Here is a 685,000-nt window from a genome sequence, read left to right on the forward strand (position 1 = left end):
CTCCTCATTCTTGTTCGCCCGACAAACCGTTGCAACCGAATCATCATCGCGAATATTAATCAATCTTACCCCTTGCGTATTCCGACCCATCGTGGAGATTTCCCCCATGCTAGTCCGGATCAAGGTGCCACTAGCTGTAATAATCATCAAATCCTCTTCGGCTTTTACTACCTTGAGGCCGACCACTGGACCATTTTTATCGGTAACGTTAATCGTCTTGATCCCCTTGCCTCCACGGCTCTGGATACGATAATCCACAGCAGGGGTACGTTTGCCATAACCCTTGGCCGTTACGATCAGAATATCCAGGTCGGTATTGACGATATCCATGCCGATTACAGCATCGCTTTCGTCAAGACTAATCCCTTTAACTCCTGTAGCGCTACGCCCCATAGATCGTACGTCACTTTCAGGGAAGCGGATAGACATACCTTGTGCTGTACCGATAATCATTTCCTGCTGTCCATCAGTCAGCTTCACTTCGATCAGGGCGTCATCTTCACGCAAATTAATGGCAATCAGACCGCCTTTGCGGATATTCGCATAGTCATCAAGAGGTGTTTTCTTAATAATCCCATGCTGGGTCGCAAAGAATAGATAACTATCCTCCACAAATTCCTCAATTGGAATTACTGCATTGATCGACTCACCCTGCTCAATCTGAATCAGGTTAATAATCGGTGTCCCCCGAGCTGTCCGGCTTAAATCCGGAATCTCATAGGCCTTAATCCGGTATACCTTGCCCTTGTCCGTAAAGAATAACAAATGATGATGTGAATTCGTAATGAACAGATGCTCTACGAAGTCCTCATCTTTGGTATCCATACCTACTACACCACGACCACCGCGTTTTTGACTACGATACGTAGTAACAGGGAGGCGTTTGATATATCCAGTATGGGTTACAGTAATAATAACGTCTTCACGCGGAATGAGATCCTCATCCAGAATACTTTCTTCACCCACTGTAATTTCAGTGCGACGTTCATCGGCGAAGCGTCCTTTCAACTCATTCAGCTCTTCGCTAATGATGTTGAGTACCAGATGCTCATTCGCCAAAATTTCGCGGTATTCCATTATCTTTTGAATTAGCTCGTTATATTCGTTCTCGATCTTCTCACGTTCCAAACCAGTTAAGCGTTGCAGACGCATATCGAGAATAGCCTGAGCCTGCTCAAGAGTCAGTGAGAAACGCTCAATCAGTCCTTCACGGGCTGCTTCTGCAGTTTGGGAAGAACGAATCAAGGAAATAACTTCGTCCAGATGGTCAAGAGCAATACGCAAGCCTTCCAGAATGTGTGCTCTAGCTTCGGCTTTTTTCAGATCAAATTCTGTCCGACGACGAATAACCTCAACCTGATGCTTGAGATAATAATACAAGACATCTTTCAGGTTCAAAATCTTCGGCTCATTGTTTACAATCGCAAGCATATTGATACCGAAATTGGACTGCATGGCCGTATGTTTAAACAAATTATTCAGAACGACGTTCGGGTTCACATCTCTACGCAACTCGATCACAATACGCATACCCGTACGGTCGGATTCATCGCGAAGATCCGTAATGCCCTCAATACGCTTGTCACGTACTAGTTCAGCAATTTTCTCGACCAGACGAGCCTTATTCACTTGGTAAGGCAGCTCATGCACGATAATCCGTGCTTTATTGCCAATCTCCTCTATGGTGGTCTTTGCACGCATAGTCACAGACCCGCGGCCAGTCTGGTACGCCTGACGAATGCCTGAGCGACCTAAGATATAACCTGCTGTCGGGAAATCGGGCCCTTGAATGTAATCCATAAGTTCCATCGGCGTAATGTCAGGGTTTTCGATCAGTGCTTGTACACCATCGATAACCTCTCCCAAGTTATGCGGAGGAATGTTGGTTGCCATACCAACTGCAATCCCGCCGACACCGTTAACCAGCAAGTTAGGATAACGTGCAGGCAATACGACAGGCTCGTTCTCTTCACCATCGTAGTTAGGCATAAAATCAACGGTCTCTTTGTTCAAATCACGGAGCATTTCCATGGCAATCTTGGACAGCCGTGCTTCAGTGTAACGCATTGCTGCTGCCATATCTCCATCCACGGAGCCAAAGTTACCGTGTCCATCCACCAACATATAACGCAAGGAAAAATCCTGCGCCATCCGCACCATCGTATCATATACAGCCGTATCACCATGAGGGTGATACTTACCGATAACTTCACCGACGATTCTTGCCGATTTTTTATAAGGCTTATCTGGCGACATGCCTAGCTCGGACATCGCGTACAGAATACGACGGTGTACCGGCTTCAGTCCGTCCCGCACATCAGGCAAGGCACGGCTAACAATAATACTCATGGCATAATCCATAAAGGATTCGCGCATTTCCACTCCGATATCCCTATTGATGATTTGCGAGTTATTTTGATCCGCCATGCTGGTCCTCCTTCTCATCCTTCAATACAGCGCTCTCTATGTGAAAAGCCTAACAAGACACTGCCTATATACTCCGCTCCTTGCGCAGGATTTTGGCTGAAATCCTCATCTGTATAATTATATTACTTTCACAAAAAGAGCACAATTAAACGCATTTGTCCTCTTTACAGCGTAAAACCCTCGTCATTCCCCTTCTGCCTGTAGCAGATTGCTATTTTCTTGTACAACTTACAAGCCCTGATTATAACAAATTCCCCTGAACTGGGGATTAGCCCCCACCCTAAGGGCCTTTTCCACATACAATACGTATACGGTCAGGGTTCTACTTAGCAAAATTCCGAAAAACGCCGTATTTCTCTATTATATCATTGTTTTACGCGCTTGTCCTTTAGTTTCCCTTGTTTTGTTAAAGGGTGTGAATTCCAGGTACATGACTCATAATTCGAAAAGAAAGGGATGAGAATACTTGTCTATTCAGCGAGTATCCAGTAAGTGGGCCAAAACAAATGCCATTCTTCCCCATCCGACATTGGCCGCTTATATACCGGAAACACGTTTGTACACGTTTGAGCATCTGAATGAAATGTTGGCGGTGTATGGAACTGTCTATATTAAGCCGGATAATGGTACCTACGGCAAAGGGGTTATGCGTGCAGAAAGGCAGACAGAGCAGCTTCCGCCGACAGAAGAAGGAATCATCGAGGAGAGAACTTGGTATGTACTTCGCTATGAAGTAGATATCCTCACCTTTGAAAGCCTGGATGAGCTGCATAGGGTGGTTTCTTCACGTATAAAGAAACGTCCATATCTGATACAGCGCGGAATTCCTCTTCTTCAGCATGAAGCCCGTCCCTTCGATCTGAGGGTATTGACCCAGATGAACTTGAGACATCACTGGGAAACAACGCTTATTGTAGGACGTGTAGCTGCTCCTGACAAAGTCGTCACCAATCATCACAGCGGTGGGACAACGCGTTTTTTCAATGAACTGGTGGCTCCATATATGGATGTAAAGGAAGCCGTACGACTGGAGCAAAAATTATCGAAAATGGGCGAGCGAGTAGCCTGGCAGCTACAAAAAAGATACCCTCGTTTAAGGGAAATCGGGTTAGATGTGGGATTGGACCAGCAAAACTATCCATGGATTTTAGAGGTCAATACAAGACCAGCCATCAAAGTGTTCGCTTCCCTCCCAAATAAAAGCCTCTATCATAAAATATTCAGATATGCAGTAGGCTACGGCCGGTATACGGCATCCACAGGTAAACCTGTACGCTCTAAGAAAAAGGCCTAAAACATTGAAATTAAATATTCAAATCCATCCGGGCTGGTTAATGACAAGAAAAGGGACGCCCATTTGGGCGCCCCTTGTACACTCTTGCTTATACAACCCTAATGAACAGATAACATAGCCATCAGGATGGAATAACACACATTAGAAATCTAGGTTTTTCACGTACTTCGCATGTTCTTGGATAAAGTCACGGCGAGGCTCTACATTGTCACCCATTAAGGTATTGAACAGCGTATCAGCCAGCATCGCGTCACTGACAGTTACCTGCAGCATTGTACGGCTCTCTGGGTCCATCGTGGTTTCCCAAAGTTGGGTCGCATTCATCTCACCCAAACCTTTATAGCGCTGTACATTGTACTTCGCATTTTCTCCAAATTCCTTAATGATCTCGTCACGTTCCGCTTCAGAGTTCGCATAACGCACAACTTTGTTACGCTCAACTTTGAATAGTGGTGGCTGAGCAATGTATATATAGCCTGCATCAATGATTTTGCGCATGTAGCGATAGAAGAATGTCAGCAACAATGTGCGAATATGAGCACCATCGACATCGGCATCTGTCATGATAATAACCTTGTGGTAACGGGCTTTGCTGATGTCAAAATCATCTCCAATCCCTGTACCCATTGCTGTTACCATTGACCGTATTTCATCACTGGACAAAATACGGTCCAAGCGTGCCTTTTCCACATTCAGGATCTTACCGCGAATTGGCAAAATCGCTTGAAAGTGACGATCACGCCCTTGCTTGGCCGATCCCCCTGCTGAGTCACCTTCGACGATGTACAGTTCACTGATCGAAGCATCCTTAGAGGAGCAATCCGCCAGCTTACCTGGGAGCGAACTGATTTCCAGCGCACTTTTGCGACGTGTAAGTTCACGCGCTTTGCGTGCTGCTTCCCGGGCACGAGCTGCTTGTAACGATTTATCAACTACACGGCGGGAGACGGACGGGTTCTCCTCCAGAAATTCCTGAAGTTTCTCTGCGAACAGGGACTCGACAATTCCTCGAACTTCACTGTTGCCAAGCTTTGTTTTAGTCTGACCCTCAAACTGTGGTTCAGGAATTTTGACGGAGATAATCGCTGTCAAACCTTCGCGTACATCGTCACCGGTCAAATTGGCATTGTTGTCCTTAATCAAGCCATTTTTGCGTGCATAATCGTTAATAATCCGGGTTAATGCACTCTTGAAACCTGATTCATGAGTTCCGCCCTCATGAGTATTGATATTGTTGGCGAAAGAATAAATATTCTCGGTATAGCTGTCGTTATATTGCAATGCAACTTCGACTTGAATCATGTCACGAGAGCCTTCGACATAAATCGGCTGTTCATGCAGGGCTTCTCTTTTTTGATTCAGAAACTGCACATACTCACTGATTCCACCCTCATAGTGGAATGTATCGCTGGCGCCTGTCCGTTCATCGGTCAAGCTAATTGCAATGCCTTTGTTCAAGAAAGCCAGCTCACGAATCCGCGTCTGCAGCGTATCATAGTCATATACGGTCGTTTCGGTAAAGATTTGTTCGTCTGGATAGAAGGTCGTTTGGGTACCTGTCTCTTCAGTGTCACCGATGACTCTGACATCATACTGTGGAGCACCACGATGGTATTCCTGCTCATATACATGTCCATCCCGTTTAACATGAACAATCATTTTGCTGGAGAGCGCGTTCACCACGGATACACCAACCCCGTGCAGACCACCAGACACCTTGTACCCTCCGCCTCCGAATTTACCACCTGCGTGAAGTACGGTCATTACGACTTCCAGCGCTGATTTTTTCATTTTGGCGTGTTCACTTACCGGTATACCGCGGCCGTTATCTGTAACGGTAATGCTATTATCTTTGTGAACGACAACTTGAATGCTGTTACAATAACCCGCCAGCGCTTCGTCAATACTGTTGTCCACAACTTCCCAGACCAGATGATGGAGCCCCTTGGCGCTCGTGGAGCCAATATACATCCCGGGACGTTTCCGAACCGCTTCCAGGCCTTCGAGGACCTGAATCTCGCCCGCATCATAAGACGGTTGATTCATAGACATGCCTTTCACCTACTTCTATAGATTTCTATGGTTAAGCATTGGCAACAAACTGGTTTGCCCGCTTTTTGAGTGTTGTTGAGGAGATGGGGGAATAATACACCGTATTCTGAGTCACTACGATGGACTTGGCTTCCTCTTCGCCAATCATCTCGACATGCTTTTGCTGTTGGGCGTGGTTCACGTATTGTTTGGAGATTTTAGAGGATTTTTCAATCGAGATATCGAAAATAGCCACAAGCTCGGACGAGCGGATGATCTTTTCTCCACCCAGATGAATATACATAGCAGTCACTCACTCCTTAGTGTTCCACATGCCCGTCGTGGACGTGATAAATATGGGCACCCTTAAGTCGTTCTGCGTTCAACGTCTCAATCCCGGTTGCCGTGATAAAGGTCTGTACCTTGCTTTGGAAAGTCTCGATCAGCTGAGTCTGACGATAGGGGTCCAGCTCAGACAATACATCATCCAGTAGCAGGATAGGATACTCCCCAATTTCCTCATGAATTAATTCTATTTCGGCCAGCTTCAAAGACAGGGCCGTCGTCCGCTGCTGCCCCTGAGAGCCATACGTATGCACTTCTCTGCCGTTAATGGCAAAGGCCAAATCATCACGATGGGGTCCCGCCAAAGTCATGCCACGGCGGATTTCCTGTTCCCTCATTTGGGATAACTTTATCATAAATCGCTCCAATAAGACAGCTTCATCTTCTTCCTCTGGCTCACCGAAGGAGGGAACATAGGTTAATTTTAACTCTTCTGTCCCCCTGCAATCCCTTCATGAATGGCTTGGGCCCACTTTTGTAGCTTTGTTATAAATTGTTTCCGCTTTTTTACAATTTTAACACCATGCTCAACAAGTTGCTCATTCCATACCTCCAGCATCAGCTGCACGGACGCCATATCTTTACCCCAAGCTTGCTTGAGCAGATTATTTCGCTGAACCAGCACTTTCTGATATTGCTGCAAATGATACAAATATCCTGGCGCAACCTGTCCGATTTCCATGTCAAGAAACCGGCGGCGAACCCCCGGTGTTCCTTTGACAATTTCCAGATCCTCGGGCGCAAACATGACCACGTTTAACGAACCGATAAAATCGCTCAGCTTTCGCTGCTCTAGCCCGTTGATCTTTGCTTTTTTGCCTTGTTTGGATAACGAGAGATCCAATCTGATTTTCCCGTATTTTTTATCCACATCGGCAGCTAGATGGGTGGAAGTAGCCCCGAAAGAAATTAATTCCTTATCGCGGGACGTTCGGTGACTTTTAGTCAAAGCCAATACAAAAATCGCCTCAACCAGATTCGTTTTGCCTTGCGCATTTTGTCCGATCAGCAAATTAACGGGCCCGAATTCATTCAGCTCCAGCTGTTGATAGTTCCGGTACTGCTGCAAAACAATGTTGTTCACAAACACATAGGGTCCCCCTTGTTATTCCGCACCTAAAAGGAGTCCTTGCCGTTCAGGCGATCATGCTCCTGCCGTAACCTCGAAACGTCCAATGTCCTCTACTTCTACGGTATCGCCTGGGTACAATTTTCTCCCCCGACGTTCTTCTGGCTCACCATTAACGCGGACTTGTCCCTCCTGCAGCAGGGCTTTAGCCATGCCTCCTGTGGATACACAATCGGCTAATTTCAAAAATTGATCGAGCTTGATGTATTCGGTCTGTATAGATATTGTTTTCAAGGCCTGTTCATCCTTTCGCTTGTTCGGGTGGGTGACGCTAGTTGGTTGTGCGATATGGCAGGATGATGTACAGCGCATTGCTGGAATCTGCCGGTTTTAAAATAATGGGGCTCATAATGCCAGTAAAAGCAATCGTCAGCTGCTCGCTGTCAATCACCTTCAGCACGTCGAGCATATATTTGGAGTTGAACGAGATTTTGAGTGGCTCTCCCTCAAATTTAGACACATTTACTTCCTCACGCACTTTACCAAGTTCAGATGAGCTGGAGGAAATCTCTAGATCACCGTTTTCCAACGATTGCATTTTTACAATATTCGTTTTTTCCTCACGGGACAACAAATAAGCACGGTCAATAGACTCGCTCAAACTTTTTGTGTCCACAACCAGTTCTGTTTTGTAGGAAGTCGGAATAATTCTAGAAGTATCAGGATAGGTGCCATCCAAGATGCGGGAATAAAATAACACGCGATCCACCTTAAATAATACCTGATTGTCCGCTACGACGATATCCACAAGCATATTTTGATCCGGAATAATTCTGCTCAGCTCATTGAGCGTTTTACCTGCAATGACAACATTGCTAAAACGCAAGCCTTCAGAGGTCTCCAAATGAGCGCTGCGGGTGGCAAGGCGGTGGCGGTCCGTGGCGACAAATTTCAATTCACCCTCAGCCAGATTCCACAATACACCCGTCAAAATAGGTGTCGTTTCATGGGTAGAGATGGAGAATACCGTCTGTTTAATCATATTTTTAAGCAAATCACCTGGCACAGAGATGACTTGATTTTCTTCAATGTTGGGCAGCACCGGGAATTCCTCAGGGTCCAAACCAACGATTTGAATTTCAGTAGCACCGGATGAGATAAAGGTTTGGAATTGGTCTTTTACCTCCATGCGGATCTCCTGAGACGGCAACTTTTTAATAATTTCGACAAAGAATTTAGCGGGCAGCACTACACTGCCAGGTTGTTCGATCTGAACGACAGTTTGGTCACCATCCTCCATCGGAATAAAGGATTGAATAGAGATGTCTGTATCGCTGGCGGTCAGTGTGACTCCCTGGTGATTCACATCCAGCTTAATACCACTCAGAATTGGAATCGTGGTCCGACTTGATATTGCTTTGGATACATGTTGTATAGCCTCGTTCAAAACGTTTTTCAGAATGCTAATCTTCATAAGTTCCTCCTACGGGTTTTAATCCTGCAAGCACGCGTTGACGCGGGCCTTATATAGGTGATGTATATCTTTAAAATATATTAGTAATAGTAATAGGCGCACTGAATATGTGGATAACTATCTGTAACCCTAATAAAATCAAGCCTATCCACATGTGTATAAATTGTGTATAGGCTCTGAACTTGTTCAGGTTGGATTTTTGATTTTTTCTATTAGGTTGTTGATAACTTTAAATAGATCCTGATCCACTTGAATGGATTTGGAGATTTTTTCGTGCGCATGAATGACAGTCGTATGATCACGACCACCAAAAGCTTCGCCGATTTTCGGCAAAGAATAGTCGGTTAGCTCACGGGAAAGATACATGGCAATCTGCCGTGGAAAAGCTACAGCCTTCGTCCGCTTACGTGCTTTGAAATCTTCCAGTCGTAGATTATAAAATTCCCCGACTTGATGCTGTATATCCTGAATCGTGATCATTTTTGGACGGCTGGATGGGATAATATCCTTTAACGCCTCAGCCGCGAGATGGCTTGATACATCCTGATTGGTTAAGGAAGAATAAGCGACAACGCGAATGAGCGCCCCCTCCAGCTCACGGATGTTTGTATCAATTTGATTCGCGATATACATCATGGCCTCATTAGGAATATCCAGGTTTTCTGCCCGCGCCTTTTTCCGAAGAATAGCAATTCTCGTCTCCAAATCCGGCGGTTGAATATCCGTAATAAGTCCCCACTCGAAGCGAGAGCGCAGCCGTTCTTCCAGCGTTGGAATTTCTTTAGGCGGTCGATCGCTTGAGATTATAATCTGCTTGCGTTCCTCATGAAGCGCGTTGAACGTATGGAAAAATTCCTCTTGCGTCGATTCCTTGCCCGCAATGAATTGAATATCATCAATGAGCAAAATATCAATGTTGCGATATTTATTCCGGAAACTCTCTCCGCGGTTGTCCCTGATGGCATTAATGAACTCGTTCGTAAACTTCTCCGACGATAAATAAACGACCTTGCTGGTCGGATTATGCTCCAAAATATAGTGACCGATAGCATGCATCAGATGCGTTTTCCCCAGACCTACACCACCGTATAGAAACAGCGGATTGTAAGCTTTGGCCGGCGCCTCGGCGACGGCCAGCGATGCCGCGTGGGCAAAACGGTTCCCCGATCCAATGACAAATGTATCGAATGTATATTTGGGATTCAGCATATGGGATACAGCTTCTTCTTGAACGATCGGCTGCTGCTGAGGTTGTTGCTGAAGGTCGACCTCGGCGGGCTTGTTCTCTTCAATAACGAACTTGACCTCTAAATGTTTGCCCAAAATCTCATAAACCGTTGCTCCGACTAACTTGGTATAGCGGCTTTCAAGCCATTCCACGGCAAAAGTTGTCGGTGCAGAAATCACAATGGAGTGGTCATTTAGTTTCGCTGCCTTGGTAGCCTTAAACCAAGTGTCGTAACTCGGCTTACTCAGCTTGGTTTGTATGATGGATAGAATTTGCTGCCATAGTTCAGAGGTATGGCTGTCCACAGACGTCACTCCTTTTAAATCCTGACATTTTGCCGAATTAAGCTGCAGAGAGCTGCTCTCGGCGCTTCGGCAAAACGCCTAAAATCACAAAAATATTGTTGAAGGCCATAAAAAGACATACCGCCGCCTAAATCATGCGGCAGTGTAGTGAGAGAACGCAGCACAAAATGCCCTGAAAAATAGTAATGGAAAATTCCACTGCTGATCAGCAGAAGAAAGGCGATATTTCTCAGGAGGGAATGTGCGGCACGATCCGTTCTCTTGATCCCGCAGGCCAAAACGGGACTGCAATATGTCGAAATCAAATGAAAAATGTAGAATATATCCCCAGAATCCCGAATCCGCACAAAAATAAAAAGATGGATAAATTGAACTTGTTCACAACTTTATCCACAGGGTGTTGATAATATGGAGGGTAAAACAACATATTCACATTCAAAAGTAATATCATCATAGCAAAAGAAGCCTTGTATTTCAATGACTCGTGGTTATTTATCCACAAATTCAATCTGTTGTGTACAATTTTTATTCACAACACAAGATATTGTTTATAATTTGTTCAGTTTTCGACAATAACTCTTTTTTGCTCTAAAATGTTATGCACAGGTTATGACCATTTAAATCACAATTCCATTCTTTTTGTGGATCTGTGTATAACATCCGTTGCCTTTTGGTTACACCGGGTTGTTTTTGTGTTGAAAATTTCCGGTAACGTTTCCGACAATATTTTTGACGTAACTAATAGTGGGGATTTGAAACGGCGTGGATTGAAGTCGTAAATGAATAGATGAAAAAAAGGGCAGTTTTTAGATAGAAACGTAAGCTACAGTAAAATGCTGATGAATGTTGATCATGGAGAAGAAACGAAAAAATCAGGTATACAGGGATAGAAAAGAGTAGAGTGGGTGATGCAAAAAGAGGGAGAGGGCTTGTGATTGTGAAAAAGAGGGAGAGAATTCAGAAGTACATTGACTTTGACCGCTATTTGTGGTTAAATGTACAAAGGTGTTTTTTGTGGAGATTGCTATGTTAGGTATATTCCATATAAAACGTATTCCTTGTAAGGAGGTGCAGCACAATGAGACCGACTTTCAGACCGAATGTCAGCAAACGTAAAAAAGTTCACGGCTTCCGTAAAAGAATGAGCACGAAGAATGGCCGTAAAGTTTTGGCAGCTCGTCGCCAAAAAGGTAGAAAAGTATTGAGTGCGTAATGCGTGCATAAAGACCACTACGGTGGTCTTTTTTTTCATAATTGAAGTATTTATGGATCGGATGCTTCTTCTATTGTAGAAAAGTAGTGTAAAAAGAGGGAGAAGTCCTACATCCTGCTCTATATTAGATGAAGTTTTTGAAAACGGATATAAAATAAGCGAGATTACCATGTTGGAATATTGTCCATACTTCTTACTATATAAGAGGTAAGGATTGCTTACCGATATGTGTAAAAGAAATGAGCAAGGAGAAGCGCCGTGCAAAAAAAATTGCGTCTACGAAACCGGGCGGACTTTGGGCGCGTATACCGCCATGGCAAATCTTTTGCCAACCATCAGTTTGTGGTGTACTGGTTCCGCCGCAGAGAGGTAGAGCAGTTCCGCGTCGGAATTTCGGCTAGCAAGAAGATCGGCAATGCAGTTGTACGCAACCGGATGCGCAGGATCGTTAAGGAAATCGTGCGCCATCATGAGCAGGAATTGGTGGAGCAGATTGACCTGATTTTTATCGTTCGTAAGGGTGCGGTTACTAAGTCGTATCAAGAGCTGGAGAAAAGCGTGCTGCACGTTTTGCGCAAAGCCTCGCTGCTCAAGTCTACGCGCCGATAGTCAGTATCTTTGTCCTACAGGATATGGTATGATTTACGTTGGAATGGATTGGTTAAGAAAGGGGTTATGAAGTGTCGCGTTTGAAGACTCAACGAGGAAAATGGTTCCTCCTGATTGCCTTATTGGCACTTGTTGCTGTGCTGTCCGGATGTACCCAGGCGGCTCACAATTCTTACACGACGGCAGACTTGGCCAATGGATCTTGGTGGCAAAGATATGTCGTTTACTGGTTTTCGTATGCGCTGGATACATTTGCCCAATGGTTCTCTGGAGAATATGGCCTGGCCGTACTGATTCTGGTGATCATCGTGCGTACTATTATTTTGCCGCTTACACTCAAGCAAGTACGCAGTTCCAGAGCAATGCAGGCTATTCAGCCGCAATTAAAAGAAATTCAAGCGAAATACAAGGATACACCTGAGCGAGTCCAGCAAGAAACGATGAAATTGTTTCAAGAAAACAAGGTTAACCCAATGGCGGGCTGTCTGCCTTTGTTAGTACAGATGCCCATTTTCATCGCGCTTTATAATGCCATTTATTATAACTCGGCATTGCGGGATCATGACTTTTTGTGGCTCCAGTTAGGTAAACCGGATCACTTCTTTATCCTGCCGATTCTAGCAGCGATTACGACTTTTGTCCAAACTTGGATGATGATGAAAATGAATCCGACACCGCAGCAAGGACCCATGCAATTTTTGCTGTATGTCTATCCGGTGCTGATTCTATTCATGTCGTATAACTTCCCGTCTGCTTTGCCGTTGTACTGGTTTTTCAGTAATATTTACACGATTGTTCAAAACTATTTCCTTTATCGGAATAATGATAAGGACGCAGCATTGGCTAATGTAAAAACAGCGAGTCTCGCGAAAACAGGTTCCTCTAATAATAGTAAGAAAAAAGGCGGCAAAAACACGAAGGGGGCTAAAAAGTCGAGATGACCAAAGTCGTGACATCAGGAAAAACCGTTGAAGATGCTGTAAGACAAGGACTCTCCCAGCTGGGAGTAAGCCGTGAACGGGTAACCGTAAACGTGTTGGAACAGCCGTCAAAAGGATTCCTGGGGTGGCTAGGGGTCAAAAAGGCGAAGGTGGAGCTTACGCTGCTTTCTGAGCCGTCTCCTGAAACCACACACACGGCTGAACCTCATGTATCGGCTCAAGCACCTTCTGAGGTGGGACAGGCTGTATCACAAGCTGGGTCTGTTGCGCAGGAAGCACAGATGAACATGGAAGCATCCAGGGGACATATAGATCCTTATGAAGAGGCGGTGCGTTTCATCCGTGAAACAGCTGCAGGAATGGGACTCGACGTCGAAGTCGATGTCCGTCATCGCAAGGATGAAAGTACACTGGATATCTCCGGTCCATCGCTCGGTATGCTGATTGGCCGCAGAGGACAGACATTAGATGCATTGCAGTACCTGACGAATATTGTTGCTAACCGTCATTCTGATAAATTTATCCGAATTGTGCTGGATGCCGAGCAATTTCGTGCACGTCGGCGGAAAACGCTGGAGGATTTGGCGGAACGATTAGCGAACCAGGCTGTTCGTTACGGCAAGGAAGTGGTACTGGAGCCAATGCCGTCCCAGGAGCGAAAGCTGATTCATGCCAAGCTCCAGCAGCATGCGCTGGTTAGAACATACAGCAAGGGGGACGAGCCTAATCGGCGCGTTGTCATTGCCAAGAAATAATCCGACGCAATGGCTCTCTGCAAGCTGCAGAAGCCATTGCTTTTTTTCTTATATTTCACACTGAAACGGGTGCCGTCCTTGATGAAGGGCGGCAATGCCGTTTTTACTTGATAGGAGGTAGAAACGATATGCTGAGCGATACCATAGCTGCCATTGCAACGGCTGTCGGCGAGGGCGGCATTGCAGTTGTGCGGGTCAGCGGTCCAGAAGCGGTCACGGAAGTGGAGGCTTTGTTCCGTAGTAAAACGCCCTTAAGTAAGGCTCCAACGCACACGGTACACTATGGACATATTATAGATCCTCAAAGCCAAGAGAAGGTGGAGGAAGTTTTAGTTACAGTGATGCGGGCACCACGCTCTTTTACAACAGAAGATGTGGTAGAGATCAGCACTCATGGCGGGGTGGTAGCCGTTAAACGGGTGATGGATTTGTTACTACTGCAAAATATACGTCTGGCTGAGCCAGGTGAATTTACGAAACGCGCTTTTTTGAATGGTCGTATTGACCTGAGTCAAGCGGAGGGCGTTATTGACTTAATTCGTTCCAAATCGGATAAAGCCTTTTCGATGGCTCTGAAGCAGGTGGATGGGCAGCTGTCCCAGAATATTCGTCGTTTGCGTCATGTTTTGGTCGAGACACTTGCTCATATTGAAGTAAACATTGATTACCCTGAGCATGATGTAGAATCCTTTACGTCTGAGTTAATCAAGGATAAAAGCAGCCAGGTTATAGCGGAAATTGATCGGCTGCTGCATACAGCGGAGCAGGGGAAAATTTTGCGTGAAGGGCTGACTACAGCGATTGTCGGAAGGCCGAATGTAGGCAAATCGTCGCTGCTTAACACGTTGGCTCAGGGCGAACGGGCGATTGTGACCGATATTCCGGGTACCACCCGTGACGTTATCGAGGAGTATGTGACGATTAATAATATTCCGCTCAAGCTGTTGGATACGGCTGGAATTCGCGAAACGATGGACGTCGTGGAACGGATTGGGGTAGAGCGTTCGAGAACGGCAGTTAGTGAAGCGGATCTGTTGCTCATCGTTATGAATGCCAACGAACCACTGCACGAGGATGAAATGGCATTAATGGAACAAATCCGCGGTAGACAAGCGATTGTTATTATGAATAAAATGGACTTACCGGCCCAAATAGACCGGGATTTGTTGCTGCGCTATGTTCCTGAAGAGCTTATTGTGCCGATGTCTGTGAAGGAAAATGAGGGAGCAGATCGGCTGGAGCAGGCTATATCGAATTTATTCTTTAGCGGCAAGCTAGAATCAGCGGATATGACGTATGTCAGCAATGTACGGCATATTGCTTTGCTGAAGAAAGCGCGCCAATCGCTGGTAGATGCCTATGAGGCCGCTGATCAATTTGTTCCAATTGACATGATCCAGATTGATGTAAGGCTGGCATGGGAGCATTTGGGTGAGATTGTAGGCGATACTGCGCATGATGCGTTAATAGATCAAATATTTTCACAATTCTGTCTGGGCAAGTAGAACATTCAAGCATGGCTGGTTTAAGCCTGCTATCGTTATAGATACACAAGAGCATATTCGGGGTGAAGGCTCGAATGTATAAGGAGGTAAGAGAGGTATGGGATATCAAGGAGGCGACTATGATGTGATCATCGTCGGTGCGGGCCATGCGGGCGTAGAATCGGCTTTGGCAGCGGCACGGATGGGCTGTCGTACATTGATGATCACAATTAACTTGGATATGGTCGCATTTATGCCCTGCAACCCGTCTATTGGTGGTCCCGCAAAGGGTCATGTAGTACGGGAAATTGATGCATTGGGTGGCGAAATGGGTCGGAATATCGACAAGACATTTATCCAAATGAGAATGTTAAATACTGGTAAGGGTCCTGCCGTGCATGCCTTGCGCGCACAAGCAGACAAGTTCTCTTATCAGCATGCGATGAAGGAAACGATGGAGAAAGAACCGAATCTGACCTTACGTCAAGGCATGGTTGAAGAGCTGATTATAGAAGACGGCCAATGCGTAGGTGTGATTACGAAGACGGGCACAGAGTATCGTAGTAAAGCAGTTGTCCTGACGACGGGCACCTATCTGCGCGGAAAAATCATTATGGGTGAGCTGATGTATGAGAGTGGTCCGAACAATCAGCAGCCTTCGCTGAGACTTTCTGAACATTTGAGAGAGCTTGGGTTTGATCTCGTTCGCTTTAAAACAGGGACGCCACCACGTGTGCATAAGGATACGATTGATTTTAGCAAAACAGAAATACAGCCAGGCGATGATCAGCCGAAGTTCTTCTCCTATGAAACGAAGTCCTCGGATAATGAGCAGTTGCCTTGCTGGCTGACGTATACTTCAGTGGAAACACATCAGATTATTAATGATAATTTGCATCGTGCACCGATGTTCTCTGGTCTGATCGAAGGAACGGGACCACGTTATTGCCCCTCTATTGAAGATAAAGTGGTGCGTTTCAGTGATAAGCCGAAGCACCAAATCTTTTTGGAGCCTGAGGGTAAAAACACATCTGAATACTATGTTCAAGGCTTGTCAACAAGCTTGCCAGAGGATGTGCAATTAGCAGTACTGCGTACCATTCCAGGGATGGAAAAGGTAGAAATGATGCGTAACGGTTACGCTATTGAATATGATGCGATGGTACCTACTCAGTTGTGGCCTACTTTGGAAACGAAAAAAGTACCTGGCTTGTTCACAGCAGGTCAGATTAACGGGACATCTGGTTATGAAGAAGCTGCGGGTCAAGGAATTATGGCTGGGATTAATGCAGCTCGCAAGGTGCAGGGCAAAGAACCCGTCGTACTGGATCGTTCTCAAGGCTACATTGGGGTTCTGATTGACGACCTGGTGACAAAGGGTACAAATGAGCCATATCGTTTGCTGACATCCCGTGCAGAATACCGTCTGTTGTTGCGGCATGATAACGCGGATCTTCGGTTGACTCCGATCGGGCATGATATTGGTCTGATTACAGACGAACGATACGAGCGCTTTTTGGATAAAAAACAAAAGGTAGAGCAAGAAGTTGAGCGTTTACGCTTAGCTAAAGTTCGCCCGGTTGATGTAAATGAGATGCTGGAGCAAGGCGGATCTGCACCGATACAGGACGGCAGTAATTTGTTAACAGTACTGCGTCGACCTGAGATCAGCTATGCACAAGTGGCACAAATTTCGCCTTCACCTGTAGCTCTTACTGAGGAAGAGCAAGAACAGGTAGAAATCCAAATTAAGTATGCGGGCTACATTGAAAAGCAATTAATGCATGTAGAACGCCTGCAAAAGATGGAGAAGAAGAAGCTTCCAGAGGATATCGCATACAATGAAGTTCAAGGCTTGGCCATTGAAGCCAAGCAGAAACTTGAGAAGATCCGTCCGATGTCCATTGGTCAGGCATCCCGTATCTCCGGTGTAACTCCTGCGGATATTTCCATTTTGCTGGTTTATCTGGAGCACTATAACCGTGTAACGGCAGCGAGGGGATCTTAATGGACGCGATACAACAGCAGTTTAAGCAGCGGCTGGCAGAGCATAGCATTGTGATTAATGACAGTCAGTTAGAGCAGTTTGAAACGTATTACCGTGTGCTGGTCGAATGGAATGAAAAAATGAACCTGACGGGCATTACTGAGCGAGATGCAGTGTACACCAAGCATTTTTACGATTCTGTTTCACTTGCCTTTTATGTTCCGTTAAATGATGTGGGGAGCCTGGCTGACATTGGGTCAGGCGCTGGTTTTCCAGGTATCCCCTTGAAAATATGCTTTCCACATATTCAATTGACCATTGTAGACTCCTTGAACAAACGCATACAATTCTTAGCGCATGTTGTAGAGCAGTTGAGACTGGAAAATGTTGAGCTGATTCACAGCAGGGCAGAGGAATTGGGGCGCAAATCAGGATATCGTGATAGCTATGATCTGGTCACTGCCCGAGCCGTTGCCCGTCTCGCGGTATTGAATGAGTTTTGTCTACCTTTTGTCCGTGAGGGGGGCCACTTTGCAGCGATGAAAGGTAGCGATCCAACGGAAGAAATTAAGGAAGCATCATACAGCTTGAAAGAGCTGAAGGGGAAAGTCAAGCATGTTCAAGCCTTCCAGCTACCTGTTGAGGATGCAGCCAGACATATGATTATTATTGAAAAAAGAGCAGCTACACCAAGGAAATACCCGCGTAAGCCAGGTACTCCTTTGAAGGCACCGCTAGTGTAAATGTGTGAAAAAGAGTGAATGTTTCACGTGAAACATTCACTCTTTTATGGTTATAGACTCTTTGCTTAAGAAGATACTTGCCGAATACCCTCCACATAATTTATTCTTTTATCGTTCCGAAAAGCTGGTAGAGAAGATAGGATTATGACTGGAAAAGTGATAGAATAGAGATAATCGTTTTAGTGTAAGTTGGCTGCTTCCCGTACCCATGATTTCAGATTTACATATAGGGAAGTGGGACAACAAATGTCAGGGGAGTACGTGGAGTGTACCCGCTTACGGCGCTGTTTCATATAGAAGGGTCTACAATCCCCGTAAGGAACTGTTTTTCACGAAGCGCTGTTTGTATGGTGCTATTATGAAATTAGGTGGTATTATACGGAATGAAAGAACAATTTTCCAAGCTATTTGGTTTGACGGAGCGCTCCAATGGGGACGAAATAAAACAAATTCCAGTTCGGGATATTGTCAGCAGTCCTTATCAGCCCCGCACCATATTTGACGACGAAAAGATTGATGAGCTATGCCAGACTATTAAGACGCATGGTGTAATTCAACCGATTGTCGTTCGTTTCCGTAATGGACAATATGAAATTATAGCAGGGGAACGTCGTTGGAGAGCTGTCACCAAGCTGGGTATGGAGACGATTCCAGCCATTGTTCGTGAGTTTAATGATTCACAAGCTGCATCCATCGCGTTGATTGAGAATCTTCAGCGGGAGGGCCTAACTGCGATTGAAGAGGCTGTAGCTTATCAAAAGCTGATTGACCTGCATCAACTCACCCAGGAAAGCCTCGCTCAGCGACTTGGCAAAAGCCAATCCACTATTGCTAATAAGATACGGCTGCTTCATTTGCCGGAGAGAGTGAAAGAGGCTCTAATGGAGCGGAAGGTGTCCGAGCGTCACGCTCGTGCATTATTGTCGTTAGAGACCGAAGAGCTACAGTACAAGGTTTTAGATGAAGTGATTGCTAAGGAACTCAATGTGAAGCAAACAGAGGCACGAGTTGCCTTCTATAAACAAGTATCCACGATTAAGAAATCTAAGCGGATTTCCTTTACCAAGGATGTCCGGCTTGCGCTGAATACGATTCGTCAATCCATTGATATGGTGTCTGGCTCAGGGTTGGATATCAAAACAAAGGAATCTGATCATGAGGATCACTATGAGATTGTCATTCAAATTCCCAAACGTAAGTAAGGGATGAAGCGTACAGCGGCAGCAATTGCCGCTTTTTCTGTCTAACGCCAACATAAAACCGCAGCATACTCGTATTCTATTTTGAAATTGCCGTTATCCGTAAGTTAAGGACTAAGTAACGTCTTCATAGAGCTTTTGCAATCATGGACCGTAGCAGGATTCCGATTAAATTATGAGGTGAATGAAGTGTCAAAAATAATAGCCGTAGCCAATCAAAAAGGCGGAGTAGGCAAAACGACTACTTCCGTGAATTTGGGCGCCGGACTTGCTTCCCTCGGCAAAAGGGTATTGCTCGTGGATATCGACCCGCAAGGTAATACAACTAGCGGTGTGGGTATCAATAAGGCGGATGTGGCAAATTGTATTTATGACGTACTCATTAACGAAGTTGACCCTAGCGAGGCGATTATCAGTACACAGGTTGAGGGATTGGATATTATCCCGGCAACCATCCAATTAGCAGGTGCTGAAATCGAGCTGGTACCAACTATTTCTCGCGAATTGAGATTAAAAAGATCACTTCAACTCGTCAAGCATAATTACGATTATATATTAATAGATTGCCCTCCATCACTGGGGATTTTGACGCTCAATTCCTTGACGGCTTCCGATTCAGTCATTATTCCAATCCAATGTGAATATTACGCGCTGGAAGGATTAAGCCAATTGTTGAATACCGTGCGATTAGTGCAAAAACATCTAAACACCTCATTGCAAATTGAGGGCGTGTTGCTAACCATGTTTGACGCCCGCACGAACTTGGGTATTCAGGTGATTGAAGAAGTGAAAAAATATTTTCAAAGCAAAGTTTATCAGACGATTATTCCACGCAACGTGAGACTCAGCGAAGCACCATCACATGGCCAGTCCATTATTACGTATGATCCCCGGTCTCGTGGGGCAGAGGTATATATTGAGTTGGCAAAGGAAGTGGTATCTTATGAGTAAACGGTTGGGAAAGGGACTGGACGCACTTATTCCCTCCCTTACAGTCAGTGACGAGGATAAGGTTGTTGACATTCCGCTCAGTCAGTTGCGGGCGAACCCATACCAGCCTCGGAAAACGTTTGATGAGGAGTCCATTAAGGAATTAGCGGAATCCATTCGTCAGCACGGTGTTATCCAACCCATTATTGCGCGTAGTGTCTTGAGAGGTTATGAGATTATAGCCGGGGAAAGACGGTTTCGGGCCTCTCAATTTTGCGGGAATCCAACCATACCTGTGGTTGTTCGCAATTTTACAGATCAGCAGGTAATGGAGATTGCCCTGATTGAGAATTTGCAGCGTGAAAACTTAAATGCAATGGAAGTGGCGGTGGCTTATCAGGGGTTAATGGATCAGTTTTCTTTAACTCAGGAAGAGTTGTCCATGAAAGTGGGAAAATCACGTTCACACATTGCCAATTTTCTCCGTTTGCTCGCATTGCCTGAGGAGGTTAAAGATCATGTTTCACGTGGAACATTGTCTATGGGGCATGCTAGAGCAATAGTCGGGCTTAAAGATCCAGACATGGTAAAACAGCTGGCCATGCAATGCATTGAGCAACAGTGGAGTGTTCGTGAACTTGAGGAAGCCGTACAACAGTTGGATCATAAGCCTGGAGAAACAAAAGCTAAAGCAAAGGTGCGAAAAAAGGACCCCTATATTGACCATATGGAAGAGTCCCTGCGCGAGCGTTTTAAAACAACTGTGAAGATCAAGCACAATAAAGATAAAGGAAAAATCGAATTGAATTATTACAGCCAGCAGGATTTGGAAAGATTACTGGAGCTATTACAGTAGTCTGTAAAAATATGGACATGTCTCCTTGAGTGAAATGGAAAGTGAGATATGTCTTTGCTTTGTCTGGAATTGCAGGAATTAGAATGGTTTTGATGGATAAACTAATAGCCTTGTGTTATTTGTCTCGCTGTTCTCAAACGTTTAAAATAAAAGGTAAGCAAAGCAGTAACATGATTTTTGAGGTAGAGGGGTAGAAACAAACATATGGCTGAATTGAATGGACTAATCATGGAGCAGCTTGCTGGTATTGTTGCAGGGATCGTGCTTATTTTGCTTATCCTGTTGATTGTTGTTATTGTACAGGGATCAAAGCTAAAGAAGATGCGGCGAAAGTATGAAACCATGATGGCAGGCAGCGGGGTAGAGAATTTGGAGACGCTGCTGATTGATTTAAAGGTACAGATGGACACGATTGAAGATGAGCAGGAAGCCCACCGTGCAAGTATGAAATCACTACGCAGCAAACTGACTGGCTTGAAGGGACATATAGGCATCAAACGCTATAATGCCTTTGGTGAGAGAGGGAGCGATCTAAGCTTCTCTCTGGCTATTGTAGACGATAATCAGGACGGAATAGTATTGACCGGTATTTATAACCGGGATGGCTCATATGTGTATGCCAAGCCTCTGGAAGCGGGACAATCTTCTTATTCCTTATCACCTGAAGAGAAAGAAGCTATTACTCTTGCGCAGCAAGTAGGACAGACCGGTAATGCCACTCCTTAATTGCGGAGTATAAGCTACTAGCTATGATATCTGATAATTTCATGACCAAATTTAGTCTCGTATTTTGCAACACAAAGTATTCCATGAAGCCGCCGACGTTAACGATACCAGTCAAATGGATATCGCCGACCGGCGGTAATTCTTTATTTACACCTGCTCCAGGTTTAAGAGGACCCTCTGCAACCTGAATGCATCCAACACTGGAGGTTTGTCCAAGACATGCGTCTATACCAATGATATAAGGCTGTTCGTATCGGTCATGTATGCCGTTCAGGGTCGTTTGAAGGTTCATAGCATGTACAGGCTCATCTAATGTTCCATACAAGTTAAACAGGGGGCTTTTATAGCGTGACAAATGGGTACCAACGAGCGGACCAAGGCAATCTCCAGTAGAACGATCGGTGCCGATGCAAATGATGACGATATTTTGCAGACTCCGTGCCTGATGCAGATGGAACAGCAAGCGATGGATGATGGCTGATTGGATCCCGGGATCGGTGTGTGATATTTTTAAGCTTAGGGGTTCTTGCCCCGGAATGAAGTCAGAATGAGTCATGGAATCTTCCTTTCGTCCTGTAATGGAGCGTGCAGGTTGTGCTCGCCTACCTTTAAGATTTCACTTGGCCTGCGGGTAACAATTATTCTCAAGATAGTAGCTAGTATATGGATAAACTTGCGTTTTTATACTCGGGAAAAGTAGATTATTCATAGTCGTATGTTTGAAGTCGGGAGATATGCTTATATAGATAGGAAATAGAATGTGGGAAATAGAAAGAGTGGTTCCCTGGTTTGAGGAGGAGTACAGCATGACCTTTATACATTGGTTGGCCGGTAATTTAGACACGGATGACGTAGTGCAAGGTGCGATTCATTGGAAGGATGCTGTATGGAAATGGCTTACAGATAGTGCGATGTGGTCGACCTTTTTGTTTGTGGTTTTGAAAATCGTAATTATTTTCATCATTACACGTATCTTTATTCGAGTTATTAATAAAATTATAGATAAGTCGATGGAGCAAAAGGGAGATAACGGCAGATTCCGATTGAATACCAGACGGTTAACGACTGTGGGCGAACTGCTGAAAAATGTAACAAATATTGTGTTCAATTTCATCTTGATTATGCTGGTGCTATCGCAAATGGGTATAAATCTAGGCCCTCTGATTGCTGGAGCTGGAGTGCTTGGGTTGGCTGTAGGTTTTGGGGCACAGAGCTTGGTTAAGGATGTAATTACCGGATTCTTTATTATATTTGAGGATCAATTTGCCGTAGGAGACGTCATTCAGACGGGAACTTTCAAGGGGACGGTAGAAATGATTGGGCTGCGTACAACCAGGCTGGTGAGCTGGAAAGGTGAGGTGTATATTTTACCGAACGGCTCCATTACGACGGTAACGAACTTCTCCATGTCCAACGCGTTGGCGGTGGTAGATGTGCCGATGAAGGCGGAGCGTAGTCTGGAGGAAGCCGTCAGCTTGGTAAAACAGGCGATCCAAGGCATCGAAGAGTCCAATGCGCAGATACTTAATATGCCGGATGTGTTAGGCGTTCAGTCCATGACTACATCAGAGTATATCGTACGGGTTGTGGCGGAATGTATGCCGAACACAGGGGCCTTGGTAGAGCGTGATATTCAGAATAATATCAAGAGGGCTCTAGAGGACGAGGAACATCGTCAGGCCGCACTGGAGACGGCGATCACCCTTGAAAAAGAAGATGAGTCAGGAAGAAAAGGGGGAGAGAAGGGTGGAGCGTAAGTCGTTTGAACTAGGGGATATTGTGCAGATGAAGAAGCCTCATCCATGTGGAACGAACGAGATGGAAATTATCCGGATGGGGATGGATATTCGAATCAAATGTGTCGGATGCCAGCATAGTGTGCTGATTCCGCGTGCCAAGTTCGAAAAGAATATGAAGAAAGTGTTGCGCTCAAAGTCCAGCGCTGGCGAGCAAAATTCGGAAACCATTTGAGCAGAGAAAGTGGATCATGGTGAACAAGAAATCAGCTTGCGTCATGGTAGCAATGATGATATAATTATCCTTGCTGCGGAAAGGTACCCAAGAGGTCCAAGGGGGCTGACTCGAAATCAGTTAGGCGTCGCAAGGCGTGCGTGGGTTCGAATCCCACTCTTTCCGCCACTAACTTCATGAACTTGATCAATCTCTTACGTCAGCTGACGTAAGAGATTTTTTGGTTTATGGAAATAAACCATTATTAGGTTATAAAAATGAATGTAGCGTTATCGAAGAAATGATTAAGAACCTCTTGGTGAATGAATAAGGTGTTAAAGTAAAAGAAAGCTCCTAACAGCGTTTGAAATAATTGCCGTCAGGAGCATTCTTTTGTTATAGCTGGTTAGGCGGGTAATGATAGCGTTTTGTTCTCTTTGAGCCAGAGATCATCAGCAGGATGGCAGCGATCAAATGGAGTGCCCAGCCAACAAAAGGAATCCAGGCTAGCAAGGAAGTGAGTACTCCCCAGACAGAACCGTAGATCGCTTCCTGATTGCGTAACGACAGGATAAGTGTTACTGCATGCAGGACAAGCATAAACCCCAGTGCTGAGTAGCCAGTCCCCATGACAATAGCTCCTCCCACAATCGGTACAGCCAGCACCAATTCGAATATACCTGATATCCACTTTAATATACGAGAATAGCTCATCTTTAAACCTCCGTAGATAGTAGGTCTTTGTACTTGGATATATTCTAGCAGAAGGAGCTGAATTAATCTGCATTTTACCAGCATATGCAAAAAGTCCGATAATGCAACAAAGGAGGACCACAAAGGTCCTCCATCGTAGGCGATACATTTTTAACAGGATACGATCTGTCCAATCACATCATGAAACTCGGTGTACTGACTAGCAATACCGTGTTGAAAAGACAGTGTCCTTTTACACAAACCTAACGCTTCTAATGCCCGGAATGGATCTCCTAACAGTTTGTAAGGCTACGTTGTCCAACGGAACCACACCTCTCTGTTGTATCGCCTAATCATAATATGGCCAGGATTCCGAAGAAATATACATTAGTGGACACGAGCTTTCGTTTTTTTCTTCCACTTGCGATTATGGTTGGTGGTCTTCGGAAAAGAATCGCCTCTTTCCAACGTTATTTGCTGCGGGTTTTGGATTTCAGTATGAAAGCTTTTTTCTCCAACCTCCATATATACGCCGTCATTTGGGACCTTATCCCCGGGTACGAACTCAGTCTTTTCACCCATACGGTTGTGCCTCCTTAGATAATGAATTTGGACTGCAACGGTTATTGTGCGCTGTCTTAAACAGAAACATGCGAAATCAGGGCACACAGATAGTAGTTAATCAAAAATGATTTCCTTTATATATGCAAAATTTGTGAAGTGATATAAAAATGTATAAAGCTAATAATAGGTTGTGTGTGAACAGCTTTTAGCCTTGTGCTCGAAATTGCAGGTTGCATTCAGGTGCTCGATTTGGTAAACTGTTTTAGTGCGAGTTTAGGCTCGTTCCTTGCTCTCAACTGAGATTGAGGGCCTTATGTCCATAAGGAGGTGTAAAGAATGCGCAAATATGAAGTGATGTACATTATTCGTCCTGACATTGAACAAGAAGCTGTTCAAGCGACAGTCGACAAATTCCAAGGTATCATCTCTAACGGCGGTGGCGAAATTACGAATCACGATGTAACTAAACGCCGTCTTGCGTATGAGATCAAGAAATTCCGTGATGGTTCTTTCGTTCTGGTAAACTTCACAGCAGAACCTGCTGTTGTTACTGAGCTTGAGCGTATCATGAAAATTTCTGACGAAGTAATTCGTTATCTCATTACGAACGACGTAGCTTAATTATTGTACGTGATTATGTAATGAACAACGCTCAAAGGAGGGGATTGGATTGTTGAACCGTGTCATTCTGATCGGTCGTTTGACCAAAGATCCAGAGCTGCGCTATACACCGTCTGGTGTAGCAGTAACCCAGTTCACCCTGGCTGTAGACCGTCCGTTTACAAGTCAAGGCGGCGAACGGGAAGCGGATTTCTTGCCGATCGTAACCTGGCGTCAGCTTGCTGAAACATGCGCTAACTATCTTCGTAAAGGTCGTTTGACGGCTGTTGAAGGCCGTGTACAGGTGCGTAATTATGAGAACAATGAAGGCAAACGTGTATACGTGACTGAAATTGTTGCTGATAATGTACGTTTCTTGGAATCTAGCCGCGATAGCGGCAACGGTGGCGGCAATAGCGGTGGAGGTATGCGTGAGGAGTCTCCTTTCGGAGGCGGTAACAGCAATAGTGGGCGCGGGAGTAATAACTCGCGAAACAATCAGGATCCTTTTTCCGATGACGGAAAACCGATCGATATTTCGGATGATGATCTACCATTTTAATTGGGAAAGGACTGACAAAGAATGGGCTTCAGACAAAGAGAAGGCGGAGACGATAACAAAAGACCAGCTCGTCGTGGTGGTCGCAACAAACGTCGTAAAGTATGTTTCTTCACTGTGAACAAAATTACTCACATTGACTATAAAGATACAGACCTGCTTAAAAAATTCATCAGCGAACGTGGAAAAATTCTTCCTCGTCGCGTGACTGGAACAAGCGCGAAATATCAACGTATGTTGACAATCGCTGTTAAACGTTCCCGTCAAATCGCATTGCTTCCTTACACTACTGAATAGTAGTGGGTGGAAAGAAAAGATGTTCCCATTGTGGGGACATCTTTTTTTATGATTTTTTTTATTGACAACAAGTGCCATCTATTGTAACTTACTAATAATACAATCCATGTTTACCCATTAAGTATGATTTGCCTTTTAGTGGCTTAGGAAATTTCAAGCTCCCCAACTCGCCAGAGTACACATTTCGATCATTCGAAATGTTATTTTATATTACATAACACTCGAATTTTTTGTCATTTTCCTTAAGTAAATTTCATAAACTTTACAAAAATAGATGTTTTGCAATTGTATATTACATAAAAAAAGATATTGACGTGATATTATTTTACACTTAAGATAAACCTTAATAAAAATGTAATGGTTGTCGGTGCACAAAATTGACCAAGTGTCTAAAACATGTGTTCTACGCTATCATTAGGAACAGTAAGGAGGATGTGCAAACTTCATTTTCAAACCTCAAGCTTTAACGAATCACCGCAGGAATGAGACAGGCTGTTAAATAAAGACCGACTAAGGGGGATTAACAGGATGGTGCAAACGAAGAAATGGGTTTCTTTGCTTATGGTGCTTACGATCGTTGGTGTTCTGTTTGCAGGATGTAGTGGAGGTGCTAATGAGGCACAGCCGCAGCAAGGTAATGCGGATAAGAAAACAGAGGGAAATGAAGGCAGCGCACCAGTTACAGAGGGTGTAATTAAAGCGACGGATTTGTCACAAAATCCTCCGGGAGCAACAAATCGGAAAGATAACATTGTAGTAGGTATGACATCACCTAAAGGGGTATTTAACCCGTTATTCTGGCAAACAACTTACGATTTATATGTAGTCAGAACGGTATTTGATTCCTTCTTACAGGTGAAGGCAGATGGTACATATGAAAATAGTTTGGCTGAGAAGGTTGATGTATCGCCGGATGGTCTAAAATACACCTTCCATCTGAAACCAGGTGTGAAGTATAGTGACGGCACTCCAGTAACCGTAAAGGATTATGCTTTTGTTCTCAAAGTGCTGCATGATCCGAATTATGATGGAGAAAGCGATATATTATCTTTTAAGATTAAAGGCGGTAAGGAATACCACGATGGCAAGGCGAATGATATCTCGGGTATCAAGGTCATCGATGATAATACAGTAGAGGTAACCGTTACAGAAGCAACAGCTTATACGAAGGATTATCTGGGTGAGCAATACTTCATGCCAGAAGCTTATTACGGAAAAGGGTTCAAGAAGGGTAACCTGGACAGCATCAAGGCGCTTAATAATAAACCAATCGGCTCCGGGCAGTATGTGCTGAAGAGCTTTTCCCCCGGTCAGCAAGTCGTACTTGAAGCGAATCCAAACTACTTCAAGGGCGCACCAAAGGTAAAATCAGTTATTTTCAAAACGACAACAGAAGAAACAAACCTGTCTATGCTGCAAACAGGCGAAACGGACATGGACAACATCACAGTTACGGAAGACAATGTAGAGGAATTAAAGGCTCTAGGCTTCTTGGACGTGAATATAATGCCGACCAATGGCTATGGATATATTGCATTTAATCACAAGGAAAAGAAATTCCAGGACCCTAAAGTGCGTCAGGCTTTAACTATTGGTTTAAACCGTAAAGAGATTGTACAGGGCGTGTATGGCCCATATGCGAATGTCATTAACATTCCACAATCTACAGAATCTTGGTCTTATACGGATGAAGGCATCAACAAATATGAATTTGATACAGCGAAGGCGAAGGCTTTGCTGGATGAGGCAGGCTGGAAGGTTGGTGCTGACGGGATTCGTGAAAAGGACGGCGAAAAGCTGACCATTAACTTCTCCGCAACTGCTGATAATCCAGTAGTAGAGGCCTTGCTACCAATCATGTCCAATAACTATAAGGAGCTAGGCATCAAGCTGACTTCCGAAACTTTAGATTTTAACGCCATTATGGATAAAAAGGATACAGGCAAGTTTGATATGTTCTTTGCGGCCTGGGGCTTAACTCCAGACCCGGACACAACGACTTTTATTACGAATGGTGCACAAAACGATATCGGCTACTCTAATAAAAAGGTCGATGAATTAACGCTTGCTGGTAAGCATGAACTGGATCAAGAGAAACGCAAACAGATTTACAAACAGCTCTATCAAGAGTTGAACAAAGATCTGCCAACTATCTTTATGTACCAACGCAGAGATATGTGGCCAGTGAATGGACGTGTATCCGGCCTAGAAATTACGCCATACAAAGATTTTGAGTTCACTCTGCATAACGCTCAAATCGCTCAATAAGGGATGCCAACCGTATGCTCAGCTCTCACGAGCTGGGCATATCACTTTATTCGTCTGGAGGAATGAATATGAAGCAGTACATTATTCGAAGACTGCTGCAACTCATCCCCACACTTATTGGCATATCCATTATCGTTTTTGCGATTTCAGCCATGGTGCCGGGTGATTACATTACAGCCAAGCAGAACCCGAATATGACCGCCGAGAAGGCGCAGCAGCTACGACATATCTACGGGCTGGATAAGCCGGAATACCAACGTTATTTTATATGGGCCGGTAATATGTTAAAGGGAAATATGGGGGATTCATTACAGCATAAGCAGCCGGTAACGAAGGTCATTGGCAATTATGTATGGAACTCTTTTATTATCGCTTTTTTTAGTCTTATTTTTAGCTGGCTCATTGCAGTTGTTGCAGGGGTATTTTCAGCTAAGTTTCAATATTCCTTATTCGATAAGTTCGTGACGTTATTCATTTTCTTATGTATGTCGCTGCCTTCATTTTTTATTGGTCTATTGGTCATCAAAATATTTGCCCTTGAATGGGGAATTCTCCCGGTTGGGGGTATGACTACAGCAGGGATGGAAGCAGGTTCGTGGGCGTATATGGTGGATGTCCTCAAGCATATGTTCCTGCCGACACTCGTACTTACGATGCTGAGTACAGGAAGCCTGACTCGTTATTTCCGTACAGGCATGTTGGAGGTCATCCGTCAGGATTATATCCGTACCGCACGCGCCAAGGGCTTGAAGGAACGGACGGTTATTTTCAAACATGCACTGCGCAATGCCCTGATTCCAGCAATCACACTGCTCGGGTTCGAGCTTCCAGCCTTATTTGGTGGGGCAATGATCCTGGAAAAGGTATTTGTATGGCCGGGTGTGGGGCAGGTCTACCTGGAGTCCATTAGTATGCGGGACTATCCGTTTATGTTGGGCTTCACCATTTTCCTAGCTGTTCTCACGCTCATCGGCAATCTACTTTCTGATGTATTGTATGGCATGGCAGATCCAAGAATTCGCTTGAAGTAGGAGGGATACTATTGTCCGCAGAAACAGTCACGATTGAAACCAATCAAAAGGCGGCGATCCGTCCTGAAGCGTCTCCATGGAGAATCGCCGTTCGCCGTTTTAACCAAAACCGCTTGGCTTTGGCAGGTCTCGTTATATTAATTCTGATGGTTATCATTTGTGTATTTGGTCCCATGATTTCACCTTATCACTTAGATGATTACAAGCTCTCTGACAAAAACTTATCCCCTAATGCGAAGTACTGGCTCGGTACGGATAAGTTTGGTAGAGATATTTTACTGCGTACGATGCTGGCTGGCCGTATTTCTTTGACAGTGGGGCTGGTCGCCACGTTTATTTCGGTCATGATCGGGGCAACGTTGGGTGCGCTGGCAGGGTTTTATCGTAAAGGCGTGGATACGGTTATTATGCGGATTGCCGATATTTTTATGGCGCTGCCTACATTGCCGCTGCTTATTATTTTAGGTGCTGTTCTATCGGATTTGAAGGTTGATCCGTCGAACCGTATTTATTTTCTGATGCTTATTATTGGGGTCCTGAGCTGGACGAGCTTGTCCCGTCTGGTCAGAGGGCAGATTCTTACGCTGCGTGAACAGGAGTTCATGCAGGCGACGGAAGCGCTGGGGTTGAGAGACCGCCGCAAAATATTCCGACATCTGCTACCGAACACGATTCCTACTATTATTGTTACGGCTACGCTTGGAGTGGCTGGTGCGATTATTACAGAATCTGCGCTCAGTTACTTGGGGATTGGCGTCGTGCCGCCCACACCTTCGTGGGGGAACATGATATCGGCTGCGAATAATCTGATTGACTTCCGCAAACGGCCCTGGATATGGGTACCACCGGGAATGTGTATTCTAATTACCGTTGTAGCGATTAATCTGATTGGTGACGGCTTGCGTGACGCGCTGGACCCTAAAATGAAGAAGTAGGAGACGAACGTTTATGGAAAATGCTTTGATTGAATTTCGTAACCTGAAAACCCACTTTCATACCTCTAACGGAACTGTCAAAGCGGTCAATGACGTCAGTTTTAAAATTCGTGAGGGTGAAACGCTCTGTGTGGTAGGAGAATCTGGCTGTGGTAAGAGTGTAACTGCGATGACAATGATGCGGTTGATTGATTCTCCCCACACCTCAGACGGACAAATTTGGTTTGAGGGCAAGGATCTCCTAAAACTCAATAAAGGGCAAATGCAGCAAATTCGCGGCAATGACATTTCGATTATTTTTCAGGAACCGATGTCTTCTCTGAATCCGGTGCTTACGATCGGGGAACAGATTACGGAGCCGTTGCTGATGCATACATTAATGAGTAAAAGGGAGGCACGCGCCCGGGCAATTGAACTAATTAATTTGGTGGGCATTTCGCGATCGGAGGAAATATTCAATTCCTATCCTCATGAGTTGAGTGGCGGTATGCGCCAGCGGATTATGATTGCTATTGCTTTAAGCTGTAATCCGAAGCTGTTGATTGCGGATGAACCGACAACGGCACTGGATGTAACGATCCAGGCACAGATTCTCGATTTAATGCGGGATTTGAAGGATAAGCTTAAAACGTCCATTATGCTGATAACACATGACTTGGGTGTCGTGGCAGAAATGGCCGATTATGTGGTCGTTATGTATGCCGGGAACGTTATTGAAGAGGCTCCTGTCATTGAGCTGTTCAAAAATCCGCAGCATCCGTATACTCAAGGACTATTAAAGGCAAAGCCTGTCATTAATCAGAAAATGGATCGGCTATATTCCATCCCAGGGCAGGTGCCAAACCCCATTGAGCTGGGCGAAAATTGCCATTTTCATGATCGATGCGCACATTGTATGCAAATATGCAAGGATCAGGCCCCTCCCTTGAATGAAAAGGAGAATGGCCATAAGGTTGCCTGCTGGCTATATGAGAAAGAAGGAGGGCAACGAATATGAGCGAGCCTTTAATTCAAGTGGAAGGGCTGAAAAAGTATTTCCCAATCACAGGCGGGGTTTTTCAGCGTACGGTCGGACATGTCAAGGCGGTCGATGATGTATCCTTTCATATTCATAAGGGTGAATCGTTTGGTCTGGTAGGAGAATCGGGCTGCGGTAAAAGTACGATTGGACGCACGATTCTCAGATTGATGGATAAGACAGAGGGATCAGTACGGTACAAGGGCGAAGATTTGCACGCATTAAACAAGGAGCAGATTCGTGCGCTTCGTCCAAAGCTGCAAATCGTCTTCCAGGACCCTTTTAGTTCACTGAACCCGAGAATTAAGGTGGGTGAGGCGATCGGAGAGGCTTTGCTGGATCACGGGTTGATTGATCGTAATGAGCTACGGCAGAAGGTCAACGAAACGCTGAACATTTGTGGGCTGTCCTCATATCACTATGATCGTTATCCGCATGAGTTCTCTGGCGGTCAGCGGCAGCGGATCGGGATTGCAAGGGCCTTGATTTTGAATCCTGATTTTATTGTGGCTGACGAGCCGGTATCTGCTCTGGATGTGTCGATTCAGGCCCAGATCATTAACTTGTTAAGCGATTTGCAGCAGGAACGCCAACTGACGTACCTGTTCATCTCGCATGATCTGAGTGTAGTCGAGCATCTGTGTAGCCGGATTGGTGTGATGTATCTGGGCTCGATGGTAGAGTTGGCTTCCAAGGAGGAGCTGTTCAGCAATCCGCTACACCCATACACCAAGGCTCTGCTATCAGCAGTACCGATTCCAGATCCGACGATCAAAAGGCAGCGGATTGTGTTAAAAGGGGACATCCCGTCTCCGGCTAATCCGCCGTCAGGATGCAAGTTTCATACACGCTGTCCTATGGCGGAAGCGCGCTGTAGAACAGAGGCTCCAGTATACCGAGATGCGGGCGACCAGCATTTTGTAGCCTGTCACTTTGCCTGATACGACATACTGAAGAAGCAAAATATCCGTCATCCTGTAACAAGGATTGGCGGATATTTTGTCGTGGAATAAAAAAAGGTAAAAAAATTGTATCTTTTTTTCGAAAAATTGCAGACAAAATGGATTTTTCATCGTCTAATAAGATATGGAGGTTATTACGATGATGAAAAAACATTGGTTACGTTGGGCTATTGTCGTCCCGGTACTTATTATATTGATTTTTATTACTCTTGGACCCCGCTTGTTGATCGGAAAGCCGAATGTGGATGCAGACGCTGCAGTGCTGATGGACATGCACACCGGGGAATTACTGATGGATGTGAATGGCGATAAGCCTATGCCTTCTGCAAATATGTCCAAGCTCATGACCGAGCTGTTGGTACTGGAGGATATTCGGACCGGACGGTTAGGCTGGAATGATGAGGTGCGAATTAGTCGTTATGCCAGTACGGTGGGTGGTGTGAATCTGTCTCTTCGGTATGGGGAAAGAATGACCGTATCTGAACTGTTCCAAAGTATGGTTGTGTATTCAGCGAATGACGCCGCTGTAGCGCTGGCAGAGCGTTCATCAGGGAATGAGTCCGCTTTTGTGAAGCGCATGAATGAAAAGGCTGCTCAAATTGGGCTGTCACCCGATAGTCGCTTTAGTAATGCCTCTGGGGCTGGTCAGAGTGAATTGGGGCCGAACCATCCTAAGGATATTCGCGGAGAAACGAAAATGACGGCAAGCGATACTGCAAAGTTGGCCTCTTACTTGATTACGTCACATCCTGAGATTCTCAGAACGTCCAGCCGCACACAGATGGAATTGAAGGATAAGGGCATTTACATCAGTAATACGAACTGGATGCTGCCTTCCTTGGCTGGACCGTACTCTTATGCGGGGACGGACGGATTGAAAGCAGGGTACACAAGCGATGCTGGATACTGCTTCACTGGTACAGCTGAGCAGCATGGCAAACGATTAGTTGCTGTAGTGCTGGGTGCACCGAGCAAGGAAGAGCGTTTCGCACAGACACGGAAGCTGTTTGATTATGGTTTTTCTCTGTCCACCTCTTTTCCGGTACGATTGCAAAATTTGGTGAAACTGTCTCTGCATTAAGATAAAAGATAACTTTGAAAGCTACATAGAATACTTATATAAACGTAAATGAGGGCTTTGACCGTAAGGGCAAAGCCTTTTTTGTCATGAGTTTGAGGAACTAACCACGCCATGGCACTTTTGACAACAAGGTAGCAGACCTTTTATGCTTTGAGGGGAAGTTTCCGCTTCATGAGGGATCAATCCGGTTTAATGAAGAGATGGGATTTGTGGACGAAAGAAGGAAGGAAGCCATGATGGAGAGAAGACATAAGAGAAGGACCCGTGGAAAGCCCAAAAAGAAAAAGAGGTTTACCGCTCTATATATTTCATGTATTGTCTTGCTTTTAGTTGCAGTAGGGGGCTATCTATTCCGCAAACAGCTGACGCTCGTGGCTTTTGACTGGTTTGTGTCACCGACGCTGGAAAGCAAGCTGGAGAAATCCTACCAGCCTCGTCAATCCAAGGAACAACAGCCCCAAGAGACCATTGCTTACCAGAAGGAGCCTTTTTCGGTGTTATTACTGGGGACAGATCAACGGCCCAATGAAAAGGCACGTGGTCGCTCAGATACGGTGATATATGCTGCTGTACGGCCCGCAGAATCGCGTGTGCTCTTGATTTCTATCCCAAGGGATACGTATGTACAGATTGCCGGACATGATTCCAATCGAGATGGCGAGGATGATTTTGATAAGTTAGGGCATGCTTATGCGTTCGGAGGCGAGGATATGTCCATGGCCACTGTAGAGAAGCTGATGGAGCATAAGGTCGATTATTATGCTACGATTAATTTCCAGGGTATTCAGGATGCCGTGAATGCAGTGGGCGGAGTAGTGTTACCTATCGACCAGCCCATCGAGAATAAAAACCCGCTGCATATCAAGTTCCGTATTGAGGCGGGCAAGCCGCTTTATAATGGTGAAGAAGCCATGTATTATGTTAGGTATCGGGAAGATAGCGACTTCAACCGTACAAAACGTCAGCAAATTTTTTTGAATGCTATGGCCGATAGGCTACTGAATATCGACGGAATCACCAAGATCCCGGAGTTGCTCGATATCATGGGGGCCAATTTCACAACGGATATGGAACCTGCCTTTATTACTGGGCTTGGCAAGCAAGCTATTTCACAAGGGAATCCACAAATCTCAAGTTTTACGATTACGGGGGAAGGGTTCAAGAAGAAGGGCCTGTACTATGACCGGGCTAATGAACAGGAACTTGAATATGCCAGACTTATGATTGCGAACTGGCTAGACTCTGATACAACCCCGCAGACGCTGAGGCTTCCCGACAAACAGGACATTCAGTGAGTAATCAATGGATTTATATTTGATTTTGAGGGGGATTCGTTTCTCATGAATATTGCTTTTTTCTTGCTTCCCAAACAAGAGGTCGCTTGTGTAACGGCGGATGCTACTCTACGGCAAACATTGGAACGAATGGAATATCACCGGTTCACAGCGGTTCCTATTTTGGATAAGGAAGGTAGATATACGGGTACGGTTACAGAGGGTGACCTATTGTGGCATATGAAAGAGTCCGAGGGGAAAATCACCTTTGAAAACGCTTCTAAGTTTATGCTCAAGGACGTTCCGCTGCGGGTTTCGATGAAACCTGTATCCATTGATGCCAATATGGAGGATCTGATTAATTTGGCGAAGGTACAAAACTTTGTGCCCGTTGTGGATGATATGGAACGGTTTATCGGTATCGTGCGCCGCAGCCAAATTATTGAGTATTGTGAGAAATTTGTGTCTAAGGAATCGCTTAATACTTCAAGCTAAAATAAGCAACAAAGCCGCACTGAAGATTACTATTACCCTAGGGGCTAACAGTGTTGACATGGGCTTATAATAAGCAGCAAAGCTGCTCTGAAAATAACGATTTACCCTATGGGGTAACAGTTATTTTCAAAATAGGATATGCTATAATGGAGAATAAAGCTTTTTCAGAGGGGTGTGACTCTTCATCATATGCCTAAAGAAATGGATGTAGTTAAACGAGCCAAGGTTATTGAATGGCTTAAAACAGAGGTGCTTGACCAAGTCTCCCGTCTGTTTAAGGCGATGTGGGAAGGCAGTACAGTCCGTATTGGTGACTGTTTGGCCAGCCTGGTGATGAGCAGTTATATTCTGGGGAGGCGTCTTGGGGTGTCTTACCGTGAATTGGATGATCTACTCATCGACAAGCTAAGAAAGCACAGAAAAGAAGGACACCAGCTGGAGGATTGGTATCAGGACATTTCCGCACTGGAAGAACATATGCGTAAGAGGTGAAAACGTTGAAATTCCGCTTGGCCACTGTAGCATGGAGCGTTATTTATTTGCTTCTGCTGCTGACTCTATTGACACCATTTAGAATTATTACCGTATTTTTTCTGATTGTGCCTGGCGCTGTATTGTTTTCATCGCTGCCTTTCAAAGGATTTCTGGTTCACGTCATACCGGTGCTTTTAATTATAGCGCTACTCGATGTGTATTCGCTGCTTCCTGCGATTTACTTTCTGATTCCTTCTATATTGATGGGACGGATATATAAAAAGGGAGGATCTGCTTTTCAGGCGTTGATGACCGGAACAGGCATTATTTTAGCCGAGTTGTTGTTTGTACTGTTTATCGCTACGTATTCCTTCGGGTTTGATCTTTCGCAGTCCCTTCGGGATCAGGCTGAGATATCGGCCAGTATTGTACAGCAGATTTTAAGTGCGAATCCGATGTTTGCGAATATGAGCTGGACAGCTGAAGATACGCAGAAACTCGGTACAATGCTGATTGGTAAAGTTCCATATGTGATGATCGTCAGCTCGTTTATACTGGCAGTGATCACACATGCTTTGGCACGTCCAGCATTGAGCAGTCTCGATGTGCCGGTACGTAAAATGAAGCCTGCCCGCGAGTGGATGCTACCACGCACGCTGATCTGGTACTATCTGCTGGCAATTGTAATTGGATGGATAGCGGATTCCTCCGATAGCAGCTGGATTCAAACGGTTTCCATTAGTATGCTACCGCTGATCCATGCATGTTTTATTATCCAGACAATTGGTTTTGTATACTTCTGGACGCATAGCCGTAAAATGAGCCCAGTGATTGCGTTGCTGCTGTCGCTCGTCGTTCTGGTGTTCCAGCCGCTCCGCATTATAGGTATTATTGATTTGGCCTTTCCGCTGCGTGAAGCTATTACAAGATCAAAGAAATAGGGTGAACAGTCATGCCTAAATTTCTACAAAAACGCTGGCACGGCTATCAGACGGTCTGGGCGTTTTTACTGCTGCTGGTGCTTGTCATATGTATTTCCATGTACAACTGGGAACTGGGTGTGATAGGACTGCTGCTATCATTCTTGCTCGGCGGATTGATGCTGAAGACGGAGCTGGATTTCCGTCGGGAACTGAATCAATATATCAGTGGCCTTTCCTTCCGGATCAAGCGGGTGGAGGGAGAAGCGATCAGTACACTGCCGTTCGGTATCATTTTATACAGTGAAAATCGGACGGTAGAATGGCACAATCGCTTTGCCAGTGAGATGTTCGAGGAGCAATCGTTGATTGGAGAGCCCCTTCAAGATTTGTTTCCTCAACTCGCAAACGCTCTAAGCACTAAAAAGGAAACGAAAGAGTCTGCTCGTGAACTAAAGGTGGAATTACAGCATGATGAGCGTCATTATCAGTTTCTAATCGTGCCTGATGAGCGTCTGATATATTTGTATGAAGTGACGGAGCTCGCGGTACTGCGCAAGCAGTATGAGAACGAGCGGTTAGCGCTTGGTATTGTCATGCTTGATAATATGGACGAGGCTGCTCAGGGAATGGACGATCAGCAGCGTACCGCGCTTATTGCGAAGGTTTCCAGCGAGATTACGTCTTGGGCCAATCAATACAATATTTATTTGCGCCGGTTGTCATCTGAGCGTTATCTTATTATGCTGAATCATAAAGCACTCCAGGAGCTGGAGCAAAGCCGATTCGTCATTTTGGATACCGTGCGGGAAATGACAGCAGATTTGAAAGTACCGATGACATTGAGCATTGGTTTGTCTTTCGGGGCAGAGAGTATCAAGGAGCTGGGCGAGCTAGCTCAATCCAGTCTAGATATGGCGCTTGGACGTGGGGGAGATCAAGCAGCAGTGAAAGCGGGACAGCGCCTGTCCTTTTACGGAGGCAAGTCCAATGCTGTCGAGAAGCGTACCAGGGTGCGTGCCCGAGTCATTGCGCATGCGTTGCGTGATCTGATGCAGGAGAGCGACCGTGTGCTGATTATGGGACACAAAATACCGGACATGGATGCAATAGGAGCAGCTATCGGTGTGTGGAAGGCTGCGGCACTTTACAATGTAGAGGCCCATATTGTACTGGACAAATCCAATCCGTCTATTGACCGAATGATGGAGCAGGTAAACAAGGATGAGAAGCTGTCGCAAGCGCTCATGACACCGGAGCAGTCGCTTCAGGTGATGACCGAGCACAGCCTGCTGGTTGTGGTGGATACGCACAAGGCGTCAATGACGATTGAGCCGCGTCTGGTGCAGACGGCCAGCCGGGTGGTGGTTGTGGATCATCACCGTCGGGGCGAGGAATTTATTAATGATTCTGTTCTGATCTATTTGGAGCCATACGCGTCATCGGCCTGTGAACTGGTGACTGAGCTGCTGCAATATATCCATGAAAAGGTCCAGCTGACACCGCTGGAGGCAACATCACTGCTGGCGGGGATTACGGTGGATACCAAGCATTTCTCCCTGCATACAGGCTCACGCACGTTTGAGGCAGCTGGCTTCTTAAGACGTAGTGGAGCAGATACAGTGATGATCCAGCGCATGTTAAAAGAGGACCTGGATGAATATATTGCTAAGGCGGAAATTATTAAGCATGCTAAAATGATATATGGGCATATCGCAATTGCGGTGACCGAGCCCGGACAAAAAATACCGCAGCTCCTGATTGCTCAGGTGGCGGATTCATTACTCAATATGACGGATGTACTGGCCTCCTTTGTGGTCAGTGAACGTCCTGACGGCCTGGTGGGGATCAGCGCCCGATCACTCGGACGCATGAACGTACAGGTTGTCATGGAACGGCTAGGCGGCGGAGGACATCTGACGAACGCAGCGGTTCAGCTGGATTGCTCGCTGGAGGAAGCTAAGCGCAGAGTGGTCGACGTACTGGCCGAAATTGATGGGGAAGAGGGGTTATTTGAATGAAAGTAATATTCATTAAAGATATGAAGGGCCAAGGTAAGAAGGGGCAGGTTAAGGAAGTATCCGACGGTTATGCAGCGAATTTTCTGTTGCCGCGTGGGATTGCCCGTCCAGCAACGGAAGGAAATATGAAGACGCTGGAAAACCAAAATGCTGCTGAGGAGAAACGCAAGCAAGAGGAAAAGGAAGAGGCACAAGTACTCGGCAAAAAGCTGGAAGAGACTACAATTCAGCTCAAAGCAAAGGCTGGAGAAGGTGGACGTCTGTTCGGCGCGATTACAAGCAAGCAAATCGCAGAGGCTGTTGCTAAAACAGGCATCAAGCTGGACAAACGCAAAATCGAGCTGGAAGAACCGATTCGTACGTTGGGCGTGACTCAAATGACCGTCAAGCTTCATCCTGAGGTCAAAGCTACGCTGAAAGTACAGGTGACTGAATAATAATTATGGGCGGCGAATTTTTTGATCGGATTCCTCCGCAAAATCTGGAGGCTGAACAGGCGGTTATTGGGTCTATTTTGCTTCAGTCTGAAGCACTGATTACCGCAATGGAGCGGGTGCAGACCGAGGACTTTTACGATAAAGCTCATCAAATGATTTACGAAGCAATGATTGAGCTGGGTGAATCCGGACAGCCGATTGACTTGGTTACGCTGACCTCGAAAATTCAGGACAAAGGTCAGCTGGAGGATATCGGCGGTGTCAGTTATCTGGCGAAGCTGGCTCACGGGGTACCAACAGCGGCTAACGTGGATTACTATGCCCAGATCATTGAAGAAAAAGCGATGCTTCGTCGCTTGATTCGTGCAGCTACACAGATTGTGAGCGAAGGCTATAGCAGTGGCGAGGATGTCGCCGGTATGCTGAGTGATGCTGAGCGCAAGATTATGGAAATCTCCAACGGGCGCTCAGGCAGTGGTTTTATCGCCATCCGCGATGTCGTGATGGAAGTGTTCGACCGCGTTGAATTGCTGCATCAGAACAAGGGAAACACGACCGGAATTCCGTCCGGATTCGTTGACCTGGACAAGATGACGGCGGGTTTCCAGCGCAATGACCTGATCATTGTGGCTGCCCGTCCATCTGTAGGTAAAACGGCATTCGCCCTGAATATTGCACAAAACGTTGCAGTACGGGCAAAAGAGACGGTTGCCATCTTCAGTCTGGAGATGTCGGCGGCTCAGCTCGTGCAGCGGATGATCTGTGCCGAGGCTAACTTGGACGCGAACGTCATGCGGACAGGTGAATTTAAAGGCGACGACGATTGGGCGAAGCTGACGATGGGCATTGCAGCCTTGTCAGAGGCGGAAATCTATATCGATGATACGCCCGGCATCACTGTGGCTGATATCCGTGCCAAATGTCGCCGTCTCAAGGCGGAAAAGGGACTGGGTATGATCGTTATTGACTACTTGCAGCTCATTCACGGACGTGGCAAAGCGGGCGAGAACCGGCAGCAGGAGGTATCCGAAATTTCACGGACATTGAAACAAATTGCCCGTGAGCTTGAAGTGCCTGTAATTGCCCTTTCCCAGCTGAGCCGGGGTGTGGAGCAGCGTCAAGATAAGCGGCCCATGATGAGTGACTTGCGGGAATCGGGTTCCATTGAGCAGGATGCTGACATCGTTGCGTTTCTGTACCGGGATGATTATTATAATCAGGAAACAGAAAAGAAAAATATTATTGAAATTATCATTGCCAAGCAGCGTAACGGCCCGGTCGGTACGGTAGAGCTGGTATTTCTCAAAAATTATAATAAATTCGCTAATTACGAGCGTGCCCATTCGGATGCGTTCGCCGGTTAATATATTTGTATGATTAGAAAAGGCTCTTTCGACGCGGGTATCGCGATTACGAGAGAGCCTTTTTTATAGAATTCATATATTTTCATAGAACGATTGAAACTCTCAATTACGAACAATACTATTTTCATGTAATATAATGTTCGCTTTTTATTTGACTTTGAAAAATGGTACTGGTACACTTATAGTGCTGCTTCAACGCAGTGGGGAGATCATTACGCCCGGGGCTTTCCGAACTTACGGAATGTCTGCGACGGACGTTTTTTCCTGCTGTCCGAGAACGCTCCATACCTGCCCGCTGAGGCGGTTGAAGCCAGATATGTGTTAGCGCGTCAGCTCAAAATCAGAGTGTCTGTGGGCACTCCACGGAGGAATGAAACATGTCAACTGTAGTCGTTGTGGGGACACAATGGGGAGACGAAGGCAAAGGTAAAATCACGGACTATCTGGCGGAAAGCGCTGAAGTAGTGGCCCGTTACCAAGGCGGAAACAATGCTGGTCATACGATTCTCATTGACGGTAAAAAGTATAAGCTGAGCCTGATTCCATCCGGCGTTTTTTATGAAGATAAAAAGTGTGTTATTGGCAACGGCATGGTAGTGAATCCAGCCGCTCTTATTGAAGAAATTACTTATATTCATGATAATGGATTTTCCACAAAAAATTTGGTCATTAGTGACCGCGCACATGTCATTATGCCTTACCATATGACGTTGGACGTGCTGGAAGAAGACCGCAAAGGTCCTAACAAAATTGGTACTACCCGTAAAGGGATTGGCCCTGCTTATATGGATAAAGCTGCTCGTAACGGTATTCGTATTGCTGATTTGCTGGAAGCAGAAGAATTCGAAAAGAAACTGCGCCATCTAACGAAGGAAAAGAATCAAGTGATTGAGCAAGTATACGGCGGCGAGCCGCTGGATGTTGAAGAAATATTGAAACAGTATCTGGAATATGCTGAGTTTATTCGTCCTTATGTAGCGGATACGTCTGTTGTGCTGAACGATGCAATTGACGCCAATCGTAAGGTGTTGTTTGAAGGTGCACAAGGCGTTATGCTCGATATCGACCAAGGTACGTATCCATACGTTACGTCCTCTAACCCGTCGGCTGGCGGCGTATGTATCGGTTCTGGTGTAGGCCCATCCAAAATTCAACAAGTGATCGGTGTAGCTAAATCGTACACAACTCGTGTAGGGGATGGACCTTTCCCAACGGAACTACACGATGAAGTCGGCGATTACATTCGTGAAACAGGCCATGAGTACGGTACGGTTACAGGTCGTCCTCGCCGCGTAGGCTGGTTTGACAGCGTCGTTGTGCGCCATGCCCGTCGTGTTAGTGGATTAACTGGCCTTTCCCTGAACTCGCTGGACGTATTGACAGGCCTGAAAACAGTTAAGATCTGTACAGGCTACAAATACCGCGGCGAGATCATCACGCATTATCCAGCTAGCTTGAAAATGCTGGCAGAGTGCGAGGCGGTATATGAAGAAATGCCAGGCTGGAACGAAGACATTACTGGCGTGAAGACGCTGGAGGAACTGCCGGAGACTACCCGCCATTACGTACAACGCGTATCCGAGTTGACAGGTATTCCAATCGCTATTTTCTCGGTTGGTCGTAACCGCGATCAAACGAACCAAGTGCTTCCGATTTATTTGTAAAATATCCGTAGGATTCTATGAGGGCGTCATGCCTGTTTAATCATATAACTATTCCTGCTAAATCAAGGGGAGAGGGGCAATTCATGCCTCCCTCTTCTTTTTTATATGGATGTGTTGGTGCTAGTTTTACATATTCCAAGGGTTAAAAATCGTCATATCTCGTCAATACTGGTCTATATGCACTTCATGATGTACACATGGCAAGATGCGTATAAGGAGGTAACGGGATATGAGGTGGCTTGGATGGCTGCTTAAAAAAGGAATGACGGTGGTGCTGGTCAGCGCGCTGACACTGGTAGTGACCGGTGTGGTCGTGAATGCTTATGTTCAATCGCTGTTACGGCAATTTAACATTCAGCTCGATCATCAGCCGATATGGGGATGGGGCTGGCTAAAAGGCAGCGCTGGTACTGAGCAAAGTACAGGTACAGGGAAGAGCAAGACGACAGGGAGCGACTCTGGAAGTGTAACACCGCCTGATAATGCTTTGCCTGTCATGGGACAGGGCTTAGAAGAAAGCGGAAATAAGACAGGTGGTGCATCCAACGACAAGGGATCTCAGGAAGGGGCCACGTCGGCGGGAACATCAGACAGCGAGCCGCGTCAGCAGGCAGAAGGTACAGCTACACCTGAAACGAGTATCGAAGGCCATGATTTGGTCATTACGCCCGACCATCTGACGGAGAAAAAGAACAATTTACCGGCGGCTCAGAAGCAGGAGATTTTTACGATTCTTATGAATAAACTTCCGCCAGAAGAAATGCAGAAAATATCAGCTGCAATGGAAGGCGGTCTCACCGAGCAGGAGCTGCAAGATATTCAGCAGGTGCTTGCGAAGTATTTGACCAAAGAGGAATATAACAAATTGATGGGTATGCTTAAATAATGCATAAATAAAACGCATAAATGTATGGACAATGTTAATGCTCAAAACAGGACTGTAGAATCCGCGCCGGGCGCGGATTTTTTTGCGTGCTAGGAAGTAATTGGAGTGCAGTTGAATTCTTTGTAAAAGCTATGTTAAAGTAAACTGTGTTGTGAAAAGGTTAAATTTTTGAAACCTTTTACATAACTATGCAATGCTAGATAGCGACTATTATCATAGATAAGCTTGTAAAACGGCTACTTTTATCATGTAAAAGGACAATAATGAACGCATTTAATAGAGATAGGATATGCTGAAAAGGAGAGAACCATGGAGGTTTCTAAGGGGAAGTTATCACCAGACCACAGGAATGGGAATTCAAGTGTTGAAAGCAATTCTGCCGATAAAGCAGGGAAAATAGCAACATGGTGGAACGGACGGAAAAGATGGTTAAGTTGGACGGCAGGCGGCATTGTGATTGTTGGCGGTCTTATTTTTGCTAGCAATCAGTATGTTGGTGCCAATACAGTTCCTTATTATAAAGTGTATGTTAAAGGCGTTGAGGTCGGCAGTATCCTGAATGAGCAGCAGCTTAAGCAGCTGTATACAACGAAGAGCAAGCAGTATAAAGACAAGTATCCTGACGTGGAAATGGTGCTCAATACGAGCGCGGTCACGACGAGCACAGAAAAGGCATATAAGGCGGATATCGATAGCGCAGCCACGCTGAAGAAGCTGGACGGCATGCTGACTGCCTATGCCAAAGGAGTAGAAGTGAAGGTCAACGGACAGATGGTTGGCATTGTAAAGGATAAAGCGACGGCACAAGCAGCTTTAAAGCAAGTGCAGAAGAAGTACACACCTGCGGGTGAAGGTACAGCGACAGGCATCAAGGGGCTAGTTCGCAAAACATCCGTGGGGAGTAGTCATGCTAGCGCAAGCACGAAGGCGCCTAAAGCATGGCTGGAGTCTGCCAGTATCAGTGAAAAGATTGCGTATGAGCCGGTGAAAGCAGATCCGAACAAGGTGCTGACGGAGGCAGAAGCGGTTAAGGTACTGACCGAGGGACGTGAAGCTCCTACAACCTATACGGTGCAAGAAGGCGATTCTTTGTCGTCGATTGCTACGAAGTTCGATACGACGGCTTGGGAGATTAAGCAGAACAATCCCGGTCTGCGTGAGTTGTACTTGCAAATTGGGGACGAGTTAAAGGTCACGGCTCCCAAGGTACCTGTTACGGTACGAACGGTAGAAAAGGTCGTCGAGCAGATTGCTATCGAGCCTGAAGTAGAGATTCGCCAGAGCGATGAATTGAAAGCAGGAGTTACGAAAGTGGTCAGACCGGGACAAGCAGGTCTTAAAGAAATGGACTACCGTTTGACCAAGGAGAACGGTGAGGTCGTGCAAGAGGAATGGCTCGGTCAAAAGGTGTTACAGCCGTCTGTTACCGAGGTGGTTCTGAGAGGAACGAAAGTCGAGGGGGAAGGCTCGGGCCAATTTGCCTGGCCGACTGCGGGTGCAATCATGACGAGCAGCTTCGGAGGACGTTGGGGACGTATGCATGAAGGTGTTGACTTGGTCGGCGATCATACGATTCAAGCATCTGATGAAGGTGTCGTCACATTTGCCGGTCAGCAGAATGGCTATGGTAATGTCATTATGATTGATCATCGCAACGGCTATCAAACAGTATACGGGCATTTGAATAGTATTGGTGTTCATGTGGGACAGGTTGTTCAGCAAGGTGAAGCGATTGGTATTATGGGAAGCACCGGACGTTCCACAGGCACACATGTTCACTTTGAGATTCGCAAAAATAATACGCCACAAAATCCAATGACGTATTTAAGATAGATTGGATGTTTAAATCGAGAGTTATGTGATTCGATGAGGATCAAAGAGAAAGACCATGTTTTCTGCATGCTTAACAGCCAGGTGCAGGCATGGTTTTTTCTGCGTAAAGAAAAGGGCCTGGAAAAGTAATGGAATAGCGTACGGGTATGATAGAATAGAATAAGCATCTTATGGGTACTGACAAACGAAAGTTAATAATAGATGATGATCCGTGAGAAGAGGTGAACGCTGTATGCAAGGGACGATTCTAGTAGTGGATGATGAACAACCTATCGCTGATATTTTGAAATTTAATTTGGAAAAAGAAGGATACGAGGTCATTTGCGCCTTTGATGGAATCAGTGCGGTGGATATCGCGATTAAGCAACAGCCAGACCTGATTTTGCTGGACCTGATGCTGCCGGGCATGGACGGTATGGACGTATGCCGCGAGGTGCGCGGACATCAGCTTCAGACGCCAATTATTATGCTGACTGCGAAGGATGGGGAAATCGACAAAGTGCTAGGGCTGGAGCTGGGTGCGGACGATTATGTGACGAAGCCGTTCAGCACACGCGAATTGCTGGCACGCGTGAAGGCACAGATGCGTAGACAGCAACGCGGCGTAGCAGGCACGCCGGAAAGCCGCCCACAGGAGGATAAGCAGGGGCTACGCGTAGGCGATCTCTTTTTTGATGCGGATATGTATACAGCCTATAAAAACGGAACTCCACTTGACCTGACGCACCGCGAGTATGAACTTCTGTACTATATGGCGAAAAATGCAGGCAAGGTCATGACTCGCGAGCATTTGCTTCAAGCGGTATGGGGATTTGAGTACTACGGGGATGTGCGGACGGTAGACGTGACGATCCGGCGACTGCGCGAGAAGATTGAGGAAAACCCGAGCAAGCCGGAGACGATCCTGACACGGCGTGGCCTTGGATATATCGTTAGCGGGGGCAAAGGTGGCCTGCGGGCATGAGATGGCTGTCCTTCTTTCGCACCATTCATGCCAAGCTGATTATTATCTATGTGCTGCTAATCTTGGTGGCCATGCAGTTGATTGGAGTCTATTTTGTCAGCTCGATGAAGAACTCGTTGACGAGTAATTTTACGCAGGATTTGCAAGCACGGGCGGAGATGCTGTCCGTGCTGGCGGAGCAGGATCTGAGTGGCAGTGATGGCAAAATGGAGGAAGATAGCGTCGAAAGTCTGCGTGCACGCGTGAATAACTTGTTTGACTTCAGCGGCGCGGAAATTCAGGTGCTGGATGCCAGTGGCAAAGTACTGATTACTTCTCAAGGCTCTCATGCTGACTATGTCGGACGTAAAAATACGCAGACAGTGGTTAGCCGCTCACTCCAAGGAATCCGTGATAACGAGGAATATATGGTGGACGAAGATAACGTCCGCAAGAAGGTCGTCGCCAAGCCTGTCATCAGCCAAGGCAAAATTGTCGGTGCAGTGTACATCGCTGCTTCGATGGCTGAGCTGTACGATACGATGAAACGCATTAACAATGTGTTTCTCTCAGGTATGCTGATTGCGCTCGCGTTGACGGCTGTGCTGGGCGTGGTGTTGGCCCACACGATTACGCATCCAATCAAAGTGATGACACGGCATGCGACGGAGGTCGCTGAGGGCAAGTTTGACCAGCAGATGCCAGTGTTTGGTGAAGATGAAATCGGTAGGCTGAGCGTGGCCTTTAACTATATGACAGGACGTCTACGTGAGGCTCTGTCGCAGAATGAGGAGGAGAAGGAAAAGCTCTCCTCCATCTTGACCAATATGAGCGACGGTGTGGTCGCTACCGACGATCATGGCCGGGTCATTCTGGTCAACCGCCGGGCCAGCGCCATGCTGGGCGTGAACGAGAATGAAATGACCGGTAGACATATCGCGGTACTTCTGGGGATCGACCCGGAGGAAACCGAGGCCCTGTACAGCGGATCGTCCGCTTCTACGCTCTTGCAGCTGGAGCCGGCCGGTCAGGATGAACCCATCGTCATCCGCGTGACCTTTACACCCATTCATCGGCGGGAATTTGGCATTACGGGCACGATTGCTGTGCTTCAGGACGTGACGGAGCAGGAGGAGATGGAGACGACGCGGCGGGAATTCGTCGCTAATGTATCTCATGAGCTGCGCACACCGCTGACGACGATCCGTAGCTACGCTGAAGCGCTGGATGACGGCGCGATGGCTGAGCCGCAGCTCGCAGAGCGTTTTGTAGGTGTCATCCGTAACGAGACGGAGCGTATGATCCGGCTGGTTACGGATTTGCTGCATCTGTCGCGGCTCGATTCCAATGAGGCGCCTCTGCGGATGCAGCCTGCCGATGTGATGGAGATGCTGGACGAGGTCGCGGATCGGTTTTCTTTTCAAATGAAGCAAAAACACATTCGCTCAGGCATGTTCGTAGAGCAGGGGATTGGCAAGGTCGTGATCGACCGCGATCAGATTGATCAAGTGCTGGACAATTTGATGTCCAATGCATTGAAATATACGCCGGAAGGTGGAAGTATCCGGATCGAGGCTCGTCGCAACCATGAGGGAATGCTGGCTATTTCGGTACAGGATACCGGAATTGGTATTCCCAAAAAAGATTTGGACCGGATTTTTGAACGGTTTTATCGTGTGGACAAAGCGAGATCGCGCAATATGGGCGGCACAGGACTGGGGCTGTCGATTGCCCGGGAAATTGTAAAGGCCCATGGAGGTCAGATTTTCCTGGAGTCTGAATATGGTCAGGGAACTTGTACGACCTTTACGCTACCTATGTCGGGTGAAGGGAGGGAAGCACAGTGAAGGAACGTTTGAAGTCATGGACGCTTGTTTTGCTGGTAGCTTCCAGCCTGGTTCAGACTTATTTTTTGATCTACCGTCTTCCGGGCAGTGATTCTGTACTCACTTCAGAAACGAACTATGTCAAAACTGAAAGCATGGGGCAGGAGAAAAAGATTGAAAATCTTGTATTCCCTGATAGGATGCTAATTCATCAAGGTGAGAAGAAACATACCGTTTTTTATCCGGGGGTTACTTTTTACGATTTGATTTATACACGGCTGGAAAGCCGAAGTTTTAACAATTTCCAACGTCGGAGTATCCAGTCAGCGGACTGGGCACGGATTCGCAGTGAGAATGAGGGGATCGAATTATCATTTTCCGGCGGGGTTCCGGTTTCATTGCTGGAGCGGGTCATGCGTCTGACGCCGGATTCAGTATTTCAGGGGGAGACGATTAACCGCATCTGGATCTATATCGACGAAAAGAATGCCAAGCCGCACGCACTCTTTTTCAGTGCCAGAGGTGATGTGGTGTATGAGGCGAACCAGTTCGATATGACGGTAGAAGACATTCGGCAGCATGTGAATTTTGGAAAAAATGCCCCGTTGTACAAGCTGGTGAATAATCAGTATTACATTCCCGTGGATGACCTGGAGACTGTACAGCCTGTGGTATATGCCGGGTTGTTTACGACAGAACAGATGCAGCGGAATTTATTTTTCGATCCGGGCATTACGCGCAATATTCAGGAAAAAGATGGTTCACAGATTTATACAGATAGCAAGCGTAGCTTACAGATCAAGCAGGATCAACGTTGGATGAGCTATACCGATCCTAGTGCACCGGGAGCGGATGGAAGCAGCCCAATTAGGGACGTGTTGGCCGCAGTTGATTTTGTAAATCAGCATGGCGGTTGGGATGCTGCGTATCAGATGAAATTGAGAAGCAGCGATGAAAATCGCACAAGTGTGATGTTCCAGCAGTATTATGGCGCTTATCCGGTGCTGGACACGCCATCGTTCCGCTTTGGTACGATCTCCTTGCAAATCCAGCAGGAAACGGCATCTGTCTATGATCGTTCATTGCTGTATCTCAAGGGCGGGGAGCAATCATCGAAGAAAGTGATGCTGCCAGGTGGTGAGACCTTGGAGAAGCAACTGCAAACGGTAGGCGACGGCAAGTCGATTAGAGATCTGACTCCTGTATATCAGCCAGAGCTGATCAATGACGGATTGAAGCTCATCCCAGAGTGGCGTGTTACGTTCAGCGACGGTTCTGTTGCAGAGATTCATGCTGTTCCTGTAACGACAGCATCCAATACAACATTAAAAAAGTCAGACCAAGAGACAAAGTGATAATAGGAAGGGGGAACGGGAATGGATTGGAGCCGCGCTAAAAACGTACTGATCTGTACATTTTTGCTGCTCAATGTGGTATTGGGTTATCAACTGTGGCATGATGCGCAGGAAACGGCCGGGCCGAATCTGGATTTTACTTCACTGGATGAAAACACGCAGCGTTTAATGGAAGAGAAAAGCATTCAGGTGCTGGCTCCGATTCCCGGAGATACCCCGCAGTTGCCCAAGCTGTCTTATACTTATGTCCATAGTGGAGAGAAAGATGAACTTGTGCAGCTGCTGAGACCAGTGGACAGCAAGCTGGTATTCACTCATGATGCGCTAGTGGAGGCTTTGGAGCCGCAAATCAAGGATATCGATAGCTATCAGTATGATCCGCTGGATGTCCAGGAGGAGTTCGTATCCGGACAGGCAGATGCTTTTGCGCTGCATCCGTTGGTACAGGGCAAGTGGCCGCTCTTTAATGTGAAGCTGGCTCTGTTTTACAGCAATCAGAAGATTACAGGGTATCGCAAAATTCAGGTAGAGCTCCAGCCCTCGGATGAGGCAAAGAAAATGCTGCCTGCGTCCAAAGCCTTGGCGAGGCTGATCGATGGCTATTTGCCGCGTGACTCCGTAGTGAAGGATATCCGGCTCGGATATTACGGACAGACCTTTAACTCCGATAGCCAGGTGGCTGCTCCGGTGTGGCGGTTTATGCTGGACAACGGAAAAGGCGTGTATTATGTACAGATGAACGGAGATGTCATTAGTCCAAAGACAGAACATACAGAAGGGTCTTGAACAGATATGGGGATTTCTTTTACCGTGCTGTCGAGCGGTTCGACCGGCAACGCTACCGTTGTACGGAACGAAGACACGACATTGCTCATCGATGCAGGTCTCAGCGCAAAGCGTATTGACGAATTGCTGAAAGAACGCGATCTGAGCGGAGAAGAGTTGGATGGTATTTTGGTCACGCATGAGCATTCCGATCATGTTAAAGGACTAGGCGCCATGGCGCGTAAATATAATTTACCTATATATGCTAACGAGAAGACATGGTTTGCCATCAGCAACGCTGTTGGGCAAATCGCGGATGATAACCGCAGAATATTGGAGACAGGCGCGACACGGGAATTTGAGTCATTGCGTGTAGAGTCTTTTGGCATCTCCCATGATGCGGCTGAGCCCGTAGGATACAGCTTTTATGATGGGGCAGAGAAGCTTAGCGTAGCGACCGATCTCGGCTATGTCAGCGATAAGGTAAAACAAGCGATATCAGATGCAGATGTATTGGTGCTAGAGGCTAACCATGATGTAGAAATGCTGCGTATGGGCCGCTATCCTTGGAACATCAAGCGCCGTATACTCAGTGATATCGGCCACTTATCCAATGAGATGGCAGGTGCGATTCTTAGCGAGCTGTTGACCGGACGGACAAAGCGGACGTATCTGGCACATTTGAGCCGCGACCACAATATGATGGAGCTTGCGAAGCTGACCGTACGCGGGGCAATGGAAGACCGCGGCTGTTTTTACAAGGATAGTGAGTTTCGATTGTGTGATACGTATTATGATCGTCCTACACCTTGGGATAAGGTAAGTGAGCCATAAAGCTGTCCAACTCGGCGGCTTTGCGCTCGACCTCTTCACGGGTCACTATGCCTTTGTCCACCAGTAGCTCAATCAATGTACTTAGCGCCAGTGTATTACGGTAGTGCTCGTCTTTCAAATCCGCAAGCTTGGCTGCCATGCGAACTTCATCCATAGCGGAACGATGGGAATTCATCCTATATTCCTCCTGTAAAAATATTTTTAAAATGGCGTGCAATAAGCTTGGTTCTGCCTGTGGTTTTGCCAAGTGCTGTGATACAATAAAGCTAACAACAGAAAGCTTTCTGAAGGAAGGCTCTCATCGAAAGTATAGGCTGCTTTAAGCGGACGGGAACAAGCCAGAACGTCTCTATGAGACGATCATTTTGTAATAGAATAGAAGACTTGTTACTATTGTAGTCCATTGGTTTGGAAATCATTCCTCTTTTTTCCTCTATTCGGGGTCAGATTCGGCGTGTATGCTAATTTATGAGATTTGGTTGCTTAGGAAGGTTCCATTTGTGGTGATTAATAAGTAGACCGGAACGATTAGTTGCTGAATTCCGATGGTAGGGGATATTCAATCCATTTGAGATGTTCAACGGAGCAGGTTCTCTGTAGCATAGGTTGGCGCAAGCCCGAATAGCCCTAATTTTTTAGTGAGTGTCGGTGCATGACAACGAAGGGGAGAGGATTAGCATGGGCTTGTTTGATGATGATTTTTATTCAACGAAGGTGTCCACACGTGCGGCTAAAAAAACGGCATTTAAGGCGCGTCGCGGAGGACGAGGACGTTGGCCGCACAGGAATCGTCGGGTAAGTCCGGTGCAGGCTGCTGTCATTAGCGGTGCGGTGAGTGCAGTGGTTTCCGTGCTGCTGTTCAGCTTTGTTACAGGTCTGCCCTCCACTACAGCGGTAACCGGAGCAAGTCATTATCCCTTGCGGCAAGCAGCGGGCGATCCGTATGATCGGATTGTGCAGGCGGCAGCCAAGGTACGCCCAGCCGTCGTCAGCATCGTAAACCTGAAGGGGGAAGACGGTAAAAGTACGGAACAATCCGCGCTTGGATCGGGCGTCATTTTCCGTGTGAGCTCAGGCAAAGCCTTTATTATGACAAACAACCATGTCATTGAAGGATCGGATGATCTGGATATTGTAACCGTAGACGGTGTCAGAAAAGAGGCGAGGCTGGTCGGAAAGGATCGCATTAGTGATATCGCTGTACTGGCCGTTGATGATAAAGGCATTAGCACAGTGGCGGATATCGGGGACTCCAGCAAACTTCGTCTGGGCGAGACGGTCATTGCGATTGGCAACCCGCTCGGATTGGGAGACACCCTGACCTCCGGCATTGTGAGCTATACGAATCGCATCATTCCGATCTCCATTAATCAGGATGGTGTATATGACTGGGAACAGCATGTGATTCAGACTGATGCGGCGATTAATGAAGGAAACAGCGGCGGAGCGCTGGTCGATCTGGACGGACGGGTGATTGGCATCAATACGATGAAAATCGCCGATACAGGTGTTGAAGGACTGGGCTTCGCCATTCCTGCTAATGAGGTAATGAAGACGGTGAATGAACTGGTTGAGGATGGCAAGATTACCCGCCCTTATCTGGGGGTGTACACGGTGGACCTCAATAATGAATATGCACCTTTGGATGAAACTCAGCGCAAGGAACTCAAGCTGCCTGACAGCGTCAAGGATGGAGCCGTTGTTCTGGAGGCCCATGGTCCTGCCAAGGAGGGCGGCTTGAAGCTGAACGATGTCATTACAGCGTTTGATAGCGAACCGATTAACTCTACGCTTGATTTGCGTCGCTACCTGTATGATAACAAGAAGATTGGCGATGAGCTTAAAGTTACCTTTTACCGGGCAGGCAAGGAAGAGTCAGTGACGTTAAAATTAACAGATAAGCCGGAAGGCTAAGGTTGAATGATAGACTTAACTATAAAGAAGGCGCTCTCCGGCTTATTTCCGGGAACGCCTTTTTTTGATTTCTGCAGTGCCTTGGATTAAGATGTCGTACCCGTCACGCGGGTTCCGCTCTTGGTGATTTTGTATGTCACTACATCGCCGCTCCAGAAGTGGAACTTCAACGTGACTTCACCATCCTTCACACTGTTGAAAAATTCAGGCAACAGCTTGATGCCATTCGTATCATAGGCAGGGGCAAAAGTATTGCCAAACTCTTTATAAGGTGTCCAATCCTGTGGACCGGCATTGCCACCATTCGTATACACGGCTTCCATCGTCGCAAGCTGGCTACCACGGAAGTCTGTTGGAATGGTAAAGGCTTGTGTAGTCCCTTCGACAGCACTTAATTTCGGTGTATCATACACGACGATTTTAAAATTCCAATCTGCCCCCTTATTAAACTTGGTGTTAATAACGGCATTCTCACCATATTTACCGGAAGTAATTAGGCTGGTGAGCAAGCTGGCTTTGAAGGTTAATGTATCTCCACTCAGCGTATAGTCGGTGCCCTGTTTCAACTGCTTGCTGTTGGCATTGAGCGATTTCAACTGGTTGCCGTTCAGGTTTAGAGTGATCTTGGTATCCTGAACAGAAGAGCCTTTCTTCAAGTGAATGAGATCACTAGCTGCATTGGAGGAACGTCCTTTCAGGCTGGCCTTAATGACATTAAAGAGTTCAGGATCAGACCACTTGTAAGTGCTCCGATTCAAATGCTGGCCGTTATCCCAGAGCATGCCTGTTACTTTCTTCTCTTTCATGTAATAAGTCAAAAATTCAAAAAACTTCAGCTTTTCACCCTGTTCAATAACACCTGTATGTTTATCAAAACCGAGCAGGCCATATTCACCGACAATAACCGGGATTCCCTTGGCTACAAAGGTGTTATAGACATTATCAAAGGTTTGAACAATATCGTTTTGGGCCGCTTTATCAAATGTTGTATTCCCGGCAATGTTCACACTGAAAGGCCAGAAGCCATAATAGTGAACGGTTGCAATCAGGTTGGGATCGTTCAGCTTGGTTATCGTGTTATACAGTTCGTTGATTTTTGCCTGAGCAGGTGAAGTATCTAATCCAGGCAGAACAAGGGGACGAGTGGCATTCTTACCACCGGAGGCGCGAACGATTTTGTGGAAGGATACATTTAGCTCATGAAGCATCTGATTCATTTTCGCTTCATCCGTGGTTCCCCCTTCAGAAAAGCGGGGCTCGTTAATACTTTCAAACATCAACTTGTTGGGCTGATTTTTAAAGCGGTCGGCAATTTGTGTCCATAATGCGTTATAGCGTGCTAACACTTCATCATGCTTGGGCTCCATACTGCTTACCCACGTCCATGAATCATGATGGACATTAATCATGACATACAAATTGGCATCCAGTGCCCAGCGAACAACCTCTTCCACACGGTTCATGTAGGCAGATTCAACGGTATAATGGGGTGCGGCTCCAATATGCTTATCCCAGGTGACGGGAATCCGAATACTTTTGTGCCCTTGGGCAGCAATTTGCTGGATCAAAGCTTGGGTAATGCGCGGATTGCCCCAGGCGGTCTCATCCGCCCCGACAGCATCCAGCGAATTTCCTAAATTCCATCCAGGCTGCATGGCTTCCACGTATGACTGCATATTGCTTGTTGCAGCAGCTGGTTGTGCTTGTTCGTTCGTTTCAGCAGCAGCGGCAACGGATGCGAACGTGGATAACAATAGGGTGATGGCAAGCGTCAACGACAGCAATGAAATGGGTCTTCGTTTTAACATAACAGGCCCCTTTACAAAGTTATTTTTGAAAGCGCTTTCTAATAAAACACTATCATACTAATGCAATATGGAATACCTGCATAATTCAAGTAAAAATCATGTGTGAATTAGTTATTTTACAATTGTAAGCGTTATTATTGAAAAAATACAGAAATGAGTGTAGAATCTATGACCCTACGCGAAAGATGGATTCGCAAAGGGCTAATGAGTACGGAAGGGAGATGGAGCTAAATATGGGGACATGGAACACCGAAGAGGCCATTCGACGCTGGAATATGCATGCGGAAAATTTTACTGCTAAGTACACTGAAGAAGGGGATCGGTCTCGTGAAGTGCTGCTAAATCCTGCTTTGCAAGAGTGTATGGGACTGATCGCAGGCAAAAAGGTGCTGGATGCCGGCTGTGGCGAAGGTTATCTGAGCCGGAAAATGGCCAGGGCGGGTGCTTTGGTGGAGGCTGTCGATTACTCGACAGAGATGCTGAGGCTAGCCAAAGAGCGAACACCATCAGCGTTGGGAATTACATATCACCATGGCAATCTGGAGAAGCTGGAGATGTTCGGGGACCAGAGCTTTGATCTGATCGTGTCCAATATGGTCATACAGGACTTGGCTCATTATGAGCAGGCGATTGCCGAAATGCAGCGATTATTAGTTCCAGGAGGCCGCTTTATTTTTTCTATTCTGCATCCGTGCTTTCTGACGCCGCAGAGTGGATGGGTGAAGGATGAGACAGGGAAAAAGCTGTATTGGAAAGTGGATCAATATTTCAATGAAGGCCCATTGGAGCAAGCCATTCCTTATGATCAGGAGGAAAAGCTTTTGTATTTTCATCGTACGCTGGGCAGCTATGTACAGACCATTGTTGAGGCTGGCTTGTTGTTGGATGGGATGATCGAACCGAAGCCGTCTGTTGACATGCTGGAGAAATATCCCCATTTCCGTGAAGACCTGAACATCAGTAATTTCCTCATTTTTAAGACCAAACGTCAGGGATAGTGGGCAAGCCCTTTTCTTTCCGCGTCAAGTGTGGTAGAACAAAAGAAGGCGGTTTTGACACACCTACAACAGGAAGAGCTTCAAACGGAAAGGGATGCAACTGGAATGTACGTGGTATGTAAAGAGCATGTGGAACTGGCAATTGATATGTTCGTCGATGAATACGAGGATGCACCGGATGTCGTCGATCTCAAAGAAACGAAATTTTCGGATTGGGACCCTCCAGTGAAGTGCAAGGAATGTGAGAAGAAAGCAGAGTTTTTGGTCGTCTAAAAAACAAGCACGGGCGTTTCGGGCAGAAACGTCCTTTTTGTATATATCCCCACCACGTACTGAGACAGGAGTGAACGTTGGATGGACCCTTTGCTGCATTCACTGTTTCGTCCGCTTCAGGTCAATGGAAGTGATCCCTATACATATTATATTGAGCAAAAGCCGACTGCTGCGCTGAGGGCTTACGTAGCCTGCTATTGGGAGTCGCGTCCGGCTACCAGAGAAGTTTCTGAACGGAATATGACAGTATCGGATAGGGGCGAAGCTTCATTAGGCTGGCTGGAGGAAGAAGAGGCAGTGGACCGGGTATTACCTGATGGTTGTACGGATATTCTATTAGAATACGACCCGGTGAGTAAGCGTCAGGAACTCTCATACTGTGGGACATTTACGAATCCGTTCGTGTCTACCAGACAAGCAGGGTCCGAAACACGTATTTTTGCAGTGCGATTTTTTCCCGGTGGAGCACACTATTTTCACGGCATGCCGACTCATTTGTTTACAGGCAGTAATTATCGCTTGGAAGACATATGGCCCGAGAATGTCGAGATCATAGGTGAGCGCATTTTGGAGGCACGAGACTTTAATGAACGGGTGCGTATAATGGATCAGTATCTCAACCAGCTTCTACTGCGTCGTAGGACAAGCGATTGTGACCTGATGAAAAACCTGCTGCATCGCATCTTTGTGAGCGGCGGAAGTGTGGGGGTTAAGGAGCTCGCGGAGCGTGAGGCAATCAGTGAAAGACAGCTCAACCGCAAATTTGGGCAATGGATCGGGATCAGCCCCAAAAAGTTCAGTGAAGTCGTCCGCTTCCAGAGCGTTCTGCACAGTATTCAGAATGGTGATTCTGTTGATTCGATGGAGTTGGCATTGAAGCATAACTTTTTTGACCAAGCGCATCTAATCCGTGATTTTCGCAGATTTTATGGAGCTTCCCCGCTTACTGCGGCTAAGGACTTTCGGAAGTTGTCCGATTTTTACAATACACGTTCGGAACCCTCGGCTATACTCAAAATAGGAAGAAGAATGGCAAAGGAGAGATGAGAATATGAGTGGAACACTGCAAGTTCGCGATCATCTGCTGAATGAGTTGGAGACTGGAGTACGGACAGGGGAAGCTTTGATTCGTAAAATACGTCCAGAGGATTGGAGCTTTCGCCCACAGGACAATTTCCGTTCATTGCTGGAGTTAGTGCACCACTTTGTGCTTATTCCAGCTTCGGATCTTGCGATTATGCAGGAGAAGTCCGAGGGTGAAGTGGGAGAGATTGAAACCAGCCTGTCCGGGGTGGAAGATCCCGAGCGCTTGGCTACGACTTTTAGGGAGAATTTTGAGGCATATAAGGCTTACATTCTTTCGCTTAGCGAAGACGATTATCTGAATCGTTCGACGAAGGCCTTTTATATGGAGCATGGGCATCTACAGGTTCAATGGCAGATTGAGACTGTGACCCATGTGTTCCATCACCGTTCCCAGATCTATAATTATTTGAAGCAACTGGGACATGAAGTGAGCTTTTTTATGTTATATGCTTAAGTTTTTTATATAAAAAGGTTTGAGGGCACCTGTGGGGTGCTCTTTTTGGTTTTATTTAAGACTTTTCAGGGTGGAATGGCTTAGTCGAACGCGCGTGAAATTTCTTTACTAACACGTCTAAGAATCCCGATTTGTTCTTTATTTAATCTGCTGGTGAGCGCAACAAACTCATCTATCGCTTCTTGCCGAATCATTTCGTCTGTAGTCATATGTTCTTCGGAAAACATTAATTCACTGATAGACACGTTTAAGGCGGTTAACACCTTCTCCAAGGTATCAATCGAAAAGTTTCTTTCACCACGCTCTAGTGATCCGATATATGCATCATCTAATCCTGAAAGCTCCGCAAGTTGTTGCTGTGTTAATCCCTTAGCCTTCCGAATTGCTCTAATTCTTTCCCCAACCGAATTTCGTAATTTTGTTATATTAACCACCTCATAACAAGCTTATGGAAGATGAAGTGTAAAAGTCAGGTAGAAGGGAATAGTTCAAATCTTTTTATGCTGTAACTCAACTAAACCAACAATGTTTTTAGTAATAGTAGTAAGAATTTCGAGTTCTGTTGTTTCTCTTGAATTTATGAGTAACATAAGTTCATTTATGATTTGTTTTCGATCCGTAGGTTCATCGAATTGAAAAAGTTCAAAGGCTGGAACTTTTAGCGCTAAAATAATTTTTTCCAACGTCTCCAATGAAATATTTCGATCTCCACGTTCAACTCCGCCAATATAACTGTAATGAAGTCCTGCGGCTTCTGCCAGTTGTTCCTGTGTCCATCCTTTAGCCTTTCTTAGCTCCCGTATCCGGTTTCCGACACTTTCTGGTAAACTCATGTGATCACCTCCACTTAAGGTTAGAAGAGGAGAGAATATCGTTACAGACCATCTTATGCAAAATAAAAACACATAAAATTGTACTCTTAAGTACTTTTTATATTGACCTCCTATTCCAATTTCTATACAATTGGCTGTACATGGGAATATGAGGAGAGGCTACTCTTGGAAACTTCTATCCTGAAATCACTCAAACCGGATATCATTGTTGAAATGTTGGAGATGGCTGTGGCTTTTGAAAATTGGAAAAAGGTGATGGAGACGGCGGATATTTTGTACCAATGTGTCCAGCGTATCTACGAAGAAAGGCAGTATTATAAAGCAATGAAATTACCCATCTCGCATGTCAATTTAGAACGTCCGTTGGTATATTATTTTGGGCTCAGTCACCTGATGTGCGGAATGGCTCACCAGAATCAGGGTGCATATGAGCAGGCAAGGGAGTGCATCTATAAGTATGCTGAGCTAGGGTGGATGGAGGATTTAGAGGAAGAAGACAATCAGGTTGTCGAGGAATTCAGGTTTTTAGCCAAAACTAATTTATATGCAGTAGATATTTTATCTGGAAATATAGAGCTGATCGAGGAATATGTAGCCTTTTTGCAGGATAATCTAGAGGAAATATTACCGGGGCTAAATACCATATTACAGGCAGCGCTTATGTATCATTTGGATGTGGCAGATATCTTACATACGTTTGCAGAGCAGATTGATGAATTTGAGAGTTATGAAGACGCAGAGAACATATCTTACTATTATAGCTACTGCTATCATTTGGCTTTGTACTATCGGAAGTACGGCAGATTACAGGATGCAGGTGGGACTTACTGTGCAGGCGATGCAACTAGCAGATCAGTCAGGTAACGATCGTAATTTCAAGAAATGTACGGCATTGTTCGAATCATTACGGGAATCAGCAACAGCGGAGCAAATCAGCGAATATCAACAGATGCTAATACGGTGTCTTGATGAATACGGAACTGAAAGCATTCCATTGTGATGAGGCCTAAATGAATGATCCGGTATAACCTGAACAGGGGATAGGCTCGTAATGGAGAGGAAATAGATAGGTAAGAGACGTTTCAGATGCTAAAATAACTATGTTACAGGTATGTTTTTAAGTTAAGGATCGTAAATACGATTTTACATTATTATTCGACATAGATAGGGGTATGGAATTTGTTTATTCAGCTTATAGGTGTGGGCAAGTTAAAAGAGAAATATTTGGTCATGGGCATTCAGGAATACGCTAAACGGCTGGGGCCATACATCAAGTTTCAAATGATCGAGGTAGCGGATGAAAAGGCCCCAGACACACTAAGCGAGGCGGAAGTCCGACAGGTTAAGGAGCGAGAAGGCGAGCGTATTTTAGCCCATGTGAAAAGTGAAGCACACGTGATTGTACTTGCCATCGACGGCAAACTCTGGAGCTCGGAAGAACTCGCAGAGGAATTGGACAAGCTCGGCACCTACGGTACAAGCCATGTTGTCTTCGTCATTGGCGGCAGTCATGGTCTCTCTGACGAAGTCCTCCGCCGCGCCCAGCAAAAGCTGAGTTTCGGAAGAATGACTTTGCCACATCAGCTGATGCGATTGGTGCTGGTGGAACAAATTTATCGGGCGGTGAAGATTAATCGAGGGGAACCGTATCATAAGTAGGGCGAAATTTGCTCGCTGCAATACGTTGGATTGTCCCAAAAAAATTAATAGCAAGCGAAAAGTGAGGTAAACAGTAAAGGGAGCCGTCCCCAAATCATCGACTTAGGGACGGCTCCCTTTGATTTTCGCAACCTACCTTCTCCGGAAATTCAGACGTGCTGCTGGTACCCCCCCTTCGGCATCTATAAATGACGCCCCTATTGCTTGTTTCGAAATTTCGCGACTTCGGGTTCAATTTCGGATACAAGTTTTTCGAGTATTCGATTAAATTGTTGTTTTTCATCCATCGTTAGAACATTTAAAAATACAGGCTGAAAATCTCCGGGTTGATTTGAAACTACTTTGCCGGCTTTAGTTAGCGTAATCATCATCGCGCGTTGATCCTCTTCAGATTTATACCGCTCAATGAATCCCTTTTTTTCTAGCTTTTTAATCATTTCAGAAGCAGATTGCGGGCGCATATCCAATTGATTGACTAATTCCTTTTGGGAAATACTTGGCGTCTGATGAAGGATACTCAATATTTTCCCTTGCCCTCGATTTGGAGAGGTAAACACGCTGCTGCCTTTAAGTTTGCTTTCTTTTAAGAACGCCGTAAGTAAATCATTATATTTCATGAAGTTAGTGGTTATATCGACGTTTAATTGTTTTTCATCCACAATAATTTCCCCTTATTTGTTCTCCGTCCCCCTCTATTTTATCAGGTCACCGAAGTAATTCAAATTATATTGTTGACAATTTAGTAAGGGTACCTTATATTATTAGCAAGGTACCCTTACTAAATGCGCAAAGGAGAAAACAGAATGACAGAGCTAGCCATTTCAACTAAAGAGATCGTTAAAGAGTTTCCTAACAAGCGAGCAGTCGATGGTATTTCTTTGGATATTAAGAAAGGAGAGATCTTCGGTATTCTGGGTCCGAATGGTGCAGGAAAGACAACTTTCTTACGAATGCTTGCAACGATTACTAAAGTGTCAAAAGGCAAAGCAATGATTTTTGGCAAAGACGTCACCAAAGACGCTCAAAAGGTTCGAAGTTTGATTGGCTTGACGGGCCAATATGCAACCGTTGATGAGGAATTGACCGCGATGGAAAACCTGAAGCTCTTTGGGCAATTGAATGGTTTATCAGCGAGTCAATCCAAAGCGAGGGCTCTTGAACTTCTCAACCAGTTTTCATTAACCGAGGCAAAGGATCGACCGATTCGTGAATTTTCGGGCGGGATGCGTAGACGGTTGGATTTATCGGTGAGTTTAATCGTGAAGCCCCCACTCATTTTTCTTGATGAACCGACAACGGGCTTAGACCCACGCACACGAGGAGAGATGTGGGAAGTGATCCGCAACTTGGCAAGCGACGGGGCAACGATCTTGCTGACAACTCAGTATTTGGAGGAAGCGGATCAACTAGCAGATCGACTAGCAATAATTAATCATGGAAGAATCATTTCTCAGGGAACGCCGAATGAATTGAAGTCTTTGTTAAGCGATACCCATTTTGAAATTACTCTGGAGTATATGAGGGACGCCGAAAGAGCCAAAGGACTAATCAAGGCGGAGATCGCTCAGGAGGCCATGATCTCACCCGAAGGAACCAAATTGACCGTTAAGCTGGCAGACACGAAAGTGATGACGAGATTACTATTAGATTTGACTCAGCAAGATATAGAAATCAAAGAGTTTTCGGTTAGAAAACCGACGCTTGATGAGGTGTTTTTGGAACTAACTAAATAATTAGGGGGATAAACATGGAATCCATGATAAGCAAACAAAACAACTTAAAGAGCGCTCTGTATGATATTGTTGTAATGGCAAAAAGAATTATCCTGAAAATCAAACATAATCCCGATAAATTGATAGATGTAACCGTAATACCTATTTTCTTCATGATCGTCTTTTCTTATCTGTTCGGAGGTGCGATTGCTGGAGGTGTACAAGGATACTTGCCAATCATCGTGCCGGGAATTCTAATTCAAACACTGGTCATGTCGTCATCGGCAACGGGCACGCAATTACGAGAAGATTTGGATACTGGCGTTTTTGATCGGTTTAAATCATTACCCATTGTCCGGATTGCTCCACTGGCTGGTTTAGTGGCATCAGATATTTTACGATATGTCGCGGCGGCTTTTTTCTCGATCGGTACGGGCTTTATTCTTGGATGGCGTCCGGAAGCCGGGTTTGGGTGGTTGATCGTCGCTTCGCTTTTGGCCATATTCGGCGCATGCGCAATCAGTTGGGTATTTGCATTGATTGGTCTGCTATCCAAATCCGCATCAACGATTTCTAGTATTTCGACAATGGTTACCATGATGATGTCGTTCCTATCCAACGCCTTCGTGCCTATTGATACGTTGCCCCATTTTTTGCAGAGCGTAGCTGAACATAATCCTATTACTTATTTGGTCACGGCTTTTAAAGATTTAGCCAATCATGGACAGTTCACTTCAAGCGCATCAATGACCATCTTTATCGGCATACTCCTTGTTATGATTGTCGCTCCAATTACAGTTAAAATATATAATAGAAAAATTTAGTTAAAGTAAAGAAGGACAGGGGCGACCGCCCTGTCCTTTCTTCATAGATGAGGGAGGCTAAGGATGGCCCTGAAACTTTCATTACCTATAGCTCGGAGAACCGAAATACAACGGCTTTTTTTTTCGCCGTTAGAGTGATAAGGTGAACCGTATCACAAGTAGGGCTAAATCTATAGTTACAACAAGGGACCTCTTCGAAAAAAAATTCGGAGAGGCTCTTTGCTAAAATAGAAAGCCGGTTGGTTATCGGATATATATTCTGCTAAGTGATGTAGATGTCCGTTCCAGTCCAATTGCAACGGCTTATTGCATAGGGTTGCCTTGCGCTGCATTCGAGACAGTCTCCCAGGCTTCCCAGGTGGCTAGACGGTCAGCATAGATGCCGCGTGCTATAGGCAGGACTTCCGAGCCGAGCACAAATCGTAGTGGGGGTTCCGCTGCGTCCACGATCTTGAGAACGGCTTCTGCAGTCGATTGAGGGTTGCCGCGTTTCTCGGTTGATAGATGCGTGAACACCTGCTTCCGTACATCGGCATAGACGTCCATTTCCGGTACACGCCTACCTGAAGCGCCAAACTCAGTCGCATAGGCACCGGGTTCAAGCAGTGTCACCTTAATCCCAAAGTCCTTGACCTCTTGCACCAGGCTTTCGTGGAGTCCTTCGACCGCCCATTTGGAGGAGCAATAGAAGCCGATGAGCGGTCTTGCCTCGATCCCAAGGGAGCTTGAAACGCTGAGCAAATGGCCGTTGCCCTGCTTCCTCAGTAGTGGCAAGGCAGCTTGGATGACTCGAAGATAACCAAAATAGTTCGCATCAAACAGAGCGCGGACATCGGCTTCGCTTGCCTCCTCGATCATTCCGACCAAAGTATAACCGGCATTGTTGAGGACAACGTCCAGCTTGCCGAAATGGGCATGAGCCCGCTGAACGACCTGGCGGACCTGCTCAGCATCCGTTACGTCGAGTGTCATGGGAAGAGCGAGATCTCCGAAACGTTCCTTCAAATCGGCAACGTCCTCCAATTTGCGGGCGGTAGCTGCAACTTTATCGCCACGCGTGAGCGCGGCTTCTGCCCATATGCGTCCTAAACCGCGAGAGGCCCCCGTGATAAACCAGACCTTTTTATCCATGGTATACTCCTCCTTTAAATTCCCTGTTCTGTGTGGGATACTTAAATTAAAGCATCACAATACGATACCGTCAAGTTCCGAAACTAATTAGTGCCGAAAAGGAAGGTTAAATGTAATGAATAAAATGAAAAGTAGAGAGTCAATCGGGTCTAAATTAGCTGACGAAGTAGCGGAAAAGCCAGAGAAAACATTAGGCCGGAAACGAGATCACACGCGGGATGCTAAAATCCTGGAAGCGACAATCGACATCCTCGCCGAAGCCGGTTTCGATGGAATGACAATGGACATGGTCGCAGCTAGAGCGAAGGCCGGAAAGGCGACGGTGTATCGCCGCTGGTCCTCCAAGACAGAGTTAGTCCGAGATGCCTTAACCTGGATGAATCGAAATCATCTTGAGCTTCACCTCTTGCCCGATACGGGAACGTTGCGCGATGATCTGCTTGCGCTATTGAAGCCGCAATCGCTCGAAGAAGGTGAACGCAAACTTCGAGTACTCGCAGGCCTGGGCTCCTTTTTTTCGCAGAATCGGGAATCAATTAACGGAGAAATTTTCGAACCGTGGGCTGTAGTGAATCGTGAGCTCATGCAGCGGGCCGTCGGCCGCGGTGAAATCTCCACCCGTGCGGACATTGAAATGGCCTGCCAGGTTATTACTTCAATGGCTTCTTATCGCGGACTCGTACAGCGCAAAACATTCGACAAGCTTTTCTACACTTCGCTAATCGACGGCGTTCTACTCCCTGCCCTCAAAAATCCGTTAACATCTCCAAATGAAACGGAATAAGGAAGGCGGCCTTTTGCCTGCAGAAAGAAGAGCCCCCACGAATGGGACATGATAAAAGGGCCATCCAGCAAAGGATGACCTTAAAACTTGCCGTTACAGACAGCGCAGAGAACCGCACCCATAAGCATCCAGATTATCGGAAAGCGAAGCAGCCTCTCTATGTTTTTGGACCTTACTTTCCTCATGTCCTTCATCAGCTCCTATAACGTTTGGTAGCTATGAGTTTATGCTGGAAAAGTCATAAAGAGATAGTGTTCTTTGGTCATGACATGGTTTATGGTTACTTGTGATCCAATATGCCCGAATCCCGGGCTATGCGGGCAGCTTCTCGCCTTCCCTTGACCTGAAGCTTCGAGTAAGTCGATGAGATGTAATTCTTAACAGTCCCTTCACTAAGAAAAAGCGCCTCAGCAATGTCTTGATTGCGCAGGCCGGAAGCCAGCTTATGCAGCACCTCAAGTTCACGGGCGCTGAGCCCGTACTCATTACTTTTTACGGTGGAGGTATTGTTCATGCTCATGCTTTTAATCATTTTGCCCGCCATCTCTTGCGTTATTAAGGTGCCTCCGGCATGAACTACGCGTATGCCTGCAGCCAGATCCTTGGGATGGATGGCCTTGAGCCATAGCCAACCATATTTTTAAAAGCATATTTTGATTCTAGACACAATCGGGTTTCCCTTTTAAAGCGAACCTAAATCCCTTCTAGAATCTCTTCCGTTGTGCGAATCCGGCCAATCCTCGGAAAAATAACATCCCGTACATGCTCATGTTCGGCCTTGGTGAACCCGGTCATGGCGTCAATTGCAAAAATAAGTTGATAGCCGTGCTGAAATGCCTCTCTTGCGGTTGTATCGACTCCGATACCTGAGGATATACCGCATAAAACGATCGTATCAATATTTCGGCGGCGCAGCTGCAGGTCAAGGTCTGTTCCATGGAAAGCCCCCCATTGTTTTTTGGAGATGATATGGTCTGTCTCGGTCACTCCGAGCTCGGGAACAAATTCATCCCAGCCCTCTATCAGGTTCAATCTAGGTACCGTGATATCGAGCTTGGGAGAAGGTATATCCTTGAAGTCTTTACTGGATACGTGTACAAGATTCACAAAAGCCCCCTTGGTACGAAAAAGATTGGCCAGCTTAGCTGAATTTGCAATGACCATCTCGGCAGAATAAGGAGCATACTGACTGCCAATCCATTTTTGGAGGTCAATTACGACCAGAGAAGTCTTGTTCCAATCCAATAACGGTGCTCGTTCCCCACCCTTCAAATGATTGCCATTTAGTTGGTTCATATAGAATCTCCTCCTAACCTTATCTTGTAATAAAATATGACTACATCAGTATATAATCGATGATATAGAATAACGAGAGAAGGAATTAACCTAGGAGTGTTACTCCCAGAATACAAAGAAATACTGGAGGGATGAGATGAAATGCAGGAGGAACGCGAAAAGACCGGAGAATTAGCTGAATTTCTCCGTACCCGACGGGCCCGTCTGACTCCGGAGCAGGTAGGTTTGCCTTCCGGTGAAAGACGGCGGACACCTGGTCTTAGAAGGGCAGAGGTTGCCATACTCGCTGGTATCAGTGTGGATTGGTATACATGGCTGGAGCAGGGGAGAGACATTCAGGTATCCATCCAGGTGCTTGATAGCTTGTCCCGTGCGCTGCGAATGAACGACATTGAGCGAAAACATCTCTTCTTGCTCGCTGCAGGACACTTACCCCCGAGTAATCAAGCGCCACAGAACAAGGTAAGCCGGCTACTACAGGATTTTTTGGACAGACAGGGGGAAAGCCCTGCCTTTGTGGTAAATTCAAGGTGGGATGTCGTAGCCTGGAACCAGGCCGCGATTCTCGTTTTTGGAGATTACGAAGCAATGTCGGCAAGAGATAGAAATTCGATATGGCGCCTATTCACTACGAATAATGCGAAGCGGATGCTGGGTGACAGTTGGGAAGCGAACGCCAAACATCGGTTAGCCCAGTTTCGGGCCAACTATGCAAATACAGTCGGGGATCCTTGGTGGGGAGAGTTTATTGAGGACCTGCACCAGCAAAGTAAGGAGTTCCGGGAATGGTGGCCGTTGCATCAAGTTATAAATGTGCCGGAAGGCGAAAAGCTGCTTAATCATCCTGTTGTCGGTTCCCTTCGTTTTGGTCATCTTTCCTTTCAGGCTATGGACTCCGTTGACCTCCAGGTTACAGTAAATATTCCTTTGGATAACCCAACAATTGAAAGAATGAGAAAACTTCTTTCTGCGGTTACTCGATAATTCAGCATTTGCCACGTCCGCTGAAGTTATTCCATTTTGTTATGACCAGGTTAACTTCAATCTCCTCGTTCTCCACAGCCATAAATGAAATTCTCCTTAGGCTAGTGATGAACAGGGGGCAAGTTTGTAAGATCGCTATCCATATATTTTGTAATAGATACACGATGCAGATCGTCAACTGTCGCTAGAAAGACTTCATTGATTTGAATTTGCTGTGCCGCTAATTGGGCATTAACCCAAAGTTCGTTTATTCCAAGTTCGTGGAGGATTCGTTTCTCGATTTTCCCTTCCCGAACAATGGGATAAGATATGGTGGAGGAGCTTGAACGATTGGCCTTTTCGAGAATGCTCAATTTTCCATTTGCCTCAATGACTGCAATTTCTACGCGAGTGACATCAAAAATCTTTTCCTCTCTTAACATTTGCAGGATGTTATCTATGGAATATTTCGTTTTTCTAATGTTTTTAGCTATGAACTTACCTTTAGATATAACGATGATAGGCTCGAACGTTATCAATTTACCGAACCAACGAAATTTAAGTACCCCAACTGAGAAAATCTTTTGAACGATCCCGATACTAACGATAGCGAAGGCTGTTGGGATGTGGCGAATATCAGGGTCGGCTATATCTGCTCCAACAAGAGCTCCCAAAATTAAAATAACTAAAAAATCAAAAACAGGAAGTTCCCAATGGCTTTTCTCCCCATAAATAGAGTGACAAACAACATGAGCGGGATCATGGTAATGATTCTCCCTGCGACCAGCCCCAAACCTCTAATTATTTCCATTTTGGCAGGTGGCCTTTCTTTAGCGGGATGGAATAATGAACGAACATCGTCATGTTAGTATGATTCCAATTTGTAAAAAAAATGCAAGTGGGTGAGTTGGGGATATGGCTAAAATCGTCAGCGCATGGACCTATCCGAATGTAACGGTCGTCTCATCGTTCGGATTAATGACTCCAGGATTACTCTAAAGTGGTTGTTTAAGTGAGACACTGTAAACAGACCCTTTTTATTTGCCGTTAGATCCGATACGGTGAACCGTAACAGCACACCATTTTTTAACCGTTGACCCTTCTGCAATCCATGCAGAAGGGTCCTTTGCTGTCAAAATGAAGCGAAGGATGAAGGGGCAGAGTATTTCGATTGTGATTTAAAAATTAAGCATTCCCTCTCTAGGAAAAATGGGGTTTGGAAACGTAATCCCATGTGTGACTCTTGGTTTCTAACAATTTCACGATTTCGTCATAACTCTGCTGTATAGAAAGGTGTTTAGCAAACCATGTCGAATATTATTTGTCGAATATTATTTTATATTACCTCGAGAGGGACTAGATGGGAGTGAGGCATAATGAGAGGTAGGAAGTTCACGATGACGATCAGGAACAAGGTAATTCTAACGATCGTCGTTACTGTAATCACTAGCCTTGTGATCGGAGGCGTTGGGATTTACAATCTGAAGCGGGTACAATCCTCGCTTGAGGAGAGCCTTAGTGTTAGGGCGGAAGTCATTGATCTCATTCGTACAGCAGATATCGACCTATATCAGATGCTGTTGGCAGAACGATCGCTGTTCAGTTATGAACCAGGATCGGAGCAATTTTCGAAACAACTGGAGGATTACGAAAAACAAAAGGAGTCAGCAAAGAAGAAACTTAATAAGTATAAGTCATTTGGAACAATTTTTGATAATGAGGAAAAGTTGATTCAAGACTACGAAGCAACGGTTGAAGCGTATGAATTGGTCTCCAAGAAAGTGATTGACGGATTATCGTCAAAGGATTCAACTGTGCGTGAAAGGGCGAATCTTCTTTCTTATCAGGAGGGCAGCGAAAAGTTTGACCAGATGGAAGACGCTTTGGATCACATAGGCGATCTGTACTACGATGATAACCAAATCATGTTGGACAGCACACAAAAACAATATAGCTTCCTGCGATTGATCAGTATCCTTTTAACATTGGCAGGCTTGATCGCTTCATCGTTGCTTGGTTATTTGATTATCCGATCCATCCATCATCCAATCCGTTATTTGCGTGGACGTGTGCGAGAGATTGCGGAGGGCAATCTGGCCGTCGATATACGTACCTTCTCCCAGGATGAGCTCGGGCAATTAACCGCTGATTTTAATATAATGGTATCTCGTATGAAAGAACTCATTTCGACAGTAAGCCAATCGATTGGCCGTGTAAATACTTCCGCTCATGAACTTACCTTTATCGCGGAACAAACAACGGCAACCGGCGAGGAAATGACGTCAGGCATTAATGAAATTGCAGTTGGTGCTTCCGAGCAAGCGTCCTTGACAGAGGCAACGAGCCGTGAAACGATGGCGCTTTCAGACACGATTGAAAAGGTAAATGTAAGGAATAAAAAAATGACCAGCTTGTCTTCGGAGGCTGAAATCGTCTTAAGAGGTGGCATGGATAAAGTAAAGAGGTTACAGGATCACAATCTCCAAACGACAGAAGCAAACCAATTAGTCGTACAACATATTGAAGGCCTGGCAGAACAGATGCTTACGATTTCCACAATCGTACAAACGATTAATGAAGTATCTGAGCAAACGAAGCTCCTCGCATTAAATGCGAGCATAGAAGCGGCGCGTGCCGGCGATTCCGGAAAAGGATTTGCAGTCGTCGCTACAGAGATTCGCAAGCTGTCGACCATGACTTATGAATCAACAGAGAGAATTAACACAACTATTGCACGCCTCAAGGCAGAAGTTTCTCAAACGTTGCAGGTCATGAATCAAACAGAGGTGATTATCTCTGAACAATCTCTTATTGTTCAGGAGTCGGGAACGGTATTTGAATCGATTATGGATATGCTAAAGGAAATCATCAGTTCGATTCAAGAGATGGATGGGGATATAGGGCAGATGAATGTTAGCAGGGAACAGGTCATCTCATCCATTATCAAGATATCCGATGTAGCTCGAGACGCAGCTTCTGCCACAGAAGAGATAAGTTCGGCTTCTAACGATCAGAGTCAAGCGTATTCCCATCTGTATAGTGCAGCTGAACAATTGAAACAATCAAGCCAACAAGTGAGCGAAATGATTAGCAGATTTCGAATTGTACAAGAATAATTCGTACTGAGAATAAGAAAAGGAGCTATCCCACTAGGGATGGCTCCTTTTCTGCCCTCGTTGCTGAAAAGCGTGCGTATCGTCTCACCTCTAGGTGTAACCCCTCAGACGCAAAGCGAATCGGCAACTTAGATAAATGACCATGTCTTAGTTCATATGGTTTGAACTATTTTACGATTCACACTGGGTGTGTGCCGTTACTAGGCCAGGTGTCTCTACATAGAAATAAGCTGAAGAGAAAGGCTTATGTCATGAACGGGGATGGTGTAAAGTAGATGGCACAAAAGTTGCAAAAGAAAAGTACGCGATTAACCGGAAGGATCGTAATTCCGGGGAATCCGTCATACAATATGGCCAGAATGGAGTTCAATAGGCGTTTTTCCAAATTTCCAAGGGTCATTGTTTTTTGCCAACGAACTCAGGATGTGATCAACGCAGTCAAATGGGCTCGTGAGCGGGGCATACGGCTGCGAGTGCGCAGCGGACGGCATAGCTACGAAGGCTTCTCAACTGTAAATGGCGGTATTATTATCGATGTGAGCGAGATGAATAAGGTTACAGTTGATCGAAAAAATGGAGTGGCCATTGTCCAAACAGGAAATCCACTTGCCCGTGTGTACAAGAAGCTGTGGAATAAGCGTGTGGCCATTCCGGCGGGGACTGCACCCGATGTAGGCGTAGCTGGGCTCACCCTGGGAGGAGGCATTGGACTTCTTTCCCGCAAATATGGACTTACGTGCGATAACTTGAAACAAGTGAAGATGGTCGTAGCTTCGGGGCGGTATGGGGCAAAGACGATTGTGGCAAACAGCAAGAAACATTCCGATCTGTTGTGGGCATCGCGAGGCGGAGGGGGAGGGAACTTTGGTGTTGCTACCGAGTTTACATTTCGAATTAGACCGATTTCGAAGGTTTCTATATACAGTATTACGTGGAAATGGAGCGATCTTGAGAAGGTATTACCGGCTTGGCAACGCTGGGCCCCATCGGTCACAAACCGCTTAACCTCAACCATTGAGGTGGCTGCCAAGCAGGTGGGATCCATTGTATCTACCGGGCAATTGCTTGGCGGTGCAGAGGAGCTGCGTCGATTGATTAGACCGCTCTTGCGAGCAGGCACCCCGGTGAAGGTGATGGTGAAGACAGTACCTTTTATTGAAGCAACCCATTTTTTTGCCGAATCGGACCTGAATTTGGAACCAAAGTTTAAAATAACTGGGGCCTACGGGTTCCAACCTTTACCGCCTGAAGGAGTACGAATTATACGCGACTTTTTAGCTCAAGCACCCAACAGGCATTCTAGCGTGTGGAGTCAGAGCTTAGGCGGTGCAAGAAGCGCGGTGAGTCGAGTATCGCCTACTGCAACGGCCTATCCTCATCGGAAGGCTGAGACAATCTACGAACTGTCAGCCCGTTGGAGAAATAGTGGGGAGCAGGAGCGGAATATTCAGTGGGTGGAAAGGTTCCGTAAAGCGTTACGTCCCTTTGTTAAAGGGAATTATGTGAATTTTCCCGATCTGCAGATTAAGAACTGGCCCAAGGCGTATTATGGCGTGAACTTTGGCAGATTGAAGCAAGTGAAACGAAAGTACGACCCTCATAATGTATTTCATTTTGCTCAGAGCATTCCAGTGGGTAAACAGGACAGAAAATGACAATACGTACACCAGACGAGTTAAAACAAGGAGCTGACGGCGGCAGCTCCTTTAGTAATTTCGCTGATAGCGACGTTAAGCTGAACCGTATCATTGGCTTCAACAGCGGTATGTCTCTCCTCAAAAGATCGTTGAAAGTGGAGGATACGTAAACCTGTAAATTTTCCCTCACGGGGCCACCCAAATTAAAGAATTAGTATAAAAAGAATCCACCACACTCTCTCTTTATTTATCAGAATTAATTGGGGTTTTCATTATATATCGCCACCATTTTATTTAAATAATTTCGAAATTCTTCAACATATGCTTTGGGCTCTACGACTTCTAGATTTGTACCGAGGCTTGCTAAAAATTGAAATCCATTAGTGTTTTGAGGAACACGGATGGTGGCTAAGAGATAATCAGGACTATAGTTTTCAATACTCTTTCGGCCGTACCTTTCTATAAATTGATCTTTTATGCTAGGCGAAATTAATGCCTTAATAGAGACTGATTCCGATTGATAACTTGCTTCATGTTCTTGTCCCAATGAATCAACTCTAGGGTTAAATGTGATTTCCTCCATAAGAAGATGATCGATCCTGGATAATTTAAATGTTCTATATCCCTGACGATGTAAACAGAATCCCTTCAAATACCAACTCATTTCGCTAAAATGGAGCTGATATGGCTCGACAATTCTATTCGTCGCGGTGCCATTTTTATCTATATAATCAAATGAGACCAACTTTCTCTTTGATATCGATTCTTGGCATATCTTCAAGGTTTGAAGAATCTCAGACCGACCCTCCCAATCATAAAATGACAGTTGGATTGAACCTTTTGGAGACAATGGGCTAACCATGGCTTCTATTTTTTTAATAGTCACTTCAACTTCTTCACTAATTAGAATTTGTCCTAATCCGCCGAGCGCAGTCAATATATTCTCCAAGTCGGAGTTGCTTAAAAGACGTTTATCAACCTTGTATTCATCCATAATGCCATAGCCGCCATGAATTCCATGAATAGAATAGATCGGGATGTTCGATAAACTCAGAGTTTCCATATCCCGAAGGATCGTTCTTTTGGAAACGTTAAATAATTGTGCGAATTCTTTTGTTGTAACGATGTCTTTTTTCAGCAATATCATGATGATGGATATTAACCTCTCGACCTTTTCCATAGTTCTCCTTCTTTTTTTGTACTATATCTATAAATGGTGACATACATCTGTCACCTCTTATTCATTATACTGCATGTATAACACGAAGGAGGTTTTACTTTATGTCAGCTATTGTATATTTAAACTTTGATGGAGTTGCAGAACAAGCGATTGATTTTTATTCGAAGGCTTTAAACGCGAAAGAAGTTAAAAAAGTTAAATTTAAGGATTTTCCGCAAGATCCAAACTATCCATTATCGGAGAATGAATTAAATATGATCATGGAGTCCTCAGTCGAGTTTGCAGGCGGAAAAATCATGATGTCGGATGTTTTGCCTTCCATGATGGCGGTAACAGGGGAACTAGTGAAAGGAAATAACGTATTTATTAGTCTAGTTAATGATGATAAACAAACATTGGAAGAATACTTTAAACATTTGTCTGATGGCGGCCATGTTGTGATGCCGTTATCAAATACGCCTTGGTCTTCGTGTTTTGGAATGCTGGTTGATAAGTTTGGGATCTCCTGGAAATTTAATAGTGACGCAGTTCAGTTTCTCGATAATGTTATTTCAAACAAACAGTAACTCAGACCCATTTCTGACAATACTCGCTTTCGGCATTAATTGAAGAGTTATTTTACTTTCCGATATCTTATGTTTGCTATCCCTAATGTGGTGATGCCACTACCAAGTTTGAAGTTATGTTGGCTTACCAGCAAGTTGTGAGCGCAAACCAACTTCTACCCACTCTTCTGATTTCTATGCTTTAATAAAATGAGCAGTATCAATAAGAAGCGTTGAAAGTAGGATTCTATGAAGCGACTAACAATTGGCCTGTTCGCCCATGTGGATGCAGGTAAGACAACTTTTGCGGAACAGCTGCTGTACCATACGAACAGTATCCGGTCGCGGGGACGGGTGGATCATCAGGATGCGTTTCTGGACAGCCACGACATCGAGCGGGCAAGGGGCATTACGGTGTTCGCAGATCAGGCGGTAATGGAATATAAAGGAGACAGTTATTATTTAATAGACACGCCCGGACACGTCGATTTCTCTCCAGAGATGGAGCGGGCGATTCAGGTCATTGATTATGCCATCCTGATTGTAAGCGCAGTTGAAGGTGTTCAGGGCCATACGGAGACGGTCTGGCAGCTGCTACGCAAACATCGGATTCCGACGTTCTTCTTTATCAACAAAACGGATCGGATTGGCGCGGATGTAGGCAGAACCGAGGCAGACATCCGACAGCAGTTGACGGGGGAAGTATGCTGCATTACACAGAGCTTGGCTGACGGCATAGTCGGCGAGCCGCTGCGGGAGGCCATGGCGGAGAGAGACGAAGCCTTGCTGGAAGCATTCCTGGAGGGGAGAGAGGATTCCGGCTTCTGGCTGAAGGCCTTGCAGAGGATGATAGTGGCGGGTCTTCTCTTCCCCTGTGCTTACGGCTCTGCGCTTCAGGATACAGGCGTCGTTGAATTTCTGGATCAGCTGCATCTGCTGACGACAACCACTTATGACGAGAATGCTTCGTTCCAGGGGCGGGTTTATAAAATTCGGCACGATGCAGGCGGAGTGAGACTCACGTTCATTAAGGCGCTGGGTGGTCGGCTGAAGGTGAGAGAACAGCTTAGTTACGAGAGCGGCGGGGTTCAATATGACGAAAAAATTACGCGGCTCTTCTTGTTTAACGGACTTAAATCGCAGCCAGTGGAACAAGTGGAGGCCGGCGATTTGTTTGCGGTTGCCGGATTGTCCGCCGCCGAGGCCGGACAAGGTCTGGGGTCGATATCGGACAAGTTAGCTTACGATTCGGAGCCGACATTACAATCTAAGGTATTATTCGACAATTCGATACATGTACAGAAGGTGCTCGGTACTTTTCGCACACTGGAGGCGGAGGAGCCGTCTCTAAACGTCGTTTGGGATGAAAAATTGCAGGAGATTTCTATCCGCGTCATGGGATTGATTCAACTGGAAGTGCTGGTGCAGCTTGTTAGAGAGCGGTTTGGCTTTGCTATCTCTTTTGGACAACCGGAAATCTTGTATAAGGAAACGATTCAATCGGCTGTGAAAGGGTACGGCCACTTCGAACCGCTCAGGCATTATGCGGAAGTGCATCTGCTGATTGAACCGGGAGAAAGGGGCAGCGGCATTATGTTCGATAGCAGATGTCATGCCGATGATCTGAATGTCAGCTATCAGAATCTGATTCGGAATCATCTCTATGAACGGGAGCATCACGGACTGCTGACCGGCATGCCGGTTACCGACGTGAACATTACGCTGCTGAGGGGGCGCGCGCATAAAGAACATACCCATGGTGGCGATTTTCGTGAGGCTGCTTTTCGAGCACTACGGCAGGGGCTGGAGAAGGCGGACAATGTGCTGCTGGAGCCCTATTACGATTTCAAAATCAAGGTTGCTATCGATGAAATGGGCAGGGTGCTGTCCGATATTCAGCGTGCTTCGGGTATTTTTAATCCACCGCAGACAACCGGAACGCAAGCGGTGGTCACGGGCAGGGTGCCCGTGTCGACTTTCATGAACTACAGTACCGAATTTGCATCCTTTACGCATGGACGAGGCAGTATCCGTTGCGTGTTCAGCGGCTACGATCGCTGTCATAATACGGAGGAAGTCATAGAACGGATGGGCTACCGCAAAGGGGCAGACCCACTGTATACATCCTCCTCTATCTTTTGCGCCAAAGGGGCGGGTTACTCGGTGCCATGGGATGAGGCGGAAGCCAAGATGCACCTTCAATTAGAACCTTAATCGCACACATTTCCAGGATTCAGGCGAAAAGTAGGTAGATTTAGGACGAACAATTTTTATAATGGAAATAAGATATATATTTTATAGGGCTAAGGGGCGATTGTCATGGAACCGACGCATGAAATACAGGCGCTGGCGGCAGAAATTGCTGATGTGGCTAGGACGTCCTTTCGCACTCTTTTTGAAAATGGTGAACGTTACTATTACTGCACGCTATTTACTACTGGAGAGGGACATGCGCCAAGCAGCTCCGCCTGGTCATGGGAGGCCTTGGAGAGGGAAGCGACCAGGCAAGGAGAAGAAAGTGACACGCCGGGGTCAACGATTGCGGAACTCATCAAATGGTCTTATGCCGATTCACCCTATTGTTGTTACGAGGATGAGGACTTCGATGATGTTAAACAATTATTTATGGAGCGTCCTTCCATTGCGGAGCTTGAAGCTGATGAATGGAATCGTGAATTTGATTCGAGGCTGAAGGCCATGGAGCCGGCGATGAAAATGCTCGATGATGAAGGCGTGTTTGCCTTGAATCAACCGCGAGAGTCTGTATGTGTCCTTGTCGAGATCATGCCGCCAGCTATGCAAGCATGGCTGGTGGAAGCAGCGGAGTAAGGGGTTTCGCATTTCTTGAGGGAGAGTTGTAAAATGCCTAATGAATATCAAATGAATATTTTAGCTGAGAGAACGGAATGTATTCTTTATTATGCGGGGTCGATCCTATCGAACAAGCATAGTGCGGGCTGGATCGGCGGGAATGCGCCCGAATTTTTTGATAATCAATCGGACCTCATCCACGAAGATAACCAAAAATATGTTTTTTACTTGAGCCTCGTCCATCCCTTTAAACCGGAGAGCATGATTTCGATCTTCGTCCCTGAAGACTATGAGGAGTATTTAGAAAACAACATTTATCCTAATTGCTCGGTCAAGGTGATTGAGCATCCCACTTCAACTGAAAGTGTCAAAGATATGTTTACTAACCCAGGGCTTGTAAAGCATGCAATTTCAGATGGGGAATTAAGCCATGACAAAAAATCGATGGATCAGCCTTTTTTGATCAAACTGGGCGGAAACCCGAGACTTATTCAAAATGAAGACTATTATTTTACGAAGCTGAAAGAGGAGTCCTTTTCCTTTTTATTGCAGGTAGATGAAGATGGTTACCCCGAAACGTTACTTCAAAAGGATTACAATTATCCTTTTGGTTTTGGATCACTATATATTTTTGCCAAAATGGGGGCGACTGAGATACACCATCCAGTAGCAGGATTTTGGCAATTCTCTTGATTTAGCGTGGGGCTAACGAGCACGTTAGGCGATTTTTGGCGTGCGTATGCCCCATTCGCACAAGCAGGAAGCCCGCCCCTGGCGTAAACTGAATTATAATCAGTGAGCGAGGTGAACTTCCATGGCACAATCGAAAGAGATGCGTGCACGGGCTAAGAAGTTTCAAGGCCGTCCGGTCTGTGTCACCCTGCACAGCGGAGAGACTTATGTCGGCTACATCACCGACGTTAATCGCGGCGGGTTGGTACTTTCCAGTGCTGGGGCTCCCCCGCGTGCTCCTTCCAGGAAACAAGACTCCCGACCTCTCAAACGCAGAGCCAGTTCGCATGCCCCGGGCGTCCGTCTCGGCAACCGGAAAAGCGGTGCACGTAAACCGTCTAGCCGTTCGCGCTCTCGCAAGCCGGACGCCAAGGTGTCGGCATTCCTGCCGATGATGGGCTCGCTGTTAGGCGGCCTTGGCGGCTCCACTGCAGGCGCAGGAGGGCTTGGCGGTATGCTCGGCGGCGGCTTGCGACTGTTCGGCATGATCCAGAAATTTGTCCCGGTTGTGAAGATGGGCTACGGCATGATCAAGTCTATTCGCCCGTTTCTCGGCGCTGTTAAAGGCTTGATGCCCTCGGCTAATTCGACTACGCCGAATAACGAATAATCGTACCCCTGTGGACTTTAAGCCCCCTTTGAGTGGTCAGGTCAAAGGGGGCTAGACCACAAGCCATTAGGACTACCACTGTCTAATCCAAATTGGATTTAGCTCGGAATAGCCCATCTCCTTTAATAAATCCCAGGCATTATCCAGAACCTGAGGTTTCCCCTGGGTCCAAAGCTCTTGTCGTTTTGCCATCAAGTAAGAGATAATTTCAGCGATATGCTTGGGTTTACCCAGATGGAGGACAGTTTCCATGTTATTATTTTGTGCTGAAATATCATAAAAGGCCCAATAAGTACGAGGCTCTTCATCGGGAGGATCTGCCTGGAAGATGAGCGTGACTTTGATGTTTTTATTCTCTTTGGGAGATAGGTTTAAGACGAAGCGGGACCCGCCTGAATACCAATAAACGAAGGCATAACCGTCGACCGTAATATTTCTTAATTGGCTTTTCATTATTTTCTCCCTCACTCTATGTTGTTTAAAATGAACTGCGTTTAATGAGTTTAATTAAATAATTATGCGTTAATTTCCGAGAAATGTGGAGTGGCTTACATGAATAACAAGGTGATTATAGTTTAATCCACATATAGATTCCATTCATATGGATTTTTCCTGTGGTACTCTAGATACATATCATTTTAAAGAGGTACGACCCATAGAAAAAACAATAAAATTGCTGGATAAGCAAACAAGGAAACCTGGCTATGGTCAACAGGAGGGTTCAAATATGTGGTTTAGGAAGAAAGGAACGCAATTGGATCGAATAAAAAACAAACTGAGTCAAGCCATGCGCAAAGACGCGGACTTCTCGGTGTTTGGAGCATCCTCACATCAATATAGGGTTAAAGAGAAGCTTACAGCAAAAGAGCTAGAGGACTGGCAAACCCTCAATCAGGTCACACTTCCTGAGCCTTACGCGCTGTTTTTAATGAAAATCGGCAACGGAGGCGCCGGACCCTACTATGGAATTTATTCACTTGGAAAGGCAACTTCCTACACCGAGCGCCAGGTGCTCCTTGCAAAATCCGTTCTGCATCCCGGGATGACCAAAGAGGAATGGAACCATCTGATTGAGCCCCTGACCAGGGACGAGGACATTCCCGATGAGGAATATGACGACACCTGTAATAAGGTGTTGGGCGGCATGTTGTGCATAGGTACCCAAGGCTGCGAATACGACATGTATCTCGTACTTGAAGGGAAATATAGGGGGAGAATTGTGTACACCTCCGATTTTCATCCCGATCGTCCTTTTTTCTTTGTCTATGAAGGCAGCTTTCTGGATTGGTATGAGCGCTGGCTGGATGAAATTATTCTGGATTATGATATCGGGTGGTTTGGCAGTCGAATGCCGGGTGATGAGAATGCACTGATCCAGATTTATCAGAGCGCTCCAAACGAAGAAATCCAAGCCAAAGCGCTTGATGGATTGTTCAAGTTTAAGAAGGTCTCTCAGCTAACCCTTGCTTTTTTGAAAAATATTGCGGAACAAAGCCCCAAAAATCGGACCACAGCCATTAGGCTCATCTGCAAAACTTCCTTTGACACGGGTAGAAAATATCTTCTGGAGCTGTTGCAATCGGATGAACATGAGGATTTTCTTCAAGCTTTACAGATTCTGCACGCTTCCAGTAAAACTGAGGATTTAACGAAGTTTATTTCAGTGATCTTGCAAAGGCTTGACATGATTGACGACCCAGAAGCGTTGCGTTATGCAGGGTATATTTTGGAGAATTACGGTGCGATTACGCTTCAGAACTTTGCGCCTTTCTTGTGTCATGCCGACCTGAAAATGCAAACCACTGCCATCTATGCCGCACGCAGTTGCGAAAACAAGCTGGAAAGCTGGCAGATCATTGAGCAGATGTTGATGGGGGCGGCCCGCAGGTTCTGAATAACTTGATTTTATACTGGGGCATTATCCCACATGAGAAGTTGCTACCTTACTATAAGGCGGTATGGCCGGAATATAAAAGCAATCCGAATTTCAAAGGAAAATTTATCAGCTGTTTGCGAGAACTGCATTTGCCAAATGATTATTTCGACAAAGACGAATCGTGAGGAAGGCGTGTATAAATTATCCATAAAATGTTGACGGATAAGTTTAGAGTATCAGCCTTCAATTGATTGGCACCTGCAAGCTCACCTTCGTGATGTTTCATTAATATCTCGTACACAACTTTATTGGCCGTTTAAATAACAACTGGAGGTATATCCATGCAAATACTTGAAACCAACCGATTGATCCTGCGGAATTTTGCCGCAACCGACGCTGCCGGATTGTTGGAGTATACAGCTAATCCAAGAGTTAACTGCTTTATGGATCACCAGATTTCGACGTTGGAGGAAGCTACAGAGGAGGTCGAAAAAAGAAGCAGTGACGACTCCCATATCGCGGTATGCCTGAAAGACAGCAACGAACTGATCGGGGAACTATTTGGTATGAAGGAAGAACGAGATTCGGATACGTATGGTATTGGATGGAATTTTAATGCCAGATTTGAAGGGAAAGGGTACGCAAGTGAGAGCGCCAACGCCTTCATAGAATATCTCTTTACGCAACAGGAAGTAAGGAGACTGTACGCCTATGTCGAGGACGATAACTTCCGTTCCCAGAAGCTGTGTGATAAACTGGGCTTTCGCCAGGAAGGCTGCTTCATGGAATTCGTTTCATTTGTTAAATACGAAGACGGCACGCCGAAATACGAGAATACGTATCAATATGCATTACTGAAAAAAGAATGGCTCTCTCAACGTGCTAATCAGAAATAAAGAACAAGAGATTAAACTCATTTTTAAAACTAAGAAACGTTACATAACAAATACGGTGATTTCTCTTTAGTGGATTCCAGAGAAAAGTCCGTTTGCTTTTAAGTTTTGATATAGGGTCTGGTTTAGCTACCCCAAAACGGCTTTGCAGTCTGCTGACCTTGATCGATCTTCGTCCTTATTCAGCTTCACAGGTTGTTTCCACAAGCTTCCAGTCACTCACAAGTTACTATAAAGTTAGAACACAACTTTATTGTCTGTAGACAACGAGGAAGCCAAAAAAATGCTAAAACGCTACTGACATCCCGTTGTCAGTAGCGTTTTTGTATATTAGGAGTATGCGAATATCGCAGTGCCTTGAGAGGGAGCGACCCTTCTCAAAATCTTATTATAGAGGTGGAACTTATTCATGGAAAATATCAAGTGGGAAGTTGATCCGGACCACAGCTCCGTTGAGTTTTCAGTAACGCATTTAATGATTAATAGAATCAAAGGAGTATTCGAGCATTTCCAAGCGATCTTGAGTTTTGACCCCAACAACCTAATAACCATGGGTATTCAGGCTTCCATAGATGCAAATAGTATCACAACTCGCCAATCGCAACGAGATGAGCACCTGAAGAGCGACGACTTCCTTCATGCAGACAAGTATCCAACCATTACGTTTGAAAGCACCAGCTGCGTCCTTGCTGGCGAAAGGCAATATGAACTTACGGGCAATCTAACTCTGCATGGAGTAACAAAACCCATCACTTTTCATACCGTTTTTGAAGGACTTAACAAAGACCCTCGCGGCCGGGAACGTGTAGGATTTCATTCTACAGCCAGTATTGAACGCAATGAATTTGGCTTGATATTTAACTCGTATCTTGAAAAAGGCGGGATTGTTGTCGCGAATGAAGTGAGAATTGAACTTTATATCGAGGCAATTAAAATAGAGTAGCGATCCTATACATGATTTAATCTGTGCCTAGTAATGAATTAATTATGTTCAGGTAGCTTTTTTATAAACCAACCCAGCACTATAATAAGTATTGCAAGAATAAATTCAATCCAAAAAACTGTTTGTAGACCGGAAACCATGCTTTGTGTCTTCTCATGCATTGCAGTGGGATTGAGCGAATGATGAAGATAACGATTGGCTCCAGACGACATGATGCCGACGAACAATGCGATGCCAATTCCACCTGTAATCTGTTGGAGCGTATTGTATATGGCTGTGCCATGAGGAACCAGGTGACGTGGAAGTTGGTTCAATCCTGTTGTCTGAGCCGGCATGACGACGAATGACATGCCTAAGAATAAGAGGATATGATTGAACAGAACGGAACCTTGTGTTGTATCACTGTCGATGCCGGTAAACAGCCACAACGATATGGCGATCAGGAATAGTCCGGGCACAATGACGGGTCTCGGCCCAAATTTATCGAGTAACTTACCCGATACCGGCATCAGCATCCCGTTCAAAATGCTACCTGGCATTAGAAGTAAGCCTGTCGCAAATGCTGTCAACTTCATCACATCCTGCATATAGAACGGCAGCAATGTTGTTGTGGCGAATAGAACCATCATCAGAATTACAATCAATACCGCAACCAGAGAAAAAGTGTAATGCCGGATTACGGAAAGATCGATCAACGGCTCTTTGATCTTAAGCTGGCGCCATACAAGCAAGAGCAAGAAAAGGCTGCCTATTGCAATCGATCCGTAACCTTCAGGCTCAAGTGAGACACTTGTTTGGCTGAAGCCATAGGTGACGCAGCCGAAACCGACGGTTGACATCACAATGGATACAAGATCGACCCTTGGCTTGGTCAGTTCTGTCACATTCTTTAAGTACACGAATGCATAAATCATCGAAAACAGTGCGATAGGAATCACCATGTAGAACAGCCATCGCCATTGAAAGGTATCGATAATCAAGCCAGACAAAGCTGGCCCGATGACAGGGGCGACCATGATGACCAGCCCCATGAGACCCATGGCGGCACCCCGGCGTTCTGGAGGATAGAGGGCGAGAATCGTATTCATCATCAACGGAATCAATAATCCTGTTCCGCAAGCCTGAACAACCCTGCCCATCAGCAAGATTCCGAATCCCGGGGATACTGCACACAAGTAGGTACCGGCCAAAAATAACGCCATCGCAGACATAAACATCTGGCGAGTCGTGAACCATTGCTGTAGTAATGCGGTCACCGGCACCAGTACGCCGATCACGAGCATATAACCGGTCGATAACCATTGTATGGTCGAAGCAGCAACGTTAAATTCTCTCATCAATGCAGGAAACGCATTGGTAAGTAAATTTTCGTTAAGAAATGCGACAAATGTACCGATGAGTAGAGCGGTTAATATTGCCCCTCTCTTCATTTCTCTTGCATCTTGAGCCTGATTGTCCATCTTCTACCTCCCGATTGTTCATGACGTTCCGTCTATTGTTTGTATATCGCTTATCCCGCAACGCCTGAAGATCATTTTACGTGGAGTGGGATGAATTGGAAAAAGCGAAATTACTCATCATACTCGGAAATTCATTCATATTTCGAAAGCAAAAGGGGGGTCCGCCACGGTGTCGCTCATTCGCGCATTATTTCTTGACAAGATGAGGTTAGGGGATTATGATAACGTGCCGGTCAACTCTATAAGGCAAATAAAATCAAAAAGGCTGATTTTTCGTAGTGCCTTGGCACCGGAATCGTCAGCCTATCGTGCAGATTATCCTACACCATCACTTTCTAACAAAGAATAAAAATTATCACGGTCTTGGTCATCAAATTTGCCAAGTGTCCTTACCCTAACAAATTCATGTCCGCCATACATGTCTATTTCCTCACCGTACCTATTGTAGAGCGCGATTATATTGCCATCCTGATTCAACTCCAAGTACCCGTAATATTTTGCTTCAGGCACTTCACCGTAAAAAAGCGTAAATCTGATCTTGATCACTCTGTGCATGCAGATCCTCCTCTTCTGCCTTTCGTATTGGCTTTGAATATATACAGTATTCCCCACAAAATGTCAACAGATAAGGCTTCTACGTGACAACGGCGGAGGAGTGCACCAGCAAGTTGTGGACGTAGAACCGTAACAAAAGGGCATATAAAATCCCCTTTGCGGGGGAAGCCTGAGACCAATCGCGGTTGGCAGACTTTCGGTACGCCTCCTTAGGTGCCTGCTAGTACCGTGCCCTTATCGGTTGGCTTTTGCTTGCCCATAACGTCCTCAAATGGGCGAGATGAACCAAAAAGCGCGAGTCATGGGGAAATCCCCCCTGCACTCGCGCTTTTTTTCGTTAATCCTGAAGTAAGCACTGTCCCTTACGGTAGAAAATCTACTTAATCCTTTTGAATTAGTGACTGATTGGCAACGTATAGTAATTAAATGCTTGATCCAACAAGGCACTGGCTTCTTGACGCTTCAAAAGCTGTTTGGAGCGGAAGTCTATGGAGCCGTCTACATTGATCTTGGTATTCGGGTCCATGATACCTTGGGAAACCAAAGCTGTGACTGCTTTAACTGCCCAAGCATCCGTTTCGCCACTTAATTTAACCTTAATTCCAGGCTCAACCTGTTTCAGATTCTGGATCATTACCGCCGCCATTTGTCTAGTGATAGGAGAATTAGGCTGATAATTACGTAGTCCGGTCATCATCTGCTTCTTATTCGGTTCAATCATGAAAGGTTGTTTATACCACCCGTGGGCGCGCAGCAGCACTTCTGAGAATTCTCCCTGAGTCATCGTTCCTTTCGGATCGAAGAGGTTGGCTGACTTTCCGCTCATGACTTCCAAAGCATTAAGGTTGTTTATATATGAAATATATTTACTATCCGCAGGTACATCAGAAAATGATGAATCAATGTTTGTTTTTTGCGCATAAGCAACGAGATCTGGGAGCTGCATGTAATACAAATATGCAATATGGCCTGCTTCATTTTTATTAAACGTCAATTTATTACCTGATTCATCTTCAAATAATAAAGGGTGGATCATTTTTAGTGTATGTTTGCCTGATGTTCCTGTCTCCATTATTAATTTCCCGTCCGAATACGAAACCTTCGTTCTTAAGGCAGCGATACGCGTGTTTTGGTATAATCCCACGTAGTCTTGGGCCTGCTGCTCACTTAATGTTGCGTAGGTTGACTTTGGAACCTCTGATTTTCTCGGATAATAATGATTCATAAATTCTTCATACACGTCAAGACTCATCATGGAGTCGTTATTGTAGGACATGTACATCGCTGTATTCTTCTCAGGCAGAATAACAATCAAGGAAGAATGCCCTGTAACATTCCCTCCTTTTAGAATCACATGCTGATTATTCATCTTCTCTTTGAAGTAGCCTTCAAATCCGATTGTTGTAACCGGGAACTCCTTGTCAGGGAATAATTGGTATGTGTGCATTTGCTCTATGCTCTTTGGACTCACCACTTCTTTACCTTTGTACTTGCCCTTATTCAGGTGCATAATGAGGTACTTTGCCATGTCATCTGCTGTTGAAACGATACCGCCTTCAGGTTTTTCCGTTGGTTTAAACCCGTCCAAGGGAATCAGTTCACCTGTTGGTCCATAGTGAGCAGCCATTCTGCTTAACAATTGGGGGGTAAACCGCACACTCGTCGAATTCATGCCTAACGGTTTGAAAATATTCTTTTCCATATATTTGGAATATGACATACCGGTTACGTTTGCTACTGCATATCCCGCTAGCATGAAACCAAAATTGTCATAAGTGTACGCTTCTCCTGGAGACCTGACCACAGTTGGCATATTTGATGCAATGTATTTCTTCATTGGAAAATATTTGTCCGCGTATTCTGGATGCATTTCCATGAGAATATCTGGTTCATCAAATCCACTTGAATATGTAAGTAGATCAAACATCGTCAGTTTTTTTCCTGTTTTATTCGGAACCTTTATTCCTCCTAAATACTCTTGGATATCGTGTTTTAAATCCATTTTCCCTTTATCAACCAACTGCATAGCTGCCAATGCAGTGAATGACTTTGTAACAGAGCCGATTTGAAAAACGGTATTTTTATCAACAGGGATTTTTTTGCCCTTGTCGGCATACCCGTAGCCTTTGCTTAGTATCACTTTCCCACCTGCGACGACCACAAAATTAGAACCAACGGTATTAAACTTTTTCATTTTGTCCGCAAAGACACCATCTGCAAAAGCCTCTAGTTCCTTGGCATCTCGCGGCCCCTCCAAGCTAGCCTTTTCAGATGCAACTGGTATGTTAACGGGTGCGGCAACTGACGCGCCGTTGGGTGCCATACATGCGGTAGTTATCGTAGTAGATAATAGTAGAACCGCGAGAATGGTGTAAATCATTTTTTCCATGAATGGTTTCTCCTTGAAATGTATTTTTACCTTATCGTCCGGCAAAACCAAGTATGGCAAAGGATTTGTCATACTAACAAGTTACATTTCGTCACCCACCATACCAAATCACTCCAAAGTGTCATATGACAATTAGGCACTAGGTTTAAAGGGGCTATGAACCCCTTCACTTCAATTTCTTCTTTACCGTCTCTCCTTCAATTAACACGGGCTGATAATAGGTTTGGTTGCTTAGATCCTTCTTCCCTTGTAGTTTCTTAATAACCCAGTCGGCGGCATCACGGCCCATTTGTTCCTGTGGGTGTGTCAATGTTGTTAGTTTGATGTTTGCATTTTTGGAAATATAGGAATTGTCTTGGCCAATAATGGACAAATCTTCGGGAACGGATATACCAAGTTGTCTGCATACATGTACAACTTCTAGTCCGACCTCGTCGTTATAGCAGACAATTGCGGTTAAATCGTCTCTTTGTTCGGTCAAGAATTTCTTCAAATTGGTGGACAGATCCTGCTTCGTTTCTGTATAGAATGAGAGCACTTGCTCGGGGTGAAAGCGTAATTTGGCTTCTCCAAGCGCTTTGATATAACCCTTCATTCGATACTTCCCTTGTAAATCGTCCATTTTGGCAATGATGCCAATCTGTGTGTGTCCGTTAGCGATCAATTCTTTGGTTGCCAGATAGCTGGATTGTACGTCATCGAGACAGAAGTAAGGAACCTCCAACTCTTCATAATAGGCATTAATCATGATGAATGGAACATCCTGTTCCTTGAACGTCAGATAGTAAGCGATATTGGGATTATATAGATTGCTCTTCGTAGGCTCAATGATCAAACCATCGACACCAAAGGACAGCATCATCTCCAAAGCTTTCTTTTCCTGTGCGACATCATTATTGGTACTGGCTAATAGTAATGAATAATTATCCTCGTTCAATCTGGCTTCAATCCCGCGAATAATAGAGGGAAAGATGTAATCAGAGATGTAGGTTGTGATGACTCCGATGGTTTTATTGCTGGAATTGCCACCGGTTTTTGACCGAAATTGGTTGCTGACATAGGTGCCAGATCCTTTTTCACTTCTTAAAAAACCTTCGTTAGATAGTTCCAAAATAGCCTTTCGAACCGTCTGGCGACTAACTTTATACTTATCCTGCAAAGCGAATTCCGTTGGAATTTGTTCTCCTACGCTGTATGCCCCTGAAAGAATGTTGCTTTTTATATCCTCAAGGATGACCTGATACTTTGGTTTCACTTTATTCCTTCTTTCCAAGTTGTTCTAATACTAATTAATGTATCTATAATATTTGTATGTACATATTTTAGCATAATTATGAGTTTATTATAATCTATTGTCCTATCTGTATAAATACTAAAGTTAAAATAGAAAAACACTCGATTCGTCAAAGTATTTGTAAGTATAACTATGGTTTTGTGTTGACAAATGTACGCACAAAAAATATACTAAGGCTGTAAACAAAAGAAAGCGCCTTCTTTCAATTATTGCGATTATAACAGTTGTTCAGAGAGAGGAGTAACGTGAGCATGGATCAAGACATTAAACAAGCGATTACTAAGGGAGAAACCTCACTTGGTATCGAATTTGGATCCACACGTATCAAGGCAGTGCTGATTGATCATCGTTTTGAAACAATCGCATCTGGAAGCTATGAGTGGGAAAACCTCTTGGTAGATGGATATTGGACGTACAACTTAGAGAGCATTATTACAGGTCTACAAGAGGCTTATCGTGAAATGAAACAAGAGGTTGAACAAAAATACGGAATCACCCTTCATACGGTTGGTTCTATAGGATTCTCTGCAATGATGCACGGCTATATGGCTTTTGACAGCAAAGGTGAATTACTTGTTCCGTTCCGGACTTGGCGGAATGCGACGACCGGTGCTGCAGCAAAAGCTTTAACTGATAAATTCCAATTCAACATTCCTGAGCGATGGAGTATTGCTCACTTGTATCAAGCGATATTGAACGAAGAACAACATGTTCCTCATATTGATTTTATTACGACGTTGGCTGGATATATTCACTGGCTGCTGACTGGCAACAAAGCCATTGGCATCGGAGACGCTTCGGGGATCTTCCCAATTGATGAGACTACACATGATTATAACGAGTCGATGGTTAAGCAATTTGATGAACTCATTGCAGCCAAAGGCTACGATTGGAAATTACAAGACATTATTCCTAAAGTTCATATCTCAGGCGAGCAGGCAGGTGTACTAACCGCAGCGGGAGCCAAAATCTTAGATAAATCCGGAGATTTGCAATCAGGTATTCCGCTTTGTCCTCCAGAAGGTGATGCGGGAACAGGAATGGTCGCTACGAATAGTGTGAGAAAACGTACTGGCAACGTGTCTGTGGGAACCTCAGTTTTTGCCATGATCGTATTAGAGAAGGATCTTTCGGCGGTATATCCGGAAATTGATCTGGTGACCACACCGAATGGTAATCCGGTCGGAATGGTTCATGCCAACAACTGCTCAAGTGATCTCAATGCTTGGCTGGGCTTGTTCCGTGAATTCTATGAGGCCATGGGGCAAAAGGCGGACCCGAATCAATTATTCAGCGTGTTGCTGAATAAGGCCCTGGAAGCAGATCCAGATGGCGGCGGCTTACTTAGCTACGGCTATTTGTCAGGAGAGAATATCACCGGAATAGAGAAAGGTCGGCCATTGTTTGTCCGCTCCCCTGAGAGCCGTTTCAATTTGGCCAATTTCATGCGCACTCATCTGTTCACTGCATTTGCTGCTTTGAAAATCGGGATGGATATTTTGACGAAGAGAGAAAATGTCGCAATTGACAGCATTCTGGCTCACGGTGGTTTATTCAAAACCCCTATCGTTGGACAAAAAATTGTCGCGGCAGCTATGGATGTTCCGGTGTCCGTGATGGCAACAGCTGGAGAAGGCGGAGCGTGGGGTATGGCTATTCTGGCTTCTTACATGATGAACAAGGATCAGCAAGAAAGTCTGGAAGACTTCCTCGACCAAAAAGTATTCAGAGATGTTGAGGGACAAGAAATTCATCCCGACGGTTCCGATGTTAAGGGATTCGAAACATTCTTGGAACGCTACACACAAGGCCTGGCGATTGAGCAGGCTGCTGTAGATAATCTAGTGGAAAACTGGAGGAATTGACGTGTTAGAGCAGCTGAAAGAAGAAGTATTTCAAGCCAATCTGGATTTGCCTAAACATGGACTCGTGAAATACACCTGGGGTAACGTAAGTGCTGTTGATCGTGAGCGCAGCTTATTCGTTATCAAACCGAGTGGTGTTAGCTATGACACGATGAAACCTAGCGATATGGTAGTTGTTGATTTTGACGGCAATGTGGTTGAAGGAGAGATGAGACCTTCATCGGATACACCGACTCATGCCGTACTTTACAAGCACTACGCAGAAATCGGCGGTATTGTGCACACGCATTCGACCTGGGCGACCGTTTGGGCTCAAGCCGGCCTGGACGTACCTGTAATGGGGACTACTCATGCAGACACCTTCTATGGTTCTGTTCCTTGTGCTCGTTTCTTGACACAAGAGGAGATTGATCGTGGTTACGAAGCCGAAACAGGCCGTGTCATCATCGAAACTTTTGAGCAGCGTGGGCTGGATATTTTAGCAGTGCCAGGTGTCCTACTTAAAGGTCATGCTCCCTTCACTTGGGGAAAAGATGCGAAATCCGCAGTTATGAATAGCGTCGTGTTGGAAGAAGTTTCGAAAATGAACCTATTCGCACGGGAATTGAATCATTTTGCTGAAGAATTGCCGCAGCGTATTCTAGATAAACACTATTTGCGCAAACATGGGAAAGACGCTTACTACGGGCAAAAATAAGACCAACTATACTAACAAACGAAGAAAAGAGGATGAATGTTATGTCAACAGTAGGTACAAAACAGTTCTGGTTTGTCGTAGGTTCACAACATCTGTATGGGGAAGAAGCATTAGCAGAAGTGAAAGCACACGCACAAGAAATGACCGATGCCTTAAATAAAAGCGGTGTGTTGCCTTATCCGCTCGTATTGCAGGATCTGGCAGTTAGTGCAGACAAAATCACCAGCCTCATGAAAGAAGTCAACTATCGTGATGAGGTTGCTGGTGTCATCACTTGGATGCATACTTTCTCACCTGCAAAAATGTGGATTCGCGGTACTAAATTGTTGCAAAAACCGCTGCTTCATTTGGCTACTCAGTATAATGAAAGCATTCCTTGGGCTACAATTGACATGGACTTCATGAACCTCAACCAGGCAGCTCATGGTGACCGTGAATATGGATTTATCAATGCCCGTCTGAAAAAACAGAATAAAGTGGTCGTAGGGTATTGGGAACGCGCGGAAGTGCAAAAGCAAATCGCAGAGTGGATGGATGTAGCGGTTGCTTATAACGAAAGCTTCAATATCAAAGTTGCCCGTTTTGGCGACAACATGCGTAACGTTGGTGTTACGGAAGGGGATAAAGTCGAAGCCCAAATCCAATTTGGATGGACCGTTGACTACTTCGGAATTGGCGACCTTGTTCAGTACGTCAATGCTGTGAAGGAAGAAGAAATTGATGCTTTGTTCGCGGAATATTCCGAACTGTATGAATTTGATTATGGTACTTACAGCAAGGAAGCTTGGGAATCCAGCGTAAGAGTGCAAGCAAGCTATGAAATTGCTATTAAACGATTCCTGGATGATGGCGGTTATACTGCCTTTACTACAAACTTTGAAGATCTCTACGGTATGAAACAGCTTCCTGGTCTTGCCGTTCAACGTTTGATGGCACAAGGATATGGCTTCGCTGGTGAAGGAGACTGGAAGACTGCAGCGCTGGATCGTCTGCTTAAAGTCATGAGCCATAACCAATCCACTGGCTTTATGGAAGACTACACCTATGAATTAGCGGCTGGTCAGGAATCGATCCTTCAATCTCATATGCTTGAAGTTGACCCAACGTTGGCAAGCAACAAGCCTAAAATTATCGTTTCTCCGTTAGGTATCGGCGATCGTGAAGATCCAGCCCGTCTGGTATTTGACGGTAAGGCAGGAGACGGTGTGGTTGTTTCCATGGCTGACTTTGGCACACATTATAAACTGCTGATCAATGAGGTTACTGCATTTGAACCAACAGTTCCTGCTCCCAAACTTCCAGTGGCCCGTGTACTGTGGAACGTGAAGCCAAACTTCCAAGATGGAGTTAAAGCATGGATTGAGAACGGCGGCGGTCACCATACTGTAGTTTCCTTGAATCTAACTACAGACCAAATTGTTGCTTATGCAAAACTGGTTAACCTGGAATACGTAATTATTAAATAATTATAGATCATCTATAAAAGCATTGGGTCAGTCCTCAAGACCCAATGCTTTTTATCGTTTCTCAGAGGATTTTTAATTCATGAGGATGTGATACTATGGCGAATTTACCATCTGCGGCAACAAAATTGGTTATGGTTGAAGGGATACCTGGCTCTGGAAAATCTACATTATCCCAATATATACAGGACACCTTAAACACGCATCGAATAGAATCGGAGCTATTTTTAGAAGGGAACTTACGACATCCCGCTGATTATGAATCGGTTGCATGTGTGCCGAATGAGGAACTTGATAGGCTCCGGTCTAGCTATGCCGATGTATTTCATGATATTGATCCATTTGTATCGCTAAGCGGTAACGACTCATTAATCGCATACGCGCTTGCGCAGCAATCAGCTCAAAATGAAATTCCTTCTAGTTTGTATGAGGAAATCCGGCGCTATGAAATCTACGATGGAATACCTGTAGAAAAATATTGCAAGTTGATGGTTCAACGTTGGAGTTCTTTTGCTAAGAATCAGCGAGAAAAGGATAAGCTGGTCATACTCGAATGCTGTTTTTTACAGAATCCAGGGTGTGCATTACTCGCTCGACATGATGCTGGAAATGATCGATTTGTTCAGCACGTATTACAGATTGCGGAGCAAATTCAGGACCTTAATCCAATTTTGTTTTATCTGAAGCAACCTAGTGTCCGTGAGACGATTGAGCGAGTGAAAACGATGAGGCCTCAAGAGTGGCTAGATTTTGTGATTTGGTACCATACGGAGCAGGATTATGGAAAGAATAAGGGGTTGCACGGGTACGATGGATATATACAGTTCCTTGAACATCGACGAGAGCTAGAATTGCACATTATTGAGCAGCTTCCTTTTCAAACTTTTATAATGGATAACTCCGATTATGATTGGGAGAATCAACAGCGGACTGTTTCGCACATCATGGTGAAGTATTTATAATCTCGGGAAACGATAGTTTAATTAGACAAAGTAACCATTTGCAGCTATACCGGCACTTATATATAGAATTTACATACAGAGGAGGTGCAAGAGGTGCAGCGTTGGATTGAGGAAGCCCGGCTAGGCGATCAAATCGCATGGGAGCAAATTGTACAGCACTTCAGTGGGATGGCTTTTTCAGTAGCATATACGAGGTTGGGGGATTGGGGTCTGGTTGAGGATACAGTTCAGGAGGCGTTCGCTGAGGCTTTTGCCAACCTCCATAAATTACAGGAAGCAGAGGCGTTCCCTGGATGGTTCAAGGTCATTGTCGAACGGCAATGTCATCGTCTTCTGCGCCGCAAGAAGCCGACGATGATGCCGTTGGACGAAACTATAGTCATGGATGTAGAGAAATATGATGTGGAGCTTATCGCAGAGAGAAGGGAATGGCATCAGAAGCTTCATCAATCCGTCGAGGGTTTATCTGACAAGTTAAAACTGGCAGTTCAGCTGTACTATTTTCAAGGGTATTCAATCGGTGAAATATCAAGCTATCTATGTGTATCTCCATCCGTGTTGAAGAAACGGTTGTTCGATGCCCGCAATAAGCTGAGAGCTTCACTGCTTGTCAGCGACTTTGTATCCATGTTTAACGATATTTACGAAGGAGGAGAATCGGTGCTACATATAGTCAACGGTGACCACGTTGGTGACAAGCTGAGGAAAGGGAACATTCGCGGAGATATCCTGGTCTGGAGAGAAGTGTATCCGGTAGGTCCGGTGTTCCTTGAAATGGGCGAGCCCTCATCTGGAGCAGCTAGAGTGGAATATTTGGAGAGAACTCTCGGGATTCCGGCAGAAGACTATGTATCCAATTGCAAGGCTCAGGAGCAGACTCTGCATAACTTTCATAAGTACGACGAAGTCGTGCTATGGTTTGAGCACGATTTGTTCGACCAGCTGATGCTAAGTTACTTGTTGTACTGGTTTTCAATGCAAACCCTAGGCCAAACCAAACTGAGCTTGCTGTGTATCGGCAACTACCCAGGTATTGAACCGTTTAGGGGCTTGGGACAGCTTACAACGAAGCAGTTAGAAAAATTGTCAGGCACGTGGCAGCAGATTGGCCAGCAGGAGCTTGAGATGGGCAAAAGAATCTGGGAAGCATATACCTCCCCGGATATAACGCGGCATATTGATATTTTGCACGAAGACACATCTGCCCTGCCTTTTGCTCATGCGGCACTTGAACTGCACCTATCTCGTCTACCTTCTACCGCCAATGGGCTGGGCATCGTAGAGCAGACAACTTTGGAACTCATCCAGCAAGGAGTAAATACTCCACAAGAATTGTTTAAGCAGATTGGGAACCGAATAAGTGGTTTGGGCCTGGGTGATTTGGAATTTTGGTATCGTTTGAGGAATATGTCGGAGCAACCACATGCACTATTGGAGATTCAAGGTCGCCACTCATTTTCTGATCATCAAAAGAAAACAACCCCATTCTTTGACCAATGCGTTGTTGCATTATCGGAAGTAGGGAGGAATACAGTGGCAGGAGTACATGACTGGGTGAAGATAAAGGGAATAGACGAGTGCTATGGTGGTCTATGGCTGCAAGGTGATTTGGCATGGCGTTGGGATTCAGAGGGAAAGCAGTTGGTGTATACGTAACTTATCCTAAATAACAGCAAGTTCTCTATAAAGTGACTAAGAGTGAGGCATGAAAAATGAGGTGTCTTTCCATAACAAATAGGCCATTCCTTCGGGGAAGGCCCTTTGCTTGATTTAGAATGTGGAACAGGCTTAGTTCATATCAAAAGTCCAGTCACATCCTGATACCCCATACTAACCAACAATTCATTACCATTTAGCTCATGCACTTTCTTCACTGTCACATCTAACTCCATATCAAGTATATACTGCAACACTTCAGCAACATACTTAGGTTGGTTCAGATTAATAGAATATTGTTTACCCTCTTTCATCACCCGTAATCCCTCATTCAAAGGGCTACCAGTGACAATTGTATCTTTAGTAGTAAACTGAATTATAAATTTTATATCTTTATTTTCAGAAATAATAGTCAACTTGGATCTACAGTAAATATCTCTGACTGTTTTATAACTCCACAAGTACGTATTCCCACTAACTACTATTTTCCTCATAGCACTCTAGTCCCCATTCCTACAAGGTTTACAGAATCATTACAGATTCTGCTTCTTCAGCATTTCAGTCCGAAAACCGTTCTTCCCTGACAAAAGAAAATATTCCAACAATAGCCCAGGTCATGGGGGATCTTCGCCTTATGTCCCTTATTTTACTTGATTTCTATGCATTGTACAGTTTGCGTACAGTCCAGATGGATCGCGCATTAATTCTTGAAATCCTACATAACAATTCCTGGTTATTCATATACATAAACTGTTGATTTAATTATTGGGAAGCTGTATTCCACGAGAGTAACAAAATCAGCTATGTTTCTTATAAAAAGCTGAGTTCAATTTTTATTTTCGCAAGAAAATTCTCACTTTTTAGCAGAAATGATTTATAATTATCAGATAAAAGTAGATATAATTTTTAAATGATTATATTTAAGTTATAATGGAGATAGAAAAGGTATGTTCCTGAGTGGAGCCTTGCTTCTTGAGTCAGTTAAGCAGGAGGGCCTGCTCTTTTTTGCAAATATAAGAGATAAGGAAGGTTTTTATGAATAGTATTCAGAAAAATACAGACGTTATCTTAATTGGTGCCGGAGTCATGAGCGCGACTCTGGGATCATTGCTGAAAGAGTTAGCACCGGAATGGGAAATTAAAGTGTTTGAGAAACTGGCAAGTGCAGGAGAAGAAAGCTCTAACGAATGGAATAATGCAGGCACGGGTCATGCTGCACTGTGCGAGCTGAACTACACATCCGAAAAAGCGGACGGATCTGTAGATATTCGTAAAGCGGTTAATATCAACGAACAGTTTCAGCTCTCAAGACAGTTTTGGTCTTTTCTTGTCAACAGTAATTTGATTCGTAATCCACAGGACTTTATCAGGCCCATACCCCATATGAGTTTGGTAATGGGTGAAAAAAACGTATCTTTTTTAAAAAAGCGCTTTAAAGCGCTTTCAAGTGTTTCGCTATTTCAAGGCATGGAATTTTCCGATGACCCTGAAAAGCTGAAGGAATGGATTCCGCTAATTATGGAAGGTCGTACATTGAATGAACCGATTGCGGCAACCAAAATCGACTCTGGAACAGATGTCAACTTTGGTGCTTTAACACGCATGTTGTTTGACCATTTAAAAAGCAAAAACGTCGAGATTAAATACAAGCATAGTGTAAAGGATATTAAACGTGCGAGCGACGGCTCGTGGAGAGTCAAAGTGCATAATCTGGATAACGGAAAAATCGAATATCATACTGCCAAATTCGTTTTTATCGGTGGTGGTGGCGGAAGTCTACCTTTACTCCAAAGAACTGGCATTCCTGAGTCCAAATATATCGGGGGATTCCCGGTAAGTGGACTATTTATGGTATGTAACAATTCTAAAGTGGTCGCCCAGCATCATGCAAAAGTATACGGTAAAGCGAAGGTCGGTGCTCCTCCTATGTCTGTCCCGCATCTGGATACTAGATACATCGGTAACCAAAAAGCGCTGCTGTTTGGACCGTTTGCCGGCTTCTCACCAAAGTTCCTGAAAACGGGTTCAAATCTGGACCTGATTGGTTCCGTAAAACCCAATAACCTCATCACGATGTTGGCGGCAGGGGCAAAAGAGATGGCATTGACCAAATACCTGATCCAGCAAGTGATGTTATCGAATGAAAAGCGCCTGGAGGAATTACGCGAGTTTATTCCCAACGCCAAAATCGAGGACTGGGATATCGTGGTAGCAGGTCAGCGTGTGCAGGTGATCAAAGATACAGAGGGCGGTAAAGGAACCCTTCAATTTGGTACGGAAGTGGTTAGTTCCGCTGACGGATCGGTGGCTGCATTGCTCGGTGCTTCTCCGGGGGCTTCTACTGCTGTTCACGTTATGCTGGAGGTATTAGAGAAATGCTTCCCACAACATATGGAAAAATGGGAACCAAAAATAAAAGAGATGATTCCTTCTTATGGATTGTCGTTAGCGGAAAACTCAGAGCTTTACCAACAGATCCACAATACCACTACAGAGGTGCTGGGTCTGGGCGAAAAAGAACCGCTGCATCGTTAATTTTACATGGCTAGTAACTCGATCATCCAAATATTTTAATAAAATACAAAGTAATCTTACAATACGTATTCAGTCGCATAAGCAACAACGTGAAGCGGTGGGTAGCTCCCACCGCTAAAATGCTTGCTTACGAGTGCGAAACTTTGTAATCCTTCTGTGTTTATTGGTGTTTGCTAAAGCGATTACAGTAATCATGGAGCGGGCTATAAAGGAGGAAAAGTAATTCTTTACCGATCGTTCCCGATATGTTAGGATAAAGCCAGACAGAGAAGAAAGACATATCAGCGACCAATGTAGAACGATCGTTTCCAAAAGGTCATGCAAAATTAATCCAAACCTATTCTAAGTGGTCAGGGGGTAGCTACGATGGCCAGGAGCAAAGAATTTGAGGAAAACGTTGTTCTGGAAAAAGCTATGAAGCTGTTCTGGGAGCAGGGGTATGAGAAAACCTCGATGAATGATCTTGTCGAGCACATGGGGATCCATCGAAGAAGTATCTATGATACTTTTACCGACAAGCACACCCTGTTTCTTAAAGTGATGGACCGATTCGGAGAGCGAGTTAGCGGTAGATGGGCGGCAGGGATCAAGCAATCCCAGACGGCTAAGCAGGCACTTCAGTTCATTTTCGACTTTATCATTAATGGTGAAGAGGACGTACCGCCCGGTTGCATGTTCGTGAATTCGGCTGTCGAATTAGCAGCTCGGGATGAGGAGATTGATGCGATAGCGACGAAGGCCTTTGCAAAATCGGAGGAGCTGCTTGCAGAAATCGTAACGTGGGGACAGCAAAACGGCGAATTCACACAGCAGTACGAAGCGAAGGAATTGGCTGAGTATCTGCAAAATGCCTTAGCGGGTCTGAGGGTGATGGTGCGGACTTCCGTTCCGAAAGAAAAGATGCAACGGATAGCCGAGTTAAATCTACGTATTTTAGAGACATAGACGATATACGAAAACAAATTTTTTTCATGTTATTAGAACGATCATTCTCAATTTTATAAAAATGAGGAGGAAATAAATCATGACAAACAAAATCGCGTTAATTACCGGAGCAAGCAAAGGAATCGGACTGGAGGTTGCCAGACAATTGGGGCGGCAAGGGATAACGGTATTGGTTGCTGCGCGTACGAAAACAGCAGCAGATGAAGCAGCGGCCGGGCTATTGCAAGATGGCATTCAGGCAGTCGGCGTGAAGCTGGAGGTGACGAATTCTGCACATATCGCGGAATTGGCGCAATTCATTGAGAAGACTTACGGTCGGCTGGACATTTTGGTCAACAATGCAGGCATTTTGGCAGAAAAAGCGGGTTATGAAGGGGATGCTTTCAGAGATACTTTTGAGGTGAACACATTCGCACCCTATTTGATTACAGAAGCACTGTTGCCGTTACTGCTAAAGAGCAAAGCAGGCAGAATCGTCAACCAAAGCAGCGCTATAGGCTCGATTCAGTTCCAGTTGACCAATGAACGGGTGCAGCGGCTTGCTACCCCGGCTTACGCGGCATCTAAAGCAGCTTTGAATATGCTGACGGCCTACTGGGCGCAAAAAAATGGCGGGACGCATCTGAAGGTCAATTCCGTACACCCCGGCTTAGTCAAAACGCAAATGGGTGGGGAAAAGGCGGAGCTGTCGGTGGAGGATGGGGCAAAAACGGCGGTCCGACTGGCGACCCTGCCAGAGGATGGTCCAACAGGCGGATTCTATTACATGGATGATCAGCTTCCGTGGTAAAGCGTTATGCATGAAAGAAAAAGATAATTTATGACATTGTAACAGCAATTATCAATTCGTGTATGGTGAGTGCAGACTGGATTGGTCATACCGAAGGATTTGCTCTAAAATTATAACCAATGGGCGGTTTCAGGAATCACGAGAGCAAAACGATATCCTTTAAGGAGGCTATTTTGGAAACTTTCATTTACATGGTGAGACATGGCGAATCACCGAAGACGGAAGGAAATGAAAGAACTAGAGGGTTGACGGATAAAGGGAAGTCAGATGCCTATCGAATAACGGAATTACTGAAAGGAGAGGGGATCGAGGTTTTCGTTTCAAGTCCATATCAACGAGCAATTCTGACCATTCAAGAGCTGGCTCGGCGTTCAGGACAAGAAGTTTTGGTATTCGAAGATCTTAAAGAAAGGATCTTTTTGAATGAAGACCACCGAATGCCCGATGAGGAATTATTCCCTTTATTAGATAAGTCATTTTCTGATCCAAACTTTGCCTTACAGGGAGGAGAGTCTAATACGATTTGTCAGAACCGAAGTATAGCAGTTCTAAAAGAATTGTTAAAAACCTATCGAGGACAGAAAGTTGCATTAGGCACTCATGGGGCTGTTATGACTTTAATGATGGGGTATTATGACAAGCAGTACGACATGGATTTTCTACTACACACATCCAAACCAGATGTATACAGAATGAAGTTCAACGATCAGGAGTTAGTCGAGGTAAAAAGGTTATGGTGTATGCGGTAGTGGTTTGTGAGGAAATGGTATAGGGACTATTCTTTAAAAAGAGACTACCCTTGGCGAAGGGCAGTCTCTTTTTAAATCTTACCATTGCAGCTATTGTGGTGAACCATTAAGCAAATCTTCGGCTATTTTAACCAAATCTTCTTTGGTCAGCGGGCTGTCTTGGTTATCGGATATGTTGTAGTGTAAATGTCTTTTTTCATCGAGCCATCCCAGTCGGTTTTTTCCTGCTTCCAAGGGCTTGCTTGCTTCACTTGCCCTGATGTAATAGACCTTGGTTCCTTTGATTGTCACTTGCTCAGCGGAATCCTGTTCATTTTGCATGATGGTCGTCTTCGTGACTTCAGGAGTGTATTTGGTGACGGTAATGGTTACATAGTCGTTTCCTCTCGCATACCGGGCAAAGGAGGAGTCTGACTTGTCCCAGCTTAGCTTTTGAATAAACAGATTTTCACCCTCCGGTGCAGCTTTGGCCTGTTGCATCAGTTGATCGGTTAAAGCGCGATATTCCTTTTTATCCATCATTCCAGGATATGCAGCGACTGGATAGACGTATCCAAATTCAAACTTGTAGCCATCCGGTAGGTGAGTAGGGTTGTTGAATAAAGGAGCCTCAGTCCGCTTGATTTCATCTTGTAAGCTGTTGAAACTTGGAAGTTCAGCCGGTTTGTACGCAAACAGGGCCGGATTAGATAGGTTGTTTTGATTCATGGAATCGTCTTTGACGTAATAAGCAGCATATTCTCCTGGTTGCAAACGGCGTTTCACCTCTTCGTTCCACCGTTCGTAGGTGGAGGTATACGTTTTGGAGGCGTCCGTTTCGGTAGGTGTTTTGGCGGTATTTAATACAACGGCGCCCTTACTGTTGCGGAACTCAAGATATTGTGAAGCTGCGTATCCGGTCACAGAGGCCCCTACTACAAAAAGCAAAATCATGATGGGGACAGTCAAGCGAGGCTGAAAATGGATTTTTCCGATATTTCCTTTTTTGGGCATCTCCTTTTGGTAGACCTGTTCCATCACTTTGTCAGAGACGTCAAAAGCCTGAATTTTCAAAGCGTTCTCTGGCTCGGTTAGCTTGTCCATGTTTTTTAATCCCCTGTCTTGCGGATCGGTGTATTTCAGGCTTTGTTTTTGAATTCTGTCTTGTAACTCACGCATTTTTGGTCCTCCTTTAGGGGCTCCATTATTTTTTTGAGCTTTGTTTTTGTCCTGCCGTATTTTTTCTTGATAGCGTCCTCGCTTTTGTTCATGATTTCCCCGATTTCTCCAAATGTTTTTTCTTCAAAAATGCGCAGCACCAGCAGGTTACGCTCCTCCGCGTTCAGTTGGTCCAACGCTCGGCTCAGCGGTTCACTGAAAAGCTGACGTTCCATAACCTGCGCTGCACTGTCTGAAGTCATGTCAGCTGAGGTGAACAGGGTAAGTTTAAATTTGCGTTGTAGATTCTTCCTGCGAATTAGGTTCAGGCAGTGATGATAGGCCATTTTATACAGCCAGGAGGAGAAGCCCACTGTCGGCTTGTACCTGCTGATTTTCTCAAAAGCATTGACGAAAATATCCTGCACAGCCTCTTCTGCCTCCTGCTCACTTCCTAATAGCCTCCAGCAGTACACAAAAATCTGACGCTGATACTCCTTTACAATGTAGGCGTAATTCTGGATTTCGCCGGCTTGAACTCGTTTGATTCTGTATTCGATGTCCTCATTCAAAGATTTAGGCACCCCCTCTGATCAAAAAGCAAACTATATCTGTATAACAATTGAAGATGACCAAAAGGGACACCTTGTCTAAAATTTTTTTAAGTGTGCTATCAACTCTTTAAGAGAATACGATAAAGCAGAACAATTATCACCCACGTAGTTAGTTTTATAGAGTTAAAGGTATATTGTGGAAGTGAGGGGATGGTAAAATGAAATTAAGATATTCCAAATAATTTTTATAGGAACGGATTACTTGCATCTAAAGAAAATCGCTGATTTTATGAAAAGACAAGACATTAAACTGGATATCAAAGACACCTGTATACTCTATAGAGAATGTACTGCTGACTTAAACATAAATTTGAAAGGCAATCATTCCAGAATAACAAGTTTGAATGACCTCTTTGCAGGAGTCGAAATTCATATTGATCGTTTAAAGGCTGGAATGGGATATCGATATGAAAATACACAAGTGAATGAAGATATTATTCATTATTGCTGTCATAAAGATGATGAGGAAGGTAAGGAGCTTGGATACCAATTATTCGTAAAATCGTTAGATTACTTTTCCAAGAAATTATTAGCTGAAGGATTTGTATTAGGGTATCCTGCTGTAGATTCTAAAATTAAAATAATGAAGGCCTCTTGTTCAATGTGTTTTTATCGAGATTATTATTACATTAGTGGAGCACATATATCACTCAAAACCGCCATGCAGCAAGCAGATTGGCAAATATGCGAACCATTGATGCAGGTCCATATGACCTGTAACAAGCTATATTTTGAAGAAAACTCCTTTTTTAGAGGGGGAGAAAATCTATGTATACTCGGGGACGAAGATGATTATAAGTTATCGTTTAAATCTAGACTTTCCACAATCATTGATATTCTAGAAGAGATGTATAACCATAAAAAAGATATTTCGGACTTCCATATAGAATTGGACAGCTATGTGCCAGTTGAAGGTGTTACTCAGTTAAAAGAGAAATTCAAAGTCATTTATAATATCGCTAAATGGAAAGATGAATTAGAGGAACAAGAGATGAACTCGGCCATCCCGCCTGTATAGCTTACGAAAACCTTTGGCTGTTCTGGACGGGATGGCCTCACTCTTTTTATGCAGCGTACCTTCTACTTATGCCCTTTGCGTACCTTTAACAGCTTGCCCTTTACGGTCGTATTCTTCATAATTTCAAGCACCAGTGGGCCCTTGCCATTCAGAATCTCAACATCTGTCACATTATCCAGAATCGTAATGATGCCGATATCATCTGCCGTTACCCCGTCAAGCTTAGCGATGGTACCCACAAAGTCGACAGCTCTAAGTTTTTTCTTCTTACCGCCGTTAAAATTGAGCTTCATAATCTGTTGGTTTAATTGCTCGCGCTTGTCGTTTTTGAGCACAGTTTTTACATGTAGGTTCCGCTCGAAATCTTCTCTGCGGAGATCTACAGCCTCTTCTGAGGGGGCTTTTACTTGCGGAATTGCAAATCCAATATATGCTTCAATATCAGCTAATCGGTTGCTGTCTTTAGGAGTGATTAGAGTAATGGCTTTCCCCGTTTTGCCAGCACGTCCTGTACGGCCTGTACGATGAACATAGCTTTCTTTTTCAAGGGGAATATCGTAGTTGATGACATGGGTGATATTCGTGATATCAATCCCTCTGGCGGCTACATCAGTTGCGATTAAGTAACGGAATTGACCCCTTCTGAATGCGTTCATTACCTCAAATCGCTCATCTTGCTCCATGCCGCCATGGATGCGATCACATGGATATTCGAGGTCAGCCAATGCTCTGAATAGTGTATCTACATGCTCCTGCGTACGACAGAAAATGATGCAGCTGTCAGGGTTCTCAACAATGAGCAGATCCTGTAGCAGAGCCAGCTTGTCCGCCTCCCGCACCTGAATAAGAGAATGATCAATCGTGGCTGTGGTTACACCTGTCGCCTTAATCTCAATTTCCACAGGATCGTTCATATATTTACGTGATAGTTTGGCTACATCTTCGGGATAAGTAGCGGAAAACAACATCGTAACCCGGTCACTAGGCAACGCCTGAATAATCGACTGAACCTGCTCGATAAAGCCCATATTCAGCATCTCGTCAGCTTCATCAATCACGAGATAGGCAATTCGATTTAAGGATAGCGTGCCTCGTTCAATGTGATCCAGTACACGTCCAGGCGTACCAACAGCCACATGTGTTCTTTGTTTTAGCTCGGCCTTTTGTATATGAAAAGGATGTTTCCCATAAAGGGGCGTTGCTTTGATCCGCTTAAAGCGTCCAATATTCGTGATGTCTTCAGTAACCTGTAATGCGAGTTCACGGGTTGGTGTCAGGATTAAAGCTTGGGGTTTATTCTCATTCCAATCTACTAGCTCACACAGTGGAATACCATATGCTGCTGTTTTGCCGCTGCCTGTTTGCGATTTGGCCACAAGATCCTTCTTCTCAAGGGCAACGGGAATAACCTCCGTTTGAATTTCTGTTGGCGTCTCATAGCCCAGGCTATTCAGAGCCCTCACAATTTCTTCACTTAATGGGTAATCTGCAAAATGCTTTTGACTCATTCTCAACCTCTTCTGCGCTGTATTTAAGTACCATTACATATATCATGTCATCGTGTATCGAACTTATACTCAACCAGTATACTCTATTCCAGCTACACTCTAATACATATATCAGCGATTAACTTGCTGTTTTCCAGTAAGGCAACTATACTTTTTCTGAGACGAAAAAACACAGTCTGGTTGGTAGTCCAGGCGCATGGACGACTCTATATTGCAAGAGTGCCATGTCAGTAACCTTCCCCCCTCGGGATGTCCATCGTTTCGATTTAAAATGAGGGGGATTCAAATGAAGCTTACGATTTATCATGATGGACAGTATTGGGTTGGAGTCGTGGAGGAGCAGGACCAAGGGAAATTGAAGGCAGCCAGGTACATTTTTGGGACAGAGCCTAAAGACGAAGAAATTCTCCATTTTATCCGTGAGGAAATGTGGGAACTTGTTAGTCGGCTTTCACAAGAGGTGGCTATAAAGTGGTCTGAAACGAAGAAGGTCAATCCGAAGCGGCTAGCAAGGCAGGCAGCGTATGAATTAAGGCGGAAGGGTGTCTCTTCCAACGCACAAGAGGCCTTAAAGTTAGAGTATGAGAAGCGCAAGTTGGAGAAACGTACCTACTCTAAACAGCAAAGGGAATCTATGAAGGCACGGATAAGGGAATTAAAGGAGAAAAAGGCGAAGGAAAAACATCGCGGACATTAATAAAACCTCCATACTTATCCGCAATTGTAACGCATGTTTTATCTCAGCATATGTGAAAACATGTGTTACACACAAAGGGCACCCGACTGGGTGCCCTTTAAACTGTCGTATAGAGATTGCTATCCGCTAAGATGAATCCATTCCAAATTACTTAAGCAGTGTCAGTGTCACTTCTATTGTATTATCAATAAATGATCGCTCTGGACGAGACTTTATCATGACGGTCAGACCAATTAACGATACAACTAATGCCTGTGATACAGCCTTCGCATCTAGTCCGATCTCAAGCTCACCTGATTGTATCCCTCGTTCAATGGTTTCTTGAAAAATGACTGCTAGGTACATTTGATGCTCCCTTGTAAGAATTTCAAACTTCTCATCATGGGGCGCAAGTTCAACCATTGTATTAATGCAAAAGCATCCTTTTCTAGGATTTTCCGCATACTCCTCTTCAACCACACCCTCAAAAAAGGTACGAAATGCTTCTTTTACAGATGGAATGCTTTGAAGTTTGGTTCGGATCAGAGAAGCACGGGACATCGTGTATTTGCGTAGCGCGGCTTCGAACAATTCTTTTTTGCCCCCAAAAGTGGAATATATACTGGGGCGTTGAATTTCCATTCTGGAAGTTAAATCACTTAATGAGGTGGCTTCATATCCCTTTTCCCAAAATATTTGCATAGCTGCATCTAAAACTTTCTCTTCGTCAAATTCGCGGATTCGTCCCATAACAATACCTCTCGTTACTCATGATTTTATTCTTAATGACTCCATGTATCTGATTATAATGTTCAGTGACATTCATTTGATTACCAATTGGTACGTTATTATCTTATAATTAGTCCTTAAAATTGTCAAATGAGGGTTGGTCTTTCCCGAAAAGAGGAGGTGAATATGAAAGAATAATCAAAGTGAATTTACTATGATTGTTGACAGTATTCTTTTTTGTGAGTTATATTTACTGGGAAAAATAACATACCGGTTGGTATGATATTTTATTGTTATTCAATTGGCACACAAAGAAAGCTATTAGAACGGGAGAGATAGACCATGGAGATAGGTATTACCTCGTTTGTAGAGACAAAGCCTGATGCTCAGACAGGCGAAGTGATAAGTCACGCACAGCGGTTGCGTGAAGTTGTCGAGGAAATTATCCTTGCTGATCAAGTGGGACTTGATGTGTTTGGTGTAGGTGAGCATCATCGAAAGGATTATTCGGCATCTTCACCAGCAATGGTGCTGTCCGCGGCTGCAGCGCAGACACAACGGATTCGGCTAACCAGTGCAGTGACGGTGCTTTCTTCAGCTGATCCGGTGCGCGTTTTTCAAGACTTTGCTACGCTGGATGGTATTTCAAATGGACGTGCCGAGATTATGGCGGGTCGGGGTTCTTTTATTGAGTCTTTTCCTCTGTTCGGCTATGACTTGGATGACTATGATGAGCTGTTTGAACAACATTTGGAACTTCTCCTTAAAATACGGGAGTCCGAAAAGGTAATCTGGAAGGGCGGTCATCGGCCAGCCATTAACAATTTGGGCGTGTATCCACGGCCAGTTCAGAACCCTTTACCAATATGGGTAGGCAGCGGGGGAAGGCAGGATTCTGCTATTCGTGCAGGTCTGTTAGGACTGCCCTTGATGCTGGCGATCATTGGAGGAAACCCGATAAATTTTGCACCGCTTGTCCAGCTTTATAAGAAAGCAGCAGCGCACGCTGGTCATGATGAATCGCAGCTTAGGGTTGGGTCGCACTCGATAGGATTTGTCGGAGAGAATAATGAGCAAGCGGCAGATACATATTTCCCTTCTACGATGGCAGGTATGAATAGATTGGGCAGGGAGCGAGGCTGGGCGCATTATGATCGTTCCAGCTATGATGCCGCGCGCAGCTTTGAAGGTGCGCTGTATGTTGGCGATCCCGAGACGGTTGCTCAGAAGATCATTCATCTTCGCAAGCATGTTGGTGTTACACGCTTTATGCTGTATGTTCCGTTAAGCACGATGCCGCATGCCGAGGTGATGAGAGCCATTGAGCTACTTGGAACAGAGGTAGCACCCCGAGTGCGGAAGGAAATAGCCAAGTGGGAAGCGGAGACGGAAAAAAGACTATAACTATAAAATAACCTAACATAGGAGTGATTCGCATGGATTTTGAAAATCGTTTATTACCAGAATTAAGGTCAGTAATTGCACAATTCCCCGGTTTTCAACTGGAGGAGAATTTAGAACTGAGCAGAAGTTGTTTGTCGAGTCCGCCTATTGAGCAGTCGGAACACGTACGCACGACAAGCCGGATGATTCCGAGCGTTGCAGGCGAGATATTAGTCAAAATCTACGAACCTGCCCAGCGAACTGACGTTAAGCTTCCGGCCATGCTGTGGATTCACGGGGGAGGCTATGTAATGGGGCATCCTGATATGGACGATGCTTTGTGCGAACGCTTCGTGCAGGCGGCTAATTGCGTCGTCGTATCGGTCGATTATCGACTTGCTCCCGAGCACCCCTACCCAGCTGCCATCGATGACTGTTATGCCGCTTTGACGTGGATGACCGATGAAGCTGAGCTGCTGGGCATCGACTTGGACCGGGTCGCAATTGCTGGTGCAAGCGGGGGTGGCGGTCTAACCGCAGCACTTGCTTTAATGGCTCGTGACAAAGGCGGACCAGCCCTTATCTTCCAAATGCCGCTATATCCGATGATCGACGACCGCAATGTTACGGCATCAAGTCATGAAATTACGGCCGATAATGCACCATGGAGCCGGAAGAACAACTTGACGGCCTGGAACATGTACTTGGGTAATCGTACCGAAGATAGCGAGGTTTCCCCATATGCGGTGCCGTCGAGAGCAGAAAGCTTGGCTGGTCTGCCGCCGACCTACACGTGCGTAGGGCAGCTCGATCTATTCCGAGATGAGACGATCGAATATGTGGCACGCCTTGCCCAAGCGGGCGTTGACGTCGAATTTCATCTGTATCCCGGCACATTCCACAATTTTGAAGGGATGGTTCCTCAAGCAGAAGTAAGTCAACGCGCCAGCCAAAGTTATGTAGACGCGATTGCAAGAGCGCTTAATCCTTAAATAATTAAGGAGCGGTCTTCAGGTGATATGCTCCCAAGAAGATAGACAGGTTGAATAATAAAACCTACTACTGTGAAGGGAGTATATCACTTTTCGCAGCAGCCTTTTGTTATCGTTTCAGAGTTGTTTGGGATTCGTGTTGTGGCTGTTCTGCAATGATGTAAGATTTTTCGGGTAAAATCTATACTTTCACATGTAGCAGAAAACAACTATTCATTCTTATAATTGGAAATGTAAGCGCTTAAATTATTGAGGAAGAGTATTATCAAATTATACGTGTGAGGAGGAGATTTTATGTTAAGAACTAAAGTGGGCAAGTTGGTGAGCAGCTTGGCGTTGGCGGGTGTGTTGTTATCTTCTGTTCTGGTCAACCAGGCTGATGCTGGCCTGGCAAATGGAAGCAAATTTCTGGGGAATATCATTGCGGGCAGTGTCCCTCCTAGTTACGGGACATACTGGAATCAAGTGACGCCGGAGAACTCGACTAAGTGGGAATCGGTTGAAGGCAGTCGTAACAACATGAACTGGTCGCAGGCGGATACCGCCTACAATTATGCCCGTAGCAATGGTTTCCCGTTCAAGTTCCATACGTTGGTATGGGGTGCCCAGGAGCCAGGATGGGTTAAAGGACTGTCGGCTGCTGATCAGAAAGCGGAAGTGACTCAGTGGATTAAAGCAGCAGGTCAACGCTATCCGAATGCGGCGTTTGTAGATGTGGTGAATGAGCCGTTGCATCAGAAGCCGTCCTACCGCAATGCCATTGGTGGTGACGGGTCGACCGGATGGGATTGGGTCATATGGTCGTTTCAACAGGCTAGACAAGCTTTCCCGAATGCCAAACTGCATATAAATGATTATGGTATTATCAACGACCCTTCTTTAGCCGACCAATATGTCAATATTATTAATCAGCTCAAGAGTAGAGGCCTGATTGACGGTATTGGCATTCAATGCCACCATTTCAGTATGGACAACGTCTCAGTCAACACGATGAATACTGTACTAAATAAGCTGTCGGCGACCGGGTTACCGATCTATGTGTCGGAACTGGATATAACTGGGGATGATAATACTCAACTTGCCAGATACAAAGAGAAGTTTCCAGTCCTTTGGCAAAACCCCTCAGTGAAGGGAGTTACGCTTTGGGGGTATATCCAAGGACAAACTTGGAAAGATGGTACACATCTGCTGAACTCTAACGGCACGGAACGCCCCGCGCTCCAATGGTTGAGACAGTATCTGAAGAGATAAGCTATAGGTGGCACTTAAAACCCAACAGATGCGGACTTTTGCTAAATATCCGGGCTGGGTAGTTGTTTATTTGAAGAAGTCTTGGCTGAAATGTTACACGCCCAAGGCTTCTTTTTATTTAGCTTAAACGTATTTTTTACTTGAAATAAAACCGTTCGGACGGTATAGTTAAATGGGCGGTGATCAGAATGAACACAACTAAAAAAACATTAAAAAGAGAATTAATACTTAAAGCGGCTTCTATGATTGTGCAAGAAGAAGGAGTAGAAAAATTAACGTTAGAAGCGGTTGCTAAGAAAGCGGGAGTAAGTAAGGGAGGATTGCTTTACCATTTTCCGAATAAAGATGAATTGATTCTGGGAATGGTTGAACAGCTATCGACCAGCTTTATCACTGAATTTAATGAAAGGGCAGAAAACGATACACATTCCCAAGGTAGATGGACTCGCGCTTATATGAATACGTCATTTTCCGGGTATCAGGATGCAAGTGACCTGTATACCGCTCTCTCGGCAGCACAATTTACGAACCCTCACATGCTCAAGCTGCTTCAGGATGAGTATGCGAATATCCAAAATAAAATCGAAAACGACGAATTGGACCCGGTCCGTTCTACGATCGTCCGATTAGCTATAGACGGTTTGTGGTTTGCCGAAATGTTTGGACTTGCTCTTCCCAATGAAGAATTGAAGCAAAAAATTATAGAAGAATTAAAGACATATATAAAGGAGAATGAATGATGGCTTATTTTTTCTTGGCAATCTCTATTGCTAGTGAGCTTATTGGTACTTCAATGCTTAAAGCTTCAGAAGGTTTTACGAGACTGTATCCCACTCTATTCACGATTGTCGCGTTTGTAATCTCTTTCTTCTTTATTTCACTAACCCTCAAGACACTTCCTCTTAATATGACCTATGCCATCTGGTCAGGGGTGGGGGCTGTTGCTACAACGGTGATTTCAGTATTGATTTGGAAGGAGAAAATCAATACAGGGAGTATCGTAGGGATTGCTTTAATTGTTATTGGCGTGGTGGTATTGAACCTATTTGGTGCAGGACATGGTGAGGCCAAAGGAACAACAGAAGTAACCAGTTCAATTGTCCAAAAATGAAAAAGTATAATATCACTCCAGTTTGTAAAGAGGCGGTAGATCCTCACTTATCGACTTAGAGATTCTAAGAAAGATAAGTGGGGGATCTACCGCCCGGAAATCATGGCTTATACGAATAAACTTAGTACTAAGATGAATCCTAATCCGGCTACAGAAATAATGGTCTCAAGCAATGTCCAGGTGGCAAAGGTTTCTTTCATGCTTAAACCAAAATACTCTTTAAACATCCAGAACCCGGCATCGTTAACATGTGAAGCTATTAAGCTACCCGCTCCCGTGGCAAGCACGACTAAAGCAAGATTAACGTCAGATTGTCCTAACATCGGAATTACTAAACCAGCGGTTGTTAAGGCTGCAACAGTCGCAGAACCTAGGGAAATACGTAAGATTGCAGCGATGATCCAGGCCAGCAGGATGGGTGATAATGTAGTTCCATTGAATAAATCGGCTACATAGTCACCTACGCCGCCATTAATGAGTACTTGTTTGAAGGCTCCGCCTCCCCCAATGATCAAGAGCATCATCCCAATATGAGTAATAGCAGTTGTACAAGATGCCATTACATCTTTGATTGGAATTTTTCTTGCGATTCCCATGGTATAGACGGCAACCAGTAAGGAAATCAACATGGATGTTGATGCATCACCAATAAAACGGATAGCTGCCAGTAAACTATTATCCTCAAATCCCATTGTTTTTTGAAACAAGGTAATAATCGTAGCAATCGACATTAAAATGACAGGAAGCATTGCCGTAAATACACTGATTCCGAATCCAGGAGTTTCCTCAGACTTAAATACTTTCTGTTCACCTAAAGAGGCAATATTACCGGTTTTCGTAAATGATGCAGGTACGAGTTTTTTGGCAAGCTTCGTAAATACAGGGCCAGCCAAAATAACGGTTGGGATAGCAATAATGAAGCCATAAAGTAAAACCTCACCAAGGTTGGCGCCATATTCACCAGCAATCACGGTTGGTCCTGGATGTGGAGGTAAGAAACCATGTGTGACGGATAAAGCAGCGACCATCGGAATACCGAGATATAAGATAGAAACCTTTAATTCTTTTGAAATGGCAAATACAATTGGGATTAATAATACTAACCCTACTTCAAAAAATAACGCAATCCCGATAATGAATGTAGCAGCTACGACCGCCCATTGAATATTTTTTTCACCAAATTTGTCAACGAGGGTCATGGCAATTCTTTGGGCACCACCAGAATCCGCGATCAACTTCCCTAACATCGCTCCGAGTCCAAAGATTAACGCTAAGTGACCCAATGTTCCGCCCAATCCAGCTTCAATGGTTTTAACAATTTCCTCTAATGGCATTCCAAGGGCTAAGGCTACACCGAACGATACAATGATTAAGGAAATGAAGGTGTTTAATTTGAAGCCCATGATTAAAACGAGTAATGCTAAAATTCCAATCCCTACAACGACTAATGGCATTGTAATTACCCCCTGTATTTATCCTTTTAGTGTTTAATTAAGCCTCTTTGGTAATGAGCAATCCGTGTATAATCTTCTTCCAATACTCTGGATAGGTTAATGAAAATCGGTAGCAACTTCCTATATTCCTTGGTTGCTTCTTCTTTGGGTGCATGTTTGTTGGTACTGCCAATCATTTCAGAAACCACTTCAAATGATTGGATTTTTCCAGTGGCATACAAGCCTAAAATACAAGCTCCTAGACAAGAACTTTCGTAGCTTTCTGGAACGACGACTTCAGATGCGAATATATCAGACATCATTTGCCGCCAAACATCTGACCTTGCAAAGCCTCCTGTAGCTTGGATTCGGGTCACGGGACCATCCATGCATTCGGTTAAGGCCAAAAATACGGTGTATAAATTGTAAATGACTCCTTCTAAGGCTGCGCGAATCATATGTTCTTTCTTATGCGACATCGTTAAACCGAAGAATGAGCCACGTACGTCTGGATTCCATAAGGGAGCACGTTCACCAGCTAGGTAGGGATGGAATAACAATCCATCAGACCCGGGCCTTACGCGTTCAGCAATTTTGGTTAACACATCATATGGATCAATTCCTAGTCGTTTCGCTGTTTCTACTTCTGATGAGGCAAGCTCGTCACGAATCCAGCGAAGAACCATCCCGCCATTGTTTACCGGTCCGCCAATGACCCAGTGCTTTTCCGTTAAGGCATAACAAAATATTCTTCCCTTTTCATCTGTTTGCGGCTTGTCTATGATGGTTCGAATGGCACCGCTTGTCCCAATAGTGACGGCAACTTCGCCTTTTCGTATCGCATTGACACCTAGATTAGAGAGAACTCCATCGCTGGCCCCAATGACAAATGGTGTTTGTGGATCGATCCCCATCTTTTTTGCTAAATCTGAATTACAGTCGGTAAATATTTTGGTTGTGGGCACGAGCTCAGATAGTTGAGAAGGGGTTATACCCGCAATTTTTAATGCTTCTTCATCCCAATCCAGCTTTTCGAGATTCATCATGCCCATGGCTGAAGCTAGGGAATAATCAACAACATATAAATCAAAGATTTTTTTGAAAATGTATTCTTTAATTCCGATATATTTTTTAACTTTGATAGCGATTTCAGGAAGGTCATTCACAATCCAAGCTATTTTAGTTAAGGGTGACATGGGGTGGATGGGTGTTCCTGTTCGTCTGTAGACCTCTTGGCCGTTCAACTCCTCTTTTATTTGATGTGCCCACGCTTCACTGCGATTATCTGCCCAAGTGATACAAGGCGTAAGTGGTTGATCATGTTCATCCATGGCAATGACACTATGCATGGCACTGCTAAATGAAACAAACGATAGTTTTTTTTGTGAGTGATGTTTCATGATATTCGAAGTCGCTTGTAGGACTACTTGAAAAATCTCCTCAGGATTTTGTTCAGCTGTCGCTATATCTGGTGTATAAAGCGGGTACCCGATATTTTCTTGTTGGATAACTTCGCCTTTGTCACTGAATAAAACGGCCTTCGTACTGGTGGTTCCGATATCTATACCTAACATGTAGTTAGTCATTTTGTGGCACGACTCCTTTGGACAGCAGTTGTTGGGACATCCATAAGTCTTCTACTTTACCTTGAACATCATCAAAGTTTTCATGTAAAGACTTAATCATAAGGTCTCTATCTTTTGCCTGGATTGCTTCAATATAAAGCTCATGATTCTTTACAATCCGTGTAAAGTCTTCATACTTTTCTTTGAAGCGCATACGCATCGACAACAGAATGAGACTTTCCATCACGGGCTTTAGGTTATTCCAGATCATCAGGATGTATGAATGATTAACTGCACGAATAATCGTTTCATGGAACAAGACATCTTGATATGAAAACTCATCGGCATCACTATATTTGACTGCGACTTTCATCATTTCGAGTATTTTACTAAGTTCCTTTGCTAAGTCATGAGTGTCCATCTTTATAAGACGTTCAAATACGAAGGATTCTATAAGTAGACGAACATCATAAATTTCTTCTATTTCTTTCTCTGATAGACCAATAACGACCGCACCCATTCTTTCGAGTCGGATGATATTTTCGGAGGCCAGTATTTTTAACGCTTCACGAATAGGTGAGCGACTTACAGCAAAATCAGCAGCTAATTTATTTTCAGATAGTATGGTACCGCTTTCAATTGCGCCAGAAATGATGCGCATTCTAAGCTCGGATGTTACACGATCCCCAGCAGAGGCTTTGAGAAGCCATTTGGAGGGATATAGGAATTCACTGGACAGAACCATAAATTCACCTTCTCATTAATCAAGTATACTTGTATACAAGTATTATAATCTAAAATTTTAAATTTGCAAGCGTATTCATTAAATTGATTTTGTGAGCCTGTTCGGTCCTTTTTGTGCAAATGCACAATCAATTTCGTCTGTTCTTCAATATAATTCACACGCTGCAATCGATATAATGAAAGCGTAATCAAAAATTGCCCGGGGGGTTAGACAGATGGAAGGGTTAACGATCAGTTGGATAGGAGCTCTAGCAGGGCTGGCTATTGCAATTATTTTGATATTAAGAAAGCTGAATCCGGTTTACGCTTTATTTTTGGGAGCTATTGTAGGCGCTTTATTGGGCGGAGCCAATCTGGAGCAAACGATCAGCGTATTAATTAGTGGTACGCAAAGTGTGATGGGGACGGTCATTCGTGTGCTCGCGGCCGGTGTATTAGCAGGCGTGATGATGGAGTCTGGGGCAGCGGAGACAATTGCACAGGCTATTGTAAAGAAGTTTGGCGGCAGTAAAGCGATCCTTGCCCTAGCGTTAGCGACGATGATTATTACAGCAGTAGGCGTATTTATTCCCGTCGCAGTGCTAATCGTGGCACCTATTGCTTTGTCGGTTGGGAACAAAATGGGGATTTCCAAGCTGGCTCTCCTGCTGGCCTTGTCTGGAGGCGGAAAGGCGGGAAACATTATCTCTCCAAATCCCAATACGATTGCGGCAGCACGCGGGTTTAATCTGGATTTAAGCCACGTGATGTTGGCGGGTGTGGTGCCCGCGATATGCGGATTAATCATGACTGTTCTGGTGGCGTCTATGTTAAAAAACAAGGGCGTGAAGGTATCCGAACAGGATATTATGGATAGTGATGTCGATACGTCGAAGTACCCGGCATTGGGACGGGCGATTGTAGCTCCGGTGGTAGCCGTTATTTTGCTGATGATTAACCCGATTGGTTCCATCTCTGGCATTGAAGCACTGTCGAATTTCAAGGTCGACGCGATGTACATTCTGCCGATTGCCGGGATTGTGGGTATGCTGGCCATGGGACAAGGTCGCAATATTCTGAAGTATTCGGCTTCCGGTTTGAATAAAATGACGGCAACCGTGCTCATCTTGATCGGTGCAGGCGGAATTGCGGGTCTGATATCTGCGTCTAATTTATCTGCTCAGGTAGTTGGCTTGATTGAGGCTTCGGGAGTTTCTGGCACATTTTTGGCACCGCTTGCAGGGATTCTGATGGCGGCCGCCACAGCATCGACTTCAACTGGCGTTATTTTGGCGACTGGCTCGTTTGGGGAAGCCATTCTGAACATGGGGACAGCCCCGTTAGCTGCTGCTGTTATGGTGCATACAGGAGCTACCGTCATTGATTCCTTGCCACAGGGCAACTATTTCCACGTTACGGCAGACAGCATGAAAATGAGCATTAAGCAACGGATGGGATTAATCCCTTATGAAGCTATTGTGGGCGGAACTATGGCGATTGTAGCAACCATATTGTATGGATTCATACTTTAATATTCACGATGGGGTGACAAAATGAGAGAGAAAACATTTGTACTGGCACCGGATTCTTTTAAAGAAAGCATGACGGCAAAGGAAGTGTGCATCGCAATGGAGAAAGGATTGCGCAAGGTCTATCCGACAGCCCATTATGTCCACGTTCCGATGGCAGACGGTGGTGAAGGAACAGTGCAGTCACTGGTGGATGCGACAGGCGGGCAGCTTCGTTACATGGAGGTGACAGGACCGCTTGGAGAACCTGTAAAAGCGGCATATGGCTTGCTGGGAGACGGCACCACTGCGGCAATCGAAATGGCATCTGCCAGTGGAATCCATCTGGTTAATAAGGACAATAAAAACCCGTTAAAGACAACAACCTATGGTACGGGTGAGTTAATACGTGAGTGTCTGAACCAGGGAATTCGAAAAATTATCATCGGCATTGGCGGAAGTGCGACGAATGATGGCGGTACAGGTATGGCGGAAGCGCTGGGGGCTAGATTTCTGGATGCGGCAGGCAATACTCTTCCACGCGGCGGCGGCAGTTTGGGCGAGCTGGACAGCATTGATATTTCATCACTGGATGACCGCTTGCAGCAGGTGCAATTGATTGTAGCCTGTGATGTGACAAACCCGTTATGTGGGGAGCATGGGGCATCTCGTGTATTCGGCCCACAAAAAGGGGCAACCCCGGAAATGGTGCAGCAACTGGATGCTAATCTTGCCCATTATGCGGATGTGGTGAAGCAGCAGCTGGGCAAGGATGTGCGCGATCTTCCAGGCGCGGGTGCAGCAGGCGGATTGGGCGCCGGTTTATTGATTTTTACTCAGGCGGCGCTACAAAAGGGCATTGAAATCGTGATTGAATACACTGGCTTAAAGCAGAAGCTAGCCACGGCCGATATCGTATTGACGGGAGAAGGCGGCATTGATTTTCAGACCAAATTCGGTAAAACTCCGTATGGAGTAGCTCAGGCAGCCAAACAATCGGGCAAAAAGGTCATTGCGGTTGCAGGTTATATCGGGGAAGGGATCGACACGCTATACAAGGAAGGAATAGATGCGGTGTTTGGCATCGTGCCGGGAGCCTCGGAGCTGGGTAAGCTTCTGGCCGAAGGGCCGCAAAACGTAGAGCGCACATGCGAGAATATCGCAAGAGTGCTTCAAATCAGTGAGAAATGATCGGATTGATAGGCGAGGAACATAAAACGGCATAATATAATTACAATGGAATACGAGCGCTCGCCTGTAATCCCGGTTTTCATTAGCCAATGGAGATTGGCAGAAAAATTCGGGAGTGACGGCGAGCGAAAATAGGATATAATCGCAGCATGATCTGGCGTGATACAGCAGTTCATTGATGCAGCGCCAATAAGCCGTGCGTAAGTTCAATAAGCTGAAGGAGATTCCGGGGATCTTTGCCAGTTAAGGTATGGATGCGCTTCAAGCGGTATTGCAGTGTATTTCGGTGAATGTTTAATTCATCTGCGGTAAAGGAGACACTGCCGTTATGATTAATAAAGCTTCGCAGCGTATCCAGCAAATCCACGGTATCTTCCAGCTTGCTGACCAGGTGGATTGTGTTAGTCAGGTTGGTTTGGCTTAATTTGACCAAGAATTCGACTTCTGCAAAAGAGACAATCTGCACAGGTGGACGCAGAGCTAGTACAACATTCATAGCGGACTTGGCTTGCATATAAACATCGGCAATGCTGTGCTCTTGTCTGCTGATGGCAATCAGCACATCAGGATGGCTGCGTACAAGTGGTTCCAGTAGCTTGGTCGTTGGTTCCTGATTTTGCATCAGGATGAGATAACTGTCTTCCTCCATCCGAAAGGATGGATGCTGCATGAATATATTGGATAATTCGGCGAAATGAGCAGGATCGGAAGGAAGATGCTTTACATATACGGCCGAAGTTTTGAGAAGCAAATCAATGTGATATTGAGCAGCTTCTTTTTTTATTTTTTGGGTATAGGCTCCCTGATGATTTAACAGCATTTCCAGTACAGATTTTTTGCGGTTGGCCTCATGGGCCAAGTGCTCCAAGGAAATACGCTGTTCAATCAGGAGAGACACCGTAGTTTTAACAATGTTGCAAAAAGGACGAACTTCGTCAGGATTGCCTGAAATACCAATGACACCAACTAGCTCATGATGAATGACAATCGGTTCATTGGTTCCTTTTTTCTCGTAATGTCCGTCCTGCCACACTTCAATCATTTTCCCGGTTTCGAGCGCCTGAACAGCCCCTTGGTGAATGGTTCCGATTCGTTCACTCTCGCCGCTGCCAATGATGATGCCTCGTTCATTCATAATATTGATATTGTATGGGATATCCTTCATCATTTTGTCTACGATGTCTTGGGCTTGTCTTTCGGAGAGCGGAAACAGATCAGGATTCCTCCTTTATCTAGTGATGTAAGGTGTTTTACTGTATCACATTAATTGAAAGGGCTTTCAATTTGTTGTGCATCTGAACAATATAATAAAACAGGGCGCCGAACATGTCAGCCTATTTTATCATAGATATCAAGAATAGTTGTATGCGAAAAAACAGGGCTCCAAGGAGCACCTGTCTTTTGCGTCTTATTCTTTCATTATTCGTCCTGGTCCGTCACGATGTCTAAGGTCGAACCTCACGAAAGCTATAGGTAATATCATGAATTTCTTTCTTTAAACGGCTATATTTTGATGCAGGCGTATACCCGATGATCTGGTAGAAATTATTTTCAGTCTCAATAATGGCTACATGGGTGACATAATGGTTTATATCTTTCTGTCCTTTAATCGTGAACTGAGTGGCTGGATATCCTTGAATCGTGGTGTTGGATGAAGGTCCTACTGTAGAGAGATTAAACTCTTTGGTCATGTTGTTTTGAATTTTCTTTGTGTAGTACTGGCGCGTTACATTACCCAATTTCTCTTTCGAATTGGATCGTACGATAACAGACTTTTCAATGTAGGGATTGAATATTGCAATATCTGCTTTTCCTTCCCGGTCCGGGTCTGTCGACCAGTCTAGTGGGGCAGAAATCTGAAAATGTCCATCTCTACTTACAAAGCTCTGCTCCTGCTTGCTTACCGGAGCTTCATTGGACTTGTAACTGTTTGCCAGTACAAAAATAGCATTTACAAACGAGGCTCCCAAGATCACCATTGCGGTAAAAAATATGAAGAGCGACCGTCTCATTGTCTTTTTGCTAATCGGCTCCAAGTCCCGCACCTTTACCACATATGTACCTGCAGCTAAATCACCAATTCGTTGTCTAGAGGCAGTTACTAACACGCTGATACCAGCAGGTAGTGAACCCATTAGCAATGGATTGGTGTCTATTAACCTGAGCAGCGTACGAATGAGTGATTTAAGAAAACCAGGAGGTCTTCCTTCTCCGGTAACCACCTTAATACGAAAAACGAATTTGCCAAGCGTATAGCCTGTGTAACCCTCCAAGAGCAAATAATAGCAGAAGAAAGCTATAATCAGAATGCAACGGGAAGCAATCGCTAAGGGCAACAACCATCTGTCTGTTATCTGAATGACTGAGATAAAGAAACAAATATACCCGATTATAAAAAATATAAAATCAAAAAGGGTTGCTCCCCAACGTCTAAACAAAATAGACGAACCGTAGGTTTTTGATATTTCGGCCATTCTGTTTGTTTCCCCATAGTTTTGCCCATGCCGAATGTACTTCTCTCTTGCTGCTACTTGTGAATTCTGTGGGATGTGCTGGTCTTCCAAATCGTACACCTCATTTTAATAATCCATAATTTAAAAACACACTCCTTATATAACGGTCTTTTTATCATCCATGATTAGGAAAACATTCTATAAACAAAGAACTAATTATAAATATCCCTTTAGAGGTATTCTTTCATTTACATTATAATTGGAAGAAGCAAGTAATGATCATCGAATATTGAACTTAGCGGCGTAGGTATGCAAGGAAAAGCTTGCGAAAGTGAACAACGGAGAAGGCGGTGAGAATATGAAATGTGAGTTTCCGGTTATAACAACCGAACGTCTTGTATTACGAAAAATGGTAGCGACGGACAGCAAGGACATGTTGGAATACTTTTCAGATGAGCAGGTGATGAAGTTTTACGGGCTGAGCCCATTTGAGTCTGAACAGGAGGCACTGGATGAGATCCGTTGGTATGATCGGATTTTTGGGACAGATCAGGGAATCCGCTGGGCTCTTCAAACGAAGGAAGGTAAAATCATCGGTTCTTGCGGATTTCATAACTGGGATCAACGTCATCACCGGGCAGAAATGGGCTATGAATTGTCCAGAGCCTATTGGGGTCAAGGGTTAATGTCCGAGGCACTTGCGGCTGTGATCAACTATGGGTTTCATACCCTACCGTTGAACCGCATTCAGGCGCTAGTAGAGCCGGAGAATACACAATCCTTGCGTTTGCTTGAAAAAGCAGGCTTTCGGCAGGAAGGAATCCTGTCCCAGTATGAATTTACATCCGGGAAATATGATGATCTTTGCATGTGCGCACCCGTTAAATCAGAATATATCAATCGTTCTCAGAAATGAGAGAAGTAGTTGGATCAAGGGGTATACACATTTCATATTGCTCAATAGGGTCCTTCGAGAAGCCTGTTTTTTGGATAAAGCCTTCAAGAGAGTTATTGTCGGACAGGCAGATATATACCTTCTCGACCTTTTGGGTTTCTGCCGCTTTATGAAGTAGGGTACGTCCAAGGCCTTGGTTTCGATGTTTGGGATCGACCCAAAGAAAGTTGATTTTACCTTGAGCACTCATAGCAATCATACCGACTCGGGTTTGATTCACCGCATAGATGCCGAGAAAAACTTCCTGTGTGCTGTTAGCGTAATAAGGTGTGTCACTTTGCCAATGGATGTGACAGTCGGTAAGAGTTGTACGAAAATCTGCGACATCATCAAATGTTAGTTTCTTAAACATGTACGGTGATGAGGGAGCGGGAGAGATTGATGGGACAGTACCGTTGTAGTATTTTAGCGTATAGCGTACCTCATAGCCGTGCTTTTTATAGAACTGGACAGCCCGATCATTATCCGTAATGACTTCGAGCCATAGCTGCTGACAGTTCTCGGATATGGCCGTTTGTTTATGCAATTCGAGCAACCTGTTGCTAATACCCTGGCCACGGTAAGCTGGACCGATGCATAGCGTGCCGCAACGCATGGTCTTATACCCGTCAAACTGCCGGATACCGCCTAGAATCAAGCCAATTGGCTGATCTTCATCCATGGCAAGGAAAGAGTGGCTCCGTGAATTACCCTCCGGACCGAAAAAACGTGCCGCGAAATCGTCTTGTTCCATGGTCAGGCGAATGGAATAGTCTGAGAATCCGAGCGAAAATGCCTGGAAAATGTGCTCCATGCTGACTTCATTGCATCTCAAATAGGTGATCACTGTTCTTCCTCCTGAAAATCCAGTATATTGGGATTGTCTTATTATACACTCCGTATGTTGCTGTAGGGTTACAATGAGTATATCGATAAGCTAATATAAGGCTAACAAAATATAACCCGGTATGCCTGGACATTCTTTATTGTTGGAAGATAGGAGATTGGAATGAACAAAAGGCAAGTAGAAATTTTCCGCAAGTTGTTAACTGAATCGAACCGACTGTGGTTAGTGCAGGATCTGGCCGATCAAACGGATTGCTCAGAAAAGACGATTCGAAACGATCTAAAAGTAATTGAAGAATATCTAGTCAAGCACTCCAATGCCAATCTGGTGAGAAGACCGGGACGTGGCATTTATTTGGAGATCAGTGAAGCGGAGCAGGCTGATTTATTTCACCGGCTGTATGCAGGCGATAGTACAGCCCAGCATGAATCGGATGAGGAGAGGGTGCTGCATCTCGCCTATCGGCTCTTGATGGATGCCAAGCCTGTAACGATACAAGATCTGGCCTCTCAGTATTATGTGAACAAGACGGTGATCCGTAGAGATATGGAAAAGATTGATGACTGGCTGCACAGCTTTGATCTTGCCTTGATTACCAAGCAGCGCGTAGGCTTGACCATTCAAGGCACTGAGAAAAACAAGCGGATCGCTTTGGCGCGGATGAATCAGCTGATTGATAGTCCTGAGTTGACGGGACAGATGATGCGCAAGCAGTTTGAGCCACACGAGATTGCCACCATCCATCATGAATTAAAAGTATTTCAAAAGCATCATGAACTCAGCTTTACGGATGAAGCCTTTGAGGGTCTCATGCTCCATATTCTCTTAATGGTCAAACGAACCAAGCTGGGACAGCCCATTTCTCTCTCCGAACAAGACATTGCCTTTTTGCAGGAGAAGGTTGAGTTTACATGGGCTACTGCGTTTTTACGGCAGCTGCAAAAGCTGTTCTCCGTACCTTTTTCCAAGGAAGAAACGGCCTATCTAACCCTGCATTTGCTGGGCGGAAAGTTCCGTTACCAGCAAGAGGATAGAAAGGGGAAACAAAGCGATCTGGCAGACAGCCATCCGCTTTTGCCTAAACTGATTGAGCAGTTAGTCCGGCGGATGTCGGAGCTGAATATGATTGACTTTTCCAAAGATAAGATGTTGCTGAAAGGGTTGAAAGTCCATTTATATACGACCCTGAATCGGCTTCAATATGGGTTGACGGTGTCTAATCCTATGCTGACTGAGATCAAGAAGATGTACCCTTACATGTTCGACCGGGTTATTATTACGCTGGAAGAGGTAGGGAATTTGGTTCGGTTATCGTTCCCCGAGGAGGAAGCGGCGTATTTAACGCTACATTTTCAGGCTTCTGTGGAGCGACTTCACCAGAAAGAAAGTCATCCTCAGAGGGCCATTATCGTGTGTCACATGGGCATTGGTATGTCCCAGCTATTGCGCACAAAGGTGGAACGTAAGTTTCCGGCTGTACATGTGGAGACAACTCTTTCGAAGGCAGAAGTCCAGGACTATCTGGCAACCCGGGAGGTGGATCTGATCATTACAACCGTGGATCTTCCAGAGCTTAGTGTTCCGCATATTCTCGTCTCTCCATTGCTAGATGCCAAGGATGAGCGTCAACTGGAGCAAGTGATCAGACGAATGGATGAGCCGGACCCTAGAGTCGCAGATGAATCTGTATTTTTTAAGTACACAACACCTTTTTTAGTCTTTCCCCAGCAAGAAGTGCAGCGTCCCGAACAATTGATTTCCAAGCTGGCGCAAATACTGGAGGACAAAGGATATGTGGAAACAGGTTATGTGGACAGCGTATTGGCGCGAGAGAAAATGTCGGCTACGACGATCGGGGGAGGCATAGCCATCCCGCATGGCGGCTCAGAGTGGATAAGGCAGTCAGCCATTGTAGTCGCTACTTTAAAGAAGCCACTTACTTGGGGAACCGAGAAAGTGGAGCTTGTGTTCTTGCTTGCGGTAAAACAGGATGGGCGGGAAGAAATGCGGCAGTTATTTAAGGAGTTGTCCCTAATCAGTGAGCAGCCAGCTCTAGTTCATGCTTTATCCAAGGAGACCGATGCGATGAGACTATTAGGGAAGCTAAAGGGATAAACTAAATTAAAAGCCATGCTTTGGAACAGGACTTATAGATAAGTCCTGTTTTTTTGTCCGTATTATTCTATTTTTCCGAAAGTTCCGGTAAAAAGTTCGCCCGATAACAGCAAAAAAGGCGGTTATACTATCAATGTAAGCGGAAACACCAGAGAGAAGGGGAATGACTATGAAGATATTAGCGATTACCTCATGTCCTAACGGAATTGCACATACGTATATGGCAGCTGAGAATCTGCAAAAGGCAGCAGCCAAGCTGGGTATCGAGATGAAGGTCGAGACACAAGGCTCCATTGGAGTAGAAAATCAACTAACGGAGCAGGAGATCCGTGAAGCGGATGGCATTATTATTGCAGCGGATAAGACGGTGGTCAAAGACCGCTTCGTCGGCAAGAAATTGCTGGTCGTTGGAGTACAAGATGGGATTCGCCGTCCGGAAGAATTGATCCAGCGGGTGATGAAGGGGAATGTGCCTGTGTACCAGGCAGAGTCACGTGCCTCCGAAGCTAGCTCACAGGAGAATAAACCGAAGCAAAATCCTATCTACCGCCACTTGATGAATGGTGTATCCTATATGGTGCCCTTTATCGTCATTGGGGGATTGCTCATTGCCATTGCATTGACGATTGGTGGTGAGAAGACACCAGGCGGTCTGGTTATACCGGACGGTTCATTTTGGAAGACGGTTCAGGATATCGGTTCGGCTTCGTTTACCTTTATGATACCCATCCTCGCTGGATTCATCGCGATGAGTATTGCGGATAGACCGGGGCTTGCACCGGGTATGGTTGGCGGATTCATTGCTGCGAACGGCAGTTTTTATGGAAGTGAGGCGGGAGCCGGATTTATCGGCGGAATTATCGCTGGTTTCCTGGCGGGTTATGTTGCACTGGGTATTCGGAAAATGAAGGTTGGGCGAGCGTTACAGCCGATCATGCCTATTATTATTATCCCTGTGTTGTCATCTTTAATTGTAGGATTAATCTTTGTCTTTATCATCGGTTCTCCAGTCGCACAATTGTTTGAAGCTTTAACGGGTTGGCTTGCAGGTATGCAAGGTACAAGTTCAATTTTATTGGCACTGATTTTAGGTGCTATGATCTCCTTCGATATGGGTGGTCCAGTCAATAAAGTAGCATTTTTATTCGGCTCGGCCATGATTGGTGAAGGAAATTACGAAATTATGGGACCGATCGCCGTTGCGATTTGTATTCCACCGATTGGAATGGGACTTGCAGCAATGATCAACAAACGTAAATTTGCACCAGCAGAACGCGAAGCTGGGAAAGCGACATTCACGATGGGATTATTCGGTATTACTGAAGGAGCGATTCCCTTCGCTGCACAAGATCCATTGCGTGTTATTCCTAGTATCATGGCAGGATCTATGGTCGGTTCAGTCATTGCGATGTTGGGAAATGTAGGAGATAAGGTAGCTCATGGTGGACCGATTGTAGCCATTCTTGGTGCAGTGGACAATGTGTTCATGTTCTTCATTGCTGTTATTGTCGGAGCAGCCGTCTCAGTTATCCTGGTGAGTCTGCTGAAAAGGGATATTGCAACTGCAAATCCGGCTGTTGCTGGAGAAGAGACATCTGGAAATTCTGCCGCAGTAACGGAACAATCTACGATGACTACGACTGCCGCCGAGTCATCAGCTTCAGCGATTGCATATAACGAGCCCGAGGTATCTTCGCAAGCCATTCACATTGAGAAGTTGACAGATATTGTAACGATGGATCTGATTGATCTGGATCTGGAAGGAACGACACAGGATGCCGTGATTGATGAAATGATCGGAACACTTGAGAGAAATGGAGCCGTAAGTTCTGCCAGTGGTTTTAAACAGGCCATATTGGACCGAGAGAAGGAAAGCTCCACAGGCATTGGAATGAATATTGCCATCCCTCACGGTAAATCGGAAGCTGTACTGAAGCCAAGCGTGGTCTTTGGATTGAAGCGGAGCGGAGTGGACTGGAAAAGCTTGGACGGCAGTGAAGCGAAACTAATCTTCATGATTGCTGTTCCGCGTAATAGCAAGGACAATGCACATCTGAAGGTGCTGCAAATGCTGTCTCGTAAGCTGATGGACGATCATTTCAGAGAAGCACTTCTGGCGGTTACTACCAAGGAAGATGCATATGAATTGTTGTCCCAGGTACATTAATTCCATACGCTAAGCAGAACATATTGTAATCCCTAACGGAACGCGCTGCAACGATAGTAAACGCAAAAGCAGTCTATCCTCATTTAAGGATAGACTGCTCTTTTATAGTAAAATATTATTCTTCATCAATTAAATATTTCTACGAGGATTGAGCCACGCGTACGAGCATATGAGCAAGCGCGTGCTGCTGCTCTTTGTCCCCTACCTTCCACAATTCCTGAAGAAGCTTCTCCTCGCTATTGCGCGGTTCTTCCTTGGCTGCCAGATAGCCTGCGATCTTCTCAGCTGCTTTTGCCATCACTTCTTCATTCAAGCCGATTTTTTGAGCCATTTCAATTTTGTCGCTCAAATAACTTTTGAATGAATCAAAGCTGCCCAAAATGTCATCCTTTTTGCTGTCGTCTATCCGATTTAATGTGTCATCTATCTTGTTCAGGGCCACTTCGCCTTCCTTATTTACAACATGATTATGCTCTGCCATTTCTAACGCCTCCTCAAGATTGTTTTCTAGGATAAGGACTGCTTGCGGTACAGTAGTACTTACCCCGGCTCACTAAAATGAAAACGGTGAGAAGCGGAGTGCAGGGAGACAATTGCTACATAAAGTCGAAAAAATAACGAATTACGTGAAAAAAGACGGGCGAGGTGTAGGTCAAGCTATCCACCCGGCTTAAGTAGCTTTTTTTCAAAGCATCGAACTTATCATCATCACCGATTAATAAATCTCGCTTCAGCACGGAAACCGTTAAGCTCCCGAAGAAACCGCTCAAGCTAATCAACATGCCCATAATAATCCCAAATTTCAGATCAAACGGCGTCAGGTACGGATAGATTAGATAGGAAGCCGCTATGGTTACGGGAAAAGCGAATGCAAAGCCTTCCCAAGTTATATTGGGATTGGATGTCGGGACGATTTTCCGCTTGCCGAAATAGAGCGATGCCAGATAATGTGCGACATCATTGAGTTGTGTCAGTACCACTAGAAAAAGTACAAGTTTCGCTCCATATTGCGGCGTAGCAAACTGAAAATATGCCAGGTGACTCAGTCCAAAAACCATCAGCATGAGTCCCCATTGAGTCGAGCTGACACTGCGCAAGAAACCAACGGTTCCTTTATTGATCAATCGAGGGAGCGGCAGCAGCAAGAATACATAGATAGGGATAAAGACAATAAACATTCCATACCACCCGATATAAATCCAATAAAACTGTACAGGAATCGCCAAGTATGCCCATAAAAATAACCTGCGGTCAGCTTTTCTAGATCTAATCATGGAGAAGTATTCTTTTAACGCAAAGAAAGTAAGCACCATCAAGGAAAGCAGTGAAACGATCGGATTGAAAAGTGTTGCCAGGCAAACGATAAAGAACATGCCCCACCAGGTCTTAATGCGAAGCCCAATAGCTGCATAGTCTTTGTTTGGCTGTGTTTTGGCTACCACTATATAAATCAGATGGATGATTAATAAGGCTATACAAATGAGGGTTAACGTGAATAACGAACTGTCCATTGCGACTCACCAACTTATAGCAAAATAGGATTCCATGAAGGGGGTCCTATGTTATTATGAAGGAATAATTCAAACTTGATAAGGGGAAATTTCGTAAATGGTAGCTGATCAGTCCGTTTTTATCTTGCTTACGAATACGGGAACGTTTCTTACGAGAGTCATTAAAAGCTATACAAGAGCGCCATACAATCACGCCTCCATTTCCTTCGACCGAGAACTTTCGGAGTTATACAGCTTCGGGAGAAAGACCCCCAGTAACCCTCTGGATGGTGGTTTCGTGAAAGAGGATATTAAAACAGGTACATACAGCAGATTTCCGAATACAACATGTGTTATCTACGAGCTTCAAGTAACCAATCGCGAAGTCGAAAAAATGAAGAGAGTTCTACACGTTTTTATCCGAAGCCGACAAAAATATATGTATAACTTACTGGGCTTGATTGGCGTTGCACTCAAAGAACCAGTCGAGTTCAGTAATTCTTATTTTTGTTCGCAATTCGTCGCGGAAATTTTACAGCGATCCGGCATAAAAATATGGAACAAGTTGCCTGCCCTTATCACACCAGACGATTTTCGGCAAAGTGACCGATTCCATTTGATCTACGAAGGAAAATTGAGCGAGTATGAGCCTCAAGCCTGAGGATAAGCACCGTATTACTCAGACTCCTCAGGCACAATCACCTCGATATGACGCGGTAGAATACGAACCTCAATAGGCAAAGACGGTCCTTCCTCACCATCTACATTCGTACTGACCGATTCTGCGGAGCTGACACTTACATGCTTTGCGGTAAAGTAAACGACGTCTTTATGATCCTTCAAGTTGCCTAAAAATAAGGATATACTGGCTGTCACCGTATTCAATATATTGAGGTTTTTGAAAATAAAGCAGTGAAGCAGGCCATCATCAACTGCTGCCCCGGGCACCAGTTTCTCAAATCCGCCAACTGAGTTGGTTAAAGCAGCAAGAAAGAGTGGGGATTCGCCTTCCCAAGTCTTGTCATCATAGCGAACGATAAGCGGATGGGCAGGATGGTTGATCAGTTCTTTCATACCTTCTTTAATGTAGGCAAATGTGCCAAACATGGATTTATCGTCTGACGACACAGCGGATAGCGACTCGGCAAGCGAGCCAGTGGCAACAACATTAGCAAACATTCGACCGTTTAAGAGACCCATATCTACGGCTTTCACGCGAGCAGAAGTGAGTGTACGGATCGCCAGTTCGGGACTTAGCGGAATTTGTAAGGCACGGGCAAAATCATTGACCGTCCCAAGAGGGATGACCCCCAGTTTTGGACGATGGTCTTGATCCATGAAACCATTAATGGTTTCGTGGAGCGTGCCATCTCCACCGAGGGAAACGACTAGATCATAAGTTTCCTGACAAGCAGTGACGCAAAAACGGGTGGCATCAAGTTCTTGTGCCGTCTCTTCGACTGTAACAGCGTATCCTTGCTCACGTAGAATTTCTTCTACGTTTCTGACATGTTGGAGGGACTCCTCTTTGCCGGAAGAGGGATTTACAATGACCATAGCTTTCTTCATACACATATTCCTCTCTTTGTGGAAGGTCTGGGTTACCAGGGTTACCAACCCTTACCCGTAAAGCATACCTTTAGACTCTAAATTAGACATGTATCATATTTTTAGTTACTATATAAAAGTAAATAAAAATATGAATGGAGGATTTCGTATGAAAATCGCATTAACAGGAGCAACGGGGCAGCTGGGGGCCATTGTGGTAGATACATTGCTTGCATCCGTTCCGGCAAAAGACCTTATTGTTAGCGTAAGAAATCCGGAAAAAGCAGAGGGGTTACGTAATCGTGGCGTTGACGTTCGTCATGGCGATTTTGATAAGCCGGAAACGCTGGATCAGGCATTTGCTGGTGTAGACCGACTGTTGATTATATCCGCAGACGGAGATAATGATACTAGAATTCGTCAGCATAAAGCGGCTGTTGATGCTGCTGTGCGTGCGGGAGTGGGCTTCATCGCGTATACCAGTGCTGCCAATGCCGCTGACAGCACTCTATTCCTTGCACCTGTACATCGTATTACGGAGGAGTTCATACGTGAGTCGGGTATTCCTTATTCCTTCTTGCGTAATAATTGGTATCTTGAGAATGAAGCAGGCACGATCCAATCCGTACTCGCGGGAGCTCCATGGCTAACCTCGGCAGGGTCCGGTAAAGTAGGTTGGGCAACCCGTGCTGATTACGCGGAAGCGGCTGCAGCCGTGTTGTCTGGCGAAGGGCATGAGAATACCATGTACGAGCTCTCCGGTAAGCCGATAACCCAAGAAGAGTTTGCGACTATACTTGCTGAGGTCCTGGGTAAGGACGTTCCTGTACAGCAGGTGGACGATGCTGCGTATGCCGAGATTATGCTCGGTGCGGGAGTACCGGAAGGTGCCATCCCTATTGTGGTAGGCATTCAACAGGCGATTCGCGAAGGAGCCTTGGATGTCGCAAGCAACGATTTAGAGAAGCTGTTGAAGCGTCCCCTTACACCGCTTAACCAAGGGATTAGTGAACTAGTCAAGCAAATTCAAGCATAATAACCGTACTGTCAAAAACGGATGCTACCTAGGAAGGTTAGCATCTGTTTAGTTACATTCATAAGTGGAACCGCGACTGATTATCCAATATACTTGTAGGGAACTCCAAGGTAGGCTTGGAATAGAAATAATATATGAATGGAGTACATAATACCATGTCTAATTTGCCAAACTGTCCTGAGTGTAATTCAGAGTACACCTATGAGGACCGCAGTCTGTTCATTTGCCCGGAATGCGCTCATGAGTGGTCTGCCGAGTCAGAATCCGTAAGCAGTGAAGATGTAAAAGTCGTCAAAGATGCGAATGGTAACATTCTGAAGGATGGTGACTCTGTAACGGTCATTAAAGACCTTAAAGTGAAGGGAAGCTCTTCCGTCTTGAAAATCGGCACCAAAGTAAAAAACATCCGTTTGGTGGAAGGCGATCACGATATTGATTGCAAAATCGATGGTTTTGGAGCAATGAAGCTAAAATCGGAGTTTGTCAAAAAGAATTAAAGTGTACAGCAGAGGAACTATTCAGTTCCATGAGGATTAAAAAAAGGAGAAGCCGAGGCTTCTCCTTTTTTACTAGCATTTGGCATCATTGGGCTTCCAATGCTCATGCCCACATAGATGTCATAGTGGTGCTAGCCATACAGTTCCGGTTCCCCTGTATACATTAACCAGCCCTTCGCCGGAAGCGGCCGAGCCCATTTTGGTTTTTCCCGATTTTTCGACGGTGAACTGTAGGGTGTTGGACCACATAAGGGCAAAGTTGCCATCCACCTTGAGCACATCATTTTGCAATTCTATAACGACTGCTTCATCAGAAGGGATCGGCGCTTGAAGTGCCAGCACTCCTTTTCCACGGGCGCTTAAATTAAATAACCCTTCTCCGCCCAGTGCAGCAGAAGAAAGATTACTGCGTGCAACGACGGATATGTCCAGCGTGGTGTCGCAAGCTAAAAACAATCCGTCTTCGATGGCAATGTCATCATTATCCACATCAATGAGCCAAATATATTGGTAGGTAGGCTCCAGCATAATGGTCCCCGTGCCTTTATAATGCGGTTTAATAGCACCTGTCCCCGTTACAGCACCGGATACCAAGTTTCGCATTAAGCCTCCGACGCCTTTTACACCGGTAGTCATTTCCATGCTGCCTACAGTATACTGCATGGCACCTGCCCTCATCATAATCTCACTATTATTGATTTCGATCATGAGCTGCTTGCGGCGCATGTTACTTTTGCTCATATAGTAATTGTCTTTTGCAGCTGCAACCGAGGTGCAACTCAAATCTGTTATGTATTCCAGTACCGTAAATCCACCTAATTGGTCAGTGATGGCAACATTGCTGTTATCCTTTAAATTATTAATGACAAAAGCCATAATGTATGTGCCTCCTTGTTGTTTTCATGGTGTGGGGATGGAAATCTTATTTATTCCATACCATAAATTCGACAAAGAGACTGCTTTTCCTGCGTGGATCTCGGCACTTCTCTCGCCTGATTTTCAGACTTAGAAAAGGAGAGCTTGAAAAAGATGCGAAAAAGGTTCAATATAAAGATATCGGTTTTTAAAATGATTTACTTTGGAAGCAGCCGAATAAAAATGAAACATATAATAGGGGGTAGCATAAGTGGAGATAGGTATAAGCACATTTGTAGAAACAACACCGGATCCCCAAACCGGTGAGGTCATCAGTCACGCACAACGGATACGTGAAGTGGTCGAGGAAATTGTACTTGCTGATCAGGTAGGACTGGATGTGTACGGCGTGGGAGAGCACCATCGTAAAGATTATGCGGCATCTGCTCCAGCTGTTATACTGGCTGCTGCTGCGGCACAAACCCAACGAATTCGCCTAACCAGTGCGGTTACGGTGCTTTCATCGGATGATCCGGTGCGTGTGTTTCAGGACTTTGCTACGCTGGACGGTATTTCGAATGGACGAGCTGAGATTATGGCAGGCCGAGGTTCTTTTATCGAATCGTTCCCATTGTTTGGATATGACCTGGATAACTACGATGAGTTGTTTGATGAAAAGCTGGAGCTGTTATTGAAAATACGTGAATCCGAAAAAGTGACCTGGAAAGGTGGACATCGGCCCGCAATCAACAATTTGGGTGTGTACCCGCGTCCGGTGCAAAATCCTTTGCCTGTATGGATTGGGAGTGGAGGCAATCAGGAATCAGTGGTTCGTGCGGGCTTGCTTGGATTGCCGTTGGTGCTTGCCATTATTGGAGGCAGCCCTATGCAGTTTGCACCATTGGTGGAGTTGTACAAAAAGGCAGCTAAACATGCAGGTCATGATGCATCGCTGCTTCCAGTTGCATCCCACTCGCATGGTTTTATCGCGGAGACTACCGAGCTTGCAGCGGATAAGTTTTTCCCTTCCACTCAGCAGAGCATGAATGTGCTTGGGCGTGAACGTGGTTGGGGTCCTTATACTCGTTCCAGCTTCGATGCCGCGCGCAGCTTTGAAGGAGCATTATATGTGGGCGATCCTGATACGGTAGCCAAGAAAATCATTCACCTCCGTAAACAGGTAGGCATTACACGGTTTCTATTGCATGTGCCCGTCGGCACGATGCCGCATGATGATGTCATGAGAGCTATTGAATTATTGGGAACAGAGGTAGCGCCACGGGTGCGTGAAGAGATATCCAAGTGGGAATTCGAGAACAAATAGGCGGATTGACCTCAGTATCGAGAAAGATAAAGGAGCAGACCATGTGAGGAGGTCGCTCCTTTTTTGGTTCTAAATAATCTGTACAGGTGGGGCCGATCAGATCATTGTTATTTGGTCCGTTTTTTATGCGTGATGCGTCTTTGCAGGAGAGGCTTTCCTTGTTTTAGTCTCTTAGGTTTTGCAGGAACTCTGCGCAAGATAGGTTTCTCTTGAGTTGCTTTGGAAGGCAGCGTCATGCGGAGTGTGGTTGATGCAGGTTTTCTTTGACTGCTGCTTGTTATAAAGTCGATAGTATAGTTCAAGACGAACGGGCTAACCGCAATTCTCCGCAGTCCCACGTTTCTACAAGTGGTACAGCCTGTATCCCAGCACCAATCGAAGGCATTTTCAGGAACTTGAGTGAAGTATGAACCTCGCCATGTACGTCCAAAGTCATCCTCGGCATAATAGAAAAACGTATTACCTCCGGCGAAACCGCTCCATACTTGAATCGTTTGACCGGGGTTCACACGAAACCAGCCTGCTTTAGAGTAGTTTGAAAGAAGGAAACGGACAAGAGTCTTTTAATTGCTAAAGTTGAACCATTTGCTGATGTCTATTTTGTGATGTTCATTCATAGATCGCCATTCGTTTGATTCCGGTTGATAGGTATAATCTTTTTGCCAGGTTATGATGTTTTCCACGATAGCCCGTATGGAAGAGACAATATAGGAGACTTCCTGATTGGTCATCATGGGATGAAGCGACAGACGCACCCAGCCCGGCTTTCGAGATAAGTCTCCCTCATGAATCAGGTCTGTCATTTGCTTAGATGCTTGCTGGTCGATGCCCAGCAAATAATGTCCATAGGGGCCTGCACATGAACAGCCGCCTCGGACCTGAATGCCAAATCGATCATTTAGTAGTTTTACAATCAGGTTATAGTGAATATGACCGACAACGAAAGAAACGATTCCCAGCCGATCTTGGCTGTTTCCTCCCAAAATATGCAGACCTGGTATGGTGCCCAAGCCTTTTAGCAATAATGAGGTCAGCTCCTTTTTACGCTCCAACATGCGGCTGTATCCCATTTGTTCCTTCAGCTGAATACAGAGCGCGGTTCGAACAGCCTGTAGAAAAGGAGGGGTCCCTCCATCCTCGCGTGCTTCAATACTATCTTTATACTCGTATCCACCCCAAGGATTGGTCCAACTCACCGTACCGCCCCCGGGTTGATCGGGAGCACAATGGAGGCACAGCCGCGAATCCATAATGAGAACGCCGCTTGTACCGGGGCCACCAAGGAATTTGTGAGGGGAAAATACAATTCCGTCCAGTTTCTCAAGGGGATCTGTAGGGTGCATGTCGATCTCCGCATAAGGTGCGCTTGCCGAAAAATCAACGAAACATACGCCGCCATGTTCATGCATTTTGCGGGATAACTGGTGAATCGGCACTTCAAACCCTGTAACATTGGAGCAGGCGGTAAAAGCGCCAATCTTGATCGGGCGATGCCGAAATTGAAGCAGCAGTCGTTCGAGATGAGCTGGATCGACCATTCCTCCAGGACCTGGAGGAAGACACACAACGTCTCCAATGGTTTCTGCCCAGGAAATATGATTGGAATGATGCTCCATGTGTGTAACAAAAATAACGGGACGGTCTTTTTCAGCGATGGGGTAGAGGGGCTTTAATTTTTCATGTATTTTCAATCCTAATAGTCGCTGAAGCTTATTCACCGCACCTGTCATCCCGGACCCGGCGAATAGAATGATATCATGTTCATTGGCATGAACGTGGTTCTTAATGATTTGTTTTGCTTTTTCATAGGCTTGGGTCATTAGAGTACCTGTCAAATTAGACTCCGTATGCGTGTTCGCCACAAATGGACCTAATTCATGAACTATTTTCGACTCGATGGGGCCATACAGACGACCGCTGGCTGCCCAATCCGCATAAATCAGCTTTTTAAGCCCATATGGAGATTCAAAGGTCTGGTGATAACCGATTGTATTTTCGCGATACTTTTGGAAATAAGCCTCGTTAGAAGGCTGATACCTACAGTTACTACTTCCGATTCGAGCCATGAGCATACGGCGCCTCCCAAGTCGTTCTATCTTCTTAGGGTACGTAGGGAGGCTGGAATAGGTTAAAAAAAATAGGCGAATGTCATCATTTAGTCAAAATAAAAAGCCTCATCCAATAGCAGGATAAGGCATGAGGATATATTAGATAAAAAGCTGCATATCCGACTCAAGCGCATCTTTTAGATACGTTTTTGCCTCGATAATTTCCAGTTCAGGGATGAATTCTTCCGGTTTAAAACCCATAATATCCACCGATAGCTTGCAGGCATAAAATTTGACGTTTTTCTTCCGGGCTCCTTTCAGGAAATGGATCAGCTTCGGTGCCTCATTGTCTTCCAGCATTTCCGTCAGCATCAGCTTGCCCAGACCGCTAAAATTCATATGGGATAGCGGTAAAGCTTCAGGCCCCTTGGGAGTCACCAGATCCATAAGTTTCTCGTAAATGGTCTTGTCCTCAAGCGTCATTTTATCGGGATCACGAACCAATGATAATCCCCAGAATGCAAAAAACATCGTAACCTCGACATCCAGCTCCCGAGCTGTATTGGCCAAAATCAGTCCGGCCATTGCTTTATCATAATCGCCGCTGAACATAAGCAGATTCATCCTTTTGTCCACGATCTTCCGCCTCCATTACCAACAGATATATTCAGTATGGATTTGGAAAGGAGAACTATGCCCAGTTCACATATTGATCACAATTGTGGGGGATGTATTGAATTGAAAGCAGGCTATACGCTTCAAGCGAGCGTTTACGATTTTGATCATGATGGAACCAACGAATTAGTCATTGCAGCGGGTGACTTAGCTACGAATGCTGAGATATGGGTTTTTTCATTTACAAATGTAGAAAACATTAAAAAGATAGATCCCTTTCATCAGGAGTTAGCTGTAACAGGGCAATCCTATATTACTTTAGATGGACATGAATTAGATGTGCCTTATGGCTCTCAAGGTTTATTTGAGACTTATAAGTATATAGATAAAGAATTTCTTACTCCGGTAAAGTAAGCTCGCCGTTACCAATGTCATATCTACAAACCACTCCCATTCTGTATAATCTCAAGGGAATTCAAGACACAAGCCTGAGATCGGGAGGACAATAAGAAAGTGAGTATAGAGAACAAATATAAAGCACTTGAGCTGGAGAAGCCGGGCATTTATGAGCTAGAGGGACTGGAAGTCGGGGTCACCTCTAATTGCAACTTCAAGTGTGATTACTGCTGCGCATATCAGCGGAACGACGGACAATGCATTAGCAGTAAAGAGGTCAAAAGTATCATTGATGATATTCCAACGTTAAAACGTGTGCGACTGTCCGGGGGAGAAGTGACCTTGAAGTATGAGGACTGTCTGGATATTGTGGCTCACTGTTCGAGCAAAGGAATCGCTACCCAGCTCAATACCAATGCCAGCTTGCTCAGCCCTGAACGAATTGAGAAGCTGCGTGACGCGGGGCTTTCCAACATTCATATCTCCTTCAACTTTACGGATGCCGATAAATATGCACAGTATTATCATGTTCACCCTCGCATGTATGAGAAAATCGTTCAAAATATTCGGTTATGTACCGAAGCCAAGCTGGAAACGGTGCTGGAAACTTTGCTATTTGCAGAGACACAGAACAATATGCCAGCAATCAGTGAAAAAGTATACGAACTCGGTGTGCGCATCCACGAAATCCAAAACAGCATTGTGATGGATCATACGAATTGGAACGCGATCTCCACCAAGGAAGCACTTGTCCGTTCCGTTCATGACCTGATTGCACACAAGAAAGACGATACCGTGCTGTATTTCACCTGTATGGACCGTTTTGCTGAGGCGCTGGGCTTTAAGGAAGAGCCAGGTGTATATTTTTCCAACTGTGTTGACGGTAAGAAACAGCTTCATCTTCACGGGAACGGGGATATTCTGATCTGTGAACTTTGTCATCCTGTGGTCATCGGTAATATTTATAACGGAACGTCCTTAAAGGATATTTACAAAAATAAGCCGAAGCAACTTCAGGAGTTTCTCGACAAACTGCCTTGTCCTGCATATGATGCGCTTTTTCCTGTAGGAAGCAAGTAGACATGATTTGAGATTATGAGACTACAGCATCTATCACCCTAGTAGTCAGGGTGGTAGATGTCCTTCATGTAACTCCATGAGTCCTTTATTATTTGTTTTAATGAAAGGGTTTACATGCTAAAATATATAAAAATGCGAACTTCTTAGGAAAGAAGGAGTAGATATGAGATATAGAAATGTAGGCAATAGCGGTCTTAAAATTAGCGAAATTGGACTGGGAAGCTGGTTAACGTACGGAACAGCCGCCGAACAGGAAGCAGCTCATACCTGTATTGCCAAAGCCTTTGAACTTGGAATCAATTTCTTTGATACCGCGAACGCGTATAATCGTGGAGAAGGCGAGAAGGCTATGGGAGCCGCTTTGAAGCCTTATCGAAGAGAGAGCTATGTGCTTTCTACCAAGGTTTTCTTTCCTATGGATTCTGGTCCCAATGACAGAGGACTGTCACGCAAGCACATTATGGAGCAATGTGAGGCGAGTTTGAAGCGCCTCGGCACAGATTATATCGACATGTACTTCTGCCATCGTTATGATCCAGACACTCCGTTGGAAGAGACACTGCGGGCGCTAGATGATCTTCAGGCTCAAGGCAAGATCCTGTATGCTGCGGTTAGTGAATGGAGTGCTGCCCAGCTCACGGATGCCTATGGTATCGGAAAACGGCTGAATCTGCGCCCGCTGATTGCCAATCAGCCGATCTATAATATGTTCGAGCGTTATATCGAGCATGAGGTACTTCCCGTATCCGGTCAGGTAGGCCTCGGCCAAATTGTATTTTCACCTCTGGCCCAAGGCATACTCACAGGTAAATACAAGCCGGGACAGCCTATACCGACGGGTAGCCGCGGGGCTGATGCCTCTGTCAATAATGTCATCAGCAGTTATATGAACGATACCGTTCTCAACTGCGTTCAGGAGCTGGATCAGCTGGCGAAGGACTTGGGTATCACCCTGTCACAACTCGCGCTTGCCTGGATTCTGAGAGAACCGGGGATCAGCGCTGCACTGATTGGGGCTACTAAACCGGCACAGATCGAGGAAAATGTGAAGGCAGTCGAGGTGACTTTGCAACCGGAGACCTGCGCGGAAATTGAGCAGATTCTGAAGCAAGCAGAGGGTTTTGAGCCTTTGCGCTAAGCATTCACACGAGCCTCTATTGAGGGAAGCCATCAATAACAAAGTCTCGCTCTTCCTGTCCGTAACAGAGAAGGGCGAGACTTTTTAACTGGCATCAAGCATGGCATAGATGCCTGAAACCACACTAAATGCGATTCCGCTCACTAAAACAAGGATTTGCTTCTTGCTGAGATCCAGGGGATCAAAAAAGATGGGCAACAGCCATTTTAGGGTGATAACAGCCCATAAGCCCTCCAGTAACCCTAGTATCAATACCTTTTGCCCCCAGTGAAGCTTCATTTGCGGTGTTAGCGGACCTTCAAGAAACAGGTCACCTGAAGTATGAATATTCCAAGAAACAATAACTACGAATATAAGAAGAGTTAACAGTGTTGACATAATATAGGCGATATCTTTTTTGGCCTTTTTCGTAAGTTTTGGCGATTTTTTAAACTCAGGCAAGCCAATCAGGAGAAAAACGATTCCCATAAAAATAGCCACGCCTATAAAGGAACCCAGTATAATATTCGCTATGATGCCGATGCCATTGATGATTAATAATAAAATAAGCTCCCCCCTTGGGGTTACGATGATAGTTATTTTATTGTACACGCAGGAACAAAAATGCTCAAATATTTGGAAAAGCCCCCGGCACTTGTGCTGAGGGCATTTTTTGAATTTTTGCCAGTTATAATGCTGATTTAATGACCTTTTTATAATACAGAATGGATAGCACTCCAAAGATGGAATATAAGGCGGTGTATAGTACCATCACGATGATCATAGGCATCCAAACTTCGGTCCCAAACAAGAACCAGCCGGATTGGACGGCGAAATAGCTGTGTGATAGGCCGATCACTAACGGAATGCCGAAGTTAAAGAGTTGTTTTATTTTAATGCCTCGCAGCAGGTCACTTTGGGTGAAGCCTAACTTTCTCAATACAGTATAATTGGCCTTTTCGTCTTCGCTCTCATCCATTTGCTTAAAATAAAGGATGCAGCCTGATGTAATGAGAAAGGTGAGTCCCAAAAAGCCAACGACAAACATGATCACTCCCATATTTCTCTTCTGATTACTGCTCATTTCAAACTGTGATGTTTGTTGATCATTAAAATTGGCAGCTGCAAAGAGGCGATCGGCTTCTTCAATCTGCGCTGCATTTAGCATATCAATTCCAATATATAAGGAGGACTTCTTTTGGATCTCTGGATTTACATCTTTCTTTAACCGCTCAAAAATGGTTTCGTCTACAATGACAGTGGGTACTCCCCCGGCTGCAAAATAGTATGGAATCACATAATCCTTTTTTAGACCCACATATTGTTGAGGTATGACTTCTGTTTTCCCCTTCAAATCCAAGGGTCCAAAGTCTTTCAAGGACATGAATTTCTGTAACATATCATTATAGCCCGTTAAAACCGATTGGCCTGGAGATACATCCGTATCCTCCACAGATCGGTCGCTTACAACAGGCAGTGTCGTGAAATCCGCACCCTTATTTAATTGTTCCATAGGAGTCTCCATAATTTGTGCTGTCTTCACACTGACTTGAATCACTTCAATTTTCTTTTCTCGATACTGTATATCATGCTCATGAAGTAACGCTTTGAATTTCTCCGCATCCGGCACATTCGTCATGGCAAAATGGGAAGGTACATTATCCTCAGCTGCTTGATCCGCAGAATAATAGGCGATATAGCTTAAGGATAGTAAACCGATAGCAAGTGCCGATACTGTCGTAATAATGGTTAACAACAAAGCATTGGATTTCATGCGGAACATAATGGATGAGAGGGACAGCACCTCATGAATGTTTAAGTAGCCGCCTTTACTTTTTCTGATGATATTGGAAATAAAGCGGATGGACCCTTTATAAAAGAGAAATGTTCCGATGATGACAGAGCCCAAAATAAACACCATTGCCATAAATAGCTCATTTAGGGATGTAAAGTCTCCACCAAATAATCTGGAGGAAACATAGTAACCTAACGCGATGAGTGAGACGCCAATGATCCCGATAATCATCTCAAAGATCGTTATTTTCTTGATTTTCCCTTCGGTGGTTGAGGTCACTCGGAACAAAGACAAAATACTTTGTCTTTTGATAAAAGAGTAATTCATGACCATAATCAGCAAGTAGATGACAACAAAAACGATGAGTGTTTGAGTCAGTGCTTGGTTCGAGAAATATAGAGTGGCAATAGCCTCGATGCCCGTCGTCTTAAATAAGATCATGATCACTAATTTGGAAAAAGAAAATCCAACCCCAATTCCAACGAAAAGAGAACCGAAGTATAAAATTAAGTTTTCAGCACTTAGAATGCGAAAAATTTTACTTTTTGTCATTCCGATCAGTTGAAATAGGCCAATTTCTTTACTGCGTCTTTTTATAAAAATATTATTAGCATACAAAAGGAAAATACATACAATAGCGACCAGTAAGACGGATGCTGCCCGTATAGAAGCTGCGCCTTTAACAGAGCCCTTCACTTCGTCCATGGAGGGATCGTATTGTAATGTGACAAAGGCGAAATAGAGCGCAACACTGAAAATGAGAGCAAAAACATAAAGGTAATAATTTTTCAGGTTTTTTTTCAAATTCTTTAGAATGAGCAGATTAATGTTCATATTGGACCCCGCCTAAGACCGCTTGGGTTTTCATGATATCCTGGAAGAAGCTCTGCCTTTCCTGCACGCCTTTATGAAGCTGCGTATACATTTGCCCATCCTTCATAAAAATGACTCGGCTGCAATGGCTGGCTGCAACAGGATCATGCGTGACCATAATAATAGTTGCTTTGCGCTTTTGGTTCAGCTGACCCAGCTTGTTTAATAGATCAGAAGCCGACTTCGAATCAAGCGCCCCCGTAGGTTCATCGGCAAAAATAATCGTAGGCTCATGAATAAACGCTCTAGCCGCAGATGTACGCTGTTTCTGTCCACCCGAAATTTCATTGGGATACTTGTCCTTGAGCTCATAAATCCCCAGCTCTGTAGCCACCGCCTGAAATCTTCGGTTGGCCTCTTTTTTAGGCGTTTTGGTGATAGATAGGGGCAAAAGGATATTCTCCTTCACGGTGAGCGTATCCAGCAGATTATACTCTTGAAAAATAAAGCCTAAATGCTGTTTGCGGAATTCAGCCAGTTGCTTTTCTTTCATTTTCGTCATTTCGATATCATTGATCTTAATGGAACCGTGGCTTACTTTATCAATGGAGGAAAGGACATTTAGCAGAGTGGTTTTACCTGAACCGGAGGCTCCCATAATACTGACAAATTCACCTTCCTCAATAACGATATCTATTCCCTTCAAAACCTCCTGCATATTTAGCTTATTACCATAGCTTTTGTGAATCTTATGGGCTTCTAAAATATTCACTTCGATGCACTCCTTATTGTTCTTGTAGCCTTATTATAAAAATCGTGCCGATGCTTTTCCCTTGATTGGGCGAACAATACATAAAAGCATGTGACATCTCTGTCACATGCTCATCATACTTACGAAATCATTTCGTTTGGGGAAAATTAAAGTGAAGGTAGTACCCGTGTTCGGTTTGGAGTGCACATCTATATGTATGAGCAAGGACTGCGCTGCCTTTTTCGTTAAATATAACCCCATGCCTGTTGAAGTATGATCGGAATGTTGGGTCGTGGATGTAAAACCTTTCTCGAAAATACGAGGTATATCCTTCGGATCAATCCCACGCCCAAAGTCTTGAACCTCAAGCTGTATTCGATCCTTATGTTCATAGCTGTGAATGATAATATCACTGGCATCGCTATATTTGATGGCATTGGTTAAGAACTGTCTGATGATAAAAGCTAGCCATTTGGCATCACTTAGCACTTCCATTTGCTCAAGTCGGATGTCAAAACCGATCCCTTTTTGGATGCACCATGACTGTAATGCTTTGATCTCTTTAAAAACCAGAGATTTTAAATCTACTTGCTCGACGTACAAATCGTTTTCAATAAAAGATATGCGCTTCTGGTGCAACTGTTGGTCCAGCAGTAAATGAATTCGCAGCCATTCATAAGTTAGCTGAGCCTTAAGAGATTTGTCATCCAGTCGCTCAATCATCAAATGCATAGCGGTTAAAGGTGTTTTCACCTCATGAATCCATGATAACAGTTCATCCTTTTCGTGTTCCAGAGTCAATTGATTTTGCGAGATCATCTGTTGTAGTCGTTCGGTCTGATGGACAATTTTGTGTTCAATGATTCGCTCAAATGGACTTTCAGGTTCGCCCATTCCGGTTAATTGGAGAGGCCCCTCCCATTCTTCCAAGGCCCTATAGAACTTGGTTTCCTTGGGATAGCGAACGATTAAAAAAACCAGGAAAACCAACATAGATAAGAAAACGACATACAGGATCGGCATTAACGGGATGGCCGTATCCACATAAGCAATGAGAAGGATCAGCATTTGTTGGCATACAAAAAGTAGAATCCAGCTCCGCCTCTCTGTAAGGTATTTTTTAATCATAGGCAGGTGCCTCTTCTGTAGCCATGTAGCCTTGCCCCACTTTTGTTTCAATGAAACAGCCCAAATCCAACTCGTCCAATTTTTTACGCAGGCGGTTCAAGTTGACGGTCAGGGTATTGTCGCTGACAAAACGTTCATCATCCCAGAGGCTTTTAATTAATTCCTCTCGTGTGACAATTTTATTTTTTTGTTCAATCAGCAGCTTCAAAATAAAAATCTCGTTCTTGGTTAATTCGATGGAGCCAGCCTCATTGGCTACTACATTTTTTTCATAATCGACCGTCGCTCCACGCCATGTTTTCAGGGAAACAGGTTCGGTATTGTAATTATATACACGGCGAAGAGTCGCTTGTAATTTTGCAATCAGTACATCAAAATGGAAGGGTTTTTGGATAAAATCATCCGCTCCAAGCTGCATTGACATTACTATATCCGTAGGGTGATCCCGCGATGATAAGAAGATAATCGGGACGTTAGAGTGGGATCGAATCATTCGACACCAATGAAAACCATCAAATTTCGGCAATTGAATATCAATCACGACCAGATCGGGCTTTATCGTTGTGAATTCTTGAATGACTTTACTAAAATCCCGGATGCCGTACACATCATAGGCCCATTGAGTTAACCTGTCCTTTATTTCATGGAACAAAGTTTCATCATCTTCAATCAGCAAGATTTTAAACAACGATTTCACCACTTTTACTTTTTTATATAAAGTGTATAGCAAAATTTGTTTATGTGCTATATGTGAAAGAATCAACTTGATATTGCGATAATCTGCTGTTAATAGTTGAGGTTTATAGTTGGTTTATATCTACTATTTCATACCGTTAAAGGATGGATGTATTGATGGGAATTCACACCTATTTTCGATCGCTAAATGAGTTGGAAAGAATTATTCGTTGTCCAGGCAAGTTTAAATTCGAGGAACATAGTGTATCGGCTCATTCCTGGAAAGTCGTGCAATATGCCAAAACCCTGGCTGATATCGAAGAGAGAAACGGCCTCAATATTGATTGGAAAAAGCTATACGAGATTACCAGCAGTCACGATTACGGCGAGATTTTTATTGGAGACATTAAAACGCCTGTTAAGCATTCCTCCAAGGAACTACGGTTATTAATCCAGCAAGTTGAAGAGGGTATGATAGAGTATTTTATAGAAGAGAATATTCCCGAGGATTTTAAAGCAATTTTCCGCAAGCAGCTAAGAGAAGGTAAAGATGATTCTGTTGAAGGCTTAATTTTAGAAGTAGCGGATAAAATGGATCAGGTGTATGAAGCGTTTGCCGAGCTTCAGCGGGGGAATACCGAAAAGGAATTTATCGTGATGTATCGCAATGCGCTTGTAAAAATCAAAAATATTAATTTGAAATGCGTTGAATATTTTTGGAAAATATCCTGCCGGATATGGTTAAGGAAGAAACGCCTTCATCCATTGATATAAAAAAGATCACGGAAGAGGCCTTAGCTCTGTAAATGAATTTTCTCGCCGTCTTTCAGAAGCCGCGAAGCGCTTCTGTTCATACATAACAATAGTTTTTATAATAAAGCAGGTCGTTTTTTACATAATTTAAAAAATATAGTAAATTATTATAAGAGTATTTTAACTTTCTTCATTTGTATTCGTCAAAGAACGAGAAAGGATGTGTACATTTAACATGAATAAACCTGCTCGAATTATTTCTATTCTTATCCTTGCTGCAAGTGTAGTTGTGTTTGCTGGTTGTGGAAAACAGGAAGCAACAAGTCCCACCACCAATGAAACGGTACTGCCAGCAACCTCAGAATCGGCAGTAAAAGAAGAACCTGGTCAATCAGCTGTCCAGCATAGCTTGGACGAGATCAAATGGAATGAAGTTAAAGATCCTCTGATTGAGGATGGCATGATAACCAAACTCAAAGCGGCTATAGCCGCCTTTGTATCAAACGATTTGAATCAATTTCATGCTGCGCTTGCTCCAGACATTGGAACAGGTCACGATTATCTCTTAGAGCATCCAGTGAAGTTTACAGGGATTGCCGAAGCTATAAAAGAAAAGGATCGGGTATTGGTACCCGTAGTAGGCAAACGGCTTACTAAAGAAGAAGGTTCTTCACCTGATGTACAGTACACCTTTTATTTTGAAAAAGATAAGGGTGGATCATGGCAAATTGTTTCGATAGACTGATTCATATCTTATTCCAACCCAAGAGAAGACGTTAGAAGACGTTCTGATAAAATCAGAACGTCTTCTTTTCTTTCTCTACATATTATTTGAGCAATACTGACCAGTTAGGATCTTTGTATCGTTTATCCACCACTTCCCTTACCAGGATAAGCTCCTCTGGAATCTGATCTAGCTTTGTAATCCGGAATCATAAGTCTGCTTTGCCCTACGATCGCTCTATAGCAAGTACGTTATACTGCTTACCTACTGCATCATATGCTATGCTCTCCACTCCTCATGCATTATTTCATTATCCATCTTCCCGTAGAATGAGATGACAGTTTCATATGCCCCTTTGTCGGCTTGCGATTCCTTAAGTGAAGCCCTAACCAACTCCAGGCTATCATCCATCATTTTAAAAGATTTGGGCTCAGTCAGCTCAGATGGTCTAAAAGGAAATCTTGCTTCCGTCCATTTCTGTATACTTTCATCTTTAGCGAGTATATTAACCCTTAGCAGCCCCTGCCACGAACTATTTGATCCGATTTGAACAGTCTGTTCAATTTGCCAAAGAAATACCTGAAAATGTTAATCCTACGGAAAAACCTATCCAATCGGTCTATATATCTATTTCAATCTCTTTCAGCTCCTTGAGCCATACTTCTTCCTTATTCTTCAGTGACAGACTACCGCCGCTAATAATGGATTTGTACTTAATTGCCGTTCCCATTTGTTTTTTGAGATCCGTTACACTTAAAGTACGGGTAATGGCAATTTACAGCTGCCCCTTACAACCTAATCATCAAATTTTATTGAAAAAAATGAAATACTGCGTACGAAACAATGCTTGACTTCAAGTTAACTTTAAGTAGTAACATACGGAATGTAACGTATGGATTAGAACAGGCGATGGCTATTCTGACAATTTGGGAGTGATAGAATTGAAAAAGAAACAACTGGGTAACAGCGAGCTTCAAGTATCTGCACTGGGTCTGGGCTGCATGGGAATGTCCGAGTATTATGGTGAGTTGGATGATCAGGAATCGATCAAAACGCTTCATCGTGCGTTGGAGTTTGGGATCAACTTCTGGGATACAGCCGATGTGTACGGTGTGGGGAAAAATGAAAAACTGATCAGTCAAGTCCTGCGCAGCCACCGGGATGAGGTAGTGTTGGCTACCAAATTCTCCATTATGCGCGGAGAGGATGGGGGATTCCTGGGTGTCAGCGGCCGTCCTGAATATGTAAAACAGGCATGTGATCGTAGCCTGCAAAGATTGGGTGTAGATGTGATTGATTTGTACTATCAGCACCGTGTTGACCCGAATGTGCCTATTGAAGAAACAGTAGGGGCGATGAGTGATCTGGTTCAAGCGGGAAAAGTCCGCTATCTGGGGCTATCCGAAGCGTCTCCTGCACTGATCAGACGTGCTCACAAGGTACACCCGATTACAGCGTTGCAAACAGAATACTCCTTATGGAGCCGGGAAGCGGAAGATGAGGTTATACCCACATGTAAGGAGCTGGGCATCGAATTTGTGGCCTACAGTCCACTGGGCCGCGGCTTTTTGAGTGGGCAAATTCAGAAGTTTGATGATTTTGCAGAAGATGATTTCCGTCGCACGGTGCCGCGTTTTCAGCCTGAGAATTTCCAGAAGAATCTGGATCTCGTGCAGCATGTTAAGGATCTTGCGGCTCGAAAAGGAGTCAAGCCTTCTCAGCTTGCTTTGGCCTGGCTGCTTGCGCAAGAGGGAATAGTACCGATTCCCGGTACTAAACGGGTCACGTATTTAGAGGAAAATGCAGGAGCAGTTGATGTGGGCTTGTCCGCAGAAGAAATGGAGACGATTAACGCCATCATCCCTAAAGGAATGGCAGCCGGCCTTCGTTACCCGGCAGAGCGGATGCCAAATTGGCAAGCCGAATAATAAGGACCACGAGATAACCCCTTAAGCCGTCTTTAACACGAATCGGCGTGAAAGACGGCTTTGGGGGCTTTATATATACGCAAGAACGTGCTTCGTATAATGCCGAAGGCATCCTTTTACAAAACAGGAGCTTGCAATGCAGTATTGATATTTTGCAGATCCATCGACAGCTGCTCGTTTACGTTTCATGGGTGTACCAGCCACGCTCAATCAGGTTTATTCCGAGAGCATCATGCTATTCAGCTTCAACCTTGCCAAGCGCTTTTTTAGCGGGTCCTTCAATGACTTCGCCTTGATATGAAAAGCGTGAGCCATGACATGGGCAATCCCATGTTCTTTCGGCCTCGTTCCAGTCAACTTCACAGCCCATATGGGTGCACGTAGTGTCTACCAGGTGCAATGCTCCTTGTGGGTCTCGATATGCGCCCGCCCTTTTGCCGTTTACCCGGACGACTGCCCCTTCGTCTTGCTGGAGTTCTTCGGCTTTTTTATAGCTGATTTCCAGCTTCCCGGCAATCAAGTGTTTAGCCACATTCGCATTTTGTGTCACAAATGTTTTAATGTCGGGGTCCGCATGAAATCTTGAAGGGGAGAAAAGATCCTGATACGGGCTTTCCTTTCTGGTAATCAGATTCGTATTTAATAAAGCCGCTGCGACACTTGTGGTCATCCCCCATTTTCTATAACCCGTAGCCAAGAGGATGTTAGGAACATCGGCTAATTCCTGCCCGATATAAGGGAGCTTGTCTAACGAATACAGGTCCTGGGCCGACCAGCGATAGACGATTTCCTTTAATCCAAATGTTTGCTCTGCGAACTTTTCTAAAGCTTCATAGTATTGAAATGTGCAGATTCCTTGACCCGTTTTGTGGCCTTCGCCACCGACGATGACCATCGGTTCACCGTTTATTAGTACAGAGCGAAGCGAACGTTTGGGGGTTTCCGCACTTAGGTACATACCACCCGGATAGGTTTTATCCGTCTTGACCGCTAGTACATAAGACCGCTCGGCATGCAATCGCGCAAAATAAAGACTGTTTGGATCATTAAACGGGAAATGAGAGGAGGATACGACATAGTTGCAGGTAATCTTGTGCCCGTCGCTTGTATTAATAATAGAAGGGGTTCCTTTATCGACACCCACAACGGTGGTCTGTTCATAAATCTTCCCGCCTTGCCGGATGACTTGATTGGCTAGATACCTTAAGAAAGGAATCGGATTAAACTGAGCCTGGTTTTCCATCATAATAGCTGCTTTAGTTGAAAAGGGCAGAGGCGTTTGTTCGACATAACTTCCCGGGATGCCAAGTTCCTTGTAAGCTTTATATTCGTCGTTGATTTTTTCCACATGCGTATCCGCACTTGTATAAACATAGGCATCTTCTTCTGTAAATTGACAATCGATATGATACTCTTCTACCGTTTGTCTGATGAATTCAAGAGCATCGCGGTTAGCTTCATAATAGAGCCGGGTTTTCTCTTTACCAAAATGCGAGAGGAACTCGCTATAGATCAAATCATGTTGTGCGGTAATTTTGGCGGTGGTATGGCCCGTTGTTCCATGAAGTATCCGCCCTGCGTCAACGACTGCGACGTTTAGTCCTTTTTTAGAAAGTAAATAAGCAGTGGTAATACCGGTGATCCCCGCACCTACAATAGCAACATCCACCTGAATATCTTCATTAAGCTTGGGGAAATTGGGGACGTCAGTTGAAGCTAACCAATACGATTCTGGAAATTGCGGGAAGGTCGTACGATGCTCGGCTCGTGTCATTTTTACAAATACCCCTTTGATTACAATTTATGTATATTGTTATCATTATGAGTTTTTATATTCACTAATCCCAGCATGATAAACGAACAAAGCCGTCCTTAACGCGGATCGGCGCGAAAGGCGGCTTTGGAGATATACATATGAAACTAAGGACGTGGTTTGAAAATACCGAAAGGCTGCCCTACGGGCAGGAATGTACGGCCAAAATGTGCATTCAGAACGGCAGCTCCTGTGCCGTACAGCGAGAGTAGACCAATGCCCATTTCAGCATAAGCAGCGATGGTATGGAACACCTCTGGGGCGATGCCGAATGCATCGAAGCTAAGGCCGAGGAACAGAAAATCAATCAACACAAAAATAAAAAATAGAACCTTGTGCGTCTCCATTGCTCCAATGGTCATGAAAAGCGTAAAGATGAGATAGCCGGCAAAGGCAACGCCGAGCTGTCTGCCATCCACCGCCGATGCCAGCTCTGAGCCGAATACGCCCATTTTAATCATCCAGCTACTAGCTACAGCTAACCAGAAGAAGGCGTAAGCGCCAAATGCCGTCATGCCAAAGGTGTTGTTATGCTTTGCATCCTGAATGCAGGCAAACAACTGTGCAAAGGCACCAAGGAAAATAGCCCAAGGAATAATAAAGCTTAAGCCTTCAGTGAGACCAAGTTTTTGGGATGAAGCTACAAGCGTTACAATAGCCAAGCCAAACAGGCCGATCGCGCTCGGATCGGCCGTTATGATTTTTACGTTAGAATGAGATTCATTTTGCATGAAAAAATAGAAGCCTCCAATAATGTTCAAGTACGCGTCAATCTGCCGATGCCAGAATCACACTGACATATTGTAACGGAAACCAACCCACTCGCATAGTAGATAATGTGTTTTTATATTCATGAAAAGGAATACTTTCAGCTAGCGTTAATTTTGTTTTCAGCTTGACCGGGTACAATCAAGGCAATTTTCCCGGGGAGGATGCATAATTAATGAAAACAAAGACGAAAAAGACAGTTTGGATTCCGGCAATCATTGCAGTTACGGTAGCAGCTCTACTCCTAATCTACTATTACTACATGTCCTCGGTTTCCGGCGGCAAGCCTGGCATGCGACCTCCGGGAGGCAATGTACCAGGGCATATGGGCGGACGTCCCAGCGGAAAAGGTGGTGGGGGTAACGGGGAAATATTTAATACCTTGGGTACGATCTCCGTTTTTCTTGGAGCGGCCACTTTCTGTTGGTTCTGGTTTAAGAAGAAATTGAGATCACCGTCCATGTTGGTTCGAAAGGCCGGAAAGTTGTTTCACTCCTTGCATAAACTGCTGGGTTGGGCGACCTTGATTCTTATTGCCATTCACGGTGTCTATTTCCTGATTACCAAATTTCAAGATCACAAAACCTTTTCCGGACTGGCAGCCTTTGCTATTATACTGGCGATCTCCGGGTACGGCTTCTATATTAATAAAGTACGTAACAAGTGGATGCGAACCATCCATCGTATACTTGGACTGCTGTGGGTTCCCGTGCTGCTGCTGCATGCCGGCGGATCAGCAATTATGGCGGTCATCGCCACCCTTGCCATAGGGGGACTTGTCTGGACACTCGAAAGAACGGCGGGGAGATTGACGAAGCCTGTCCCGGGAGACACTCCATAATTTTATGGAATGGTGTTACCTTCATATTTGTGATAGTATTTACACCTATATAGAATGAGGAAGTGACATAGTGATTAATATAACGATTCCAACTCCGGATATCACGATTACCAAACAGGTTAACCCTGAGCTCAGCCATATTTACGGATTTACAGATTTCCACCTGATTCCTAGAGATAAGGCTGGTATCTTTATGTTTTACAACGCACAGGAGGAATTGCTGTTCGTTGGTAAGGCAAGAAAGCTAAGACCCAGAATCAAAAAGCATTTTGAAGATAACGTATCGCCGATCAAGGCCAATCGGAACGAAGTGGCGATTATTGAGGTCTGTATTGTAGAAGATGCGGTAGATCGTGAAATTTATGAAACCTACATCATCAATTCGCAAAAGGCTAAATATAACGTTGAAAAAGTGTTTTTTAAATAAAGAAGCAACTGCTTTATGACAAAAGAGCAATAAGCCGCAGTCGTGCACTGCCCTTATTGCTCTTTTAAATTCGTGCATTTAGATCCTCTCAAGGACGGGGCGATATAGTATGAACAAAACCGACCGCTTGCTGGCTATCTTGCTAGAGTTACAACGTAAGGATATTATACGGGCCGAGGATTTAGCGGCGATTTTCGAAACGAGTGTGAGAACGATCTATCGGGATATTCAGGCTCTCAGCGAATCGGGCGTACCGATTGTAGGAGCACCGGGTATTGGATATTCTTTGATGGAGGGATACTTCCTGCCTCCTGTAAGCTTTACTGTAGAAGAGGCTGTAGCGCTGCTAATCGGAACAGATTTTGTCGAACAAAAATTTGATACAGACTATGGCATGAAGGCGCAAACTTCACGCAGAAAAATCGAAGCTATTTTACCAGAGAGCGTTCGCAGGGAAGTTGCCCAGGTGCGAACGACCATCAGACTGCTGGCGGTGAGTAAAGGGACAAACCATAGAGAGAAAACGTATTTGGAAACGCTGCGCATCGCTGTATTGAACAAACGGAAGGTTCGGTTTAGCTACTCCAAAAAATTGCCAGAGGCTGACGGGAATCGCCAAAGTGTGCGTGTGGTCGCCCCGTATGGTCTTGTACTGCTGCATGGTTCGTGGGTTTTGATAGGACAATGCGAATTGCGGCAGCAGATGCGCCATTTCCGTTTGTCGCGTATGGACGAGCTGATCATGCTGGAGGATAGCTATCAGTTGCCTAGTGATTTTAATTTGCAGGATTATAAACAACCCGATGACCGCCATGTAAATGTCCGCATACAAGCCAATTCGAATATTGTAGATAAAGTGAAGGAAGCGAACCATTTTTACATGGAGTCCATGGAGGAGCATGCAGATGGACTGCATGTACTCTATCGCGTCAGACAGCCAGAGGAGTTACTATCATGGATACTTGGATGGGGTGCAGACGTGGTGGTGCTGGAGCCTGAATCGCTTCGCGAGCGTGTCCGTACGGAAGTGGAAAAAATGTTGAAATGCTACTGACATAATGCTGTCAGTAGCATTCTTGTATAGTAAAGCTACTTTGATAGAGAGGGGCATTTACTATATGAATACAAGCGAAACATTACAGCGTTTTGAAGAAACGGTACAACACTATCTTCTTGAATTGGACAGCTTCAGCTTGGAGCAATTGCAGTACACACCGCAGGAGGGACAATGGTCGCTTGGACAAATGTATCTTCATTTGGTGAACTCTGCTCTTTATATGCATCTTAGGAACATAGATCTTTGTCTACAGTCTAATGGGGAGAAGGGGGATAAAACGGAGGCGGGCACAGCCGCATTTAACTTGGGAAGCTTTCCACCCATACGTATCCAAGTTCCACCATCTCCGCAGTATACTCCCCCCCAACCGACGAGCAGAGAAGAGATTGTAGAAGGATTAAACGTGGTGATCCGTAAAATGAGAGAGATTGAGCCGACCGTTGAGAAATCAACAGGGTCGTCTACCGTCTCTCATCCCGGATTTGGCGCGTTGAATGCGGGAGAGTGGTTTAGACTCATCGAGATGCATTATCGTCATCATCTTTTGCAGATGGAGCGCTTGAAGCACGCAATAGCCGGTTAATCGTCTCCCGGCGCAGCCCGATGAACTGCCCAATTTCCTCCTGTGTCAGCACGTCTGTTAACGTAGCGGGTGCGATGTAGGAGTGGAACCAGCGTTGAAGCTTCCGAAGCTTCTCGGCAGGCGATACCTCCGTGAGCTGGTCAATTCGTTGCTGCATCATGCGCAGCTTATCCTGTAGCTGCAAAGCAATGGCTCGACATTGAGCCGGGTCTTGCTCTAGCTTCAGGTACCATTCTTTTTGCGACAGAACCTCAACCTCAGAGGTGACCAGCGCCATCGCGGTACCATAATAAGGATTGGGACTGATGAGAGAGTGATGCGGGATAATTTCATCGGGCACAATTACATTAACTAAAATTTGCGAGCCGTCTTCATGAACTCGGACAATTTTTAACAAGCCGCTCTTTAAGTGATATAAAGGGCCTGATTCCCCTTGTCGAAATAAGGTCTCGCCTTTGTGTAATATCATGAACGTGTATAGCCTCCATTTCATGTATTCCAGCTTTTAGATGAATCCGCCATTGACGCGGATGGTCTGTCCGGTAACCCACTGCGACTTAGCGCCGACCAGAAACTCAATCACATCAGCGATATCTTCCGGTTCACCGAGACGACCCATAGCATTCATTTTCTTTATGCCTTCGATCTGTTGCTCTGTTTTTCCTGCCTGAAAAAGCTCTGTGTTGACAGGGCCGGGAGCCACGGCATTGATCGTAATTTGCCTGCTTCCGAACTCCTTGGCCAGCTGACGGGTAAATTGCTCCACTGCGCCTTTCGTACCCGCGTATACGCTATAAGCCGGAAACATTTGTCCGATCACGGACGTGGACAGATTCACAATTCTTCCGTAGTTCTCCATGTATTTCATCGCTTGCTGACAGGCAAAGAAAGTACCTTTTACATTCAGTGCGAATTGTTGGTCAAAATCAGCTTCGGTCACCTCAGCCAGAGGTTTGGTAATCATCAGCCCGGCGTTGTTAACCAGAATATCCACTTTGCCGAATTCAGCAATCGTATTTGTAAATAAGGCTTCAATATCGCCCATCTTGCTCAGATCAGCGTGGAGAGCTATGGCCTTTCCGCCTTTTTGAATAATGCCTGCTACCACTTCTTTAGCTCTGTCCGGACTACTGGCATAATTGACGACTACACTAGCACCTAGATTAGCCAGCTGCTCGGCAATGGCACGTCCAATTCCCCTGGAGGAGCCAGTGATAATCGCTATTTTCCCTTCCAAATGCTTCATATGTGTTTGGCCTTCTTTCTATATATTTTAAGATATCCCTTTTTCTAAAAGCATCCACACTTCTGCAAACTCCTGATCAATCGTCGGATTCTTCCATTCGTAAGCATGTGCGGGATGATGAAAACGGGCTGTGGCATAGAAAAGCGTACGCGCCAGTTGGGGCGGCTGATCCGCTGTGATACCCCCGCGCACAATAATATCAGCGAGCTGATCCACAATGTGGGCGATATGTTGGTCGATTAAATCCGCGGCTTGCTCGGTGACCCGGGTATACATCTCGAACATTTCCTCGTCATCGCGGGCATAATACTGCTTAAGTTCGACCAAGGTCTGTATATATCGTTTTAAGTGCGATATTCCTAGCACAGATGAATCCTGGCATATCTCCGTTAACGGATCGATAATCTTTTCATTTAGCCATTTTTCGGTCACGCCTTCAAGAAGCTCGGCTTTACTTTTAAAGTGTCGGTAAATAGTGCCGTGACTTACTCCTAACACTTTGGCAACATCCGTCACGGAGCTTTTGGTTACACCAAAACGTCTAAGGGTGTCTTCTGTCGCGATAAGAATCTGTTCCTTGGTCAGTATATCTGAGGATTTTTCCATAGAGACACGGTTGACTTACCGTGTGAGTCACCTCCTTGAAGTCAGGATAACACAAAGAGTATCAAATGACAAATATACGTTTTTGTCATTTGATACTCTCTTTTTAAAGAATCTAAAGAAGTGACCAGGAAACCTACAAGAGCGATTCGATGACAGGGTCAATAGCACAGGTTGCCGTTGTTACTTCAAATCTGGCTTTTACATAGCCGCCGCGATCAATCAGGAATTTGGAAAAATTCCACTTGATACCGTCGCCAACGTATATTTCTGGATATTTATCCTGCAAGAAATCGTCCATCCATTGACCGTCTTTGGCCTGGGTATCGAAGCCTTGAAACGGTGCCTGTTGGGTCAGATATTGAAATAAAGGATGAAGGGAAGAGCCTCTTACCTCCGTCTTCTCAAATAATGGGAAGGTTACTCCATGCTTAATTTGACAAATTCCCTGAACCTCCGAATTGCTACCCGGCTCTTTTCCATTGAATTGGTTACAAGGAAAAGCAAGGATTTCAAAACCTTGTTCTCTCCGTCTTTCATAGAGCTTTTGCAGATCAGCGAATTGGCTGGAGAAGCTACACATGCTGGCAGTGTTTACAATAAGGAGAACCTTACCTCTATAGTCTGACAATTCAATCGGTTTCCCGTTAATTGAGGTTGCTTGAAAATCATAAACAGACATGTTATCGTTCCTCCTCGCGTTATTTTTTAATACATCATATATCTAGAGTTGTTATTGGTCCAATATATTATCGGGATTAACTTTATAGGTATTTACAATAATTGCGTCATGTAAAGAGCCATAGTACCCCTCTCTCTCTCTTGAAATCAAAGAAGACTTGGCTTAGAGAAAGTAGGAGATTTGCCTCTTACATAGCAAACTGTGGCATTCGCCGTTACCAAGATAGAATATAGATGCATATTCATGTAGTGTGTGCAAAAACCCAACAGAATCGAGGGATATTCGTGCCCATTGGAAAGATGATTCAATACAAGGAAATGCAACAACATCCCATTTTACGCTCGCACTTGCCCGAAACCCGCTGGATTACGAATGCAAGGACTTTACGGATGCTGGATACCTACCGCACTGTTTTTATCAAGCCTAATTATGGCAGTGGAGGAACCGGCATCATACGCGCGAAAAAGGTAGGGAGGAGATATGAGGTTCGTTGCGGCTCCAGTCGCAGAGTCGTTAGATCCCACGCTGTAAGAAGAGCAATTAGAAGCTATCGGAGACCTCATCGTCGTTATTTGGTACAGCAAGGACTTAAGTTAGCCAAGTACAAAGGTTCGATTTTTGATGCCAGAGTGTATATGCAGAAGCCGGAATCGGAATGGGTCATTTCAGGGATAACCGGCCGTGTCGCTGCACCTCGAAAGGTCGTTACCAACTATCGGAAGGGAGGACATGCGGCGCCGTTGTCCAAAGTGCTTTTAAGGGTTTTTAAAAATGACAGAGCGAAAATGAAAGAGATTTTGGACCAGGTCATTGAGCTTTCTAGAATCATTGCCGACACGATTGACCAAAATCATCCGGTTCGCGAGCTGGGCATCGATCTTGCTATTGAAAAGAGCGGTCAAATCTGGATTATTGAGGCCAATCCGCATCCAGGACATATGTTATTCAGGCAGCTCCCTAATCATAAGATGATTCGCAACATTTTGAGAAATAAACGTCGTATTCATCATCATTAGGATAAAGTGTTTTAAATCATTTATGAATAAGATAAGGAGGAGAACGCCCCGGCAAACTTGCGGGAGCATTCTCCTTTTTAGGTTCTAGCTCAACAGCCACCTTCTGTCTAAGAAGACGGCTTGTTTTTTACCTAGAAGCCCAGTAACTTTATAGCGTTTGTCCGCTGTCTATCGTAATGATCTGGCCTGTCATGGCTTCCTGTTCCAAAGCAGAGCAGACCATGCTGGCAATATCCTCAGGTGTGGAAATGCGCTGTAGCAGCAAGTGGGGAGCCAATTGTTTCATTTGTTCTTCCCTACCTGCCCACCATCTTGTGGCCACCGCGCCTGGTACGATGCAATTGACTCGAATATCAGGTGCCAGCGATCGTGCTAACGACTTGGTCAGCCCGTGAACGGCTGCTTTGGATACTGCATAGGGTAGCGAGGAACCTAGCCCTGTTTGTCCAGCTATACTTCCCAGATTGACGATAGCTCCTTGTTGACGATGCTTCATATAAGGAGCCACGGCTCTGGCACAGTGAAACATGCCTTTCACATTGACATCCAAGAGATCATTCCACACCGCTTCCGTAACGGCCTCTAGATCATCCATCGGAATATGATGTGTAATGCTGGCGTTATTCACCAGTACATCAACCGTGCCGTATTGCTGAACAATCTGCTCGACCATCGCTCGAACTTCCCGATCTTGGGAAACATCTGCCTGTAATGCAATTGCACTTCCTCCCTGTTCAAGTATCCTACGTACGGTTTCCTCTGCATCGTCTTTAGAACGGGAATAGTTTACGACTACCGTAGCCTTACGATCCGCCAGCTCCATACATATGGCTCTCCCAATTCCTGTACCGCCTCCTGTAACCAGTGCTACTTTTTGATGTAAATCCATGTATGTCCGCCCCTTATCCAACTCGTTAGTTTTGTGTGAAAAATAATATGATCTAATATGGATCATTGTAGAGGATGTATTATATTATGTATAATTGAATTAACTGAACTTTAAATTCAATAAAATTGAATTAAACGAGCGACTTAGGAGTAGGAGAATGGATATTAAAGCACTTAAAACATTTCAGATGATTGTGAATTGCGGAAGTTTTATGCGTGCAGCGGAAGCGTTGAATTATGCACAATCCACCGTGACGATGCAAATACAGAGACTGGAATCCGATCTAGGAGTTCAGTTGATTGAACGGGGCAAGAAGATAAAGTTAACTGAAGCGGGCAGGATGTTTTACGAGCAAAGTCTGCATATTGTAAAAGATATGGAGCAATTGCAGGAAAATATGGAGAACCTGCAAAAGGGAACCGCAGGCGACATTCGCATAGGGGTGACTGAACCGACCGCCAGTTACCGACTACCTGAAATTTTAAAGCGATTCTTAAACCATTATCCTTACATTCGGATTTCTGTTGAGTTTGGGAATACCCCTACATTAAGCGAGCGTATTCTCAAAGGGGATGTGGACATCGCATTATGCTCTGCTCCGGATTTGGGTACAGAACTATATTTTGAACCTTTATTTAAGGAGAATTTTGTAGTTTTGATGCCTGAACATCACCCTCTTGCACAAAAGGAGTGCATTGGACCCGCAGATTTGCAAGGGCATCGCCTACTTATTACGTCGTCCATCTGTCCCTATCGGCGTAAACTTGAAATGGTCATGAAGGAATATGGAATAACCACGTTAGACACGATGGAAATTGGCAGCATGACGGCTCTAAAATCCTATGTGGAATGTGAATTAGGAATTGCTCTTGTGCCACAAATTCTAGTCGATCCTGTCCCGGGAGGAACAGCAGTGAGGCAATTAAGCGGCAGCTTGATCGATATGACCTTTGGTCTTCTGTGTAAAGCAACCGAGGCACCGCTGAAGCTGGCAAGCTCAAGGCTATATTCCGTATTAAAGCAGAACTTGGGCAATTGTCCTGAGCACACAATATCAAACCGACTGCAATAGGCAGCCGGTTCGTTTGGTTATTTTTTCGTAATGGGAATCCATACTTCACTTCGGTATTCCTCAGCATGAGTATTCCCCATGGTATATACTTCTAGCTCAGGCCCGCCTGAGTGCTCATAGTTGCTGGCAGGGAACCATTCCTGGTAAATTCTTTGCCATACCTTCTGGATCGAGTGAGGCATAGGGCCGATGGATGTAAACACGGCCCAGGTTGCAGCCGGGATGGTTCTGGCTTCTAATCCGTTCGAGGCTGCTACGTCTTCACTGCCCTCTGCGGCGATAAGGTAGCTAAACGTTTCCTCACCGTACTTCATGTCCAGACATATACCGAGGATATCATCGCCTGTCCCCAAGGCATGAATGCGATCTGATGTGCCATCTCCGTTAAGCCGATCCCAGAATTTTGGGATTTCCCGAAGATTTTCGCCGTTCTTAGTAGTAACTTGAATGGACTTCCCAATGACCGTAAACGCCGCCTTCTCTACAATTTTATAATCCATTTCCTGATCTCCCTTCAGCGATAGGTGGAAGGTGATGCGCGGAAAGGCTTTCAGGTTCACTCCCGGGTTTCTGGCCTCAGAGGGAGAAATACCGTGTACCTTTCGGAACGCTTTAGAAAAAGATTCGGGGGAATCATATCCGTATTTGAACGCAACATCCAGTACTTTGGTGGTAGAAAGACTCAACTCCTGAGCAGCCAGGGTCAATCGACGTTTGCGCACATATTCTGCTACCGTAACGCCAGTCAGCATATAAAACATCCGTTGAAAATGAAAGGGAGACGAGTAGGCCGCCTTTGCAATTTCATCGATATTGAGGGGCTGCTGCATTCTATCTTCCATTAGATCGAGTGCGTTCTTGATCCGAACCAACCATTCCAACCACATCACCTTCCTTGGTTGTAATCATATCATTCACGGTGTCCGTCATCCTGTCTTTGCGTGCTGTTGTTGAACAGGGTTTCATCAGCCTGCCCCCTTGTGTTCATAATTAAAATTTGGGACAATAAAAGAAGTGTTTGAATAGCGCAGAGCGCTCAAACATGCTATGATGCAATGATAGTTGAGACGAGTCGTGATGGCTAGGGTTTATATATAGAAATACGAATTTTAACGTTTGTGAAAAGAGGATCGAACATGAAAAAGGAATCCATTTATGGATTAACGTTAGACCAATTGACAGCATGGCTCATGGAGCATGGACATAAAAAATCTCGGGCATTACAGGTATGGGACGCATTGTACCGGAAACGAATTACTGATTTTGCGGCGATGACAGAGGTTCACGAGAGTTGTACTCGCTTGTTGGCAGAGCACTTCTCTATTGAAATCCTGGAAGAACACGTGAAGCAACAATCAGCAGACGGGACGGTCAAGTTTTTGTTCCGCTTGCAGGATGGGAATTTGATTGAGACGGTATTAATGCGGCATAAGTTTGGACTATCCGTATGTGTGACGACCCAGGTGGGATGTAACATTGGATGCAGCTTCTGCGCGAGCGGATTGTTGAAGAAGAGCCGTGACCTTTCCAGTGGTGAAATTGTAGGACAAATCATGAAGGTGCAGCTGTATCTGGACCAGGAACGTCCGGGCGACCGGGTCAGTCACGTTGTGGTAATGGGGATTGGCGAACCGTTTGATAACTTTGTGAACCTGTCCGATTTCATTCGGGTCATTAAGGATCACAAAGGGCTGGCGATTGGGCCGCGGCATATTACTGTGTCCACAAGTGGCCTTGCCGATAAAATTATTGAATTTGCAGATTCCGATCTACACGTCAACCTTGCGATCTCCCTCCATGCTCCAAATAATGAGATTCGTACCCGCATTATGAAGATCAACCGGGCGATCCCGATTGAGAAGCTCATGCAGGCGATTGACTATTATTTGGACAAAACCAATCGTCGGATTACGCTAGAGTACATCCTCCTGAAGGATGTTAATGACGGTAAGGAGCATGCGCTCGAACTGGCTGAGCTGGTGGGCCATCGTCGCAATCTGGCGAATGTGAACCTGATTCCGTACAATCCGGTGGATGAGCATAGTCAATACCAGCGGAGTGAGTCGGAGTCGATTACTGGCTTCTATGATGTGTTGAAAAAGCAAGGCATTAGCTGTAGTGTTCGGCTGGAGCACGGAGTCGACATTGATGCGGCCTGTGGACAGCTACGCAGCAAGCAAATTCGCAAGGATGCGAGCGGCAGCCGCAATGCGGAGCGCGAAGCGATTAGTTAAAATGCACGAGCGTACTCTCTAACAGGAGTACGCTTTTTTTATACATGAGCCATGGAACAAAACGCCAACTGTAAATGTGAAAATAGTCACGTAATAGTTGCTGCTTTTACGTTATAGTGAGTGGTTAGTGGAGGGGTTATATGGCTAACGTAATTTCAAATGTGGCGCTCGTTCCGGGCATTTATGTAATGAAGATAGAGGGCAAATTTAAAGGGAAAATGGGTCAGTTCTACATGCTGCGCAGCGGGAATGGTTACCCACTGCTGCCCAGACCCATCAGCATTTATGATATCGGGGAAGAGAGTATTTCCTTTTTATACCGGGTTGTTGGAGAGGGGACCAATTTATTTTCCCAGTTACAGCCTGGTCAGGAGATTCAGTTGGAAGGACCTTTCGGAAACGGGTTTCCGCAGGTCGAGGGCAGCCTAGCTTTAATCGGCGGTGGCATGGGTACAGCACCTTTGTTGTTGGCTGCAAAATATTACCCACATGCAGACGTTTATCTGGGTTTTGCACAGCAAGCCTTTGGGGTTGAAGCGTTCGAGGCAGCGGCAGCATCTGTACAGGTCAAAGTAGGGGGAAGCATCGTCGAACAGGTCGATCCGGCTCGCTATGCGAATATGTTTTCCTGCGGGCCCACTCCGATGTTGCAAGCACTTGCGTTGAAAACGGCGGGTACAGCGTCCCGTTTATATATTTCAACAGAAAGACACATGGCTTGCGGTATTGGCGCATGTTTGGGCTGTACTATGCGTACCCGTGAAGGCAATCGGAGGGTATGTAAGGAAGGGCCTGTATTCCCGGTGGAGGAGGTGGAGTTCGATGATCTCCATGGCATGTAATATAGCAGGTGTACCGTTCAAAAATCCAATTATCATGGCATCCGGTACGTTTGGGTTCGGGCGTGAGTATGCAGAATTCTATTCTCCTGAGCTACTCGGCGGCATCGTCGGCAAGGGACTAACCCTTCATCCGAAGGCGGGGAATACGGGGCAACGAATACATGAGACAGCATCCGGTATGCTGAATAGTGTAGGATTGGAAAATCCAGGCGTGGCGGCTTTTTTGAAGGATGAACTGGATGACATGACTCGCTGGAATACAGCTGTTATTGCCAATGTGGGCGGCTCCAATCTGGAGGAATACGTTCAGGCCGTAGCCATGATTACGGAAAACGCGCAAAAACGCCGTACAATGAACCGCAGAGGCGTTGACATGCTGGAATTGAACATTTCATGTCCCAATGTGAAGCAGGGTGGAATGCAATTTGGTATCCAGACGGAGGTAGCACGGGAGGTTGTGCGTCAGGTGCGCAATGTGACGGCACTTCCGCTGATCGTCAAGCTATCTCCGAATGCAGAGAACATCACGCAGATGGCAGTGATGTGCGAGGAAGAAGGCGCGGACGGGGTTTCGCTGATCAATACATTTTCTGCAATGAAAATAGATATACGTCGGCGTCGCAGTGTCTTTGCCAACACGTATGCAGGCCTTTCCGGCCCGGCAATCAAGCCGATTGCCTTGCGCATGGTTCACCAGGTGGCGCAGGCGGTATCGATTCCTGTGATCGGGATGGGCGGGATCAGCTCGGTGGAGGACATTATTGAATTCACCATGGCAGGGGCCGCCGCCATTCAGGTGGGAACGTATAATTTTGTCCATTTACATGCAGGGGCTGAGCTGGTATATGGACTAGAACAATGGATGCAGCAGGAAAAGGTGCAGTCGTTGGATGAGATACGAGGAATTTTGTGAATTTTGGACTCGTTTGTGCATAAACTTAAGCATACAAAACCGGCTTGTCTTTTTAGGCAAGCCGGTTTTGTATTTTACCGAACCAGCCAGACTCGACTAATGGTTAATATCGCATTTGTTCAAGATGAACGAAATTTGATTTTCCAGCCGATGAATGGCTTCCTTGGATGCCTGGTCGTTGGCATCTTGTGCCTGAAGCGTAGCGAGCTCCTGCTTGAGCTGGTGAAGGTCTTGTCCTGCATGGGAGCAGTCGTAATTGCTTTCGAGATTGTCAATCATCCGTTATCCTCCCTTTCGTTAGGTATACGTCCTTATTATGGAGGATTGATCTTTCCTTATTCAGCATATTGTTCTATTTCAGATACAGACTACGTTAATTCCCGATGAGGCGCGTAAAGCTTGCAGAATAAGAAGGGAATTTGTCAAACAATGTCGAATAAAAAGGGATTATAGGGGCAAGATAGGCTCTTCTTCTCATGGAGAGCTTGATAAAGAAGCTGGGTGATAGGGTTGCGGTTAAAAGGCAAGTTGAAACCGAGAAGACAATTCAAAGTTTCGCTACAATTCATGATTATTATTTTGGTTGTTTTAGTTATTATTATTTCCTTGATTATATCCTTGCTTCTCATTCGTAATTTCGTGATTAACAAGCATTTTGATAATACGAAGGAAAAACTTTCAGGTATTGCCAAGGTGGTTGCCAGTGACAACGATGTGATTCGTAATGTTGAGCGGGGAGTTCCTGTGAGACAGATCCAGGATTACTCGCTTGGAGTCATGCATAACGTTAATGTAGATTTTGTAGTCATACTGAACCACGATTTAATTCGGCTATCACATCCGAATGAAACCATGATTGGCAAGCCTTTCTCTGATCTGAATGATGCCAGAAAGGCGCTATCCGGTCAGGGACATTTTTCTGAGAATATCGGTGTTTTGGGTCAAGGCTACCGTTATTTTACGCCGATATTCAATCAACAGAATGAGGTCATTGGCATTGTATGTGTAGGACTGACCATGAGAACGCTAAATCATGATTTGATGCAGGCGCAGTATACCATTTTTGGAGGACTGATGCTGGGGCTCTTTAGTGGAGTTCTGGGGGCGATCATTCTGGCGCAAAAAATCAAAACGATTTTATTTGGGCTGGAGCCACAAGAGATAGCAACACGATTACGTGAAAAAGTAATTATTGAAAATGAAGTCTCTGAAGGCATTATAGCCATTTCCGCTGATAAGAAAATTATGCTTATGAACAAGGAAGCTCAGGCCAAGTACCAACTGGCGAATCAAGACAAGAAAGCACCGATTGGCGAGCAAATCGATACCAACTTTTATAACGCGCTCTTCAAGAAAGTGTTTGATGATAAGAAGAAGATCAAGGACCGCTCATTTTATGTGAACGGTATAGAAGTCATTGCGACAGTAACCCCTATACATGTAGAAAATGAGTTTTTTGGGGCAGTGGCTACGCTGCGCGACCAATCCGAGATGATTCATCTTAGCAATCAGTTAAGTGGCACCAAATATTATATTAACTCTCTTCGCGGGCAGACGCATGAGTTTATGAACAAAATGCACGTGATCTCCGGATTGATTGAGATGAGGAAGTATGAAGAGGTCAGTCAGTATATTCAGCAGCTAAATCACCGGTATCAAAATGAAGTAGGCTTTCTAACAGAGAGAATTAAAGTTCCGGCGTTAGCAGGTTTTATTATGGGAAAAATCAACGAAGCACGCGAGCAAAATATTTCGGTGTTACTGGAAGAGAGCTCGAATGTCTCTAATGTGGAGATGCAGGACATTGTTCATGATGTTATACACATATTGGGCAATTTTTTTGACAACGCTATAGACTCCATTTTACAAAAAAAACAACCCGGCAAAATTGAATTGAAATTGAATTATGAGTGCGAGGGAAATGTGTTCATTTTGAAAGTGAAGGATAATGGTATGGGGATTGATTCCGAAATGCAACAAAGAATATTCGAGCATGGCTTTTCAACCAAAGGAGAGGACAGGGGTTACGGCTTGAATCTGGTTAAAACCATGGTGGATAATCACCAGGGCATCATTGAAATGGACAGCCAACCTGGCCTGGGAACAAGTATCTATGTAGAGTTGCCCTGTACATTGGAGGTGACGAGTGAATGAAGGTACTCATTGTGGAGGATGATCCCATGGTTGCTGAGCTCAACCAACAGTTTATTGAGCGTATGGACAACTTGGATGTGGTAGGTAAAGCAGATACCGTCCAGAAAGCGCAGGATTATCTTCAGAAACACACACCGGATTTGGTATTACTGGACGTGTATTTACCCGGAAAAAGCGGATTAACCTTGCTATCCCATATGCAGGAGCATCAGTACCATGCTTCGGTTATTTTAATTACGGCTGCAAAGGATATCCAAACGGTGAAGGAAGCTGTTTTTTATGGAGTGGCGGACTATCTAATCAAGCCTTTTACATTCGAACGTTTTAAGCTGGCTGTGGAGAAAATCCAGCGTCTGGCCACGGTAATGGAGGAAGGGAACGGAATTAATCAGGCTGTCATTGATCAATATTTTAATAAAGAAGAGCCTATGGGTATGGAAAAGAAAAAAACTACTGAACATCTATCCCCAAATCTATCAAAAAATCTGTCTAAAAACTTGTCCAAACTGACCATGACTACCATACTGAAGAGTATCCAAGAGCTGGACGGCCCCTTTTCGGTTGAAACCTTAGCCAGAGAAGTAGACTTGTCCCGTATTACAGTCAAAAAATATATTCAGTTCCTAGTAGACGATGGCTTCCTAATTGAATCGATAGAATACCACAAGGTAGGAAGACCACTAATGCTCTATCAGATCAATCCTGATATAAAAGAACCGCCATTTCCAGTATGATCTGGAGATAGCGGTTCTTTACTTTCCAATGAGTGTGCCAGACTTCCTACTTTATTTCATAGCGAGAACAGGAAGTGGAACCAGATTGTCCGAAGAATGAGTTGTAATGATATCATGGAAGTTTTCGTAGCTGGTTTCAATCATGTTGGATAACGCAGTAACCGTATTCGAGCCCGCATGAGGGGTTACCAAAACTCTTGGATACAGCTCTACAAGCTTCTGGATTGTTGGGTCCGGGAGCATTTGCCATGGGTCAAATGCTTTGAAAAATAGTTCTTCCTCTTTAGGGAAGACATCTGTTCCGAACCCTTCCAAATGATTGCTGAGCAAAGCATCCAGAATGGCTTGGTTATCTTGTAATTCCCCGCGTGAGGTGTTGATGAGAATAGCTCCCTTTTTCATTTTTGCTAAAAAGCTGGCATTAATCATTTGGTCGTTCTGTCCCGGCAGGTAAGGAACATGCACACTGACGATGTCACTCTCTGCCAGTAACTCATCCAAGGTTGTGAATGGAACGACGGCCTTGGCCGCGTCCGATTGGTACACATCATAGCCGATAACAGAAGCACCTAATCCTTTAAACAATCTGGCTTCCGTCAGGCCGATGCGACCGACCCCGATAATCCCGACTTTACAATTGTGAATCTCTTTGCTGAACGTATGCTCGTCCACAATAAAATTTTTGAAAGAGCTTTTGGTAGTCATATAAGCGGTGTGACGGAGCAGCATCATAGCCAGCGTTAGGGATAACTCTGCAATAGCATTCGGAGAGTAGGATGGGACGCGTGCGACCTTCATTCCAAATTCGCTGCAAGCATCCAAATCAATGTGGTTGATTCCGACCGTTCTGGTGAAAACATATTGAATGCCGTACTTATTGAATTTTGTAAGATTTTCTCGATTGGCAGCACAGTTTCCTCTTAACAAAACAGCATCGTGATGCTGCGCCAGTTCTGCATTGCTGGAGGTCAGTAGCTCTTCTACCAGCGTCAGTTGAAAGTTATATTTATTAAGCTCATGGAAATAGGGCTTCTCATATGAACGGGCACCATAGCAGATGATTTTTAACATGTTGTTTTCCCCCTGGTTTAGAAAATTCCAATTTTATCGATGACATTGAGCGTAATGATCCACACTGGAATCATGACGACGGAAGTAATAGTTGATAGAAGCGAAGCGTTGGAAGTCAGTACAGCTTCCTTATCAAAACTGATAGCATAGGCTGCGGCTACGGTAGCTGTAGGAGTAGCCATCATAATGACAATAGTAGATAAAGCGACAGTATCGACCGACAGAATATGAGATACAGTCAACAAAGCCAGCAAAACGATGTTCACAATAGGTACTAGCCAAACTTTAACAAGGCTGTAATACCATGATGTCTTGTCTGTAGCTGCCGATTTGAAGCTGATCTCACCCAAAGTCGAGCCAATCGATAGCCAGGCCAGTGGAGAAGCTAGTCCGGCAAGGTAGGTCATGGGCTTGAACAGCCAGACAGCGGTTTGGTCAATTCTTAGAAAAGCAAACTGCTGAATGGTTCCATCCTCTGTAGCCACACTCATTTGTGGCAAATAACCCTGGAACAACCAAACAAACAAGCCTATAAAAGTCGCGATAACGATCGGATTCAAAAACATAGTTTTGAGATTTTTAAGCTCCATTTTTAAGCCGCTCATTTTGATATAGCCATAAGAATATAAGAAAATGCGGTAGCCTATATTAAAAATGGAACTGTACATGACTCCGGTAGGACCGTAAATGGCACCGACAATGGGAATTCCAAAAAAAGTAGTAGAACCGAAAATAGTGAGTACCCGCAGCACATCCTGCTTATCCTTGTTGTAGCTCAGGAAGAACGGCTTGGAAATAAAGATGAGAATGATATAAATGAGAATCCCCCATATTAAGACATTCATGCCTTGTTTTAATATGGTAGGATTGATATCCTGCATGAAAGAATTAAAGGCTAGTGCTGGTAGAGCCACGGTGAGAACAACCTTAGATAGCATCTTTCCTACGGCTGCGGTAAAAATCCCCTTCTTGCGGCAAAAGAAGCCGAGCAGGATAATAAAAACGGTAGAAGCGATAGAACTAACAATGCTGTTATCTGTTAAGGTCGCTGTAATCATTTCTAGTAAAGACATAGATAAAACCCTCTCTTGTACCTTTTTTCACATAAATGATGATGCAAAATGTGACAATGCAATTCCCTGATCTTTTGGCCAAAGTGTTTGGTTTGCACTTTTATAGTAAAAAAACTTTGTGAAAAAAAGAACAATATCTAATTAATTTAACTTATGAAACTAATTTAAAAAATTTATACGTTACATCAGGATGTAAATGTGAGGTGCTCATCGGCATACATGCTATAATATAAAAAAATAATTCCAACCTGGTTAGTGGGTTAAATGGATAAGACAAGCAGGAGGGTCCGCATGAATCCGATACAACGTATACTGAACAAATTTCAGCTGATCGTGCTGGACGGCGCAATGGCGACTGAACTAGAACGTCACGGGCATGATCTAAACGATAGCTTATGGTCAGCCAAAATCCTCTATGAACATCCAGATTCGATCAAGCGTGTACATCGAGATTATTTTGAGGCTGGGGCAGACTGTGCGATTACGGCGAGCTATCAGGCCACTGTGGAGGGCTATGTTCAACGCGGGCTGAGCGAAGATGAGGCATTGAAGCTTATTCAGTCATCGGTGCAGATTGCTGTACAGGCACGAGATGAGTTTTGGGCCGATGTGACGGCTACTGCGAGTCAGCAGACTCGTCCCAAGCCGCTGGTTGCGGCCTCTGTCGGACCCTATGGGGCGTTTCTCGCTGATGGATCAGAGTATCGCGGTGATTACAAGCTGAGCGAGGAGCAGCTTATGGAGTTTCACAGGCCGCGCATGAAAGCTTTGATTGAGGCGGGAGCAGACATTTTAGCTTGTGAAACGATACCTTGTCTGGTTGAGGCCAAGGCTATCACACGATTGCTAAAGGAATTCCCCGGCACGTATGCCTGGATCAGCTTTAGTGCAAAGGATGAGCAGCATATCAGTAACGGTGAGTCTATCGCCGCATGTGCAAAGTGGCTGAATGAGCACGAGCAGGTGGCTGCAGTAGGGATCAATTGCACGTTGCCCAAATTCATTCCATCTCTTATTCACGAAATACACAGCCATACGGACAAGCCGGTGGTGGTATATCCCAATCTGGGGGAGGAATATGACCCGGTCACCAAGACATGGCAGGGCCATACTTGTACAGAAACGTTCGGACAGAGTGCCCGGCAGTGGTATGAAGCAGGAGCGCGTATGATTGGTGGCTGTTGTCGGACTCAGCCACAGGATATTAGAGAAATCGTGGCATGGTCGAGAGAGGTATAACGAGGATAAACTTTTAGGGAAGGTTATCATGAAGTTTTCCTCCATTGCCGCAAAAGAACAAGCAGGCTGAACCGAGTTATACTCCAGTAATGGAGCAACCTGGTTCAGCCTGCTTTTTGTAAAGAATGAATTTCTAAAGCCTCACTTCGTTCGCTATTTCTCTACCTCTCTACCTCTCTATCTCTTTGCCAATCCGGATCAGCTTTCCACCAAACGTTCCAGCAACGCATCTCCATTGCGGCTGACCCGAATATAGGCGTAACGAGCGTTCTGTTCAACAGTACGCCCGGTTCCTTCAGGGATGAAATAATTCTCAATACCGTACAGAATACGAGAACCATTCCATTGTCCGTTAAGAATGATTTCATGATTGGCAAGCACTTCACCATCTTGATATAGACGATCAGCGATGTATACTCCTTGGCTATCTGGTGTGAGAACGACTTTAACTTTGCCTCGGTTCCAATCCTTCTCCTGAAGAGGGTTCTTGGAAGGAGGGGTAGAAATATCGTAATTCAGTGCCACATAATCGCCCTGCAACAGGGAGCGCGGGTCTATAGGAGCCAGCTTGAGCTTAACGGAGGCACCTGTGGCGAGTAGGGTTTCACTTCTCGCCGTCTGATAGCCGATAATTCCTAGCTGTAGCACAATGACAATGGCAATGAGTAACGGGCTTAAGCGCATAAAGCTAAAGCTGCGGTGGTCGGCATCGAACGCTGTTTTGCCGCTATGGGCCATTCGTCGATCGAACCACCAGGTAATTCCCAGTACAATGATTCCCAGTAGCGCCAGTGTAAAAGATTTATAGAGCAGCGTCCACAATAAATCATAGTATTTGAAGCCGATAAAAATAAACCAGAATACGACGCTTGTAATAGCCTCCGATTTTTGTTTGTGACGGATAAAGGCGAAGACCATCCATGTAACGATAACAAAATAAAAAATATTAATGAACATATAAGAGTGTGGAATGACATCCTCAAAAAACGTCGCCCAAAACAGGAACAATAAGCTGAAGAATAATGAACTATCCCGAAGATGTTCTTTTAACTCTGTCTTGAGCACAAAGTAGCTTACCCCATATAACACGGCATTGAGCACGAATAGGGCGAAGATGATGAATTCATAGGTCCAGTTCCAACCATACCATTCTTGATACTGCTTTAATAAAACAGTCGCCATATTCAGGTTTACAAAAGTATAGGCAAAAAATTGCTGCCTTTTCCCCTTGGAGCGAAACCATCCGGCGATGGAAACGATCAGAAATAATACTGAAAGTAACGTCTGGTCTGACCATAGAATGGCCGCCAGACCGGTAATATAGCTGATGGTCAGCAGTGTATAACGGACTACAGAATCCAGCTTGGACTCCGGTATGACAATCATCGTAATCATCAGCAGCAAAGACACACTCAGCAGTACATATTCGGTGTGATTTACGTTCGTGCTAATCATAATCAGTCCAATGAGGGATATACTGCCAATCAATACTCCAACCACTTTGATTACACGGGATACGGTTTTGCTGATCCATTCACTACTGCGGTCTTCGGAAACAGTTGTCTGCGCATCGGATTTTGCGATATCTTCTTTGTTCTCATTGGGTATTTCTCCAGCCTCCGGAGACGGTTTTCCCAAATGATTTAAATAACGGAAAAACCATACGTTACCCGTCAGTAGCAGTGCCACAAAAATCAAACCGAAAACAAAGAATAAAGATGAAGAGTACGCCTCTGCCAGCTCTATAAATTTAAAGACAGCAAAAGCCGAGAGCGCCAATGCATTCAAGGTCAATAACGTTTTATTCAGCCGAACCTTGATAAATATATAAAATCCTAAAGCAATCACAGCGATATGCGGTATATTCATGATCAGGCCATACCCATCGAATGCAAAGGAGTTGGTCATCGCCAACATAGCTATGTGGAGAACAGTAAAGCTGATATATTGTAGTGGAGCAGAATGTATACGATGAAGGAACGTCAATAGAAATAGCACCAGATTGAATATTGCGAACACTCCAGCAATGGACAACGATTCCAGTTGGCTATAAGCCGCGCTTTGCATCGTTGGATAAAAATAAAGCCATACCCCCAAATGAATCAATACATAAGACAGCATATAAAAAGGATTATAGCGGGTGATCCAGCTAAGCAGTAAAGCCGGCACTGACCAAATGAGAAACAATCCATAGCTGTCCGCATGGGAGTTGTAAATTTGACCGAGCAACGCCACGGAAACGCCGAAGGCTACACAGCCAGCCAGCAGAAATATATTGGACAGAAATGCTTGTTGCCCGGGAACAGCACGAACACGTGCAAATACAAAAGACAAGCCATAGAACAAAACAATAAGCGCAACAGCTAGCACAATTTTGGCTGTCCGATCCAGTCCGCCCCAATTGGAGGCGAAAAAATAAATAATCGCAGCCAGTATCAGTGAGATGCCCAGCAGATAACCTGTACGTATAGCATTAAATCGCAGCATGGAATTCACGTACCTTTCCTGTTGGTTTGATGCCTATTATAGCGTTGATAGCGCTCAGAACCAAGTACAAATTAGGATCAGGTCATAAAAAAGGGAGAGCCGCCGTATGATGGTGGTTCTCCTGTATCGTTGCTGGATTCCGACTAAGCGTTGGCAGTGCGGATCTCTTGCCGGGACTGATGCCGGAAGCGATATTCTCGGGGTGGGATTCCTGCTGTTTTCTTAAATGCCTTGGAAAAGGTGGACATGTCGGTATAACCGATAGATTGGGCGATGATCGACAGATTGTAAGTGGTCTGTTCCAGCAATCTTTTCGCTTCGTTAATCTTGAGGGTTTGCAAATATTTGGCGGGGGAGATAAGGAAGGTTGAATGGAATTTACGTGAAAAATGCGCACGATCCACACCTACATGCTCAGCAATTTGCTCAATTGTAACACGGTCACAATAATGCATTTCGATGTAATCCTTCCCCTGCTGGAGCCAATAATCAGAGCATACAGAGTTGCGCAGAGCATTAGATGTGTTGCGGGACAACTCCTCGAAGATCTGATGTAGTGTAATTAAACGGGCCAGATCGCTGCCCTGTCTGTTGTGGTCGTTGGCGATGGAAAATAGGTTGGAGATCAGTTCGAGGATTTCCTCGCTCACTGCATTAGCTATAAATGGCTTAGAGGGGTTAATCCCGATCCGCTCCAGTAGCGCCAGAGATTTCGGTCCCTCAAAGGCAATCCATACCTTTTGTAACGGGTGCTCTTGGTCGGTGTAAAATTCATGGGCAAGATGCGGAAAAAAACAGAATACATCAGACTTTTGCACACGATACTTCTTTTCCTTATAAATGAACTCAGCTTGACCTTCAAGTACAAAAATAAAATAAAAATAAGGGACAGCCTTGGGGCCGACATGACAGCTTGTCTTCGAAATATCCATACCCAGTCTGACTGGCCAAATGGCACTGGATTTTTCCAGTTCGGTTGTTGTGAAATAATGGTCTTCCACGATGTCGAAGTGATCTTCATTCTTTGTTCTTCTCATCATTGTCACCTCTCCTTTGGTGGAGATAAGGGAATTTTGATTTTATTGTATATAAAGGAAAGTACAATTACAAGTTAATTCATTGGAATTTAGGGTTATAAAATTAAAACGGTAAAGGCTCCATGGCTGGTTTGAGACGAGCCGTGGAGCCTTATAGAGTTCTGCGCTATACGATTAGCCTGTGTTTATACGTTCAGGATTCCTTCTTTTGGAGTAACATTAAAGGCTTTAGCCAGATCCGACAGCTCCTGATCTGTAATCCGTTGCTGGATATCATGCTTAGCAATCAGCATATAAATTTGCGCTGCTTTTTCAATCGTTTCAATCAGGCCAAACGCTTCATCAATGGAGCTACCTGTTCCGAAAATGCCGTGATGAGGCCATAATACAGCGTGATGATCCTTCATTTTTTTCGCTGTTTCACGGCCGATTTCGCTGGAGCCTGGCACCATCCAAGGGATTACACCGATACCGTCTGGAAAGACTACGATACATTCGGTACACATTTCCCACAGCGTTTTGGTGAATTGGTTTTCGTCCAGACTATGAATGAAGGTCATGGCAATGACATGGGTGGCATGATTATGGATTACAACCCGATGGTTGGGATCGACCTTCAAGCGCTCAATATGGCTCATAAAATGAGACGGCAATTCGCTGGTAGGAACCGCGTCATGCTTGAGGCCCCACAAAATTTCTAGCTGCTCACCATCTTGGGATACACGCAGGACTCCTAAATTGGCTTCCGGATCGGCAATAACGTTTTTGAAGTACTTGCCTGATCCAGTGACGATAAAATATTTGCCTGCCAGTTCATTCACGGGGAAAGCAGGTTTAATCGTTCGAATAACTTTATGAATATCAATATATTTGGCAACCTCGGCTTCATCCAGAATATAACTTACATTTCCTCCGTTGCGTTCATCCCAGCCGAATTTCCACATATTTTGCGTAATTTCCGCCATCTCGCGAACAAATGGGATATCCAGTCCTGATTTTCGTTCTTTTTGATTCTCCAGCACAGTAGTCATGGATGATCTCTCCCTTTGGATGATATGAATATAAAATGATCAGTGCAGTAGTTACCGTTTCAGCAGGACTCGTTGTTCATAGTTTTTAGCCTCGGTTAGCCATTCCTCACGAACAGGAACGCCGTTTTGAGCGCAATAGTAATCCCATACAGCCCCAAACGGATAGGATTTAAACTCTTCGACCAGGGCAAGTCGCGTAGTGAAGTCTCTTTCCTCTTCGGCTTTTTTCAGTTCCTCAATCGGCTCCAGCATGGCGCGAAGCAACGCTTTGATGGTGTTGCGTGTTCCAATGACCCATGCAGCCACGTGGTTGATACTGCCATCAAAGAAATCAAGGCCGATATGAGTGCGGGAAAGCAGCTCACCGCGAACGAGCTCACGGGCAATGTCCAGCAATTCGTCGTCCATCGTCACGACATGATCGCTATCCCAACGAACAGGTCTGCTGACGTGTAGCAATAATTGATCGGTGAACATCAGCACAGAGGACAGTTTGTTCGAAATGACTTCTGTCGGGTGGAAGTGACCAGAATCGAGACAGATAGATTTCCCCCGTGTCAGGGCGTAACCCATATAGAACTCATGAGAGCCGACGACATAGCTTTCCGAACTGATGCCGAACAGTTTACTTTCGACTGCATCGATGTTGTAATCTTCACTAATTTCCTCGCTGAAAATCTCGTCCAGAGCATCCCGCAGACGTTCTCTTGGAGCCAAGCGATCCACCGGGGTATCCTTGTAACCATCCGGCATCCAGTGATTTGTGACACAAGGCTGACCGAGTTCCTTTCCAAAATATTCTGCAATTCTGCGTGATTTCTTACAGTGTGTGATCCAGAAATCGCGAATTCCCGGGTCCTTGTGGCTTAGGGTGAAGCCGTCTTCCGCTTTAGGGTGGGAGAATAGGGTCGGATTAAAATCAAGTCCAAGCCCTTGCTGTTTGGCCCACTCTACCCAGTTCTGAAAATGGCGTGGCTCCAGTTGATCCAAATCTACTTGTTCTGTAGTATCTGCATAGATCGCATGCAGATTAACCTTGTGTTTACCGGGGATGAGCGATAGGGCTTTTTCCAAGTCCTGACGTAGTTCATCTGGCGTACCTGCTCTGCCCGGGTAGCTACCTGTTACGGCAATTCCCCCGCTAAGCTGTTTATCTTTGAACAGGAATCCTTGCACATCGTCTCCCTGCCAGCAGTGCAGTGATATTTTGATTTGTGAGAGCTTCCGTAAAACGTCATCCACCTGAATACCGTGGCGGGCATACAGCTTTTTCGCTTCGTTATAACTCGCTTCAATGGCTTCGTTCATGGCTTTACTCCTTTATTGAGATATGTGAATAGGGGTGTTGCTTGTATCTTGAGGCGTTCCCAGCGATCCAGAAGCTCTCCAATGCCTTCCACCGGTTGCGGCTCATATAGCCGAGTCGGGAAGGAATTGGCTATGGTTCGGCCAGCAGCTTTCAGATCTCCAAGAGCACCAGAGCTGATTAATTGCACGATAATATTGCCGATGGCCGTCGATTCGGAAGGTCCTGCCTGAACCTCAATTTCTAAAAGGTCGGCTGTTAGCTGACATAGTAATTCGTTGTTAGCGCCTCCGCCGACAATGTGCAATCTGGTAATCGTTTCGTCTGTTAAATGTTGTAGCTCATGTAAAGCATCCCGGTAGCTTAAGGCAAGACTGTCAAAAATACAGCGGGCGAGCGAGCCAGGTGTGCGTGGGACAGGCTGCCCGGTTTTTTCACAGAACCTCTGAATCTCAAGGGTCATACTATCCGGATTTAAGAAAGAGGACTGGTTACAGAGGACGAGACTGACAAACGGTGTCTCTGCTGAAGCCAATTGGGCCAATTCGGCAAAGCTATGTGCAGAACCACCTTCTCTTCTAACCTCCTGAATCATCCATAAGCCCATGATATTTTTCAAAAAACGGTACGTGCCGTAAGCGCCCCATTCATTGGTGTAGTTCGCCTGCATAGCTGTCTTGGTATTCAAGGGTTGGGATCGTTCCATACCCAATAGCGACCATGTTCCGCTGCTGATATAAGCCCAAGACTCCTCTCGCGATGATGGAACACCTGCAACCGCTGAGGCGGTATCGTGTGTAGGCACAAGGATGAGCTGGCAGTCTGGAAGATCGTATTTCTGAACAAGCTCCGGTAGGATGGAGCCCAGAACGCGTCCAGGCTCAGCCAGCTCCGAAAATTGATTGCGCCGAAGTTGGAGCAGGGAGAGCAGGTCCTCATCAAACTCACGAGTGTTCACGTTGAGAAGCTGCATCGTGGATGCATTGGTCATTTCATTGACCATAATGCCTGTCAGGCGATAGTACAGATAATCGGGTACCATCAATATTTTATCTGCTTGGGCGAGTTGTTCCCGATCATGGACGAACAGTTGATATAGGGTATTAAAGTTTAGTTCCTGGATGCCCGTTTTCTCATATACCTCTTCTCGGCTGGTGAGCTGATGCAGCTTATCGGGGGCATGTAGAGTGCGTGCGTCGCGGTATGCGTACACCTCATGGATGCGATGACCTTCCTTATTAAGTAACACGTAATCTACAGCCCATGTATCAATGCCGAGCGTACAGGAATCGATTCCATTTTGTTTGGCTTTTTGCAGTCCCTGGATGATCTCATCAAATAAATTGTCTATATTCCAGTAATCGTGCCCGTTCCTCTCAGTAAAGGAGTTGTTGAAACGATGAAGTTCTTGCAAGTGAATTTGTTCACCTTGTAGAGTTGCACTCACGAGTCTTCCGCTTGAAGCTCCAATATCAACAGCAAGATAGTTGTTCATATCTAATCTCCTTGCATGGATGAAATCCCGGCAGCCTGAAAGACTGCCTTTTGTTTCTTAACTAACTCCATACTACTTCCGTTTGTCTGTGCAGTCAACATAAACGGAAGTATAATATTTGGTTTTTCTTTTGAATTTAAAAATGAAATTAATTTTAAATGTTGTTTTGTATTGTTTTTCGTTTTTTAATATCTGCTTTCTACTATATATATACCTCAAACAGGGATCGGTGTGTTGTTGCGATATTCAAATTGTGGAAGGTTCTCCAAATGCCGCTGTTTGTATGAAAAATAGTCTTGAAACCGCCCGCCAGAGGGTGTAGTATACAAGATATCAATTTCATATGACTCGTATAATATTGGGGATATGGCCCAAAAGTTTCTACCGGATGACCACTGTAATCGTCCGACTATGAGTGATAGCGCATCAGCTTCGGATGAATGCGGGCATTTTATTTGTGCGCCAATCCGTCAGGGATTACGACCCCAAGGACAGGCTTCACTTGAGAAACGACTCAAGGGAGCTTGTCCTTTTTTGGTTTTTGCAGGTTTTATTCTATTTTAAGTACAGAGGAGCGATATTCGCATAATGAAAGCTTTGGAAGAACGTATTCGTCAAGAGGGACAAATTTTATCCGATACGGTGTTAAAGGTAGATTCATTTTTGAACCATCAGGTGGATACAGCATTAGCATTGGAGATTGGTAAGGAGTTCGCACGTCTGTTCGGCAGTGCTCCAATTACCAAGGTGCTTACTATTGAAGCTAGTGGTATTCAATTTGCTATGGCCACTGCTATTGCTTTGGGAGTACCGTTCATTTATGCGAAGAAAAAGAAGGCGATCACGCTGAATGAACAGGTATACTTTGCAGAGGTTCATTCGTTCACTCGGCAGGAAACCTATCAGGTGAGCATTTCCCAAAAATATCTCGATGCCAGCGACCATGTGCTGATCGTGGATGATTTTTTGGCTACTGGCGCAGCTTTGGTCGGACTTACCGATATTGTGAAGGAAGCAGGAGCAGAGCTGGCCGGAGTTGGCTGCGTAATTGAAAAGAGCTTTCAGGAAGGCCGTGGACTGTTGGAGCAAAGAGGCATTGCCGTACGTTCTCTGGCGCGTATCGCTTCCATGGCACCGGGCGAAGTTCATTTTATAGAGGAAGCTGGCACGGTAATTCCTCCCGTTAAGGAGAATGTGGGATGTTAAGTAAACAAAAATTATTTGCGCTGGGTTTCCAGCATGTCATGGCGATGTACGCCGGAGCTATTGCTGTTCCTCTGATTGTAGGGGGAGCGCTGCACCTGACGCCAGCCCAGATGGCCTATCTAGTGGCTGCTGATTTATTCACTTGCGGGATTGCTACGTTATTACAAATTATGGGCACACGCTTTTTCGGTAGTAGACTTCCCGTCATTTTGGGCTGTACGTTTACAGCAGTAGGACCTATTATCGCGATTGCTTCGACATCAAATCTGGCGACAGCGTACGGTGCCATCATTTTGTCCGGTATATTTGTGGTGCTTGCGGCACCGTTGTATGGCAAACTGTTACGCTTTTTCCCAACAGTGGTTACCGGCTCGGTCGTTACGATTATCGGTCTATCCCTTATTCCGGTGGCGATGAACAATGTAGCGGGTGGTCAGGGCAGCGCGGATTTTGGACAGCCGCGTAATTTGCTGCTGGCGCTGGTTACACTACTGGTTATTCTGCTTGTCAATCGAGTAGCCAAGGGCTTTTTACGCTCGATTTCCGTTCTTATTGGTCTGTTCGCAGGTACTGTAGTCGCCTATGCGATGGGAATGGTGCATTTTGCTCCCGTAGCGGATGCTTCGTGGGTGAGTATTGCGCAGCCGTTTTATTTTGGCAAGCCGGAGTTTAGCATTATGGCAGTATGTACGATGATTATCGTCAATATTGTGAGCATGGTCGAGTCTACAGGGGTTTATCTGGCAGTAGGTAAAGCGATTGATCAGAAAGTGGAGCAAAAGCAAATCGTCAATGGACTTCGTTCGGAAGGACTTGCGATTATGTTGGGCGGTATTTTTAATGCGTTCCCTTACACGGCCTTCTCCCAAAATGTGGGTCTGATCTCGCTGACTCGCGTCAAATCACGTAACGTTATTTTTGCTGCGGGCGGCATCATGGTCGTCCTCGGTTTGCTGCCTAAGCTGGCTGCCTTGACGACAGTGATTCCTAACGCTGTGCTGGGCGGGGCGATGATCGTCATGTTTGGCTCGGTTGCTGCATCAGGCATGTCTATTTTGTCAGAAGTGGATCTGCGGAAAGAAAGCAATCTGCTGATTGCAGCATGCAGTATTGCCGTGGGCCTAGGCTCAGCTGTTCTGCCGCAAATGTTCGACCAACTGCCGAGCTTTGCCAAAATGCTGCTGCAAAACGGCATCGTATCTGGCTCGATTACGGCAATTGTCTTGAACATTGTTTTGGCAAGAAAACAGGGTGAATCGGTCAAAGGCGTTAATGTCTCAGAAGTTCCACAGAAGGTTTGATGAATAGGAAATAAACAAAAACAGCCGGAGAGAGGGCGTAGCCTCTTTTCCGGCTGTTTGGCATGGGGTTATCCAGAACTAGTTATTTATTAAGCAGCATGAAATTATTGATAAAACCCTCTTTCTGTATGAAGATCGGGGTTTGGATTATCGAAGTGTAGTCATAATAGTACACGCTGCGTCCTTCCTCCTGATTTTTCGGGAGGCGCTGCCTAAATAATAGACCACTTTGCTGTCTGGGGACATATAGATAAAGCTGCGGGACGAAATGGGGAGCTTAGTTTGGTGCGTTTTCCAGTTGCACTCTTAGGTTGGTTTATCTACTAGAGGAATTTGCTAGAGTGGTAGGAAGAGGCATGGTATAATCTACCTTAAGGACTTTGGATAGTGGTGGATGTTTTCGGATCACGGCGCAGCTTCCCGAAAGGGGGTGAAGCCGATGGTCAACCTTGTGTCGTGCTATGATGTGCTGCGTTGGATGGTTACGTTACTAAGCCTGGTGTTTAGTATTCGTAAGCTTTATCGCTGGCTGCGTCGGAAATTTCGGAACAAGCGAAAACCCACCGCGTAATTAGGTTGGCCCCTAACGGTGGGTTTCGTTCGCATTAACATTCAGTTATGCAGCGCGCCGTGGTGGTGATCCACAGCCTTTCAAGTCCTAAGAGTCTTTGCCGTTGGAGCGGCGAAGGCTCTTTTTAGTATACGGATACGGTGGTTATCTCTATACCTAATTTTAACACGTGAATTGTGTGCACGCAACGTTAAGACATACCTTCAATTGCGCGCAAGCAATGAATAGCCTTGGTCTTGATTCACACTATATCATTCAAATTTAAATTATTACGCAACATTTGTTGACAAGCCAGTAGCAACAAAATAAGATAATCCTAAATCGTAATAAAAAGGAATAAAGGAAGAAAACAGGTGTGAGCCGGACAACTCTATATACGAAGTTTCGTAGAGACGATGTAGATAGTTGTTGAGCGTGTTCACTTAAAAGGGAAGTTCGGTAGATTCCGACACGGACCCGCCACTGTATACAGGCATCAGCAGGGTACTGCTGGAGCTTTCAGAACAAGCCACTGGAACTGTGAGGAACCGGGAAGGCCTGAAAGATACGCTTGGAGTCAGGAGACCTGCCTGTTTTGACATCACTGTCAGACCCACGGGATGCTGGGGAGGTGGTTAGGCGTGCTGCATACGGAATGTCTGAAACCGATCTGATCCCTTCTATGTTTTTGGAGCTGGCTTTGAGGTGAGTTTTGACATTTTATAATGAAAGCATTTCTGACTGCTGATCAAGTGGTTGGGAATGCTTTTTCGCGTTTTGCGTTAGGTTTATACGATTTTACAAGATAGAGGGGGAAATGTGGGATGATAGGCAATCGTAATAGGCGTTCATGGTTCATATGTACAGGATTGCTGCTGCTGATGGCAGTTATGACTCTTTCGGGATGTGGCGCAGCCACGAAGACGGAGGATAGCTCGGGCAAGGGTGAGAACACGTCTGCACAACAGACTCAAGCAGATAAAAAGCTGGTGATGGCGTATACGTGGAAACCGTCAGGCGTCGATCCGCATGGAGATAATAGCTGGGATGTGATGCGTTCCGGTGCCGGTGAGACACTCATTCGTTTGAATGAAAAACTGGAACCTGTAGCTTGGCTAGCCAAGGAATGGAAGCATGATAGTCCTAATGTGTGGTCGTTCAGCGTGCAGGATAAGGTCACGTTTCATAATGGAAAGAGCATGGATGCAGTAAGTGTAAAAGCATCTTTGCTGCGCTCAATCGAAAAAAGCCATCTGGCGAAGGATTTACTGGATGTGAAGTCCATTGATGTAACTGGTCCGCTGACGCTGAAAATTACGACAAACCAGCCGAATGCAGCGCTGGTATCCAATTTGGCTGATCCGTCAACGATTGTACTGGATGTGGCATCCATGAAAGATGAGCAGAGCTACCCTGCAATGACAGGTGCTTTTAAAATCAAAGCCTTCAACAAGGATCAATCCTTGGTCGTCGAGCGTTATGACGGATACTGGGGCGAAAAGGCGCGCTTGGCCGAAGCGACGATGAAATTCATTACGGACGGTAATTCGCGCCTGATGGCGTTGCAATCTGGTGAGGTGGATGTAGCGACGGATATTCCGGTAGATAACGCAGAGGTATTAAAAAAGAACGACAAGCTACAAGTGCTGTCGGCTCCATCCTTGCGCACCCATATGATTGTGTACAACATGGAATCACCTGTGTTCAAGGATGCAACCAACCGTAAGGTGGTGGACAGTCTGATTCCGCGCGCGTCCATTGTGAGCGCCGTCATGAGAGGCTTCGGTACGGAAGCAAGCAGCCCGTTTCCGAGCATTCTTCCCTTCGGTAAGATTGAGCGTAAAGCATTGGACGGAACGACGGAGCAGTTGTTGACGAAGGATGGCTGGCAGAAGGATGCCCAAGGTACGTGGACCAAGCAGGGTAAGCCATTCGAGGTTACGCTGCTGACCTTCCCTCAGCGTCCAGAGCTATCCGTCATGGCTGAGGTGATTCAGAGCCAATTGCTGAATGAGGGAATCCAGGTCAAGATTCGCAAGGTGGAAAATATCGACGAGGCATTGACCAAAAATGATTGGGATTTTGCTATGTACAGCATGCTCACGGCCCATACAGGGGAGCCGCAGTATTTTATGGACATGTTCTACTCTTCTACAAGTGAAGCGAATGTAAGCCGTTATGCTTCCAAACCGCTGGAGAATATTCTTCACAGCCTGAAGTTGGCAAAGGATACCGCACAGCGTAATGCGGTAACACTGCAAGCGCTGGATATCATCAATACAGATTTGCCGCAGTCGTTCATTGTGCACCCTGACAATGTGTTTGGTGTGAAAAAAGGAGTAAAGGGCTTTACACCGCATCCGATCGAGTATTACTACATTACAGCGCAATCCGATATTGCGGAATAACGAGCAACGTATCCTATGATTCGTTTTATATTGGAACGTGTGGCGCAGCTGCCCATCATTGTATTCGTTGTATCTACGCTGACTTTTATACTGATGAGGCTGGCCCCTGGTGACCCTGCTCTCATTTTGCTCACCGCGCATAATGTTCCTGCTTCTGGGGAGGCGCTAACCGCGCTGCGAAACGAACTGGGCTTGAATGAGCCGCTTCATATTCAATATGTGAACTGGCTGAGGGATGTGTTCACAGGACATTGGGGAACCTCGTATGTGTCCAAGGAGTCAGTGCTAAACGAACTATGGAGCAGACTGCCCGCCACGGTGGAGCTAGCTTTGGCGGGCTTTGCCGTCATGGCGGTGCTTACGCTTGGGATGGGACTGGCTGCCTCGCTAAAAGTCAGCGGTCCACTAGATCGTCTGGGCAGGCTGTTCGCTTTGCTGGGATCGTCAATTCCTTCTTTTTGGCTTGGGTTTCTGCTGATCTATCTATTTTCCGTTCGCTTGGGCTGGCTCCCATCCATGGGAAGGGAGGACTGGTCACATTTAGTACTCCCAGCGCTGACGCTTGGTGCAGGATTGGGAACGGTGCAAGCCCGTGTATTGCGTGCTCAGATGCTGGAGCTGAGTGACCGGAATTTTGTGAAGGCAGCGAGGGCTCGCGGTTTTTCACGTATGCATATTCTCTTTTTTGAGATATTTAAACATGCCGTTCTGCCTATGATCACGCTGTTAGGTACGAATCTATCATTTATGCTGGCAGGTAACGTCATCGTAGAAACCATTTTTTCATGGCCAGGGTTAGGAAAGTATTTTATAGATGCAATTACGCAGCGGGATTACCCGGTGATTCAGGGATATGTTATGTTTGCCGCGTTTTTAATTGTAGGTGTTCAGTGTTTGGTGGATGTGGTCCAGACGGTGATAGATCCAAGGCTGCGTTTGCGTTAAGGGGGAAGCTGAAAATGAAAAAGATACGGCTTTCCTTTAGAGGAAGCTTGCTGGCAGGGGGCGCACTGTTTGGCCTGATCGTGCTGCTTGGGTTGCTGGCTCCCTGGGCCGCTCCGCATGATCCTCTGCATGTGGACCTTCTGAACCGTTTGGTACCACCCAGCCGTAAATATCCTTTCGGTACGGATCATCTGGGTCGGGATGTGCTGTCACGACTCATTTATGGAATTCGGACAAGCGTATTAATCGCTTGTGCGATTACGGTAGCTACGCTGTGTATTAGTCTGCCCACAGGCATGCTCATTGGTTATGTGCGAGGACGTGTGGATCAGCTGATTATGCGGGGAATCGACGGCGTACTGGCTTTTCCCGATATTATTTTAACGGTGGCGATTGTGGGTATTTTGGGCCCGGGTTTCGTCAACATGACCTTAGCGATTATTGCAGTACGGTGGGCGGGCTATGTCCGCTATATCCGTAGTTTGGTTCAAAAAGCCTGCCAGGAGGACTATGTACGGTATGCCCGTTTGTCCGGCAATTCACACGTGCGCATACTAAGACGTTATGTATTGCCACAAGTATGGCCGCAATTATTGGTATATGCGGTATGGGATATTGGACACGTGGTGTTAATGATCGCTGGACTCTCCTTTCTTGGACTGGGTGTACAGCCGCCCAAGCCAGAGTGGGGCGTGATGCTGCATGATGCAACCTCGTATTTTCAGGTGGCTCCGCATGTTATGATCTTTCCGGGTTTGGCGATTATGCTGTTTGTGCTTGCCTGCCAGCTTCTGGGTGATCATTTTTCAGAAAAGGGGGCGGCGAAATAGTGGGAAAACGACCAGTCATAGGGTGGAAGGATACGATAGAGCGAGCTTACGTACAAAAACCGTTGTTACACGTGGAACATTTGGAGATTAGTCGTACAGGTGCAGGAGCAAGCGGAAGCGAGAGCAATCCGCTACTGCGAGATGTGAACTTTTCCGTCTACCCAGGGGAAATTGTGGCTCTGACTGGACCAAGTGGATGTGGCAAGAGCCTGACCGCACACGCAATCGCGGGTATGCTGGACCCAAGTGTTGGTGTTACACAAGGTTGCATCTACTATAACGGGGAAGACATTATCCCGTTCCATGAACAGCGCTGGCAAAGACTGCGCCGTGAGGATATTGCCCTGCTCATTCAACAATCGCTGAGCGGGCTGAACCCGATCCGTACCGTCCGCGCCCAGCTGACGGATACGCTTAGACTGCACAGGCGGCGCCAAATGCACTCCCAGAAGGAGCAGGGCCAGGCTGATCTTGCCCCGTCCCACACTGCATCACAGCAGACCCATCGACGACAGGGCGTAATGTCACGGATGCGACAGATGCTGAACCGTGCCACGGAGCTGGCTGGAGGCCGCACTACTCCAGGGCAGGAAGCTTATTTGTGTTCTCTGCTCCGCAAGGTCGGTTTTGCCGATCCTGAGTATATTCTGTCATCATATCCTTTTGAACTAAGCGGAGGTATGTGCCAAAGGGTGCTGCTGGCTGCAATGTTAAGCTCCGGCCCGCGCCTCTTTATTGCCGACGAGCCCACTACAGCGCTGGATGTGATCAACCGCGACAAGGTTCTGTCATTGCTTTTACAGTTGAGAGAGGATTTCGAGCTCACTATTTTGTTAATTTCACATGATCGCCAGGGTATGAGTCGCGTAGCAGATCGAGTACTGGAGATGACCCCGGAAGGAAGGATGCAACCGTGATATTGGAATTGAAGAACGTCACCAAAGCTTATCCTGTCCGCAGACGAAGAAATGGCTGGTTCAACACGAGACGGGGTGAGCAACAGGCAATAAAGAAAGTGAGCCTGGAATTACGACAGGGAGAATGCCTTGGACTGGTTGGAGAAAGCGGAAGTGGCAAAAGCACGCTGGCACAGTGTATCCTGGGGCTAGAGTCGTTGACCTCGGGGGAAATCTGGCTGAATCAGCAGCCCATACATACCGGAAGGATGAAAGATATTCATCTGTACAAACGAATTCAGTTAGTCACGCAGGACTCGGCCTCCTCACTGCATCCCCGTATGACCATTCGAGATATTCTGATGGAGCCGATCTGCAACTATTTTCCTGAGCGAAAAGTGAGGGCACTGGATATCTGCCTTTCCTTACTGGAATCGGTAGGGTTAGAGGCTGACAGTCTGAAAAAATACCCTGCGCAGCTAAGCGGTGGACAAAAACAGCGGGTGTGCATTGCTCGGGCGTTGGCCGTTGAACCAGAAATCATCCTGTTCGATGAATCCGTTGCCAATCTGGATACGACAACCCAGTCCTCCGTGCTGAACATGCTCAAAAGAATGCAGCTCGAACGTCAGTTGTCCTATCTTTTCATCACCCATGATCTTCAATCCACCCGTACGTTCTGTGATCGTGTTGCCGTCATGGTTCAGGGAGAGATCGTGGAAATATTTGAGGATTGGGATGAAGAGCTAGTGAAGCATGAATACACGCGTACTCTATTTCAAACGTTGGCGGATTAATCCATAAATTTAATATTATACTAATTCAAAATAAATAAGAGCTTTGCTTGTCGAATATTGTTGACAAAATATAATGTGGTACCTATTCTAAATATGATTATGATAATCATTATCACATATATAGAAAAGGGGAAATACATTGATGTCCGTTCGACACCGCAAGACTGCCACCTTTATGTTGGTGACGCTCCTCTTATTATCCGTTATTCTGGGCTGCGCGAAGCAGGAGAACACACCTGCATCCACCTCTACTAACGGAGCTGCCAATGAAAAGTCGATCACGCTATCGTGGCCACGGGACATTGGTACAATGAATCCTCACGTATACAACCCTTCCCAGCTATTTGCACAATCCATGATTTATGAGCCGTTAGTCAGCTACAAGCAAGGAGGCAAGCTAGAGCCTGCTTTGGCTGAATCTTGGACCATATCCAAGGACGGCAAGACATATACGTTTAAGCTGCGTAAAGGTGTGAAATTTTCCGATGGAACGCTATTTAATGCGGCGATTGTGAAAAAGAACTTTGACGCCATTATGAAAAATGAGAAAACGCATAGCTGGCTTGGTATAGTAGGCGTTCTCGACAAAACTGAAGCTGTAGATGACAGTACGTTCCGAATGACGCTCAAAGAGCCATACTACCCAGTTATTCAGGATCTGTCTGTCGTTCGCCCGTTCCGTTTTTTGGGTGAAGCCGGGTTCCCGGATGATGGAGATACGTCCAAAGGAATTAAGAAACCTGTAGGTACAGGACCTTGGATGCTGGATGAATACAAGCAGGATGAGTATGCAACCTTTAAGCGTAACCCGAATTATTGGGGTACTGCACCGAAGATGGACAAAATTACGGTCAAAATTATTCCCGATGGTGAAACACGTGTAATGGCCTTTGAAAAAGGCGACCTGGATCTGATTTATGGAGAAGGTGTTATTAGCCTGGATGCTTTCAAACAGCTTCGCGACACGAATCAGTATGTTACCACGCTGTCCGAGCCTGTCGGCACAAGAAGCCTGTTGCTCAACTCCTCCAATCCCAAGCTGGCAGACCTTCGGGTACGTCTGGCACTCCAGCATGGATTTAACAAACAGGCGATGGTGGAAGGCGTAACCTCGGGGCTGGAGGAAACAGCGGATACGGTTTTATCCAAAAACTACCCGTATACGAATGTCGACTTACAGCCAATAGGCTATGATGTGGAAAAATCCAAAGCATTGTTGGATGAGGCTGGCTGGAAGCTGCCCGCAGGCGGCACAGTACGAGAGAAAGATGGACAACAGCTGGATTTTGAGCTGATTTTCGATAAGACCGATCCGATCCAGAAGGCGATGGCTGAAACCATTCAGGCTGAATGGGGAGAGCTGGGTGTCAAAGTGAATCTGACCGGACTGGAGCTGACGGTTCAAATCAAGCGGCTTAGATCCAACCAGTTTGATCTGTATTTCTGGTACAACTACGGTGCGCCTTATGATCCGCATTCCTTTATTAATGTTATTGCCAAGAAGAGCTTCGGAATTTCTGAGGTGCTGAGCGCCCTTCCGATGAAGAAGGATCTGGATCAGCAAGTACACGAAGCACTTTCATCGACAGACGAAACCAAGCGTCAGGAGCTGTACGCCTCAATCTTGAAGACACTTCAGAAGCAATCTGCAATTGTACCTATTTCGTATATTAAGAAGACGGCAGTGTATCAGAAAAAGATTACTAATTTTGTATTCCCAGCTAATCGGGATGAAAATCCATTTGAGGGAATTGAAATTGGAAAGTAACTGAAACGGGAAGGTAACGTTAATTTACAGGATAGGAGGACAACTATGATTAGCTATATCGGGAAGCGAATGGTAGCGGTCATTCCTATTGTTCTCTTTGCCACCCTCGTTACCTTTGCACTCATTCATATTTCACCGGTTGATCCGGCTGAAGCTTATTTGACGGCTGCTCATATTTATCCTACCCCGGAAATTCTGGAGCAGAAGAGGCATGAGTTCGGGCTGGATCAGCCATTGCTGACACAGTATATGCATACACTTCAAAGAATCAGTCGGTTGGACTTTGGTGCTTCGTATCTGACCAACAAGCCAGTGTGGGATGAGGTGAAGGCTCGATTGCCTGCCACTGTTGAGCTGGCCTTAAGCAGCATGTCATTATCCATCGTGGTGAGCATCCCGCTGGGTGTGTTGGCGGCGATGCGTAAAAATGGCTGGATCGACATACTGAGTCGAGGGATTTCGTATTTCGGGGCATCTATTCCCCAGTTCTGGCTGGGATATTTGTTAATCTTCTTTTTCTCTGTACGATTGGACTGGCTACCTGTAGAGGGTCGGGGAACGTGGCAGCATCTGGTGTTGCCGACGTTGACTCTGTCGCTGGTTCTGATTGCTTTATATACGCGCCTGTTGCGCTCCAGTGTGCTGGAACAGCTTCAGGAAACGTATGTCCAGTATGCCAGAACCAGAGGAATACGCGAGCGTATGATTATGCTCAGGCACATACTCAAAATGGCCATTACTCCGCTAATAACAAGTATGGGCATGAACCTGGGCAAGTTGCTGACTGGAACGATTATTGTGGAGCAGGTGTTTTCATGGCCTGGGTTTGGCCGTTATTTCGTGGAAGCCATTTTTAACCGGGATATTCCCGTCATACAATGCTATGTGTTTTTGGCGGCATGCCTGTTCATCGTATGCAATTTGCTCGTTGATCTGGTGCATTTGTATATGGACCCCCGAATTTCTTCGAAGGGACGAGCAGAGCAGTGATGATAAGGTTGCGTAAAATGTTCAAAGGTCAAAAGGTAATCGTGGTTTGCTCTGTCGTGCTGGTAGCCCTTTTTATCATAATGGCGCTGGCTCCGTGGCTAGCTCCCCATGATCCGGTTAAAGTCAATTTACTGCATAAGCTGGAAGGCCCCTCAAAAGAGTATTGGCTGGGAACGGACCATCTGGGTCGGTGTAATCTGTCCCGGCTACTGTATGGAGCGCGAATTTCGCTCGGCTTTGCGACATTAATTTTCTTGTCCTCGCTTAGTATCGGTGTTGTGATCGGATCAGTTGCAGGTTATTTGGGCGGTTGGGTCGATAGTGTACTGATGCGATTTTGCGAAGGCATTATGGCGTTTCCCAACTTGGTGCTTGTGCTCGGCATTGTTGGTATTTTTGGGCCAGGTCTCATGCAGGTGCTGTTTGCCTTGATGCTGGTGCAGTGGGTGTACTATGCCCGAATGTGCCGCAATATGGTCGTCAGTCTGAAAGAGCAGAATTTTATAGCGGCCGCAAGGATTAGCGGCTCCTCCTCAGGGGCCATTATCCGGCGGCACATCATTCCGAATGTGCTGCGGCCGCTTGTGGTCATTGGTACGCTGGAGATGGGCTGGGCGATCATGGATATCTCCGCGTTGTCATTCCTGGGTCTAGGCATCCAGCCGCCGACTCCTGAATGGGGAGCCATGATCCATGAGGGAACGGGATACATCCGCAGTCATCCGGAATTAATGATTTATCCGGGTTTCATGATTCTGGTGGTGGTAATGGCCTTCAATATATTGGGAGAGGCGTTGTCCGACCGATATGGAATTGCCAAACGTCAGTAAAACAGGAGTGAGGACAACGATGGATGACACAGCCAAGACGCAGGTGCTGGAGGTCAGTGGCTTACAGGTAAAGCTCAAAACTGATGCAGGGGCGGTATCTCTGCTGGAACCTATCCATTTTGAACTGAAAAAGGGGCGGGTTCTGGGTCTTGTCGGCGAGAGTGGTAGCGGTAAAACAGTAACCTGTAACGCACTGCTCCAGCTACTGGATCGCCAGACGATGGATGTGGAAGGCAGTGTTCGTCTGAACGGACGTGAGTTGAATGGAATGCCAGCCGAGGAGATGCGCCGCATTCGGGGCAAGGAAATTGCTTTTATTATGCAAAATCCGATGAGGGCTTTTACGCCAGTATATACGATTGGGGATCAGTTTATGGAAACGATCCGCACGCATACCGGATTAAGTAAACGACAGGCCCGTGATCTTGCCATAACAGCTCTGGAAAATATGAATTTGCCCGATCCAGCCAAGCTGATGAAGCGTTATTCGTTTCAGTTGAGTGGCGGGATGCTGCAACGAGTCATGATCGCTATTTCCATGTGCCTGCGGCCAGCAGTAGTTATTGCCGATGAACCAACGACGGCGCTTGATGTGGTCAATCAGCTACAGGTGCTAAGAGAGCTGGACCGCTTGCGTACGGAATACAATACGTCCATTTTGCTGATCTCGCATGATCTGGGCGTCATTTCCCAATTGGCGGATGAAGTGGCTGTCATGCAGCAGGGGCGTATTGTTGAGCAGGCTGAGGTCCACCAGCTGTTCGATCATCCGCAGGATGAATATACAAAAATGCTGTTGCAGGCCAGACCTAAGTTGTCCCTTCAGGGCATAAATCAGTAGGGCGATGAGTTGCCTGTTGGATACTTTCAAAAGGGGAGCGAATGCATGTGCTGCAAGTGAAGGAAGTAACTCATAGCTATAGAAAGCGCAAATGGCTGGGCCGCTCCGAATCACGTCTTCCTGTGCTCACTGATGTGTCGCTTACCATAGAGAGCGGATTTTGCCTAGGACTGCTTGGAACCAGTGGAGCGGGTAAAAGCACGCTCGGCAAGGTTATTCTAGGGCTGGAGAAGCCGCAGGAGGGTCAGGTGCTGTTTCAGGGGCAGGACATCTATAATGGAAGTCCTCAAGTACGCAGGGGATTGCGACGGGATATGCAGGTTGTATTCCAGGACTGCTATTCTGCTGTAAACCCTCGCATGACCGCCGGACAGATTATCGGAGAGCCTTTGGACAATTACGAGCGGTTATCAGTGCAGGAACAAAAAAGAACGGTAGAAAATCTGCTGGAGCGGGTGGGTCTTAAGCCGGAGGATCGGAATAAATATCCGCATCAATTCAGCGGCGGACAATTACAGCGGATTAACATTGCACGGGCGATTGCGCTCAGACCCAAGCTGATCGTGCTGGATGAGTCCGTCAGCAGTCTGGATATGGTTCATCAGATGCGTATTTTATCCCTGTTGGAAGAGCTGAAAACTTCATTTGGATTGTCATATCTGTTTATCACACATGATATTCGAGCGGCTTACGCCGTCTGTGATGGCATTGCTGTGATGGAACAAGGGAAATTAGTCGAGCACTGTGCTGAGAAAGATCAGATTTTTGAATCTGCTCACCCGGCTGTGCAACGTTTAATTTCGTCCATTTTGCCGGAGCATCCAGCAGACCGTCTTCCACTTCATAGATAACAACTGACCCGCAAGGGTCTTTTTTTGTGCAGCATCTGGTTAGATAATCAAAATGAAATTTGCTAGTTGTATTATTTGAATAACTCGTTATAATATAAAATCATAGTAAATTACTTGGATTTTAAAAGGGGATGTCATTTATGAAGAAATCTGCTTGGGTAGCAGCGATTGGGCTATCTCTTGTGTTAATAACGGGTGCCTTGAGTGGTTGTTCCTCGAAGGAAGCGGCATCAGGGGATAAGGTACTCTATGTGGGGACACAAAATGACTACCCGCCGTTTGCCTTTACGAATGATAAAAATGAGCTGACCGGATACGATGTGGAAGTAGTCAAGGAGATCGATAAGAAGCTGGACGGCTATAAGATTGAATTTGTACCTTCGGGCTGGGATGCGATATTCCTTGCGCTGGATGCGAATAAAGTGCAGATCATCGCAGATGAAGTTGCCAAAAACCCTGAGCGTGAGAAGAAGTATTTGTTCTCGGATGAGTCCTATTTCTCGGCTCAGTCGGTTATTATTGTGAAAAAGGGTAGAACGGATATCCATTCTCTCAAGGATTTGGAGGGCAAGAAGGTAGCCGCCTCGGTAGGCGATTCCTATACGCAGTTGCTGGAGCAGTATAATGCGAAGAACGGGAACAAAATTATTTTAAAATATAATGATACAGGCACTTCGTCCGACAACCTTCAAGATGTGCAAAATGGCCGAGTGGACGCTTATGTGAATGATCCAGTGATGGCGGCAGCAACGATCAAGAAGGAAGGCTTACAGGTGGAAGCTGTGGGCGAGCCTGTGCAAAGCGATAACATCAATCTAGTGTTCAAGAAGGATAAGCAGGGTGAAGAACTGAAAGCTAAAATCGACCCGATTATTAAAGAGCTTAAAGCGGACGGAACACTGAAAAAATTGTCTGAACAGTGGACAGGTGGAGAATTTATTCCTCAGTAATCACAATGTAAAGAATAGAGTGGGGTTCCTATGGAAAAGCTGTTTGATTTAGATTATATGCTGAAAAGCCTTCCCCAGATCGTGGAGTATCTCCCCGTTACATTATGGATTGCGTTTGTCTCCATGCTGCTGGGTGCGATCATCGGGTTAGCTACGGCCTTAATCCGGATATACAAGGTGCCTGTCTTGGCACCCTTGTCTACATTGTATGTCTCGTACATCCGGGGAACACCGCTCATTGTGCAGCTGTTTCTCGTATATTACGGAATACCCAAGTTTTTGTATTATTTTCAGAGCGAATATGGCTTCTTGCAGCAATTCAATGTCTACGTCATTCCACCCGAGCTGTTTGCGTTGCTCTCATTTTCATTGAACCTGGGGGGATATTTGTCGGAGACGTTCCGGGCAGCGATTCATTCGGTCGATCGGGGACAGTTTGAGGCGGCCAATTCCATCGGAATGAGCCAAACACAGATTATGCTTAAAATTGTATTGCCGCAGGCGCTAACGGTGGCTTTGCCCAACCTGGGAAATACGCTGATCAGTACAGTGAAGGATACGTCTTTTATCTTTATGATAGGTGTCGTCGATATGATGGGGCAGGCCAAAATTATGGGCGCGCGGGCGTTGGCTTTTTTTGAGGTCTATGTTGCGGTGTCTTTGATCTACTGGCTGGTGTGCATCATAATTGAGCGCGGGCTTGTTGTGCTGGAGAAACGTATTCGAATTTACGAAAGAAGTGAGTAAGGGCATGATTCAACTTCATCAAATTCATAAGCATTTTGGGCAGCATCATGTGTTAAAGGGCATAGACCTGACAGTAGGTAAGGGAGAAGTGGTGGTCATTCTGGGCCCAAGCGGATCGGGGAAGTCCACACTGCTGCGCAGCATTAATTTTTTGGAACAGCCGACCAGCGGTAGCATTGAAATTGATGGTCTGAAGGTAGATGCGGCCAAGGCCGGAAAAAAGGACATTCTCGGACTGCGGATGGCAACGGCAATGGTATTTCAGCAATATCAGCTGTTTAAAAATTTGAATGCACTCCACAACGTGATGATTGGTCTGACCAGTGTGAAAAAGATGGATCGCAAGCAGGCAAGGGAGATCAGTGAAGGCATTTTGGAAAAGGTCGGGTTAAAGGATCGTATGACCTATTATCCTGCCCAGCTTTCGGGTGGACAGCAGCAGCGTGTTGCGATTGCCCGAGCTTTGGCGCTGAATCCGCAGGTGCTGTTGTTCGATGAGCCGACATCCTCGCTTGATCCTGAACTGGTGGATGAAGTGCTGTCCGTGATTCAAAAGGTGGCGAGTGAAGGCAATACGATGATTATTGTCACGCATGAGCTTGGTTTTGCGAGGGATGTAGCGGATCGGGTCGTGCTGATGGAGCATGGTGCGATCGTAGAACAGGGACCAGTGGAGCAGTTTTTCAATCATCCGAAGGAAGAACGGACACGGCAATTTTTGGGCAAAGCTTTGGGGCAAAGAACGTTACAGGAGCAGCCAGCATCGCCATAAAAGTACGTGAATGGGTTAAAGGTATGTGCAGTGCTGTAGATTCATTGCAACTATCGTAAAAAGCACGCTAAACAAGTCGCGGGAGGCAGGAAAGTCGGCGCTTGTTTTGCCGTGCTTTTTTAGCTTTACATTCGAAATTATTTTCCGTTGCAAAGTAGCTAATCACCCTTATTCATGATAAATTCTAAGAACAATAAAGTGAAGTTGTAATCGGGAAGGAACATTGGCAAATGAAAAAGGTTCTGTTCATTAATACCGGAGGGACAATTTCCTCCTCCTATCAGGAAAACGGTCTGACTCCAACCCAATCGGCTGAAAATATTTTGGCTGAAATTCCGGAGCTCCAGGAAATATGTGAGATTGATGCCTACAATCTGATGAGCATTGATAGCACCAATACACAGCCAGAGGATTGGGCTTCCATCGCCCGGATGGTACATCGTTCGCTCGATCAATACGACGGTATTGTTATTGCGCATGGCACGGATACGATGGCTTATACAGCTTCAGCCCTGAGCTTCATGTTGGGCACCGTAGACAAACCCGTCGTTGTGACAGGTTCGCAGGTATCGATATTGGCGGAGCACAGCGATTCCAAAAAGAATGTAATTGACTCATTCCTGACCGCATGTGGCGAGGTGGCAGGGGTCTTTGTCGTGTTTAATGGAAAAATTATCAACGGCAGCCGCAGCTCGAAAATCAGAACACGCAGCTATAACGCCTTTGAGAGTATTAACTATCCGTACATCGGTCTCGTGGAAAACGGTAAGGTGGTCTATACAGAGGGCGTATTTGCAAATCGTGATACCGTTCGTCACCCGTACAATGACGGCTATGCCTCTGAAGTATTTCTGCTTAGGCTGATTCCGGGTACAAATCCGGCGATTTTCGATGCTATTCAGAGCTTGGGCTATAAAGGTATCGTCATTGAGGGCTTTGGTATGGGGGGCGTACCTTTTAAAGAGAGAAGTCTCATCAACAAAATTGAGGAGCTGATGAAGGACGGTATGAGTATTGTCGTCACCACGCAATGTCCTTATGAGGGCGGGGACCTGACGATTTATGAGGTAGGGCAGAAGGTGCTGGAAAAGGGTGTTATTCCGGGGTATGACATGACAACAGAAGCGCTGGTAACGAAAATGATGTGGGCGTTGGGCCAGACGACTGACCCGGCTGAGGTAGCCAAGATTATGGCAACGAACTACGCGGACGAAGTGTCCCTACCTGCGGATACAGCTTCCTGATAGGAAGCTGATTTCCGAAGGTACGGGCTAACTACTGGCTAACGCCGAGCTTGCTCCAGTCTGTTTTTAATCTCAATGGCCATTTCCAGTGCTTGTACGGCCGACTCCAATGGAATCAGACATTCCGCATGTCCGCCAAAGCAATCAAGTGCATGATCCCAACTTTTTTCGTATGGATTGGCGGATTCGAGGTTGATTTTTTGCTGTCCTGATGCGGTATACTCAAATAATGCGGTGGGTATGGGATCGTTTTCGTCACTCTCATGAAATACCAGCTTGGCTTTTTCAAAATAAGCTTCATAGGCCACCGTGAAAGGATAGCTTTTTGGCATATGGGAAGAAGCGATGACTTCTGTGAATGTATCCCGATGCTGAAAATAAGCCCGAACTTGTGCCTGTTCGGGATGGACTACCTCTGTACCCCACACTGTATATGGATCACATGGACCCCATAGCCAGGTGAATAAATCCAGTTCATGAATCATGAACTGCGTAGGGATGGAACTTAGTCCAAGGTCTCCCCACAGGGGAGGGGTTTCTCTTTTTAAGGACAAGGAAATGAGTTTTCCGTATTTTTGTTGGTGATAAGCCTCGTACAGATAGGTATAGGCAGGATCAAACTTAATGAACTGGTTGACCAGAATCTTTTTGTTATATTGCTTCTCAGCTTGTTGCATAAGAAGAGCATCTTCGAGATGAAAGCAAACCGGTGTTTCACAAAATACATGCTTCCCGTGCTTTAGCGCATCAATGGCATGTGACCTATGCAGGTGGGAGGGCAGGCATAGATCGACGATATCCACGTCCGGATCCAGCAGAATATCCTCTATATTTTGTGTGACTTCTACGTTTAGCTCCTCTTTCAATTTTTGCAGCTTGGTTTCGTTCCTTCCAAATACAATGAGTCTGTTTACCTTGGGATGGTTGTTTAACAGCGAGGCATGATACGCGCCGAATCCCGTCCCCAAAATTCCAATATTCATCATCCATTACACCCCTTTACTTCTATGATACACACCTATTGCTGCCAACAGGGTGTCAACAATCTTTGCATCATCTTTTCATTTCGGGTTAACCATCTATTGTGGAGGTATGATTGTGAGACTGCATCGTTTAATCGCGATTTTATTATGTATCGAATCTAGAGGGAGAATGAAGGCCAGGGAATTGGCGTTGGCACTGGAAACCTCTGTACGCTCCATTTACAGGGATATCGACCTTCTGGCTGAAGCAGGAGTTCCGATTGTTACCGCATCCGGTCCGAAGGGCGGAATTTATTTAATGGAGGGTTATACGGCAAACCTGAAGCAGTTGAATGGCGGGGATGTCATTCAGTTGTATTTAACGGGGATGGGCATTTATACGGGCGGGTCCACGGAATCGGGTTTGAAGTTAAAGAATACTTTGCTCAAACTGGAACAGACGATGCCGGCCCCCTATCAGTCCGATATTCAAAAAGCCAAAGCTCGGTTTTATTTTGATGATACACCGTGGTGGACGGAACGTATAGCGATTCCTTGCCTGGAAGCCGTGAGAGCGGCAGTATGGGGGTCCTATAAAATAACTATACAATATGAGAAAGCTGACGGCTCTTGCACTTCTCGCCATGTACATCCCTATGGACTTGTGGTGAAAAAAGGAGATTGGTATCTTATTGCCTTTTGTGAAGTCGGGCAGGAGATTCGGACTTTTAAGTGTGAGCGAATTATGGAGGTTCAGCCGTCTGTTGAAGTCTTTAAGGTTCCTGAGGATTTTTCACTGGAATATTATTGGACAAGTAAAGAAAGCGCTTTTAAGCAGCTTTGTAGAGAGAAAGAATACTATCCTGTTCTGGTCCGAGCGACTAAGAAGCACGCTGGAATACTAGCGAAAAGGATGGAAATCATCCAGTCTGTACAGGAAGGCAATCACTTCATTCTAACCGTCAACATGTATAGCTATGAAGCGGCCTGCCGCGATGCGATGGATTGGATCGGCCGGGTTGAAATCGTGGAGCCTGCAATACTCCGACAGTTTGTGAAGGAGGAAATTAGCCGACTCCAGAGGATATACGGTTAAATCATCAAAAAAACATCTGCCTATAGCAGATGCTTTTGCTTGTTAAGTCCAGGCCCAGAGGAATGCATCACGATCCCAGGCGATTCGGCCACCATGTAGCTTGCGAAATGCCTTTTTGATTTCTTTTTCCAAAGATACATGACCATGCTCGCTTATAAACACATACTGCTCTCCGTATTCAGAGCGTACATATGCAATGGCATCTTCTTGTTTCAGAGTGCCCACTTCACGGATTTGCGCGACCATCCATTGTGCAATTTGTTGTTCTATAGTTGGGGTGTTGTCCATTTGTCGTATCCTTTCCTGCGACCGATTGGTTGTAGCTGTTCAGCTCGCCTCCTGTAGTATACGGCAATTCGGAGAATTATTGAATTTTTTGATATAAATGTACTTATGCAGTTGGCTAAGTGGGCTTTCTTTTGTATAATTAAGGGAATATTCACGGGAATTTTCTTTTTTTGTATTGAAATCATGCAAGTTATCCCTGGGGGTGCCTGATTTGAAGGAAACAACCACTATTCGCGCAGAGCTGGAGCAGTACATCAGACGAGAAGGAATTACGATTAGTAAGTTTGGGGAGAACACAGGTATTAATGCAGGAACAATCAGTGCCATTATCAACGGTAACCGGCCAATTGCGATGCTGCTGCTGGATCGGATTGCTGCAGGCATGGGGCTTGAAGAAGGAAGCCTCTATGAGCTATACATTGATGAATTTATACGGAATACGGCACCGAATTGGCGACGGGTTCGGCCCTTTTTGCATCGCTGTGCAGAGCTGAACAAACTCGATTGTATTAAGCAAGTCGTGGAGTTTATCATGGACTATCTCATATACGCCCCGGCTTTGTTTGAGACAGCGGAAGAATTATTCAGCGAAGGTAGGTTGGAGGCTGCGGCCATTATTTATAAAAATGTCGCGGAAAGTGAGAAGTATCAACATTCGGAGCGGCTGGCGCTCTGCCAATACCGTTTATTTACGATTACCGTTGGCGATGACCAGGATGAAAATTTATGGGCAGCCACACATTTTGAAAGCTTTGTAGAGCGATTGGGTGAGGCAGACCAACTGGATGCCTTAAGAGATTTGGCTAATACGTATGCCTCCTTGCGGCGTTGGGATAAAGTAGAATGGTTTGCTGAAAAAATGGCTCAAAAAGCCAAACTACAATACGAGCAAAAATACGGAAATACCAGAAAATCAGAGCGTGGCAAGGAACCTAAGGGCCCTTTGTTTATGTATATTGTATACTCTTACGTACTCCGTGCCGGGGTGTGGGATGAGCGCGGGGATTATCAGAAGGCACTGGAATATGTATCCCTATACTCTGATTTGAGCTGGGTGCAAGAGGACACGGAGGAAGCTCGGCATTTGAAGGCCCTTTGTAGCAACTGGGCTGAGGCCAACAGATATTTGTATCAGTTGATGTCCGGTAGCCTGGATGTGATTCCACAGTATGTAAATTATTTGGAAAAAAATGAGGGCGAAATTCTGGTGGGGTTACATAAGATAATGGTAGCGGCCAACCGTTATGATTTTAATGTAGATCATGTACTGCAGCACTTTGAAAAACAAATTGAGGCATTTGCAGATCAGCATGCCAAGGTAGGCACCTATACCGAGCAAATGTCAGCAGATCTCTATGCACGATTTTTGGCAGAGATGGCTTGTTACGATCTCAACAAACATCGTTATTCCAAAGGTATGAAATTCCTGCTTGAGAGCCTTTCCTATTCTGTCGTGCTGAATGGTAATCCTGTCACCATCAAGTGTGTAGGACTATTTGAAAAGTATCGGCATACTGCCACTTCTGAGGACAAAGAGGAATATAAAAACTTACTTGGAGAGGTAGAGTACATCTATGATAAAAAAGATCGTTTTTTCTCTGCTCGCATTTAATGTTTTTATCCTATTGAATTTTCCACCCGTCACCCCTCCTATAGAAGACCCTAGCGATGTCCACAGTCATGGGCTGGGGGGATGGGCATTGTCATCTCCTGAACCATCGGCTTAGAGGGTCTAGATAACATTAAAAAAGGTATTCTCTTATGAAGAGGATACCTTTTTTATTTGCAAGTGCATTTGAAGGTTGAAGGAGCGTCCTTGCCGTCAAGTGTGAGGAGTTGGAGGTTGGGCAGGCGGAAACCAGACATGACGAAGATCCACCCAACCTTGGCTGTTAAAGGATACGCCGCGAACAGTAGGAAGATAGGCCGTCTGAACGGGCTTTTCATATAAAATATGCAGCTGGTGCTCATCCATGAGCCGAGTTTCGATATGTTCAAATTGCTGTGCTCTAACGGTATGATCGGCTTCCCGTGCAATTTCGCGCAGCAGTCTTTCGATATCCACACGGCTATGCGGCTCCACATGCCCGGATACATTGAGATACAGATCAAACAGACGCAATTGCTCATCACGGTCACGAAACAGAGAAAAGATGATTAAGTCTGACTCCATACGAATAGATGAACTTTTGAATTCATTCATGGATGCGGCCACAATGTTACACGTATATCCACAGGATTCGAGCTGAGCTGCGACCCGTTCTGCATCCGCTCTATACTCGGGAATGGTGGCAATTTGTAACGCCGCCAGTGGTTCGCATGAATCATTAGCGTTAGGCGAATCCACTGCTGAAGGAAGGGGGCGATGATCCAGACATGCTACAATCCGAGCACGTATTTCCGGGTTGCGCAGCGGTCCATCCTTGTGTGTGTTACATGTGATAAATTTGCGTACCGAAGCCGCCGAGTGAATCTGGCTCCATGCGGTATCCGTGTCTCTTGCCAGTATAGGATTATGGATAATGTGAAAAGAAGAAGCGGTATCTTCCATATCCGGCGATTCCAGCTTAGTCGCCCACGGGAGTTGAACGATTTCCACCCGATCTAGATGAGCGCGACCCTGAAAATAAGGCGCAAAAGCCTCAAGTAAGCACAAGCTTTCGTTCATTTCCGTGACCTTGAAAGCCCCCGTACCGATAGGACGAATGCCAAAGGCGGCTTCACCCACCTGATTAAGCTCACGCGGTACAATGGCAGCCCGGCTGGTACACAGGAAGGATAAAAATAGCTCGTTCGGCTCCTTTAGTACAAAGCGTACCATCGTCGGACTCAACGCTTGAACGTGCTGAATTTGCCGGACGATAAAATGGTAAAGTCTCCTTCCCGGCGCCCGACTCAGTCGTTCAAAGGTATAGACGACGTCTTCCGCGGTCAGTATTTTGCCGTTATGAAACAGCACTTCTTTACGCAGGAAAAAGGTCCACTTCGTACGAGTAGTGTCCACATCCCAAGCGTGCGCCAGTCCCGGCAAAATCTCACCGCTCTCGTTCGCCCGGCGGGCCAGCCCGTCAAAGACATGACTGGATACGAAGGACTCGGCGAGCCAGTTCAAGTACAACGGGTCCAGCGTATAGAGCTGCTGGCGAATGGGCAGACGCAGCGTGTCGATCTGCTGCTGATCACTGCGCACCTCCGCGTGATGCCCGAAATAATTCAGCAGCCAGCCCTGTAAATGCTCCTGCATGGTGGAGGAGCGTGAATGAACTCGGATTTCATCCAGTGCGCGTTTGATATCATGGCGGTCTATGGCTTGCATCATGGATTGCACAGCAATGTCTTCCGGCTGAATAAGAAAGCGCAGGCTGGAGCGGCGGCCTCTGCCTCGGCGAGGAGTCCATTGTATCCAGTCGTGCTGCTCCATTTTCTGAATGATCATCAAGGCATTGCGGTGGGTGCAGTCAAAAATAGCCGCCAGCTCATCCAGCGTAGTCTCTATGGTATGGTTCTCGTCCCTGTCGTCAGCTGCGTGGGAGTGAAGCCGTAAAAATTGGGCGTGAAGTTTCATTCAGGAATGCTCCGTTTCCCCTATGCTTGAGTAAAAGCGCAACTGCTTTTATAAAATAGGAAATTTTATTTTGATTAATTTCTCTTTATCTTCTTATTTTATCATCTACAATAAGGGTTATAAAGCATAGTTGTGGAGGTATTTACCATGCATGACAAGGTGAATGGATCGTCTTTGCCGAAAGCGTCGTTGTTGTCCGCCTTTGCCGGCGCCATTGTATTGGCGCTGGTCCATCAATATCTGTTCTTCGGACATGGGCTGGGCGTGTCTATGCCTATTTTCGTTATTGTATTTTACGTGTATATGTATTCCTTTAATCGAGATCGTTGCCAGCCCATTACATGGATAGGACGTCTGCTGTTTGTGGTCATTATGATGCTGGCACTGACATATGTGCTGTCCGATAACCCGATCTTCTATGTGTTAAATGCCCTGGCTATATCTGCTCTGATTAGCGTACATATGGTGTTGCTGTTCGGGGAAAAAAGGCATAGCTGGTCAGAAATCGGTATTATCGGTCAGGCGCTAAGCCATTGGTTTTATCAAAATTTTCGCCATATCGTGACTCCGTTTCGAATGTTTAAGACGGCAGCCTTTCGGAATGTAAAGGATGAGCGTAAGCGTGTATTGGGTAAAGTGATAATCGGTCTACTTATTGCCTTGCCGTTGCTACTCATTATTATATCTCTGCTGGCTTCCGCAGATGGGGTGTTCGAAGAGTTGTTATCTGGCATACCCGCATGGATTGGCACATTGACCTTTGGGAGTGGTTTGCCGCGGCTGATCTGGGCCTGCTTTTTTACCTTCTGTTTTTTCTGTTACTTGTGGGGATTCGTACAGCCTGCTCCGCGGAATACGGAAAGAGAGGCTCAGTCAGCAGCAGCAGTACCTTACCACGAGCCGGTCGCAATCAAGTTTGATCCTGTCATTACCGCTACAGTGCTGATTGTCATGAACCTGGTGTATGTTGTGTTCGTCGTGCTGCAGTTCGGATATCTGTTTGGTGCATGGGAAGGTGCTTTGCCAGAAGGAACCTCGTATGCTGAATATGCGAGAAGAGGATTCGGGGAGCTGGTTATGGTAACAGGTATCAATTTTGTGCTGATGATCAGTGTATTGAAATGGACTGAATTCAGCTCAGGTATAGTGCAAACATTGAACAGCGGCCTGCTGTACATACTCGTCGGTTGTTCGGGTGTGATGCTGTACTCGGGATATACCCGGCTGGTTATGTACGAAGAAGCATACGGATATACGTATATCCGTTATCTGGTACACGCATTTATGATTTTTCTAGGCTTGCTGCTGCTCGTTGCGGCCGTGCGTATTCATGTCCGCCAGCTTCCGCTGGCGAAATATTATATTGTACTCGCTCTAATCGCCTATGTCGTCGTGAATTATGTGGGTATTGATGTACGGATAGCTGAAAATAATCTCGAACGGTATCGTACAACATCGGTGATAGACAAGGAATATTTGAGTGAGCTATCAGCGGACGCGATTCCACTACTGATTGATTTTAGCCGTAAGGAACACGGAGCGCTGGATGAGTTTTTACAAGCCCGCTTGATGAGCATGACGAGAGAAGAATCGAGTTGGCCCGAATTCAATTGGGCTAAGTATCGAGCGCAACAGGAATTGCACGCCTATATTTTGGAATGAGAGGTGTTTGGGAATGATCGGAACAGATACGTTACAAGGTATGGTACTAGAGCTACGGGATGAAATGTCACACTACCAGCATCAGTTTGGTGTAAGACGGAACGATTTCCTCGTGGAGGCTATGTCCTATGGAATGAGTAAGGAGGAAGCCCGTGCTTATGCTATCCAGCGTATTGGCCCGGTCGTTCCCGTCACCTGTATGCCTACGTTGGCTCTAGGGAAAGTGAGACCGCTCAGTCCAATGTTGGCAATGCGGTACCAATATGCAGGGGATTGGAAGGACATCCATGAGCATCTGCTCCTTCCTGATGAAGTGCTCCGGATCGCAGGTACACAGCATTTTCGCAGCTGGATCAGCGATATGCGAAATTACTGGGTGGAATCGGCCCCTTACCGATTCGGGGATGATCGTCTTTCGCTGCTGTCGGTCGCAAGCGAGAAAGAAGGTCACTTTTCCATGCTCGTCTGGAAGGAACCTGGTGAAGAGCCGGAGGTATGGACGTATGCTTCCCAGCATGAATACCGATTCAGTCATTTGCTCCACTGGTTCAAGTGGTTGAATGGGCGCAGTGAAGAATGAGAGGTATAGATGATGCAAAAGAATCGTAATTGGATCGTGCTATTTATTGGCATTGCTATAATGGTGGGGGTTGCAGACTATTTTACACCAGCTAAGCCTGCGACTACTCCTGAGCTTATCGTTCCAACTGTAATCAGTGAAGAAAGCCTTCAGCTAAGTGATGACTAAACAATAAGGGTCACATTATGGCTGCTGTTAAGTTGATTTTGAGCAAAGTCTCTGGTTTCGATTGAAATTAAAAAAATATAGTTCATTTTCTGTGGTATTGCGTTGTTAAAGTAAGCCGGAAATCACCCTAATAGTTGAGAGGGAATTGAAGCTAATATCAATCGAATGTGGAGCCATTCAGATGTTCAAGCGACTCCGTCATTTCCTCTACAACTTATATTCAGGGGGAATTTTCAATGGCTAGAAGTGCAAGCACATACGCATCTGTAATCGACGGTTTTAAGGTAGAAACGAACAAAAAGTATTCGCCAGTAGGTGGAACAAAATGTAATATTTTTGCACAAGACGTGATGGCTGCGATGTCGGCTTCCTTGCCAAGTGGCTTAGCCAATCAAATGGCTGATGCTTTACTGGGTAACAACACGCCGGGCTGGTACTCCGTAACTTTTCAGGATGCTCAGAAAAGAGCAAACCTCGGGTACCCAACCATCGGGATCAAAAAAGCGGACGGACATGGTCATGTCGTTGTCGTCAGACCAAAGGGTTCATCGATCACGATCTTGAAGGAAGTACAGATCGCTCAGGCGGGAACCAAAAATTACAACAGTAATACTATTAATTACTCTTGGGTGGCAGCTGATCTGCCTGGCGTAAAATTCTATACACACGACTAAGTGGTTTTGAGATATTAGCAGTCAAAATAACCCTGGAAGCAGATCCATTCGATCTGCCTCCAGGGTTATTTTTTTATTTTGAAGCAGAATGTTTAGATACAATGAAGGCTTTGCCTGGCTTGACAAAAGCAACTGCATAACCATTAGAGAAGGAAGAAGATTCCGATCTGTATTCAAGCTTGGTCAGCAGTTGACCTTGGCGATTGATGTAACCGAATTTTCCGTCCGAGACAGATGAGTTTGCTTGTTTACCAACTAAAGCAATGCCTTCCTTGAATGGAGATGTAACGTCATATTTTTGTTGATATTTAATGACCAATGTTCCGGTTTTATCAATAAACCCAACCTCATTTTTCGCATTTTTCACACTGGCCAAGCCCTCGCTAAAATCCTGTGCATCCGTAAATTTAAAGGGAATCACGACTTTTCCCTGTTTATTGATGAATCCCCATTTACCCTTGGCATTTTGTACTGGAGCCAATCCTTCCGAGAAGTCTCCGCCAGATTTGTATTGAGGTGGAATGACTTCTTTTCCTGCCGTATTGATATAACCGTATAGTCCCTTGCTATTTTGAACAATAGCCAAGCCATCCGAGAAACTACGGCTGTATTTGTGTTGATAAGGAATCGCTAGCTTACCGGAAGCATTCACAAAACCAATCTTCCCAGTGTTAGGGGCATAGGCAAGGGCCAGCCCTTCTGTAAATACATATTCTGAATCCACATGTTCTTTAAAATGAGAAAGGATTTTTCCCGTTCGATCTATAATTGCATTTTCTTTGGTGTCTGCTATGGTGACCTTGGCCTTGCCTTCGGAAAAGACATTGGCTTCGGTGTATTGGCAAGGAATGACCAGTGTCCCTTTCGTATTAATGTACCCAAAGAGATTGGTTTTTGTATTTTTGACTACAGCCCGCTGCTCTTGAAAATCACCAACAGGTTTAAGCTCGGCGGGAAGAGAGAAAGCCTTTTGTCCCTTGGTATTGTAATACACAAGGTTTCCGGCAGATGTTTCAGCAGCCAATAAGCCATCATGAAAAGCACCATCGCTTGAAGGACGAGCAATGTTGTAATCTACAGCAGTTTTAGAGACTTCAATGGTTGTTATGCTGGGTGCGGCCCAGCCTGTTCCAATAACAGAGATGCCAGTAATCAAAATTAATGCAGCTAATCCTAACTTTTTCAACATGCATAAGCTCCTTTGTGAGTTGATTTTTAACTTCGGGCTTCAAAGAATCCTGCCCTCATACGTAGGGCCTTCCATAATATAGACGATAAAAATGTAGGAATGTTTCTTGATATTCAAAATTTTTCTAATTTTCAGTGCGTGAAAGCTCTACTTTCATGTAGGATGCTTGTTCATCTCGTCTCTACTCATCTCTTCTGACCTCAGCTATTCTTTGGCTACGGAGGGGCTATCAAGCCTATTCCGTAGCTCATGTTAACAATTTACAGAATCGAATAACATATCATTGGCAGAATCTCTTATAGTGAAAATCGATTATTATTGAGAGATTAAAGATGAGGGATCAGTTCACTTTCAAAAAAAAAGAAGAAAATGTGTCATTTTAAAAAAAGTCTATACATATATGTTAAATGTATAGACAAATTCAAAAAGCGGATTTATAATTACGCTGTAAACGTTTTCTAGTAGTTATCATCCAATCAGACCTTGAAGGGAAGGAACAATCATGAAGAAAATTTTACTGGCGTGCAGCTCAGGTATGTCTACAAGTTTGCTGGTTACTAAGATGCAGGATTATGCTAAGTCCATTGGAGACGAGGCTGAAATTTGGGCAGTAGGTCAAGATCAAGCCGCAGAGGACATGGCTAAGGCTGACGCTGTATTGATCGGCCCGCAAATGAGTTTTCTTAAAGGACAGCTGGAAAAGGAAGCAGCCCAATATGGTATTCATGTAGAAGTGATTGACATGATGGCCTACGGAATGGTTGACGGTAAGAAAGCCTACGAACAGGCTGTGAAACTGGTGGAACGTAAAAATGGATAAAGTTAATATAGCTGATCTGACGGAAGAACAAATTAGTTTCCAACTTATTTTGCATAGTGGAAGCGCTCGCAGCAAAGTGATTCAGGCGCTGACTGAATACAGAAATGAAAATGTAGAAGGTGCGGACGATTTGCTCAAACAAGCCAAGCAGGATTTACGTGCCGCGCATGATATCCATTTTCAAATGGTTAAGAAGGAAGCGGGAGGAACCCAAACTCCCTTCTCGCTCCTTCTAATGCATGCCGAGGATCATTTGATGTCCACGGCTACCATGAAGGATTTGGTTCAAGAGCTGCTGGAGCTGTTCAAATCCAGAAGTTTATAGCTGGACCTGTAAATTTGTGAATTTTGGGACATGAAATGCTTGCAACCCTATTGATGCAAGTCACTTCGCGGGGAGGAATAGGCTTTGTTTGAAAAATTAAGCCGGATACTGATACCTATTGCCGGTAAACTGAACAACAACCGCTATCTTACTGTACTGCGTGATGCATTCATGCTGTCATTTCCATTAACAGTTTTTGGCTCCATTATTGTAGTTATTATTAATCTGCCGTTTCTAAAAGGGTGGATGGGCGACGGCAATTATGCGACTTTTAGCAGTCTGCTGAACATTGCGCCTAATGCCACACTGAATATTATGACCTTATTTGTCATCGTCGGGATTGGTTATTATCTATCTCGAAGTTATAAGGTCGAGCCCATATTCGGCGGTATGATCGCGTTGGCCAGTTTCTTAATGCTCACCCCTTTTGTACTGACACAAGAAAGCGGTGCCACGATTGCTGGTGTCATTCCGGTGGACCGGATTGGTGCCAAAGGCATGTTCCTTGGTATGATCGTCGCCTTTATCGCGGCTGAGATATACCGGAGGGTGACACAGCGAAATTTTGTCATTAAAATGCCTCCAGGTGTTCCGCCAGCCGTTGCCAAATCGTTTGCCGCTTTGCTTCCGGCATGTATCACATTGGGCATATTTTTGATCATTAATGTTGTAGTTACACTGACCCTTCACAATAACCTGCATGATCTGATTTATCATGCCGTACAGGCACCGCTGGTGCATTTGGGCAGTGGTATTATACCTACATTAATTGCTATTTTCTTTGTTCAGCTTTTATGGTTCTTTGGGCTTCATGGTCAGATTATTATCAACTCAGTTATGGACCCAATCTGGAATACACTGGCACTTGAAAACTATGAAGCGTACTCCAAAGGAGCGGAACTGCCGCATATTATCACCAAGCAGTTTGTGGATATTTATACAGTAGGTATCGGTGGTACAGGTATGACATTGGCTGTCGTGCTTTCGATTCTGATCTTCCTGAAGAGTAAGCAATTGAAGCAGGTCAGTAAGCTGGCCCTTGGACCAGGTCTGTTTAATGTCAACGAACCCGTCATATTCGGTCTGCCGATTGTGATGAATCCGCTTATTTTTGTTCCGTGGGTCATTTCTCCAATGATCGTTACGCTGATTACTTACTTTGCCATGACTACGGGGATTGTACCGCCGCCCAACGGGATACAGGTTCCTTGGACGATGCCGTTGTTCTTTAGTGGAATGATGGCTACGGGTTCTCTAATGGGAGGCATACTGCAGTTGTTTAATATGGCTGTCGTCTTTGTCATCTGGTTCCCGTTCCTGAAAATTATTGATCGGATGAACGTTCGTAAGGAGCAGGAAGAGGAGCTTAAACAAGCAGCCGTTGCAGGTAAGGATCAAACTGTTGGAATGTAACATGAATGAGCTGCTAGTGTAGTGGACTTGTTCTTTGCAAAAGAGAGAGGAGTAGAGCTGTGAATCATACCGAAATGAAAGATATAGAGCAGCAAGCCATTCAATACCGTTTTCCGACTGACTTCTGGTGGGGTTCCTCAGCTTCGGCTACCCAGACAGAAGGAACTGTGGAGGGAGACGGCAAAGGACCGAACATTTGGGATTATTGGTTTGAGCAGGAGCCGAACCGTTTCTATGACGGGGTCGGTCCTGCTGATACATCCCGTTTCTATACCCGTTATAAAGAAGATATTGCACTCATGAAAGAGCTTGGCCACAACTCTTTCCGGTTCTCTATCTCCTGGTCACGCCTGTTTCCGGCAGGGAAAGGTGAAATAAACCAGCAGGCGGTTCAATTTTATAATTCCGTCATTGAAGAGTTGCACCAGGTGGGCATTGAGCCGTTTGTGAATCTGTATCATTTTGATTTGCCGATGGCTTTACAGGAAAAAGGAGGCTGGGTAAACCGCGAGACGGTCGAAGCTTACGTGGATTACGCGAACACTTGCTTTGAGTTGTTCGGGGATCGTGTAGCCAAATGGTTTACGCATAACGAGCCAATTGTCCCGGTGGAAGGCGGCTATCTATACGATTTCCACTATCCCAATGAAGTGGATTTCGGTAAAGCTGTACAGGTGGGATATCATACCCTGTTATCGAGCGCCAGTGCCATTAAGGCTTACAGAGAAGGCGGCTATAAGGGCAAAATCGGTATTATTTTGAACCTGACGCCGAGCTATCCGCGTAGTCAGCATCCGGCAGACGTGCAGGCTGCTGAAATATGCGACGCGTTCTTTAACCGTTCCTTTTTAGACCCATCTGTGACGGGAGAATTTAACCCTTTGCTTGTGGAGCTGTTACGCCAAGAGGGATTTGTACCGAGCATGGAAGATGGAGATCGGGAAATTATACGCCAGGGTACTGTAGACCTGCTGGGGATTAACTATTATCAGCCGCGCAGAGTCAAGGCTCGCGAAAGTCTCCCAAATCCAGACGCACCTTTTGTGCCGGAACGATTCTTCGATTATTATGCCATGCCTGGTCGTAAGATGAATGAGATGCGAGGCTGGGAGATTTATGAGAAGGGCATTTACGACATTCTGACCAATGTCAGAGAAAATTACGGCAACATTGAATGCTTCATTTCAGAAAACGGAATGGGCGTACAAGGTGAAGAAAAATTCAGAGATGAGCAGGGTATGATCTGCGATGATTATCGTATTGATTTTATCCGTGAGCATCTCAAATGGGTCCAACGAGCTATCTCAGAAGGGTCCAATGTGAAAGGCTATCACTTATGGACGTTTATGGACAACTGGTCCTGGACGAACGCATATAAGAATCGTTACGGCTTTGTATCCGTGGATCTTCAGAACGAGGGTAAAAGATCCGTTAAGCAGAGTGGGTACTGGTTCAAACAAGTGATCGAAAATAACGGATTCTAAGGTAAGGTGGGGGGTGGTCCTTTGGACCGCCTTTTTTTCTTCATTGCTGAAAGGAAGCTGTGCTGTATACCGCTGGTGAGAAAGTATAATGTTCGGTATACTTACTATACCGTCATACCTTAACGTCCCGCCTGCAGAACAGAAAAACCAGCGCTACCGATATTTTGGTAAAATGCTGACATAAAACAATTTTTAGTACAGGTGGTAGACAGATGAACAAATACGAGCGGATTGCACAAGAGGTCAAAGAGCGTATTATGAATAAGACCTACTGCAGTGATGATCCCATCCCTGATGAGATCTCATTGGCAAAAGAGTTTCGTGTAAGTCGAATGACGATTAAGAGGGCATTGGACACATTGGTGATGGACGGACTGCTGAATCGTAAAAGAGGACACGGAACCTTTATCGTTAAATCGGTCTACAATGGCCCGGTTAATGTCGTTGTAAATGAAATGCTGGGGCTGACCAACGTACTGCGCGGGAAAGAAATCAAAAGTAAAATCATAGCCTTTGACGTTCAATTTCCATCCGAGGAAGTAGCGACTCATCTGTTTATTGACGTCAATTCTCCTGTATATCATGTGATCCGTCTGCGTGTTGTGGAGGGCGAACCCTATGTTATCGAGCGCACGTACATGCCAACGAAGCTGATTAGCGGTATTACCGAGGAAGTGTTGTATGGCTCGGTGTACAAACATATTAAGGAGGAGCTGGGCCTTAATATTGTCGGTTCACATCGTACCATCCGGGCATCCAAGTCGACGGAACTGGATCGGGAGCATCTGGATTGTGCAGCAGATGACCCAATCTTGGAAATTGAGCAAGTGGGTTATCTGGATACGGGGATACCATTTGAATACTCATTCTCGCGCCATCGGTATGATAAATTTGTGTTCACCACAGTGAATCGGATGCGTTGAGCCAGTGAGTAAGAAACGGATGGTAAAGCACAAGCATGGCAGAAGAAGGCCTAACTGATGTGGGCACTCTCCTGCCATGTTCTTTTTAATGAAGCAAATTAATTGCCAAGCAATCTCACTTCATGCACCGTCGGAGTATACCAGTTGTTCGGATTATTAAATAGCACTGCATTTACAAGATTAATTCTTACGTAACGGGCTTGAAAATTAACTTTGTCACTGGTAAAGCCGTATGCAGTATTGCTCGTACGGTCAATGGTGGAATAATGAACGCCATCCGTACTATATTCGATCTTATACTTGTAATATGCCTCAGATCCTTTGTACATAAACCATGAAATATCCACTTCGTTAATCGTCTTGGTACTGCCCAAATCCACCTGCCACCAAGCAGGCCAGGATGCAGATGTAGCCTTCCATGAGGTTTGGGGATTGCCATCGTTCGCCAGTGAAGCCGGGGAAGCAGATGCGGCTGAACTGGCAGTAGCTGTTTTGCCTTGCGCGTGATTCACAAGGGATGGCAGGATGACTGTGCCTGTAGCAGCATCCATATCCCAGCTACTGTACCAGTTTAGAGTAGCCGTTTTATTGGAGTCATTCAGGGTCAATGGCAACCAGATGAATTTGTGATCGCTCAGATTGAGCGGGTTCCAGCGGTCGCCCATATAGATGTAGCTGGTTCCTGCGCTGCCTGTAATTGTGGCGATGGAATGGATTTGCGAGCCGTAAGCCGCCGGATCACCGAAAGGCGACAAAGCAGACCAGCTTCCAGTCATGGAGCTGGCGGTTGCATAAGCACCCTGATTCGGATACCAGCCGGATGCCTGCGAGGTGAACAGGTAGTAGGTGTTGTTCTTTTTCACAACAGCAGGCGCTTCACGATAACCATTTTCAAAAATCCAGCCAACGAATGACTGCACGCCTGTATAATCGGCTGTCAGCTTGAAGATCGCCATCGTATCGTTGGCGCCGCCATTTTTACGTGAAGCTGTAATGAGGTAACCGCTACCGTCGGTATCCGTAAACACCGTCATATCACGGGACTCATAATTCAGCGGGCGGAAGCTGCCTTGATAGGTGAAATTCCCGTCAGGCGTATCGCTGGTAGCAACAGCTACGCGACCGAGTGAGTAGTCTGTGCCATTTTCATAGTGTGCCCATAGTACATATTTTCCGGTAGATTTGTTGTAAATGACTTTAGGCCGCTCAATTTTGCTTGAATTCAACTCAGGGGCGGAATCTTTGGTGAGAATACTACTGCGGAAAGACCAATTTTTCAGATCGGTTGAGGTATATACGTTCACTTTTTCAAATTTCCAGTTCTCAGCGTGCTCGCCGTACCAATAATAAGTGGAACCTACTTTTAGGATATTGCCGCTGTTCGCCTGAATCGGGTTTCCTGCGGTGTCCTTCCAATCCGTTCCATTCGTAATGGCTGTGCTTGCTGTTGCACTCAAGGACAGTTCTGCATTAGCGGCGTCCAAACCATTCAGCGATGGGTTCATCTCGCTCCCATAGGTTGCTTGCGTAACGCCTGTTGTATTGGCATGTACTGCATCAGGTTGAAGGCCTGCACCGACCACTGCGATTATAATACAAATCCATGGGGCTAACCATTTGCTGTTGTTGATCCACTTCACGATATCATCTGCCTCCTTTAACACGGATAGGATGGGCCAGAAGGGCTTGTCCGGCACCTCACCTTTGATTTTATCTTAATTGGAAGCGTTTACAAGTGGAATAAATTGAAGTCTTTAGAATCATAAATTGGAATCGGTACTGAATGAAAATGGGAATGTTGGTCGGCTGAGTTAAAAGAAGCGTCTCTTTGCCTACTTGTGGATGTCCTATTATCTACACCAGGAATGTATATAATTGTGCGTTTTGTCATTGACACGTTCACATTATTTCAAATTTAAAGTGACTGGAATCACATAAACGGTTACTTTATGTGGGTATACTTGCTTTAATTGAAGGTTAACAAAAGGGAGCTATGTTGTAACGCCTTTTGTTCATCATTATTTTGGAGAAAAGAGGGATACAACAATGCTAAGTGAGCAAACCATTGCAACGATCAAATCGACTGTACCTGTTTTGGAGGTACACGGAACTACAATCACCAAGCGTTTTTATCAGATGATGTTTGAGGCCCATCCCGAGCTTCTCAATATATTTAATCATGCGAATCAGAAGCAAGGACGTCAACAGGGGGCGCTGGCCAATGCTGTATATGCGGCCGCACAGCACATTGACCGTCTGGAGGAAATTCTTCCGGTGGTACGCCAGATTGCACATAAGCATCGTAGTTTGGGGATTAAGCCAGAGCATTATCCGATCGTCGGAAAATATCTGCTAGCTGCGATCAAAGACGTGCTGGGGGATGCAGCAACGGATGAGATCATTAATGCATGGGCCGAAGCCTATGGTGTGATTGCGAATGTATTTATAGATGTGGAAGCTGAAATGTACAAGGAGGCTGAACAGCAGCAGGGAGGTTGGTCAGACTTTAAGAACTTTGTTGTACAGAAAAAGGTTAAGGAAAGCGAGCGAATTACGTCCTTTTACCTGGTGCCGCAGGATGGACAGGTGCTGCCTGCATTCGAGCCTGGGCAATATATCAGCTTGAAGATGGAGATTCCGGGTGAACATAATACTCATATCCGTCAATATAGCCTTTCTAGTGCACCAGGAAAACCTTACTACCGGATATCCGTAAAACGAGAGGATGCTGTAGGGTCTCGTCCAGCGGGCAAGGTATCTGTGTATCTGCATGAGCACGTGCAGGAGGGCGATGTACTATTGGTATCTGCACCGGCGGGTGACTTTACCCTGGATCGGACAGATCGCAGACCTGTTGTATTAATCAGTGGTGGAGTCGGGCTCACCCCGATGGTCAGCATGCTGGCTTCCCTGGTGGAAACTGCTCCGAATCGGCCCGTCACTTTTGTCCACGCAGCAGTCAGCGGAGATAACCATGCTCTGCGTAATGAGGTGGAAGAACTAGTCGCCACACATGCACAGGCGGCTGTTCGGTGGTGCTACAGCAGACCAACCGAGCAGGATCGTCTAGCTCAGGCCTTTCATAAGGAAGGACATCTGGATCTGGCCTGGCTGCAATCCGTGATACCGGAACGTAACGCTCAGTATTATTTTTGTGGCCCTGTGGGATTCATGCAATCGGTATACGGCCAGTTGAAAGAGTGGAATATCCCTGCATCGGATATCCACTATGAATTTTTTGGCCCTGCTAGTGCATGGGAAGCAGAAGCGCAGTGAGACATTAAAAAAAGGCGAAGGATGGTTGTCCTTCGTCTTTTTTGTGTTTATGACTATGAGGAAATCCTACTCATTGGCTCTACGCTTCTTCAAAGTGTGCCCATATTTTCATGACATGGGAGGACGCAAAAATTCTATATGCTGCGGCATATACTGGCGTAAAGCTTCTGGAATGCGGATCGAACCGTCCTCCTGTTGGTGATGCTCTAGCAACGGGATCAAGATCCGAGGCGAAGCGACCGCTGTATTGTTAAGTGTGTAACAATATTGTAGCTTGCCGTCCGCATTACGGTACCGGATGTTGGAACGACGCGCCTGAAAATCAAGCAACTGGGACGACGAGTGTGTTTCGCCGTAAGCCTGTCTGCTAGGCATCCATGTCTCAATGTCCACCTGCTTGTAGGTTTTTTGCGACATGTCGCCTGTACAGACAGCCATCTTACGGTAGGGGAGCTCCAGCAGTTGAAGCAGATCTTCCGCATTGCGCGTAATCTCCTGAAACATCTGCTCTGAAGCTTCCAGACTCGCTTCGCAGATGATGACCTGCTCCACCTTGGCAAACTGGTGCACACGATACAGTCCGTGCACGTCCCTTCCGGCCGAGCCAACCTCGTTGCGGAAGCATACGGATACCGCCGCCAGCCGAATCGGGTCTGTAACGTCCATAATCTCACCGCTGTAATACGAGACCAGCGGAACTTCCGAGGTGCCTACAAGCCATTGATCTTCTCCAGCGATACGGTACGTCTGATCCAGTCCAAGCGGGAAAAAGCCAGTGCTGCGCATTGCCTCAGAGCGTACCATTAATGGTACGTCCAGCAGCTGAAATCCTCGTTCGCTCAGCAGATCAACAGCAAGCTGCTGTACAGCCCGGTGCAACGCGACCCCAGCTCCCGTCAGATAATAGTTACGGGTACCGGCTGTTTTGACACCGCGAGGCACATCGATCAGGTTGTGAAGCTGGCCGAGCATCATATGATCCTTGGGTTCAAATCCAAAGTCAGGTATCGTTCCGACCCGTTCCAGTTCTATATTATCTTGATCCGACTGGCCTCGCGGCGTATCCGGGGATACGATATTAGGCATTAGAAGCAAGAGCTGTTGAAACTGTTGCTCTAGTTCCTGTTGCGGGGCTTCCAGAAGATCTAGCCGTCCGTTAATTTCTTTGACCTGCCGCTTAGCCTCATCCGCCTGTTCATTTTTCCCGGCCTGAATTAGCGCCCCAATATCCTGACTACACTGATTACGCATCTGGCGAAGCTGCTCCACTTCCCGAAGCAGCTGCTTTCTCCGATCATCCAGGGTTAACAGCTCTGCGACCGATACTTGTATTCTTTTGTCGTCTGCCGCTCTCTGAACCTGCTCTTGATGCTCTCTAATCCACTTGATATCTAACATGACACCGCACTCCTTTTCGGATAAAAATACAAAAAGCGCCCTCATCCACATGGGACGAGGAGCGCTTTGATCTCGCGGTGCCACCCAAATTGACCGGACAGCATGACAGAAGTCATACTCTCCAATCCACTTTGCTCCGCTTTAACGGGCGGGTCCGGTCTACTTAGGAACATATCGCCATATCGTACACTAACGTATAATCCTTGGCGTAAACGCCTCCGAGTTGGATGCTCTTCACAGGCACAATGTCGTTTGCTTTTTTGTAAGTATACGAATTTTTGGCAGGTTAATCAAGGGCATGAGTCAGTACACTGGATTACTTCCTTTTTTCAACATGATCTTTCCAATAAAAATAAATACACAATGCGATTAAGATAAGTGGAAACAAGTGAAAAGCATCATTGTAACCTACAGAATGGCTGACTCTTAGAACGTATAAAATCCAAAACATGGACATGCTTGCGATCAAAGCTATAGTACCACTTACTGAATACATGTATATTTCTCCTTTCAATTTCGATTTCATGTTTGCGAAGGGGAAAGGTAGGCTTTATTTCTTATGTATTTCCATTCTACTTCATCTGTGATAATGAAACTGGAAGAATATTTAAGTAATAGCCTTAATTCAGCGTTCAAAATGGGCTATAGTCTCTATAATGCTATTTTAATTTCATGTAAAATGTAATGATTACCAAAACGACAGCGATGGAGGGGAACATGGAGGATTTTAAAGATCGTTTACATACGATCCGCCAAGAACAGAACAAGCTGCTCAAGGAGTATCAAACATTAATCGCAGATTACGAAGCTTCAGATATCATTTTGGAAAACGAGGTTCTGCGAAAAAAGTTCGAGGATTATCAGGCTCGCTGCATTCACTTGGAAGAGCGGGTACGACATATTGAGCAGGAAAATGGAAAGCTGCGTACTGCACTGACGGAGCAGATGTTGAGCGAAAAGGCGAATATGATTCGCATTTCGCGGGAAAAGCTGGAGACCTATTTTGCTTCCAGAACCGCAGAAGGGGAAAACCGGCTGACATCCATTGAATATGGGGCTAAAAACCGGGTGGACCAGCTTATTCAGCAAACCACTCATGAGCTTAAAGAGGATCAGGACGAGATCGTCGCTAGACTGAGACTGTTCTCGGAGGAGATTCGTGACCGGATCATGGAGCAACGCAGGCGGTTTCAGGAGGCAGAGCGCAAATTGCTTCATCAGACGGGAAATGAGCTTCATCAGCTCGGGGAAGAAGAGATCAGCGAAGAAACGATGCAGAAGCGCATGAAGCAGAATCAGTTTGAAATGATGCTGGGATTGAACTGGATTAACAAGCTGGGGATTTTGCTCATTATCTTGGGTGTGGGAGCCGCTTTTAAATACTCATACTCAAACTGGTTTACAGGGAATATGAAGGGCGTTGCGTTCTTTTTGCTAGGAGCGCTGATGCTGGGCGGCGGCGAGTGGTTGTATCGCAAGCAGAAGCAGACCTTTGCGCTCGGTATCTTGGGCGGCGGTATTTCTGTACTGTACGGGTCCATTTTTTATAGCTACTTTTTGCTAGAAATCATAGGAATGTATACAGGTATAGGCTTGTCCGTTCTAGTTACGGTGACCGCTGTGCTGTTGTCCTTAAGATATGAATCTCGAACGATATGTTCCTTCGGTTTAGTAGGGGGATATCTTCCGTTGTTCTCCTATATGGCAGCAAACGGGCTGGAAGGAAACGCCGTGTATATCGCGATGGGCTATCTATTCTTGCTGAACCTGCTGATCCTGCTTGTATCCTTCCGCAAACGGTGGGTCATCGTGCAATATATCAGCTTTCTGCTCAATACCCCATTAATGGTTGTACTCGCGTGGTTATCAGAAAGCAATATAGCCAGCATGCTATATGCAATCATTACATTTGCGATGTATCTCGGGATGACACTGTGGGTGCCGTTCCGACTCAAAACAAAACTATCATGGCTGGATTTCTCCTTGTTGGCTCTGAATACAGTTGTGAGCTGTTCCGTTCTGTATTCTCTGTTCGGCGATGCAGGTCTGGATGATTACAAAGGATTACTGGCACTCGTCTTTTGCTTGGTGTATGGGGGCTTGGGCCAATGGGTTCGGCGATATATTCCAGAGGAGAAACAAACCAAAATACTGTTTTATACGACATCATTGACCTTTGCCATTCTCATGATTCCGTTCCAGTTTGGAGTCAGATGGTTGTCCATGGGCTGGTTAATCGAGGCTGTGCTTCTTACATTGTATGGACATCGCTATCGCTTGAAAGAATTGGAGCGTGCAGGATGGGGCATTCTAGGATTGTGTCTGGGCGCATTCTTTTTCATTGATTTCCCTATATATCTGTTGTCAGGCTTTGAGACAGATTATTTTGGGCTCAAATATACGCTCATTACACTGGGAATGTTGATCGTTACTGTCTTCTATGCGATTGAATATAGTCGTCCGAATGCTTTCAAAAACAATCGTTTGTACGAAATGCATATCATGCAAGGATTTAAGTATGTAGCTTTGGTGAACGTGTACCTCTATCTTTTGTACGAAGCTGGGCATTGGTATAACATCGTCGTATCCGATGAGTTTGCACATTACACCTTGTACAAGGTATTGTTGTTCACCTGCGTATCCCTGGTGTTAGCTTATTTCCTGCCTAAAGTGAAGCTGTTGTACGATCGGGTGATTAAATATTATAGCTTGGCATTGTACGTCATAGGCTACGCGCTGGCATTGGTGGTAACCGTAGCGATTCCAACCTTGCATGAGGATTATGCGCAGAATACGGCTGCTGATTATGTGGCGTTAATTGTACTGGCAGCCTTTAATGTACTGGTATTCTTCAGCAGCAAGGACTTCCTAAACGCACTGATGACGCGACATTATAGAAGTAATGAGCTATATCCGGTCATTATGGGTGTATATTTGTTGGGCATCATTACCGCCTTTCTCGGAGTTCAGTTCCACCTGGGAGACGCAGGTCTTGTGTTCAGTCTGGTGTATCTCCTGTTGGCTATTTTGTATATTGTATACGGCTTCCTCAAGCGAGTGGTCTACATCCGCCGATTTGGGTTGGGCTTGACTCTGCTAGCTACAGGTAAGCTGCTATTGTACGATCTACACCTATTAACGTCGGGAAGTACGATTGTAGCCTATTTCTCCTTTGGGGTTGTATTGCTGGCCATTTCGTATATTTATCAAAAAGTATCCAATCGTATGGGAGAGACCTTTATAAAGAAGGATACTGAAGAAAAAATGTAGTTTTTTGTTGTATTGTGTAGATCCCGAACATTATGAAAATAAATCCGGAAATAGTGAAAAATTATGCATGACCTCGCATCCTACTTACGCTATAATGAGAAAAAATTATTTATGTACGCATGCTCAAGTTTATGCGTAAGTAGAGAGAATGAGGGGGATACCATGAATTTGGGCAAGGGGCAGAATAACCTGTCTGATAAGAATGAACGCTTCTCGTCGGCTGGATTCATTTTGGCAGCGATCGGGAGTGCGGCAGGACTAGGCAACATCTGGAAATTTCCGTATATTACCGGACAATATGGCGGAGCTGCATTTTTCTTGTTGTTTATTGTCTGCTTGTTGCTTGTTGGTTTGCCTGTGCTTTTAGCAGAGCTTGCGCTTGGTCGTGCAGGTCGAGGAAGTGCTGCCTCTGCAATGGTGAAAGTAGGCGGACATCCAATTTGGGGCAAGATGAGCATTATGTTTGTTATCGTGCCGTTTGTTATTTTGTCGTTCTATGCCATTGTAGGAGGATGGACACTGCATTATGCCGTAGAGGCATTTAGCGGAAGTCTGTTTTCGAATAATGATTTTGCTGGTCAGTTTGCTTCATTTTCCTCCGGCTATGCACCGTTGGTATGGTTGTTAATTGTTTTTGCATTTACAGCAGTCGTGGTTACCCTTGGGGTATCGAACGGAATTGAAAAGTTCAATAAAATTTTGATTCCTGCTAAGGTCATCCTGTTGCTCGTGCTGATGATTAACGCTCTCATGCTGCCAGGTTCTGGTGCGGGTGTATCCTTCTTTTTGAATCCTGACTTTTCTAAGTTAAGTATAGAATCTGCATTGGTTGCTTTGGGACATGCCTTCTTCTCCCTCTCACTGGGGATGGGGATCATGGTCACATATGGTGCTTATGTAGATCGTCGACAATCGCTGGGGGGAGCTATGCTGGCAGTGGGTGGCGGGGATTTAATCTATGCGTTTATCGCAGGTATGATCATTTTCCCTACAACCTTCTCCTTTGGTATTAACCCTGCCCAAGGACCGTCTTTGGTCTTTATTGCTTTACCGGCTGCATTCTCTGCCATGCCTTTCGGAGCTTTCTTCGGCGGTTTGTTCTTCGTATTGCTGGCGGTTGCAGCATTAGGCTCTATGGTATCCCTGCTGGAGGTACCCGTAGCTTATGTTATGGAGCGGTTCCGTTGGGGCCGGGTACGCTCGGTTGTCATCGTATCGATCCTGTGTCTGTTGCTGGGTGTCCCTTCTGCATTGTCGATGGGGTTGGTTCCAGAGTTAAAGGTGGGCGACAAATCTTTCTTTGACTTTGTTGACTTCACAGCGTCCAACATCTTCTTGCCATTGGGCGGCTTACTGATAGTTATATTCACAGGGTACTACTGGAAAACTGCTGGCGAGCATGCCAATCTCAAGCCTTTCTGGTTCCGTGTATGGTTGTTCGGCCTTCGGTATGTTGCACCGATCCTGATGTTGTTGGTCTTCCTTCATACTTCAGGGATCATCAAATTTTAATAGACACGAATTAAAAAAAAGGTATTTTCTTCCTAAGGTAAGAGATACCTTTTTTTGTATATCTATCAGTGGTTACCTAACTGTGGAAAGGAATGATATAATAAAAACATTGTCATTAATTTTAACTTCAATGAAATCATTACGATTATGAAGTTTTATATAATGAATGAAAAGGCTACAGGGCATCGCACAGACGATGTGCAGGAGAGGGAAAGGGCAGAAGAGCATTGAAACAGACAGAGAGTTCGAATTTGCAAGAAGGACGGCGGCTGAAATGAAGTCTAATCGGTTGTCGCCACAACGTCGTTATATGCCAGGTTTGGATGGATTAAGAGCACTGGCGGTCATCGCAGTCATTGTGTATCATTTGAATCCGGATTGGTTACCGGGTGGTTTGTTGGGTGTAGGCGTTTTTTTTACTTTGTCGGGGTATTTGATTACAGATATTCTAGTCAGTCAGTGGGATACATATCATAGTTTTAAAATGAAAGATTTCTGGGTGCGTCGTGCCAGAAGATTGCTGCCTGCCATGCTGACGGTGGTGGCTGTCATTGTCCTGTGCTCGTTGCTCTTCGATCCGTCACGGCTTACGGCCTTGCGCGGAGATGTACCTGCCGCATTGGTGTATATGAGCAATTGGTGGTTTATTTTCCATCAGGTTTCGTATTTTGAAAGTTTCGGTCCTCCTTCTCCGCTTGGGCATCTGTGGTCGCTGGCGGTGGAGGAACAGTTTTATATCCTGTGGCCTTTACTACTGGCGCTTGGGCTGAAGTACATGCCCAAGCGTATTGTACTGGCCGGATGGGTGATTTGTCTGGCGTTAATATCCGCGCTCCTGATGGCCGTGATTTACGTACCGGGAAGCGATCCGAGCCGGGTATATTATGGCACGGACACACGCGGCTTCGCTCTACTGATTGGTGCGGCGCTGGCCTTGGTATGGCCAAGCGGCAAGCTGAAAGAGCATGCTTCGGCGAAGGCGCGCTTGCTTCTAGATGGCGTCGGTGCAATCAGCTTGCTGCTGCTATGCCACTGGGCGTGGGCCTCGAATGAATATGACCCAGCTCTGTACCGCGGCGGCTTGCTGGGGATTGCGGTGGTCACTGCTATTGTGGTTGCAGCATTGGCACACCCGGTGAGCCATCTCGGTCGCCTGCTTGGACGCAAGCCGCTGCGCTGGATCGGCGCCCGTTCCTACGGACTGTATCTATGGCATTTTCCAGTTATCACGCTAACGACACCTCAGGTGGATACCGATGGTGTGCATGTGATGCGTATCGTTATACAATTGCTGGCTACCATACTGCTGGCGTCTCTCTCGTTTAAATATATCGAGGAACCGATTCGGCATGATGGATTCCGGCACTGGATTGCAGGAATTCGTTCAGCGGTTCGTCGGCAGATGCGGTGGAGATGGATCTCTACAACCGCAACAGCAATGCTTTGTATAGGTATTGGTGTGGGTACCGTTCACCTGTACGTGGTATCTCCTGACGCAACGTTGCAGGCAGCATCTAGTGATGAGCAGCCAATTGCCAAGGCAAAGGCGATGCCGCCGCTTCATGGAACGGTGTCCGTAGCTTCCAAGGAGCCTACAGCCACCAAGCCGCAAGGAGTCAAGGACAGCAAGGCTTCGTCCCAAGCCCAGACGCCTAAAAATACGGCAGTCAAGGCTGGTACTACGGATGGCGTTACGACACAGATGGAACCTTCGACCACATCCCAACAAGCTAAGCCTATGACAGGCGATGGCTCTAGTGTGACTGCCATTGGAGACTCTGTCATGCTCGATGTACAGTCGTACATTCAGGAATCCTTCCCAGGGGCTGTTGTGGATGGACGGATCGGCCGCCAAATGGCGGAAGCGCCTGCCGTACTGGAGCAACTGAGACAGAACGGACAGCTGGGCAAGACGGTTATTATTGAGCTGGGTACGAACGGCGCTTTTACCAAGGACCAGCTATCCAATCTGCTCGCCAGTCTGAAGGATACAAAGCATATTATACTTGTGAATACCCGTGTACCTCGGCCTTGGGAGAGCATTGTGAACAAGCATCTTGCTGAAGCTGCATCCCAAGACCCACGAATTACAATGATTGACTGGTATGCAGCAAGCTCCGGTAAAAACTCATATTTTGAGCATGATGGAGTACATTTAAAACCTAAAGGCGCTAAAGCCTATGCGTCTTTACTGGCTCAGGCCCTAACGAAGCAATCTTAATGAACAGAACCGCAATGATATTCATAAATTATGCAAATGCAAGATAAGAAACCACCGGGAGTAGGTTGTCCGTCCCCTGGTTGAAGTGCAACCTTAAACTTTCATCGGCCAAACCTCCCGGTTTTCCAATGTTCGTTGTAAGGTGCGCTTTCACCCTGCTCCGGTGGTTTTTCTTATTTTAGGGTGGAGGTACATAATCTAATGGAAAAGGGTTATTCACATAGTAGAACAAGAGAGCACCGCTTGAAGAGGAACAAAAGAAGGCTGATGCTGATTGCTATTGTATTATTTGTGGCAGGCTGCATTACTTTTATTGCGATAAAGGTCTCAGATAGCAAACCACATGCGCCGACTCAGGAGCTTGCTAAAAAAACAGATTCTGTATCCAAGGACTCATCCAAAGTTAAAGCCAGCGCAGGGGCAAACGATAAAGCAGCCTCTCCAAAAAATGATCCCGGTGTAGAAGACGGTGCCTTTGTTGAAAAATATTTAAATCAGCAAATGCTAGGAAAGATGCCCGATGGAGCCGATGGTAAGAAAGTGGCCTACTTATCCTTTGATGACGGTCCATCCGTGACGGTCACCCCCCAAATATTAGACATTCTGAAAAAGCAGAAGGTCAAGGCCACCTTTTTTATTGTAGGTAAAGAAGCCAATGAGAATGAGCATACCCGGAACCTTATCAAAAGAATTGTCAAAGAGGGTCACGCGATAGGAAACCATACGTACTCACATAACTATAAGTATTTATATCCGAACAGACGAGTAAATACGGATCATGTTATGCAGGAGATCGAGAAGAACAATCAGGTTTTAAAAAGCATTCTGGGACCAGAATTCTCCACCAGAATGATCCGATTCCCCGGGGGCACATGACATGGAACAGAAGAGATCCACAAGGAATGGCTGCTCTGGATAAGGTTTTACTTCAAAAGGATTACCATCAGGTGGACTGGAATGTATTAACGAAGGATGCAGAGGGAAGATCCAAGAAAGCACCCGCACTAATTAATCAGTTTATGAGGTCAGTCAAAGGCCGAGAAAAAGCGATCATACTCATGCATGACACTTATGGTAAAGAAGAAACAGCCAAAGCATTGCCGCAAATTATAGAATATCTGAAGAAACAGGGATATGAATTTAAGGTTATGAAGTAAGATATATATGAGAAAAGGACGGGGCTCATCGCCACCGTCCTTTGTGCTATTTAAAAGTACATAGTCCGCATCATTTAGATGCGCTCTGCTTCACCCATCGCCTGAATGAAAGCTCCGATACCTTTGGGATCGTTAGTTATAATCGGCTCGCTGATATAGTAAGCGAAGGTACCATCCCGGCGATCTTTACCACCTAGACCGCTTACTTGTACTGTTTTGTTCAGATTCACAAGTCCTTCTTCAGTAATCGTAATAAATTCATCAATAATACCTTTACGGATGATTTCTGCTTCTTGGCGATAATGCTCTGGCAGATAACCTTTGCGAACACCTTTGGCCATAGCGTATAGAATCATGCAGGAAGCAGATGCTTCCAGATAGTTGCCTTTCACATGGCCCAGGTTGAGCACCTGATAAAAGACGCCGCTTTCTTTATCACGCACTTTCAGCAAGGCTTCCAGTGTTTCTCTCAGCATATCAATCAAGACGGGACGATCTGCATGATCTTCTGGAATGTAGTCCAGCACGTCGACGAGTGCCATGACAAACCAGCCCATTGAGCGGCCCCAGAAATTTTTGGAACAGCCGGTTTCCGGGTTGCACCAATGCTGTTCCCGCTTCTCATCCCAAGCGTGATAGAGCAGACCCGTTTCAGGATCACGCGTATGCTTGTAGCATAGCTTGAATTGCAGGGTCACATCGTCAAACTCTGACGGATCTCCGAATTCGCGAATAAACTCAGCATAGAACGGGGCACCCATGTACAAGCCGTCAAGCCAAATTTGATACGGATAAATTTGCTTATGCCAGAATGCGCCCTCGCTTGTGCGTGGATGTTTTTCCAGCTGACTGCGTAATTGGAAGGCTGCCTTTTTATAGCGTTCATCGCCTGTGGCACGATACAGAGTGAAGAGCAGCTTGCCGTTATTCACATGGTCAATGTTATACTCATCTACTTTATAGCGCTGAATCACACCATTTTCATCAACAAAGTGATCCATATGTTTTTTTATATATTCCATATACTTGGGATCGCCTGTCAATTCGCCAACCCATTCCAAACCTCTGTAAATCACGCCATGGTCATATTCCCATTTTTCATAAAATTCCGGACTCCGTTTAATCACGGAATCGCTCATACGTACAGCCCAGGAATCTGTTTTTGTAGGATTTGTTGTTGGTTGCGATGTTGAATTTGCCATGATACAGTCACCTCTTCAGTAAAGTTTAATCTGTAATGTTATTGTTGTTACATAGACGGAGTGTGTGTCTTAGGATCAACGGGTTTGTTCTTAAAGCCCACATTATTGTTGCCCCAGCACCGATCGTAGCTGAAGCCTGTTAGTTGTTCGAACACTTTTCGAGCTTCTGGCTTGGCTGATTTCATGGAGCCACCGTTTTTGAGGCGGTCAATCTCGGCGATTAGCTTCTTGTGGCTGTCAATATCCAGCTTCATTACGACAGAAGCAATCATCCCGATGATTGCGAGAACAATAGTACCCACCACGAGTACATAGAAGATAGCGTGCTGAGCAGAGACTGGCTGACTCTCAGCTCCGGATACAAAGCCAAAGTGCTGTAACACCCAGCCGAGAATGAAAACGACAACAGCCCGCACCATTTTTCCGGCAAAAGTCATCATACCCGCATAAATACCTTCCCGGCGACGACCAGTCAACGCTTCATCCACATCGGCAAGGAACGTGTATTGATTCCAAGGAATGTAGTAGACGCCACCCGTACCAAGCCCCATGAACAGTGTGATGACATATAGCCACATCATCGTATTAGAGGCTCCTGTGAGATAGAGCAGACCATAACCTGCTACGCTAAAGCAAACGACGACGAGTGCGGCGATGAAAGGCATACGAAACCCTTTACGCACACAGAATTGGATGAAGAAATAGGTAGAAATCAGTTGAATGACAGAGTTGAAGCTGTTGAGATTGGATACCATTTCAGAGCTTTGGAACAAGGAGAAAACAATAAAGTACGTAAAAGCTGAAGTAAACAGCCACTCAGCTGAAAAGCCACCCAGGTACATCCCGAGATGGTGACGGAACGTCTTAACCCGAAATGTTGAGGAAATGTCGACAAACAACTTTCTCATGGAATCTATAAAAGAAAGCGGAGCTTCACCTTCCAGTTCCTTTTGTAGTTCCTCACTTGGACGCTCCCAGGAGTTTTTGTACAAGAATGCCATGGCAATCAGCAGAATTGCTGCAAAAACGAGACCGGTATACAAGAAAGGCAGCGGAGAGTCTTTGCCATAAGCAGCAATAAAGCGACCAGGGATAAAAGCGGCGGCAAAATTGGCGATTTTACCAAACATGGCCTTCCATCCGGTCAATCTGGAGCGTGCGCCAAAGTCCCGGGTCATCTCGGACGCTAGTGCTTCATACGGTACCATGACAGAGGTGTACACCAGTTCAAACAGCACGTACGTACTCAAGTAATACCAGAAGCCCAACCCATCTATCCAAAGCATCGGATACACGAGCATCAGCGGAATACCCATCATGATGAAAAAACGGCGTCTGCCGAATTTACGACCTAAGCGGGTTCGGTGAAAGTTGTCGCTGATAAAGCCCATGATCGGATTGCTGACCGCATCTATGATGCTGGCAACAGAGAAAATGGCTGCGGCCTGAACAGGAGACAGTCCGCAAAAGGTTGTATAAAAGTACATTAACCATGCACCACTAATAGCAAGTGCACCACTTCCCAGCATTTACCGCTTCCATAGGCAAGTGTATGTTTCAGTGTGATTTTTCGTTCCATGATCTGTTCACCTCATATTTTGTCTGGTTATGAGGACAATCACCGGTCGCTATATTATGCAGATTTGTCTAGGTTGGTAGATGGGCCAGGCGTCCTGATTAGGTGGGGCTTTTACCGTGCCCCTATATTTCCGCTCGGAGTACCCGAGCCAATCAGATCGCTTCCTTTGGCCAGCTTAAGGAAATCACCCAGCTGGATGGAACCGTCTGTACTTCGAGTGATGGAAGGCACGAGACTAACAAAGTCGTCTGCACTGGCTGCGAGACCTTTAGCATTCGTCGTTTTTTTGTTTTTCCACCAGACGTTAGAGTTATCTTGATCCGTACCACTTGTTTTATCACTTGCTGTTCCCTCGAAAGAAAGATTGTTAATGAACACGTGTTCACCCTTATCAAAGGCGAAATTGCTTTGTCCATTGTCCCATGAAGTATTGTTGGTCAAAGTAATGGTGCCAGGGTTGCTATTGTAGGTGAAACCGTGTTTTTTGTTTTGGAAAGCGATACTGTTTTTTACAATATGGTTGACCTTGATTTTGTCTCCACCCAGCTTAAAGCCGTTGCCGTCACTGTTCGCAGTAGACGTTCCATCAGAGGTTTGCCCGTTGTGATGGGCCACACTGTTCAAAATGGTTACGGCACCGATAGGGCCTGTTTCCGTTTTGCTGTACAGATCCCAGCCATCGTCTACGTTGTACGCTGCCAAGCAGTTATCGAACACATTGCCTGATCCTACAGTCAGTTTGGCTGCGAAGCCATCGGCATCCTCACCATTATCGGGATCGGCATTATCGTGAGAGTAGGAATTCAAGATCAAATTGTTCGCAGGCCACTCACTGGTGGAAGCGTTAGGGGAGTAACGCCCGAGCTGAAGTCCGGTGTCCCGATTGTGGTGGGTTTCCACATTTTCAATTCGGTTATTACTGCCGCCGATATAGATACCGTTATCTCCGGCACCTTTGACTTCAAGACCTTTGACCAGCCAGAAGTCTCCGTTAAGCTGAAGTCCCCGATTAGCTGAACCAAAGGCCTGAGCAGAGAAATCAAGTACAGGTTTTTCACTACCGTAAGCGACTAATCCTTTGAGTGAGCCGTTATTGCCGTTATTTCCACGCTGAATTGTAATCGTTGAGGAGTAGGCGTATTTACCACCGCGCAGGTAGATGGTTTTGCCAGGAGCAATTTGTGTCAGTGCTGCTTCGAGGGTGGTAGGACTAGATATGGTACCCGGATTGGACACGTTACCATTTGGAGCCACATATAAATCGCCTGCCGCTAACGTGGTGGAAACAGTTGTTGAATCGGTTGCACTAACTGCCTCCTCTGTGAGTGTGGTAGAGGGGAGGTTGTTGGATGGAATATCCGCGTAAGCGGTTCCAATAAGACAAGAAGAAGCAAAAACAAAAGAAACACCGAGTCTTAGAGCGTTAAAGCCGTTTTTTGAACGATCATTCCGTTTAAACATGTAAATTCCTCCTTATCTGAGCTCATATTTTAAAAGAAGATAGCACATATAAAAGTCGCTCATGCTGTCTTTCCATTAAAAAAACAGGACACCTCCTGGGGGACAGATTGATCTATCATAAGTCCAAAACGCTCTAAGAAGTATATGCACAGTGTAATATATGTTAACGTTTGCATCAACAGTTTTTTATTGTTTTTTTAATATTGTGAAAAAAAGTTCACACTTTTGTTTCAACTAAAAATACAGTTTTGCTAGACTGGGAAAATTTGATTATACTTAAACATTATACATATAATAGAAATGAAAACTGTGAGAAAAGGTGGGTTTAGCGCATGGAGAGCGGGAAGCATTTGACAAGTTCAACTTCCGAACCATTGCAGGAAAAGCGACCGCGAATGAACAATGAGATGATCGATTGGCTTAAGGCAATTATTGTTGCCATTGTGCTCGTGTTCATTATACGTTGGCTGTTATTTGCGCCATTTATTGTTGAGGGAGCATCCATGGAACCGAATTTCAAAACAGATGAACGAGTGGTCGTGAATAAGGTGATTTACGATTTTCGTGACCCCAAGGCAAGTGAGGTTGTTGTATTTCATGTAAAAAAGGAACAAAAGGACTTTATTAAGCGTGTGATTGGAGTGGCTGGAGATACGATTCAGTATCAAGGTGATCATCTTTATGTGAATGGTAAGAAAGTAGAGGAGCCATACATTCAAGAGGCTATCCAAGATGCTCACGCCAAGGGAGAATTATATAACAATGTGGACTTTCCAAACGGTACCATAACCGATTCCAAGGTTCCTGATGGGTATTTTTTTGTAATGGGTGACCACCGCAATAATAGTAGGGATAGTCGTGCAATTGGTTTTGTTTCCATCAAGGATATTGTCGGACGTGCGGATGTGATCTTTTGGCCGATTGATAACGCGCAATGGGTTAAGCATAAATAAGGCCAGAGCGCCTAAGATGGGAGGTAGTTGCTCACTTTAGGCGCTTTTTCAAACTCATTATATGTTTTTCGTAAACGGGTCAGGCAACTTGCGCCAGTCCTGTTCCATTTCTTCAGGGGTTAGCAGTGTCTTATCCAAGCTACGCTCGATTTCTTCCCGGTTCATATCGATACCAATAAATACGAGTTTGGTAACCCGGTCGCCATATTTCTCATCCCAATCGGGTGTTTTTTCAAAGTTTTCACCGAGATAGTATTGTCGTTCTTCTTCAGTCAAAGCAGACACCCATAGTCCTGCGCGTGCGAATTGTTTGGAGCTACCCGCCTGACTGAATGTAAAGGCAGTACGGTTTTGCGTGGCGAGCCACACTAATCCCTTGGAACGTACAACCTCAGTAGGCCATTGAGCCAGCCATTTCAATAAACGTTCGGGATGAAATGGGATTTTGCGCTTGTACACAAACGAAGCAATGCCATATTCCTCTGTCTCCGGTACATGTTCATCCTTGTTCATTTCCTGTATCCAACCCGCCGCCTGACTAGCAGTTTCAAAATCAAAGCGATGCGTGTTTAAAATCTCTTTTGGGTCCACTCTGCCGTATTCAGAACGGATAATTTTGGCGTTCGATTGAATGCTGCGCAGCACCTTTTCCAATCGTTCGAGTTCCTCTAAGGATACCAGATCGCACTTATTAATGATTAGCACGTCACAAAATTCCACCTGCTCTATGAGCAGATCAACGATGCCGCGTACATCCTCTGCCGCCATTTCCTGTCCACGATCCTTAAGAGAGTCCCTAGAATAGAAGTCTTCCCAAAACTCTGGTGCGTTCACGACGGTGACCATCGTGTCCAATCGGGTCAGTTTGGTCAAATCAATTCCATTTTGCTCATCTACATAACTAAAGGTTTGGGCCACTGGAATGGGCTCGCCTATACCTGTGGATTCAATAAGAATATAGTCAAACTTTTTTTCGAGCGCCAGTCGCTCTACCTCTTTTAATAAATCTTCGCGCAAGGTACAACAGATACAACCGTTGGACATTTCCACCAGCTTCTCATCCACACGGGATAATCCTCCACCGTCGCGAACGAGATCCGCATCCACATTAACCTCACTCATATCATTGACGATGACAGCTACCCGTAAGCCTTCCCGGTTATTCAGTACATGGTTCAGCAGTGTAGTTTTGCCGGAACCGAGGTACCCACTTAGTACCGTGACCGGTATTTTCTCATCTCTTTCCATAGCGTTTGCCAACGTAATCACTCATCCCTTCGAAAGTTTCATAAAATGTTGACTGTGCAGTAGTAACTGTAATGCGAGATAGGAAAGCAGCAGCACTTTCTGTTTGATAACTTAATCGTAATAATTACGAATAATGAAATTAGTAAATCATTTATGTGGAGAAATGTCAAGGAAGGTGGAGCCAATCAGTCAAAAGGACTTGCGTAAACTTTACGCAAGTCCTCTGGGGGTCATCTGTAATGATGTAATTGCCTCAGCCTTTGACGGCCCCGGCCACTACGCCTTTAACAATGTATTTTTGCAGAAAGATAAATACGATAATGGAGGGCAGTACAGCCATTACCATTGCGGTCATAGCATATTGCCAGTCTGATGTATATTGCCCAACGAAGGTATAGGCAGCCAGCGTAAGCGTTTTGGTGCTGGGTGAGCCGTTAACCATGAGCAGCGGAAGCAGAAAATCGTTCCATATCCACATCACGTCGATAATAACAATAGTAGCGGTGACCGATTTCAGCAAGGGAAAGATGACGGAAAAGAAAAGCCGAAAGCCTGAGGCTCCGTCGATCTTGGCGCTTTCGTCAATCTCGACCGGAATGCCTTTCACAAAGCCGTGATAGATAAACACTGCCAACGGGGCTCCAAACCCCCAGTACAGCAGGCCAAGCCCCCAAGTGCTGTCTGCCAAATTCAAGCCTTTCGCCAGGCGCAAGACGGTCAGCATAATAGACTGAAATGGAATCAGCATCGGCATAATGCACAGCATGTAAATGGCGGAGCTCCACTTGCTTTTCGTCCGTGCCAGCTTATAGGCAGCGATGGAGGATATTAGCACAATGCCTGCCAGCCCGAGCACAGTAATAATCGTGTTATTCAGAAATAAGCGTGGATAGTCAATGAACTTCCATACATATACGTAGTTATCCAGCGAAAGCTGCTTGGGCAGCGCAATGACGTCGGTCATGACCTCAGCGAAGCTTTTGAACGAATTGTTAATGGCGAGAAACAGCGGATACAAGAATAACAGCGACAATACAATCATGCCCGCTTCCAGCAAAATACGTCCCGTACGGCTGCGTTGCATCAGGCTTCAACCTCCCTGCGTTTGAAAATAGACAATTGAATAATCGTAATGACCAGCACTGCAACGAATAAAATCAAGGCTTTGGCTGTTCCGTAGCCATACAGATTGTTTTGGAACGTATCTCGGTAAATATCATACGCAATGCTGTATGTCGTACCTCCTGGCCCACCGCCAGTCAGCGATAAAATGACGTCGAACACCTTGATCGAGTTGGTCAGTGCCATGAAGACCGAGATCGTAATCGAGGGCGCAAGCATCGGTAAAATAATACTGAAAAATCTCCGAATCGGCCCTGCCCCATCCACGATGGCAGCCTCTTTTAGATCCTCAGGTACAGATTGCAAGCCTGCAATATAAATGACCATGTAAAAGCCAATGGATTGCCAGATGGATACCGCCAAAATGGAAATAAACGCGAGCCCTTCCTCGCCTAGCCAACTGAGCTGGAAGATGCCCCAGCCTGTACTGTGCCCCAGTGACTCAAAACCTTGCATAAAGATGAATTTCCATATAAAGCCGACAATGACGAGGCTGAGGATATAAGGAATAAAGAAAGCCGCGCGCAGCCAGGCCGAGCTTTTGAGCTTCATGTCGAGGACGAGCGCCAGCAAAATGGCCAGCACGTTTACCAATACAATGTACAGAATGGCATATTTGATCGTAAACCAGGCTGCATGTGCAAAGTTAGCGTCTCCGAGCAGGATTTGCTTGAAGTTATCCAGACCTACGAATTTCGGATGTTTGGATATGCCGTTCCACTTAGTCAGGGAATAGCGTATCGTCATCAAAAACGGAATATAAAATGCAATTGTAATGCACAAAATTACGGGCAGTGTGAACAAACCAAATTCCAGCTTACTGCCCTTGTCGCCCCATGTTCCCCTTTTTTTCAGCATAACGCACCTCTTTTTCTCAGCATTTTCCGGTCTTTCGCTCCAAGCTGTTTAAGATATAATGAAAGTATAGGATAGCCCCTAGGGCCGGACCAATGGATTTAAGAAAACAGTTGAGGGTAAAAATGTGTACGCTTTCAAAAGGGGCGGTTATCATGATGTCAGGGCATGTAGGAACAATCCTTCGATCCATGTGGAGGCGGATTACGCAAAAATTAGTGAACAAGCTCATTCTGCTTTTTACCTCGGTGATTATTCTGGTGGTGGGCTCACTCACGATTATTTCCTATCAGATGATTGAAAAGGAGTCGGTCAATCATAGCATCGCCAGCACGACGAATAATCTGCTGCTGGTCAATCAGAATTTGGAGGATTACTTGGAGGGAATGCAGCAGTTGGCCCTTCCACAGCTTCGCTATAACGATATCATGAACGCGATTGCCAATGAGAACCGGGACTACGCTGCACGAATGGTCATTGAAAATTACTTGCGCAACATGTTCTATTCCCGCAATGATCTGGAAGCGATTTATCTGTATGTGGCGGACCGGCATCAATACTACGTGGTGACTAGGGAAACGTACAATATTACAGTACGCAAAGGAATAAACACGGATATTCCCAAGCTTCCCTGGTATAAAGAGGCGATGGACAGTACCGCTAACGAATCTTTTCAATCCTTTGTAGAGTCCCGCTCTGATATGGGCTATGTGGCGCCACAAGCCAGCTTTATGGCTTACCATCGAGTGCTGAGATCGATTGCATCCCGTCACCCGCAGGCAGTGTTGTCCTTTTATTACAACACGAGTGCCGTAGATGAAATCATGCGAAATATTCCACTGGGTAAAGGGGATCAACTGATGCTAATCAGCCCCAAGCGGGTTCCCTTTTATGTGAACAGCCTTCCGCTGTATGAACGAATGCGTGATTCTGGCGTATTGGCCCAGATCGGAGAGGGAGGAAGCGGGCGAGTAACGTGGTCAGACAGCAACAGCAACCAGGAGTATTTGGTCGTGTATGATGAAGGTGAAAAGGACGGGTGGCAGCTCATCAAACCGATTCCATATCGCCAAATTTATGAGGCAGCTACGACCACACGGAATTGGAGTTATGTCATCGGGGCTTTATTTTTAGGTGTGTCTATTATTTTGGTGACCCTGACCTCGAACGCCATTACCCGACCTTTACATAAGCTATCTACCCAGATGAAACGGTTCAGCACCGGAGATTTTGAGGCAAGGGCTCCTGTGAAGGGGCATGACGAGATTGCATATTTGTCGCTGCACTTTAACGAAATGGTCCAAAGAACCGAAGAACTTATTAATGAGCGCTATCGCATGAAGCTGGTCGAAAAGAATGCCATACTCAAGGCGCTGGAGGCTGAGATTAATCCCCATTTTCTGTACAATGCCTTACAAGCCATATCTACACAGGCATTAAAGCGGAAGATGTTCGATATGGCGGATATGGTGGATGCATTGGCCCAAACTTTGCGGTATTCCATCAACGGCAAGGATATCGTAGCTGCCCGCGAGGAGCTCAAGCATATTGAACGATATATAGGTCTGCAAAAGGCAAGATTCGGGGCGAGACTTCAGGTCGAAGTGGTATGGGAGGACACGCTGATGGAGCTGCCAATTCCGAGATTATCCGTGCAAACGTTGGTAGAAAACTCTATCAAGCATGCACTAGAAAAAGTATCAAGTGACATTCTGATCGTCATTTCAGCCGAATCGGGTGCTACAGACGCTACAATTTCAGTCAGGGACAACGGACCTGGAATTTCAGAGGACAAGCTGAAAATAGTGTTGGATTCGTTCCACGAAAAATGGGAAGAGCGGGAGAGCGAGCATATTGGCTTGAAGAATTTGAACACACGGTTGAAGCTTTTGTATGGAGATCATGCAGGATTATTCATACTTACGGATGAAACGGGCACGGAAATGAGAGTGCAAATTCCCCGGGGAGGAGTCGACCATGTATAACGTATTGATTATTGACGATGAAGAACCGTTACGAGAGGCCATTCGTATTGTTGGAGACTGGGATCGTCTGGGCATCGAACATATTTATGAGGCGACGAATGGAAGGTTGGGGATGGAACTGCTCGGTCAGCATCCTATCGATGTGGTGATGGTGGATATGAAAATGCCGGAGATGAACGGCATTGAATTTCTTCGTGTGGTCGAAAAGGCATATCCCCATCTGCTGACCATTGTCATTAGTGGCTACAACGACTTTGAATTTACGCGACAAGCGATTCAATCACGGGTAGTAGATTATCTGCTCAAGCCTATCAACCGCCAGGATCTGAATCAGGCCCTGCGCAAGGCGGTGGACATTCTGGAAAGCCGCAAGCAAAGCCAAGACGAATTCATCAACCAGAGCATTACGCTGAATATGTCACTACCGAAGCTGAAAGAGAAGCTGTATGTATCCATTTTGGATGGCAGCTTTAAAAGGCAGGCCAATACGTCGTTGCTCCCACTAATTGGAGCCGATCGGGCGGAGAACCGCTTTGGGGTGATCGTGCTACGGTTACTGAACAGGGATGAGATTCGCAGGACTCGTTTTCATGGCGATGTCGACCTGATGGATTTTGCGGTAACTAATGTATTAGCGCAAACATCAGATGAACGGTTGCGTTGTTTTAGCTTCCCCCACCCGCGAAGAGAGCGTGAGGTCGTATCGATCTGTACTCTGGCCCCAGGACAAGAAGAACATATGTCCCTCCTACTGGCACAAGTGGCACAGAAGGCGGTTGCGAACCTGCATGGGCTGTTCAGTATGGTGGTAGCAGCCGGAGTGGGCAAGCTCTGTTCAGACGTAGTGGAGCTGGCTTCTGCGTATAGGGATGCCAAGAGGTTCATTCACAATACAGATGTGTTGAAGCTGGAAGGGGAATCTATTCTCCACACGGTACCGCGGCAAATGGGGACGTCAGAGGAAATGCCATGGACGGATCGGTTGTTGTCGATCCAAAAGGATGCTCAGAACGGTCAGGCCAACCGAGCAAAGGTACTCCTGAGCGATCTATTGAAACAATTGGCAGCTGGTCCTGTTTTCCGTTTACAGGATGCGGATCGATTGCTGCGGGAGTTCCATTTTTTATTGAGAGAAGCAGCGATTGAACTGGGTACGCCTATGTCCGCGTCTAATCAGGAGGGAACTTTGGGGGAATTGGGTCGTGTGATTGAAGGTGAGCTATCTGCTGATTTTGCGAGCTTTGCCGACTACAGCCAGAGACTATACCAGATACTGGAGCTCTACATTGCCGGGGTCCAACATGCACAGGCGGGTAACCAACCCTTTGATATTACAGAGATCAAAAAATACATCGAGCGATACTATTTTGAAGATATCAAAATCTCGTTTTTTGCCGAAACCTATTTTTTGAGCCGGGAATATCTGATGAAGTTGTTCAAGCAGCAATTTGGTTACGGTATTCACGAATATGTACAGAAGGTCAGAATGGACAAGGCGAAGGAGCTACTGGGTGATTCCAGCCTGAAAATTCAGGAAATTTCCGATATGCTCGGTTATAAGGATAAAAACTATTTCAGCAAGGCTTTTCGCAATTATTATCAGGTGTCACCTTCAGAGTATCGCGTGAGCCTGCAATAAACCACTTTTTTACCCTTAACGCTTCACTAATCTGCCTTTTTAAATGAGGCTATATTTTTTAGAATGAGCGCATGAACGTTGATCACAAACAGATGGGGGAGTATCCATGTTAAAGAAGATGATGGCGTTATCCGGCAGTTTGCTTTTGACGGTCGGTTTGTTGAGCGGATGTGGAAGTAGTGGTGGCACAGATGCGGCTAAAGAAAGCGCTGGCGGCAAAGATGATTTGAAAACGGTTACAATAAACATGTTTACAGCCTCACCGGAGTATACCGATGCTTTTAACGCGTACATCGAGGAGTATAAAAAGGTCAAGCCTAATGTAAAGATCAATCTGGAGATCATGCAGGCAGACTACAACACCATTCTCAAGTCAAAAATAGCTTCAGGCAGTACACCGGATGTGTTCCAGACCACGGCCGGAGGCGACATCGACACCTATGCTGATTATAGCGCTGATCTGACCAATGAACCGCTGGCAGCAGCCATGACGGATGCCGTCCGGGCCAATATGAGTTCCAGTGACGGCAAAGTGCTGGGATTACCAGTCAAGGGAAACCTGTTTGCTTTGATTTACAATAAAGATTTGCTTACCAAGGCCGGAATAACCTCTCCGCCGAAGACGATTGCCGAGATGCAGGATGCTGTTACCAAGCTAGAGGCGAAGGGCATTACTCCATTTGCTAATGCATATAAAGAGTGGTGGGTATGGAAGCATATCTTCCAACACTATGTAGATGCTGCTGCGCAGGATGCCGGGGTAGAGCCAAAGCAGCTCGTTGATGATTTTATTGCAGGTAAAGCAAAAATCAAGGACTATCCAGTGCTCTACAACAACTTCTTTAGCTTCATTGATCTGACGGTGAAACATGGTACAGATAAGCCGCTGGAACGGGACAGCAATGCGGGAGTAAGTGATTTTGCATCTGGAAAAGCTGCATTTATGACGGGTAAAGGTGCGTGGGATGAGGAAGCAATCAAGAAAATTAACCCTGATCTCAAGATTGGCATCATGGGATATCCGGTGAGTGACAAAGCGGACCAATCGGTCATCATTACCGGTGCGGATCAGGCGCTACGTATCAACAAGGACTCCGAAGTATCCAAGGAAACGATTGAATTCTTCAACTGGCTGTACACTTCGGAATACGGTAAGAACTGGTTCTCCCAGGTAGCGAAGGTGATTCCTCCAATTAAGGATGCACCGCTTCCTGATCTGGAAATGCCTAAGGAAATGGATAGCATTTTGAAAACATCCAAGTCCGGTGATCTGTCTGTCAACTACTCGCTGGATACATTCCACCAAAAATTTGGTGAGCTGATGCAGGCTTATATCAGTGGTAACATGAACAAGGATCAGGCGGTTGCAGAGATTGAGAAGGCATGGGTCCAATTAGGCTCAGCGCAATAAAATTGGTTTCGCAGAGGCGCCCGTAAGGGCGTCTTTTTGTGTTATGGCTAAGAGTCGGAAAAATGCAGACAAAAAAATATTTAATAATATTTAAATATTTACTTGCAAAAAGTTATTAAGTTGTGGATAATAGATTGTGTGCAATATATCTACAACCTTACGATATACATAATGACTGCAAGGTGCAAATACGAAGGGATACCCCAGTTGGGGAATCTCTTTGTTTCGTTTGGACTGTGCCGATTGTGCTTATAATAGACCGTGTAATTTGGAACACATTTTTAGTTATGTGGTAGAGATGAAAAAGGAGATGAGCGTTTTGAAGACTTCGTTGTTTACACCGTACACACTCAGAGATTTGGAGTTAAAAAATCGTGTGGTCATGGCCCCAATGTGCCAATACTCGGTGACAGCCAAGGACGGAATTCCGAATGATTGGCATCATGTCCACTACCTAAGCCGGGCAATTGGAGGCACGGGTCTGATTATTATAGAAATGACGGACGTGGAACCGGATGGACGGATTACGGATAACGATCTGGGGCTTTGGTCAGATGAACATATTCCGGCGTATAAGAAGCTGGTCGACGGTATTCATGCGCACGGGGCCAAGGTTGGCATACAGATTGCTCATGCAGGCCGTAAAGCTGAGGATGCAGCAGAGCCGGTGGCTCCTTCAGCGATTGCATACCCGGATGCAAATTATAAACAGCCGCGCGCACTGACCACAGAGGAAGTCCGTGGTATGGTACAAAAATTCGGAGACGCTGCTCGCCGGGCGATTCAAGCAGGCGTGGATACAATCGAGCTTCACGGTGCACACGGTTACCTGATTCACCAATTCCACTCGCCAGTTACGAACAAACGGGATGACGAGTATGGTAAGGATTTATCCCGTTTCGGCGTAGAAGTCGTTCAGGCTGTGCGTAAGCAAATGCCTGCGGGTATGCCGTTAATCTTCCGCATCAGCGCGGTGGAATACGTAGATGGTGGATACGATGTGGATCATGCTATTGAACTGAGCCGCGCATATCAGGCTGCAGGCGTAGATATGATCCATGTCAGCTCGGGCGGAGAAGGCCCGGCTGGAGCCAGAAAACCAGGCAACTACCCGGGCTATCAAGTGCCGTTTGCCCGCCAAATCCGCCAGGCGCTGAACATCCCAGTAATCGCCGTCGGCATACTGGATGACCCAGCCTTAGCGCAGTCTGTAATCGGCAATAAGGATGCCGATCTGGTCGCTGTAGGACGCGGATTGCTGCGCGACCCTTATTGGGCGATTCATGCAGCGGTGGCGCTGCGCGGCGAAAAGCCCTCCGTACCTGAACAATATCAACGTGGCTACTGAGGCCTAAGTATTCCCACGTTGTTTATATATAAACAGGCACCTGCAACGAAGTGTACGCTTCGTCGGGTGCCTGTTTTGTTTTTATGGGTTGTCTTTATTTGTAGGAGGGCTCCGGCACTTCATTTTGTAGAAAATCTATTTGTTTCATATAAGAGTTAGAATAAGTGCTGTTATAAGACATTAGATCCGCATGGCTGCCCTGTTCTACAATTTGACCATTTTGAACAACTAATATATGATCCGCATGAATGACTGTTTGGAATTTATGAGCAATAATAATGATAGTTCGTTTACCCTTAAGCTCATTTAAAAGGCGCAAGATTAGAGATTCAGTTTCAGCGTCAAGGGCAGAGGTTAGCTCATCCAAAATGAGCACAGGTGCATTGTGAAGCAATGCCCTTGCTATAGCCAGACGTTGTTTCTGGCCTACCGATAAGTCATATTTTCCAGAAATAATATTAGTGTTATATTTTTCGGGAAGGGATGAGATATAGTCATGTAGCCCCACCTTCTTTGAAATATTAACAACTTCATCTAAAGTAGCATTTTTATTGCCAAAGGCAATATTATTGAATATGGTTCCTGTTGTTAATAATTCTTCTTGTGTGACTACTGCTATATTTTTATAGAAGTAATTTTTATTCAAATCGTGTAATCTGTTATCCCCATAGTGGATCTCGCCCTTAGTCGGAATGACTTCTCCGGTTAGGAGCTTCACAATAGTCGTTTTACCAGATCCACTTTCGCCTACGATACCTAACATTTGATTTTTTTTGATTTCAAACGAGATGTCATCAAGAATAGGAGTAAGACTGTTATAGGAAAAAGATACATTTTTTACATATATTCCATTTCCCATAAATTTCTCAATTTTTGTGCCGTTCCAAACATCATTTAAATTGAAAAAGTTAAGAATCCTTTCAGCTGAAGCTACCGCTGATTGCACACCTACGTTTAATTGTGACAAACGTGATACCGGTTGTAGCAACTTGACTATATATGTACTGAAAGCAACCAGTGTACCTAAAGTAATCTCTCCATAAATTAGTAAAAAACCTCCAATAACTAGTAAAAGTAAAGGGAAAAATCCGCTTAAAAAGTTACTGATTATACCTAGTAGCAGTTCTCGCGCAAAAAGTTTTTTCAAAATACGAACCAAAAGGATTTGTTCTCTGCAAAATAGGGCATTACTATATTTTTGACGGTTAAATCTGATTGCAGTCCATTTTTGTTTCAAACCTAACTGAAGGGTTTCTGTCATATCTTCATATTGTTTTTTGTAGGCAACATTTAATTGGTAGACTTTCTTTTTGGAATTGTAGTATAAGAAAAAGTAAATAGGGATAAAGATCAGGGAGACCGTTGCCAGCTTCCAATTCATAAAATAGAGAACAACAACGGTTGCGACAATCGTCAGACAGTCCGTAAACATAGCTATAAATGCTTGATTTAGCAATCCAGTAAGAGCTTCGACATCATTATAGAGTAAGGAAATAATTTTTCCGGGGGGCTGATGACTTCGTAAATTAAGATTTTGTTGATAAATATCATTCCTCAATCGGAACTGTAATAAATTTTTGATTTTAAAAATGATTGAATCTCTCAGTGCTCCTGTCAATCCTCCACCAATTAGTAGTAATAAAAAAAGGCCACCTAAATAGCAGATCTCTTTAGCTGAGAGTGTTTCTGTGTTATAGGAATCTATCAGCCGCTGCATTAAAATAGGTTGGTAGATCATGAACAATATATTTATGATAATGATACAAAGTACAGTAATTTGTAGTGCCAGTAAAGGCTTAATGTATTTTCTGATTAGTTGGAACATAAAATAGGCCCTCCATATTTAGGGATAAAGCCAGATAAGAAAGAATCAGAGTAGCTAGATCGGCATTGTTAATAAATGATATGAAGTCTTAGAGGCACAATGCCGAGTAGTTATTACTAACCAAAAAGGATGCTTCTTTGTTCCTGGGTAAGTTGGAGGTATAAATTTATAGTAGCGTTAATGAAATTCTTAGTTACTTTGCAAAGTTTACCGACAGGTTGATTGACATTTCCGTTCTCCGCGAAGTTCTCTTGATGGCATCCACCACCACAAAGATTTTTGGCCCAACACTTTGAACAGGTGGTTCTATTTCTTACTGTTGAATTCTCAATGAAATTATACTGTTTGCTCAATGGATCTTCATCAAATAGATTGCCAATAGAGCATTCATCCTCGCCTACAAAACGATGGCAAGGGAACAAATTTCCCCTAACATCAACAGCGGCCGCATTCGTACCCGCTCCACAAAAGTGGATTCTAGGACCGCCAGAATGAATTTTACTAAGCATGCCAAGGACATTGGACATTTTTTTGGCTGTAACATAGTCTTCACGTTCCAGTAACTCTCGGAATTGCTCTACGAGTTTAACCATTTCTTTGGATAAAGTATCGTAATGATCGTCCGATAGGGAATAAAGTGCTGGAGATAAATATATTTTTCTGAACCCCAGTTTCACTAAATGATCAAAAGATTTAGAAAGGTCAAGCTCTGCAGGAGTTACTGTACCGCGCGCGCCTATTTTACGATCATTTCTCATTTCTTCTGTACGCTTCAAGAGTAAATCGTAGGATCCTTGTCCACCTTTAAAAAAACGATTGAAATTATGCGTTTTTTCATCACCATCTATGCTGGTCTGCACCGCAAAATGATGTTTGTAAAAAAAGTTTTTGATTTTAGGAGTGATAAGTGTACCATTTGTCGTTATTGAAAAAGAAAATTTCTTATTATGAATTTCGGATTGCTCATGAACATACTGTACCGTCTCTTGTATGAGAGGGAAATTTAACAAGGGTTCACCGCCGAAAAAGGTGATATTCAATTGCTCTATTTCACCCGATTGTTGGATCAGAAAGTCTACGGCAGATCTAGCAATCTCTGAAGTCATTTTCCCTTTTTGATTATATTCTCCTTCCTCCCCATAACAGTAAGTACATCTAAGGTTACATTCTTGCACCATAAATAAGGTCAGAGAGGATAATTTGAAGACTCTTTGCGAGTTATCAAGTATCCCCATTTTTTCAACATCTGATATGTTAGCATCTGTGGCAATAATGTATGCTTCCTTCATATTTTGGATGGCTTCTCTTACCTGTGATAATTCATAACGCTCGGCTAAATCCTTAACAACGTGCTCCTCGTTTTTGCCTTTACTATGTAGAATATCGATAATTAATGAGTCAATCTCAAATATGGCATTCGTTACAACGTTATAAAAGAAGGTTTTTGAGTCAACTTCAAACAATTTATAAGGGTGGAAATGAATGAGTTCATCTTCTCTATCCTGAATCAGATTAGCCATTGCAAAGACCTCACTTTTACTATTGGGATAAGGTAAGAAAGGAAAACGGGATTAATTTTAATTAATCCCGTTTGAAAAAGTATCAAATCAAATAGATTCTAAATACAAAGATAGATAAAAGACCTTGAGAAACTTCTAGGTATCCGATTTGATACAAAAATCACTTGCATCACATGCTTTGCAGTTATCTCTAGTATCACAGAAATAGCAAGCATCATTGGCTGAGCAACCATAAGCGCGAATTGGTTCTTTAACTCCTGCAATAACATTGATTTGCTTCAACATGTTCTTCACCTCCCTCTAGATAAGCTAAACGGTGTAGAAGGTATGTAAGTTATATAGAAATAGTACAACATAAAAAGGAGAATATGTGTTACAGTTTTTTGTCCAATATTTGTTTATTATATTATATTTTTCAATTATATAGTGTTTTTTGTCACATTATTATCTGGTTTAAAAATGTAAAATATCGATTGGTATTTTAGTAAATTAACAACCCACATACTGATTATGTAATACTTTATTGCTGTTTTACTCCAATAAATGTATAATATATGGTGATTATTGTATTGGGAGGTATAAAAATGGATTATATTATTAAAACAAAAAAGCTTCGGAAACAGTTTGGGATGTCGATAGCTGTAGACGATATTTCCTTACATGTAGAACGGGGCAGCATCTACGGTTTTCTAGGTGAAAATGGAGCTGGCAAAACAACGACCATCCGCATGCTGATGAGGCTGATTGAGCCTACAAATGGGGAGGTTTTTTTATTTGGCGAGCGGCTAGAGAAAAGCTATCCTTCTATCTTCTCAAAAATAGGTACGATTATCGAAACGCCTGGTTTATACGAAAATCTGAGTGCACGAGATAATCTGAGAATATGCTGTACGTACATGGGGGTACAGGATGATGGGAGAATTGAACGAACCCTAACTACGGTGGGGTTAGAGCATACTGGAAAAAAGAAGTTCAAAGATTTTTCCCTGGGAATGAAACAGCGATTAGGGATTGCCAGGGCCCTTGTCCATGATCCTGAGTTGCTTATATTAGATGAGCCAACGAACGGGTTAGACCCGTCAGGAATTAAGGAAATTCGTCAGCTATTAAAGAAGTTGTGCGAGGAACAAGGGAAAACAATTCTTATTTCTAGCCATATTCTAAGCGAAATTCAACAATTAGCTACACACATCGGGATTATACATAATGGAAAACTGTTAGCGGAGGATCGTTTGAGTCGGTTAGAGGAAGGTTTTGAGCAATATACAGATGTAAAGGTAGACGATGCAAAAGCAGTACAAGCGTTTCTGTATGAGAACATGAAGCAACTTAAATCTGATTTGATATCCCCACAACAACTAAGAATTTTTAGTCCAATTGAAAATACAGCTATGTTAAATAGACAGTTAATAGATCGTCAGTTTTCAGTTTATGAGATACACACCACAAAGCAGACGCTAGAGGAGTACTTTTTGACTCTCATTTCAGGAGAGGGTGGGCGGCATGATTAGAGCAGAACTCATTAAGCTTAAAGGATCTAAAGCCTTCTTGTTGAGCTATATTATATTGCTGGCTGTTGTGCTGTTGGAATTCGCTCTAAGCGCTATTTTTTATAGATATTCAATTGATAGGCTCGGTTGGGTCTACTATTTTACAAATATTGATTTCTTAGTTAATATTGCAGCTGGATTTATTAGCTATTACATATTAACCGGTCATATTTTTGCGAGAGAGTACCAGGAAAACACGCACATCTTTATGTTTACCACGCCTGTCACCAGGGTTAGATTTTATTTTAGTAAATTGATCATTATTTATGGGTTTATTATTGTGTCGCTATTTATCGTTCTGTTTCTGTCTGCAGTATTAGGCATGTTCATTACAAATCGGCCTTTAACGATGGCTATCTGGGTATATCAAATCCAGGTATTTGCCAAAATGTGCGTGATGCATGCGATGCTCATCCCGGTCGCCTCTTTTTTTGCTATACGCTGGAAAAGCATTATGGTGGTTGTACTCGTAGTTTGTACTGTTATATTTTTGAATTTTATGTACAAAAGTGAATGGTATCCGTGGATTATACCCTATCTTTTGTCTCCCAATGAAGGAAGTGCGATCATATACGTCAATACTCTCATAGCGTGGTTGAGTTTATCCATAACTTTTCTTCTTGGATTGTTTTTATCCTTATGGGCATATCAAAGAAGAAATTAGAGGGAGAGTATTTTTCAAAGGAGGTTTACTATGCTTGCCCTGTTCAAAGTAGAGTGCTTGAAACTGAAAGGTACTAAAATTCTTTGGTTAAGCATTATTATTTTAGCATTAACCATTGCTTTGGAATTCTATAGTTATACGGGAAGTACCAAATATTCCATTGACCGTGATGGTTGGAATGACTACTTTATGAGTGTTGTTATTCTTATTAACTTTTTGACTGGGTATATGAGCTACTATATTTTGACTTGCTATATCTATGCGAGGGAGTATCAAGAGAGGACCCATATGGCCTTGTTCACAAGTCCGGTTCGTCGGAGTCGTCTTTACTTCAGCAAGCTGCTTGTTATTTATATGTACATCGCTGTCAGCCTTCTGTTGGCATTTGGGCTATCTGCGCTGTTGGGTATGTTAATTACGACCAGACCGCTAACCTTTGAAATCGTTATATATCAGCTGGGGATCTTCGCCAAAATGATTCTTATGCACGCTATGCTCATCCCGATCATCACGTTCATCGCCATTCGCTGGAGAAAATTTGTGCCCGCCATTATGGGGATGTGTACGGTTATGTGTTTAAATTTTGTTTTGGTTAATACACCTGGAAATACCTTTTATCCATGGACCGTGCCGCTATTGTTTTCTCCGCACGGCACACTGGGCAGAACATTTACGAATGTCCCTGGAGGAGTCATCAGTATTTGTTTCATTTTTGTATTGGGGCTCTTATTGGCGTTAAGAAGCTATATCCGTATAGAGACAAAGTAGAATGTGTAAGCAACAAAGGACGATGAGTGTTCACATAAGATTAGTTTAATAAAGCTGTAAAACGTTGTCGCAAAAGGACGGATTTACGTGCTATAATTCCAGTAACAACAGAATGGCTTAGGTGGGCGGTCGGCTAAGTCTCCCGGAAGGGAGGTGATGCCTGTGGAGGTTAAGGATGCTCTGACATTAATGATGATGTTCGGCACGCTATTAATAGCGTTGATCGGGTTAATCGTTACGATTGTTATTGCGCTGAACCAAAACAAAAAGAAATAGACCGCCCTGCTCAAGGGGAAAACGGTCTATTTCTTTAGATCGCCTTTGAACAGCCGACCGCTCTTCAAAGCGGCTGTTGCCAAGAGTAGGGATGTTACCAGCATCCTTGCTCTTTTTTAGCATATCCTTCTATAACTTATTTTAGCACATCTGAATAATCAATGTAACTGAATGTGACTGTTACTTGGTGAAAACTTTAACTTCCTTTGGAGCGAGAGTTACGGTGATCGAGCCGTTGTTAATCTGAACGGAGTCGTTGCTTAGCTGGTTGGTCAGGCGGGTTCCGTTGGACAGATTATCGAAGTTGCCAATCGTGCGGGTTTGACTATTCCAGGAGTTGTTGATAAATACAATGGCCTCGTCGCCATTTTTAGAGCGCTGAAAACTGTAAAAGGAGTCGTCGACCCATTTTTCCTTTTGGCTGCCGTTTTGCAGAGCAGGGTGGTTGTTGCGCACAGAGTTCAGCTTAGCGATGTACTGATACAGGTCATGGTTGGCGTTGAAATTCATATTCTCCCGATTGGCGGGATCATCTCCGCCATTAAAGCCTTGCTCAGTGCCTTGGTAGATGATTGGAATTCCGCGTGACGTCAGAGTAAAGCCCAAAGCAGTTTTGAGCTGTGGCCATTTGTCATAGTTAGCACCCGGCTTGCCGGAGGCGTCATTCAGGAAACGTTTTACATCATGATTGTCGATAAATACACCGTTGGTCTGAGCATCGCGATAGTAACGATCATCGGAGTAGCGATCCTTGATTTTTCTCATGGATTGATCGTGTCCGAACACGTCCTTGATTGTATAATACATCGGAAAATCTAGTGCAGCATCAAGATACCGGGTGTAATCGCCCACATAAGCAGGGTCGCCATGGAAAATTTCACCCATGGTGAAGGTATTGGCAGCTTGGTCAAAATCCTTTAGAAAACCCTTCGGTACATGCTTGACAGTATCCAACCGCAGTCCATCGATGCCTGTCTCATTAAGCAGCCATTTGATCCAGTTTTTAAGCTCGTTTGCGGTAGCGGGGTTTTCATGATTTAGGTCATCCAGTCCAGCCACGTCACCATTTTCGATTTTCCATTGATTGTTGGAGTTGTAGTCCCCGTCTGTAATGTCACCATTGTGATGATACCAGTCTGCTTTGTCAAAAGGAGCCTTGGCGAATCCGTTCCCCGGTTGGAAATCACCTGTGTGATTCACAACTACGTCCACCATCACAGCAATATTTTTGTCATGTGCCTTGCGAACCAGCTCTTGGAGCTTGTCCATTGTTCCGAGATGCCCATCTACTGCATAAAAATCATACGTATGATAGCCGTGGTAAGCGTATTCACTCTTTTGCATCGTTACTGGGGTAATCCAGATCGCGGTAAACCCCATATTTTTAATGTAGTCGAGTTTGTTAATAATACCTTGAAAATCGCCACCATGCCACTTGCGCTGATCACTATTGTTGGAATTGAAGCCACCGTAGTTATCATTGGATGGATCACCGTTGCTGAAACGATCTGTCATGATAAAATAAATGCTCTGTTTGCTCCAGTCTGTGCTGAGGGAGGTGGGCTTGGAGAGGGTACCCAGATCCATAGGGGTGAAGACGCCCGAAGGCGCCTCCGTTTGAGCTGTTACTTCAACTCCGTTAGAGTTGGGTGCGTAGGTAGAAGTGCTTACGTTTAAGGATACACCTGAAAGTTTTTCTGTTTGGATAGGTCCTGTAACTTCGTTGAGGTCGGTTGCGTAGGTGGAAGTCACTACGCTGAGGACGCTCCCGGAAGGTGCCCCTGTTCGGATAGTTCCTGCGGCTCCGTTAGAGCCGGGCGTGTAGGTAGAAGTTCCAGTGCTGAAAAGGTAGTTTTTGGTATTGTTGCTGTCCCAGTTGTTATTGCCATCATTAAAAGCGGCTTCCAATTGGGAGGCAGAACCGATATCGACGGTAATTTTAGCATAGCCGCTAATTTCGGCATCCTGCATTTTCACACCAGGTGCAGCAGTCCAGCTACCACCAGCCGGACGGTAGTGAATGTAAGGTGAGTTAAAGCCTTTTTTGTAGTATACCGTTACTTTGTTAGTTGTACCGCCGCCATCCCCGGGATTCGCACCCGCTGGAGCGCCTGAAGTGATCGTTCCTGCATTGCCACTATTACCGGGCGTGTACGTAGAAGTGCCCGTGCTGAAGGAGTAGTTTTTGGTGTTGTTGCTGTCCCAGTTGTTATTGCCGTCGTTAAAAGCGGCTTCCAATTGGGAGGCAGAACCGATATCGACGGTAATTTTAGCATAGCCGCTAATTTCGGCATCCTGCATTTTCACACCAGGTGCAGCAGTCCAGCTACCACCAGCCGGACGGTAGTGAATGTAAGGCGAGTTGAAGCCTTTTTTATAGTATATCGTTACTTTGTTGCCTGTACCGCCATTGTTGTCAGGCTTGGCTTTGCTGATGATATATTGTTTGAATCCACTCAACTCACCGGTTGGTGAGCCATCATTGTTGACGAGATTGTTGATGCGTAATAACGTAAACCCGTGATAACCGAACTTCGTGATTTTCTCCTCGATTTTTTGGAAGCCGCTGCCGCCTGTCGGAAGTGCATTTTCACCATTCAGGCGAACACCCTTGGCATTCGCGATGGAGGAGACGGTATCAACCAGGGTGGACGGCAGCGAATAATTCGGTGCTGTGCCACTGTCACTCATCTCCAGGCAAGTAAATGTCAAGTCTAGATCGGCATCCTTGAATTTCTGAATGAGACGGTTGTAATCATAATATCCACCCGCTTGTTCTGTGCCGTGCGGCATGGCAGGATTGTTCATTTGCCAGTGCAGACCAGAAATTTTGGCCCCGATCCGGACACCAAACACAGAATCGAAGTTTTTGTGGGCCGCTGCTCCGATGACACCTAGATGCTTCTCAAGCACACTTTGGTACCACGATAGGAAATCCTTTCCATACGCGGAATTATACCCGCCGTTCGTGTAAAATCCGTCTCCGTCGGTCGGTGGATTGATTTGGCTAAGGCTGGTAAGCTTGGTGCCCCAAGCAGCATTAATCTTGTCCAATGATCCGTACTTGTCATTCATAGCTGTGCGGAATGCATTTTTGGCTGTTTCAGTATAAGCTTGGAACTTGCCTCGTCCCGGGTAGCTCCATCCTGCTGCTGGATAGTAGGATGGATAGCGCAATTCCCCGGAAGGACCGCCGCTCAAATAAATTTTGGGAATGATACTTTTATACCCGGCAAAGTTTTCAGCGAATGAGGCATACAGCTCATCATATTGTTTACCGGTTCCGCTCCACAATGGGGAAAGGGCTTCACTATTGGCATAGCCGCTTTCGTCTTTGAACTGCATCTCATCTGCACTGCCCTTGCTCGACAGCCAGCTTGGTAGTGGGATGTTGCAGTCATCTCCTACATTTCCTCCACACTTATGCGTTGAGATGATAGGAACCCACTTCAGTCCCGCTTCTTTCACAGCATTTGCATAGGTTTTGTAGTAACTCCAATCGAACTGGTTATCTCCTGCGCTCTCCACATAGCCCCACCAGACGTCGGTAGTGATGGCATATACGCCATTGTTTTTCAACGTTTGTAGCTGCTTTTTAAAGGAACCCCAGTCATTGATTTTCGCCAGCGGTCCCATAACGGAAGCTTGAAAATCATCTGCAACCGCAGCGCTCGCCGTATTAGAGGGTGAGCCAATGAAGGCGGTCAGAGACAGCACAAGGCTTAGTAGAAGCATACACCCTTTTTTCCATAGACTTCGATACAAGGTCAAACCGATCATCCTCCCCAAAAGCATAGTCTAATTCGACAACATTTTGTAAACGTCTACAAAAATAGTATAAAGCAAGCGGTTGCATAAAAAAGAAGAATTTATTGCACATTCAGAGTGGACAAATATGACATTTTGCGTTAGCAACCGTGTGCATAAATTAGACCATGCGAAAAAAGACACAGGTCTGAGTAAGACGTGTGTCTTTTATGGTATTCCCGTGAAAGGGGAGGCAAAACCCAGTGTGTATGCAAGCAACGTATGAGGCTATCTGCTTAATAGATAGGGCGATTTTTTTCGTCGGGAATACCACTTTTGCGATAAAAATACGTATTGATCCGATCCCGCCATTCCTTGGCGTGCTCAGCCTGATGCTCCAGCCGCGTCAGCACCTGTTCATAGATCAATTCATTTAGATGCTCCCGCAGACTAATCCATGTTGCTTGGAGATGGGCCGCACGTTCGGCACCTTCAAAATGAGTATCATAAATATGCTGTATGACCGTTTGGCCGGAGTGGAGCACGTGCGTATAAGGAACATGGTGAAAGAATAAGAGCAGCTCATCTGGACAGGTGTCTGTAGATTCGTAGATTTCGGCAACAGGAGGAAAATATTGTCCTGCATAGCCCGTTCCAGTTGCAGTCGTCCGATCTACCCCGATCCCCCAGCAATCGGCAAAATGGTAGGTGCCCCACATCGAATATTCATATCCATCAACATCCGGCCCATAGTGGTGATTGGGACTGACCATCCAGCCGACCCCCAGAGGGGCGGTATAGGACTCATAGATATTCCAAGAATCGAGCAGCATTTGCTTAATAGTAGGAATCAACTCAGGATCGCCGTAGTCCTTGCCTTGATTGCTAAATGTTAGCCGAACCCATTCATCCGCGATTTCATCTGCGGATAGATCCGGGTCCCATGCCAACCGGCCGTAGCCGTAAAGATTGGACTGGGCGAGCAAATGTCCGGTCCAATTGGTGTCTGCACCAATATTGGAAACAGCGGCTATTCCAAAGTTCGTGCCCTTGGGAACATGATTCGTTGGCTCCTCCTGGAAACTGCCGCTGCCTGCATGGACAGTAGCCTTCCTGTGATGAGAACCAGATTCGCTGTTGCTATGCAAAACACCACTTACGATGCGCTTGATGGTGGAGCCTTTTCCCTGTGCGTAGGTGTCAAAATCAAGCACTTCCTTCCATTGCGGAACCAGGTAACATAGATGCTTTTGTTGTCCGGTATACTCCTGTGCAATTTGGAACTCCAGCAGTACCTGAGTGGCTTCCAGCGCGCCGAACAGAGGGGAGACAGGCTCTCGCACCTGAAAATCCATAGGGCCATTTTTAATCTGTAAAATGACATTATCCCGGAACAGTCCATCCAGCGGTTTAAAATGGTCAAAGGCCGCGCGAGCCCGATCCGTCTTGCGGTCACGCCAGTCCTGTTTGCAGTCGTAGACAAAGCAACGCCAAATCACACGTCCGCCATAGGGCCGTAGTGCATCCGCCAGCATATTGGCTCCATCGGCGTGGTGGCGTCCATAGCTGAAGGGTCCGGGCCGATTTTCAGAATCGGCCTTGACCACAAAACCACCCAGATCGGGAACGGCTGCGTAAACCTCCTGTGCTTTGGTCTGCCACCATTCAGCTACACCGGGGTCCAGAGGATCGGCTGTGGTTAATCCACCGAGCTGTATCGGGCTGGCATAGTTAATGCTCAAGTAGATTTGGATACCATAGGGGCGAAATACGGCTGCTACTTTGGCTACATCAGGTAAAAACCGATCTGTGATCAGCTCAGTTTCTACCTGATGGACATTCACATTGTTAATGGATAACGCCTGAATGCCTACAGAAGCAAGTAGACGGGCATAGTCTCGAAGGCGCTCTATATTTGTAGTAAAGGCATTGTTGTTGTAGAAAATAGATGCCCCGGCATATCCACGTTCAACACTACCATCCATGTTATCCCAGTGATTAATCATGCGAATGGAGTTAGCCGGATTAGACAGCAGGTCTAGAGTGGGAGCGTGCAATGATTCCCCGGCAGTGGGCTTCAGATTGCCGTCTAGTCCTCCTTGCAGGTAGCGCAGCAAATGAAAGACTCCATACAATACTCCTTTTGACGTCTGCCCCGCAACTATAAGGCACTGTCCTTTGATATCATCGTGATCTTGCCCAGTTGAATCTGCAAGTTTCGGCACTTCTACTCCGCGAATTCGGTAGCCTTCTGCGCTCACTTCTGCCTGTTCTTCTGCACTAAACCGTTCTGCGATACATGGATGGTCTTGGAGCGTACCCAGCGCAACGAATGGTACATTGACAGGAACGGTACTTATCTTCGGCTGTTGTCCGAACATGGAAGCCAATCCTTGCCGAAGCTCACTCGCAGCCGTTTGAAGCACTTCATCATCTGTTTCATGAACCACGATGACTCTGCACCAAGCAGGCATTTTTTCTATAAGACGAGCGCGGTGGTAGTGTAGCCAAGCGTCACAGCCGCTCCCTTTGGGCATATCCATACGCTTGCTCATATTATTTGAACCTCCTTTGGGCGAGTGAGGGTTCGTTCGTCTTAGACATGCTGCTTCTCATCTTGACTCATATGCTGAGGGAGGGTAAACCGATTCCCTTTGCCTTCATACAGCCACAAAATAGCGGTAACCCCGCGTGGGTAATATTTGCTGCCGTGGGCAATGCCGGAGAGCATTTGGTCGCTCCAGCACCAATAGGATTCTTCAGGATGGAGGAGCCATGAAACATGGGCTGCGTCAGCCGCCTGCCCCGTTTCCTGCCAAGGCAGTTCCAGCAGCTCACGGGCAATAAACTGAGACAGATAGATTTTGCTCAACCAGGAGTTGTTACTGGTCGAGGATAGCTTCCAGCCTCCGTCTTCAAATAGACAAACTCCTGGTACCAGTACGGTTTGCAAATGGCGTCGAAGTGCTTGGATATATTCACCGAACCGCCCATCAGGCTCAAGCGCATCCTCGCATCCTGTAAAATAGGGGAAGATCAGCCCTTCAATGGCAGGAATAATCTGTGAGTCGTTGCCTTCCTTAATGACTGCAGGGATATAGCCCTTGTCTGTCATGTGAGCGGTGATCGATGCTGCGCATTTGTCTGCCTGTGAGCCAGCTTCCTGTGAAAGGGAGTTAAGCCCCTTTGAGGCAAATATCTTTTCAAGCGCAACATATACCGCCCAGCATTTGCTGCCTAAATAAATGTTATTGCGGGACTGACCCAAGGATACATCTAGACTATCGTAAGTCGTAATTTCTGCGCCTCCCTGGGTTCTTGAGCTATCCAGGCCCATTAAGCCGTTTCGCTGTGCCGGATCTGGATGATCCCGCCGCAGCATGCTTTCGAAGCAGTCGCACAAGACAGGCAGCATACGTGTCGTAAATGACTGATCCTGTGTCTGCTCGATATATACCGTGGCGCAGCAAAGCCAGTTCACCAGTTCCTCGTGGCTCATGTAAGAGAAGCAGTCGTCAATCCCTGCCAGTTCATAACAGGAATACCCTTGCCGGGAGAACACATTGGCCACGCCCATATCATGTGTAAACGTGATCCCACCGGGATAGGCCTGTTCCTCCCCCGGGAAGCGTACTTCATCCCGATAGCTGTACCGTTGGACAAACCACTCCAGCTCGTTGCGCACCGTCCATGGATTCAAAATCAATTCATAATAAAGCTGATCTGCCGTCAGATCGAGTGTATTCATCATTCGGTACTCGCCTTCGTTCACAATCCAGATCGGTTCGCCATCCTCTTGCTGACTGAGCAATTGAGTGCTGCCGTAATAGCTGTGAATGGCCTGAGCGAGCATAAATTTCTGATCCAGACTCAAGCTCGCCGATTCGATCCAGTCGTTCGCCTGAACACAGGCTGCGGTTAGGTTGGTAAAATGCTTCAACGCATAGCTTCCCACGTCTTCGATATCCTTGAACAGTCGGGTATAGTAATATGATGCTTCGATACCTGTTGTCACAATGCCGCCGCGATAAAAACATATAGCGAAGGCATACGTGCGCTTCTCTCCTGCGGGAACGTCCATCAGGAGCGCACCCGTTGCACCTAAGCCAAAGGATAAGTTATCAGCCATGGCCTCCCCAAGTAGCTTCTCCATCGCAAATCCGCTGGCAGGTACCGCTTCGCTGCTGTTGGTCACAATAGCAGTGCTTCGTCCTTGACCGATGCCTGTGAGTCTTTCCTTCAATCGGGTAGAATCCATAGCGTCCCTGCGTGGATCTTCTCCTATAATGCGTATGCCGCTATACGGGTCACTGCCCTGGTAGCCGAAAAAGGCTCTCCGTGCAGTAGCACCCTGTGTATTATCGATCGTTAGCTCAGCAAATACTGCCGGAACCAACGCTGCCCGCAGCTCATCTATGCCGGCAATTCCCGGCTCGGGTACCGGGCGAACGGGAGAGTACAGCCGGAATGTCAAATCGCCTGCCTGCCATGTATCGGTTCCTGCTTTTAGCTCACGGGTGATGTCCTGATCGGCAAAGGCAACGAGTAGAGGCTCCGTTTTTTTATCCTTTTTCTCCACATCATAACGGGTACTTTCATCCTGTATGGATGCAAAAAAGGGAAGCGCCTCATATGATCCGCCATCCCTGGATTGCAGCCCGATGTATACATTTTCATCAGCAGGCTTGCCCAGCTCCAGGCCGAGTCCGCCGCGGTTACCCTTAAACCCGAGTGTAAAGCTGGAGAATGAACCGATAGGTGCATGCTGCGTGTTATAAAATATATTTTTCGACATATATTGAAACCCCTTTCATGATAAAATTTAACATTGACTAACTTCAATTAGAGCCTAGCATGACATGTGCCGAGGAACCATTGTCAAATCGCTCAACTATTTATCCAAATCGCGCTGGAAACGATATACTGGAGTATATCGATATATGTAAGCCAGGAGGGAGAACATGCCGTCACCACGTTTGCCAAAGCGACCCCATGATCCAGACCTTACGGTCGCCGGAGAGGAATTCTTCTTTCCCGATGTGCGGACTACGGTCAATCTGTTTGCCATTCATACACGAAGTGTCGGAAGAGAGTGGAGCTATCCGCCACATGAACATCCGCAATATGAAATTAACATCGTGCTTGCGGGAGAGCAGATCATGGTTGTGGATGGTCGCAGCTATATTCAGCGACAGGGGGATCTGATGCTCTTGCGCCCGGGAGTTATCCACTCCAGCCGTAGTAACGGGGAGGGGTTTACGTATTTTTGCATGCATTTCGACATTGATGATAAATTGTTTCTTTCGCTCCTGAGTCGTTTGGAGCAAGTACTTTTTCCAGCGGATGGCACAGTAGCGAAGCAGATGGGACCAGCGCTAGGCAAGCTGCTCGGTCTTTCTGCGCTTGAAGACAAAGGTATAGATGGTGATTCAGTGGCAAAGCGTATGCGGATTCAATCTGCTGTGTTCGAACTGTTCGCAACGTTGTGGGAGGCTGTATCCAGTGAAGCCGCTCATCTGCCAGGGCGTGGATATGTGCAGGCAGAGCTTGCCCATCAGATTGCCAGTCGTCTTCAGGGCAGGGTCAATCAGCCTTATAGACAGGCCGGCTCGTTGGAAAAACAGGATGGGATCGAGGGTATTTCATCCGAACTGGGTATTAGCGTATCTCATTGTAATCGTGTATTCCGTAGCGTTTTTGGCGTATCTCCGCGGGTGTATCTATCCGAGCTTGTCTTGCATGAGGCCAAGCTGCTGCTGGCTGATCCGCAATGGTCAGTGCAGCAAATTGCTGATTTGCTCGGCTATGGGGATATTGCACATTTTAGCAGGCAATTCAAACGCTGGTCCGGTCAGTCGCCGACATCCTATCGCAAGAATATAGCCCTTGAAAGTTCACCCGAATAAAAATATATATGCTTATAAAATACTACAGATACTGCATAATCAGGCTGCATTTCCTTCTTCACCTGACTATAAAACAGTCGAGTACGAGCCTGAGGAGGTAGATGATGATTTAGAAAATAACTTCAATTGATTTTAATTTTTTGATTTTTTAATCAAATGATCGATAGTGTATCCAATGAGATACCAGAAACCTATTGTAGTAAAGTATACAACGGCTATAGGGATATGTGCTTTTCGCACAAATTGAAAAGATTCATACATCCAAACCAACGGGCTAATCATAGCCAATAGTATATTATAGTCGTCGTACCCCGTAAGATTTACAGCAATAACTATACAAGAGACTAGGACCAGCCAAAAGCGAAAGGATTTCATAGCCTATACCTCCTACCCGATATTAACAACTTATCACCGCGTACTTAGCTTAGTTTCTATTTTTTGTTCATCAGGGGTGTAAAAAAGAAATTTGTTGGATCAATTGATTTTTGTCCTGTGTTTATCTATTTCCTATTATTTCTAATGGGATTATAACTAACATCTTCAATGGCGGCCATGAAATCATAATAGAGGTTTCTGGGCGTCTTTGCTGATATAGACGAATAATAAATCTGAAAGTAGCTTTATTCTAAAAAAAAGGGCGATATATTGATCTATTTACTTGTTTCGATTTTAGCTGTGTGGTATTCGCATGGATTTGAGTGAAGCTGGAATCTTTCAGGCTTTTCGATTTATGATATACTCTCGTTATATGATTTGAATGGGATGGTGATGGCTAATGAATCGTACACACGACCTAGGCAAGTTGATCAAACTAACTGGAGATAGAGCAAAACTGGACGCTAAGGCAAATGGCACATATATTGTCTACAAAACGCCGGATGGTCAGTTTGTTAAAGAGTACAGTAATGGTCAAATCGAACGAATTAAAGAACAGGATATTTTAACATGAGTGAGCCGTTTGCTACTATGTTTGTATTCGCAGGAAACAACGGAAGTGGTAAGAGTACAATTCGTAATCTAATCGTTGATAAACTTGGTGTAAGTGTTAATATCGATCCAGATGCGTTAGCACGAGGGATTGATCGTGAAAACCCTGATCGACACAAAGTGTCGGCAGGAAAGGAAGCGATTAAACTAGCGCGGGATTGTATAAGAAATAAACGGGATTTTACTGTAGAGACGACACTTGCTGGTGGCAATGTGATTCGACAAATGCGAGTGGCAAAAGAAAATGGTTTTGAAGTCATCATGTTTTATGTGGGTCTTGGTGATTATCGTCTTAATATCGAGCGAGTTGCTGCACGAGTTCGAAATGGGGGTCACCATATTGATACTGCTGATATTATAAGAAGGCATCAGACCTCACTGGACAATCTGCTCTTACATCTTAAACTTATCGATCATTTAATTGTAATTGACAACAGTAGCTCAGACGGCGTGATTGTATTAGAATCAGATAGTGAAACGATAAAACATCATGTGGCGTTGTTACCAGATTGGGTTAAAATCATTGATAGTTACTTGCAAAATAAAAATACTGATCAAGAATAAACCGACAACTGTATGATTCAGTGATCGGTTTATTCTATATTTAAAACGTATTGTGTCCACCATGATACTGTTTTTATTTTCCCTTATTTTTTTTCACAGGACGTAACACTGCGTAGCCGTATCCCTCAGGGAAATGCCGTTGATAATCCTGCTTCGTTTCTTCATCCCATGCATACCCCATACTGCCTGGGTCAAAATTCCAAGCTTTTTCCTCCACCACTCTCATAACATCTCCATTGTTTTTTAAATAGTTAAAGGGTGGATGGAAAAACACCAGGTAATCTGATTCGGGGATGTTTCGGCACTCCATACCTGCTGGAATCTCTCCATTGTAGTCAGCAGCAACCGGTATTCCATACAGATAGCCCTTCTGACCATTCTGATAGAACCAGCCTGCAGTTTGACCTAATTGTCCGGGAAGCTTGAGGTGAGACATACTTTCCAGGGTTCCGCAAATTTCATCACAATTATGGCCGTTTCTCCAGAAATCACCGTAGTTTCGAGAAGAGGTATCCCAGATTCCAATAAATTTGTGTGCTGGTATATGCTCAATTTTGACTTCGGCTTCTTGTAAATGCTCCTTAACCATCTTATCCCGCTCCTTCAAATGGTAATGATAAGGAGAGAACACCTCGGCGCGAATGGCTAAAGGAATAGGACGGGGTTCCTTCCGGTATACAGCCGGAGTTACCTCGAACGCTTTTACAAATGCTCGTGTAAAAGCTTCCTGTGAAGAAAACCCATACTTTATGGCAACATCGAGGATGCGGACATTGCTGTCCCGGAGTTCAAGGGCTGCACGACTAATCCTGCGCATCCATACATAATCCCTTAACGTCATTCCTGTTAGAGAATGAAACTGTTTTGTACAGTAGTAAGGGGAATAGCCTAACTGGTCGGACATTCTCAACAATGATGGTGCTGAAGTAAGATTATTATCAATCCAATCAATCATAAGCTGGACCATTTCGTTCCATTCGTACACGAGGGTTCCCTCCTTTCGACTCCATCTTAACAGCCGGAATGCAGGAGTATTTGACTTGAGTTGCATGCACACTTTTATAACAATAAGTAAGACGACAAGAGAAAAGAATCTGACTATTCCATTCTTTCATTTGTAAATAATATATGTAGGATGGTTATTTAACCTGAATATGTATATTGTATGACGTATGATCGGATGTTGAAAGTGGCCTTTTGATGAAAGTAACTATTCACACAAAAAGCCTACCTACCGGAACACCGGCAGGTAGGCTTTTATAACATAAACATTCACTTACTTCGCATTCTATGCAGTCGGTGCCTTTGCATTGCAACTGCACCGACAATGTATCCTAATCTATTTTAGTTATTTTTGCGTTGACGGGCGCGAGCTTCGCCGCCTTTGCGGCCTGCTTCTTCCCTGCTCATTTTCCCGTCGCTATCACTTTGGTCCGAATTGCCACGGGCTTCACCGCCCTTGCGACCGATTTCCTGATAGAACTCCTTGCCATGGTTTTTGGAAGTGGCTTCGCCGCCTTTTTCACCAATCTCCTGATAGAAGTCCTTGCCATGACTTTTGGATGTGGCCTCGCCACCCTTTTCGCCGATCTCTTGGTAAAATTCTTTGTCGTGATTTTTAGCAGTAGCTTCTCCACCTAAACGTCCTGCCTCTTCGCGACTCATTTTGCCATTTTGGTTGTTGTTAGCCATGTTCAATCACTCCTCATCGAATTTTAGTAAAGCGTCTACGTGTATCTATTAACCTTCGTGTCAGGAATTAAACATGTCTATTTTATTTTGATATATGGAAAATGGTTGGTAAATAACTAGGTGCATCCGTCTCTATCAGACCTCCCAGGACTCTGTGCGCAGTTGTTGCTCGCGGGTAAATAATGTCGGATAAATGAATAGGCTGAGCAGCACGCTGGTCAAAATGGCAGAGGTCATGGTAGTGAATACGATGAGCAATTGCAAACGCACGGCGACAATCGGATTGGCACCTGCAATGATTTGTCCGGTCATCATACCGGGAAGCTGAACAAGCCCGAGTGTTTTCTGCCCCTCAATGGTTGGAATCATACTGGAACGTATGCAATTCTTCAGTATAGGGAAGATGGCTTGTCTCGGGGTTCCCCCCAGTGCGAGAATGAGCATGATTTCAGGCTTGCGCAGCAGGACTTCCGACTTGAGCCGTGATACCAGCAGGCTGGACAAAATCATGGAGCTGCCAATGATCATGCCGCTAATCGGAATCATGTACCGGGCTGTTGCCGGAATGATATGCAGGCCAATCAGGAATGCCTGTGTAACGATTTCCACACACAGCAACGTCAGGAATGACTTCCACATGAGACGAGGGATAAACCGTCCTTTGCGTGCAACATTTTGAGAAGCTACAGTGATCATGAGCAGAATGAATAATACGATAAATCCGTAGCTTTGCATCCCGAAAATCAAATGCAATACATATCCAATCGCCAGTAGCTGAACGGATGCTCTGATCGTGGCAATAATAATGTCTCGGTCCAAACCGAGTTTGAAGGACTTGGACATGACGATGGCGATAAATACAAAACCAAGAGAGAGAATCAAGGCAACAATCGTCATACCCATTCTCCTGCTACAAATTTGCGGGTTTCACTATGCTGTGGATTATTGAAAAATGTCTCCGTATCCGCTTGCTCTACCAGTCTTCCGTTAATCATCAGCCATGTTTCGTGGCCTACTCTGCGGGCTTGTTCCATATGGTGCGTAATCCAGATCATTGTTGTTCCCTCTTCTTTGTTCATTTGAAGCAGCAGTTCCTCAACCTCTTTGACTGAGGCGGGGTCCAGTGCAGAAGTAATCTCATCCAGTAGTAAAATATCCGGGCGGTTCGCAAGCGTCCGTGCCAAGGCCAAGCGCTGTCTTTGTCCACCGGACAACTCCTGCGCCTTCTGTTCCAGCAGGTCACGGGTAAGCCCTACGCGCTCTAACAGGCCAACCGGATCTTCCAGTACCGTACCATGCAGCCGCTCTACCGTCTGGAGATTGTAGAGGACCGTCCCCTGAAGCATGGGGGCATCTTGAAAAACCAATGCTACCTTTCGTCTCAGTTCAGGGATCTCCCACTCGGTTATAGGCTTGCCGAGGACGCTGATTTCTCCTTCATCCGATGTTAGCAAGAGATTGCACAATGAAAGCAGTGTGCTTTTACCAGAGCCTGACGGACCGACCAGTGTCGTGATTTTTCCGCGAGGGACCTTTGCTGTAATCCCGTTCAGGACAGCACGTTGCTGCCCCGATCCGGTGAAATATTTGGTGATGTGATTGAATTCAATAGCTGGAAGTGGCTTGGGTTCCATAGATATAGTTAGCTCCTTTGCAGGGAATCGGAAAAGATATCAGATCCGCTCTATAATCTCTTTGTATTATATCAGTAATATCCTATAGGCTCTTCTCTTAAAAAATCCGGAGGTTGGAACTGTTGCAAACGGTACTTTCTTTGTATAAACTAACAGGATTAGTTAAGATGAAATAAGAATTTAGTCTGTATAGTACGAAAATCACCTTACATAGGAATTCAACGAAAGGGGACAGGATGATGTCACCTAGACATGGAGTAAAGCTACAAGATATCCTGAAGGCTGCTGAGGATATTGCCAATGAACGTGGGATGGGAGATGTCACGCTCACTACGCTGGCGCAAAAGCTGCATATTCGTCCTCCATCTTTGTACAACCATGTGGACGGGTTGAACGGATTGCGTCATGTGCTAGCATTACATAGCCTCGAAAAGTTAGAGGAGGCATTGGTGAGCGCAGCCGTAGGCAGAGCAGGCGAAGATGCGCTGACTGCTATGGGGAGAGCGTATATGCAGTATGCGCGCGAGCGACCTGGTTTGTATGAAGCGATGCTGTATACAACCGACCGAAATGATACCGAGCTGAGACATGCAGCGGATCGCGTAGCGGAACTTGTCATTACCGTGCTATCCAGTGGCTACGGTTTCAACGAAGCAGATTGCATTCATGCAGCGAGGGGATTCCGTAGTCTTCTGCATGGTTTTGCCTCGCTTGAACAAAAGGGTGGTTTTGGTTTACCTGTGGATGTGGATCGGAGTATCGAAGTGATGATGGACACCTTTTGGGCAGGTCTTCGCGTGTTACAGCATAAGCGAGATATGGAGCATTCAGAAAAAAACTGAGTTCAATCTGATATAGCCCATATGATTGCGTCCTGGACTCAAAGGGTAAAATATATCAGTATAAAGTAGATGAGAGACCGTGAATACAGGAGGGATAAGAGTGAACGTATTGGTGATTGGTGCCAATGGAAAAGTAGGCAGACATCTCGTTCGCCTACTGGGGCAACATGAATTGCATCGCGTAAAGGCGTTGATTCGCAAACCGGATCAGGCCGAAGCGCTTGAACGTTTGGGAGCAGAAACGGTAGTAGCTGACCTTGAAGGGACAGTTGATGAAATTGCTGCAGCTATAAAAGGCAGCGATGCTGTCGTGTTCACGGCAGGCTCCGGCGGCAAAACAGGAGCGGATAAAACGCTGCTTATCGACCTTGATGGAGCAGTCAAGGCGATGGAGGCCGCTGAGCAAGCGGGTATCCGGCGCTTTATTATGGTCAGCGCTCTACATGCGGAGAACCGGGAGCAGTGGCCCGAATCGATTAAGCCGTATTATGTGGCAAAGCATTATGCAGATCGCTTGCTGGAAGCGAGCAATCTGGATTACACGATTCTTCGTCCCGGCGGGCTAACAGATGATGAGGGTACTGGCAAGGTTGCTACTGGTGAAGATCTTACCAGCCATACCATCTCACGTGAAGATGTAGCGGCAACGGTGGTAGCAGCACTGGAGGAAAAACAGACGTATCATCGTGCGATTGATTTGGTGTCCGGCAGTACGCCTATTGCTGAGGCCATCCGGTAGAGCTAATGAATTGAAAGACATGTGCATAATATGGATAAAGGCAGACCCAGAGGTAGGATTCCGGGTCTGCTTTTTGCTTTGTATAATCCTTTCCTTTAACGCTACGTATGACCAAAAAACCAACGTTCCGATGGGCATATTACGAAAAAATTTGCCTAAAACTAATTATATTAATTATAATACTAATATAATTAGTTTACGATCAAGAAAAGGAGATGAGATAAAATGCGTATCGTTCAGGTGCAGCATGTGTATCAATTGACGTTTATGCCCCGGCTGTTCCCGGTGAACTGTTATTTGGTGGAGGAGAAAGAGGGGCTTACCCTGATCGATGCCGGATTGCCATATAGTGCTCAGGGTATTGAACAGGCTGCGGCGCGCATTGGGCAGACGATTGTACGAATTGTACTTACCCATGCGCATGGGGATCATGTAGGTGCGTTGGATAAGCTGAAGGCAAAGTATCCTGAGACACAAGTATTCATTTCAAGACGGGATGCTCGGCTGCTGAAGGGTGATGTATCGTTGGAGGCAGGCGAACCGGACACTCCTATTCGGGGCAGCGTGCCGAAGAATATCCTTACCCAGCCTGACGTTTTACTGGAGGATGGGGATCATGTGGGTTCGCTGCTGGCAATCAGCGCACCGGGACATACGCCGGGCTCGATGGGATTTTTGGATACCCGTACATGTGCGTTGATTGCAGGTGATGCCTTCCAGACTCGGGGCGGTGTTGCGGTGGCGGGAAGGCTCAAGCCGCTGTTTCCTTTTCCGGCACTAGCTACCTGGAACAAGGAAATTTCGCTGGCAAGCGCCAAAAAGCTGGCGTCTTTCAATCCATCTCTATTAGCAGCCGGTCATGGCAACATGCTGAAGCATCCACAATCTCAGCTGGAAAGAGCGATTATGGAGATGGAACAGCAATGTTCAGTGTGATGATTCCGTATTCAGCCAACATTCAGCCAGAACTCACAAAGTCCTAAGCTAAGGCAGATACAATATGAGGAAAATAGAAACAGAGAGAGGTGCATCGGATTTGAACGTTTGGAAAGCGAACGGTCTGAAATATATACTTCTATTTAGTCTCATATTGTGTGCTGCCGTTAGTATCGTGTCGTTATGGAGTTACTCAGGTAGTTCCGCGTCTCAGTCTGCGGCCGTTAGGCAAGGCCCATCCGGCGGGTTCGGAGGAGGACCAGGCGGAGGTATGGGAGGACCGGGGCAACGTTCCTCTGACGGTCAGACTACGGGGAACCGTGGAACAGGAAATGTAGGACAGGACCAGCAGAATTCGTCCTCAGCATCTACGGATGCGACGAACAGCTCTGACGGCAAGAATCAGGGGACGACAAACTCCACTACTGAGAATCCATCGATATCAGGTGACAAAGGCACAACGGCCGGGAATGATACGCCTGCATTCGGCGGCAGTGGTATTGCTAGAGACGGACAGCACAACAGAGGTCCGGGTGGCATGTCTGGTAACGGATCTGGAATGGGCATGGGCGGTCCAGGCGGTGGTATGGGTGGTGGAAGGAATGGAAATTCTTCATCTGCTTATGCTACTCCGATGGCGATTTTCGCCGCTTTGTTCTTCGGTGCGTTCGTGTTTATTGCGTACCGTTTTCGGGCTCAAGAATGGAAGCTCGGGGAACGTAACCGGGGACTGATGCTATGGACTGTGCTGGGTGTGGGGTTCTTTTTAAGAATGGCGATCGCCCCATGGATCTCGGGTCACATGGACTTAATGCTATTCCGAAACTGGGCTACGACAGCAGCGAATAGCTTGTCAGGCTTTTACACGAATGGTTCCAGTGACTATCCACCGTTCTATATTTATATTTTATATGTGATCGGTAAAATCGGCTCTATGGATGCCTTCAGTCCTTATATGACCGTACTGCTGCGGCTTCCGAATATATTAGCCGATATCGTGACAGCGTACATGCTGTACCGGTTGGCAAGCAAACGGGTCGGCTATGGAGTGAGCCTCGGATTGACCATATTCTACGTGTTTAACCCGGCTGTATTTATCAATTCGACCTTCTGGGGACAGGTAGATTCATTCTTTACCATGCTGATTGTAGGCATGATTGTGCTGCTGGTGGAAAATCGGATCGGCTGGTCCGCTGTATTGTTTACGATAGCGGTATTGATGAAGCCACAGGGCATTATTTATGGGCCGGTTCTGTTCTTCGAGCTGCTGAGACAGCACAAAATACAGCCTTGGCTGTTATCCATTGGCGGCGCCGTTGTGACAACTATTCTGGTTATATTGCCATTTTCATGGGGGCAGGAGCCATTATGGCTGCTTGATTTATACAAGGGGACAGTTGGCGAATATCCATATGCTTCGGTGAACGCGTATAACTTCTTCGCACTCATTGGTGGCAATTATACGCAGGACACTACAACGCTGTTCCTGTTCAGTTACCATACATGGGGTATGATCTGCATTGTGCTGGTGACTTTGTTTACATGGTGGATGTATATCCGCAGTCGGAAACCACAGTTCGCAGCAGCAGCTGCACTGGTACTCATTGCAGGTGTATTTACCTTCGCTTCCAGCATGCATGAACGGTACTTATTCCCTGCGGCCGCGTTAGCTGTACTGGCGTACCTGTATTTGCGAGATCGCAGATTTTTGTGGCTTGCGGGTGGATTCAGTCTTACGATTTTCCTGAACACCTTTGATATTCTCTATAGCTCCAATTCTCAGGATCATTACGGTATTATTTTGTGTGTGACATCATTGCTAAACGTGCTGTTGTTTGTATATTTGGTCAAGATAGTGTGGGATTGTTCCAGACCGGCTACAAATCAGGCTGCGCCTGCCAAGGACATGGTTCTCCCGGAGCTTCCATCGGAGCAATTAACATGGGGAGCGTCATCCCAAGGTGTGAACACAACGATGGAGAAATAGCTGATAGCAAAATGTAAAGAACAAAAGAAACCGCTCTTTGGCAAATGGGAAGTGGCCAAGTCGCCACAAGCCATAAGCTCAAAGAAGCGGTTTTTTATTTAATCCATATATTCGTTCAGTTTCTGTACATCGCAGATGGTAATCTCTCGTGTACCTTTGATATGAATAATCCCCAGTTGTTCAAATTTTCCGAACTTGCGGCTGATGGTTTCACGTGTCACACCCACATAATTAGCCATCTCTTCGCGTGAAAGGGGGAGATTTATTTTAATATTGGAGCCGTCTGGCTTGCCGTATTTATGTCCGAGTTCGAGAATCATGTAGGCAATACGGATTTCCGGGTCTTTGGTAGCCAGACTTTGAGCCAGGTTTTCAGTATGTGCCAAGCGTTTGGTAATCGTTTTAAGTAGCCTCAAAGAGATATCGGGATTGTTGCGGATCAACTCCTCCATATCATCCTTGGTGAGCATACAAATATCAGTATCCTTTAAGGCGTACGCACTAAAATTACTCAGCTCGTCGTTATTAAATATGTTCAACTCACCAAAAAAATCGCCAGTAGTCAGAATGTGTAGAATTTGCTCTTTCCCCTGAGGTGTCATCTTCAGCAGCTTGACATGTCCGCTTTTAATAATGTACAGCGTATCCGATGCCTGTTCCTCGACAATCAAGGCCTCGCCTTTTTGATATTTTCGGTGCCGGATCATGGAGCTAACCTTGCACAAATCTTCGCAGGACAAAGAGGAAAAGATAGGCACTTTGCGGGCACAGGGCTCCTGTTCGCACTGGCAGGGGCAGGACATTTCATTCACATTCATTCACTCCATTCATCAACCGGAAACTAAAAAGTATAGTGTGTTCTTGTTATTTTGTATCATCTATAGGGGCAAAATGGCTTTGATCCTCACCGCAGACTGGACAAACCCAGTCCTCTGGAAGGTCTTCGAACGCTGTACCTGGCATCACGTCTTCATCAGGGTCACCTATAGCAGGATCATAAACGTATCCACAGGGCTGACATACATATTTTTTCATTGTTAATTCTCCTTGTCATCTAAAATTTTTGTAAGCTCTGGTGCGTCCGGACTTAGTCCTTGGGTAATGGCTGCTTTATATGGAAGTGAAGCAAGAGCATCTCCGAAGCCAATCACGCCACAGATAGAGCCATTTTGTATGAACATACGTGTATAAGAAACTTGATTTTCACGGGTCAGGCTGTTGTCGCAGGCCTGTTCATCTACCAGACCGATGGAAAACAAGGGGCATTCATAGCTGTTGGACAGGGTGGCAGGAATGGGACGCTGGTAAGCTGCGGAGGCGCCCGCCATATTAGTGCCTGCTATTTTCCCTTGTTCCATAGCACTTTCCCATAATCCATCTACTCTATTGTGGAACTCGGCTACATCACCTGCTGCGTATATATTGGGGAAGCTGGTCTCCATCTGCGCATTCACCTGAATGCCTTGTCTGATATCAAGACCGATTTGGCGAGCAAGCTCCGTATTAGGTACAATGCCGATAGAATACACGACATGTTCACAGGGAATAACAGTGCCGTCCTGTAGTTCTACGCCCTCTACATGCTCCGTGCCTGTAATACGCTTTACGCCTTGTCCAAGGCATACCTGGGTGCCCTGTTCGATTACTCGGCGGGTCAAAATAGCGGATGCCTTTTCATCTAGCTGACGGGGCATCAGCCGTTGCGAAGCTTCCAGAATGGTGACGGCATATCCGGCTTGCTGGAAGGACCAGGCGGTTTCTACACCCTGAATACCGCCCCCGACGATACATATCCGGTCTCCCTCTCGCAATTCCGCTTTAAGTCTGTCTGCATCTTGTCGAAACCGAATGTTGTGAACGTTCCTTAGTGAAGCTCCGTCCAGCACCAGCTTACGGTTGTGGGCTCCTGTACACAGCAACAGCTTGTCATAAGCAACAGTTTGTCCATTTATTGTTTCGATGGTGCAGTCCTCTGCGTGTATCGCGGTGATCTTTATGCCGGAATAAACGTTAATCCGCTGATTGGCAAACCATTTTTCTTTTTTGATCAGGATTTTGTCGCTATGCAAGTCAGTAAATAGCGCCTTGGAAAGCTTGACTCTGTTATACGGAAGGGGGGATTCTTCCCCGTAAATCGAAATTTCGGCTAACTCATCATGATCTCTAATTGCTTTTGCCGCGTTGATAGCGGCCACGCCGCCTCCGATTATAACGTAATGTTGGTTATCCATTCGGCATCTCTCCTATTCCTCTAGCTTTCTGCGCTAAATAACACTAAGCAGCAGATCTGAGACAAATTCAGCAGCATTTTTTATTTTTTTCACTTTTTCATCTTCTGTAGGAGAGAAGCGAATGCGTACCGGAAATTCCACATGCGTCATACCCGTTGACTTGATTACATCTGAAGTGCTTTGGACTTTCATATTAGTACCGTTCAAGTAATCCTGTACGACCTCAATGGCTTCACCGCTCCAGCCGTAGGAACCAAAGGCGGCAGCAAGCTTACCTTCCAGATTCATCTTTTGCATTTGTTGCAGCAGATCTTCCAATTTGCCTGTCATGTCGGCATATTTGGTAGAGCTGCCGACGAAAACAGCATCAGCTGAGGTAATACTATTTAATATCTCGGTTTCATCCGCTTTATCTACATCCCATAGCTCCACCTTGATTTGGTTCTCCAAAAAGCAATCTCTCAGAATATTTGCCATTTTTTTGGTATTGTTCTTCAATGTGGCATAAATAATCGCTACTTTTTTATCATCCTTGGTTTCGGTGCTCATCGATGCGTACAAATCAATAAATTTGGCAATATCATGTCGGATCGCGAAGCCGTGGGAAGGAGCAATCATCTCAATATCCAAGTCAGATACAGCTTCGATTAATGTACGCACATATCTGCGATGAGGATGAATAATAGCCTGATAATATCCGATAAAATCCTCGGTGATATCAAAGCCGGCCTCATCGGCAAATAGATGTTCTACAGCCACGTGTGTGCTGAAAATATCGCAAGGGAACAAGATTTTGTCTTCGATGCAATACGTAATCATAGTTTCTTCTGTATGGAGATAAGGTGTTTCCTTGAATAGCAGTGTCTTGCCTCCAATATCCAGTTGATCCCCGTCTTTGATTACGAGGAAGTTCCGATGCTGGAGCTTGTACATCTGCTGAATTTCTGGAACGGCAATCTCAGTGCAGACAATGGTGGCGTTTGCTGCCTTGGAAGCAAGGGCCGCCAACCCGCCGGAGTGATCCGGTTCCGTGTGATTGACGATTATATATTGAATATCCAACGGGTCGATCAATTCCGCTACAGCTTCGGCAAATTCTCTACCGAACGCCATATCTACGGTATCTATAATGGTTGGTTTTCCGGTTTTTAGTAAGTATGCATTATAAGTTGTACCCTTAGATAGGGTAAGCCGATGAAAGGGGACCTCACGATTATCAATTTTTCCTACCCAATATATATTCTTTGCCAGCTTAAATCCTGGTTTCATAGGAATAACCTCCTGTTGTTTTGGTTTGTCTAACACAATTTGATTCTAGCTAGATGTGATGGTGAAAAAGATGATTGAAATCAAATTTTTGAATATTTCAAAGTATTTATGACTTAAATTTATATTTGTGATCGCAATCACAAGAAGAGCGTAATAATCAAATACAATAAGACTATATAGGCCCAATCCAATTACAAACAGGAGAGTGAATCCACATGAAAAAATCAAACCTCATTCAATTTCAGGAATATAAAGAAGCTGCATTTACAAAACGAATTGTGCATAAGGAAGCCGACAATGTTATTTTTATTCTCAACTTCACCCCTCATGCTGAGCTGCCAACACATAATCATCCAGGAGCGAATGTATATTTGCTCGTTCTTGAAGGAAGCGGTACTGTAACTGTAAATGGTGAAGAAACGGAAGTTGTCCAAGGGGATATGATCCATATTACCGGAGATGAGCACTTTTCCTATCGTGGTGGTGCGGGAGCGAACTCCAGCCTGCATGTGGTGTTGACCAAAACGCCAAGTGAAAGCTACGCACAAAATGTATAAAGTATAGAAATAACAAGAAGAGAAAACGCAATCCAAATATAAGAAAGCCGCTTGGTTTAAATGACCAAGCGGCTTTCTTATTGGAGAGCCACACCCCGAAATAGACTATACATTCCCCTCTGAGCTGGATGACTGTATCTGTGACAACGCTGGATGTCTGTTCATCAACAAGTCACTGTAGGTCACGGTTGTGTTCGGCGAGGAAGCAGCTGGGGGCAATAGTTTTCACGCTTTGGAGCGACCTTATGATGAAATCCCGTCTGTACAAACTGCTCTCGAAGTGCCACAATACGTTGCAAAGGCCATATTTCTCCAGCTGGGATATCGTACAAGGCCCGCGAAGTAGTCAACCCCAATAAAATAACGTTTCATTGAAAGGAGGAGGCAGGTTATGAAGCTGCATCGAGCCATTGTGGTGGATGATGAAATATTCACCCGCAAAGGGCTAATTCAACTTGTGGATTGGGAAACCTGTGGCTTTGAAATCGTGGGAGAAGCTGATAATGGTGAGGATGCGCTGGAGCTAATCAGTCGTCTTCACCCGGATCTGATCATTACCGATATTCGTATGCCTGTGCTGGATGGATTAGAGCTGATTCGATCCGTACTCGAACGGGGTACCCAACATCCTGCTTTTATTATCATGAGTGGTTACAGTGATTTTACTTATGCACAGCAGGCACTCCGCTATGGAGTGCATGATTTTATACTCAAGCCGGTTGATGATGAGGACTTTTCGGCTACACTGCGCAAGCTGAGTGAAAGATTGCACCGTGAGCAACAGAACGCGCAGCGATATCAACACCACCTTACAGGCGGGCTGTTAGAGACGATGATGATGAACCCAGTGGATGATGCAGTGGTGACACATTGGGAGCAGCAGCTGCGACTTGGAGAAGCCACGTGTATGTACTATGTACTTGTTGAGCTGAATGATCAGCATCCTTGGCGCTCTGGTGACGATGGTGTCATGCTATCGCTTTTCCAGTTCAGGGAGCTTATAGAGCAAGCGCTTCATCGTTTAATGGACGGCAAGTACCCTCTCTATGTCCATGAGCATCGTAACCGGGTTGGTCTTATCGTACCGGACTTCTTTTTAGAGGGTTTTGGAGCCAAAGTAGAATTGTTTATGAAAGCGCTACAACAGGAGATAGAGGGGATGGAGTCAGTAAAAAACCAGTTGGGAATTCGGGTATTCGTTTATGCGGGAAGTCCTGTGAATCGGTTGCGGGATATCCAGCAGTCCTATGCCAGTGCAAAGGAAGCAGTGCTTCATAAATACATTCATGACCCTAGCGGTATTGTTGTCTATTTGCAGGATGAAATGCCATCCCTCCACTATAGGACCATTCGTCAGGACGTACTGGATAGCTTGACAGAGCAGGTGGAGGAACTCCAATTGGAAGAGCTACGCGCGACCGTAGGTTATTTATTTAGCAGCTTTCGGGAAGAGTATTATGCTCCTGAGGCTATGAAAATGAGTCTGCATCAATGCGTTCTTAGTATCGTGCGGGTCATTCAAAACATGCAGGGAAATGAGCGCTCACTTCAGTCACTGGAACCGATGATAAACTGGCAGGATATGAATCTGTCGTTGGGTGAACTCCAACGATTGTTTACAGCCTTTGCCGAAGAAAGTGGAAAATATATTGGGACGCTGCGCAAGGAATGTCAGCAGGGAGGAATCCAGCACATCCGTGCTTATATTGAGCAGCATGCTGCCGAGAATATAAGCCTGAAAAGTATTGCGGCTCACTTTTACATGAATCCGGTATACCTCGGTCAATTGTTCAGAAAAACATACGGGGTGTACTTTAACGAATTTCTGCTGAAATTGCGCATTCAGGAGGCGAAACGCCTGCTGCGGCAGACGGACCTGCGTATTTATGAAATTGCGGAGCGAGTGGGCTTTGGCAGTTCAGACTATTTTGTGACTCAGTTTGAAAAGCTGGCGCACGTCACGCCAAGTGAATACCGCAATAGCCTAAGTGCTGGGTACGAGCCAGAGAGGTCCGGCGAATGAAGAGGCTGAGAACTATCCTGGATCATATACGGCTGCGAGATAAAATGCTGCTGCTTTATTTCCTCTGTGTTTTTACACCTATCGTGCTGACCAATCTGATCTTTTACCATGTTACCTCGCAAAATGTGAAAGAACAGCGTATTCAGGATATTACGCGCGCACTGGAACAAATTAAAATTGAATTTTACCGGGAATTTGAAGATGCGATGGAAATCTCGTCTATCTTTTATACCGATTATCGACTCAATGAGGTGTTGGAAGAAACATATCCCCACCCTGCTGACTATATTGCTGTTTATGACTCTTATTTACGTCGTATCTTAAACAATACTTACAGTCCTGTGTACCAATCCGTAGGTGGAATTACGATCTATACCGATAATCCAACACTAATGGATTCTGGGGGAATCAGCTTTATAGATGAGAGGGTCAAAAGCTTCCCCTGGTATACCCAAATCCCGCCTGGACGCCAGTCCAAGCCTATATTTGTCCGTACTGACGACAGTACCGCTGAGCAGCTACACCCCTTCAGCCTGATTCGACGGATGAACTATTTTTATTCCCAAAATGGTCGTGAAAAAATACTGAAAATAGAGCTGCGAATGTCATCCATTCGGGAGATTTTCAATAACTTGAACTTGCAGGGGAGTCTCTTTCTGCTTAACGAACGGGGAGAAGTCGAATATACAAATGACCCCAAGGTTGATATAAATCATAAGAGCGTGGCCTATAGCACCCTCAAGCTACCCAATGACACCATGGAATTCAAGACTCATTATGTGCTTACGAATAATCTGAACGGCTGGAGCATTGTGGCTGCGGTATCCAGAGATGAAGTGTTGTATGAAATGCAGGAACCTCGCAATTTTGCGCTCTTGTTAACCTGTGTGAATATGCTGCTGCCCACCTTGATCATTATCTGGATTACACGTTCGCTGAACGTGCGGCTTCATCGCATTCTGAAACATGTGAAGAAGGTGAAAAATCAGCATTTTGAACTCATTCCGGGTATGGAGTCGAGTGATGAAATCGGACAGCTCACAGGTGAATTTAACCGGATGACGCTGAGAATCAAACGACTGATTAACGATGTCTATATGGCCGATATTCAGCGAAAAAATCTGGAGATTCAGCGTAGGCACGCCCAGTTGAATGCACTTCACAGCCAGATCAACCCCCATTTTCTGTTCAATGCGCTGGAGACGATTCGTATGCGAAGCCTGATGAAGCATGAGGATGAGACAGCCCGCATTATTCATAATATGGCACGGATTTTCCGCAATTCGCTGGTGTGGAACAAGGATCGGGTTACTTTGCGGGACGAGCTGGAGTTGATCCGTTGTTTTCTGGAAATCCAACAATATCGCTTTGGTGAGCGAATACAGTACGATGTACAGGCACGCTCCGAAGACCTGGACAATTTGATTCCCAAAATGGTCGTACTGACGCTGGTTGAAAATGCAAGTATCCACGGCATTGAGCCGCTAAAGCATGGGGGACGCATTGAGATTCTTTTTGAGCATGAGGAAGAACGACTGCTGCTAACGGTTCGGGATGATGGGGTGGGCATGTCTTCGGAACAGGTGCAGCGCTTATATGGCTACATGCAAAGGCAGGAAGAAATGGGTGAGCGTATAGGTCTGCAAAATGTCATCTATCGTCTAAAACTTTACTATGGCAACCGCTTTAAGCTGGTCATTCGCAGCGCACCCGGCGAGGGTACAGAAATTCGTATAATGATTCCGGCGGATCGGGACCTATAGTTTCCTAAGTAACACCTATAGATTGACAGGTGAACAAAATGAACGGCATTTTATAAAATGAAAGTGCTTACAATTTGGTATTCACACACAATCGACAAAAGAGGCCGAAAGGGGAAGGTCTGGCATGACAAGCAAAAGGTTCGGAATCATCAGTCTGGTAATGGTTATGATGGCATCTATGATCGCTGCTTGCTCAGGGAGCTCGGGTAAGGAGCCTGCGTCGGGAGATAGCAAGGAGAAGGTCACATTCACGTATTTTAATGCCACGGCGGGAAGAGACATTAATACCAATGAAACGCGGATCGGAAAAATACTGGAAGATCAGACCGGCGTGAACTGGAAGCTGGAGCATTTGGTAGGGGATTCGAATACGAAAATCGGCACGTTTATTGCCAGTAATGACTATCCAGACGTGATTGTACCTGATGGCACGATTGATAAACTGCTGGATGCCGGGGCTTTTATTCCCCTGAATGATTTGATCGATAAATATGGGCCAAATATCAAGCGTGTATATGGGCCGTACTACAATCTGATGAAAGCGGAGGATGGGAATATCTATTTCCTGCCGTTCAGTGCGGTGGTCGGTGATTATTTGTCTGCTCCTAATATAGAGCAGGGAGCTTTTTGGATACAGCGTAGAGTGTTGAAGGAGGCGGGATACCCAAAAATAAAAACTTTAGATGAGTACTTGGCTCTGATTCGGAACTATGCGAAAAAGCATGCAGACGAGGGATTAACCGGGTACTTGGCGTTAACCACGCAGGATAGGTTTTATGCGCTTACGAATGCGCCGATGCATCTGGCAGGCTATCCCAATGATGGCGGCACGATTATTGATATGAAAACACACCAGGCGACAGATTATGGAGATGAGGAAATCACAAAGCGGTATCTCCAGGAACTGAATCAGCTTAACGCAGAGGGCCTATTCGATAAATCCTCCTTTGTAGACAATTACGATCAATATTTGGCGAAGCTAACCTCGGGTAAGGTGCTGGGCTTTTTCGATTATCGCTGGCAGGCAGGGCAGTCTCTAAATAACCTGCAGGAGGCTTCCAAGCGTTCGGGTAATGATGATCTGGAATATGTAGGGCTGCCTGTTGTATACGACCGGAATATAAAGGATCAGTATCTTGATCCGTCGTCATTTGTTAATAACCGAGGCATCGGAATTACAGTCAGTGCCAAGGACCCGGTACGTATCATCAAATTTTTCAACAATCTGCTGACCGACGAAAACCAGGTATTATCCAACTGGGGGATCAAAGGTGAAACCTATGATGTAGATAAAAATGGGCGCTTTTATCGGACCAAGGAGCAAATTAAGAAGACGGGTGAGGATGCGTTCCGTGACTCATTTGGGTTCAAATATTTTGAATACAGCTGGCCGCGGTACGGTAACGGTTCTTCCTTGCCCGACGGCAACTCGGCTAGCCCCGGACGGCAGGCTGAGGTTGCGCGGATGTCGTATACCGAAGGTGATAAAAAGCTGCTTAAAGCGAACGGTGTAGAGTCCTTCTCGCAGATGTTTTCCGCACCTGACGAGCGTCCATGGTTCCCAGCCTGGAGCATTCAGGTTGATCAAGGCTCGCCTGCGCAGATTTTCCAGCAAAAGAAAGGAGACCTGCAGCGCAAATATTTCCCGCGCTTGGTACTGTCTGCACCGGCACAGTTTGATGCCATTTGGAAGGAATACACCACCGAGTTTAACAAGCTGGATGTGAAGGCCTTTGAGGAGCTGATCACGAAGGAGGTTGCCAAAAAAATCAAGACGGTCGGGAAAAAATAAAGGAGGAAGCAGCTATGAGCTACACGTCACCGCCACCTGTTACGACCTCCTCGGGCCATTTGCCGCTCTCACGGCGAACCGGCTTTAGGGGATTTATACACAAGCTGAATCAGCAGCGTGCACTCGTATGGATGTCCGTCCCTTTTTTAATCTGGCTGCTTATTTTTAAATATTTACCTCTTTGGGGCTGGACGATTGCCTTCCAGGATTTTAAGCCTGCCCGCAAGCTGCTTGATCAGCAATGGGTTGGATTGAAGCATTTCCGTTTTCTATTTCAGGATGAACACTTTCTGCGGGTGATGCGCAATACGCTGGCGATGAGCTTTATTAATCTGGTGCTGGGATTTGTTACCGCTATAACACTAGCAATTTTGCTGAATGAGCTTCGTCAGATTGTATTTAAGCGAGTGGTGCAGACGATCAGCTACTTGCCACATTTTATTTCGTGGGTAGTTGCGGCCAGCATTATTAGTACGGCGCTATCAGCAGACGGCGGTATTGTCAATGAGGTGCTGATGTGGCTTGGACTCATTAAGGAACCTATTCTGTGGTTGGGTGAGGGAAGCTACTTTTGGGGGATTCTCGGAGCGTCGGAGGTATGGAAAAATGTCGGTTGGAATACCATCATTTATTTGGCCGCGATGACCACGATTGACCCCTCGCAGTATGAAGCGGCCGAGATGGACGGAGCAGGGCGGTTTCAGCGGATTTGGCATGTGACCTTGCCGGGATTAAAGCCTGTATTTATCATCCTGCTCATTATGAACATTGGCAATCTGCTGGAATCAGGCTTTGAACCGCAATATCTACTGGGCAACGGCATGAACGTGGATTACTCGGAAAACTTAGATATTTTCGTCCTGAAATATGGTATCCAGATGGGGAACTTTTCGCTTTCCATTGCTGCTGGAATGTTCAAAACGGTGGTTAGCTTCATTCTGTTGTTTAGCGCCAATCATATTGCGAAGCGGTTAGGGGAGGAGCGGTTGTTCTAAAAAAGAGTGAGTTACGGGGGAGAAGGTCGCTTCGCGTGCGGATTGTTCTTCCGATCACTGTTATCCCCGGATTTTCTTATTGGAATAAAAAACATAGGTTAAAATCCGGGAATAAAGGTGAACGCTCCGCTTCTTTAGAACAATTCCGCCCGCTCCGCTACTACCCCGCCGTAAAGTCACTTTTTTAAGAACTGAGGGTTGTAGCAGAGGGCGTGCCCATGCATTCTACAGGGAAGGTCAGTGGATTTTTAACAGGCCGCTTCGCGGACCTCATCAAGACCTTACCAACGAACTACAACACGACTTCTTATAGTCCCAAAAATAATCCACATAATTCACTCCAATTGCCACTAGATATAACCACTCAAAATGATAGTTCCAAGTAACAGTACCAACAAACTCTAAGAATAATCAATCGGATTTAAGTGCAGGGCTAGGCTATTTTTTAGAAAGGAGAGGAAGTCATGGGCAAAGGGAAGGCCATACACGGGCGATTTCGGGCGCCCTCGGATCGGATTTTTGATGCGTGCAATGTTGTGTTTATGCTATGCCTAATGGTGTTCACGCTGTATCCATTTTTAAATACGTTGGCGGTTTCATTAAATGAAGCGAATGACTCGATTCGGGGCGGGATTTATTTGTGGCCGCGTGAATTCACGTGGAGTAATTATGAATTTGTATTCAAGGAAGCGACGATTTTTCATGCTACGTTGATTTCTGTATTACGTACGGTCGCGGGTACAGTGACCTCAGTGTTTTGCTGCGCAATGGTGGCGTATACGATCAGCCGACCGGAATATGTGCTGCGCAAATTTGTTTCGATTGCTTTTATTTTAACGATGTATTTTAGCGGTGGATTGATCCCCAATTTTCTCTTGATTCGTGAGCTTGGGATGCTGGGAACCTTTTGGGTGTACATCGTGCCGGGCTTGATCGGGGTGTTTAATGTCATAGTCATTCGCTCCTTTATTGAGGGATTGCCAGAGGGAATTTTGGAGTCGGCGCGTATTGATGGGGCTGGGGAGTTTGCTACTTTTATGCGCATTGTTTTGCCGCTGTGTGTGCCAGTGCTGGCAACGGTATCCCTGTTCACGGCGGTCTCGCAATGGAATTCCTGGTTCGATGTATTTTTGTACAATTCGTCGTATGAGCAATGGAGCACTCTCCAATATGAGCTGATGAAAATTCTGCAAAATTCCAATACGTCCGTTAACGCTCAGGACTATGCCAGCCAATTTGCAGGGTCGGAAAATTTGGCAAAGGCGGTTACGCCTACCTCTATTCGTGCCACGATGACGATTGTTGCTTCAGTGCCTATCATTTTAGTCTATCCGTTTTTACAAAAATATTTTGTGAAGGGTATGACCTTGGGAGGCGTCAAAGGATAGTGAATATTTTACATTCATTCTAAGAGCCGTTTCCAATCCGCAGATAACTATAATCCAAGAGTGCCAAATATGAATTCAAAAATTTGAGTGCAGGAGGGATTGCTGTGCGGTCATGTTGGTATATGCCTTTTTGTCTGGTACTGGCTGGAGTGCTGTTGTTATCACCTATCGGATGGTGGGGAACGTCTGTAGCGAAGGCAGCTTCGTCTATGGAACATTCTCCGTCGGTTTCGGACAAGGTGCTATCGGCAGGGAAGATCATTGGAGCGTATGGATTTGAGCAAGGAAACAGTGAAGGCTGGAAGCCCCGGGGAGCTTATACCCAAATTGCATCCGTCACGGAAGCGGCCTATGGCGGTACGCACAGTCTGAAGGCAACCGCTCGTACGGCGGCTTGGAACGGAGCAGAGCTGGATGTGAAGCCGCTGCTGCTGCCGGATGTGGAGTATGAAATTAGCGGGTATGTGAAACTGGACGGCAATGCGGCAATTCCAAGCGTGATTAAGCTTACGATGGAGCAGCAGCCGACAGGGGGGACTACAGCATGGAAGACTGTAGCCCAGACGGAAACAGCAGATACTTCGTGGATTAAACTTCAGGGGAGATATACGTTTACCGGGGAGATGAATGCATTGAAGCTGTATGTGGAGAACTCGAATCCCGCTCAGGCCTACTATGTGGATGAGGTGGAAATTAGGCAGGTATCAGTAACACCAACGAATCCTACAAGTGGGATTGTATCTGGGTTTGAAGATGGCACAGCCCAAGGCTGGGTATCCCGCTTAGGAGCCGAGACTGTGCAGGTCTCGAATGCCGATGCACGGACCGGCTCATACAGTCTGCTGACAACAGGCAGACAAAAGGCATATGCCGGTCCCAAGCTGGACGTGACGGCCACGATGCAAAAGGGCAACCGTTATACGGTCAGCACCTGGGTGAAGCTGGCGCCGGGTGAGCAGCCTGCCAAGGTGAGGCTCAGCGTACAGCGTGATTACCAAGGACAAAGTGCATATGAAACGATTGTAGGCGATACGGCGATTACGACAGGAGGATGGATGCATTTGGCTGGCACGTATACGCTCGCACATGACACAGATGCCGTTTCTATGTACCTGGAATCGCCAGAAGGGACGTCTTCCTTTTATATGGATGATTTCGAATTGTCCCTGGTGCCGCCGCTGGCGATTGAGAAGGACATACCTTCTTTGCATGGATTATATCAGGGACAGTTCAGCATCGGCACAGCGATTGAGGCTTTCCAGACCGAAGGGGCTTACGGGGAACTGGTACAGAAGCATTTTAACAGCGTCGTTGCAGGGAATGCGATGAAGCCTGTCTCCTTGCAACCATCCGAGGGGCAGTTCCATTGGGAGGAAGCAGACCAAATTGTGCAATTTGCAAAACAGCACGGATTGGAAATTCGTTTCCATACCTTAGTGTGGCATAACCAAACCGGGGATTGGATGTTTAAGGACAAAAATGGACAGCCGATGACACCGACTGCTGAGAATAAAAAGCTTTTGCTGGACCGCCTGGAGACGCATATTCGTGCTGTTACCGCTCGTTATAAAAATGTTATTACCGATTGGGATGTGGTGAATGAGGTCATTGATCCTGATCAGCCAGACGGCATGCGCCGTAGCAAGTGGTATCAGATTACAGGAACCGATTATATTGAAAAAGCGTTCCGTGTCACGAGGGAAGTGGCGGGGCCAAACGCGCGGTTGTTCATTAACGATTACAATACCCATGAACCGAAGAAACGGGATTTTCTGTACAATCTGGTGCGTGATTTGCTTGCCAAAGGTGTACCGATTGATGGCGTAGGTCACCAATCGCATATCCGCCTGGAGTTCCCTACTATTGCCGAAATCGAGCAATCCATCGAAAAGTTTGCTTCACTCGGGCTGGATAATCAGATCACAGAGCTGGATATGGGCCTCTACTCTAATGATACGGATCGCTACGAAACGATTCCTGAAGCTCTACTGATCCGGCAGGCTCATCGTTATCAGGCGCTGTTCGATATGTTTACAAGACAGCAGGAACATCTCAGCAATGTGACGATTTGGGGGACAGATGATGGCAATACGTGGCTTACTACATTCCCGATTGCCCGGCTGGATAAGCCGCTGCTGTTCAATGAACGGTTAAAGGCCAAATATGCATATTGGGCGCTGGTTGATCCATCCAAAGTGCCGCCGCTGCCAGTAGGGAGTAATGAATAAATGATTTGAGACAGAGGAGTAGAAAACTAAGATTTTACTTCATTTAAACACAATAGGCAGGCTGTCTTTACATGCTCGGACATGTAGGGACAGCCTGCTTTGTTATCGTAAAGGAAAAAGCAGTTTTATTCCAAATTGGCGTGTTGACCATACATGGATTCGGAAGTCAGCTTGCGCAGCTTCATCGTTCTGAGTACCAACGCATCGCCATACAGCAGCAGGGTTTGCTCAAACAGTGAGCCCATGGGCTGAATGGTTTGGTAATTCTTGTTGGATGGGTCCTTGGGTGCGCCGGGCAGCTTAACGATGATATCGGCCAGTTTGCCGATGGTGGACTCGGGGGAGGTGGTAAGGAGCGCCAGTGAGGCCCCGAGTTTTTTCGCTTTGTCTGCCATGGAGGCTAGGCTTTTGGTTTCACCAGAGCCTGAACCGATAATCAGCAGATCACCCTCGCTTAAACCAGGGGTTACGGTTTCCCCAACGACGTAAGCTTGAATTCCCATATGCATCAGCCGCATGGCCAGCGAGCGAATCATGAACCCTGAGCGCCCCGCTCCTGCTACGAATACCTTATTCGCAGCAGCGATGGAGTGGATCAGCTGTTCCGATTCGGTATCGCTGATTAGCTGTGGAACGAATTGCAGCTCCTTGATTACCTCGGATAAATATTGAGAGGTCTCCATTGGGATTAACCTTGTTTAATGAGCTGCTGCATTTGCGAGGCTACAGCCTTTTTGTCGTCTTCGCCAGTGATACCGCCGCCTACGATAACCAGATCCGGTTGAGCTTTTACCACTTCAGCCAATGTACTCAGCTTGATGCCGCCAGCTACGGCTGTTTTGGAGTTTTTTACGACTTTTTTGACGGTTTGCAATGCTTCGAACGGACTTTGTCCTTCCGCTTGCAGATCGTAGCCTGTATGCACACAGATGTAGTCAACGCCTAAAGCATCAATTTCTTTCGCACGTTGCTCCAGGTTTTTAACACCGATCATGTCCACCAGGATTTTTTTGCCGCCTTGTTTCTTAGCTTCTTCTACAGCACCTTTGATCGTTGCATCTTCAGCTACAGCCAAAATCGTCACAATATCGGCACCAGCCTCGGAAGCTTTCAGCACTTCATAGCCCCCTGCGTCCATAACTTTCAGGTCAGCCAGTACTTTTAGATTGGGAAATGCTTCTTTCATTGCTTTTACAGCGTGAAGTCCTTCATTGATGACAATCGGCGTACCGATTTCTACGATATCAATATACGATTCCACTTCTTTTACCAATGCAATACCTTGTGGGATATCTACCAAGTCTAAAGCCAATTGAAGTTCCATGTTATTAACTTCACTCCTTAAGTGAATTTGTATTTGGATGAACAGGTACATGCTTTGTTGAGTCGTACTCTATACTTTGCTTTCGTGCACAGGTTTGATTGTAAGGCCCCAGTATTCGGTTGAAAAGTACGCACTAATTCGTAACGTAGTTACCCTGACGATACTATAGATCATAAAAACCACCCATAAGAGAGCCCATCTTTTGTCTTCTTTAGCATTATTTCAATAATGAAAATCCTCTATTCGTGACTCGTAAATATACATATCCATGTCAGATTGCAAAAATATGAATGTACCGATGATTAAATTGACTTCAAGTTAGGCTTTGACTATATTTGTAATATACTGGCATGTAAAAATGGGGCTAATAGCATAACTACCCTGAAGAATAGCCACAAGGCTAGGGGTGACCGTAATTTTCAGGATAGGGAGGCGGGGTTTAGTGGAAGAGGTCCTGAATCAAAGGGGAGCTATTTATTTGTTGTCGGACAGCCACGCGCTTGATAAAGCTTGCGAGTTATTTAGAATCAGCTACACGCATAATGATTGGGATGAAGCGAACAAGGTTGCGGATTATTTGCATTCGTTGGCTGAAAGCCTGTATCACACCCAACTGAGAAATGCTGCGGACGGCAAGTATGAGACATTGGACACCAAACACCCGCTGGTGTTTTATTATGCTTACAGTTATCTAGCGAAATCGATTTATTATCAGAATATAGGCCAGTATGAGGAAGCCAGAGATTATATTATGAAGTATAGCGAAATGGGCTGGTTTATGGGGCTGGATCAAAGCGGTCACGAAGAAGTAGAGAGATTCCGTTTTCTCGCCAAGGCCAATTTATATATGATTGATTTACTTTCGGGGAAGAAGGCACTTTTACCGGAATATGTTCAGTTTCTTCATAGCAATGACGAGGAGCTACTACCAGGATTGGTTAGTATTACTGAAGCAGCTAACTTGAACAATTGGGATATTGATGAACTGCTGAACGAGTTTGCCGATGATATTGAGATATTTGAAGGTTATGAAGATAGAGCCAACCGCGTATATTATTTAAAATTGGTCAACCAATTAGCTATTTACTATTTGAAAAAGAAACAGTATATCTTTGCCTTGAATTATATCCTTGTTTCTCTGCAATTCTCTATTGGGGTAGAAGCCGATGCCGATTTTAGAACATTGGTTGCACTATTCGAAACTTACCGAGATTTGGCAACACCGTCCCAGCAAGAGCAATACCAAACCATTTTATTAAGGGGGCTTCATAATGAAAAAGGCATTAAGCTCGATAACTATGGTCTTAGCGTTTCTTAGTGTTGCTCTTCCGATAGGAAATACATTGGGAGATTTAGACTCCGTGCATCCTTCGAATCATGGTGTTTTTTCTTTTACTGCTTGATTTCAGACTTCGATCGTCATACCCAGTAGGGATTGTGTAAATAAGGGGAGCGCACTTTTTCGCCATTTGCGGATCAGTGCGCTCCCTTTCTCATGCCAAGAAACGATGTTATTTATTTTACAATATAGGAAGTCAGGTTATCGGCCAGATGTTGCATCGTTTCGCTCGCCTTTTGCATACGCTCCATGACTTCGGTGAAAGAGCCTACCAGAGTCGCCTGCTCTTGAGAAGAAGAAACAATTTGCTCTATTTCCTGCTCCATCTGACGAATGGAGTTCTGTACATCCTTAAGGGCTCCCTCGATATCGACCGTCGCTTTTTTGGACTCTACGGACAGCTTGCGTACTTCTTGAGCAACGATACCGAAGCCTGCTCCTGCTTCACCGACACGTGCGGCTTCGATCGCAGCATTCAATCCAAGCAGGTTGGTTTGATCGGAAATTTCCTTGATAAATACAGCAACCTGATTAATTTTACCCGAGTTTTGTACGGCAATTTGGGTGTTCTTCAAAATGTGTTCACTGGTAGCCTGTAGCTCCTCCGAATGCGCTGTTACATGCTGCACCATCTCAATGAGTTGCTCGGTAATGGAGAGGTTTTCGGATACGATTTGATCCAGTTGATTTTTGTTGGTCAAATTATAGGAGGCGGCAAACGCTGCGATGACGTCCCCTTTATCGTCAAACACAGGAATACTGATCATATCAAGAGGATATCCCAGGACTTCAGCCGGAATGTGGGTCAAGCTGGCCTCATGTCCATTTTTAAGCATGGCAAAATTTTTGTAGTCCTCCAGCAGCTCCGAGCCTGTTTCAAAGCCGAGGTCCATACCCTCTGATTGGGTGTAAGCAAGAACGTGAGTGCGGTCGAAGAGAGCAAGGGTTACTTTCTCACGCATAACCTGTTGTATGTAGGGAATGGCTACAATTAATGCATCTATTGTATTCAAGTGGACTGCCTACCTTTCTTTACTAAATATATTTTTTATAGTCTTATATAATTGTCGGTCTGAAGACGGATAAAAGTTATAAAGGTATCGAAAATTTAAAGGGGATATGAGAGCTTCAATAAAAAAGGCATATCGTTTCCATTACGAAACGATATGCCTTCATATTTAATCTAAACGTGTCAGTGTGTGTAAAAGTGGTTCACTTGCCGCGTTGCTCGAACAATTGTGCGATTTCCACAATAACCTTGGTGGCAAGCACCATGTTGTCCACTGACACATACTCATACTTACCGTGATAGTTCTCCCCACCTGTGAAAATATTCGGTGTAGGCAGTCCCATGTAAGACAGCTGTGAACCGTCTGTGCCTCCACGAATCGGCTTGATAATGGGCTCAATATTCAGCTTTGTCATTGCTTCATGTGCGATATCGACGATATGTTTGACAGGCTCGATTTTCTCTTTCATGTTGTAATACTGATCTCTCAGCTCCAGCGTGATGCGGTTATCTCCATAGGCAGCCTGGAGCTCTTTTACGATATTTGTCAAATAAGCTTTCCGGTTTTCGAAGCTCTCGCGATCAAAATCGCGGATAATATAGTACAGTTTGGCTTGTTCTGCTGTGCCTGTAGACTCCAACAGATGATAGAAGCCATCATACCCGTCTGTATATTCCGGGGCTTCATTCGCAGGTAATCTACTGTGCAGTTCCATAGCGATTTTGGCAGCGTGGATCATTTTGTTTTTAGCCGTACCAGGATGTACATTCACACCATGAATGGTAATATGAGCAGCTGCGGCATTGAAGCTCTCATACTCCAGTTCTCCGAGCGGTCCGCCGTCTACTGTATAAGCATATTCAGCACCAAAAGCGGCTACATCAAAGCGTTCAGGTCCTCTTCCAATCTCTTCGTCCGGTGTAAAAGCAACGCGAATTTTGCCATGTTGAATTTCTGGATGATCAATCAGATAGTGGATTGCTGTCATGATTTCTGCGATGCCAGCTTTGTTGTCTGCACCGAGCAGGGTGGTACCATCTGTTGTGATTAGGGTATGGCCTTTATATTGAGTCAATTCGGGAAACTCACGTGGAGAAAGTACTACACCCAGCGAGGCATTCAGCGTGATATCGCCTCCATCGTAATTCTCCGTCAACTGTGGCTTCACTCCTGCGCCGGTTAGCTCAGTAGCCGTATCAAGGTGTGCCAGAAAACCAATGACGGGCACTTCTTTATCCGTATTGGAGGGAAGGGTTGCCATTACATAACCATGACCATCAATGGTTACGTCTGTCATACCGATGGATTTCAGTTCGTCTACCAGGAGGTTGCCCAATGTGAGCTGTCCAGGTGTGGTGGGGCAAGTGTGGCTGCTTTCGTCGGATTGGGTATCCACCTGAACATATGTAGTCAGGCGGTCAATCAGTTCCTGTTTCATGTGGTTATCCTCCTTGGGTCTTTTTCATTATGGTACGTATTTTATCATGATTAGGCTTATAATATGAAAAAAATGGTTTAACCTTTCAAAATGACAGGTTGTCCGCAGATTAGGCAAAGGATCTGAGAGGGCAACTCCTTTTAATATATAGAGAGTACGTTAATCTAGAAGTCTTTTAAATTGTGTCTTATTACTGAGACACTTAACGTTACGTTGATAGATTGGGAGCATAGAATACATTATCAAACGCAAGGGAGGTGAAGACTATGGCGATTCTTTTACCTTCGCAATTCTACAATCTTGCTGCTGGTGTGGGTAAGTCCTTCTTTGAAAACCTGAGAGGCGGTAGTAATGCTACGATTACTGTGAATAATACAGGTGCCAATCCGGTTGATCTTGTGGTTACCCGCGTCAATGCTCCTGTGATCACTTATGTAATCCCAGCGGGCAACAGCCTTACGTTAGAAGTTGCTTTGCTGCTGGTAGCTGCTCTTCAGGCGACTCCAGTTGGAGCAGTAACAGGTACTATCCAAATTGCTACCGCTGATTTTTAATCTGTAACGACTTGACCCTCTAACTCTAGCTTTGCCGAAAGGCAAGGTTAGAGTTTTTTTATTGTTTGAAATTTTCTGAAACTTTTTTCAGGTTGTGCCGATATATACATATGACATCGTAAATAACACATCGAAAAGGAGTACCCTGTATGAGCTTTAGCAATCCGGTTTTACGTGATGACATCTTTTTACGTGAAGATGAAAGAGAAGCTAGCGAACAACGTATGACCATCGGAGGAACGGTGAACAAAACGTTACTTCTGCTGGTCCTACTTATCGTTTCTAGCAGTATTACCTGGTATATGACCTACCAAGGAACCGTAGAAGTGCTATCGTTGCTGACGGCAGGCTTTATTGGGATGGCAGGCGTAGCACTTGCGATATCCTTTTTTCCAAAAACGGCTCCATTGCTTTCTCCTGTATATGCGATTCTGAGTGGCTTTGCTTTGGGTGGCGTTTCCGCTTTTATGGAGTATGAGTACCCTGGAATTGTAGTTAATGCCATTTTGCTGACTGTGGGTATCTTGTTCTTGATGCTCTTTATGTATACACAACGAATCATCAAGGTGACACGTGGCTTTATCTCATTTGTTGTCCTATGTACGATGGCGATTTTTCTGGTGACGTTGGTTGATTTTATTTTGAATTTTTTCGGTATGAATGTTCCGTATATCCATGAAACGGGCTGGGTGGGTATTGGCATTAGTTTATTTATCGTCATCATTGCCGCTTTGAATCTGCTCGTAGATTTTAATTTCATTGAGGAACAAGCTGATCAAGGTGCACCCAAATATATGGAATGGTATGGCGCTTTTGCATTGCTGGTAACGTTAGTGTGGCTATATGTACGAATATTGGATCTGTTAGCCAAGCTTAGTAATAGGGACTAAGATCTGCGACTATTGCATATGGTTTAAGTAGGATGAGAAGAGAAGGGCGGCTGAATGTCGTCCTTTTTTGTATGAAAAAGGCGGTTTAAAAAATGCATTTTACGTTAAATACATAGAAGTTGGGTAAAACATAGAGGATAGATAGGTGAGGAGTGAGGTATATGTATCAAGTGGTGCTGGTGAGGCATGGAGAAAGCGTGTATAACCGACAAAACTTGTTCACAGGCTGGACGGATGTCGATCTGACTGAACAGGGAACTCATGAGGCCATCGAGGCAGGACGTATCCTCAAGGAGGCTGGGTATACGTTTGATTTGGCATTTGCTTCTGTGCTAAAACGTTCTATCCGCACGTTGTATCATATCTTGGATGAGCTGGATCATCTGTGGATACCCGTGCAGAAGTCATGGAAGCTGAATGAACGCCACTATGGTGCTCTTCAGGGGCTCAGCAAGCTGGATTCCGCCGTGCAATACGGCGAGGAACAGGTTCATATTTGGCGGCGTAGTTTGACGGTGCGACCACCCATGTTGGATGAGCAGGATGAACGGAGTCCACATCGGGAAGAGCGTTATCGCCATATTAAGCCGGAGGAGCTGCCGCTCGGGGAAAGCCTAGAAGACACTGTGCATCGGGTTGGTGAGTTTTGGAAGCAACGGATCGTGCCGTTGATTCTCAAAAAGGACCGGGTTATCATTTCCGCACACGGTAATACTTTACGAGCCTTGATCAAGTACATGGAGAATTTGGACGAAACTGCACTGCTGGATTTGAACATTCCGACAGGTATCCCACTGGTGTATGAGCTGGATGAGCATATCGATCCTATACGACGCTTCTATCTTGGTGATCCGAGTCATGTAGAGGCAAAAAAACAGGCTGTGGCCAACCAAAGCAAGGTGACGGAGTGATTTTCCATGTACAAAGAGGACAGGGCGCTTCCTTGCATCCTGTCCTCTTTGAGTTGATATACATCAAGCGTTCGCGGTATCCTCTGTTTCCAGGCTGTCTTCCTCGGTAGGAAGTGCCCATACCGATACACTGCCAGCACGAACGGGAAATACGCCGTAGCCATCCTGTTCGATCTTCACGGCATGATCGTGATGCCCAGTCAAATCGGTCCATTTTTCTCCTGCATGTTGTTTACCCACGAACATGCGCTTTTCCCCGTCATTTGCGTTGGTGATCACCACAGCACATCCAGAGCCGTGCAGCTCAGGAATGCCCTGACGAACCCATCCAATCGTATGGGGATCATCAAAATAATCTTTTTGCTCACCATAAGCTTTGTGGTACCGAGCATATAGGAGCGGGTCTAGCTCAGCTTGCTTGCCTTTCACAGGCGTTTGTCCCTGGATACCGTAGTAATCCCCGTAGAATACGCAGGGATAACCATCTTTGCGCAGTAGGATGAGTGCATAGGCACTGGGCTTAAACCAGTCCTCCACCCAGGATTCGAGCGCTTCATGCGGCTGGGAATCATGATTATCGACAAAAGTAACCGAGTTCAGGGGATGGGTATGAACCAGCGTATCCTCGAAAATGGTGCTTAAATCGAAATCCTTACCACCCAAGGAAGCGCTATGTAGTTTGTAGTGGAGGGATACGTCAAACAGGTCGATTTTATAATCGATGGTATCCAGAAACTTTTGACACGATTCCAGATCCGGTTTCCAGAACTCGCCTACCATATAAAAATCCTGCCCACGCTTTTTAATCATTTCTGTAGCAAACTCTCGTACAAATTCATGATTAATATGCTTGATTGCATCCAGACGGAATCCGTTGCATTGTAGAGTATCCACCAGCCACTTGCCCCAGCGGATCATTTCCTTACGCACATCCTGATGATTATAGTCAATATTGGCGAACATTAAATAATCATAATTGCCGAATTCATCATCTACATTATCGCTCCAGTTTTTATTTTTACCTAAAATACGATAGATTCCTGTCCGGTCCTGACTTGCATCGTAATCCGTTCCGTTAAAATGTTCGAAGTTCCATTGAAATGTGGAATACTTCCCTTGCCGGCCGGGGAATGTAAATTTAGTCCAGCCTTCGATATCAAAGGGCTCGGAAATGACCTCATTACGATTATCCGGGTTGACCTCGACGACCTTGAATACTTCGGTTTCATCTGCACCTGCCTTATGGTTCATGACCAGATCGACATAGACGGCTACGCCGTGGCGAACGCAGGATGCGACAGCTTCCAGCAGATCTTCCCTGGTTCCGTATTTGGTGCGTACTGCACCTTTTTGGTCAAATTCGCCCAGATCGTAAAGGTCATAGACGCCGTAACCCGTATCCTCAGGAGATTGGCCTTTGGTGACAGGTGGAATCCATATCGCGTCAATTCCTTTGGCTTTTAGTTCCGGTGCCAGGCGGACAAGCTTTTTCCAGTGAGAACCGTCAGCTGCGACATTCCACTCGAAAAATTGCATCATCGTATGGTTCCTTTTCATGTGCGTCCCTCCTTCATATATAACAAGTTACCCACCAAGTGAGGGGGGCTAAACGTCTGATGGTCAATATGATGTTGATGAAGAACATGGATCGCTATATAACGTATGCTAAATCATTAAAATTTGTTATACCTTGAGTGATGACAACGACTCGATGGCTAGAAAAAGAAACGTGAAAACGGTAAAATGAATCTAACTTAGCTATAGTTCGGATTTCGGGCAAACCATAAGCTCGAACAAGAAAGGGAAGGAGGGATGAACGTGACAGATCCGCAGCAGAATAAGGATGAAGCGAGAGAACCGCTGATGAAAAAATGTACGTATTGTCAGGAGATCAAACCATTAACAGACTTTCAGCGCAGAACCGGTCGCCGGGCGGGGCCTTATTCCCGGCGTGGTCCTTGTCGTTCCTGTCGGGGGTTAGCCCCGCAAGAACGGGCGGTTGAGTCCGCTCCTTCCCATGAGGAAATGAAGCCCTTGGCTGCTCCTGTGGAGCGGCATAGCTCCGAAGCAGATACGACTGCGTACGGTCTGGAAGCGTCCGCGCAGCCTTCTAATGATTCTCAACGCCCCCGTAGGAAGCCCGTCACGGACAAAGCGCGTGAGCGCCATCGGCAACGGGTTCGTCATTTGCTTAGCAGGCTGAAGCCTGCGGATACCCGTGCGTTGCGGCTTAATCGCAATGGCATGATTCGACTAAGAGGCAAAACCGACCAAGGGAGACGCTGGCATCAGGAGATTGAGCTTGATTTGGCTATGACTCTGGTCAGAGAACGCATGGCGGTGATTGTAAATCCGTACACGGTCCGCAGACTTTATAGCAACAAGGAATTCCGCCAATATGTGCTTAAACGTGACCGTTATACGTGCTTTTTTTGCGGTGGCTATGGCGACACGATTGATCATTTACTTCCACGGGCTAAAGGTGGACACACCACGCCAGTAAATTGCGTATGCGCCTGCAACGAGTGCAATCAAGTTAAAGCAGCCCGTGATGTAGAGGAATTTATCGAGTCTGGCGTGCCACTGCCGATTCCGGATGATTTTGAACCTTCTGGTGCTTCCGATGCTTCTGAGGACACCTTACGCACCTAGGACGATTTGCTGGGGAATCGGCTACATTCCCTTAATACATTTCTACTTCAAAGCCAGATTCCTTCCAGGCTGTTGTTCCGCCTTCAATAAAGGCCACATTGGTAAAGCCCATCTGTTGCAGTATATAAGCTGCCAATGCAGCTTGTCCGCCTGCCCCACAGGTGGTGATAATCGGGCGATTGCGGTCATGTAAGCGTTCATCACGCAAATCTTGTGGAACGCCCAGGTCAGCGCGGATGGGCAGCATGCCTAGTGAAATATTGGCGCTTCCACGAATTAGGCCGCAAGCACCTGCATCATGAGAATCCTGTACGTCGATAACGAATGTGTCCGGATTTGATTCAATTCGCTGACGTGCCTCCTGTGAAGTAATGCCCTGAACATGCTGCCTCGCTTCTTGAACCATATCTGCAAATGTTTTAGCCATCGTTCAACCCTCCGTAGGAATATGTTTTGTATTAGTTTTCATATTAATGAACAGAAACTCACTCTCTCTATTACCCATCTCTAGTATAAAATGCCCCTTTTTTTAAGGTAAACTTAGACAAAAATCGTGCTTATTCTAATTTTTATCTAAAATAACAATAAAAAATTTGCAGAAATTTGTGCAAATTTAAAATTTCTTCGACGATTGGGTTGTGAAAGGTGTAATATAGAGGTATAGGGTTCCGTTTCGGCCTGTTGTAGTCACGAGGGAGCGCTTCGTGAGATATTCCGCAGCAGTAACAACAACAGAATAACGTCCAAGCAATATACAATTGGCATCTGCGATCATCAGTCTTGCCCTTTAGGGTATAGGCCGGTTTAAGCTGTGCTTCTTGCATGTTTAAGGGCGAATTCATTGAACGTTTTATTGCTAGAGTTTATGATGCAGGTTACGAGAAAGGAATGGACTTCTATTTTCACAGTAAAGGAGGACGTTCACGCATGTCTGAAAACCAACAAGAGGTGGCCGTAACACAAGAAGCTACCAAAGAGTCTCGGGATGTATTGGACCAATTGATGAAACCGGAGGTTCAGCAATCGCTGACCGTACTGGTAGAGAATCTGCCAAAGTTGACTGAGATGGTTACTTTGATGACCGATGCTTATGATGTAGCCCGCAGTCTGGCAACTGACCCTGTCTTTATCGGAGATATGAAAAACTCCATGGGAGAGTTTGTGAAGCCTGTTACAGATTCGGCTAAAGGATTGGCTTCTGCTGCAATTGAAGCAAATGACCGTGTACAAACTACGGACGGCAGTGTAGGTCTGTTTGGCCTGCTCAAAATGCTTAAAGATCCTAATGTACAAAAAACGCTGCGTTTCAGCCAGGCTTTCCTGGATATTCTGAATGAGCGCCAACGCGAAAGCAAATAATTACCTGATCGAGAACGGAGGATGGACATGTCGAAGCAAATTTTGATCTTGGGCGGCGGATACGGCGGATTGCTGGCCGCTCTTACAGCACGCCAGCATATGGACGCTAGCCAAGCAACCATTACAGTGGTAAACCGCTTTGCGTCGCACCAAATTATTACGGAACTGCACCGTTTGGCGGCAGGTACGATTGCCGAAAAAGCTGTGGCGCTTCCTTTGGAAAAACTGCTGCGTAACAAAGATATTATCCTGAAAGTGGATACTGTTTCCGAAATCAAACCGGACGATAAGAAAGTAACTCTGGCCAGTGGTGCTACGTTGAGCTATGACGCTCTCGTTATTTCCCTGGGCAGTGAAACGGCATACTTCGGTATTCCGGGGCTGCAAGAGCATAGCTTCACACTGAAATCAGTGGCAGAAGCTAATCGCATCCGTGCACATGTGGAAGCTCGTCTGGATGCTTACAAGCAATCCGGTAACAAAGCGGACGCTACCATTGTTATCGGTGGCGGCGGTCTGACTGGCGTTGAGCTGGTGGGCGAATATGCTGACAAACTGCCTGCAGTTTGCCGTGAAAAAGGCATCAACTACGAAGATATCAACTTGTATTGCGTAGAAGCTGGACCATCTATTTTGGCAGGCTTCCCTCAACCACTGGTTGATCGTGCAGTAACAAGCCTTGAAAAACGTGGCGTTCAAATCGTAGCAGGTGTTCCGATTACAGAAATGAAAGCTGACGAAGTTCTCTTGAAAGACGGACGTTCGATCAAAACGAACACACTGATCTGGACAGGCGGCGTACAAGGTAATGCACTGGTTGGCGCATCCGGTATCGAAGTAAACCGTGGTCGCGCAACTGTGAATGGCGCACTGCAATCGACTTCCCACGAAGACATCTTCCTCGCTGGCGACAGCGCAGTAGTGTTCCCAGGTGAAGGCGAGCGTCCATACCCTCCAACTGCACAGTTGGCTTGGCAAATGGGTGAATTAGTTGGTTACAACATCTTCGCTTATTTCAACGGAGCGAAAATGGAACGCTTTACGCCAGTGTTCTCCGGTACACTGGGCAGCTTGGGAAGAACAGACGCGATCGGTACTGTAGGCGCGAATGGCACCCAACTGAAAGGCGCTGTAGCTACTTTGATGAAGGAAGGCAGTAACATCCGTTACTTGTCCCATATCAAAGGACTTTTTGCACTGGCCTATTAATATTTATATGGTTTATTAAAAGAGAGCGCTGTTCAGCGCTCTCTTTTTTTCATTCTTCGACACTAGCTATGCTTACGCATTTCACAAATAGTCTTAATTCACTTCATCTGGGCTAACTCTTCCACCTGTGCAGGAGGGAGCGCGCCTTCAAATATATTCAGCTCATCTATAGATCCTTTGAACGCAGGGTCCCACCAATTGACCCCTAGGCTGAATGTTCCAGATTTAGAGGTAAAGACATCCGGGAACTTTGAGCCGGTAAATTGAATTTTGCCATTCACATACACCTCTAATACCCCACGATCTACAGTGAAGGCCAGATGTGTCCATTCATTGGCTTTGATCTTCAGGCCCGTACTGCCAGTATACCAAGTTGAGCTGCCGGACCAGACCATCGTATTATCCTTCTCGGGTCCTCTGGGCAGAAGGCTAACCCAGTGGTTGCTATCCATAGCTCCAAAAAAAGTTGGTGTATGGACAGTCAATTCGCTGGGCTTCACCCACAGTGACACAGAATAGGCTGAGCTGGATATGAGTCCTTCAGGCAGAGCAATACCTGACTGTCCATCAAGGACTACAGCTTGGCCCCTTACGCCTTCAGCGTAGGATACACTTCCTCCCTGACGATCGATCCGGTCACCAGTAACCTTACCATTGGCAAAAGCATCATTCTGATCCTTTAGGTTATTTTCAAATGGGTATGAAGCGGTCAATGTTGCCTTCTCATAAGGAGCTACCGTAATGTTAAAAGTTTTGTCCCGACTGCTGTCTCCTTTGGTGATGGAAGCCGTCAAAGTAGCGGATACAGCCTTTTCACCGATCCCGGGGCGCTTGACTTCACCAGTATCAGAAATGACGTTTGGGTTTGAAGTTTTCCAGATAATCGCGGATTGGCGACTGCCTTCCTTCGGAAGCGTCAGATTAGCCGTCACCCGGCTCGTATGGCCAAGATCTAATTCACGATACACACTGTCAACGACTGTCATATCCGGCATATCAGGGAACTTACTGCCCCAGGCCATTTCGCCTTTATTCGATAGAACTGTAAACGCTAAAATATATTGATTCGTTACCTGGTCCCATTGTCTCAGGAATACTCCATCAAACACAGTACCATCCAGTGTTAGTCGGATATTCGCATCCCCCGACTTGTGCCACGTTCCTTGCATATCGCCTTTAATCGTATGATCTGCTTTCAGCTGAATGAACTGCGTATTTTTGATTGTCGCCGAAGAATCACTACCATGGTTAATATATTGATAATCGCCAATGAATTGTTTCTCATCCAGCTTTGTAAGCGTCTCGCCACTGTAACGGTAAGGAGCTACCACAGGCCAGTCATCCTGATTCATGAACATTTGATGTACACGCAGCTCATGAGTCTCCCCCTGCTGAGGGAATCGGGTATGAAAGACAACAAACATTTGTCCGGTAGCAGGATCGGTGTACACCGAGTTATGCCCAGGAGATACATAGCCGTAGCCCACACCTGTACCTGGATCGCCTATTTGACTATCGAACAAGAAGTTACCCATTAATTTGTTGCCATAGGCTGCATTTTTGGTGTTTGCTGGCAGAACAGCATTCTGCCCTTTGGCATCCTTATAAGGTCCTGTCGGACTCTTGGAACGGAATAATCTCATGTTATATCCACCGTCTGACGCAAGTCCGCCATAGGTTACATACAGATAGTAGTAACCCGTTTTTGAGTTGTATTCAATATACGGACCTTCCCCGGACTCACCGTATCCACCTGCAATCTTGGTGCCAAAATAACGATCAATCAACCGGCCATCCTCCGTCGTTCCATCTTGGCCTGGATAGATCGGTTTGCCAGTTGCTTTATCGAGCTCCAGCAAAAAAATGCCTCCGGACCATGACCCATACGTCATCCATAAGCGCCCGTCTGTATCATAAAAGACTGCTGCATCGATTGCATTCGGGAACACCCGATTCGCATAAGAACCGTCGGCATTAAACCATCCTGCTCTGGGCCCCTTCAGCTTGCCTTCATTAATGAGTTGTGGAATCGGCGTATTTGTCCACTTTTTATCTACTTTGCTATTTTTATCGAATGCAGTCTCCTTCGTAAAACCAGTGTTCACAATGGTATCCACATATTGATAGGGTCCCTCAATGTTGGGGGCAACGGCAATGCCGATCGCGGAGCGTATATAGGTGGAGGAGGCACTATAATAAATCATGTAGGCCCCTTTTGTGCCATCCTTATTGACATAATGCTCATTCCAAAATACATCGGGCGCCCATACCGAGAATCCTCCTTTGCTGTCCGCATCATTCTCACCCGACCAAGCGAAAGATCCGGCCAGATTCTTCGATAAATCCCCGTAAAGGGTATTCCCAGGCGTAGTGTAACCGTTTGCAAAAGAAGTCCAATTTGTGAGATCTTTTGACTTCGCTGCGGCGATATGCGACCCAAACACATAATAAGTGTCACCGTCTTTGACAATCGAAGGATCGTGAACCGATACATTAGAGAAGGTCGGCACATCCTGCTTCTTGTTTTGGTTCGGCTCCGCTGCTGCGGCGTCCAGTGTACCTAATGGTACGGCTGCAATTGCCAATAATAAAGTCATTGTTAATGCAATGCTCGACCTGGCTCTACGTTTAAGCAATCTTCTCATCGTATACATTTACCCCTTTCTAAAGTGGAATACAGTGATATATTCTGCTTTCATTGCTAAAATTCCTTTATATTTATAAATATAATTAATGTATTTATGAATTACATAGCTGTAGGGAAGATGATATTATAATCTATAATTAGGTATATATTATAAATTATGGTTGACGATATGCATTTGTGGAGGTACGTTATATATGAATAAAACAGTTATGTTTGTTGTGAGCTGTTTATGAAAAAGGAGGGTATTATGAAAATCAGGTTGCTAGTATGCCTTGTGTTTTTATTTAGCGTTGCTACTGTACACTCGAATTCGACATCAGCCCAAGCTCAGACCCCTATACACCTGAAGGTAAATGATCATTACATTTTATACACCTATCCTGCCTCACCCTTTGTGGATGCGAAGGGCAGACTGCTTATACCGCTCCAAGCGGCTGAAGATATACTGGGAGGCAAAGTAACTTATAATGCAGCGAACAAAACGGCTTCTGTTGATTTGCTAGGCCGTAATGTAACGACTACGATCGGTTCACCCGAAATATCGGTTAACGGTGAGCCGTTGACAATGGACACAGTCCCCATCATGAAAAGCAACGCGATGTTTTTACCAGTTTCCATTTTGTTGAAAGATACAGATGCGCAGATGGAGTGGGATTCGAAGCGCGGTTTATTGAAGCTAAGACATGATAGCTTTACGGAAAGTCCAATTCTTATGAGGTTCAAGGGACAAGACTTGGCCCAAGTCATTGATGCAAATGCATTTGATCTTACTTCCTTTGACTGGGATCAAAAGCAGGGCGTATTGAATATTCATGCTACGTATAAGAGCGACTTATCGCCCGTCTTCAAACAAATTGACTTTAATCCTATGATTGTGTATAGCAAAGGGACTTATAGTGTAGATCCTTATTCTAAACCCGGTTCATTTCACAAAGTCAAAATAACCAGCTCAGGTCATTTGGTTTATACAAAAAATATCGGTACAACTAATGCGGATAGTGATTATATAAAATACATTACTTCTGTAGGCAGGCTGATTCAATAATTGGATATAGGATGTTTGTACATCATCAAAAAAGCGACAAAGGCTATAAAGCCTTTATCGCTTTTTTTGAAGCATGAGTCTTAGAAGGAAATAATTTGGCTGCTGTTGCCCTTATTGCGAATGTACCCCTCGACTCTGTCAATGTTCTCTCTATTTTTTAGCTGGTCGATTACGCCGTCAGTTAGGTTGCTTCTTTGATTACTGGTGAGTTTGTTGTTCCAATCATCAGAATTTACATACACATCAACGGTTGCTTTACTGCTGTCGCCTCTTACAGTGAAATCAAAGCCAACACCGGCGTAGTTACCGTATCTGTCACTCAAAGAACGTTGGATACTGCTAGTATCCAGAGAAGAAGCTACCTTTTTAATCGTTACATCGCCTCTGCTATTGGTTGAAAAGGTCGCCAATTTATCCCTATTACTGGAGTTCTTCACTGTGCCGTCAATATCGGCATCTTTGTACTCTTTCAAAATGTCCTTAACGATGTCCTCCAGGTAGCTTTCCTTTCTGCTGTCGGACAGGTCATCCCATCTAGACTTGGTCATTTCGATGGTCACGTCAATATCGCTTTTGTTACCATCCAGCGTGATATCCGAGTTCGTGTTGTAGGAATCACTGTAATCCTTGTTCAATTGCTTTTGAAGATCTTTCAGGGTGCTTGAACTATTTTTACTCGCTTCATCTTTCAGCGTCTGATTGTCTTTTTGCAGTTGAGCAATGGTAGCGTCTTTTGTTGTGTTCGCTGCTTTTGCTGTGTTCAGTTCTTGAGTCAGCGTTGTAATCTGATTGTTCAGTGCTGTAACTGTAGATTGATCAATAGGAACGCCGTTGTCAGCAATGACTACGCGTTTGTTTGTGCCATCCCATGTTACTTTTTTATCCAAAGCTGTACCTGCCAGCTTCAGCGGGATATACGTCACGCCATCCAGCAGAAATGGTTCTGTTTTAGCATCCGAAGCAACCTCGGTTCCGTTATAGATAATTTTAATATTGTTATATACTGCTTGGATCGGCTTAGTTACTTGTGCAGCATATGTAGATTGGCTGAACAGAGCCCCGGAGATGGCCAAGGCCGACACGGCAGTGATGATGACAGGTTTCTTCATGGACTTCAATGATTTCATTCGTTGGTCTACCCCTTTATTTAAGAATTATAGCTTGGTACATAGACTAGAGTAACATTAATACATACAAAATCCAACAGGTTGGAAGGGTTGCTATTGGTTGTGCTTATATTAGTTAGACGCAAAAGCGACTGTAAAAGTTGCCCTGTTTGCGTAAATATTTTTCCAAAAGTAACCGAACAAAATAAAACAAGTCCGCTGTACAAGACAGCAAGACTTGTTTGGAGTACAGTACGTTAGGGTATCAAAAGTTGGACTATTTGTGGTCCTTCAGTTTGCCTGCTGTTTCCTGAAGGTGACCTTTGGCTTTATCCAATTTACCCTCAGCTTGAAGGGACTTATTATCCGTGGCGTTCCCGATTTGGTCCTTGATTTCACCTTTAGCTTTATTTACATTACCTTTGATTTTATCGCTAATTCCGTTATCCTTCATGGTATAGCCCTCCTCATATAATCAAACTTTCATTCAGCATGCTGTAGTTAGTCATTACCCGAGCGAGGGTAATACGAAACGTGAGGCTGTAGATCACAGACAAGGGCATAATGTTGGGGACGGGGTCAACTAGATCGTGAAATAAGGGGTGAGCGTATGCTCAAAATTTTATTGTTTATTCTCGTTATTCAACTTATTTATGTATCGGCGTACACACTGCGCATGATTTTGACGCTGAAAGGACAGAAGTACATTGCTGCACTCATCAGCACCGTGGAAGTTACAGTTTATGTGTTGGGCTTGAATGTCGTGCTTAAGTATCTGGATCAAGTGGCAAGTCTTGCGGTATACGCTATAGGCTACGCAGTGGGGATTCTTATTGGAGCGTGGATTGAGGAAAAAATAGCGCTCGGTTATGTCACCGTGAAGGTGATCAGCAATGAGATCAATGGAGGAATTGCCAATGCGCTGCGAGACAAAGGATACGGCGTTACAGCCTGGCTGGGCAGTGGACGTGATGGAGAACGCCTCGTAATGGAGATTTTGGCCAAGCGTAAAAACCAGAATAAGCTGTATCAGTCTATCCTGGAGCTGGATCCCAAGGCTTTTGTCATTACGGTGGAGCCAAAGCAATTTCATGGTGGTTTCTGGACCAAGGCTATCCGCAAATAAGAATTTTGGTAAAATACGCATATTTTCCGTAGGTTGGAGCATATTAATACCCGCACAGGACGGAATTAACAGTATGCTGACAGGGGATGTTCCCCTATAACAACCAAGGGGGGATATAGATGTACAGACGCCAGGCCCCGGAAATCATTCCAGAGGAAAATACGGCTATTTGGTCGTGTACCAACGAGGGTTGCAACGGATGGATGAGAACGGATTTTACCTTTTTGAGCGAGCCGGCTTGTCCACTTTGCCAAGCCACGATGGGACAGGAAATGCGAATGCTGCCGATTCTCAATCGGACGGGCAATTCCTTTGTCGCCCAGCGCTCTTAATTGAGGGGTAAGTCCATGATTACGCTGCAAAGTTTATAAACGTCAAAGGCCGCTCCAGCGACATGCTGAGCGGCTTTTGGTTGTGGAATATTCACGGATCATGACCTCTCAAGGGGCTGCACGGAATCACGATATACAATATGACCCTGTACAAGGACTCGACCAAAACGACTGCCGGGATGGCTTATTTTTTTCATTATTGAATCCACCGCCGTACGTGCCATTTGCTCAATGTCTACTCCGACCGTGGTCAGTTGCGGAACAATAAGCGTGGCGTATACATCGTTATCAAAGCCGACCACAGAGCAGTCCTCAGGTACGCGGTATCCCAGACCAATCATCTGGTGCACCAGATTGTGAGCGACCTGATCGCAGTTGCATACAAAGGCAGTCGGTAGTGGCTGAGGCAGATCCATTTCAACATAGGACCCTTCGTCGTCCCGGTCGCTGAGTACCCACTCGTTACGGAGGGGCAACCTGTGCTCCAGCAAGGATTTATAGTAGCCGAGGAAACGGTCCTGAATACTGCTGGTGGAATAGATATTTCCCACATAAGCAATATCCCGGTGTCCCTGGGCGATCAAATAATTAGTTAGCTCGTAGGCTCCGTAAAAATTATCCGTCACCACAGAATCGATATCGGCATGCTCATCATAAAAGTCGAGAAACATTTTAGGTTGGTCCATGGTTTGTACCAGCTCAATATATGGCTTGCTCACTTGGCCCAGAAGAATGAAGCCGTCCACCTTACGGTCGTAATAGATACGTGGCAGATTAAGCTGCTCCTCGTCCTCGCGATGGAGGATGTGAAGGATCCCGTAGTAGCCGTAGGGCTCCAGTGCCCGTGAAATTTGCTGGTAAATATGCAAATAAAACGATTGGCCAGGACCAGTAAAACGTTCAGGGATGACAACACCAATGTTATAGGTGAGCCCCTCTTTCATGGACTTGGCAACGGTATTAAAACGATAACCCATTTCGCCCGCGAGTGTTTTAATACGTTCTTTGAGTTCCTCGCTAACCCCATCCTTGTCATTGAGCGCCTTCGACACGGTCACGCTGCTTATTCCCAGCTTATCTGCAATATCCCGCATCGTTACGTTGCTCTTCATTCGTGTTCCGCCTTCCAATTTTAAAAAGATAAGCATTTTGCCTACATTCAGATAACGATTGCAAAATGCTGGGGTGAATATGAATAGCTTATCCGCTTGTAGAAATTCAATGAGCTTAGCGGTGCAGCTGCTCTGTAAAGATACAAGGATTGGCAGCATAGCTGCCCATAGAACAACGATTAGCCTGCGGGTAACAATTGTTCTATGGATAGTATACATGGTTCCGCAAGCATGATAAAGCTTACGGCTTAGATCCGCTGGGAAGTACGGTTGCTTGCTTGCAATAGCGCTTCATTGCGATGGATCAGTTCACGGCGGACAGCGGCGCTGCCGAGAGAACGCAATGGGTCGGATGGTGTATTGAAAGTATAGTCCTCCAGACGGGCAATCGTGGTCGTCGCCACGTGGATACGGGTATCACTGGACGCATAGTATATGAAGACTTCATCCCGTTCATTAACGACTGCTCCATTGCAGAAAATAACATTCGAAACATCACCCACGCGTTCCTCATCATAAGGAGCCAGAAAATGCCCACCGGGCTTGGCGATGACGCGCGTAGGGTCTTCCAGACTGGTGGCAAAGGTATACAGCACATATCGCAGCCCGGCGGCTGTATTGCGTACCCCGTGAGCGATATGAATCCAGCCTCGACTCGTTTTGATCGGAGCAGGACCTTGGCCGTTCTTAACTTCGTATACCGTATGATAGTAGCGCTCGTCAATGACTGTCTCATGTTTAATCACGGGCTGTGTAATATCTTTGCAGAGACCGAACGCGATGCCTCCGCCTGAGCCGGTCGAAATAAACCCATCTTGGGGACGAGTATAGAAGGCATATTGGCCGTCCACAAATTCGGGGTGCAGGACAACGTTACGTTGCTGCGGGGACTGGGTAGTGATGTTGGGGAGCCGGGTCCATGTGCGGAGATCACGAGTGCGGACCAGTCCAGCCTGAGCGACAGCGCTGGAGGTATCGTGGGATGGCGCGTCAGGGTCCTTTTTCTCCGAGCAATAAATACCGTAAATCCAGCCGTCTTCATGCTTCACCAGCCGCATATCGTACATATTGGTTTCTTCCGGGTCGATATCATCCCATACTAAGGGAGCGTCAACGAATCGAAACTGATCAATGCCGTTATCGCTCTCTGCTAAGGCAAAAAATGACTTTCGGTCCAGTCCCTCGGTGCGCGAAACAAGAATGTATTTTCCTTCATGATAGATCGCTCCAGGATTCAATGCTGCATTGACACCCAGTCGTTCCATGAAAAAGGGATTGGTTTGTGCATCCAGATCAAACCGCCAGTGAATGGGAACATGATGGCGTGTGAGCACCGGATAGAGGTAGCGTTCATAGATACCATTGTAAAAGGAGGTTTTAACCTCATTGGGGCGCGTAATCAGTTCTTCTTGCTGCGCTAGCAGCTCATCGTATTTGTTATGAACCATTGTTTATCCATCCTTTCCAGCATTTCAATGCAAAATCGGCTGTTATGATATGGGCACTTCCAAGGGCCTGCAATCTCTCTCTCGTCAGGCTTACCGTCCGCTTGAACCGACCAGAACCATTCGCCTCCGGTGCGCGGATCAATGATATACTGCCGGGTATAGGTCCATAGATTTCGCACAATTTTCAAAAATCGTTCATCCTGTGTCCGCTGAAACGCATTGTAAAAACCAACCATTGCCTCGGCCTGTACCCACCAGATACGTGTGGTGTCTACCCGCTCTCCCTCCCGTTCATTGATGAGCGATCCGTCAGGCTGAACAGCCCGCTCAGCTACCGCGCTGGCAATATCCATCACCATATTCACATACTCGGATGGATGATAACCCAGCACATTCATGGCGTCCTCCATCAGCCAGCTGGCTTCGATATCGTGACCATATGAGGTCAGATCAAGCAGAGAGTGCCATTCACGGTCGAAGAATACTCCCAACCGCCGGGCGGAAGCATCGTAAACACGCTGGTATAAAATGTCCAGCACGTTCTTCAGTGCGTCCCGAACCTCTTCGTTTGGGTAGGCGCGCAGCAATTGGGTATACGCTTCCAAAACATGAATATGCGTATTCATGGTAATATGCGCGGTAACTCCATTTTCGCTGAGTAGCTCATTAGGCTGCTCGTTCCACGAACGATCATATTGTTCACCGTATGCCTGTAGAGCAGGATCATATCCTTTTTGCTCTACGAGGTGAAACAGCTCCATTGCCAGAGGTAATGCATTCGGGTCATCCGTAGCTCGTGCATATTCTGCCAACGCATAGATGGCAAATGCCTGCGCGTATACATGCTTACACGTATCCACAGGTTGCCCTGTGTAGTCCACCATCCAGTACATTCCTCCATGTAACGGGTCGAGCAGATGGTTTTGCAGAAATGTAAAGGCATGTCGTGCCGCGTCTGCATAGACGCGTTCCCCTGTTACACGGGCTGCTGCTGAGAAAGACCAGAGTAACCGCGCAGTGGCGATGCCACCTTTGTCCGCTTGTTTATGGATGTGCAGATCCGCGTCTACCTCGCCATAAAATCCGCCATGCGCTTCATCTTTCAAGCCTAGCCAGAATGGGAGTATATGTTCCTTCCATTCCTGTCTAATTTCGTGTACTAGTGTTTCCAAGAGACAAAGCCTCCTTCGGAAAATGAATTATTAGCTTATCGTTAACCTTACAAAAGGTATCTTATCTATGTATTTATAAACTGTCAACCATACTTAATTTGTGTTTTGGTATAACATTTGGGTGTTGTTTTTACAAAAAAATATTGTAATTGACACAGTAAGCGCTAACATAATAAAATGATTTTGTTAGTTTAACGATAACCTTATTCAAAACAACAGGAGGGGTCGTCTCATGAAGTTGTCCAAGGTTTTAATGTCATTACTATCCGTGCTTTTGTTAGCGGGACTGTTTACTGGCTGTACCTCAAAGAAGGATGCGCCAGCTACCAGCTCTGATCCGAAGGGACCGGAAGGGGAAATTACGGTGATCACACAGCGGACAGATATTGTGGATACCGTATTTCAGGATTACGCCAAGGAATTTAACAAAATTTATCCGAACGTGAAGGTCAATTTTCAGGCATTGGCCGATTATGATGGTCAAATTAAAATTCGGATGGGGACTCGGGATTACGGAGATGTTTTGCTAATTCCTGGGAGTATTCCAATTGAAGAGCTACCCAATTTTTTCGAGCCTCTAGGTACTTATGAGGAGATGAAAAACAAGTATACCGGCATTGAAGAACGTACAGTGGATGGTAACAGCTACGGTATTCCGATTGCGATGGTTTACTCGGGTGTGATTTATAACAAAAAGGTGTTCAAGGAAGCAGGAATCACACAAATTCCTAAAACACCGGATCAATTCCTGAAAGCGTTACAGCAAATTAAGGACAAAACCAAGGCAGTGCCGCTGTTTACGAACTATGCCTCTGGTTGGGCATTGACCCAGTGGGAGTCTAGCCTGGCAACAGTAGCGGGTACGAAGGAATACGTGAATGTCACACAACCGAATTCAGATGACAATTTCACGAAGGGTCAGCCCCACTATGAGTTGTACAAGGTCCTGTACGATGCAGCTAAAAATGGTCTGATTGAAAAAGATCCAACGACTACCGATTGGGAGACTTCCAAGGCGGATCTTGCGCAAGGCAAAATTGGTACGATGGTGCTTGGCTCTTGGGCAATTGATCAGATCAAAAGCGTAGCTTCTAACAAGGATGATATCGGTTTTATGCCTTTCCCGACGAATGCCTCCAAGGTACTTGTACCGCTGGCAGGTGACTTTAACCTCGCTATTAACGTAAACAGTGAAAATAAAGAGGCGGCCCGTGCCTGGGTGGACTGGTTTACCGAAAAATCCAACTATGCCGTAGAGCAGGCAGGCAGCATTAGTCCGCTGAAGGGTGCCGAAATGCCTGCCATTTTGAAGCAGTATGAGAATGAGGGAGTTGTTTTTGAAGCGCTCACTCCGTCACCGAAGGGGCAGGAAGGAATTGTCGATAAAATCGACAAAATGGGAGAAATCGGCTTGTGGCAACCTGATTTCAAGAAACGAATTATTGAGGCAGCGGTGGGTAACCGCCCGGAATCGTATGACACCATTATGAAGGATCTGAACGATGCATGGGTGAAGGCGCGTGCTGAAGTGGCAGCCAAGGAAGCAAAATAGCCATCTGAACTGACCATAAGAAGAGATTGAAGTGGCAGTTGATGGACGGATAGCCAGGAGGTGCAGCATGTTTAAATTTTCGAATCTCAGCTACTCTAAACAAAGATTAGCGATTATTGTTGCCTTTTCATTTATTCCGCTGGCGCTGCTGGTCACTTTTGCGTACTTGCCGGTGATCAATATGTTTAAATACAGCTTTTCGGACTGGAACGGCTATAGTAAGCGTCTAGAATATGTGGGCTTTGAAAACTATATCAAAATCTTTACCGACCCCGAGTATTTCTCGGTGTTTAAGGTCAGTTTGTATTACTTTGTAGCTACGTTTGTACAGATGGGTTTGGCCCTTTATTTTGCAACCATTCTCAGCTTTCAGACCTGGTTTAAAAATTTCTTTAAAGGCATTTTGTTCTTTCCCTCCCTGATGAACGGGGTGGCGATTGGTTTTATTTTTCTATTCTTTTTTAAGCCAGACGGTACCCTTGATACACTGCTTCAGGCAATGGGATTGGGTTCGTATGTCAAGCTGTGGCTGGGCAACCCGGAGATTATTAATATTTCGCTGGCTGGTACGTCGATCTGGAGATACATGGGCTTTAACTTTATTGTGTTTCTAGGTGCGATTTCTTCCATATCCAGTGATCTGTACGAAGCAGCCGATATCGACGGAGCCAACCGCTGGCATCAGTTCCGCTCTATCATTTTGCCGACTATTAAGCGAATTTTGCAGCTGAATCTGATCTTGGCGATTAGTGGCGCGATCAGTGCATTCGATATTCCTTACATTATGACTGGTGGCTCCAACGGCAGTAAGACGTTCGTCATTCAGACGATTGATGTGGCATTTAAATACAGCAAGGTTGGTTTAGCCTCAGCGATGGCGGTTGTTCTGCTGCTGATTGTAATTGCTGTTACGCTGCTTCAGCGGTTGCTGATTCGGGGGGAGGAGGACTAACTATGTATAAGCTGAAAAGATTACTGGCAAACACCATCAAGTATGGTGCGCTATTGCTAGGTGCGTTCATTGCTCTACTGCCAATTGTTGTGATTTTGTTTGCATCTTTGAAGACGAAGGCTGAATATGCGGCAACCAGTCCTCTGACTCCCCCGGTGAACTGGCTGAACTGGGCGAACTACGCCAAGGCCTTTGTGGATGGAAATATGCTAACCGGATTTTTGAACACAGCCTTTATTTTGCTGATCTCTATCATCGGGGCCACGTTGACCGGTTCCATGATTGCGTATATTTTGAATCGTTTTAAATTTAAAGGTAAAAGTCTCATGCTGGGTGCGTTCTTGCTCGCCACGCTCATTCCGGGGGTGACGACACAGGTATCGACATTCCAGATCATTAACAAGTTGGAGCTGTTTAACACGCCTTGGGCAGCCATTTTACTGTATTTGGGAACCGATATTATCGCGGTGTATATTTTCCTTCAGTTTCTGGATTCCATCGCGGTGGCGCTGGATGAGTCTGCCATGCTGGATGGGGCCTCCTATCTGACCATCTACTGGCGCATTATTTTGCCGCTGCTGAAGCCTGCCATTGTGACGGTAATCATCATCAAGGGTGTTAATATTTACAACGATTTTTACACTCCGTTCCTGTATATGCCCAAAACAAGCCTTCAGGTGATATCGACGGCACTGTTTAAGTTTAAAGGGCCATACGGTTCGCAATGGGAAGTCATTAGCGCAGGCATCATCATTGCGATTATTCCGACGCTGGTTGCATTTTTATCATTACAAAAATATATCTATAACGGATTTGCACAGGGTTCAGTGAAATAGAAAAAATAAAATGAAGTGTCTAGGTGAGAGGAGAGTTAAGTATGAGTAAATTGAATGTAGATTTGGATGTAGGTAACGTACGAATTATAGGAGACAGCTTGTCGAAAATGCCTTGGCAGAATAAGCCGGAAGGCAGCGAGGCTCCGGTATGGAGGCATACTGAAAACCCGGTCATTGGACGAAATCCGGTGCCTGGCATTGCCCGTATTTTCAACAGTGCCGTAGCTCCGTATGAAGGACGGTTTGTAGGGATATTCCGTGCTGAAACGATTAATGGACGCCCGCATTTGCATCTCGGCTGGAGTGGCGACGGGCTGGCTTGGGACATTGAGACAGAGCGTCTGCATATGGTCGATGAGGAAGGAAATGAATATCAGCCTAATTATGCTTACGATCCGCGTCTGGTTCGAGTGGAAGACACGTATTATATCATCTGGTGTACAGATTTCTATGGTGCAGCGCTGGGAATCGCACAAACGAAGGATTTCAAAAGCTTTGTGCGCTTGGAAAATCCGTTCTTGCCGTTTAATCGCAATGGAGTGCTTTTGCCTCGCAAGCTAAATGGAAACTTTATGTTGCTATCCCGTCCGAGCGACAGTGGTCATACTCCGTTTGGTGATATTTTCCTGAGCGAAAGTCCTGACTTGGTGTATTGGGGCAAGCATCGTCATGTAATGAGCAAGGGTGGTCAGGGCTGGTGGCAATCGGTGAAGATTGGTGGCGGACCAGCACCGATTGAGACGACAGAGGGCTGGCTGATGTTCTATCATGGGGTGACAGGCACGTGCAATGGACTGGTATACAGCATGGGAGTAGCTGTTCTTGATCTGGATGATCCGTCCAAAGTCAAATATCGTTCCTCCAACTTCGTGTTGACCCCAGAGGAATGGTATGAAGAGCGTGGCTTTGTGCCAAATGTGGTGTTCCCGTGTGCTACACTGCATGATGCAGACACCGGAAGAATTGCGATTTATTATGGAGCCGCTGATACGTATGTAGGTATCGCATACACGACAGTATCTGACATTATGAAGTATGTCATCGCGACGGATGAAGTAGTCGCAGATGATCGTGAGTCAGGCCGGATGTAGGAGGAATTTTACATGCCGGAGGATATGTCTTTACAGCAGCTACAGTCCTATATGGGGAGTAATCCAAAGCCGCAGGATTTTGATATGTACTGGGAACGGGCGCTACAGGAGCTGGAACGACAGCCACTGGAATATACACTGGAGCCTGCCGAATTTGTCTCTCCGCTGGTGGAGTGTTACCATCTGTATTTTACTGGAGTGGGCGGAGCGAGGGTTCATGGGAAGCTGGCTCGTCCCAAGCATCTTACGGAACAAGGTCCAGCCTTGGCTATGTTTCATGGGTATTCCTGCGACAGTGGCGACTGGTTCGACAAGGTGAGTTATGCAGCACACGGATTCACTGTGCTAGCTATGGACTGCCGAGGGCAAGGCGGGCTGTCTGAGGACAATTTGCAGGTTCAGGGAACGACGGTTCGCGGCCATATTATTCGTGGAATTGACGACCCGGACCCGGATCGGTTGTATTACCGCAACGTATTTTTGGATACGGTACAGACGGTGCGCATTCTAATGTCTATGGAGCAGGTTGACCCTGAACGGATCGGTGCATTTGGCTGCTCCCAAGGCGGGGCGCTGACGGTTGCTTGCGCTGCATTGGAGCCTCGTGTCCGTGTGGCGGTACCGGTATATCCGTTCCTGTCGGATTATAAAAGAGCCTGGGCGCTGGATGCAACGACATCGGCCTATGAGGAACTGGTTTATTATTTTCGCTGGTTTGATCCCAATCATGTTCGGGAGAGCGAAGTATTTCACCGTCTAGGCTACATTGACATTCAACATTTAGCAGACCGTATTCGAGGGCGGGTGCTATTCGTGACAGGGCTATCGGATGTGATTTGTCCACCTTCCACACAGTTTGCGGTGTACAATAAAATCGTATCGGACAAGGAATTGCTTGTGTATCACGAATACGGTCATGAGTATTTACCCTATCTGTCAGATCGTGCCATGAGCGAATTTTTGCGGCTGTAGGGGTTGAACTTAACCAGAGGCTCCTTTATAGTAATAGCTATAACCTTCGTGAAGCGTAATAAATGAATGCCCCATTTGTATAACCTCAATAATATGGTTTGAGGGTCTCTACCAGGAACCGATAAATCCTGATTACAAAAAGTGTACGTCTTGTACATTTCTTGTGGTCAGGATTTTTTTGCGTGATGCGAGGGATTTACATGACAGCAAAGGAGCTAATGTAATGAACTTCAAAGTAGTTATTTTAACCATTGCGACCTTTACGGTAGGTCTGGTGGAGTTGATTATCGGTGGCGTGCTGCCCCAGATTGCACAGGATTTGAACGTCTCTGTAAGCACGGCAGGACAGCTTATCATGATCTATGCGCTCGTGTACGCTATTGCTGGGCCGACTTTGTTGGCGTTGACCGCCAAAATCGAACGAAAGCGACTGTATTTGTGGTCGATGTTTATCTTTATTCTGGGAAGTCTGCTGGCTTTCTGGAGTCCGAACTATGCTGTGTTGTTTATATCTCGTATCATTACTGCTGCCAGTGGATCATTGATCGTGACATTGTCGCTAACCATTGCAGTCAAAGTGGTGTCCAAAGCTTATCAAGCCCGCGTTCTCGGTGTAATCTCCATGGGGGTCAGTTCCTCCATTGTGCTAGGCATTCCAGCCGGGGTGCTGATTGGAAATGCGTTTGGCTGGCGGGTGCTATTCCTGATTATTGCCTTGTTGACCGTAGTTTCTATGATCATTATGCACTTGTTTATGGAGCGGATTCCAACTGAGCATGTTGTGCCTATGCGTGAGCAGTTGAAGTCCTTGAAAAATGTTAAAGTAATCAGTGCCCATCTGGTCACTACGCTGACACTGGCGGGACACTACACGTTGTATGCGTACTTCACTCCGTTTTTGGAAAACCTGATGGGCTTGAACGCTTCATGGGTGAGTGTCGCCTATTTTGTCTTTGGATTGGCGGCAGTGAGCGGCGGCTTTATTGGCGGCTCTTTGGCCGACCGATTCGGCACAGCGAAAAGTATTCTCATTGTCGTGGGTGTGTTTATCGCCGTGATGTTCCTGCTGCCGTTCTCGATTCACTCGATGTATGTGTTTGTGCCGCTTCTGATCATCTGGGGAATCCTGAGCTGGGCCTTGTCGCCCCCAATGCAAAGTTATCTTATTGAAAATGCACCCGAATCAGGCAGTATTCAGCAAAGCTTTAATTTCTCTGCACTCCAGGTCGGGATCGCTCTCGGTTCTGCCTTGGGAGGGGTAGTGATTGAGAATAGCGAATCTGTTGCCACGAATGCTTGGGTAGGTGGGGCATTTGTGATTGTTGCTTTTGTCTGCGGCGTTTTTTCGATTACCAGAGCGGGGGCATCGCAGACAGTCAGAGGACACCACTCCGTGTCATAACCCAGTAGGATATTTTTCCCTTTTGTTATTCGAAAAAACATGTTATACTACTTCCAATTATGAAGAAGGAGGTGAGGTAGGTGAATCACGAGATGCTGAACAACCGTATTAGCCAGCTGCCGATTGCTATGGCTGGCATTGTTCATGCTTTTCCATACAACGGGAGAAGTCTGTCCAATTTTAATCATACGGTTGTAAACATCGCGAGAAGACGCCTACCTTAACTCGAACGGATTGCTGTACCTTCCGAAGAGTCGCGGGGTTGCTCCTGCGGCTCTTTTTGTGTTACCTGGGTAAGGGTCTTCCTAAATAAAGGAGAGCCTGAACATGTATATTGTAAACGGTCAACAATTGAAAAAATACCACGCTGCCAATCTGATTTTAGATGGAGCAACGTTTGATATCCATAAGGGAGAAAAGGTGGGGCTCATCGGTCGCAACGGAAGCGGGAAAACCACCCTATTACGCCTAATTGCGCGTTTGTCCCGCCCAGATGAAGGGCAGCTCGTCATCGCCAAGGATACGAAAATCGGCTATTTGCCGCAAATCCCGGCAGAGTTTGAAAGCTTCACCGTATACGAAACGCTGGCTTACGCCTATCGTGAACTGAAGGATTGCCGCAATCAGATGACCACACTGGAACGGGAAATGTCAGATCTGGTTGTGGCAGCGAATCCCGAGCTGTTAGAGAAGCTGTTGCAAACGTATGCTTCTCTACAGGAGCGGTTTGAGCGTAATGGCGGCTATGAAATGGATGCCAGTATGGATCAGATAGCGGATGGGCTAGGTATTCCCAAAGCTATGTATACGCGCAACTTCGGGTCACTTTCAGGCGGAGAAAAAACCAAAATAGCGCTGGCATCACAGCTCATTGGACGACCAGATCTACTGTTGCTGGATGAGCCGACCAACCATTTGGATTTGAAAGGATTGGAATGGCTGGAGCAATTTTTGCAGGGCTACGCAGGTGCGTGTGTGGTTGTATCCCATGATCGCTATTTTCTGGATCGAGTTGCCGGCAAAATGATCGAACTGGAGGATGGCGAGGCCTTTACGTACTATACGAATTACAGCGGCTACGTTAAGGAGAAGGAAGAACGTCTGCTGCTGCAATTTGAGGATTATAAGGAGCAGCAAAAGCGGATCAAAAAGATGAAAGAGGCCATTCGCCGTTTGGAAGAGTGGGGACGCAATGGCGATAATGAAAAGTTTTTCAAAAAAGCAGCCTCAATCCGCAAGGCGCTGGAACGAATGGAGCTGGTGAAGCGACCTGTACTGGACCCTCAAGGTGCGGAGTTTCACCTAAAGTTGGAGGATCGTTCCGGTCGCAGGGTGCTTCAATTCGAGGACATCACCAAAGCCTATGGAGAACGTCAAATATTAAACGAGGCAACAGGCAGCCTTGAATTTGGTGAAAAGGTAGCTTTGCTAGGCAATAACGGCGCGGGCAAAACGACGCTGCTCAAGCTGTTGCTTGGTCAGGAAAGCGTAGATGCAGGCACGGTCCAATGGGGCGCACGCGTCGAGTACGGATATTTGGCGCAGCAAGAGAGAGAACGGGATAGCCGGGCGACGGTGCTTGCTTACTTCAAGGAGGAAGCAGGGCTGGAAGAAGGCGAAGCACGCGGGCAGCTGGCGAAGTATTTATTTTATGGTGCGGATGTGTTTAAACCTGTGAGCATGCTGTCCGGTGGGGAGTGGTCTCGCTTGCGGCTGGCGTTGCTGGTTATGAAAAAGCCGAATTTGCTGGTGCTGGATGAGCCGACCAACCATCTGGACATCGATTCCCGCGAGGCCTTGGAGGAAGCGCTGGGCACCTACACGGGAACGGTGCTAGCCATTTCCCATGACCGCTACTTTGTGAATAAGCTGGCTGGACGCGTGTGGGAGCTGGAAAACGGAAAGCTGTCCTTTTATCTGGGCGGCTTTGATGAATACCGCGCGAAGAAGCGGGAGCTGGAAAACGCCCACTCGCAACACGGAGCGGATGCAGGAGTACGCTCGGCATCTGCAGGTAGAGCCGCATCTGGTGGCGGCTCGGGCGCGGGCCTAGCTACGCCCGCCAGTGCAGCGAGCAATGATGCGGGAACGGCTGCGCGGACAGGGGCGACCACCGGAGCCGATGCGAGCCGTGCTCGCTCCGGGGCGGCAGGTCAATTGGGGGCGCCCGATGTCCGGAGTGGGGCACGCGGAGCGAAGTCCGCGAAGCCGTCCCGCCCACCCGCTGTGTCCCGCGAGCGGTTGGAGCGGGCGATTGCCGCCAAGGAAGCAGCATTGGCGGCGACAGATGCCGAGCTGGAACTGCTCGGCACAAGCAGCGACACAGCACGCATGGCGGAGCTGTGGGACGTGCGTGAGCGACTGCAAGCGGAGCTGGACACGTTGCTCGGCGAGTGGGTTGAACTGGAGTAGGCGACAGGCTGGTTGCTGAAGATAGGCAACGTATATTTGCATAAAGAATAGCCCTGAGGTAGCGCGTCTGCCGAAGGGCTATTTTTGTATGGTAAAGACATTATCGCCAAAATTAATAACCATCTATTATATTAAAGGACATTTATGAATTATTTATATTTTATTTTACATATAAAGCGAACCTTTTACATTTCGCAACATGTGGTATTTTTTAAACTGTATGGTTAATGTGTATCATTGTTAACTGAAGTTTGTGTCGTCAATAGAAATCTTATATATCCAATGCCCGCGTTGGCAACTATTTTACGATTCGTTATGAATGGGGGAAATAGTATGTCGGACTCCTTGCTGGAGGTCAGCCAGGTGACGAAAAAAATGGGAAAAAGGTATTTGTTAGATCGTGTTTCCTTTAAGCTTCAAAAAGGAAAGATATATGGATTTATTGGGCCTAATGGGGCCGGTAAAACTACAATGATGCGAATCATGACCGGATTAATGCAGCCAACCAGCGGTTCTGTAAAGATAGCTTCATATGATGTGCACACTGATCGGGAAAAGGCGTTATGCAAGGTAGGGGCCATTGTTGAATCTCCAGTCTTTTTTGATTACATGACAGGTAGGCAGGTTTTGCGCAACTTGTCACGGCTACATTCTGAAATTGCGCCCTCAGATCGGGAGATACATATCGAAGAGTTGCTTACAAAGGTGAGGCTGGAAAAGCGGGGGGATGACAAGGTGAAAACCTACTCGCTGGGAATGAAGCAAAGACTAGGTATTGCGCAGTCCATGCTGGGCGCTCCTGAGCTTCTGCTGCTGGATGAACCGTCCAACGGTCTTGATCCCATGGGGATGAGAGAGCTGAGAGATATTGTGCTTCAGCTGCGTGATTCTGCGAATTATGCCTTTTTTATCTCCAGTCATCTACTGGATGAATTGCAACAGATGTGCGATGAACTCATTGTAATTAAAGAGGGTAGGCTAGTTTGGCAGGGGCCCGCTGATCAGCTGATAAAGGAAGGCCAACGTCTGGAGGATGCCTTTATGGGATTAATGGGACTATGAAGTTATTAGTATACAGCGAGTTCGAGAGATTATGGAGACGAAAGTGGTTCTGGCTCATGGTATTATGTACACCAATGCTAGCCTGTTCGACAGGAGTATATTTCTTGCGCACGATGAAGATTCCTGTAGAGGTATTATCCCTAAACTTTGTCGTTACGGGTCTGCGTGAGAATTTGTTTTTAGCATGTAATATAGCTGTGGCTGTTTTAGCGGCTGCTGTATACACAGAGGAATTTCGAAGCGGGCAACTGCGTTTGTTGTTTATGCGCCGATTTACCCGCGGTCAGATTTTCTGGGGTAAGCTGTTGGTTTTGAATACTTCTATCTTGCTTCTTCTCATGGCATTTGCAGTATCCTCGCAGGTGATCGTTGAAGTATGGACTCTTTCATATGATATAAGTGATGCGGGACTGTCTGGATCTCAGGGACTACAGATGCTTGAATACTATGGTTGGGCACTTGCCTCATTATTGGCAATAAGCTCCTTTTACTGCTTTGTCGCGATGTACAGTAAGAGTGTAACGTATGCAATCGGTTTTTGTATGGTATACAATCTGGGCTCACTGTTGTTTGATTCATTGTATTTAAAATTGGCCGCTTTGGTTTCTCATATCCCCTACTTATACAATGTGATTGCATTTATGATTGTTCCATATATGCAGCATACAGGACTAGATAGGTCCTTAATGGGGAATTTGTCTGTGAATAGAGCGATTATCACCGTTGTTAGTCTATATCTTATCTTTTTTACTTGGGGGGCTTACCGCCGGTTTGTGACCGATGATTATCTGTATTAGGGGGATTTCCTCGTGCTAGGAATATGGCGAAGTGAAATGGAACGAATTTGGAATCGCAAATCCAGTCTTTTATTATATATAGCCTATATATTAATCGTGATCGCAATTATATGGAGCCATAAAGTAACGGGTACGAAGGTCTTACGTTTTGGTGAAGGAACTGTGGTCGTAAATAATCTCAATCTGCCGTGGCTGATGATGAGTGAGGTTGCTTTATTTCTCATTACAGCAATCCTGCCCATTCTGTATGTGGACCAATTAAGCGGGGATCTCTATTCTGGAGCCTATAGGCTATATGTGTTACGACCGTATCGACGTTTTCAGTTTTGGCTTGCCAAGTTGCTAGCACTATCAGCCATAACGGTCATTTTTATGGGGACAAGCTTGCTTATAGGTGTAATCGCTGGATGGTTGTTTTTTCCGCACAGCTCTACTTTTTTTAAATATGGGTCATCCGTTGCCTCTTTCCGGTCGGACGCTATACCCTACATACTTGGGTTTTATTTGGTATTAACGCTGGTTTGTCTGGTAAAGCTCATGTTGAGTAGCGTTGTGTGTTTGTTTGTGTCACGGCCGTTATTTGCTTATATAGTGATTCTTATCTTATCCGTATTTCTCTTCGAGTTGTTTAGGCCACTCATTATGTTAATGGACCCATTTCGAGAAATATTGCTTGCTCTAAGGATTGACAACTCATTTGAATTTTGGATGTGTGCAGGAGGAATGATTATAGCCTGCATGATTATTAGTTTTACACGATGGCAAAAGAAGATTGTTTAGAAATAAGACTTTGTAACCCGAACATTATAAAAGCGAAAGGGATCCACGCGACCGTTTGAAGGTTAGCTGGATCTTTTTTTAATACGAACGGTGTTGGACTTCGGGAAGGCGTTTGCCTCTACGGTATCGTTTCTTTTTCGCCAGAGACGGGTATTAATTGTCTAGTACCGCATAGATTGACATAGGGGAAAAGGAGGTATGAGCATGTGGAATGGGGTCAAAAGGCTGTCTGCACTAGCGGCGATCCTGCTGCTAACGATCGTTGTAAGCGCATGCAATAAGGGCGACGCTTCAGGCAAGGTGCAAATTGAGTTTTTCCAAAATAAGCCGGAGGCTAAGGGTTCATTCGATAAGCTGATCGCTCAATTCAATCAGGAGCATCCTGGTATTGAAGTGACACAGGTTAACCCGCCAGAGGCAGAAACGGTGCTATTGACACGGGTTGTCAAAAACGATGTACCTGACATTGTGGGGCTTGGGGCCACAGATACCTACTCCATTTTGGCGCAAAGCGGTATTTTTACGGATCTGGCAAATACAGAATTACCACGTACGGTGGACCCGATTTACCTCAAAATGCTTAAGGATGTGACCGGGGTCGATCCTGTGTATGGAATTCCTTATGCTGCGAATGCGAATGGTGTGATGTACAACAAAAAGCTTTTTAGGGAAATGGGATTACAGGTGCCCAAAACGTGGGATGAACTGATTGCAACAGCGCAAAAAATCAAGGCTGCTGGCAAGATCCCATTCTATTTTACATATAAAGATGATTGGCAAACGAACCTCCCTTTTAATGCACTGGGTCCAAATTTGGTGGGTATTGATTTTTTCCTGCAACGGCGTGAGAATCAGGTCACCTTTCAGGACAAGTACCGCGAGGTTGCGGAAAAGCAGCTGGAGCTGCTGAAATACGGACATAGTGATAACTTTGGCAAAAACTATGCTGACGGGAACCGTGCTTTCGCTAACGGGCAGGGACTGATGTACATTCAGGGCTCGTGGGCTATATCTGAAATCCGCAAAGCTAACCCGAAAGTGGAACTCGGATTTTTCCCGTTCCCCACAGGGAATGACGCCAAGGCGGTCAAGCTGGTGTCTGGGATAGATACGCTATTGGCTGTTTCGGAAAGCACCCCGCATAAAAAGGAAGCTGAAGAGTTCATTGCCTTCCTATTGAAGCCGGAGAACAGCAAGCAATACATTACGGAACAAACGTTGTTTTCAGCGGTGAAGGGAGTCACGCAGGATGACCCGAGTGTGGCGGAGCTATTGCCGTATTTTAAGTCAGGCCGTGTCATTGATTTCGCCGATCACTATATTCCCAAAGCCGTCCAATTGAATTCTATTGTGCAGGCCTTCCTGCAAAACGGAGACATCGACGCCTATCTGGCCAAACTCGACCGGGAATGGAATAAGGTGGCTAACCGCCGATAGGGGAGGAGGATGAGACATGAATAAGCGACTAACGACTTTTTACTGGATGACAGTACCGGCGGTGCTATTGTTTTTTATATTTTTGACCTTACCTGCCTTGCAGGGATTTTACTATTCGCTCACTAATTGGAACGGATTCGGACATCAGTATCACTTTGTCGGATTTAAGAACTATATTAATTTGTTTCAGGATGACAATGTGGGCAATGCTTACTGGTTTACTTTCAAATTTGCGATTGTGGTTACCATTGCGATTAATATTCTCAGCTTGTTGATTGCCATGGGGCTGAACGCTAAAATACGTTTCCGTAATTTCTTTCGAGGAATTTATTTTTTGCCTAATATTTTGAGCGTATTAATTGTAGGTTACATATTTAATTACCTGTTCTCGAATGTGTTTACGATTTGGGGACAAAATCTGCGCATCAGTTCACTATCGACCAACATCCTGGGTAGCGAGCAGTTGGCTTGGGTGGGGGTGGTCATTGTAGCCGTATGGCAGGGCATTGCCTTTAATACGATCCTCTATCTGGCAGGGCTGCAAACAATTCCGACCAGTCTGTATGAGGCATCCAACCTGGACGGTGCAGGTAAATGGCGTGAATTCTGGAGCATTACCTTTCCGTTGATTGCTCCATTTTTTACGATCAATATGGTATTGGCGATGAAAAATTCCCTAATGGTATTCGATCAGATCGTGGCCTTGACGAACGGCGGACCGGGACGGGCCACGCAGTCGATTTCTCATCTGATATACACCGGAGGCTTTAGAGGAGGAGAATTTGCCTATCAGTCAGCTAACTCTGTGATTTACTTTATTGTGATCGCGATCATTTCCATCTTACAGCTGCGATTCCTCCAGAGAAGGGAGATGGATAACTGATGAAAACAAGCAGACGTACCAACTGGCCTGTGCTGATTCTGGTAGCGTTGGGGACAATATTTATCCTGTTTCCCCTCTATATGACGGTGACGATTGCACTCAAAAATCCCGAGCAGATGGCGCATTCCGCCTTTGCCTTTCCGACGGAGCTGCATTGGGAAAATTTTAGTCGTGCAGTGGAAATGACCCATTTTTTCAGTGCTTTTCAGAATAGTGTGATGGTGACAACATCGACGGTCATACTCACTTTGCTCACCAACTCGATGGTTGCTTATGCCATTGCTCGCAATATGCAGCGGCGTTTTTTCAAAGGATTATATTTTTACTTTGTCAGCGCCATGTTTATTCCGTTCCCGATCATCATGCTGCCGATTGTAAAGCTGGCCTCGGGGCTGCATATGACCAATCTGTTGGGTCTCATTGTGCTGCATACGGTGTATGGTTTGGCGTTTAATGTCTTCGTGTATGTCGGTTATATTCGTTCGATTCCAGTGGCATTGGAAGAGGCAGCCACGGTAGATGGTGCGACGACATGGGGGACATTTTGGCGTATTATATTTCCGCTGATGGCGCCGATTAGTGCTACAGTGGGGATTCTCACTTGTTTGTCCACATATAATGACTTTTTGCTGCCGCTCATTATTATCAGCGATGCGGAGCAATATACATTGCCGCTCGTCCAGTATGTGTTCCAGGGACAGTTCAATACTGACTTTAATCTGGCCTTTGCCTCGTACTTGATGGCCTTGCTGCCGATGATTATTGTCTATCTGATTGCACAAAAATGGATTATTAATGGTGTTACGCAAGGTTCTGTAAAATAAGGTGAGAATACAACAGCTTCAAGCGGACTGTGCCTTACTAGGCAAGTGAAAGGAGGGTCCCTATACTGCGAATCACACAGGTATAGAGAACCCTCTTTTTATAGCATGGTTATTTAGATGCTTGGCTGTTGCTAGTCAATGGCTGCAAGGGTACGCTCGTCTCTGCTTCAGGTTCGTCCGTTGTATAGTAGAACATATAAATAGAAGCTTCCTTTCCCTTGAAGTTCTTGTAGACATCGACTGCCTTATTATTGCCGTCTCCGGCGAAGTTGGCTGTGATCGGCTTGCCAATCATCCGTTCTTTCCCCAGACCCATATGCGTCTGGTTGATCCCTCCAAAGTGAGTATCCTCACTTTCGGTTTCTACGAATAAATCTGCTCCTTGTTTGTAGTAGGTCCACTTCACAGGATAGCCGCCGATTTGCGTCGTTATCGTCTGCTTTTGCTCAGAAATATCAGTCAAATGCTGCGGCGTTTTGTCATCCGAATGAGTCGTAACCTTGTATTTGCCTGTAAAAGTAATGGGAGTATCTCGGGTAATCGCAAGATGGGCCGGCCGTTCAAAACGGATCGTATTCAGATCGTGGTCCTGATCTGGTGAAGACCAACGATTACCCTCTAACGTTGTGCCGTTCACAGAAAGAAAATATTTTTGATAAGGCAACATGGCGAATTTCTTTTCGCTTCTGATCGTGACACGGATTTGTGTCGGTGTCACAATCATTTGTTCCAGCATGAAATTCGGATTACCGTTCTCCAAGGGGGTATTCAGCACACTTTTAATCGTCCCGCTCTCCATTTTCTTCTTGCTTAGCTGCAGGTCAAAGTTTAGGGGTTCATGTATACTTTTCTCCGTTTGTGCATATTGCAGTTTAAAAGTAGTCTGCCCTTCTGGTATATCCCCTTTAGTAAAATACTGCTGGGCTGTGTATTCTCCGTTCTCACCGGGTGTACCAAATGTCCCTCCAGATTGGGGGTTCACAGGCTTCCCATCTTTGTAGGCAATAATTTGCGGATTGTCCCATTCTTTTGGTATGGAGGAATCGAAGGTAATTGCTGATGACAGCATCAGCTTGTCCTTACCTTGTTCGAATACCTGTACCTTCATATCTTGTAGACCGTTACGATCTAGCCTGAAAGTCTGTTTCTGAGGCGATGTGATATCGAGCGGCAAATCCAATTCCTGAACGCTGGTAAGCTCAATATGATCCACGGCCAGCCGCACGTTTTCTGTTTCTTGCTGCGGTGTCCAATCGCTTTCAAAGTAGCCGTTATAGCGTTGGTTTTTCTCATCCCATTGTTGGAAGCTATACTCCCCTTCACTACTTTTTCCCGCAGCATTTTTAAGCGATACCCCTTTGACATTCCAAAACTCGTTGTCTGCGCGTTTTCCAACCTCCAGGCTGTACAGAATTACAGTCCGGTTCTCATCAACAATAGCGGTATGCAACGTCAGCTTTATTCCGTCTTTGGTGACAGACTGTTCTAATGGCTGTCCCAGGTCTTGAGCTAATGCTGTCTCAATTCCACTTCTTCCGTGCAGCAGATTGCCCCAATTATAATGAATGGCGGCATAGACGGGAACGGCAACGAGAAGTGCGCTCAGGGAGGCAGCGATGGCTATTTTGCGCCAATTTCTATGTTGGTGTGGAGTGAATGAATCGGAGGCATCGGTTAGCGTAGGGGCAGTATATCCTGCCTGTTCCATCCGGTTCCACATCTCATCGAAGTCAGGATAGGCTATTTCCGAATCTTCATTTAGCTTACGCTTCAATACCTTTTCTACGTTGTTCATAGTTCTCTCCTTCCAGCTTGGGAATCTGTGCACCAGCCTCCCGCAGTATTTGCTCCATTAACTTTAGTCCTTTGTGTGTCCTGGATTTGACGGTTCCCAGCGGGATTTCCAGCAGTTTCGAGATTTCCGCTAGCGTGAAATCATGCATATAGCGAAGTGTCAGCACAGCACGGATTTTGGCCGGAAGGCGGTTCATGTAAATGGCCCATTCCTCAGCGGACTCGCGTTCCTCCACCTGCCTGTCCACAGGCTTGCCTTCTGTTCCAGTAAAGAGATGGGGATTAGCCGCTACCTTCAAATGCAGGCTTTTTTGGCGTTTAAGATGGTTCAGACAATGATTGACCGTAACTTTCATGATCCAGGCTTTTAGTTGCTCGATGTGCTCGTGATTACTGCGAAACAGAGTAATAAATACTTCCTGTGTTAAATCCTCTGCATCCGAGGCATTATGGACCATGTAATAGCAGGTTCGGTATACATCCCGTTGATATAGATCAAACAACTCTCGGTTACTTTGCAATGATGGCTCTCCTTTCTCGTGCAGTTTACCTATATAACAACTGGAGTCCTCAAAAGGTTCATTTGGTTGTGAAAAATAGATCGTCCGCTTCGAATGTGTCCACTTTTTCTCCAATGTACCACACAAAAAAATAAGCCTGTAAATCTCAAAACTGCAGATTTACAGGCTTCTTATATGTTTCATTGCTAGCCCCTACGGGATGAGCACTCCTTCGGGGCAAAAACACGCTAACGGATAGCTTGCGGGCATAATCCCGCTTAATCAGCTAGCCGTACAATCGTTCTACCCTGTGAGCGGGCTGCCAGGATGTCTTCGAGCGCGCTTGGCAGGTCAGCCAAGCCAATTTCGCGCTCAACGAGCTGTTCCAGCTGCTCCGGCTTCCAGTCACTGCCGAGCTGCTTCCAGATCGCTACGCGGGTGTCATAGGGGCAAAAGACAGAGTCTATGCCCAGCAGATTTACACCGCGCAAAATAAACGGCAGCACCGTCGTAGGCAGCTTGGTGCCTGCTGTCAGGCCGCTCACGGCAACAGAGCCGTTGTAGGCGATCTGGCTAAGCAGCGAAGCGAGCGGCTTTCCGCCTACAGGGTCTACAGCCGCTTGCCAAAGCTGCTTGCCTAGCGGTCGGATGCTCTCGGCACCGTCGTAGACCTCCTCACGCGAAATAACCTCGGCTGCTCCGAGCGCCTTGAGGTAATCATGCGATTCGGCTTTGCCGCTGCTGGCTACGACATGGTAGCCCCTCTTGTGCAGCAAGGCAATGGCTGCACCGCCTACGCCACCCGTTGCTCCGGTGACGAGCACCTTGCCCTTCTCCGGTTCAACGCCGTTTTGCTCTAGCCGATATAACGACAGGGCTGCGGTAAATCCGGCTGTCCCGAAAATCATCGCCTCTCTCAGCGTGAGTCCGTCTGGAAGCGGAACTACCCAGTCCGCAGGCACACGCGCGTATTGGCTGAATCCTCCGAATTGAGACACACCTAGCCCGTAGCCTGTAACGAGTACCGCTTGTCCCTCGCTAAAGCGGCTATCCTCCGAGGAGACGACAGTTCCCGAGCAATCTATGCCGGGTACGAATGGATAGGCTTTGACAATATTGCCATCCTTGCGGGCGGCAAGCCCGTCTTTATAGTTGATGCTGGAATAAGCGACACGAATCAATACCTCTCCAGCAGGTAAACTGCCAGTTTCCAAAGAACGAACCTCTGCTTGAACTTCACCGTCCTGCGTCTGATCGACGACAAGGGCATGAAATGACTGAGTCATCTGTAAAAGCCTCCTTTATTACCGTTTAAGCTTATGAATGGTCTATATATTCCATCTCTAATATACAAATTATGCTTATGCAGCATACAACAATCTGCACAGCCTGTCAGCGGCAATGCTCACAAGCTCTTAATCTATTATACCCTTTAGCTTATAATTACGTCGAAAATACCGGATTATGGATATATTCTTGCAACAATCTATTTCAATAAAGTTCGATAATCAATTATAAAGAGAGTGATAAATGAATTCTTACGCATTTTTCAAATCATTTTACGTAAACGGGATGTATTTTCAGAATGACTGTGCTAACATACCCTTTGATCGTTAAATATTCTATGAAGAAAGGTGAATGAATGACAACCAGAGCACTAAAAAATGGTTCGGTATTGTCCGAAGCCAAGGAACTGAATTTGTTCCGTTTGACATGGCCTATTTTCCTTGAATTGTTCCTGTTTATGCTAATGGGAAGCGTCGATACATTCATGCTCAGCTCTGTATCTGATAATGCAGTGTCGGGTGTGGGCGCATCCAATCAAATTATTTCAATCGCTATCCTTGTACTGGAGGTTATCGGCAACGGCGCTGCTATCGTCGTAGCTCAATATATCGGTTCTAAGAAACTAGTCGAAGCGGCCCAGGTGACGGGTACGGCCATTACTCTGAATTTAATGGTAGGTCTTTTGCTAAGCGTCATTTTTCTTGTGTTTGGTACTCATATGTTGCAATGGCTGAATGTCCAGGGTGATATTCTGACTTATGCGGAATCCTATATGAGTATCGTCGGTGGGGCCATTTTCCTTCAGGCATTGATTAACTCGCTGGCGGCGACCATTCGTACGCACGGTTTTACCAAAGAAACGATGTATGTATCGGTTTTTATGAACGTGATCCACGTGGTCGGCAACTATGTTTTGATTTTGGGACATTGGGGAATGCCTGCACTCGGTGTAGAGGGTGCTGCTATTTCTACAGTAGGTAGCCGCTTTATTTGTCTCTTGATCTTCTTCTGGCTGATGTACCGGGTAACTGAGGTCCGTGTCGAGTGGAAATATTACGTCCATTTATCCAAAAAATTTATCTCAAAAATATTGCGTATTGGTGTACCATCCGCGCTGGAGTCCATCATGTATCAGTCGTGTCAGCTCATATTCACACTGTACGTGACCTATCTGGGCGCAGAAGCAATGGCGACACGTCAATATGCCAATAATATTTCGAGCTATATTTATTTGTTCAGTATGGCAGTTGGTATGGGAACAGCTATCGTAGTGGGAAGACTCGTGGGAGCCAGAGAGAAGGATACGGCTTATAAACGTGTATTGAGCAGTGTGAAATGGGCGCTGCTCGTGACTGTGATCATTGATGCGATAGTTATCTTTTTCCGTGTACCCTTGCTCGGTTTGTTTACGGAAAACCCTGAGATTATTCGTTTGGGTGCACAGGTTATTTTACTTAGCATTCTGCTGGAAACTGGCCGGACGACGAATATCGTCATTATTAACTCGTTGCGTGCTGCTGGAGATGCCAAGTTCCCGGTCTTTATGGGCCTGATCTCCATGGTCTGCATGAGCTTGCCGCTGGGTTATCTGCTGGTATTCAAGCTGGATATGGGACTGGCTGGTGTATGGCTGGCGATTGCTGCTGATGAATGGACTCGTGCTGTCATCATGTATGCCCGCTGGAGAAGCCGATTATGGGAGAAGCATTCGCTGGTCGAGCACGATACACCAGATCAGCCTGCAACGCCTGTTCCGGCGCACTAATCCAAGTAATAATTCGGGTTAGCTAGAATCTAGCTTTTCGATAGAGTTGTATACGTGGAGGTAGTTCAAGAGAACATCTTGAGCTGCCTCTTTTTGCTGCATAGAGAGGAAATAGCAGAGAACCAGAAACTGTATATGAAAAAAACGCGCAGTGGCGCCACAGGTAAGTTTTAAGCTCAGAATATATCATAATGGCATTCATAAATAGAAGTATGGTAAATTTACTAAAAGAAAGATATACTTTTGTTGCACTAACGCAGTACATGAAAGACAAGGAGTGTACCGATGAAGAAGCCGACGATTGAAGATGTTGCCCAGAAGGCGGGAGTGTCTAAAAGCACTGTCTCGCAATTTCTGAACAAACGATATAAATATATGAGCGACCAAACCAAAGACCGGATCGCCGAGGTTATTCAAGAGCTGAACTATCAGCCTAACGGGCTAGCCCGTAGCTTGAAGCAAAACCGGACGTTTATGGTGGGAGTCATTGTAGCCAACATTGATTATACGCTGTCGATTCAGTCTATCCGTGCGATTGAGGAGGAATTGCAGCGCTTTGGCATACAGGTGATTATTTGCAACGCCGATGAAAACCCTGACAAGGAAAGTCAGTATATTGAGATGCTCAAGGCCCGTCAAGTGGATGGCTTAATCATTTTCCCGACAGGAAAGCATGCAGACATTTACAACCAGCTCATTCGTGAAAAATATCCATTGGTGTTTTTGGACCGCTTGGTGGACGGTGTCAATACACGTAGCCTGCTGTTGGATAACGAAATGGCGATTAAGCTGGCGATTCAGGAACTTGTGGCTCACAAGCATGAACGAATTGCACTGATTACCTTGCCCCTTGGTTTGAATCGGATTACTCCACGAGTGGAGCGGCTCAGCGGATATAAGAAGGCGCTGGAGGAGCATGGCTTGCCATTTCGTGAAGAATATATGCACAGTGTGCCGAGAGAAGAAATCCAGCAGACATTGAAGGAGCTGTTCCAACTGCCGGAGCCGCCGACTGCATTGTTGGCCGGGAATGATATCGTGTTGGCTGAGGCGTTAAAGTATGTGAATGCTCGCCGTATACGCATTCCGGCAGAGCTGTCCATTATCGGGATTGACGATGCGGAGTTTGCTCATATTTACAATCCGCCAATTACGACCATTACACAACCGATTGCGGATATGGGGAAGCAGGCGGCAAAAACGTTGCTGTCCAGCATTGAGGAAGGCGGCGAGTCGGTTCCGATTATTTACCGATTTGTGCCGGATATCAATCGAGGAGAATCTGTCAAAACGCTGTAGATGAGCACCATACCACATATTATAAAAATAGCCCGTATTCCTTTGTGTGACCTGAGTATGCGCATGCTGCTCAGGTCACACAAATGTGAATACGGGCTATTGGAAGTTAAGGCTGACTTGGATGCGGCCTTGTTGAGCTTGCGCTCGTAGCGGTGAAGGTTAGGCGGGGAATGAGCCCAGACTAATTCGTGCTGGCGCTGAGCAAAAAAGATTCCAATTCGGCTCGTGTCGGATAGCCGTCCATGTCTCCAGCGGACATGACAGCCAGCGCACCAAGTGCATTACCACGCTTGACCGCTTCAGCCAGGGGTAATCCCTCCAGCAGCGCGCTGATCACACCTGCGGCAAAGCCGTCACCTGCGCCGACAGTATCCACGACATGATCTACGCGGAAACGCTTGACATATCCCTCTGCATCTGCGGATTTGTAATAGGCGCCTTCGGTTCCCAGCTTGATGATCACCAGCGAGGTGCCGCGATCGAGGTAGAACGAAGCGATATCTTCAGGCGAAGTATAGCCTGTTAGTATTTTACCCTCATGGATGCCTGGCAGCAGCCAATCGCAACCCTCGGATGCTTCGTTAATCGCCTCCACCATCGTTTGTGTGTCAGGCCATAACTTGGGTCTGAGGTTAGGATCGAAGGATACGGTTTTGCCTGCCTTTTTCATAAACTGCTTCGCATGTCGAGCGAAGTCGCGGCATTCAGGGGAAAGTGCGACAGAAATACCTGTAAAGTGTAGGTGGCGAGCCCCGGCAAAATAAGCTTCGTTAAAATCAGCAATGCTTAGTGTGGAAGCGGCGGAATGCCTGCGAAAATATTCGACCTCAGGGTCGCCGCTGGTAACTTTGGATTTAATCAGCATCCCGGTAGAGTGGTCTTTGGTAAACATAACATTTTGGGTGTCAATCTTCTCCTGACGCAGTGCATCGGCAATGAACTTGCCGAACGTATCCTTGCCGAGCTTGGTCACGAGTCCAGCTCGTAGCCCCAAACGCGACAAACCGGCCGAAACATTCGTCTCCGCCCCGGCCAGCGCTTTGGTAAATGAACGCACCTCATCCAGAGAGCCTGCTTCATTGGCGTAAAACATAGCCATGGGTTCTCCAAAGGTAACAGCATCCAATGTTGCGGTCATTTGAATTCCTCCTTATGTTTAGTAAACTAAATCTGTAAGCGTATGCACCGCTTGAATAAAATGAAATTATCACATAAATCGGTTTTTCACAATGAGTAAGTTGATATATTTGCTAAAAACTTTTTGGGCAATGTAGATAAAAAAATATGATTTTGTTTATCAAAAGGTAAAAATCGTGTAAAAATCCGCGAATATTAAGGCTTTTTCTAGGAATGATGAAGTTTTGGGTTGACACACTCTTAGATAATTATTACAATTCTAGCTAAGAAGTAGAGTTAGAAACCGCTTTTATAACAATTCCGTTGATAAAAAAGTTTATCTAAACAGGAGGAATGTTTTTATGGAAATGCGTTATTCAACTCATCCCGAACATGCCAAGCATTTTACGACTGAAGAGTTGCGTCAGCACTATCTGATCCAGGAGCTTTTTGTACCTGAGGAAGTAAAGCTGGTCTATACGCATGAAGATCGTGTCATTATCGGGGGCATTCATCCCGTGAATAAATCTGTTGCACTGGAAGGTAGCGATCAAATCAAAGCGGAAACTTTCCTGGAACGCCGTGAACTGGGTGTTTTTAATGTCGGCGGCAGCGGTACGGTCAAGGTGGATGGTGAAACTTACGAGCTGGCCACAAAAGACTGTCTCTACGTAGGTAAAGGTGCTAAGAAGTTGATCTTTGAAAGCGATTCCAGCGAAAAGCCTGCGAAATTTTATATCGTTTCAGCCTTGGCTCATACCACGTATCCAACGACGAAGCAGTCTTTTGCCGATGTGCCGTCTGAAAGTCTGGGTTCGCAAGAAACAGCCAATAACCGTACGTTACGTCGCTTTATCCATGACGAAGGCATTCAAAGCTGCCAGCTGGTTATGGGGATGACCACGTTGGAGAACGGCAGTGTGTGGAACTCCATGCCGACACATGTTCATGACCGTCGCATGGAAGTGTATTTCTATTTTGAACTGGACGAAAACGCCAGAATGTTCCACCTGATGGGTGAGCCGAACGAAACACGCCATCTGGTCATGAAAAATGATGAAGCCGTTATTTCTCCGCCTTGGTCTATCCATTGCGGTGCAGCTACAGGCAGCTATACCTTCATTTGGGGCATGGCCGGTGAAAATAAAACATACAAGGACATGGATCAGGTAGCCATGAGCGAGTTGCGTTAATCATTGTATTGGAACGTAGACCTGCAAGCGGCTGAGGAACCATGGTCATCCCATTCGTGGAAAGGATCAGGAACATGACGAAAAAGAAAGTTTTGGAACATATTACTTCGGTTGGTGTTGTCGCAGTCATTCGGGGAAACACAGCGGAGGAAGCGTATCAAATGTCCAAAGCCTGTATTGAAGGCGGCTTGGATAATATTGAGCTTACGTTTACCACGCCAGATGCGGATCAGGTCATTCGAAGATTGAGAGACGAATTTAAGGATCGGGCCGTTATTGGTGCAGGAACTGTACTGGAGTCACTGACGGCGAGAATCGCTATTCTGGCTGGAGCAGAGTTTGTTGTGAGTCCTTCTTTTGAAGAAGAAACAGCGAAGCTATGCAATTTGTACGCTATTCCTTATATGCCTGGCTGCATGACGCTGAATGAGATCAAGGAAGCCATGAAATTGGGTAGTGATGTTGTGAAGTTGTTCCCGGGCAATACGATGGGGGCGGACTTTGTTAAGGCCGTGAGAGGGCCAATGCCTCACGTGCAGATTATGCCAACCGGTGGCGTTGATCTGGATAATATGGAAACCTGGCTGCGTAACGGCTGTGTGGCCGTGGGAATTGGAGGCAATTTGACGGCTCCAGCCAAGGAAGGTCGCTACGACTTGATCACAGAAAATGCAGCGCGTTATGTGGCTAAATACAAAGAAGTACGTGCAGCGTTGTAGGCTTCAGAAAATATAGGTTTTTATACTAATTTGTGATGGAGGCGTAGGTATGGGTCTGGACGATTTTTCATTGGATTTTTTCAGTCTAAAAGGTAAAACGGCGATTGTAACAGGAGGCAACAGTGGATTAGGTCAAGGATATTCCGTAGCTTTGGCCAAGGCAGGCGCAAACCTGTTCATTGTAGCTAACAATGATGATTATGAAGAAACAAGACGTCTGCTGGAGCCAACGGGTGTGAAGTTTGCTTTTCACCAGGCTGACCTGACTGAGAAAGCATCCATTAAAAAACTTGTAGAAGAGTGTGTCAAGGAATTTGGCAAAATTGATATCCTTGTCAATAACGCGGGTACGATCCGCCGCGCTCCTTTGCTGGAGTATAAAGATGAAGATTGGGACGCTGTTATGGAAATCAACCTGAATGCTGTATACCATTTGAGCCAGGAAGTGGCGAAGATAATGGTAGAGCAAAAAAGCGGGAAGATTATTAATGTCGCTTCTATGCTTGCTTTCCAGGGCGGCAAGTTCGTTCCGCCATATACAGCAAGCAAGCACGCAGTAGCTGGTATAACCAAGGCATTTGCGAACGAACTGGCGGTTCATAACGTTCAGATTAATGCGATTGCTCCTGGTTATATTGCTACAGCGAACACAGCTCCAATTCGTGCGGATGAAAGTCGCAATCAAGAGATTTTGTCACGTATTCCTGCGGGTCGTTGGGGTGATCCGTCTGACCTGATGGGGGTTGTTGTTTTCCTCGCCAGTCAGGGTTCGGACTACATGAATGGTCATATCTTGGCGGTGGATGGCGGCTGGCTGGTACGTTAAGCAGAGCTACTCACATCGAAGTTATGAACTGAAAGCTGCCTCAAAAGGAAATCATCCTTTCAGGCAGCTTTTTTGTATGATGAAGTGATAAGCTGATTTTAAAATTGGGGCGCTGTGTCGATCCGTCCTATGCATATGGCACGAATGCCTTTATAATTTAATGAGATAAAAATTGCCTAGGCTCCAGCCGTTACACTTGGTTGGAGCCTTTGAGCATAATACAGAATGGATTGGAGAATGGAGAGATGAGTTCACAGCAACACCAACGAGCTTTGGTATACAAATCGTTGTGGCATGCAGGTCCTTGGGTGCTTGCCGCAGGGATCATCCTGGTAGGTGCCAATCTGCGCGCCTCGATTACTTCGGTAGGACCTCTTATCGGTTTGATTAAGGATTCTTTGCATATTTCGAATACACTAAGTGGTCTGTTAACGACGTTCCCGCTGCTTGCTTTTGCACTGTTGTCGCCTTTTGTAGCCAAACTGTCGCGGCGCTTCGGGTCTTCCCTTATTATTTTTGCGGCCTTGCTGCTGTTGACCGCAGGTATTGTAGTGCGCTCGACGCTGGGGGTGACTGCATTATTTGTCGGGACTGCGATGCTGGGACTGGCTATTGCTGTGTGCAATGTTTTGCTGCCCAGTTTGATCAAAGAGGAATTTCCACGCAACAGCGGACTAATGACCGGCGTATATTCCGTATCCATGAATGTGGTCGCTGCAACAGCATCCGGTCTGAGTATACCGCTGGCTCTGAACGGAGGAATGGGCTGGCGCGGTGCTTTGGGGATTTGGGCGATTGTCGGTGTCCTAGGTATTTTACTTTGGGTGCCGCAGCTCCTTAAGGCGCGCCGAACGGCTAGTCAAGCGGTAGTATCTGCCCGAACGGTGAATGTGTATAAATCGTCTTTGGCTTGGAAGGTAACGCTGTTTATGGGGCTGCAATCTGCCCTGTTCTATGTTCCTGCTGCCTGGTTTCCCGAAATGATGAGCGGACAGGGAATGGATTCAGAGACTGCGGGATGGATGCTGTCTGTGATGCAATTTTCGCAAATGCCATTTACTTTTATTGTGCCTATTTGGGCGGCGCGAGTGAAGGATCAGCGGATATTGGTTCTGATTATGGCTGCGCTCTATTTTATAGGTCTGGGTGGATTTCTGCTCGGGGCTACACAGTGGAGTGTGATTTGGGTCATTTGTATGGGTATAGCGGGTGGTTTTGCTTTTCCGCTAGTTATGATGTTCTTTAATTTGCGGACGCGAACACCGCAGCAGGCAGCAGAGCTGTCAGGTATGGCGCAATCCTTTGGTTATTTGCTAGCAGCGACTGGGCCGACGCTGTTCGGCTATTTGCATGATGCGACACGAGGCTGGACAATTCCGCTGCTTTTACTCTTGTGCCTGAGTGTTCTGCTTATGTTTACAGGGCTGGGTGCAGCTAAGAAACGATATGTCGGAGGCGAGGTGGATGATCAGGCTGCAATTTGATGCAGATGGCTACAGTGTGGTCTATAATGCAGATCGTGTTATGTTGTTGGCTAAAGAGTTTGCGTTGTTGCGCTTTTTATACGATAACCGGAATCAGGTGTTCACCCGGGAACAACTGCTGGATCGTGTGTGGCCACTGGAATATCCAGTGGAGCGTACAGTGGATGATCATATCTATAGATTGCGCAAAAAACTTAAGTCATGGAATGGACTCCGTATTCATACGGTCAGAGGATATGGCTACAGCTTGACCCTGACTGGCATACAACCACGAAATCATCCTTCTTTGCACGATCAGGAAGTACAGGACGCCGTTCATGGACTTTTTCGAAAGTATCACCTGCTGGGGCAAGGCGATTCCATCGTAGCGCTGGCTGAACAGCAGGAGCAGATGGGTTTCCAAATGTCTGCCTATTATCAAATGTATACCCGTTTTGTACAGGCGGATGTAGCTTGGTTTTTGAAACAAGAGGATTTTGCACCCGCAGACCGTTTGTATTGGATGTTGCTGCTTTATACGTGCACCGCAGGGGTAACGGATCAAGGGCTTGCCCTATGTGAGCGTGCGCTTGCCAGCGGATTGCTGTCCAGTGATCAGGAGCGGGAATTACGTATCCTCAATATTCTGGAGGCTTACGTGGAGAATGGACAACCTGAACGCGCACAGGAAGGTCTACCACTGACCTTCAAGGTTATGGTGCGGGATGATCTTGATAAATTTGTGATGCCAGTTGCGCTCATGGAGATGTACATGCATCTGGTCGCCAATCATATGGAAAAGGCTGCCGAACTGTCTGATCGTCTGGAAGGCATGCTGTCAGAGGCTCCGTATTTGCGCGAACTGGGCCGTTATCGCTTGCTGCGCGGACTTATGCTGTTGCGTACTGGAGATGTGGACCAGGCCGAGAGGCTCATGGATGAGGGGCTGGTCACCCTTGATATGGCAAAACAGGAACTGCTAAAGATCAAAGCGGTTAGTCAAATTCGCAGTTTCTTAAAGTTGTGCGGCCCGTATCCCATGCTGGAAGAGAAGTATGCGGCTCAATACGATCAACTTGATCGGGACAATAGCTTAACACTGCGTCGTTCGGAGCTGAGGTGCTGGCTGGAGCAGATCCTTTTTGTGGCCTGATTTTTTTAGCTGTCTGATTTTCCTCTGATATAGGCCCGCTAGAATGTTCTTATTGCTAAAGAAGCAGATAATGAGAGCAGGGTGAGTAGAAATGAAGGAAAAGAAAGAATTGCAGTCCACGCCTAGCATTTGGCGTAATGGCCATTTTCGGCGGATGTTTGCGGCACATACGGCTGCTTCCTTTGGTGATTGGTTTGATGCTATCGCCATTCAGGTGCTTGTTGCTTACCGCTGGGAAGCTGACCCGATGCTGATTGCGCTGATTCCGGTAGTTATGGCGCTACCGGGTCTGCTGCTCGGTTCCATTGCAGGCACGTTAGCCGACCGGGTACATAAGGCCCGACTGATGATCGGCTGCGATGTAGCTGTCGCCTTATTGACGCTGACGATTCTCGCCGTCCCTGGTCCGGTGTGGCTGTTGCCTTTGCTCGGCTTGCGCGCGGCTGCGGGCGTATTCCAGATGCCGTCACAGCAAGGCTTGACCCGTACAGTAGTCGCCAGTGGCGATCTGTTCCGTGCAACCTCACTGAATGGGCTGGTCAACCAGGCTTCCAAAGTGGCGGGACCATTGCTGGGCGCCATGACCTTGACTGTGCTGTCCCCGCAAGCATGCATTATCCTAAATGCACTGCTGCGCCTCTGCTCCGGCCTCTTGCTATGGCCGCTGCGCGGAATCGGTCCGGCGCTGGCCAGCACAGACCAGCAAGCGGTTGCTGGTGCTGACGAGCAGCTCGGAAAGTCGACATCGGTTACAGCGCATGGGGCTGATGATGCCAAGATGCAGGGAGAGCCTGCTCGCGTATCCCGTTTTTTCAGCCAGTGGCGGGAGGGTTGGGCGTTCCTCTGGCGCAGTCGAATGCTTTTGCATACGCTCATATTCGGGCTGTTCGGCTTGATCGCCATTCTTATGATCGACTACCAGTTTCCTACGCTGCTGCGAGTGCTCGCCCCAGGCAACGAATCGCTGCTCGGCTGGCTAGTTTCAGCCATAGGTGCTGGCGCAGTCGGCTGTATGCTTGTGCTTAATCGCTTGAATCGTATAAGCGCAGGCTGGGGACTCGGTGGAGGGTATGTGCTGATTGGCGGAGCGATTGCCGCTTTAGGCTGGGCGCAACCCGGGACAGGACTACCCGTACTACTTACGATCGGGGCCATGCTAGGTGTGGGGAATGGTCTGTACATTATCACCCAGAATTACATATTACAAGCCAAAACCCCTGCTGATATGGTGGGGCGTGTCTTCGGTATTCAAAGTACCGTGATTGGAGCGATCATGGTCATTTCGCCGCTTACCGGGGGAGTATTGATCCGAATAGCAGGGGCAGGAACGGCTTTTGTCTGGATCGGGATGTCTGTTGGAATCCTGGGTTTGGCAGGACTTCTGCTTCAATCTGTAATTTGGCGCGAGTCTCTTGCTGATCCTCCCCCTTCGACTGAACAAAATGTCGATCTAGCGTAATCGTTTGCTTCCATTTAAGAAATTTATATTATTGTAGCATCAATATTTTTAGCATAGGAGAGATCGAGTTGACTCAAAATTATTCGTCCGCAACGCCAGTGGCACGACTGCTTGAAGGATCACGAGTGTACTTGCGTCCCATTAACGTGGAGGACACCGAGCTGTATTATAATACGTTGTTTCATCAGGAAGTGCGGAGGCTGACGGGCACACAGCGAAGCTTTACCAAAGACCAAATTGCTCGTTATATAGAAGCCATACCAGCTAATAGCTTGTCAAGATTACCAGTAAAGTGATTCTAAATCATGTGGTATAGTTAAAATGAGCATGCCAAATAACCCTCCAATTTCCGTTGTGTCTTGGAAGGTTATGCCAATGATAATCTTTTAAATTGGACTAAATTCCTTTTTGTTTTTCAAGATTGCATAAAGCCAATGGATGAGCTTATTTGCACATGCGATTAGAGCTACTTTATGTGGTTTTCCTTCTGCTCTCTTGCGATCATAGAACGCTTTGAGTCGCATATTTCGGGAGCGTATAAGCCCACACTGGACAGCCATTACCAGTGCGTAACGCAACTGCCTGGAACCACGTTTCGTGATTCGGTTTCGAGTTGCTGTAAATTTACCGGAAGCAAAGACACTCGGGTCAATGCCTGCAAAGGCGACTAGCTTTTTAGGATGATCAAATCGGTCGACTTCTCCAATTTCAGATAAAATTGTTGCCGCAATTTTATGCCCAATACCGGGAATCGACTGAATTAATTCATACTCTTCAATTTCTTCGGCCAGAGCATCTATGTTCTGTTCCAATTCAGTAAGATGCTCTTGATACTGAAGAATGAGGGTAATAAGGACTTTCAAATTGATTAAGTGGCTAGCATACATGGTTTGCTGAAACGGGTTTTGTTTTGCCGCATCTAGCAGTCGTTGAATCCGTTGGTTAATCCAGTCCTCTGAACGCCCTCGTTTCGAAGAAAGCAGTTCTTTCATCTTAGCTTTGAGTGTATTTTCATCTGTCTGCAAAACTGAATATGAGGTTGGGAATTCACTTAAAAACCGTAGTGAAACACCGGAATACATAGCTCCAAAGACGCCTTTGTAAGCCGGGAAAACCTGATCTAAAACAGCTTGGAATTGTAGTTTAGTCTGTACACACATCTTTGAAAGAGAATCATATTGTCTTGTAAGATAGCGCAGATTGAGAAGTTGCACCCCTCTTTTTTTAAAAGGTTCAAACTCTTCCTTGTAGTACAATTCTCCCAATAGGTAAGCGTCAGCAGCATCCGTCTTTACTTTACGAAGTTGAGACTTTCTAAGCCGATTTGAGATGAGCGGATTAATGATAATGTAAATGTAGTGATGTTCTTCTAGGAACTGAACAACGGGACTTTGGTAATGGCCGGTTGCTTCTAGAATAAGCAGAGGACGTAGTTTGGATGCAGTCTCAACATCCTTCAAAACTTGATGTAAATTTGCTAGGCCATCACGAGTGTGCTCGAAGTGGAATGTCCCTCTGAAGGGCTTTCCGCGCGCTAAAAAGGCTTGTCCATGACTTTCTTCTTTTGAAATATCTAGACCGACAACTGGATTCATTTCATCTCTCCCTGTAAGTTTAGATTCCCCGGCATCCCTAAGGTTCTTCTTGTCGCTCCATAGCATCGCTTGTTATACGGGATCTTACGTCCCAACCAGCCTCAATCATGGTCATGACAAGTAGGGCGAACACTATAGCGCTCGGGATCAAGTCCCACGGGCAGGTACGTTCGACCAGGCTACCTTAATCCTCTATGCAAATGAAAAAAGGATCAACCAGAAAGAACTGGTTGATCTCATAATACGAAAGGGCAGGATTCCTCAAGCCTGCTGCTGCTCATTGCACTTCAGGAAGATGATCGTGTCATCGGGGATATTGCGCTACAGGATATGGATAGCCTGAATCACAGCGCCAATATCCGTATTGCGATCAATGAGCATGGGGATCAAGGCAAAGGCTACGGCACCGAAGCGCTTGTGCTCATGCTAGGCTATGGATTCGGTATTTGTAACCTGCATCGGATTGAGCTGAATGTATTTGATTTTAATGAAAAGGCCATCCGCTGCTATGAAAAAGTAGGCTTTCAACGTGAAGGTGTGCAGCGGGATGCTTTATTTTACAATCACCAATACCACGATTCGATTTTGATGAGTATGCTGCAGCATGAATATCGCGACAGATATGTGAAACAAGCAGAAAGTTGAATCAATACGTTTACACGGGTTTGCAGAAGAGATATAATTAAAAGATAAAGTTACTTGTTTGCGCAAGGATAACCGACAACATCAAATGAATATATGAATTACCGGAGGAGCCTGTCACCAAGGCTCCTTTATGTCTTTTTAGGGGAACCTGTGCTGTATGTCGGGTTTCCCTTTTTATTTTGCGAGTTGTTGGTCTGTTTAAGGTCAGACACATATTTTGGACGATTGTTCTGCATTTTATGATTATCCGTTTTCTTCAATTGTAGATGATGTGCAAATGAGTTCAAGGATTAAATAAAAGGAGGTTATTAACCTATGCAATTTATATTGTATCTTCTTTTGATTCTATTGTTTACAAAAGTAGCCGGTCATTTATCGGTTAAGCTCGGTCAACCTGCAGTATTGGGGAAGCTGATCGCTGGTATCGTGCTGGGCCCAGCAGTTTTGGGATGGGTACAAAATGATTCGCTGATTCATGACATGTCTGAAATCGGCGTGTTGCTGTTGATGTTCATTGCCGGGCTGGAGACGGATCTGGATCAGCTTCGGCGCAACTGGAAGCCTGCGGTAGCAGTGGCTGTCGGGGGTATTATTTTGCCGTTACTCTGTGGTTTTGGCGTTGGTGAAGCCTTTGGATTTTCCGTGCATGAAGGATGGTTTTTGGGGATTGTCTTGAGTGCTACTTCCGTAAGCATTACAGTGCAAGTGCTCAAGGATATGAACAAGCTAAATACCCGAGAAGGCTCGACCATTTTGGGTGCGGCAGTGCTGGATGATGTGCTTGTCGTGGTGCTGCTTGCGGTCATGATGAGTATATTCGGTATGGGCGGAGAAACTTCGCTGGGACTTCTTGTCGGCAAAAAGCTAGTTTTCTTCGTAGTAGCTATTTTAGGTGGCTGGTTCGTTGTTCCATGGATTATGAAAATACTTGCCCCCCTCAAAGTGACCGAAGCTGTGATTACTGCTGCGTTGGTCATTTGCTTCGGTTTTGCGTATTTTGCAGATTTGATGGGTATGGCGGGCATTATCGGAGCTTTTGCTGCCGGGATTGCCATTTCGCAAACAAGCTTTAAGGCTGTCGTAGAAGAAAAGGTGGAGCCCATCGCTTATTCCATCTTTGTGCCAGTATTTTTTGTCAGCATTGGCTTAAATGTATCTTTTGAGGGAGTGGGGCAGCAGCTTGGGTTTGTTGTTGTTTTGACCCTGATAGCACTGGTGACGAAGTTGGTCGGAGGAGGCATCGGCGCGCGGCTGACAGGTTTTAATACCCGTTCCTCGCTTGCGATTGGTTCTGGCATGATATCTCGCGGAGAAGTTGCGCTTATTATCGCAGCCACCGGGCTGCAAACAGGTCTGCTGGCACAACAGTATTTTACATCAGTCATCATTGCCGTTATTTTGACGACCTTGGCTGCACCTCCAATTCTTAAGCTAAGTTTTAGTGACAGGAAGACTGTAAGCCGAGTTAAACAGTAGAAGATTGGACGAACCAGACATACAGTAAGACCCTTCTGATTCATTTTCCAAGCAGGATGGAAAGTGATCGAAGGGTCTTTTTATGTTGGAATGTTCGGTTCGGTCGTAGAATTAGGACTCGGATACGACGGTGAAACGTTGATTCAAATGTTGTGGTTTTTCAATTTCGTCTACTACGGCAACTGCATAATCTTCATAGCTGACATAGCTTGCACCTTTGGAATTAACCAGTAGTGTGTCTTTGCCCACTTGGTAAGAGCCTGTACGTTGGCCGAGAGCAAATTCCGCGGAAGGACTAATAAACGTCCAGTTCAGGTCGCTGGTACCGCGTAGAATTTCCAGGTTCTTTCCTTGGTTATGAGCTGTTGGATATACAAAATCAGGGAAGTCGGGAGTATCCTTGACCAAGAGTGTCTGAGATTCATCCGTAAACAAGCTGCCTGCACCACCTACGACAATCAGGCGAGTACCGGATACATGGCGGAGAGCCTCAATCAGCACATTACCTGCATCTACATGCAGATGCTCTTGTCCGAACGGAGCGGCAAAAGCATTAACAACGGCGTCAAAACCTTTCAGATCATCTGTTTTCAGGTCAAAAACGTCTTTTTGTACTACAGCTGCGCGATTATCCGTTACTTTAGCTGGGTCACGGACGATGGCGGTTACTTCATGCCCTCTGTCTAATGCTTCTTTTACGATATTACTTCCTGCTTTACCGCCTGCACCAATAACTGCAATTTTCATAATAGAATAGCCTCCTAAAAAATAATTTGGATGATTTATTGGCTTAATTCATGCGTTGTATGATGTTCATACTTGAACTTTAATATGTAACCATTATAGTTACAACATAAAATAAAAGTCAAGCTCTTCTTTGGGCAAAATAGAGTCCTCCGATTGGAAAGAGAGGAACTCGTTTAAATATAAGGTGATACTGAATGAATAAATGTAAACCATATTGAATACATGTAGACCGCAAATAAGAAAGGAAGAGTGAAACGATATGAGTAAAAAAGTACAGCTGGAGCCCGCAGCGCAAAAATTCGCAGACGATAATGCCAAGCCTCCGTTTCTGTATGATTTGGGTCCTGAAAAAGGACGTGAAACGGTCAATGAGGTTCAATCCGGTCCAGCAGATAAACCTGCCGCAGATCTGGAGGATCTGTCGATTCCAGGTGGCCCTGGCGGTGAGGTGAAGGTCAGAATTGTTCGCCCCCAACAGGTGACAGGTGATCTCCCGGTGATTGTATATATCCACGGAGCAGGCTGGGTATTCGGTAATGCCCATACGCATGACCGTCTGATTCGTGAATTGGCAGTAGGCACACAGGCAGCTGTTGTATTCCCTGAATACAGCTTGTCACCTGAAGCTAAATATCCGACGGCGATTGAGGAAATTTACGCGGTCGTTCAATGGGTGGCACAGCATGGGCGCGAGCTTGGGCTGAAGCCCGATACGCTAACGATCGCCGGAGATAGTGTCGGTGGTAACATGACTGCAGCTGTAACTCTGCTGGCCAAAGAACGCAGTGGCCCTGCCATTCGGCAACAGTTGCTGTTCTATCCGGTGACGGACGCTTCTTTTGATACGGAATCGTACCATGAGTTCGCCACAGGGTATTTCCTGAGCCGTGAAGGGATGCAATGGTTCTGGGATCAATATACGACAGATCCTAACGAACGGGCGCAGATCACGGCGTCCCCGTTACGTGCTACCACGGATCAGCTCAAAGGGCTACCACGTGCGCTGGTTATTACAGGCGAGGCTGATGTGTTGCGTGATGAAGGGGAGGCTTATGCGAACAAGCTGCGTGAAGCTGGGGTAGATGTAACCGCTGTACGCTTTCAGGGCATCATACACGATTTTGTGATGTTGAACCCATTGTCGGAAACCGCGGCCAAGCGCGGTGCGATCACGCTTGCTACCTCGTGGCTGCGCCAAGGGTTTGGGGGCTAATTGTATAGACGAGTGAAGGAATACACAGTTAGTATGTAAGGAAGCGCCTCCCAGCCCATGAAGGGAGGTGCTTCTTTTGGTTCTGTTTATTTAATTCTATTTGCGTTTACCATATAGCGGTTTTCTATTCTTGCCTAACTTCCCTAATTTTCCAGGTGATTTTATAAAGCTGAACTTCCCTAATTTAAAATTGGTTTTTCTTTTTTTCGCCACTAGAGTACGTCTTGACTTAGATGCACTTTGGGTACTATCTACAAGGTTTAGAGTGTAGTTTTCAAAATTGCCAACATTGATCTCCTCGAACCCCACGCTTCTACAGCCCTGGCCCTGGCAACTTGCTATCCAGCATCTTGTGAAAGCCTCTCTAGGAACATCTGTGTAGAAATCACCACCCCACGAATTACCAAAACTGTCATGTCCGTAGACATAAAACGTTTGGTTTGCGGCTGATCCAGCTACAAGAAATGCGCGTCTACCGGGTTCTATACGGTACCACCCTCTCTTAGCATAGGTGATAGGACTACAACCAGAATCATAGTATCCAACGGCAACTGAAATAGGGTTAGACGTACTGTTACGAACATAAAAACCCATTCTATTCACTCCATTCTATGAAAGATTAATATCAATCTATGCGAATTCTCTGAAAAAGTAATAGACATACGGACAACCAAAAAGTACAAAAAAAGAACATGAGATGATCCATGGATGTGGTTTATAAATAAAGGAATATATGGAGTGTAAAGGGATATTCTTATGGAACCGCTTCACGTTCGTCGACCAGAGTGATAATATAAAATTTGAACGAATTTGACCGCCATTCGGCCTAAGGAGGATATCCATGCCATTTCAGGGACAACGCATTTTACCTGCAGCTAAGCACATGAAGCAGTTGGAGGATATTTTGGACAGCTCTTATGAGTATGCTGTTTTTCTGGATACGCATGTAGCGCAGTTGCGCAACTTGTACCAGATGGCAAGGAGCCGCAACAAGCAGATGCTTCTGCATGCCGACCTGGTGCAAGGTTTGAAGAATGACGAGTATGCCGCTGAGTATTTGTGTCAGGAGATTAAGCCATTTGGGATTATCTCGACCCGTTCCGGGGTGATTGCAACCGCCAAAAAAAAGGGAATTCTTGCTGTACAGCGAGTGTTCCTGCTGGATACGATTGCGCTGGAAAAAAGCTACGCACTGGTGGAAAAAACGCGCCCCGATTATATTGAGGTGCTGCCTGGTGTTGTGCCACCGATGATTGCGGAGGTCAGTGAACGTACAGGGATTCCCATTTTGGCTGGCGGACTTATTCGTACCCCTGAGGATGTGGAAGCGGCGTTGGCAGCGGGAGCTGCAGCGGTTACGACCTCCAATAAACAACTGTTTGAGCACTATAAGCGATAGCTTTTTTTGAATCAAGTAGGCAACCTACATAATAAGCAAGGAGATTGGAAAATGACGGAGCAGTACATTCTTGCCTTGGATCAGGGCACAACCAGTTCGCGGGCCATCTTATTTAACCGGCAGGGAAAAGTAGTGTACAAGGCACAACGGGAGTTCCCGCAGTATTTTCCCCAGCCGGGATGGGTGGAGCACAACGCGAATGAAATATGGAGCTCTATTTTGGCCGTCATCGCCTCTTGTCTGTCGGAATCAGGTGTGAAAGCCGGTCAAATTGCTGGAATTGGCATTACCAATCAACGGGAAACTGTGGTGGTGTGGGATAAACATACAGGCCTGCCGGTATATCATGCGCTGGTATGGCAGTCACGGCAAACGGCCGGGATTTGCGAGGACTTGAAAGGCCGTGGACTTGATCAAACTTTTCATAGCAAAACAGGGCTGCTCATTGATCCCTACTTTTCGGGTACCAAAGTCAAATGGATACTCGACAACGTTGAAGGAGCGAGAGCCCAGGCGGAACGCGGAGAGCTGTTGTTCGGTACAATCGATACCTGGCTGATCTGGAGACTGTCTGGCGGTAAAGCGCATGTAACGGACTATTCCAACGCTGCTCGTACGCTAATGTACAACATTTATGAGCTGAAATGGGATGAGGAGCTGCTGGATATTCTCGGCGTTCCTGCGTCTATGCTGCCGGAGGTGAGGTCATCCTCCGAAATATATGCGAATACGGTGGATTATCATTTTTTTGGACAGGAAATTCCCATTGCCGGAGCGGCGGGCGATCAGCAAGCAGCTTTGTTCGGTCAGGGCTGCTTTGACAAAGGCATGATTAAAAATACATACGGTACGGGCTGCTTTATGCTGATGAATACCGGAGATGAACCCTGTGAATCGAAGCATGGACTGATTACGACCATTGCATGGGGGTTGAACGGTCAGGTGAAGTATGCGTTGGAGGGCAGCATTTTTGTAGCCGGGTCTGCTATTCAGTGGCTGCGTGACGGGCTGCGTATGTTCCGCGAGGCCAAAGACAGTGAAGCGTATGCGGCGCGGGTGACCTCAACGGAGGGTGTATATTTTGTCCCAGCCTTTGTGGGTCTTGGCAGCCCGTATTGGGACAGTGATGTGCGCGGCGCGACCTTTGGCTTAACACGGGGAACATCCAAGGAGCATTTTATACGAGCGGTACTGGAATCGCTGGCCTACCAGACCAAAGATGTTCTAACCGCCATGGCGAGCGACTCGGGTGTACCTGTGCGCTCATTGCGTGTAGATGGGGGCGCAGTGATGAACGAGTTCCTGATGCAGTTCCAGAGTGATATTCTCGATCTGCCTGTGGAACGACCTGCTGTGAACGAGACAACTGCACTGGGGGCGGCGTATTTGGCAGGGCTGGCAGTCGGCTTCTGGGACAGTTTGGATGAAGTCCGGGGATATGCTCAGAGTGACCGAACCTTCACTCCGACCATGAGTGAAGAAGTGCGGGCTGAACGATATGGCGGCTGGAAAAAGGCAGTCCATGCCGCGATGGCGTTCAAGTAAAGGTGGTTTTACGACAGTAGGCAGTCAGCTGACAACAGGCAGATTCCCCTTTTCATCGTGTACTGTGTATGCTACGATATAGATAAGTTAATACTCGTCAGGAGACTTGGAGAGACCATGAACCGCTCGGCATCCGCCGTAGCGATGTTCGTGGTCTTTTTTTGTATCTTTTGGTGATTCGGTGTCAGATGGCAAAGCAGACATGTACGAAATTGGAGGGGTAGATGATGGGAGAACAGGGATTTGCTGCACAGGAGAGAACAGCTGTTTTGGAACGTATGGGGCGTGAGCATTTTGATATTTTAATAATTGGTGGCGGCATTACAGGGGCGGGAATTGCGCTGGACGCAGCGGATCGTGGTTTGAAAACGGCTCTGGTGGAAATGCAGGATTTTGCAGCAGGTACATCCAGTCGTTCTACCAAGCTAGTGCATGGTGGTCTTCGTTATTTGAAACAATTTGAGGTTAAGATGGTAGCCGAGGTCGGGAAGGAACGAGCTATCGTATTTGAAAATGGTCCTCACGTGACCATTCCGGAGCGTATGCTGCTTCCTTTTCACCAGGGTGGCACATTTAATGCATTCACCACCTCGATTGGTCTGCTGGTGTATGACTTCCTCGCTGGCGTGAAGCGTAGTGAGCGCCGCCGCATGCTGGACATCCAGGCTACGCTGGAGCGCGAGCCTTTGCTGAAGAGAGAAGGACTGAAGGGAAGCGGTAGTTATGTGGAGTACCGCACAGATGATGCTCGCCTAACGATTGAGGTGATGAAGGAAGCCGTTACACGAGGGGCGCTGGCAGTGAACTATGCCAAGGCTGACAAGCTGCTGTATGACAGCGGACGAATAAGCGGCGCCAGTGTAACCGATCGGATCACGGGAAAACCATACGAGATCAGGGCTTCGCTGGTCATTAACGCTGCCGGGCCATGGGTAGATACATTGCGGGAAATGGATCGCTCCAAAGAGGGCAAGGTGCTTCGCCTGACGAAGGGTATCCACCTGGTATTCGATGCTGGGCGCTTCCCGCTTCAACAGGCAGTGTACTTCGATACACCGGATGGACGCATGGTATTCGCGATCCCGCGTGATGGCAAAACCTATGCAGGTACGACCGATACAGTATATGAGGGGGATACGTCGCATCCCCGGATGACCGCCGAAGACCGGGCGTATGTGCTTCAAGCGATCAACGGGATGTTCCCGGATGTGAAGCTGACGGTTGCAGATGTGGAATCCAGTTGGGCAGGAGTACGCCCGCTCATTTATGAAGATGGTAAAAGCCCTTCGGAAATTTCGCGTAAGGACGAAATTTGGGAATCCCGTTCAGGTCTGATCACGATTGCAGGCGGCAAGCTGACAGGCTACCGGAAAATGTCCGAACTCGTCGTGGATCGCGCGGTACGGGAGCTGGGCCGCTTGCGTGGGCAGAGCTTTCGGGCATGCCGCACGAGGCATATCCCGATTTCGGGCGGCAATGTAGGCGGCTCGGCGGGCTGGGACGCTTTCGTGAGCAAGCAAGCCGCAGCGGGTGCCGCGCTCGGTCTGTCGCCAGAAACCGCCAGAGCATGGGCTGCTCGCTATGGCTCAAATGTGGAGCGACTGTTCGCCATAGCGACACGGAGCGTGAAGAACGCCACCGAGACGGAAGCGGCGTTGCCTATAGAAGTGCGTGTTCCACTTCTGTACGCGATGGAACAGGAAATGACGGTGACACCGTCTGACTTTTTCATACGTCGCACTGGAGCACTGTTCTTTCAGATTGACGAGGTGAAGCGCTGGAAGCAGGCTGTCATTGCATGGATGTCCGAGTACGCAGGCTGGAGCGCCGAGCAAGAACGCCAATATACGGCTGAGCTGGATGCTTATCTGTATGAAGCTGTGACACCTGTAGAGGTAGGGGCGGAACCCAGCGCTGTTAAAGCCATCTGATACAACGTGAGGGATGCGTATCCTTTACCGCTCCGCTTCTCTACAATCGTTTCGTTTCTCACCACTGCTTTAAGCGAAAAAGGGTCCTACAAAACAAAAGCAGCGATTCTCTATTCATAAGAGAATCGCTGCTTCATTGTATACAGATGGCTTACAGCATCAGGTGGAACAGGAATGGGGCAGCCGCCAAGGTAAAGAGAGCGGCGAGCACCATCGAGATGCTGGAAATCGTACCTGTCAACGAACTGAACTCGAACGCTTTGGAAGTACCCGTACCATGAGCACCGGTACCAAGCAATACCCCGCGTGAAACCTCATTTTCAATCCGAAACAGTTTGACGATCATCGGGCCGATAATAAGACCGCTCAATCCGGTCAGAATAACGAATACAGCCGTGACCGTCGGATTACCGCCAATCGTTTGCGATACATTCATCGCAATAGGTGTCGTAATGGAGCGAGGAATCAGGCTGCTCAGCAGCGAGGAGTCCAGGTGCATCCACTTGGCGAGCGCCATGGAGGACAGCACGGCTACGACAGATCCAGATAACACGCTAAGCACGATTTGAGCCGCGTGTTTTTTTAACACAGGGAAATATCGGTACAAAGGGACAGCAAATGCAATCGTAGCTGGCTGTAGCAGCATGGATAGAAAATGAGCGCCTGAATTATAAGAACGGTAGTTCACACCCGTCAGCGTCAAAATCAAAATGATAACCACAGGTGTAATGAGCAATGGGGACAAATACACCTTGGGCAATGTGCGGTACATGCGTTTGGCCATCCAGTAAATAGCAAGTGTTAATATAATACATAGAAGACCGGTCATGATGATTTATGCTCCTTTCGTTTGCCAAGCAGACTGGCGATCATACCTGTGCAGGCCATCACCAGGAAGGTGCCGAGCAGCACGACCAGCATAATGCTCATGCCGTCGTGTTCCAGCATCGGCCAATAATTCATAACGCCAACAGCGGAGGGAATAAAGAATAATAGCAGCTCGGCCAGCAACCAGTTAGCGCCAACCTCGATCCAGCTTAGTCGAACCACGCCCGTTTGCAGCAGAATAAAGAGAATCAGCATACCGATGATACTACCGGGTACAGGCAGGTGGAGCCAGGAGACCACCGCGTTCAGGATGAGCGAAAAGGCCATCAGGACGGCGATCTGAAGGACACCGCGTATGAAGCTTTTCATATATAAAGTCTCCTATCTTCGAGATCCGTTATTTTCAAACTGTAATGAAATTTTACATCACAAGCTTTCATGAGTAAAATGCATATAAAGAATGAAGTCTATTCCGTTTGTCTATGGAAGAAGGTGTAGCTTTGGATATCCGACATTTGCAATATTTTCTGGAAGTCGCGCGGTTGCGCAGCTTTACGAAGGCAGCCCAGAGCATGTTTATTACCCAGCCGACGATCAGTAAGACGATTAAAAGCCTGGAAGAAGAATTGGGAGTTACTCTGTTCGATCGGATTGGCAAAAAAATCGAACTGACGGATGCGGGCAAGGTCATTGAGCTTCAGGCCCAAGCGATTGTGAAGTCCTTTCAGAGCCTGTCCTCGGAACTGAGTGATTTGATGAACCTGAAAAAAGGACATATCCGCATTGGTCTGCCTCCTATGGTCGGATCGAGCTTTTTTCCGCGTGTCATTGGAGAATTTCACAAGGCCTTTCCCGATGTAACCATTCAATTGTTCGAGGATGGAGCGAAGAAAGTGGAGCAGGACGTAGAAGCTGGCGCGCTGGATATCGGGGTGATTGTGCTGCCACCGGTTGGCGATATGTTCGAGACATTCCTATTTGTGGAGGAAAAGTTGAATCTGCTCGTTCATCCTACACATGCATTGGCTGAGTGCAAGGAGGTGCCGCTATCTGCGTTAGCAGAGGAGGCGTTTGTGCTGTTCCGTGAGGATTTTACGCTGCATGACCGTATCATTGCCGAATGTGTTCGTGCCGGCTTTCAGCCGCGTGTAGTCTACGAAAGCTCTCAATGGGATTTGATTAGCGAAATGGTTGCTGCCAACCTGGGAGTAGCGTTATTGCCAGAGGCGATATGCCGGGATTTGGATTCCGAACGTTTGCGTGTTCTTCCGCTGGTGGACCCTGTCATTCCTTGGCATTTGGGGATGATTTGGCGGAACGATCGGTATCTGTCCTTTGCTGCCAGAGAGTGGATATCCTTCACACAGCGATTGTTGCGGACAGAATATGGCGGAAGTCGTCGGTGAGAAGGACGGAAGTGGCTTACATCATAAAAAAGCTGCCCTGAGGGGCAGCGAAGTAGCTTGCTTTTATGAGTGTGTTTGGTTGATTGCGCGCTTGGTGTGAAGGTACTTGTCCATAATACGGTCAAGCCTGGAGGATTTGTCCAATACACGTTCATCTCTTAATCCGTGTAAGTCAGCCATGCGATTCAGTTCACGGCGTTCTTTTTCCATGAGTTTTTCCAATTGTTCGAGGTTCACAAAGCCCACCCCCCATGTCGATTGTAAGGCATGTCTCCACTAGCGGCAGAAGTTTTTTTGATAACGATGTTATTTCCATTTTACCACTTTTTATTAACATTAATCCAGCTTTCCTGACATTTAGCGACTAATAATTATGGTTTTGCCAACTTTACCCGATTGCGTCCTGACCGTTTAGCTTCATATAATGCTTCGTCTGCTTTTTCGAGTAAGTGCCTTGATGCAATGACAGGAGAACTGCCTGCTCCGATGGATACGGTTAAAGAGATTATGGTTCCGTCATTCAAGAGAAAACATTCATTTTCCACAGCTTTCCGAATCTTCTCAGCAAAGCTTGCCGCCTTTTCGGTATCACAATCTCCGAGTAAAATTGCAAATTCCTCTCCGCCCTTACGGGAGGGATATGCTCTTGTTGTAGATTCCCGGTTTAACAGAATTCCCAGTTGGCTTAAGACGGTGTCTCCGTTCAAATGGCCATACGTATCATTAATTTTTTTAAAGTGGTCAATATCTAGCATCACGAGTCCAAAGGGTTTTTTTGTAGTCTTGGAAGCATGAAGTACCTCTTCGAACAGCGCATCAAAAGCACGCGGACTGTATAACCCGGTTAAATGATCCCGGTTTGCAGCTTCTTCCAGCAGATGAATAGCCCGTTCTGTTTTTCTGATATGGGACATCATAAAATAAGTGAACAAGCCGCCCAGCATCTTAACGGTTGTGATTATTATAATAGTTTCCGAATTCGGAGGATTAGCCACAAAGAAAGTAGATAACAGCGACACAACAACAGCTCCAAGCACGGCTGACATCCATTTGCTGAGTGTTAGCCTTTTTTCTCGAATAAAGATAAGTGAAACGACTAATGTCATGAAGCAATTGACAGTAGCAGTCAAAGAAATATCCGTCCAACCTCCAGTGATGTAAATACGGTACAGGCTTATGATCAGGGTGGTCAGCAGACCGGATACCGATCCCCCCATATAAACAGATATGATAATCGCCAGTTGGCGCAGATCAACCACAAAGTGCCCACGGATCCATAAACCGGTCATCATTAACAGAATGCCAAACAGACCCAGCATTAAACCGTTCATTACCCGATGAATGAGTGCGTGGTTTTTCAGGTAACGTTCATATTTCCGGGAAAATAAATTTCCAAAGAATAAGAAGCTCGTTAATAACGCAAAATTGTTAATTAATTCTTTTAACATATCCCTGTCCTTTATGCTGTAATGTGAATTGTAGTATCGTTGGGAATAAAGTAAAAGGCCTCGTTTCTATATTTCGGTAAAAAGTAGATATGAATGAATACCAATCGACCACAAACGATTCTTATGTCCCTTACGTTTCGTTGATCTACGTGGTACAGTGTAAGGACTATGACCGGAACGGGTGATCGTATGAAGGAACCAATTCACATTTCGGTGCGTCCACTTGTGGAATATGTGCATCGAAGTGGCAGCATTCAGAGCGGCTTTCGTTCGAATAGCAGTATGCAGGAAGGAACTCGCGTGCATCAGGTTATCCAGAAAGGTTACAAGGAGCATGACCGCAAAGAGGTGCATTTACGTACAGAAATTTTGTATGAGGGTGAATTGTTTATCATTGAAGGCCGCTGTGACGGACTGATTGAGCTGGATGGCGTATGGACGGTTGATGAAATTAAATCAATCTCTCAGCCCCTCGAAGATATTCAGGGGGACGGCCAGCCGGTGCACTGGGCACAAGCATTTCTGTATGCCTATATGATTGCTCGTGAGGAACAGCATCATTCCATGCAAGTTCAACTTACTTATGTACAAGCACACAGTGAAAATATTCGCCGCTTTAGACGGATGCTAGCTTTTGCAGAGCTGGAGGCTTTCGCTCAGGAAATGATTGCTGGTTATGCACCGTATGCATTCCTGCTGAGAGCACATGCGGAGAAGAGGGATACCAGTATTGCTATGTTGGAGTTTCCTTTTGACACGTATCGCTCAGGTCAACGAACTCTAGCGGGTTCGGTGTATAAGACGATTGCCGAAGGGGTTAACCTGTTTGCCAAAGCACCCACAGGTATCGGTAAAACGGTATCCACTTTGTATCCTGCGATTAAGGCGATCGGCGAAGGACTGGCTAGGCGAGTATATTATGTAACGGCGCGTACCACCACTCGGGCAGCAGCTGAAGAGGCATATGCCCGAATGCAGGCCCGAGGTCTGCACATGCATGTGGTAACGTTGACGGCGAAGGATAAAATTTGCTTCAAGGATGAAAATGATTGTGATGCAGGAGCATGCAGCATGTGCGAGGGCTATTACGACCGGATTAACGGTGCGGTGTCCGATATTTTGGCGAATGAGACGTTAATGACGCGGGCGGTGATTGAGCATTATGCGCGCAAGCATAAGGTATGTCCCTTTGAATTTTCGCTAGATGTGGCGTATGCCTCGGATGGTATAATCAGTGATTATAATTATGTTTTTGATCCACGAATTTCTCTGAAAAGATTGCTGGAGGAGCACAAGCGAAAAGGCGTTGTGCTGGTGGATGAGGCACATAATCTGGTGGAACGCGGTCGGGACATGTTTTCGGCGGAAATCCTGAAATCTTCTTTTTTGGAACTGAAGAGAGAATTTAAGTTGCTTAGCCCTGAGATTGCTGCGGCTGCGAGTGCAGTGAACGCACATATGATTACGCTGCGCAAGCTGCATGCAGATACAGGAAAAGCAGTGGAAACATCAGCACCGCAAGGGGTGCTAGAGCTGTTAGTGCCTTTTGTGGAGGCAGCTGAACGTGAACTGGTGGCGGGGAGCAGTACAAGCCGCGCAAGCAGTGAGGGGACGGCCTACGCATTGCTTCTGGATACGTATTTTACCGCTCAAAATATGCTGCGAATCGCTGCTCTATACGATGAACGTTACGTTACTTATATTGAAGCGGGGCGCAGTGAGGTGAGGATCAAGCTGTTCTGCCTCGATCCTTCGCATTTGCTGGGACAGGCTGTAAAGAACTACCACTCAACTATATATTTTTCGGCGACATTGACACCGCTTGCTTATTATCGGGACATGCTCGGAGCAAGCGAGGAAGACTATACGTTACAGGTCCCTTCCCCTTTCCATCAGGAGCAATGGGATGTACGCCTGCTGCCGCTCTCCATCCGTTATCGGGATCGTGAGCGTTCCAAAGGGGCGATTGCCGATATGCTGGCTGGATTGGTTGCTGAGCGGAAAGGGAACGTCCTTGTGTTTTTCCCGTCTTATCCGTATCTGCGTGAGGTATATGAGGAGTTCATGCTTCGGGACGTGTCTGCAGATACGTTGGTACAAAGTCCAGGTATGACCGAACCGGAGCGTGATCGGTTCCTGGACACCTTCCAGCCTGGGCAAGAGCGTACCCTGCTTGGGTTTGCCGTACTGGGGGGTGTGTTTGCTGAAGGCGTCGATTTACCGGGTGATCGCTTAAACGGGGTAGTGGTCGTCGGCGTCGGCTTGCCGCAAATTGGAGCGGAGCGGGACGTGCTGCGGGATTATTTTTCGGAACAGGGACGAAATGGTTTCAACTATGCGTATGTATATCCAGGGATGAACAAGGTTCTTCAGGCAGGTGGCAGACTTATTCGCACAGAGCATGACGAAGGGCTGCTGGTCCTGGTAGATGATCGTTTTGCCAAGGAGCCATATGCTTCTTTGCTGCCAGACGAATGGAAAAGCTACCGTTTGACGGAACAAGCGGGATTAAGGAAGGAATGGATGGACTATGAATTTTAATTTTCATAATGATTCCATACGCGGGGTGCTGCGTAACTTTGGACATGAGGATGCCGAAGTAGATAATATAGAGACTTTTGTGACATTTGCGCGCTTGGCTAACGGTATTTTCAGGGAAATGGATACAGATTTGACCAAGTTGGGGGCTTCTCAGGGACGGATTATTGTTCTTAGCCTGTTGCATTGCCATGCGCCGCATCGCATGACACCATCGGAGTTAGCCGAAAAAGCGGATGTCACGCGTGGAACCATGACGGGGTTGATCGACGGATTAGAGCGAGATGGCATGATTGAACGTGTGGCTCATGAGAGTGACGGACGGATGGTGACTGTCGGCTTAAAAGAGGCAGGACGAGAGCTATTAAGTAAGATAGTCCCTTATTATACGAAGCTGATTCGGTCATGCATGTCTGAGTTTACGCCACAGGATCATAAGATGATGAAGGGTTTGCTTGGAAAAATGAAAAACGGTTTTGAGCGGTCGTTGCCGAAAAGCTGAATCCCTGATGTCGGGGATAAGGAATAGGAGAGGGAAATATGTTCTTTTATACAGATGAGGTCTATGAAGGCCGTGATTTTGGCTCAATGGATGCCAGAGAAGGCGAGTGGAGAAATTGCGAGTTTACCCGTTGTCGCTTTCGGGGTGTAGAGATGAATGAGTCTCTTGTAGAAGGTTGTACCTTTGTGGACTGTGATTTTACCGGAGCCATCCTGAATGCATCTCACTACAAGGAGTCTGCTTTTACCAATTGTCTATTCACCAGCGCGAATCTGTTTGTAGTCCGGTTTGATAACTGTAAGCTGGTAGGTTCAGACTTTGCAGGGGCAAATATGGATGGGATCACGATTACGGGCGGAGACTGGTCCTATACGAACTTACGTCATGCAGATTTAAGAAAACAGGATTTGCGAAAAATACGCTTCAAGGAAGCTGATTTATCCGAATGCCATCTGGAAAAGGCAGATTTGCGGGAGGCGGATCTTACTCGGGTAAGGCTGCACAAAGCCCACCTTCAAGGAACAGACCTGCGCGGTGCGAAGATGGATGGCGTGAATTTTAAAGATTTGGACATCACCGGAGCTAAGCTAGATATCGAGCAGGCCGTAGCAGTGGCCCGCTCCTATGGAGCCAAGATAGATGGTTAAAAGCACGGAGATACAAGGGCTGTCTCGACCTGTGTTACCCCGTGCTGGAGAATTGGAGAATACTAAGTCTGAAAAATTATTCTTTATGGGATGCCGGCAGTAGCGGAATCGCTGCTGCCGGATTTTGATTTGGCAACTGATCAACTCCCACGGGATCTAGAGGCTGCTGTGGTACTGTCCAGTTGCGTGCCGTATCTGCGGCAGTTTGCTGCTCCAGCAGGCGTTTGGCCACTTCGTAGCACTCATCAATATGCCGGTTGCCAATGGTCCGCATTGCAGTAAAGCCAATCGCTGCGGCTAGTCCTTGCCCCAGTAGAGGGACAAACTTGCTAACCTGCTTGGTGGCGATGCGAATGCCCATTTTCTGCAAAATCTTCACGATGGCTTCTCGGGTGATGAGTCGTCCGATTAGCTTGCTGCCAATTGAAGTGATAAAGCCATACACCATCGACTTTGTTTCTGCATCCAAACCCTCCAACTGCTGCTCAGATAATCCGAATTTTTCATTAATGGCAGGCAGTAGCTGCATCAAAATGCCGACATCAGCAAGAACGTCAGCCCCTGGAATGGGGACCAATACAGCTCCCCCTGAAGCTGCGGCCCTTTTCGTCACCATGGATTTACACTCTTTGCGGATCTGCTCCAACTCTTCTATTGTTCGGACTGTCATATGCATCTCTCCTTCCTACGCTTCCGATTAGGACCCATGCCTCTACCCTGTTATTACACACAATTCTACCTTTTTTAAGCATGGAGCAGATAAAAAAATCCCTGATGCACGTACTATCACACATTTACTCCTGTGTAGCGATCAGGCATAATGAAGGATGGTTGCCGATAAAAGAACAAGCCTGTTTTACGGGGATAAAGGAAGGAAGAGACAGATGAGTCAGACAAACGTTTATTTTAATCATGATGGTGGAGTGGATGATCTAGTATCCCTGTTTATGCTGCTTCAGATGGAACAGGTTCATTTGACCGGAGTATCGGTTATTCCAGCAGATGGTTACCTGGAGCCGGCGACGGATGCCAGCCGTAAAATTATTGATCGTTTTGGACAAAATAAAGGGCCTGTTGAAGTCGCCAAGTCTAATTCACGCGGTAAAAATCCGTTTCCTGCCGCTTGGCGTTTACATTCCTTCTATGTAGATGCATTACCTGTGCTGAATGAATCGGGGCGAATGGAAGCACCGCTTTCATCCCTGCCAGCTCATCAGCATCTAATTGAAAAGGTACGCGGAGCTGAAGGTAAAACGCTGTTGCTATTCACTGGACCGCTAACCGATCTGGCACGGGCGCTGGATGAAGCACCGGATATTGAAGCCAAGATTGAAAAGCTGGTATGGATGGGCGGCACCTTTGAAAAAGGGAATGTGGAGGAGCCGGAGCATGACGGTACCGCAGAGTGGAATGTGTTCTGGGACCCGGAAGCGGCCTATCGAGTATGGCAAAGCGGCATCACAATTGATCTGGTAGCGCTGGAAAGCACAAGCAAAGTGCCTTTAACTCCAGCCGTACGCAATCGTTGGGCTGCCGAGCGCCGATATGAAGGCGTTGATTTCCTGGGCAATTGTTACGCAGGATGTCCTCCGCTCGTGTATAGCGAGACCAACTCAACATATTACCTGTGGGATGTACTGACCACTGCATCTGTAGGACGCCCGGATATTGTCAAGAAAAAGACCGTGCATTGCAGCGTTATCGCAGAAGGCCCAAGTCAGGGCAGAACGGTGGAACAGGCGGATGGACGCCCTGTGAACCTGGTATATGATACAGACCCGGAAGCTTTCTTTACGTATATGGCGGATTTGGCCAAGCAGGCTGCTCCCAAACGTTACTAAATCCAACTGTCCACAAACGTGTGGCATACAGTGATCATACTGCCTAGTGCGTATGCATAGCTAAAACCCGTGACGTTATCCGTCACGGGTTTTATTAATTGGCCCAATATGATCGCAAGCCTACCGATTGTTCAGGCTGACTCCTGGTATATTTTCAGGGTAAACTGGAGCGTGATCTCCGTCCCTCTGCCAGGTTCGCTAATCCCTGTCATTTTACCATTCATTCGTTTCAACAGCTGTTTGGTAATCTGCCAACCCAAGCCGGGATTGTCATATGAGGGAGAGTACCCATGGTCATGCTCAAGCCACAATTTCAGCTTATTCGGAGATATACCAATTCCGGTATCCTTCACCCGTACTTCCAATTCAACCTCAGGTGCATCGGCCACAGATTGAGTGGTCGCAGATAAGATGACTGATCCTGTGCTTGTAAACTTCACTGCATTATCCACCAAATTAATCAGCATACGCCGAATTTTAGCCTCATCCCCGATAAAAATAGGCGAACTGGCAAGATTCCAATCCAGCTTCAATTCTAAATTCCGTTGCACAGCTACTTCTGTGTACAAGCTCAACACATTTTCCATCATCGTTCTCAGGTCAAACGGGTCCTCAAGATCATCAATCTGTCTGGATTCAATATTGCTATAATCCAAAATATTATTCAGCAGCATCAAAAGTGAGCGACTGCTCGACTCCATGATACTCATATATTGCTGTTGTTCTTCTGTTAACTCCGTGGTCAGCATGAGATCCGTGGCTCCCCAAATTTCAGTGAGCGAAAACCGAATTTTATTACTCAGGGAAGAAATCAAATCCAGCTTGTTCATAGAAGAGACTTCAGCATCGAACTTGTCTTTTTCCAGTTCTACCACATAACCCAGAAATACAGCCATAGCCTGAAGAGCCTTTATTTCCGTTTCTGTCAAATGGGCAGATGGCGCATCCAAAACACAAATGGTTCCGTAAGCCTGACCATCTTTCATGTGAATAGGAATTCCTGTAAATGAGTGGTTCCCAATGGTTTTAGTCACATCTAAACCACATGTGTGCGGGTGAGTAGACGTTTCCGAAATGGTGAGATAATCGGCGGAATGGTTCAGCACCAGACTGCAATAGCTAAGCTCAAAAGGAAGCTCCTCACCATTGCGAACCAGTACCTCTTCCCGGTTAAATGAATCTAAAATCACATTGGTAACCCCATCATTAGCGGCAATAAAAATGGTATTTACATGTAAAATATCACTCAGCACATCAATGACGTGTGCGGTAGCTTCTTGAATACTATTATAAAAACCTGTAGGTGAAGTAGTCATGTGTCTCCAATCCTGATGCAAAGTGGTGGTTATCAAAACTCTAGTAGTTTGTGTACCCCATTCCTGGTTCTCTGAAAGTGTTGTTGGAGCGTATCGTTAATTATACATGATTATTTCATTATAAACCGAGCTTTCTACTTCGATTTACCTATTCATTTGCACAAACCTTCATCTCCTAGGTCTAGTCTACAGTTTTTCTAAGAGGTATGGGGTATGCGAGTACACATTTATGAAATCATAAAATGATTTTTTTGGGTTTTTATACATTTGTTTGCAATCTCATCATATGAAAAAAGTGTAATTAAATAGGAGAATAGAACCAGTAAAATCATGTAAATATTCTATATAATAGGTTCAGAGGTGGAATTATGAATAGACTGGAAGCCCTAGATCACTTCCATAAGACCTATGGGGAAGCTGTGTTGAATCAGAAATTACATCAGGTGGCGTCTTTGTATGAGCACAGAAAAGAAGAGCTCATCTTCTCTTTTATCCAGTCCTTTCAATTGATCTGCCTGCAAGCGAATTCTGCAGAAATGGCCAAAATAAGAATCGGATATATTACCTATTCTATGCGGCGCACATATCTGATGGATCGCAATTATAACTATGTCATCGAGGTGTATGGTAAGGATTGGTACTTTGACCCTCAACCTTGGCATGGAACCTATGATGCAGGCTGGGCGTTCAGCTTGTTGGCAGAACTGGAGGACGAACTGAATCAGCTTCGAAAACCTTATATGAATAAGGTTATTCAGCCTGATGTCGAGCGATATGTCCTTCAGGTTGCGTGGGAATTTCATCAATACATTTTGAAATTAGCTAAAGACGCTATACAGCAGGCTGTACAACTCCCTGAATTCCAAGCATTGAAATGCGAGAACGATTTGGAAATAAGAATAGGAGAGTATAAAGGAATCAGTGAGGTGGTGTATCCAACAGCTTATGGAGTACTACATGATTCAACAGGATAATCGTATTACAGAGTATATGTTTCCAGTAGAGACAAATCGTAGACAAATGTTGGAATGGGCAGAACGCTCATTGTGTACTGATGAAGAGTCTATTTTGCAATGTTATGTATCAGGCGATGCGGACTATATTGATTTTATAGAGCAACCAGTAGCCATTGTTTCTGAGCAACTAAAGGAAATCTTTGATATATACCAAGCCGGATTACGCTGGAAGCTGATTGTTTTTGCTGATATGCAGCGTATGCAGCAAACGAGGTATTGGCTGGCTCATCCGCCTAGCCTGATGTGTTTATCACCACTTAGCGAATGTCATAGGGACGGTACACTGAAGAAAATCATTTTAGATGAATATGCAGTCGAGAATCATAAGATATTCAGGGTTCAGCATGCCAATCAGCATATCATTGTGGACCTAGATGTAGCTGAATGTATTTTGAAGTTTAATCTGGCTGGCTTGAAATTACAAAAGGTCGATACGGAGAGGCCGTCTATATAAAGGAGAGTCCAATCATGAGTGAGAGCTATGTAGTGGACGGGGCACAGATACAGTGTACCTATGGAAGTCATTCGGGCAGGTTTAGTGTTTCAGCTAACAGGGGGATTAGTATTGGTGATAAATTGCAGGGGAATATTCAGGATTTTCACCCGCAGACGCATATCCCATCTTTCGGCATGTGCCGTAGTATGCACAATCCTACAGTTTCTTCTGCTAACAAGGGCAATTCTGGAAGAATCATTCCGCAACCCTGCATACCCAGCGTGTCTATGCCTTGGTTGAATGGAAAGAAGGATGTATACGTAGATCAATCTCCGGCTCTGATGAGCTGCTCCACGAACCTATGCATGTGGTGCGGAAAAATTTCATTCACGTCAGATGGGCAGGAATAGCTACTCATTGTAGAAACATCACATGTTAAGACAAATGGGGGGAGTAAGATGGGACTAGCAGGAACTGTGCTGACTTATGGAAATATTAGAGTGAATGCGCCGTATGAAATTGTCCGTCTACTGGATGTTCAATTGACACTGAAGGTAAATGAGCACGGCAAAGTGTACATCACTGCTCTCATACCGGATGAAGATCATGCGAAATATGATGGTTTAGCGCATGATGAGGATGTGCTAGAGGTATACGAGATGGATGAAGATCGAGGCACAGTAAGCATCTTTAAAGGAATCGTCACCCATATTAGAATTGGATTCAAAAATGGTGTATATCACATGTACATAGAGGCAGCCTCTTTTACATATATGCTGGATCGACAACGGAAAAATCGTTCGTTTCAAAACAGCAGCTTGACGTATTATCAATTGTTTCGGGAGCTTATAGATAGCTATCCACACGGCGATTTTATTGACCTGACAGACAGCAACCAAAAGCTCGGCGGCTTTACTATTCAGTATGGGGAGAGTGATTGGGAGTTTCTGAAAAGGATGGCCTCTCATCTGCACACTGGACTGATTGCCGAGATTACATCCGTATTTCCGCGGCTATGGTTAGGTACCTCAAAAGAACAGGTGAAAGGTGAACTGAGCAGCATTAACTTTTCCCTCCAAAAAACAAAGTCAGGCCCCCAGTATACGTATGCTGAAGTGGAGGACACGAAACGTTTTGAACTTGGAGATGTGGTCTTGTTTCGACGAAAGCATTGGGTTATTGATCAGATTCATGCAGAGATGAAGCAGGGCATTATGACATATGACTACGTTCTCGTTCCAGAAGCGGGCATTCCGAGGGAGGTTATACATAATCAGTTTATCAAAGGTGCTTCTATTGAAGGGAAAGTTATTGAATTAAATAGCGAAAACGAATCCGTTAAACTTCACTTGTCCGTAGATTCCACACAGTCCAAAGCTGAAGGGTGCTGGTTTGCTTACCCCACTATGTATACCGGTGATGGGATCGGCTGGCATTGCATGCCCGAGCTTGGGGATCATGTCCATTTGTATTTTCCATCCAACAAAGAAAAGGAAGCTCGTGTAGTTCAATCCCTGCGTAAGAGAGACTACACAGGAGATGAAATCAGCCAGCCATCCAGAAAGCTGCTTCATACCAAATCACAAAAAGTGGCGAGATTCGATGATAAGGAATTGGCCCTCTCCACCCAGAAAGACAAGATACTTGTACGCTTAAATCCTGCATCTGGTATTCACGTGTACAGTCATCACGATCTTACCTTTCACGCCGATACAGACCTGGTGCTGCATGGCAAAAAGGTACAGATGACCGCTACTCGCGAAATATCTCTGACGTGCAAAACCAGCTATATCCGAACCGATGGAACACTTCATATCAAGGCTAGTAAGTTCATGAAAAATCAGATGCCTGATGCCGAATTGAAAGCTTATCAATCCCTGATTCAAGAATTGAAGGGGAAGGGATATCCACAATGGGTACAGGATTTGCTGCTTCAGTACAAAGCCGACTACTACAAGGCCGTGGCAGCAGGGGACAAAAAGGGGGCCAAGGAAGCAGCGGCCAAGGCCAAGCAATTGCGTCAGCAGGTGGCAGAAATAGATCGTATGCCTGCCTGGGCCAGAGCGCAAATGCATGGATACACGTCCCAATGGTGGGAAGCGCATGGCGCAAACGACAAGGCCAAGCAAAAGCAGATGCATCTTCTCGCCAACCAACTGCGTGACAACGTGCTAATCAACGAGCTGATTCGTGGTCATTCAGCCAAATCCTATCTGGATGCGAATCGGCTGGAGGAACTGTCCGGGCAATACGCAGATGCGGCCCATAAGCTGACCGTTGCTGACCAAAAGGCTATTGCTAAGGAAGCGGCCGCTCTGCGGAGTAAGTACGGGGTGAACAGTCAGCTTGCCAGAGAGAATTTGAACAAGCTTGCCAAGAAGTATCCAGACAGCTTCTCGTACAAGCTACCAACTACAGGCGATTGGGATAAAGAGCTTAACGCCGCACTGCATGATTTTGCGAAAAAATACGGCCTGGAGAATAAGGACTATGGTCGGGATGTACTGGCCGTATACCTGCATCAAGTAGCCAATGGTATTCTTCCATGGCCTAAGGTTAATAAGGCTGCAACGCCAGCAGCTCCAACAACGAAAACGGAACCGGGCAAGAAGACGCCGACTACTCCTGATAAACCGTCGAAAGAGGAAACGAAGCCATTAGATCCTAAGGATTATAAAGATGGATTGGTAGCGGTGAAAAAGATTGAAAGCTATATAAGTAGTAAAGGCATAAAAGGTAATCAAGCCCGGGCTCTGTACAGAGTAAACGATTATACCAATAACAGTATCATTCAAAAGAAGCTGTCCTCGAATCGTAAAGCACCGCTTGTGTTTTTCTTTGAAGGGGATGGTTCTTATAGTTATAAACAAGAAGACCACCCGGAAGGTCGATATGGAGCAATGGTAATTGTGGTGATAGACGGCGAGATTAAGTATACAAGCAAAAATGCCAGCACACTTCCTGATTATGAGAGCAAGTATAAAACGGTTAAAGATGGAGTATATGAGTTTGTAGGCGGGTTGCATTTGAGTACTTATCCTGCTTTGCGTATTCGGAATGGTGCACCAGTTCCAGCAACCAAAGGAAGTCAAAAAAAGGAGTGCACAGCAGAAGGTGTAAATATACACCAGGGCTATAATGCTGATAAAAAGCCTAAACCAACTTCGACAGCTTGTATAACGGTTCATAAAGACGAGTATGTCAGATTTCTGAGTTCAGTAGGCGTGGTGAAGAACTCATTAAATGAAAAAGCTAATCCTGTAGAAGGATTAGCTATTCTTGATCGGAAGGATAGAACAAAGTGAAGATAATCAGAAGCATATTAGTCATTCTTTTTTTAATTATGTTGTCAGCATGTAATGCTTCTCCAAAAGACCCCACTTCCTTTTCTTCGAAAACAGTAGGTGTGACTTCAGAAGCGATAGCATCATCTAATAAAGATAATAAAACGGAGCTTGTTAAGGAGAAAAATAAGAAAGAATGGGCTGTAACGATAGAAGAAGGCAGAGAAGATCCTGAAACCTATTTAGTTCAGCTGGAAGGGACAAAAGTCGAACGGTTCTTAAATGCCAAGAAACTGATTAGTCTCCTACAGCCGAAGGAGGATAAAGAGAAATATCGAGATTCCTATGTAGATGTAGGGAGAGTTCAAGAAGATGGGGGTCAAGTCGCATTCGTATTAGATTTATTTAATGAAGCGAAATTAATAATACAGATTTATGATTTGGATTCGGGTAACAAAGTCAATGAATTTAAACTACCTTATAACCGTCCGGTAATTTCTCCTGATTTAACCAAGTATTTATATGAGGATAAAGATAGAACGTATATATATGATACGGTAACAAAACAATCAACAGCTATTCATTTAGATGGAAGTTCTATAGATATAGATGACATTCATCTAGGACAATTTTCACCAGATAGTACCCAGTTTTGTTTTACCGACAGCCAGCAGAATCTTGTCATATTTGATGTATCGAATTATAGATTCATTAAGAAAATCCATATAGATTCTGGTATGGCGATAGTCAACCAATGGACTCAGAAGAATCAATTAATCTACTCTATTGATTCCATGTCTGTAAATAAAACGTACTTGTTAAATTTAAATAATGAAGAGCGGCGCCTTTTAGGCAAGGGGATGGAACAGCCCTTAATGTCTCGAGATGGTTCGGAGGTATGGTTTGAAAAGTTAGATTCGCCATCCAACTATAAACTGAATATAAATACAGGTTTAGAAAGTAAAGTCGCATCTATCACTATAATTAATGAAAATATGGCGACACCTGTGCAGTGGTTTTACACCGCTAATGACTTTTCTAAGTATGAAAGTGAGATAAAAGTGCATCAAATTAAAGCTTCATCGACTCTGCCAAGTAAAGGCACGCAAACTTATGACGCCAAAAATTTGGTAGATAGAGATTCATCTACTGCATGGTGTGAAGGCGTGAACGGCAACGGGGAAGGAGAAACAATAGTATTAGACCTAGGCTCTTTACAAAAGGTAAATGGCATCCAAATTATTAATGGATATGCTAAATCTGAAAAAAGTTATCGGGAGAATAATAGAGTTCAACAACTAAAACTGGAATTCTCGGATGGTTCCTCTCTAGAAATGAATGATTTTAACACACGTAAAAAATTTAAGGAGCCTATTCATACCTCATTTATCAAACTTACGATTTTATCAGTTGAACGTGGAACAAAATATCAGGATACATGCATTTCTGATATACGGCTTTTCTAGCATTCTTACAAAAGGGAGATAGCCTATGAAATGGAAAGAGCCAACGTTTGGTGCAACCCCTATGTTGAAAGCTTTAACAACCGCTAATGCACGCAGAAAAGCACAGGCTTTTGATCTGGTGGCAGAACAGAAGAAACAGAAACTGAATTACCCCGAATGGGCCCAGTCCTGGCTGCGTAAATACAAAGAGGACTGGTACATCGCTCAAGCCAACGGTGATGAGGTAGGCATGCGTAAAGCGCAAAAGCTAGCAGAGGGGCTGCGAAGCAAATTACGTGAAATGGCCACATTCCCCAAGTGGGCTCAAGAGGAAATGAAAAAAGAAACAATCCGCTGGATGACTGCAGAGGCAAGCGGGAATATCAGGGAAAAGTTAGCTGCTGAGAAGGCGGGACGAGCCATTCGAGAGAAGTTGGGGCTGATTGATACTAGTATTAAAGAGCCACCAAAAGAACCAGTTACCAATAAATCAAAGGATGGTTCTAAAACTGAACAAGCACCTCCTGATAAATCAGGAAATGATAGCTTTGAAGCTGAGCTTGCTAAATTTCCGGAATCATACAGGCCAGCTCTATTAAAATTACACAAGCAGCATCCTTCTTGGCGCTTTATAGCAGAAGAAACAAATGTAGATTTTAATAGTTTTCTCAAGGCAGAAATGAAAAATGGACTGGTGTGTACGGAAGTAGACAAATATGGATATTCACCGTCTTGGAGAGACCCTAAGTTCAAATATGATAGAGGATATAACGCTGCTTCTCCTAAGGCAGTTTCATATTTTTTAGACCCGCGTAATTTTTTGACTGAGTCTCGTGTATTTCAATTTTTGTCGGGAAAGTATGATAAGAACACCCAAAATAAAGAAGCTGTTAATAAAGTGCTAAGCAAGAGCTTGGCTAATAAAGGGGATGTATTCTTAAAGGCAGGTGGCAATGAAGCGAGTGCAGTATTTTTAGCAGCAAAAGCTATGGTTGAATCAGGAGGCGGAACTTCAACTTTAGGTAAGGGACAGGTTCCGGGATATATCGGATGGTACAATATGTATGGCATTGGCGCAAACGATGGGAGTGCGCTCAAAAATGGTGCAAAAAAAGCTAAGTCAGAGAATTGGAATTCTGTCGATAGTGCAATAATTGGCGGAGGTAAATGGATTTATAGGAATTATATTAAAACAGGGCAAGATACGCTTTATAGCTTAAAGTGGAATGTAAATTCCTTTAGGAGTAACGGAACTGTTAGTAAGCAGTATGCCACGAATATTATGGATGCTTATGTAAAATCGGATCGCTTTTCCAAGGGTCTTAAAACCGTAGATGCACCTCTTACTTTTAGAATACCCGTATATAAGAATATGCCTGCAACGGCTTGTCCTGAACCTACACAGGCTTCATCAAGGTAATCAAGCTAGTATAAAATAGGCATTTTGAAAGAAGGGAAAGTGTGATTAGTGATAAGTTATTTGCACTCGTTTTAGTTGTTTTAATTCTTAGTGGTTGTGGTGTGAATAAAGAGGCTGAGGTAAAAAATATCGCTCCTAAACCATCTACATCAACTGTTGTTAGTCCTGAGATAACGGAAGGTACTAGTAAAGTTACTGTGGAGGATACTAGGAAAACTAATGTGCAAGATTCTAACACCTTAGATCAGTTTATAAAAAAAATTCAACCCCCAAATGAGCAGCTTCAAAAAGTATTAAAAGAAGATTTGGACCGTGATGGAAAGCCGGAATATGTGCTTGCTTTTGGATTAGAAAAAGGGGGGATTGACAACATATTTGTAGTCCGGGAGGATGATGGCTATCACATCATTGGTAAATTAGAGGACCCAGTTATGGTTGCACATCTTAATACAGACATGAAAATTATGAAGCTGGATCAAACAGAACAAAAATTTATAGTTGTATATTCCACTAGCGAAGTGGATGAGGCCGAAGGATTCTCTATATTTACTGTAGACCATAACCGAATTAGCAACCTGAATTACAATTATCCAGAAGCAACAGGGCAAGGGAGCAGGAAGCTAGAGGACATTAATAAAGATGGTGTTTTTGAGGATGTGAGTTACTACCGTTTTCAGGATACTCAGAAACATACAATAATAACTTATCAAAAATTCGACAGTACCGGACCCGAAAAAACAAAAGTACTATATGAAAATAAGAATAAAAAATTTGTATATCCCACGGATCCCAAAGACATTATTCAAAATTATTTGGAGGATCATTATCTTAGGAATCGCTTCTTTATACACTTGCCTGAAATGGCGGAATTTATTGCTTTGTCAGCAAGTCCAAAAAATAATTTTGAAAGTATCATAGATTTTTCCGCTATGGACTATACAGGATTAGACTTGAATGTAAAAGAGATTGCTTATGAGGCTAATCAGCGGGTGTTTTTGGTAAAGAGTAGCTCAGAAGAAGAGGAATCAAACCAAGGACTTGTATTTACGTTAGAAAAGCAGTCAGGCATGTGGAAGATTATGAATATAGAGATGAACGATAAATTGTAGAAAGCGTGATCTCCAGCATGAGTTACTTGAAGTATGTGCGAATTTGTTACGTGCTGTTATTACTCATTTCCTGTGTAGTGCTGAATGGATGCATGAAGGGACAGGATTCTCCAGCAACAGAAACAAATCATACACTTTCTCTCCAAAATGACGTTAAAACGATTTCTTATTCAAAAATGTTGGATGTGTTAGTTCAAAAACTTCGTATAGTCAACGATGAGAATAAGGATTCTGATATCAGACAAAACAAGCTTGAGGAGTTCACACAGGAACTTAATTTGTTGTTAAACGAGCCAGAAAGTGTAGAGATGAAGGATGGAGAATTAGTAGAAAAATTCGATAACAATCTCACTATCTTAACAAAATCGTTTCAGTTAAAAAGTGGGCAGCTAAACGTTAGGGTTATGAATTATAGAGCACCTAAAACGCTGACAGGTACGATCGGAGATAAATACACATTTATTCAGTGGTGGAGTTCGAAGCAACTTGTACACGCCCAGATCATTGAGGATGGCGGGCCAGAATTGACTACAGACTTTGTGGTTCGAGATTCAGACCAAGGAATACAGTTGTGTTTAGGGGGACATGTTTCCATATATCATCCAGACCCCGTATTTATTGATTTGTGGGAGTTGTCTGGACAAAAGTGGACGCAGAAAAGTATAGATGTAGGTAAGATAAAGCTCCCGGATGCGTGGGAACTGAACAAGGATACGAATGAGCCTATTATTATCGAGAATCGACAACATGATAGCATGAGTATCGAGGTTTTAGACCACGGCGATGGTTTCTTAATAAACAGTGATGATTCTGAACAAAACCTTATCATTGAGTTCTCCAAAAGTGGAGAAGTCCGTATTGATTCCGAATATAGCATCGCCTCGAATACTCATGGTGAACCGCAAAGCTATGAGCTCACTCGAGAGAAGTATTCAAAAAATGGGATCGTGATTAAATACCCTCAAATTACAAAACTCAAGGATATTGCAAAGCAAAAATCTTTAAACCAAATTCTTAAGACTGATGCTTTAGAAGGGTTACAAAACTATGCGGATTCCAATTCTGGAGTTCATGTCGAAATTGATTATGAGATCAAACGACAAAGTGAACGATTCTTGAGCGTTCAATATAAGGGTATTCGTTATGTGAAGGACGCAGCCTATCCTACTCATATGTTTTATACGACGAACCTGGATATGAAGCAGGCTTCAAGGATAGGATTGAGGGATTTGGTAAAAGTCGAGAAACCTTTTGTTGAGCTTATAAAAAGCGGGAAGATTACAGCTGTTCAGCCGGAGCAACAAGGATTAATCGGTGATTTCACAAAAGATGATTTGGTGCAATTGTTAGCAAACGCAGATGTAACCAAAGGTTCGCTTGCGGAAGTAGAAATGGAATCGTTTAGTTATCTCACAAATGATTCGTTGGGGATGAGTGTACCTATGGCTCATGTAGTAGGGGACCATGCGGAGTATGAAATTCATTTTGCACAAATTCCAGAGAATATCAGGCAGAATAAAGAACTATGGAGTGAGCTAAGTTCTGTTGAGGATCAGTCTGTTTCCACAGTTGGCGGTGAAAAATTGGATACCGACCAATATGAAATTGAAGAGTCGCAGTCTTTTCAAACTACTCTCGAAGGCTTTGGAAAAGTACGTTTTGTATCCACATATGGGTATCCAGAAGGTTTTCGTAAATTCTTTTTCTTCCTACTGGATGACCAAGGACATATTCTATATCCATTCCCCAATTTCTACGGGAACCGTGAGTGGGTTGCACGTTACGGAGGAGTAGAAGCAGTGGCCTTCAAGGATGTGAATAAGGATGGATTGAAGGATGTTATCATCATTGCCGATGTTGACAACGGGATTCATGGGCCTGGTAGAGTTGATGAATTCCCTATAGCGGATATTTATTTTCAGAAAACAAATAAAACCTTTACCACGATCCCTGCATTAGATGAGACTCTTAACGATCAGGGACATAATCAAACCATTCAAGATGTCGTTCAATATGTAAGCAAACAACGGATAAACGTAAATTAACCGATAAAAGGGAGCGGTAACATGGGATATCCAATCATCAAGTATAACGGGACGGTTTTATCTCTTAAAAACCCGAAAGTTAAAGTTGTACAGAAAATGAATGAGCATGTGAAAGTCTTTTTGACAGGTGTGTTAACGGGTGCCCAAATGGAAGAATATACAGATCATATGGAAGCAGGGGCGAAGTTAGTTGTATCTTATGTGAATGATGATCATAAACAGATTGTATTATTTCGAGGATTAGTCGCGCAGTTTAGAATCAAGTTGGTGTCCAATGTAGCCCATTTGGTCGTCGAAGCTCTATCCTATACAAGCCATCTGGATGAAGTGCTTCATAGACAAACTTTTCAAAATGTAAAGATGAAGCTGCAAGTATTGCTCGAGCATGTGCTCAAATCCTATCCCAAATCCAATTGTACGAGCCGCTTAAAAGATCAGCTTTTACAGGAATTTACGATGCAATTCGACGAAACAGACTGGTCGTTTTTGAAGCGTATAGCGTCTCGACTCGGTTGGGGACTGATACCTGATCCGATTGGAGAAAAACCTCAGTTTTATTTTGGATTACCGGATGGTGCGAATCAAGGCGAGCTGAAACAGTATAACTACTCCATGACCAGAAAAACCAAACCAGGTTCCGGCAAGGACGACAACCTTTTGTATTATAAAGTGCAAACGACAGGAGCCAAAGATGTCCTACTGCAAATTGGGGCTGAGGTTAAATTTAAAGGGAAAACTTTATACGTCCTGCAGTCTGTGGCGTTTATACGTCATAGTGCTTTGTGGCATGAGTATGTGCTGACTACAGCGGATGGAATGAAGCAGGATTTGATTGTAAATGAGAGCATTCGTGGCATCTCGTTGAAGTCCAAGGTCATTGGAATCGAGCAGGATCATGTGAAGGTTTTCTTTTACGAAATGGACAAGGTCAAGCCGAACGTAAAGGAAACCTACGCGTTTCCAACGGCTACATTTTATACATCGGAAGGAAATACAGGATGGTACTGTATGCCGGAGTTGTTTGACTTTGTAGACATTTACTTTCCGACCGCTAAAGAAAAGGACGCCATCGTAACTCATTCAATCCGCAAGAGATCCAAAGGGGGCGACTTTATTAAGGACCCGTCCACGAAGATCTTTATGACCAAGTACCGCAAAGCCATTATATTTGAGAAAAATGAAATTTTAATCACGGGGAACGACGATGAAGTAGTGATTCGACTGCTAGATGACCACGGCATCGAATTGCGGAGTAAAAAGGACATCCGTGTTAAGGCTGATGGAAACCTAGTACTCAATGCGGGTAACACCATACAAGTCACAGCCAAAGATGCCATTGGTTTAAAATGTAAAACGAGTTTGGTCGAAATGGACGGAAACATCAAAATGACTGGAGAAAAGATAAAGACGCAGTAAATAAAACCACCAAGGGAGGGGGAAAAGCATGGCTAAAGTAACTACAGGAGCAATCGTGAATGAGAAAACGCCGACCCAGGAAGATATGGTTCAAGAATGGAAACGTAAAATAAGCAAAGGCGAATATCCTTTTATTTATATAAATCAGCCTCTCGCTCAAAGTGAAAAACGGTAAATGTGTCAGGCAACGAGTAAACAAGGCTCCTTAGGAGCCTTATTTCTATGTTCATCTGTGCAACTTTCACCTAACATACAGTTACAAAGACCTATTCCGCCCAAGCTATGTACTATGACCAGAAATACTGAATTCAATGACTTTATACTTATTTTTCCTCTCGACTATATCACTCGTAAATAGGATGCACTATAATTATACTACTTCTTAATTTGGGAAAAATTAGACGTTAACATTTATAATAGCCCTTCTCAGGAAGAAGGGGTCTTGTATTTGGGAACTTCGCTGTCGATAAACCAATCTGGCCCAGAGACGTCGATTACTTCTTTGGTTTTATAACTGTAATAAATAGTAATTTTGCTGTCTTCGTGACCTTTAATGTACCCATACAGATATATTCTTGAGTGGATAGCCGGATCGTCCACAACATAATCTTTTAGTATGAAATCAGCATTATAGTGTTCTTTAATAAATTCCACGCCGATCGGAGTGGCGACGTCTACTAATTCTTTTTTCTCTTTGTCGGACAAGCTGGAACAACCTCCTAAATACATAATAATTAAAATAAGTGCCAGAATCAGTTGGATTTTTCTGTTCAAGTTACAATTCTCCTTTTCTGGTAATCACCTTTTTTCATAACTCTATAATATATTTACACAATAGACAAGGTGGGAATAACTTGACCTACATTAACGACAAAACATATTGGACCATTGCAGATAGAGTGTATGACCGGGATTTGACTGCTAAAGATGCTAAGAGCAGAATTCTTCCTGACTGGAAGATTGTTGAACCTGAAGGTGCTATGCTGCATGACACAAACGGTTCTGGATTCGATGCGACGGTATTCCATAACGAAAAAACCAATCAGGTGATCATCGGTTATAGGGGGACAGAACCTCCAGATCGGCCCAAGTGGAGCGTGGCGATGGACTGGGGGACGGACATCAGCGATGTCGTCGGAGGACGCGCAAAAACGTTGGAAGAAGTCCATCATTATTATGAAAATAATAAGGCAGAGGTGGCTAAACTCTCACCACAAGTACAAAGTGCATTTCTTCAATATGAGGAAAAGTACCAGAATAATCAATTCACACAAGCCCAAAATCTATATGATGTCGTAAAAAAGGAATACCCCTCTGCTGAAATATCTACCACAGGCCATTCTCTGGGAGGAGCAGAGGCAGAGTATGTGGCGGTACGGAACGGGCTGTCTTCAGTCAGTTATAATGCACCAAGCATTGTACATCTATTACCGGATGATCTTCAAAAGAAGGTGGAAAACGGCGATTTTCAAAAGACGAATGTTGCCTATGTCAATCCGAAGGATACCATCGGTTCAGGGGTTAAAGATGCAAAACCACATGTGGGTACAACCTACTTTATAGACAATGATTATAAGACAGCTAATGCAGCCAAAATCACTGTTCCTGTTTCATTACCAGTCGAAAGAGAAAATAAATGGGCCAACTTTTTTTTGGGACCCAAATGGACTCCCATTGTTTATGTCCCAATTACGTTGCCCATGATGCAGCAAGATGCAATTACCAAGTTCTATAATTCGGTATTGGGTGAAGCAACGCATAGCATGGATCATTTCACATTTGATGAAAATGGCAATATTAGCAATCCGCTGTACACCATGGATGGACAATTGGTAGAAGGAAATCCGCGGGTCCAAGCGTACGAGCAAATGCTGGCTGCGCAGGCAGAGCTCAAGCAAGTTATGGGCGATTTGGTCGAACGCTACGGTGGACAACTGGGTGCCTTCGGTCAGTTTGCTGCTAATGCCCTAGGTGTGAATTTGATGGGAGCAGGCCAACAAAATGGCCGCGCTAATGGTGGAGCTTATTTTGTAGGCAACAAAAATGGGGGTACAATTCAATTAACACCTGAAGAGCTAAAGCATGCGGCTAATCAGATGCGCTCTAGCTTGCATGGATTTTCTAGTGATACCCGTGCGTCCATTCAGTTATTTCAGGCTCATATCGGAACAAGTGAAAGTCAGTCTTTGACCCCGCTTGCGCATAGTGCTACGGCGACACTGGATCGAATTAATCGCTGGTATCAGGAATCGATTACAGAGATAGCAGAGTACATCGATCGCAAGGGTCAGGAATTTACGATGGTGGATCAATAAGAAAGAGCAGCTGGAAGAACACAACGGGAGGCGAAAGAGATGAGCAGAATATCTTTGAGCCTGGGGGATCTGCGGAGGGCTGTACAGCAGTGCGAGCAGCTAAAGCAAAGACTTCAGCATCAGGAGCAACAGATGAAAACTATATATAGTCGTCTGCAAGACTGGCGGGGTGAATCAGCTGCTGAATTAACACGCAAAATGGAGGCGTTCCTCCAAGGAACCACATTACGGATACACGAGTTGGATGAGCATAAAGAGCAGTTGAAACGTTATATTCGCAAAATGGAAGAAGCTGATCGGCGGGAAGAAAAGCGCAAACGAGCAGCACAATGGTGATTAGGCGTATATCATAGCTAACTTTATGTTGTTGTGCCAGCTACATAACTTAAAAGAACCGTACTATCGCTAGGGGACTTCTGCGGGGTACGGTTTAATGGTGTGTACATAAAAAATACATATATAGTAGAAGAAAAAATATCACCCGAAATGCGAAAATAGCATCTTTGGAGTCTGTAGCTTGAAGTTGCTGTTATTTTGGAGCATTGTTGTACGGGCTACAGTTAATGTAAGTTTCATCTGATCAATGGAAATAGCTACTTATTTCCTTTCGTTGTTATCAGCCCTTTGGTAGGATGGATCTAAACCGAGATTTTTGAAGTCGGTAAGTGTAAAAAATGTTCTAAAGCTACAAAGTTCGACATATTGTTCGCTTTTTCGCGATGTATACTATTGAATCAGGGATTTTAGTTTGCTATTTATCGCATATTTATGTATAATCTATCGTGTTGAAAGATTGATTGTACGTAATATGCTGATGAGGGTGGGTTCATGACGCTGCTCGACAGTAACGAAAGCAAGAAGCGGATGTGCCAGATTTACAATGAAGTTTCAAAGGAACTGTTCGGCTTCGGGACCACGCTGTTGCGGGCCACCGTTGAGAACAACATTGTTACCTTTGTAGCGAAGCACCGGCGTTCTCCACGCTCGGCGGCATTGGAAGTGGAAGCCCCCGGCTTGAAGCTGGAAGTGGATTTCCGAATGTCCATGCTGTACAAGAAGAGACTTCGCGAGAAGCTGATTGAGGATATGGAGCTCGATATAGAAGCTTTACTGCGCGATTATGATTCAGCAACGCAGTGGGCCATTACGAACATCATACTGAAAGAATCCTAATAAAATTGGATATTCGGCTTTTCGCTTCGGATCTATCTGAGGGGAGAACCTGTTATAACGCGCAGCGGGATCAACTTATTCTTTGTTTACGAAGAAAAGTATTCTTGTTTTACAAGAGTACTTTTCTTTTTTGTGTCATAAGGTGTGCAGAATAAAAAACAGGGGGAGTTTCATATGAAAAAGTGGTTTAAAGGATTTATGGCTGTGACCTTGGCATCTGTGGTACTGGCAGGTTGCGGCAGCAATGCTACTGGTGGTCAGGCAGATGGAAAAGATGGCTCAGCTGATGGGAAAAAGAAACTAGTTATTTCCACATGGGGCTTCTCCGAGGACTTTTTTAATAAAGAAGTGTACGCGCCTTTTGAAAAGGAGCATAACGTTGATATTGTTGTAGAAATCGGAAATAATGCGGAGCGATTGAACAAAATCAGTCAAGGCAGCACGGATGTCGATCTGATTTATCTGTCTGATTATTATGCCCAACAGGGGATTCAACAAGGGCTATTCGAGAAGTTGGATCGCAGTAAAGTGCCGAACTTGAACCAAATTTATGATATTGCCAAAGCACCGCTGGGTGAGGAATATGGACCTGCTTATACAGTTGGACGCCTCGGTATTGCCTATAATCCGGAGCTGGTGAAAAAAGATGTGAATTCCTGGGCTGATCTGTGGGGCACTGAATTCAAAGGAAACGTGACTCTGCCGAATATTACGGCAACGGCTGGGCCGATGATGGTGGATGCGGCCTCCAAGGTAGCGGGCAGCAAGGAATTTAATGAAGACCAAGCCTTTGGGAAACTGAAAGAGCTGAGTCCGAATATTGTTAAGTTTTATAGTAAAACGTCTGAGTTCGTAAACATGTTTAGCCAGCAGGAAATTGCGGGCGGTCCGATTATGGAAATGTACTTCAAAGATTTGCAGGCAGCTGTGCCAGGGGCGAAATTTGTGGCTCCTAACGAGGGTGCCTACGCAGTAATGAACACAGTTAATGTAGTAAAAGGGTCTGACCAGAAGGAGCTGGCTGAGGAGTTCATCAACTGGCAGCTGAGCAAGGAAGTTCAAGAAAAATCCGCCAAAGCAAAGGTTGATTCTCCGGTGAACACACAGGTGGTACTGTCTGGTGCGGATACAGAGGGAATTACGTACGGTGCAGATGTAGTGAATAAGCTGACCAAGCTGGATATGAAATTCGTTAACGATCATATCAAGGCATGGACAGATCGCTGGAACCGGGAAGTTGCACAATAATGAAAAAGATCATATTAGATGTAGATACAGGCATTGATGATGCGTTGGGTATTTTACTTGCGGCCAAAAGTGGTCAGCTGGATATCCAAGCGATTACTACAGTATGCGGTAATGTTTCACTTAAACAAGCAACACTGAATACATGCAAAATCCTCAACCTGCTGGATAGACCGGATATTCCGGTCTATCGGGGGGCAGAGGCTCCATTAATACGCAAAGGTCTGCACGAGCACCGTGTTCATGGAGAAGACGGCATCGGAGGCGCATTGAGTGGAATAGTCCCAGCCATCTCTGCATCCGAAGGTTTCGCACCGGATATCATCATTGAGACTGTGATGGCTCACTCGGGGGAAGTAACGCTGGTTTGCACCGGACCGCTCACCAATCTGGCGTTGGCGCTGCTGAAGTGTCCCGATCTGACGGATCACGTCCATGAGGTCATTTTTATGGGCGGCGTTATTCACGGATGCGGTAATATCACACCTGTAGCGGAGTATAACATGTACGCTGATCCTGAAGCCGCACGGATCGTATTTCACGCAGGATTTGGTCGATTGATACAAGTGGGGCTGGATGTAACACGGAAGGCGCTGCTGACTGCCGATCATATTGCTCGTCTGACCCGTCCAGAGATTCGTAATTATGTAGCTGAAAGCACGGCCGTGTATACTAAGCGTTATGAAGAACGCAACGGCGTAAAAGCGTGTGCGCTTCATGACCCGCTTGCCGTAGGTGTGGCATTGAATTCGAGGATAGTTGATACGACGCTGTTATATGTCGACGTGGAAACCTCCAGTCGCATATGTGACGGACAGACGGTAGGCGATGTGCAGAACCGCCTCAATCATAGTCCCAATATGACTGTGTGCGAACAGGTGGACAGCGAAGCTTTTCTGGAACTGTTTATCCAGGTGCTGAACAAGGAATAACATTTTGATAACCGCAAGGAGCTACCCATGAAGAAAACATACTTGTATTGGCTGCTGCTGCCAGGTTTGCTCTTTCTGGCGGTGTTCATGGTCATTCCGATTGTGTTGACGATCGGTTCGACCTTCGTACAGAACAGCTCATTCACCTTAGAAGGCTATCTCCATTTCTTCAAGGACCCTTATTTTCTGAAAATATTGCTGACTACGCTGGAGGTCAGTGTCGTAACGACTCTCGTATGCGTATTGCTCGGTTTTCCGACGGCTTACTATATTTCACGAAAGGCCCCGCGTCGTAAAGGGATTTTGCTGGCGCTGGCTATCTTCCCCTTGTTGACTAGTCCGGTGGTGCGATCATTCAGCTGGATGGTCATTTTGGGTCGCAAGGGGTTATTAAACAACGTGCTAATGAGTTTAGGACTCGTGGATGAGCCGCTGAATATTTTATACACCCCGGCAGCGATGATTATTGGTCTGGTCCATTTGTTTTTGCCGCTGATGATTATTTCACTAATTGGTGTGCTTGAAAATATCGACGGTGATCTTGTCCATGCTGCTCAGAGTCTTGGAGCTTCCAGATTCAGCGCATTCTGTAAAATTGTATTCCCGCTGTCTGTTCCGGGTCTGATCATTGGAAGCATTCTTGTTTTCGTGGGCAGCCTGACCGCTTATACGACCCCAGCACTGCTGGGAGGAAAACAGCGGGTTATCGCTACATTTTTGTATCAAAATGCGATGACGCTTAACGACTGGTTTTTAGCCTCTGTTATCGCAACAATTATGATTGCTATTACATTTATCGTGGTCGGTCTCTTAAATAAGGCGGCCCATAAACTCAATCCGAAGGGGTAGGTGGATATGCGGGAGAAACATTACGGACTAGGCTTCTTTAGCCTGCTGGTCTTCATCTTTCTGCTCGGTCCGCTGTTGATCATATCGGTCACTTCTTTCGAGCCGGGCACGGTATTAAAATTTCCTCCGCAGGGCTTTTCCTTGCGCTGGTATGAAAATATTTTTGAAGTGGATTTGTTTATGTCTACGTTCAAAACGTCGATTGTCGTCTCTCTGCTGGGCAATATCTTGGCGTTGTTAATCGGTATGCCAGCCGCTTATGCACTTAGTCGGTTTTCCTTTCGCGGGAAGGATGCGCTGAATGCCTTGTTCCTTTCCCCGTTACTTATACCAGGTATTGTGCTTGGTTTTACACTGCTGCGTTATTTGATCATTGTGTACCATTTACCGGTATACGCTGGACTTTTGATCGGGCATACGGTGATTATGCTGCCGTTCATTATTAGAGTCATTGCATCCAGTTTGTCTAACTTTGATTTTGCGATTGAGGAAGCAGCGCTTAGTTTGGGAGCTGGACGGCTGGAAACCTTTTTCAAGGTGGTTCTACCCAACATCCGCTCAGGTATTATTGCGGCTATCCTGATTGCCTTTCTGGAATCATTCAACAATGTCGACATTTCCGTCTTTATGACAGGACCGGGCTTCAGCACCCTGCCTATTCAAATGCTGACTTACGTCGAGAATTACTTTGACCCGACGATTGCAGCGATCTCGGTTATGCTGATGATTTTAACGGGTATCCTGATGTTCTTGATTGAACGACTGATGGGATTGTCTTACTTCACTAAAAGGTAATGGAGGCTTCAACCTTATGGCACTGCTTACTCTGGATCGCGTTTCGGTCGCTTATGACAACCAACTGATCTTGCAGGATTTCGATTTGCAGCTCGAACGGGGGCAATTGCTCTCGTTGCTCGGACCGAGTGGTTGTGGCAAAACGACTACACTTCGTCTTATTGCAGGATTTCTCGAAGCTAAACAAGGAACATTTTTGTTTGGTGATAAGGATTATACCCGGGTTCCAGTGAATAAACGGAACTTCGGTTTTGTATTTCAAAGTTATGCGCTTTTCCCGCATTTGTCAGTTTTTGATAATGTAGCCTTTGGTTTACGCTTGCGTAAAGTAAAAGAAGATGATGTAAAACGACGCGTTATGACTATGCTGGATACGGTGAGCCTGGGGGGATTTGAAAAACGTTTCCCCGGCGAATTATCAGGCGGGCAGCGTCAACGTGTGGCGATTGCACGAGCGCTTGTAATTGAACCCGATCTGCTGTTGTTTGATGAACCTCTGAGTAACTTAGATGCTAACCTGCGTGTGAATATGCGCGTAGAAATCCGCCGTATTCAACAGGAACTGGGCATCACTACCGTATATGTATCGCACGATCAGGAGGAATGTTTTTCGATTTCTGACCAGGTTGCGATTATGAATAAGGGGAACATCGAGCAATTAGATGCTCCATCGACCATTTTTAAATATCCGACGACCGAATTTGTCGCCCGCTTTATTGGGTTTAATAATTTTCTAAGCTTTGACGAGCGCACTGAAGAAGGGGAACGTATTCGATTGAATACAAGCGACCTTTCGTTTAGCGTAGTGCGTAATCAGGGTACAGTCCAACCGGGTGCTCGCCAAGGCGCTATTCGCCCGGATGATTTGGTCATTCGAACTGAAGGCAACGAGACAGGAGAAAATGAGCTTCCCGGTGTCATTAAGGTAAGTACGTACCTAGGACGCAGCTATCAGTATGTGGTAGAGACAGCGAAAGGAAACTTTACGGCTAATCAGGAAATGGATACGCCTTACTTGAGTGGTCAACGGGTTACCCTGCATTTTCCGGCAGACAAAATGGTGCTGGTCCAATAATCAGCGGGTTCGATGAAGGAGATACATCATGCGTGCAGACAAAATGATTTTACAAGTTAAGGTGTATAACAGTTACTACAAGACGTTCGAGGAAGGCAATGTGGCTATACTTGACGGCAAGTTTATGTATATCGGTCAGCGCGGTCTGGAGTCTTTTGAGGCTGCTGAAATTGTGGAGGGGCACGGGAAATATATGATTCCCGGCCTAATCGACATCCATCTGCATATCGAAAGCACAATGGTGACACCAGCAACCTTTTCCTATGGACTCATTCGCAATGGGGTCACGACGATTGTACCAGAACCGCACGAAATGGCGAATGTTTTCGGACTGGAAGGCATTCAGGAAATGATGGAGGCCAGCAAAGATTGCGTGGCTGATATGTTTTACGGGATTCCTAGCTCTGTTCCAGCGACGCCTTTGGAAACCTCAGGGGGTGAAATTGACATCCCCGAAATTGATGCTTTGTTGCAAACGGGTGAGATGATCTGTCTGGGTGAAATTATGAATTATGTGGATGTCATTCGTGATCCGGAGAGCAAGACGAACCGCATCTTACGCCACGTTCGTGAGCACTACCCAGAGCTGATCATTGAAGGCCATACGCCGCAGTTGCTTGATCTGGATCTGCATCAGTTGATCTATGCAGGAATAGGCTCAGACCATACCCACCAAAGCATTGAGGGTATGAAGGCCAGAATGGCCGCCGGGATGTTTATTGAGATCCAGGAAAAATCCATGACCCCTGAGGTGATGGACTATCTCATTCAGGAAGACGTGGCACAACATTTTTGCTTCGTAACGGATGATGTGATGCCGGACTCTTTCGTAGAGCGAGGGCATCTGAACCACATCGTAAGTAAAGCGATCGGGATGGGAATGAAGCCTGAGGATGCGATTTATGCAGCGACGTATACTCCTGCTGCCCGGATGCGTATGCATGACCGCGGGACCATTGCGCCAGGGAAAATAGCCGACTTCGTGCTGCTATCGGATCTGGAGCAATTTGATGTAGAGCAAGTCTATAAGGACGGACTCAAGGTATTCGATAAATTCGAGGAATACCATCAGGCACCGGTAAAAAGTTGCTTTCCCGCCCACTTTTATCGAAGTGTGAAGCTCAATCCGCTTACGGAGCAGGACTTTACTGTAAAGTTGGATGTAGGTGATGGCGCACATCCATGCCGTATTATGATGGTCAAGGATGGATCTACTTTTACAAGCGAACGGATTGCACCTGCACAAGTAGAGCAGGGTGAACTGGTATGGGAACATGGTGAACATGGACTCATTGCTACGTTTGAGCGGTATGGCAAGAACGGCAACCGTGCTTACGGTTTGATCGGGGGAGATACGATTAAACGCGGGGCAGTGGCAACCACCTATTCGCACGATAACCATAACTTGTTGGTCGTGGGGCATAACAAGCAAGATATGATATTGGCCGCGAATACGGTTTTATCCAGCCAAGGGGGCTTTTGCGTAGTTGAAAATGGCAAGGTGCTGTCCCATTTACCGTTAACGGTGGGCGGAATTTTAACAGAAGGACCGCTAGAAATGGTTGCTGCCCATGTGAAGGAACTGCGTTCAGCCTTACTGTCGCTGGGCTATCGCCATTACAATCCAATCATGTCGCTCAGTACTCATTCTTTGCCAGTCAGCCCGGCTTTGAAAATTACCGATCACGGCTTGATTGATGTAAATGCAGGCAAAGTTGTATCCTTAATCGTGGAACCTTCTGAAATATAAGAATAAAAGTAGAGCTGATCCATTGCGGGTCGGCTCTTTTCATTATTCAGGCAGACAAAATTAACATCTTGTAGAGGCTTATTGTTGTAACCTATTTATGATGCGTTGGGAGTACTTGATGAATATTAATCAATTGGCAACTTCACATAATCTTCATGATTAAACTCTAATAAAGTGCTTGAAAAACACTAACATAGTGTTATAATTAAAACAGGATTTAGATTAAGTCTAAATTAATTGCTAATTATTTTTTAGTTTTACGCATGGGATTTAGAAGAAAATCAGACACTACTGCTAGCGAGTATCAAGCATCACTCAACTATACTATGAATCATAACGAGAGGGGATTTTACACATGAGTACATTAAATCATACGAACGCACCTACACAAGAGGCAATTCAAGAACTGCACAAGGCATTGAACCGACACGTGGCTACTTGGTCTGTATTGTACACAAAACTGCATTATTTCCACTGGTATGTAAAAGGACCTAAATTCTTCACACTGCATGCTAAATTCGAGGAGCTTTACAATGAAGCAACAGCTAATCTAGATACGATTGCTGAACGTTTGTTGGCTATTGGCGGCCGTCCTGCTGCGACCTTGAAGGAGCATTTGCAACTGTCAGCTATTCAGGAGTCCGCAGGCGAGCAGACAGCTGAAGATATGGTGAAGTCCGTTGTAGCCGATTTTAAAACGATTACTGTTGAACTGGCTAATGGTATGGAAGCAGCAGAAGCGGCACAGGACAAAGCGACAGAGGATCTTCTGAATGGCTTGAGAGAAGAAATGGATAAACATATCTGGATGCTTAGCGCATATCTGGGATAAGTTTCTGGGAGTGTTTTCCACGGATATGGAGATCAGGTGAACAAGATATACATCCCGTTGGTTCCGGCCTGCTACTGGAGTATAATGACAAAGAAGCATGGAAGACCACAGGCTCATAAGGAAGTGAGCTGCCGGGATGGGGTGTAGGTTATGGAAGTGAAACAACAGCTTTTGCATGAAGCGGAGCAGTTTATATATACATGTTATGAGGAGCTGGGTCGAAGCCGCGATGATGCGGAAGCCCGGCTTCTTCATATTCGTCACGACATAGAGACTACTGGAACATACGATCATACTTACGAAGAGCTGGAACACGGGGCACTTATGGCTTGGCGGAATAGCAATCGTTGTATCGGTCGATTGTTTTGGGACAAGCTATTGGTCAGGGATGCACGTGGAGCGTCAGATGCGACGCAAGTAGTTCACGAGCTACTGGAGCATATCCGTATAGGAACGAACGGCGGTAAAATTAAGCCAACGCTTACTGTATTTCGCGCCTCCCAGCCGGGACAGCCGAATATTCGTATTTGGAACCATCAACTCATTCGTTACGCTGGATATGAAACGGCTCAAGGGGTCATCGGGGATCCAATCTCGGTGGATTTCACCAATGCTTGTAGGGATATGGGGTGGCAAGGAGCGATGACTGCTTTTGATGTATTGCCGCTGGTTGTGGAAGCGGGGGGTCAGCCTCCCGAGCTCTTTGATATTCCTGAACATTTGGTGATGGAGGTGCCTATTGAGCATCCAGAACTCTCTTGTATAGCCACTCTTGGATTGCGCTGGTATGCTGTGCCTATGATTTCGGATATGACACTGGAGATTGGCGGTATCATCTATACAGCAGCTCCGTTTAACGGCTGGTATATGGGGACAGAAATCGGTGCCCGTAATTTTGCGGATACCTTCCGTTATAATATGTTGCCACAGGTGGCCAAACTGATGGGGCTGGATACGACGAGTGAAACAACGCTTTGGCGTGATCGGGCGCTAGTGGAGTTGAACATTGCTGTGTTGCATTCTTTTAAAAAAGCAGGGGTCAGCATTGTTGACCATCATACCGCAGCGGTCCAATTTAAGTTGTTTGAGGAACGGGAAGCCAAGGCTGGCCGCGCACTGACAGGTAATTGGACGTGGTTGATTCCACCATTATCCCCAGCAACCACACATATTTTTCATAGTTCTTACGATAATCGGCTTGTGAAGCCGAATTTTGGAGTTCAGGAAAAGCCGCAAGGTTGTCCTTTTCATTCTGGTTAACCTAAGGGGATACTGATTGCTGGATCAGGAATCCGGTTTATCCCATACAACGATCAATAGGGTCGCGATCGGTCCTATAAGTAGTGAGAGCGCAAACCAGTTAAGCCTGCTCCGATTTTTGGACTGTGCCAAGCCGGCATTAATAAGGGCAAGTGTTCCCCAGCCTAAATAATAATCTTCTGGCATGGTATTCTCCTTTGTAAAAAGGTATAATATCGTACTGTGTATTGTATGAGTACATTTATAATTTCATAAGTTATATCGTAAATATAACTTTATATATCTTGGTTTGAGGAGCGAAGCTAAGTTGGAGAGAAATCAGGCAGAGCGCATTGTCGCTGAGCTTTTGGAACGGGCTGCTATAGGCGTAACAGTGAAGCTGGAGAAACGTTTTCCTGGTGGACGGCTGATTGGGGGCAAATATGCTATGCATGCTCACGCCATTACCATGTATACGGATGTTATTGAAACACAATGTTTACAGATGTTCGGCAGCGCGGATCGAGTTGAGGAGTATTTTACGGTTGTGCTTGCGCATGAGATCGGGCACGCCGCCGATACTGAATTAGAGGGTCTCTCCGATGCGATGGAGCAAGAGAACATGATCGGGACCCGGCAACGGCTTGCGCTGCAAATTGAGGAAAACGCATGGAACTATGCGCTTAGACTGGTGCCTGAAATAGAAGCATCGTTTATTTCTGCCGTAATAGACGAGTCCCTGCTTGCCTATCGAGTCCCGATTATGGAGCAGTCTGACATTGCGTAATAATGAATGATTCCAGAGCCGACAGGCTCTTTTTTTATTATTTTTAACAAACGAGGTGAACGGATAGATTCAAAGGAGCAGCTTTTTAAGCTGTGAGACGCGACCTTGAGACAATTCCAGCATTTCGGCTAATTCTTTTTGAGAGACATTAGGGTATTCCTCCATGAGCTGCTTAAGTTTATTCAGGAGCTCATTCTGATTTCTGTAGCTCCTTCTTTTCTTCGGCTGGACAGGACGTGCTTCACTCAAATGACTGGAGGGATTATCGCTCTTCAGGTTCTCAATACAACTCTTGCATATCAGATGATCTCTGAAATAGCTTAAATGATCAACGGCACCACAAAAATAACAAGAAACCCCCGTATACTTGCGAATCATCAGTCCCTCTGGTGTAATAAAAAAATCGAGAGCATCTCCAATATTAATATTCATAGAAGTGCGCAGTTCTTTGGGTAGCACAATGCGTCCCAAATGGTCTAGTGGTCGTGTCATTCCTGTATTCTTCATCATTTTTCCCCTTTCTTGGAATGCGCTTATGGTTGCTGGAATTGTATGTTATGTATGCTGGAAGTACAAAGCGCTTATATTACAGTTTGTTTTGGTATAGCTATCCTAAAAAAAGCTCCGGCATGACGAACAATTACGTCTGCCGGAGCTTGGTGCAGCCAATGAATCTAAGATGTCATGTCGAATTACTGTGGGTTGGTTGTCCAAATGCCGGCTACTTTTAATTGAACCCGTGGCGGCAGCTTCAATGCAGCTAATGTCAGATCGGCCAAATCCTGCGGCTGAAGCATGCGGTCCTCGTCACCAATATTCAATCCCGCATTTACCGCCAATTCTGTATTGACCGTGCTTGGAGTCAGCGCGGTTACCCGAATATTGGATTTGCGAACTTCCTGCATCAGTGCTTCCGTGAAGCCCATCAAAGCAAATTTGGATGCGCAATATGCCGAGCCTGTTGCAAAACCTCGTTCCCCTGCTGTGGAGGAAATGTTAATAATATTTCCGCTCTGTTGCGCCAGCATGCTTGGAAGAGCGGCGTGTGTAACATAATAGGTTCCCATCAGGTTTACGCGAATAATACGTTCCCACTCTTCGGGGTCCATATCTGCGACTGTGCCGAAGGTGGCGATGCCTGCATTGTTGATCAAAATATCGACGGCACCCAGCTCATGCTCCAGTGAAGCTACAGCAGCAGCGGCCTGTGTACGATCCGATATATCTGCAACAGCACTCACCACTTTCACACCGTATGTACTCCCCAGTGAATCCTGCAGCTTTTGTAGGTCGGTCAATGTGCGTGAGATTAACCCCAGATTAACGCCTTCCTTGGCCAAGGTCTCGGCAATTGCCTTACCAATTCCTTTGCTGGCTCCTGTAATAATGGCTGTTTTGTTTTTAAGTTCCATCCAGTCTCCTCCTTATCACTATATAACGTGGTTGTGCATCTGAGCACATGGTTACATTATACTAGGTTAAACCCCTTGAACCAAACTTCGCCTGATGAGACATTATGTAGTAGCCTCCTATTTGGAAATATCAATATCCCCTGAAGTGGTTTCGACCTTGATCACGCTCGCGGCGCCGGGAACAGATTCGGGAGTGTTTATGCTTCCAGAGTCAGAGTGGACATTATAGACACCTTTAAAATCGAGAGCCTGCTTAATATTTACATCACCGGAATCAGAATTCACTTCCAAGTTGGATACGGTGCGTTGCGTAATATTAGATTCCCCTGAGGTTAGGGATAGAAGGCCGTTACCGCTATAATCGCGGATGGTGACATCTCCTGAAGTAAGCTTTAGCTCCATATCTGCTGTAAGCTGATTGGCTATAAAGTTACCGGATGTTAGATTTGCGATCAGGTGGGTACTTCGGAGGTTTGTAATCTCGGCAGTGCCTGAGGTAGCAGTAATAGAAGTATTCTCCACGGAAGCATCTTGAAGTTTTACATTTCCTGAATGTGTATCTACCTGCAGATCAGCTAGTGTTTCCCCAGCAGGCATCTCTACAGTAATCGTTTGATCCAAATCAGGGGTAAACGAAAAGAATGACAAGGAAGGGGCCGGCTTCGATTGAATGGTAAGCTTACCGTTCTCAATTCGGGCATTATGAATCTGGTCGGCTACTTTTGTCTGAACTTCTCCGCTGATGCGTATCGTACCTTGGTCGCCAGAGCCAGGAGTGAACAAAATAGAAACATCATCAGAACTGTCCACTTTCAGGTTTTGAAGCTGACCACGTGTGAATGTCCATTTTTTATTTATAGCTGTTGTTTCTTTCATTACTTGTTGATTCCATGGAGCACCGTAGACCACCATTCCGGCTACACCGATGACAATGCACAATCCAGCTGCAATAAACCACATTTTATTCATGTTGTTAGTAAGCTCCCCTCAGGGTAGTCTGATTCCATTTCCAGTATCGCACTGTGCCCTTTACCATAAGGAGTAGGAGATAACGTACCCCAGGCAGCAGCAATAGCCCCATACCTGTTAACGTGATGGAGAAGAAGAATTTGGTTGGGTAAAAGGTGCTGTTGAGCGCATAATCAGTGACGGCGAGTAGAGGGGCTGCAGCGAAACTGACCGCCACTGCGGTTAATGAAGCCCATACCGCCCATAGGGTAGCTAGAATCGGGATGGAGATCAACAAGTTGAGAAACAGCAGCCCTAAGAAAGTAAAAAGATTGCGTGCGAAGCTTCCTTGGCGAAGTGGAGGGGAAGCGTTCCAGCCTACATTGGGAACATCCAATGCTTCTCGGGCAATATCCTCTGGGTTCCCCAACTCATGGGCAATTTCAGTTTCGCTTTTTCCATTGGCCAAGCCGTAGTCAAAATGCTGGCTCAAATCACTAAGCAACTCATGGCGTACCTCTGCAGGGAGAGGAGATAGGCGCTGCTCCACCTCTGTAAGAAACTGTTTTCTATTCATCAGGATCTCCTTCCTTCAGTAGGCTTGCGACATGATGGACAAAATCATTCCATTCCCGTGTAAGTAGTCTTGTATAATGGCTACCGGTATCGGTTAGCCGATAATATTTACGGGGCGGACCCTCGGTCGATTCCTGTAAATACGTCGTGCAGTATCCCTCTGATACCAGACGGCGAAGCAGTGGATATAGGGCTCCCTCTGCTACTTCGATATGACGGGAGACGGCTTGAGCCAATTCGTAGCCATAGCGGTCTCTACGTCCAATTAGAACTAGAACGCATAGTTCCAGTACCCCTTTTTTGAATTGGATGTTCACATTCACGAGCGATGCTCCCTTCCTGATGTAATCATAATTCATAGGTGTCGTTCGGAATAAGGGGAAGAAACGTGTGTTTGTGCATAATTTGTCACGGGTACTGATTATAAATCAGTAGTCAGGTATAATTTAACATCATGTACTGATTAATGCAAGGTACTAAATTTTTAATAATAAAATATTCGGGTCAAAATGGGCCGGTTTTCTTTCTTGAAGGCTTACACGAATAGCAAATCTTGTAGAATAAAGTAGTTTTATTTGGAAATTCCTCGATTTCTGGCTGGAAACACCCATAGAATGTTACTTTAATTTCATTCATTAAAATGATAGATTGTAAAGTGTTCAATAGAGCTAAAGATTACCTATTATGAAGAGGTGGATAAAGGATGGACTGGAAGCACTGGTATAGGGAATTGGAACAGGATGATGAGACTTGGGATGTGTCGGAGGAGGTTGTACTGCGTGGTGTGGTACATCTTGATTTTTGCGGGCATCCGTCGGAGGTAGAAGTCGAATTTATCGTGGGAGCCGACTCTGAAGAACAGGCACAGGCTATAGAAGAACCTACGGAACCTCAGAGAAAGACATGGGAGAAGTATATGGCATGTTCGTCAGCGATCCATCCTCAAGTATTGGAGTCCATATACCAACATTATGTAGACATCGTGGAAAAGTATCGGAAGGCATACAGCTCATGGGGAGAGGACCCTAATGAATATGCGCCTTATGTGGAGCGACCAGAGCAATTGCTGGATCGAATGCAGCTTATATCTATACTGATTTCCGACTCATCGGAAAAGGATGAACTATATTTGAATTTTAATTGTTCCTGGGATCGAGAGCATGGCTTAGGTATACATCTGAAGCAGCTAAAAATCGAGCATATTCAAGGTTTATATACATTATATGACTTGGAATAAATAACTCCCTTCCGGTCTCTAATAGAAAGACCGAAAGGGAATAGGATATGATGGATATAACAACGTGATTGGATACGATAAAAATATTAGTTGGATACAGACAGCACGGCTCGGGCTGCTTGAGCCGCCTGTACCATTTGCCGCAACGCGGCGACAGATTCCTCCTTGGTGCGGGTTTTCAGCCCACAGTCTGGATTAACCCAGAACAAATCTGCTGGCAGTACGCGCAAGGCACGCTGAATCATGCTTAGCATTTCTGATTCATCAGGAATGCGCGGGCTGTGGATATCGTACACGCCCAGACCGATGCCTTTGTCGTACACCTGATCCTCAAAGCTAACAATCAATTCACCATGACTACGAGAGGTTTCAATAGAAATCACGTCGGCATCCATGTCTGAAATGGACTGGATCATATCTTGGAATTCGGAATAGCACATGTGTGTATGGATTTGGGTCGCAGGTTCAACAGTGGCCGTGGTCACAAGGAAGGCTTGAACCGCCCAATCCAGATAGGCCTGCTGTTGTTCTTTTTTCAACGGGAGCCCTTCGCGAATTGCGGGTTCATCCACCTGAATCATGCTAATACCCGCTTGTTCGAGTGCCTCTACCTCTGCCCGTAATGCCAGAGCTAATTGCAAAGCAACTTGCCTGCGTGGAATATCATTACGTTCAAAGGACCAGTTCAAAATGGTCACAGGGCCTGTAAGCATTCCTTTAACTGGCTTGGAGGTTAACGATTGGGCAAATGCCGTCTCTTCCACAGTCATTGGTTGATCGAACGACACATCTCCGTAAATAATCGGCGGTTTAACACAGCGGGAGCCGTAAGATTGCACCCATCCGTTTTGTGTAAAAGCAAAGCCTTTTAGTTTTTCGCCAAAAAACTCAACCATGTCAGTCCGTTCAAATTCCCCATGTACAAGCACATCTATGCCAATGTCCTCTTGGATATCAATCCATTCCTTGATCTGCTGCTGGATGAATGTCCGATATTGCTCGGCAGACCATTCTCCTTTGCGATAGTGCAGACGGGCCTTGCGAACCTCAGCAGTTTGCGGGAAGCTGCCGATGGTCGTCGTAGGCAGTGGGGGTAACTTCAGCCTATTTTGCTGAATTATACGGCGCTCGGCGAAAGGAACGCTGCGTGATAGTGGCTCCTTTGCCAACAGGTCGGCCAAATCGGCAGCTGTCTGTACCCTTGCCGCTGAGCTGTTGAAGCGGGCTACCGCTTCCGCACTTTGCTCAAGCTTGGCAAGTGCGGATGGATCATGCTTACCAAGTGCAGCCGTCAAGACTGCGATTTCATCCAGCTTTTCATCGGCAAAGGCTAGGGCATGCACCAGCTCTCGGTCCAGCTTGTGCTCTGCTTCCAGACTGACCGGCACATGCAGCAGACTGCACGATGGCTGCACGATAAGCTGTTCTGCATTGATTTGTTCTGCTAACTGGCCCAACAGCGCAGCCACGGCATTCAGGTCGCTGCGCCATATATTGCGCCCATCAATGACACCAGCACCCAGCGTTTTCCCTTTGGGGAAGCCATGTCGCGATATATGCTGGACATTTTCGCCATCATCATAGACAAAATCAAGACCCAGTCCCTGGACCGGAAGTTCAGTCAGACGCTCATAATGATCTAGGCTACCAAAGTAGGTTTGCAGCATGATGTTTAAGGAGGGAGCAGCTTGGGTCAAAGCTTCATAGACCTCCTGAATAATATCCAGATCCTCTACTGGGAATGAGGTGGTCAGGACAGGTTCATCGATTTGGACCCATTGTACGCCTTCTGCTGCTAGTTCGGACAGGACTCGGGCGTATAAAGGCAGGAAGGTTCGTATAATAGAGGCCAGATCCTTACGATCATAGCCTTTGGATAAAACAACAAATGAGTAGGGACCGATGAGAACTGGTTTACCGTCAATACCTAGCTCCTGCTTTGCTTCACGATAAGCGAGTAAGGGCTTATTTTCAGTGAGCACTGGAGCCGCATTTTCCAATTCGGGAACGATGTAGTGGTAATTGGTATTCATCCATTTGGTCATTTCGCTGGCGGTAGCTCCCTTCTGCCCACGTGCCATCCCGAAATACACAGACAGAGGAACCGGACCTGTAGGACGATAGTTGAACCGCTCGGGTACGAGACCGAACATCACAGATGTATCCAGCACATGATCGTAATAGGAAAAGTCTCCGACAGGAATGCGATCAATCCCTTTGTCACGTTGCTTGCTCAGATGCTCCAGCCGCAATCTTTTCATCTCACTATGCAGTTCACTTTCGTTAATACTACCCTTCCAGAAGCGCTCCAGTGCTTTCTTCCATTCCCGGTTCCCGCCGATTCGCGGATATCCCAGATTACTGCTAGTCAAACCGGACAATGTAGATCGTTCGTTAATGGACATGTAGGTTTTCCTCCTAAGTGGTAGCCAGTTTATTTTTACGTACCAAAAAAGGCATTCTGTCCCCAAGGCTAAAAATAAGTAGGGGAAAGAATGCCTCCGCGATTAAAATTCAAAAATACGGCGACTGCTCTTAACACCTCCCTATCTTCCGTAGGTACTGCGATGTTGTTAAAATAGGCAGGTCTCCTGACTTACGGATCATGACGTTCAGCATCCCTTCCCGGTCTGTGGACCAGTGGGTGTATGAGCAGCTGAACATTCCCCGTTTACAGTGGCGGGACCGTCCCGGATTTGCACCGGCTTCCCTTTTAAGTCTGATCTGAATAGAACAGACACCTATTTCCAAACTATGCGATTAAGGTATGACGAATAATTATGCACTCGTATACTTGTTCACCATCATAAGTGAAACTCACAGGATGTGCAATAGAAACAGTAATAGAAACTGGAGTGGAATCTGTTAGTTATATGCAAAAAAGACAAGCCCAACCCATCGTGGGGAACTTGTCTTTGGTATAGCATCTTGCTAAGTAGAACATCGCCTTTAAGCTAACGAAACGGTGTAACCTGCTTGAGTACTGGCTTTCACATCTACCAGGCGCTGATTACGGCTGCCCCGAAAGGGGAGGGTCAGATCTTTTTGCTGTTCAACAAAACGGCCATCTACAATCACGTCACACAATAGCGCCAGCTCCTGTCGCTCCTGATCCATGAGCAGATCTTCGTAGACAAAGCCTGTGTAGGCCCAGACGGTTCGGTCGGGACAAGCCGCGCGGAAGTCACGTACAAATTGCGAGCATTCTGCTGCTGAGAAAAAAGGGTCTCCCCCGCAGAGAGTCAATCCGTCCAACAGCGGATTATCCATGATATCACGGATGACCTCCTGTTGACGCTCGGGCGTGAATGGCTCCCCTGCGCGGAAGTTCCACGAAGCTGGATTAAAGCAGCCGGGACAGGCATGGCGGCAACCACTAATGAATACAACGGTGCGCAGGCCGTATCCTTCATTCAGAGATTCTGGAATATAGCCGCACAAATTCACTTATGCTTCACCCGGTCGCGAACTTCGGCTTGCTTGGCAGCATTAAAACGAACGGTATAATCACCTGTCAGATATCCGGTTACCCGACGTAAACGCTGAAAGTGCGTGTGTTCCTCATCTGTACCGCATTGAGGACAGCTTGTCCCGATAATCCCTTCATAGCCGCATTCCGTACAACGATCCACCGGATGGTTGATGGAGAAGTAGCCAATGTTCTGATGCAGCGCGTATTGAACAATTTTAAGAAACGCATCCGGGTTATTCCGCGCATTACCGTCCAGCTCAATGTATGAAATTGCACCCGCATTACATAGATTATGGAACGGAGCCTCCAAGCTGATTTTACGAGCAGCCGGGAGCTTGTAATACACCGGAATATGAAAGGAATTCGTGTAATATTCCCGGTCATTGACCTCAGGAATAACTCCGAAGTCACGTTGGTCCAGCAATGTGAACTTGCCCGACAACCCTTCGGCAGGTGTCGCGAACAATGTAATATTTAGATTGTGGTGTTCACTCATTCGATCACAATACACGCGCATGGAGGTGATGATTCGCTGTGCTTCACGGTATACAAAATCATCCTCTCCGTGGTGTTTTCCGTATAATGCTTTCATACACTCAGCCAGCCCGATAAATCCGATCGAAAGCGTACCGTGCTTTAGGACGCTTCCCACCTTCTCATCAGGTGCCAGTTCTTTTCCGCCTTCCCATACCCCTTCGCGCATCATAAAGTCCGAGGCTTTGGCTGGCTGGCTGGTCTGGATATGATAGCGATGGATTAGACCGTCCACTGCAATTCGCATAACCTCTTCCAGTCTCGCGTCAAAGCGGTCACGGTCAGGTGTCAGACGCTTGCCTGTGCAAATACCATATTCAATCCCGAGCCGTACCAGATTAATAGTATTAAATGAGAGATTGCCCTTGCCGCTCTGGCGGTTTCTGCCGAAACGGTCAGAAATGGTACGGGTACGGCAGCCCATCGTGGCAATGATGGTATCCGGGTCATCTGCGCGGTAAAAAGGCAGATTGAAGGTAGCATCCACATTCACAAAGTTGGGATACATCCGCTTACTGGAGCATTCTACCGCTTTTAAGAACAAATCGTAGTTGACATCGCCTTCTGCCTGGTTGACTCCTTTTTTACATTGGAAAATATGTTGTGGGAAAATAGGAGTTTCCCCGCTGCCCAGTCCGCGAATCGTGGCTTCCAGCAGCGATTGCGAAACAAGCCGACCTTCAGCAGACGTACACATCCCGTAATTCAGTGAAGTGAACGGAATTTGCCCCCCTGCCCGACTGCTCATCGTGTTCAGGTTATGAATGAGCGACTCGGCGGCCTGCCGGGTTTCTGTTTCCGTTTCCTCACAGGCAAATGAGTATGAACGAGGGCAGACTTCTTGCAAATGGGTATTGGCTAAATGCAGTTCGTCATCAGACCAGTTGGAGTCTATTTCTTCCTTGAACAACCGGAGTCCTTTGCGCAGGTGCTTGCGGAAGGAACGAGCAACGTATGGAGCTAGATCCCAATCTATTTTATTGGCAGAGACACCACCAAATTGGCTATTTTGTTGAGACTGGAATATGATGGCGACCAGTGCCATAGCAGACATAATTGTTTGCGGTGTGCGTACAGAGCCATTGCCTGTATTGAAACCGTCTTGTAGCAAACGACCAAATGGGATAAAGATACAATTTGTAGTTCCGAGCGCATATTGGTCCAAATCGTGAACATATACATATCCATGGTCAATCGCGTCTGTTAATTCAGGCGGAAGTACACGCAGGCGCGCATACCATTTGGCATATTCCGAGCCAAGCTTGCTCATTTTGCCGCTGAACGATTCTCCATTTAAATTTGCATTCTCCCGCAGCATGTCCAGATCTTGTGCCCCAATGACTCGCTCACCGATGTCGTATAATTGATGTTCCTCCAGCACCTTCATCGTAAAACCCTCCATATAGTAAAAAATATATATTTTTCACAAAAACAACATATTGATGATATCTAGTGATAACCAATTGTTTCGATCTATATATTGTATATACGTAGACATTGAGAGTATGTGACTATTGTCACATTGATAGAGGCGGGAAGCAGGAAAAGGCCAGGTATAGAATAAGGGACACATCCACAGATATGCACCTTACTCTACACCTGGCCATTGTAGTTACAGTGAAATAAGTAGGTTTTCGAGTACATCGTATATGATATTGGGAAAAAAATTTTTAGAAGGTTTAGAGCAGCTTTTTCAGTTGGGACACACGGCCTTGGGAAATATCGAGCATTTCTGCATACACTTTTTGTGGCAGGTTCGGATGTTCCTGAATCAGCTTGCGGAGCTTTTTTACCATTTCACCTTGTTGCACTCTGGAATGCTTGGGCTGCCAGGTAGTGTTGGCTTGGTTCGATTTGGTATGTTCTTGAGCCTGGATGGCATCATTGCTTGTGGCATGTACATGTTCATCGTTCTTTAATAACTGGATGCAATCAGCGCAAATAAAGCTGTCCCGAAAATAAGTTAAATGATCCACTGCGCCGCAAAATTTGCAGGAGACACCCGTGTATTTCCTTAATACAAATCCTTCTTCATCTACGAAGAATTCAAGCGAATCACCGATATTGATATCCATAGTGGTGCGCATTTCCTTAGGGAGTACAATTCGCCCCAGCTGATCCAGAGGCCGTGTCATTCCGGTATTTTTCATCAGCGCTTCCTCCTTCAATGATATATCCTGATTATACCAAAAAATATCATTTTTAGCTTTATATAAGAAAAAGAAATTGTAACTTTTTTCTCGTATGCCGCGGTTTGTATTTCATCCAATTTAGGATGTTTTCGGTATTGTTGCTGGTGTACTCCTTTTTCGTTATGATATATTAAAGCGCTTTCGTGCATAACTTTTTATCATCTTAATGAAGCTAAGGAGATGACGGATTTGAGTCATGAAACAACGGGTATCGAATATTTATTTCAAGATCCGAAGATTCAACTAGATGAGCGTGTACGGGATCTCGTGTCGCGACTAACCTTAGAGGAAAAGATCGAATCTATGCTGCAATACCAGCCGGCCATTGACCGTTTGGGAGTTGCAGCATACAAGCACGGTACGGAAGCGGCACACGGGATAGCCTGGTTGGGAGAGGCCACTTCATTTCCTCAGCCTGTGGGTTTGGCCTGTACTTGGGATACGGAGTTAATGCGTCAGATCGGCTCTGTTATTGCAGATGAGGCGCGTGTCTACTATCGTCGTGATCCAAAATTGAACGGTCTTACCCTGTGGGCGCCTACAGTGGATATGGAGCGTGACCCAAGATGGGGAAGGAATGAGGAGGCCTACGGCGAAGACCCGTATTTGACGGGAGAATTGTCGAAGGAGTTAGTCAAGGGGATCCAGGGTGATCATCCGGTATATTTGAAAGCGGTTGCGACGTTAAAACATTTTCTAGGTAACAATAATGAAGTGGACCGGGGTATTGGCTCCTCCAGCATAGACCCACGAAACCTGCGAGAATATTATCTAAGAGCATTTGAGAAGCCTTTTACGGAGGGCGGAGCCCAGTCGATGATGACTTCTTACAACTTGATTAACGGAACGCCTGCTACGTTATACCATGGTGTTAACGATATTGTCAGAGGCGAATGGGGAATGGACGGCTTTGTCGTAAGTGATGCGGGTGATGTGATGGGGATTGTAAACGACCATCAATATTACGATTCCCATACGCCGGGCGTGGCTGAATCTATTCGTGCAGGAATTGACAGCATTACCGATGATGCAGAGCTCTCCAAGCAGGCGATTCGAGAAGCTTTGGAGCAGGGCTCGCTACAAGAAGAGGACTTGGATCGGGCATTGTTCCATACGTTCCGTGTTCGTTTTCGTTTGGGGGAATTTGATCCGGCGGCAGACAATCCCTATGCCTCCATCGGGGAGGAGGCGTTAATGACAGAGCAAGCCCGTGAATTGTCGTTGCGTGCGGCGAGGGAGCAGATCGTACTGCTCAAAAATGAGCAGGAACTTTTGCCATTGAACCCTGCCCAGTGTGGCAAAGTAGCGGTCATTGGTTTACATGGCAATGAGGTGTTCCGCGACTGGTATTCCGGTACGCTGCCTTACCGGGTTACACCGCTGGAGGCGATTCGTGCCAAGCTGGAAAGCGGGGGCGCGGAGGAACGTGTCGTGTACTCCGATGCCAAAGATCGTGTGACCTTGACGGCATCGACTGATGGCGCGAAGCTCATAGTTAATTCTTCTGGCGATATGCGCTTGTCCCAGGATGGAGAGCCAACGGTATTGACCGTGACAGATTGGGGCTATGGCAGCGTAACGCTGCATGATGAACATCTGGGTACCTATGTGACGAGCGATGAGGAGACGCTTCGTGTGACAGCTGCTGAAGCGTATGGCTGGTATGTTAAAGAGGTCTTTGGACTGACTCCTGTAGAACAAGGAGAGCATCTGTGGACCACGTGGAATGGTAAGCGAGTGATCGCAGGAACGGAAGGCTCCTTAAAGGTGATGGAATCCGCAACTCCTGCATCTAACGTCACAGACTCCGACCGTACGACTTTCCGTATTGAGACGGTATCGGATGGCTTAGCGGAAGCGATAACCGCTGCGCAAGCGGCAGATACAGCGATTGTATTCGTTGGAAATCACCCGCTCATTAACGGAAAGGAAGAGAATGATCGCCCAGGCTTGGAACTGGCTGCTTCCCAGCAGCGACTTATCGAGGAAGTATATCGCGTCAATCCGAATACGATTGTGGTTCTGACGGGCAGCTATCCTTTTGCGATTCCTTGGCTTCAAGAGCATATTCCAGCGATCGTATATACGTCTCATGCGGGACAAGAGCATGGTACAGCCATAGCGGATGTATTGTTTGGAGATTACGCACCCGCAGGGCGTCTGAACATGACCTGGGTTCAGAACGAGGATCAATTGGGTGATATCAGGGATTATGATATTATTCGTGGCGGTCGTACCTATCAATATTTTGAAGGTGAACCGTTATATCCATTTGGACACGGGCTAACGTATTCGCCATTTGAATATAGTGATCTGCATACAGACGCCCATAAGGATAACGTTAAATCTATGGCTACACTTGACGCCGCAGATACTATCCAGGTGTGGGTAGATGTGACGAATCGAGGGGAAGCTGCTGGCGAAGAGGTTGTACAACTGTATGTACGCTCTGAAGCCTCGCGCGTAAAGCGCCCGTTGAAGACACTGTGTGGATTTCAACGCATTCGCTTGGAGCCAGGTGAGACGCGAACGGTCTCTTTTACGGTTCGGGTAAAGGATTGGGCGATTTGGGATGTCACACGGGATTGTTATTGCGTTGAATCGGGTGAATATACACTGCTGGCAGGTGCCTCCTCAGCAGATATTCGATTGGAGCATCCTGTGTATGTACGAGGTGAAGTTATTCCACCACGGCAAGCTGGACCAAGGATACGAGCTGAAAACTTTGATGATTGCTTCGACATCCTGCTGGATGAAAGCAAGGAGCAAAAGGAGGCTTGTGTACGTCCGCGTTCAGCGCAACGTTCTGGTTGGATTGCTTTTCATGGCGTAGACATGAATACGGTGAGTGTAGCCGAGTTTCAGTGCCGTGTGTCAGGCAACAGCAGTGATGCAGCCATTGAACTGCATTTGGATGGGCCAGACAGCCAAGCTGTGGCACGCATCAATGTGGGCAATACAGGAGGGGCACAAGCATGGGTGACACTCTCGGAAAAGGTACAGTCAGCCTCCGGCATCCGGGATGTTTATCTGTCACTTAGTGGAGAAGTACGACTAGGTCATTTTACTTTGGGCGCTAGGGATCCAGAGGGTTCCGGCTTTCAGGCTTGAACTTACATCTGACATCACGTACAATGCATTCAACGAAGTTTCTACAGCTTAGGGGTGTCATCTCATTTGAATAATGAAAAAAGACTACGCACCGCAACGCCCAAATGGCTTGGAATTGCGGTAAAGGCGCTTGTCTATTTAGAAAAACACGGAGAGCTTTGTGCCAGCGGTTCTATTGCCCGCTCCATTGATTGCGAGGTCACTTTGGTGCGCAGAGTGCTGACACGGCTTGTGCAGGCTGATTTGATTGCAGCACGTGAAGGGCGCGAGGGAGGTTATGTGCTTACCCGTTCGGCGGATCATATTACACTTGCTGATATATACCACGCCATTGAAATATGTGATCCCATTTTCCCGGGGATGATGCATGAACCGGAGACGAACCCTTTTTGCGGGGAGTTGGCGATCGCCGTATCTGAGATTTTAGCTGAGAGTGAACGTCGTATGCTGGAAGTATGGGAATCTCATACGCTTGCTTCGCTCGCCAAGCGTACATCACTTGTGGTGGGGAATTGCAATCATACTGAAGATAAGGATGCCAAGTCACCTTCCCCAAGGGATTAACATCTTTTCATTTAAAAGGATAATAGCCGATACGATCCTCAAGAGAGGGTTGTATCGGCTATTTCTGTGTAAAGGTCATGCCTCAAATTATATTTCATAGGAGCAAACCCGATTACGTCCTGCTTTTTTAGCTTCATATAGTGCTTTATCCGCCTGTTCCAGCAGGGCTGCTCCGGATATATCTTCTCCTGTACCAGGGAAGGTGGTCACGCCGATGGACACGGTAACTTTAAGAATAAGTCCGTCCGCTAAAACAAACTCGTACTGATTTACTCCGCTAAGAATCTGATTAGCTATGCGTAGTGCTTGCCGAAAAGCACAATTCGGCAATAGTACGGTGAATTCTTCTCCCCCGCTGCGGGTGACTACATCATTAGTACGGCACTTTTCCATTAAAATCTGCCCAAGCTGACGCAGCACTGTATCGCCTGCGGCATGTCCGTAGGTATCGTTGACTTTCTTGAAGTGATCAATATCCAACACCAGTACAGATAAGTGCTCATGACGTTGACGAGCTTGAGGGAGCTGTTCTTCCAATGAGAACTCAAGCTGTCTTCTATTGCTTAAATTAGTGAGATGGTCTGTGTAGGAGGTATGCTCCAGTCGAAGTAACAGCTCATTGGATGTGTTGATAGATTCAGCAATGAGGTACAGAAGACATCCGCCGACCATGGAAATGAAGAATTGGAGCGGATACACGTGCAGAACATCATCGAGATTTTTCAAATTTATCATAAGGGGACAGAATATAATGCCCAAAGCAAAAACATTCATCATAATCAGCTTGGGTAAACGCGACCAGGACAAATGTGACAGTACAGCACACCCCAGACCAGCGAGCAGTATAAAAATGGCGCCTACGATGGCTTGAGTGTTGATACCAAACAGCAATAGTCTGCCTAAACATATAAAAAGCGTTGCCATAAGCGCAGCTGGGGCGCCGATATAAGTTGCGGTAGCTACGATAGCCAGATGTCGAAGATCAGCGATGGTATTAAATCCTACTGGAATGGAGTAGTACATGATAACAATGCCATAGCACCCAAAAAGAGCGCCACCAATCCAATGTACCTTATGCGTTAAGGTGTGTAGACGGATTTTATACCTTTGTGAAACAAGACCGGTTATGTACAAAAAGGTGACAAGGATACAGGTATTTACAAAAAACGTACTAAACAAGATGTTAACCCTCCCGAGAGGCATATTCCTTCATTTTATCAAAAAGAACTGACATTAGGCTTAAAAAATTAAAAATTTATTCAAATTTATTACGCTGGGTTTGCTTAAAACGTTTCGATCGAGTGCTTGGTGCATAACTGGGAACAGATTGAGCATACTCCAAAGATACATTAATTAGGAAATAGGTAGTGTACTGTTGCCATTTGGAGAGGAGGTTTGCTCATGATTCGCTATCCCTATCGCAAACATAATAGAAAATCGGGTGTGGATAAGAAGAATGGAAATTCTCCGCGCTATTTAAAAATCGAGGCTTGTTTGGAAACCAACTTGCAGCAAGTTAAGGAGTTGACGTCAGATAGCCCAGACTTTCTGATTCGCCGCTTTAAAGTGGGCCTTAGGGCGGATGTCCCCGCCGCTATTGTGTTTCTAGATAGTATGGCCAAAACGGATACGGTGAATGAACTCATCATGAAATCCATGCTTAGCCGCCCATCTGCTGAGGTAGCTGTGGAGGTGGAGAGCGCAGAGGCGCTGTACACAAAAATACAGAGTCACGCGCTTGCACTTGGAGAAGTGAAGGACTGTGATGATTGGAATTCCATGATGAAGCAATTGTTAATGGGGGACACAATCATCTTATTGGAAGGCTGCGAAAAAGCCATTGCGTGCGGTACACGTGGGGGAGAGACACGCGCTGTCAGCGAGCCAACAACCCAGACAGTCGTCAGAGGACCAAAAGATGGATTTGTGGAATCTCTGTTCACGAATATTTCTCTGGTTCGGCGACGGATTAAAAGCTCTGATCTTACACTGGAAATGTTTCAAGTGGGAAGCACGTCTCTCACGAATGTGGCCATGCTATACATGAAGAATATTGCGAATCCACGTGTCGTAGAGGAGGTTCGTAAACGGATAGAAAGCATCAACATTGACGCTATATTTGAGTCCGGCATGGTTGAGGAGATGATACAAGAAAATCATTTCACACCCTTCCCAACGATCTTTAACACGGAAAGACCTGATACCATCAGCAGCAATATTATGGAGGGCCGAGTGGCGCTTATTATAGACGGAAATCCGTTTGTATTGGTGATGCCCACAGTGTTTGCTCAATTTTTCCAGAACTCTTCGGATTATGAAGAGCGTTACGATATGGCGACTGTTGTTCGGCTCATTAGATATATCAGCTTCATTATTCTTATTCTAGGGCCTTCTCTCTACATTGCTTTAACAACATATCATTATGAAATGATACCGACTCCATTGCTGATTAGCATATTAGCTCAGCGGGAATCCGTTCCTTTTCCGGCATTTCTAGAGGCGTTAATTCTGGAGATCACCTTTGAGATTTTGCGTGAGGCAGGTATCCGAATGCCGCGTGCGGGTGGCCAAACGGTATCCGTTATAGGAGCGCTTGTGCTGGGTCAAGCGGCTGTGGAAGCCGGAATTGTCACCCCGCTACTCACGATTGTAGTAGCCCTGACGGGGATAGCCAGTTTCGCAATCCCAGCCTACAACATGGCAGTAGCCGGGAGATTGTGCCGATTTATTTTCATGATCCTGTCTGCGTTCATGGGCCTATACGGCATTACATTGGGGCTGATTGCGCTAATTGCTCATATGAACAGTCTGAGTTCCTTCGGGGTGCCCTACATGGCGCCTTTTAGTCCTTTTGTGCTGGAGAGTCAAAAGGATGCCGTATTGCGACTCCCATTCTGGATGATGAAGAAACGTCCTAAAAGCATTACGTCTAAGAACCAGAAACGAATGAAGGATGGAAGCGGAAATTCCCCTTCGGATAAAACCACGCCGATGCAGGAGGGGGGCAATCAGGGTGTATCAGGGGAAGAGGAATGAACAAAGTGCTGTAACCTTTAAGGGGAGAATAGGAGGACTGTGTTTGGTCTTGCTTCTGTTCGCTCCATTGTTATCCAGTTGCTGGGATTCTGTGGAGTTGAACCAGCGAGCCGTAGTAGCGGGAATAGGAATTGATATGGCGGGGGAGTCAGAATATGAGGTCTCCCTGCAGGTGATCGTGGCAGATGAAATCGCTGGAGCCAAAGCGAGAGGAGATACCCCTGTCGTTTTGTATCGGGAAAAGGGCAAAAGTCTGTTTCAAGCGATTCGCAAAGCTTCACAGAGGATCCCACGGACTATTTCTCTGGCGCATGCTAGATTGGTCGTCATCGGAGAAAAGCTGGCACGGCATGGAATTGGCGATACGCTGGATTTTCTGGAAAGGTATACGGAAACCCGTCTGACGATGAAAATGCTGATAGCACGCGGTGAAACTGGAAAGGATGTACTGGCAACCATGACTGCGATCGGCCGCATTCCCGCTAATGATATTTCAGGAAAGCTGGAATTATCTCAAAATTTGTACGCTGGGGATTACGCGGTGAGTGTCGATGATGTCATTCGCAGCATGTCCAGTAAAGGGAGTGGTCCTGTGCTTACGGGCGTAGAGGTGAGCGGCAATTTGGAGCAGGCCTCACGGAAGGACAATGTGGACAATGTCTTACCGGAAGCAGTTGTTCACATTAATGGGATGGGAGTATTCCAAAAAGATCGTCTTGTCCGCTGGTTGGACGATGGCCAAGCAGTTGGACTGTCTTTGATTAATAACAAAGTGAAAAGTGCGGAAACAACAATGAGTTGTGATAAGAAAGGGGAAACCGTTAGTATTGAAACCTTGTTCTCTAAAACCCATATAGACAGTCAGATGGAGCGAGGTGAGCCTGTTTTTGTAATTCATTTGAAGCAGACCGGAGCAATACAGGAAGCTGAATGTTCCATTAACCTGAAAAGTTCAGAGGTTATCAAACGATTGCAGGAGCAATGGGCAGAGGAAACGAAACGCGTCATTTTATCAACCGTCAAAGAGGTTCAGCGTACTGGCAGCGATGTGTTCGGCTTAGGTCTTGCACTTGAGAGGAGATACCCAAAACAATGGAAAAGGCTCTCTTCCGATTGGAGCCGTTATTTTGCAGAAAGCACCGTTCGTGTTCAGGTGACTTCGGTATTGAAGCATACACAGTCGCGAACCAACCCGTACTCAAGGGGAGAAGCCGACTAGTGAAATCAGGAAGGGGGGAAGGCGATGAAGAAGACACAGATAAGTTCAAAAGAAATGATCTCTCTCATGGTGCTGTTTGAATTGGGCACATCCATGATGTCTATTCCCGGTAGGGATGCGGGTAAGGATGTATGGATCGCCATCCTCATTTCCACGATTGTTGGGGCATTGCTTTTTGTTTGCTATGGCAGCCTGCACCGACGTTTTCCTGATTTGCTTATGACACAATACTGCAGAGCTCTTTTGGGCAAGAAAGCAGGGAGCGCGCTTGCTTTTTTATATATCGTGTTTTTTCTCTACGGCGGAGCACGGGATCTTAGGGATACGGGGATCCTGATTGCTGACCGTACACTTCAGCATACGCCGTTGACAGTCATCTGTGGCTTAATGGTTGTACTTGTCATGTATGTGGTGTATTTGGGAATTGAGGTTGCAGGCCGGACGGCCATTATCATGTTGATTTTGCTACTGCTGCTGGGTCTCGCTACTAATATGTTGATTTTGTTGGCAGGCATTGTGGATGTGGGCAATATATTGCCCATAGCCGAGCATGGCTGGCAGCGGATATGGCAAGTAGTTTATTCGCAGGCCGTAATGCTACCGTACGGCGAGATGGTTACGTTTGCGATGATTCTTCCCACCTTAAAAAAAGGCTATCGTGCCAATGGGGTAGGGGTCTCTGCTATATTGTTTGGAGGGCTACTCCTGTCTGTTGTTACGCTGTCCAATGTGCTTGTACTAGGAGAGGACGTGTTCAAACGGGCGACTTATCCCCTGCTTACTATGATCAGCAAGGTCGAAATATCTGATTTTATCGACAGAGTCGATGTGATCGGCGTGATGAGCGTTATAATTTTTGATTTTTTCAAAATCTTCATCTTTTATTATGCCGCAGTTAAAGCGGCAGAGGATGTATTGAGAATATCCTACCATAAACTGATTCTGCCATTTGGGCTGATCATGTTAGTCTCTTGTGTATTAATGGCACTGGGTTATCAAGATCACCTTGAAACAGGCGAGTTTGTACTGAAATGGCTGTTTCCGATATTTGCCGTGTTTTTTCCACTCTTACTTCTAATTGTATCGTGGCTGAAAAAGACCCGGAATAAAAAAATAGAGGAGAATGCCCCATGAGTCATCGTCTTGCCAATAAAACATACATCAGTACCGGACAAATGCTCATTCTGATGTTCCATTTTATTCTAGGAAATGCAGTCATTATTAATATGGATAGTGAATATGAACGGAATACTTGGATTGCTCAGACTATTGCTATGCTGGTCGGAATGGTATTGTTCCGGATGTACACCTACACGGCAGAGAGATTCCCCGGCCAAATGTTGACTACCTATGCTCGTCAATTGGTAGGGAATAAGGGTGGAACGGCAATAGGGGTACTGTACATTCTGTTTTTTTTGTATTTGACCAGTAGAAATTTACGTGATGAGACTGAACTGGTTCGTGTGTCTGTACTGGAAAAAACACCGAGCCTAGTCGTGGCTTTTCTGATGATTCTCTGTGCAATCTATGTCCTCTGGCTTGGCTTTGAAGTACTGGCCCGTACGGGGCAGGTGTTTTTTGTAGTAATCCTCATCGTTATGCTTTTGGGAAATACATTATTGCTCTTATCGGGCAGTGTTCATCTTGAAGAACTGATGCCCGTCATGAGTAAGGGTTTTAAACCTGTACTCATGTCAGCCCTAAGGGATCGTTTGGCTTTTCCTTTTGGTGAGCTGATTTGTTTTATGATGTTTGTCCCTTCTGTAAAAAGGCCTTCACAGATCACCAAAGCTGGATATATAAGTATTTTAGCTGGAGGCACTATTTTAGTTGAAGTCGCAATATTAAATGTAACCGTGCTGGGGACCGATATAACAGAGCGTTCTATTTTTCCATTATTAAGTACATTCCAGAACGTGCAGCTTTCGGAATATGTGCAGCGTCCAGATGTTATTGTACTGATGTCCATTATTATCGGAGACTTTTTTAAAGTGGCCTTGTTTTCTTATGCAGCAGTGTTGGGGATATCGGATATATTTGGTTTACCGTACCGAAAAGTGCTCTTACCTTGCGGTATTATTGTTTTACTATGGTCACAGATAGGGGCAACAAACCTGAGTGAGCACTTTGAATTTGGACGACTGTCCCTCATCTATGTTCATCCATTATTTGTTTACGTTATTCCTTGTTTGTTCTTCCTGCTGGCTCTCTTGCGGAGAAGCAGAGGAAGAAGTTGAAACTTTGAGGAAACGTGACCATTGTGAGAACAGGAAGCGAAATGCATTTCCTATTGGCTTTTTGCCTACATTTATAAGGAGCACCATGAGCATTCCCACCAGCACAATATATTCTGATGGTCGCATCGTGCGAAAAGCCAATGAAACAGGCTCCCAAGGATGATGAACACCAAAAAGCCACTTTACCGACACACTTGTCCCAAGCATTAGTAGCATAAAAAGTATGAATATCCAAAGTGTTTTCATCAAACATCCCTCCATGAGCTGAATGTATATCATGTATACATTGTGTTGCAAAGCGGCACAATTTATCCGATCTCATTGACTTGAAATAAATTAAGATTTATACTTATTCTAAATTAATTTTTATTGTGATTATAAGTTTGTAATAAATATAATCTGCGTTGGTTAAGGGAGATGCGGTATGAGAACTTTAAATTTAACTTCGCAGCGCCAAGCGGTATATGATGTGGTCCGTGAGGCCCACGATCATCCTACCGCTGCCGATGTTATGAATCGGTTGATGGAGCGCGGATATAATCTGGCCTATGGAACGGTCTATAATTCATTGCGTTATTTAACGGATAAGGAATTAATCCGTGAGCTGAAACTAGGGGAAGCTGCTAGTCGTTATGATGGTCGGATGGACGATCATCAGCATATTATTTGTCAGGTATGCGGCCGAGTAGATGAAGTGATGAGTGAAGTCCCACACGATTGGATTGATACGGTTGCGCATGAAACGGGATATACGATTGCCCATGCCCATGTCGTATTCGGAGGAGTGTGTAAGGAATGTCAAAGCAAGCGAATCAAGTAACGAATCGTATTAAAGTAGCTGACATGCCTAGACGGGTGAAGGGCAGTTGGACATCGATGTTGTCTGCCCCGTCTACACCTGCGGTGCAGACCGTTCCTTCTAATGAACCTTTGTATTGTCCGACCACGCGTCGCATCATCCTGATCAGTTCCGTACCGGGTGTAGTCCACGGTGTGGTGCGTACGTTGTCAGATGCGTGTTTTGACGTAATGGTCTTCCATCGCTGGGAGCCTGAAGTGCAGCGTCATTTGGGGAGCGACCTCTTGATTTACGATTTGACCGCCACTGATCCACGGCGTGAATTGCTGAGTATCCGCAATGATCTTGAGCATGAATATATGAAAGACACACCAGTCATGTATGTGGTTCAGGATCGGATGTCTTTACGTGCGCATGAGCTGCTTCCTTCGGAAGAGGTACTGATATGGCCACTAGCATCCAACCAAATGGTGCATGACATTGAGCGGATGATTGTGCGTCATCCGGTGATTTCCCGCCAGGCAGCGCAAACCAGTCAGCGTACGGTGTTCAAGGATATCTGGATTGACCGTGATAAAATGTTGGTATATAAGGAAGAGAATCCATTGAATCTAACCAAAACAGAATACGATTTGCTATTGAAGCTGATAGATTCTCAAGGAAAAGTGATCTCGCGCGAGCAAATGATGCATGATATCTGGGAAACCGATTTTGTCGGCGGCAGCAATGTTGTGGATGTGCATGTCAAAAGTTTGCGCAAGAAGCTGGACGATCGACCTGCGGAGCCTGAATATATAGCAACCGTAAGAGGTGTAGGATACAGATTGGCAGATTAAACGGAAAGTTATGAATATCGATAAATTCCGCCGGATGGATACCATTCGGCGGTTTGTATATGGTGCTTAAAGCTGACACTAGGTGTGACAGTTGACTTTATCAGGATACATACACTACAATCGGTAGTGTGAGGTGCTTCTTATGAAACGACTGAATTTTAAAGCTGGCGAAACCGGACTTAACCGATTTTTCGGGCCTCTGGAAGCCAAAATCATGGATATTTTATGGTCCACTTCGGATCGGAGTATCAAAGAAGTGCAGACCGCATTGGAGGGGGATCGGGACTTTAACTTCAATACGGTAATGACCGTGATGAATCGTTTAGTGGAAAAGGGGATTTTGAGCAAAGGTATACGCGGGAGAACGTCCTTATACCGTCCTGTTTTAAGCAGAGAAGAGTTTATGGATGAGCAATCCAAAGAGCTGAGTCACGAACTGGTGGATGAATTTGGTCCGCTTGCTGTCAATCATATGATTGATGCTCTGGAAGTAGCTGATCCGATTTTGATTGAACGTTTGGAACAAAAAATTAAACAATGGAAAAAGGATATGTAGACGATGTGGAAAACACGTTCTAAATTACTGTTTACAGCAGGCGCCTTGATTTCGGGTTTTGCCCTTATGCAGATGGGGATGTACGCCGGGCAGCATGTTTTCGGCTGGAAATTGAATTTTAACGTGTTTCAAATTTGCAGAAGTTTGTTGCAGCACTACGGAATCGGCTACATGGTGGATGCGCTCAGTGGACTGGTTTTTGTAACCTTCGGTATCGCCGGAGGAGAAGCAGTCAGACAGTGCATGGCTACCAGGGCGGCTTTCCGCAGACTGCATCGAATGCGCGACCTGCCGTTGACCGAAGCACTGGGTGAGCGATATCGCGAACTCGGGACCGATCGAATTTGGGTCATTGATTATGCCAAGCCTGCTGCCTTCACAATGGGTTTATGGAAGCCGCGAATTGTATTGTCCTCTGCACTGTTGTCCGTACTGGACAAGCATGAGGAAGAAGCGGTTATATACCATGAAGCCTATCATATGAAGCATTATGATCCATTGAAGACCTGGTTCCTGCAAATGTGCGCTACACAGCTGTTTTACTTGCCGGTGCTACGTCACATTACCAACCATTACAAGACGGCCCGTGAAATCTTGGCGGACAACGAAGCGATTCATCGAGCCGGTTCACCGGTTGGAATTGGGAGCGCATTGCTCAAGCTTCTGAGTATGACACCCGCTAATGCCCGTCTGGTAAACTCCGCCGCTTGTTCCTCTTTTGCAGAAACGTCCATTAATTATCGGATCTCACGTATTCTAGACCCTCAACAAAAGCCGACCATTCAGATGCCTTGGCGTTCGATTATGTTTTCAGGCTATGTACTCGTCATGCTAACGCTTATGTTTACACTGGCGTTAATCTAGTTTGGCAATATGTATCATAGAAGGTGGCGCCTTGTGCGCTACCAGTTCTTGATATGTATAACACTACATTTTGTAGTGTTAATTATCTAATCGGTATACAACTTAAAGGAGATGAGCTTATGAATCAAACGCTTGCGAATATTGGATTGTTATTGGTACGAATTTTTACAGGAGTTATTTTTATCGTTCACGGTGCACAAAAGTTTCAGGGACTAGACGGAACCTCCGGCTTCTTCCAGAGCCTCGGACTCCCAGGCTGGATGGCCCTGTGGTCGCTACGGTTGAGTTGGTTGGAGGGATTGCACTGGTTCTGGGTATTGGAACACGACTGGCTGGAGCAGCATTGACCATCGTAATGATCGGAGTATTGCTGACTGCAAAAAAAGGACAACCTTTTGGCTCGATTGAATTTGATCTCCTGATTTTATTTACCAGTCTTCAGCAAGCCCTTGTCGGTGGACGCTTTCTGGCGGTTGATCAGTTGTTTGGCCGTAAAAAGGCTGAAAATAGTAACGTACAGGTCTAAATATTCATATAACCGCGTCCTTAGTCTCATAGGGCGCGGTTTTTGTTTTGCTCCTTTGTGAAATTTTCTTGTAAATCATTTGCTGCTTTCAACCGATATAACTAACATTGAATGTAATACAAATATATCGCTTTTTAAGCAAAGGGGAAGAAAGATACATGGGAACAAGGCGAAAGAGAAAGACAATTTGGACACTCAGGAACAAGTTAATTTTAGGTTTTTTGCTTGTTTTGCTGATTCCGAGTTTAAGTATTTCCATTGCAACCTATAAATCATCATATAATGCTATGGAGAAACAGCTTTACAGCAGTGCAAATCAGGGGGTAACGACAGCTAACTCCGTGATTGAATATGCAATCGCCAGTAAAATTGAAGATGTGCGATATTTGGCGGAACGCCTCGACGGTTCGATGATTGATGGTCGAAATAGCCCCTTGATTGAGCCCAAGTTGATCCAATACAAGGGCTTGCACGAAGATGCTACAGATATTTTTGTCGGTACACCAGAGGGCTTGATGATCCGGGGGGTGCCTAAGGAGGATGAAGGAACATTTGACCCTCGCACACGACCATGGTACATAGAAGCGATGAAGCAGCCCGGTAAGGTTGCAATTACGCCTGTTATCATCAATTCATCGGGTATTCCTGTTGTTGTAGTATCTCGGACGCTTTCCGACCAGTCTGGAGTTATCGGGATCTCTCTGAATCTGGAAAGTGTACGTAAACTGGCCTCCATCAAAGTGGGCCAAGAGGGGTATATCATCATTTTGGATCATTCGAAGAAATTCGTGGTCCATCCTACGGCTAAAGCGGGTTCATCTCCTCAGGAGAATTCGCTTGATAAGTTGTATACTGCGCCGAGCGGGAATTTTAAATATATGCATGAAGGTCGCGAGAAATATTTGACTTATGTAACGAATGAGGATACCGGCTGGAAAATTGCAGGTACCTTCTATCAATCCGAGATTAACGATGCCACCGCTGCCATGCGTTATGTAACTATTTTCGTGCTGGCTGCCTCGTTGGTAATTGCGCTTATCGCGATTTTTCTAATTACCCGTTCTGTTCTGGTACCGATTCGTAAGCTGCAAAAATCAGCAGAACGAATCAGCGAAGGAGATTTGACGGGTGATTTGGAAACTGGAAAAACAGATGAGGTAGGTGAACTGTCTGCTCACTTTCAAACCATGGTGGATAGTTTGCGCACGATGATTCGAAGCGTACGCGAAACGACAGATCGGGTAAGTTCTTCAGCGGAGGAGCTGGCTGCTGGTGCAGATCAGACGACCCAAGCTATTGAGCATGTTACTATTGCTATTCAGGAAGTGGCTGTAGGCAGCGAACGTCAGTTACAAAGCGTCAAGCATGGCTCTGTGAGTATGGAGGGACTGGCTCAGCAAGCAGCGGATGTATCCGAGCGTATGGTGGGTGTATCTGAACATGTGAAGATGAACGCCGAGTCAGCACAGGAAGGTAGCAAGGCTGCTACGCAGGCTGTACAGAAAATGCATGATATCGACGAGACTGTTCATGATCTTGGACAAGCTATGGACTCCCTGAGTGAGCGTTCCGGTGAAATCGTGAATATTATCAGTGTTATATCTGGTATTGCCAAACAGACTAATTTGTTGGCATTGAATGCATCCATTGAGGCCGCACGCGCTGGGGAACATGGCAAAGGATTTGCCGTGGTTGCTACAGAGGTACGCAAGCTGGCTGAGGAATCTGCCAAATCGGCTACCTTGATTTCGGAGCGCATTGAAGCGATGCAGGTGGATATGAACCATGCTTTGGGCGCGATGCAACAAGCGCGGGCACGGGTGACGGAAGGTATTGATTCGGTAACCACATCCGAGCATTCCTTTGCGGAAATCAGTCAGGCTGTCGAACGCGCGATGGGGCATATCCATGATATTACTGGAGTGACTCAGGAAATGGCACGGGGGACTGTAGGCGTCGCAGATATTATGAGCGATATTTCCCACATCTCGGACGAGGCAGCGAGCAACACCGAGTCGATCTCAGCGGCGGCTGAGCAACAGCTGGCTTCCATCGAGGAAATTGCTTCATCCACAGCAGACCTGAGCCAAATGGCAGAGGAGCTGCGCGAATTGGTTGGACGTTTCCAGGTTGAAAAAAAATCCTGAAATGATAAAAAGCGCCCGGATACCGGAGGTTATATTCCGTATCCAGGCGCTTTTTTTGATGTTTTATCATAATTTTGGTTCGCAGGGTTAGAAGTCACCGTTGAACGACTTGCGGCGATTCAGACGGAAACGGGCACCCCGTGAGCTGTTGGACGGACGCAGAGAGCTTCTCTGAAACATATTGTTCAGAATAAGTGCGAAAATGACCAGTACAGTCCCGTACAGTTCAAAACGGCTAATGGCATAGCCTTGGAAATACATAAGTACCAGCGTGGTAATCGGTACAAAATTAATAAATAGAATACCGTTTAGCGGAGACAGCTTGCGGATTCCGGCATTCCAACTCAGCAAGGCCGCTAGCCCTGGAAGCAGGATCATAAAGCTCATTTCGTATTTGACTGACCATACGTGCTGCCAATCCGGCACTGCAATCCAGTTGAAAGCAGAGGCAAAGGTCACGACTACAAAAGAAACCAGAGTTCCAAGCAGGCAGGTCAAGGTTGAATATCGAAGAGTAGACCACCCTGCAAAATGACTGCCTCCCATGGAATATACGACCCAACCGACGACACCCACGAAAATAAGCAGCAGCGCCAATAGATGTTGTCCGGCAAGCGTGAAAAAGGTCCATTTGCCGTTCGTGATAACCAGTAATGCCCCAGCCAGCGCAATCAACATGCTGATTAATGTATATTTTGGAGGCATTTTACGGGTCATGATCCACACCATCGCAATGGAGATCATCGGCATTAGCACTTCCATAATAGCAGCTACAAGGGTACCTGCTGCCCCCATCGCGTGCTGTCCCTGGAAAACGGCCATATTATAAATGGTAAATCCCATAGTTCCGAAGAACAATAACACCTTGCCCTTGCCCTCAAAGCGAAATGCAGTCCGTCCCTCTTTGAGCCACAATAGCACTATTAATATGAGTGTAACCGATAAATAGCGCAAAAATGAAAAGTACAGTGGATTAATATGCTGTAATGCAATGTGCGAAACCGGAAACATCGCCCCCCAGGACATACTGGCGATCAGGCATAGTAAAGATCCGGTCATGATCTGTTTGTTCATGCTGTACAAAAGCTCCTCCTTGCCGGTCTCAGCGGACATATCTTATGGACACATCATAAAGGATAGGAAGCTGTTGGTAAAATGATTGAAAATAAACATTATGATCATTTAAAATGATGATAAGTGACAAGGCGCGTCAATTTTGGTGGTCCTTGCCCTTCACAATAAGGGGGAACAGTAGTGGATCTGAACGATTTAAACATTTTCCAGACGGTGGCTGCACATGGCAGTGTCAGCAAGGCTGCAGCTGAGCTTAGCTACGTCCAGTCCAATGTAACGGCCAGAATCAAGCTGCTGGAAAAGGAACTGCAGACGCCTTTATTTTATAGACATAAGCGGGGGATGATCCTCAATGCTGAGGGCAAGCGTCTGCTGCAATATACGAAAAGCATTTTATCGCAATTTGAGGAAATGAAGCATGCGTTTCAGAACACCTCTACACCTTCAGGGGTGCTGGAGATTGGTATCGTGGAGACTGTCATTGCCCTTCCGGCCATTTTACATGCTTACTACAGTAAGTACCCGGATGTCGAATTGTCCCTCAAGGCCGGGGTTACGGAATCACTGGTGCAGGAGGTTGCAGAAATGCGACTGGATGGAGCCTTTGTAACCGGACCAGTCAAGCATCCGCTCATTGAACAGTTTGATGTATTTCAGGAAAAGCTGGTCCTCGTATCTCAAGGAAATGACTTTTCGGTTGACGATTTTACAACTCGTCCGCTCCTGGTATATAAAAAAGGCTGCGGATATCGGGGAAGACTGGAAACCTGGCTCAAAATGGAGGGGATTATCCCCAAGCGGATCATGGAGTTTGGGACATTTGAGACGATTATCGGCAGTGTAGCGGCAGGCATTGGAATGACCGTCTTCCCCGAATCCTCGATCAGCGGGCTGGTGGCTCAAGGTCTTGTGTGCGGTCATGCCATCCCAGAGCCTTACAATGAAGTGACAACGGTGTTTATCCGCCGTAAGGAGGCCTTCGTTACCAGTACCTTGCAGTCTTTTATAGATGAAATTACTACTCAGACAGAAGCGTAGCTTTATCGCTTGGGCTCGGGTACAATGAGAGGGATTTGATCTCATTGTTCATCCTGAAGGAGGGCTATTATGTTTACAATATATCCGGCTGCTTCCCGATTCAGCTTCGATAAGGGATGGCTGCGGGGGAGCCACAGCTTTTCATTCGCGGAGTATCAGGATGAGAACAATACAGCGTTTGGTCCTATGCGTGTCTGTAATGACGATGTTATCACACCGGGCCGGGGCTTTGGGGCGCATCCGCACAGCGATATGGAGATTGTCTCCATTGTGTTGTATGGGGAGCTGCGTCATGAAGACAACCGTGGACATGTGGCGGTGACCCGTTTTGGAGGCATTCAGCGAATGTCAGCGGGCCACGGCATCATTCATACGGAGCACAACGCTTCGCAAACCGAGGATGTCAGTCTGCTGCAATTGTGGTTTAGTCCGCACACGAGAGGATTGCAACCTTCCTATGAGACTACAGCGTTCAATACGGAGCGTCTGCATGGTCAGCTTCTGCCTGTCGTTGCTGGAAAGCGTGTACCAGGCACGGAGGGTGAAATAGCTTCAATCAATCAGGATTTAACGATTTATTTAAGCAAGCTTCAGCCCGGGGAACAAGTAGAATTTACACAGGCCGAGGGTCGGCGCGTGTTCCTGTTCGTCATCGAGGGCTCACTGCGTGTCAACGGTGAGCATCTTCTGCAAGAGCGAGATTCTGCTCGTATAGAGGAGGAGCCGAAGCTATCACTGAAGGCAGAGGATTCTGTTTTTTATATGTTGATTGATTTGCCCTAAAAGGAGGTGCGCACAATGGCGCAGCAGGAAACATGGCTGATCAAGCATGCCGTCACAGGGCGAAGCTTTGCTGACAGCCGCAAGCAGCGTTTCGATTGTCGTTTGGAATCGGCGGACGGCGTGTTTCGCTTCACGCTTCAAGAGTTGCCGAGTGAGGCAGCGGAGGCGATTGTGCGTTTCAGCGAGGAGCTGAACGTATTTCGTTTTGTAACACCCGCAGATGGCGGATTCGTGGTAAAGCATTGGTATTACGTCACCCCGGAAAGTGTACAATATCATGCTCAGATCGGCGAGCTTACGTTCGAAGCCGGTTCTGAGATTGAATACCATCCCGAGGAGTATTGGGGAGATTAAATCTTCTTGATCATAAATGTTCGGATGTATAATTGATTTTTGAAGGCTCTGCATCATTGCAGGGTCTTTTTGTTATGTGTTCAAGATGGTGAGTTCATTGGATACATAATCCTTTGCAGGCTGGTACATCCTATATGTCATATTAACTGATCGGTTTATTCGTAAAGGGGGGACTAACGATGAAGAAAGGGCGCTTTCCCAAGCTGCCAAAGCTACCGTGGAGCCGGAGAGCGGTTCCAGCCGCTGAACGCAAAACACGAAATGCTCGTGTGCCCAAAGGGCTGCCTGAGTCTTCATGGCTGGAAGAGCCACTGCGCAGCAGTCTGGAAGACAATAGGGTCGCAATGCGTGATATTTTCAAGGAATGCTCTGATATCGTCTACCGAGAGCTCATGATTTCCCCTGAACGAAAAGGGTTGCTGGCATATTTCGAAGGCACGGTAAAATCAGAGGATTTGCAGGATCATATTTTGCGGCCTGTCATCTTGGGTATGATGCTCAAGGACCCTGAAGTGAACGGCAAATTGGAGCCGCTGGATGAGACTCGTATCTCCATGTCCCAGACCAAAACGATGGACGAATGGAAGCAGGTATCGGCAGCGATACTGGACGGCAATGCCGCTCTGTTCGTAGATGGAACGGCTCGTGCTTATATTTTCAGCGCCAAGGGAGGCGTTCGCCGTGGCGTGGAGGAGCCGCAGACCGAGGCTGTTATTCGTGGGCCACGTGAGGGTTTCACAGAGACACTTCGCGTGAATACGGCACTGCTACGATTCAAGCTGAAGACCTCCAAGCTCAAGATGCACAGCATGACCCTCGGAACAGAAACTCAAACGAGCGTCGTCCTTACCTATGTTGAAGGGATCATAGATCCGAAGCTGGTGGAGGATGTTAAAAAGCGCCTCAGCGATATTAAAATTGATGGTGTTCTGGAGACTGGATATATTGAGGAACTGATTGAGGATCACCCATATTCACCGTTTCCGCAAATGGAATACACCGAACGTCCCGATACCGTCACCGCGCAATTACTGGAAGGACGGTTTGCCATTTTTGTGGACGGCACGCCTTTTGCCCTGATTGGACCAGTCACGATGTGGCAAATGATGCAAGCGAGCGAAGATTATTACGAGCGCTTCTTCATCAGTAATATGGTGCGCTGGATTCGTTTTCTTTTTCTCATCATGGCTCTCTTTCTGCCAGCATTATATGTAGCGGTGACGACCTATCATCATGATATGCTGCCGACGACACTCATATTGAGTATTGCGGCGGCTCGGGAATCCATCCCTTTTCCAGCCCTGGTGGAAGCATTGATGATGGAAATTTCCTTTGAGGCGCTGCGAGAAGCTGGGATTCGTCTCCCCAAAACGGTTGGTCAGGCCGTCAGTATCCTTGGGGCGCTCGTTATTGGTCAGGCCGCAGTACAGGCAGGAATCGTATCGGCGCCAATAGTTATTGTTGTGTCGCTCACAGGTATTGCCTCGTTTACCATACCGCGTTTTAATTTTGCCATTACGGTTCGTCTGCTGCGATTTCCAATCATGCTGATGGCTGGTTTATTTGGCTTGTTTGGCATCATTATTGCGACAACGCTGATTGCTACGCACCTAACCAAGCTAACATCGTTTGGTGTCCCTTATATGAGTGGATATAGCCCGTACAACCATATGGATCAAAAGGATATTATCGTCCGTGCACCTTGGTGGAAAATGACCAAACGTCCTTCATGGATTGGTAAGGACAACAACAAACGAGCGAAGAAAGAGATGAACGGATCGCCTAAAACCGAGGAGGGATGGTGATGAAGCCCACATCAAATACACAGCAAATACGTAAAGCAGCTGTACTTTGTTGTCTACTGCTTTGTTCTATTCTTTTGGGAGGATGTTGGGATCGCCGTGAAGTGAATGATGTGGCCTTTGTGATGGGTACCGGACTGGATAAGGAAGGCGATCAATACCGGGTAACGATGCAAATTGCTCTGCCCGGACAGCTCGGATCTTCGGGCAGCACAGGAGGAGGGGGGGGTACCAGTGGTACGAAGTCCTACTACCTGGAGTCCAAAACAGGTCCAAGCTTCCGGGGAGCAAGTACTGAGGAACAGCGAGAGGTTTCGCGAACACTGAATTATTCTCATCGACGGGTGCTGCTGCTCGGGGAGACGCTAGCCCGAGAAGGAATTAGCAAAATGATGGATGTCATTGCACGTATTCCGCAGAACCGCCTGTCTTCCCTTGTTGTTATTACAAAGGGGTCAGCGATGGAAATGCTTCAGGCAGATGCTCCGATTGAGCAATATCCAGCGGAAATGGTGCGTGAGCTCAACTTTTCCTATATGAAGAAACCTCGTTCCGTTAAATTGCTGATGAATTCCGTCCTGCTGGAAGGCATTGATCCGGTAGTGCCGGTAATGTCTCTGGTGAAGAATGGGCCTGATAGTCTTAAAGACAAGAAGACAAATATTCAGGTCGATGGACTGGCTGTCTTTCGCCAAGACAGATTAACAGGGATTATTGATAACCACCTCAGTCGGTTTCTGCTGTTGGGTATGGAGCAAGCCAAAGAAACAGAAATTTTTATCCCCCCTCCCAAAGGTAGAGGCTATATATCTGTGCATCTCATCGAAAATAAAGTTCATATCGAGCCTTTTATTCGGGGGGACGAAATTCGAATGACGGTTCATATGAACTGCAATGGGAATGTGAAGGAAAATGAGACGAGCTTCGATATTTCCAGGGAGGAGAATTTGAAGTGGCTGGAGCAGCAAACGGTCGAGGAAATTAAGAGGGAGCTGGGAGAGGCTGTTCATGTGATTCAGCAAAAGTATCATTCAGACGTGCTTGGCCTGGGCCGGGCTATTATTACGAATCACCCGGATGAGTGGAAACGGATTAAACCTCAGTGGGAGCAATTGTATCCCAAGGTGGAGGTCACCATAGATCCGGTCGTGCATATTGAGAATATCGGGGCGGTCACCAAGCCATTCGGGGTCAAAAAGGAGCAAATCCAGAATGAATAAAGTATTTCTATTACCTTTATTGCTGGCTATGATCTTCATGTATCTGATTGACCGTAAACGTATTAGCAATGCACCTGCCGTCAATCGCTGGGTCTCCCGCGTATTGTATGTCATTAGCATTGGCATCTGGATTTATGGCACATCGACGAAGAGCACTGTTTATGTGGCTACTTGGCTGACCCGCTTTATTGACATGTGGCTCCCCCCTACGTTGTAAATCGTGTAATGGATGCCTGCGGGCAAAAGGAGGATGTACCTGCATGAAACAGTTCACAACCAGACAAATTGTGCTGCTTAGTGTATTGATGGAGGTCGGTATTACCCTTATACATGCTCCGGCGCAGGCAGCAGATCACGCGAATCAGCATGCCTACTGGACCTGTGCAATTGCGGCCATCGTGCTATGCTTGCCGATCTGGGCGATGTTGAAACTCAAGCGGCGTTTCCCTGATCAGGATCTGATGGAGGCGATGGTAAGCTCTCACCCTGTGCTGGGACGTATGGTGCTTGCAGTCTATTTCATTTTATTCCTGATCATTTTTGCGCGGGATTTGAGGATTATTACCGATCTGGTGGAGGTGGTGCTTTTGCCGCTGACTCCGATTGTGATCGTATCTCTTATTGTGCTGTTGACTCTGGCATTTATGGTTAAAGGGGGATAAGTACCCTCGTCAATATGACCGAGATTTTTGTACCGTTGTTGATTGTGACGTTGTTGACTATGCCGCTTTTTTTTGGACGTAATATGGATTTTTCGATGCTGAGACCCTATTTACATCCGGAAGTAGAAGGAGTTATTAAAGGCAGTTGGCGGATGCTAGGTTATATGGCCGATATCATGATGGTTCCCTTTGTGATTTCTGGGAAGAGCTATAATGGACGTAGTGCGTGGTTGGGGCATTTACTCGGAACCGCTATTATAATCATGCTGGTGTTGCTGTCGGAGTTGGTGATTGGAGTTCCTATCTTGTCACGACTGTTTTATCCATCGTATGAACTGGTGCGTCAGTTGCAACTAACGGACTTCCTGGATCGGTTCGACTTGTTCGTGGCAGCACTGACCGTACCAGCCTTTCTTACGAAGATTGGAATTGATCTGTACGTTACCAGTTTGGCGGTAAAGCGCATGTTTGCCCATGTCTGGGGGAGTCTGATGGTTTGGCCCTTAGGTTTGTTAGGTTATGTCTGTTCGTTTATGCTGTTCTCCAACATCGTACAAATTTATGATTTCAGCCGGGAATGGACTGCGGTGATGGTCATCTTTTTTGTATTCATGCCCTTCTTGCTGTGGATGTTGCTCCGACCCAAATTTAAAGGGAGAGGTGATGATGATTCATCATCTGGCAGGGAGAGGGATAGAAGTGATCAGAAAGAAGGTCAGCAGGAAAGCGAAACAGGACACGCCCACTTATAAGATTACTGTATTTATCGAAAAAGTAATTCTTATTTGTCTTTTGCCTCTCTGATTGTATACTTGGTAGAAAGAAATACGACATCTACAAGGGAGGCAACAGCATGGCACAACGCATGGCAGGTAAGAGAGTCGCTCTTGCCGGTCCCCGTAAAGCAGAAGAAATGGCGTTGCTAGTTATGAAGATGGGGGGCGAGCCAGTAGAACGCCCGGCCCAGGGGACTGTTTTTCTGGATGATATCGAGCTGCGCAACGCTGTTGTATCGTGGGTGAAGAACCCTCCGGACTGGTACATCTTCACGACAGGTATGGGACTGGATGCTCTGTTCGATATGGCAGAGGATATGGGCGTGGCCGAGCAGATTATAGAGTTGCTGCAATCCTCCAACATTGCAGCACGGGGCTACAAGACGGTCAATGGACTCAAAAAGCGTGGCTTTACGCCAGCAGTACGGGACGAGGACGGAAGTTTGATCGGATTGACACGGGCTTTTGCCCCATATGATCTGAAGGGGAAGGAAGTACTGTTGCAACTGCATGGAGACCCGGCCCCTCGGTTGGTAGAGTGGCTGGATGAGCAAGGCGCAGTGACCCGCCAAGTACTTCCTTATAAGCATATCCCACCTGAAGAAGCAAAATTGCAGGCGCTACTAGATGATGTTATAAACCGTACGATTGATGCCGTTACGTTCACGAGTGGTCCGCAAATTCGATTTTTGGCCCAATATGCCAGAAAGCAAAATCGAATGGAGGATTTACTGGAAGCCTTTCGTGAAGATGTCATTGCTGTATCGGTAGGCAAGGTGACTGCACAATCCATTTTGGAAGAAGGGATTGAACGAGTCGTATTTCCAACTGAAGAGCGCATGGGTGCGATGATGGTGGAACTGGGCAAATATTTCGAACATAGCGATTCGGTACATGGCTGTGGTCTGAAGAGCGTGAACGGTCATTTGAAATGAGCTAGAACTGATAAATGCAGTAAGCTAAAAATGAACTTATATTTACTAATACAGAGTAAAATAGAGATAAGGGCCTACGAGGTCTTTATCTTTTTTTGTTGGACATGCATCGCAAAGTTTTTTGTAATAGCGAAAATATTTATCTAATATAATGAATAAGTTTCGATGCATGATATGAGGACAGGAGCTGAGACGTTTATGAATTCTATTTGTGTATTTGCAGGGTCCAGACCTGGACATTCATCGGTATATGTTGAGGCGGCAGGCAAGCTGGGTGAAGCTATGGCTCGCCAGCATATCCGTTTAATTTATGGTGGCTCCAGCAGAGGGCTGATGGGTAAGGTGGCGGATGGACTGTTGGCGGGTGAAGGTCAGGTCACCGGCATTATGCCCACCCTGTTATTCGATGCAGAGATCATTCATCGGGGAGTTACCGAGTTTATTGAGGTAGCAAGCATGCATGAACGTAAAGCGGCGATGAGCGAGATGGCCGATGCGTTTATAGCCCTTCCGGGAGGCTTGGGAACCTTTGAGGAGCTGTTCGAGGTATTGTGCTGGGCGCAAATCGGTATACATCGCAAGCCCATTGGGCTGCTGAATGTGAATGGATATTTTGACCCGTTGGTAGAAATGGTACGTCATAGCGTGCAGGAAGGGTTTACCGGAGCTGATCATCCAGCGCTACTGAGTATATCTGCGGACCCGGATGAACTGCTGCATATGTTGAAAAATAAAGCAGATAACTTGAAATAAAGCTTTTTTCGTGCTTGCACAACTGATTGAGGCAAGGTTATGATAAGACCCATAATCAAATAGCGGACAGACAAGGTGCCTTTGCGGTTGAGCAAAGGGTAACAGGGAATCGGGTGCAAGTCCCGAGCGGTCCCGCCACTGTAAGGAAGAGGGTTCTTTTAAATGGTCACTCGTACAAAACGGGGAAGACGAGAGAATCCGTTGATGCCAAGCCAGGAGACCTACCTTGATCTGTATGCACCGTTAACCTTCGCGGAGAGGATGGGTGTACGAAATCAGGAAATCAGGCACACGTTGCTTTTTCCATGTTGGTTACAGGTTTGCGTGGATATGAACGTGCAGCAGCGTTTGAAGCGTAAACAAAACAGATGGAAAACAACGGCAGATAGGAGGAAGACAAGAACTGTCTTCTTACGCTGTTTCGTCTGGTGAGAGAGATACGTACATAGGAACCCCATCCGGGCAGGATGGGGTTTTTTTGAGTTAAAGGATGCCACAAATTATTGAAATAGATAGTATAGCTGCCCTGAAAAGGATGATAGGAGGAGCACGATGAGCCCATTAGGAAAATTGCTGGTGATTGGATTTGGACCAGGAGATATGGAACATATCACAAAACGGGCGTTGGATGCGCTGGCCGAAAGTGAGGTCATTATCGGCTACAATACCTACGTTGATTTGATCCGTCCGTTGTTGAACGGACAGGAGATTGTACGCACAGGGATGACAGAAGAAGTGAGCCGTGCGCAGGAGGCGGTTCGCCAAGCAGAGATGGGTAAGAAGGTAGCCGTCATTTCCAGTGGAGATGCTGGGGTCTATGGCATGGCAGGGCTGGTGTACGAAGTGCTGATGCAAAAAGGCTGGCGTCGCGAGGACGGGGTTGAGGTAGAAGTTGTGCCGGGGATCTCGGCTATTCAATCCTGTGCTTCGTTGTTGGGAGCGCCGGTTATGCATGATGCTTGCACAATCAGTCTGAGTGATCATCTGACCCCGTGGGAAACGATCGTGAAGCGTGTAGAAGCTGCGGCTTCGGCTGATTTTGTGATTGCCTTATACAACCCGCGCAGTGGTCGACGTACCCGCCAGATTGTGGAGACGCAGTCCATTTTGCTCCGTTACCGTGATCCGCAAACTCCAGTTGGACTGGTGAAGAGTGCTTATCGTGAACGTCAGCAGGTTATTGTAACGACGCTGGAAGATATGCTGAACCATGATATCGGGATGCTGACGACCGTAATCATCGGCAATTCCTCGACGACAGTGTATGACGGGTTAATCGTGACTCCGCGCGGCTATCAGCGCAAATACACGCTGGACGCGACCGAGCAAGTGCTCAAACCGCATCAGCGGCTTCGCACGGAAGCGGAGCCGTGGTCGCTGGGCGCGCAAGAGGATCGCGCGCTGGATACACCGCAGGGAGGTGGAGCTCTGACTGCGTCTCCCGAGCCTTCCGCGAGCAGCGCTGCGGTTGCCACGCAGGCACGCCCGCAAGCGATGGCTACCGTGCAGGCTGCGCCCGCGAAGCCAACCGGAGCGGCTCCAGCATCGCTGGCAGCAGAGGCACTAAGCCGCCTAGCTGTCGGCGGCAAGCTGCCGGGCGAAGCCAATGCTCGCTGGAGCGGGCAAGCGCCTACCGCCCAGAGCGCCGTCGGAACAGCAACGGTGGCTACGACTGGGAAGGCGTCAGGCGGCTTTGGCAAGCCTGCGCTGTTTGAGGTGGGGGTTTCCCCTGGCGTGGGAAACAAGAAGTTCACTGCTCGGCAGATGGCATTGCTCGCCGAGGTAGCGGGTGATGATGGCGAGCTGGAATACACGCCAGATCATCAGATCGTGCTGCGCGTGCCGTGCGCAGACCCCGAGGAACTGGTCGGACGGCTTCGGGATGAACGATTCATTGTCATGCCGATCGGCGATGTGTTTAAGGTGAAGGCCTGCGACTTCTGCAATATGGAGAAAGATGATGCGGTGCCTGTGGCTGAGCATCTACAGGTTGTACTTGGCGGATTACAGGCACCCAAGGAAACGAGTATTGCTTTGAATGGATGCGGCATGGCTTGCTATGGAGCGGTGCTGGAGGATATCGGAATCGTCTATCGCAAGGGAGGATACGATCTTTTCCTTGGTGGCAAAAAATTTGGCCGAAATGCTCATGCCGCTCAGCCCGTAGCGGAAGGAATTCCTGGTGATCAGATTACGGATATCGTGGAGAACATTATTGCTGAATATAAGGAAAAAGGGCATCCGAACGAGCGTTTTCATAAATTCTTTAAACGTGTAGGCATCGTTGCGGGTTTCCGGCATGAAGATGCACCAGCAACAGTAGAAGTTAACGCGGTTTGTGGTGATTAAGTGGGTTGGTAGGCTTGATGAACAGGATACAAGCATATATATAAAATAGGGCGTCATGTAGGCTATCCCTATCAATGAGGAGGAAAACACAGCAGTGGATGCAATATTGTTGGTTGGACATGGAAGTCGGGACCCAGAGGGTAATCAGGAACTACTGGAATTTGCGCAAGCGGTGGCAGATCGGGCGCCAGGTACGTGTGTAGAAACCTGTTTTCTGGAGTTGGCACGCCCAAGTATTGCCGAAGGAGTACAGGCGTGTGTGGACAAAGGGGCGACACGTGTCGTTTTTATTCCGATTATTTTGTTCGCAGCAGTGCATGCCAAAATTGATATTCCGAAGGCAATCGACCGGGCAAAGGCAAAATACCCGCAGGTGGAATTTGTATACGGACGTCCGATTGGCGTTCACGAAAAAATCGTTAGCATACTGCTTAACCGCTTGAAAGAGGCCCGCCCTGTTGCAGTTCCAGCAGGGATAAATAGCGCTGTAGAGGCATCTACCGAGGTGTCTGACGAGGAAACAGCGGTACTTGTATTAGGACGCGGAAGCAGCGATCCAGATGCGAACAGTGACTTTTTCAAAATCACTCGTATGCTGTGGGAGAAGCTTTCTTATACGTGGGTAGAAAGCAGCTTTATCGGTGTGACGCAGCCTTCTTTTCCCGATGGCCTAGAGCGTTGTGTACGATTGGGGGCCAAAAAGATTATCGTGCTTCCGTATTTTCTATTCACAGGTGTGCTGATTAAGCGCATTGGAGAAATGACTCAGGAATTCGCCGAGGCTCACCCTGCATTACAAGTGGAAATGGGCGGATATTTTGGCTTCCATCCTCAATTAGTTGAGCTGGTGCTGGAGCGAGCTAACGAAGGCTTGTTCGGCAAGGTTACGGCTAATTGCGATAACTGCCAGTTCCGTCTGGAAGCGCAGGAGCATCACCATCATCACCACGACCATGATCACGACCATGACCACGATCACCATCACGACCATGATCATGACCATCACCATCACCACCATCATGCACATGAGCATGATCACCATCACGAGCACCATACACACAGCCACGCTCACGATCATGCGCATGTCCATGCTCACAGCCATAATGACCATGATCACGATCATTCACATGCGCCGTCTGTAGTGAACGTAACCGGGCAGGTGAATGGCTCATGATTTTTATGCTATGCGGAACGAGCGATGCAAGGGAATTGGCGCTGCAAATCCGTGACACCGGCTTTAACGTATTAACTTCGGTCGTAACCGAAAGCGCGGCGGCCAGCTTGTCCGAAGCAGGGCTGGACGTACGTACAGGCCGAATGACAGCCAATGAAATGGGTGCAATGATTCGGGAGAAGGGGATACAGGCCGTTGTTGATGCCAGTCATCCTTTTGCAGAAGAAGCACATGCGAATGCGATGACAGCTGCTCGCGAGTCTGGAGTTCCTTATATTCGCTACGAGCGGACGGGACTGGTGTATGACAATCATCCATTGCTCCATATTGTGTCTTCTTATGAAGAGGCCGCATTAATTGCTAAGCAACTCAAAGGCTCTGTCATGCTTACGACGGGCAGTAAGACGCTCGGCACATTCACCAAGCATCTACTCGGAGACCCGGAGATTCGTCTGGTTGCACGTATGTTGCCGCGCCTCGACAATATGGAGAAATGCGGCGAACTGGGGATGGAGCAAAAAAATATTATTGCCATGCAGGGGCCCTTTTCCCGTGAGATGAACGAAGCATTGTACAAGCACTTTGGTACAACCGTGATGGTCACCAAGGAAAGCGGACGCACGGGAGCAGTGGATGAGAAGGTTCAATCTGCTCTGGATCTGGGTATTCACGTCATTTTGATTTCCAGACCGGAAGTAGAGTTTGGTACGGTATTTGATCATTTCGACGGAGTAATTGATACATTGCGCACAGCAACAGGGAAGATTTCCATTTGAGTTGGTTCAAGTCCCTACGGGTTCAGTTAATCCATAACGACTGCTGGCATGTATCTAAAATATAGTCATCTTAAAATGCGTGTTTTAATAGAAATATCTGTTGTTTTAATACACGAGCAGTTATTTTTCCTAAACTAATTTTCCATAAGGGAGTGGGTCGATACCATGGACTTTAAAACAGACTTTAAACCGCTAACGGTACAGCCGCAGGAGATTGAGGGTAAAAGCTTCGCAATGATCACAGAAGAATTGGGAGAGCATCCATTTACAGCTGAACAATATCCTGTCGTACAGCGTGTCATTCATGCATCTGCTGATTTTGAGTTGGGCCGCAGCATGGTATTTCATCCAAAAGCCATTGAAGCCGGAATTGCAGCTATTCGCGCAGGACAGCCGGTGGTGGCAGATGTGCAGATGATTCAGGCGGGGTTGAGCAAGGATCGCATCCGTCAATTTGGCGGGGATGTTCATGTGTACATATCTGACCCGGACGTGATGGAAGAAGCCAAAAGGCTGAACACGACACGTGCCATTATTTCGATGCGCAAAGCGATTCAGGCGGGCGAAGGTGGAATCTATGCGATTGGTAATGCGCCGACAGCGTTGCTGGAGCTGATTCGTCTGGTGAAAGAAGGAGCGGCTAAGCCTGGACTAGTGATTGGTATGCCCGTAGGTTTTGTATCGGCGGCAGAATCCAAGGACGAGCTACGCAAGCTGGATATTCCGTTCATTACGAATATTGGACGCAAGGGCGGCAGCACGATTGTCGTAGCAGCATTGAATGCAATCTCCTTAATGGCTGTCCGCTAGATGCGGTTGTTCGTTTGCTGTATCATGAAATGAATTAGAGCATGATCAGCAGAAGAGGTTAAGGAGGAATTGGCATGGAAAAGGAAGCGACGTCCGCCGACAGGCCCAAACGGATGAAAAGTGGTGAAGCTCCCGCGCCGGACAAGCCGATGCGGTCAGGCTTTACGACGGGGGCCTGTGCGGCTGCAGTAGCCAAAGGAGCGGTACAACTGCTCATTACGGGCATAGCGCCGAAGGAAGCGGTGATATCGCTGCCCGCGGGCTTCGATCATGCATTTGAACTGATCGAGCCTGTGTTGGATGCGGACGAAGCTTCCTGCACGACGATCAAGGACGGTGGCGATGACCCGGATGCCACGCATCAGGCGAGAATTAGCGCCTCTGTTAGCTGGCGTGAGGAGCCGGGTATTGAGCTGGACGGCGGCGTCGGCGTCGGGCGGGTAACGAAGCCCGGTCTGCCTGTGCCTGTCGGACAAGCCGCGATCAATCCGGTGCCGCGCCGGATGATTACGGAGGCCGTATCTGGCGTGCTTGAGGAGCACGGATCGGCCAAGGGTGTCCGTGTCGTCATCAGTGTGCCGGACGGCGAGGAAATCGCCAAGAAAACGCTGAACGGGCGACTTGGCATTCTTGGCGGTATTTCCATACTGGGCACACGCGGTGTAGTCGTTCCGTTCTCCACGTCTGCTTATAAAGCCAGCGTGGTGCAGGCTATATCGGTTGCACAAGCGATGAACTGCGAGGAAATTGTCCTGACCACAGGCGGCAGCAGTGAAAAATATGCAATGCAAATGTACGATCAGCTGACGGAAGAAGCCTTTATTCAGATGGGCGACTTTGTCGGCTTTGCAGTCAAGCATGGCAAACGATTGGGAATGAAGAAGATTATTCTCGTCGGTATGCCCGGCAAGCTGTCGAAGGTTGCTCAGGGTGTCATGATGGTTCACTCCAAGAGCGCTCCGGTGGATTTTGGATTTCTGGCCCAGGTTGCGCGTGAGGCAGGTGTGGACGAGTCGCTTGCAACGGCAGTAGCTGAGGCGAATACAGCTACGCAGGTGGCGGATATGATGACCGAAGCGAATGCGCTGAGCTTTTTTGAAAAGTTATGTACCTATGGGTGTCAGCATTGTCTGGAGCATGCAGGTGGTGGAATCACCGTGGAAATGGTACTGGTAACGCTGAAAGGGAACGTGCTGGGGAGGGCGAGAGTCGGTGAGTAGAGTAATTCGTGTCATTGGTATCGGTGAAAATGGAGCGGCAGGTCTGTCGCAGGAGACGCTGGAACAAATCGAGCGTGCCGACCTGCTGGTTGGTGGTGAGCGCCAGCTAGCCTTTTTCGAGGCAGCCGCAGGAGAAAAACGAACATTAAAGAGCGGCTTATCCGCCGTGGTGGAAGAATTGGGACGGTTGCGTGAGCACAAGGATATTGTCGTGCTTGCGTCAGGCGATCCGCTTTTTTTTGGAATTGCAGGTTATTTGTCTGCCAAGCTGGGGGCTGAACACTTGGATATTTTACCCCATCTCAGTTCGGTTCAACTGGCGTTTGCACGTCTCGGTGAAAGCTGGCAGGATGCGGTGCTGGAAAGTGTGCATGGTCGTCCGATGACCGGACTGGCGCAGCGGATCGATGGACAGAACAAGATCGCGCTGCTGACGGATGACCGCAATCATCCCGCCGCGGTTGCCGCTTATCTGCTGCATTTTGGCATGACGGAATATGATGCCTTTGTCGGCGAGCATTTGGGAGGACCAGATGAGACGTATCGGCATTATACGCTGGAAGAGATGGCGCAGGGAACCTTCCAACCCCTGAACGTGGTTGTTTTGCGCCGCCGTAAGGGAGAAGACATGCCAGCGATTCGCCGGGGATTTGGCTTCGAGGATGCGGAATTTCACCAGCGCAAGCCGGAAAAAGGGCTGATCACGAAGCGTGAAGTGCGCGTATTTAGCTTGTCCGAGCTGCGATTGACCGAGCGAAGCATCGTATGGGACATCGGCGCAGGCTCCGGTTCTGTTGCTGTGGAATGTGCGCGGCTGGCCAAGTACGGGCAAGTGTTTGCCATTGAGAAGAATGAAGGCGATCTGGCCAATGTGGAAGCGAACAAGGTCAAATTCCGCACTGATTTTCCAGTGATCCATGCCAAAGCACCTGCCGGATTGGACGAGCTGCCAGACCCGGATGCCGTGTTTATCGGAGGGAGTGGAGGAGAACTGGCAGAACTGATTCGTCTGTGCGCTTCCCGTCTGCGTAAGGATGGGCGAATTGTAGTGAATGCTGCAACCATTGAGACGCTACATGACGGTATGAAGGCGATGCAAGCCGCAGGACTCGAAACCTCGGTGACGTTACTGCAAACAGCGCGTAGCAAGCCGATTTTGAATATGACTCGTTTTGACGGACTCAATCCGATATATGTTATTACAGGACAGCCGCCGGTAGACGTGGCTGACGGAGCAGCAGAGGAGTAAGCTGGTAAATCAAGAGGGGGAGAGACAGCATGAATACGGCGGCAGTAGGAACACTTTACGGCGTAGGCGTGGGGCCGGGTGATCCCGAGCTGATCACGGTCAAGGCGTACCGGATGATTCAGGAATGTGAAGTTGTGGCATATCCGAAGAAGCGCCGGGGAGGCAAATCGTATGCTCACGAGATTGTGGAATTATACGTTAACCCGGAGGAAAAGGAGATGTTGGGACTCATTTTTCCAATGACCAAAGACCCGGTTGTACTGGAGCGGGAGTGGAACAAAACGGTAGTTGCTTGCTGGGAAGCTCTGAGTCAGGGCAAGGATGTAGCCTTTGTCACAGAGGGAGACCCTAATCTGTACAGTACCTTTATTCACTTGGCGCGTCTTATGAAGGATCTTCATCCCGAGGTGCCGATTGTATCTATTCCGGGCATCTCTTCTGTATTGGGAGCAGCGGCAGCGCTGGAATTGCCTTTGGCAGACGGAGACCAACAGGTAGGTATTATTCCGGCTACGGAGGATCGGGCAGCGATGAAGCGGGCCATTGAGAATCACGATACAGTCGTATTTATCAAGGTCGCCAAGGTACTGGATTTGATTTTGGATGTGCTGGACGAGCTCAATCTTGGCGATCGTGCCTCTGTCATTACCAAAGTTACGTCTCCTTATGAAATGGTATGGCACAACGCCCGTGAGCTGCGCGGACAGGAGCTTGAATATTTGAGTTTAATGGTGGTGAGCAAATGACGTTGGAGCCAAAGGTATATATCGTAGGAGCAGGCCCTGGTGACCCGGAGTTGATTACGGTCAAAGGCTCCCGGATTCTACGTACGGCAGATGTGGTGTTGTACACGGATTCACTAGTGAACAATGAGCTGATTGCTACGGCTAAGCCGGAGGCACAGGTACTGCAAAGCTCAGGCATGGATTTGGAGCGGCAGGTCGAGATTATGAGCGAGGCTGTGCAGGCTGGGCGCAGTGTAGCCCGTGTACATACAGGTGATCCGGCAGTATACGGTGCGATTTTGGAGCAAATGGTGCTGCTGAAGCAGCGCGGAGTAGCCTACGAAATCGTACCGGGCGTCAGCTCGGTCTTTGCTTCTGCGGCCGTGCTGGGTGCAGAGCTAACCGTGCCTGACTTGACGCAGACGGTCATTCTGACGCGTGCCGAAGGCCGTACACCTGTACCGGATCGTGAAAAGCTGCGTGATCTGGCATCCCATCACTGTACAGTGGCGCTGTTCCTCAGTGCAACGCTGGCGAAGAAGGTAGTCGTTGAATTTTTGGCGGCTGGCTGGAGCGAAGACACGCCTGTAGCCGTTGTGCAGCGCGCAACTTGGCCGGACCAAAAAATCGTGCGCACGACGCTTGCCCAATTACCAACCGATCTGCGCGCAGCGGGCATAACGATGCATGCCATGATTTTGGCAGGCTGGGCGCTCGACCCGGGGTTGGTGGACAAGGACGCACATCGTTCCAAGTTATATGACAAGTCGTTCACCCACGGCTACCGAAAGGGAGTGAAGCCTGGTGAGTAATCCATTTGCCGCTGTGGCGATCACGAAGCATGGAGTCGAGATGGTCCGCAATTTGGGAGCCAGCTTTCCGGGTACGGATGTGTATTACATGTCCAAGTTTGAGCGTGGAGACGAGCAGGAGCGTGGCATTCAATTGTTCGAAGGTTCGGTCAAACTGATTTTGCCGGATTTATTCAAACAATATAACGGTATTATTTTATTTATTTCCCTCGGTGCGGTGGTTCGTATGATTGCACCGATTTTGGTGGATAAAAAGGTAGACCCAGCCGTGGTCGTCATTGATGATCGCGGAGAACATGTCATTAGCGTACTGTCTGGGCATTTGGGCGGCGCAAATGAATTGACCCGTCATGTAGCCGCTGTACTGGGGGCACGTGCGGTAATCACGACTGCATCGGACGTGCAGGGCACGATTCCAGTGGATATGTTGGGTCGGGAATTGGGTTGGGTGGTCGATAGCTTCGATAAGGCCACGCCTGTGAGCGCCGCTGTTGTGAACGAGGAGCCCGTTGTACTCATACAAGAGACAGGCGAACGGAACTGGTGGCGCTATGACAAGCCAGTACCTGCACATATCAAGGTATATGCCTCAATGGCGGAAGCGGCACAAGAACCGTTCAACGCCGCGTTGGTCGTAAGTGACCGTTTGTTGGAGCCTGAGGAAGAGGAGAGGTTTCTTTCTAATGGCGTGCTGTATCGTCCTAAAAGCTTGGTGCTTGGCATTGGCTGCAATCGGGGAACTGCATTGGAGGAGCTGGAGGCTGGGGTGCTGAACACCTTGCAAGAGCTGCGTTTGTCTGTAAAAAGCGTACGGAATATTGCTACGATTGATCTGAAAAAGGATGAAGAGGGCTTGTTTGCCCTCTGCGCCAAATACGGCTGGGAGCTGGTGACGTACACTCCGTCAGAGCTGAACACGGTGCAGCTTCCCAATCCATCGGAAACTGTCTTCAAATACACTGGCGCCTATGGGGTCAGCGAACCATCAGCCCTGTTGTCTTCCGGTGCGGACCATTGGCTGCTGGAGAAGAAAAAAAGCGGAAATATGACGTTGTCTGTAGCGCGGGTTTCCTATGACTGACGATATGAAGCAGGCTATACAGCCAGACTCGTCTGCCACGGCACGCAGAAGTCGTATCGTTGTCGCCGGTACGGGCAGCGGCGCGGGCAAAACGACTGTGACTCTCGGGCTGATGAAGGCGTTCGCCGACAGCGGCCTGCGAGTGCAGGGGTTTAAGTGCGGTCCGGATTATATTGATCCGACCTATCATACGGCCGCGACCGGAACGCCTTCCCGTAATCTCGATTCCTGGATGACCTCGCCGGATACGGTGCGTGAAACCTTTATCCGCGCATCCGAAGGCGCAGATATCTCCGTGATTGAAGGCGTCATGGGGCTATATGACGGCAAGGACCCGCTCAGCAATATTGGCTCGACCGCCGAAATCGCCATGCTGACGGATAGCCCGGTATTGCTGGTCGTCGACGTGCGCAGCATGGCACGCAGCGCGGCCGCAATCGTGCTTGGCTTTCAGCGTTTGGAGCCCAAGCTGCGCATTGTGGGTGTAATCGTAAATCGCTGCGGTAGCCAGGGGCATTACGGCATAGTCAAAAGGGCAATCGAGCAGGAATGCGGCATCCCTGTGCTCGGCTGGTTAAAGCGCGATGACGGGCTGGATATTCCCGAGCGTCATCTGGGCCTGGTGCCTGCTGTAGAACGCGGCGAGCTGGAGCCGCTCTTCCAACGGGCGGCAGAGCTGATTCGCGCGGGTACGGATCTGGATGCAATCCGGGCATTGGCGGATTCGGCTCCGCCGCTCAGTCTGCCCGAGCACCCATTATTTCCTCCAGATCAGCCTCCCACAGCAGGACATGAAGTCGAGACTGGGGAACGTCCCATCATTGCTGTCGCCAGAGATGCGGCGTTCAATTTCTACTACCCCGAAAATATGGATTTGCTGCGCCAAGCGGGAGCAGAGATTGTCTATTTTAGTCCGCTGGCGGGAGAACGCGTCCCTGAGCACGCCAACGGCCTATATCTGGGCGGCGGCTTTCCCGAGGAGTTTGCGGCAGATATCGCTGCCAATACGGGCTTTCTGCAAGATATCCGCAACGCAGTGAGCCGGGATATGCCTGTATTCGCCGAGTGCGGTGGTTATATGATACTGGCCCGGACACTTACGGATCGGGCGGGTCACGCCCACCACATGGCCGGGGTGATCCCTTCGGACGTTCGCATGCAGGAGAAGCGGGCTGCATTGGGATACCGGGAAGCAACCGCATTGCATGATTGCTTGCTGCTGGAGGCTGGAGAGACGATTCGTGGACATGAATTTCATTATTCGGTCATGAGCTATGATGAATCTGCCGCCCCCTATCCCTTTGCCTATCAAACTAAAGGGATGCGTGGACTTCAGAGCGAAGGTTATGCCAAAGGGAACCTCTTGGCAGCCTACACACACATCCATCTCGCTTCTCTACCCAAGGCAGCAGCACGCTGGGTTGAAAAATGCCGAGCTTACGACTAAAACACAAAAAAGCCGGGTCCCTATAGGGTCCGGCTGTTCTAAATATAAAGAGAATTAAATCTTACATAACATGGAAGCGTATACATTGTTTTTTTGGGCGATTCGCCTACATGAGCTTTTTCAGTTGGGAAATCCTTCCCTGACTCACGCCAAGCATGGAAGCGAGTTGTTTTTGTGAAGATGCTGGATGTTCTTCCATAAGCTCTCTCATTTTCTCCAAAATAACATCCGTGCGCTGATAAATCTTTTTCATATGCATATTTTGCTTCAGTGGAGGTGACTGGGTTTCAGTCGCTGTGACCGGAAGTAAATCTTCCGTTTTCATCGAGGTGGCACATGCATCGCAGATAAACTGATCTTTAAAATAGGTGTTGGTATCAACCGAACCGCAAAATATACAATTAGTTGATTTGTACTTACGGAGCATGAGTGTTTGGTCTTCAATAAAAAACTCTAATGGATCGCCGATGTCAATCTCCATCGTCATGCGCAACTCTTTAGGAAGCACAATTCGTCCCAAGCTGTCCAAGGGCCGGGTCATTCCAGTCCTTTTCATTCATGCAACCTCCCCAGTGTTTTAAGATTTATAGAATGTATAAGCTTTGAGGCAATTCTTATCAATTCTATAACCGCAAGCATAGATTTCTTACGAAAAGCGGCCCTTCATTGCTATTCATGCATGGACGCACTTTTTTTCTTACGAGTATACCATAAACGGGCGGAATCGCCAGCGTTCATGTTTATAAATTTATAATTAGTTTATTCCGAGCGAACATATATGCTATAATCTTCTGCTAAAGGATTTAATAGGCCGTCTGTAGAATTATTTATATATACCGTAGCTTGGACAACGATGGCGGTGTTATGGGAAATAGATGAGGGCCAAAGGATTTTTTCTGAGCGTTTTGACCCCACAAACAAGAGACCGTTGGTACGGGACCCGCCTTTAAAGTCCTTATATACAAGTCAGGCAAGGAGGATTTATGATGGAAAAAAGAAAAGCATTGCTGCTAGGAGATTATTCATATCCGGAGTTTCACCCGCTACAAGGGGTGGACGAAGAGATTAGTCATATTTTACAAGATTGGATGACGGTTCAATGCAGTGAGAATCGTAAAATGCTGCTCAAGGAAAATCTAGCTTCATTTGATCTATGCATCTCGTATTGTGATAGCCGTAAGGAGGTTCTGTCTCCTCAACAAACAGCAGGACTGCTGTCCTACGTCAGCGGCGGAGGTGGACTGCTTGTGCTGCATAACGGAATCACATTGCAAGGACGTTATGAAATTGCACAGCTCATGGGAGCGCGTTTCCTGCGGCATCCGTCAGCGGAGCAGCTTTCCTTCAAGGTAACAGAGTCGGATCATCCGATTATGGAAGGAATCGAGCCGTTCGAGATTCAAGAGGAGCCGTATCGTTTTGATTTTGATCCATTCACTGAAAAAACACTGTTAATGGAATACGAGTATGAGGGTCAGTGGTGGCCAGCTGCATGGTCATTGTCCTATGGCTTGGGCAGAGTCGTCTACCTGATGCCTGGACATAATCAGCCAAGTTTCCAGCACGAGGGATACCGTAAGCTACTGCTTCAGGCTGCTAAGTGGGCCGGACGCTTTCCAGGTTAAGTATAATCATTCATTCCAACCAGTGTGGGGGGAGCTGCGAACTTTATGCGGCTCCCCTTTTCAGGTTATACTATAGGTAATCACAGGTAGGGGAGGATATATTATGAGCGATTTGTTCAAAAAAGCCATCTCATTGGGGTGGGGCCTCACCGTTGTCAGCAAAGAAAAGGTGGAGAAAGCCGTCGAGGATCTTGTAAACCGTGGAGAACTTGCGCCCTCGGAATCCAAAGCGCTGGTCGATCGTCTGATCGAACGGGGGGCAGAGGAGCAGGGACAATTCAAAACCATGATCCGCGAGCAGGTTAGCCGCATTTTGCAGGAGCTGGAAGTACCTACCGAAAATGATGTCACAAGTTTGGAGCAGCGTGTGGCATTGTTGGAAAAAAAGGTAGCGGAGCTGGAAAAAGAAAAGGCGGCGCTTACGGGTTCGAGTGACGCTGAAGAAGCGAACCGGTTGGATTAAAATGGCCGTTCGCATGAAGCACGCCGGTCGTTACCGGGAAATTGCCATGGCGCTGGCGCGTCATGGCTTTGGCTATATGGTGGAAGAAATGGGACTGTTCCAGCTGCTATCCCTGCCCCGCAAGTGGCTAACGAGAGAAACCCCCGAGTCCAAAACCTTAGGTGAACGGATTCGGCTTGTGCTGGAGGACCTGGGGCCTGCATTCATCAAGCTTGGACAGTTGGCAAGTACACGTGCTGACCTGCTGCCAGAGCCTATTATTCGCGAACTGGTTAAGCTCCAGGATCAGGTACCGCCTTTTTCGCCTGACACGGCGCGTGGCATTCTGGAACAGGAGCTGGATACGTCATTAGAGGACATACTGGTTCGTTTTGACGATGATCCGCTGGCGGCTGCTTCGATCGGGCAAGTGCATCTGGGCAAGCTGCACAGCGGCGAAATGGTCGCGATTAAAATCCAGCGTCCAGGCGTTAATCGCATCATCCGACGGGATTTGGACATTTTACGGGAACTGACCGCAATGGCAGCCAAGCGCTGGGAATGGGTGGAGCGTTATCAGCTTCGCCAGATGGTGGAAGAGCTGGGGAGATCGCTCATTCAGGAGCTGGATTACAACCATGAAGCTCGTAACACGGAAAAGATTGCGCTCCAGTTTGAGCAGGACCCACATATCTATATTCCGAAAATATACTGGGACCATACTTCCTCACGTATATTGACCATGGAGTTTCTGGACGGAACTCACTTAGGGAGTCGTGAAGAGTTATTGCGCCGTGGTTATAACTTGAAAGAACTGGCGCAGCGGCTGGTCAACAGCATGCTGCATCAAATTTTTATAGAGGGCTTTTTTCATGCCGATCCCCATCCGGGGAATTTGCTCGTCCTGAATAATGGAAGCCTCGCTTATCTGGACTTTGGCATGGCGGGAAGGCTAAGCGAAGAAATGAAGAATCATCTCGCTTCTCTCATGATCGCCCTGATGCGCAAAAATACCGATGCTATGGTTCGCGCCATCGAACGACTAGGGCTGGTCGAACCGGATACTGACCTGAATGCACTGCGAGCCGATCTGGACAAAATACGCGAAGATTACGCGGACGTTCCTTTCTCACAGGTCAGCATTGGCGATGCCTTGAACGACCTGTTCGGCGCAGCACAGCGCCATCGGATTGGTTTGCCGTCAGACGTTCTGCTGCTGGGCAAGGCGCTGCTGACACTGGAAGGGGTCGTAGAGCATCTGGACCCTGATCTCAGCATTATTGCTTTGGCCGAGCCTTTTGGCAATAAGCTGCTGAAGGAACGCTTCAGCGGCCGCCGTATTCGGGGCAAGCTGTTGGGGGGTGCAACCGAGCTGGTGGAGACGCTGATGGAACTGCCGAGACAGACGAGGCATCTGGCCTCAATTATCAGCAAGGGTAAGCTTAAACTGGAAGTTACTGTACCAGAGCTGGAACAGCTTTTGCGCAAGCTGGATCAGATCAGCAATCGCCTGTCATTCAGTATTGTGCTGTTAGCATTCAGCATTATTATGGTCGGGCTGATTATCGGTTCATCGCTAAATCACCAGGCGACCATGCTGTGGAACGTACCTGCGATTGAAATTGGTTTTGTTGTAGCGCTCTTGATGGTTGCCTTTTTACTATATTCAATTTTTAAATCAGGAAGATTCTAGATATCGACAACAAAGGAGGCGTCATGGACACTCATAAGATGAACACTGTCTCAATGAATACTCTTCAAATTACAGATGTACCGTGGCACCGCCTGACTACTCCTTATGGTAGGGGCACGGACCTGCCGCATTTGATATCCAATAGGGAGTATGCAGCCATCGCTGATCTGATAGAGCATCAAGGTACATTGTGGCAGGTTACCCCATGGGCGCTACTATTCTTATTGCGGAATATGCATGCGAGAAGCCCGGAGGATATCACGCTGAGTGAGTTGGATTTGTACCATACGGTTGTTCAAGCATTGGACATGGAAAATCTACAAGCGGACTCACAGAAGTCTGTAGAATCCTTGACTATGCTGCTAGAAGAAAAATATTTATGGCCGGTAGACAGCGCTCCAGAAGATGATGAAGTGGAGTGGGAAGAGGAAGAAGCACGTGGCTATGATCCGGTAGCTTTTTGGAGCTATTATGTCTATAGCTGTCGGTTACTAAAGCAAGCGCTGCCTGATTTTGAGAGTTTGCTCCAGCGCTATGCGGACTCAGAGATTGCTGAATCCCTATCAGAGCTTGTGCAGAAATTACGAAAATTTTAAATATAAGAAAACGAATCAAACAAGCTATGATCGGAAACTAATCTTTTGCTAAGGAGTGATTTTAGTGGCAAAAAAATTAACGGATATACATCGAATACGTCTCCTAAGTCTCCTTCGTGATATTGGGTTTGAACCATCAAAAGTTACTATTGAGAACAAACAAGGGGAAACGGAGGTCATTGATTTAGAGTCTCCGTTACCCAAAGGGTTGCAAGCTGTTCTGAATTCCCGAGGTAGCCTGAGCAAGGAACAGTTGCTTGAGATCGAGGAGAGTGTTAAGCAATCCAGGGAGGATTGGGATTAGATGGGGTATTTATTTGATACGAATGCAGCTATTGCCCTTCATAGACTTGATACATCCTTGGATAAAGTAATACAACAAGCAGAGAAAGATAAAGAGAATATTTTCTTTTCTGTTATAACTCAGTCCGAGTTTATAGCTGGATTGTCCACTGAAACAGACTTAGGCTCGATACCTTTTCTTGGCGGGGAATTTATTGAAGTTAATTCAGAGATCGCAATTAAAGCGGGTCGTATCAGAAGAGAGCAAAAGGATAAGTTTGCAAGAAGGCTTAAGACCCCAGATGCTCTGATTCTTGCGACAGCTATTATAAACCAATTGGTATTGGTTACGGCGGATCAGGATCTACAGTTCGCAGAATCAGAGTATGAAGTTAAGGTGATAAACTTTAGTAGGTTGGAATCTTAGAATTACGAAAATTTTAAATATAAGAAAACGAATTAGATCAAGAAAACGTGCGATATTTCAAGTAAATAGACGTTTTCATTCTGTAAACAGCCTTTTAACTCATTCGTCTCTGCGAATCCCTTGCGTTATAATGATGGACTGGATGTAACGGAAGGGGTTCGTTTGAGAGAGACGAGCTGAATGATAGGAGAGCCTTAGCGTTTGACCGCTGGACGGATGCCCAAAGCAAGATCGGGTTGCGGGTCAAAATGCTGTTCTCTGTGAATATAGGAGGCTGGAACGAAACAGTATGAATCTTAGACAACAATGGTTCGGTAATATCCGGGCTGATATACTTGCGGGCATGACCGTGGCGCTGGCATTGATACCAGAGGCGATTGCCTTCTCCATCATTGCAGGTGTCAACCCTATGGTCGGACTGTATGCCTCCATCTCGATGGCGATTGTCATTTCTTTTGCAGGTGGACGTCCGGCGATGATCTCGGCAGCAACCGGGGCTGTAGCTGTAGTGGTTGTTGGTTTGGTCAAAGATTATGGCGTGGAGTATTTGTTTGCAGCTACCATTTTGGCTGGGATCATTCAGGTACTGCTGGGTGTTTTGAGAATTGGTCGCTTTATTAGCTTTATTTCACAGCCGGTCATGACCGGGTTTGTGAATGCGCTGGCGATCCTCGTCTTTATGGCACAGCTAACCCACTTTCATGGAGCCAATTGGATCATGTACGCGATGGTAGCGGGGACATTGCTCATTGTGTATATTTTACCGAGATTTGTGAAAAGCATTCCCGCCCCGTTGACAGCAATCATCATCATGACGATCATTACGTATGTTTTTGGATTGAATGTCAAAACGGTAGGGGATATCGGTACGCTGACCAGCTCGCTGCCTTCATTCCATTTGCCGCAAATTGAGTGGTCGTGGCACACGTTGCGGATATTGCTGCCATATTCCTTTACGATGGCGCTGGTTGGACTGCTGGAATCACTGCTGACAGCCAGTATTTTGGATGAAATGACCGAAACGAAAAGCAATAAAAACCGGGAAGCCCGTGGGCAAGGGATTGCCAACTTTGTAAATGGCTTTTTTGGGGGTATGGGTGGCTGTGCCATGATCGGACAATCCGTCATTAATGTAAGCTCAGGCGGAAGAGGACGACTGTCCACTTTCACGGCGGGGGTGTTCTTGGCTTTTCTGCTGCTTGTGCTTGGCGGTGTTGTAAAGGAAGTACCTATGGGCGCATTGGTGGGAGTCATGTTCATGGTGTGTATCGGAACCGTGGATTGGAAGTCGCTCCGAAACATCGCCAAGGTTCCCAAAGCAGATACGTTTATTATGGTGGTCACGGTCATCATCGTGGTGGCTACGCACGATTTGTCCAAGGGCGTGATCGTAGGCGTACTGTTGAGTGCCCTGCATTTTGGCTGGAAAATGGCTAAAATCCGTATCAGTGCGACTGAGGATCAGGAAGCAAAGGTGTACCATGTCAGAGGGCCGATGTTTTTCGCCTCAACGACTCATTTTGTCGATCATTTTGAACCTTCGGATGATCCGGAGCGCGTTGTAGTGGACTTTAGCCATTCACATGTGTGGGATCACTCGGCGGTTACTGCCATTGGCAAGGTGCTGCAAAAATACAGAAACGCAGGTAAATCTATTACCTTACAAGGGTTAAATGAGGAAAGTCGTTTAATTGTGGAAAAGCTCGGTGGTCCTGTAGTTACAGAGCCGATCGTGTGATGAATCGTATAGCATAAAGCAAAGCCTAAAATGGAATTCATCCATTTTGGGCTTTTTTTATTTATTTCTGAAATGAAATAACGGTTTTCTTTCTTAATCATAGATAAATATGACAAATTTTCAGCAAAGTATTGACGTAATAAATGGGCAGGAATACAATCATTGTTATTAAGCATAGCAAATACATAGGAATAATTGAAAATTGAAAGGTATGTACATATGAACTTAGACTGGGAGTTTATTGTAGAAAGCTTGCCGCTATATGGAGAAGCCATGTGGCTGACGTTGAAGATTGCCTTTTTTGCTATTCTGTTTTCATTAGTCGTCGGTTTGCTGTGTAGCATAGTGCTGTATTACAGGGTGAGAGGAATTAGTGGAATTATTGTAGCCTATATCGAGCTTTCCCGAAATACGCCGCTGCTTGTACAGTTATATTTTCTGTACTACGGGTTTACGAAGATAGGTCTGCATATGAGCGAAATGACGTGTGCTATTGTGGGCATGACCTTTTTGGGCGGGGGCTATATGACTGAGGCGTTCCGTGGTGGAATCGAAGCTGTGAGTAAAACCCAAACTGAATCCGGGCTGAGTCTCGGACTGTCCAAGATACAACTGGCAAGATATGTTATTTTTCCGCAGGCATTTGCCATCAGTATTCCGTCTTTGGGAGCCAATGCAATCTTTCTGCTCAAGGAAACTTCCATTGTGGGTGCCATTGCTTTACTAGATCTGATGAATGTGGCAAAGGACCTGATCGGTATGTACTACAAAACGACAGAATCGTTGATTCTGCTGGTATTGGCATATCTCGTTTTGCTTTTACCTTTGTCGATGCTGCTGACGTGGGTGGAAAGGAAGGTGCGATATGCTGAGTTCGGGGATTAATGTGCTTTTTGAGGGTTCGAATTTTGAGCGTCTGTTAGGGGGATTGCTGGTTACGCTGGAAATTGCATTACTCTCCATTATTATCGGTACGCTGCTAGGCATTTTGATGGGTCTGCTCCGCACTTTACAATCAAGACCAATTCGATTTGTGCTGAAATTTTATTTGGAGACATTTCGCATTATTCCGATTTTAGTGTGGTTGTATGTCGTGTATTTTGGATTTACGCCTTTGCTGAATGTGAATATCAGCGGGGAACTAACGGCCGTTATCGTATTCAGTCTGTGGGGAGCAGCCGAGATTGGTGACATCGTACGTGGTGCGCTGGAATCACTGCCTAAGCATCAGGTGGAATCCGGGCAGGCATTAGGGCTAACCTATTGGCAATTATACCGTCATGTGCTCATTCCCCAAGCGGTGCGCCGAATGCTTCCGGGTTCTATTAATCTGGCGACACGGATGATCAAAACCACGTCACTCGTGGTACTGATCGGTGTAGTGGAAGTGGTCAAGGTTGGGCAGCAGATTATTGAGCTTGGTGTAATCAAAGCGCCTTCGGCATCCTTTTGGGTGTATGGCTTTATTTTTATATTGTATTTTCTCGTATGTTATCCGTTATCCAGACTTTCCAAAAGATTTGAACGCAGATGGCAAAATTAGCAGGATGGGGTGGTGTCATGGAAGAGGCTGTGGAGGTTTTATTGGAAATTCGAGGGCTGGACAAAAGCTTCGGCGACCGAAAAGTGCTGCAGCAGATTAGTCTGGACGTAAGGAAAGGGGAAGTCGTGGTCATTCTCGGTCCTTCGGGATGTGGAAAAAGCACGCTTCTTCGGTGCCTCAATGGTCTGGAGCCAGTCCAGGGCGGAGATATCCGTTATAGAGGACAGGATTTGACAGATAAAAAGGTGAATTGGCGTGAGGTGCGGCAGCATATCGGAATGGTGTTCCAAAACTATGAGCTGTTTCCGCATATGACCGTCTTGGAAAATATATTGCTCGGTCCGCTTAAGGTTCAGCGGCGAAACAAGCAGGAGGCGCTTGCGCAAGCGGAGCAGCTATTGGAGCGAGTCGGTCTGCTGGATCGCAAGGATGCGTATCCGCGACAATTATCAGGCGGGCAAAAGCAACGGATTGCGATTGTGCGCGCCCTGTGTATGAATCCTGAAATTATGCTTTTTGATGAGGTCACCGCATCCTTGGACCCGGAAATGGTCAGAGAGGTGCTGGATGTCATGCGAGAGCTGGCCCAACAGGGGATGACGATGATTATCGTGACGCATGAGATGGGGTTTGCCAAGTCGGTAGGAGATCGTATCGTTTTTATGGATCAAGGACAGATATGTGAAATGACTACACCACAGCAATTTTTTACCCAACCGGAAACAGAGCGTGCCCAGCACTTTCTGGATATATTTCAGTACGAAACGATATGAGCATTTTGCATCAATCCCATGAGCGACTTCCAATCACGATATAGAGATCGAAATGTTTCTATTGGTCTCTATATTGCACCCGGAAGCGAAAGAAACCGAATGATGCAAAATGCTGACAAATAAGGGGATGAATACAGATGAGAAAAGGAATGAAGTTCACAACGTTATTACTGGCTTTTAGCTTGCTGATTGTCGGCTTGGCAGGATGTGCAGGGGCTGGCAATACCAACGGTAGTTCAGGCTCGGCTAAATTTGCTTCAATTGAGGACATTAAAAAGAATGGCAAGATTCGAATCGGTGTATTTGCGGATAAGCCGCCTTTTGGCTACGTAGATTCAGAAGGGAAAAATCAAGGCTTTGATGTGTATATTGCGAAACGATTTGCCAAAGACCTCTTGGGTGACGAGTCGAAGGTGGAGTTCGTTCTGGTGGATGCCGCCAGCCGGGTTGCCTATTTGGAATCCAACAAGGTAGATATCATTATGGCTAACTTTACTGTGACCGATGAACGTAAAGAAAAAGTCGATTTTGCTAACCCGTACATGAAATTATCCTTTGGCATTGTGTCACCCGACAGTGCTCCCATCACCACGATTGAACAATTGAAGGGCACGGATCAAAAGCTGATTGTTGCCAAGGGAACGACAGCAGAGACCTATTTTACGAAAAATTATCCTGACATCAAGCTGCTCAAATTCGATCAATACACCGAAATCTTCTCGGCTCTCAAAGACAAACGCGGTGCCGCCATTGCGAACGATAATACAGAGCTGATCGCTTGGGCCAAGGCCAATCCCGGCTTTACCGTAAGCATTCCAGCCTTCGGTGGTCAAGATACGATTGCCCCTGCAGTAGCGAAGGGAAATAAGGAACTGTTGGATTGGATCAACAACGAACTGGCTACGTTGGGTAAAGAAAATTTTGTCCATCAAGCCTATAAGGACACACTGACCTCCGTTTACGGAGAAGGCTTTACGGATCAATTGGTTGTGGAGGGCGGCAAGGTTAATTAATCATCGTATAAATTGCTATTAAGTATAAAAAAGCGTTGGGCTTGCTGTCCCGACGCTTCTTTCATATGGGCAAAGGGAGATTTGCAAGGTCTTAATCGAGATAATACTTCCCCAAAATCTCTTGCATGCTCGTAAATTTCATTATATAATTTTAAATGATTATGATTCTCATTATCATTTAAGTCTTTAGGCGCAGACTCCCAATATGAGCCTAAGTGAATAGGATGGTGCTTTACACATGGCTAAAACGGATGTGGCTACTGCCAGAAGACAGCTCAGCAGTCCGAACAAGGTAACGCGCAGACGGGCTTTAAGAACGATCAAAGCTGCGAAGCGCGCGAAGTAACAAGCTTCAAGTTAACTGCAAATGGCAATACCAGTGTCAAATTTTTTAGTCTCCTCGTTTTGATATTGCACCTGCCTTCCTGATGGTGGTACACAGGAAGGCAGGTGTCTTTTTTTATTTCTTTTGTGCAAACAGCCATTCAATCATATCCTGATTTTGTAAAGCAGGAACCCAGGAGAAGTGTCCTGTAGGTTTGATAATCCCTGCTTCGTATTCAGTGAAGTGAATGAGGTTTCCGTTCTGTGCTTTGATAGCAGCAACCATTTCTTCTGAGTTCTTAGGACTTACTGTCGTATCGTCCGCCGCATGGAAGGCCCAAATAGGAACGTTCTTCAATATTTCAACGTGTGCAGGGTCAACAGGGGCATACATGTTAACAGCTTTTTCATAGTTGGTCAGTCCGGCAATCGGTACGCCAGCAGCGAACAGATCAAGATTTTTTTCTAACAATCTCCATGTCCCATAGCTCCTTGAGAAATACCTACGATATAGATGCGGTTGGTGTCGATCGGATATTTCAAGGCCGTTTCACGTACCAAATCGGCAACAGCACTGTTGCGCGGTTCATCTGCCCAAATAAATTTATGCTCTAGGTCAATCGGGCTTTGAGGAGCGATGACGAAAGATGGGTGCTTGGCTTGCTGCTCAGGAGAAGCCCAAGTAACGGCCCCGGCATTCGCTAACAGGTTAACCCCGTTTCCGTCACCACGTTCGCCGTTGCCATGTAGAAACACAACCAGCGGATAGGTTTTGCCAGGTTCTACTTTAGGCTCAAACGTAAAGTAGTTCAGTTTGAAGCCGGCTTTATTTTCAAAAGTGTTTTTTTGAAAATCATCTACGATGGGTGTCACTTTATCGGTTGCTTTTACAGGCTGTGCAGTCGCTGGAACGACTGTTTTCTTCGAAGTTGCAATATCTTTCTTTTGGCTAATGTAATAGTTCAGCGGATTAATACGATTGACTGCGCTTGTCGAATCGTAAGTAAGGGTGCTTGCATTTTTATCCTGCGTGTCCAGCTCGATTACGACATATTTGCCATGAGTACTGCGGTTGGTGATGGCACCAGTATCATTGGTGTATACACCAGTCACAGTTCTGTCTGCGTATACATCATTAAGCACAGATTGAACCTGAAAACTGGAAGGGGACAGGGATGATCCGTCAATATTGGTGCTGTATTTCAGTACAACGGCAGAAACAACCTCACCCAGAGGCTGTACTTCAGTAAGCAGGGTTGCCTGTGGTGCTGGAACATCGGCTGCTGCGGCAGAGCTGGAGGATGGATAAAAGATCGTAAGCAGGAGCACGAAAGATAGTAGAACAAGGGCGAAACGTCTTTTTTGCATAAGATAATCTCCTTTGGCGTTTTTATAAAGCGCTTACTATATGCTCAGGATGCTTGACTGTATGCTGTAGAACTCATACAAATCAAAAAAAGGCAAACTCCGGGTACACAAGTGTACTCGGGTTTTGCCTTTTCAGTAACAATCCCAATTGAAGGATAGCATCCTCATTGGAATCTGACAAGTGAAAGCGCTACAATTTTGGATGTTTTTATAAAAAATTTTCCTTCTCAACCGGGATGAGATGGTATATAATCTCCTCAACTTAACACTGTTAACTTATATAACGACGTTAATAAGGGAGATGAAATCATGAACCAATATGATGTTATTGTCATTGGTGCTGGGCTGGGTGGTTTGTCTTGTGCAGCCAGACTTTCTGCGTTGGGTTACCGGACAGCTGTGTTTGAAAGTCATACTTTGGCTGGCGGCTTTGCTACTGAATTCACACGAAAGGGATATACCTTTGATGTCTCCTTGCACGGCGTCGGCGGACTCGAAGAAGGCAGCTTCGGTCGGATGTTAAAGGACTGCCACGTGGATCAGCAAATCGTTCCTCTCCGTAAAAAGCACCCTTACTCCATTCGCTGGGAAGGGCAGATCATTGATATCCCATCTGATGTGCAGGAGTATGTGCAACTCCTCAAAGGCGTGTTTCCTGCTGAGGTAGCAGCCATTGACAAGCTATTCGCAGGCATTCGCCGTTTTGAAACAGGCTTTACTGCTTTTTCTTCCCTTACTTCCTGGCGTAAGCTGGCGGGTCTGTTCAAAGCAGGTACCTTCTTCCGCTGGACGAAAATGACCACCTGGGAGGCTGTAAGTCAGTTTGGCTTGTCTGACCGATTCACGGAGTTCTTCACTGCACTCTGGCCCTATTATGGGCTGCCCCCGAAGCGGTTGGCGGCTTTGTACTTTTTTATTCCCTGGATCGGCTATCATCTGGAGGGGACGTACTACATTCAGGGAGGTGCACAGGCCTTGTCCAATGCGCTGGTCGAAGCTATTCAATCAGTTGGAGGAGAAGTTCACCTGCGCAGTCAGGTGTCTGAAATTATACTTGAACGCGGTAAAGCAGCTGGTGTACGTCTGAAAAAAGGGGATGTATATAAAGCCAACTGGGTTGTGTCTGGGATCAGTCCTCATCATACCTATGGTCGTCTGCTGGAGAGTCACAATGCCGCCCGTCGCGAGCTGGAGGCTGTAACCAGACTGGAAACTGGCACGTCTCTCACTCAACTGTACCTAGGGCTATCATGCGAGCCTCATGAGCTTGGGATCAGCGAAGAAGACTTAATCCTGTGTAACGAGCCGGATTCGGAGACGGATTATGAAGTCATGATGAGCGGCCAGTATATGAAAGGCAACTGGATGCTCACAAATTATAACGCCATGGACCCTACACTCAATGAAGCGGGAAAGGGTGTTATCGCTGTTACATTTTTGGACAGATTGGAGAACTGGCCTAGTGCACGTCCCGAATATAAAGCCAAAAAGAAAGCAGTAACACAGCAGATACTGGAATGTCTTGAACGGCTATATCCTGGTTTTAGCAGCAAGGTCGTGGTGACAGAGTTGGGCACACCACGCACCATGCAGCGGTATACTGCTAATCCCGGCGGAGCCGTTTATGGCTATGCACAAACGGTCCGGCAGTCCGGCATAAACAGACTGAAGCGCAAATCAGCAGTGAACCGCCTGTCATTGGTAGGAGCCTGGACACAGCCTGGGGGCGGGTTTCAAGGAGCTATGAACTCGGGTATAATGGAAGCTGATCGTATCGCCGCCAAACTGGGGAAGGCAGAAAGGGCAAGTATATCTACTCATGAAACATATCAAACGCCGAGAACGTGAAAGCAGTGAGATCCGCCGCAAAATCATTGAGGCCGCCCGCTCCCTCTTTTTGAACCAAGGGTATGCTGAAGTCTCCATGCGTAAAATTGCGGATCAGATCGAATATTCACCAACGACTATTTATCATTATTTCTCCAATAAGGAAGCGGTTGTTCGTGAACTGCTGTTAGAAGGGAATGCTTTGTTCCTGAAGGCTCTTCAGCAGCGCGTGGATGAAGCACAGGCAGCCGGACTGAACGCTCTGGACACACTGAAAACAGTGTCCGATGCTTATGTCCGTTTTGGTATGGCTAACCCCGAATACTACAACATCCTGTTTATCAGCAACCTTGAATCTGTAAGCTCGGTTACCCTTATAGACAGTGGGAGTTTTAAAGGGTTTGAGTTGCTTGAGGGCGGACTCAAAGCCGCTATGGAGGAAGGCTGCATCATTCAAGGAGATGAGCGCCTGATGGCTAGATCCGTATGGAGTATGCTGCACGGATTGACTTCTTTGCTCCTGAATTTTGAACTTCCTATGGCAAAATCAAATGATGAATTGATTTCATTTACTATAGATACTTTTATTCGGGGAATAAGCCGCTGATGAAGCGGCTTATTTTTTTATCCTTCTCCCCCTGTGTATGCAAGTCTGCATACGTCGACTCCAGTGTTAACGAAGTTCCAAATGTGAAAGCTGCTCAAGCACGGCTTCAATGCGACGTTTATCTTTTTTGAGCATCACGAGCTGTAAAGAGGCATGAAGCAGATTTGAGATGCTAGCCCAAGCGTCTGCTTCTAGAGTGGGCAGAAGATCGCGCTGAATCATGATATTCAGCGCCTCGGTTGCAATTTTCTGATGAAGCTCGCTACCGGATAGCCATTCAATCACCTGCTCATCTGTAGGACGAGAGTAGGCGAAAAGTACTGCCCAGCCATCAACCGGATGATTGACCTTATCCCGCATCCAGTCAATGACCTGGGGGGAATGAAAATGCTGTAACTGCCCGCTAACGGTGTATCCTTCTAATTTGCCATCCTTCGCCCTATGCTGTATCAGATCATTGTAAACTTTTGTAAGCCCTTCCTGCTCGTGCAGGCAGCGGGCGGATAGATAGGCACGTGTCGAGATAAATGCGGCCCTAGCATGTGTGTTATTTGAAGCGGGAGGTCTCCATGCTTGCGCGGTATCCGTGTCCGGCTCCCATAAGGAGCGAACCCAATCAGCAGCCCCAATACCTGCGGTCTCCCCAACGAAAAATGCCCATGTAGCGAATTGGGCTGGGTTACACTGAATGCGCTGCTCCCAGGCAAGAAAAATATCCTTTGGATCATAGGCCTGGAAAGCCTGCAGTACAGCAGGATGATCTACGCCGTGCATGGTGGTGTAATGGATCAGTGTCTCCAACGACCGGGCATCCTCCAGCTTCATCGTGCAGAACATATCCAACCAGCGTTGCCACAACTGCAGCGGCGGGCTGTCTAGTTGAATACCATGCTCGTCTAACACGTTAGACCAATCCCACAGCCATAACCCGTGCAAGGCAAGCATGTTTTCTATATAGGTAGGTAGACTTTCTGCAAGCAGCGTGAACTGGTCCAACTCATGCTCATAACAGAACACTGCTGGCTCTGTTGCGGATGTCGCTCTATCAAGCAGGATCGGATCACCAGCACCGTTATAGTTCAAAATAAGATATCGTTGTTCGTCCGCTGCTGAGTCGGTATCTTCTCCATAGGATGTAAAATAGCCAATATCCTCATAATTCCAGCCAAATTCTCCTGTAATATCGTCAAGGTTAGTCGGTTCTTGTTCAAGGTCATGGCTGCCTTCATATGAATACTCTGATTCATCGGCTACAATACAGTGTTGAGGGAGGCACCATAGCAAATGTAAGCTGCCACACCGCTTTAATAATTCAGACAGGGAGGCAGGCAAAGTGACCTGGAGCCGTTCCTCCAGCTCAGTCAGTTCCTCTTCGGAAATCCCCTTCGTGCATTGGTATGCCACGTCAGGCATTCCACCTTGTCTCAGACGATCAGCGATTTCTCCGAGCTTTTCTAAGATATGTGCAAAATGTACTGTCATTTGTATTCGTCCTCCTTTTACTCTACAACCTGGCAATGTTCTTTTTGCAGGAATGATAGAACTTCATCATGAAGTGCTATCGCTTTAGGTTCATAAATGATCGCCACTTCGCGTCCATATGCATAATTGAAAAGTACGTATCCGCCAAGAGACTGAAGAAAAGCCAAGCAGATATGCTCGTTTTCAATCCATAGATTTGAGTCAAAATGCTGTTTAAAACGCTGAGCCAATAACTGTATAGATGCTGGAGCTACTTGCAAGGCTTGATCGTTCGGATTGGCTGAACCGTAAGCTTCCGCCGTCTCCGGTGGATTAAATTGTAGAAATGTTGCAACTCTATCCAGACTGACAGGCTCGAAATAACGGGGGAATGGCTCTGTTTTTCCGAATTCATCCCGTAGTATATGCTCCAGCGTATCTGTAAATGGGGTTTGAACATCTAATGGCTTCATAGTAATGACCTCGGAATGTCGCGGTAGCCAAAGCAAGCCTTCGAGCTGAGGATGCACCGCTAGGAAATCACCATCTATGGAGCTGCTGATGACCACGCACTCGCCCAGCTGTTGCGCGGTAATCGGACAGTTATCATCATGCGTCCACAGTTCGTAATCCGCATAGGCTTGCAATAGTAGAGGATCAGGTCGTTCAATCACCAGCAGACCGCAATAGGTACCTGGCCCGTATTGGGTGAGAAATGAAGCATAGGGAATTGGTAAAGTTATGCCATAGGTATGTTCGAAATTTGTCAGTTCATCGGCAGCTACTGGCGTGTGTTGTGTGGAAACCCAATACATGTAGAATACACCTGCTTTCTGGCACTCTATCTATAGGGATGGAGTCCAAATGTAAATGAGAGATATGCTATAATCAGGAAATAAAATAGTTAAATATTAGTCTATCTCAATTATGTAAGAACTACAATTTGTGAGGGTACGAAAGGGGAACACATCGTATGACATCGGGGGTACAGGCCTACATAGATCCAATTTTTGAAGAGATTGACCAGAGATACGCTTCTGAGCAAAAGCGCATCGCGGAATTCAAGAACAAAAGCGTCCTTCACGAAGGGATTCATGAATACTTAAAAGTTACCTGTAAGAGAGATGGGGTATGGGTCGATACCTACGAACCGTTTGATTGGGATCATCGTAGACCAGACACAAAAATTCCTGGTTTTACGGAGGAAGTGACGCTCCAGCAGGTGCAGGATAAATGGATGCCAGTGTTCAAAGAACGGATAGCGGCTCTGTATAAATCGGAAGAATTTGGTCCTATGTTTTTTCGTTATCGGCTGGAATTTCATCTGGAGGTGGTCTTTGAGAATAAGGCCAATCATTTTAAATTCTCGCTCCTGAACGAAGATAAGCGGCAGCACCTGTTAGCCTCTATTGAACGGTTTGTGGAGCAGAAGCTCAATCCTGCCAGTAGAGCTATGCCAAAGGAAGAGGACGATTTTTTCTTAGTAAGGCACTTGCTTGATCCTCATTTGTACCCTGTAGACGCCCAGCGGGTGAATGAACTGCTGAATCGAATGGATGCAAAAGTGCAGGTCAGCCGCAAGCGAGAAGAAGCATGGAGGCATCAGCTGAGCAGAGGCTTAATGCATTGGGCTGAAGATGAATTTTTGGCTAAGTATACAGATCAGGGAAAAAGTTACGGGCTTGATTATACGGTGAGACCCGATATTCTTCCTTCAGATATTCCCGCCCCGGTTATGGAGATGTTCCTGCTGACCGCGATGCGAGTGGGTCTGACCGATGCCGATGCACGGCAGAAGTATTTGGAGATTGCTGCACAATTGGGTTCAGAGCAGGCTGTTCAGTGGCTTAAGAGCGGATCAGGCAGCATTCCAGCGTCATATACAAGCGAGCGTGTCACCTGCCAAGCGAATGATATTTTGCAAACACTAGAGGTTCAGATTCGTTCTGAGGAAGAAGAGAGCTACAGAGAAGCACTCATATATCTATGTGATATATTACGGAAAGGCTTTACTAAGGAATATGGGATGAAGTTTAAAAGCAAAGTGAAAAACTATCTACCCGTACCCAAGTTGGCCAAATCTGCATTACATCGTTTCTTTGCCAATGCACTTGAATACCCTTCGCTGCTTCCGTTGCTGGCGGAATATGCCGAGAACGTGATGGAAGAATTCAAGTGGTACAACGATGTAGAGCCGGGGGAGAAGTCGGCGATGCCAGGAACCTATGCGGTGATGGGATTAGGACTTAAAGGAACGGAGTATTTTTCGCTGGTAAATCGTTATATGAAGCTGGTAGACAGTGAACATCAGTCGGTACAGGACGGTTACGCCGCTGTATTTGCTGAGGCGCATGGACTGACACCGGATACGATCCCCGTTTGGGCGAGGATTCTTTTGGCAGGTAATGATTCCGCCAAACCACTAAAATCGGCTGGCATTGAAAGTGTAGAGCAGGCACAGGCGTTAGTAGATGTGCTTCTACAACTGGAAGACTACGAACAAGAGATGCTCGTTTATCGTATATGGGGTGGCGCGAAGAAACTAAAAAACAGCCTGAAGCAGGCTGTCCCTGAGGTAAAAGAGTTACTGGAGCCGCTTATTCCATAAAAGCATCGTATTCTTGATCATATCGCAGTCCCTGCGCAATGTGTTGAATATCTGGCTCGCTTCCACTGCGGCGTAGCACTTCAATAACATCCTGTACAGTCGCTATTTCCAGCCAAGATTGCACGTGATGGTCTGGGAAACGGCCTGGATCAGTGCTTCTAGGCTGTCAAAAGTTTGTATACTCATGTTTGGTAATGCTCTCCCTTAGACGCTTGTTTATGCTGTAGCTTTTGTAATATTTTTAAAATGGCCTGGCGATTTTTGGCATCCTTAATGTATTTGGGAATGGAATGGGAAGCCGTACGCATCATACCGGATGAGGGTTTTTCTCGCAACTCGGCAGAGATATAGGAGAGCAGGTAATTCAGGTGTATCCGGTTAAGAGCCCAGACTGGTTTCCCCCGATAGTAATCAAGGAAGTACAGCTGGAGCTGGAAAATAGGATCTTTTCCATTTTGGATCACGTCCGTATGCCATTCACGTGACTGCATACGATGCACCGGAACCTGATTACGTGTTTCGCAATGCGGACAGTGTATATTTGTATTTTTGTGAGTAACCGTTCGGTCATCATGAATTTCGATATTAAAATATCGTTCACAATGGCTGCATACGCTGCGTGCATAGAATTTATACGATTCTGGCTGCTGAAATGTGTAGTAACAATGAGAGCAACGAACAACGTAATAACAGTCTTCCTTTGATTTGGAAATAGAAGCTTGACTCTGACAGCGAGGGCAGTGGACAGCTACCTGTTCTCCCCTCCAGATCACGGCGGCAAAGTCATATTTATATCCATATTCATCTTTGAAGCGTTTTTGCTCCATGTTCGTTCCTCCTTTTCGGAAAGAGCGTAAAAACGTACTTTTTATTATCATATGTTATAATATTCCTTAACAACAGAATGGCTTAGATGGGCGGTCGGCTAGTTTCCTGTGAAGGAGGTGAGGGTCCTGATTCTTTCCTTCCATAAAAAGAAATAGACCGCCCGTGGTAGGAACCGGTCTATTTCATGTACCGTAAACTTGCAGCCACCGCCCTTAAAAGCGGCTGTTGCCAAAGAGTGGGGATGTTGACGCATCTTCACTCTTTTTTAGAATATACATCTTATTCCCATTTTAACACTTGAAAAGGGCCTTTTCAATGTGCCGAAGCGTGGAAATAGGATTACGTAGTGCAAAGGAGAATGGGTATATGAGCATTTTTACAGGTTTGCAGCGTCCGCAATTCCAGGCCTACTATGATAAGGAATTTCTTATAGAGCATCGTTTTGAAAACGGTCGAGGGTTTCCGCCTTCCTATATAGATTACGTCAAGACTCTTGGCTACGGGCGGTTATGTGGCGTATGGAACATCCATATTCCTCTCGGGGATCATCCGGATTCATGGCTTCATCGTTACCATGACTGGCGAGCTTGGTTTGATGATGTACTGGAATCGGAGGAGGTCTTACAAGAAGCGGCGTTGGAGCCAGATGGTTTCCCGCAATTATTGGAACATGCCGTTCCCTTCGCTTCCAGTGAAGAGGATGACCTGCTGGTCTGGGATATTCAATCGCCTGATAAACGGGGGGAATTCCCGATTTATGCTTTGAATCTGCGCACATTGGGCAACTTTCGATATGCAGCCCCGGATTTGTATAGCTTCGTCGAAGCGCTGCTGGATGGGGAGCGTGTAAAGTCGATTTTGGGAACACATCGTACACCATTCCCTTATACATTTGTACCCTTTTAGATCGTTAAAGAGCCACCCTAGTTTTCGAAGTCTAAGGTGGCTCTTTGCGTTGCTATTCTTCTAGCTTTTATGTTTGGGCTAAATATTGCTGTACCAGTTCATATCCAGCCACGCCCATTACAGGATATTGATTATATTCTTTTAGTTCCAGGTTGCGTACATATTCATCTCCGTAATACAGATGGCCCGCGCAATTAAAATATTTTAGCTGCTGTTGTTCCTCAGATAGAGGGCGATGATCGATAATGGGCCATACCCCCTTTGTCAGATTTTGGGTGGCAGTGAATATAACCTCGAACCTGCCCCGGTAATCTGTGAATGAGAGATATGTAGCTTCACCCTCGTACGCTGGATTCTGACCTATGGATAGAACACCAAAGGAGAACGCTTTTTTGAATCGACCATACAGCGCGCAGATCACCTGACATACCGCAAATCGGCCGTCATGCATGGGGATAACAAAAATATCGCCTTCCTGATGTTTGATTCTTTTGAATACCATCGTCAGGCCAGCTCTTCCTGAAGAATCTCAGTTTTTAGACCTTTAGCGCTGGTAATTGTAATGCTAATCGCATCAAAACCGTTTCGCTTGGCCTCTTCAAAATCACACCGTTCGCCGCTGATCAGCTCCAGCTGCCCGTTCTCATCCACATCATCTGCAAATTCGTCATCCCAATCAACATTATAAAAAGCAGTCACGGTCACCTCAAAGGTATCTTCACCATCATCGTCCAGATAAGGCAGCAGGGGGGTGCGATTGTTCTGCTGTTCCTCCGTATATACTTCACACAGCAGTGCATCGTAGCCATGGCGGGTTCCATCAAAAATGACGATCTGCTCACCTGTGACCACATCTTCTGCAATAATGAGCTGGGGTGCAAACTCCGTTACAGCAATCAGCTCATCCATGAATTCTCCATAATAAAAAATGTGGAATTTCGTATTTCCGGCCTGTGAACGGAGCTTACCTGTCCATTCCTGCTCGACCCATGCCTCCGGGTTTTCGGGCACAACCCAACCATCCAAATAAGCGGGTCCTAATTTAACATGATGTGTTTCTGTCATCCGTAGCGCCTTCCTTTCTTTTCATTCATTATGACATGGACAGGGTCACGATTTTGTTGTCCTCGTCAACATCTACCTTCACGTTCACTCCCAGCTTGTCCTTAAACAGCTTACTGATATTGATATAGTTATCCTTTACCGCACGGCTTGAATTACCAGTGGTGCGAGTCATCCCAGCGGTGATGATGGAGCGAACATAGGTTTTGTCGAGCTTGGCTTCAGGATTGTAAGTATAAATAACCTGCTCTTGTTGATTGTAATAATGGGTTAACTCCGTATAGTCGTTGGCGTTCTCATACTGTTTTTCCTCACGCACATAATCGGGATGGTCCATGGTGTAGTGGATTCCCCCGTCCAGAAAAGGATTTTCTTTGGAGGGCTTGAGTTCATACTGTCCATAGGCTAGTTGAAACAGATACTCTATGCCTGAGCCCTCTGCCTGATAGTAGAGCTGACGATGGTCCCCATTTTTATCTATTGCGGTATAGCTGCTGATTAAAGGCCAGGCATCGTACTTTTTACCCTTTACCTCAACGGCAACCTTATAATGTACGAGCACCTTTTCATTTTGGAATAACCCAAAGCTGCTCATAATGAAATACGCAGGCACACATATAATTCCGATAATCAATATGAATATAAATATTCTTACACGCATGAGTAGAGTAATTCTCCTTTGGTTGTCGATTATGTGGACAGCTCTCGTTGGGCAGAAGCGCCGAATTCCTCATGTTGCAATAATTGCTTCAGCGCATGTTGTGCAAAAGGGTTGGCTTTATGTGCGCGAAGCAGTGCAAAAGCGGCCCCCTTGACTAAGATATATGTATCACTGCAGATTATGTCCAAAGCTAAACGTAGCTCTGCTTCTGAACAAGGCATCCATGCCAAAGTTTGTAAAGCTGCGTTTTGCACATCATCATCTTCATCAGGCTTGCACAGCAGCTCGCGAATTCCTCGCATGATCATCGGCTGCTGGCTCTGATCTGCATATAGTCCGATGACCTTCAGCGCTTCTATACGAAGCAGATCCTCCTCGGATGATTGCTGCGCAAGCTGCAAAAGTAATGCGGTGGTGTCCTCCACAGGCTGGGGGATCGCTGTTAATTCGCGTAGTGATACCAATCGATCTTCATACGATAGTGTAGGGAAAATAGATAAAAATGTCTTTCCCTCATCATCGGTTTGTATGGACATATACCCTCCTTATTTCTTAGCCAGATTACTTTTGGCATTGTGTATTACCTACTCTTATGTCTGTAGTTCGATAAAGCCTCTTCCGTTCCGCCCCCCTCCAGCAGCACCATAATCGCATAGGAGATTGTATCAATCCAATCGTCAAGGGTACTAATCTGCTCTGCGGTCAGCAGGTGATTCCGTTGCAGCATACTATCAGGATACAACGCCCATGCCCGTGTATATTGGCAAATTCCCCACAGAGCGGCTATAAGCTCCCGTTCTACGGACGGTTTCTCCAACTCATCTGCCAGAACTTCAATGATAGTCATGAGCTCATGAAAATTATCCTCGATCAGTTCGCCTTGAAAGGGACGAAGCATCCCTAAAAATCCGCTTCGCATTTTGGGATGCTCCAGATCATCATGAATAAAAGAATGACAGTGCAACAGCTCACGGGCTTCTTGTTTATTCATGAAGTTCCGTAATCTCTGCACGGATACCTCTGCACAGAAAGCTGCCTGACAGCCCTGACAAGGCATCGATGTCAACGACCATGTCAGCTTCTTCATAGCGGAAATCGAGCTGCAAGATGATATTTTCTGTTTCTACAGGGGTTAATACATGCTCTTTGGTCTCCAGAAATGTAAAGGTCACTGCATAGCGTGGAATGTCCTGGACTGGAGCTTCAGGGATCACTGGTGCCTCAGCCGAAGGTTCCAGATCCGGTGATTTAGGAACCAGCACGCTAGCGGGGGATAGCTCAATTGTCAGTGTAATCTGGTCTTTCGTCATATTGGCAGCCGTGATTCGGTCATAGTGGAAAGGTGGGAAATAGCCGAGCTTTTCGACAATGCTGTCTGCACCTTGAATAGAAACGGTTGGAGAGAAAGCCAGTTCCAGTCCGATAGACCCTGTCAGTTGGTCTTCATATTCTGGATTGATACGGATATGGACCTTTTCCGGCTCTACCTTCAACATCGTACCTATAAAATACTGTTTGCCATGGATCAGAACAACATCATGCGGAACGAACGGTAGAGCTCCTCCCGCTTGATAATGAATGAGATATTCGTTTTCTTTTTTTTCAGCCTTTTGAACTTGAATTTGCATAAATTGCAGCCTCCTAGGGTTAATGCGATGACGGATTGTTTAAGTGTGTGGTAAAGGATACGGAGTCCACGATTGAAAAACATACTTCATATCCGGGGTATCCTTTTCGAGCATAAATGGGAGAATATCCATAATAGCCCTTGCTTTACTGCCAGCATAAAAGTTGCAGGAGCTATGTAACAGTTTGTTTGCCTTTATTAACTGGCTGAGCTGCAGCATAACGTTTTCCACGCTTGTTCGGTCAATACGTTCATAAACGTCCTGACGGATCGAAATGAGCATGCCGCAATTATTGGAAGATCGGGACATGGTGTCATTGGACAAAAGAATGTACACTTCCGGCGTGGTATCTTTGTTATAGGACGATTTGATACTAGGAGCCTCTATAACCAGCATCAAAGGAGTCATTTCATCATCGGTTACAATGCGGAGCAGCTCCTGCTCGTCCCAGCGGATCTTGCCGTGTTTGGCTTTCTTCGATTGATAGACAGACACACGGGTATTGCGGATTCCTGATATATTCAAGAGCGCTTCAAAACAATCGAACAAGTTAGTAAAGCACTCTTCGGCAAACAAAGTGTGCTTCTCCGACAAGGAACCTGTCATTATGAAATTATAATGTAGGTTGTTAACCACAAGCATCCACCCTTTATTCATGAATTACCAATTATCCTACCATAATATATGACACGGTGATTGAATTCACCTTTTGCGGGATTCGTTAAAATCGTTTGGAAACCAGTTCAACTTCGCGTATACTAGGAAAGTCATATATGGAACGGCCTGAGCCGCCTTGCGGCCGTATGTTGAGTTACATGAACAGATTCAACGATAACGGATATGCTCCCTTCCTGAAAAGGGGAGAATGAGAACCGATACAAAAATGGGAATTCTGAACTATGGAACGATAGATGTCATATGGCACATGAACCTATTTTACGTGACACATATTGAATACAGATAAGGGAAGTGAATACAACTTGAAGAATTTTACAGCATTAGGCGTGGAGCAACATTGGGTAGAAGCCTTGAAAGAGCAAGGCATCTCAGCGCCAACACCTGTACAACAGGAGTCCATTCCACTGTTGATGGAAGGTCAGGATGTGATTGCCGAGGCACATACGGGCACGGGGAAGACGCTTGCGTTTTTACTGCCGATTCTACAAAAGCTGAATTTGGACAAGCGGCATCCGCAGGCGCTCGTGATTGCACCTACGCGTGAATTGGCGCTCCAGATTACAGAGGAAGCAAAATGCTTGGCTGCTGCGGAACCGAGTTTATCTCTGCTAGCTGTTTACGGAGGACAGGACGTGGAGCGTCAGCTTCGTAAACTAAAAGGTGGCGCACAACTGATTATTGGTACACCTGGGCGACTATTGGATCACCTGAGACGTGGCACGCTTGATTTAGGCGGCATTAAAATGCTGGTCCTGGATGAGGCTGACCAAATGTTACACATGGGCTTCTTGAACGATGTGGAAACGATTCTTCAGGAGGTTCCTTACCGGAGACAAACCATGCTGTTTTCCGCTACGATGCCAGCTGGTATTCGCAAGCTGGCTCGTGTCTATATGAACGAACCCGTTGATGTCAAAGTGAAATCGGCTTCTTCCGTTCCAGTGAGCCAAATCCGTCAGGTCGTTGTACAAACAACAGACCGTGGTAAGCAACAGGCATTGGTAGATATGCTGAATACGGATCGTCCGTATTTGGCTGTTATTTTCTGCCGTACTAAGCGTCGGGCTTCTAAACTGAATGAGGAGCTCCAGGAGATGGGGTTCGAGAGCGGTGAGCTGCACGGGGACTTGTCCCAGAACAAGCGGGAGCAAGTGATGAAGGCGTTCCGTGAAGCGAAACTTCAATTGCTCGTAGCGACAGATGTAGCCGCACGCGGCCTCGATGTAGAAGGCGTCACGCATGTCTTCAACTATGACATGCCGCAGGATGCCGAAAGCTACATCCACCGCATCGGACGTACCGGTCGTGCCGGAGGCAAAGGCGTTGCGGTGACGCTCGCCACGCCAAGGGATGTTCCTGAGCTTCGGAACATCCAAAGAGTTGCTGGTGTCACATTCACCAGCAGTGAGGGCGGCGGGCAGCGTAGACCTGCTCCCGATACGGCTGAGCGGCAGGGTAGAAATGACCGCTCAGGCAGAAACGACCGCCGTTCCTTTGGCGGCAACGATGCTGGCGGCGGACGCCGCAGCGGCCGCGAACAGGCGGGTCGTCGTGACGGTGCAAGCGGCGAGCGTCGCTCCAACCGCAGTAGCAGTGAACGTGGCGGATATGACCGCAGTAGCGGCCGTTCTGTACGCGAAGGTCAAGGCCGCTCGGCAGGCCAAAGCAGCGGACGTGGCGGATATGACCGTAGCAGCGGCGGTTCCGCACGCGGAGGCCAAGGCCGCTCCGCAGAGCAAAGCAGCGGACGTGGCGGATATGACCGTAGCAGCGGCGGTTCTGCACGCGGAGGTCAAGGTCGTTCGGCAGGCCAAAGCAGCGGACGTAGCGGATATGACCGTAGCAGCGGCGGTTCCGCACGCGGAGGCCAAGGTGGACGCGGTGGACAAGCCAAAGGCGGTCCGCGTGGTGGTCAAGGTCAAGGAGGCCGACGCGGTCGGTCCAGGTAGATAAAATGGGGGTATTCTCATAGAATGCTCCACTATGGTTATCATAATAGCCCCGGGGAGGCTCATCTTCCGGGGCTATTGTAATCTTCAACTATGCCGCTGCAAGAACAGCATCATAAGATAAAGAGCAACCAAAGATGCCCTGAGATAACCGAATAGCGGTCAGGACATTTTTTAAAAGATAATTTGGAGGGGTTATACATCATGCAGGAACAGGATATGGGCAAGCGTGCCATGGTCTCAGCATGGATCAGCCTGATCAGCAACATCCTCTTAACCGGCATCAAAATAATCGCAGGACTCATGTTCAACAGTAAGGTGCTGGTGGCCGATGGTGTGCATAACGCCGGGGACGTCATTGCTTCTGCAACGGCACTGGGAGCGATGAGAATATCCAGCCAGCCGCCGGATGAGGATCATCCTTATGGTCATGGCAAGGCAGAAGTAATTGGTGCTAGTGTAGTGGCGGTCATACTGTTCGGGGCAGGCATATTTATCGGCTATCATTCCATTGCCGCACTGTTCGAACCGATGCCACAGGAGCATATACTGGCATTGGTGGCCGCCATTATTTCCTTGCTCTGGAAACAGTGGCTGTATATCTACACGATTCGTATTGGCAGAGCGGCCAATAGTCAGGGTCTCATTGCGACGGCAAAAGATCACCTGGCTGATGTGTATGCCTCGGGAGCGGCTGTCTTGGGGATCGGATTAGGACTGATCGGGGAACATTGGGATATTCCGATTTTATCTTACGGCGACCCCATTGCGGGGTTCGTAGTGGCGTTGCTGGTTCTGAAATTGGCGTGGGAAATGGGTCGCGAATCCATAGATGTGCTCATGGAGAAGGCCATTGCAACCGAGGAAATCGAAAGCTACGCAGCAGCGGCACTGAGTGTAGTCGAGGTTCAGCGTATTGATCGTATCCGTGCCCGTGAGCATGGTCATTATATTATCGTTGATATCCGAGCTTCAGTGGATGCCTCTTTGACGATTCAGCAGGGACACGATATTATCCGGCTGATCAAGAGGGCCGTCATGAAGCAGGAGCCGCGGGTTTATGAGGTGCTTGTCCATTTGAATCCGTGGTATGCAGACGACCTCCATGCTGTAAAATCAACACAAAAAGACCCTGAAGATAAGGTATAACCGATACGAATAACGCCCCTAGAACATACGACGCGAATTGACAGATAACTTGCCGGAAGGGTATGCTTTTAAAAGCCGAACGATGATGAATAAAAGCGAGGTTACCCGAAAATATGCGAAAATTTTTAAAATGGCTAGGTATTTCTGTGACTGCTGCAGTCCTTTTAGTGGGCGGATATTATGCTTATTCTATATATCATTTTACGAACCAAATTTCGGTTGCTTCCGGACAGGATTCGAAATTTAAACCGCAAACCCAAACTTCAACCAATGTACAACCTGTAGAGGTATCACTCCCACCGGAATGGGATGGAACAGAAAGAGTAAATATTCTGCTGCTTGGCGGAGATTCCCGTGGAGAAGATTCAGGGCGTTCTGACTCGGTTATGGTTGCTTCTGTTGATCCGGTTACGAAAAAGGCCACACTTATGTCGATTCTTCGTGATACGTATGTCAAGATCCCGGGTCATGGGCAAAGTCGATTGAATGCTGCCTTTTCCTACGGTGGGCCGGATTTGACCAGACAGACTGTGAGCGACCTTCTGGGCATACCGATTCAATATTATGTATATACTGATTTTAATGGTTTCATTGCACTGGTTGACTCTGTAGGTGGTATTGACCTGGATGTCGAAAAAGATATGCATTACACGTCCAAGGCAGACAAACACCAGTTTGATATTGACTTGAAAAAGGGAATGCAGCACATGGACGGTAAAACAGCCTTGCAATATGTACGTTTCCGTCATGATGCGACTTCGGATTTTACACGTACGGAGCGACAGCGCAAATTCATTACCGAACTGGGCAGTAAAATACAATCGACCTCGTCGCTCATTAAACTGCCAAGTATTTTAAATAGCATTTCTCCTTATATTGAAACGAATCTGAGTACAACGGAAATGCTGCAGTTGGCTTCATTGGGTTTTAATATCGATGCTAAAACAGTAGCGAAGCAGCAAATCCCGCCAAATGAACTGGTGCGCGGGGAAACCATCAAGGGTGCACAGGTGTTGGGTGTGGATGAGCGGAAGCTCAAGCGGTTCATACAGAATCTTTTTGATCAAGAAAACAAACCTGTGACTACGACAGTGGAGGCTGCCACCACGACAAATGATACTCCATAACCATTCAAAGCAAGCGAAGTTCGTACAATAACGTACAACTTTGTTTGCTTTTGTGTTTATTTGGGTATAACCTTGTATATTTTGTTCCAAAAATATATCGTAATTATGAAGAACGTATACTCATCTGTCTAAAGAGAAGGGGAATGTCATGTGGAAATAACTCCGGCATGGAAAGACCGGTTTAAGAAGTTTTTTCTGAACAACAAGTTTGTGTTATTCCTGTTGGTACTGCTGCTGATCGGCTTGAATATCTTAGTGCTTACCAAAATTTCATACATATTTACCCCTGTCATCGTGCTGCTGAAAACGATTATTCTCCCTGTCATTTTGTCCGGTGTATTGTACTATCTGCTCAATCCGTTGGTAGATGTACTGGAGCGGAATAAGGTAAAGCGAGTATACTCCATTGTTGTTCTGTTTTTGCTCATTATAGGGATTATCGCTATTGTGGTTACGTCGGTGGTACCTGTGATCCGTGATCAGATACAGGGCCTTATCCAAAATGTCCCTGCTTATACCGAGCAAGTCAAACAACAGTTTGAGCGACTGATTGGCAGTAACTTTGTGAACCAGTTCCAGAACACCATTCAAATAGATCCATCTGAACTGGCCTCCAAAGCTTCTGAAAAGTTATCTGGCTTTATCAATAATGCATGGACGGGGGTGGGAAGCTTTTTGGGTGTGATTACGGAAACTGTGCTTGCGATCGCTACGGTTCCGTTCATTCTGTTCTATTTGCTGAAAGATGGACACAAGCTGCCGCAGTGGATTCTAAAAATGCTTCCACCTATGTTTCGTAAAGAGACAGATCGTATCATGACCGAAATGAATCATCAGGTCAGCTCGTACATTCGTGGACAAATTATTGTTAGCTTCTGTATTGGAGTGCTGCTATATATAGGTTATCTGATTATTGGATTGGACTACTCTTTGACGCTTGCGGTCATTGCGTCTTTTACGAGCGTGGTTCCCTACTTAGGTCCTGTCATTGCCATTACACCCGCGTTAATCGTAGCTATAGTTACCTCACCGATCATGCTGCTCAAAATGGTTATCGTATGGACAGTTGTCCAGCTTATTGAGGGTAAATTTATTTCACCACAAATTATGGGTAAATCTCTTCGAGTACATCCGATTACGATTATCTTTGTTATTTTGACAGCAGGCAATTTGTTTGGTGTGGTAGGGATTGTACTGGCTGTTCCAGGTTATGCCGTCTTGAAGGTCATCGTGACCCATCTGTTTAGTTTCTTTCAAAAGCGTTCACATCTTTATGAAGCAGATAAAGTAAAGTAAAAAGCAGTCTCTATGAAAAGTAAACATGACTAATGGGGCGCGTTAAATCTACTATTTTGCCCCTCTTGGTTAACTGTGGCTTTACGTGCTATACTTAATGCCTATTCTTATTCCACAATAGAAAGGTCAGACTTTTTATGATAAAACTCAGCATTCTTGACCAATCTCCGGTATCGGAAGGCATGACGCATGCACAAGCATTACAAAAGACTGCTGAGCTTGCTATAGAGGCGGAACGCTTGGGTTATCATCGCTTTTGGGTATCCGAGCATCATGCTGCCTCTAATCTTGCAGGGTCAAGCCCCGAGGTATTGATTTCACACCTGGCTGCTCGTACCCAGACGATTCGGGTAGGGTCGGGCGGTGTGATGCTGCCCCATTACAGCGCTTATAAAGTAGCGGAAAACTTCCGGGTACTGGAGGGATTGTATCCGGGGCGCATTGATCTGGGTCTGGGGCGAGCGCCCGGAGGAATGCCGATTGCTACCAGAGCTTTGCAGGAGGGGAAAATGCGGGGCGGCATTGATCTGTACCCCGAGCAGCTGGATGATCTGCTAGCCTACTTGCACGATAGCACAGGCAGCCAGCATCGCTTCGGTTCGCTACAGGCGATGCCGCTCGTAGAGACTGTGCCGGAAATGTGGCTGCTTGGCTCTAGCGGTGATAGCGCGGGTCTGGCCGCCGAGCGTGGCGTAGGCTTTGCGTTCGCGCAGTTTATTAATGGTGAAGGCGGCACAGGTGCTATGAAGGGATATCAGGAAAACTTCCAGCCTTCCCAGCATAGTGACCAACCGCGTTCGCTTGTCTCCGTATTTGCGATCTGTGCGGATACTGATGAGGAGGCCAATCGTTTGGCATCCAGCATGGACTTGTCCCTGGTGCTTTTGGAACAGGGAACGCGTTCTGCAGGAACACCTTCCGTCGAAAAGGCGCTTGCGTATCCGTATACGCCATATGACCGGATGCGCATTCGTGAGAATCGCAAGCGTATGGTGGTTGGTTCACCCGCACAGGTCAAGCGTCAGCTTGAGCAATTATCCAAGGACTATAATGCGCAGGAGATCATGGTTGCGAGCATTATTCACGACTTCGATGCCAAAATGAAATCTATACGTCTCATGGCTGAAGCATTTGGACTGTCCTCTGTACAGGCTTAATGCGAATGGCCAGAATCAGAAGATCACAGCTTGAGGGCTGTGATCTTTTTTTGTGAGTTAACACTTGATAATGATTATCAATATCTTTATTATATAAAGATAGAATGAAGTTTTGATGAATGTCGTGCGTTAAGCCCGTGATTATATATATTGGATTAGGGAAAGGGATGATTCCAAATGTTTCGTCTGAAAACGGCAAATCTGGATATTGCTTATGAAGATCGATTGATAGTAGAAGATCTGAACGTAGAAATACCGCAAGGGAAAATTACAGCGTTGGTGGGTGCAAATGGTTCCGGTAAGTCGACCATTTTGAAAACGATGGCTCGCATCATGAATCCTAAAGGCGGTAGCGTTCTGTTGGATGGTAAATCCATTCATAAGCAATCCACCCGGGAGGTAGCCAAGCAGTTGGCTATTTTGCCGCAGAATCCGACGGCACCGGAAGGATTGACCGTGACGGAACTGGTATCTTACGGACGTTTTCCCTATCAAAAAGGTTTTGGCTCCATGAAAGCGGACGATCGCAAAATGGTAGAGTGGGCCATCCAAGTAACAGGAATGAGCGAATTTCACGATCGTCCGATTGATCAGCTTTCTGGGGGGCAGCGTCAACGTGCCTGGATTGCTATGGCGCTTGCACAAGATACGGATATACTGTTTTTGGATGAGCCGACTACATTTTTGGATATGGCGCATCAACTGGAAGTGCTGCATCTGCTGGAGTATCTGAATACTTCGGCAGAACGCACCATTGTTATGGTCGTGCACGACTTGAACCACGCAGCCCGCTATGCTCAGCATATGATTGCGATCAAAAAAGGGAAAGCGAAGGCGGTAGGAGCCCCGACGGAGGTTATGACCCCAGATGTGCTGCGTGAGGTGTTCGGGATTGAGGCGGATATTGTTACTGATCCTCGTACGGGGGTACCACTCTGTCTTCCGTATGCTTTGGCTGGTCAGCCTGCGGTAAGCCAAGCAGTAAAGGGAATGAATGTAGAAGAGAAACAAACGGTGGGTTCTGTTGCCGAGCGGCGTGATGCTAGACCACAAGTAGCAGCAAGAGGTTAGAGGGTGCGCCAAGTGGCAGCATCACGGTAAGGTTTTGTGAATATTGGCATGTCCGTCACGTTTTGGGTAAAATAGGTTGAGAACCTAAACCAAGCGACACGAAGGAGGATGCTATATGTCTGTCTATTCATATAATGCCGTAACACCAGCCAATCAGGAGGTTTCTCTGGAAACTTACACAGGTAAAGTGCTGGTTATTGCGAATACCGCTAGTAAGTGCGGACTTACCCCGCAATATGGGGATTTGCAAAAGCTTTATGACGAATATAAGGATCGGGGACTCGTTGTTTTAGGCTTCCCCTGCAACCAGTTTGGCGGTCAGGAGCCGGGCAGCAGCGAGGAAGCGGCTGAATTTTGCCAATTGAATTACGGGGTTAATTTCCCGGTATTCGCTAAAGTGGATGTGAACGGACCAGATACAGCCCCTCTGTTTGAATATTTGAAGAAGCAACAGCCTGGAGAACAGGAAGATGGTACAATTCAGTGGAATTTTACAAAATTCATTGTGAATCGTGAAGGTGTGCCTGTGGGACGCTTTGAGCCCAAGGAGTCACCGGAAGCGATGAAAACGGCCATTGAGCAGTTATTATAATAGCTTCGTGTAATTCCAAAGTATATGTGTAAACAAGGTCTGATTTCCGCTTGTCTTAGGGGAAACGGACCTTTTTTTATTCCCTACATACGCATTTGCCTAAAGATTGACGTATCGTGTGAAAGTCTGTTCCAGGAGCATAATCAAGAGGCAGGTAGGGAAAACTGAATGGAGCAAAAAAAGATTTCAGCAAACGGCTGAGTTCAGATATCCTTGCCTTTTAAAATGTGGACAAATTGTGAATATCATAAAAAGCTATTGTAATGTGAAAAATATCACACTATAATAAGCGCATGAAGTGAAATAAATCACAAGAAGTAATGAGTTATATAAGTGAAAGTATTCACAATTATTATACATTTTATGCCCACACACCAAGGAGGAATTCAACATGAAAGTAGCAGTTATCGGATGTACACACGCAGGTACGGCAGCCATAGTCAACACAGCTAAATGTTATCCAGATGCCGAAATTACGGTCTATGAGCGTAATGACAATATTTCATTTTTATCTTGTGGTATTGCACTGTATGTAGGTGGTGTCGTCAAAGATCCGCACGGATTGTTTTATTCGTCCCCAGATCAACTGGCTGATATGGGTGTAGTGACCAAGATGCTTCATGAGGTAACGAGTGTAGATACAGCGGGCAAGACGCTGCATGCACGTAATCTCCAAACCGGTGAGGAATTTACGGATACATTTGATAAATTGATTGTGACTACTGGATCGTGGCCAATTATTCCGAAGCTGGAAGGCATTGAACTGGATCATATTTTGCTCTGCAAAAACTATAATCATTCGAATGAAATCATTGAGAAAGCCCAGCACGTACAGAACATTACTGTCGTGGGAGCTGGATACATTGGTGTTGAGCTGGTAGAAGCTTTTCAAATGAACGGTAAGAACGTAACGCTGATCGACAGTGCTGATCGTATATTGAATAAGTATTTAGACCATGAGTATACAGACCGGATTGAGAATTCCCTGAGAGAACATGGCATTAAGCTGGTACTTGGCGAGACAGTAAGTCGTTTTGAGGGGACTAACGGTAAAGTAAGTAAGGTCGTGACCTCCAAAGGAGAATATGAAACAGAGCTTGTTATACTCTGTATCGGTTTCCGACCTCAAACGGATCTGCTCAAAGGTCAGGTAGATATGTTGCCTAACGGTGCGATCATTGTGGACAATTATATGCAAAGTAGCTGCCCAGACGTGTTTGCAGCAGGCGACAGTTGTGCAATTCGTTATAATCCAACCGGCAAAACAGCTTATATCCCATTGGCGACCAATGCGGTTCGTATGGGTACGCTGGTGGCACGTAATCTGGTACAACCTACCATTGCCTACATGGGAACACAAGGAACCTCGGGTATCAAAATTTACGAAGATAATATTGCGGGAACAGGAATGACGGAAGCCGCAGCAACGGACGAGGGGATGACTGTAGAAGCTGTAACCATTGAGGACAGCTACCGTCCTGAGTTTATGCCAACTTCTGAAAAGGTGTTGCTGAAGGTTGTATATGAGCAGGAGACACGGAGAATTGTTGGGGCACAAATTATGTCGAAGGTCGATTTGACGCAATCCATTAACACCCTGTCTGTAGCCATTCAAAATCATATGACCATTGATCAGTTGGCCTTTGTCGATTTCTTCTTCCAGCCGCACTATAACAAGCCTTGGAATTTCCTGAACGCGGCAGGTTTGCAGGCATTGCCTACAATATCCGAACGGAACCCAGTTACTGTATAATCCGATTTGTCTGTGACATTGTTCATAAGTTTGTCAACAATCTGAAAGCGTACGGATGAATCCTTATAGTACAATATAGAGAGCATAAGGATTAGGGGGAGAAGTAGATAATGGGTTTGTTTTATATCCTTTTTCTTGTAGTTGTCGCAGCCATCGGTCTGGGCGGAGTACTTTGGTTCTTGAAAGCCGTTGAAAAGGAAGAATATAATTAAATGTAAAGCGCATAGCAGCGCAGTAGCAGTAGATGTAATAAAATAGAAAGACAGTCCTTTTTCGAGGGCTGTTTTTTTTATAGCTGAGAAAGTGATTTTTTTCACAAACAAAATCACTGATTTTAAATAAAATATGAAAGAAGAATATTTTGTTTAAAAGATATTAAAGGAGCGGGGGCAGATGGCAAGCTATAAACCGGGGCAAATTGCCGAAAAGACGGTGGAAACAGGAGTGGCCAAGGCGAACAACCCGTGGACTGTGGCGGTGGTATTGGGATTTTTGGCAGGTGCATTTATTGCACTCGGGTTTTTGCTGGATATACGCGTTATTGCAAGTGCACCTAAAGAATGGGGAAGCATTGCTACCTTTATTGGAGCTGCGGTGTTCCCTGTAGGTCTGGTGTTAGTTTTGATAGCTGGTGGGGAATTGCTGACCGGCAATATGATGGCAGTCCCTTTGGCGAGATGGGCAGGACGAATTAAGACAGGAGCCATGCTTCGTAATTTGGCAATTATTACGCTCAGTAATTTTGCAGGTGCATTATTTGTTGCGTTTTTCTTTGGGCATGTTCTAGGCTTGACCGAAACGGGTCCTTACCTGGATAAAGTGGTGGATATGGCAGGACATAAGCTGCATGAAAGCTTTTTGCAGTCTTTTATATCAGGTATAGGATGTAACTGGCTCGTAGCACTGGCTGTATGGATGGCATATAGCACAGACTCTATCGGCGGCAAAATTATGGGAATTTGGTTCCCGACCATGGCCTTTGTTGCTATTGGATTCCAGCACGTTGTTGCCAATATGTTTCTCATTCCGGCGGCTATATTTGCAGGTCATTTTTCGTGGGCAGAGTATGTTATGAATTTTATTCCGGTCTGGTTGGGGAATTTGGTAGGAGGCAGTCTGTTTGTGGCTGGAGCCTACTGGCTGGCCTATCTGAAAAAAACTCAAGCCAACACACATTCCGTGAATGAATCTCAAACTACTTCTTCAGTTACATCCAAGCCGTTGAGTGATCATGCATAATCACGTTACTTTATGAAGCAATAAACAAAGCAAATCCGCCATGACAGGCCCGGGGGAACGAAACCTGTCATGGCGGATTTTTTTGGGAGTGGTCCATGATTTGGCATGGAGGATGAGTGTGCTCTCGTCCATAATGCCTTGATCTCTTTTACCCTGGGTATGTAATGATGAAACAGAATGATAAAAAAATAATTATACTTTTTAAAATCCATTTTGCTCTATGCAGCAGGCGGATTTTTTTATATTTTGGAGAACTGCTGTGTGGTAAAATCCTTCTCTTGCCATAGGCCAAAGCTGTAGATATGATAAGAACAGTGTAATTTTTGGAAACGGTAACGGAAAGGAGCATTTAGCCATGGATCATCGCAATAGCGCGCCTCTTGAGGCCACACTTCAACAAAATCTACAAAGAGGACAGCGGATGACGGAGCAGCAGAATGGTATTTTTCCGGCTGTATGCCCGTTGGATTGCCCGGATACGTGTGGGCTCCTGCTTTACAAGGAAGATGGAAAGATAGTCAAGGTGACTGGTAATCCGGATCATCCCATTACCAAAGGGGCTATATGCAACAAAGTCCGCAATATGACCGAGCGCGTATATGATCCGGATCGGGTGCTTTATCCGTTGAAGCGTGTAGGTGCCAAAGGGGAAGGGAAATTTGAACGAATTAGCTGGGAGGAAGCGGTCGATACCATTACAGGTCGGTTCAAGGAGCTGATACGTACGGATGGACCGGAATCCATACTCCCCTACAGCTTTTATGGCAATATGGGCGTATTGAGTGTGGATGGAATGGATCGTCGCTTTTTCAATGCACTGGGTTCAAGCCAGCTGGATCAGACGATTTGTAGCGTGGCTGGGAATGAAGGCTGGGCATCCGTTATGGGGTTTAAGGGCGGCACGAGCCCGGAGGATACAGAAGATGCAGAGCTCATTATTGTATGGGGTGGAAATGTCATAAGCACCAACATGCATCAGGTCGTATTGGCTGAGAAAGCACGTAAAAAAGGTGCTAAGGTGGTCGTAATTGATGTTCATCGCAACCGGACGGCGCAATGGGCGGATTGGTTCATTCCATTATATCCGGGTACGGATACGGCGCTTGCGCTGGGGGTTATGCATGTACTGTTTGATCAGGGACTGACAGACGACGAATTTTTACATCGCTATACTGTAGGTCACGAGGAACTGCGCGAGCATGTTAAGACCTATACACCAGAGCGGGTTTCGCGGATTACCGGCGTGCCGAAAGAGGATATTATCCGTTTGGCGGAAATGTACGGAAAGGCGCGAGCGGCCTATATCAATATTGGAAATGGGCTTCAGCACCATGATAATGGCGGTATGAACGTACGCGCAGTTACATGCTTGCCTGCACTCACTGGACAATGGTTGAAGCACGGCGGAGGAGCGTCGCGCTCCAATGGCGCTTATGCCAAGATTAACAGCGCCCATCTGGAGCGTCCTGATCTGCGACAGAACCCGGATGCCCGGGTGATCAACATGAACCGGATTGGAGAGGCGCTGCTACAAAAGGAACAGCCGATTAAGGCGTTATTCGTATATTGTAGTAATCCAGTAGTTGTAGCACCCGATTCGCAACGGGTAACGGAGGGATTTGAACGAGAGGATCTGTTTACGGTTGTTCATGACCTGTTCCTTACCGATACGGCCTGCTATGCAGATATTGTGCTACCTGCTGCGTCTTCTTTTGAAGGAACAGATCTATACAAATCGTACTGGCACCACTATATCCAGATGCAGAAGCCTGTTATTGATCCGCTAGGGGAAAGCAAAAGCAATTATGAGCTATTTAGCCTGCTCGGACAGGCAATGGGCTTTGATGAAGCTGTCTTTACGGAAAGTGAAGAGGATATGATCGCAGGCGCGCTTGATAATCCAACGAACCCTTATCTCAATGGTGTAACCTTGGATGCCTTAACAAAGTCGCCTTTTGTAAAGCTCGATATGACGCCAAAGGCTACTTATTTGGAGCGTTTAACTACGCCTTCAGGCAAGATAGAGTTGTATTCGGAAAAGATGAAACAAGCAGGTCTGCCTGCATTGCCCTCCTATGTACCGCTGGTCGAAGGGTATGACGGAGAGCATCGGCCGCAAGCGGATGATCGTTTTCCATTGATGTTTGTTTCACCGCCAAACCATAATTTTTTGAATTCTACATTTGCTAATTTGCCCAAACATCAGCGCTTGGAACGGGAGCCCTTGCTGCAAATTCACCCGGAGGATGCTCAGGCAAGAGACATCGCAGATGGTGATCCGGTTACCGTCTGGAATGACAGGGGAATGTATGAATTGAAAGCCAAGGTCACCGATCTGATGCTGCCCGGCACGGTGATTAGCCAAGGATTATGGTGGAAAGGCAAAGGACGCAGACAGCGCGCCAATGCGTTAACCTCTGACCGGCTGTCGGATATGGGGCAGGGGGCTACTTTTTTCTCAACAGTGGTGAATGTGAAGCGCCAATGAGAAACTGCCTTTCATGGCGCCAGGTGCAAAAGGAGAAGCAAAACATATGAAATGGTTGGAGTCTTATCCGAAAGAAGTAAAAGTATTTCTCATTGCCAGCCTGATTAATTCCGCCGGAAGTTCCCTCATGTGGCCGCTCGTTAGCATGTATGTATTTGACGAACTGAACCGTAGTATGGAAGATGCGGGGATTGCAATTTTAGTGCAGTCTTTAGGCGGAATTTTTGGTCAAGTGCTGGGCGGAGCCCTTTATCATCGTATTGGAGCCAAGCAACTGATTGTCGGCTCACTGGCCATGAATGCGTTGGGACTTCTCTCGCTTCCATTTACCAGTGGTCATTGGGTGGCTTTTGTCATCATGATGGGCTTTATCGGCTTTTTTAATGTGGTATCTGTGCCTGCGATTCAGGCCTTTGTAGGTTTTCGTTTTGCTGACCGACGTGGAGAGCTGTTTAATATCATTTATGTCGCGAACAATATTGGGGTGGCACTCGGAACGGGACTGAGCGGCGTTCTGGCCGACCTTTCCTATCAGCTCAGCTTTGTGATGAACGGGGTGACTTCTGCGGTATTTGCTGGATTCTTCTGGTCTTATCTAAGCAGGGTAGATCGGGAAGAGGGAGAAGTCCAGCTCAGCAAGTCTGTGATGAAAAAAGAAGAAATACCCGCTCGGTTGCTGTTTCGTGATACCAGGCTGTATCTCTTTGTGGGGTTAGGCTCGCTTTTTTTATGGTTCGGCAATTCGATCTGGAATACGGGAGTCTCTCCCCATATTATTGAACAGGGCTTGCCTAAAACGATGTATGGATTATTATGGACGTTGAATGGTATTCTCATTTTTGCCGCACAACCTATTATTTTCTGGATCAAACGGCTGTACGCTCATCACGCTTCTGCGCAAATGACATGGGCTGGAGGATTTTATTTGGCAGCTTATATTGTCATACTGGGCACACAGAACTATACTGGGATGATATTCGCTATGGTACTGGCGACTCTGGGAGAAATGCTGATTGCACCTGCGGTTCCAGCATTCCTGTCTGATCATGGAGGTCGGGGCGCCCCCTTTTACATTGGACTTGTGGGGGCATTGGTGCAGCCGGACGGGTGATGGGACCTTATTTTATGGGGAAGTTGTATGATGGCGGTGGGTTACCTCCTACACTTTGGCTGGCAGCGGGCGTAGCGGTGTTGTCGATTCTATTTTTCGTCCTGCATAGCTGGTTGAATCGTTACCGTCACAATATGGGTGATTTTGACACTTCCTCCAAGGTGGACGTTCCCAGTTCTTAAGTCCTAATAAAAGTTCAGTAATGAGCTGCGATTATGGTACAATAAGTGACGAATGGTTGCAGTTATTGCTTCAGGAAAGCCTTCACAGGAAGGATTGAAAGGAATTGTTTACAAGTCAACCCTTGACGATACGTCATTCGGAGATGAAGGATGCTCCTGATCTGATTGCGCTGGATGAATTGGTATGGAATGAACGCACGGCTCCTGCTTCGCTGTCATGGAAGTCGCGCGGAGAGTTTCTGCGCAATACGCCTCCAGGCTCTCAACTGGTTGCCATCGAACAGGAAGTGCTCTGCGGGTATATTGGATTTCGTCCTCCAACGCTGTTGGCTAGTAATTGTCATGTGCTCGAAATAAATATAGCTGTGCGTCCAGACTATCATCGCAAAGGTATTGGGACGGCGCTCATGAACTCCATGAAGGAGATTGCAGCTGCGGAGGGCATCCGCAAGTTAAGTTTGCGTGTACTGTCCTGTAACACGGAAGCCCTTATGTTTTATGAAAAATGTGGTTTTGCAATTGAAGGGCGGCTGCATGAGGAGTTTTATATCGCAGGCCAATTTGTGGATGATGTTCTAATGGCCTATTTCTTAAAATAGACCGGAGGATACAGACAGGCAGCAACATTCGGTTGTAATGTCCAGCTCATAATCAACAACGCCGCAGACCTGATCAGGCCTGCGGCGTTGTTGTGCAGTACAAGGCTATCGAAGTTGCTTCCATTCATTCTGGAGCATACCATACACTGCGTGGTTCATATAGCCATCTGGCAGCAACTCTGCTTCGCGTACAATGCCTTCGAGCACAAAGCCCAGGCGTTCTGGAATACCGCGGCTGCGGCGGTTTGTCGTTGCACAACGGATTTCGACCCGATGCAAGTCCAACTCCATCAACGCATATTCGACGAATACGCGGCAGGCACTGGTCATGAGACCCTGTCCTTCGTAACCGTGCCCAAGCCAGTATCCGATGCTAACCGAACGGTGAGCCCAATTGATCTCATGGTAGCTGATGATACCAGCAAGCTCGTTGTCTATCCAAATTCCAGCGGTCAGGCTACCGTTCTCTGCGGCTTGTTTCAAGGCGCCTTGCACGAACTGCTCTGTATGGCTGATTTCCGTGGTGGAGTCTACCCATGGAAGCCATTGACGCAGACGGTCACGGGACATTTCGATCAGCTCAAACAGAGGCTGCACATGCTCCTTGGTGAGCGGCCGAAGGACTGTGCGTTCGTCCAACGCATATGTAAACATGATTAATCCCCTCTTTCACTCGGAAAATCGCTAAACCAGCCAGTCTAGCATTTAATCCCATGCTACCTTATTCTGCGAGAGTCGTCAAAAGGGAGAGGAAGCTTCAAATTTTATAGGTCCCACCCGGAACCGTCCCTGCTCGTATACATATTTCAGATCCAAATCCCCTACAAATTCGCTTGGCGATACGCTACCGGATACAGTGGCATGGAGTGGGAATTGCTCGGCGTCATACATTACAACAGAGCTAAAATCGAGATGCTTTGTAAACTGGGCTGGATCATCGTAAAATACAGACGCTTTGGGGTCCATCGTGTGTGTAGTACCGTCAATCATAACAGCGATATGCACCTGGCGGTTGTGGTCACGTAGCTCCACGGAGCTATGTACTCGCTGGGATATAGCATTTGCCGCTGATTCAATGGCATATTCCTCCATTGTCTGTACGTTAACAATATGCAACTCCTGCAATTCCACACCCGTTCCCGAGGCACGCGTGAGAATAACAACGGCTTCACGGATCCCGTCTTCGTTTATATCTCTGTAAAATAACTGTGGTGCGGTGGAAATATCCGCCGAGCCCGACCACTGGAATGTGCGGTGCTGCTGGCCGATTTCCAGTACGGCTAAATGAAAGAGCCCCTGAGACGGGCTCACGGCATATAAGCGGACAGATGAGTCTTCTGGCGCGCTGGCCAGCGGATGAGATAATGCAGTTTCGGTCACCATGCTTGAAGAAGGATGATCGGTAGTCATAACGGAAGAGGACAGCAGCATAGACAGCAGGATGACGATCAACAGCTTAAACACGGGTGGGTCTCCTTTTCCGGTAAAATAAAAGATATATACACTATAACGAATTTATTTGCCGAAAATGTTAACTCTTTTTCATAACTTGCATCTTTTTTTGCTGAAGAGAGCATCCCGATTTTCATTTTATTGAGTTATGCGGTGTGAAAGGGTATATTTAAGGGAACAGGTTGTATACAGATTATACGGAAGAAAGGTTGATTAGTGTGGAGAAGCCGATTACTCCCCCCAATTTTATTAAAAATGTTATTGAAGAGGATTTACGTACGGGTAAGGTCAAGGAGGTTGTTACACGCTTTCCACCTGAACCCAACGGATATTTGCATATTGGACATGCTAAAGCCATCTGGATCAATTTCTCGTTGGGAGATGAATTCGGAGGACGCACCAACCTGCGTTTTGATGATACCAATCCGGCGAAGGAAGACACGGAATACGTGAACTCCATTCAGGAGGACGTGAAGTGGCTTGGTTATGAATGGGAAGAAAAACATTTTGCTTCCAATTACTTTGAAGAGATGTACAAGCGTGCTATCCTGCTGATCCAAAAGGGGAAAGCCTACGTAGATGACCAAAGTGCGGACCAAATCCGTGAAACGCGCGGAACACTGACAGAACCGGGACAAAACAGCCCCTATCGGGATCGCAGTGTGGAAGACAATCTGAAACTGTTTGAAGAGATGCGTGCAGGCAAATACCAGAATGGTGAAAAGGTGCTGCGTGCCAAGATTGATATGGCTTCGCCAAACATCAATTTGCGTGACCCAGTTATTTACCGCATTTCACACACGGCCCATCACAATACAGGCGATACCTGGTGCATCTATCCGATGTATTCCTATGCTCATCCGCTGGAAGATGCAATTGAGGGCGTAACGCATTCGCTGTGCTCGCTGGAGTTCGAAGATCAGCGCCCACTGTACGATTGGGTTGTAGCTGAATGCGAGATGGAAAACGTACCTCATCAATACGAATTTGGACGGCTAAATCTAGCTCAAACGGTAACCAGCAAACGTAAGCTCAAGCTCCTGGTTGATGAAAAACACGTAGACGGTTGGGATGATCCGCGGATGCCGACCATTTCCGGTTTGCGTCGTCGTGGCTATACGCCAGAGGCCATTCGCAGCTTCGTATATGAGACAGGCATTTCCAAAGCCTACGGAGTCATTGATTTGCAGGTGTTGGAGCATTTTGCACGTGAGGATTTGAAGCTTAAGGCTCCTCGTACGATGGCAGTTATAGATCCGTTGAAGGTGGTCATTACGAACTATCCTGAAGGACAAGTGGAAATGCTGGAGGCGGAGAACAATACAGAAAATCCGGAGCTTGGAACACGCCAAATTCCGTTTTCTCGTGAGATTTATATTGAGCGTGAGGATTTCATGGAGAATCCGCCGAGCAAATACTTCCGTTTGTTCCCTGGTAATGAGGTGCGTCTCAAACATGCTTACTTCATTAAATGCAACGATGTCATTAAGGATGCGGACGGCCATGTAACGGAGATTCACTGTACCTATGATATAGAAACCAAGAGTGGATCGGGCTTTACGGGACGTAAAGTGAAAGGTACAATCCATTGGGTTGAGGCTACTCAGGCTGTTCCGGCTGAATTCCGTTTGTATGAGCCATTGATTAACGCAGAGGAACCAGAGGTGCTGGAAGAGGATGGATCGGAAAAAACATTCCTTGATCAATTAAATCCGAACTCTTTGGAAATTGCTCATGGCTATGTGGAGCGGAATATGAAAGAAGCACAATCGCAGGACAAGTTCCAATTTTTCCGTCATGGTTATTTCAGTGTAGATCCCAAGCTTTCCAAACCGGGTGAGCCTGTATTTAACCGTGTGGTATCATTGAAAAGCTCTTTCCAATTGCCTAAGCAATAAGACGTTGGAAACAGTGGGACGGATGGTTGCTTCATGCGACCAAGTGAAAAAGGAGTCTGCCAACGGCAGACTCCTTTATTTTACGCACAACCGTTCTTCAGAACATGTCCATTGACTTGAAGACACTCTATTGTCGTTGTGGTGCTTCTTCTATTGGTTTATGCTCGCCTGGTTTGTGCTCGCCGCCATGTCCTGGCTGGTAACCGTTCTTGTACAGCATATACCACATGATAGCGAATCCCGCAGAGCCCAGCAGGGCGAAGAAGACACCTGCATGGTACATCATTTCACCGCCGAAGTTCTGGAATAGCCAACCGCCAGCAAAACCTGCTACGATACCGGATATACCACTCCAAGTCAAGGTATATACGGCCTGTCCGGATGATCGGTATGCTGCAGGAGTGAACAGGACGGTTAACTGGGTGCCTACATAGAAATATCCACCGAAGGTGACACAATGAAGTGCCTGAATGAACACAATCTGGATCGGGTCTGTAGCCAGCGCCATGAGTTCCCAACGTAAGGCAAACAGCAAACTGACGAGTGCCAAACAGCCGACCATCACGGTCATTTTTTTCCTCAAGAAGCGATCAAACAGTAAAAAGACAATAATTTCGAATACCGATGACATAAAAACGGCAAAACCAAGCATCAGCTTGGACCCACCCAGTTCGGTGATGTATAAGGACATAAAGGCGCCGTTGATTGAATTAGGAATTGATACAAGGATGCCTAACAAAATGAAGGATATGAAATATCCGTTTAATATAATACTGCCAAAGCCACGCAAATGAATGGTTGCCGTCTCCACAGTGCTTTTCAGTGGTGGAATTGCCAAAGTGCAGATCAATGCAGCCAGAAGAAGTATCGTAAAGATAGTCGATATACTGGATACTCCTGTGTGGTCAACAACGATGCCGGCAACTGCCGCAGTCACAGCCCAACCGAAGGAACCCCATATGCGAAATGAACCAAATTTCCGGTCCGTGCCCTCAATATAACTGAGAATCAGGGTATTGCTTTGGGCAAATAACGGGCTTTGAAAAAAGTAAAAGCCAATCATCGACACATAAATCATGACATACGTGTGAACATGAAATAAAGCTTGGAGCAGTAACAGTGTACCTATAATCATAAATAATAGGATACGTCGGAGATTTCGGCTGCGGTCGCTTGTATATCCCCAGAAAGGATTCGCGAATACAGATACAAAAGGCCCGATGGCCATCAGACTCCCGATTTCCAGCTTGTCCATGCCGATATCTTGTAGATACAACGGAAAGAAGCTGGAGAAAATGACCATAGCTCCATATAGAAAAAAGTTATATAGCTTTAGGGAATATAGGGGAGTCTCTTGAATTTCTCTCTTTTGCAAGACAAGCCATTCCTTTCTTAGCCCGATAGAGAACTACGCACCGATGTCGATCTGTGGGAATGTTCTTTATTCCAATGTATCATGTGTTGAAAGGGTTAACAAACCAATAAAATTACAATTATGTAATAATTATTTGATTATACTAATTTGATATTGATTTAAATGAATTAATAATTTTTTCTTTATATTGCTAGCTTTTATTTTTGTGGTTCTAGAACACGACATACAGATGAATTGCGGCGTTGGAGTCTATATATTGTTGGTACAAACTGATGTTTTGTTGGTTACAAAGTTTTTATTTGTAAAGAGGTTCTTAAGACCTAAAGTTTACATAGTGAATAACCGATATTTAATCCATAATCAGGTGAATTTAGGATTATTTTTTCTAAATAAAAATAGATTGTCGCAGATATTACATAAAATCAGAATGCTATTCCTATTTGGTGATATATGGGGGTTAATTATCTGGCCTATATATTGTTTGGTTTTGTGAAATATTGGGTGGAAAGGATTGAAAAATGGCATCACAGCATCGTAGAGACAACTCCTTGTATCGTCGTTTTCCTCGGCTTCATTTGCTTCAGGCAGAAGAAGGGTATGAGTTGCTGACATCTGAAAGCAACAAGCCTAACATAGTAACGACTCGTGAGGGACGTTCATATTACTTGCATGATCCTGATCAGCCTGCGCGGGAAGCAGAGTTGTTTGTATCTGGTTTTAAAGAAGTGGAACCTCAAGCGCACGTGATCTTTTTTGGGATAGGACTAGGGTATCATATTCGCGAATTTCTGCGCATACACCCAAATACTAGCTTCTCCATCGTCGAGCCGAACACTGGCGTGATGGACATTTTTTTACAGCATTTGAATGAGGAAGATTGGCTTGCTGGTAAGAAAATTGAAGAAGTTATGGTAGGAGCAATTACTGGGGAGACGATTGCAACATTGCACAGGTTAATTGACCGTGTATCTGGAGTGCTAGTTATTCCGTGGCTCCCGTATCGCGCCTTATTTACTGCGAATCTGAAGAAGTTTAATGAAACATTGTACAGAATGGTCTCTAACAAGAAGGACAAAATGGCTATCAACCATGTTTACGAGAAAAAGTGGGCGCTAAACAGTATGCACAATTTCCCCTTTATTTTACATAGTTCTGACTTTCTACAAGCCGGCTCAGAGTTTATTGCGGGCAAGCCCGTCTTGATTGTTTCTGCTGGCCCTTCGCTTAACGACGAAATTGAGCACCTTCGCTACATTCGGGAGAATAATCTTGCATACCTGTTTACAGTAGGTTCAGCAGTGAACACGCTGGTGGAGCATGGCATTTATCCGCACGGAACATTTAGTTATGACCCTAATGAATACAACGTAAATGTAATTCAGAAAGTGATCGACAAGCAAATTGATTCTATACCCCTCATTTTCGGCAGTACAGTCGGTAAACACACACTCGATGACTATCCAGGGCGTCTTATGCATATCATCATCTCTCAGGATGAACTCTCCAAGCATGTATTGCGCACATCTGAGGGAAATAAGCCAACGATTATTAACGACGCTCCTTCTGTAGCTGTCATTGCGCTTCAATGTATGATCCGGATGAAAGCAGACCCTATTGTGTTGGTAGGTCAAAACTTAGCTTATCGGGGCGAGCAATATTATGCTGAGGGAATTACCAATTCCCCAGGAATTCCGGTTGGTGTCAATTCACCGTTTGTTGAGGGGGTCCATGGCGAACAGGTTGTCACAAATCAGTCTTTTATAAAAATGAAAACGGAAATGGAATTTTACATCAATATGGCGAGAGGTATTGAATTTATTAACACAACACATGAGGGTGCTGTTATTAAGGGGACATCTTTCCGAAAACTGGAAGAAGTAATCCAGGCTCATTTAAAAGGTTCGACTGATGATTCGTGGCTGCAAACTAGCAGTAGTTCGGAATACGATCTCTTGTTTCTGAAGTCACGTATTGAAGAGCACCAGCGGGATGAAGAGGTTTATCTAGACATTATGGAACAGATTCATCATGTTTTGCTGGGTATCAAAAATAAACTCAGTCTGAAACAGGCCCATATGCTAAATGTGTCCTTCGGGCAGTTTGATGACCTTTTTTCTACATTATTGAAAAATGATTTCTTCAAGATATTCATTCTACCTCGCCATCGTATGAGGTATGAGTTTTTATACAACAAAATGGACGCCATCCAGAATAGTAGAAATCCTCTGATCAGAGGGGAGCAAATTCTACTATACTTCGGGGACTTCATATGGAAATGTCAGCAGGACTATATGAAAATCAAGAACGAGATTCATGAGTTTTACCGCCTTGTTTTTACTTATGTGAACGAATAGGCTTCATAAGCCTTATTCGTTAGCCTAGTGACATGAAGGGTAGGTTCAGTGTTCGTTTTATGTACGGTTTATACAGTACAGATCTAAGGTATCGATTACCACGGCAGAAATCCTGAAATAAAGGGAGTATATTATGAGCGAGAAAAAAAGAAATATGAAACGTTTAAACAGAATGATCAAGGCAAGTGTATTAACCACACAGGTATTTAATCTAGCTAATCCTTATATGTTGTCAACGTTTGCAGCGGAAAGCCCCAGCAGTGAAATCAAAGAAAATACAGATGTAGCGGATACATTTTCCACAGGTGGCTCTCCTCTAAGTGTGGCTTCATCTGTCTACATGCAGGCGAAAATGGAAGAACCTCCTCAGTATACCTGGCTATCTCCACAGCTCGAAAGTGGGGTTTCCCTGTCTGTCAATCTGTCCATGTTGTTCAGTAAGGATGTAGAACTGGGCACAGGCCATCTCACCGTACAGCAGTGGGATGGAACCGAAGTTGGGCGGATTGACGTCAGCGGAGGAACAGTTGCAGGAGGTACGGTACATATCAGTGGTCACGACGTGTGGATGCAACTGGACCATCCGCTAGCCGACAATACTCGGTACTATGTAGAAGTCAGCTCAGGCATGTTTGTAGATCGTGGAGGCCAGGGATCGAACGGGGTATGGGACAAGAGCATGTGGAACTTCGTGACCGCAGATGAGACGGCGCCGAAGCTGGTATCGAAGTCACCAGAAGGCCTTTATTTAAGTGGTGTGAGTCTAGGAAAAGCGTACTTTAGCATGGAGTTTAATGAGTCAGTAAGATGGGACCATGGGTATATACGGCTGCATGAAGCTTCGGGAGGAGCCGTGGTCCGTGAGTTGCGAATATCTGGCGGAGGGGACTGGAACCGGACATATGAGGTGTCAGGTCAAGAGAAGGTGGCGTACTTTATGCTATCGGGTGGACTGGAAGAAGGGAAGCCTTATTATGTGGAAATCACCTCTGGAGCACTGGCAGATATGGAAATGAATCCGTATGCGGGAGTGCACACTCCACAGGAATGGACGTTCCGTACGGGGGATATGAAGCCATATTATACACAACTGTATCCGCAGGGAAGCGGTCAGGAGTTGACGCCGACTCTGGACATGATCTTCAGCGAAGATATGCAACTGGGCACAGGTCATCTCACCGTGCACCAGTGGGATGGAACCGAGGTTGGACGGATTGACGTCAGCGGAGGAACAGTTGCAGGAGGTACGGTACATATCAGTGGTCACGACGTGTGGATGCAACTGGACCATCCGCTAGCCGACAATACTCGGTACTATGTAGAAGTCAGCTCAGGCATGTTTGTAGATCGTGGAGGCCAGGGATCGAACGGGGTATGGGACAAGAGCATGTGGAACTTCGTGACCGCAGATGAGACGGCGCCGAAGCTGGTATCGAAGTCACCAGAAGGCCTTTATTTAAGTGGTGTGAGTCTAGGAAAAGCGTACTTTAGCATGGAGTTTAATGAGTCAGTAAGATGGGACCATGGGTATATACGGCTGCATGAAGCTTCGGGAGGAGCCGTGGTCCGTGAGTTGCGAATATCTGGCGGAGGGGACTGGAACCGGACATATGAGGTGTCAGGTCAAGAGAAGGTGGCGTACTTTATGCTATCGGGTGGACTGGAAGAAGGGAAGCCTTATTATGTGGAAATCACCTCTGGAGCACTGACAGATATGGCAATGAATCCGTATGCGGGAGTGCACACTCCACAGGAATGGACGTTCCGTACGGGGGATATGAAGCCATATTATACACAACTGTATCCGCAGGGAAGCGGTCAGGAGTTGACGCCGACTCTGGACATGATCTTCAGCGAAGATATGCAACTGGGTGCAGGTCATCTCACCGTGCACCAGTGGGATGGAACCGAGGTTGGACGGATTGACGTCAGCGGAGGAACAGTTGCAGGAGGTACGGTACATATCAGTGGTCACGACGTGTGGATGCAACTGGACCATCCGCTGGCAGACAATACTCGGTATTATGTAGAAGTCAGCTCAGGCATGTTTGTAGATCGTGGAGGCCAGGGATCGAACGGGGTATGGGACAAGAGCATGTGGAACTTCGTGACCGCAGATGAGACGGCGCCGAAGCTGGTATCGAAGTCACCAGAAGGCCTTTATTTAAGTGGTGTGAGTCTAGGAAAAGCGTACTTTAGCATGGAGTTTAATGAGTCAGTAAGATGGGACCATGGGTATATACGGCTGCATGAAGCTTCGGGAGGAGCCGTGGTCCGTGAGTTGCGAATATCTGGCGGAGGGGACTGGAACCGGACATATGAGGTGTCAGGTCAAGAGAAGGTGGCGTACTTTATGCTATCGGGTGGACTGGAAGAAGGGAAGCCTTATTATGTGGAAATCACCTCTGGAGCACTGACAGATATGGCAATGAATCCGTATGCGGGAGCGCACACTCCACAGGAATGGACATTCCGTACAGGGGATGACCACTCACATCGTTCTAAGGATAAAGAAACGTCTGATCAGGATACTTTGTCTGCTGCTTCCCAAACAGAGACCAAGACGGATGCCGTATTAACAGACGTTAAAACAGCATCCGATAAGAGTAGTACTATTCAGCTTATTGGTTTGAATGATGAAGTCGCTAGTCAAGCTCTGAATGTTACAAATGTTGACCAGAAAGAACTGGTGGTTGATGCTTCAGGCTATAGTAAAGCAGCAAAAGTGAGTATACCTTCCGCCTTTTTAAAACAATACAAGAAAGAAAACACAAATCTGCCGATAAGCATACGGACAGATGTAGCTCAGTTTACTCTTTCTACTGAACTGATCGATAAATTGGTTTCGTTATATCCAGAAGAAAGCCTGACAGTCAAAATTTCGTCGTTAACAGACGAAAACGGGACACAAGTAAGACAAGCTATTGCTGATACAGGGCTAACGGATGTTTTGGTGAATCCGGTTGACTTTAAGCTTATGGCTGGAAATCAAGAGATCACTGAATTTTTCGGGAATTACGTGGAGCGGAAATTGATTCTGGGGCTTCAAGTTGATCCTGAGCATGTAGTGGCTGTATGGTTCGATCCTAAGACAGGTGCTTTATCGTCTGTTCCCGTATTGGTCCGAAATGTAAATGGACAAACGGAGGCAATCATCAAATCCAATCATAACAGTATTTATGCTGTAGTCTTAGCAGACAAAAAATTTAAGGATCTGGAGAATCATTGGGCGCAAAAAGATGTGGAAATGATGGCAAACAAGCTAATTGTCAAAGGTGTTCAGCCTGATATTTTTGAGCCAAATCGGGCTATAACAAGAGCTGAATTTGTGGCACTGCTTGTCCGTGGATTGGGTATGCAGGAAAAGCCATTACCTAAACACTTTACAGATATAAAAGAAGATGCCTGGTATGCTGGTAGTGTTGGAGCTGCGATAGATGCAGGTCTGATCCGAGGTTACGGGAATCAGTCATTTGGACCAGAAAAGGTGATTACTCGCGAGGAAATTGCGGTCATTGCTGAAAAGGCTGTAGATTACGTTCAGACTTTAAATACCATTCCTTCTAGTGAGGAATATAAAGAGGTTTACAACGATTCTTCTACTGTTTCTCCTTGGGCCCAACAGGCTATGGCGCAGGCTACAGAGCAAGGGTTAATTAAGGGCGTGTCTCCAGACCTGCTTGCTCCCAAACAACATGCAACACGGGTAGAAGCAACTTCGATATTAAAACGGTTTTTGCAACTGATTAAATTTACAAACTAAAGAACAATAAATTAGACGAATAAGTACTCTTTTTTGGCGGTCCGTGGGGATCGCCGTTTTTTTATGCTTTATAATAAATGCTATGATTAGAGCTATCGCTGTTTCAAGATAGTTTTTTAGAAAAAAGGAGGTGCGATGGTGGTGGAGGTGACTGGAATTATTGTGGCGGGTGGACGCTCTAGCAGAATGGGACAGGACAAAGCACTGCTCAAGTTCGGAGGAGTTACGGTACTGGAGAGGATAGTTGCTGAGCTAGAGAAAGTCGCGGGAAGAGTTATTGTAGTGACTCGGGATTCACAACAGTATAGGGCACTTGGGCTGGAAACAACGGAAGATCTATATCCAGGCTTGGGTCCTTTGAGCGGTATCCATGCAGGACTTTCTGCTTCCAAAACAGAATGGGGGGTCGTAGTAGCCTGCGATATGCCTCTTGTGCAACAAGAGATATTCCATGCTTTACTTGCACACGCAACAAACTGGGAAGCTGCGCAAGAGATAGCTAATGAAAAAAGGAAGCAACAGGTCCAAAGAGAGCAAAAAACATTTTGTGGAAAAGGCTTATTGCCTCAGTCAACACAACTAGAATTACAGGCGATAATTGCATCTGTGGATGGACGTATACATCCGTTGCTGGGGCTATATCATCGAAGTGTGCTGCCTTCTGCTGAGCAATGCCTACGGAGTGGCCGGCTTCGTCTGATCGACTGGCTGAACTCCTTGAATGTTCGTTATGAGAAAGCTGGCGAATGGCCGGGAGCGAGCTTAGACATGTGGAAGCAAGCTGTGTTTAACATGAACTATCCACAGGATTACCAGCTTATCGCGAAACAATTGGAGGGTATACAACACGTACCGTCCATGCAAAAAACAGAGAATAGAGAAAACCTAGAAAAATAAGGAATTCAGAACAATGCTTTCACCTAAGGATAGAAGAAATAGTGGAAGATGAGTGAAAAGATATATCATGTTTTAGGGGGAGTACATAACATGCTGGAAGCTATTATTCATGCCGTTTTATTGGCATTGGGATTGATTTTGCCTTTAGGGGTACAAAATGTATTTGTGTTTAATCAGGGGGCGTCCCAGTCGCGGTTTCGCAATACCTTGCCTGCGGTCATTACAGCGGGTATCTGTGACACCATTCTGATCACGCTTGCCGTTGGGGGTGTATCCCTTGTTTTGCAGCAATTTCTATGGCTCACGAATGTGCTTTATGCGGCGGGCTGTTTGTTTTTGCTGTATATGGCTTGGACTCTTTGGAGGTCCAAGGCTGCTTCCTCGGGAGAAAGCCAGCCGATGCTGCCGAAACGCCAGATGATTTTTGCTGCCTCGGTATCGCTACTGAATCCACATGCCATACTTGACACGGTTGGTGTAATTGGAACCAGCTCCCTTCAATATAACGGCGGGGAACGTTGGGCCTTCGGTCTGGCTGCCGTGTCAGTATCGTGGATATGGTTTGTGGGTCTGGCAACGGCGGGCCGGCTTGTAGGACGTATGGATTCAGAAGGAAAGTTTGGTACTATGCTCAACAAAATATCGGCACTGATTATTTTGGGTCTGGCCATTTATATGGCGATAACTTTTATGACTAGTATGTGAACCAAGCCTTGTTAGAAGAAAAATTTCAATAAAGCGAATACACCGCTCAAAGCAAAGGGGACACCGATCAAAAACAACATAAAGGCCAGACAGCCTGCACCATTTACACCGCCAGCAATTCGGGCGTCCCGAGGGTTGGCCGGATTGTATAGTACCTTAATCTTGCTGCCAACCCGGTTGAGGCTGAGATTGGTACTATAAGGATTCCAGAATTCCACGACTTCACCTGAAGCGGTATAGAAGCGTACCTTTAATCGGCGGGTGTAGCTGGTATCTACCGGATCATCACGGTCAAAGGGAACGACATCTATGTCTACTTCGATATGCGCGTCAACGATTTGCCCTTTGGTACGGACCCAGTGGCGTTTACGATAACGGTGGCGACGGATCGTTCTGAATCCGAAATAGATGAGCAGCAGACCGATCAAGCTGAACAACGGCATGAGCAGATCGGAGCTAAAATGAAACCAGTACACATTGAAGTCAATTGAAATGATAATCTACTCCTTTAAACAAGCGATAAACAATATATCGGAAATACTTAGGAATAGTTTAATTTTTCCATAGAGAATAAGGTGGAGATGAATGGAGTATAAAAAAAGATCCGCTTCCCCGGGAAGTGGATCTTTTTAATAGCTGTGCGGACTACTTCTTGCTCGATTGGGACATGTCAAAATCAACATCCTCGATAAATTCGATAACCTCACCATTAGGGCTGTGGACTAATGCATTGGTGACTACTAAAGGAGGTTCGCCAAGTGTAAGCTGATTGGGTTCGACAAAGGTTCTTGCTCCGTGGACAAGGGCTTTTTGGTATATTTCATCCACATTGTCTACGTAAAATGCGAGGTGTAATAAAGCCCCATGAGCAATATCCTCCTCGGATGCAGCCTTTTTCCCTTGGGCAGGAATGACGGCATCGTTATCAAAGATTTCGAGACAGGTTCTTTGGTCAGGTGAAATCAGCATGGAAACTTCTTGAATCCGAAAGGATGGAAGACTCCAGTGATGTCCTCTTTTAAATCCCAGTACTTCGGTATAAAATGCAATGGTTGCTTGATGATCACGGGCTTGGATGGCCACATGAGCTAGTCCCTTCACACTCATTTCAGATCCTCCTTATATGTAAGTAAACCTTATTATATGAATAATTATGTGCTACATATATATTTAAAATAAGTTTTTTATACTATATTGGTTATGAAACCGAAGATATTTTAGATGAAAAACGTTACTTTTTAAATCCAAATCAGGAGGTACTTGATATGCAGCATCACATAGACGAGATAGACTACAAAATCATGAAATTGTTACAGCATGATGCGCGAATAACGATTTCCCAAATCAGCAAAGAAATTTCGATGTCACAACCGTCCGTTAAAGAAAGAATGACCAAGCTTGAAGAACGAGGGATTATTTCTGGATATAATGCTGTATTTAATTTACGGGAACTGGATCGGGGGACAACTACGTTTATTCTGATAAAGACAGAACATTGCCAAGAGCTGATTGATTTTTGTAAGGAGGCGAAGGAGGTTACCGATTTGTTTCGCATCAGCGGGGAATTTAATTATCTCATTAAGGTACAAAGCGCGTCTGTAGAGGAAATTGCAGAGTTTCAGGATTCACTAGTCAAGCTGGGGCCTTCCAAATCGCATATTTGTATGAAAAATATACTGGAAAACAGGGTTTTGTTGTAAGTCATCCGGCAACGCATATTTGGAACATAAATCATTCAGAAAGCTGTTATTCGTAACATTAAATTAAGCGAATGATTGGATGAAATAAAAAAAGTGACGCTGAATTACACCAGCGTCACCGTAATTCCTTGCTTCAGACGTTCCACGTCCTGAAGCTCGATCTTGCCGGCCATGGCGTGCAGAGCAGCCGCCGTGCCGCAGGCCGCTCCCTGCCGTAGCATGGCAGGGAGCTCCAGCCCCGCCACCGCGCCGCTAACTAGCCCGGCGACCATGGCGTCACCGCTGCCGAGCGCGCTGACAATGTCCGCGTCCGGCAGGCTTACGCGGTAGCGTGCATCGCGCGTTACCGCTAGTGCCCCGCGTGCGCCGAGAGAGATGACGGCCAGCTGCGCTCCGGCTTCCAGCAGCTGTAATGCCGCCGCTTCAGCGGCATCTGGGCGCGTGGCGTCGATCCCCGCGAAGCGGGCGGCCTCGTCCTCGTTAGGCTTCACGAGGTCGGGCTTCCCGCGCAGCCCCAAGCGCAGCGCCTCGCCGCTCGCGTCCAGCGCCACGCGCGCGCCGCGTTCCTTTGCCAGCGTGCACAGCTCGGCGTACAGATCGGGCGGGCAGCCGGGTGGCAGGCTGCCAGAGAGAACGACCCAAGCCGAATCCTCGGCAAGGGTCGCGATTTTGCGCCGCAGCGCGGCTAGTTCAAGCGGCCCAACGGTCGGGCCGCTCTCAATCAGCTCGGTCTGCGTGCGAGTAGCCGGGTCGAGCACGGTTATGGCGAGACGGGTTTCCCCGTATGCCGTTTCGATGAAATCGGCGCTTACGCCCTCCGTGCTCAACCCGTCGATGAGCAGCCGTCCGGTATGTCCAGCTACAAATCCGGTCGCCCGTACAGGCTGACCTAGCGTGCGAATGACACGAGCTGCATTCACGCCCTTGCCGCCTGGTACCGTTAAGCCCCCTTCAATGCGGTGGACGGCATTCAGTCCAAAGCCTGCAACCGTGTAGATTTTATCCACTGCTGCGTTAAGCGTTACAGTGGTAATCACAAGGCATCACTCCTTTAAGAAATCAGCTTTAAGCCCAATGCTGCGGCAAGAATCATGGCGATGAATAAAACACGCAGTACGCTTTTTTGCTCACCATACAAGAACATGCCTGTAATCGTACTGCCGACGGTTCCAATGCCTGTCCATACGGCATAAGAAGTTCCCATCGGCAAACTTTTCATGGCGAAGCTGAGCAGAGAGAAGCTAAGAATAAAGGATAAAATCATAAGTGCTAAAGCCTTCCACCCTTTACCGACCGTAACTCCCTTCATGCCGATGACTCCAAGCACTTCCGAGCAGCCCGCGATAACCAATGCAATCCAAGCCATTATGCACCACTCCCTTCCTGAGCATCACGATCGGTAACTAACTTCAAGCCGATCACACCTGCTAGCAAAAGGGCGATTAGCAGCGTTTTGGACCATTGAAACGGTTCCCCGAAAAGCAGCATTTCGCCTACGACGGTTCCCCCTGTCCCCAGTCCGGTAAATACAGCATACACCGTGCCTACAGGCAGACGCTTTGCAGCCTTCATGATTAAATAAAAGCTGGCCACCACAGCCAGCACAGTTACAGCCCAGGTGAGTACAGAATCTGCATGCTTCAAGCCTGATACCCATACGACCTCAATCAGGCCTCCAACAAAAACGTAAATCCAACTGCGATTCATGATGAATTTCTCCTCAATTCAGTATAATTTTCAATTACGACTGCTTCACCCTTCATGAGATGAAGTTAACGTAATCCCACGCCAAAAAATAGGCCATGCAGCGTTCAGCCTTCGGTGGTAGTTGGTGCTTCCACTGTACAGTAGCTCTACCATGATTCCATCCACCAGTGTCATGTAGGCTAAAGCCACATCTGCTGGTTCCATATGCCCAAAGAGTTCCCGATCCCGTACATTTCGGAGGCGACGAGTTAATTTTCGCTCCATTTGTTCCAGAAAAGGATTCACAATATTCAGTACCTCGTTATATAAAGATACAGGCGGAAAGAAGGAAAAGCGGAGCATAAACTTGGCTGAGTTGTTGCCCTCATATTCCTGTTCCATCCAGAACAGGAAATCATGCAGTGTGTGTTCCAGCGACTGTTCTTTGCGTTCCGTAAAGTATTCGAAAATACGTAAATTCTGCTCTTGAAACGCATAACGTGCCACCTGCAAAAACAGATCCTCCTTGCCCTGAAAATGCGCATATATAGACGGTTTTCGGATTCCAACCTCGGCGGCAATACTGCTCAAGGATGCTCCCTCATACCCATTGGCGGCAAATTGGAAAAGAGCGGCCTTTCGAATCTCTTCCATTCCCATTATCATCACCTACCTAACGTTCGTTAGTTTATTTTCACATGAAAAAAAGTAAGTGTCAACCCATCAACATTTCGTAATGTACTTTGGATTTTTTTATTCAACATTTAAATAAAAAAGTGGGAAGAAATAAGGGGCTCATGTACAATATAATGAGGAATACCTGTTTAAATGCAGTCCATTGGAAGTGAGGTTAGTTATGAGGCGAAGCTTACTGGCCGTATTGATCGCGGCTATGGTGTTTATTATTTATTATTTTGGCTTGTTTAATTACATCGGTAAAAATGAAGGAACTGTCATCAGTATTTTCTCCACGCTGACGGTTATTTCCATAAGTCTGATTATTTTTACGGAGAATCGTAATCCTTCCACCACCATGTCATGGATTTTGCTGCTGGCGTTGCTGCCAGTCGTTGGACTTCCTCTTTATTTTTTGTTTGGGCAAAATGTATTCAAGCGCCGTAAGTATGACAAAAAGGCATTGCGTGACCAACAGGCTTATGAGCGTATCGAAAAGGATGCTTTGCGGGTCAAACGAGATTTGACCTGCTTTACAGATGAGCAGCAGCAGTTGATGCGTCTGGCCCGGAGATTGGCCCGCTCCCCGATTTATTTTGCGACAGAAACCCAGATTCTGAATAATGGAGATGAAACCTTCTCCACGCTGCTCGAAGAACTGCGCAAGGCGCAGCATCATATCCATATGGAATATTACATTTTCCGCTCGGATGATATCGGTACCAGCATTCAGAAAATTTTGATCGAGAAGGCCAAAGCGGGTGTTAAGGTTCGGTTTATGTACGATGCAGTCGGTAGTATTCAGTTATCGAAGGCATTTTTGAAGGAAATGAAAGATGCAGGAGTAGAGGTTGTTGCATACGGAGGCGCTCGGATTTTGTTCTTCTCCAGTCGGGTAAACTACCGTAATCACCGTAAAATTGTAGTTATCGACGGTAATATTGGATTAATCGGTGGCCTAAATGTGGGAGATGAGTATCTCAGCCGCAACAAAGCCTACGGCTTTTGGCGTGACACGCATATGATTGTGAAGGGCGAAGCTGTGCGGACGTTGCAACTTATATTTTTACAGGATTGGCTTCATATGACGGGTGAATCGGTACTGGATAGCGAATATCTGTCTCCCGATATTGAACCGATCACGGATGGCGGCGTACAGATTATTGCCAGCGGACCAGACAATGAGCGGAGAGTGCTTAAAAATCTATTCTTCTCCATGATCACATCCGCTCGAAAATCCGTCTGGATTGCCACTCCTTATTTTATCCCGGATGAAGATATCCTGACTGCTTTGCGGATGGCTGCTCTATCCGGGTTGGATGTGCGTATTCTGTTCCCCGCGAAACCGGATAAATGGCTGCCTTTTCTCGCATCCCATTCGTACTTCCAATCGTTGCTAGAGGTGGGAGTCAAGGTATATGAATATGAAAAAGGGTTCCTTCACTCCAAGCTTCTCATTATTGACGGGGAAGTTGCGACTATTGGGACAGCCAATATGGATATGCGCAGCTTCCATTTGAATTTTGAAGTGAACGCTCTGTTGATTCAAACACACAGTGTCCAGCAGATGGTGAACGACTATGAGCGAGATTTGCACAATGCCAGCTTGATCGTACGTGAGGAATTCATGAAAAAGCGTCTGTTCAAACGTTTGATGGAATCGCTCGCTCGGCTGCTTTCACCACTGCTGTAATGTACAAACGATGAGCTGTGGATATGGAAGCAGATCTTAGAGTCAAAATGTAGTAAAGCCCAAAATATCCTGGAGACGGTATACAATATCTTTCCAAAATGTTGAATGATCCTCGTAGGCCGCCAGCTCCAGGCTGTATTCAGCTCCCCGGTTATTCCACAGCTTATCAAAATAGGCCGCCACCTGTCGGGTCAGCTTGCTGTCCGCCGGAGCGGCCACCCACAGTTCATTCTCCAGATTCAAATCATCCAAATTACGGGGGGTCAAATTGGTAGAGCCACCCCAAATCAAATGCTCTCCTTGTACCTTGGCAATATAAATCAGCTTCGTATGGAATTGCTCATGGGTAGTATGATACCAGCGAATTTGAATGTTTCCATCCGATTTATCGGACAACTCTTGGGCAACCGGACGATTAGGTATGCCTATTTTTTCCTGCCCGAACGCGTTTTCATTGGGGTCCAGCAGCAATTGGATGTTTACGCCGCGTGCCGAGGCATCCAGCAGGCTATTCAATATTTTGCGATCAGCCAAATAAAACATGCCCATATGAATGCTGTCACCTTGCTTCGTCTGCTTAATGCCATTCAGAACGGAGGCATACACTTTGCCTTCCGTGAGATATTTGATCCGGTAGCTGTCCTTACCTGATGGGACTAGGGGCTCTGCTTGAGGTGTGTAGACAGGAAGTTGCCCTCCGCCCGAGAAGTCCAATACCGCCTGCTCTGTTTGTAAAATATCTCCGATGATCGGTCCCTTCACTTCTAGGGCAACATTGGAATGATAGGCACTTGCATCGTGAACATTACCTGTAGAAATGAGAGCAGTTTGCTCGTTGGCAACCAATTTTCGGTGATTGGCCTTGACGTTTAACAGCTTTAAATAAGAGCGAGCCGTAACGTCAGGTCCGTCACTGGCCATCAGATTGGGAATCCAGCCTGTGCCTTGCTGCCCGAACCACTGGAAAAAGGTACGCCACACCGCTGAATAGATGGGCGTGGAGTCCCGCAATGGATCTACATCGGTCTGCACGACCTGAATTCCTACTTGCTTCATATTCTCCAACAAAGGATTGGGAGCAGAATTATAATTGGTATTGACTTCATCTGTAATGAAAAAGATAGGCATCTCAGGATGGGCTTTCTTTTTGGCGATAAGATGCTGGGTCATTTGCGCGCTGACTTCGGGGAAGTGCTGCCCTTTATGTTTATAATCGTTGAACAGAAACAGGTCAATGACGATAAATTGCTGGGCTTCATCAATGATTCCGAGCATACGATTCAAAATTTGTCCTTCATGTTGTACAGTGCTTCCATCCCCAGTAGGGTAGGTCAAATCCGTCCAAAAGTTTACCTCGTTCGTTGAATACTCCTGACTCTCATAAGAGACGAACGGAGGTAATGGTTTATGGGTTTGATACAGCATAACGGCAATCAGCCACAGGATAAGGACCAAAATGGCGATTTTAAGAGCACGGCCCTTGTACATGAATTTTCTTTGGGATTCCGGCGCAGAATGCAGCGGATTTTGTTTAGTCATACGACGATCAGCTCCTCCATTGAATGCTGCATTCCATTTTATCGTGACCGAACATGCAGATTATGATATAGATACTGTCTAATTATTACCGCAAGTCAACAGGATTGAAGCGGAATGCTGAACGGAATGAATGAAGAACGTTTTATTAATTGAGGACATATGTCCTTTATAGGCAGGCTGACCTATACTTAAATAGATACAAAAGTCATTTATATGGGGAGAATAACGATTTATGAGAGGAATCTTGTTTGCTTTTCTGGGAGGCGCTTGTATTACGTTACAGGGGGTAGCGAATACACGGATTAGCCAGGATATCGGGACATGGCAGGCGGCTACCGTTACTCAGCTAATAGGTTTTATTTTGGCAGCATCAGTTTGGATGTTTACAAAGGATGGCCGTGTGTCTGAAATGAAAGAGGTAAAGCCGATGTATCTTTGGGGTGGTGCTTTTGCGGCTATCATTATATTTAGTGAAGTCACAGCCATTCAACATATTGGGGTTACGTTCACAATCTCGGCGCTGTTGATTGCTCAGTTATGTTTAACCTTCCTGGTAGACATCAAAGGATGGTTCGGCATAGTGAAGCAGAAGATGAAGCTGCCACAATTTATAGGTATTGGTATGATGATCGCGGGTGTCATTATATTAAAACTCTAAAATAAAACTTTATTTATAGAAAAAGCTTAGAACGTAGAAAATGAAGGTGAGCTAAGCAATGAGAGAAATTCAGGATCAAGAGCAGCTAAAGTATTTTTTGCATCTGCATCAGTTAGAATCCATACTCTACGAGCCACTACATCCCTATTTGTCGCTGCATCGTTTGGAGCAAGGGGAAAAGCTCTGTTCGCAGGGGGACGCCATTGAGCATCTGTATATTCTGGTGCAGGGCAAGGTAAAAATTTTTACCAGCTCTACAGAAGGAAAGACTCTGATCCTTTGCTTCAAAACACCGATCGAGGTCATAGGAGATGTTGAATATATTCGTAATAGTCACGTCATCAATACAGTAGAGGCAGTGTCGCCGATCTATGTGATTGGTGTTCATCATCAATGGATGAATAAGTACGGCAGAGATTATGCTCCTTTGCTGCAATTTCTATTGGATATTGTCACGCGGAAGTTTTGCCTGGACTCTGATTTCTCCAATTTCAACCTGATGTATCCGGTGGAAGTTAGGCTTGCGAGCTACCTGCTATCTGTTTCTTTTGACGAATCCAATTCTGCCTTTCATGAGGAACTACGGGCATCCAGTCTGGTGGATGTGGCGAATTTGATCGGAACCAGCTACAGACACCTCAACCGTGTCATTCGCAAGATGATCGAAGAGGGATTGGTTGAACGGGCAAAAGGCTATATTGTCATTAAGGACAGAAAAGGTTTGAGTGAACTGGCTGGCCATAATATTTATGAATCGTTGTAATCATAGTGCTTTGAATAAGTGCAGCACAATAAAGGGACTATCAAGGGAGAGTTAAATATGTTATTAGGGCTTATATTGGCAGTTATCGCAGGTGCTTTGGTCAGTCTGCAAACGATATTCAATAATAAGGTGAATGAGCGGACAGGTTCATGGGCCACAACGACATTGGTACTGGGAACAGGGTTCTTGGCTTCCTTGCTCGGAAGTCTTATTTTTGAAGGGAAAAATACATTTGCTTTACAGCATATGCAGCTGTGGTACTGGTTCAGTGGCATGATTGGTGTCGGCGTTGTGTTCTGTCTGGTGCAAGGAATGAAGCGACTTGGCCCTACCTATGCGATCTCCATCGTATTGACGGCACAATTAGGTACAGCCTTGTTGTGGGATTCATTAGGATGGCTTGGACTAGAGAAGATTCCGTTTACCTTCAATAAGTTGATTGGTGTATTGGTCATTATCGGTGGTATTCTCGTTTTCAAATTTGGACATGGGCGTACAAAGGAACCACAAGAAAATATTACAACTATACCTGATTCGATGAAGAGCTAAAGAAGGTTGTGATGACCTTAATCCTGCTTGATTGGGGTCCCACTTTCGGAGGGGTATTTTGCATTTTGCAGAGAAGCTGCATCTTAAGCAGGTGCTGCTTTTCGATCCCATAGGCAAAGAAAAATGTTCACGGTCATGTATATATTTTTCCATCCATGATACAATGAAAATATCTTAAAATAGTGCTTTAAGGGCCTAGATATTTGATATATGAGATGATAAATAGATCGGTTACCGTGTTCGGGAACGGTCTTATTTGTGCTTCACGAACCTGATGGAATGCACAGATTGACTTTGGATGAGGTGGAACATAGATGAGTAATACAGAAAATAAAAAGGGATCACCTGACGGCTCAGACAGATCCGGCTCTTTGTTGCCTGCCACGCAGACAGGTGAACGGAAAATTGAGCATGTCCGCCTTTGTCTGCAGGAAGATGTGGCCGGACACGGCATTACCAGCGGACTGGAGCGGTATAGTTTTAAGCACTGCGCTTTGCCGGAGCTACATTTTGACGAGGTGCGTCTGGATACAACTTTTATGGGACGCGCTGTACGGACACCGCTGCTCATCAGTTCTATGACTGGCGGCAGCGCGGAGACAGGAGCGATTAATGAGCGATTGGCAGAGACCGCAGAAAGACGCGGCTGGGCATTGGGCGTCGGCTCTGTACGAGCTGCGGTGGAAAAAGAGGAATTGGCTTCAACCTTTGCGGTCCGCCGTCTAGCGCCCAGCATCCCGATCCTTGCCAATCTGGGTGCAGTGCAGCTGAACTACGGGTTTGGTGTGGACGATTGCCAGCGTGCAGTGGAAATTGCCGGAGCGGATATGTTGGTGCTGCATTTGAACGGCTTGCAGGAGATATTCCAACCTGAGGGGAATTTGGATTTTAGCAGGTTGCTTGAGCGCATTGAGGAGTTGTGTCGTCGTCTTTCGGTGCCTGTAGGCGTGAAGGAAGTAGGCTGGGGCATAGATGGTGAGACGGCATCGAGATTATATGATGCAGGCGCTGCTTTTATTGATGTCGCTGGTGCGGGCGGGACAAGCTGGAGCCAAGTGGAGAAATTTCGCAATCCTGATCCTGTGCGCCGTGCAGCGGCAGAGGCGTTCGCCGATTGGGGCAATTCGACCGCTGATTGTATCGTGGAGGTTAGAGCAGCCCAGCCTAATGGCGCTCTGATCGGTAGCGGTGGATTGAAAAACGGTGTCGATGCTGCGAAGGCACTTGCTTTGGGCGCTGACATGGCAGGCTTCGGTCGCTCTTTGCTTGGCTCGGCGGTCACCTCCAGCGAGGCATTGGAAGCGCGATTGGAGCAAGTAGAGCTGGAATTGCGTACAGTCATGTTTGGCATCGGAGTAGCTGGGATCGAAGGTCTTAAAGAAACGACCAGACTAAGAAAGAAGGCGAACGGATGAGTGGATTCATTAAGTTGGTTCCGATGAACGCAGAGCAGTATGATCGCTTTGAGCAACGCTCGCTCGCAGATTACGCGGAAGAGAAAATCCAGGCAGGCGCGTGGACGGTGGAAGAGGCACCAGAACGGGCAAAGGAAAGCTTTGCAACATTTTTGCCACAAAGACTGGATACGCCCCATGCTCACCTGTACATGCTTGAGTATTCAGATAGTGTGGGTCAAGGCTCCGAGGAAGCGGGATATATCTGGTTCAACATTACAGAAGGTACGCAAGGCAAAGAAGCTTTTTTGCTGGATATTCTCGTTTACGATTCATATCAGGGGCGAGGCCTGGGTACGTTGACGATGCAGGCGTTGGAACAAGAAGCTCGGAGGCTGGGTGCGGTTCGCATCGGTCTGCATGTATTTGGGCATAATGAGCGGGCTTTACATGTATATCGCAAGTCTGGTTATCGGGTTACGGATATCCAGATGAGCAAGGAAATCTAAATAAAGCTATCTAAATAGGGATGCAGCAAAATCCTAAATTCACAGCCGTATGCTTGCCGCATGTATAGGTTCTCCTATATAATGTGGGTTGGTAAACTAACAGAGGGTATAGCGCATATTTTATATAAACGGGAGTTGTTCTGATTATGGCTTTAAAAGCGGGGATCGTGGGTCTGCCGAACGTGGGCAAATCAACACTGTTTAACGCAATAACGCAGGCGGGGGCGGAATCCGCAAACTATCCATTTTGTACAATTGACCCTAATGTAGGGGTCGTTGAAGTACCGGACGAGCGACTGGATAAGCTGACTGAACTGGTAGTACCGAACAAAACGGTACCAACGGCTTTTGAATTTGTTGATATTGCAGGACTTGTACGAGGTGCCAGCAAAGGCGAGGGTTTGGGTAACAAGTTTTTGGCTCATATTCGCGAAGTAGATGCCATTGTTCATGTGGTACGCTGCTTTGAAGATGAGAATATTACTCATGTGGACGGCAAAATTGATCCAATCAGCGATATTCAGACGATTAATCTAGAATTGATTCTGGCGGATATCGAAAGTGTAGACAAGCGCATTGATCGTTCCCGTAAGAACATGAAGGGCGGCAACAAGCAGTATGCCCAAGAGGTTGAAGTACTGGAACGGATCAAGGAATCGCTGTATGCCGACAAACCTGCACGTAGCGTAGAATTGTCAGAAGACGAAAAGCTAATTATACGCGACCTTCATTTGCTCACGATGAAGCCTGTATTGTACGCGGCTAATGTCAGTGAAGATGGTGTAACGGAAGCTGACAGCAATCCATATGTGCAAAAGGTACGTGAATTTGCAGTAGCGGAAAATGCTGAAGTGGTACCGATCAGTGCCAAAGTAGAGGCTGAAATTGCTGAGCTGGAAGGCGAAGACAAGGCAATGTTCCTTGAGGAGCTGGGGCTGGCTGAATCTGGTCTGAACCGTCTGATCAAAGCAGCTTACCGCTTGCTGGGACTGTATACGTATTTCACAGCAGGTGTGCAGGAAGTACGCGCATGGACTATTCACAAAGGAACAAAAGCACCTGGCGCTGCGGGCGTAATCCACTCGGATTTTGAACGCGGATTTATTCGCGCTGAGGTTGTATCCTACGATGACTTGGTCGCTGCTGGATCTATGAACGGGGCCAAAGAACGTGGTCAGCTTCGTTTGGAAGGCAAGGAATATGTGGTTCAGGACGGAGACGTTATGCATTTCCGTTTTAATGTTTAGGATGCATCTCGGCGTATAGCAAACAGGGTTTATATACAAACATATTAGGTCATTGTATACGTGTTATCCGCATGTACTAACTTACTTAGTCGCTGCCTGTCCCGGGCGGCGACTTTTTATTTGATTCGTATTCCTTTTTCCTGATTGAGAGTTTGTTACCAAATCTTTAGCGGAATTTTGTTTATTCGACTTCAATTGATTTGTTGATTTTTGCAAAATTCTAAATTAGCAAGTATTTTATGTAGCTAATTAATTGATTAGTTGTTATAATAAAGAGCTGTAGCCAGTGAATTTAAAGCTGGTTTCATATTAATTTAACTGAAGAGGTGAATCGCTTGTTGGACCGATTGCAATCATTGGCGGACCGCTACGATAAACTGAGCGAACTGCTCTGCGATCCGGATGTGGCGAACGATAGCAAAAAACTTAGAGATTATTCCAAAGAACAGTCTGATTTACAGCCTGCTTATGAAGCATATACCGAATATAAAACTGTCGTTGAGGAGCTGGACGCTGCTAAAGCCATGCAGGCTGAAAAGCTTGACGACGAGATGCGTGAAATGGTCAAAATGGAGATCGAAGAGCTGAGTGCCCGTAAGCGGGAACTGGACGAGAAAATCCGCATTTTGCTGCTGCCGAAGGACCCGAACGATGATAAGAACGTTATTATCGAAATTCGTGGTGCTGCCGGTGGGGACGAGGCTGCACTGTTTGCAGCGGACTTGTACCGGATGTACACTCGTTATGCAGATACACAAGGCTGGCGTGTAGAATTGATGGATGCGAACATGAATGACCTTGGAGGCTTTAAAGAGGTTATTTTCATGATTAATGGACGCGGTGCCTATAGCAAAATGAAATTCGAAAGCGGCGCACACCGTGTACAGCGGATTCCGACAACAGAATCTGGCGGACGTATTCATACGTCTACCTCCACGGTTTCCGTGATGCCTGAGGCAGAGGAAGTGGATATCGAAATTTTAGATAAGGATATCCGCGTGGATACTTTCTGCTCCAGCGGTGCGGGCGGTCAGTCCGTTAATACAACCAAGTCGGCGGTGCGTGTAACGCATATGCCAACAGGTATTGTGGCAACCTGCCAGGACGGCAAATCCCAGAACTCCAACAAGGAGAAGGCGCTGCAAGTTTTGCGTGCCCGTATTTCGGATATGATGCGTCAGGAAGAGGAAGCCAAATATGCAGGCGAGCGTAAGAGCAAAGTAGGTACCGGGGATCGCAGTGAGCGTATACGTACTTACAACTTCCCGCAAAGCCGTGTAACGGATCATCGCATTGGTTTGACCATGCACAAGCTGGACCAGGTGATGAACGGAGAGATCGAAGAAATCGTATCAGCACTCACGATTGCAGAGCAGGCTGATTTGATGGAACAAGAGGTTTAAGTTTTGGGGAACGAACGCGATTGTGTGTATCGGATGCCGCCGGAACGGAACATGAGTGTCAGAGAAGCCTTAGTTGAGGCTTCTTCTTTTTTAGGAAGTTGCGGCGTGTTGGAGCCGCAGCATAATGCCCGCTTGCTGCTGGAACATGTGCTTGGGCTGGAAGGTACGAGGTTTTACGCCGCTCTGGGCGATCCGTTCCCTTCCTCCGTTAAGGAGACGTGGGAACGGATCATCGCCCGCAAAGCTGCGGGTGAACCGGCGCAGTATATTATCGGACGGCAGGAATTTTATGGCCGCCCGTTCGCGGTTTCACCGTCGGTGCTGATTCCGCGACCCGAGACAGAGCTGCTCGTCGAGGCGATACTCCAGCACGGTGACCGGCTGTGGCCGAGCAGTGCTCCGCACGCGCTCGACATTGGCACGGGTAGCGGCGCGATTGCCGTGACGCTGGCAGCTGAGCGGCCGCGCTGGCACGTAGCAGCGGGTGATATTTCTGCTGCTGCGCTCGAAATGGCGTCCCAGAACGCCGCCGCAAACGGCGCAGCCGTAGAATTCCGCGAGGGCGATCTACTGGTGCCGTTTGCGGGAACAGCGGTGGACATCCTCGTGTCCAACCCGCCATATATCCCGGCTGCTGACATCGCTGGCTTGCAGCCAGAGGTGCGCGACCATGAGCCGCGAATGGCGCTGGATGGCGGCCCTGACGGGCTTGGCCCGTATCGGGCAATGCTGGAGCAGCTTGGGCTCCTTCAGGCCCCACCCCGGCTAATCGGGTTTGAGCTGGGGATGGGACAGGCCAGAGACGTGGCTGGCCTGCTGGAACAGGCAGGTCATTGGAAGAACATTCTAATCATTCCTGACCTTGCGGGGATCGAGCGACATGTCCTAGGCGTCTCGGAGTAATGCTGCATTTTCTTTTTGCGAGTCTTTCCTTTAGAATAAGAGGAGTATGACCGAGAAACGGCTCAGGGGGAAATCATGCTTCAGAAATTGAAAAAAATTGATGGTCCGGTTATTTTTATTCTGGTTTTGCTCATGGCGATTAGTATCATAACGGTATACAGTGCTGGTAGGGGTCCTACGAACTTGGCAGAGCACGGCAACGATTACCAGAAGATGATCGGGTATTATATATTGGGCTTTGTAGCGATCTTGGGTTTAGCGATAGTTGATTTTCGGATATTCATTAAAAAAGCCTTGTATGTATATGGAGGCGGGATATTTCTGCTGATTCTCGGCTTTTTTGGCGGGACGGTTAATAACTCTCAAGGCTTTTTGAAAATTGGTGGCTTAAATCTCCAGCCTGCTGAGGTATTCAAGCTGGTTCTTATCATTTTTTTGGCGTATATGCTGATTAAAAAGCGCAAGAGCAAGCTGTATTTTATTCAGGATGTTCTTCCAGTTGCTCTAGTGAGCTTTGTCCCATTTGCCATGGTCATGGCACAAAATGACTTGGGTAATGCGCTCGGTTACATTGTCATCGTCATTGGTATGCTATGGATTGGTAATGTGAAGGCATCCCATGCGCTAATCGGATTTATCGTATTTGCAGTCGCCGTTGGTGGCGGGATCAAAGCGTATATTTCGTTTCATGATGAGATTGATTCCTTTATGAAAGGCATTGGACGTAGTCACTGGGTAGAGCGTTTAGACCCTTGGCTGGTACCAGAAGAAGCGACTGCGAAGGCATCTTATCATACGAAAAATGCCAAACTGGCCATAGCTTCTGGCGGAATGATGGGCAAGGGCTTCTTGCAGGGAACTTCGGTACAGTCCGGACGTGTTCCCTATACCTATGCGGATTCTATTTTTGTAGTTGTAGCAGAGGAGTTTGGGTTTGTAGGCTCATCCATTCTGCTGTTGCTATATTTTATTTTGATTCATCGAATGATCCTGATTTCGCTGGAATGCCGGGATCGAGCTGGACCATATATTATTGTCGGGATTGTGTCCATGTTGCTATATCAGATTTTTGAGAACATTGGTGCGTTTCTGGGCATTATGCCACTTACGGGGATTACGCTCCCGTTCATAAGCTATGGCGGTACCTCGTTGCTTATTAACATGGCTAGTATTGGCTTAGTTATGAGCATTAAGGTGCATGGCCAGGAGCTAGAGGATGACCTGCCGCAGCCTTCCAGAGTAAGCTTGACGAAGGCGAAAAAAGCCTAGTACAGGTGGGTTGTGGCTTAATATTAATAGTTATTTTTACGAGTTGAAACGGTGCAACAAAAGAGTCCAGATTGTGAAATCTGGGCTTTTTTATATTCCTAGGTGACGATCTAGCTTGCAATAGCCTGAATTATTTTACGAGATTCATAGGTTTAGACTCTCCCAAACCGGACAGACTGATAGATATGATAGAGTTTGGGTTTGGGGGGACGAAGATGAGAAGTTGGATAAAGCAAGCTGCAATGATACTCTTTTGTATTTCAATATTAATGATGTCTTGGGAAGGTCAAAAAACAGATGCAGCTATGACCACGGGGGCAAGAGGAACTTTAGCATCTGGAGTGACCACCACAGGGTTGAAAGTAATTCCGCACGATTCCATTCGACTGCGAATTTTAGCAAATTCAGATCGTCCGGAGGATCAGTTGGTTAAGCGCGAAATACGGGATGCCATCGTGCAGCAGATGAATGCGTGGGTGGGTGAACTGGACAATCCACAAAGCCTAAATCAAGCCAGAGTGTTGATTGACGCACATTTACCTGAAATTGATCGCTTGGTAGGTGAAGAACTGGCTCTTCGCGGTATAGCGTATGATCATCAGGTGGAGCTGGCAAGTGTACCTTTTCCGACGAAAATGTACGGAGGTCTTGTCTACCCGGCAGGGAATTATGAGGCGCTTCGGGTTACACTGGGGCAAGGGAAAGGGCAAAATTGGTGGTGTGTGCTGTTCCCGCCGTTGTGCTTTATTGATGCAGGCAGTGGTGAAGCAGCAGCACAAACTGTATCGGCAAAAACAAGTCATGAAGACAATCGAACGAACGCCGCTGGCAAGGAGCCGGAAGTACGTTTTTTCCTGTGGGATGCCCTTACGGGGCTGTGGAGCTGGGTGAGTGGCTTGTTTGCCTAAATGTTTCGTCAGTGCTATGGAAAAGAGAACAACGAGTGTAATTTTCCCCATATGTTATAATGGAACTTACGATAGATATACAGAGGGCAGAGCCAAATCGAACTGATTTGTTAAAGTAGGTTTTTGGGGATCAGGGCCATGAAATGGCCTGTATGACAATAAGATATGGGATGATCTGATATGAGTGATAAAGTGAATCAAATGCATGACTTGCACGTAGGTTTTGTGAAAAAAGAGATAGCAGAGCAGGAGCAGGCGTTACAGCCTTCTCATACACACTGGTGGGATGTAAGATGTCTGGTTCCTGTAGAGAGCACGACTGTATCTGCTATCTCGTCTTTTGAGGTGGAAAAAGTGGATTCCGTTGATTCTGTGAACAACACTGACGGGGATGGTTCTGACGAACTTTCAGCTGGACAGGCTCTGATCGCAGCGGAAAAGGGCATACGCGAGGCCGCCGTACTTCTCCAGGCTGGAGAGACGGTAGCCTTCCCTACGGAAACCGTGTACGGACTGGGGGCCGATGCACGCAGCACGAAAGCGGTGGAGGCGGTATTTGCTGCCAAAGGTCGTCCTTCCGATAACCCGCTCATTGTACATATTTCCGATGCTGCTCAATTAAAAGGCATGGTAGCGGAAATTAACGATACATCCCGAGCGCTGATGAATGCATTTTGGCCAGGACCGCTGACCCTCGTATTGCCGGTAGTGCCGCAGGCACTGTCATCGCGTGTGACAGCAGGTTTGGACACGGTCGGTGTGCGCATGCCGGATCATCCGATCGCGCTGCGCTTGATCACGGAAGCCGGTTGTCCGCTGGCTGCACCAAGCGCCAACCGCTCGGGAAGACCCAGTCCGACTCTAGCACAGCATGTGCTGGAGGACCTGGAGGGTCGCATCGGCGGTATTTTGGACGGAGGTCCCACGGGGGTGGGACTGGAGTCCACGGTAGTGCAAGCGGGTGACGACGGAACCGTCACCATTCTGCGCCCTGGCGGCGTGACGGCTGAACAGCTCGCTGCGGTTGCTCGCGCCGTCGTATTGGACCCGGCGTTGGCTGCCACACCGGGGCAGGATGTCGACAGCCTGGCGCCACGCTCGCCGGGCATGAAGTATACGCACTACGCGCCGCGAGGCCGCTTGAGCGTGGTACAAGGCCCGTCGCCTGTTGAAGTGACGGGCTGGATTCGCGACGCGCTGGCGGAGGCTGCCGCGCGCGGGGAGCGCACGGCGGTGCTCGCGTTCGACGACCATGCCGCCGGCTACGCCGGAGAACGGGTCTACACGCTGGGCAAGCTGGACGCGCTTCATGAGGCAGCGCAGCGTCTATATGGCGTGCTCCGACGCTGCGATGAAGACGGCGTCACCTACATTTTGGCGGAAGCCTGCCCGCCGAAGGGATTGGGAGACGCCGTCATGAATCGACTGCTTAAAGCGGCAGGTCATCGAATTATCCGATTGTAGCTTCTGTAAAGAATGGAGTCTCTTATTTTAATTCCTCCTCTCTCCTCGTCTCTGTTTTGGGTATTTTCAGTACCTGCTTGTACTGATTTGCCCCTTGTCCGCATAACGTGTACAAGAACAGACGGATAATGGAGGGATGGAGTATGCTGGCAGCCTCTGCCGATGCTGGGCAGGTTGTAACGATTCTGATCATGGCGGTAGCGCTAGGGATGGATGCGCTGTCGCTGGGCGTAGGGATCGGTATGAAGGGGATACGCCTGCGAGACGTGCTGCGCATCAGCATTGTGATTGGTTTTTTTCACATCCTGATGCCGTTGCTGGGAATGTTCACAGGCCATTATATGAGTTCTTTATTAGGCCATGTGACGACCTATTTCGCAGGGGGATTACTCATCCTTTTGGGCGGGCATATGGTGTACAATTCCTTCAAGGGAGACGGCGTACACGTATTGGATCATCGGTCGCCTTTGGGTCTTTTGCTATTTGCACTTGGGGTGAGCATTGACTCATTTTCTGTGGGAGTGTCCCTGGGGATGTTCCAGAGTGACCTGGTGCTGACTGTTCTGGCCTTTGGTTTTTGCGGGGGAGCGATGGCGATGCTGGGGCTGTTACTGGGGCGCAAGGTCAGCCGCAATCTGGGGGATTATGGAGAGGCGGTGGGCGGTGCCGTTTTGCTGGCATTTGGCTTTATGTTTATGTTTTGATTTTAACGTAGACAGTGTAAAATAAATACAGGATTTGAGTAATCCTCTGTTTATATATTTTTTCAACATACGGGGGGTGAAGACGTTGAAGAATATCTTATTTGTATGCACAGGGAACACCTGTCGCAGTCCAATGGCTGAGGGGATGCTACGTAAGTTGGCTGCTGAGCATGGACTGGAACTGGAAGTGCGTTCCGCTGGAGTAGCTGCGATGGACGGGGCGTCGATATCCCGGCATGCAGAGGCGGTTCTACGTGATCACGATATATCCGATCAGATCACTTCAACCCCTTTAAGCGACGGGCTTGCCGAGTGGGCACATCTGATCTTAACCTTGACGCAAGGACATAAACAGCATGTCATTCAACGGTTTCCACAAACGGCGGGCAAAGTATTTACGCTGAAGGAATATGTGGAGGACCGGGACGCAGTGCTGAATGACGTACAGGAGTTAGATGGTTTGTATGCATCACAGCAGTTGATGGCTTCACTTGGACAAGAGCTATCAGCGCAGGAACGTGAGCGAATGATTGAATTACATCAACGGATTCCGGGCTTCGATATCTCAGATCCGTTTGGCGGTTCGCGGGAGGACTACGATGTCACAGCTGCGGAAATCCGTGTAGCTTTGCATAAGTTGCTGGACAAGCTAAAGGGATCTTCCGAATAAAGTCGGTACCATTCCTCTATTTTGTACGGAATCTGTTGATTTTCGACAGTTAATCCGTTAAGATAAGGTGGAAAAATGAGAATCCGATGTAACTGGCGACAAAAGTGGGATTAACCACGATGGAGCATCGGATATACGGCCGGTCGCCTGGGCAAAAGAGCAATTCCACATAGGTGTGGACTGCTCTTTTTTCGTATACGAGCTACAGCAGATCTTCTGTTGCCTTCTTGTTCTTCCATTTTTTCTGCTCGAAATCTGAAACATCGGCTATAATATAGTCAGATTGTGATCAGGAGAGAGTGTGTTGAACTTGGGGCATGGGACCATGCCTAGTCTCTGAGAGGCTGTTCAACCAAAGGAGGTTCCAATGGTAGAACAATTGGATCATGAGATTTCACTCGAAGCACAGACCGCTTCTGTCGTGCGGGAAATTGCAGAAGTGGCCAGTCTTAAAGCTGGTCGCCTGCTGGTTATTGGCGCAAGCACGAGTGAAGTGGCTGGAAGTCGGATCGGCACAGCAGGAGCGCTGGATGTGGCTCAGCAAGTGTTGTCTGGAGTAGAATCCGTTCGCAGAGAGTATGGCTTTGATGTGGCGTTTCAATGCTGTGAGCACTTGAACCGAGCACTGGTCGTTGAACGTTCTCTACTGGAGCGATTAGGCCTGATGGAGGTTGCGGCTGTTCCTGTTCGTACAGCAGGGGGCTCTATGGCTACCGTTGCCTATCGCTCTATGGACGATGCGTGTCTGGCGGCGAATGTGCAGGCTCATGCCGGGATAGACATCGGCGAAACGCTGATTGGCATGCATTTGCGCCCGATTGCCGTTCCGTTTCGCCCAAGCCTTCGCTGGATTGGTGAAGCACGTGTGACGGCTGCGTTCACTCGTCCTCCGCTTATTGGCGGACAACGGGCAGTGTACAGTCTGGAACAAGAAGCCGGTGGAAACTGCGATTAGCATTTGGCATGTCGGCATGTTTGTACTGATCTTTTTTGCATTGATGATGAGGTACCCAACAGAGGAGCAGGCATTTGCTTGTATACCCAACAATTTGACCATGGAGAGGGAGTAATCAATCATGATGGAACATCTGCGTAAAAGTGACCCGGCAGTGATGGAAGCAATGGGGCTTGAACTGAAACGGCAACGCCACAATATCGAGCTGATCGCATCTGAGAATATCGTCAGTGAAGCAGTAATGGAAGCCATGGGCTCCGTGCTTACCAATAAATATGCTGAAGGTTATCCGAACAAACGCTACTATGGTGGCTGTGAGCATGTAGATATCGTCGAAGATATTGCACGTGACCGTGCGAAAGAACTATTTGGCGCCGAGCATGCGAATGTACAGCCTCACTCTGGAGCGCAGGCTAACATGGCGGTATATCTGGCAGCTCTTCAACCTGGAGATACTGTACTGGGTATGAATCTGGCGCATGGCGGCCACTTAACACACGGAAGCCCGGTTAATGCCTCCGGTTTGTTGTATAACTTTGCTGCTTACGGTGTACGTGAAGACAACTTCCGCATCGACTACGATGAAGTGCGCAAAGCAGCCTTCAAGCACCGCCCTCGTCTGATCGTAGCTGGTGCAAGTGCATATCCGCGTACTATCGATTTTGAAGCCTTTGCTTCCATTGCTAATGATGTAGGTGCTTTATTCATGGTGGATATGGCACATATCGCAGGTCTCGTGGCAGCAGGGATTCATCCTAGTCCGGTTCCCCATGCTCAATTTGTGACAACAACGACGCACAAAACGCTGCGTGGTCCGCGTGGGGGGCTAATTCTGACTCGCAAAGCGTGGGCGCAAGCGATTGATAAAGCTATCTTCCCTGGTACTCAAGGAGGACCACTGATGCACGTGATCGCGTCCAAAGCAGTTGCTTTGGGTGAAGCGCTCCAGCCATCATTCAAAACCTATGCGCAAAACGTAGTTCGCAACGCACAGGTGCTGGCTGAAACACTGCTGGCAGAGGGAATCAACATTGTATCCGGTGGTACGGATAATCACCTGATGCTGTTGGATACTCGCAATTTGAATATTACAGGTAAAGAAGCGGAGCATGTATTGGATTCCGTGGGTATCACGGTCAACAAAAATGCCATTCCTTTCGATCCAACGAGTCCGTTCGTTACCAGCGGCATTCGTATTGGTACACCTGCTGCAACTTCTCGTGGTATGGATGAAGAAGCTATGGTTAAAATTGGTAAAATTATTGCTGATACTCTTAAAAATCCAAAAGATGATACTGTATTGTCCAAAGCAAGCCAAGCGGTGGGCGAGTTGACAGACAAGTTCCCGATCTATCCAGGAACACAATACTAATTCATCGCCATTCCTTTTAATCTTTATATGATAAGGCTGTTTTCCTTTCGTTAGCGAAGGGAGAACAGCCTTTTTTTGATTCCAGACGACTCGAAACTTACGTTTTTGGGTAATAAGCGATTAAAGTAAGGATTTATGCGCATTTTCCTTCATGATCTACGACCAAAGGAGTGATTGCATTGAGCCAAAGAAAATCCGCGCAATTATTGCAGCAGCTCATATTTGTAGGACCGATGGCGTTGTTTTTCGTCTTAATTATGGTCATTCCGTTCCTGTTGGGGCTGTATTATTCCATGACGAACTGGGATGGCGTATCTGAACATGTCCGATGGCTCGGACTAGGGAATTACATTCATATTTTTAAAGATGATCCGGACTTCCGTAATGCATTTTGGTTTACGGTCCGCTTTACCGTATGTGGTGTCATTCTAACTAACCTGGTGGGCTTTTTCCTGGCCTATGCGCTTACAAAGCCGTTGCGTACCCGCAATGCACTGCGAACTGTATTTTTTATGCCTAATATGATCGGCGGCTTGCTGCTCGGCTTCATCTGGCAATTTATATTTGTACGCGGCTTTTCGGCGGTGGGAGAGGCCACAGGGCTTTCTTTTTTCAAACTGCCGTGGTTAGGTGATGGGCCGACTGCATTTTGGGGAACTGTCATTGTGTTTGTTTGGCAATACGCAGGTTATCTCATGGTTATTTACATATCCTCTCTAAATAATGTCCCGCATGCTCTTATTGAATCAGCCCAAATTGATGGTGCGAGCCGAAGACAGGTTTTGCGTCATATCGTGGTGCCGCTTATTATGCCAGCAGTGACCGTCTGCTTGTTCCTGGCGATATCCTGGTCCTTTAAAGTATTTGAGCTGAATTTGGCTTTGACAAAGGGTGGACCATTCAAGGCGACAGAGTCTGTAGCGTTGGACATATATAATGAAGCGTTTACAAATAATCGACTTGGATTGGGAACTGCTAAGGCTATGATTTTCTTCGTGGTCGTTGCGATCATTACCAGCATTCAGGTGCGCCTCACGAAGAAAAAGGAGGTCGAAATGTAATGGAAAAAACATCGAACTATCGTTTAAGCACATGGGTAGCTGAAATATTGCTTATTGTGATTGGGTTGATCTTTCTAATTCCGTTCTATTTTTTGCTCGTGAACTCGGTTAAATCTTTTGGAGACATTTTGGCTTATTCCGCTTCGTGGCCGACAACCTTCCGTTTTGAAAACTATGCTAACGCCTGGAATAAAATAAACTTTCCCACAGCACTGGGGAATTCACTGATCGTCACCATCGTCAGCAATGCGCTTTTGCTGCTGATCAGCTCGATGGCCGCCTACCAAATGGTTCGGCATGATACTCTTTTTAATCGGTTCCTGTTCGGGCTGCTTGTGGCTGCGATGGTCGTACCTTTTCAATCGATTATGTTGCCGCTTATGGAAGTGTCCAACGTATTGAGCCTGAACAACAGCATACCAGGACTGATTTTGTGCTATCTGGGTTTTGGAGCGCCTTTATCAGTTTTTCTGTTTCATGGTTTTATTAAAACGGTGCCTATTGAGGTTGAGCAAGCGGCGAGAGTAGATGGTTCCTCTCGCTACGGGGTGTTCTTTCGCATCGTTTGTCCACTGTTGCTCCCTATGTTCGTGACCGTACTTATTTTGAATACGTTATGGATCTGGAATGATTATCTGCTGCCTTCGCTCATTTTGAATGATCCTGAGCTGCGTACGATTCCGATTGCGACCTATATGCTGTTTGGTCAATATACCAAGCAATGGGACTTGGCGTTGCCCGCACTGGTGCTCGGAATCACGCCAATCGTTGTGTTTTTTCTGGTGATGCAAAAATACATCGTTTCTGGCATTGCGGCCGGAGCGGTTAAAGGCTGATGGGAGGGTTATCGGATGAAAAAGACAGTGCTGCTTGTCATCTCCCTGATGTTGCTGCTTACGTGTATGCTTGCAGGTTGTGGTAATACAAAGGCTCAACAGAGTGGGACCAAAACGATACACATTTATCAATTCAAAGTGGAGATTTCGGAACCGTTGAACAAACTGAAGGCTGAGTATGAAAGAACGCACCCTGGTATCAAGCTGGATATTCAATCTGTCGGTGGGGGTACGGACTACGGTGCTTCGTTGAAGGCTAAATTCGCCTCAGGCGACCAGCCGGACATTTTCACGAATGAGGGTTACCAGGATCGCGATACGTGGTTTGAGTATCTGGAGGATTTGTCGGATCAGCCATGGGTGAAGGACCTGGACGATTTCGCCCGTAAGCCGATGACGGTTAACGGTAAGATTTATGGACAGCCTATGAACCTGGAGGGATTTGGTTTTGTTTATAATAAGGATTTGTTCAAAAAAGCGGGTATAACCAAATTGCCTCAGACGTTAGATGAATTGGAGGAAGCAGCCAAGCGACTGAAAGCAGCAGGGATTATCCCTTTTGCTAACGGCTATGCAGAATGGTGGGTTCTGGGAAACCATTTTATCAATATCCCCTTTGCCAGACAGCCGAACCCGGAGAGTTACGTTGCGGATTTAAACCAAGGAACTGCTCGCATTCCTGGTAACCCCGTGTTCCATCAGTGGGTGAAGTTGCTTGACCTGACTTTAAAATATGGAAACCCCAATCCGCTCACGACGGACTACAATACACAAGTGACACTGTTTTCAACAGGTAAGGCCGCTATGATGCACCAGGGGAACTGGACGCAGCCGCAAATAGATGGAATTAATCCTAACTTGAATTTGGGTATTCTTCCTACGCCTATAGACAATAATTCTTCCACTGGAGACAAACTGGCTGTGGGAGTGGCCTCGAACTGGGTTGTCAACAAAAACTCGCCTGTGAAGCAGGAGGCAAAGGAATTTCTCAACTGGCTGGTCACATCAGAAACAGGTAAGCATTATATTACCAAGGAGTTTAAGTTCGTTCCTGCCTTCAAAAGTATCATGTCCAGTGACGAGACCACAGGTGATTTGGGTGCGGAAATATCACGGCACGTGAAGGAAGGCAAGATATGGAGCTGGAACTTCCAACGCTTTTCAAAGGGGCTAAATCAGGATTTAAGCAGTAGTATGCAAGCCTATATCGCAGGCGTTATTACGAAGGACGAAATGCTTCAGCAATTTCAGGGAGCGTGGGACAATCTGAAGTATAGATAAAGAATATATGCGTGGGATAGCAGAGGCTATATCTCAGGCAGGAAGTTTAGAACTGGTAGGCTTTGACGGTCAAGGACCGTCAGAGCCTTTTTAGTATGATTTCATATGACAAAAGTCACACGTAAATGGGCCTTGCCAAGTATTTTGCCTGTCATATCTTTCCCTTGACAAAAGGTTGCAGTGGCAGGTGTTAAATCAATCAAGGGAATGTTATAATAAACAGGATTTACAGGCACGCATTGCATCTGTGCTTATTTGGTTTGTACAAATAGGTTACATAGATCCTTTCGAATCAGGATGTTCGATATGCTGGTGCGGAAGAACGTGACGATAATACCGGAGGGAATATATTATGGCAAAACTGGTGGTTTGCGATCACCCTTTGATCCAACACAAACTTACATTTATCCGCGATGTACGGACCAACACGAAAGATTTCCGTGAACTGGTTGATGAAGTAGCAACTTTGATGGCTTATGAAATTACAAGAGATATTCCGCTGGAGAGCATTACGGTACAGACTCCAGTTGCTGAAACTGAAGGTAAAGTGATTTCTGGTCGTATGTTGGGCCTTATCCCGATTTTGCGTGCAGGCCTGGGTATGCTGGATGGTGTCGTAAAGCTTTTGCCTGCTGCAAAAGTAGGACATGTGGGGTTGTTCCGTGATCCTGAGACATTGCAACCCGTAGAATATTATACGAAGCTGCCTACGGATGTAACTGAACGTGAATTGATCGTAATTGATCCGATGCTTGCAACAGGCGGGTCGGCGATCGCAGCGATTGATGTGTTGAAAAAAAGAGGCTGTACTCAAATTAAAATGATGAATCTGATTGCCGCTCCTGAAGGAGTGAAAGCTGTGCAGGATGCGCATCCTGATGTAGACATTTATGTCGCTGCACTGGACGAGCGTTTGGATGATCATGGTTACATCATTCCGGGTCTTGGGGATGCGGGAGACCGCTTGTACGGGACTAAGTAGACTGCTTTTAGCGGTTCGGCACAATCTATGGACGCTAAGACAGATCATCTATCTGAATCACGGAAGATCTGGGAAGCAGACGTTTATTATGAAAAGGGGTTCAACGGAAAATGTCTAAAATTAAAGTAATGACCATTTTCGGTGTGCGTCCGGAAGCGATTAAGATGGCTCCTCTCATTTTGGAGCTTCAGCGCCATCCGGAGCATATCGAGTCCGTAGTATGCGTAACAGCTCAACATCGCCAGATGCTTGATCAGGTTCTGGAAGTTTTTAATATCCACCCTGACTATGATCTGGATGTAATGAAGGATCGCCAGACACTCAATGAAATCTCCATACGTGTACTTCAAGGTCTGGAACCCGTATTGCGTGAAGCCAAGCCTGATATCGTGTTGGTTCACGGCGATACGCTGACGACTTTCTTGGCTAGCTATGCAGCCTTTATGCAGCAAATTGAAGTAGGGCATGTGGAAGCAGGTTTGCGGACATGGAACAAGCTTTCTCCATATCCTGAAGAAATGAATCGTCAGCTCACAGGTGTGCTGTCCGATCTGCATTTTTCGCCTACTTCTTTATCTGCTGGAAATTTGCGGAAGGAAAATAAACCTGAATCGCGAATATATGTAACAGGCAATACAGTAACTGACGTGTTTCAGTATACAGTTCGCCAGGACTACGAGCATCCGGTACTGGACTGGGCTCAGGGCAAACGCCTGATTCTCATGACAGCACATCGCCGGGAATCCCAAGGGGAACCGCATCGTCAGATTTTTACTGCGGTTAAGCGGATCGCAGATGAGTTTGAGGATATTGCAATTGTTTACCCGGTTCATCCGAGTCCGGCTGTGAAGGAACCTGCATTTGAAATTTTGGGCAACCATCCGCGTATTAAGCTGATTGATCCGCTGGATGTAGTGGACCTGCACAATTTTTATCCACACACGCATCTGATTCTTACCGATTCCGGTGGTCTTCAGGAAGAAGCGCCTTCGTTCGGAGTACCTGTCCTGGTGCTGCGTGATACGACCGAAAGACCGGAAGGGATTGAAGCGGGTACCTTGGAACTGGTGGGTACAAGTGAAGAGAACGTGTACAATCGGACCAAGGCTCTTTTGACAGATTCCGCGTTGTATGAGTCTATGAGTCAGGCAGCGAATCCTTACGGTGATGGACAGGCATCTGTAAGAATTGTCAATGCGATTTTGCACCATTATGGTGTTCAAACAGAACGTCCTGAAGAATTTCACACAATGTTCACAAAAGGCGTCCGTTCGTAATAATTAATCTTTACAAGGTAAGCATACAGTTAAACTGTACGGTTACCAAGGGATACAGCATTTTTAGATGCTTTGTCGACTGATTTTTATACTTTAGGGCGCTAAAATATCTCAATTGACAAAGCATCTTATATTTAAGTAAAATGGACTGGAATTGCAGGGGTGACATGAGAAAAGTGGTCAAACCTTCCAAGCAAAACAACAACCGAAACAACACCGGAAATGCCTTTAAGGCTATAGGAATGGTGAGCGCGATCGGCATTGATTTGACGATATGCACACTGGGTGGTTTCTATGCCGGAAAATGGCTTGATACCAAACTTGGTGGCTCCGGAATTTGGATTGGCGTAAGCGTTCTCGCAGGCTTGGTTGTAGGCGCATTAAGTATTGCCCTTGTGATCGGAAAGGTATTGAGGGATAACCATGAATGAGATGACCCGTATGCAAAAAATGTTATGGATCGTGGCGCTTGGTATTATGGCTCTGTGTTTCCTGGTCTCCGCCTTCATGCCCCAACATCGTGACATTGCTCACGGAATCATTCTGGGAACGGGAGTAAGCTGTCTAAATGTGCTGTATATGGCCTACAAAATTCGACAGGTTGCGAGTGCGGCCGCCGGTGAAAGAAAGAAGAGAGTGTTTGGTATTGGCTTTGGCGTTCGATTAGGGACCTCAATTTTGGCAGTGGTGCTGGCTATAGAATTCCCGGCCTATTTCCATGAGATCGCTGTAATGGCAAGCTTGGTGACCGGACAATTCCTTCTGTTAATTATAGGCATCATATTCGCGCTTCAGGAAAAATGATAGCTCAACTGAGAAAGGGGTGAGAAAACATGTTGCATGAATCACCGATTATCCAATTGGGCGGGTTTAACATTGACTTGTCCGTCATTATTATGCTGGTTGTGACCTGCGCGATTGTATTTGGACTGGCATTTGCTGCAACGCGCAATTTGTCTGTGGACAATCCGAGCAAGTTGCAAAATTTTATGGAATGGGTCGTAGAATTCGTTCAAGGACTGATTTCCAGCACGATGGATTTGAAAAAAGGGAAGCCATTCCTCTCCTTGGGGATGACGCTGATCATGTTCATTTTCGTGGGCAATATGCTGGGTTTACCGTTCGGCATTGTGACTGAATTCGATAATGTGCAAAGTGCCCAAGTATTTGGACATGAAATCATTCCAGTCAAAGAAGCATTAGAACAAGCACAGGCGTCTCACCCGGGCGAAGCTGCCCATGTAGGTATCAGCTGGTGGAAATCACCTACCGCAGATGCAGGGGTATCCATTGGACTGGCATTGATGATCTTTGTCCTGGTTCATTTCCTGGGGATCTTCCGTAATACCAAAGCTTACTTCAAGCATTACGTTCAGCCATTTCCGTTCTTTTTGCCAATTAACTTGATTGAGCAGTTCTCAAAACTATTGACACACGGTATGCGTCTATTCGGTAATATTTTTGCCGGCGAAGTTTTGATTAGTGTTCTGCTGAAAATGACAGCACTTGGTGTGGGAGGTATGGTTGCTTCCGTATTGGGACTCGTAGTCTGGCAGGGATTCAGTATTTTTGTCGGCAGTATCCAAGCGTTCGTCTTTACGATTCTAACGTTTGTATATATTTCGCAGTCCATTGACACGCATGAAGAAGAGCATTAGACAAGCACGTTTTCCGGTTTTTAGTTAAGTTCAGGAGTACGCTTCGCGCTTAACTGCAAATACATGTAAAACACAAATACACATCACTAAGGAGGATTTTTTAAAATGGGAGTTTGGGCATATATCGCAGCTGCAATCGCAGTAGGTTTGGGCGCTTTGGGCGCAGGTATTGGTAACGGTCTGATCGTAAGTAAAACAGTTGAAGGTATTGCTCGTCAGCCTGAAGCTAAAGCAACATTGCAAACGGTAATGTTTATCGGTGTAGGTCTGGTCGAAGCCCTGCCAATCATCGGGGTCGTTCTGGCATTCATTTTCTACGCAGGTGCTTAATTGAATGGAAGCAAGGTTTGGCGGGGAAGGCACAGCCATCCGCGCCTTCTTTGTTCGTTTGAACATGAAAGACCCAGAACCGACGTTCACCGGAAAGGAGTGACTTCAATTGAGTTTAAATTGGACAAGTATCGTTTTCACTATCATTGCATTTTTGATCTTGTACTGGTTACTGACGCGCTATGCATTTGGCCCTCTCTTTTCCGTTATGGAAAAGCGGCGTCAACTCGTGTTACAGCAAATGAATGAGGCGGCACAAACACGTGAACAGGCTGTTGCTTATGTTGAGGAGCAAAAGCAGGCTCTCCAGCAGGCGCGTAAGGAAGCCTACGATATTATAGAGCAGTCAAAACAAACAGGTAACAAGCAAGCGGAACAAATTATTATTCAGGCCAAAGACGAAGCTGTCCGCCTGAAAGACGAAGCTGTTCGTGAAATCACAAGCGAGCGTAATAAGGCAGTTGCCGAATTGCGCAGCGAAGTGGGTAAAGCTTCGGTACAAATTGCTTCCAAACTGATTCAAAAGGAAATTAAGGAAGATCAAGTCCAGGGAGAGCTTGTCGACCAATACCTTAAAGAGGTAGGAGGCAAAGCATGAGCCGAGATACGGTAGTTGCCAAACGGTATGCGAAAGCTTTGTATGAAGTAGCAGAGCAGGAGCAAACCATTATGGAAACCGAACAGGAGCTACGTGCTTTTGTAGAAGCTGTATCGGGGGATGCTGAAATCCGTAAATTCATTAATTCTCCTAACATTACGGAAGCAGTCAAGCTTCAGGTTCTGGCTAGCAATTTTGAAGGCAAGTTGTCTGCGTCGCTGATTAACACGATTAAGCTGCTGATTCAGCGCAGTAGAGCAGATTTGTTCGAATCTCTCCTGGCCGGATATCTCGATATTCAGGAATACAAGCTGGGGATTGCCCATGCTAAGGTGTATTCGACTTATGCTTTAAGTGATCAGGAAAAAACAGCGGTAGCCGAGGAATTCGGAACCCGTGAACATAAAACAATCCGTGTGGAAAATATAGTGGACCCGAGTCTGCTGGGCGGATTGAAAGTGGTTATCGGCGATACACTGTACGACGGCAGTCTGGCCGGCAAGCTGGATCGTCTCGAGAAATCCTTTAACAGACGAGTATAGAAGATAGGGGTGAACACACTTGAGTATCAAACCTGAGGAAATCAGTTCATTGATTAAAAGTCAGATTGAACAATATAAAAATGATATCGAGGTCGTTGAAGTCGGCACTGTTGTTGAAGTCGGCGACGGTATTGCCCGCGTCTACGGACTGGAAAAAGTTATGGCCGGTGAATTGGTCGAATTCGACACTGGCGTATTGGGCTTGGCGCTCAATGTGGAAGAGAGCAATGTCGGTGTTGTTATTTTGGGTCAATTCTCCGACATTCGCGAAGGTGGTCAAGTAAAACGTACAGGTCAGATCATGCAAGTCCCTGTAGGCGAAGCAATGATCGGACGTGTAGTTAACCCGCTGGGACAACCGGTAGACGGTAAAGGACCGATTGCTACAACAGAATTCCGTCCGGTTGAAAGTCAGGCTCCAGGCGTTATGGCCCGTAAATCGGTACATGAGCCTATGCAGACAGGGATTAAAGCTATTGATGCGATGGTTCCGATTGGTCGTGGTCAACGTGAGCTGATTATCGGTGACCGTCAAACAGGTAAAACTTCTATCGCAATCGATGCTATTTTGAACCAAAAAGGCAACGGCATGAAATGTATTTATGTTGCTATTGGTCAAAAACAATCCACGGTTGCTCAAGTTGTTGAAACATTGCGTCGTCATGGTGCGCTGGAATACACGATTGTCGTTACGGCATCTGCTTCCGAACCATCACCATTGCTGTACATTGCTCCTTACTCTGGCTGTGCCATGGGTGAGTACTTTATGTACAAAGGCGAGCACGTCCTCGTTGTTTATGATGACTTGACTAAACAAGCGTCTGCTTACCGGGAACTTTCCCTGTTGCTGCGTCGTCCACCGGGTCGTGAAGCATATCCGGGTGACGTTTTCTACCTGCACTCTCGCTTGCTGGAACGTGCAGCGAAGCTGAATGATGAGCTCGGTGGCGGATCACTTACCGCATTGCCGTTCATCGAGACACAGGCTTCCGACGTTTCTGCGTATATTCCAACTAACGTTATTTCCATCACGGATGGACAGATCTTCCTGGAAGCTGACTTGTTCTATGCAGGGCAACGTCCGGCGATCAACGTAGGTATTTCCGTATCTCGTGTAGGTGGCTCCGCTCAGATTAAAGCGATGAAAAAGGTTGCAGGTTCCCTGCGTCTGGATCTCGCTCAATATCGTGAGCTTCAAGCGTTCTCCCAATTCGGGTCCGACTTGGATAAATCCACCAAAGCCCGTCTCGATCGCGGTGCACGCATGATGGAAATTTTGAAACAAGGTGTTAACCAACCGCTTGCTGTAGAGCAACAAGTAGTGAGCTTGTATACTGCTGTAAAAGGCTTCCTCGATGATATTCCTGTAGCGGATGTAAAACGTTTTGAAAAAGACTTCCTGTCTTTCATGGAGTCCGATCATCAGGATGTGCTTCAATCTATCCGCGACACGAAAGACTTGGTTGCTGATAATGAAGCAGCTTTGAAGGCAGCTATAGAGAAATTCAAAAAATCATTCGCCACGTCGGTTTAATACATTGGAATTTGCCTGTTTATGATGAAAGATGTCCTAAGGAAGCGTACCCTCTGGGTTGTGGCTTCCTTGGCATGTTTTACCCTCACTAACAGGCCCTTTAACATATGTCCGGCTGGATTTGAATCTTACGAAGTTAGCTTTGGCTTTGTCAAAGCTTGAAGGTGGTGAAATCATGGCAAAAGGTATGCGCGAGATTAAACGTCAGATTAAAAGTGTGCAGAGTACGAAGCAGATCACGAAAGCAATGGAAATGGTCGCTGCATCCAAGCTGAGAAAAGCTCAGGAAAAAGCGGAATCGGCTCGTCCTTACTCGGAAAAGCTTAAAGAAGTTGTGAGTAGCATTGCTTCTGGAGCGAATAACATCAAGCATCCAATGCTAGAGACGCGTCCAGTTAAAAAGACGGCTTATCTCATCATTACATCTGATCGTGGTCTGGCTGGTGGTTATAACGCCAATATTTTGCGACAGGTTACGCAGACGATTGCTGAACGTCACCGTTCACAGGATGAATTTATGATTTTCATCATTGGGCGAAAAGGACGGGATTATTTCAGACGTCGTGAATTTCCTATCGCTGAATCGGTAACAGATCTGTCAGATACACCTGCATTTGCAGATATCAAAACGATTGCTAGCAAGGCAGTACAAGGCTTTGAACTTAAAGAATTTGATGAGCTTTATCTATGCTATAACCGCTTTGTCAACGCATTGACTCAAATTCCAACAGTTGATCGTTTGTTACCTATGGCAACACCGGATTCTGCTACGACTTCATCCTCAATTAACTATGAGTATGAACCTTCACCAGAAGGTGTGCTTGAAGTATTGCTGCCGCGTTACGCAGAAACGCTCATTTACGGGGCTTTGCTGGATGGTAAAGCAAGTGAGCTGGGAGCGAAGATGACGGCAATGGGATCAGCTACGAAGAATGCTACCAAGTTGATTGGAGAGCTTTCCTTAACCTATAACCGTGCTCGTCAAGCGGCTATTACCCAGGAAATTACGGAAATTGTCGCAGGGGCTAACGCTCAGTCTTAATGCGACTTCTTGTGACTGTTTTATAACAGGGTCTACACTATTATGATAAATTGCGGGCGCAAAACAAATCAGAATGGTTCGGATTTGCGGCTGTGCAAGCTTGTAGGAGGGAAACCAAAAGATGAACAAAGGACGCGTAGTGAGCATCATGGGTCCGGTTGTCGACGTTGAGTTTGAACGTGGGCAGCTTCCGGAAATTCTGAATGCCATTCATATTGGGACTGTGCTGGAGAGCGGAGTCAAAATTGATCTGACGCTCGAAGCTTCAAAACATCTAGGTGACAACCGTGTGCGTTGTATTGCCATGTCTTCCACAGATGGTTTGGTTCGTGGAGCTGAAGCAATAGATCTGGGAGCGCCTATCTCGGTACCTGTCGGCGAAGCTACTCTTGGACGTGTATTTAACGTGCTTGGAACGCCAATTGATAATGGTGCTGATATGAGTGAAACGGCTAGAAATCCGATTCACCGTCAAGCGCCTTCTTTCGAAGAATTGACAACTCAAGCAGAGATGCTCGAAACTGGTATTAAGGTTATCGACTTGCTGGCTCCTTATGCCAAAGGTGGTAAAGTCGGATTGTTTGGTGGTGCTGGTGTAGGTAAAACAGTAACCATTCAAGAATTGATTAACAATATCGCTCAGGAGCATGGTGGTATTTCTGTATTCGCAGGTGTAGGTGAACGTACACGTGAAGGAAATGACTTGTACCATGAAATGAGAGATTCCGGCGTTATCAACAAAACAGCGATGGTGTTTGGACAAATGAACGAGCCTCCGGGTGCGCGTTTGCGTGTTGCCCTCACAGGTCTGACGATGGCTGAGTATTTCCGTGATCAAGAAGGCCGTGACGTGTTGCTCTTTATTGATAACATTTTCCGCTTTACCCAAGCAGGTTCTGAGGTTTCTGCCCTGTTGGGACGTATGCCTTCCGCAGTAGGTTACCAGCCTACGCTGGCAACTGAGATGGGTCAATTGCAAGAACGGATTACTTCTACTAAAAAAGGTTCGGTTACTTCCATTCAGGCAATCTACGTGCCTGCGGATGACTACACTGACCCGGCTCCTGCTACTACGTTTGCCCATTTGGATGCTACAACGAACCTGGAACGTAAAATTTCCGAAATGGGTATTTACCCAGCGGTTGATCCACTCGCATCAAGCTCCCGTATTTTGGCTCCAGACGTTGTGGGTGAAGAGCATTATAATGTAGCGCAAGGGGTAAAACAAATTTTGGCCCGCTACAATGAGCTTCAGGATATTATTGCGATCCTGGGTATGGACGAGTTGAGTGAAGAAGATAAAATGCTGGTAGCACGTGCCCGTAAAATCCAGCGTTTCCTTTCACAACCTTTCCATGTTGCCGAAGCATTTAACGGCTTCCCGGGTAAATATGTGCCGGTTAAAGAAACTGTACGAAGCTTCAAAGAAATTTTGGAGGGCAAGTATGACCACCTTCCAGAAGCGGCCTTCCTTTTTGTAGGAGCCATCGAAGAAGCAGTTGAAAAAGCTAAAACGTTGTAAACATACAGGCAGAGAATAGCCGAGCCTTACGAAGTGAGCTGTCTGTGGACAGCTTCCAGGAGGGATTCAAGTGAGCACGTATTTACTAGAGATTGTGACGCCGGAGCGCCTGGTCTATACGGAACAGGTAAACAGCATCAGTGTTCGCGGCTCGGAAGGCGATCTTGGGATTTTACCAGGACACCTTCCCTTGGTCACTCCCTTGAAGATTGCACCGATACGTATTAAAATCGGTGGTCAAACTGAAGTGATCGCGGTCAATGGGGGCTTTGTTGAAGTCCGCAAAGATAAAGTGGTCATTTTGGCTGAGAGTGCGGAACGTTCCGAAGATATTGATGTGGAGCGTGCCCGTGCGGCAAGGGAGCGGGCAGAACTGCGGCTCCAGAGCAAGCAGGAACAGATAGATCATCATCGGGCAGAAGTCGCTCTGCAACGGGCGCTTAACCGATTGAATGCTACAAGTATCAGAACCAATAAGAATTAATATTGGATTTTGAGTGGAATTTTAAAAGGGTTCGGCATAGTATACGGATGGAATGACAAAGAGACCACTTCATAACTTCTGCCCAAGAATGCCTGCAGAAGGTAAGTGACGCCTTTGCTTCCTTCGATCACTGTGATCGAGCCCTTTTTTAGCTGTCTTTTCCAAAAATATAGTCCTATTTCTTGTTTGATGGCTAGGTATTTAGTACCTTTTAAATTCGCGAAACAGAAGTGATTATTCACATTTTGTCGAAATAAATGTACTGGAAACAGAAATAGCACTGGCATATTAGGCGCTCGCCGAGTATTATAAAGAAGTCTGTGACGCAGATGGGAGGAATTACGGATGAACGGGAAGCAGCAGTTGGCTGAACAGTTAAGTCAATCGGCGAGTATGACCGCGCTGATCTCCATGATCGTATCGCTCGTCTGTATAGCGTTAGCTTGGTGGGCTTTGCAAAGCTTAAAGCTGGATTTGTTAATCCGGCAACCCAAAGGACCGCAGGGCAGATTGCTGCACTTGTTTCTTGCTATAATTTTGGGACAGTTGGTTTCTGGTTTCTTGTTGAACTACATCTCTTGGAGCCAGATGCTCTAGAATTTGTTTTAACATGAAGTAGGCGGGTTATATGATTTTATGACTGTGGATGTTGCAGGAATTGTCGAATAACATCGTGCCATATTGTTAACAATGGTAAACAAAAGAACCATACATGTATAACTGGCTGAATCAGTTAGAACGCAATGGTCGTCAAGTACAAAAAACGCTTGTATACTTGTTTTAATCAGTGGTATGATGGCAGTTAGGGTATTAGTAAAATCTTGTTTTTTTATGTAATGAAAAAGCAAGGCATGAAAATAGCGGAATATGTTCTTTTTTTCAAAAATGGAAAAGAGAAATGACGCGCGGAGGGAACCATAGATGAGCAAATTTATCGTCCGCGGTGGCAACAGATTGACCGGGAGTGTCAAAGTCAGCGGAGCCAAAAACTCAGTTCTGCCGATCATCGCCGCTTCTCTGTTAGGAGAAGAAGGAGAAAGTGTTATTATGGATGCACCTCCTCTAGACGATGTGATGACCATTAATAAAGTGCTGGAGTCCTTAGGAGCAGGCGTTACATACCAAGACGAGGTCATTCGTGTTGACGCGCGGAAGATAATTTCCTGTGAAGCCCCTTACGAGTGGGTTAGGAAAATGCGCGCATCATTTTTGGTTATGGGGCCATTGCTTACACGTTTGGGACGTACAAGAATCTCGCTTCCAGGCGGATGCGCAATTGGAACAAGACCTATTGATCAGCATTTGAAGGGGTTCGAAGCGTTGGGCGCCGAGATAAGCTTGGGCCAGGGCTTTATTGAAGCTAAAAGTAACGGTCGTCTGCGCGGAGCTAAAGTTTATTTGGATGTAGCCAGCGTAGGAGCAACCGAGAATATTATGATGGCCGCTACTCTTGCTGAGGGCGTAACTACCATTGAGAATGCTGCTAAGGAACCTGAGATCGTTGATCTCGCCAACTTCCTGAATGGCATGGGAGCCAAAGTACGCGGTGCAGGCACAGGCGTGATTCGTATAGAAGGCGTCGAGAAGCTGCATGGTGTAAAACATACGGTCATTCCCGACCGGGTAGAAGCAGGTACTTATATGGTTGCTGCTGCGATCACAGGCGGGAACGTATATGTAGAAGGCGCAATATCCGATCATTTGGGACCGGTTATATCCAAGATGGAAGAAATGGGTGTAACGATTCAACCCGATGAAAATGGTATTCGTGTCATTGCGGATAAGCCGCTAAAGGCCGTTGATGTTAAAACGCTGCCTTATCCTGGTTTTCCAACTGATATGCAGTCTCAGATGATGGCACTTCAACTTGCCGCTGAAGGAACGAGCATCATTACGGAAACTGTGTTTGAAAATCGTTTCATGCATGTGGATGAATTTCATCTCATGAATGCGGAAATTAAGGTCGAAGGTCGTTCGGCGATTGTAACTGGCAATGCTAAGTTGACGGGCGCGAAAGTAACCTCGACAGATTTGCGTGCAGGTGCTGCGTTAATTCTGACTGGACTTATTGCAGAAGGTACAACGGAGGTATCTGGCGTTCATCACATCGATCGTGGTTACGTTCATTTGGCTGAAAAACTGACTGGATTGGGAGCGGATATTTACAGAGTGACTGTAGATGAATCCAAACTGGATCATTCGGCCAGCACAGAGCGCGTTGTGGCAGAAGAAACGTCAGGGAATCTGTTCAAGAAGATTCAACCTTCCCTCGCCTAACCTTTAACGTATTGGCATAGGTATTAACTTGAACCATTAGAACCAAGTCCGAAAGGACTTGGTTTTTTTGTGTTTTTGCTGCCTGTCTTTTTCATTCTTTCAGTTCTCTCAAAACGGTTCTATCAAAGTGGACGACCTCATATGATTGAGAATATCTGCTGGAGTATATGTGTACTTTAGCCGGACACTTAACCCTTTGATGGAGGTTTCAGCTTATGAAAGATTCACAGGTTCGCATCCGTATACCAATACATCATCCTAAGGAACATCGCCAGGCCTCACTTGCGAAGGAAAGCTCTGGCTCTATAGCAACTTCGTTGCAGAAAAATAAGCTTATGCAGCAGCAGCCAGGCACAACAGGCGCATTGCCGCCTATCGCCAAGACCCATCGGCGTACCACAGCGTTGACTTCCACTTTACACACTGTCGGTGCGATGCTTCCTGATGCTGAAACAGCGACCAGTAACACAGGCGACGCAAGCAGGATACAGGGAGCGCAGCCGCATCTGCGACCTACATCCGGGCGAGCCCCGCGTTGGGGGAGCCGCCGCCCATGGCTGCCCTTTGCCGCCATGGCAGGGGTGCTGGTGCTTGCCATGGCGGTGCCCGCACTAATGGCATGGCCACGCCAGGCAGTGCAGCCTTTGCCGTCTGGGAGCCGCACAGCCGCACCCGCGCAGCCTAATACGGCGGCAAAGAGCGAGGCGCCCGTTACGCGCCTGCCGGGTGTCCCGCCGATGCCGGCCGTACCGGCTGCTCCAGCGCGCAGCGTGCCGGCTGCGGCAGAGCCGGACGTGCGGGTGTACGTCACGTCTACTGGCCGGACGGAGACACTGCCTTTGGAGCAATACATTGTCGGCGTAGTAGCAGCTGAAATGCCGCCCAGCTTTGAGGAAGAGGCATTGAAGGCACAGGCCATTGCCGCGCGTACCTTCATTACCCGGCGTTTGTTGGCTGATGATACCAGTGGTGCCCCGGCGGGCGCAGATGTGACAGATACCGTTAAACACCAGGCTTACATCTCCAAAGCTAAACTTACTAGAGAATGGGAGCATTCTGGTAAATCCGCAGATCTGACTAAAATTCGTCAGGCTGTACGCGACACCAAGGATACAATCATGGTATATGATGGCAAACCCATTACAGCTTCTTTTTTTTCTACCAGCAACGGCTATACCGAAAATTCAGAGGATGTATGGGCGAAGGCCGTGCCCTATTTACGAAGTGTGTCCAGTCCATGGGACAAGCAGTTGGCTCCTCGTTTTACAGAAACCGTTACACTGAGCCGTCAGAGCTTGTTCGATAGATTAGGATTGAGTCGTGCTGCGGTCACTGCTTCTACTGGAGGGGGGAGTATGCCAGAGATTCGTATACTCTCCAAAACAGAAGGGCATCGCATCAAAAAGATTGAGGTGGGAGGTTCGCTCTTTACGGGACCGGAGATTCGTAACAAACTAGGGCTACGATCGGCTGAATTTACGTGGAAGACCGAGGGGGATCGGATTGCTATAACGACCTACGGTTATGGTCATGGCGTCGGTATGAGTCAGTGGGGAGCCAACGGAATGGCCAAGGAAGGCCATACTGCCACTCAGATTCTTCTTCACTATTATACTGGCATTTCTTTTGCGAATGCCTCTCGTATTCTAAGTTAGTAAATTTTTCGTAACTTTGAAGTATAAAAGAGTTGCGCCCGGTAACACTGGTTACTGAGGTGATGAGCAAATGAGTGAACAAAATAAAAACCAGAACCAAAATCATGAAGATACACCCAAAACCTTTCAGGGTGGAAGAGCTTCACGGCCGTCTTCGTGGAAAAAGCTGTTGTCCAAAAGGTGGGCATACCCGGCAGCCTACATTGCCGCAGCAGCCATTATACTAACCTTAGTGTGGGTCTATCAGGATGCTAGCCATAAGTCTTTCAAACCTGACCCAGCTAGTCCATCGGTACAAAGCACAAGCGCAGTGAGTACCGATGTTAACGAACAACAACCAGAAAGTGTGGAGGTTGTTGCTCAGTCGGAAAATATCGCATGGCCGGTGGCAGATGCTAGCGCAGTGCAGGTCGTTAAGCCTTTCTTTGACGAAAACGCGACGGCTGATGAGCAAGCGGCAGCTATGGTAGAGTACGATAAAACATTTACCGCTAACACCGGGATTGACCTTTCTCGGTCCGACGATCAAGCGTTTGAAGTGAGAGCTGCACTGAGTGGGAAAGTATCCCGTGTGGAACAACATCCGCTGGTAGGTAACGTCGTAGAAATCACGCATGATAATAATCTCAAAACAGTGTACCAAAGCTTGAGCGATCTGAAAGTAAAAGAAGGCGATCAAGTGAAACAAAATGATGTGATTGCTTCAGCAGGTCGCAATGAGCTCGAAAAGGATTTGAAAACACATCTGCATTTTGAAGTGTACCAGGATGACAAGCCGGTGAATCCAACAGGTCTGCTTCCTAAAAAATAAATGGGTCATAGCTTTGCATGCAAAGCGGGGAATTCATATTCCCTGCTTTTTTCTTGTGTAGTTTTAGCGCATAAGGTAAACATAAGCTACTTTTGCCAAATAAATAGGCCTTCCGAAGCATGTCTTACCACCAAACCGCGAATATATAGGCACGCTCCTCATATAATGTACCAAACTATCCACAGTAGGGAGGCGGGAGCGTGCACGATTACATCAAGGAACGGACCATCAAAATCGGTCGCTGTATCGTGGAAACAAGGAATACGGTCCGTACGATTGCCAAGGAATTTGGTGTCTCCAAGAGCACGGTGCATAAAGATCTGACCGAACGGCTGCCTGAAATTAACCCGGATCTTGCCGATCAGGTGAAGCACATTCTCGAATACCATAAATCCATCCGCCATCTGCGGGGGGTGAAGCGACGAAAATTAAATACAAAAAAACGAGTGGGAAAAGAAGGGGAATTCTTGTTTCTGGCAAGTCCTAAAAATATATAGTGAATTGGCTGGCAAAGCCATTGAATCAACCCCCTGAAGTATGATATGTTAAAAGATGGTACAAGACGAAAAATGACATGTAACCGTAGGTTTATACATATATTTGCCGCTTCTTGTCGAATCTTAGCTTTTTAAAATATCACTTTGGGGGCCTTTTTAATATGTTCAGTAATGATATCGGTATCGACCTCGGTACGGCCAACGTGCTTATCCACGTCAAAGGTAAGGGGGTTGTTCTTGACGAACCTTCCGTTGTTGCGATAGAAAGCGATACAAAAAGAGTTCTGGCTGTCGGAGAAGAAGCGCGCCGTATGGTAGGACGTACTCCAGGTAATATCATAGCCATCCGTCCATTGCGTGATGGTGTCATCGCCGATTTTGAAGTAACGGAAGCGATGTTAAAATATTTTATTAATCGGGTAGGGGGTAAAAGCTGGTACAGCCACCCTCGTATTTTGATTTGTGCGCCGACGAACATTACCTCAGTGGAGCAAAAAGCGATTCGTGAAGCGGCGGAGCGTAGCGGGGCGAAAGAAGTATTTTTGGAGGAAGAGCCAAAAGCGGCTGCCATCGGGGCCGGAATGGATATCTTTGAGCCTAGCGGCAACATGGTCGTAGATATTGGTGGCGGAACAACAGACGTTGCAGTCCTCTCTATGGGAGATGTTGTAACAGCTTCTTCTATTAAAATGGCAGGGGACAAATTTGATACAGCCATCATGAAATATGTGAAAACGAAGTACAAGCTTCTCATCGGGGAACGTACGGCTGAGGATATCAAGATTGCTATCGGAACCGTGCATCCGAGCGGACGACGTGCTGAGATGGACATCCGTGGACGGGATATGGTATCCGGATTGCCCAAAACGTTAAGTATTTCCGCGGAAGAAGTGCAGGACGCGCTGAGAGATCCCGTGTCAGCGATTGTAGCTGCAGCTAAGTTTGTACTGGAGCAGACGCCACCGGAGCTATCAGCCGATATTATTGACCGTGGTGTCATTTTGACTGGCGGTGGTGCGTTGCTTAGCGGTTTGGACGAGCTGCTTGCTGAAGAATTGCGTGTTCCAGTGCTGGTTGCTGAAGATCCGATGCATTGTGTCGTTAAAGGTACAGGAATTATGCTGGATAATTTGGATCATGTGGTTAAGAAAAAGTTCTAATCTGCCGATAGTGACTATAAGAGACTCGTGTGCGGTCAGGCAGGTTGCCTAGCATTTTGGCTTTAGTGCCTCCATGCGAGCATATAATTGATGAGCAGAGTATAGGATTGGGGTGCACGATACATGTTGAGAGGTTTATATACTGCGGCTGCCGGAATGATGACACAACAACGACGTCATGACACTGTGACGCAAAATATTGCTAATATGAATACCACGGGATATAAACAGGAGAATAGCGTTCAACGCTCATTCCCCGAAATGCTTATTTCCATGACGGGGGGAAACCCTGATAACCCGGACCGTACGGTCGGCAAGCTCAATACTGGCGTTTTTGCTGAGGAAAGCCTCTCTCCTTACATTCAGGGAGCGTTGAAGGATAGTGGACAAACTACGGATTTTGCGTTACAGTCCAATATTAATGTGAACGACCCGGCTACTGGTCGACCTATGGCTTTTGATCAGGCGGGGAAATTCATCAATGCTAACGGTGAAGTCACCTATCGTCCAGAAGCGTTTTTTACGGTACGGGACAATAATGGTAATGTCCGCTATACACGTGATGGACATTTTCAAGTAAATGGAACGGGAGCATTGCTTTCGTCGACTGGTTCAGCAGTGTTGGATACGAATGGAAACCCAATTCAATTGACGGGGCCTGTCTCAGCGCTTAAAGTAAATGAACGGGGTCAATTGGTGGACAGCCAATCTAACCAGTTGCTCGGAACGACGCTTGGAATTAGTGTTATTGATCGGCCATACCAGCTCGTTCGTGAGGGCAACGGTAATTTCCGTCTGAATGATACGGATGGTGCTACGGCTAGAATGATGACCGCTAACGATACTGTATCTGTTCGCCAGGGCTATCTGGAAGTATCTAATGTAGATGCTGCTCAGTCGATGGTGGATATGATGGCTGCGTTAAGAGCGTATGAAGCAAATCAGAAGGTTATTCAATTTTATGATAAAAGCTTGGACAAGGCCGTTAACGAAGTAGGCCGTGTATAACAGGGGGTAAGTGATGAACAACTCCATGATTGGCGCAATGGTGTCTATGGCCAGTGTGCAGCAGCGTTTGGATTTAATTGCCGATAATATCGCCAATGTCAATACAGTTGGTTATAAGAGTAAACAGGGTTCCTTTGAAGATGTATTGGCCAATGTGCAGCAACAGCCTTCGACGTATCTCCAAAATGGACGGGCGATGCCGCTCGGCTATAATTTGGGCTACGGAGTCAAAACGACCGCAATTATGAAAAATATGGAGCAAGGTCCGCTCAAGGAGACGGGACTTCCTACCGATCTGGCGATCCAGGGGAATGCTTTGTTTGAAATCCAAGGAAATGGGCAAAAAGCTTGGACGCGTGATGGCAGCTTTCATTTTATTCCTGATCCGAATGATAATGAGACGATGATGTTGACCACTGCCGAAGGTTATTCTGTGCTGGATAATAACGATGTTCCTGTGACTGCACCAGCGGGTTCCAAAGTAGCTATTAACTCCGATGGCGAATTGCTGATTCGTGCTAATGGAACTGGCGCTCCGACAGTTGGTCAGCGAATTAAGCTAATGGATGTACAGCGTCCAGAAGGTTTGCAACAGCGGGATGATAACCTGTTTGTGTTAGCAAATGGCGTGACAGAAGCCGACGTATTCGGTGCAGCAGGGGTGGCAGGTGCTGTTCCAACGGACGTATCTGTGCGTTCCGGTTATCTTGAGGAGTCTAATGTGGATTTAGCGGGCGAAATGACGGATATGATGCAAGTCCAGCGGATGTATCAAATGGCGGCACGGGCATTAACCTCTAGCGATACCATGATGAACCTGGCTAACAATTTGAGGGCTTAAGGATTTGGTGATGAAGGAAGAACAATCTGATTCCCGTCCGATGCCTGAAAAGACTAAATCCCGCTGGCGTACTGCTCGTTATTTCGTAGTTCCGTTGTTGCTTCTGTTCTCGCTGTTAGGCGGCCTAATTGCAGGATATGTAATTGTAGGTAAGCAAGGGCTGGCAGGCGTATTTGAATGGAAAACCTGGCAGCATGTCATTGATCTTATATTTGCGCCTTAGTTTACTTTAATGAGTGGGGGCGGGAAAAGGTCGCTCTGCGTGCAGATTGTTTTTCCGATTGCTGTTATCCCCAGATTCATTTTGATTTTAAGGCATTCAAGGTTTGAATCCGGGGATAAAGGCAAACGCTGTGCTTCTCCAAAACAATTCTGCCCGCTCCGCTGGCTACCCGCCATGGGCCACTCTTATTAAAATAAACCACCCGCGATTGTGTGGGGAGTATAGAAAACAAAACCCTGTGCCAGTGGCGCAGGGTTTTGTTATATCTCCAACGGCAAGAGCCGCCAGCGCAGCACGCATGGCTTACGGCCAATGTAGGCCATTCGCAGAGCCCTCCGATTGTTTCTCTGCCCTTCACGACAAGCGAGTATTATTGAAGCGAGCTTTCTTTATGAGTCAAAAATAACTTGGCGGAGGGGATGGAATCGTTCTGAAGAAGCGATAGCGTTCGCCTTTATCCTCGGATTTTAACCCTTTCGGGTTTTTATATAATGGAAAATCTGAGGATAACAGCGATCGGAAGAATGATCCATCCCCCGTAGCCTGCTCAACTTGACTCAATTGAAACTTCGCTTCACTCCATAATAGGAGCAACAAATATGGTACTTCCGCATAATTTTCTTTTTGCACCTGATGAATGTATAATGATGGGGAGTTTATAACACTGCGGGGTAAAACCAAGCACGAGCAAAAGGGCTTCTTCTCGCCTCTGGTTGCGTAACCGGCGGAAAAAGCCCCTTATCTCAACCTTCACTTCTGCAGTAGGTGAAGGATATCTAACATTGTTGCCGTGATGAGCTGTTTTTATACAGCGTTAGCGGGGTAATATTATGCTTGCAGTAACTCTGGCTGAACAGAGTGAAATCTGCAAGCGGGAGGAGTTATTAAGCTAAATGGACAAATTGCAATTGGATGTTAATCAAATTCAGGAGATTATTCCGCATCGACCGCCATTTTTGTTGGTGGACCGTATTATTGAACTGGAGGAAGGGAAGAGAGCAGTAGGCATTAAAAATGTAACGATGACTGAGCCTCATTTCATTGGACATTTTCCGGGTTATCCCGTTATGCCTGGTGTGTTGATCACTGAAGCGTTGGCTCAAGTCGGAGCAGTCGCATTACTGCACCTAGAGAGCAATCGCGGCAAAATCGGCTTTTTGGCAGGGTTGGACGGTTTCCGTTTCCGTGGACAGGTAGTCCCTGGGGATACGCTGACACTTGAAGTGGAAATTACTCGTTCCAAAGGCGCTTTTGGCAAAGGGAAAGCTACGGCGAAAGTGGGCGACACGGTAGTAGCTGAGGGCGAGATTATGTTTGCTTTATCAGACCCACCACAATAGACAAGCCCTGCCGACATAAGCACGACGTCTGAACCGAGTGCATGTGTACATAGAGATCCTGTTTTGACAACCCAAAAATGGAGAGGGGAAATTCCGTATGACGCAGTTGAGTAAAAAAGCATTAGAAGGCATTGAGAGCTGGCTGCAAGACCCTTATATTGATGAAGAAACCAAACAGGAGTTGCGCGCATTGCAAGGCAACGACCAGGAACTAGAGGATCGTTTTTACAAAGAACTGGAATTCGGTACAGGCGGTCTGCGTGGAGTGATCGGGGCAGGCAGTAACCGGATGAATCGTTATGTGATTGGACGTGCGACTCAAGGGCTCGCTCGCTATATTTTAGAGCAGCATGCTGGCAAAGAAGGAAAACCTTCAGTTGTCATTGCACATGATTCGCGTCATTTTTCGCCAGAGTTTGCTTTGGATGCAGCTTTGGTGTTGGCGGGCAATGGTATCGTAGCTAAGTTGTTCCCTTCCTTGCGTCCAACGCCACAGCTTTCGTTTAGTGTACGTCATTTGGGAGCCAGTGGAGGAATCGTTGTAACGGCGAGCCACAATCCTCCCGAGTATAATGGTTACAAGGTATACAATAATGAAGGTGGTCAGCTTGTTCCTGATCAGGCTGAAAAGGTGATTGGCTATATTCGTGAGGTTCCTTCTTTTGCTGACATCAAAAGTCTGACACGTGAAGAAGCAGAGGCGCAGGGATTGTTGGTTTGGCTTGGAGAAGAGGAAGATGAAGCGTTTGTAGATACGGTAGCCAGTGTGAGTGTGAACCGAGAACTGATTGCAGCTGGACCGGGCAAGAACTTCAAAGTTGTGTTTACACCTCTTCATGGCACTGGAAATATACCTGTTCGTCGTGTGCTGGAAAAAATCGGTTTTGAACAGGTGCATATTGTGCCTGAGCAAGAGCAGCCAGATGCAGAATTTTCAACCGTTAAGTCGCCTAATCCGGAAGAACGTGATGCGTTCAAACTGGCCATTGCGCTGGGTGAGAAAATTGGTGCAGATCTGTTGATCGGAACAGACCCTGATGCTGACCGTATGGGGGCAGTTGTGAAAAACCGTGATGGCGAATATGTGGTCTTGTCCGGTAATCAGTCCGGCGCCATTATGGTTTACTACTTGCTGAATCAACTGAAAGAAACCGGCAAGCTTCCGAATAATGGTGCAGTTATCAAAACCATCGTAACTAGCGAAATGGGTGCAGTTATTGCTGAGCATTTTGGAGCAACAGTGTTTAACACGCTAACTGGCTTCAAGTATATTGGCGAGAAAATGAACCAGTTTGACCAAACTGGCGAGTATACCTACCTGTTTGGCTATGAAGAGAGCTACGGCTATCTGGCAGGAAATTACGCACGTGACAAGGATGCTGTCTTGGCGGCCATGCTGATCGCTGAAGCTGCTGCTTATTACAGCACGCAAGGCAAGACGCTCTATGATGTTTTACAAGAGCTGTACGAGCAGTTTGGCTACTTCCTTGAGAAGCTGGAGTCTCGTACACTCAAGGGTAAGGATGGAGTAGAGCAAATTCAGGGCAAAATGACGGATTGGCGCAGCAACGCACCTCAAGAGATTGCAGGTGTGAAGGTAGACAAAGTACTGGACTACTCACAAGGCCTGGACGGACTTCCGCAGGAAAACGTACTCAAGTTTTTATTGGAGGACGGTTCATGGTTCTGCCTGCGTCCTTCGGGCACAGAGCCTAAAATCAAAGTATATTTTGCAGTACGTGGTTCCTCGCTGTCAGACGCGGAGCAAAGAATCGGTCAGCTGGTCGATGCTGTTATGGCTCGCGTAGACGCTTGAGAAAATTCCCTTTATAATAGAATAGGTTAAGGTAATTAGATATGAAATGAGTAATCGGTGACCTCTCACGGCAAAGGGCAGTACGCCGTGGAGGTCATTTCTCTGTATTGCAGAATAACCTGGAAGAGGCTTTGGAAAAATAGGCTTATTCCGGCAACGGAGGATTTTGCAAAATTCAATGAGTGACCTACCTAAAGGGCAGAATGGCAAGTGGGCAGCATTGAATTTTGCAAAATCCCGAATATTAAGGAGGTTCTTTGGTGTATCAGAAATGGCAGTATTGGAATACGGCTTCTCGAAAATGGTTGTGGATTCTGGTCGCTGTTGGCTTGCTGGCTTCCATTCCAGTCATCGCCGATCGTGTAAAGACAGAATCCTCGAGTAAAAAAGTAGAGATTGTATTCGATTATCGGGATTTGACGGAGGCGGCTTCGTATCAGGCTCATCCGCAGGACTATCTGAATGAGCAGCTTGACCGCTTACAACAGGCTGGTGTGAACAGCATGGCGATGTATGAAAGTACGCTGGATGATTTCCGTAAAGCGGGCCGTATTGTAACATATACGACTCAGAATGTTGCGGATCTAGAAAAACGTCTTTCACCTGCAAATGAGAATTATACGTACGTTGTTTTCGCTGACAAAGAAAATGCTGAGGCACTAAAGCCGTTAATTTTACGTACGTTTACAAGTCTGGGCATCAACGTAAAGCCGTGGAGTTATCAGGGACAGGAGGGGCTTGTTGTGGAAACATCCCCCGAGGATGCGTATCTCAAGCCTATGCAGCCTGACCCGATTGCTATGAAGCAGCTTCGGAGCAAAGGATTTTTTATTGTTCCACGCATGAGTGACAGCCTTCCCTATAACCAGGAGTTGACGGAAGAGATGCTGGCTTCCTTTCAGCAAAATGGTGTAAAACGCATTTTGTTTGAAGGTGATTCAGTCAAAGGCTTTACTGATAATGAGAAAGAGCATAGCTTAGCGGCATTTGCTAAATTGCTGAACAAATACGATATTGGCCTAGCTGCTATTGAAAACTTAAAAAAACCGCAGGCAGGCTTCAATAAGCTCGCTTACGATATCCATTATAATGTTGTGCGTCTCTACTCATTGAGTGATAAAGATGCAACACTCGATGTGGAAACGTTGGCCGATCGTTTTGCACTGGCCACCAAGGATCGGAATATTCGCATGTTGTATCTGAATACCGCGCCTAGTCGTAGTGTTGCTGAGGCCAAGGTGAAAGACTCGGTTGACAACCTGATTCACAGCTTAGACAAACCGGGCAACGCTGTACAACGAATGGAGAAAAAAGGGTTTGAACTTGGACAAGCTGAACCGTTCCAAGTGGTCGATTCTTCCATTCAGCGCTATCTCAAAATGATCGTCGTACTGGGTGCACTAGCTTTCTTCTCCATAATGGTGTCCTATTTCGTTCCGGCATTGACTCTGCTTGCATTTGCACTGGGGTTGGTAGGCTCTGCTGGGCTTTATGTTTTGAACTCCAGCTTGATGGAACAAGGCTTGGCGCTGCTCGCAGCGATTAGCGGACCTACGGTTGCAATGATCATTGCAGTGCGTACGATTAGAATTAAACGTGAACAGGGGCCTAAACTTTCTGTAGGTCAACGTTTGAGTCAAACGCTTATACTATACGTACAGACAGCGATCTTGTCGCTGGCTGCAGTGCCTTTTGTTATTGCACTGTTGAACAGCATTGCCTACAGTCTGGTGTTAAACCAATTTAGAGGTGTAAGCTTGCTTCACATTCTGCCGATCTTCTTGGCTGCGATTTATATTTTCTTTTATCGTGGCGTTTCTATACGGGAGGAAATCTCCAAACTGTTACGTACGCCGATTACTGTATTGTGGGTTATCGTATTGGCTGTTATCGCAGCGGCAGGCTACTACTATTTGACTCGTACTGGAAACGCAGGTACGGTGTCGAACACAGAGCTGGTTTTCCGTAATTTCCTTGAGAATGCGTTTGGTGTACGCCCGCGTAATAAGGAATTTTTAATGGCTCACCCATTGTTTTTTGCAGGGATATTCTTGGCTTTGAAATATCGCAAAGCAATCTATTTGCTGATCATAGCTGCAATTGGTCAAGCCTCGATGGTGGATACCTTCGCTCACATTCACTCTCCAGCTGCACTCTCGCTTAGTCGCGGGCTGTTGGGATTGGGATTGGGTCTGGTGCTGGGAATCATCGCAATTGTCGTGTGGCAAGTGCTGGAAGGATGTTGGAAGAAATGGTCACCACAGCTAAAACGATAATAATCTCGGGTTATTACGGGTTTCGCAATAGTGGGGATGAAGCGGTGCTCAAGTCGATTCTGACTGCTTTAGAAGAGGAGAGTCGTCAGGCGGGGATTACGGTCAAGCCTGTTGTTCTATCTTCTGACCCTGCTTGGACACAGAAAATGTACGGAGTAGAAGCTGTTCCGCGTATGAGCCTAGGAGAAGTGCGGAGAGCGATTAAAAACAGCGATGGGCTAATTAGTGGCGGCGGGAGTCTGCTCCAGGATGCTACAAGCCCTAAAAGCATTCCTTATTATCTAGCGATTCTGAAACTGGCTCAATGGGCTGGAAAGCCTACGTTTGTATATGCTCAGGGCATGGGCCCGGTACAGCGGAAGATATTTTATCCTATGATCCGATCTGTGTTTCAACGCTGTGAATATGTTTCCGTCAGAGATGAGCAATCTGCTGCTTTGCTGGGTACCATGAAACTGAAACGCCCGGTTGTTCATGTTGTACCTGACCCTGTAATGGGGCTTCCTTTGCCCTCTGGTTCCGAGCTGCATAATGCAGCAACTGAGACTGATGAGGATAAACTCCCGGTTGTTGGTGTGTCTGTACGCTACTGGGATAAGGAACAACGCGATTTAACGGCTATTGCAGACGGCTTGAAAAGATTAGCCGCGGAACGCCGTGTTCACTTGCGTTTCTTGCCATTCCATTTACCTGACGACGTACAGGCTTCAAGGATGGTCATGGATTTGTTGGGGGATATTAGGGGGACGGGAAGCCTTGTCAGCATGTGTGAACAAGTTACCGATCCGCAACAGATGCTTTTGGAAGTCAGCAGATGTAGTTTGATGATCGGGATGAGGCTGCACAGCTTGATTTATGCAGCGTCCCATCAGGTGCCCCCGTTGGGGATATCTTACGATCCCAAAATTGATCATTTCCTCAGCCGTGTTGGTAGCCAGCCTGTAGGTACTACAGATGCACTGGATGGGCAAAAGTTGGCTAATGAGTCCATACGACTGCTGGATCAGCGCAGTCAATGGATTGAGAGCCAGGGGGCAGCAATTGCTTTGTTAAAAAGTGAGGCTCGCTTACCAGCACAACATATCGTTAATTACTTGTGTCGCAAAGGATGATGGATACAGTGACAGTTGATAAGGTTACGAGTGTGCCTACCGTCCCGATTTTCGGTGTTCAGGTATCAAGGCTTAATATGAAAGATACATTAAATGTATTAATTCAGGCGGTGAAGTCTCGCCGCCCCCATCAAGTGATCACTGCCAATCCGATTATGGTAATGGCTGCATTGGAAGATCCAGTGTATATGAATGTGATGAAACAGGCAGAGTTGATTGTTCCGGATGGAACTGGTGTGGTCTGGGCTGCAAACTATGTTGGGCATCCTGTACCCGAGAGGGTGGCGGGTTTTGACTTGTTACATGAATTGCTCGCAGCTGGAGAAAACTATCATTGGAAAGTTTACTTACTTGGATCGACGCCTGAAGTGATTCAGGCGACCGCTCAGCGGGTACATGAGCTTTATCCTGGAATTACGGTTTGTGGCAAGCGCGATGGTTTTTTTGGTCCTAACGAGGACGAAGCAGTGATTGCGGCTATTCGTGAAGCGAACCCTGATTTGTTGTTTGTAGCACGTGGAGCGGACACACAGGAACCTTGGATTGGTAAATACAAGGAGAAACTTGGTGTACCGGTGATGATGGGGGTCGGCGGTAGTTTTGATGTTATATCAGGCAAAACAAAACGCGCACCTAAACTGTTTCAAAAGCTACGAGCCGAGTGGTTATATAGACTTCTAAAAGAGCCCACTCGTTACAAAAGAATGCTTGCGTTGCCGAAATTCGCAGTGAAAGTGATGCGTGAAAAAGAAAACGTCACAAAAGTGTGATAAATAGCTTGAATCTGCCTTTAAAACCCGCTAATTTGCCAGAATATGAGGCTTGGTATTTATTTTTGATCAGAGTATAATTCAATGCGGTTACATCTGAAAAGGCATTGCTTTAAAATTGGGGGTCGAATGATCAAATGTTATTGATCTATATTATTGGTTTCATCATGGCACTGGGACTTGCGCTGTTACTGACACCGCTCGTCAAGAAATTCGCTGTGAAGGTTGGAGCCGTCGATGTGCCGAATGCCCGAAAAGTACATACCCGAATTATGCCGCGTCTTGGCGGTCTGGGGATTTTCTTGGCATTTCTGTTGTCCTTATTGGCGATGTTACCTTTTGTGCCTGACGGAATGCTGTCCTCGCGGGATATTAACTTTATTGCAGCCTTTCTGATTGGCGGTACGCTGATTACATTGATTGGTGCTCTCGATGATCGTCTTGATCTTAATGCAAAATTGAAATTTTTGGCTCAAATTGCCGTGGCGTGTATGGTCGTGTTTGCTTTTGATATTCGTGTGGATTTTGTAAATGTACCTTTTCAAGATGCATACTCTTCTTTAGAAAGCTGGATTTCCATTCCGCTTACGATTTTTTGGATCGTAGGTGTGACCAATGCCATCAATTTGATTGACGGTCTGGATGGACTGGCTGCAGGTGTCTCAGGAATTGCGATTGGAACGATCGCTGTGATGTCACTACTAATGGGCAATTACATGGTAGCCATGCTTTGCCTTGTGCTGTTGGGCAGTATTATCGGATTTTTGTTTTTCAACTTTCATCCTGCAAAAATATTTATGGGTGATACCGGGTCCTTATTTTTAGGTTTCTCTCTGGCTATGCTTTCAATGCTTGGTTTCAAGCAAATTGCTATCGTATCATTTATTACGCCATTGATTATTATCGGTGTACCTTTGTCAGATACATTCTTCGCTATTATTCGACGCAAGTTGCAGAAAAAACCGATATTCTCACCGGATAAAGGTCATTTGCATCACTGCTTGCGTGAACTAGGCTTCAGCCACAGACAGACGGTGTTGATTATCTACGGTATTGCTGTATTTTTCGGTATATTAGCCGTGATTCAATCGTCGGCTGCGCTTAATGAAGCCAACTGGGTTACCTTTGTCGTGATATGTATCATGATGTTCTTCCTACAGATCGGGGCAGAAGTTATTGGGCTCGTTGGCAAAACCAAACGTCCTGTTCTTAACACACTAATTCGGTTGTTGGCTAAGCCAGATTCCCAGACGCGATCGAAATTATAATTTTAATTTAAATGTAAGCCTTCAAGCTTAGCGGTATACCGCGGGTTTGAAGGCTTTTTTGATGTTTGCTGTAAAAAAACTCCCTCCTTTTTTGAGGATTTACTAATTTTTTGTATGTTTGCTACCGATAAAAAAAGTAATGAATGATTACGTACCCCAAGGTGCGACAGAATCAAAGGAGGACAATGATTTGAAACGATTGCTATCCATGTTGCTGACGGTTGGTCTCATCATTGGCTTGGTGCCGGCGGCCCTGGTAGGTACGGCTCATGCTGCGACAGGAACTTATTTCATTTTTCCAAATGAAAAATATGATGCGGATTCGGCCAGAATGGTAAACACCGACCGTGTTACAGTTAACGGTACGATTAACGGAGTGAATGGAAGTACTATATCTTATAGTGTATTCCAACTCTCCAAAAATGGAACAAACCTTACAGTAGTTAATAAAAATGAGAGTCAAAAGGGCGGAATTACGGTCAATGGCTCTACAATTCAAATTTCAGATATTAAACTGTTCCCTGGTTTGAACCGAATTACATTCCAAAGCAGTCAAAATTCAGCCGAAATGAAGGATTCCATTTACATTGAGTATCAGGATGGACCCAAGCTATATGATCTGTCTGCTACGCTGAATGGTGAAACTCAGCAGTTGCTAGAGAATCAAACTGCGGTGCTGACAGATGCGCGAAATAGCGGTACAGATGACGTGAAAGTAGTCATTCAAGGTACAGCTCCTAATGCTGACAGTGTAACGCTCACTTCTACAAAAAGTAGTAACACGTATAATGTTTCCTCTTATACTAGCTATAAATTAACAGGTAGTGTTGTGCTCACTCCGGGTAAAAATATAGTGTCGATTAAAGTGAATAACGGAACTCAGGCTCTTACAGTTACGCGTGAAATTACGATATATACCGGTAAACCTGAATTTTCTGATTTGACCTTGAATAAGGACGGCAATGTGTCTGCTGATCTGACGACTTCGCCTGACTTTACCGTATCGTCTACAAGCGGTGTGGTTTTGAAAGGTAATGTTCTGGTTCCTTCCGGAGCAACTGATCCAGTAGTGAGCAAAATTAATGCCAGATTTACGGATGTAAGCAATAACGGTAGCGCCATTGGGGATACCAATGGAATTGATGCTACGATTGATACAGCGAATGTGGTTACATCCAGTGGTTACAAAGTATATCCGTTCCAGGTAACTGTGCCTGATGGTATCGTAACTGACCACTTGATTCGTGCATCTCTAAGTGTAGGGTTTGGAGATGGGACGAGTTCAAATGCATCTGCGGTCCAATTTACATTGCGTAGCAGCACTCAGCCTTATATTGATGACGTGAACTTTCTCCCTGATTTTAATAATCAGCTGTTGAATAGAATTAATGGTAGTGGGTCTGATCAAGCTGCTGCCATAGATGAAGCTATGAAATTAACGGGAAGTTCTATGAAGAACAAGACTACAGATGCTCCATCTGTGCCTGTAGGTATGGAGTTTATCATTGTTAATGGTACGCCTAGTTCAATTAGCGAGCTTTCTGGTGTAACCGTCCATACTGTGGGCTCCCAAGATGTGATTCGGACAATCAATGGTAAGTCAACACAAGTGAAGAAAGTTGTTGCTTATGTAGATACTTTGCCTAAAGAAGGACAAAACGTCCTGAATTTCTACCTGAATGGTGACTCAAGCAAATTGATTAAGGCAACTGTAAACTTATTGCAGGGTCCATTCATGAAATACGATACGATTTATGATGGTCAACAAATTCCGTTGAATACATCGAGTGCAAACTTAAATACGTATAAACTGAATCAGTTGGGTTATTTTAAAGGTAAACTGCTGGATGTAAGTAATGCAGCTGATATTCACTACACTGGCAGTAACCGAAATGTATTCTTGTATGTGAACAACGTATTAGTTGATCTTGATGGCTCCGGAGCGAACTTTAAGCTGGCTGCTTCTTCGTATGATGCGGCTGCCAACGCACTGGCAAACGGAAATAATGAAATCAAGTTTGTGTTCAAGCCAGGTATTGAGTATAGCAATACGGTAAAAGTAAACTTTACACAAACGAATATTCCAGTAATTCCTGTTCCAAACACACAAGGCATTATTCCTTTTACACCTGTTAGCGGCTTGAGCAATACGCCGAAGTATAGCGAAATTGCACCGAAAGCAAAAGATGCAAATTTCACTAAAGTAGATGACACTAACTACAATACATCGCTGAAAAATATCAATATCTTTGGTACTTTCAGTATTGCTGATTTGGGTAAAGCGGATCAGGTGAGTGGTTCATTAAGTGATATTGCCAATAAAGATCAATACATTTTAGAGATTAAGGGATCAGACGACAGTGAGGTTAACTGGACGCTGAATAACGAGTTCTTCTCAGCAGAAGATGCCAAAACGGCATACAACTCTGGTGCTACTACGGATAAGTTTACAAGCAAAGATTTGAAAGACCTGCTCGTATACTACCATCCGGACAAAAAGTATTTCAGTTTTGTATTGAAAAACCAAACTATTTCGCAAGATGGAACGCCAGTAGCTTATAACATTACCTTGTACAATAGCGGCAAGAGCGGGCCGTTTGCTACTTTCCGACTGCAAGTATCTGGTCAATCCACATCTTTTGATATCTTGCGTCCGCTTCCTGAAAAACGGATCGTAAATCAAAACTTTGTGCAAGTTGTTGTAAACGCAGGTAATGCAGATAGTGTTACAGTAGGTAAGGAAACAGCAGTTCAAGAAGGATTCGACTCTGATTATGATGGTACTGTGGATTACCCATCAACTTACAAAGCCATCGTTACAGGTCTAAAAGCCAACAAAGATAATAAAATTGATGTAGTGGTTACAGTGGGTAAGGAAAAATTAAAACAGACCATCACTGTTAAGTATGTGCCTACTAATATTCCTGGTGAGCAGTACATGGAAGCGATGAAAACATCGCACAAAGTGTTTGATGGTAATCTTACACTTGCTTTCGCGAAGGGAACGAGCCTGATCCGTCGTGATTACGATCAACCACAGCAATTCAAAAACCAGGTTTTCTCTGGCCATACTTTGTACTTTGCGATTGCGAATAGCGAAGATGGCGTGGTAGATCGTCATGAATTTGAAACTGAAAAAGCATTGTCCGACATGCAGAGTCTGATTGCAGATGGAAGTAGATACTTCAACAGAGATTTCCCAAGTCGCTTTACCAAGTCCAGTCCAGTATTCTGGATTGACCCAGGTACAGCAGATGATATCAAAACAGATGCTTACGACCCAGTAACGTATGGTGCCGATCCATATCAATTGGCAAACAAATCGCAAAATGACAGTAGCAAGATTAAAAACTTCTACTGGCGTGACCCATCCAACGAGCTGGTACCTTCCAAGCGTGCTACATTGACGCTGACGTATGATAGCAGTATTGCTCAGGATGCAGGGAAACAAATGACAGTGTTCTTTTTTGATCCTGATTTGAAGGATTGGCAGAACATTGGTGGTGTGGTGGATCCGAAGAAGCATACCATTAAAGTACCGTTTGACCGTTTCGGCTACTATGTAGTCGCTAAGGTTGGGGAAACGTATAGTGATGTCATTAAGCACAAATACGCTAGAGATTATATCGAAGCGATCTTGGCTAAGGGTGTTATGAACCCGATGGATCCAATTAATAGCTTTGGACCTGACAGCTACATTAAAAGAGGCGAATTCACGTCGATGATTGTCAAAGGTCTGCAAATTCCGCTTAATTTCAGTGGAGCGAAGCATTTTGACGACGTGTCTATTCCAAATACGATATCCGCAGATGCACTCTACGATTATCGTTATATTGAAACAGCTGCGCGTGCTGGTATCGTTAAAGGTTCACAACCAAGAATCTTTATGCCGGAAGATGTAATCACACGTCAAGATGCAGCAGTCATTATCGCCAAGGCATTGAATTTGAAGCTTGAAACAGATCATGACAAGATCATGAAGAATCTGTCCAAGACCTTTAAAGATGCGGACAAGATCGATTACTATGCGCAAGCATCTGTATTGGCTATCGCCAAGAAAGGCTTTATCACAGGGTCTCCTGTAGATGCAAGTGATCTGAAAAAAGGATATATGTTTAACCCTACATCCTTGACCTTGCGCGGAGATGCAGCGATTATTGTAGCTAAAGTTATGGCTGATAAAAAACTGCTTCCTAAAATTTAATCAATCAAAAACCTGAAATTATTAAACATCCCTCCATGCGAAATGGAAATTCCCTTTCATATACATGAGAGGGATGTTTTTTATAAATCAGCTATTTGACTGGAATTACGGGCCTGTGCCATAATATCAGTGAGATGAATACTTTGGATAAGCATTACGGCGTTTTTTTATTTTTGATGTGCCTTAAACGACTGTAATTAATTGCTTTTTTTTAAGGATTTATCTCAAAATGTGTTTATTATTTTTATATATGTTTTTTTTGCGCATTTATCTGAAACTTTACGCCTATTTCATCGTAGTAGAGGATGTGTGTGCTTAAATATTACATAGAGAAGTGAGTGGGGAGTGATGAGATGTCTCAGTTTTCAATACGCCGTCCTGTAACAGTATTTATGTTAATTATTGCTTTGTTAATCGGGGGCGGTATTTTTGCGTTAAGGCTTCCTGTAGAGCAGATGCCGGATATGAAGCTGCCATATGCTGCAGTGGTGACCAGTATTCCAAATGCAACACCTACAGAAGTTGAGGAATTGGTTACTAAACCTATTGAGAAAAATCTGGCTTCTATCGAGAATGTGGATACGATCATGTCCGAGTCCTCAGAAGGAACATCTATGGTCATGATTCAATTTAACTGGGGAGTAGATATAAATCAGGCAACCCTCGATATGCGAGATAAAATCGATGGGGTTAGAGGCTCTCTTCCTAAGGCGGCAAATTCGCCACGCGTACTTAAATTGGATCTTAACGCAACACCAGTTATAACCCTCGCTTTTACAGGGGACCAGGATATTAACAAGCTGAAGCCTATTGCTGAAGATATTATTGAGCCGCGACTTGAAAGAATTGCGGGAGTAGCCGCAGCCAACATGTCAGGCGGCCAAGAACGACTCGTAAAGATCACTGTAGATCAGGCCAAGCTACAAAGCTATGGTATTACTCTGGACCAAATCAGCCAAGCGCTATCGGCTAATAACATTGCTGGGTCTGCTGGTTCTGTATATCGTGGTAATACACAAATTCAGCTTCGGGTACAAGGTGAATATCAGGCTGTTTCGGAAATGGGTGAAACGCCAATCCCTGTAGGTAAGGGAAGCGTGAAATTAAAGGATATTGCGACTGTTGAAGACTCCACCGAGGATGTTACTATTATTTCTACCTTTAATGGAAAGCCAAGTATTAATATTTCTGTTACTAAGGCTACAGGTGGAAATACTCTTTCAATCGCCAATTCAGTGAAGGAGAGTTTAGATTCAATACGGAAAGAGTTACCTGCGGGAACTCAGTTGGAAATGGTAACAGATGCTTCTAAGCCTATTAGAGACTCCGTACACTCGCTAATAGAGCATGCTATATTGGGGCTTATTATCGCAGCCATTGTACTGCTATTATTTTTGAACAGTATACGTTCTACTATTATTGCTGCGATCGTTATTCCAATTTCCTTTGTAGCAACGTTTATGATGATGTATTTCACCGGACAAACCATTAATGTTATTTCATTGAGCGGTTTGCTTTTGGGGTTAGGATCCTTCGTCGACTTTGCCGTTGTTATTATTGAGAATATTTTTAGGCAGCGACATGAAGGCAAAAGTATGCTACAAGGAGCTATTGACGGCTCCAAGCAAGTGGGTAATGCGGTTATGGCATCTGCACTTGCACAGATTGTAGTATTTTTACCAGTTGTTTTTGTTGATGGAATTGCAGGGGTTCTATTTAAACCGTTGGCGTTAACTGTAATTTTCTCTCACATCGCTGCTTTGCTGGTATCCCTTCTAATTGTGCCGATGCTTAGCTCGCGTTGGTTACCTACCATACCAGATGAATCCATTTACTCTTCAGGTACTTATAAAGGTATTAACCCTATTGTGTGGTTTAATATCGGATTTGAGAAATTTAAGGGTGGCTATCGACGTGTACTGAAGTGGGGAATTAACCACAGAAAATCTGTGTTAATCATTACTTTATTAATGTTTGTGGCGGCAGGTGCTTTGGTTCCTTTGGTTAAGGCTGAATTTATCCCTGAGTCCGATACTGGTGAATTTTCGATTAATGTGAAACTTCCGAATGGAACAGTCTTGGAAGAAACGGAAAAGGTAGTTCAAGGTATAGAAAAAGAAATTTTGAAAGTTCCTGATCTGGATAAAATGACAGTCACGGTTGGTTCTGGTGGCAACTCAGGCTTTTCAGGTGCAGCCCCATCCAACTCGGCAGATATAAATGTAACGCTGAAGGATGGGCATCAGCCAACAGACGCTGTAGTTGAAGGCCTTCGTAAGAAATTTGATAGTATTCCAGATGCAGAGATTACACTAGCATCTGCAACAGGTCTTTCGAGTGGAAAGGCTGTTAACATTAATTTAAAAGGTGACGATATGGACGTCCTGCGTGAACTCTCGGACAATCTCGTTGCGGATGTGAAAAAAATACCGGGTACCGTTAATGTCAAAAGTAGCTTGAGTGCAGTTCGTGAAGAATATGAAATTACCGTTAATCGGGAGCTTGCTAGTCGATATGGCTTGTCAGCAACTCAAATCTTATCTGCAGTTAATACTTCATTTAATGGATCAGCCGCCACAAGCTATCGTACGGGTGATGATCAGATTGATGTGAAGATATCATTGCCAGAGCAAAGCCGCCATGATCTGTCATCTCTACAAGCCTTGCGTATTACCACCTCGCAGGGGATTGATGTTCCTTTATCATCAGTAACAAGTATTGATAAACGGAGTGTACCCGATACTGTTACTCGTGAAAACCAAACCCGTCAAGTACAGATTACAGCTGATATCGACGGAACAGGGGATATTCTTACCATTAATCAAAAAATAGATGCTCTTTTGAAAAGTACTCACTTCCCAGAAGGCTATAGTGCAGATACGGGTGGCGGACAAAATGAACAAATGATGGAATCTTTTATGAACTTAGCGATAGCTATTTTGCTGTCAGTCGTGCTGATTTATATGGTTATGGCTGGACAGTTTGAATCGTTGCTTACACCATTTGTTATTATGTTCTCAGTTCCACCTACGGTAATTGGTGTGCTTATCGGTTTAGCTGTAACAGGAGCAAGCCTCAGCGTATCAGCATTTACCGGTTATATCATGCTCGTTGGTTTGGTCGTCAACAATGCGATTGTTATGATTGACTTTATAATTCAGCTTCGAAAAGAAGGCGAAGATCGAGATGAAGCCATTATTCATGGAGCGTCTGAACGGTTACGTCCAATTTTGATGACGACGCTGGCAACTGTACTAGCATTGCTTCCAATGGCATTTGCTACAGGCAGTGGTAACGAGACACAGGCACCAATGGCGGTAGTTGTTGTATTCGGGTTGTCCTTCGCTGCTATTATTACATTGATTCTAATTCCGGTAGTCTACGTAATCCTAGATAATATGATACAAAAACGTAAAGATCGGAAATTGAAAAGACAGGCAAAGAGACAACTGAAAAAAGAAGCGAAACTACAAAAAAGTGTTCATATATAAGGTGAGGTGGAGAAACATAATGAATAAAAAAAGTGCTCTGATTGCTACAACTTTGCTTTTATCAGTTGCATTAGCAGGTTGCGGTGGGGGTGAGGCCCCTGCCGCTCCAACTGCCGCGCAGCAAGCTATTCCGGTTCAAGTAGCCAAAGTGGCCAAAGGTAGTATTAACGACTCAACAGGTATTATTGGAAGCTATGCTCCCAAGGAGACGGCTCAAGTATCTCCAAAAATTAGTGGTAAGATTCAAGGTATTAACCTTACAGTGGGGCAAAAGGTAAGCAAAGGCGACACATTGTTTACTATAGATCAAAAGGATATACGGGACTCGATTAAGCAATCCCAGGAATCATATCAGGTTGCCTTGGCCAATTTAAAACAGGCTGAGTCAGGCGCAGAGCAATCTGTGCAACAGTCAGAGTCCAGTGTGGATCAAGCCAAAAGTGCGCTTGTACAGCAAGACAATTCCATTACTCAAGCTCAGACCAGCCTGGTTGATGCTCAAAATTCCGTACGTGATGCACAAAATACGCTTAACCGCAACCAACAGTTGTTTAGTGCGGGCGCTCTATCTCAATCCGAGTTAGAGCAGTCCCAAATATCGTACCGAAAGGCTCAAACTGCGGTGGAGAATGCGCAGATTGCACTTCACAATGCACAAACATCCAAGGAAAGTGCACAAACAACATATAATAATGCTCTGAAATCATTACGTCTTGCACAACAGAAAACAGGCATAGATGTAGCCCGCGCTTCTGTAAATCAAGCCAAAGCAAGCTTAGATACAGCGCGTAGTCAACTGGTGGATGCTGTAGTCAAAGCTCCGATTTCCGGCACGATATCGGTAGTAACAGGAGTCCAAGGGCAAATGGTTAGTGCGCAATCTGCAGTTGTTACAATTGCGAATACCAATCCTATCATTGCTAAGGTCAACGTTTCTGAATCAGAGCTTCTGAAGATGCAGGTGGGTTCATCTGTAACTGTAGGTGTGGACTCGTTAGACAAGCGCATTGAAGCCAGAGTGTCGGCCGTCAATCCGGTAATGGATAATGACCTTAAGGCATATCCTGTCGAGATTTCGGTTCCTAATGGTTCTGGCGAATTAAAATCAGGGATGGTTGTAACTGTATATATGAAGACAGAGGCTCCTAAAAACATTTTAGTATCGCAGGACGCCATTACGGAGCAGGCAGGTAAGAAGTATGCATATGTAGTGGAGGGTTCTGTTGCTAAGCGTGTAGAAGTGCAGACAGGCCAGGAAAGTGCCAAACAGGTTGAGATAACCAAGGGGCTTACTGAGGGACAAAATGTTGTCGTTAAGGGCGTAAGTTTGCTTTCTGATGGCGCGAAGATTAATGTAGTAAAATAATTTGTTTTGTTATATTTACATTATATTACTGTTCCCCGTCATTTCTACTATTTAAAGTGTATTAGAGTATTAGATTTCTAAGGAATCTATAGTCTTTATGTACTTTATGTATTCTATGGATTATTCGTTACGAATATACTCCATTAGAGACCTGATTAATGTATAGAAAATACCCTTGTACATTTAAGGTTGAGAAGGTAAAAGTTGTAGGATGACGGAGGAACAGGTTCAATAGTATAATTATGACTGTGGAAAGCGGAATACATAATCAAAAAAATATTTTTTTTTTTGAAACAGACGCAACTTTTTGGACCCATGCTACGTCTAATTGGGTGAGTATGAAACAAAGGGGTACAAAAGCGTAAAGACAAAATTCGCTAAAAAAAATCTTTACTGCATTGTTATCACATTGTATAATACTGGAGTACGTCATAAATGGACGCTTTCTTTCAACTAGATTCCAAGCTTCTGTGATATTGTCACAGATATCATTTTATAAGGGTTCTCATAAAGCTCGGAAAGGAGGTGTAACGACTGATGAGTGACAAGATCCGACAAAAAGACAAAAATAATATTTCTGTTTATATTCAAGGAGGAGAAAAAAAGGTTATGACAAAGTTTAACAAAAAAATGATCAACGTGCTGGCAACAGCAACATTGGTTGCTGGTGTTGCAGCTCCAATCGCAGCATTGACTGCACCAACTGCTATCCATGCAGCTTCTAGTTTCACAACTGTGAATACTCCTACTATTAGTGGAAACGCTGAAAATTTCACTAATCTTGATAGCAGAGTGAAAGTTACAGTAAGCAAAGCTTCTGTAAGAGATGGTTCTTCCTTTACTGTTACTTTGCCTAAAGGTTTTTATTTTAACAGTAGTGATGTTGCGAAAATTGCTGGTGTAACTGGTACATCTAACGGCACAGGCAGTGTAAGTGATGCTACCTATGGTTTGGGTGTATACGCTGATTTTGATGACAATAAGGATACTGGTATTAAAGTTGATCCGATCATCAACAATCGTGATACTGATGGTAAACCAGTCAATGTAAACTCTGCTAAAATTACTTTTACTGGTCAAGACAACATCAAAGATGATGTTACTCTTTTCTTGAACTTTAGTAGAATTAATGTTGCTGGCCCAAGTAATGGTCCCGTTAAAGCAGCTATTGATGCTGCTTCCAATAGTGGCTTGACTAGTGGTGAAATCACAATCGCAAACGTTGTTTCTTCTGGCCAAGTTTCTCTTGCGGCAAATGATACAGTTTCCAGTGAAGATAACTTCACAGCAACGCTGAAAGTTAAAGAGGAAACTGCTGGTTCTTTGACTGGTAGTAACTATATCAAGCTGAAATTGCCAAGTGGTTTTAAATGGGATGCTTCTGGTACAGCAGCAATTCTTTTTGGTGATATTACTGCTACTGACATTGATGCAAAATCAGATGGTGATACTCTTACTGTAAGATTGAAAGATACTGTGAAAAGCTCTAAACAAAATTCTTTCCAATTGCCAGTTAAATTCCATGTAGATGATGAAACAAACGCTAAACAAGGCGACGTTACTGTTAGCGTTTCCGGTAATGCAACAACTGATGTTAGCTCTCTTGTTGTTGGTAACTATGGCGAAATCGGTGGTGGAGTTACTGTTGCTACTCCAACAACTATTCTTGCTGGCCACGACGAACAAAAAATTGGTGATATCGTAATTAAAGAAACTGTTGCTAAATCCTTTGTAAAAGGACGTACTGTAACTTTGCGCCTGCCTGAAGGTGCTCGTTGGCAGGAAACTTTCAAGAGTAACAACCCAGGAAACAGCTTCGCTGGTTCTATGGAAAATACTAACGGATTGGGTGGAGCAGAGGTATCTTACACTGACTCTGACAAACGTACTTTGAAGTTGACTTTCAACAACCCTAACAGCACAACTGATGCTGGTACTTTGAAACTGAGAAACGTTGAAGTTGCTACGCAACCAGGTTTCTCTGGCGATCTGAATGTTGAAGTTGCTGGTAGCCAAGGTTTGAGTGGTAATGTTAAGGTTGCAACTGTGAAACAAGCAGTTACTCTGGCTGCTGCTTCCAAACCAACCCTGACAATCGGTCTGGGCGATCAACAAGTTGGCGATATCACAATCACTGAAGCTGCTAAAGAAGCTTTCGTTAAGAAAGACGGTAGCCGTGAAGTAATCTTGGAATTGCCAACAGGCGTACGTTTTGCTTCTACTCCAGAAGTAAAAGTTACAGCTGGTGACGTTAAAGTGAAGAGCGTATCTACTGATACTTACGGCGAAAGCAACAAAGGCCGTCTGAGCTTCTACATCGACAGCGAATCTGCTACTCCAAGTACAATCACAATCTCCGCTCCTAAGCTGACTGTTGACCGTACTGTAGCACAAGGCGACATCGTTGCTAAGCTGAAAGGTAGCGCAGTTTCTTACACTGCATACAAAGGCGCAACTGACAACACTCAAAACTGGAAAGACAACAACACTGCAGCTGCTGAAGTAGCAATCGCAACTGTTGGAACTCCAGCTCCAGGTGCTACTAAAACTAAAGCTGTCTTCACACTGGGAAGCACTTCCTACACTGTGAACGGCGAAACTAAAACAGCTGATGTAGCTGCTTATGCTGAAAACGGACGCACTTACTTGCCAGTACGTTATGCAGCTGAAGCTTTGGGTGTATCCCCACAAAACATCCTGTTTGACAAAGCAACTTCCACAGTTACCCTGATTAAAGGTGACCGCGTTGCTCAAATCAAACTGAACACTAACCTGTTGACTGTTAACGGTTCTGTGATTCGAATGGACGTTAAAGCTGTAACTAACAAAAACCGTACTGTACTGCCTATCTTCTGGGTGAGCAGAGCTTTGGATGCATCCATCAACTATGATGCAACTGCTAAAACAGTAACTGTTGAAAACAACAACTAATTTAAGAGCAACTCTTTTGAGTTAACTGAATTAGATGAGAAGAGGGTTCCTTTTGGAGCCCTTTTCTTTTATTAGTCTTATTGACAAAGGAGAGAAATTATGAAGCGTTTTGGAGTGGCATTACTATCCACATTGGTCCTTACTTCTGCGTTTGCCAATCTTGTAGGAGCTCAATCAGGTGATATAAAGGTTATTATTAACGGTGTAACTCAGCAATATACACAGTCTCCAGTAGTTAGTCAAAATACAACCTTGGTACCTCTTCGTGGTGTTTTTGAAAGCTTGGGAGCGCAAGTAGAGTGGGACAGCAAGGCTAAAAAAGTAACAGCATCTAAAAATGATGATACATTAACTTTAAATATTGGCTCCAAACTTGCTTATAAAAACAGTAAGCCGGTACAGCTCGATGCAGCAACTCAAATTCAAAAGGGTCAAGTGCTCGTTCCTTTACGTTTTGTGAGCCAATCATTAGGCGCCAAAGTAAATTGGGATCAGACTACACGAACAGTGACCATTTCGAATCAAAGTAGTGGTAGCGCTACTGACACGAATAGCTTGTCTAGTAAGCCACTTGCAGCTCCTGTGACCAAAGTGACTTATGATACTTACTATAATGACTCCTTGACCTATGAAGATGCAGTCAAACTGGCTATTGCTGATAGTACTTCAGTGAAAACAGGAGAAGTGAGTATTGACCAGGCAGGAAAAATTTTGAAAGAGACAGGTAAAAATATTGACTTTGTTCCAGCAGAAGCGGGGTATGAGGGCCAAGATAAAGCTTACAAAGGTTATGCCCAAACGAATCTTAATTATGAGGCTACCAAAAAGAATCTGGAAATGACCAAAGAAAGTATTGAATATAATGTGAAGGATCTTTATAACAAGCTCCTTCAAAAGCAAAATGCCGTCAAACTGGCAGCATTAAATATTGAAGATGCTGAGCGCAAGCTTAAAGTTGTACAAATCAAGAGAGATAATCAAATGTCGAGTGATTATGAGGTTACCCAAGCGACTAATCAGTTGACTCAAAATCAAGCAGCTTTGGATAAAGCTAAAAAAGATTTGGATAGTGCATATGTATCTCTGAATCAATTGATTGGCTACAAACCAGAGCAACGTTATGAATTGAAGGATAAGCCTGTCTATTCTGAATTTAAAGATAATGTAGAGACAAAAGTAAGCCAAGTACTCACTAGCAGTACTGCCATTTGGTTGAGTGAGCAAAAAGTTGATTTGGCTGAATTGAGCTTGAAGCTTTATAACTTTAGTACTCCTGGAAATACCCCATATGAAGCTGAACAACTTAATGTTGAAAAAGCTCAGTATGCTACAGAAGGTACAAAGAGACAGTTGGAAGAAGCTGTGAGAACAATTTATAACAATATCAAGGCATTGGAAAGCCAATACTCACAGATCCAAGCTGGTTTGGTGAGTGCAAGAAGTGCGGCTGATATGGCTAAAAAGCAATTTGATGTTGGACTGGCTACTGAGCTTCAGGTTTACGAGGCTAATTTGAAAGTGACTACTGCTGAACAACAAGCGGAAGATATTGTGTCAAGTATTGATACTTTGAAGCTGGCTTTCAATAAGCCATGGGCTATGCAAGGTTCCGCTGGAGCAAGTGCGCAATAATTTAAGCTTACCTATACTTGTTATAACTGCAGTAGGAGGTTTTCATGAAATCACGCTATAAAGTATCGTTGGCTGCTGTTTTACTTGGAGGAGGAATTGTGGCTGGCTCTTTGATGAACAGTTCAGTTAATGGAGCCTCCAGTTCTGGACAACCTGGAACAGCTGATGATCCAGTCGTAACCAAAAGCTATGTTGACCAAAAAATTGCTCAGGCCATCAAAGGTGGGGGAACTGCAAGCAGCACTAGTAGTAAAACAACTAACTCGACTGCTCCAGCAACAAACACCACTGCTTCTAATACAACGTCTTCAGGAACCTCTAATGCTGCTAAAAGTTCAACGGTGGAGCAGACAGAGGCTTTGAAGGTTGTTGATGTAAAGCCTGGTCAGAAACTGATTGCCAAAGCTGGGGCAGAATTTATTTTACGTAATGGAAATGCTGTTGTGTACAGCATGGATGCCAGTGGTGCTATTGATATTACTTCTGGAACTGAAATTGTTCATAACCAGGCTGTCGAAAAAAATCATTTATTATCGTTTCCTAGAGAAGGAAGAGGTATTCAAGTAAAAGAAGGGCAGAAGTTTGGCCTAGTCGTTATGGTACGAGGCGGTTATACTGTTCAATAACTGGTGTCTATCTCTGTTTAAGGTACTCTTTTTCTTAAATACTGCTTGGGATAGCAAATTGTTCTTGGCTAAGTTGACTTTAAACACTGCACACTAACTTCATGAAAAATAATTCATTGAGTGGAGGGTGCATACGATGGCGTCAAGAAGTCAAAGACGATTAATTCCCGAAAGCCGTGCGAGGTTAGATGATTTGAAGTATGAAATTGCTGCCGAGTTTGGGTTACCTGTTTATAATCCTCAATATGCACATATACATCCGAATGCTGACAGTGAATTTGCTGCAGAATTAGGGGATTTTACAAGGAATCAAAATGTAGAGTGGCGCGATTTAACTTCAAGACAAAATGGTTCCGTTGGTGGAGAAATTACTAAACGATTGATACAATCCGCTGAACGTAGCCTGTCTGAATTTGGTACATTATAAATTGTAATTATTGATATAGATTTTAAACAAATAGTAGGTATAAACTGGAGCTATTTACATGTGGATCATAATGGTTCGCATGTAAACTCACTTCATTTTCGAATTTTGTTATTTGGATGACATGAATTGACACCTTGTTTTAAATAGGATATCATGGCATTTGAGGCTTGTACGCAACCTTTTCCTACCGGAAAAGGTTCATTTTTTGTTAATCAGGTGTAAAAGATATCTTCCGTCATTTGTTGAGTTGAAGGTAACTGAATAATGCCATGCCATGTTAGGATTTATTAAAATCCTCATGTATTTTAATTGTGGGAGGTTGAAATTCATGTCTGTAAAAGGTCGTCATTTGTTCACGTCCGAGTCTGTAACAGAAGGCCATCCGGATAAAATTTGTGATCAGATATCCGATGCTGTATTGGACGCCTTTTTGGCTAATGACCCTAATGCACGGGTAGCATGTGAAGTATCGGTAGCTACCGGTCTCGTTCTCGTCATTGGTGAAATCAGCTCCAAATCGGAATACGTGGATATTCCATCCATTGTTCGTAATACGATTAAGGAAATTGGTTATACACGTGCAAAATACGGTTTTGACTATAATACTTGCGCTGTATTGACTTCTTTGAATGAACAGTCGCCAGACATTGCTCAAGGGGTTAACGCTGCCCTGGAAAGCCGTGATCCTGCTGAAGTAGATAAGGAAACAGAAAACATTGGGGCTGGTGACCAAGGATTAATGTTCGGTTTTGCTACGAACGAAACACCTGAGCTAATGCCTCTTCCTATCGCTATGTCTCACCGTATTGCACGACGCTTGTCTGAAGTGCGTAAGGATGGAACGCTGAATTACCTTCGTCCAGATGGTAAAACTCAAGTAACGGTAGAATATGAAAATGGAAAACCTGTTCGTATTGATGCTATTGTGGTTTCTACGCAGCATGCAGAAGATACAACTTTGGAACAGATTCAAGCAGACATCAAGGAAAAGGTTATTTTGCCAGTTGTTCCTGCCGAATTGCTGGATGAGCAAACCAAGTACTACATTAATCCAACAGGGCGTTTCGTTATCGGTGGTCCTCAAGGGGATGCAGGTCTGACAGGCCGTAAAATTATTGTGGATACGTACGGTGGTTATGCACGTCATGGCGGGGGAGCATTCTCGGGTAAAGATCCAACAAAAGTGGACCGTTCTGCTGCTTATGCTGCTCGTTATGTAGCGAAAAACCTCGTGGCAGCTGGATTGGCTGACAAGGTGGAAATTCAGCTTGCTTATGCCATCGGTGTAGCTACGCCTGTTTCGATTAACGTCGATACATACGGCACAGGAAAAGTCAGTGATGAAAAACTCGTTGAACTGATCCGAAATAACTTCGATCTTCGCCCAGCAGGTATCATTCGAATGTTGGATCTGCGACGTCCAATTTACAAGCAAACAGCTGCTTATGGCCACTTTGGACGTACAGATCTGGATGTACCGTGGGAGAGTGTAGATAAAGCGGAAATTCTGAGAGAGCAAGCGGGGTTATAATTCTCGTAAGTTATCAGAATAACGCATTAACCTAAAAAGACTGTTCATGCTATGCATGAGACAGTCTTTTTTTGATATGCTCTGCTATTAATTATGAACTTGCCATAGTGTACTTAATTTCACATCACTATTCGGATATCGGTGCGAGACCCAATAAATTTCTGAGTAAATGACACACCTTTTGTACTTCCTTATATTGCTCCAAATACGCAAAAAGAGCTTTTAAGAGACCTTTTTGAGGGTTCGATTTCAGAGCCTCTTCCTTTAATTGAGCGTAAATTTGCTGACACTCCTGTTTCTCCTCTGTGCTCCACGAAGAAAGCAGTATACTGTCTTCCAGGGAGTGGAGCAGGCCGTTAATTTGACGACCTTGGTCAAAGGGATTACTTAGCGCGCTCTCGGGTAACCAGCCTTTTTTGCTCCAGAACAAATGTGGAGCGGAATCAGCACTGCTCAGGCTGGTTGCCAAGGAACTGGATAAGAAGATGATAAACTGTGTTAGATGCTCAATCGTTTCTTCATTCATCCGATCGGCAAAGAAGCGAATATATTCGAACACAATGCTTTTCAGTACAAAGGTTATATCCCATGCATGATCTTCAATGCCTGGTCCAAAAATATCAATTAGGCAGTCGTGAACCCATTTGTACAATTTGTATTCGTGCTGTTCAAACGCACCATTGAGTTGTTCATTCTGAAAAATAAGCATGGAAGGCTCAGGAAGATCCATCATGAGATACACTTTGTTTTCAACGAGATTTTTCAAATAAAGTACAATAAAACCGTGCAGTTTATCGTGCTTAGAAAGATCAGGTTTACTGTAGAGAGCCCGGATGTCTTGTTCAATGTTATTCTCCAGAATGATACACATTTCCAAAGGCAGTTCTTCTTTCCCTTGAAAGTATTTATAGAAGGATGCCTTTGCCATCCCACTTTCTTTGGCGATTTCCTCAACAGATGTTGAATAATAGCCCTTTCTGGAGAACAGCCGAATGGCCGCCTGTAAAATATCATTTTTTTTACTTTCCATACATACTTCCCTCCAGGAACCAACTCGACAGCATGCGGATTTACCACTTCATACATTACAAAGGTTGGTCACGTGTAATAACTGTGTGCTGCTGTTTTTTGAGTTGTCGGTGCATCTTGTACTTGGCCATGATCATATACAAGGACGGCACCACAAACAAAGTTAACAAGGTCGAAAATAACAAACCGAAAATAACGGTGAACGCTAGTGGCTTAAAGAGCAGGCTTCCCAATAGTGCTAAGGGAATCATACCTACAATGGCAGCCAGGGAAGTCAATAAAATCGGTCTGAAACGAGCAGCGGCCGCTTGTATTACGGCTTCCTTTAATTCCATTCCTTCATGTCTTGCATCCTCGATAAATTCAATTAAGACAATCCCATTCCTCACAACAATGCCCGCAAGTGCGATAATTCCCATGATGCTCATAAAACCGATGGGCATACCAGTCAGAAAAATACCAATTATTCCGCCGGCTGCTGCTAGGTACACGGTTGTCATAATAATAATAGGAATGGAGAGTGAATAAAACTGCATCGTGATCAAGAGTAGAATGAGTAAGACTACAACGATCGCCAGCTTCCCTAAATCCGCGAATATGGTAGACTGATCGGATGTTTCACCGCCTACCTCCCATTTATAGCCTTCAGGGAACTTCATTTGTGCCAGTTTGCCTTCCACATCTACCATGGCTTCGCTTGCAGTTCGTCCGTTCAAGTCGGCTTCGACTGTAATCGTCCGCTCCATATTGTAATGCTTGATTTGCTGAATAGCAAATGACGGCTTAATCTGTACTAGCTGGTTTAATGGAATTTGCTTTCCGGCTGCATTCACTACACTTAGTTGTTGGAAAAGCTTACTTGGCTCCTCGTTACTGTGATTCAAATACATTTTGATATCTACCAGACTGCTTCCAGTATCGAATTGACTGACTTGAGCTCCTTCCTTTAACAGAAGAAGGGTACGAGTCAAATCTGTGTAGCTTACTAAATATTGATCCATGGCTTGTTTGTTGACCTCAAGCTCGAGGGCATATCGTTCAATTCCTATGTCATCTACGATGCCCGTTGTGCCCTCTACTGTCGCGATCTGCTCCTTTGCTTTTTGGGCAAGGGTTTGCAGTTCATTCAAATTCTGACCTGAGATACGAATAGAAACGGGTTTACCTACTGGAATCCCAAGACGGGGAACATACATGGTAACCGTGACGCCAGGGTAGGATTTCTTAACATGTTGTTCCCAGGCATCAACTGTCGAATTGAGATCGAATACGTTCTCTTTTCCGACGACAGCAATCTGACCTACGGTTTCGTTATAAGTAATATTTCCACCCATGCTATTAATGTCACTAAACAGTTGGGGAGCAGTCCCCCCTGCACTGTAAACGACCTTGGAAGTTTCAGGTTGCTTCTTGATCCAGCCTGCAAGATCTTTAACGACCTGATCGGTTTCCGCAATGGAAGTGCCTACAGGCATTTTTACATTTAGTGCAACATGAGGGTCTTCCGATTCAGGGAAAAGCTCAACGGATGTAAAGGGAACTAATCCATAAGCAGCTGTTCCAAGCATGAGTCCAACCATAGCCGTCAGCAAGGGACGCTGAATGACTTTAGGCATCAGCTTTTGTGAATAAAGCTTGTTTAAAGAGTGAATCTGCTGACCGAGCAAGCCTACTGGTTTTGATTTCCCCTGAGGATGACGAGTCTGTCTGCGCTTTTCATACCATTCTCGAAAAATAGGGATGATCGTGAGGGACATGATCATAGAGGCTAACATGGTCAGAGAAACAATGGCGGGAATGGGTCTAATAAAGGCACCTACATTTCCGGGAAGAAACAACAGTGGAGCGAAAGCTGAGATGGTGGCCAATGTTGCAACCAAAATAGACAGCATGACCTCTTTGGTACCTTTTATAGCTGCAACGGAGGGTGATTCTCCTAATTCCGTAAGTCTGCGCTCAATATTATCGTTTACCACTACAGCATCATCCACGAGTATGCCGAGTACAATGATCAGACCGACAACGGAAATCTGATTTAAAGTAATGCCGAACATAGGTAGAAAGATAATGGCAATCGAAACCGAAATAGGGATTGCCAGCGCGACAAAAGCAGAGGTGAGCAAATTCAGGCCCAACATACAAACGAGAATAACAGCCGCAATTGCCAGAATCGTTTCACGCTTTAAGTCGTCAAAGATATGGTTTACCTGATCCTTTTGTGCAAAGAGAGTCTGTAAGTGAACACCTACGGGGAGTGTTTTCTCCAGCTCTTTGAGCTTGGTATTGACCTTTTCGCTCATAGAGGGGATGTCTGTGCCTGTTTCCGCTCCAATACTTAGCGTAATGGCCGGTTTACCCTCTACATAAGCGGAATATTCTGCCTCAGGATGTGCCAGCTCAGTTGTTCCAATATCTCTTAAATAAACAGGATTACCTTCCTTTGTACGTGTCAAAATGACCTGATTTAATTCGTCAGCTTTTTCGGTCTCACGAACAATGAGTTGATAGGTACGTCCGTTGTATTCAATATTACCGGTAGGAACTCGATCGATCTGAGATTGGATCGCTTGTGCCACTTGTCCCCACGACAACTGATATTGCTGGAGCTTCTGATTGTCGATATGGACACGTACTTCTTGGTCAGGAAGACCATTGAATTTGACACTGGATACGCCGGAAATCGTATTAAGTTGATCTTTCCAGGTGGTGGTCAAATCATTTAGTTTATACAGTGGTGCAGATGAGTCGGCGGTCAGAGCATAAGAGCCGATAAACGAGCTGGTCAGCTTGTCATTTACAACAGGCACCTCAGCACCTTGAGGAAGATCGGCTTGTGCATCTTGCACCTTTTTACGCATATTATCCCAAACTGTCTGAGGATCCACTCCATTTTTGGATTCGATTAGAATAGAGGAGAATCCGTTGCCAGAAGTCGAATTAATCGTTTTAACACCTTCAACCTCCTTGATGCGTTTCTCCAGCTCTTTAGTTACGGTTTGTTCTACCTTTTGTGGCGAAGCACCGGGGTAAACGGTTGTGACCATAGCATTCTGTATGGTCACGTCTGGCATTTCCTGCTGTGGTAACTGGAAAAAACCGAAAGCTCCAACTACAATCAGCATGACAAAAAACAGCAATGTTATTTTTCGCTTTTTTACGATGTACTCAATCATGGGCGTCCGCCTTCCTCCGACTGAATCGCATTTCCATCAAATAGGGATTCTGCCCCTTTAATGACAATACGTTCTCCTTCACGAAGCCCGGATACAATTTGCAATTGATTATCTACAACCTGATTGCCAAGCTCCACAGGGGTTCTAACCGCTTTTCCTTGAATATCTTTGAAAATAAAAGGCTTGCTTCCCGTATTGATGACTGCTTCAGCAGGCACAAGAATACCATTCTTGTCTGTCACCTGATGCGCAGCTTTAATGATCTGGCCGGGTAACCAGTCTCGCTGTGGATTAGCAATGATAATCTCTACGTTAACCCGCCCCGTATCGGTGCTGGTTGAAGGATAGATGTTGGACACCATACCATGACGAGTCTCATCATAGAGTGCCACCTTCACCTGTTGTCCCTTTTTCCAATCCTTAATTTCACTGTCTGGTACGGGAAGGAGTACTTTAAGACGGTCGATGGAGCCTATGCGATAGACGGCTTGGCCCGACGCGACCAAATCACCTGTATTCACGATTTTGTCTAAGATTACGCCGTTCACGGGAGAAGTTAAACGGGTGCGTGACAATGCCAGCTCCGCCTGGTCCTTGGCGACAAGGGCCTTTTCGTAGTTGGCACGTGCTTGTTTTTGGGAAGCCTCTGCTTGTTCACTGGCTGCAAGAGCTTTAGTTTTACCTGCAATCGCATCCTGAAAGGAAGCTTGGACAGATTGATGCTCTTCGGCTGTGGCCCCTTCCAGCAAAAGAGATAAGGAAGCTTTTGCTTGCTCCAGATTTTGAAGAGCAGCAGTTGCATTCAGGCGGGCGTTCTCGTTATCCGACGCGGTAGCTGCACCTGCCTCAAACAGCTTTTGTGTCCGCTCGCTATCCGTCCTGGCCTTGTTATAGGCGCTTTGTGCCTTATCGACAGTGATTTGTGCTTGCTGTTTTTCCTGAGCGCGCGCACCCTTGTTGGCCTTGCTGACATTTGCACGAGCACTCGTAATACCTGCATCGGCGGATTGAATGGCAGAGGCAGCTGCCTGTAGGTTAGCCTGTGCGTTATCTATACCGGCTAAAGCTTCTTGGATAGAGGCCGTTGCCTGTGCAACCTGTAGCCTGTAGTCAGCATCATCTAGACGGGCAATGATTGCCCCTTTTTGGACTAGAGTGCCAGTAGTGACCTCTGCGCTGGCGACGGTACCTCCATTTTGAAAGGCCAGTGTACGTTCTTCATAAGCCTGAAGGGTGCCTGACAAGTCATAGGCGGTATGGAGTGGTGTATTCTTGACGATTGTAGTGTGCACAACGGTCGGCTGTGCGGATGAACCTGAAGCAGCATCTTTTTTTCCGGTAGAACATCCGGCAATTGCGAGGCTCATTGATAAGGTGAGCATGATGATGGCCCGTTGTTTATTCATGATTATCCTTCCTTCCGATAGGGTCATAAAATCGAGTTTAAACTAATTGGTTTAAAATGAACTCATTAGTTCATGTGTATTATAGTGCGCCTATATTGCATTCGTCAATTCACTGTTTTGGATTTTATGAATTAGTTGGCGGAATTTCGGAACTTTTGCCTTTATAATAAGTCTATTAACATAAGAGGATTTTTTTGTTTATTGGTAGAGTACATGCGCGGATTAATCCGTTTGAATACAAAGAAGATGGGAGCTATTATTCAAATGTTTTTAAGTAATAGAAAACAGAGCAAAGTGAAAGTAGATGGCAAAGGAATTGCTAAAAGATGGGCTGTTTTAACGCTAGCAGGAGTATTATGGGTCGGTCCGGTTGCCGGAACTGGGGTTCTAGTCCCGTTAAATAATTGGATATCTGCGCCAATCGCGAGTGCTGCCTCCGGTTCAACGGTAAAATTGGGTGAGGAGATCATTACTTCGGGCGCAACATTATTGAAATATCGTTTTAAAGGGTCCAAGGGAACAGCGCTGGCTGATATCGTTCGAGTAGACCTGCAAAATCCGTACGTAAAGCTGGATGTCATGACTGGGAAGAACGGACAGTTTACGACCCGTCAGAGTACAGGCGGTATGGCAAAAGAGACCGGTGCGGTTGCTGGCGTGAACGGGGATTATTTTAATACCTCTAGCGAGGGAGCACCGATCGGTGGACAGGTGTCCAAAGGGGTGTTGATGTCTACTCCCTCTGATTTAACAGGGATGTATGCCTTTGCTGTAACGAAGGATGGCTCACCGATGGTTGAGCAATTTACTTTTGAAGGTACAGTAAAAGCTGGTGATGGGTCTTCCTTCTCTTTGGCAGGGATGAATAAGGCTTCATACTCGCCTGAGACGAGTGGGAGCAGCTATAGTCACTCCAATGCTATGTATATTTATACATCTGCTTGGAAAGCAATTGAGCGACCTAAAAACAGTTCGACAACGCCTACTGAAATATTGGTACAAAATGGCGTGGTTACGCAAGTCTCCGAAAATGCTACATTGAATATGACTGTTCCGCAGGATGGCTATATTTTGCGTACACACGGTAAAGCAGCGGATTATGCCAAAGCGCATCTGACTGTGGGACAGACTGTAGAAACGAACTATCACCTTCGCGTCAAATCGACAGGGAGTGAAGTAGATCCTTCCAACCTACAAATGATGATCGGTGGACATACCATTTTAGTAAATGACGGACAGAAGACTTCGTTCTCCCGAAGTACGACAAGTATAGGCGGGACGCGTGCGCGTACGGCTTTGGGATATTCCCGTGACAAGCGATATGCCTATGTCATCGCCGTTGAGAAGAATGGGAACAGCGTTGGTGTATCCTTGAGCGAGCTGCAAACACTGATGAAAGATATTGGTGTCTGGAAGGGGATGAACCTCGATGGTGGCGGCTCTACCACCATGGTAACTCGTGATTTGGGAGATACGACAGCGGGGCTTACATTCAATACAGAATATGGTACAGAGCAACGTAGCATCGTAAATGGAGTGGGAGTATATACCACTGCTCCTAAAGGAACGCTCAAAGGCTTTACCATCAAGGGCAATAAAACGCTGCTGATTGGTCAGAGCGGAAGTTACTCCTTCAAAGGCTACGACAACTACTACAATCCATTTGATACCTCGAAAGTACAAGTGACGTGGAAGTCCAGCAACCCAGCTGTTGTGTCCGTGAGCGGCGGTGTTGTGAAGGGGGCCAAACCGGGAACTGCTACTTTAACTGCATCCAGTGGCTCAGCCAGTGCGACAACCAAGGTCACCGTGCTTGGAGCAGATGAAATTTCATCACTTACTGCAGGAAGTGGGACAGGCTCGCTTACTGCAGGAGCTAAAATCGCAGTACCGATAACGGCCAAGACGAAAGATGGACAGAGTGTCAGCATTACATCAGATGCGCTTAAATGGGAGTTCGTCGGCTTTAAGGGAAACGTTAAGGACAATCAGCTTACGGTAAATACAGTGGATGCGGGTGTGAAAACAGGCTATGCCATTGGTCGCTACGATGGTTTCAGTGCGGTTGTCTTCCTGTCCGCTGGCGGGGCAAGTACAAATAACTGGGAAAACTTCGAAAATGTTTCGTATCCGGTTGATTTCACTTCAAATGTGGAAGGTGTTACCGGTACAGCGGCTGTTGTACAAGGGGATGGAGACCATGCCAATTCCAAAGTGCTGGAGCTAAGCTACGACATGACGAATGGCAGTGGTAAAATGTATGCTTACGCTCAATTAAATGGCACATCTGGGAAGACATTGGAGCAGGCAGCTACATCCATCTCGATTGATGTCAAAGGGGATAAGAGTCTGAACTGGCTGCGTGCGGAGCTGGAGGATGCTCAAGGCAAAACGGCATACATTGATCTCGCCAAAGTGATTGACTGGAACGGCTGGAAAACGATTAACGCAGATATGAGCAGTTTGAATATTTCTTATCCGGCGAAGCTGAAACGTCTCTATGTGGTCAATGTAGCCGAGGGTCAGGATGAGCGCGCTAAGACAGGTAAGGTCGCTTTTGATAATATCTCTTTTAATACACCAGGGACGGTCGGCACAGAAGGACTTAAAAAGGGAACAGCTCAGATGACGATCGGTCAAAAATCAATGACGGTAAATGGAACGCCAACTACGATTGATGCAGCTCCGATGACTCGCAATGGTTCGACGTATGTTCCAATCAAGTATGTGCTGGACGCATTTGGCGGGCAAGCCAAATGGAATGCGGGCGATCAGCGGATCACCATTATGCGCGGTGGTGTGCTGATGGATTTGACTGTAGGAAAAAAAGAAGTGATTCTAAACGGAAAGCGTCAGAGCACTGAAGTTGCACCTATTGTACTGGGAGGCAGGACTTTAGTCCCATTAAGACTGGTGTCTGAACAGTTAGGAATGACTGTAAAATGGGAACAAGAAACGAAGACCATCACCCTCCAGTCATGATATGGTATGATATATACTTGAAATGCTAGGATTGGAGTAGAACATTTGTGGACTTTCAAGCCGATATCATAGACCGAGTCATTAAAAATGCCATCCAGGTGATGGAGAACAGCAAATATCAGATGTTCGAAATATTGGACACGGCCCGGACCGAACTGGTTACGTTAAATCAAGAGCTTCAGAGCGTATTGAAGGAAACGGCAGAAACGATCGAAAAAGTGGACCAGCTGGAAATGAACTATCGGCGGTCCCGAATTCGGTTGACTGAGGTCAGTCGTGATTTCGTCCGTTACTCGGAAGAGGATATCAAACAGGCTTATGAGAAGGCGACACAGCTTCAACTCGATGTGATGATTTTTCGCGAGAAGGAAATGTATCTCAAAGCCAGAAGAGATGATCTTCAAAAGCGGGCCAAAAGTGTCGAGGCTTCTGTCGAGCGGGCCGAAACTATCGGTTCGCAGATGGGGGTCGTGCTGGAATATTTATCGGGTGAATTGGGACAAGTGACGCGGATCATTGAATCGGCCAAAAATCGGCAGTTTATTGGTCTGAAAATTATTTTGGCTCAGGAAGAGGAGCGTAAGCGCATATCCCGTGAAATTCACGATGGACCTGCGCAACTCCTTGCGCATCTAGTGCTTAGGACGGAAATTGTGGAAAGAATGATTGCCAAGCAGGAATTTAAGATGGTTCAGGACGAAATAGTAGACTTGAAGAAACAAGTTCGCTCCAGTCTTGAAGAAATGCGAAAGGTCATTTTTAACTTGCGTCCCATGGCCCTGGATGACCTGGGGCTTATTCCGACGCTCCGGAAATATGTGCAGGATTTTGAAGAAAAAACGAAGATTAGAGCGCTTTTTGAAACAAGGGGCAAGGAACACCGTCTCTCTTCCGCGATGGAAGCAGCCATTTACCGTCTGATCCAGGAAGCTTTGACTAACGCTGCCAAGCATGCTTACCCTACCTATGTGCTTGTGGAGATTACCTACCAGGCACAGCTTGTAAAAATTGTTGTGCAGGATAATGGTCTGGGCTTTAAGCCAGAGCTTTTTCAGCAAAAAAGCAAAGACCATGGGCATTTTGGTCTGATTGGTATGCGGGAAAGGGTTGAACTGCTCGAGGGGAGAATGGAGATCGAATCAGCTGAGAATCAAGGCACCAAGATAGTGATTCATATCCCAACCAACGTGGAAAAGGGAAAGGAGTAACAACATGGAAAATCAGGAAATGAGTAATGCACCCATTAAAGTTCTCTTAGCGGACGACCATCAGTTGTTTCGTGAAGGACTTAAACGTATTTTGAATATGGAGGACGACATTGAGGTCATCGGAGAATGTGGCGATGGCATTCAAGTGTTGGAATTCTGCAACGTAGAGAAACCGGATATTGTTCTGATGGATATTAATATGCCAATTGAAAATGGTGTAGAGGCAACTGAAAAACTACGGGAGATGTTCCCGGATGTCAAAGTGATCATTTTATCCATTCATGATGATGAAAGCTATGTATTCGAGACGTTGCGCAAGGGAGCCAATGGCTATCTGTTAAAAGATATGGAAGCCGAGTCCCTCATTAATGCTATTCGTTCAGTACATGAAGGATATGCATTTATTCATCCGAAGGTAACGGGCAAGCTTATTCAGCAGCTTCGTCGGATGACTTACCTGAATGAAACAGGGGCTATGGCGGAAGGTCATACTAAGGAAGCAGGCGTGAAGTTTGTTGCAGGTGAAAATAATCCGCTGACTCGTCGTGAAGCAGAAGTGTTACGTCTGATGGCCGAAGGCAAGAGCAATAAGATGATTGGTGAATATTTATTCATTAGCGAGAAAACGGTCAAAAACCATGTCAGCAGTATTCTGCAAAAAATGGAAGTGGATGACCGTACACAAGCAGTTATTAACTCCATCAAATATGGATGGGTTACGCTGTAAAGTGTAGTCTTTTCATGTATTAGACGATGCAGCTGCCTAGATATGAATGCTGTACCGCCTCTCTTTTAGAGCGAGATATCCGCTCGTATGGAAGTCCAGTACATAACCGTGACACCTCTTCCTGTTATACGGCATATATTGTCGCTATAGGAGGAGGTGGAACCCTCGTGACGGCTCACTTGGTTTGGATATTGCTTATATACGGTGTGGGAGCTGCAGTCGTGCATCTCATGTATATACGACAGGCGGTTCAGGCTTATCACAATGGCGAAGATGCACACACGACATCGCTGAATCGTCGTGCGACTCGCTACATTGTGATTACATCCAATGATGGAGATCGTGTGGAATGGGTGATGCGTTCATTGAGTATCCTTGCCTGGCTACACCGGAGGCCGCTACATGTAACGGTACTGGATGATGAATCTATAGACGATACGCTACCGATTCTGACCCGGCTGGTGCGCTATAGTCATATGGATGTTTCAGTCATCTCATGTCGTTTTTCACCGGGGAACCCGGTTTTGCCGAAGTCAGGCGGTGAAAAACAGGTTGTTATTGATCTTAGAACAGCAAACCCGTTGGCGGGCGTCCCACTTGTTCCTTAGTGACAGGGATCTGTGGACATCGTGGTTAAAATCAGATATAAATATTTATAGACAGTTGCATATGCAAGACAATAGGGATTTCGTTGAAATCTGTTTGATGTGAAGCACACTTCAGGCTAATAGCCATGGAAGTGTGCTTTTTTGCTGTTCTCTAGGGTGATAAGAACTAGGAACAATGATGAATGAGAGGAGAGAACAAAGATGAAAATTGCAGTATATGCAGTCAGATATAAAGGGAATTGGAATCTTCGATTATCTGTGGATATTCGAGTAGATATGACATGGTGGTGGTGTCAAGATAAGCACCAGGAGAATGCTGTCGAAAGGTGGGTGTTATTAGGAGACGAGCTTCCCTTGTCTTGGGGAGTAAGCCTGTGTGGAGGATTTAGGGAGTTAGCAGAGATGGAGCGGTGGGGGGATCGACAATGGTGGGCCTATACTCTTGCACAGCTAAAGAATGAGTTGGTTCTTGAATCTTCTAATGGAGAACGGATCTTATCTGGAGGAGTAGACAATATATACATTTGGGACCGGCACCAAGGATGGGTTTCACGCACTCAACATGGGAATGAGGAACAAGAAACAATAGGAACTGTACGTTCTATTCAAAACCGGAAGCTCGCCACGGGAGTAAATGGATTGGATATGGAATGTTTAACACGACAAGCGAACGAGCTGACTCATTTGTTGGCAGGACGCCAGTTGCTTGTTCCTGAAGCTGAAGCATTGCTAGCAGAGGCAGCCCCGGATTTGGAGCATACTTGGCGTTCAGCTGCGCAACTTGCATATCTGCAAGGCCGACTCAGCTTTGCTGCTGGTCTGGCTCCAGCACCACGTGCGCGCTGGTCTGCCGCGCGTAGACAGGAACTCCGCTGCAACCGTTGTGGCAGCGAAAAGGTGCACCGCACAAGCTGCGCATCGTGCGGTCGTAAGGCGTGCGCCTACTGCGAGACATGTCTGACGCTTGGACGCAGTCGTGAGTGCTCGTTGCTGCTGCGCGGTACAGCGAAACTTGCCATGCCGCGCACGGCAGAGACAGCCCCGGCGACGAATCTCGACCGCTGGGGGCTGAGCCCTGCGCAACGTGCCGCCGCCGAAGCAGCGCTGCGCTTTTTGGCCGCACCACCCGGCGGGGTGCGAAAATGCTCTCGCCTGGTAGGCTGGCAACGAGCGCACGAATTATTCCGGCGCAGCATGCGTGCGCGCCAGGAATCAGGTGCTGCCGCTGCGCATGGCAGCACTCTTGCCCTCAACGAGCAGTCATCGCCCAAATCTGGCGAGCGTGCTTGGGAGATTGCTGGCCGGCAAGTACCCGATTCTGCGGCCGAACGATTTCTGCTCTGGGCCGTGACTGGCGCGGGCAAGACGGAAATGATGTTTCCGCTTTTACAGCATGTGTTGGAGCGCGGAGGGACAGCGCTCGTAGCAACACCGCGCCGTGATGTGGTATTGGAATTGGCACCTCGCTTGGCAGTTGCGTTTCCCCAGGTTAGCATGGTGACGCTTTATGGAGGGAGTGCAGAACGGTGGCAAAGGGGACAACTGACACTGGCAACAACACATCAGCTGTTGCGTTATCGCCAGGCTTTTGATTTGGTTGTAATTGACGAGATTGATGCATTTCCTTATCACAATGATCCAATGCTTGCCTTTGCTGCCCAAGCAGTATGTAAGCGGGAAGGAAAGTTTATTTATTTGTCTGCTACGCCACCGCGCCCCTTGCAGAAAGAGGCTGCACGTGGTCAACTGCCACATGCCAAGGTTCCCGTTCGTTTTCATCGTCATCCCCTACCTGTCCCAATTCGTTTGGGGACTCCTCCAGTGCATCAGTGGCTGCAAAAAGGTCAGCTTCCTGCTTCATTTGTTCAGCGCCTAAACGTATCCATTCAACGAGGGGCGCAGGTCTTTCTATTTGTGACACGAATCTCACATATTCAAGGCCTTGTGGAACTGCTGATTAGACAATTTCCTGATATACCTATCGCCGGCACCTCATCGCAGGATGAAGAACGAACCACTAAGGTGCGTTTATTTCGGGCTACTGAAATACGTGTGCTGGTTACAACCACTATTTTGGAGCGGGGAGTGACTGTTCCGCGGAGTGATGTGTATGTACTAGACGCGGACAGCAGTCTTTTTGATGAAGCATCCCTTGTCCAAATGGCTGGCCGCGCGGGAAGATCTAAGGATGACCCATGTGGTAGTGTTATTTTTATATCCCCTCAATGGACTAGTGGTCAAAAGAGAGCGATTAAACAGATTAAACGTATGAATGCACTGGCTCGGAAAAAAGGATATCTGAAATTGGTGAAGCACTAAATGCATTAAATAAAAAAAGTTTTTTTGGAAATGTGAAACCTGAAACAATGTCGGTACGTAAACTACCAAGAAAGGTGCATTTTGGTATGGAGATGTTTCCAAGAACCCGTTTGTTTTTGAATTGGTTATTCCATCGTCAGTCGCAAACATGTGTTGCTTGCGGCACTCTCACAGGTCATTTTTCCGAATTTACTGGGCTTTGTACTCATTGTTCGACCCAAATTCCTTGGGTTTACAACATTCGTTGTGCACATTGTGGACGTCCGACGTCTTGTCCAGATTGCGTCAGGCCCGACCGATTAGTGCGTTATTATGTATGTAATCGGAGTGCAACCAGTTATACGCCGATGATGAAAGAATGGATTGGACAGTTTAAATACCGCGGCAATGAAAAGTTTGGCCCCCTGCTGGGCGAAATCATGAACCGTGCCTATCAGGCGATGAGACATGAGTTTGCAGGTCATAAATGTAATCGTTTCAAGCAATCTTTGTGGGATGTAGATATAGTGACCTGTGTCCCGGTAAGTGAAAAGAGGCTGACAGAGCGTGGCTTTAATCAGGCTGAAATTTTGGCAGAAGAGATTGCAAAGCGAAATAAGCTCCCCTTTCTACCTTTACTTGTTCGCCCGCAAGATACAGGGAAGCAAAGCTTTAAATCAAAAAATGAACGCATGAATACAATGAATAATGCATTTTCTGTTCACCCCAATATGATGAATTTGATGAAATCCTTTACTTTAAAAGCTGAATCTCGACGTGCTACGGAGGAGTGCACGCACTCCGTTACAATTTTGCTTGTAGATGATATTTATACAACGGGGAGTACATTGCAGGCGTGTGCACGTGTTTTGAGAGAAAAGGCATTAGAACGAGGAGTACATTTGGCTATCTTTTGCCTGACTCTAGCGAGATCATGAGTCTAAATTTCTATTATATTCCATAATTTTATGCTTGAAACTATGAAAAAAAGGTTATAATTCTTTTGAAAGAAGGATTAAATGATAGAGTATAAGCCTTTTAATCCGTACAATCAGCAGAATTTGACAACAAGCTAGAGAGAGGTATATAATAAAAATATAGAGACGAACAAAAAGTTAGGAAGTGAGGGATGAAATCAGAATATTTCAATTTAGAGGTTGATTTTTTTGGAAAAGAGGAGTACAATTTCTATCTGTTGATAGCTAACATGATTGGTAATAAGTGATTAGCTAACGACAAAAGAGCGGACATTGGGAGTGTCTCGCTCAGTAGTAAAGCAGTTAATTAAAATTTAAAGCTAAAAAGAGGAGAGAACAAAATCATGAAAAATGTAATGAAAAAAGTAGCAGTTTCTAGCATGTTGGCAGTTAGCTTAGGTGCAGTATCTTTGTTGAGTCCACTTGCAACAGGTCAAGTATTGGCAAAATCTGGTTCGGATTACGAAAAACAACAATTGGAAGACCAAATCATGAGAGAACAACAAGAAGCTGCACAAAAAGCATTTGAAGCTAAGTTCTTTAAAACTGAAACTACTGAGAACACAACAACTACAACACCTGCTCAATCGACAACAGAGAACAACAACCAAACAACAAGTACCAAACCAGCAACAACTACAACTGAAGCACCAGCAACAACTGTAAAAACAATCACTGTAAATGTTCAAGAAGGTGACACACTGGCTTCTATTGCTGAAAAATACGGTGTAACTGTCGAAGAACTGGTTAAAATCAACAACCTGGTTAAAGTTGGCCAAGAACTGCAAGTGCCACAAACAAACACAAATAAATAATTAACATTATAAACTGTTTTATAAAATGTATTTATTAAACCAAGCGTTTGACTATAGTATACGGGAAGGCCTCTATTAAAACAATGCTTTTTTGAATAATTATTTGTAAATTGCTTGTTTTTTTGGGCTGCAAATTTCCAATGGTACGTCTAGCTTAATTTCAGATAGCTTATAAGTTGAAATGATGTTAGGTGTATGAGATTTATGAATACCCACACTCCATGTGCGGAGCATTCGTATGGACGCCGATCCCCCGGATTTATAGTATTTTCTTGATTGTGTTCGGGGCACAGGTGAACATGAATTCTTCTGAGGATTGTTTCGCCCGGTTTTTCCCTCATTTTATTTCTACATTTTAACCATATTCATATATAGCTGTTTAATGATAATGAAGCGCTATTCCCGAGAATAACTGGAATGGCGCTTATTTTATTTTTTTCTCTAAAGTACGGAGTAATGTTTGACGATAAATACTCACATGTAATAGGCTGGATTAGAAGGGCTTATTTGCCTCTGCATTTTATGTTGTTGCATATTAATGTACATAGAAATGGGAGGATTTTTGTCCGTTGAATCTTCCCCTATTATAACTTTTACTATGATAACGTACGAAATGTGGAGTTGTGTTAAATCTAAAAAACTTTTTTTGAAATATTTGATAGACGGGGCTCTTCGCTATAAGGTAATGTAAGGATAAAAGCAATTAAAAGACCGGAAATTGGAAAGGGGCGCTACAGAGGATGAACTTGGATAACTGTCCTCGCTGTGGAAAGCTGTTTATTATGAATGTTAGGGGAATCTGTCAGAACTGTATTAAAGAAATTGAGGTTGAATACGAACAGTGTGTCAAACATATACGTGAGAATAAAGGTATTCATATGCATGAACTTTCGGAAGCTACAGGTGTCTCTGTTAAACAGATCACGACATTTATACGTGAGGGACGTATTTCCATTGCTAATGCGCCCAATATGACGTATCCTTGCGAGGTATGCGGGATACCGATTCGTGAAGGGCATATGTGCGATTCTTGTCGAACACGTCTGACTAAAGACCTGAATCAGGCCATACGCGAAAGTAGTAATCAGGATCAAAGCAATAATATGGGCTCAGGTACCTACAGCGCGATTGATAAACTTCGCGGAAACTAGTACAGGGGAATTAAATACGCATTCAGCTATTCAAAAAGTTTCAAATACCGCCGATAATCTTTATAGAGCTTATCGGTTTTTTTATTTTAGCAACCATGCACGAAATAAAGAAGTAAGGCATAATACGAACCATGTTCGACGCTATGTCGTCTGATACATTCTGACCATATCAAATAACTAAGGAAGGTGGAAGTTATGAAAATTAACGAGACCAACCGCATTGGAGCTATTAATCCATATCAGCGAAATATTGAAACAGGACGCCAGGAAGAGCTTAAGAAGTCCCGCCGTAAGGACGAGGTTTCCATTTCTCCAGAAGCGATGGAAATGCTGAACCGCAGCAGTGATGCAGACCGCGTTAAGAAAATTCAGGAGCTTAAGCAGCAAGTAGCTTCTGGAACCTATCGTGTGGATGCCGATAAAATTGCAGAGAAGCTATTACCTTTCTTTAAGCAGTCTTCCGAAAGCTAGGTGAAGGAATATGCCTTTAGAGCGTTTGATGGATGTGCTGGAGCATCTTAGAGAGGCGCACGAGCAGTTGATTGCATTAGGAACTCAGAAAAAAGAAGCACTGATATCAAATAAGGTTGAGCAACTCATACAAGTCATGAATCAGGAATCGAAGATGTCCAGACACATTGAACAGCTGGATGAACAACGCCTGCAGGCAGCGTATGAATTTTTGCAGGAACGTGGTATTAAATCCAAGTTGAATCTTAATATTACAGAGTTGTCTCGTCTTGTGTTCGATGTAGAAGATAAGCAGCGCCTCCTTCAAATTCAAAAAAATCTTGCAGATACGCTTGGAGAATTGAAAAAATTAAATGAGTTGAATCAACAGCTCATAAAACAGGCGCTTTCCTATATTGATTTTTCCATTGAGAGTATGTCATATTATGCGGAATCTGAAGCGGTTTATCAGCGTCCAGCTGACAAAAGCACATCAGCTGTACGGGCGGGACTATTTGATACACGCGCCTAATTGAAGGAGGAAAATATGGTCTCAACATTTCATGGTATAGAAACAGCAAAAAGAAGCTTGAATACACAAACGGCGGCATTAAATACAACTGGACACAATATCTCAAATGCCAACACAGCGGGTTACTCCAGACAAGTGGTTAGTATGAAGGCTTCAGAATCTATGGAAGCTTATGGTTTGAACCGTTCTGTTGTACGAGGTCAAATGGGCACAGGGGTAGAATTCACTGCTATTGAGCGTGTTCGTCAGACGTTTTTAGATGACCAATATCGTAATGAAAACTCCTCTTTAGGTGGATGGAGTATCCGCTACGATACTTTGAATAAGCTCGAGACGATTATGAATGAGCCTTCTGACACAGGTATGCGAAAAGTAATGGACAATTTTTGGAATGCTTGGTCGGATTTAAGCCAAGATCCTCAGGACGTAACTAACCGTAAGATTGTTAAAGAAACTACGTTGGCTTTAACGGATGCCTTGAATCAAACAAGTAAGCAGCTTGATGCGCTGGAGACAGATTTAACTAGTAATATTACTTTAAAAACAACAGAAATGAATTCTCTTCTGCAATCTGTAGCAGATTTAAACGGCAATATTACCAAGTTGGAGTCTTTAGGGGATAATCCAAATGATTTAAGAGACCAGCGAGATTATGCGATTGATAAGTTGTCTAAACTAGCTAACGTGCAAGTTACCCAATTAGATAACGGATATCAAGTAACGGTAGCCGGACAAATGGTTGTAACTGGTAGCGAACTTACTCCAGTAACTGCAGACGGCCTTCAGGCTGCTTTTACAGGTGGCACCTTGACTGGCGGCGAAGTTTACGGAATGGTATTGTCACGTGACAGATATGTTGCGGATTACAAAAATCAGATGAATCAATTGGCGAATACACTGGCTAATGGAAATATTGAAGTGACCCTTCCTAAAGGTACTGTGCTTCCTGAAGGAACGGTGTTGAATACAGGACCGAATAATACAGCGGTTACCTACTCTAATGCAAATAATAACCGGACTTTAACAAGCGATTTGAAAGTTACCGTCCAAGGGATCAATGGCCTTCATCAGTTGGGTTATACAATTAGTGGCACAACTCCTACTAAAGGGGATGCCTTTTTCACCTCTAAAGATGGTGCTGCGATTACAGCAGGGAATATTACGCTAAATCCTGACATACAAAGTGACCCTAATAAAATCGCAACTTCTCTTCGGGTAGATGGCACGGGAACGACCGATGAGAAAGTGATACTCGGAAACAATGCTTTAGCTATGGCTATGGCCAACCTAAAAAATGTGAAATTTGATTTTGGAGCAGCTTTATCCAGTCCAACATCAGTGGATGACTATTTTAGCTCTATTGCTGGACAGCTTGGGGTTCAGACTCAGGAAGCGGAACGTCAATCACAGAACGCACAGCTCCTGACGGAGCAAGTAGATTTGAGTAGACAATCTGTCAGCGGGGTGTCTCTGGATGAGGAAATGTCCAATCTGATCAAGTTTCAGCATGCCTATAGTGCATCTTCGCGTTTCATGACAACGTTCGATCAGCTGTTGGATAAGCTGATTAATAGTACAGGCCGTGTAGGCCTCTAAACGTATTCTTATTAGTAGGAGGTAGCGTATGGCGATTCGAGTAACCTCGGGGATGATGAGCATGCAGACGCTCAATAACCTGAATCATAACTACAGCAATATGAATAAAATGGAAAACCAGATTACAACTGGACGTAAGCTCAATAAACCTTCAGATGATCCTGTAGGTGTAACTTATGCCCTTCGCTATAGATCTGAGTTAGCTTCTAATGAGCAATACTCCAGTAATGCAGATGCAGCTGTGAGTTGGTTGGATTTTACGGATTCAACTATGCAGCAAGCTGGAGATGTGATGAAACGTCTAAAAGAGCTGACAGTTCAAGCTTCAAGTGGTACTGTTCCTCAATCAGGGTTGGATGCAATTAAGCTGGAGGTCGATCAGCTTAAGGAGCAAATGACCAATATTGGGAATAGCCAAATCCGTGGTAAGTATATTTTTAATGGTCAAAAGTATGATCAGGCACCTTATGAGCTTACGAGTACCATTACTAGTTATGACCAAATTGACCCAGATCAAGGTGCTGTAAATTATGCTATAGGAGATCAATCCACATTTCGGGTCAATACTAGCGGAAGTGAGTTTTTTGGGGCTTCAGCGGAAGCTGATAATGTTTTTAAAGTTATGGATAATTTGAGTGCAGCCTTGGCTAGTGGAAACCAAACGGCGATATCAAGTCAGCTCACAGGTATTGAATCCCGTTACACCAAAATGCAGTCCAGTTTATCAGAAGTTGGAGCGCGCACAAATCGTGTGGAGTTAGTGCAATCGCGTCTGGATGATCGTAATTTAAATTTAACAAATTTGCAGTCTAAGACAGAGGATGCGGATATAGCAAGTCTGATGATTCAAGCGACTTCTGCTCAGACTATATATGAAGCTGCTTTGAAATCATCGGCTCAGATCATGCAGCCATCTCTTATGGATTTTTTGAGATAAAATTTCGTTTTCTTTGACATTTTGAAGCTATGGACCAAGGTCTGTAGCTTTTTTATTAGAACTCTAGGAGGATGAGATATGGACCAAAAGCATGTAATAAATGGAAAAGAACAATATAAGGAAGAATCGATTTTTACTTTCCCGAAAGGCATACCTGGTTTTGAGCATTTACGTGATTTTAAGCTACAGGAACATAACGAGTTGTTCAGTATTTTTAGTGCTGTAGAAGAGGACGGTATTTCATTTATAACAATCAATCCTTTTGATTTTGTACATGATTACGAGTTTGAGTTGTCTAATGATGCTCTTGCAGATATTGATGTAACAGTCCGAGAACAGATTGCAGTTCGTTGTATTGTAACTTGGCATAGTAATAGAGATAAAATAACGGTCAACTTAATTGCCCCTATCATTTTTAATACGGAAAATTTAAAAGGTAAGCAGATTATTCTGCAAAATTCGGAGTATACGACCAGACATGCATTGTGGCCAGATGTAGAATTGGAAGAGCAAGGCGGTGAATCCTGATGCTGGTATTGTCCCGCAAGAAAGGCGAGTCTATCGTTATTCAGAATAATATTGTATTAACGGTGCTTTCCGTTGAAGGAGACAACGTCAAAATTGGAATATCTGCTCCTAAGGATATAGATATTTACCGAAAAGAAATTTTCGACGCAATTCAGGACAATAATCAAAGCGCTGTAATGGATCTTAAAACAATTCAAACTGCAATATTGAATATGGACGGTAACCGCATCGAGTAGGAATCTATCTTTTTCGATATAGAAAAGCTGACCCAAGCGAGGGCCAGCTTTTTTTTGGTTTTTTTATGTTGTTAAAACTAGCAGAGTTTTAGTTAATCTTCAATCTGTTTTACTAAGTTATCTTATTTGGTAAGCGAAATGATAGAGACTGTTAATATCTGAGTTAAGTAGTTTACCGCCACTGTAAAAGTCGATTGGGATAATATCAAAATAATGCGTGCTGACGCCGTTATAGAAAGAATACTTCCCTGCAGCCGAGGTCAAACCACTTACTGGGATCGTAAAGTATCCTTGTTCATTGGTTGTTCCGCTTGCTGTAAATACCTTATTGTTTATTGTCACAATAATTCTTGTGGTGACAATAGCATTTGCTACAGGACTGCCTTGGGCATCAAACGCTCTGCCGCTAATGGTGATGTTATTTTTTATTCTCCATTTTTGGCCGTAACCGTAGTTCATAAAACCATATACTCCACCGTCTGTTGTAATGTTGGAGGTTATCACCCGTGCAACATCAGCATTTTGATAACTTACTGTCAAAGTATACGGAGTGGTGAGATCAAACTTGGATGGTGCAATAACACGGATATAATATTCCCCTGCGGATAACTTTATTTGTGCGGTTGTGTTCTGGCTAAGATATCCGAGACTTGTTAAATTAGCGTCATATAGGTCCAGTCGGTATTCGCCGTAAGCTGAGGTGTTGTTGAGGTTGAGACGGACGGTGCTATCAGAGGGAACATTAATCTTACTCCAATCCTCATCAAGGATATTGTCGATCGTTTGGCTACTGCTAAAGGTGGCTGATCCCCTGTCTTTAGCAAACCAAGGATTGTCATCTGGTTCACTACTGTCATAGCTGTCGGATTGAATAGAGTGAACGGTAAAGGGCTGAGTTATATTAAATCCCTTATAGGATTGGACAAGTATGAAATAATAGCCAGTTCCTGCAACATAGCTAGCTTGTTCATATTGACCAGCTCCCTTTGTCGAATATGAGACTTTGTTTAGCGTTCCTGTGCTTTCATCAAGCTTGTATAGATGAAGATCGTAATCGGTGGTTGTTGATGCCCCTGGATTTAGAAATACAGTCAGCTTATTGGGAGTCTCAACACGTGTGAAAAACCAGCGGCTTTCACCCTCCGCAGTAATATAACCCTGCGAGGAATTACCTGATTTAATAAAGATTGCCCCATCGGGTGTAGTATTATAAACATCATATGTGACTGCGGAGACGGAAAATTTATTGTTAGACGAAGTATCTGGTAATGTATTTAACTTTGGAGATTTTAAAATGATGTCCTCTTTAGTGATTGAAAGTGATTTGGATCGGATTGGCGTTGTATGTAGATCGCTTAAAAGTGTGTTTGAGCCTTTCTTAACTATGTAATTAAGAAATTGTGTTGGCAATTGAATAGGTTTGGCTTGAGAAGAACCCGCAAGCGCCAGATTAGAAGATGCTGAGAACCAACCTATCGTAAGAACCAAAATGGATAGCAAACGAATAGTTTTCCGAAGCATAATTGAAACACTCCTTAATTAGTATATTTTTTATCACAAGCTTAATATAAGCTAGAGTTCAATATATGTCAATTATTGGTTTAAATTAAATTATTTACGTTTATCATGTTGTTTTCCAAAAAAGATTTTTTTGAAAATTTTGAAATGCTATAAACAATACAGTGGTAGGTGTCGATATATAATTTAGAGCGGTAATTCTTCAGGGCGGCCGACCTGTGAAGACGCTCATACCACAAGGACGTGGGAAGTAAACCATTTCAGGGAGGAAATTTAAAATGATTATCAACCACAATATTCCTGCATTAAACACTCACCGTAACATGGGTATGAATAATGCTGCAGCAAGCAAAAACATGGAGAAACTGTCTTCCGGTCTGCGTATCAACCGCGCTGCTGATGACGCTGCTGGTCTCTCTATCTCCGAAAAAATGCGCGGACAAATCCGTGGTTTGGAACAATCCCAACGTAACGTTCAAGATGGTATTTCTTTTGCACAAACTGCTGAGGGTGCAATGAACGAAGTATCCTCCATGCTTTCTCGTATGAAAGAATTGAACGTTCAAAAGCTGAACGGAACATACTCTACTAGTGATAAGAGCAACATCAACATGGAGCTTAACGCACTAGGATCGCAAATCGATAGCATCATGAAAAACACAACATTCAACGGAATCAAAATCACTTCTAACGTAAAAGTACAAGCTGACGATAAAGCCTTCACGATTACAGTTAGTGGTGTTGCTACAACAGGATTCACTGGTCTGAAATCTTCTTCCACATTGACAAATGTAAGTGATGCTATTGAAAAAGTAGCTACACAACGTGCTAAATTGGGTGCTGTTCAAAACCGCTTGGAATATACCTCCAACAACCTGGGTACTACAGTTGAGAACCTGACAGCTTCCGAATCCCGTATTCGTGATACTGACATGGCTAAGGAAATGGTTACTTTGTCCAAAAACAACATCTTGCTGCAAGCTTCCCAATCTATGCTGGCACAAGCAAACTCTGCGCCACAAGGCGTACTGTCCCTGCTTCGTTAAAATTTTGGAAAGCAAACGAATTATTAAAGGCTCTGCATTTTGCAGAGCCTTTTTTGTTTTTTATATGATTTTTCATAAATATTCTAAATCATTAACCGATATATAGAGTAGGACATCTAATAGGGATAGAAAAGATACATTGTTCGGTATACCATTTTAAGAGTGAGGGGTTATGTTATGGAACCGTTGATACCCGCTAATGCAGGAAGTATAACACCGATTCATCTCTCTTCTGGAACTAAAAAGGAGGACACGGCTGTTGACCCTTCGAAAACCTCTGAAGAGGCGGTACAATCTGCAATTCCTGTAAAGGCACAGCAAACGCACGAGCAAACCATCCAACAATTGCAAAAAGCAATTGATGCAATTCAGGGTCCTCAAAAGACGTTGGAAATATCTGTACACGAAAAAACTCACGCCATTATGATTAAAGTTTTAAACAAGGAAACGGGAGACCTCATTCGAGAGGTCCCGCCAGAAAAAATTTTGGATTTGGCAGCGAGAATGATGGAAATTACCGGGATTATTGTCGATAAAAAGGTATAGGGAGGAAAATTTATGGTTACGAGAATAAGTGGTTTGGCATCTGGTATGGATATAGATTCAATGGTTAAAAAGTTGATGACAGCAGAGAGCGCTCCTCTCGACAAGTTGAATCAACAGAAACAACTAATGGAATGGAAGCGTGAAAACTATCGGGAAACTAGTGTGAAACTAGTTAGTTTTACACAAGATAAACTATCTAAACTTAGCTTGAGTAGTGCAATCAGTGCTCAGAAGGCCAATGTTACTGGAAATACGAGTGCGGTTAGTGCAAAAGTATCTTCGTCGGCCAGTGGAGTATTAGATGTAAAGGTAACTTCGCTGGCAACAGCATCAAGCGCTACTTCTTTTGCAGCTATCGAACTCAATGGTTCTGCTCCTGCACCGACCGATTGGGGAACTGTTAAGCTACAGGATATTAAAGATTCGGGAATCTCAGGAACCACTCCAATAACAGTCAAAATTGGTTCAGGAGACTCGGAAGCATCAATAGAGATTGATCCTGTCAATGAAACGCTTGATTCCTTTGTACAAAAAATCAATTCAAATAAGCAAGCTGGTGTAAGTGCAATTTATGACTCGGCTACAGGTAAGATTTCTCTAACAAGTAAAACGACTGGAGCCAAAGATATTGCGCTTAATGGAGCAATATTTTCGGCTTTAAAGCTGGGGAGTACTATAACAGGAGGCGAAGATGCCAAGCTCACTGTAAATGGTTTGGATATCACAAGGTCTTCCAATACTTTTGCGATGAATGGTGTTGAACTTACGCTTAATAATGCCAGTGGGAGTACTTCAACACGCATTGAGGTAGTCAAAGATACGGATAAGCTGGTTGAAACGGTTCAAGGGTTTGTTGACGCGTATAATGATGTTCTCTCTACGTTAAATAACAAAGTTAGTGAAGAACGTTACAAAAAATACGCCCCTTTAACAACTGACCAAAAAAAGGATATGAGTGATGATGAAATCACACTTTGGACTAACAAAGCCAAAAGCGGCATGCTTAAAAACGACAGCATTTTGCAGAGCGCAGCAGCGGATATGCGTAGTGCAATGGTTCAAAAAGTTACACTGGACGACGGTACAACAATTAGTCTTGCCGAGCTTGGTATAACAACAGGTACGTATCAGTCAAAAGGAAAACTTATTTTAGATACAGATAAGCTGAAAGCTGCTTTAGATAAAGATCCTGATATTGTGACCAACTTTTTCGGTAAGCAGGATTCTGCTACAGCACAAAGTAATAAATATACAGATCAAGATGGAATTTTCACACGTATGAAAAAAATATCCAATACTGCGCTGCAAAAGTTAGCTGATAAGGCAGGAACCTCAAAGGTAAGCACTGATCTTAGTGCTTCATTCATTATCAGCAGCACGATGGGACAAGAGCTAACGAGTATTGATAGAAGAATAACTGATATGACAGCCCGATTGAATATGATCGAAACGAACTACTACAAGAAGTTTACATCCATGGAGACGGCAATTAATAAATATAATAGTACTTCTTCTAGTTTGTCCAGTTTTAGATAAATAAGGAGGTCATACATTTGATTCAATCCCCTTACCAGAAGTACCAGCAGGCTCAAGCCCAGACTGCCTCCAAGCCTAAACTTCTGATTATGCTGTATGATGGGGCAATCCGATTTACTCGGGCAGGTATAGACGGGATTTTAGATAAAGATTTCGGGAAAGCGAACTATAATCTTTGTAAATCACAAGCTATCATTCATGAGCTAATATCTGCCTTGAATTTTGACTACCCAATTTCGCAGGACTTGTTAAGAATTTATGAATATATGTTGCATTGTCTGATTGAGTCTAATGTTCATAAAGATGTATCGAAGGCTCGGGAAGTAGAGGAACATCTAACAGATCTTAGAGAGGCTTGGGTTGAAATAAGCAAACTGCCAAGCTCGGTCACAGGTAGTTGATGGATAATAACAGTATTCAAGACCTTATTCAGGTACTGAAGGAAATGACGATAGAGACGACTAACCGAATTTCGATCATAGAAGAGGAAGAATTGGTTTCTTTTGTTGAACGTCGACAGGAAATTGTGCATGCAATGGAGAAATACCGTAATTTTCTTACTGAAGAAGATAAACAAGAAATTGGATACATCTTAGATATGGATGAACCTATATTGGATCGCATGAATAAGTTAAAAGATGAAGCGGGAAGTTGGATGGAGAAAAAAGGGAACATACGAATTCAACAAAATGCTTACCAGCGTGCTTATTCAGTTGATAGTCTTTTCATAGACCACAGGAAATAAGCGGTTTTATAATCTCTCTCAGAAATTACTGGGAGAGACTTTTTTTGTTTGAAGGTTCACTCCTTCATGTTACAGTCCGATATACTAATTAAGAAGAATCATTATGAATGGTGGTATGGTCTTGACAATTTTATCATTAAATCTAACTGCTATACAGAATCGTTTTCCAAACGTTACTAGTTCAATGCTCTCACTTGAGCCAACTAGAGCCCAGGTTCACAAGACTTATAATGAACCTATAGAAAAAGATCATATTTGGCTGGAGGCAGTCCAGCAGTCGGTAGGAAATATAGAATGTGTATTTGTTTATGGATTTGGTCAGGGGCTTGGCATTGCTGATATCCTTGAAATGTACCCTGATCGGTTGCTCTTTGTATATGAGCCGGACGAATACCAGTTTCTAAACTCAATTAGTAGCTATGATATGCGGAGTATTTTAGAGCATCCCAATTTATACTGGCTAGCTATTGGTGATTCCCAATTGAATTCACTGTTTTATATGGCATCTGTCCACATGCAGCGTGAGCTAGCATTCGTTGCGCTCCGTCATTATCTTGAGGCTGAGATGGATGGTTTACGTGATGTTAAAGAAAGATTGGAAGAATACAATCACACCTATGAATCGAACCAACGCACGCATCATCTTTTTCGACAGGACTGGATTCGTAATAGTATGTATCAGATGGCAGGAATGCTCTCCTCACCCTCTATTGATGATTTGAAATTTTCTTTTCCCGGCAGCACGGCCTTTATTATTGCTTCAGGTCCGTCACTTCAGCAAGATATTGAGTGGGTTAAGCGTGTCCAACCTCATGCTCTTGTTATCGCGGCAGGCTCCAGTATTCAAGCACTAGTTAAACAGGGAATACAGCCTCATTTAGCGGTCACGCTGGATGGTGGTATTATCAATGATAAGGTATTTTCCCAGCCAGAAACATTAGAAGCACCCTTATTGTATGGTTCTACTTCTTATTTTGGGATTACAGATCGCAAGCAAAAAGACACCGTTCATTTTGTGTTGAGCAATGACTCTATCTCACAGTATTATTTAGGAATTGATCGGGCACAGATTGCTATAACGGCAACACCAACGGTTGTAGGCTCAGCTATACAAGCGGCTGTATGGTTGGGGGCACGACGTGTTGTACTGATGGGACAGGATTTATCCTTCCCAGGCAATAAGTTCTACGCTGATGGAGTAGGACATATTGAAGCATCCCACAATGCATCAATTGTAGAGAAAGCACCGAGACAGGTATTGAACGTACATGGTGAATACAATGCTACAAATGAAAGCTTCTTGTTTATGAAAGACGCATTAGAGAATCTGTTTGCAGCTTTATCCAATATTGAATTTATTAATACGACTCGTAATGGGGCCGCGTTAGAGGGAACGGTTTGGAAGCCGATTGAAGAAGTATACGATATGATTGCCGAGGAACATATTGAGCACGATGCAATAGCTAATATCCAACGTAATCAACCATTTACTATAAATGAAAATCGTATCAAAGAGGTTAAAGGGAAAATCGAGAATACACTCAATGATTTCACTCGATTCAGGGAAGAATTGGAAGTTATGTTGAAGTCGATTCAAAATATTAGAGAATGGAGCCGAACGAAGCCGCTCAAATGTCATAATGCGATTGTCGAAATTGAACAACGCTGGACCAGCATTGTAAGTAGAGATTGGTTTGTTCCTATTATAGAAACCGTACTCCCACTGGAAATTGGTCTGTTTGACCAGCAGCAGCCCTTGATCGCCATAGAGCAAAATCTCCTCCGCAAAGCCGATATGATACATGAACATTTAGGGAAGCTGGCGAATGAGATAGTGGGTAAAATCTCAATGCTTGAAGAGTTGTTTGTAGAATCGATTCGCAGAATAGATGATATAAAGAGTTAAAGGAAAAGGGACGTGTTCAACATGCAGAAGGAAACCTACAAAGGTAAGAAAATACTAATTACAGGTGGAACGGGCACAATAGGGCGCCAACTGGTACAGAGACTTTTGAAAGACGAGCCGAGTGTGATTCGTATTTTTAGCCGTGATGAGCATAAGCAGTATGAAATGAATATTGATTTTCAGGCCCATTCTAATCAACTGCGATTTCTGATCGGTGATGTGAGGGATCAGCAAAGATTGATGAGGGCAATGGAGGATATTGATTATGTATTTCATTTAGCTGCTATGAAACACGTTCCTTCATGTGAGTATAATCCATTTGAGGCTGTACAAACCAATGTAATAGGCACGCAGAATGTCATACAAGCGGCGTTAGTGAATGGCGTGAAAAAGGTCCTTTTCACAAGCACGGATAAGGCTATTTCTCCAACCAACACATATGGTGCAACGAAGCTAACGGCAGAGCGTCTAATTTCAGCCTCTGAATATCAAAAGGGTTCTAAGTCTACTATATTTTCTTCGGTACGATTTGGGAATGTAATGGGTTCACGGGGGTCCGTTATTCCGTTATTCAAAAAACAAATTTTGGGAAATGGTGAAATTACTATTACGGATCCGGAAATGTTGAGATATATGATGACTCCTTCCCAGGCGATTGAGCTAATCTTACAGGCAAATGAGGTCGCACAAGGTGGTGAGGTCTTTGTTCTAAAGATGCCAGTGGTACGAATTGCAGACTTAGCGGAGGCGCTCATAGAAACGGTTTCAAAAAAATACAAACTAAATGATGAAGTAGTTATTAAATATATCGGTCTCCGTCCTGGAGAAAAACGTTATGAAGAGTTAATGACTTTAGATGAACAGCTAGTCGCATTGGAATCGGAAAATATGTTTATCATTCCACCTTCTTTTCAAGGAAAGCCCCAATCTTTAGAAAGAAATATTACTGAGTTAGAAATGAATCCTATTAGTAAAAAGGTTGTTATTGATTGGTTATATGATGAAAGTCTTATATAAGAATATAGCAGAAAGTATGGGGACTTATGAATATTGTAGCTATCATTCAAGCTAGAATGGGATCTACTCGCCTACCAGGAAAAGTTAATTTGAATTTACTGGGTGTAACAGTACTTGAGCGGGTTGTAAAAAGAATAAAAAAAGTAAAACAAATTAGTAAAGTTGTAGTAGCAACTACTGATTTAATGATAGATGAAACTATAGTAAATCTGGCTCGTAAAGCAGGGGTTGAAGTATATCGTGGTAGTGAAAGTGATGTGTTAGAACGCTATTATAAAGCGGCTGTCACATATAATGCGGATGTGATCATTCGTATTACTTCAGATTGTCCTGTCATAGATCCTATGATTATTGATCAGCTAATCAAAAAATACATCACTGGCTCTTATGACTACGTCAGCAATACCATTGAGCGTTCTTACCCAAGAGGGTTAGATGCAGAAGTGTTTTCTTTTGCTTCTCTAGAAAAAGCACATCTGGAGGCGAAGAGTACAGAGCAAAGAGAACATGTAACACCCTATATTTACCAAAATGCAGATCGATTCTCTTTGCTAAGTGTTACTTATCCGAATGATTTCTCTAATTATCGCTGGACTTTGGACACAACTGAAGATTGGGAGCTAATTCAGCAGATATATACCTATTTTAAGGATAGGGATAGCTTTGGTTGGCAGGATGTTATGGAACTAATGGAGACTCGCCCAGAAATTGCACTTATTAACTCACACATAGAGCAGAAGAAGCTCAAGGGGGAATAATGAAATTTTTGATTAGAGCGGATGCCTCTGTTGAAATCGGTACAGGACATGTGATGCGTTGTTTAGCTTTAGCAAAAGCACTGATCAGTTCAGGAAAAGAAGTGGTTTTTGTTTTTCAACAAATGCCTGATCACTTAGTTGGAAAAATTAAACAGATAGGTTGCATTTCGTTTTATTTAAACAGCGAATATCCGGTTGGATCAATTGAGGATGCTGTGTATGTAAGCTCAAAAATCAATAATGCTTTTCATAATGGTTTTGATTGGATGATTATTGATCATTATAAAATTGATGAAATATGGGAAAGTAGAATGTATCGAATTGCTAATAAACTTTTAGTAATTGATGATTTAGCTGATCGGAGGCATATTTGCAATATCCTTCTAGACCAAAATTTATATGAATCTTCTGATTCAAGATATAGTAAGTTAACAAATAATGCCAAACAATTGATAGGACCAAGTTATGCACTGCTAAGAGATGAATTTCAGCTGGAACGTCAGAACGTTAAAGCAAGAAGTGGCCCCATTCGAAGGGTATTGGTCACTTTTGGAGGGACTGATCCTACTAATGAGACGTTGAAGTCTCTGTATGCGTTGAAGAAAGAAGGGTTATTAGATAGCAACCTGGATTTTGAAATACTAGTCGGCCAATCATATGCTCATCTCAATGAATTGAGAAAAGTTGTCGATTCAAAAAAAAGTTTGAGTCTGCATGTTCAAACTAATTCTGTTGCAGCTATTATGAAAAAAGCTGATTTAGCCATTTGTTCTGGGGGAACCTTGACTTGGGAACGATATTGTATGGGCCTTCCGGGTTTGGTTATAGCGGTTGCTGAAAATCAGATTCATAATGCTATTATGGGAGAAAAGTTAGGGATAGACAAATTCTTGGGTTTTTACTCCGATGTTTATGATCTTGATATTGTTAACAATTTAAAGGATTATGAAGGTGACTTAGAGAACAATAGCCTAACAGCGTTCAAGATTGTTGACGGTAAAGGTGTAGAAAAAGTAATCAGGAACTTGAAGACTACTATTTAAATAAGTGGGGATCATATGGAACTTCGAAGCGCGGCCCTGAATGATTCGATCTTCATTTTTAATTTGAGGAATGATTTAGACACTAGAAAAAACTCGTTTGTCACGGACGAAATTCCCTATGAAGAGCATAAAAATTGGTTTGAAAAGTCATTAGGCATCAAAACAAGGAAAATACTCATAGCTTATGAAAATAAAGTATTAGTAGGAGTAGTTAGATTAGACTTAAAGAGTGACAATGAAGCGGTAATTAGCATAAGCATTGATCCAAGTCTTAGACAAAAGGGATATGCTAATAAAATACTATGCGAAATTGAAAGTTATACAACTTCTTGGAATAATGAAATAAAGGTTCTGACTGCTCTTATAAAGCCAAGCAATATTGCTTCAATTAAATTGTTTAGTAAAAGGGGTTATGCTGTCGTTTCGGAGAATAAGGAAGAAATAATAATGTGTAAAGAGCTTAGGGGGAAATATCTTGACTGAATTTAAAATAATGAATAGGGAAATAAGCGCAAATACACGTCCCTTCATCATTGCAGAAATGTCAGGAAATCATAATCAATCATTAGAACGTGCCTTGCGTATTGTGGAAGCAGCGGCAGGTGCGGGGGTAGATGCTCTAAAGATACAAACCTACACTGCTGAAACTATGACTCTTAATATAAATTCAGGAGAATTTTTTATTAAGGATGAGGACAGTCTGTGGGAAGGAAAGAGCCTATATAATCTGTATCAAGAAGCATACACTCCATGGGAATGGCATGAACCTATTTTTAATAGATGCAATGAGCTAGGGATTATAGGGTTCAGTACTCCCTTTGATGCTACAGCGGTGGATTTTTTAGAATCACTCAATGTTCCTGCGTATAAAATAGCTTCTTTTGAAAATACGGATATTCCATTAATTAAAAAGGTAGCCTCTACAGGGAAACCTGTCATCATCTCTACTGGAATGGCTACTATATCAGAATTAGAAGAAGCTGTTCAAGCAGTGAGAGAAACAGGGAATAATCAAATTGTATTGTTAAAATGCACTAGTACGTATCCAGCATCACCTGAAAACACGAATATACGCACGATTCCTCATTTAAAGGATTTATTCAACACCCAAGTAGGATTGTCTGATCACACTATGGGAGTAGGAGTTGCTGTTTCTAGTGTTGCATTAGGTGCCACTGTAATTGAAAAGCATTTTACTTTGTCTAGAGCTGATGGGGGAGTAGATTCCACGTTCTCGTTGGAACCGGAAGAAATGAAGTCATTAGTTATTGAGACTGAAAGAGCATGGCAATCTCTTGGAGGAATATCATATGGAGCGACAGATGCAGAAAAAGCTTCTCTTCAATTCCGAAGATCCTTATATATTTCTAAAGATATGCAAGTAGGGGATATTCTTACGGAGGAAAATGTTAGGGCTATACGCCCGGGCTATGGTCTTCCACCGAAGTATATAGATCAAATATTAGGAAAAACCGTTCGCAAGAATGTATTAAAAGGGACGCCTATCAGCTGGGATATCTTATGAATTAAAAAATAAAGGAGATAAAATATGAACATTTTACTTACTGGTGGCGCTGGTTTCATTGGGCGTTGGGTTGCCAAGCGTCTACTGGAGGATGGGCATCAGCTTTGGATTGTAGATGATTTGTCGAATGGACGCGAGGAAAATTTGTCGGAATTAGTCGAACATAGCGGCTTCAAGGAGTTTATTAAGGGGAGCATTTTGGACGAAGCGCTGTTGGAACAGTTGTTCGAAGAATATAAATTTGGAGTTTGTTACCATCTGGGAGCTTCGATAAATGTACAGGATTCTATTGACGATCCACGCACTACTTTTAATAACGATACTTTAGGAACCTTCGCAATTTTGGAGCAATGCCGCAAGCATCAGACCAAGTTAGTTTTTATGAGCACCTGCATGGTATATGATCGCTGTAGTGACGATAAAGGTATTAATGAACTGCATCCTACCAAACCTGCTTCTCCTTATGCAGGAGCGAAGGTAGCTGCTGAGAATATGGTACTTTCCTATTATTTTGCTTACGGGTTACCGACAGTGGTTATTCGACCGTTTAATACGTATGGCCCTTTTCAAAAGACAGGCGGTGAAGGTGGGGTAGTCGCAATCTTCATTAAAAACCACTTGGAAGGTAAAGAACTTAACATCTATGGGGAAGGCACACAAACCCGTGATCTTCTGTATGTCGAGGACTGTGCTCGCTTTGTTGTAGAGGCGGGCTTTAGCGATCGCGTTAATGGTCAGATTGTCAATGCAGGACTGGGGCAGGATATTACTGTGAATGATTTGGCTTTGCTGATTAGCGGTGATTCGTCACGTATCAAGCATATAGAGCATATCCATCCGCAAAGTGAAATTCAAAAGCTGCTGTGTAACTCAACGAAGGCGAAGGAGTTACTTGGTTGGGAACCACGTATTAGTTTGGAAGAAGGTATTCAGCGAACTACAAGATGGATTCGTGAGAGTGGCATGATCTAGTTTGTTTCAAGTATAGAGGGGGTTAACAGGATGTCCGATGATTTTTTGTCAGGACCTGTGCGTGATACGCTGCTGCCCTATGGACAGCAATGGATTGATGATGAGGATATTCAAGCTGTTGTGGGGGTACTCCGTAGTGGTTTTATTACTCAGGGGCCTGCGATTCAGCAGTTTGAAAACAAGGTTGCTGAGTATGTAGGAGCCAAGTATGCGGTGGCGTTCACTAACGGAACTGCCGCACTGCATGGAGCATGCTTTGCTGCAGGAATCGGACAAGGTGATGAGGTCATCACAACACCACTTACGTTCCTAGCTAGTAGTAACTGTGTGCTATACCAAGGTGGAACACCGGTGTTTGCAGACATTAATATGAATACCTACAACATTGATGCGGAACGGATTGCTGAGCGGATTACTGAGCATACCCGGGCGGTTATAGCCGTCGACTTTACGGGTCAGCCAGCTGAGCTTGATAAGATATCGATGTTATGCCGGGATCATGGGCTGGTGTTAATTGAGGATGCTGCTCACTCTTTGGGAGCAGATTACCAAGGTAACAAAGTAGGTTCATGGGCGGATATGACTATGTTTAGTTTCCATCCGGTCAAGCATATTACGACAGGCGAGGGCGGCATCATTACGACGAATTCTGAGGAATTTTATCGAAAATTGTTGCTATTCCGTAGTCACGGTATGACACGAGATCCACAGGAATTGACAAAAAACGACGGCCCTTGGTATTACGAAATGCAGGAACTGGGATATAACTATCGTATGACAGATATCCAGGCTGCATTAGGTCATTCCCAAATGGACAGGCTGGATACATTTGTAGATAAACGTCGCACAATCGCTCGGGCGTATAATGAAGCTTTGAGTGAGTTGACAGGGATTGTTCTTCCTGAACAACTTGCGGGGGCCCACTCCAGCTGGCACTTGTACGTTATCCGTTGGCAACCTGAGCATTTTAAAGTAGATCGGAAAACAATATTTGAGGCACTGCGTTCTGAAAATATTGGTGTAAATGTGCATTACATTCCTGTTTATCTACAACCTTATTACCAACGCCTGGGATATGAGGAAGGACTGTGCCCGAACGCTGAGGAGTATTATCGGACAGCAGTAACCCTTCCCCTTTTTCCTAAGATGACAGATAAGGATGTACAGGATGTAATCCGGGCGATTCGTAAGATATGGACCAAGTATACAAGGTGAGCTACTGAAAAATGTAACAAAGTGAATTGATATATAAGATGCAGTGGTTTTCTCCGTGAGTAAGTCGATTTGTCAGAGAAATTTATTTTAATTTTTTGATTCAAATTAATTTTTTTAGGGTAAAGGAGCTGAGAAGCTCCTTTATTTTTTGCCTTTACTCCCCCTTGACTAAATCAATACCGAACCCTAATTTGTGGTAAAAAAATGTATGAAAACATTATCAATTCCAATTGACAATGGATAACTTTGGGTGGTATAGTCAAAAATGTGGGCGAGAGCTTCACTTCATTTGATGACGAAGGGAATGTTAGTGCATGCAAGGTAAAGTAAAATGGTTTAACGCAGAAAAAGGTTATGGTTTCATCGAAACGGCTGACGGCGGCGACGTATTTGTACATTTTTCCGCAATTCAAACAGAAGGTTTCAAAACACTTGAAGAAGGACAAGACGTGGAGTTCGACATCGTCGAAGGCGCACGTGGACCACAAGCCGCTAACGTAACCAAATTATAATCATCCCCGGCATAGCCGACCTACATAATTGGTAAGATGGTTAGCAATGGATAACGCGCTAGCAACTGCCCTGGAATATATTCCAGGGCTTTTTTATGTTTTTTTACATAAATAAAAAAGCCCCTTACCTAATGGTAAGGAGCTCAGCTAAATTCAACAAAACGTTTATTCTAGAGAACCGTCAAAGTCAGCCATTTCCACAAAAATGGTATTGGAGGAGGCAGATTGTTTCTCTACGCGTCCGTCTGGATAACGGAATTGATAGCGCAGGATGGCCTGGGCGATCAAGTACGCGCGGAGTGCAGATTCGATATCGAAGGAGAAGACGATGACGGCTTTATGGTCAGGATCAAGCTGGCCTAACGGGATACCTTGGAGCAGATTAGGATGCGGAATTGGCACAGAGTTCACGGTGACGGTTCTCAGTACAAGGAAATCTTCGGCTGAGAATGGTGCTGTGAGCAATAGCTCCTCTAGCGGAGTGTTGCCGATGTTTTCCACCTGGACGGTGAAGGACAGGGTATCTTCTTGCCCGACACGCAGAGCGCTGGAGCTAAGTGTAAGTTTAGGAATGGCTGCAATGACGGCCACGCCTACAGTGTTGGTTTGAGCGGTTTCCTGCAGGGTCTCTCCACCACTACGACGCGAGGTATATTCGATGGTGGCCTGGTTGCTAAATGTACCATCTGCAGGTGCTTCACGGATTTGTGCCTGGAGCGTAAGGGTGAGCGTCTCTCCTGGTGCAATATCCGGGAGCGTAATACCAGTGCCAGGATTTGCGCCTGGCTGTGCTTTTTCTTGGATAGTCAGGCTGTTGGGCACATAAACAAGTCCATGCGGCAATGGGTCCGTGAACAATGGATACTGCGCCGAGATTCCCCCCTTATTTGTAATCTGAATGGTGAAGGTCAGAGTGTCTCCTACAGAAGCGTCATGGGTGTTCACCTGTTTCACTAATTCAAGCAGTGGGAATACCACTGGGATCGTCACGGTATTTGTAGTCAATGTGCCTGGTACGATTCTTCCTCCAGGCAATGTAAATGAGTAGGTAAAGGCAGCTTGATTTACGATGTAGCCAGATGGTGGTGCCTCGGATACGGTTACCTGATAAGTCAGGGTCAATGACTGACCAGGTTCCACAGAACCTAGACTAACTCCGACAGCAGGATCGGCTTCTGCCAACGATTGACCGTCCAGCTGGATGCTGCCAGGAATGTATAGGGTTCCGGCAGGAATAAAATTCTGCAGAATAACTTCTGAAGTAATGTTGCCAAAGTTATGGAGCAGTACCGTGTAGGTCAGGGTTTCTCCTGCTAGGGCCTCCTTATTTTCTGTGGAGATGTTTGCGGAAAGCTGCGGATCAAAAACAGCTACAGTCACGGTATTGCTGGTGACCTCGCTCGCACCGCCACTATCAGCATACTGAAGTCGCACATTATTATTTAGACGTCCTCCGACCGGCAGAGATTGAACAATTACGGTGTAGGATACGTTAATTGTCTGTCCCGCCTGTAAGCTGCCGATAAAGAGTGGTTCACCCGGCTTGCTAGAGGCAGATGGAGAACCGTTAATTTTCAAGCTGTCCGGATTTATGATGGTGCCACTTGGTACGTAATCGGCTAACACGATGTCGGTAACGACGGAACCTCCATCATTAACAAGGGTCAGCTGATAAGGCACAGCATCACCCAATGCGACAGTAGATACCGTCGTGTGCAGCACAGCTGACAAGGCTCCTTGATCGGCAGCGGCTACTTTAACCGAGACGGAAGGCGAAGTGGTTTGCTGATCTAGGCTTCGCCCATCCGGCAGCTGGTAGGAGTAAGTCAGCGAAGCTTGATTCTCTAGTAAGCCCGACTCAGGGACACGAACGACAAGTGCGGAGAAGACAGTAGTCGTTTTTTCTCCTGGTGCAATAGCGCCTAGCGTAATACCTTGTTCTGGACTGGCACCATATTGAGCAACTCCATTAACCGAAACAGAGCCGGGAACAAAGGAGAGATCAGGTGGCAATAAGTCAGCCAACAAGCCGAAGGCCCCAATATTTCCGGTGTTTTCCGCGATGATGGAATAGGTGACGCTTTGACCCGGATGTGCGATCTCTGTATTGGTTAATTTCGTAAGGTTCACTACAGGCTGGAGTATAGCAACCGTCACAGGATTGGACAAAATGGCACTCGATTCTTCACCATTTGTGAGCAACAAGCGGGCCTGGTTGGTACGCGGTCCCGGCTGTTCGGTAGCTGCGATACGGACTTCAAAGGATATAAGGGTCTTGGTATTCGCTTCTAATGAAGGCAACGGTATGCCATCATTAGGATCGATTCCAGCCACGGTAGACCCGTTAATCTGAACTGAGTCTGTAATAAACTCGATATCCTCTGGCAATGTATCCAGCAAACGGGCATTTTGCACGGTGTCCGCATCCTCGTTATGAATCACGAGTTCATACGTCAGGGTATTGCCAGTAGTGGCGAAAGGTGAGCTTACGCTTTTACTTAAGGTGATATCTAGCGGTGACACGGCAACCTCAACGATGTTGGATAAATGGAATCCGCTAGCCTCTCGGCCATCTGGAGCATTAAAGCGATAGCCTACCTCAGCCTGGTCTACCAGTAGTACAGCTGTAGGGATGGAGGATACCAGCACTTGGAAAGTAACGGTTGCCGATTGTCCTGGTGCTATAGCTGGAGTCGGGATGCCGGAAACTGGGCTTGCACCAGGAGCAGCGATGCCGTTAATCGACACTGTATTTGGAAGGAATACGGAGCCGTCTGGAATATTGTCACTTACCGTAGTTGAGGCAGCAATGTTTCCGGTGTTGGATACGACAATGGTGTAGGTGATGATGTCCCCTATGGTGGCATTGTTGGTACTGCTTGTTTTGACTGCTGTCAGGATCGGCTGGAAGACTGGAATAGTCACCACATTAGATATTGAGCTGCCAGTAAATGCCCCGCTGGTAAAGCTAACTGATGCCTGATTGGTTAATTGTGCAGGTGCGGGTAAGAAATCAACTCGAACCTGGAATGTAACGGTAGTAACGGCTCCAGGAGTGAGTGTACCGATGGCAATGCCAAATCCCGGATTTCCATCAGGGAAGGAGGTTCCGTTTACAGTAACACTGCCATTCACAAAGGAGCTTCCCGCTGCAATGACATCTGAAACCACTATATTATTGGCGGTACTGATTCCATTGTTGGAGACAGCCAAAGTATAGGTGATGATATCGCCGACAATGGCGTCTGTAGCTGCTGTTCCTTTGACAATGCTCACATCTGGCGAAGATACAGAGATACTAACTGTGTTGGATACAACTGATCCTGATACGGTTCTGCCATCCGGCGGTTGGAAAGTGAATGAGCCTGATGCTTGATCGACCAGTACCTGTGGATTAGGCAGAGCATTGATAACGGTTTGGAAAGTTACGGATACCGTTCCGCCCGGCAGCACAGATCCAACCGGGACGCCCGTTTCGATGGACACACCAGGTTGTGGACTGCCAGCGATACTGACACTGTTGGCAAGGAATGATGATCCGGCAGGGATATTATCACTGATCGTAAGGGCAGCTGCAATATTACCGTTATTCACAGCTGTAATCGTATAGGTTAGTGTATCGCCGACGGAGGCGTTAACAGTGCTCGATGCTTTAGTAAGTGTAATTAACGGCTGGAACACAGGGACGATGAGTGGATCGGAAAAGGCAGTGCCGGTGAACGTTCCGCTGGTAAATGTGACGGATGCAATATCCGTGAGCAGTGGTGGTTGCGGCAAGCTTTGGACAGAAGTTTGGAAACTCACGATAAATGTATTTCCAGGTGCGACGTTTCCGATGACAATTCCAGCAATGGGCGAGGCGTTAGGGAAAGGTACCCCGTCGATAAGGACACTACCCGGAACGAATGAAGTACCTGCTGGGATTGTATCGGTTACAACGGTATCTGTGACGGAATCCACACCGCTATTCGTAATACTCAGTGTATATCTGATCGTATCTCCAACTACAGCGGCTGCCAGACTGGATGTTTTAGTCACCTGAATATTAGGTGCAGACACAGCGACATTAACTGTATTGGATGTGACAGTACCGCTCAGCACTCTACCATCCGGTGGTGAGTACGTAAAGTTCACTTGCCCTTGGTCGGTCAGTATAGGCGGAGTTGGCAGAGACGAGACGATGGTTTGGAAACTTACTGTGATACTGCCTGAAGGGGCCAGTGATCCGAGTGTTATGCCTGTAACTGGCGAAGCTCCTGGCACCAGGATGCCGTTAACGACTACGCTGTTAGGTAATAGTTCAGAACCTACAGGAATGTTATCCGACAGAACAGGTAAAACGGCGATATTTCCAGTATTGGTTAACGTCAAGGTGTAGACCAATGTCGATCCGATCTGTGTGTTGATGGTATTAGCGGTTTTGGTCAGGCCGATGATCGGCTGATAAACGGGCAAGGTCACCGGATCGGATTGCGAAGACGAGGTCAACGCGCCTGAAGTAAAGCTGACAGTCGCTTGGTTGGTTATTTGCGGCGGCTGAGGCAGACTGGCAACGGAGACCTGGAATGTAACGGCTGCTGAGCCACCTACTGCAATGGTGCCTACAGGGATACCTGAGATTGGTGACGCAGCAGGCACAGATGTGCTATTCACGGTCACACTGCCGGGGACAAAGCTGGTGCCTGGCGGCAGTGGATCAGATACGACGGCATTCACGACTGGGCTGATTCCGTTATTCGTAGCGACCACGGTATAAGTAATGGTATCTCCGACTACGGCAACTGTGGCAGAGGCTGTCTTGATAACGTCCACATCCGGCGAAGAGACGGAGACGGTCACGGCCGGAGATACTGCACTTCCGGTCAGGACACGGCCATCTGGTGGCTGATAGCTGAAAGCAGCGGTCGCCTGATTGACCAGTGTACCCGACGCGGGCAGTGAGGTAATAACTGCCTGGAAGGTCAGTGCGACGGTCGTAGCGGCGCCTATAATACCTAAGGGAATCCCGACGGTTGGATCTGAGCCAGGTGCGGCCGTGCCGTTGATCACTACACTATTAGGGATAAAGGCAGCCCCGGCTGGAATCGGATCAGTAAGGACGGTATCGGCGCCAATGTTCCCAGAGTTAGTAACAGAGAATGTGTAGGTCACAGTATCTCCAACCGTAGCTCTTCCCGTTCCTGCACTTTTTGATACAGTGACGATGGGTTGGTACACAGGGATGGTAACGGGGTTGGACACAGAAAATCCATTAAATACACCTGAAGTAAAGCTGACGGTTGCTTCATTGGTAATGGACGCTGGTGACGGCAGTGACTGTACGTTAAGCAAAAAACGAATGGTGGCTCCACCACCGGCTCCAAGCGTCCCGACAGGAATGCCATTTTGCGGGTTGGCTGTAACAACAGGAGTACCATTGATTGTAACGCTGCCCGGTACAAAGGCGGTTCCGAAAGGAATGGTGTCTGTGACGATTACGCCAGTCACTGGATCGAGTCCGTTATTGAACGCAGTTATGACGTAGGGAACAGAATCGCCCACGACAGCGACTGCCACATCAGCTGCCTTCGTAACTGTAACGTTCGGTGATGAGATCGGAATGGATACGGGCAATGCGGCACCGCTGCCGGTCAACGTACGTCCATCCGGCAGTTGGAACGTGTAGTTCACAGTGGCTTGGTTGGTTAGTATAGAGCCAGGTGGTACCGATATGACCACGGCGCTAAATGAGACGGTTACCGTCGCACCTGGGGCGACCGAGCCGATATTAATACCTGTAATCGGGTCTGCCCCGGGAATAGGCGCACCGTTGACCAACACGCTATTTTGATTCAGGCTAAGCGAGCTGGATAACAGATCAAGCACGACTGTCTCTGCGGGCGCATTGCCTGTATTCGTGACAGTGATGATAAAACCAAGCGTATTCCCTACGGTTGCACGATCTGCGCTCAGAGTATTGGTCACATTCAAAATCGGCTGAAATACAGGCAGGCTAACTTGATTCGAGACGGATTGGCCTGCGAAAGCCCCAGAATTAAAGGAGACCGTTGCCTGATCCGTTGACAAACCTGATGCTGGCAAGGAGGTTACTGTGGCCTGGAAAGTGACCGTTGCCGAGCTGGCAGAAGGGACAGTGCCCACGGACACGCCTGTGGCAATGTTGGCTCCCGGTATAGTGACACCGTTGACTTGTACGGAGTTAGGTACAAAAGTAGTACCGTCAGCAATCGGGTCGATAAAGACCGTTCCTGTCACCGGTGTAATGCCATTGTTTGCTGCGGTAATGGTGTACGTTATGGTGTCTCCAAAGGCTACAGACGTCTGATTGACTGTTTTGGTCACGGTGACATCTGGATTGGATACAGGAATAAACACCGGATTCGATTGGACGCTTCCGTTTAATGTTCGACCGTCAGGCGGCTGGAAAGTGAATGTGGCCGAACCTTGATTTAACAGGCCCAAGCCTGTAGGGACAGCATTAATGACCACTTGAAAGGTTAAAGCGACAGAGGATCCTGCTGCAATATTTCCGACCACCACACCCGTTTGGGGGTTAGCCCCGGCAACAGGTAAACCATTTACGGTGACGCTGTTGGGTATAAAGGAGGAGCCTGATGGAATGGCATCGGTAAAGGTAGCTGTTGCTGCTAAATTACCTGTATTTTGGGCGGTCAGTGTATAGACTACGGTATCGCCTACGGTTGCTTGACTCATATTAGCAGTTTTAACGAGGTTGATAATAGGTTGGTAAACGGGAACGACAACGGTGTTGGAGAGTGAGGTGAAATTCAGTGTGCCGCTGGTAAAAGAAACCGTGGCCTGGTCACTCAGTTGGGGTGGATCAGGTAGACTGTTAACAGACACGGAAAAGGTGACCGTTGCTGACGCCCCGGCTGCGATAGAACCGACTGGAATCCCGGTCACGGGGCTGGCTGACGGCAGCGTTGTTCCATTTACGATAACGGAGCCAGGAACAAAAGAGGAGCCTGTCGGAATGGTATCGGTCACGCGGACATCTGTTACGATTGCGATCCCACTATTGGTAGCTGTAATAGTATAGGTTATCGTATCACCAGGAACGGCATCAGTTGCCGAGGTGCTTTTACTGACCTGCACATTGGGCGATGAAACAGGAATTGTGACGATATTGGACGAAACATTGCCGTTAACAATCCGGCCATCGGGCGGTTGAAAGGAAAAGCTGATATTCGCCTGGTCGGTGAGTTGGGGAGGTAAAGGCACGGAAGTAATCACCACCTGAAAAGTTGTTTGAGTTGTGGCTCCTGGTGCAATGGAGCCAATAGACAGACCTGTTGCGGGACTGGCACCCGGAGCAGGAGTACCGTTAACGACCACACTGTTCGGCACCAGTGCCGAGCCTGTGGGGATATTGTCTGTTAATGTGGCAGCAGCAGCAATGTTTCCATTGTTGGTCACTGCCACAGAATACGTAACGATATCGCCAACCGTTGCCTGTAGGGGGTCAGCAATTTTACTTACAGTTAGCACTGGAGCATTGACGGCTACTGTCACCGGATTAGATACTGAAACACCTGAAAAAGCGCCGCTGGTATAGCTGACACGCGCTTGATTGGTGAGCTGCGGTGGGCTCGGCAATGGAGAGGATACCGTGACCCTGAACGTGATCGTCGCCCCTCCTCCTGGGGCAATGCTCCCAACCGGGATACCTAATGCCGGATCTCCGTTAGCCACTGCGATGCCATTCAGTGTTACGCTGCCCGCAGTGAATTGGGAGCCAGGCGGGATCGGATCGGAAACGACCACATTGTTCACTGCCTGGATACCGTTATTGAGTACTGTCAGCGTGTATAACACTGAATCGCCTGGAATGGCAGTGGAACGGTCTGCGGTCTTTGAAATGGACACATTTGGCGCAGACACAGGAATGGATAACACGTTGGATGATGAGCTATCTGTTCGCACTCGCCCATCAGGCAGCGTAAAGGAAATGGCGGCGTTGGCCTGGTCTGTCAGCACAGATGGCGTTGGAAGAGAGGTCACTACAGTTTGAAATGTCAGTGTGATCGGGCTTTGCGGTGACACGGTTCCGATAAAAATACCTGCTGCTGGACTGGCTCCCGGCTGACTAACACCATTGATTACCACGCTGTTCTCTATAAAAGTAGACCCGGAAGGAATAGCATCAGTCAGCGTGACAGAAGCATTATAGTTGCCGCTATTTGTGACCGACAAGGTATACAAAATCGTGTCGCCAATCGTAGCTGCTGTTGTGCTTGCAGATTTGGCGACGCTGATACGCGGCTGATAAACGGGCACAGCAACCGTATTCGTCTGGGAGGTTCCGGTAAAGGTGCCACTGGTAAAACTGACACTGGCCGTGTTTTGCAGCGGCTGTACGGACGGGACGGAATTGACCAGCACGGCATAGGACACTAGAACAGATGCGCCTGCGCTGATGTTGCCGACAGGAATACCGCTTCTGGGGTCAGCCGTGCTCACAGGTGAACCGCCAACGGTTACGCTCCCGGGTACAAATGACACACTACTAGGGAGCGGATCGGTAATCAAGGCGTTGGTGATGGGATCAATTCCGTTATTAACGGCATTTACACTGTAGGTTAGCGTTTCGCCTACACTAACGGATGTGAATCCGGCAGACTTGGTTACTGCTACGTTGGGGAGAGATATGGATACGGAAACGATATTTGAAAGAAGTGTGCCCGACAGGGTTCTCCCGTCTTGCAATTGATAGGAATACTGGAGCTGTCCCTGATCGTTTAATCCACCTCCGGGTGGGAGAGAGTCTACTGTGGTGCGAAACGAGACTGTAATTTGTGCTCCAGGATTCACTGTGCCTACTGGAATTCCGGTATTGGGGTTGGCCCCCGGAACCGAAGATCCGCCAACAATGACGCTCCCTGGAATAAAGGTGGAGCCTGCCGGTACAGTTTCCGTTAAGGTCGTATTTAACACGGCTGTACCGGTGTTGGCGATGAGAAATGAATAAGTAATCGTTCCACCGACGCTGGCACGGTTGGAGCTTGCGCTTTTAGTAATCGTTGGCGCTGCAATCACGACAGGTATAGCTACAAGATTGGACAACGATGATCCGGTAAAGGCACCGGAGGTAAAGCTGACGATCGCGCGATTGTTGATTTGCGCGGGAGAAGGCAATGAATTAATGGCTGCTCGAAATACAATCGTTACCGATGCGCCTGGAGCTAAAGTGCCAATTGGAATCCCGGTTACAGGCGAAGCTGTCGTAGCTGGTGTCCCGTTTATGGTGACGCTGCCGGGTACGAAGGCAACTCCACTAGGTAGCGGATCAGTTACCACGACATTGGTCACATTTGCAATGCCGTTGTTTGTGGCGGTTATCGTAAACTGAACGGTTTCGCCAACAGCGGCAGCCGCTAGGGAAGAGGCTTTGGTCACGGTCACATTCGGCGAGGATACAGGAATGGTGAGCGTGTTGGATGTGCCGTTTCCATTCAATATACGTCCGTCAGGTGGCGTAAAGGTGTACGTGTAGGTCGCCTGATCTATCAAGTTGCCAGAGGCAGGAACAGCATTGACGAGGGTTTGGAAGGTCACCGGTATAGTAGACCCTGTATTAATCGTTCCTACTGAAAAGCCAGCAGCAGGATTGGCAGCAGGCACGGAAGAACCGCCAATGGTCACACTGCCCGGAACAAAGGATGAGCCCGCCGGGATGCTCTCTGTAAAGTTGAGATTCGCAGCAATGCTACCCGTGTTGGATATTTGAAACGTGTACGTAATGGTGTCTCCTACTGTAGCAGCCGATGTATTGGCACTTTTAACAATCCCAATAACGGGTTGATAGATCGGTGTACTCGCAGTATTGGAAGGAACATTACCAGAAATGACAGGCCCGCCAGGCACGGTTTGAAAGGAAAAGGCTGCCGATGCCTGATTGCCTAGCTGCGCATTGGCTGGCAATGAGGTGACTGTTGCTCGGAATGTAATGGTTACCGTGGAAGAAGGAGCTACGCTGCCCACTGTAATACCTGTTGCAGGATTGGCTGTGGGCTGGGCAGTGCCCGCGACAATAACGCTGCCGGGTACAAAGGTAGCTCCGGCTGGTATGGTGTCGGTAAGTACTGTGTTAGACGCGCTGACGAGCCCCGTATTTGAAATGTTAACCGTGTAAGTAACTGTATCGCCAATAACCAATCCCGTAGAGCTAGCAGTTTTGGTTAGAGTCACCAGCGGAGCATTGATATCAATTTGAATGGCATTGGCATTGACGGTATAAATATCGCCATTAGTGGTTAGTTGAAGGACACCGCTGGTTTGGCTGTTTAGCAGTGTGGAGGAGATATCGACGTTGGTAATGTCCCAGCCTTGCCGTCCCCCCGTGACCTGCGTCCCAGGTGTCCCATTCACCGCATTAGTGGTACCGAAGCTCCCTGTCGTGACGAGTGTGCCATCATCCCCGTTAATTTGCGACGCAAAAAAATTAGTCGAAAAATTGTTGGGCCCAGACAGCGCAGTTAAGCTGGATGTGGTAGGTCCAAATAACGCACGATCCCCGGTGATATCCACGTCACCCTCTTGGGCGCTAATTAACGCCCTGCCGCGCAAAGTCCCCTGTACAGGCGTGGCAAACCCGCTCACTACCACGTTGACCGAGCCAGTAGCGCTGCTAACTCCTTCACCGCCTACACGCAGCGATAGGTTACGGAAGGGGAGAGACGGGTTATTGTATACCACTGCCAGTGTCCATCCAGCGTGGTTGGTGTTGGTAGAATCGGGGACCGTGATGGTGCCCGTTACATTTCCGACCGTGTATGCCCCTGCGCCGCCTTGAATGACCAAATTTGTTACATTTGCGGTTCTCACATAGGTACTGAGACTGGTGACGTTGACCGATGTTGCAGATTCAGGGCTGACTGTAGTAGATAAAGCAGGCGTCTGAAATGTGATCGGATTGCTGGCGCTGGACAATACATTGGTACTGCCGTTGGCATAGCTTCCTCCCCAAATAAGCTCAGCATACAGCACTGTACTGCCCGCAGGGAGCACGAGGAATGCTGTCGATGAGTTACTGGCAAAGGCAGAAGTCGTGCCGAATGGATACGTGCCGAAGCGTGAGGCTGTATTGGTTGTGATGAAAGCGCCGATGCTGGTCGCAGTACCCGGCACCCCTACCGAAGCAGAACGTGCCAGCCCGAGTGTATTCCCTATAAAGGTAATAGCCCCGGTCTGGTTCGTTGCGTAACGCTGAATAAAAGCCATGGATTAACTTCCTACTTTCCATCTCTTCCCAATTAGATACCTCAGAGATTTTTGAAGGGGAAGAGCCAGCTAGGCTGGGTGTAATGATCCTTTCGTATAAATTGCCTGCATGATAATCAGGTCTTGCATACGGCATAAGTTCCTATACCTGATTCAGCTTGATATGGCCCCCCCTCCTCCTTCGATAAAATAGATTAGCATGAGCTCCAAATAGTGGATCTGTCACGACACCAGCGGAGTAGCTATTTAAATATCTCTTCATTATTCACATATGTATGCGAGCTAAAATTAAACATGACCCTTTTCATAGAATGGCGTTATTGGAAGCGTTTTATCGAATCATGAGGGATTTTGTAAAAATCCGTCGAAATGTTGATAGGTTTTTTTACTTGGCGTTAACATATGTGTTATACTGAAGAGGCAAAGGAGGCGTGCCCTATGAACTTAACAGTACGAGGTCAACAGATCGAGGTTACCGACGCTTTGAAGGACTACGTTGAAAAGAAATTCAGCAGACTTGAGAAGTATTTCGATGCACCCCCGACGTCTGATGGAAGTGTAACGTTAAGCACAACCAGAGATTTGCACACTGTAGAAGTAACCATTCCTTTGCCGGGGCTTGTACTCCGTGCCGAAGACGAAAGCGATGACATGTATGCATCCATTGATGCCGTGGTAGACAAGCTAGAACGGCAAATTCGCAAGCACAAAACTAAGCTTAACCGGAAATTCCGGCAGGAAGGTAGTTTGAAAACTCTTTTTGTGGAAGATCCAGCGGGTAGCGTGGCTGTTGCCGAAGATGAGGATGCGGAAATGGATGAGCTGGAAGTCGTTCGTACCAAGCGTTTCTTGTTGAAACCTATGGATGTGGAAGAAGCTATTCTGCAAATGAACATGGTTGGACATAATTTCTTCGTATTTTCTAATATTGATAATGAGGAAGTTAACGTAGTTTACAAACGCAATGATGGTAAATACGGTCTGATCGAACGAGAATAGCCTGTGAAGCAGAAACTCATCACATTTTAAAGTGAATAGAATGTTTTCGATTGAAGCATGCTTCATGGATATTAGGAAAATGATCATAACACGAGCCTTATCCTTGCGAACCTGGCGGGATAGGGCTCTTTTATATGTTTATTGTAAACATGATTGAAAATTTCAGCTTGGACAGGTGTAACCAATTGTGTATTTCGTGCGTCAATTGTTTTGGTATCTTTAACCGGATGCAAATCTGGAGGCTGCTTGTGTTGCGGCATGTCCTACAAACTGTTACAATTTATGCAAAGAACATCGCACGATGGGCTGGTATAGCCGGGCCTGTCAAACATATCGGGAATCAATTTCATCATGGACCCTTTCTTATTGTGAAATTGATTCTATTAATTGTTTTGCGCGAAAGGGGTAAACCATGCTAGGAATTGTCAAAAAAATTTTTGGGGATACAAATGAACGTGACGTCAAACGTTTAATGAAGACGGTTGAACTGATCAATAAAATAGAGCCTGATTTTGAGAAGCTCTCGGATGAGGAACTGAAAGCCAAGACGGCGGAGTTTAGAGAGCGGATTGAACAAGGTGCTACGGCTGAAGAAGTGCTGCCGGAAGCTTTTGCAACGGTTCGTGAAGCGTCCAAGCGGGTGCTGGGCAAACGTCACTATGACGTACAGATGCTCGGCGGTATTGCGTTGCACGAAGGAAAAATCGCAGAAATGAAAACCGGTGAAGGTAAAACACTGGTGGGAACATTGCCGGTTTATTTGAACGCTCTGTTGGGCAAAGGTGTGCACGTGGTTACAGTCAATGACTATTTGGCACAACGCGACAGCGGAGAAATGGGACAAATTTATAATTTCTTGGGAATGAGCGTAGGTCTGAACCTGGCCAATATGGATCATGCTGCCAAACAGGAAGCTTATGCTTGTGATATTACGTATGGTACAAACAATGAGTTCGGGTTCGATTATCTGCGCGATAATATGGTGCTTTACAAAGAACAGATGGTACAGCGTCCGTTGTACTTCTGTATCATTGATGAAGTGGATTCCATTCTCGTCGATGAAGCTCGTACACCATTGATCATTTCAGGACAAGCTCAAAAATCGACCGAGCTATATTTTGCGGCTGATCGTTTTGTGAAGAGCCTGAATGTTGAAGAAGACTACACGCTGGATATTAAGGTGAAGTCAGTTGCTTTGACCGAAAACGGCGTATCCAAGGCTGAAAATTTCTTTGGTCTTGAAAACCTGTACGATCAGGAAAGTGTTACAATCAATCACCACATCGTACAAGCCTTGAAAGCTAACGCTATTATGCGTTTGGATGTGGACTATGTCGTGGCTGATGGTGAGGTCCTGATTGTCGATGAGTTTACAGGTCGTCTGATGGCTGGACGTCGTTACAGTGATGGTTTGCACCAAGCTATTGAAGCGAAGGAAAACATCATTGTCCAAAATGAAAGCATGACACTGGCGACAATTACATTCCAAAACTATTTCCGTATGTACCGCAAATTGGCGGGGATGACGGGTACAGCGAAAACAGAAGAAGAAGAATTCAAAAAAATCTACGGTCTGGAAGTGCTCCAAATTCCGACGAACAAGCCTAACCAGCGTGTAGATATGCCTGACGTAGTATACAAGAGCGTGAAGGGCAAATTCCATGCTGTAGTAGACGAAATTCTGGAGCGTAACAAAAAGAACCAGCCGATATTGGTAGGTACGGTTTCTATTGAAAACTCGGAGCTTCTTTCTGAAATGTTGAAACGCAAAGGCGTTCGTCATAAAGTACTTAACGCCAAATATCATGCGGAAGAAGCTGAGATTATTTCCCGTGCAGGTGAAGCTGGCGCGGTTACCATCGCTACTAACATGGCTGGACGTGGTACTGACATCGTACTGGGCGAAGGCGTTGCAGAACTCGGTGGTTTGCACATCATCGGTACAGAACGTCATGAATCCCGTCGTATTGATAATCAGCTTCGCGGACGTGCAGGACGTCAGGGTGATCCGGGCTCCACACAGTTTTACTTATCGCTGGGCGATGAGTTAATGAAGCGTTTTGGTGCAGATAACGTACTGAATATGATGGAGCGCTTGGGCTTCGAGGAAGATCAGCCTATCGAGAGCCGTATGATTTCGCGTGCTATCGAATCAGCTCAAAAACGTGTCGAAGGGAATAACTTTGATCAGCGTAAAGTCGTTCTTCAATATGATGACGTGATGAATCAGCAGCGTGCTATTATCTACAAACAACGCCGTGAGGTGCTGGAATCAGAGAACATCAAGGAAATTGTGTTCGACATGATCAAGCCTGTCATTGAGCGTGTAGTGGAAGCTCACTGTGGTGATGATATCCCTGAAAACTGGGAACTGGAAGAAGTTGCAGAGTATGTGAACAACAACCTGCTTGAGGAAAACACACTTTCGCGCGACGATCTGTGGGGTAAGGAAAAAGAAGAGATGGTCGATATGATCTTCGAAAAAGTTACCAACAGATACCACAGCCGTGAAGAGATGATCGGCGAAGAAATGGTACGTGAGTTCGAGAAGGTTATCGTATTGCGTGCGGTTGACAGCAAATGGATGGATCATATTGATGCTATGGATCAATTGCGTCAAGGTATTCACTTGCGTGCTTATGGTGGTACTGATCCATTGCGTGAATACCAATTTGAAGGTTTCGAAATGTTCCATGCTATGATCGCCAGCATCCAAGAGGAAGTTGCGACCTACATTATGAAAGCACAAATCGAATCCAACCAAGAGCGTCAGGCTGTCGTTGATGAAGATAAAATCTCGACGAGTGGCGAACCTGCGGCTCCCAAAAAGAAATCCGCTCCTTCGCGTCCGCGTAGAAAATAACGGATTGAAATTAAGGGATAGGTCTTGATATACACTATCCTCTGCAATGCATATAATGGCAGGCGGCAGTTCAACCACTGACCGTCGGCCATTTTGTGCCATCAGGGGACGACACTGATGTATTCAATATAACTCTTCTGCGAGATGGCCAGGTTGAATATGGTGATGACTGTGCTCTCCTAGTTCTTTTAAAACAATTATGACAAGCAAGTAGGTCCCTGCTTGCTTGTCAGTGAATTCAGCAGTTGATCTGGCTCACATACCAGAGCCTGTTATTTAAAAGCAGTTTGACTTTACGGCGGTCGGGAGCGAAGCGGAGGATTTAAATCTGGAGAAGCGTCAGCGTTCGTAAGATCAAATCATTCGCGCAGCGTCTCTTACCCAGCCGTAACTCAAAACGCTTTACTCCCCCTAACCCTATATTAAAAGGAGAATGACACCATGATTGATCCAAGTGTAAAACATGATTTACGAGAAATAGGCAAGAAACTAACAAACCTTAGGGGGTCTCTTTGACTTAGATCTCAAACAGGAAATGATCGCGAACTTTGAGGAAAAGATGGCAGCGCCTGATTTTTGGGATGATAACGAAAAGGCCCAAGGCGTAATTGCTGAAATGAATGCTGTGAAATCTTCTGTGGACAGCTATGAACAGCTGCGTCAGGAATATGAAGATGCAGGTATGATGGTTGAGCTGGCTGAAGAAGAAGGCGATGAAGCGCTGGCTGGAGAAGTTGAAAACAGTATCAAATCCCTGCTGAGCAAGCTGGAGGAATTTGAGCTGCAATTGCTTTTAAATCAGCCCTATGACAAGCTTAATGCTATTCTGGAGCTGCACCCGGGGGCAGGCGGTACCGAGTCTCAGGACTGGGGACAAATGCTGCTGCGTATGTATACACGCTGGGGTGAAAAACGAGGCTTTAAGGTAGAGACCCTGGATTATCTGGCAGGTGATGAAGCGGGAATTAAGAGTGTAACCCTCTTGATCAAAGGCTACAATGCCTACGGTTATCTCAAGGCGGAGAAAGGCGTACATCGGTTGGTTCGCATCTCTCCATTTGATTCCTCCGGTCGTCGACATACATCGTTCGTGTCTTGTGATGTAGTACCGGAAATTGCGGATGATGTGGATATTGAGATCCGCACGGAAGATCTTAAAATTGATACGTACCGGGCCAGCGGTGCAGGTGGTCAGCATATTAATACGACCGACTCGGCTGTTCGGATTACGCATTTGCCTACCGGTATTGTCGTGACTTGCCAAAATGAACGCTCCCAGATCAAGAACCGTGAACGTGCGATGACGATGCTTCGTTCCAAGCTCTACGAGCGCAAGATTGAAGAACAACAGCAGCAATTGGACGAAATTCGTGGTGAACAGTCCGACATTGCATGGGGCAGCCAAATTCGCTCCTACGTGTTCCATCCATATAGCATGGTTAAGGATCACCGTACCAGCGTGGAAACTGGCAATGTAGGAGCTGTTATGGATGGCGATCTCGATCCGTTCATCGATGGTTACCTGCGCAGCCAAATTAAGCTGGACGCAGAATAATTGTCTGTACGTTTTCCTACAGAACCGCAGTCTACGTGCCTGCGGCCTGTAGGAATTTTTGTGTGACGGTATTTTTATTAAAGGAGAACGTGAATGATGTCTCAATTGAACCCTCCCACTGCCCGCCGAAGAAGGCGTAAGCCTCTGATTGCCGCCAGTGGACCAGCGCGTAACGTGACCGATGTTTTGCTAATTATACTCGGCTCCTTCATTACAGCGTTGACCTTTAACATGTTCTTGCTGCCCAACCGGATTGCATCCGGGGGTGTATCTGGCTTGTCTATCTTGGGCGAGGAGCTGTTTGGCCTGGAACCGGCCTATACGCAATGGGGAATGAACATTCCGTTATTTATAGCAGGAGTACTGCTGTTAGGAAAAAAGTATGGCTTGCGTTCCCTGCTGGGCAGCATCATGCTGCCACTATTTGTTTATGTGACGAAGGATTGGGCAGTCCCGACAACCAATCCGTTGCTGGCTTCGCTGTATGGTGGAATCGGAGTAGGATTGGGCTTGGGCACTGTGTTTCGTGGCAGAGGCTCGACGGGTGGACTGGCTATTTTAGCACAGATTATTCAAAAGTATACCGGTTTTAGCCTTTCCCTTTGTGTCATGCTGATGGATGGCACGGTAATCACACTAGCTGGTTTCGCCCTATCGCCGGAGCGAGCTCTGTATGCATTGATTGGCTTGTTTGTAACCGGCAAGGTTATTGATGCTGTAGAAATGGGACTGGGCTACTCCAAAGTGGCTTACATCATATCCAATCAAAAGGAAAAGATCACGCAAACTATTTTACAGGATTTGGATCGGGGTTTGACAGAGCTTGCAGGACGGGGGGGTTACACGAACGAAGAACGTCCTGTACTTATGGTTGTAGTCGGGCAAAACGAGGTAACCCGCCTCAAAACGCTCGTTCGCTTGGTAGACCCGGAAGCTTTTGTGATTATTAGTAATACACGTGAGGTATTGGGTGAAGGGTTCAAAAGGGAAGGCTAGCATGATATGGTCTTCTGGACGCTTGCTCTTAACTGAATCAATGCAGAAGAGCCCACTGATGTAGTGGGCTTTTCTCTTTTCAGAACAGCTTTATCAAGCCTTTTTTGGTAACAGATCAAGCCAATCTGCTGCTTGTCCTTGATTAAAATATGAGGTCGGTACTCCTTTTACTCCGGTTTTGACCATAAATAAACCGCCTGCTAGTGGTTGATCGGTATTATCGCCATCTTGAGCAGTTGTGATATACAACTCATCCAGATGTTCACCGCCAAAAGCACATGAAGTCACACAATTGACTGGAAGTGAAACCTCAGCAATTACTTCTCCCTGAGCAGAATGGATACGAGAAACGCGTTTACCGCCCCAACGCGCGATCCACAACATGCCCTCTGCATCGATGGTCATGCCATCTGGATATCCTTCACTTTCATCCAATCTAGCTATCACTTGCTTATTCTTAATGGTTCCCTGTGTCACATCGTAATCGAAGGAGACCACTTCCAAGGTCGGAGTATCGATATAATACATGGTACGATGATCTGAGCTCCAGGCTAAGCCATTAGATGTGGAAGCTTTATCGATCAGTAAGAAGACGCTTCCCTTTGTGGTCAGACTATACAACGCTCCTTGCGCGCGTTCGCCATTTAAACTCATAGTTCCTGCCAAAAAACGTCCGGCAGGATCACATTTACCATCATTAAATCGATTGCCTGTTCTACCTTCCTCAGGATCATGGATCAATACTTTCATTCCGGTCTCTATATCCAGACAATATAGACCGCTGATCATGGCCACGATTACTTTATTTTTAAGATAAGGTACAACTGCACTAATATGTTCGCCCACATCTATGGTACGATCTGTGCCTGTAGATGGATCGTAAATGTGTAATTGAAAACCCTCAATATCGACCCAAAATAAACGTTGCGACTGATGATCCCAACTGGGACCCTCGCCTAACTTGGCTTTAGCATCTATCACTAAATTCGCTGTATATGTTTTGATGTGTAGCACCCCTAACGTATAGGTTTATTTTCGTACATACTCACTCTTTATACCCTATTCAATGTCCAACGAATACATAAGTGCAGCAAATGTATAAACCGGATGAATACCAATATACAACATAATATATAAAGGGAACGCTCCTTTTCTTATGCAAAATAGAAGACTAGATTCGCAAGGGGGTCTGTCTTTTTTGTTTTCCTTAATTTTAGCCTGTACAGCTTGGCGGCCAAAAGAATGGGCAAGGGTGCATATTTTAAATTTGGAGGAATAACATGACATGAGGTGTTGTATTTATATGAATAGAGTCGTATAATAATACATATTTCATAGGGACGGAATGGAGGAAGGTCTGTGAGCAGCAAGCTAAAGGTAGCAATTGTCGGTTCCACTGGATATGGCGGAGTGGAGCTGATTCGATTTTTGGTTCATCATCCGCAGGTGGAGATTGTATCTGTTATTTCTTCATCCAGCGCGGGTGTCCCGATTAGTGATGGGTTTCCACATCTGACGGATATTGTGGTACAGGATTTGGACGGTGTCGATATCCATGAAATTGCTGCCAAGGCTGATCTGGTTTTCACAGCTACGCCATCAGGCGTTAGCACCAAATTAGTGCCACAGCTTCTGGATGTCGGACTGAAGGTGATTGACCTTTCCGGGGACTTTAGGCTCCGAAGCGGGGAAGCGTATGAAGCATGGTACAAAAAGCCTGCGGCTTCACCCGAGTATCTCAAGCAAGCCGTTTACGGACTCAGCGAGGTGTATGCAGAAAAGCTTGCTGGTGTTTCTTTTATTTCGAATCCAGGCTGCTATCCCACGGCGACACTATTGGGAATTATTCCTGCCTTAAAGGCAGATTGGATTGACCATCGGTCACTGATTGTGGATGCTAAATCCGGGGTATCCGGCTCCGGTCGGGGAACAAGTCTTGTTTCACATTATGCGGAGATGAATGAGAATTTTAAGGCTTATAAGGTGAATAAGCACCAACATATCCCTGAGATCGAACAGGTATTGGGTGATGTTGTGGGCGAGGACGTTACAATTACGTTTACGACACAGCTGGTGCCTATGACGCGAGGAATCATGAGCACAATTTATGTCACGTTGAAAGGTGATCATACGGATCAGGATCTTATCGGGTTATACCGGGATTATTATAAAGGCCATCCTTTTGTCCGCGTACGTGGCGAAGGTATATGGCCGGCAACAAAAGAAGTATTTGGTTCAAACTACTGCGACATCGGTTTTGCAGCAGATGCCCGTACTGGGCGTCTTACGATTATTTCTGTCATTGATAATGTTGTGAAGGGTGCCGCTGGGCAGGCGATTCAGAATTTAAATTTGATGATGGGATGGGAGGAGAACCTCGGACTGGGCTTCATACCGGTATATCCGTAAGTAGCACGTAAACGCAACAGGTACAGGAGAACGACAGCGGGCAGGTTTGAGAACGCAAGCGTCCGGCTGCCATTCATTCCTTATAATGCGGGCGAGGGCACATAATTATGGGCAAATTAGGATTTACAGTAGTACATGGGGGCAACATCGTAACTCCGCGTGGCTTTACAGCCGGGGGATTGCACTGTGGATTGAAAAATACGAACCGCAACGATATCGGCGCGATTCGCTGTGAGGTAGAGGCGACAGCTGCTGCGGTGTATACCACTAATGTGTTTCAGGCTGCACCGCTGAAGGTGACTCGCGAGAGCCTGACAAACGGTCGATTGCAGGCGATAGTAGTGAACAGCGGGAACGCCAATGCCTGTACAGGACAGCAAGGGGAGCAGGACGCTTACGCTATGCGTTCGGCCGCTGCTCGTGAACTGGGTGTGGCAGAGAGCAATGTAGCTGTTGCTTCGACGGGTGTAATTGGCGAGCATCTGAAAATGGATTGTGTGCTTGGCGGTATATCGTCACTACCTGAGCGGATGAGCGAGGCAAACGATGGAGCGGAGCAATTTAGCCAAGCCATTCTGACAACGGATTTGGTGAAAAAGGAAGCATGCGTGTCAGTTGAAGTGGACGGTGTGACCGTGCACATCGCCGGGGCGGCAAAAGGATCGGGTATGATTCATCCGAATATGGCAACCATGCTCGCTTTTATAACTTGTGATGCGGTCATCGGGCAGACGGCTCTTCATCAACTATTAAAGGAGGCCACGGATACTAGCTTTAATATGATTACGGTCGATGGGGATACCAGCACGAACGATATGCTAATCGCTATGGCAAGCGGACTGGCAGGCAACAGCGAGTTGAACGCAGAGCATCCTGATTGGGGGGCTTTTGCCGAGGCATTCACTTATATTTGCCGGGAGCTGGCGAAGGCGATTGCCCGTGACGGGGAAGGTGCTACGAAGCTGGTAGAGGTGTCCGTAAGCGGAGCGGTAAGCGATGCTTCTGCCCAGGCGATAGCCAAGACCGTAATTGGGTCCAGTCTGGTGAAGTCAGCCGTTTTTGGCGCAGACGCCAACTGGGGACGGATTATTGCAGCCGTCGGACGTGCTGGAGAACCGGTCAATCCAGATACGGTAGACATCCGTTTGGGCGATATTGTGGTGCTGAGTCAATCAAGTCCAGTCGCTTTTGATGAAGCCGAGGCGCTTTCCTATTTACGTGGAGATATGGTGCAAATTATCGTTGACTTGCATCACGGGAACGGAATGGCTACAGCATGGGGCTGTGATCTAACCTACGATTATGTGCGGATTAATGCGGCTTATCGGACATAGATACCAGATTTAAATACAGATGGATATTTAATAGTTAATAGAAGAAGCGAGCGGATATAGTTTTTCGCATCATTTGAAAATCGCACAAAATTGTGCAAAGGAGAAAAGGAGAGATGATATGCAATCGGCAGTGGGACACGCGGATCAAGCGAAACAAGCGGGACTGGCACGTCGTAATTTTGTGATGAAATGCGGAGGAAGTACGCTGGCTGCGTTGCCTGATTCCTTTTTTGACGACTTGGTCCGTCTGCAGTCGGAAGGCCTTCAACCAGTCATTGTACATGGCGGCGGGCCTGCGATCTCTGACAATTTGGCGAAGCTGGGAATCGAAACGGAGTTCATTCACGGGTTGCGTAAAACGACTGAACCCGTGTTGGATGTCGTGGAAATGGTGCTGGCAGGCAGCATTAACAAGCAGATTGTTCGCCGAATAGGGATGCACGGAGGGCGAGCGCTGGGCTTGTCGGGCAGTGATGGCTATTTAATTGAAGCAAAGCCTGTGCCAAATGCTGCCGAGATCGGCTGGGTCGGAGAGGTAACATCTGTTCAAGCTTCGATTATTACCGGTGTGCTGGACATGAGCTATATGCCAGTTATTGCGCCTATTGGCATTGATCGATCCGGTCAGCGTTATAACATTAATGCCGATACAGCGGCGGGCGCGGTTGCGTCTCATCTCGGCGTCAGTCGAATGATTGTTGTGACGGATGTACCTGGTATTTTGAAAAAGAATGGTATAGAGAAGAAGGTCCTAGAGTCGATCACTATACAGGAAATTGAAGATATGATCAGCACGGGTGAAATCTACGGTGGTATGATCCCGAAAGTGAGAGCGGCTATTGCCTGCATTCACGGAAAAGTGAAGGAAGTCGTCATCGTTGACGGCAGCGAACCGCAGGTACTCAGCCGTGTGCTGAGCGGAGAATCAATTGGAACACGCATTGTGCGCATGCAGTAATTGCAATATATGCTCAACCTATATAACCAAACGATAAAGGGGCGTGAACGACATGAGTAAGGAACCGAATACGCTGGTGAGCGAGGAAATGCTAAGTACGAATGGAAGCGGAGCGCAAGCGCAAAAGGGGACGGCAAAAACGCAGGCAGATAGCTCTCTTTTTCCAAACTACGCAAGATACCCGCTTACACTGGTGAAAGGACAAGGAAGCTGGCTGTGGGATGATCAGGGCAAACGTTATCTGGATTTCATGTCAGGTATTGCTGTTACCAATCTAGGCCATGCGCCTCAAGCTGTAGCGGAGCGTTTGAAAAAACAGATCGATGAACTGTGGCATGTATCCAATCTGTTTCATATTCCCGGGCAGGAACGGGCCGCGGCCTTGCTGACAGCCAATAGCAGCGCAGATGCCGTGTTCTTCTGCAATAGCGGAGCTGAAGCGAACGAAGCTGCCATTAAGCTGGCGCGTCGTTACCACCAGAAGGTGAAGCAGACCGGTCGCTATGAAATCATTACGTTCACGCAATCCTTCCACGGACGGACGCTGGCAACCTTGACTGCTACGGGTCAGGACAAAGTAAAAGAAGGCTTTTTACCGCTTCCCGCCGGGTTCAAAAGCGTTCCGCTTCATGACCAGGCTGCGCTCGAAGCAGCGATCAATGAGAATACAGCGGCAATTATGCTGGAAATGGTGCAGGCCGAAGGTGGCATGTATCCGGTAGACCCTGCTTTCGTAGACGTGATTACCCGGCTGTGCCAGGAGCATGGATTGCTGCTGATCATTGACGAGGTGCAAACAGGTATGGGACGGACAGGTAAACTGTTTTCCTTTGAGCATTATGGTATTGAGCCGGATATTTTTACATTGGCGAAAGGACTGGGCAGTGGCTTTTCGGTCGGTGCAATGCTAGGCAAAGAATATTTGCGTGAAGCGTTCACAGCGGGCAGTCATGGTTCTACGTTCGGGGGTACACCGCTTGCTATGGCAGCAGTTCAAGCGACCGTTGAAACGATTATTGATGACAAGCTGCCAGAACGCGCTGCCGAAATGGGAGATTATCTCTTCCAAAGTCTGCAAAAGCAGCTTGGAGATATTCCTTTTGTCCAGGATATCCGCGGAAAAGGTCTGATGGTCGGGATTGAGTGTGCGGAGCCGGTAGCAGAGCTTGTTTTGGCAGGACAGAAGAAGGGCATTCTGTTCATTACAGCAGGACCGAACGTGATTCGCTTGTTGCCTAACCTGTATGTAACGAAAGAAGAAATAGATCAGGCTGTAGCATGGATTGCTGAATTGATTCGGGAGCACGTAGCTTAGTGTAAAGACAGAAGCATCCGAGATTAGAGCGTAAAAGGAGAGGATCACATGAGCCAGGGCGGCGCACTGCAACAGGTGAATTTGAAAGGACGGGACTTTCTAGAGCTGGACGACTACTCGCCAGAGGAGATCCAGTATTTAATTGATCTCGCCATTGAAATTAAGCGTAAGCACAAAAACGGAGAAGCTTATCAGCCGCTGAAGGGGAAAACGCTTGGGCTGATTTTCGAAAAATCCTCCACACGCACACGGGTATCCTTTGAAGTCGGTATGTATCAATTGGGCGGGCATGCCCTTTTCCTCAGCAAAAATGATATTCAACTGGGACGCGGAGAGCCGATTAGTGACATGGCCCAAGTGATGTCACGTTATCTGGATGGCATTATGATTCGTACCTTTGGGCACGATAATGTCGTAGAGTTGGCGCGTTATGCATCCGTTCCTGTGATTAATGGTTTGAGCGATTTGGCGCATCCGTGTCAGGTGCTGGCTGATTATCAAACCTTATATGAACAAAAGGGTAAGCTGAAAGGACTCAAACTGGCTTACATCGGAGACGGCAACAATATGGCGCATTCCCTCTTAATTGGTGGAGCGAAGCTCGGAGTGCATGTCTCCATTGCAAGTCCAGCTGGATACGAGCCTGACCCGAGTGTGGTCGCGGTTTCCCGTGAGATTGCCAAACAGACAGGGAGTGAAATTGTTATCACGCAAAGTCCGCAGGAAGCAGTAAAAGATGCCGATGCGATCTACACAGACGTGTGGGCAAGCATGGGCTTTGAGGAAGAGCAGAAGGAGCGTGAGCTTGCTTTTGCCGACTTCCAGGTGAATGAGGAGTTGGTTAAGCTCGCCAAGCCAGATTATTTATTCCTGCACTGTCTACCTGCGCATCGTGGGGAAGAAGTGAGTGCAGGAGTAATCGACGGTCCCCATTCGGTCATTTTTGATGAAGCGGAAAACCGTCTACATGCACAAAAAGCGTTGCTAGTTGCTTTAATAGGATAAAGTTGATCGTAAAGAAGATAGAGGTATAAGCATTCGGGGAGGACTTCAACAATGGCAAAAGAAAAAATCGTACTCGCATATTCCGGCGGTCTGGATACGTCGGTCATTCTGAAATGGCTCAAGGAAACCTATGATGCTGAGATTATCGCATTTACCGCAGATATCGGACAAAAGGAAGAACTGGACGGTTTGGAGGAAAAGGCACTCGCTACGGGAGCTTCCAAAGTGTACATCGATGATCTGCGTGATGAATTCGCCAAGGATTTTATTTACCCGATGTTTCAGGCGGGTGCTTTATATGAAGGGCAATATTTGCTCGGAACGAGTATTGCACGTCCATTGATCGCTAAGCGGATGGTCGATATTGCGATTGCCGAGGGAGCAACAGCCATTGCTCACGGCGCAACAGGCAAAGGCAACGATCAGGTGCGCTTCGAGCTGAACGCGGCGGCGCTAACGCCGGACATCCAAGTCATTGCACCTTGGCGGCTGGAAGAGTTCCGCAACCAGTTCCCGGGCCGGGCAGAAATGATTGCCTATGCGGAAAAACACGGTATTCCGGTAACCGCTTCTGCAGCCAAGCCGTACTCCATGGACCGCAACCTGCTGCATATCAGCTATGAAAGCGGCGTGCTGGAGGACCCTTGGTTTGATCCGAGCGCTCCTGAAAATAAAGAAATGTTCTTGCTCAGCAACGCGCCTGAGGACGCCCCTGATGAAGCAGAATATTTGGAGCTGGAATTTAAAGCAGGCAACTGCGTCGCTTTGAATGGTGAACAGCTAACTCCGCTGCAAGTGATGGAAAAGCTAAATGAACTGGGCGGTAAGCATGGAATCGGACGCGTAGATATGGTGGAGAACCGTTTTGTGGGTATGAAGAGCCGCGGAGTCTATGAGACGCCAGGTGGTACAATTCTGTTCACAGCTCACCGCAAAATGGAATCCATCACAATGGATCGCGAGGTTATGAATCTGCGTGATAGCCTGATTACCCGTTATGCTACCTTGGTGTACAATGGATTCTGGTTCGCGCCGGAACGTGTTGCCTTACAGGCACTGGTTCATGAGAGTCAGAAAAATGTCAGTGGTACGGTGCGCGTGAAGCTGTACAAGGGCAATATTATCGGTGCAGGCGTTAAAAGTCCGGTTAGCTTGTACAACCCAGACATTGCAACCATGGAAGCTGATCCGACGCAAGCCTACGACCAAGGCGATGCCACAGGCTTTATCCGCTTGAATGCTTTGCGTTTGAAGGTAAATGCGGGCGTAACACAAAATCATAAATAAGATGTAATCTAACACTGTACGGAATGCGGGCCGTTCTTGTCCAAACGACGAGGGCGGCTTGTTATTGCAGAGAGGGGATCATGCAATGAGTAAGCTATGGGGCGGACGGTTTACAAAGCAAACGAACAAGCTGGTAGAGGAATATACGGCTTCTATCGGATTTGATCAGGCGTTGGCGGAAGAAGATATTCAAGGCAGTTTAGCTCATGTGGCCATGCTGGGCAAATGCGGTATTATTCCGCAGGAGGATGCAGACACGATCAAGGGGGGACTGCACACCGTTCTGGAGCGTATCCGCCGTGGGGAAATTGAATTTTCCGTTTCGGATGAGGATATTCACATGAATATTGAAAAAAACCTGATCGAGGCCATTGGTCCGGTCGGCGGTAAGCTTCACACTGGACGCAGTCGTAACGATCAGGTGGCAACGGATATGCACTTGTATTTGCGCGGACGTGTGGTATCGCTGGTAGGTATGCTGCATGATGTACAAGTTGCATTAATTGGGCAGGCCAAGGACAATCTGGACACAATAGTGCCTGGATACACACACTTGCAGCGTGCGCAGCCTATTTTGTTCGCGCATCACTTGCTGGCGTATGTGTCTATGCTAGAGCGTGATATTGACCGACTCAAGGACAGCTACAAGCGCATCAATGTGTTGCCGCTCGGGGCTGGCGCTTTGGCTGGAACCACTTTCCCGATTGATCGTCATTTTGTAGCTGAGCAGCTCGGTTTTGATGGCGTCTATGAAAATAGCCTGGACGCTGTTAGTGATCGGGACTTTATCGTAGAGTTTTTGGCCGGGGCCTCGCTGATTATGACGCATTTGTCCCGTCTGAGTGAAGAACTGGTGCTATGGAGCAGCACGGAGTTTGGTTTTGTCGAGCTGGATGATGCTTTCTGCACAGGCAGCAGCATTATGCCACAGAAGAAAAACCCGGATGTACCGGAGTTAGTACGTGGCAAAACCGGGCGTGTCTATGGAAACCTCGTTGGTCTGCTGACAGTACTGAAGTCCTTGCCACTGGCATACAACAAGGATATGCAGGAAGATAAGGAAGGGATGTTCGATACGGTTGCTACGCTGGAGGGAGCCCTGCAATTGTTCGCTCCGATGATCGCCACCATGAAGGTGAACAAGGATCGCATGCGTCAAGCGGTCAACCAGGATTTCTCCAACGCAACGGATATTGCGGACTTCCTGGTCGGCAAGGGGCTTCCGTTCCGTCAGGCCCATGAGGTTATCGGCAAAACGGTGCTGTATTGCATCCAGCAGGGCAAGTATTTGCTTGATCTGAAACTGGATGAATTCCAGCAGTTTTCGGATCTGTTCGACGAGCGGATTTATGAGGTGCTTCAACCAGAAGCAGTAGTCAATGCTCGGAATGTGTATGGCGGAACCGCCACCGGTCAGGTGCAGGCAGCCATTGGACGTAGTGAACAGCTTCTAGTGAACACGTCAACATGGTTTGAAAATCATAAGCCAAAAAATTAATCCGTAAAGAAAATTATTCTCTTGCACAGCAACGGAATGCTGTGTAAAATCAGATTTTAAGAATATTTGCCAGCTATGTTTTCAAAGGCACCGTTCGCGGTGTCTTTTGTGTTTTCCGAGAGGGTTGAAAGATTTATGATCGGAATAATCATGAACTACATAGAATTATTGGAAGTATATCGTCTACGATGTTTGACTCGCGTAGTTCTATAGACCCATTCATACATTAGTGTGAAAGTTTCTAGAATTTACATTTTTGTATACTACGCCTACTAGGATTATGGTAGAATAGCACTAAGTTTTTCATTGAATTACCAATTTAGTAGAACGAGAAGCATATGCGATAAATCATTGTCAAGTGTTTAATGGCTTTTTCGACCAGGGGAATTTCATAAATGTGTAAATGAAGAGCTTAAATGAGAACACAGGTGTGTCCTGGTTTCGGGAGAACGGCTGGTAACAATATGGAAATAGCGACATAGCAAAAGACAGAGTCGGGACGATCCAGGGAGGTATTATGAGAACTAAACGAACGACGCGTCAGCTAAAGAGCGCTTGGATCGGTTATCGCGCTTCTGACGCCGATGAATTGGTATCCTCATTGCATGAGGAGCGAATCCAGGCAGAGAAGTTGCTACGTGAGGAGCGGGAGCTTTTCCACGCGGCGCTGGAGCGGAAGAAGCAGCGGGATGCCGAGTTAAAGCAGCTGCTTGCGGACGCGCTTGCGGAAGAGCGGCGCTGGATTGAAAGGGCGGGAATTCATGGGTGACAAGCTTAGGTGGCAGGTTGGAGGAGTTTCAATTCGCCAAACCAAGAGAAGAATAAAAGAAGAGCGTCAGCGAATCGAACAACTGCAACAGCAGCTAGAGGCTCAGCGTGCAGAGCAGGCCCCGATACTGTACAAGCTTGATTTTCATATCGAAGAGTTGGAACGGCGACTGCAGGATACAGAACTTCGTATTCAGGCTTTACAGAATGCCAATGATACAGCAGCAGCTGTGGAACAATTGCTGGATGAAGGAATACAGGATGGACAGGTGCAGGAGGCGCAAGTCCAATATGCATCTGGGCAGGAACAAGCAGCGGCAGGAGCAGCTATAGGTCTTGCTTCCAGTATCCCTGGTGCAGAAGGCGGAGAGGCGGCAGCAGGAACGCAGACCGGACGAAACGGCAAGGCCCGTCTGGGAGATCAACTGGTGGAGAACGGGATGATTACCCGGGATCAGCTGACAGATGCTATCCGCAACCAGAAGCGTTACGGTGGCAGACTGGGCGATATTCTTGTAGAGATGGGCTTCATTACAGCTGAGCAGCTACAAGAGCAAATTGACGGTGATGAGTCCAAGGAGAGACTGGGCGATATGCTGGTTCGTTCCGGCTATATTACACCGGAGCAGCTAGAGCGTGCGCTCGAGTTCCAGGCGAAGAGCGGCGGACTGCTCGGCGACATCTTGCTATCATTGCAAATGTTGGAGCCAGCGGATTTGTACCGCGCGATTGCTACACAGAACCGAATCGGGCGTATTGGTGAGGAGTTGGCGCTGGATGCGGCGTACAAGCTACCTGAGCAAGTGGCCATGGCTTATGGCGTGGTCGTCATCCACCAATATATGAACCGCTATATTGTAGCGGTCAGTGATCCACTGCCAGAGGAGCGACGCTTGAAGCTGGAAGAAATTCTGGGTATGCCGGTAGAGCAAGTACTTGCAACGAAGGAAGAGATGGAGCAGCTCTGGGGTAAAATCTACGGTGAGGAAATGATGCAAGAGAGCACGACCGGGCTATTGGAAAAAGAACCGCATAATTCGGCGCGGACCACCTTTACCAAGGGACAGCTCTGGGTGTTTGCAGCTATGGGAATGATCACACTGCTTGGCCTCCTCTGGAACAGTTGGAAAACGGTGCTGATCATTAATATGATGATTCAGCTGTTTTATTTTGCTATGACGCTATTCAAATTTGGTATTATCTATCTCGGTTCCCGGCGTGGGGCGCAGCTTCGCTTCACGAAGGAAGAGGTAGACGCCATGGATGAAAAAAGACTGCCGATCTATACGATTCTTGTTCCGATGTATAAGGAAGCGGGCGTGCTTCCGATGTTGTTGCGGAATTTGGAACAGCTGGATTATCCAAAGTCCAAGCTGGATGTACGGCTGCTGATCGAAGAGGACGACATTGAGACGATTGAGCTGCTACGGGAAATGAAGCTGCCAGCGTATTACACGACACTGGTCGTGCCCGACGGCTTGCCGAAAACTAAGCCGAAGGCATGTAATTATGGACTTATTCGGGCCCGCGGCGAATTTGTCGTCATTTACGATGCTGAGGATCGCCCCGATGCTGACCAACTTAAAAAGGTCATTGCAGCGTTTGATTCACTGCCTGAGAATTATGCGTGTATTCAAGCGAAGCTCAATTATTTTAACAGCACACAAAATTTGCTGACCCGCTGGTTCACACAAGAATACAGTATGTGGTTCGAATTGCTGCTGCCAGGAATTATGCAGTTAGACACCCCCATTCCGTTGGGCGGTACGTCCAATCATTTCCGGGTATCTGTATTGAAAGATATCAATGCGTGGGACCCCTATAATGTAACCGAGGATGCCGATCTGGGCATTCGTCTGTATAAAGGTGGTTATAAAACGGCCATTGTCGATTCCCGCACATGGGAGGAAGCGAACAGCCGCGTGGGCAATTGGATTCGTCAGCGTTCACGTTGGATCAAGGGATATATGCAGACATGGCTGGTTCATATGCGCAATCCGGTTAAGCTGGTGCGCGAAGTGGGCTGGAAAGGATTTTTCGGTTTTCAGGTGATGATTCTGGCGACTCCGATGTTGCCATTGCTAAACCCGATTTTTTGGGGCTTGCTTATTTTATGGTTTGGCTGGGAGTTGTCCTTTATTCCCAAGCTGTTCCCGGGTTATGTGTACTACTTGGCCAGCGCGGAATTTTATATCGGTAACTTTCTGTTCGTATTCAGTAATGTGGCCGGCATGTATTGGGTCATCGGTGAGCTGGAAGAACGCGGTGAACGAACATTTTCATACGCGATGGTCAAATATGGGCTACTCTCGCCGTTATATTGGGTACTTATGAGTATAGCTGCGATAAAAGCAGCTTGGCAGCTTATAACCAAGCCGTTCTATTGGGAAAAGACGACGCATGGTCTGACCGATATGCATGACTTGGATGATACCCCGGCACAGTCCTCCTGAATATGAAGAAAGAAGGAGCAAGAATGGAGACCAAAAATCCTTTTTTATCCGTCGTCATTCCCATGTACAATGAAGGCTCACACCTTGAGCGTTCACTTAAGGTGATTGATGGGGTGCTGTCTGTCGTCACCTCACATTATGAGCTTATTATTGTAGATGATGGTTCCAAAGACGATACGTGGCTCAAGTTGTCCGAATTGTCCCGTCGTATGCCCTCTTTGCTCGCACTCCGGCTGAGTCGGAATTTTGGTAAGGAGCTGGCGTTGTGCGCAGGTTTGGAAAATGCATCTGGCGATGCGATCATTGTCATGGACGGTGATCTGCAGCATCCTCCTGAGATGATCGGGGAAATGGTGCGTTTATGGCAGAATGAAGGTTATGATTTAGTTGAATGTGTGAAAGAATTTCGGGGAGAAGAGTCTGTAGGCAAAAAGCTCGGAGCTTCTTTGTTCTATGCAACCTTGAATCGTTTGACGGGCTTTAATCTAAAGGATGCCTCCGATTATAAGCTGCTGGATCGAAGAGTGGTGGATGCCTGGATGGCGATGCCAGAGCGTATGCCGTTTTTTCGCGGGATGACCGCCTGGCTCGGTTTTCGTAAAACCCAGATTACATTCCGGGTGGCTCCACGAGAAGAGGGTCCAAGCCGCTGGAGTCCGTTAGGCCTATTTCGATTGGCTGCGGAAGCGATCGTTTCGTTTTCGACGGTACCTTTGCGGGTAGTGAGTTTAATGGGTCTCATTTTCATGCTGATTTCGGTCGTGTTGGGGATTCAAACCTTAATGCACAAAATAACGGGTGACGCTGTGACCGGGTTTACCACTGTCATTTTACTGCTTTTGATTATCGGTAGTGTACTTATGCTGTCGATTGGAGTGGTAGGAGAATATATTGCCGCCATATATCACGAAGTCAAAGCCAGACCCCGTTATCTAATTGCAGATAAACGGGCGAATGCTGACCGACTGTGGGTGGATAGGGAGTTTAATCAACATGATCAGACGTTCGTATCTAAAGTATCCAATCATTAAATACGGTATTGTCGGACTGCTGGGTACAGGCATTCACGTCGGTGTACTTGTGCTGCTGGTGGAGCTGTTTGCAATACCTGCAGTAACGGCTACTACCATAGGCTTTATCGTTACGTTGCTCGTTTCGTATGTGCTGAATCGTAACTGGACGTTCGAGCCTACCGGCGAAGGGAGCCGCACTCAGTTTCTTAAATATTTATTGGTCTGCACCTGCGGCTTGCTCCTGAATGCCGCTCTGATGTACGTAACCATTCACTGGATTGGTTGGTCGTATCTGATCGGTGAAGTCTTAACTACCATCATCGTGCCAGTTCATAATTATATCTGGAACCGCTATTGGATCTTCTCCGTTCCGCAACAGCGTCAGAAAGAGGTTTCATGATCGTAAGGAAACATGGAAAGTTGTTGTCATTGTTTGCTTGTATTGCTGCTCTAGAATTAGCCGTGGGTGTTTATTTTGCATGGCATCTTGGCTATATGCATACCGATGCGCTCAGTCGAGTAGCAAATGCATTTTATGTACTGTATAGTCGTGATCCGCATTTGGGTGCTATTGGGTTTGTGTGGAATCCACTACCGAGTTTGATGGAACTCATTGTACTGTTGTTCTATCCATTGTTTCCCGCACTCGCTTCCCACGGGCTGGCAGCAGTGATTGTGAGCAGCCTGTTTGCTGGGGCGAGTGCAGCATTATTGTACGGGACGGGAAAAGAACTAGGGCTTCACGGTGTAACTAGTTTGCTAATTGCGCTGTTATTTTCACTGAATCCGTTTATGTTTCTGTTTGGCTTCAACGGCTTGAGTGACTCGCCCTATATCTTTTTTATCCTGTTGACAGTGAGTCGATTCTGTATGTGGCTTAAGGATCGCAAGGCGGCGAATTTGATCGTATCCGGTTTTGCGCTTGCATTGGCATTTTGGGTTCGCTACGAAGCAGTCCCACTGGGGGTTGCGCTGGCTTTGGGCGTATTACTGACGATTTTTTTTCTGCATCGGTGGCGTACAAACAGAGAGAACGTTAAAACGCAATTGTCTTTAAAAGAGCGCCTGTACAAGGTAGAAGCGACATGGCTTCTATTGTTGCTGCCGCTTGTCTTTTCCGGTTTGCTGTGGCTCTTTTTTAACTGGATTATCATGGGCGACCCGCTTTACTTTTTACGCTCGCAATATTCCAATTCCACACAATCAGCGGCTTTGCTGGAGGATCAACGCTTTGTAGAAATGTTTGCTCACCCTATGCTGATGCTAAAGTTTGTCGGGCAACGGACCTTATGGTATGCGGCTCCGTTGATTGCCGTTTTGCTTATACGCCTATTGGACAAACGTCTGTGGAGTTGGAGCACATTAACGCTGCTGGCTATTTTTTTATCAGTACCTGGGCTCCAGCTTTTACTGATGCTTAAGCATTCTTCGTTTGGCTGGTTCCGATATTTTATGTATGTATTTCCGATTACGGTTGCTTGGCTGCCGTATGAGCTTAGTCTGTTGAAGGGGAAAATGCGGGGGATCGGAATCTCACTGGTAACGGCAGGAATGTTGGCAACAGCAGGCTTGTTATCCTACGCACTGACGAATCCCGCGATTGCGGCGGATGAGCATAGCTATCTGACGCATAGTGGCAATGAAAGCTATACTCGACAAATTGTTGAACGGAAAATAGGGTCATGGCTGGATGAACATTATGGTTCATCTCTCATTTTGACAGATTCTTATACGGCCTATCCGATTATTTTGAGCAGTAAAATTCCGAAGAAGTTTATGATAACGAGTGATTATGATTTTGGGAAATCTTTAACGGATCTGCCCGCTTCCAAGGTGGATTATGTTTTGGTTACGCGCTTGGTAGAAGGGGTACCGCTGGATCAGGTGAACCGGAACTATCCTGATCTGTTTGAAAAGGGGGCGCCATGGGCCTCGTTGGTGCATGATTTTGACGGGGAGTGGCGATTGTACAAGATAGAGCATGAAGAACTGCAATAATTTTATTGTATTTTAGTGCATCGTAGCGGAGGGAAGGATACAGCTGGAGGGCGTAAGCTCCCTACAGCTGCACCACCGCAAGAAGTTTGAGGGGGAACGAGAGGAATGTCCTTTCGCAAATGGTCTGCAAGCAGATGGATGGCTATAGGTCTGTTTGTGTTTATACTTGCATTGGAGCTATCTGCGGGCATCTATTTCAGCTATGTTCTGGGATATATGCACACAGACGCGCTCAGTCGGGTAGCTAACGCCTTTTATGTGCTGTACAGCCGCGACCCGCATCTGGGCGCTATCGGATTTATCTGGAATCCACTACCCAGTCTTCTGGAAATGGTGATTCTATTGCTGTATCCAATCTTTCCGGCATTAGCCTCCTATGGATTGGCTGCTGTTATTCTGAGTGCTACCTTTTCTGCTTTGACCGCTATGCTGCTATATCGGGCGGGTGTCAGAACAGGGATTAGCTCTAGGATGAGCTTGCTGCTAGCTTTGTTGTATGCACTGAATCCGTTTATTTTACTATTTGGTGCCAACGGTCTAAGCGATTCGTTATACATATATTTCATTATGATGACGGTGATTGAATTTGCGCTGTGGCTCAAGGACCGCATGACGGCAAGTCTGATTGTTTCTGGGTTAGCACTTGCCATGGCGTTTTGGACTCGTTATGAAGCGGTGCCTCTGGGCGTGGCCATGGCTGTTGGCGTGGTCTTGGCGATTTTATTTCTTCATCGCAACTTGGGTAGACGTGAACTGGCCTTGCGGGAAAAGCTACATAAAGTCGAGGCAACCTGGTTGCTTCTTCTGCTCCCCGTGGTCTTTTCCGGACTGTTGTGGATTTTCTTTAACTATCTTATTATGGGGAACGCTTTTTATTTCCTGAATTCAGAGTACTCGAACACGGCCCAATCGGCAGAGCTGCTGAATGATGATAAATTTGTAGAGATTTTCTCCAATCCGCTGGTGGCTTTGAAGTTTATTGCATCCAAAACTATCTGGTATTCTGTACCGTTGTTTGCTATTTTGTTCATTCGTCTGTTGAGTGGACGCTTGTTCCGGTGGGGAACCTTGATTATTTTGTTATTGTTCCTGTCTGTACCAGGCTTGCAATTTTTACTTATGATGCGGCAATCCTCGTACGGTTGGTTCCGCTACTTTATGTATGTATTCCCAATTACCGTAGCCTGGTTGCCTTATGAGTTGAGCCAGCTTCAGGGACGTTGGCGGAGGGCGGCCTTTGGTCTAGTGTCCGTCAGTCTGCTACTTACCGCTGGATTACTCTCCTATGCGTTGACTCGCCCGGATATTGCACCGGATGAGAATAGCTTTCTCACACGCACGGGGAATGTAAACTATGTGAGACAAGAATCAGATCGTAAGATTGCCGTTTGGCTGGATGAGCATCTGCCGAAGTCTACCATTATGACAGATTCGGCTTCAGCCTACACGATGATCGTCTACAGCCAATATCCCAAACGTTTTCTGATCACCAGTGATTATGCGTTCAATAAAGCATTAAGTTATCCGCAGGACAATCATGTGGACTATATCCTTGTACCTAAGATTATGTCAGGCATGCCGCTGAGTAAGATTAATATGGTATATCCGAATTTATATGAGCATGGTGCCCCATGGGTTCAGCTTGAACGTGAGTTTAACGGCGAGTGGCGCCTGTATAAAGTGTTGCCTAAGGCACTAACTAATGGATCTCTAACGACGGAGACAACGACTAATCCCTGATGATAGGCATAACAACAATCCCTGGAGCCTATTCCCTTCGCATGGTGCGAGGAGGAAGGCTGCGGGGATTTTTTTGCCTGTTTAGTGTCCTTTAAGCGGTAGCCATGCCAGTACATCCTGAATTTTGGCGTCCCAGTATCCCCATTCATGAGTTCCAGGACCTTCTTCGTAGGTCAGTGGAACTCCAAGAGAGGTGCATGTTTCACGAAAAGTCTGATTTCCCTTGTATAAGAAATCTTCCGTACCGCAGCATTGGTAGAGTCGGGGGAGTGAGGTCCCCGCGGTGGTATGACGTTGTAGCAGCTCCAGCAAATCGTGATCTGTTCCACGTATTTCATCTGGCCCGAAAATGTTAAGCCATTCCGCTGGACTCATGGCATTTTGCATAGGATCGGTACGGGATGCGTGTAAATCCATAACCCCCGAAAGACTGGCAGCGGCTGCAAAGCGTTCTGGGTGCTGGAGTGCCAGTTTGAAGGCACCATACCCCCCCATAGAAAGACCAGCTACAAAATTGTCTTCACGTTTGTCCGACAGAGGAAAGAATGAACGTGCCAAAGCCGGCAATTCTTCACTGATAAAGGTCCAATAAGCCGCTCCTTGCTCCATATTCGTATAGAAACTCCGATGTACCTGGGGCATGACGACGGCTAGGCCCATAGAGGCGACGTAGCGTTCAATCGAGGTTCGACGCAGCCAGGTTGAATCATCGTCCGACAGGCCATGCAGTAAATACAGTGTCGGATGTGGCCCTGTTCCTTGCTTGCCCTCCATTCCAATCTGTGAGCGGGTTGCCTGCGGAAGAATAACATTCATGGATGTGCTTAGACCAAGAACTTCCGAATAAAACTGACATTGAATTAGAGCCATAAGAAAACCTCTTTTCCTAGGGGGTTGCAATCGCTTTGACCTGTCCCAGCCTACAACTGATTATTCATTCAGTATACTTTAACCTGTCCAAATATACATATCCAAGTGAATGACTAGGCATTAAGTCCTGTTTCTTATTTATCCTACATTAGGAGGGGGTATGGTTATATGGGACGATTTTTTTAATTTAGGGGTTATTTGGGTTTGATTTCTGGTAAAGTGTTTAAAAAAGATTGATGAATCCAATCTGAGGGAGGAATTTATAGCATGGGGAAAAAGTTAAGAACCACAATTACAGGTGTACTGAGTACAGGTCTTATTCTTAGCGCATTCAGCGCAGCGGCAGCTGCTCCTCTAACTACAAGCGGCCATTGGGCAGGAGATCAGGTGCAACGCTGGTCAGCTACAGGGCAATTGGATGGGGCGGTAAAACCGGATGCGGCGATCACACGCGCAGAATTTATCGTTCTTCTGAACCGCAGCTTGGGAACGTTCACACAGGAACTTCCAGCAGTGACAGACGTAACGTATGCAGGTGGTGTGAAAATCAACGGTAATGGAAGCAGAACGTTCACAGATGTTCCGGCATCCCACTGGGCATACAACGAACTGACTAGTGCCGTAAATGCTGGCTACATAAGCGGCTATGCAGGTAACAAGCTCAAACCAAATGGTAAGGTAACACGTCAGGAAGCAGCTGCGATTATTGGCAAAGCTATTGGGCTGACTGCGGGTAACGCAGCAGATGTTACTAAATTCATTGACTCCGACAAAATTGGATCTTGGGCGAAGAAAAGTGTAGCGGCTGTTGCGGAGCAAAAAATCATCAACGGTTATCCGGATGGTAAATTCCAGCCACTGAAGCCGCTGACTCGTGCAGAGGCGGTTGCTATTCTGGATGCTGCATCCGGTTATAACCTGAGCCCTGTTGATAATCTGACGACGACTCCTGGTGGAACGGTAACGGATTCCACATACAGTAACGTGACCAATTCCACTTACGGTAATACGTCGACTACTTCTGGCAGTGAAACAGAAGATAGCAGCACAAGTACTAGCACAGATAGTACAACTACTACGGACAACTCTACAACAACAGAGACAAGCACAGAGACAACTACAAATACCGATACGACTACAGACACAGCTACTGACGCGGATGCTACTTCGAATGCACTGAAAGTCAACGATGTGTACGATGGTGAAGGTACAATTACAGGAACAGCAAAAGCTGGTTCCACAGTAACTGCCTATTCCAACGATCTGCCTATCGGCAGTGCAGTAGCCAAAGATGACGGCACATTTAGCATCAGTGTTCTTACTCAAAAAGCGACAGTTAGACTGGTGATCAAAGCTAAAGATACAGACGGCCATGAAAGTGAGCCTGTAGAAATCTCGGTTTTGAGTAAACGCAGCGAGTAATTTAGAAACAAAAACCCCCCTTTCACTCTGTCTGGAACCAATCCAGCCAGTAGTGAAGGGGGATTTTTTCGTTTATTCGCTTATGCCATCTTCCACAATAGGTTTCTCCAGTTCGCGTTTTTGTGGCTCAGACGATGTGCTACCGCCATAACTAGCTATAATGCGCTGCTGCGCCCGGTACGTATCGCGGCTGATTCGGGTGCGCTCGACGGGTTTTCCATCTACCTTTTTTATTCGAAAGGTCTCTACCACATACCCTTCTTTCCCCTGCCGAATGACTTGATAGAAGCCTGAGGGGAGTGAGTCGTTACGTATTCTCTTTACGGGTATGGGGAGTACGCGAACGGTGTGAGATTCAAGCTCATACGAAATATTGGGTGGGAATGTACCAAAAATTTTGACGGTAAGCGTTCGATTTTGGACCGCGGCACGTAGGAGCAAATGTTTGCCGGTATTATTTCTAAAACGAAAATTAATGGATCCTGTAGCAAAGGTCGCATCCTGGCCTTTGGGCAGATAGCTGACTGGCAGGGAATGGTTGCGGCGTTCGACAATGTCCAAGCCGACTCGCAGCGCTGCATTATAGACCGTGCTGGATACCTGACAAATCCCACCGCCAATGCCGGACTCCAGCCGTCCGTTCACGATTACTGGAGCCTCACGAAAACCATGGGTGCGCTCAGCCTTGGCAATCACCTGGCCGTAGTCAAATATGTCACCTGGTTTGAGAATTAAACCATCAACGGTGCTTGCCGCCGAATTAACGTTATACACACGTCCTTCCGAGCTGCTGCCGAGACTGGTGGAAAATTGGGTGATTTTTCGCTCTATACCTTCGCTGCGCAGACTGTCGACCGTAATTTTCGGCTCCAACTGGTGGAACGGTAATTCCACTCGGATCGGCTCCTCCAAAGTCGTAAAATCCTTGGGGAGTGCCTGCTTCATTACGACGTCCAATTTGGGCCAATCCAAGCGCCGGGCAGAGCGCCCCGGAATATAACGAACCTGATCGTTTGCATCAATCTGACGCACCGCATTGATAGGCATGCCGTATCGTTGCTCCTCCCAATCAGCTCCAAATTGGGATTTTAAGATCTTCTCTTGCTGGAAAGGTGTGATAGACCATTCCTTCTCGAAGCTAAAACGTGTCTGTACGCGAGTCCATAGATGCTTCGCGCTGAGTGCCTTTACCGCATTTCGGAATGCCTCCGCTTTATAACTGAACCCTGCTTCCCCGAGTGTTAGCTTTATATCTTGTGCACTGCTGTCACTGTCCGTGAAGAGCAGAGGGCGCTGCTTCAATGCATCCAGTTTTTTCTCCACCAGTCGAAGAGCGTCCGTTTTATCCATGCCGCCTACGTTGACTCCTCCGATCCGCACTCCCTCCGGTAGTGTTTGTCTATCGGCGTACAGATGAAGTCCTCCCCACAACATAGCCAGCGCCAGAACACCAGACCATATCCAAATGACAGATAAATGAATTTTTTTCATAATGCAGATGTCTCCTGTCTGATAAGCTTGATAGCATTTCGTGTGCCATAATATTCATATATATGTGCCAAAAGCAGAAAACTTTCGGTACTATTTAGGTAACAAATTTGTTACAATGATAAACGGTATGATGAAATACAGAAGTTTTTAAAGGAAATGCATGGAATATGTCGAATGGATAATAGGTTATACGTAACATGATTAAGCAGCGGGAAGTGATCGAGTGATTGAAATGCAGGATGTGTGGAAGACCTATACGAACGGGACCCACGCACTTCAAGGAGTATCGGTCAGAATTGACCGTAATGAATTCGTATACGTAGTCGGCCCGTCTGGAGCGGGGAAATCGACTTTTATGAAGCTTATTTATAGAGAAGAAGTACCGACCAAGGGACAAATTTCAGTCAATGGTTTTAATATTGGGAAGCTCAAGCAGCGCAAAATTCCCTACGTTCGTCGTAACATCGGAGTCATTTTTCAGGATTTCCGGCTTTTGCCGCGTTTGACAGCCTATGAAAATGTGGCTTTTGCTATGGAAGTTATAGAGGCTCCCAAGAAGCTGATCCGCAAGCGGGTTCCAGAAGTGCTCGAATTGGTTGGCTTGAAAGAAAAAATGAATCGTGAGCCTGCCCAGCTTTCTGGTGGGGAGCAACAGCGTGTAGCAATTGCACGGGCCATCGTGAACAATCCCTCGGTCATCATTGCTGATGAACCGACGGGGAATCTGGACCCCGAAACATCGTGGGAGATCATGCAGTTGCTGGATGAAATTAATTTTCGGGGTACGACCATTGTGATGGCGACACACAATAAGGACATCGTGAACTCCATGCGTAAACGCGTCATTGCCATCGAAAATGGCAATATCGTAAGAGACCAGGTAAGAGGGGAGTACGGATATGACTTTTAATACCTTCTTGCGTCATATGCGGGAAGGTTTCAAAAACATATTCCGCAATGGCTGGATGTCCGTAGCATCCGTCACCTCAATTATTGTGTCACTGCTCATACTGGGCGTGTTTATTATGCTGGTGCTTAACGTCAACTCCTTGGCTGATCAAGCAGATAGTCAGGTGGAAGTTAACGTATTTCTGGAGCTCAATGTCGATCAGAGCATGCGTGAAACGCTGCAAAAGGAAATCGCGGCAATGCCGGAAATCAGCAAAACAACCTTTGTGACGAAAGCTCAAGGTTTGGAGGAGCTTCGCAAAGATTTGGGAGACAGTGGCAAGGATCTGCTGGAGGGTTTTGACAAGGACAGCAATCCACTGCCGGACAAAATCGTGGTAGAGGTTATTGAACCAACGACGGTTCCATTTGTGGCCGAGAAGATTGAGAAGCTGAATACATTGCATCCTGAAAAACCGATCTTAAAGGTTCGTTACGGCAAAGGCACTGTAGAGACGCTCTTTACCATTACTAAGCTGATCCGCAATGTTGGTTTTATATTCGTCGCCGGACTGGCGATCATGTCTATGTTCTTGATCTCGAATACCATTCGAGTAACGATATTGGCACGACGCAGAGAAATCAGCATTATGAAGCTGGTCGGTGCGACCAACTTTTTCATACGATGGCCGTTTTTTATCGAAGGCGCGCTTATTGGTCTTATTGGTTCTCTTATTACTGTAGGAATTTTATTTACAGGCTATCAGCGTTTGCTGACAGCCGTTCAGGGAGATATCGCTCTCAATATGTTGAAGCTTATGCCGCTTGAAGGCATTTGGATTCAGCTGAGTGCATTGCTGGTTATTTTGGGGATGCTGGTCGGAATTATTGGCAGTACCCTGTCCATGCGCAAGTTCTTGAAAGTCTAAGAAGCATTTGGTGGAACGTCGTAGTCATTCAATAGAACGGGGAAGCCCGGTGTTATTTTGCGATAAAGGATGGGGAGTGCAAGTTGAAAAAAATAGGATCTGTGTTGGCTGCTACGTTGGTAGCTGCATTGCTAATCCAGCCTTCTGACGGATATGCCAAAAGCGTAAGTGAGATCAATTCGCAACTGAGCCAATTAGAAAAGCAAGCCAAATCTGCCAAGCAACAGCAGCAAAAGGCTGCTCAAGATAAACAGTATGCTCAACATTACAAAAATAAAACCGTACAAAACCTGAAAACGGTACTTGCTCAAATTAACAGCGTCAGTGATCAGCTGACTCGTGTAGCGGTTCAGATCGATCAAACGGAAGATAATCTGCGTGCGACTAAAAAAGATTTGGCCGAAGCAATTGATCGCATTAATTCGCGGGAAAAAATGCTGGAAACTCGTGTGCGTCTCATGTATACGGATGGAACGGTCTCCTATATGGACGTGCTTATGTCTTCGACCAGCTTTAGTGATTTTCTCAGTCGGGTAGATTCCCTGAAAACGATCGTGGAGCAGGACCAAATTCTGTTGGACGAGCATAAAAAGGACAAGGCTCTGGTCGTTAGCAAGAAAAAGCAGCTTGATACGGAATATAAAAATGCCAAGAAGCTGTATGCGCTCAAGCAGGACGCCAAAGCTCAATTGAATTCGAAGGAAAAAGAGAAGCAAAGACTGATTGCCAACTACGATCATGATATTGCTGAATCGGATGAAATTAGTGAAGAGCAAAACGATATGCTGGTAGCCCTCGCGAACAAACGTGTGGCGCTGGTGCAGGAGAAGAACAAGCTCAGAGCGGAGCAGGCTGCCAAAGCAGCACGCGCTAGAGCAGCTGCACGTGCTGCTGCAGCCAAGCGAATTGCATCTTCATCCTCAGGCGCCGCCTCGAATTCCAGCCATACGGCAGCCAGTACGTATACGGGCGGATCAGGTACTTTGGCTACGCCTGTAGCCCATTACCGACTCTCATCTACTTTTGGCATGCGGGTACATCCGATAACCGGCAAGCTTAAAGGCCATACAGGTATTGATCTGGCGGCTCCGCAGGGAACCGACATTCATGCAGCCGAGGACGGTGTTGTCATTGTTGCTGAATGGTGGAGCGGATATGGGAACACGGTTGTCATTGACCACGGAGACGGACTATGGACCCTATACGGACATATTCGCAACGGCGGTACGGTGGTTCATACGGGGCAAACCGTGAAACGCGGTCAAAAAATTGCGGAAGTGGGTTCGACGGGGAATTCCACAGGACCTCACTGTCATTTTGAAGTGCGCGAGAATAACAAACCTGTAAATCCGATGAACTATTTATAATAGATAAGGTAAGCCCTATTTGTAACCAATCCGGTTGTAGATAGGGTTTTGCTTTAATGGTTCATATCCAATGAAGAACATGTGCATTGAAACACGGAGTAGGATACAATTAACATATTCCGTACAAGCTAAACGTATACTTCGTGAATGGATGCGTTGTGAGGGAAATAGGATACAAGATAAAGAGAAGGCGGTGGACGATTAGATGTTGAAGAAAAGTACAGCGGTACTCTTGATGGTGATCGGGCTGCTTGGCGGCAGTCTGCTCACTTTTGCTTATACTGGAACAACCACAGTAGGGAATAGCGCTCTGGGCGAAGGACTGCTGGCGAGTGTAACGGGGAGTAGTTCCTCCTCCAGAAGTGATATCCGCAAAATTGAGACAGCGATGGACCTAATCCAGGGACAATATTATCAGGATGTGGATCGCACCAAGCTGGTGGATGGCGCCATCAATGGAATGATGGAGTCGCTTGGCGATCCGTATTCCTCTTATATGGGTAAAGAAACTGCACAACAGTTCGAGCAATCCATAGAAGGCTCTTTTACCGGGATTGGAGCCGAAGTAGCGGCTGAAAATGGGAAAGTAGTCGTAGTCACACCAATTAAAGGATCTCCGGCTGAAAAGGCGGGTCTACGCGCTAAGGATATTATATTGTCTGTTAACGGTGAAACACTGGACGGTTTGGATCTGAACAAGGCCGTTTCCAAAATTCGTGGACCAAAGGGCAGTCAGGCAAAAGTCAAAATTCAGCGTAACGGTTCTCCTGATCCACTCGAATACACGATTACCCGTGACAACATTGATATGGAAACTGTAACGGCTCATATGGAAAGTGATGGAGTAGGCGTCATTACGATCACCCAGTTCTCCTTAAATACGGCAGAACGTTTCAAGGAAGAGTTAGCCAAGCTGGAAAAACAAGGGCTTAAGGGACTCGTCATTGACGTGCGTAATAACCCAGGTGGGGTACTTTCTGTTGTCATTGATATTGCACAGCAATTTGTACCTTCCGGTAAAACGATTGTACAAGTGGAAGACAAAAATCAGAAGCGTGAGGAAGAGAAGTCCAAAGGTTCACGCAAAAATTATCCGGTGACTTTGCTCATGAATAAAGGTAGCGCAAGTGCGTCCGAAATTCTGGCAGGTGCTCTCCAGCAATCCGCTGGCGCAGTGTTGATCGGAGAAAACTCCTTTGGTAAAGGTACTGTACAAACCAGCTATGACAAGCAAATGGGTGACGGTAGCCTGCTCAAAATCACGATTGCCAAATGGCTAACGCCAAATGGAACATGGATTCATAAAAAAGGGATTAAGCCGGACATCGCGGTGGACCAGCCTGAATACTTTACGGCAGCACCGCTGAACAAGGAAAAGTCCTTGAAATACAATATGAATAGCAGCGATGTGAAAAATGCACAAATCATTCTGCAAGGCTTGGGATACAAACCAGGTCGCGAGGACGGCTATTTTGACAAAGTGACTGAAAGCTCTGTTATGGCTTTCCAAAAAGAGGCGAAGCTGACGGCTAACGGCATTATTGATGCGAAGACAGCATCAGCGATGGAAGCCAAGCTGATTGAAAAAATTCGTGATCCGAAAAATGATAATCAACTCAAGCAGGGGATTGAAGAGATTCGGAAGGAAATGAAGACAGGCGTAGCGAAATAATAGTGAGGCTACAACAAGGGGGCTGGAAACAGCCTCCTTTTTTATTGGGATTTATTTGCAGTCTGTCGGTTTGTCTTCCCTACATTGGCAATTTCATATAAAATAAATGGATATGAAATGTACGTGCTCCGCTATACAGCGGACCTGGGGCATAAGGAGTGTGAATGGACTTGGAATGGGCATTACAATGGGGATGGAGCGTCTTGAATGCTTGCTTGTACCTGCTTTTGCAGCCGTTTTATTATATCTCGATACTCATTGTCGCGCTTGGCTATCGTCGGCAAATGCTACTGGAGCGCAAGCTATTTCATACTAGAATGCATAGCTGGGCTGCAGAAACCTGGCGTGTCGTATGGAGTGGCTTGCTTGCCGGGATGGCACTATCCGTTCTAGGGATGTTCGTCAGCGTGCATCTGAACCCGACTTCCATCGTGTGCCTGTGGATAGCCACATTACTGCTCATGCTGATACGCGTCCGTTACCTGTGTCTTGCTTATTCGGTTGGTCTGCTAGGTGTAGTTCAATTTTTTCTGAACATAGCCAGTGGCTGGCAGCCTGGGGGAGTGCTCGGGACATCGGTAGCAGCTATCCGTGGATTGGATATTCCAGCACTCTTAGTGTTGGTTGCTGTACTGCATGTGGCTGAAGCGCTGTTGGTTCGCTGGCAAGGAGGAAAGGCAGCTACTCCGCTGTTCGTCGAGGGCAAACGGGGGAGATTGGTTGGTGGCTATCGTATGGAAGATCTCTGGCCCATTCCATTGCTATTACTGGTACCCGCTCAGGGAGGATTCGTGCTCCCCTGGACACCTTTGTTCGGCGGCGATGCCGGAACAGGGTATATGCTAGCAGCTCTGCCAGTCCTGATGGGCTTTAGCAGTGTGACGCTCGGCCAGCTACCCCGACAGAAGGCAGTACTTACTTCGAACCGATTGCTCCTGTACAGTGTGGCTTTGCTTCTGCTAAGCCTGTTGGCGGCCTGGTGGAGTCCGCTAATCTTGCTGGCAGCGTTGTTCTCCTTCTTGGCCCATGAGGCGCTGATTTGGTACGGCAATATAGAGGAAAGCCGTCTTAGCCCGATGTTTGTACATCCCGAGCAAGGGATGCGTGTTCTCGCTGTGCTGCCAGATAGTCCGGCGACAGCTATGGGCATACTGCCGGGTGAGGCCATATACCGTGTGAATGGCATGGTCGTGAACAGCCGTGCCGAGCTGCATCAGGCCTTGCGGATCAACTCTGCTTTCTGTAAGCTGGAGGTACGCAATCTGCAAGGGGAGAGCAAGTTTGTACAGCGAGGCATGTACGATGGCGATCATCATCAGTTAGGGGTCGTGCTTGCACCTGATGCAGACGCAGGCTGGGCCGTATCCATACAGCCGGCCTCCATCTACCGAATTGTGGCCATGCACATAGGTGCACGACGACGCAAAGCAGGACAGGCATCCAAGGCAGAGGGTACGCATTTGGACACCATGGACCAATAGATATTACAATAAGAGGGTAGTCATTATTTGATTAGAATCGAATAAGGCTACCCTCTTTTGTATATGGCGACAGCAGCCTGCTTGAAATGAATATTCTCATCGGTATACAATGAATAATGTAATGGGAACATTGATGAACCGAATGCCTATCATGTGTGTCAAGCAGGGAGAGGAAAAGATGAACGCGATTCACTTTATTCGAGAGTACATCAGGCACCCACGCAGCGTAGGCGCTGTAATACCCAGTTCAAGACAGCTGGCCAAGCAAATAGCGACACCGATTTACTTTGACAAAGCCTCGTGCATTATTGAATATGGGGCAGGGACTGGTGTGTTTACGCAAGAGCTGATTTTGAACAAGCGTCCAGAAACGTTACTGTTAGTGATTGAGGCAAATGAATCGTTTTATAAAAAATTACAAAGCAAATATGGTCACCTGGAGAGGGTACACATCATTCATGGATCGGCCGAGCATGTAGCGCGGTATATGGAACAGTACCAAGTCTCGAAGGTGGATTATATCGTATCGGGGCTTCCTTTCACCAGCTTACCCGCCGCGTTATCCAGCCTCATTTTGGGACAAACGGCCGAGGTGTTAGGCCAAGAAGGCAAGTTTATTACGTTCCAGTATAGCAAAGTTAAGCACAATTTCTTCCGTACTTTCTTTGCAGATATCCAGATTAAAAAGGTAAATTATAATGTGCCGCCAGCCTATGTGTTTACTTGCAGCCTGTGACCCTTCAGCTATGTAGAAGATTAGAATAAATACGAATATCCATATACGGATGATTATGAGAAGATTGGGTCAGCATCATTAAGATGTTGAAACGGTCTTTTTTGTTGTCCACTTTTATGGAAATATAAGATAAGGGTTATGTTAAATGGCAAAATTCATTTAAGGAATCATATTTTAAAATGGGGCTTAACCTATATATTACATAAGTTGGAACCTGTTAGACTTTTGTAAGATTCATAATAAATCTGAACTTTTGTTAAAGGAGATTTATATATGGTAAAACCGCTGATGTTCATGCGCTGGTGTGAGTATTATGGGTTAAGCGACCGTGAGACAGATTTTGTATCCTTTTTTATGATGAATTTTTCGGCTGCACGATCAGGCAATCAACCCAAACTTAAGGATCAATTTGTTGAGATTCAAAAAAAAGCCTTTCCAGAATACCCCTTTGATATTAGCCCGGAAGAACTGGATTATAACAAATTTGAAGAACTGATGAAACGAGTGTTGAACATTCATTTTGACACAGCTGAACTGCTGTACTCCTTCTATCTCCAAAAGCTGTGCGCACCTTTAGCAGAATACATTTTATCTACTGGAGATGCCGAGCCTGCACGAATTTACTATGAGCTTATTCAAAAGGATAAAGTACGGTAGAGATAAAAAAGCCCCTTGGCTAAGGGGCTTTTTTCTATACTCAGGCTATAAAGTTATTTAATAAGTTAACTCTAGTCAATGTTCTGCTATATGGATATATGGAATAATCTATGTATATGGACATTACGTCCCATAAATGGTTCGATATGAAGATTTGGTCGGTAGAACGTATAGCAAAGCTGTATTACAACATTTGAAGATCCGAGCACTTCTGAATTTCGGACGGAGAGGAGAGTGTAATCAACCGAATACCTGGAGCTTCGAGACGCTGTACCGGAACGATTAACTCGTTAGGAATCAGGAGCCTTAAAGCCTGATGGAGCGGCACTCGTATGGGGTGCTGCTCTTTTCAAATGTAAAGGAGGAAAGCGGTATGAGGGCGAAAAATAGTAGTAATCTTTTGTTCAAACGTTCCAAATGGCTGCCTGTCGTCATGGCCTGCACGATGATAGTAGGGGGGGCTTTACCTGCTCCAGCTGTGGTTCACGGTCAAACGGCAAAGACTATTACTATTAAAGTAGATACATTCAAGGATCGTAAGCCTATTAGCCCTTATATATACGGTACAAATCAGGATTTGGCAGGCGATGAAAATATGGCTGCCAGACGACTTGGTGGCAACCGAATGACCGGATACAACTGGGAAAACAATATGTCCAATGCAGGAAGTGACTGGCAGCAATCTAGCGATAACTATTTATGCAGTAATGGTGGCCTGACACAAGCCGAATGTGAAAAGCCAGGAGCGGTGACGACTTCGTTTCATGACCAATCGCTGAAGCTTGGCACTTATTCTTTAGTTACGTTGCCGATGGCCGGTTATGTGGCTAAGGATGGAAACGGAAGTGTGCAGGAAAGCGAAAAGGCCCCTTCCGCTCGTTGGAATCAGGTCGTAAACGCCAAAAATGCACCGTTCCAACTACAGCCTGATCTGAATGACAATCGGGTCTATGTGGATGAGTTCGTCCATTTTTTAGTGAACAAGTACGGCACTGCTTCAACAAAGGCGGGGGTGAAAGGATATGCCCTCGACAATGAACCCGCTCTCTGGTCGCATACGCACCCACGCATTCATGGTGAAAAAGTCGGAGCGAAAGAGTTGGTAGACCGGTCAGTCAGTTTATCCAAAGCTGTGAAAGCGATTGACGCGGGGGCAGAGGTTTTTGGCCCGGTTCTTTACGGATTTGGCGCCTATAAAGATCTTCAAACTGCACCTGATTGGGACTCTGTAAAAGGCAATTATAGCTGGTTCGTAGACTATTACCTGGATCAAATGCGCCTTAGCTCGCAAGTCGAAGGCAAGAGATTGCTGGATGTATTCGACGTACACTGGTATCCCGAAGCGATGGGCGGAGGCATACGAATTACGAATGAGGTAGGCAATGACGAAACGAAGAAAGCCAGAATGCAGGCACCTCGCACCTTGTGGGACCCGACCTATAAGGAAGATAGTTGGATCGCTCAATGGAACAGCGAGTTTTTGCCCATACTACCTCGATTGAAGCAGTCGGTGGATAAATATTATCCGGGAACCAAGCTGGCAATGACCGAGTATAGCTATGGCGGCGAAAATGATATTTCCGGCGGGATTGCGATGACCGATGTGCTGGGTATCTTGGGCAAAAATGATGTTTATATGGCAAACTACTGGAAGCTAAAGGATGGTGTCAACAACTACGTTAGTGCCGCTTACAAGCTTTATCGCAATTATGACGGAAAAAACTCTACTTTCGGTGATACCAGTGTTAGTGCGCAAACATCGGATATTGTCAATAGCTCGGTCCATGCTTCTGTAACGAATGCATCCGACAAAGAACTGCATCTCGTTGTCATGAATAAAAGCATGGACAGCGCATTCGACGCCCAATTTGATCTTTCCGGCGCGAAGACTTACATTTCCGGTAAAGTATGGGGGTTCGATAAAAACAGCTCGCAAATTAAAGAAGCAGCGCCAATCACGCAAATTTCAGGCAACCGTTTTACTTATACCGTACCGCCTTTGACGGCATATCACATTGTGCTGACTACTGGCAATGACACGTCTCCAGTGGAAGGTCCTGAAAGCTTTAAGCTGAAAGCTGAGGCTGGTGATGGGAAAGTCCATTTATCCTGGGATGCTTCCAGCGGAGTTGTAGGATACAGCGTACAGCGGGCAACAGATGAAAACGGCCCTTTCACTGCTGTAGCATCCAACTTGACCGAAACGTCTTATACGGATACTAACGTGACAAACGGTACTTCATACTATTACAAAGTAACCGCCAAAACCAATAAGGGATCGAGCGAATCCAATATTTTGAAAGCGGTTCCGAAGATGCCTGTAAACGGTCCCGCTCGCTATGAAGCCGAAGAAGGCACGCTGAAGGGAACCATTGTGGAATCCAGCGGGACCGGCTACTCCGGTGCTGGTTATGTAACGAATTTCCACAATCCAGGGGATTCTCTGACGATGACGATTCAGGCTCCCACGGCAGGCTTGTACAATCTTACAATCGGCTACCGTTCTCCTCATGATGACAAACGCACCAATTTCTCATTAAACGGCAAAGCGTTTGGCGAACTGCTGCTTAAGAAAACGGCTGATTTTAAAGAAACTTCCGGAGGCAAGGTGCTGTTGAATGCAGGCGCGAATACGATCAGTTTTGAAACAGGCTGGGGCTGGTACGATATCGACTACGTCAGACTGGAGCCTGCCGCTGACCGCCCACCTCATGCGGTAACCAAAACGCTTACCAATCCGAATGCGACGGTAGAAGCAAAAGCATTGATGAACTATCTGGTTGATCAATACGGGAAGAATATGCTCTCTGGTCAAGAGGAAATAAACGAAATTGATTGGCTTCAAGCCAATGTAGGTAAAAAGCCGGCGATTGCAGCGCTTGACCTGATCGACTATTCGCCAAGCAGAGCGGAACACGGTCTTAGTTCCACAGAGGCAGAAAAGGCGATTGCATGGGATAAGCAAGGGGGGATCGTTACCTTTGCATGGCACTGGAACGCACCGAAAGGTCTGATCGATACGCAGGGAAAAGAATGGTGGAGAGGCTTCTATGCCGATTCAACCACATTCGATATAGAATATGCGATGAATCATCCAGAGTCCGAAGATTATAAATTACTTATTCGCGACATCGATGTGATTGCAGGGCAATTGAAGAAGTTGCAGGATGCGAAGGTTCCTGTCCTGTTCCGTCCTTTGCACGAAGCGGAAGGAAAATGGTTCTGGTGGGGCGCCAAAGGTCCTGAGCCTGTTAAAAAGCTGTATATTTTAATGCACGACCGTTTGACGAATGTGCACAAATTGAACAATCTGATTTGGGTATGGAATTCTGTTGCTCCGGATTGGTATCCGGGAGACGAGTATGTGGATATTTTGAGCTTTGACTCTTATCCGCAAGCAGGTGATTACAGCCCGCAAATTTCAAAATACGAAGACCTTGTTGCATTGGGCAAGGACAAAAAGCTAGTTGCCATGAGCGAAAATGGACCGATCCCGGACCCTGATTTGATGAAGGCGTATCAAGCTCATTGGAGCTGGTTCGCTACATGGTATGGAGATTTTGTGAGAGACGGCAAACAAAACAGCCTTGAGCATCTGAAAAAAGTGTATAATCATCCGAACGTCATTACGCTGGATGAGCTCCCAACGAACTTAAAAACGTATGGCATTACTGAGCAGCCGTCCGTACCGGGCAGCTTCACGCTGAACGCTGCGGGTGAAACGGCGAAAGTATCGCTAAGCTGGACAGCATCGGCGAATGCGAAAAGCTATGAAGTGAAGCGTTCGACGACTGAAAACGGCGCGTTCGCCACTGTAGCGAGTGATGTATATGGCAGTAGCTACACCGACACAGCTGTAACGGCAGATACGACGTACTACTACCAAGTCGTAGCGAAGAACGATGCAGGACAGACGCTGTCGAACACGGCTAGCGCAATGCCGAAAGCGGATACTCAGCAGCCGACGACAGGACTGCTGCTCCAATATCGCACAGCAGATACTAAGGTGAACGATAATCACCTCAATCCGCAATTCCAAATTGTAAACAAAGGCACAACCTCCATACCGATCAACGAGTTGAAAATTCGCTACTACTACACAATCGACGGTGACCGTGAGCAGACTTTCAACTGCGACTATGCGACGCTGAGCTGCTCAAAGCTGAACGGTAAACTGGTTAAAATGGAGAAGGCTGCAACCGGTGCCGATTATTATTTGGAAGTCAGTTTCAATTCGGATGCAGGCGTGTTAGCACCTGGAGGAAGCACGGGCGATATCCAAACCCGTATTCATAAGACAGACTGGTCGAACTATAACGAAAGTGACGATTATTCGTATAAAGGCACGCAAACCTCATTTGCCGATCATCCTAAAGTTACCTTGTATCATAACGGCGTACTTGTTTGGGGAACCGAGCCGACAGCTAATTAAGATAAATGTTCGATCTAAAACATTGCTGAAATGAGCAGGGGAATTGTATCCTCTGCTCATTTTTTTTGTACAGAGCCTCTATAACTTTAAAATGGATAATGAAGGAAGGGATATGTTTGACTTTTATATTCAGATTAAAGAAATCACGAACTAAAATTACCTCATAATGTTAGAAAAGACGAAAAATATATTTTTTAGTTAAGAGGGGGATTGAAATGGAACATACACCTACGATCCGCTCGACGATAGAGACCGAACTCAAGCAGAGAGGCTATACATTTAGCAGCTTCAGTAAAATATCTGGAATTAACCGTGGTACATTTAGCACCATGCTGAACAGTAATCCACCCAAGCCGATTTCGGTTCGGCAGATGGACCTGATTACCAAGGCACTAGGATATCCCGATGGCTGGCTGTATGAGTTATACATAGATGAATGCTTTCACGAGGGGAAAGGACACTGGAAACGGATCAAGCCTTTTTTATTGCGTTGTGTAGATTTAGGAAGGAAGGACTGTATTCAAAAGGTATTGTCGAGATTAACGGAAGACTGGTCCTATGTGTCAACGGTATTTGAGTTTGCAGAAGAACTGCATAAAGTGGGAAAGAAAAATGAAGCTGTCCCTTTTTACGAGTGTGTGGTAGAGAACGAAAGATATTACCATTCGGAGCGGCTGGCAATCTGCCAGTATAGGCTGTTTTGTTATTCTCTAAATTCTGATTTGGATAATAATCGGCAAGCAGCTATAAGGTTTGCACCGTTTCCAAAGAACCTTCCCGAAAATTATCAACTAGACGCTTTGTTGAAGTTGACCAATACAAATTTCCAATTTTATGATTATGACATGGCTATACATTATGCGAAAGAACTTGAAGTATTAGTCACAGGTATTTTTTGGGACCAGGCTCAAGCAAGGGCGAAAAATCGTGAAGTTACACGTCTCAATACAGAAAGACATCTAATCGTTTATTATGGTCAAGCCTATTTAATGCAGGGAAATTCCTTAGAAAAACAAGGACTATATGAAGCAGCTATGAAGTTCATACCTTACTATGAAAATCTAACTCGGATTGAAGGCCTGGATGAGGTTGGAATGATAGAAGCAGAGAAATTCGAAATATGGGGGAAAGCCAATCGATTGAATCTACAAATTCTGATGGGGGATAAAGATAGTCTGCCTGCCTATGTTGAACTTATTAGGGATAATCCACAGGAAATATTACTAGGTCTATTAACCATTATAGAATCGGCCAATAATTACAGTTACTCAGTAGATGATACTTTGGTCCTTTTCGCCGAGGATATTAATAAATTTAGGGAGCTACGTACAAATATATCGTATTATCATACCAACAACAGTCTGCTGACATATTCTCGTTTTTTTCTTGAACTTAGTCGATATTTTTTTAGTAAGGGAAGCTACACCGAGGCAATAAACAATATGCTGATTAGTTTAGAAGCATCCTCTCAGTTGAATGATAAAACTTATTATATCAAGTCCATCACGCTATTGTTTGAGAAATATAAGGATCATTCGACTGAAGAACAACGGACAGAATATGAAAAAGCGATAAAAGCAGTGGAATATAATACGAGGCAAATGACCTCTTAGAGCAAAAAGGGCTATGTTTCTGTACCTAAAGCAGAAGATCACATAGCTCTTTTAGTTTATTGGACTAAATTGTTTGAAAAAAATTAGTGAATATCCGCTGTGAGGATTTTTATACACATTAAATTCCATAATATATTGAAATGGTGTAGAATAAAGGGTTGACCCCCATCCAATTTATTCATATAATTTCTAGTATATTGTAATTGATTGTCGAGGAGGGTGATTTTTTAAAATCATCTGAATACGCCGGGGGTGTTTTTATTGGAAAATGCAACCACGATTCGTTCGGAAATTGAGAAAGAATTAAAACTTGGTGGCTATACTTTTAATAGTTTTGGACAAGCTACGGGTCTTAATCGGGGCATTTTTAGTGCTATGCTTAACGGAAATCCGCCTAAGCCTATCTCCGTACGACAAATGGACTTGATCACTAAAGCGCTTAATTATCCCGAAGACTGGTTGTATGACCTGTATGTGGATGAATGTTTTTATGATGGAAGACCACATTGGAAAAGAGTTAAGCCGTTCCTTATACGCTGTGTTGAAGTAGGAAACCTGCAATGCGTGGAGAAAGTGCTCTCACGCTTAATGGAGGATCTTAATCACATCCCGACGATCTTTGCTTTGGCAGAGGAGCTATATGATGGGGGAAAGCTACAGGAGGCAATTCCTTTCTATGAGTGTGTAATTGAAAATGAAAAATATCAGCACTCAGAACGTTTGGCGATCAGTCATTATAAATTATTTCGTGCAAAAATTGGTGAGAATACTGAAATAAATCTAAAGGCAGCTATTCAATTTGAGCCTTTTCGTTTTCGGTTGCCAGAGTGTCATCAATTGGACGGATTATTGCACCTAACAAATATATATTCCTCACTACATAAATGGCAAGAAACAATTACACACAGTGATGAGCTTTGGGAGCAATCTAAAATTATATATGAAGAGGAAAATAAAAGAAGAGCTCGGAAAAACAGGAGTTATGTACCGGTAAAAACCGAACGACATTTAGTAGTATATTATGGGCAAGGATTACTTATGAAAGCTTATGCCTTACAAAAAATTGGCGACTATGAGAAGGCGAAAAAAATTGTTGCTGAGTATGCCGATCTAAGTTGGTTTGAGGGTTTAGACACCGTTGGGAAAAGAGAAGTGGAAAAGTTTAAGGTATGGTCTATGGGGAACTCTTATACACTTGATTTACTGTTAGGAGATACATCTGTGCTCCCTCAATATGTAAACTTATTAGAGAACAATAATGATGAGATATTACCAGGGCTTGTGAATATTTTGGAATCGGCTAATAGAAATTTCTTCTCGGTTGACAGCATTTTAGATCAATTTATCAAGTTTATTGATACTTTCAAAACTACTCAAGACGTAATATTTATGGATGACTATTATAATTTTAATTTTCAATTAGCCATTTATTATAGGCGAAATAAGAGACACAAGGATGCAATAAATGCTATTTTACAATGTATTCAGACATCATTCTTTCTTAAAAATGTAGAGAGTTTTGCCCAGAGTATGGTTTTCTTCGAAAATCTTAGAGCTTTATGTGACGAAGTACAAATTGAAATTTATAAATCTATTATTAAGGGGGTGTGCAAAGATGAAGAAGGTTTTTCTTTCACTCTTGCTTTCTCTAATAGTAGTCAGTAATATTGGGAATCTGTCTTATTTTCATAATATTACAATTGGTAATGGTTCACAGATTACAGTTTCAAGCCACGGTAGAGGTGGCTGAATTATAATCATGTTATATTTACTTCTAGGTTAGTATCAGGGGAAGCTTATAAGTAAATGGACTTAGCAAAAAACCAGTCTTGGTAAGGCTGGTTTTTTGATGTATTCCGTTAAAGGGATGAAATGGGTTTTATTATATTTTTAACCTGTGGGGAAGGTATCAGCCTGTAAACTAATGTAAATACCACACCGAACAGGAGGTTTATTGATGTGAAATGGAAACAATTGGAGGAGTGCATCGAAGAAAAGCGAAAAGAATTAAATGAATTGGCGAAAGAGGTGGGATTGAAGGATCGACGGGTGTTGACCAAGTCTATGGAGTTGGATCGGCTCCTTAATAAGTACAGTGATTGGAAATATAGCTATCGTAGACAACAGAGCGTACCCCAAAGTTCACAGATCCAAGAGAAGCAACACGAGCTCGTCCTATCTTATTAACATCAAGCATTATGACAAGATAAAACCTAACTTCACCTTGGCTTCTATACATAGTGAGATATAGCATAAACAAAATAATCTCTATTACATCTCGTACGCCGCCCTTATCCACGTTGTTCGTACAGTTTATTGTTCTGCGTCTACATCAGAGCGGAAGCCATGTAACATGAGGATACAGCTCAAAAAAACCTCCCCATTCACGTTATGGCGTGACTCGGGAGGTTTTTGGGTTTTACTGCTGGAGCTGACGCAGCACAGTGATTTCGACACGGCGGTTTTTTTGTCGCCCTGCTTCGGTGCTATTGTCACCAACCGGACGGGTATCTGCATAACCCGCATACTGGAATCCTGAGGGGGATAGCTGCTCTCGGTCGATAAAGAACCGGAGTACAGACAGTGCCCGAGCGCCGGAAAGCTCCCAGTTGTCCTTGTAGGTCGATGAGTTAGAGGAACGCGTGAATGGAATGTTGTCCGTATGCCCCTCAATACTAATCGGTGTTTTCAAATCTCGAAATAGACTAGCTAATTTGGATAACGTGTTTGCAGAACCCTGCTTGAGTGCCGCTCTGCCTTGGTCGAATAGAAAGCGGTCATTCAGCGTAATGACAATGCCACGTGGTTGATCGGATACGAAAATCTGATTTTGTAGCTTGTTGTCCGTAATATATTCCTGGATGACACCCATTAGGTTTTGCAGCTCTTTTTCCTGCTTGCGAAATGCTTGTTCACGCTCGGTGAGCTTGGTTGATCCCGCTTCTTTTTTATTAGAGGCCGGTTGCTTGGTCGCGGGTGGATTCTTGCTGGTGTAACGATCGGCAGTCCCCGTAATGCCCGAGCCTTGCTCCAAAATAGAATCTCCCTTGTGGAACGTATCCTGAAGGGATTGAACAACGACGTCGTATTTCTTAGCATCCAGACTGCTCATGGCATACATCACGACGAAGAAAATGAGCAGCAGGGTGATCAGATCGGCATAAGTAATCATCCACCGATCCCGTTGGTCTCCGCCGCCACCTTGACGCCCACGGCGCTTAGCGCGCGCTCTCATGGAAGTCCTCCTTTGGAGTAGCGCTCTCTGTACGTGAGCGACGAGGCGGTTTGCGATCTATATTTTGCTCTGAGCGGATAAAGAACTCCAACTTCTTGCGTACAAGCTTAGGGTTCTCTCCGTTTTGGATAGCCAGGATACCTTGCAGCAGCAAATCCATCGTAATAATTTCACTTTCACTGGCTGCTCTTATTTTGGACGCGATGGGCAGAAAGATCAGATTGGCGCTAGCAACGCCGTATAATGTTGCGATAAAAGCTACAGCAATCGACGGTCCGAGCGCAGTAGGCTCGGTTAGGCTGCCAAGTACATGGATCAGACCCATGACCGTACCGATAATCCCCATCGTAGGGGCATAGCCGCCTGCCGATTCAAATATTTTGGCGTACCCTTCATGTTTGTGCCCAATAGCATCTAACTCTAGTTCTAAAATTTGCTTGATCTGTTCCTGTTCAGTGCCGTCAATGACTAGTTGAAGACCTTCCCGCAAAAATGCATTCGGATGCTCTGATGATATACGTTCTAGCGCAAGCACACCGGATCGGCGGGAGGTGGCTGCCATGGAAACCAAATCTTCTAAATATTGCTCCGTTGGATTGTCCTCACGACTAAAAGCCATCCGCAGAGCGGTGGGTATAGTCTTCAGCTTGGAGGCAGGGTAGCTGATCACAACGGCGGCGAAAGTTCCGCCGAATACGATCAGAGCTGATGTACCTTGAAGCAGCCCTGTGAATTCTCCGCCTTCCCACAAGAAGCCACCGATTAATGCTATGATTCCGGCGATGATGCCCAATACGATGGTGATATCCAAAATTCAATTCACTCCTATTCAAGACTTATCGTTTGCATCCGCGGTAAGAAAGAGGTATAATACGGGAACAAACATTCTTATTCAACCATATTTCCCAAGTATCATTGCGCGGGAAATATCGACATAGAATTACAGGTAAAGACGTTAAAGCTCGATTGGTGTAAAAACATGATGTTTCCATTTTAGACGATAAGGGTGATGCAGGGCAATGAGTGATATCGTTGTTAGCGATAAGACTTTTGAAATTCAGTCGGAATTCCAACCTCAAGGCGATCAACCCCAGGCCATTTTTGAATTGGTAGAGGGAATTGCAGAAGGAAAGAAGCATCAAACTCTATTGGGTGCTACGGGAACAGGTAAGACGTATACCATCGCTCAGACTATTGCCAAGCTGAATCGGCCTACACTGGTTATTGCGCATAACAAGACTTTGGCTGCTCAACTGGCAAGTGAGTTTAAAGAATTCTTTCCAAACAACTCAGTCGATTATTTTGTCAGCTACTATGATTACTACCAACCGGAAGCGTACATCCCTTCTTCCGATACGTATATTGAGAAGGATTCCAGCATCAATGAGGAGATTGATAAACTTCGCCACTCAGCCACAAGCTCTCTGTTTGAGCGTCGTGACGTTATTATTGTAGCGAGTGTCTCTTGCATTTATGGTTTGGGTTCCCCGAAAGAATATTCAAGCTTGCTGCTCTCGCTTAGAGTCGGCATGGAGAAACCCCGCAATCAGATTTTGTCCCGCTTGGTCGATATTCAATATCAGCGGAACGATATCAACTTCGTGCGGGGTACTTTCCGTGTACGGGGGGATGTTGTTGAAATATTCCCGGCTTCCCATGGAGAAAACGCGATCCGGGTAGAACTGTTCGGAGATGAAATTGAACGGATTACCGAAATTAATGTGCTTACAGGTGAATTGATCGGTGAACGTGAGCATATCGCCATTTTCCCGGCATCTCACTTCGTTACTCATGAGGATACGATGAGGGTAGCACTGGTCAACATCGAACGTGAACTGGAAGAGCGCTTAGCAGAGCTGAAGGAGCAAGGGAAGCTGTTAGAGGCGCAACGTTTGGAGCAACGTACCCGCTATGATATCGAGATGATGAGAGAGGTTGGCTTTTGTTCCGGTGTCGAAAACTACTCGGGTCCACTGACATTCCGTGAGCGTGGAGCAACACCATATACACTGTTGGACTATTTTCCAGATGATATGCTGATCGTCATCGACGAATCTCATGTTACATTGCCGCAGATTCGTGCGATGTATAACGGGGACCAGGCGCGTAAAAATGTTCTCGTTGAACATGGTTTTCGTTTGCCATCTGCCTTGGATAACCGGCCGCTGAAGTTCGAAGAGTTCGAGGACAAAGTGAATCAAATTATCTATGTATCGGCTACTCCAGGCCCGTATGAGATGGAAAAATGCGATACGATGGTGCAGCAGATTATCCGTCCTACCGGTCTCCTTGATCCTATAATTGAGGTGCGTCCAAGCAAAGGTCAGATTGACGATCTCATTAATGAAATACGGCAGCGCATAGAACGTGAAGAACGGGTACTGGTCACCACACTCACGAAGAAAATGGCTGAAGATTTGACAGACTACTTAAAAGAAGTGGGCATCAAGGTTCGGTATATGCACTCCGAGATTAAGACTTTGGAACGGATGGCCATTTTGCGGGATCTTCGTCTGGGAACCTTCGATGTGCTGATCGGGATCAACTTGTTGCGGGAAGGTCTCGATTTGCCGGAAGTATCGCTGGTTGCGATTTTGGATGCGGACAAAGAAGGCTTCCTGCGTTCTGAGCGCTCTCTGATTCAGACGATCGGACGGGCAGCGCGGAATAGTGACGGACGTGTTATTATGTATGGCGATAAGATTACCGATTCTATGGATAAAGCGATTAAGGAAACGGAACGTCGCCGTGCGATTCAAATTCAATACAATGAAGAGCATGGGATTACCCCGCAAACCATCCGTAAAAAGATACGTGATGTCATTGAAGCAACCAAGACGGCAGAGTCCAAGAATGATTACCTTCCTAATGAGACGGGTAAACTTTCCAAGAAGGAGCGTCAATCCCTCATTCAGCGCCTAGAAGCAGAAATGAAGGATGCGGCCAAGAATCTACAGTTCGAACGGGCCGCCGAGTTGCGTGATGCTTTGCTGGAATTGCGGGCTGATTAAACATTGGGAATAAGCTAGAAGCACAACATATTGATAATAAAATGTTTGATTGCTTTTAAGAAATAGCGAGGACGGCCGATGTGGTCGTTCTCTTTGCGATATATCACTTCCATCGGATCATCCGATGCGATATAGGATAACGTGAATTACGGCTAAGGAGATGAAACATTTGGCGAATGAAAGCATCATCATCAAAGGCGCACGCGCGCATAATCTCAAAAATATTGACGTGACGATTCCGCGGGACAAGTTCGTTGTCCTGACAGGGCTTAGCGGCTCAGGTAAATCATCACTGGCTTTCGATACGATCTATGCGGAAGGACAGCGGCGGTATGTGGAATCATTATCTGCGTATGCCCGTCAATTCCTCGGGCAAATGGAGAAACCGGACGTCGATTCGATTGACGGCCTGTCACCTGCCATTTCCATTGACCAAAAAACGACAAGTCGGAATCCTCGTTCTACGGTCGGAACAGTTACAGAAATCTATGATTACCTGCGGTTGTTATTTGCCCGAGTGGGTCATCCTCATTGTCCTGAACATGGCATTGAAATCACTTCACAGACCGTCGAACAGATGGTAGACCGCATTTTGCAGTATCCTGAAAAGACACGGCTACAAATCCTGGCTCCATTGGTATCCGGCCGCAAAGGTGAGCATAAGACACTGTTCACTGATATAGCCAAGCAGGGCTTTGTACGGGTACGTGTGAATGGCGAACTGCGTGAATTGTCCGAGAAGATTGAATTGGAGAAGAACAAGAAGCACTCGATTGAAGTGGTCGTAGACCGGATCGTAGTCAAGGAAGATGTACGTGCGCGTCTGTCCGACTCTATCGAGACGGCACTGAATCTTTCAGGCGGACAGTTGCTTGTAGATATTATAGGGCAAGAGGAGTTGCGATTTAGCTCCAACTTTGCGTGCCCGATTTGCGGTTTTAGCATAGATGAGCTGTCTCCCCGAATGTTCTCCTTTAATAGTCCGTTTGGTGCTTGTCCAGATTGTGATGGGCTAGGAGTTAAAATGGTGGTTGACCCTGATCTGCTCATACCCGATCCAGAAAAAAGTGTAGAAGATGGGGCATTCCAGGCATGGAGTGGAGGAACTTCCACTTATTATCCTCAATTTTTACAGTCCGTATGCGAACACTACGGTATTCCGCAGGACGTTCCTGTAAGCCAATTGACGTCAGAACAAATGAATCTTATTTTGCACGGAACAGGTGACCAGAAGATCCGTTTCCGCTATGAAAATGATTTTGGTCAACGTAAGGAAGCCTATGTGACCTTTGAGGGCATTATCCCGAACCTGGAGCGTCGCTACCGTGATACGGCTTCTGAGGGAATACGTGAATTTATTGAAGGCTTTATGAGTGCAAAGCCATGTAACACCTGTAAGGGGCACCGACTGAAAAAAGAAAGCCTGTCGGTAACCATTCAAGAGCGTAATATCGCTTATGTGACAGCTTTGTCTGTCGGGGAGGCTTCTCAATTTTTCCATACACTGGAGCTGAGTGAGAAAGAGCAGTCGATTGCCAACCTCATTTTAAAGGAAATTAACAGCCGACTGGGATTCCTCGTTAACGTTGGTTTGGAATACCTGACTTTAAGCCGTGCGGCAGGTACATTGTCCGGCGGGGAGGCACAGCGTATCCGATTGGCGACACAGATCGGGTCCAGTCTGATGGGTGTGCTTTATATTTTGGACGAGCCAAGTATCGGGTTGCATCAGCGAGATAATGACCGCCTGATTAGTGCTTTGGAACATATGCGGAACCTAGGCAATACGTTGATCGTGGTGGAGCATGACGAAGATACGATGATGGCGGCAGACTATATCATTGACATTGGGCCAGGAGCCGGAATCCATGGCGGGATGATCATGTCACAGGGGACCCCACAGGAAGTTATGGAAGATCCGAATTCCCTGACCGGTCAATATTTGAGCGGGCGTAAGTTTATTCCGGTCAATAGCGAGCGGCGCAAGCCTGCAGATAAGTGGCTGGAGATTCGCGGAGCCAAGGAGAACAATCTCAAAAATGTGAATGTCAAAATTCCATTGGGTGTTTTCACGGCTGTCACTGGTGTATCCGGGTCTGGGAAATCGACGCTAGTCAACGAAATTTTGTACAAAACGCTGGCGCGTGATCTGAACCGTGCGAGAGTACGTCCAGGTCAACATAAAGAAATTCGCGGGCTAGAGCATATCGAAAAGGTGGTTGAGATCGATCAATCGCCAATCGGCCGTACACCGCGTTCCAATCCTGCGACTTATACCGGTGTGTTCGATGATATCCGTGATTTATTCTCGCAGACGAACGAGGCTAAGGTTCGAGGCTACAAGAAAGGCCGGTTTAGCTTTAACGTTAAGGGAGGCCGATGTGAATCTTGCAGAGGCGACGGCATCATCAAGATTGAGATGCACTTTCTGCCCGATGTGTACGTACCCTGCGAAGTGTGCAAAGGCAAACGCTATAATCGGGAGACCCTCGAGGTTAAGTATAAAGGGAAGAGTATTGCTGATGTGCTGGAGATGACGGTAGAGGATGCAACAGCATTTTTTGAAAATATCCCGAAGATTCACCGCAAGATTCAGACGCTGATGGATGTAGGTTTGGGGTATATCAAGTTGGGTCAACCAGCGACTACCTTGTCCGGTGGTGAAGCACAGCGTGTGAAGCTGGCTTCCGAACTGTATCGTCGCAGCACAGGTAAAACCATTTATATTTTGGATGAGCCGACAACGGGTCTACATGTTCACGATATTGACCGTTTATTGACGGTGCTGCATCGTTTGGTTGATTCGGGAGAAACGGTACTGGTTATTGAACATAATCTAGATGTAATTAAAACAGCCGATTTCCTGATTGATCTGGGGCCTGAAGGCGGAAGCGGCGGTGGAACGATCTTGGCTACCGGGACACCAGAACAACTCGTAAAAGTTGAAGAATCCTATACAGGCCGATACTTAAAGCCGATCCTTGAACGGGATACACAGCGCAGCCAAGCGCTTCAGACCGTCGATCTATAGATACTGTTTAGTGTATGTTTTAGAAACCCTGCACATGCAGGAAGGCAGAATACGAATTAGCGTATTTATGCTTTCCCGTTGGCAGGGTTTATTTTTTTTGTAAAAAAAGAAAACTTTTATCAAATTCCTGCGTTAAAGCATGTGACACATAGTTTACCAAGCGCTGGAATAATAAATCTATATGTATATTCATCGACAGAAAGTCTCTGAGTAATCTCTAAATTTTTGGAGTTTTGGATGTTTAGGCTCGGGCTTGAAGAGGTTAATATATAACTTATGATTATCTAGCATCATACGAAGTTCCGTGCCCCGTGACAACCATTACTAGTTGAAGCGAAACCGTCTATAGTTATATCACATCTAAGATTTATACCACATCTCTGAGGAAGTCATGAAGGGAGCTGGAACGTTTGAAGATTAAGCAAAGTAGAGATCTACGTACACGTGTATACTCATGGGCAGCAGGAGTCACTATAGCGGCATGGTTATTGGGTTATAGTGCTGCACCGTCCTATGCCTCCGAGGTGTCCGAGGCGTATGCGCCCATACAAGCCGAGATCGAAACCAGTGCAGTGATTGGAACTATTAAAGATTCAGAAAACGCTCACAATTATATTCAGCCCGCAGCAAAGGGTGGGTTTGTAATGCTGAACGTCGAGGACATTACAGAAGCAAGTGTGGTACACGTCACGTACGGCAAGCTGGACAGTTCTCTAGAGACTGTATGGAAACACCAGCAGGACCTGAACGTACAACCGGGAACAAGTAGCAGGGGAGTCCAGCGGGAGACGTCAGATGGTGGGTTGTTGTTTCTGATTGATTATACCCAAGCGAACGGAATGCGGGATTTGCAGGCTTCACGATTGGACGCGGATGGAAACCCCTTGTGGTCCAAAACATTACCGACTGATGGCTTGATATCTCAAGGGCAGGGTTCTCAGGTAGGACTGGAGCCACTTGAGGATGGCAGTTTTCTAGTCTCCTCACTGAACCTTGCGGAGCAGTCCTTCACTGTACTCAAATACACAGAAGATGGCGATATACAATGGCATCGAACGACGGCCGGGGTGACCTCAGGTTGGCTGGTTGGCAGTCACAATGGATATTATGCGCTTTTGAACAGCTCAGATGGTCCCGTGGGGGTACAAGCCGATGTGTATGGTCGTAATATCCGTGATGTCCATCTAGACTTAGGATCAGGTAAGGAAATTGCCGCGGTACGTGAGTTGTCCAGCGGTCATATTGCTGTAACAGGGCTTAAAGGAAACAGCAAGCGTACCCAGGTGTTAAGTAATGGTCTGCAATTGTTTAGTAATACAGAGGACTATGCCGCTGACCGGGTGTATCTGCCTGAGGAGCAGTTGTACGTCCAGTTCAGTGATCAATATGATCCACTGGGTAAAACCACGAAGATGCATGGCATTACTATCACAGGCTTAAAAGGAAATGGCACGAAGGTGTGGGAAACGAAGACTCATTATAAGGAAGATAACTCCTTCGGCATCCGATATGATACGGGATTGATATATAAGATTCCTTCAGGCTACGCGGTGGTGACATCTACAACAGGCGCTCAGAAGCCAATAGTACTCGATTTTGCGAAAATATTGATACCGGAGTAATCCGGTGTCTTTTTTTATGAAATCGAAGAAATAGCAAGTAGGTATGGCACTGTGGTGTGGCATAAGAAACAGCCTGCTTGTATATAAAATACAAGCAGGCTGTTAATGGGCTTTATGTCTAGGATGCAACGTGGTTGGACTGTAAAATGGCAGACAACTTCTCTTGGAAAGACGGAATGCCTACACGCTGTACATACGCATAAAAGCTTTCGCCAGCAATCCTATTTTCTTTGTAAAACAGAATAAGCTCTGCCAATACAGGACCAACCTGATCGCCACGCACGCGGCCTTTGAGTGCCTTGTTGAACTGGGCATCTGCTCCAAGTGCCCCGCCGACAGCGATGTCGAACGCGTCAACCATGCCTTCAGGTGTCTTAAGGAGCGAGCCTTGCAGTCCAATGTCGGCAATATGCTTTTGACCGCAGGAATTCGGGCAACCAATAAAATGGATGCGCACCTTTTCATCCAATTGTACGTGCTGATCCAAATACTCGGCAACGTCAATCGCTCGCTTTTTCGTTTCCACAATCGCCAGATTGCAAAACTCATTTCCTGTGCAAGATACTGTACGGCTCATAAAATGCTTGGGCTGTGGTGTCAGGCGTTGCAGCACGGGAGCTTTTAGTAGCTCATCTACTTGATCATCCGGCACACCGCTCAGCAAAATATTTTGCGACATCGTGGTACGAATCTGCCCATCACCGTAGCGGTCAGCCAGGTCGGCCAGTTCATGCAACTCGTCAGCACTGAGGCGACCAACAGGTACGTTCAGACCGACATAGTTCAGACCTTCTTGGGCTTGGGGATGTATACCGTCAAAATAGGCGGCTTGCCAGCCAATGGTTTTATCTTCACCTCGTCCCGGCATTTCGCCAGTGTACTCAGTCAGCTTGGCCAGGAATTTGTCTGGGCCCCAATCGGCAACAAGGAATTTCAGACGGGCATGGTGCCGTTTTTCCCGATAGCCGTAATCACGGAAGATGGTGGTGACAGCAATAGCAACCTTCAGTACTTCCTCAGGACGGACAAACAAATCCAGCGGATGTGCCAAATGCGGCTTGGCGGATAGTCCACCGCCAACCATCACATGGAAGCCAACCACTTCTTTTCCGTTAAGGATCTTGGTTGCCGGTGTGAAGGACAGGTCGTTAATTTCAGCATGTGCATTATTGTACGTATTACTGGAGATGGACATTTTATATTTGCGCGGAAGATTGGAAAAGTCGCGATTCAATAAGAAAAAGCGGTTTACTTCATCTACAATCTCCTGAGTATCCACCAGCTCATTAGGATCAATGCCAGCCAGAGGATTGCCGACAATGGTACGAGGGCAGTCCCCACAGGCTTCAAAGGAATACAAACCAACCTTTTCCAGCCGTTCGAAAATATCCGGCAAGCTTTCAACGGTCAGCCAGTGAAATTGAATCGCCTGACGGGTGGTGACATCCACAAGATCGCGCCCGTACAGTGCGGAGATGTCCGCTAAGGCACGTGCCTGGGCTGAAGTCATGATCCCTGTATTGATGCGGACGCGCATCATGAAATGACCATCCTTGGGTTTTTGCTGGTAAACACCAGCCCATTTGAATCGGTCCATATCGTCCGCAGAGATCGAGTCATACCCTTTGTGTGCATAGCTTTCGATGATGGTACGTATAACGTCGAGACCATCCTTTTCCAGCTTGACTAACTCAAACTTGTTAAGCTTATCGGGATGAGCATTCCAGATGGGTTCATAGGCCATCTTTTTAACCTCCTTCATGTGTCTTATTTATACTTGAGATTTTAGATATAGAACTCACGATTTTTTATTTCCGACAATATAACTAAGATATAATGTGATGGTATCATAGTTGGTTATGCCCGTAAACGAAGGAATGGTCCAAAGGGTATAACGATTTTTTATTGTTTTTGCTTATTTTTTTGATATAAGGATTTGGAAAATTTATAATATAAATAGTATGAGAGGATAGGGATGTGGCAAACGGCGCTTTTTTAGAAAAAGATAGGGCTTAAAGCGATTGTATGCGTGTCCCCTCTATGGTAGATTTGGACTAACTGATAGAACAGGGTCATGTTAGAGAGGAAATGGTGAGTATATGCGTAAGATGGGGAAAAGGGTAGCTGTGCTGGCTTTGGGCAGCGCTCTATGTGTTTCTGGAACGGCAGGTGCAGCCAGCAGTGGAGCTGCGTTGAAGGCCAAGGTCATTAATGGCGGGGTCTATGTTAACGTAAGTGATATGAATAAAGCATTAGGAACCAGCGGCGCGTATAACAGCGCAAATGGTACATATACGTTATCGGCCGATCGTGTGCCGCAGGTCGTTAAAAATGTATCTCCTTCGGTAGTCGGCATCATTGGCCGTTCTGCGACAGGAGAGACCGTAGCAGGGGGAGACCGATACAACCTGGCTCACGGCACGGGTGTCATCATTCGGGCAGATGGATGGATTGTTACGAACGCGCATGTAATCGAAGGATTAGGTGATGCCGTAGTTGTAACCTCGGACGGAAAATCTTACGGAATTATCGACAGCTACAGCGATCCGATCAGTGACTTGGCGTTGATTAAAATTAAGGCAAGCGGTCTTAAACCTGCTACCTTTGCAGCTTCTACGAATAGTTTACAGGTAGGCGAGCAGGTAGTAGCTATCGGTACGCCGATCTCCTTTTCACTTCGTAACTCGGCAACCTCAGGTGTTGTTAGCGGGCTGAACCGTGGTGTCAACGCTGCGTATCGTCTCATTCAAAGTGATACCGCGATCAACCCTGGTAACAGCGGTGGTCCGCTGGTCAATCTCAAGGGCGAGGTTATCGGGATCAATACAATGAAGTTCTCAGCGGTCGGAATTGAAAATATGGGCTTTTCGATTCCGGCGGATACAGTGAAATATGTCATCAATCAATTTTTCAAATATGGTGAGGTTCGACGTGCTAGTCTTGGTCTAGGGCTTGAAGAGAGCTGGTCGGCTATCGTGGGGTTGCCTACCGAGGACCCTTTGAAAGTCACTAAAGTCACCTCAGCCAGTGCCGTACAGGTTAAAATCAAGGAAGGCGATGAGTTGTATAGTATTAACGGCAAGCGTGTAGCTTCCGCCATTGATGTCAATGAGCTGCTTAAAAACTATCAACCGGGCCAAACGGTGAGTGTACTTATGCAATCGGACGGTGATATTGTGAAGCGCAAGCTGGTACTGACACAGGATACTGGTGAAATTTATGACTCCATTCAGTCTGGAGAAGATCTTGAGGATTCGAATGAATCAGGAGCTGCTGTAGATGACGGTATAGCGCCTTCGAAGGAAGCGTCAGATTCAGCTACGGGAAAGTGAACGATAACGGCTCATCAATCTATAAAATAAAGCTAAAGGGAGATTTACTGTGAAGCATATGCAAAGAAAAATGATGCGTAAGCTGGGGGTCGGCGCTGTCGCATTGTCCCTTCTGCTTACCGCTTTACCACCAGTTGCAGCAGATCAAGATAAAAACATATTGGAATTGCGTCTGCAAAGCGGCAGCAATACAGCGATCGTGAACGGCCAAAATGCGAATATTACGAAACCCTATTCCAAAAGTGGAGCACTGATGGTTCCGGCTGGTGTGTTTAAAAAGGCATTTAACAGCAAAATTCGCCTAGCTGAAGATAATGTGGTTAAGATCACCAGCGGCACTCACGTTGTATCGCTGACAATCGGTAGTCGTACAGCCTGGGTGAGAGGACACAAGGTGACACTTCCGGCTCCACCGGAAATGTCGTCAGGAATCCTCATGGTGCCTTTGCGTCAAGTAGCAGAAGGACTGGGCGGTAAGATGGAGAAGAATGGCGCAGGAATCATCATTCGGATGGAAGCCCAAGAAGAGGCGGGCACGGTAGCAGAAGAATCACCGAACATTGATAATGATGAGGGCAAGACGCAGATCGGGAATAGTTACTACGATTGGTCCATGAACTATCCAACAGGACTCGTTATCGGTCAGGGGGGTGGAGATGAGAGTATTTCCACATTTATGGACGAGAACAGTGCATACTATATGGAAGTACACACAGCATTACAGCCGGTTCCATTGAATGCAGACGATTTGTTGCAACAATTGGTGCAGGCAGCCAAGGAAACGGGAGAAACTGTAGTGGACCGAAAATCCTTCCCGAAAGCGAAAGTGCCTTATGCTCGTGTTATTACGAAGGATGGGGACGGCGTACTGTGGGAAAATCGTCAGTACTATGACAACGGACGACTGTATGTCGTTTATTTTTCCGATGCTAAAGCAACGAACTATAAAGATCTGGCCCAGTATGCTGGACTGTTGAACTCATTTAAAACCTCTTTTAATGCACAGGATAAAAGTATTAAAGACTTGTCCACTGTTATAGGAGGCACACGAGAGGCTGGGAATCCAGACTACGGTGTGTCACTTAAAATACCTGCAGGCTGGAAAATGGACGACCAACGAATGCAGTATGAAAGCAATGACGGATCAAGCTTCCACATGAAAATCACCTCTGCTCCAGCAGATGGAAAATTGGAAAACTGGGGTCAGCAACTGCAAAAATGGCTGAGCGATTCATTTGTGTCCACAGCATACGAGGCACAAAAGACGTACCCGCTGGAGGTTGCAGGTGTTCAGGGATTAGTGCAGGAGTACCGCTATAATTTTGGGGATGGATGGGTCAAGGAGTACAATGTGCTGATTCAGCAAAATGGATATCGCTACCTGGCTGAATACGCAGTGCCTGAAAAGGTAAGCAAGGGAAATGACCAGTTCAACGCGCTCATTTCTTCGCTTCAAATCGATTTTCAAACAGTAGCGAATAACTTTGGACAATTGGAAGAGGATGACTACCTGGCGGACAAAACGAAAACGATCAAAAAGACGTCTAAAGCATATGAGTATACAGTGAATATCCCGCGGTATTGGACTGCGGTTAGCGATCAATTTGAATTGGGCGATATAGAGTATCAATTTACCGGAGGGCGTTTTTCTATCAAAATCGACAACGACCAATCCTTTGAATTGACGGTATCCCAGCTTAAGGACTTCTATGATAAGCAAGCCAAGAACTATAAAAACCTTAAAGTGGAGGAAGTTAAGGATGTAACATTTGCTGGTGTGTCGGCAGTGTCCTTTACATTCCACCGTGTGGAGGAAGGCATCGGTTATACAGGTCGCCAAATCGTTCTGGAGCATAACGGTAAAACATATACCGTAACAACGACATTAAACGATGCAAACAACACGGGTGTACAGTCCAACGCACTGGATTCGACACTGAATTCGTTTAATTTTGTGAAGTAAGAAGGTGTGGGTAAAAGATCAGTGAGTTGTAGTGGGAAGAGGCTACGCGTGCCATTTGATCCTACGATCGCTGTTGACCCGGGATTCTTGGATTGTGTAAGGATTGAATAGTAAGAATCCCAGGTCAAAGGCGAACGCTCGCGCTTCTTCGGATTCAAATGGCCCGCTTCGCTGGCCACCGCCAAATATCCCTAATCTTTTAAAGAGTGAAGTAAGCAGGGAAGTGCGAAGGCTGCTACTTTTACGAGGCTTATTCTGCCTTTTTGCTATAATACGACCTAGCTTTAACATGCAGCTGTTTCGTGCGGCAAGGTCAGTAAGCTTTGGTAATAAGAAAAAATGGAAGGCGAAGTATAGGGGGAATCCGAAAATAATTACGCTAAAGGCAGTCGACAAAAGGAATTGGGAAGAATGTGCTGAACTTGAACCGAGTCCTGAACAACAAAGATTTATGGTATCTAACCTTTACTCAATTGCCGAATGTCAGTTTTTAGATGGATTTGTATCTAAAACAATTTATAATGATGACGTATTGATTGGCTTTACGATGTTTGGTTTAGACCCGGATGACGGAAACTACTGGGTTTACCGATTTATGATTGACGAAAGATTTCAAGGTCGAGGTCATGGTTACCATGCAATGTTGCTGGTTATCGACGAAATCAGGAAAGCCAGTGATAGGACTGATGTTATCATGATTGGATATAAACCAGACAATGAACTAGCTAGAAAGCTATACAGAAAATCTGGTTTCAGGGAGGAAGGAATATCACCCTGGGGAGAAATGCTTGCGAAGTATAGGTTTGCCTAGTTAATGATATGATGACGCACCTCCAAAGCACCGCTAACCCGGATTGGAGGTGTTTTTGTGCTTTTAGTATTATATTTTTAAGGAATCGCTTGGAAAGTGTAGAAGCTTGGGGCGCAGTCTGGTACACTAGATTAGTTACAAGATAAGAATAATTTCTGCCGCAGATGTTTGTGATGCGGATTTTTTGAGTTGGATGCGATTCAGGCAAGGTACCGATGGTTCAGCGTGTGAATGATCGGACAAGATGATAGAGACAGATAGGCTTAAGAAATAAGATTCTTAGTAGGTTTCCATATCCCTGACTGAACATAACCAGCTTTGGAATGAGTGGATGGAACATTAATGAGATTACCAAGTAAGCAGCATAGCTGCCCTGAAAACAACGATGCTCCAATGAGGGGTCATTCGTTTTCAGCATATAGGGAGGGCAATAATGAAATCAGCAGTACGAAGAGAAGATGTCGAGCTTCTGGCACCAGCAGGTGACTGGGATTGTATGCGTGCGGCGGTAGCGAACGGAGCCGATGCGATCTTTTTTGGAGTGGAAAAGTTCAATGCACGGGCACGGGCGAATAATTTTCGCATGGATGAATTGCCCGAAATTATGGCCTTTTTGCATAGCTACGGAGTTAAGGGCTTTTTGACATTCAATATACTAGTATTTGAAAATGAGCTGGAGGACGCTAAAGAGTTGGTCGATGCCTGTATTGATGCCGGTGTCGATGCCCTAATTGTTCAGGATATGGGCTTGGTGAAAATGATTCGCGACATTTCGCCGGATTTTCCGATCCATGGTTCTACTCAAATGACGATTACCTCGCCGGAGGCTGTAGAATTCACGAAGCCGTACAACATGGAACGGGTTGTGCTGGGGCGTGAAAATAATCTAAAACAGATTCAAAAAATTGGCGATCAAGCAAGGCTTCCGATGGAAGTATTCGTGCATGGAGCGTTGTGCGTATCTTATTCAGGCCAATGCCTGACTTCAGAAATGTGGGGCGGACGCTCTGCAAACCGTGGTGAATGTGCACAGGCATGCCGTTTGCCTTACGATTTGATGGTGGATGGAGAGCAAAAGCCGATGGCCGATGTGACATATCTGCTATCCCCAAGGATCTGGCAGCCATTGATTTGATGCCAGAACTGATCGATGCAGGTGTGGTTTCCTTTAAAATTGAAGGGCGACTGAAAACGCCTGAATATGTAGCGAATGTGGTTAGCAAATATCGCAAGGCCATTGACAAGTATTTTGACGGCGATACGTCCAAGACGAGCAAAGAAGATATCCGCGAGCTGCAGCAGAGTTTTTCACGCGGCTTTACAGACGGGTTTCTGGAAGGAACGAATAACAAAAAGCTGGTGGACGGTACGTTCCCGAAAAGCCGGGGCGTGTATCTCGGCCGAGTGGAGCAAATCCTACGTGATGGTGTAGTATGCCGTATTGACGCCCCGCTCAAGCGTGGCGATGGTATTGTATTTGATGCAGGAGATCCTACGCAAAAAGAAGAAGGCGGACGCGTATACGATATCCGCCGCAAGGGCGTGAAGATTGAAGGCGAAGCCGGAGAAGGATGGATCGTTGACATCGTAGCGGGACGCAACGATGTGGATCTGCGCCGTGTGCACGTGGGCGACCGTATTTGGAAGACCAACGACCCGGCGCTGGACAAGCGTTTGCGCCAGTCATACGAAACCGAAAAGCCGTACCGTGTCTTCCCGGTACATGTGCGGGTCAGCGGCTCCCCAGGACAGCCGCTGTCAACATGGTGGACCGACGTGCAGAAAGGCACAACGGTCCGTGTGGACTCCGAGTTGGAGCTTGAAATCGCCCAGAAGCGTCCGATGACGCACGAACTGCTCGAAGAGCAGTTCGGCCGACTGGGCGGAACCGTGTTCCAGCTGGAGGAGCTGGACGTCCATCTGCATGGGGACGTCATCGTACCCATGCGCGAGCTGAACAGCATCCGCCGTCAGGCGGTGGAACTGCTCGCGGGCGAGCGCCCCAAACCACCCGTATACACGAAGCGGGCGGTAGAGGTGTATGGCGATGCAGCGACTCCGGCATCGTCTGTGGCACGCGGTCAGGCAGAGCTGACCGCGCTGTGCCGCAGCCTCCCTCAGGTGGAGGCTGCGCTTGAGGCCGGCGTGGAGTTCATCTACGCCGACTTCGAGTTCATCAAGCAATTCCCGGCAGCCGTAGAGGCTGTGCACGGCGCTGGGCGCCGAATTGCGCTGGTGACTCCGCGTATTCACATGCCAGGCGAAAACGGATATCACAACAATATCCTGCGCCTGCAACCGGATGCTGTGCTGGTACGCAATCCGGGAGCATTGTATTTTTACATGCGTCACCGCTTGGAGAACCCGGATGCACATCATCCGCAATTGATTGGCGACTTCTCGCTGAATATCGCCAACCATAAAGCGGCTGACCTGTTCCTGGATTCCGGCTGCGACCTGGTGACACCGTCATATGATTTGAACATCCAACAGATGGTCGATATGCTGGGACGTACACGTACCGACAAGCTGGAGATCGTCATCCAGCAGCATTTGCCAATGTTCCATACCGAACACTGCGTGTATTGTACTTTTATGAGTGAAGGCACAGACTACACCAACTGCGGTCGCCCATGTGAGGATCATCGCGCATCCCTGCGTGATCGTATTGGGATGTCTCACCCGGTTCGTGTGGACGAAGGATGCCGTAATACGGTGTACAACGCGATTGAGCAATCAGGCGCGGAATACCTGTCTAACTTCCTAGAACTAGGCGTGTCCCGTTACCGCGTGGAATTTTTGGAGGAGACACCAGAGCAAGTTCATGAGGTTATTGATCTCTATAACCGTGCTTTGCGCGGTGAAATCAGCGGAACACAAGTATGGAAGACGCTGAAAGCGACGAATCAGCTAGGGGTTACACGTGGGCAACTGGTGAAGTAACAAAGCTGTTATAGAAAAAGCGAAAAGGGTATGTGCTTTGACAGCACATACCCTTTTCTATTTAAAATTACCATTGAGCCTCTTATTGCTATACTTTTTGGGCGCTTGTTTTCTTAGAAAAAACAATAAATTTTTGTCCAACATAATTAATTAAAGTATAAAAAACATTCCCGATTAGAATAGACACGTTGCCTAGAATCTCATTATTTTTAATGCTCAAACTTGAGATCAGGTAGTGACTGATTAGATAGCTGAGACAATACGACAGTATATAGCATATCAATATAATAGAGATGAACTTCCAAATGGTCTGTCCATGGTTTGCATCATTTTTGAAGGTAAATCTTTTGTTTAAGAAATAGCTTACAGTGGCGCCTACAGAATTACCGATAAAGGTCGATAACCAGTAGTTAGTCTCTAAAATATTAAATAGCAAGAACATGACGGACATGCCGCATATTGTATTTAGAACACCTACGACAAGAAAACGGAAAAAACTATTCTGAAATAAAGTCAAATTAGTCACCTGTTCGCATCTGTTATTGGACCGCTACAACTTCCCTTTCACTATTATTCACTTTTTTTGTGTTTTCAGTATCTAAGGTGCTCTGGGACTCTAATATAGTCTCAATAATATATTTAGGTCTTTGTTTTACTTCTTTATATATTTTACCGATATATTCGCCAATGAGTCCGAGTGCGACGAGTTGTAGACCGCCTATGAACCAGATGGATAACATTAAAGAAGACCAGCCCCAAACGGTGGTGCCAAGGAACTTGCTAATAAGGGTATAGGCAGCTATTAATAGGCTTATGCCAAACATTCCAAAACCCACAGCCGAAATAAGCCGTATCGGGGTTACGCTAAACGAGGTGATTCCATCGAAAGCAAAAGCGAGCATTTTCTTTAAAGGATATTTGGATTCACCTGCAAAGCGTTCGTGTCGATCGTAATACACTTCAGTAGACTTATAACCTATTAACGGAACTAGACCACGTAAAAAGAGATTTACCTCTTTAAAATTGGCTAATTCCTGGAGAACCCTTTTGCTCATTAAACGGTAATCTGCATGATTGTATACGATATTAACGCCCATTTTACTCATCAGACGGTAGAAGCCTTGGGCTGTTGAACGTTTGAAAAATGTATCGGTAGTTCTACTTTTTCGCACCCCATACACGATGTCATTACCTTCTTTGAATTTTATTATGAATTCTCGGATGGCATTGAGATCATCCTGTAGGTCAGCGTCAACGGATATCACACAATCTGAGGTTTCTTTAGCTTCCATTAACCCAGATAATAGAGCGTTTTGATGGCCCGCATTTTTCGCCAATTTGAGACCACTGACAAAAGGATTTTTTAGATTATATGATGCGATGATGTCCCATGTTTGATCACGGCTACCATCATCAACAAACAACATTTTACTATGTTTAGAAATGAGTTCGCTCTCAGCCAACTCTTCCAGAATCACCGTAAGTCTGCTTATGGTTTCAGGCAGTACTTCTTCTTCGTTATAACAGGGAATAACTAACGTTAAAACAGGGTTACTGATTATTGAATCCAAAGAACTCTCTCCTCAAATTTTGGCTTATCTGGTACTCAAATTTCTATCTTTTTTAGTCTATAATATGGTTTACTTAAATTATATAACAATGCAATGACTAAGTGCTATAATAAACTATTAGCAATTTCCAAACGTTACTCAAACTATTGAATAATTTAGTAAGATTTGTCGAAAAGGAGTTTTACCTATGAAAATCCGTAAAGCAATTATTCCTGCTGCGGGATTAGGAACCCGGTTCCTTCCTGCGACCAAAGCGATGCCTAAAGAGATGCTTCCCATTGTAGACAAACCAACCATTCAATATATTATTGAAGAAGCTGTTGCATCTGGTATAGAAGATATCATTATCGTTACTGGTAAAGGCAAAAGGGCAATTGAGGATCATTTTGACTACTCCTTCGAGCTGGAGCATAACTTGACTTCGAAGGAAAAATGGAACCTGCTCAATGAAGTACGCAAGCCATCAGAGATGGCAGATATCCACTATATTCGTCAAAAGGAACCTAAAGGCTTGGGGCATGCCATCTGGTGTGCACGTAAGTTTATTGGTGATGAACCTTTTGCCGTCCTTTTGGGTGATGACATCGTAGAGTCTGAGAATCCATGTCTCAAGCAGATGATTGACGTGTTCGATGAGTATCAGCGTTCTATTGTAGGTGTAAAACAAGTCGATTGGAACGAGGTACATCGTTACGGGATTGTTGAAGGCCATGCACTTACTTCCAAAATCTCTGAGGCGGAACGATTGGTGGAAAAGCCTAAGAAGGAAGAAGCCAACTCCAACTTAGCGATCATGGGACGGTATATCTTGACACCTGATATTTTTGATATCCTGGGTCAGCAATCCGCCGGAGTAGGTGGGGAAATTCAACTGACGGACGCATTGTCCAAACTGGGAGAAAAGAGTCCGATCCTAGCCTATGAATTTGATGGCAACCGCCATGACGTTGGCGAGAAGCTGGGATTCATTGAAACGACCATTCATTATGCTCTACAGCATAACGAGATTAAGGATGAAGTACTGGCTTATATGAGACAGGTTATTGAAGATATTGACCAACAGAAATAAACCTTACTGTAAGAAGTAGGACTGATCCCTATTTGTAAGACAGAGAGCAAAATACTTTTCAGTTTAAGGACCAGTTGCTAGAAACGAACTGGCGATTGGTTATTTAGTTCTGTTGAATGCAAATTAAGGTTAGTAGGTAAAGTAGTCCTGAACCGTCCGTTCGACGATATCCGTTGTTGTATAGCTCAAACCTTGAGATAGCACGTTTCAGACTTTAACGTGGAATGGAACGACTTGATGGAGCATTATCAGCAGTCCCCCCCCTTGCGGGGGAGCTTATGGTAATGCTTTTTACCTTTCCAACTTTCTGATACGCTTTGGATTATAAACGCTGCCTTGATTGCTATGGAGTATTGTACCTGGTAGAAACGGTAATTGGTGAAGCGTATCCAAGACAAACGCGGTATTTTTGCTTGTCAGCTACACTTTATGCCACAATTTCTCCATTGAAATTCAAAGATACTCGACAGATACAACATTTTCTCGCCAAACGGTAAATACGTAATTTCCATAACGATTTTTTGCATAGGGCTTCGATCCCGAATTGGTGCTTTAATAGAGATGCACTACTATATAAGTTGGCTGATTCTGTGCGTTTTCGTTTCTTGAGTTTGAGATGACATTGTAACTGCTCACCCTACATGATTTATTGTACAAGTTTATGATTGACCTTATGCTCATAAGAAACAAGTCCGTGGCCTTCCTGTATCCATACCGAGTTTTATGCTGTATGTAGAGTTCGCGAACATTCCTACGAGAAGTTCTTCTCCACGGCCTCGTAGCTGCTTTCTAGTGGAAGTATATGGCTTGAGGAAGACCTATCCATCACAAGCTTGACTTCAAATTCACTTTTCCCGAAATAGATTTCCCCATTGTACTAAGTAGTCTCTGGTGACATCCCCCTTCAACTCCTTGTACTTTTTAGATCGTCTAATTGTTGCTTTAAAAATCAATTTTCCGCTTTTTGGTTGCTCAAACTCTGAATGTATGCTCAGGTTCTTTTTTATAGCTGTATTGTTTCCGAGAGGCAGCTTTATCCGTTTCAATTCGCCGTTAAGATACGACCTTAACATGATTTTTACTTGTTCTTATTTCATATGCCCAATTGCTCCATGACTTGTCAGGCCGAGATACTAGCCAGTATCAGGAGATGCTTTCATTGTGTAAAAAAGGTAAAAATTTTAAATAGATGTAATAAAAAGAAACTTTTTTTCTCTTGATGCGTCTTATATATTGAGAGGTTGCCCATTGAGGTTCTCTCAACTTTATCGAAGGGAGGGATTAAGATGAATTCTCCAGAATTAGTCTTTTTCGAACAAGAGGACACCCTTGATTTGGACTTACAAATTAATGATCTAACATTAAAGCAAGCGAAAAATCCTTGCACAAGCACTGTAACTTGTAGTGTTTCTAGATGCCTTGGTACACATGTGACTTGTGAGTGTTGGTGCTAACTTTAAAAGAAATCTGACCCTGGATATTATTTCATACATCCAGGGTCTTTTACTTCAGGAGGAGGTTATCCTATAGTGGATAAAGTTACAAATATAAATATGTTTCAGTCATTAGATTTTTTTATGGTGAGAGTACCACTACTGCCTATTGATTTTTACTATAACTTATTCAGTGAAAGTACTACATATGATGTGACAAGGAACAAGGCTTTATCTTTGTTAACAGACCCTGTTATACGGGAAGCGATCACCATAGCCAGCCCTTCACTTATGAATTCTATCAATAATGTCCTAACCAATAAAAATACTAAAAAAATGAACACGGTGCTACGGGCAGTTGTGAATTATCTAATCAGGCTTTCTTCAAGAGCTACACCTTATGGGATTTTTTCTGGGGTTTCTATAGGTCTCTTTTCGGAACTTAGCTGCTTGGAAGTGGGTGATACTAGGCAGAACAGGAAAATATCCCGTCCAGATATGGAATGGATCATGGGATTGGTTAGATATTTAGAGAAAGAGGGAAATGTGGTAAAACAGTTGGCGGTGCGGACTAATCCAACCTTGTATTTATCTGGTACAAGAATAAAATTGCCATTTTTAAACTATATTGAACAACACCACGATCCTGATGTAAAACGAATGAAAAGTAGTTCGATAAAAGCGTCCAAGCCGGTTCAGCTTGTGATGGATTATGCACAAACTCCGATTCCTTTTGCTAATCTAGTTAAGAAAATACAAGAAGAGTATCCCGAAAACAAAGAAACTTTAATAACTGAATTTCTGATGAAGCTATTGAATCAGGAGTTTTTAATTAGCAATTTGAGACCACCATTATGCATAGATAATATGGATTTGCCTTTTGAATATCTACGAAAACAGATAGCACCTATAAACAATATTGAATATATCAAAAAAGGTCTGGATGAAATTAGTGAAGAAATAAAACAATACGATGATTCTCCAATAGGTAATGGGGAATCCTTGTACAATCAGCTATGTATAAGAATGAGAAAATTAGTTCCAACGAAGGAAACTTTGCAGATTGATATGGAGACAAAAGTAGAAGAAGCCTTTTTAAGCCAAAATGTCTCTAAAGATATTGCTAGATCAGCAGAGATCTTATGGAGGCTGTCGCCGGATTTGAGCAATCCTCATTGGACACAGTACCGAAATGATTTTATAGAGAAATATGGTATTGATTGTCAAGTTCCGATCTTAGAGCTTTTGGACGAAGATTTAGGGTTAGGGGCTCCACCTGATTATAAATATCCTGAGAGTAGATATAGTTTAGAACACCCTATACTAAATGCAGAGAGAGAGAAGGTTCTGGCAAACTGGATTACAAATGTTATTAAAGAAGGAAAAATAGAAATAGAACTGACGGATGAAAAATTAAAGAGAATCGAGACTTTATCTGATGAGCTTTTGCCCCCTACCTCTATAGAAATGTATGTTACCATAGCAGCAAATAGCGAAGAAGCTTTGAAAAATAACGAATATAAGATCATTATCAACCCCAATTCGGGAAGTGCAGGTGCGGGTAAAACATTTGGAAGATTTGGACCAATCCTAGATAAGACTGCAAGAGAGAAGATCACGAACACGTATAAAATTCAAGAGGAATACAGAAAAGATGCTATATTTGCTGAACTTGTATATTTAACGGTCAATAGTAGACATTCTAACGTAGTGATTACCAACAAATCATGTAGTCACCAAATTGTGTTGGGAACTAATTATTCCAATGTAGATACTTCAAAACAAATTTCAATTTCTGATTTATATGTAGGATGTACCCACAATTACTTTTATTTAAAGTCACAGTCGTTGAATAAAGAGATAATCCCAGTTTCCACCAACATGCTAAATTACAATAATGCTCCCAATGTATACCGCTTTTTAATGGAAATTTCACAAGAAAGACACAGAAGCATTTTGCCTTTTCAGTGGGGAGGCCTATCGGAATTCCCTATGCTGCCTCGTGTGAAATATAAAAACATAATTTTATCTTTAGCGAAATGGTCGCTTGATAAAAATAACGATGAATTAAAAAAATGTAAAAACGAGGAGGATTGGATTGAGGGTTTTGAAAAGTGGAGAGGGGAGTGGCGCGTTCCAAGATATGTTTATATTACCACTTCTGTTTCAGATAACAGAGTACTAATTGATCTTAAAAATGAGTTTTTCATATTAGAGTTATTTGAGAAATATCATAAATTAAGTGATTCACAATCATTATGGTTAACCGAGAGTGGATTTGAACCAAGTGACGTATGGGCTAGAGGGAAAGAAGGGCGCTTTATCGCAGAGTACGTTATTCCCTTAGTAAGGACAAATGTAGAGGAACCTTTGACCCCGAAGCAGTGTGAAGATATGAATCTTATTCAAAGACCAATCAGAGAGCATTCAAACATTATATATTTACCGGGAAGTGAATGGCTTTATATAAAGCTTTATGGTATGTCTGAACGAGAGGAAGAGTTTATTGGCAATTACATTAGAACATTTTGTGAGCAGGTAGAGAATCAAGGAATAATAAATCGTTATTTTATTGTTAGGTATAAAGATCCGGATCATCATATACGGTTACGACTTCATGGTGAGGAATCCGTTGTTTGTAAACAACTAATCCCTGCTATTCATATGTGGGCTAGACGCCTAAAGGTTGGAGGTCTACTAAGTAAAATAATATTTGATTCATATGAGCCGGAAATTGAGCGATACGGTGGTAAACGTTTAATTAGTATAGCGGAGCGTTTTTTTGCTGTTGATTCGAAGATTACAGTAGAACTGGTCTCTTTAAAATATAACAATAAGTTGAATGTTCCTATAGAGATTATTGGTTTCATTAGTGTAATTGATATTTTAAATCAGTTTATACCAGCGGTAGAACGGCAAGTTACTTGGTTTCATGAAGAAGAATGGCATATGGAGCATGTAAAAGATTTTATGAAGGATCGCACTTTTTATATAATTTTGTGCGATGTTTCGGACAATTGGTCCTCACTTAGAAATTTGGAGTACGGGGACTACTTATTATCTAAGTTTCAAGAGCGAAAAAAAATAATAAATGAATATAAAGAGGCACTTGAACATGAAAAGGATTTAACGAATACATTTTCCAATATTCTAGGTAGCCTCATTCATATGCATTTAAATCGTCTTATAGGTACGAATAGGAAAATGGAAAGAAAGATAATGTCGTTGTTAAGTCATTCTTTATATCATTTTAATGAATCAATAAAACACAAGAAAAAATGTATTTCAAAGGAGTCGAACGTTGATGACAGTAGTACAAAACAATAAGAGCCTGCATAACGATATTATAAAAATTGTAAGTGTTATAAGTGCCAGGTTGACTGACCCCCAGTATGTACAGACTATATGTTCTTCTGAGCAGAATCATGTAGATAAACAAGAGGAGTTTAATTGGAATGATATAAGCCTGGCAACTGGATTTCCGGCAATCAGTATTTTGTATGGGAGACTAAGTACTGTATTAAAGGATGAGAGATTAAAAGAGTATGCACACTCCTACCTTTTAAGTACTCGTGAATCATTAAAGAAATCAGGAGCGTCATTATCACTATGGGAAGGATTATCTGGTGTTGGATTTGCCGCATATCTATTATCTGACAATGGTATAAAATACAGAAGATTTATCAACCAAATTAACACTTTGATATTGCGTCATGGTAGTGCTGATCTACTGAATGCAAAAAGTGGGCTGGAATCAGGTACGTCAATTAATGATTATGATGTAATTTCCGGATGGAGTGGCATAGGAAGGTATCTGTTACTGTTCTCTGATATACCTGAAATTAGGGAGCTCCTTATTGGTGTTCTTGAGTATCTTGTTCTTCTAAGTAAAGATAGGATTATCAACGATAAACAAGAGGTTCCGAATTGGTATATTTCAAATAAATATTTACTTTCACATGAAAAGGATGAATATCCATTTGGATATTTTAATATGGGTTTAGCCCATGGAGTTCCTGGCCCCTTGGCATTATTATCTATAGCGTTACTTCAAAATATAAAGGTACCTGGTCAAATAGAGGCAATTCAACGATACTGTGACTGGATAACAAAATGGAAATTGGAACAAACAGATAGAATACAGTGGCCCTTAATTATAAGCTACGAAGAATTTACTAACGATCAATTATACGCTAAAAAACATCGGGATGCTTGGTGTTATGGTTCGGCAGGTGTTGCGAGGAGTCTATTTTTAGCAGGTAGATCCATCGGGGATAGAAGCTTGGAGGTTTTAGCTGTAAACGCATTTAAATCGATATACAAAAGATCTATCGAAGAGTGGAATATTTATTCACCAACGGTATGCCACGGATATTCAGGATTATTGAAAATTACCTATCATATGTATCGGGACACACACGATCCTGAATTGCAAGAAAACTATCAAAGCTTGCTCCGAACGGTCGTTAAAATGTTTGATGAAGAATCGGCATTTGGTTTTTATGATTTATATAGGGATTCTAATTCTACTAAGAATTTAAATTATGTAGGTTTACTTGACGGTGTTTCGGGAATAGCCATGACATTACTAGATTCTCTTTATCCTGATGAAAAGGATTGGGGGGCGAGCTTATTGATTTGCTAAGGTAATAAGTAAAGTAACGGATGAATTACTCAAACCACAGAGAGAGACTGGTTAGCATTCTTAATCGATAACAGGGTTACAATTCCACTCAAAAGATGAACAATAAAAAGGGGTATCTCAAAGGCAGTTTTTTATAGTGAAACAGCCTATGAGACGAATTATAATTAACTTCATGAGAAAAAGCGTAGGTTACAAGGCTGAATTAGTCCGAAATCTGCGCTTTTTGATTCACTAGAGTCTGTAAGATAGTTTGTTTAGTAAAATGGAAGTCATAGAAAGGGGGAAGAATACATGGGGCTTTGGTCAAAAGAGCAACTGCGAGCTTTCATTAAGGAGAAAAACCAGGTGACTGCACAGGAGGTGTTGGAAGTAGAAACGGACGCGCACCTGGGCTAGGAGGAGCAAGAGATCAAGGGTAAAATGACGCCAAACAGCCGTAACAGCAATAGCAAGAAAGAACGTCGTCAGCGAGTATGGCGAGCAGAAGCTTGCTGTACCTTGACGTGACGAGCGGTCAGCCAAATGAATGGAATAGCTCTTAAACGGCTTTGACGATTTGACGGGATGAGTAGATGCGCTGTATATAGGCGTAGAAAATGAATTTGATGAGCTTATTGCGATGATTGTTGTTTCGTCCCTTTCAGGGTAGGTTGCGTCTAAGGTGGTGTCATCGAGCCAATTCAGAGCCTCACTTACAACGTGAGCGAGTTGATCCTGAGGACTTCTCGAATGGACTCGACCCAAGCAATGACGACTTTAGGTTCCACCTTCTTTCCAGCTCCTTGTGCATTTTTTCTACTCTTACTTCTTCAAACTCCAAAGAGTGTTCACGGACCTTGTCCGTAGCTGTATCGCTTGCCCACAGGCTGCTCCAGACGGTATACTCCGTTTTTTCATCCACGTTTTGAGCTGTGTCATATTCCGTATCTCCAACTGCTCTATAACCTCTCTTACAGGTACTCCTGCCAATCTCATTTCGGGCGCTCTCACTTTTTATTTCTAACGGGTAACTCACTCTAGTTGCCAACGCAAAAACACCTTCAAGGTTATCCCCCTATCTTACGACAGGATTACATTCTCTTGAAGGTGTTTTAATTGTCTCACGTTGTGGGGTAGTCCCACATCCATTTTAGCAAGGATAGGCTTTTTTGTTTTTTAGGACATCCCATCGATTTATGGGACAGCCTCAAATAAACAAAACAGAGAACAACTAAACTCCAGGGACTATTCTCTTTTCAGTTCGTTTATCAGTTCTTTTTCCCTGGGATCAGCTTGAATCAGCTTATCGTACAATGCTTTGTCATCTTGTCCCTGCTTTTGCAAAGCGGCAATATAGTATCGGGTTACCTCACGATTCGTAGCGTCACTCAGATCGTCCTTCAAGCCGTTTTTCAGGATGACGGCAGCCTCGGCGGGTTTACCTGACATGAACTCAATTTTTCCAGCACTGAGCGCAATGCTTGGAGTTACTTCAAAAGTACGTATCAATTGAATTTCAGGTGGAATCGTCTTAAGATGAGCTACCCCATCTAGAACCTGCTGATAAGCAGCAAGACCTGCTTGGAAATACTTCTGTTCCTTGGCTGAGTCCTTAGCCAATCGAGCTTTATTGCCAAATTCAAACGCTTGGGTAATCAGCAAATTGTACCAATCCAGATCCCAGGTGAAGTTAGCACGGTTATTTTCCAAAATGGCAAATGCCTTGTCATTGTTTCCTTTAGCTTGCTCAAGTCGCATTTTGATAAACAGCATATTTCTATTATACGGTTCTGCCTGCAGCCCCAAATCAACAATGGCCATACCGCCTGTATAGAACTCTTCGCGTTTGGTTTGCTTGTAGACCTGATAATACATACTAGACAAACCAACAATTGAATCAATATGAGTTGGGCGCAGATTCAAATCCTTATTATAAGCAGCTTGTCGTTGTTCGAACGAATTGCTGCTTTCCAGCGCTTTTGCTTCCCAGGCAGCATTGCTGGCTTGTGCAAAGCGCAGCCCTACAAACAGAAGCACAATACTGAGAACACAAATGACGATACTATAAATCGGACGGAAACCTTCAGGCTTCATCGCCAAGCGTTTTACAGGTTGTGCATCCATTGCTGCAGCCATACCCCCGAGTCCAATAAACACCAGTATACCCATGAACACATAACTCATATTAAAGTCCAATAGACTATGGAGCAAAATGGACATTGCCAAGATCAGGTAAAGGAAGTGGCTATCCTGCTTTTCCTCATCGCTCTTGATGTAACCTTTAATGTATTTATAGAAGATATAAAGGATAAATGCCATAAAAATAATGAATCCAAGAATACCGGCCTCTACCAGATACTGCATGAAAAAGTTATGTGCCTGTGCGCTTGTGTAGCCATAGTCTTGATATTTTCCATACAGCGTAGCCCAACCGCCGCCACCTGCGCCAATCAACGGATAATCAGCAATTAGCTTGGAAGCATCGCGATAAAAGGTTATACGTTCCAGCACACTATGCTGTTGGAAGTTGATATTTTCCAGACGTGTCTCTACATTGGCTGGTAGAAAAGTTCGTAGTCCTGTACCAATGAGCAGGAACGCAATTACACCAATCACGACCACAGAGCCAACAGGCAGCCACAGATTAGAGAGTTTACGTGAGGCTAGACCGTGCATCCTTTTTTCCAAACGAGATCCCAGAGAGGTTTGTATAAGCCATAGAACAACTGCAGTCACCAAGGAAGTCCCAAGAAGCAGTCCCCAGCCTTTAGCAGCCACAGCACCGTTGTAGGTCTGATTCAGCTGTAATCCCCAATTTGTAATAGGACTCAAAATAGCAAGTGAAACGACACCCGCAATTGCGCAATGTAAAAGCCATAAGATTTGCCGCGCTGGCTTAAAGAACAGAAGTAAAAGAACAAATACGACTGGCAGCATTATGAGACCACCACGTGAAAGTGTCAGGAACAGTGATACCAATATAGGCACCAGCATAAAGGCATGAGTCGCTTTTCCATACCACGTCTTCGACTTCATCAGACAAAAGATAGCTGCGAACAAAAATGCCATCAAAAATGCCGCATATGTATTCGCGTACTGGAAGACGGAAGTGAGACGCGGACCATTAGTATCTATCTTTATGGCATCAACGTAGCGATTACCGCTTACCATTGTTGAGAACCAATCCACGAGTCGTCCGGCCAATGCCCACTGTCCAAACCAGTTGATGAGGCCGAAGCCTATAATAATATAAGCTACGGTCATAATCGCGGTTTGGATGATTTGGTTGCTCAACCGATCTCGCAAGGCGTACAATGTAATGATGAAGAACGAGGCATAGATGCACTGCACCACTACCATGTTCATCGCGAGATAATGAGAAGCAGCAGAAATCAATGAAAGCACGAACGTCAGCGGAAGTAAGATAACAAGCACAGCCAACCAGTCTCTTTGATCTTCCAATTTGAATTTCTTATAATAGGTTACGATTCCCAATATCAGCAGAATCGTGCTGATGATCAAAGCCCAATACAGAGGCTTCTCAAAGTCGAGCATTTGACCATTAAAAAGCGCCGCCTGGAAGGGGGCCCAAGCTAAAAACAAAATCATGCCAACAATTAACACCCAAAACATAGCCGGCCTTTTATCGTCACGGGTCGACGTTTTGGCCTGTTTCCCGTATACTGGATTCGACAAGGTTTACAATCTCCTTTTCTTGTAGATACGTCAACATTTTAGCATATAGTAGCTGTCAGAGCCATATCGCAAGAATGAACTTCCCACATATTTACATTGTTGTATTGTAAGAGACTTACCAAACCATGTTTAAGGTCGTGACACACTCGTATGAATTTAACTCAAAACTTTTCGAAAAATTTAAAGTTACTTTGGGAATTGTCTAAAAAGGATATACAATCTAGGTACCTTGGTTCATTTATGGGAGTACTCTGGGCTTTTATACATCCTATGGTATCTATACTTGTTTATTGGGTCGTATTTCAGGTTGGTTTTAAAAATGTACCTATTGGTGATACTCCTTTTATACTTTGGTTACTAACAGGCATGGTACCGTGGTTATTCTTTTCGGAAAGCTTGTCAACTGCAACCAATAGTATTATTGAAAACAATTATCTGGTAAAGAAAATTGTTTTCCGAGTAGGCTTGCTACCAATGGTAAAAATTTTGGCTGCTCTTTTTGTCCATGTTTTTTTTATCATCGTTCTTTTCATTATGTTCAAAATATACAATGTTGAATTTACGATGTATAACATTCAAATCCTTTATTATTTATTGGCCACCATTCTTCTTTCTTTGTCCATTTCTTACATAACAGCGACATTGGTTGTTTTTGTAAAAGATGTTGGTCAAATTGTAGGAGTGTTTATTCAATTGTTTTTCTGGCTTACGCCAATCTTTTGGAATTTGAATATTGTCGAGGATAAGTATCAGTTTTTCTTTAAACTTAATCCTGTTTTCTATATTGTTGAAGGATATCGTGATACCTTTATTAATCACAAATGGTTCTGGGAGCATCCATCCATGACGATCTACTTTTGGGCTATTGTGATCATCGCAGGTACGATAGGAATCAAAATTTTCAAAAAAATGAAATCTCATTTTGCTGATGTATTGTGAGGAGAAGAGTATGACTCAAACAGAATCAGTTGCTGTAGAAGTTAATAATGTCACTAAAATATATAAAATATATGATAATCCCAATGAACGTTTAAAAGAGGCTATTCATCCTTTTAAAAAGAAATATCATTCTGATTTCAAAGCCATAAGTGACCTTTCCTTTTCTATTAAAAAAGGGCAAGCGATTGGCATTATCGGTAAAAATGGTTCGGGCAAATCGACTCTTTTAAAAATGATTACAGGCGTAATTACGCCTACCCATGGAAGCATAAAAGTGAATGGGAAAGTTGCAGCTCTGCTGGAACTCGGTGCTGGGTTTAATCCAGACTTAACTGGAATGGAAAATATTTATTTAAATGGTACGCTTATGGGCTATAGCAAAGCAGAAATGGATGAGAAGGTAGAAGATATTACATCCTTTGCGGATATTGGGGACTTCATTAATCAACCAGTCAAAATGTACTCCAGCGGTATGTTTGCCCGATTAGCCTTTGCAGTAGCCATCAATGTTGATCCAGACATTTTGATTGTGGATGAGGCCTTGTCTGTTGGAGATATTTATTTTCAGGCCAAATGTATCACCAAAATGAAGGAGCTCTCTAAAAAGAGCACAGTTTTATTTGTCTCTCATTCCATGGATACCATTAAGAGTTTTTGTGATACAGCATTGCTTATTGATAAGGGACACATGGTCGAAATTGGTCCAGTGAAGCGCGTAGCACAAATTTATGAAAATATTATTAACCAGGAAATTGCAGATATGAAGCGTGTGCAATCTTTGGATACATTTGTGAATTCCGAAACGGATAAAAAGAGTACGCTGTTGTTGTTAGAAGAGGATCCTGCTTTTGCAAAACGTGCCAATGAGTTTCGTTCTGGAACGGGAGATGCACGTTTTATAAGGGCAGACTTGTTAGTCAATGGAGAAGTGGTAAACCAGGTCCCTTTTGGCGAAATGGTTACTTTGCGTTTGCTGGCACAATATTATAAAGATATTGATTCCGAGGGAACCATTGGCTACATGGTTAGAAACCATACTGGTGTAGATGTGTTTGGCATGAATATCTACAATAAGGCCAAATTAGTCCCGAAAATGCAAGCAGGGGGCATTCTTGAGGTTAACTTTAATTTCCGCAATCTTTTGTCTGAAAGTGGTAAATACACCATTTCTATTGGCTTAAAGCCTAAGCCGTTTGAGCCTCTTTATTTGGATAGCGTAAGTATAGCAGCTGTTTTTGAGGTTCCTAAGCCAGAGAATAATTACGTACCAGGTTTAATATTTGTAGATAATACAATAGATTTGCAAGTTATTACTTAAGGCTGGTGATAAAATGTGTGGGATTTTGTTTTCTAATGTAGCTATAAATAAAGAAGCATTTCTTAATTCATTAAATATAATGAAGCATCGGGGGCCTACGGCCCCGCTTTGTGTATACCAGCATGAAAATTTTATGCTTGGTCACAACAGATTAAGCATTTTAGATCTGGATCAGAGAAGTGATCAGCCTTTTTTTTCTGATGATGGAAGATATGTGATTATATTCAATGGAGAAATCTATAATTATAAAGAATTAGCTTCTACTTATTCAATTCAAATGAGAACAAACTCAGATACTGAACTTTTATTGAAGCTTTACATTCAATATGGTCCCCAAATGTTGAATTGGATTAATGGAATGTTCAGTTTTATTGTTTTAGATGTCCAGCACAAAGCATTTTTTGCAGCACGAGATCGTATGGGAGTAAAGCCGCTTTATTACAACAAGAATGGTGAAGAGTTCATTTTTAGTTCTGAAATTGCTCCATTGCTCCCATTAGTTCACAACGTTTCTTTAGATCAAGCAGCTGTAAGACAATATAAAAAAATGAGATGTTTTTTTAATAACCGTACTGTCTATAATGAAATAAAAGAGTTTCCCCCAGGATATTACTATGAGAATGGTGAATTTATTAAATATTGGGAACTTGATTATTCAGAGAAAGAGCCGCCTTCTGATGAGGAACTTGAGTTTTTAATTCGTTCTGCAGTAGAGTACCGCAAGATCGCAGATGTTGAAATTGGAAGTTACCTTAGCGGAGGCTTGGATAGCACGATTATTACTGCACTCGCTGGAGTAGAGCATACTTGGACTGTTGGCTTTGAAGATTATAATGAGTTCGAGTGGTCTGAAATCGCAGCAACAAGATATAACACTATTCATCACCCGATATTATTTGATCCTGATCGCTTTTTATCATTAGCTCGTGAACTGGTGATTGTAAAAAAAGAGCCTCTGTCTGTGCCCAACGAAGTGTTGCTGTATCATATGACACAACAAGCATCTGCTAAGAACACAGTCATATTAAGTGGAGAAGGCGCTGATGAGCTTTTCTTTGGATATGATCGTATCTTCAGATGGGCTAGTAGCACCACAGACTTTGATATCCGAGCCTTTAGTGATCTCTACACCTATGGATCGGAAGATGATTTAGAGATTGTAGAAGATGCATTGGCACCTTTTATGAAGTTAAAGTCCCCTCAAAAAATCGTAGCGGCATTCTTTCAACAAGCCCATTTGCGAGGGTTACTCAAAAGGCTGGATAGTGCCTCGATGTTAAATTCGGTAGAAGCAAGATCTCCTTTCTTGGATTACAGATTAATTGAAAGGCTTGCAGGGGTAGACGCTCAGTATAAGATGAAGGATGGAGTTGTTAAGGCTCCGCTCAAGAGAATTTTTAAAGACATTATCCCAGCAGAGATTGTAAACAGAAAAAAGGTAGGTTTTCCTGTTCAACTTGAAAGAGTCCTATCTTCTGAAAAAATTGAAGGGAAGACGACATTCGACAAATGGTTTAACTTCAATTTAAATACGTTAGGAGAAATCTTATGATTATCGGCTATACTTCCGGAGTCTTCGATTTATTTCATATTGGACATTTGAATTTGTTGAGAAATGCTAAGTCACTCTGTGACAAACTCATTGTGGGTGTGACCACAGATGAGTTGGTTTCATATAAGTACAAAAAAGCGGTCATTCCTTTTGAGGAAAGAATTGAGATTGTTAGAAATATCAAATTTGTTGATACTGTAATTCCTCAGGACTCCATGGATAAATTTGAGGTTTGGCAAAAATTAAAGTATGACGTAATGTTCGTTGGTGATGATTGGTTTCAAAATGAACGTTGGGACCAGTACGAGTTGCAGTTTAAGGAAGTTGGAGTGAAAATTATATATTTTCCCTATACGAAGAGTACATCATCAACTTTACTGAATGAGACATTACTGAAATTAAGAAAATAAGTGGATTTTTGCCTGAAAGGAAGAGGTTTTACAGTGAATATGAACAGATCTATAGCTTTTGTCATTCACAATCTTGTTTTATATGAAACGATTAAGCCTTTAATTGAGGAATGTGAAAAAAAGCAGATCGTTTGTGATATTTATGTCCCTCACATTGAAGAAGATGATTGGGGAGACATGTCCTTAGATACCTATCATTATTTGAAGAATAACGGTATAAACGTGACTCTAACAAGCGCTGTACCCGACAAAGCATATAAAATAGCCTTCTATCCTTACCTCCCCTATTATTTGGAAGTTAAGTCCGATTATAAGTTCAGATATCAGTATGGAATGGCTAAACCAAACTGGAATTTAGATACATGGAGTCGGAATTTCGATTTCATTTTTTGTAATGGGCTATATGATTCCTCGGTTCTGGCAGCCTACACTCAGACTGAAATCGTAGGCATGATTAAATATGCTAAATTTCAAAGAATGAAGCGCGAAACGGATAAATATAATTTGCTTTATTTGCCTACGTATGGGAATGAATCGTCTATTGAGCTTGTAATGAACCATATTGAAGAAATTTCAGATACCTTTAATATGAAGGTAAAATTGCACCATGGCACTTCTTTTTTGGAGCATGATCGGGTTAGTCTAGTTAAGTCTCATGTTCCTGAAGTGCTTGATCACAAGGCTTCTCTTGTTCATTTAATAGAAGAAGCGGATGTAATATTGTCTGACGGCTCTGGGGCTATATTTGATGCGCTGTTTACGGATACTCCAATTGTAATATTCCAGCATCCCCAAACAGAATCGTTCGAGGGGATTCTACCTTTGGAAGAACAAATAGTTCAGCAAAACTTTGTTCCTTTTGTGAGCGATAACGACAATATTAAGCAAACTTTACTTAATGCAATCTTAGATGAACAACTAATACAACAAAGAAGGAAATTTACTTTAGAGATGTTTCCGGTCAAAGGAAGAGAGACGATAGATAAGTGTATGGATGTAATTAATAGATTTTTACAAGATGACGTAGACCAGGCTTATAGAGCAGGGCATACACGTCTAAAAAATGAATTTAATGAATTACAAACTCATAATCAAAATCAAAGCCAAGAAATAGAACAGCAAAAACAACGCATAGCTGAGCATACGGATCAGATTAACACATTGATTCAAACGCGTGATCATCAGGAAAATGTAATAAACAGCATGTCAGCAGATATTAGATCTCTGTCTGAAAAGAAAGATGAATTAGAACAACAGTACGCTCAACTCACACAGGATTATAATGATGAAAAAAACAACTTGGATATTTTAAACCATCAATATAGACAGCTATTTGGTCAATATAATGAACTGAACACCCAGTTCAGTGAGTTGCAAGAATATAATGGAAGACTGTCCACGGAGCTTCATAATATTTATAACTCTAAAAGGTGGAAAATGGCGAATAAACTTAAACATATTTTACACAAGTCCAAAATGATATATGTTCTTAAGGGATATAGAGTATGGAAAAACTATGGCACCACGATCTTACTAAAAAAGATTAAATCTAAAGTGTCGCATAAGCTTAAACGGACTAACGCAGGGGATCATCCTGTTGATCTGCGCAAAGATGAAGGAAACTACAATCAGTTATTAACTTGGTACGAGTATAAATTTTATAATTATAAAGTAGCCAAAGACAATTCATTTTCCCTGGAACTTGATAAGTTCGAGACTGCATTTGAGAAAGATCTTATATCGATCGTTCTTCCTGTATATAACGGTGAGGATTATGTATCGAAAGCTATTGATAGTATTCTGCAGCAATCTTATAAGTATTTTGAACTCATTATTATTAACGATGGTTCAAAAGATAAAACGGCAGAAATTATTGATGCGTATGCCAAAGCAGATCATCGTATTAGGGTAGTCCATCAGGAAAATCGTAAAATACCAAGAACATTATCCAGAGGTTTTAAACTAGCTAAGGGTGAGTACCATACTTGGACCAGTGCAGATAACATTCTTCCTGAACATTTCTTGGAGAAGATGGTCGCTGATCTTAAACGTGATGAAAATATTGGTATGGTATATGCGAACATGAGGTTAATTGACTCGGACGGCCAAGTAATTTCCAACCATGGCTGGTATGAAGAACCACAGTTCAGTGGCAATGTTATGCTACCTAAGTCCGCATTGGAGCTAAATGTATATCCTAACAATACGATTGGTGCGGCCTTTATGTATAGGGCCAAGGTGACTCACTTATTAGGTGACTACTCTAGTTATAAGCATACCCTTGAAGATTATGATTATTGGATGAGAGTGAACTCCTTATTTGAGCTCAAACATGTGACGTTCGATGAGCCTATATATGATTATCGCTGGCATGATAAATCATTGACCGCTTCAGATCAAGAACTCGGCATCACATCTAACAGATATAAACTCATGGTACTTGATGATTTTAGAAGGGATTTTTATCTGACCCCATTAGTTTGGATCATTGAGGGAGACGCAGCTGAAGTTAGTGATTTTAAGAAATATGTTCTGGCTAAGGGCCATACCGTGGTTGGAAGAGATGAACTAAATACGATTATTGGCCTTAATTTGGCAACGCCTATTTGCTATTTATATATTAAAACAGGCGAAGTCCATAATTTTGAATTTATGGATTCTAATGCTTCATCGTCTATGTATGCACTGCTTATAGATAAATCAGAGCATACCACAGATACATTTATAGCTGACTATCCTTGGGATCTGAAAATAAAGGATAAAATGAATGGTGAGACGGATAGCAACTATGACTTTTTTGCACAGGAGACCGAAGTTCTGTTCTCTCTTATAAATACCAAGGTTAAAAACGATCACTTATATCGCATTGAGGCGGTAATTGAAAGTGAACCCGTCTATAAAAAGGATCTATCTGTTATTATTTGCACTTACCAGCGGAGTGAGAAACTTTCCAATGCAATTAAATCAGTGATAGAACAGTCGTTGGATAAAGCGAGCTATGAAATCATTGTTGTCAATAATGATTATCAGAATGATGAGATTCATCATCTGGTTCGTGAGTTCAGAGCAACCTATAATATTGATGATTCCTTCATGCGATATATGGAGGCACCGTTAAAAGGCCTTTCCTTTGCACGTAATGTTGGTTTATTTGGAGCAGAGGGTGAAGTCATACTCTATATTGATGATGATGCTATCGCGAACTCCAACTTGCTTGAAGAGACCGTCAGAGGCTTCTCAGATCGTCCGGATATCGGAGTTATGGGTGGGAATATTATACTCAATTTACACGAGGAACGGCCTGAGGTGGTTAAACCAGGTACTGAAGCCTACTGGAGTCAGCTTATTGTGGAAGGCGAAGAAATTATTGATTCTAATTTTCAGTGGGAGTTTCCTTATGGAGCCAACTTTGCGGTTAGACATGCTGCACTAATGCGAATTGGGGGCTTTAGAAGCGCTTATGGGCGTAAAGGAAACAATTACGCTGGAGGAGAAGAAATTGTTGTATCTTTTGCTATGAGAGAAATCGGGTATAAGGTTGGTCTTAATCCGAAGATGAAAGTCATTCATGATGTGGACACCTCCCGATATACGGTTGAGCATGTTAGAAAGACAATGCGAAATAGCATTTTAACCAATTACCAATTGCAAAAGGATCTGTATGCGCCAATGGAATCGGATATTGAAGCAGATAAGAATCACCTTGAAATTGTTAAAGCTGAATTAGACCATTTGCAGAAGATGCCGGCTAAAAATCAGGATGTTGAAATTGATATCTTGTATAAACAGTACACAATCGAAGCATATGAAGAGCTGATACAAATGAAGGAAAATGATATAAATACGCGAAGACAGCTGGCAGGAGCGTATAGATAATTAATAAAACTTTAAAGGCGCCTCTTTTATAAAAATAAGGGGCGCCTTTATTAGTATGGAGCTGTTAAATTGAAAATTTTATATTTCTCTCCAATCTATTGGGATGATTTAAAACAACGTCCGCAACATTTGGCTGAAGAATTTGCTAAGCTCCCGGGGTTCACATTACCTTTGTAGAACCATCCATTAGCATACTTAATAGTATTGCAAGGCAGAACTCAGATTATAAACAAAGAAAACAAACCATTAATGATAGTCTTCAAATATTCAGGCCGTCAGGCAGTCTGAGATTACCTAGAAGCTTTGAAGGCTTAGACATATTTCATATGAATCAATGGTTTGAAAAGAAACAATTAAAGGATTTTGTTTCCAGTTCAGATATCATTTGGTTGGGGAGCCCGGTTTTTTATCCTCTTATTAAACAAAATAAGAAGAAGATTATATTTGATCGTATGGACGACTATGTATTTCTAACTAACAATGCATTGATGAAGAAGTTACTCAAAAAGTGGGAACTTGAATTACTTGCCAAGGCGGATCTTGTTATATCTACGAGCAATGATTTGCATAAGCATTCTCTATCATTGAATAAACAATCTTATTTAGTGAAAAATGCTGTGGATACAGCTATACTAAACATAAATGTAAATAGCTTGGTTGCCAGTGACTTGAGACGATTAAAGCATGAGGGCTACCATATTTTTGGCTATGTAGGAGCGCTTGACCACTGGTTTGACGTGGAAGCGGTTAAGGCAATTACAGAATTTGATGAGAAGTTTGTTGTATGTTTGGTTGGGAGAAATAACCTGAACTATAATTTTGAGCAGCATAGTGGGATTAGATACTATAACCCAGTTCCCAAATCAGAAATTGGTGCGATTATTGATGTTTTTGATGTTTGTTTATATCCCTTTTCAAGGAATTCAGATAGAATTGATACGATTAATCCAGTCAAAGTTTATGAGTATCTTAGTCTGAATAAAGTGACTCTAGCTGTGCAGAGTGAAGAAACTAAATTATTAGATCAGAAAGGGGTCTATCTATATCGTAGTTTAGAAGAAATAAGGGAGTATCTGGCGAGTGTAGACACCCTGCAACGGCCTTTTAATAATCAGGAGCAACTGGAAAACTTCATAGTCCACAACAATTGGGAAGCTCGTGCAAAAACCATTATGGAGCTACTATAAAAGAGCTTTAATAGGAGGAAGTTAGATATGAAAGGGATTATATTAGCTGGAGGGACTGGCTCTAGATTATACCCGCTTACTAAAGTTACAAACAAACATTTGCTGCCGATTGGTAAATATCCAATGATTTATTACTCTATTGACAAGCTAAAAAAGGCGAATATAAACGATATTTTGATCGTTACTGGAAAGGAACATATGGGAGATGTAGTTAATCTCTTAGGAAGTGGAGTCGACCTTGGAGTTACACTGACTTACAAAGTACAAGATGAAGCCGGTGGAATTGCACAGGCTTTGCTTTTAGCTGAGCACTTTGTTGGTAATGACAAGATGGTTGTAATTTTGGGGGACAATGTATTTAAAGATGATATAACCTCATTCGTTGAAAAATTCAAGCTTCAAGAATCGGGAGCGAAATTGCTACTTCATAAAGTTCCTGATGCTAATCGCTATGGAGTACCAGAATTACAAGGCGATAACATTGTAAATATTGAAGAAAAGCCTAAGAACCCTAAGAGTGATTATGCAGTTACGGGCATTTATATGTTTAACCATTCAGTGTTTGATATTATCAAGACTTTGACCCCTTCAGCAAGAGGAGAATATGAAATCACAGATGTGAATAACGCTTATATTCAACGAAACCAACTTACATTTGATATTTTAGAAAATTGGTGGACTGATGCGGGAACACATGCTTCATTGATGCTTGCTAACAAATTAGTGAGTGAAATGGATTATGAACTATTTTCCTAGGATGATCGCAGGACTAAAGAATCCGCAGATAACAATGACATAAAGAAAGTGAGACTTTATAAATGCAAATTGTGCATGCTCCAGCTAGAATAAAGTGGGTAGATGTTTTAAAGGGACTGGCAATTATTTTTTTAGTCTTCTCACATTTGGTGCCTCATGGTTTTAAAGGGAATGAGTTGATGGATAAAAGCTTTATAATAGGGTATTTTTATTCCTTCCATATGCCTCTTTTCTTTTTTGCTTCTGGGTTTACCTCTAATTTTCAGAAGTATAAATTTAGTAGTTTTTTGTGGTCTAAAATCAAAACAATCCTTTTACCATATACGACTCTTTATATATGTTCCTTATTGTATTTTGGTTGGATGCATTGGATGGGGATTGTCGGAACACTTGATCCAATGGTTGTTATTGAAACTTTTTTATATGCAGATGGGAATCACTTGGGTATTCTTAATATGTCTCTATGGTTCCTACCTTGTCTTTTCTTGGCCCAAATTATTTCGTACTTAGTTTTGAAGATTTCCTCAAAGAAAAGTTATATGTATGTATTTTGGATATTGCTCACCATTCTAGGGGCATTTTTAAGTAAGCTTGATACACATGCACTTCCCTGGTCATTGGGAACTTCAATTAATGCAGCTTCCTTAATTATTTGTGGTTATTTATTTAAAATGAATGAACAATTTTTTATTGAAAAAATCAAATTAAATAAACCATACATTGCTTATGCTGGTGGCTTCCTGGGTCTTGTGTTATTTTTAATAAATGACAAGCCAGGCATGTCAGGAAATTACTATGGGCATAATTATATATTATTTTACCTATCAGTACTGAGCAGTCTAGTATTCTATATTTACTTATCTAAAAAAATTGAGTCATCTAACTTGTTGTCCTATTTTGGTAAAAATTCTCTAATTATATTTGGTCTGCATGGATTAATACTTAGCTTCTGGGAGAATGTGAATTTTTACGAGATGTTTTCTGTTAAAACAAATATGTATTTAGATGGAATTTCATTTGTTGTTATCTCTACCTTGCTTGTCTTCTTAAGTTGTGTCCTTTTCATTGAAATTTTTAATAGATTCTTACCATTCCTGATTGGCAAAAAATTTAGTTTTGGCAATTCTAAAATAACTACAATTCCCAATAAAAATGTTTAATGATTAACAAAAAAAAGCCCCCGATTTTTATTCGAGGGCTTTTTTTATGCGTCGGACATCTGGATTGAATTAGAAAAGATCGGGATTATCAGGGTATATTTTTCTGAATTGTGAACGTATAAGCTCAACTTTTTCTTTTGTGATGGATGACGTCTTTTTCAAGACGATGGCTTCTACGTTATTATCAAGAGTATAGCTTTTTAAAGGTTTAAAATTATTTTTAAGAGATCCGTTCATGACCTCTTCTGCGAGTATACCTACAACCTTTTGACCACTTTCACCTAAATGGTATTGTGTAGGTAATGCGATCACAACATAATCAGACTCAAAAAACGACACTGGAAAGCCATCTCTTAAATCCACATGGTGAGTCAGATTCATAAACGGAAGAGCATTGCTATTGTCAGGCATTTCGATCTGTCTAAGTATGTCATCATTAAGAATTCCAGAGCTCGATAGGACATATACTTTATGCTGCTCTGATGAAATTTCCTTAAGATCAGCCGTCATTTGCTTCAAAACAGGTATATCTGTTCTTACTCTAGGTGTTTGTTTAAAGTCACTGAATAAAGAAGAGAAGTAGGTAACAGGCCGTGCATTTGTATTCGTAAAGGTTACTAAGAAATTACAAAGCACTAAATAAGCCAGAATAACTAAGCCAACACTTTTTGCATATTTTATCTTGGACAAATAGTTTAGAATGAGAATAACGCCACTAATAAATAGAATTAACACATTCACTGTAAGCAGATAATAATGCTGAGAAGCTAAGCTTTGGATTCTTGTAAAAAGAAAGTACGTAATGAATAAGTTCGTAACTAAAAAGATTGATATATACCTTGTTTTACTAATGAATAACAAGCCTATGCAACCAACAAGAGCTATGATGAAAATGAAGGCTCCGTAATGATAAAATAAATTCTGCAAGTTACTTAAGACGTCACCAAAATAATAAGCTGAGTAGGCGTTCTTAAAGTTATTGGTCAGAGCTCTTTGAATAAATTCATTGAAGAATATGACAAGAAACAATGCGCTTGAAGCTCCTATAATGAAAAAATTTAAGATAACCTGTAAGAGCTGCTTAAAGCGAAACTCTTTTTCTAGAATCCATTTGAATATAAAGGCGATACCGATCGACCCAAAAAAAGATACGATCCAGAATCCATACCATCGTCTTGTGAATGTTAGTAATACCAGGCAAGCAGCTAAAAGTAAAATCGCTTTTACATTTAAGCGTTCAAAATCATTATTAAATAAGATAACTAGGGACAAGCCGATAAAAATAAGTCCTATAGAATCCAGGTATCCACCCAACATAGGAGCTATCATAATTGGGAAAGTAAATGTAAGTACAAAGATGATAAGAACGTTCAATTTTGTGTTTAGCTGGATTTGATCAGCAATCTTGATACATAATAAGAATAGTATCAAACAAGAAGGATACAAGAAGCAGGTATAGATTGCTAACACATAGCTCATGTAGCTTGTACCTAAGAACTTTAAGGGTAAGGCGAGAAAGACTGTTGGGAACACGGAATAATCGTCTCTTAAAATACTTGCATAGATTTGTTTAGATGCTGCTATAAAATCTGTACTTAAGAGGTTATTAAATTGTATGGAAGTATTCCAATAGGCCGAAAAGTCCCAATAATAAATGAAATGTTCCCTTTGGAGGAAAGCGTAAATGAATATAATCCCAACGAGATAGCCGCCAAAAGCTAGGTATTGCACCATTATTTCTTTCTTTGCATATGTTAAGATACCACTGATGTGTAAAATGTATGTAGCACCTATGACAAACGACTGAGCAATATTTAGACTGAATAATATGGAAATATAGTAAGAATCAATTTTAAACAATATGAGAATCGGGATAAGTAGCCACATCAAAATCAAATAGGACCAAACAAAATTTTTATTAACTCTCGATAAATTCAAAAGCATATTCCCTCCCAAAATAGTGTGCTTATTAATTTTATAGTAATCATAAATGAAAGTATATACAGAAGATGTTGGAGGTTTCGTGAATGATAATAAAGGAAGTACTTGCAGGTGCAAAAATTATTGAACCCGTGGTCCATGGTGATCACCGTGGTTTTTTTATGGAAAGCTACAATGAACAAATCATGAAGCAGCATGGAATCAACTATGCTTTTATTCAGGATAATCAGTCCTTATCTGCAGAAGCTGGCGTGATCCGAGGGCTGCATTACCAGCTTCATCCTAAAGCCCAGACCAAACTTATCCGAGTGCTTTCTGGAGCCATCTATGATGTTATTGTGGATATTCGTAAAAGTTCCCCAACATTCGGTCAATGGGTCGGGGTGATCTTAAGCGAGCATAATAGACGTCAGTTACTGGTGCCTAAAGGATTTGCTCATGGGTTCTGTACGCTTGTTCCAAATACTCAAGTGCTGTACAAGGTAGACGAGTATTATTCACCCGAAAATGATCGGGGAATTCTGTGGAATGACCCTGCGCTGGGGATTGATTGGCCAACTTCTCATGCTATTCTTTCAGAGAAGGATCAGAAGCATCCGACATTTAGGGATGCAGACATTAACTTTGATTAGAGTGATAATAGGCGGCTGTTTTGTCGTTCTGTTTTAAAATAACATGTTAATTGTATTAAAGCACGTTTGAGGAGGTATTTATGAAACTTCTTGTCACCGGCGGTGCCGGATTTATTGGCAGTAACTTTTTATTGTATATGTTAAAGCAGCATCCAGATTATGAAATCGTGAATGTGGACGCACTCACCTATGCAGGCAACTTAGAAAATTTGAAATCCATTGAAGATCATCCCAAACATTCCTTTGTGAAAGCAGATATTACTGATGCACAAGTGATGGATCAGCTGATGCAGCAGGGAATTGATGTGGTGGTGAATTTTGCGGCAGAGTCGCATGTGGATCGGAGTATTTTGGAGCCGGAAGTGTTTGTGAAAACAAACGTATTGGGTACACAGGTGTTACTGGATGCCGCCAAGAAATATAATGTGACCAAATTTGTGCAGGTATCGACAGATGAAGTATACGGTTCACTGGGTGAAACCGGATTGTTCACAGAGGCCACTCCGTTGCAGCCTAATAGTCCCTATTCTGCTTCCAAGGCAGGCGGTGATCTGTTAGTTCGTGCATATCATGAAACCTTCGGTTTGCCAGTGAATATCACACGTTGTTCTAATAATTACGGTCCATATCAATTCCCAGAAAAACTGATTCCGTTAATGATCTCACGTGCATTGAGCGACCAACAGTTACCTGTGTACGGGGATGGCTTGAACATTCGCGATTGGTTGTATGTAGAGGATCACTGCAGCGCTATTGACCTGGTCATTCATCAGGGCAAGCTGGGTGAAGTATACAATATCGGGGGAAATAACGAGCGAACGAATGTGCATATCGTCAAAACGGTATTGGAGGAGCTGGGCAAGCCAGAATCTCTAATTTCGTATGTGCAGGATCGTCCGGGTCATGATCGCCGTTATGGAATCGATCCGACCAAAACTATGAACGAGCTGGGCTGGAAGCCCAAACACTCTTTTGAGACCGGCATTAAAGAAACGATTCGCTGGTACTTGGACAACGAGGAATGGTGGACCCGCATTCAATCCGGTGAATATCAGCAATATTATGCCAAGCAGTATGGTTCCCGCTTAGGGGATGTGTAAAATGAAAATATTGGTTACTGGAGCATCCGGTCAACTCGGCAAGGATGTGGTAAAGGTCTTCCAAGAGCAAGGACATGATGTTGTTGGCTATGATCGGGAACAGCTGGATATTACGGATTTGGACCAGGCGATGAAAATAGTGGGACAATATCAGCCTGAAGCTGTAATCCACTGTGCAGCGTATACAGCGGTTGATGCGGCGGAGACTGATATGGATAGAGCTTATCAAGTAAATGCTGCTGGAACACGTAATATGGTACTGGCTGCAGAAGAAGCAGGGGCTAAACTGGTTTATATTAGTACAGATTATGTATTTGATGGAACCGCTGAGCAGCCCTATCACGAATATGATAATACGAATCCACAGAGTATCTATGGGAAGTCCAAACGGGCGGGAGAGGTGCTAACCAAGACACTTTGCTCTAGGTACTTTATTGTTCGTACGTCATGGGTGTATGGGCTGTACGGGAACAATTTCGTTAAAACTATGTTGAAGCTTGGACAAGAGAAGCCGCAGCTTCAGGTGGTAAATGATCAGAAGGGTTCACCTACCTATACGGTGGATTTGGCACATTTTTTGGCGGAATTGATTCAAACGGAGAAGTATGGCGTATATCATGCATCCAATAGCGGTTCTTGCACCTGGTACGAGTTCACACAAGCTATTTTGCAGGATGCCGCAGAGCTATATGCTGTGAAAATCACTGCAAAATTAGAGCCATGCAGCACAGAGCAGTTTCCCAGACCCGCAGCGCGGCCACGTAATTCCGTGATGGAGCATATTGCTATCCGGACCAACGGGTTCCACGATTTACAGGATTGGCGCAAGGGATTGCGTGACTTTTTGCAGGAGTATTTTGATAAATCTGAATAATTAAAACTGTATCATAGCTATCAAAAATCTCCCATCATTTCAGGATTGGGAGATTTTATTATATTTGAGACTATGTTGATTAAGGCTGATGAGCATTATAATGTATAGGCAGGTGGAATGTACATGTCCCCGTAGCCCATATTTTCAAAGAAGGAGGGCATTACTCTGAACAGACCTAATGTACAAGTTTTATTGTCTACATATAATGGAGCAGCTTACTTAGATGAGCAGGTAGAAAGTCTCATCAATCAAAAAGACGTAGAAGTGCAGATTCTAATCCGTGATGATGGCTCAACAGATGATACGGTAGCCAAGTTGATTACATTGGAGCAACGTTATCCCAAACAGATTAGGTTATGCCCAGAGAGTAATGTAGGTGTTATTGCGAGTTTTTTTGATCTGATTCAAAGATCGTCCGAGACATTCGACTATTACGCCTTTTGCGATCAGGATGATGTATGGATGCCGAACAAGCTTGCTCGGGCTGTAGCTCAGCTCAGGGAAAAGGATGAGAGCCGGCCGCTGATGTATTGTTCTGCTACCCAGATGGTCTCTCAAAACTTGGAGCCACTCAAGGTATGGCCAGCTGATATTCCCAGACCTTTATCCTTATATAATGCTCTCATCGAGAATGTGTGTGTAGGTTGTACCATGGTGTTCAATAAACAAACACTCCAGCTCGTGAAAAAGAAAATTCCAGCTACCTTAAACAATGTTATTATGCATGACTGGTGGATTTACTTATGTACCGCTTCTTTTGGTGAGGTTGTTTTTGATCCCGAGCCGTCGATTTGGTATCGGCAGCATCAAAACAATGTGCTGGGAGGTTCAACGGATGGCTGGGTTAGCAAGTGGAGAAAGAGACTAAGTAGATTTGTGAAAGGAAAAAATCGCTATATTTTAAGTAAACAAGCCCGGCAATTTGTTCAACTATATGGACAAGACATGCCTTCTCAATTGTACAGAGATGTGGATCAATTCCTGGACAGCTACCAAAAGGGTGTGTTTTCTCGTATGAAATATATAGGGCAGTCTCCGTTTTATAGGCAGTCCCGGTTGGACAACTGGATTTATAAGTTAGTTTTTATACTGGGGAAATTATAGGGGCTGGGAAGAAAAATATTGAAACTTTTTTCCATGTAAGAGCGTCAAATAATCAAAGGTGCAAATGAATGCTAGATAAAAACCCATCGAATGCGTGTTCCTTTTTGGAAATATATAGTATAATTGAAGCGTGCAACCGATAGAGCTGGCAAGGGCGGTCGGCTAACTCTCCCGAGGAGGGGGGTGAAGCCTGTGACAGTGTTTGAGGCGCTCAGTTTAATGCTGACGTTCGGGGCGTTAATCGTCACACTGTTAGAGTTTAACAAACGAAAATAGACCGCCCCCGCAAGGAAGGGTCTATTTTCGGCCTGATTGTTCCAAAACCGTCCGCTCTTGGAGCGTTGGTTGCGCGGGGCTGGCTGGCACCAGCCCTTTTTCCATGTATATCTTACCACGATGAAATTTAGACCTCAACCGAGGATTTTACAAAAATCTAATAATCGACTTCCAATGAACAATATATAGTTCCAAATGGTTTCGTTTGTCTATATTTGCACTTTGGAGCAGTTGGAATCGAATTTTGCGAAATTCTACTAACTATGCAAGGTTACAAGTTATGTGCTTTTTTGCGCCCCGTGGTCTGCACGGTATGCTATAATAGGCGATAGTAGAATAGATTACTGAATTTGTCAGGAGCGTTTTAAATATGGATGTAAGCATACTGGTCGTCAACTATAATACATGTCGATTGACGCTGGATTGTTTGCAGTCGGTGTATGCGTCAAAGACGCAGTATCGATATGAAGTGATTGTTATCGATAATCACTCCAGTGACGGGTCTGTTGAGGCTATTCGTGCTGCATACCCTGAAATTATGTTGATAGCCAATCAGGATAATACAGGGTTTGCCAAGGCGAATAACCAGGGCATGGAAGTAGCTAGCGGGCGTTATGTATTGCTGTTGAACTCCGATACGTTGGTGCAGCCGGATACGCTGGATACAATGATTCGATTTATGGATACGCATCCGGAGATGGGGGCATCGGGCTGTAAGGTCATCCTGCCGGATGGCTCGCTAGATAAGGCTTGTAAGCGAGGGTTTCCAACGCCGTCTGCGTCTTTTTACTATGCTTTCGGCTGGTCGAAGCGTTACCCGGATAACCCGAAGTACAACCAATATCAGCTTGGGCATCTAAGCCCGGATGATGAGTATCCTGTGGATGTACTGGTTGGGGCTTTTATGCTGGTGCGTCGGGAGACGATTGATCAGGTCGGCGGATTGGACGAAACCTTTTTTATGTATGGTGAGGATATAGACTGGTGTTACCGGATTAAACAAGCTGGTTGGGGCATTTACTACTACCCACACACATATATTATTCATATCAAAGGAGGCAGCGCTCGCCGTCGCCCTTTGAAAATTATTTATGAGTTTCATAGAGCTATGTGGGTATTCCATCGAAAGCATTATAAGCAGCAGTACAGCTGGTTCACCAACATGGCTGTATATGCGGGAATTACGGTGAAGTTTGGAATGGCTTTTCTAAAAAATAAGTTATCTGCACCGGTTAAGCCGGACGGCGGAGAACAATCTCGTACTGAGGTGAAAGCATGATACGCAGAAATCAGCGTTTTTTAACCCAATTATATATTGTGGCGGATTTCGCGGTCATTCAGTTATCCTTTCTGATCGCTTGGTTTTTCAAATTTGAAAGTGAATGGATCACTTATAAAGAGCCACTTCCTATTCAAGTATATGGAGGGTGGAGCTTAATATACGGTCTGATTGCCGTAGTGCTGGGAATGTTATTCTCGCTCTATTCACCAAAACGCAAAAAGAGGTTTGCAGATGACGTGTTTCGCGTCACACAGATTCATATTGTTGGCCTGTTTGTGCTGTTGAGTGTGATGTTCTTCGTGAAGCAAATCGACATTTCGCGGTCTTATCTGGCGATCTATATGATTGGTAATGTACTGATTATTTTGTTTTATCGATATTTTTTGAAGCAAGTTCTTAAAGTCCTCCGTCAAAAAGGATACAATAAGCAATTCATGCTCATACTTGGAGCGGGTTCTTTGGGCCAACGATTTTATCATAATCTTGGACAGTATCCTGATTTAGGCTATGAAGTAGTGGGATTTCTGGATGATAAACGGCATTGGAGTGAAGAGGAAGAGGCCCATTTTCGCCCGATTCTTGGAGGATTAGATCAGTTGGAGGCAACGCTGTCGCGCCTGATGATTGATGAGGTCATTCTGGCGCTGCCGCTGGATGCTCATGATAAGTATCCCAAGATTATCAACATGTGTGAAAAGGCTGGAGTGCGCACGCTTATTATTCCCGATTTCTTTGATTATTTGCCGGCACGACCTTACTTTGACAACTTTGCAGGTATGCCGATGATTAATGTACGGGATATTCCACTGGATGTAGCAGGGAATCGATTGTTTAAGCGTCTGTTCGATATTTTATTTTCTTTATTTGCGATTATTCTGACCTCTCCGATTATGCTGGCCGTGGCGATTGGTGTGAAGGTCACGTCGAGAGGCCCCATTATTTTTAAGCAGGAGCGGGTAGGCTTGAACCGTCGCACCTTCCGAATGTACAAATTTCGCTCCATGAAGGTACTGCCGCCTGGAACTGAAGATACGGGCTGGACGACTGCTAATGACCCAAGACGCACACGTTTTGGTACGTTTATTCGTAAAACAAGCCTCGACGAGCTGCCACAGTTTTTCAACGTACTGTTGGGTGATATGAGCGTCGTTGGCCCACGTCCGGAACGGCCCTATTATGTGGATCAGTTCCGTGAGGAAATTCCAAAATACATGGTGAAGCATCATGTTCGTCCTGGAATTACAGGCTGGGCACAGAGTAACGGTTTGCGCGGAGATACATCTATTGAGGAACGGATTAAGCATGACATCTTCTATATTGAGAACTGGTCGCTCTTATTCGATATTAAAATTATTTTTCGCACGATTCGCAATGGTTTCAAAAACGCATATTAATCCAGAGTCACCCTTCGGCTTAGTCGGAGGGTGTTTTTGCGTCTATATAGCTGATTTTTTAGTTCAACTGATATAGGGCTGTTTTGAGTAGGTGTATGTAGGGTATTGACCTGTACGAAAAGGATGTGACACCCTATGAAACGAGTGATTGCTGCAGTTATTCTTTTAATGATAATCGGTACATTTTTACTGGCTTATAAAGGACAATCTACAGAAGAACATACTGGCTTTACCACACACCGTGTGATTTCGCATGCCATGGGAGCCGTTGATGGTTTGGCCTATACCAATGCGCGTGAAGCGTTTGTAGAAAATTACAAAAAAGGTAGCCGTGTATTCGAGGTCGACCTGATGTTTACTTCGGATGGACATTTGGTGGCCCGCCATGAATGGACAGAATCCTTTACCAAACAAATGCAACAGGAATACGCAGTTGCTACAGAGCAGGGCCGAAAGCCTTGGAGCTATCATCAGTTTAAAAACACCCCCATACACGGTTCTTATACTCCACTTGATTGGAAGGATGTATTGGATTTATTGGAAAACTACCCGGATGCCTATATTGTGACCGATACGAAAGAGCAGGACCCTGCCCAAATCAAACAGTTATTTGCACAACTGACCCATCAGGCCCAGGAGAAAAATCCCGAACTTCTGTCTCGTATTGTCCCTCAAATTTATAATGAAGAAATGTTGCAAACGTTGCGGAGTATCTATCCTTATACATCCATCATTTATACGCTATATGCTACAGAAGACACGGATGACCAGATCATTCAATTTGTCCAACAGCATGATATAACAGCAGTAACTTTACCAGAAAATCGCGTGAGTGGTGCCTTAGTGGAAAGTTTGCGTCAGGCAGGGGCAGTGTGCTACGTAAATACGATTAACGAGTTGAAGGACGCCACTGAGTACGAACAGATGGGTGTAAGAGGTTTTTATACTGACGTTTTAACGGAAAAAGAACTTCGTAGACGCAGTTGGTTGTATGCGCTGAGACCATGAGCTGTCTGAACTCGGTGTTCCCATTTGATACGAACATTGACACCTTTTAAGCACTGTCATAGACTTAGCATAGAACGCTTTTGGATATTGGAATTCGGCTCGTCTGGATGATGACAAAAGCAATGGATGCTGGAGGAATGTGTGTTGGCAGATTCAATTCAATCATGGAGGCATGTATTTAAGCTTGATCCTGACAAGGAACTGAATGATGAGGCGCTTGATGCCGTGTGTATGTCTGGTACAGACGCTATTATGGTGGGAGGTTCATCAGGCGTAACCTATGAAAATACGGTGGATTTGCTGTCGCGGGTTCGGCGTTATGAGGTGCCGTGTGTGCTTGAGGTATCCGATCTGGAAGCTGTGGTGCCGGGGTTTGATCTATATATGATTCCCATGGTGCTGAATACCGCTGACAGTAATTGGATTATGGGGCAGCACCAACGTGCGATTGAGCAATTTGGTTATATGATCCCTTGGGATTTGCTTGTGACGGAAGGATATATTGTTTTGAACGGTGATTCCACCGTCGCTAAGCTTACTGGTGCGGAAACTTCGCTGAGTGCTTCTGCTGCCGCTTCATATGCACAGATTGCTGACAAGCTTATGCATCTACCGATTGTATATGTGGAATATAGCGGTGTCTTTGGAGATATGGAACTGGTACAACAAATACATCGCGGTACGGAGCGATCTCGTGTTTTATACGGAGGAGGGATCGTGGATAAAACTACCGCGTTACAAGCAGCAGCTGTTTGTGACACCATTGTAGTAGGAAACATTATTTATCGTGATTTGGCGAAAGCGTTGGAGACGATAGCTGTGAAATTGGAAGTATAGAGCGTGAATATATGAAAGCTTAGGGAAAGGAGCATGCACGCATGCAATCAATAGATATACACGAGGCGGTAGCTCGCCTTAATCAGCCTCAGCGTCAGGCCGTGGAGGCGGTAGATGGTCCTCTGCTAATTATGGCTGGCGCAGGCAGTGGTAAGACACGGGTGCTCACGCACCGAATAGCTTACCTCATTGCGACCCGCAAGACGGCTCCATGGGGGATTTTGGCGATTACCTTTACGAACAAGGCCGCGCGTGAAATGCAGGATCGCGTATCCAAGCTGATTGGCCCACAGGGGAGAGATGTATGGGTATCCACCTTTCACTCCATGTGTGTGCGTATTTTACGCCGGGATATCGAGCGGATCGGATTTACCTCCAATTTCAGCATCTTGGATTCTACGGATCAATTGTCTGTCATCCGAAGCTGTATGAAGGACCTGAATATAGATACCAAAAAGTTTGAACCCAAAGCGGTTCAGTCTATGATGAGTACGGCTAAGAATGAACTGGTCACTCCCGAAATGTATGAGCGCAAGATTGGCGATTATTTTGAAGGAATTGTGGCGAAGGTATATACCAAGTACCAACAACGGCTCAGAAACAACAACTCTCTTGATTTTGATGATTTGATTATGGCAACGATTCAGCTCTTTAAAGAAGTGCCCGAGGTACTTGATTTCTACCAGAAGAAATTTCAATACATTCATGTTGATGAATATCAGGATACGAACCGTGCGCAGTATATGCTGTGCAAAATGCTGGCTGACAAGCATCATCGGCTATGTGTTGTAGGTGACAGCGACCAATCCATCTATCGGTGGCGGGGTGCGGATATTAGCAACATTTTGAACTTTGAAGAGGATTACCCGGAAGCACGCACGATTTTGCTGGAGCAGAATTATCGTTCAACTTCAAATATCCTTAATGCAGCTAACGAAGTCATTGGCCAAAACACAGGCCGCAAGCCAAAAAAACTATGGACCGACAAAGAAGGCGGCGCCAAGATTAAGGTTTATCGTGCTGACTCCGAACATGACGAAGGCTATTTTATCGCCTCAGAAATTCATAAGAATATTAAGGCGGGCAAAACCTATAGCCATCATGCCATTTTGTACCGTACGAATGCCCAGTCTCGGGTGGTCGAGGAAATTTTGATCAAATCGGATATCCCTTACCAAATCGTGGGCGGAATCAAGTTCTATGATCGTAAAGAGATTAAGGATTTGCTGGCGTATCTTCGCCTACTGTCCAATCCTGACGACGATATCAGCCTGATCCGAATCATTAATGTACCCAAACGAAGCATCGGCGACACAACGGTTGGCAAATTACAGGCAGCCGCGGCGGAACGTGGGGTTTCGATTTTCCGTGTGCTTCAAGTGGTTGATGATTTGGGCTTTGCTGGACGCACGCGCAATGCGCTTGTAGAGTTTTACGATATGATTGAAGGTTTAAGTCGGATGGTGGATTACCTGTCAGTTACTGAGTTGACCGAAAAAATGCTGGAAACCACCCAATATCGATTGGAACTACAAAACGAGAATACACTCGAGTCACGCTCGCGTTTGGAGAATATTGATGAGTTTCTGTCGGTAACTATGGAATTTGAAAAAGGGACGGAAGACAAGTCGCTTGTCTCCTTCCTGACCGATCTTGCTCTCATTGCCGATATTGATTCCATGAATGACGATGAAGAGGAGCAGAGTGATGCGGTTGTATTAATGACCATGCATAGCGCCAAAGGACTGGAGTTTCCTATCGTATTTATCGTTGGTATGGAGGAAGGGGTATTCCCTCACAGCAGGGCCTTTTTGGATAATGAAGAGCTGGAGGAAGAGCGTAGATTGGCGTATGTCGGGATTACCCGTGCTGAGGAGCAGTTGTTCCTCACATGCGCTCAGATGCGCACTCTGTTTGGACGTACCACAGCTAACCCGCCTTCCCGCTTTCTCGAAGAGATTCCGGATGAGTTAAAAGAGGATACGGTCATCAAGCGTGATCGTTACCGTCGTTCAGGCAATGTAGGCGGATCTTATGGTGGTCGCGGACTGGGCAAAAGCAGTGGCAGCAACTTTGGTGGAGAGCGCTCGTTTGATACGATGAGCCGTAGTGGCTCGTCTGCTTCCGCGTCGCCCCGCGTAACAGTGACCACTTCCTCACCTGCAAAACCAACTCCGTCTGTTGCGACAGGGGGGGCATCCATTTTTGCTGCCGGAGACAAGGTACAGCATGGCAAGTGGGGAATTGGAACCATTGTAGCTGTAAAAGGAACGGGCAATGATATGGAGCTTCAGATTGCTTTCCCGGCTCCAGTAGGGGTTAAACGACTGTTAGCTGGCTTTGCACCGATTACAAAAGTAGAATAATCTTAAATATTATTAAATCTCGAACCTCATAGGGCAGCTTGGCTAAGGCCTCTGCCCTAATGAAGTTCCCGGAGGGATACGCCTGCATGAACCTAATGCACAGGATGGAGCAGCTTGTTGTTGAACTGAACACATATAACTATCACTACTATACATTGGATGATCCCCAGATCAGCGACAAAGAATATGATGTGCTTTATGACGAACTGGTAGCGCTTGAACAGACAAGCGGTCTTGTACTGCCGGATTCGCCAACACAGCGTGTGGGCGGGGAGATCCTCAAGGGCTTCACACCGCATCGCCATCTCGCTCCATTATGGAGCCTTGATAAAGCTCAGAATATGGAGCAGCTGCGTGCATGGAATGCGCGTGTCGTGAAGCTAGTCAATGATTATAATACCAAGAACCCAGAGCAACCTTTGCCATCCCCTGGCTATGCGATAGAACTAAAATTTGATGGACTGACGCTGAACCTGACATACACGGATGGACAACTGGTGCAGGCTTCCACACGTGGTAATGGTGTGGTAGGTGAGGGGATACTGGCACAGGTCAAGACGATTAAATCCGTTCCACTTACAATTCCTTTTCGAAATGGAACAATTGAAGTGCAGGGAGAAGGAATCATGAATCTTTCTGTACTGTCCAAATATAATGAGACTGCCGCGGACCCACTTAAAAATGCACGCAACGCCGCAGCTGGTGCTTTGCGCAACTTGAATCCCAAAGTGACAGCAGAACGCCGACTGAATGCATTTTTCTACAACGTGGGATATGCAGACGGTATCCAGTTTAACAGCCACCAGGAGATGATGGCCTTCCTGCGTGAAAATCATTTCAAGGTGAACCCATACCTGACTTACTTTGATAATTTTGATGATGTAATGGAGCAACTGATTGAGATTGAAGAATCCC

At 45.6% G+C, this 685,000-nt stretch carries 592 protein-coding genes, 1 tRNA gene, 13 pseudogenes and 6 riboswitches (2 of these 612 only partly in view); of the genes and pseudogenes, 434 read left to right on the forward strand and 172 right to left on the reverse strand.

Annotated features, from left to right (window positions below; all coding sequences use genetic code 11):
* Nucleotides 1-2,427, reverse strand: partial view of a DNA gyrase subunit A gene (gene gyrA, locus G7035_RS08335; RefSeq protein ID WP_016822436.1) — the 5' portion only. Its footprint begins 138 nt before the window's first position; only the first 2,427 of its 2,565 coding nucleotides appear in the window; its start codon is at nt 2,425-2,427; the stop codon falls past the left edge of the window.
* 466 nt (nt 2,428-2,893) lie between these two features.
* Here gyrA and G7035_RS08340 point away from each other — a divergent pair, with 466 nt between their 5' ends.
* The gene (locus G7035_RS08340) at nt 2,894-3,721 is read left to right on the forward strand and encodes a YheC/YheD family protein (RefSeq protein WP_016822437.1); all 828 of its coding nucleotides are present in this window, start codon (nt 2,894-2,896) and stop codon (nt 3,719-3,721) included.
* A 141-nt stretch (nt 3,722-3,862) separates the two neighbouring features.
* On the opposite strand, the gene gyrB is transcribed toward G7035_RS08340, so the two are convergent.
* The 7 genes and pseudogenes from gyrB to G7035_RS08375 all read right to left on the reverse strand — a co-directional run bounded on the left by gyrB (nt 3,863) and on the right by G7035_RS08375 (nt 10,478).
* The gene (gene gyrB / locus G7035_RS08345; protein ID WP_016822438.1) at nt 3,863-5,773 is read right to left on the reverse strand and encodes a DNA topoisomerase (ATP-hydrolyzing) subunit B; all 1,911 of its coding nucleotides are present in this window, start codon (nt 5,771-5,773) and stop codon (nt 3,863-3,865) included.
* Nucleotides 5,774-5,804: 31 nt separating this feature from the next.
* The gene (gene remB / locus G7035_RS08350; RefSeq protein WP_007433255.1) at nt 5,805-6,056 is read right to left on the reverse strand and encodes an extracellular matrix regulator RemB; all 252 of its coding nucleotides are present in this window, start codon (nt 6,054-6,056) and stop codon (nt 5,805-5,807) included.
* Between the two features lie 16 nt (nt 6,057-6,072).
* Nucleotides 6,073-7,187: pseudogene (gene recF / locus G7035_RS08355) on the reverse strand (DNA replication/repair protein RecF).
* Nucleotides 7,188-7,241: 54 nt separating this feature from the next.
* The gene (gene yaaA, locus G7035_RS08360) at nt 7,242-7,460 is read right to left on the reverse strand and encodes a S4 domain-containing protein YaaA (protein ID WP_019689099.1); all 219 of its coding nucleotides are present in this window, start codon (nt 7,458-7,460) and stop codon (nt 7,242-7,244) included.
* 37 nt (nt 7,461-7,497) lie between these two features.
* Nucleotides 7,498-8,640: a DNA polymerase III subunit beta gene (dnaN, locus tag G7035_RS08365; protein WP_016822441.1), complete on the reverse strand. Its 1,143-nt coding sequence runs from the start codon at nt 8,638-8,640 to the stop codon at nt 7,498-7,500.
* Between the two features lie 186 nt (nt 8,641-8,826).
* Nucleotides 8,827-10,173, reverse strand: coding sequence for a chromosomal replication initiator protein DnaA (dnaA, locus tag G7035_RS08370; RefSeq protein ID WP_019689098.1), 1,347 nt, complete (start codon nt 10,171-10,173; stop codon nt 8,827-8,829).
* Between the two features lie 14 nt (nt 10,174-10,187).
* Complete coding sequence (locus tag G7035_RS08375) at nt 10,188-10,478, reverse strand: hypothetical protein (protein WP_155764928.1); 291 nt, start codon at nt 10,476-10,478, stop codon at nt 10,188-10,190.
* Nucleotides 10,479-11,251: 773 nt separating this feature from the next.
* Here G7035_RS08375 and rpmH point away from each other — a divergent pair.
* The 11 genes from rpmH (at nt 11,252) to G7035_RS08430 (ending at nt 21,616) form a co-directional block, all read left to right on the forward strand.
* Nucleotides 11,252-11,386 (forward strand): 50S ribosomal protein L34, encoded by a 135-nt coding sequence (gene rpmH / locus G7035_RS08380; RefSeq protein WP_007433250.1) that lies wholly within the window; start codon nt 11,252-11,254, stop codon nt 11,384-11,386.
* 258 nt (nt 11,387-11,644) lie between these two features.
* Nucleotides 11,645-11,995, forward strand: coding sequence for a ribonuclease P protein component (gene rnpA / locus G7035_RS08385; protein ID WP_013373922.1), 351 nt, complete (start codon nt 11,645-11,647; stop codon nt 11,993-11,995).
* A 71-nt stretch (nt 11,996-12,066) separates the two neighbouring features.
* Nucleotides 12,067-12,936 (forward strand): YidC/Oxa1 family membrane protein insertase, encoded by an 870-nt coding sequence (locus G7035_RS08390; RefSeq protein ID WP_016822442.1) that lies wholly within the window; start codon nt 12,067-12,069, stop codon nt 12,934-12,936.
* Nucleotides 12,933-13,691: an RNA-binding cell elongation regulator Jag/EloR gene (gene jag / locus G7035_RS08395; protein WP_019689097.1), complete on the forward strand. Its 759-nt coding sequence runs from the start codon at nt 12,933-12,935 to the stop codon at nt 13,689-13,691. The genes G7035_RS08390 and jag overlap by 4 nt, the downstream gene beginning before the upstream one ends.
* Nucleotides 13,692-13,819: 128 nt before the next feature.
* On the forward strand, nt 13,820-15,196 hold the full coding sequence (gene mnmE, locus G7035_RS08400; RefSeq protein ID WP_019689096.1) for a tRNA uridine-5-carboxymethylaminomethyl(34) synthesis GTPase MnmE: 1,377 nt from the start codon (nt 13,820-13,822) through the stop codon (nt 15,194-15,196).
* A gap of 97 nt (nt 15,197-15,293) precedes the next feature.
* Nucleotides 15,294-17,183 (forward strand): tRNA uridine-5-carboxymethylaminomethyl(34) synthesis enzyme MnmG, encoded by a 1,890-nt coding sequence (gene mnmG, locus G7035_RS08405; protein WP_019689095.1) that lies wholly within the window; start codon nt 15,294-15,296, stop codon nt 17,181-17,183.
* Nucleotides 17,183-17,905 carry a 16S rRNA (guanine(527)-N(7))-methyltransferase RsmG gene (gene rsmG / locus G7035_RS08410; protein ID WP_019689094.1) on the forward strand — a complete coding sequence of 241 codons (723 nt, stop codon included), beginning with the start codon at nt 17,183-17,185 and terminating at the stop codon, nt 17,903-17,905. Before mnmG ends, rsmG begins: the two co-directional genes overlap by 1 nt.
* Nucleotides 17,906-18,288: 383 nt before the next feature.
* Entirely contained in the window at nt 18,289-19,107 is an 819-nt protein-coding gene (gene noc / locus G7035_RS08415) for a nucleoid occlusion protein (protein ID WP_013373916.1), read from the forward strand.
* A 186-nt stretch (nt 19,108-19,293) separates the two neighbouring features.
* On the forward strand, nt 19,294-20,055 hold the full coding sequence (locus tag G7035_RS08420; RefSeq protein WP_013373915.1) for a ParA family protein: 762 nt from the start codon (nt 19,294-19,296) through the stop codon (nt 20,053-20,055).
* A complete protein-coding gene (locus G7035_RS08425; protein ID WP_016822448.1) occupies nt 20,048-20,890 on the forward strand; it encodes a ParB/RepB/Spo0J family partition protein in 843 nt (280 codons plus the stop codon). The genes G7035_RS08420 and G7035_RS08425 overlap by 8 nt, the downstream gene beginning before the upstream one ends.
* A gap of 204 nt (nt 20,891-21,094) precedes the next feature.
* Nucleotides 21,095-21,616 carry a DUF4446 family protein gene (locus G7035_RS08430; RefSeq protein ID WP_016822449.1) on the forward strand — a complete coding sequence of 174 codons (522 nt, stop codon included), beginning with the start codon at nt 21,095-21,097 and terminating at the stop codon, nt 21,614-21,616.
* Here the strand turns inward: G7035_RS08430 and yyaC are convergent.
* Nucleotides 21,570-22,172, reverse strand: coding sequence for a spore protease YyaC (gene yyaC / locus G7035_RS08435; protein WP_019689093.1), 603 nt, complete (start codon nt 22,170-22,172; stop codon nt 21,570-21,572). The two genes, G7035_RS08430 and yyaC, sit on opposite strands and share 47 nt — an antisense overlap.
* A 250-nt stretch (nt 22,173-22,422) precedes the next feature.
* Here yyaC and G7035_RS08440 point away from each other — a divergent pair, with 250 nt between their 5' ends.
* The 3 genes from G7035_RS08440 (at nt 22,423) to G7035_RS08450 (ending at nt 23,755) form a co-directional block, all read left to right on the forward strand.
* A complete protein-coding gene (locus G7035_RS08440; protein ID WP_019689092.1) occupies nt 22,423-23,373 on the forward strand; it encodes a mechanosensitive ion channel family protein in 951 nt (316 codons plus the stop codon).
* On the forward strand, nt 23,363-23,587 hold the full coding sequence (locus G7035_RS08445) for a DUF951 domain-containing protein (RefSeq protein ID WP_016822452.1): 225 nt from the start codon (nt 23,363-23,365) through the stop codon (nt 23,585-23,587). The genes G7035_RS08440 and G7035_RS08445 overlap by 11 nt, the downstream gene beginning before the upstream one ends.
* A 77-nt stretch (nt 23,588-23,664) precedes the next feature.
* Nucleotides 23,665-23,755: transfer RNA gene (locus G7035_RS08450), tRNA-Ser, on the forward strand.
* A gap of 207 nt (nt 23,756-23,962) precedes the next feature.
* On the opposite strand, the gene G7035_RS08455 is transcribed toward G7035_RS08450, so the two are convergent.
* Nucleotides 23,963-24,280, reverse strand: a complete 318-nt coding sequence (locus tag G7035_RS08455; RefSeq protein WP_016822453.1) for a hypothetical protein — start codon at nt 24,278-24,280, stop codon at nt 23,963-23,965.
* Between the two features lie 366 nt (nt 24,281-24,646).
* Entirely contained in the window at nt 24,647-24,841 is a 195-nt protein-coding gene (locus tag G7035_RS08460; protein WP_013373906.1) for a YjzC family protein, read from the reverse strand.
* 318 nt (nt 24,842-25,159) lie between these two features.
* Between G7035_RS08460 and rpsF the strand changes: the two genes are divergently transcribed.
* The 24 genes from rpsF to G7035_RS08580 all read left to right on the forward strand — a co-directional run bounded on the left by rpsF (nt 25,160) and on the right by G7035_RS08580 (nt 50,665).
* Complete coding sequence (rpsF, locus tag G7035_RS08465) at nt 25,160-25,444, forward strand: 30S ribosomal protein S6 (protein ID WP_007433230.1); 285 nt, start codon at nt 25,160-25,162, stop codon at nt 25,442-25,444.
* 49 nt (nt 25,445-25,493) lie between these two features.
* Entirely contained in the window at nt 25,494-25,985 is a 492-nt protein-coding gene (gene ssb, locus G7035_RS08470; RefSeq protein ID WP_019689091.1) for a single-stranded DNA-binding protein, read from the forward strand.
* Between the two features lie 21 nt (nt 25,986-26,006).
* Entirely contained in the window at nt 26,007-26,279 is a 273-nt protein-coding gene (rpsR, locus tag G7035_RS08475; RefSeq protein ID WP_013312800.1) for a 30S ribosomal protein S18, read from the forward strand.
* Between the two features lie 528 nt (nt 26,280-26,807).
* Nucleotides 26,808-28,547 (forward strand): ABC transporter substrate-binding protein, encoded by a 1,740-nt coding sequence (locus G7035_RS08480; protein ID WP_019689090.1) that lies wholly within the window; start codon nt 26,808-26,810, stop codon nt 28,545-28,547.
* A 68-nt stretch (nt 28,548-28,615) separates the two neighbouring features.
* A complete protein-coding gene (locus G7035_RS08485; protein WP_016822455.1) occupies nt 28,616-29,578 on the forward strand; it encodes an ABC transporter permease in 963 nt (320 codons plus the stop codon).
* An 11-nt stretch (nt 29,579-29,589) separates the two neighbouring features.
* On the forward strand, nt 29,590-30,513 hold the full coding sequence (opp4C, locus tag G7035_RS08490) for an oligopeptide ABC transporter permease (protein ID WP_016822456.1): 924 nt from the start codon (nt 29,590-29,592) through the stop codon (nt 30,511-30,513).
* A 13-nt stretch (nt 30,514-30,526) separates the two neighbouring features.
* Nucleotides 30,527-31,510 carry an ABC transporter ATP-binding protein gene (locus G7035_RS08495; protein WP_016822457.1) on the forward strand — a complete coding sequence of 328 codons (984 nt, stop codon included), beginning with the start codon at nt 30,527-30,529 and terminating at the stop codon, nt 31,508-31,510.
* Nucleotides 31,507-32,472, forward strand: a complete 966-nt coding sequence (locus G7035_RS08500) for an ABC transporter ATP-binding protein (RefSeq protein ID WP_016822458.1) — start codon at nt 31,507-31,509, stop codon at nt 32,470-32,472. The genes G7035_RS08495 and G7035_RS08500 overlap by 4 nt, the downstream gene beginning before the upstream one ends.
* A gap of 160 nt (nt 32,473-32,632) precedes the next feature.
* Nucleotides 32,633-33,574 (forward strand): D-alanyl-D-alanine carboxypeptidase family protein, encoded by a 942-nt coding sequence (locus tag G7035_RS08505; protein WP_019689089.1) that lies wholly within the window; start codon nt 32,633-32,635, stop codon nt 33,572-33,574.
* A gap of 233 nt (nt 33,575-33,807) precedes the next feature.
* Nucleotides 33,808-34,869 (forward strand): LCP family protein, encoded by a 1,062-nt coding sequence (locus G7035_RS08510; protein WP_019689088.1) that lies wholly within the window; start codon nt 33,808-33,810, stop codon nt 34,867-34,869.
* Nucleotides 34,870-34,914: 45 nt separating this feature from the next.
* The gene (locus G7035_RS08515) at nt 34,915-35,343 is read left to right on the forward strand and encodes a CBS domain-containing protein (RefSeq protein ID WP_013373897.1); all 429 of its coding nucleotides are present in this window, start codon (nt 34,915-34,917) and stop codon (nt 35,341-35,343) included.
* Nucleotides 35,344-35,532: 189 nt separating this feature from the next.
* Nucleotides 35,533-35,835, forward strand: a complete 303-nt coding sequence (locus tag G7035_RS08520; RefSeq protein WP_013373896.1) for a MazG-like family protein — start codon at nt 35,533-35,535, stop codon at nt 35,833-35,835.
* Nucleotides 35,836-35,840: 5 nt separating this feature from the next.
* Complete coding sequence (locus tag G7035_RS08525) at nt 35,841-36,758, forward strand: DUF2232 domain-containing protein (RefSeq protein WP_016822461.1); 918 nt, start codon at nt 35,841-35,843, stop codon at nt 36,756-36,758.
* A gap of 11 nt (nt 36,759-36,769) precedes the next feature.
* Nucleotides 36,770-38,758, forward strand: coding sequence for a DHH family phosphoesterase (locus G7035_RS08530; RefSeq protein WP_016822462.1), 1,989 nt, complete (start codon nt 36,770-36,772; stop codon nt 38,756-38,758).
* Nucleotides 38,755-39,195, forward strand: coding sequence for a 50S ribosomal protein L9 (gene rplI / locus G7035_RS08535; protein WP_019689087.1), 441 nt, complete (start codon nt 38,755-38,757; stop codon nt 39,193-39,195). The genes G7035_RS08530 and rplI overlap by 4 nt, the downstream gene beginning before the upstream one ends.
* A 5-nt stretch (nt 39,196-39,200) precedes the next feature.
* Nucleotides 39,201-40,559, forward strand: a complete 1,359-nt coding sequence (gene dnaB / locus G7035_RS08540) for a replicative DNA helicase (protein ID WP_013373892.1) — start codon at nt 39,201-39,203, stop codon at nt 40,557-40,559.
* A 377-nt stretch (nt 40,560-40,936) separates the two neighbouring features.
* On the forward strand, nt 40,937-42,223 hold the full coding sequence (locus G7035_RS08545; protein WP_016822464.1) for an adenylosuccinate synthase: 1,287 nt from the start codon (nt 40,937-40,939) through the stop codon (nt 42,221-42,223).
* A 229-nt stretch (nt 42,224-42,452) separates the two neighbouring features.
* Nucleotides 42,453-43,109, forward strand: coding sequence for a hypothetical protein (locus G7035_RS08550; protein ID WP_019689086.1), 657 nt, complete (start codon nt 42,453-42,455; stop codon nt 43,107-43,109).
* A 309-nt stretch (nt 43,110-43,418) separates the two neighbouring features.
* Nucleotides 43,419-44,942 (forward strand): M23 family metallopeptidase, encoded by a 1,524-nt coding sequence (locus G7035_RS08555; protein ID WP_019689085.1) that lies wholly within the window; start codon nt 43,419-43,421, stop codon nt 44,940-44,942.
* A gap of 232 nt (nt 44,943-45,174) precedes the next feature.
* Complete coding sequence (yycF, locus tag G7035_RS08560; protein ID WP_019689084.1) at nt 45,175-45,906, forward strand: response regulator YycF; 732 nt, start codon at nt 45,175-45,177, stop codon at nt 45,904-45,906.
* Nucleotides 45,907-45,977: 71 nt separating this feature from the next.
* A complete protein-coding gene (walK, locus tag G7035_RS08565) occupies nt 45,978-47,732 on the forward strand; it encodes a cell wall metabolism sensor histidine kinase WalK (RefSeq protein ID WP_413782954.1) in 1,755 nt (584 codons plus the stop codon).
* The gene (locus G7035_RS08570) at nt 47,729-49,066 is read left to right on the forward strand and encodes a YycH family regulatory protein (RefSeq protein WP_019689082.1); all 1,338 of its coding nucleotides are present in this window, start codon (nt 47,729-47,731) and stop codon (nt 49,064-49,066) included. The genes walK and G7035_RS08570 overlap by 4 nt, the downstream gene beginning before the upstream one ends.
* Nucleotides 49,067-49,087: 21 nt before the next feature.
* Complete coding sequence (gene yycI, locus G7035_RS08575; protein WP_019689081.1) at nt 49,088-49,852, forward strand: two-component system regulatory protein YycI; 765 nt, start codon at nt 49,088-49,090, stop codon at nt 49,850-49,852.
* A gap of 6 nt (nt 49,853-49,858) precedes the next feature.
* Complete coding sequence (locus tag G7035_RS08580; protein WP_016822471.1) at nt 49,859-50,665, forward strand: MBL fold metallo-hydrolase; 807 nt, start codon at nt 49,859-49,861, stop codon at nt 50,663-50,665.
* Here G7035_RS08580 and G7035_RS08585 read toward each other — a convergent pair.
* Complete coding sequence (locus tag G7035_RS08585) at nt 50,634-50,840, reverse strand: hypothetical protein (protein ID WP_013373883.1); 207 nt, start codon at nt 50,838-50,840, stop codon at nt 50,634-50,636. The genes G7035_RS08580 and G7035_RS08585 overlap by 32 nt on opposite strands.
* A gap of 503 nt (nt 50,841-51,343) precedes the next feature.
* On the opposite strand from G7035_RS08585, the gene G7035_RS08590 reads away from it, so the two are divergent.
* Nucleotides 51,344-52,579: a S1C family serine protease gene (locus G7035_RS08590; protein ID WP_019689080.1), complete on the forward strand. Its 1,236-nt coding sequence runs from the start codon at nt 51,344-51,346 to the stop codon at nt 52,577-52,579.
* 86 nt (nt 52,580-52,665) lie between these two features.
* Here G7035_RS08590 and G7035_RS08595 read toward each other — a convergent pair whose 3' ends face one another.
* Nucleotides 52,666-54,387 (reverse strand): cellulase family glycosylhydrolase, encoded by a 1,722-nt coding sequence (locus G7035_RS08595; protein WP_019689079.1) that lies wholly within the window; start codon nt 54,385-54,387, stop codon nt 52,666-52,668.
* A 233-nt stretch (nt 54,388-54,620) separates the two neighbouring features.
* Between G7035_RS08595 and G7035_RS08600 the strand changes: the two genes are divergently transcribed.
* From G7035_RS08600 to G7035_RS08615, 4 genes are all read left to right on the forward strand, one after another.
* A complete protein-coding gene (locus G7035_RS08600) occupies nt 54,621-55,385 on the forward strand; it encodes a class I SAM-dependent methyltransferase (RefSeq protein WP_019689078.1) in 765 nt (254 codons plus the stop codon).
* 105 nt (nt 55,386-55,490) lie between these two features.
* Complete coding sequence (locus tag G7035_RS08605) at nt 55,491-55,658, forward strand: CxxH/CxxC protein (RefSeq protein WP_013373879.1); 168 nt, start codon at nt 55,491-55,493, stop codon at nt 55,656-55,658.
* Nucleotides 55,659-55,739: 81 nt separating this feature from the next.
* The gene (locus G7035_RS08610; protein WP_019689077.1) at nt 55,740-56,705 is read left to right on the forward strand and encodes a helix-turn-helix domain-containing protein; all 966 of its coding nucleotides are present in this window, start codon (nt 55,740-55,742) and stop codon (nt 56,703-56,705) included.
* Nucleotides 56,706-56,709: 4 nt separating this feature from the next.
* Nucleotides 56,710-57,198, forward strand: a complete 489-nt coding sequence (locus G7035_RS08615; RefSeq protein WP_019689076.1) for a DinB family protein — start codon at nt 56,710-56,712, stop codon at nt 57,196-57,198.
* 80 nt (nt 57,199-57,278) lie between these two features.
* Here the strand turns inward: G7035_RS08615 and G7035_RS08620 are convergent, their stop codons facing one another.
* Both G7035_RS08620 and G7035_RS08625 read right to left on the reverse strand, forming a co-directional pair.
* Complete coding sequence (locus tag G7035_RS08620; protein ID WP_017425998.1) at nt 57,279-57,632, reverse strand: helix-turn-helix domain-containing protein; 354 nt, start codon at nt 57,630-57,632, stop codon at nt 57,279-57,281.
* A 54-nt stretch (nt 57,633-57,686) separates the two neighbouring features.
* On the reverse strand, nt 57,687-58,031 hold the full coding sequence (locus tag G7035_RS08625) for a helix-turn-helix domain-containing protein (protein ID WP_016822479.1): 345 nt from the start codon (nt 58,029-58,031) through the stop codon (nt 57,687-57,689).
* Nucleotides 58,032-58,196: 165 nt separating this feature from the next.
* Between G7035_RS08625 and G7035_RS08630 the strand changes: the two are divergent.
* Both G7035_RS08630 and rlmH read left to right on the forward strand, forming a co-directional pair.
* Nucleotides 58,197-59,031, forward strand: a pseudogene (locus tag G7035_RS08630) (DNA-binding protein).
* A gap of 179 nt (nt 59,032-59,210) precedes the next feature.
* Nucleotides 59,211-59,690 carry a 23S rRNA (pseudouridine(1915)-N(3))-methyltransferase RlmH gene (gene rlmH, locus G7035_RS08635; RefSeq protein WP_013312768.1) on the forward strand — a complete coding sequence of 160 codons (480 nt, stop codon included), beginning with the start codon at nt 59,211-59,213 and terminating at the stop codon, nt 59,688-59,690.
* 197 nt (nt 59,691-59,887) lie between these two features.
* On the opposite strand, the gene G7035_RS08640 is transcribed toward rlmH, so the two are convergent.
* Nucleotides 59,888-60,349 carry a MarR family winged helix-turn-helix transcriptional regulator gene (locus tag G7035_RS08640; RefSeq protein ID WP_019689075.1) on the reverse strand — a complete coding sequence of 154 codons (462 nt, stop codon included), beginning with the start codon at nt 60,347-60,349 and terminating at the stop codon, nt 59,888-59,890.
* Between the two features lie 144 nt (nt 60,350-60,493).
* Here G7035_RS08640 and G7035_RS08645 point away from each other — a divergent pair, with 144 nt between their 5' ends.
* Both G7035_RS08645 and G7035_RS08650 read left to right on the forward strand, forming a co-directional pair.
* On the forward strand, nt 60,494-61,423 hold the full coding sequence (locus tag G7035_RS08645) for a daunorubicin resistance protein DrrA family ABC transporter ATP-binding protein (RefSeq protein ID WP_019689074.1): 930 nt from the start codon (nt 60,494-60,496) through the stop codon (nt 61,421-61,423).
* Between the two features lie 14 nt (nt 61,424-61,437).
* On the forward strand, nt 61,438-62,226 hold the full coding sequence (locus G7035_RS08650) for an ABC transporter permease (protein ID WP_019689073.1): 789 nt from the start codon (nt 61,438-61,440) through the stop codon (nt 62,224-62,226).
* Nucleotides 62,227-62,529: 303 nt separating this feature from the next.
* On the opposite strand, the gene G7035_RS08655 is transcribed toward G7035_RS08650, so the two are convergent.
* A complete protein-coding gene (locus G7035_RS08655; protein ID WP_019689072.1) occupies nt 62,530-63,357 on the reverse strand; it encodes an SDR family NAD(P)-dependent oxidoreductase in 828 nt (275 codons plus the stop codon).
* Nucleotides 63,358-63,631: 274 nt separating this feature from the next.
* Here G7035_RS08655 and G7035_RS08660 point away from each other — a divergent pair, with 274 nt between their 5' ends.
* Nucleotides 63,632-64,141 (forward strand): TetR/AcrR family transcriptional regulator, encoded by a 510-nt coding sequence (locus G7035_RS08660; RefSeq protein WP_230877841.1) that lies wholly within the window; start codon nt 63,632-63,634, stop codon nt 64,139-64,141.
* Nucleotides 64,142-64,421: 280 nt separating this feature from the next.
* On the opposite strand, the gene G7035_RS08665 is transcribed toward G7035_RS08660, so the two are convergent.
* Nucleotides 64,422-64,673, reverse strand: coding sequence for a response regulator transcription factor (locus G7035_RS08665; RefSeq protein ID WP_275973537.1), 252 nt, complete (start codon nt 64,671-64,673; stop codon nt 64,422-64,424).
* A 161-nt stretch (nt 64,674-64,834) separates the two neighbouring features.
* The gene (locus G7035_RS08670; protein WP_019689069.1) at nt 64,835-65,437 is read right to left on the reverse strand and encodes an isochorismatase family protein; all 603 of its coding nucleotides are present in this window, start codon (nt 65,435-65,437) and stop codon (nt 64,835-64,837) included.
* 141 nt (nt 65,438-65,578) lie between these two features.
* On the opposite strand from G7035_RS08670, the gene G7035_RS08675 reads away from it, so the two are divergent.
* Nucleotides 65,579-66,421: a helix-turn-helix transcriptional regulator gene (locus G7035_RS08675; RefSeq protein ID WP_019689068.1), complete on the forward strand. Its 843-nt coding sequence runs from the start codon at nt 65,579-65,581 to the stop codon at nt 66,419-66,421.
* A gap of 101 nt (nt 66,422-66,522) precedes the next feature.
* On the opposite strand, the gene G7035_RS08680 is transcribed toward G7035_RS08675, so the two are convergent.
* Nucleotides 66,523-67,074 (reverse strand): DUF421 domain-containing protein, encoded by a 552-nt coding sequence (locus G7035_RS08680; protein ID WP_019689067.1) that lies wholly within the window; start codon nt 67,072-67,074, stop codon nt 66,523-66,525.
* Between the two features lie 723 nt (nt 67,075-67,797).
* On the opposite strand from G7035_RS08680, the gene G7035_RS08685 reads away from it, so the two are divergent.
* The 3 genes from G7035_RS08685 (at nt 67,798) to G7035_RS08695 (ending at nt 71,323) form a co-directional block, all read left to right on the forward strand.
* Nucleotides 67,798-69,516, forward strand: a complete 1,719-nt coding sequence (locus G7035_RS08685; protein WP_019689066.1) for a methyl-accepting chemotaxis protein — start codon at nt 67,798-67,800, stop codon at nt 69,514-69,516.
* A gap of 275 nt (nt 69,517-69,791) precedes the next feature.
* Nucleotides 69,792-71,171: an FAD-binding oxidoreductase gene (locus tag G7035_RS08690; RefSeq protein WP_019689065.1), complete on the forward strand. Its 1,380-nt coding sequence runs from the start codon at nt 69,792-69,794 to the stop codon at nt 71,169-71,171.
* Nucleotides 71,168-71,323, forward strand: coding sequence for a hypothetical protein (locus tag G7035_RS08695; protein WP_017426013.1), 156 nt, complete (start codon nt 71,168-71,170; stop codon nt 71,321-71,323). Before G7035_RS08690 ends, G7035_RS08695 begins: the two co-directional genes overlap by 4 nt.
* 86 nt (nt 71,324-71,409) lie before the next feature.
* On the opposite strand, the gene G7035_RS08700 is transcribed toward G7035_RS08695, so the two are convergent.
* Entirely contained in the window at nt 71,410-72,333 is a 924-nt protein-coding gene (locus G7035_RS08700; protein ID WP_019689064.1) for a helix-turn-helix transcriptional regulator, read from the reverse strand.
* A gap of 101 nt (nt 72,334-72,434) precedes the next feature.
* Between G7035_RS08700 and G7035_RS08705 the strand changes: the two genes are divergently transcribed.
* From G7035_RS08705 to G7035_RS08725, 5 genes are all read left to right on the forward strand, one after another.
* On the forward strand, nt 72,435-72,899 hold the full coding sequence (locus tag G7035_RS08705; RefSeq protein WP_019689063.1) for a VOC family protein: 465 nt from the start codon (nt 72,435-72,437) through the stop codon (nt 72,897-72,899).
* Nucleotides 72,900-73,127: 228 nt separating this feature from the next.
* Nucleotides 73,128-75,092, forward strand: coding sequence for an elongation factor G (locus G7035_RS08710; RefSeq protein ID WP_019689062.1), 1,965 nt, complete (start codon nt 73,128-73,130; stop codon nt 75,090-75,092).
* Between the two features lie 105 nt (nt 75,093-75,197).
* Complete coding sequence (locus G7035_RS08715) at nt 75,198-75,707, forward strand: DUF4303 domain-containing protein (protein ID WP_019689061.1); 510 nt, start codon at nt 75,198-75,200, stop codon at nt 75,705-75,707.
* Nucleotides 75,708-75,740: 33 nt separating this feature from the next.
* The gene (locus tag G7035_RS08720; protein WP_019689060.1) at nt 75,741-76,382 is read left to right on the forward strand and encodes a hypothetical protein; all 642 of its coding nucleotides are present in this window, start codon (nt 75,741-75,743) and stop codon (nt 76,380-76,382) included.
* A 121-nt stretch (nt 76,383-76,503) separates the two neighbouring features.
* Nucleotides 76,504-77,031, forward strand: coding sequence for a hypothetical protein (locus G7035_RS08725; RefSeq protein ID WP_019689059.1), 528 nt, complete (start codon nt 76,504-76,506; stop codon nt 77,029-77,031).
* Between the two features lie 72 nt (nt 77,032-77,103).
* Here G7035_RS08725 and G7035_RS08730 read toward each other — a convergent pair whose 3' ends face one another.
* Nucleotides 77,104-77,484: a hypothetical protein gene (locus G7035_RS08730; protein ID WP_115293088.1), complete on the reverse strand. Its 381-nt coding sequence runs from the start codon at nt 77,482-77,484 to the stop codon at nt 77,104-77,106.
* A 274-nt stretch (nt 77,485-77,758) separates the two neighbouring features.
* Between G7035_RS08730 and G7035_RS08735 the strand changes: the two are divergent.
* From G7035_RS08735 to G7035_RS08745, 3 genes and pseudogenes are all read left to right on the forward strand, one after another.
* Nucleotides 77,759-79,092, forward strand: a pseudogene (locus G7035_RS08735) (SMI1/KNR4 family protein).
* Nucleotides 79,093-79,248: 156 nt separating this feature from the next.
* The gene (locus G7035_RS08740) at nt 79,249-79,803 is read left to right on the forward strand and encodes a GNAT family N-acetyltransferase (RefSeq protein ID WP_019689056.1); all 555 of its coding nucleotides are present in this window, start codon (nt 79,249-79,251) and stop codon (nt 79,801-79,803) included.
* 406 nt (nt 79,804-80,209) lie between these two features.
* Entirely contained in the window at nt 80,210-80,743 is a 534-nt protein-coding gene (locus tag G7035_RS08745; protein ID WP_019689055.1) for a YceI family protein, read from the forward strand.
* 38 nt (nt 80,744-80,781) lie between these two features.
* On the opposite strand, the gene G7035_RS08750 is transcribed toward G7035_RS08745, so the two are convergent.
* From G7035_RS08750 to G7035_RS08765, 4 genes are all read right to left on the reverse strand, one after another.
* Nucleotides 80,782-82,203, reverse strand: a complete 1,422-nt coding sequence (locus G7035_RS08750) for an MDR family MFS transporter (RefSeq protein WP_019689054.1) — start codon at nt 82,201-82,203, stop codon at nt 80,782-80,784.
* A 315-nt stretch (nt 82,204-82,518) separates the two neighbouring features.
* Entirely contained in the window at nt 82,519-82,758 is a 240-nt protein-coding gene (locus tag G7035_RS08755) for a hypothetical protein (RefSeq protein ID WP_019689053.1), read from the reverse strand.
* Nucleotides 82,759-83,152: 394 nt separating this feature from the next.
* The gene (locus G7035_RS08760; RefSeq protein WP_019689052.1) at nt 83,153-85,147 is read right to left on the reverse strand and encodes a serine hydrolase domain-containing protein; all 1,995 of its coding nucleotides are present in this window, start codon (nt 85,145-85,147) and stop codon (nt 83,153-83,155) included.
* A 166-nt stretch (nt 85,148-85,313) separates the two neighbouring features.
* A complete protein-coding gene (locus G7035_RS08765) occupies nt 85,314-86,402 on the reverse strand; it encodes a GntR family transcriptional regulator (RefSeq protein ID WP_016822495.1) in 1,089 nt (362 codons plus the stop codon).
* Between the two features lie 290 nt (nt 86,403-86,692).
* Between G7035_RS08765 and G7035_RS08770 the strand changes: the two genes are divergently transcribed.
* The 5 genes from G7035_RS08770 to G7035_RS08790 all read left to right on the forward strand — a co-directional run bounded on the left by G7035_RS08770 (nt 86,693) and on the right by G7035_RS08790 (nt 93,084).
* Entirely contained in the window at nt 86,693-88,306 is a 1,614-nt protein-coding gene (locus tag G7035_RS08770) for a xylulokinase (RefSeq protein WP_017426026.1), read from the forward strand.
* 1 nt (nt 88,307) lies between these two features.
* Nucleotides 88,308-89,003 (forward strand): L-ribulose-5-phosphate 4-epimerase, encoded by a 696-nt coding sequence (locus G7035_RS08775; protein WP_016822497.1) that lies wholly within the window; start codon nt 88,308-88,310, stop codon nt 89,001-89,003.
* Between the two features lie 41 nt (nt 89,004-89,044).
* Nucleotides 89,045-90,469, forward strand: a complete 1,425-nt coding sequence (gene araA, locus G7035_RS08780; RefSeq protein ID WP_016822498.1) for an L-arabinose isomerase — start codon at nt 89,045-89,047, stop codon at nt 90,467-90,469.
* Between the two features lie 95 nt (nt 90,470-90,564).
* Entirely contained in the window at nt 90,565-91,428 is an 864-nt protein-coding gene (locus tag G7035_RS08785) for a P-loop NTPase family protein (RefSeq protein ID WP_019689051.1), read from the forward strand.
* Between the two features lie 93 nt (nt 91,429-91,521).
* Nucleotides 91,522-93,084 carry a sigma-70 family RNA polymerase sigma factor gene (locus G7035_RS08790; RefSeq protein WP_019689050.1) on the forward strand — a complete coding sequence of 521 codons (1,563 nt, stop codon included), beginning with the start codon at nt 91,522-91,524 and terminating at the stop codon, nt 93,082-93,084.
* 137 nt (nt 93,085-93,221) lie between these two features.
* On the opposite strand, the gene G7035_RS08795 is transcribed toward G7035_RS08790, so the two are convergent.
* Nucleotides 93,222-93,500, reverse strand: a complete 279-nt coding sequence (locus tag G7035_RS08795) for a hypothetical protein (RefSeq protein WP_228552464.1) — start codon at nt 93,498-93,500, stop codon at nt 93,222-93,224.
* 619 nt (nt 93,501-94,119) lie between these two features.
* Between G7035_RS08795 and G7035_RS08800 the strand changes: the two genes are divergently transcribed.
* The 4 genes from G7035_RS08800 (at nt 94,120) to G7035_RS08815 (ending at nt 98,103) form a co-directional block, all read left to right on the forward strand.
* Nucleotides 94,120-95,619 carry a malate:quinone oxidoreductase gene (locus G7035_RS08800; protein WP_019689049.1) on the forward strand — a complete coding sequence of 500 codons (1,500 nt, stop codon included), beginning with the start codon at nt 94,120-94,122 and terminating at the stop codon, nt 95,617-95,619.
* Nucleotides 95,620-95,985: 366 nt separating this feature from the next.
* Complete coding sequence (locus G7035_RS08805) at nt 95,986-96,564, forward strand: TetR/AcrR family transcriptional regulator (RefSeq protein ID WP_019689048.1); 579 nt, start codon at nt 95,986-95,988, stop codon at nt 96,562-96,564.
* Between the two features lie 79 nt (nt 96,565-96,643).
* Entirely contained in the window at nt 96,644-97,354 is a 711-nt protein-coding gene (locus tag G7035_RS08810; protein WP_019689047.1) for an SDR family oxidoreductase, read from the forward strand.
* Nucleotides 97,355-97,527: 173 nt separating this feature from the next.
* Nucleotides 97,528-98,103: a histidine phosphatase family protein gene (locus G7035_RS08815; RefSeq protein WP_019689046.1), complete on the forward strand. Its 576-nt coding sequence runs from the start codon at nt 97,528-97,530 to the stop codon at nt 98,101-98,103.
* A 90-nt stretch (nt 98,104-98,193) separates the two neighbouring features.
* On the opposite strand, the gene G7035_RS08820 is transcribed toward G7035_RS08815, so the two are convergent.
* Together G7035_RS08820 and G7035_RS08825 are read right to left on the reverse strand one after the other, a co-directional pair.
* A complete protein-coding gene (locus tag G7035_RS08820; protein WP_019689045.1) occupies nt 98,194-99,261 on the reverse strand; it encodes a DUF4367 domain-containing protein in 1,068 nt (355 codons plus the stop codon).
* Nucleotides 99,222-99,812, reverse strand: a complete 591-nt coding sequence (locus G7035_RS08825) for an RNA polymerase sigma factor (protein WP_019689044.1) — start codon at nt 99,810-99,812, stop codon at nt 99,222-99,224. Before G7035_RS08825 ends, G7035_RS08820 begins: the two co-directional genes overlap by 40 nt.
* Before the next feature lie 271 nt (nt 99,813-100,083).
* Between G7035_RS08825 and G7035_RS08830 the strand changes: the two genes are divergently transcribed.
* Nucleotides 100,084-100,872 carry an elongation factor G gene (locus tag G7035_RS08830; RefSeq protein WP_230877842.1) on the forward strand — a complete coding sequence of 263 codons (789 nt, stop codon included), beginning with the start codon at nt 100,084-100,086 and terminating at the stop codon, nt 100,870-100,872.
* A gap of 62 nt (nt 100,873-100,934) precedes the next feature.
* Here G7035_RS08830 and G7035_RS08835 read toward each other — a convergent pair whose 3' ends face one another.
* Nucleotides 100,935-102,380, reverse strand: coding sequence for a DEAD/DEAH box helicase (locus G7035_RS08835; protein ID WP_019689042.1), 1,446 nt, complete (start codon nt 102,378-102,380; stop codon nt 100,935-100,937).
* Between the two features lie 286 nt (nt 102,381-102,666).
* On the opposite strand from G7035_RS08835, the gene G7035_RS08840 reads away from it, so the two are divergent.
* Nucleotides 102,667-103,077, forward strand: a complete 411-nt coding sequence (locus G7035_RS08840; protein WP_019689041.1) for a YjdF family protein — start codon at nt 102,667-102,669, stop codon at nt 103,075-103,077.
* 147 nt (nt 103,078-103,224) lie between these two features.
* Here the strand turns inward: G7035_RS08840 and G7035_RS08845 are convergent, their stop codons facing one another.
* Entirely contained in the window at nt 103,225-103,806 is a 582-nt protein-coding gene (locus G7035_RS08845; protein WP_016324915.1) for a TetR/AcrR family transcriptional regulator, read from the reverse strand.
* A 321-nt stretch (nt 103,807-104,127) separates the two neighbouring features.
* Between G7035_RS08845 and G7035_RS08850 the strand changes: the two genes are divergently transcribed.
* The 5 genes from G7035_RS08850 (at nt 104,128) to G7035_RS08870 (ending at nt 108,522) form a co-directional block, all read left to right on the forward strand.
* A complete protein-coding gene (locus G7035_RS08850; protein ID WP_019689040.1) occupies nt 104,128-105,189 on the forward strand; it encodes an LLM class flavin-dependent oxidoreductase in 1,062 nt (353 codons plus the stop codon).
* A 32-nt stretch (nt 105,190-105,221) separates the two neighbouring features.
* Nucleotides 105,222-106,160: an alpha/beta hydrolase gene (locus G7035_RS08855; protein ID WP_017426037.1), complete on the forward strand. Its 939-nt coding sequence runs from the start codon at nt 105,222-105,224 to the stop codon at nt 106,158-106,160.
* Nucleotides 106,161-106,454: 294 nt separating this feature from the next.
* The gene (locus tag G7035_RS08860) at nt 106,455-107,411 is read left to right on the forward strand and encodes an endo-1,4-beta-xylanase (RefSeq protein ID WP_013373834.1); all 957 of its coding nucleotides are present in this window, start codon (nt 106,455-106,457) and stop codon (nt 107,409-107,411) included.
* A gap of 188 nt (nt 107,412-107,599) precedes the next feature.
* Complete coding sequence (locus tag G7035_RS08865) at nt 107,600-108,151, forward strand: TetR/AcrR family transcriptional regulator (protein WP_019689039.1); 552 nt, start codon at nt 107,600-107,602, stop codon at nt 108,149-108,151.
* Nucleotides 108,151-108,522 carry a DMT family transporter gene (locus G7035_RS08870; protein ID WP_019689038.1) on the forward strand — a complete coding sequence of 124 codons (372 nt, stop codon included), beginning with the start codon at nt 108,151-108,153 and terminating at the stop codon, nt 108,520-108,522. The genes G7035_RS08865 and G7035_RS08870 overlap by 1 nt, the downstream gene beginning before the upstream one ends.
* A gap of 107 nt (nt 108,523-108,629) precedes the next feature.
* Here G7035_RS08870 and G7035_RS08875 read toward each other — a convergent pair whose 3' ends face one another.
* The 3 genes from G7035_RS08875 to G7035_RS08885 are packed head-to-tail and all read right to left on the reverse strand — an operon-like array spanning nt 108,630 to nt 112,265.
* Nucleotides 108,630-109,976 carry a GntP family permease gene (locus G7035_RS08875; protein ID WP_019689037.1) on the reverse strand — a complete coding sequence of 449 codons (1,347 nt, stop codon included), beginning with the start codon at nt 109,974-109,976 and terminating at the stop codon, nt 108,630-108,632.
* 26 nt (nt 109,977-110,002) lie between these two features.
* On the reverse strand, nt 110,003-111,541 hold the full coding sequence (gntK, locus tag G7035_RS08880) for a gluconokinase (protein WP_019689036.1): 1,539 nt from the start codon (nt 111,539-111,541) through the stop codon (nt 110,003-110,005).
* Nucleotides 111,534-112,265, reverse strand: coding sequence for a GntR family transcriptional regulator (locus G7035_RS08885; RefSeq protein ID WP_019689035.1), 732 nt, complete (start codon nt 112,263-112,265; stop codon nt 111,534-111,536). Before G7035_RS08885 ends, gntK begins: the two co-directional genes overlap by 8 nt.
* A 214-nt stretch (nt 112,266-112,479) precedes the next feature.
* On the opposite strand from G7035_RS08885, the gene G7035_RS08890 reads away from it, so the two are divergent.
* Both G7035_RS08890 and G7035_RS08895 read left to right on the forward strand, forming a co-directional pair.
* Nucleotides 112,480-113,775, forward strand: coding sequence for a GntP family permease (locus tag G7035_RS08890; RefSeq protein ID WP_016822522.1), 1,296 nt, complete (start codon nt 112,480-112,482; stop codon nt 113,773-113,775).
* 21 nt (nt 113,776-113,796) lie between these two features.
* The gene (locus tag G7035_RS08895; protein ID WP_019689034.1) at nt 113,797-114,942 is read left to right on the forward strand and encodes a glycerate kinase; all 1,146 of its coding nucleotides are present in this window, start codon (nt 113,797-113,799) and stop codon (nt 114,940-114,942) included.
* Between the two features lie 172 nt (nt 114,943-115,114).
* Here G7035_RS08895 and G7035_RS08900 read toward each other — a convergent pair whose 3' ends face one another.
* Together G7035_RS08900 and G7035_RS08905 are read right to left on the reverse strand one after the other, a co-directional pair.
* A complete protein-coding gene (locus G7035_RS08900; protein WP_019689033.1) occupies nt 115,115-116,110 on the reverse strand; it encodes a CdaR family transcriptional regulator in 996 nt (331 codons plus the stop codon).
* A gap of 277 nt (nt 116,111-116,387) precedes the next feature.
* Complete coding sequence (locus G7035_RS08905) at nt 116,388-117,506, reverse strand: RDD family protein (RefSeq protein WP_019689032.1); 1,119 nt, start codon at nt 117,504-117,506, stop codon at nt 116,388-116,390.
* Between the two features lie 247 nt (nt 117,507-117,753).
* Between G7035_RS08905 and G7035_RS08910 the strand changes: the two genes are divergently transcribed.
* Nucleotides 117,754-118,311 carry a GNAT family N-acetyltransferase gene (locus G7035_RS08910; RefSeq protein ID WP_029515291.1) on the forward strand — a complete coding sequence of 186 codons (558 nt, stop codon included), beginning with the start codon at nt 117,754-117,756 and terminating at the stop codon, nt 118,309-118,311.
* Here the strand turns inward: G7035_RS08910 and G7035_RS08915 are convergent.
* Nucleotides 118,292-119,176: a GNAT family N-acetyltransferase gene (locus tag G7035_RS08915; protein ID WP_019689030.1), complete on the reverse strand. Its 885-nt coding sequence runs from the start codon at nt 119,174-119,176 to the stop codon at nt 118,292-118,294. The two genes, G7035_RS08910 and G7035_RS08915, sit on opposite strands and share 20 nt — an antisense overlap.
* 162 nt (nt 119,177-119,338) lie before the next feature.
* Here G7035_RS08915 and G7035_RS08920 point away from each other — a divergent pair, with 162 nt between their 5' ends.
* Entirely contained in the window at nt 119,339-121,291 is a 1,953-nt protein-coding gene (locus G7035_RS08920; RefSeq protein WP_019689029.1) for a BglG family transcription antiterminator, read from the forward strand.
* Between the two features lie 169 nt (nt 121,292-121,460).
* The gene (locus G7035_RS08925; protein WP_019689028.1) at nt 121,461-123,458 is read left to right on the forward strand and encodes a PTS fructose transporter subunit IIABC; all 1,998 of its coding nucleotides are present in this window, start codon (nt 121,461-121,463) and stop codon (nt 123,456-123,458) included.
* 139 nt (nt 123,459-123,597) lie between these two features.
* Here G7035_RS08925 and G7035_RS08930 read toward each other — a convergent pair whose 3' ends face one another.
* Complete coding sequence (locus tag G7035_RS08930) at nt 123,598-123,939, reverse strand: DUF3243 domain-containing protein (RefSeq protein WP_019689027.1); 342 nt, start codon at nt 123,937-123,939, stop codon at nt 123,598-123,600.
* Nucleotides 123,940-124,054: 115 nt separating this feature from the next.
* Nucleotides 124,055-124,969, reverse strand: a complete 915-nt coding sequence (locus G7035_RS08935; RefSeq protein WP_019689026.1) for a phosphatidate cytidylyltransferase — start codon at nt 124,967-124,969, stop codon at nt 124,055-124,057.
* A gap of 97 nt (nt 124,970-125,066) precedes the next feature.
* Here G7035_RS08935 and G7035_RS08940 point away from each other — a divergent pair, with 97 nt between their 5' ends.
* Nucleotides 125,067-125,609, forward strand: coding sequence for a hypothetical protein (locus G7035_RS08940; RefSeq protein WP_016822532.1), 543 nt, complete (start codon nt 125,067-125,069; stop codon nt 125,607-125,609).
* Between the two features lie 14 nt (nt 125,610-125,623).
* Here the strand turns inward: G7035_RS08940 and G7035_RS08945 are convergent, their stop codons facing one another.
* Nucleotides 125,624-126,517 (reverse strand): diacylglycerol/lipid kinase family protein, encoded by an 894-nt coding sequence (locus G7035_RS08945; protein ID WP_017426050.1) that lies wholly within the window; start codon nt 126,515-126,517, stop codon nt 125,624-125,626.
* 148 nt (nt 126,518-126,665) lie between these two features.
* Between G7035_RS08945 and G7035_RS08950 the strand changes: the two genes are divergently transcribed.
* Nucleotides 126,666-127,532, forward strand: a complete 867-nt coding sequence (locus G7035_RS08950) for an SDR family oxidoreductase (RefSeq protein WP_019689025.1) — start codon at nt 126,666-126,668, stop codon at nt 127,530-127,532.
* Between the two features lie 155 nt (nt 127,533-127,687).
* A complete protein-coding gene (locus tag G7035_RS08955) occupies nt 127,688-128,029 on the forward strand; it encodes a zinc ribbon domain-containing protein YjdM (protein ID WP_019689024.1) in 342 nt (113 codons plus the stop codon).
* A gap of 120 nt (nt 128,030-128,149) precedes the next feature.
* Here the strand turns inward: G7035_RS08955 and G7035_RS08960 are convergent, their stop codons facing one another.
* Nucleotides 128,150-128,905, reverse strand: a complete 756-nt coding sequence (locus tag G7035_RS08960; protein ID WP_016822536.1) for an AIM24 family protein — start codon at nt 128,903-128,905, stop codon at nt 128,150-128,152.
* A gap of 250 nt (nt 128,906-129,155) precedes the next feature.
* On the opposite strand from G7035_RS08960, the gene G7035_RS08965 reads away from it, so the two are divergent.
* Nucleotides 129,156-130,208, forward strand: a complete 1,053-nt coding sequence (locus tag G7035_RS08965; protein ID WP_017426052.1) for an LLM class flavin-dependent oxidoreductase — start codon at nt 129,156-129,158, stop codon at nt 130,206-130,208.
* A gap of 107 nt (nt 130,209-130,315) precedes the next feature.
* Here the strand turns inward: G7035_RS08965 and G7035_RS08970 are convergent, their stop codons facing one another.
* The 3 genes from G7035_RS08970 to G7035_RS08980 form a co-directional block, all read right to left on the reverse strand.
* The gene (locus tag G7035_RS08970) at nt 130,316-130,717 is read right to left on the reverse strand and encodes a hypothetical protein (RefSeq protein WP_017426053.1); all 402 of its coding nucleotides are present in this window, start codon (nt 130,715-130,717) and stop codon (nt 130,316-130,318) included.
* Between the two features lie 54 nt (nt 130,718-130,771).
* Nucleotides 130,772-132,280, reverse strand: coding sequence for an aminotransferase class V-fold PLP-dependent enzyme (locus tag G7035_RS08975; RefSeq protein ID WP_019689023.1), 1,509 nt, complete (start codon nt 132,278-132,280; stop codon nt 130,772-130,774).
* 135 nt (nt 132,281-132,415) lie between these two features.
* On the reverse strand, nt 132,416-132,892 hold the full coding sequence (locus G7035_RS08980) for a DsrE/DsrF/DrsH-like family protein (protein ID WP_016822540.1): 477 nt from the start codon (nt 132,890-132,892) through the stop codon (nt 132,416-132,418).
* Between the two features lie 102 nt (nt 132,893-132,994).
* Between G7035_RS08980 and G7035_RS08985 the strand changes: the two genes are divergently transcribed.
* The 3 genes from G7035_RS08985 to G7035_RS08995 all read left to right on the forward strand — a co-directional run bounded on the left by G7035_RS08985 (nt 132,995) and on the right by G7035_RS08995 (nt 135,485).
* Nucleotides 132,995-133,285: a hypothetical protein gene (locus G7035_RS08985; protein ID WP_147288176.1), complete on the forward strand. Its 291-nt coding sequence runs from the start codon at nt 132,995-132,997 to the stop codon at nt 133,283-133,285.
* Between the two features lie 99 nt (nt 133,286-133,384).
* Nucleotides 133,385-134,347 carry a radical SAM protein gene (locus G7035_RS08990; protein WP_019689021.1) on the forward strand — a complete coding sequence of 321 codons (963 nt, stop codon included), beginning with the start codon at nt 133,385-133,387 and terminating at the stop codon, nt 134,345-134,347.
* 163 nt (nt 134,348-134,510) lie between these two features.
* Nucleotides 134,511-135,485 carry an aldo/keto reductase family protein gene (locus G7035_RS08995; RefSeq protein ID WP_019689020.1) on the forward strand — a complete coding sequence of 325 codons (975 nt, stop codon included), beginning with the start codon at nt 134,511-134,513 and terminating at the stop codon, nt 135,483-135,485.
* 84 nt (nt 135,486-135,569) lie between these two features.
* Here G7035_RS08995 and G7035_RS09000 read toward each other — a convergent pair whose 3' ends face one another.
* The 5 genes from G7035_RS09000 to G7035_RS09020 form a co-directional block, all read right to left on the reverse strand.
* Entirely contained in the window at nt 135,570-136,076 is a 507-nt protein-coding gene (locus G7035_RS09000; protein ID WP_230877843.1) for a hypothetical protein, read from the reverse strand.
* Nucleotides 136,077-136,152: 76 nt separating this feature from the next.
* Nucleotides 136,153-138,093, reverse strand: coding sequence for an ABC transporter permease (locus G7035_RS09005; protein WP_019689018.1), 1,941 nt, complete (start codon nt 138,091-138,093; stop codon nt 136,153-136,155).
* Complete coding sequence (locus tag G7035_RS09010; RefSeq protein WP_017426060.1) at nt 138,083-138,844, reverse strand: ABC transporter ATP-binding protein; 762 nt, start codon at nt 138,842-138,844, stop codon at nt 138,083-138,085. Before G7035_RS09010 ends, G7035_RS09005 begins: the two co-directional genes overlap by 11 nt.
* Before the next feature lie 102 nt (nt 138,845-138,946).
* On the reverse strand, nt 138,947-139,951 hold the full coding sequence (locus tag G7035_RS09015) for a sensor histidine kinase (protein WP_019689017.1): 1,005 nt from the start codon (nt 139,949-139,951) through the stop codon (nt 138,947-138,949).
* The gene (locus G7035_RS09020; RefSeq protein ID WP_016822550.1) at nt 139,944-140,639 is read right to left on the reverse strand and encodes a response regulator transcription factor; all 696 of its coding nucleotides are present in this window, start codon (nt 140,637-140,639) and stop codon (nt 139,944-139,946) included. The genes G7035_RS09015 and G7035_RS09020 overlap by 8 nt, the downstream gene beginning before the upstream one ends.
* Nucleotides 140,640-140,803: 164 nt before the next feature.
* On the opposite strand from G7035_RS09020, the pseudogene G7035_RS09025 reads away from it, so the two are divergent.
* From G7035_RS09025 to G7035_RS09035, 3 genes and pseudogenes are all read left to right on the forward strand, one after another.
* Nucleotides 140,804-141,432, forward strand: a pseudogene (locus G7035_RS09025) (YfbR-like 5'-deoxynucleotidase).
* Nucleotides 141,433-141,614: 182 nt separating this feature from the next.
* Nucleotides 141,615-142,124 carry a hypothetical protein gene (locus G7035_RS09030; RefSeq protein ID WP_019689015.1) on the forward strand — a complete coding sequence of 170 codons (510 nt, stop codon included), beginning with the start codon at nt 141,615-141,617 and terminating at the stop codon, nt 142,122-142,124.
* 920 nt (nt 142,125-143,044) lie between these two features.
* Nucleotides 143,045-144,031 (forward strand): aldo/keto reductase, encoded by a 987-nt coding sequence (locus G7035_RS09035; RefSeq protein WP_019689014.1) that lies wholly within the window; start codon nt 143,045-143,047, stop codon nt 144,029-144,031.
* 235 nt (nt 144,032-144,266) lie between these two features.
* Here G7035_RS09035 and G7035_RS09040 read toward each other — a convergent pair whose 3' ends face one another.
* A complete protein-coding gene (locus tag G7035_RS09040) occupies nt 144,267-145,805 on the reverse strand; it encodes an FAD-dependent oxidoreductase (protein ID WP_019689013.1) in 1,539 nt (512 codons plus the stop codon).
* Nucleotides 145,806-145,951: 146 nt separating this feature from the next.
* The gene (locus G7035_RS09045; protein WP_017426070.1) at nt 145,952-146,575 is read right to left on the reverse strand and encodes an acetate uptake transporter; all 624 of its coding nucleotides are present in this window, start codon (nt 146,573-146,575) and stop codon (nt 145,952-145,954) included.
* Nucleotides 146,576-146,787: 212 nt separating this feature from the next.
* Between G7035_RS09045 and G7035_RS09050 the strand changes: the two genes are divergently transcribed.
* The 4 genes from G7035_RS09050 (at nt 146,788) to G7035_RS09065 (ending at nt 149,520) form a co-directional block, all read left to right on the forward strand.
* Complete coding sequence (locus G7035_RS09050; protein WP_019689012.1) at nt 146,788-147,453, forward strand: hypothetical protein; 666 nt, start codon at nt 146,788-146,790, stop codon at nt 147,451-147,453.
* 70 nt (nt 147,454-147,523) lie between these two features.
* Nucleotides 147,524-147,880 carry a nucleotide excision repair endonuclease gene (locus tag G7035_RS09055; protein WP_016822573.1) on the forward strand — a complete coding sequence of 119 codons (357 nt, stop codon included), beginning with the start codon at nt 147,524-147,526 and terminating at the stop codon, nt 147,878-147,880.
* A gap of 109 nt (nt 147,881-147,989) precedes the next feature.
* Nucleotides 147,990-148,934, forward strand: a complete 945-nt coding sequence (locus G7035_RS09060; RefSeq protein WP_019689011.1) for a helix-turn-helix transcriptional regulator — start codon at nt 147,990-147,992, stop codon at nt 148,932-148,934.
* A 64-nt stretch (nt 148,935-148,998) separates the two neighbouring features.
* On the forward strand, nt 148,999-149,520 hold the full coding sequence (locus tag G7035_RS09065; RefSeq protein ID WP_080561198.1) for a DinB family protein: 522 nt from the start codon (nt 148,999-149,001) through the stop codon (nt 149,518-149,520).
* Here G7035_RS09065 and G7035_RS09070 read toward each other — a convergent pair.
* The 4 genes from G7035_RS09070 to G7035_RS09085 form a co-directional block, all read right to left on the reverse strand.
* Complete coding sequence (locus G7035_RS09070; RefSeq protein ID WP_017426072.1) at nt 149,453-149,989, reverse strand: Crp/Fnr family transcriptional regulator; 537 nt, start codon at nt 149,987-149,989, stop codon at nt 149,453-149,455. The genes G7035_RS09065 and G7035_RS09070 overlap by 68 nt on opposite strands.
* Nucleotides 149,990-150,025: 36 nt before the next feature.
* The gene (locus G7035_RS09075) at nt 150,026-150,766 is read right to left on the reverse strand and encodes an SDR family oxidoreductase (RefSeq protein ID WP_019689010.1); all 741 of its coding nucleotides are present in this window, start codon (nt 150,764-150,766) and stop codon (nt 150,026-150,028) included.
* A 27-nt stretch (nt 150,767-150,793) separates the two neighbouring features.
* Nucleotides 150,794-151,372, reverse strand: a complete 579-nt coding sequence (locus G7035_RS09080) for a TetR/AcrR family transcriptional regulator (protein ID WP_016822578.1) — start codon at nt 151,370-151,372, stop codon at nt 150,794-150,796.
* 133 nt (nt 151,373-151,505) lie between these two features.
* Complete coding sequence (locus tag G7035_RS09085; protein ID WP_016822579.1) at nt 151,506-152,051, reverse strand: glutathione peroxidase; 546 nt, start codon at nt 152,049-152,051, stop codon at nt 151,506-151,508.
* A gap of 233 nt (nt 152,052-152,284) precedes the next feature.
* Between G7035_RS09085 and G7035_RS09090 the strand changes: the two genes are divergently transcribed.
* Complete coding sequence (locus G7035_RS09090) at nt 152,285-153,067, forward strand: YheC/YheD family protein (protein ID WP_016822580.1); 783 nt, start codon at nt 152,285-152,287, stop codon at nt 153,065-153,067.
* Nucleotides 153,068-153,215: 148 nt separating this feature from the next.
* Here the strand turns inward: G7035_RS09090 and G7035_RS09095 are convergent, their stop codons facing one another.
* Nucleotides 153,216-153,956: an SDR family NAD(P)-dependent oxidoreductase gene (locus tag G7035_RS09095; protein WP_019689009.1), complete on the reverse strand. Its 741-nt coding sequence runs from the start codon at nt 153,954-153,956 to the stop codon at nt 153,216-153,218.
* A gap of 157 nt (nt 153,957-154,113) precedes the next feature.
* Here G7035_RS09095 and G7035_RS09100 point away from each other — a divergent pair, with 157 nt between their 5' ends.
* On the forward strand, nt 154,114-155,028 hold the full coding sequence (locus G7035_RS09100; protein ID WP_019689008.1) for a LysR family transcriptional regulator: 915 nt from the start codon (nt 154,114-154,116) through the stop codon (nt 155,026-155,028).
* Between the two features lie 17 nt (nt 155,029-155,045).
* Here the strand turns inward: G7035_RS09100 and G7035_RS09105 are convergent, their stop codons facing one another.
* On the reverse strand, nt 155,046-155,915 hold the full coding sequence (locus G7035_RS09105; protein WP_019689007.1) for an AraC family transcriptional regulator: 870 nt from the start codon (nt 155,913-155,915) through the stop codon (nt 155,046-155,048).
* On the reverse strand, nt 155,860-155,994 hold the full coding sequence (locus G7035_RS27650; protein ID WP_256620833.1) for a hypothetical protein: 135 nt from the start codon (nt 155,992-155,994) through the stop codon (nt 155,860-155,862). Before G7035_RS27650 ends, G7035_RS09105 begins: the two co-directional genes overlap by 56 nt.
* Before the next feature lie 170 nt (nt 155,995-156,164).
* Between G7035_RS27650 and rlmN the strand changes: the two genes are divergently transcribed.
* The 3 genes from rlmN to G7035_RS09120 all read left to right on the forward strand — a co-directional run bounded on the left by rlmN (nt 156,165) and on the right by G7035_RS09120 (nt 159,017).
* Nucleotides 156,165-157,262 carry a dual-specificity RNA methyltransferase RlmN gene (gene rlmN, locus G7035_RS09110; protein WP_016822584.1) on the forward strand — a complete coding sequence of 366 codons (1,098 nt, stop codon included), beginning with the start codon at nt 156,165-156,167 and terminating at the stop codon, nt 157,260-157,262.
* A 140-nt stretch (nt 157,263-157,402) separates the two neighbouring features.
* Nucleotides 157,403-158,104, forward strand: a complete 702-nt coding sequence (locus tag G7035_RS09115) for a dihydroorotate dehydrogenase electron transfer subunit (protein WP_016822585.1) — start codon at nt 157,403-157,405, stop codon at nt 158,102-158,104.
* Nucleotides 158,085-159,017 (forward strand): dihydroorotate dehydrogenase, encoded by a 933-nt coding sequence (locus tag G7035_RS09120; protein WP_017426080.1) that lies wholly within the window; start codon nt 158,085-158,087, stop codon nt 159,015-159,017. Before G7035_RS09115 ends, G7035_RS09120 begins: the two co-directional genes overlap by 20 nt.
* 96 nt (nt 159,018-159,113) lie before the next feature.
* Here G7035_RS09120 and G7035_RS09125 read toward each other — a convergent pair whose 3' ends face one another.
* On the reverse strand, nt 159,114-159,296 hold the full coding sequence (locus tag G7035_RS09125) for a hypothetical protein (protein WP_019689006.1): 183 nt from the start codon (nt 159,294-159,296) through the stop codon (nt 159,114-159,116).
* A 288-nt stretch (nt 159,297-159,584) separates the two neighbouring features.
* Between G7035_RS09125 and G7035_RS09130 the strand changes: the two genes are divergently transcribed.
* Both G7035_RS09130 and G7035_RS09135 read left to right on the forward strand, forming a co-directional pair.
* Nucleotides 159,585-161,171 carry an ATP-binding protein gene (locus G7035_RS09130; protein ID WP_019689005.1) on the forward strand — a complete coding sequence of 529 codons (1,587 nt, stop codon included), beginning with the start codon at nt 159,585-159,587 and terminating at the stop codon, nt 161,169-161,171.
* Entirely contained in the window at nt 161,168-161,905 is a 738-nt protein-coding gene (locus G7035_RS09135; RefSeq protein WP_019689004.1) for a response regulator, read from the forward strand. Before G7035_RS09130 ends, G7035_RS09135 begins: the two co-directional genes overlap by 4 nt.
* 51 nt (nt 161,906-161,956) lie before the next feature.
* Here G7035_RS09135 and G7035_RS09140 read toward each other — a convergent pair whose 3' ends face one another.
* Nucleotides 161,957-162,976, reverse strand: coding sequence for a 2-hydroxyacid dehydrogenase (locus G7035_RS09140; RefSeq protein ID WP_016822590.1), 1,020 nt, complete (start codon nt 162,974-162,976; stop codon nt 161,957-161,959).
* Nucleotides 162,977-162,993: 17 nt separating this feature from the next.
* Entirely contained in the window at nt 162,994-164,049 is a 1,056-nt protein-coding gene (locus tag G7035_RS09145) for an AEC family transporter (RefSeq protein WP_017426083.1), read from the reverse strand.
* A gap of 291 nt (nt 164,050-164,340) precedes the next feature.
* Here G7035_RS09145 and mmuM point away from each other — a divergent pair, with 291 nt between their 5' ends.
* A complete protein-coding gene (gene mmuM, locus G7035_RS09150; protein WP_019689003.1) occupies nt 164,341-165,288 on the forward strand; it encodes a homocysteine S-methyltransferase in 948 nt (315 codons plus the stop codon).
* Nucleotides 165,289-165,486: 198 nt separating this feature from the next.
* Here the strand turns inward: mmuM and G7035_RS09155 are convergent, their stop codons facing one another.
* From G7035_RS09155 to rhaB, 5 genes are all read right to left on the reverse strand, one after another.
* Complete coding sequence (locus tag G7035_RS09155) at nt 165,487-167,775, reverse strand: GDYXXLXY domain-containing protein (protein WP_172494074.1); 2,289 nt, start codon at nt 167,773-167,775, stop codon at nt 165,487-165,489.
* Nucleotides 167,776-167,918: 143 nt separating this feature from the next.
* Nucleotides 167,919-168,815: an AraC family transcriptional regulator gene (locus G7035_RS09160; protein WP_019689001.1), complete on the reverse strand. Its 897-nt coding sequence runs from the start codon at nt 168,813-168,815 to the stop codon at nt 167,919-167,921.
* Nucleotides 168,816-168,997: 182 nt separating this feature from the next.
* Nucleotides 168,998-169,843 (reverse strand): rhamnulose-1-phosphate aldolase, encoded by an 846-nt coding sequence (gene rhaD / locus G7035_RS09165; RefSeq protein WP_019689000.1) that lies wholly within the window; start codon nt 169,841-169,843, stop codon nt 168,998-169,000.
* A gap of 51 nt (nt 169,844-169,894) precedes the next feature.
* Complete coding sequence (gene rhaA, locus G7035_RS09170) at nt 169,895-171,151, reverse strand: L-rhamnose isomerase (RefSeq protein WP_196478897.1); 1,257 nt, start codon at nt 171,149-171,151, stop codon at nt 169,895-169,897.
* Complete coding sequence (gene rhaB / locus G7035_RS09175) at nt 171,148-172,644, reverse strand: rhamnulokinase (protein WP_019688998.1); 1,497 nt, start codon at nt 172,642-172,644, stop codon at nt 171,148-171,150. The genes rhaA and rhaB overlap by 4 nt, the downstream gene beginning before the upstream one ends.
* A gap of 328 nt (nt 172,645-172,972) precedes the next feature.
* Nucleotides 172,973-173,076, forward strand: a riboswitch (purine riboswitch).
* A gap of 156 nt (nt 173,077-173,232) precedes the next feature.
* On the opposite strand from rhaB, the gene G7035_RS09180 reads away from it, so the two are divergent.
* The 17 genes from G7035_RS09180 (at nt 173,233) to G7035_RS09255 (ending at nt 190,570) form a co-directional block, all read left to right on the forward strand.
* Complete coding sequence (locus G7035_RS09180) at nt 173,233-173,850, forward strand: xanthine phosphoribosyltransferase (protein WP_016822598.1); 618 nt, start codon at nt 173,233-173,235, stop codon at nt 173,848-173,850.
* On the forward strand, nt 173,844-175,151 hold the full coding sequence (locus G7035_RS09185) for a nucleobase:cation symporter-2 family protein (protein ID WP_016822599.1): 1,308 nt from the start codon (nt 173,844-173,846) through the stop codon (nt 175,149-175,151). The genes G7035_RS09180 and G7035_RS09185 overlap by 7 nt, the downstream gene beginning before the upstream one ends.
* Nucleotides 175,152-175,590: 439 nt before the next feature.
* Complete coding sequence (locus G7035_RS27655) at nt 175,591-175,722, forward strand: hypothetical protein (protein WP_016822600.1); 132 nt, start codon at nt 175,591-175,593, stop codon at nt 175,720-175,722.
* A gap of 382 nt (nt 175,723-176,104) precedes the next feature.
* A riboswitch (cobalamin riboswitch) is annotated at nt 176,105-176,309 on the forward strand.
* 216 nt (nt 176,310-176,525) lie between these two features.
* Nucleotides 176,526-178,109, forward strand: coding sequence for an ABC transporter substrate-binding protein (locus tag G7035_RS09190; RefSeq protein WP_019688996.1), 1,584 nt, complete (start codon nt 176,526-176,528; stop codon nt 178,107-178,109).
* Nucleotides 178,110-178,124: 15 nt separating this feature from the next.
* A complete protein-coding gene (gene nikB, locus G7035_RS09195) occupies nt 178,125-179,054 on the forward strand; it encodes a nickel ABC transporter permease (RefSeq protein WP_019688995.1) in 930 nt (309 codons plus the stop codon).
* Nucleotides 179,055-179,068: 14 nt separating this feature from the next.
* Complete coding sequence (gene nikC, locus G7035_RS09200) at nt 179,069-179,884, forward strand: nickel transporter permease (RefSeq protein WP_019688994.1); 816 nt, start codon at nt 179,069-179,071, stop codon at nt 179,882-179,884.
* Complete coding sequence (locus G7035_RS09205) at nt 179,884-180,801, forward strand: ATP-binding cassette domain-containing protein (RefSeq protein WP_019688993.1); 918 nt, start codon at nt 179,884-179,886, stop codon at nt 180,799-180,801. Before nikC (G7035_RS09200) ends, G7035_RS09205 begins: the two co-directional genes overlap by 1 nt.
* Entirely contained in the window at nt 180,798-181,577 is a 780-nt protein-coding gene (locus tag G7035_RS09210; RefSeq protein ID WP_019688992.1) for an ABC transporter ATP-binding protein, read from the forward strand. The genes G7035_RS09205 and G7035_RS09210 overlap by 4 nt, the downstream gene beginning before the upstream one ends.
* Before the next feature lie 142 nt (nt 181,578-181,719).
* The gene (gene nikA, locus G7035_RS09215) at nt 181,720-183,345 is read left to right on the forward strand and encodes a nickel ABC transporter substrate-binding protein (protein ID WP_019688991.1); all 1,626 of its coding nucleotides are present in this window, start codon (nt 181,720-181,722) and stop codon (nt 183,343-183,345) included.
* A 45-nt stretch (nt 183,346-183,390) separates the two neighbouring features.
* Nucleotides 183,391-184,335, forward strand: coding sequence for a nickel ABC transporter permease subunit NikB (gene nikB / locus G7035_RS09220; RefSeq protein WP_019688990.1), 945 nt, complete (start codon nt 183,391-183,393; stop codon nt 184,333-184,335).
* Complete coding sequence (gene nikC / locus G7035_RS09225) at nt 184,335-185,165, forward strand: nickel ABC transporter permease subunit NikC (protein WP_080561197.1); 831 nt, start codon at nt 184,335-184,337, stop codon at nt 185,163-185,165. Before nikB (G7035_RS09220) ends, nikC (G7035_RS09225) begins: the two co-directional genes overlap by 1 nt.
* Before the next feature lie 19 nt (nt 185,166-185,184).
* Entirely contained in the window at nt 185,185-186,006 is an 822-nt protein-coding gene (locus G7035_RS09230) for an ABC transporter ATP-binding protein (protein WP_019688988.1), read from the forward strand.
* 41 nt (nt 186,007-186,047) lie between these two features.
* Nucleotides 186,048-186,857, forward strand: coding sequence for a nickel import ATP-binding protein NikE (nikE, locus tag G7035_RS09235; protein ID WP_016822610.1), 810 nt, complete (start codon nt 186,048-186,050; stop codon nt 186,855-186,857).
* A 140-nt stretch (nt 186,858-186,997) separates the two neighbouring features.
* The gene (locus G7035_RS09240) at nt 186,998-187,807 is read left to right on the forward strand and encodes a transporter substrate-binding domain-containing protein (RefSeq protein WP_016822611.1); all 810 of its coding nucleotides are present in this window, start codon (nt 186,998-187,000) and stop codon (nt 187,805-187,807) included.
* Nucleotides 187,808-187,837: 30 nt separating this feature from the next.
* A complete protein-coding gene (locus G7035_RS09245; protein WP_016822612.1) occupies nt 187,838-188,554 on the forward strand; it encodes an amino acid ABC transporter permease in 717 nt (238 codons plus the stop codon).
* A gap of 4 nt (nt 188,555-188,558) precedes the next feature.
* The gene (locus tag G7035_RS09250; protein WP_019688987.1) at nt 188,559-189,326 is read left to right on the forward strand and encodes an amino acid ABC transporter ATP-binding protein; all 768 of its coding nucleotides are present in this window, start codon (nt 188,559-188,561) and stop codon (nt 189,324-189,326) included.
* A gap of 230 nt (nt 189,327-189,556) precedes the next feature.
* Nucleotides 189,557-190,570: an asparaginase gene (locus G7035_RS09255; RefSeq protein WP_019688986.1), complete on the forward strand. Its 1,014-nt coding sequence runs from the start codon at nt 189,557-189,559 to the stop codon at nt 190,568-190,570.
* Nucleotides 190,571-190,608: 38 nt separating this feature from the next.
* On the opposite strand, the gene G7035_RS09260 is transcribed toward G7035_RS09255, so the two are convergent.
* On the reverse strand, nt 190,609-191,556 hold the full coding sequence (locus G7035_RS09260) for a Gfo/Idh/MocA family protein (protein ID WP_019688985.1): 948 nt from the start codon (nt 191,554-191,556) through the stop codon (nt 190,609-190,611).
* Between the two features lie 106 nt (nt 191,557-191,662).
* Here G7035_RS09260 and G7035_RS09265 point away from each other — a divergent pair, with 106 nt between their 5' ends.
* Nucleotides 191,663-192,628: a helix-turn-helix transcriptional regulator gene (locus G7035_RS09265; protein ID WP_172494056.1), complete on the forward strand. Its 966-nt coding sequence runs from the start codon at nt 191,663-191,665 to the stop codon at nt 192,626-192,628.
* A gap of 42 nt (nt 192,629-192,670) precedes the next feature.
* On the opposite strand, the gene G7035_RS09270 is transcribed toward G7035_RS09265, so the two are convergent.
* Complete coding sequence (locus G7035_RS09270; RefSeq protein ID WP_013373729.1) at nt 192,671-192,916, reverse strand: DUF6953 family protein; 246 nt, start codon at nt 192,914-192,916, stop codon at nt 192,671-192,673.
* 211 nt (nt 192,917-193,127) lie between these two features.
* Here G7035_RS09270 and G7035_RS09275 point away from each other — a divergent pair, with 211 nt between their 5' ends.
* Nucleotides 193,128-194,528 carry a helix-turn-helix domain-containing protein gene (locus G7035_RS09275; protein WP_019688983.1) on the forward strand — a complete coding sequence of 467 codons (1,401 nt, stop codon included), beginning with the start codon at nt 193,128-193,130 and terminating at the stop codon, nt 194,526-194,528.
* A gap of 210 nt (nt 194,529-194,738) precedes the next feature.
* Here G7035_RS09275 and G7035_RS09280 read toward each other — a convergent pair whose 3' ends face one another.
* Nucleotides 194,739-196,481, reverse strand: coding sequence for an ABC transporter substrate-binding protein (locus G7035_RS09280; RefSeq protein ID WP_019688982.1), 1,743 nt, complete (start codon nt 196,479-196,481; stop codon nt 194,739-194,741).
* 147 nt (nt 196,482-196,628) lie between these two features.
* On the opposite strand from G7035_RS09280, the gene G7035_RS09285 reads away from it, so the two are divergent.
* The 4 genes from G7035_RS09285 to G7035_RS09300 all read left to right on the forward strand — a co-directional run bounded on the left by G7035_RS09285 (nt 196,629) and on the right by G7035_RS09300 (nt 199,565).
* Nucleotides 196,629-198,143 (forward strand): DUF4153 domain-containing protein, encoded by a 1,515-nt coding sequence (locus G7035_RS09285; RefSeq protein WP_019688981.1) that lies wholly within the window; start codon nt 196,629-196,631, stop codon nt 198,141-198,143.
* A 13-nt stretch (nt 198,144-198,156) separates the two neighbouring features.
* Nucleotides 198,157-198,723 carry a hypothetical protein gene (locus G7035_RS09290; protein ID WP_019688980.1) on the forward strand — a complete coding sequence of 189 codons (567 nt, stop codon included), beginning with the start codon at nt 198,157-198,159 and terminating at the stop codon, nt 198,721-198,723.
* Between the two features lie 9 nt (nt 198,724-198,732).
* On the forward strand, nt 198,733-198,891 hold the full coding sequence (locus G7035_RS09295; RefSeq protein WP_154654554.1) for a hypothetical protein: 159 nt from the start codon (nt 198,733-198,735) through the stop codon (nt 198,889-198,891).
* A 236-nt stretch (nt 198,892-199,127) separates the two neighbouring features.
* Nucleotides 199,128-199,565 (forward strand): hypothetical protein, encoded by a 438-nt coding sequence (locus tag G7035_RS09300; RefSeq protein WP_016822626.1) that lies wholly within the window; start codon nt 199,128-199,130, stop codon nt 199,563-199,565.
* A 73-nt stretch (nt 199,566-199,638) separates the two neighbouring features.
* Here the strand turns inward: G7035_RS09300 and G7035_RS09305 are convergent, their stop codons facing one another.
* Entirely contained in the window at nt 199,639-200,754 is a 1,116-nt protein-coding gene (locus tag G7035_RS09305) for a WG repeat-containing protein (protein ID WP_019688979.1), read from the reverse strand.
* A gap of 502 nt (nt 200,755-201,256) precedes the next feature.
* Between G7035_RS09305 and G7035_RS09310 the strand changes: the two genes are divergently transcribed.
* The 5 genes from G7035_RS09310 to G7035_RS09330 all read left to right on the forward strand — a co-directional run bounded on the left by G7035_RS09310 (nt 201,257) and on the right by G7035_RS09330 (nt 205,719).
* Nucleotides 201,257-201,574 (forward strand): PTS sugar transporter subunit IIB, encoded by a 318-nt coding sequence (locus G7035_RS09310; protein ID WP_013312603.1) that lies wholly within the window; start codon nt 201,257-201,259, stop codon nt 201,572-201,574.
* Nucleotides 201,567-201,899, forward strand: coding sequence for a PTS sugar transporter subunit IIA (locus G7035_RS09315; protein WP_016822628.1), 333 nt, complete (start codon nt 201,567-201,569; stop codon nt 201,897-201,899). Before G7035_RS09310 ends, G7035_RS09315 begins: the two co-directional genes overlap by 8 nt.
* Nucleotides 201,900-201,983: 84 nt before the next feature.
* On the forward strand, nt 201,984-203,312 hold the full coding sequence (gene celB / locus G7035_RS09320) for a PTS cellobiose transporter subunit IIC (protein ID WP_016822629.1): 1,329 nt from the start codon (nt 201,984-201,986) through the stop codon (nt 203,310-203,312).
* Nucleotides 203,313-203,386: 74 nt separating this feature from the next.
* Nucleotides 203,387-204,796 carry a glycoside hydrolase family 1 protein gene (locus G7035_RS09325; protein ID WP_026065363.1) on the forward strand — a complete coding sequence of 470 codons (1,410 nt, stop codon included), beginning with the start codon at nt 203,387-203,389 and terminating at the stop codon, nt 204,794-204,796.
* A gap of 212 nt (nt 204,797-205,008) precedes the next feature.
* Nucleotides 205,009-205,719, forward strand: coding sequence for a GntR family transcriptional regulator (locus G7035_RS09330; protein ID WP_016822631.1), 711 nt, complete (start codon nt 205,009-205,011; stop codon nt 205,717-205,719).
* 98 nt (nt 205,720-205,817) lie between these two features.
* On the opposite strand, the gene G7035_RS09335 is transcribed toward G7035_RS09330, so the two are convergent.
* A complete protein-coding gene (locus G7035_RS09335; protein ID WP_019688978.1) occupies nt 205,818-207,359 on the reverse strand; it encodes a family 43 glycosylhydrolase in 1,542 nt (513 codons plus the stop codon).
* Nucleotides 207,360-207,765: 406 nt separating this feature from the next.
* On the opposite strand from G7035_RS09335, the gene hmpA reads away from it, so the two are divergent.
* The gene (gene hmpA / locus G7035_RS09340; RefSeq protein WP_019688977.1) at nt 207,766-208,995 is read left to right on the forward strand and encodes an NO-inducible flavohemoprotein; all 1,230 of its coding nucleotides are present in this window, start codon (nt 207,766-207,768) and stop codon (nt 208,993-208,995) included.
* Nucleotides 208,996-209,103: 108 nt separating this feature from the next.
* On the opposite strand, the gene serS is transcribed toward hmpA, so the two are convergent.
* Together serS and G7035_RS27660 are read right to left on the reverse strand one after the other, a co-directional pair.
* Nucleotides 209,104-210,393: a serine--tRNA ligase gene (serS, locus tag G7035_RS09345; RefSeq protein WP_019688976.1), complete on the reverse strand. Its 1,290-nt coding sequence runs from the start codon at nt 210,391-210,393 to the stop codon at nt 209,104-209,106.
* 41 nt (nt 210,394-210,434) lie between these two features.
* Entirely contained in the window at nt 210,435-210,566 is a 132-nt protein-coding gene (locus G7035_RS27660; RefSeq protein ID WP_260148909.1) for a hypothetical protein, read from the reverse strand.
* A gap of 544 nt (nt 210,567-211,110) precedes the next feature.
* Here G7035_RS27660 and G7035_RS09350 point away from each other — a divergent pair.
* From G7035_RS09350 to G7035_RS09365, 4 genes and pseudogenes are all read left to right on the forward strand, one after another.
* Nucleotides 211,111-213,663 (forward strand): DUF2339 domain-containing protein, encoded by a 2,553-nt coding sequence (locus G7035_RS09350; RefSeq protein ID WP_019688975.1) that lies wholly within the window; start codon nt 211,111-211,113, stop codon nt 213,661-213,663.
* Nucleotides 213,664-213,825: 162 nt separating this feature from the next.
* Nucleotides 213,826-215,175 carry a sodium-dependent transporter gene (locus G7035_RS09355; RefSeq protein WP_016822637.1) on the forward strand — a complete coding sequence of 450 codons (1,350 nt, stop codon included), beginning with the start codon at nt 213,826-213,828 and terminating at the stop codon, nt 215,173-215,175.
* 274 nt (nt 215,176-215,449) lie between these two features.
* Entirely contained in the window at nt 215,450-217,396 is a 1,947-nt protein-coding gene (locus tag G7035_RS09360; RefSeq protein ID WP_029515273.1) for an acyltransferase family protein, read from the forward strand.
* 201 nt (nt 217,397-217,597) lie between these two features.
* Nucleotides 217,598-218,553: pseudogene (locus G7035_RS09365) on the forward strand (polysaccharide deacetylase family protein).
* A 74-nt stretch (nt 218,554-218,627) separates the two neighbouring features.
* Here G7035_RS09365 and G7035_RS09370 read toward each other — a convergent pair.
* From G7035_RS09370 to G7035_RS09380, 3 genes are all read right to left on the reverse strand, one after another.
* On the reverse strand, nt 218,628-219,755 hold the full coding sequence (locus tag G7035_RS09370; RefSeq protein ID WP_016822640.1) for a glycoside hydrolase family 88/105 protein: 1,128 nt from the start codon (nt 219,753-219,755) through the stop codon (nt 218,628-218,630).
* A 47-nt stretch (nt 219,756-219,802) separates the two neighbouring features.
* The gene (locus G7035_RS09375) at nt 219,803-221,284 is read right to left on the reverse strand and encodes an MFS transporter (RefSeq protein ID WP_230877844.1); all 1,482 of its coding nucleotides are present in this window, start codon (nt 221,282-221,284) and stop codon (nt 219,803-219,805) included.
* Nucleotides 221,285-221,445: 161 nt separating this feature from the next.
* The gene (locus G7035_RS09380; protein WP_019688971.1) at nt 221,446-222,795 is read right to left on the reverse strand and encodes a right-handed parallel beta-helix repeat-containing protein; all 1,350 of its coding nucleotides are present in this window, start codon (nt 222,793-222,795) and stop codon (nt 221,446-221,448) included.
* Between the two features lie 332 nt (nt 222,796-223,127).
* On the opposite strand from G7035_RS09380, the gene lepB reads away from it, so the two are divergent.
* On the forward strand, nt 223,128-223,748 hold the full coding sequence (gene lepB, locus G7035_RS09385) for a signal peptidase I (protein ID WP_019688970.1): 621 nt from the start codon (nt 223,128-223,130) through the stop codon (nt 223,746-223,748).
* A gap of 57 nt (nt 223,749-223,805) precedes the next feature.
* Here lepB and G7035_RS09390 read toward each other — a convergent pair whose 3' ends face one another.
* The 3 genes from G7035_RS09390 to G7035_RS09400 all read right to left on the reverse strand — a co-directional run bounded on the left by G7035_RS09390 (nt 223,806) and on the right by G7035_RS09400 (nt 226,976).
* On the reverse strand, nt 223,806-224,996 hold the full coding sequence (locus tag G7035_RS09390) for a GTP-binding protein (protein ID WP_049789377.1): 1,191 nt from the start codon (nt 224,994-224,996) through the stop codon (nt 223,806-223,808).
* 253 nt (nt 224,997-225,249) lie between these two features.
* The gene (locus G7035_RS09395) at nt 225,250-226,080 is read right to left on the reverse strand and encodes a carbohydrate ABC transporter permease (RefSeq protein ID WP_019688968.1); all 831 of its coding nucleotides are present in this window, start codon (nt 226,078-226,080) and stop codon (nt 225,250-225,252) included.
* Complete coding sequence (locus G7035_RS09400) at nt 226,080-226,976, reverse strand: carbohydrate ABC transporter permease (protein ID WP_016822645.1); 897 nt, start codon at nt 226,974-226,976, stop codon at nt 226,080-226,082. Before G7035_RS09400 ends, G7035_RS09395 begins: the two co-directional genes overlap by 1 nt.
* 122 nt (nt 226,977-227,098) lie before the next feature.
* On the opposite strand from G7035_RS09400, the gene G7035_RS09405 reads away from it, so the two are divergent.
* From G7035_RS09405 to G7035_RS09420, 4 genes are all read left to right on the forward strand, one after another.
* A complete protein-coding gene (locus G7035_RS09405; RefSeq protein ID WP_019688967.1) occupies nt 227,099-228,958 on the forward strand; it encodes a sensor histidine kinase in 1,860 nt (619 codons plus the stop codon).
* Nucleotides 228,951-230,597, forward strand: a complete 1,647-nt coding sequence (locus G7035_RS09410; protein ID WP_019688966.1) for a response regulator transcription factor — start codon at nt 228,951-228,953, stop codon at nt 230,595-230,597. Before G7035_RS09405 ends, G7035_RS09410 begins: the two co-directional genes overlap by 8 nt.
* 106 nt (nt 230,598-230,703) lie before the next feature.
* Nucleotides 230,704-232,008, forward strand: coding sequence for an ABC transporter substrate-binding protein (locus tag G7035_RS09415; RefSeq protein ID WP_019688965.1), 1,305 nt, complete (start codon nt 230,704-230,706; stop codon nt 232,006-232,008).
* Nucleotides 232,009-232,327: 319 nt separating this feature from the next.
* A complete protein-coding gene (locus G7035_RS09420; RefSeq protein WP_019688964.1) occupies nt 232,328-233,356 on the forward strand; it encodes an NADH:flavin oxidoreductase/NADH oxidase in 1,029 nt (342 codons plus the stop codon).
* 94 nt (nt 233,357-233,450) lie between these two features.
* Here G7035_RS09420 and G7035_RS09425 read toward each other — a convergent pair whose 3' ends face one another.
* From G7035_RS09425 to papA, 3 genes are all read right to left on the reverse strand, one after another.
* Entirely contained in the window at nt 233,451-235,181 is a 1,731-nt protein-coding gene (locus tag G7035_RS09425; RefSeq protein ID WP_019688963.1) for an ABC transporter ATP-binding protein, read from the reverse strand.
* Between the two features lie 116 nt (nt 235,182-235,297).
* The gene (papB, locus tag G7035_RS09430; RefSeq protein WP_019688962.1) at nt 235,298-236,701 is read right to left on the reverse strand and encodes a PapB family radical SAM/SPASM ranthipeptide maturase; all 1,404 of its coding nucleotides are present in this window, start codon (nt 236,699-236,701) and stop codon (nt 235,298-235,300) included.
* Between the two features lie 135 nt (nt 236,702-236,836).
* Nucleotides 236,837-236,986 carry a freyrasin family ranthipeptide gene (papA, locus tag G7035_RS09435; RefSeq protein WP_019688961.1) on the reverse strand — a complete coding sequence of 50 codons (150 nt, stop codon included), beginning with the start codon at nt 236,984-236,986 and terminating at the stop codon, nt 236,837-236,839.
* 299 nt (nt 236,987-237,285) lie between these two features.
* Between papA and G7035_RS09440 the strand changes: the two genes are divergently transcribed.
* From G7035_RS09440 to G7035_RS27345, 4 genes are all read left to right on the forward strand, one after another.
* On the forward strand, nt 237,286-238,212 hold the full coding sequence (locus tag G7035_RS09440) for an ABC transporter ATP-binding protein (protein ID WP_019688960.1): 927 nt from the start codon (nt 237,286-237,288) through the stop codon (nt 238,210-238,212).
* On the forward strand, nt 238,205-238,915 hold the full coding sequence (locus G7035_RS09445) for an ABC transporter permease (protein ID WP_019688959.1): 711 nt from the start codon (nt 238,205-238,207) through the stop codon (nt 238,913-238,915). The genes G7035_RS09440 and G7035_RS09445 overlap by 8 nt, the downstream gene beginning before the upstream one ends.
* A gap of 30 nt (nt 238,916-238,945) precedes the next feature.
* Nucleotides 238,946-239,683, forward strand: coding sequence for an ABC transporter permease (locus G7035_RS09450; protein WP_019688958.1), 738 nt, complete (start codon nt 238,946-238,948; stop codon nt 239,681-239,683).
* Nucleotides 239,684-239,845: 162 nt separating this feature from the next.
* On the forward strand, nt 239,846-239,959 hold the full coding sequence (locus tag G7035_RS27345) for a putative holin-like toxin (RefSeq protein ID WP_016822651.1): 114 nt from the start codon (nt 239,846-239,848) through the stop codon (nt 239,957-239,959).
* A 180-nt stretch (nt 239,960-240,139) separates the two neighbouring features.
* Here the strand turns inward: G7035_RS27345 and G7035_RS09455 are convergent, their stop codons facing one another.
* From G7035_RS09455 to G7035_RS09465, 3 genes are all read right to left on the reverse strand, one after another.
* A complete protein-coding gene (locus tag G7035_RS09455) occupies nt 240,140-243,730 on the reverse strand; it encodes a family 14 glycosylhydrolase (RefSeq protein ID WP_115293087.1) in 3,591 nt (1,196 codons plus the stop codon).
* 272 nt (nt 243,731-244,002) lie between these two features.
* Nucleotides 244,003-246,261 (reverse strand): alpha-glucuronidase family glycosyl hydrolase, encoded by a 2,259-nt coding sequence (locus G7035_RS09460; RefSeq protein WP_019688957.1) that lies wholly within the window; start codon nt 246,259-246,261, stop codon nt 244,003-244,005.
* A 41-nt stretch (nt 246,262-246,302) separates the two neighbouring features.
* The gene (locus G7035_RS09465) at nt 246,303-248,501 is read right to left on the reverse strand and encodes a glycoside hydrolase family 52 protein (RefSeq protein ID WP_019688956.1); all 2,199 of its coding nucleotides are present in this window, start codon (nt 248,499-248,501) and stop codon (nt 246,303-246,305) included.
* Between the two features lie 166 nt (nt 248,502-248,667).
* On the opposite strand from G7035_RS09465, the gene G7035_RS09470 reads away from it, so the two are divergent.
* The 3 genes from G7035_RS09470 to G7035_RS09480 all read left to right on the forward strand — a co-directional run bounded on the left by G7035_RS09470 (nt 248,668) and on the right by G7035_RS09480 (nt 251,163).
* Nucleotides 248,668-249,612 (forward strand): AraC family transcriptional regulator, encoded by a 945-nt coding sequence (locus tag G7035_RS09470; RefSeq protein ID WP_019688955.1) that lies wholly within the window; start codon nt 248,668-248,670, stop codon nt 249,610-249,612.
* Between the two features lie 775 nt (nt 249,613-250,387).
* Nucleotides 250,388-250,561 carry a hypothetical protein gene (locus G7035_RS09475; protein WP_016822661.1) on the forward strand — a complete coding sequence of 58 codons (174 nt, stop codon included), beginning with the start codon at nt 250,388-250,390 and terminating at the stop codon, nt 250,559-250,561.
* Entirely contained in the window at nt 250,558-251,163 is a 606-nt protein-coding gene (locus tag G7035_RS09480; protein WP_016822662.1) for an ATPase, read from the forward strand. Before G7035_RS09475 ends, G7035_RS09480 begins: the two co-directional genes overlap by 4 nt.
* 73 nt (nt 251,164-251,236) lie before the next feature.
* Here the strand turns inward: G7035_RS09480 and G7035_RS09485 are convergent, their stop codons facing one another.
* The 4 genes from G7035_RS09485 to G7035_RS09500 form a co-directional block, all read right to left on the reverse strand.
* Nucleotides 251,237-252,148 carry an AraC family transcriptional regulator gene (locus tag G7035_RS09485; protein ID WP_019688953.1) on the reverse strand — a complete coding sequence of 304 codons (912 nt, stop codon included), beginning with the start codon at nt 252,146-252,148 and terminating at the stop codon, nt 251,237-251,239.
* Between the two features lie 359 nt (nt 252,149-252,507).
* Nucleotides 252,508-252,855 (reverse strand): KGG domain-containing protein, encoded by a 348-nt coding sequence (locus G7035_RS09490; RefSeq protein WP_013373683.1) that lies wholly within the window; start codon nt 252,853-252,855, stop codon nt 252,508-252,510.
* Between the two features lie 135 nt (nt 252,856-252,990).
* The gene (locus G7035_RS09495) at nt 252,991-253,752 is read right to left on the reverse strand and encodes an ABC transporter permease (RefSeq protein WP_019688952.1); all 762 of its coding nucleotides are present in this window, start codon (nt 253,750-253,752) and stop codon (nt 252,991-252,993) included.
* On the reverse strand, nt 253,749-254,489 hold the full coding sequence (locus G7035_RS09500; RefSeq protein ID WP_019688951.1) for an ABC transporter ATP-binding protein: 741 nt from the start codon (nt 254,487-254,489) through the stop codon (nt 253,749-253,751). Before G7035_RS09500 ends, G7035_RS09495 begins: the two co-directional genes overlap by 4 nt.
* Nucleotides 254,490-254,728: 239 nt before the next feature.
* On the opposite strand from G7035_RS09500, the gene G7035_RS09505 reads away from it, so the two are divergent.
* The 4 genes from G7035_RS09505 (at nt 254,729) to G7035_RS09520 (ending at nt 258,993) form a co-directional block, all read left to right on the forward strand.
* Complete coding sequence (locus G7035_RS09505; RefSeq protein ID WP_019688950.1) at nt 254,729-255,331, forward strand: TetR/AcrR family transcriptional regulator; 603 nt, start codon at nt 254,729-254,731, stop codon at nt 255,329-255,331.
* A 100-nt stretch (nt 255,332-255,431) separates the two neighbouring features.
* On the forward strand, nt 255,432-256,070 hold the full coding sequence (locus G7035_RS09510; protein ID WP_016822668.1) for an SDR family oxidoreductase: 639 nt from the start codon (nt 255,432-255,434) through the stop codon (nt 256,068-256,070).
* Between the two features lie 225 nt (nt 256,071-256,295).
* Nucleotides 256,296-257,006: an MBL fold metallo-hydrolase gene (locus tag G7035_RS09515; RefSeq protein WP_019688949.1), complete on the forward strand. Its 711-nt coding sequence runs from the start codon at nt 256,296-256,298 to the stop codon at nt 257,004-257,006.
* Between the two features lie 271 nt (nt 257,007-257,277).
* Nucleotides 257,278-258,993 carry a glycosyltransferase 87 family protein gene (locus tag G7035_RS09520; RefSeq protein ID WP_019688948.1) on the forward strand — a complete coding sequence of 572 codons (1,716 nt, stop codon included), beginning with the start codon at nt 257,278-257,280 and terminating at the stop codon, nt 258,991-258,993.
* Between the two features lie 98 nt (nt 258,994-259,091).
* Here the strand turns inward: G7035_RS09520 and G7035_RS09525 are convergent, their stop codons facing one another.
* From G7035_RS09525 to G7035_RS09540, 4 genes are all read right to left on the reverse strand, one after another.
* Nucleotides 259,092-259,796 (reverse strand): Crp/Fnr family transcriptional regulator, encoded by a 705-nt coding sequence (locus G7035_RS09525; RefSeq protein WP_044786998.1) that lies wholly within the window; start codon nt 259,794-259,796, stop codon nt 259,092-259,094.
* Nucleotides 259,797-259,857: 61 nt separating this feature from the next.
* Nucleotides 259,858-260,028 (reverse strand): rubredoxin, encoded by a 171-nt coding sequence (gene rd / locus G7035_RS09530; protein WP_016822672.1) that lies wholly within the window; start codon nt 260,026-260,028, stop codon nt 259,858-259,860.
* Between the two features lie 2 nt (nt 260,029-260,030).
* Nucleotides 260,031-261,224 carry an NAD(P)/FAD-dependent oxidoreductase gene (locus G7035_RS09535; RefSeq protein ID WP_019688947.1) on the reverse strand — a complete coding sequence of 398 codons (1,194 nt, stop codon included), beginning with the start codon at nt 261,222-261,224 and terminating at the stop codon, nt 260,031-260,033.
* Nucleotides 261,225-261,257: 33 nt separating this feature from the next.
* Nucleotides 261,258-262,493: an FprA family A-type flavoprotein gene (locus G7035_RS09540; RefSeq protein WP_019688946.1), complete on the reverse strand. Its 1,236-nt coding sequence runs from the start codon at nt 262,491-262,493 to the stop codon at nt 261,258-261,260.
* Nucleotides 262,494-262,708: 215 nt separating this feature from the next.
* Between G7035_RS09540 and G7035_RS09545 the strand changes: the two genes are divergently transcribed.
* The 7 genes from G7035_RS09545 (at nt 262,709) to G7035_RS09575 (ending at nt 273,239) form a co-directional block, all read left to right on the forward strand.
* On the forward strand, nt 262,709-263,050 hold the full coding sequence (locus tag G7035_RS09545; protein ID WP_019688945.1) for a cupin domain-containing protein: 342 nt from the start codon (nt 262,709-262,711) through the stop codon (nt 263,048-263,050).
* A gap of 391 nt (nt 263,051-263,441) precedes the next feature.
* Entirely contained in the window at nt 263,442-265,073 is a 1,632-nt protein-coding gene (locus G7035_RS09550) for a response regulator transcription factor (protein WP_019688944.1), read from the forward strand.
* On the forward strand, nt 265,070-266,836 hold the full coding sequence (locus G7035_RS09555) for a sensor histidine kinase (RefSeq protein WP_019688943.1): 1,767 nt from the start codon (nt 265,070-265,072) through the stop codon (nt 266,834-266,836). Before G7035_RS09550 ends, G7035_RS09555 begins: the two co-directional genes overlap by 4 nt.
* Nucleotides 266,837-266,960: 124 nt before the next feature.
* On the forward strand, nt 266,961-268,628 hold the full coding sequence (locus tag G7035_RS09560; protein ID WP_019688942.1) for an ABC transporter substrate-binding protein: 1,668 nt from the start codon (nt 266,961-266,963) through the stop codon (nt 268,626-268,628).
* Nucleotides 268,629-268,642: 14 nt separating this feature from the next.
* Complete coding sequence (locus G7035_RS09565; protein ID WP_016822679.1) at nt 268,643-269,623, forward strand: ABC transporter permease; 981 nt, start codon at nt 268,643-268,645, stop codon at nt 269,621-269,623.
* 464 nt (nt 269,624-270,087) lie between these two features.
* Nucleotides 270,088-271,011 carry a carbohydrate ABC transporter permease gene (locus tag G7035_RS09570; protein WP_016822680.1) on the forward strand — a complete coding sequence of 308 codons (924 nt, stop codon included), beginning with the start codon at nt 270,088-270,090 and terminating at the stop codon, nt 271,009-271,011.
* Nucleotides 271,012-271,133: 122 nt separating this feature from the next.
* Complete coding sequence (locus tag G7035_RS09575) at nt 271,134-273,239, forward strand: endo-1,4-beta-xylanase (RefSeq protein ID WP_019688941.1); 2,106 nt, start codon at nt 271,134-271,136, stop codon at nt 273,237-273,239.
* Between the two features lie 125 nt (nt 273,240-273,364).
* On the opposite strand, the gene hxlB is transcribed toward G7035_RS09575, so the two are convergent.
* Together hxlB and hxlA are read right to left on the reverse strand one after the other, a co-directional pair.
* Nucleotides 273,365-273,922, reverse strand: coding sequence for a 6-phospho-3-hexuloisomerase (gene hxlB, locus G7035_RS09580; protein WP_016822682.1), 558 nt, complete (start codon nt 273,920-273,922; stop codon nt 273,365-273,367).
* Nucleotides 273,923-273,927: 5 nt separating this feature from the next.
* Nucleotides 273,928-274,563, reverse strand: coding sequence for a 3-hexulose-6-phosphate synthase (gene hxlA, locus G7035_RS09585; protein WP_013312540.1), 636 nt, complete (start codon nt 274,561-274,563; stop codon nt 273,928-273,930).
* A 442-nt stretch (nt 274,564-275,005) separates the two neighbouring features.
* Between hxlA and G7035_RS09590 the strand changes: the two genes are divergently transcribed.
* Nucleotides 275,006-275,881 (forward strand): hypothetical protein, encoded by an 876-nt coding sequence (locus G7035_RS09590; protein ID WP_019688940.1) that lies wholly within the window; start codon nt 275,006-275,008, stop codon nt 275,879-275,881.
* A 197-nt stretch (nt 275,882-276,078) separates the two neighbouring features.
* Here the strand turns inward: G7035_RS09590 and G7035_RS27820 are convergent, their stop codons facing one another.
* The gene (locus G7035_RS27820; RefSeq protein ID WP_016822685.1) at nt 276,079-276,915 is read right to left on the reverse strand and encodes a methyl-accepting chemotaxis protein; all 837 of its coding nucleotides are present in this window, start codon (nt 276,913-276,915) and stop codon (nt 276,079-276,081) included.
* 199 nt (nt 276,916-277,114) lie between these two features.
* Nucleotides 277,115-278,350, reverse strand: coding sequence for a peptidase T (gene pepT / locus G7035_RS09600; protein ID WP_016822686.1), 1,236 nt, complete (start codon nt 278,348-278,350; stop codon nt 277,115-277,117).
* Between the two features lie 266 nt (nt 278,351-278,616).
* Here pepT and G7035_RS09605 point away from each other — a divergent pair, with 266 nt between their 5' ends.
* The 3 genes from G7035_RS09605 to gpmA all read left to right on the forward strand — a co-directional run bounded on the left by G7035_RS09605 (nt 278,617) and on the right by gpmA (nt 280,705).
* Nucleotides 278,617-278,904 carry a hypothetical protein gene (locus tag G7035_RS09605; protein WP_019688939.1) on the forward strand — a complete coding sequence of 96 codons (288 nt, stop codon included), beginning with the start codon at nt 278,617-278,619 and terminating at the stop codon, nt 278,902-278,904.
* A gap of 149 nt (nt 278,905-279,053) precedes the next feature.
* Nucleotides 279,054-279,794, forward strand: a complete 741-nt coding sequence (locus tag G7035_RS09610; RefSeq protein ID WP_019688938.1) for a Bax inhibitor-1/YccA family protein — start codon at nt 279,054-279,056, stop codon at nt 279,792-279,794.
* 161 nt (nt 279,795-279,955) lie between these two features.
* Nucleotides 279,956-280,705 carry a 2,3-diphosphoglycerate-dependent phosphoglycerate mutase gene (gene gpmA, locus G7035_RS09615; protein WP_016822688.1) on the forward strand — a complete coding sequence of 250 codons (750 nt, stop codon included), beginning with the start codon at nt 279,956-279,958 and terminating at the stop codon, nt 280,703-280,705.
* A 63-nt stretch (nt 280,706-280,768) separates the two neighbouring features.
* Here gpmA and G7035_RS09620 read toward each other — a convergent pair whose 3' ends face one another.
* On the reverse strand, nt 280,769-282,262 hold the full coding sequence (locus tag G7035_RS09620) for an alpha-amylase (RefSeq protein WP_019688937.1): 1,494 nt from the start codon (nt 282,260-282,262) through the stop codon (nt 280,769-280,771).
* Between the two features lie 261 nt (nt 282,263-282,523).
* Here G7035_RS09620 and G7035_RS09625 point away from each other — a divergent pair, with 261 nt between their 5' ends.
* The gene (locus G7035_RS09625) at nt 282,524-283,357 is read left to right on the forward strand and encodes an HNH endonuclease (protein WP_019688936.1); all 834 of its coding nucleotides are present in this window, start codon (nt 282,524-282,526) and stop codon (nt 283,355-283,357) included.
* A 31-nt stretch (nt 283,358-283,388) separates the two neighbouring features.
* On the opposite strand, the gene G7035_RS09630 is transcribed toward G7035_RS09625, so the two are convergent.
* Complete coding sequence (locus tag G7035_RS09630) at nt 283,389-283,784, reverse strand: rhodanese-like domain-containing protein (protein ID WP_019688935.1); 396 nt, start codon at nt 283,782-283,784, stop codon at nt 283,389-283,391.
* A gap of 500 nt (nt 283,785-284,284) precedes the next feature.
* Between G7035_RS09630 and G7035_RS09635 the strand changes: the two genes are divergently transcribed.
* Complete coding sequence (locus G7035_RS09635; protein ID WP_017426146.1) at nt 284,285-284,716, forward strand: DUF1641 domain-containing protein; 432 nt, start codon at nt 284,285-284,287, stop codon at nt 284,714-284,716.
* A gap of 27 nt (nt 284,717-284,743) precedes the next feature.
* Entirely contained in the window at nt 284,744-285,925 is a 1,182-nt protein-coding gene (locus G7035_RS09640; protein ID WP_013373647.1) for an NAD(P)/FAD-dependent oxidoreductase, read from the forward strand.
* Nucleotides 285,926-286,023: 98 nt separating this feature from the next.
* Here the strand turns inward: G7035_RS09640 and G7035_RS09645 are convergent, their stop codons facing one another.
* Nucleotides 286,024-288,570, reverse strand: a complete 2,547-nt coding sequence (locus tag G7035_RS09645) for a LamG-like jellyroll fold domain-containing protein (RefSeq protein WP_019688934.1) — start codon at nt 288,568-288,570, stop codon at nt 286,024-286,026.
* 249 nt (nt 288,571-288,819) lie between these two features.
* On the opposite strand from G7035_RS09645, the gene G7035_RS09650 reads away from it, so the two are divergent.
* The gene (locus G7035_RS09650) at nt 288,820-289,617 is read left to right on the forward strand and encodes a copper amine oxidase N-terminal domain-containing protein (RefSeq protein ID WP_019688933.1); all 798 of its coding nucleotides are present in this window, start codon (nt 288,820-288,822) and stop codon (nt 289,615-289,617) included.
* Nucleotides 289,618-289,697: 80 nt separating this feature from the next.
* Here G7035_RS09650 and G7035_RS09655 read toward each other — a convergent pair whose 3' ends face one another.
* Nucleotides 289,698-290,744 (reverse strand): stalk domain-containing protein, encoded by a 1,047-nt coding sequence (locus G7035_RS09655; RefSeq protein ID WP_019688932.1) that lies wholly within the window; start codon nt 290,742-290,744, stop codon nt 289,698-289,700.
* Nucleotides 290,745-291,000: 256 nt separating this feature from the next.
* The gene (locus G7035_RS09660) at nt 291,001-291,177 is read right to left on the reverse strand and encodes a CsbD family protein (RefSeq protein ID WP_013373642.1); all 177 of its coding nucleotides are present in this window, start codon (nt 291,175-291,177) and stop codon (nt 291,001-291,003) included.
* Between the two features lie 156 nt (nt 291,178-291,333).
* Between G7035_RS09660 and G7035_RS09665 the strand changes: the two genes are divergently transcribed.
* A complete protein-coding gene (locus G7035_RS09665; RefSeq protein ID WP_013373641.1) occupies nt 291,334-291,849 on the forward strand; it encodes a DUF2179 domain-containing protein in 516 nt (171 codons plus the stop codon).
* 119 nt (nt 291,850-291,968) lie between these two features.
* Nucleotides 291,969-292,181: a cold-shock protein gene (locus G7035_RS09670; protein WP_016822696.1), complete on the forward strand. Its 213-nt coding sequence runs from the start codon at nt 291,969-291,971 to the stop codon at nt 292,179-292,181.
* A 98-nt stretch (nt 292,182-292,279) separates the two neighbouring features.
* On the opposite strand, the gene G7035_RS09675 is transcribed toward G7035_RS09670, so the two are convergent.
* The 3 genes from G7035_RS09675 to G7035_RS09685 form a co-directional block, all read right to left on the reverse strand.
* Complete coding sequence (locus tag G7035_RS09675; RefSeq protein WP_029515265.1) at nt 292,280-293,293, reverse strand: substrate-binding domain-containing protein; 1,014 nt, start codon at nt 293,291-293,293, stop codon at nt 292,280-292,282.
* A gap of 248 nt (nt 293,294-293,541) precedes the next feature.
* Complete coding sequence (locus G7035_RS09680; RefSeq protein ID WP_019689102.1) at nt 293,542-294,741, reverse strand: glycoside hydrolase family 130 protein; 1,200 nt, start codon at nt 294,739-294,741, stop codon at nt 293,542-293,544.
* Nucleotides 294,711-295,913 carry an AGE family epimerase/isomerase gene (locus tag G7035_RS09685; RefSeq protein WP_019688930.1) on the reverse strand — a complete coding sequence of 401 codons (1,203 nt, stop codon included), beginning with the start codon at nt 295,911-295,913 and terminating at the stop codon, nt 294,711-294,713. Before G7035_RS09685 ends, G7035_RS09680 begins: the two co-directional genes overlap by 31 nt.
* 232 nt (nt 295,914-296,145) lie before the next feature.
* On the opposite strand from G7035_RS09685, the gene G7035_RS09690 reads away from it, so the two are divergent.
* The 14 genes from G7035_RS09690 to G7035_RS09755 all read left to right on the forward strand — a co-directional run bounded on the left by G7035_RS09690 (nt 296,146) and on the right by G7035_RS09755 (nt 310,913).
* On the forward strand, nt 296,146-297,465 hold the full coding sequence (locus G7035_RS09690) for an ABC transporter substrate-binding protein (RefSeq protein ID WP_019688929.1): 1,320 nt from the start codon (nt 296,146-296,148) through the stop codon (nt 297,463-297,465).
* 67 nt (nt 297,466-297,532) lie between these two features.
* Nucleotides 297,533-298,417, forward strand: a complete 885-nt coding sequence (locus tag G7035_RS09695) for a carbohydrate ABC transporter permease (protein WP_019688928.1) — start codon at nt 297,533-297,535, stop codon at nt 298,415-298,417.
* Between the two features lie 2 nt (nt 298,418-298,419).
* A complete protein-coding gene (locus tag G7035_RS09700; RefSeq protein WP_016822702.1) occupies nt 298,420-299,253 on the forward strand; it encodes a carbohydrate ABC transporter permease in 834 nt (277 codons plus the stop codon).
* 41 nt (nt 299,254-299,294) lie between these two features.
* The gene (locus tag G7035_RS09705; protein ID WP_019688927.1) at nt 299,295-300,344 is read left to right on the forward strand and encodes a glycoside hydrolase family 130 protein; all 1,050 of its coding nucleotides are present in this window, start codon (nt 299,295-299,297) and stop codon (nt 300,342-300,344) included.
* Nucleotides 300,345-300,356: 12 nt separating this feature from the next.
* Entirely contained in the window at nt 300,357-301,316 is a 960-nt protein-coding gene (locus G7035_RS09710) for an acetylxylan esterase (protein WP_017426155.1), read from the forward strand.
* A gap of 55 nt (nt 301,317-301,371) precedes the next feature.
* Nucleotides 301,372-301,471: riboswitch (purine riboswitch) on the forward strand.
* A 68-nt stretch (nt 301,472-301,539) separates the two neighbouring features.
* Nucleotides 301,540-302,718 carry an MFS transporter gene (locus G7035_RS09715; RefSeq protein WP_019688926.1) on the forward strand — a complete coding sequence of 393 codons (1,179 nt, stop codon included), beginning with the start codon at nt 301,540-301,542 and terminating at the stop codon, nt 302,716-302,718.
* A gap of 80 nt (nt 302,719-302,798) precedes the next feature.
* Nucleotides 302,799-302,942, forward strand: coding sequence for an RAxF-45 family protein (locus G7035_RS09720; protein ID WP_016822706.1), 144 nt, complete (start codon nt 302,799-302,801; stop codon nt 302,940-302,942).
* A gap of 103 nt (nt 302,943-303,045) precedes the next feature.
* A complete protein-coding gene (abc-f, locus tag G7035_RS09725; protein WP_019688925.1) occupies nt 303,046-305,130 on the forward strand; it encodes a ribosomal protection-like ABC-F family protein in 2,085 nt (694 codons plus the stop codon).
* Between the two features lie 333 nt (nt 305,131-305,463).
* The gene (locus tag G7035_RS09730; RefSeq protein ID WP_017426158.1) at nt 305,464-306,192 is read left to right on the forward strand and encodes an ABC transporter ATP-binding protein; all 729 of its coding nucleotides are present in this window, start codon (nt 305,464-305,466) and stop codon (nt 306,190-306,192) included.
* Nucleotides 306,189-306,989 carry an ABC transporter permease gene (locus tag G7035_RS09735; RefSeq protein ID WP_029515262.1) on the forward strand — a complete coding sequence of 267 codons (801 nt, stop codon included), beginning with the start codon at nt 306,189-306,191 and terminating at the stop codon, nt 306,987-306,989. The genes G7035_RS09730 and G7035_RS09735 overlap by 4 nt, the downstream gene beginning before the upstream one ends.
* A gap of 12 nt (nt 306,990-307,001) precedes the next feature.
* Nucleotides 307,002-307,769, forward strand: coding sequence for an ABC transporter permease (locus G7035_RS09740; protein ID WP_019688923.1), 768 nt, complete (start codon nt 307,002-307,004; stop codon nt 307,767-307,769).
* A gap of 204 nt (nt 307,770-307,973) precedes the next feature.
* On the forward strand, nt 307,974-309,206 hold the full coding sequence (locus G7035_RS09745) for an ABC transporter substrate-binding protein (RefSeq protein WP_019688922.1): 1,233 nt from the start codon (nt 307,974-307,976) through the stop codon (nt 309,204-309,206).
* Between the two features lie 16 nt (nt 309,207-309,222).
* The gene (locus tag G7035_RS09750; RefSeq protein ID WP_019688921.1) at nt 309,223-310,089 is read left to right on the forward strand and encodes a carbohydrate ABC transporter permease; all 867 of its coding nucleotides are present in this window, start codon (nt 309,223-309,225) and stop codon (nt 310,087-310,089) included.
* Nucleotides 310,089-310,913, forward strand: a complete 825-nt coding sequence (locus tag G7035_RS09755) for a carbohydrate ABC transporter permease (RefSeq protein ID WP_016822712.1) — start codon at nt 310,089-310,091, stop codon at nt 310,911-310,913. Before G7035_RS09750 ends, G7035_RS09755 begins: the two co-directional genes overlap by 1 nt.
* A gap of 109 nt (nt 310,914-311,022) precedes the next feature.
* Here the strand turns inward: G7035_RS09755 and G7035_RS09760 are convergent, their stop codons facing one another.
* The 3 genes from G7035_RS09760 to G7035_RS09770 form a co-directional block, all read right to left on the reverse strand.
* A complete protein-coding gene (locus tag G7035_RS09760) occupies nt 311,023-312,708 on the reverse strand; it encodes a DUF4179 domain-containing protein (RefSeq protein WP_019688920.1) in 1,686 nt (561 codons plus the stop codon).
* Nucleotides 312,677-313,228, reverse strand: coding sequence for an RNA polymerase sigma factor (locus tag G7035_RS09765; RefSeq protein ID WP_019688919.1), 552 nt, complete (start codon nt 313,226-313,228; stop codon nt 312,677-312,679). The genes G7035_RS09760 and G7035_RS09765 overlap by 32 nt, the downstream gene beginning before the upstream one ends.
* 257 nt (nt 313,229-313,485) lie before the next feature.
* The gene (locus G7035_RS09770) at nt 313,486-314,493 is read right to left on the reverse strand and encodes an acrylyl-CoA reductase family protein (RefSeq protein ID WP_019688918.1); all 1,008 of its coding nucleotides are present in this window, start codon (nt 314,491-314,493) and stop codon (nt 313,486-313,488) included.
* A 356-nt stretch (nt 314,494-314,849) separates the two neighbouring features.
* Here G7035_RS09770 and G7035_RS09775 point away from each other — a divergent pair, with 356 nt between their 5' ends.
* Nucleotides 314,850-316,259 (forward strand): MATE family efflux transporter, encoded by a 1,410-nt coding sequence (locus G7035_RS09775; RefSeq protein ID WP_016822716.1) that lies wholly within the window; start codon nt 314,850-314,852, stop codon nt 316,257-316,259.
* 285 nt (nt 316,260-316,544) lie between these two features.
* Nucleotides 316,545-317,558, forward strand: a complete 1,014-nt coding sequence (locus tag G7035_RS09780) for a LacI family DNA-binding transcriptional regulator (protein WP_013373617.1) — start codon at nt 316,545-316,547, stop codon at nt 317,556-317,558.
* A 181-nt stretch (nt 317,559-317,739) separates the two neighbouring features.
* Here the strand turns inward: G7035_RS09780 and G7035_RS09785 are convergent, their stop codons facing one another.
* Entirely contained in the window at nt 317,740-318,696 is a 957-nt protein-coding gene (locus tag G7035_RS09785) for a sugar kinase (RefSeq protein WP_019688917.1), read from the reverse strand.
* A gap of 340 nt (nt 318,697-319,036) precedes the next feature.
* Here G7035_RS09785 and kduI point away from each other — a divergent pair, with 340 nt between their 5' ends.
* The 7 genes and pseudogenes from kduI to G7035_RS09820 all read left to right on the forward strand — a co-directional run.
* Entirely contained in the window at nt 319,037-319,867 is an 831-nt protein-coding gene (kduI, locus tag G7035_RS09790) for a 5-dehydro-4-deoxy-D-glucuronate isomerase (protein ID WP_017428648.1), read from the forward strand.
* Nucleotides 319,868-319,941: 74 nt separating this feature from the next.
* Nucleotides 319,942-320,586: a bifunctional 2-keto-4-hydroxyglutarate aldolase/2-keto-3-deoxy-6-phosphogluconate aldolase gene (locus G7035_RS09795; protein WP_013373614.1), complete on the forward strand. Its 645-nt coding sequence runs from the start codon at nt 319,942-319,944 to the stop codon at nt 320,584-320,586.
* Between the two features lie 49 nt (nt 320,587-320,635).
* The gene (gene kduD / locus G7035_RS09800; protein ID WP_019688916.1) at nt 320,636-321,412 is read left to right on the forward strand and encodes a 2-dehydro-3-deoxy-D-gluconate 5-dehydrogenase KduD; all 777 of its coding nucleotides are present in this window, start codon (nt 320,636-320,638) and stop codon (nt 321,410-321,412) included.
* 245 nt (nt 321,413-321,657) lie between these two features.
* Nucleotides 321,658-322,896, forward strand: coding sequence for a CynX/NimT family MFS transporter (locus G7035_RS09805; protein ID WP_019688915.1), 1,239 nt, complete (start codon nt 321,658-321,660; stop codon nt 322,894-322,896).
* Nucleotides 322,877-324,028 (forward strand): winged helix-turn-helix domain-containing protein, encoded by a 1,152-nt coding sequence (locus G7035_RS09810; protein ID WP_019688914.1) that lies wholly within the window; start codon nt 322,877-322,879, stop codon nt 324,026-324,028. Before G7035_RS09805 ends, G7035_RS09810 begins: the two co-directional genes overlap by 20 nt.
* Before the next feature lie 91 nt (nt 324,029-324,119).
* Complete coding sequence (locus G7035_RS09815; RefSeq protein ID WP_019688913.1) at nt 324,120-325,487, forward strand: MFS transporter; 1,368 nt, start codon at nt 324,120-324,122, stop codon at nt 325,485-325,487.
* Between the two features lie 68 nt (nt 325,488-325,555).
* A pseudogene (locus G7035_RS09820) lies at nt 325,556-325,744 on the forward strand (GNAT family N-acetyltransferase); the annotation flags it as partial.
* A 129-nt stretch (nt 325,745-325,873) separates the two neighbouring features.
* On the opposite strand, the gene G7035_RS09825 reads toward G7035_RS09820, so the two are convergent.
* Nucleotides 325,874-327,082, reverse strand: coding sequence for an IS110 family RNA-guided transposase (locus G7035_RS09825; protein WP_115293086.1), 1,209 nt, complete (start codon nt 327,080-327,082; stop codon nt 325,874-325,876).
* Nucleotides 327,083-327,328: 246 nt separating this feature from the next.
* On the opposite strand from G7035_RS09825, the pseudogene G7035_RS09830 reads away from it, so the two are divergent.
* Nucleotides 327,329-327,727, forward strand: a pseudogene (locus G7035_RS09830) (GNAT family N-acetyltransferase); the annotation flags it as partial.
* A gap of 315 nt (nt 327,728-328,042) precedes the next feature.
* The gene (locus tag G7035_RS09835; RefSeq protein ID WP_019688912.1) at nt 328,043-329,203 is read left to right on the forward strand and encodes a cation:proton antiporter; all 1,161 of its coding nucleotides are present in this window, start codon (nt 328,043-328,045) and stop codon (nt 329,201-329,203) included.
* A 111-nt stretch (nt 329,204-329,314) separates the two neighbouring features.
* On the opposite strand, the gene G7035_RS09840 is transcribed toward G7035_RS09835, so the two are convergent.
* Nucleotides 329,315-329,950 (reverse strand): NAD(P)-dependent oxidoreductase, encoded by a 636-nt coding sequence (locus tag G7035_RS09840; RefSeq protein ID WP_019688911.1) that lies wholly within the window; start codon nt 329,948-329,950, stop codon nt 329,315-329,317.
* Between the two features lie 259 nt (nt 329,951-330,209).
* Between G7035_RS09840 and G7035_RS09845 the strand changes: the two genes are divergently transcribed.
* A complete protein-coding gene (locus tag G7035_RS09845; RefSeq protein ID WP_019688910.1) occupies nt 330,210-331,163 on the forward strand; it encodes an alpha/beta hydrolase in 954 nt (317 codons plus the stop codon).
* A gap of 96 nt (nt 331,164-331,259) precedes the next feature.
* Here G7035_RS09845 and G7035_RS09850 read toward each other — a convergent pair whose 3' ends face one another.
* Nucleotides 331,260-331,757 carry a DUF1036 domain-containing protein gene (locus G7035_RS09850; protein WP_016822728.1) on the reverse strand — a complete coding sequence of 166 codons (498 nt, stop codon included), beginning with the start codon at nt 331,755-331,757 and terminating at the stop codon, nt 331,260-331,262.
* A 247-nt stretch (nt 331,758-332,004) separates the two neighbouring features.
* On the opposite strand from G7035_RS09850, the gene G7035_RS09855 reads away from it, so the two are divergent.
* From G7035_RS09855 to G7035_RS09865, 3 genes are all read left to right on the forward strand, one after another.
* Nucleotides 332,005-332,562 carry a glycerol-3-phosphate responsive antiterminator gene (locus G7035_RS09855; protein ID WP_019688909.1) on the forward strand — a complete coding sequence of 186 codons (558 nt, stop codon included), beginning with the start codon at nt 332,005-332,007 and terminating at the stop codon, nt 332,560-332,562.
* Between the two features lie 51 nt (nt 332,563-332,613).
* On the forward strand, nt 332,614-334,107 hold the full coding sequence (glpK, locus tag G7035_RS09860) for a glycerol kinase GlpK (protein WP_019688908.1): 1,494 nt from the start codon (nt 332,614-332,616) through the stop codon (nt 334,105-334,107).
* A gap of 227 nt (nt 334,108-334,334) precedes the next feature.
* Nucleotides 334,335-336,038 (forward strand): glycerol-3-phosphate dehydrogenase/oxidase, encoded by a 1,704-nt coding sequence (locus G7035_RS09865; protein ID WP_019688907.1) that lies wholly within the window; start codon nt 334,335-334,337, stop codon nt 336,036-336,038.
* 151 nt (nt 336,039-336,189) lie between these two features.
* On the opposite strand, the gene G7035_RS09870 is transcribed toward G7035_RS09865, so the two are convergent.
* Together G7035_RS09870 and G7035_RS09875 are read right to left on the reverse strand one after the other, a co-directional pair.
* A complete protein-coding gene (locus G7035_RS09870; protein WP_016822732.1) occupies nt 336,190-336,867 on the reverse strand; it encodes a CidB/LrgB family autolysis modulator in 678 nt (225 codons plus the stop codon).
* Complete coding sequence (locus G7035_RS09875) at nt 336,864-337,235, reverse strand: CidA/LrgA family protein (RefSeq protein WP_016822733.1); 372 nt, start codon at nt 337,233-337,235, stop codon at nt 336,864-336,866. The genes G7035_RS09870 and G7035_RS09875 overlap by 4 nt, the downstream gene beginning before the upstream one ends.
* Before the next feature lie 131 nt (nt 337,236-337,366).
* Here G7035_RS09875 and cidR point away from each other — a divergent pair, with 131 nt between their 5' ends.
* Nucleotides 337,367-338,272, forward strand: coding sequence for a cidABC operon transcriptional activator CidR (cidR, locus tag G7035_RS09880; RefSeq protein WP_025366094.1), 906 nt, complete (start codon nt 337,367-337,369; stop codon nt 338,270-338,272).
* A 63-nt stretch (nt 338,273-338,335) separates the two neighbouring features.
* On the opposite strand, the gene G7035_RS09885 is transcribed toward cidR, so the two are convergent.
* Nucleotides 338,336-338,509, reverse strand: a complete 174-nt coding sequence (locus G7035_RS09885; protein ID WP_013373596.1) for an aspartyl-phosphate phosphatase Spo0E family protein — start codon at nt 338,507-338,509, stop codon at nt 338,336-338,338.
* A gap of 134 nt (nt 338,510-338,643) precedes the next feature.
* Entirely contained in the window at nt 338,644-339,720 is a 1,077-nt protein-coding gene (locus G7035_RS09890) for a diguanylate cyclase (RefSeq protein ID WP_019688906.1), read from the reverse strand.
* A 168-nt stretch (nt 339,721-339,888) separates the two neighbouring features.
* Between G7035_RS09890 and G7035_RS09895 the strand changes: the two genes are divergently transcribed.
* From G7035_RS09895 to G7035_RS09905, 3 genes are read left to right on the forward strand one after another with little or no spacing between them, the layout of a single operon-like run.
* The gene (locus G7035_RS09895; protein WP_019688905.1) at nt 339,889-342,261 is read left to right on the forward strand and encodes an ATP-dependent DNA helicase; all 2,373 of its coding nucleotides are present in this window, start codon (nt 339,889-339,891) and stop codon (nt 342,259-342,261) included.
* Nucleotides 342,251-342,760 carry a MarR family winged helix-turn-helix transcriptional regulator gene (locus G7035_RS09900; RefSeq protein WP_019688904.1) on the forward strand — a complete coding sequence of 170 codons (510 nt, stop codon included), beginning with the start codon at nt 342,251-342,253 and terminating at the stop codon, nt 342,758-342,760. The genes G7035_RS09895 and G7035_RS09900 overlap by 11 nt, the downstream gene beginning before the upstream one ends.
* 38 nt (nt 342,761-342,798) lie before the next feature.
* A complete protein-coding gene (locus G7035_RS09905; protein ID WP_019688903.1) occupies nt 342,799-343,407 on the forward strand; it encodes a pentapeptide repeat-containing protein in 609 nt (202 codons plus the stop codon).
* A gap of 76 nt (nt 343,408-343,483) precedes the next feature.
* Here the strand turns inward: G7035_RS09905 and G7035_RS09910 are convergent, their stop codons facing one another.
* A complete protein-coding gene (locus tag G7035_RS09910; protein WP_017428635.1) occupies nt 343,484-344,077 on the reverse strand; it encodes a hypothetical protein in 594 nt (197 codons plus the stop codon).
* A gap of 214 nt (nt 344,078-344,291) precedes the next feature.
* On the opposite strand from G7035_RS09910, the gene G7035_RS09915 reads away from it, so the two are divergent.
* Complete coding sequence (locus G7035_RS09915) at nt 344,292-345,248, forward strand: nucleoside hydrolase (RefSeq protein WP_013373589.1); 957 nt, start codon at nt 344,292-344,294, stop codon at nt 345,246-345,248.
* Nucleotides 345,249-345,379: 131 nt separating this feature from the next.
* Here the strand turns inward: G7035_RS09915 and G7035_RS09920 are convergent, their stop codons facing one another.
* Nucleotides 345,380-346,564 (reverse strand): GAF domain-containing sensor histidine kinase, encoded by a 1,185-nt coding sequence (locus tag G7035_RS09920; protein WP_019688902.1) that lies wholly within the window; start codon nt 346,562-346,564, stop codon nt 345,380-345,382.
* Nucleotides 346,565-346,932: 368 nt separating this feature from the next.
* On the opposite strand from G7035_RS09920, the gene G7035_RS09925 reads away from it, so the two are divergent.
* From G7035_RS09925 to G7035_RS09970, 10 genes are read left to right on the forward strand one after another with little or no spacing between them, the layout of a single operon-like run.
* Nucleotides 346,933-347,538, forward strand: coding sequence for a hypothetical protein (locus tag G7035_RS09925; protein WP_019688901.1), 606 nt, complete (start codon nt 346,933-346,935; stop codon nt 347,536-347,538).
* On the forward strand, nt 347,522-348,034 hold the full coding sequence (locus G7035_RS09930; RefSeq protein ID WP_016822743.1) for a hypothetical protein: 513 nt from the start codon (nt 347,522-347,524) through the stop codon (nt 348,032-348,034). The genes G7035_RS09925 and G7035_RS09930 overlap by 17 nt, the downstream gene beginning before the upstream one ends.
* Before the next feature lie 14 nt (nt 348,035-348,048).
* Nucleotides 348,049-348,426, forward strand: a complete 378-nt coding sequence (locus tag G7035_RS09935) for a DUF4280 domain-containing protein (protein WP_017428631.1) — start codon at nt 348,049-348,051, stop codon at nt 348,424-348,426.
* A 48-nt stretch (nt 348,427-348,474) separates the two neighbouring features.
* Nucleotides 348,475-351,321 carry a contractile injection system protein, VgrG/Pvc8 family gene (locus G7035_RS09940; protein ID WP_019688900.1) on the forward strand — a complete coding sequence of 949 codons (2,847 nt, stop codon included), beginning with the start codon at nt 348,475-348,477 and terminating at the stop codon, nt 351,319-351,321.
* Complete coding sequence (locus G7035_RS09945) at nt 351,318-352,766, forward strand: discoidin domain-containing protein (protein ID WP_019688899.1); 1,449 nt, start codon at nt 351,318-351,320, stop codon at nt 352,764-352,766. Before G7035_RS09940 ends, G7035_RS09945 begins: the two co-directional genes overlap by 4 nt.
* A 25-nt stretch (nt 352,767-352,791) precedes the next feature.
* On the forward strand, nt 352,792-354,165 hold the full coding sequence (locus G7035_RS09950; RefSeq protein ID WP_019688898.1) for an N-acetylglucosaminidase: 1,374 nt from the start codon (nt 352,792-352,794) through the stop codon (nt 354,163-354,165).
* Between the two features lie 41 nt (nt 354,166-354,206).
* Nucleotides 354,207-355,274: a hypothetical protein gene (locus G7035_RS09955; RefSeq protein WP_019688897.1), complete on the forward strand. Its 1,068-nt coding sequence runs from the start codon at nt 354,207-354,209 to the stop codon at nt 355,272-355,274.
* 17 nt (nt 355,275-355,291) lie between these two features.
* A complete protein-coding gene (locus G7035_RS09960; RefSeq protein WP_019688896.1) occupies nt 355,292-357,319 on the forward strand; it encodes a polysaccharide deacetylase family protein in 2,028 nt (675 codons plus the stop codon).
* A 21-nt stretch (nt 357,320-357,340) separates the two neighbouring features.
* Nucleotides 357,341-358,735 carry a hypothetical protein gene (locus G7035_RS09965; protein ID WP_019688895.1) on the forward strand — a complete coding sequence of 465 codons (1,395 nt, stop codon included), beginning with the start codon at nt 357,341-357,343 and terminating at the stop codon, nt 358,733-358,735.
* 28 nt (nt 358,736-358,763) lie between these two features.
* Nucleotides 358,764-358,910, forward strand: a complete 147-nt coding sequence (locus tag G7035_RS09970; protein WP_016822753.1) for a hypothetical protein — start codon at nt 358,764-358,766, stop codon at nt 358,908-358,910.
* A gap of 251 nt (nt 358,911-359,161) precedes the next feature.
* On the opposite strand, the gene G7035_RS09975 is transcribed toward G7035_RS09970, so the two are convergent.
* Nucleotides 359,162-359,509, reverse strand: a complete 348-nt coding sequence (locus G7035_RS09975) for a hypothetical protein (RefSeq protein ID WP_016822754.1) — start codon at nt 359,507-359,509, stop codon at nt 359,162-359,164.
* Between the two features lie 80 nt (nt 359,510-359,589).
* Between G7035_RS09975 and G7035_RS09980 the strand changes: the two genes are divergently transcribed.
* The 11 genes from G7035_RS09980 (at nt 359,590) to G7035_RS10030 (ending at nt 370,961) form a co-directional block, all read left to right on the forward strand.
* A complete protein-coding gene (locus tag G7035_RS09980; protein ID WP_019688894.1) occupies nt 359,590-361,050 on the forward strand; it encodes a lipase family protein in 1,461 nt (486 codons plus the stop codon).
* A gap of 39 nt (nt 361,051-361,089) precedes the next feature.
* Nucleotides 361,090-361,386, forward strand: a complete 297-nt coding sequence (locus G7035_RS09985; RefSeq protein ID WP_017428620.1) for a WXG100 family type VII secretion target — start codon at nt 361,090-361,092, stop codon at nt 361,384-361,386.
* Between the two features lie 492 nt (nt 361,387-361,878).
* Entirely contained in the window at nt 361,879-362,223 is a 345-nt protein-coding gene (locus G7035_RS09990; RefSeq protein ID WP_013373571.1) for a hypothetical protein, read from the forward strand.
* 174 nt (nt 362,224-362,397) lie between these two features.
* On the forward strand, nt 362,398-363,471 hold the full coding sequence (locus G7035_RS09995) for an ABC transporter substrate-binding protein (protein WP_016822757.1): 1,074 nt from the start codon (nt 362,398-362,400) through the stop codon (nt 363,469-363,471).
* Nucleotides 363,471-364,400, forward strand: a complete 930-nt coding sequence (locus G7035_RS10000; RefSeq protein WP_019688893.1) for a nucleoside hydrolase — start codon at nt 363,471-363,473, stop codon at nt 364,398-364,400. The genes G7035_RS09995 and G7035_RS10000 overlap by 1 nt, the downstream gene beginning before the upstream one ends.
* A gap of 27 nt (nt 364,401-364,427) precedes the next feature.
* On the forward strand, nt 364,428-365,249 hold the full coding sequence (locus tag G7035_RS10005) for an ABC transporter permease (protein WP_019688892.1): 822 nt from the start codon (nt 364,428-364,430) through the stop codon (nt 365,247-365,249).
* 6 nt (nt 365,250-365,255) lie between these two features.
* Entirely contained in the window at nt 365,256-366,044 is a 789-nt protein-coding gene (locus G7035_RS10010; RefSeq protein ID WP_013312456.1) for an ABC transporter permease, read from the forward strand.
* Nucleotides 366,045-366,060: 16 nt separating this feature from the next.
* Complete coding sequence (locus G7035_RS10015) at nt 366,061-367,119, forward strand: ABC transporter ATP-binding protein (RefSeq protein ID WP_016822760.1); 1,059 nt, start codon at nt 366,061-366,063, stop codon at nt 367,117-367,119.
* Between the two features lie 28 nt (nt 367,120-367,147).
* Complete coding sequence (locus G7035_RS10020) at nt 367,148-368,869, forward strand: adenine deaminase C-terminal domain-containing protein (RefSeq protein WP_019688891.1); 1,722 nt, start codon at nt 367,148-367,150, stop codon at nt 368,867-368,869.
* Nucleotides 368,870-369,224: 355 nt separating this feature from the next.
* Nucleotides 369,225-369,701 (forward strand): Dps family protein, encoded by a 477-nt coding sequence (locus G7035_RS10025; protein ID WP_017428614.1) that lies wholly within the window; start codon nt 369,225-369,227, stop codon nt 369,699-369,701.
* A 150-nt stretch (nt 369,702-369,851) separates the two neighbouring features.
* The gene (locus G7035_RS10030; RefSeq protein WP_017428613.1) at nt 369,852-370,961 is read left to right on the forward strand and encodes a nitric oxide synthase oxygenase; all 1,110 of its coding nucleotides are present in this window, start codon (nt 369,852-369,854) and stop codon (nt 370,959-370,961) included.
* A 24-nt stretch (nt 370,962-370,985) separates the two neighbouring features.
* Here G7035_RS10030 and G7035_RS10035 read toward each other — a convergent pair whose 3' ends face one another.
* Nucleotides 370,986-371,147 carry a hypothetical protein gene (locus tag G7035_RS10035; protein ID WP_169315055.1) on the reverse strand — a complete coding sequence of 54 codons (162 nt, stop codon included), beginning with the start codon at nt 371,145-371,147 and terminating at the stop codon, nt 370,986-370,988.
* A 121-nt stretch (nt 371,148-371,268) separates the two neighbouring features.
* Between G7035_RS10035 and G7035_RS10040 the strand changes: the two genes are divergently transcribed.
* A complete protein-coding gene (locus G7035_RS10040; RefSeq protein ID WP_019688890.1) occupies nt 371,269-371,727 on the forward strand; it encodes a hypothetical protein in 459 nt (152 codons plus the stop codon).
* 69 nt (nt 371,728-371,796) lie between these two features.
* Here G7035_RS10040 and G7035_RS10045 read toward each other — a convergent pair whose 3' ends face one another.
* The 5 genes from G7035_RS10045 to G7035_RS10065 all read right to left on the reverse strand — a co-directional run bounded on the left by G7035_RS10045 (nt 371,797) and on the right by G7035_RS10065 (nt 374,986).
* On the reverse strand, nt 371,797-372,234 hold the full coding sequence (locus G7035_RS10045; RefSeq protein WP_013373561.1) for an AbrB/MazE/SpoVT family DNA-binding domain-containing protein: 438 nt from the start codon (nt 372,232-372,234) through the stop codon (nt 371,797-371,799).
* Nucleotides 372,235-372,419: 185 nt separating this feature from the next.
* The gene (locus G7035_RS10050) at nt 372,420-373,139 is read right to left on the reverse strand and encodes a 3-ketoacyl-ACP reductase (RefSeq protein ID WP_016822765.1); all 720 of its coding nucleotides are present in this window, start codon (nt 373,137-373,139) and stop codon (nt 372,420-372,422) included.
* Nucleotides 373,140-373,256: 117 nt separating this feature from the next.
* Nucleotides 373,257-374,108 carry a DUF4097 family beta strand repeat-containing protein gene (locus G7035_RS10055; protein WP_019688889.1) on the reverse strand — a complete coding sequence of 284 codons (852 nt, stop codon included), beginning with the start codon at nt 374,106-374,108 and terminating at the stop codon, nt 373,257-373,259.
* A 4-nt stretch (nt 374,109-374,112) separates the two neighbouring features.
* Nucleotides 374,113-374,664 carry a DUF1700 domain-containing protein gene (locus tag G7035_RS10060; RefSeq protein ID WP_019688888.1) on the reverse strand — a complete coding sequence of 184 codons (552 nt, stop codon included), beginning with the start codon at nt 374,662-374,664 and terminating at the stop codon, nt 374,113-374,115.
* On the reverse strand, nt 374,657-374,986 hold the full coding sequence (locus tag G7035_RS10065; RefSeq protein ID WP_016822768.1) for a PadR family transcriptional regulator: 330 nt from the start codon (nt 374,984-374,986) through the stop codon (nt 374,657-374,659). The genes G7035_RS10060 and G7035_RS10065 overlap by 8 nt, the downstream gene beginning before the upstream one ends.
* A 380-nt stretch (nt 374,987-375,366) precedes the next feature.
* On the opposite strand from G7035_RS10065, the gene G7035_RS10070 reads away from it, so the two are divergent.
* Nucleotides 375,367-375,900: a DUF6985 domain-containing protein gene (locus G7035_RS10070; protein WP_019688887.1), complete on the forward strand. Its 534-nt coding sequence runs from the start codon at nt 375,367-375,369 to the stop codon at nt 375,898-375,900.
* 86 nt (nt 375,901-375,986) lie between these two features.
* Here the strand turns inward: G7035_RS10070 and metE are convergent, their stop codons facing one another.
* The 4 genes from metE to G7035_RS10090 form a co-directional block, all read right to left on the reverse strand.
* Nucleotides 375,987-378,305, reverse strand: a complete 2,319-nt coding sequence (metE, locus tag G7035_RS10075; protein ID WP_019688886.1) for a 5-methyltetrahydropteroyltriglutamate--homocysteine S-methyltransferase — start codon at nt 378,303-378,305, stop codon at nt 375,987-375,989.
* A 159-nt stretch (nt 378,306-378,464) separates the two neighbouring features.
* A riboswitch (cobalamin riboswitch) is annotated at nt 378,465-378,660 on the reverse strand.
* A 189-nt stretch (nt 378,661-378,849) separates the two neighbouring features.
* Nucleotides 378,850-379,347, reverse strand: a complete 498-nt coding sequence (gene nrdG, locus G7035_RS10080; protein ID WP_016822771.1) for an anaerobic ribonucleoside-triphosphate reductase activating protein — start codon at nt 379,345-379,347, stop codon at nt 378,850-378,852.
* A complete protein-coding gene (locus G7035_RS10085) occupies nt 379,344-381,293 on the reverse strand; it encodes an anaerobic ribonucleoside triphosphate reductase (protein WP_019688885.1) in 1,950 nt (649 codons plus the stop codon). Before G7035_RS10085 ends, nrdG begins: the two co-directional genes overlap by 4 nt.
* A gap of 292 nt (nt 381,294-381,585) precedes the next feature.
* Entirely contained in the window at nt 381,586-382,056 is a 471-nt protein-coding gene (locus G7035_RS10090) for an AbrB/MazE/SpoVT family DNA-binding domain-containing protein (protein WP_017428580.1), read from the reverse strand.
* Nucleotides 382,057-382,287: 231 nt separating this feature from the next.
* On the opposite strand from G7035_RS10090, the gene G7035_RS10095 reads away from it, so the two are divergent.
* Both G7035_RS10095 and G7035_RS10100 read left to right on the forward strand, forming a co-directional pair.
* Nucleotides 382,288-385,209 carry a glycoside hydrolase family 3 protein gene (locus tag G7035_RS10095; protein WP_019688883.1) on the forward strand — a complete coding sequence of 974 codons (2,922 nt, stop codon included), beginning with the start codon at nt 382,288-382,290 and terminating at the stop codon, nt 385,207-385,209.
* A gap of 66 nt (nt 385,210-385,275) precedes the next feature.
* Entirely contained in the window at nt 385,276-385,773 is a 498-nt protein-coding gene (locus G7035_RS10100) for an Rrf2 family transcriptional regulator (RefSeq protein ID WP_019688882.1), read from the forward strand.
* Nucleotides 385,774-385,860: 87 nt separating this feature from the next.
* Here the strand turns inward: G7035_RS10100 and G7035_RS10105 are convergent, their stop codons facing one another.
* On the reverse strand, nt 385,861-386,952 hold the full coding sequence (locus G7035_RS10105; protein ID WP_017428583.1) for a diguanylate cyclase: 1,092 nt from the start codon (nt 386,950-386,952) through the stop codon (nt 385,861-385,863).
* Nucleotides 386,953-387,174: 222 nt separating this feature from the next.
* On the opposite strand from G7035_RS10105, the gene G7035_RS10110 reads away from it, so the two are divergent.
* The 4 genes from G7035_RS10110 to G7035_RS10125 are packed head-to-tail and all read left to right on the forward strand — an operon-like array spanning nt 387,175 to nt 392,265.
* Complete coding sequence (locus tag G7035_RS10110) at nt 387,175-388,809, forward strand: spore germination protein (protein ID WP_016822777.1); 1,635 nt, start codon at nt 387,175-387,177, stop codon at nt 388,807-388,809.
* Between the two features lie 43 nt (nt 388,810-388,852).
* Nucleotides 388,853-390,028 (forward strand): Ger(x)C family spore germination protein, encoded by a 1,176-nt coding sequence (locus tag G7035_RS10115; RefSeq protein ID WP_017428584.1) that lies wholly within the window; start codon nt 388,853-388,855, stop codon nt 390,026-390,028.
* Nucleotides 390,029-390,052: 24 nt separating this feature from the next.
* The gene (locus G7035_RS10120; RefSeq protein ID WP_019688881.1) at nt 390,053-391,162 is read left to right on the forward strand and encodes a GerAB/ArcD/ProY family transporter; all 1,110 of its coding nucleotides are present in this window, start codon (nt 390,053-390,055) and stop codon (nt 391,160-391,162) included.
* Nucleotides 391,159-392,265 (forward strand): GerAB/ArcD/ProY family transporter, encoded by a 1,107-nt coding sequence (locus G7035_RS10125; RefSeq protein WP_017428586.1) that lies wholly within the window; start codon nt 391,159-391,161, stop codon nt 392,263-392,265. Before G7035_RS10120 ends, G7035_RS10125 begins: the two co-directional genes overlap by 4 nt.
* On the opposite strand, the gene G7035_RS27985 is transcribed toward G7035_RS10125, so the two are convergent.
* Nucleotides 392,194-392,544, reverse strand: a complete 351-nt coding sequence (locus G7035_RS27985; RefSeq protein ID WP_479687400.1) for a YczF family membrane protein — start codon at nt 392,542-392,544, stop codon at nt 392,194-392,196. The genes G7035_RS10125 and G7035_RS27985 overlap by 72 nt on opposite strands.
* Before the next feature lie 145 nt (nt 392,545-392,689).
* Between G7035_RS27985 and G7035_RS10130 the strand changes: the two genes are divergently transcribed.
* The 6 genes and pseudogenes from G7035_RS10130 to G7035_RS10155 all read left to right on the forward strand — a co-directional run bounded on the left by G7035_RS10130 (nt 392,690) and on the right by G7035_RS10155 (nt 397,993).
* Nucleotides 392,690-393,085: a Fur family transcriptional regulator gene (locus G7035_RS10130; RefSeq protein ID WP_013373543.1), complete on the forward strand. Its 396-nt coding sequence runs from the start codon at nt 392,690-392,692 to the stop codon at nt 393,083-393,085.
* Nucleotides 393,061-393,900: a response regulator transcription factor gene (locus tag G7035_RS10135; protein ID WP_019688880.1), complete on the forward strand. Its 840-nt coding sequence runs from the start codon at nt 393,061-393,063 to the stop codon at nt 393,898-393,900. Before G7035_RS10130 ends, G7035_RS10135 begins: the two co-directional genes overlap by 25 nt.
* Nucleotides 393,901-394,042: 142 nt before the next feature.
* Nucleotides 394,043-394,456 (forward strand): BlaI/MecI/CopY family transcriptional regulator, encoded by a 414-nt coding sequence (locus tag G7035_RS10140; RefSeq protein WP_016822782.1) that lies wholly within the window; start codon nt 394,043-394,045, stop codon nt 394,454-394,456.
* A 3-nt stretch (nt 394,457-394,459) separates the two neighbouring features.
* Nucleotides 394,460-395,320, forward strand: a complete 861-nt coding sequence (locus tag G7035_RS10145; protein WP_016822783.1) for a M56 family metallopeptidase — start codon at nt 394,460-394,462, stop codon at nt 395,318-395,320.
* Between the two features lie 119 nt (nt 395,321-395,439).
* Nucleotides 395,440-395,846 (forward strand): annotated as a pseudogene (locus tag G7035_RS10150) (DoxX family protein).
* 158 nt (nt 395,847-396,004) lie between these two features.
* Nucleotides 396,005-397,993 carry a methyl-accepting chemotaxis protein gene (locus tag G7035_RS10155; RefSeq protein WP_019688879.1) on the forward strand — a complete coding sequence of 663 codons (1,989 nt, stop codon included), beginning with the start codon at nt 396,005-396,007 and terminating at the stop codon, nt 397,991-397,993.
* Between the two features lie 87 nt (nt 397,994-398,080).
* Here the strand turns inward: G7035_RS10155 and G7035_RS10160 are convergent, their stop codons facing one another.
* Complete coding sequence (locus tag G7035_RS10160; RefSeq protein ID WP_025366067.1) at nt 398,081-399,067, reverse strand: DMT family transporter; 987 nt, start codon at nt 399,065-399,067, stop codon at nt 398,081-398,083.
* A 180-nt stretch (nt 399,068-399,247) separates the two neighbouring features.
* Here G7035_RS10160 and G7035_RS10165 point away from each other — a divergent pair, with 180 nt between their 5' ends.
* The 19 genes and pseudogenes from G7035_RS10165 (at nt 399,248) to G7035_RS10255 (ending at nt 419,033) form a co-directional block, all read left to right on the forward strand.
* A complete protein-coding gene (locus tag G7035_RS10165; RefSeq protein WP_016822786.1) occupies nt 399,248-400,105 on the forward strand; it encodes a LysR family transcriptional regulator in 858 nt (285 codons plus the stop codon).
* 69 nt (nt 400,106-400,174) lie between these two features.
* A complete protein-coding gene (locus G7035_RS10170) occupies nt 400,175-400,888 on the forward strand; it encodes a pirin family protein (protein ID WP_019688878.1) in 714 nt (237 codons plus the stop codon).
* A 15-nt stretch (nt 400,889-400,903) separates the two neighbouring features.
* On the forward strand, nt 400,904-401,242 hold the full coding sequence (locus G7035_RS10175) for a hypothetical protein (RefSeq protein ID WP_019688877.1): 339 nt from the start codon (nt 400,904-400,906) through the stop codon (nt 401,240-401,242).
* Nucleotides 401,243-401,421: 179 nt separating this feature from the next.
* A complete protein-coding gene (locus tag G7035_RS10180; protein ID WP_016822789.1) occupies nt 401,422-403,047 on the forward strand; it encodes a spore germination protein in 1,626 nt (541 codons plus the stop codon).
* Nucleotides 403,047-404,264: a Ger(x)C family spore germination protein gene (locus G7035_RS10185; RefSeq protein ID WP_019688876.1), complete on the forward strand. Its 1,218-nt coding sequence runs from the start codon at nt 403,047-403,049 to the stop codon at nt 404,262-404,264. The genes G7035_RS10180 and G7035_RS10185 overlap by 1 nt, the downstream gene beginning before the upstream one ends.
* Nucleotides 404,257-404,481, forward strand: coding sequence for a hypothetical protein (locus G7035_RS10190; RefSeq protein ID WP_016822791.1), 225 nt, complete (start codon nt 404,257-404,259; stop codon nt 404,479-404,481). Before G7035_RS10185 ends, G7035_RS10190 begins: the two co-directional genes overlap by 8 nt.
* A 43-nt stretch (nt 404,482-404,524) precedes the next feature.
* Nucleotides 404,525-405,678: pseudogene (locus G7035_RS10195) on the forward strand (GerAB/ArcD/ProY family transporter).
* A 101-nt stretch (nt 405,679-405,779) separates the two neighbouring features.
* A complete protein-coding gene (locus G7035_RS10200; RefSeq protein WP_017428594.1) occupies nt 405,780-406,637 on the forward strand; it encodes a uroporphyrinogen-III synthase in 858 nt (285 codons plus the stop codon).
* Between the two features lie 198 nt (nt 406,638-406,835).
* Complete coding sequence (locus G7035_RS10205) at nt 406,836-407,390, forward strand: LOG family protein (RefSeq protein WP_019688874.1); 555 nt, start codon at nt 406,836-406,838, stop codon at nt 407,388-407,390.
* Nucleotides 407,391-407,447: 57 nt separating this feature from the next.
* A riboswitch (cobalamin riboswitch) is annotated at nt 407,448-407,633 on the forward strand.
* Nucleotides 407,634-407,942: 309 nt separating this feature from the next.
* Nucleotides 407,943-409,739 (forward strand): precorrin-3B C(17)-methyltransferase, encoded by a 1,797-nt coding sequence (cobJ, locus tag G7035_RS10210; RefSeq protein WP_019688873.1) that lies wholly within the window; start codon nt 407,943-407,945, stop codon nt 409,737-409,739.
* A 94-nt stretch (nt 409,740-409,833) separates the two neighbouring features.
* Nucleotides 409,834-410,913, forward strand: coding sequence for a sirohydrochlorin chelatase (locus G7035_RS10215; protein ID WP_019688872.1), 1,080 nt, complete (start codon nt 409,834-409,836; stop codon nt 410,911-410,913).
* Nucleotides 410,910-411,689, forward strand: coding sequence for a precorrin-6A reductase (gene cobK / locus G7035_RS10220; RefSeq protein ID WP_016822798.1), 780 nt, complete (start codon nt 410,910-410,912; stop codon nt 411,687-411,689). The genes G7035_RS10215 and cobK overlap by 4 nt, the downstream gene beginning before the upstream one ends.
* A gap of 165 nt (nt 411,690-411,854) precedes the next feature.
* The gene (locus G7035_RS10225) at nt 411,855-412,499 is read left to right on the forward strand and encodes a precorrin-8X methylmutase (protein ID WP_013373522.1); all 645 of its coding nucleotides are present in this window, start codon (nt 411,855-411,857) and stop codon (nt 412,497-412,499) included.
* 74 nt (nt 412,500-412,573) lie between these two features.
* The gene (locus tag G7035_RS10230; RefSeq protein WP_019688871.1) at nt 412,574-413,719 is read left to right on the forward strand and encodes a cobalt-precorrin-5B (C(1))-methyltransferase; all 1,146 of its coding nucleotides are present in this window, start codon (nt 412,574-412,576) and stop codon (nt 413,717-413,719) included.
* Nucleotides 413,712-414,968, forward strand: a complete 1,257-nt coding sequence (gene cbiE / locus G7035_RS10235; protein WP_019688870.1) for a precorrin-6y C5,15-methyltransferase (decarboxylating) subunit CbiE — start codon at nt 413,712-413,714, stop codon at nt 414,966-414,968. Before G7035_RS10230 ends, cbiE begins: the two co-directional genes overlap by 8 nt.
* 29 nt (nt 414,969-414,997) lie before the next feature.
* Nucleotides 414,998-415,714, forward strand: coding sequence for a precorrin-2 C(20)-methyltransferase (gene cobI / locus G7035_RS10240; RefSeq protein WP_019688869.1), 717 nt, complete (start codon nt 414,998-415,000; stop codon nt 415,712-415,714).
* Complete coding sequence (gene cobM, locus G7035_RS10245) at nt 415,711-416,505, forward strand: precorrin-4 C(11)-methyltransferase (protein ID WP_019688868.1); 795 nt, start codon at nt 415,711-415,713, stop codon at nt 416,503-416,505. Before cobI ends, cobM begins: the two co-directional genes overlap by 4 nt.
* Entirely contained in the window at nt 416,498-417,586 is a 1,089-nt protein-coding gene (locus G7035_RS10250) for a cobalt-precorrin 5A hydrolase (RefSeq protein WP_019688867.1), read from the forward strand. The genes cobM and G7035_RS10250 overlap by 8 nt, the downstream gene beginning before the upstream one ends.
* Nucleotides 417,579-419,033 (forward strand): cobyrinic acid a,c-diamide synthase CobB, encoded by a 1,455-nt coding sequence (locus tag G7035_RS10255; RefSeq protein ID WP_019688866.1) that lies wholly within the window; start codon nt 417,579-417,581, stop codon nt 419,031-419,033. The genes G7035_RS10250 and G7035_RS10255 overlap by 8 nt, the downstream gene beginning before the upstream one ends.
* Nucleotides 419,034-419,139: 106 nt before the next feature.
* Here the strand turns inward: G7035_RS10255 and G7035_RS10260 are convergent, their stop codons facing one another.
* A complete protein-coding gene (locus G7035_RS10260) occupies nt 419,140-419,589 on the reverse strand; it encodes an AbrB/MazE/SpoVT family DNA-binding domain-containing protein (protein ID WP_016822806.1) in 450 nt (149 codons plus the stop codon).
* A 430-nt stretch (nt 419,590-420,019) separates the two neighbouring features.
* On the opposite strand from G7035_RS10260, the gene G7035_RS10265 reads away from it, so the two are divergent.
* The 12 genes from G7035_RS10265 (at nt 420,020) to G7035_RS10320 (ending at nt 429,511) form a co-directional block, all read left to right on the forward strand.
* On the forward strand, nt 420,020-420,658 hold the full coding sequence (locus G7035_RS10265; protein WP_019688865.1) for a ThuA domain-containing protein: 639 nt from the start codon (nt 420,020-420,022) through the stop codon (nt 420,656-420,658).
* Between the two features lie 103 nt (nt 420,659-420,761).
* Nucleotides 420,762-421,121 carry a phasin family protein gene (locus G7035_RS10270; protein ID WP_016822808.1) on the forward strand — a complete coding sequence of 120 codons (360 nt, stop codon included), beginning with the start codon at nt 420,762-420,764 and terminating at the stop codon, nt 421,119-421,121.
* 1 nt (nt 421,122) lies between these two features.
* On the forward strand, nt 421,123-422,793 hold the full coding sequence (locus G7035_RS10275; RefSeq protein ID WP_019688864.1) for an ABC1 kinase family protein: 1,671 nt from the start codon (nt 421,123-421,125) through the stop codon (nt 422,791-422,793).
* A 23-nt stretch (nt 422,794-422,816) separates the two neighbouring features.
* Nucleotides 422,817-423,389, forward strand: a complete 573-nt coding sequence (locus G7035_RS10280; protein WP_019688863.1) for a hypothetical protein — start codon at nt 422,817-422,819, stop codon at nt 423,387-423,389.
* A gap of 64 nt (nt 423,390-423,453) precedes the next feature.
* Nucleotides 423,454-423,693: a hypothetical protein gene (locus G7035_RS10285; RefSeq protein ID WP_016822811.1), complete on the forward strand. Its 240-nt coding sequence runs from the start codon at nt 423,454-423,456 to the stop codon at nt 423,691-423,693.
* The gene (locus tag G7035_RS10290; RefSeq protein ID WP_019688862.1) at nt 423,694-424,098 is read left to right on the forward strand and encodes a PIN domain-containing protein; all 405 of its coding nucleotides are present in this window, start codon (nt 423,694-423,696) and stop codon (nt 424,096-424,098) included.
* Nucleotides 424,099-424,387: 289 nt separating this feature from the next.
* A complete protein-coding gene (locus G7035_RS10295; protein ID WP_019688861.1) occupies nt 424,388-425,836 on the forward strand; it encodes a SulP family inorganic anion transporter in 1,449 nt (482 codons plus the stop codon).
* 219 nt (nt 425,837-426,055) lie between these two features.
* The gene (locus tag G7035_RS10300) at nt 426,056-426,721 is read left to right on the forward strand and encodes an amino acid ABC transporter permease (RefSeq protein ID WP_019688860.1); all 666 of its coding nucleotides are present in this window, start codon (nt 426,056-426,058) and stop codon (nt 426,719-426,721) included.
* Nucleotides 426,702-427,379 carry an amino acid ABC transporter permease gene (locus G7035_RS10305; RefSeq protein WP_019688859.1) on the forward strand — a complete coding sequence of 226 codons (678 nt, stop codon included), beginning with the start codon at nt 426,702-426,704 and terminating at the stop codon, nt 427,377-427,379. Before G7035_RS10300 ends, G7035_RS10305 begins: the two co-directional genes overlap by 20 nt.
* Before the next feature lie 17 nt (nt 427,380-427,396).
* Nucleotides 427,397-428,152 (forward strand): amino acid ABC transporter ATP-binding protein, encoded by a 756-nt coding sequence (locus G7035_RS10310; RefSeq protein ID WP_019688858.1) that lies wholly within the window; start codon nt 427,397-427,399, stop codon nt 428,150-428,152.
* Between the two features lie 137 nt (nt 428,153-428,289).
* Complete coding sequence (locus tag G7035_RS10315) at nt 428,290-429,165, forward strand: cysteine ABC transporter substrate-binding protein (protein ID WP_019688857.1); 876 nt, start codon at nt 428,290-428,292, stop codon at nt 429,163-429,165.
* Nucleotides 429,166-429,403: 238 nt separating this feature from the next.
* On the forward strand, nt 429,404-429,511 hold the full coding sequence (locus tag G7035_RS10320; RefSeq protein ID WP_016822819.1) for a putative metal homeostasis protein: 108 nt from the start codon (nt 429,404-429,406) through the stop codon (nt 429,509-429,511).
* Between the two features lie 114 nt (nt 429,512-429,625).
* Here G7035_RS10320 and G7035_RS27355 read toward each other — a convergent pair whose 3' ends face one another.
* The gene (locus G7035_RS27355; RefSeq protein WP_230877425.1) at nt 429,626-429,961 is read right to left on the reverse strand and encodes a carboxylesterase family protein; all 336 of its coding nucleotides are present in this window, start codon (nt 429,959-429,961) and stop codon (nt 429,626-429,628) included.
* Entirely contained in the window at nt 429,955-430,857 is a 903-nt protein-coding gene (locus G7035_RS10325) for a PHB depolymerase family esterase (protein WP_230877426.1), read from the reverse strand. Before G7035_RS10325 ends, G7035_RS27355 begins: the two co-directional genes overlap by 7 nt.
* Before the next feature lie 309 nt (nt 430,858-431,166).
* Between G7035_RS10325 and G7035_RS10330 the strand changes: the two genes are divergently transcribed.
* Nucleotides 431,167-432,705 carry a phytoene desaturase family protein gene (locus tag G7035_RS10330; RefSeq protein ID WP_019688855.1) on the forward strand — a complete coding sequence of 513 codons (1,539 nt, stop codon included), beginning with the start codon at nt 431,167-431,169 and terminating at the stop codon, nt 432,703-432,705.
* Nucleotides 432,677-433,291: a TetR/AcrR family transcriptional regulator gene (locus G7035_RS10335; RefSeq protein WP_016822822.1), complete on the forward strand. Its 615-nt coding sequence runs from the start codon at nt 432,677-432,679 to the stop codon at nt 433,289-433,291. The genes G7035_RS10330 and G7035_RS10335 overlap by 29 nt, the downstream gene beginning before the upstream one ends.
* A gap of 66 nt (nt 433,292-433,357) precedes the next feature.
* On the opposite strand, the gene G7035_RS10340 is transcribed toward G7035_RS10335, so the two are convergent.
* Together G7035_RS10340 and G7035_RS10345 are read right to left on the reverse strand one after the other, a co-directional pair.
* On the reverse strand, nt 433,358-434,773 hold the full coding sequence (locus G7035_RS10340; RefSeq protein WP_019688854.1) for an SMI1/KNR4 family protein: 1,416 nt from the start codon (nt 434,771-434,773) through the stop codon (nt 433,358-433,360).
* 17 nt (nt 434,774-434,790) lie between these two features.
* A complete protein-coding gene (locus G7035_RS10345) occupies nt 434,791-435,567 on the reverse strand; it encodes an SMI1/KNR4 family protein (protein WP_019688853.1) in 777 nt (258 codons plus the stop codon).
* 158 nt (nt 435,568-435,725) lie between these two features.
* On the opposite strand from G7035_RS10345, the gene G7035_RS10350 reads away from it, so the two are divergent.
* The gene (locus G7035_RS10350; protein WP_019688852.1) at nt 435,726-437,360 is read left to right on the forward strand and encodes a DUF6138 family protein; all 1,635 of its coding nucleotides are present in this window, start codon (nt 435,726-435,728) and stop codon (nt 437,358-437,360) included.
* Here the strand turns inward: G7035_RS10350 and G7035_RS27665 are convergent.
* Nucleotides 437,350-437,484, reverse strand: a complete 135-nt coding sequence (locus G7035_RS27665) for a hypothetical protein (RefSeq protein ID WP_019688851.1) — start codon at nt 437,482-437,484, stop codon at nt 437,350-437,352. The two genes, G7035_RS10350 and G7035_RS27665, sit on opposite strands and share 11 nt — an antisense overlap.
* Nucleotides 437,485-437,542: 58 nt before the next feature.
* The gene (locus tag G7035_RS10360; RefSeq protein ID WP_019688850.1) at nt 437,543-438,187 is read right to left on the reverse strand and encodes a hypothetical protein; all 645 of its coding nucleotides are present in this window, start codon (nt 438,185-438,187) and stop codon (nt 437,543-437,545) included.
* 367 nt (nt 438,188-438,554) lie between these two features.
* On the opposite strand from G7035_RS10360, the gene G7035_RS10365 reads away from it, so the two are divergent.
* Nucleotides 438,555-439,094 carry an SMI1/KNR4 family protein gene (locus G7035_RS10365; RefSeq protein ID WP_019688849.1) on the forward strand — a complete coding sequence of 180 codons (540 nt, stop codon included), beginning with the start codon at nt 438,555-438,557 and terminating at the stop codon, nt 439,092-439,094.
* 67 nt (nt 439,095-439,161) lie between these two features.
* Here G7035_RS10365 and G7035_RS10370 read toward each other — a convergent pair whose 3' ends face one another.
* Genes G7035_RS10370 through G7035_RS10400 form a run of 7 tightly spaced genes read right to left on the reverse strand, consistent with a single transcriptional unit; the run spans nt 439,162 to nt 443,051 of the window.
* Nucleotides 439,162-439,596, reverse strand: a complete 435-nt coding sequence (locus tag G7035_RS10370) for an immunity 26/phosphotriesterase HocA family protein (RefSeq protein ID WP_019688848.1) — start codon at nt 439,594-439,596, stop codon at nt 439,162-439,164.
* Between the two features lie 2 nt (nt 439,597-439,598).
* Nucleotides 439,599-440,159 carry a hypothetical protein gene (locus G7035_RS10375; protein ID WP_019688847.1) on the reverse strand — a complete coding sequence of 187 codons (561 nt, stop codon included), beginning with the start codon at nt 440,157-440,159 and terminating at the stop codon, nt 439,599-439,601.
* Between the two features lie 28 nt (nt 440,160-440,187).
* The gene (locus G7035_RS10380) at nt 440,188-440,817 is read right to left on the reverse strand and encodes a hypothetical protein (protein ID WP_017427165.1); all 630 of its coding nucleotides are present in this window, start codon (nt 440,815-440,817) and stop codon (nt 440,188-440,190) included.
* A gap of 29 nt (nt 440,818-440,846) precedes the next feature.
* On the reverse strand, nt 440,847-441,353 hold the full coding sequence (locus tag G7035_RS10385) for a HEAT repeat domain-containing protein (RefSeq protein ID WP_017427164.1): 507 nt from the start codon (nt 441,351-441,353) through the stop codon (nt 440,847-440,849).
* Between the two features lie 44 nt (nt 441,354-441,397).
* The gene (locus G7035_RS10390) at nt 441,398-441,808 is read right to left on the reverse strand and encodes a hypothetical protein (protein ID WP_017427163.1); all 411 of its coding nucleotides are present in this window, start codon (nt 441,806-441,808) and stop codon (nt 441,398-441,400) included.
* Nucleotides 441,801-442,445, reverse strand: coding sequence for an immunity 50 family protein (locus G7035_RS10395; protein WP_019688846.1), 645 nt, complete (start codon nt 442,443-442,445; stop codon nt 441,801-441,803). The genes G7035_RS10390 and G7035_RS10395 overlap by 8 nt, the downstream gene beginning before the upstream one ends.
* 39 nt (nt 442,446-442,484) lie before the next feature.
* Nucleotides 442,485-443,051: a hypothetical protein gene (locus G7035_RS10400; RefSeq protein ID WP_230877846.1), complete on the reverse strand. Its 567-nt coding sequence runs from the start codon at nt 443,049-443,051 to the stop codon at nt 442,485-442,487.
* A 374-nt stretch (nt 443,052-443,425) separates the two neighbouring features.
* Between G7035_RS10400 and G7035_RS10405 the strand changes: the two genes are divergently transcribed.
* From G7035_RS10405 to G7035_RS10460, 12 genes and pseudogenes are all read left to right on the forward strand, one after another.
* The gene (locus tag G7035_RS10405) at nt 443,426-445,072 is read left to right on the forward strand and encodes a DEAD/DEAH box helicase (RefSeq protein WP_017427160.1); all 1,647 of its coding nucleotides are present in this window, start codon (nt 443,426-443,428) and stop codon (nt 445,070-445,072) included.
* Between the two features lie 204 nt (nt 445,073-445,276).
* The gene (locus G7035_RS10410; RefSeq protein ID WP_019688844.1) at nt 445,277-446,221 is read left to right on the forward strand and encodes a cation diffusion facilitator family transporter; all 945 of its coding nucleotides are present in this window, start codon (nt 445,277-445,279) and stop codon (nt 446,219-446,221) included.
* 113 nt (nt 446,222-446,334) lie between these two features.
* Nucleotides 446,335-447,348 carry an LCP family protein gene (locus G7035_RS10415; protein ID WP_016822838.1) on the forward strand — a complete coding sequence of 338 codons (1,014 nt, stop codon included), beginning with the start codon at nt 446,335-446,337 and terminating at the stop codon, nt 447,346-447,348.
* Nucleotides 447,349-447,498: 150 nt separating this feature from the next.
* Nucleotides 447,499-448,644, forward strand: a complete 1,146-nt coding sequence (locus tag G7035_RS10420) for an AI-2E family transporter (RefSeq protein ID WP_016822839.1) — start codon at nt 447,499-447,501, stop codon at nt 448,642-448,644.
* Between the two features lie 137 nt (nt 448,645-448,781).
* Nucleotides 448,782-449,801 carry an LLM class flavin-dependent oxidoreductase gene (locus G7035_RS10425; protein ID WP_019688843.1) on the forward strand — a complete coding sequence of 340 codons (1,020 nt, stop codon included), beginning with the start codon at nt 448,782-448,784 and terminating at the stop codon, nt 449,799-449,801.
* A gap of 177 nt (nt 449,802-449,978) precedes the next feature.
* Nucleotides 449,979-450,872, forward strand: a complete 894-nt coding sequence (locus G7035_RS10430) for an ABC transporter ATP-binding protein (RefSeq protein WP_016822843.1) — start codon at nt 449,979-449,981, stop codon at nt 450,870-450,872.
* A gap of 115 nt (nt 450,873-450,987) precedes the next feature.
* A complete protein-coding gene (locus G7035_RS10435; protein ID WP_016822844.1) occupies nt 450,988-451,464 on the forward strand; it encodes a glutathione peroxidase in 477 nt (158 codons plus the stop codon).
* 391 nt (nt 451,465-451,855) lie between these two features.
* Nucleotides 451,856-453,217, forward strand: coding sequence for an FAD-dependent oxidoreductase (locus G7035_RS10440; RefSeq protein WP_016822845.1), 1,362 nt, complete (start codon nt 451,856-451,858; stop codon nt 453,215-453,217).
* Nucleotides 453,218-453,610: 393 nt separating this feature from the next.
* Nucleotides 453,611-454,456 carry a formate/nitrite transporter family protein gene (locus G7035_RS10445; RefSeq protein WP_019688842.1) on the forward strand — a complete coding sequence of 282 codons (846 nt, stop codon included), beginning with the start codon at nt 453,611-453,613 and terminating at the stop codon, nt 454,454-454,456.
* Nucleotides 454,457-454,811: 355 nt separating this feature from the next.
* Nucleotides 454,812-456,944 (forward strand): molybdopterin-containing oxidoreductase family protein, encoded by a 2,133-nt coding sequence (locus G7035_RS10450; protein WP_019688841.1) that lies wholly within the window; start codon nt 454,812-454,814, stop codon nt 456,942-456,944.
* A 46-nt stretch (nt 456,945-456,990) separates the two neighbouring features.
* A pseudogene (locus G7035_RS10455) lies at nt 456,991-458,237 on the forward strand (MFS transporter).
* 104 nt (nt 458,238-458,341) lie between these two features.
* Nucleotides 458,342-458,836 (forward strand): GNAT family N-acetyltransferase, encoded by a 495-nt coding sequence (locus tag G7035_RS10460; RefSeq protein ID WP_016822850.1) that lies wholly within the window; start codon nt 458,342-458,344, stop codon nt 458,834-458,836.
* Between the two features lie 105 nt (nt 458,837-458,941).
* Here the strand turns inward: G7035_RS10460 and G7035_RS10465 are convergent, their stop codons facing one another.
* Entirely contained in the window at nt 458,942-459,490 is a 549-nt protein-coding gene (locus G7035_RS10465; protein WP_013373475.1) for a GNAT family N-acetyltransferase, read from the reverse strand.
* A gap of 84 nt (nt 459,491-459,574) precedes the next feature.
* Nucleotides 459,575-460,300: a hypothetical protein gene (locus G7035_RS10470; protein ID WP_019688839.1), complete on the reverse strand. Its 726-nt coding sequence runs from the start codon at nt 460,298-460,300 to the stop codon at nt 459,575-459,577.
* A gap of 206 nt (nt 460,301-460,506) precedes the next feature.
* Between G7035_RS10470 and G7035_RS10475 the strand changes: the two genes are divergently transcribed.
* Entirely contained in the window at nt 460,507-462,186 is a 1,680-nt protein-coding gene (locus tag G7035_RS10475; protein WP_025366028.1) for a glutamine--tRNA ligase/YqeY domain fusion protein, read from the forward strand.
* Nucleotides 462,187-462,313: 127 nt separating this feature from the next.
* Here the strand turns inward: G7035_RS10475 and G7035_RS10480 are convergent, their stop codons facing one another.
* The gene (locus G7035_RS10480; RefSeq protein ID WP_016822853.1) at nt 462,314-463,561 is read right to left on the reverse strand and encodes an MFS transporter; all 1,248 of its coding nucleotides are present in this window, start codon (nt 463,559-463,561) and stop codon (nt 462,314-462,316) included.
* Between the two features lie 518 nt (nt 463,562-464,079).
* Here G7035_RS10480 and G7035_RS10485 point away from each other — a divergent pair.
* From G7035_RS10485 to G7035_RS10500, 4 genes are all read left to right on the forward strand, one after another.
* On the forward strand, nt 464,080-465,915 hold the full coding sequence (locus G7035_RS10485) for a motility associated factor glycosyltransferase family protein (protein ID WP_019688838.1): 1,836 nt from the start codon (nt 464,080-464,082) through the stop codon (nt 465,913-465,915).
* A 133-nt stretch (nt 465,916-466,048) separates the two neighbouring features.
* Nucleotides 466,049-469,678, forward strand: a complete 3,630-nt coding sequence (locus tag G7035_RS10490) for an Ig-like domain-containing protein (protein ID WP_115293085.1) — start codon at nt 466,049-466,051, stop codon at nt 469,676-469,678.
* Between the two features lie 135 nt (nt 469,679-469,813).
* Complete coding sequence (mobA, locus tag G7035_RS10495) at nt 469,814-470,575, forward strand: molybdenum cofactor guanylyltransferase (protein WP_019688836.1); 762 nt, start codon at nt 469,814-469,816, stop codon at nt 470,573-470,575.
* Nucleotides 470,576-470,665: 90 nt separating this feature from the next.
* Nucleotides 470,666-471,280, forward strand: a complete 615-nt coding sequence (locus G7035_RS10500; RefSeq protein ID WP_019688835.1) for a LysE/ArgO family amino acid transporter — start codon at nt 470,666-470,668, stop codon at nt 471,278-471,280.
* An 11-nt stretch (nt 471,281-471,291) separates the two neighbouring features.
* Here G7035_RS10500 and G7035_RS10505 read toward each other — a convergent pair whose 3' ends face one another.
* Complete coding sequence (locus G7035_RS10505; RefSeq protein WP_016822856.1) at nt 471,292-471,756, reverse strand: DUF3592 domain-containing protein; 465 nt, start codon at nt 471,754-471,756, stop codon at nt 471,292-471,294.
* A 169-nt stretch (nt 471,757-471,925) separates the two neighbouring features.
* Nucleotides 471,926-472,387: a VOC family protein gene (locus tag G7035_RS10510; protein WP_019688834.1), complete on the reverse strand. Its 462-nt coding sequence runs from the start codon at nt 472,385-472,387 to the stop codon at nt 471,926-471,928.
* A 158-nt stretch (nt 472,388-472,545) separates the two neighbouring features.
* Between G7035_RS10510 and G7035_RS10515 the strand changes: the two genes are divergently transcribed.
* Complete coding sequence (locus tag G7035_RS10515; protein WP_019688833.1) at nt 472,546-472,980, forward strand: Lrp/AsnC family transcriptional regulator; 435 nt, start codon at nt 472,546-472,548, stop codon at nt 472,978-472,980.
* Nucleotides 472,981-473,084: 104 nt separating this feature from the next.
* On the opposite strand, the gene G7035_RS10520 is transcribed toward G7035_RS10515, so the two are convergent.
* The 4 genes from G7035_RS10520 to G7035_RS10535 are packed head-to-tail and all read right to left on the reverse strand — an operon-like array spanning nt 473,085 to nt 475,326.
* A complete protein-coding gene (locus G7035_RS10520) occupies nt 473,085-474,017 on the reverse strand; it encodes a 1-phosphofructokinase family hexose kinase (RefSeq protein WP_019688832.1) in 933 nt (310 codons plus the stop codon).
* Between the two features lie 14 nt (nt 474,018-474,031).
* The gene (locus G7035_RS10525) at nt 474,032-474,346 is read right to left on the reverse strand and encodes a DMT family transporter (protein ID WP_016822860.1); all 315 of its coding nucleotides are present in this window, start codon (nt 474,344-474,346) and stop codon (nt 474,032-474,034) included.
* Nucleotides 474,346-474,687: a DMT family transporter gene (locus G7035_RS10530; RefSeq protein WP_016822861.1), complete on the reverse strand. Its 342-nt coding sequence runs from the start codon at nt 474,685-474,687 to the stop codon at nt 474,346-474,348. The genes G7035_RS10525 and G7035_RS10530 overlap by 1 nt, the downstream gene beginning before the upstream one ends.
* 45 nt (nt 474,688-474,732) lie before the next feature.
* Nucleotides 474,733-475,326: a TetR/AcrR family transcriptional regulator gene (locus tag G7035_RS10535; protein WP_019688831.1), complete on the reverse strand. Its 594-nt coding sequence runs from the start codon at nt 475,324-475,326 to the stop codon at nt 474,733-474,735.
* A gap of 196 nt (nt 475,327-475,522) precedes the next feature.
* Between G7035_RS10535 and cls the strand changes: the two genes are divergently transcribed.
* Complete coding sequence (cls, locus tag G7035_RS10540) at nt 475,523-477,034, forward strand: cardiolipin synthase (protein WP_017427147.1); 1,512 nt, start codon at nt 475,523-475,525, stop codon at nt 477,032-477,034.
* Between the two features lie 42 nt (nt 477,035-477,076).
* Here cls and G7035_RS10545 read toward each other — a convergent pair whose 3' ends face one another.
* A complete protein-coding gene (locus G7035_RS10545; RefSeq protein ID WP_019688830.1) occupies nt 477,077-478,573 on the reverse strand; it encodes a phospholipase D family protein in 1,497 nt (498 codons plus the stop codon).
* A 232-nt stretch (nt 478,574-478,805) separates the two neighbouring features.
* Between G7035_RS10545 and G7035_RS10550 the strand changes: the two genes are divergently transcribed.
* The 53 genes and pseudogenes from G7035_RS10550 to metK all read left to right on the forward strand — a co-directional run bounded on the left by G7035_RS10550 (nt 478,806) and on the right by metK (nt 539,750).
* Complete coding sequence (locus tag G7035_RS10550; protein WP_019688829.1) at nt 478,806-479,231, forward strand: DMT family transporter; 426 nt, start codon at nt 478,806-478,808, stop codon at nt 479,229-479,231.
* Nucleotides 479,232-479,289: 58 nt separating this feature from the next.
* Nucleotides 479,290-479,994 (forward strand): Crp/Fnr family transcriptional regulator, encoded by a 705-nt coding sequence (locus G7035_RS10555; RefSeq protein WP_019688828.1) that lies wholly within the window; start codon nt 479,290-479,292, stop codon nt 479,992-479,994.
* Nucleotides 479,995-480,051: 57 nt separating this feature from the next.
* Nucleotides 480,052-480,543: a DMT family transporter gene (locus tag G7035_RS10560; RefSeq protein ID WP_016822866.1), complete on the forward strand. Its 492-nt coding sequence runs from the start codon at nt 480,052-480,054 to the stop codon at nt 480,541-480,543.
* Between the two features lie 314 nt (nt 480,544-480,857).
* Nucleotides 480,858-481,958, forward strand: coding sequence for a type 2 isopentenyl-diphosphate Delta-isomerase (gene fni, locus G7035_RS10565; protein ID WP_019688827.1), 1,101 nt, complete (start codon nt 480,858-480,860; stop codon nt 481,956-481,958).
* Entirely contained in the window at nt 481,955-482,446 is a 492-nt protein-coding gene (locus G7035_RS10570; protein ID WP_019688826.1) for a GNAT family N-acetyltransferase, read from the forward strand. The genes fni and G7035_RS10570 overlap by 4 nt, the downstream gene beginning before the upstream one ends.
* Before the next feature lie 146 nt (nt 482,447-482,592).
* A complete protein-coding gene (gene ychF, locus G7035_RS10575; RefSeq protein WP_016822869.1) occupies nt 482,593-483,693 on the forward strand; it encodes a redox-regulated ATPase YchF in 1,101 nt (366 codons plus the stop codon).
* Between the two features lie 335 nt (nt 483,694-484,028).
* Nucleotides 484,029-485,096: a peptide chain release factor 1 gene (gene prfA / locus G7035_RS10580; RefSeq protein WP_013373454.1), complete on the forward strand. Its 1,068-nt coding sequence runs from the start codon at nt 484,029-484,031 to the stop codon at nt 485,094-485,096.
* Between the two features lie 3 nt (nt 485,097-485,099).
* The gene (gene prmC, locus G7035_RS10585; protein ID WP_019688825.1) at nt 485,100-485,999 is read left to right on the forward strand and encodes a peptide chain release factor N(5)-glutamine methyltransferase; all 900 of its coding nucleotides are present in this window, start codon (nt 485,100-485,102) and stop codon (nt 485,997-485,999) included.
* Nucleotides 486,000-486,074: 75 nt separating this feature from the next.
* Nucleotides 486,075-487,268, forward strand: a complete 1,194-nt coding sequence (locus tag G7035_RS10590) for an FtsW/RodA/SpoVE family cell cycle protein (protein ID WP_013373452.1) — start codon at nt 486,075-486,077, stop codon at nt 487,266-487,268.
* A gap of 215 nt (nt 487,269-487,483) precedes the next feature.
* Nucleotides 487,484-488,176 carry a stage II sporulation protein R gene (gene spoIIR / locus G7035_RS10595; protein ID WP_019688824.1) on the forward strand — a complete coding sequence of 231 codons (693 nt, stop codon included), beginning with the start codon at nt 487,484-487,486 and terminating at the stop codon, nt 488,174-488,176.
* A gap of 180 nt (nt 488,177-488,356) precedes the next feature.
* Entirely contained in the window at nt 488,357-489,640 is a 1,284-nt protein-coding gene (locus tag G7035_RS10600) for an L-threonylcarbamoyladenylate synthase (protein WP_019688823.1), read from the forward strand.
* 143 nt (nt 489,641-489,783) lie between these two features.
* Nucleotides 489,784-490,344 carry a manganese efflux pump MntP gene (locus G7035_RS10605; RefSeq protein ID WP_016822873.1) on the forward strand — a complete coding sequence of 187 codons (561 nt, stop codon included), beginning with the start codon at nt 489,784-489,786 and terminating at the stop codon, nt 490,342-490,344.
* An 85-nt stretch (nt 490,345-490,429) separates the two neighbouring features.
* On the forward strand, nt 490,430-491,014 hold the full coding sequence (locus tag G7035_RS10610) for a low molecular weight protein arginine phosphatase (protein ID WP_019688822.1): 585 nt from the start codon (nt 490,430-490,432) through the stop codon (nt 491,012-491,014).
* Between the two features lie 78 nt (nt 491,015-491,092).
* A riboswitch (ZMP/ZTP riboswitch) is annotated at nt 491,093-491,174 on the forward strand.
* 207 nt (nt 491,175-491,381) lie between these two features.
* Nucleotides 491,382-491,969: a TIGR01440 family protein gene (locus G7035_RS10615; protein ID WP_016822875.1), complete on the forward strand. Its 588-nt coding sequence runs from the start codon at nt 491,382-491,384 to the stop codon at nt 491,967-491,969.
* Between the two features lie 121 nt (nt 491,970-492,090).
* The gene (locus tag G7035_RS10620) at nt 492,091-493,341 is read left to right on the forward strand and encodes a serine hydroxymethyltransferase (RefSeq protein WP_016324828.1); all 1,251 of its coding nucleotides are present in this window, start codon (nt 492,091-492,093) and stop codon (nt 493,339-493,341) included.
* Nucleotides 493,342-493,520: 179 nt separating this feature from the next.
* Nucleotides 493,521-494,402, forward strand: a complete 882-nt coding sequence (locus G7035_RS10625) for a carbohydrate ABC transporter permease (RefSeq protein WP_019688821.1) — start codon at nt 493,521-493,523, stop codon at nt 494,400-494,402.
* Nucleotides 494,402-495,238, forward strand: coding sequence for a carbohydrate ABC transporter permease (locus G7035_RS10630; protein ID WP_019688820.1), 837 nt, complete (start codon nt 494,402-494,404; stop codon nt 495,236-495,238). The genes G7035_RS10625 and G7035_RS10630 overlap by 1 nt, the downstream gene beginning before the upstream one ends.
* A 15-nt stretch (nt 495,239-495,253) precedes the next feature.
* Nucleotides 495,254-496,519, forward strand: a complete 1,266-nt coding sequence (locus tag G7035_RS10635; RefSeq protein ID WP_019688819.1) for an ABC transporter substrate-binding protein — start codon at nt 495,254-495,256, stop codon at nt 496,517-496,519.
* Nucleotides 496,520-496,871: 352 nt separating this feature from the next.
* Nucleotides 496,872-497,501: a uracil phosphoribosyltransferase gene (gene upp / locus G7035_RS10640; protein ID WP_013312332.1), complete on the forward strand. Its 630-nt coding sequence runs from the start codon at nt 496,872-496,874 to the stop codon at nt 497,499-497,501.
* A gap of 110 nt (nt 497,502-497,611) precedes the next feature.
* Nucleotides 497,612-498,778 (forward strand): non-hydrolyzing UDP-N-acetylglucosamine 2-epimerase, encoded by a 1,167-nt coding sequence (gene wecB / locus G7035_RS10645; protein ID WP_019688818.1) that lies wholly within the window; start codon nt 497,612-497,614, stop codon nt 498,776-498,778.
* A 167-nt stretch (nt 498,779-498,945) separates the two neighbouring features.
* On the forward strand, nt 498,946-499,209 hold the full coding sequence (locus G7035_RS10650; protein ID WP_019688817.1) for an AtpZ/AtpI family protein: 264 nt from the start codon (nt 498,946-498,948) through the stop codon (nt 499,207-499,209).
* Nucleotides 499,202-499,582: an ATP synthase subunit I gene (locus G7035_RS10655; RefSeq protein ID WP_013312329.1), complete on the forward strand. Its 381-nt coding sequence runs from the start codon at nt 499,202-499,204 to the stop codon at nt 499,580-499,582. Before G7035_RS10650 ends, G7035_RS10655 begins: the two co-directional genes overlap by 8 nt.
* A gap of 29 nt (nt 499,583-499,611) precedes the next feature.
* Nucleotides 499,612-500,436 (forward strand): F0F1 ATP synthase subunit A, encoded by an 825-nt coding sequence (gene atpB, locus G7035_RS10660; RefSeq protein ID WP_016822883.1) that lies wholly within the window; start codon nt 499,612-499,614, stop codon nt 500,434-500,436.
* Between the two features lie 105 nt (nt 500,437-500,541).
* Nucleotides 500,542-500,766 carry a F0F1 ATP synthase subunit C gene (atpE, locus tag G7035_RS10665; protein ID WP_007432750.1) on the forward strand — a complete coding sequence of 75 codons (225 nt, stop codon included), beginning with the start codon at nt 500,542-500,544 and terminating at the stop codon, nt 500,764-500,766.
* A gap of 109 nt (nt 500,767-500,875) precedes the next feature.
* A complete protein-coding gene (gene atpF, locus G7035_RS10670) occupies nt 500,876-501,364 on the forward strand; it encodes a F0F1 ATP synthase subunit B (RefSeq protein ID WP_013373436.1) in 489 nt (162 codons plus the stop codon).
* A complete protein-coding gene (locus G7035_RS10675) occupies nt 501,361-501,906 on the forward strand; it encodes a F0F1 ATP synthase subunit delta (RefSeq protein WP_016822885.1) in 546 nt (181 codons plus the stop codon). Before atpF ends, G7035_RS10675 begins: the two co-directional genes overlap by 4 nt.
* A gap of 19 nt (nt 501,907-501,925) precedes the next feature.
* Nucleotides 501,926-503,440, forward strand: a complete 1,515-nt coding sequence (gene atpA / locus G7035_RS10680; RefSeq protein ID WP_016822886.1) for a F0F1 ATP synthase subunit alpha — start codon at nt 501,926-501,928, stop codon at nt 503,438-503,440.
* A gap of 175 nt (nt 503,441-503,615) precedes the next feature.
* Nucleotides 503,616-504,482 (forward strand): ATP synthase F1 subunit gamma, encoded by an 867-nt coding sequence (gene atpG, locus G7035_RS10685; protein WP_025366011.1) that lies wholly within the window; start codon nt 503,616-503,618, stop codon nt 504,480-504,482.
* A 121-nt stretch (nt 504,483-504,603) separates the two neighbouring features.
* Nucleotides 504,604-506,004, forward strand: a complete 1,401-nt coding sequence (gene atpD, locus G7035_RS10690; protein WP_016822888.1) for a F0F1 ATP synthase subunit beta — start codon at nt 504,604-504,606, stop codon at nt 506,002-506,004.
* A 70-nt stretch (nt 506,005-506,074) separates the two neighbouring features.
* The gene (locus tag G7035_RS10695) at nt 506,075-506,488 is read left to right on the forward strand and encodes a F0F1 ATP synthase subunit epsilon (protein ID WP_016822889.1); all 414 of its coding nucleotides are present in this window, start codon (nt 506,075-506,077) and stop codon (nt 506,486-506,488) included.
* Nucleotides 506,489-506,833: 345 nt separating this feature from the next.
* A complete protein-coding gene (locus G7035_RS10700) occupies nt 506,834-507,085 on the forward strand; it encodes a DUF1146 family protein (RefSeq protein WP_016822891.1) in 252 nt (83 codons plus the stop codon).
* A gap of 324 nt (nt 507,086-507,409) precedes the next feature.
* Complete coding sequence (murA, locus tag G7035_RS10705) at nt 507,410-508,765, forward strand: UDP-N-acetylglucosamine 1-carboxyvinyltransferase (protein WP_017427134.1); 1,356 nt, start codon at nt 507,410-507,412, stop codon at nt 508,763-508,765.
* A 215-nt stretch (nt 508,766-508,980) separates the two neighbouring features.
* Nucleotides 508,981-510,420 (forward strand): stage II sporulation protein D, encoded by a 1,440-nt coding sequence (spoIID, locus tag G7035_RS10710; protein WP_019688816.1) that lies wholly within the window; start codon nt 508,981-508,983, stop codon nt 510,418-510,420.
* A gap of 70 nt (nt 510,421-510,490) precedes the next feature.
* Nucleotides 510,491-511,231, forward strand: coding sequence for a stage II sporulation protein SpoIIQ (spoIIQ, locus tag G7035_RS10715; RefSeq protein ID WP_016822893.1), 741 nt, complete (start codon nt 510,491-510,493; stop codon nt 511,229-511,231).
* A 200-nt stretch (nt 511,232-511,431) separates the two neighbouring features.
* Nucleotides 511,432-511,718: pseudogene (gene spoIIID / locus G7035_RS10720) on the forward strand (sporulation transcriptional regulator SpoIIID).
* A 171-nt stretch (nt 511,719-511,889) separates the two neighbouring features.
* Nucleotides 511,890-512,888, forward strand: coding sequence for a rod shape-determining protein (gene mreB, locus G7035_RS10725; RefSeq protein WP_016324820.1), 999 nt, complete (start codon nt 511,890-511,892; stop codon nt 512,886-512,888).
* Between the two features lie 123 nt (nt 512,889-513,011).
* Nucleotides 513,012-513,896 (forward strand): flagellar hook-basal body protein, encoded by an 885-nt coding sequence (locus G7035_RS10730; RefSeq protein WP_019688815.1) that lies wholly within the window; start codon nt 513,012-513,014, stop codon nt 513,894-513,896.
* Between the two features lie 13 nt (nt 513,897-513,909).
* On the forward strand, nt 513,910-514,737 hold the full coding sequence (locus G7035_RS10735; protein WP_016822895.1) for a flagellar hook-basal body protein: 828 nt from the start codon (nt 513,910-513,912) through the stop codon (nt 514,735-514,737).
* A 10-nt stretch (nt 514,738-514,747) separates the two neighbouring features.
* A complete protein-coding gene (locus tag G7035_RS10740) occupies nt 514,748-514,960 on the forward strand; it encodes a DNA-directed RNA polymerase subunit beta (RefSeq protein ID WP_019688814.1) in 213 nt (70 codons plus the stop codon).
* Nucleotides 514,961-515,853: 893 nt separating this feature from the next.
* Nucleotides 515,854-516,300, forward strand: a complete 447-nt coding sequence (fabZ, locus tag G7035_RS10745) for a 3-hydroxyacyl-ACP dehydratase FabZ (RefSeq protein WP_013373420.1) — start codon at nt 515,854-515,856, stop codon at nt 516,298-516,300.
* A 97-nt stretch (nt 516,301-516,397) separates the two neighbouring features.
* Nucleotides 516,398-518,116 carry a phospho-sugar mutase gene (locus tag G7035_RS10750; RefSeq protein WP_019688813.1) on the forward strand — a complete coding sequence of 573 codons (1,719 nt, stop codon included), beginning with the start codon at nt 516,398-516,400 and terminating at the stop codon, nt 518,114-518,116.
* 260 nt (nt 518,117-518,376) lie between these two features.
* The gene (locus G7035_RS10755; RefSeq protein ID WP_019688812.1) at nt 518,377-520,392 is read left to right on the forward strand and encodes a DUF5693 family protein; all 2,016 of its coding nucleotides are present in this window, start codon (nt 518,377-518,379) and stop codon (nt 520,390-520,392) included.
* A complete protein-coding gene (gene csaB / locus G7035_RS10760; RefSeq protein WP_016822996.1) occupies nt 520,368-521,504 on the forward strand; it encodes a polysaccharide pyruvyl transferase CsaB in 1,137 nt (378 codons plus the stop codon). Before G7035_RS10755 ends, csaB begins: the two co-directional genes overlap by 25 nt.
* Before the next feature lie 8 nt (nt 521,505-521,512).
* Entirely contained in the window at nt 521,513-522,274 is a 762-nt protein-coding gene (locus tag G7035_RS10765) for a WecB/TagA/CpsF family glycosyltransferase (RefSeq protein WP_025366004.1), read from the forward strand.
* A gap of 137 nt (nt 522,275-522,411) precedes the next feature.
* Nucleotides 522,412-523,542 carry a glycosyltransferase family 4 protein gene (locus G7035_RS10770; protein WP_019688811.1) on the forward strand — a complete coding sequence of 377 codons (1,131 nt, stop codon included), beginning with the start codon at nt 522,412-522,414 and terminating at the stop codon, nt 523,540-523,542.
* A 190-nt stretch (nt 523,543-523,732) separates the two neighbouring features.
* Nucleotides 523,733-527,746, forward strand: coding sequence for an S-layer homology domain-containing protein (locus G7035_RS10775; protein ID WP_019688810.1), 4,014 nt, complete (start codon nt 523,733-523,735; stop codon nt 527,744-527,746).
* 353 nt (nt 527,747-528,099) lie between these two features.
* Entirely contained in the window at nt 528,100-531,237 is a 3,138-nt protein-coding gene (locus G7035_RS10780) for an efflux RND transporter permease subunit (RefSeq protein WP_019688809.1), read from the forward strand.
* A gap of 19 nt (nt 531,238-531,256) precedes the next feature.
* Nucleotides 531,257-532,603: an efflux RND transporter periplasmic adaptor subunit gene (locus tag G7035_RS10785; protein WP_196478898.1), complete on the forward strand. Its 1,347-nt coding sequence runs from the start codon at nt 531,257-531,259 to the stop codon at nt 532,601-532,603.
* A gap of 537 nt (nt 532,604-533,140) precedes the next feature.
* Nucleotides 533,141-535,534, forward strand: a complete 2,394-nt coding sequence (locus tag G7035_RS10790) for a copper amine oxidase N-terminal domain-containing protein (protein ID WP_019688807.1) — start codon at nt 533,141-533,143, stop codon at nt 535,532-535,534.
* A 99-nt stretch (nt 535,535-535,633) separates the two neighbouring features.
* The gene (locus G7035_RS10795) at nt 535,634-537,166 is read left to right on the forward strand and encodes a stalk domain-containing protein (RefSeq protein WP_019688806.1); all 1,533 of its coding nucleotides are present in this window, start codon (nt 535,634-535,636) and stop codon (nt 537,164-537,166) included.
* A gap of 44 nt (nt 537,167-537,210) precedes the next feature.
* On the forward strand, nt 537,211-537,792 hold the full coding sequence (locus G7035_RS10800; protein WP_016822906.1) for a hypothetical protein: 582 nt from the start codon (nt 537,211-537,213) through the stop codon (nt 537,790-537,792).
* A gap of 136 nt (nt 537,793-537,928) precedes the next feature.
* Nucleotides 537,929-538,219 carry an alpha/beta-type small acid-soluble spore protein gene (locus G7035_RS10805; RefSeq protein WP_016822907.1) on the forward strand — a complete coding sequence of 97 codons (291 nt, stop codon included), beginning with the start codon at nt 537,929-537,931 and terminating at the stop codon, nt 538,217-538,219.
* A gap of 328 nt (nt 538,220-538,547) precedes the next feature.
* Nucleotides 538,548-539,750, forward strand: coding sequence for a methionine adenosyltransferase (gene metK, locus G7035_RS10810; protein WP_013373407.1), 1,203 nt, complete (start codon nt 538,548-538,550; stop codon nt 539,748-539,750).
* 127 nt (nt 539,751-539,877) lie between these two features.
* On the opposite strand, the gene G7035_RS10815 is transcribed toward metK, so the two are convergent.
* The 3 genes from G7035_RS10815 to G7035_RS10825 are packed head-to-tail and all read right to left on the reverse strand — an operon-like array spanning nt 539,878 to nt 545,358.
* Nucleotides 539,878-540,780, reverse strand: a complete 903-nt coding sequence (locus G7035_RS10815) for a TetR/AcrR family transcriptional regulator (RefSeq protein ID WP_019688805.1) — start codon at nt 540,778-540,780, stop codon at nt 539,878-539,880.
* 55 nt (nt 540,781-540,835) lie between these two features.
* Complete coding sequence (locus tag G7035_RS10820) at nt 540,836-543,952, reverse strand: efflux RND transporter permease subunit (protein WP_019688804.1); 3,117 nt, start codon at nt 543,950-543,952, stop codon at nt 540,836-540,838.
* Entirely contained in the window at nt 543,949-545,358 is a 1,410-nt protein-coding gene (locus G7035_RS10825) for an efflux RND transporter periplasmic adaptor subunit (protein ID WP_019688803.1), read from the reverse strand. The genes G7035_RS10820 and G7035_RS10825 overlap by 4 nt, the downstream gene beginning before the upstream one ends.
* 264 nt (nt 545,359-545,622) lie before the next feature.
* On the opposite strand from G7035_RS10825, the gene G7035_RS10830 reads away from it, so the two are divergent.
* The 14 genes from G7035_RS10830 to csrA all read left to right on the forward strand — a co-directional run bounded on the left by G7035_RS10830 (nt 545,623) and on the right by csrA (nt 560,403).
* Nucleotides 545,623-548,340 (forward strand): stalk domain-containing protein, encoded by a 2,718-nt coding sequence (locus G7035_RS10830; RefSeq protein ID WP_029515250.1) that lies wholly within the window; start codon nt 545,623-545,625, stop codon nt 548,338-548,340.
* A gap of 47 nt (nt 548,341-548,387) precedes the next feature.
* Nucleotides 548,388-549,548, forward strand: a complete 1,161-nt coding sequence (locus tag G7035_RS10835) for a sensor histidine kinase (protein WP_013373402.1) — start codon at nt 548,388-548,390, stop codon at nt 549,546-549,548.
* A gap of 4 nt (nt 549,549-549,552) precedes the next feature.
* Nucleotides 549,553-550,275, forward strand: a complete 723-nt coding sequence (locus G7035_RS10840) for a response regulator (RefSeq protein WP_013373401.1) — start codon at nt 549,553-549,555, stop codon at nt 550,273-550,275.
* A gap of 167 nt (nt 550,276-550,442) precedes the next feature.
* Complete coding sequence (locus G7035_RS10845) at nt 550,443-550,883, forward strand: hypothetical protein (RefSeq protein WP_017427118.1); 441 nt, start codon at nt 550,443-550,445, stop codon at nt 550,881-550,883.
* Nucleotides 550,884-551,084: 201 nt separating this feature from the next.
* Nucleotides 551,085-553,202 carry an ATP-dependent helicase ComFA gene (locus G7035_RS10850; protein ID WP_019688801.1) on the forward strand — a complete coding sequence of 706 codons (2,118 nt, stop codon included), beginning with the start codon at nt 551,085-551,087 and terminating at the stop codon, nt 553,200-553,202.
* Between the two features lie 347 nt (nt 553,203-553,549).
* Nucleotides 553,550-554,119 carry a ComF family protein gene (locus tag G7035_RS10855; protein ID WP_019688800.1) on the forward strand — a complete coding sequence of 190 codons (570 nt, stop codon included), beginning with the start codon at nt 553,550-553,552 and terminating at the stop codon, nt 554,117-554,119.
* 383 nt (nt 554,120-554,502) lie between these two features.
* On the forward strand, nt 554,503-554,973 hold the full coding sequence (locus tag G7035_RS10860; RefSeq protein WP_019688799.1) for a LysM peptidoglycan-binding domain-containing protein: 471 nt from the start codon (nt 554,503-554,505) through the stop codon (nt 554,971-554,973).
* A gap of 740 nt (nt 554,974-555,713) precedes the next feature.
* Nucleotides 555,714-556,124 carry a TIGR03826 family flagellar region protein gene (locus G7035_RS10865; RefSeq protein WP_019688798.1) on the forward strand — a complete coding sequence of 137 codons (411 nt, stop codon included), beginning with the start codon at nt 555,714-555,716 and terminating at the stop codon, nt 556,122-556,124.
* Nucleotides 556,125-556,319: 195 nt separating this feature from the next.
* Complete coding sequence (gene flgM, locus G7035_RS10870; RefSeq protein WP_016822917.1) at nt 556,320-556,595, forward strand: flagellar biosynthesis anti-sigma factor FlgM; 276 nt, start codon at nt 556,320-556,322, stop codon at nt 556,593-556,595.
* 10 nt (nt 556,596-556,605) lie between these two features.
* A complete protein-coding gene (locus tag G7035_RS10875) occupies nt 556,606-557,106 on the forward strand; it encodes a flagellar protein FlgN (RefSeq protein ID WP_019688797.1) in 501 nt (166 codons plus the stop codon).
* A gap of 15 nt (nt 557,107-557,121) precedes the next feature.
* Nucleotides 557,122-558,702 (forward strand): flagellar hook-associated protein FlgK, encoded by a 1,581-nt coding sequence (gene flgK, locus G7035_RS10880; protein ID WP_019688796.1) that lies wholly within the window; start codon nt 557,122-557,124, stop codon nt 558,700-558,702.
* Nucleotides 558,703-558,730: 28 nt separating this feature from the next.
* Nucleotides 558,731-559,639 carry a flagellar hook-associated protein FlgL gene (gene flgL, locus G7035_RS10885; RefSeq protein ID WP_019688795.1) on the forward strand — a complete coding sequence of 303 codons (909 nt, stop codon included), beginning with the start codon at nt 558,731-558,733 and terminating at the stop codon, nt 559,637-559,639.
* A 78-nt stretch (nt 559,640-559,717) separates the two neighbouring features.
* A complete protein-coding gene (fliW, locus tag G7035_RS10890; protein WP_019688794.1) occupies nt 559,718-560,167 on the forward strand; it encodes a flagellar assembly protein FliW in 450 nt (149 codons plus the stop codon).
* Complete coding sequence (gene csrA, locus G7035_RS10895) at nt 560,167-560,403, forward strand: carbon storage regulator CsrA (protein ID WP_019688793.1); 237 nt, start codon at nt 560,167-560,169, stop codon at nt 560,401-560,403. The genes fliW and csrA overlap by 1 nt, the downstream gene beginning before the upstream one ends.
* A 117-nt stretch (nt 560,404-560,520) precedes the next feature.
* Here csrA and G7035_RS10900 read toward each other — a convergent pair whose 3' ends face one another.
* Nucleotides 560,521-561,924 carry a carboxypeptidase-like regulatory domain-containing protein gene (locus G7035_RS10900; RefSeq protein WP_019688792.1) on the reverse strand — a complete coding sequence of 468 codons (1,404 nt, stop codon included), beginning with the start codon at nt 561,922-561,924 and terminating at the stop codon, nt 560,521-560,523.
* A 275-nt stretch (nt 561,925-562,199) separates the two neighbouring features.
* On the opposite strand from G7035_RS10900, the gene G7035_RS10905 reads away from it, so the two are divergent.
* The 14 genes from G7035_RS10905 (at nt 562,200) to G7035_RS10970 (ending at nt 574,742) form a co-directional block, all read left to right on the forward strand.
* Entirely contained in the window at nt 562,200-562,967 is a 768-nt protein-coding gene (locus G7035_RS10905; protein ID WP_019688791.1) for a flagellin N-terminal helical domain-containing protein, read from the forward strand.
* A 177-nt stretch (nt 562,968-563,144) separates the two neighbouring features.
* Entirely contained in the window at nt 563,145-563,513 is a 369-nt protein-coding gene (locus G7035_RS10910) for a flagellar protein FlaG (protein ID WP_019688790.1), read from the forward strand.
* A gap of 12 nt (nt 563,514-563,525) precedes the next feature.
* Nucleotides 563,526-565,049: a flagellar filament capping protein FliD gene (gene fliD / locus G7035_RS10915; RefSeq protein ID WP_019688789.1), complete on the forward strand. Its 1,524-nt coding sequence runs from the start codon at nt 563,526-563,528 to the stop codon at nt 565,047-565,049.
* 17 nt (nt 565,050-565,066) lie between these two features.
* Nucleotides 565,067-565,450, forward strand: a complete 384-nt coding sequence (gene fliS, locus G7035_RS10920; RefSeq protein ID WP_019688788.1) for a flagellar export chaperone FliS — start codon at nt 565,067-565,069, stop codon at nt 565,448-565,450.
* Nucleotides 565,450-565,794 (forward strand): hypothetical protein, encoded by a 345-nt coding sequence (locus tag G7035_RS10925; RefSeq protein ID WP_019688787.1) that lies wholly within the window; start codon nt 565,450-565,452, stop codon nt 565,792-565,794. Before fliS ends, G7035_RS10925 begins: the two co-directional genes overlap by 1 nt.
* Nucleotides 565,795-565,909: 115 nt before the next feature.
* Nucleotides 565,910-567,700, forward strand: a complete 1,791-nt coding sequence (locus G7035_RS10930) for a motility associated factor glycosyltransferase family protein (RefSeq protein ID WP_230877458.1) — start codon at nt 565,910-565,912, stop codon at nt 567,698-567,700.
* A gap of 21 nt (nt 567,701-567,721) precedes the next feature.
* Nucleotides 567,722-568,717 carry a UDP-N-acetylglucosamine 4,6-dehydratase family protein gene (locus G7035_RS10935; RefSeq protein ID WP_019688785.1) on the forward strand — a complete coding sequence of 332 codons (996 nt, stop codon included), beginning with the start codon at nt 567,722-567,724 and terminating at the stop codon, nt 568,715-568,717.
* A gap of 26 nt (nt 568,718-568,743) precedes the next feature.
* Entirely contained in the window at nt 568,744-569,475 is a 732-nt protein-coding gene (locus G7035_RS10940) for a cytidylyltransferase domain-containing protein (RefSeq protein ID WP_019688784.1), read from the forward strand.
* On the forward strand, nt 569,475-570,518 hold the full coding sequence (gene pseG / locus G7035_RS10945; protein ID WP_019688783.1) for a UDP-2,4-diacetamido-2,4,6-trideoxy-beta-L-altropyranose hydrolase: 1,044 nt from the start codon (nt 569,475-569,477) through the stop codon (nt 570,516-570,518). Before G7035_RS10940 ends, pseG begins: the two co-directional genes overlap by 1 nt.
* 15 nt (nt 570,519-570,533) lie before the next feature.
* On the forward strand, nt 570,534-571,001 hold the full coding sequence (locus tag G7035_RS10950; RefSeq protein ID WP_019688782.1) for a GNAT family N-acetyltransferase: 468 nt from the start codon (nt 570,534-570,536) through the stop codon (nt 570,999-571,001).
* A gap of 10 nt (nt 571,002-571,011) precedes the next feature.
* Nucleotides 571,012-572,043, forward strand: coding sequence for a pseudaminic acid synthase (pseI, locus tag G7035_RS10955; RefSeq protein WP_080561212.1), 1,032 nt, complete (start codon nt 571,012-571,014; stop codon nt 572,041-572,043).
* A 24-nt stretch (nt 572,044-572,067) separates the two neighbouring features.
* A complete protein-coding gene (locus G7035_RS10960; protein ID WP_019688780.1) occupies nt 572,068-573,015 on the forward strand; it encodes a dTDP-glucose 4,6-dehydratase in 948 nt (315 codons plus the stop codon).
* 30 nt (nt 573,016-573,045) lie between these two features.
* Entirely contained in the window at nt 573,046-574,230 is a 1,185-nt protein-coding gene (gene pseC, locus G7035_RS10965) for a UDP-4-amino-4,6-dideoxy-N-acetyl-beta-L-altrosamine transaminase (RefSeq protein ID WP_019688779.1), read from the forward strand.
* 314 nt (nt 574,231-574,544) lie between these two features.
* Complete coding sequence (locus tag G7035_RS10970) at nt 574,545-574,742, forward strand: cold shock domain-containing protein (protein WP_013373372.1); 198 nt, start codon at nt 574,545-574,547, stop codon at nt 574,740-574,742.
* Between the two features lie 165 nt (nt 574,743-574,907).
* Here G7035_RS10970 and G7035_RS10975 read toward each other — a convergent pair whose 3' ends face one another.
* Nucleotides 574,908-585,983: a DUF11 domain-containing protein gene (locus tag G7035_RS10975; protein ID WP_019688778.1), complete on the reverse strand. Its 11,076-nt coding sequence runs from the start codon at nt 585,981-585,983 to the stop codon at nt 574,908-574,910.
* Between the two features lie 438 nt (nt 585,984-586,421).
* Here G7035_RS10975 and hpf point away from each other — a divergent pair, with 438 nt between their 5' ends.
* The 4 genes from hpf (at nt 586,422) to G7035_RS10995 (ending at nt 592,396) form a co-directional block, all read left to right on the forward strand.
* Complete coding sequence (hpf, locus tag G7035_RS10980; RefSeq protein WP_016822933.1) at nt 586,422-586,982, forward strand: ribosome hibernation-promoting factor, HPF/YfiA family; 561 nt, start codon at nt 586,422-586,424, stop codon at nt 586,980-586,982.
* A 412-nt stretch (nt 586,983-587,394) separates the two neighbouring features.
* Complete coding sequence (secA, locus tag G7035_RS10985; RefSeq protein WP_017427086.1) at nt 587,395-589,845, forward strand: preprotein translocase subunit SecA; 2,451 nt, start codon at nt 587,395-587,397, stop codon at nt 589,843-589,845.
* A 441-nt stretch (nt 589,846-590,286) separates the two neighbouring features.
* A protein-coding gene (prfB, locus tag G7035_RS10990) for a peptide chain release factor 2 (protein WP_100212693.1) occupies nt 590,287-591,400 on the forward strand; the annotation gives its coding sequence in 2 pieces (ribosomal slippage) (nt 590,287-590,358 and nt 590,360-591,400; 1,113 coding nt in all).
* 96 nt (nt 591,401-591,496) lie between these two features.
* On the forward strand, nt 591,497-592,396 hold the full coding sequence (locus G7035_RS10995; protein ID WP_019688777.1) for a YitT family protein: 900 nt from the start codon (nt 591,497-591,499) through the stop codon (nt 592,394-592,396).
* 93 nt (nt 592,397-592,489) lie between these two features.
* Here G7035_RS10995 and G7035_RS11000 read toward each other — a convergent pair whose 3' ends face one another.
* Nucleotides 592,490-593,377 (reverse strand): SMP-30/gluconolactonase/LRE family protein, encoded by an 888-nt coding sequence (locus G7035_RS11000; RefSeq protein ID WP_019688776.1) that lies wholly within the window; start codon nt 593,375-593,377, stop codon nt 592,490-592,492.
* A gap of 378 nt (nt 593,378-593,755) precedes the next feature.
* Here G7035_RS11000 and argC point away from each other — a divergent pair, with 378 nt between their 5' ends.
* The 13 genes from argC to G7035_RS11065 all read left to right on the forward strand — a co-directional run bounded on the left by argC (nt 593,756) and on the right by G7035_RS11065 (nt 610,174).
* A complete protein-coding gene (argC, locus tag G7035_RS11005; RefSeq protein ID WP_019688775.1) occupies nt 593,756-594,805 on the forward strand; it encodes an N-acetyl-gamma-glutamyl-phosphate reductase in 1,050 nt (349 codons plus the stop codon).
* A gap of 107 nt (nt 594,806-594,912) precedes the next feature.
* On the forward strand, nt 594,913-596,139 hold the full coding sequence (gene argJ, locus G7035_RS11010) for a bifunctional glutamate N-acetyltransferase/amino-acid acetyltransferase ArgJ (RefSeq protein ID WP_019688774.1): 1,227 nt from the start codon (nt 594,913-594,915) through the stop codon (nt 596,137-596,139).
* Nucleotides 596,140-596,257: 118 nt separating this feature from the next.
* A complete protein-coding gene (gene argB / locus G7035_RS11015; protein ID WP_019688773.1) occupies nt 596,258-597,097 on the forward strand; it encodes an acetylglutamate kinase in 840 nt (279 codons plus the stop codon).
* A 52-nt stretch (nt 597,098-597,149) separates the two neighbouring features.
* Nucleotides 597,150-598,412, forward strand: a complete 1,263-nt coding sequence (locus G7035_RS11020) for an acetylornithine transaminase (protein WP_019688772.1) — start codon at nt 597,150-597,152, stop codon at nt 598,410-598,412.
* A 48-nt stretch (nt 598,413-598,460) separates the two neighbouring features.
* Entirely contained in the window at nt 598,461-599,417 is a 957-nt protein-coding gene (gene argF, locus G7035_RS11025) for an ornithine carbamoyltransferase (RefSeq protein WP_019688771.1), read from the forward strand.
* A gap of 51 nt (nt 599,418-599,468) precedes the next feature.
* A complete protein-coding gene (locus tag G7035_RS11030; RefSeq protein WP_013373358.1) occupies nt 599,469-600,704 on the forward strand; it encodes an argininosuccinate synthase in 1,236 nt (411 codons plus the stop codon).
* An 85-nt stretch (nt 600,705-600,789) separates the two neighbouring features.
* The gene (argH, locus tag G7035_RS11035) at nt 600,790-602,202 is read left to right on the forward strand and encodes an argininosuccinate lyase (protein ID WP_019688770.1); all 1,413 of its coding nucleotides are present in this window, start codon (nt 600,790-600,792) and stop codon (nt 602,200-602,202) included.
* A gap of 517 nt (nt 602,203-602,719) precedes the next feature.
* The gene (locus G7035_RS11040; protein WP_019688769.1) at nt 602,720-602,971 is read left to right on the forward strand and encodes a hypothetical protein; all 252 of its coding nucleotides are present in this window, start codon (nt 602,720-602,722) and stop codon (nt 602,969-602,971) included.
* Nucleotides 602,964-605,423 (forward strand): cyclic di-GMP-binding domain-containing protein, MshE-related, encoded by a 2,460-nt coding sequence (locus G7035_RS11045; RefSeq protein ID WP_016822945.1) that lies wholly within the window; start codon nt 602,964-602,966, stop codon nt 605,421-605,423. The genes G7035_RS11040 and G7035_RS11045 overlap by 8 nt, the downstream gene beginning before the upstream one ends.
* A 23-nt stretch (nt 605,424-605,446) precedes the next feature.
* Complete coding sequence (locus G7035_RS11050) at nt 605,447-606,454, forward strand: glycosyltransferase family 2 protein (RefSeq protein ID WP_016822946.1); 1,008 nt, start codon at nt 605,447-605,449, stop codon at nt 606,452-606,454.
* On the forward strand, nt 606,417-606,836 hold the full coding sequence (locus G7035_RS11055; RefSeq protein WP_013373353.1) for a GtrA family protein: 420 nt from the start codon (nt 606,417-606,419) through the stop codon (nt 606,834-606,836). Before G7035_RS11050 ends, G7035_RS11055 begins: the two co-directional genes overlap by 38 nt.
* The gene (locus G7035_RS11060) at nt 606,833-608,434 is read left to right on the forward strand and encodes a glycosyltransferase family 39 protein (RefSeq protein ID WP_019688768.1); all 1,602 of its coding nucleotides are present in this window, start codon (nt 606,833-606,835) and stop codon (nt 608,432-608,434) included. The genes G7035_RS11055 and G7035_RS11060 overlap by 4 nt, the downstream gene beginning before the upstream one ends.
* Before the next feature lie 105 nt (nt 608,435-608,539).
* Entirely contained in the window at nt 608,540-610,174 is a 1,635-nt protein-coding gene (locus tag G7035_RS11065) for a glycosyltransferase family 39 protein (protein ID WP_019688767.1), read from the forward strand.
* A gap of 81 nt (nt 610,175-610,255) precedes the next feature.
* Here the strand turns inward: G7035_RS11065 and G7035_RS11070 are convergent, their stop codons facing one another.
* Nucleotides 610,256-611,044 (reverse strand): alpha/beta hydrolase, encoded by a 789-nt coding sequence (locus G7035_RS11070; RefSeq protein ID WP_019688766.1) that lies wholly within the window; start codon nt 611,042-611,044, stop codon nt 610,256-610,258.
* Nucleotides 611,045-611,311: 267 nt separating this feature from the next.
* Here G7035_RS11070 and G7035_RS11075 point away from each other — a divergent pair, with 267 nt between their 5' ends.
* Nucleotides 611,312-612,466: an S-layer homology domain-containing protein gene (locus G7035_RS11075; RefSeq protein WP_019688765.1), complete on the forward strand. Its 1,155-nt coding sequence runs from the start codon at nt 611,312-611,314 to the stop codon at nt 612,464-612,466.
* A gap of 72 nt (nt 612,467-612,538) precedes the next feature.
* On the opposite strand, the gene G7035_RS11080 is transcribed toward G7035_RS11075, so the two are convergent.
* Complete coding sequence (locus tag G7035_RS11080) at nt 612,539-613,957, reverse strand: VanW family protein (RefSeq protein WP_019688764.1); 1,419 nt, start codon at nt 613,955-613,957, stop codon at nt 612,539-612,541.
* 223 nt (nt 613,958-614,180) lie between these two features.
* Between G7035_RS11080 and ftsE the strand changes: the two genes are divergently transcribed.
* The 11 genes from ftsE to G7035_RS11135 all read left to right on the forward strand — a co-directional run bounded on the left by ftsE (nt 614,181) and on the right by G7035_RS11135 (nt 629,919).
* A complete protein-coding gene (gene ftsE / locus G7035_RS11085) occupies nt 614,181-614,867 on the forward strand; it encodes a cell division ATP-binding protein FtsE (protein ID WP_007432660.1) in 687 nt (228 codons plus the stop codon).
* A complete protein-coding gene (gene ftsX / locus G7035_RS11090) occupies nt 614,857-615,774 on the forward strand; it encodes a permease-like cell division protein FtsX (protein ID WP_016822951.1) in 918 nt (305 codons plus the stop codon). The genes ftsE and ftsX overlap by 11 nt, the downstream gene beginning before the upstream one ends.
* 83 nt (nt 615,775-615,857) lie before the next feature.
* Complete coding sequence (locus G7035_RS11095) at nt 615,858-617,141, forward strand: murein hydrolase activator EnvC family protein (protein WP_019688763.1); 1,284 nt, start codon at nt 615,858-615,860, stop codon at nt 617,139-617,141.
* Between the two features lie 205 nt (nt 617,142-617,346).
* Complete coding sequence (locus G7035_RS11100) at nt 617,347-618,813, forward strand: S41 family peptidase (protein ID WP_016822953.1); 1,467 nt, start codon at nt 617,347-617,349, stop codon at nt 618,811-618,813.
* Nucleotides 618,814-618,977: 164 nt separating this feature from the next.
* The gene (locus tag G7035_RS11105; RefSeq protein WP_019688762.1) at nt 618,978-620,294 is read left to right on the forward strand and encodes a PDZ domain-containing protein; all 1,317 of its coding nucleotides are present in this window, start codon (nt 618,978-618,980) and stop codon (nt 620,292-620,294) included.
* 178 nt (nt 620,295-620,472) lie between these two features.
* Nucleotides 620,473-621,030, forward strand: a complete 558-nt coding sequence (locus G7035_RS11110; RefSeq protein WP_019688761.1) for a class I SAM-dependent methyltransferase — start codon at nt 620,473-620,475, stop codon at nt 621,028-621,030.
* Nucleotides 621,031-621,303: 273 nt separating this feature from the next.
* Entirely contained in the window at nt 621,304-621,687 is a 384-nt protein-coding gene (locus G7035_RS11115; protein WP_016822956.1) for a hypothetical protein, read from the forward strand.
* Between the two features lie 373 nt (nt 621,688-622,060).
* On the forward strand, nt 622,061-626,119 hold the full coding sequence (locus G7035_RS11120) for a glycosyl hydrolase (protein ID WP_029515248.1): 4,059 nt from the start codon (nt 622,061-622,063) through the stop codon (nt 626,117-626,119).
* Between the two features lie 215 nt (nt 626,120-626,334).
* The gene (locus G7035_RS11125) at nt 626,335-627,732 is read left to right on the forward strand and encodes a helix-turn-helix domain-containing protein (RefSeq protein WP_019688759.1); all 1,398 of its coding nucleotides are present in this window, start codon (nt 626,335-626,337) and stop codon (nt 627,730-627,732) included.
* Nucleotides 627,733-627,993: 261 nt separating this feature from the next.
* Entirely contained in the window at nt 627,994-629,397 is a 1,404-nt protein-coding gene (locus tag G7035_RS11130; protein ID WP_049789372.1) for a hypothetical protein, read from the forward strand.
* A gap of 294 nt (nt 629,398-629,691) precedes the next feature.
* The gene (locus G7035_RS11135) at nt 629,692-629,919 is read left to right on the forward strand and encodes an aspartyl-phosphate phosphatase Spo0E family protein (RefSeq protein ID WP_019688757.1); all 228 of its coding nucleotides are present in this window, start codon (nt 629,692-629,694) and stop codon (nt 629,917-629,919) included.
* 232 nt (nt 629,920-630,151) lie between these two features.
* Here the strand turns inward: G7035_RS11135 and G7035_RS11140 are convergent, their stop codons facing one another.
* Nucleotides 630,152-630,967, reverse strand: coding sequence for a flagellar motor protein MotB (locus G7035_RS11140; protein WP_013373324.1), 816 nt, complete (start codon nt 630,965-630,967; stop codon nt 630,152-630,154).
* The gene (locus tag G7035_RS11145; RefSeq protein ID WP_019688756.1) at nt 630,951-631,778 is read right to left on the reverse strand and encodes a flagellar motor protein; all 828 of its coding nucleotides are present in this window, start codon (nt 631,776-631,778) and stop codon (nt 630,951-630,953) included. Before G7035_RS11145 ends, G7035_RS11140 begins: the two co-directional genes overlap by 17 nt.
* Nucleotides 631,779-631,986: 208 nt before the next feature.
* Between G7035_RS11145 and uvrB the strand changes: the two genes are divergently transcribed.
* The 3 genes from uvrB (at nt 631,987) to G7035_RS11160 (ending at nt 638,631) form a co-directional block, all read left to right on the forward strand.
* The gene (gene uvrB, locus G7035_RS11150) at nt 631,987-633,978 is read left to right on the forward strand and encodes an excinuclease ABC subunit UvrB (protein WP_013373322.1); all 1,992 of its coding nucleotides are present in this window, start codon (nt 631,987-631,989) and stop codon (nt 633,976-633,978) included.
* Nucleotides 633,979-634,147: 169 nt separating this feature from the next.
* A complete protein-coding gene (uvrA, locus tag G7035_RS11155; RefSeq protein ID WP_019688755.1) occupies nt 634,148-637,009 on the forward strand; it encodes an excinuclease ABC subunit UvrA in 2,862 nt (953 codons plus the stop codon).
* Nucleotides 637,010-637,419: 410 nt separating this feature from the next.
* Nucleotides 637,420-638,631, forward strand: a complete 1,212-nt coding sequence (locus G7035_RS11160; RefSeq protein ID WP_019688754.1) for a hypothetical protein — start codon at nt 637,420-637,422, stop codon at nt 638,629-638,631.
* A 118-nt stretch (nt 638,632-638,749) separates the two neighbouring features.
* On the opposite strand, the gene G7035_RS11165 is transcribed toward G7035_RS11160, so the two are convergent.
* Entirely contained in the window at nt 638,750-640,375 is a 1,626-nt protein-coding gene (locus tag G7035_RS11165; RefSeq protein WP_019688753.1) for a nitrite/sulfite reductase, read from the reverse strand.
* A gap of 355 nt (nt 640,376-640,730) precedes the next feature.
* Here G7035_RS11165 and G7035_RS11170 point away from each other — a divergent pair, with 355 nt between their 5' ends.
* The 4 genes and pseudogenes from G7035_RS11170 to G7035_RS11185 all read left to right on the forward strand — a co-directional run bounded on the left by G7035_RS11170 (nt 640,731) and on the right by G7035_RS11185 (nt 647,680).
* Nucleotides 640,731-641,963, forward strand: coding sequence for a S1C family serine protease (locus G7035_RS11170; protein ID WP_019688752.1), 1,233 nt, complete (start codon nt 640,731-640,733; stop codon nt 641,961-641,963).
* 49 nt (nt 641,964-642,012) lie between these two features.
* Nucleotides 642,013-643,926 (forward strand): stalk domain-containing protein, encoded by a 1,914-nt coding sequence (locus tag G7035_RS11175; RefSeq protein ID WP_019688751.1) that lies wholly within the window; start codon nt 642,013-642,015, stop codon nt 643,924-643,926.
* A gap of 289 nt (nt 643,927-644,215) precedes the next feature.
* Complete coding sequence (locus G7035_RS11180; RefSeq protein ID WP_230877428.1) at nt 644,216-644,737, forward strand: GNAT family N-acetyltransferase; 522 nt, start codon at nt 644,216-644,218, stop codon at nt 644,735-644,737.
* A gap of 433 nt (nt 644,738-645,170) precedes the next feature.
* Nucleotides 645,171-647,680, forward strand: a pseudogene (locus G7035_RS11185) (U32 family peptidase).
* 88 nt (nt 647,681-647,768) lie between these two features.
* Here G7035_RS11185 and G7035_RS11190 read toward each other — a convergent pair.
* Complete coding sequence (locus G7035_RS11190; RefSeq protein WP_330165457.1) at nt 647,769-648,131, reverse strand: GtrA family protein; 363 nt, start codon at nt 648,129-648,131, stop codon at nt 647,769-647,771.
* Between the two features lie 88 nt (nt 648,132-648,219).
* Nucleotides 648,220-649,251, reverse strand: coding sequence for a glycosyltransferase family 2 protein (locus G7035_RS11195; RefSeq protein WP_019688748.1), 1,032 nt, complete (start codon nt 649,249-649,251; stop codon nt 648,220-648,222).
* A gap of 187 nt (nt 649,252-649,438) precedes the next feature.
* Between G7035_RS11195 and galU the strand changes: the two genes are divergently transcribed.
* The 5 genes and pseudogenes from galU to G7035_RS27895 form a co-directional block, all read left to right on the forward strand.
* Complete coding sequence (gene galU, locus G7035_RS11200; RefSeq protein ID WP_019688747.1) at nt 649,439-650,320, forward strand: UTP--glucose-1-phosphate uridylyltransferase GalU; 882 nt, start codon at nt 649,439-649,441, stop codon at nt 650,318-650,320.
* A gap of 1,286 nt (nt 650,321-651,606) precedes the next feature.
* On the forward strand, nt 651,607-651,774 hold the full coding sequence (locus tag G7035_RS27890; protein WP_192811795.1) for an FDLD family class I lanthipeptide: 168 nt from the start codon (nt 651,607-651,609) through the stop codon (nt 651,772-651,774).
* A gap of 75 nt (nt 651,775-651,849) precedes the next feature.
* On the forward strand, nt 651,850-655,080 hold the full coding sequence (locus G7035_RS11210; protein ID WP_019688745.1) for a lantibiotic dehydratase: 3,231 nt from the start codon (nt 651,850-651,852) through the stop codon (nt 655,078-655,080).
* Nucleotides 655,058-656,398, forward strand: coding sequence for a lanthionine synthetase C family protein (locus tag G7035_RS11215; protein ID WP_019688744.1), 1,341 nt, complete (start codon nt 655,058-655,060; stop codon nt 656,396-656,398). Before G7035_RS11210 ends, G7035_RS11215 begins: the two co-directional genes overlap by 23 nt.
* 291 nt (nt 656,399-656,689) lie before the next feature.
* A pseudogene (locus tag G7035_RS27895) lies at nt 656,690-656,897 on the forward strand (transposase); the annotation flags it as partial.
* Nucleotides 656,898-657,086: 189 nt separating this feature from the next.
* Here G7035_RS27895 and G7035_RS11225 read toward each other — a convergent pair.
* Nucleotides 657,087-657,425: a hypothetical protein gene (locus tag G7035_RS11225; RefSeq protein ID WP_019688742.1), complete on the reverse strand. Its 339-nt coding sequence runs from the start codon at nt 657,423-657,425 to the stop codon at nt 657,087-657,089.
* Nucleotides 657,426-657,622: 197 nt separating this feature from the next.
* Entirely contained in the window at nt 657,623-660,073 is a 2,451-nt protein-coding gene (locus G7035_RS11230; RefSeq protein ID WP_019688741.1) for an O-antigen ligase family protein, read from the reverse strand.
* 150 nt (nt 660,074-660,223) lie between these two features.
* Between G7035_RS11230 and G7035_RS11235 the strand changes: the two genes are divergently transcribed.
* From G7035_RS11235 to G7035_RS11270, 8 genes are all read left to right on the forward strand, one after another.
* Nucleotides 660,224-661,012, forward strand: coding sequence for an ABC transporter permease (locus tag G7035_RS11235; protein ID WP_026065453.1), 789 nt, complete (start codon nt 660,224-660,226; stop codon nt 661,010-661,012).
* Nucleotides 661,013-661,022: 10 nt separating this feature from the next.
* A complete protein-coding gene (locus tag G7035_RS11240; protein WP_019688740.1) occupies nt 661,023-662,330 on the forward strand; it encodes an ABC transporter ATP-binding protein in 1,308 nt (435 codons plus the stop codon).
* Between the two features lie 13 nt (nt 662,331-662,343).
* Nucleotides 662,344-663,882, forward strand: coding sequence for an asparagine synthase (glutamine-hydrolyzing) (gene asnB / locus G7035_RS11245; RefSeq protein WP_019688739.1), 1,539 nt, complete (start codon nt 662,344-662,346; stop codon nt 663,880-663,882).
* Nucleotides 663,879-664,292 (forward strand): FAD synthase family protein, encoded by a 414-nt coding sequence (locus tag G7035_RS11250; RefSeq protein ID WP_016822980.1) that lies wholly within the window; start codon nt 663,879-663,881, stop codon nt 664,290-664,292. The genes asnB and G7035_RS11250 overlap by 4 nt, the downstream gene beginning before the upstream one ends.
* Before the next feature lie 39 nt (nt 664,293-664,331).
* On the forward strand, nt 664,332-668,168 hold the full coding sequence (locus G7035_RS11255; protein WP_230877459.1) for a glycosyltransferase: 3,837 nt from the start codon (nt 664,332-664,334) through the stop codon (nt 668,166-668,168).
* 326 nt (nt 668,169-668,494) lie between these two features.
* The gene (locus G7035_RS11260; RefSeq protein ID WP_230877429.1) at nt 668,495-669,355 is read left to right on the forward strand and encodes a glycosyltransferase family protein; all 861 of its coding nucleotides are present in this window, start codon (nt 668,495-668,497) and stop codon (nt 669,353-669,355) included.
* A 27-nt stretch (nt 669,356-669,382) separates the two neighbouring features.
* Nucleotides 669,383-670,111, forward strand: a complete 729-nt coding sequence (locus tag G7035_RS11265; RefSeq protein ID WP_019688736.1) for a sugar phosphate nucleotidyltransferase — start codon at nt 669,383-669,385, stop codon at nt 670,109-670,111.
* A 62-nt stretch (nt 670,112-670,173) separates the two neighbouring features.
* On the forward strand, nt 670,174-671,271 hold the full coding sequence (locus G7035_RS11270; RefSeq protein WP_019688735.1) for an acyltransferase family protein: 1,098 nt from the start codon (nt 670,174-670,176) through the stop codon (nt 671,269-671,271).
* A gap of 69 nt (nt 671,272-671,340) precedes the next feature.
* Here the strand turns inward: G7035_RS11270 and G7035_RS11275 are convergent, their stop codons facing one another.
* On the reverse strand, nt 671,341-673,215 hold the full coding sequence (locus G7035_RS11275; protein WP_016822985.1) for a hypothetical protein: 1,875 nt from the start codon (nt 673,213-673,215) through the stop codon (nt 671,341-671,343).
* Between the two features lie 83 nt (nt 673,216-673,298).
* On the opposite strand from G7035_RS11275, the gene rfbC reads away from it, so the two are divergent.
* The 11 genes from rfbC to ligA all read left to right on the forward strand — a co-directional run.
* Complete coding sequence (gene rfbC / locus G7035_RS11280; protein ID WP_016822986.1) at nt 673,299-673,844, forward strand: dTDP-4-dehydrorhamnose 3,5-epimerase; 546 nt, start codon at nt 673,299-673,301, stop codon at nt 673,842-673,844.
* An 80-nt stretch (nt 673,845-673,924) separates the two neighbouring features.
* Nucleotides 673,925-674,944: a dTDP-glucose 4,6-dehydratase gene (gene rfbB / locus G7035_RS11285; protein WP_019688734.1), complete on the forward strand. Its 1,020-nt coding sequence runs from the start codon at nt 673,925-673,927 to the stop codon at nt 674,942-674,944.
* Between the two features lies 1 nt (nt 674,945).
* Entirely contained in the window at nt 674,946-675,818 is an 873-nt protein-coding gene (gene rfbD, locus G7035_RS11290) for a dTDP-4-dehydrorhamnose reductase (protein WP_019688733.1), read from the forward strand.
* A gap of 192 nt (nt 675,819-676,010) precedes the next feature.
* On the forward strand, nt 676,011-676,922 hold the full coding sequence (locus G7035_RS11295; protein WP_019688732.1) for a glycosyltransferase family 2 protein: 912 nt from the start codon (nt 676,011-676,013) through the stop codon (nt 676,920-676,922).
* A 219-nt stretch (nt 676,923-677,141) separates the two neighbouring features.
* On the forward strand, nt 677,142-677,198 hold the full coding sequence (locus G7035_RS27900; protein ID WP_413782955.1) for a hypothetical protein: 57 nt from the start codon (nt 677,142-677,144) through the stop codon (nt 677,196-677,198).
* A 370-nt stretch (nt 677,199-677,568) separates the two neighbouring features.
* A complete protein-coding gene (locus G7035_RS11300) occupies nt 677,569-678,477 on the forward strand; it encodes a glycosyltransferase family 2 protein (RefSeq protein ID WP_019688731.1) in 909 nt (302 codons plus the stop codon).
* The gene (locus G7035_RS11305) at nt 678,474-679,874 is read left to right on the forward strand and encodes an undecaprenyl-phosphate glucose phosphotransferase (protein ID WP_016822991.1); all 1,401 of its coding nucleotides are present in this window, start codon (nt 678,474-678,476) and stop codon (nt 679,872-679,874) included. The genes G7035_RS11300 and G7035_RS11305 overlap by 4 nt, the downstream gene beginning before the upstream one ends.
* Before the next feature lie 135 nt (nt 679,875-680,009).
* Nucleotides 680,010-680,882 (forward strand): phosphatidylinositol-specific phospholipase C/glycerophosphodiester phosphodiesterase family protein, encoded by an 873-nt coding sequence (locus tag G7035_RS11310; RefSeq protein ID WP_019688730.1) that lies wholly within the window; start codon nt 680,010-680,012, stop codon nt 680,880-680,882.
* Between the two features lie 144 nt (nt 680,883-681,026).
* Nucleotides 681,027-681,719, forward strand: coding sequence for a heptaprenylglyceryl phosphate synthase (gene pcrB / locus G7035_RS11315; RefSeq protein WP_029515238.1), 693 nt, complete (start codon nt 681,027-681,029; stop codon nt 681,717-681,719).
* 41 nt (nt 681,720-681,760) lie between these two features.
* Nucleotides 681,761-684,085, forward strand: coding sequence for a DNA helicase PcrA (pcrA, locus tag G7035_RS11320; protein WP_019688728.1), 2,325 nt, complete (start codon nt 681,761-681,763; stop codon nt 684,083-684,085).
* 86 nt (nt 684,086-684,171) lie between these two features.
* Nucleotides 684,172-685,000, forward strand: partial view of an NAD-dependent DNA ligase LigA gene (gene ligA / locus G7035_RS11325; protein ID WP_019688727.1) — the 5' portion only. Its footprint extends 1,187 nt past the window's final position; the window shows 829 of its 2,016 coding nt (coding positions 1-829); the start codon lies at nt 684,172-684,174; the stop codon falls past the right edge of the window.

It is taken from the genome of Paenibacillus polymyxa (genome assembly GCF_015710975.1).
In the GTDB taxonomy this organism is placed as follows: domain Bacteria; phylum Bacillota; class Bacilli; order Paenibacillales; family Paenibacillaceae; genus Paenibacillus; species Paenibacillus polymyxa.

Coding starts and splice junctions, on each gene's coding strand:
- G7035_RS10830 (WP_029515250.1), top strand. CDS start 545,623: ATGTTTTTAAGTAATAGAAAACAGAGCAAAGTGAAAGTAGATGGCAAA.
- secA (WP_017427086.1), top strand. CDS start 587,395: ATGCTAGGAATTGTCAAAAAAATTTTTGGGGATACAAATGAACGTGAC.
- G7035_RS10855 (WP_019688800.1), top strand. CDS start 553,550: ATGATGAAAGAATGGATTGGACAGTTTAAATACCGCGGCAATGAAAAG.
- rsmG (WP_019689094.1), top strand. CDS start 17,183: ATGGACGCGATACAACAGCAGTTTAAGCAGCGGCTGGCAGAGCATAGC.
- G7035_RS10970 (WP_013373372.1), top strand. CDS start 574,545: ATGCAAGGTAAAGTAAAATGGTTTAACGCAGAAAAAGGTTATGGTTTC.
- G7035_RS10280 (WP_019688863.1), top strand. CDS start 422,817: ATGGACACTCATAAGATGAACACTGTCTCAATGAATACTCTTCAAATT.
- ftsX (WP_016822951.1), top strand. CDS start 614,857: ATGACTTTTAATACCTTCTTGCGTCATATGCGGGAAGGTTTCAAAAAC.
- G7035_RS08595 (WP_019689079.1), bottom strand. CDS start 54,387: ATGTTAAAACGAAGACCCATTTCATTGCTGTCGTTGACGCTTGCCATC.
- nikA (WP_019688991.1), top strand. CDS start 181,720: ATGTCCGTTCGACACCGCAAGACTGCCACCTTTATGTTGGTGACGCTC.
- G7035_RS09355 (WP_016822637.1), top strand. CDS start 213,826: ATGAATTTGGGCAAGGGGCAGAATAACCTGTCTGATAAGAATGAACGC.
- G7035_RS09310 (WP_013312603.1), top strand. CDS start 201,257: ATGAAGAAAATTTTACTGGCGTGCAGCTCAGGTATGTCTACAAGTTTG.
- G7035_RS10350 (WP_019688852.1), top strand. CDS start 435,726: ATGACATCGGGGGTACAGGCCTACATAGATCCAATTTTTGAAGAGATT.
- G7035_RS08975 (WP_019689023.1), bottom strand. CDS start 132,280: ATGCTCATGGCTCGAATCGGAAGTAGTAACTGTAGGTATCAGCCTTCT.
- G7035_RS10800 (WP_016822906.1), top strand. CDS start 537,211: ATGAAATCACGCTATAAAGTATCGTTGGCTGCTGTTTTACTTGGAGGA.
- abc-f (WP_019688925.1), top strand. CDS start 303,046: ATGTATATTGTAAACGGTCAACAATTGAAAAAATACCACGCTGCCAAT.
- G7035_RS09545 (WP_019688945.1), top strand. CDS start 262,709: ATGAAAAAATCAAACCTCATTCAATTTCAGGAATATAAAGAAGCTGCA.
- G7035_RS09920 (WP_019688902.1), bottom strand. CDS start 346,564: ATGACTACTTCACCTACAGGTTTTTATAATAGTATTCAAGAAGCTACC.
- G7035_RS09715 (WP_019688926.1), top strand. CDS start 301,540: ATGAACTTCAAAGTAGTTATTTTAACCATTGCGACCTTTACGGTAGGT.
- nikC (WP_080561197.1), top strand. CDS start 184,335: ATGATAAGGTTGCGTAAAATGTTCAAAGGTCAAAAGGTAATCGTGGTT.
- G7035_RS09145 (WP_017426083.1), bottom strand. CDS start 164,049: ATGTCTTTACTAGAAATGATTACAGCGACCTTAACAGATAACAGCATT.
- G7035_RS10490 (WP_115293085.1), top strand. CDS start 466,049: ATGAGCGAGAAAAAAAGAAATATGAAACGTTTAAACAGAATGATCAAG.
- G7035_RS09405 (WP_019688967.1), top strand. CDS start 227,099: ATGTGTACGCTTTCAAAAGGGGCGGTTATCATGATGTCAGGGCATGTA.
- G7035_RS09240 (WP_016822611.1), top strand. CDS start 186,998: ATGAAGAAATCTGCTTGGGTAGCAGCGATTGGGCTATCTCTTGTGTTA.
- G7035_RS10055 (WP_019688889.1), bottom strand. CDS start 374,108: ATGAATAAAATGTGGTTTATTGCAGCTGGATTGTGCATTGTCATCGGT.
- G7035_RS11080 (WP_019688764.1), bottom strand. CDS start 613,957: ATGAAAAAAATTCATTTATCTGTCATTTGGATATGGTCTGGTGTTCTG.
- pcrA (WP_019688728.1), top strand. CDS start 681,761: ATGCAATCAATAGATATACACGAGGCGGTAGCTCGCCTTAATCAGCCT.
- G7035_RS09230 (WP_019688988.1), top strand. CDS start 185,185: ATGGATGACACAGCCAAGACGCAGGTGCTGGAGGTCAGTGGCTTACAG.
- G7035_RS08745 (WP_019689055.1), top strand. CDS start 80,210: ATGGAAAATATCAAGTGGGAAGTTGATCCGGACCACAGCTCCGTTGAG.
- G7035_RS08545 (WP_016822464.1), top strand. CDS start 40,937: ATGTCAACTGTAGTCGTTGTGGGGACACAATGGGGAGACGAAGGCAAA.
- G7035_RS09940 (WP_019688900.1), top strand. CDS start 348,475: ATGGGACTAGCAGGAACTGTGCTGACTTATGGAAATATTAGAGTGAAT.
- G7035_RS27655 (WP_016822600.1), top strand. CDS start 175,591: ATGGTCAACCTTGTGTCGTGCTATGATGTGCTGCGTTGGATGGTTACG.
- G7035_RS09075 (WP_019689010.1), bottom strand. CDS start 150,766: ATGAAGCATTTGGAAGGGAAAATAGCGATTATCACTGGCTCCTCCAGG.
- G7035_RS11065 (WP_019688767.1), top strand. CDS start 608,540: ATGTCCTTTCGCAAATGGTCTGCAAGCAGATGGATGGCTATAGGTCTG.
- dnaN (WP_016822441.1), bottom strand. CDS start 8,640: ATGAAGATTAGCATTCTGAAAAACGTTTTGAACGAGGCTATACAACAT.
- G7035_RS08675 (WP_019689068.1), top strand. CDS start 65,579: ATGCAGGAGGAACGCGAAAAGACCGGAGAATTAGCTGAATTTCTCCGT.
- yycF (WP_019689084.1), top strand. CDS start 45,175: ATGCAAGGGACGATTCTAGTAGTGGATGATGAACAACCTATCGCTGAT.
- G7035_RS09560 (WP_019688942.1), top strand. CDS start 266,961: ATGACAAGCAAAAGGTTCGGAATCATCAGTCTGGTAATGGTTATGATG.
- G7035_RS09645 (WP_019688934.1), bottom strand. CDS start 288,570: ATGAGAAGATTGCTTAAACGTAGAGCCAGGTCGAGCATTGCATTAACA.
- G7035_RS10555 (WP_019688828.1), top strand. CDS start 479,290: ATGAGAGAAATTCAGGATCAAGAGCAGCTAAAGTATTTTTTGCATCTG.
- G7035_RS10790 (WP_019688807.1), top strand. CDS start 533,141: ATGAGTGACAAGATCCGACAAAAAGACAAAAATAATATTTCTGTTTAT.
- G7035_RS10950 (WP_019688782.1), top strand. CDS start 570,534: ATGGAACTTCGAAGCGCGGCCCTGAATGATTCGATCTTCATTTTTAAT.
- G7035_RS10320 (WP_016822819.1), top strand. CDS start 429,404: ATGGCTAAAACGGATGTGGCTACTGCCAGAAGACAGCTCAGCAGTCCG.
- G7035_RS08485 (WP_016822455.1), top strand. CDS start 28,616: ATGAAGCAGTACATTATTCGAAGACTGCTGCAACTCATCCCCACACTT.
- G7035_RS09525 (WP_044786998.1), bottom strand. CDS start 259,796: ATGTCCTGCCCCTGCCAGTGCGAACAGGAGCCCTGTGCCCGCAAAGTG.
- G7035_RS11140 (WP_013373324.1), bottom strand. CDS start 630,967: ATGAGAGCGCGCGCTAAGCGCCGTGGGCGTCAAGGTGGCGGCGGAGAC.
- cobI (WP_019688869.1), top strand. CDS start 414,998: ATGAATACGGCGGCAGTAGGAACACTTTACGGCGTAGGCGTGGGGCCG.
- G7035_RS09690 (WP_019688929.1), top strand. CDS start 296,146: ATGAAGTTGTCCAAGGTTTTAATGTCATTACTATCCGTGCTTTTGTTA.
- G7035_RS10335 (WP_016822822.1), top strand. CDS start 432,677: ATGAAACATATCAAACGCCGAGAACGTGAAAGCAGTGAGATCCGCCGC.
- G7035_RS10935 (WP_019688785.1), top strand. CDS start 567,722: ATGCAGAAGGAAACCTACAAAGGTAAGAAAATACTAATTACAGGTGGA.
- G7035_RS09845 (WP_019688910.1), top strand. CDS start 330,210: ATGAGTAAAAAAGTACAGCTGGAGCCCGCAGCGCAAAAATTCGCAGAC.
- G7035_RS08510 (WP_019689088.1), top strand. CDS start 33,808: ATGATGGAGAGAAGACATAAGAGAAGGACCCGTGGAAAGCCCAAAAAG.
- G7035_RS09640 (WP_013373647.1), top strand. CDS start 284,744: ATGTCGAAGCAAATTTTGATCTTGGGCGGCGGATACGGCGGATTGCTG.
- G7035_RS10600 (WP_019688823.1), top strand. CDS start 488,357: ATGAGTGATAAAGTGAATCAAATGCATGACTTGCACGTAGGTTTTGTG.
- G7035_RS09250 (WP_019688987.1), top strand. CDS start 188,559: ATGATTCAACTTCATCAAATTCATAAGCATTTTGGGCAGCATCATGTG.
- G7035_RS10000 (WP_019688893.1), top strand. CDS start 363,471: ATGAAAAAGATCATATTAGATGTAGATACAGGCATTGATGATGCGTTG.
- G7035_RS08495 (WP_016822457.1), top strand. CDS start 30,527: ATGGAAAATGCTTTGATTGAATTTCGTAACCTGAAAACCCACTTTCAT.
- argB (WP_019688773.1), top strand. CDS start 596,258: ATGCAATCGGCAGTGGGACACGCGGATCAAGCGAAACAAGCGGGACTG.
- G7035_RS09505 (WP_019688950.1), top strand. CDS start 254,729: ATGTCACCTAGACATGGAGTAAAGCTACAAGATATCCTGAAGGCTGCT.
- G7035_RS10225 (WP_013373522.1), top strand. CDS start 411,855: ATGGACTTTAAAACAGACTTTAAACCGCTAACGGTACAGCCGCAGGAG.
- G7035_RS08585 (WP_013373883.1), bottom strand. CDS start 50,840: ATGAATTCCCATCGTTCCGCTATGGATGAAGTTCGCATGGCAGCCAAG.
- G7035_RS08770 (WP_017426026.1), top strand. CDS start 86,693: ATGGATCAAGACATTAAACAAGCGATTACTAAGGGAGAAACCTCACTT.
- G7035_RS09190 (WP_019688996.1), top strand. CDS start 176,526: ATGATAGGCAATCGTAATAGGCGTTCATGGTTCATATGTACAGGATTG.
- G7035_RS10635 (WP_019688819.1), top strand. CDS start 495,254: ATGAAAAAGACAGTGCTGCTTGTCATCTCCCTGATGTTGCTGCTTACG.
- G7035_RS09255 (WP_019688986.1), top strand. CDS start 189,557: ATGAAAAAGGTTCTGTTCATTAATACCGGAGGGACAATTTCCTCCTCC.
- G7035_RS09045 (WP_017426070.1), bottom strand. CDS start 146,575: ATGCAAAATGAATCTCATTCTAACGTAAAAATCATAACGGCCGATCCG.
- G7035_RS09350 (WP_019688975.1), top strand. CDS start 211,111: ATGGAGGATTTTAAAGATCGTTTACATACGATCCGCCAAGAACAGAAC.
- G7035_RS10275 (WP_019688864.1), top strand. CDS start 421,123: ATGGCCGTTCGCATGAAGCACGCCGGTCGTTACCGGGAAATTGCCATG.
- G7035_RS09535 (WP_019688947.1), bottom strand. CDS start 261,224: ATGGATAACCAACATTACGTTATAATCGGAGGCGGCGTGGCCGCTATC.
- G7035_RS09610 (WP_019688938.1), top strand. CDS start 279,054: ATGAGCTTTAGCAATCCGGTTTTACGTGATGACATCTTTTTACGTGAA.
- G7035_RS08730 (WP_115293088.1), bottom strand. CDS start 77,484: ATGAAAAGCCAATTAAGAAATATTACGGTCGACGGTTATGCCTTCGTT.
- G7035_RS11190 (WP_330165457.1), bottom strand. CDS start 648,131: ATGTCCGTCATGTTCTTGCTATTTAATATTTTAGAGACTAACTACTGG.
- G7035_RS08865 (WP_019689039.1), top strand. CDS start 107,600: ATGAACACAACTAAAAAAACATTAAAAAGAGAATTAATACTTAAAGCG.
- G7035_RS08850 (WP_019689040.1), top strand. CDS start 104,128: ATGGAGATAGGTATTACCTCGTTTGTAGAGACAAAGCCTGATGCTCAG.
- G7035_RS10060 (WP_019688888.1), bottom strand. CDS start 374,664: ATGAATAGAAAACAGTTTCTTACAGAGGTGGAGCAGCGCCTATCTCCT.
- G7035_RS10425 (WP_019688843.1), top strand. CDS start 448,782: ATGATAAAACTCAGCATTCTTGACCAATCTCCGGTATCGGAAGGCATG.
- G7035_RS09745 (WP_019688922.1), top strand. CDS start 307,974: ATGTGGAATGGGGTCAAAAGGCTGTCTGCACTAGCGGCGATCCTGCTG.
- G7035_RS10535 (WP_019688831.1), bottom strand. CDS start 475,326: ATGGGAATGGAAGAGATTCGAAAGGCCGCTCTTTTCCAATTTGCCGCC.
- rd (WP_016822672.1), bottom strand. CDS start 260,028: ATGAAAAAATATGTATGTCAGCCCTGTGGATACGTTTATGATCCTGCT.
- G7035_RS10700 (WP_016822891.1), top strand. CDS start 506,834: ATGAACGGGAAGCAGCAGTTGGCTGAACAGTTAAGTCAATCGGCGAGT.
- G7035_RS08725 (WP_019689059.1), top strand. CDS start 76,504: ATGGCACAATCGAAAGAGATGCGTGCACGGGCTAAGAAGTTTCAAGGC.
- G7035_RS09070 (WP_017426072.1), bottom strand. CDS start 149,989: ATGATATTACACAAAGGCGAGACCTTATTTCGACAAGGGGAATCAGGC.
- G7035_RS08500 (WP_016822458.1), top strand. CDS start 31,507: ATGAGCGAGCCTTTAATTCAAGTGGAAGGGCTGAAAAAGTATTTCCCA.
- G7035_RS10995 (WP_019688777.1), top strand. CDS start 591,497: ATGTCTCAATTGAACCCTCCCACTGCCCGCCGAAGAAGGCGTAAGCCT.
- galU (WP_019688747.1), top strand. CDS start 649,439: ATGAAAATCCGTAAAGCAATTATTCCTGCTGCGGGATTAGGAACCCGG.
- argF (WP_019688771.1), top strand. CDS start 598,461: ATGAGCCAGGGCGGCGCACTGCAACAGGTGAATTTGAAAGGACGGGAC.
- G7035_RS09905 (WP_019688903.1), top strand. CDS start 342,799: ATGTTCTTTTATACAGATGAGGTCTATGAAGGCCGTGATTTTGGCTCA.
- G7035_RS09795 (WP_013373614.1), top strand. CDS start 319,942: ATGACGAAAAAGAAAGTTTTGGAACATATTACTTCGGTTGGTGTTGTC.
- G7035_RS09835 (WP_019688912.1), top strand. CDS start 328,043: ATGCAATTTATATTGTATCTTCTTTTGATTCTATTGTTTACAAAAGTA.
- yycI (WP_019689081.1), top strand. CDS start 49,088: ATGGATTGGAGCCGCGCTAAAAACGTACTGATCTGTACATTTTTGCTG.
- G7035_RS10145 (WP_016822783.1), top strand. CDS start 394,460: ATGTGGAAAACACGTTCTAAATTACTGTTTACAGCAGGCGCCTTGATT.
- G7035_RS08505 (WP_019689089.1), top strand. CDS start 32,633: ATGATGAAAAAACATTGGTTACGTTGGGCTATTGTCGTCCCGGTACTT.
- kduD (WP_019688916.1), top strand. CDS start 320,636: ATGGGTCTGGACGATTTTTCATTGGATTTTTTCAGTCTAAAAGGTAAA.
- G7035_RS10185 (WP_019688876.1), top strand. CDS start 403,047: ATGAAGCCCACATCAAATACACAGCAAATACGTAAAGCAGCTGTACTT.
- rplI (WP_019689087.1), top strand. CDS start 38,755: ATGAAAGTAATATTCATTAAAGATATGAAGGGCCAAGGTAAGAAGGGG.
- G7035_RS10930 (WP_230877458.1), top strand. CDS start 565,910: ATGGTCTTGACAATTTTATCATTAAATCTAACTGCTATACAGAATCGT.
- nikB (WP_019688995.1), top strand. CDS start 178,125: ATGATTCGTTTTATATTGGAACGTGTGGCGCAGCTGCCCATCATTGTA.
- G7035_RS09655 (WP_019688932.1), bottom strand. CDS start 290,744: ATGAAATCATTGAAGTCCATGAAGAAACCTGTCATCATCACTGCCGTG.
- spoIIQ (WP_016822893.1), top strand. CDS start 510,491: ATGAGTGAACAAAATAAAAACCAGAACCAAAATCATGAAGATACACCC.
- G7035_RS08705 (WP_019689063.1), top strand. CDS start 72,435: ATGTCAGCTATTGTATATTTAAACTTTGATGGAGTTGCAGAACAAGCG.
- hxlB (WP_016822682.1), bottom strand. CDS start 273,922: ATGGAGACCTCTCAATATTTATCCGAGGTAATCAAGGAGCTGCAATTC.
- G7035_RS08805 (WP_019689048.1), top strand. CDS start 95,986: ATGGCCAGGAGCAAAGAATTTGAGGAAAACGTTGTTCTGGAAAAAGCT.
- G7035_RS09540 (WP_019688946.1), bottom strand. CDS start 262,493: ATGAAACCAGGATTTAAGCTGGCAAAGAATATATATTGGGTAGGAAAA.
- G7035_RS09155 (WP_172494074.1), bottom strand. CDS start 167,775: ATGCTGCGATTTAATGCTATACGTACAGGTTATCTGCTGGGCATCTCA.
- gpmA (WP_016822688.1), top strand. CDS start 279,956: ATGTATCAAGTGGTGCTGGTGAGGCATGGAGAAAGCGTGTATAACCGA.
- G7035_RS10940 (WP_019688784.1), top strand. CDS start 568,744: ATGAATATTGTAGCTATCATTCAAGCTAGAATGGGATCTACTCGCCTA.
- G7035_RS08430 (WP_016822449.1), top strand. CDS start 21,095: ATGGCTGAATTGAATGGACTAATCATGGAGCAGCTTGCTGGTATTGTT.
- G7035_RS10310 (WP_019688858.1), top strand. CDS start 427,397: ATGGAAGAGGCTGTGGAGGTTTTATTGGAAATTCGAGGGCTGGACAAA.
- G7035_RS10430 (WP_016822843.1), top strand. CDS start 449,979: ATGTTTCGTCTGAAAACGGCAAATCTGGATATTGCTTATGAAGATCGA.
- G7035_RS08655 (WP_019689072.1), bottom strand. CDS start 63,357: ATGGATAAAAAGGTCTGGTTTATCACGGGGGCCTCTCGCGGTTTAGGA.
- G7035_RS10900 (WP_019688792.1), bottom strand. CDS start 561,924: ATGCTTCGGAAAACTATTCGTTTGCTATCCATTTTGGTTCTTACGATA.
- G7035_RS09445 (WP_019688959.1), top strand. CDS start 238,205: ATGATTAGAGCAGAACTCATTAAGCTTAAAGGATCTAAAGCCTTCTTG.
- G7035_RS09935 (WP_017428631.1), top strand. CDS start 348,049: ATGAGTGAGAGCTATGTAGTGGACGGGGCACAGATACAGTGTACCTAT.
- papB (WP_019688962.1), bottom strand. CDS start 236,701: ATGGCTAATCTGATTCAGGATAGAGAAGATGAACTCATTCATTTCCAC.
- G7035_RS09280 (WP_019688982.1), bottom strand. CDS start 196,481: ATGAAACTTCACGCCCAATTTTTACGGCTTCACTCCCACGCAGCTGAC.
- G7035_RS10510 (WP_019688834.1), bottom strand. CDS start 472,387: ATGAGTGTGAAGGGACTAGCTCATGTGGCCATCCAAGCCCGTGATCAT.
- pseC (WP_019688779.1), top strand. CDS start 573,046: ATGTCCGATGATTTTTTGTCAGGACCTGTGCGTGATACGCTGCTGCCC.
- G7035_RS09660 (WP_013373642.1), bottom strand. CDS start 291,177: ATGAAGGATAACGGAATTAGCGATAAAATCAAAGGTAATGTAAATAAA.
- G7035_RS09030 (WP_019689015.1), top strand. CDS start 141,615: ATGAATAAACCTGCTCGAATTATTTCTATTCTTATCCTTGCTGCAAGT.
- G7035_RS09380 (WP_019688971.1), bottom strand. CDS start 222,795: ATGTTTAAACGGAATGATCGTTCAAAAAACGGCTTTAACGCTCTAAGA.
- G7035_RS10465 (WP_013373475.1), bottom strand. CDS start 459,490: ATGTTTACATATGCGTTGGACGAACGCACAGTCCTTCGGCCGCTCACC.
- G7035_RS08590 (WP_019689080.1), top strand. CDS start 51,344: ATGGGCTTGTTTGATGATGATTTTTATTCAACGAAGGTGTCCACACGT.
- G7035_RS10175 (WP_019688877.1), top strand. CDS start 400,904: ATGGCGCAGCAGGAAACATGGCTGATCAAGCATGCCGTCACAGGGCGA.
- G7035_RS10910 (WP_019688790.1), top strand. CDS start 563,145: ATGGAACCGTTGATACCCGCTAATGCAGGAAGTATAACACCGATTCAT.
- G7035_RS09120 (WP_017426080.1), top strand. CDS start 158,085: ATGATCTCCATGGCATGTAATATAGCAGGTGTACCGTTCAAAAATCCA.
- G7035_RS08870 (WP_019689038.1), top strand. CDS start 108,151: ATGGCTTATTTTTTCTTGGCAATCTCTATTGCTAGTGAGCTTATTGGT.
- G7035_RS09635 (WP_017426146.1), top strand. CDS start 284,285: ATGTCTGAAAACCAACAAGAGGTGGCCGTAACACAAGAAGCTACCAAA.
- atpD (WP_016822888.1), top strand. CDS start 504,604: ATGAACAAAGGACGCGTAGTGAGCATCATGGGTCCGGTTGTCGACGTT.
- G7035_RS10675 (WP_016822885.1), top strand. CDS start 501,361: ATGAGCCGAGATACGGTAGTTGCCAAACGGTATGCGAAAGCTTTGTAT.
- G7035_RS10345 (WP_019688853.1), bottom strand. CDS start 435,567: ATGTATTGGGTTTCCACACAACACACGCCAGTAGCTGCCGATGAACTG.
- rhaD (WP_019689000.1), bottom strand. CDS start 169,843: ATGACTACTGTGCTGGAGAATCAAAAAGAACGAAAATCAGGACTGGAT.
- G7035_RS10230 (WP_019688871.1), top strand. CDS start 412,574: ATGGAAAAGGAAGCGACGTCCGCCGACAGGCCCAAACGGATGAAAAGT.
- rpsF (WP_007433230.1), top strand. CDS start 25,160: ATGCGCAAATATGAAGTGATGTACATTATTCGTCCTGACATTGAACAA.
- G7035_RS08520 (WP_013373896.1), top strand. CDS start 35,533: ATGCCTAAAGAAATGGATGTAGTTAAACGAGCCAAGGTTATTGAATGG.
- G7035_RS08830 (WP_230877842.1), top strand. CDS start 100,084: ATGAAAAGACAAGACATTAAACTGGATATCAAAGACACCTGTATACTC.
- G7035_RS10605 (WP_016822873.1), top strand. CDS start 489,784: ATGCTGGCAGCCTCTGCCGATGCTGGGCAGGTTGTAACGATTCTGATC.
- G7035_RS08605 (WP_013373879.1), top strand. CDS start 55,491: ATGTACGTGGTATGTAAAGAGCATGTGGAACTGGCAATTGATATGTTC.
- G7035_RS09370 (WP_016822640.1), bottom strand. CDS start 219,755: ATGGCAAATTCAACATCGCAACCAACAACAAATCCTACAAAAACAGAT.
- G7035_RS09680 (WP_019689102.1), bottom strand. CDS start 294,741: ATGGTTCATAACAAATACGATGAGCTGCTAGCGCAGCAAGAAGAACTG.
- G7035_RS10795 (WP_019688806.1), top strand. CDS start 535,634: ATGAAGCGTTTTGGAGTGGCATTACTATCCACATTGGTCCTTACTTCT.
- G7035_RS08855 (WP_017426037.1), top strand. CDS start 105,222: ATGGATTTTGAAAATCGTTTATTACCAGAATTAAGGTCAGTAATTGCA.
- G7035_RS10365 (WP_019688849.1), top strand. CDS start 438,555: ATGAGCATTTTTACAGGTTTGCAGCGTCCGCAATTCCAGGCCTACTAT.
- G7035_RS11060 (WP_019688768.1), top strand. CDS start 606,833: ATGATCGTAAGGAAACATGGAAAGTTGTTGTCATTGTTTGCTTGTATT.
- G7035_RS11265 (WP_019688736.1), top strand. CDS start 669,383: ATGAAAGGGATTATATTAGCTGGAGGGACTGGCTCTAGATTATACCCG.
- G7035_RS11275 (WP_016822985.1), bottom strand. CDS start 673,215: ATGCTTTTGAATTTATCGAGAGTTAATAAAAATTTTGTTTGGTCCTAT.
- G7035_RS11170 (WP_019688752.1), top strand. CDS start 640,731: ATGCGTAAGATGGGGAAAAGGGTAGCTGTGCTGGCTTTGGGCAGCGCT.
- G7035_RS10805 (WP_016822907.1), top strand. CDS start 537,929: ATGGCGTCAAGAAGTCAAAGACGATTAATTCCCGAAAGCCGTGCGAGG.
- G7035_RS10850 (WP_019688801.1), top strand. CDS start 551,085: ATGAAAATTGCAGTATATGCAGTCAGATATAAAGGGAATTGGAATCTT.
- G7035_RS10180 (WP_016822789.1), top strand. CDS start 401,422: ATGAAGAAAGGGCGCTTTCCCAAGCTGCCAAAGCTACCGTGGAGCCGG.
- G7035_RS10050 (WP_016822765.1), bottom strand. CDS start 373,139: ATGGAACTTAAAAACAAAACAGCCATTATTACAGGAGCCAGCAAAGGA.
- G7035_RS09495 (WP_019688952.1), bottom strand. CDS start 253,752: ATGACGATTGTTGCCTTGATTCTCTCTCTTGGTTTTGTATTTATCGCC.
- G7035_RS10750 (WP_019688813.1), top strand. CDS start 516,398: ATGACGCAGTTGAGTAAAAAAGCATTAGAAGGCATTGAGAGCTGGCTG.
- G7035_RS09900 (WP_019688904.1), top strand. CDS start 342,251: ATGAATTTTAATTTTCATAATGATTCCATACGCGGGGTGCTGCGTAAC.
- cobJ (WP_019688873.1), top strand. CDS start 407,943: ATGAGCCCATTAGGAAAATTGCTGGTGATTGGATTTGGACCAGGAGAT.
- G7035_RS09815 (WP_019688913.1), top strand. CDS start 324,120: ATGAAGGAAAAGAAAGAATTGCAGTCCACGCCTAGCATTTGGCGTAAT.
- G7035_RS10925 (WP_019688787.1), top strand. CDS start 565,450: ATGGATAATAACAGTATTCAAGACCTTATTCAGGTACTGAAGGAAATG.
- G7035_RS09015 (WP_019689017.1), bottom strand. CDS start 139,951: ATGATTAAAAAATACCTTACAGAGAGGCGGAGCTGGATTCTACTTTTT.
- G7035_RS10270 (WP_016822808.1), top strand. CDS start 420,762: ATGAGCGATTTGTTCAAAAAAGCCATCTCATTGGGGTGGGGCCTCACC.
- G7035_RS10440 (WP_016822845.1), top strand. CDS start 451,856: ATGAAAGTAGCAGTTATCGGATGTACACACGCAGGTACGGCAGCCATA.
- G7035_RS08890 (WP_016822522.1), top strand. CDS start 112,480: ATGGAAGGGTTAACGATCAGTTGGATAGGAGCTCTAGCAGGGCTGGCT.
- G7035_RS09985 (WP_017428620.1), top strand. CDS start 361,090: ATGAGCAGAATATCTTTGAGCCTGGGGGATCTGCGGAGGGCTGTACAG.
- G7035_RS09325 (WP_026065363.1), top strand. CDS start 203,387: ATGAAAGATATAGAGCAGCAAGCCATTCAATACCGTTTTCCGACTGAC.
- G7035_RS08695 (WP_017426013.1), top strand. CDS start 71,168: ATGACAATACGTACACCAGACGAGTTAAAACAAGGAGCTGACGGCGGC.
- G7035_RS11260 (WP_230877429.1), top strand. CDS start 668,495: ATGAATCAATGGTTTGAAAAGAAACAATTAAAGGATTTTGTTTCCAGT.
- serS (WP_019688976.1), bottom strand. CDS start 210,393: ATGTTAGATATCAAGTGGATTAGAGAGCATCAAGAGCAGGTTCAGAGA.
- murA (WP_017427134.1), top strand. CDS start 507,410: ATGAGCAAATTTATCGTCCGCGGTGGCAACAGATTGACCGGGAGTGTC.
- G7035_RS08480 (WP_019689090.1), top strand. CDS start 26,808: ATGGTGCAAACGAAGAAATGGGTTTCTTTGCTTATGGTGCTTACGATC.
- G7035_RS08925 (WP_019689028.1), top strand. CDS start 121,461: ATGAAGATATTAGCGATTACCTCATGTCCTAACGGAATTGCACATACG.
- G7035_RS09705 (WP_019688927.1), top strand. CDS start 299,295: ATGAGTAAATTGAATGTAGATTTGGATGTAGGTAACGTACGAATTATA.
- G7035_RS09555 (WP_019688943.1), top strand. CDS start 265,070: ATGAAGAGGCTGAGAACTATCCTGGATCATATACGGCTGCGAGATAAA.
- G7035_RS08840 (WP_019689041.1), top strand. CDS start 102,667: ATGAAGCTTACGATTTATCATGATGGACAGTATTGGGTTGGAGTCGTG.
- G7035_RS10545 (WP_019688830.1), bottom strand. CDS start 478,573: ATGACTAAACAAAATCCGCTGCATTCTGCGCCGGAATCCCAAAGAAAA.
- G7035_RS11305 (WP_016822991.1), top strand. CDS start 678,474: ATGATACGCAGAAATCAGCGTTTTTTAACCCAATTATATATTGTGGCG.
- rpsR (WP_013312800.1), top strand. CDS start 26,007: ATGGGCTTCAGACAAAGAGAAGGCGGAGACGATAACAAAAGACCAGCT.
- G7035_RS10125 (WP_017428586.1), top strand. CDS start 391,159: ATGAGTCATCGTCTTGCCAATAAAACATACATCAGTACCGGACAAATG.
- G7035_RS09755 (WP_016822712.1), top strand. CDS start 310,089: ATGAAAACAAGCAGACGTACCAACTGGCCTGTGCTGATTCTGGTAGCG.
- G7035_RS08660 (WP_230877841.1), top strand. CDS start 63,632: ATGACAATGGACATGGTCGCAGCTAGAGCGAAGGCCGGAAAGGCGACG.
- G7035_RS10200 (WP_017428594.1), top strand. CDS start 405,780: ATGGCACAACGCATGGCAGGTAAGAGAGTCGCTCTTGCCGGTCCCCGT.
- G7035_RS10020 (WP_019688891.1), top strand. CDS start 367,148: ATGCGTGCAGACAAAATGATTTTACAAGTTAAGGTGTATAACAGTTAC.
- G7035_RS11100 (WP_016822953.1), top strand. CDS start 617,347: ATGTTGAAGAAAAGTACAGCGGTACTCTTGATGGTGATCGGGCTGCTT.
- G7035_RS11040 (WP_019688769.1), top strand. CDS start 602,720: ATGAGAACTAAACGAACGACGCGTCAGCTAAAGAGCGCTTGGATCGGT.
- G7035_RS10445 (WP_019688842.1), top strand. CDS start 453,611: ATGGCAAGCTATAAACCGGGGCAAATTGCCGAAAAGACGGTGGAAACA.
- rlmN (WP_016822584.1), top strand. CDS start 156,165: ATGAAAAAGGAATCCATTTATGGATTAACGTTAGACCAATTGACAGCA.
- G7035_RS10085 (WP_019688885.1), bottom strand. CDS start 381,293: ATGAAGGTGCTGGAGGAACATCAATTATACGACATCGGTGAGCGAGTC.
- atpE (WP_007432750.1), top strand. CDS start 500,542: ATGGGAGTTTGGGCATATATCGCAGCTGCAATCGCAGTAGGTTTGGGC.
- G7035_RS08750 (WP_019689054.1), bottom strand. CDS start 82,203: ATGGACAATCAGGCTCAAGATGCAAGAGAAATGAAGAGAGGGGCAATA.
- dnaB (WP_013373892.1), top strand. CDS start 39,201: ATGGGCGGCGAATTTTTTGATCGGATTCCTCCGCAAAATCTGGAGGCT.
- cls (WP_017427147.1), top strand. CDS start 475,523: ATGAGGCGAAGCTTACTGGCCGTATTGATCGCGGCTATGGTGTTTATT.
- G7035_RS09290 (WP_019688980.1), top strand. CDS start 198,157: ATGATCGGAACAGATACGTTACAAGGTATGGTACTAGAGCTACGGGAT.
- G7035_RS09315 (WP_016822628.1), top strand. CDS start 201,567: ATGGATAAAGTTAATATAGCTGATCTGACGGAAGAACAAATTAGTTTC.
- G7035_RS08885 (WP_019689035.1), bottom strand. CDS start 112,265: ATGGTTCTGTCCAGTGAATTCCTATATCCCTCCAAATGGCTTCTCAAA.
- csrA (WP_019688793.1), top strand. CDS start 560,167: ATGCTGGTATTGTCCCGCAAGAAAGGCGAGTCTATCGTTATTCAGAAT.
- fliD (WP_019688789.1), top strand. CDS start 563,526: ATGGTTACGAGAATAAGTGGTTTGGCATCTGGTATGGATATAGATTCA.
- G7035_RS09960 (WP_019688896.1), top strand. CDS start 355,292: ATGAGTTACTTGAAGTATGTGCGAATTTGTTACGTGCTGTTATTACTC.
- G7035_RS09670 (WP_016822696.1), top strand. CDS start 291,969: ATGTACAGACGCCAGGCCCCGGAAATCATTCCAGAGGAAAATACGGCT.
- G7035_RS10305 (WP_019688859.1), top strand. CDS start 426,702: ATGCTGAGTTCGGGGATTAATGTGCTTTTTGAGGGTTCGAATTTTGAG.
- G7035_RS11250 (WP_016822980.1), top strand. CDS start 663,879: ATGATTATCGGCTATACTTCCGGAGTCTTCGATTTATTTCATATTGGA.
- rfbC (WP_016822986.1), top strand. CDS start 673,299: ATGATAATAAAGGAAGTACTTGCAGGTGCAAAAATTATTGAACCCGTG.
- yyaC (WP_019689093.1), bottom strand. CDS start 22,172: ATGACTCATTCTGACTTCATTCCGGGGCAAGAACCCCTAAGCTTAAAA.
- nikC (WP_019688994.1), top strand. CDS start 179,069: ATGAAAAAGATACGGCTTTCCTTTAGAGGAAGCTTGCTGGCAGGGGGC.
- G7035_RS09850 (WP_016822728.1), bottom strand. CDS start 331,757: ATGGGTTTTTATGTTCGTAACAGTACGTCTAACCCTATTTCAGTTGCC.
- G7035_RS09570 (WP_016822680.1), top strand. CDS start 270,088: ATGGGCAAAGGGAAGGCCATACACGGGCGATTTCGGGCGCCCTCGGAT.
- G7035_RS09650 (WP_019688933.1), top strand. CDS start 288,820: ATGAAAATCAGGTTGCTAGTATGCCTTGTGTTTTTATTTAGCGTTGCT.
- G7035_RS09065 (WP_080561198.1), top strand. CDS start 148,999: ATGAATACAAGCGAAACATTACAGCGTTTTGAAGAAACGGTACAACAC.
- G7035_RS08960 (WP_016822536.1), bottom strand. CDS start 128,905: ATGGCTTTTGTCATTAATAATTTAAAGGATAACAGCAATGTTGCCATC.
- rhaB (WP_019688998.1), bottom strand. CDS start 172,644: ATGAACAACTATCTTGCTGTTGATATTGGAGCTTCAAGCGGAAGACTC.
- kduI (WP_017428648.1), top strand. CDS start 319,037: ATGGAAATGCGTTATTCAACTCATCCCGAACATGCCAAGCATTTTACG.
- G7035_RS10500 (WP_019688835.1), top strand. CDS start 470,666: ATGCTGGAAGCTATTATTCATGCCGTTTTATTGGCATTGGGATTGATT.
- noc (WP_013373916.1), top strand. CDS start 18,289: ATGAAAGAACAATTTTCCAAGCTATTTGGTTTGACGGAGCGCTCCAAT.
- G7035_RS09295 (WP_154654554.1), top strand. CDS start 198,733: ATGATGCAAAAGAATCGTAATTGGATCGTGCTATTTATTGGCATTGCT.
- G7035_RS10375 (WP_019688847.1), bottom strand. CDS start 440,159: ATGACAGAAACACATCATGTTAAATTAGGACCCGCTTATTTGGATGGT.
- G7035_RS09665 (WP_013373641.1), top strand. CDS start 291,334: ATGCTCAAAATTTTATTGTTTATTCTCGTTATTCAACTTATTTATGTA.
- G7035_RS09285 (WP_019688981.1), top strand. CDS start 196,629: ATGCATGACAAGGTGAATGGATCGTCTTTGCCGAAAGCGTCGTTGTTG.
- G7035_RS10630 (WP_019688820.1), top strand. CDS start 494,402: ATGGAAAAAACATCGAACTATCGTTTAAGCACATGGGTAGCTGAAATA.
- G7035_RS08460 (WP_013373906.1), bottom strand. CDS start 24,841: ATGGGTGAAAAGACTGAGTTCGTACCCGGGGATAAGGTCCCAAATGAC.
- G7035_RS08935 (WP_019689026.1), bottom strand. CDS start 124,969: ATGGACAGTTCGTTATTCACGTTAACCCTCATTTGTATAGCCTTATTA.
- G7035_RS27890 (WP_192811795.1), top strand. CDS start 651,607: ATGAATTCTCCAGAATTAGTCTTTTTCGAACAAGAGGACACCCTTGAT.
- G7035_RS08615 (WP_019689076.1), top strand. CDS start 56,710: ATGAGTGGAACACTGCAAGTTCGCGATCATCTGCTGAATGAGTTGGAG.
- rfbB (WP_019688734.1), top strand. CDS start 673,925: ATGAAACTTCTTGTCACCGGCGGTGCCGGATTTATTGGCAGTAACTTT.
- G7035_RS10620 (WP_016324828.1), top strand. CDS start 492,091: ATGATGGAACATCTGCGTAAAAGTGACCCGGCAGTGATGGAAGCAATG.
- G7035_RS08555 (WP_019689085.1), top strand. CDS start 43,419: ATGGAGGTTTCTAAGGGGAAGTTATCACCAGACCACAGGAATGGGAAT.
- ychF (WP_016822869.1), top strand. CDS start 482,593: ATGGCTTTAAAAGCGGGGATCGTGGGTCTGCCGAACGTGGGCAAATCA.
- hpf (WP_016822933.1), top strand. CDS start 586,422: ATGAACTTAACAGTACGAGGTCAACAGATCGAGGTTACCGACGCTTTG.
- G7035_RS11070 (WP_019688766.1), bottom strand. CDS start 611,044: ATGGCTCTAATTCAATGTCAGTTTTATTCGGAAGTTCTTGGTCTAAGC.
- G7035_RS08875 (WP_019689037.1), bottom strand. CDS start 109,976: ATGCCATTAGTCGTTGTAGGGATTGGAATTTTAGCATTACTCGTTTTA.
- cobK (WP_016822798.1), top strand. CDS start 410,910: ATGATTTTTATGCTATGCGGAACGAGCGATGCAAGGGAATTGGCGCTG.
- G7035_RS09500 (WP_019688951.1), bottom strand. CDS start 254,489: ATGGAACCCAAGCCACTTCCAGCTATTGAATTCAATCACATCACCAAA.
- G7035_RS08670 (WP_019689069.1), bottom strand. CDS start 65,437: ATGAACCAACTAAATGGCAATCATTTGAAGGGTGGGGAACGAGCACCG.
- G7035_RS11310 (WP_019688730.1), top strand. CDS start 680,010: ATGAAACGAGTGATTGCTGCAGTTATTCTTTTAATGATAATCGGTACA.
- G7035_RS10340 (WP_019688854.1), bottom strand. CDS start 434,773: ATGACAGTACATTTTGCACATATCTTAGAAAAGCTCGGAGAAATCGCT.
- G7035_RS11300 (WP_019688731.1), top strand. CDS start 677,569: ATGGATGTAAGCATACTGGTCGTCAACTATAATACATGTCGATTGACG.
- G7035_RS09995 (WP_016822757.1), top strand. CDS start 362,398: ATGAAAAAGTGGTTTAAAGGATTTATGGCTGTGACCTTGGCATCTGTG.
- G7035_RS11020 (WP_019688772.1), top strand. CDS start 597,150: ATGAGTAAGGAACCGAATACGCTGGTGAGCGAGGAAATGCTAAGTACG.
- G7035_RS11110 (WP_019688761.1), top strand. CDS start 620,473: ATGAACGCGATTCACTTTATTCGAGAGTACATCAGGCACCCACGCAGC.
- G7035_RS10785 (WP_196478898.1), top strand. CDS start 531,257: ATGAATAAAAAAAGTGCTCTGATTGCTACAACTTTGCTTTTATCAGTT.
- remB (WP_007433255.1), bottom strand. CDS start 6,056: ATGTATATTCATCTGGGTGGAGAAAAGATCATCCGCTCGTCCGAGCTT.
- G7035_RS10390 (WP_017427163.1), bottom strand. CDS start 441,808: ATGAATAAACAAGAAGCCCGTGAGCTGTTGCACTGTCATTCTTTTATT.
- argJ (WP_019688774.1), top strand. CDS start 594,913: ATGGGCAAATTAGGATTTACAGTAGTACATGGGGGCAACATCGTAACT.
- G7035_RS08950 (WP_019689025.1), top strand. CDS start 126,666: ATGAAAATCGCATTAACAGGAGCAACGGGGCAGCTGGGGGCCATTGTG.
- G7035_RS09735 (WP_029515262.1), top strand. CDS start 306,189: ATGAAGTTATTAGTATACAGCGAGTTCGAGAGATTATGGAGACGAAAG.
- metK (WP_013373407.1), top strand. CDS start 538,548: ATGTCTGTAAAAGGTCGTCATTTGTTCACGTCCGAGTCTGTAACAGAA.
- G7035_RS08720 (WP_019689060.1), top strand. CDS start 75,741: ATGCCTAATGAATATCAAATGAATATTTTAGCTGAGAGAACGGAATGT.
- G7035_RS27660 (WP_260148909.1), bottom strand. CDS start 210,566: ATGTTCCTAAGTAGACCGGACCCGCCCGTTAAAGCGGAGCAAAGTGGA.
- G7035_RS10525 (WP_016822860.1), bottom strand. CDS start 474,346: ATGGCTTGGATTGCATTGGTTATCGCGGGCTGCTCGGAAGTGCTTGGA.
- G7035_RS10290 (WP_019688862.1), top strand. CDS start 423,694: ATGGGGTATTTATTTGATACGAATGCAGCTATTGCCCTTCATAGACTT.
- G7035_RS09855 (WP_019688909.1), top strand. CDS start 332,005: ATGCCATTTCAGGGACAACGCATTTTACCTGCAGCTAAGCACATGAAG.
- G7035_RS08910 (WP_029515291.1), top strand. CDS start 117,754: ATGAAATGTGAGTTTCCGGTTATAACAACCGAACGTCTTGTATTACGA.
- G7035_RS10650 (WP_019688817.1), top strand. CDS start 498,946: ATGAGAAAAGTGGTCAAACCTTCCAAGCAAAACAACAACCGAAACAAC.
- G7035_RS11125 (WP_019688759.1), top strand. CDS start 626,335: ATGGAACATACACCTACGATCCGCTCGACGATAGAGACCGAACTCAAG.
- G7035_RS09185 (WP_016822599.1), top strand. CDS start 173,844: ATGTTAAGTAAACAAAAATTATTTGCGCTGGGTTTCCAGCATGTCATG.
- G7035_RS10450 (WP_019688841.1), top strand. CDS start 454,812: ATGGATCATCGCAATAGCGCGCCTCTTGAGGCCACACTTCAACAAAAT.
- G7035_RS09300 (WP_016822626.1), top strand. CDS start 199,128: ATGGCTAGAAGTGCAAGCACATACGCATCTGTAATCGACGGTTTTAAG.
- G7035_RS09550 (WP_019688944.1), top strand. CDS start 263,442: ATGAAGCTGCATCGAGCCATTGTGGTGGATGATGAAATATTCACCCGC.
- G7035_RS09080 (WP_016822578.1), bottom strand. CDS start 151,372: ATGGAAAAATCCTCAGATATACTGACCAAGGAACAGATTCTTATCGCG.
- pseG (WP_019688783.1), top strand. CDS start 569,475: ATGAAATTTTTGATTAGAGCGGATGCCTCTGTTGAAATCGGTACAGGA.
- G7035_RS09460 (WP_019688957.1), bottom strand. CDS start 246,261: ATGAGCAAGCGTATGGATATGCCCAAAGGGAGCGGCTGTGACGCTTGG.
- G7035_RS10815 (WP_019688805.1), bottom strand. CDS start 540,780: ATGGAAAGTAAAAAAAATGATATTTTACAGGCGGCCATTCGGCTGTTC.
- gyrB (WP_016822438.1), bottom strand. CDS start 5,773: ATGTCTATGAATCAACCGTCTTATGATGCGGGCGAGATTCAGGTCCTC.
- G7035_RS08665 (WP_275973537.1), bottom strand. CDS start 64,673: ATGATTAAAAGCATGAGCATGAACAATACCTCCACCGTAAAAAGTAAT.
- G7035_RS10135 (WP_019688880.1), top strand. CDS start 393,061: ATGTCAAAGCAAGCGAATCAAGTAACGAATCGTATTAAAGTAGCTGAC.
- G7035_RS10400 (WP_230877846.1), bottom strand. CDS start 443,051: ATGACAGGTTCCTTGTCGGAGAAGCACACTTTGTTTGCCGAAGAGTGC.
- G7035_RS09875 (WP_016822733.1), bottom strand. CDS start 337,235: ATGAAAAGCTTCATACGCGGTGTCCTTCAGATCGCCGTCCTGATGGCC.
- G7035_RS09805 (WP_019688915.1), top strand. CDS start 321,658: ATGAGTTCACAGCAACACCAACGAGCTTTGGTATACAAATCGTTGTGG.
- G7035_RS08530 (WP_016822462.1), top strand. CDS start 36,770: ATGCCTAAATTTCTACAAAAACGCTGGCACGGCTATCAGACGGTCTGG.
- G7035_RS10415 (WP_016822838.1), top strand. CDS start 446,335: ATGCGAAAATTTTTAAAATGGCTAGGTATTTCTGTGACTGCTGCAGTC.
- G7035_RS08945 (WP_017426050.1), bottom strand. CDS start 126,517: ATGAAGAAAGCTATGGTCATTGTAAATCCCTCTTCCGGCAAAGAGGAG.
- G7035_RS09095 (WP_019689009.1), bottom strand. CDS start 153,956: ATGGATTTACATCAAAAAGTAGCACTGGTTACAGGAGGCGGTACAGGA.
- G7035_RS08820 (WP_019689045.1), bottom strand. CDS start 99,261: ATGCGTGAGTTACAAGACAGAATTCAAAAACAAAGCCTGAAATACACC.
- pepT (WP_016822686.1), bottom strand. CDS start 278,350: ATGAAACAGGAACTGATTGACCGCCTGACTACATATGTTCAGGTGGAT.
- G7035_RS08645 (WP_019689074.1), top strand. CDS start 60,494: ATGACAGAGCTAGCCATTTCAACTAAAGAGATCGTTAAAGAGTTTCCT.
- G7035_RS09490 (WP_013373683.1), bottom strand. CDS start 252,855: ATGGCTAACAACAACCAAAATGGCAAAATGAGTCGCGAAGAGGCAGGA.
- G7035_RS09265 (WP_172494056.1), top strand. CDS start 191,663: ATGATTGTGAGACTGCATCGTTTAATCGCGATTTTATTATGTATCGAA.
- flgM (WP_016822917.1), top strand. CDS start 556,320: ATGAAAATTAACGAGACCAACCGCATTGGAGCTATTAATCCATATCAG.
- G7035_RS09260 (WP_019688985.1), bottom strand. CDS start 191,556: ATGATGAATATTGGAATTTTGGGGACGGGATTCGGCGCGTATCATGCC.
- G7035_RS09135 (WP_019689004.1), top strand. CDS start 161,168: ATGAAGGTACTCATTGTGGAGGATGATCCCATGGTTGCTGAGCTCAAC.
- G7035_RS11180 (WP_230877428.1), top strand. CDS start 644,216: ATGCAGCTGTTTCGTGCGGCAAGGTCAGTAAGCTTTGGTAATAAGAAA.
- G7035_RS10015 (WP_016822760.1), top strand. CDS start 366,061: ATGGCACTGCTTACTCTGGATCGCGTTTCGGTCGCTTATGACAACCAA.
- G7035_RS09040 (WP_019689013.1), bottom strand. CDS start 145,805: ATGACACGAGCCGAGCATCGTACGACCTTCCCGCAATTTCCAGAATCG.
- papA (WP_019688961.1), bottom strand. CDS start 236,986: ATGTTGAAGCAAATCAATGTTATTGCAGGAGTTAAAGAACCAATTCGC.
- G7035_RS09130 (WP_019689005.1), top strand. CDS start 159,585: ATGATTATTATTTTGGTTGTTTTAGTTATTATTATTTCCTTGATTATA.
- G7035_RS10875 (WP_019688797.1), top strand. CDS start 556,606: ATGCCTTTAGAGCGTTTGATGGATGTGCTGGAGCATCTTAGAGAGGCG.
- G7035_RS09100 (WP_019689008.1), top strand. CDS start 154,114: ATGGATATTAAAGCACTTAAAACATTTCAGATGATTGTGAATTGCGGA.
- G7035_RS10360 (WP_019688850.1), bottom strand. CDS start 438,187: ATGGAGCAAAAACGCTTCAAAGATGAATATGGATATAAATATGACTTT.
- gntK (WP_019689036.1), bottom strand. CDS start 111,541: ATGACTAACTACATGTTAGGTATAGATATCGGAACCACCAGTACGAAG.
- G7035_RS09475 (WP_016822661.1), top strand. CDS start 250,388: ATGAATCGTACACACGACCTAGGCAAGTTGATCAAACTAACTGGAGAT.
- G7035_RS10860 (WP_019688799.1), top strand. CDS start 554,503: ATGAAAAATGTAATGAAAAAAGTAGCAGTTTCTAGCATGTTGGCAGTT.
- G7035_RS08600 (WP_019689078.1), top strand. CDS start 54,621: ATGGGGACATGGAACACCGAAGAGGCCATTCGACGCTGGAATATGCAT.
- G7035_RS09825 (WP_115293086.1), bottom strand. CDS start 327,082: ATGAATCCAGTTGTCGGTCTAGATATTTCAAAAGAAGAAAGTCATGGA.
- araA (WP_016822498.1), top strand. CDS start 89,045: ATGTCAACAGTAGGTACAAAACAGTTCTGGTTTGTCGTAGGTTCACAA.
- G7035_RS10770 (WP_019688811.1), top strand. CDS start 522,412: ATGTTATTGATCTATATTATTGGTTTCATCATGGCACTGGGACTTGCG.
- lepB (WP_019688970.1), top strand. CDS start 223,128: ATGGAGAGCGGGAAGCATTTGACAAGTTCAACTTCCGAACCATTGCAG.
- rhaA (WP_196478897.1), bottom strand. CDS start 171,151: ATGAACGAAGCCATTGAAGCGAGTTATAACGAAGCGAAAAAGCTGTAT.
- atpB (WP_016822883.1), top strand. CDS start 499,612: ATGTTGCATGAATCACCGATTATCCAATTGGGCGGGTTTAACATTGAC.
- G7035_RS10010 (WP_013312456.1), top strand. CDS start 365,256: ATGCGGGAGAAACATTACGGACTAGGCTTCTTTAGCCTGCTGGTCTTC.
- G7035_RS11075 (WP_019688765.1), top strand. CDS start 611,312: ATGGGGAAAAAGTTAAGAACCACAATTACAGGTGTACTGAGTACAGGT.
- G7035_RS09125 (WP_019689006.1), bottom strand. CDS start 159,296: ATGATTGACAATCTCGAAAGCAATTACGACTGCTCCCATGCAGGACAA.
- atpG (WP_025366011.1), top strand. CDS start 503,616: ATGGCAAAAGGTATGCGCGAGATTAAACGTCAGATTAAAAGTGTGCAG.
- fni (WP_019688827.1), top strand. CDS start 480,858: ATGAGTAATACAGAAAATAAAAAGGGATCACCTGACGGCTCAGACAGA.
- G7035_RS08425 (WP_016822448.1), top strand. CDS start 20,048: ATGAGTAAACGGTTGGGAAAGGGACTGGACGCACTTATTCCCTCCCTT.
- flgL (WP_019688795.1), top strand. CDS start 558,731: ATGGCGATTCGAGTAACCTCGGGGATGATGAGCATGCAGACGCTCAAT.
- G7035_RS09785 (WP_019688917.1), bottom strand. CDS start 318,696: ATGACCGCAACATTGGATGCTGTTACCTTTGGAGAACCCATGGCTATG.
- G7035_RS09895 (WP_019688905.1), top strand. CDS start 339,889: ATGACCGGAACGGGTGATCGTATGAAGGAACCAATTCACATTTCGGTG.
- G7035_RS08900 (WP_019689033.1), bottom strand. CDS start 116,110: ATGATGAAGGATATCCCATACAATATCAATATTATGAATGAACGAGGC.
- G7035_RS10960 (WP_019688780.1), top strand. CDS start 572,068: ATGAACATTTTACTTACTGGTGGCGCTGGTTTCATTGGGCGTTGGGTT.
- G7035_RS08835 (WP_019689042.1), bottom strand. CDS start 102,380: ATGAGTCAAAAGCATTTTGCAGATTACCCATTAAGTGAAGAAATTGTG.
- G7035_RS11050 (WP_016822946.1), top strand. CDS start 605,447: ATGGAGACCAAAAATCCTTTTTTATCCGTCGTCATTCCCATGTACAAT.
- G7035_RS09410 (WP_019688966.1), top strand. CDS start 228,951: ATGTATAACGTATTGATTATTGACGATGAAGAACCGTTACGAGAGGCC.
- G7035_RS09060 (WP_019689011.1), top strand. CDS start 147,990: ATGAACAAAACCGACCGCTTGCTGGCTATCTTGCTAGAGTTACAACGT.
- hmpA (WP_019688977.1), top strand. CDS start 207,766: ATGCTAAGTGAGCAAACCATTGCAACGATCAAATCGACTGTACCTGTT.
- G7035_RS10190 (WP_016822791.1), top strand. CDS start 404,257: ATGAATAAAGTATTTCTATTACCTTTATTGCTGGCTATGATCTTCATG.
- G7035_RS09515 (WP_019688949.1), top strand. CDS start 256,296: ATGCGTATCGTTCAGGTGCAGCATGTGTATCAATTGACGTTTATGCCC.
- G7035_RS10025 (WP_017428614.1), top strand. CDS start 369,225: ATGAGTACATTAAATCATACGAACGCACCTACACAAGAGGCAATTCAA.
- G7035_RS08845 (WP_016324915.1), bottom strand. CDS start 103,806: ATGGGACGAATCCGCGAATTTGACGAAGAGAAAGTTTTAGATGCAGCT.
- G7035_RS09565 (WP_016822679.1), top strand. CDS start 268,643: ATGAGCTACACGTCACCGCCACCTGTTACGACCTCCTCGGGCCATTTG.
- G7035_RS09870 (WP_016822732.1), bottom strand. CDS start 336,867: ATGACCGGTCTTCTATGTATTATATTAACACTTGCTATTTACTGGATG.
- G7035_RS11030 (WP_013373358.1), top strand. CDS start 599,469: ATGGCAAAAGAAAAAATCGTACTCGCATATTCCGGCGGTCTGGATACG.
- G7035_RS09965 (WP_019688895.1), top strand. CDS start 357,341: ATGGGATATCCAATCATCAAGTATAACGGGACGGTTTTATCTCTTAAA.
- G7035_RS10090 (WP_017428580.1), bottom strand. CDS start 382,056: ATGAAAAATACCGGAATGACACGGCCTCTGGATCAGCTGGGGCGAATT.
- G7035_RS10570 (WP_019688826.1), top strand. CDS start 481,955: ATGAGTGGATTCATTAAGTTGGTTCCGATGAACGCAGAGCAGTATGAT.
- G7035_RS08760 (WP_019689052.1), bottom strand. CDS start 85,147: ATGGAAAAAATGATTTACACCATTCTCGCGGTTCTACTATTATCTACT.
- G7035_RS10655 (WP_013312329.1), top strand. CDS start 499,202: ATGAATGAGATGACCCGTATGCAAAAAATGTTATGGATCGTGGCGCTT.
- G7035_RS08700 (WP_019689064.1), bottom strand. CDS start 72,333: ATGGAAAAGGTCGAGAGGTTAATATCCATCATCATGATATTGCTGAAA.
- G7035_RS10005 (WP_019688892.1), top strand. CDS start 364,428: ATGAAGAAAACATACTTGTATTGGCTGCTGCTGCCAGGTTTGCTCTTT.
- G7035_RS08920 (WP_019689029.1), top strand. CDS start 119,339: ATGAACAAAAGGCAAGTAGAAATTTTCCGCAAGTTGTTAACTGAATCG.
- G7035_RS10265 (WP_019688865.1), top strand. CDS start 420,020: ATGGAAAAAAGAAAAGCATTGCTGCTAGGAGATTATTCATATCCGGAG.
- G7035_RS09085 (WP_016822579.1), bottom strand. CDS start 152,051: ATGTCTGTTTATGATTTTCAAGCAACCTCAATTAACGGGAAACCGATT.
- G7035_RS08515 (WP_013373897.1), top strand. CDS start 34,915: ATGAATATTGCTTTTTTCTTGCTTCCCAAACAAGAGGTCGCTTGTGTA.
- G7035_RS10325 (WP_230877426.1), bottom strand. CDS start 430,857: ATGCAAAAAAGACGTTTCGCCCTTGTTCTACTATCTTTCGTGCTCCTG.
- G7035_RS09990 (WP_013373571.1), top strand. CDS start 361,879: ATGACGCTGCTCGACAGTAACGAAAGCAAGAAGCGGATGTGCCAGATT.
- G7035_RS09470 (WP_019688955.1), top strand. CDS start 248,668: ATGCCGTCACCACGTTTGCCAAAGCGACCCCATGATCCAGACCTTACG.
- metE (WP_019688886.1), bottom strand. CDS start 378,305: ATGTCCATTAACGAACGATCTACATTGTCCGGTTTGACTAGCAGTAAT.
- mmuM (WP_019689003.1), top strand. CDS start 164,341: ATGAATCCGATACAACGTATACTGAACAAATTTCAGCTGATCGTGCTG.
- G7035_RS11215 (WP_019688744.1), top strand. CDS start 655,058: ATGACAGTAGTACAAAACAATAAGAGCCTGCATAACGATATTATAAAA.
- G7035_RS10740 (WP_019688814.1), top strand. CDS start 514,748: ATGAAGGAAGAACAATCTGATTCCCGTCCGATGCCTGAAAAGACTAAA.
- G7035_RS09750 (WP_019688921.1), top strand. CDS start 309,223: ATGAATAAGCGACTAACGACTTTTTACTGGATGACAGTACCGGCGGTG.
- G7035_RS10975 (WP_019688778.1), bottom strand. CDS start 585,983: ATGGCTTTTATTCAGCGTTACGCAACGAACCAGACCGGGGCTATTACC.
- cobM (WP_019688868.1), top strand. CDS start 415,711: ATGACGTTGGAGCCAAAGGTATATATCGTAGGAGCAGGCCCTGGTGAC.
- pseI (WP_080561212.1), top strand. CDS start 571,012: ATGAATAGGGAAATAAGCGCAAATACACGTCCCTTCATCATTGCAGAA.
- G7035_RS10780 (WP_019688809.1), top strand. CDS start 528,100: ATGTCTCAGTTTTCAATACGCCGTCCTGTAACAGTATTTATGTTAATT.
- jag (WP_019689097.1), top strand. CDS start 12,933: ATGACCAAAGTCGTGACATCAGGAAAAACCGTTGAAGATGCTGTAAGA.
- G7035_RS09865 (WP_019688907.1), top strand. CDS start 334,335: ATGGGAGAACAGGGATTTGCTGCACAGGAGAGAACAGCTGTTTTGGAA.
- hxlA (WP_013312540.1), bottom strand. CDS start 274,563: ATGGAACTTCAATTGGCTTTAGACTTGGTAGATATCCCACAAGGTATT.
- G7035_RS10825 (WP_019688803.1), bottom strand. CDS start 545,358: ATGAATAAACAACGGGCCATCATCATGCTCACCTTATCAATGAGCCTC.
- G7035_RS10315 (WP_019688857.1), top strand. CDS start 428,290: ATGAGAAAAGGAATGAAGTTCACAACGTTATTACTGGCTTTTAGCTTG.
- G7035_RS10370 (WP_019688848.1), bottom strand. CDS start 439,596: ATGGTATTCAAAAGAATCAAACATCAGGAAGGCGATATTTTTGTTATC.
- G7035_RS09620 (WP_019688937.1), bottom strand. CDS start 282,262: ATGAAAAGGAACCATACGATGATGCAATTTTTCGAGTGGAATGTCGCA.
- G7035_RS09465 (WP_019688956.1), bottom strand. CDS start 248,501: ATGTCGAAAAATATATTTTATAACACGCAGCATGCACCTATCGGTTCA.
- spoIIR (WP_019688824.1), top strand. CDS start 487,484: ATGAGAAGTTGGATAAAGCAAGCTGCAATGATACTCTTTTGTATTTCA.
- G7035_RS10385 (WP_017427164.1), bottom strand. CDS start 441,353: ATGTCCATACAAACCGATGATGAGGGAAAGACATTTTTATCTATTTTC.
- G7035_RS09775 (WP_016822716.1), top strand. CDS start 314,850: ATGACAACCAGAGCACTAAAAAATGGTTCGGTATTGTCCGAAGCCAAG.
- spoIID (WP_019688816.1), top strand. CDS start 508,981: ATGAAAGATTCACAGGTTCGCATCCGTATACCAATACATCATCCTAAG.
- G7035_RS09950 (WP_019688898.1), top strand. CDS start 352,792: ATGAAATGGAAAGAGCCAACGTTTGGTGCAACCCCTATGTTGAAAGCT.
- mobA (WP_019688836.1), top strand. CDS start 469,814: ATGGTGGTGGAGGTGACTGGAATTATTGTGGCGGGTGGACGCTCTAGC.
- csaB (WP_016822996.1), top strand. CDS start 520,368: ATGGTCACCACAGCTAAAACGATAATAATCTCGGGTTATTACGGGTTT.
- G7035_RS11255 (WP_230877459.1), top strand. CDS start 664,332: ATGAACAGATCTATAGCTTTTGTCATTCACAATCTTGTTTTATATGAA.
- G7035_RS09440 (WP_019688960.1), top strand. CDS start 237,286: ATGGATTATATTATTAAAACAAAAAAGCTTCGGAAACAGTTTGGGATG.
- G7035_RS11270 (WP_019688735.1), top strand. CDS start 670,174: ATGCAAATTGTGCATGCTCCAGCTAGAATAAAGTGGGTAGATGTTTTA.
- G7035_RS09925 (WP_019688901.1), top strand. CDS start 346,933: ATGAATAGACTGGAAGCCCTAGATCACTTCCATAAGACCTATGGGGAA.
- G7035_RS09330 (WP_016822631.1), top strand. CDS start 205,009: ATGAACAAATACGAGCGGATTGCACAAGAGGTCAAAGAGCGTATTATG.
- G7035_RS10485 (WP_019688838.1), top strand. CDS start 464,080: ATGGCATCACAGCATCGTAGAGACAACTCCTTGTATCGTCGTTTTCCT.
- G7035_RS09115 (WP_016822585.1), top strand. CDS start 157,403: ATGGCTAACGTAATTTCAAATGTGGCGCTCGTTCCGGGCATTTATGTA.
- G7035_RS09180 (WP_016822598.1), top strand. CDS start 173,233: ATGAAAGCTTTGGAAGAACGTATTCGTCAAGAGGGACAAATTTTATCC.
- G7035_RS09245 (WP_016822612.1), top strand. CDS start 187,838: ATGGAAAAGCTGTTTGATTTAGATTATATGCTGAAAAGCCTTCCCCAG.
- G7035_RS10865 (WP_019688798.1), top strand. CDS start 555,714: ATGAACTTGGATAACTGTCCTCGCTGTGGAAAGCTGTTTATTATGAAT.
- G7035_RS09970 (WP_016822753.1), top strand. CDS start 358,764: ATGGCTAAAGTAACTACAGGAGCAATCGTGAATGAGAAAACGCCGACC.
- G7035_RS08550 (WP_019689086.1), top strand. CDS start 42,453: ATGAGGTGGCTTGGATGGCTGCTTAAAAAAGGAATGACGGTGGTGCTG.
- G7035_RS08755 (WP_019689053.1), bottom strand. CDS start 82,758: ATGCACAGAGTGATCAAGATCAGATTTACGCTTTTTTACGGTGAAGTG.
- asnB (WP_019688739.1), top strand. CDS start 662,344: ATGTGTGGGATTTTGTTTTCTAATGTAGCTATAAATAAAGAAGCATTT.
- upp (WP_013312332.1), top strand. CDS start 496,872: ATGGCAAAACTGGTGGTTTGCGATCACCCTTTGATCCAACACAAACTT.
- G7035_RS10410 (WP_019688844.1), top strand. CDS start 445,277: ATGCAGGAACAGGATATGGGCAAGCGTGCCATGGTCTCAGCATGGATC.
- uvrB (WP_013373322.1), top strand. CDS start 631,987: ATGAGTGATATCGTTGTTAGCGATAAGACTTTTGAAATTCAGTCGGAA.
- G7035_RS10035 (WP_169315055.1), bottom strand. CDS start 371,147: ATGCCAGAAGATTATTATTTAGGCTGGGGAACACTTGCCCTTATTAAT.
- mnmG (WP_019689095.1), top strand. CDS start 15,294: ATGGGATATCAAGGAGGCGACTATGATGTGATCATCGTCGGTGCGGGC.
- G7035_RS09605 (WP_019688939.1), top strand. CDS start 278,617: ATGGCGATTCTTTTACCTTCGCAATTCTACAATCTTGCTGCTGGTGTG.
- flgK (WP_019688796.1), top strand. CDS start 557,122: ATGGTCTCAACATTTCATGGTATAGAAACAGCAAAAAGAAGCTTGAAT.
- G7035_RS10155 (WP_019688879.1), top strand. CDS start 396,005: ATGGGAACAAGGCGAAAGAGAAAGACAATTTGGACACTCAGGAACAAG.
- G7035_RS09360 (WP_029515273.1), top strand. CDS start 215,450: ATGAAGTCTAATCGGTTGTCGCCACAACGTCGTTATATGCCAGGTTTG.
- G7035_RS10905 (WP_019688791.1), top strand. CDS start 562,200: ATGATTATCAACCACAATATTCCTGCATTAAACACTCACCGTAACATG.
- G7035_RS08690 (WP_019689065.1), top strand. CDS start 69,792: ATGGCACAAAAGTTGCAAAAGAAAAGTACGCGATTAACCGGAAGGATC.
- G7035_RS08610 (WP_019689077.1), top strand. CDS start 55,740: ATGGACCCTTTGCTGCATTCACTGTTTCGTCCGCTTCAGGTCAATGGA.
- fliW (WP_019688794.1), top strand. CDS start 559,718: ATGGACCAAAAGCATGTAATAAATGGAAAAGAACAATATAAGGAAGAA.
- G7035_RS08650 (WP_019689073.1), top strand. CDS start 61,438: ATGGAATCCATGATAAGCAAACAAAACAACTTAAAGAGCGCTCTGTAT.
- G7035_RS09105 (WP_019689007.1), bottom strand. CDS start 155,915: ATGTGGTTGGAATGGTTGGTTCGGATCAAGAACGCACTCGATCTAATG.
- G7035_RS10590 (WP_013373452.1), top strand. CDS start 486,075: ATGCTTCAGAAATTGAAAAAAATTGATGGTCCGGTTATTTTTATTCTG.
- G7035_RS09915 (WP_013373589.1), top strand. CDS start 344,292: ATGAGTCAGACAAACGTTTATTTTAATCATGATGGTGGAGTGGATGAT.
- G7035_RS10735 (WP_016822895.1), top strand. CDS start 513,910: ATGAACAACTCCATGATTGGCGCAATGGTGTCTATGGCCAGTGTGCAG.
- G7035_RS09810 (WP_019688914.1), top strand. CDS start 322,877: ATGATCAGGCTGCAATTTGATGCAGATGGCTACAGTGTGGTCTATAAT.
- G7035_RS11235 (WP_026065453.1), top strand. CDS start 660,224: ATGAATTTAACTCAAAACTTTTCGAAAAATTTAAAGTTACTTTGGGAA.
- G7035_RS09050 (WP_019689012.1), top strand. CDS start 146,788: ATGAAAACAAAGACGAAAAAGACAGTTTGGATTCCGGCAATCATTGCA.
- G7035_RS09675 (WP_029515265.1), bottom strand. CDS start 293,293: ATGAAGAGCAACGTAACGATGCGGGATATTGCAGATAAGCTGGGAATA.
- G7035_RS08895 (WP_019689034.1), top strand. CDS start 113,797: ATGAGAGAGAAAACATTTGTACTGGCACCGGATTCTTTTAAAGAAAGC.
- G7035_RS10380 (WP_017427165.1), bottom strand. CDS start 440,817: ATGCGTGTAAGAATATTTATATTCATATTGATTATCGGAATTATATGT.
- G7035_RS09760 (WP_019688920.1), bottom strand. CDS start 312,708: ATGAACAACGTAGAAAAGGTATTGAAGCGTAAGCTAAATGAAGATTCG.
- G7035_RS10560 (WP_016822866.1), top strand. CDS start 480,052: ATGTTATTAGGGCTTATATTGGCAGTTATCGCAGGTGCTTTGGTCAGT.
- G7035_RS10120 (WP_019688881.1), top strand. CDS start 390,053: ATGAAGAAGACACAGATAAGTTCAAAAGAAATGATCTCTCTCATGGTG.
- G7035_RS09480 (WP_016822662.1), top strand. CDS start 250,558: ATGAGTGAGCCGTTTGCTACTATGTTTGTATTCGCAGGAAACAACGGA.
- G7035_RS11105 (WP_019688762.1), top strand. CDS start 618,978: ATGGACTTGGAATGGGCATTACAATGGGGATGGAGCGTCTTGAATGCT.
- G7035_RS08940 (WP_016822532.1), top strand. CDS start 125,067: ATGGTAGCTGATCAGTCCGTTTTTATCTTGCTTACGAATACGGGAACG.
- G7035_RS09400 (WP_016822645.1), bottom strand. CDS start 226,976: ATGCTGAAAAAAAGGGGAACATGGGGCGACAAGGGCAGTAAGCTGGAA.
- G7035_RS10160 (WP_025366067.1), bottom strand. CDS start 399,067: ATGAACAAACAGATCATGACCGGATCTTTACTATGCCTGATCGCCAGT.
- mreB (WP_016324820.1), top strand. CDS start 511,890: ATGTTCAGTAATGATATCGGTATCGACCTCGGTACGGCCAACGTGCTT.
- G7035_RS27985 (WP_479687400.1), bottom strand. CDS start 392,544: ATGATATACATTCAGCTCATGGAGGGATGTTTGATGAAAACACTTTGG.
- G7035_RS27650 (WP_256620833.1), bottom strand. CDS start 155,994: ATGAAACCCTGTTCAACAACAGCACGCAAAGACAGGATGACGGACACC.
- G7035_RS09890 (WP_019688906.1), bottom strand. CDS start 339,720: ATGTTAAAAGAATTAATTAACAATTTTGCGTTATTAACGAGCTTCTTA.
- G7035_RS08455 (WP_016822453.1), bottom strand. CDS start 24,280: ATGAGCTATTCTCGTATATTAAAGTGGATATCAGGTATATTCGAATTG.
- G7035_RS10130 (WP_013373543.1), top strand. CDS start 392,690: ATGAGAACTTTAAATTTAACTTCGCAGCGCCAAGCGGTATATGATGTG.
- G7035_RS08740 (WP_019689056.1), top strand. CDS start 79,249: ATGCAAATACTTGAAACCAACCGATTGATCCTGCGGAATTTTGCCGCA.
- rfbD (WP_019688733.1), top strand. CDS start 674,946: ATGAAAATATTGGTTACTGGAGCATCCGGTCAACTCGGCAAGGATGTG.
- G7035_RS10255 (WP_019688866.1), top strand. CDS start 417,579: ATGACTGACGATATGAAGCAGGCTATACAGCCAGACTCGTCTGCCACG.
- mnmE (WP_019689096.1), top strand. CDS start 13,820: ATGCTGAGCGATACCATAGCTGCCATTGCAACGGCTGTCGGCGAGGGC.
- G7035_RS08710 (WP_019689062.1), top strand. CDS start 73,128: ATGAAGCGACTAACAATTGGCCTGTTCGCCCATGTGGATGCAGGTAAG.
- walK (WP_413782954.1), top strand. CDS start 45,978: ATGCAGTTGATTGGAGTCTATTTTGTCAGCTCGATGAAGAACTCGTTG.
- G7035_RS09390 (WP_049789377.1), bottom strand. CDS start 224,996: ATGGAAAGAGATGAGAAAATACCGGTCACGGTACTAAGTGGGTACCTC.
- G7035_RS10295 (WP_019688861.1), top strand. CDS start 424,388: ATGAATCTTAGACAACAATGGTTCGGTAATATCCGGGCTGATATACTT.
- G7035_RS08860 (WP_013373834.1), top strand. CDS start 106,455: ATGTTAAGAACTAAAGTGGGCAAGTTGGTGAGCAGCTTGGCGTTGGCG.
- G7035_RS08930 (WP_019689027.1), bottom strand. CDS start 123,939: ATGGCAGAGCATAATCATGTTGTAAATAAGGAAGGCGAAGTGGCCCTG.
- G7035_RS08800 (WP_019689049.1), top strand. CDS start 94,120: ATGAATAGTATTCAGAAAAATACAGACGTTATCTTAATTGGTGCCGGA.
- G7035_RS10070 (WP_019688887.1), top strand. CDS start 375,367: ATGGACTGGAAGCACTGGTATAGGGAATTGGAACAGGATGATGAGACT.
- G7035_RS10515 (WP_019688833.1), top strand. CDS start 472,546: ATGCAGCATCACATAGACGAGATAGACTACAAAATCATGAAATTGTTA.
- G7035_RS10045 (WP_013373561.1), bottom strand. CDS start 372,234: ATGAAGAATACAGGAATGACACGACCACTAGACCATTTGGGACGCATT.
- G7035_RS09840 (WP_019688911.1), bottom strand. CDS start 329,950: ATGAAAATTGCAGTTATTGGTGCAGGCGGTAAAGCAGGAAGTAATATC.
- G7035_RS10840 (WP_013373401.1), top strand. CDS start 549,553: ATGGAAAATCAGGAAATGAGTAATGCACCCATTAAAGTTCTCTTAGCG.
- G7035_RS08715 (WP_019689061.1), top strand. CDS start 75,198: ATGGAACCGACGCATGAAATACAGGCGCTGGCGGCAGAAATTGCTGAT.
- G7035_RS10820 (WP_019688804.1), bottom strand. CDS start 543,952: ATGATTGAGTACATCGTAAAAAAGCGAAAAATAACATTGCTGTTTTTT.
- G7035_RS09710 (WP_017426155.1), top strand. CDS start 300,357: ATGCCGGAGGATATGTCTTTACAGCAGCTACAGTCCTATATGGGGAGT.
- G7035_RS11045 (WP_016822945.1), top strand. CDS start 602,964: ATGGGTGACAAGCTTAGGTGGCAGGTTGGAGGAGTTTCAATTCGCCAA.
- nikB (WP_019688990.1), top strand. CDS start 183,391: ATGATTAGCTATATCGGGAAGCGAATGGTAGCGGTCATTCCTATTGTT.
- G7035_RS11055 (WP_013373353.1), top strand. CDS start 606,417: ATGATCAGACGTTCGTATCTAAAGTATCCAATCATTAAATACGGTATT.
- G7035_RS10170 (WP_019688878.1), top strand. CDS start 400,175: ATGTTTACAATATATCCGGCTGCTTCCCGATTCAGCTTCGATAAGGGA.
- G7035_RS10730 (WP_019688815.1), top strand. CDS start 513,012: ATGTTGAGAGGTTTATATACTGCGGCTGCCGGAATGATGACACAACAA.
- G7035_RS09630 (WP_019688935.1), bottom strand. CDS start 283,784: ATGGCTAAAACATTTGCAGATATGGTTCAAGAAGCGAGGCAGCATGTT.
- nikE (WP_016822610.1), top strand. CDS start 186,048: ATGCATGTGCTGCAAGTGAAGGAAGTAACTCATAGCTATAGAAAGCGC.
- G7035_RS08580 (WP_016822471.1), top strand. CDS start 49,859: ATGGGGATTTCTTTTACCGTGCTGTCGAGCGGTTCGACCGGCAACGCT.
- G7035_RS09005 (WP_019689018.1), bottom strand. CDS start 138,093: ATGAACATTAATCTGCTCATTCTAAAGAATTTGAAAAAAAACCTGAAA.
- G7035_RS09415 (WP_019688965.1), top strand. CDS start 230,704: ATGTTAAAGAAGATGATGGCGTTATCCGGCAGTTTGCTTTTGACGGTC.
- G7035_RS08625 (WP_016822479.1), bottom strand. CDS start 58,031: ATGAGTTTACCAGAAAGTGTCGGAAACCGGATACGGGAGCTAAGAAAG.
- G7035_RS10530 (WP_016822861.1), bottom strand. CDS start 474,687: ATGAATCGCAGTTGGATTTACGTTTTTGTTGGAGGCCTGATTGAGGTC.
- G7035_RS09450 (WP_019688958.1), top strand. CDS start 238,946: ATGCTTGCCCTGTTCAAAGTAGAGTGCTTGAAACTGAAAGGTACTAAA.
- G7035_RS11115 (WP_016822956.1), top strand. CDS start 621,304: ATGGTAAAACCGCTGATGTTCATGCGCTGGTGTGAGTATTATGGGTTA.
- G7035_RS10550 (WP_019688829.1), top strand. CDS start 478,806: ATGAGAGGAATCTTGTTTGCTTTTCTGGGAGGCGCTTGTATTACGTTA.
- G7035_RS08440 (WP_019689092.1), top strand. CDS start 22,423: ATGACCTTTATACATTGGTTGGCCGGTAATTTAGACACGGATGACGTA.
- rpmH (WP_007433250.1), top strand. CDS start 11,252: ATGAGACCGACTTTCAGACCGAATGTCAGCAAACGTAAAAAAGTTCAC.
- G7035_RS09695 (WP_019688928.1), top strand. CDS start 297,533: ATGTTTAAATTTTCGAATCTCAGCTACTCTAAACAAAGATTAGCGATT.
- G7035_RS09770 (WP_019688918.1), bottom strand. CDS start 314,493: ATGACTCAGTCATTTCATGCCCTTGTCGTCGATCAGACGCAGGACGGT.
- G7035_RS11165 (WP_019688753.1), bottom strand. CDS start 640,375: ATGGCCTATGAACCCATCTGGAATGCTCATCCCGATAAGCTTAACAAG.
- G7035_RS09270 (WP_013373729.1), bottom strand. CDS start 192,916: ATGGACAACACCCCAACTATAGAACAACAAATTGCACAATGGATGGTC.
- G7035_RS09930 (WP_016822743.1), top strand. CDS start 347,522: ATGATTCAACAGGATAATCGTATTACAGAGTATATGTTTCCAGTAGAG.
- G7035_RS10300 (WP_019688860.1), top strand. CDS start 426,056: ATGAACTTAGACTGGGAGTTTATTGTAGAAAGCTTGCCGCTATATGGA.
- G7035_RS09305 (WP_019688979.1), bottom strand. CDS start 200,754: ATGTTGAAAAAGTTAGGATTAGCTGCATTAATTTTGATTACTGGCATC.
- G7035_RS09375 (WP_230877844.1), bottom strand. CDS start 221,284: ATGCTGGGAAGTGGTGCACTTGCTATTAGTGGTGCATGGTTAATGTAC.
- G7035_RS09160 (WP_019689001.1), bottom strand. CDS start 168,815: ATGATGAGAAGAACAAAGAATGAAGATCACTTCGACATCGTGGAAGAC.
- fabZ (WP_013373420.1), top strand. CDS start 515,854: ATGGACAAATTGCAATTGGATGTTAATCAAATTCAGGAGATTATTCCG.
- G7035_RS10110 (WP_016822777.1), top strand. CDS start 387,175: ATGATTCGCTATCCCTATCGCAAACATAATAGAAAATCGGGTGTGGAT.
- G7035_RS10330 (WP_019688855.1), top strand. CDS start 431,167: ATGAACCAATATGATGTTATTGTCATTGGTGCTGGGCTGGGTGGTTTG.
- G7035_RS09575 (WP_019688941.1), top strand. CDS start 271,134: ATGCCTTTTTGTCTGGTACTGGCTGGAGTGCTGTTGTTATCACCTATC.
- wecB (WP_019688818.1), top strand. CDS start 497,612: ATGTCTAAAATTAAAGTAATGACCATTTTCGGTGTGCGTCCGGAAGCG.
- G7035_RS11240 (WP_019688740.1), top strand. CDS start 661,023: ATGACTCAAACAGAATCAGTTGCTGTAGAAGTTAATAATGTCACTAAA.
- G7035_RS10030 (WP_017428613.1), top strand. CDS start 369,852: ATGGAAGTGAAACAACAGCTTTTGCATGAAGCGGAGCAGTTTATATAT.
- G7035_RS10615 (WP_016822875.1), top strand. CDS start 491,382: ATGGTAGAACAATTGGATCATGAGATTTCACTCGAAGCACAGACCGCT.
- G7035_RS08995 (WP_019689020.1), top strand. CDS start 134,511: ATGAGATATAGAAATGTAGGCAATAGCGGTCTTAAAATTAGCGAAATT.
- G7035_RS09730 (WP_017426158.1), top strand. CDS start 305,464: ATGTCGGACTCCTTGCTGGAGGTCAGCCAGGTGACGAAAAAAATGGGA.
- G7035_RS09090 (WP_016822580.1), top strand. CDS start 152,285: ATGCATATTCATGTAGTGTGTGCAAAAACCCAACAGAATCGAGGGATA.
- G7035_RS09425 (WP_019688963.1), bottom strand. CDS start 235,181: ATGTTCCAACTAATCAGAAAATACATTAAGCCTTTACTGGCACTACAA.
- G7035_RS09395 (WP_019688968.1), bottom strand. CDS start 226,080: ATGCAACGCAGCCGTACGGGACGTATTTTGCTGGAAGCGGGCATGATT.
- G7035_RS10140 (WP_016822782.1), top strand. CDS start 394,043: ATGAAACGACTGAATTTTAAAGCTGGCGAAACCGGACTTAACCGATTT.
- G7035_RS10435 (WP_016822844.1), top strand. CDS start 450,988: ATGTCTGTCTATTCATATAATGCCGTAACACCAGCCAATCAGGAGGTT.
- G7035_RS10395 (WP_019688846.1), bottom strand. CDS start 442,445: ATGCAAATTCAAGTTCAAAAGGCTGAAAAAAAAGAAAACGAATATCTC.
- G7035_RS09520 (WP_019688948.1), top strand. CDS start 257,278: ATGGGAGGACCGGGGCAACGTTCCTCTGACGGTCAGACTACGGGGAAC.
- G7035_RS08785 (WP_019689051.1), top strand. CDS start 90,565: ATGGCGAATTTACCATCTGCGGCAACAAAATTGGTTATGGTTGAAGGG.
- argH (WP_019688770.1), top strand. CDS start 600,790: ATGAGTAAGCTATGGGGCGGACGGTTTACAAAGCAAACGAACAAGCTG.
- G7035_RS10260 (WP_016822806.1), bottom strand. CDS start 419,589: ATGAAAAGGACTGGAATGACCCGGCCCTTGGACAGCTTGGGACGAATT.
- G7035_RS08685 (WP_019689066.1), top strand. CDS start 67,798: ATGACGATCAGGAACAAGGTAATTCTAACGATCGTCGTTACTGTAATC.
- G7035_RS08955 (WP_019689024.1), top strand. CDS start 127,688: ATGTCTAATTTGCCAAACTGTCCTGAGTGTAATTCAGAGTACACCTAT.
- glpK (WP_019688908.1), top strand. CDS start 332,614: ATGACGGAGCAGTACATTCTTGCCTTGGATCAGGGCACAACCAGTTCG.
- G7035_RS08810 (WP_019689047.1), top strand. CDS start 96,644: ATGACAAACAAAATCGCGTTAATTACCGGAGCAAGCAAAGGAATCGGA.
- G7035_RS09910 (WP_017428635.1), bottom strand. CDS start 344,077: ATGACAGTCCGAACAATAGAAGAGTTGGAGCAGATCCGCAAAGAGTGT.
- G7035_RS11120 (WP_029515248.1), top strand. CDS start 622,061: ATGAGGGCGAAAAATAGTAGTAATCTTTTGTTCAAACGTTCCAAATGG.
- G7035_RS09140 (WP_016822590.1), bottom strand. CDS start 162,976: ATGTTAAAAATCATCTGCTATGGTGCCCGTTCATATGAGAAGCCCTAT.
- G7035_RS10205 (WP_019688874.1), top strand. CDS start 406,836: ATGAATTCTATTTGTGTATTTGCAGGGTCCAGACCTGGACATTCATCG.
- G7035_RS09700 (WP_016822702.1), top strand. CDS start 298,420: ATGTATAAGCTGAAAAGATTACTGGCAAACACCATCAAGTATGGTGCG.
- G7035_RS09780 (WP_013373617.1), top strand. CDS start 316,545: ATGAAGAAGCCGACGATTGAAGATGTTGCCCAGAAGGCGGGAGTGTCT.